At 37.4% G+C, this 757,680-nt stretch carries 647 protein-coding genes, 1 tRNA gene, 3 rRNA genes and 4 pseudogenes (1 of these 655 running past the window's edge); 91 read left to right on the plus strand and 564 right to left on the minus strand.

The window, feature by feature from the left end; all coding sequences use genetic code 11:
• From QBE53_14040 to QBE53_14075, 8 genes are all read right to left on the minus strand, one after another.
• Positions 1 to 476 carry the 5' end (the start) of a hypothetical protein gene (locus QBE53_14040; protein ID WZL80907.1) on the minus strand. It extends 4,552 nt beyond the left edge of the window, so only the first 476 of its 5,028 coding nucleotides appear in the window; its start codon is at positions 474 to 476; the stop codon falls past the left edge of the window.
• Positions 477 to 631: 155 nt separating this feature from the next.
• Positions 632 to 1,159 (minus strand): CD225/dispanin family protein, encoded by a 528-nt coding sequence (locus tag QBE53_14045; protein WZL80908.1) that lies wholly within the window; start codon positions 1,157 to 1,159, stop codon positions 632 to 634.
• 49 nt (positions 1,160 to 1,208) lie between these two features.
• On the minus strand, positions 1,209 to 1,619 hold the full coding sequence (locus QBE53_14050; protein WZL80909.1) for a DUF2752 domain-containing protein: 411 nt from the start codon (positions 1,617 to 1,619) through the stop codon (positions 1,209 to 1,211).
• A gap of 99 nt (positions 1,620 to 1,718) precedes the next feature.
• Positions 1,719 to 2,450, minus strand: coding sequence for a response regulator (locus tag QBE53_14055; protein WZL80910.1), 732 nt, complete (start codon positions 2,448 to 2,450; stop codon positions 1,719 to 1,721).
• Positions 2,428 to 4,170 (minus strand): histidine kinase, encoded by a 1,743-nt coding sequence (locus QBE53_14060; GenBank protein WZL80911.1) that lies wholly within the window; start codon positions 4,168 to 4,170, stop codon positions 2,428 to 2,430. The genes QBE53_14055 and QBE53_14060 overlap by 23 nt, the downstream gene beginning before the upstream one ends.
• Positions 4,171 to 4,255: 85 nt before the next feature.
• Complete coding sequence (locus QBE53_14065; GenBank protein WZL80912.1) at positions 4,256 to 5,089, minus strand: carbohydrate ABC transporter permease; 834 nt, start codon at positions 5,087 to 5,089, stop codon at positions 4,256 to 4,258.
• Position 5,090: 1 nt separating this feature from the next.
• Positions 5,091 to 5,972 (minus strand): sugar ABC transporter permease, encoded by an 882-nt coding sequence (locus QBE53_14070; GenBank protein WZL80913.1) that lies wholly within the window; start codon positions 5,970 to 5,972, stop codon positions 5,091 to 5,093.
• A gap of 43 nt (positions 5,973 to 6,015) precedes the next feature.
• Complete coding sequence (locus QBE53_14075; GenBank protein WZL80914.1) at positions 6,016 to 7,365, minus strand: extracellular solute-binding protein; 1,350 nt, start codon at positions 7,363 to 7,365, stop codon at positions 6,016 to 6,018.
• 194 nt (positions 7,366 to 7,559) lie between these two features.
• Between QBE53_14075 and QBE53_14080 the strand changes: the two genes are divergently transcribed.
• Positions 7,560 to 8,384: an undecaprenyl-diphosphate phosphatase gene (locus tag QBE53_14080; protein ID WZL83320.1), complete on the plus strand. Its 825-nt coding sequence runs from the start codon at positions 7,560 to 7,562 to the stop codon at positions 8,382 to 8,384.
• Between the two features lie 118 nt (positions 8,385 to 8,502).
• Entirely contained in the window at positions 8,503 to 8,766 is a 264-nt protein-coding gene (locus QBE53_14085) for a hypothetical protein (protein WZL80915.1), read from the plus strand.
• A gap of 86 nt (positions 8,767 to 8,852) precedes the next feature.
• Here the strand turns inward: QBE53_14085 and QBE53_14090 are convergent, their stop codons facing one another.
• The 3 genes from QBE53_14090 to QBE53_14100 form a co-directional block, all read right to left on the minus strand.
• A complete protein-coding gene (locus QBE53_14090) occupies positions 8,853 to 9,992 on the minus strand; it encodes a TolC family protein (protein ID WZL80916.1) in 1,140 nt (379 codons plus the stop codon).
• Positions 9,993 to 10,003: 11 nt separating this feature from the next.
• Complete coding sequence (locus tag QBE53_14095) at positions 10,004 to 11,368, minus strand: stalk domain-containing protein (GenBank protein ID WZL80917.1); 1,365 nt, start codon at positions 11,366 to 11,368, stop codon at positions 10,004 to 10,006.
• A gap of 121 nt (positions 11,369 to 11,489) precedes the next feature.
• Complete coding sequence (locus tag QBE53_14100) at positions 11,490 to 13,454, minus strand: S-layer homology domain-containing protein (GenBank protein WZL80918.1); 1,965 nt, start codon at positions 13,452 to 13,454, stop codon at positions 11,490 to 11,492.
• 48 nt (positions 13,455 to 13,502) lie between these two features.
• On the opposite strand from QBE53_14100, the gene QBE53_14105 reads away from it, so the two are divergent.
• A tRNA-Thr gene (locus QBE53_14105) sits at positions 13,503 to 13,575 on the plus strand.
• On the opposite strand, the gene QBE53_14110 is transcribed toward QBE53_14105, so the two are convergent.
• Complete coding sequence (locus QBE53_14110) at positions 13,549 to 14,652, minus strand: iron-containing alcohol dehydrogenase family protein (GenBank protein WZL80919.1); 1,104 nt, start codon at positions 14,650 to 14,652, stop codon at positions 13,549 to 13,551. The genes QBE53_14105 and QBE53_14110 overlap by 27 nt on opposite strands.
• 109 nt (positions 14,653 to 14,761) lie before the next feature.
• Between QBE53_14110 and QBE53_14115 the strand changes: the two genes are divergently transcribed.
• On the plus strand, positions 14,762 to 15,781 hold the full coding sequence (locus QBE53_14115) for a mechanosensitive ion channel (GenBank protein WZL80920.1): 1,020 nt from the start codon (positions 14,762 to 14,764) through the stop codon (positions 15,779 to 15,781).
• A 15-nt stretch (positions 15,782 to 15,796) separates the two neighbouring features.
• Here QBE53_14115 and QBE53_14120 read toward each other — a convergent pair whose 3' ends face one another.
• The 4 genes from QBE53_14120 to QBE53_14135 all read right to left on the minus strand — a co-directional run bounded on the left by QBE53_14120 (position 15,797) and on the right by QBE53_14135 (position 20,791).
• Positions 15,797 to 17,512 carry a diguanylate cyclase gene (locus tag QBE53_14120; protein ID WZL80921.1) on the minus strand — a complete coding sequence of 572 codons (1,716 nt, stop codon included), beginning with the start codon at positions 17,510 to 17,512 and terminating at the stop codon, positions 15,797 to 15,799.
• A 182-nt stretch (positions 17,513 to 17,694) separates the two neighbouring features.
• Positions 17,695 to 18,582: a hypothetical protein gene (locus QBE53_14125; GenBank protein ID WZL80922.1), complete on the minus strand. Its 888-nt coding sequence runs from the start codon at positions 18,580 to 18,582 to the stop codon at positions 17,695 to 17,697.
• Entirely contained in the window at positions 18,582 to 18,953 is a 372-nt protein-coding gene (locus QBE53_14130) for a response regulator (GenBank protein WZL80923.1), read from the minus strand. Before QBE53_14130 ends, QBE53_14125 begins: the two co-directional genes overlap by 1 nt.
• A gap of 23 nt (positions 18,954 to 18,976) precedes the next feature.
• Positions 18,977 to 20,791, minus strand: coding sequence for an EAL domain-containing protein (locus QBE53_14135; GenBank protein ID WZL80924.1), 1,815 nt, complete (start codon positions 20,789 to 20,791; stop codon positions 18,977 to 18,979).
• Positions 20,792 to 20,978: 187 nt separating this feature from the next.
• On the opposite strand from QBE53_14135, the gene QBE53_14140 reads away from it, so the two are divergent.
• The gene (locus QBE53_14140) at positions 20,979 to 22,697 is read left to right on the plus strand and encodes a HAMP domain-containing methyl-accepting chemotaxis protein (protein WZL80925.1); all 1,719 of its coding nucleotides are present in this window, start codon (positions 20,979 to 20,981) and stop codon (positions 22,695 to 22,697) included.
• A 3-nt stretch (positions 22,698 to 22,700) separates the two neighbouring features.
• Here QBE53_14140 and QBE53_14145 read toward each other — a convergent pair whose 3' ends face one another.
• From QBE53_14145 to QBE53_14155, 3 genes are read right to left on the minus strand one after another with little or no spacing between them, the layout of a single operon-like run.
• Complete coding sequence (locus tag QBE53_14145) at positions 22,701 to 23,864, minus strand: ABC transporter permease (protein ID WZL80926.1); 1,164 nt, start codon at positions 23,862 to 23,864, stop codon at positions 22,701 to 22,703.
• On the minus strand, positions 23,851 to 24,963 hold the full coding sequence (locus QBE53_14150) for an ABC transporter permease (protein WZL80927.1): 1,113 nt from the start codon (positions 24,961 to 24,963) through the stop codon (positions 23,851 to 23,853). The genes QBE53_14145 and QBE53_14150 overlap by 14 nt, the downstream gene beginning before the upstream one ends.
• A gap of 10 nt (positions 24,964 to 24,973) precedes the next feature.
• Entirely contained in the window at positions 24,974 to 25,906 is a 933-nt protein-coding gene (locus tag QBE53_14155; protein ID WZL80928.1) for an ABC transporter ATP-binding protein, read from the minus strand.
• A gap of 109 nt (positions 25,907 to 26,015) precedes the next feature.
• Here QBE53_14155 and QBE53_14160 point away from each other — a divergent pair, with 109 nt between their 5' ends.
• From QBE53_14160 to QBE53_14170, 3 genes are all read left to right on the plus strand, one after another.
• Positions 26,016 to 27,110: a histidine kinase gene (locus tag QBE53_14160; GenBank protein ID WZL80929.1), complete on the plus strand. Its 1,095-nt coding sequence runs from the start codon at positions 26,016 to 26,018 to the stop codon at positions 27,108 to 27,110.
• Positions 27,106 to 27,726, plus strand: coding sequence for a response regulator transcription factor (locus QBE53_14165; GenBank protein WZL83321.1), 621 nt, complete (start codon positions 27,106 to 27,108; stop codon positions 27,724 to 27,726). Before QBE53_14160 ends, QBE53_14165 begins: the two co-directional genes overlap by 5 nt.
• A 106-nt stretch (positions 27,727 to 27,832) precedes the next feature.
• Positions 27,833 to 27,994, plus strand: a complete 162-nt coding sequence (locus QBE53_14170) for a DUF1328 domain-containing protein (protein ID WZL80930.1) — start codon at positions 27,833 to 27,835, stop codon at positions 27,992 to 27,994.
• 85 nt (positions 27,995 to 28,079) lie between these two features.
• Here QBE53_14170 and QBE53_14175 read toward each other — a convergent pair whose 3' ends face one another.
• From QBE53_14175 to QBE53_14210, 8 genes are all read right to left on the minus strand, one after another.
• Positions 28,080 to 29,924 (minus strand): BCCT family transporter, encoded by a 1,845-nt coding sequence (locus tag QBE53_14175; GenBank protein ID WZL80931.1) that lies wholly within the window; start codon positions 29,922 to 29,924, stop codon positions 28,080 to 28,082.
• Between the two features lie 18 nt (positions 29,925 to 29,942).
• Positions 29,943 to 30,485, minus strand: coding sequence for a cob(I)yrinic acid a,c-diamide adenosyltransferase (locus tag QBE53_14180; protein WZL80932.1), 543 nt, complete (start codon positions 30,483 to 30,485; stop codon positions 29,943 to 29,945).
• The gene (locus tag QBE53_14185) at positions 30,482 to 32,134 is read right to left on the minus strand and encodes a hypothetical protein (GenBank protein ID WZL80933.1); all 1,653 of its coding nucleotides are present in this window, start codon (positions 32,132 to 32,134) and stop codon (positions 30,482 to 30,484) included. Before QBE53_14185 ends, QBE53_14180 begins: the two co-directional genes overlap by 4 nt.
• The gene (locus tag QBE53_14190) at positions 32,122 to 32,934 is read right to left on the minus strand and encodes an ABC transporter ATP-binding protein (protein WZL80934.1); all 813 of its coding nucleotides are present in this window, start codon (positions 32,932 to 32,934) and stop codon (positions 32,122 to 32,124) included. Before QBE53_14190 ends, QBE53_14185 begins: the two co-directional genes overlap by 13 nt.
• 25 nt (positions 32,935 to 32,959) lie before the next feature.
• Complete coding sequence (locus QBE53_14195) at positions 32,960 to 33,445, minus strand: LURP-one-related family protein (GenBank protein WZL80935.1); 486 nt, start codon at positions 33,443 to 33,445, stop codon at positions 32,960 to 32,962.
• 122 nt (positions 33,446 to 33,567) lie between these two features.
• Positions 33,568 to 34,761 carry an S-layer homology domain-containing protein gene (locus QBE53_14200; GenBank protein ID WZL80936.1) on the minus strand — a complete coding sequence of 398 codons (1,194 nt, stop codon included), beginning with the start codon at positions 34,759 to 34,761 and terminating at the stop codon, positions 33,568 to 33,570.
• A gap of 118 nt (positions 34,762 to 34,879) precedes the next feature.
• Entirely contained in the window at positions 34,880 to 35,698 is an 819-nt protein-coding gene (locus tag QBE53_14205) for a class III extradiol ring-cleavage dioxygenase (GenBank protein ID WZL80937.1), read from the minus strand.
• Positions 35,699 to 35,710: 12 nt separating this feature from the next.
• Positions 35,711 to 37,084 carry a CAP-associated domain-containing protein gene (locus QBE53_14210; protein ID WZL80938.1) on the minus strand — a complete coding sequence of 458 codons (1,374 nt, stop codon included), beginning with the start codon at positions 37,082 to 37,084 and terminating at the stop codon, positions 35,711 to 35,713.
• A 170-nt stretch (positions 37,085 to 37,254) separates the two neighbouring features.
• Here QBE53_14210 and QBE53_14215 point away from each other — a divergent pair, with 170 nt between their 5' ends.
• On the plus strand, positions 37,255 to 38,772 hold the full coding sequence (locus QBE53_14215; protein WZL80939.1) for a sodium-dependent transporter: 1,518 nt from the start codon (positions 37,255 to 37,257) through the stop codon (positions 38,770 to 38,772).
• Positions 38,762 to 38,860 carry a MetS family NSS transporter small subunit gene (locus tag QBE53_14220; protein ID WZL80940.1) on the plus strand — a complete coding sequence of 33 codons (99 nt, stop codon included), beginning with the start codon at positions 38,762 to 38,764 and terminating at the stop codon, positions 38,858 to 38,860. The genes QBE53_14215 and QBE53_14220 overlap by 11 nt, the downstream gene beginning before the upstream one ends.
• Before the next feature lie 81 nt (positions 38,861 to 38,941).
• Here the strand turns inward: QBE53_14220 and QBE53_14225 are convergent, their stop codons facing one another.
• The 32 genes from QBE53_14225 to QBE53_14380 all read right to left on the minus strand — a co-directional run bounded on the left by QBE53_14225 (position 38,942) and on the right by QBE53_14380 (position 74,939).
• On the minus strand, positions 38,942 to 40,180 hold the full coding sequence (locus QBE53_14225; protein ID WZL80941.1) for a Gfo/Idh/MocA family oxidoreductase: 1,239 nt from the start codon (positions 40,178 to 40,180) through the stop codon (positions 38,942 to 38,944).
• A 30-nt stretch (positions 40,181 to 40,210) separates the two neighbouring features.
• Positions 40,211 to 41,041 carry a carbohydrate ABC transporter permease gene (locus QBE53_14230; protein ID WZL80942.1) on the minus strand — a complete coding sequence of 277 codons (831 nt, stop codon included), beginning with the start codon at positions 41,039 to 41,041 and terminating at the stop codon, positions 40,211 to 40,213.
• Entirely contained in the window at positions 41,041 to 41,922 is an 882-nt protein-coding gene (locus QBE53_14235) for a sugar ABC transporter permease (GenBank protein ID WZL80943.1), read from the minus strand. Before QBE53_14235 ends, QBE53_14230 begins: the two co-directional genes overlap by 1 nt.
• Positions 41,923 to 41,939: 17 nt before the next feature.
• A complete protein-coding gene (locus tag QBE53_14240; protein ID WZL80944.1) occupies positions 41,940 to 43,208 on the minus strand; it encodes an extracellular solute-binding protein in 1,269 nt (422 codons plus the stop codon).
• Between the two features lie 341 nt (positions 43,209 to 43,549).
• Positions 43,550 to 44,464, minus strand: coding sequence for an AraC family transcriptional regulator (locus QBE53_14245; protein ID WZL80945.1), 915 nt, complete (start codon positions 44,462 to 44,464; stop codon positions 43,550 to 43,552).
• Between the two features lie 9 nt (positions 44,465 to 44,473).
• Entirely contained in the window at positions 44,474 to 45,592 is a 1,119-nt protein-coding gene (locus tag QBE53_14250) for a toxic anion resistance protein (GenBank protein WZL80946.1), read from the minus strand.
• 1 nt (position 45,593) lies between these two features.
• Positions 45,594 to 46,832 carry a 5-bromo-4-chloroindolyl phosphate hydrolysis family protein gene (locus tag QBE53_14255; protein WZL80947.1) on the minus strand — a complete coding sequence of 413 codons (1,239 nt, stop codon included), beginning with the start codon at positions 46,830 to 46,832 and terminating at the stop codon, positions 45,594 to 45,596.
• A 254-nt stretch (positions 46,833 to 47,086) separates the two neighbouring features.
• Positions 47,087 to 47,527 (minus strand): DUF3221 domain-containing protein, encoded by a 441-nt coding sequence (locus QBE53_14260; protein ID WZL80948.1) that lies wholly within the window; start codon positions 47,525 to 47,527, stop codon positions 47,087 to 47,089.
• Positions 47,528 to 47,600: 73 nt separating this feature from the next.
• Positions 47,601 to 48,371, minus strand: coding sequence for an AAC(3) family N-acetyltransferase (locus QBE53_14265; GenBank protein ID WZL80949.1), 771 nt, complete (start codon positions 48,369 to 48,371; stop codon positions 47,601 to 47,603).
• A gap of 148 nt (positions 48,372 to 48,519) precedes the next feature.
• On the minus strand, positions 48,520 to 48,972 hold the full coding sequence (rpiB, locus tag QBE53_14270; protein ID WZL80950.1) for a ribose 5-phosphate isomerase B: 453 nt from the start codon (positions 48,970 to 48,972) through the stop codon (positions 48,520 to 48,522).
• Between the two features lie 14 nt (positions 48,973 to 48,986).
• Positions 48,987 to 50,042, minus strand: coding sequence for a D-allose transporter substrate-binding protein (gene alsB, locus QBE53_14275; GenBank protein WZL80951.1), 1,056 nt, complete (start codon positions 50,040 to 50,042; stop codon positions 48,987 to 48,989).
• A gap of 79 nt (positions 50,043 to 50,121) precedes the next feature.
• The gene (alsK, locus tag QBE53_14280) at positions 50,122 to 51,027 is read right to left on the minus strand and encodes an allose kinase (protein WZL80952.1); all 906 of its coding nucleotides are present in this window, start codon (positions 51,025 to 51,027) and stop codon (positions 50,122 to 50,124) included.
• A gap of 20 nt (positions 51,028 to 51,047) precedes the next feature.
• On the minus strand, positions 51,048 to 51,737 hold the full coding sequence (gene alsE / locus QBE53_14285; protein ID WZL80953.1) for a D-allulose 6-phosphate 3-epimerase: 690 nt from the start codon (positions 51,735 to 51,737) through the stop codon (positions 51,048 to 51,050).
• Between the two features lie 25 nt (positions 51,738 to 51,762).
• Positions 51,763 to 52,725: a D-allose ABC transporter permease gene (alsC, locus tag QBE53_14290; protein WZL80954.1), complete on the minus strand. Its 963-nt coding sequence runs from the start codon at positions 52,723 to 52,725 to the stop codon at positions 51,763 to 51,765.
• A complete protein-coding gene (locus QBE53_14295) occupies positions 52,718 to 54,262 on the minus strand; it encodes an ATP-binding cassette domain-containing protein (protein WZL80955.1) in 1,545 nt (514 codons plus the stop codon). Before QBE53_14295 ends, alsC begins: the two co-directional genes overlap by 8 nt.
• Before the next feature lie 90 nt (positions 54,263 to 54,352).
• Positions 54,353 to 55,339, minus strand: a complete 987-nt coding sequence (locus tag QBE53_14300) for a LacI family DNA-binding transcriptional regulator (GenBank protein WZL80956.1) — start codon at positions 55,337 to 55,339, stop codon at positions 54,353 to 54,355.
• A gap of 95 nt (positions 55,340 to 55,434) precedes the next feature.
• Entirely contained in the window at positions 55,435 to 56,904 is a 1,470-nt protein-coding gene (locus QBE53_14305; protein WZL80957.1) for a DUF4832 domain-containing protein, read from the minus strand.
• Positions 56,901 to 57,917 carry a glycosyltransferase family 2 protein gene (locus QBE53_14310; protein ID WZL80958.1) on the minus strand — a complete coding sequence of 339 codons (1,017 nt, stop codon included), beginning with the start codon at positions 57,915 to 57,917 and terminating at the stop codon, positions 56,901 to 56,903. The genes QBE53_14305 and QBE53_14310 overlap by 4 nt, the downstream gene beginning before the upstream one ends.
• Complete coding sequence (locus tag QBE53_14315; protein ID WZL80959.1) at positions 57,890 to 59,431, minus strand: hypothetical protein; 1,542 nt, start codon at positions 59,429 to 59,431, stop codon at positions 57,890 to 57,892. The genes QBE53_14310 and QBE53_14315 overlap by 28 nt, the downstream gene beginning before the upstream one ends.
• Positions 59,428 to 60,492, minus strand: a complete 1,065-nt coding sequence (locus tag QBE53_14320; protein WZL80960.1) for a glycosyltransferase family 2 protein — start codon at positions 60,490 to 60,492, stop codon at positions 59,428 to 59,430. Before QBE53_14320 ends, QBE53_14315 begins: the two co-directional genes overlap by 4 nt.
• A gap of 18 nt (positions 60,493 to 60,510) precedes the next feature.
• Positions 60,511 to 61,596 carry a hypothetical protein gene (locus QBE53_14325; GenBank protein WZL80961.1) on the minus strand — a complete coding sequence of 362 codons (1,086 nt, stop codon included), beginning with the start codon at positions 61,594 to 61,596 and terminating at the stop codon, positions 60,511 to 60,513.
• Positions 61,586 to 63,037, minus strand: a complete 1,452-nt coding sequence (gene pelG / locus QBE53_14330) for an exopolysaccharide Pel transporter PelG (GenBank protein WZL80962.1) — start codon at positions 63,035 to 63,037, stop codon at positions 61,586 to 61,588. The genes QBE53_14325 and pelG overlap by 11 nt, the downstream gene beginning before the upstream one ends.
• A 4-nt stretch (positions 63,038 to 63,041) precedes the next feature.
• A complete protein-coding gene (gene pelF / locus QBE53_14335) occupies positions 63,042 to 64,469 on the minus strand; it encodes a GT4 family glycosyltransferase PelF (protein WZL80963.1) in 1,428 nt (475 codons plus the stop codon).
• A gap of 25 nt (positions 64,470 to 64,494) precedes the next feature.
• Positions 64,495 to 66,180, minus strand: coding sequence for a hypothetical protein (locus tag QBE53_14340; GenBank protein ID WZL80964.1), 1,686 nt, complete (start codon positions 66,178 to 66,180; stop codon positions 64,495 to 64,497).
• A complete protein-coding gene (locus QBE53_14345; protein ID WZL80965.1) occupies positions 66,177 to 66,941 on the minus strand; it encodes a glycosyltransferase family 2 protein in 765 nt (254 codons plus the stop codon). The genes QBE53_14340 and QBE53_14345 overlap by 4 nt, the downstream gene beginning before the upstream one ends.
• Position 66,942: 1 nt before the next feature.
• Positions 66,943 to 69,138 carry a hypothetical protein gene (locus tag QBE53_14350; protein WZL80966.1) on the minus strand — a complete coding sequence of 732 codons (2,196 nt, stop codon included), beginning with the start codon at positions 69,136 to 69,138 and terminating at the stop codon, positions 66,943 to 66,945.
• A gap of 23 nt (positions 69,139 to 69,161) precedes the next feature.
• Positions 69,162 to 70,076, minus strand: a complete 915-nt coding sequence (locus QBE53_14355) for a hypothetical protein (protein ID WZL80967.1) — start codon at positions 70,074 to 70,076, stop codon at positions 69,162 to 69,164.
• Entirely contained in the window at positions 70,066 to 72,222 is a 2,157-nt protein-coding gene (locus QBE53_14360; GenBank protein ID WZL80968.1) for an NAD(P)-dependent oxidoreductase, read from the minus strand. The genes QBE53_14355 and QBE53_14360 overlap by 11 nt, the downstream gene beginning before the upstream one ends.
• Positions 72,203 to 72,601, minus strand: coding sequence for a DUF2304 domain-containing protein (locus QBE53_14365; GenBank protein WZL80969.1), 399 nt, complete (start codon positions 72,599 to 72,601; stop codon positions 72,203 to 72,205). The genes QBE53_14360 and QBE53_14365 overlap by 20 nt, the downstream gene beginning before the upstream one ends.
• A 71-nt stretch (positions 72,602 to 72,672) precedes the next feature.
• Positions 72,673 to 74,037: an MATE family efflux transporter gene (locus tag QBE53_14370; GenBank protein ID WZL80970.1), complete on the minus strand. Its 1,365-nt coding sequence runs from the start codon at positions 74,035 to 74,037 to the stop codon at positions 72,673 to 72,675.
• Between the two features lie 15 nt (positions 74,038 to 74,052).
• On the minus strand, positions 74,053 to 74,505 hold the full coding sequence (locus tag QBE53_14375) for a MarR family transcriptional regulator (GenBank protein WZL80971.1): 453 nt from the start codon (positions 74,503 to 74,505) through the stop codon (positions 74,053 to 74,055).
• Positions 74,506 to 74,615: 110 nt separating this feature from the next.
• A complete protein-coding gene (locus tag QBE53_14380) occupies positions 74,616 to 74,939 on the minus strand; it encodes a cupin domain-containing protein (GenBank protein ID WZL80972.1) in 324 nt (107 codons plus the stop codon).
• A 106-nt stretch (positions 74,940 to 75,045) separates the two neighbouring features.
• Here QBE53_14380 and QBE53_14385 point away from each other — a divergent pair, with 106 nt between their 5' ends.
• Positions 75,046 to 75,720, plus strand: coding sequence for a Crp/Fnr family transcriptional regulator (locus tag QBE53_14385; GenBank protein ID WZL80973.1), 675 nt, complete (start codon positions 75,046 to 75,048; stop codon positions 75,718 to 75,720).
• Here QBE53_14385 and QBE53_14390 read toward each other — a convergent pair.
• The 4 genes from QBE53_14390 to QBE53_14405 all read right to left on the minus strand — a co-directional run bounded on the left by QBE53_14390 (position 75,701) and on the right by QBE53_14405 (position 78,112).
• Positions 75,701 to 76,432: a permease gene (locus tag QBE53_14390; GenBank protein ID WZL80974.1), complete on the minus strand. Its 732-nt coding sequence runs from the start codon at positions 76,430 to 76,432 to the stop codon at positions 75,701 to 75,703. The two genes, QBE53_14385 and QBE53_14390, sit on opposite strands and share 20 nt — an antisense overlap.
• Positions 76,429 to 76,914: a permease gene (locus QBE53_14395; protein WZL80975.1), complete on the minus strand. Its 486-nt coding sequence runs from the start codon at positions 76,912 to 76,914 to the stop codon at positions 76,429 to 76,431. Before QBE53_14395 ends, QBE53_14390 begins: the two co-directional genes overlap by 4 nt.
• Before the next feature lie 92 nt (positions 76,915 to 77,006).
• On the minus strand, positions 77,007 to 77,678 hold the full coding sequence (gene ric, locus QBE53_14400; GenBank protein WZL80976.1) for an iron-sulfur cluster repair di-iron protein: 672 nt from the start codon (positions 77,676 to 77,678) through the stop codon (positions 77,007 to 77,009).
• Positions 77,675 to 78,112, minus strand: coding sequence for a flavodoxin (locus tag QBE53_14405; protein WZL80977.1), 438 nt, complete (start codon positions 78,110 to 78,112; stop codon positions 77,675 to 77,677). The genes ric and QBE53_14405 overlap by 4 nt, the downstream gene beginning before the upstream one ends.
• Positions 78,113 to 78,266: 154 nt before the next feature.
• On the opposite strand from QBE53_14405, the gene QBE53_14410 reads away from it, so the two are divergent.
• Positions 78,267 to 78,971 carry a Crp/Fnr family transcriptional regulator gene (locus QBE53_14410; GenBank protein ID WZL80978.1) on the plus strand — a complete coding sequence of 235 codons (705 nt, stop codon included), beginning with the start codon at positions 78,267 to 78,269 and terminating at the stop codon, positions 78,969 to 78,971.
• 6 nt (positions 78,972 to 78,977) lie between these two features.
• On the opposite strand, the gene QBE53_14415 is transcribed toward QBE53_14410, so the two are convergent.
• The 12 genes from QBE53_14415 to QBE53_14470 all read right to left on the minus strand — a co-directional run bounded on the left by QBE53_14415 (position 78,978) and on the right by QBE53_14470 (position 92,725).
• A complete protein-coding gene (locus QBE53_14415; GenBank protein ID WZL80979.1) occupies positions 78,978 to 79,652 on the minus strand; it encodes a D-lyxose/D-mannose family sugar isomerase in 675 nt (224 codons plus the stop codon).
• 13 nt (positions 79,653 to 79,665) lie between these two features.
• Complete coding sequence (locus QBE53_14420; protein ID WZL80980.1) at positions 79,666 to 80,505, minus strand: MurR/RpiR family transcriptional regulator; 840 nt, start codon at positions 80,503 to 80,505, stop codon at positions 79,666 to 79,668.
• A 31-nt stretch (positions 80,506 to 80,536) separates the two neighbouring features.
• A complete protein-coding gene (locus QBE53_14425; protein ID WZL80981.1) occupies positions 80,537 to 81,874 on the minus strand; it encodes an ADP-dependent glucokinase/phosphofructokinase in 1,338 nt (445 codons plus the stop codon).
• Positions 81,875 to 81,946: 72 nt separating this feature from the next.
• Complete coding sequence (locus QBE53_14430) at positions 81,947 to 82,807, minus strand: ketose-bisphosphate aldolase (protein WZL80982.1); 861 nt, start codon at positions 82,805 to 82,807, stop codon at positions 81,947 to 81,949.
• Positions 82,808 to 82,863: 56 nt separating this feature from the next.
• Positions 82,864 to 83,700 carry a carbohydrate ABC transporter permease gene (locus QBE53_14435; GenBank protein WZL80983.1) on the minus strand — a complete coding sequence of 279 codons (837 nt, stop codon included), beginning with the start codon at positions 83,698 to 83,700 and terminating at the stop codon, positions 82,864 to 82,866.
• Positions 83,701 to 83,703: 3 nt separating this feature from the next.
• The gene (locus QBE53_14440; GenBank protein ID WZL80984.1) at positions 83,704 to 84,600 is read right to left on the minus strand and encodes a sugar ABC transporter permease; all 897 of its coding nucleotides are present in this window, start codon (positions 84,598 to 84,600) and stop codon (positions 83,704 to 83,706) included.
• A gap of 69 nt (positions 84,601 to 84,669) precedes the next feature.
• Entirely contained in the window at positions 84,670 to 86,019 is a 1,350-nt protein-coding gene (locus tag QBE53_14445) for a sugar ABC transporter substrate-binding protein (protein WZL80985.1), read from the minus strand.
• Between the two features lie 290 nt (positions 86,020 to 86,309).
• Entirely contained in the window at positions 86,310 to 87,941 is a 1,632-nt protein-coding gene (locus QBE53_14450; protein WZL83322.1) for an alpha-glucosidase, read from the minus strand.
• An 8-nt stretch (positions 87,942 to 87,949) separates the two neighbouring features.
• Positions 87,950 to 89,608, minus strand: a complete 1,659-nt coding sequence (locus QBE53_14455) for a glycoside hydrolase family 66 protein (GenBank protein WZL80986.1) — start codon at positions 89,606 to 89,608, stop codon at positions 87,950 to 87,952.
• Between the two features lie 4 nt (positions 89,609 to 89,612).
• Positions 89,613 to 90,434 carry a carbohydrate ABC transporter permease gene (locus tag QBE53_14460; GenBank protein ID WZL80987.1) on the minus strand — a complete coding sequence of 274 codons (822 nt, stop codon included), beginning with the start codon at positions 90,432 to 90,434 and terminating at the stop codon, positions 89,613 to 89,615.
• A 12-nt stretch (positions 90,435 to 90,446) separates the two neighbouring features.
• Entirely contained in the window at positions 90,447 to 91,325 is an 879-nt protein-coding gene (locus QBE53_14465) for a sugar ABC transporter permease (protein ID WZL80988.1), read from the minus strand.
• Positions 91,326 to 91,357: 32 nt separating this feature from the next.
• Positions 91,358 to 92,725, minus strand: a complete 1,368-nt coding sequence (locus QBE53_14470) for an extracellular solute-binding protein (protein ID WZL80989.1) — start codon at positions 92,723 to 92,725, stop codon at positions 91,358 to 91,360.
• A gap of 195 nt (positions 92,726 to 92,920) precedes the next feature.
• Between QBE53_14470 and QBE53_14475 the strand changes: the two genes are divergently transcribed.
• Together QBE53_14475 and QBE53_14480 are read left to right on the plus strand one after the other, a co-directional pair.
• A complete protein-coding gene (locus tag QBE53_14475; protein ID WZL80990.1) occupies positions 92,921 to 94,711 on the plus strand; it encodes a cache domain-containing protein in 1,791 nt (596 codons plus the stop codon).
• 12 nt (positions 94,712 to 94,723) lie between these two features.
• Positions 94,724 to 96,268, plus strand: a complete 1,545-nt coding sequence (locus QBE53_14480; GenBank protein WZL80991.1) for a response regulator — start codon at positions 94,724 to 94,726, stop codon at positions 96,266 to 96,268.
• Positions 96,269 to 96,338: 70 nt separating this feature from the next.
• On the opposite strand, the gene QBE53_14485 is transcribed toward QBE53_14480, so the two are convergent.
• The 46 genes from QBE53_14485 to QBE53_14710 form a co-directional block, all read right to left on the minus strand.
• A complete protein-coding gene (locus tag QBE53_14485; GenBank protein ID WZL80992.1) occupies positions 96,339 to 100,511 on the minus strand; it encodes an Ig-like domain-containing protein in 4,173 nt (1,390 codons plus the stop codon).
• 100 nt (positions 100,512 to 100,611) lie between these two features.
• Positions 100,612 to 101,397 carry a PAS domain S-box protein gene (locus tag QBE53_14490; protein WZL80993.1) on the minus strand — a complete coding sequence of 262 codons (786 nt, stop codon included), beginning with the start codon at positions 101,395 to 101,397 and terminating at the stop codon, positions 100,612 to 100,614.
• Between the two features lie 156 nt (positions 101,398 to 101,553).
• Positions 101,554 to 110,064 carry an S-layer homology domain-containing protein gene (locus tag QBE53_14495; GenBank protein ID WZL80994.1) on the minus strand — a complete coding sequence of 2,837 codons (8,511 nt, stop codon included), beginning with the start codon at positions 110,062 to 110,064 and terminating at the stop codon, positions 101,554 to 101,556.
• A 171-nt stretch (positions 110,065 to 110,235) separates the two neighbouring features.
• Positions 110,236 to 111,135 carry a 5'-methylthioadenosine/S-adenosylhomocysteine nucleosidase gene (locus QBE53_14500; protein WZL80995.1) on the minus strand — a complete coding sequence of 300 codons (900 nt, stop codon included), beginning with the start codon at positions 111,133 to 111,135 and terminating at the stop codon, positions 110,236 to 110,238.
• Positions 111,136 to 111,315: 180 nt separating this feature from the next.
• Positions 111,316 to 112,101: a PAS domain S-box protein gene (locus QBE53_14505; GenBank protein WZL80996.1), complete on the minus strand. Its 786-nt coding sequence runs from the start codon at positions 112,099 to 112,101 to the stop codon at positions 111,316 to 111,318.
• Positions 112,102 to 112,146: 45 nt separating this feature from the next.
• A complete protein-coding gene (locus tag QBE53_14510) occupies positions 112,147 to 112,941 on the minus strand; it encodes a DUF108 domain-containing protein (protein WZL80997.1) in 795 nt (264 codons plus the stop codon).
• A gap of 103 nt (positions 112,942 to 113,044) precedes the next feature.
• Positions 113,045 to 113,380: a cupin domain-containing protein gene (locus QBE53_14515; GenBank protein ID WZL80998.1), complete on the minus strand. Its 336-nt coding sequence runs from the start codon at positions 113,378 to 113,380 to the stop codon at positions 113,045 to 113,047.
• Positions 113,381 to 113,485: 105 nt separating this feature from the next.
• Positions 113,486 to 114,373, minus strand: coding sequence for an aldose 1-epimerase (locus QBE53_14520; GenBank protein WZL80999.1), 888 nt, complete (start codon positions 114,371 to 114,373; stop codon positions 113,486 to 113,488).
• A gap of 12 nt (positions 114,374 to 114,385) precedes the next feature.
• Positions 114,386 to 116,803, minus strand: coding sequence for a hypothetical protein (locus QBE53_14525; protein WZL81000.1), 2,418 nt, complete (start codon positions 116,801 to 116,803; stop codon positions 114,386 to 114,388).
• Between the two features lie 3 nt (positions 116,804 to 116,806).
• Entirely contained in the window at positions 116,807 to 118,447 is a 1,641-nt protein-coding gene (locus QBE53_14530; protein ID WZL81001.1) for a response regulator, read from the minus strand.
• 9 nt (positions 118,448 to 118,456) lie between these two features.
• Positions 118,457 to 120,142: a histidine kinase gene (locus QBE53_14535; GenBank protein WZL81002.1), complete on the minus strand. Its 1,686-nt coding sequence runs from the start codon at positions 120,140 to 120,142 to the stop codon at positions 118,457 to 118,459.
• A gap of 44 nt (positions 120,143 to 120,186) precedes the next feature.
• Positions 120,187 to 122,178 carry a heparinase II/III family protein gene (locus QBE53_14540; GenBank protein ID WZL81003.1) on the minus strand — a complete coding sequence of 664 codons (1,992 nt, stop codon included), beginning with the start codon at positions 122,176 to 122,178 and terminating at the stop codon, positions 120,187 to 120,189.
• A gap of 31 nt (positions 122,179 to 122,209) precedes the next feature.
• A complete protein-coding gene (locus tag QBE53_14545; protein ID WZL81004.1) occupies positions 122,210 to 123,055 on the minus strand; it encodes a carbohydrate ABC transporter permease in 846 nt (281 codons plus the stop codon).
• A 12-nt stretch (positions 123,056 to 123,067) separates the two neighbouring features.
• Entirely contained in the window at positions 123,068 to 124,009 is a 942-nt protein-coding gene (locus QBE53_14550; protein WZL81005.1) for a sugar ABC transporter permease, read from the minus strand.
• Positions 124,010 to 124,157: 148 nt separating this feature from the next.
• Entirely contained in the window at positions 124,158 to 125,534 is a 1,377-nt protein-coding gene (locus QBE53_14555) for a sugar ABC transporter substrate-binding protein (GenBank protein ID WZL81006.1), read from the minus strand.
• An 838-nt stretch (positions 125,535 to 126,372) separates the two neighbouring features.
• Positions 126,373 to 127,899, minus strand: coding sequence for a murein biosynthesis integral membrane protein MurJ (gene murJ, locus QBE53_14560; protein ID WZL81007.1), 1,527 nt, complete (start codon positions 127,897 to 127,899; stop codon positions 126,373 to 126,375).
• Positions 127,896 to 129,497 carry a hypothetical protein gene (locus QBE53_14565; protein WZL81008.1) on the minus strand — a complete coding sequence of 534 codons (1,602 nt, stop codon included), beginning with the start codon at positions 129,495 to 129,497 and terminating at the stop codon, positions 127,896 to 127,898. Before QBE53_14565 ends, murJ begins: the two co-directional genes overlap by 4 nt.
• 12 nt (positions 129,498 to 129,509) lie before the next feature.
• Positions 129,510 to 130,805 (minus strand): hypothetical protein, encoded by a 1,296-nt coding sequence (locus tag QBE53_14570; GenBank protein WZL81009.1) that lies wholly within the window; start codon positions 130,803 to 130,805, stop codon positions 129,510 to 129,512.
• 34 nt (positions 130,806 to 130,839) lie between these two features.
• Positions 130,840 to 131,934, minus strand: a complete 1,095-nt coding sequence (locus QBE53_14575) for a glycosyltransferase family 4 protein (protein ID WZL81010.1) — start codon at positions 131,932 to 131,934, stop codon at positions 130,840 to 130,842.
• Between the two features lie 23 nt (positions 131,935 to 131,957).
• Positions 131,958 to 133,076 (minus strand): DegT/DnrJ/EryC1/StrS family aminotransferase, encoded by a 1,119-nt coding sequence (locus QBE53_14580; protein WZL81011.1) that lies wholly within the window; start codon positions 133,074 to 133,076, stop codon positions 131,958 to 131,960.
• Between the two features lie 18 nt (positions 133,077 to 133,094).
• Positions 133,095 to 133,655 carry a DapH/DapD/GlmU-related protein gene (locus tag QBE53_14585; GenBank protein WZL81012.1) on the minus strand — a complete coding sequence of 187 codons (561 nt, stop codon included), beginning with the start codon at positions 133,653 to 133,655 and terminating at the stop codon, positions 133,095 to 133,097.
• On the minus strand, positions 133,652 to 134,734 hold the full coding sequence (locus tag QBE53_14590; GenBank protein ID WZL81013.1) for a Gfo/Idh/MocA family oxidoreductase: 1,083 nt from the start codon (positions 134,732 to 134,734) through the stop codon (positions 133,652 to 133,654). The genes QBE53_14585 and QBE53_14590 overlap by 4 nt, the downstream gene beginning before the upstream one ends.
• A gap of 12 nt (positions 134,735 to 134,746) precedes the next feature.
• Complete coding sequence (locus tag QBE53_14595; protein ID WZL81014.1) at positions 134,747 to 136,054, minus strand: nucleotide sugar dehydrogenase; 1,308 nt, start codon at positions 136,052 to 136,054, stop codon at positions 134,747 to 134,749.
• A 14-nt stretch (positions 136,055 to 136,068) separates the two neighbouring features.
• Positions 136,069 to 137,301, minus strand: coding sequence for a glycosyltransferase family 4 protein (locus QBE53_14600; GenBank protein ID WZL81015.1), 1,233 nt, complete (start codon positions 137,299 to 137,301; stop codon positions 136,069 to 136,071).
• 16 nt (positions 137,302 to 137,317) lie between these two features.
• The gene (locus QBE53_14605; GenBank protein ID WZL81016.1) at positions 137,318 to 138,043 is read right to left on the minus strand and encodes a GNAT family N-acetyltransferase; all 726 of its coding nucleotides are present in this window, start codon (positions 138,041 to 138,043) and stop codon (positions 137,318 to 137,320) included.
• Positions 138,036 to 138,662 carry a sugar transferase gene (locus QBE53_14610; GenBank protein ID WZL81017.1) on the minus strand — a complete coding sequence of 209 codons (627 nt, stop codon included), beginning with the start codon at positions 138,660 to 138,662 and terminating at the stop codon, positions 138,036 to 138,038. The genes QBE53_14605 and QBE53_14610 overlap by 8 nt, the downstream gene beginning before the upstream one ends.
• 12 nt (positions 138,663 to 138,674) lie before the next feature.
• The gene (locus QBE53_14615) at positions 138,675 to 139,889 is read right to left on the minus strand and encodes a DegT/DnrJ/EryC1/StrS family aminotransferase (GenBank protein WZL81018.1); all 1,215 of its coding nucleotides are present in this window, start codon (positions 139,887 to 139,889) and stop codon (positions 138,675 to 138,677) included.
• Positions 139,890 to 140,339: 450 nt separating this feature from the next.
• A complete protein-coding gene (locus QBE53_14620) occupies positions 140,340 to 140,627 on the minus strand; it encodes a prepilin-type N-terminal cleavage/methylation domain-containing protein (protein ID WZL81019.1) in 288 nt (95 codons plus the stop codon).
• A 166-nt stretch (positions 140,628 to 140,793) separates the two neighbouring features.
• Positions 140,794 to 140,889, minus strand: a complete 96-nt coding sequence (locus QBE53_14625; GenBank protein ID WZL83323.1) for a hypothetical protein — start codon at positions 140,887 to 140,889, stop codon at positions 140,794 to 140,796.
• 163 nt (positions 140,890 to 141,052) lie between these two features.
• Positions 141,053 to 141,616: a winged helix-turn-helix transcriptional regulator gene (locus tag QBE53_14630; GenBank protein ID WZL81020.1), complete on the minus strand. Its 564-nt coding sequence runs from the start codon at positions 141,614 to 141,616 to the stop codon at positions 141,053 to 141,055.
• Between the two features lie 130 nt (positions 141,617 to 141,746).
• Positions 141,747 to 142,790: a Wzz/FepE/Etk N-terminal domain-containing protein gene (locus QBE53_14635; GenBank protein ID WZL81021.1), complete on the minus strand. Its 1,044-nt coding sequence runs from the start codon at positions 142,788 to 142,790 to the stop codon at positions 141,747 to 141,749.
• A 12-nt stretch (positions 142,791 to 142,802) separates the two neighbouring features.
• Positions 142,803 to 144,656 carry a nucleoside-diphosphate sugar epimerase/dehydratase gene (locus QBE53_14640; protein WZL81022.1) on the minus strand — a complete coding sequence of 618 codons (1,854 nt, stop codon included), beginning with the start codon at positions 144,654 to 144,656 and terminating at the stop codon, positions 142,803 to 142,805.
• A 19-nt stretch (positions 144,657 to 144,675) separates the two neighbouring features.
• On the minus strand, positions 144,676 to 146,433 hold the full coding sequence (locus QBE53_14645; protein ID WZL81023.1) for an O-antigen ligase family protein: 1,758 nt from the start codon (positions 146,431 to 146,433) through the stop codon (positions 144,676 to 144,678).
• Between the two features lie 289 nt (positions 146,434 to 146,722).
• Positions 146,723 to 149,230 (minus strand): S-layer homology domain-containing protein, encoded by a 2,508-nt coding sequence (locus QBE53_14650; protein WZL81024.1) that lies wholly within the window; start codon positions 149,228 to 149,230, stop codon positions 146,723 to 146,725.
• 186 nt (positions 149,231 to 149,416) lie between these two features.
• Positions 149,417 to 151,045 carry a GGDEF domain-containing phosphodiesterase gene (locus tag QBE53_14655; GenBank protein ID WZL81025.1) on the minus strand — a complete coding sequence of 543 codons (1,629 nt, stop codon included), beginning with the start codon at positions 151,043 to 151,045 and terminating at the stop codon, positions 149,417 to 149,419.
• Positions 151,046 to 151,144: 99 nt separating this feature from the next.
• Positions 151,145 to 151,999, minus strand: a complete 855-nt coding sequence (locus tag QBE53_14660) for an effector binding domain-containing protein (GenBank protein WZL81026.1) — start codon at positions 151,997 to 151,999, stop codon at positions 151,145 to 151,147.
• A gap of 93 nt (positions 152,000 to 152,092) precedes the next feature.
• Positions 152,093 to 154,066, minus strand: coding sequence for a methyl-accepting chemotaxis protein (locus QBE53_14665; GenBank protein WZL81027.1), 1,974 nt, complete (start codon positions 154,064 to 154,066; stop codon positions 152,093 to 152,095).
• Positions 154,067 to 154,175: 109 nt separating this feature from the next.
• Positions 154,176 to 158,717, minus strand: coding sequence for a polysaccharide lyase family 8 super-sandwich domain-containing protein (locus QBE53_14670; GenBank protein WZL81028.1), 4,542 nt, complete (start codon positions 158,715 to 158,717; stop codon positions 154,176 to 154,178).
• Positions 158,718 to 158,868: 151 nt separating this feature from the next.
• On the minus strand, positions 158,869 to 160,047 hold the full coding sequence (locus QBE53_14675) for a serine hydrolase (protein ID WZL81029.1): 1,179 nt from the start codon (positions 160,045 to 160,047) through the stop codon (positions 158,869 to 158,871).
• A gap of 134 nt (positions 160,048 to 160,181) precedes the next feature.
• A complete protein-coding gene (locus QBE53_14680; protein WZL81030.1) occupies positions 160,182 to 162,023 on the minus strand; it encodes a hypothetical protein in 1,842 nt (613 codons plus the stop codon).
• A gap of 3 nt (positions 162,024 to 162,026) precedes the next feature.
• Positions 162,027 to 162,446 (minus strand): PTS galactosamine/N-acetylgalactosamine transporter subunit IIA, encoded by a 420-nt coding sequence (gene agaF / locus QBE53_14685; GenBank protein ID WZL81031.1) that lies wholly within the window; start codon positions 162,444 to 162,446, stop codon positions 162,027 to 162,029.
• A 10-nt stretch (positions 162,447 to 162,456) separates the two neighbouring features.
• Positions 162,457 to 162,930: a PTS sugar transporter subunit IIB gene (locus QBE53_14690; GenBank protein WZL81032.1), complete on the minus strand. Its 474-nt coding sequence runs from the start codon at positions 162,928 to 162,930 to the stop codon at positions 162,457 to 162,459.
• 4 nt (positions 162,931 to 162,934) lie between these two features.
• The gene (locus QBE53_14695; protein ID WZL81033.1) at positions 162,935 to 164,293 is read right to left on the minus strand and encodes a sulfatase; all 1,359 of its coding nucleotides are present in this window, start codon (positions 164,291 to 164,293) and stop codon (positions 162,935 to 162,937) included.
• Positions 164,293 to 165,660 (minus strand): sulfatase-like hydrolase/transferase, encoded by a 1,368-nt coding sequence (locus tag QBE53_14700; protein WZL81034.1) that lies wholly within the window; start codon positions 165,658 to 165,660, stop codon positions 164,293 to 164,295. The genes QBE53_14695 and QBE53_14700 overlap by 1 nt, the downstream gene beginning before the upstream one ends.
• Before the next feature lie 15 nt (positions 165,661 to 165,675).
• The gene (locus tag QBE53_14705; GenBank protein ID WZL81035.1) at positions 165,676 to 166,491 is read right to left on the minus strand and encodes a PTS system mannose/fructose/sorbose family transporter subunit IID; all 816 of its coding nucleotides are present in this window, start codon (positions 166,489 to 166,491) and stop codon (positions 165,676 to 165,678) included.
• Entirely contained in the window at positions 166,481 to 167,287 is an 807-nt protein-coding gene (locus QBE53_14710; GenBank protein ID WZL81036.1) for a PTS sugar transporter subunit IIC, read from the minus strand. Before QBE53_14710 ends, QBE53_14705 begins: the two co-directional genes overlap by 11 nt.
• A gap of 205 nt (positions 167,288 to 167,492) precedes the next feature.
• On the opposite strand from QBE53_14710, the gene QBE53_14715 reads away from it, so the two are divergent.
• A complete protein-coding gene (locus QBE53_14715) occupies positions 167,493 to 168,209 on the plus strand; it encodes a GntR family transcriptional regulator (GenBank protein ID WZL81037.1) in 717 nt (238 codons plus the stop codon).
• Between the two features lie 109 nt (positions 168,210 to 168,318).
• On the opposite strand, the gene QBE53_14720 is transcribed toward QBE53_14715, so the two are convergent.
• The 5 genes from QBE53_14720 to QBE53_14740 form a co-directional block, all read right to left on the minus strand.
• On the minus strand, positions 168,319 to 169,800 hold the full coding sequence (locus QBE53_14720; GenBank protein ID WZL81038.1) for a diguanylate cyclase: 1,482 nt from the start codon (positions 169,798 to 169,800) through the stop codon (positions 168,319 to 168,321).
• 146 nt (positions 169,801 to 169,946) lie between these two features.
• The gene (locus QBE53_14725) at positions 169,947 to 170,996 is read right to left on the minus strand and encodes a Gfo/Idh/MocA family oxidoreductase (protein ID WZL81039.1); all 1,050 of its coding nucleotides are present in this window, start codon (positions 170,994 to 170,996) and stop codon (positions 169,947 to 169,949) included.
• Positions 170,997 to 171,009: 13 nt separating this feature from the next.
• Positions 171,010 to 171,975 (minus strand): sugar phosphate isomerase/epimerase, encoded by a 966-nt coding sequence (locus QBE53_14730; protein ID WZL81040.1) that lies wholly within the window; start codon positions 171,973 to 171,975, stop codon positions 171,010 to 171,012.
• A 2-nt stretch (positions 171,976 to 171,977) separates the two neighbouring features.
• The gene (locus QBE53_14735; protein WZL81041.1) at positions 171,978 to 172,703 is read right to left on the minus strand and encodes a sugar phosphate isomerase/epimerase; all 726 of its coding nucleotides are present in this window, start codon (positions 172,701 to 172,703) and stop codon (positions 171,978 to 171,980) included.
• Between the two features lie 27 nt (positions 172,704 to 172,730).
• Complete coding sequence (locus tag QBE53_14740) at positions 172,731 to 173,810, minus strand: Gfo/Idh/MocA family oxidoreductase (protein WZL81042.1); 1,080 nt, start codon at positions 173,808 to 173,810, stop codon at positions 172,731 to 172,733.
• A gap of 144 nt (positions 173,811 to 173,954) precedes the next feature.
• On the opposite strand from QBE53_14740, the gene QBE53_14745 reads away from it, so the two are divergent.
• On the plus strand, positions 173,955 to 174,881 hold the full coding sequence (locus QBE53_14745; GenBank protein ID WZL81043.1) for an AraC family transcriptional regulator: 927 nt from the start codon (positions 173,955 to 173,957) through the stop codon (positions 174,879 to 174,881).
• On the opposite strand, the gene tadA is transcribed toward QBE53_14745, so the two are convergent.
• Positions 174,844 to 175,320 carry a tRNA adenosine(34) deaminase TadA gene (gene tadA / locus QBE53_14750; GenBank protein WZL81044.1) on the minus strand — a complete coding sequence of 159 codons (477 nt, stop codon included), beginning with the start codon at positions 175,318 to 175,320 and terminating at the stop codon, positions 174,844 to 174,846. The genes QBE53_14745 and tadA overlap by 38 nt on opposite strands.
• Positions 175,321 to 175,514: 194 nt before the next feature.
• Here tadA and QBE53_14755 point away from each other — a divergent pair, with 194 nt between their 5' ends.
• Together QBE53_14755 and QBE53_14760 are read left to right on the plus strand one after the other, a co-directional pair.
• Entirely contained in the window at positions 175,515 to 175,949 is a 435-nt protein-coding gene (locus QBE53_14755) for a hypothetical protein (GenBank protein ID WZL81045.1), read from the plus strand.
• Positions 175,950 to 175,982: 33 nt separating this feature from the next.
• The gene (locus QBE53_14760) at positions 175,983 to 176,708 is read left to right on the plus strand and encodes an anaerobic ribonucleoside-triphosphate reductase activating protein (protein WZL81046.1); all 726 of its coding nucleotides are present in this window, start codon (positions 175,983 to 175,985) and stop codon (positions 176,706 to 176,708) included.
• Positions 176,709 to 176,713: 5 nt separating this feature from the next.
• On the opposite strand, the gene QBE53_14765 is transcribed toward QBE53_14760, so the two are convergent.
• A complete protein-coding gene (locus tag QBE53_14765) occupies positions 176,714 to 180,907 on the minus strand; it encodes an AAA domain-containing protein (protein WZL81047.1) in 4,194 nt (1,397 codons plus the stop codon).
• A 148-nt stretch (positions 180,908 to 181,055) separates the two neighbouring features.
• Between QBE53_14765 and QBE53_14770 the strand changes: the two genes are divergently transcribed.
• Positions 181,056 to 181,607 carry a GNAT family N-acetyltransferase gene (locus QBE53_14770; protein ID WZL81048.1) on the plus strand — a complete coding sequence of 184 codons (552 nt, stop codon included), beginning with the start codon at positions 181,056 to 181,058 and terminating at the stop codon, positions 181,605 to 181,607.
• A 242-nt stretch (positions 181,608 to 181,849) separates the two neighbouring features.
• On the opposite strand, the gene QBE53_14775 is transcribed toward QBE53_14770, so the two are convergent.
• The 7 genes from QBE53_14775 to QBE53_14805 form a co-directional block, all read right to left on the minus strand.
• Positions 181,850 to 183,544: a methyl-accepting chemotaxis protein gene (locus QBE53_14775; GenBank protein WZL81049.1), complete on the minus strand. Its 1,695-nt coding sequence runs from the start codon at positions 183,542 to 183,544 to the stop codon at positions 181,850 to 181,852.
• A 137-nt stretch (positions 183,545 to 183,681) separates the two neighbouring features.
• Positions 183,682 to 184,506, minus strand: a complete 825-nt coding sequence (locus QBE53_14780; GenBank protein ID WZL81050.1) for a carbohydrate ABC transporter permease — start codon at positions 184,504 to 184,506, stop codon at positions 183,682 to 183,684.
• 10 nt (positions 184,507 to 184,516) lie between these two features.
• Entirely contained in the window at positions 184,517 to 185,410 is an 894-nt protein-coding gene (locus QBE53_14785; protein ID WZL81051.1) for a sugar ABC transporter permease, read from the minus strand.
• A gap of 68 nt (positions 185,411 to 185,478) precedes the next feature.
• Positions 185,479 to 186,834, minus strand: coding sequence for an extracellular solute-binding protein (locus QBE53_14790; GenBank protein WZL81052.1), 1,356 nt, complete (start codon positions 186,832 to 186,834; stop codon positions 185,479 to 185,481).
• Positions 186,835 to 186,970: 136 nt separating this feature from the next.
• Positions 186,971 to 188,551, minus strand: coding sequence for a response regulator (locus tag QBE53_14795; GenBank protein ID WZL81053.1), 1,581 nt, complete (start codon positions 188,549 to 188,551; stop codon positions 186,971 to 186,973).
• On the minus strand, positions 188,541 to 190,328 hold the full coding sequence (locus QBE53_14800; protein WZL81054.1) for a histidine kinase: 1,788 nt from the start codon (positions 190,326 to 190,328) through the stop codon (positions 188,541 to 188,543). Before QBE53_14800 ends, QBE53_14795 begins: the two co-directional genes overlap by 11 nt.
• A gap of 287 nt (positions 190,329 to 190,615) precedes the next feature.
• Complete coding sequence (locus QBE53_14805; protein ID WZL81055.1) at positions 190,616 to 192,082, minus strand: alpha-glucosidase/alpha-galactosidase; 1,467 nt, start codon at positions 192,080 to 192,082, stop codon at positions 190,616 to 190,618.
• Between the two features lie 263 nt (positions 192,083 to 192,345).
• On the opposite strand from QBE53_14805, the gene QBE53_14810 reads away from it, so the two are divergent.
• The gene (locus tag QBE53_14810; protein WZL81056.1) at positions 192,346 to 193,215 is read left to right on the plus strand and encodes an AraC family transcriptional regulator; all 870 of its coding nucleotides are present in this window, start codon (positions 192,346 to 192,348) and stop codon (positions 193,213 to 193,215) included.
• Here QBE53_14810 and QBE53_14815 read toward each other — a convergent pair.
• The 14 genes from QBE53_14815 to QBE53_14880 all read right to left on the minus strand — a co-directional run bounded on the left by QBE53_14815 (position 193,200) and on the right by QBE53_14880 (position 209,684).
• Positions 193,200 to 194,279 carry a DHHW family protein gene (locus tag QBE53_14815; GenBank protein ID WZL81057.1) on the minus strand — a complete coding sequence of 360 codons (1,080 nt, stop codon included), beginning with the start codon at positions 194,277 to 194,279 and terminating at the stop codon, positions 193,200 to 193,202. The two genes, QBE53_14810 and QBE53_14815, sit on opposite strands and share 16 nt — an antisense overlap.
• Positions 194,280 to 194,281: 2 nt before the next feature.
• Positions 194,282 to 195,685: an MBOAT family O-acyltransferase gene (locus tag QBE53_14820; protein ID WZL81058.1), complete on the minus strand. Its 1,404-nt coding sequence runs from the start codon at positions 195,683 to 195,685 to the stop codon at positions 194,282 to 194,284.
• On the minus strand, positions 195,685 to 196,407 hold the full coding sequence (locus tag QBE53_14825) for a hypothetical protein (GenBank protein WZL81059.1): 723 nt from the start codon (positions 196,405 to 196,407) through the stop codon (positions 195,685 to 195,687). The genes QBE53_14820 and QBE53_14825 overlap by 1 nt, the downstream gene beginning before the upstream one ends.
• A gap of 95 nt (positions 196,408 to 196,502) precedes the next feature.
• On the minus strand, positions 196,503 to 197,249 hold the full coding sequence (locus QBE53_14830; GenBank protein WZL81060.1) for a TIGR03915 family putative DNA repair protein: 747 nt from the start codon (positions 197,247 to 197,249) through the stop codon (positions 196,503 to 196,505).
• Positions 197,246 to 198,499: a putative DNA modification/repair radical SAM protein gene (locus tag QBE53_14835; protein ID WZL81061.1), complete on the minus strand. Its 1,254-nt coding sequence runs from the start codon at positions 198,497 to 198,499 to the stop codon at positions 197,246 to 197,248. The genes QBE53_14830 and QBE53_14835 overlap by 4 nt, the downstream gene beginning before the upstream one ends.
• Before the next feature lie 110 nt (positions 198,500 to 198,609).
• On the minus strand, positions 198,610 to 201,348 hold the full coding sequence (locus QBE53_14840; GenBank protein ID WZL81062.1) for a DUF5704 domain-containing protein: 2,739 nt from the start codon (positions 201,346 to 201,348) through the stop codon (positions 198,610 to 198,612).
• A gap of 9 nt (positions 201,349 to 201,357) precedes the next feature.
• Entirely contained in the window at positions 201,358 to 202,551 is a 1,194-nt protein-coding gene (locus QBE53_14845) for an S-layer homology domain-containing protein (GenBank protein ID WZL81063.1), read from the minus strand.
• A gap of 106 nt (positions 202,552 to 202,657) precedes the next feature.
• On the minus strand, positions 202,658 to 203,854 hold the full coding sequence (locus QBE53_14850) for an S-layer homology domain-containing protein (GenBank protein ID WZL81064.1): 1,197 nt from the start codon (positions 203,852 to 203,854) through the stop codon (positions 202,658 to 202,660).
• A 150-nt stretch (positions 203,855 to 204,004) separates the two neighbouring features.
• Complete coding sequence (locus QBE53_14855) at positions 204,005 to 204,187, minus strand: hypothetical protein (GenBank protein ID WZL81065.1); 183 nt, start codon at positions 204,185 to 204,187, stop codon at positions 204,005 to 204,007.
• A complete protein-coding gene (locus tag QBE53_14860) occupies positions 204,188 to 204,886 on the minus strand; it encodes a 5'-methylthioadenosine/adenosylhomocysteine nucleosidase (GenBank protein ID WZL81066.1) in 699 nt (232 codons plus the stop codon).
• Positions 204,887 to 205,037: 151 nt separating this feature from the next.
• Complete coding sequence (locus QBE53_14865) at positions 205,038 to 206,639, minus strand: hypothetical protein (protein WZL81067.1); 1,602 nt, start codon at positions 206,637 to 206,639, stop codon at positions 205,038 to 205,040.
• Positions 206,629 to 207,342 carry an ABC transporter ATP-binding protein gene (locus QBE53_14870; protein ID WZL81068.1) on the minus strand — a complete coding sequence of 238 codons (714 nt, stop codon included), beginning with the start codon at positions 207,340 to 207,342 and terminating at the stop codon, positions 206,629 to 206,631. Before QBE53_14870 ends, QBE53_14865 begins: the two co-directional genes overlap by 11 nt.
• 10 nt (positions 207,343 to 207,352) lie before the next feature.
• Positions 207,353 to 207,880 carry a helix-turn-helix domain-containing protein gene (locus QBE53_14875; GenBank protein ID WZL81069.1) on the minus strand — a complete coding sequence of 176 codons (528 nt, stop codon included), beginning with the start codon at positions 207,878 to 207,880 and terminating at the stop codon, positions 207,353 to 207,355.
• A 109-nt stretch (positions 207,881 to 207,989) separates the two neighbouring features.
• Positions 207,990 to 209,684, minus strand: coding sequence for an LTA synthase family protein (locus QBE53_14880; GenBank protein ID WZL81070.1), 1,695 nt, complete (start codon positions 209,682 to 209,684; stop codon positions 207,990 to 207,992).
• A gap of 204 nt (positions 209,685 to 209,888) precedes the next feature.
• Here QBE53_14880 and pyrB point away from each other — a divergent pair, with 204 nt between their 5' ends.
• From pyrB to QBE53_14895, 3 genes are read left to right on the plus strand one after another with little or no spacing between them, the layout of a single operon-like run.
• Positions 209,889 to 210,812 carry an aspartate carbamoyltransferase gene (gene pyrB, locus QBE53_14885; protein WZL81071.1) on the plus strand — a complete coding sequence of 308 codons (924 nt, stop codon included), beginning with the start codon at positions 209,889 to 209,891 and terminating at the stop codon, positions 210,810 to 210,812.
• A complete protein-coding gene (locus QBE53_14890) occupies positions 210,805 to 211,236 on the plus strand; it encodes an aspartate carbamoyltransferase regulatory subunit (GenBank protein WZL81072.1) in 432 nt (143 codons plus the stop codon). Before pyrB ends, QBE53_14890 begins: the two co-directional genes overlap by 8 nt.
• 49 nt (positions 211,237 to 211,285) lie before the next feature.
• Positions 211,286 to 213,226: an ABC-F family ATP-binding cassette domain-containing protein gene (locus QBE53_14895; protein WZL81073.1), complete on the plus strand. Its 1,941-nt coding sequence runs from the start codon at positions 211,286 to 211,288 to the stop codon at positions 213,224 to 213,226.
• 17 nt (positions 213,227 to 213,243) lie between these two features.
• Here QBE53_14895 and QBE53_14900 read toward each other — a convergent pair whose 3' ends face one another.
• Positions 213,244 to 215,013: an ABC transporter ATP-binding protein gene (locus QBE53_14900; GenBank protein WZL81074.1), complete on the minus strand. Its 1,770-nt coding sequence runs from the start codon at positions 215,011 to 215,013 to the stop codon at positions 213,244 to 213,246.
• A 155-nt stretch (positions 215,014 to 215,168) separates the two neighbouring features.
• Between QBE53_14900 and tpx the strand changes: the two genes are divergently transcribed.
• Together tpx and QBE53_14910 are read left to right on the plus strand one after the other, a co-directional pair.
• Positions 215,169 to 215,675 carry a thiol peroxidase gene (gene tpx, locus QBE53_14905; GenBank protein WZL81075.1) on the plus strand — a complete coding sequence of 169 codons (507 nt, stop codon included), beginning with the start codon at positions 215,169 to 215,171 and terminating at the stop codon, positions 215,673 to 215,675.
• Positions 215,676 to 215,685: 10 nt separating this feature from the next.
• On the plus strand, positions 215,686 to 216,495 hold the full coding sequence (locus QBE53_14910; GenBank protein ID WZL81076.1) for a mechanosensitive ion channel: 810 nt from the start codon (positions 215,686 to 215,688) through the stop codon (positions 216,493 to 216,495).
• Here QBE53_14910 and QBE53_14915 read toward each other — a convergent pair.
• Both QBE53_14915 and QBE53_14920 read right to left on the minus strand, forming a co-directional pair.
• The gene (locus tag QBE53_14915) at positions 216,477 to 217,511 is read right to left on the minus strand and encodes an FAD:protein FMN transferase (GenBank protein WZL81077.1); all 1,035 of its coding nucleotides are present in this window, start codon (positions 217,509 to 217,511) and stop codon (positions 216,477 to 216,479) included. The two genes, QBE53_14910 and QBE53_14915, sit on opposite strands and share 19 nt — an antisense overlap.
• Positions 217,512 to 217,526: 15 nt before the next feature.
• The gene (locus QBE53_14920; GenBank protein ID WZL81078.1) at positions 217,527 to 219,083 is read right to left on the minus strand and encodes an ABC-F family ATP-binding cassette domain-containing protein; all 1,557 of its coding nucleotides are present in this window, start codon (positions 219,081 to 219,083) and stop codon (positions 217,527 to 217,529) included.
• Positions 219,084 to 219,229: 146 nt separating this feature from the next.
• On the opposite strand from QBE53_14920, the gene QBE53_14925 reads away from it, so the two are divergent.
• Positions 219,230 to 219,565, plus strand: a complete 336-nt coding sequence (locus tag QBE53_14925; protein ID WZL81079.1) for a rhodanese-like domain-containing protein — start codon at positions 219,230 to 219,232, stop codon at positions 219,563 to 219,565.
• A gap of 2 nt (positions 219,566 to 219,567) precedes the next feature.
• On the opposite strand, the gene QBE53_14930 is transcribed toward QBE53_14925, so the two are convergent.
• The 13 genes from QBE53_14930 to QBE53_14990 all read right to left on the minus strand — a co-directional run bounded on the left by QBE53_14930 (position 219,568) and on the right by QBE53_14990 (position 234,692).
• The gene (locus QBE53_14930; protein ID WZL81080.1) at positions 219,568 to 220,698 is read right to left on the minus strand and encodes an SAM-dependent methyltransferase; all 1,131 of its coding nucleotides are present in this window, start codon (positions 220,696 to 220,698) and stop codon (positions 219,568 to 219,570) included.
• Between the two features lie 147 nt (positions 220,699 to 220,845).
• Positions 220,846 to 221,709: a class II fructose-1,6-bisphosphate aldolase gene (fba, locus tag QBE53_14935; protein WZL81081.1), complete on the minus strand. Its 864-nt coding sequence runs from the start codon at positions 221,707 to 221,709 to the stop codon at positions 220,846 to 220,848.
• A gap of 132 nt (positions 221,710 to 221,841) precedes the next feature.
• Positions 221,842 to 222,774: a hypothetical protein gene (locus QBE53_14940; GenBank protein WZL81082.1), complete on the minus strand. Its 933-nt coding sequence runs from the start codon at positions 222,772 to 222,774 to the stop codon at positions 221,842 to 221,844.
• Between the two features lie 30 nt (positions 222,775 to 222,804).
• On the minus strand, positions 222,805 to 224,151 hold the full coding sequence (locus QBE53_14945; protein WZL81083.1) for a PhoH family protein: 1,347 nt from the start codon (positions 224,149 to 224,151) through the stop codon (positions 222,805 to 222,807).
• Between the two features lie 31 nt (positions 224,152 to 224,182).
• The gene (locus QBE53_14950) at positions 224,183 to 224,758 is read right to left on the minus strand and encodes a thymidine kinase (GenBank protein ID WZL81084.1); all 576 of its coding nucleotides are present in this window, start codon (positions 224,756 to 224,758) and stop codon (positions 224,183 to 224,185) included.
• Positions 224,759 to 224,826: 68 nt separating this feature from the next.
• Entirely contained in the window at positions 224,827 to 227,040 is a 2,214-nt protein-coding gene (locus QBE53_14955; GenBank protein ID WZL81085.1) for a UvrD-helicase domain-containing protein, read from the minus strand.
• Positions 227,041 to 227,072: 32 nt separating this feature from the next.
• Positions 227,073 to 228,152 (minus strand): stalk domain-containing protein, encoded by a 1,080-nt coding sequence (locus QBE53_14960; protein ID WZL81086.1) that lies wholly within the window; start codon positions 228,150 to 228,152, stop codon positions 227,073 to 227,075.
• Positions 228,153 to 228,342: 190 nt separating this feature from the next.
• Positions 228,343 to 229,506 (minus strand): iron-containing alcohol dehydrogenase, encoded by a 1,164-nt coding sequence (locus tag QBE53_14965; protein ID WZL81087.1) that lies wholly within the window; start codon positions 229,504 to 229,506, stop codon positions 228,343 to 228,345.
• Between the two features lie 18 nt (positions 229,507 to 229,524).
• Positions 229,525 to 230,352, minus strand: coding sequence for a riboflavin kinase (locus QBE53_14970; protein WZL81088.1), 828 nt, complete (start codon positions 230,350 to 230,352; stop codon positions 229,525 to 229,527).
• 12 nt (positions 230,353 to 230,364) lie between these two features.
• Positions 230,365 to 231,747, minus strand: coding sequence for an APC family permease (locus tag QBE53_14975; protein WZL81089.1), 1,383 nt, complete (start codon positions 231,745 to 231,747; stop codon positions 230,365 to 230,367).
• 48 nt (positions 231,748 to 231,795) lie between these two features.
• Positions 231,796 to 232,740, minus strand: coding sequence for a sugar-binding transcriptional regulator (locus QBE53_14980; GenBank protein ID WZL81090.1), 945 nt, complete (start codon positions 232,738 to 232,740; stop codon positions 231,796 to 231,798).
• Between the two features lie 88 nt (positions 232,741 to 232,828).
• The gene (locus QBE53_14985) at positions 232,829 to 233,866 is read right to left on the minus strand and encodes a zinc-binding dehydrogenase (protein WZL81091.1); all 1,038 of its coding nucleotides are present in this window, start codon (positions 233,864 to 233,866) and stop codon (positions 232,829 to 232,831) included.
• A 13-nt stretch (positions 233,867 to 233,879) separates the two neighbouring features.
• Positions 233,880 to 234,692: an aldolase gene (locus tag QBE53_14990; GenBank protein ID WZL81092.1), complete on the minus strand. Its 813-nt coding sequence runs from the start codon at positions 234,690 to 234,692 to the stop codon at positions 233,880 to 233,882.
• 197 nt (positions 234,693 to 234,889) lie between these two features.
• Between QBE53_14990 and QBE53_14995 the strand changes: the two genes are divergently transcribed.
• The gene (locus tag QBE53_14995; protein WZL81093.1) at positions 234,890 to 236,005 is read left to right on the plus strand and encodes a DUF3524 domain-containing protein; all 1,116 of its coding nucleotides are present in this window, start codon (positions 234,890 to 234,892) and stop codon (positions 236,003 to 236,005) included.
• On the opposite strand, the gene QBE53_15000 is transcribed toward QBE53_14995, so the two are convergent.
• The 7 genes from QBE53_15000 to QBE53_15030 form a co-directional block, all read right to left on the minus strand.
• On the minus strand, positions 235,965 to 236,501 hold the full coding sequence (locus tag QBE53_15000) for a ClbS/DfsB family four-helix bundle protein (GenBank protein WZL81094.1): 537 nt from the start codon (positions 236,499 to 236,501) through the stop codon (positions 235,965 to 235,967). The two genes, QBE53_14995 and QBE53_15000, sit on opposite strands and share 41 nt — an antisense overlap.
• Before the next feature lie 4 nt (positions 236,502 to 236,505).
• On the minus strand, positions 236,506 to 236,949 hold the full coding sequence (locus QBE53_15005) for a GyrI-like domain-containing protein (protein ID WZL83324.1): 444 nt from the start codon (positions 236,947 to 236,949) through the stop codon (positions 236,506 to 236,508).
• A gap of 126 nt (positions 236,950 to 237,075) precedes the next feature.
• Positions 237,076 to 237,972 (minus strand): YafY family protein, encoded by an 897-nt coding sequence (locus tag QBE53_15010; protein ID WZL81095.1) that lies wholly within the window; start codon positions 237,970 to 237,972, stop codon positions 237,076 to 237,078.
• A 40-nt stretch (positions 237,973 to 238,012) separates the two neighbouring features.
• Entirely contained in the window at positions 238,013 to 238,756 is a 744-nt protein-coding gene (gene yaaA, locus QBE53_15015; GenBank protein ID WZL81096.1) for a peroxide stress protein YaaA, read from the minus strand.
• Positions 238,757 to 238,899: 143 nt separating this feature from the next.
• A complete protein-coding gene (gene uxaC, locus QBE53_15020; protein ID WZL81097.1) occupies positions 238,900 to 240,324 on the minus strand; it encodes a glucuronate isomerase in 1,425 nt (474 codons plus the stop codon).
• A gap of 50 nt (positions 240,325 to 240,374) precedes the next feature.
• On the minus strand, positions 240,375 to 241,886 hold the full coding sequence (locus QBE53_15025) for an altronate dehydratase family protein (protein WZL81098.1): 1,512 nt from the start codon (positions 241,884 to 241,886) through the stop codon (positions 240,375 to 240,377).
• Positions 241,887 to 243,314: a tagaturonate reductase gene (locus tag QBE53_15030; GenBank protein WZL81099.1), complete on the minus strand. Its 1,428-nt coding sequence runs from the start codon at positions 243,312 to 243,314 to the stop codon at positions 241,887 to 241,889.
• A gap of 151 nt (positions 243,315 to 243,465) precedes the next feature.
• On the opposite strand from QBE53_15030, the gene QBE53_15035 reads away from it, so the two are divergent.
• Positions 243,466 to 244,671, plus strand: a complete 1,206-nt coding sequence (locus QBE53_15035) for an AraC family transcriptional regulator (protein WZL81100.1) — start codon at positions 243,466 to 243,468, stop codon at positions 244,669 to 244,671.
• 10 nt (positions 244,672 to 244,681) lie between these two features.
• Here QBE53_15035 and QBE53_15040 read toward each other — a convergent pair whose 3' ends face one another.
• Positions 244,682 to 245,539: an HDOD domain-containing protein gene (locus QBE53_15040; GenBank protein WZL81101.1), complete on the minus strand. Its 858-nt coding sequence runs from the start codon at positions 245,537 to 245,539 to the stop codon at positions 244,682 to 244,684.
• 16 nt (positions 245,540 to 245,555) lie between these two features.
• Positions 245,556 to 246,242 carry a radical SAM protein gene (locus QBE53_15045; GenBank protein ID WZL81102.1) on the minus strand — a complete coding sequence of 229 codons (687 nt, stop codon included), beginning with the start codon at positions 246,240 to 246,242 and terminating at the stop codon, positions 245,556 to 245,558.
• Positions 246,243 to 246,396: 154 nt separating this feature from the next.
• Between QBE53_15045 and QBE53_15050 the strand changes: the two genes are divergently transcribed.
• A complete protein-coding gene (locus QBE53_15050; protein WZL81103.1) occupies positions 246,397 to 247,116 on the plus strand; it encodes a queuosine precursor transporter in 720 nt (239 codons plus the stop codon).
• A gap of 115 nt (positions 247,117 to 247,231) precedes the next feature.
• Here the strand turns inward: QBE53_15050 and QBE53_15055 are convergent, their stop codons facing one another.
• The 25 genes from QBE53_15055 to QBE53_15175 form a co-directional block, all read right to left on the minus strand.
• Positions 247,232 to 251,692 (minus strand): GDSL-type esterase/lipase family protein, encoded by a 4,461-nt coding sequence (locus QBE53_15055; protein ID WZL81104.1) that lies wholly within the window; start codon positions 251,690 to 251,692, stop codon positions 247,232 to 247,234.
• An 85-nt stretch (positions 251,693 to 251,777) separates the two neighbouring features.
• A complete protein-coding gene (locus QBE53_15060) occupies positions 251,778 to 253,163 on the minus strand; it encodes a GGDEF domain-containing protein (GenBank protein WZL81105.1) in 1,386 nt (461 codons plus the stop codon).
• A gap of 9 nt (positions 253,164 to 253,172) precedes the next feature.
• Complete coding sequence (locus QBE53_15065) at positions 253,173 to 254,468, minus strand: HD domain-containing phosphohydrolase (protein ID WZL81106.1); 1,296 nt, start codon at positions 254,466 to 254,468, stop codon at positions 253,173 to 253,175.
• Positions 254,469 to 254,884: 416 nt separating this feature from the next.
• Positions 254,885 to 256,252 (minus strand): MATE family efflux transporter, encoded by a 1,368-nt coding sequence (locus QBE53_15070; GenBank protein WZL81107.1) that lies wholly within the window; start codon positions 256,250 to 256,252, stop codon positions 254,885 to 254,887.
• A gap of 221 nt (positions 256,253 to 256,473) precedes the next feature.
• Positions 256,474 to 257,289 (minus strand): DUF975 family protein, encoded by an 816-nt coding sequence (locus tag QBE53_15075; protein WZL81108.1) that lies wholly within the window; start codon positions 257,287 to 257,289, stop codon positions 256,474 to 256,476.
• Positions 257,290 to 257,411: 122 nt separating this feature from the next.
• Complete coding sequence (locus tag QBE53_15080; GenBank protein WZL81109.1) at positions 257,412 to 259,262, minus strand: substrate-binding domain-containing protein; 1,851 nt, start codon at positions 259,260 to 259,262, stop codon at positions 257,412 to 257,414.
• Positions 259,263 to 260,453, minus strand: a complete 1,191-nt coding sequence (locus QBE53_15085) for a response regulator (GenBank protein WZL81110.1) — start codon at positions 260,451 to 260,453, stop codon at positions 259,263 to 259,265.
• A 19-nt stretch (positions 260,454 to 260,472) separates the two neighbouring features.
• A complete protein-coding gene (locus QBE53_15090; protein ID WZL81111.1) occupies positions 260,473 to 262,212 on the minus strand; it encodes a sensor histidine kinase in 1,740 nt (579 codons plus the stop codon).
• A 10-nt stretch (positions 262,213 to 262,222) separates the two neighbouring features.
• Positions 262,223 to 263,236, minus strand: a complete 1,014-nt coding sequence (locus QBE53_15095; protein WZL81112.1) for a substrate-binding domain-containing protein — start codon at positions 263,234 to 263,236, stop codon at positions 262,223 to 262,225.
• A 110-nt stretch (positions 263,237 to 263,346) separates the two neighbouring features.
• Entirely contained in the window at positions 263,347 to 264,522 is a 1,176-nt protein-coding gene (gene gguB / locus QBE53_15100; GenBank protein ID WZL81113.1) for a sugar ABC transporter permease, read from the minus strand.
• The gene (gguA, locus tag QBE53_15105; GenBank protein ID WZL81114.1) at positions 264,519 to 266,057 is read right to left on the minus strand and encodes a sugar ABC transporter ATP-binding protein; all 1,539 of its coding nucleotides are present in this window, start codon (positions 266,055 to 266,057) and stop codon (positions 264,519 to 264,521) included. Before gguA (QBE53_15105) ends, gguB begins: the two co-directional genes overlap by 4 nt.
• Before the next feature lie 91 nt (positions 266,058 to 266,148).
• Positions 266,149 to 267,216, minus strand: a complete 1,068-nt coding sequence (gene chvE, locus QBE53_15110) for a sugar ABC transporter substrate-binding protein (protein ID WZL81115.1) — start codon at positions 267,214 to 267,216, stop codon at positions 266,149 to 266,151.
• A 98-nt stretch (positions 267,217 to 267,314) separates the two neighbouring features.
• Positions 267,315 to 268,181 (minus strand): AraC family transcriptional regulator, encoded by an 867-nt coding sequence (locus tag QBE53_15115; GenBank protein WZL81116.1) that lies wholly within the window; start codon positions 268,179 to 268,181, stop codon positions 267,315 to 267,317.
• Positions 268,182 to 268,220: 39 nt separating this feature from the next.
• Positions 268,221 to 269,021 (minus strand): alpha/beta hydrolase family protein, encoded by an 801-nt coding sequence (locus QBE53_15120; protein ID WZL81117.1) that lies wholly within the window; start codon positions 269,019 to 269,021, stop codon positions 268,221 to 268,223.
• Positions 269,022 to 269,032: 11 nt separating this feature from the next.
• Positions 269,033 to 270,166 carry a GGDEF domain-containing protein gene (locus tag QBE53_15125; protein ID WZL81118.1) on the minus strand — a complete coding sequence of 378 codons (1,134 nt, stop codon included), beginning with the start codon at positions 270,164 to 270,166 and terminating at the stop codon, positions 269,033 to 269,035.
• 92 nt (positions 270,167 to 270,258) lie between these two features.
• Positions 270,259 to 272,091: a family 20 glycosylhydrolase gene (locus tag QBE53_15130; protein WZL81119.1), complete on the minus strand. Its 1,833-nt coding sequence runs from the start codon at positions 272,089 to 272,091 to the stop codon at positions 270,259 to 270,261.
• A 12-nt stretch (positions 272,092 to 272,103) separates the two neighbouring features.
• The gene (locus QBE53_15135; GenBank protein ID WZL81120.1) at positions 272,104 to 273,093 is read right to left on the minus strand and encodes a BadF/BadG/BcrA/BcrD ATPase family protein; all 990 of its coding nucleotides are present in this window, start codon (positions 273,091 to 273,093) and stop codon (positions 272,104 to 272,106) included.
• A complete protein-coding gene (locus tag QBE53_15140; GenBank protein WZL81121.1) occupies positions 273,094 to 274,386 on the minus strand; it encodes a 6-phospho-beta-glucosidase in 1,293 nt (430 codons plus the stop codon).
• Positions 274,387 to 274,400: 14 nt separating this feature from the next.
• Positions 274,401 to 275,999: a D-aminoacylase gene (locus QBE53_15145; protein WZL81122.1), complete on the minus strand. Its 1,599-nt coding sequence runs from the start codon at positions 275,997 to 275,999 to the stop codon at positions 274,401 to 274,403.
• A 1-nt stretch (position 276,000) separates the two neighbouring features.
• On the minus strand, positions 276,001 to 277,098 hold the full coding sequence (locus QBE53_15150) for an alanine racemase (protein ID WZL81123.1): 1,098 nt from the start codon (positions 277,096 to 277,098) through the stop codon (positions 276,001 to 276,003).
• A 31-nt stretch (positions 277,099 to 277,129) separates the two neighbouring features.
• A complete protein-coding gene (locus tag QBE53_15155) occupies positions 277,130 to 277,594 on the minus strand; it encodes a RidA family protein (protein WZL81124.1) in 465 nt (154 codons plus the stop codon).
• Between the two features lie 11 nt (positions 277,595 to 277,605).
• Positions 277,606 to 280,062: a glycoside hydrolase family 2 protein gene (locus QBE53_15160; GenBank protein WZL81125.1), complete on the minus strand. Its 2,457-nt coding sequence runs from the start codon at positions 280,060 to 280,062 to the stop codon at positions 277,606 to 277,608.
• A gap of 28 nt (positions 280,063 to 280,090) precedes the next feature.
• A complete protein-coding gene (locus QBE53_15165) occupies positions 280,091 to 280,930 on the minus strand; it encodes a carbohydrate ABC transporter permease (GenBank protein WZL81126.1) in 840 nt (279 codons plus the stop codon).
• Positions 280,927 to 281,808, minus strand: coding sequence for a sugar ABC transporter permease (locus QBE53_15170; GenBank protein WZL81127.1), 882 nt, complete (start codon positions 281,806 to 281,808; stop codon positions 280,927 to 280,929). Before QBE53_15170 ends, QBE53_15165 begins: the two co-directional genes overlap by 4 nt.
• 98 nt (positions 281,809 to 281,906) lie before the next feature.
• Entirely contained in the window at positions 281,907 to 283,280 is a 1,374-nt protein-coding gene (locus QBE53_15175) for an extracellular solute-binding protein (GenBank protein WZL81128.1), read from the minus strand.
• A gap of 504 nt (positions 283,281 to 283,784) precedes the next feature.
• Here QBE53_15175 and QBE53_15180 point away from each other — a divergent pair.
• A complete protein-coding gene (locus tag QBE53_15180; GenBank protein WZL81129.1) occupies positions 283,785 to 285,536 on the plus strand; it encodes a sensor histidine kinase in 1,752 nt (583 codons plus the stop codon).
• Positions 285,529 to 287,133 carry a response regulator gene (locus QBE53_15185; protein WZL81130.1) on the plus strand — a complete coding sequence of 535 codons (1,605 nt, stop codon included), beginning with the start codon at positions 285,529 to 285,531 and terminating at the stop codon, positions 287,131 to 287,133. Before QBE53_15180 ends, QBE53_15185 begins: the two co-directional genes overlap by 8 nt.
• Positions 287,134 to 287,195: 62 nt before the next feature.
• Here QBE53_15185 and mgtE read toward each other — a convergent pair whose 3' ends face one another.
• The 7 genes from mgtE to trxA all read right to left on the minus strand — a co-directional run bounded on the left by mgtE (position 287,196) and on the right by trxA (position 293,741).
• Positions 287,196 to 288,533 (minus strand): magnesium transporter, encoded by a 1,338-nt coding sequence (gene mgtE / locus QBE53_15190; GenBank protein ID WZL83325.1) that lies wholly within the window; start codon positions 288,531 to 288,533, stop codon positions 287,196 to 287,198.
• A gap of 42 nt (positions 288,534 to 288,575) precedes the next feature.
• Positions 288,576 to 290,069 carry a glycerol kinase GlpK gene (gene glpK, locus QBE53_15195; protein WZL81131.1) on the minus strand — a complete coding sequence of 498 codons (1,494 nt, stop codon included), beginning with the start codon at positions 290,067 to 290,069 and terminating at the stop codon, positions 288,576 to 288,578.
• Positions 290,070 to 290,231: 162 nt separating this feature from the next.
• The gene (chvE, locus tag QBE53_15200; GenBank protein WZL81132.1) at positions 290,232 to 291,299 is read right to left on the minus strand and encodes a sugar ABC transporter substrate-binding protein; all 1,068 of its coding nucleotides are present in this window, start codon (positions 291,297 to 291,299) and stop codon (positions 290,232 to 290,234) included.
• 11 nt (positions 291,300 to 291,310) lie between these two features.
• On the minus strand, positions 291,311 to 291,706 hold the full coding sequence (locus QBE53_15205) for a hypothetical protein (protein ID WZL81133.1): 396 nt from the start codon (positions 291,704 to 291,706) through the stop codon (positions 291,311 to 291,313).
• Positions 291,707 to 291,721: 15 nt separating this feature from the next.
• A complete protein-coding gene (locus tag QBE53_15210) occupies positions 291,722 to 292,222 on the minus strand; it encodes a GNAT family N-acetyltransferase (GenBank protein ID WZL81134.1) in 501 nt (166 codons plus the stop codon).
• Positions 292,223 to 292,226: 4 nt separating this feature from the next.
• The gene (locus QBE53_15215) at positions 292,227 to 293,279 is read right to left on the minus strand and encodes a hypothetical protein (protein WZL81135.1); all 1,053 of its coding nucleotides are present in this window, start codon (positions 293,277 to 293,279) and stop codon (positions 292,227 to 292,229) included.
• 144 nt (positions 293,280 to 293,423) lie between these two features.
• Positions 293,424 to 293,741: a thioredoxin gene (trxA, locus tag QBE53_15220; GenBank protein ID WZL81136.1), complete on the minus strand. Its 318-nt coding sequence runs from the start codon at positions 293,739 to 293,741 to the stop codon at positions 293,424 to 293,426.
• Positions 293,742 to 293,901: 160 nt separating this feature from the next.
• Here trxA and QBE53_15225 point away from each other — a divergent pair, with 160 nt between their 5' ends.
• Positions 293,902 to 294,879 carry a type II CAAX endopeptidase family protein gene (locus tag QBE53_15225; GenBank protein ID WZL81137.1) on the plus strand — a complete coding sequence of 326 codons (978 nt, stop codon included), beginning with the start codon at positions 293,902 to 293,904 and terminating at the stop codon, positions 294,877 to 294,879.
• Here QBE53_15225 and trmB read toward each other — a convergent pair.
• From trmB to QBE53_15260, 7 genes are all read right to left on the minus strand, one after another.
• Positions 294,870 to 295,511, minus strand: a complete 642-nt coding sequence (gene trmB / locus QBE53_15230; GenBank protein ID WZL81138.1) for a tRNA (guanosine(46)-N7)-methyltransferase TrmB — start codon at positions 295,509 to 295,511, stop codon at positions 294,870 to 294,872. The genes QBE53_15225 and trmB overlap by 10 nt on opposite strands.
• A 4-nt stretch (positions 295,512 to 295,515) precedes the next feature.
• A complete protein-coding gene (locus tag QBE53_15235) occupies positions 295,516 to 296,271 on the minus strand; it encodes a selenophosphate synthase (protein ID WZL81139.1) in 756 nt (251 codons plus the stop codon).
• A complete protein-coding gene (locus tag QBE53_15240) occupies positions 296,271 to 296,801 on the minus strand; it encodes an ECF transporter S component (protein ID WZL81140.1) in 531 nt (176 codons plus the stop codon). The genes QBE53_15235 and QBE53_15240 overlap by 1 nt, the downstream gene beginning before the upstream one ends.
• A gap of 1 nt (position 296,802) precedes the next feature.
• A complete protein-coding gene (locus tag QBE53_15245) occupies positions 296,803 to 297,432 on the minus strand; it encodes a histidine phosphatase family protein (GenBank protein ID WZL81141.1) in 630 nt (209 codons plus the stop codon).
• Between the two features lie 9 nt (positions 297,433 to 297,441).
• On the minus strand, positions 297,442 to 298,191 hold the full coding sequence (gene cobS, locus QBE53_15250) for an adenosylcobinamide-GDP ribazoletransferase (GenBank protein ID WZL81142.1): 750 nt from the start codon (positions 298,189 to 298,191) through the stop codon (positions 297,442 to 297,444).
• A 327-nt stretch (positions 298,192 to 298,518) separates the two neighbouring features.
• Positions 298,519 to 299,040 carry a chromate transporter gene (locus QBE53_15255; protein ID WZL81143.1) on the minus strand — a complete coding sequence of 174 codons (522 nt, stop codon included), beginning with the start codon at positions 299,038 to 299,040 and terminating at the stop codon, positions 298,519 to 298,521.
• The gene (locus QBE53_15260) at positions 299,037 to 299,585 is read right to left on the minus strand and encodes a chromate transporter (protein WZL81144.1); all 549 of its coding nucleotides are present in this window, start codon (positions 299,583 to 299,585) and stop codon (positions 299,037 to 299,039) included. Before QBE53_15260 ends, QBE53_15255 begins: the two co-directional genes overlap by 4 nt.
• A 140-nt stretch (positions 299,586 to 299,725) precedes the next feature.
• Between QBE53_15260 and QBE53_15265 the strand changes: the two genes are divergently transcribed.
• Positions 299,726 to 300,841 (plus strand): ROK family protein, encoded by a 1,116-nt coding sequence (locus tag QBE53_15265; GenBank protein ID WZL81145.1) that lies wholly within the window; start codon positions 299,726 to 299,728, stop codon positions 300,839 to 300,841.
• Here the strand turns inward: QBE53_15265 and typA are convergent.
• Complete coding sequence (typA, locus tag QBE53_15270) at positions 300,836 to 302,659, minus strand: translational GTPase TypA (protein WZL81146.1); 1,824 nt, start codon at positions 302,657 to 302,659, stop codon at positions 300,836 to 300,838. The two genes, QBE53_15265 and typA, sit on opposite strands and share 6 nt — an antisense overlap.
• Before the next feature lie 221 nt (positions 302,660 to 302,880).
• Here typA and QBE53_15275 point away from each other — a divergent pair, with 221 nt between their 5' ends.
• Positions 302,881 to 304,302 carry an ISNCY family transposase gene (locus QBE53_15275; GenBank protein WZL81147.1) on the plus strand — a complete coding sequence of 474 codons (1,422 nt, stop codon included), beginning with the start codon at positions 302,881 to 302,883 and terminating at the stop codon, positions 304,300 to 304,302.
• 136 nt (positions 304,303 to 304,438) lie between these two features.
• Here the strand turns inward: QBE53_15275 and QBE53_15280 are convergent, their stop codons facing one another.
• The 4 genes from QBE53_15280 to sppA all read right to left on the minus strand — a co-directional run bounded on the left by QBE53_15280 (position 304,439) and on the right by sppA (position 307,444).
• Positions 304,439 to 305,434, minus strand: a complete 996-nt coding sequence (locus tag QBE53_15280) for a LacI family DNA-binding transcriptional regulator (protein ID WZL81148.1) — start codon at positions 305,432 to 305,434, stop codon at positions 304,439 to 304,441.
• A gap of 33 nt (positions 305,435 to 305,467) precedes the next feature.
• On the minus strand, positions 305,468 to 305,860 hold the full coding sequence (locus QBE53_15285; protein WZL81149.1) for a secondary thiamine-phosphate synthase enzyme YjbQ: 393 nt from the start codon (positions 305,858 to 305,860) through the stop codon (positions 305,468 to 305,470).
• 74 nt (positions 305,861 to 305,934) lie between these two features.
• Positions 305,935 to 306,429 (minus strand): RDD family protein, encoded by a 495-nt coding sequence (locus QBE53_15290; GenBank protein WZL81150.1) that lies wholly within the window; start codon positions 306,427 to 306,429, stop codon positions 305,935 to 305,937.
• A 1-nt stretch (position 306,430) separates the two neighbouring features.
• Positions 306,431 to 307,444, minus strand: coding sequence for a signal peptide peptidase SppA (sppA, locus tag QBE53_15295; protein WZL81151.1), 1,014 nt, complete (start codon positions 307,442 to 307,444; stop codon positions 306,431 to 306,433).
• 191 nt (positions 307,445 to 307,635) lie between these two features.
• Here sppA and QBE53_15300 point away from each other — a divergent pair, with 191 nt between their 5' ends.
• Both QBE53_15300 and QBE53_15305 read left to right on the plus strand, forming a co-directional pair.
• Positions 307,636 to 308,175, plus strand: coding sequence for a flavodoxin domain-containing protein (locus QBE53_15300; protein ID WZL81152.1), 540 nt, complete (start codon positions 307,636 to 307,638; stop codon positions 308,173 to 308,175).
• Entirely contained in the window at positions 308,172 to 308,621 is a 450-nt protein-coding gene (locus QBE53_15305; protein ID WZL81153.1) for a DUF188 domain-containing protein, read from the plus strand. Before QBE53_15300 ends, QBE53_15305 begins: the two co-directional genes overlap by 4 nt.
• Before the next feature lie 191 nt (positions 308,622 to 308,812).
• On the opposite strand, the gene QBE53_15310 is transcribed toward QBE53_15305, so the two are convergent.
• From QBE53_15310 to QBE53_15335, 6 genes are all read right to left on the minus strand, one after another.
• Positions 308,813 to 311,710: ribosomal RNA gene (locus QBE53_15310) — 23S ribosomal RNA — on the minus strand.
• Between the two features lie 288 nt (positions 311,711 to 311,998).
• A 5S ribosomal RNA gene (rrf, locus tag QBE53_15315) occupies positions 311,999 to 312,116 on the minus strand.
• Between the two features lie 281 nt (positions 312,117 to 312,397).
• A 16S ribosomal RNA gene (locus QBE53_15320) occupies positions 312,398 to 313,924 on the minus strand.
• Together the 16S, 23S and 5S rRNA genes form the textbook arrangement of a ribosomal RNA operon.
• A 593-nt stretch (positions 313,925 to 314,517) precedes the next feature.
• Complete coding sequence (locus QBE53_15325) at positions 314,518 to 316,257, minus strand: hypothetical protein (protein WZL81154.1); 1,740 nt, start codon at positions 316,255 to 316,257, stop codon at positions 314,518 to 314,520.
• A 79-nt stretch (positions 316,258 to 316,336) separates the two neighbouring features.
• The gene (locus QBE53_15330; GenBank protein ID WZL81155.1) at positions 316,337 to 316,987 is read right to left on the minus strand and encodes a sigma factor; all 651 of its coding nucleotides are present in this window, start codon (positions 316,985 to 316,987) and stop codon (positions 316,337 to 316,339) included.
• A gap of 87 nt (positions 316,988 to 317,074) precedes the next feature.
• The gene (locus QBE53_15335) at positions 317,075 to 319,129 is read right to left on the minus strand and encodes a beta-galactosidase (GenBank protein WZL81156.1); all 2,055 of its coding nucleotides are present in this window, start codon (positions 319,127 to 319,129) and stop codon (positions 317,075 to 317,077) included.
• A gap of 121 nt (positions 319,130 to 319,250) precedes the next feature.
• Here QBE53_15335 and QBE53_15340 point away from each other — a divergent pair, with 121 nt between their 5' ends.
• Positions 319,251 to 320,060, plus strand: a complete 810-nt coding sequence (locus tag QBE53_15340) for an AraC family transcriptional regulator (GenBank protein WZL81157.1) — start codon at positions 319,251 to 319,253, stop codon at positions 320,058 to 320,060.
• Between the two features lie 270 nt (positions 320,061 to 320,330).
• On the opposite strand, the gene QBE53_15345 is transcribed toward QBE53_15340, so the two are convergent.
• From QBE53_15345 to QBE53_15370, 6 genes are all read right to left on the minus strand, one after another.
• Positions 320,331 to 321,002, minus strand: coding sequence for a hypothetical protein (locus tag QBE53_15345; protein ID WZL81158.1), 672 nt, complete (start codon positions 321,000 to 321,002; stop codon positions 320,331 to 320,333).
• Positions 320,999 to 322,099, minus strand: coding sequence for a mannose-6-phosphate isomerase (locus QBE53_15350; protein WZL81159.1), 1,101 nt, complete (start codon positions 322,097 to 322,099; stop codon positions 320,999 to 321,001). Before QBE53_15350 ends, QBE53_15345 begins: the two co-directional genes overlap by 4 nt.
• A gap of 21 nt (positions 322,100 to 322,120) precedes the next feature.
• Complete coding sequence (locus tag QBE53_15355; protein WZL81160.1) at positions 322,121 to 323,413, minus strand: TRAP transporter large permease; 1,293 nt, start codon at positions 323,411 to 323,413, stop codon at positions 322,121 to 322,123.
• Positions 323,410 to 323,907 (minus strand): TRAP transporter small permease, encoded by a 498-nt coding sequence (locus tag QBE53_15360; GenBank protein WZL81161.1) that lies wholly within the window; start codon positions 323,905 to 323,907, stop codon positions 323,410 to 323,412. Before QBE53_15360 ends, QBE53_15355 begins: the two co-directional genes overlap by 4 nt.
• Before the next feature lie 82 nt (positions 323,908 to 323,989).
• On the minus strand, positions 323,990 to 324,985 hold the full coding sequence (locus QBE53_15365) for a TRAP transporter substrate-binding protein (GenBank protein ID WZL81162.1): 996 nt from the start codon (positions 324,983 to 324,985) through the stop codon (positions 323,990 to 323,992).
• Positions 324,986 to 325,094: 109 nt separating this feature from the next.
• Positions 325,095 to 326,153, minus strand: a complete 1,059-nt coding sequence (locus QBE53_15370; protein WZL81163.1) for a LacI family DNA-binding transcriptional regulator — start codon at positions 326,151 to 326,153, stop codon at positions 325,095 to 325,097.
• Positions 326,154 to 326,353: 200 nt separating this feature from the next.
• On the opposite strand from QBE53_15370, the gene QBE53_15375 reads away from it, so the two are divergent.
• The 3 genes and pseudogenes from QBE53_15375 to QBE53_15385 all read left to right on the plus strand — a co-directional run bounded on the left by QBE53_15375 (position 326,354) and on the right by QBE53_15385 (position 328,975).
• The gene (locus tag QBE53_15375; GenBank protein ID WZL81164.1) at positions 326,354 to 326,476 is read left to right on the plus strand and encodes a hypothetical protein; all 123 of its coding nucleotides are present in this window, start codon (positions 326,354 to 326,356) and stop codon (positions 326,474 to 326,476) included.
• A 135-nt stretch (positions 326,477 to 326,611) separates the two neighbouring features.
• Positions 326,612 to 327,711 (plus strand): IS3 family transposase gene (locus tag QBE53_15380; GenBank protein WZL81165.1). Its coding sequence is split into 2 segments (ribosomal slippage): positions 326,612 to 326,864 and positions 326,864 to 327,711, totalling 1,101 coding nucleotides; the frame shifts between segments, so codons are not numbered across the junction.
• An 83-nt stretch (positions 327,712 to 327,794) separates the two neighbouring features.
• Positions 327,795 to 328,975 (plus strand): annotated as a pseudogene (locus QBE53_15385) (IS3 family transposase).
• A gap of 210 nt (positions 328,976 to 329,185) precedes the next feature.
• Here QBE53_15385 and QBE53_15390 read toward each other — a convergent pair.
• The 12 genes and pseudogenes from QBE53_15390 to QBE53_15445 form a co-directional block, all read right to left on the minus strand.
• The gene (locus QBE53_15390) at positions 329,186 to 329,752 is read right to left on the minus strand and encodes a HAMP domain-containing sensor histidine kinase (GenBank protein ID WZL81166.1); all 567 of its coding nucleotides are present in this window, start codon (positions 329,750 to 329,752) and stop codon (positions 329,186 to 329,188) included.
• A 22-nt stretch (positions 329,753 to 329,774) separates the two neighbouring features.
• Complete coding sequence (locus tag QBE53_15395; GenBank protein WZL81167.1) at positions 329,775 to 330,407, minus strand: hypothetical protein; 633 nt, start codon at positions 330,405 to 330,407, stop codon at positions 329,775 to 329,777.
• Positions 330,407 to 331,078 (minus strand): response regulator transcription factor, encoded by a 672-nt coding sequence (locus QBE53_15400; GenBank protein ID WZL81168.1) that lies wholly within the window; start codon positions 331,076 to 331,078, stop codon positions 330,407 to 330,409. The genes QBE53_15395 and QBE53_15400 overlap by 1 nt, the downstream gene beginning before the upstream one ends.
• Before the next feature lie 142 nt (positions 331,079 to 331,220).
• Positions 331,221 to 332,321: a glycoside hydrolase family 88 protein gene (locus QBE53_15405; GenBank protein WZL83326.1), complete on the minus strand. Its 1,101-nt coding sequence runs from the start codon at positions 332,319 to 332,321 to the stop codon at positions 331,221 to 331,223.
• Positions 332,322 to 333,191: 870 nt separating this feature from the next.
• Positions 333,192 to 334,139: pseudogene (locus QBE53_15410) on the minus strand (arylsulfatase).
• Between the two features lie 33 nt (positions 334,140 to 334,172).
• On the minus strand, positions 334,173 to 336,278 hold the full coding sequence (locus QBE53_15415; GenBank protein WZL81169.1) for a glycoside hydrolase family 52 protein: 2,106 nt from the start codon (positions 336,276 to 336,278) through the stop codon (positions 334,173 to 334,175).
• On the minus strand, positions 336,275 to 337,057 hold the full coding sequence (locus QBE53_15420) for a carbohydrate-binding protein (GenBank protein WZL81170.1): 783 nt from the start codon (positions 337,055 to 337,057) through the stop codon (positions 336,275 to 336,277). The genes QBE53_15415 and QBE53_15420 overlap by 4 nt, the downstream gene beginning before the upstream one ends.
• A 217-nt stretch (positions 337,058 to 337,274) precedes the next feature.
• Entirely contained in the window at positions 337,275 to 338,459 is a 1,185-nt protein-coding gene (locus QBE53_15425; protein ID WZL81171.1) for an iron-containing alcohol dehydrogenase, read from the minus strand.
• 97 nt (positions 338,460 to 338,556) lie between these two features.
• On the minus strand, positions 338,557 to 339,570 hold the full coding sequence (locus QBE53_15430; protein WZL81172.1) for a tripartite tricarboxylate transporter substrate binding protein: 1,014 nt from the start codon (positions 339,568 to 339,570) through the stop codon (positions 338,557 to 338,559).
• A 75-nt stretch (positions 339,571 to 339,645) separates the two neighbouring features.
• Positions 339,646 to 341,142 (minus strand): tripartite tricarboxylate transporter permease, encoded by a 1,497-nt coding sequence (locus QBE53_15435; GenBank protein WZL81173.1) that lies wholly within the window; start codon positions 341,140 to 341,142, stop codon positions 339,646 to 339,648.
• A 10-nt stretch (positions 341,143 to 341,152) separates the two neighbouring features.
• A complete protein-coding gene (locus QBE53_15440) occupies positions 341,153 to 341,608 on the minus strand; it encodes a tripartite tricarboxylate transporter TctB family protein (GenBank protein ID WZL81174.1) in 456 nt (151 codons plus the stop codon).
• A gap of 31 nt (positions 341,609 to 341,639) precedes the next feature.
• Entirely contained in the window at positions 341,640 to 342,641 is a 1,002-nt protein-coding gene (locus QBE53_15445; GenBank protein WZL81175.1) for a tripartite tricarboxylate transporter substrate binding protein, read from the minus strand.
• 260 nt (positions 342,642 to 342,901) lie between these two features.
• Here QBE53_15445 and QBE53_15450 point away from each other — a divergent pair, with 260 nt between their 5' ends.
• Together QBE53_15450 and QBE53_15455 are read left to right on the plus strand one after the other, a co-directional pair.
• Positions 342,902 to 344,692 carry a histidine kinase gene (locus tag QBE53_15450; GenBank protein ID WZL81176.1) on the plus strand — a complete coding sequence of 597 codons (1,791 nt, stop codon included), beginning with the start codon at positions 342,902 to 342,904 and terminating at the stop codon, positions 344,690 to 344,692.
• 2 nt (positions 344,693 to 344,694) lie between these two features.
• Positions 344,695 to 346,266, plus strand: coding sequence for a response regulator (locus QBE53_15455; protein WZL81177.1), 1,572 nt, complete (start codon positions 344,695 to 344,697; stop codon positions 346,264 to 346,266).
• 17 nt (positions 346,267 to 346,283) lie between these two features.
• Here the strand turns inward: QBE53_15455 and QBE53_15460 are convergent, their stop codons facing one another.
• The 18 genes from QBE53_15460 to QBE53_15545 form a co-directional block, all read right to left on the minus strand.
• The gene (locus QBE53_15460; GenBank protein ID WZL81178.1) at positions 346,284 to 346,754 is read right to left on the minus strand and encodes a heme-binding protein; all 471 of its coding nucleotides are present in this window, start codon (positions 346,752 to 346,754) and stop codon (positions 346,284 to 346,286) included.
• 120 nt (positions 346,755 to 346,874) lie between these two features.
• The gene (locus tag QBE53_15465) at positions 346,875 to 347,816 is read right to left on the minus strand and encodes an AEC family transporter (GenBank protein ID WZL81179.1); all 942 of its coding nucleotides are present in this window, start codon (positions 347,814 to 347,816) and stop codon (positions 346,875 to 346,877) included.
• 13 nt (positions 347,817 to 347,829) lie between these two features.
• Positions 347,830 to 349,161, minus strand: a complete 1,332-nt coding sequence (locus QBE53_15470; GenBank protein ID WZL81180.1) for an MATE family efflux transporter — start codon at positions 349,159 to 349,161, stop codon at positions 347,830 to 347,832.
• Between the two features lie 9 nt (positions 349,162 to 349,170).
• Positions 349,171 to 349,920 (minus strand): SDR family NAD(P)-dependent oxidoreductase, encoded by a 750-nt coding sequence (locus QBE53_15475; GenBank protein ID WZL81181.1) that lies wholly within the window; start codon positions 349,918 to 349,920, stop codon positions 349,171 to 349,173.
• A 16-nt stretch (positions 349,921 to 349,936) separates the two neighbouring features.
• On the minus strand, positions 349,937 to 350,266 hold the full coding sequence (locus QBE53_15480; GenBank protein WZL81182.1) for a cupin domain-containing protein: 330 nt from the start codon (positions 350,264 to 350,266) through the stop codon (positions 349,937 to 349,939).
• Positions 350,259 to 352,127: a heparinase II/III family protein gene (locus QBE53_15485; protein ID WZL81183.1), complete on the minus strand. Its 1,869-nt coding sequence runs from the start codon at positions 352,125 to 352,127 to the stop codon at positions 350,259 to 350,261. The genes QBE53_15480 and QBE53_15485 overlap by 8 nt, the downstream gene beginning before the upstream one ends.
• Positions 352,127 to 352,609, minus strand: a complete 483-nt coding sequence (locus tag QBE53_15490) for a hypothetical protein (protein WZL81184.1) — start codon at positions 352,607 to 352,609, stop codon at positions 352,127 to 352,129. The genes QBE53_15485 and QBE53_15490 overlap by 1 nt, the downstream gene beginning before the upstream one ends.
• Positions 352,610 to 352,612: 3 nt before the next feature.
• Positions 352,613 to 353,014: a hypothetical protein gene (locus tag QBE53_15495; protein WZL81185.1), complete on the minus strand. Its 402-nt coding sequence runs from the start codon at positions 353,012 to 353,014 to the stop codon at positions 352,613 to 352,615.
• Entirely contained in the window at positions 353,001 to 354,113 is a 1,113-nt protein-coding gene (ugpC, locus tag QBE53_15500) for a sn-glycerol-3-phosphate ABC transporter ATP-binding protein UgpC (protein WZL81186.1), read from the minus strand. The genes QBE53_15495 and ugpC overlap by 14 nt, the downstream gene beginning before the upstream one ends.
• A gap of 9 nt (positions 354,114 to 354,122) precedes the next feature.
• Complete coding sequence (locus tag QBE53_15505; GenBank protein WZL81187.1) at positions 354,123 to 354,533, minus strand: hypothetical protein; 411 nt, start codon at positions 354,531 to 354,533, stop codon at positions 354,123 to 354,125.
• Positions 354,526 to 355,026 carry a hypothetical protein gene (locus tag QBE53_15510; protein WZL81188.1) on the minus strand — a complete coding sequence of 167 codons (501 nt, stop codon included), beginning with the start codon at positions 355,024 to 355,026 and terminating at the stop codon, positions 354,526 to 354,528. Before QBE53_15510 ends, QBE53_15505 begins: the two co-directional genes overlap by 8 nt.
• A 142-nt stretch (positions 355,027 to 355,168) precedes the next feature.
• Positions 355,169 to 357,169 (minus strand): hypothetical protein, encoded by a 2,001-nt coding sequence (locus tag QBE53_15515; protein WZL81189.1) that lies wholly within the window; start codon positions 357,167 to 357,169, stop codon positions 355,169 to 355,171.
• 45 nt (positions 357,170 to 357,214) lie between these two features.
• Entirely contained in the window at positions 357,215 to 358,078 is an 864-nt protein-coding gene (locus QBE53_15520) for a carbohydrate ABC transporter permease (GenBank protein ID WZL81190.1), read from the minus strand.
• Positions 358,079 to 358,086: 8 nt separating this feature from the next.
• Positions 358,087 to 359,049: an ABC transporter permease subunit gene (locus tag QBE53_15525; protein ID WZL81191.1), complete on the minus strand. Its 963-nt coding sequence runs from the start codon at positions 359,047 to 359,049 to the stop codon at positions 358,087 to 358,089.
• A complete protein-coding gene (locus tag QBE53_15530) occupies positions 359,046 to 359,603 on the minus strand; it encodes a hypothetical protein (protein ID WZL81192.1) in 558 nt (185 codons plus the stop codon). Before QBE53_15530 ends, QBE53_15525 begins: the two co-directional genes overlap by 4 nt.
• 3 nt (positions 359,604 to 359,606) lie before the next feature.
• Positions 359,607 to 361,550, minus strand: a complete 1,944-nt coding sequence (locus tag QBE53_15535) for a DUF4962 domain-containing protein (GenBank protein ID WZL81193.1) — start codon at positions 361,548 to 361,550, stop codon at positions 359,607 to 359,609.
• Between the two features lie 208 nt (positions 361,551 to 361,758).
• Positions 361,759 to 362,517 (minus strand): IclR family transcriptional regulator, encoded by a 759-nt coding sequence (locus QBE53_15540; GenBank protein ID WZL81194.1) that lies wholly within the window; start codon positions 362,515 to 362,517, stop codon positions 361,759 to 361,761.
• Positions 362,518 to 363,144: 627 nt separating this feature from the next.
• Complete coding sequence (locus tag QBE53_15545; protein ID WZL81195.1) at positions 363,145 to 363,402, minus strand: hypothetical protein; 258 nt, start codon at positions 363,400 to 363,402, stop codon at positions 363,145 to 363,147.
• 58 nt (positions 363,403 to 363,460) lie between these two features.
• Between QBE53_15545 and QBE53_15550 the strand changes: the two are divergent.
• Positions 363,461 to 363,571: pseudogene (locus QBE53_15550) on the plus strand (helix-turn-helix domain-containing protein).
• Between the two features lie 269 nt (positions 363,572 to 363,840).
• On the opposite strand, the gene QBE53_15555 reads toward QBE53_15550, so the two are convergent.
• The 11 genes from QBE53_15555 to QBE53_15605 form a co-directional block, all read right to left on the minus strand.
• Positions 363,841 to 363,993: a hypothetical protein gene (locus QBE53_15555; GenBank protein WZL81196.1), complete on the minus strand. Its 153-nt coding sequence runs from the start codon at positions 363,991 to 363,993 to the stop codon at positions 363,841 to 363,843.
• On the minus strand, positions 363,990 to 364,373 hold the full coding sequence (locus QBE53_15560) for a hypothetical protein (protein WZL81197.1): 384 nt from the start codon (positions 364,371 to 364,373) through the stop codon (positions 363,990 to 363,992). The genes QBE53_15555 and QBE53_15560 overlap by 4 nt, the downstream gene beginning before the upstream one ends.
• Before the next feature lie 69 nt (positions 364,374 to 364,442).
• Complete coding sequence (gene istA, locus QBE53_15565) at positions 364,443 to 365,555, minus strand: IS21 family transposase (protein WZL81198.1); 1,113 nt, start codon at positions 365,553 to 365,555, stop codon at positions 364,443 to 364,445.
• A gap of 336 nt (positions 365,556 to 365,891) precedes the next feature.
• A complete protein-coding gene (locus QBE53_15570; protein WZL81199.1) occupies positions 365,892 to 366,314 on the minus strand; it encodes an ATP-binding protein in 423 nt (140 codons plus the stop codon).
• The gene (gene istA / locus QBE53_15575) at positions 366,311 to 367,816 is read right to left on the minus strand and encodes an IS21 family transposase (protein ID WZL81200.1); all 1,506 of its coding nucleotides are present in this window, start codon (positions 367,814 to 367,816) and stop codon (positions 366,311 to 366,313) included. The genes QBE53_15570 and istA (QBE53_15575) overlap by 4 nt, the downstream gene beginning before the upstream one ends.
• 638 nt (positions 367,817 to 368,454) lie before the next feature.
• Positions 368,455 to 369,726, minus strand: coding sequence for a sulfatase-like hydrolase/transferase (locus tag QBE53_15580; GenBank protein ID WZL81201.1), 1,272 nt, complete (start codon positions 369,724 to 369,726; stop codon positions 368,455 to 368,457).
• Positions 369,727 to 370,340: 614 nt separating this feature from the next.
• Positions 370,341 to 371,330 carry a hydroxyacid dehydrogenase gene (locus QBE53_15585; GenBank protein WZL81202.1) on the minus strand — a complete coding sequence of 330 codons (990 nt, stop codon included), beginning with the start codon at positions 371,328 to 371,330 and terminating at the stop codon, positions 370,341 to 370,343.
• 26 nt (positions 371,331 to 371,356) lie between these two features.
• Positions 371,357 to 372,685 (minus strand): alpha-L-fucosidase, encoded by a 1,329-nt coding sequence (locus QBE53_15590; GenBank protein ID WZL81203.1) that lies wholly within the window; start codon positions 372,683 to 372,685, stop codon positions 371,357 to 371,359.
• A 29-nt stretch (positions 372,686 to 372,714) separates the two neighbouring features.
• On the minus strand, positions 372,715 to 374,184 hold the full coding sequence (locus QBE53_15595; GenBank protein ID WZL83327.1) for a response regulator: 1,470 nt from the start codon (positions 374,182 to 374,184) through the stop codon (positions 372,715 to 372,717).
• Positions 374,185 to 374,193: 9 nt separating this feature from the next.
• On the minus strand, positions 374,194 to 376,017 hold the full coding sequence (locus QBE53_15600; GenBank protein ID WZL81204.1) for a histidine kinase: 1,824 nt from the start codon (positions 376,015 to 376,017) through the stop codon (positions 374,194 to 374,196).
• Between the two features lie 114 nt (positions 376,018 to 376,131).
• Entirely contained in the window at positions 376,132 to 377,481 is a 1,350-nt protein-coding gene (locus QBE53_15605) for an FAD-dependent oxidoreductase (GenBank protein WZL81205.1), read from the minus strand.
• Positions 377,482 to 377,997: 516 nt separating this feature from the next.
• Between QBE53_15605 and QBE53_15610 the strand changes: the two genes are divergently transcribed.
• Positions 377,998 to 378,438, plus strand: a complete 441-nt coding sequence (locus QBE53_15610) for a sulfatase-like hydrolase/transferase (GenBank protein WZL81206.1) — start codon at positions 377,998 to 378,000, stop codon at positions 378,436 to 378,438.
• Positions 378,439 to 378,802: 364 nt separating this feature from the next.
• Entirely contained in the window at positions 378,803 to 379,051 is a 249-nt protein-coding gene (locus QBE53_15615; GenBank protein ID WZL83328.1) for a sulfatase-like hydrolase/transferase, read from the plus strand.
• 401 nt (positions 379,052 to 379,452) lie between these two features.
• Here QBE53_15615 and QBE53_15620 read toward each other — a convergent pair whose 3' ends face one another.
• The 9 genes from QBE53_15620 to QBE53_15660 all read right to left on the minus strand — a co-directional run bounded on the left by QBE53_15620 (position 379,453) and on the right by QBE53_15660 (position 391,329).
• Complete coding sequence (locus QBE53_15620) at positions 379,453 to 380,598, minus strand: glycoside hydrolase family 88 protein (protein ID WZL81207.1); 1,146 nt, start codon at positions 380,596 to 380,598, stop codon at positions 379,453 to 379,455.
• Positions 380,592 to 383,021, minus strand: a complete 2,430-nt coding sequence (locus QBE53_15625; GenBank protein ID WZL81208.1) for a glycoside hydrolase N-terminal domain-containing protein — start codon at positions 383,019 to 383,021, stop codon at positions 380,592 to 380,594. Before QBE53_15625 ends, QBE53_15620 begins: the two co-directional genes overlap by 7 nt.
• Before the next feature lie 121 nt (positions 383,022 to 383,142).
• Positions 383,143 to 384,303 (minus strand): glycoside hydrolase family 88 protein, encoded by a 1,161-nt coding sequence (locus QBE53_15630; GenBank protein WZL81209.1) that lies wholly within the window; start codon positions 384,301 to 384,303, stop codon positions 383,143 to 383,145.
• Positions 384,304 to 384,337: 34 nt separating this feature from the next.
• Positions 384,338 to 385,165: a carbohydrate ABC transporter permease gene (locus tag QBE53_15635; GenBank protein ID WZL81210.1), complete on the minus strand. Its 828-nt coding sequence runs from the start codon at positions 385,163 to 385,165 to the stop codon at positions 384,338 to 384,340.
• Positions 385,165 to 386,046: a sugar ABC transporter permease gene (locus QBE53_15640; protein WZL81211.1), complete on the minus strand. Its 882-nt coding sequence runs from the start codon at positions 386,044 to 386,046 to the stop codon at positions 385,165 to 385,167. Before QBE53_15640 ends, QBE53_15635 begins: the two co-directional genes overlap by 1 nt.
• A gap of 310 nt (positions 386,047 to 386,356) precedes the next feature.
• A complete protein-coding gene (locus tag QBE53_15645) occupies positions 386,357 to 387,670 on the minus strand; it encodes a sulfatase-like hydrolase/transferase (protein ID WZL81212.1) in 1,314 nt (437 codons plus the stop codon).
• Between the two features lies 1 nt (position 387,671).
• Positions 387,672 to 389,144, minus strand: coding sequence for an arylsulfatase (locus tag QBE53_15650; protein ID WZL81213.1), 1,473 nt, complete (start codon positions 389,142 to 389,144; stop codon positions 387,672 to 387,674).
• Between the two features lie 88 nt (positions 389,145 to 389,232).
• The gene (locus QBE53_15655) at positions 389,233 to 390,579 is read right to left on the minus strand and encodes an extracellular solute-binding protein (GenBank protein WZL81214.1); all 1,347 of its coding nucleotides are present in this window, start codon (positions 390,577 to 390,579) and stop codon (positions 389,233 to 389,235) included.
• A gap of 594 nt (positions 390,580 to 391,173) precedes the next feature.
• Entirely contained in the window at positions 391,174 to 391,329 is a 156-nt protein-coding gene (locus QBE53_15660) for a hypothetical protein (GenBank protein WZL81215.1), read from the minus strand.
• 1,024 nt (positions 391,330 to 392,353) lie between these two features.
• On the opposite strand from QBE53_15660, the gene QBE53_15665 reads away from it, so the two are divergent.
• The 3 genes from QBE53_15665 (at position 392,354) to QBE53_15675 (ending at position 393,805) form a co-directional block, all read left to right on the plus strand.
• A complete protein-coding gene (locus tag QBE53_15665; GenBank protein ID WZL81216.1) occupies positions 392,354 to 392,773 on the plus strand; it encodes a hypothetical protein in 420 nt (139 codons plus the stop codon).
• A gap of 52 nt (positions 392,774 to 392,825) precedes the next feature.
• Positions 392,826 to 392,906: a hypothetical protein gene (locus QBE53_15670; GenBank protein WZL83329.1), complete on the plus strand. Its 81-nt coding sequence runs from the start codon at positions 392,826 to 392,828 to the stop codon at positions 392,904 to 392,906.
• Between the two features lie 272 nt (positions 392,907 to 393,178).
• Positions 393,179 to 393,805 carry a transposase gene (locus QBE53_15675; GenBank protein ID WZL81217.1) on the plus strand — a complete coding sequence of 209 codons (627 nt, stop codon included), beginning with the start codon at positions 393,179 to 393,181 and terminating at the stop codon, positions 393,803 to 393,805.
• Between the two features lie 314 nt (positions 393,806 to 394,119).
• On the opposite strand, the gene QBE53_15680 is transcribed toward QBE53_15675, so the two are convergent.
• From QBE53_15680 to QBE53_15700, 5 genes and pseudogenes are all read right to left on the minus strand, one after another.
• Positions 394,120 to 395,994: a diguanylate cyclase gene (locus QBE53_15680; protein WZL81218.1), complete on the minus strand. Its 1,875-nt coding sequence runs from the start codon at positions 395,992 to 395,994 to the stop codon at positions 394,120 to 394,122.
• A gap of 17 nt (positions 395,995 to 396,011) precedes the next feature.
• Complete coding sequence (locus tag QBE53_15685; protein WZL81219.1) at positions 396,012 to 398,726, minus strand: EAL domain-containing protein; 2,715 nt, start codon at positions 398,724 to 398,726, stop codon at positions 396,012 to 396,014.
• 451 nt (positions 398,727 to 399,177) lie between these two features.
• A complete protein-coding gene (locus tag QBE53_15690; protein WZL81220.1) occupies positions 399,178 to 399,591 on the minus strand; it encodes a metalloregulator ArsR/SmtB family transcription factor in 414 nt (137 codons plus the stop codon).
• 1 nt (position 399,592) lies between these two features.
• Positions 399,593 to 400,846: pseudogene (locus QBE53_15695) on the minus strand (MFS transporter).
• Between the two features lie 301 nt (positions 400,847 to 401,147).
• Positions 401,148 to 402,149: a permease gene (locus tag QBE53_15700; protein WZL81221.1), complete on the minus strand. Its 1,002-nt coding sequence runs from the start codon at positions 402,147 to 402,149 to the stop codon at positions 401,148 to 401,150.
• A 603-nt stretch (positions 402,150 to 402,752) separates the two neighbouring features.
• Between QBE53_15700 and QBE53_15705 the strand changes: the two genes are divergently transcribed.
• Positions 402,753 to 404,363 (plus strand): potassium/proton antiporter, encoded by a 1,611-nt coding sequence (locus tag QBE53_15705; GenBank protein WZL81222.1) that lies wholly within the window; start codon positions 402,753 to 402,755, stop codon positions 404,361 to 404,363.
• A 305-nt stretch (positions 404,364 to 404,668) separates the two neighbouring features.
• On the opposite strand, the gene QBE53_15710 is transcribed toward QBE53_15705, so the two are convergent.
• From QBE53_15710 to QBE53_15785, 16 genes are all read right to left on the minus strand, one after another.
• Positions 404,669 to 404,878 carry a hypothetical protein gene (locus tag QBE53_15710; protein ID WZL81223.1) on the minus strand — a complete coding sequence of 70 codons (210 nt, stop codon included), beginning with the start codon at positions 404,876 to 404,878 and terminating at the stop codon, positions 404,669 to 404,671.
• Between the two features lie 63 nt (positions 404,879 to 404,941).
• Complete coding sequence (locus QBE53_15715) at positions 404,942 to 405,718, minus strand: metallophosphoesterase family protein (protein WZL81224.1); 777 nt, start codon at positions 405,716 to 405,718, stop codon at positions 404,942 to 404,944.
• A gap of 15 nt (positions 405,719 to 405,733) precedes the next feature.
• On the minus strand, positions 405,734 to 406,057 hold the full coding sequence (locus QBE53_15720; protein ID WZL81225.1) for a metalloregulator ArsR/SmtB family transcription factor: 324 nt from the start codon (positions 406,055 to 406,057) through the stop codon (positions 405,734 to 405,736).
• Between the two features lie 28 nt (positions 406,058 to 406,085).
• On the minus strand, positions 406,086 to 406,706 hold the full coding sequence (locus QBE53_15725) for a PhoU domain-containing protein (GenBank protein ID WZL81226.1): 621 nt from the start codon (positions 406,704 to 406,706) through the stop codon (positions 406,086 to 406,088).
• 6 nt (positions 406,707 to 406,712) lie between these two features.
• Positions 406,713 to 407,465: a phosphate ABC transporter ATP-binding protein PstB gene (gene pstB / locus QBE53_15730; GenBank protein ID WZL81227.1), complete on the minus strand. Its 753-nt coding sequence runs from the start codon at positions 407,463 to 407,465 to the stop codon at positions 406,713 to 406,715.
• 15 nt (positions 407,466 to 407,480) lie between these two features.
• A complete protein-coding gene (gene pstA, locus QBE53_15735) occupies positions 407,481 to 408,365 on the minus strand; it encodes a phosphate ABC transporter permease PstA (GenBank protein ID WZL81228.1) in 885 nt (294 codons plus the stop codon).
• Entirely contained in the window at positions 408,366 to 409,265 is a 900-nt protein-coding gene (pstC, locus tag QBE53_15740) for a phosphate ABC transporter permease subunit PstC (GenBank protein WZL81229.1), read from the minus strand.
• Positions 409,266 to 411,335, minus strand: coding sequence for a methyl-accepting chemotaxis protein (locus tag QBE53_15745; protein WZL81230.1), 2,070 nt, complete (start codon positions 411,333 to 411,335; stop codon positions 409,266 to 409,268). It abuts the gene before it with no gap.
• Positions 411,336 to 411,399: 64 nt separating this feature from the next.
• Positions 411,400 to 412,428 (minus strand): PstS family phosphate ABC transporter substrate-binding protein, encoded by a 1,029-nt coding sequence (locus tag QBE53_15750; GenBank protein WZL81231.1) that lies wholly within the window; start codon positions 412,426 to 412,428, stop codon positions 411,400 to 411,402.
• A 154-nt stretch (positions 412,429 to 412,582) separates the two neighbouring features.
• Positions 412,583 to 413,068, minus strand: a complete 486-nt coding sequence (locus tag QBE53_15755; protein WZL81232.1) for an arsenate reductase ArsC — start codon at positions 413,066 to 413,068, stop codon at positions 412,583 to 412,585.
• A 106-nt stretch (positions 413,069 to 413,174) separates the two neighbouring features.
• On the minus strand, positions 413,175 to 413,879 hold the full coding sequence (locus QBE53_15760; GenBank protein ID WZL81233.1) for a metallophosphoesterase family protein: 705 nt from the start codon (positions 413,877 to 413,879) through the stop codon (positions 413,175 to 413,177).
• Positions 413,880 to 414,163: 284 nt separating this feature from the next.
• Complete coding sequence (gene arsB / locus QBE53_15765) at positions 414,164 to 415,216, minus strand: ACR3 family arsenite efflux transporter (protein ID WZL81234.1); 1,053 nt, start codon at positions 415,214 to 415,216, stop codon at positions 414,164 to 414,166.
• 32 nt (positions 415,217 to 415,248) lie between these two features.
• Positions 415,249 to 416,988 (minus strand): arsenical pump-driving ATPase, encoded by a 1,740-nt coding sequence (gene arsA / locus QBE53_15770; GenBank protein ID WZL81235.1) that lies wholly within the window; start codon positions 416,986 to 416,988, stop codon positions 415,249 to 415,251.
• A 12-nt stretch (positions 416,989 to 417,000) separates the two neighbouring features.
• On the minus strand, positions 417,001 to 417,369 hold the full coding sequence (arsD, locus tag QBE53_15775; protein ID WZL81236.1) for an arsenite efflux transporter metallochaperone ArsD: 369 nt from the start codon (positions 417,367 to 417,369) through the stop codon (positions 417,001 to 417,003).
• A 34-nt stretch (positions 417,370 to 417,403) separates the two neighbouring features.
• Entirely contained in the window at positions 417,404 to 419,041 is a 1,638-nt protein-coding gene (locus QBE53_15780) for an FAD-dependent oxidoreductase (GenBank protein WZL81237.1), read from the minus strand.
• Positions 419,042 to 419,080: 39 nt separating this feature from the next.
• On the minus strand, positions 419,081 to 419,389 hold the full coding sequence (locus QBE53_15785) for a metalloregulator ArsR/SmtB family transcription factor (protein WZL81238.1): 309 nt from the start codon (positions 419,387 to 419,389) through the stop codon (positions 419,081 to 419,083).
• Between the two features lie 413 nt (positions 419,390 to 419,802).
• Here QBE53_15785 and QBE53_15790 point away from each other — a divergent pair, with 413 nt between their 5' ends.
• Complete coding sequence (locus QBE53_15790; protein ID WZL81239.1) at positions 419,803 to 420,807, plus strand: permease; 1,005 nt, start codon at positions 419,803 to 419,805, stop codon at positions 420,805 to 420,807.
• A gap of 176 nt (positions 420,808 to 420,983) precedes the next feature.
• On the opposite strand, the gene QBE53_15795 is transcribed toward QBE53_15790, so the two are convergent.
• The 5 genes from QBE53_15795 to gguA (QBE53_15815) all read right to left on the minus strand — a co-directional run bounded on the left by QBE53_15795 (position 420,984) and on the right by gguA (QBE53_15815) (position 427,889).
• The gene (locus tag QBE53_15795; protein ID WZL81240.1) at positions 420,984 to 422,354 is read right to left on the minus strand and encodes a rhamnulokinase; all 1,371 of its coding nucleotides are present in this window, start codon (positions 422,352 to 422,354) and stop codon (positions 420,984 to 420,986) included.
• A gap of 17 nt (positions 422,355 to 422,371) precedes the next feature.
• On the minus strand, positions 422,372 to 424,159 hold the full coding sequence (locus tag QBE53_15800) for an L-fucose isomerase (GenBank protein ID WZL81241.1): 1,788 nt from the start codon (positions 424,157 to 424,159) through the stop codon (positions 422,372 to 422,374).
• Positions 424,160 to 424,265: 106 nt separating this feature from the next.
• A complete protein-coding gene (locus QBE53_15805; GenBank protein WZL81242.1) occupies positions 424,266 to 425,312 on the minus strand; it encodes an ABC transporter substrate-binding protein in 1,047 nt (348 codons plus the stop codon).
• Between the two features lie 83 nt (positions 425,313 to 425,395).
• Positions 425,396 to 426,373 (minus strand): ABC transporter permease, encoded by a 978-nt coding sequence (locus QBE53_15810; GenBank protein WZL81243.1) that lies wholly within the window; start codon positions 426,371 to 426,373, stop codon positions 425,396 to 425,398.
• Between the two features lie 13 nt (positions 426,374 to 426,386).
• Positions 426,387 to 427,889, minus strand: coding sequence for a sugar ABC transporter ATP-binding protein (gene gguA / locus QBE53_15815; protein WZL81244.1), 1,503 nt, complete (start codon positions 427,887 to 427,889; stop codon positions 426,387 to 426,389).
• 281 nt (positions 427,890 to 428,170) lie between these two features.
• Here gguA (QBE53_15815) and QBE53_15820 point away from each other — a divergent pair, with 281 nt between their 5' ends.
• Positions 428,171 to 429,772, plus strand: a complete 1,602-nt coding sequence (locus QBE53_15820; GenBank protein ID WZL81245.1) for a potassium/proton antiporter — start codon at positions 428,171 to 428,173, stop codon at positions 429,770 to 429,772.
• A gap of 4 nt (positions 429,773 to 429,776) precedes the next feature.
• On the opposite strand, the gene QBE53_15825 is transcribed toward QBE53_15820, so the two are convergent.
• The 23 genes from QBE53_15825 to QBE53_15935 all read right to left on the minus strand — a co-directional run bounded on the left by QBE53_15825 (position 429,777) and on the right by QBE53_15935 (position 450,475).
• Complete coding sequence (locus QBE53_15825; protein WZL81246.1) at positions 429,777 to 430,766, minus strand: substrate-binding domain-containing protein; 990 nt, start codon at positions 430,764 to 430,766, stop codon at positions 429,777 to 429,779.
• Positions 430,747 to 432,540, minus strand: a complete 1,794-nt coding sequence (locus tag QBE53_15830; GenBank protein WZL81247.1) for a sensor histidine kinase — start codon at positions 432,538 to 432,540, stop codon at positions 430,747 to 430,749. The genes QBE53_15825 and QBE53_15830 overlap by 20 nt, the downstream gene beginning before the upstream one ends.
• A 2-nt stretch (positions 432,541 to 432,542) precedes the next feature.
• On the minus strand, positions 432,543 to 434,147 hold the full coding sequence (locus tag QBE53_15835) for a response regulator (protein WZL81248.1): 1,605 nt from the start codon (positions 434,145 to 434,147) through the stop codon (positions 432,543 to 432,545).
• 188 nt (positions 434,148 to 434,335) lie between these two features.
• Entirely contained in the window at positions 434,336 to 434,761 is a 426-nt protein-coding gene (gene fucU, locus QBE53_15840) for an L-fucose mutarotase (protein WZL81249.1), read from the minus strand.
• Between the two features lie 11 nt (positions 434,762 to 434,772).
• Positions 434,773 to 435,333, minus strand: coding sequence for a BMC domain-containing protein (locus tag QBE53_15845; GenBank protein WZL81250.1), 561 nt, complete (start codon positions 435,331 to 435,333; stop codon positions 434,773 to 434,775).
• A complete protein-coding gene (locus tag QBE53_15850) occupies positions 435,330 to 436,658 on the minus strand; it encodes a 4Fe-4S dicluster domain-containing protein (protein WZL81251.1) in 1,329 nt (442 codons plus the stop codon). The genes QBE53_15845 and QBE53_15850 overlap by 4 nt, the downstream gene beginning before the upstream one ends.
• A 16-nt stretch (positions 436,659 to 436,674) precedes the next feature.
• Entirely contained in the window at positions 436,675 to 436,944 is a 270-nt protein-coding gene (locus QBE53_15855) for a EutN/CcmL family microcompartment protein (GenBank protein WZL81252.1), read from the minus strand.
• Positions 436,945 to 437,025: 81 nt separating this feature from the next.
• The gene (locus QBE53_15860) at positions 437,026 to 437,700 is read right to left on the minus strand and encodes a phosphate propanoyltransferase (GenBank protein ID WZL81253.1); all 675 of its coding nucleotides are present in this window, start codon (positions 437,698 to 437,700) and stop codon (positions 437,026 to 437,028) included.
• A 26-nt stretch (positions 437,701 to 437,726) separates the two neighbouring features.
• Positions 437,727 to 438,002, minus strand: coding sequence for a BMC domain-containing protein (locus tag QBE53_15865; protein WZL83330.1), 276 nt, complete (start codon positions 438,000 to 438,002; stop codon positions 437,727 to 437,729).
• Positions 438,003 to 438,135: 133 nt separating this feature from the next.
• Positions 438,136 to 438,432, minus strand: a complete 297-nt coding sequence (locus tag QBE53_15870) for a BMC domain-containing protein (protein ID WZL81254.1) — start codon at positions 438,430 to 438,432, stop codon at positions 438,136 to 438,138.
• Between the two features lie 12 nt (positions 438,433 to 438,444).
• The gene (locus QBE53_15875; GenBank protein WZL83331.1) at positions 438,445 to 438,723 is read right to left on the minus strand and encodes a BMC domain-containing protein; all 279 of its coding nucleotides are present in this window, start codon (positions 438,721 to 438,723) and stop codon (positions 438,445 to 438,447) included.
• 36 nt (positions 438,724 to 438,759) lie between these two features.
• Positions 438,760 to 439,065 carry a BMC domain-containing protein gene (locus tag QBE53_15880; protein ID WZL81255.1) on the minus strand — a complete coding sequence of 102 codons (306 nt, stop codon included), beginning with the start codon at positions 439,063 to 439,065 and terminating at the stop codon, positions 438,760 to 438,762.
• A gap of 22 nt (positions 439,066 to 439,087) precedes the next feature.
• Positions 439,088 to 440,287, minus strand: a complete 1,200-nt coding sequence (locus tag QBE53_15885) for a zinc-binding dehydrogenase (GenBank protein ID WZL81256.1) — start codon at positions 440,285 to 440,287, stop codon at positions 439,088 to 439,090.
• Positions 440,288 to 440,299: 12 nt separating this feature from the next.
• Positions 440,300 to 441,745: an aldehyde dehydrogenase EutE gene (locus tag QBE53_15890; protein ID WZL81257.1), complete on the minus strand. Its 1,446-nt coding sequence runs from the start codon at positions 441,743 to 441,745 to the stop codon at positions 440,300 to 440,302.
• Positions 441,742 to 442,701, minus strand: a complete 960-nt coding sequence (locus QBE53_15895; GenBank protein WZL81258.1) for a cob(I)yrinic acid a,c-diamide adenosyltransferase — start codon at positions 442,699 to 442,701, stop codon at positions 441,742 to 441,744. The genes QBE53_15890 and QBE53_15895 overlap by 4 nt, the downstream gene beginning before the upstream one ends.
• A 12-nt stretch (positions 442,702 to 442,713) precedes the next feature.
• A complete protein-coding gene (locus tag QBE53_15900; GenBank protein WZL81259.1) occupies positions 442,714 to 443,034 on the minus strand; it encodes a glycerol dehydratase reactivase beta/small subunit family protein in 321 nt (106 codons plus the stop codon).
• Positions 443,031 to 444,848, minus strand: a complete 1,818-nt coding sequence (locus QBE53_15905; protein WZL81260.1) for a diol dehydratase reactivase subunit alpha — start codon at positions 444,846 to 444,848, stop codon at positions 443,031 to 443,033. Before QBE53_15905 ends, QBE53_15900 begins: the two co-directional genes overlap by 4 nt.
• Before the next feature lie 16 nt (positions 444,849 to 444,864).
• Positions 444,865 to 445,263, minus strand: a complete 399-nt coding sequence (locus QBE53_15910) for a diol dehydratase small subunit (GenBank protein WZL81261.1) — start codon at positions 445,261 to 445,263, stop codon at positions 444,865 to 444,867.
• Positions 445,264 to 445,272: 9 nt separating this feature from the next.
• Complete coding sequence (locus tag QBE53_15915; protein ID WZL81262.1) at positions 445,273 to 445,923, minus strand: propanediol/glycerol family dehydratase medium subunit; 651 nt, start codon at positions 445,921 to 445,923, stop codon at positions 445,273 to 445,275.
• Between the two features lie 13 nt (positions 445,924 to 445,936).
• On the minus strand, positions 445,937 to 447,601 hold the full coding sequence (locus QBE53_15920) for a propanediol/glycerol family dehydratase large subunit (protein ID WZL81263.1): 1,665 nt from the start codon (positions 447,599 to 447,601) through the stop codon (positions 445,937 to 445,939).
• A gap of 11 nt (positions 447,602 to 447,612) precedes the next feature.
• The gene (locus QBE53_15925) at positions 447,613 to 448,386 is read right to left on the minus strand and encodes a class II aldolase/adducin family protein (GenBank protein WZL81264.1); all 774 of its coding nucleotides are present in this window, start codon (positions 448,384 to 448,386) and stop codon (positions 447,613 to 447,615) included.
• Between the two features lie 205 nt (positions 448,387 to 448,591).
• Positions 448,592 to 449,569, minus strand: coding sequence for an AraC family transcriptional regulator (locus QBE53_15930; GenBank protein ID WZL81265.1), 978 nt, complete (start codon positions 449,567 to 449,569; stop codon positions 448,592 to 448,594).
• 57 nt (positions 449,570 to 449,626) lie between these two features.
• Positions 449,627 to 450,475: a DegV family protein gene (locus QBE53_15935; protein WZL81266.1), complete on the minus strand. Its 849-nt coding sequence runs from the start codon at positions 450,473 to 450,475 to the stop codon at positions 449,627 to 449,629.
• Positions 450,476 to 450,624: 149 nt separating this feature from the next.
• Here QBE53_15935 and QBE53_15940 point away from each other — a divergent pair, with 149 nt between their 5' ends.
• Positions 450,625 to 453,609, plus strand: a complete 2,985-nt coding sequence (locus QBE53_15940; GenBank protein WZL81267.1) for an S-layer homology domain-containing protein — start codon at positions 450,625 to 450,627, stop codon at positions 453,607 to 453,609.
• Positions 453,610 to 453,716: 107 nt separating this feature from the next.
• On the opposite strand, the gene QBE53_15945 is transcribed toward QBE53_15940, so the two are convergent.
• From QBE53_15945 to rhaB, 7 genes are all read right to left on the minus strand, one after another.
• Positions 453,717 to 455,726 (minus strand): beta-galactosidase, encoded by a 2,010-nt coding sequence (locus QBE53_15945; protein WZL81268.1) that lies wholly within the window; start codon positions 455,724 to 455,726, stop codon positions 453,717 to 453,719.
• A gap of 44 nt (positions 455,727 to 455,770) precedes the next feature.
• Positions 455,771 to 456,808: a LacI family DNA-binding transcriptional regulator gene (locus tag QBE53_15950; protein WZL81269.1), complete on the minus strand. Its 1,038-nt coding sequence runs from the start codon at positions 456,806 to 456,808 to the stop codon at positions 455,771 to 455,773.
• Between the two features lie 70 nt (positions 456,809 to 456,878).
• Positions 456,879 to 457,685, minus strand: a complete 807-nt coding sequence (locus tag QBE53_15955) for a carbohydrate ABC transporter permease (protein WZL81270.1) — start codon at positions 457,683 to 457,685, stop codon at positions 456,879 to 456,881.
• Positions 457,682 to 458,566: a sugar ABC transporter permease gene (locus tag QBE53_15960; protein WZL81271.1), complete on the minus strand. Its 885-nt coding sequence runs from the start codon at positions 458,564 to 458,566 to the stop codon at positions 457,682 to 457,684. Before QBE53_15960 ends, QBE53_15955 begins: the two co-directional genes overlap by 4 nt.
• Positions 458,567 to 458,581: 15 nt before the next feature.
• Positions 458,582 to 459,919: an extracellular solute-binding protein gene (locus QBE53_15965; protein ID WZL81272.1), complete on the minus strand. Its 1,338-nt coding sequence runs from the start codon at positions 459,917 to 459,919 to the stop codon at positions 458,582 to 458,584.
• Between the two features lie 305 nt (positions 459,920 to 460,224).
• A complete protein-coding gene (rhaA, locus tag QBE53_15970) occupies positions 460,225 to 461,493 on the minus strand; it encodes an L-rhamnose isomerase (GenBank protein WZL81273.1) in 1,269 nt (422 codons plus the stop codon).
• A 1-nt stretch (position 461,494) separates the two neighbouring features.
• Positions 461,495 to 462,949: a rhamnulokinase gene (gene rhaB, locus QBE53_15975; protein ID WZL81274.1), complete on the minus strand. Its 1,455-nt coding sequence runs from the start codon at positions 462,947 to 462,949 to the stop codon at positions 461,495 to 461,497.
• Positions 462,950 to 463,259: 310 nt separating this feature from the next.
• Here rhaB and QBE53_15980 point away from each other — a divergent pair, with 310 nt between their 5' ends.
• Both QBE53_15980 and QBE53_15985 read left to right on the plus strand, forming a co-directional pair.
• On the plus strand, positions 463,260 to 463,841 hold the full coding sequence (locus tag QBE53_15980) for a hypothetical protein (GenBank protein ID WZL81275.1): 582 nt from the start codon (positions 463,260 to 463,262) through the stop codon (positions 463,839 to 463,841).
• A gap of 64 nt (positions 463,842 to 463,905) precedes the next feature.
• Positions 463,906 to 464,178: a hypothetical protein gene (locus tag QBE53_15985; GenBank protein ID WZL81276.1), complete on the plus strand. Its 273-nt coding sequence runs from the start codon at positions 463,906 to 463,908 to the stop codon at positions 464,176 to 464,178.
• Positions 464,179 to 464,271: 93 nt separating this feature from the next.
• Here QBE53_15985 and QBE53_15990 read toward each other — a convergent pair whose 3' ends face one another.
• The 18 genes from QBE53_15990 to QBE53_16075 all read right to left on the minus strand — a co-directional run bounded on the left by QBE53_15990 (position 464,272) and on the right by QBE53_16075 (position 481,622).
• Positions 464,272 to 464,760 carry a methylglyoxal synthase gene (locus QBE53_15990; protein WZL81277.1) on the minus strand — a complete coding sequence of 163 codons (489 nt, stop codon included), beginning with the start codon at positions 464,758 to 464,760 and terminating at the stop codon, positions 464,272 to 464,274.
• A gap of 86 nt (positions 464,761 to 464,846) precedes the next feature.
• The gene (gene pfkB, locus QBE53_15995) at positions 464,847 to 465,779 is read right to left on the minus strand and encodes a 1-phosphofructokinase (GenBank protein WZL81278.1); all 933 of its coding nucleotides are present in this window, start codon (positions 465,777 to 465,779) and stop codon (positions 464,847 to 464,849) included.
• A 39-nt stretch (positions 465,780 to 465,818) separates the two neighbouring features.
• Complete coding sequence (locus QBE53_16000) at positions 465,819 to 466,145, minus strand: L-rhamnose mutarotase (GenBank protein ID WZL81279.1); 327 nt, start codon at positions 466,143 to 466,145, stop codon at positions 465,819 to 465,821.
• A 50-nt stretch (positions 466,146 to 466,195) separates the two neighbouring features.
• Positions 466,196 to 466,960, minus strand: coding sequence for a DeoR/GlpR family DNA-binding transcription regulator (locus tag QBE53_16005; GenBank protein ID WZL81280.1), 765 nt, complete (start codon positions 466,958 to 466,960; stop codon positions 466,196 to 466,198).
• A 176-nt stretch (positions 466,961 to 467,136) separates the two neighbouring features.
• On the minus strand, positions 467,137 to 467,631 hold the full coding sequence (locus QBE53_16010; GenBank protein ID WZL81281.1) for an aminoglycoside adenylyltransferase: 495 nt from the start codon (positions 467,629 to 467,631) through the stop codon (positions 467,137 to 467,139).
• A 529-nt stretch (positions 467,632 to 468,160) separates the two neighbouring features.
• Positions 468,161 to 468,682: a hypothetical protein gene (locus QBE53_16015; protein ID WZL81282.1), complete on the minus strand. Its 522-nt coding sequence runs from the start codon at positions 468,680 to 468,682 to the stop codon at positions 468,161 to 468,163.
• 540 nt (positions 468,683 to 469,222) lie between these two features.
• Entirely contained in the window at positions 469,223 to 469,564 is a 342-nt protein-coding gene (locus QBE53_16020; protein ID WZL81283.1) for a group II intron maturase-specific domain-containing protein, read from the minus strand.
• Between the two features lie 10 nt (positions 469,565 to 469,574).
• Entirely contained in the window at positions 469,575 to 470,096 is a 522-nt protein-coding gene (locus QBE53_16025) for a reverse transcriptase domain-containing protein (protein WZL81284.1), read from the minus strand.
• Positions 470,097 to 470,679: 583 nt separating this feature from the next.
• A complete protein-coding gene (locus tag QBE53_16030) occupies positions 470,680 to 471,912 on the minus strand; it encodes a substrate-binding domain-containing protein (GenBank protein ID WZL81285.1) in 1,233 nt (410 codons plus the stop codon).
• Between the two features lie 14 nt (positions 471,913 to 471,926).
• Entirely contained in the window at positions 471,927 to 472,922 is a 996-nt protein-coding gene (locus QBE53_16035) for an ABC transporter permease (protein WZL81286.1), read from the minus strand.
• 12 nt (positions 472,923 to 472,934) lie between these two features.
• Positions 472,935 to 473,966 (minus strand): ABC transporter permease, encoded by a 1,032-nt coding sequence (locus QBE53_16040; protein WZL81287.1) that lies wholly within the window; start codon positions 473,964 to 473,966, stop codon positions 472,935 to 472,937.
• Positions 473,967 to 473,981: 15 nt separating this feature from the next.
• The gene (locus tag QBE53_16045) at positions 473,982 to 475,478 is read right to left on the minus strand and encodes a sugar ABC transporter ATP-binding protein (GenBank protein ID WZL81288.1); all 1,497 of its coding nucleotides are present in this window, start codon (positions 475,476 to 475,478) and stop codon (positions 473,982 to 473,984) included.
• 301 nt (positions 475,479 to 475,779) lie between these two features.
• The gene (locus QBE53_16050) at positions 475,780 to 477,207 is read right to left on the minus strand and encodes an ATP-binding cassette domain-containing protein (protein WZL81289.1); all 1,428 of its coding nucleotides are present in this window, start codon (positions 477,205 to 477,207) and stop codon (positions 475,780 to 475,782) included.
• A 15-nt stretch (positions 477,208 to 477,222) separates the two neighbouring features.
• Positions 477,223 to 477,999, minus strand: a complete 777-nt coding sequence (locus QBE53_16055; protein ID WZL81290.1) for a DeoR/GlpR family DNA-binding transcription regulator — start codon at positions 477,997 to 477,999, stop codon at positions 477,223 to 477,225.
• An 8-nt stretch (positions 478,000 to 478,007) separates the two neighbouring features.
• Positions 478,008 to 478,973 (minus strand): ABC transporter permease, encoded by a 966-nt coding sequence (locus tag QBE53_16060; GenBank protein ID WZL81291.1) that lies wholly within the window; start codon positions 478,971 to 478,973, stop codon positions 478,008 to 478,010.
• Complete coding sequence (locus tag QBE53_16065) at positions 478,973 to 479,932, minus strand: ABC transporter permease (GenBank protein ID WZL81292.1); 960 nt, start codon at positions 479,930 to 479,932, stop codon at positions 478,973 to 478,975. Before QBE53_16065 ends, QBE53_16060 begins: the two co-directional genes overlap by 1 nt.
• 17 nt (positions 479,933 to 479,949) lie before the next feature.
• Positions 479,950 to 480,963, minus strand: a complete 1,014-nt coding sequence (locus tag QBE53_16070; GenBank protein ID WZL81293.1) for an autoinducer 2 ABC transporter substrate-binding protein — start codon at positions 480,961 to 480,963, stop codon at positions 479,950 to 479,952.
• Between the two features lie 125 nt (positions 480,964 to 481,088).
• The gene (locus QBE53_16075; GenBank protein ID WZL81294.1) at positions 481,089 to 481,622 is read right to left on the minus strand and encodes an ECF transporter S component; all 534 of its coding nucleotides are present in this window, start codon (positions 481,620 to 481,622) and stop codon (positions 481,089 to 481,091) included.
• Positions 481,623 to 481,791: 169 nt separating this feature from the next.
• Here QBE53_16075 and QBE53_16080 point away from each other — a divergent pair, with 169 nt between their 5' ends.
• Positions 481,792 to 482,418 carry a DUF2179 domain-containing protein gene (locus QBE53_16080; protein ID WZL81295.1) on the plus strand — a complete coding sequence of 209 codons (627 nt, stop codon included), beginning with the start codon at positions 481,792 to 481,794 and terminating at the stop codon, positions 482,416 to 482,418.
• A 28-nt stretch (positions 482,419 to 482,446) separates the two neighbouring features.
• Here the strand turns inward: QBE53_16080 and QBE53_16085 are convergent, their stop codons facing one another.
• Positions 482,447 to 483,016: an HDIG domain-containing protein gene (locus tag QBE53_16085; protein WZL81296.1), complete on the minus strand. Its 570-nt coding sequence runs from the start codon at positions 483,014 to 483,016 to the stop codon at positions 482,447 to 482,449.
• A 42-nt stretch (positions 483,017 to 483,058) separates the two neighbouring features.
• Positions 483,059 to 484,549, minus strand: a complete 1,491-nt coding sequence (locus QBE53_16090; protein WZL81297.1) for a response regulator — start codon at positions 484,547 to 484,549, stop codon at positions 483,059 to 483,061.
• Positions 484,550 to 484,690: 141 nt separating this feature from the next.
• Between QBE53_16090 and QBE53_16095 the strand changes: the two genes are divergently transcribed.
• Entirely contained in the window at positions 484,691 to 487,024 is a 2,334-nt protein-coding gene (locus QBE53_16095; GenBank protein WZL81298.1) for a diguanylate cyclase, read from the plus strand.
• 5 nt (positions 487,025 to 487,029) lie between these two features.
• Here the strand turns inward: QBE53_16095 and QBE53_16100 are convergent, their stop codons facing one another.
• From QBE53_16100 to QBE53_16305, 42 genes are all read right to left on the minus strand, one after another.
• Positions 487,030 to 487,458 (minus strand): hypothetical protein, encoded by a 429-nt coding sequence (locus QBE53_16100; protein ID WZL81299.1) that lies wholly within the window; start codon positions 487,456 to 487,458, stop codon positions 487,030 to 487,032.
• A 34-nt stretch (positions 487,459 to 487,492) separates the two neighbouring features.
• On the minus strand, positions 487,493 to 488,521 hold the full coding sequence (locus tag QBE53_16105; protein ID WZL81300.1) for a 3-deoxy-7-phosphoheptulonate synthase: 1,029 nt from the start codon (positions 488,519 to 488,521) through the stop codon (positions 487,493 to 487,495).
• A gap of 114 nt (positions 488,522 to 488,635) precedes the next feature.
• On the minus strand, positions 488,636 to 489,595 hold the full coding sequence (locus QBE53_16110) for a TDT family transporter (protein ID WZL81301.1): 960 nt from the start codon (positions 489,593 to 489,595) through the stop codon (positions 488,636 to 488,638).
• A complete protein-coding gene (locus QBE53_16115) occupies positions 489,592 to 490,074 on the minus strand; it encodes a C-GCAxxG-C-C family (seleno)protein (GenBank protein ID WZL81302.1) in 483 nt (160 codons plus the stop codon). The genes QBE53_16110 and QBE53_16115 overlap by 4 nt, the downstream gene beginning before the upstream one ends.
• A gap of 98 nt (positions 490,075 to 490,172) precedes the next feature.
• Positions 490,173 to 491,180 carry a BadF/BadG/BcrA/BcrD ATPase family protein gene (locus tag QBE53_16120; GenBank protein WZL81303.1) on the minus strand — a complete coding sequence of 336 codons (1,008 nt, stop codon included), beginning with the start codon at positions 491,178 to 491,180 and terminating at the stop codon, positions 490,173 to 490,175.
• A gap of 17 nt (positions 491,181 to 491,197) precedes the next feature.
• Positions 491,198 to 492,478 carry a 6-phospho-beta-glucosidase gene (locus tag QBE53_16125; protein ID WZL81304.1) on the minus strand — a complete coding sequence of 427 codons (1,281 nt, stop codon included), beginning with the start codon at positions 492,476 to 492,478 and terminating at the stop codon, positions 491,198 to 491,200.
• A gap of 63 nt (positions 492,479 to 492,541) precedes the next feature.
• Positions 492,542 to 493,528, minus strand: coding sequence for a LacI family DNA-binding transcriptional regulator (locus QBE53_16130; protein WZL81305.1), 987 nt, complete (start codon positions 493,526 to 493,528; stop codon positions 492,542 to 492,544).
• A 107-nt stretch (positions 493,529 to 493,635) separates the two neighbouring features.
• Positions 493,636 to 494,601, minus strand: coding sequence for a hypothetical protein (locus tag QBE53_16135; GenBank protein ID WZL81306.1), 966 nt, complete (start codon positions 494,599 to 494,601; stop codon positions 493,636 to 493,638).
• 41 nt (positions 494,602 to 494,642) lie between these two features.
• Positions 494,643 to 495,737 carry an HD-GYP domain-containing protein gene (locus tag QBE53_16140; protein ID WZL81307.1) on the minus strand — a complete coding sequence of 365 codons (1,095 nt, stop codon included), beginning with the start codon at positions 495,735 to 495,737 and terminating at the stop codon, positions 494,643 to 494,645.
• Between the two features lie 71 nt (positions 495,738 to 495,808).
• On the minus strand, positions 495,809 to 496,411 hold the full coding sequence (locus QBE53_16145) for a TetR/AcrR family transcriptional regulator (protein WZL81308.1): 603 nt from the start codon (positions 496,409 to 496,411) through the stop codon (positions 495,809 to 495,811).
• Positions 496,412 to 496,436: 25 nt separating this feature from the next.
• Positions 496,437 to 496,841 carry a hypothetical protein gene (locus QBE53_16150; GenBank protein WZL81309.1) on the minus strand — a complete coding sequence of 135 codons (405 nt, stop codon included), beginning with the start codon at positions 496,839 to 496,841 and terminating at the stop codon, positions 496,437 to 496,439.
• Positions 496,842 to 497,008: 167 nt separating this feature from the next.
• Positions 497,009 to 497,746, minus strand: coding sequence for a CoA-transferase (locus QBE53_16155; protein ID WZL81310.1), 738 nt, complete (start codon positions 497,744 to 497,746; stop codon positions 497,009 to 497,011).
• Complete coding sequence (locus tag QBE53_16160; GenBank protein ID WZL81311.1) at positions 497,740 to 498,570, minus strand: CoA-transferase; 831 nt, start codon at positions 498,568 to 498,570, stop codon at positions 497,740 to 497,742. The genes QBE53_16155 and QBE53_16160 overlap by 7 nt, the downstream gene beginning before the upstream one ends.
• An 8-nt stretch (positions 498,571 to 498,578) precedes the next feature.
• Positions 498,579 to 499,916, minus strand: coding sequence for a CoA-disulfide reductase (locus tag QBE53_16165; protein ID WZL81312.1), 1,338 nt, complete (start codon positions 499,914 to 499,916; stop codon positions 498,579 to 498,581).
• A gap of 11 nt (positions 499,917 to 499,927) precedes the next feature.
• Positions 499,928 to 501,052: an iron-containing alcohol dehydrogenase gene (locus QBE53_16170; protein WZL81313.1), complete on the minus strand. Its 1,125-nt coding sequence runs from the start codon at positions 501,050 to 501,052 to the stop codon at positions 499,928 to 499,930.
• Positions 501,053 to 501,056: 4 nt separating this feature from the next.
• Entirely contained in the window at positions 501,057 to 502,124 is a 1,068-nt protein-coding gene (locus tag QBE53_16175; GenBank protein ID WZL81314.1) for an extracellular solute-binding protein, read from the minus strand.
• A 4-nt stretch (positions 502,125 to 502,128) separates the two neighbouring features.
• On the minus strand, positions 502,129 to 502,656 hold the full coding sequence (locus QBE53_16180) for a BMC domain-containing protein (protein ID WZL81315.1): 528 nt from the start codon (positions 502,654 to 502,656) through the stop codon (positions 502,129 to 502,131).
• A gap of 40 nt (positions 502,657 to 502,696) precedes the next feature.
• Entirely contained in the window at positions 502,697 to 502,936 is a 240-nt protein-coding gene (locus QBE53_16185) for a EutN/CcmL family microcompartment protein (protein WZL81316.1), read from the minus strand.
• A gap of 25 nt (positions 502,937 to 502,961) precedes the next feature.
• Positions 502,962 to 503,621, minus strand: coding sequence for a phosphate propanoyltransferase (gene pduL / locus QBE53_16190; GenBank protein WZL81317.1), 660 nt, complete (start codon positions 503,619 to 503,621; stop codon positions 502,962 to 502,964).
• 6 nt (positions 503,622 to 503,627) lie between these two features.
• Positions 503,628 to 503,900 (minus strand): BMC domain-containing protein, encoded by a 273-nt coding sequence (locus QBE53_16195; protein WZL83332.1) that lies wholly within the window; start codon positions 503,898 to 503,900, stop codon positions 503,628 to 503,630.
• A 62-nt stretch (positions 503,901 to 503,962) separates the two neighbouring features.
• Positions 503,963 to 504,241: a BMC domain-containing protein gene (locus QBE53_16200; protein WZL81318.1), complete on the minus strand. Its 279-nt coding sequence runs from the start codon at positions 504,239 to 504,241 to the stop codon at positions 503,963 to 503,965.
• A 3-nt stretch (positions 504,242 to 504,244) separates the two neighbouring features.
• A complete protein-coding gene (locus QBE53_16205) occupies positions 504,245 to 504,523 on the minus strand; it encodes a BMC domain-containing protein (protein ID WZL81319.1) in 279 nt (92 codons plus the stop codon).
• Between the two features lie 23 nt (positions 504,524 to 504,546).
• Positions 504,547 to 504,873 (minus strand): BMC domain-containing protein, encoded by a 327-nt coding sequence (locus QBE53_16210; GenBank protein ID WZL81320.1) that lies wholly within the window; start codon positions 504,871 to 504,873, stop codon positions 504,547 to 504,549.
• Positions 504,870 to 506,315: an aldehyde dehydrogenase EutE gene (locus tag QBE53_16215; GenBank protein ID WZL81321.1), complete on the minus strand. Its 1,446-nt coding sequence runs from the start codon at positions 506,313 to 506,315 to the stop codon at positions 504,870 to 504,872. Before QBE53_16215 ends, QBE53_16210 begins: the two co-directional genes overlap by 4 nt.
• Before the next feature lie 4 nt (positions 506,316 to 506,319).
• Positions 506,320 to 507,111 carry a class II aldolase/adducin family protein gene (locus tag QBE53_16220; GenBank protein ID WZL81322.1) on the minus strand — a complete coding sequence of 264 codons (792 nt, stop codon included), beginning with the start codon at positions 507,109 to 507,111 and terminating at the stop codon, positions 506,320 to 506,322.
• A 9-nt stretch (positions 507,112 to 507,120) separates the two neighbouring features.
• The gene (gene mtnA, locus QBE53_16225) at positions 507,121 to 508,173 is read right to left on the minus strand and encodes an S-methyl-5-thioribose-1-phosphate isomerase (protein ID WZL83333.1); all 1,053 of its coding nucleotides are present in this window, start codon (positions 508,171 to 508,173) and stop codon (positions 507,121 to 507,123) included.
• Between the two features lie 14 nt (positions 508,174 to 508,187).
• Complete coding sequence (gene mtnK, locus QBE53_16230) at positions 508,188 to 509,393, minus strand: S-methyl-5-thioribose kinase (GenBank protein WZL81323.1); 1,206 nt, start codon at positions 509,391 to 509,393, stop codon at positions 508,188 to 508,190.
• A 19-nt stretch (positions 509,394 to 509,412) separates the two neighbouring features.
• A complete protein-coding gene (locus QBE53_16235) occupies positions 509,413 to 510,414 on the minus strand; it encodes an ABC transporter permease (GenBank protein WZL81324.1) in 1,002 nt (333 codons plus the stop codon).
• Positions 510,395 to 511,915 carry a sugar ABC transporter ATP-binding protein gene (locus QBE53_16240; GenBank protein WZL81325.1) on the minus strand — a complete coding sequence of 507 codons (1,521 nt, stop codon included), beginning with the start codon at positions 511,913 to 511,915 and terminating at the stop codon, positions 510,395 to 510,397. The genes QBE53_16235 and QBE53_16240 overlap by 20 nt, the downstream gene beginning before the upstream one ends.
• A 73-nt stretch (positions 511,916 to 511,988) precedes the next feature.
• On the minus strand, positions 511,989 to 513,167 hold the full coding sequence (locus tag QBE53_16245) for a sugar ABC transporter substrate-binding protein (GenBank protein ID WZL81326.1): 1,179 nt from the start codon (positions 513,165 to 513,167) through the stop codon (positions 511,989 to 511,991).
• A gap of 282 nt (positions 513,168 to 513,449) precedes the next feature.
• Positions 513,450 to 514,196 (minus strand): DeoR/GlpR family DNA-binding transcription regulator, encoded by a 747-nt coding sequence (locus QBE53_16250; GenBank protein WZL81327.1) that lies wholly within the window; start codon positions 514,194 to 514,196, stop codon positions 513,450 to 513,452.
• Positions 514,197 to 514,264: 68 nt separating this feature from the next.
• Positions 514,265 to 515,758, minus strand: coding sequence for a sulfatase-like hydrolase/transferase (locus QBE53_16255; GenBank protein ID WZL81328.1), 1,494 nt, complete (start codon positions 515,756 to 515,758; stop codon positions 514,265 to 514,267).
• 25 nt (positions 515,759 to 515,783) lie between these two features.
• Positions 515,784 to 516,947 (minus strand): glycoside hydrolase family 88 protein, encoded by a 1,164-nt coding sequence (locus QBE53_16260; GenBank protein WZL81329.1) that lies wholly within the window; start codon positions 516,945 to 516,947, stop codon positions 515,784 to 515,786.
• A gap of 4 nt (positions 516,948 to 516,951) precedes the next feature.
• The gene (locus QBE53_16265) at positions 516,952 to 518,337 is read right to left on the minus strand and encodes a sulfatase (GenBank protein WZL81330.1); all 1,386 of its coding nucleotides are present in this window, start codon (positions 518,335 to 518,337) and stop codon (positions 516,952 to 516,954) included.
• A 77-nt stretch (positions 518,338 to 518,414) separates the two neighbouring features.
• Positions 518,415 to 520,043 (minus strand): extracellular solute-binding protein, encoded by a 1,629-nt coding sequence (locus QBE53_16270; protein ID WZL81331.1) that lies wholly within the window; start codon positions 520,041 to 520,043, stop codon positions 518,415 to 518,417.
• Between the two features lie 56 nt (positions 520,044 to 520,099).
• Positions 520,100 to 520,993: a carbohydrate ABC transporter permease gene (locus QBE53_16275; GenBank protein ID WZL81332.1), complete on the minus strand. Its 894-nt coding sequence runs from the start codon at positions 520,991 to 520,993 to the stop codon at positions 520,100 to 520,102.
• Between the two features lie 12 nt (positions 520,994 to 521,005).
• Positions 521,006 to 521,929 carry an ABC transporter permease subunit gene (locus QBE53_16280; GenBank protein ID WZL81333.1) on the minus strand — a complete coding sequence of 308 codons (924 nt, stop codon included), beginning with the start codon at positions 521,927 to 521,929 and terminating at the stop codon, positions 521,006 to 521,008.
• A gap of 175 nt (positions 521,930 to 522,104) precedes the next feature.
• Positions 522,105 to 524,291: an AraC family transcriptional regulator gene (locus QBE53_16285; protein ID WZL81334.1), complete on the minus strand. Its 2,187-nt coding sequence runs from the start codon at positions 524,289 to 524,291 to the stop codon at positions 522,105 to 522,107.
• A 15-nt stretch (positions 524,292 to 524,306) separates the two neighbouring features.
• On the minus strand, positions 524,307 to 525,719 hold the full coding sequence (locus QBE53_16290; GenBank protein WZL81335.1) for a sulfatase-like hydrolase/transferase: 1,413 nt from the start codon (positions 525,717 to 525,719) through the stop codon (positions 524,307 to 524,309).
• 112 nt (positions 525,720 to 525,831) lie between these two features.
• On the minus strand, positions 525,832 to 526,839 hold the full coding sequence (galE, locus tag QBE53_16295; protein ID WZL81336.1) for a UDP-glucose 4-epimerase GalE: 1,008 nt from the start codon (positions 526,837 to 526,839) through the stop codon (positions 525,832 to 525,834).
• A 19-nt stretch (positions 526,840 to 526,858) separates the two neighbouring features.
• A complete protein-coding gene (locus QBE53_16300; GenBank protein ID WZL81337.1) occupies positions 526,859 to 527,953 on the minus strand; it encodes an aminoglycoside phosphotransferase family protein in 1,095 nt (364 codons plus the stop codon).
• A complete protein-coding gene (locus tag QBE53_16305; protein ID WZL81338.1) occupies positions 527,953 to 528,870 on the minus strand; it encodes a sugar phosphate nucleotidyltransferase in 918 nt (305 codons plus the stop codon). Before QBE53_16305 ends, QBE53_16300 begins: the two co-directional genes overlap by 1 nt.
• A gap of 143 nt (positions 528,871 to 529,013) precedes the next feature.
• Here QBE53_16305 and QBE53_16310 point away from each other — a divergent pair, with 143 nt between their 5' ends.
• Positions 529,014 to 529,919 (plus strand): helix-turn-helix domain-containing protein, encoded by a 906-nt coding sequence (locus QBE53_16310; protein WZL81339.1) that lies wholly within the window; start codon positions 529,014 to 529,016, stop codon positions 529,917 to 529,919.
• An 11-nt stretch (positions 529,920 to 529,930) separates the two neighbouring features.
• Here the strand turns inward: QBE53_16310 and QBE53_16315 are convergent, their stop codons facing one another.
• From QBE53_16315 to QBE53_16350, 8 genes are all read right to left on the minus strand, one after another.
• Positions 529,931 to 530,119, minus strand: coding sequence for a hypothetical protein (locus QBE53_16315; protein ID WZL81340.1), 189 nt, complete (start codon positions 530,117 to 530,119; stop codon positions 529,931 to 529,933).
• 659 nt (positions 530,120 to 530,778) lie between these two features.
• Positions 530,779 to 530,904, minus strand: coding sequence for a hypothetical protein (locus tag QBE53_16320; GenBank protein WZL81341.1), 126 nt, complete (start codon positions 530,902 to 530,904; stop codon positions 530,779 to 530,781).
• Positions 530,905 to 531,079: 175 nt separating this feature from the next.
• The gene (locus QBE53_16325; protein ID WZL81342.1) at positions 531,080 to 531,916 is read right to left on the minus strand and encodes a carbohydrate ABC transporter permease; all 837 of its coding nucleotides are present in this window, start codon (positions 531,914 to 531,916) and stop codon (positions 531,080 to 531,082) included.
• Positions 531,917 to 531,929: 13 nt separating this feature from the next.
• A complete protein-coding gene (locus tag QBE53_16330; protein ID WZL81343.1) occupies positions 531,930 to 532,814 on the minus strand; it encodes a sugar ABC transporter permease in 885 nt (294 codons plus the stop codon).
• Positions 532,815 to 532,871: 57 nt separating this feature from the next.
• Positions 532,872 to 534,269: an extracellular solute-binding protein gene (locus tag QBE53_16335; GenBank protein ID WZL81344.1), complete on the minus strand. Its 1,398-nt coding sequence runs from the start codon at positions 534,267 to 534,269 to the stop codon at positions 532,872 to 532,874.
• Between the two features lie 118 nt (positions 534,270 to 534,387).
• Positions 534,388 to 535,446 carry a response regulator gene (locus tag QBE53_16340; protein ID WZL81345.1) on the minus strand — a complete coding sequence of 353 codons (1,059 nt, stop codon included), beginning with the start codon at positions 535,444 to 535,446 and terminating at the stop codon, positions 534,388 to 534,390.
• Positions 535,443 to 537,179: a sensor histidine kinase gene (locus QBE53_16345; GenBank protein ID WZL81346.1), complete on the minus strand. Its 1,737-nt coding sequence runs from the start codon at positions 537,177 to 537,179 to the stop codon at positions 535,443 to 535,445. Before QBE53_16345 ends, QBE53_16340 begins: the two co-directional genes overlap by 4 nt.
• Entirely contained in the window at positions 537,169 to 538,080 is a 912-nt protein-coding gene (locus QBE53_16350; GenBank protein WZL81347.1) for an AraC family transcriptional regulator, read from the minus strand. Before QBE53_16350 ends, QBE53_16345 begins: the two co-directional genes overlap by 11 nt.
• A 132-nt stretch (positions 538,081 to 538,212) precedes the next feature.
• On the opposite strand from QBE53_16350, the gene QBE53_16355 reads away from it, so the two are divergent.
• Positions 538,213 to 539,970: an FAD-dependent oxidoreductase gene (locus QBE53_16355; protein WZL81348.1), complete on the plus strand. Its 1,758-nt coding sequence runs from the start codon at positions 538,213 to 538,215 to the stop codon at positions 539,968 to 539,970.
• Between the two features lie 45 nt (positions 539,971 to 540,015).
• On the opposite strand, the gene QBE53_16360 is transcribed toward QBE53_16355, so the two are convergent.
• Positions 540,016 to 541,326 carry an FAD-dependent oxidoreductase gene (locus QBE53_16360; GenBank protein WZL81349.1) on the minus strand — a complete coding sequence of 437 codons (1,311 nt, stop codon included), beginning with the start codon at positions 541,324 to 541,326 and terminating at the stop codon, positions 540,016 to 540,018.
• 127 nt (positions 541,327 to 541,453) lie between these two features.
• On the opposite strand from QBE53_16360, the gene QBE53_16365 reads away from it, so the two are divergent.
• Positions 541,454 to 542,266 (plus strand): AraC family transcriptional regulator, encoded by an 813-nt coding sequence (locus QBE53_16365; protein ID WZL81350.1) that lies wholly within the window; start codon positions 541,454 to 541,456, stop codon positions 542,264 to 542,266.
• Between the two features lie 696 nt (positions 542,267 to 542,962).
• On the opposite strand, the gene QBE53_16370 is transcribed toward QBE53_16365, so the two are convergent.
• The 12 genes from QBE53_16370 to QBE53_16425 all read right to left on the minus strand — a co-directional run bounded on the left by QBE53_16370 (position 542,963) and on the right by QBE53_16425 (position 557,011).
• Positions 542,963 to 543,781, minus strand: a complete 819-nt coding sequence (locus QBE53_16370) for an AraC family transcriptional regulator (protein WZL81351.1) — start codon at positions 543,779 to 543,781, stop codon at positions 542,963 to 542,965.
• Positions 543,782 to 543,824: 43 nt separating this feature from the next.
• Positions 543,825 to 545,993 (minus strand): 1,3-beta-galactosyl-N-acetylhexosamine phosphorylase, encoded by a 2,169-nt coding sequence (gene gnpA / locus QBE53_16375; protein WZL81352.1) that lies wholly within the window; start codon positions 545,991 to 545,993, stop codon positions 543,825 to 543,827.
• A 15-nt stretch (positions 545,994 to 546,008) separates the two neighbouring features.
• Entirely contained in the window at positions 546,009 to 546,197 is a 189-nt protein-coding gene (locus QBE53_16380) for a hypothetical protein (protein ID WZL81353.1), read from the minus strand.
• Position 546,198: 1 nt separating this feature from the next.
• Positions 546,199 to 547,077, minus strand: a complete 879-nt coding sequence (locus tag QBE53_16385; protein WZL81354.1) for a carbohydrate ABC transporter permease — start codon at positions 547,075 to 547,077, stop codon at positions 546,199 to 546,201.
• A 9-nt stretch (positions 547,078 to 547,086) separates the two neighbouring features.
• Positions 547,087 to 547,977, minus strand: coding sequence for a sugar ABC transporter permease (locus QBE53_16390; GenBank protein ID WZL81355.1), 891 nt, complete (start codon positions 547,975 to 547,977; stop codon positions 547,087 to 547,089).
• A 45-nt stretch (positions 547,978 to 548,022) separates the two neighbouring features.
• Positions 548,023 to 549,414: a carbohydrate ABC transporter substrate-binding protein gene (locus tag QBE53_16395; GenBank protein WZL81356.1), complete on the minus strand. Its 1,392-nt coding sequence runs from the start codon at positions 549,412 to 549,414 to the stop codon at positions 548,023 to 548,025.
• 158 nt (positions 549,415 to 549,572) lie between these two features.
• Positions 549,573 to 550,724, minus strand: a complete 1,152-nt coding sequence (locus tag QBE53_16400) for a glycoside hydrolase family 88 protein (protein ID WZL81357.1) — start codon at positions 550,722 to 550,724, stop codon at positions 549,573 to 549,575.
• Positions 550,724 to 551,560, minus strand: coding sequence for a carbohydrate ABC transporter permease (locus tag QBE53_16405; protein ID WZL81358.1), 837 nt, complete (start codon positions 551,558 to 551,560; stop codon positions 550,724 to 550,726). Before QBE53_16405 ends, QBE53_16400 begins: the two co-directional genes overlap by 1 nt.
• Positions 551,561 to 551,575: 15 nt before the next feature.
• Complete coding sequence (locus tag QBE53_16410) at positions 551,576 to 552,460, minus strand: sugar ABC transporter permease (protein WZL81359.1); 885 nt, start codon at positions 552,458 to 552,460, stop codon at positions 551,576 to 551,578.
• Positions 552,461 to 552,528: 68 nt separating this feature from the next.
• The gene (locus QBE53_16415) at positions 552,529 to 553,932 is read right to left on the minus strand and encodes an extracellular solute-binding protein (GenBank protein ID WZL81360.1); all 1,404 of its coding nucleotides are present in this window, start codon (positions 553,930 to 553,932) and stop codon (positions 552,529 to 552,531) included.
• A gap of 80 nt (positions 553,933 to 554,012) precedes the next feature.
• Positions 554,013 to 555,860, minus strand: a complete 1,848-nt coding sequence (locus QBE53_16420; GenBank protein WZL81361.1) for a histidine kinase — start codon at positions 555,858 to 555,860, stop codon at positions 554,013 to 554,015.
• Positions 555,857 to 557,011 carry a response regulator gene (locus QBE53_16425; GenBank protein WZL81362.1) on the minus strand — a complete coding sequence of 385 codons (1,155 nt, stop codon included), beginning with the start codon at positions 557,009 to 557,011 and terminating at the stop codon, positions 555,857 to 555,859. Before QBE53_16425 ends, QBE53_16420 begins: the two co-directional genes overlap by 4 nt.
• A 175-nt stretch (positions 557,012 to 557,186) precedes the next feature.
• Here QBE53_16425 and QBE53_16430 point away from each other — a divergent pair, with 175 nt between their 5' ends.
• The gene (locus QBE53_16430; protein WZL81363.1) at positions 557,187 to 558,329 is read left to right on the plus strand and encodes an anaerobic sulfatase maturase; all 1,143 of its coding nucleotides are present in this window, start codon (positions 557,187 to 557,189) and stop codon (positions 558,327 to 558,329) included.
• On the opposite strand, the gene QBE53_16435 is transcribed toward QBE53_16430, so the two are convergent.
• The 4 genes from QBE53_16435 to ahpC form a co-directional block, all read right to left on the minus strand.
• Positions 558,312 to 559,004, minus strand: coding sequence for a hypothetical protein (locus tag QBE53_16435; protein WZL81364.1), 693 nt, complete (start codon positions 559,002 to 559,004; stop codon positions 558,312 to 558,314). The genes QBE53_16430 and QBE53_16435 overlap by 18 nt on opposite strands.
• 31 nt (positions 559,005 to 559,035) lie before the next feature.
• The gene (locus QBE53_16440) at positions 559,036 to 560,028 is read right to left on the minus strand and encodes a Gfo/Idh/MocA family oxidoreductase (GenBank protein ID WZL81365.1); all 993 of its coding nucleotides are present in this window, start codon (positions 560,026 to 560,028) and stop codon (positions 559,036 to 559,038) included.
• Between the two features lie 150 nt (positions 560,029 to 560,178).
• The gene (ahpF, locus tag QBE53_16445) at positions 560,179 to 561,711 is read right to left on the minus strand and encodes an alkyl hydroperoxide reductase subunit F (protein WZL81366.1); all 1,533 of its coding nucleotides are present in this window, start codon (positions 561,709 to 561,711) and stop codon (positions 560,179 to 560,181) included.
• 12 nt (positions 561,712 to 561,723) lie between these two features.
• Positions 561,724 to 562,287 carry an alkyl hydroperoxide reductase subunit C gene (gene ahpC, locus QBE53_16450; GenBank protein WZL81367.1) on the minus strand — a complete coding sequence of 188 codons (564 nt, stop codon included), beginning with the start codon at positions 562,285 to 562,287 and terminating at the stop codon, positions 561,724 to 561,726.
• Between the two features lie 215 nt (positions 562,288 to 562,502).
• On the opposite strand from ahpC, the gene QBE53_16455 reads away from it, so the two are divergent.
• Positions 562,503 to 563,252: a (S)-benzoin forming benzil reductase gene (locus QBE53_16455; protein ID WZL81368.1), complete on the plus strand. Its 750-nt coding sequence runs from the start codon at positions 562,503 to 562,505 to the stop codon at positions 563,250 to 563,252.
• Here QBE53_16455 and QBE53_16460 read toward each other — a convergent pair.
• From QBE53_16460 to QBE53_16480, 5 genes are all read right to left on the minus strand, one after another.
• Complete coding sequence (locus QBE53_16460; GenBank protein ID WZL81369.1) at positions 563,249 to 565,306, minus strand: S-layer homology domain-containing protein; 2,058 nt, start codon at positions 565,304 to 565,306, stop codon at positions 563,249 to 563,251. The two genes, QBE53_16455 and QBE53_16460, sit on opposite strands and share 4 nt — an antisense overlap.
• Positions 565,307 to 565,454: 148 nt before the next feature.
• On the minus strand, positions 565,455 to 566,318 hold the full coding sequence (locus QBE53_16465) for a sugar phosphate isomerase/epimerase (GenBank protein WZL81370.1): 864 nt from the start codon (positions 566,316 to 566,318) through the stop codon (positions 565,455 to 565,457).
• Complete coding sequence (locus QBE53_16470; protein WZL81371.1) at positions 566,311 to 567,324, minus strand: Gfo/Idh/MocA family oxidoreductase; 1,014 nt, start codon at positions 567,322 to 567,324, stop codon at positions 566,311 to 566,313. The genes QBE53_16465 and QBE53_16470 overlap by 8 nt, the downstream gene beginning before the upstream one ends.
• Positions 567,325 to 568,203 (minus strand): TIM barrel protein, encoded by an 879-nt coding sequence (locus QBE53_16475; protein WZL81372.1) that lies wholly within the window; start codon positions 568,201 to 568,203, stop codon positions 567,325 to 567,327.
• A gap of 35 nt (positions 568,204 to 568,238) precedes the next feature.
• A complete protein-coding gene (locus QBE53_16480) occupies positions 568,239 to 569,393 on the minus strand; it encodes a Gfo/Idh/MocA family oxidoreductase (GenBank protein WZL81373.1) in 1,155 nt (384 codons plus the stop codon).
• A gap of 225 nt (positions 569,394 to 569,618) precedes the next feature.
• Here QBE53_16480 and QBE53_16485 point away from each other — a divergent pair, with 225 nt between their 5' ends.
• From QBE53_16485 to QBE53_16495, 3 genes are all read left to right on the plus strand, one after another.
• Positions 569,619 to 570,500 (plus strand): AraC family transcriptional regulator, encoded by an 882-nt coding sequence (locus QBE53_16485; GenBank protein ID WZL81374.1) that lies wholly within the window; start codon positions 569,619 to 569,621, stop codon positions 570,498 to 570,500.
• A gap of 116 nt (positions 570,501 to 570,616) precedes the next feature.
• Positions 570,617 to 570,790 (plus strand): DUF4250 domain-containing protein, encoded by a 174-nt coding sequence (locus QBE53_16490; GenBank protein ID WZL81375.1) that lies wholly within the window; start codon positions 570,617 to 570,619, stop codon positions 570,788 to 570,790.
• A 12-nt stretch (positions 570,791 to 570,802) separates the two neighbouring features.
• Positions 570,803 to 571,075: an acylphosphatase gene (locus tag QBE53_16495; protein ID WZL81376.1), complete on the plus strand. Its 273-nt coding sequence runs from the start codon at positions 570,803 to 570,805 to the stop codon at positions 571,073 to 571,075.
• A gap of 31 nt (positions 571,076 to 571,106) precedes the next feature.
• On the opposite strand, the gene QBE53_16500 is transcribed toward QBE53_16495, so the two are convergent.
• The 19 genes from QBE53_16500 to QBE53_16590 all read right to left on the minus strand — a co-directional run bounded on the left by QBE53_16500 (position 571,107) and on the right by QBE53_16590 (position 594,760).
• Complete coding sequence (locus QBE53_16500) at positions 571,107 to 571,979, minus strand: alpha/beta hydrolase (protein ID WZL81377.1); 873 nt, start codon at positions 571,977 to 571,979, stop codon at positions 571,107 to 571,109.
• A 29-nt stretch (positions 571,980 to 572,008) separates the two neighbouring features.
• Positions 572,009 to 572,596: a DUF1456 family protein gene (locus tag QBE53_16505; protein ID WZL81378.1), complete on the minus strand. Its 588-nt coding sequence runs from the start codon at positions 572,594 to 572,596 to the stop codon at positions 572,009 to 572,011.
• 128 nt (positions 572,597 to 572,724) lie between these two features.
• Positions 572,725 to 573,603, minus strand: coding sequence for a carbohydrate ABC transporter permease (locus tag QBE53_16510; protein ID WZL81379.1), 879 nt, complete (start codon positions 573,601 to 573,603; stop codon positions 572,725 to 572,727).
• A gap of 26 nt (positions 573,604 to 573,629) precedes the next feature.
• Positions 573,630 to 574,574: an ABC transporter permease subunit gene (locus QBE53_16515; protein WZL81380.1), complete on the minus strand. Its 945-nt coding sequence runs from the start codon at positions 574,572 to 574,574 to the stop codon at positions 573,630 to 573,632.
• Positions 574,575 to 574,711: 137 nt separating this feature from the next.
• The gene (locus QBE53_16520; protein WZL81381.1) at positions 574,712 to 576,877 is read right to left on the minus strand and encodes a helix-turn-helix domain-containing protein; all 2,166 of its coding nucleotides are present in this window, start codon (positions 576,875 to 576,877) and stop codon (positions 574,712 to 574,714) included.
• Between the two features lie 84 nt (positions 576,878 to 576,961).
• Positions 576,962 to 578,584 (minus strand): extracellular solute-binding protein, encoded by a 1,623-nt coding sequence (locus QBE53_16525; protein ID WZL81382.1) that lies wholly within the window; start codon positions 578,582 to 578,584, stop codon positions 576,962 to 576,964.
• 187 nt (positions 578,585 to 578,771) lie between these two features.
• Positions 578,772 to 580,613, minus strand: coding sequence for a glycoside hydrolase family 88 protein (locus tag QBE53_16530; protein WZL81383.1), 1,842 nt, complete (start codon positions 580,611 to 580,613; stop codon positions 578,772 to 578,774).
• A complete protein-coding gene (locus QBE53_16535) occupies positions 580,606 to 582,321 on the minus strand; it encodes a glycoside hydrolase family 3 N-terminal domain-containing protein (protein WZL81384.1) in 1,716 nt (571 codons plus the stop codon). Before QBE53_16535 ends, QBE53_16530 begins: the two co-directional genes overlap by 8 nt.
• A 185-nt stretch (positions 582,322 to 582,506) precedes the next feature.
• Complete coding sequence (locus tag QBE53_16540) at positions 582,507 to 585,245, minus strand: EAL domain-containing protein (GenBank protein ID WZL81385.1); 2,739 nt, start codon at positions 585,243 to 585,245, stop codon at positions 582,507 to 582,509.
• A 23-nt stretch (positions 585,246 to 585,268) separates the two neighbouring features.
• On the minus strand, positions 585,269 to 586,093 hold the full coding sequence (locus QBE53_16545) for an ATP-binding cassette domain-containing protein (protein WZL81386.1): 825 nt from the start codon (positions 586,091 to 586,093) through the stop codon (positions 585,269 to 585,271).
• Entirely contained in the window at positions 586,093 to 586,977 is an 885-nt protein-coding gene (locus tag QBE53_16550) for a glycine betaine ABC transporter substrate-binding protein (GenBank protein WZL81387.1), read from the minus strand. The genes QBE53_16545 and QBE53_16550 overlap by 1 nt, the downstream gene beginning before the upstream one ends.
• Before the next feature lie 52 nt (positions 586,978 to 587,029).
• The gene (locus QBE53_16555) at positions 587,030 to 587,677 is read right to left on the minus strand and encodes an ABC transporter permease (GenBank protein WZL81388.1); all 648 of its coding nucleotides are present in this window, start codon (positions 587,675 to 587,677) and stop codon (positions 587,030 to 587,032) included.
• A 143-nt stretch (positions 587,678 to 587,820) separates the two neighbouring features.
• Positions 587,821 to 588,642, minus strand: a complete 822-nt coding sequence (locus QBE53_16560) for a ZIP family metal transporter (GenBank protein ID WZL83334.1) — start codon at positions 588,640 to 588,642, stop codon at positions 587,821 to 587,823.
• Between the two features lie 31 nt (positions 588,643 to 588,673).
• Entirely contained in the window at positions 588,674 to 589,441 is a 768-nt protein-coding gene (locus QBE53_16565; GenBank protein ID WZL81389.1) for a ThuA domain-containing protein, read from the minus strand.
• Positions 589,442 to 589,498: 57 nt separating this feature from the next.
• On the minus strand, positions 589,499 to 590,926 hold the full coding sequence (locus QBE53_16570; protein ID WZL81390.1) for an FGGY family carbohydrate kinase: 1,428 nt from the start codon (positions 590,924 to 590,926) through the stop codon (positions 589,499 to 589,501).
• Between the two features lie 6 nt (positions 590,927 to 590,932).
• Positions 590,933 to 591,778, minus strand: coding sequence for a zinc transporter ZupT (gene zupT / locus QBE53_16575; protein ID WZL81391.1), 846 nt, complete (start codon positions 591,776 to 591,778; stop codon positions 590,933 to 590,935).
• Between the two features lie 2 nt (positions 591,779 to 591,780).
• Positions 591,781 to 592,902 (minus strand): MFS transporter, encoded by a 1,122-nt coding sequence (locus QBE53_16580; GenBank protein ID WZL81392.1) that lies wholly within the window; start codon positions 592,900 to 592,902, stop codon positions 591,781 to 591,783.
• Positions 592,899 to 593,873 carry a Gfo/Idh/MocA family oxidoreductase gene (locus QBE53_16585; GenBank protein WZL81393.1) on the minus strand — a complete coding sequence of 325 codons (975 nt, stop codon included), beginning with the start codon at positions 593,871 to 593,873 and terminating at the stop codon, positions 592,899 to 592,901. Before QBE53_16585 ends, QBE53_16580 begins: the two co-directional genes overlap by 4 nt.
• A gap of 47 nt (positions 593,874 to 593,920) precedes the next feature.
• Positions 593,921 to 594,760 carry an AraC family transcriptional regulator gene (locus QBE53_16590; GenBank protein ID WZL81394.1) on the minus strand — a complete coding sequence of 280 codons (840 nt, stop codon included), beginning with the start codon at positions 594,758 to 594,760 and terminating at the stop codon, positions 593,921 to 593,923.
• Positions 594,761 to 594,885: 125 nt separating this feature from the next.
• Between QBE53_16590 and QBE53_16595 the strand changes: the two genes are divergently transcribed.
• Positions 594,886 to 596,001, plus strand: a complete 1,116-nt coding sequence (locus tag QBE53_16595; GenBank protein ID WZL81395.1) for a glycoside hydrolase family 88 protein — start codon at positions 594,886 to 594,888, stop codon at positions 595,999 to 596,001.
• Here QBE53_16595 and QBE53_16600 read toward each other — a convergent pair.
• From QBE53_16600 to QBE53_16650, 11 genes are all read right to left on the minus strand, one after another.
• A complete protein-coding gene (locus QBE53_16600) occupies positions 595,970 to 596,293 on the minus strand; it encodes a thioredoxin family protein (GenBank protein ID WZL81396.1) in 324 nt (107 codons plus the stop codon). The two genes, QBE53_16595 and QBE53_16600, sit on opposite strands and share 32 nt — an antisense overlap.
• A gap of 40 nt (positions 596,294 to 596,333) precedes the next feature.
• Positions 596,334 to 598,328: an ABC transporter permease gene (locus tag QBE53_16605; GenBank protein WZL81397.1), complete on the minus strand. Its 1,995-nt coding sequence runs from the start codon at positions 598,326 to 598,328 to the stop codon at positions 596,334 to 596,336.
• Positions 598,315 to 599,088, minus strand: coding sequence for an ABC transporter ATP-binding protein (locus QBE53_16610; GenBank protein WZL81398.1), 774 nt, complete (start codon positions 599,086 to 599,088; stop codon positions 598,315 to 598,317). The genes QBE53_16605 and QBE53_16610 overlap by 14 nt, the downstream gene beginning before the upstream one ends.
• A 111-nt stretch (positions 599,089 to 599,199) precedes the next feature.
• Positions 599,200 to 600,243, minus strand: coding sequence for a sensor histidine kinase (locus QBE53_16615; GenBank protein WZL81399.1), 1,044 nt, complete (start codon positions 600,241 to 600,243; stop codon positions 599,200 to 599,202).
• The gene (locus QBE53_16620; GenBank protein WZL81400.1) at positions 600,230 to 600,904 is read right to left on the minus strand and encodes a response regulator transcription factor; all 675 of its coding nucleotides are present in this window, start codon (positions 600,902 to 600,904) and stop codon (positions 600,230 to 600,232) included. The genes QBE53_16615 and QBE53_16620 overlap by 14 nt, the downstream gene beginning before the upstream one ends.
• Before the next feature lie 11 nt (positions 600,905 to 600,915).
• Positions 600,916 to 601,923, minus strand: coding sequence for a PTS sugar transporter subunit IIC (locus tag QBE53_16625; GenBank protein ID WZL83335.1), 1,008 nt, complete (start codon positions 601,921 to 601,923; stop codon positions 600,916 to 600,918).
• Between the two features lie 46 nt (positions 601,924 to 601,969).
• Positions 601,970 to 602,641: an HAD-IA family hydrolase gene (locus QBE53_16630; protein WZL81401.1), complete on the minus strand. Its 672-nt coding sequence runs from the start codon at positions 602,639 to 602,641 to the stop codon at positions 601,970 to 601,972.
• Between the two features lie 163 nt (positions 602,642 to 602,804).
• Positions 602,805 to 603,500: a hypothetical protein gene (locus tag QBE53_16635; GenBank protein ID WZL81402.1), complete on the minus strand. Its 696-nt coding sequence runs from the start codon at positions 603,498 to 603,500 to the stop codon at positions 602,805 to 602,807.
• Positions 603,490 to 604,188: an ABC transporter permease gene (locus QBE53_16640; GenBank protein WZL81403.1), complete on the minus strand. Its 699-nt coding sequence runs from the start codon at positions 604,186 to 604,188 to the stop codon at positions 603,490 to 603,492. Before QBE53_16640 ends, QBE53_16635 begins: the two co-directional genes overlap by 11 nt.
• On the minus strand, positions 604,185 to 605,039 hold the full coding sequence (locus QBE53_16645; protein WZL81404.1) for an ABC transporter ATP-binding protein: 855 nt from the start codon (positions 605,037 to 605,039) through the stop codon (positions 604,185 to 604,187). Before QBE53_16645 ends, QBE53_16640 begins: the two co-directional genes overlap by 4 nt.
• 72 nt (positions 605,040 to 605,111) lie before the next feature.
• Positions 605,112 to 605,723 (minus strand): TetR/AcrR family transcriptional regulator, encoded by a 612-nt coding sequence (locus tag QBE53_16650; protein WZL81405.1) that lies wholly within the window; start codon positions 605,721 to 605,723, stop codon positions 605,112 to 605,114.
• Between the two features lie 142 nt (positions 605,724 to 605,865).
• Between QBE53_16650 and QBE53_16655 the strand changes: the two genes are divergently transcribed.
• Together QBE53_16655 and QBE53_16660 are read left to right on the plus strand one after the other, a co-directional pair.
• Positions 605,866 to 606,288, plus strand: coding sequence for a (deoxy)nucleoside triphosphate pyrophosphohydrolase (locus QBE53_16655; GenBank protein WZL81406.1), 423 nt, complete (start codon positions 605,866 to 605,868; stop codon positions 606,286 to 606,288).
• A gap of 23 nt (positions 606,289 to 606,311) precedes the next feature.
• Positions 606,312 to 608,351: a transporter substrate-binding domain-containing protein gene (locus QBE53_16660; protein ID WZL81407.1), complete on the plus strand. Its 2,040-nt coding sequence runs from the start codon at positions 606,312 to 606,314 to the stop codon at positions 608,349 to 608,351.
• 32 nt (positions 608,352 to 608,383) lie between these two features.
• Here QBE53_16660 and QBE53_16665 read toward each other — a convergent pair whose 3' ends face one another.
• The 14 genes from QBE53_16665 to QBE53_16730 all read right to left on the minus strand — a co-directional run bounded on the left by QBE53_16665 (position 608,384) and on the right by QBE53_16730 (position 623,191).
• Positions 608,384 to 609,496, minus strand: coding sequence for a glycoside hydrolase family 88 protein (locus tag QBE53_16665; protein ID WZL81408.1), 1,113 nt, complete (start codon positions 609,494 to 609,496; stop codon positions 608,384 to 608,386).
• 13 nt (positions 609,497 to 609,509) lie between these two features.
• Positions 609,510 to 611,066, minus strand: a complete 1,557-nt coding sequence (locus QBE53_16670; GenBank protein WZL81409.1) for an extracellular solute-binding protein — start codon at positions 611,064 to 611,066, stop codon at positions 609,510 to 609,512.
• A gap of 36 nt (positions 611,067 to 611,102) precedes the next feature.
• A complete protein-coding gene (locus tag QBE53_16675) occupies positions 611,103 to 611,966 on the minus strand; it encodes a carbohydrate ABC transporter permease (GenBank protein WZL81410.1) in 864 nt (287 codons plus the stop codon).
• Between the two features lie 12 nt (positions 611,967 to 611,978).
• Positions 611,979 to 612,935, minus strand: coding sequence for an ABC transporter permease subunit (locus tag QBE53_16680; protein WZL81411.1), 957 nt, complete (start codon positions 612,933 to 612,935; stop codon positions 611,979 to 611,981).
• A gap of 204 nt (positions 612,936 to 613,139) precedes the next feature.
• Positions 613,140 to 615,356, minus strand: a complete 2,217-nt coding sequence (locus QBE53_16685) for a helix-turn-helix domain-containing protein (GenBank protein ID WZL81412.1) — start codon at positions 615,354 to 615,356, stop codon at positions 613,140 to 613,142.
• A gap of 218 nt (positions 615,357 to 615,574) precedes the next feature.
• Positions 615,575 to 616,042, minus strand: coding sequence for a YhcH/YjgK/YiaL family protein (locus QBE53_16690; protein WZL81413.1), 468 nt, complete (start codon positions 616,040 to 616,042; stop codon positions 615,575 to 615,577).
• Positions 616,043 to 616,056: 14 nt separating this feature from the next.
• A complete protein-coding gene (locus tag QBE53_16695) occupies positions 616,057 to 616,242 on the minus strand; it encodes a hypothetical protein (protein WZL81414.1) in 186 nt (61 codons plus the stop codon).
• Positions 616,243 to 616,303: 61 nt separating this feature from the next.
• Positions 616,304 to 616,729 (minus strand): hypothetical protein, encoded by a 426-nt coding sequence (locus QBE53_16700; GenBank protein WZL81415.1) that lies wholly within the window; start codon positions 616,727 to 616,729, stop codon positions 616,304 to 616,306.
• A 34-nt stretch (positions 616,730 to 616,763) separates the two neighbouring features.
• Positions 616,764 to 618,293 (minus strand): DNA methylase, encoded by a 1,530-nt coding sequence (locus QBE53_16705; protein ID WZL81416.1) that lies wholly within the window; start codon positions 618,291 to 618,293, stop codon positions 616,764 to 616,766.
• A gap of 147 nt (positions 618,294 to 618,440) precedes the next feature.
• Positions 618,441 to 618,896 (minus strand): PTS glucose transporter subunit IIA, encoded by a 456-nt coding sequence (locus QBE53_16710; protein ID WZL81417.1) that lies wholly within the window; start codon positions 618,894 to 618,896, stop codon positions 618,441 to 618,443.
• A 1-nt stretch (position 618,897) separates the two neighbouring features.
• Positions 618,898 to 619,962 carry a MupG family TIM beta-alpha barrel fold protein gene (locus QBE53_16715; GenBank protein ID WZL81418.1) on the minus strand — a complete coding sequence of 355 codons (1,065 nt, stop codon included), beginning with the start codon at positions 619,960 to 619,962 and terminating at the stop codon, positions 618,898 to 618,900.
• Position 619,963: 1 nt separating this feature from the next.
• The gene (locus QBE53_16720; protein ID WZL81419.1) at positions 619,964 to 621,445 is read right to left on the minus strand and encodes a PTS transporter subunit EIIC; all 1,482 of its coding nucleotides are present in this window, start codon (positions 621,443 to 621,445) and stop codon (positions 619,964 to 619,966) included.
• Positions 621,446 to 621,454: 9 nt separating this feature from the next.
• Complete coding sequence (murQ, locus tag QBE53_16725) at positions 621,455 to 622,348, minus strand: N-acetylmuramic acid 6-phosphate etherase (GenBank protein WZL81420.1); 894 nt, start codon at positions 622,346 to 622,348, stop codon at positions 621,455 to 621,457.
• A 3-nt stretch (positions 622,349 to 622,351) separates the two neighbouring features.
• On the minus strand, positions 622,352 to 623,191 hold the full coding sequence (locus tag QBE53_16730; GenBank protein ID WZL81421.1) for a MurR/RpiR family transcriptional regulator: 840 nt from the start codon (positions 623,189 to 623,191) through the stop codon (positions 622,352 to 622,354).
• 287 nt (positions 623,192 to 623,478) lie between these two features.
• On the opposite strand from QBE53_16730, the gene QBE53_16735 reads away from it, so the two are divergent.
• A complete protein-coding gene (locus QBE53_16735; protein WZL81422.1) occupies positions 623,479 to 624,897 on the plus strand; it encodes an arylsulfatase in 1,419 nt (472 codons plus the stop codon).
• A 105-nt stretch (positions 624,898 to 625,002) separates the two neighbouring features.
• Positions 625,003 to 626,760, plus strand: a complete 1,758-nt coding sequence (locus tag QBE53_16740) for a methyl-accepting chemotaxis protein (protein WZL81423.1) — start codon at positions 625,003 to 625,005, stop codon at positions 626,758 to 626,760.
• Positions 626,761 to 626,800: 40 nt separating this feature from the next.
• Here QBE53_16740 and QBE53_16745 read toward each other — a convergent pair whose 3' ends face one another.
• From QBE53_16745 to QBE53_16765, 5 genes are all read right to left on the minus strand, one after another.
• Positions 626,801 to 627,406, minus strand: a complete 606-nt coding sequence (locus tag QBE53_16745) for a pentapeptide repeat-containing protein (protein WZL81424.1) — start codon at positions 627,404 to 627,406, stop codon at positions 626,801 to 626,803.
• Positions 627,407 to 627,443: 37 nt separating this feature from the next.
• Positions 627,444 to 628,781 (minus strand): PQQ-dependent sugar dehydrogenase, encoded by a 1,338-nt coding sequence (locus tag QBE53_16750; GenBank protein WZL81425.1) that lies wholly within the window; start codon positions 628,779 to 628,781, stop codon positions 627,444 to 627,446.
• 109 nt (positions 628,782 to 628,890) lie between these two features.
• Complete coding sequence (locus QBE53_16755; GenBank protein WZL81426.1) at positions 628,891 to 629,211, minus strand: putative heavy metal-binding protein; 321 nt, start codon at positions 629,209 to 629,211, stop codon at positions 628,891 to 628,893.
• A gap of 20 nt (positions 629,212 to 629,231) precedes the next feature.
• The gene (locus QBE53_16760) at positions 629,232 to 630,023 is read right to left on the minus strand and encodes a 4Fe-4S binding protein (GenBank protein WZL81427.1); all 792 of its coding nucleotides are present in this window, start codon (positions 630,021 to 630,023) and stop codon (positions 629,232 to 629,234) included.
• A 79-nt stretch (positions 630,024 to 630,102) separates the two neighbouring features.
• Positions 630,103 to 631,509, minus strand: coding sequence for an aspartate ammonia-lyase (locus QBE53_16765; protein WZL81428.1), 1,407 nt, complete (start codon positions 631,507 to 631,509; stop codon positions 630,103 to 630,105).
• Positions 631,510 to 631,659: 150 nt separating this feature from the next.
• Here QBE53_16765 and QBE53_16770 point away from each other — a divergent pair, with 150 nt between their 5' ends.
• Positions 631,660 to 632,610, plus strand: a complete 951-nt coding sequence (locus QBE53_16770; GenBank protein WZL81429.1) for a LysR family transcriptional regulator — start codon at positions 631,660 to 631,662, stop codon at positions 632,608 to 632,610.
• Positions 632,611 to 632,619: 9 nt separating this feature from the next.
• On the opposite strand, the gene QBE53_16775 is transcribed toward QBE53_16770, so the two are convergent.
• Positions 632,620 to 633,297, minus strand: coding sequence for a fructose-6-phosphate aldolase (locus QBE53_16775; protein ID WZL81430.1), 678 nt, complete (start codon positions 633,295 to 633,297; stop codon positions 632,620 to 632,622).
• A 14-nt stretch (positions 633,298 to 633,311) separates the two neighbouring features.
• Positions 633,312 to 634,058, minus strand: a complete 747-nt coding sequence (locus tag QBE53_16780) for a DeoR/GlpR family DNA-binding transcription regulator (GenBank protein WZL81431.1) — start codon at positions 634,056 to 634,058, stop codon at positions 633,312 to 633,314.
• Between the two features lie 154 nt (positions 634,059 to 634,212).
• On the opposite strand from QBE53_16780, the gene xylB reads away from it, so the two are divergent.
• Positions 634,213 to 635,733, plus strand: a complete 1,521-nt coding sequence (gene xylB, locus QBE53_16785; protein ID WZL81432.1) for a xylulokinase — start codon at positions 634,213 to 634,215, stop codon at positions 635,731 to 635,733.
• Positions 635,734 to 635,744: 11 nt separating this feature from the next.
• Here the strand turns inward: xylB and QBE53_16790 are convergent, their stop codons facing one another.
• From QBE53_16790 to QBE53_16835, 10 genes are all read right to left on the minus strand, one after another.
• A complete protein-coding gene (locus QBE53_16790; GenBank protein WZL81433.1) occupies positions 635,745 to 636,968 on the minus strand; it encodes an MFS transporter in 1,224 nt (407 codons plus the stop codon).
• Positions 636,969 to 636,980: 12 nt separating this feature from the next.
• Positions 636,981 to 637,814, minus strand: coding sequence for a GNAT family N-acetyltransferase (locus QBE53_16795; protein ID WZL81434.1), 834 nt, complete (start codon positions 637,812 to 637,814; stop codon positions 636,981 to 636,983).
• 117 nt (positions 637,815 to 637,931) lie between these two features.
• The gene (locus tag QBE53_16800; GenBank protein WZL81435.1) at positions 637,932 to 638,888 is read right to left on the minus strand and encodes an ROK family protein; all 957 of its coding nucleotides are present in this window, start codon (positions 638,886 to 638,888) and stop codon (positions 637,932 to 637,934) included.
• 11 nt (positions 638,889 to 638,899) lie between these two features.
• Positions 638,900 to 641,398 carry a transglutaminase-like domain-containing protein gene (locus QBE53_16805; GenBank protein ID WZL81436.1) on the minus strand — a complete coding sequence of 833 codons (2,499 nt, stop codon included), beginning with the start codon at positions 641,396 to 641,398 and terminating at the stop codon, positions 638,900 to 638,902.
• 12 nt (positions 641,399 to 641,410) lie between these two features.
• Positions 641,411 to 642,172 carry a copper homeostasis protein CutC gene (locus QBE53_16810; protein ID WZL81437.1) on the minus strand — a complete coding sequence of 254 codons (762 nt, stop codon included), beginning with the start codon at positions 642,170 to 642,172 and terminating at the stop codon, positions 641,411 to 641,413.
• A 32-nt stretch (positions 642,173 to 642,204) separates the two neighbouring features.
• Positions 642,205 to 643,629 (minus strand): leucyl aminopeptidase, encoded by a 1,425-nt coding sequence (locus tag QBE53_16815; protein WZL81438.1) that lies wholly within the window; start codon positions 643,627 to 643,629, stop codon positions 642,205 to 642,207.
• Positions 643,614 to 645,605, minus strand: a complete 1,992-nt coding sequence (locus QBE53_16820; GenBank protein ID WZL81439.1) for a beta-galactosidase trimerization domain-containing protein — start codon at positions 645,603 to 645,605, stop codon at positions 643,614 to 643,616. The genes QBE53_16815 and QBE53_16820 overlap by 16 nt, the downstream gene beginning before the upstream one ends.
• Before the next feature lie 25 nt (positions 645,606 to 645,630).
• Positions 645,631 to 646,455, minus strand: a complete 825-nt coding sequence (locus QBE53_16825; protein ID WZL81440.1) for a carbohydrate ABC transporter permease — start codon at positions 646,453 to 646,455, stop codon at positions 645,631 to 645,633.
• A 4-nt stretch (positions 646,456 to 646,459) separates the two neighbouring features.
• Positions 646,460 to 647,350: a sugar ABC transporter permease gene (locus QBE53_16830; protein ID WZL81441.1), complete on the minus strand. Its 891-nt coding sequence runs from the start codon at positions 647,348 to 647,350 to the stop codon at positions 646,460 to 646,462.
• 79 nt (positions 647,351 to 647,429) lie between these two features.
• On the minus strand, positions 647,430 to 648,788 hold the full coding sequence (locus QBE53_16835; protein WZL81442.1) for an extracellular solute-binding protein: 1,359 nt from the start codon (positions 648,786 to 648,788) through the stop codon (positions 647,430 to 647,432).
• Positions 648,789 to 648,969: 181 nt separating this feature from the next.
• Here QBE53_16835 and QBE53_16840 point away from each other — a divergent pair, with 181 nt between their 5' ends.
• On the plus strand, positions 648,970 to 650,679 hold the full coding sequence (locus QBE53_16840; protein WZL81443.1) for a histidine kinase: 1,710 nt from the start codon (positions 648,970 to 648,972) through the stop codon (positions 650,677 to 650,679).
• Positions 650,680 to 650,697: 18 nt separating this feature from the next.
• On the plus strand, positions 650,698 to 652,224 hold the full coding sequence (locus QBE53_16845) for a response regulator (protein WZL81444.1): 1,527 nt from the start codon (positions 650,698 to 650,700) through the stop codon (positions 652,222 to 652,224).
• 38 nt (positions 652,225 to 652,262) lie between these two features.
• Here the strand turns inward: QBE53_16845 and QBE53_16850 are convergent, their stop codons facing one another.
• The 3 genes from QBE53_16850 to QBE53_16860 form a co-directional block, all read right to left on the minus strand.
• Positions 652,263 to 652,445, minus strand: coding sequence for a DUF6472 family protein (locus QBE53_16850; protein ID WZL81445.1), 183 nt, complete (start codon positions 652,443 to 652,445; stop codon positions 652,263 to 652,265).
• Positions 652,446 to 652,462: 17 nt separating this feature from the next.
• Positions 652,463 to 653,149, minus strand: coding sequence for an ElyC/SanA/YdcF family protein (locus QBE53_16855; protein ID WZL81446.1), 687 nt, complete (start codon positions 653,147 to 653,149; stop codon positions 652,463 to 652,465).
• 160 nt (positions 653,150 to 653,309) lie between these two features.
• Positions 653,310 to 653,729 (minus strand): hypothetical protein, encoded by a 420-nt coding sequence (locus tag QBE53_16860; protein WZL81447.1) that lies wholly within the window; start codon positions 653,727 to 653,729, stop codon positions 653,310 to 653,312.
• 193 nt (positions 653,730 to 653,922) lie between these two features.
• Here QBE53_16860 and QBE53_16865 point away from each other — a divergent pair, with 193 nt between their 5' ends.
• Entirely contained in the window at positions 653,923 to 654,762 is an 840-nt protein-coding gene (locus QBE53_16865) for an AraC family transcriptional regulator (protein WZL81448.1), read from the plus strand.
• Here QBE53_16865 and QBE53_16870 read toward each other — a convergent pair.
• Both QBE53_16870 and QBE53_16875 read right to left on the minus strand, forming a co-directional pair.
• Positions 654,751 to 655,899 carry a glycoside hydrolase family 88 protein gene (locus QBE53_16870; GenBank protein WZL81449.1) on the minus strand — a complete coding sequence of 383 codons (1,149 nt, stop codon included), beginning with the start codon at positions 655,897 to 655,899 and terminating at the stop codon, positions 654,751 to 654,753. The two genes, QBE53_16865 and QBE53_16870, sit on opposite strands and share 12 nt — an antisense overlap.
• An 11-nt stretch (positions 655,900 to 655,910) precedes the next feature.
• The gene (locus tag QBE53_16875; protein WZL81450.1) at positions 655,911 to 657,470 is read right to left on the minus strand and encodes a glycoside hydrolase family 28 protein; all 1,560 of its coding nucleotides are present in this window, start codon (positions 657,468 to 657,470) and stop codon (positions 655,911 to 655,913) included.
• Between the two features lie 259 nt (positions 657,471 to 657,729).
• Between QBE53_16875 and QBE53_16880 the strand changes: the two genes are divergently transcribed.
• Together QBE53_16880 and QBE53_16885 are read left to right on the plus strand one after the other, a co-directional pair.
• Positions 657,730 to 659,958 (plus strand): AraC family transcriptional regulator, encoded by a 2,229-nt coding sequence (locus QBE53_16880; protein ID WZL81451.1) that lies wholly within the window; start codon positions 657,730 to 657,732, stop codon positions 659,956 to 659,958.
• A gap of 2 nt (positions 659,959 to 659,960) precedes the next feature.
• Complete coding sequence (locus QBE53_16885) at positions 659,961 to 661,358, plus strand: serine hydrolase (GenBank protein WZL81452.1); 1,398 nt, start codon at positions 659,961 to 659,963, stop codon at positions 661,356 to 661,358.
• A 1-nt stretch (position 661,359) separates the two neighbouring features.
• Here the strand turns inward: QBE53_16885 and QBE53_16890 are convergent, their stop codons facing one another.
• The 8 genes from QBE53_16890 to QBE53_16925 all read right to left on the minus strand — a co-directional run bounded on the left by QBE53_16890 (position 661,360) and on the right by QBE53_16925 (position 671,583).
• The gene (locus tag QBE53_16890; GenBank protein ID WZL81453.1) at positions 661,360 to 663,135 is read right to left on the minus strand and encodes an ABC transporter ATP-binding protein; all 1,776 of its coding nucleotides are present in this window, start codon (positions 663,133 to 663,135) and stop codon (positions 661,360 to 661,362) included.
• Between the two features lie 33 nt (positions 663,136 to 663,168).
• Positions 663,169 to 665,100, minus strand: a complete 1,932-nt coding sequence (locus QBE53_16895; GenBank protein ID WZL81454.1) for a family 43 glycosylhydrolase — start codon at positions 665,098 to 665,100, stop codon at positions 663,169 to 663,171.
• Positions 665,093 to 666,586 (minus strand): glycoside hydrolase 43 family protein, encoded by a 1,494-nt coding sequence (locus tag QBE53_16900; GenBank protein WZL81455.1) that lies wholly within the window; start codon positions 666,584 to 666,586, stop codon positions 665,093 to 665,095. The genes QBE53_16895 and QBE53_16900 overlap by 8 nt, the downstream gene beginning before the upstream one ends.
• Positions 666,564 to 667,235 (minus strand): rhamnogalacturonan acetylesterase, encoded by a 672-nt coding sequence (locus tag QBE53_16905; protein ID WZL81456.1) that lies wholly within the window; start codon positions 667,233 to 667,235, stop codon positions 666,564 to 666,566. The genes QBE53_16900 and QBE53_16905 overlap by 23 nt, the downstream gene beginning before the upstream one ends.
• The gene (locus QBE53_16910) at positions 667,235 to 668,074 is read right to left on the minus strand and encodes a carbohydrate ABC transporter permease (protein ID WZL81457.1); all 840 of its coding nucleotides are present in this window, start codon (positions 668,072 to 668,074) and stop codon (positions 667,235 to 667,237) included. Before QBE53_16910 ends, QBE53_16905 begins: the two co-directional genes overlap by 1 nt.
• An 11-nt stretch (positions 668,075 to 668,085) precedes the next feature.
• On the minus strand, positions 668,086 to 669,051 hold the full coding sequence (locus tag QBE53_16915; GenBank protein ID WZL81458.1) for an ABC transporter permease subunit: 966 nt from the start codon (positions 669,049 to 669,051) through the stop codon (positions 668,086 to 668,088).
• A gap of 91 nt (positions 669,052 to 669,142) precedes the next feature.
• Entirely contained in the window at positions 669,143 to 670,735 is a 1,593-nt protein-coding gene (locus tag QBE53_16920) for an extracellular solute-binding protein (protein WZL81459.1), read from the minus strand.
• Between the two features lie 410 nt (positions 670,736 to 671,145).
• The gene (locus QBE53_16925) at positions 671,146 to 671,583 is read right to left on the minus strand and encodes a cupin domain-containing protein (GenBank protein ID WZL81460.1); all 438 of its coding nucleotides are present in this window, start codon (positions 671,581 to 671,583) and stop codon (positions 671,146 to 671,148) included.
• An 84-nt stretch (positions 671,584 to 671,667) separates the two neighbouring features.
• Between QBE53_16925 and QBE53_16930 the strand changes: the two genes are divergently transcribed.
• Complete coding sequence (locus QBE53_16930; GenBank protein WZL83336.1) at positions 671,668 to 672,585, plus strand: LysR family transcriptional regulator; 918 nt, start codon at positions 671,668 to 671,670, stop codon at positions 672,583 to 672,585.
• On the opposite strand, the gene QBE53_16935 is transcribed toward QBE53_16930, so the two are convergent.
• The 5 genes from QBE53_16935 to QBE53_16955 all read right to left on the minus strand — a co-directional run bounded on the left by QBE53_16935 (position 672,540) and on the right by QBE53_16955 (position 676,591).
• A complete protein-coding gene (locus QBE53_16935) occupies positions 672,540 to 673,403 on the minus strand; it encodes an aldo/keto reductase (protein WZL81461.1) in 864 nt (287 codons plus the stop codon). The two genes, QBE53_16930 and QBE53_16935, sit on opposite strands and share 46 nt — an antisense overlap.
• A gap of 235 nt (positions 673,404 to 673,638) precedes the next feature.
• Positions 673,639 to 674,094: a hypothetical protein gene (locus QBE53_16940; protein WZL81462.1), complete on the minus strand. Its 456-nt coding sequence runs from the start codon at positions 674,092 to 674,094 to the stop codon at positions 673,639 to 673,641.
• Positions 674,081 to 674,872 (minus strand): AAA family ATPase, encoded by a 792-nt coding sequence (locus QBE53_16945; GenBank protein WZL81463.1) that lies wholly within the window; start codon positions 674,870 to 674,872, stop codon positions 674,081 to 674,083. Before QBE53_16945 ends, QBE53_16940 begins: the two co-directional genes overlap by 14 nt.
• A gap of 4 nt (positions 674,873 to 674,876) precedes the next feature.
• Complete coding sequence (locus QBE53_16950; protein WZL81464.1) at positions 674,877 to 675,359, minus strand: UPF0158 family protein; 483 nt, start codon at positions 675,357 to 675,359, stop codon at positions 674,877 to 674,879.
• Between the two features lie 113 nt (positions 675,360 to 675,472).
• Positions 675,473 to 676,591, minus strand: coding sequence for a DEAD/DEAH box helicase (locus tag QBE53_16955; protein WZL81465.1), 1,119 nt, complete (start codon positions 676,589 to 676,591; stop codon positions 675,473 to 675,475).
• 131 nt (positions 676,592 to 676,722) lie between these two features.
• Between QBE53_16955 and QBE53_16960 the strand changes: the two genes are divergently transcribed.
• Positions 676,723 to 678,981, plus strand: a complete 2,259-nt coding sequence (locus QBE53_16960; GenBank protein ID WZL81466.1) for a sensor domain-containing diguanylate cyclase — start codon at positions 676,723 to 676,725, stop codon at positions 678,979 to 678,981.
• 5 nt (positions 678,982 to 678,986) lie between these two features.
• Here the strand turns inward: QBE53_16960 and cls are convergent, their stop codons facing one another.
• The 8 genes from cls to QBE53_17000 form a co-directional block, all read right to left on the minus strand.
• A complete protein-coding gene (cls, locus tag QBE53_16965) occupies positions 678,987 to 680,585 on the minus strand; it encodes a cardiolipin synthase (protein WZL81467.1) in 1,599 nt (532 codons plus the stop codon).
• Between the two features lie 4 nt (positions 680,586 to 680,589).
• A complete protein-coding gene (locus tag QBE53_16970) occupies positions 680,590 to 680,757 on the minus strand; it encodes a hypothetical protein (protein ID WZL81468.1) in 168 nt (55 codons plus the stop codon).
• Between the two features lie 115 nt (positions 680,758 to 680,872).
• Positions 680,873 to 681,802 carry an RsiV family protein gene (locus tag QBE53_16975; protein WZL81469.1) on the minus strand — a complete coding sequence of 310 codons (930 nt, stop codon included), beginning with the start codon at positions 681,800 to 681,802 and terminating at the stop codon, positions 680,873 to 680,875.
• A 1-nt stretch (position 681,803) separates the two neighbouring features.
• Positions 681,804 to 682,295, minus strand: coding sequence for an RNA polymerase sigma factor (locus QBE53_16980; GenBank protein ID WZL81470.1), 492 nt, complete (start codon positions 682,293 to 682,295; stop codon positions 681,804 to 681,806).
• A 68-nt stretch (positions 682,296 to 682,363) separates the two neighbouring features.
• A complete protein-coding gene (locus tag QBE53_16985; protein ID WZL81471.1) occupies positions 682,364 to 682,819 on the minus strand; it encodes a MarR family transcriptional regulator in 456 nt (151 codons plus the stop codon).
• 78 nt (positions 682,820 to 682,897) lie between these two features.
• Positions 682,898 to 685,108, minus strand: coding sequence for a methyl-accepting chemotaxis protein (locus QBE53_16990; GenBank protein WZL81472.1), 2,211 nt, complete (start codon positions 685,106 to 685,108; stop codon positions 682,898 to 682,900).
• A gap of 141 nt (positions 685,109 to 685,249) precedes the next feature.
• Positions 685,250 to 687,535 (minus strand): glycoside hydrolase family 2 TIM barrel-domain containing protein, encoded by a 2,286-nt coding sequence (locus QBE53_16995; protein ID WZL81473.1) that lies wholly within the window; start codon positions 687,533 to 687,535, stop codon positions 685,250 to 685,252.
• A gap of 14 nt (positions 687,536 to 687,549) precedes the next feature.
• Positions 687,550 to 689,007 (minus strand): MFS transporter, encoded by a 1,458-nt coding sequence (locus QBE53_17000; protein WZL81474.1) that lies wholly within the window; start codon positions 689,005 to 689,007, stop codon positions 687,550 to 687,552.
• Positions 689,008 to 689,169: 162 nt separating this feature from the next.
• On the opposite strand from QBE53_17000, the gene QBE53_17005 reads away from it, so the two are divergent.
• Positions 689,170 to 690,405, plus strand: a complete 1,236-nt coding sequence (locus QBE53_17005) for a helix-turn-helix domain-containing protein (protein WZL81475.1) — start codon at positions 689,170 to 689,172, stop codon at positions 690,403 to 690,405.
• A 16-nt stretch (positions 690,406 to 690,421) separates the two neighbouring features.
• Here the strand turns inward: QBE53_17005 and QBE53_17010 are convergent, their stop codons facing one another.
• The 5 genes from QBE53_17010 to QBE53_17030 form a co-directional block, all read right to left on the minus strand.
• Positions 690,422 to 692,596 (minus strand): glycosyl hydrolase family 65 protein, encoded by a 2,175-nt coding sequence (locus QBE53_17010; GenBank protein ID WZL81476.1) that lies wholly within the window; start codon positions 692,594 to 692,596, stop codon positions 690,422 to 690,424.
• A 26-nt stretch (positions 692,597 to 692,622) separates the two neighbouring features.
• Complete coding sequence (locus QBE53_17015) at positions 692,623 to 693,459, minus strand: carbohydrate ABC transporter permease (protein WZL81477.1); 837 nt, start codon at positions 693,457 to 693,459, stop codon at positions 692,623 to 692,625.
• Complete coding sequence (locus QBE53_17020) at positions 693,459 to 694,334, minus strand: sugar ABC transporter permease (GenBank protein ID WZL81478.1); 876 nt, start codon at positions 694,332 to 694,334, stop codon at positions 693,459 to 693,461. The genes QBE53_17015 and QBE53_17020 overlap by 1 nt, the downstream gene beginning before the upstream one ends.
• 87 nt (positions 694,335 to 694,421) lie before the next feature.
• Positions 694,422 to 695,729, minus strand: a complete 1,308-nt coding sequence (locus tag QBE53_17025; protein ID WZL81479.1) for an ABC transporter substrate-binding protein — start codon at positions 695,727 to 695,729, stop codon at positions 694,422 to 694,424.
• A gap of 214 nt (positions 695,730 to 695,943) precedes the next feature.
• Complete coding sequence (locus QBE53_17030; GenBank protein WZL81480.1) at positions 695,944 to 696,915, minus strand: LacI family DNA-binding transcriptional regulator; 972 nt, start codon at positions 696,913 to 696,915, stop codon at positions 695,944 to 695,946.
• 160 nt (positions 696,916 to 697,075) lie between these two features.
• Here QBE53_17030 and QBE53_17035 point away from each other — a divergent pair, with 160 nt between their 5' ends.
• Positions 697,076 to 698,584, plus strand: coding sequence for a DUF1846 domain-containing protein (locus tag QBE53_17035; protein ID WZL81481.1), 1,509 nt, complete (start codon positions 697,076 to 697,078; stop codon positions 698,582 to 698,584).
• Between the two features lie 83 nt (positions 698,585 to 698,667).
• Here QBE53_17035 and QBE53_17040 read toward each other — a convergent pair whose 3' ends face one another.
• The 6 genes from QBE53_17040 to sfsA form a co-directional block, all read right to left on the minus strand.
• A complete protein-coding gene (locus tag QBE53_17040) occupies positions 698,668 to 700,803 on the minus strand; it encodes a glycoside hydrolase family 3 C-terminal domain-containing protein (GenBank protein ID WZL81482.1) in 2,136 nt (711 codons plus the stop codon).
• A gap of 103 nt (positions 700,804 to 700,906) precedes the next feature.
• On the minus strand, positions 700,907 to 701,608 hold the full coding sequence (locus QBE53_17045) for a GDSL-type esterase/lipase family protein (GenBank protein ID WZL81483.1): 702 nt from the start codon (positions 701,606 to 701,608) through the stop codon (positions 700,907 to 700,909).
• Between the two features lies 1 nt (position 701,609).
• Complete coding sequence (locus QBE53_17050; GenBank protein WZL81484.1) at positions 701,610 to 704,231, minus strand: hypothetical protein; 2,622 nt, start codon at positions 704,229 to 704,231, stop codon at positions 701,610 to 701,612.
• A gap of 40 nt (positions 704,232 to 704,271) precedes the next feature.
• Positions 704,272 to 704,934 (minus strand): DUF1961 family protein, encoded by a 663-nt coding sequence (locus QBE53_17055; protein WZL81485.1) that lies wholly within the window; start codon positions 704,932 to 704,934, stop codon positions 704,272 to 704,274.
• A 227-nt stretch (positions 704,935 to 705,161) separates the two neighbouring features.
• Complete coding sequence (locus tag QBE53_17060) at positions 705,162 to 710,105, minus strand: alpha-2-macroglobulin family protein (GenBank protein WZL81486.1); 4,944 nt, start codon at positions 710,103 to 710,105, stop codon at positions 705,162 to 705,164.
• 75 nt (positions 710,106 to 710,180) lie between these two features.
• Positions 710,181 to 710,897, minus strand: a complete 717-nt coding sequence (gene sfsA / locus QBE53_17065; GenBank protein WZL81487.1) for a DNA/RNA nuclease SfsA — start codon at positions 710,895 to 710,897, stop codon at positions 710,181 to 710,183.
• Between the two features lie 111 nt (positions 710,898 to 711,008).
• On the opposite strand from sfsA, the gene QBE53_17070 reads away from it, so the two are divergent.
• Complete coding sequence (locus QBE53_17070; GenBank protein WZL81488.1) at positions 711,009 to 712,916, plus strand: DUF1593 domain-containing protein; 1,908 nt, start codon at positions 711,009 to 711,011, stop codon at positions 712,914 to 712,916.
• On the opposite strand, the gene QBE53_17075 is transcribed toward QBE53_17070, so the two are convergent.
• From QBE53_17075 to QBE53_17115, 9 genes are all read right to left on the minus strand, one after another.
• Entirely contained in the window at positions 712,904 to 714,514 is a 1,611-nt protein-coding gene (locus QBE53_17075) for an FGGY-family carbohydrate kinase (GenBank protein ID WZL81489.1), read from the minus strand. The genes QBE53_17070 and QBE53_17075 overlap by 13 nt on opposite strands.
• Before the next feature lie 29 nt (positions 714,515 to 714,543).
• The gene (locus QBE53_17080) at positions 714,544 to 715,611 is read right to left on the minus strand and encodes an alcohol dehydrogenase catalytic domain-containing protein (GenBank protein WZL81490.1); all 1,068 of its coding nucleotides are present in this window, start codon (positions 715,609 to 715,611) and stop codon (positions 714,544 to 714,546) included.
• A gap of 35 nt (positions 715,612 to 715,646) precedes the next feature.
• Positions 715,647 to 716,636, minus strand: a complete 990-nt coding sequence (locus tag QBE53_17085) for a ribose ABC transporter permease (GenBank protein ID WZL81491.1) — start codon at positions 716,634 to 716,636, stop codon at positions 715,647 to 715,649.
• Positions 716,629 to 718,143 carry a sugar ABC transporter ATP-binding protein gene (locus QBE53_17090; GenBank protein ID WZL81492.1) on the minus strand — a complete coding sequence of 505 codons (1,515 nt, stop codon included), beginning with the start codon at positions 718,141 to 718,143 and terminating at the stop codon, positions 716,629 to 716,631. The genes QBE53_17085 and QBE53_17090 overlap by 8 nt, the downstream gene beginning before the upstream one ends.
• Before the next feature lie 71 nt (positions 718,144 to 718,214).
• Positions 718,215 to 719,222, minus strand: coding sequence for an ABC transporter substrate-binding protein (locus QBE53_17095; GenBank protein ID WZL81493.1), 1,008 nt, complete (start codon positions 719,220 to 719,222; stop codon positions 718,215 to 718,217).
• Positions 719,223 to 719,428: 206 nt separating this feature from the next.
• Positions 719,429 to 720,004 (minus strand): response regulator, encoded by a 576-nt coding sequence (locus tag QBE53_17100; GenBank protein WZL81494.1) that lies wholly within the window; start codon positions 720,002 to 720,004, stop codon positions 719,429 to 719,431.
• A gap of 23 nt (positions 720,005 to 720,027) precedes the next feature.
• Positions 720,028 to 721,911, minus strand: a complete 1,884-nt coding sequence (locus QBE53_17105) for an ATP-binding cassette domain-containing protein (GenBank protein ID WZL81495.1) — start codon at positions 721,909 to 721,911, stop codon at positions 720,028 to 720,030.
• Positions 721,912 to 722,188: 277 nt separating this feature from the next.
• Positions 722,189 to 722,386 carry a cold-shock protein gene (locus QBE53_17110; GenBank protein WZL81496.1) on the minus strand — a complete coding sequence of 66 codons (198 nt, stop codon included), beginning with the start codon at positions 722,384 to 722,386 and terminating at the stop codon, positions 722,189 to 722,191.
• 197 nt (positions 722,387 to 722,583) lie between these two features.
• The gene (locus QBE53_17115; protein WZL81497.1) at positions 722,584 to 723,585 is read right to left on the minus strand and encodes a fatty acid desaturase; all 1,002 of its coding nucleotides are present in this window, start codon (positions 723,583 to 723,585) and stop codon (positions 722,584 to 722,586) included.
• A gap of 278 nt (positions 723,586 to 723,863) precedes the next feature.
• Between QBE53_17115 and QBE53_17120 the strand changes: the two genes are divergently transcribed.
• From QBE53_17120 to QBE53_17145, 6 genes are all read left to right on the plus strand, one after another.
• Positions 723,864 to 725,279 carry an AraC family transcriptional regulator gene (locus tag QBE53_17120; GenBank protein ID WZL81498.1) on the plus strand — a complete coding sequence of 472 codons (1,416 nt, stop codon included), beginning with the start codon at positions 723,864 to 723,866 and terminating at the stop codon, positions 725,277 to 725,279.
• Between the two features lie 49 nt (positions 725,280 to 725,328).
• A complete protein-coding gene (locus tag QBE53_17125) occupies positions 725,329 to 726,348 on the plus strand; it encodes an alcohol dehydrogenase catalytic domain-containing protein (GenBank protein WZL81499.1) in 1,020 nt (339 codons plus the stop codon).
• A 261-nt stretch (positions 726,349 to 726,609) separates the two neighbouring features.
• Entirely contained in the window at positions 726,610 to 727,434 is an 825-nt protein-coding gene (locus QBE53_17130; protein WZL81500.1) for a transketolase, read from the plus strand.
• A gap of 29 nt (positions 727,435 to 727,463) precedes the next feature.
• Positions 727,464 to 728,477, plus strand: a complete 1,014-nt coding sequence (locus QBE53_17135; GenBank protein WZL81501.1) for a transketolase C-terminal domain-containing protein — start codon at positions 727,464 to 727,466, stop codon at positions 728,475 to 728,477.
• Entirely contained in the window at positions 728,449 to 729,483 is a 1,035-nt protein-coding gene (locus tag QBE53_17140) for a zinc-binding dehydrogenase (protein ID WZL81502.1), read from the plus strand. Before QBE53_17135 ends, QBE53_17140 begins: the two co-directional genes overlap by 29 nt.
• Before the next feature lie 168 nt (positions 729,484 to 729,651).
• Positions 729,652 to 730,095 (plus strand): CBS domain-containing protein, encoded by a 444-nt coding sequence (locus QBE53_17145; protein ID WZL81503.1) that lies wholly within the window; start codon positions 729,652 to 729,654, stop codon positions 730,093 to 730,095.
• Between the two features lie 69 nt (positions 730,096 to 730,164).
• Here the strand turns inward: QBE53_17145 and QBE53_17150 are convergent, their stop codons facing one another.
• The 13 genes from QBE53_17150 to QBE53_17210 form a co-directional block, all read right to left on the minus strand.
• Complete coding sequence (locus tag QBE53_17150) at positions 730,165 to 730,944, minus strand: acetyl-CoA carboxylase carboxyltransferase subunit alpha (protein WZL81504.1); 780 nt, start codon at positions 730,942 to 730,944, stop codon at positions 730,165 to 730,167.
• Entirely contained in the window at positions 730,941 to 731,852 is a 912-nt protein-coding gene (gene accD, locus QBE53_17155) for an acetyl-CoA carboxylase, carboxyltransferase subunit beta (protein ID WZL81505.1), read from the minus strand. Before accD ends, QBE53_17150 begins: the two co-directional genes overlap by 4 nt.
• A 5-nt stretch (positions 731,853 to 731,857) precedes the next feature.
• Positions 731,858 to 733,198, minus strand: coding sequence for an acetyl-CoA carboxylase biotin carboxylase subunit (locus QBE53_17160; protein ID WZL81506.1), 1,341 nt, complete (start codon positions 733,196 to 733,198; stop codon positions 731,858 to 731,860).
• 9 nt (positions 733,199 to 733,207) lie between these two features.
• Positions 733,208 to 733,630: a 3-hydroxyacyl-ACP dehydratase FabZ gene (gene fabZ / locus QBE53_17165; protein ID WZL81507.1), complete on the minus strand. Its 423-nt coding sequence runs from the start codon at positions 733,628 to 733,630 to the stop codon at positions 733,208 to 733,210.
• 8 nt (positions 733,631 to 733,638) lie between these two features.
• A complete protein-coding gene (gene accB / locus QBE53_17170) occupies positions 733,639 to 734,148 on the minus strand; it encodes an acetyl-CoA carboxylase biotin carboxyl carrier protein (GenBank protein ID WZL81508.1) in 510 nt (169 codons plus the stop codon).
• A gap of 30 nt (positions 734,149 to 734,178) precedes the next feature.
• Positions 734,179 to 735,408, minus strand: a complete 1,230-nt coding sequence (gene fabF, locus QBE53_17175) for a beta-ketoacyl-ACP synthase II (protein WZL81509.1) — start codon at positions 735,406 to 735,408, stop codon at positions 734,179 to 734,181.
• 11 nt (positions 735,409 to 735,419) lie between these two features.
• On the minus strand, positions 735,420 to 736,157 hold the full coding sequence (fabG, locus tag QBE53_17180) for a 3-oxoacyl-[acyl-carrier-protein] reductase (protein WZL81510.1): 738 nt from the start codon (positions 736,155 to 736,157) through the stop codon (positions 735,420 to 735,422).
• 2 nt (positions 736,158 to 736,159) lie between these two features.
• Positions 736,160 to 737,089 (minus strand): ACP S-malonyltransferase, encoded by a 930-nt coding sequence (gene fabD, locus QBE53_17185; GenBank protein WZL81511.1) that lies wholly within the window; start codon positions 737,087 to 737,089, stop codon positions 736,160 to 736,162.
• A 20-nt stretch (positions 737,090 to 737,109) separates the two neighbouring features.
• A complete protein-coding gene (locus QBE53_17190; protein ID WZL81512.1) occupies positions 737,110 to 737,340 on the minus strand; it encodes an acyl carrier protein in 231 nt (76 codons plus the stop codon).
• A 58-nt stretch (positions 737,341 to 737,398) separates the two neighbouring features.
• Positions 737,399 to 738,367, minus strand: coding sequence for a ketoacyl-ACP synthase III (locus QBE53_17195; protein ID WZL81513.1), 969 nt, complete (start codon positions 738,365 to 738,367; stop codon positions 737,399 to 737,401).
• A gap of 66 nt (positions 738,368 to 738,433) precedes the next feature.
• A complete protein-coding gene (locus QBE53_17200) occupies positions 738,434 to 739,279 on the minus strand; it encodes a CPBP family intramembrane metalloprotease (GenBank protein ID WZL81514.1) in 846 nt (281 codons plus the stop codon).
• A gap of 24 nt (positions 739,280 to 739,303) precedes the next feature.
• Positions 739,304 to 739,972, minus strand: coding sequence for an HAD family phosphatase (locus tag QBE53_17205; protein ID WZL81515.1), 669 nt, complete (start codon positions 739,970 to 739,972; stop codon positions 739,304 to 739,306).
• Positions 739,972 to 740,367: an FxsA family protein gene (locus QBE53_17210; GenBank protein ID WZL81516.1), complete on the minus strand. Its 396-nt coding sequence runs from the start codon at positions 740,365 to 740,367 to the stop codon at positions 739,972 to 739,974. The genes QBE53_17205 and QBE53_17210 overlap by 1 nt, the downstream gene beginning before the upstream one ends.
• Positions 740,368 to 740,561: 194 nt before the next feature.
• Between QBE53_17210 and QBE53_17215 the strand changes: the two genes are divergently transcribed.
• Together QBE53_17215 and QBE53_17220 are read left to right on the plus strand one after the other, a co-directional pair.
• The gene (locus QBE53_17215) at positions 740,562 to 741,152 is read left to right on the plus strand and encodes a DUF1700 domain-containing protein (protein WZL81517.1); all 591 of its coding nucleotides are present in this window, start codon (positions 740,562 to 740,564) and stop codon (positions 741,150 to 741,152) included.
• Between the two features lie 2 nt (positions 741,153 to 741,154).
• Entirely contained in the window at positions 741,155 to 742,081 is a 927-nt protein-coding gene (locus tag QBE53_17220; GenBank protein ID WZL81518.1) for a DUF4097 family beta strand repeat-containing protein, read from the plus strand.
• A 170-nt stretch (positions 742,082 to 742,251) separates the two neighbouring features.
• Here the strand turns inward: QBE53_17220 and rsmA are convergent, their stop codons facing one another.
• Positions 742,252 to 743,124: a 16S rRNA (adenine(1518)-N(6)/adenine(1519)-N(6))-dimethyltransferase RsmA gene (gene rsmA / locus QBE53_17225; GenBank protein WZL81519.1), complete on the minus strand. Its 873-nt coding sequence runs from the start codon at positions 743,122 to 743,124 to the stop codon at positions 742,252 to 742,254.
• 104 nt (positions 743,125 to 743,228) lie between these two features.
• Here rsmA and QBE53_17230 point away from each other — a divergent pair, with 104 nt between their 5' ends.
• A complete protein-coding gene (locus QBE53_17230) occupies positions 743,229 to 743,510 on the plus strand; it encodes a metalloregulator ArsR/SmtB family transcription factor (GenBank protein ID WZL81520.1) in 282 nt (93 codons plus the stop codon).
• Positions 743,511 to 743,593: 83 nt separating this feature from the next.
• Here the strand turns inward: QBE53_17230 and QBE53_17235 are convergent, their stop codons facing one another.
• From QBE53_17235 to QBE53_17260, 6 genes are all read right to left on the minus strand, one after another.
• A complete protein-coding gene (locus QBE53_17235; protein WZL81521.1) occupies positions 743,594 to 744,394 on the minus strand; it encodes a Cof-type HAD-IIB family hydrolase in 801 nt (266 codons plus the stop codon).
• A gap of 23 nt (positions 744,395 to 744,417) precedes the next feature.
• A complete protein-coding gene (locus tag QBE53_17240; protein WZL81522.1) occupies positions 744,418 to 744,918 on the minus strand; it encodes a DUF4446 family protein in 501 nt (166 codons plus the stop codon).
• Positions 744,919 to 744,940: 22 nt separating this feature from the next.
• The gene (locus QBE53_17245; GenBank protein ID WZL81523.1) at positions 744,941 to 745,816 is read right to left on the minus strand and encodes a ParB/RepB/Spo0J family partition protein; all 876 of its coding nucleotides are present in this window, start codon (positions 745,814 to 745,816) and stop codon (positions 744,941 to 744,943) included.
• Positions 745,817 to 745,818: 2 nt separating this feature from the next.
• A complete protein-coding gene (locus QBE53_17250; protein ID WZL81524.1) occupies positions 745,819 to 746,586 on the minus strand; it encodes an AAA family ATPase in 768 nt (255 codons plus the stop codon).
• 199 nt (positions 746,587 to 746,785) lie between these two features.
• Complete coding sequence (locus tag QBE53_17255) at positions 746,786 to 747,433, minus strand: response regulator transcription factor (GenBank protein ID WZL81525.1); 648 nt, start codon at positions 747,431 to 747,433, stop codon at positions 746,786 to 746,788.
• A gap of 10 nt (positions 747,434 to 747,443) precedes the next feature.
• On the minus strand, positions 747,444 to 748,625 hold the full coding sequence (locus QBE53_17260; GenBank protein WZL81526.1) for a sensor histidine kinase: 1,182 nt from the start codon (positions 748,623 to 748,625) through the stop codon (positions 747,444 to 747,446).
• 191 nt (positions 748,626 to 748,816) lie between these two features.
• On the opposite strand from QBE53_17260, the gene QBE53_17265 reads away from it, so the two are divergent.
• Positions 748,817 to 749,764, plus strand: coding sequence for a hypothetical protein (locus tag QBE53_17265; GenBank protein WZL81527.1), 948 nt, complete (start codon positions 748,817 to 748,819; stop codon positions 749,762 to 749,764).
• An 80-nt stretch (positions 749,765 to 749,844) separates the two neighbouring features.
• Here QBE53_17265 and QBE53_17270 read toward each other — a convergent pair whose 3' ends face one another.
• The 9 genes from QBE53_17270 to rpmH all read right to left on the minus strand — a co-directional run bounded on the left by QBE53_17270 (position 749,845) and on the right by rpmH (position 757,092).
• Positions 749,845 to 750,297: a GNAT family N-acetyltransferase gene (locus tag QBE53_17270; protein WZL81528.1), complete on the minus strand. Its 453-nt coding sequence runs from the start codon at positions 750,295 to 750,297 to the stop codon at positions 749,845 to 749,847.
• 15 nt (positions 750,298 to 750,312) lie between these two features.
• Positions 750,313 to 751,050 (minus strand): 16S rRNA (guanine(527)-N(7))-methyltransferase RsmG, encoded by a 738-nt coding sequence (gene rsmG / locus QBE53_17275; protein WZL81529.1) that lies wholly within the window; start codon positions 751,048 to 751,050, stop codon positions 750,313 to 750,315.
• Complete coding sequence (gene mnmG / locus QBE53_17280; GenBank protein WZL81530.1) at positions 751,051 to 752,955, minus strand: tRNA uridine-5-carboxymethylaminomethyl(34) synthesis enzyme MnmG; 1,905 nt, start codon at positions 752,953 to 752,955, stop codon at positions 751,051 to 751,053.
• Positions 752,956 to 752,965: 10 nt separating this feature from the next.
• A complete protein-coding gene (gene mnmE, locus QBE53_17285; GenBank protein ID WZL81531.1) occupies positions 752,966 to 754,348 on the minus strand; it encodes a tRNA uridine-5-carboxymethylaminomethyl(34) synthesis GTPase MnmE in 1,383 nt (460 codons plus the stop codon).
• Between the two features lie 78 nt (positions 754,349 to 754,426).
• Entirely contained in the window at positions 754,427 to 755,056 is a 630-nt protein-coding gene (gene jag / locus QBE53_17290) for an RNA-binding cell elongation regulator Jag/EloR (protein ID WZL81532.1), read from the minus strand.
• A 19-nt stretch (positions 755,057 to 755,075) separates the two neighbouring features.
• Positions 755,076 to 756,071, minus strand: coding sequence for a YidC/Oxa1 family membrane protein insertase (locus tag QBE53_17295; GenBank protein ID WZL81533.1), 996 nt, complete (start codon positions 756,069 to 756,071; stop codon positions 755,076 to 755,078).
• Positions 756,071 to 756,334 carry a membrane protein insertion efficiency factor YidD gene (gene yidD / locus QBE53_17300; protein ID WZL83337.1) on the minus strand — a complete coding sequence of 88 codons (264 nt, stop codon included), beginning with the start codon at positions 756,332 to 756,334 and terminating at the stop codon, positions 756,071 to 756,073. Before yidD ends, QBE53_17295 begins: the two co-directional genes overlap by 1 nt.
• 118 nt (positions 756,335 to 756,452) lie before the next feature.
• Complete coding sequence (rnpA, locus tag QBE53_17305; protein WZL81534.1) at positions 756,453 to 756,791, minus strand: ribonuclease P protein component; 339 nt, start codon at positions 756,789 to 756,791, stop codon at positions 756,453 to 756,455.
• A 166-nt stretch (positions 756,792 to 756,957) separates the two neighbouring features.
• The gene (gene rpmH, locus QBE53_17310; GenBank protein ID WZL81535.1) at positions 756,958 to 757,092 is read right to left on the minus strand and encodes a 50S ribosomal protein L34; all 135 of its coding nucleotides are present in this window, start codon (positions 757,090 to 757,092) and stop codon (positions 756,958 to 756,960) included.
• Positions 757,093 to 757,680: the final 588 nt, after the last annotated feature.

A 757,680-nucleotide genomic window follows, 5' to 3' on the forward strand; every position in this document is an offset into this window, starting at 1 on the left:
GATGTGGTCGATGCGATACTTCCCGGCAAACTTACTATCGGTTTATCAATATTGACCCATGTAGCAAGACCAGAATAATCCACTTGGTTCATATTTATTGTTTCACCAGGGTTACCTAGTTTACTTATGATATCGCCTGAACTATTTTTTTCATTTAACCCATAGTATACTGTCATATTATCAAGTTGTTTATATAAATATATCTTCGTCTGCTCTCCATTTTTTAGATAATATTCCAATTCATAGAGACCATTCTCCGTCACATCAAAACTAAACAGCATGTTGTTGGACCCTCGAACGCTGTTACCTTGATTAAAATTAATATCCATCGTTCGGCTACGTTCCCATATTAATAAAGGTTCCTCTGCCGCTTTCATTTCAAATGTTTGAATATAAAAAAACGATGCTATCAGCACCACTGACATGATCAGACTAATTCCTCTATATACTGGTTGTTTTCGCTTACTCTTCATCATTATGCACCTCTTTTTTTTTAGTGATTTAAGGGTCAAACCCATGTATAAAAAATCGCAGACTCATCCACTCTCTATATTTATCGGACAAAGCTTATCAACTCTAAAGGCTAAAATGAAAAAAAGGCACTATATTTAGCACCTTTTTTCTAAGCTTCTTAGTATCCCATTGATAAAACGCTACCTGCAATTATAAGGATATATACCAAGAAGATAACCGCTCCTGTTATTGTTCCAATCAAGTTGAAGGTTTTTGCTTTTTTAAGCGCCTCGTCCGCTGCCGCTTGATCTGTTGCTTTTCCTGCATTTAGTGTAAATACTAAACCTACAATTCCTATTGGAAAACAACAAAGGACTAGGTTAATGATTGACCATACTAAAAATGGCGTTGTATTCACATTCACGCTACCTTGTGGTGGGGTTTGGGTGTATGCAGGTTGTGGTGGGGTCTGTGGTGCATCGACTTGTTGCTCTTGCACTGGTGATTCTTGTGCTTGTGCTTCCTCTGACTTAGCCACTTCTTCTGTTTCTTCTTTCACCTCGGCTTGCGCCGCTTCTTCTGCTACTTCTTCTGCTTTTTCTTCTACTGCTTCTTCTACTTTTTCTTCTGTCTCCATTGCTGCTCCACATTCAGTGCAAAATTTTGCATCTTCATTGAGGGGGGCTCCACATTTTGTACAATACATGACTCATCCTCCTGACATAATTTCCTGATGAAGTCTTAAATCTTCATCATTATTGTGATAATAGATTAAATGGTTTTACCGGTATATTTCTTAAAATAAAAAATGCTACAATAATAATAAAAATAACTCGCATTTGTCTATATGAAAAGTTAAAAAACGGTAAAACATCTCTTCCAATAACAATAAATAAATATATTTTTAACAAATAGTATGCCGCAAACGGCATCAAAATCACAAACATAATATTGTGTCCCATCGCTTCTAAAAAACGAAAATGCACAATGTCAAAGGCAGCACGCCCGCTACCACACCCTGGACAGTTAATTCCCGTCCACCTGCGAAAGTAACAAGGCACTGGATTTCCATATACATATAAAAATGCAGCTAGTCCCAGCACAATTATTGGGACAGCAATACCTACAAACCATCTGAATTTTTTACTTTTTATATCAATTCGCATTTTAACTCTTCCTAAACAAAATAATCTCCCCCCTATTCTACCTTAAAAAAGTTAAAATTTCCACAACTTTTATTGATTTTGACAAAATCCTTACATAGCCTATGATTTTTTTGCATACTCCGAAAAATTTTGCCCTGTATACTTTTTAAAGCATTTTCCAAAATAGTTGGGATCCGGTATTCCGACTTGTTCTGCTACTTGATACATATATTGGTTCTCTTTTGACAAGCTGATGGCATATTCCATACGGCATCCATTTAAAAAATCTGTAAAAGCAACACCGACCTCTTCTTTGAACGCTCGACTTAAGTAACTTGGATTAAATCCAAATTTTAATGCAATCGAGGTTAGATTTATCTCTGGTTCATTATAATGTTGAATAATATATTCACGAACTTTTCCCATTGAAGAAACATTAATCTCCTCAAGACGTTCATATGCTTTATGCACTTCTTGCCGATCCAATTCTTTCTTTATATGAATCAACGCATCATTAATCTCTGTTTTATTGATTGGTTTAAGCAAGTATTTTGCAACACCGATTCCTATACATTCTCTCGCATAATCAAAATCGTTAAATGCTGTTAACATAACGATTTTTAAGTACGGATAACGTTCAATAGCAAGTTTTGCAAATTCTATGCCATCCATAAATGGCATACGAATATCCACAAACAAAACATCTGGGTTAAGCTCATCAATGATGTTAATTGCTTCTATACCACTAGAAGCTTCTCCGACAACTTCAAATCCTAACATTTCCCACTTTATCGTTAGCTTTAACAATTTTTTTATTTTGACTTCATCATCAATAATCATCACTCGATACATCTACTTGCACACCTCCTTTTGGAATTATAATATCAACCTTTGTAAATTCTCCAACACGACTTGTAATCTCAACAACATCCTTTTGATTATAAAAATATTGGATTCTCTCCATGGTCCCCTTAAACCCAAAACTTTTTTGATTACTATCTTCCATTATTTGAGCAATGCGCTGTGTACTCATACCGACACCACTGTCAAAAATAACAAGGTGTATATTTTTATTTTCTTCAAATACCTGTATTTTAATAATACATTTTTCTCCTTTTAGGCGAACACCATGATAGAGACTATTTTCAACAAGTGGCTGTAAAATCAGCTTAGGCACACGAATATTTTCCAATGCCGCATCCACCTCATAAACATCATCAAAAATATCCCCATAACGTAGTCTTTGCAACGTCAAGTAATCCTTAACAATCCCTACCTCATCTTTAATTGTAATGGCCCGACTGCCCCGACTTAAAAACTTCCGATAAAACTTTCCCAAGGTATCGATGGCTTCATATACTTGCTCCGACGGTTGTGTCAACGCTAGATAGGCAATTGTATCTAATGTGTTATATAAAAAGTGGGGTTTAATCTGTTCTTGTAATACATCCAACTCCGCTTGCTGAACAGATTTTTCTTTTTCAATGAGTTCGTGAATTAATTTGTTGATTTCAACGAGCATGTCATTATAACTATCTTTTAAATATCCGATTTCATCGTGGGCAAGCGGAAGGCTGACACGCCGCAGCCATCCTGTATTCACCGATTTCATTGCTCCTGCTAATCGCTGTATTGGGTGGGTAATATAGCGTGTAATAAATAGACCTATGATTACCATCGCAAACGCAGATACAATAAATACAAGAGCAAGGATTTTTCCTGCTTCTTTTGTCAAGACTTGTGTAAAGTTTATTTTTTCAAAAGATTTTAAAATAAAAGGCGTCTTTTCTATAAGTTGATAAGAGACGATTCCTTCATTTTTTAATGTGATTTGATAATATTTTTCACCTGTATATTCAACTTGCTCTAATGCTTCATGATAGTTATGTTTGGTTAACGCCATGCCGTCGATATCAAAAAAACAAAAGGACTTATTATCTGACGTCATATTGCGATATGTATTATCCAGCATGTCAATGGATAGATTGATCATAATCGTCCCAATAGGTTTTTGTGTCTCTAAGTCGTTAATCGTACGAACCAGCGAAACCACCGGCCATTGAATGTCGCGTTGCACAGCCCCATCCGCATTAACCGCCAAGTGATAGCCACCTGCTTTGGGACGTACTTTTTTCATCAACTCTTCAAAATTATCAATATCTATATATGTAACGCCAATACCTGAGGATACATAGTCATAATCTTCTTGAAATACAAAAACGGAAGATACGTGATTAAAAATATTCATGGTATCGTAAATGGCACGTACCGCTTCTTGTTGAATGTAAAAATCATCTTCTTCTGCTTTTAAAAAAGCCACCACTTCTTTATCGGTCATAATAAGTTGACTCATATTATCAATGCTTTCAATCTCAGCATTTAAGTTGTTCCCAATAGATTTTAGGGTATTCATATTGCTTTCTACTGTATAATCAATCATGCTTTTTTGAATAATAAAAGCATAAATCCCATAAAAAACAAGCAAGTACATAAAAATAATGACGATAAAAAGATATTTAACTTTTTTGTCTAAGTTTAAATCGTTAAATTGCTCTTTTAGTCGTTTTATCATTTTTATCACCTGCTTGCATTTTCTTTTTATTTTATCACAGTTTTCTTTTTATAACTATGGTTGAAATTCCGTATACAATACCTTTCTACCCTTTAACAGCACCAATCAACAAACTTTCTTGTATTTTCTTTCCCATAAAAGCATATAAAATAAGTACAGGAAATGTTGCAATAACTAGGGCCGCTCCAATCGGTCCCCACTCTGTGGTATAGGAACCGGAAAGGTTTTGAATCCCCACCGACAAGGTACGATACTTTGAATCGCTGATAAAAATAACTGCAAACATCAATTCATTCCAAGCTTGTAAAAAAACAAAAATACCAATGGTCGATAACGCCGGACGCATCAGGGGAAGTATAATATGCCAAAAAATCCCATATACATTGGCTCCGTCAATACATGCTGCTTCTTCAAGTTCTTTGGGGATACCCCGTATAAAACTACTGCTTATTAAAATTGCCATCGCAAGGGCAAAGGCTGAATAAGGAATAATCAGTGCTTGATAGGAGTTGGTCATCTTTAAATTCCTTAACATGATAAACACGGGGAGGATAGCTGCATGTATCGGAACGGTTAAACCTAACATAAATATATTATTGGCCAGCTTTCGACCTCTCCAGACCATGCGCTCCAAAGCATATGTTGCCGTTAATGCTGCAACAATGGTTAGTGCAATCGTTCCTGCCGTTACAATGAAGCTATTAAGAAAATAAACCGCCATGTTCCCGGTTGTCAACGCAGCCGTATAGTTTTCCCATAGCCACTGCTTCGGAAGTCCAATGACATTTTCACCAAAGATTTCGTTATTGGATTTTAATGAAAAGGTAAACATCCAATACAGAGGAAACAACTGGACGAGTGTCCAAAAACATAGCAATATAAAAACGATACTTTTACCGATTTTATTTTCTTTTTTCATGCTAATCCACCTCCGTTTTGAACACTTTTTTTATCAGAATCGCAAAAAAGAAACATAAAAAGATAATCATTATTGCAATCGCACTACCAAATCCATATTGGTTTCTCAGAAAAATTCTAGATACCATGAGGGTACTTGGCACTTCACTTGCGTGTGCCGGTCCCCCGTTGGTCAACACATAAATCATATCAAAGGCTTTGAGAGAACCTACCACAGCAAAAATCACACAGACTTGAAGCACAGGTTTTAAAAGTGGAATTGTTACAAATCTTGATATCTGATAATCTGTTGCCCCATCAATCTTTGCTGCCTCTCGCAGGCTTACTGGTATGGATTTAATTCCTGCATACATAAGCAACATATGATAACCCACATATTGCCACAGCAAAGGGATGAACACCGCATATAGGGCTGTATCTTGATCCCCTAGCCATGTGCGTGTCCAATCATCCAATCCCATAGAACGTAGTGCCATATTAATAAGTCCGTATTGCGGATTATATATTTTCATCCAAAGTTGTCCAATAACTACGGTGGATATCATGACAGGAATAAAGAAAACGGTTACAAAGAACCGTTCCCCCCTTCGTCCTTTTGCCAACGTCAAGGCCAAGGCAAGCGCTAACCCCAGTTGTAACGTAACCGAAAGTCCTGCTAAAACGAATGCATTTTTTAGGGTTTTGGGAAAGCCTGCTGATTTGCTGGTAAATAAATCTATATAGTTGTCAAGTCCTACAAATGTCGCTTCTGTCATACCATCCCAATCAAGCAGGCTATAATAGCCGGACATGAAGATTGGCACAATGATAATTGCCACAAACAAAACAGTCGCCGGTAACATAAATAATAGGATTGCTGTTTTGTTTTTCATAACTTTGTCCATATCTATCCTCCATAATTTTTTCTCTGCGTGTTCTTTCTATTTATTATTCCAGCTGTTCTTCCATAGCTTGTGCAAATTCTTCCGGAGTTAAGTTTCCAATATATAATTCTTGCAACAATGCCAAGTATTCTCCTGCATCACTCGCTTCCATTAATGTATCAAACCATAATGTAAACGATGTCGCACTTGTTGCATATTTTGCCACTTTTTGAACTAACGGTTTAATCTCGCTTTCATCATAATCAACATTCCACGCTGCGACACCAGCCCCATCAAGGTATGCATATTTGGAAATACTTCTTGTTAATTCAAACACAGCATTACCTGCAATCTCAGGATGTTCAGTCGATGCAGCAACCATCAATGTATCCGAAGCTCCTCCCATAAAATCTGTAATCTGTGCATTGGCATCATTAAGAACCGGAATAGGTGCCAAATCAAAATCTTCTGGAGTCTCAGCATCTGTATAGATTGAACCTGCCATCCAACTTCCAGTGATATACATCGGTACCGTACCATTATAGAATAGTTGGCTGGCTTCATCATTTGACAGACCTGCAGCCCCCTCAATTAAAGCTCCCATTTCAATTAACTCCACCAAACTTGCCGATGCATTAATAAAATCCGGGTCATTATATGTACCACTGGTTTTTGTTAATACATTATGCACTTTTTCAGGTCCTGCTGATTTTAGCGTCAATGCATCGTGTGTCATCGCAAGAACCCATGTATCTTTTACGCTGATTCCAATAGGTGTAATTCCATCCTCCAAAAAGGCTTGATTAACCATTTTCCACTCTTCAAATGTTGTCGGTGCTGTTAAGCCACGTTCGTCAAACATTTTCTTATTATAAAACAATAAAGATACGGGTGTTGAAAATGTTGAACCATAAATTTTTTCGTTATACGTTGCATTTCCAAGGGCTGCTACATTCAACTCATCTGAAAACTCCGTATAGTATTCATCTAAAGCCAAGACTTTCTCTGCTTCCACAAATGCTTGAGAAAATCCTCCGCCCCATGTAAAGAATATATCTGGCAAATCATTGGCAGCAACTGCTGTTTTGATTTTTGTCTTATAGGATTCATTCTCAAAGGTTTCATGTACAATCTTAACCCCTGGATGTGCTGCTTCATAATCTGCAATTGCTTTCGTATATGCAGGATTAAATGCATCACTTTCTGTAGCAATACTCCAAAGTGTCAAGGTTACTTCTTCTTCGCTATCTAACTGCTTTTCATCATTTTTAGATGTATCCTCAGCCACACTTGCGTCATTGGATCCTTCAGTCTTTGAAGCGTTATCCGTTGTATTTCCACCACACGCTGTCAGCGATGCCATAAGTGTAAATATCAAAAAAATCCCCGTTATTTTTTTTGCAAAACCTTTCATAAAACTACCTCCATTTTTATTTATTGATTTTAGCTACATACATATTATAAGAAAAATCCCCTCCCACGCGAACGGATAATCATTGCTACAATAGGTAATATTTTTACCCACCTTTTATTTTAATGTTTCTCTAATTGCATTCCAAGATAAATATACGTATAATAAGAAATACTTACAAACAAATTAAGGCAGGTATTCAAATGATTGAACTATTAAAAGTAATTTTTCTTGGTATTGTTGAAGGAATCACCGAATGGTTACCGGTCAGCAGTACAGGTCATATGATTCTCGTGGATGAATTCATAAAACTTGATGTCAGTCCACAATTTATGGAAATGTTTCTTGTTGTTATACAACTTGGTGCCATTATGGCTGTTGTTGTCCTTTATTTTAACAAACTGCTTCCCTTTGATTTTACACGTCAACGTGAACATTTTATAAAAAAGGATATCATGATTCTTTGGCTAAAAATTTTAGTCGCCTGTATTCCCGCTGCAATTATAGGTATTCTCTATGATGATATTATTGATGAACTCTTTTACAATTATCAAACCGTCACATTCACATTAATTATTTATGGTGTATTATTTATCATTATTGAACGTCTTCATAAAGGAAAACAGCCCAATATCACAACATTAGCCCAGCTTTCCTATAAGACAGCACTCTTAATTGGTATTTTTCAATTACTCGCGCTTATTCCCGGAACTTCACGTTCAGGGGCTACCATCATCGGAGCAATGATTCTTGGTTCTTCCCGTGTCATTGCTGCAGAGTTCACTTTCTTTTTAGCTATTCCTGTTATGTTTGGTGCCAGCCTATTAAAACTGGTCAAGTTTGGATTAAACTTTAGCAGCTATGAATTAATCATCCTGTTTACAGGCATGCTTGTCGCTTTTGTCACCTCCATTCTTGCCATAAAATTTTTGATGGGATATATCAAAAAACATGACTTTAAAGTATTTGGTTATTACCGTATAATTCTAGGTTGTATTGTATTTATTTATTTTCTTTTTTAGCTATATCGCATCGTAAAGAGGTCAGCTTGACCTCTTTTATTTTTATATTTACACGAACATAAGTTCGTGTTATAATGAATTTATATTCCAATATATTAATAATTTTTAGGTGATTACTATGAAAACAATAACCAAACCCATAGAAATGATTAGCTGGACTGAAAAAGACGGCAAAATCCATCCTTTGCGCTTTAAGATTGAAGCCAATGATGGACAACAAGTTGTCTATAAAATCCGAAAAATATACACACGTGATATCGATAAAATAGCTGGTAATCAAGTGTATTGCTTTACATGTGAAATTGTGGCTAACAACACATTACGCATATGTGAACTTAGGTATAATTTAAATAGCTGCTGTTGGTATTTATTTAAGTTATAGAATCAATCTATAGTACAAAAAAAGTAGATGTATTAGCGCTTTTAGCCTTAACACATCTACTCTTTTCTATTCTAATAATTAATCTATTATTCTTCTATACTATCTAAAAATGTATATCCTGATACAGCTTCAAGTTGCGCCACCGCTAGTTGATAGTTACGTTGCATATTAACTAAGTTTGCTTCCATACGCTGTTGTGTCAGTGCAATACTATTGAGGGTATGGCTTGTAATAAATCCTAATTCCATACGTAATTGTGCACTACGATAGCTCTCATTGATAAGATCAACACCTTTTTCAAGTGCTTCAATTCCTTGGGTGATACTATCAAGGTTTTGATATGCTTGAACAAGTTTTTTCTCTTGGGCGAGTTTTGCCGCTTCATATTGATATGTAGATTTTTCATATGCTTGTTTTGCTTCTTTATGCACAAACACATTTTCCGGGTAAAATCCACTTGTAACTTCAAATGTTGTTTCTGCAATTTTGTGGCTCATTTGTGCTCCTAATACAGAAGGATGATTCTCTTCCATATATGCTTGAAGTACAGATAATTCCGGTACTTCAATTGTTTTTGTCTCTAATGTTTCTTCAATGATCCATTCTTTATCCAGGTCTTGATTAAGGAGCATATTCAAATCCATCATTGTATTATCAAATGCTAATTTTGCTTCTAATAACTCCGATTCTTTTGTTGCTACCTCTGACTCTGCTTCAAGCACATCTGTTTTTGCAATTTGTCCAAGCTCGAATCGCTTATTCATAAACTCATAGCTTTCTTTGGCTTGTTCTAAGTATTTTTCTGCTAACTCATAATTGCTCTTGGCATGAATCACACTTGCATAAGTCGACTTAACTTGAAGTTCTATACCTATGATTTGAACATCATAGATGCTTTCTGCCAAGGATTTCAAGTAATCTTTTTGAACTTTAGCTAATTCCACACCAAGATCCGCATCATAGTTTCCTGTTGCAAAATCGATATCTGCTGTATCGAGAAGTTTACGACGATTTAATAATGATTCTTCTTTTTCAATTCCTGCTATTTTCACATCAAAGTTGTTCTCCATAGCAAGCTCAAGCGCTTTTTCAACCGTTAAGACTTCCGGCTCAATCTTTATCTCTTCTGCTTTTACCGGTAATAATGTGGATGCCGTTAACACGAGAATTAACATGGATGCTATGGCTATTTTAATTCGTTTCAAATCAAGGGCTTTACTTTTCATCAAATCTCTCCTTATTTTACAATGTCAATATAATAGTTAATTGGATCCCATTCCACAACGTAGTCCAACGTCTCTGCCAGCCAACGTAATGGAACCATTGTACGTCCATCGACAATTTCAGGGGCTACTGAAAGTTCAGATACTTCACCATCAACAGTCGTTGTTGTTTTTCCAATATAAAGTTCAATGTTCTTATCCCCTGTTGATGTCACTTTTTCCACTGTTGGGTCCCATTCTATTTCTTGACCCAGCGCTTCTAAAAAATTTCGCATGGAGACAAGGGTATGTCCATTACGAATAACAGGCTCCACATCAAAACGAATGTTTTGTCCATTTAAAAACACCATAACTTTATCCGGCTTTTGTATTACCGGGGTCTCACGTACTTCATTTTTTATTTCTGTTGCACCAATATTTGTACTTAACCAAAGTGTTCCATCACTCTCTAGTGCAACATCATAAATATAATTATTTGGGATGGGGGTATTGGTTGCTTTATATTCAACAAGTGTTCCTGCCGTGTCAATCTTTAACAGTCCATCTCCCCATGTTGCCGCATAAATATTTCCTTGTGCATCTTCTGCAATAGATTTCACAGAGTATTCCCATATTGAACCTTTTTTATATATGGTCCATTCATCTTCATTCAATATAGCTAAGCCATTTACTGTACCAATCCATACAGCGCCATCACTTGCAACATATATGTCGTTCACACGGTTTGAAGGCAGCTTTGAATTATTCGCATTATAAAGCGTCCATTCACCTTCTGCATCAAGATATGCGATACCACCAATATCCGAATAGTTCGGATGCATTGCAAACCATGTTCCACCATGACCGTCAAGTGCAATCTGAGTTATATCTGTACTCGGAATTTTTGAATTCGTCGGATTATAATTTGTTCGGTTTCCTTGTGCATCAATATAATAGGCTCCATAATTGGTTACACCATGCCAAACGCCACCATTATCATCTGCTGCTAGACTTGTCACCGTCTCGCCGTAGACCGCATTATTGTTCATATAATATTGATCCCACTGGCCATCCGTTTTAAAGACGCTTACGCCTGTATTGGTTCCAAAATAAGCATTACCATTGCTATCTATTGTCATACAGTTAATATAATTATTGATTAATCCATATGGTGTCTTTTGATATGTCGTCCATTGGTCTTGTGAATCAATCCGTGCAAGACCTCCACCTCCGGTTACAATCCATACACCATCTTCAAACGGATAAACTTCAACAACTTTATCCACTGTCAGTAAACTGTTCATACGAGTATATTGATTTGACACACGATTTGCCAAGCCATAAACCGGCATTGAACTTACCAGCACAAAAACTAACATAAACGCAACTATTTTCTTCATTCTCCACATCCTTCTTTCTACACACTGTTCAGTGTTTGCATAGGTTCAGTTTACTTTTTTATCAAAATACTGTCAATAGTTCTAACCATTTCTTAATAAAAATACTATAATTACCCATTCATTATTCTGTCTCGAATTTAAACCATTCTCGGTCTAAGACATTATAATCTTCATCTTCAAACACTTCATCTAAAATGATGACATAGTAATATGTATCTCTGTCTAGACGCTCTGTTGGTTCCAACGTAATCACTTCATGATCCCGGTCCAGATATCCTTCAAAGTCAATCCTTTTACCGCGTATGCTTCCTCGACGTATCTCAATGAGTTCATCCAGATCATTTTCTCGAAGCTTCTCTCCGTCGGTTCTAAAAATCGTCTGATTAAAGTCAATCTCAATTTCTATATCTCGATCAACATTTCTCGCGTTATTTTTTGGATAAATATCAATATCCCAGTCTCTTTTTTGCGTCTCACCCGTTCTAAACTGTGATATAATCTTATCATTTTCATTCCCATCTCTATCTTCAATCACTTCGTCCAAAAGGATAATATAGTAATCTTCATCTTCTATAAGTTCATATTCAGGAATCAATTTTATACTTTGATTATCTCCTTGAAGCGTTCCTGTATAACTAACATGACGTCCTTTTGATCGATCACGCCGAAGTTCAATGAGGTCTTTAATGTCTTCATTGTAAATCGGCTCTCCATCATCTAAAAATATAGGTTCATCAAAAACAATCCAAATCTCTGTATCTGTCGCCACATTGTCTTCATCATCACTTGGTGAAAACACAGGAATGGGGGCACTATCATCTTCTGCAAACCTAGGTGGACGCCGAAGGCTAATCGAATGCTGCACATCAAAGGGCTCTGTCTGATATGTAATATAGTTTGACTGAGCATGCATGGTAATCACTTTCCCTAAACCTTCAAAGGATACTGGACTATTGACCATAGCTTCTTCAATAATTGTTGCCTGTTCTTGGAAAATCACTGAGTCCTTGGCACTTGAATGTATACGCATACTTTCAACACGCCCGGCTTCCAAACGAAGGATAGCCTCAGATTCTATACGAACTGTATCCACTTTACCTCTAATATATGTTGGTTGTTCATCAAGTTTTTTTCCGCTAAGAACAATCTCTTGTATTCCTGCACCTGTTAAAGTGTCATCTTGAACCGTTCCTCCATAAGGAATTATCACTTGCTCAATCGTTGTATTCCCTGTTAACCGAATGCTCGATTCTCCAGAAGAATTATCCAGCCAAACTCGCTGAATTTTTGAGTCATGAAAAACAACCTCACTTTGCTGATCCGACTCAACATATACATCTCCTAAACTAACCATTCGATCAAAAAAGATGTCCCCTTCGTCAATATCTTCATCTACTGTTATCTTTCCTGTAAAGATAATATTTGACTCTAAGTCATCGACTTCATTGATATACTGATTGTAGGAATTCAGGCGTTCCCCATTTAAGAACTTCACGATGGATACACAAGCTTCTGCTCGCGTCAGTGGATCTTCCGGGCGAAAGCGTCCTTGTTCATCTCCTATCATATAGCCTTTATCCACAACAGCCATGGCACTTTCTTTGGCCCAAAGCGCTATCGCTGCATCATCTGAAAATCGCTTCATACCTATATCTCTTTGATAAAAGGGCATTAAAGTATGGTACACAACCGCTGCTTCCTGGCGTGATATATTCCACGTTCCTCGAAACGTAAAATCATCATAGCCTTGCATATATCCTGCTGCAACCGCTCTTGATGCATCATAATAATACCACTGATTCATACTAAGATCTGAAAACACTAATTGTGTGGTTTGTGTCAAGCGTAATCCACGGTTAATGATTTTCGCCAATTCACTACGTGTAACTGGGGCATCCGGACGAAAAGTTCCATCTGAATACCCTGTTACAATACCTTTATTTACTGCTGCTTTAATATAATCTTTTGCCCAATGGTTCGTAATATCTGTAAATTCACTGTAACTATAGCTTGGTTGAATCGTAAGAGCTAGCACGATAAGGCTTAATATGGCCACTCTCACTTTTTGTCGTCGAATGTATTGCATAACTTCTCCTTTACAATTTTCCCAAAAATTATTATAATTATTAAAGATGCTCCCATGGCTCAGTCGGTAGAGCGATTCACTCGTAATGAATAGGTCAGCGGTTCGATTCCGCTTGGGAGCTTTTTTGTTTATACATCATAAACAGTTCCTCTGTGGTTACTTTAAAGGGATAATTTTTTAACTTTGCTTGGTTACTCATCATCTGCTCAGCATATCTTTGCATCTGCTCTTGTGTTAAATTCAATCCCGGCAATAGGGAATCTATTTTACGCTCAAACTCTTCAATTGTCTCCATATTCAAGTAAGTTAACAACTGTTTTACTTTTTCTTGATTTTGATATAAGCGCAAATAGCTGCTCGTCAAAATCCCATTAGCATGTCCATGAGACAGCCCGTGATGATATGTCAAATAATATCCCATCCCGTGAGGCAAACTTGTGCCTGTTTGAGATATAGCGATTCCGGCAAATGTAGACGCTTCAATAAAATAGTTCATATGTGTTTCGTCAATATTTTCCGCATTAATTCTTGGATATCCTTTTGCCCAAAGACGAAGCCCTGCTTCAACGATTCCATCACTGTACGCTGTCGCATTCGTATTTAAATAGCTCTCAATCAAATGCGTAAGTGCATCAATACATGTATGTACACGCACTTTAATGTGCATCGTCAAAAAGTACCGTACATCTATAAACGCAATCTCAGGAAAAATCTTACAATTAAAATTACGTTTGGTCTGCTCTTTATGTACCGTCAATATCGAGTAGGGTGTTACTTCGCTTCCTGTTCCTGCAGTCGTTGGTATGGCAATCACCGGAAGCGCTTTTGCATTAGGTGTCTCAAATAAAACCTTTTCAACCGGTATATTAGGGTTTTTTAAAAGTACCCCAATGGCTTTGGCCGCGTCTAAAGGTGATCCGCCACCGACCCCAATAACAAACTGTGCTGCCTCATAGGTTTTTGCCCCTTTGACAACATTTTCAATAGATGGGTTTTCTTCAACGTCATCAAAAATACGATAATCTATATCCAGCTGTTTTAGAATTTCTTCAACATCTCGAAGCGACCCGTTGATTTTTGATGAATGTCGTCCCGTTACAATCAACGCACGTTTTCCATATTCACGTAGTAACTGTCCTTTTTCTTGTATAATCTCTTTGCCATCGAAAATTTTTGTTGGCATATAAAATTGCATCATAAACAAAACCTCCTTGCTATATTCTTCATTATAGCATATCTTCTAGCACCTTAGTGCAATCCATGTTAAAATAAATATAAATGCAGGTCGAGTAAAGGAGAGATGCGAAATGTTTAACTTACCCCCTTGGATGTGGGCAATGATTGGCCTCATCACCATATGTATTGTATATATCATCCTTCGTCAAACATTAAAACAAATACTAAAAACCGAAAAATCAAAGGCGATTTTATTAGCTGTTCTTAACTGGTCAACCCTCTTTATTCTTATTACCTATGCATTAAACTATTTTTCTGAATCCCGTTGGTTATTTGATCCTTTTTTTACTTCAGGGAGTTTTTCAGTTTCGATTTTTCTGGTTGCTGTTGCCATATTTATTGTTGCGCTGGCTTCGCGTATTTCTGTTCTTTCAAAAACATATATCCTCCCAAGCATTTATGATAAGTATAATCTTGAAAAGGGCATACGTTTTACCTTTAATAGTGTCTTTCATTATACCCTTCTCCTTATTGCCATATTAGCTGCACTTAGCACTTTAGGAATCCGCCTAAGCAGTCTAACCGTCTTTGCCAGTGTCTTGGGTGTCGGTATCGGTTTTGGAATGCAAAACATTGCCTCCAACTTTATCTCAGGACTCATTATTCTTTTTGAGCGTCCCATTAAAGTAGGCGATCGTGTCATTGTCGATAATATCATCGGTGATGTTGATGAAATTAACATGCGAGCAACCATTGTCAAGACTCTTGATAATGAACACATCATCATTCCGAACTCTTTTTTTCTAGAAGAAAAAGTCATCAACCGTTCTTACAGCGATACAAGGCTTCGCCTCGTTATTCCTGTTGGCGTTGCATATGAAAGTGATGTTGAACATGTAGAACAACTTTTACTTGAAGCCGTTCGCGACGTCAGTGAAACTTGGACCACAATATTAAAATCTCCAAAACCGTCTGTTCACTTTGTCAGTTTTGGAGATTCATCTCTTGATTTTAAATTATTCGTATGGATTGACAACCCTATCCATGAATTTCAAATAAAAAGCGCCTTACACTTTATGGTTTTAAAAAAATTCCGTCAGCACCATATTGAGATTCCTTTTCCTCAACGCGATATCCATATGCGCTCTTAATATAAAGAGCGTTTTTTATACAATCGCATACGAGCCTCCCCCTTGTTCCTTGACTTTATACATTGCTTGATCACTTAACTTTACATACTCTTCAAGAGAATAGCCACTGCTAAGATCATAATGGGCAATACCGATACTTGCACTTAATTTATATTGTTTATCACTACTTTCTTCAACAATCGTTACTTGATGTAGCAAGCGTTTTGCCGCTTTTTTTATGTCCTCTTCTTTATGCAGATTCAAAAGAATAATAAACTCGTCCCCTCCATAGCGAATAATAATATCATCGCTTCTTACAGATTGTCGCAACCGTCGACTAATCGTCTGAAGAATATAGTCGCCTTCATCATGCCCATATGTGTCATTAATAAGCTTAAATCCATCTAAATCTAAAAACAAAACATATAACTCATGGGCTTTTAATTCTTCAAATGACTCCTTGCTCAGCTCATCAAAATACAAACGATTATATAACCCTGTCAAAGGATCTATCATGGCACTCATAGCAAGAAGTTCATTCTCCTTGATTTTGCTGACAAAACTATTAAGGACGATTCCGGTTCCACCAACAACGCCATTAAAAATAGCAACCGGAACATAGGATATCGGCTCTCCTAGAAGTTCTAGAACAAGCGCCAGTAAAAAGTTTACTAAAATCAAGAAAAACATATTCCTAAGAAAGCGATTATACCAATGATGGCGAAAGGATATCATCATTAATCCAACAACACTCAAAAAAGCAATCCACAAATACACTTCTAAAAATTGACTATATATATCATGGTCACTCACCCCGACGAAAAACGCAATAAAAACACATACCGTAAAAACCACTTTTTGAATCCAGCGCTTTTTTAAATAAGGGGTACGACTAAGGATAACCAATATAAAAACAGGTAAAATCATATAACCACTCATATATTCCAATCGTACAAGTAAATTCCATGATATTCCTGAACCTAAGTACATGATCGGTCGACTTGATGTTACCAATAATCGGGTAAACATAATCATTAATAGCATCGCAAGATATATGACACCTGAATCATACTTAATAATAAAGTAAAAACTAACCAGAACTAAAAAAATCACTAAAAACCCTAATAAAAACGCGACATCCACAACACGCTTGTTATAATAATTGTTAAAGATCAAGTCCGGCTTGCCAATGTGCATTGGAGACCAAAACAAGCCATCCCTATACTCGTAATTGCTAATCTCAACGACAAGTTCAAGGCGACCATTTGCATCACTATAGATTGTGCCTGCTTTTGGCTTCCACTGTGGGATGTGCGTCGTAGGATATTCAGACATCACGCCATTTGAAAACACCAGATGATTGTTTGCATATAAATTAAAAGCTGTCACTTGGCTGCCAGAATATATCCCATAGGCTGTATTCGCTTTTAATCCGCTAACCTCTAAAACATAAGTTCCATATCGATAAAACTGCTTATTTTGTGTTGTTTTTTTGTTTTCAGGAATAGAAATAAAGGCATACGCATCTTCTGGCGTAATCTCATCCTTGCGCCTCCCATCATAATACTTCCACTCACCATTTAGTTTTGCAATAATATCTTGGGTATCAATTTTTTCCAAAACAATCGCACCTTGCGTCGCTTGAGTATCCACAGTAAGCGCACTTCCATCTTGTATAAGATAATAACCTGCATAGGTTAAAAACATGCATAAACCAACGAATATTAAGGTAAATCTGTATCTCCTCTTCATCTATAATCTCCTCATCAACTCTTTCATTATAGTGTATTAATTATATCACTATAATGAACTTCGGGTCTATAAAAAAGCAAAATTTTTATGGAGTTCACTTTCCTCTAGAATAACAAAAGATGTACCCGGAAGCCTCTCCCAGATACACCTGATCTATATTTTTCTTATTCTATTTTTTTGTCTTAGTCCAAATGTCCTACAATCAAATAAATTGTTCCATGACTTAAATGTACCGGAATCCGATAAAGAGTATTTTTGGGTCGTACGATAGCATCGGTTACATGGGTTGGCGGTTTAAGCGTGTATTCAATGTCTTGGTCGGACAAGTTAACTGCAAAAAGCCCAGTTGTTACATTTAAGAATTCTTGACATGCATCAATGGCATATTCATCAAAAGCTTCAAATGAAGTTGTCGCATATTTTTCCGCTAGTGTCAAAAAGACTTCTTCAGATCCTCCAACCGCTGTGAAAAAGGTATCTTCTCCAACAAGATACTGTGATATCAAGTGTGGATATTCTAATTCATCAATACGCTGAACCCGATCAATGCTCACATGGGTATCTACAAATCGAATGAGGTTCTTAACAAAAAGTGTAACAAACTCAATATAAAACTGTTGTACTTTTTCTTCTTTTTCAAATGTCATAAAGGCAGTTGCTACAACATGTACATCTCCATTACGTATTGCTTCAAATTGGTCATCATTAAGACCATATTCAATCTTATAAAGATTAATCTCTTGTTCAAATGCTTCTAAGCTCATAATCCCTTCTTCAATAAGCGTCTGTGCAAGAACTAGGCGTTCTGACTTTTGCTCTGCCAAAAGTATTTCAAGCTGTTCTTCTGTTAAATACCCTTGTTCAATCGCAACCTCTCCAAAATACTTGTCCATAAACGCTTGCTTATCATGAACATTCTCCACTTCTTTTGCTGTCATATACCCCAAGTTAATGGCTAGTACACCCAGCTTGAGGTTTTTGGTATGCATCACTTCAAGCACACGTTTCATATCTTCCAGCTGAACTCGCCCTTTATTTAACAAGTAGTTACCAAAAAAAGCACTAAACATTATTCTACCTCCTTCAGATGTGATTGAATAACGACTTTCAATCGTTCATCTTCCCATGGCTTCTGAACAAAATCAATCGCTCCAGACTTTAACGCCTTTTGAAGGTTTGATTTTGTTCCAACAGACGACAGCATAATAACCTTTGCATTCGGGTCTTTAGCCATAATATGTTCAAGTGCTTCCAGTCCATCCATAAACGGCATCACAATATCCATAAACACAAGTTCGGGCTTGTTGCTACTATAAAGCTTGACCGCTTCTTCTCCATTGGTTGCTTCAATGATTTCACACTCAATAATAGACTTTAACGACTGAATAAGTTTTTTTCGTACTGTTATCGAATCATCACATAATAAAATTTTCTTCTCCATGTTAAAACCCTCCTATACACTTATTATACCATATCTTCAGGTTTAGAAAAATAATATCCTTGTATAATCTTATACCCAATGTCACGAATGGTTTGATACTGTTCTTCCGTTTCAACCCCTTCTGCAACAAGGCGTAATTCAAACTCTTGCGCCAAATCTTTAAGGGTTTTTAACATTACCTTTCCTTTAGCGTTGGATACAATGGAGTCAATGAGCATCTTATCGATTTTCACCTCATTCACTTCAAGATTGACCAGATAATTTAGGGCAGAATAGCCTGTTCCAAAATCATCCAGAGAAATCTGTATACCTACTTCACGTAACGGATGTAAAATTTGGTTCACCTTTTCAATCCCATTTATAGCTACACTTTCTGTAATCTCAAAAATAAGTTGACTTCCCTTAAAATTATGTTTTTGCAATAAATGTTCAACATCTAGCAAAAAGCGCGCATCCATTAAATATGTCGGCTCAATATTAACTGAAACAGTAATATCCGCTTCAAATTTTTGGGTCAGCTTAGCATAATCTAGCATCACTTGATTAAGTACAAAGTATCCAAACTCACGATGCAATCCGATTTGATCAATAAAATTAATAAATTCTCGTGCTGATATAGGGCCATATGTCTTGGTCGACCACCTGGACAAAGCTTCTAAACCAACCACTTGATGTGAATCTACATGATTTTGAGTTTGATACAGCACTTTAAAATTCGAAAAATCAACTAAGTCTTTTTTAAGTTGTTCCATTAAATACGTATCACGTTTTAATTTTTCCTCAAACTCTACATTATAAGCCATGATATTCTCAGCTTTTGAATACTTGGCATATGTCATGGCTAAGAGGGCTTTTTGATATGTCCCTTCAAAACCTCCATCTTGTTGTGTATGTTGTGCATACCCAAGGTAATACCCTAATAGATTGGATAGATTCTCATCTTCGAACGCTTGCATAAGTTGCTTGTCTATGCGATTTAGTGTGTTCTTCAACTGTTCTTTCCTAGGTATCCATATAATAAATTGGTTTCCTTCTGCTCGAGCAAGCAGTTCGCCGCTTGTATTGGTCTCTTGAATGTATTGTGTTGCACGTATTAATATACGGTCTCCAATCTTTGCGCCATACACCGAATTAATGATATGAAGGTTTTTAAAACTTAAGACAATAATCCAACCGACTAACGGCTGTTTTTCTTGGCTTTCTTCTATGAATTGAGTAAAAGCCATGTAATTTGGCAAATTGGTCAATTGGTCATAATACGCTAATTGATTAGCATAAGCCATCGAGGATTCTAGCGCATGAATTTTTTCTAAAAGCTGGTTGCGGATGGCATATGCTGCAAAACGAAAGATAAATACAAAGAGGCTTACCAGTAAAATTTGGATGATCCATATGCCCGCATGCATTTTAGTTGGTGTCAAAAAGCCTGTTTTCCACGACCAAAACCATAGCCCAAAAAGGCTCAACACTGAAAGCACCGCGATGACAAAGCTTTGTTCCTTTTCCAACAAAAGTATCGCCATTCCATTGCTAACAAGAATAAGTGCAATTGCACCACTTGAAAAGCCACCATCGGTAAACGATATAATCCCTATCGCCATTGCCATGGCAATAACAATGCTTACTTTGACTTCACGGCTCAAGCGTCGGCGATTTAGATATACGACTAAGAGCACCAATCCGACAATCCCATCAATATATACAAAATAGTTCGGAATATCTGTAAAAGCTATTGCCAAAGCAGAAAGCCATGAAATCACAGTTGCATAAGGTAAAATCCAATCAAACTTTTCTTCAATCCGCTGATAAATTCGTTCATCATACTCAACTACCTTCATCGCTTCCCCCCTTTTCCCAAAGAAAAAACTAAGCAATATAAGTATATCATAACCCATTCTAAAACCTTAATCAAATTTTAAACATTTTTTATAATTTTCGTGTTATTATTTTATTTATCGGCTCAGAAAAATAAAGCTACACATTCTATTTGACACAAAACTATGCTTTACGAAAGGATCTTTTACTATGAAAAAAACTAAAAAGTTTCGTAATCAACTCACCCTAAAAATCAGTCTCTCTATCGTTATTGTCTTTAGCATCATTAGTATGGTTTTTACAAATTTTGCATTTTCTTATATTACTTCCCTAGCACAAACCGGTTTTGAGTTAACCGCTAACACAATTCAATCCATGGTCAGCACTTTGGACTTCTCAAAAATATGGGAAGAAGGCAGCCCACAGAGCCAAGAATTTGCATTACTCAAAGATGAGTTTCATAACATGCATGATTCCGCCAAAGACCTCTCCAACCGATTAATGATTATCACGGAAAAAGATGGGGAACTCGTCTACCTATTTGGTGCTGATGAAAACAAAAATTATGAAACAGGTGAGCTCGTTGTCGCTCCTTCTAAAGAGCTTTTAATGGCTTTTGATACGGGGGAAATTCAAGCTACAGATTTTGGAAAAGAACATATTCTCAACGGGCATACGATTGATTTTTACTTCCCACTAGAAGACAGTCAAGGGCGATTAGCTGTAGCCTTTGTCAGCTTGTCTACGACAATCATTCGCTCCATACTCATGGCCTTATCAACAATTCTTGGTGTACTGCTTTTACTTATTGTTCTTATTCTCGTGGTTCTAATTCGCTTTATCGTCAAGAAAGAAACCCGTGATCTTGAACGTCTCGTAACCAAAACAGGTGAGGTTGCCAATCTAAAAGGTGACTTAACCCAAAGAATTCAAATCGAAAGTAATAATGAAATCGGGCATTTGTCAACAAATATGAATCAGTTACTTGATACCATCCACAATTTTATGTTAGTTATTCAAACGACAACGCATCGGTTAGTCCAAACCAGTGTTCAGTTTGGAAAAATCAACCACGTGATTCAAGAAAATAGTTCCCTCATCCAAAACGCTATTGCCCACGAGCGAGAAATTGAAGACCAACTTATGGCTTCTACTCAAGAAGTCTCGAGTCAAGTTGTTGAAATTAATGACACCATTGCTCAGGTTGCACTTCATGCTCAAGAAGTAACAGAAGAAGCATTAAAAGCATCCGAGCATGCCTATACCGGAAAAGAAACAATGGCCTCTATGAAAATGTCCGTAAAAGATACTGTTCGACAAGTTCAAGAGACCAATACGCATGTGTTAAAACTTAAAGATCAATCCGACACCATTAACAGTATCGTCGATGCCATTACTGCTATCGCAGCTCAAACGAACCTCCTCGCACTCAACGCATCAATAGAAGCTGCTCGAGCCGGAGAACACGGAAAAGGGTTTGCTGTTGTTGCGAATGAAGTTCGAATCCTCGCTGAAAGTTCTGCAAAACAGGCCGATAATATTGCATCTCTCATCCATGAGATTCAAGACAGCATTCAAATAACTCGAACATCCATGGATGAAACCCAAGAAAAAATCTTGACGGAAATCGACCTAGTTGATCAAGTAGAGACAAAGTTCAACGGTATCTCAACATCCATAAATTATGTGACACAAAAAGTTCAAAGCGTGTATGCATCCACTGAGGAAATCTCTGCCGCTTCAGATGTCGTCACTGAAAAAATCTCTCAACTACAGGCTTTATTTGACAAAACCGAAGAATCTACGGCTCAACTTATCCATAGTATTGAAAGTCAAAATACTACTGCAAATGATGTTTCTTCTGAAATCGAAGCATTAAACCATATCACTCAAGAACTTACCGAGACCATGAACGAATTAATCTTATAAGCTCTAAGCACGCTCCAATCCCCATTTACGCTTACCAATAACCAAGGCAATACTTAAGAACGTCATCGCAAAAACAAGCTGTATTCCCATGCTTTGCAAAGGAATGACCAGTTGATCTGCCGTGATATTTGACATTTGACCAATAGTTTCATTGGCACGAACATACCAAAATACTGGTGAAAAGCTTGCAACCTTCAAAAGGGAATCACTTAGTAAAAATTGTGGCACAAACACGCCACTTAAAAAGCTAAGACCTAACGCTATCACATTGGCTACTGCATGAATGGCTGCTTTGCTTTTCACCAATGATCCAATAACAAAACTAATACCTAAGGCGCACAAGGTAAACACAAATGCGTTAAGCATAAACAATAGCATCATCACTGAAAGCTCACGTACTCCAAGAACAAATAAGGCCAAAAGAAAGAACGCATATACAACAAACGCAAAAACAATGTTTGCTAAAATATGTTCGCGAACAATGCGTCCAATTGGAATTGGTGAACTTGCATTTCGGTTCTTAATATCTGTATCATGGAGAATAAACATGGTAAAAGCGACTCCCAATATAAGGATGCTGAACAATCCATAGGCTAGGTAATTAAAGTATTGTATCGTAAAGTTACGCGTACTTTGATTGGATATCTGGGTCGTCACCTTTACCTCTATCTCCTCGGATAGATCATCTAACACCTTGTTCACAAGTAAGGATTCATCTATATCTTCCACTCCTACATATAATCGAGCCGTATTAAGGTATTGTTCAATGGCCAAATCAATATAATATGCATTGGTCGCATCCTCTATAACGGTCTTTTCCATGGTTTGAAAATTGCCTTGCATAAAGTTTTGTGTAAAATCACTGGGGATGCGAAGAATATAAATAACCTCTCTAAAGTAAAGTGCATCTTGAATCGCCTCTGTCTCATCATCTATATCTACAAATTCCGCCACATGACTCAGGTGCTCTGTTAAGCCTTGAATCAAGGGAGAATCCTCTTCACTAATAATAGTCATCGGAATTTTAGACTGGCTAAATGCAGGGTCTTCTTCTTTACTCATATTTGTTGCAAAAATTGCACTTATCCCCAAAAATATAATTAAATAAATTCCTAACGCCGGAAGATTGTGTTTTATTATACGCATACATAGTTTAAATACTGGCATATTTTCGCCTCCTCACATTCACATACGTTCCCAAAAAGAAAATAATGATAAAGCCAATAATATAAAAGATATTAATCCAATACCGATCTAGGGCATCAAACACATATAGGGCATAATAAGCATCTGCCAACAATCCAACTGGATTTAGAACCGTCAAAATAGGCATTTTCTGAGCAACGACATATTTCATTGAAAAATCCATCAATCCTGATAAAAATCCTCCCACTAGAGAAAGTACAGTTACAATAGCACCTTTCATATTCTCTGAAGTCTTAAACACTGTACCAATAAATGCTCCACCTAAGACTCCCATAATACTTCCAAGAATAGATGTTAAATAGATTAATCCTCCTCGCTCACCTAAGTCAATCGTTAAGACAAAATGTATGTATGCGAGTAAAACACTCATAATAACTACTTGAATAAGTATTGCCGCACTAATACTATAAAAGAAAGTTTTGATCTTATGAATCGGAGCTATATTAACGCGTGCCGCTAAATCCGATAAATCGGCTTGAATATCCACAGCTTCTCTTAATCCTAGATATGCCCCATACATGCATGTCATCGCAATAAGAGCAAAGAAAAACACAAGCATCGGGTCAAGTTCAGCTTTAGACGCCGAAACCTCTGTGGTAAATGTCTGTCGCGTCCCCACTTGCTCTAGCACCTGCTCTATTTGGTCAGGATGCTCTTGAGCAATCGTATGAACCGTTTTTACGGTTTGTTGATACTGGTTTAAGAACAACCGAACGAGACTCGCTTGTATCCCTGTTGTTTGAACAACAAAGGTCATATCACTTTCCATAAGTACGTAGCCGATAATAGTTTCATCCTTGAGCGCTTCTATGGCCAGCTTCTCTTCCATTTGCTTAAATTCAATCAGGTCTGTCGCACCTATAAGTTGGTCGACCTCTTGTGATTGTTCAGAGGCAACCAATCCAACCGGTATCTTATGGAAGGATTCTTGATTCCCGATATTATTCAGTGTGATATATAAAAGAGTACTTAATACAATTGGAAAAACAAAAATCCAAAACATATTATCCTTATCTCTTAGCAAACACTTCAATCGATACTTTAAAATGTGCTCATACATATTTTCACCTCTAATCCCTTAACTCTTTACCGGTTAATTCCAAGAAAACATCATTTAGTGTCGGCTTTTCCGAATATATTTTTCCAAATGCCATGTTCGACGTACGAATATGTTCTAAGATATGTTCCAAATTATTTGCCGCTTTATAAGAATGAATCGTCAACAAACTTTCTTCATAGCTGACGGAGGCAACATTTGGCAACTCACGAAAACTTTGAAGATGTTCATCCAATAAATCATAGAGTTCGATCGAGATTTTTTCTCCAACATCAATCATTGCTTTTAACGTTTCTTTGCTTCCCGATGCGATCGCTTTGCCCTTATCTAAAATCATAATCCGTGAACAAATCTGCTCGACTTCTTCCATATAATGGGATGTATAAATAATCGTTGCACCTTTTTTATTCAATTCTTTAATGCCTTCTAAAATTTTGTTACGACTTTGGGGATCAACAGCTACTGTAGGTTCATCTAAAAAAATTATTTTTGGCTTATGGGCAATGCCACATGCAATGTTCAACCGTCGAAGCAAGCCTCCACTAAGTTTTTTCGGAACAAATTTTTCATATTTTTCCAATCCAACAAAAGCAATCGCTTCATCTACCAGTTTTTTCTTTTCCTTTTTATTGGGTACATACAGACCACAAAAATAATCGACATTCTCACGTACTGTCAGCTCATTAAACACTGCCACATTTTGCATCACAACACCAATATCTCTTTTTGCTTTATAGTTTCTAGGTGTCATCTGTTCTCCAAAAACTTCTATCTCTCCTTTATCATAGGATAGCAAAGAGAGTATGCAATTGATTGCAGTGGTTTTACCTGAACCATTTGGTCCCAACAATCCAAAGATTTCTCCTTCTTTAACATCAAATGACAAATGGTCAAGAGCAACCAAATCGCCATACCGTTTAACTAAATTATTAACTTTAATAATCATGTGTAACCTCCTTCAACCTTTCATACTTGTATTGTAAGTTTTTTTTGCTATAATTGTAAGTGTCATGTATCAGTAGTTATATGACAAATGTCACATGTGAGGTTAAGGTATGCATATATTAGATATTATTGATAAACTCATCTTATTTTTATTAAGTCTAACCATATATATACAAATTCTTGGAACAACCGATATACTATCCCTGCTTATTATTGTACTTGCCGCTTTGACTTGTGCCGCTTTATTAGCCTATACAAACAAAGCGTTTTTTCATCATTCAATTATTTTTGCATATTTTCTTTTTTGTTTGTGGTCACCTGCCGCCCTATTTTTTTTACCGGTTATCGTCTATACTTGGTTTTTTTCATATTCACATTGGCTTCATCTACTGACACTTATCCTTTTATCCACAGCCTATCCGCCGTATGGTCTTGTAACATTTTTTGTTTTATGTTCTATGACCCTTGTCACAGCTCTTATCAAATACCGTACATATACAATCTCTAATCAAACCATCCGCTATCGTAGCCTTGAAGATCACGCACGTGAGTTAAACTATACGTTAAAGCATCAGCATCAGGAACTTCTAAAAAGCCAAGATAGTGAAATCTATCATGCAACGTTAAACGAACGCCATCGTATTGCACGTGAGATACATGACCATGTAGGACATGTTCTTTCAAGAGCATTGCTTCAAATCGGAGCTATACTCGCGATCAATAAAGACACCACCTTAACCGAGCACTTAAACGCTTTACGAGTTACCCTTAATCAAGGTATGGATAACATTCGTTCAAGTGTCCATGATCTTCATGATACTTCAATTGATATTGAAGCATCTATTCGTAAAATCATCGCTGACTTTACTTTTTGTCCGATTCACATGGATATCCACATCACTAGCCCAATGCATCAAGCCATTAAGTTTGCTGTGATAGCAATTGTAAAAGAGAGTCTTAACAATATCATAAAACATAGCACTGCAACTCAAGTCACTCTACGCTTACGTGAACACTACGCTTTTTATCAATTGGTAATCTCAGACAATGGACACGTGACAGATGTTGACCTTGATCAAGGCATTGGCCTACGAAATATTCTTGAACGTATCGAAAAACTTGGTGGACATCTGAATATCGATACCGATAATGGCTTTCAACTTTTTATCACCCTACCTCGAGAGGAGCCCACAACACATGATTAAGCTACTTATTATTGATGACGATAAACTCGTCGCTTCATCCCTACAAACTATACTCAGTCAAAGCCCTGATATTGATGTCATTGCTCTTGGACACAGTGGTGAGGATGCGATTAATCTATATCATGAACATCTTATTGATGTCATCTTAATGGATATCCGTATGGAAAACATGAATGGTCTTGATGCCGGTTCAAAAATTTTATCAGAAGACATCAATGCAAAGATTCTTTATCTAACAACATTCCTTGATGATGAATATATTATCAAAGCTCTGCACATAGGGGCAAAAGGTTACCTTCTTAAACAAAATTTTGATAGTATTATCCCTGCTATTCAAGCCGTAGCAACAGGACAGCGTGTCTTTGGTGAAGCTGTCGCCGATAAGCTGCCTGACCTTTTACAACAAAAAAGCCCAAGAACATTTTCTGACTTAGGCTTATCTGACAAAGAAATACAAATAATGACATGTGTTGCCGATGGGCTCTCCAATAAAGAAATTGGCGCTACGCTATTTTTGAGCGAAGGAACGGTTCGTAATTATATCAGTAGTATTTTAGATCGTCTACAACTGCGCGACCGGACACAGTTAGCCATTTTTTATTATCGAAATCAATAGTATATCTTTTGTCTATTAGAGGAGCCCTTGACGTCAAAAACGATATCTGTTATTCTTATCTAAGAATAATTTTTATTAGACTTTTATTCTTACAGGAGGTGGGCAAATGTTAAAGTGGGCTCTATTTTTTTTAATCATATCATTTATTGCTGGAATATTTGGATTTAGAGGCGTTGCTTCAACAGCAAAGTCAGTGGCTAAGATTCTCTTTTTCATTGCAATTGTTTTACTCATTCTGACATTACTTTTTGGAAAAGCCTTGTTTTAAATAGTGTTTTTAATTATATATTAAAAAACAGGTCTATGAATAATAAATCATAGACCTGTTTTTTTTACATTTAATTGCAGTATATTTATTCCTTTTTATTTTTTTCACTTTTTTTGCTGCTTTTTGAATTAACAACTTCTTCTTCTCGATCTATCAATGCATGATCATGGACGACAGAATTGATAACCTCATTAATAATATGGTCTTCACGAACTTCTCTTACTTTTCTGCGCACCACTTCTTCAATCTCAAATTCTTGTTTAAGTCCTGCATTAAGTGAATATACCATCATCAATAGTATAATTGCAAAGGGAAGCCCTGTAATGATAGAGGCCGTCTGCAGTGCAGTCAATCCGCCACCAATAAGCAACGTCGCAGCAACCACACCTTCCATTACTGCCCAAAAAACACGTTGTGGCACAGGAGAATCCAGCTTTCCACCCGATGTCAAGTGATCGACAACCAAGGAGCCTGAATCTGATGATGTTACGAAAAATACCGTTACTAAAATAACGCCTACCAAAGATAAAATACTACTAAAGGGCAGCGCATCCACCATTGCAAAAAGTGCTATGGATGCATCAACTTTAACAGCTGATATTATATCGGCTATACCATTTGTCTCTTGAAATATAGCTGAACCTCCAAATACTGACATCCAAAAGAAAGACAGCAGTGACGGTATTAACATAACACCTAGAATAAACTCTCGCACAGTTCTTCCTTTCGATATTCTCGCAATGAACATTCCGACAAAAGGTGACCATGAGATCCACCATGCCCAATAAAATATTGTCCATCCCCCTTGCCAGTTCGTATCGCGAAAGGTCTCTGTCCATAAGCTCATCTCAATAAAGTTGGAAACATAATATCCAATATTTTGAGTAAATCCACTCATGATGTAGACCGTTGGACCTGCAATCAAAATAAATATCAAAAACACACCTGCTAATATCATATTGATTTCACTGAGACGTTTGACGCCTCCATCAAGCCCCATAACAACAGAGGTCGTTGCCAATGCTGTGATTCCTATAATCAGTCCCACTTGAATCGGAATACTAATCTCTATACCAAATAGATGATTTAATCCTGCATTCACCTGGGATACACCTAATCCCAAAGATGTTGCTAAACCGGTTAAAGTTGCAAGCACTGAAAGTACATCAATAAGATTTCCCCAAAACCCATAGATTTTATTACCGATAATCGGATAAAATACTGATCGAATCGTGAGCGGGAGTCCCCTATTATACGCAAAGAAAGCTAATCCTAAAGCAACCACTGAATAAATTGCCCATGGATGTATTCCCCAATGGAAAAAGGTTGTTGCCATAGCTGCTTGAGCCGCTTCCGGTGTACCTGCTCCCAATCCTCCAAACATCGGAGAAGGTTTATTCAAATGTGAAATCGGTTCGGCTACACTCCAAAACAATAGCCCAATCCCCATTCCGGCACTAAGAAGCATTGCATACCAAGCAAACTTAGTAAATTCAGGTTGTGCCTCTGCACCACCAATCTTTAAATTTCCATATCGCCCAAAGGCAAAAAACAACGCCGCAACGACAATAATATTGGCCGCTGCAATCATAAACCAACCTGCATTTTTTGTAATATGAGCTAATGCTGAATTAAACAAATCTTCAGCTTGCCCTGGAAATAATAATGTTCCCGCAATGAAAAGAACGAGAATAAGCGCAGAAAACATGGTCACTTGAGGATGGATGTCAAACCCATAGCCTTCCCAATTATTTTCACCTGGTTCTTGTCGGCCAGCTTCATCAAACAATGATACTGTTGGACGAATCTGCAATCCTTTAAATGGCTTTCGATTTTTAATCGCTCGCTTACGAGCTTCCCGTTCGGCCTTTTGTAGCTTTTTTGCCAAATGTTTTGCAGATGCTAATTCTTTCTTCTTTTCTTCGTTCATATAAAACCTCCATTTTTTCTAATCTCTAACCACCATAGCTTCTTCTGAGTCACCATTAACATGATTAAGATATCGTGCTAACTGGAAAAAATAGTCTGATAAACGATTTACATATTGATAGTCTAGTGTAAAGTCCAATTCATGAATTACTTTTGCAAATACGCGCTCACAGCGTCTTGTTACACTGCGCGTCACTTGAGCATAGGTTGCCGCCTCATTACCACTAAAATGAATAAAACTATGTAATTCACCTGTTTTTTCAGTATATGAATCAATGGCTTTTTCTAGGCGTTCGATCATTGTATCTGTAATATAACTTGCTTGAAATTGCAGTGAAACATCACTGCCGATTCGAAACAGACAATATTGAATCCATTCCAAGATGTCATCAATATCTTTTTGTTTTGTTACGCGTTGATTGAGGCTTCGCAGATGCCCAATATGAGCATTAAGCTCATCGACATGTCCTTGCAACTCAATCCATAGACTACCTTTCCACAGCTTTTCACCCTTAACATTACTTGTATATCCCTTGTCTCCGGCTTTTGTATATATTTTCATATATTTGTCCTCCTTATCGCAACTTTCCATAGTATATATCCAATACATATGCTCAAAAAAGCAATGCCAATAAGCATGCTACTTGAATTGATGACAAATGCTTGTCCTAATACAAATATACCACTAATAATTGATGCTAGTATAAACAAAGTCAAGTTCTTTCCTTTTTGATCTTGAGGGTTATACTTTTCACTAAACGGATATTTTGTATCTAGCATAAAGATATTGATACTTATGATAATCATGGCAAGACCGACTTGCAAACCAAGATATGCAAATCCCATTAGGCCTGATATGTAATAAAAAAGAATTCCTATGCATAAATACACAGGCAATATATAACTAATGATGAATCCTTTTATAACCCCTCGAAGCATTTCACTGTGTTGTGTAAATGGTGCAACTTTATAAATCCATGCTCCTCGATAACTTTCGCTATATTTAATATTAACCAGCAAACTAATTAAAAAAATAGGTGTCATATAAAAATACATTATTATTGTTTCATTCCCACGAATCTGAATACTTTCCCCATACTGATTCATGACACCAAAAATGATAGGAAAGCCTATTGCAAAGACAATTCCCGGATACATTCTTAGCTTTGTCTCTCGTTCTTTTGTTAATATCTTGCGACTAAATAAGACAAATGCTTTTTCCGTATCGGTCTGACTTACGAGTGAAGCTATGGCATATACAAGTCGCTCTCGCAGTCCTTTCTTGCTATGGCTCCCAACTCCGGATTCATTCATTTTACTTAAATATCCTTCAAATCTTGGTGCAATCCACCGTACATAAAAAAACAATAATAATATTGGAACTGTAATACCTAATATAGCCATCACGAACACGACTGTCTGAGCCCCTTGGTCAATAAGAATTGATAGAGGTGCTGCAAACCACATCGGAGGTACGAAGACATGCCATAGTTTAACTGTAAATTCAGCAGATGTCAAGGCAGTCACATTGATCATTCGCGGGACAATTTGGTATCCAAGCGTAATAGTAACAGTAAATAGCACCTGAAATATCGTAATAAAATCTTTTAATTTTTCACCATTAAAGAAATGTAAAAGCAGTACATATACACACGATGTCAATACAACTGAAAAGACACTCATAAGTATACTCATCAAAAAAAGTAATGCTCCTGCGCCTATTCCAAAACGCATTCTAATGACGACAATAGATGGCAGAGAAAGCTCTAAAAGTAAAACAAGTACATAACTAAAAATATGTATGAATCGACCTAGAGATAAGGCTTTTTTCTCTATCGGTCGTGTCAAAAACATCACTTGATCACGCGTGTCTAACAATACCGTCGAATAATCCGAAATCATCGAGGAAAGAAGGAAAAATAAAATCAATGTAGTGTATAAAGACATACTCAAATGTACTGACTCCGTCATTAAAAGAATTGGTATCAGCATGACACCAAAAAAAATATATATAATATGTTGGGAGAATCGACTCTTTTTTTTCCCTTTTTGCTCATCCGTTTGCTTACCTAACTCCATAACCGATGTTCGTCGTTGGTCTAATGTAAACTTTAGCCACAAAACATGATAGACTTCGTCATAATTGATGCCCATATATTCGATGATTTTTTTGAATGGTTTAAGTATACGCAACTGTTTTAACTGTTCCATAGTTCTTCCCCACTTGATTTCCCACTTGATTCTTCAGTTATTGTTTCAATAATTGCAGTTGCAATCAACTCATGATTGTCAGCGCCTGTTACTTTGTTAAACAACTCCTCAAGAGAAGCATAATGACTTGTTGCACTTAATGTCTCAAAAGCACCATCTGCTGCAATAACACCTTGATCAATCAATACAATACGGTCACTGATTTTCTCAACAACATCCATCATATGCGACGAGTAAAAAACCGTTTTGCCGCGCTGTGCTAATTGATGGAGTAATTCTTTAAAAACCATCACACTATTCGCATCAAGACCTGCAATAGGCTCATCCAAAAATAAGATATCCGGATTATGGATGATACTTGCAATAATCAGAATTTTTTGCCGCATTCCTTTTGAATATGATGATATACGTGAGTGAACCACATCCTCTAAGCTAAATAATTGCATCAGGCGCATAATACGTTCTTCAACCACGTCTTTGTTCAAAGCATAGAGCTCCCCAATAAAACTCAAATACTCATAACCTGTCAATGTATCGTAAATCTCTCCTGCTTCCGGTACATAACCAATGCGCCGCTTATAAGAAGCATCTGTTTTTCGAATATTCTCTCCAAATAAGTACACCTCTCCTTCAAAAGCTTCAATTAAACCTAACATGATTTTAACTGTTGTGCTCTTTCCTGCACCATTGGGTCCAATATATCCTATGACTTCGCCTTTTCCAATAGACAAATCAATTCCTTTTAACACATCTTTTGTACCAAAGGATTTTCTCAATCCCTTAATCTCAATTAAACTCATCCCTAACAACCTTCCTCTCTACTTGCTAGTTATTTTTTTCAGAATCTTTGATGCAGTCAACTGCAATCATCAATGCAAGGACAAAAACTTCCCTCGTCTCATCGATGATATTTAAGACATATGTATCTCCCCATGTAAGAAATTCCCGGGTTATAGATCCGATTTTTTTTCCACTTTCATAAATTGAAAATTGAAAGTCAAAAAAATCACCTTCCAGTTCAAGCTTAAGCCCGTTCGCTTCAACATCAATCTGCTTTTTAAAAAATGTAAAACGACTTTTTAATGCAACTTGACGTCCATCTGAAAATCGTACAACATATCTTGGTAAGAAAGCCAATATCTCTTTATCCACAACAAAAATTTCCCTGCCACTCAAATCTTTAACATGAACTGTATTGCCAATCAACTTAAAATCTTGATCAACATAATAAACCGGATTTTGGTTTTCATCCATCACCGAGTATTGGTCTGTTATTTTAAAAACTTTTTGTTGAATAAATAACTTCTTCATATATATCTCCCTAACATGTAGTTTTTCTTAGTATAGCATATTTTAAGGTGATATCCCAAGTGCAATCTCTCTATATTGATAAAGAGTGCATGCCTGCACTCTTTTAGTTTGTTTATTCTTTTCTACCGATAAATGACGACATCCGTATAAGGCATAATCTGGGTAATATTCTTCTCATAGGTATCAATAAAGTTCTGATCCCGATACCAGATGTTAAAGTTCACAGCAATAGCTTGTTCATATTGCGTGCCTTCAAAAGTAACGATTTCATGTAACCGTACTAAATATCTATCATTATCTAGGTAAAAGAAGGCTTCATCATGTTTTAGATATGTATATTTATCGGTTTTCTGTGCTAAGTACTCCATGACAATATCCACTTGGTCTTGTGGCATTCGTCGTTGAAGCAGGCGTTCAAAACTTTCAATATGACCCTCTAACGGTCCATTTTCATCATACATAAATGCCCCCATTACCTTATCTAAACTAGACATATTTCCAATCATATCAAAATCGAAATCTTTTTGGCTCGGAGCATAAGTAATATCACTCGTAAGCAACTTCCAATCTTCTTCTGCACTTTCTCGTACTCCTGCTGCTACAGGATCTACCCAGTTGGCGCCTCCTAGAAGATGAGATTCTATGCCTGAGTATTGTTCGTTGTACTGTTCTTCATAATCAAATGTAGGACGTGTGTCTGGGTCAATTAAGCGTACTACTACTGTACTGGCTTCTGCCCTTGTTAATACCCCTTGTGGTTTAAAGGTATGGTCAGGATAACCTGTGATGATTCCTAGCTTGTACGTTTTCATAATATCTTTGTTGTATTTAAAAGAAAAATCTTCAGAGTCTGTGACCACTTGGAGCACCTGTGTCAAGTCGGTGAAGGTTTGTTCACCTTCTAGGCGTTCTACAGCACGTATAATAATCATACACATCTCTTCTCGTGTGATCACTTGTTTGAAATTCACCGGTCCCAAATAAGAATCAAAGTCTTCTGCTTTGAGTATTCCAAGCTCCATCGCCTTATCGATATAGTTCTGTGCCCAGTAGCCTTCGCTATTACCTGGTTCTTCTCCTAGTGCACGCACCACCATGGTAATAAACTGGTCACGTGCCAATCTCATCTCGGGACGAAAGGTTCCGTCTGGATAACCGACAATAATCCCTCGGTCATCTTCACTCAAGCGTTCAACTGCATCATAAAACCAGTCACTGGTATTCACATCCGTACTTCTTGCTCCATAAATGGGGGTAAAAAAAGACAACATGATTAAACATGTCAAGACATAAGCCGTTCCTTTTAACGTATTCATAACTCTCTCCTCAATTGTATATTTTATTCCTACACCTCTCTATTAGATTACAGAAAATGTCATGTGCATGCAATAGGACGATAGTATTAAAAAAACGTACTCTTATGAGTACGTTTTTTTACTCGCTGTCCCAATAAAATGCTGTTGCTCTTTTTCCGAGAATATAATCATCAAACACTTTTTTCCCTTTTTTTCCACTTAAACCAATACAGACAAAAATAGGAACAAGATGCTCTTGTCTTGGATGGCAATATCTAGCATGTGGCGCTTTTTCCCAACGTTTTGCCATCTCCCATCTGTTAGTTTCATCCAGTTCATCGCAACACAAATCTATAAGCCAATCTTGAAACTCATTATTTTCAGAATCAACTTTATCTTGTCCTGAAAAATCAAATGCTCGCATGTTATGAAATGAGAAGCCCGAACCAATAAATAGAATATTTTCTTGTAATAATGGCGAAAGTGATTTTCCCACCAAAAGATGTGTATCTGCATCTAAGTTAGCATGTAAAGACACTTGTATAACAGGGATATCTGCTTCTGGATACATCAATTTAAGCGGTATATAAGATCCATGATCATAGGGTCGCTCATCATCTAAACGACATTCAATCTGCGCTTGATTTAAAAGTGTCTCAATTTTTTTTGCAAGTACATGATGCCCCTTACATCCATATTCAATGGAATAGGCTTCCTTGGGAAAACCGTAATAATCGTACATGAGCCTCGGTTCTTGATTGCTTTGAATGGTGACTACCGCTTCTTCCCAATGGGCACTAAAGACAACGATGGCTTCTGGTTTTTTCAACATTAATGGAAGCTCTCGCATAAAGTCAATCATACCTTTGTGTGAAGGGTCTTCTAATAGTGGCAGTGGTCCTCCTCCGTGGGAAAAATAAATAGCTTGTCCTTGATTAGAATATGCCTGTTGCTCCATAATATCCCCTTTCTATTCATAAAAAACTTGTGTGTGGTAGATGCGATCTGTTGTGTCCTCTATAATATACGTTCCAATACCAATTTTTGTCATGTCACCCAAGATATTTATTCGGTATCTCCACGTATTTATCAACCGTTCATGTGTAAAAATTGCATTTTGATTGGATGCAATATTTTCTGCGTGAATGCTTGAAGTAATCCCTTGTTCTTTTAAACGGTCTTCAAGGCGCTTACCATCAATACTTGTATGCGATGTATACGCATACTCCGCCATCTCTTGACTATGTAAATAAGCTGCTTTAGCTGCTTGTTCATCCCAGATGACCAAGAACTTTCCTGCCTTATGCCTTGCAACATTCACTAGATGATATAATTGTATCTCATAACTATGCCCTAGTATTTGCCTTTGATTAGCATCAAGTTTTTGATTCACCGGCACGTTAGCATGTTTATCAATCCAAAGAACACCATATGCCAAATCGTCGCGTTGTTGATCATAAAAAATTTTAATATAGTCTTCATCACTATTTTCTGTTTTTATAGTACTAGCTACTTTTTCCCCTAAAAAAGCATGCACAAAACTATATAGTCGGCTTTCTGTATATAAAGCCACAACAATTCCATCTTGTACGCCTGCTTGAAGATAGCGACCATAATCTGATGCAAATAAGTACCACGAAAATCCGTATTCGCTAGCTACACTCTGTGTTGGCTCGCCTAAGAAGACTTTTAATTGTTCAAAAGACATCCCTAGTGTGATTTCATCTTCAAAACGTAGATAGCTTCTATATATTAGCATTATAGCTTCTTCTTTTGTTGCTTTTTGTAGAGGTTTTATACGATGTCTATTATCACCGGTCATTATGTCTTGCTCATACATAAAAACAACTGCATCAGTTGCCCACGAATCAATTGTATGCATATCTGTAAATTCATATAATACAGTTGCATCTGAAGTTGATTGTTGAACAACCATGTCTTCATCTACTTTGAGCAACAAACGATAAAGCATTACAGCCATCTCTTGCCGTGTAATTGTAGCTTTTGGATAAAACCGATTGTCCCCCGTTCCATATATAATCCCCAGCGCTCTTGCGCGTATTACCCTTGGATTATTCGAATCACTAAATTCTTGTGTCCTCTCTATATCGATCTGTGAATTAGTCATTTGCTCATATAGCGGTATAATCAGTTCAATAAACTCTTCTCGTGTAATCTCCATTTGAAATCTAGTCATCATGTGTTCATCTAATAGGTTTAATTCTTGCGCTTGAAAAACTTCGTCGTGTGCCCATGGGGAAGGACTTTCCTGCCCCAAACTAACATTGCTTTGCAAGCAAACCAAACAGCTGACCAGCAATAATGTGAACAACGTATTTTTCATTAGTTATACGCCTCCTTAGAACTACAAAACAAAACAACACTTCCCTATTTATATATTCAATACATACATCCTTTTTCCTTTTGATACGTATTTTGGGTTTACAGATAGCCCTTTTTCGGGTATCATATTTCACAGTAGGCTAAAATCATAACTAAAGGAGACCAATTATAATGAACGAAAAAAGAGGACAATGGGGCTCTCGAATGGGATTTGTCATTGCAGCTATCGGATCTGCTATCGGTCTAGGTAATATCTGGCGATTCCCTTATGTTGCAGCGAGCAATGGCGGCGGTGCATTCTTAATACCATACTTATTTGCACTGTTAACTGCAGGTATTCCAATACTCATTCTTGAGTTTTCTATTGCACACAAAATCAAGCGTTCTGCACCTGGAATTTTTGGACGCATCTCAAAAAAAACCGAACTACTTGGCTGGTTTCAAACCGCTATATCTTTTGGAATCGTTATCTATTATACTGCGATTATCGGATGGACGATTAATTATGTACTCTATGCCATTAATGGTGCATGGGGACAAGATACAGAATCATTCTTTTTTAACGATTTTTTAAATATTTCTGATCACCCATTGGCAATTGGTGGAATCAACACAAAAATGTTAATTGCACTTGCCCTTGTATGGCTGGTTAATTATATTGTATTAATGGGTGGTATCAAATCCGGAATTGAAAAGGCAAATAAAATCTTCATGCCACTACTTGTCGTTTGCCTTATTGTTATTACCATTCGTGGATTAACCCTTGAAGGTGCTACTCAAGGACTTGATTATTTTTTCAGACCTGAATTTTCAAAACTCAAAGACCCAACCGTTTGGATTGCGGCTTATGGACAGATTTTTTATTCATTAAGTATATGTTTTGGAATTATGATGACCTATGCCTCATACCTTCCTAAGAAAACAGATATTGTGAACAACGCTTTCTTAACTGGTCTTGGCAACTGTTCTTTTAGTATCTTGTCTGGTATTGCTGTATTTAGTGTTCTTGGATATATGGCTGCAAGCCAGGGAGTTGCTGTTAGTGAAGTATCTACTGGTGGTATCGGTCTTGCCTTTATCGTCTTTCCTACAGCCATTAATGCCCTTCCAAATATGAACGCATTAATGGGCGCACTATTTTTCTTTTGCCTTATTTTTGCCGGATTCAGTTCAAGTATGTCGATACTTGAAGTTATCGTCTCTGGTTTTTCTGATAAGTTTGAAAGTTCTCGAAAAAAAGTGCTTACACTTACATGTTTTGTTGGATTTATTTTCTCATTCTTATTTGTTACAGATGCCGGATTATACTTCTTAGATATTATTGATCACTTCATTAATACCTATGCTATTGCTGTAGCAGGATTAATTGAAATCATCTTCCTAAGCTGGTATCTAAACCTAGAAGATGTACGTAAATATGCTAACAGCATGTCAGACTTTAGTATCGGAAAATGGTGGAATATCTCTTTAAAGTATTTAACCCCCATTTTACTCTCTGTAATGTTTGTATTTAATACTTTTATCGATTTGACAAAGGGCTATGAAAACTACGACTTAACTTCCTTGTTGGCAATTGGAGGTTCAACCCTTGTCTTTATCGTTATTATCGCTATCGTACTTAATCGCATGAGTGGAGCATCAAACTATCATACTTCGCTTGGAAAAGGAGTTGATTTGAATGAGTGTTAGTGCAATCATCATGGCTTTTTTATCCATTGCAATCACTTGGGGTGGATTTGCGTATTGTCTACGTATTGCCTTAAAAACAAATGCATAGAAATAACGGGGCAGTCGGAAAATGCTATTTTCCGACTGCCCTTTATTATTATAGATAGAATTTGAGAATAATCTTATTATACTATAATTTGATAACTTCACCTTTTACGCGTGACTCTTCAGCAGCAAAAGTAACCATATGGCTTGCAATAGCGCTACCAATCTCACTTCGCATTGTATAGGTCTCCGGCTCTCTTAACGACTGCACCAATGCTTGCATCAGACCAAAATCTCCGCCCCCATGACCATAATCGTTATCCGTTATTTTATCTAATGGAATGTGTGTTTTGGTATCTTCCTTAAAATCATACAAATGAATGATTTCTTCTTCCATATCTCCAATAATCTCGCCTCGCGTACCACTGACACGAATCGTACGATTCACATTGTAAGAAAAAGCATTCATATGAAATGTTGCTGTCACTCCATTGTCAAACTCAAGAATAACGGCTTGATGATCTACAACATCGTTATCGCAATAGTAAACACAACGACCATATGGACCTTCTTCTAGCGCACGCATTCTTCCTTCATAAGACAGATCTTCTGTAATAACATTCACCGGCCAACCATTATTGTTTTGATCCATATAAATATCTAGAGCGCTATAAGGGCACGTATCACGAATTGAGCACTCCACACATCGCTTAGCGGCACCTTCAGGTGCATTGCTTGCTTTAAAGTGTTTTAGCGAACCAAAGGAACTGACTTGCTTACATTGATCGCCTACAAGCCACATAAGAATATCCATATCATGACAGGATTTTGCTAAAATCATAGGGCTGGATTCGCTTTCTTTTCTCCAATTACCTCGAACATAGCTATGTGCCGCATGAAAATATCCAACATTTTCATTATGGGTAATTGCAACAAGATCTCCGATTTTATTTGTATCAATTAGCTCTTTTATTTTTCCAAAGAAGGGTGTATAACGTAACACATGACAGATAGTCAAATTTTTTCCCGATTCTTTTACCGCTTTTTCAATACCGATACATTCCTTTGGACTAACAATCGGCTTTTCTAGCAACACATTATATCCTGCTTCTAAAGCCATAACTGCCGGCTCATAGTGCAACTGATCTTGTGTACATACCAACGCAACATCCGCATCTATTTTTTTCTCCAACAATGGTTCATAACTTTCAAACGCAAATTCTTCGGCTATATTATGCTCTTTGCAAAATTCTTCGCGTCTTGACTTAATCGGCTCAGCCACACCGACAAACTCCAGTTCTTCTGGGTTCTCCAGCGCATAAGGGCCATAGGCTTTAGCCCCTCTAGCTCCCGCTCCAATTAATATTGCTTTTACCTTTTTCATTTGTTTTCCTCCATCTTTTATGTTTCTTTTTTATCCTTTAATCGCACCCGCTGTTATACCACCTACAATATACTTTTGCATAAATATGAAAAAGATGATATTGGGGATTGTTGATATCATTAATCCAGGTAACGCATGTTCCCAATCTGATTGCATTGCAGAGAACTTACTATACAATGCGTTTTGAATATTCAGTGTTGCAGGCTTTCCTCCTAAAATTAAGATGTTGACAATAACATCATTCCAAACTGCCAATGTATCAATAACCAATACAGTAATTAAAATCGGTTTTAATAAGGGTAATGTAATCTGAATATATGACCTTAATTTTGAAGCCCCATCAATATATGCGCTTTCTTCTAACTCGATAGGTATGTTTTTTACAAACCCATGAATCATAAAAACAGCTAGCGGCATACATAATCCAATATTCGCAAAAATATATCCGACTCTTGTTCCAAGTAAATCAAGGTTTCCCATAAATTTGGTCAAGGTGATCATATACGTTTGAAATGGTACCATCATAGGTAAGATAATAATGAAGAAAATCAAATAACTTAATTTTGTCTTCACCCTTGAAAGCTTATACGCTGCCATGGGCGCAAAGATTCCAATAAATATAACCGTAACCACTGTATAAATAATTGTATTGCGAAATAATACTAAAAAGTTAAAGTCAACCCATGTCTCGATATACATCGCAAATGAAATCGAACTCGGCAAACTCAAAAAAGCATTGATAATTTCATTATATGGTTTAAATGAGTTTATTGCGATGAGGATAATTGGATAAAGCCACGCAATGGCAATTAGAGTAATAACACTCTTGACCCCATTTTTTTTAATTGTCGAAAATACCATTAATATTCCACCTCCTTATTTTTAAAATAACGAAGTTGAATGACTGTAACGATTAAAACCACTGCAAAAAAAATCAATGATTTAGCCGTTGCTAATCCATATCTATTGGACAAAAACGCATCATTATATATATCAAAAGCGACGGTTCTTGTCGCATTTCCCGGACCTCCTTTAGTCAATACAAGGATAATATCAAATAACTTGAGTCCAAATGTTAGAGAGTAGAAAATACATATGGTAACGGATGGCATTAATAGTGGTAATTTTATTTTCAAAAATCGTTTAATTTTTGAAGCACCATCAATAGATGATGCTTCAAGTAAACTATTAGGAATCGCCATGAATCCAGCGATATATATAATCATAAAAAAGCCCATATTTTGCCATACCGAAATTAAAACAACAGATACCAAGGCGTATCTTGGATCTCCTAACCAGCTGATGCCAAATAATTCAATACCGGTCCACTCATACAAATATGTAAATCCCGGTCCTAGTAAAAAACGCCATATCAAACTGATTGCAACTAAACTAATAATATATGGCAAAAAATAAAATGCTCGTGTTATATTACTTAGCCAGTAACTTTCTGAAAGATAGTTTGCAATAATTATTGCCAGTACATTAATAACAATGATATAGATAATCGAAAATTGAAGTGTAAAGAGAAAACTACTTTTAAACTGAGCATCTTTTGTAAAAATTCGCACAAAATTATTAAACCCAACAAAGTTCATTTCTTTACTTATACCATTCCAATCAAACACAGAATAGTAAATATTCATTAAAAAGGGAATAATCGTTATCATAATCACCGAAAGTAGTGCCGGTCCTGAAAAAAATAAGAGTTCCATTATACCTTTAGCTTTTTTATTCTTCACATCAATTCCTCAATTCTTTAATGTATTTGTTCTAACCAACCTGTTGTCAATTTTTCATTTGTCTGTTCGATCTCAGACACTCCGAAGAGATATTCCTGTAAAAAAGCTCCCATCTTCATATTATAGCCTGATGGCCATAGCGTATGATTCCATGGTCTTGTCATCCCTTCATCAATCGATGTCTTGGCCGAACTTGCAAGCATTCCTGTCACATCCATATCTGTTGTTACTGCTGGAACTGCTCCTACATACTCTGTCATCCACGCTTGTCCTTCTTCTGATGTTAGGATATGCTTTAAGAATTCTGTAGTCATGTCTAGATGTTCTGAATCTTTATTGGCAAGTAATTGCCAAGAGATACTTGAAAGTAAATACGACTCTTGTGCATTATTGCTTATCGGTACCGGAAGAAATCCTACATTAACATCTGGGTTAAACTCTTTTAATGTTGCCTCGCACCAGTCTCCCATATGAATCATCGCTGCTTCACCATTTGCTAGCATATTCTCTGATTTTTCCCAATCTGTCTCCAAATTTTTATTCGGTCCATATTCTATCATCATATCAAGAAGCCGATATAAATTATTAAAATTGTCCATTGTATCAAAGGTAATCTCTCCATTTGAAAGTGCTTCTACAGTTTTTACAGGATCAGTATTTTCCGTTGTCATATAATGGGATGCAATATGTGCCAAAACCCAAGTCTCTTTAAATGCTGTCGCAAACGGCAAGATTCCTTGAGACTCTAACTCTTTACATACTGCCTCCAGTTCATCTAGCGTTGCTGGAAGTTCTGTTATTCCAGCTTGTTCAAAGAGATCTTTATTATAGATAATTCCCATTGTTTCATATGTCCAAGGTAGGCTTAGAACTTTGCCCTCTGGACTCTTGGATAATTCAATTGCATTCGGATTAAACTTTTCTATTACTGGATCTTCTGAAAAATCATATGCAAAGTCATAATACGATGCTACCATTGATCCGGTTTGAGCAGCAATAATATCCGGAAACTCACCTGCATTAATTCTTGATTTTAAAATTGTCTCATAATCATTTGGGATATGCTGAATATCAAAGGTAACATTCGGATGCGTCTTTTGAAAGCTTTCCACCGCTAAATCTAGACCTTCTGTTCCATATGCCATTGCTGTAAGCATTGTAATCTCAATTGGTTCTGAGTTCGTATTTTCTTGACTAGCCCCCTCTTTATTCGCACTTTCCTTGCCACATGCTCCAAGCAACACTGCACACAAACATACCATAATCACCAATAACTTCTTTTTCATAAATAATCCTCCTTGATAGCTTTTATTATTAGATCGATGCTTTGCCGGCAATATTTACACAATTATATAAAACATGTGGATTTATCCTGAATTCTCTCTCTATATATAACGTGTCAAATCTGATTACAGGATAATATATACATATTCATTAATTGTATATGTATATTATAATGCACTTTGTACAAACAACAAGATAGTATCGTTTGTCATTTGTATACTATTGTTCGCATCATAACTCTATAATATCTTTTCACTCGTATAAAAGCATAAAAAAACGACCTCTCAATCGCTAGATTTAAACTAGCTTTTGAAGGTCGCGCCAAGTTGGCAAGTTCTTTTTTTTATCTTGGAAAATAGTCTTCTTTTATGCCATCAACATTTTCTGATATTTTTCTTTGAAATTCACGAGGTGATACACCTGTATATTTTTTGAACATTTTACTAAAGTACTGGCTCGATGAATAATTTAGTTCCACTGCTACTTCACCAACATTTTTACATTTGTCCGATAACAGTTCCATGGACCGGATAATTTTTAGATGATTATAGTAGTCGAATACACTTTTTGACGTTCCTTCTTTAAAATTGACAGAAAGTGTTGTTTTACATACGTGAAACCGTTCACATATTTCATCAATGGTTATACTTTCATTCACTTTTTCTTTTAAAAATTTAATAACATTCTTGACTAGAAGGGCATTTTTCATTTCAAATTCATTACTGGGCTCTATAGCTAATGTTCGTCCGTCTATGTCACTAATAATTGAAATCAATGCTGATTCAAGGCAGTTTCGTATCAGTTGCTCCTGCAACATATTTCTTTCTCCCTTTTTATAAAAACCTACTCCCGGTTCATAGCGTTCAAAGACAAAATGAACAATATGGAATATATTACGAATCATATTTTGCGCTAAGGGGCTTATGTTAAGGGCTACTCGTGATATCTTATACAAATCAGGATAGTCACAATTAAAGCTTGCAATATTAATATTGGCAGAATTGTTCAAGACAAAATGCCGATGATAATCATTTGGACGGTGTAATATGAATTCACCTTCGTTGATTTCTATAATCATCCCGCATGTATCCACATATAATTTACCTTTGTTGACATAGACAAATTCCCAAAAATCATGGCTTTCACCATAGGTGGTATACTCTTTATTCAGGGTATGATCAAACAGTGTATATATGTTATCAATATCAAGAACTCTACCTAATGAATTGCTTTTCATCTTTTGATAATCAATTTGCATGGTTTGCCTCTATTGACGAATGGACAATAATTTTTGTTTTAATTCGTTTTCTATACGATTAAGTTCAACTTCCGCTTCTTGACGGCGTTGACGTCCCTCTGTCTGAATTTTTAAGACTTCATCCAGGGTTGTAATCAAGGATTCATTTGTATATTTTAATGTTTCTATATCTACGATTCCTCGTTCAGATTCTTTTGCCACATCAATCGTTGCCATCTTTAATGTCTCTGCGTTTTTCTTCAAGAGAGCATTGGTCATATCCGTAACTTCACGTTGGGCTTGTGCAGCCTGACCGGCATGGGTTACACCAAGGGCCAAAACCATCTGACTTTTCCACAATGGAATAGTATTCACAATGGTTGATTGAATTTTTTCCGCCATAATTGAATCATTTTCTTGGATTAGGCGAATCTGGGGTGCCATCTGCAATGAAATTGTCTTTGTCAATTCCAAGTCATAGAGCTTTTTTTCAAAGCGATTAATCATATTATTCATATCATTAACTGCCTGAGCATGTTCTGCTAACCCGGATTCTTCAGATTGTTTGATTAAAGCTGGAAGCTCTTGGTTCTTGGCAATATCAAGCTTTTTCTTCCCAGCTAAAATATACATATTCAACTCTTTAAAATATGTTTTGTTCAGCTCATACATCTTATCAAGCATGGCAACATCTTTTAGCAATGTCACTTGATGGTTTTCTAAAGCCGTTGTAATATGATTGACGTTGGTCTCTGCCTTGGCATACTTGGTTTTCATATCACTAATCTTTTGCGCTGGTCGTCGAAAGAGTTTTTTCAAACCTTTTTCTTCTTCTTCCTTGTCAAAGTTTTTTAGCTCTTTGACCACGCCAGAAAGCATGTCGCCTATTTCTCCTAAGTCTTTTGTCTTGACTCGCTCAAGAGCCGTTTCTGAAAAATCAGCAATCTTTTTTTGCGCTCCGGCACCAAACTGAAGGATAATATTCGAATCTGTTAGGTTGATTTGACTTGCAAAATCGTCTACCATCTTCAATTCTTCCTTAGATAGGACACTTTCTTTTTCAATCTTTTTTTCTTCTTCGGCTAATATTGCTTCTGGTTTTTCATCATCACTGAATGGTTCAAAGGTAAGTGTAGGTATCTCGCTCATATCATTCTCCCATCGTTTTTGATTTATTGATTGTATTTTCTGCAAGGCCTTCTTGGGCCAACATTGTCTCCATCACAGAAATATCTGTAGATATATCCCATGCCAAATCTTTAAACAACTGGTCTAGCAGCTTTTCAAAAGCGCTGTTAATTGTATCTAACGTCTGCTTAATCTCTTGCTTTGTCCTTAATATATTTTCCCCCTGAATCGGTTGCTGTTCGAACTCATAATAGGCCATCAGCAACTTAATCGTTGTCGGTAGATAATAATCCATTAATCGTCGTACTTCATCTTTTTGGTCCGGGTGTTTTTCGATGTACTCTATAATCTTAATCAAAACAGCTTCCATGTGAATAATTTTATTGACCGCGTCTGTGTCTTTAAGTTTTACCCGCAAATCGTTAATACGTTGAAGATAATCTCTTCCCATACGCGCAACCATTGACCCACTATTTTCACTGGTCTGTGCTTGTTCTTCTTTTTCTTCGACCTGTGCCTGTTCATGCCCCGTTAGATAACGATACTGCTCATATCCTCCACGTGATAGATAAAGCATCCCATCTTCTGTATCAAGGCTTGCCTGTGGAAACATACCGATACGTATCATTTTTTTCAAGTCTTTTATAACATATTTATAGGAAAATCCGCTTAGTTCCATCACTTCATACAATTCAATAAAGTGACGATTCCCAATAATATGTAAATACTTATCAAATCGCTTGTATCGATTGCGAAGTGTACTTCCTCGTGATTGCAAAATCAAGCTTGTCACAAAAAAGGGCATCATAATACCGATAGGTAAGGTAAAGGCAGCAACACTTCCTGTAGCCATTCCGATAATAGCTAAAATCATAATCGCAATTCCAAGTCCTGTACTCCCTATCATTCCAAGAATTTTCAAAACCATTCCAGAAACTTTTCCAATGGGATTATACGCAAAAGTAATCTGTCGTTTTTTTATCTTTTTGAACGTCCGCCCAACATATGTATTTTTGGGTTGTTGATAAACCTCTGTTTTTTCGGGTTTGGGAGGGGATGGCGCTTTTGGAGCTTTGGCAACATCATTGGAAAATTGTATCGAACCAATTGCTTTGCGCACTTCATTGATTGCCATATCAACCGTGTCACTGACCACATCACCAATCTCATGATCCATCCCTTTGAAATCACCGGTTCGCATAGATTCTTTGATGCTTCGTTTAAATTCTTTTGTGCTTGTGTTCCATTCTTTACGATCCATAATTATCGATCCTCCATCTATATTATATCTTCTAGATCGAATCCTACTCTTTATTATAGACTAAGTTTAACACAAGCTCAATTCGAAAACGATTAAGATTTAATAAAAAATATCTTTTCTACCTCTTTATAGCTCTCTAATTTTTCATATATCCTTTGCACTATAGTTCAAATATATTATATATGCTAAGTGACTAAGGAGCTTATCATAAGAAAACAAAGGCAGCCAACATAACATGTGGCTGCCTTAATCGATTATTCTTCAGTTGTCTCTTCATCAAGCTGGGTTGTGGGTTCAGGCACTATATTAATCTGACGTGCAGTGGCCTGAATCGGGTCGGATTCCATTACGTCACCTGCAAAAAACACATGTACATACTGCCCTTTTTCAAGTGCGTCCATTGTCTTTTCATCTTCCGCATAAATAACCGTCTCTGAATTAACGGTTACATTACCTCGGTGATAATCCGCGCCATTTTTCCCCAATTCCCCTTCAACAAAAATAGTGATTGTCTCATTGGGGTTGGCTGTTAATTCTTTGATATATCCAGCCAGTCCATATACAACGAGCTCGGAACCGGAGTCCGTATCTGCACCCGGTTGCAACTCTTGTTCTATAGGTGGTTGCTCCGGTTTTGAACAAGCAGTAACTATCATTAACATCAATGCTAACATCAACATGATTTTCATTTTCATAATTGACCTCCTCTTTTGTATAGATTAATTCGTTGCTATACTCTTTAGACGTGGTCAGTAAAAAAATGTTCCATTAACGAAAACCAAAGTAATCCGGGTCTTTTTCTAATAACTTCATAATCAATTCTGTCATCGCTTTGACCTCAACCAGCATACATGTAGCATCACCAAAGGTAAATGTGGTGGCAATATCTTGGTCATAAAGCATCTGCTCAATCCGCCCATAATTTTCCGATACACTGCCATCAACGGTATTATGCCCGATATAAGTCACATCGTAGCTAGTTTTATCATAGTCAATGACCTTAAGGGGTCTTGAACTATTTAACAAGCGATTAGGTACATCCAGCCATTCTTCAATGCTGTGTATGTAAGTATTGCTTGTAAGGTTTGTTCCGACAAATAGAAGCTGGGACGGTTCATCATAAAGGCTTCCAAAGCATCCATGCCGTGGGCATGGTGTAAGCGGTTCTCCTTTTTGTATCAATGCTTTATCTTTATTTGTATATTCGACTTTTCTTTTCCCATAAGCTGCTACAGAATGTGTCGGGTGCAAAGAACGCACCACATCCTCTCGGGACAGAAAAATATTGGTTAATAAACCTACACACGATTTTTCTGTTGCAACATTGTATGTATCCTCTTTTAAATTACCTTCATCCCAAGAGTGTGTGGGAAACAGTAGTAATCCTTCATCCATAAAGTTACATAAGGCATCAATAACGGTGTCTGCTCCACCATCAACCTGACCGATAGCCCGCATAGACGAATGCACCATAATGGTTCCTTTGGGATTGGTATTTGATTTTTTCAAGTGTCTTATTAGCTCATCCTTTGTATACATAACGCTCTCCTTATTATATCGTTTTTACTCTTTTAAAAAGTAATAGACTCACTTTGCCCTTTATTATACCATAGATAAATCTCAAAAAAAAGTTACATGCACACTGTATCTAGCGCATGTAACTTTCTTTATTTTTTCCTTTTATGTGTTATTTTGAATATTTTTTTTCAATATCTGAAAGCATATCAAGACGTATCTGATGGCGGCCACCTTCATATTCAGCCTCTAACCATTGGTCCACAATCATCTTTGCCAACTCTGAACCAACTACCCGTGCTCCCATTGCAAGAATATTACTATTATTATGTTCACGTGATAGTTTTGCTGAGTAAGGCTCACTGCAAACTGCTGCCCGAATGCCTGGTACTTTATTGGCTGAAATTGAAATACCAATACCTGTTCCACATACAATAATTCCTAGATCACAGTCTCCACCTTTAACAGCTTCGGCAACTTTTAGACCATACTCAGGATAATTTTCTCTTTTTACTTCCTGATACGCTCCATAATCCAGCACTTCTATTCCTTTTTGTGCAACGTGCTCCATAAGAATCTTTTTTAATTCTAGTGAAACATGGTCACAACCAAATCCAATACGCATCTTATGACCTCCTGTTATTTTGTGATTAATTGTGAGTCGATAGGAATCATCTCAGGCTCTACATTTGGGCTAATCTCGCCACCTTCTTCAACAGCTTTTACCATCGCTTCTAATGAAGCTGCACCAATCGCTGCTGGATCTTGTGCTACTGTTGCTGCAAGCATACCTTGGTCTACAGAATCTCTAGCCTCTGTATCTCCATCTGTTCCTACGACCATGATTTCTCCAACTTTTCCTGCATTAATCACAGCTTGAAGTGCACCTAGCGCCATTGTATCATTACATGCATAGATTCCTTTTAAATCCGGATTTTGTTGAATAAAACTTGTTGCTACGTCTAAGGCTTTTTGTCGGTCCCAATCTCCCGGCAAGCTTCCTACAAGCTCAAGTCCAGCTGCTTCGAATGCGCTATAAGCACCTTCTCTTCTTGCTTCTCCCGATGCATTACCTGCTTTACCTTCAATAATTGCTACTTTACTTCCTGCTTCAACATTTTCAACGATATAAGTTGCACCTTTTTCTCCTACTTTTACGTTATCTGTTGTTGCAAAGGCAATTACACTACCACCCATTGCCGTTAATTGCTCCATCTCAACTTTTTCGTCAATGTTCATAACATAGATGCCTTTTTCGTTAGCTTGTACAATTCCAGGAATAAGGTTTACCGGAGACAACGGTGCAACTCCAATAGCTTTATAACCTGAGTTAACAGTATTTTCTAGGATTTTAAGTTGTCCTTCTGTGTCTTCTTCTGATTGTGCTGCATATACATCAACTTTTACGCCTAGTTCATCCGCTTTTGCTAAGACACCGTCTTTCATTTTTACCCAAAAGTCGGATGCTTGTGTTTTTAAAATCACCGCATATTCTGCTTCACTTGATTCTGCATCTTGTGTGTCTTGTTCTGTTGCTTCATCCGTTGCATCTGTTGTGTCTTGTGTCTCTTGTGCTGCATCTTGGGTGTTTGTACTGTCGTTGTTTGATGTAGTACTATCCCCTTCTTGACTGCATCCAACTAAACTTGCTACCAAGAAAATACTTACGACTAACATTAATAAAACTTTTTTCATTGTAAAACCTCCTATAAATTAATAATAGTTTGATGTTAAGTCAACATCATAGTTTATAATCATATACATAAAAATGTATTTATGATTCAAGTTTACTAAATCCATAATGCGCACTACCTAAGACACCACTTTCTTGGGTATGCTTTGGAAAAACAAATTGTAAATTTGCTTCGGGATAAGGTTTTCTGGTTCTTTTTTTCACTTGTTCAATTAATGCTTCTTTTGGAAATCCCTCCATCTCTATGACACCTCCGGCAAGTACGATGTAGTCGGGATCTAATATGTTAATCTCTGTTGCAAGGGGGATACTTAAGTTCTCTACAAACTCTTGAATGATCGCATCTTCACTATGACGAATAAAAATCTCATCAATAATGCACTCCGGAAAGTGTCGTTCAACCAGTTGATTTAGGTATTTGCCTGATGCTTTAACTTCGGCACAACCATAATTTGCGCAGGTACATTGCTCTTTAACTCCATATAGCGGAATATGTCCAAGTTCTCCTGCGACACCATTTTTCCCTGAATAGGCTTTTCCATGAATAATAATGGCATTGCCTATTCCTGTGCCAATATAAAAGCCAACAATGGTCTGTTGAGAGATATCTTCAATCTCCATATGCTGAATATCATTAAGCAAAAGGTGGTTCACATCCCGGTCAATATAAACTTTAAGTTTTAATGCTTCTTGCAATTTAGTTGCTAAATCAATGTTTTCTAGTCCTTTTAAATTGGGTGTAGAATACACAAATGTTTTTTCTTTATTCAAAATCGAAGGTATCCCTATGGACACACAGCTCACTTTGTCTTCCAATTGGTACGTATGTATATATTTTTCAATCTCTGTAATAAGGTTCTTAACACCGTCTTCTTGGTTTAACATGGTACTTGGTTTTTTTATAAAATATCTGAGGCTTCCATCTTTAGATACCGTTCCTATCCGAAAATTCGTCCCTCCTATATCTATGCCAATTATATCTTTCACAATCATCACCTTCTATCCGACTAATTTGTCATATCCACTTGAGTAGCATTTTGGAAATTAGTGATCATCTTATCCCATGCTTTTTCCAAATCCTCATCCAAACCAAAAAGTCCTGATGAGCCTACAATAAATACTTCCACTCCTGCTTCATGTAATTCATGAAATGTTTTCTCATTACATGAACCGTCGATTTCGATTAAGTATTTATGTCCTTTTTCCTGCTTTAGCTGCTTAGCCTCTCGAATTTTATCAAGCATCTCCCGAATAAAAGGTTGTCCTGCAAAGCCAGGATCGACACTCATAATGGTAATTTTATCGAGTAGATGTGCATAATGCTTAATGCTCTCTAGTGGTGTCGCCGGATTAAGGACCACACCGACCTTGCATCCTCTGTCTTTAATTTTATTAATGATGCGAAAAGCTTCTGTTGTTATCGTCTCTGCATGAGGACAAATATATTCTGCCCCTGCATCTGCCAACGCATCAATGTAGTCACCGGGATCTGTCACCATCAAGTGGCAATCTAGCGGTATCTCACACGCAGGCTTAATTGCCTTTACAAAATCAGGGGACAGTGTAATGTTTTTGACAAAATGTCCATCCATGATATCTACATGAAAAAAATCTGCACGTGTGTTTAAAATCTTAATTTGCTCTTTAATGTTTAGTAAATCCATACACATCAGTGATGGAGAAAATTTTGGTTTCATGGTTAAATCTCCTCTATATCGTCATTTATTTTTTTGTCGCAACAAAGCGATCAATCGTTACCGAAATAATAATGAGTGAACCCATCACGATTTGCTGATAACTACTAGGTACAGTCAATACAGTCATTCCATAGTTGATAATTCCAATAATGAGTCCACCGACAAATACTCCTGATATTTTCCCTTTTCCTCCAAAGAAACTTGTGCCGCCAATAATTGAAGCAGCTATAGCATATGTCTCAAATCCAGTAGCAGCAGCCGGTTCTGCAGCACCCACTCGACCGATAAGAACGATACCTGCAATACTTGAACAGATTCCTGATATAATAAAGACAAGTAATGTATGGAGTTTGACATTAACCCCTGAATACCAAGCCGCTTCTTTATTGCCACCTAGCGCATAGATATTACGTCCAACTTTTGTCTTTTTGGTAAAAAAAGCAAGAATAATCGCTACAACTACTGCAATAATAACGGCAACCGGTACTCCTGCTATTCGGCTACTTATGGTTGTGATAAATTCCACCGGAAATCCAAATACAGAACGTGCACCTGAGATAATCAATGTCACTCCTCTAAAGATTGCTTGGGTTCCTAACGTTATAATAAAAGGATGCAGGCCTGTTCTATTCACTAAAAATCCATTCATAAATCCAAAAATCCCACCAAAAACAACGCCTAAAAATAATGCTAATAAGACTGGTACTCCTGCAACCATCATCTTTGCAACAATCATACCCACAAGTGCTGCTACAGAACCTACCGATAAATCTATGCCTGCAATAAGAATGGCAAAAAACTCACCTAGTGCAAGTAATATATTGACTGAACTTTGATTCAAAATCTGTGGAATACTTTGCAAGTTTAATATACTCTCCGGTTTTAGAGCTGTTAAAACCAATACCAGCAATATAAATATTCCAAGGGTTCCATATTTTTGCCATATCATATTAAAGGACATCTTCTCTACATGTGCTTTTTTATTCATTCTTTTCACCTCGTTTTTCTATTTGTCCCGTCGACGATTTTACAATAATCTCTTCTGTTGCCTCATTGACACCAAAAATACCATTAATCTGACCTTCTCTAAAGACCGCAATTGTATCGCATACTGAAAGTAATTCAGGTAATTCAGAGGATACTACCAGTACCCCTTTGCCTTCTTGTGCAAGTTTACGCATCAACACATAAATCTCACTTTTACTTCCAACGTCGATTCCTTTTGTCGGTTCATCAAAAATAATGAGATGTGAGTTAGCAGCTAACCATTTTCCCAAAATAACTTTCTGCTGATTCCCGCCTGATAGCTCAGTAATATTTTGATGGATATCTCGGCATTTTACTTTTAGATTTTCTACAAATGTATGGGCGTTATCGACTTCCCATTTATTTTTTACTAATCCCGTCGTTCCTTGAAGGACGGTATTTTTAATGTACTCAACAATGGACATATTTTGTTTGATATCAAAATTGTCTAAAAAACCTGTCTCTCTTCGATTTTCTGTCACCATGGCCAAACCATGCTTTATCGCTTCATAAGGTGATCGGATCTCTATTTTTTTGCCATCTAAGTATATCGCTCCTGAACTTTTGGGTTCAGCTCCAAAAATCGCATTCATCAATTCACTACGTCCGGAGCCTACCAGACCTGCAAATCCAAGTATCTCACCTTGATGCAACTGGAAAGAAACATTTTTGACACGCTGGTCTTTTCTAGAAATATTCTTGACTTCAAAAAGAACTTTTTCACGGCTAAAATCAGTAATCGTCGGATGATGATATGTTCCTTTTATCTCACGTCCTACCATCATCTTAACTAGGTCATCTTCATCTACATCCTTCACGTGACGTGTTCCTACATATGTTCCGTCTTTTAACACCGTCACTCGGTCTCCGATTTCTTTGATTTCTTTCATTTTATGGGAGATGTAGACAATCCCTTTACCTTCAGCTTTTAGCTGTCGAATGATTTTAAACAAATGCTCCGTCTCCGATGTTGTCAATGATGTTGTCGGTTCATCCATGACGATAACATCTGCATCGGCAACCAAAGCTTTTGCAATCTCAACTTGCTGCTTTTCAGAAATACTGATGTCTTCAACAAATGTCTGAACATTTCTTTTTACTCCGACTTTATCCAATACCTCTGTTGCTTTTTTTTGCATGTAGTCATAATCTACAACCGGAATATTAAAACGCTTATGGGTAGGAATCCTACCTACAAACAAGTTTTCTTGTATTGATATTTCATTAATTACGCTTAGTTCTTGATAGATGATACTGATTCCATTTTCTTGTGCTTCTTTTGGTGTCAGCTTTGAAAATTCATTGCCTTTGAGAACAATCTTTCCCGATGTTGGTTGATAGACGCCACTTAATATTTTCATCAACGTCGATTTTCCCGCACCATTTTCCCCCAAGAGAACATGCACTTCGCCCGCTTGAATATCAAAGCTTATATTATCGAGTGCCTTTACCCCTGGAAAAACCTTGGTAACATTTTCCATTCGAACGAGTGTACCCATAAGAACCTCCTTAAAGTATTTTTTCTTTTACGTAATCGATTACTCAACCTATAAAAAAATATGTAATCGATTACGTTGTTGCTAAAAAAATTATGTAGATAATCTTTTTTTTAAGTGTACAGGTATGCTAATATTTTTTTTTGTTATTGTCTCACCATGAATTAATTTCATGAGTGTCTTTGATGCTTCGATTCCTAGTTTTTCCGTATCTTGTACGATGGTCGTCAATGTTGGATTGCAAAATTTTGATAAAGAAATATTATCAAACCCTACTACCCGAACATCTGTTGGAACGCTATAGCCACAGACATCTAGTGCATGTACCACGCCTAATGCCATATGGTCATTTGTTGCGAAGACTCCATCAAAATACAGTCCGTCTTGAATCTGCTCAAGTATTTTATTATATGCTGCAGAATAAGATGGTTCCGTGTCCAATTCAAAGTATTGTTCAATCACATCTTTTTTTTCACTAACGCCTTTTAAAAAACCATCTAATCTTCCGATAACCGGAGAGACGTCACGACTGTCTCTTAAAAATAATGGACGTCGACTTCCACTTTCAATCAGCTCAAGTGTGGCTAAGTATCCACCATGCGCATTATCCGATGCCACTAAAAAATCAGCATTCTTTGGACATCTATCAATATAAATCACAGGTATATTCTTTTTTTGAAAGTCTTCAATCTCTGTCTGTCCCGATATATATATAACGCCATCAACATTTTTTTCCAAAAGGTTGCGAATATGCATCGTCTCTTTTTCACGATCTTCATTCGTATCACAGATAAATACTGAATAATTGTGTTTTAGGAAAAAGCTATCAATTGTTCGGGCAATCTTTGCAAAGAACTCATTGGTTATATCTGGTACAACCACTCCGATTGCATGGCTTGTATTTGTCCTTAGACTCTTTGCATATGCATCTGGCACATAGGCATATTTTTTAATCGCCATAAGTACTTTTTCTTCTGTTTCTTTTGAATAGCCTCCTTTGTTATTGATTACGCGAGATATTGTGGCTGTAGACACACCTATTTTATTCGCTAATTGTTTCATCGATAATTTTTGTTCCACAATACATCCCCCTTTGTTACGTAATCGATTACCTTATGTTGTAATAATATACTAATATTTTCAATCTGTCAACTATTTTTTATTAATTCTGTCGTTTATTCTTCCATAAACGTGTGTATTTCATAGACATGTTTTTGTGTATTCCAGCGATATCGCCCAATCCAATTGATGCCTTGATCATAGTTTATTCCAGTACTGGCAAGCTCTACCTGACCCCATTGGCTCTCAGGAACTTTTGTCACTTCTTCGTAGGCATCTTCATCGATAATAATTTCATCGAGTGCATCGCGTTGATCATATCTAAAGCGATCGGAAAAATAGATTCCTATACGAATCTCTTCATGATTTTCTTCATCAATCTTCTGATTTAAAACAGTGTCAAATACATAATCTTTTGTCTGTCCTGTGAGGATATCTTCTGGATATGGATCTAGCTTTTGATGAATAATCCTTGTATTGCCTTGCTTAACTAAAAGATATACCGCATATTCATCTCGTATCGGGGCAAACCCTTGATTAGCGATTGTCATCCGGATGTTAAGGGCTCGACCGGGCTTTATACGTGCGGAGAGCGTTGCGTGTTCTAACGTTAAGCGGTAGCCTAAGTGGTTGTTGATATATTCTAGGGCATTTTCACCTTGATATGTTTGTTGTGCCCATTGATCAAGTACTTGCGTATTATAATAGTAGTTAAGATAGGATAGATGCAATGCATTAAACTCATCAACAGCATGCTCAATATCTGTATATTCACTTAGTGTCGGCATCTCTCCACCATTATAACCAAAGGCTAAGTGGGATGCCACCCAATCCAATTCTTCATCTCTAGAATACATTGGATCATCATATGTTCCATAGTCTATCCCATCGGCAAGCAACGCATCATTGTGAAACCCTAAGCGTTGTGTGTCAAGACCAAAATCCAAGGCATCCCTTAAAAAACGCGGTCGTCGAACACTCACTTTTATCTTTGGGTCTAAATGTGTCAGCCAAGCATATAGCAGTGCATTTCTATTATCTTCTTGCAAAGGATTCTCTTCAAGATATTGACTGTTGTGCCACTCCCCCCATGGACCGAACATCCCGGCTTGAACACTAACAACAATATCTTGATAATAATTGAGCACATCTCCAATCTGGTCGACATGTTCCAAGATAAGTTCTAGGGATTTTGGATCCTCATAATCTGCTGCATCATAACTATAGGCTGCTCGAAAAATAACTTGTTTGTTCTTTTCTCTAGCCGTATATAGCATATTATGAAGCTCCATAAGCTTATCTGCTGAAATCGCTTCAGATAGAAACTCACCTAGGTCATATGTCACTAAAAGCAGTTGGGGGTTCTCCTGCATATTCTCAACATAGTCACGGTTTGCTGTATCTACTTGGGCATAAAACCCTCTTGCCGGACCGATAACTGGTTGGTTATGCTCTTGAAACTCTAATGTCACTTTGGGTATATAATAATATGAAAACAATCCCCACCCTCCAAGCATAATAAAAACAGCTAATACTCCTGTAATAATTTTTTGGCCTATATTTTTTTTAGCTGCGTTGTCTCTCATGACCGCTCCTTCCTACAAGCATCCAGTTTGTTATACAAATCTACGGCTACATGCACACTGGACAAATATACTGTCGGAAAATAACGGTACAGCCATAACTGCCCTCGTCTTATGAGACTTAGCGCTTTTTTATCCGAAAATAGTTGATAAGCCTTCTTATAACTGCTTCGAATTTTTCGTTCATATGGATATGTCTTATCGGTTCCATATCGAAGCTGATATTGTGCAATCTGCAAATTTAACAAAAATCGATATGTGCTATATATTTCTAGTTCATTATCTTCCCATCGACGAAACCATCCTATCGCCTCTTTAAGCGCCATGAGTTTATCTAAGCGCTTTATCGAATAGCTTCCTGTCAAGCTGGTAGAACGCTGCAAATAATTAATCCAAGGTTCTCTAAGCACAACAACTTTATGACATTGATAAAAAATCTTATATGTTGTAAACTCATCTTCATGAATACGACCAACGGGAAACCGTAATGTCTTCCACAACTCTCGCCGGTAGAGTTTTCCCCAAGCAACAATCATCTGACTTTGACCATGATTTACAATATCAAGCGTAGCACTTCGCCCTGACTTTTCAATGGGCACACGCTTTATCGCTTGAGTTGTCGGTTTTTTCCCTTCAAAAAATTTTTCAAATCCACAGACGACAACATCCGCTTTTGATTTTTCCATCACCGTATATACCCGCTTTAGCGCTCCCTGTTTAAGTGAATCATCGCTATCAAGAAAGAAAACATACTCGCCCGTGGCATACTCTAGTCCTGCATTTCTGGCACCAGACAATCCCTGGTTTTTTTGATGAATCACGTGTATCCTTGAATCCGCTTTTGCATATGCATCACATCGCTTGCCACTGTTGTCTGTCGATCCATCATTAATCAAAATAAGCTCATACGCACTAAAAGACTGACTAAGTATGGATTCAATACAACTATCTATATACTTCATCACATTATATACCGGCACAATTATACTTATTTTGACCATAATTTCATTCCCCATTCTTTCATAATCTCCATTGCATTAGATTTTCTTAAGACCCATGCAAACCAAATGTTAATGATAAGTACACACAAAGCTGCCTTTAATCCAAAACCGATATAACTACTTCCATCTATCCATCCGGTTCCTAAAAAACATAGCCCTATTCCACTTATCGTCCATAGAGCGCCCTTCATCTGCTCTTTTAGATAACATCCTAATCCAAGATTCCCCAAGTATTTCATAACAATCTTAGCCTCATACCAATAAAAGGTTCCAACCGTTGAGAGCACCGTGGCAAATAGCACGCCAAAAAGTCCCCATATGCTTCCCATAATTATCGATAAAACCAGGTTAATGGCTGCTGCCAAAAACATGATATGCTTGACCTTTTCAAATAATCCCGCTGCATTTCTAAAGACACGAATCACATTACGATTACTCACCAAATAATAGTTCACTAAGATTACCACAACAATGGAAGGATTTAAGATAAGCTCCGGTCGCTTGAGCCAAAGACGGATAAAGTCTTGAACAAGTATTGCAAGACATGCCGTCGTAAATCCACTAATCCAAAAGCTAAAGTTTTGGGTTACGAAAAAGATTTTTTGCTGTTTTATAATAGGATCTCCTGCACTCAGATGACCAACACTTGCCGAGACAGCTCCAAAAAGTACTGCTACTAGACTCGTTACTCCCATAATGACAAACTCATAATTTGAATAGTATCCAACCCAAATCGTTCCAATCAATATCGAAATAATAATATTATCCGTCCCAGTCATCATCACACGTGCCATGCGATATTGTAGAACATCGATGATTTTTTTATGAATCTCTTTTTGCTCCTCAAGAACATAGGATATATTGGTCTCGGTTCTTAAAAATGGATACATTTTTTTTACCACATGCTCTATAAATCCACTAAACAAAAGACTCTTTAACAAAACTAGCGATAAATATAAAATATAATTTCCCGTCATCAATAGAACAATGATTTGTAAAATCAATGTTCCCCCATCAAAGATAAGTTCCATCAGATGAACTTTATATTTTCTTTGATCGGCTATAATCATATGCAGCTTATAACCAAATCGATTATTTATCAATACACTGATTAGATATAAGCTAAAAGCTAAGGATAAATGGGGCAACGCACTTTCCGTCTGAACCATTAAAGGAATGGCGAGTAAAAAAATCAACCCAAGACCGGACATCCATAGCGTCATACGCTTATAGAGCTTGGAAAAATAGTGATACAAAACTTGAAGCTTTTCAAGGTCATGATGTCGAATAGGTGCATATAAATAGTAAAGCATCACAGGTCCCATGCCATGTTCTGCAAAGGATAAGACGATAAACAAATTCGTAAACAAGCCGTTAACCCCGAGATACTCTGTTCCCAACGTACGAATAAAAATAGACTTGCCAATAAGGTTAAGTAGCAAAATAATTACTTGCACACTCAACCCCACTATAATATTACGACTTGAATTCATTCGCCTTGACTGTGAATTTAACGCTGTAGCTTTCATATATTCCCTCGTACTTTTCTATGCACATATCTACTAAGGACCGGACGCCCGATGATGAACATCCCACTCAATACATATTGCGCTTTAAACTTCGCCGTGAAGTAGAGCATACTATACATAAGGCTTTCTAACGGCTCTTGAACCTGCAGGCATGCCTTAATTGCCCCTGGCGTCTTTAACCATTGTCTAATAACTTTCATTGAAAAAAAACGGTTTAGTATATCATGGGTTGTATGTAAATGTACTCCATACATCTCCCATTCTTTAAACAAGGTCCATAACATTATACGAAACCCAAAAGGTATGGCTAAATCAATATTTTCATTTAGCACTTTTTTTTCATTTAAAAACGTAGCATAATTTATCAATACACTTCTTGCTCGCATGAAGATATCATCTTTTTGATTGGACGTCGATCCATCAACAATATTATACACATATACACCTTTATCTGTGACATAATACCTAGGAGCATAAGCCATCAGCTTTATATTAAACAAGCTATCTTCCATAAAGGCTTTTTTTTGTCGATTAAAGCGCACACCACATTTTTCTAAAAAAGTCCGTCGATAGATTTTTCCCCATACATAACCAAATCCACTTGTCGTCTTATATATGTGATAACGTTTTATCTCTTGGCGTGTTCCAAAGCGACAGATTCGTCCCTTCGGGCATGGTTGTATTCGATGTTTTTTTCCATGCACTTTGCGATCATATGCCCCCGATATAATATCATATGGAAAGTGTTTAAGGGGTTCCATTAGATATTCAAGAGCTTTTTTGGGCAACTGATCATCCGCATCAACAAAAGCAATAAATTCACCGCCGCAATACTTTATACCTATATTTCTCGCTTGACCTTGTCCATTGTTTTTTGTATGAATAACCCGGATTCTTGAATCTGTTTTAGCCAAAGCATCACAAATCTCTCCTGTTTTATCGGTCGAACCATCATTAATTAAGAGGATTTCAATAGATGTATACGATTGCTCGCGCAAGCTTTGTACACAGGATTTAATTTTTTTTTCTGCATTATACACAGGTACTATCAAGGAGATCATTCTCGTTTCCTTTCTAAATCACACCGGACGGTTAAGTAGTTTTTGAACTGCAATCAATGCTACACGATATCGATGACGAAGACGACGCAATATTGAGTTAATCCATGTTTTTTTTGTATGTTTTTGAATGGATAAGTCCACTTCCATCACCTTTTGTCCCTCTTTGGATAAAAGAAGGGTCAAAATTTCATCTGTCTCTTTCTTGGTATCTGCTGTATGTATTGATCCTTTCTCAAGTCCCATCTTTTCACGAAAGATTGCTTTTTGATGATTAAGTTCGCGAGCATCAATCCCTTCGACAACATATAGATGCACATATCCATGTTCTGCATAACATGCGTTTACTTTATCTTGGATACCCTGAAAGCCATTTTTATAATGTCCTATCCAGTGTTCTTGTTTATATATACTATAGATAAGAGCTTCCATTTGCCTGTGTGTAAACTTTTGTCGCATCTCAAAAACAATTTTTGCGCCAAGTGCTTCTAACTTTTGAGGAATCTCTTTTGCACTAGGATGTTTGACCGCCTTTGGCCAGACAAACCACAAACGTACATCGTCTTTGCGGATTGCATATTCTAAGACCATCTGATGCAGATACTCTTCATCCATACATCGGTGCCTAAAAAATTTCGCATCATAATTAACCGATAACGTTGGAAACCGTACCACATGTACCGGACAATTAAAATACCAAGCACAGGCTACACGATGAGCTCCATCAAGTAAGTGCATGTCTGCGTCAACGGGAATAAGAGATTCTTTTGGATCAAATCCTGATGTTCGGAAGGATTCAATCAATGCATCAAATGTTTCAAAATATTTTTCCAGCGAGTTTTTTTGTTGATTACCATATTCACTATACGTTCCATCGGTAAATGCTTCGATGTGTTTTGCATATAACTGACGCGCACGTTCAAGGTCTTGACCCTTTTGTTTACTCTCAATATATAAAATCTTGGGAATCAAATCCAAGCGTCCCGGAAGAACCAATTTTTTTGCCTCAATTTCAAAATATTCAAAAGGCGTCTGGGCATTAATGTTATTGTATTCTATAAAAAAAGGTGATAATCTCTGAAACAGCTCTTTTTGACTAGCCTTCATTGCCTTGCTCCTTTTTATAAATAACGGATTTTGGCACTTTTCCGATAATCCGCTCTATAATGGTTGTATTGCAAAAGATATGGGCATCAAAATGTTTTTCCATGTAGCGTAGACGGTAAAAACTAAAGCTCCAGCCAACCATGGCTCCGGCAAAAGCACCCAACCCATAGAGTCGGGATAGATTTTCCCTTGCCCAGTAGCTTCCAACCAGAACACTAATACAAAAAATCACTGCGGTCATCATTGCCCCTTTATTATCATTAAAATAGAACATAAAAATAATATTACAATACATGAGAAAAATAGCAAAATATGCGCCAATCAACGATGCATAGTTTCGAAGAACACTTCCCCCAAAACCAAAATCAGGTAGTACTGCCATAGCAATCAAAAAAAGAATTGTCGTTATAATCGCTTGTACAATGGCTAAGAAGCTGACCTGCTGAATTAATAAGCGAAACATCGCTTTTTTATCCTTTTGAATATCTTGCCAAGTTTTCCCGATAATCGACTCCATATATTTTTGGTAGCGGTCATGAAAATTGGTCTCAACAAGAACCGTGAAGATTACAATCATTGAAATATTACTAAACATAGCAAGCGTCGTTGCCATATCATAACTTTGCATTGTATAATAGCTTTTCGCAATAACCAAATGATTCGGATGTCCCCAAAAAACAAAATTATGGATATAGAGCCCCAAAATATAGAAAAAGTTGGTGAACAGCACTTGATATTGTTCTGTAAAATATCTTAAACAGTCAAAATATTTTTTGCTGTTTTGCTTAAAATGCTTACGCATATACGAAAATTCCAAAAAAGCAATCAGAAAAAATCCAAGCGTCACTCCATAAAGTATAGCATGAATCACCGGCTCTCCCAACCAAAAGAAAATCCAAGCCCCAACAAATGTCACTGCCATGCCCATGCCATAAAATAATGCAATAACTTTATAATCTTTGGTCGCCGACAGATAAATCATTGAAAAAAATGCAATAATCATAATCATAAAAAACGCATAGGTAACTGCCGCAAATATAGGGTCCACTCCTCCTACTACAATTAAGCGATATACAAAAGGTAGTGCAAGAAGTGCACCCAACAAAGTATTTAAAAAGACTCCCGTATAAAATGACGGTAGAATATCTTCATATTGGTCATCATATATTTTATCTGCAATATAACGCGACATAACTCCATTAAACGGAGCTGTAACCAAAAGAGCAAAAATAAATACATATAGAATTGTTGAGGACAGCAGTTCTCGCTCCGCATAGGAAACCGACGTCAATCCCAAGAAAAAGTACAATGCTATAATCGTCATGATAACAATAATTGTTGGTCCGACTGTTACAATGGAACTATAGGCAATACCTCCAATTAAGCTGGTGACACTTTCTTCTTTGAATATTTTTTTTAGTTCAAAACCAATTCCTGCCATCTTCTCACCTCTTTTCCTTATATCCTTGGCGCTGATTGTTTTTCAAATATAACTTATGATAGTTTTCAAAAACTTCATGATTCTGATAATTATTTTTTACGCGTTCATATCCATTACTACCCATGGTTTGACGAAGCTCCTGATCTTGAGCCAGTTCAACCATTGCATTCGCCATTGCTTCGATTCCCATGATAGGGACCACAGCTCCTGCCGGACCATAGTTATCATATAATCCAAGGACAAGATTGCGACAATCGCCCACATCGGTTGTTATAAACGGCTTTTTAGCAGCAAAACCTTCAAGAATAACTAAAGGTTGACCTTCACTTAAGCTACTTAAAACCATCATATCCATCTTGCCAAGGTATTCTTTAACGTTAATCTTTCCAGTAAAGATAACGTCTTCCACTTCAAGTTCTTGAACAAGTTGTCGGCACTTTTGTGCATATTCCTCGTTCTCCGTAAGCGGTCCCATAATCCATAGCTTAAGATTTTTAACTTGTGCTTTAGCCATACTAAACGCATGAATCATTGTCTTAATATCTTTGATTGGGGTTACCCGCACCACCGCACCGATATTGATAAAGGTATCTGCTGCCTCTTTGGGCACAAGATTATTAAACTGTTCTAAATGTACACCATTACTAATTACGTTAATCTTTTCAGAAGGACAACCAAGCTCCACCTGAAAATCTTTTGCTGCCTCAAAAAGAGCGGTAATATCATCCGCCATATCATAACTACACTGTGAAAATTTTTTAAACTGCTGAATCCATAGGTCTTTATAGAGTCCTCTAACCCATTTTGCCTTAATAATTTCTTCTTCACGCTCTCGTGTATAAATTCCATGCTCAGACACAATTAATGGTTTTTTGTGTATATATTTACATAGACTACCATAGACACCAGAATACCCTGTGGACATCGAATGATAGACATCGGCTTTTGTCGGCTTGTTTTTTAATAATAAAAACAAGGGCATATACATCGACCGCATCGTCCACAAAAAGTCTGAAAACACCGCTTTATCATGATGCGCTTCGTAGTATTCACGCGTCATTTCCAAAAAATCCGGTCCTGTCAGCAAACTATTGACCGATACTTTTTTCTTCTGAAAAAAGTCGAATAGACATGGCCAGTCAACCTCTTGTCCAAACATCAGGCTTCGAAAAGCTCTGTACTCTTGGGATGTAAGCTTAGGCTTTTGAAAAAAACCAGGGACATAATCTTTATCAAAAAGGTATAACTCCCGAACTTGACTAACATTGGGAGGAATCATATATTTAAATTCTTTTTTTTCATCACGGCGAACCGATAATGTCTCAATGATAAACTCTACATCATCAAGTTGTGTCATCATTTGCTGCATCCAGCTTGATACACCGCCTGTCAAGAAGGGGTATGCCCCTTCAACAATTAAGCAGATTCTCATAATTTTCTCCTGTTCCTTATATCAGCTACCTTACCAACTCAATTGTGGCATGCGGTTCATATACATCAATCTGATACGAATGGGCATCTATTTGGGACACATTGCCACCAATAACCTGAAGGATTTCTTTGTCTGTGCGAAGGATAAAGTGCATCTCACCTTGCCATCCTTCTATATAGACATCAATTTTATCTTCTTCATACTGTATCCATGGAATGGATTGTTGATATATTCTTAAGCGTTCTCCCAGTTTTTGAATATTAAGGGATGGCAGTTCTCCTAACGTTCTTAGATAACGGTCCATAAATTCGGCGTAGTCTTTTGATCGAATCATCCAGTGGTCCTTCGCCGTTTCAGGATAAAGTATTTTTTCCATATCCATATTATGTACTGCTAACCCAAAAGAAGTCGCGATTGAATAAAAAGCCATTTTGTCTGATTCTTGACTTCCCATTGTCTCATAAGTTATGGGGACTTCAACGATGCCTTCTTCTTCAAATACAGGTTTAATTCCGCCAAGCTCCCATGGCTTAAGAAGGGTTCGCATCTTTTGCTGGCTTGATGTCCATCCATCTAAAGGCTTGTCTTTGTCATCTACATATAATGCTGTTAACTCTTCTTGTCCCGTCACTTTTTGATATATCTCTTGTTCCTTGGTCAGATCGGTAAATGTCGCCAAGCCAATATAGCCGCCAAATTTTTGAAAATCACGATTATAATTTTTAATCAACTCACTTTGCATGATTGCCGCTTCATAATCTTCTTCGAAAAATCCAGCCGATAAAAAGGCACTTGGTATTACATCTCGTGATTGAGTGATACCTATAATATCCGGAATAATGATATCTTCTTGGACACTTAGCCCATCGCGTTGATAATTATCAAGCATCATCTTAGCATTTTCATTAAGAAGATAGGGTAATCCTACATAGGTATGAGCCATTCCACCCACAATCGGATAGAGATAGTCTGAATATATGTCCGTTTGGACTCCGGTAAGAACACCATAACCTGAATTACTCGACATTAACGCTCCATTAACAACATATATTTTTTGCCCTTTATAGGTGTTTCTCCATACAATAGGATTCCCCTTGCCATCATCCACAAATTGTTTGGCTGATGGCTGTAGACGTACTAAAGTATAAGGATAATCATCCACATCAAACTCTAATACACCACCTAAAAAAAAGTCCTCTAACGTCCGCAGCCGTTTTGTTGTCTCCTCTTTTTCAAGCGCATACACTCCGATTATTTGATTAAACTGGGTCTCTTTGATATCTTTTGCAAGCCCTAGTATAATCAAATCTCCGCCTTGTTCAACAAATCCTTCGATTTTATCCATCCATTGTTGATTAACCGCTATCTCTCCTGCCACTATCATGACGTCTGCCTCTGTCCATTTTTCTTGGTCTTGGGTCAATGAACGCACTTGGGTTAACGACAGATTTTCTAAAGCCAGTTGTTCCTTGATGCGCTCACATGCAGACAATTCTATGCCTTCTTCAATGATGACATACTGCAATTGGTTGATTGCATCGGCGCTTGGAATATCTATATCAACCGAATCAATAACTTGATATCCATCGATATCGCGAAAAATAAATATCCCAATATCAACAAGCGAAACCGAGACCATCATAATCATTGTGATAATTAAGAGGGTCATCACATAATATATATTTTTGATTTCCACATCTTTTTTCATCATTTTCGCTCTTTCCTTGCCTCAATGCTGGTTTCTTTCCACTGCCGTAAAATAATGCTCACCGTTGATAACGTAATAATAATCATATACTTTAACTGCTTGATATATCCACTGTGCATACTTTGACCTGTAGTACGCTCATGCATAATCGCCGGAATTTCTTTAATCACATATCCTTTTAAAAGCATTTGAATAATCATATTAATATCCGGATATCGATAATCAAACTGTCCATATCCTGAATAATAAGCAAATGTACGCCGATTTAATCCTTGAAGTCCTGAGGTTGGGTCTGTAATCGTTGTCCCGGTAATTTTTTGGATAATCCCTCGAAAAAAACGTATCACTACTTTTTTCAAACCTGAGGGACGAAAAGAAGACTGCTCACTTAAAAATCTTGAGCCGATGACAATATCCGGTCGTTCCTTTTCCTCCCCTTGAACCAAAGCCTCATATATATACTGTACATTTGCAATATCATGTTGTCCATCTGCATCTAGCTGAATAACGTAGTCATATCCTTTTTCATCTGCATATTTATATCCGGCCTGTATAGCCGAACCATATCCTCGGTTCATAATCAACGACATAAGTATTACATCATAGGATGCCACTACCTGTGTGGTATGGTCGCTTGACCCATCATCAACAACCAAAATATCCGCCATCTGGGGAATTGACGTTGTCATAATTGCATCAAGTACTTTGCAGATTGACGCCTCCTCATTATATGCCGGTATCAAAATCAATGCTCCTTTTCCCATCTTACTCTTCCCTTTCCCTACTGTTATAACCATAATCAATCGCAAAATTATATCTTGCATACTCGTCTTGCTTAATCTCATATACGATGAACTCATCATCCTCATAATAGATACGCACATCTTCCGGAAAATACGTTCTAAACTGTTGTGCCCAAAAATATGCTTTAGAGTTTAATGCATAACGATAAGACTGATAATAGTCATTGTACTCAAGTCCTTGCTCTAGTTCTTCAAGTGCCCCTTGATGGCTTACCGGTTTTCGACGCGTAATTCCTTCTTGGGATTCTAAAAATCGAAAACCATAATCTACCAGCGGTTTTTTCTCAATGTAGAGATAGACCCGCTCTCCCGGAATCTCTAATTGTTTATTCGGTGTCCACTGTTCCTGCTCAAGAATAAATTTTGCCAATTCATAGTGGTAGCCATCATTCATCACAACACTAATATTATTAACCGGTGCAATAATTGTCCATGTCCTTGGGCTAGCCTCTTGGATAAGTTGACGGTTCACTTCCATAGCTCCCTTAGGTTGAAAATAATAAAAGGGAAGTTTGGGTTGCACCACTTCATAATCCATCCCCATCACTACGACCACCGGAATACATGCCAAGACAGCAACATAAAACAAAAGCTTTTGATTCCAACGTTTGGTCCATTGATAAAACAATTCTATTGGCCATGCAAAGACCATCGGACTAAAATAAGCAATAAAAATGCTGACGCGCTTAATTTCCATAAGTGTCGGCAATTGAAGCGCTCGAAGGATTGTCAAAAACATCAATAAACCATATCCCGCCAATATTGCGACAAGCATGCGATAACGCTCCTTTTTGGATTGAAGATACAACCCGCCATAGATGACAATTCCCAGAATAACCAGCAATGCAATGACCCGTCCAAACCAAAGCTGTTGCACAACATGCTTTTGCCAATCCCTTCTTGCTTGCCTTAAAAAAAACTGCCACGAAAGCGCTTCTTCTGCATTCTCGTCTTCTGCATTCTCCTCTTGCTCAGTCTCATCAGATAGACCTTCATCTTCAGTTTCATTCGCATACTCATCTCCGCGAATGATGCGAACAGCCCATTCCATGGATTGCTCCATTGGATAGCCCATTGCTCCACCTGCGATTAAAGGAGATAAGGCAAGTATGCTCATCATGAGACCTACCCCTATCAATGGAAGTACTAGCCTTTTTTTAAAGATGGTTATCAAATATATTAACCCTACACCTAAGCAAAGAAATGCTGCAATAATTGTTAGATAAAAGTGAAAGCTCAGTGTCAGTCCAAAACTTATCCCCCAAAAATAGAGCGATGTTTTTCGTTTTTCCTTAATATAGTGCAGAAGGAAAAAAAGCATTGGAACAAACGTAAGCATCCCATACTCTTGAGGGATGGCAAATTGGAACCGATAGATTGCTTCAACATCAAAGATATTGATTACTGAATAGATGGTCAATCCTGTTGCAATAGCGATAGTTGAAGAAAATATTTTTCGAAGTCCAAAATATAAAACAGCAAGAACAACCACACGGGTAAAGACGCCAAAGCTTCCTATAATCTGCACAGCATCTAATCCTGTAAAGACCCCAAGCGCACCAATAATCTGGTGAAATCCATGTGGATACAATCCCGATGGAAAGATATTGCCTTCTAGCAAAGATTGAACCCAATATAGGTGAATCTCTTCATCTGGTGCACCATAGCTTACAAACTTTAATCGATTATAGCCAAAAAAATATATATTATAGGCTATAATCCCTAAAAACATAATTTTATCTCCTGGACGTTGCCAGAATGTCCATCGAATACATCGCTTTACATTCTGTCCCATCCATTCAATAGTTCGGTGAATAAATAATCGGACTCCATAGCGCCCTTCAAACAGATGATGTATGGATTCCATCCAGTGCACCATCTGAGTATGTAGTCCTTCTCTATCCAAGAGCCAACGTATGCCAAACCCTGAAAGCAAAAGACCTATCAATAAACTTGCTCGATTAAACCAGCCTATAAAAGACAATATATAACCGACATGAATCAGTACTGCATTTCCTCCAATCAGATACATAAAGAAGTTATACCCTTTGTCATTAGAACGCTTTAGGCTTTGGAATATAAAAGCGCCCCAACCGATGACAAGTAATATGTATGCGATGGATAGTTGTATAAATTCCCATATCATTGGTATGTACACCGGATATTTCCCCCTTATAAAAATTATTGAAAAAATCGTACCAAATCAAGAAGCTCCTGATCTAACACAACCTCTGAAGCTTTTAGTCGATCTAGCACCTCTTTAAAATGTGTTTTGTCTGCCTCATAATAATATAATAGCTCTGCCTTGTAAGTGTCTATCTCTTCGGGAAAAGCTTCTCGCGCTCGTTCTACCCATACTTTTGCTTGTTCTGTTTCTTGGTTTTCAAGAAGCAGATGAACTATCTGCTGATACCATTCACACTCCATAATGTGGACATGCTGTTGATGAAGGATTCCAAGAACAGCCGCATAATGTTGCAGAAAGCGGCGGTGTTCATCTTTGGACAAAATCTTTTGTACAAGATATGGGTACACATAGTCTCTATATTCCTTGGCTAGATGGGCATCTTCTTTCATGTTCATACATGCCTGATACATCTTTATTTCCTGTGCCACAAATGCTTCAACCACTTCTGAAATAGCAGATGCCGCATAATGAGACACTTCACTATCTTCATGGCTTACTGCACTCAAAATAGATGCCAAGGCAGTTTGACGCTCATTTTTGAGCACATCTAGCAAAAGTTGTCGGATGCTGTGCTTGTCTGAAACCAGTAGTGCCTCTTCAAAAGGCACTACATCCATGGCCGCATGCACATTAGGCTTTGACAATACTTGAATACGTTCTTTACTCAAACTTAGTTCATGGCGATCTAGTTCATCTGCCCTTCGCTTATAAACCACTGCATATACTACCCATGAAAAGAATAAATACAAAGGCGCAACAATAGGACATACTAAAATGAATAGACTTGTCACCACACCTTTGGCTCCATCTTTTTTTATAATCCAAAGTGCCAAATTCGCTATAGCAACACTTCCATTAATGACTAATAATATTATAATTTGATGCATACCTTCATAATTAGCCCACATGTGTATTCACTCCCGTTTGCACTTCAATGCCTTTATCTGCCAAACGCCGTACAACATACTGTGCTTCTTCTTCATTTGTGTTCGTCAACAAAACGGCAATATGTCCAAATGCTTGACGTCCAATATAATCTGTATCACGTACTGAGCTTTTTAAATGCCCAATCGCCTGTTGCTCATTCTCAACAGACTTTAATCGTAAAACCGTATAATCCACAACGTTTTCTTGCTCTCCATACATATATAGTTCGATGACTTTTGCAAAGGCATCTTCTTCTAATATACCCATTTCATCAAAGTTGACTGCCATGTTAATACTTTCCATATATTCATTGGCACGACTTAATGAACTTCCAATCAGACGGCAAAGAATGCCAAAGTTATTTTTGTCATAAAGAGTTGTACTTGCAAAAGGTAAGCTCCAAACCACAATCACCGACTGTAGCTTTCCTTCTAAGTAAGCTCCTCCAACCATCATCGGCAGTGTTTCGTCCAACTTTGTGTTGATATAGATCTCTGAATGCATAAGCTTATCATAAATCATTGAATAGTCGCTAAGACGAAGTGTCTTTCCAAATTGCTGCGCTTTTTTTGATGTCGCAGAGGTTAATCGGCAATACTGTGACTGTTCATTAAAGCTATAGATGGCAACATCTTGGGACTTCATTGTATCGCCAACAGCTTTGACCGCTTTAAACACCACTTTTTCCGGCTCAATAACATCAAAGCGTGAAACCAAATCATAAATCCGTGCAAAACTGTCACGATAGTTTAACAAACGATTTTCATATGCGTCTTTAATCTGTACATTGCTATCATTAATAGTTTTAAGCGCATCAATTTCTAACTGTAGATATTCCAAATCATCCTTATGATCCGCATCTTTTCGTCGATATTTTTCTTTTAGATATCCAACCAAGGCACCAATCACAAAAATCTGAATAATCCAAAGATAAATCTCATCGCCTTCAAACCTAATATAAGTACTGTCCGTCGCCAAATGCATATATAATCTTCCTACCGTACTAAATGCGACTGCAAATATTCCTTGCAGATATCCATAGATGACAGCTGTCACCAGCACATATAACATATACACATCAATCGTTTCATGAAAATCAAATCCACTTGTTGCAAAAATAAAAATTTGCACCAAAAGGAAAAAAGCAACATTTTCTAAAAACTGATGTAGATTGCCTCGCTGATCCATACGAACCCGCTTTTTATTAGAAGATGAACTTTCATTGTCTTTAATCGTATTGTGACGGTGCAACTTTATTTGTCCAACAAGTTTTGGCAATACGTCTTTTGGCTGATACTTTTCATAATACTTAGGCACTTCATGAAATGATTGCATAAATATCTTTGGCGGCTGTTCAGCCATCGCTTCATCCGAGCGTTTATCTTCTTCGGGTTCAACGGTTTCGCCCATCCATTCAAGCACTTGGATACCTGTATACCCATAAGTATTCTTAGGCGCCACATGGTATATCACCTGCTCTTTTGGCTGCATCGTAATTAATTGATAGATGTAATCTGTTGCATCATCTGTATATATTAGGGGATAGTATTGATTCAGATAAGGACCTTCGAAGTCTTGAAAATTAAGATTAAGCATAATGTCCTTTTGATAGATGCCATACAACTCTCCCAACCGCACAATAGCAAGACGTTCTGACTGTGCATTATAATAGCTTTGGCATACTTTTTCTCCGGCAAGTACGCCAACGGCATGGGAAGATTGTGCATATGGTACGGTAGTTTCATCAATGGTATATTGTCCCTCTTTTTCATAAACCCCAAGTGTCGACAAATACACAAAAGGGATTGCTCCTTGATTCAAGCATTGATGGACGACATTGGTCAATCCTGCCATGCCTTTTGCCATACCCTTTGTCTCTTGTTCCTTCATATGCCATGCATCTAACATACCTTTGTAGATGACAACATCCGGCTGAACCGTTTGAATCACTTGTTCAATACTCTCACTATCAAAAGGGAAGATATATTCTTGAAAAACCTGTCTCGGTGCTTTTTGCCGTTTTTCACGATTTCCCGTCACGACAAATACTTGATGACCTTCTTTTTGCATTCGGGAAATAATACTTTTCCCAAATACATCATAATTGCTAAATAGAAGTATTTTCATTGTTGTCACCTTCTTTCTTTAGCGCATTCAATTCTGCTCTTAGTTCTTGATTATCGCGTTTTAGCAGTGCTACCTGAATAAAAAGCTCATTGAGTTGATTATTCTGAACACTGGTTACAATCGTATTTTTTAGAACGATAAATAGAATTCCAATCACCAAAAAGAGCAAAAAAATGGAAGGTGGATACCAGATACCTAGTTGCTTGGCAACCCAATTAATTATTCCAGGAAAAAAACCTAAAATAATTGCAATTCCACCCATAAAAAGCCACAATACGGATTGTGACTCTGTCATTTTTCGATTAACGATTTGCATTAAGATATAAATAATTAAAGTAACTCCCACTACAATTGAACCAACATTGACCCAAATACTCATCTCTCATCCTCCACAACGGCTGTCTCTATATTGTAATAAAGTGATGTTTTTTATCTTATCCTATTATATCTTTATTCTTCTTTAAATACAAATATATTTTTAAGTTGGATATAGAACAAAAGACCTGTTGTGATTGCCGCTATAATATCTGCAATGGGCTCTGCCAAAAATACAGCATTAACTTTATTATCCATAAATAGCGGCAAAATATAAATTAGCGGAATCAAAAGTATAATTTTACGTAAAAGCGCAAGAAAAACCGATGTCTTTGCATTCCCTAAGGCAATAAATGTCTGTTGACAGCTCACTTGAATTCCAAAGAGCAACGTTCCCGCCATGTAAATACGCATGGATTTTATTGTCAGTTCGATAAGCTCACTATCTTTTGTAAACATTTTGGCAAAAAGTTGCGGTACTCCCATCGCTAAAAGCCACAAGGTTGCTGAATATATAACGGATACCTTTAACAATAAGAAAAACGCTTTTTTGACACGCTCGTAATTTCCTGCTCCATAGTTAAAGCTAATAATGGGGGTTGCACCTTGAGTTAATCCAAAAAGCGGCAACATGGAAAATTGCATCACACTTAGTAAAATCGTCATCGTCCCCACAGCAATATCTCCACCATATTTTAATAGAGACGTATTAAAGACAACCGCTAGCAAGCTTTCTGTTGCCTGCATGATAAAAGGAGATAATCCCAGTACTAAACATGGACCTAGCACTTTCAAATCAAGACGCATATTTTTTAGTCGAATGTGTAAGATTGTCTTCTTACTTGTCAAGAACCACACAACCCATATTGCCGATACTCCCTGAGAGATAATGGTTGCAAGTGCCGCTCCTTGAACCCCCATGTCAAAACCAAAAATAAAAATCGGGTCCAAGATAATGTTTAAGATGGCTCCAATTAATACTGTAATCATGCTCATCTTAGAAAAGCCTTGTGCTGTAATAAAAAAGTTCAATCCCAATGCAAATTGAACAAAAATTGTTCCTATTGCATATATTCTTAAGTAGGCAACTGCATAACCAATTGTGTTTTCACTAGCGCCAAAAGCCATAAGAATGTCCTGTGCAAAGATAAGAAGAATGGCTGTCAACGTTATCGATATAATGGCTAATGCCGTCGTACAGTTTCCAAGTATTTTTTCTGCCGCATCCTTATCCCCTTTACCTAACATGATTGATGCCCTCGGGGCGCCCCCCATACTAACAAGTGCGGCAAAGGCAGATACAATTAAAATAATCGGCATGGTTACCCCTAGAGCAGTCAACGCTGTGGCGCCTACTACAGGGATATGCCCAATGTACACTCGATCGACTAGGTTATATAGTAGGTTAATAATTTGTGCTGCAATGGTCGGTATGGCCATCTTAAATAATAACTTATTGATATTTTCATATCCTAATTCATTTTGTTGTTGAGTATTCATGATCTTTTCCTCTCGCTATTTAAGTGTCTGTGTAATATTCGTATACATTTTGTCTAAGGCTGATTCAATGACACGATATTCATGCTCTGTAATTCCATGCGTCAACTGATCAAAAAAATCTTTTTGCACTTTTTTTAGCTGTTGCACTATGGGCATTGCCGTCTCTTCCAAAGTTAAGTGTATACAACGCTTATCTTTTTGATCCACTTGATAAGCAATAAACGCCTTTTGATATAATCCATCAACAGATTTAGATATCATCGATTTAGACATCGCTCGATACTTTGCAATATCACCTGCTGTATCGAATTGTTTATTATTATATAAAAACAATAAAATATCCGCTTCACTTTGTGTCAATTCCAGCTCTCGTATAATTGGGTAAAACATCTTATCATAGGCTTTTTTCATTTTCCAATTAAAAATGAGAAATATACTGTTTTTATTGTCAAATAATTCTTTTTCCATAGACACTTCCTCTCTAATAATAGTTCAATATTGAACTATATTACCACGCTCTTATTTTGAAATCAAGGACTTTTCAATAGAAAAAAAGAGGCTACGCCTCTTTTAATAATTTATTCTCTATACTGTTGTGGTCCCGGGGCCTTAACGACAATAAGTTCAAGCACCTCTTCATCTGTATTTTGCACATGCATTTTAATATTATATGGGATCTCTATTAAGCTCCCCTTAGGATATTGCTGTTGTGCTTGTTCTCCTAAACTTAAACTTAGCCGCCCCCGTATGACATTCATATATACATTGGAATTAGAATAATGTTCCGGCAAGCCCTCTCCTTGGTTAAAAACCATGTGAATATAATTGATATGATCATTCATTATCAGCTTTTCTACTACTTTTTCATTACCCGTGCTATACTTATGTACTTTTTCAATCATTGATATTCCTCACTTTCTAGATTCATGACTTCATTTTCCAATCCTTATTAAGGATTGTATCTGTTCTATATATATTATATACTTTTCCTATTGGAGGTGTTTTACTATGTCAAATTCAAATGCAATCCCCCCTTATCCAACAATCCTTGATGAATTGCCCCCTCAACTTGTCGCAGACTATATTGCTCAAGGGCTCTTCAAGCGTCAGTCCTTTGCCAAAAATACATTACTGCATATTGAAGAGGAGTTCTGTCAACAGATAGAGATTATCCTTGAGGGCGATATTGTTATTGAACGTATTGGTGAAGCAGGTGACCTTATGACCGTCAATCATTTTCATCAAGGGGATATCATCGGCGCCAATCTCATTTTTTCTAGTACCGATGCGTATCCGATGACAATCACAGCCAAAAAGAACTCTCAGGTCATAACCATTCAAAAGGATATCCTTTTTGAATTATGTAATAGCTATCCTCGTTTTCTCATGGCATTTATTCGAATTATCTCGGATCTTTCTGTCCTTATCGCCACTAAGATGAAAAATCGAATTACCCGTACAATCCGACAAAGCATCATTACATATATCAATCGACAATATCAGCTTCAAGGTACAACGACTCTACGTCTTACCATGTCCAAAAAAGCTTTAGCCGAAATGTTTGGTGTGAGCCGCACCTCCCTTTCAAGAGAATTACAAAAGATGGCTGATGAAGGTCTTATAACCTACGATGCACGATCGATTGTTGTGCTCAATCAGGCTCTTATTCAAGAGCATCATTAAGAACAATCGCCTTAGGCGGGCACTGTTGTACTATGTTTTTGAGTAACGCTTGTTCTTGGCTGTTGAGTTCTTCCCATAAAAGCTTTGGACTGCGAACGATAGCTTTTTTAGCTTCCATTGCAAAAACACTAGGAAGTTTTTTTGCACACGCACTGCATCCAATACAGTATTCCTTTTTTACACAAATACTCTGACATGGTTCATCGGCTTCATCTTGAATCTTAATGTGCATCCATTCCATTAATAATCCCATAAGAAAAATTAGAATAACCGTGAGCCCCCAGCGCACAGCCATAAACTCAGGACCTAAAAATTTTGCCTCATTGGCAAGCATCGGCACCTTAATTACTGCCCATGCGCTTAGAATGACCACGACATTTCCAATACTTGCGCCTTTTTTATGTAGGGTCTTAGCAATAGGAAAAGCTGCATAAATCGGTCCTGCTGATAAACTTCCAAACGCAAGCGCCAAAAGTGCCCCCATGATGCCGGAGCGTTTTCCCAAACGTTTAACGATCCATTCTTTGGGAATCAACACTTCAATGGCTACTGTCAACATAAAAATCACAGGCAAAATCTGGACCATCTCCACAAGATAGTAAGAACTATTTTGTAATGCTATACTTGCCAAATCTTTTCTCAGCAACAGCATTAGGAGATAACTTGGCCCTATAACTGTCAGCAACTTGTTTTTTTTCATCACATTAATCATGACAAAATCCCTCCCATCATTACGGCAATCAAGATTGCAGCTGCAAAGCTTAGTCCGTTGCGTGTAAGTGCAAACCGGGTACCAAACTCTTTTTTCTCCAGAGGGAATGTCACAACGCCCACCATGGTTAACGTTGTTAAAAATGCAACTCCGGGAACAATACTAGCTCCTGCATCAACCAAAGACCCAACCAGTGGAAATGCCACAAATGCAGGAATCAATGTGACACTTCCCACAAGGGCTGCTACAAAAGATGAAACCCATACATTCCCTGAACCTAAAACACGTTCAATCGTTTCTGGCGGAATAAAGCTTAGGATGGCTCCAATCATAAAAATGATGGCCACAATATCTCCTAACATATTTTGCATCATACCTCGTGAATTTTTCATCGCCTGCTTGGCTTGTTCTTTGTCTTTTTTTATCGCAAGGATAAAGACGATAATACCAAGAATCCAAAAACCTAGTGTGAATATATCCATGCTTTTTTCTCCTTCCAACTAATATATTCTTGATGAACTAGGTTTATTGTATCTAAATATGCTCAAAAAAAGAGTTACATATGTAACTCTTTTTAAAATCGTTGAAACAATACATTGTTCTCTTTGTGTACATGCTGATACATATCCGCTTGTAATTGTTGTAAATCTCCATAAGTTACTGAATACGTCGCACACCCATCTTTTGGTACCTTAAAGTGATCTGTAATCACCGTTAAGCGCTTAAGGATATCTCCTGCCGCGTCATGCTCTTTTTCAAGTTCATAAATCAGCTTCTCTACCTTCGTCGTGTCACCATCTAGGATTAGCGGAAAAAGCTGTTGTTCTTCTTTAACCAGGTGCGCTTCTAATTCTATCCGCAACATCCCAACCAAATGATGGACTTCAAAAAGCTCCGGATGGCTTTGCCCGTGGACTTCAATTAATTTAAAAAGCTTTATCCCCAGTTCCGGTAAGATTCGGCGAAGATATCCATGATGATTGTGGACAATGTTGTCAATCAATTCCTGATTGGTCATTTCACTGAGCTTTCTTGTACTTTCACCACTTGCTTCTAGTGCTATGAGCGTCTCTTCAATAGCCTTTAACACCACTTCCTGCTTTTCTTTTGTATCATCTAAGGCTGTTGCCACTGTTCGCTCTCCTCCACAACAAAAGTCTATTCCATATTGCATATACACTCCTGATAGTACCGGGTAAAGTGTCACGCTATCACCAATTGACATATTCATATCAAAATTTTTCATCTTAACACTCCTTTCACTGATTGACCAAAGGCAATACACGCTTCTTTTGAAGCGCCTTCAGGCAGTTCATTAACAATCAAGCTATCTAACTCAATCTTAGCGCCTAGTCCATCCATCATCGCCTCCCATTCTTGCATCCATTCACCGTCGCCCCAACCATAAGATCCAAATAATGCAATGGATTTGTCTGCAAAGGCTTGTGCATGTTGTTTAATAAATGGTTCCATCTCGGATGTATCAATCTCTTCAACGCCCATGGCCGAACATCCCAAGAGAACGATATCACTTTGTTCTATATCCACCCATTCGCTTTTAGCCACTGGTTTTATCGTTAACGCACTGTCCGCATTGACTTGTTGAATTCCTTGCCCAATAAGATGCGCCATCTTTTCGGTGTTCCCTGTACTTGTCCAATAAATAATCGCTATATTCATTCATATTCCTCCATTTCGTATTCTCTTTAATGACTATGGATATATCTTACTCTTTATCCTTTTCTTTGTATGTGATTCAAATCACAAATACATCCAATAGCTTAAAACATATTTTTTATGATACAATATAAGAAACATAAGGAGGTGTCTTAGGATGTCACATACGAACCACTGCCAGCATTGTTCCCATGGTCTTTGCATTAGCAAAGTCTCTATTTTTAAGTCCCTTTCTCGGGAAGATAAAATCGCAATCTTGAAAAAAGTTCACCATATTACCGTGAATAAAGGAGAAACCTTTGTACGAGAGGGTGACCATTCTTCGACACTATACATCATCAATACAGGCATCGCCAAGTCTGTTCGTACAAGCGCGCTTGGAAAAGAGCAGATTATCTCTCTTCAGTCAGATGGCGATATCATCGGTGAATATTATCTTCTCAGCGATTATGAACCCTATCGCTTTTCTGTTATTGCTCTAAGTCAAATGCAATTATGCACATTACAAAAAAAAGATATGGATGCGATTCTTGATCTTCATCCATACCTTTGCCGGTCCATGCTGACCGAACTGTCTAAAAAAATGATTACTATTGAAGACAAACTCGAAAATCTGGTGATTACAGACACAGATTCTAAAGTTGCCTATCTTCTCTTACAACTTTATGATAAATTTGGTCACTTAAGTCCTGAAGGTCCTCTTATTGACAATCCGCTTAGCCGAGAAGACATGGCTAACTTTGCCGGTATGACCCGTGAAACCATGAGTCGATACCTGAACAAATTAGCTAAGGACGGCACAATCCGATTTTTAGGTCAAAAGAAGATCTTGCTGATTGATAAGGAGCTTTTGGAGATTTGAATAATTCTATACGTACTCATTACACAGCACTCTATATTTTGGTTCGTCTTCCTCAATTACCGGGAAGCGTCCTACACGTTTATCGTCAAAGAAATTGTCGTTTTCATCATCGTTGCACATAGATACTTCACCTAATAGCACGTTGCCTCCTGACTTAGGAACAGAAAAATCATGATACATAAACTGTTGAATCGTTATACTTTCACCAGGACTTAGTTTGATCTTGCTTCCAGCCGACACCACTCTATGTCTGCCATCCGTATTAATCTCAACATCCGTCTCTAATCGATTGCCTTCTCTGTCACTATTATATACGGTTATATAGACATCATTACCTCCACGGTTAATAATATCTTCCATCTTACTACTATGATAATGTAGCGCGGCGTTTTGTCCTTCATATAGCATAAGCAACTTTTCAGCATATGTTTTTTTATATTTTTTCATATTATAATTCCCATTACGAATAGTGAATAAGGCGAATCCTACTTTCTTAAAATCATTTAGTCCAAAGTCAGTAATGTCCCACCCTAGATGATTGTCCCGAATTTCATCGTATTGTGCACCTTTATCTTTCCAGTCTTGTTCGTTCCAAAAAGCAAAGGGCGGTAGCTTAAATCTGCACGTATCAATAAGTATTTCCATATCTTTAATCACTTGATTGATTTCTGATCTTTTCACTGGCACACCTCACTTAATATTTGTATTCTGATAAAATGATTTCAGGTTTATCTGCATCTTTACTTTCTATTGTTGCCCAATTTGTTAACAACTCTATAAGCGCATCAATAAGTGCTGTTTCTTTTAAATGTGCATAACTTCGATAATAACTAAACGACTCTTTTCTGTTACTCGAAATCAATGCATAATCAGCCAATTCTGCAACGGGAGACGTCTTTACCCCTGTAATAGCAATACTTTTTAAACCTTTGTCCTTAGCCAGCTCCATCCCTTGGATGACCTGCCTTGAACTTCCCGATTGTGATATTGCAAAAATAATATCTTCCGGACTTGCCAAGTTGACATGATTCATAAAATACTCAGGAGCAATACCAAAGCTGCAATGAATACCTAACCTTCCTAAGCGAAACCCCATATATAAGGCCAAAGGGGTTGTATTTCCAACGGCTAATATGTGAACTTGTTTACATGAGTTCATTAATTTAATACATTCATGCAAAACTTCATCTTCAATGTTCTCACCTATCTCCACCACCGATTCAGCATATCTGTTGAGGATTTTTGTCATTGCATTCATCTCATTTTCATTGCTGCTTTCATTGTTATCCTCTTCATATCGTCCGACATATTTTGCCAGCATCACTTTGAATTGATAGTATCCGGTATATCCCAAGTGTCTACACATACGTACAACTGTCGCATCACTTACCCCACTTTTTGCAGCTAGTTCAGCCACCGTTGCATTAACAGCATCCTGCGGATTTTTTAGCACATAATCCGCCACCTTTTTTTCCGCTGAAAAAATGTCATTGTAGTTTTCCTGGATGACCTCCATAACCGTTTTATCATTCATTACTCTACCTCCTGGTATTTATATAATTCTGTTACTTTTTAAAACATATCTGTACACCCGCAACAAATGAATCCCCTAAGCCAACAGTATACTTTGGCTTTTCAATATATTTTGTCGGAACGATGACTATTTTTTGCGCAGTACATTTACTTTCATGATTTTTATCATCAATAATTTTTTTATATTTTATGCCTTGGTCGCTTAGCGGAAGTTTCAGTATAGCATGAATATCATCAATAGAACCATATGTCCCTATAAGCGCTTTTGTTGTGGCCAACATATTTCCGTAAATCAGCCCAGCTTCAATATCAACCTCTAAAGCATCCCCAACATACATGGAGTAATCTTTTGTATGTACTATAACTCCTTTTTTAATCCCATAGACTTGCTTGATTCTACACATGCCGTCAACGCACGCGATAATATCACGGATGTCAACATCATATTGCTCCATCTTCAAAGTATATTCCAACTCTTCTTCATTCAAACTTACAATATCAACTTCGTTGTAGATAGTTTCTAAACATATTTTTCTAATATTCTTGTTATGATAATGTGCATCTTCAAAAAAAACAATGCCTTTCTCATTATTTTTCCTAAAAATTGCCAAATGTTTCTTTATATAATCTAGACGATCCCGTAGAATTTGTTCATTTTCTACTGCATTAAAGCTTGATAACACATGGCTACTTATTTTTTTAGAGTGATTTTCAATAAAATCAAAATATCCTTGGGAAAGCGGTAGAACCGCATTGACCGTAATCTTTGTAACAATTAAACGATTGGACGAGGGTATCACTATTTGTTCTTTATTCAGTTCGATTATATCCCCTTTTTTGAACTGAACAATAAAGTGAACTTCCTGTTCATTCGTTTGTCTTATATTATTTGCATGTACTAACTCCCCTTGTGCATTAGCTATATAGATATTAGACGTATTAAGTATATCACATACTGGACTAGAATCATCTGTAAGATGCACAAGTGATGCTAGATCAATCGCTGATAGAGCAAGTGCTGCCTGGGTAGCTGTCCCACCCATAGCATATTCTGTCTCAAAGATATTTGTGATAATTTCCATATCACAAATATCCACTTCTCCCCCTATCCCTTGTCGTGCAAAAAACACAATAGCACATAAAAAATCTTGCATGTTTTTAATATATTTAACCGCATGCATCTCTTCTAGCCTTCCATCAGGAAAATGTTTTTTTAATAGCCGATTAAAAATATCAATGCGAAAATCACAAACCACGTCTAAATTACTTGTAAACCCTAGCGCAGGATATTCCACGCTATTATTCAATCCCTTTGTTTTATTTTTTATTGTTTCATAAGCCGTAAAATATTTTTCCTCTATATTTATCATACTCTTTTACTCCATTCATTTCCAGCTTTTTATATGTATATTTTTATACGTTTGCTCTATCAAAATCCTATTCTAATAAAAAGCAGCCTGATTATTTGCTTTAAAAAGGTCAATTTTAAATCTCGCTACTTTTTTCATAGCTTCCATACACGGCGGTTCAATCATATTTGGTTCTCTTAGACTTTTATCCAATAAAACCTCCCGCATCTTTTCATAATAGGCCACTTTAATATCACTTGATATATTAATTTTATTAACCCCTAAAGTTACCGCTTGTGCAATCTCTTTATCAGGATTATTCGAACCTCCATGAAGCACCAACGGAATCGAAATCTTACCTTTGATTTCTTTCAATAGATCTAATCTTAATTCTGGTTTCTTTCCCTCTGGATATAACCCATGAGACGTTCCAATTGCAATCGCGAGTGTGTCAACATGTGTCTGTTGGACAAAATTCACCGCATCATCTGGTTGAGTATAGATAATCTCATCTGATATACTCTCCGCAGTTGAATCTGCTGTACCAATCGTTCCTAGCTCACCTTCGACCGAGACATCAACAGCATGGGCTGCTTCAACCACTTTTTGACATATAGCGATATTTTCCTCAAATGGTAAGCTCGACCCATCAATCATTACCGATGTATATCCTGATTGAATTGCAAGCATTACTTGTTCAAAAGAAGCACCATGGTCTAGATGAATGCATACCGGAACCAAAGACGCATGCGCTCGTTCACGCATTGCTTCTATGGCATACTTCCCTATATGCGCCAATTCATCGGGATGAATCGATATAATAACCGGAGCTTCTTTTTCCTCTGAGACATCCATAATACCATTAAACATTGCATACGAACTAATGTTAAATGCCGGAACAGCAAATCCCTTCTCATTGGCTACTTTTAATATTTTACTCATATTCATTAACATCTTTTTTTCCTCCTATACGTATAATATATTTTTTTTATCTTCTAAGTTCTTAACAATTAATGTTTGACGGCACCCGCTGTCATCCCCGCTATAAAATAACGTTGAAAAAACAGGAAAAGTAATAATACAGGCAAAGAGCCCAAAACACTCATCGACATCATCTGATTCCATTCATATGCATGTTGTCCCATCAAGAGACTAATACCAACAGGAACCGTTCGCATATCATTGGTCTTAGTTAAGGCTAATGCAAAAAGGTATTCGTTCCATGCTTGCATAAATGTATACATCCCAACTGATACCAAGCCAGGTACAGAAATAGGTACTAAAACTGTCCATAGCGCTCGAAATCTAGAACCTCCATCAATCATTACTGCTTCATCCAAATCTTTGGGCAATGTATTAAAGTAGCCTGTAATCATCAAAATAGAATACGGCAACGTAAACAGCAGATACGTTAATACCAATGCCCAATAGGTGTTATACAGCTTTATCGTTACAATCAAGCTCAAGTAAGGTATAAGCAACGTAATCGGTGGAACTGCTTGTACACTTACAATCAACGTATTAATCGTACTTTTCCCTCTGAATTCAAATCGGCTAAAAGCATATGACGCCAATATACCTACAACAATCGTTAGTATAACAACAAAGAATGCGATGCAATAACTATTGATAAAAAAACGGATTTTTTCAGGACTTTGAAATATTGCCAAGTATGCATCGAAACTAAATTTTTCAGATATGATGGTGGGTGGCCATGCAAAAATCTCTGAATTTGGTTTAAAGGATCCCAAAATCATCCATAAAATAGGGAATCCTGCAAATATTGCTCCCAAAAAAAGAAGAACGACCACGATGATTTTTATATACCATTTTCTCTTTCCGACCATAGTCTAGTCCCTCGCTTTCTGATTTCGAACATAAAAAACTGCAATAATCGAGCAGACAATTAACAAAATAACCGCACTTGCTGACGCCTGAGAATACTGATACTTACTGAAACCTAATTTGTAGATAAAAGTACTCAGCATCTCTGTAGCATTGATTGGCCCGCCACCTGTCGTCATCCAAATTAACGCAAATTGTTGAATCGTCCATACAAAGTCCAGCATCATCAAACTAATCAATATCGGCTTTAGTTGTGGTATCGTAATATGCATAAACTGCCTTAACATACCCGCCCCATCAATCGATGAAGCTTCATACAAGTCTGTCGGAATTCCCTGTAAGCCTGCAAGTATGCTCACCATGTAAAAAGGATACCCTGCCCATATATTTATTATCGTTACCGATATCAGCGCAAAGCTTCTAGAGCCTAACCATTCAATCTGTTGACTTGTTAAGTTAAACATCTGCAGAAGATAATTTATAACTCCATAAGGATTCAACATCATTTTCCATAAGATAGCTATGATAGAAGCTGTGAACATCCATGGCAATGCATAAATCACTCGAAAAATTGCTTTTGTTCTTGTTGCCAAATAGGACGTATTTAATAACAGTGCATATACCATACCTAAAAACATATGCATAATAACACTAACTCCCACAAAAAATAATGTGTTTTTTACCGCAACAAAAAAGGTTCTATTGTTAACCACCTTCACATAATTGTCAATGCCTACGAACATTGGGTTTTTGTTAATAATCACATTATCAAAAAACGAGTATCGAATGACCATACCTATCGGTATAACTAGCAAAACAATCATGATAGCTATTGTTGGCGAAAGATACAAATACGGCTCAAGCACTTTTTTTGCAACGAGTTTTCTCTTCTCTGACACCATACTTCTCCTTTCCGATCACCGAACTATGAAATAGTTCGGTGATCTGCCCATTACACTTATCCATGTTGCTTATTGAAATGCATCCAACCATATTTCTTGAGTTGTACTTAACATTTCTTCTGTGGATTGAGTGTCCCCGTCAATATATAACTGTAATTGTTCATCAAATATTCGCATCAGCTCTTCTGATGTCGGAAGTCCTGTAAATTCATTAATTGCATAGCACTCTTGATAAATTCCATAGGCTTTTACAAACAACGGATCTGCTGACGAATAATCTGGTTCAGCTTTTTTATTTCCCGGAAAAGCATTGGCATAGACTGCCAGTTCTGCATTAACTTCAGGACTCATCATATATTCGACAAACTGCATTGCTTCAGCTTTATATTCACAATTTTCAGCAATACCGATTCCCCAACTTGCTACATCCATTCCACTGTCTCCTACATAATTGTCTTTAACCGGAATTGACATAAAATCCATGTTCAAATCTGGAGCTTCGTTTTTTATCAGTGTCAAATGTGCTAATGAGTCTGTCATAAATCCAACTCGGCCATTTGTAAATTCTTCAACCATATCTGATTCTTTCATTGCGTAAGCACCTGGAGCAACAACATCTTTATCAAATAGTTCTTTAACAAATTCAACTGTAGCCGTCATATCTTCATTATCTACTAATGCAGGTTGCCCATTTTCTAACATTGAACCACCAGAAGCCCATAACCAGCTCATGAAGTTATTTTGAATTCCACTTGGTGATTCTGTGGACAAAGGAATTGCCCAACCAGAAATCCCCTCTTGAGATTCTGTTATCGCAACACATGCCTCCACAAATTCCGTCCAATTTTCAGGGACCTCTGTAATTCCTGCACCGCTTAAAATATCTAAATTCACATACATTGGATAGGCAAAATTAACAACCGGAATCATGTATGTATTTCCGTCGACTCGAATTTGATCAGATAGTTGGCTATCATCATAACCGTCAGCTTTCATAAGGGCTGTCATATCAGCAATAGATCCTTGTTTAGCGAAGTCGTACACCCATGATCCATCAAGTCCAACAACGTCTGCCATAGTTCCTGCTGCAGCTCCGGCTGCAATCTGAGTTTTTGTGTCTGCATATGGATTACTAAGCAATTCAATTTTGATGCCTGTATCTTTAGTAAATCCATCACATATTTCCTGCAAGACACCATCTGGTAATTCCACACCCCACCATTGTTGAAATTCTAATGTCAATCCATTATTGTCAGAACTTTCTGTAGATCCAGTATCACTTTCAGGTTCTTTTTCTGTCTGTGTTGCATTGGTCTCAGTCTCTTCTTCTGTTGGTGAAGAATTCGAACACCCCATCATCGAGATCAGCATTCCAAATACCAACATCATTGTTAATCCTTTTTTTACAAATAACTTCATACCTACAACCTCCCTTAATATTTTGTATCCTTTCCTTATTGGTGAGAATACATATGAATTTTCATTACATCCTGAATTCTATATGATATTTTATTTCTTGTCAATCTCTTCATGTAATAATATTTTATTTTTCCTTTATGCACAATATTCAACATATTTTTTGTGCATTTTTTTATTTTTTTATGTACTTTAAACATTTATTTGTATATTTTTATTTTTACCCATTAAAAAAGTACAACTCAAAGAAATTTTTTTTCTTTTCATTGTACTTTACAAATAAATTTATTTAATTACTTTTTCCCAAAAATCACTTTTGCTTCATATGGCTTTAAGTATTCTTCTTCCAACATTCTATCATAATTTGATAACAATAAATTTTTATACTCTAAATCCAAAAGATCATTACATCTATATTGTACTTTAAATGGTCTGAAGTTACAGATAACAATAAGTTCATAAGATCCAAGTATACGCTTATATGCAAAGATATCTTCATTATGTTTATCAATAAGTTCAAAGTTTCCGTCTCGAATAATCGACTTATATTGACTTGTTCGTCTAAATTCGATTATTTTTTTATAATAACTGTACACTGAATTGTCATCTGCTATTTGAGCTTCTGCATTAATCATCTTGTAATTGCTATTAATATTAATCCATGGCGCAACCTTTGAAAACCCTCCATACTCTGTGCTATTCCACTGCATTGGAGTTCTAGCATTATCCCGTCCTATGTGATGTATCGAATTCATAATCTCATCATGAGAATATCCACGATTTATTCTTTCATGATACATATTTAATATTTCAATATCTTTAAATTTTTCTATTTCTTGAAAATCCACATTGGTCATTCCTAATTCTTCACCTTGATACACATAAGGTGTTCCTTGCATAAAGTGTAAAAGCGTTCCAAACATCTTTGCTGATTCAACTCTCCATTGTTTATCATCTCCCCATCTTGAAACAATTCTAGGCAAATCATGATTATTCCAAAATAGTGCATCCCATCCTTTGTTATACAAACCTTGCTGTCTTTCTTCAAAATCTGTTTTTAGTTCATTTAAGGATACTTCTTTATAATCCCATTTTTCCTCTCCATCCATATCCAACAGAATATGCGAAAAGTTAAAAATCATGGATAACTCACTACCATCTAAATTAGAATATTTAATAGCTTTTTCAGTATCTGCGCTCCATGTCTCTCCTACCGTCATAACATCATAATGACTAAACGTTTTTTCCGTCATTTCACGAATGTAGTCATGAAGCTTTGGGCCATCTGTTATTATTTTATCTTCTATCTCCTTAGCAACATAGTCGATGACATCAAGTCGAAATCCGCCAATCCCTTTTTCTAACCACCAATTAATCATTTGATACAGTTCTTTTCTGACTTGTGGATTATGCCAATTTAAATCTGCCTGTGATTTTGCAAACATATGTAAATACATCTCATCACGGTCTGGGGTTTCTTCCCACGCCGATCCCAAAAAAACAGATTGGAGATCATTAGGTGTCTTCCCAGTATTTTCATAAAAGTAATAGTAATCATGGTACTTAGATTTTTTATCATCTAGAGCTTGTTTGAACCATTTATGTGATGTCGTCGTATGGTTTGCAACTAGATCCATGACAATTTTGATATCTCGCTTGCCCGCTTCTTTGATTAACCGTTCCATATCCTGCATGGTTCCAAACTCACCCATAATCGAATAGTAATCACTGATATCATATCCATTATCATCATTTGGCGATTCATAAACCGGCGATAACCAAATTACATTAGCACCTAAATCCTGAATATAATCTAACTTATTAATTATTCCCTGCAAATCTCCAATACCATCATTGTTACTATCCATAAAACTTCTAGGATAGATTTGATACACAACTGCCTCTTGCCACCACTTCATTATTATCCTCCATTTTATCTAACAACCAATACCGACCAGATATCAATTTTATCTACATGCACCACTGCAACCGTTCCTCTTCCTTGATCATATGTTTCATAGGTTAATTTTTGCATCTTTGGTGACTCTGGAGATATCAAGTACACTCCTTCAATTGACTGATTCAGCAAAATCTTAACTATCATATCCCTTTGGACTATAGGTCTATTCTTTCCTTCATTCCATTGTTCATTATTCCCGACTAAATTAATGAAAGAGATAACTTTCATGGTAGTATGTTCACGTATGATTGTCCATACTTTTCCCGCTTGTGCATATGGACTCGTCTCTACTTTCTCAAAGACATATTCTAAATTATCACCATAGGCATGCGTCATCGAAACATCTATAAGCTCTTTATCAAAAAAAATTTCTGCATATTGTACACTAAAGTCATAGTATTTTCTAATGGCATTATAATACCGTTCTTCAACAGGATAGTGATCCACATAATATCCTTGAGTTAACACCCGCTTGTCTTCCCCCATAACCAAATGGGTACTTCCATTGGCAATAATACAAGCCGTCAACAATGCTAATGCATTAAATGCTTGCTCTTGTGTTGCATACATGTAAGGTTTTAAATAGGCAGATATAATCAAACTTTTAGAACTTGCTACTTTTGCTTCATGAATTATACGCTGTATATGTACATATTTGTCATATGGCTCCCACACTTCAACATACAAAATATCTTGATTTGCTTTGGCAGTAACATCTAACGGCCAGTTCCCCACATTGTTAAATATAACCGTTGTTTCTTTTTTCACTTTATCTAATGCAGCCTTTGTGTTATCAATTAATGGGCCAAAAGCTTCATCCATCTTGATATAACTCTTATCCACGTCATAACCACTTTTGGGGTATCCATATGTATCCATGTGAATTCCGTCAAAGTCCATTCGCTTAAGCGCTGTGCAATACTGGTCAATAATATGTTGATGCCAAGGACATGTTGCATCAATATTCATAATATAAAATAAATCAATAAAAGTAATTGGCTTTGCATCATTGGTATACATTCCCCAATCTGCATGTTCTTCATAAAATTCTTTGGAAGCAGCATATACCGCCCCGTATGCCATTGTTTTCATCCCATAGCGATGACAAGCATCTATTTTTTTTTGTACAATTTCAGTTGACATGGATTTTCCCATTAGATCCATATACTGCTTCGTATCCGCTACCAAATATTCATGTCTATACATCCAATCATAAAATTGTACTAGGTTCATATGTAATCTTAGCATGCTTTTAATGTCTTCATCTCCAGTATCTTCGGTTGTAAAATCACTCAAAAATCCATATCTTGGAATGATATGATGGCTTTTAGCCACATCAAAAGCCGTTCTCATACATTCAGTACCTAGTTTAATCGTAACGCCATATCCTCCACATTCAAATGGCTTTATTGGATATTGTATGCTCCTTGAATCCAATTCTAGCGCATATTTTCCACAAAACACCTGCTTGTCAAAATGTGTAACTATAATTTCTAACTCCTGAGAGGTTTTCTTTAACTGTTCTATCGTATATTCTTCAAGTTCGATCACAACAGCGACTTCTTCTCCTTTATGAAATTGTCCTTTAGTTGGATACACATCTTTGATCATCTGCTTTTTTTTCTCTTGCATATATTTAACCTTTTACCGCCCCTGCGGTAATCCCTTTAATAAAGTATTTTTGGAAAACAAGAAATGTTATTACCGCCGGCGCTAATCCAATCATAGCTGCGGCAGCCATCAGATTCCACTTTGCTCCATATTGTTGAAAAAACATGGATATAGCCAATGGAATTGTACGCATAGACTGCTTTTGCAAAAAGAAAACAGCCTGTGCATAGTTATTCCATATACTTAATCCATTGATAATAATAATGGATGATGTTACTGGTTTAAGTAGCGGAAAGACAATCTTAAAAAATGCGCCTATTCGAGTAGTTCCATCAATAATCGCGGCTTCTTCAAGAGTCTTGGGCACCCCTTTAATGAATCCAGAATACAGAAACGTCGAAAAGGGCAAAACATTCGTTGCCAATATGAGAATCATCGCCCAATAAGTGTTAATACCGTTAATATCAATCATTAAAGTATATAAAGGGACTGTGTTAATGATTCCTGGAATCATCATACATCCTAACATAATCGTAAATATAATCTGATTCATCTTGTTCTTAATACGAGCCACTGCATAGCCTGCCATACTTCCAAAAAACACAACAATCGCAATAGCTCCAACCGTTATAACTAGCGAATTAACGATTGCTTGACCAATCTGAGATGTCTGCCATGCATCCAAAAAATTTTTAAAATACATTCTAGGCACTATAACGAATTCCTCTGTAAAGTTTACTGATGGAGGCGTCATTGCCAAGATGAGCAAAATGTAAAAAGGCAGCAAAGCCATAAGAGTTATGAGAATAATCACTACTGACTTCATTATATGTTTAAATCTATTCATAACACGTCTCTCCTAAGCTTCATATTCTTTTGTGTTTAAATACTTAAACGAGATCATAACAGGTATTAACACAATAAAAAATAGAATGATGGCAACTGCTGTCGAGTATCCCGTAAAACTTCCATAGCACATACGCATAATATATATGCTTAACGACTCTGTCCCATATCCGGGTCCGCCATCTGTCAACGCCATAATGATTTCAAAAACCGACAGCGACCCAATAATATTGGTAATTACATTTATCTTAATCGGTTGAATCATCATCGGCAATATGATATATCTTATCCTCTGATAATAACTTGCTCCATCAATTTCCCCGGCCTCATGCATCTGTTCAGGAATCGCTTGCAATCCGGCAAGATAAATTACCATTGTCATCCCAACAAACTGCCATACATTAACAAAAATAATAATTCCTATCGCTATTGTTGGTGATGCCATCCAATTAAAATTTAATGGGTTATTGGTTAATACTTCAACCAGAACATAAAGATATCCACGTCCCGGTTGAAGAATAAAATACCAAATGTATCCCATGATTAGAGGGCTAATCACTGCAGGCAAGTAAATAATTGTTCGAACGATCCCCTTGCCTTTAAACTTGGAGTCTAATAGCAGCGCATATAAAAACCCAAAAATATTCAACAACGGCGCACTGCCAACAGCAAATAACACCGTTGTTTTTAGATCATTCATTGCCCTTTTATCTTGAAAAAAAGCAACAAAGTTATCCAAACCTATAAAATTAGGTGCTGAAACTCCATCATAATCTGTCAAACTTAGCCCAATACCACGCACTAAAGGGTATATGAAAAAAATGCTAAACAGTATAAACGCCGGAAAGATCATGACATGATGCAGTTTGGATACTATTTGTTTTTTAGCCATCTAACTTCTCCTTATTATTTTCTCTTTATCCACTAATTATTTGAGGCATTCCAGGCTTTATCCCACACATCCTTATATGCTTTTGCAAATTCAATTGAAGAGTCATATTGACCTGCATATAATTCTTGCACCATTCGTCCTGCATCATCACCAGAAAATCCCGAAGGGCTTTCATTGGTAAAACCGATATTGATCCCATTTGCAAGAGCGGAATCCACTTCATCCTTCAACGGACCCCAATCTGGAGCCACATCATTAAATGCACTTGGCGATTTAATAAACTCACTATATTTTTTTACATTCTCTGGTTGAAACAAAAAATCTAAAAATAGTTTTGCTTCTTCAGGATGTTCTGAAGCCGCCGTAATCGCATACGCTGAATCTTCTGCACTTAAAACCACCGGACTAGTTCCATCAACAATTGCTGGATATGGCATAAACCCTATGTTATCTGCCATGTCTGGATTTTTTTCCAAGATACCCCCAAGTACCCACATGCCTTGGCTAATGACTGCCGCTTCTCCCGTTGCAAATGCCTCTATTTGATTATCATATGTCGCTGTCAAGAAGTCCTCATTCAATATTTTTTTATCTCTCGCACTTAAAATAGCTGCTGCGAAGCTGTCCATCGGACCATTTTCATCTCCAAAGTGTAACTTTGCATCATCATTTTCCAAAAATGCAATCTTTGCTCCCGTGGCACCTTCTTGTTGCTTAATCACACCATGCGCCATAAATTCAATCAAATGTCCTAACATCCAAGAGTCCTTACCTCCCATAAAAAACGGGGTTACTCCTGTCTTTGCAACCTCCATCATACTCTGTTCAAATTCACTCCAAGTCCTTGGTTCCTCTATCTCAAGGTCACTAAAGATAGACTTGTTATAATACATCCCTGCCATTGTCATATTGCTGGCAACCTTATATTGTTTTCCTGATATGGCATCTGTACAAAGATCACGAATGGATGGAGAAATCCTATCCCACCACGCTTCTTGTGTAAGGTCTAAATACATTCCCTGATTGATATAATCTTGAGTTACAACCGTCACAATATCCGGAACATCGCCTGAAGCAAATTTAACCTTAATCACATTGCTCGCATCTTTTTGAAACTCTTGTTCTACCACAATATTAGGATTAGCTGCATTAAACTCATCGATTAATGTGTTCATTAACTCAACAGTCTCAACTTTCCCGGTAAACAGCTTAATATGAACGACTTCCTCACTTGCCTCATCTTCCTCCGTCATTGTGTTCGAACTATTATCTGACACTTCATCCATCGTTTCATCGCTGACTTTATCAACCATTTCATCCGATGAGCCTTCACTTGCACATGCTGCCAACATAACCACAACGAGTAACGAACTTAAAAATAATGTAAAACCTTTTTTCATAGTTTTCCCCTTTTCATTTATTAGATTACGTTTACTTGTTACACTATTTATTCTATGCTTGTTTTTCCTGCTTTAAAACACCTAAAATTTACGATGAAGGGACTGTTTTTTACTATATGTCACATATTTTTTGATAAAATGCTATACTAGATTATGTAGCACCAAGCAGTTAAATATTACTTCTAGGAGGTATCCATGAGACAAAAATTCCTTATTAAAAGTATATCCCTAAAAATATTTTTAAGCACAAGCTTACTCATACTCGTTGCCATTACCATTATTTCCACGGCACTTTTTAATCAGTATAGCGAAAGTCTCATGGAACAATCATATGAAAAAGCTCAGCAGGTTGTAGAGCTGTCCGCAATGAATATTGAAAGCTATCTCAATGAACTCTACCGCTTGTCTTTGTCCCCATACTATAATCAAGATGTTATCGATGCACTCGATAAAAACATCAATGACACTGATCTTGTCAGCCTACATAGAACACGAACTATCGAAGATTTTCTTGAGCAAATTCTTATTATTCCAAGACAAGATATTTTAAGAGTATTTATTTTTACTGATGACATATATAAGGGTGAGAGAATGCCTTCTTCCATTAACACTCAGGAAGACTATACGCAATATGATTGGTATAAAAAAGCCCTGACAAGTGAAGAACCACTGCTCGTCTCGGCACATCTTGAGCAGGTCATCAAAAATCCTACTCATGTTGTCTTTTCAATTGTTCAAGTCATAAAAAGTACACGAAAGATAGAACGTGTCCTTGGCGTTATCAAAGTCGATGCCAATTATTCAACAATCATTGATATTTGTGATAAAACGGATTTCGGTGACGATGGTGGCGTTGCCATCATCGATTCCAATGCTCAACTCATCTATTCAAACATCCCAAACATTGACCTTGCAGATTATCCTTCATCCACTTTTAGCAATGATAAACGCATAAGCTTTAATGGTGATGATTACCTAATCAATACCACTAAGATTCAAGGGTCCGATTGGCACTTAGTCGGCGTTACTTCTATTCATACAATCAATCAAAAGATACTCAGCGTAAAATCAACGGCAATTCTTATTGCTTCCATTTGTTTTGTACTCTCTCTAATTATTATCTATATCTACCTTCGTCGTTTTTTACTGCCGCTCCATCAGATTATTAAAACTATCGGGCAGATTCAAAAGGGGAATCTAGATGTTCAGTTTCACTGCACCCCAAGCGATGAGCTTGGTGACCTTGCACGTTCCTTAAACAGCATGGTCTTTGAGTTAAAGAAGATGTTTGAGGAAAACGATAATCTAGCCCATCAAATATACGAAGCCAAGTATCTGCAAAAAGAAGCACAAATCAACTCCTTATTTAGCCAAATTCAACCCCACTTTATTTATAACACCCTAAACATGATCAGTATGCAGATTCAAAGCAACGCCACCGAAGATGCTATTAATAACATCAACCAGTTAAGCATTATGTTGCGTGGTCTTAGTCACTTAGATAAAGATATTCCTATAGCCACTGAATTAGATTTTTTAAAAGCTTATCTAGGCATTCAAAAAAGTCGCTATATTGATCGTCTCGATTATACGATTGATGTGGACCCAAAAATTCTAGAGTATACGCTCCCTGCACTTAGCCTTCAACCTATTGTCGAAAATTCAGTCATTCATGGCTGTGAATCAAAAAAGTCAACCACACATATTAAGATATATAGTAAGTTAGACGATAAAGCTCTACTTCTTATCGTTGAAGATGATGGTATCGGTATGACCAAGGCACAATGCGATGCATTATCTTACAAACTTAGCAACCCCGATGCAATGAATACAGAGATTAATCCATATGATAAAAGTAGTGGCATTGCCCTAATTAATGTAAATCGTCGTCTTCAGATTAAATACGGAAAAAGCTACGGCATTGATGTCAATAGTATAAAAAATCATGGTACCAAAGTATCCATCCGATTACCAAAAGCACTTTAAGGAGGTTTAACTATGTTTAATGTGATGATCGTCGACGACGAACCATTAACTTGCACGTTTCTATCCACTATGATTCCTAAACTCGATTCTCGTTGGGAAGTTGTTGCTACCGCTTCAGATGGCAAGCAAGCACTTGACTTACTTGCCTCTCACTGTGTCGACCTTGTTATTACCGATATCAAGATGCCGATAATGGATGGCGTCAAATTATGCCATCATGTTTACCAAAACTACCCTCACATCCATTTAATCATTCTATCTGGATATGGCGAATTCGACTACGCTCGACAAGCACTGAACTATAATGTCTTTACATATTTATTAAAACCGATTAACAATAATGAACTTGTAAATTCCTTACACCAAATCGCCAAAAAAATCAATAAGACCACCGAAAATAACCAATCCTTAAAACAGCTTATAGGTCTATCCAATCTCTTCAAGCATGAGATCGCTATAAAGTTCCTTCAAGCAGTTATTCATAACTCTTATGTAAAAACCCAAGCATTATTGCCACTCATATACGAACATAAAATGGAGCTACTTAAAGAAGAAGGACTAATTATGATTATTGCTCCTGCTCCACATATAATCAATCATACCAACTATATCAAAAATCAAGATCTTACCAACTTATTAATCTATCAATTAGCAAAAGATTCACTCAAGGCTCAAGATTGCTATGTCTTGTTGGATGAAGAAAACAGAACCCTCATCTATACTACTTATACTCAAGATACTTCTGTGAGCAAACTCTGTGAATACCTATTACGCCCCATTGCCAAAGAATTCAAATTATCCACCAACTATGACTTGGTCGCATATATAGGCGACTCTGTCAGTGAACTCCTTGCAATTGATCATGCATATTCTACTGGAGTTACATGTATGTTCAATGCCGTGTCGACAAATACTAATCAAAACACTCCGCTTTATTTTTATCCAAGTCAGAAGTTGTGTATAGATACAAACAGATTAAATACAGAAGTATCTAACTATATCTATGCTGTAAAAAGCTCTGATCTTATAAGCATTAAACACGCCAGAAGTTCTTTTGACTCCTATCCTGACAGCATCTCCTTATACTTATTTTATCTCCTTAAAAACTCACTTGAAAACAGGGATGACTTTTTGCCAACTTCCCTTAACATTATATGTCTTTTCAATACCTATGAAGCCCTTCACCTCACTAACGCAGGGACTTCATCTGACGATTCCATTATTGAATCGGCCAAAGAATACATCCATAAAAATTATAGTGCTCCCATTAGTCTATCTATTATTGCCGAGCACCTATCTATCTCTCCTTCATATCTTAGCAATCTTTTTCATGATACGGTAGGCGTCTCTTACATAAAATACTTGACTGAGCTTCGCTTAAACGAAGCCTTGATACTCCTTCGACATAAAAAAAACATGACTATTGAACAGATCACCTTGGCGGTGGGATACCTCAGTGTAAAACACTTTTCTTATGTTTTTAAAAAAGAGTATGGTATGACTCCCGGTCAATACAGAAAGTCAAGCCAAGATGCAACGATAGAACTTCTTAAATAACCTTCTTACACATTTCCAAAAAAGCATAAAAAACCCGAGTGGTTATCACTCGGGTTTTTTACAGCTATTCTTAAAACAATTCCAACGCTTTCATGACTCTATGAACAAACGTTATGGCTTCTGCACGGGTCAGATAATCTTTGGGTTTTATCTGATTTTCTCCTTTACCTTGAAGAATATCATATGCGACAGCTAGCTCTACACTATCAACCGCCCATGGCGCTACTTGTGCTTGATCTGAAAAGGCATTGATTCCTTTTGTAACATTGTTCGCATCAAACTGATCCGCATCTTCCTTAATCAAATGCATCATATGGCTTAAGATGACACATGCTTCTTCTCGGGTAATGGTATCGTTGGGTCGATATGCCTTGTTATAACCTGAAGCCAACCCATAGTGCGCTCCTGTTTGAACTGCTTCATAATACCAGTCCTTTGCCTCTACATCAGAGAATTGTGTATCACTCATCTGCACATCAAGCCCCATAGCTTTGACCACCATTGTTATAAACTCTGCTCTTGATGTAAATGCATCCGGTTCAAAATGCGTCGCACTTTTGCCTTGAACAATCAGTCTTGAAGCCATCATATAGACCGTATCTTCTGACCAATGCTGATGCGTGTCAGAAAAATTCACATCTTGGCGAATAAGCACATAAGTTGAATTCGTTCGGCTATGAACTTCTGCATAGTAACGTCCATCTCGTTCAACGATTTTTGTCGGTACAGGACGCATACTATAATTTGCTTCAATGACGACTGCTGTTGTAACATCCGCAGGATTCACATGTTCTGGAATAAGAATTAAGCGACGAATATATCCAGTAAATACGTTGCCCTTAACCGTTTTTCCATTATATGAATACTCCATCTCAAATTCAACAGGTGTGCTCATGACCTCCAGTCCATCACGGGCATCTAGTGCATAGTTCATCTCTAGGTTATTATCTTGTGTTTTTTTCATATGCACTGATACCAAAATCTGTGAAGGATTAACACCTTGACCAAAAGTACTTTGAATCGTATCAATGTCAATCTTGCTCGCATCTACTATATAATGGGCAAAGTCTGTCTTTACTTCTAAAAGTTTTTTTGTCGCTTGTAACGTCTGCAGATTCTCTACATTGAGATGAACTTGAACATTGGAACTACCAGGCACAAAAGCTACTTCGACATTACCTTCTCCTACCTGTGCATCTTCTATGTCAATGACTATCGGTTCATCTGCAACTTGATCTGCATCCGGATTTATCGTTGGTGGAACTTGCTGATTATTATTACTGGATTCACTCTTTACTTTAATTGTAATCGTCCCTGTATCTGTCAACGTGCCATCTGAAACCTGATAGCTAAATTGTGTCAATCCGGTCGCTTGTGCATAATAGCTATACTCACCATTTGAGGACAAATTCAAAGTTCCTTGGTCGACATCATCAACTAATGTATACGTTAACATATCCATATCAATATCTAACGCCTCGATTTGCTTGTTAACTGTCTGTTTTCTCTTAACCGTTATCATGCCATTGTCTGCTACCGGCGCATCATTTACCGGATGAACCGTCACATTGATTGCTCCTGAAGTTGTACTGATGCCATTACTCACTGCATATCTAAAGACATCTTTTCCATAATAGTTTGCTTCAGGCTCATATAAAAATGCACCTGTCTCTGCATTAATCGACAAGTCACCATGCTTTGGATTCGCATCGATGCCATAACGTACTGCGCCTCCATCCACATCGTAGATAGGTAAGACACCTGTGATTACACTGTCTTCATCAACGGTGATATCGTCACCGATGGCCATAGGTAAATCATCAACTTCTTGAATATGAATTGTTATCGCTGCCTCCGTCGTTGTATATCCATCATCAAGCTCAACAACAAACTGATCCGTTCCCGTTACATTCGGATTAGGCATATACGTATAATCTCCCGATAATTTTACCGTCAATGCGCCTCCACTCGTCGTCTCAACCACGGTAAAGGTAACTGTATCTCCATCCAGATCAACTGCGTTCAATGTTCCTTCCTTAAGCGTATCTTCAATAGCAGCAATCTCAGCATCAATTGTTGGCGGGTGATTATCCACTGCTGGTGGATACGTAGGTATTAAGCTAGCAAAATACGGGGTCGTTCTTCCTTGATTAATCGTCCATGTATTTGTAAAGTCAAAGCCTACAAAAGTTGCCGCTTCTTGCATTGCTTCCTTGGTCTTTGGTTCACCTTTACCTGTATCAAGCTGGCCTGAACGCTCACTGTCATAGTATCCATTATTCAATGTTGCTGACTGCTCACCAACAAGACCACCAAAATCAACGGTTCCTGCACCTACTTCACTTACATGTCCTGTACTATATGCATTCGTTATGATTGAACTTTGATAGTTACGCCCTACAAAACCACCGACATCAGTATATCCCTTAACATTTCCCAGTGCATAGCTATCGCGAACTTCTGCACTTTTAAATTGATTACCAATAAGTCCACCCACTTGTGAACCACCTTCAACGTCGCCTGTAGCGTAGCAATTAACAACCTGTCCATTGAGCGCATTACGCCCGGCTAGTCCTCCGGTATAATACATGTATTCTCCGCTATAATAATTAGAACCTTCATAAAGCGACTTACCGTATACATCCACTTCACTATAAGAACGGTCAATCACACCTCCATTAAGATTATTCCCGACAAGACCGCCTGTATTTGTTGTCCCGGTGACTCGCCCTGTTGAGTAACAGTTGGTAACTCTGCCTTCATTCACCCCAACCAGTCCGGCGACATATGCTCCTCCTTGTCCACGATTTGTCGCAACACTGGAGATGTCAACGTCAACTACCCCGAGGTTCATAATATCCCCTTGAGAATATCCAAATAACCCACTGCTGTACATATAGTCAATGCCGTCTTGCGTCAGCCCATGGATAGTGTAACCATTCCCGTCAAAAGTCCCTGTAAAGGGAATATGAAGCCTATTCATCGATACGTCATAGCTACCAATAGGCATAAAGTTAGGTTTTGTAGATAAATCCAGATCATTCATCAATCTATAATTAAAGTCTACCCCTTCGCGTATCCGCTCTAAGTCTTCAACTGAATAAATTAGATAAGGATCTTCTATTGTTCCGCTGCCCTCTTGAAACTCCACCACGTGAAAAACTATACGTTCTCTATTCGATAATTCCTGTACCGTTTTACCCATTTGACTCGATACAATTCCTTCATCAGCGAGGATATAATAGTCTTGATCCGCTTCAATCGGAGCACTAATATCTAGGTTAAGTATATTATCAACCACGGACCCTGTTGTCACATCATAGGTTCCTATTAACCCATCATCATTTTTTCTATACACATATACCTTGCCACTTCCAAGTAGAATCGGGTTTGAATACACAAATTCTATATGTAGCTCTTCCGATTTAACTTCTCCAAATGCTTTCCCATATAAAAGTATAGGCTCTCTATCCGTAACAAGCGTTGGAAAGGACTCCCCTTCTTTTATCTGCCATATATTGGTAAAATCCCACCCTTCAAATGTTGCGGCAAGCTTTAATTCATCTGCCGTTTTTGGGTTTCCGACATTTGTCGCTCTTAACGTCGTCACATCTGCATTATAATAGCTTCTTGTCAAGTTTGCTCCATTATAAGCTTCAACAACACCCCCATAGCTAAGTGTTCCTTCTAATGAAGCATAACAATTTCGAATGGTTGTATAAAACGTTGTTCCCAATAAACCAGACACTTTTCCTGTTCCCTTACCTGTTACATAGACATTTTCTATCGTACCACCAACAGCAAATGCTGCATTTGATGCAATAGCACCTGAACCATAATGGCTACTTTGGGGTACTTCTAAAGTAATATTTTCAAACCCCAGGTCGGATATGACCATCCCTGATCCAATAGATTGAAACAACCCTACAAAAGGAGAGCTCGCTGTGCCTATCGATGTCATGTTGCGAATAACATATCCATTCCCATTAAGCTTTCCATTAAACGCAATCGGTAAAGGTTCCCAATCATTTACTTCAGATAAATCAATATCATTGGTCAACATATAACTTCCATTTGGGTTATATATAATCGCACGTAGGTCATCTACATCCGATATAGGATATATCTTTTCATTACTCCCTACCGACACCCCATAAATGTCACTTAAAGCTCCCCACTGGGTTATCATTAGAACTGCCATGCATATCGCCAGTACTCTTTTACATTTCTTTGAAAAAAACATACTCATATCCTCCGTATTTTTTGATAAGATATCCACATATTACACATTTTTTTTGTTCGTATAAACATAATTGCCAAAATTGGCAGTTTTTTTCCAAAGTTTACACAGCTTTGATACATTCAATGGCTTTTTGATACTCTTCATAGGCTTTTTTGTATTTGCTATAATAGCGTGTCCTCATGGGCACGAGATTTCCATTTTTCATTACAAAGACTTTGTTCTCATGGTGAATCGATGCCCACTGCATATTAATGATGTAGCTATGATAACAACGTAAAAAACTTCCCTTTGCCCCAATCTGCTGCTCAATTTCACTGATTCGTCCATAGCCACTTATGGTCGTTCCATTAATAAAATACACCTTGATTTTCTTTTGTACGCCTTCAATATACATGACCGAGCTTAAGGGAATAACATATTTTTCATTCCCAACAGAATCTTCCAGAGTCAATAGTATCTGTCGTTCTTTTTCAATGATTTTTTCAATTGAAGATAAAACCTTTTGCTGCTGTGGATCGTTGGGATCTAGATTTGACACAAGATTAGCATTGCGCACAAAGGCAATCAAGTACTCAATGTCACCGGATGTTATGATTTTAGAATTAATCTCCGTACGTATAAGGGTACCATCTTTTTTTACATTAATGCGGTCAATATACTCTTGGGGAAATAAGTCTTCTTTACTATAGATTTCTTTTAGGTAGTAATTGTTGGAATCAGGGACCAAATCTCGAATATTAAGGGTTGTCATCTCTTCAATAGTATAGCCAAACATGTCTGCTCCAGATTGATTGCACATCAGAATATCTCCTTTGAGATTTTCAATAAATATACCATCCAAAGACAGATCCAATATACTCAAAACATTTTTATCAATTATATGCACCGTTATCACCTTGTCTATTTATTATAGTCAAACCTTTGTCCATTACTTTCCTTATATTGTATAATATTTTGTTTATTTTGGTCAAATGATTCTTGCGTCAATTCACTGTTACAAAAAAAGAGATGTCGGAAAATATTTTCCTACATCTCTTTAATGTTACTGATAAACCGTTTCCATGAATCGCATAATGATGGCTGCGACTTGTGCCCGGGTTGCACTATCTTTTGGCGCCAACACATCTCCCGTCGTACCCGTTAACACACCTTGTGCATTTGCCCAACTTACAGCTTCAAAAGCCCAATCTGCTATCTCCTCTTCATCCAAGTAGGAGGTTAAATCCGCTTGCTTACGAGTATCTAGTTGCTTGCTATTGGCATAGTTCATTAATATCTGGGCTAGTTGTTCACGGGTCAACATATCGTCAGGTCCAAATACATCTTCTGAATAGCCACGAACAATATTTTTTGAAGTGGCCCAACGAACCGCTTGTGCATACCATGCTTGTGCATCGATATCATCATATTCAGCTATTGCATCAAAAGATTTGGGTTCATTTTCAATCCGCCATAAAACCGTGACAATCATGGCTCTTGTCATTGTATCTTCCGGTAAAAATTCGGTTGCACTCGTACCACGCATATAATTATGATAATCAACATACTTCACTGCTTGTTCGTACCAAGTATCCGAACTAACATCGGCATATGGAATTTCCCATGCCTGTAATACATCATAAGTCACCCTATAATGGGAAAAATGATTAACGGAAAAAATAACACATTCTTTTTTCGCATCATAGGTTGAAGAAACCCTGTTCATCTTACCTGCTTCATTGATGTGATAAACATTAATTCCTTTTGGATCTTGTCCTTTTTTTAATGGATACACAATCTCAACCGTTGCCGAACCCTCTGATAGGGTTTTGATTTCTTTTTCGCCACTTAGGATATTTATATCATATGTAAGCGCTGTATCGTTTTCTTCTTCTACCTCACCTTCATTAACTTTTGCAAAATCCAGGATAAACGTCTCTTCTGCCTTCTCGCCAATATGTCTCATCGCCCTGGCATCCAGTGTAACCGTTACCGAATTAGTTCTTAGGGTTAATGCGCTTTGCCCTGTTGATACTAAGTTCTTGATGGCTTCGGTTGCCATATGAACTGCCAATGTCTCTATGGTTTTTTCAGATTGAATGTTAATCTGAACATGTGGACTTGTCTTTTGTTTATCACTTTCTTTCATCACTTGCTCAACCATGCTTAATAAAGTTGCTTCATCCACTACAACTATATCCGATTTTTTGGCACGTTCATAATCAACATTCAGGAGAATAATCGTCTCTTTGTCTACTGTTACAGGCTCATTAAATGTATCCGTGCTTGGTAGGATAACCTCTTCTCGGATTCCACCTCCGCCTCCTCCACCACCACCACTTGGCGGTGCTGGTGGCGCTTCTTTTGAGACATGAAGGGTGTATGTATTACCGGATACTCCGTCCTCTGCTGTAACGATGATCTGTACTTTATTATCCCCTGTCACCAAGCCTGTATGCCCGGTAATCTGCACATCTGCTGTAGCTTCCATAGATGTTGCCACTACATTAACGCTTGTTTGAGTGTGATCTATCGATGCCGTATATGCTTTAACGTCAGGATGAAATTCCGGAGATATCTCCACTCCTTCGATGTATAAGCTACTGAGTCTACTCTCTGTAGATGGTGCCTTTTCTTTTGTCACATATATGGTATACATCTCTTGAGTGATTCCGTCTTCTGCCGTTACAAGGACTTGCACTGTATTTTTACCTGCTGATAGATTGGTATGACCCACTACTTTTACATTTGAAGTTTTATCAAAAGGTATCGCTTCTACATTAAGGAACTCTGTCAAATAGTCTACATCTACACTATATTCTTTGATATCATCGGCAAAAGCCGGTGACATCTTTAGCCCCTCAATATTCAAATCGCTTAAGATTGCGTAGTCCGAACGTTTTCTTACAACAGCCTGAATCATCGTGTCGCTAGTGATATTATCTACTGCAAAAATGCATTCACCTAATCTGTCATTCATTGGATAGTTCATATTATTATGGCTTACACTGACGATTTCATATCCACGTTCAGGCTCTATACGATATGTCGCTGAAGCGCCTTCTTGAACTGTAAAACTGCCATCTGCATTGATTCTATAAGGATTTGGCTTATCCACCACTATGGACCACTTTGAATGCTTAGGTTGGTTATATGCCAGAGTATATGCATTAATAAACTCCACATCAATGTCATAAATATTTTGATCCAAGCTATAGCGTATTTGTTCATCAATTACAGGGCGCCTATCCCCTTGGGAAAAAGTCGTCATATTGGATGCGATAACTTCATCATAAAGAACCTGACCATTCAGTGTCCAATAATTAATCATCTGTCCCTCTGGGATGTTGTTCGCCTTTATTATGAACTCTTTTCCGGCAGGATAGACATGGTTATCTGCAGGAATCGGATTGTTCTTGGCATCAGTTACCCTAAACCTGTCTGAGTCCACATATGAAAACATATATTGAATGTTGGCTGCTGACGTCACGTCAAGCTTAGCATCTGCGTTGGGTTTTGCCAGTATATAACTGGTTCCTCTATACTCTTTATCATCCACCTTGACAATACGATCGTTTAAGTACCAGCGCTTAATCGCATATCCTGGCTTTGTCGAAACATCAAAGCGAACACTATAATCCTTATAGATCTCAATGGCAGGTCCTGTAACCGTTTCTTGGGAAGGAAGCTGCTCGTCGTATTGATTGATGTAGGTATATTCTATCTTCTCCAAAGCATCATTGGTATCAAATAATTGAACGCTATATGTCTCTTCCGGTGAATAAGGCGAAAACTCAGCCTCCACATCTATATCTGATGTAATGCTGTCAATTGTATATTCTGGAATGGGTTCTCCATTCTCAAGTCGCTCATCAATCGACACTGTATTTACTTCAAATGCTGATAGCCTGTAGCCAATTTCCGGTTTACAGATCAGGGTCATCTTATCCCCGCCTTGTAGTTTTAAGTCCCCTGGTCTTTGCTTGACATCGTTTAGCCATATCTCAACGGCTCCGCCAGTCACCGTGGAAACCGACAGGTCATATCCATTGGCAATAGTTGATAAGCTTACTGTTGTCGGTTTTGTTATGGAAAATGTCGGCGTCGGATTAGTGTCTGCATCTAAGTGTTCTTGTCCGTCAAATGTGCTGCCTTCAATCTTCCAAAAGGCGCCTTCATTCACACTGTACCCTTCTTTGACTTTTAACTCTATCAATGTATCGCCACTAACCTTGGAACCATTTTCAATAGCGGCTCCAGTCTTTGCATTGATTGCCTGAATGTTGCCATTAAGATTCAGTAGATACTTATCCCTTGCAAAATGTGCTGTGATTTTCGCGTGGCTTGCATCAGTCACAACATGTGATAAGGAATACGTTCCATTTGGATGCTTTGTACCTTCGTGTTCACCAGTAGCCCCTGAAGGCGTCTGGTCAATGTACCATTTGTCAAAAGAATATCCGGGATTTGCCTTAGCAATTACATCAACTGTAATCCCTTTATTTAATATGACGCCTGATGATATCGGCGTATCACCGACATACATTTGCACGCTACCCGCATCATTATTCGGTGTGATGGTCGTTGTCACAACCCGTTGTTTTTCTTTAAAATTAGCTATAATCTTAATCGGATGTTCTTCTAGGATATAATTTAGTATACTCTCCTTTTGAACCTCTTGTTCCAAATCAACCGGATTACCATTATCCAGATTGATGATTTCCCAGCCGTCAAAATCATAGCCGTCAAAAGGATGTGCCATGAATATCAGCGACGACCCTTCTCTGTACTGACTGGCAAATTCTTTATTTGCATTGATACTAACTTCTCCTGCCGCTTCTGCATTTATCGTTTCAACATCTACTATAACCTCAAGACTTCGACCATAGACAATAAATTGTGTCTGTTCATAGATAAATCTATAATCGCTCGGTAAACCTTCTTTGGCAAGCGGATGTATCGTGTAGCTTGACGGTGCCAGCAAACCGTTAAGCTCCTCTTCAACACGATTTCCTGCCGTATTGACAATCATTGTCTCAAAACTTAATGCACTGGATTCTAAGACTTCAATCATTTGATTTTTGGTTCCCTGGTCGTATTGATCCGAGACGATTTCATAGGCATATCGAGGATTTTCATTTTCCGGTAGAATTCCTGTATCTGTCTTACTCATAATATATGTATTCTTCGTATTTTGCGCCGGATTGGCATTAACAATACGCACAATAACATCTAGCGGCGCGATTTCAAATTCCTTAAAATCAATTAACCACCCTTGTTCACTATAGGCATACATGATGTATTGTCCCGCTTGAATATTCACTCCTTCTGTATAATCTTGCAATTGGCTACCATCTCTTTTTGAGTACTTATACGTCACCTCAGTAAGAGGAACTTTGGCTCCTTCACTAACTTCAAATGTCTCTAAATGTAGCGGTGCATTATATTCAAAGACACTTTTGCCTCCTTCACCCAAGGATAGGTAATACCCGGATGTAGAGCTACCGGTAACAAACGGATACTCGCCGATATACCTGCGCGAATTAAATTTTTCGTCCCCGGAATATGCGATTGTTACTGAATATATTCCATCATTTAACACACCCAAATCTGCTGTTCCCAAAGCTTTTAGCGTTGCTTCTCCTGCTCCTGCCAAGGGTGAGAGTGGTACTTGCAAGGTTTTTTTAAAGTTATCGCCTGTGACCGATAACGACAATAGGTTCGTCGGTGCAACTTGGGCGAGGCTATCTGGCTTAATAATGACATCAAGCGCATACTTTTCTCCATTTTTTCTAATCTTAGCCTCGTCAAAGAAGACGTCATATTTTGATACATTGAGTTGAAACTTCTTTGAATACGTGGAGATATAGTAGGTCTCTCTTGAACCTTCATCATAATATACACGATTCACCCGTAATCTATACTGGGTTCCGCTAGCTTTAAGTGATGGAGAGCGAAAAGATATCGTATCTGCCGTCAATCCCGGTATATCTTGCCATACCCCATTATTTAAAGCTTGCCATTGTAACGTTAGTCCGTCCGAATTATTAGGCGTTGTATCTAACATCGTATCTCCGTCTTTTACAAGCGCTTTAACAGATTTTGCACTATCGACTTTTAGATCTAGAAAGGGTACCGATGTATTCGTACTTGTCATAAGTCCTTCCAATTCTATGCTTGGGTAACCGACATCTGTCGTTGTTCTTGCCACAAGTGTCTCAGAATATATACTTCTTCTGGGTTCTTGGGCGCCGATGGCTTGTATCGAGTATTTGTACTCCGTATTTGGATTTAACTGCGTATCAATATATGAAAATTCATAGACTTTATCCGAATCAACATCCGTTCCCTTAGAAAATGGAACGGTGGCGATTTTGGTCCGACCACTTCCTGAAGGAAAATCATATTCACGATAAATCTCAAATCCTGAGATGAGTTCGTCATAGGTCCATTGCAGCTTAATATTTCTCGAATAATCCATTGCTTCTTCTGACGCATTGTTATCAATCACCTGTTCAAAATCTTGAGGTAACTTTGGCGGTGCCACTACCCCACTGACAAGATAATTGACCACCGGAATCGATGAACCGTCATCCATTCGGTGCTTATGCATGAACACTTTCCAATTATAGCCATATCCATAAGGCTCAGCCTCAAGGGGCATATTCTGCATCTCTGCAGTAAATACACTCCCTGTTCCTTCGACTTTTCCAGTTGTCCAATCAGTACCGCCACCTACAGTAAATCCAGCGGTCGAGCCTCCTGTAAAGCTGGTTTGCCACCCCCATTGATATGTTGTCATAATCTCAAATCCATTCGTAAATACTTCTGAACTTTCCTCTGTTATTTCGACAGATTGTATGATGCTTGCAGCATTTGAACTAAATCCAACACCTGTTGGATCGCCCTTATAGGCGATGGCATGTTGATAATTATCTAATGATGAGGGGTATGTCGTTGGGTCTCCTAAGGTGTGGGTCAATACTGATGCACCTACATCAGGTAAATCTTCAAAGACTTCCGTTAATTTTTCATAGGTACTATTGGGAAGCAGTCTTACCGATGGTTCATAAGGAATAGACACATCTAAGTCTTCTTCATTGACATTCCCATGTTCATCCACATTATAGAGTTTGTATGAATAGATTGCTGTCGGAACCGAATAAAGAACAATAATATCATCTCCTGTCGATGCCGTATATTCAATACTATAGGTTGTGTTATAGTTCGTCTCTACGGTATGAGTCATATTGTATAAGGTTTCTGCGTTAAAGGTAAATGTCGAGGCCGGAGTGGTTACTTCAACAACCGGACCAATGGTAAAGGTTCCCGTATGTCCATCCACCGTTCCAGAAGAAGATGACGTACCATAGGAAGTTGTCGATTCATTATAGGCTCCAGACAAGTCATCACGCTCCATTAAGTCATCAAAATACGGAGGTGAAGACACAACTGCCAAGACCTTAGGGTCAGAATACACCATAGAATGAGTGCCTGTATACGACAAATAGGACGTATCGTTTTTGTCAAGATTGGCACTGACTAACGTTGACGTGAAGTTTTTATTGGTTCTACTTGACTTTAGGTCCTCGGGAACGGCTACACCTGCATTGCTTTTATCCAAGTTCATCGATAACAAATACGTGGGTGCATACTTTTCAATATACTCCATGGAAAAGTTTTCTTCTGAGCCCTCTTCAAGAACTTTATCTCGGTAGGACTTAATCTTCCAAAGCTTATTCCACCAGTTTTTATAATAGGCTTCTCGAATCGTTGTTGCAGGTGTTATGACCGTCGCTGAAGCTGTGTTTTTCACATTGATATACTGGGCTAAGGTGGATACGGTTTCATTTTCATCTCCTGTAAAATCAACAACCTGAAGATCATACTCCACATAATGTTCAAAATCGTTGATATCGATATTGCCATTTTGCATCAACGCTTTATTGTCCGTTGTATAGACTAAGTTCATATCATTATTATTCAACTCAAAAAAGAGACTGTCAAAATAAATTCCTGCGGCTTTACCAGCTCCGTTTTTTACTATATCAATATTCGCCGGCATAAGAGGAGAACTATAAAAACTATACGTGCGTTCCTCAAGAGCTGTAGCATCCTTCAAAAAGGTATATTCTCTTGCCTTCTCCAAGTCGACGCTTCCATCGCTGGCAGCAAACATTACATCCTGGTATATAAAGCGTCCTGTCTCTTGATCAAAAGCAAACAAGTCAAAATTCCTTGATAAGCTTGGAGACTGAATAAAATCTTGCCCGTTCCATTCATAGACTGTTATAAACCTAGACGTCGTATTTTGGTTTTGTATATCTGTTGATAATTGTCCTCCAAGAACTAACGTCTCTTTGTTCACACCAAGTAAGTCACCAAAGGCAAAGCTAGAACGAACGATGCTCGAGCCGTCATAGGTCAAGTCAATATCATAATGTTCTTGAAGCATTTTTGTTGACTCGCCAAACATGATTGTCGCCTTACTTGGCTTATTATCATCGGGTCCATAATAATAGCCCCATGTCACACCCAAGTCATCAATATTATCCGAGTTCACATCACCTGAAACCATGGATACCATATTGGATACATAATTGGTTTCATTAAGATAGTGCGTCCACACATGCTTCCAATTCCCAAAATCAGTATAGTCCTCTGCTGAGCTAGCCCAAGTTAATTGATATACTTCAATCCGCGACTTATTGAGTTCCGGGATATATACAGCAATCTCGTCAATACCATCTCCGTTATAATCCCCCGTTACAATCTGAAGATAGTTTTTTAATAAAAAAGGTGCTTCTGTAAAATTATCCCTTCCGCCAACACCTTCGTCCCCATTGCCAATCACTTGATTGTCAATAATTGGAGTCTCTTCCCCAAACGTCCAGTTTTCATCATCGCCTAAGGACCCAATGCGTATATACACACTGTTGACCCGATTCAAGTTTTTGGTATAAATCATGACAACATCATTTTCTCTACCTGTACTATTGCCACTAAAATTCCCCTCAACAGCTGATGATACGACGGGTTCCTTATCGCTGATCAAATTAGAACTTTGCAAGTATCCTGTCTGTTGTATCGATTTAATCGGATGCCATGCATATGTTTGGCTAAGCGCATCCGGCAGGGTGCCCGTCGCTGTGATGTCACTATTTATAGGGCTTGCTGAAAACACATCAAAATCCTTGTTGACATTATATCCATAGACATTGATGGATTGCCAAAGATGCATGGGCTGGGTTGTCTTTGACATATTTAAGGCATCTAGGGTACTCTTATCCTGAGAGACGGATGTAAATGCCCCCACATCAAAGTTCGTCGTGATATCATAGAGTTCATTTACCGGATTCGGTACATACGTATCCTTCCCATAAGGATTATCTGTACTCTGCGGATTATATCCATCTGGTGTCATGGAATTATCGATCCCCAGTGCATCATAAATATCCGAGCCTTCGCTGGTTTCACCGGTGAGCATAGAACGCTCGGCAACTAATACATTTGATGTCATGGTGTTGATTAAGAGAACCACCGTGAGCAAAATACTGATCTTTCTTTTTATCATTGCTATAATCCTCCAATATAGTTTGTTAAAAAAATCACTTTGCTATAATTTTACTTCTTTTTATGATTTTTATACATACGAATGCCATAAGTGGCATAATATTGGAAAAAGACGCAAAAAACAGCAGCTACGAAAATCTGACGTAACTGCTGTTCTCCTTATTCTTTTATATTATTCTGCTGCTTTAAGGTAGTTGTTGATATATGCTTTTGCTACCTCTATTGTAAATTTTTGTGAATCTTCTCCTGTTGTACGGTCATATTCTTCTTTGTGTACCTCATTATTTGAAAGAATACGGATACTTAAGAAAGGAATAGCATAATTTTTTGCAATCTGAGCAACGGACGCTGTTTCCATTTCTTCTGCCGATGTCCCTAACGTCTCATGCAACCAGAGGATACGATCAATCTCTTTGTTCCATTCGTCAGCTGAACCAATGGTTCCTTCTACAACTTGACCTTTTGTATGCAAGTCTTTTACACTATTGGCAGCCTCTAAAAGCTTAGCATCGGACTCAAAACGGTTGATATCTTTCCACTCACCGGTTTCTTGGTCCATAACTTCCAAGTTTAACTGGTGCCATGTCGTCGGATGTATCCCTTCACCTTTTTCTACAAAATCTGTTTTAAAAGCGCCCATGTTAACGATATGTTTTCCAAGAACAATATCATATTTATGCAAATCCGGATCATGTCCTCCTGCAGTCCCTTGATTAATAATCGCCACCGGATTAAACTGTTCTATAGCAAGGACGGTTGATGCTGCCGCATTACTCATTCCAATGCGTGTTCTTGAGATAATAACCGGATAATCATTTATTGTTCCTTTGGTATATTTCCATACACCAAGAGTTACCTCTTCATGGTTTTCTAATGCTGCCATCATAATTTCTGTTTCAACATCCATAGCCCCTTGAATAAGTAATGGTCTTTGGTCGGACTCAATGTCCTCACTTACTGGCTCATTGTCTTTAGATAACACATTTTTTGATGTTATACCTAAAACAACACCTACAATTAAAACACCTACTATACCTATAATAACACCTGATTTTTTGAATAAATTATTCATTTTCTGCCTACCTTTCTGAGTGTATGCTTCGTATCAATCCGTTAACACAAGGTGCTAACTAATATTATTATATACAGGTTCACATATTATGCAAGCATTTTCCGAACATTTTATTCATCTTTGTTAAAAACGTTCGGTTTTTTATGTGTCCTTACTCAGATTCGGTAAATATTTTCTAATTTATGTCATCAGGCTTTTATAAGTCATATAGGTTGTGCTGATGTGGCGATATTGCCGCTTTCGGATAGGAATTCGCACACCACTATCCATGATAAAAACTTGGTGGTGGCTATCCAAGTTTGCACACTGCATATTGATGATATAACTTTGGTAGCACCTTAAAAAGCTTCCGGTAGGTATGATTTGCTGTTCTAAACGATTAAGCGTGTCATAACTTTCCAACACCGTGCCGTTTTTGAGATAGATTTTTACCTTCTTCTTAAAGCTTTCTATGTACTCGACTGCAAGGAGAGGCACCACGCTTTTTTCCCTCCCCACCGAATCATGTAACTCTAACAAAGTCTGTTTTTCTTTTTCTCGCGTACGCTCTAAAGCGTATTGTGAAAACTGTGCCTTTTGATCATTAGGGTCCATCTGTGGCGGCTTAGTTGCATCACGTATAAATGCAATCAAATACTGCTTACCCTTGGATGTAACAATCTTTGAATTGATCTCTGTGCGAATAAGCGTTCCATCCTTTTTCACATTGAGACGGCCGATGTACTCTTGCGGGAAAAGGTCTTGCTTGGTATACTTTTCTTTTATATAAAAGCACTCCGACGCGGGAACTAAATCTTGAATATTTAATTGTGTAATCTCTTCTATCGTATAGCCAAACATATCCGCACCGGCTTGATTACATATTAATATATCACCGTTGACATTTTCAATAAAAATCCCATCTAACGATAGATTAAGAAAAATCAATAACTCATCATCAAACAACGCTTGGTTTTTTGGATTCATCCTACCTGTTTTCCTCCTAGACCCTCCCCTTAAAGCTTACACTGCTTATATAAAAACAACGGGTGAAGCAAGGTTCTTTAATATTGCAACCACACTCCATGCAGCAATCGCATAGTCTGTAGCGCCGATATTCAAATCAAGATCTATATGGTCTCCTTCGACTTGTATTCTATAATCTTCACCTATTTGACCGGGAACTGCATCGATGTTGAACTTGGTCTCTTCAGGTCCTGCACTGGCAAGAGCTGTGGCATATATCACGTTAAATACATAGGGATAAATATCAATAATCTCCTTAGCCGTCCCAGTATATACCCGCTCCGGTTCTGTAATACCTAATATTCCTTCTCGGTTAAACGGAGTATAGGCAACAAACTGTGGCGGTTTTTTAGATGTAATCGTCACATCAATAGGGGTCTTACTCATATAAAGCGCTGTCTGAAGAAGGTTAAACGCCCCTGTCGCACCACCTGCGATATATATTTGGGTATTGTTCTGTGATGCGACATCAACGAATCGCTCATACAAGGCAACATCTGCAAATGCCGACGTTGATAACACAATCATATGGGATCCGCCTTGTAAAATCGTCTCTGTATAATCCACTACTGCCTGAGGTGATGCTGCTTCTGATACAAAATCCGGCTGTAGCGCCATAAGTTGTTCAATATTTGTACATGGTGTACAGTTAAAATAATCGGCAAAGCGCTGCGTCCGCGCCGGGTTTCTCCCTAGGACGCCTACCAGTTCATACTCTGAGAGAACGCCGTCCTTAACCGACCTTGCAATCACCTGATTCAAATAACCGTAACCTAATAATGCCAATTTCTTTTTCTTCATTTTAATACTCCTGTCTAGTTGTGTGTTGTTATGTCTATTGTTCTAGATATGACCTATTGTAGCTAATTATACACAAAAAGACAAGGAAGAAAAGGTAACTACACTATTTTACAAAGTCTTCACGCATCGGATTAAATATATCCAACAATACGCCGGGTTCTTTACACACACAGCCATGAATCACATTGTCAGTTTTTAACATGCTATCGCCTGCAACTACCGTTTTTTTCACCCCGTCAATCTCAAATTCAAATTCACCACTAACAACATAAGTTACCTGGGTATGAGGGTGAGAATGCAAGGCACCTACGGCCCCTTTTTCAAAAGTATTCTCAACACACATTAGTTCCTTATTATAAGCTAAGATACGTCGCGTCACTCCTTGTGCTACTTCTTCCGGTTTAACTTGTTCATAAAAAACCCATCTCTCGTCTATCATATTTTTCCTTATGCGATATCTTTAGATACGAATATCACATTTTCCTTTCTTCTTTTTTTATTTTTTCCGTAAGCATCCGTTTTAATCTTCAAATGTACACATAGTCTATAACATTTTCATTTCAAACTTGACCCTTCCGGATTGTCTCTTTTGTTTGCTGACTTCTTTTACCCCTGAAATTTCTAGTAAACCTTTATTAAAAAGGTTAAAAGCATCAATTGAGCATGTCTGGGGTTCCACACAAAACTTTGCGAGGTTTTGCGGCGTATATATGACAAGATGTGAAAAATCATCTGTACACGAAAGGATAAGCTCATGAGCATGCCAATGTACTCTTGCTACTTCTTGAATTTTGTCCTTTGTTTTATTCACCATATACACATGGTCAAGGTTTAAGCTTTTTACTCGTTTTAATTTTGACAAATCATATTCTGTGCCTTTGACATCAAGTATTTCTCCTGTGTTGATGCTTTCACTAGCCGCTAACATTTGATTTGCCTTGATCATAACCTTTGCATCACCATCTGGATTTTCAAAAAAAGGATGAATCCCAAATCCATAAGGTAACGTTGTCTCACCAATATTTTGTACGTCATACTCATATATCAGAACATCGTGTTGAATAATTATACGGATTGTTAAGGTGAATTCAAATGGATATTTTTCAAACTCTGCATACGAAGAATTCCAAGTCAAGACCCCCGTCACCATATAACCATCCTTTGTCTGGCAATTGCAGGTTATCTCAAAATAAAGATTTCTCAACAAACCATGCATTCTAGCACCATACTGTTTATTATTGTAGGTGTATTGGTTGTTTTTTGTTCTATTTGGCGTTGGAAACATTAAGGGCATTCCGTAGGTAAGACCTTTTGCTTTCCTTTCCACATCTCCATCTATTAATGTTTTTCCCTTCCATGATAAAAAAGCTACATTCATACCATCATTTTCATCAATGGCAACCACAAAATCTAAATACTTAATATCTATCATATCATCATCTCACTAAACATACTGAGTTAAATCAGTTGCTGACGTATAAATCATGTCAATTTTTTTACTGGTTAATCTTTTTTCTTTGACTTCATAATATGGTGTTTGCTCTTTACAATAGTCCATAAACTCATGAAAACTACGGTGTTGCCAAGAATCACTGCAGATACATAAGTATGCACTTTCTGAGCTATATACCCTATATTCACATTCTGACAATTGATCATCATGTTTTTCCATCTTATGACTACACCATAATGCAATAAATCCGTCATTCTTTCGCCCAAACAGCCACCCATCAGAGTGAATCGTTTGTTCCATTCGCACCTTAGGCCAAAAAACATGGGTAAAATGAATTGGATGTGTACTTGGAATACAGTAAATACTTCCAATCATATTATCCACTTGTGTAATTGCAGGAAAAACACCATTACCATACCAATATCCAGGTCGAACTGTACACGAAGCCGTTGTCCCTCCCGGATGCGAGACAAACACCGGCGTGCTATTATCTAAGCCTCCATACCAAAGATGCTGTTGATATCCAAACACTCCAGGTTCAAAGTAAGTTGTTCCATGAAAACGTTCATTTAGAGATTTGGTATATTCATGGTTTTCTTGATTTGATTTTTCTGCCAAAGTTACATTGTTCCATCGAATATAAGACGCATCTCTTCTTGGTGACTCAACCGATGTCAATACATAATTTTGTTGTTTGTTTAAGTGAATGCGTGCATTGCCGGAGTTATAGACTTCCATAATATCATTGTGCATTAACTCTATATGCTTCTGCGCAAACTCATACGAGCTTGTTGCATAAAATGCCATCCATCCTTCTGAATAGTCATAGGGTGCACTAGGATTCATCAAGTGCACCAAAGCCTGTGTCCCTTGCTGAAAAGGAAAAATCACATCTCCATACACTCTACCCATCGGTCCATAAACAGAACCATCAAAGGTATGCTTTGCCAGTATGGTAACTAAATAATCCGTAATTTTTTTTGCCCGTTGTGAGATTTCTTCCTTTGCAAAATCTATGAGATTTAATAGCGCTATAAATGTAACACTCACATATATTGATGCCAAAAATTCTTCAAACCCATATTCTTCAACATCTTCAATCCATTCTAGCACACGTTTTTCCCCAAATTCTGCTAGCTGTTTTCCTGTCATCTCTGCACGAGGAAAATATTCCTCTGGATACATTTCTCCACAAAACATTGCAGCCGAATAAAAAAGTAATGCGTGATTCTCACTCCAAAAACACATCGCATCTTCTCCGGTATGGGTCATCCAATACCTATAATTCGTCAAAACCGTTTTCATCCTTGCTTCAAACTTAGAATCCACGGAGTAGTTTTTAATATACCTTATTAAACCTGCAATCATAAAATCCGTACAATCATAGCGGCGCTCAATTTGATTTAAAGTCTCATAAAGAAGCGATTCGTCTTTGTCTAAAACATTGTCAATCGCACGTCTGGCAAGTACGTTTGACATGGCAAAGCCAAATTTATTTCCCCGATTCAAGCTTTCTACATTTCCAATTTTTCTCAAAAGCTTTACTTTATTTTCTTCAAAACTTACTGCATTTTCATACCTTGGCATAACCGCTTCTAATTGAATAAAGCGACGTGATAACCTTGTTGCGTCTATATTACATATAACACGAACATATGGATTGTCCGAGTGAAGCTTCACCTGCTTACTCCCCGAAATATCTGTTTTTTCTTTGTTTTGATTTATTTTTGAAAAGTCATGTTCATTTGCATCATATACGATAGCCGTATCCTTTGGAGCCGGCGCATCATTGATTAAGTATTGCCCATTCAACTTTAAGTTATCCAGCCATTTCTTTACATCCCTTAATTCAGAAAAGTCTCCATATTTGGGCGAAAGTTCTATGCGGATTCCTTCACAGTCCTTTGCCAACTCAAGTCCAAAAACAATACGTGTATCTCTTACACCTAATGTCTGAAGTTTAATTAAAATTTCATTGTAACCGGCTTTTAAATCCAGTGATACTTCTTGTTTAGACATCGGCTTATAAACGGCTTTTTCGATTCCTCCAACAAATGCATTATTGCACCACAATCCAATTGCACAGTATGACCATATTGTTATGCCAATCGTTTGCTCCACATTCGAGACAATGCCTGTCACAGCCTGCATCTCAACTTCTTTTAATACTTCATATCCGCGACTATAATCTACAAACCAATTTCCATAATCATAATGATAGCACCAAGGCAATCCTAATGCACTCTGACCATTCAACACAATATCATTGTCCGGCTTTTTCATTGGGTTATCGGGAATACTCTTTCGCATATTAATTTCATAATCAAGCTGATTTATATTTTTTGGGGATTGCTTTGCATCGGTTTCATATGGTCCTGATACAAGATATTCCATTATAAATTTTTGCATGTTTTATCCTTTCGAGACTCCTGATGTCATACTACACCTATCTACACTATGTTCTACGCTATGCTGTTTTTTCACCCATTGTTTTGGTAAAAATCCGGTACTTTTTTTAAAAATAGACGAAAAATATTTTTGATCTATATACCCTACTTCATTTGCCACATCATACACCTTTTTCCCGCTAAGTAAGAGCTCTTTTGCTTTTTCAATCCGTATATCTCTTAAATAACCGTTAAAATTAATTCCCGTATACTCTTTAAATACACTCGAAAGATATGATTGACTGATATATAGGTTTTCGGCTAATTCTTTTAATGTTATGTTTGTTGCGTAGTTTTTATTGACATAATCTTTGATACTTTCGATATAGCTCCCAATATCATGGTGATCTGCCATATGTGGTTTAATCAACTTATTGATTTGCTGTATAAACCACTCTTTCATTTGTTCAAGCGTTGTGACCATGCGAAACTCATCTAAAATATCGATAATATGGTCTTCACTTCCTGTTACTTGATATGTTTTTATAATTATATTACACATCTTTTTCCAAATAAATTCCGGTGTAAACTCTTGAATATTGATAATTTCATCAAACAGGTTATTTACGATATTAATCGTTGAGGCATAATCCTTAAGCATGATCGCCTTAATCAATTGCTCTTCTTGTTCCTGAGGATATCCTGTATTATCTTTGTTCTCGTGAATATCCGAGCTTAATATTATCTTATTCTCACCTTTATAAAGTCTATAGGCCATGGCATCAAGACATTCTTCAACCGATTGCCTAAAAGATCCTGCACCGTTTTTACAGTTTGAGATGGCAATTGTTACTGTAAAATCAAAGTAGTCATTAATCAAATCATGAAGTCTTTTGGATAAAAGGTAAGTGTTATATTTATTTTCAATGTTATCCATCTCTTTACTGATGTTAATAATCACTGCAATTGAATTTGCTTTATAATTAAAGGTTTCACATGTATAGCTCTCTGAAAACAGTTCTTTTGCCATATTATCAATAATAAAATTTATATTTTCTACTTCTTTTTTCCCTTGTATCTCTACAATGTTTTGATACTGGTCAATAGAAATCAAGATGGTGATATAATCATCTAACTTTATATTCGACTTAAATAACTCGAGGCAAGAGTCAACTTCTTGCTTTGAATAAGGACAGTCGCTAATCATCTTAAGAAAAAAATTCGTCTTAAGGGCAGGGATACTATGAATCTCTTGTTTGTGTAGCCTTCGCATATTCTTTTTTAAGTTGTTTTTCTTCTTTATTTCTTTGAGTGCATTGATCACTGTTTCTAATAATCTATCCATCTCCACAGGTTTTAACAGATACTCTACAACACCTAATTTGATGGCTCTTTTTGCATATGAGAATTCGTCATACCCCGATAGAATAATAAAGCAAGTATCTGAATTGTTTTCTTTAGATTTACAGACTAAATCTAAACCTGATAAAAAGGGCATTTTTATATCGGTTACCACCAAATCAATGTGTTCATCTGTAATAATTTCCAACGCCCTCTTGCCATTATAGCAAGTCTGTACAAGTATATCATGGTCTTCCCAACAGATAGCCTGTGCTATCCCATCAACAACATCTTTTCTATCATCAACAAGTAATAATTTGTACATATATCTTCCTCACAATACTTTATCCATCGGTATTGATATCAATACTTTCGTCTTGACATATGGTTCACTTTCCCATTGCAGTGATGCATTTTTGCCGTAGTTCAAAATTAAGCGTTCTAAAACATTATTGAAAGCAAATCCAGAATGTTTTTTTTCACTCACTTTTGCCAAAGACTCTTCTGTAAATCCACATCCATTATCTTCAACTTGTAATATGATCAGTTCATTTTCCCTAAAGACGTTAACAACGATTTCTCCTCCTTCTTCAATATCTTTAAACCCATGTAAAATACTGTTTTCTACTAAAGGTTGAAGCAAGATTTTCACTACACTATATTCAGATAATGTCTCATCAAACAAAACCTTATACGTGAATTTGTCTCCAAAAATCTCTTTTTGTATTTTTAGATAGCTTAACACATGATCCACCTCTGTTTTTAAAGGTATCTTTTGGCTTCCTTTATTAAGACCAATACGTAAAAGCCGTGATAGATTAAGAATAATATTACTTATCTGATTGGTTTTATTCGTAACGGAATACCAATATAAAGAGTCTAGTGTATTATACAAAAAGTGTGGATTTAATTGTGCTTGTAACAATTCTAGTTCAATTCTACGTTTGGCTTTTTCTTCATTTCTAATGCGTATCTTATCTTCCTCAACCACCTTTGAATATCGCTGCATTTCTTGACTTAAGCTATTAAAAGCTTTGCCAAGCTCTGTAATTTCATCCTTACCAAACAACTTGATTTTTCGGTCATATTTTTGTTGTTCGAGTTCTTTGGCATATAAGGTCAGTTTTTGTAATGGTTCAGTAATGGTCTTTGCAATATATGTTGATATCACTCCAAAAATAAGGATTAAGATGAGCATATAAAACACAAGGGTTATTTGTGATTCATAAAAGTCTGAGTATAGGACTTTTTTTTCTTGAATACACTGAATATACCATCCACTTATTTCTATTATATTCTCTTGAATAAGATGCTCACTATTATTATTTGGTATATCCAGATTTTCAAATGACTGCTTATCTGCATTGAGTAAATACACTTTTCCAAAGACTTGCTTTTCTAATTCTTTTAACACCTTGTCTATTTTCCTATATGATATATTGACCACAAGCCTAGGTGTATGTTCTGAAATATAGTAATCGGTATTACTATTTAGCGGCACAGTAATAACAAGGGGCAATAGTTCTATTTGCTTTGGTGTACCCTCGATGATTGCATCTGACCAATAAGCTAAGTTTTGTTCTTTTGATTTTACAATAATCGGACTCACATCATACTCCACTGTTTGATTCAAGTTCGTTACAATACGATCATCGACAACCAGATACGCCGAATGAATAAACTCATTTTGTATACACAACTGCGTTAACATTTGCTGTAATTGAAAATCGATGTTCACACTATTAGAAGTATCTTGACCATACTTAGAGACCCAATAACTTATATCATAGCCGATTAAATTCGTATGAATCAACTGCAAAATATGTCCCAATTCGTTGTCAATGTACTTTGTGTTTTGAACTATCGTTTCTTGTGTAATGCTACTCACTTTTTCTACAAACATCTTTTCAGTTACTTTGAAAAACAAGAGACCTAGTACTAAAGCTGTAAATATAATCCCGCTTATCGAGACAAACATAATTTTTTGTTTCATTCTTAACTTCGCAAATGCTTTCTTCATCTTCATATCACCATTTTATTGTTATCGCCACGCCGCTAGTCATTTTATTTTAACGAAAATCGATGTTCTTGGGTTTTACTATCGCTCTTGACTTTTATAACAATCTCATCTTTAATGATTTGTATTTTTACATCTTTTATAATTATATCATCATTCGCATGACTTGTAATAACATTAATGAACACTTTTTCTTTTGCCTGAGCGCGTTGAATCATATATGGGATATACAGATTGGTTGGTTTCCCGGGTCCTTGGGCATAAATCATCTGACTGCCATCGACGTAAGAATACACATTTGTTGTTATGTCTTCTAATTTATACGTCGTTTTCGTCAGTCCCACAGCATCAACAAAAGATACGTTTTTTAAGTATTTAAATGGCTTTTTATTTGAAAAATTTTCAATTGGAGTTTCTTGCGTGCTTCTATTTATTTGTTCGCCGTTAAAATGCATAATCCAATCAATTGTTTTTTCTTTTGGACTTTCCACATTAAAAATATCAATCCAGTAGTTCTCAGCCTTTAATATGCGTCGTCGCATAGTTACATCTTGGTACGCTTCTTCACTCCACTGACAAATCGTAAAGCTATCTGGCATCGTATAATTCGAATTCCACTCTGCCTTAGCATCAACAAATGTATAGTCCTTTGTTTTTTCAAAAACAGATACCTTTCCATCGCATGGCGCTTGGTTTTCTTCATTAAGCATTACGGTATTGTGCGTTCCTGTATTTTTGAAGTATTCGTAATGATAAAAAGCGCCATATCCCGTCGTTCCTAGATCCGGAATAATATTTTGATTTTTATACATATAAGAAACGGAAAGGCGGTCATAATGGTCATGTTCTCCACCATATTTTCCATGTCTAAACAGAAGAAATTGATTATCTTCCCCTCTTACGATGGTTGTACCCGAACCCTTAGCATCATGATAGTCATCAAGCTCTATTGGGCTAGCATCAGGCAATGTATCCACGCCATAAAAAAATGATTCTATATTATTACGCTCTTCATTTTCGTATACTTTATGCATCACTTTAAGAATTATCTCTTCTCTAAATATTTTGTATGAAAATTCATAGAGATTATATTCATTTAATTCTGTGTGATAATCCATTGTATCATTCATCATTGGGAACTTATAATTAGGCTGCAAAAATTTTAAAGCGGCTTTAACCATTTTTCTATAATTTGGATGCATAATCTGGCTATGCTCGGTATGAACTGCAAATCGTTCAAATCCATAAAAATTTTGAAGCGCAAAAAAATGGTAGCACAAAGAACATTCAAACCATATACCATCGGCTAACATGCCATGTTCCAACTGATATATGAGTCCATAGTCGTCATAAATAGCAAAATCCAATAGTTCTTTGTTGTCATCAATAAGTCCAACCACACCAATCGCCGCATTAATTATAACTTCATGGTTATGAAGTTGATTCTGCCGGTGTTCGGTTAAAAACTTAGCCCCACAAAGGAGCAAATCTTGACAAATGAACTCTTTTTCTTTTTGAGTTAATGTGTCCGATATTAAGTCATATGCATAAGCAAAATTTCTAATAAAAATCGCCTCACATAATGTTTGGGCATTGGCTTTGCCCGGTCCATTATAAGGTATATCGCCATGAACTTCATAGCCTGGATATCGTTTTGCATACTCTAATAAAATATTTTTAGAATCCTCTGCGTATTTACTTTCGGCTGTACATACGTATAATAATCCCAAATAATAGGCTGCCGTATAGTTTAGTTCATGTATACTTCTCCACCATGCACCATCAAATGGTTCACCTGTATGCACTTTTTTGCACAGTGGACATTCATGTTGGGTTGGCTTATCAAAATCAAACGTTAATTCCACAGAACATTCAGAACAGTAATAATATAATCCCCAATTTGCAATTCCTGCATCAGGAATTTTTAACTCATTGTTTCGAACAAGCTCGGTCTGTTCTAACAGCCAATCAATAATACGCGGATCTTGTTTTGCTTTTTCTCTAAATTTTTCTATTTCTTGATGTGTAAATTGAATCATTCTTCTACCTCCGTTAGAATTATAGCTACTCTTAACCTTTAACGCCTCCATCAGTTAATCCTGCCATAAAATGTTTGTTTGCGACAAAGTAAATGATTAATATAGGAATAATGGATATCGCAGCTCCGGTCATCATCAAATGCCATTCACTCGCCGCTCCGGTTCCCCACTTTAGCTGTACAACGCCTACTGTTAAGGGTCTTAAGTCCGGTTGAGTCATTGTAAATACTGAGGGCACAATATAATCATTCCATGATAATCTAAACTGAAATAAAGCCACAACCGCTAGAATCGGCTTAAGCAATGGAACTAAAATTGCATAATAAATCTTAAAAGGTCCACATCCGTCAATCATAGCTGCTTCATCAAGCTCCTTAGGAATACTTTTAATAAACTTTGTAATCAAAAAAATATTGACACCTTGCGATCCTATTTGAATAATGATAATTGGCCACAGTGTATTGTGCATATTGGCTTGTACTGCCAATAAATATAGCGGACGCAGTGTAACCGCTCCCAACGCAATAAACATTGTCGAAAGATATAATGCGTATATCACTTTTTTTCCAAAAAAATCATACCGCTCAATACAATACGCTGTGATAGAAGAGATAATAAGGGCGCCTATCGTAGAAAAAAAACATATAAATACACTATTCATGGTATATTTTGCAAAATTCGCCTTTTCCCATACGTACAGGTAGTTTTTAAACTGAAATACACTTGGAAGTATCCCCCCTCCTGTCATCAGCTCCATATTGGTTTTAAAGCTTCCCAATATGGCATATACGACCGGATATAATGTGATGATTGAAAAAGCGATTAATATGGTATAGAGTACACCATGTCCTATTGTTTTCTTGATTTTAAATTGCATGATTGTTTCCTCCTAATATGTTTCCTGCATTTTTTTTGACCATTGTAAATAAAAAATGGTAATCAGCCCTACAAAAATAGCAGTTACAAAAGCTACTGCAGATCCATAACCATATTGGAGCACCTCTGATCCTGCCGCATCCCCCATTGGGAACATAAGTTTGTAAATATATAAATAAAGCACATTGGTCTTACCGTTTGGTCCCCCTGCTGTCATAACAAGAATTGTCTCATAGTCTTTAAATGCTTGGGTAATCGCCAACATAACAACCACCTGAATTATCGGTGACATCATGGGCAATGTGATATACCACAGGCGTCTCCAGCCTATTGCACCATCAAGATCCGCACTTTCATATATTTCCTGTGGAATCGTTTGAAGTCCTGACAAAAAATAAATCATATAATTTCCTACAGCTCCCCAAATAGCCACAAACAGTATCGTCAACATTGCTTTTTCACGACTAAACCAATTAATTGGAGCTTCTATTATCCCCCAATTGAGCAATAATTGATTTGCCGATCCGTTGTATGGATTAAAAATCAAGTAAAACACCATACTCATAATGGAGACACTTATGACTGTAGGCATAAAAAATACCGAACGAAAAATATTACGCCCTTTGATTTTCATGTTCAGAAAATACGCTAATAAGAATGCTACTGGCATCGTTAATACTAATTTTCCGCTTGCATATATAACTGTATTGATAAGTGATTCAAAGAAAATTTCATCTTTTGCCAGCTTTACAAAATTTTGAAGTCCTATAAATTCAAACTCGCCAAAAGATGTATAGTTATAAAACATGAATCTAAGTATCCATACAATCGGATAAATCGAAGTCACCAGCAAAAAACATATCCCTGGAAGAAGCATTAGATAAATGGTTTTGTTCTTCTTGATGCTACTACGTGATGCCCTGGTTCTTGTCAATGGTTTGTCTTTATTTTTCATATGTTTTCCTTCTTTCAAATCATTGTTCGTGGTCTTCATCCCTATCAAATCAGGGCTTTTTACGCACAACATTTAAAGGTCTGCTTCTACAGGACTTCTTCCCTTGAAACAGACCTTTAAAGCAACTTTATACAAGTATTACATTATCTTAAAATTCACCTTTTTCTTTTGCCGCTTTCAATGCTGAATTATACTTTTCATTCATTTCTTCAACCGCTTCATCAACATCTTTTCCGCCCATGATAACTTCACTAAAGACATCCCAATAAGATTCTCCTTCAATTACAAGTCCTGCATCATGTGGTGGAGGACTAAATACTTTATCGTCTTGTGTCGGTACAAAGAATTCAGCGCCATATTTTTCTGCTGGCTTTGCCGCTTGAGCAACTTCTGGCGTAATCATAATTCCATAACCTTTTTCTGAATAGTCAATTTGATAGTCTTTGTCTTGGAATATGCTAAGCACTTTCCATGCTTCTTCCGGGTATTTTGTTTGTGATGACATTGCCCATCCTAATCCTGCACTTTGCATTGGTGTCGGATATGTCTCACCAAGTTCCATGGAAGGTGCAGGCACTGCAACCCACTCTTCTTCAGTAGGAAACTGTCCATCATAAACTCCAATCTCCCAATCAGCGGATAAGTACATACCAATATTTCCTTGTGCAAATTGTGCACGCATGGGGTCTATATCAAGACCTTCTGCCCCCGGAAAATATGAACCTGCTGCATACATTTTTGCAAACTGCGATGCCACTTCTCCATATTTTGTAAAATCATATTCTTCTGTGTCGGGATTATATGGAAAAGCATTACTACGATGTGCAACAACATCCACCGAACGGAATAAAGCGCTAAATGGGTTTTTCATATTTGCTGCAATACCATAAATTCCTTCTTTTGAAAGTTTTTCTGTAATTGTATTTGCCATCTCAACCATTTCATCCATTGTCTTTGGTGGTTGCTCAGGATCTAATCCCGCTTTGGCAAACACGCCCTTATTGTAGATAAGTCGGAATGGACTACCTGTATATGGAAGTGTATAAATCTTGCCATCCACTGCATTTAATCTATCTACTCCAACCATATCGCCGTATCGCTCTATCTCAGCATCCGTTAAGAACTCATCTAATGGCATTGCCATATTTTTTTTCACATAAGGTGTAACGGTTTGAGCTTTTACGCGAAATACATCCGGCGCTTGCTTACTTTGAAATGCCAAATCCAAGTTGTTATCAAAATTGTCCGTCATGAATTCTATTTCAATTTCGATATTATCTGTATTCGTTGCGTTATAATTGTCTACAACTTCTGCAACATAATCCATATCATGACGTTGAAATGTCCATACAATAATCTTTGTTTTTTCTTCGCCTGTCTTATCCTGTTGTTGATCGTCCTGTTGTTGAGTGTCTTGCCCCGAATTAGCCGTCTCTTCTTTTTTAACATCAGCCGGCGTACATCCAATAACTAGAAATGCTACAACTAGTATAAGCGCTAACACTTTTCCCATTTCTTTTTTCATTTCCTATTCCTCCTTAGTATTTTTTACATGTTCATTATATTATACGGGCCTTTGTATGTACATTAGGTGTTCTTCTTTTATTATAGGTAGATTTATTGATAAACCATACAAAAAAACAATATTGTCTTACTTTTAGAAAATTCTATCTCCATTTCCTCTAAATCCTTGATACCAAAGGCTATGTAAATTACTTTTATAGAAAAAAAAGCAGGCAATTTTTGCCTGCTTTTTATTTAACGCTTTGTGTAGTTGTGCTGATTGAGGTTTGTGTTTGATACTATAAAAGTGAGCCATATAGCATTACAGTGACCACGAATTTTTGAACCAATCATAAATTTTCCTGTAGATAATAGTAAATATTATCGTATAGGAGTGTGAAAGGCGTGAAAATAGATTTGGCAGAATATAATCAGATTAGAGAACTTTATCTTCATCATGGCATGTCGCAACGAGCGATTGCCAAATACACTTTGTATAAAAACAGACATCTCTGCTACTAAAAATGCCCGTTCTCGTTCACTGCTAATCATGGTGTCAAACTGATTATGGATATCTGAAAAGTTACCATCACAGCACATCCAGGTGTTACCCTCACTACCGATCTCGGTGTCAAACTAATCATGGCCCATCTCGAATATCATCGTCACTACCTATCTTGATACCAGCCAATTTGCCTATCTGTTTACTCTGTATAGCTACTCATCTCTCCATCACACTATCAACTAATGTTACTTCTAAGCCTCATCATATAAGATTCCCAAAATTTACTTATGTGGATGAAAACTTTATTGGGGAGTTTTGGGGAGTTGGGTGATTACCAAGGCTTTAGAGAAACTCTCTATACATCTCCTCTTCCAAGCTTCTTCTTAATCGCTCCGACAATTACATCAACGTCTTCAATTTTCATAAAGTAGATAATCACAAAATATGATACCGCTCCGACACCAATCGCTATTAGGAGTGAAAGGTTTTGAGATAAAGAAGCTGTTAAGTAATTAAAGCTAAGTTTTGCTAATCCGCCCATAATTAATGAGGCAAATAGGATTTTTAGGAATGACATACTGATTTGCTTCATGCCGAATGGGCCTACTTTCTTTCTTAGGCTTATAAATAAAAGAACCGTAGTAAAAATTGCGGCTATAGAAGTTGCTAGTGCCAATCCTCCTATCCCCAAAAATTGTGATAGAATCAAATTCAAAACAATATTAAGAACCATGCCAATAGCTGCATTCATCATAGGTGTTTTAGTGTCTTGCAGAGCATAAAAAACTCTTGAAACAATTTCTCTTAAACCAAATCCTATCATTCCAATTGAATAGAACATTAATGAAGTTGCCGTTAGAGATATAGCATTTGAGTCGAAAGCACCTCTTCCATAAATTAAAGAAATGATCTGCTCCGAAAATAAGATTGATCCAACTGTTGCAGGCATAACCATTATAGCAACACCTATAATAATCTCTCCAAAAGATTTCTTCATTTTTGGCAAGTTTTTCTCTGAGACTAATTTTGATATATTTGGATACATAACTGTAGCTAATGAAAGAACAAAAACCCCTTGCACAAATAGATTTAATTGATTAGCGTAATTTAACGCCGATATCCCTCCAATTGATATTCTTGATGCTAGAGTTCTATCAACTAAAACATTAATTTCATTTACAGATACTCCAATAATTGTCGGAGCAACTATTATAAGAAATTTCTTCAGGTTATTATCGAATATATTAACTTTTATCGAATGTTTATATCCTACTTTCCTTACACTTAATAACAATAAGAAAAGCTGAGAGAAAACAGCCAAAACATATCCAATAGGTAATATTATAACATCTCTTGCTAATGAACTTATAATTATCGAAATTATAACAACAATATTAAGAGGAAGTCCAATAAAGGAAGGGATTACGAAATTCCCCTTTATCTGCAAATATCCCTTGAATATATATATTAAAGCCATTACAAAAATTGTAATCATATTAATTCTTGTAAAATTGACAGTCATTCTTAATATTTCACCACTGAAACCTGATGCAAATAATTTTACGATTTGGGGTGTGAAGATAGCAACAATAATAAAAATCATTAAGCAAAACATGAAGATAAAATTAATTAATCTAGAAGTAAACTGGTCCGCCTTCCGTACTCCATTATTTTTCTCAATATCGGTATATATTGGTATAAAACCAGTAACAATTGCAGTGCCAATTAGCATGAACATGACGCTTGGAATTGTCTTTGATATCAAATATGCATCAGTAATAGCTTGAGCCCCATAAAAATATGATAAAATAATATCTCTTGCGAATCCAATTATTTTCGATAAAATGGTTATTATAATTATTATAAATGCAGTCTTCTTCATTGATTATTTCCCATCTTAATTGATAGTTCTTTTCCATTCTTTCTAAAATTTATGAGATTCCATAAAGCAACTAATCCGTTCAACTTATGAACAACTATATAATTTTTTTCTATTAAATCTAAAATCGGATCAGAAAATATTTTCTCATCTTTCAACAACAGACCTTTAATTATATTATATCCACCATTAAAACATCCATATCTATTATCAGTTAGTCTTTCTTTATAAATTTTTATTTTGCTCAATTTTGGATTCGCATATGCGAGTTTGTTATCCATGTACTTAGAAGAATATTCCAAAAATAACTTTCTTTTATATCTTAACTTTACAGGAACTTTGGACCAGAAGTTCATGATTTCATTATCCCATAAAGGCATTCTCCACTCATATCCCTTTAATTCAAATGGTTTTATACAATTAGTTACAAATTTTGATTGTCTTTCTTGCCATTCCCAATATTCAAAAATACTTGCAGCTTGCTCAGAATCAAGTACTGATCCAATCTGCAATGACCTTAAGAGCTTGTTTTTTAATTCATCTTCATACTTTTTATTTTTAAGTCTGAAAAGTCTAAAATGTTTTTTATAAATAGACTCTACCAATTCATTTGCAGAAACTCTATTATTACCTATTATACTTGATGGAATATGTTCTCCTTCAACAAAATCACCAGAATTACCTGATACAAAAATACTATCTTTTGGTATAGAATATATTTTTTCTAGATGGTTTATTGCTATGTTTTCTTGAAGATATGGTATAGATGAAATCGCCCCTGTTATTATATTGCTTTTCATATAATCATTACCATTAAACCATTCAAACCATTCTTTCCGTGAATGATCGATACAAATCCACTCGTAGCCAAGCTTATCTGCTACGTCTTTAGCAATTTTTACTTGCCAATCAGTTTTCTTTCCCCAAGTTAGACACAATACATTACTATAATCATGAGCTTTGAGCATTTCAACAATCAGTCTCGAATCATATCCACCACTCAATGGAACAATTACTTTTCGTCCTTTTAACGATTCAACAAAACGGCTAAATACATTTTTGTGCACATTATGAAGTTCCTCAATTAATTCATTTTTCGACAGATTAGTCAAATTTAAATGATGATATTCATAATATCTCTCCAGTTTAATTTCATGTTTATGTTTATCATATGATAATATTTCGCCAGGTTTTAATTGTTTCACATTCGAGTATAATGTATTATTCCCTGTAACGTATCCAAGCTTTAAATATTCAATCATTGATTCTTCATGCATTTCATCATCATTACTCAGAATATTACTATAATCATCCGTTACGAATAAGTCATTCTTACCAAGTTTAAAGAAAATCGGAGTTGTACTAACTCTATCTGTTGCAGCAAAGATAAATTGATCAGTTTCAATTACCACCGAGAAAAATCCATTTATTCCGTTGAGCTTTTCCGAAAAATCTACAATTGAATTAATTCCATTAAATACGTCTATCATTCTAATGCCATCGTAATATAGTCCATTACTGAAAAAACTGCCTCTAACGAATACATTTTGTTTTTTATTCCACCTATAACCATGGTTATTGTCTAGCTGAATCCCCATCATAATACCTCTTTTCTAATCTATTTTCAAAATTGTTTGATTTGGTCTGTTAGATATCAAATATAGAATTAGTGTAATGAATATAAATCCATGAGTTAACATAACTGTAAAAAATGAACTATTTATTATATTAATCGCAAAAATCACACTCGTGACAAAAATAATATTGATATCAAGTCCCTTTGTACAATAATCAAAAAATCTAAACGCTAATACTAAAATGATAGGATAAACCAATAATCCTAACCATCCAAAATTTGCATAAGCATCTCCAATCATTCCATTATTCGCTCCCCCTAATCTACCAGTATATAGCAATGATATCATCTGTGGGATTGGGGTTTCATACTTAGAGACAAATCCAAAATGTCTTAAAAAACTCTGCTTTAAGAAATCCGCACCATTAACTGAAAAGTATTCATAATACCACGAAGAAATTAAGTTTGTTGTAAACATATTTCTTCTTTGGAAAATGGCAATTATATTGGATAATTTACCTGTAAGCATTGATTCGCAAACCCCTATTAAATTCATTCCCATTAGTAAATATATTATTTTACTTTTATGATTTCTTTTAATAACAACTATTGAAACAATGGCAACAACTAAAACAAATAATGTTGTTTTGTGACCACCAAATGCAAATAAAAAGAGTTGAAGAAAAACAAAAACAGAAAAGAAAAAGTATTGCTTTCTTTTCAAGAAAATGATTGCACCAATAGGTATCAAAGTTGCAGCTATTGCCCTAAAATACCCAAAGATTCCTGGCAAAGCAATCTCACTAACAGCTGCACGCAACTCATAAACATCAAACAGACCGAAATGTAATCTAAATCCATTATATCTACCTGTGATGTAGATTGTGCCAATTATAGTTAACATCAAAATAATATAAAAAATTCTTTTTTGATTTTTAAATCTTATAAACCCAAAGTCTATAGCAGGTATTAGATTATAGTAGCCATTAAATAGTAGCCAATATAATGAATAAAAAACAAAGTACTTATCATCAACAGTTGAAAAAGCAAAAAAAGTACTACCAGGAATGAAATACACTAAATTTATTAGATACGCAATCAAAGAAGAAGGTTTTTTCGAATTATATACTTTTACAATTTGAAAAGAAGCAATAAAAAAAACTAGAAATGAAACAATTACTTTTATAGCGTTGCTATTATAGTCCATTCCCATATATGAGTAATAAGGCGTTATAAAAAATACATATAGACCATCTGTCATAACTTTATATATAAAAAGCAGTAATAATAACTTGACATCGGCTTTTTTAATTGCAAGATTAATACTAATCACCTCTTTTCAATAGAAAAAATTTATTTAATATAAACTACTGTAAATCTGAATAGATTTTATATAATTTCTCTTTCTCAATACCCCAGTTGTATTTTTCCAGAACAATTTTTCTGCCGTTATTTCCCATTTGATTGCACTTTTTTTCATTCTCCATCAATGTGTCTATTGCTGTAGATATTTCATTAGTATCATTAGGATCTACACAGATTCCACAATCATTAGATTCTACAATACTTTTCCATAGTGGAAAATCTGATGCAACTACAGGTATTCCGCCCGCCATATACTCGAACATTTTTATTGGATAAGAATTTATGTGGTTAGGTGTAGGTAATAGGGTGACAAATCCGAATAAAGATTCGCTTATCACTTCTGCTATTTTTTTTCGATCAACAACTCCTAAATACCTGATATTTGAGTAGTTATTTAAAATTTCACTTTTTAATTCTTCTGACTCAAAATTTCCACATAGAATTAATTCAATATCCTTATTTTTCATAGCATCTGCTATTTGAAAAATCCCACGATTCTTAGTAATTCCACCAACATAACAAGCAACGTTTTTCTTAGATAAGTTTTCATGAATGTTAAATTCTTCAAGCAGTGGAAAGTTCGAAACCTCAACTGTCTTTTTATTGATTTTTGAGAATCTTGAGCTTATAAGCGGTGTAGGAGTAACAACTGCCCCTAAATGCTTCACAATAGAATTCTCATACTTTTCATATAAGAATGAAATAGGCTTTCTAATAATTAGTGGGATCCAATTCTTAGCCAAAATCTGTCTTGGTACATCTTCATGAGAATCATAAATTACAAATTTACCAATTTTTTTCAACTTATAACCCAACGGTAATAACTCTGGATCATGAAAATGATATATGTCAGCATCAACATTTAGTGCTCTTTTCAAAAAAATTTTCTCTGACAACAAAATTCTAGATATTCTATTTTTAGTGGTAAAATTTATTGACTCAATTTTAACACCTTTCCTAATTTCATTTTCGTTTATGTCATTTACTAATAGTGTTACATCATATCCAGCACGGACTAGTGATACACACTCTTTCTCAAAGATTCTAATATCATACCTACTATGAACACTTGTAATATGACAAACTTTTCGTTTCATATTAATCCTACTTTCATGTCAAATTATTTTATGATTACTTTGACTACAGACGCCACATCTTCTTGACTCAAATACGGATGCATCGGCAACGATAATACCGTATCACAAAGTTCATTAGTCACTTCAAAGTCAGCATCATCATAAATATTCTCGGTAAATGCTCCTTGTTTATGCATTGGTTTAACATAATAAATCATACTTGGAATGCCTTCTTCTTTTAACTTAGCTTGTAAGGCATCTCTTTCTTCTTTATTCTTTAATCTAATAGTATACTGCGCAAAGCTTGATACATATCCTTCTGGAATAACTGGTGTATCTACAATACCTTTAAGCTTCTCAGTGTATAGTCTATATAGTCTATTTACATCTTCAAGTTCATGTTGAATAAAGGCAGTTAGCTTTACATTAAGAACTGCAGCCTGTATGGAGTCAAGTCTAGAATTTACTCCTATTCTAACATTATCGTACTTATTGTCCCCTTTACCATGAACCTTCAATGAATTTAGCAGTTCTGCTAACTCGTCATCATTTGTAAAAATAGCTCCACCATCACCATAGCATCCCAATGGTTTTGCAGGAAAGAATGATGTTGTTGCTGCATCACCAAAACTACAAGCTTTCTTTCCATTAATACTTCCACCAAAACCTTGAGCAGCATCTTCTAGAATTCTTAAATTATACTTCTTTGCTATTTTCTCTATTTCTATATGATCAGCAGGCAAACCAAATAAGTCTACCGGGATAATAACCTTTGGAGTAAGCTTACCTTCTTCCAATACCTTATTAATAGCATTTTCAAGTTTAGTAGTGTCAATATTAAAAGTATCTCTATCAACATCTACAAATATTGGTGTCCCCCCTCTAAATGAAACAATCTCTCCTGTTGAAAAGAATGTAAAGTCTGGAACGAAAACAGCGTCCCCTTCTTTTATATCCCATGCCATCATAAGGAGAGTCATGGCTTCAGTTCCATTAGCACATGTGATACAGTGCCTTACACCTACATATTCGGCCAATCTGTGCTCTAATGTGTTTACTTCTTTTCCACCTATAAAATTAGTATTATTTATAACTTCTTGAATTGCTGAATCAATTTCACTTTTATATTTATCATATTGAGCTTTTAAGTCTCTAAATTCCATAGTCAACACTCCCTTCAATTACTTTTCTTTCATTTCGTTATTTTCTATTGTGTATTCTCTTTCACATTCGCTACACTTCAAATTGTCTTTTAGAGGTACTCCGCATTCACAGACCCATCCTATTTGTTTTGCCGGAACACCTGCCATTAGTGCATAGGCTGGAACATCTTTTGTCACAACTGCTCCTGAAGCAATCATCGCCCATTCACCGATGGTGTTCCCGCATACAATCGTTGCATTCGCACCTATAGAGGCTCCGTACTTAACTAAAGTTTTCTTATAACCGGCAGGGCCTTTTGGATATTTGCTTCTTGGTGTTAGATCATTAGTAAAAACCATAGAAGGACCACAAAAGACATAATCTTCAAGTTCAACACCTTCATAAACGGATACATTGTTTTGGATCTTAACGCCATTACCAATTTTCACGTTATTAGATACATTTACGTTCTGACCCAAAGAACACTTTTTACCAATCTGAACACCTTTGTGGACATGGCAGAAATGCCAAATTTTTGTACCCTCACCTATGGATACATTATCATCTATATAACTGCTTGCATGGACGAAGTAGCTCATCGATTGAACCTTCCTTTGAAATCTAATGTGCTGCACTTATCGAGTGGAAGTTTGACACTCTTCCCCTCAGCTGCTGACTTGTAAGTAGCAAGAACTAGCTCAAGTGCATTCCTTCCATGAACTGCTGTCACATATGGCTGTCTATTATTTTTAATTGAATCAATCACATCTTCATAGAGTGGATTGTGGCCAAAACCATATACATTCGGTGGGTTCTCATGGTATTTCTCTTTTACTTCTTCTGGATCATCTAGATTATCTGCAAACTGCCATTCCTCAATTAGGTTTACAGACTTTCCACCTGCTTTGACCGTTCCTTTTTCCCCAAAAATGTATAAAGTTTCTTCAAGATTCTTAGGATATATATTTGTAGTACCCTCAATAATTCCATAACTTCCGTTTGCAAACTTTACTAAGGCCATGCCCAAATCTTCAGCATCAATGAATCCATGGATTAGATTATCTGTCATAGCTACAACTTCAGTAATTTCATCACCCATCATCCATCTCAATAGATCAATATTATGGATACACTGATTCATTAGAGCGCCACCATCTTGTTCCCAAGTTCCTCGCCAAGGTGCTTGAGTATAATAATCTTCTCCTCTGTTCCATCTGATGTGAGCTGTGCCATGCATCATTCTACCAAATCGATCAGCTTCAACAGCTTCTCTAATCTTTTGTACAGATTTGTTAAATCTATTTTGGTGACATGCACTCACCTTTACGTTTTTTTCATTGGCTTTCTCAATTATTAAATCTGCTTCTTCTAATGAAAGTGCTATCGGTTTTTCGATTATAAGATTTGCTCCAGCATCTATACAATCTATAGCAATCTGCCCATGCTTACCACTTTCCGTACAAATTGCTATAAGTTCAGGTTTCTCATTTTGAAGCATTTCTTTATAGTTAAGATATTTCTTTGTTTCACTCGGTAGGTTAAAATTCTGAATGGTTGTATCCATTTTCGATTCTTTAACATCGCATAAAGCTACAATGTCCAAGTTGTTTTCAATTGCAGCTGCTATATGATTTGGTGAAATTCTTCCACATCCGATAATCGCATATTTTAAACTCAAAGTAAGTCCCCCTTAAAGTAATTCAATGTTTTCTCGTACTTTTACTTGCTTCATAGCATTCTTTGTATCAAAGATTGCCTTAGCATGTTTTTGTACAAAATCATAATTAAGATTTGTGTGAGCAGTAGTTACAATAACAAGATCCACACTTTCTATAAGTTCTACAGTAAGTTCAGGCTCACCCTTCTTAACTACACCATGTTCACGGTATTCAGAGACAAAAGGATCATAATAAATAACTTCTGCCCCCTCTTTTTCAAGCTTTTCTATTACTCGAATAGCAGGACTCTCTCTATAATCATCAATGTCTTGCTTATATGCAACACCAAGAATTAAGATTCTAGAACCATTCATAGCTTTCTTAAATCTATTAAGAATCTTGCTTGATCTCTCAGCGCAGTATTCTGGCATTCTATCATTCACCATCATTGAAGACTCAATCATTGATGTATGGAATCCATATTCTCTTGCCTTCCAGGATAAGTAGTAAGGATCTAGCGGAATGCAGTGTCCGCCAAGACCCGGACCTGGATAGAATGCTTGAAACCCATAAGGTTTTGATTTAGCTGCATCTACAACTTCCCAGAAATTAATGCCCATTTTATTGCTAAGAATAGCCAACTCATTAACAAGTCCAATATTTACATTTCTATATGTGTTTTCTAGAATCTTTTCCATCTCAGCTACAGCAGGCGATGATACTCTATGAATAGGTGCCTCGAGGATTGCTTCATACATCGCTGCAGCTACATCAGTACATTCGGGCGTGATTCCTCCAACTACTTTAGGAGTATTTTTTGTTTTATAAATAAGATTACCTGGATCTACTCTTTCTGGTGAAAAAGCAAGATGGAAGTCCACTCCACATTTCAACCCTGATTTTTCGAGGATAGGCTTCAAAAGTTCTTCTGTAGTTCCAGGATATGTAGTCGATTCAAGAACAATTAACATATCTTTATGCATGTATGGAACAATACTCTCAGCTGATGCTTTTACATAGCTGATATCTGGTTGCTGGTATACATCAAGCGGCGTAGGCACAGCAATACAAACGCAGTCAGCTGATGCTACTTGAGCAAAGTCCGTTGTAGCAGATAATAATCCTGACTTAACAATTTCTTCTAGATCTTCATTAACAACATCACCAATATAATTCTTTCCTGCATTGACCATTTCTACTTTAGATTCTTGAACGTCAAATCCTATAGTCTTAAATCCAGCTTTAGCTTTTTCTACCGCTAAAGGAAGTCCTACATACCCTAATCCTACAACACCTAGTGTTGCCGTCTTGTCCATTAACTTCTTTTTGATATTGTTCATTTAATATTCCTCCATTACATATTTATAATCTTATTGTTAAACGCATTAACTAATCTCTTATAATCATAGTCATTAGCAGCTTTTAATGCATTGCTGCAAAACTCACCATATTGTTGTTCATCCATCTCGTAAAATTTAAGAATTTCTTCTGCAAGTTGTTCTGATTGAGTAATATCTTTAGAAACACCAGCTTTATACCTATTAATTATGTCATATCCAAACTCACAGTCAGATAAAGTAGGTTTTCCACTTGCAAAATACTCAAACATCTTATTGAGACTAGCACCATATTTTTTCAAAGAATTTTGTTCGAAGTGAAGAATATTAACATCTGATTTACTTAAAATATTAGGTATAAGTCGTTTTTCAACTTGTCCCTTAAACTTTATATTTGATATATTATTTTCCTTACAAAAATTCATTAGGGGTACTCTGTCGCTACCTTCGCCATAAATTAAGAATTGAATTCTATGGAATCCTTTTTCTTGAATAATTTTTGCTGCTTCTACTATCTTCTTTACATTATTTGCAAGACGTATTGAACCTGCATAAATCACCTTAAAAGTATCGTCATTGTTTAGATCATCATTCAAAATAAATCGAGCTTTATTTTCATTGAACGAATCCAAATCTACTCCATTATTGATATGATGAACTTTGGATAAATCAACGACTTTATCCCAACCCTTATCGATTATATAGTCTCGTCCACCTTCCATTGTGAATACGATCTTATCTGATTTCTTGTACATCCATTTTTCGATAACATACATCATCTTAACAAGAATGTTCTTTCGAGATAATTTTTTATACTCAATTATCGACTCAGGCCACAAATCTCTCACTTCAAAAATGAATCTAGCTTTTTTCTTTTTAGATATGAAATATGGTATTGGCGCTAACAATGCTCCTAAATCACATACAATAATATCTGGATTTTTATTCATTTTTTTTGACACTTTTATTAACTTTAATGGAAATTCAATCATATTCTTAACTCTCGAAAACCCATTTCCTGTATATTCACTCGTCTTAATGTGAACATACTCAAGCCCATTATAATTTTTCTCAATAAATAAAGGCCCATTTTTATCTATTAAGTTAATCTCTGTATTATGGATAGTACTCGCACAAAATATTTTTACATTATGCCCAAACTCTTGGAGATATTTAGCCATCATTATTGTACGTAATCTCATCTCATATTCAGGTGGCATAGCATAGTGGTTTATAATCCATATATTCATGTAGTTATCTTCCTTTTCATCTTCTCCACAAATGATACATACTCCCGCAGCTCACATACTTAAATCCCATAGCATTATAAAACTGTGCTGCAGATATGTTATTCACCTGTGTTCCAACTTTGATTTTTTTAATTCCTTGATCTATAACAAATGATTCCATTGTGTGAATCAATGACTTTCCAACTTTTTGGCCTTGATACTTTTCATCAACAGCAATAAGTTCAATAACGCTACTGTCTTCATTTATAGAGAAGAGTATATAACCTGCTATATTTCCTTCTCTCTCTGAAATAACAAAGTACTTATTTTCCTGCCCAAAAGCACACTTAGTCCAGTGAAGATAAATACTCTCAGCTTGTTCTTGAGGTAGCTTCGGATCATTGAAAAACCTAGAATGGTTAAATGACTTCCTCGCAATATCAACAATCTGTTCATTCCTAGATAAGCTATTCACAACATAAGTTTTCTCATCTTGATAGTCTAGCTTATCTGCCAAGACTTTAAGGAACTGAATGTTCATATCAGCAAGAAAAGCAATAGTTCTATTGCCTATCCAGTGGTTATTCTCTTTTATGTTGTCAAGGTTAGAGATTGTAATAAAGTCATAGCCTTTGCAAAACTCTACTATCTTTTCTTGACCTCTCTCATCTACAATGCCACTAAGATTCACTCTGGCTGAACTTATGCCAAAGTAATCAGTGTCCCACTGTAGTGGCCTTAGCTCATAATTTTTACTAGACATTAGCTTTCTCACCATTCTTGTTTTCTGATTTCTGTTCTACAAACACATCTTCCCTTTTTAGAACCGACACTGCAGTCTTAAAGAACACCTTGATATCCATCCACATCGATAAATGATCAATGTAATAAATATCATTCTTAATTCTTTCTTTCCAGGGGATTGTGTTTCTAAAATAGGCTTGATTATAACCGGTAACTCCTGGTCTTATCTCAAGCTTTCTAGCTTCATTTCCTTCGTATAGCTCCATATGCTCTGGAAGATCTGGTCTAGGGCCTATAATACTCATATCACCTTTGATGATATTAAGGAGCTGCGGTGTTTCATCAAGGCTTGTCTTTCTGATAAAATTACCTATTTTTGTAAGCCTTGGATCGTCCTCTGCATTAAATGTAGAGCCATCTTCATTACGCAAGTCAGGTGCGTTCATTTTCATTGACCTGAACTTATACATTTTAAATATCTTTCCATCCTTACCTAAGCGAGAAGCGTTATAGAAAATTGATCCTTTGTCTTGAAAATAGATCATTGGACCAACAATAACTAAAATGATCACCCAAAATGGAAGTGCTATGATTGCTAATACTAAATCGAATATTCTCTTAAAAAAATTACGATACACACCTTCACCCCATTACTTAAGCTCATCTATCGACTCTTTTAATCTACCAACCACATACTCTATATCCTCATCCGTCAATAAAGTATGAAGCGGCAATGTAATCTCATTCTTGTACATATCAAATGCATTCGGATAATCTTCCATTTTAAACCCTAAATTCTTATAAGCAGAGTGCATTGGAAGTGGCTTGTAGTGAACATTTGTTGAAACACCTTTCTCAGCCATCTTAGTAATCACATCATTTCTAAATGCTTCGCCTTTGCCATTAAGTCTTAATAAATACAGATGCCCAGAAGAAGCATAACCATGATCATAATGGTTCATAGGCCTTACATTTAATTGGCTCAATAAAGCATCATACTTCTCTATAATCTCTTTTCTTCTTTCAACTATTCCTGGATACCTCTTGAACTGTGCAAGTCCTAGTGATGCCATGATATCAGTCATATTACATTTATAGTTTGGAGCCACGATGTCATATTCCCAAGCACCTAGTTTAGTCTTAGCCAGTGCATCCTTTGATTGCCCATGAAGGGAAAGAAGCATATACTGTTTATAAATCTCTTCACTATCAAAGCCATCAATATCTCTCCAAGTAACCATACCACCTTCTGCTGTAGTTAAATTCTTTACAGCATGAAAAGAGAAAGATGTGAAGTCAGCAACTTCGCCACTCATCTTTCCTTTATAAGTAGCTCCTATAGAGTGGGCTGCATCAGCAACGACAACTACTCTACCAAATGCCTTTTGAAGGTCATTCGAAGAATTAAATAGTTGCTTCTTACTTTCAACAGCTTCAAAAATTCTATCGTAATCACACATTACACCTGCTATGTCTACAGGTATGATCGCCTTTGTCTTCTCTGTGATTGCATCAGCAATACCATCATAGTCAATATGGAAAGAGTCCTTTCCTGAGTCTACTAGAACGACTTTGGCACCTACATGAGTGATAACACTCGCAGATGCAGAATAAGTATATGCACAGGTAATGACTTCATCTCCTGGTCCAATATCAAGGAGCCTTAAAGTCATCTCCATTGCAGCTGTCGCTGAATTGAGCGCAACTGCTTTAGATGTATTACAATACTCAGCAATTTGCTTTTCGAATAATTTGGTTTTAGGCCCTGTTGTAATCCAACCAGACTTTAATGTATCTACTACTTCATTGATCTCTTCATCTGAAATATCTGGTGGTGAAAATGGAATGTTTCTCAATTCAGTCATCTTATTCGCCCTCTCTTAAATAGTTAAATTTGTGTTTAACCTCTATATAATGTATAGGTGCTATTGTGTAGAGCACCTTAATTCCCAAATTTATGTAATCTAGTTGATCTTTCAAAATGTACATTTTAGGTTTTGTGCTAAAACCATTGCTATTACTACTTTACAGCCTCTTTGTCCTTTCCACATACTCACGTCGAATTTTTCCGAGGTAAACTTTCCCATTTATTCAATATATTGTGTTTTGCATTTCGGCACATGCAATATATTGTGTTTTGTGTTTTCTACTCACCCTTACACTATAATCACCTGGATATTACTATACGGAAATGATAAAAGGCTTTAGTTATTAGGGATCAGTTGGTTACTATTAATTACTTTTAAGGTTACAGCCAAGGCAATTCCGCCCCTGGTTCTTCATCTTCCCCGCTTTCATTCCCACCAACGTGCACACTACACTTTTCCATCTTCATAGCTGATGACACCACCAGCTGAACATATCTCGTCAAAATTCTCAATACCAAATTGATTAAAGATAATATCCTCATAATCAATATCCTTTTCAACCAGAAAAGCTGAATACATTTTTTCTATAGTTTTTCGATTAGCAGCACATACATTTCCTTCAGTCTTGCTTCTGAATCCTATTAATTTTCGTACAGCTAACGCTGCAATGATTCCTAATATTGCTATTACAACAATTAGTTCCATTAAAGTAACACCATCAGATTTTTTATTCATTGTAATCACCTAACCTTTAGGGAATTCCTAATAGTTGGTTTTTTTTCATTATTTTTCTTCTCTAGACTCTATTACAAGATATTCACTTCCATCATTAATCAAAAACACATTTAAGCTCTCAAGATTCGATAATTAATCTTCGTCAAATTTCTTTAAAAATTCCAGTCTAATTGTCCCTGTTTTTGATCTTTGGTCTTTGAAGCTCTTTTATGAGGTACAGCTTGAATTCAACCGATACCCATGATGCAAATAAAAATGCGATATCTTTATGTGCATATATTCCAGCTTTAACAACAAGACCAATGGCATTTGTAGATTTAATCCTATTTTTAGATGCGAGAACAAGTCGCCCTCATACTCTTCTCAGTCCAATAAAACCTCAATAGTTATTTTTCATACCTGTTCATACGCTTCTTTTCAAAATATCATAAATAATCTAATAAATTATAGCAAGAAATTTCTTTCGATAAATTAATGTATTCTTCTATTGGGTCTGTCTTCAAATAAATAATTGCAACCTCTTCCTGTTTATCCAAGTTCATCTTATCTATAGTATCAATAAACACATAATCAATCAAGAGATCTTCTCGATTCAATTCATAAAAAGCCAGTTCAATGACTTCACGAATCTCCTTATCCTGAATATAGACATATATCTGTTGATACCGTTCAGCTAGACCTCTTAAAAAGACTTTAATCATCTGCTTGGACATTTCTATAGCCTTATAATGGGCCTTAAGATAACTTACCGTTTTTTTAGCTTTAGCCATCATTCCGAATGGAGTGAGCATGTAGAGAACTTGTTTCTGAGAGACTTGGGTCATCTTAATTAAGCCTTCACGAACCATCTTATTCATCAATACATTAACTGTTCCTAGCGATACTCCCATATTACGCGACAATTCCCGTTGGGTTACCTTGTTATTAGCTTCAATTTCTTGCATAATTGCATATTCATAATCTTTGTATAACGATTTGTTGTTGGTCATATCCTTCTCCTTATACCGTTCGCAAAATGAACACAAAGATAATATTACAGGTTTTATACAGCAATGTCAATAGCTACAGGAATTTTATATACAGAAAAGAGAAGCATTTGCTCCTCTTTTTTAGAATGAATTATTCATTAACTTCATTATGCCAATAGGCCTTGAAAAAAGCTACAAATATACCAATCATACCACCTAATACAAGGGCAATCGCTAGAATCAGCATCTTACGTGGGGCCACAGGGCTCTCCGGCAAGCTTGCTCGTTCATTCACTAGTACTCGAGACTGCATCACTTCTAATAGACCATCTGTCATTGTAGATACATCTGACCCTCGTCTATAGCTTAGAAGATTCGCTTCTTCCGTCTCAAGTTCAGCTAAATAACGCTCTGTACGCTCCTTCGACAGTTGGAGTTCATCCAGTTGTTGCTTTAGACTGATGAGTTTTCCTTGGAGGTTATCATAGTGCGGATTAACAACTTCCTCTAGCATCATCTCTTCTGATAGTTCCTCTAAATTCAAACTACGTTCTGCTGCCAGATTAGCGGCATAGACCGGATCATCAAGCACTAACTTCTTAAGTGTAATCGTCGGTTCAACCGTTGCCATTAGGTTCTTTGTATTTTCCAAGTCCTTTTGCAAACGAAGCTCAGATTCTTCGTAAGATTGATTCTCTACAAAATAGGACCGCTGAAAATAATCAATGGCTTTTTCTTTGTATAATATATTAACCTCTTCTACAAAATATTGAGTTAATGTTTCAATTAATATCTGTGCGTCTTCTGGACTTCCCGCAGTAACTACAAACGAAAACACACTTGAGTCCTTTTCATTGTTAATGCTTATACGATTTCCCAGTCCTTCAATACTTGTATCTAAGTTAAGTGCATTAATCGTCTGCCCCAAGACACGATTGGACTTAATTAGCGACAAATAATCTAAGACGTTTTGGGAGGGAAGTGGATAGCTTCCATACTTTGTCTCTACAGCTTCCGGTATGCTGATAGTACCTTCCATCTTCGACTCATAGCTCGGGTCTGCTATAACAAATCCATATAGACCACCAAGAATAGCTCCAATTAAGGTAATCACTACAATCAATTTCCAATTATTTAACAATACCATAATGAGTTCTTTTAATGAAATCTCATCTTCATATACACGCTCGTCCATCTTGATCTCCTTCTACCGTTCTTCTCTTTTATAGGTTGGTACAAACTCTTGCATCTTTACCTTAATAGCTTCATCATCCATCGCTTGAATGCTTGCTTCAAATTCTCGAATCTTCGTAACAAGGGCTTGGTGATTAATATCCATGGGTTGACCTACATGAATCTTATCATGGGCTGTATCTCTTATGCCTTCTTCATCCATGAGAAGTTCTTCATATAACTTCTCCCCCGGACGTAAGCCTGTAAATACTATCGGTATATCTTCATACGGCTCATATCCAGATAGGCGAATCACATCTTCTGCTAGATTGACAATCTTAACCGGTTCTCCCATATCTAAGATAAATATCTCCCCCCCCTGAGCCATAGAACCTGCTTGGAGAACAAGCTGACTAGCTTCAGGTATGGTCATAAAATACCTAGTAATTTCTTTGTGGGTAACCGTTACCGGTCCACCTTCGCTTACTTGCTTCTTAAAGGTTGGAACCACACTGCCATTACTACCTAACACATTGCCAAATCGCACAGCTACATACTCCGTCGAACTAACCTTATCCATACTTTGTATAATCATCTCACACAACCGTTTTGTTGCTCCCATAATATTAGTTGGATTGACCGCTTTATCTGTTGAAATCATCACAAAGCGTTTTGCGCTTGCTTTATGGGCCGCTTGGACAACATTGAGGGTACCTATAACATTATTTTTAACTGCTGCCTGTGGGTTGGCTTCCATAAGAGGGACATGTTTATGGGCCGCCGCATGAAAGACCACCTCTGGCTTAAGTTCTTGCATAATCTTATGAATCCGCTCTCGATCTCTAACAGAAGCAATCTTAATTATTAAGCCTAAGTCAGGATGAAGCTTTAAGAGTTCATTTTGAAGGGCAAAGACACCATTTTCATAGATATCCAGTATTATCAACGCTTTGGGTCCAAAAGAAGCAATCTGACGACTCAGTTCTGAACCAATAGACCCGCCACCACCAGTAACCATAACCACTTTACCATTAAGATAATCTGCTATCGCCTCATTATCTAAATTCACTTCATCTCGTCCTAGAATATCCTTAATGTCAATATCACGAACACTCTGTATATTCACAGTACCACCAATAAGTTCATACATCCCTGGAACAATACGAATCTTAACCTTAGTCCGCTTACATTCATTAACAATCTCTTTAATTGTACTCCGCTTTGCTGAGGGGATAGCAATAATAATCTCATCAATCTTCTTCTTGCGAACTACGCTGATAATGTCCTCACGTTGCCCTACAATAGGCACGCCATTAATATGGGTCCCTTCTTTTAAAGGATTATCATCAATAATAGCTACCGGTTTACTACGAAGATTACTATGATTCTTAAGTTCACGTATAATCATGGCTCCCGCATCGCCACCGCCAATGACGAGAATTCGCTTGACTGCCCCCTGAGTATCGTGCTGTGTAGATTTTACCTTAAGAAGAACTCTAGCCATCATTCGAGACCCACCGATCAACATAATATCCAACATAGCTACGATGATATAGACACTTCTTGGTAAGGCTGCGTGAAAAAAAGTCAAATATGATATAGCTAAAGCATTCGCCACTCCGACTGCAAAAGTTATATTCATAACCTCTGTAATACTAGCATATTTATAGAGATTTTTATATATTTTTAAATATGTAAACACCGCTAGCTTAATCAGCGTGAGCTCTAGCCAATGCTCTAGGTATACCTCAAAGTAAGCTTGAAATTGATTTCCTGTTGTCTGCCCTTCAAAGCGTAACCACAGAGCAAAAATGTATGCTAGATTCAGCATAAGAATATCTGCTATATAAATCACTATAAGGCGCATCTGTCGCTTAAATAATGTCATTGTATCCTACTCCCTTTTATTATATCTGTGTTTTTTTACTTTTTTCTAGATTTAGCATGACTAATAAGATTCCAAACAAGGCAAACATCATATACGTGACAAAAACAACACTATCGTTAATCAAACCTACGACAAAATAGGATAAAATCGGAATGACTAAGAAGTCCATTCGACTTTTTATGAAGGTATAAAGAGCAACTCCTAAAAATAATATCAATCCAACAAAGCCAAAATCTAGCCCAATATTTAGGAATAAATTATGAGGCTTATCCACAATCATAGTATGATTTCCAAATATCTGCCTTTTGTATATTAAGTCCCCTTGTGGATAGTTTATCGTAAAGGTATCTGCTCCATAGCCAACTATGGGTTTATCCAAAATCATTGGAATCGTACGATTCCATATGTACCCTCGTCTACTCATGAATCGTTCATTTTTAAACCATCCTATAGATTCTGCATCATAGTTCTCTTCATCCAATGGTAGCGTTCCAACTGAAAACTGGTCTGTATAATAGTAATTAAATCTTGATTCTGATGATTTTTCAGTTTCAATATGTCTTACATTCATACGAATAAGCCCCGTTTTATAATGATAGATAACCTGTTTGATATACTTATCACTTATTATCTTATATATAATACGTTCATTTTTATCATCCTGTATTACTTCCCCTTCACCTTCTGACTCCACATCTAATCCACTTTCAATAGGTGCAATAGTAATATGTTCTTCATTTTGAAGATAATAGGTTATCGCCGGATGATTATATTCAACCGAGGCAAACTCCGTAGTGAAAGCAGTGTCATCATTCATATCTAAGCTATCTGCTATTTTATTCATATAGGGTTCAAATATGGATAACTGAGTTAATAGGATAATACCTATAATAAATATTATCGTTGCACCCACATATACTTTAATATTGGTACGATATTTTATTAATACATATATAATCATAAAGAGGATAGACATAGCAACTGCTACAAATCCACCAGTTGAGTCTGATCCAATCAGCGAAATCATTTGTGGAATAATTAATATAGCAAATCCAAGCTTCATCCACCATTGCCTTGTTGCCGCAACAGAGTATATCGTCAAAGGAAATGACAACGCTACTAAGGAACCTACATAGTTAGGATTATAAAGCGTTGAATAGACACGTCCTTCTTCAAAGTTAAAATTCACCTGCATGAAAAGCTCTTCATAGCGACTTCCTAGCATCATAAGTTTGCCTAGGTCCGTCTTAAAAAAGTCCATTCCAAACATTTGAAAAGCTCCAATTATTGACACTATCGATGCACTAAGCACAAAAGAGCCAACCAATGCATTAATATCTCTTCGTGTTTTTACAACGGTCATCGTAATATATGTTAAACCTATATAACACAACCATGTTAATGTTCCTTCGTATCGATCAATCATCCCCATCCAAGCAAGCTGCTTATGTTCTGACAATAAGAAGGAAATCATAATGCTCGCTGCAAAAACTAACAGTAAAATTTTTATTCCTTTATTCTGTGGTGTGGCATGCTTTTTTCGCATATTCCATTGGTAAAAGAGTACCAATATGAAGCTAATAATAGTTCCAATTTTCAATACCTGAACTTTGGCATACGCAAAAAAATCATAACTTACTTCTTGATTATATAATTGTTGTAATGATTCTGGTATAGGGACAATTTTAAGACTAACAATTAACGGAACCAAAAATACAGTGGTTAATAGTATTGCTATAATTATTTTTCTTATCTTTTCTAAGTTTTTCTCATTCATTTTTACACCATCACTTTTATCTCTTGACATCTAATCTATTGTATCAAGATTCGCTAAAAATGTAAACAGACATCTCTATTCTTTAATTATATATTAATATGGCTCTTAATTAATAATTCGCCTTTACGTTCACTTACATATGCGCCATCTTGCCCCATACCTTGTCCATAGATAAGCATATTAGAACAGAATACTACACATGATAGCGTAAAAAGGCTCAAGTGATTTCTCACTTGAGCCTAAGTGACTAATTGTACTTTAGCGAGTTACCTCACATTTGACAAAGAGCCTATTTAATTACGTCTCTAACGATAACCATTTGAACATAATTACTGTTAGCTGCATCTAAAACTACATCAATTTCTACAGCACCATCATCAAGAAGGTCTTTAAGATCTCTTAAGTTGATGTCATCAATATCACTTGCATCAGTAGCATCAAGGATGATGTAATCAGATACAAGTTTTAATGTAGCTGCTCTACCATCAACATTGAATTCTCTGTCTGAAACATCGACACTTGCTAATGTTTCACCAGCTTCAAGTTTATCAGCATCAATTGAATTGATTTCTAAAACTTCATCAGTTTCATCATCAATAGTTAATACGAATAGAGCACCTTCAGTAGTTGCTTTTTTAATAGAATCAGCGCGGTAAGTATTCTTTCCAGCAGTTGACCAAGCAGTTACACGAACTACTTCATCATCTGTGTTTAATCTGAAGCTATCAACAACAGCGTTTACATCTGAAGTATCATCGCCAACTTCTTCTGTTACAACATAAAGTACTTTGTCACTTTCAAAGTAGTAAGTACCTTCTGCTATATCATCAAAGTTATCTTCACTCCACTCAAGAACAGTTACATCATCTTTATCAACGCTCTCTCCAGGATTGAAAGCTTTCCATCCATCAACAGCAAAGACAACAACACTTGAAGTTATTTTGTTTCCATCAACATAGTCGTCTCCAACTTCGATTTCAGAGTTGAATGTTCTTGAATCAACAAATGTCAACTCTACAATGTCACCATCTTCATCATAAACAAATTCTACAACTTGTCCTGATCTAAGAGCGTTACCATCATTAGCTGCTACAACTTCTGCTTCTGATGATACATCATCATCATCATCAGCTGAATCAACTGCATTGATTGCATCTAAGTCAGTTAATTTAACAGTTTCTGTTACTTTTGTTCCTTCTTCATTAACAAATACAAATTCTGCATATGTACGTCCAAAAGAAGTGTCATACTCTACATCTTCAAGTAAGATACCAGCTACTGTGTTTGTATCAGCTTCTCCAAGATCACCATTTACGAATACTAATTCGCCAGTTCTATCAAGGAATAACATTACATCTTCTTCTGCAGCTTCCATGTCTTCTGCAGCATCTTCATCAAATACTAAGAAGTCATCACCATCTAAGTAGTATGAAACACCAGCATCAACAACAGTTGCAGTATATTCGTAGTCTTCATCGTCAACTTCAATAGCGTCAGAATAAACGTTTTCGATTTCACCTTTTACAGAGTTATTATAAACTTCAGCGAATTCATCATCATCATTGAAGAATACAACGTCATTTTCTTCGATATCAGTAGTTGCAATTAACATACCGTCTTTGAAAATTGTATATCCATCAAGGTCAAATTCTTCACCGTCAACAGCAATTACAACTTGATCATCATCTTTGTCTAATTTTTCTGCAACAAAGATATCTTCAAAAGTATAAAGGTCAACGAATACAACATCATTTTTGTCATTAAGAACAACTTTACCTAATGCATAAGTTTTGCCATCATAAGCTGCTTCTGCATCACCATCATTGTCAAAATATTCATCGAAGTTGCCACCATTAACAGCTACTTCAGCATCTTTGTGCATGTCATATTTTTTATCAGCTGTTACTAATTTAAGCTCGTCGCCATCAAATTCAACAGCATCAAGGAAGTAGTCACTAGTGATATCAGCAAAGATAACTTCATCATCTTCATTTACCCAAACATCAGCTTCGTTTAAGTATAAGTGATAAAAGTCAAGACCTGTAGCTAATTCAAAAGTTCCTTCATCAGTTTTGATTTCATTGTCGTCTACATCATAGTCTTCAACAACAACACTGTACTCATCGATGTTAAGGTTAACTGTTAATAAAGTATCTCCAGCTAATGGACCGTATTGTACAGAACCATCATACTCATAACCTCTAGCGCCCCACTTAGTAATTGTAAGTGTGTTTACTAACATCTTAGCAGCATTACCACGTGTTGCCATAGCGTTACTTGAAACGTTTACTTTATCAAGAACACCTTCAAGGTTTGCACGAGTGATGTAGTTTGCTGGCCAGTTTCCTTCTTTGTCTACTACTGGACCTAATCCAATTAGACGAGTAAGGATTGTAATCGCTTCAGCGTTTGATAAAGGATTACTTGGCTTGTAAGTTCCATCTGGATATCCTTTAAGAATACCTCTGTCTACAGCTACGTTGATGTAACCAGCTGCCCAGTGGAAAGCGTCTACATCTGTAAAGATTGTGTTAGCTTTTGATACTTCAGCAGCATCGTTAAGCCCTAATGCAAGAACTGCAATCTTAGCGAATTCTGCACGAGTGATTTGTCCTTCTGGACGGAAAGTTCCATCTGGGTAACCTTCCATAATACCTACGGCATTTAATTTTGTAACAGCTACTTCGTAATCTGTATCAACAACATCTTCATTTACAGCTGCAAATGCTGATGACATTGAACCAAATACTAAAACGAGTGTTAACAATAATGCCATAAAACGTTTAGTGTTTTTCATGTTTGTGTTTCCTCCTTTTAAATAGTTGTCTGTGAATACAGACCAAATTATAGCACTCCCCTTTAAGACTCGTCAATATGTAACAACTAGATGTAATGAGATTGTAACACAACGCTCTCCCGCTGCTTCCATAATACTCTACTTAAAGTCTGTGCCTGTATTTCATTTTATCACAATGACGGTGAATTACAAGCAATTTTGCGATTTGTAACGTAGGTGTAATATTTCGTCATAATAGGCAGTGATGGCATCTGCTGATATCGGCTCACTGTAATAATAGCCTTGTATAATATCGCATCCCATGGCTTCTAATAGTTCCACCTGTTCAAGGGTCTCTACGCCTTCTGCTACCACTTCCTTATCTAATAGATGCACATAATCGATGATGCTTTGCACAAGGACATTGATCTCTTTTTGCTGGAGCCGGTCCATGAAGTACTTGTCAATCTTAATCACATCCACATCCACTTCTCCGATGGAAAAGTAGGTGTTATACCCTGTACCATAATCATCGATTGCTATCTTATAGCCTAGCTCACTATACTTTTGCAGATTCTCCTTTAATAGGCCATCGCTTTCAACTACAACCCGTTCTGTAATCTCAATCTCTATCTGTGAGGGCAATACGCCGGCTTCTTGAAATATCTGATCAAATGCTTCTCGAAAGAGCGGGTCTAGAAGCTCCCTTGAGGTTAAATTAATCGACACCTTCACATCTATCCCCGCTGCTTGCCATGCACCTATCTGCCATGCACACTCTCTAGCCACCCATAGGGAGATCTCATCAATAATCCCAATCTCTTCTGCTACGCCGATAAAGATATCCGGTCCTATAGGCATCTTATCCTTGCGGTCCCAGCGAATAAGGGCTTCTACTCCACACACCGATTGGGTATGCAGATTATACTTTGGCTGATACATAAGATAGAAGGCTTCACTTTTCACCGCATGCGATAATGCATTCGTCACTTCGAAGGCTAATCGGTTCCTTCGATCGATGTACTTATTATAATAGAAGAAACCCGTTCGTTGTCCTTCTTCTTGGTCAGATGCTGCACGCACATGCGATATAATATCAAAGGCTTGCATGCCGTGATCTGGGTACCTTGCCAGACCTCCTTTGACAAGTAATTGTAACCGGTATCCATTGACTTCGATTGGAATAGAAAAACTTTTATAAAACTCTACACTTTTTTTCTTGATATGTTCATCCGAATACCCTTCCATAGCCACTAAATACTCTGACCGCCCATGTGAATAACACGTATGTTCATCAAAGGCTTCCCTCATCTTATGACCTATACCTCGAATCAGTTGACTCATGGTCTGGTCATCTACATACTTGCTGATACTGCCTAAGTTCGTTATACGATAAGTAACAAGGCTGAATTTTTTGCCTTGTTCAATATATTGTTCCAAATCCTGTTTTAATTTATTGGTATTATACAGACCTGTATAGATACTGCGTAAGTCCGTCTCGCGTATGCGTTGATTTAAGACATTCATTCGTGCGATGAGTAGTCCTGACACTAGACTTACAAGCAAAAAGAACGACAGACGAATTAACCAGATAGCTGGTGATTGCTGTAATCCCAAGTTCACGTTTAATGGCATATAAGGTCCAAGGCTTAGCCCTGCAATAACTGCTATAGCGACACTTCCTTTGTATCCAAAAAAATATGCAGCCAGCAATATAGGCAAATACATCAAGTGCGGCAATGCCGTACTCGTACCCCCTCCCATATATATCGTTATATTAAATACAACAACTAGCGCTATGATGCTCAACCATTTTAACACAATCTTAGGTTGCATATCTTTACCCTCTCTTCCTCAATTCTTACCCTTATGGATAAGTATAGCATAAAATGATAAAGATATGCACTATCAATTGTAGTCAATTGTAAATTTCTTTTACTTTTTTACCGGAACCCAATACTCGCTTATATAGTCGGGGGAGCTTGGATTTCCTGGCATATAGACTTCAAGTTCTGCTGTCCCTGCATGTTCAAACTCAACGGATGGAAACCATTCCGAAAAGACACGCTGTACAACATTTTGCAAACTTTCAGGCAGTGCTCCTGTTGCCTCAAAGACTGCATAAGTGCTTTTGGGAATAGTTTTTTGAACCCAGCCTTCTTGTACAAATCCTTGATCTTCAATCATGATGCCATAATTAAACATCCCCGCATCCATGTCCATATCCGCACATACACCTAATACGCCAAGCGGTCCCATACGCTCCATTAGCAATGCATATTCCCCGCTTTCCATAAGTTCATCCCAAAATTTAGGAATAACCTTAAAGTTTTCTCCGTGTTGTATGCTCACTTTTTTTATTGGTCCGACAACGGAAAAGCTTTCTTTTTCAACAATTTTTACTTTCATTTCTTCAACTCCCTTTATCTGCAATTGAAAGGTTAACTTGGGCTGCATCTTAAGATATGGTTTTTCACGTCGCACAGACGATGGCGAATACCCAAATTGCCGTTTGAACGCTTTGGTAAATCCTTCTGCCGTCTGATAACCATACTTAAATGCAATGGTAATGATTTTGTCTTCGGTCGATAAGAGGTCTCCTGCGGCTAGGGACAAACGGCGATTGCGAATATATTCTCCAAGCGTCAAGCCTGTAACGACATGAAACAATCGTTGGAAGTGGAATCTGGAGCAACACGCAATTTTTGCAATTTCCTGGGTATCCATCTCGCCTGACATCTGCTCTTCCATATATACTAACGCTTTTTGAAACGCCTCTAATCCTGTCATCGCAACCTCCATCACCTAAGCTACTTATATAGTAACACTTTCAATCACAGTTTATCTGTCTTTTATTGCAACATGTGGACAGATATAGGGCTCTTACTCTGTCTTAAATCGTTTAAGCATCTGTTCAAGCTTTCCTGCAAGTTCCCGTAGTTCTTCTGAGGAGGTATTAACTGAACGTACTGTCTCTGCCTGAACTTCCATAGATGCGGTTACTTCTTCTGATGCCGCCGCTGTCTCTTCAGATACTGCAGAGATATTTTCAATAGAACCCACAACCTCTTCTTTTTTCTCTGATATTTCTTGCACTTTATGGGTTGCTTGTTCAATCATCCGTGTAATGTCTTCAATTACAGAAAAAATTACTTGGAACGTTGTCTCTACTTCTTTAACGGATGCATTTTGCAGGTTGCCGCTTTCCTTAACCACACCCATGATCTCTGTCGTTTCATTGGATTGGTCTTGGATCTCTTGAATATGCTGTTGAATCTCTTTGACCGCGTTGGCTGATTCTTCTGCCAACTTACGAATCTCCTCAGCTACAACAGCAAAGCCTTTGCCATGTTCTCCGGCTCTTGCTGCTTCAATAGATGCATTAAGCGCTAAGAGGTTGGTCTGGTCTGCAATCGAATAGATTGTCTCAACAATCGTTCCAATAGTATGGCTCTTACTGTCTAGACTACTAACTGCATCTTCAATACGAATAATCGCCGTATCGCTCTCACTTGAGCGTTCACGCAACGTCTTAATGACCGTACTGGATTTTTCATTTTGCTCTTTGACATGATCGGCTTTTCCCATCATCTCTTGAATATATGTTAATAATTGATCTAACGCTGTATTAAGCTCATTGGCTTTGATGACACCACTCTCTGAGTCTTTGGCTTGATCGCTAGCTCCAAGGGCAATCTCTTGGACAGTTTTTGACACTTCTTCAGCGGATATAAGCGCCGTCTCAGCATCCTTAGACAATCCGTCTGACGCCGTGCTTACGCTATATGATGCTTGCTTCGTCTCACTAACCAGTTGACTGACATTATCAAGCATTGCATTAAAGGCCGTTGCCATGTGTGCAATCTCATCTTTTCCTTTAATTTGTACACGCGTTGAAAAGTCCCCTTCCTTCACGGTATTCATTGCTTCTTGTAACCTTTTGACTGGCTTTGTGATTTTACTGGAGAAGACAGTACTAATCATGATTACAATGATAAACGTAATGAAGCCGATAACTAATATCTGGATTAATATCGGAAGCGCTTTATTGAAAAACTCTGCATTATCAATTCCAACAATAACCGTCCATCCGGTCTCTTTAATCTCTCTATAGACACCAAAGCGACTCGTTCCATTATAAGTATAGTTAACTGTACCACTGGAATTTTGAGTAATCGCCTCTTTAATCTCTGGAATTGGAACTTCTTTTCCAAGAACGCCTTCCTCTTTATGCGTCAGCACCTTGCCTTGTCGGTCAAGGATAAAGGGATAGCCTGACTCAAGAATCTGAATAGCATTCATCTGCTCACCTAGTGTTCCAACATTTATATCCGCTGCCAACACGCCGATAATGGAATCATCACGTCCATAAATAGGCAAAGCAACAGATATGGTGATTGAATCATCGACCGAATTAACATAGGGATCTGTCCATATAAATCCTTCTGCTGCAACTGCCTCTTCATACCAGGGTCGCACCATCGGGTCAAAGTCTTCCCCAACTTCACTCTCTGGATAGATATAGAACTCTTTGTTCTTATACCCGACATAGATATTGCTAACAGCATCAAACTCGTCAATATAATTGGAAAACTCTCGTGTAAGCATGCGTATATCTCGTTCATAGTAAGCCTTTTGCAAACTTTCGTTGATGCGCATCACACTTAGTGCGTGTCGATACATCTCAAGTTCTCTTGTAATATTGCCGGACATCTCTTCTACCAACGACTCAGAGACTTCCTTGATTTCTTCTGAAAAAATTCGCTGTGTTGTCAAAAACGACAATCCGCCAAGAGCAATCAGCGCAAATAAAATAGTTACAATAAATGTAAGACTCAACTTCATTCTTAATTTCATGGCATCCTCCTTGATTCTGTTTTCAGTTGACTTTGTTATATCGGCTGATTTGTTGAATCCCTTTAATTATATCTCAAAAAAAGTGGTCAGGCAATGCCATGAAATCTTGCTACTTATTTGGTTTTTCTTTTTTGGGCTTCCCGTTACCCGGTTTTTCTTCCTTGATGGAAAAAGCCACTTCTTGGGTCTCACCGTCTACCGCACTTAAATCAATATAAATATACGTATATTGATCTTGTTCAATGACAGAGATAGCCTCACTCTTATTCTCAACGGTTAATTCACTAGCATTAAGGACAATCTCAACTTCATCTTGAAGTTTTTGTGTCGGGTCAGCATAGCTCACAATCCAGCGCGTCTCTTGGTCTTGTGTCATAACGATTCCCGGATGACTGATGGACTGAATCATCGTCTCTTCTTCTAGGTGTGTATCTTCTTCCCAAAAAACATAGCCCGTCAACCCCGTTGTTGATTCCTTGACAATCTGAGCCGAAGAATCATTACGAAGAATCTTAACCTCTGGTTTTTTGTAGTATTTTTTTACTTGGGAGCTTTTATTCATCGATGGAAGAAGAACATAACTGTACTGTTCCATCGTCGGGTCAATTCCATGGTCTTTCCAAAGGGTGACATAGTTACCGGTGACTGGCTTATCACCATCTACAAAACGCGCGGCACCATTAATGTCCTTCCAGTAGCCTTCCCGTTGTTCAAGAAGGATTTTGAGCGTTTCTTGTTCTGGAAAATAGTACCCTATACCATTGGATAGATATGCCCAATCGACTTCTTTTTCATGGATAATGCCATCGCGCTCTATCTTCTTACCATTAATAACTAATGTCTCCGTTGCTGCATCACTAATTTTTCGATTTTCCACAATCGTCTCTATGGTTCGCCCTTGACTACTATGAATATCCGTCCCTAAGGCTACAATCTCATTGTCAAAAAAGAACCATGATTTTTTAGCCTTTAAATCCATGCCCACTTGATCGTTATCCTTGTTTAACTGCATTGCTGCAACACCGTAGGTATTCTCCAGCGTTACGCCTCCGACGAAGCTTTCCTTCGACTTTTTACGTTCTCCTGCTGCATCCGATAGCTCTTTGGTATCTACCGTTGTTCCCGGCAATCGATAAGGATTTACGGTTGGCCAATAACCTTGGGTAAAGTGTCCCAGATCTTCATGATAAAGATATAGCATACCATCTCCCGTATGCCATCCATGCAAGTTCTCTTGATTCAGACTTTCATAGTTGGATATGCGATTAGAATACATACTGATTCCTGCTGCATACGAAGCATTGCGATGCACAATCCGGTCCATATCTGCAAAGACATAGTTGCCGACCAACGGCCCCCTAGATTGGATACTGGAATCATTAAGAATCCTTTGTGCCTGTAACAAAATGTTCAAGTCATTGGCACTATCTAAAAAGTCTAGATAGTCATTGGATTCAATCCAATATTTGACCATACTCTTTATTTCACTTGCATACGGTTCCGGCGCAAAGCTAGAGTACTCAACCATTCGCTTAATCATACCGATGCCATGCTTACGCTCGCCAATATCTTGACGTGCAACGGATCGTCCTGAAACCATGTCCATCATCATCCCTCTATAGATTAATGGTTGCACACCTTTTATAAGCATCTCATAGACATTGTTAACCGATTCAGACTCTTTTTCCCATGGACTATCACTTAGGATATTAAAAATACGTCCGATACCTGAAAAGAGAATGCTTCCATAGGTTCCTGTATATGGCACATGATAATGCTGAACGAAGGAACCATCTTCATAAAAACCATCACCTGAATCAACATATTCATAGACGACTTCCAAACTATGACTTGCATCCAGTATCTTAACTTCATCTTTATCAAGAATCCCACTGCCAAGAACAACTAAGCACAAATCTGAGCGGTTAGCGCCTGTAGATAATACATGCCATTTTTTTGAAAAATATCTTGGGTCTGGAACATACCAATCAAGTGCATCCACATAGGCATCAATTAACGCTGGCTCAACATCATCGTGGATAAGCACTAGAGTATCAATAATGTGTTGCGCAGAGCCTATTTCCCAATCCCACCAGTTGCCATACCACACATCCGCCTTATAGTGATGTCTGTTCATCCACTCCAAACCATAGACGATGTCTTGTAAAAGCTCTACATTTCCTTGTAAGTCGCTTCCTGTAATCTGATATGCCTTGGCCATCTGATTGAGATAATTAAAGTTTTGTGTCACCGTCGATGAGGTTGAAAAGTCGCTGCTTGATTCCCACAAGTAAGCGTCGCTTTCGGTATCCATGGACTTCCAAGCGTCATAGCCTGCCTGTTCAATATTTTCAATCAAAACACGTGTTGACGTGTCGTCAAGGTTAGGCGCAACTCCCCCGACAATGGAGTCAAACCATTTTTTTCTCAAAAGGTCATAATCATCGTCTGCCTGCATTGTTACTTCAAGTTCAAGGGTATCATAGATATGCTCTTGATCTAAGCTCTTCGCAATAACGGTTGTCGTTCCAACGGATATACCTTTGACAAAACCTTGGTCAATCGATGCAATGGATGAATCTGCAACGCTCCAAACCACACTCTTATCACTGGCATACTCTGGATACGCTGTTGCCAAGAGCTGGCGTCCTGTCCCTACATCTAGGACAAGGCGTTCACGGTCGATTACAACCTCATTTACCGGAATATATCCATCGACAATCGTCACTTCACATTTATCGGTTATCGTTTCATCATCTAAGGACTGTAATGTAATCGTCGCCGTTCCTTCCCCTTGCCCTGTGATAGTGCCTCGGGCATCTACTGAGACGATATTTTCGTCAGAGGAGTACCACTTTACTTGCTGGTTGGTAGCATCCCCAGGATACACGCTATACTCTAACGATGCCGCGTTGCCTTTGCGAATGGTTATCTGGTCGCTTTCTATATCAACGCGTTCCACTAAAACCACATCGGCCAACACTTGAATCTGATCAACCAAAACTTCTCCGCTCGCTCCGTTACCACTGCCCCACTGTCCCAAGAACAGCACCACTTTAAGATGGGTTGCATCCGGGTGATTAACTACATACTGACCGGATAATGGGGTCCAATCCGAATATACGCCATTGGTCAAACTATCTAGTGTCGCCCGTGTGCCCTCAATATAATTACCTTGACTATCGACAAGTTCCACACGTAAAAATATAGGTACTTGACTACTATGGGCGGTTGTCAGGTTACCTTTAACCAATGTCTTTACTTGGTACTGTGCACCATTAACAATCGGTATTCTGTGTTCTGTCTCCGGTTCAATCCAGCTAACTGAAGAGTCCAAAACCATCTCAATATTTCCCTGCGCATCAACATCGATTGTTGGCTCAGCGGCTCCATCTACTGCAAACTCCGGTCGATATTGATACCGCCATCCATCGGGTTTTGTACCCTTTGCCCAATAAGCTTCTTGGGTCTCTTTAACGATTGCAAAGTCACCATTATAGGCAATATCTTCTTGCTCTACCTCCGGGTCTTCCGGGTCTTCCGGATTTTCTGGGTCTTCTGGGTCTGTCGGATCCCCACTACCTTCTTTAAGAAGTTGTATATAGTCTAAACCATATGTTCCATTTGCTTCTGAATTCGTCCACCATCCAAATACGACGTGGATACTGACATAATTATAGGCTTCATCATCAACTGTGAACGTATATTGATCAACACTCCAGTCTCTGGTGTTACTATACGCCCCAAGTTCAACCTGCTTAATAGGAGAAGCTGCCACATCCTCATAATAAGACGCTCGGATATATATCGCCGCTCGACTCGTATTGACATTCTCCAGATTTTGCTGCATATGATGAATATTCACAACATATTCATCCCCTTGTTCTACAGGGATTTTTTCACTCATCAAATAGGCACTCGTATCTTCTAGCATAAACTCTATCGCCTTACCACCTTGATACTGCGCTCCTTGAATCACTTCCGTTAGCGGCAAGCTGCCTCCATTGGCGATAAGCTTCCACTGATCCAGCCCATTTTCAAATTTTGGGTTTGCCAACAAACCATCTTCAATACTTTCCTCGGGCTGTTCATGACGTGTGATGTCGATATGATCAATATAGAGATCACCACTGACTTTTGATGTTGTCCACCAACCAAAAACAACTTGCACCGAGATGTAGTTAACGTCAGGATTTGTAATCTCAAAACTTGCTGTCTGCGTCCTCCAATCCTTCGTTCCCGATACCGTCATCAATTCAAGACGCTCTGGGGTTATCGGCGCCGATGAGGCCGTCTCAAATTGGTTGATTCTAAAAAACACGCCATCTTTTGCCGGATCCATGTTCTCTATTAAAGTGTTCTTAAGAACAACATTCAAATCCAGCCGGTCTTTATAGTTCACTGGGATACGTACACTTTCAATATACCCTAGCGCTTGTGTCATTGATGCATGTAGTACGTTTCTTCCTTCTTGCTGGACAAAATCAAATTCCGGCAAGGGTCCGCCGCCACTTTCTTTTTGCGACCATGCGTCTAAGTTACTGTCAAAGCTCTCTTCGAAGCTTTTGGTTGATTCCACTCCATAGATTGAAATCTGCATAGTCGATATGCACAATACTACAATTAAAAAACTTGCAATCCATTTTCTCATCTTCCTATTCATCCTCCTTTTGTCATATAATATTATGATAAAGCACTTTCTATTGTGAATTCTATAGGCGAATTTTTGCTTTTATTGTCATTATTCGATATTTCTTCGTTTTTTTGCACAAAAAAAGACTGAGGTATTAAAAAACCCCAGTCTATATTGACGCATATATTATATTTCTCAATTTTCGTGTTAGACTAATCGTTCCGGCATCTTTTTTTTGCATCATGATCAATATGTTTAATTCGTCTTTAGGACAATTGCAAAAATAAGCACCCAGCCAGCCATCCCATCCATATTCTCCTTGGCTTCCCAAGATTCCTGCTTGACTACACTCTGTCATAACCCGCATCAGATTTCCATAACTATGTCCACTCAAGGTATACCATAGGTCAAAGCTTTGTTGTTGCGATGGATGCAGTGTTGAGGATGTTAAGTATTTTACAGTTCTTGGTTGTAAGATTTGAAGGTTTTGGTGTCTGCCTTGATGCATAAGCATCTGTGTAAACTTAGCATAGTCATCAATCGTTGAGACAAGTCCTGCCCCTCCTGACTCAAAGGCCGGGAGACGGTCCATCCCATTAATTATCCCTAAATGATTGCCTTCATACACTTTAAGCTCTTGCGCTTTTGTCGTCGCATATGCCGACGCCAGACGATGGCGCTTAGTCGCCGGTACCCAAAATCCTGTGTCGTCCATTCCCAAAGGTTTGAACAGCTCTTGTTCTAAAAATTCACCAAACCTTACTCCGCTGACGACTTCAACAATGGCTCCTAAAACATCTGCTGACGTCCCGTATTGCCATGAGCTTCCCGGCTCAAAAGCCAGCGGACACTGCCCAAGAAGATTAGCTATTGCATATGTGGATAGTGCTTCTTTGCTTAGGAGCTTTTCATCAATTGCTTCAAAGACTTCTTGCGTCGCCTGACACGCCGGACTCTCGGTTTTTGGATAGACTAGCCCCGAGGTCATCGACAGCAGATCTTTAATTGTAACCTCACGAGAAACCGGAGACTTTCCGATGTCATCTTCCACATGTTGTCCGATAAATCCAGGTATAAACTGACAAACCGGATCAAATAAGTCAATTAATCCACGCTCAAATAGTAACATCACCGCTACTGCTGTTATTGGTTTCGTCATGGAATACAAACGGAATATAGTATCCCGTTGGATTGGTAAGTTTTTTTGTACCTGACGCATTCCTGCTTCATGGTAAAAGACTTCCTCACCATCTTTATAGACAAGAATATTGGCTCCAGCCACTTCATTCCGGTTAATCGCCTGTTGCAAAACTCTTATTACCTGGTGTTTGGTTTTATCGCTGAGCATAGTAGCCTCCTAAGTATATTGTTGAGTATGTATATATAATAACAGATTTCAACTTATAAAGGGTGATTTTTGTTCTACTATTGCAAATCAACTATATCAGGCTCAATTTTCATTTTCTTCACACAAGAAAAGCCTTACTTGTCACCAGTCCATATCGGGCTTGTCCATCCAATATGTCGATTGTCCATAACAATTCGTCCATAATAGTAGGCATCTGCTTTTGGATCAATGTCTAACACCAGCTCAAACCATTCATCGGCATTGGGCACGCTATGCAAGAGTTGACCATCTCTGATAATCTCTATCTTGCTTACGACATGGGGGGCGATGCCTTTAAAGATAAGCCGCTCTTGTTCAAGTGATATCTCACCAAACCACCTAGGATGGGTCGTCGCAAGGGTTCTTTGATGGGTTAATCCATCAAAGATATCTTCTCGCGTCTTATCCGCAGCAAATACCCCTGTCAATCCACCATAGCCGGGCTTACCGTCATGACCATCGCTTCCTGCCGTAACACCCCACCGTTTACCCATATTCAAAAACTCACAAAACGTATTGTGCTTTACATTATTTCTCGCTTTTAGAACCATCGGATGCTCTTGATTTTCAAAGCGTCCCCATTGACTGGAAAAAATCTCACATAAGACTTCCTTTGGGTTTGACTCCTTCCAATTGTCCAGGTTAAATCCTTCATACTTTTTCTCTTGTTGGTCCTTACTTGGCCGACCTTCACAATATCTATGAAAGTGCGGAATCGTCAACATCTTTTTATCCTTATATTTTTTCCAAAGGTCCGTCACTTCTTCAATGTCCGCTCCAGGATATCCATAGGTTGACAAACTCTCTCCAAACACAGCAATCGTATCGCCCCGCTTCGAGTGCAATTCAATCCCTGGGAAGGTAACTAAAGCCTGGGTATTATACATATCCGCTTTTTGTCCGATTTGTTCCCATGTGCTTTGATCAATGTTGACACTTCTGTCTTCATTAAATCGAAAGGTCTGCTCTGATAGACATATAAAATCTAGATGACTGACTTTTTGACTATATAGATAACTATTGTCCGGTGTGGAATTCCAATCATTATCCCGAATATTTGCCGACAGATTCGAGTGAGTATGAAGATCCCCCCAGTATAATTGTCTAGCGGCCATCCGGGAGACGATAACGGCTTTTTCTACAAATAAATCCGTACTGATAGCTTCAATTAAAAATCGTCCTTCTTGTCGCAAACTCCCTGTGAACTTGCGGTTATCACATTGTAGACGCTGGACCTCTTGCCCATGTTCATCTATAATACGAAGTTCAATCGACTCCATATCATAATCAAAAATCGGGTTGTTAAATTGATCTGCACAAACCAGTTCGACCTCAAACCGAGTATCCGGTTGAACAGACGTAGGCGCAAATACCTTTAATACTGCTGGTTGATCCGGTAAGAGCTCAACAGCATCTATCACTTCCAGTTTTACATAGTCTCCTGTACCTTGCGTATCGATGGCCACTTGATAGGTCAAATAGTTCCCTTCTACCTTGTTGGCAAACTGGGATATTCTTGACGTCATACACTCTCTACCCACCCACGGTCGGTCGGTTCCGCCAAAATACACTGAGATTGTCTCTCCCGTCGCAAGCCCCTCTTGACATGTAATGATGGCTACACGCTTACTATCCGGCCACCGCTTTATATGCGAAAATGCAGATTCAACACTTTCTACTCTTACATCCACTTTAATATCGTCTCTTGAGCCCAACGCATAGATATAGTTTGGCTTCCAATAATCATACGCTTGAAGATATTCTTCACTGCGTTGATGTTGATATGCCGGAACCTCTATAGAAAGGCTGGCGCCCTTTTTCATCTGAATATCCGAAGTAAATTCAAGACTCCATTCAAAATCCGAGCCGACAACAATTTTCTTATCCATCCTTACGACAAAGGTGCCAAAAGGAGTTTTTGTTTTTTGTATGTCCATAGATTAATCCTCTTCCATCTCGTCATCTGTTATGATGAGTTTTGCCAAACCGTGGCGCCCCGATGCAACAAGATCATCGGTGTACCCGTCAAAATCATCGACGCCGTCTTTTGTCAAGGCACATTCTAATAACATAGGCAAGTTAACACCACCGATGAGGCAAATCCTTTCATCATAGTAACTAAGTTCAAGCGCTGTCTTAAAGGGGGATCCCCCTTGTAAATCAGCAAAAATAATTATCCTGTCGCATCCGCTAAGCTCTTCAACTCTTTGCTTCATCAAAGCTTTAAGTTCATCTACCTGCATCTGCTGCTTAAAATCTATCGTATGACAATTGTCTTGATCGCCTGCTATAAGTTTTATTGATTCATAGATTCCTGTTGCAAATTTTCCGTGTCCCGTTATGATTATTCCTATCTCCATAATATTCTCCTTATAATAGTTCCCCGATGTTCACTTTTTTATCCTTAGGAACCATTTGCAAGTGAACTAACGTCCCTGCATGAATTAAATTCTTAAACGCCCTCTCGTCTTCTACAGTAATACTCACTGTGCGGTAGAGGACTTTGGAACCTTCTTTTGCTGCCATATTACCTACAATGACTTCTTGAATATCTACGCCTTGGCGAACCAACGCTTCAATAACTTCCGGCTTCTTAACCACTATAAACACATTTTGTCCATCATATTTATCTGTTTTTAAATTTTCCGCTGCTTTTTCAATCGTCAACAATGACAACTTCATACCTACAGGTACAGCACTTTTTAATGCCATCTTTTGAAGCGGATCTTTGACGACGTCATCATCAATAATCATAATACGTGTTGCCCCAACCGCCTTACACCATGCTGTTGCCACTTGTCCATGTATCAACCGTTCATCAATTCTTACTGCACATATTGCCATCTGGCTACCTCCCTATACTTACAAATTCATCGTCACTTGCATTTCTTGCTTCAATACATTCTTTTTTATTGACTTTCCATTGAGGGTCTATTGCAATGAGCCCTTCTAACATATAATCGTTTGTTTGTTCCATATGATTGTGCAACGCTTTTTTCATTGCTATGGCTATCTTTTTGTAGGTTTCATCCTCAATCACATTTCTTTTTTCCAGCGGATCAAACCTGAGGTCATATAACGCTTCTCTGTATTTTTTCTTATCTTTGATTCCTGCAGATAAGTATTCATCCTTTGTCAACGACGCATCGATATTAGAAAGATTCATCCCCAAGTAGTCATCATAATAGACGACATAACGATATTGCTTGGAGCGAACTGCTCTACAAGGTTCATAGGACGTATGAAAGTTAATCTCTTCAAAAACATACTCTCTATAGTTGTCTTGATCCCCTCGAAGCACTTCAATCATCGACTCGCCTTGAAGATTTGTCGGTTTTTTCATTTGAAGGATGTCACACAACGTGGGAAAAATATCCACATGGCTAGTAAGCGCATCCGTCGCTTGTCCGTTATGTCGTCCCTTCGGATCTCGAATCATGAGTAGCACACCTGTGCCTTGGTCATTGAGATTACATTTTGCATACGGATTGGCTAATCCGTGGTCAGTCGTAAAAATAATAATCGTCTCTTCATAGATGCCTTTTTGCTTCAGCGCTTGAATAACTTTTCCAAAGTTTTCATCCGCCCACTGGAGCGAGGTTAAATATCTCGCATAATCTAATCGTGTATTTTCATTATCCATTATGTTGTCCGGTACTTTTACATAATTTGGATCAATCCCTTTTGCTATGGTACTTGGGTATTTTCGATGGGTGGCATACATACCATAAGAAAGAAAAAACGGCTGTTTCCCATCATGTTGATGAATCCAACTCGCCGCTGATAATGCGTTTTTTTCATCCCATAAGACAAAGTCTTCTTCTTTATAACCTGCGATACTTGTCGTTAAGTTTTCATCATACCCTATCATCTTAGCGCCTTTTTCATGGTCTAGATACCATGACGCTTCATGCTGAATCCCACTAAGCACCGTATAGAATCCTTGCGCCTTTAAATAGGTGACTAGATGCTTAGACATATCCATCTCAAAGCCTCGTTGCGACAACCCAAGCATGCCGACTTGATGGGGATACATTCCCGATAAGAGGGCTGCTCGACTGGGAGAGCATGTAGGCGAAGCACAAAACGCCTTGTTAAACTTTAGTGCCTCTTTTGCAAAGCACATCATATTCGGGGTCGGAGTATTATATCCATAAGGACTAATCACTTTACCCGTATCATGTGTATGTATGTACAAAATATTCATTACTTGCCTCCGTCTCTAACCTTATCTGCAATTTTATTCGAAAAGGAAACCATTGATTCTGACTTGGGTTGTTTTATAGTTCCCCACTGTTTTAGGACATCAATCTCTCGCTTATGTTTTTCATATTGTCTTAACAGCTTTTTATCATCAAGTAAAAAAGGTTCCATTGCTTTATACTGTTCTTTATACTCCGGTGCGTCACAGGATATATCTTGATCCGTTTTGCTATCAAACATCCGTAGTGCACGACCTATCTTTAATAGTTTTATCTGGTCATGAACAATACACTGTCCATATCTTAATGGCTTTTCATACATCTGCTCAATAATCACCGGCTTTGTTTTTGGATGGGTCATGATGTCTTGTCCGTCAATATTTGGCAGATGGGCATCTGCAAGGTTTAAGAGCGTTGCTGAGAGGTCAACTAAAGATACTGCATCTTCACGCACACTCCCTTCCTGGCTGTTCATAGGTTTTATCAAAAGCGGGATGTGTATAGACGCTTCATAAAATGTCTTCTTACCAAATAAACCTCTTCTTCCAAGTTGGTCACCATGATCCGATGTGTAGACAAAGGTTCCGTCCTTTTTATCCAACCGTTTTTCAAAAGCTTTATATATCTGCCATACTTTTTCTTCCAGTTCTTGACACATAGAATAATAGCCCGCCTTAACTTTTCTACGCTTATCTTGATTCGTTGCCTGTACTAAATAGGCATACTGGTCTAAGGCTTCTTCTGATGCATAGTGTTCATCATTATACGCTTCCATATAGTTTTTATAGGATGCTTCATAACCGATATATGGAAAATGCGGTCCATAAAATCCAACCACCATAAAGATGGGCTGGTCACGCTCTATTAAAAGCTGATTCAACGCTTCTTGATATACTTGTTCATCATAATCGTGTACCGGTGAGTATCCATATCCCAGGATGTCTTGGCATCCCTGCATCTTCAGGGTATTTGCGTAATCATAAAGTTCTCTGCGCTTCACGCCCCAATACTGGGATGTTATATCTCCAACAAGACGTTCATCAAACCCGTGCCACTGATCAATACCTTTAAAGTGCATCCGTCCGACAAGAATCGTTTTGTACCCTCTTGCTCCTAATGCATGAGCAAGAGTGGGTACATCACTTGATAAAAGGCTGTCATTATCAAATATCTTCGTATGTCTTGGCAGCTTTCCGGTCAAAAACGACATGCGCGAAGGTACACACAAAGGGGCATTGGTGTATGCGTTGACATAATTTATTCCTGTTTCGCTAATCGTTTTTAGGCGTGTTGTGTTAAGCGAACTTCTTTCATTAAGAGAACACGCTTCAAAAGAGTGCTGATCCGACATAACTAATACAATATCTTTCAAAAAACAACATCCTTTCTACATAATTCCAAGAGCCACCATTACCGCCGCAAATGCCACGATAATCAGCATAACTTTTGTTCCTGACATTTTCTTCTTAGCCACAAGTAACCATGCTGCAACGGTAACAAGTAAAGGAACTAAGTTTGGCATAATCTTATCTAACAATGCTTGTACTTCAATAGACATAGATCCGTTAGTATATACATAGGATACCGGCGCTTGAACTGTTGTTGAGGCCACACCACCGATAACAATTAATCCGACAATAGTCAGTCCCATTGTGATTTTTTCAGTCAAAGCTTTATTACCCAGCAAGGATTTTGCCGCATTGCCTCCAAGGTCATAACCTTTCATAAACAGGCTATATCTAAAGGGTAGCATCGTTCCTAACCAAAGAAGTATATAAAATAACGGTCCGACAATAGAGCCATCCACAGCAAGTCCTAGGGCAATACTTAAGATAATCGGATTATATGTCCCTATGATGAGTGAATCCCCAATACCTGCAAACGGACCCATCAGTGCGTTTTTGGTACTGATAATTGTTTGCTCATTCATCTCTTCCCCATTCGCCATGGATTCTTCAAGGGCAACAACAACCCCCGGAATCATACTGCCAAGATGAGGTTCCGTATTAAAAAACTGCATATGGCGCTCTAACGCCTTGATATAGTCATCACCTTTGTATAATCGCTTTAAAATAGGTGCAATCGTATGGCAAAACGCCAATCCCATCATTCGCTCAAAGTTCTGTGCACAATGGGAAAAGAATATCCACTTCACCGCAGCTTTTCTGACCTCACCACGAGGTACGCTCACTTTAGTCTTCATAACAATCGTCCTCCTCTATTAGTTCACCTGATGTACTAACAACGCTTTGCTCATGTCCTGTTCGCATGACAAATAAAAATGCGATACCAATAGAAAAGAGGGCAAGAGCTGTAATCGTAATCGACGTTGAAATCATGACCACATATCCCATCAAGAAAAATGCAATCATCCATGTCTTGTTAACCGATTGTTTTAGCAAAAGAGCAAAACCGACTGCCGGAAGCATACGACCGGCTATTTTGAAGAAATGAAGAACAGATTCAGGTAACGCTCCAATAATAGCTTCTGCTGCCGGCGCGCCAAAGTAACAGACTGCAGCAACAATCCCAAATCTTAAGATGAACGTAGGCACTGTGCCTAGGATATTCATACGTGCAATTCCTTTTTCATCCCCTTTAGCTGCGTACTTATCTCCCCAATGTGGAAACGCCGCATTAATTGACATAAGAAAGTTAAAAACCCCAATTCCAACCATACTTAATGGAACAGCTAGCGCTACCGCATAGTCTGCGCCTCCTCCTGAGGCCAATGCCAAAGGAATACCAATATAACCTGCAAAAATCACGTCCGCCGGTAATGCACCCCCAGGTGTAATCATTCCGATATACATCGCTTGGACGGCAACCCCTGCCAAGATTCCTGATCGAAGATCTCCCAAAATTATCCCGACAATCATCCCTGCAACAAGAGGCTTCCCAATAACTTGCCAGCCACCTGTAACCCCAAAAACCCAAGGCGTTCTCTTGGAACCAAGATATGCGAACACCCCAATCAATAAAGCTTGTACTACACTCATATGATACCTCCTAATTTTTTTAGCGGTTCAGAGTCACCCCTGAACTATATAATCAAGTATAGCACTTCACTCCACTAACGTCAATACATTTGGATTATATTTTAAATACATTTGTTTGCATTTTCATTAATTGTATTTACATTTATGTTGCGTTTTTTATGTTAATCCGCTATAATAGATGGGAAAAGAACAAAGGGGGAGAACCATGGAAAAGAAAATCGCAAAATACAAAATCATCGAAAACGACTTGCTCAATGACATACATAACAACAAGTATTTGGATGGAGATCTCATTCCTACAGAACTTGAACTTTCCACCAAGTATCAGGTAAGCCGCGTAACCGTAAGACGCGCAACAGATAACCTGGTTGCTAAAGGTTTTTTAAAACGCACTGCCGGTTTAGGAACAACCGTCAATCTTAGGCCTAAGACAAGTTCTGATTTACGGGTCAGAGGATTTAACGATCAAATGAAAGACCTAGGTAAGAAGGTGGTCTCAACGGTACATACCTTTAACATCACCTCAGCCAGCCCCAAAAAAGCGCAAATTCTTGGAATCTCTGAAAAGGATCTCATATATTACATCGAACGCATTCGAAAAGCCGATGACAAAGTGTATCTTTTTGAGATTTCATATATTTCTGTTGATAAGTTTCCTGAATTGTCAATACAATATCTACAAAATTCAAAGTATGATTTTTTTAGGGATGTCAAAAATGTAACTATCGATCATCAAAAGCATGTCGTTCATCCTATCCTTAGTGATGATAAAATCAGTAGCATTCTAAGCATTAAAAAAGGTACCCCTATCATCATGGTTGAAAATTACACCTATTGTGATGATGGCACCATTATTGATTTTTCACATAACTACTACAATCCAGATGAGTATGAACTATGCTATATTAAGTCAAACACTTAATCTTAAGTTGTATTGAACCAAGCCTTTTAAACACATAAAACGGATACATCAGTAAAGTCATCTTTGCTGATGTATCCGTTTTTATTTTCTTTGGAAGTGTGTATATGTGTCAGTGTGTCGATTCCTTGACGCAGTTGCGCCCACTACTTTTTGCAAAATACAAAGCCTCATCTGTACGTTGGTATATATGGCGGAAGGTCTCACCCATCTTGCGCTGTGCTACACCTACACTTACCGTGTATTTGCCTACAATCGGATGAATGGATTTTTCTATGGCACTACGTATTTTCTCTGCAACTTCTATGGCACCTTTAATATCTGTATGCGAAAGCACCACCATAAACTCTTCACCACCTAGGCGAAAAATCACATCCGACTTTCGGCATGATTGCACCAATAAATCCGCTGTGTGCTTTAGGACTTGATCCCCGATGGGATGTCCCCAATGGTCATTAATGTTTTTAAAATGGTCTAGGTCGACTATTAGCATAGACATATCAATATCATAGCGTTCTGCCTGTTCGATTTCTGTCCCTATAAATGTCTCAAGATGATACCGATTGTATAATCCTGTCAACTTATCTCGTACCGCCAAATTCGTCAGCGTCTCTTCAATCTTTTTCTGTTCTGTAACATCATAAAAATTCAGCAAAATCGCCTCTTTTCGCTGATAAATGCCGGATGAGACAGATACTTCCATAATCACCGGATCTATTGTCCCAAAGGTCACTTCTAAGGCTCCCTTATCTTCTTCTTGAAGCAACTGTTCATATATCTGCTTCCACGAAACCTCGCTTTTCTTAAAAAGCTCTTCAATATGCTCCATCGACTTACTCACGCCTAAGCGCTCAAGTAAAACATCCCCACGTTCATTACGTGTAACTACTTTGCCCTCTTTTGATAACATGAACATGGCGTTACGCATAATGTGAAAAAGCTTAACCATATTGGTGTTATTCTCCTGGGCCTCAATGTACCACTCTCGAATGGTTTGATGTGCTGGGACAAAGACATATACCAGCAAGATAACGCTACATATAATCATTAAATTCAAAAAGATGACCTGTAGTCTCTTAATCCACAAAAACGTCTCTCCCGCCTCCCAGACATACTGATTAACCATAGTATCCATATGCGCTAAAAAGTCATCTTCATAGATAAACACCTTCATCCGCGCTTCAAGCAATGTTTCTTGAGAAGCCGGTGTGATTCGACCAATGTTTTTTAATACATCCTGTGCACTGCTTATAAAAATACTTCGGGTAGGTTCAAACTTCTCAAGCATGTCTGCTATTGCCGCGCTTTGGTTTTCTTCAACGAGTTGCAAGTACTCACTTTCAAGAGACTGTATTGATCGATGTAATTCAACTGCATAGTGATCACGTACACTAACATCAAGATTTTCTCTCAGCATCGCCACATCTTTGGCAATCTTTTGACTGAGCATACGCTGTCGTCCTGCGATATTAATCACCTCTGAAACCTTGTCATAATCTGCACTTAACTTTGCTATTGACCATTGCCATATCAAAAAAAGTGCAATCAAGAAACATGAAGCAATAATAATTCGCCTTTCCACTTTTTTATACATCGAAGCCCCCCTTATAGCAACAATTCATTTATTTCTATCATATCATATAAATCGGATTTTTTCCCTATTCAAGATTTAATTATACAAAAAAAGATTATGCGATATGATTATACCGCATAATCTTTTTTCTTATATTCTTACCATCATTACAATTTTATCGAGCACTTCTGTTCATGGGAAAAGAACGCCGCTTCCATGACTTTCATCACTTCAAGCGCTTGAGCGGAAGTTACACTAAGTGGCGCTTTACCTTCGATTGCATCAATCAAGCCATCATAAACTACCGTCAGGCTGTCAGTAACATCCATGGGCTCGCTTAGCTTAATTGTCTCTGTTGATTCACTACGCCTAGGCGCCATCGTCTTTGTCGGGCCTGCCTTAGTATAGACAATCTCATCTTCCCATGTGTTTTCTTTGTCAATACATCGAACAATCTGACCATGACAATCCCAATCATCAATTTGAAGGGTTCCTTGTGTTCCTAAAACATACCAACGCGGATGCGTTATATAATTATTGGTTGAGACTTCCACTTGTGCACTAAGTCCACTTTCAAACGTCATCACCAATCGGAAGTTATCATCCACTTCAGGGTATTCGATGCTATACATTTTACAATAGACATCAACAACCTTTTCAGGAATCATATGCATCAATTGGTCAATTAAATGCACACCCCAATCAAGCATCATTCCACCACCAAGGGATTTAATCGTACGCCATCCTTTTGGCATACCTCGTGATCCCTCCACACGAGATTCAATCACATAAGGCTTTCCAATAAGTCCTTGTTCAATACTACGGCGCATTAATACAAAGTCTTTATTGGTTCGGCGATTTTGATTAATGGTAAAGAGTTTGTCTGTTTGTTTTTCTACTTCCATAATCTCCAAGAGTTCTTCTGAATTCATGGTCACCGGTTTTTCACAAATGACATGTTTGCCTGCTCTAAGTGCTTCAATCGATAATTCTTTGTGAACTTCATTGGTCGTCGCAATCAGTACGATATCGATTGATTTATCTGTAAGCAAGGCTTCTTTACTTTCATAAGAGATGAGTCCATTGTCTTTTGCAACAGTACCACGCTCTGGATTCACATCATAAATGCCCTTAACGTTAAGACGTTTGTATTTTTTTAATTGTTTGACATGGTAGTCTGCCATCCCACCATAGCCAATAATTCCAAGTGTATACATTTTTTCTATCTCCTTATGCCCACCACATATCTGTCGGGGTCTCATGAATCAATACATCTTTTAATAGGTTTACAGCTTTTGTCAATCCTTCATCAATTGACATTAAGCCATCCTCATGTTCAATACTGACGACTCCGTTATAACCTACCGCACGTAGTGTACTTATCATCTCATTCCACTCAAGCTGTCCGTGTCCATAACCCACAGTTCTAAAGACCCAAGAACGGTTAAGCACGTCACCATAGTGGCGGTTGTCAAGCACACCGTTCACTTGCGTATTATGCGCATCAATCTTCGTATCTTTTGCATGAAAATGATAGATAGCTCCTTTTAACGCTTTAATGGATTCTACCGGATTCATACCTTGCCAGTATAGATGTGATGGATCAAAGTTAGCTCCAATAGTATCGCCAACCGCTTCTCTTAAACGTAAAAGTGTCGCCGGATTATATACACAAAATCCCGGATGCATCTCAAGAGCAATTTTTGTTACTCCATGCGCATTAGCAAATTTTACAGTTTCTTTCCAATAAGGAATAAGCACGTCATTCCACTGGTACTCAAGAATCTCACTAAAGTCTTCCGGCCATGGGCATGTTACCCAGTTAGGTTTTTGAGAACTTTCACTGTCACCAGGACAACCTGAAAATCCAACAATGGTATCAATTCCAAGCTTTTCAGCCAACAAAATTGCGTTGACAAACTGATCATGAAAATCTTTTGCAATCGCTTTATTGGGATGTACCGGGTTTCCATGACATGCCAAAGCGGCAATCTCGATATCATGTTTTTTTAATAATTCCTTAACGCCTTCAACCTTTGCATCATCTTCTAATAACGCTTTTGTGTTTAAATGTGTATCTCCAGGATAACCACCTGCACCTACCTCAAGCGCTTCTACACCCATGTTTTTTAATTTAATAATAGCATCTTCAAAACTTAGTCCATATAATGGCACTGTTAATACGGATAATTTCATTTTTACACCTCTTTCAAATAATTAACGGAACGTTTCATCGCTTCTAACGGATCTATGTCCATCGTTTCTTGTTCATAAACAAACGCACTTTTATCTGCTGTCTCAACCGCTTTTTTAAAATCAATAACACCTGCATCTGCGGTTACATTTTTCTTAGTCTGCATATTTTCCATCTGCTTTAAGTGAATAATCGGCGAACGATCTTTTATTTTTTCCAAATATTGAATCGGATCAATGCCTGCATATGCCACCCAGTATAAATCCGGTTGTTGGTACAAATTCCCGGGTTCTACATTCTCAAACAATCGGTCCAATAAATACGTATCTTGGTCTTTGACAAACTCATGTGCATGATTGTGATACAAAAGCTTAATATTATAATTTTTTGCTACTTCACCGATGTGATTTAGCTTCTGTGCGAGCACTTTGACATCCTCGATTGTTTTTATATCATAGTATGGACACACGATAAATTCACTGCCAAGTTCTTTTAAATACTCCATCTCACCTTTTGGATTCTCCTCTAAACGTTCAATGGATACATGTGATGAAAGACAAGTTATATTCAATGCCTCTAAGGCTTTTCGTAGTTCCTTGGCACTATATCCCCCGTAACCGGCAAATTCAACTCCGCTATAGCCCATCAATGCAATCTCGCGCAAAGTATGCATATATGCCTTTTCCATAGCATCCTTCACCGAGTATAGTTGTGCATATATTGATTTCATAATATCCTCCTCTTAGTTCAACGCCTCTTAATCAAACTCGATTGTTTTTCCTGTGCGAGCGGATTCATAGATAGCTTCTAAAATCTCTGTAACCACAAGCGCTTGTTCAGGCTTAACAACAAGTTCACTTCCATGAATAACCGCATCATAGAAAGTTTTGGCTTCAATCACTTCCGGCTTATCATCTCCGCCTTCATAGAAGTCTACACCATCCGCTCCAAGCGCCGGTTTTTTCTCAACAAGTTTTCCAAGGTCCGCCATGTTAAAGCGTAATCCATCGCGCATATCGGCACCTGCTTTGGTTCCGCAAAGAGTAGTCTTGGCTTCACCACTATCTAAAGTATTAAGCGCCCAGCTGGATTCTAAAATAATTGTTGCCCCATCTTGCATGGTGATAAAACCAAAAGCTGAATCTTCTACTGTAAACTCTTTTGGATCCCAGTCACCAAAAGCATTACCTGTCTCTGTTTGGTCCCCAAGTTTTTTATAGACACTTCCTTTGACACTTTTAACTTTGTAGTTATCCATCAACCATAAAGTTAAATCCAGTGCATGCGTTCCGATATCAATTAACGGTCCTCCACCTTGCTCTTCTTCGTTTAAGAACACGCCCCATGTTGGGACTGCACGTCGGCGTACCGCATGTGCTTTTGCAAAATATATCTCACCTAAATCGCCTCGTTGGCAAGCTTTGTGCAAATATCGGCTATCTTCACGATATCGGTTTTGATATCCAACCGACAGAAGATTACCTGTCTCTTTTGCTGCTTGTAACATGGCTTTTGCATCTGCAGCTGTTTTTGCCATCGGTTTTTCACATAACACATGTTTGTTCGCATGAAGCGCATCGATACTGATATCTTTATGGGATTTATTCGGTGTACAGACGTGAATGGTTTGAATCTCTTTGTCCTTAAGTAATTCTTTGTAATTCGTATACACCTTCGCGTCCTTAGTTCCAAATTCTTTTGCCGCCTTAACTGCACGTTCTTCTATAAGGTCACAAAATGCAACTACTTCCACTTCCTCCACTGCTGACAGCGCAGGTAAATGCTTTTGCATTCCAATTCCACCACACCCAATGATACCTACTTTAACTTTTTTCATTGTAAAACCTCCTTGTTCTTCTAGTGTTGCATATATTATTTATAATATTAAGTATAGTCATCTCCATTGTTTTATACTATAATGAATCTATAGAAAAATACCACAAATTTGTCATAGCTTATGAATATACGAAAGGAAATTTTTATGATTGGTTTTTATGAAGATGAAAAATTTGTTGAAAACGGTATCGCTTATCCCTTTAAATCTCACCTTCAGGAATCTGACGGACGCTCGACAATGGTCGGTGCTCATTATCATACCCATATCGAGATTCTCTACTGTCTATCAGGACAATTTCGCGTTATTTTAGATGGAATTGATTTTTTAATTGATCGCGGAGATATGATGATTATCAATTCGATGGAGGTGCACCATGTCTTTGCTCTATCCGAAGAAAAAAATCAATATATCGTTATCCGCTTCAAACCTGAACTTTTATACTCCACTCCTGAGAGCATTTTTGAGACAAAATATGTTCTTCCTTTTACCTTAAAGTCCGCTACCCACCAAAAGCGGTTCCCTGCCAGAGAAATCAACGATACCTTCATTCCTGACCTACTCGGTCAAATCCTTCAAGAAGATGCCGAAAAAAAATATGGCTTCGAACTTGCCATTCGAAATCATATCGGGCGTATATTTTTATGGATTTTGCGAAGTTGGAACGAAAAAAGTATTGAGCTAAATCTAGACCACAGCTTAAATGCGCAGAATATCCAACGTTTGCAAAAAGTTTTTGATTATGTAGATGCGAACTATATGCACCTAATCGACGTCAAGGAAGTCGCCCAACTGTGCAACATGAGTTATAGTTACTTTTCTCGTTTTTTCAAAGCAAAGATGCATCAAAACTTTAGCGATTATGTGAATTTTATGCGTATCACCAAAGCCGCCAACCTCCTTACAACGACAGATGAAAGCGTTACAGATATCGGATTATCTGTGGGCTTTTCTACAACAAGCTACTTTATAGAACAGTTTAAATCTTTTAAAGAATTAACCCCTCTTCAATATCGTAAAAACTTTATTGAAATGGTTAACGCAAGCGTTTCTTCTGCTCACGAAGTTCCTTGAAAAATTCCTGGAGAATCCCCTTGCACGCATCATGACACACATCATAAGTGACCTCTACTTGATGATTATACCCCGGTTCATTTAACAGGTTCACTACCGAACCGGCACTTCCTGCTTTGGGGTTCATCGCTCCAATAACCACGCGTGGAATACGCGCCTGCACAATGGCCCCTGCACACATGGGACAGGGTTCTAGCGTAATATACATCGTCGTCTCTTCAAGACGCCAATCCCCTATATACGCCATCGCTTCTTGCATAGCAAGAATCTCCGCGTGGGCTAGTGTCGACTTATCTGTATTGCGTCGGTTATACCCGCGCCCTATAATTTTATCTTCATGTACAATAATGGCACCGATAGGAACTTCATTGAGTGCATAGGCTTTTTTCGCCTCATCAAGTGCTGTATTCATATAGTCTATGTCTTTTTCTTCATTCATTGATTAACCTCATTATTTCTTGTTATTTTCCCATATTACTGTCCTTATTGTAATGTAAATTTTAGATGCCGTCAAAATTTTTTATTTTTTTTGGATTGTCATCCCAATTCCCTTGAATTCCATTTACCCGCATGGTAAAATATACCTAGTTATTGTTGAGGATGACTATTTTTTCATTGAGAGGAGAGAATTAATTGGAGAATTTTACCATTGTTAAGCGCGGATATGACCCCGAACAAGTCGACCATCACATATTCTTACTAAATGAAGAACTCAAACAACACAAAGCTAATGCAGAAGCTGTAACCAATGCCATGGTACATGCAGAGATGACTGCCCGCAAGATTGTTGAGGACGCTGAAAAAAAAGCTGACACTATTGAAGGGGATGCCCATCAGCACCTTGCCGCTCTTGAACGCAAGATTAAGCATATCCGAATGAAACTCGACGCTTTTCAATCTCAATATAATCAACTCATTCACCGTTATGTTATCTCGATGAACAATGATGATTTTAGTAATTTATATGCTTCCCTTGATAAAATTACAAAATCCCTCCACACAAAGCGCTCTGACACCGATCATTCTGTGATTGAGATGAATTATGAACAAAGCGCAAATGACTATTAACCACTCTATACCACAATAAACAACGGAGTTATTATGTATATAACAGCAATAAATAAAACAACACTACTTGATTATCCGAATCATCTTGCTTCCACCCTTTTTTTACAAGGGTGTAATTTTTTGTGTCCATTTTGCCATAATCGTGAATTAATAGCCCCGGCAAACACATGTGCAGACCAAAACAATATCCAAGGGACTATTTTATCTACGCTTCGCAAGCGCCGTCATCTTATTGAAGGTGTCTGTATCACCGGAGGAGAACCTACACTTCATAAGGATTTAGAAGGATTACTCCATCAAATCAAGGCTCTAGGGCTTAAAGTCAAGCTTGATACCAATGGTTCCAATCCAAAGATGCTGTCTAGGTTACTGGATAATCAACTCCTTGATCATGTCGCTATGGATATAAAAAACAGTCCAAGCGAATACGAAAGAACATGTGGATGCTCCATCGACATAGACGCTATCGCTTCGAGCCTTAAATTACTAACCAAGTATAGGCGTATCGATTTTTCCTATGAGCTTCGCACCACTCTCATCAGCGAATTCCACACTTATGCACAGCTTGAAGCCATCACCCAATGGATATCCACCTTAGGCGTCGCTCCATCAACACCTTGGCATCTACAAAAATATGTCTATAGTCCTATGCAGATTAACCCGACCGTATACCATTGCATTGAAAAAGAGACCCTCACTCCATGGCTTGAGTCCCTTTCACAAATACATCCGACGCTATCGCTTCGCGGATATGAATAAATCTATTATGGATTAAACTTAATAATGCTTTCAATAATATACTCATAATCGCGATACGCAAAAGTATCGCCTATTTTTTTATTGAGCAATTGGCACTTAAATCCATTCAACTCCTCTTCTGTCTCTCCATCAATATGTACTTCAAACACTTCTTCTGAAGCCTTATCAATCAAGCGCACTTTGTCCTGATACCAACACACCGCCTCTTCCGACTGTTGAGCCAGATGATATAAAGTTGTCTGTTCGGCCTTTTGCGATACCTGTGTCGGCAATTGTGCTTTTTGGTCTAGGTGATGCTTAATCTGCTGAATAACTTGTTCTCTATTTTTCCACCAATCATAACTCCAGACCCGCAACACATCCCAGTCTCTTGTTTGATAAAAACGTTGTCGATAAATATCACGTTCTAACAGACTTTGTCCACTTTGATAGACTGCGCTATCTGTCTCTAGACCAAGAATATAGGCCTGTCTATTTTCATCCCATATAGCCGCATCGATTTGATAGCGTCCTCGTCCGATATAATTATCCACACAAAATCCTTCTTGACGAAGTACGACACTTAATTCTTCAACAAATCCTTCTGTCTCATCTTTTGGTTTTGCTTCAAATTCAGACATTCGGTGCAGTAATAAATCCTGTCGCTCCTTATTTTGCTCGGAGACTTCTTTGGCATACTGCAGGTATTGTTTGAACAGTTTTGCTCCACGATTTTTTGTCTTTGAAACGGTCAACGCCTCCGGTTCAATGGATGTAATGACATAGCATTTTTTCTTTGCACGACTAATGGCTACGTTGAGTCGGTTCTCACCACCGTCTTGCGAAAGCGATCCAAAATTCATTGAGATCTTCCCGGCTTCATTGGGTGCATATCCCACCGAAAAAATAATAATATCCCGTTCATCCCCTTGGACATTTTCAATATTTTTTACAAATATAGATACATCTTCTTCTTTACGGCGCCGCTGTCGTTCTTCCATATAAAGGGTTTTGAAGGTTTCATCAATTTGGCATCTCGTCTCTAAAAGGTCTTCAATCAAGTCTTTTTGACTAATATTAAAGGTAATAATTCCAATGCTTTCATTATTGTTGCGTGTTCGAAGCAATTGGTCCACTAATTCCACGATACGATTGGCTTCGACGTTATTGCGGCGCTGTTCCCATCGTCCGTCAACTTTAATGCGTTCAATCGGTGCGGTCTTATCAAAGTTACACTTGACACGATTTGGCGATACATTAAGTCGACCACTATAGAAAGCATGATTAGAAAACTGAATCAATTCTTCAAATTCCGAACGATAATGATAGTTTAAATGAACTGGCGTGTACGTTACCTTAGCAAGATCTAGCAAACTTTCTTCTTCAAGGGCTGCCGCCGTTTTTATATCTATTATCTCTTCTTCTTCGTCATCCACACGCGCCATAAATGCCGATGTAGGTCGAAGCTGCTGATCATCTCCTGCAATAACAATCTTAGCTCCACGGTATATGGTTGGTATGGCGTTTTCTACAAACATCTGCGAAGCCTCATCAAAAATAATCACATCAAACAAGTTATTCTGCAGCGGAAGTATCTCTGATACAGTTTCCGGGCTCATCAACCAACAAGGATAAAGCGTAAACAGCAAATTGGTAAACTCAAAAATAAGGTTACGAATAGGCCATAAGCGTCTCTTTTTTTCTGCCTGACGGCGCATCTCTTTGTAGTTGGCATCACCTAAAAATATCTGCATTTGATCATTCCAGTAGCTATGGATAATCTTTGCGGTCTGACGTTCATTTTGTTCCATCAAATCTTGAATCCCATCCGTAATCTGATTGAACTGATGATAATAAAGATAAAACGCATTAAATTCCTCAGTCTTTTCAATGACCTGGATATGTTCTAGGACAATAAATTCTAGAAGATTATCCAGCATAATTTCCATATATTTTACATCTTGACCGTGGGTAAATGCATATTCCAAAAGCCTAACATCAATATCTTCCAGACCAAAAATACTGACGGTAAGTTCTTGATAATAGGCATAATTTTTAATACTTGCTTCAATGTTTTTGACTTGGTCAAAAAAAGTGCTTGGATTCATCATTGCCTCAGATACCTTGCGCTTGCCATCTTTAACAAAACCTTCCATGAGCTTAGACACTTCTTGACCCATAGCATTTAAGACCTTCGAGTGTTCGCTAAAGTACTGGATGTATTTTTGTTGCTCTTGTTCAAATCGTTGGCGATTCCCATTGCGCTCTTTTGTTTTTGCTGCATGCTTAACCCACTTGGGTAAATTCCACCAGCTGATTTTTTCTTCTGCAACAAGTGCTTGATTCATCTCTTGATTATAATTTTTTGCCAAAAGGTCTACAAGTTCTTGGGTTAATGGCTTTTGCTCCGCGCAATATTCCCTGGCTAGAATTTCATAAATTTTTGAATCTAGTGCAGCTAGGGTTTCTTTATACGTCATAATGTGATGACAAACCTTGATAAGCTGGTCCTTCTCCATAAAATCCAGATTATCTTTAATCGATGTAAGATAGGGGTAGTTGTCCACAAGGGTAGCGTATTTGTGATATGTATCCACAATGTAGGGTTGCTTATTCAACTTTTCAAAAGAACGGTTGAGCTCATCATAGGTATAATGCATGAACGGATTATCTTCACGAAAAGCTTTATAATATGGATATCTAGGGTCTTCCTGGCTAAATATACCTTCTGATTTGTTATACATCTGTTGAAGGGTGATACCAAATGGACGCTCTCTGATCAGTTCATGTTCAACACATTCTAATTGTTCAATATGTTCATTAATCTTTGCTGCATTGTCCTCAAAAAATTGTCGGTTCTCAATGCCTTCAATATCAAAGCCTTGTTCTACTTGTTGACGTAGCTTATCATAGAAGCTTTTCTTATCTTTATTGGCATCATGAATGAGCATCATCTTTGACTGAATCCCTGCGAGACGATTATACAGTACATCAAGCGCTGCCCGTTTTTGTGATACTACAAGAACGCGTTTACCTTTTGCAAGCGCATCTGAGACCATATTACTAATGGTTTGTGACTTTCCTGTTCCAGGTGGTCCATAGATAACCATTTGATCCGTTTGCGCAAGTGTGGATAATGCAGTCTCTTGACTGTAATCTACAGGCATCATCGTATACAGGCTTTGACGATAGGTATTCGTCAATGCCACTGTATCTATTTCTTCATCTCCTGTATTCGTTAAAAGCGTAGAGAGGCTATGGTTCATCGTCTCGGCTCCATCAAGTGCTTCTAACGCCTCATAATCGGCATAGATTGCATTGGATATCGGAAACTGTCCCATCACAAGGTAAGATTTGATAAGCAATTCTCCCGGTGCATACTCAGGTAGCGTTGCATTGGTATATCCGCGAAGCGTTTCATATTGAATTCGATCATCAACAGTCACCATCCCCATCTGCTCCAGCTCATTACGCACAAATTCTTCAATCGCTTCCGACTTAATTGATGAAAGGTCTAATGTATCATAGTCCTTGATTACCGATTGATGGCACTTATTCGCAGCAAATAAAAACACCTTATTCACCATGGCGTCTCTAGCTTCACTGTTTTTTATCGACCAAGTATTACCATGTACTTCAAGCTCCACAGGAAAAAGAAAAAAAGGTGCTCGAACGAAGCTTCCATCGCGAAAGCGCCCCTCCACAAACGGGAATCCGATGGATAGTTCATACTTTCCAGTTTCCTTTTCAATAGCCAATGTCTCACGATGTAGATAACTCAGGTGATTTGACAGCATCAACGCCGTCTCATAGTCTTGTTCAATCTTCTTTTTTTGCGACTCTTGATGTAACTGATATTTTTCTTCGATTTCCTGATGGCGCTGTCTTAATATGTGCTCTTCATCCTTAGACAGACCTTCTTGCTTTTTCATCATCGATGATAAGGCGCTAAATTCTTGTTCACGTTCCAACGTAATCGCCTCTTCAAGCGCTTGCAATCGTTTTTTACGAACTTTATACGGATCTTCAAGAATCACCATTGATTTTGACATATCCCCAAGAATATACTCCGCCAAAGATGTGACATCAAAATTTTGCTCGATAAAGCTACGATACAAGTCAAAACTTCTTTTTTTATGTACCTTCCTAAGTATGAGACTGCGATTGCGACCGCTTATGTTTACAAGTCGGTCTTTGTACGTTTTTAATACCTCTTGCATTTTTATCCTCCCATATTGTTTTTCTACATTCAAAAACACTTTCTTTTAGTATACCTATATACGGATTAATCTACAAGAAAATCTTGCCAATGTGTTGGAAAATGATATACTAAATAGAGAAACATATATCGACCTATAAGGAGATCGTATGCGAAAAGTACAGTTAGAATCCCCTCGTCTTATTATAAAAACAATTACGCCTTCTCAAGCTTCAAAAGTCTTGGCATTTTATATGGAAAACAAGGATTTTTTCGAACCCTTTGAGCCTTATCGTCCACCGTACTTTTATACCAAACAACATCAGCGTCAACTCCTTCGCTGGGATTTACAGGGATTAGCCGAATCTTCTATGGTAAGGTTTTGGCTATATAAAAAAGAAGACCTTGCCCATCCCATCGGAAGCATATCCTTGTCCAATATTTTTCGTGGGGTTTTTCAATCGTGTAATATCGGCTACAAAATTGATTGTCAGCATACACGTCAAGGATATATGGAAGAAGCCATGATTCAAGTCATTGAGTATGCTTTTTTAACATTGGATCTTCATCGTATTGAAGCCAACGTTATGCCACGTAATACCCCTTCGTTAAGCCTTGTAAAAAAGCTCGGTTTTCACGAAGAAGGCTTAGCTAAGCAATATTTAAAAATTAATGGTCAGTGGGAAGACCATCTACATATGACACTCTTAAACGAAACTTAATGATACTTTTATACAATTTACAAATTGTTCATAAAGTATACATTTTGTATACACAACTATATTGTATTATTTATCTGTAAGAATTAGTTACCTCTTACATATTAAATACTCTCCCCCTCATCCTTTACAATAGCACCAAGCTTCGAGCTTAGGTGCTCTTTTTTTGTATAAAAAACCAGCCATACAGGCAATCCCTACCGATATAAAGCTTCGGTCAGTACTGCTGTATGGCTGGTTATTAATTAAATGTTAAAGTATCCTACCTTTTCATCTAGGCGGTTTGCACTGTTTTGATTCTGCGTTGTTCGAGTCAACACATCATCCGATTTCATAGCAATATCCGTTAGTTTTTCTGCAATGAGTGTCGTGCCTTCTGCCCCTTCTATAGAGGCTCTAGAGATTTCATCAATAGCTAAGCGAATCTGTCGAATCGTCTCTACCAACTGTAACGCCACATGATTAATCTCCATCACCACTGTTTGCACTTGATCTGAGTCTTGGTTATATTGGTCACTGGTTTTTACAAACACTTGGTAATCCTTTAACACCTGTGTATCGACAAATGCTAATAGTTCCTGTGAATCTTGAACCATGCTTGTTACCGTATCCGATACATTACTTGTGATTGCATTAATTCTAGATACCGCTTTGTTGGAATCTTCTGCTAACTTGCGAATCTCATCTGCCACCACTGCAAATCCTTTTCCTGCCTCACCTGCACGTGCAGCTTCTATCGCAGCATTTAGTGCCAGTAGGTTGGTTTGGGATGTAATCGCCATGATTGTCTGAGATAATTCGCGTATTTCTTCAATTGCATCGGCTTTTTGAATTGAATCTCGAAGTTGTTGATTTGTCTTTTCATAAATGCCGGTTGCACTATTATATGAATTGAGGGTTTCTTCTTTCAGTAAATCTGCCCGCTTTTTAATTTCCTTTGCCAGCGTTTCACCTGAATAGGTCTTATCCTTCATCTGCTCAATGCGTTCTTCGATTTCAGTCGCTGATGCATGCATCTGTTGTGTCGATGCCGATGTCTCATCCATCCCTGCGGATAGCTCTTCTGTTGTTGCAGAGATATCTTGAATACTTGCATGGACAATTTCCATATCTTCAAACGCTTCTGTCGCAGAGCCCTTTAACTTCTGAGACTCTTGCTTAATCTCATCTAAGACACCTGTAATCTGAGTTTTCATAATATCTGCTGAGCGTGCAATCTGTCCGATCTCATCTTTTCTCATGGTCAATTTTGGGGGAAACTCAATATCAAATCGCCCTTGCTCCATAGATTGCATGCGTTCTTGAACCATATACAATTTTTTGGCGATAAGGCTTCCAAAAAGATACATAAGCACACTACTGATTATAAGCAATACAAACGCTGCTATTCCAATTATTAGCATAACCTGATCAATCGCCTTAGAAACTTGCTCTGTATAAACTCCCACAAACCACATGCCTATTATTTCCCCAGCATTGTCTTTAATGGGAACATATACCGTGTGCGAGGATCTGCCCAGAATATCTGCCATGCCAGAGTATAGTTCTCCTTGCTCTAGAACTTTTTGGACGACCGCTTGGGAAGCCTGGGTTCCTACTTGGCGCTGCCCATTAGCATCTGAGACATTGGTAGTTATACGTGTATCGCCTTGGAAAATTGTGACTAATATATCCGCTCCATTGGTAATTTCATCAATAATTTCTGTATTGTCATTGATGACGACGTCCCCTTTATAAAGCTTATCGTCTATAATGCTCCAATCGCCCGGATAAATTGTGTCGATAAGATGCAATCCTACACCCGAATAATTTTCCAGTTCTTGTGTTTTTTCTCGCATAATTAAGGCATTCATTTCATTATGCATAAAAAGAACAATTGCTGTTGTCAGTGCGACAATAATCCCGGTGGTAATTAAACTGATTTTCCATTTGATTTTCATTTTGGCACTTCCTTTCATAATTATGAAATAAAATACCCTCTCTGGTTTTCCCATCGCAATACCTGCTGCCATTTCTCACAAGTTATATCGGATGGTTTTATGAAATCCTAAAGTTTGCATGAAAAAAAATACAAATTCTATCCCTTAACCGCTCCTGCCATCAAGCTTTGCTGTACTTGATTACTAAGGAGGAAGTAGATGAGGATAGTCGGTAATGTTGCGATAACCATACCTGCGCCAATCAGTCCCCAATCCGTTGTGTATTGTCCCGCAAAAGACATAATCCCTACCGGTAATGTCCGATAAGTTGAACTATCAATTAAAGTGTTCGCAAAAATTAATTCATTCCATGTCCCTAGGAATGTAAAGATGGATGCCGTCGCAATTGCCGGACGCATAATGGGAAGAATAATGGTAATAAAGCTGCGAAAGATTCCACACCCATCAATATAGGCCGCCTCTTCCATCTCGCGTGGTATCGCTTTATAAAACCCGGTCAAAATCATAATGCTCATAGGGATACCAAAAGCGATATAAGGAATAAGTAATCCTAGGTATCCTCCCTTTAGTCCCATCCAGTCCATCATTTGAAATAAGGGCAACAAGGTCGCCTGAATCGGAATCATAATCCCAAGGGTAAAGATGGAAAAGACAAGGGTCTTATGCTTCCAATGCATTCTTGCAATAGCGTATGCCGCCATGGCTGATAAGATGCCTACAAAAACAACCGTCAACCCAGAGTAGATGACGGAGTTCATAAAGTAGCGTAAGATGCCTCCATCATTAAGGGCGGTTGTATAGTTTACCCAACGCCATGTCTCAGGTAATCCCAAAACATTGTCTCCAAAAATCTCGTTATTGGTTTTTAATGAAAAGGTAATCAGCCAATACAAAGGAAAGATTTGGGTTAGAGCAATTATGATTAAAAGTAAAAATTGCAGTTCTTTTTTTAGTTTTTGCATACTTTCCTCCTTATAATGATGAAGCGTTTTCTTCAGCACGCTTAAAAATCCGACTAATAATCAAACTAAACAATAGACATTCAATAACAATGAAAAAGGCCTGGGCACTTCCATATCCATATAAGCTCTTCCTAAACAAGTTGGTATACATCAGTGTTGAAGGTACCTCTGATGCATGGTTAGGTCCGCCACCTGTCATGACATAAATTAAGTCGAAGGAACGTAGGGCTCCGGTTAAAGCAAAAATCATACAGGTTTTGATTACAGGCGACAATAAAGGAATGGTAATCTTTAGTGTCGTCTTGAATTTTGTCGCACCGTCAATCTGGGCCGCCTCATAGTAATCGTTTGGAATCGATTTGATACCTGCATAAAAAATCAGCATATGATATCCAATATATTGCCATACAGCGGGCACAACGGTTGCATAAAAAGCTGTCTTTGGTTGTGCCAGCCAGGCGTACTCAAAATCACTCCCACTAATTGTGCGAATGAGAATATTCAATAGTCCATAGTCACTTTTGAAAATACGCATCCATAATTGTCCGATAACCATACTCGATATAACCACAGGTACAAAATAGATGGTTCTAAAAAACTTTTCTCCACGTACACCACGCGAAAGAATAAGTGCAAGGGTAAACGAAATCGGTAATTGAATGAATAGGGATGCCGCCACAAGTATAAAAGAGTTCTTCACTGAGTCCGGAAAATATCGATCTTTTGTAAATAACTCAATATAATTTGAAAAGCCTAGGAATACTTTTTCACCTATACCATTATAATCATAGAGACTATATACACCTGTTGTTATGATGGGGATGATAACAAAAGCAATAAAAATAAGCAATGCCGGCAAAACAAAGATGGCAACATACCATTTATTACTAAGAATTCTGTCCATTGTATAACCTCCGTTATTTATAAATGGGGATTATCGCCCAAAAGCGATAATCCCCACAGCTCATTTGCTTATTGATTGATTGCACTTTCATGGTCTTCTATAAATGCTTCTATATCAAAACCATCCGCAAATAATGTCTGTACAAGCTCATTGTGGATTGTTGCAGGTTCTGAATCAAGAGAAGTGTCCCACGCAAGAACACCGGTCTCGCCTTCACTTAACAATTCTTTGATTTGAATGAACAATGGGTTTAATCCGCTTTCATCAAAGTCACCTGTCCAACCTGAGAATCCCGTTCCTGTCTCATAAGCCGCTTGTCCCATTTTTTCATTAATATAGATGGCAAATTCTGCAGCTTCTGCTGGGTAACTTGTCCCTTTATTCACCCAAAAAGATTCAATAAATCCACCGGCATAGTCCGAAGGATTACCTTTGCCTTCAATGATCGGAATATTAACGGCAACCACTTGGTCTGGATCAATTGTTGCTGTTGTATCGGTATACACTTGGTTCGCAAACCAGCTACCCATAAGGCGCATAGCCGCTTTTCCTGTAATAAATGCACTATTGGCATCATCATTTCCTGATTCAAGAGGGTTTTTGCCAAAGGCTCCCATGTCATAAAGTTCGCTAACTTTCTTAGCCGCCTCTTCATATCCTTGGGCTGTAAATGGCTTTTCACCTCGAAGCATTGCATTCACATCGTCACCACCAACTTCACGTAACGCCATTGCCTGATAAATAAATGCTGCATTCCAACCATCTTTGGCTCCTGCTGCAAAAGGTGTAACATCATCAAGTGCTAATAGCTTTTCTGAAGCACTTACAAGTTCTGCATAGGTTGTTGGAATCTTCGCACCCGCTTCATCAAATAAAGCTTTGTTGGCAAATAACGTCATATACCATGAAAACATGGGTACGGAAAACGTTTGACCGTTGTACTCAAATGCACCTGTTGATCCTGGTAAAATTCTTGCTTTAACATCATCCGTCAAGTAATCATCTAATGGTAATAAAGCATCTGCATTAACAAGTTTTCTTGCCATTCCTGCTCCCCAGTAGTAGAAGACATCAATACCGCTGGCACTACCTGCAAACTCTGCTGCAATTTTAGTTTTATACGCTTCGGTGTCTAGTGTTTCTGTATTAATCACTACGTTTGGATGTTCTGCTTCATAAGCTGCAACCGCTTCATCATAAAGCTTTTTTAATTCATTGGTATCATTAGACCACTGATGCCAAACGTTTAGTACAATCTCTTCGTCCGTTGTTGCTTGTGAATCATCGGAGGTCTCTTCATTGACCGCTGCATTATCTGTTGTGCTCTCGTTCAAAGATGCATCATTATCTGCATTAGTACATCCAATAATTCCTGTCATCATGGCAACGACAAGTAATAACGTTATGATTTTCTTTACTTTCATATGTATCTCCTCTTCTTTTATCATCATATGCTACAATCGCTATGTTTTATCAAGCATGCTTAATGTTGATGATGTCATTATACGGCAGAAGAGATAGCAACTCAATTGACTATTTTGTGGTTAATGGTCACTTTTTTTACTCTCTGGATTCTTTATACTGTTTGACCGTCATCCCGATTTGTTTTTTAAAACAAATACTAAAGTAATGGGCGTTGTTAATGCCGATACGCTCGGCAATCTCATAAACTTTCAAATCGGTTGTATTAAGTAATCGAATGCTTTCATCAATACGCTTCTTCATAATATACGCCGTTAAGGATTGCCCCGTCTCTTGTTTAAACACACGACTCAGATAGGAGTCGTTGACATATATTTTTCCGGCAACATAGGCTAGTCCCATCTGCGGATCATAGATATCGGCTTCAATAACCTCTAACGCTTGTTCAATAACTTGTTTGCCTTTTTTAGGCTTTAAACGTTTGTTGTACTCCATCATCGCCTTTAATGTATCACGAATAATAACTTCCATCATAGCAATCGTCTCAATATTATCCACTCTCTGGTCAAAATCATGATACTTGCCAAGCGTTGCCAATGACTTACCATGCTTATGTAACACCGGCTCTGCTTTAGTTAGAATATTAATGGTCATAAATTTGAGCCACTGTAAATCCTGATTGCCTGATTTGCGAATTTGCTGAATATAATTATCGACAAATGCTTCGACTTGAGGTTCGAGACCATTTTGCACGGAAAACAAAAAATCGTCCCAATCCATAGCCGCTATATTTACCGTCTGCTTGCATCGAAGGTAATCCTCATACAAAATACATCGCGCCTCATCTAACATCATCCGCGCATGTAAAGCTTTATTCGCTTCTTGATAGGCTTGATGTATCCCTTCGTAACCTTTACACATCTGACTAATGCCCACATCAACTTTTGTGTTCAATAGATGTCCCACTTTGTCTCGCACCATATTCATCCGCTGAACAATAAGCTCATAATTTGGCAAGGAAAAATAGAGGATCAGATTCCCCAGATAATGTATAAAGGCAATTTCTTCATCAAGTTGCATGGCTTCAATAATATCAAGAATTTTATAATGATAGTTTTTTTGCTGTTCTTCATCCAAACTCTGGTCTAATTGGACAATGCAGCAAACGCATTGCCCCATAAGATTACTATATCCATATGTATCTAACTTCGTCTTTGCTTCCGATTTGGTCACGTGGTTTTCTACCAAACGTTGTAAAAAGCTTTGTCGAAGAATTTCTTTGTTTTGATCAACAGAAGCCTTAAGTTGATCAATTTTTTGAACTTCTAACGCATCCGTCTCCATTTTCTGTTTTAGGGTTTGCATCACATCGCTGATATTTTGTATATTAATCGGTTTAAGCAAAAAGTCTTCAACACCTAGTCGGACAGCTTTTTGTGCATATTCAAAATCACGATACCCGGTGATTATAACAAATTTTGTTCCATAGTCCTTGAACTCTTTTTGTGCTTTTTCAATAAACTCTAATCCGTTAATATTTGGCATGTTAATATCGGTCAATACAATATCCGGTCGAGTTAGCGCCATAAGTTCAAGAGCTTTGGATCCCGTCTCTGCTTCCCCAATAATCTCAAACCCATGTTCTTCCCATGCAAATCCTTTTTTTATTAAAACCCGTTCTAGTTTTTCGTCATCTACAATAAGTACTTTAATTGACATGTTGCTCCGCTCCTTCTATGCGCTTAATACGAATGGTAATCTCTGTTCCCTGACCGATTTCACTGTGTAGTGTTACCGGAGAAGATATATCATAATATAAAGAAATCCGTTGTATTAAGCTATATAATCCAAAGCCTGACTTGTTCACTCGATTTTTCCCTTTCAATACTTGTACAATACGCTCTTCGCTCATCCCAACGCCGTCATCATTGACGATAAAAATCATCTCATCTTCATCAATGTATCCTTTTATATATATGTTGCCGTCTCCTTCTCGTTGCTTGATGCCATGATAGACAGCATTTTCAATAACCGGTTGTAAAATCAGCTTTAACATCTTATTGGCTTTCATTTCTTCTTCAATATCATAGTGCATCTTAATGCGATTATCATAGCGAATATTTAGTATGGTCATATAATTTTTCACACTACTTAGCTCATCTTCAACCGTTACCACTTCTTTTCCGCTATTTAGACTGTTGCGATAAAAATTCCCAAGTGCCTGAATCAATTGAAAGCAGTTCTCATTATCTTCAATAAGAGCCAATGCAGAAGCCGCATCTAATGTGTTATATAAAAAATGTGGATTGATCTGAGCAAAGATAAGATCCAGTTCATTTTTTGCTATGATTTTTTCTTCTACCTTGATTCGGTCAATATATTGTTTAATCGCATAAATCATATGATTATTTACACGCTTTAGAGATACAATTTCATTTTCAAAATCCGACGGAATGTCCATCGGAACAAATTCGCCACGTTCTACTCGCTGCATATGTTTTTGAATTTTTGTTAACGGATTAAAAATCAGTCGCGTAAGGGCTATTGCACTCAAAAATACAATAAGTGAGTTAAAAATTAAGAATCCGATAATGGTTGACCAATAGGTATTTTGCATAATATTTTTACTATCTGTCTGCATCACACTAATAATCTTCCAATCATTAATGCCCAAATCTTTTTGAATAAATATGGCATCTTTTCCCATGAATTGAATAGGTTCATAAGATGTGACTGCATCGATTCGATTCCTTATCGTATGATATAATTCTTCTTTATGCTTTGTCGGTGAGATAATAAACTCCCCCGCGCCATTGACGATTGAAAAATTAAGGTTCCCATCTTGCGACACTTGTTCAAAGTATTTCTGAATAACCGATTCATCCATCATAATTAATAATGTCGCCAAATATTCATAGGTATTTACATCACCAACTTCGCGAACATATGTAATATAATTTTGCTCCGGTCGGCTTGTATACTGAATAATCTCTTCACTTTGATGTATAAAAAATCCATCGCCGTTGGCTTTTTCCATCTGTTTGAACCATTGTGTGTTTTTGTAATTTTGTGTATCAACTGCGATAGGACCTACTTTATAAGATTTATAATGACTGCCGTATGCATCAATGAGTACGACACTTGATATATATTTTCCTGACAAAATCATATTGGAAAGACTGCTTTGGACTGTTTGTAGGGTCGATGAAGAGATGTTACTTCCTTGAATAGACTTTAAGCTTTGCTGAATGTCCTTATCAAAGTATATAACATTGGAAAATTGCGTAATATTTTCAAAAATCAGTTCTAAGTTCCCCTCAAGAACGTTAATCGTCTGTAATCCCGCTTCTGCAATTTCTTTTTCCGTATTGCGCTCAAATACAGCATAAATCACTGTGATACCTATAAAAAAGGTTATTGCTAAAAGATTGATATATAAAATAATAATTTTTGTACGTATTTTCATATGTCGAATTCGCCGTAGTAAACGTTTCATCCTATCACCACATTTCTATCGTGTTTCTTTATATTATACTATACTTATTTTTTTCTGTGCATGAAGATAGGTTATTATTTTTACCACTAAGGTCACTATTTTGACCTTTTATGTTTATTTTTCTTTAATTCGATGTAAATTTACAAATCATTCATACTTCTTGCATACTATAGACATATTTCTCCTGTATTATAATAACTGTAAGAAATAGTTACCTCTTACATATTAAATACTCTCCCCCTCATCCTTTACAATAGCACCAAGCTTTAAGCTTCGGTGCTCTTTTTTTATACTGTTATGTCACGTGTTCCTTTTTCTTTGGCCACTTCTTCCGGCGTTTTTACCTTGAATCGGACAGCTCCTTGATAGTCAGAAATTCTTTTTTTATACGTTCCGTCTGCAAAACGTTGTTCACTTTGTTGAATAGCTTTTGTATACTGTGGCAACCACTGCTTTTGTGCTACTAGCATCTCATCAACCATCTCCCAAACTTCCGGTGGATTACATACGGCTCCTGTCAGCGGATCCATAAGTGCTGCTTGCTTAAGCAATTGTACGTCTCCATGTACGGCTGCTTCAACAGATAATTTTTGCACCCAAATCGATTGTGAACATACCGCTGCACATCCTAGGGGCAATTGTCCGACTTTTGGCACCATAATACCATTACCATCCACATAACATGGTACTTCTACAACGGATTCGTCCGCTAAATTTGTAATACACCCTTCATTCATCACATTAAAATGTCCTCGATACCTTCTTCCGGTTTCAAGCGCTTCAATAATATAAGAACCATGTTCTCGTCCACGTTCAGATCCATCCATTTTTTTAGCCGGTTCTTTAATGATTTTAGGATAGTCTGTTATGAACCAGTCGCGTTCCTCACGGGTAATGCGTAGATATCCTCCGGTCTCGCCGTTAATCCATGCATCCGTATTAATCCACTCTTTAATCTCTTGCGGGCGCTTCCTATACCAAGCCACATATTCTGACAAGTGTCCATTGGATTCTGTGGAATAATGATTAAAACGCTTGAGCATGTCGATTCTGACTTTTTCTTCTCTGCTAAACCGTTCATGTTTTTGAAAAGCTTCTAATAGATGTTCTTTTAATTCAACACCTTGATGCTTGATTGAAATGTACCAGGTCTGATGGTTAATTCCTGCACAGATAATATCCAAATCGTTTCTGTCATATCCAAGCACTTGCGCAATTTGATCTTCACCATGAATCTCTCCATGACAAAGACCAATCGTAGGTACCTTGCCATAGATATTCGCAGCCCATGTAATCATTGCATTTGGATTGGAATAATTGAGCATCATGGCATCTTTATGAGCCACTTCACGTATATCTTTACAAAAGTCAAGAATCTCAGCAATGCCTCTTTGACCATACATAATACCACCAATACATAGTGTATCCCCAACACACTGATCCACTCCATATTTTAGCGGTATGTCAATATCCATTTCAAAAGCTTCAAGCCCACCTACCCGAACACAATTAATAATGTACTTTGCATCTTTAAACGCTTCTCGTCGATTTGTCGTCGCCTGAATCTGAATATCAATTCCATTAGCATCTAAGTCTCTCTGACACAGGAATCTAACTTTTTCCAGATTATCCGGGTGAATGTCGGTAAAAGCTATCTCAATATTGTGAAACTCAGGGACAGACATAATGTCTGTAAATAATGTTCGTGTAAAAACCAAACTTCCGGCACCGATAAATGCAATCTTAAACTTCATTATACTTCTCCTTTTTTGTTGTCATCTGTTCATGTGTTATTATCATTATATCTTTGACGGGCCACATCTCACAGCTCAAAAAAAAGCATTTAGAATACATAATCACAACTACTATACGAATAATGCTTTGCAGTATTAATTATGTATTCTCTATATCAAACAATTTTTATAGAATTTTTCATACATAACACATCCATATTGACATTGCACTCCTGTATGTTCGTTGATATAATCAAAGATATCAGTGAAAAGGAGAAGGCACATTGAATAGATTCGAAAGTTATATTTTCCATCCAAATGAAGAAATCGATTTGAAACTTTATAACATTGGCAAAGAACGTTGTGCGTCCGGCTATCTTTTTGGTCCGGCAATACGCAAACATTATATGTTCCATTATGTCATCTCCGGCAAAGGCCGTTATTATTCAGGTCCATCAACTGATAAGTGCGCCCCCGATATAATTGATGTCCAGGCAGGTCAAGGTTTTCTCATTGTTCCCGGCACTTCACATTCCTATATCGCTGACGCAGATGACCCATGGCATTATATCTGGATAGAATTTGATGGCATCAAGGCGCAAAGTTTTTTAGCCAAGGCCGGCTTTAGCCACACCCATTTATTATATGAGCCCAAAGATTATAATATCCATACATTATCAAAATTATACACACCTTTAAATGCAATGTTGGACAATTCAAATGGAGCGATGACCTTTATGCTTGGACACTTGTATTTGTTTTTTGATGCATTAATCCACCAGTCCAAAAACATGCAAAACCTCGCTCCTGCTTCAGATGTAAAACATTTATACTTAGAGCAGGCATGTAATTATATTAAAGAAAATTATGCCGCTCTTTGTTCAATTAAAGCTGTCTGTTCGCACTGTAATATTAGTCAATCCTATCTCAATAAGATATTTAAAGAACTCTTAAACATGACCATTCAAGATTATCTAATTGAATATAGAATGTCCCAGGCGCGTAAACTTTTGATGAATACTTCATTATCTATTAATGAGATTACCGTTTTAGTTGGATACAATAATCGTCTAAGTTTTTCAAGAGCTTTTAAAAATCACTATAAAACAAGCCCTTCCGAGTTTAAGAATATTTATTGTCATCTTAATGTCTGAACGTTACTAACAATTAAGCGGCTATACATAAACAATACTTCTTCTTCTCCTGTAAAACTAACATATTCACCAAGATAGTCTTTTGGCAAATATCTTGTATCAATTAAGGTTATTTTTCCATATTGTGGGATCAGCAGCGGAACTAAACTACTGCTAAAGCTATCACCAAAAATGACCAGTTCTTTGTCACGTTTTGGATTTTCAATCTGAATCAGTGGAGATCCTCCAGATAAAAACACTTCATATCCATCCCATCCATACAGCTTTTCTTCATCATAGACTTGACCTGACAAGTCCTTTTGCTGATAGTTTGTTATCACTATATCAAAAAAACTCTCATGCAGCATAAACTCGAGTATCTCAGGGTTAACCGGAAGCGCCCATTGTCCACCATATACACCAATAAAGTCTTCATACAACTGCGGTGTCCACTCTTCTTGATTTATAGGCTCCATACCATCGATTTGTGTTGCCAAATAATTTATAAGCTTAAAAAGCTTCTCTTGCTTCCAATGGGTATCTGTGTAGTAGTAATCAGACAACTCCAGTATTGAATGTACGTCGATATATTTTGCTGTTGTAAGCTGTTCTTGAATCCACTCTTTTGTCTGTTCTTCTGTTGTTGCCCAGTATCTATCCTGGCTATAATAGCTCTTGTCAGGAATCATCGTAACATACGTCGGATTGTTTAAAAAATACTGTTCTTTAATTTCTTCTATATATGTTGTGAAACGTTGGATTTCTTCTTCTGTCGGCACATCATAAGCTTTAAAGAAAAACTCCTCTTCAATCCATAAATCATTAACCATATTTTTCAAAAAAACCTTCTTTTCTGTCCATGTCTTTAAACCACGGAAAAAGTCACGAAATGGCATTTGATCCAAGGCATATTTTTCAAGGTCTTCCATATATTTTCCATCGACTAATGCATCCCAAGAAAATTGAGGTCGCTGTTGTAAATGTCGGCGTTCAGCTTGTGATATGCTTGCCACCGGTGTAATAATTTGAATCACTAAAACTAAGGCAAGTAATAGTTTAAAACCTATAGCATATATTTTTTCCATAATTAAAACCTAAAATACAAGAATGGATTAAATGAACCATCCACCAAGTACCCTGTTGTCATCATCATTAACATAAAAAGTGAAATTACTGCAATTGGAGAATATAATTTTTTTAACGTATTACTTCGACTTAATGTTTGAGCCCACCTCTTTGGCCATGATGTCGTTCCAATTCCAGCGATGAGAAAGGTAACGATATATTGACGCAGATCCATCATACTCTCTCGACTGACTAGCGGTATATCAAGTTGTCCAAACATTCCGCGAAATACTTCAAGCATATCTTGCGTCGATTCGTACTTAAATATCACAAAACTTACCAAGACAATACCAAGGACATAGGCATGACAAAAAATTTTGGGTATCTTTTGTAACCATTTTAGTCCTACAAACTTTTCAAAAATCAAAACAGCGCCAAAAAGCACACCCCATAAGACATAATTCCAACTGGCTCCATGCCAAAGCCCTGTCAAGAACCAGACTATTAAAATATTCAAGAACCAACGCTTTTTTGTGACCCGATTTCCACCGAGAGGGATATATACATAATCTCGAAACCACTGTCCTAGAGACATATGCCAACGACGCCAAAAATCAGTTATGCTTCTTGCCATGTAGGGATAATTGAAGTTTTCCGGAAAATGGAAACCAAACATTTTTCCTAAACCTATTGCCATATCACTATACCCTGAAAAGTCAAAATAAATCTGAAAAACAAACCCAATCGCTCCCAGCCAATACTGTAATACTGACGGGTCACTAACCGATAATGTTTTTTCAACTAAAACAGCTAGTGTGTTGGCTAAAAGCACTTTTTTCCCCAATCCAACAACAAATCGCGATACACCTTCACCAAAAAGATCCAATGAATGAACTCGTTGTGTCAACTCTTTTTCAACAGATTTATACCGTACAATAGGTCCTGCAATCAGTTGAGGAAATAATGCAACAAACGTTCCTACACCTAAAAAACTTTTTTGTGCTTTAGCCTGACCACGATACACATCAATCGTATAACTCATTGTCTGAAAGGTGAAAAAGCTAATCCCTATGGGTAGGGGTATGTCAGGAATATCTATGTTAATCGACAGCAAAGTATTTAAATTATCTACAATAAAGTTGCCATACTTAAAAAATACCAACAGCCCCAGATTCATTATAATGGAACGCACCAAAGCCCTTTTTGCTTTTGGCGTTCCACGATATCGCTCAATCGTACGACTATGAGTATAATCAATGATGGACGATAAAATCAATAGCAGGAAAAAAACAGGTTCCCCAGCAAAGTAGAAAATCAAACTACTGACAAATAGTGTAATATTCTTATAACGATATGGTGTTGCTGCATAGAGCAACAACACCACCGGCAAAAAATAATATATAAAACTAATACTTGAAAAAACCATTATTGCATAATCTCTTTGAAGGCATCCATTAATTCTTGACTATGTTCATCCATAATCAAAATAACATGGTTACCGACATGGTCAACTAAAATATTTTCATCTTCAACAGCAACGCAAATCCACTTGCGTCCATCAACATTCGCTTTAATATCTGCTTTAATTGTCTCAATATCTGCAGATGGATCAACAGTGAACAAAACTATTGAATGCGCTTGGCTCGTCATCATCGGCTCTGAAACAACCCCTTCAACAAATTCAAAATTCGTCACGCCGAGCATGTATTCCATATTTTCTTGTGTTAAGGGTTGCTTTACAAACTTAGGCCACTCTACATCCACTTTTTCATACATAGCATCAATGATGCCTTCCATAGTCATGCCATCAACATCATCTTCTGTTACTTCATCTTCTGCTACTTCATCTTCTGTTGCTTCATCTTCCGTTACTTCATCTTCCGTTGCTTCATCTTCTGTTGCTTCATCTTCTGTTGCTTCATCTTCTGTTGCTTCATCTTCTGTTGCTTCATCTTCTGTTGCTTCATCTTCTGTTGCTTCATCTTCTGTTGCTTCATCTTCTGTTGCTTCATCTTCTGTTGCTTCATCTTCAATCACTGTGTCTTCAATAACTTCGTCTTGCGTTTGATCTACATCTTTTCCGGCGCTACAGCCAGCTAATACAAATACCATCATTAAACTTAACATTACTAATATTTTTTTCATCATTATCATTCCTCTTTCTTTTTTTACATTTTATTTTACAACTTTTGTTGTCATGCTTATGACGTATGTAAAAAAGAAAAGGTTCCCTTTTCAAAAAATTATTTGAACTCCAGCAAATTTTTTTGATATTTTTTAGGCACAAAATTTTGCTGACACTTTGGATTATAGCGTCCTTCAATGGCTATGTGTTCAAAATATCCCTTCCACATTTTTTGCAACAACTCTTCTTGTTGATCTATAGGGTATTCAGCAAAAATACCTTTGTCATCCTCAGAACTAACCTCTTGAATAATCCATCGTCCCTTGTTCGCCAATACTGCTTTTTTTCTTTTTATATCATGAATAATCACTTGCTCTTCTTGTAATCTATCTGAAAAATGGTCTGCAATCAATGGCAATATATCATGATCCGGTTCAAATTTTGCATACAAAAAAGGACCGCGTTGTTCAAAACGAATTAATCCTAAAAAGCGGTGTGCTTCAAAACCAACTTTTCTATTTAGCTTGCGAATGTTAATAACAAAAGGCTCACTATAATATTGATCAATTTTTTTCCCCAGCTTAAATGCATGCTTCAAATACTTAAGAATATAACAATCTTTGTGATAATCATTGGACAAAAAAGTACGGTACAAGGCAATATACCCCTCATAGGACAGCTTTTCACGTATAGCTCGCTCTACACGTTGTGCTTTTTCTTCATCTGTTACCACAAAGCGTGTCTCATCAATAAGCGATCCTTGAAACACTGTTTTTCCATATATCTCTTGTATACGTTCCACATAATAATGTTCAAATATGCAGGTCAAAAGCCCATAAAAACTATCATCATACAATAAAATCATGAGATAGCCCCCAACTCATAAAGTGAAACTTGATGATGTTGCTGCGGTGGAGCAACCTGTCGTCGTATATGTTCTTCATTCATCACAGCATCTCCATAATATCGACCTTGGCATGTCAAGAAAAACCTTGCCCGTTTTAAAACTACTCCCATTTTTTTTAATGCATCATATGTAATCATTTGAACACGGCGTTGAGCCATAATTCGCCGTGCTGAAGTCACACCAATTCCAGGTATCCGAAGTAACTCTTGATATGAAGCTTTATTAATCTCAATAGGAAATTGTTCCAAATGTCGAAGTGCCCACATCATCTTTGGATCAACATCCATGTCTAAATTCGGTTGCTGAACGCTTAATAGTTCATCCGCTGAAAAATGATAAAATCTTAATAGCCAATCCGCCTGATATAATCGATGTTCACGTAGCAAAGGAGGCTCTGTTTGAAGCGATGGTAGTTTCGCCCCTTCATTAACCGGCATATATGCTGAATAATAAACACGTTTAAGGTTAAAATGGTTATATAAGTTTTCACTTCGAAAAAGAATAGATTGATCTGTATCTACGGTTGCCCCAACAATCATTTGTGTCGATTGACCTGCCGGGACAAATGACGGTGCATGTCGATATATGCCTTGCTCTTCTTTTGCATGATTGATTCCCTCTTTAATTTCTTGCATGGGCAAATATAGCTTTTTAATTGATTTTTGTGGCGCCAAAAGCTTCAAACTATCTTCTGTTGCTAATTCAATGTTGACACTCATACGGTCAGCCAAGTACCCCGCTTCTTTGATCAATAAAGGATCGGCTCCCGGAATCGCCTTAACATGAATATAACCTCCAAAATGGTATTGTCTGCGCAATAGTTGCAACACTTTGACAATGCGCTCCATAGTATTATTTGGACTTATCTCCACCGCAGAACTCAAAAAAAGTCCTTCAATATAATTTCTTCGGTAAAATTCAATTGTTAATTGAGCAATCTCTTCTGGAGTGAAGCTTGCACGCTTAACATCATTCGATACTCGATTGACACAATATGCACAGTCATATGCACAAACATTTGTCATAAGAATTTTTAACAAACTAATACATCGTCCATCAGCTGACCATGAATGACATATTCCACAGCTTGCAGAATTGCCAATACCTCCTGTATTCTTTCGTCCAACGCCACTTGATGAACATGACACATCATACTTTGCCGCATCTGCCAAAACGGTTAACTTTTCCATTGTTGCCTCACTCAACATAACTATCACTCCTTGGTTTTTTCCGCAATCTTATATATTTATTATAGCAAAAAGAACATATGTTTGCAAACATATGTTCTTTTTGCTTTTTTATGTATATTTTACTCTTTTTATCGATAGGTTTGACTTGCACGTCGGCTTGAACTATAGATGGCTATATCGCCTAACTGATATGTCTCCATACCTTGACGCGTCTTAAAGCCCTCCTCTGTCCAACCATTGTTATATCCTAAGTAAGCACCCTTACCTTGTTTATGCGCCACCATCTTAAATCCTACAACAATATAACCATCATGCAAAAACGGATCAGCTCCTAGATTGATGTGTCCCAATCGGGTGATATCCGTTCCCTTCGGTAAAAAATACGCCATGTTCGGCAAGTGGAACCTTCCCTTCCATTGTTGCACTGAACGCTTTTTCACCCCTTGATCCATTGATGTCGGTCCCCACGACGTATCTCCTATAAAGATTCGATCCTTCGCCGTTAAAGTCACCTTGCCTTCAAAAGCTACCACTTGATCATATCGACTCACATAAACATCGACGGCTTGTCTTTGACTATAGTCTGCTACCCCATTGCGTACAGGGACATAGGTATAATAAGGCTCAATCGAAAGCGTGTCTTCCGGATGGTACAAATCCCCGTTTGTCCTAACATCAAAGACTATGGGATACCCCAACATAATCCCTTCCTTGGGAGTTCCCACCCGCCTTGTATCCTTAGGTTTTATAGGTAGGTCTATGGCGCGATATGGTGCTTCCTTTGATACATGGTCTGTCCAATAATCATCCGGGCATGCTGTCACCTGAAAATCATAAAGCTTACTGGATAGCTTAAATGCCATGGATTCCACTGCCTTGTACTTTGTAATATCTCGATTCGCATAGTATTCATATGGATCTGTTAAGATATCTTGATGGTTGATGGGAATGGAGCGAAACATAATCTCCCCCTCCAACTCTCGCTCCCATGCCGGAATAAAGAACGTCGCTTCCAGGCTGTTAAAGTTCCCCCAGGTATTTTTAGGAAAGTACAGTCCATCATATCCGGTGCCCACATAGACGTCAAACGGAAATGCCACTTGCTTAACCTCAAAGTAGGCACTATAATCTCGGTCTCCATATCCTCGCGCCTCCATATGCTGCCCCTTCTTCGGATAATCGATATGAAATCGTTCTCCGATAACCAGTTGGAGTGGCTCCGGATCATATGTCAGTTGCTGGGTTTGCTTACTGATCGCATCAAGAACAGGATAGCAGACCACTGGCGTATGCACCGTTACATCGTTGATCTGTTCAATCGCTTCCCTACGCCCATTGCTTTCTCGAGTATCAATGACTGTCTTATATACCAACTCACCTTCAGATGGCTTCAATCCATTCGACATAGTCGCCGGTATATGTAGTCCGCCTTGATACAGATCCTCCGTACTATTAAGTGATGCGGGTGGAATCGGTCGCGGAATGGGTGTTTTTGTTTCATAAAGCCCATTATCCAGAAGTACTTCCCCATTAAAGGTTAAGCCATCATTCTTGACACGTATCTGTCCCACTGCCGCCTCTGCTGTCGGACGGAAGTTTTCATTTGGAATCGATGGATAGGACCGTCGGCTTTTACTTCCCAATGTCTTTTGCGGAAGATTAATAACAATAGGGTCTGAGACCGGATCAATGATATGCTCCTGAAGTTCGCCGCCTCTTTCCATCACTACCTGAGGTGGCTTCACTGAGCTTTGAAGTGTATGTTGTCCTCCCGGCAAGGCTTCGTTGGTCACTATCCCTTGGTCAAGAGCAAACACACTTAGATTTTCAATTCGATAAAAATCATATGTCCTTGGAATCGCATAGGTTTTACTGCGTGTGGTCGTTCTTGATACGCGCCGTACTTCTCCCGTCTCCTTATCCTTAACCCCTTTTACGAGCTTATAACGCCGACTCACGGTCACAGAATAGTTCTTCGTTCCATAGACATGTTGATAGTCTAAGGCGTGAAGATACTCCATCCCCTGTATCTGGATATAGAGAGGGTCTGATGCCGGCACTGCAACCGATGCATCAAAAGCTTCATTACCTCGTGGATCTGCCTGAATCACCGCCGTTGCCTGACTATCTAACTGTGATGAAGGAATGTCCACCCGGTCTTCTCCCTCTTCTTGGGTAATCTCCTCTATAACATCTTCCATCGCCCTTAGGTTGACGGTAATGTACCACTCTTCGGCAACACCATCTTTATTGGAGTCCCATTTATGCATATACTTGATGACACCACTGCCTGTTGAGGATGCAGGAACAATAACGATAGCATTATCCAGCCAGCCACTCGGGTCCTCGGTTTCATCAAAGCGTGGACCGTATTCTTGCTCTAAAAAATGGAAGATTTCTTTTTCATAGAACGCCTGATCTTCGGGTGATGTAATATATTGTTCAAGCATCGTTTTTTCATTTTCATTTTCTTGCCAATCATAGGTATTGATGATTGCTGAGCCGCTATGATCATCTGGATACTTTGGATTATTGACCAAGTATCCATCAGGATTTTTTCCGATATAACGGTACTCACCTGCCTCACGGTTATAGCTGTTAGGTGAACCATCCGGCTCTTTTAAACCAGCCAAGCTAGAAGGAAATGTACCTGCATTATCAAGCACCAAAACTTCGTATGCATTCCATACATCTGTATCAAAGGCTTCTATCGGAAATCTTACTCCCCAAGCAGGTCTTTGCAAAACAACTTCGTCATATGCCACCTGCATTGCATTCGATACTTCTACTGCCATTATCTCTAATGATAATGCTCCATTAAGTAGCAATGAAAGAATTAACACAATGAATATATTATACTTTTTCATTTCTGCCTCCTAGCGATAAATGACGACATCGGTATAAGGCATAATCTGGGTAATATTCTTCTCATAGGTATCAATAAAGTTCTGATCCCGATACCAGATGTTAAAGTTTACTTCAATAGCTGCCTGATATTTTGTACCTTCTCCAAGCATAACTTCATCTATTCTCACCAAATAACGATCATTATCTAGGTAAAAGAAGGCTTCATCATGTTCCAGATATGTTAAATAGCCTTTTTTCTGTTCCAAATACTCCATGACAATATCCACTTGATCTTGTGGCATTCGTCGTTGAAGTAATCGTTCAAAGTCTTCTATGTGCCCTGCATAAGGTCCATTTTCATCATACATAAGAGCTCCTATAGCACTATCTTCAGATCTAAACTTACGTGTATATCCAATCTCATAATCTTTTTGATCAGGTGTATAGCTTAAATCGCTCGTAATCAACTTCCAATCTTCTTCTGCACTTTCTCGTACTCCTGCTGCTACAGGATCTACCCAGTTGGCGCCTCCTAATAGATGAGATTCCATGCCTGAGTGTTGTTCGTTGTACTGTTCTTCATAATCAAATGTAGGACGTGTGTCCGGGTCAATTAAGCGTACTACAACTGTACTGGCTTCTGCCCTTGTTAACACCCCTTGCGGTTTAAAGGTATGGTCAGGATAACCTGTGATGATTCCTAGTTTATACGTTTTCATAATATCTTTGTTGTATTTAAAAGAAAAATCTTCAGAGTCTGTGACCACTTGGAGCACCTGTGTCAAGTCGGTGAAGGTTTGTTCCCCTTCTAGGCGTTCTACAGCACGTATAATAATCATACACATTTCTTCTCGTGTAATCACTTGTTTGAAGTTCACAGGTCCCAAATAAGAGTCAAAGTCTTCTGCTTTAACTATTCCAAGCTCCATTGCCTTATCGATATAGTTCTGTGCCCAGTAACCTTCGCTATTACCTGGTTCTTCTCCTAATGCACGCACCACCATGGTAATAAACTGGTCACGTGCCAACTTCGTCTGGGGGCGAAAGGTTCCGTCTGGATAACCGACAATAATCCCTCGGTCATCTTCACTCAAGCGTTCAACTGCATCATAAAACCAGTCACTGGTATTTACATCCGTACTTCTTGCTCCATAAATGGGGGTAAAAAAAGACAACATGATTAAACATGTCAAGACATAAGCCGTTCCTTTTAACGTATTCATAATTCTCTCCTCAATATTATATTTTTTATTTTACTCCTACACTTCTCTATTAGATTACAGAAAATGTCATGTGCATGCAATAGGACGATAGTCTTAAAGATTTACACTACCGATAAATGACGACATCAGTATAAGGCATAATCTGGGTAATATTCTTCTCATAGGTATCAATAAAGTTCTGATCCCTATACCAGATGTTAAAGTTCACCGCAACAGCAGCTTTAACATTACGCTGACCATCATAGAGCTTTACTTCATCCACTCGAACTAAATATCTATCATTATCTAGGTAAAAGAACGCTTCATCATGTTCTAGATATGTTAAATAGCCTTTTTTCTGTGCTAAGTACTTCATGACAATATCCACTTGGTCTTGTGGCATTCGTCGTTGAAGTAGGCGTTCAAAGTCTTCTATGTGCCCTGCATAGGGTCCATTTTCATCATACATAAGCGCTCCTATAGCACTATCTTCAGATCTAAACTTACGTGTATATCCAATTTCATAATCTTTTTGATCAGGTGTATAACTTAAATCACTCGTAATCAACTTCCAATCTTCTTCTGCACTTTCTCGTACTCCTGCTGTCACAGGATCTACCCAGTTGGCACCTCCTAGAAGATGAGATTCCATGCCTGAGTGTTGTTCGTTGTACTGTTCTTCATAATCAAATGTAGGGCGTGTGTCCGGGTCAATTAAGCGTACTACAACTGTACTGGCTTCTGCCCTTGTTAACATCCCTTGCGGTTTAAAGGTATGGTCAGGATAACCTGTGATGATTCCTAGCTTATACGTTTTCATAATATCTTTGTTGTATTTAAAAGAAAAATCTTCGGAGTCTGTGACCACTTGGAGCACCTGTGTCAAGTCGGTGAAGACCAGTTCCCCTTCTAAACGTTCTACAGCTCTCATAATAATCATACACATTTCTTCTCGTGTAATCACTTGCTTGAAGTTAACAGGTCCCAAATAAGAATCAAAGTCTTCTGCTTTAAGTATTCCAAGCTCCATTGCCTTATCGATATAGTTCTGCGCCCAGTAGCCCTCGCTATTACCTGGTTCTTCTCCTAGTGCACGCACCACCATGGTAATAAACTGATCACGTGCCAATCTCATCTCGGGACGAAAGGTTCCGTCTGGATAACCGACAATAATCCCTCGGTCATCTTCACTTAAGCGTTCAACTGCATCATAAAACCAGTCGCTGGTATTCACATCCGTACTGCTTGCTCCATAAATGGGGGTAAAAAAAGACAACATGATTAAACATGTCAAAACATAAGCCGTTCCTTTTAACGTATTCATAGCTCTCTCCTCAATATTACATTTTTAGTTTACTCTGAACCTCTCCATATAGATTACAAAAAATGTCATGTGCATGCAATAGGACGATAGTCTATAAAAAGATACAAAAAAATCGACACACGATGGTATCGATGTCGATATAGCTTACTCTTATGTAGTTTCTGTTGTTTCTAAGCGTTGCTTAATATGAGGTTCCGCAAAAGTATATATGGAATATAATGACGCTAAGAGATTCAATACTTTGATGACACTATTTATGATTTTACGTGTTTTCTTAACACGTAAAACCAATTTTTTAATGCGTCGTATTGTTCTTAAAATAAAGCGAATCATTTATAACACCTTCATCATACCTTCAATCATCTTACACGAATTAGCTGCCGCCTCTTTTACAAACTCATTAAAGTTAACATCTGCACTTGAATCTGCCTTGTCCGAAATCGCACGAATAATAACACAAGGTACTTTATTCAATGCGCAGACATGTGCAATTGCCGCACCTTCCATCTCTGTACAGTATGCACCAAACTTATCACGTAAATACTCTTTTTTGTTTTCGCTGGCAACAAACTGGTCTCCACTGACTATACGCTCAATGTGAATGCTCACATTTGAACTTAATGCTTCACCTGCATCATATGCCAGTTTAACTAAATGGGAGTCTGATGAAAACACGCTGTTATCCATTCGAGGAATCTGTCCAACTTCATATCCAAAGTTACGCGCATCAAAGTCATGCTCTATTGCATCTTTTGATATAACGATGTCACCAATTTCTAATTTATTATGTAACGCGCCTGCCACTCCTGTATTAATAATGGCATCCACATAAAATACATCAATTAATATTTGTGTACACACTGCTGCATTAACTTTTCCGATTCCAGCACGAACAACCACCGCTTTTTTTCCATTTAAGAAACCAATCACAAAATCCAGAGATGCTATTGAGCGGACTTCTTGAACATCCATTTTATTTTTTAGTGCTAACACCTCTTCTTCCATTGCACCAATAATTCCAATAAATTCCATAACAACCTCCTAAGGGTTCATTCATACACGTTCATCTTCTCCCTTATTATCTCACTAAACTAGTAAAAAGACAAATACTATTTCATGATATTTTTTGAAATTTATTTAGAAACTCAAAATTACTACACTTTTTTTCACTCTCAATCCACGCTTAAACTAGATGCTTTTGTGATGCTTTTGCAATTTTTTTGTAGAGAATTCCTGTCAACATCAAAAATATAACGACGACGATAGGCATGAATACCTCTATATTCAGAGTACTCATAAATAGGATTACTATAGCGGGTGAGAGACCAATAAGCCCCGAGCCAAGAAGTCCGACGAGAGCATTGGCACTTTGCTTAACAATTGCCGTCTCCGAAACCCAATCATAGTGATGCATGTTAACGTCAATGAACATTCCCCATACAGGTATAAACAAGCAGTAGATAAGTGGAATACTAATAATAAATAGCGCACTGATAAAATTCGATGCAAAGCGAATGCTTAACAGTAATGAACTGATGAACGCCGTAGGCAAAATAATGGACAGATTAACTAACATCTTGCTTTGAAAAATCGTCATTGGATGGATTGGTAATGATTGGAGAATCCATATGTTTTTTCCTTCAAGTGATAGTGAAACAGCTGCCGTACAACTCATTCCAACCATTCCGCAGACAACAAATGGCAACATGCTCTCTAGCATCTGATATGCATTATCCATCGGAAACATACTTATAATCATATCATCTGATACAAAAAAAGCAGCAACGCTGAGTACGATTGCCATAATAACGCCTACACCGACATTCAGCACATACACTGTACTTGATAGAAAACGTTTGAGTTCTTTTTTATAGAGCGCTTTTAAGGGTGACGCATTGTGTAGTTGTGTTAGTTGATAATTCGAATGTGTCTGGTGTGTCATTAATGCTGTATTAATCTGCTTATATTGTCTAGCTAACACTAGGATAAATACCCCATACCAAAGAACAGAGGTTCCCACAAATATTCCAAGAGAAACCAAACTACTATTTACCACAGCCTCTGTATAATATCGAGCCAATGGATAGGATTTATTGATCATATCGCCTATTGTAGCTCCTAGATTCGCCATGTTTTGTGTTGCCCATGCTGATTCGTCAAGACCGCCTCCAACAAAAGATAACACAAGAATTCCTACAAGTAAAACCAAAGATAGCACTGTGGATAAAGCATTCGAATAGCGAAACTTTGATGCAATCCAAACAATAATTGCACCGATAGTGGCTGCGATTGTCGTTGGAAACAAAGGAGCAACGAGCATTCCCACAACCCAAATCGGATAAAACAATAACGTAACCGAACTATACTGAATATAAGCTATCCCCATTGGCAACATCACAAGTAAGACCATCAAACTATTAAGCCCATACATTAATAAAAATCGGCTAAAAATAATTGTACGTGTTGTTAACGGAAGAGACATCATTATCTCATAATCTTTAAATGCAAATAACGTACCGTTAGATTTTAAAATTGTAAAAAACAGGATAAAAGCACTCGCCATAATCAAGCCATACGCCGGAATAATCTCTGTCATCCCCATCATGGCTAGACTCATTCCCATCATATACGCATATACCATCAACATTAAACACAGGAAAATCCCAACTGCCAGCATTAGATAAAATCGACGTCTGTTGCGTATTTCTCCTTTGCTTTGGAATGTATTTAACTTAAGTTGATTGATGAGTAATGTTCTAGATAATAAGAGCACTTTATTTTTCATTGGCCACCTCCATAAAGAGGGCTTCCAGGGAGCTGTCTTTAATCAGTTCCTGGGTCGGTCCGTTTGCCATCAGATGCCCGGATTTGATAATGGCTATCTTATTGCATAGTTTTTCTGCTACTTCTAATACGTGAGTAGAAAAAAACACTGCACTTCCTTGTGCACAAAGCTCACGCATAGCATTTTTTAGGGTAATAGCCGCTTTGGGGTCCAAACCAACAAAGGGCTCATCTAAGATAAGAAGCTTCGGTCGATGAATTAACGCTGCAATAATTGCAACTTTTTGTTTCATACCGTGGGAGTAAGACGCAATCAAATCTCCTAAATCCTTCATAATCTCAAAATCCTCTGCATAACTTTCAATACGCAAAGTGCGTTCCTTACTATCCACACCAAAAATATCTGCAATAAAATTGAGATACTGGATTCCCGTAAGGTGTTCATATAAATCCGGATTATCCGGAATATAAGCCATCATCTGTTTCGCTTTAATGGGTTGTTCCTTGATGGATATATCGTTAATCTTAATTTCCCCTTCTTCAAAATCAAGGATGCCTACTACTGATTTAATCGTTGTACTTTTTCCAGCACCATTATGCCCGATAAATCCTAAAATATCACCTGATTCAACTGTCAAAGACAAATTATCTACCGCTTTTTTTCCACCTTTGTACGTTTTTGAAAAATTCGTAATCGTTAACATACATATCCCCCTATTCTTCTTCACACGGTGATGAAATAAATGTTATCCTCCTAGGTTTTCGTTGACCATCCGCCTTGTTTCTAATCATCTCATTGATCAGCTCTCCAATTTTTTCCGTAAACTGAGCCATCTCGTCATCTGAAAGCATCAATGTTGACGTCCCCATAAAGTACATATCCTTTTTAAAATCAGCATCTTCTTGTTTGATGTAATTGTGAAATGTTCCCATAATATTGAGTAAACCTATATCTAAAATCTGTATAATCGTCTCAAGGCTTTCTCCATCATTAATGTGGTCTTCTTTTATACTATATACCTTTTCCACTGTTCCACGAATTTTATTTTCTTTAACTACCTGTATAAAGCCTGCACTCTCAAGTGTTTTAACATGTCTATATAAGGTTGCTTGAGATACATCTGAAAGCTCTCCTGCAAGCTGTGATGTTGTCACTTCTTTTAAAAGCATACATGTCTGTAAAATTCGAAGTCGTATTGGATGCATCAATAATTTATATGCATCCAGTGATGCTTTTTTCATATATTTTTCCTCCTAAAAAACAGTTGCAAAAAACACTAATATTATCACTTTTGATAATATTAGCATTATTGCAACTGTTTGTCAATAATGGTTTACATTGTTAGTATGCTTAATTCGAAGTTTTTATCCATTGATAGTTTTCGTTGACATAGGGGTTAATTGCATCAAAGATATATCCTTCCCCATACAACATGTCATATTGAAACAAGTGTAAACGTTCATCACGTTTTTCTTGCGATATCCTTTGCAGATGTGTTGCCGCAATAGGTCCAATGTTATAGGTAATATTGGCCTGTCGCAGTACTTGTGCCGCTAATTCATAAGTATCAAGATCCTTATCCTGTATTGGCATCGGATAATTACTCCATATGACGTATTCTGTGGCATAGAGATTCTCATCCACTAACTGGGTTGCTGTTAGTCCAAGGGGTGGCAGGTGATCTCCATATAACACTAATATAGTGGGTTCTGTATGTTGTTCTAACATCGTTACTAAGTCATTGATGAACTGATCCTCTTCTTTTAGTTGTGTCATATAATAACCTAGCGGGTCTTCTTCAGGATATTTTCCGTGAGGCTGTACAGACACTGCAAAGATAAAGTCTCTTGCAGTTGTCGAGTGCAATCTTTTTTGAATACTGTCTAGATATACCGCGTCTTTTGCCCATCCCAGTGCATTAAACTCTACCTGCTCCATACCTTCAAGCGATAAAAATGCGTCAAAACCCAACTGCTCATAGACTAAATGTCGATTATAGAATTCTCCAATATTGTTATGCATCGCATAAGTTGCATAACCATGATTTTTCAGATTATAGGCTAAGCTTTCCGCTGGTTTTTCTTTTAGAATCGCATTATATGGATATTCTCCCAGTCCAAAAAAATCCAGCTTCATCCCTGTTAAGACTTCAAACTCTGTGTTCGCGGTTCCATCCCCTAGCACCGGAACGCCCAGCATACCAGAAGAATATGTATCCATTAGCTCCATGTAGCGTGGCATTGGTTGTATTTTTTCCGTATTTTTCATTAGACGCTCCACATTAAATACCGATTCTAACTGTACCATAATAATGTTGGGTTTTATATTGACCTTCTTTTCTTGGTGCGTTTTTTGCCACGCCTCTTGCACCATAGTTTTAGAATAGTCCTCTGGTTCTTGAATCCCTTGCCCAAGTAAGCTATCCGTAAAACAATACGTAAATCCGTAGTTGGCATAGCTTTGTTGAATGTCCACCGGTTCTTCGCTACCCCTATCTTCTTCAGATTGCAATGGAATAATTGTAGCACTTCCTATAAATGCACTTACCAAAATTGTCGTGATAACACTGCGCTTTCTTTGCCGAACAGAATTTTGATGTATCGCCAACTGCTTCATGATTTTATACACCAGCACAGCTAATCCAGCCATTCCAATAATTAGCCATGCAATTTGAAGGGCCGAAAAATAATTTGGCAACAATAACACTGCATTCTTTACCACTTTTAGGTCCATGGCTGTCATTGGCGCCGTACGAAAAAAATTAAGCATGATAAAGTTGGCAATACCAATGGCCAACCAAATAAAAATCACCAAAAACTCAATCATATACCGGACCTTAAAAATCCCTGCAATAGATAATGTCAGCATAATTATCAATGTATTTAAGCAAAAATAGAGTGTCTTTTCTGAAGCAAATTGCGCCAGTTCACCAAATGACCTTCCGTTAAGAACTTCTAATAAACAGTTCATTGCCACTGCAATAATAAGTAAACGCAGTATTGACAACATATATTTTTTTATTTTTTTACCTTGAATTTTTTCCATCGCTCTCCAAACCCTTTTTTCTCTATCTATTTTTTATCTATTCAAACTATATCATGTCATAGATTTTATCACTTATTTTTCATATGTCAATGAAGATATTTTCTTGACTTACGCCTCTCAAAGTGATATTCTATCCATAAATATTTTAAGAAAATATCTTATACTTTTAAATGTAGTCCTGTGAGGCTAACAAAGGAGATTAATATGATTAAAGGAAAACACCTTATTGAACCTACGGATTTAACTCTTGATGAGCTGGAGGTCTTATTTGACCTTGCACTAAAAATAGAGGCTAATCCCAAGAACTACCTTAGTGAACTCAATGGCTATCTACTAGCCTCATTATTCTATGAACCTTCCACGCGAACACGCTTTAGCTTCGAAGCAGCCATGCTTCGTCTTGGCGGTCAAGTCATCGGTTTCTCCGAGCCTAATTCTTCGTCTGTATCCAAAGGTGAATCTGTTGCCGACACCATCCGTACTGTTGCTTGCTATGCGGATATTGCCGTCATGCGCCATCCTAAAGAGGGTGCCCCAAAACTTGCCTCAAAGCGTTCTCCTATTCCTATTATCAACGCTGGTGACGGTGGACATCAACACCCGACCCAAACGTTAACGGATTTACTTACCATTCGTTCCCTTAAAGGATCTATTGCAAATAAAGTTATCGGTTTTTGTGGCGATCTTAAGTTTGGGCGTACTGTCCATTCTCTCGTAAAAGCCATGGCACGCTACGACAATATCACTTTTGTGTTTATTTCACCACCGGAACTTGCCATGCCTTCACATATCAAAGATTCCCTTAAACCTCATCAAATTATCGAAGTGGATAATCTAGAAGATGTTATTGATCAGCTTGATATCCTTTATATGACCCGTATCCAGCGCGAACGTTTCTTTAATGAAGAAGAGTATCTGCGTTTAAAAAGTTATTTTGTTTTGACCAAAGATAAACTTCTTACATCCAAAAAAGATATGATTATCATGCATCCGCTGCCACGGGTTGATGAGATTCATCCAAGTGTTGACGAAGATCCTCGTGCAGTATACTTTACCCAGGCAGGGTATGGCATGTATATACGTATGGCCCTCATCCTTAAACTTTTGAAAGGAGATCATCATGCTTAAAGTTGAATCCATAAAAAAAGGAATCGTTATTGACCATATCCGTGCAGGACTCGGCTATCAAATTTTTACGGACCTCAAACTTGATCAGGTCGACTATACTACTGCACTTATACGCAATGTCCCTTCAAAAAAACTGGGCAAAAAAGACCTCATCAAGATTGATAATGTCGTTGACCTTGACTTTGACATGCTTGGACTCCTTGACCCTAATATCACCGTTGTGATTATAGAAAATGAAGAGGTTCATGAAAAAGTCAAACTTTCTTTGCCAAAAAAGGTCCACGGTATGTTACAATGTAAAAATCCACGCTGCATTAGCACCGTCGAAAAAATAGATGATATTACATTTTATCTTGTCAACGATAAGACACGTGAGTACCGTTGCGAATACTGCGACACGCCTTATTACACACATAAGTCTTAGTTAAGCGCCAAGTAAAGCGTTGACCAGATGCCATAGAAAGGTGATGCATATGTTACAGATCAACGCATTGCACTATAATATTGGGGAGCGTTGTCTATTTGATAACTTGACCCTAACTATTGACCGACCTGATAAAGTCGGTCTTATTGGTGTTAACGGTTCCGGGAAGACAACACTACTTCGAATGATTGCAGGTCAACTCACTCCTGATGCCGGAACCCTCAACACTCCCAAAAATTATCAGATTAACTATCTTCCTCAAGATCCTGTGTTTCCAGAAGATCAACGTATTATTGATTATATCTTTGACAGTGACCTTCCCGTAATACAAACCCTCAAAAAATATGAGACCATCTTAGAGGAACTACGTATAGATCCTGAAAACCCTAGCTTAGCCGAAAAACTTATTCATCTCCAAGAATCCATTGACCGTTTAGATGGTTGGGACTTGGAAAGTCAAATTAAAACCGTTATAACAAAGCTTGATATTCCTAATATCAATACGCCTGTCAACCAATTGTCTGGCGGGCAAAAAAAACGTGTAGCTTTAGCTGCCGCTATTTTACGTCCCTCTGACTTACTGATTCTTGACGAACCCACCAACCATCTTGATGATACAACCATCTTATGGCTAGAAGATTATCTCAAGAATTATTCCAAGTCAATCCTTTTGGTAACTCATGATCGTTATTTTCTTGATCGCGTGACCAACCGGATTGTTGAACTTGACCATGGACAAATATATAGTTATCAAGGAAATTATTCTGTTTTTGTCGAAAAAAAAGCTGAACGTCTAGAGTTGGCTAGCACATTAGAACAAAAGCGTAAAAATCTCTATCGCAAAGAACTCGCATGGATGCGCACAGGTGCTAGAGCCCGTTCAACCAAACAAAAAGCCAGAATTGACCGTTTTCATGAAATTCAAGACCAATCCTTTGCAATGGATACTGCTGAGGTTGAACTTCTCACCGGATATAGCCGCATGGGAAAGAAAACAATCGAACTTGAACATGTCAGCATGGGATTTGATGATACACTTTTATTCAAAGACTTCTCTGTGCTTTTTCAAGCCAATGACCGCGTAGGTATCATCGGTCCCAACGGTACCGGTAAGACGACCTTATTAAACCTTATCACCGGTCAGCTAAAACCACTAGAAGGTAGTATCAGCATTGGCCCTACCATAAAGATTGGATATTACAGTCAGCATTTTCCTGAGCCAAATATCTCCATGACATTAATTGAGTATATACGTGATACAGCCGAATATGTTGTTACCCAATCCGGAGAACGCATCACTGCAACAGTCATGCTTGAACGCTTTTTATTTGATAAATCCACACACTATGCTCCCATTGAAAAATTATCCGGTGGAGAAAAACGGCGTCTATTTTTACTCAAAGTGCTTATGGAATCGCCTAATGTATTAATCCTTGATGAACCAACCAATGACCTAGACATTGATACATTAAAAGCGCTTGAAGATTACTTGGATGACTTTATTGGTATTGTTATTGTTGTCTCACATGATCGGTATTTTCTTGACCGCGTATGTAGGCGCCTGTTTATCATGCAAGCAAATTCTTTGGACATCAATGTATTAACCGGAAACTATAGTGAGATTCTTGAACAACATGGATATGCCACCCTCACCGGCTTAAATACACTACAAAACACATCCGAAAAAACAGCACCATCAAATAACTCCAATGCTGTATCTTCTTCTTCACCTACAGTCCCAAAAGCTGCACCTAACCAAGAAGATACACAACCTCGAAAGTTAACCTATAATGAAAAACGTGAGTTTGAAGGGCTAGATGAACACATCCATGCACTAGAAAAAAAGTTGGACACTCTTGAACAAACCATCCAAGAAAATCAATCCAACTACAGCTTGCTTGAAGAAGCAATGCAAGAAAAAGACGCCACAGAGCTTGAATTACTCGAAGCCATGGAGCGTCTAGAATTTCTCTCGACCTTACGCCAATAAACAAAGTGGCTATAAAACTATATGCTATCAGGTAGATAGCCTTTAAACTGGGCTTGATACAATTTAGCATATAGTTTTTTATTGTCTATTAGTTCGCTATGGGTGCCTTTTTCGACAATCCCATCTTCAGTTATTACCACAATCTGATCTGCATTTTGTATCGTTGATAACCTATGTGCAATAACAATGGTTGTTCTTCCCTTAGACAATTTGTCTAAAGCTTCTTGAATCATCTGTTCCGTTGTATTATCTAAGGCGGACGTTGCTTCATCTAAGATAAGGATTTTAGGATTTTTCAAGAAAACTCTGGCAATGCTGATACGTTGCTTTTGTCCTCCCGACAGTCGTATGCCTCGCTCTCCTATATTTGTATCATACCCTTTAGGTAAGTTCATAATAAAATCATGAATTTTGGCATTTTTTGCCGCTTCAATCATTTCATCCTCGGTCGCCGTTATCCGCCCATATAAAATATTCTCACGGATGGTTCCTGCAAATAAAAAGACATCTTGAGAGACTAATCCGATATGTCCTCGAAGGCTTGCCATCTTTATATCTCTTATATCTTTGTGGTCGAGTAATAACGCTCCTTTATCAATTTCATAAAATCTTGGTATCAAATGACAAAGTGTCGTCTTACCTCCACCGGAGGGACCTACAAGTGCAAATGTCTTACCTGCTTCAATGGTCAAGTCTATATTTTGAAGTATTTTTTCATGATTATTATAAGAAAAACTTACATCCTTAAATTCAATATGACCTGTGACATCTTCCAAGTCGATAGCTCCTGGACGATCGGCAATCTCTGGTTCTTCGTCAAGTATCTCGATAAAACGCTCAAATCCGGTCATCCCCGATTCAAACTGCTGTACAAACTGCGTCAATCGCCGAACCGGCTGCAAAAACGAATTGACATATAGGGTAAATGCAATTAAATCAGCATAATCCATATCACCAATATAAATAAAATATCCACCGACACCAAGGACAACCACATTAAGGATGTTGGTCAAAAATCCCATACCACTTAAAAAGATAGCCATGTTTTTATAGGCATAGTCCTTAGCCCCTCTAAATGTCAAGTTACCCTCATCAAATTTATCTATTTCGTAATCTTCATTCGTAAATGACTGCGCCACTCGAATGCCTGATAAGCTACTTTCAAGATTAGCATTAACTCCGGCTATTTTTTCCTTGACGGCTTTAAAGCTTCGACTCATCTTGGTTCGTCGTTTGATGGCAAATACAATGAGAATCGGTATAAAAATATAGACTGACAATGCCAATCGCCATTCAATAATAATTAATGCGAAGAAAGAACCGACAAGCATAATTATGGATATAAACAAATCTTCCGGTCCATGGTGTGCAAGCTCTGTCATTTCATTCAAGTCATTAATCATCCTTGACATAATGTGCCCTGTTCTTGTTTTATCATAAAACTTAAAGGACAGCTTTTGTAAATGTGCAAACAATTCTTTTCGCATATCATATTCCATGCGAACGCCAAGAATATGTCCATAAAAATCAACAATATACTGAAATACTGTACGAACGACGTACAGCAAGATCAATGCCCCAACAAAAATCAAATAAAATCTAAAGTCACTGTTGGCTTGAGCCATATCCGGCAAATAATCTTGCAAAGCCTTTCGTGTCAGCATAGGAAATATCAAATCAATGCCCGCAATTAAAAACGCACAAAACATATCTAGCAAAAATAATTTTTTATGTGGTTTATAATACGCAATAAATCTTTTTAGTACACCTGAACTTACTTTTTTCATCAAGCGCCTCCTCATAGTCAATCTAGTGTTTCAAATTAGAATATTAGCATATTAATTTTTTATTGTAAAGTGACAAGCAATTCAATGGATTGCTTTTTCCCTTCATTGTGTTATATAATGAGGGTACCAAACTAAACATAACAAGGAGGTAACTTATGAAAAATAAAATAACAATGGGTGGCAATCCCATTACATTACTTGGACAAGAGGCAACTGTTGGAATGGTTGCACCTGATTTTACTGTATTAGACTCAGACTTAAACCCCGTCACTCTATCTGACGTCAAAGGCAAAACCGTTATCATTAGCGTGGCTCCTTCAATAGATACATCGATATGTGCAAATCAAGCTCGCCGATTCAATGAAGAAGCTTCCGCATTAAAAGACACAGCCATCTATTCTATCAGCGTAGACTTACCATTTGCATTAGGACGTTTTTGTGCTGCAGAAGGTATTGACAATATTAAAGTGTTATCTGACCATAAAGCATTGGATTTTGGGATGAAATACGGCTTTGTCATCGAAGAACACCGTCTACTTACACGTGGTATTGTCATCGTTAACCCGACAGGGACTGTCGAATACGTTGAATATGTTAGTGAAGTTTCTACGCATCCAGACTATGACAAAGCACTTGAAGTTGCGAAAAAACTAGCGAAATAGGAGATTTTATATGGATATCTATATTGAAAAATTACAAGAAATGGCGGCGGAATATTCACCAAAACTTCTCGGCGCTTTAATCATTCTTATTATAGGCTGGATCATTATTGGTCGAATTCGTGCCTTGTTACCACATATCTTGGATCGGATGAAGATGGATGCAACGGTAAAACCTTTTTTAATTTCTACTATATCTATCGCATTAAAGATTTTGGTTGTTGTTATCGCTCTTAATGTACTGTCTAGTCAAGCGATTGCTTCACTAGTTGCCCTTATCGGTGCTGCTGGTTTAGCAATTGGTCTTGCTCTTCAAGGCACGTTAACCAACCTTGCCGGTGGTGTAATTATCCTTATTTTACGTCCGTTTCAAGTTGGAGACTTCATTACTGCTGCTGGACATTCCGGTACAGTAGAAGCTATTCACATCTTCAATACGCTTTTGGTAACACCTGACAATAAAGTCATCAATATTCCTAATGGAGCACTTTCCAATACGGATGTGATTAATTTTAGCATAAAAGAAACACGCCGCGTGGATTTAACCTTTGGCGTGTCCTATGATGCAGATATTGATAGCGTAAAAGCTATATTGTCTCGTGTCATTGACGCTCATGATGCCGTATTAAGAGATCCTGAGCCATTTGTTCGCTTAGCAGAACATGGTGACAGCGCTGTTATCTTCGTCGTTCGAGTATGGACGAACAAAGCAGATTATTGGACCGTACACTTTGACTTACAAGAATCTGTAATGAAGGCATTTAATGATGCCGGCATCGGTATTCCATATCCTCAAATGGATATTCATTTGGACAAAGAATAGTCCGAATTTGTAATCGTTAGTGTATCGCTATTAATGCCACTGGATGTATAGACTTCATAATTATCCATAATGAAAATACACTCTACATCCTCTAAGGTCTCGACAAGTTCGAGGCCTTTTTCTTTGCCTAATGCAAAAAACACGGTCGATAATGCATCCGCATCAATCGATGTCTTGGCTACCACAGAAACCGCTCCTATATTGTTACGTACAGGATAGCCATCCTCTGGGCTTAAGATATGATGATACAACACTCCATCTTGCTCAAAATTTCTCTCATAGACGCCTGAGGTAACAATTGTATTATCCGCTTCTTCAATAATACCAAAGTACTTATTTCGCACATCGTATGGATCTTGCAATCCCACTTTAAACAATGTATTTTCATCCTTTTGTCCCACAAGCATCACGTTGCCACCGAGATTGATGATTGCTTTTGTTATCCCTTGCTCTTTTAAATAATTAGCAACAAGGTCTGCTGCATATCCTTTAGCAATCGCACCTAAGTCAATCGACATTCCTTCTTCTAAGTATACCGTCTGCCCCGCTTCATCAAGTTGGACCTTTTTATAGTCTACATATGCTAAAGCCTCTTCTAAAGCAGATGCCTCGGGTATATTGGCTTCATCTGTTCCAATGCCCCACAGGCTAATGACCGGTTCCATAGTTATATCAAACTTACCTTCAGATAATTGGCTATATTCCATTGATTTTTGTATAACATAAAAGGTATCCTCACTCACCTTAACCGGAGCTTGTCCTGCTGCCGTATTAATAGCAACCACTTCACTATCTTCTATGTTTAAGGACATCTTTGCTTCAATTTCTTTGATGATATCAAAGCTTTCTTGAATGATTGATGTATCTTTTGTTCCAAAAACCTGAATAGAAATAACGGTTCCAAGAACAATTTGACTATCGGAAATTGACTGGCTCATATCCGGTCCTTTTTGGCAGCCTGTAACCAAAAGTACTATGAACATGACCATAACGACTATACTACTTTTCTTTTTCATATCCGTTCACATCCTCTATACAATCTTAAGGGTCCAGTCTTCTGCTGACCACTCATGTGTAATAAACGGTTCATAAAACTCCGGATCATGACTTACGAGAAGAATGGTTCCTTTAAATTCTTTTAACGCCCGTTGAAGTTCCTCTTTGGCATCAATATCCAAATGATTGGTTGGCTCATCAAGCACAAGCCAGTTTACCTCTCTAAGCATAATCTTTGTCAACCTTACCTTTGCCGCTTCTCCTCCACTTAACACCATCATTAAGCTGGTAATATGCTCATTGGTCAGTCCTGCTCGTGCAAGTGCTGCACGGACTTCACGATTGGTCATCGCAGGGTATTGTCCCCAAATCTCTTCAATGGCTGTATTTTTATTATCTTTTGAACTTTCCTGCTCAAAGTATCCCGGTTCAAGATAATCCCCTAAGTGGACCTTCCCACTAACCGGTTCAATAATTCCTAAGAGTGTTTTTAACAAGGTTGACTTTCCTAAGCCATTCACCCCTTTAAGAGCTACTTTTTGTCCGCGCTCAAGCACAAGATTTAAGGGTTTTGTTAGTGGCTCATCATAACCAATCACTAAATCTTCTGTCTCCACAACAAATCTTGCCGAAGCTCTAGCCTCATTAAACTTAAAGTTTGGTTTGACCTTTTCTTGTACTTTTTCAACCAATTCCATCTTATCTAATTGTTTCTGGCGACTCTTTGCCATATTGGTTGTCGCAACCCGCGCCTTATTCTTGGCAATAAACGTCTCAAGTTTATCGATTTCTTTTTGTTGTTTTTCATAAGCTTGCTCTTGCTGACGTTTTTTCAGATCATTCATACGTACAAAATTATCATAATCCCCTTTATAACGTGTAAGCACGGAGGCTTCAATATGATAGATAACATTAACGACTTCATTTAAGAAGGTCGTATCATGGGAAACTAGAATAAATGCATTTTCATATTCAACAAGGAATTTTTTTAGCCAAAGGATATGTTCATAATCAAGATAGTTCGTCGGCTCATCAAGGATAAGAATCATCGGACTTTCAAGAAGAAGTTTAGCCAATAGAACTTTCGTTCTTTGTCCTCCACTCAGTTCAGATACGTCTTTGTCAAGACCAATATCGCCTAAGCCTAGTCCATTAGCAATCTCTTCAACTTTAGCATCAATCATATAGAATCCATGATGCTCTAAGGTATGCTGTATATCGCTGACGTCATCCATAATGGATTGAAGCTCTTTTTCATCAACTTCACCCATTTTTTCATATAATTTTAACATCTCTTCTTCAAGTCCATACATGTACGCAAACGCACTTCGTAAGACATCTCGAATCGACTGTCCTTTTTCTAACACCGTATGTTGATCAAGGTATCCTGTGGTTATTCGGTTACACCATTCAATTTTACCTGAATCCGGCATTAATTTGCCTGTGATAATATTTAAAAATGTGGATTTCCCTTCTCCATTAGCCCCGACAAGACCAACATGTTCGCCTTTTAACAAACGAAAAGAGGCATCTTCAAGAATTGTTCTTCCACCAAAATCATGATTAACATGTTCTACCGTTAATATACTCATATATGTTTCCTTTTCTATTCACAAATTTGTATAAGACCATTCTATATCATACTTGTTTTTTGAAAAAAAATCAAGTTGCTACTTTTATATATTACGATAATATGATATAATAGTTTTACAGTAAATTATCGTATGGAGGTTGAATTATGTCATTATTTGGAAGCTTATTAGGTCGGGGAACTACAAATATTAATGTTGTTGAATTAAAAGAAAAAATGCAGCGAAAAGAAAAGGGAATTGTATACTTGGATGTACGTACTCCTATGGAATTTAAATCCAATCACATACAAGGATTCAAAAATATTCCTGTGGATCAAGTCCCTAATCGTATAAATGAAATTCCCAAAGACAAAGAAATCGTTGTCATCTGTCAATCAGGAGCGCGAAGCAGTTCCGCTGCACGCTTCTTAAAGCAAAATGGTTATGATAATGTTATCAATGTCTCTGGTGGTATGGGTGCTTGGTCAATGCACCGCTTATAAAATTACTCATCCCATAATAAACGTTCGAGAGTAGGCTGTAAATGGTATTCACGGCAAATGTCGTGATAGGATTTACTTAGCTTACTTTTTTTATTGCGCTTATATCCACGAATCATAATATTTTTGGGGGTATGTTCCATATCAATAAATTCCATAATTTGAACGTCATAACCATAACTTTTTAATATCTCGCCTCGGAGACCATCTGTCATTAGTGCAGCCATTCGTTCCTTTAAGAGTCCATACTGAAGGATACCCTGCATTGGAGCAATCTCCATCTGACGATAAATCTCTTTATGACAACAAGGTACTGCCATGATGACTTTGGCATTCCATTTGACAGCTTTTTCTAACGCATAGTCTGTTGCTAAATTACATGCATGCAAACTAATGACCATATCAATCGGTGCGTCATATTCAAACATTGCGATGTCGCCTACGCGAAACTCTAATTGTTCATAGCCAAGCTCATCCTTAAGCTTATTCAGATTTTTTATAACGGTTTCTTTTAAATCCAGACCGATAATCGTCACCTGCATTTTCTTCATCTTAACAAGGTAATAGTATAGTGCAAATGTCAGATAAGATTTTCCACAGCCAAAGTCAATAATTGTTGGTTGATCGTTCTCTATCTCTTTAAGGCTGTCTTCAATAAACTCCAAATAACGGTTGATTTGTCTAAACTTATCATACCACTTCTTTTTTACCTGACCGTTTTTGTCCATGATACCCAAGTGAATCAAAAAATCAACAGGTTCTCCTTCATTTATGATATATGCTTTTTTCACATTGTGTTGCCTTGCTTGAACCGCTTGCTTTGTCGCTTGCTTTGATACATGAACTTTTCCTTTTTTAGAAATTCGCAGCGACCATTGATGGCTAGAAGTCACCAGTTGAATCTGTTTGTAATGACTTGCCGTCTCTAGCATGTGCTCAAGCAACTGGTCTGACTGGACATTCGTGTGAAATGCCTGTTCCTCTGTAAATGCTTCAAATTGATAATACGTTCCTTCTTCTTCTATACGCCAAAGCAATGTTTTTTTATATGCATATGTTTTTTTTCTTGGTTCGCTAAAGACCGCTTTAATGAGGGTCTCTTGCTGCAGTTGTTCTAAAACTACATTAAGTTCCATGTATTCCTCCTACTCTTACCAACACAAAACCAATCATGCCATACTCCCCTTGCGGATGGGTCAATGCATGAACGTCTTTGTTTAACGATAAAAATCAAAACGGGATATGACCATTTGGTCATATCCCGATATAAGACACGCAGTTGATTATGCTTTGTTGATTGATCCGAACATTTCCATTTTTTCTTTTACTGTATCTTTAATTGCTTGGAAACCAGGAGCTAATACTTTACGAGGGTCAAAACCTTTACCTACAAGGTCTTTATCTTCTTCAAAATATTTACGTGTAGCTGCTGTAAATGTTAATTGGCATTCTGTGTTTACATTAATCTTAGATACTCCAAGACCGATAGCTTCTTGAACCATCTCTGTAGGAATACCTGTTCCGCCATGAAGAACAAGTGGCATGTCGCCTGTTAATTTTTGAATTTCATCAAGGGTATCAAAGCTAAGTCCTTGCCAGTTTTCAGGGTACTTACCATGGATATTACCAATACCTGCTGCCAAGAAGTCGATACCTAAGTCAGCAATACGCTTACATTCATTAGGATCTGCAATCTCTCCTGATCCGACAACACCGTCTTCTTCTCCTCCGATTGAACCAACTTCTGCTTCAACAGAGATACCTTTTTCATGAGCAATTTTAACGATTTCTTTTGTTTTTTCGATGTTTTCTTCGATGTCATAGTGAGAACCATCAAACATTACTGATGAGAATCCAGCTTCGATAACTTTAAATGCATGATCATAACTACCATGGTCTAAGTGAAGAGCAACAGGAACTGTAATGTTTAATTCTTTCATCATCCCATTAACCATTCCTACAACGGTTGCATAGCCACCCATATATTTACCTGCTCCTTCAGATACGCCAAGGATAACGGGTGAATTATTTTCTTGTGCTGTCTCTAAAACTGCTTTTGTCCACTCAAGGTTATTGATATTAAATTGTCCTACTGCATACTTTCCTGCTTTTGCTTTTTTGAGCATTTCTGCTGCTGATACTAACATTGAACTACCTCCGTTTTATGGTTTATTTCATTTATTTAAAAACTGCCTAGTTACCTTACCTAACTCAGCTGTCAAACTAAGCTTTATCTGAGAAGAATTATACATGAAAACTGTTAATAATTCAACAACCGTTTAAGTCTCACTTAAAATTCTTTCAATACGTCTTTGAATGCCTTCGATTTTTTCATCTTCTTGATTAATCTCTTGGCGAAGCACTTCATTAATCTCTAGAATCTCAACGACCAACAAACTTAATGAAGACATAAAACTTTCGATTCCATCGTTAAAAGTACTCTCGCTAAATGCTTTTCGAATCCATTCATCCGGCATCGCTAAAAAGTGTTTGACTTCTTCGTCATTATAAAGTTTTATACGATTAAGTGCATTGTGAAATTTTCGAAGTCCCCATTGAACTTTATTGACCATATGCTGTGCCTCATCAATGTGGTTGTATTCTTGGATGACACTTAAACGGTGCCCCTCCTTAACTTTTTCCCAATACGTTCGGGCATTTTGAAGATTTTCTTTGGCCACATTAACTTCTGTAATAAGCCATTCTCCTTCACTGACAACTTCTCGCATAGCTCGCTTTTCTTTTTCATACTGATACGCCTGATTAAACATTTGTCGCAGTTGTTGAACTTTTAGCGACGTGTCCTCATCTGTTGTCAGGACAATTTCATTCAAAAGCTCTTCATAGTCTTGTTCAATCGATACATACGCACATAGTTTTTTATCAATTTCTAAGATGGCATTGGCAATACGCTGTTGCTCATCTTTTAGCTTTTCATATTGAAGCGTTGCAACGTATAAGTCCTCTTGTTCTTGTGCCAGTTTTTCTACTTTTTTTTCAAGTAGCTCATTAACTATGGAAGAAAACGTCATATCTTCAAGCTCTGCGACATCTCTTTTTTCCTCAAGAAGGCTTGTGTAGAGTAATTCTTCCTTCGCATCTAAAACCATCTGCTGCTTTTCTAATAATTGCTTCTTTTCTATTAGGCTCTGACGTTGATGTCGTCCGTCATTAATACGGATAAACTTTTCTCGAATATACTTTTCATCCATGTTTTTCCCTCATTTCTTTTAGCAACGCATCTACATGCCTTGTTCTGCCACTTTGGCGAGTGGACTACGTTCCACGCGCTTAAGTGTTACATGACCTGTGATATCATATGGTTTCATTTTTTCCACAGTGTATATTAAGCCATTGGATTTTGAGTCAACATAGTGATTGTCTATCTGATTATCTGAAGGGTCGCCTAAAAAGACGAATTTGGATTCTTTTCCGGCACGGGTCAACATGAGTTTGGCTACATGAGGTGTAATCTCTTGGGCTTCATCAACGATGACTAGTGCATTGGTAAATGTTCTTCCCCGCATATAGGTAAATGTTTTCGTCTCGATGATACCTCGTTGACGATATTGTTCAATAAAGGATTCAACGGCAAAGCTACGTTCCATTGATACCCCGTCTTTCGTTGTTTCTTTGATATCGGTGAGATTTTCTATAGCATCATAAAAACTTCCCATCCACGGTCGGAGTTTTTCCCGCTCATCTCCCGGAAGGTATCCGATATCACTTCCCGCCGCAACAACGGGTCTTACAAATACAATCTTGCGATATTGATTATTTTCGATGACATTTTGGAGAGCAATCGCCGTTGCCAAAATGGTCTTTCCTGAACCTGCACCACCGACAATACTTACAAAGTGAATATCTGGGTCCATTAATAATTCAAAAGCCATTTTCTGTTCTCTATTGAGCGGTGTTAATCCCCAGGCCTTTTCATTGGTATATTTTAAGGGCACAAGTTTTTCTCCATCAAAACGCGTAAGCACTTCATGTCCTGATTTGGTAGTGCTTTTTATATCTAAAAATGCATTCGGATAAACTTTGCCTTGTAATTCTTCCGGCAGCGCAAGGCCTTCAGCATAAATCTGATCGATTTCTTGAGATGTCATCGCATAGTCGAGATATCCCTTATAGATTTCATCGGTCATGATTTTATCATTTTGATAGTCTTGAACTTCTACACCTAAGCTTTTGGCTTTAATACTCATATAGAGGTCTTTTGTCACCAAAATTGTCGGTATACTTTCGACCATCTCAAGATTTTTTGTCACTGCAATAATTTTGGTATCATTTTTGGTTGTATCAATACCATTAGGAAAAATGGTTGTATCCAAGTGGTTTAATTCAACGCGTAATGTCCCTCCTGTATCTAAAGGAATTCCTTTTTGAATATCACCTTGTTGCATCAAAACCTGTAATTCTTTGGCAACTTTGCGTGCCGAGAAGCCTACGGATCCTTCTCGCGTCTTTAGATTGTCCAATTCTTCAATCGCCAGAATCGGAATGATAATATTATTATCTTCAAAGCTGTGCAAAAAATTAGGATCATGAATCATTACATTGGTATCAATGACATAGTTTTTAATCATAGGTCATTCCTCCTTAATGATGCGAATGCAGTTAGTTTAAAGGATGGGCATAATGTTTATAACACACCGGAACGTATTTTTCCAGTCCGCCAATATCAATCGGATTCCCCTCATAAACCGGAGTGCCATCGACAAGCTTTAAATTATGTGTTGCCTTACTGTTACAATACCAGCACACGGTCTTAATCTCTTCTAGCTTATCTGCTAAGGCTAATAATTGTTTAGATGCTTCAAAAAGTTCTAGCGTATAGCTTACGCGCAATCCATAACAAATTACCGGCGTATTATAGGTTAGTGTAATCTCGCGAAGCTGATTAACATGCTCTTTTGTCATCATTTGAACTTCATCGACCAAGACACAGTCAATCTTTTCATGTTGCTTAATATGTTCATGAAAAACATCAAGGACATTGGTAGAATCTTGAATAATCTCTGCTTCCATTTTAAAACCGGCACGGGTTGAGATATATCCGTCACTTCGTGTGTCCATGCCTGGAATCATAAGTAAGACTTTTTTCCCCTGCGTCTCATAATTATGTGCTGTTGCAATTAAATTTAACGATTTTGCTGAAAAAACCGTTCCGTATTTAAAAAATAATTTTGCCATAATATTCCTTCCTTATATTCTAATTATACTCTAATTTACATATTTTTTAAATAATTTTCTGTAACTAATCACTTTCTTACACTAATCACTGATAATTCATGCAATGCCCGTGTACATACAGTATAATACAATTGCTTTTCACGTTCTTGTTGATAGTGGTATAGTTGATCTGTTACCACATATACACAGTCAAACTCTAATCCCTTTGCTAAGTAACTAGGAATTACAATAGTCCCTTTTTTATACAGTTGCTCTTCATTATCCAAAAGTCCTATGGTATCATGCGAACCTAGAAGTTCATGAATCTGACGTGCGTGTTCTTTTGTCTTACCTATAATCGCAACAGAGCGATAGCCGTCCGCTTTATTTTCTTGAATTTTCTCTAGGAGGAGCTGGCGAAGCTTCGCCTCTGATTCCACTGAGGCCACCATAGGCTCTTTTCCATCACGTAAAGCATTTTCCGCCACAGGTTTTCCTAAAATTTTATGGCAAAAAGCACTGATTTGCTGTGTGGAACGATACGTTTTTTCCAAACGAATATGCTTGGGCTCTTTTCCGAGAAAATCTTCAATATCACCACTGACATTTGATGACATGTAGGGATGAATGCTTTGATTTGGGTCTCCTAAAAGTGTATACTTTGCATGCCCATAGATAAGCTTAATAATTTGATAATGTAATAATGTGTAATCTTGGGCTTCATCTATGAATACATATTTAACTTTATGTACTTCCTTGATGCGGTCCAACCGCCCCTTCATATATAAAATAGCCAATGCATCTTCAAAGTACAAATCTGTTCCCACTTGCGCCATATTTTGTTCAGTTAAAAAGCTATTATACAAGTCTAATAAGTCCAATGAAGTCATTTTTCGGATTTGACGGGTAATGGGTTTAAACTGTTTTTTAAGATAGGCTATTTTTTTCTTCTTAATCTCACGCTTAGTGTAATATGTATCCGCATTAATCAACTCTTGTTCATATCGATACGCAACAGCTTGACGAACAGCTTGAACTTTAGACATCAGTCGATTTCTAACTTGCAATAATCTCGATGAACATTTTATCACACCTGCACAATCATTATACGCTTGGCGAATCTCATCCGCCGACAAGATGACTTGCTTTTCATAGAAGATGTCTTTAAAAAAGTCATCTTGAGCTTCAATTTTATCAATGAATGTGTTAAGTGCTTGAATAAACTCCACCGATGATTTTATCTTAAGTTCTTGAATGCGTCGGTCTGTATCATGATCTATTCCTGGGGTGAGCAGATATTCCATCTGGGCATAATACGATTCAATCGAATGCCATCTAGACACTAATATCGGTTGTTCATATTCCCCTTCAATCTGTAAATGTTCTGTTGTGTGATCTGTTCGCCCTAGATTGTCTTGGATATAGTCACTAAAGGTAATCGTCTCTGCATTGGCTTCGCCTAGCTCGGGAAGTACATGAGAGATATAATCGCTAAAGATATCATTCGGCGTAAAAATAAGTATATCTGAAGCCATTATTTTCTCACGATTTTTATATAAAAGATACGCAATTCGGTGCAGAGCGATGGATGTTTTACCACTTCCTGCTGCCCCACTTACGACTAAGGCGTCAGAGCTCTCATCACGAATAACGGCGTTTTGCTCTTTTTGAATCGTCGTGATGATTGTTTTCATCTTATCATCTGTACTTTTTGCTAACGCTTCTTTTAGCATATCGTCCATAATATTAATACTTGAATCAAACATATATTTAATTGTATCGTACTCAATTTTAAAGTGTCGCTTGTTTAAAATTTCCCCGTGAATAATTCCTGAAGGCGCTTGATAAGAAACCTTGCCTTCTTCATAATCATAAAAAAGACTACATATAGGCGCACGCCAGTCGTAGATCAAGAATTCGTATTTATTCTTGTCCACTAAGGATGCAGAACCAATGTAGATCTCTTCTTCATCTAAGCCTTCTTCTATAAAATTAATCTTTGCAAAATATGCTGACTTTTGGAGATTATCCAGTTGTCGGCGTCGTTGCATCTGATACTCCATGGCATTTTCAATATTTTGTCCCATGGTTTGGTACTGATGCAAGACTGCCGCACCTTCAAGGTCCACTGTAGATTCCGTCTCAAACTTAAACTCTGACAGCATATTTTTGTTAATCTCTTTTAAGGATTCTTTTTGCTCAATTACTTTATCCTCAGTTGCCTGTATCTCTTGTTGAATTTGCTGATGAACATAATTAAGCCGTCGCTGTTCATGTTCACGTTCTCTTGTTTCCATATTCATAGAATCCTCCGGTTATAGCCCAGTGTATTGAATTAGTCTTTCATAAAATAGACCCCATCAACCACTTTATATATCGTTTTCCCTTTAAATGGTCGTGTATTAAAAAATATACACGTATCGACAGAATTTTGTCCTCGCAATGTATATTTTACTGCTTTAATAGCTTTTTCGTTCGGTTTGGTTTCATCAAAGCTTGATTTATGTGCAGGTGGAAACTGTACCGCCCATTCTCTATTAAAAATCACACCATCCACAGAGCTTCCAAAATACTTATGGGACATGCGATTCATAACAACACTTGCAACCCCATGATGTACTTCATAGCTTGTGTCTCCTGATTCAAGCATAACTAACTTAGCAAAGTTCTGCAGTTCATCATATGTATAAAAGCGATTATCCATATACTTGGCATCGACCTTAATCGTTGGATGTATCAATCCCACTGTATAATATGTCTGATCCCAAATAACTTCAAAATCCAATAGTTCTGTAAAAAACTTTAACGGAACCATCATGCGTTCTTCAAAAAGTACGATAGGTGATCCTATCGACTGAATCTGTCCATTGACAACAACATCTGATGTATTAAGTAAGAATTGTAAAGTATGTCCACGACCTGATACGGTTGCAACTAAATTCTCTTCATCCCACATAATATCTGTCAAACCAAAAGCTTCTGCTACAGGTCTTAGCGAAACATATGTCGTATCCATATAGATAAATGCATCTACATCCATCTTCAAATATCCACGTTGAATCAAAATATCAATCGGCATGTAGCCTTCTTGTGTTGCTGCATCCAGTTCAACTTGATACGCCTCTGATAATTCTTCTACTCCAACAAATGCCGGCACTTCTTCTGTTATAGATACTTCCTCCGACTCCGGTACTTCCTCCGACTCCGGCACTCCACCCTTTGAATCGTCCAAATTCTCGTCTGCTGCTGCTTCTGCTGCTTCTTCATCTGTTGCTTCTTCGTCTATCTCTGCTTGTATATCTTCTTCAAGAATTGATTCCTCTTGTGTTTCTTGGCTTGTCTCCTGTGCACTAATGATCGTCATCGATAACGTCATCACGAGTATAGTTAGAAATATTATACGTATATTTTTCATATTTCCTTCCTTTCTTTACTTTTTTCTTAGAGGCTTTCCAAAAACCATTTTAATATTATACATCAAAACCACATCGATTAGCAACTTTTGTGTCAAATAAGCTATGAAACACAAAAAAACAGATAAGCAATGGAGGACTTTAACCATTGCTTATCTATCGGATAATTGTCTTGTTTGTACCACCTATACATTAATTGTCTATTCCTTCATAACACATTCGATAAAACATTACGCCCTTTTCCTTGGTCATGTTCGCCGGGGATACACGTGTTGCAAATGCGTCGAGTGACTGAGTTGCCCATGTCTGCACATGGGAAAAGTAGTCCTCTCGGTCAATACCCAGTTCTTGAAAGGTAAGGGGTAATTGCAGTTCTTGTTTTAGGGCAAATATATGCTGTATAAGATGTCTTGTAAGTTCTTGTGTCGTCCCTTGATAACCAAGTCGCTTCGCCAACGTCGCATACTCTTTTTGTTCATCACAGATTTTTATGGCATAGGGAAGCATCAGTGTACAGATTTGTCCATGTCCAATTTGATACATTGCCCCGGGGTGATCATAGGAATGGACAATGCCGGTACAAGCATTTGTAATTGCAACACCAGCTAACGCTGCTGCAACATGGATTTTTTCTCTTGCTGCTTTTTGTTTATGACTTTTTGCTGCAAGAGCGCTTGTTAGATTCTCTATAATATCTACTGCGGCTTCTAATGCAATACTTTTTATCATTTCTGATGCATTGGTAGCAACACTTGCTTCAATAGCATGGGTCAGCGCATCCATGCTTGTTGATATGAATAGTGCATCCGAAAGCGTATCTGTAAGATTGGCATCAATAATTGCGTAATGAGGAATTAGTCCGGGATCTAGCATCAGTTTTTTTGTCTTTGATGCTTCATCAATAAAAACCGCTACCGAGGTTGCTTCTGATCCCGTTCCACTTGTTGTAGGTGCTGCAACATGTATAGCTTTTTTCCCAAGGGGTGGTAGGGAATACGGTATCAGTGCTTCCTCAAACGTTAGCGTCGGGTTTTCATAGAATAGGTGTATGGCTTTTGCCGTGTCTAGCACACTGCCGCCGCCGATAGCAAGAATCATATCCGGTTGAAATTGCCTGACTTTTTCCATGTGCTTGAATATATCTTGCGCACAAGGTTCGCCACTAATTTGGGCCAAGATGCAATATTCTCCTTCAAGTGCTTTAACGCTTTGTTCAATCGTTTGTTCTACATCGCTCGTATAGCTTTTCCCGCCGCGTATTATTCCTATTTTCTTCTTGCCCAAGCTTTTTATAAACGTTAGCGCTCCGCGCCCTACAACAAAGTCCGGCATATGTATTCTAGTGATTTTTTGCATCTTTTCCCCTTTCTATGATTAGTGGCTATCAAAAAAAGCTCGCGTCTGGTCCAAATCTTTTTGAACCTGGTTTTGGACTTCTTCCAATCCCGAAAACTTCTTTACGCCTCGGATAAAAAAGTGCGTCTCTAAGACTAGTCTGCGTCCATAGAGGTCTCTTGCAAAGTCAAGAAGGTAGGTCTCAATCGTAATCCTCTTATCATTATCAACACTTGGTCGTCCGCCAATATTGGTAAGTCCTTTAAACTTCTCTCCTTCTATCTCTGTGCACGTAGCATAAACCCCTTCTTTTGGATGTCTTTTTTCAGCGCAGACGCCTAGATTTGCCGTCGGCATACCTACGGTTCTTCCTAACGCTTTTCCATGCTCTACAAACCCAATCATAAAATATGGATGTCCGCAAAGTGCTTTAAATAGCTCAAAATCACAGCTTTCAAAACTTTCTTCTACCCAAGTATTCGTGATGACACTTCCTTCATGCTTTACGTTCTCCACTAGCTCTACATCCACTTGATGTTCTTGAGCAATTTTTTCTAAACTCTTGTCTCCCCCTGTTACTAGCATCTTTACATCTAAATCTTTTAAGATTGCCTCTAATGACGCTTCTTTTGAAATAAATAGTTCTACCCCTAGATGTTTAACTAAGTACGCTTTTTCTTCTTCTGTCAATAAAACCGACTTTTTGTCTTTATTATATAAACTTACAACCACAGGCTTTAATTGCTTCTCATGCGCAATGTTCACCATATGTTTTATTAGAGCTTTATGTCCTCTATGCATTGATGCAAATTGTCCAACAACTATACAGGTGTTTTTATCTTTTTCCATTTTATATGTATGATTCATAGCAGCTCCTTTTTAGAAATTTAAGTTTTTCTTTTTTCTAGAATAATAGATCAACAGTCCAATTGCATACCACCCTAATGTGTAGCCCCACAATTTCCATCCCCCTTGCACAATATTTGGGATATAACAGGCAACGATAATTACTAATGCAATCACAGGCAAGAATATTCCTCCCGGCGCTCTAAAGTTCCCTTTTACATATGCATTTTTTTGACGGGCTTGTATGAGTGAAATACAGTTTATGATAATTGTCAATGAGGCAAATATGGCAGCAAGCCCTACGATTTCCGATGTGAATTGTGGAAAACATGAGATAATCATACTTAGTATGGCAATCACTGTCGTAGCATAGATGGGCGTTCCTGTTTTTCCATTTTTTGCTAATCTTTGAGGTAAAATTCCAGATTCTGCTGTTGCTGCAAGCGCTCTTGAAGTCAGAGCCATGACAACGAGCATCGTCGTCAGCAACGCCGCTACCGCAGAAATAGAGATGACTTTTGCAAGCCATGGTATCGCCATTAATTTTGTAAAGGATGCTGCATAAAGCGGTATAAAACGCATCCCTGGATTTTCTTCTAGGAATTGTGCCGAGATTAAACCTACCGTTGAGAATATGACTAGAAAATAGAGTGTAAATACGATGCTCATAGCAATAAAGATAGACTTTGGAACATTTTTGTTTGGATCTTTTACTTCAGATACCATAAAAGCAATGGCAACAATAGATCCGTATCCAACCATTGCTGTAGGAACGGCTGCAAGAAATCCTGTCCTGCCTGCGGTTCCTTGTTCAAAAAACGGGGTCAGCATCTGTGTACTCCACTCTCCTGAAAACAATGCGCTTCCAGCATAGATGAGTAATGTAACAGCTAATATAATAACTAATATTGTGTTTGCTTTTCCGGCAACTGAAAATTTTATCGTGTTAAGAATAAAAATAATCACAATTGAGATAATGGCCAGAAGGATTTGTTTGTTGGCAAATATTGGGAAACCCACGCCTAAATAGGTGCCTACATATATTGCTGCAAAAGCAACCGCTACAATGTTGGCATTAATGTATCCCCATGTTGATATCCAGCCCCAAAAAGCTCCGGTACTTTTTTTCTTCCCTAGGGCTTTTGATGGGAAGACAAAGACCCCTCCGGATTTGGGGTAGATAGTAGCAAGTTCTGCTACTATAAGCCCATAACATAGCATAATGGCAGCTGCAATTGCCCAGCTAAAAATAGCCGAAGGTCCTGCGTTATAAATTGTTAATCCTGTTAATGAAAAGATAGCACTTCCTATCATTCCTCCGACGATCATAGTTACACAGGTAGTTAGTCCAAGAGTTCCATTTTGATTATTTTCCGGCATAGACATTTGTGATGACAAACGCAAGTTGTTTGTCACGCTCTCCTTTCTTTTGTAGGAATAGCCTATGCGCTTTGCACATATAGACTATTCTTGATTATTCCTCAAAAAATGTGCAGTTTCTAAATCCGTAACCAAAACATTCACATATCCACCTTTTATTGCTGCACGTATAGCATGTGCCTTGTCGCTTCCACCAGCAACGCCAATACGCGTAGGAATATTCAAATAGTCTTTTAATGCAATAGAAATAATACGATCTCTAAACGGAGTATCAATAGCCTTCCCATCTTCATCAAAAAAATGTGTTGCTACTTCACCTGCTACATCAGTACTGAGTTGTTCTTCATCATCATAAAGCTCTGATATATGCTTCCACTGATTTTTGGCCAAACCAATACCAACAATAGCGATATCACAAGATTTAATGACCTTATATGCTTCGCCAAAGTACTTTTCTTTCATCATTGACGACTTCAACTCTTTATCCTGAACAATTACAGGTGCATAAAGCATGGTCGCTGATGCATGTAACTTTTCTGAGAATCGATAGACAATGTCATCTACTTTAATATGTCGATGATCTCTATTCTCACTACCAAGTAGTTGGGTCACTGTCAAATTGCTCTTGTTAACTAGTGGCATATTATCCACTAATGCTGAGGTACATCTACCTCTAGAAAATCCGATGATGTCTCCGTTACGAATGATTTCTGAGAGGTATTCTCCTGCCGCAACACCCAGCTCTGTATGACTTTCTCGATCTATTACATTATCAATAACACGAACCGCTTTCAAGTTATACATTTTTTCTAACTGCATTTCAATATCAATATTCGCATTGTCTAGTGCTGCAATCTTAATTTCAACAATACCTTCATCTACACAATCGCGAATAATGCGATTAACTTTTTGTCTGGATATGTTCATTTTTTTTGCAATTTCATCTTGTGTAAAACTAGCTTTATAATAATAATTTGCAACTCTGATATATTCACGCGTCTGCTCTTGAGATAATTTTTGTTTATTCATATACCCATCCTGCCTTTCTTTTACTTGATAGATATAATTTTACTGAATACACATTCAGAATGCAAACCCTTTCATTGCTTTTTTGTCATCATATGTTGCAATTAACAATAATTCGATATGTATAGGGGTCAATTGCCTTATGAAAGGCTTCTTCTATGTTATCTAATGTATATGTTTCTGAAATCAATTCTGATACGTCAATTAACCCATTGGATAAGAGTTTGGTCGCAACTAAAAAGTCTTTTCTTTGAGGGTTAACAGAACCTGTGATAATTGTCTCTGCTGAATGAATCTTATTAGGATTGATTTCAATGGGGTTGTTGGGATGGAAGGAAGAATAGAACACGACTCTGCCTAATTTGCCTGCCATATCTACACTTTGACTTGCCACCTCAGGAATTGCCGCTGTACAAAAAACGACATCAGCGCCTCTTCCATCTGTCAATTGCTTTATTCGCTCAACAGGGTCTTCTTGACTTGAATTAATAATCACATCAGCGCCCATTTTTTTTGCAACTTCAAGGCGATTATCATCAACCTCTGCAACAATTACCCTTGCTCCTCGAAGCTTTGCCAACTGAACATGAAAAATCCCCATAATTCCGGCTCCTACAATGACCACATCATCTGCAAGATTAATCTTTCCATTTTCAATACTGTGAACGCAACATGCTAGAGGTTCCGCTAAAGCAGCATAAGATAATGGCAATTCATCCGCCATCTTATATACATTTTCTGCATCAATCATCATGTATTCCGCTAATCCTCCAGGTCCCATGGCAATCTCTTGTGTTGCAGCAATAAATGAAACAACGCATTGATTTTCATGCCCATTTCTACAGTAATAGCACTCTCCGCAAGAATTTAATAGTCGAACGGCTACTTTATCGCCTTTTTTTATTTGTTTAACGCCTTCTCCTACAGCTTCTACTATCCCTGCTGCTTCGTGGCCTCCTGCAAATGGATATTTTTTCATTACCCCTGAGTACACGCGTTGTTCTAAAGTACATATTGCACAAGAGGCAACACGAATGAGTACTTGCTTTTTCTCTGGTTTTTTCATTTGTGCTTCATGAATAACTATTTTCTTTTCATCTTCTAAAACAGCAACTTTGTATGTGTCCATAATAGGCTCCTCTCTACGTAGCAAATTTAACATTCATTTCTTTTAAAGCGGTCTCAACGCTACATTCTTCATGAATGAGCTTGGCAATGGCTGATGCATAGCCTACCGGATTTTCATGCCCCCATATGTTACGTCCCATGGCAATTCCTGAAGCTCCAGCTTCTAGGGCATCTTTGATCTCTTGTAACAACTCTCTTTCCGGTACTTTCTTTGCGCCTCCCAGTATAACGACCGGTGCATATACACTTTGAGTTAATTCTGAAAAGCTTTTTTGGTCTCCTGTATAAACAGTTTTGACAATATCTGCACCGAGTTCAACACTTTGGCGACAAGCAAAGGTAACGTTTTCAGGTGTCCTAGAATCATCTGCCGGTTCAAAACCTCTTGGGAGCGCTTCGGCTGTAACTGGTAGCCCCCATTTATGGCAATCAAGCACGACCCTTTGTAAATTACTAAGGACTTCATTTTCAAAAGTCGACCCTGGGAACGACATCGTAATAACTGAATCAGCTCCTAAGCGAAGGGCATCTTCAGCCGTTGCAACAATCTGCATCGGATGCTTTCGATCTCCAAGATACGAAACCCCTCCATCAATTCTTAAAATAATTCCTTTGCCTAAAAAACACTCTGAAAACTTGTCTGCCATTCCGACAGTACTTAAAAATGCATCGGCTCCTGCTGAAGCCACATCCCGAATGATTTTTCCAACATCTTTCATCGCCGGAAGTACATTAAAATTGGCGCCATGATCCATGGCCATTATAAATGCTTTTCCATCCGGTTGAAAAATGTGGTTCATCCTATGTGTTGTCATTGAATTTTTCATGTTTCTCCTCCATTTCTTCTTTGTTACATTTGTAACACTTGTATTACAAATGTTGTTTTTTATATAATATACCCATTTTTCTGTTTTGTCAATACCATTTGTCACCCAAGTGTTACTTTTGTCCATTTCTTTTTTATGTATATTGCCCGCCACATCCTACCTATGATATGATAAGGAAAAATCTTAATGGAGGCATTATGAACATTTTATATATTGAACCTTTTTTCGGCGGTTCGCATAAAGCATGGTATGAACAACTTAAAAAACACTCACAGCATCACTTAGATGTGTTGTCAATGGACGCCAAATTTTGGAAATGGAGAATGTATGGAGGCGCTGTTACTTTAGCCAAAGAGTTTTTGGCTTATACCAAACCTGTTGACTTGATTTTAGTCTCTGACATGCTTGACTTGACCACGTTTCTTGCTTTATGTCGCCATCATATCAAGGTTCCTATTGGTATGTACTTCCATGAAAATCAATTTGCCTATCCTTGGCAAGACGCCAGCGAAGATAAAAAAAAAGGGCGTGATGTCAACTACGGTATGATGAACTATCTTTCTGCCCTCGCTTCCGACTTTATCATGTTCAACTCCGAGTATAATCGCCGCTCTTTTTTGGATGGTATCTGTGAGACCTTAGGGAAGATGCCTGATTATCCACATCAGACGCTAGAGAATTTAAAAGAAAAGTCAGTTATCATGCCTGTCGGCATTACACCTTTAGAAACGGTCCCTTGTCCTGACCAAACTAGGGAGGGTCCTCCGCTTATTCTATGGAATCACCGGCTAGAATACGATAAAAATCCGGATAGTTTTTTTAAGCTCTTAATTCGACTAAAAAATGAAGGCTATCTTTTTAACCTTGCTTTTTTAGGTGAATCCAATGAAAAAGCTTTGCGCACATATCAAGAGCCATTACATCAACTACGCGATAATATAGTGGCTCAAGGTCACCTTAGCACTAAGGCTTATCGGCAGTGGCTCCGACGCGCCGATCTACTTCCTGTCACTTCAATTCACGATTTTTTTGGCATTAGCGTTATGGAAGCTATCGCCTATGGGGTCACCCCACTTTTGCCTAGACGTTTAAGCTATCCCGAGCTTTATAACGACAAAAAAAATTCTTCACTCTTTTATACTTCAGAGGAAGAATTATATACAAAAATGATTGATTCAATTATACACATCGATACCTTACGCAAGGAAAGTTATGCACATTTAACCAAATCTTATTGGTGGACTTGCCTTGCAAAGGTATATGATGATTATTTTACTGATGTATCCGCTTCATATGCGCCTTTAATTTTTTGATTGCCCAGTTATAGTGACTTGATGTCGCACTAACAAAATAAGACCCCAATGTACTTTGACCAACCCAGTCAAAGACACCTTTAGAAAACAGTTCGTCATTTGAAAACGTGTCGGCTAAATCAATAACTTGTGCATGTGATTGTTCATACATGGATTTGGCCGATTCAAGTGCGGTCTTTTGATGACGCTCCCAAAACTCTATATTCATTTTACCATAGGTTCTCCAATTATATGGCGCCGGCAAAAAAGCTTGCGCCTCACCTTTTACATTCGCCTGAACCCAGACTAAGAGTAACTGATGCCATTCAAATAAATGTATATAAATATCTCTAAGATTCTTATCCCGTTTCCAATGCGCCTCTTTTTTCTTTTCATCTTTCGAAAAATCAAAAGGTGTCAAGAGGGCTTCGTCTGACATTGTATCAATGAGCGTATTTAATTGTTCATAATTGGTTTTTGCACTATCCATTAATTCTTTTTTCGTTGTCGCTCTCATATCTTTATCCTTTTAATGCAATATAAATATCAATATCTGCATTTTCCCAATCTGCGTTAAGATATTCTTCAAAATCTCCTGTAAAGCTTCGTTCTAATTCCATAGCCCATATTTCGCTCCAAGCTTTTTGTACCGCTTCCACCATATGCCCATGGATTGAAAACTTGGCATATTTACCTGCCGGAATCGTTTTTACTGTTAACTCTTCATTCCCTACTTTTGATACTTCAATACCTGCAGTGACACAATATTGTTCTTTTGAATAATCTGAATATAAACCAATGGCATGCGTATTGATTTTATTGTTAATAGTTTCATAAACACCTTGCTGATACAGCTTTTCCCAAAGACTTGCAATCGTTTCGTGCATTTTTGGATCGCTATTGCTTGTTAGCGCACTAACGCCCACAACTTTTTTTTCCTCAAGATTTACAATTTCATACTTCATCATATGACCTCCATGTTTTTTATATGTTTTGATTGCTATTTTGATTGATGTTTCCATTAGTTTTCCAATTAATGTATCAATCATAAGGTCATTATACTCTTGTATATATGACAGCTATGTGTCATATTATGTATAAAGTTGCATTATTTTTTTAAATTCTTTTTGTATCTCTTGTCGAATGAACTTAGGTTCTATCACTTCGCAATAATGTCCAAAGGAGATAATATACTGAAAAATCCATTCGCCCTTAGGATACTTAATTTTTACAAGGTAACTGCCATCACTTTGTTCTTCATATTCTTCAAATTCATCAAACACCCGATACGCCATTTTTTTTGATAACTTCAACACAAGGGTCACAAACTCCTCTTCAAATACTTCTTGTTTTGAAAAAATCTGTGATGGTGTTTTTCGCTTAAAATGCTCCGGCTTAACCTTCAAGTCACGTACACGCCGAAGCTTAAAAAAACGATTATCTTCTCGTAAACGGCAATATCCATAAAGGTACCAAGCACCACCTTTAAAACAAAGTTTTAAGGGTTCTACTTCTCGAGAAATCGTCTGTTTTTTTGCACTGGCATAGGAAAATCCGATAACTTGTTTTTTTAAAATAGCCTCTTTAAGCAAGTGAAAAACTTCTGCTTCATTTGTTGCATTAGACCATGTTGAAAAATCCACTTCTATCCAGTCCGTATCCGACTCTCCAAATAGGCTGTCCAACTTACTTAAGGTATCTGCTTTTGAACTAAAATCAATTGTCTTAAGCGCTTTTAGAGAAGACACAATCTCGTCTTTTTCATCATTTGTGATAACAGCTTTATTCAAAATATAATTCGGAAGTAACGAGATGCCTCCTCCTCGCCCTTTTTTCATATAAATAGGGATTCCAACTGCTGACAAGGTCTCAACATCACGAAAAATCGTTCGTGTCGACACCTCAAAACGTCTGGCAAGCTCTTTAGACGTTACCGTCTCTTTATCAAGCAATATATATACAATTTCAAACAATCGATTAATTTGCATTTTACTCAGTCCCTCTTAACATTATGTTTTTTGGCTATTATTACGTCTCTTTTACAAAAACAAGATGCTCTTTATCTGAAGCTTCTTCATTATACACATAGCCCATCCCCGAAAAGCCTTTAAGTTGATCAAGGCTTTGACAGTTATTTTCTGCCATATAGCGAATCATCTCGCCCCTAGCCATCTTCGCCCATGTTGCTTTTACTTTTAATGTCTCTTGAACTCTAACTGCAAAGACGCACTGTACGTATTGTTCACCAGGTTTTAAGCTTTGACGGACACATTGGCTATATTCATTCGATGCCAAATCAATAACCAGGTCCGTCTCTTGATAAATCGCCTCATAGATACGCTCACCCCAAAAAGCATATAGGTCCTTTTTTCCTTGAACTTCCAACTTTGCCTGCATCTCAAGTCGATAAGGAACAATACCATCCAAGGGTCTAAGAACGCCATATAACCCACTTAAAATCCGCACATGCTTATTCACATATGCCCACTGTTCATGGGTAAATATACTCGGTTTCATGTATTGGTATTGAAGTCCTTCATAGGCTAGCAACGCCGGTATCAGATTTTTATGAATATGGGTATGCATCAAGCGCTCACTGTTTTGTGTGGCTATTTTATCGTTGCATTTCCAGATTTTTTTAAGCTCTGTATAATTTTTCGTTTTTAATGTTTCAAAAATTGCTTCTGCCTCCTGAATAAACATGGGCAACGATGTATATTCCATGTCGCTACTGTTATTCATCTTCTTTGCAGGTGATATAATGACACGCATATGTTCCTCCTCAACTTCCATTCACTAGTATCTAATATTCTAGCACCTAATATATGAATGTACAACAAAAAGACCCTGAGGTTTTATGTATTCACCTCAGGGTCTTTGCATCACGTTCTAAAAAACTCGATTATATTGTAAGTTTATAAACCAAAGTATGCTTTTGCATTATTGTAACTAATGTCTTGCACAATCTGACCTAAGAATTTTTCGTCGTTTGGATATTCTCCATCTTCAACCAATTCGCCTATGTAGTTACAAAGGATACGTCTAAAGTATTCATGACGTGTATAGGACAAGAAACTTCTTGAGTCGGTAAGCATGCCAACAAAAGCACTCAGTAAACCAAGACTTGCCAATGCGCTCATTTGATCTTGCATACCTTCTTTTTGGTCACAGAACCACCATCCGGAGCCAAATTGAATCTTGCCTTTTGTTCCTCCACCTTGGAAGTTTCCGATCATCGTACCGATAACATAGTTATCGCGAGGATTAAGCACATAAAGAATTGTCTTTGGCAATTCATCTGTAGTATCTAAGTCATTTAACAATGCGGATAAAGCAGGGGCAAATGTTGAATCATGAACCGAGTCAAATCCGGTATCTGGTCCCAATGCCTTATGCATACGTCGGTTGTTATTACGAAGCGCTCCGATATGAATCTGCATTGTCCAACCACGCTTAGCATACGCTTTGCCTAAGAAGTTTAATACGATTCCTTTATGTATTGCCACTTCTTCTTCGGATAATTTGTCGCCAACTAATCCTTTTTTGTATACTTGGTCTGCTAATGTATAATCAATCTTTGTTGTTCCTTCTACATAAGGTGTGTTGTACTCAATCGTATCTAGTGCATGGTCAGATAATCGGCATCCCACTTCATGGAAATAATCGATACGTTCTTCTAATGCTTTTAACAATTTTTGGATACTGTCAAGTTCATAGCCCACAACCGCTTCCAAACTTTTAATCCAAGGAATGAATGTCTCATTAGCAATATTAAAGCTCTTGTCCGGACGATATGTCGGGTAGACTTTTGTTTCAAAGGATGAATCTTTTGCTAATTGCTTGTGATATTCAAGTGTGTCAATCGGGTCATCTGTCGTACAAATCACATCCACATTCGAGCGCTTAATCAATTGACGAGCGCTAAAGTCTTCTTGATTTAACAGCGTATTACACTTTTCCCAGATTTCATCCGCACTGTCTTCACAAAGCAAAGTATCAATTCCAAAATAACGTTGCAATTCTAAATGGGTCCAGTGATACATAGGATTTCCAATAGTATATGGAACCGCTTTTGCAAACGCTTTAAACTTTAGATAATCGTCTTGTTCACCCGTGATAAAATCTTCTGTAATTCCAAAGCTACGCATTACACGCCATTTGTAATGGTCTCCACCAAGCCAGATTTCTGTAATATTCTTATACGTCTTATCCTCTGCAATCTCTTTGGGAGATAGGTGACAATGATAGTCAATAATCGGCATATCCTTTGCATACTCATGATACAACTTCACCGCTGTAGGATTTTTCAACATAAAGTTTTCATCTAAGAATTTTTTCATTTTTTTCTTCTCCTTGTATTGGTTTTGGTATTAAAATCTATCTTTGAATTTTATAGGGTTACGCCTGATTTAAATATCGCGATTTCACGATAATTATTCACCTCTTGACGCACATATTGTCCATTGGCAGTTGCAATGATTTGCTCAATAAAGTCATGCAGCAGTGCATCCATTGTCTCACCATCTACTAAACGTCCTGCATTAAAATCAATCCAGTTAGGTTTAAGGTTTGCCAACCGCGAGTTCGTTGCAATCTTCATCGTTGGAATAAATCCACCAAAAGGTGTTCCTCTACCTGTAGAGAAAAGAACCATCTGACACCCACTCATACCAAGGGCAGTTGTTGCAACTGCATCATTGCCCGGTGCACTTAAAAGGTTTAATCCATGCTTAGAAATACGCTCTGTATGCTTTAGGACATCTATGACTTGACTACTTCCTGCCTTTTGCGTACAACCTAGCGACTTATCTTCAAGGGTTGTAATTCCACCATTTTTATTCCCTGGTGATGGATTCTCATAGATAACTTGATCGTGACGTTTATAGTAATTCTTAAAGTCATTCACCAGCTCCACCGTTTTTTCAAATGTGGCTTCATCTTTACACCGATTCATCAAAATAGTCTCTGCACCAAACATCTCCGGCACTTCGGTAAGCACCGTTGTGCCCCCATGATGAATAAGATAATCTGAAAACATTCCAATCAGTGGATTGGCGGTAATACCGCTAAGACCATCTGATCCTCCACACTCAAGTCCGATGCGCAATTTACTGATAGGTTGAGGTTCTCGCTTGTCCATACGCATTTTTTCAAACAGTTGGGTTAACAGTTCCACTCCGGCTTCAATCTCATCATCCACTTCTTGAGATATCAAAAAGCTCACCCGCTCTTTATTGTAGTCACCCAGTGTACGCTCAAATGCATCAATCTGATTGTTCTCACATCCTAAGCCTACTACAAGGACTCCTCCGGCATTGGGATGCTTAACAATATTTTGTAGTGTTTTTCGTGTGTTGATGTGATCATCACCCATTTGAGAGCATCCGTAATTATGACCGAATGCAAAGATGCCATCAATATTTTCCAAGTCTTTAATGCGAACACCTTGGTCAAGCATACGCTCTTTAAATACTTGAATAATCTGGTTGCTAACTCCATTAACGCAACCCACCGTCGGAATGACCCATAGTTCGTTACGAATACCTATCTCTCCATTTGGACGTACGTATACGTTAACTTCACGTTGTTTTTCTAAGGTTGAGAAATCTTGAAAATGTGGTTCATATTTATATTCTAACACATCATCCAACTGTGTTTTTACATTATGGGTATGTACGTGTTCACCCACAGCTATCGCCTTGGTTGCTTTTCCTATAGGCATACCGTATTTTATAATCGGCTCGCCTTCTTTTATCGGCTTCAAAGCAACTTTATGTCCACTTTTCACATCATCTTTAAAGGTTACTTGTATTGCTTGGTGTTCTATGGATTCACCTATAACTACATCTTCCAAGACAATAATCACATTATCATTACCATGAATTTGTATGAAATTCTTCACCTATTTCACCTCATTTATCGCTTTGATGGCAGCTTCCATTCCTTCGTTTAATATCAATTCAACATAATCTGCAACCTGGTTTGTCATGTTTGCGATTGTATTAAGGTCACCATCCCAGTTGCTTTCATAGCCAAGAACTCCTTGTACAATACGTGTAATGGCTTCTTTTGAGCCATCAAAATCTTTCCAAAGTTCTGCGTACAGGTCTAAGATATCTTGATTGTCATTGGTTTCAATGGTCTCTCCATTAAATGTTCCTCGATAGAAGACAATATATGCTGCCAAAGCAAAGACTGTTCGTTTAGGCAACTGTTTATTCTTATCTAGGTATCCTAAAACTGATGGAAGCACACGCGTCTTATATTTTGACATACTGTTTAGCGATATACTCATCAGATAATGTTTGATAAATGGATTTTTAAATCGCTCAATGACTTCTTTGGCAAACGTTTCCAACTCTTCTGAAGACAGCGTTAATGTTGGAATAATCTCTTCATAGATTGCTTTTGTCAAAAATGTATTTAACACTGTGTCTTCGACAGATTCACGTACTGTTCGTGCACCATATAGGTATGCTACCGGAACAAGGGTCGTATGTGCTCCATTTAAAATACGCACTTTACGCATTTTATACGGTGTAACATCATCCACAAAAATTGCGTTACAACCTTCTTGATTGGCAGGAAATTCATCCCGAATACTCTTGTCGCCTTCAATGACCCATAGGTTAAACTGCTCGCTTTCAACCACTAGGTTGTCTTTGTATCCAAGTTCTTCCCATATTTCTTCTATGCGTTCTCTTGGATATCCTGGAACAATACGGTCAACGAGTGTATTACAAAATGTATTCGCCTCTTCAACCCATGTTTTAAAGGAATCATCTAAATTCCATAAGTCAATATATTGAAGTACATATTTTTTTAGATAGTCCGCATTCTTGTCAATAAGTTCACACGGAAGAATGATAAACCCTTTATCTGCCGCTCCGTTATACGTTGTATAACGTTCTAGAAGTAGACGAGTAAGTTTTGCCGGAAAGGATACATCCGCGTCTTGGTCCATTGTATCTGCTTCATTAAAAGTAATACCTGCTTCTGTCGTATTAGATACAATCACACGTGCTGTATCAATGTGTGCTAGATTTAAATAACTACCAAAATCTTTATATGGATTAATCGCTGTCTCAATCGAATCGTTTTTATAATGTTCACTCACCGCTTCTCCATTTTTAATTCCACGCATATAATGTGTATACGTATAATCTTGATCAGCAAGCATATCAATAAGTCCGTTTTCAAGGGGTTGAACAATTGCGATGCCTCCGTTATAATCGCCTTCATCATTCATTTTTTGAATCATCCAGTCCACAAACGCTCGTAAAAAATTTCCTTCTCCAAATTGAATTACTTTAATCGGTCGCTTTGCCATAATCTACCTTTCCTTCCTTAAAACATTATTTAAGGTCCTATGCCTTTATCCTTAGTTTATCCTTAAAATTTGACATCTTCAAGGGACATATTTTGACAAACTATACATTTTTTGACATAATAGAGTTATCTTAATCTATGGAGGGCTTATTATGGTAACCAATGAGCGTTTGCTTTATACAACTAATCTTCTCAGCGAGACACTTCCCGATGAGTTTATGAATGAACGTCAGCTACTTTCTATTGGTATTGATCCGCATCATCAGTTTCTAATCTTGCAGCTTATTTTAGGCAATACGTTAAAGTCACATATCAATAGTCTAAATCCTGATTCTGCTAACGAATGGAAAAGCCAGCTACATCAAATCATGGTTAAGCATTTTGCCCCTCATGTTTTATGCTTTTTAAACTTACAACCTTTTACACGTACCGTTGTATTATCTATTGACCCTTCTCAGTCACTCTCTCAAGTCAAGGCTGAGTTTGGGCAACGCTTTATCGCATTGTCCAACGAGCTTCATAGCGTATATCAATATGATATCACCGGATGCTTTGGCTCTATTGTATCCAATTATTTTCAAATCGGCTCTTCCTATAAAAAAGCCCGCTTATTACAAGAATATCATTTTATTATCGGATTGGGACACTGTATTTTCTTTGATGATCCTCGACATACCGATGAGTATTCGCTGGTCGAATATAAATACGTCCATCACTTCGAGTCCTTGTTTGAAGATAAACAGTGGATTCAAATGCTTGAATTATTAAACACAATTAAGCATGCCTTAGTTCAGAATATGGTCAATGATTCAAAGGTTACTTATATTTACAAAGAAATCTTTTCCATCACGATTCGTCAACTATTTGACCAGCTTGATGACTACAAACAAGAAATTGAAAAGCTAAATACCGGAATCATTATGTTTGATCATCTTTTTGATGATATTGAGCAGGTTAATCAATATTACTTAGAGGTTATGCATCGCATCACTAAGCAAGTTCCCAGTGAACATATGCACCTTCACATCAAGAAAGCTTTAAACCTTATTCATCAACATTATATGGAAGATATTTCTTTGATTTATCTAGCGGATGCGTTAAATATTTCCACCGCATACCTCTCTCGTCTTTTTAAGCAAGAGGTTGATATGAACTTTAAAGAATATCTTACTCGCTATCGAATAAGCAAAGCCAAAGACCTCTTGGATAAGGGTTCTTTGGCTATTAAGGATATTGCTTATCATGTAGGTTACAGCTCCCCTACACAATTTGCAAGGGTTTTTAAACAAGTAGAAGGTATTAAGCCGTCTCAATACCGTCAAGTTCTTAAAAATAAAGGGAATGATCCGTTTTTATAATCCCTATATTTTATAGTTCCAAAAAAACGGATTTTTTTTCTATATCATCGGCTACTTCCGACATAATCTCAGATAGCATTTTTTCATTAAGATTTAATGCTTTTGCCCCTTCTGAAAAAAATTCATATGCTAAGCCGTCAATGCCAATATGAATTCCCATCATCATAATCAAGCTATCGGCAACATGCGTGATATAGACAAGCTTTGGATTAATGGACGCTTCTTTGGGATGATGATGTGTTGCAATCACTTCAACAAGCTCATCTGGAAGATTCCATTTCTCTGCGACTTTCGCTCCGATCTGTCCATGATTAAATCCAAGGACTTCTTCTTCTGCATCTATAAAGGTATATCCTTTTTCCACAAGGCTATTGATTTCTTGATATGCATCTGCTACGTATTGATCAAGTACAACTTTTCCTATATCTCTTAACAGACCTGCTGTATAAGCTTGGTCTACTTTTTTATAACCGACTTTTTTTGCGACAGCTCGCGTCATTATTGCAGAAATTTGTGATTGCTTCCACAGCGCTTCTTTTTCAAGGGCGTAGCCGGGTAGCTCTTTTTCCATGAATTTACCAATAACTGTGGTTAAAACCATTGTTCTAACCGCTTCAAACCCTAACAAAACAGCAGCTTCTCGTACGGTTTCAATATCACGTCGACCGTGATAAAAGGCTGAATTTGCTAATTGCAAAATCTTTGCCGTAAGGCCTTGGTCTTTGATAATTTCTTCTTCTAACTCCTTGGCACCTGCTTCTGGATTCTTTGTGATTTCCATAATGCGAATTATCGTCTGGGGAAATGGCGGTATCTCTTGAACCCGACTAATGATTTCCTCCATCGTCAATGCCTTGTTATCTTCCATATATTTCCCCTTTCTATCAACCGACTCCAAAGTCTGTATTATTCCATAAAATGTCGCATTGTTCGTCTTGGTCTAGCCACCCATATGTATTTTTAAACCACTCTACTAAAGACGGATCTTGAATAATCTTTGTCGAATTATTGACATATACATTCACCGTAAAATGTTCAAAATGCTGTTTAGCCAATGTGATATCTTGCTCTATCTGCTTTTTTGTCTGTCCATTGATTCCAACCATCAAACACACTGAATCAACATATTTTTTTAGTTCATCCACGGTTACATGTCCAAAGCCTTTGTTTAATACATTTTCTCGAAAATCATAATCAAAGGTCTCTAAACCTGTTTTTACAGTAATCTTGACGCCAAAAAAATCGCGCATACGCTGTATATGTTTCCTATATATCCAATGGGCTTCAAAAAATACATGCTGTATATGCTTGTCTTTAACACATTGCTTTAGTGCATCTAAAGTTTCTTGCGGCAATTCAAAGACATTGCCGGAATTAATCACTTCTAAAACCCCATATTCTCCGGTCACTTGGCGGATAGCTTCCATATTTACTTTGTGATTAGACACTTGGTCCTTGGAATTATCTTCAATATAATCGCAAAACGCACACTTTCCCCATCGACAAGAGTCTCCCTTTAATAAAAGAATCTCTCGCTTTATCTTATTTGTTATCTTACTATATCTTTCCACTGAATCCAACCTTTTTTTCAATCCTATCTATAATTTTCTTCTTCAATCCATCAACCTCTTGTTTTTTCTTCGATTATCAGTTATAATCATGACTGCTATAAAAGCCGCAGTTCGTAACCATCCTGCGAAATCAAAACTAGGAGGAGAAAAAATTATGAGTAACCTAACCATTTTTATTTTATTTGCCTTTATTAACTTTGGGCTCATTGCGCTGGTTTTTCGTTTTTTTGGAAAAACCGGAATCTTAAGCTATATCATCTTAAGTGTTATTGCTGCCAATATGCAAGTTAACAAGGGTATTATCTTTGATCTAGGCTTCGCCGAGCTTGAAGCCACACTTGGTAATGTCATGTTTGCCGGAATTTTTTTAGCGACGGATTTACTTAATGAAAAGTATGGTTATCACGCTGCTAAAAAAGCTGTCACACTTTCTATCGTTGCCAACCTTTCCTTTGTACTAATCATGTTTATATCTACATTATACCATGGTTTAGATTATAGTGAACCCTATAATCATGCACTGGAGTTATTTTTTTCCATTAATGGCGGCACATTAAAAGCCGTTCTGGTTGGAAACCTAGTATATTTTATCAGCCAAAGTCTCGATGTTTTTATCTATGATAAGATAAAATCTTGGAATAGCGAGAAAAAAACCCTATGGATACGTAATAACGGCTCCACCCTTTTGTCTCAGCTTGTAGACACCATTCTCGTTAGCTTTGGATTTGCCCTTGTAGGAATCTTTCCATTAGATCTTGTCGGTTCTATGATTATTACAACTTTAGTCATTAAATATGTGGCTGCAATTGTTGACACACCTTTTTTATACATTATGAATCAAATCAAGGCACCTGAGTCTCACGACATATTCTAAGTGAACATATGCAACACGATTGCTTTATCGCGAAGCGCTATTGTTCACGGCAAGAATACGTCCTTGAGTACAAGCAAAAAAAATGCAACCTCACTAGAGGTTGCATTTTTTTGTGCTATCCGATAAATCCTTCTTTCGAGACAAATGTTTTATCCATCGCCTCTTTGGTATCACCGATAAATATTTTATCAACTTCATCAAAGGTTAATTGGGCAAGTGTCTCTGATTTAACCGTTCCTATATAATCTATCAAACTCTTTTTGAACCACTTGACTTCCACATGCTCTGATTGTCGCTCCACAGGCAAGCTTGTAATCATTAAGCGCCCACGTCCCACTTGTGCCGCTATAAGATTTGTTAATCGATGGTTATAATAAAAGTTAGGTGTCACTTCAATCATTGGCGTAATCTCTGGTGGCAAATGATCCACACTAAAGTTAAACGAATCTTCCAACAGGTGATACCACTGGTAATCGGTATAATGATCTGAAGGAAAGTATCTTAATTGTTCCGGTTGTTCAAAGTAAAACCCATATGAACCTTCACTATTAAAAAACACAGGACTCCAAAAGACCGGATTAAAGCGATCATCATAGACTTTCTTATCTATAAAGCTGTCTTTGTTCGCCATCAGCAAAACATTTTTTCCATCTTCAAGCATTTTTTTTACTTTTGGATTCCATGCACTAACACAATGGATGTCATGCTGATGCGCCAGCAGTTCAATGTCCGTATTTTCAATCTCTGGATAAACCCATAGATTCCAGCTATTGCTATAATTCGTTCCTAAAATCTCTACTGTCATGGTCAATGCCTTGGGACTATTTATGTCAAACAAGTCAATATTGTCTGTCTGCCCAATCCATTGTAGGGTCCCCGCTTCGATGGTAACATTCTCAAACGTTCCTTGTGCATACATATGTTGAGATGCATTTAATGTCCAACGGATATCCATTCCTTCCATTGCTTCAAATCGACTTTGACGAATATAGATATCAGCCAAGAATGAATCCATCGATTTTATTATACGTTTTTCCGTTTTTATCAGTGGAACAACATCATTGCAAAAGCCACGAAAGGCTTCTTCACTGATTACACCTTTTGAGTTCCAAAAAGCGTCCAGTACGCCTACTGTTGCACTGCACTGCCCCGGAAAATCTTGGATACCAAGCATTTGAAAGCCACCAAAATGCTCCGTTCGTAAAAAAGATTCTATCTCTTCTTTATACATACGTGCTGCAAAGATTCCAGAAGCTTGTACAAATTGCTCGATTTTATGGTCTAATCCTTTTTGTTTCAAATCATTTTCAATCACTTTAAGATTTTGCGGATATAAATTCCCCGTATATTGACTTATTTCTCCTATATTTGGATAAACACAAAACTGTCCGGCTTCGTGAGAGATGAGAGGAATCTTTCGCCCGTCAACGGCTTCTTTGTATGTTGTCATTAACGTCTCGCCCATGGACTGGATAAAGCGATTCCCACGCATCCCATGTGTGTCTGCTTCCACAGAGATAAAAATATCATCGTAAGGATCCAGGGGGCGGTCATAATTGGCTGTTAATGTATAAAGAATGTCCGGTCGAAGCGCTTTTAAAGGTCTAATTGCATCATGCAGCAACTGATGGTCACCCCTTAACTCATTCCCATTGCAATAGATACAAAAAGATGGGTGGTTCCCATAGCGTTCAATGATTCGTCTCCCTTCTAAAGGGATGAAAGTATAATGCTCTGGGTATTGTCCTGTACCTATAAACCACTCATCTAGCCAAATAGGTCCTTCAATCTGCAAATAAATCCCACATCGATCCGCAGCCACAAATGCAGCTTCAGGTGGACAGTTCGAGTGAAATCTTAGGTGATTCATTCCATATGCTTTAACAACCTTCATAATGCGCATCCAATAAGCTTCATCACACGGAGGATATCCGGTTAAGGGATGGACCACGCATTCTAGATTACCTCGCAAAAACATTTTATGTCCATTTAAAAGCATATCGCGTCCTTGTTGCTGCAGTTTACGAAAACCAAAAGAGATACTTGTTCTTTCTTCTTCCAGCTCAATATGTAAGCGATATAGCTTTGGATTCCATTCATTCCATGGTTCAACAGGCGCCTCTATAACCAGTTCATGTTCAAAGTACGTCGTCTCGGCTCCACACACGACAGTCTTTACCAACGTAGCTACTACATTCTCATTATCATCGTGAGTAATACAGTACTTAAGTCTATGGTTTTTGCTTGGCATGCCTACCTGGGTATCTTTTTGATTAATCTTACCTTTAACGGTCACTGTTTGTTTCTTGGCATCTGCAAAAATCATGACTTGATCCATATATAGGTTTTGACTTGCCTTAAGTTCAATCGCCCCTACCATTCCATTCCACAACGTCTGCGTCTCATTGGTATACGAATGCCCATAGAGACCAAGATGATATGGATCGCGATTATCAAGCATGACTGTCAAGCGATGCGTTTGTCCCGGTTTTATAAAAGCTGTCAAATCATATTCATGCGCTCCGATAAGGCTCTTAATTGTGCCGACAAATTGATTGTCAATCCATACCTTGGATGCCATCATTACTCTTTCAATCGAAAAGACAACACGTTGATTGTTCCACCCCTTTGGCACCGTCACCATCTTTTGATACCAACAAGCCCCCACATAGTCATATCTTGCCTTTAGACTTCGAACTGACTCCGGTGTCAATGTTTGCTCCGGATTCAGAGCTTTTCCTATGCCATTTTCACATAGCGTACCTGGTAACATTAAGGTATCTTCACTAAAGCGCTCTTGAAACCATGTCTCTACTTCTCCCATGTCTTGAGGGTCTAATTGATACTGCCACTTCCCTTTTAAAGAAATGGTCTTCTCATTTTTTTCTAAAACTTGTACAAGGACAGATATACATTGCGCACGGTTAACAGGCTTATGGCGCTGATATCCCTCCCAAAGCCAACCGAGTCTTTTAGCTTTTTCTTCACATGCATCCATCCCTAACTCTCTAAAACCAGCCATAGCTATCCCACGAATAACCATGCTTATAAGTTCGCCTCCCGTTAGCCCATCATCCGGTCTAAAGCGTTGGTCTGGCGTCGTATCTGGGTCAATGATATTGGCATCAATCGCTTTTTGAACACTTCCCGAATCAAATTCATAGCGATATATATCACAATATTTTCCTGTATACCCCCTTGAAGCGGGTCCTTTGATCGCTTTAAAAAAAACATATAAAAACTGCGCCCGAGGCATCTCATCAAAAGGGTGAAAAAACTTAACACAAGGATCAAGTAACCCTCTATGCATCGCTTTTTTTAATACTTCTTCATATTCTATTCCCTGACAATCTATATATGGCAGTTCTGGAAGATCTGTTGTAAGCACCGGTGCCTCTTCTTTTTGTGTTGGGAGAATACTCTCTTGTGGTCTAAGACTTTCATCCGGCGCCCATAGCGGCATAAATCGGTTGCTTATTTTTTCTCTAAGACCCGGTATATTTTGACGCATGATGTCCTTAGCAATAAACTCTGCTATCAGCATGCCACCATAATCATTGGTATGGGCTGCATCCATAAAGTATCCTTTTATCGTTTCTGCATCCATCTGACAAAACAATTCAAAACTATATTGATGCAAGTCAATCACATCAACGTCCAATTCATACCCTACACGAAGGCATGCATCGGCATAATCTTTGAGCAAATCATAATACCCATGTTCATCCTCCGCAGGTATGCGGCTCATCGAAGTGACAATAATCGGCGTTGCTCCTAGAGATCGTATTTTTTGGATGTACCACCTTAGATTATGTGTGTATCCACCATAAGCCTTAAGATTTCGCCGTTTTTGATCATTATGTCCGAATTGAAACAAGAAGATATCCCCTGGTCGAATGTTCTCCAAGATAATATCTAAGTGTCCATCATCGCGAAAACAATTCGTTGTCATCCCTCCATGGGCTTGATTATCTACGGCTGCATTTTGAATATATTGAAGCAAGTATTGCCCCCATGCCCCAAAATTAGTTAACGGATTATAAGGCATCCTTGCCTCATAGTCTGCCACAATAGAATCCCCACCAATATAGATAGTCGCTACATCCGCTTTTTCTATTTCAACAGCACTTAAGCTTGCCTCTTGTCCAAGTAACGATACATAGACCGAATTATCTTCTCGTGCCGGTTTTCCCATAATCGGAATATATGCTCCCACATGGGTATAAAATGAATGTACAAATACCTCTCGTGGCTTAACATGAATGTCACGTAGGACAAGATTACGCCGTCCAGTGTATAGGTGTACACCATCAACACCCGTACTTTTGCCTTCAATTGTCACCGTTACTTTGTAGTTCCCCTTTTCTTTAACTTTTGCTCTAAAGCGCAAAGGGTAGCGCTCCTTGGACACCGAATCAGCTATCCATCCTGCTGTTGCTTTAAAAAAATCCCCATTTTTTTCCAACGGTTGATCTAAAGGAATAAACCCATAGCCCTTGGCCTCATTATACAGATCATCAACATGAACCAAGATTCCGTCGCCTTGCTCATGTTGGGTAAAAATATACTTTTGCATTATTGGAGCCTCCTATTTCCATTAATAGCTGTGTTAATTCTATTATATAGAATTCTCCCTTATATTGTGTATAATATAATGCGCATTATGTTAAATTACATGTGTTGTTCCTTCCATTTTGTTTGGCGCAATATAGTGCTTCATCTGCTTTTTTAAACAATGAATACTTATCATCTGTTTTTGCATATTCTGCAACGCCTATGCTCACTGTCATTTTTATTTGATTGGTAAATTCCCAGTTTTCGACAGTTACGCGAAGGTGTTCCGCAACGACTTCACATTGCTGTGCCGTTGTCTCTGGACAGATAACGATAAACTCTTCGCCGCCCCATCGTCCGACTAAGTCGGATTCTCTTACATTTTCTTGCAGTATTTTTCCAAGCTCAATTAGAATTTCATCTCCGATATCATGACCATAGGTGTCATTGATGGTTTTAAAGTAATCAATATCAATCAAAATGATTGAAAAAGAGTTCGCATAACGTTTTGCCCTGGCAATTTCTCTGTCCATTAATTCTTCTATTTTTCTTCTATTAAATAGCTTTGTCAAGACATCATTATAGCTATATTCCCTAAGAATGTTTAGCTTGATTTCATTATACTTATTTTCTTTTTCTATTTCTGAAATCTTTTCAGTTTTATCCTGAATAATTCCAATCAATTCAAGAAATTTTTTGTGTAAGTTATCGATTTCATTGATGTTTGATGTATACACCTTAAGCGAGTCTATATCCTCCGATGCTGCTATGACATTGGTAAGCTCATTGATAGGTTCTAAAATAGTGTTTGCAATTTTTTTTGTTCCATAATAGTGAGAAATCATTGAGATAATGAAGATTAACAGGAGAAGTAATTGTATCCCCAACATGAATTGTTTTTTATAATTTGCAATTTTATCAAATTTTTGTTCTAAACCATTGCCTTCAATAAGAACAATCGAAGGAATACCTAATTTTTTTATTTCTATCGTATAAATAAAATAATCTTTTGCCTGTATGTTCTCTTTTTGCTTATATACCAAAAGATCATTTGTCGGTTCCGCATACACCAGTTGTTTTTCCTTTGTCGCCATTATTGTGGTTATGTCTTTTATTTTATCTGTTGTTAGTGCAAGGGATGTACAACTATATATACTGTATTGTTTTGACTCACCTTCAACAGCTTCCATACAATCTCCAATAAAGTCACACCGATAAATATCCCCAATATCTTCCCGAAGATTTTCACCTATAGCTTCATAGCTATTTGTTTGGGCATATTTTTTTGCAATCACCGCATTAAAATAGCCTGTCTGAAACTTTATCTTATTATCGAGTTCGCTTTCCATCGTTTCTATTATCTGTTGATCTCTTACATGGGACATCTCATTGCCATATATGAAAAAAGTAAAGTACACACCAAAAATAAATACTATGATTGAAATCAAAATGTACATCATTAACTTTTTACTTAAGTATGATTTATAATCCATCTAGGCTCCTTATCGATTCGGATACATATAAACAGGTTGGATAATACATTCCCCTTCATCATCATTTTTTTTAGGATATACTTTATCTAAAAATCCAGTTTGTTTTAATCTATATATTATTTTCCTACATATTTCCGGGTTAAATTGGCTTCCTTCTCCTTCTTCCAGAATTTTAAATACCTCCTTTATTGCATAGGGCTTTTTATAGCTTCGTTTTGAAGCCAATGCATCAATGACATCTGCAATAGCAAGCATCTGTGACAAAGGATTAATCTGATTGCCTTTAATTTTATTGGGATAGCCGGTTCCATCATAGCGTTCATGATGCTGTACTATCAGCTCACATATCAACCCCGTATTATCGATAGGTCGAACGATATCACATCCAATTAAGGGGTGTGTTTTCATTAATGCATACTCTTGTTCCGTAAGTTTCCCTTTTTTATTTAAGATACTCTCCGGTATGCCCACTTTTCCAATATCATGGAGTTTAGAAGCATGCCGTATCCCATCAATTTCCTTTTCGGATAATTCAAAGTAAGATATAATCTCTTCTACAATAACAGCTACATTCTGCGAATGTTGCCGGGTATACTTATCCTTTGCATCTAGTAATATGGACATGCTTTCAAAAGTATCAATAATCAAACGGCGCATATCTTCATATAGCTTGACTTCTTTACTAATATCTTCTGTAATCATTAACGCGCTGGTTTCTCCCCGACCATTAGCAATCGGAGAAAACTGAATATTATATATTCTGGTTTTTCCATCCGTTATGGACGTATGCACATACCGCTTTAGTTTACACACTTTCCCTTCACAGGCTATTTTCAAGGACTTAATCATCTCACTGCCCTTTAAACTTTCTATTTTAAATAGATTAATGCCTAGTGTATCTGCCGAACCATAGACATCTTTGGTTGAAGGATTGACATATTCAACTACACCATTTTTACTAACCATGATATACGATACAGGACTTTTGTCTAATATAGATTCAAGCATTTCTTTTTGTTTTTTTATCTCACCGGACAGCTTCTTGTTCTCGACGAGCCGATTAAATGCATTGATTTTTTCACTTTCCAAACGATCCAATATTTTTGTTAAAATCAAAGCAAATCCTATAAATACAATCGGCGCACTGCAGACTACAAGAAAGCTTTGATTGCTAGAAACCCGTATAAGACTCTCCATCACAGTCAAATCATAAGGCTCACTCTTTCTTTCAATATAAAAAGTAACGAGTGGGAACAGCATACCAATAGTTATTAAACCAACAACAAGTAATCTCTTTAATTTCATCTTATTATCAAATCCTCTTATGATTTATTTAACTTTCAAGCAAGTTAGCGTGTTTATTTCAAAATGCACACAAAAACAAAAGCTTATTGTTTCAAGCCATCACAATAAGCCCCTTCTTTTTACGATGAATCTGTCGCACCAAAAGAGTAAGTAAAGATAAATAATTTAACCTTTGAAAAAAAATTATTTGATAAGTGTATCGATAGACACGTAATACCTGCAGTTAATGTAGAGAAACAAACGGTCATAAGCACCCCGATCCAAAAGAATATCAATATGTCGGCTCAACCTTTCCCATGATTTTTAGATATTTTATGACAAATATTAGATATCAACAGAAAATCACTATAGATTATTAATATATATGAGATAATAATTATTATAACATAGAGTAAATATTCTTATCAACCCAAAATTTAACCTTTGAGTTGCTTTTTCAGCGTCACTTTATTTGCCACAAATACGACAATAACTGCACTCCAGTTTATGAGGACAATCCCCCACCAGACCCCCATAATCTCCCAGCTCATGTATGAAGCCAATAGTGGAAATAAGACAATCGGCATAACAATTTGACGGTATAGTCCAATATATACCGCAAAGTTTGGTTTCTTGACGCCTTGCATTGTTGCCAACAAAATATTTAAAATAGTATATGTTGGAAAAGCAAGTGCTTCAATTCGCAAATATGTAGTTCCTGCCAAAATCACGGCGGAATCATTTTTGAAAAAACGAATAAAAACAGGTGCAAAAGGATAAATAATAAGAGCACCTACAATCATGATGCTTATTCCAATAATCAGTGACCACTTTTGTACTTCATAAATACGTGCACCCAATTTAGCACCATAATTTTGCCCCACAATCGTCAATACAGCGATATTAAGGCCTAAAGTCGGCAATAGCGCGATTTGTTCAATCCGCATCGCAACACCATATGCACCGATTGTTTCAGGACCTGGAGCATATCGCATAACATAAAAGTTAATGACAAAAATTCCAATAGCAATCGTTGCCATATTTAAGCTTGCAGGAATTCCCTGCTTTAAAATATCGCCTATAACACTGAGTGAATATCTAGAGGAACTAAATTGTTCCCAGTCAAACAACGGACTCTTTAAGAGCCTCCACCCTAGATAAAGGGTTCCAAGACCTTGGATAATCACCGTTGCAAGTGCCACACCGACAGTTCCAAGTCTAGGTAAACCAAACCATCCAAAAATAAAAAGCGGATCAAGCAAAAGGTTCAAAACAAACCCAACCATCAAAAAGTTCCTATAGGTTTTTGTATCCCCCTGTGCATTCAAAATACCATTAAAGATGGAATTGATGATAAAAAACACGGCTCCATAAAAAATAGTTTTTGTATAGGCAACACCTAAAACCATCTCTTGACCACTTGCACCGGATATACTAAAAAGCCAAGGCGTTAACCAAGGTGATGCAATTATCACAATAAGGCTGATAACGCCTCCTGCACCAATGGCATTATATGCCAATCTATGGAACAGCTCAACGTCTTTTTTACCCAAGGCAATTGCTGCCAAGGCGGTTGTTCCGCTTCCAATTCCAGAACTGAGTGCGATAACAATAAAAAAAATCGGAAAGGATATCGTCATCCCTGCTAAAGCTTCCGTACTTATTTTTCCTGCATAAAATGTATCAACCACATTGTATAGTGTATTAAAAATCATGCCGACACTTGCAGGTATAGCAATGCTTCGCAAATGATGCTTTATCGGTCCCTGCGTTAAGTTATATTCTGTTGCCGCATATCCACGCATATTCTCCCTCCTCATTTTTTTCATATATCCATTATACCACTTTTTAATCTCGGTTTTATATAGGCTTTCTAAACTGATTCTATGTATATTCGACAAAAAAACAGATATAATGCAATACGCCAGTTCGCCTCGTCTCTAATAGCATAGGAATTATGCCTGGGTATTTACACTGTATCTGTCTAAAATAGTTTTAACACTTTTTTGTCACGATATTTTTTATATTAAAATTCGGTACTATAATCAATCTCAATTTCTTCATAAGGTTGCTCATTTGGTGCTCTAAAGTTCAGTTCCTCATAAGAACACATTCTTTGGTCGAGCGCTTTTTGTCGAAGTGTACGATAAAGTTCTGCATGGGTCGCATTATAGTATGGATTGACGAAGAATATACCAAGGAAACATGGTAACATCCCTAAAAGATACCAGCCAATAAAGGATAGATCCAGTACAAACATATTCCACTTTTCTCCATCTGTCATCTTGTTGCTAAGATCAATTGCTCGCTTAGAACCAATCTCCGGATTATCTGCTAATATATAAGGAACCATCGCATATGCATAGCCTTTTACAATCCCTGGGATAATAAATAAAAGCGTCCATCCGATAAGATATAGATTTTGTCGAATCATTGACTTGACAATGGACAAGTAGTGATTGCCTGTAAAGCTATATCCTATGATGCCAAAAGCAACGTCTTCTCCACTTTCAGATGCCACTGACGCTTCTAAGAAATATTTGCGAATACCTACCATTAAGGGATTACTTAGAAAAAATCCAAATGTCATGGCAATAACAAAAATAAACATAAAAATCGCCAAGAAAATCATTAAAAAACGAATCCAATATCCCCAATCAACATAGGCGCTGCCATAACTTCCTGAATCATCGTTAAAGGAGAAATTAAATCCGCCTCCACCGCCGCCTCCACTAGTTCCACCTCCAAAAAAAGTTAAAAGCAAGCTGATTCCAAAAGCTTTCCAATACGTCCCTGAAAGCGCTTTTTTTGCACGTTCTTTTAATTCACTTCGACTCCACATATTTTTTCCTCCATTCTTTGTCAATCTTTTGTCATCCTTAACCCTCAGATACATTATATACGACCATATGATTTTATCAAGTTTTTTGTTACATACACCTTTTTTTTATGTCTAAACTGTCATCATTTGCTTGCGTTGGGCAAATATATTTTTTCTATAGGAATCTGTGTACGCCCCATAAAATACTCTAATAGCATAACAATTTGGTCTTTATACAAGGCTTCTGGATAAACTTGGTAATCAAGAGCCGAATCATTATTTGCACTTCCTGAATCGTTATTACTAATGACAACCATATCTTGACTAAGGTCTAATTCTTTCATGACCTCTTTAAGCGGATTAATATAATAATCTTGATGGAGATAAATCACATTAATATCATTCGAGTATTTTACAAAGCTCTGTTTCATCTTTTCTTTTAGTTGAAGGGTCTGCTTGGGCAGCTCTTCTTGCTGATAATGCCCTTGGTAGCCTTGGATACTATCAATAATGTTAATGCGTGAATATCCACTAATCTGTTGCCTAAAACTGCTGGATTTTTCAAGACTCAAGCGTGTATTAAGATCACCTGTAACTTCTAAGACCCCAATATCATAATGAATATTATACACATTATTAATCAGATAGTTACTTAAGCGAATACCTTGGTCAATATAGTCCGGTCCGATATAAATGACATTGCTGTCTTCATACTCCAGTGGATTTCCAAGGCATACAACATAGGTTTCCTTCGCCTTGGCGCGTTTGATATACTCTTCCCACCCCGAACTATTTTCAGGACTAAAAAAAATAATGTCAACCTCTTGCTGTAGCAATTCATCAAAATACACTTTCTGTAATTGGTCCTTCTCTCCTGCAGATACATCTTCCTCCATATTATAATATATGAAACCAATGTCTTCTTCTGCTTGTGTTCCCTTGACAACTCCATTATCAATAATAACACTTAGGTTTTCTTCGTTGTATAGGTGTGTCTCAATATAGCCTACTTCTAAACTTTGCCGTTGTTTGACCTCTCTAAAATACGTCATTTTATTGTTCTTGGTCACAGGAAAGCTTTTCATAACAATACGCTTTGGAATACGTAGATTCGTTTGATCGCTTTCTAGTATTTCCAGAGCATAATCTATGGCCTCTTTTCCTCCAACTGGTGTATAAATGATGGTGTCCAATTCTTTGATATCTAGATATGTCAAATACTTGTCTTCCATAAATTTGCTAACTGTGATAATCGGAACATTACGGTCATATTTTTTTAGCACATTTCCTGCTCCAATGGCTAGTGCATTACTTTGCGCAAAGACAACATCAAATTCTTGATTCGATCTCATAAAAAGGTCAAACTCTTTTTCTGCTTCTGTACGTAGCCATCCACAATATATGTTCTCTGTAATATTCATGTCCGATTCTCGGTTAACTTGATCTGAAAAGCCTTTAGATATTTCTGTCACCATAGGATCTTCAATGGGACCATTTAATGTAACCACATTAAGGGTCTTATTCGATGCAAATGCCTTAAGCCGCTCAGCCCCCATCTGCCCCACACTATTATAATCCGGACCGATAAAAAGCGTATAATCATTAAAGCCAATATCTTTATCTAGTACAATAACAGGAATATTTTTTTCCACTTCATCAATGACAGGTCCTAATACGTTGGCATCATTTACCGTAATAATCAATAAGTCGATACCATATTCCAGCAATTTATCAATATCATTAATTTGCTTATAACTGCTTGAACCGGCGTTGGTAAAAATCATTTTAATCTGGTCATATCCTTTTGCATAAGCATCCAATTCTTCATGAATAACAATCTGCCATTCATCTGTAAGATTAGGATGACTCATTCCAATTAAAAACTGAACTTCTTGATAATCGGAGGTCTTTTGTTCATCTATAAAACTGATGATATATATGCTACTAACAACCACCACTATAAACACAATCATAAAGCCTAGTTTTTGCTTCATTTAACTTCGTTCCTTTCGATACTTCACAGGAGACATACCTGTAGCTTTTTTAAATGCAGCACTAAAATAATGTTGTGTAGAATAACCTACACGTTCTGATACCTCATAAATTCGCAGTTTAGGATCATCCATCAATCGCATTGCCTTTTCAATACGTATCTGTGTGAGCAGTTCTGTAAAAGAATATCCAATCTCTTGTTTGATAAGCTTACTTAGGTACGATGCGCTAACACGTAAGTGCTTTGCCACATCTGTCAAGGACAATTCCGGTTGAAAAAAATGTAACTCTATGTAGTTTCTCGCCATGGACACAATGGGCAATATCTCTCCTTTTTTTCTGATCTCTTGCGTACTCTCATAATATATAGGTGTAAATTGACGATATTGGGTTGGCGCTTTTATTTGCATCAAAACAATTTGCTGATCTAGATACTGCTTGATATTTGCAACTAGCTGTTGTTCTTTATCAAAGCCAATATCTTCTACATCCACAAAACACAGGATAATATCTTTTTCCGTTTTAACGGTAATCTTATGATTCAAATCTACCAGCACTTCATTAATGATATTTAACTGGGCAAACGTTAAAAGTTCTTTATCCAAAATGAATTCCTGCTCACTTTTAATCGGCAAAATATAGATAATAAGCAAAGTCTTATAGGTTGACATATCAATATTTAACGCCATAAGGTTTTGTTGAATCTCATAATCATTGAGTCCACCATCAATCCATTGTTTAAAAAATTGTGTGTGCATATGGTCATGATCAGCAATCATTTGGGTTTTTGCCCACTTCACAAAATTATTTTCTTTGATTTTTGTGTCTAAGCTTTCAATCCCCTTCTTAACAACAGACATTAGCTCTTTACGGTTAACGGGTTTTAAAATGTAGTCATAGACATCTAACTTGATTGCTTCTTTGGCATATTCAAACTCATCATATCCAGAAACAATAAAGATCATACACTCCGGGTTCGTCTCCTTTAATTGACGAATCAGTTCTAACCCTGTTAAATTGGGCATATTAATATCCACCAGCATCAGGTCTGGTTGAAGCTCTTTTGCTTTATGAAAAGCATCTTCACCATCCACCGCCTCACCGATAACCTCAACATCAATCTCATGCCAAGGAAGCCTTGATAATCCACGTCGTATTTTAGGTTCATCATCTGCAATAATTAATCGATACATCATATCCTCCCATAAAACATTAATATTGAATTGGATGCTTAATCGTTACGGTTGTTCCTTCATCTAATGCACTGTCAATACTTAAGCCATACTCCATGCCAAAGTTCAACTTAATACGTTCATTGACATTAAATAGTCCAATGCCATAGCTATCATCTTTTTCCAGTATCCCCTCAAAAATTTGATTCATATGTTGCACTTGCTCTGGCGCCATACCACCGCCTGTATCGGCAACAACAATATAAAGGTCTTTATTGTCTGTATATATATGGATACGGATATGTCCAGATTCCTTTCTTCCTTTGATTCCATGATAAATTGCATTTTCAACGAGAGGTTGAATAATTAATTTAATGACCTTATAGTTTTTCAAGTTATCTTCACAGATAATCTCATAGTCAAACTGTTCTTCATAGCGCACTTTTTGAATGGTCAAATAACTGTTAACATGCTTCACTTCATTTTCTAGACTAATGATTTCATTACCTTTACTTAAACTAATACGAAACAAGTTCGTTAATGATTCAACCACCTCTACGATATCATCCGCTTCATATTCCATGGCCATCCAGTTAATTGTATCTAATGTATTGTATAAAAAATGAGGTTTGATTTGTGCTTGAAAGGCTTTAAGTTCTGCTTCCCTTTTTGCTTTTTGCTCTGAATATACAAGTGAGAGTAGGTTTTTGATAGCTTCAATCATCTTATTAAAGCTATGTCCCAATTGACTGATTTCATCATTATATATGCTGTCATAATGTACTTCAAGTTTGCCTTGTTCCGCTTCTGCCATAAGATTTTTAAGTTTGCTAATGGGACGCGTCAACGTCTTGGTCAAATAAATGGATAAGACAATTCCAAAAAGAAAAATCAAAACGGCATAAGTGACAAAGGAAGTAATAACTTCCAAGATAATACTTAACGTTTCATCTTTTGGAAGCACCCCGACAATATTCCAATCAGAAATTCCTGTCTCTTGAGCTATAATTTGATAGCTTTCTCCATTAATCTGAACGTCTTTTTCATCGCCAATCATTGTCGGATGAATGCGATATACAATAGGATTAACCGGAGCATAAACTACTTCACCCTTTCGGTTACTGATATAGAGAAAGCCTGACTTGCCAAGTTCTGCACTATTAATCACTGACTCCATATAATCTAATTTCATATCAAAAAGCACAATGCCTGTAACATCTCCCTGATCATTGATGAGCGCTTTGGTCATGGATAAAATATTGTCTGCTTTATACGAATCATAAAACGAAGTGATGTTACGACCAATCTGTTGACTAAATAGATGTATCGTCTCCGGCTGTGCTACTGTTTGTATATACCATGTCTCCATATTGAGCGGACTTTCTTCAAGGCGCTTCATGGTGTTACTTAGCATTTCTCCTTGAGTGTCTACAACCAAAATACCGGCAATGTTTTTATCGGTTGTTGTATAACGCTCAAGCGTCTCTAGTATCGCCTCTTCATCCATCTGTTCTTGACCAAACGCCTTAATTGTAGGTTCTTCAACAAACAGGTCCATCTTTTTGCTAATCTCCTGAATATAATTTTCAATACGTAAGTTAACTTGATCGGCTAATTCAAGCGTCTGCTCATTATTCATACTGGTCAGTGAACGATTTAAGACATTCATATTAAGATAGCTAAGGACAACCACCGCTATCGCCAATATCAAAAGAATATTCATCATCATTTTGCTTTGTATGCTTTTGTTAATATAATACTCTTTTATCTTTTGAATCATCTTATCACCATCATTCTACTCCGGTTACTTCTTGATAGTTATCCTTTGTAATGATCTCTGCATTAAAAAGTTGTCGCTGGGGCATCGGCTCAGAATATAGAATATATTCCATTAAAATTTCCGCTGATTTTTTTCCTATTTTTTTGGGTGAATAATAGCTCGACGCTTTAAGCGCAGAATATTCACGGTTAAACTCATCTAGTGCTAATGTCCCGCCGATACTGATAATGCTTGCATTTTGATCCAGTCCTAATTGTTCCAAGCTCCTAACAACTCCAATAGCGCCTTCATCATTGCCTGTCATTACCAACCATGTTGTAATTTCTTTTTCTTGTGTGAACATATCCATCGCTACATTAAACGCATTTTCCGTCTCTCCATTATAATTGATACGAAAAATCCGATTCACATCAAATCCTGGAATCATCTCGACAAACCGCTCATACTGTCCATTTGCGCGCTCTTTCATATTTATTTGTTGATTATTTTCAAGAATTAAAACACCGACATCTTCCTTTATCATCAGGCCATTTTTAATCGCATAATTGGCCATCCAGTCTCCGGTCATATCCCCTAATGCATAGTCATCTACACCAACAAAAGGCGTAAGTAACCTGCCACTCTGAGCAACAATAGGATCATTGGTAGCTACAACGGGTATTTTTTCTTCCCGTAGGATATCGACGGTCATCTGACTAAGGTTTTGATCTGGAATACATATAATAACACCATCTACCTCTTCGTCAATCATACTCGTTAATGCTTGCTCATAAAGCTCCGGATCCATCTTTACATCAATGTAAATAAACTCTTTTGCTCCTAGTCGGCTAGCTTCTTCTTCTGCACTCAGTCCCTCATGGATAAACCATCCTTTTGAACCATCTTTATATATTCCGGCAATAGTAATACGGTCTTTTGGCGCAATATTGTGCTCGGATTGTTCTTGCTGTTCATCGGCTCCTTTTGGAGTACAACCAACAAGCAGCAATATACATAATATAATGACAATTTTCCCAATTCGCATGTTCATATCCCCCCAATGCTCACTAGCAAAAAGCAGTCGCTTTAGAATTAAGTGACTGCTTTTATTATAACAAAGAATATACTTTTTGCGTATGTATTTAACGATTTTCTTTAGTTCTTTGATTTTGTATATATATCAAAGAGTACTGCAAGAACAAGGACTAATCCTTTAATCGCTTGTTGCCAATCAATTCCAAGCCCCACTAATGACATTCCGTTATTCATTACACCCATAACCAAGCCACCAATGATTGCTCCGATAATTGTTCCAACACCACCACTTGCAGATGCTCCACCAATAAAACAGGATGCGATGGCATCAAGTTCAAAACTTTGTCCGGCTTTTGGCGTCGCTGCATTTAATCTGGCTGCAAAGACAAGACCGGATAAAGCAGATAAGAATCCCATGTTAGTATAGACCAAGAACATGGTACGGTCGGTTTTAACTCCAGATAATGCTGCTGCTTTTTCATTCCCACCTAGCGCATAGACATGGCGTCCAAAAATGGTCTTTGATGTGATAAACGTATACACCACAATTAAGAGAAGTAACAAAATGAAAATATTAGGAATACCTCGATAACTTGCCATTACAAAAGTGAATGCATTGAGTGCTGCAACCAATAAAATCATCTGTCCCATGAAGAAACTAAATGGAAGCACTTCAAGTCCATAAGCCTTATTGCTGTTGCGCTCTTTGAACATTAGATAGACTATAATGGCTGATAGAACAACGCCGATAATGATGGTCAAAAAATATCCGCCGGTTGCTGCATAAAACGGATCCGGAATAAATCCCGAACTAATGACTGTGAATTTTTCTGGGAATGGTGCAAGGCTTCGTCCCCCAAGTACAACCATGGCAAGTCCTCTAAACATCAACATTCCGCCAAGGGTTACGATGAAGGCCGGCACTTTAAAGAAAGCAATAACACTTCCTTGCAACGCTCCAATAAGCGCTCCCAGCAACAAGCTTAAAATAGTAACAACGACAAAGTTCATTTCATAGGTAATCATTAGTGTCGCTGCAACCGCTCCAACAAAAGCAACAACTGAGCCGACCGATAAGTCGATATTGCCTGTTAAGATAACGAGCAGCATCCCTGTAGCCAATATAAGAATATAACTATTTTGCAAGATTAGATTCGTGATATTTAATGGCTGCAATAAAATCCCGTTAGTTAATATTGCAAAGAAAATCATAATCGATACCAATGCGATAATCATCCCATATTGACGCATATTTGCTTTCAATAGTTTTTTTATAGCTCCTGATTTTTCACTCATGCCTTTGCCTCCTGTTTATTTATTACATGCTTCATGATTTTTTCCTGGGTTGCTTCGCCTTTCATCAGCTCTCCGGTGAGTTTACCTTCACTCATAACATATATCCGGTCACAAATCCCTAAAATCTCAGGCATTTCAGATGAAATGACAATAACACTTTTTCCTTCATCAACCAGTTGATTAATAATGGTATAAATCTCATACTTGGCTCCAACATCAATACCACGGGTAGGTTCATCTAAAATCAAAATATCTGGTTTGGTATTGATCCATTTACTTAAGACAACTTTTTGTTGATTGCCGCCTGAAAGGTTTTTTGTTTTTTGTGTTATTCCTGATGACTTGATGTTCATCTTCTTGCGATATTCTTCACCGACAAGAATTTCTTGCTGTTTATTCACAACGTTGTGTTTAGATATTGCCTTTAAGTTAGCTAATGAAATATTTGTTTTTAAATCTTCATCGAGGATGAGACCATAGTTTTTACGGTCTTCTGTCACGTAAGCAAATCCTGCACCAATAGCATCACTCACCGAGTGCAACTCCATCTCTTTGCCGTCTTTAATAAGTGTTCCTGAGATGTTTTTTCCGTATGATTTACCAAAAATACTCATCGCAAGCTCTGTTCGTCCGGCACCCATTAATCCTGCAAGACCTAAAATCTCGCCACGTTTTAAATAAAAATCAATGTTCTTAATAACTTGTCGATCTTCATGTTCCGGATGATAGACGCTCCAATTTTTAACTTCTAATATTTTCTCACCTACATGGCTTTCATGTATTGGAAATCGATTGGTAAGTTCACGCCCAACCATTCCTTTAATAATTCTATCTTCTGAGATACCTTCTTGCTCTACCGAGATAGTCTCAATGGTTTGACCATCACGTAAAATTGTTACGCTATCGGCTATTTTTTCAACTTCATTTAATTTATGTGAGATTAAGATGGATGTAATTCCATGTTCTTTCAACTCTAATATTAATTCTAATAAGTTTTCACTGTCGTTTTCATTCAAAGCTGCTGTAGGCTCATCAAGAATAAGCAATTCGACACGCTTTGATAATGCCTTTGCGATTTCTACAAGCTGCTGCTTTCCTACACCTATTTGATTAATCACTGTTTTGGGCGATTCTTTTAACTTAACCCGCTTTAAAAGCTCTGTTGTTTTTGACGTCGTTTCTTTCCAGTTAATAATACCTTTACTCGCTTGCTCATTGCCTAAAAAAATATTTTCTGCAATCGATAGATAAGGTATCAACGCTAACTCTTGATGAATAATAACGATACCTTTTTTTTCGCTTTCTTTTATATCTCTAAACTGACACACTTCACCATGGTAAACAATGTCTCCTTCATAAGTTCCATATTGATGGACACCGCTTAACACCTTCATTAATGTTGATTTTCCGGCACCATTTTCTCCAACGAGAGCGTGTATTTCACCTTTTTTCACTGAAAAATTAACATCATCAAGGGCTTTGACACCAGGGAAGGTTTTTGTAATGTGCTTCATTTCTAAAATATGGTCTGACATATTCATGCTCCTTCACTTGGGAAATTCCCGTTTATTATGTTGATGATATAAGGGTAGCTTGCGCCACCCTTATTTAGTGTTATTGTTCAATTTATTCGCCGGTTATCTCACTTTTTTCATAGTATCCACTACCGACAAGAATATCTTCCCAGTTATTGATATCAACAGATACCGGTTCAAGTAGATATGAAGGTACCACTTTAACACCATTATCATAGGTTGTTGTATCATTAACCGGCGCTTCTTTGTCATTTAATATTGCGTCAACCATTTCAACCGCTTTTTTTGCCAACTCACGCGTATCTTTAAATACCGTCTGTGTTTGCTCTCCTGCAAGAATGGATTTTACCGATGCAAGTTCAGCATCTTGTCCGGTAACCACTGGAAGTGGATTGTCGCCTGAACCGTATCCTACGCCTTTTAGCGACGATAAAATACCGATTGAGATACCATCATAAGGAGATAATACTGCATCAATACGCTCATTTGTATAATTTGCACTTAATAAGTTATCCATACGTGTTTGAGCCAAAGCTCCGTCCCAACGAAGTGTTGCAACTTGTTGAACATCGGTTTGCCCTGATTTTACAACGAGTTTACCTTCATCAATGTAAGGTTGTAGAACACTCATTGCTCCATCAAAGAAGAAGTATGCATTATTGTCATCAGGTGATCCTGCAAATAATTCAATATTAAATGGTCCTGATTGATTTGCAAGGTCAAGGGTATCGACAATATAGGAACCTTGTTGTACACCGACTTTAAAGTTATCAAACGTCGCATAATAGGTAACATGTTCCGTATTACGAATAAGTCGGTCATATGCAACGACTTGAATACCTTCATCTGCTGCTTTACCTAATACATCTGTTAAGGATTCACCATCAATTGATGCGACAACCATAACTTTAACACCTTTTGTAATCATGTTTTCAATTTGAGCGACTTGGTTTTCAACGACATCTTCTGCATATTGCAAGTCTGTTGTATATCCCAACGCTTCAAATTCCTTAACCATATTTTCTCCATCAGCAACCCATCGTTCTGATGATTTTGTCGGCATTGCGATACCTACATCGACACCGCCACCTTTTGCTCCACACCCCACGCTAGAAAAAACTAGAACTGCAACAATAAGTAATGTTAATAATTTTTTCATAATTTGCTCCTTTCATCGCTTGTTATGAATTCATTATAAACATTACCGTTCTTTTTGTATTTACAGGAATCAGGGAATCTTTATAAAATAATGTTATTTTACACATTCTTGTGCAAATACATTGCACGAAATTCTGTTGGATTAACTTTTTTGAATTGTTTAAAGATGCGATTAAACGTGGAAATACTATCAAATCCTGATTCTAATGCGACTTGCGTGACGGATAATTCAGGGTTTTTTAGCAACGTCTCTGCGATTCTTAAGCGTTCCTTGTTGTGGAATTCAAAAAACGTGCTACCTGTATATTTTTTAAAAACTTTTGAAAAGTGATATTTTGAAAACCCTGCAATGTCTGCCACCTCTTCAAGAGATATTTTTTTCTTACAATTTAGGGTGATATACTGGCAAGCTTCTAAAATTTGACGATTTACTTGCTGCTTATGGGCTGTTTTTGGCATTCCATGACGCCCATATACGTGCATCTTACTTGTACCTAAACATATGATGATGTCATATATCAAACGACAGACTTTCATCTCTAAAAAATCCTCTTCTTCAACGGACAATCGTTGAATCTCATGAAGATTTTGCTGAATCCTTGTCACCAGCTCCTGATTTTCACTGGATTGAATCCGACGCGTATTATAAAAAAGATGTGCTGACCTTTGAAAATCCAGACGTTGTGTAAGAAGTTGGGAATCAAATTGGAGCATGAGCGCGTTCCAGGGTTTACTTTGTTGCTTAATACCATGCAGCTCACCTGGCCAGATGAATAAAAGGTCTCCTTTATCCACTTCTACCCGTTCTCCATCAATTTCATAGATTAACCCTTCTTGCATAGAATAGATAATCTCCACATAATGATGCCAATGTAGGGGAAACGTATCTTCGACTTCTAAGCGTCGAAGATTATAAGGATAACCTCTAAAAAAATATGTCTCTTCATAGTTCGGCATTGTTTTCATCGTTCACACTCCTCAAACCATAATTTAAAAGGCTTGCTATTAACCACGCAAGCCTTTAATCCATTGCATAAATTTTAAAATTTCCTGATCCCAAAACGCCCAGTCATGAACTCCTGGTCCCTCATAATAATGATGTTCGATACCAATCGTCTCTAAATGCTTTGTAAAATACGCTGTATTATCGTATATAAAGTCATCCACACCACAACTTAAATATATATCGGGAATCAACGCTTTCTTTTTACTGCTTGCAAGTTCTGATGCCAGCCATACCAAATCATGAGGCCCTTGTTCAATTTGATTGACATCTTCAAAAACAAGGCGAATATCTTTTTCCAAACGCTGCAGCCATTCTTGGGCATCTGGTGAAATCGGTTGCGACGCCGTCTGTGCCATAAGCAATGCTCCTGAAAAGGCTCCAATCGCACTATAATTTTGTGGATATGTTAAACCAATTTTCATTGCCCCATATCCCCCCATCGAAAGTCCGGCTATAAACGTATAACGAGGGTCCTTGGTAATCGGCAACATCTTCTTTATGTACTGTGGAATCTCTTGGGTAATATGTGTAAAGTACGGGTCTCCATAAGCCATATCTGTATAAAACGATTTGCCTCCATCCGGCATTACGACTGCAAAGCCCAGCTCTGCTGCATACCGCTCGACAGATGTCATACGTGTCCACTTGGTATAATCGTCCGTATATCCATGCAATAAATATAGCACCGGATACTTCCCTTCACTATCATAAAATCCTCGATCCTCATCAGGGATAATCACATGCATCCCCATATATTTATTCATGATTACCGAAGGGTAATCAATGCGTAATAATGACATTTTGCTTCCTCCTAAATTGTCAGTTCTGATTCGAGTACCGTGTCATTTGCATTGTCACTTTGTGCAACTAAATGCTTATGTACTACAGTCCCGTCCCGTCTTGTATATTGGTATGTAATCGTGTTCTTCCCACGATGTTTGGATGTATATAAAAGCTGATCCGCATCGGCTAACGCCTCTTCAATACGGCTATGTTGTCGACACAAGACAAAGCCGCCGCTATAGGAAGTATATGCTTCGAGGCTACCTAGACGATTGGATGCTTCTTGAATCTTATTCAGCAATTCCAGCATCTTTGCTTTCGAACATCCTCGATATATAATGATAAATTCATCGCCTCCATAGCGTCCAACAACACCCTGCTCTCCAACAATATCGCGAATAGTTGTGGCCGCTTTTTTCAGTAGCATATCTCCCATGACATGACCATAGCTATCATTAATCCGTTTAAAATTATCTAAATCCACCATGCCAATCAATACTTTTGTTTCTTTACTTTGACGTATTTTGTCAATTTCTCGAAAGACATAACGCCGATTATAGATTGTCGTCAGCTCATCATGTAGGGTTAAATATGTTAATGCCTTTTTTTGCTCCTCAAGTTTATCCAGGGCATAGCGATATGATTTTGCAAAAGATTTTAGCATAAAAGCTCCTGCAATAAAGGTGAGCGGGAGTTGGTACATAACATCTGCCATCTCCGTCTTACTGTGAAGCACTGTAAAAACCTGCGGAAATTGGTACCTCAAAAAAATCATCAACATCATGATAATCAATTCAATTGTAAAAAAGAAAAGTTGGACTTTGCCTTCAAAGAAATAGATTACGGCAATCATGATTAAAAATGAATATGCTACGGTAAACGGATTGGTGAGCGACGAATTTAGCCATCCAAGAGGCAGCAATACAATAATCACCACGGAAAAGAATATGAAACGCGCAGGCATAACATAGCGTTGCTTTAAAAGCGCATACAAAACAAAACCACTCATTATCAATGAAATCACCCACTTGACGTTGGCAATCATTGGATAATCAATGATTATATTAACGACAATAAGTGCAATGGACATTGCCATTGCACATGTAAGAATAATGGCAAATATTTGGTCTTCTAATCGTAAAGATTGATACTTCTTTCGCATATCTTAATCTCTTTTCATCTATCAGACTATTTACCTTATAATTATAACTTATATAAACAGATTAAGCAATTTAAGTTCTTCCATTTTTTGCCCTAAAACTCACGCAGTTTTTTACAAATGGAGACCATTGTATCTTTAATACGGAAAAGCTCACTTTCTTTATTACGCATTCTCCAAAGTCTGCTGTAGTCTTGGAACCAGTATTCAATCGCTTCGGCCAATACTTTTGGTTCAAAAATAAGTTGCTCAATAGGTTCATTTAACTCATATTTTTTTACAATCAAATAGAGTGCATTAAAAAGCTCCACGCCTTTGGTTGATACAATAAATTCTTCAATATCTACCCGTTTGTCAGCAGACACTTTCTTCAAATACCCCATTAATTGCCCTTCAATTTCAATACTCTTATGATACTTTTGATGCACCTCTTTTTCGCTATAAGATTTTATCTGTTCAAAATCATTGCGTTCAATCCACCATATCACTTCTCTAAAAGTGATTGCCTGTAGCCCATATAGTTGCTGAAGTAGGACAACTAGTTGTCCCGTACTATCGCCATAATAATGCTCACTCACCTTCGCATTGAAGTCGGTTAATGTATCACGACAATCAGGATTCCAAGACATAGCCGCACCATAAAGCATGCCTGGTAATAGGTTGGCAAAGAGATTAATGTGTCCATAATCACCCCAATCTGTATTTAAGATGCCTTCAACATGATATTTTTTCCCATAGTCGATCATTGTGGTTATATTCGAATATGCTGTATCCATATCATTCATAAAGGTATTCCATCCAACAACTGATGGACACAAATATTCTGTTCTTCCACTTTGCGCTATGATGGCTCTTTTTTCTTCAGCAGGGCATTTGCTGTAATCCCAGTCTAAGCATATCGCATCATTAGACACCTCATGCATTAACTCAGGATAGTTAATGATGATATCTCCCCAAAATAAAACTTGCTTATCATAGGATTTGACTATTTCAATAATTTTATTCAAAAAGTCAACATATAATCGCCCTTTTCCCAACGTCTGCGCCTTCTTTTTGTTCTTACCTTCTCCAAGGTCAAAGGTCTCATCAGCACATATATTAAATTTGTTTGATGAAAAAAGTGGAATAAACTGGGCTAGCATATCCTTGACAAATTCTAAACTCTCAGGATTATCAACATCAAGGGTATGATGCCTTTGTCGATCAATAAAGGAACGTTCATCTTTTAATGATCCCTCTAACTCACATAAATGGTGAAATGACCGCGATGAAAGCGCTTCATATAAGTGTCCAAAGGTTGATAACGATGGAACTAGTTCAATATGACGCTTTTGACAATATTCATCTAGAAGTAGAATCTCTTCGGCGTTTAACGGGTCCGCCTCCATCCACACTTCACTTTGCGAAGAAAAAGCAAATGAATGCTCTACATAAAGCTGCAACTGATTTAATTTATAAAATGCCGCGATATCTACAAGTTTCTTTAATGTCTCTAATGTAGGGACTTTTCCCCGGGTTACATCATGGTAAAAACCTCGAACCGGAAAAAACGGTGCATCTTCAATGAAGAGACACGGAAGCGCCACTTGATACGTAGCCATCAGTTCACATAACGTATTGACGCCATAAAACAATCCGGCCGGATCTGCTGCGCATATACAAATGCATTCTTTATCAATGGTTAGTTGATAGGATTCACATGCTCCATGTTCAATCTTTAAATAGATATGTCGACCATGTATATTGTTCAAAGAACGATTAAGCATTAAACGGATACCTAATGTTTTTTCAATGTTTTCTTGTAACCATTTGCCTGTGTCTAAGTTAACATGTTCTCCTTCTAATATAATCTGACTCTTATAATCTAGTAAAAATGTTCCTTCTTTTTGTTCAACCGCCTTAGGTTGAACCAATACCTTCAAGTCCATTGTTATCTCCTCTCACAATGCTGACAGCACTTTTTCATACATTGCATTATCATGTCTTGCTTGTTCAAATGCCCATATAACAGCCCCTGCAACCGGCGGCTTATCTAATAATACAAATTCAATACTACGCATAGCATTTTCTTTATGCCTAAGAACTGTATCTTTTAATGCGTTTAATGCCGCCGGATTACTGCCGCGTACATGTACCGAACCTGCAAGCGTGATATATAGCTTTTCATTCATAGGATAATTAAGTGCATCGATCATGCCATTAATTGATACGGCGATATCTTGTCCCATATCCTTTAAAATCTCAGTCGCTACATGATCACCTGCATTTGCCGCGTCAAACATAAGTGGCGCTAATCCAGATAGGGTCACTTCTTTGGCATCAACCGCTCGTCTTACCTGATCAACAAATGTCTCTTTATCCTTAACTTGGAAGCGTTCAAATAAAGTCTTCGTTAACGATGTTGAGGGGCCATTTCTAAACAAAGCATTGTATACCGCTTGAACTGCCTGTGCCCCAAGATAGCTCCCGCCACCTTTTTCGCCTGTAAATTGACCTTGTCCTCCAATTTGAAGCTGTTTAGCTTTGGCATCTACACCACACACAGTGCATCCTGTACCATTCACAGAACAAATTCCATGTCCATGGACACTTCCTACTTTGATGCCTAAAAATGCATCATTGCATACGATAAATTTTTTAAGCCCAAGCTTTTGAATCAGTGTTTCTGCTTCTATGCGCTGTTTTGATGTATCAATTCCTGCTAGACCAAAGACACTGGCTTCAATTTCTTCTATAGCAATATGATGCTTTCCTAAGAGCGTCTGTAACATTGTATCTAGGACTTTTTCCAACTCCTGAAACCCTCCGGATAACCGTTCATGGTTAGTCGTTCCAAATTCCAGTAAATCTATTTTTTTGCCTGACCCATCAAATAATGCACAGTGTGTTTTTGTGCCTCCACCATCGACACCTAATACGTAGTTTGACATTTAGATAGACTCCTTTTTAAAAAACTGTGGTAAGTAGGCTTTGTTGGCTATAAGCATCTCATCTAAGGCTTGTTTTGCCTTATGATAATCCCCAATTAACGGATGTACCATCAATGCTGCAAGCGCTTCATGATAATCTCCATGAATTGCTGCTTTAGCTGCCAGTTTTTCATAAGCCTTCACTGATTGCATTAATCCGACAATATATGGGTTGTCAAAGTTTTTTAGTTCAATAGGGGTCGCCCCATCTTTATTGATTCGACACTTCACTTCAACCACATCATCTGTATCCATAAAGGCATAGGCCCCTTGGTTTTTTGTATCCACCACATGAATCTCGTTCAAATCATTTTCAATGGCATCAATAACCGATACAGCCGCTTCTGAATATAGCGATCCTCCACGTTGATTCAAAATCTCAGGGCAAGTATTTAACGTCTCGTCTTGATAAAGCTTAAGTAAGTCTTCTTCAATTCCTTGACATATTTCTCCTCGTGACTTTTCAGCCTTTTGACACTTTTCAACTTGCTGGTCTCGGTAATAATAGTAGTTTAGATAGGATATGGGGATGCCTTTTGTCGCTTTTAGCAGGTCTTCACTATAACTTGCCTGAGGTACATTAGACATTCCCGGAATATCCAGACCACCTTCCATGAGCTTTGGAAGTATATCTTTTTGGTCTGCATACACATTAACAATCCAGCACAGATGATTTAGCCCTACAAAGTTATAGTCAAAGACTTGAACCTCTTTGGGCACTACTTGCTTAATTTGGCGTACCATGTTAATCGGACCATTACATAAACCGACCATCTTCACATCCATATGATTGACTATTGCTTCTGTAACCAGTCCTGATGGATTGGTAAAATTAATCAACCATGCATCCGGTGCCAACGTTTTCATCTTTTGACACACCTTCATAATAAAAGGAATCGTACGCATAGCTTTCATCAACCCGCCTACACCTGTTGTCTCTTGTCCAAGCAATCCGTATTTTAGCGGGATACTTTCATCTAAAATCCTCGCATCAAGATTTCCGATGCGCACTTGTGTTAAAACATATGCCGCACCTTCAATTGCCTCATCCAAATCATTCGTTATGACAAGTTTTGCCGTCACTCCTGCTTCTAGCAACATGCGCTTAACAAGTCCTGAGACAATGGCATTCTTCTTAACATCGATATCCATCAAATAAAACGCATCGACAGGTAGCTGATCTTTGCGCTTAATAAATCCATTAATTAATTCCGGAGTATATGTACTCCCCGAACCGATTATCGTTACTTTCATACTGTCATTCCTTCCTATACATTGCCCACGATGACTTGCCCTTTTTTCACATCATATACTTGTCCATGTTCAAGTGCAATCTCACCACCGACAAGGACATAATCGATACCCTTTGGAAATTGTTTGGGTTCAATATAGGTCGCACAATCAATAATGGTCTCTAAATCAAATATGGTAATATCTGCGACATAGCCTTCTTTTAATTGTCCACGGTCATTAAAGTGCATTCTAGCCGCCGGAAGTGCTGTGACCTTTTTTACAGCCTGTTCTAGCGTCAATGCCTGACTTTCACGAACATATTTTGCAAAGACCCGCGGAAAAGTTCCATATGAACGCGGATGCGGCATGCCATGTGCCGAAAATAAAGAGTCTGATATGATAAAGGAATACTCCAATTGCATAGTGTGAATGACATCGGCCTCACTCATATGAAAAAAGACAATCGACACATTCCCGTTTTCTTCCAATAAAATATCCAATGCACATTGGGTTGGGTCCTTGTCTTGTTCCAGCGCAATTTGGGCAACATTCTTCCCAACATACCCTGCATTTTCTTGTGAATCCACTGAGGAAATAAGAACGTTTTCCCATCCGGTCGTATACACCAGATTGTCCCAAGTTGTCGCTTCATTTTGCATCTCATGAACAATTTTTTGTCGCATAGTCGAATCTTTTATCCGCTCTAGCGTATGGGTAATGCCACCTTCTAGTGACCAAGGCGGCATAAGCGTCGTCAGCGTTGTTGAACCTGCTGTGTATGGATATACATCACACGTGACATCAAGCCCTTGGGCTCTTGCCTCATCTATCATTTGTATTGCTGCATAGATTTTATCATTCCAGTTGTTTTTTCCCGCTGCTTTTAGATGGCTGATATGCAAAGATACACCGCTTTCCTTTGCAATATCTATCACTTCGCGAATTGATGCGGTCAAACTATTTCCTTCGCCTCGAATGTGAGTGGTTACCAGTCCATTGTGGGCTTTGACCACTTGGCATATTTCAACGAGTTGCTGTTTTGAATAATAGTTTTCAGGCACATACATCAATCCAAAGGATAGTCCCAATGCCCCCGAAGTCAACGCTTCATCCAATAACATCTTAACCGTTTCCATTTCTTTATCAGAGAGTGGTCCCGGCTCAAACCCTTTTGCTGCAATACGAAGGGCTCCATTACCTACCAATCCACCTATGTTATACCTATGTTTTTTTGTTTTTAACAGATGTACATATTCGCCATAGCTTTTCCATGCCCATTCTTGATCAAGTTTCCCCATAATGGGTTCGCTATAATCTTGCAAAAGTGCAAGGGTCTGAGCACTGGTGGGCGCTGCTGAAAATCCGCAGTTACCATAAAGCTCTGTCGTTACCCCTTGACGCAGTTTAATCTCACCAAAGGATTCATCAAGAACCATTAAATCTGAATGGCTATGAATATCGATAAAACCGGGGGATACAATTTTTCCTGTGGCATCAATCACTTTTTTGGCCTCGGTCATAATAGTTGAATCAAGGGCAACAATCCGACCGTTTTGTACTCCGATATCCCCAGTCCATGATGCTTCTCCTGATCCATCCACAATTCGTCCATTTTTTATAAGTATATCCAGCATATTAGTACACCTTACCTCTTCCTTCAACCTTAACCGCACGCATTTGACCTGAATCTTCTATAAAGTATACCTTATCGTGCAAGTTAATAGTTGTGCAAATATGGTTGGGGATAATTGCCAACTGATCGCCGACCTTTAAGGAACCATCTTCTTTTTCCAAGCGAATGGTCCCGTGTTCTTCCGATAATTTTTCTAAAAACACATCATCTCTTCCTATAATCTTGCCATAACCTTGAAGATAATGCGGAAAAACATTAAGTGGAGCATCTGTTGAAAACGTCTTATTGCCGCCATCAACGATGACTTTGTCGGGTTGATGGGCACTGACAACGGTTGTAACAACACTTGCCGCACACGCATCCCATTGGCATATCCCCATATTAACGAGCATCGTGTCATTAAACACATAGGTTCCCGGACGCACTTCTGTTACGCCATCCACACGCGCTGCTGAGGCCGCTGTAGGCGTTGAACCAACGCTCACATCCTCAATATTAATGCCACTATTACGCAGTTGGTCAGCAAGCTCTACCATCATCTTTCCTTCTTCAAGCCCAGCCTTTTCCCAATCCAACGTTGCTTTTCCTTGATAGACAAGCCCTTTAAAAGTAAATATACCCGTAAGTTTGAGTCCCGGATAACAGTTAATCTTTCTAGCAAAATCAAAAGCTTCATCATATGGGACACCTGTTCTTCCCATACCCGTGTCGATTTCAAGACGCACTTCAATGGCTTGATTCACTTTTTCAAAAGCCTTCGAAAGCGCTTTTGCACCACTTAAGCTATCCACACCTACAATAAGACGTATCTTTTGATTTAGCGCTATTAAATGCTGAATCTTATCTTCGCCAATAATGGGATATGCAATAAAAATGTCTTCAATCCCATGTGCCGCCATCACTTTTGCTTCGCCAATTTTAGCCACGGTAATACCGATAGCGCCTGCATCAATTTGCATTTTAGCGATTTCTGGTATTTTATGTGTTTTTATATGCGGTCGCAGATTGCACCCATTATTTTTTGCCATCGTGGCCATATGGATAATGTTTTGTTTTACCGTTGAATATTGAATTGCAATATACGGTGTCTCTGGATTCATATAATCCTCCTTTTTCCACAAATTGCCTGTTTTACTTATCGTCTACTTCAAAAATAGCTTCGATTTCAACGGTTAAATTCCCCGGCAATTCATTTGTCCCAATTGCTGAACGTGCATGTTGACCTGCTTCACCAAATACGTCTCCCAATAATTGTGATGCTGCATTCATAACTTTGGGTTGGTCTGAAAATCCAGGTGCACTGGCTACAAAACCTAATATTTTAACCACATTTTTTATACGGTTTAGATCTCCTGTGTATTCGTGTAAAGCACTCAACATATTTAAAGTTGCTCCTACGGCTGCTTCTTGAGCTTCTTCCATTGTCACATCTGCCCCTGCTTTTCCAGAGATATAAGGTACACCATCGCGTGTCGCACCTTGTCCTGATGTATAGAGCAAGTTCCCTACTTGCTTAACTGGAGTATAGATACCTCCAAGGGGTGGTACCGGTGGCAATTCTAGGTTTAATTTTTTTAGATTATCATATACATTCATGTGTTTTCCTCCTAATAAGTATCATATAAACTTCGAAATTTCAGTTGCTGTTTAATGGTTTCTATTGTCATCTCTTTTGCAGAAGATATTATGACTTGTTTTTCCTTTCCAGGTACAAGATCAAAATAATTATCACTAAAGACTGCTTGTGTATCGTTAAAACCGATTTCCACATATTTTGCTAGTGTATCCGTCCTAAATTTAAGGACAATCTGTTGTTCTTGTTCCACAACATCTATTTGAATATTGGGTTGCTTTAAATTAAAGTGTTTATGCTTTACGAATAAAATAACCCCTTGTTTTTCAATTTTTCCTTCTGCTTCTAACGTATAGACCAGATAGGTATTTTGCTGTTTTTGGATGGTATCTAAAAAGGGTTCAAAATCCATGTCACATATCTGTGTCGCGGTTAAGCACGCCACCTCTATATCCAAGCATTCAGAAGTTAACACTTCATTATCACTCGTCATCAATGCATAGGTTACGGTTCCTTTATAAGGGTTTAATGTATCATTGGTCAAATGCAAGGATACTCGCGTGTCTTCTTCATTTGCTGACAATAAGATAGGTGCATAAAAATTCTTGCTAAAATAATGCAATGCTTTCCATCGACCATAATAATCAATACTGGACCAAGAAGCTACCGGCCAGCAGTCATTAAGTTGCCAATAAATAGCTCCCATACAGCGTCCTCGGTGACGGCGCCAATGCTCAACGCCATATTTAATTCCTTCAGCCTGTATGATTTGAGACGCATATAATAGGGAATCCAAATCCTTAGGATACTGATAGTTTTCTGCCACATAGTGTAGAATTTTTTCATTACATCCGTCATTTTTTTGATGACATTCCATGACGTAGGAAAAGATATTACGGTCTTTTGCTTCGGTGAATGTCTCAACTGTTGGCATCGCCGGAAACGATTGAAGGCCAAATTCTGACATAAACCGTGGATACGTTTTTCGATATTCTGTAAAGGGCTTGGTAAAATGCCATACATCCCAGTAGTGCATATCACCAACGCTTTGGCTGTTGGCTATTTCGCGCTCTAAGCCAGAAGATGGGGAAGACCCCCAAAAGAACGTCTCCGGATCATGTTGACTAAGTAACTCAGGTATTAAAATTTCAAACTGTTTGACATAATCAATTTTTAGCTTTGGCGATACATCATCAAACCAATCTTTTTCAGACCAGCCCCAGGCAATCTCATTATTACCACACCATAGTCCTAAGGACGCATGATGTCGAATCCGTTGGACATTTTGTGTGATTTCTTTACGAATACTGGCTTCAAATTCTTCATCCATGTTATAAACTAAGCAAGCAAACATTAAATCTTGCCATACAATGATTCCCAATTCATCACACAAATCATAAAAGTAGTCTTGCGGATAGATTCCACCACCCCATACGCGTATGCAATTGTGGTTGGCCTCTACACATGCTCGAAGAAGTTTTTCCGTCTTTTTCTTAGAGCCTCGCCCCAGCAAACTATCTTCCGGAATATAATTAGCTCCCATGGCAAATATGGAGATACCATTAATATTAAATGCAAACGATTTGCCATAAGCGTCTGGCTCTTGGCATATATCTAGTGTACGAAGCCCAATTCTAAAGCTTTTTTCATCTAAACTTTTTTGCCCATCTTTTAATCTAACGTTGACCGTATATAGGGGTTGTTCTCCATATCCTACCGGCCACCATAATTTGGGTGATTGGATAGACAAGCTAAGCTTTTCCTCTTGATTGACTGATATATGACTATCAGATGCCACAACCGCGTTTGCATAACATATCTCAACCTCTACATGAGTCGCAACACCCTCTTGTGCTTTTTTTATCCATATGCCTACATCAACGCCCTCTTCATGATGGTGCTGATCAATGCGGACATCCTCCAAGCGATTCGTACTATAGGCTTGAACCCATATGCTTCGCCATATCCCCATATCAGGTAGCTTTGGCGCCCAATCCCAACCAAACATATAATGGGCTTTACGAATATAGGATAGTCCCTTTGAAGAACCATGGGGAGTCCTTGATACTTTTAACTGTTCATGCTTTTTCTCTGTATAGTTTAGTGGTGATAAAAATACAATACGTAATGTGTTTTGCCCTTGATGAATATAGCTTTTTATGTCCACTGTATAGCTACAATGCATATTTTGGGTCGACATGACTTGTTGTTCATTGACATATATCTGTGCGAGTGTATCTAGCCCTTCACATTCCAAGGAAATATTTTCTTCGCTCAAGATATCCTGCGTCACATTGAAGTCCGTTACGTATTCATAGTCATGGTATGCAAGCTTTCTTGCCTGTTCTTCATTATCCCGATAGAACGGGTCTTCCATCCTATTATTATTGATAAGATCCAGATAAACCGATCCCGGAACCGTTGCATCATACCATACACTTTCGTCTGTCCTTTTCATTTTCCATTGACCATCTAATCGTATCAATTTCATTGTCTTTCTCCATTATCTTGCGCTTAGTTTATCCTTTGACTGCACCTGCTGTCATTCCTTGTATGATGCGCTTTCTGAAAATAAAGTACACTATAATTACAGGCAATGTAGCAATAACAAGTCCGGCGAGTAGTTGTGTATAATTCGTTGAGTATGCTCCACTAAAGTTAGCTAAGCCAAGTGGTAACGTCTTATACTTATCACTTTTAATTAGCACTAATGCAAATGGGAACTCATTCCACCAGTGAAGAAAACTCATGATGATAATCGTTGATAAAACCGGTCGACACATTGGAAGCAATATGCTAAATAACATTTTTTGCAACGTACATCCATCAATAAAAGCCGCTTCCTCAAGTTCAACCGGAATGCTTTTGATAAAGCTTTCAAATAAAAATATTGCTAGAGGCAGTCCCAACGCAACATACGGTAAGATTAACGTTAGCCTTTGGTCTAATAGATGAAGTGTCTTAAATTGAATAAAAAGCGGAATCAATAATCCATGAACGGGTATAAGCATTCCTGATAAAAATAAAATATATAATATATTTCTACCTTTAAATGTAAATCTTGACAAGAAATATCCTGTGATAAATCCTAAGATTACAATAATCGATACCGATACAATCGTTGTAAAAACACTATTTAAAAAATAGTTTTGCATCTTTCCGATACGAATCGCCTCAACAAAGTTATTCAAATTCGGATTTTGAGGTAGTGAAATAATATTTAAACTAAATTCCTTTTGTGTTTTTAAAGATGAGTAGAACATCCAGATGATGGGAAATACACATGTGAGTGAAAAAATCATCATAAACACATTGACAATTGTAACAATTATTTTTCGTCGTATTCCTTGTATGCTCAATTTTTTGCACCTCCAAGTTTTCTTGAAAGCATAATCAGGGTCATGCTTAAGACAAGTATTCCAATTGATATCGTACTTCCATATCCTAATTTAAACATTTCAAAAGAATTGGTGTACGCATATTGAGCCATAACCATTGAACTTTTTCCTGGTCCACCGCCGGTCATAATATAAATATGATCAAACACTTTCATATTTCCTGAGATACATAGCATAATTGCCACTTTAATCGTATTTGAGATCAAAGGAAATACAACATAGCGCAGTTTTTTAAACCCAACCGCTCCATCCAACTCTGCAACTTCTAATACAGATTGTGGAATTCCTTGTATTGCCGACATGAAAATGACTAAATAAACTCCAATATACTGCCATATCAACGGGGCACTGACCGATCGCAATACAATGTCTGGATCGTTGAGCCAATTTCTAATGAGCCCTTCCATACTTAACGATCGGAGTATGAGATTTAAAATCCCCATATCCTTGCTATAAATCATCGACCATAAGAATCCGATAACCACTGCCGATAAAACTACCGGAATAAAAATAACCGTTCTGTGAAACTCTTTGAATTTTAAAGTTCTTGAAATAAACAAGCCACATAGCACTAAAGGAATACCAATCTGACCAATTACACACAACACAATAATATACAAGTTATTGCGAAATGATCCCCAAAAATCTCCATCCATAAGTAATTCTTTATAATTTTCCAGACCAACAAACTTCATATTTGGTCCACCGCTCCAGTTATAAAAACTGAAGTAAATCGATAACACCAATGGGATTACAACAATAAACACAAAAAAAGCAATAGATGGAGAAAGTGCAATCCATATTGTTTTTTTCTTTACGTTAAATCGATTACCTGCCATTTGAAACCTCCTAAATAAAAATTGTTTAGAGAAGCCTTAAACTTCTCTAAACAATGACCAACTTAAGTTTTCTTTGCTTAAGTCTAGTTAAGCCATAACTATTCTAGTGTTCTTTCATATTCTTTTTGTATTTTATCTGCCAATTCTTCTGGTGTTACCAAGTCAATAACAAGTTCTTGCAATCCACTATTGATAACTTCAATAACTGCTGGTGGCAAATATGCGTCATATACTGGAGTAAATGTTGTCTTGCCTGCAAGTTCCATATATTGTTTTGTAAGTTCTGTCAACTTGCTTTCATCATATGCCGCTGGTTTTACTGCTGCAAACTTGTTGTATTCTGTCATTGTTTTACCGTATTCAGGACTTGAAAGGGCTTTTAACACTTCAACTGCCAACGCTCTTTTTTCTCCTGATAATTCGCTGTTAATAACAAAAGCTACACTTGAACCACCTGAAAATGCATCCGCACGTCCTTTACTACCTTCAACTGGAGGAAGAAGTGCTAACTTTGTCGCTTTTAAAACGTCTTCTGGTGCATCTTTAGATACATCACCAATTGCCCAAGCTCCTTCAATAAACATTGCAGCTTCTTTATTGTAGTAAGGTGTTCTTTGTTGCATATTATCAATACTACTTGAATCTTCGTTAAATCCATTAAGGTCAGCTAATTCTTTCATCGCATTTAATGCATTAACAAATTCTTGATCTGTAAAGCTTGCTCCGCCTTCGCTAAGAATGCTGTCAAACCACTCTGTTCCTGTAAAACGATCACCTAATGTACTAATAATACATGATTGAGCCACCCATTTATCCTTGTTACCAAGTGAGATTGGTGTATAACCGTTTTCTGCAAGTGTTGCTACTGCTTGTTTGAATTCTTCAAAATTTTGTGGGAATTGTTCAATTCCAACTTCATTGAAAATATCTTCATTATAGAAGACAACGGATGTACTTTTTGCTGAAAGCGGAATTCCATAGACCTTATCTCCACGTGAGAACGCTTGGAATGAACCGTCTAAGAAGCCATCTTTCCAGTCTGTATCTGCATTTAAATCTTCATCAATTGAACCAACTAATTCTGTTTCAATTAACATATCAAGCATTGATGCACGAATAACAAAGATGTCTGGTAACTCATTACCTGCTGCTGTTGTTTTAATTTTTGTATGGTATGATGAGCTTGCAAGCGCTTCTTCTGTAATTGTTAATCCAGGATTTTCGCTTAACACCTTATCAATCGCGTCACGAAATGCAATCGCTGCTCCGCCTTCTGTTTCTTCAAGAAGGTTATGCATAAATGTCAATTCAATTTCTTCTACCTCTTGCTCAGCACCTTCCTCAGTTGTTCCACCTGTTGTCTCTTGAGCATCACCGTCATTACTTGCCGCTTCTTCTTTAGGTCCACACCCAACGAGCAGACTCATAAGCAGTGCCCCCACTAATAACAAAGCCATTAATTTTTTGTACATGTTTAACTTCCTCCTTAATCTTTTTGTTTTTTTGTTACAAACAGTATTATATACAAGATGATTTGGTTAAAATACCTTATTTTTTATCATTACATCCAAAGTTATATACTTATTGAACAAAAGCTGTATTTTTTTGTGATTTTCACTCGTTTGATATGCTAATCTTTTAGATTTTAACACGAAACCCCTTGTGGAATACAGCTATTTTTTGCTCATCCTTTGTTTTTCACCTCTTTTTTACCTCTTTTTCTTAGCTTTTTATTGGATATAGCATCATTCTCATAATGAATCTTGATTTTGGACAAATGTTTTTAGATGTTTTTCTATAATCCTACGCGTTAAAGTGTATTTTTTTGGATGTTTTTTATATTTTTAAGGTGTATAATTTACATGGTTTATGATATAATAACTAATTCAAAAACATATCACAAGGCTACACCCTCTGTTTTGCAAGCATTCGCGGCAGAAACGTCCTACTTTTGTGTAATAAAGGAGATCATTCAATTGAAATCTAAAAAATTCATCAGCATTCGTTACAAGTTTTCCATATTCTTCATTGCAATTTTCATACCTATTGTCATTTTATCCATTGTTTCTTATAATAAGCTTTTTAATATTATTGAAGAAAAAATAAGTACCTCCAACTACATTAGTATTAAACAAACGGGAAGTAACATTGAATTTATCCTTAATGACATTCAACAACTATCACTTGACCTCTATCAAAGTACTATTTTACAGGAAGCTTTATCAAGCCCGCCCGATCAGCAAAAGATGCGAATTAATCGAGCAGAGCAGTGGCTTAAATATGTTATTTCATCCAATGAATACATCTATTCGATCTACATCAACAACCTTAATGGCGTTGTGCTCAACCCTGAAAGTACAAATGAATATATTGATCCCGATATACAAGAAAAGATTCTTTCATTAAAAGGGATGTATCTTTGGAATTTTGGTAAAGTTGACAGTCATATTAATCAAGCCATCCCCGTGTTATCCATCTCTCGTCTATTAAAAGATGTCAACGACATCACTCATGACCTAGGTATATTAAAAATCAATATCGACGAAAACAAAATTATGAATATATATAAAAACAATTTAATCGACCCCGACGGCAATTTTTTCCTCATCAATGATAAAAACGAAGTCATCTCTGCATTGGATAAAAGTCGGCTATATTCCCCTCTAGAAACCGAAGTGTTTTCCCGAATTACTACAAGCAGACATAAAAGCGGTTATTTTGACACACTAATTCAGGGCTCCAAAACACTAGTGACTTACTATAAAATAGATAGAACCAGTTGGGTGCTTGTTAACTACGTGCCCCTTGACAATTTACTCCACAGTTCCAGAGAAGTCTCTTCCCAGATATTGTTAGCCATTATTTTAAGTTTTGTTGTGTTCTTGATACTCACTCTTGCTTTTATCCATAAGCTTTTAAATCCTTTGGAAGAAGTTCGGCGTGTCATGGTGGAACTTCCAAACAAGAACTTTGACGTACGTTTACATATTAAAGGCAATGATGAAATCAGTCTGCTCGGACGTTCCTTCAACCAAATGTCTGAAAAACTCAATGAACTGATGAATCAAGTCTACTTTGTAAAAATCAAGCAAAAGGAAGCTGAACTTAAAGCACTACAGGCACAAATCAATCCGCATTTTCTCTATAATACTCTTGATACCATCTATTGGATGAGTACCATGGAAAATGCCCATGAGACCTCAACCTTAGTTAAGGCTCTCGCCAAACTTTTTAGGCTAAGCCTCAATCAGGGAAGCCCCTTTACCACTGTCGAAAAAGAGATTGAACATTTAAAAAATTATATCCTCATTCAAAAAAAGCGTTACGAGGAAACCATTGAATTTGAAATTGCCGTTGACGAACAAGTATCAAACTGCAAAGTCATAAAGCTCATTCTTCAACCTTTAATAGAAAATGCCATCTACCATGGTATCGAGCCAAAAGGCGACAGCGGCCGTATCAAAGTATCCATTTTTCAACATAACGATTTTTTATATTACAAGATACAAGATGACGGTGTCGGTGTTGACGAAAACAAAATTCAAGAATTTTTAGAAATCAGCCATACCACCGAAAAAAGTCATGGCTTTGCACTTAATAACGTCAATGACCGAATCAAGCTGTATTTTGGCAATGAATTTGGAATTGAGTTTCATTCAATCATAGATAAAGGTACGACAGTTCTCGTAAAACAACCTATACTTAAAGGAGACCAATCACATGATTAATATGCTTATTGTAGATGACGAAATCATCGTTCGCAGAGGAATTAAAACCGCAATTGAATGGAGTTCTTATGGAATCTGTATTGTCGGCGAAGCGAAAAACGGAAAAGAGGCTCTCGAAAAAGCTCTTGAGTTACAACCGCATATTGTTGTTACCGATGTGCGCATGCCGATTATGGATGGTCTTGAATTTGCACGCAATCTAAAGGAAGCTCTTCCCAACACCAAAATCGTAATTTTAAGCGGATATGATGATTTTGAGTATGCCAAACAGGCCATTCGCATTAACGTGGATGAATATGTTCTTAAACCTTTTGGAAGCGAAGAACTTCTAAACCTTATTTTGAAGTTAAAAAACAAAATTCTTCAAGAGCAGCATCATCACGAAAATGCTCTAAGAACCCAATCTCTCATCGAAGAAAATCGTTTACTACTTCAATCAAAGTTAATTCTAAGTTTATTAAAAGAATCCTATGATGACTATACCTATATTCAAAAAAAAGCCGAACTTGTTCAACTAGATATAAGCGGTCCCATGTATCAAGTCATCATTATCGATATTGATGATCAATATATTATAATGGAAGACTTACCTGCCAAAGACAGTGAAGCCCTCAAAAAATCCGTATTAAATATTGCCTCTTCTGTCATCCAAAAACATTTTCAGTGCGCTTTTTGTATTAGTGAATTCAACTATTTTGTCGGGCTAATTAATACAAAGAATAATGCAACCATGCATATAATTGATGTTTGTCAACAAATCAAAGAACAAATCCAACAAAACTTAAAAATCACCGTAACCCTTTGTATCGGCAATGCTTATGCGCATATAAAAGATATTCCTCTGTCCTATAGCGAAGCACTAACGGCTCTTCGTCAAAAAATATATCAAGGAAAAAATGCCATTATCCATATTAAGCAGGTTAACGTTACTGACCAAAAAACCACGGTTTCAAGTTTAATTACACCGGAAAAAGATTTACTCACCGCCCTTCAAAAAGCCGACTATCCACAAATCCAAGAGATTATCGCCAGGATGCTAGAAAACCTTGCCGGAAACTATGCGACAGAAGCTCAAATCAAAAACTATTGCGCCCGCATCCTTTTATTATCCACAAACGCATTAGAAGTTATGGGCATTAACATTCGTCGCGATATGGGCAGTGAACTCAATGTATATGCACACCTAAAAAACTATGAAACAGTTGATGATATTCGCCATTGGATGGAACACTTGTTTTTCAAATTCATTGAAAGTATTGACCATTACAAGAACCAAAAATATAAACAAATCGTTCATGTTGCCATTGAATACATTAGCGAGCATTACACTGAAAATATCACGTTAAAGACCTTGTCCGAAGTCGTCTATGTAACACCTAATTATTTAAGTAAGGTTTTCAAAGAAGAAACCGGACAGAACTTTATCGAATGGCTTAACAATTTTCGGATTGAAAAAGCAAAAGAGCTCTTAAAGGATGTGCGCTACAAAACATATGAGATCGCCGAAAAAGTCGGTTACAGCGACTATAAGCATTTTTCGTATAACTTCAAAAAGTACACCGGCCAAAGTCCACGAAGCTATCGAAAAGATATATAGCTTAACAATCGCCATCAAAAAAGCAAGAGTAATAATTTACTCTTGCTTTTTTATATCCATACTTACATTAATGCTTGAATGAAGATTGTTGCCAGTCCAAGGAAAAAGAAAAATCCCAAGACATCCGTTACTGTGGTCACAAAAACTGCGGATGCCAAAGCCGGGTCAACCCCGAGTTTTTTCAATGTAACCGGTACAAAATAGCCAGCGAGGGTCGCCATAATAAGGTTAAGTAGCATTGCAACGCCAATGACAAGCCCAAACACCGGGTTGCCTTCCCAAATCAAGCCAAGCACCGCTACTAAAATCCCCAGAACGACTCCGTTAAGTACACCTACACTTATTTCTTTTTTTAGAATTTTTTTTGCATTTTCCAAGCGCACCTCTCCAAGGGCAATTCCTCGTACAATCAGTGTCAGCGTTTGCGTCCCTGCATTGCCACCCATACCTGCCACAATCGGCATGAATGTAGCCAGTGCAACCACTTTAGAGATTGTCCCCTCAAATAAGCTAACTGTTGCCGCCGCTAAGATGGCTGTAAACAGGTTTACAATTAACCAAGGAAGACGGCTTTTAACAGACTCTTTAACTCCACCTGCAACTTTTTCACTCTCTTGCAAACCAGCTAATCGATACAAGTCCTCTGTATCTTCTTCCATTAAGATTTCCATAATATCATCAACCGTAATAATTCCAAGCATTTTGTTGGCTTGATTAACCACCGGGATGATTAAATATCCATATTTTTCAAACATACGTCCAATGGTTTCTTGATCCATATCGACCGGAACACTAACAACACTTTCTTTCATAATTTCACCTAGCTGTGTTGCAAAGGAACTTTTAATCAAATCACGTAGCGAGACAACCCCTTTAAGAATCCCTTGATCGTCAAGTACATAAATATAATAAAACGTCTCTGCATCTGGCGCCTCTTGTTGTAAATAGGTCAGTGTATCTTGAACTGTCATATGCTCTTGCATGGCTAAAAATTCTGTTGCCATGATACCCCCGGCTGTTTCCGGTTCATAGGATAACAACGCTCTAACCTCTGCTGCATCTTGGGCATCCATATTGACTATAATGGAATTTTGTTCCTCTTCATCGATACTCCCTAATAAATCAACAAGTTCATCCGAAGACATCTCATCGACAATATCTATCTGTTTTTGTTTTGAAAACAGGGTTAATAATTCATATTTTTCATCATCTTCAGCTTCATCAATAATGCTTGCCACATAGGTTTCCGGTAACCGTTTTAATATTTCCAGTGGGTCTCCATCATACAAATGTATGGCATCCAAAACATCTGCAGGATGGATTTGCTCAACAATTAAATCCATCTGCTGTGGATTGGCAACCATTAATAGCTGAATAATTTCGATATGATTTAATTCAATATTTTTCACATTTTTTGTCCTTCCTAATCGGTCAAATACATCCTATTCTTCCCAGTTTAGCGAACGCGTCACCGCTTTTTTCCATCCTTTATACTTTTTTTCTCGCTCTTCATCGGTCATATCCGGTGCATACACTTGATCAATGTTTTCATCGGATACTAAGACAGATTGATCTTCCCAAAATCCAACGGCCAATCCTGCCAAAAACGCTGCACCTAACGCCGTTGTTTCTACTACATTGGGGCGAGCAACGGGTACGCCTAAAATATCTGATTGGAACTGTAGCAAGAAGTTATTCTTACTTGCTCCTCCATCCACTTTTAACTTTTTCAATTCTATTCCCGATTCTTCCACCATAAGATCAATAACATCTTTTGACTGGTAGGCAATCGATTCCAGTGTTGCTCGAATAATATGGTTACGATTAGCACCTCGTGTCAACCCGACAATAGTTCCTCGGGCGTACATGTCCCAGTACGGAGTTCCTAGACCGGCAAATGCAGGAACAACATAGACACCATTTGAATCTTTTACTTTCGTCGCAAAATATTCACTCTCATCTGCCGAGTATATCATACGCATCTCATCACGCAACCATTGAATTGACGCTCCTGCATTAAACACACTTCCTTCAAGTGCATAGGTTACTTTTCCATTATATCCCCAAGCAATTGTTGTAAGCAAGCCTTTTTCTGATTGAATTCGCTGTGACCCAGTGTTCATAAGAATAAACGCTCCGGTACCATATGTATTTTTGACCATCCCCTCTAAGAAACACGCCTGACCAAAAAGCGCTGCTTGTTGATCTCCTGCGGCTCCCGCAATAGGAATCTTTGCACCTCCAAAGGTTCGATCATCTGTATATCCATAAATCTCACTTGAATCACATACTTTTGGAAGCATCCCTTTAGGCACATCTAAAATTTCTAAAAGTTTATCATCCCATTGCAACGTCTCAATATTAAACATCATGGTTCTAGAGGCATTAGAGTACTCTGTTACATGCACTTTTCCCCGAGTTAAGTTCCATATTAACCATGTGTCAATGGTACCAAACAATAATTCACCGCGCTCAGCTTGTTCTTTGGCACCTTCAACATGGTCAAGTATCCACTTTACCTTCGTTCCGCTAAAATACGCATCCACCAACAACCCTGTTGTCTTTTTTATATAGTCTTGATGACCGTTTTGAATAATTTCTTCACATATATCTGCTGTTTGGCGCGATTGCCATACAATCGCATTGTAAATAGGCTTTCCTGTATTTTTATTCCAGACAACGGCAGTCTCTCGTTGATTGGTGATTCCAATTGCTGCTATTTCATCAACTTTGGCTGAACAGGTTTCAATAACTTCTCGCATAACGCCACTTTGAATCCCCCAAATCTCCATGGCATCATGTTCTACCCACCCTGCTTTTGGATAAATCTGTTTAAACTCTTTTTGAGCCACATTAACAATTTGGCCGTCTCGGTCAAATAATATCGCTCGACAACTTGTTGTTCCTTCATCCAATGCTAAAATATACTTTTTCATATAAAACCTCCACCGACTTATTATGTCTTCTTTTTTTAAAAACCGCATAAATAAACCGCTTTACAAGCGATTTATTTATGCGGCTCTCATCATCTCACGCCAATATTATGATTAATACATTTATTGTACCACATTGGTTAACTAAAATTCAAGCAATGCCTTTTATTCATCTAAAACCTCTTGACGTGTATAATATTTTTTCCCAACAAGTACCTCTTCCCAATTATCTTGATTGACTTCATAGACATCTAAGGCTACGGTCATCACATCTTTAACCCCATTATGATAAGTCTGGGTTGCACTGGCACTTATATCTTTTTGTTCAAGTATCTGCTGACTAATTTCTACTGTTTTTTTTGCAAGTTCCCGAACATCTTTAAAGACTGTCATACTTTGAACACCTTGTTCAATAAGTTTGATTGATGTCAGTTCTGCATCTTGTCCTGTGACAATAGGCAAGGTATCAAGGGTATACCCACTTTCAAGCAAGGCTTCAATCACCCCTCGGCTTACGCCGTCATAAGGAGCTAATACCGCATCAATACGCTCTTTGGCATAATAATTATTCAACAAGCTTGTCATCCTACTCTTGGCAATCATCTTATCCCATCGAAGCGTATTGACTTCTTTTACATCAAATTGCTTGCTCTTAACAACTAGGCGCCCATCTTCAATATAGGGACGAAGAACTTTCATCGCACCATCAAAAAAATAGTATGTATTATTATCATCCGGCGAACCGGCAAACAACTCAATATACTTACTCTGTCCATCCGAAAAATCCAAATGATCAATAATGTAGTTTCCTTGAAGTTCACCCACGCGTTCATTATCAAAGCTAACATAAATATCGACTGCATCCGAATTCATAATCAGTCGATCATAAGATACAATGGGAACTTTGAGTTCTTTGGCTCGCTTTAAGACCTCTGTCAACGAAGTAGAATCAATGGGAGCAATCACTAATAGATCGACACCTTCGTCTAAAAAATTATCAATCTGAGAAGCTTGGTTACCTACAACATCTTCTGCAAAGGCAAGCTTCGTCTCATATCCGATTGCCTCAAATTCAAGGACCGTATATTTTGCATCTAAAAGCCAACGCTCTGACGATTTTGTCGGCATCGATATTCCAACAACTTTATGTTCTTGCTTTTTTTGACAACCGATAAGCAAAAAAAGTCCGATTATCAAACATATAAAACTTAAGACATAGCGTTGTCTTCTCATCTTTACACCACCTATATTCTACTTAGCTTTTCTTCCCAAATCTTTGTTTCTTCATATTGACCTGCAATGCTTTTGACATGGATATCTTGGCTAAATGCATTGAATTTGTTGCGTGTAAAAGCTGCCACTTTAATGACATCTTTATTTTTTGTATCTGTTGTTCCTTGCATTTGCTCCAAAAGAGCACCATCATTTACAATGATTTCAATCGTTTCTGATCGATATTCTTTTAATACTTTTAATAATTCCAAAACACCAAATAATCCTGCAACTACAGGCTTTCGATAATCATGATACAAAACATCTCCTTGGACGAATTGGTCCTGTTCATTATAGATGGCATACTTAAAAACCATATCCTCTTGTTCATGATACGCCGGTGTCACTGCTAAATATACTTTTTTCATTCTTTTCTCCTCGTTTTACGATAGTATTCTTTCATATACCACAACATCTAGAACTCGATTAAACTTTTCTCCGACTTCTTTAAAATGCGCACACTGGAAGAATCCATTTTTTTCAAACAAACGTAAGCTTCCCGTGTTTTCCTGACATATGACTGCTAAAAGCGCATGAAAGTCATGACGCTTTGCCTGGTTTATAAGATGTTCAAGGGCTTGTTGCCCATAACCTTTTTTTAAATGCTCCTGTGCAATATATATTGTTACTTCTGCCGTTTTATCGTATGCCTCTCGAGGTTTGTATCGATTAAGCAAACTATAGCCAACAACTTTGCCCTCTACAAGCAATACAAATGCCGGAAAACGTTCAAGCCCCGAAAAAGCCAACTTTTCCATCGCATTAGGACCTATGGGTTCTATACTAAAAGTTGCTGTTGAATTTTCAATATAATAATTATAGATTTGCAGCGCATCCTCAATATGCTCTTGCGCAAAGTTTTGAATCTCTAGATGTGTTTTCAAGCACTCATGCTCCTTGTCCAATTATTTTTTGTGCGATGTTCTTTGCATCATTCGGTACCGGATCATGAACCAATGAATGCATCTTAATGTTAAGGGCTTTAATGTCTAAATTACGTAGTTCACTAGGCTCAACTTTGAAGCAACGCCCTTCTTGTATTAACTTTTCTGTAATCTCACCATCTTCGATTGCATTTGCATCAACAACAGCAAATGGAACCCCTGATGTAAGGCACTCAGCAACCGCCGACCAGCCCGGCTTAATGATTGCAAGGGAACTTGCCGCGACATAGTCTTGGCTATGACCAATTCGTCTAGGTAGCTTAACCACATGGGAGTTCCCATCAATCTCAACATTCCCCGTTGCATAGACATGTCCCGCTTGAAAATCAATGTTGATTCGCCCTAGGTTTGCAATCTGACCAATGGATAAAAAGCAACTTGGCCAAAACTTCGTTTTGAAGTCATTACTTGAGCCTCGATTTACTCGTCTAACGGCAAGGCCTACCTTTTCCTTTGGACATGTAATCTCAGACATATCATCTGCATACGCCAGTTCATAAAAAACATCCAGCTGATTATATGCATCCAAAAATGGTTGAGTTAATTCTTGGTCAATCCCCATCTTCTTATAGCGTTGATAGAACGTATAATTTGAAACACCGACAACTCTTACACCCAGTTTTTTTGCAACATGGATACCCAAAATACTAATATCTGTAATCACTTCCACGACATTCATGGACTCAAGGCGCTTAACTTCTTCATCCACCGTTTGATTAAAGGTCTGCAAAAAGTCATCAATAGCCAAAATCGTCTTAGCTTGATCAAATTCAAACGTATAGGGCTTTATCTCTGTTCCAACTTCAGTTGTAACAACATCGTATGTGACACGCCCAGAATAATTCGATAAAAAAACTTTGGAGTATTCAATCTGATCTTTTCCGCAAGCAAGATAAATCGAATAATCCGAAGCTTCTAAAATGTGTTCAATAATTGCCAATGATCGTGTAATGTGCCCAAACCCTGTATTAGATACATAATATGCTAATGTCTTCATTCCTCTTCCTCCTTATACGTCTGTGTTCTTTGTTCTTTATTATATCATACCGCCTCTTAGTGTTCTAGTACAAAAAAAGGGCTATTACATTAGCCATAATCCTTGACTAATGCAACAACCCGTCTGATGTCACACCACTCTATTTTATAAATGTGCGTTTAATTTTGACTCTAATGTCGCTTTTGGAACTGCTCCAACGATTGTATCTACTACTTCACCATTTTTAAAGATTAATAGTGTAGGGATACTCATTACGCGATATGTTTGTGCTGTTGTGCCATTTGCATCAACATCTAATTTAGCCACTTTTGCTTTACCTTCAAATTCAGTTGCCATTTGTTCAACGGATGGAGCAATCATTTTACATGGTCCACACCAGTCTGCATAAAAGTCAACCAATACCGGTACGTCAGATTTTAATACTTCATTTTCAAATGTTGCATCTGTTAATTGTAATGCCATTATAATTTCCTCCTTAAAAATCATTGTTCATGATTTGCTATTTTCACGATTGATATCATTATATTACGTTTTTACAATATAGTCAACCCCTTTTTAAGGATTGCTTTCAATTTTTACATCTGATAGAATAGAATAAAAAACTTAAAAACGGAGGCACATTATGTATTCAACCATTCGCGGAAACCGCTTCTCTCTTTTTTTTCTTATATTTTATTTATCCGGCAGCTTTCTTGTGATGAGCTTATTGGCTATTGTCTATCCACCCATTAAAGACAACATCCTCTTAAGTATTGCAGCTACACAGCTTATTCTCGTATTTTTACCTACGATTCTTTATTTGCTTTTTGTCAAGCTTCCTATCACAAAAACTCTACGATTATACCCGACTAAACCTATCAATCTACTCTTTTCGTTTTTGATTGGTTTTTTAAGCATACCTACCGTTATGCTCATTAATTTACTCAGCCAATTTATTGTTAGCCCCGTAATTAATGAGACGCTTAAGTCCCTACCTTCTGAACCCTTTGGATATTCACTACTGGTTATTGCTGTATTCCCTGCAATTTTTGAAGAAATGGCAACCCGTGGAATATTCTTAAGCCATTATCGTCATACACGCATATTGACAGCTTCATTAATGAGCGGCTTGTTCTTTGGCATCATTCACATGAATTTGAATCAATTTTTATATGCATTCTTTTTGGGAACACTCTTTTCGATTATTCTGCATATAACCGGTTCAATCATCTGTCCAATGATTATGCATTTTGTAGTGAACGGCGTTAATCTGGGTCTTTCCTATATTGCCGCTCACCCTATAATCCAAGAACTTTCCGATGCCAGTCAAGTCAATCTTGATGCTATCGAACAAACAGAAGCTCTCTTAATGGCACTTCCGGGTGTTATTATTATGGTCCTTGTCACACTTCCTTTGCTTTTACTGCTTATATATGCGCTTATACATATTAATAACAAAATGGCACTTCTAAAAGAAAATGCCATTTCTTCTGATTTTTTCCCTCATGAAAAAATATTTCAAACTGTGGAAAAACAACCAATATTTACCCTTCCATTTGCTGCTACTCTTTTTATCTTTATCAGCTTTTCAATTTATCTAGAAGTATCACGTTATTTATAAATGAGCTTCATATAATTAATCTTTTTGTTTTGTTTTAAAAATCGTGTTTCATATTCTGTCATAATATTATCCGGCTTGTAGTCTGACCGATGTAAATCTCGTGTCATTTCTACAAGTTGGAACTGTGAATGTCTAATTTCCTCTAGAGAAAACTCGAACAATGCATTGTTATCTGTTTTAAATTCAAGACTACCTTCTTTATCTAAAAACATTGCATATTTTTCCAAGTATTTGTGATACGTTAACCTACGCTTAGCCCATCGATCTTTTGGCCATGGATCCGAAAAATTCAAATAGATTTTTTGGATTTCATCTTTTCCAAAGACTTCATGAATATCGATGGCATCAAATCTTAAAAAGACAAGGTTTGGAAGCTCTTCTCGCATATCTATTTTTTCAGTTGCCCGGTATAAAACTGCTGAAAACTTTTCAATACCGATAAAGTTTTTTTCAGGATAACGAAGGGCATTTTCAATAATAAAATCTCCTTTACCCATACCAATTTCTATTTCAATCGGATGTGTATTGCCAAAAAGTGTATTCCATCTTCCTCTGTAGGTTTTAGGATCATTGACAACACATCGATGCTCCTCTACTGCTTCAATCGATCCTTCTATGTTTCTTAATCGCATAACTCTACTCCTTGAAACGGCCAATATATGTAACCGGTATTCTTTGTTTTATTTTTTCTAAGTGTTCACATTCTGTCGCGTCCACTGTTATCAACAGACAGGTTGCCGGACCAGCCGACTTATTCACATCAATTTCCTTGTTATCCATAGTAATCGTATGTCCATATCGTTTTTCTAACACTTGAATCTCATGAACAATCCCTTTAGATCCTATGGGCAACAATTGTTCTATAAAGGGCTGGCGTATTAATTGCTGCATAATCTCTAGCGTTAATACCTCTCCCATTTTTCCAAGGATTTCCTCTTCAAAAAGTTCTTGGCCTACTTTAGGTTTACCCACTAAATAGACTTTTTTGTTCGCTGAATTAAGAGGTCTATCAACCCGTTCTTTGGCAACTTTACCAATCACGGTTACGCCAATACCTGTCATCTTCGTTTCTATATTATCCTCTGTAGATCCTGTGATTTGTTCCGCCAAGCACCCTGCTTCGCTGACTGCTTTTTTTATTCCATGAATGATGCGTTCTCCCGTAGGAACCATTTCCACTGAAAGTGTATCAATCAGACTAATGACTTCTCCTCGAACTGCCATACATTCAATTAAAGGAACAAACGCCGCATAATAACCTGCGATCTCAGGGTCAACCTGTAATTGATCCCCTTCTTTGTTTCCAATGCCTCCTGAACTATCACAAGCAATAACCAAATATTCTGAACCAAACAAAATCAATTGAAGATCACCATATCGTATTACTTGCATTATTTTCGCTCCCACAATCTGGTTTTTTCCAGTATTTTAAAAACGATCACCGCCAAAACGATGTTGAGTAACGCAGTCAATGTCAACGGAATAATCATAGGCAAGAACACCCCTAGGAAAGGAATTCCAACGAAGGTTTGCATATATAAAGCGGCGATAGCTAAAGAAACCGGTCCATTAAGGATTACCGCAACAAGTATCGCTGCTAAGCTATTAATATGGAAATTAAAATGATGATCCAAACGCGTATAGACTTGTCCAAAAGCCCAACAGCTTACAAACATCATCGCCGCTACAAGTATATGTACAGGCAATGTCAATGCAAACCCCGTTAAATAAGAAGATAACAGATGACCAACAACTCCTATGATTCCACCATAGAATGGTCCAAGTACAAGCGCTCCCAAAAACGCCGCTAGTGAATCAAATGCAATAGAACCTTGGATTTTCACCATGGATCCAATGGCTGACAATGCAATAAGCATTCCCATCATAACAATTTTTTGAATGTTGACATTTTCCTTTTTCATTCTAATCCTCACCTTCGTCATGTCTTACCTGCAGTATTTGTTGAATAACAAAACCCATTGTCTTTTTTTCCAACTCTACTATTGTACCATTGTTTATCTGGAATTTCCACGACCCGCCCGGATTAAGCTCTAGAATCTTTTCCAGCATTTCACGAATCACTGCTCCATGCGTAACAATAATACATGTATCTACTGTATCTGTCGCTTCTATCGTTTGAACCATCTTAACAAATGCATGAACCCGCTGTTGAAAATCACTATAGGATTCTCCTCCAGGGATGCATGTCAATTCAAACCTTTCTAGGAAGTCTTCATAAACCGAGGGATACTTTTTTTCTGCTTCTTGATGAGTCAAGCCTTCAAAAATCCCAAAATTCATCTCCCCTAGTCGTTCTTCGATTTGAAGGGACACGTCTAAACTTCCTGCAATTGGTTCTGCCAAACCTAGGGCACGATTTGCAGGACTGGAAAATACTTGTATCCGATCGGGTATTGTCGTTGTTGTTACATACTTTAGTACATGTTCTATTTGTAAAAGCCCTGGTTGTGTATATGGATAATCATTTTTTCCATATATGATTTTTTGTTGATTTGCCGTTGTTTGTGGGTGTCGAATAATAATAATTTTCATTATGTTCACCTATATCCTTATCAATATACTCGTTACGATAACAAAGATAACTTGACTTATCTCTACTAAAGCCCCAAGAACATCCCCTGTAATCCCATCAAGTATCCTATGTATACGCCATGTGATAAAAAGCATCAGCATTAGAGTCATGCCCACGCTTAACCCAATCATAGGCGCAAACCATACGCATATACCCACAAGAAAAATAGCAACCACTATGGCATCCTTCGGTTTTACTCGGTCCACTACGGCTTTTCCTAACCCGTCGTCTTTGGCATAGCGACTAAACCCTGCACTAATCAAAGCAATGCTTCGTCCAACCAATGGCATACAAAACAAGATTAGCGCAAATTCTTCCAATTGGGCAACCTCTAAAAGACCGACATACATACCCAGAAAATATAAAATCATACCTACAACGCCAAAAGCACCTATATGGCTATCACTCATAATCTCCAGCATACGTTTTTGATCTCTTGCACTAAAAATGCCGTCAAACAAATCTCCGATTCCATCAATATGAATCCCTCCAACAATACACACATATAAGATTATGCTTATGAAGGGGAATATCCTCTCCGGAACATAGGGCTGTATGAGTATAAGCGGTAACAATAGCCCACCAATAAGTGCGCCTATTACCGGAAAATAAAATATACCTCGTGCATAATCTTCTTTATTAAATTCAAACGACATTGGAAATGGGATACGTGTTAGAAATGTTAGCATTAAAATTAGGGAACGGTAATTCTTTTTCATGTTAGCCTCTTTTCCATTTTCTTTTTCATCCTCTAAGAATCTCCTACTATAGGAATGATTCTATGACGCTTCGATAGGAAAGTCAAGAAAAAGGCAAAAAAATTTCCTACCAAACCGAGTGTCTGGTAGGACTAAGCTAATATCTATATAATAAAAGGGGGGATAGTTATTACAGTTATTATATTAGCAAACAAATATGTCTAAAATATGAATAATGTATAACAAATGTATTTATTTTATATGAAAACCATGTTATATTCTATTTCTTCATTGTATTTCATTAATTATTCCTTTTATTCTAGTATTTGTTTTATATTTTCGCTATATTCAGAATATATTTACAATGATTCCGCTACATCCTGCTAATACAATTAATAAAATCGGATGAATCTTTACAAATTTAATAACAACAAGCAAAACACCTAATACGATTAATGTACGCACTTCAAAAATTACCTCTTTGGCAATCAATATTCCTGCCGAAAAAATCAGGCCTGTCACAACAGGACGTATTCCAAAAAAGATTTTTTTCATTAATGGATGGCGGCTATACTTAAAGAAGAATGCCGATACAAAGAGAATAATTAACAAAGAAGGTAATAATACACCCAAGCTAGCCACAATCGCCCCTACTGGACCTGCCGTTTGAAAACCGATAAACGTTGCAGCATTAATTGCAATGGAGCCAGGCGTCATCTCTGCTATACCAATAATCTGTAAAAATTGCGCCTCATTCATCCATCCATGATTAGCAATTTCTTCCGAAATCAGAGGGATCATAGCATATCCACCACCAAAGCTAAACAGTCCAATCTTAAAAAAAGCAACAAATAAGTCTAAAAAAATCATTCATGTTCTCCTTTCTCTAGATAGAACAATCCAGCTCCTATGATACCGCCTGCAACAATGAGAATAATCGGGCTGATATTTGTAAAGATAACAACAATAACCGTAACAACAAAAAGTATTCCCGTTATCCAATCCTTGACTGCAACTTTTCCCATACGTATTGCTGCGTGAAAGATAAGAAGAATAACTGCAGCATTAATACCTGTAAAAATCCAGGCAACAATTTTCATATCTGCAATCTCACGAAAAAATACTGCAATAAGCGAAATAATAACAATTGAGGGTAGTGCTACTCCAGCGGTTGCAACAATTGCTCCAATTCTTCCCGCGACTTTATAGCCAACCAGTGTTGCTGTATTAATTGCAACGGCTCCAGGAATCGATTGGCTAATGGCAAACAGGTCAATGATATCTTCTCTGTGAATCCACTTTCTTGTGTCAACAATCTCTTTTTCAATTAATGGAATCATGGCAAATCCACCACCAAATGTGAATAGACCAATTTTAAAAAACGACATAAATAATTTTATAACTTTGTCAAACATAGATTTCCTTTCTTTTGACCATTTTGGTCATAAGTTGATACAGCTATTATATCACGCTCAATTCAAAAATCAAGACTTATTGCCATTTTGGTCAAAATAGTTTATCATAGAATTATTATAATAAATTTAGGAGTGATTATATGCTATCTTCACAAATATTCACCACTTTATCCAATGACGCAAAAAATCTTTTTATATATATTCAAAAAAATGGTCCTTTAACCAAGAAAATGCTTAGTGAAGCACTCAATATTAAATTAACCACACTGAATCGACTACTAAAGCCTTTATTTGAACATCATCTTCTTAAAGTTACCGATTACATCTCTCAAACCGGTGGGCGTCCTTCAGGTCTAATTGACGTGAATCCAATGCAATATGGGTGTATTGGACTTGATATTTCACGCCTATACATTAATATTATCTTTACAAACCTCAAGTTAGATATTTTATATCAGACACAGCTTACCGTTGATGAGACCATGAAGCCTACTCGGTTATATGAAGAGCTAAATACCTTTATCCAAACCGTCCGCACATTATATCAGACCTCTCATCCCGATATTTTAGGCATCGGCATTGGTTGCGTCGGTCCTATTGATGAAACCACCGGATTTCTTCTTCATCCCGAACGATTTCCTTCATCCCATTTTAATCATGTGGATTTGAAGCATTCAATCGCCAAAGCCACCGGTTATATGACTTATATTGCCAGTGGAAGTCAGCTTGCTTTACTTGCGGAAGTTACTTTTGGGGTTGCCAAACATTACCATCATGTTGCCTATGTAAATTTTGGGGTAGGAATACGTAATGCAACTGCTATACAGGGACAACCGCTTTTAATGTACAATTCTCATGAAGATGCTTTTTCCAAGATGCTCCTCGATCATGATATGACCATTGATGATTATGCGAGCCTATACGCCCTTAGAAAATCTCATCTAGACAACAAAAAAAAGGCGCATACTATTATAAGTACAACGCCTTTGTCTCTTGATCAATTGACCCATTCCGCCGATATGACCGCAATGGGTTTATCCAACTATATTCGTTTATTAAGCCTTGATTGTATCATCCTAAGCGGACCTCTCATAAAAGAATCTGATGTGTTCTATCAAACGGTATATGAGAAAACCCTTGAATACCTTAGCTCTTCTTCCCATCTTCAAGTGCATTTTAGTCGTGGTGGCTCATTTGACCATAACTCAATAGCACTTGGAAGTGCCTATCATCTCATTGTACAGCTGTTTTTATGATGATGCACGTGTTTTGTTGAACTTATTACGCTCATGCGTGTTAAGATATTTTTTACGAAGACGAATTGCATCCGGTGTAATCTCTACCCATTCGTCATCTTCAATAAATTCTAGCGCTTCTTCCAAAGTAAACTCTTTGGGTTTAAGTAATTTTATGGCTTCATCTGCTCCTGAAGATCGAGTATTGGTTAGCTTTTTGTTCTTACATGGATTGACAACCATATCATCATTTCGGTTGTTTAATCCGATAATCATCCCTTCATATACATCTACTGCAGGACCGATAAAGAGCTTTCCTCTCTCACTTAAATTAAATAACGAGTATGCCATGGTTGATCCATTTTCTTGAGAAATAAGCACTCCGTTAATACGTGATGGGATAAAGCCGACATAATCACCGTAAGAGTCAAAAGACCGTACCATGATTCCTTCACCTCGAGTATCGTTAATGAATTCACTTCTATATCCTAATAGACCTCGGGTAGGAACGATATACTCAATTTTTGTATATCCATTTTCTGCATGCATAAATTCCATCAAGCCCTTACGTTCATTTAGCTTGGCAATAACAGTACCTACATATTGATCAGGTGCTGTAATAATAACTTTTTCATAAGGCTCTTGCTTTTTACCATTCTCATCTTCATGTAATAATACTTCTGGTTTGGACACACTAAGCTCATAGCCTTCGCGACGCATATTTTCCAATAAAATAGATAAGTGTAACTCTCCTCGGCCCGATACTTTATATGCATCTGTTCCTGGGATCTCTTCAACACGTAACCCAACATTGGTTTCCAACTCTTTTTCTAGACGCGCTTTAATGTGACGTGTCGTTACGAATTTACCGCTTAGACCGGCAAAAGGAGAATTGTTGACATAGAAGTTCATCGACAATGTAGGTTCTTCAATCTCAATCATTGGTAACGGTTCAACTTGGTTTTCACTACAGATCGTTTCACCGATAGATATGTCGCTGATACCTGAAATAGTCACAATATCACCTGAAACAACCTCTGTTGCTTCAACTCGGTTTAAGCCAACATTAATAAACGCTTTTCCGATTTTAGCCCGCACAACTGAGCCATCACGTTTTGCAACACTGACAACGTCTCCTGGGTGCAAGACGCCTCGTTGGACACGTCCAATCCCTAAGCGACCGATATATTCATCATATCCAAGGGCTGATACTTGTAGTTGTAGCGGCTCTTCATCTTTATTTGGGTAAGGGGTAACATGCTCAATGATTTTTTCAAATAACGGAACAATGTCCATATTGTCATCATCCATTTCATTACGAACAATACCATCTCTTGCCACACCATAAAGAATTGGAAAATCTAATTGCTCATCATGTGCACCTAGTTCAGCAAACAAGTCAAATGTCATGTCAACAACATGCTCTGCTCGTTCGTCTTTTTTATCAATTTTATTAATCAACAATATCGGACATAACCCTCTTTCCAACGCTTTTTGTAGTACAAAACGTGTCTGAGGCATAGGTCCTTCACTTGAGTCCACCAACAAAATAGCCGTATCCACTGTCTTAATGATACGCTCTACTTCCGATGAAAAATCGGCATGTCCTGGTGTGTCTACTATATTTATTTTGTAATCTTTGTAGGAAATCGAACAGTTTTTAGAATAAATCGTAATACCGCGTTCTCGTTCAATATCATTGCTATCCATGACGCAATCAACCACTTCTTCGTGTCCTGAAAAAACACCGCTTTGGGCTAACATTGCATCGACTAGTGTTGATTTTCCTGCATCAACGTGGGCAATAACAGCAATATTGATTATTTTTTTTTCTCTCATAAATGCTCCTAGCTTTGATCATATATAATGATCTTCTATGCTTCATTGTAAACAACCTTTATATAATAACATTTACTAGGTTAAATAGCAAGTTTTTTTTGTAGCTTTTAGGGCATAATCTGATTCATATCTGATAATGTCTTAAGTAACCACATTTGATTATGTCCCAAAGGGAAAGGATGTCGTATAATAGAAACTCACTAAACGAACGAGGTTATATTATGCGAAAAATTGAACTTAACATGAAAGAACATCACAAATATGAAATTATCAAGAAACTTGTTGAAACTAACGGTAACAAACTCAATGCTTCCATCAAGATCGGCTGTTCCGTTCGCCATGTGAACCGAATGATTGCCGGCTACAAAGCAAACGGCAAAGGTTATTTCCAGCATGGTAACAAAGGGCGAAAGCCTAGCATCACACTTGATGACGAAACCCGTCAGAAGATTTTGGATCTCTACCGCAACAAGTACTATGATGCCAACTTCTCACATTTCCAAGAACTCTTGGCAAAGTACGAACATATTCAGGTTTCTGCCACAACCATCAACAACATTCTAAGTACCGAATTCATCCTATCACCCAAGGCCAACCGAAAAACCAAACGAAGGATGAAGGAAAGGCTCAAGGCTATGAAAAAAATGGCAAAAGCGAAAAAGGACATCAAAAGAATCGACACTGCCTTGGTCGACATCGATGATGCCCATCCCCGCCGTCCCCGCTGTTCCTTCTTTGGTGAAATGTTGCAGATGGACGCCTCCATCCACCAATGGTACGGTCAGACAAAGTCCCAACTTCACATCGCCATCGATGATGCTACTGGCTCTATTGTAGGCGCCTATTTCGACGAACAGGAGACACTTAACGGCTATTACAACGTATTCCATCAAATCCTATCCAATTATGGAATTCCCTATATGTTTTATACCGACCGACGCACTGTTTTTGAATACAAACAAAAAAGATCCGCTTCTATCGAAGCCGATACCTTCACTCAGTTCAGTTATGCTTGTCATCAGTTGGGAGTTGATATTAAGACCACCAGTATCCCCCAAGCCAAAGGTCGGGTTGAACGGTTGTTCCAGACTTTGCAATCACGCCTTCCAGTCGAACTTCGACTGAAAGGTGTGACAACGACTAAGCAAGCCAACGTATTCTTGAACTCCTACATAAAAGAATACAATGCTCAGTTCGCAATAGACTCCAAGCATATCAAAAGTGTCTTTGAAAAGCAACCCCCTCAGGAAAAAATTAACCTCATTCTTGCCGTGCTTTCTGACCGCAAAATCGATAATGGTCATTGCATCCGTTACAACAAGCATTATTACATGCCAACAGGTCGAGATGGTTTGCCTAAGCACTTTTATAAAGGTACTAAATCTCTAGTTATCCAAGCTTTCGATAACCAGCTCTATACTTCAATCAATGATGAAACCTATGCCCTAAGGCTCATTCCTGAACATGAATACTCTTCGATTAACTTTGACAGCCTATCAAAAATATCCGAGCCTAAGAAGCAAACCATTCCCCCTATCAACCATCCATGGCGCCAGGCTACATTTGCGAACTTTGCAAAACAGCAACGCCATCGGATTGACTTTGAGTCTGCCTGCTATACGCAGGAAGTACTGTCCAACTAGGACGACTCCGGTGCCTGCCTTACGGCGAGGATGGGGACGAAGCACCATAAAGAAAAAAGCCATGCACCTGACAGTGCTAATTATTAATTTTTTTTGGGACATTCTCAAAAACGGTTGACAGTTTTTTTTGTAGCTTTTAGGGCATAATAACATCCATATAGCTTATCGTTCCTATCGTATAAGGCACTTGTACACAGCGTCCATGTTGACCATCTATAAGGCGTTGAACTTCATCAAATGCCCGTTGAGACTTTTGGTAAAAGTCTTGTTTGACTGTATTCATCGCAATTTGAGTGTAGCCCATAAGGGTTATTCCATCAAATCCGCAGACCGGATGAAAGACATCCAGTTCACGCAATGCAAATACAGCTCCTATCGCCATAAGGTCTGAAGCACATACAATAATGTCTACTTCGTCCCCATATCTTAAAACTATCTGACGTGCTTTATATTCGTCAAAATCTCCATATTCAACAATCAGTTTAAATGCTAGTTCTCTTTGTAAGTCCTGCATTGCCCGAAGACGTTCTTGGGCAACATAGGACGACTTCTCGCCGGCAATATATAAAACCGTCTCTTTTATTGAATTATCCTGAAGCGTTTTTAGCGCGACATCATATTGTGCCTGATAATGGTTTATACTTACCGCCGATGTTTTTTGGTTATATAATGGAGAATCCACTAAGACACACATAAATTCTTGGCGTTCAATTAACTCTTTAAAAGCCGTATCTTCCCCTGTCAAATTATATATAATTAGACAATTGATACGTTGGGCAGCTAGATGCTCACGAATTTGATATACATTCATCTGTCTAAACTGAGAAGTAAAAAAAGTTACAACATCCATTTGATGTGTCTTTGCTCGATCAAAGGCTCCGGTCAGTTGCTTCATACCAATTTCATCTACAAACTGTCGATTATTTTGAATATCAATAATCAAACCGACCCGGTGAAATGAGCGCTTTGAAAGGGAGATTGCAACTGAATTTGGGATATAGTTTAGCTCTTCTACAGCTTTTCTTACCTTAGCTTTTGTCTCTTCACTCACCATAGCATAATTATTTAACACTTTTGAAACCGTTGATTTTGCCACCCCGGCTCTTTTTGCTACATCATTAATTGACGCCATAATAACCACCTTGCTTAACCTTGTTTTCTCTTTTTATTCATGAATGTGGATGTAATATTCTCTATGTCTTGGTCCATCAAATTCACAAAAATAAACGCTTTGCCATGTACCTAAAATTATCTCACCATGATGAATAAGAAGCGTCTCACTTGCTCCCACACAACTTGATTTTAGATGAGCGGATGAATTGCCTTCTCTATGGCGAAATTCTTTTCTATCCGGAAATGCTTTATCTAAGCCAAAAAGCATATCTGTTATAACATCTGGATCCGCATTTTCATTAATGGTAATTCCAGCTGTTGTATGGGGACAATAAATTGTACATAAACCTTCTAAAACATTAGAGTTGGACACAACTTCTTGAACTTGTTTTGTAATATCATAAAATTGTTCTCGCTCGGTTTTGATACTAAATTGTTTCGTCATATAATCATCCTTTCTCTTTTTATTTTAGTATAGCACGTAAATTTTTGACATGCATCTTTTAGCTATATTTTATTTCAATAAACCGCATATTGTCCTTGCTCAATTTGTTCTTGTCCGATTTTTTCTTCTTGTATTTGAGGTATTTCATTATACAGCATGAGATTTTTTTCAGAAATAACCGCTGTATCCACAAGTAAATCAATCACATGTTGATTTTTTGGTGTAAAGACTATCAAAATATACATCACTAAAAATATCTTTTGAAGATATCGCCCAAACAACTCCCGAACCATTACACTTGTCCAAGATAGATTTTCTTCATTAAAGCTTACCACGCGTAAGCCAAAAGCCATCTTGCCAAGAGTCTGACCTCGATTAAGCTTTGTCATCAAAACAAAATAAGTCAAATAGATTGCTAAGCTAATTCCTGCTTTTATAGCACCATCCTCAAGAAAAAATAGTAAAATACGTTGAAGGCTTCCTATGATAATAAGGTCCAAGCTGTACGCAAAAAAACGCATCCAAAATCCTGCAAAAATAGTCTTTGGATATTGATGATACTGTCCCATATTAATACCCCCTATACATATACATAAATCCGGATTTTTCTTTCCATGTGGCCGGAAGTTCAATATTTCCAACATTTATTTCTTGACCTAGATTGACAATTTTTGATGTTTTCATAAACCATTGGCTAAACATATCAAGTTCCACCTGATCATAAGTAATGATTTGAGCATTTTCTAGTCCATACTCTACTTCAAAATCCTCTAAAGCTTCTTCGTAGTAGCCAATATCATCTACAAGTCCATTATCTTTTGCCTGAGCGCCATCATATATTCTTCCATCTGCAATCTCATAGACATAATCTCTATCAAGCTCGCGACCTTCAGATACAACATCAACAAATCGTTCATACATGCTATCTACAAGCCCTTGTAACACATCTAAATCTTTTTGTGTGATTTCACGCGTTGATGAGCCGACATCCTTCATATCACCGCTTTTGATTGTCATATCTTCAACGCCCATTTTTTCTAATAATCCGGCATAATTCATCCCCGACATAATAACACCAATCGAACCTGTGATTGTTTCATTGGTTGCATAAATTTTATCTGCATATGCGGATATATAATAGCCTCCACTTGCCGCCATACTTTCCATGACAACATAAATCGGTATATCCCGTGCCGCTTTGACTTCACGTATTTTATCACTTAACTGAGCACTCTCATATACACCACCACCTGGACTATCTACTCTTAAGATAATTCCTTTGATTGTCTCATCATTTTTGACTGTCTCAAGTGATTCTAAAATGCGTTGATGATTATATTGGGGAACGCTAAAATAGCTTTCTTCCATATTCATAATCACACCTCGAACATTAAAAAGGGCAATACGTTCATCATATGCACCTTCGCGAATGACCGTTTCTGTAATTGAATCCTTCATAAGCTCTTCCCAAAAAGACGTCTTCTCAGCATCCTGAGTTAATATACGTCCTACAAATGAGATTACCAATGACGAAAAGAACACCACTATTGATAACCCTATCGCAATCCATCTTTTACTATTCATAACAAACTCCTTTTTCTATCTTTTATCTTTTACTTTATCTATACGAAGTATCATAACGTTTTGTCTACGTGTTGTCAATCTATCTTCCTCCTTGTTTTTATCATCCCTTCCGATAACTTGACATTCCAATTTATTATCTATACTATAATATTAATCCTATCAATTTTACACCCACAATATATGGAGGTTATATGAGTACATTAGTCATCTATAAATCTAAGACTGGCTTTACAGAAAGATATGCACATCTGATTGCAGAGGCTCTTTCATGTGAATGCATCAGCTCTCAAGCTGCTAAAAAAAAGAATCTGGTGCAATATGATACACTCATCTATGGCGGAAGTCTATATGCATCTACTATACTTGGCCTTAAAAAATTCATTGCCCAATTGACTCCTCCCATACAACAATCACTTTTTATATTTGCTGTTGGCCTTACCCCTGCAAGTCAAAATTACCTTCAAGAAATTACTGAACATAACCGTTCATCACTTAACTCATCCAATATCAACGCAGAATTCTTCTATTTGCGTGGTGGATTACATTATTCTCAATTAAACATACTTGACCGTCAGCTTATAAAAATAATGAAAAAGACAATTGAAGCTAAACCCCTGTCCGAACGTAGTGTTGATGAATGTGAGATGCTCAAAGGTTTTAGCCAGCCACTTGATTTTGTAACTTCAGAATCAATCCAACCTCTTATCTTAGCTTATAAAGGAGTACAATGATGCGAATTCTTGTTGATGCAGATGCATGTCCTGACAAAAATATCATAATTGAGCTTGCTAATAAATACCACATTGAACTCCACTTTTTCACGGATATTAATCATGATTTAAGCGGATACGACGCTAAGGTTCACATTGTAGATCAAGGACGAGATTCCGTTGATTTTGCCATTATCGGTGCCATGAAACAAGGCGATCTAATCGTTACTGCCGATTACGGCGTCGCATCTTTAGCACTTGGGCGAAACGGTCTTGTTATTAGCCCTTCCGGTAAACAGCTTCATCATGATAATATTGATCAACTGATGTTCGAACGTCACCTCGGACAAAAATCAAGACAAGCAGGGCTTCGAGGTCCTCGTCATAAAAAACGTTCTTCAAAAGACAGTCAAAAATTCTTCCACCAGCTAGAAGAACTTATACGCGTTCATCAAATCCATTCCTAAGACATTCGACATTCTACCTTTTGTACATAGCACTTGCTGATTGGGAACCAAAAGAATATACAAAAAAAAGAGATTATATAAAAGCAAAATTTATTTGCACTTATATAATCTCTTTTTATTTCTGAATAAAGTCATTAAATCTATTAATTATTATCTATCATTTACAGTAATCTATCATACTCTCAAAGCTTTGGTTCAAGCCCTCGATCTATTAGTACTAGTCAGCTGAACATGTTACCATGCTTACACACCTAGCCTATCAACCTGGTCGTCTTCCAGGGATCTTACTCCATTAAGGATGAGATATCTTATCTTGAGGGGGGCTTCACGCTTAGATGCCTTCAGCGTTTATCCCTTCCCGACTTGGCTACTCTGCTATGCCTTTGGTAAGACAACAGATACACCAGCGGTCAGTCCATCCCGGTCCTCTCGTACTAAGGACAGCTCCTCTCAAATATCTTGCGCCCACGACGGATAGGGACCGAACTGTCTCACGACGTTCTGAACCCAGCTCGCGTACCGCTTTAATGGGCGAACAGCCCAACCCTTGGGACCGAATACAGCCCCAGGATGCGATGAGCCGACATCGAGGTGCCAAACCACTCCGTCGATGTGAACTCTTGGGAGTGATAAGCCTGTTATCCCCAGGGTAGCTTTTATCCGTTGAGCGATGGCAATCCCACTTTCATACCACCGGATCACTAAGTCCTAGTTTCCTACCTGCTCCACCCGTCGGTGTCACAGTCAAGCCTTCTTATGCCTTTGCACTCTGCGAATGATTTCCAACCATTCTGAGAAGACCTTTGAGCGCCTCCGATACACTTTCGGAGGCGACCGCCCCAGTCAAACTCCCCACCTGACAGTGTCCCCACACCCGTTTAGGGTGCTAGGTTAGAAATCCAATATTACAAGAGAGGTATCCCAACAGTGGCTCCACGAAGACTGGCGTCCTCGCTTCAAAGCCTCCCTCCTATCCTGTACATGTAACATCGAATCCCAATATCAAGCTAGAGTAAAGCTCCATGGGGTCTTTCCGTCCTGTCGCGGGTAACCGGCATCTTCACCGGTACTACAACTTCACCGGGCGCGTTGTCGAGACAGTGCCCAAATCGTTACGCCTTTCGTGCGGGTCGGAACTTACCCGACAAGGAATTTCGCTACCTTAGGACCGTTATAGTTACGGCCGCCGTTTACTGGGGCTTAAGTTCTAGACTTCGCTTACGCTAATCCTTCCCCTTAACCTTCCAGCACCGGGCAGGCGTCAGCCCCTATACTTCACCTTTCGGTTTTGCAGAGACCTGTGTTTTTGCTAAACAGTCGCTTGGGCCTATTCTCTGCGGCCATCCGAAGATGGCACCCCTTCTCCCGAAGTTACGGGGTCATTTTGCCGAGTTCCTTAACAACGCTTCTCCCGTCGGCCTTAGGATTCTCTCCTCATCTACCTGTGTCGGTTTGCGGTACGGGCACATATAAAACAATAGCGGCTTTTCTTGGCAGTATGGATTCACAAGCTTCTCTACTTTAATTCGATCCGCGTCACACTTCAACCTTAAGTTGGACGGATTTGCCTATCCAACGGCCTTTGTGCTTGCACCAGTTTTTCCTTTCCTGGCTCTTGTTATCCTCCTGCGTCCCCACAGTTCTGTTTATATGCGGTACTAGAATTTCAACTAGTTGTCCATCGGCTACGGCTTTCGCCCTCACCTTAGGTCCCGACTTACCCAGAGAAGATCAGCTTTACTCTGGAAACCTTAGATATTCGGCCGAGAAGATTCTCACTTCTCTCTCGCTACTCATTCCGGCATTCTCTCTTCTTAGCTCTCCACTGCTCCTTACGGTACAGCTTCTCCAATCTAAGAATGCTCCTCTACCACTGATACTTACGTACCAATCCACAGCTTCGGTGGCGTGTTTTAGCCCCGGACATTTTCGGCGCAAGACCTCTCGACTAGTGAGCTATTACGCACTCTTTGAATGCATGGCTGCTTCTAAGCCAACATCCTAGTTGTCTTCGAAATCTCACATCCTTTTCCACTTAACACGCACTTTGGGACCTTAGCTGGTGGTCTGGGCTCTTTCCCTTTTGACTATCGAACTTATCTCCGATAGTCTGACTCCTGATCATCATCTATATGGCATTCGGAGTTTGATATGCTTCGGTAAGCTGTGAAGCCCCCTAGGCAATTCAGTGCTCTACCTCCATTAGACTAAATCAAGGCTAGCCCTAAAGCTATTTCGAGGAGAACCAGCTATCTCCGGGTTCGATTGGAATTTCTCCGCTATCCACACGTCATCTCCACCTTTTTCAACAGATGTGAGTTCGGTCCTCCATTACCTTTTACGGTAACTTCAACCTGCACATGGATAGGTCACCCGGTTTCGGGTCTACGACTACTGACTTGACGCCCTATTAAGACTTGGTTTCCCTTCGGCTCCACATCTTTAATGCTTAACCTTGCCTGCAATCGTAACTCGCCGGACCGTTCTACAAAAAGTACGCCGTCGCACTTTAACGTGCTTCGACTGCTTGTAAACATAGGGTTTCAGGTTCTCTTTCACTCCCCTCCCGGGGTTCTTTTCACCTTTCCTTCACAGTACTATGCGCTATCGGTCACTAGGTAGTATTTAGGCTTACGGGGTGGTCCCCGCTCATTCACGCAAGGTTTCTCGTGTCTCGCGCTACTCTGGATCCTGCTGGCTAACTCAAACTTTCGTCTACGGGGTTCTCACCCTCTTTGACATGCTCTTCCAAAACATTTCGACTAATCTTTGTTAATACCGTCTGCAGTCCGAACCCCTATGAACTAGGTTCACAGGTTTGGCCTCTTTCCCTTTCGCTCGCCGCTACTTAGGAAATCGATGTTTCTTTCTCTTCCTCCGGGTACTTAGATGTTTCAGTTCCCCGGGTTCCCCCTACTAAGCTATGTATTCACTCAGTAGTAACTGGGATCTTCCCAGCCAGGTTTCCCCATTCGGTAATCTCTGGATCAATGGCTATTTGCGCCTCCCCAAAGCTTTTCGCAGCTTATCACGACCTTCTTCGGCTCCTAGTGCCAAGGCATCCACCCTATGCTCTTATTAGCTTGAACGTTCGCTTTAAGAGTATGATACATTTCTGTATCTGATAGTTTTGGTTCACACACATCATTACAATGTATGTTTCCTTGGTTTTATTTCTTTTATGAATCGGCTAATTCATAATTAGATAATAGGTTTAATTTGATTAATTAATTCCTGGATTAATTAATCTGACTTTATTCAGTTATCAATGTTCTCTCAACTCTAAGGCCCTTATTCTTTTTGAAAAGAACCTAGTAACATATGGAGATTCGAACTCCAAACCTTGCGGCGCTTCCGTCTAAGCTATATTCATAATAAATAGGCAGCCACCTACTCTCCCAGGTCGTTACCAACCAAGTACCATCGGCCGTCCAAGGCTTAACCATCGTGTTCGGTATGGGAACGGGTGTTTCCCGAGGACGCATCGCCACCTAAGAGTTTTTCTATGAAAAACTCAGAACTTTCAGTTCTTCATGAACTTCTAGTTTATTCTTTCCGGCAGATGTATGCTTGCATACATTGAGAGGAAAGCTTCCAAGTTTTCTCTTAGATGTTATTAAATTGTAAGTTACTTTTAATAACTCAATAGTGAAGTAAATCTCGCTCTACCGTGTTTGCGAGTTGCCTTTCGGCTTGTTGTATGTTTTTTGACGTCGTTACCACGACGGCAGTCTCTGCTGCTCATCTTAAACCCTCAGGTCTAAGTTCTTCCTTAGAAAGGAGGTGATCCAGCCGCACCTTCCGATACGGCTACCTTGTTACGACTTCACCCTAGTCATTGATTTCGCCTTAGACAGCTCCCTCCTTACGGTTGGGTCACTGGCGTTGGGCGCTTCCAACTTCCATGGTGTGACGGGCGGTGTGTACAAGGCCCGGGAACGTATTCACCGCAGCATTCTGATCTGCGATTACTAGCGATTCCAACTTCATGTAGTCGAGTTGCAGACTACAATCCGAACTGGGACGGACTTTATGAGGTTTGCTTAAGGTCACCCTGTCGCTTCTCTTTGTATCCGCCATTGTAGCACGTGTGTAGCCCAAATCATAAGGGGCATGATGATTTGACGTCATCCCCACCTTCCTCCGAGTTATCCCCGGCAGTCTCTCTAGAGTTCCCATCCGAAATGCTGGCTACTAAAGATAAGGGTTGCGCTCGTTGCGGGACTTAACCCAACATCTCACGACACGAGCTGACGACAACCATGCACCACCTGTCACTTCTGTCCCGAAGGAAAGTCTCGATTAAAAGACGGTCAGAAGGATGTCAAGATTTGGTAAGGTTCTTCGCGTTGCTTCGAATTAAACCACATGCTCCACCGCTTGTGCGGGCCCCCGTCAATTCCTTTGAGTTTCAGTCTTGCGACCGTACTCCCCAGGTGGAATGCTTATTGCGTTAACTGCGGCACCGAGATTCGACTCCCGACACCTAGCATTCATCGTTTACGGCGTGGACTACCAGGGTATCTAATCCTGTTCGCTCCCCACGCTTTCGTACCTCAGCGTCAGTTACAGTCCAGAAAGCCGCCTTCGCCACTGGTGTTCTTCCTAATATCTACGCATTTCACCGCTACACTAGGAATTCCACTTTCCTCTCCTGTACTCTAGCCCACCAGTTTCAAATGCAATCCCGGAGTTGAGCTCCGGGCTTTCACATCTGACTTAATGGGCCGCCTACGTACCCTTTACACCCAGTAATTCCGGATAACGCTTGCCCCCTACGTATTACCGCGGCTGCTGGCACGTAGTTAGCCGGGGCTTCTTAGTCAGGTACCGTCATTTTCTTCCCTGCTGATAGAAGTTTACAATCCGAAAACCGTCTTCCTTCACGCGGCGTTGCTGCATCAGGCTTTCGCCCATTGTGCAATATCCCCCACTGCTGCCTCCCGTAGGAGTTTGGGCCGTGTCTCAGTCCCAATGTGGCCGATCACCCTCTCAGGTCGGCTACAGATCGTCGCCTTGGTGAGCTTTTATCTCACCAACTAGCTAATCTGACGCGGGTCCATCCTATGGCACCGGAGTTTTTCACACTGTATCATGCGATACTGTGCGCTTATGCGGTATTAGCTAAGATTTCTCTTAGTTATCCCCCTCCATAGGGCAGGTTACCCACGCGTTACTCACCCGTCCGCCGCTCTCCAGCTCATCCGTCATCCGAAGATTCCGTCAAAGCCTTCTCGCTCGACTTGCATGTGTTAGGCACGCCGCCAGCGTTCATCCTGAGCCAGGATCAAACTCTCAAATTAAAAGTTTTTTATCCTCGCTTAAACACTAGCTGTTCGCTATTACTGTTACTTGATCTCTCAAGAATTGTTTGGTATAACTTGGTTTACTTCACTATTCAATTATCAAATGTTCATTTGGTATTTTTTTGCGTTTCGCTGTTTTTGTCAGCGAAGATTATAATATCATATCTCTTCGTCTGTGTCAACAACTTTTTTTAATTTCTTTTTTAATGTTCCTTTGCCGCTGTGTCTGACACGCTTGTGTAGCTCACTTAAGCAACGTATTGTACTATAACATCATTGGAGTTGTCTGTCAACAACTTTTTGATTTTTCTTTTCTCTACTTGTCAGGAATGTTGTATGCCTCACTTAAGCAGCGAATAGTACTTTAACATCATTTGTTCAATGTGTCAATAGTATTATTGTATTTTCTTGTATTTTCTTGTTTTTATTATAACCCTTTCATTTTATACTCTCATACAAAAGCTTTCTATATCCTATACTTCTCAATATTTATATACTTATAGATATACAGAAAAGTAGAGGTTTGCCAAAACACCAACCTCTACTTTGTATCATACTAATTCTATATATGTTCATCTAAGACATTTTATTTATTCATCATCTGAGTCATCATCCGAATCATCGTCTGAGTCATCGTCTGAGTCATCATCCGAATCATCGTCTGAATCGTCGTCTGAATCATCGTCTGAATCATCGTCTGAATCATCGTCTGAATCGTCGTCTGAATCATCGTCTGAATCGTCATCCATGTCGTCGTCGTCGTCCATGTCATCATCGTCGTCCATGTCGTCATCGTCGTCCATGTCGTCATCGTCGTCCATGTCGTCATCGTCGTCCATGTCATCATCGTCATCCATGTCGTCATCGTCGTCCATGTCATCATCGTCGTCCATGTCATCATCATCGTCCATGTCGTCATCGTCGTCCATGTCATCATCGTCGTCCATGTCATCATCATCGTCCATGTCGTCATCGTCGTCCATGTCATCATCGTCCATGTCATCATCGTCGTCCATGTCATCATCGTCGTCCATGTCGTCATCGTCGTCTATGTCGTCATCGTCAAGACGATCTTCCTCTTCTTCTCGCAGCTTTTCAAGACGCTCTTCTTCGTCTTCACGTAACTCCTCAAGGCGATCTTCTTCATCTTCTTCTAAATCTTCAAGCCATTCAAGCTCATCTTCAAGACGATCTTCTTCGTCTTCAAGCAAGTCTTCAAGGCGATCTTCTTCGTCTTCAAGTCGGTCTTCACGCAGTTCTTCTGCGAGTTCAGCTAGTTCTTCTGCACGATCAATATCTTCTAATTGAAGCAATAGAGCTTCTTTTACTCTTGCCACTTCATCTTTTGATAATTCAACATCTAACATTGCTTGCTTTGACGCTTCCATCTTTGCACGGGCTTTATCAATCGCTTCTTGGTCTCCTGATTCCAACGCTTTTTCATATGAAATTTTATCTTCCAAGAATATCGCTTTAGCTGTCAAATAGTCTTCTTTTGCCAGTAAAAAGTCATTGATAATTTCTTCTCGTAGATCATCATCTAATTTTGCTTTATCAAGATTTTTTTGAACTCGATTTACTTTATGTTCAAAATCTTCTACCAATATTATTCCATCTTTTGCAAATGCTAAAACACGCTCATCATCTTCAAAGAATTCTTTGACCGAAGTAATGTTTTCACCGTTTTTAGCTGTTGATAACAAGCCAACCGGAACCTTTGCCTTTATTGCTTCTTTTAGCTGTTTTTCATCTGCTTGCGCTAATGCAACATTGACACTTCCCATTAATTCACTCGTCTCTTTTAACGCTTCCAAACGCTGCTGAATATCTTGGCTGTTTTCTTTAGATACTGTTGTGATTAAAATATAGTCATCTTCCAAATCTTCAACATCCATAAATCCTGCCAAAAATGCTTCACTTGCAATTGTTTCTACCGCTTGTTCAACTGTTTCTCCCTTTATGTTCTTCAAGTTTAATGTCTTTGCATCCTCATTAAGTTGGTCATATCCAATGACTACCGCGTCTTTATTTAAGTCCAATTTGACGCTCGGATTGATGTCAACCACTACATATGATGCTGGTTTTGGCAAACCTAACACCACTCCTAATGTGATAAGAATTAATAAACTTGCTGCAACTGCTACTATTTTTTTGTACTGCATAAAACTATTTCTCCTTTCAGAATCGTAATATATTATGTCTTCTTCGGAAAAAAGGATATGCTGCCCTTGTTGCATTGTACCTTTGCGTTGAATACGATAGTATGCCTTGTTTGACAAAACAACAGAATATTCATCATACACTTTCATAACAATACCTTTTTGCATCACGATCACCTCTTTCCACTATACTATTCCCAGGTAAAATAATTTTTAGGGTACATTTTTCAAAAAATTTGTAAAAGTTTTTTTAAATCCACTGTTTTAACAAGTCAAATTTTTCTACCCATACAACAATAACGGATATAATAAACTCTTTGCTTCGACCAATAATTTTTCGCGTAATATTAAATCGACGACACATTTTAGTTATTGGCAGCCTTCTTTTTTCATATAGCCAATCAACTAAGTCCTGTTCTTGACTGGTTTTTTTCCCAATCTCCACACTTCGCTCTCGTGTGTCTAAGTGCATTGGCTTATTTTCAACCAAATCATCAAAGGTTAGTCCAAAAAGTTGAAGTTTTTTTTCAAAAGCCTCAATCTCTTGTTTGAGAATAATCTGTTCTTCTAAGGAAGGCGTATTGTCACCCATCTCATGATCGTCTATGTCTTCATGTATATGGGTATCATGCCTTTCTAGATAATTAGCTACTCGACGTTGTAACACCATTTTGGCAAAACCATAAAAATGTCCTTTTTGTACATCATATTTTTCTATAGCTTCTAAAAAAGCAGATAACCCAACTGAAAAAGCTTCATCATTCTGATCAGACACATATCTTCCTAATTTACTCGATACATTTGATAAGATAAAGGGTTTATATTCTTCAATAAACTGCGCACATGCATTTGAATGAATATCTTTTTGAAGTTCTATTACATACTCGTCTAGCTCCATCATCAACCCTCTCTCTCTATATCTGTATATCTCTTTATTTGTATATCTTATTCAACATCCATATCATCATAACATTTTATCTTGTTGCTTTCAATTTACTTTTTTATATATTTTTACACCATATCCATCAATTACGACTTTCGCGTCTTCCATTCTATGCTCAAGAACATTCTCCCATTGTTTTTCGCCTAGATGAATTGTTTGTTTTGTTGCATTAAAATTCATCACAAAGACAAACGTATTTTTTTCATCATATCGCGTCTGCACAGAAACACCTTCCGGTATCTTTGCGTTCATTACAGGTTGTAGCTGAAGCTCTTGAATAAGTTGTCCATAAAAATCTTCTTCAAAGTTTTGATTATTTCTAAACGCAATGTAAAAAGCTTGCCCTAAACCAAAAGTATTTTTTGTTAATGCTGGCTTTTGTGCATAAAAATCTTCGGTATACGTTCCTATGGCTTTTGCAGTCTCAAGATGTAATAAATCACACAACTCAATCCCTTTGTACACTCTACCTTCCAATCCTTCCATAGTAAGATTGATGGTATTGTACTCTTGAGGATAAAGGCTGTCTGTCTCTTCCACCCAGATTCCTAACACTTGTCGTAAAGGTCCCGGCATGCCACCTAAAAAGCATAAATCATTTGCATCGACAACACCACTCATATAGGTTGCCACAAATGTTCCTCCGGCTTTTACAAAGGCTTCAATACGCTTTGCTATATCTTTTCGTACCATATAGAGCATCGGGGCAACAACGACTTTATATGCATTAATATCTTGTTCCATATCAATAATATCAACCGGAATGCCTTTTTTCCAAAAAGCACCATAGTGTTTCTTTACCGTTTCAAGATATTTTTTATTGCGATTATTATATCCTTTTGCTTCATTAATCCCCCAACGATTTTCCCAATCATATATGAGTGCTACTTCCGGCTTGACAGAGGTACCCACAACTTCGTCCAATTGTTCTAGCACGCTCCCTACTTCGCTGACATCGTTAAAAACCCGTGTATGTTCATGCCCACAGTGATCCACCACTGCACCATGAAATTTTTCAAAAGACCCTCTGCTTTTTCTCCATTGAAAATATTGAACTGTATCTGCCCCGTGAGCAATTGCTTGAACTGAAGCTAATAAATGCATCCCCGGACGTTTTAATTTTGCCACTTCCTGCCAGTTCGTCATACTCGGGGTGCTTTCCATTAACATAAATGGTTTCCCTTTTTTTAGGCTTCGATTCAGATCATGCAAAAAACCCGTCTCTATAGCAATCTCAAGCGAATCCCGATCTGTGTGCCATAAGGGATAACTGTCCCATGAGATAACATCTAGTGTCGTTGCCATTTTCCAGTAATTTAATCCTTCAAAAGTCCCCATAAAATTTGTTGTTACCGGTATGTCCGGTGTTAATTGGCGTAACGGCTCTATCTCATTTTCCATAAAATCCAGTGTTTGATCTGTGACAAATCGTTTCCAATCAATAACTAGCCCATGAACAGATCGCTCTCCCTTTGATGATGGGGATTGAATTTGATCCCACTGTGTATATGTATGGCTCCAAAACCCTGTCCACCATGCATGATTTAATTTTTTCAAATCATGATCATATTTTTGTTTTAGCCATTCTCGAAAGGCATCTTGACATAAATCACAATGACATTCTCCACTATATTCATTGCTGATGTGCCAGGCTATCAGCGCCGGATGGTCCTTGTAGCGTTTTGCCAATTCTGTATTTATACGTCTAGTTTTTTCTCGATAGATAGGGGCTGTAAAACAGTGATTGTGCCGTTCACCATGCAAGTTCTTAGTTCGGTCTTCATTGGTACGAAGTACACTTGGATATTTTTGAGATAACCAGGCCGGTCTTGCTCCACTAGGCGTTGCAAGAATTGCATATTTCCCTTCTGCTGCCAAGCGATCCATAATCTGATCCATCCATGAAAAATCAAACTTTCCTTCCTCAACTTCAAGAGCACTCCATGAAAATATACCAATAGACATTGCGTTAACATGTGCTAAGTCCATTAATCGAAAATCTTCATCCCATATTCCCTCATAGCCCATCCATTGGTCCGGATTATAATCTGCTCCGTGTAACATTTTAGGTATTTTCTTACTAATCGGTCCGTAATTCATCTTTACATCATCCTTTCACAACACTATAATATAATTATACTGTTATTATATGTCTCTATTAATCACCGTTCAATATGAGCTTTTTGAATAACATATAATTATATTGTCATGGAGGTCTTATATGCATTTTCCTGTAATTACCGAAGAAGAACGTCTACTTCCTTTATACGTAACTGGTATAGGCCATCAAAACCCTCAAGAAAAAATCCACCGTCCAGACGGATTTAATGATTATCAATGGATATATTGTGCACGCGGCGAAGGTAAAATTACCGTCAATCATCAAGAATTCATCGTCACTGCAGGACAAGGGTTTTATCTTGCCCCCAATATCGCCCACGAATACACCTCTATCAAAGGTCCTTGGGAGACGTATTGGATTATGTATAACGGTACGGCTATTGATTTAATCTATCACCAATTAAACTTAGGTATATTTGGAACAATTAATATAGGAAGTAATTTTTCATTTTATACCTCTATATACACCCTTTTAACAAGTGACATAACCCATAAAATCATAGATTCTAGTGTCATACTCTATCAACTCATTGTACAACAAAAAGACAGTCTTCAAAGCACTTTGACTTCAAAGACTGTCTCTCCCGTTGATAAATTACAACCTGTTATTCAATATATGCGCTCTCATCTGCATGAAGATCTTAGTTTGGACCAACTTGCCGATACCATTGATGTGACCACCTACTATTTGTGCAAGCTATTTAAAAGCGCTTTTGGTCTAGCACCAATAAAGTATCTTACCCAACTGCGTATTCAACACGCCAAAGAATTGCTTCTCACAAAAGCTTCTTACCCCGTTTGGCAAATAGCACAAAGTGTAGGGTACCGAGATACAAGTTACTTTTGTCATGTTTTTAAACAAAACGAGTTGTTATCACCAACTGCATTTCGAAAGAACCATGGTTTATAGCGATGCTTCTAACACCTGCACACGCTCATCTTCTTTGATTTTTCCTAATGCAATAAATTGTTCTGTAATATTACCAAGGGCTGTAGCTTTCCTTCGATCCAAAAATCAGCTTTTTCTTGCTGTATTTTTCAATCAGCTGGCAAAGTAACTGATCCCTCACACCGCTCTGACGTATCGTTCAACCCACTAATTTTCTTGTTCCGCTTATATTATGATTGTGCTGGGTATACTTAAACACCGATCACAGATATCATACTGAAACAGGTCTATTTATATATCTTCCATGATAAAATCAATCCATATGTAATCAATTGCTCCATCTTCGTATGACAAAACCCCGTGATTCGATCCTAGAGGTATATGGACGATTTCATTAAAGTTATATTTATTTTCATCTATAACTATCTTGGCTTGATTATTCGGAAAAGGAATAAAGATTTGTTCAATCTGAGGATGCTTGTGAGTTGGAACGATATTTTCACCCTGACTTCTAACTCCTCCTACGATTAAACCAGGAACTATATTTTTATCCAGCCAAATAGTTGAAATCGTCTTTGGCGTCTTTTGACTGTCGATAACTTCTGTTTTGTCTTCTTCATAAATCAATAACGGTAAATTGTCACTATCAATTTCCCCCTTATATTCAGGAATCTTTATAATAACAATATTCGTGTTTGATTTTATACTTTTTATTCCAATAGGTTTTATTACATTTGTTATGAAAAATGAATGTTTAGTCATCAGCTTTTTATTACAACTTATCTCACCATCATTAGTATAAATAATGACCAAACCTTCTTCGCTTTGAAGTGTATATTCTTCGTTTTTATTTAGAGATATTTTTTGAATATCTATCCCTCTAATATTATTTAAACAATTTATGTTTTTGCTTATTTTTTTCTGCCTCTCTTGGAACTTGTTTTCATACTTTCTTATTTTCATATGTTTTGCCCTTTTATTTTGTATAATACTATTTCTTCTTTAGGCTTTGCATGTACAATAAACTGTTGACAGTTTGAAGTAATAAGAACTGTATCTCCTTTCTTAAGTTCATTCTCTTGTTTTTCATTTATATCGTCAACTATATATTTTCCATTTCCTTCGTAAATAAACAAACCATAAAATTCATTTTCTGCTTGAAATACCATCTGATCTCTTATTATTATTTTATCAAGTGAAAAGCACTCTGTATCTTCATATGAAATAATTGGTTGTATGCTATTTTTTTCTTGGTCTATGATTTCGTGAGAAATACGGCATTGGTCAATAACTTCATCGAAACTATATCCTCTTTGGTCAAAACAATCAAACATTGCCTCTGTTCCTATTCCTTGATGGCAATCCATTTCCTCAATTTTTAATCCAAAAGGTGTTGTTTTTTCAACACGCAATGTATAATCTGTTGGCTCTTGGATTTCAATTAACATGCAATTTGCTCCTATTGCATGTGGAAACCCACCTGGAATTAAATACGTCTCATTTTTTTTCACATTGATTTTATGCAACATTCCTAACATTTCATCTAAATTTTGTGCATAAAAAGCATTCTTAAATTCTTCAAACACAACATTCTCTTTAAATCCTAGGTATATGCAGGCATTATCATCTCGTGTATCAAGAATATGCCAGGCTTCTGTTTTCCCATAATTTGAGTTAAAATACTTTTTTGCTTTTTGTTTTGTAGGATGCGCTTGTATAGTTAGACGTTCTTTCGAGTCAATTATTTTAGTCAACACACCTATTTCATTTCTTGTCAACTGCGCATACTTTTTTCCAAGTACTTCATTTGGATATTCTTTGACTAATTCAGTCAATGTTTTATCTATTTTCCCTGCTACAATGATTTGACTTTTACCTTCATCTATATTTTTTCTGCAACTATTACTTGCTTTCGTTGTTGACATAATCCATAATTCAGGAAAATTTGAATCTTTTGGAGAGTCACAATTTGTGAACTCATCTATATTTCTCCCTCCTACATAAGTTCTCCAAGCTCTTTCACTTGTTAACTTCACAGGTTCTTTCAATAATTCTTTCATATTATATTACCTCTTTCTAAACTATCCGATTATCGATGGAAGCCAAAGTGTAATTTGCGGAAATGCAATAATCATAATTAATAAGATTGCAATTACTGTGTAAAAAGGTAAAAATGCCTTAAATGATTTTTCAATCGGTAACTTTGCAATTGCGCATCCAACAAACAAAGAATTTCCAACTGGTGGTGTACACAAACCTATTCCAAGGTTTAGAATCATAATGATTCCAAAGTGAATTGGATCATATCCAATTGCTGTTACTACCGGTAAAAAGATTGGTGTAAGCATAAAAATTAATACCGCCATATCCATAAACATTCCTGCAATAAGTAAGACTAGATTAATCATAAGCATTATTAAAATCGGATTATCTGTAAGTGATAGCATAAATTCAGAAATCATCGTCGGAACTTTTAAATAAGCTAAAATGTAACCAAACATAGATGACATTGAAATAACCGCCATAATTGTAGCTAAAGAGTTTAACGAACCTGTTAATACACGCTTAAACCTTTGAAAATTCATTGTTTTATATACAAATGTTGTTATAACCAATCCATAAATTGCAGCAATACCTGCTGATTCAGTTGGTGTAAATATTCCTCCTACAATTCCACCTATTATAATAAAGATAGTTGCAAGTCCTAGCAAAGAATCAAAAGCTATTTTTAAGCTATCCTTTAAACTATATTTATCTCCTACCGGATAGTTTCTTTTTCTCGCTACAGCATATGCCACTATCATTAATGCAACACCTAGTAATAGTCCCGGAATATATCCCGCAATAAATAAATTACTAATAGATAAGCCACCTGCTGCAATAGCATAATAAATCATATTCTGACTCGGTGGTATAATAATTCCTTGAACTGAAGATGTTACTGTAACAGCTACACTATAGTCTTTATCATACCCTTCTTTTTCCATTGCTGGTATCAACAATGCTCCGATTGAAGATACGTCCGCAACAGAAGATCCACTTATTCCTCCAAAGAGCATACTAACCACTATGTTAACCATAGCCGTTCCACCCCGAATTCTTCCCACCAAAACATCTGCAAATTTCATTAGCTTATCACTGATGCCACCTTCTGTCATAATCGATGCAGCTAAAATGAAAAATGGAACTGCTAAAAACCCAAAATTATATAATGATATAACCATTTTTTGAAAAAGTAAGAATAAATTTATATTTAGAAATAGTGCTGTAATTAAACTTGAAATACCTAATGAAAAAGCGATAGGTATTCTCATCATCATTAAAATAGCCAATACTGAAAAAAGTATTATGACTCCAATTACCTCTGGGCTCATTTAAGCTCCTCCTTATTATATGTTTTTAAAAATAATGATTTTATGAATAATAATAGACTGTATATAACCATTAGTATGGACGCTATAATAACTGGAATATACATTAAAATTTTAGGTAATCCGCTTACTGGAAGAGTGTTGCCAATAATCGAATTTGTTATAATAATCAAGTAGTATGTCATTATTGTGCAAAAAGACGCTACAACAAGATGGCGAATTATATCAAGACCTCTTTGTACCTTGACAGGTAGTTTTTCATAGAACATAACAATTGCAATATGATCTTCAAAGTACAATTCATTTGCAATAGAAAAGAAGCCAAACCAAATTAATAATAATAATGATGCTTCTTCAGACCATATCAAGGGGTTATTAAACACATATCTAAATAATACGTGTATTCCTGTAATAGATAATGTTAGGACAAGCAGAACAGAACATATTCCTCTGAATAGAGCTATAACCTTTAAAATTATGTTATCAATTTTTTGCATATTTATCCTTTCCTTAAATAATACAGTTGCAATACAGCTGCTTTGCAACTGTATTATTTATAACAATTTAATAGGTTATAAATTAATACTTATATCCTTTGATTTCCTCAATAATTGATTCTAAGTAATCATAATCTGCATACATAGGTGCTACAGCATCTTGAAACTCTTGAATATTTACTTGTGTAAATTCACATCCAGCTTCAATTGCCTCTTGCTTACTTTCTTCCTGTGCTTTTATCATAGCTTCTCTTTGCCAAATAGCTGCTTCTTGTGCCGCTTCTTTCACTAGTTCAAACTGTTCATCTGTAAGCTTTTCTTTAACTGTGGCACTCATAATCAAATTACAAAATCCTGCCGTATGCCTATCCTCCATATAATACTTTGCGACCTCATAATGTCCAGATGTTGTATAACTTACAAAATCATTTTCTGCGCTGTCAATCACACCTGTTTGTAATGCAGTGAAAACATCCGCATAAGGCATAGGAGTAGCTGTTGCATTTAAAGCTGTAATCATATTAATATTCGCTGCGGAATCCATAACTCGTATTTTTTTTCCTGCTAAATCAGCTAAACTCACCGCCTTTTCCATTGTATAAAATGACCGCCACCCTGAAGAAAGATAGTTTAAGACATACACCCCCGTCTTTTCCAGCATTTCTTCATTAAGCGCTTTTCCAACACTACCATCTACAGCAGCCCATCTATGCGCATCATCATTAAACATATAAGGAAGTGTTAATGCCTCATAACCGTCCACATACTGTGTTAATTGAACCACATTTATACGCGCAAAATCTAATACACCTGCTTTAACTTGCTCTGTCGTTTCAGCCTCTTCTCCCAACTGTGCATTTGGATATACTTCGATTTGTACTTGTCCATTGGTTTTTTCATTTACTAATTCTGCAAATTTTTCTCCTGATTGCGCCAAAGGACTAGATAGTGGTTGATTATCAGCCAACTTTAATGTAATCGGTGTGTTCTCACCAGCCTCACTTTCATTCGAATTGCTGCATCCTGTTGGTACCACCATAGATAACACCAAACATAAAACTAAAATTAATTTTTTCATTTTTCTTCTCCTTTTTTTTTATTATTAAATCATATAAAATATGAATTAATTTCGGCAATCGATTTCCCATTATGCGAAAATATTGCCACACATTTGTGTAGCTTTATCTTCACGCTCTTGGTTTTGATGTACTCTTTCTTAAAATCAAATTAACATCTTGGGAGCAGTCTATTTTTGAAGCATAATCTCTATCCTCAAGAACTTCCAGTAAATACTGAATACTTTTTTGTCCAACCTCATATTTATTAACTTTCAACGTAGTTATTTCAGGTTCGATTAAATTTGAAAAGAACGTATCATCAAATCCTATCACTGAATAGTCTTTTGGAATACTGTAACCCTGGTTTTTTAATACAGATATAGCGCCTAGAGCAACCAAGTCATTCATACATACAATACCTGTTATGTCCTTATTTTTACTCTTAAGCATTTCATTGGCACAGAATATACCTGTATTGCAATCAGGTATAGAGTCGTTTGTTCCCACTTTTTTTTCCTTTTCATCTACAAAAACATTATTTTTGTTGTATACTATTCCAAATTCTTTTAATGCCTTTTTATAGCCTCTTAGTTTTTCTTCACGTATTTTATTATCTATTTTTGAAATAAACAAAGCAATGTTTTTGTGTCCCAATTCTATCAAATGTTTTGTCACGGTATAAGCTTCTTCTTCTCGGTCAAAATACATGGTTGGAATCCTATCGTCTAATTCACTTTTTATTCCAATAGATACAACCTTCCCACCTCTATTAATAAAATTTTTCAAACTTTCAGGCACATTATCTACAAATATTGTTATAATTCCACTGACACGGTCTCCAATTAAACGCTCTAAATACTTATCTGTTCTTACATCTTCACGATCACAACTACATATATTAATCGTATAATTGTGTTTTATGGCTTCATCTTCCATTCCTCTTACAATTGATGGATAAAAGGGGTTATCAATTGATGGTAGTATAACACCAATTGTTTGGTTAGTATTCTTTTTAAGATTCCTTGCCAGGCTGTTCGGATAATAATTCATACGTTTCGCTGCATCTTCAACTCGCTGTTTAATTTCTGGTGTCACTCTTCTCTGCGACTTTCCAAGAACTCTTGAAACTGTACTTGGTGATAAATCAAGTTCTTTCGCAATATCGTAAATTGTTATTCTTTTTTTCATACATCCTCCACATCTCGCTATGGCAATCGATTTCCAACATAGTATATCAAGCTTCATTTTATTTGTCAATAAATATCAACTTTTTATTTAATCATTTTCTGATTCATATCTGATAATGTCTTAAGTAATCACATTTGATTATGTCCCAAAAGGAAAGGATGTCGTATAATAGAAACTCACTAAACGAACGAGGTTATATTATGCGAAAAATTGAACTTAACATGAAAGAACATTACAAAAAGGACTTCAATAGAATCGACACTGCCTTGATCGATATCGAAGAAGCCCCATTCCCGCCGTCCCCGCTGTTCCTTCTTTGGTGAAATGTTGCAGATGGACGCCTCCATCCACCAATAGTACGGTCAGACAAAGTTGAACTCGTGAACTCGCCCCAATAAATTAGTCCACTTTAAATGTTAAAAAAGTGATAAAATTATACAAAAGGAGTGGTCCAATCTATGAAAAAAACAAGATACACAGAAGAACAAATTGCCTTTGCTCTAAAGCAAGCAGAATTAGGTACTCCAGTTGAAGAAGTATGCAGAAAACTTGGAGTCACCCAACAAACTTTTTATCGTTGGAAGAAAAAATATGAAGGTATGTTGCCCAGTGATATGAAAAGGCTCAAGCAACTCGAAGAGGAAAATAGAAAGCTCAAACAATTGGTTGCCGATTTAAGTCTAGATAAGTCAATGCTACAAGATGTCATATCAAAAAAGCTGTAAAGCCTGCGGAAAAAAATGAATTAGTTCACTACCTACAGGTATGTTTTCAGGTTAGTGAGCGTAGGGCATGTAAAGTTTTAAAGCATAATCGTTCAACACTGAGATACAGTAGCATTAAGGATGAGCAGGCCTTCCTCAGAATGAGAATCAAAGAAATTGCAACAACAAGGATTAGGTATGGGTATCGTAGGATCCATGTCTTGCTTCAACGTGAAGGCTGGCAAGTAAATCATAAGCGAGTGTACCGTATTTATAAACAAGAGGGCTTAAATCTTCGAAACAAAAGTGGGCGAAAAAGAATTAGTTCTCCTAGGGTACCAGATAAAAATAAACCTGTAGCAATAAACGAATGCTGGGCAATGGACTTCGTCTCAGATCAGACTTTTAACGGAAAAAGGTTCAGAGCATTAACTATCATTGATACTTTCATCAGAGAATGTGTGGGAATACATGTTGATAAATCCATCAAGGGTGAACATGTTGCACTTAAGTTAAGTGAGATATGCCTTGAAAGGGGATTCCCGAAAAAAATCAAAGTGGATAATGGCCCGGAGTTTATTTCTAGATCATTAGATTCTTGGGCTTACTTCAACAAAGTCAAACTCGAATTCTCAAGGCCAGGGACACCAACAGATAATGCAGTCATCGAATCCTTTAACGGGAGCCTTAGAGACGAATGTCTAAATGTAAGTTGGTTCATATCATTAGATGACGCAAAAGGAAAAATCGAGGCATGGAGATTGGACTACAATGAATTCAGACCTCACTCTGGACTAACACACATGGCACCATCCGAATTTGCCCAAAATCATAACGAAAAATCGATTTCATAATGAACATTTTAACTTTAAATATGGACCAAAAAAAGGGTGCTACTCATAAGTTATGGTATGAAGATTGGGGTCAGGTCAATACTATGGCCCAGTCTAAAAGACCGAGAAGAACATTTACCCCTGAATTCAAACATCAACTAGTCCAGCTTTACAAAAGTGGTAAACGCAAATGCGATATTACCAAAGAATATGACGTTGGTTATTCAACTCTTGATAAATGGATCAAGCAAGAGGAGAATAGTGGTTCTTTTAAGGAAAAGGATAACTTGACACCTGAGCAACTAGAACTCATTAAACTTTGAAAACAAAATCAACAACTTCTCATGGAAAATGATATTTTAAAGCAAGCAGCTCACAAGTTTACTTCGTAAACCGTCTTCGACGCCGATATCTCTCGGTTATTACTGATAATGGGACGAAAATCAAAGTGATAAGAAACAATACTCACAAATATTCGGTATCAGCAATGTGTCGCGTCCTACAACTCCCTAGAAGTACTTATTATTATGAAGCCAAACACAAGCCCGATGATAGTGATTTGGTTTTGAAAATTAAAACTATATTTAAAGAGAGCCGGAATAATTACGGAGCTCTAAAAATCAAAAATGAATTATATACTCAGTTTGAGATCGCTGTTTCTAAACGTAGAATTCGACGTATCATGAAACAAGAATGCTTGATTTCGTCATATCAAGTGTCAAAATATAAACCACATAAAGAAACATGTAATGAATCAAAAACAGCTAATTTGCTCAAACGCAACTTCAATACTGAAGAACCTAAACAAGCTGTTGTAAGCGATCTTACCTATGTTAGAGTTGGTTCCTCATGGAATTATATATGTGTCGTTATCGATCTATTCAATCGTGAAATAATCGGTTACAGTGCAGGTACAAGAAAAGATGCATTATTAGTATCAAAAGCATTTGCCACCATCGAAGGTGAACTATCAAAGATCCAGATTTTTCATACAGATCGTGGAAACGAGTTTAAAAACAAACTAATTGATGACACTTTGGAAACCTTTTCTATCCAACGATCTCTCAGTATGAAAGGGTGTCCGTATGATAATGCTGTAGCAGAAGCTACCTACAAGATTATCAAAACTGAGTTTGTAAAGCAGTATAAATTTGAAAATATTGAGCAACTAAAAATCGAACTGGCAGACTATGTTAACTGGTTTAATAATCATAGAATCCATTCTGCACTTGGTTATTTAACCCCAAAACAATACAAAAACATTCACCTTAAAAAAGTTGTCTAAAAAAGTGTTGCCAATTCACTTCTTAATGCTAGTATATAAGCCTAAACTAAAGCGAACTTAAAACTTTATTTTAAATCAACTTAAAATTTTATATTTTCACTTTCCTATACCGTATAAACAGATCTTTAATATATAAAAACACTCCCCTCTAGTATCAGATTTTTTATTCTGGCTACCATAAGGGGAGTATTTTATTATAAATCAGGATTTTTAAAGCTGTACAGTAAAGATAATTGTTTTTCCATCTACACTCTCTGCTGTGATTTTACCTTTATGCTTTAATACAATGGCTTTAGCAATAGATAAACCAATACCATATCCTTCTAAATTACTATTTCTAGAGTTATCTGCTCTGTAAAATCTATCAAAAAGGATATCGTAATTTCCACTGCTTAGATTTTCTACTTTATTTGTCGTCTGTAAAAATATTTTTTTAGCTTGTTTTTTTAATTTTACTTTTATGGGCTTGTCTTTTAATCCATATTTTAAAGCATTGTCAATTAGTATTGAAACCAGTTGACTTATCGATTGTTCATTTCCATAGTAATCAATATTCTCTTCAATTTCTAATACTAATTCCTTATCAAAAAATTTACTCATTTCACGAAATTGTTCGGTAGTTTCTAATACCAAATCAGATAAAGAAAAATCGTTGTACGTAAGCCGGCTTTTTTCTTCATCCATTCTAGTTAGAGATACTAGGCTTTCTACAAGATTGGTTAATCTAAGAACTTGATTATGAATACTCTTTGTCCATTGACTTTCTTCATAATTCACTTCTATCACTTCTGTATTTGTACTAATAATTGCAAGAGGGGGTTTTTAATTCATGACCTGCATCTGTGATAAACTTTTTTTGTTTTTCATAACTCTCCGCTATAGGCGCTATAGCCTTTTTAGAAAATACAAGCACAATAATAAAAACTGAAATTATAGCTATTATGCCAGTCATCATACTATTTCTTAAAAATGAATAGAAAATCTCCAAATCTCGCCCAATATTTACAAATACTAATAATGACCCATAATCTTTATTTACAACACTATACTTATAATCATCTGTAATTCCACTCTTTTTTTTGCTTTGCAAAACTTTATTTGCATAATCAAGAGCCTGATTGGTAGAAGTAGAAGAAATTTTACCTGTATCTACTTCTATAATATTACCTATCTTGTCTATTTTCACTGTAAAAAACCGTGTTGAAAAGGGTGCTTCTGGTGATATCTTTGGTGGTAATTGGTCTTTAAAATCCTGATCATTTGGTTTGGGGAAATATCCATTATTTTCTACAAGTATATTTAAAAGCTCATCTGCATTTCTACCTATTTGTGAATAGTTAGATAAATTGCTGAAGAATCCAATTACAAAAACTACTATAAATACTGCGCTAACAGAGATTATGATAAATTTTCTACGTAATATCTCTACCATTATCTCTCCTCCAGTGAATATCCTATATTTCTCCTTGTTTTTATCTCAACATTTGATCCAATTTCAGCGAGCTTCTTTCTAAGGGATGAAATACATACCCATACTACATTTATTTCAGAATCACTATCATATCCCCAAACTTTTTCCATAAACCGATCTGTTGAGATAACATTGAATGGATTAATCATTAGTATTTCTAACATTTGAAACTCTTTGTTTGAAAGTCGAACTGATCCCTTTTCCGATTTCAATTCAAAGGTTAACCTGTCTAAAGTAATATTCCCAAAGCCAAGTATAGAATCAGTAATCTCGGTTTGCCGTCTCGTAATAGCACGTATTCGAGCAACTAATTCTTTGGTTACGAAAGGTTTAGTTAGATAATCATCGGCGCCACAATCCAGTCCTAAGACTTTATCATCAATTTCAGATTTTGATGTTAGCATCAATACAGGAACATTATTTCCCTTGCTCCTGATTGTTTTAAGTACAGTTATACCATCAACTTTTGGCATCATAATATCTAATATTACACCATCATAATTGTCCGTTTCTAAATAATTAAGAGCTTCTTCACCATCATAAACCGCATCCACAGAATAATTATTGTGTTTTAACATAGCTACAAGAGCATTTGAAAGTTCTAGCTCATCTTCACAAAGCAATAAACGCATCGTCTCACATCCTTTATATAAGTATATCCTATAAACCTAAAATATAGTAAAATTTTTTTGTGAATCATCCATTCCACCTTTAGGCATAATATTTACTACATTAGTAAGTTATTGACATTGGGCTTCAAATTGCAACATTTATTTACCAAATATAAAGGTCATCGCCTTTTAATTTTAAAACCGCTTCGATAAAATAATAATCACCATAAATAATGGAGACATGGTTTTCTTTGTAATTATGATATGCATTATTACATTTTTGCACCAGCGAATCTTCGTTTTCGCTCCAATCCACTCTTTTTTCTTCCAGAGCTACAAGCATCTTCATCGCAGCTTCTTTATAGAGATTTTGTTCAAGTTCCGGAACCGATTTTGCCAATTCAAGTAAACCACAGGCTCCAATTGCCGCAGCTGTAGAATCTTCTCTTTCACACTCTTGTGGCTGTCGAAAATCAACAGGGATTAGTCCACTTTCTGGAATATTTGCTATAAAATAATGGGCAATTCGTTTAGCAGTATCTAGATAGCGTTGTTCCTTGGTATGATTATAGCTCATCATAAATCCGTAAAGTGCCCACGTTTGACCTCTTGTCCAAGACGAACCGACTGCATAACCTTGCCCCCTATATACTTTACATTTTTCACCGGTATTTGGATCAAATTCGACGATATGTTCCGAGGAGCCATCGGGTCGAATAAAATTCTTAATTACTGTATCAGCATGGGCCATTGCTATATGTTTAAATCTAGGGTCTCCACTTTCCTCTGACGCCCAATAAAGTATAGGTATATTAAACATACAATCGATGATCGCCCAACCTCTTGTATCTGTTTCATCCGTTTTTAATCCGTTCCATGCCCTTATGAATCTCCCGTTCAAGTTAAATCTACCTGCCAAAAGATTTGCAGCATGCATTCCTCGGGTTTTTGAGTAAGGATTGCCTGTGATTTTATAGTTTGTTACTGCAGAAGGCAACCACATAAATCCTACATCGTGATGAAGGCCTTCATAGTCGAGAAAACATTGGTCTAACCATTGTTCAGACATCTTAGCAATATCTGCATATTTGTCCTCTTTAGTTTCATGATACATTTGCCACATCATTCCCGCCCAAAATCCATTAGTCCACCAACTAATGCCATCTGCATCATTGCCACTGGGATTATCTCTTCGATCTGTATGTTCACCGTTCACTGTTGTATAGGGAATTTTATTTTTTGATTTTTCACTCACCCACGACATCTTTTTGACAATTTTATCTCTTGTTCTTAGCACCCATTCTTTTTCTTCCTGTGTCAGACTTATGTCTTCCTTTACTTGATTGACTTGTTCAATATGAACAAAGTAAGGCGACACAACATAGTCTTCACTTTTTGAAACAAATAATGGTTTAAGTAGGGTCTCTCCTTCTTCTAAGTCTACATTAAATTCAATGTAAACATCCTCCTGATTCACCTCTGCTTGCAAGTGTTGTTCTTGGATGCCTATTGTCGCATGACCTATGTCTAGAGCAAGGCCTCCTGTATATAAGGGCCAATCCTTCTCATCAATATATTCTTTACAAAACTCAATATCATCTCCTTCAATGCCCGCTGTAATCGGTCTGTTTTGTTCTAAGGGCCATCGATAAAGGCGTATTCTATAGTGCGCCGACTCTTTTACATAGATTTCATAATGACCGGCTGCTAAATATCCTTCACGGATTAATTGCTGATTCCAGGCATTAATAGCCGAGGGAGTAACTAAGTCATGCCCCGTAATATAAGAGGGCAATGGTCCGATAACATGTGAGATAGACTCATTAAATTTAGGCGATACAAGTTTCCACCATTCTTCATAAGCTTCTCTTAATTCTTCAATGATTTCTGGATGTTGGGATGCCACATTATCCCGTTGTTCTCTGTCTTTATCTATATCATACAGTTCTTCTCCATTAATTAATCGCCATTTTTGTGTACAGACTGCAGATTTTCTCCATTTTACAGGCTGTGTTAATCTTTGGGAATCTGTAACAATAGCTCGATCAGGCCATTCATCTTCTTGGCCTAAAAGAAGCGACTTTAGACTTATGCCATGAAAAGATTTATTATCTGGAATATGAATATCACAAAGATCAAGCAAAGTAGGCATAAAATCAATATTTGCTGTCAAATGATTTAGGTCAACATTCTCTTTTATCCCCCCTTCTGGCCAACGAATAAAGAAAGGAACTCTATGTCCACCATCATAAGGGGACCCTTTCTTGCCACGCATGCCATTATTCCAACCACTAATAACAAACTCATTATCATCTACAGTAACGCCTCCACCTGATCCATTGTCTGTCATAAAAACAAGAATAGTATTTTGCTCAAGATCTTTTTCTTTAAGCCAAGTACGTAGTTCACCTACATTTTCATCAATGTTTTCAATCATTCCATAGAAGCGGGCTCTTTGGTCATCAACTAAAGAACGATACGTATCTGCATAACGGTCTTCTACATTAAACGGACCATGTGGCGCATTAAGTGCAATATAACAAAAAAATGCTTCTTCTTTATTGCCCTCTATAAAATTTTTTGCCTCTTCAAAAAAGACATCTGTGCAATAGCCCTCATACTTATTTGGGACACCGTTTACGAAATACGTATCATCAAAATAGTCATTCCCCCACCAATCAGATGTTTGACTAATTCCTCCTCCACCGTGAACAACTGCTGTATCAAAACCACGCTCATGAGGGCGATATGGTGATGTGTCACCAAGATGCCATTTGCCAAATATGCCTGTATGATAGCCATTCTCCTTCAATGCAGATGCAAGTGTCCATTCATCTTTTCGCAAGAGCGAACGTCCACCTATCGTATGCCAGACCCCTGTACTATTAGCATAATGTCCTGTCATAAGCCCTGATCGAGTCGGAGCACAGGTCGGTCCCACATGAAAATTCGTGAGTCGTGTACTTTCGGATGCAAAGGCATCAATATTTGGGGTACGAACAATTGGATTTCCACCCCATCCCATATCTCCATAACCTTGGTCATCTGTTAAAATAAAAATTATATTTGGCTTCCTGCTCATAATAACTCCTCTTTTCTATAAATTTATCACTTCTTATTCATCTAGCCAAAGAATGCTTGTAACACCTCTAGGATAGTATTTACTTCCCACAGCAAGGCCTGACATCATCTGGTCACTCCAGCAATGATAGCTTTCAATCGGGTGTAACAGCCACTTTACATGGGCTTTATCTGCCCGAATTTTTCCTTCGTCTTCTTCTAATTTTAACACTTTTCGAGCCACAAATTGACATAAATATATTTTACTCAGCCAAGAATTATCACTTGTCGATGATAATTTCCATCCACCATCTGCATACAAGCAAGTCCCTTCAACAAGAACTGTATGAAGATGCTTTTGCAATGCCTGTATCATAAGTCCATATTGACCTTCAGGGTCAAGAGCTTTGGGTGTTCCTGTATATAGGGGAAAAACCAAACCTTCAATAGCCGGTATAATTCTTGATCTATTCCCTTCTTCAAATATTGCCGGTATATATCCTTCTTCGGTCATATTTTTTGCAATGGTATTAGCACAAAGAATGGCTTGATTTTTTGCCTCTTCTGCATATTTTAGCTCTTGTAGCTTCATCAATATTTTTTCTAAAGCTACATAGGCCGCCCAAGATTTTGTTGCAAGGTACACGTTACCTCTCGCTTGTCCAAGAGACTCGTCTAGGCTATCATAAGTCGTTATCTCTGATCCGCCCATAACCCGGCTACTATCTAGACTCATAATACCATTTCTATTTTTAGCTTGTGGATGATCACGATTCATCATACTATTAAGGCAATCGATAAAAACTTGACTCTGTTTATTCAACCACTGTACATCGTTTGTTTGTTCTACATAAACACTTGCACAACAAATCCAATTAACCAACTGTTCATGGGTCATATGGGAAAAACAGCTTGTTAATCCGAAGCGCTCATAAGCAGAATAGCCAGGTCGTGACAAACTGTTGCCAACTCCCATATCATGAGTAAAACTAATGCCACCTTCATAAAGTTCACTATCTCCCGGAAAATTCACTTTATCCACATAACTATAACGTTTAACAAACATATTCAATTCGTTTTTTACTGTCCAAGGATTCATTTTCATTTCAAAAAATAATTGGTCTACCATCAAGTCAAATGTATTCATCATACGATACTCACCTTCGTTGACAATCCAAAAAGGTTCCCCATCTAGTTCAAGAAATTCCGTACTTCCATAATAGCTTCTGATGGAATGTATCATCATAAACTTTTGGTCGTCCGATAAATGTTCACCTTGAATAAGCTTATTTGCATTTTGACATTTTTGTCTTAATAGATCATAGTTTTCGAGCGCATATTCTCCTACAGCTTCTATATTTGAAAAGTACTTTCGATAATAATATTTTGTATCGAGAGGTGTGGTCACATAACCATCTCGATAAAAACATGCGACAAATTTAAAGGTCTTTTTTTCTCCCGGCATAATGTCCATAATCATAGCAGATACATTCCCTAGACCAAAAGCATAGTTTTCTTTTCTCGTTTCCGTCAAAAGTTTTTCAATGGTAAAATCATTGGCCGCTAAGACATTATCATCTTTGGTTAAAAGCGCCATTTGTCTGCCTTGTCCAACCCCTGTATATCTACGTCGAGCAACATCATTAAAATTTCTAAATTCTGCAATAGTATCACCACCACTAAACCCAAAAAATGCTTGTCTTTTTTTTGCGTGTTTAGTATTATCAACTGTAATATCTATATATATTGCAGGAATAATCGACTGGATTAAGTCTGTTTCATTTCCGTCCTCCGGGTCTGGTACAGCTCTTACAGGCGAATAAATGCTAAAGGTTAAATCGCCTGCTTTCCAAGTATCTGTCCCTAATTGAAATTCTCGCTCTATCGCACTATCTTCAAAGTTTTTTAAGTGTATATCTTTTCGTGTCACATGACCATCCATATCATATCTAGCGGACTCGTCTTCAATGCCCTCGTAAAAGGGCAATGTTTCATAAGAGCTATGGTCTGTCGACTCAAGCCCAATATATATATCTTGATCTGCCGGTTTGGCTAATTCTAATCCAAACCCACCTTTTCTTCCTTTATATCCTAATGTAAAGCTTGCAAACGATCCAATCGGTGAATGATGTGCGTTATAAAATATCGTATTTTTTTTCATCCCTCAACTCCATAAACTTCTATTTGTGTTAAAGCAGAAAAAGCAGCTGATACTTCTCGCTTAAGATTCTTCAACTTTATCCAACTTACTTTTTTTTCTTGAAAGGTAAAGCTTTGACCATCTTCTGATTTGATCATTGTTATTGGCATATAACTTCCGTCTGAAAATTCAATGGTTGCCGATTCCCAATTTATGTCATGGTCATTCACATAATCTGCACGTAAATAAATCACTATTTCATCAATGCAAACATTTCTTCCAAAATCTAAGGTAAATTCAAGATCATCTCGTAATCCGCCTCCCCATGACTGATAGGGCCAAGCCCCATGACCATTTCTGTTTAGATGACCATCAATGGCATTTTTGGCTTCAAACCAAGGCTCATCTCTTGTTACCACATTCGCCGACGCATGAGGATAATAGCCAGTATCCCAACGTTTATCTAGGGCATTTAGGGCTAAATTCCTTCGATTTATTAAGCATTTTTCTTCGACTGACTTCATAGTAATTTGATGGCAATTTCCTTTAAAGGCTTCCGGATGATAGGCTCGTCTTTTAGGTCCTTCTGGAATCTGATAAACAATTCGGCCATTTGGCGTATATATTATGGAACTATTAAAGGTTGGATCTATATCTATTTTTACAAAACTGTTTGCTTTTGTTTCAAAAATAAGAATATCCTCAAAACCATATTCTCTATTAACTACAAGTGTCACCTTGTCCTCACCTGTTTCTTGTTCAATTAAATTTCCTAGTCGATCAGTTAGCCTAATTTCCACAATATTTTTCCTTTCTTTTCATATTTTATACATTTTATAAATTAGTATATAGAATTTCATCAAGAATTTTGTTCAATAAATACAGTTTAATGTCGCTAAATCTTATATCTTTTATATATTTGTATTCTAATCTGATTTCCGAAGAATTTATTAAAAAAAGAATCCCATATATCATGGAATTCTTCTTAATTGTAAAGGTTATATATTACTTTATCTTTTAACACATTTGATATATTTTAATAATATCTTCTTTTGTAATTGGTCTTGGACCGTTTGTTGCTCCTTCTTCATTTCCTGGGAACATTCGTACAACATCATCTGCCATTTTTTCGAATTGGTCTGTTGGAATATTTACATCCGATAGTGTTAAATATGCATCTGTGGATTTTAACCATTCCACTACTTTAGTTGACAATAATTTTGCTGCCAGTTTATCATCTTTGACGGTCACTCCAAAACATCTTCTTGCCAACTTAGCCCATCTTGCAGGCATCACTTCAGCCATGTAATCTAGATATGGTGGAATGACAATTGTCATTCCTCTACCATGAGGCAAGTCATAAATTGCGCTTAAAGGCATTTCAATGGAATGCATTGGAATCGATCCTGTTCTACCCAGTGCCTGAAGTCCGGACCAACCAAAAATGGAACATAAAGCTAATTGTCCCCTTACTTCTGCATCTTCAAGGTTATTAATCACCTTATTAAAGTTATCCTTTAAGGTTAAAATAATCCCCTCTGTTATTCTGTCTGCAAATTCAGATTCATCTTTACTCGATAGATAATGTTCAATTAGGTGTGAAAAGATATCAACACAGCTGTCTTTTGTTATTGTTAATGGTACTGACTTAAGTAGCTCTGGATCAACAATTGCAACTTTTGGAAAACGATATTCAGATCTCGAAAAACTTTTTTCATTGGTTTCGGCATTGGTTAAAACACCACCTGCATTACATTCTGAACCAGAAGCTGATATCGTCGGAATAGCAATAATTGGATAAGCACCTGTGTACTCCCTTGGAACCCTACTTCCTAAAACAACATAATCCCAAGCCTTACCTCCAGAATACCCAGTTGCTGCGATATATTTTGCCCCGTCAATAACACTTCCTCCACCAAGCGCAATAACAAACTCACAGTTCTCCTTTTTAAACATATCAATTGCTTTATCAATAGTTTGAGCTCTCGGATTTGGCTCGATTCCAGTAAATGTAACGAATTCCACTCCCAAATCTCTTAATGAAGATTCTACTTTCTCAATGATTGGATCTAAAAAACCTCCTCTTGCATAAGTAGCAATCATTCCTTTTTTTCCATATTTTTTTGCTATTTGACCAATTTCATTAATTCTTCCTGATCCATATACTAATTCTGTCGGAAAGTTCCAATTAAAATTATTCACTTATAATTCCTCCTGTTTTATGTTTACGTATATGCGTAGCTATTACGCATATATAGCTATATTTAATATACACTATCTAAACTGTTATTACAACAGTTTATTTTTTCAAAATAAGATTATCATTCATTTCATTATAAAACTGCAAATCTCGGTCCAGAAATTCAATAAATTCATCATGTTTTCTAAAGTCATAATTTAGCCTCAGTTGTGAGAGCATATCAATAAATTTTTCATCTTTTGCCGCATTGGAAAAACCTTCCATAAGTATACTTTTTATTTTAGGGTCTACACCTTTTGGTATTGCTAATCCTCGCCATGTATATATACTAAAATTATATCCTGACTCTTTAAAAGTTTTAATATGTGAGAAAGCCTCTAAACGTTCATCTGCTAATACCGTTAGAAGTTTCATTTCACCTCTTTCTAGATGTTCTGCAACTTCAGATGTACCAGCAATTACAATATCTAGAGAACCTCCTAACACATCTAAAACAGCTAAGGATGTACCATTATAAAATCTACTTTCAAATTTTATATTAGCTTCTCTTTCAACACCTTTTGCAGCAAGGTCCCAATTACTGCCTTGTCCTGCGCTTCCTATTGTGTATGACTTATTTTCCTTATGAATGCTTTCAATCAGTTCTTCTATACTATCATAAGGAAAGTTTTTAGAAACTACCATTAATCCTGGCTCTGTACTTAGTAAGATTAAGGGTTCTATATCTGTATAGGAAAAATCGAGCATTCCAAAAACAGATAAAGAGTTAACCTCAGTAGTTATAAGGGTTACTGTATAACCATCATGTGCTGCAAACAAACCTTCCCTTAATCCTCTCGCTCCACTTTCACCTAGCTTATTAACAGCAGTAACTGGTTGATCAAAGTATTCATTTGCTGAAGCAATAAAAGCTCTTGCCACATTATCCGTTCCTCCACCTGGAGCGAATGGAATAACAACCTGAATTGCTCTACTTGGAAACTCTTGATTTTGTTCAGGAGAATTAATGATTAAATCCACATCATGAACATTAGTTTTATGTGTACAACTTACAAGTCCTATGAAAGTTATAAATAAAATAAAAAGTAAACAAACTTTTTTTTCACCATTCATCACGTTTCTCCTGTCATCATCAATTTATTTCTATCTTATCAAAAGCCTCCCTTCATGTAAAGCAATATAATATCATTATATGCTTCGCTTTTGTTTTTCGTTCATTTTTTTCTGCTTAATTAATGCACTAACCAAAGACAGAATTGCAAGAACTAACAAAGCAATACTGATAGGTCTTGTGAATATAATCGCCCAACTTCCTTTTGAAATTAAAAGCGCTCTTCTCAAGTTACTCTCTGCCATCGGTCCGAGAATCAGAGATAGGAGAATGGGAGAAACCGGAAAATCATATCTTTGCATAAAATAACCAATAACACCAAAAATGATGGCTACCCATAAATCAAAGGCACTGTTACGCATTGAATATGCACCGACTAGTGATAATACAAATACAGTAGGAATCAGTATATTCTTATTTACAGTAATGACTTTTGCAAAAAACTTAACTCCTAAAGTGCCAACAATAAACATAGCCACGTTTGCAAGCATCATAGCGGCAAATACACTGTATACAATATCTAGATGGTCACGATATAACAACGGTCCGGGTTTTAATCCTTGCATTACAAAGGCTCCTAACAAAACTGCTGTCACAGCATCTCCAGGAACACCTAAAGATAATAAAGGAATCATGGCTCCTCCTGTACAGGCATTGTTAGATGCTTCTGCTGCAGCCACACCTTCTATCACACCTGTTCCAAATTTTTCAGGATGTTTTGAAGATCTTTTAGCTTCGCTATAACCTACAAATGCTGCAATATCACTACCGGCCCCCGGTATGGAACCGATAAAGGTTCCAAGTACACTAGACTTAAGAATCACTTTCCAAGAAGCTTTAATATCTGATTTACTTGGAAACAATTGTGTGATCTTGTTTTCGATTTTCTTTTGAGAAGCGATTGTCTCAACACCTTTGAACACTTCTGATAATGCAAAGAGACCAATAAGTGTAGGAATAAAATTAGGTCCTTCATATAAGTCCATAACACCAAATGTAAATCGGGGGAATCCACTAATTGGGTCTAATCCCATTGTGGCAATAATTAGTCCGAAAAAACCTGATATTATACCTTTAAGGATTGAGCCACCAGAAACAGAAATGATAATGCTTAATCCAAAAAGAGCAAGGGAAAAATACTCTGCCGGACTAAATTCAAGTGCAAGCTTAGATATCTGAGGTGATAAAAAAGTCATAATCAGCGCTCCAGTAAATCCTCCAATAAAAGAAGCCAAAGCCGACATTCCCAGGGCTCTTCCCGCCTCTCCTCGGAGAGTCATAGGATATCCATCTAGAAGAGTCGCTGCCGCTGCAGGCGTTCCAGGCGTACGTATTAGGATTGCCGAAATAGATCCTCCATAAATAGCTCCACTAAAAATACCAAGTAACATAGCCATACTTTGATGAATCTCCATCCCAAAAGTAAAGGGTATCAGCAATGCAATTCCCATTGTCGCTGTCAGTCCGGGTAATGAACCAACCATAATCCCACCGGTAACTCCTAAAAAAACCAACATCAATATTCCAGGTTGAAGTATACTGGCAAATCCTTCGAATAATAAATCAAAACTCATTTTACTCCTCCTAAATAAGAAATCCTGTTGGCAATGTCAGCTTTAATATACCTTTAAAAACAATATAGACGGCAATTGATATCAACACGGATAAAATAACCATTTGTTTATAGTTCCTATTTTTTAATAAATACATCAAATAAAACAAATAAAATACTGTGGCTACTATAAATCCAGTAAACTCCATGATAATTGCATAGAATACAGTAGCCACCAAGGATAAGAATGATCGAATTAATTCAGGGGATTTGATGTTAAGTTTATTATATCTTAGTTCTCCCTTTTTTAACAAAGCTTGTATCAACAATATCATTGAGGCACACATCATTCCTATAGCCAACAACACAGGAAAATATCCCGGTCCTATCTTACTACCTGGTATTGATGGAAAGTTACTTGCTACAAGCAATACATATGTACTGATTGCAATTCCAATCAATCCACTAACAACATTCGGTTTATTCATTTTATCCTCTTTTCTAAATATGTTATCATTTTTATTCTGCTGTCAAACCTAATGCTTCCATTGCAACTGCAACTTCTTCACTATTTTTAGCTAGGAATGCTTTGAAATCTTCTGCGTTTTGATAGGCAATAGACAATCCGGAGTTTTGAGCATACTCAATAAATCCTTCAGATTCGATTCCTTTTTTAAAGGCATCGGATAAAATCTCAACAACATGGTCTGGTGTGCCTACCGGAACTGCCAACCCTCTCCATGTACCAAATGAAACCTCATATCCTTCTTCAATCATTGTTGGAACTTCAGGAAAAAGTTTTGTTCTTTCAGTATCCATTACAGCTAAAATCTTCAAGTCACCAGCTTCAACTTGAGCTTGAACTTCTGATGGACTTACAGATACTGCATCAACATGACCACCAACTAAAGCTGTAATTGCAGGAGCCGCACCATCAAATGGGACATGTCCAAATTGTGTTTGTGTAACTTGCTCAAGCAGTCCTGCTGCCACATGCCAAGTTGCTCCGATTCCTGAATTTCCAATATTTATCTCTCCGGGGTGTTCTTTGGCATAATCTAAAAATTCTTTAATATTATTAAACTCTGAATCTGCTGAAACCGTAATTGCTGCAGGTTCCATATTCACTCGCATAAGAGGAATAAAATCTTCATAGGTATAATCTACTAGTCCTTGTGCCGGTAATGAACTTAACTCAAAAGTAATCATTCCAACTGAATATCCATCATTGGGCGCCGTTTGAATCGCTGTATGTCCTACTGCACCACCACCACCTGTTTGATTAGTTACCGTAATCGTTTGTCCAAGAAAAGCTTCTGTTTCTTTTGTAAGACCTCTAAGTACAGTATCCGTACCACCACCAGCAGACCAAGGACATATTGCCGTAATTGTTTTTGTTGGGTAATCATTATTCGAAGCATTTCCACCTTCATTTTCTTGTTTTCCTTCTTTACTACATCCGGCAAATAAAGAAATTGTCAGTACCATAACCATTAACAATACACTAATTCTTTTTTTCATAACTTCCTCCTTTAATTTAATAAATAGTATGGTATCATTATATATAATTCATTATTTATAGTTAATCAAATACTATGACTTGATTTAATAAAGTAAATAAAAAAATTCAAAACTTTCTTTTGATCTATTTTTATCATTTAAAAACTATGATTTTTTTTACTTTTATATAAATATAATTACCACAACAATAATATCCATATCTTTTATACTGATATTTTTATATAATAGTTATACATGCATTAATAAAGAGGTGGTTTATTATGTTATTAAAATTGAAAGATTTTTTTAACCGGAAGAAGAAAAAAGTTATCGGTCAGCTACGTAATCGTATTATTTTGACTGTTTTATTAGCTATTACAATTCCAACTATTTTTTTTCTGTTTTATATATTTTCATTTGTGAACGGTCATTTATACAATAATTATGTTGATTCTATCCTTACTCAGTCAACAAAACATATGGAAGACATACTTGTAAGTAATCTAAGACTAATTGATAACAGCGCAACCATTCTTGCATCTAACCAAGGTATTCGAGATAATTTATATGTTATCGCAAATGATGAGCTTACTTATTACAAGGAGCAACTTGTAAAGCTTAACATTGAAACTGAACTTAAATATATCATGGGAGCAGATTATGCTTTTAGTAAAAATCTAGTTGATTCTGTTGTACTTGTTGCTGATTCAAATCATTATTATTATCTTTTATCCAATTACTTACCAAATCAAACCCTTATTGACAGTGTTCTAACAATATATAAAAAAAATATATCTGATAATGATGCTATACATTATTATAATGAAAATGATTCTATCTATTATATTAAGTCAATCAATGACTATATTTCTCAAGAAGAACTTGGTAAATTAGTCATTGGAATAAATCCTGACGTACTTTCTGGAGAGTATGAACCGATAGATATGAATGGTGGTTTCGGTGCAGTTGTGGATGGAAACGGTGAATATTGGTTTCATACAACGCCTCGTTTCATTGGTACACAAGCAGATAATTCTATTATGACAAATATTTTTTCAAATCAGACTTCAGAAATTATCTATAACGAAGAAGCCTACTTGGTTCAATCAAAGTATATCAGTGATTTGAACCTATATATCGTCAACTTCATTAAATCAAAATATTTTTCGAGAGATTTTAGAGCAATCCTTCCTATATATCTTAATTTCTCTATATTAAGCATCATTATATCTCTTTTTGTAGGCATCTATTCTGTTAGTCATGTTACCGAACCTTTGAAAAAAATAACCCAAACAATTGCCGATGTTAGCAATACTGAATTTAAGGAAAAAATGCCGCCATATAAATATAAAGAACTAAATGATTTAAGTATTGTTTATAATAAAATGATTGATAAGATTCAATATCTTTTTACTGAGGTCTATGAAAAGCAAATACTTGTAAGAGAAAGCGAACTTCGGGCACTACACGCTCAAATAAATCCTCACTTTATATTTAATGTGTTAGAAACCATCACATGGGAAGCTCGAATGAGCGATAATGAAAAAATAGAACGTATGGTTACGGCTCTTGCCCAACTACTTAGGAGCAGCCTTTCATTTACAAATCAGGAAAAATACACCATTGAACAGGAACTTGAGCATGTCAGCTTCTATTTATACCTGCAAACCATTCGTTTTGTTGATCGTGTGAGTTATAGTATTGAGTTTGAGTCAGATGATTTACTTGAATATTACCTTCCTAAATTTGCTATTCAAACTTTAGTTGAAAATTCTATTATACATGGAATAGAATCAAAGACTGAACACAGTCACATCAGTATTACCGTAAAACCCTATATAGATGATTTGCTAATTTTTGTTAAGGATGACGGAATAGGTTTTAATTCTAAAAATTTATCACTGGATAGTTCATATAATAATTCAAATTCAATATCTGATCATATAGGCCTTAGAAATGTCAATCAACGAATTAAACTACTTTATGGTAATAATTATAGTTTGTCAATCAAAAGCGTATCCGGCAAGGGTACTACCGCAACAATTCATATACCACAAGATAAGGAGAATTAAAAATGTATCGAATTTTAATCGTAGATGATGAAGCTATTATACGTCAAGGATTAATTGGATATATTGATTGGAAAAGTCTCAATTGCCTTATAGCTGCTGATTTTGAAAATGGTTTACAGGCAATTGAATATCTAAAATCCGAATGCGTTGATATTATTATATCCGATATTAAAATGCCTGGAGCTGATGGTATCACTTTAGCTAAATACGTCCATGAAGAGTGTCCAGATACAAAAGTAATCCTTTATACTGGTTATTCTGATTTTAAATATGCCAAATCTGCCATTAAATATGATGTATCTGACTTCATTGTCAAACCTTCTACAATGGATAATATTGTTAATGTCATTCAAGAAAACATTAAGAAAATCGAAAAACAAATCCACAAAAATAATCAACTCTCTCATTTAGAAAGTCAACTTCAACGTATTCATCATAAAGAAAAGTTGAATGTCATCCGTGACTTTGTAGAGGGTATTAAAATGGATCAGACAACCATTGAAAAGACGTTGAAACAATACAACATCAATGTCAATCAATTTTGTCTTCTGCTATTTAAAATCAATAGTGAGAAGCCATTTAACGATACACAAACTCTTCATTTCATTAATCTATCATTAAAAGACTTAGACCAATATACTTTCATACTCAACCGAACAACCTATGGGACCCTTATTTGTCTAGATAATATGTCTCCAAAACTTTATGAAAATAAGCTTATTGAAAAATGTGAAGAGATAAATGCTTTTGTGACAGAATATATTAATGGGTCAATTTATATAGGTATTAGCCAAAAACATAACGATATGTCACAGGCTCCAATAGCATTCATGGAAGCCCAACAGTGTCTAGATAGTTCTTTCTATGAACAAAACCCTATTACTCTTTATTCTCATTATAATGGACCTAAAGATAATCCGACATTTGCTGAACGTAGTCTTGAAAAAATTTCAACATATCTTAATAAAAACGATGAAATTGAAGCACAGAAAGCTATTTCTTCAATGTTTAGAACAATGAGTGACAACAAAGAACCTATCGATTATACTAAATCAATGGGTATCGCCATATATACTATCTTAATGAATGTTATACATCGACAGAGTCTGCAAAGTTCTGATATTTTCGGCACGAAAGACCCCTATCATGAAATTCTTTCTGCCGAAAGCCTTGACGCTTTGATTGATACTCTATGCCACATGGTGCATTCCATTCTTTCCTATATGTCAGAGGGAAATAACAACTACATTATCAAACAAGTTAACGAATTCATTCAAAATAATTATTATAAAAACATTAAACTTACTGATATTGCCTCATACATTCCCATTAACAGTTCCTATTTAAGCCGGCTTTATAAAGAAAAAACAAATCAGACGATCACTTCAGCCATTAGAGCGATACGAATTGATAAGGCAAAGGAATTGCTGCAAAATAGCAAACTAAAAACATATGAAATCGCTGAGAAAACAGGATTTGATGATTCAGCCTACTTTTCATACGTTTTTAAACATGAAACCGGTTTTTCTCCAAGTCAATTTAGGAGTCACCATATAAAAAAGGAACTGCAATAAGTACAGTTCCTTTTTCCTTATCTTTTTTCTTTAAATGCTTTTAGTGAATCAACAATGAGTTTATGATCCTCTGTATCGATGAGTCCTGTCACACAAATACTTCCCATTACACCCATACCTTCAATACGTATTGGATAACCACCACCACAATCAATATAGTCTCTAGTATTTAAAAGTCTGCTGGATATTGTCGCATTCTTTTGTTTTAGCCAATACTGAAAACGTAAAGAAGACATATTCATAAGGTTAACAGAATTTCTCTTTCTAGCTAACCACAATGCTCCATCTTCAATTGTTTCATCCATGAAGTATCTAAATATTACCACTTTATTCATTTCAATTTCGATAATAATAGGTTTTTCATATTCTTCTACCTTTTCAAGAATGATCAGTGCAAGTTCAAACGCATCACTTCTTGAAAATTTTTTTAACTGTAGGCTCATTTCTTCTTCTAACAGTCTGTTATAATTGTCTGTGATTTCATTCATAAACTTTACCCTTTCTTTTGTTTAAATAATTATATCATTTTTGCATTAAATAAACTTTAGATTATATTTACTTTATTTATATTTCACTAGTCATAATTATTATAGTTAAAGAACGGTCCTTCAAATGATATTTAATATTGATAATCCAAAAACAAAGGTTATTAAAGATAAAATAGTACTAAGTATAACAATATTAGCCGCAAGTTTTTTGTCACCACCTAGAGCACTTGCCATTATAAAACTACTAATTGCCGTTGGCGAACCAAATAAAACAAATAAAATAGTCGTATCAATGCGGTTAAAACCCAGAACAATTCCACTAAACACAACTAAAGCAGGATATAATAACAATTTAAGAACAACTGCTTTTGCACTATCTTTGATTGTATCCATTTCATTAAAGTTCATATAAGCGCCAATACCTATAAGACCTAATGGTGTAGAAATCGCTGCTAAACTTGACAACGTTTGCTCAGACACTTCTGAGATATCTATTTGAAAAAAAGCAAATAAAAAGCCTAAAAAAATACCAATTATTAATGGATTGGTTACAAATTTACTAAACATTTTTCCTATGTGCTGGACTAATGAATTCGATTGGTCCTTTGTCAGTGCAGAAATAGCCAATATGTTATATAAAGGAATAATAACGACAAAAAGCAACGCCATTCTTTCAATGATTTGATCTCCAAAAAGATTATATAGGATGGCATTTCCCATAATCATATAATTACTCCGAAAACATCCCTGTATAAAGGTTCCTCTACTTTCAAAATTCTTAATAAATTTTTTTGATAAACCTTGAGATATAAAATAAATAATGACTGTGGCAACTGCTGAAAATACGGCAAATTTTAGAGAATTAGCACTTAATAGAATACTTATATCTGCCTTACTTACTTTTAAAAACAACATACTTGGTAAGCAAAGATTAAAAACAATTTTCATTGCTATATGTATAAACTCTTCATTAATCCATTTTTTATAACGTAAAATTGCTCCTACACTTATTATTATAAAAACTGGCAAAACAACAGAAATAGCTGTTATTACTTGTTCCATAACATCCTCTTTTCTAATGCAATTTTTTTTGCTCTCTTTTTCTCATTATCATTGCCATAAAAGCAGTTAATATATTACTAAATAACATTGCATACCAGATACTATATTCTCCGATTTGCATAAAGAAGTTCATAAAAAGAATAACTAAAGGCACACGAAAGGCATATAATCGTATTAAACTGATAAACAAATTATATTTTGTCTTACCTATCCCTTGGTAAAAACCAATAACGATTTGAAAAAAGCCCCATGGTATAATAGAAAAAGAATATGTTGACATCGCATTCATAATATGCTCAAATACTATCGGATCATTTTCAGAAAACTGAGTTGCTATGTTTGTCCTAAAAATCCAAATTACTGTCATTGTGAGAATCGAAAGAGCTATAGCTATTAAGTATCCAACCTTAACAGTTTTGTCTATACGCTTATAATTTTTTGCTCCAAGATTTTGACTAATGATTGTTGCTGTTGCTGTTCCGATTCCGGTAACACTAGCAAAGGCCAATGAATTAATTCTATTGGTTACTCCATAAGCAACAAGAACAGCTTCCCCGTAAAATAGTACTTTTTGATTAATAATTAAAAACCCATATGAAGTCGCACTTTTTTCTAGAACGGATGGAATACCAATTCTTATGATCTCATAAACAGCTTTTTTGTTAATAATCTTTTTATTGACTAGCATAATACGTTCTTTTCGATTAAAATAAAGATTGTATATTCCCGCAGCGGCAATACTCAAATTTGCAATCAAAGTAGCTAAAGCTAAACTAATAATACCCGTTGATAAGTGTGACACAAAAATATATGTTAAAAAAACTTTAATAATAATTGAACTTATAAACAAAACAGATGGTTTAAATGTGTCACCTTGGGCTCTTCTGATACCTAAGTATGCTGCAGAAACGAATTGGAAAGGGGCAGCTAAAACTGTATATTTAAAATATAAATCACTTTTTAGCAATAAGTTTTCTGTAACGCCTAATCGAATCAAAATATCTTTTGAGAATAAAGAGCAAAATCCAGCAACCAATATACCCAATATTATTGATATAATTATCAAATTATTCGAATATTCAATTACTTTCTCTTTATCGCCTTTTCCTATTTCTCTGGCAATCAGGCTAGCACCTGCAATTGATAAACCAACGCCAATGGACGTAATAATTTGATTTGCAGGCCCTACAAAAGTAACTGCCGCTGTTTCATTAACCCCTATTGTTGTGACAAAATATGTATCAATAAGTTGATATAATGCATTAAAGAAGTTCATTAATATAATAGGACCTGCTAAAAAGATAATACTTTTTAGCAGGCTCCCTTTTAAGATATTATTTTCCATTTTTCCACCTTATAGGAAATCTTGACCTCCATTTATTTGAATGACTTCTCCAGTCAAAAATGAAGCTTTTTCACTAACTAAAAATTCAATAACTGATGCAACTTCTTCCGGTTGTCCAAAACGTTTCATGAGTATATTATTTTTCCATGAATTAAACAATTCCATATTTGTTTCTTTAGTTGCTTGATGAAATGGTGTATCAATAGTGCCCGGTGATACGGCATTTACACGAATATTATATTCCGCCAAATCTTTGGCTAAAGCACGTGTCAATGTAAGTACTGCCGCTTTTGACGTCCCATAAACTCCGGCACCTGGTCCTCCTGAATTCCATGCAGCAATTGATGTAAAGTTTACAATAGAGGCATTATTTCCCTTTTTTAACATTGGAATTGCTGAACGCGTAATAAAAAACACACTATCTAAATTTAATGCCATTACACTTCGATAAAACTCTGTAGTCATATCTTCAAATCTTGATCGACCACCCAACCCACCTGCATTATTAATCAGTATATCTAAACTTTCATTTTCTTTCTTGATGTCCTCAAACCCTTTTAAAACAGCCTTTTCATCTGTCACATCAAAAATGTGTAGCTCAACAGAAATATTTTCTTTTTCTAGTTCTTGAACTGCTTGTTTTCCTTGCTCTTGGTCAATACCATTCAATATGATATGATACCCTAGCTTTCCCAACGCTTTAGCTGTTGATAAGCCAATACCACCGGTTCCACCTGTAATTAATGCATTTTTTTTCATGTTTCTTCCTCCTATTTTATAAAAAATCTTTTCGACTTGGTGTGAAAATATCGAGTAATTGACCTGCTTCTAGACATACAGCCCCATGCATGATATCTGGTTCTTTATATGTCATATCTCCTGCTGTCACAATCATTTTCTCTCCATTAATATCAAATTCAAACTTTCCTGAAATGATATATGTCATTTGCTCGTGCGGGTGCTTATGCATCGCACCAATAGCCCCTTTTTCAAACGTCACTTCAACAGTCATCAAATTTTCATCATAGGCTAAAACTCGACGTTTGATACCATTACCTAAATCTTCGCTTTCACATGTTTCGTGTTTAAAATAGTGCTTAATCATATTTTTTCTCCTCTCTATAGATCCATGTAACATAAAATACTGCGTTTTTCATTTTTTTTCGAATCAAAAGACTTCTTCTTAATTTATTAACTGGATTATCCGGTGTCCATGCTAGATAGATTTCACAATCCTCTGTATTGAAAACACTTTGTAGTTGAAGATCTTTAATCTGCCAATCTAGAACAAATTCTTTGCTTTCTTCATCTAATTTCATTACATTTTCATAATATTGATAGCCATTGTCTGCATATCCTAAGTCACTAGATATCCACTTGTATTTATTTAAACTTTCTTCTGTGATATTTCCTTCATTATGAAATACATAATCATAGGTTCTAACTTCATTCGAATTACATTCAAATTGATCTATCAACGTTGTTTCTGAGATTTTAATCGACCTTTTAAAGTCAACATCTTTATATACTTTAGTCGCCTGTGTTACACAAGATTCTTGAGTATAGTCTATTAGTCTACCCGGTTCAACCGAAGTATGGTCTGTACCATCCACAATAACCGTCGAATGCGAGGGTGTTTTTCGATGCCATTCATTGCAAATTACAGCACCATATCCCGCATTAGATAAATCTCTTGTTATTAGTTTATTTGCTGTACTTACCTCAATGGACATCTTATCCGGATGAGCATGGGATGGACCATGGTGGCCGTATTTTAGAAAAACATTCCATGTTTTATTTTTTAATATAATAAAATTCGACGCCGCAAAATTTGTTGTTTCATCATTTTTCTTTATAGAACCTTGCATTTCAAATTTTGGAATAAATATAAAACGTTCTAGTGAAATTTCATTATTATAATAATAGGGCTTTGACAATGGCAACTCTACACGTTCTGAATCATTATTTAAGATTGCACGTAATATTTGAGCAGTTTCACTATTATCGCCAAAAATTTGTACTCCCATACTATAAATATATGAATAAGTTTTTAGATTAATGTTGGGCCATCCATCATTTGGATTTGGTAAGATATGGTTGCTAAAGGCGTACTTATAGGCTGCTTTTAACATTTTCTCCAAAACTGCCACCTCATCAAAAGTGTACTTATACCTTTGAGCAAATATTCCCAAATACATAAACCCTTCTAATGTAAAAAAATTATAGTGAATAGAACCTTCATACCAAAATCCGTCTTCTGTTACACCCTCTAAGAGTTGACGTCGATTATTATAAGGTCCTTCAAATGCAAATTGAATTAGATCTTGCCTTGATGAAAATAATCCAATGACCCCAATAGCATTATTCATCCAACATGAGATATTATGAATTTTTACGACTTGACTTTTTAATAATTCAAAAATTTGTGATGCAAATGTATTTTTAATATATTCTATAAATTCTTTCGGCAAATCTTTTTTGACTAATTCAAGAGCCATAAAAATTCGAATAAAAAAAATACTTTCGTTTAGATTTTGTGGCATAATCCGTCCACAGCCCCACTGCATTTCTTCGTAAGTATTAAAATAGAGGCCTTCTTTATTGTGCAGTGGGAACTCTTCAAATTTATATATATAAAATTGACTAATGTCTAATATTATTTTCAACAAATTTTTTTCTCTTGTTCTTTTATAAAGCGCTGCCGCTTTTAATACTGTTACTGCAGCATTATTTCTATATATGTATCTCCAGACTTCTTTATATAGTTTTGATTCATAAGTTGTTTGACACAAGGGACATTTATGCTCGTTCTCATTCTCTGGATTAAAAATAAGAGCTGTCCCATCTTTTTCACAAAAATAATGATGTCCCCAGGCTGATTGATGCTTTGGATCATCCGAAAATTTTTGAGCAAATATTTTAACCTCATTTTCCATTTCTATTGCCATTTGTTCGATCTTCGACATTATTGTACTCCTTTTATTCTACAGTTAATCCTTTCAATAATACGCTCAATCCAAGTATACACAAGTGTATAAAACACACCAAATAAAATAGGTTCACCCGGTAAAAAAATCTGGTCATTTGACAATTCAAACAAATAAATAGCAAGTTGATTTATACTTGAATAAATACTAGAAACAACCAGAATAATGAAAATACTTTTTAATAAAAACAAAAGATTACTCACGACTCTCTGAAGCAGTTCTTTTTCTCGATGTTGCTTATAACGAATATATTCTTTAGGTGATTTTAAAATATGACGAATAATAGTCTTTGTGATATACAGTTCAAAGATTCCTATTGCAATACCAAGAAAGAAAATATAGTCTATTAGTGAGGTTTGACCGCCTAAGTTGGTTCCCCAGCCGACAAAGAAATAAACTGCTCCTGCTGTCCAAAATCGAATGAGCCACTCTACTTTAGTTTCATCAAAAAATTTTTTCATTCTTTATTCACCTCTAACCTCTTTGATTAACATATAAACCCAACCAAGAATATAAGTTCCAATCCCACTTCCTACTATAATAAGAGAAAGCTGAATCTGATCTATGGTTACCAATTCATTATTAATATAATCATTGTACATTAAATACATGTAATATATACCTGTTGCACATGCAATGAAAATAGATCCTGTCGTTTGAAATAAAAACTTGCTACTTTCATTATTTTTAGACAACAAGTTAAATGTAATCAAAAGCCCAAAAATAATGAATAGGAATAAAAAGAATCCTACCTCTAATACAAAAACTTTTGTAATCGCTGAAATATGAATTTGAGACAGTGCTAACTGGATTATTGTCATTGATACGACTATATATTTTGCAATCTTATATTTAGTGCTTTCCACTTTGTCCACCTCCACGAATACGTTCTGTTGTCTCAAGATCAAAAAAATGAACATGATCTAATGAAAAACAAATATTAAATTCTGTATCTCGCTTAATATCTCGTGTTGATTTTAGGCAAGCAATTGTATCAACATTATTCCAATCAAAGTGAACCCACATATCTGCACCTAATAGTTCAATTATTCCTGCTTTAATAGTTACTGTTACTTTGTTATCCATTTCTTGGTTCACATCTCTGCTAATATCTTCTGGACGAAGTCCTAATAATATTTCTTTTTCGTCATACTGCTTTAGTTCATTAATTTGTTTTTCGGATAAATCAAATGTTAGTGATTCTGAAACAAATTGATTCTTTGATATTTTACCTTCTATGAAGTTCATTGATGGACTACCTATAAATCCAGCCACATATATATTGTTTGGATAAGAATAGACTTCCGATGGCGTTCCAACCTGTTGAATAATACCATCTTTCATAATAACCATTCTATCAGCCATTGTCATTGCCTCTACCTGATCATGAGTAACATAAATAAAGGTTGTTTTTAAGGTCTTATGAAGTTTTACTAATTCATTCCTTGTCTCGTGTCGTAATTTAGCATCCAAATTTGATAAGGGTTCATCCAAAAGAAACACTTGTGCATCGCGCACAATCGAACGGCCCAATGCAACTCTTTGGCGTTGTCCGCCTGATAAATTTCCCGGTTTTCTGTTTAACAAGCTATGTAAGCCTACTATATCTGATGCTTCAATAACTTTATCATGCATAACATCACTATCTTGATGACGAATAATAAAGCTGAATCCCATGTTTTCATATACTGTCATATGCCCATACAAAGCATAATTTTGAAAAACCATAGCTATGTCTCGATCAGAAGGGGCTAAATGATTTACCTTTTTATCACCTATATATAATTCTCCACTCGTTATACTTTCTAGCCCTGAAATCATACGTAACAAGGTAGACTTCCCACATCCTGATGGACCAACTAACACAATAAATTCTCCATCTTTAATTTCTAAATTAAAATCTTTTACAGCATGAACTTTTTTATCATAAATTTTATTGATATTTATACAGTTTAATCCTGCCATACTTGCCTCCTAGTTACTTTCTATATCCATCGTTTTACCTGCTTTAATTTTGGCTCTGTTTAGTGTTACTATACTTGCAGTAATCATTAATACTCCAGAAATGATTAACAAAAGTTTTAGAATAAGTGCCAATCCAAAAAAGCCTTCTAATGGCAGTATTATCACTCTAAAAAATTGAATGAAACCAAACACTATTGCTATTTTTGCCCAATGCACATTATAAATTTTCACTCTTATAGCAAGTAGAAAACCTAACAAAGTATATATAATATTAAATATAATTACTGCGCCAATAATATAATTTAATGGTATTGCCTTTAATAAGGATATAATAACCATGGTATTAAGTGTTAAAGCAATCAACACAAAATTATATGCTTTTTTATTTTCTTGATAATTATATTTGCTTTCATTATGCATTTTTTGTACTCCTTCTCGTAATAATCACAGTCAAAAATAATATCGCTTCTAATAAAATACAAATTGACATGATAGCAATTCCCAAGTAAAAAATCTCTGGTCGTGCAGTATAATCTGCTATTTGAGTAAAATCAAATTTTTTATAAACATCTGCATAATATACAAATGCTTGAAATATCGTTACAAAGTTATATCCTGTATATAGAAGTAATCCTAAAACAACAAAAGGTCCAAAGAAGCTTTTTGAATGTTTATTTAAGTCAAATGCTAGTAACAAAATAGATATAATTAAAATAATCAGACTTGTTCTAAAAATGAATTGATTAACTAATTGTAAACGTTTATAGAAATCAAACATTTCTGTTGTTCCTTCATAAAACAACTTATAAAAATTCGTCATAAATCCAAGAGCATAAATGAATTGGATAACTGCTGTTGTTATAAGGCCATATACTACGATTCCCTGTTTGTTTTTTATTTTCTTCTTGGCCATAAATTCCTCCTGATTATTGCTGCTCTTTACAGCAACTTTTATTTAGTGAACCTTATGATTATGATAAAAGCTAAAGCTTTTATCATAATCATAGAAATCAGCTCACCTATAACTGTGTTGAATCATTAAATTTATTGGTTTATTATTGAAGCATACGTTCATACGCATTTCTGTATACATCTATGTAGACATCTACACCACTTGACTCAAACATTGCTTTTAAGTCTTCAGGTGATTCAAGCGCATTGCTTGAGTCTGTAATAAATAGGAATATTTGATCTGTTTGTTCTTCATTTATTGAAACAGTTGCTAACTTAGCTGTATCTTGTTCTGTCAAAGAAAATACCGTAGGAACTAGTTTAAACAGTGGTTCATTTGCATCATAAGATGTCATTCTTACTTCTGCATCGTTATATAATGCCCAAGCATCCCATCCACGATTTACTGTATATTGATATTCAAAACCAATTTCTTTTTGATATCCAATCGGTATTTGTGACCCCATGAAATCTCTTAAGAATCCAGAGACATCACTATTTTTAAGTTCTGCCGCTGTATCTAATAACCAATCGTTAAATTTCGGATACTCAACACCATCTGGTCCCATAAATGTTTCTCCATCAACAAGATTTTGAGGAATACCGTAATTTTGGGCTTGATGTCCTTCTTCAGTAAATAATAAATTAAACATTTTTAATGCCGAATTAATTTCTTCTTCTGATGCAGCTGTTGAAATTCCCCAGCCATCTGGTTTAATAACGCGTGTATTTTCCATGTAATGAATATATTCATCAGTTCCAATTTGTGTTAAAGGTGGCAACATACCAACAACATCTGCATTAGCAGCAGTTGTGGAGGCAATCCAATCATAAGTCATAAAGCCAAATTGACGTTGTCCTTCATTTTCATCTGATGAGTATAAAGCTTTTCTAAAATCGTCTTTTGAACTTATTTCTGCGAACTCACTATGAATCAAACCTTCTTTATATATATCCTGGAGATATCCTACAATTTCTAAAAAGCTATCTTCTGAATATGAATAGGTCAATTCATTGTCTTCATTTAAATAAAATCGAGCTGCATATGAATCTGAGCCATGAACACGTTGTCCACCAAAATATGTTGCCAATCTTAGGACATCTTCTCTATACTCTGCTTTTCTTACAAAAAACGGTGAAATCTCAGCATCCGCAACTATAGAGCCTGTCTCTAGTTTTGATAAAGTATTCGGTGACAACTCAACAACTCTCCAAAGAGCAATTAGTTCATCAATATCATATTGCGCTGTTGCATTCAAATACAAATCCGAAGGTTTTTCTAAATCAGGATATGTTTCACTAATATATGTCAACAACGTTTCTAGTGCTACGTCACGTGTTAATGTTCCATTGCTTGCTTCATTTTGAAGTTTAATAACATTACTTTCGTGTCTGTCTTCAAATCCTTCATACTCTGTATTAATCGTTGCTGTTTCTGCTTCTAAGGTAATATTAGAATCTAACAATGCTGTTACCCAGCTTTCACGTCCTGCAAATACCCGAGCATAATTACCAATTTCTGCAACATATGGCAAATAATATACGCCTCCATCATATGCTGTTATCGAATCAAGTACATCTTGGTTATCTTCAAAAAAGACTTTAACTGCTGGCATATCATCCATTCGTGTTGTCAAATCAAGAAAATATCCTTGAGGGCCATATGAAACAAAATCTTCTGCTATTGAATTCCCACCATAAATTGTGGCATCTGAAAAACTAATTGCTGCGGCTAAATCCATCATTTCTGTGGCTTTTTGGTCTTGTATTGCCATATCCTCGATTGAAAAACCTAATAGTTTTTCATAATATTGCCATGTTGGTTTCAAGTCTCCCTGAGCAACTGATGTACCATCTGGTAATATTAATGGTGTTGCTTGATTATAGGTAATTGTACGTTGATTATTCCCCATTGAAATATTGATTTCAAGGTTATTGGCGTATTCTAATTCTCTTGCTACACCACCTTCTGAAGAATCATTCGTTGATGTTTCTTCATTTTCTTGTTCTTGTTCCACCGGATCTTGTGTCAAATCAGTACTGTTACAACCAATTAAGCTTCCCATCATTAACATAATTAAAAATATTGCTACATACTTTTTCATTTCTTTTCCTCCTTTTATTTTGTGCACTATGTGCCAACAAACTAACTAACCTTTAACTCCACCAAGATTTACCCCTTTAGCAAAATATTTTTGAATATGAGGATAAATAAGAAGTACGGGTATGATTGATGAAACAATAATAGCATAGACATACGAATCAGCAGCGTATGGTAAATCAAGTGGCATATCATCAAACATAGATTGATAGTTTTCTACAAGTATTCGCATATACACCTGCAAAGGTAATTCCATTGGATTGGTTAATAATAATCTTGACCAAAAATATCCGTTCCAACGACTTGTTGCGTAGAAGAGTGTAACTGTCGCCATAGCCGCTCTTGACATCGGTATAAAAATCTGACCTAAAAGTTGAAATTCATTTACACCATCAACGCGAGCAGCTTCTTCAATTTCTTTAGGTACCCCTTCAAAGTAATTTCTCAATAAAATAATATTATATGCTTGTATTCCAAAAGCCACGACAATTCCCCATCGGTTCGCTACTCCCATGTTTACATAGTTTAAGTATGTCGGAATCATTCCTGCATTAAACCACATAGTAAATACAACCAAAAAATTAAATTGTCGTCTGAATAATAATCGTCGTTTTGCTAAAGCATATGCACCGAGAGTTGAGATAAAAACGCTCCATGCTGTACCAAACATGGTATAAAACAAAGTGTTAATATATGAAATCCAAAATCCTTTATCTTCATATAATAATTTGTAAACCTGAAAGTTTATATTTTTTGGTAATAACACAATTTGACCTGATTCATAAGCTACTTTGCCACTAATGGAAGCAGAGAAAGCATATACAACAGGATATAATGCCATTATTCCAAATGCCCCAATTAATACGTATGAAATCACTTTAAAAATTGCTTCACTTCTATTTAATCTATCCATAGTTCCTCCTACCACAATGAAGTTTCTGAGACTTGTCTACTTATAAAGTTTGCTCCCATAACGAGTGCAAATCCTATAAGTGCATTAAACATTCCTGCTGAAGCTCCCAGAGCTTGGTTACCACCTTGTAGTCCGATTCTGAAAACAAAACTGCTTAAGACATCTGCTGTTTCATATGTATTCGCATTATATAGTAAGATAATACGTTCATATCCAACGGTTAACATTTGTCCTATACGCATAATAATCATAATAATCAATGTTGGAGCCATTCCCGGAAAAGTAACAAATCTAATTTCTTGTAGCTTGTTACCTCCATCTACTTTTATGGCTTCATATAGAGTAGGCGATACACTCATAATTGCAGCGAAATAAACTATTGAACTATATCCTGCTTCTTTCCATATTCCAGTAATTATATACAGGGGTCTAAAAAATGATGCTTCTTGTACTAATTTTGTTCCTTCAGGAATGATATTTAAATTCATCAAGGCCGTTGCTATAACCCCTGTATTTACTTCTCCATTATATAAGAGTGTTAAAACTAAACTTGTAATCGTAACTTCTGAAAGGAAATGAGGTAAGTAAGTTAATGTCTGAATAACTTTACGATAGCCGTTATGTGTTAGTTCACTAAAAAATAATGCTAGTATTATGGGTATTGGGAATCCATAAATCAACCCGTATAGACTTATTAGGAATGTATTTCTAAAGGCTCTCCAAAACTGATCTGCAAATGCACCATTAATCAGCGAAACAAAGTTAGAGAAACCCACAAACTCACTTCCACCTATTCCTAAGTTTGGTTGATAATTTTTAAAGGCAATGAGCAACCCTCCCATGGGCTTGTAGGCCCATAAAGCAAACCAAATAATTAATGGGAGAAGCAACGCATAAAGCTGCCAATCCGAGAGTATGATTCGACCATACCTTACCAGTTTACTCTCTTTAATAACTGATTTCATATTCATTTCTTCGTCTCCTTGTCTTCATTAAAATATATTGTCATATCTACCAATAATTCTTTTTGGTGTCTAATCATCAGCAAAACAATATAACTCATCAGTAAAGTAAATAATTGTCGATTAAAATAAAGCAAAAATATATCTCCAAAAGAATATCCCTTCATCATTGCAAGAAGGCTATAAGACAACGTAATAATGGCAAAAGTACTTATAATGTATAATAGGAACATCCATGTTGTTGATATAATTTCATAAACTGTTTTTTTATAGAATATAATTGGAATAATTCCAGCTGACGCATAACTAATAAGTTGAATAGATATTATTAAAAAGTCAATTTTTTTGGTGACAATAATTGAAGCTAATACAATTCCAAGGCTAACACTAGCACCTATCACACCCCAACGAATCATGGTTATTACTATAATCATGGTTGAAAAACTCAAATAAAAACCGGCCCCTGGCAACTTTAAATGTAAGTATTGACCTAAAAGCTCCGCTACAAATGCTAAAAACATCATAAAAGCTATATCAAAGCGCTTATACTCTTTTAATGACATGTTTTATTCCACCTTTTTTATTTTATTGTCAACAATCGTATATTTTTCGACTTTTTTCGAGGTTTGAATAATAACTTCTCGGGCGCTATTTTGAGAAAACCTAACTTCGACAGGACATTTTATTCCAGCTGAATAAGGTTTTACAACTGTTAAAAATTCCATTTGTTCATTTCTTTGACAATTTTTAGTTGTTAATCCTTTCATTTGATTTTCTCGATAATTATCTGGCTCTTGTGTAGTCATTACGGCACGCACTGTATTTAAATGATGTCCGACACTAATCTCTCCACTTGCCTGCTGCCATAGGCACATAGCCGTCAACCCATTTTTATATTGAACTTTTACTTTAGTTTTATTACTATCTAATTCAACTTCTTCCGGATATACTTCTGTGTACATCTGCCAGGTATATTCATGTTTATTATCACTCTTTACTTTGTCATAAAAAATTATACACCCAGAATCAGTTGTTAATACTTGCCGTTCAACCTGCTTCATTTTTAATTCTTTTTTATATGTCTTTGCTGTTTCACCAATTGCAAACAGTTGGTTATTTGTGAAATCTACATGCTTCATTTCACCAACCATATCTTGCGAATAATTTTTATAAACATTATTTACGCCTTCATCTTCAAACCCTTGACCATCAACAAGGATCATATTATGATCTGACGCTTTCACATTACGATTATATCCATCATCAATAGCCTGAAACTTCCCTCCATAATGTAAGATAAAGCTATTATTATCAGGATGCTGGTGAGACAATCCAAAACAGTTATACCCTTTTGTTTTTTTCAATTCCCAAAGTTTCTGCCATTGACTTTTACCTCCGGGAGCTCCGCATTTAAAAGAAAGATGAAGCGCTTCTCTATCCCACGAATCTCTAAATATGACCAATCCCAAGTCTTCAAAAAATTTTATTTTAGGTAAATCGTCAAACGACTTTTCACTTATATCAGGATCATAAAAAAGAAATTCAAAAAAACATTCAGGAAGAATTCCCGGTTTTACATTTGATTCAAATGCCTCTTTATATAGATGCTTGTCAACAACAAAATTTCCCATGTATTGAGCATATCCATTATTATATTCTGCCGCTGTCTTATAGTAAATAGCCGTTGAATGTCCACTGTATTTATCATGACAATCACCAAAATTAATTTGTTCTTCTAAATTGGGAGCACTTTGATATAATCGATAGTCAAAGGTATTTTTTAAAAAGTCAGTTTTTTTAAAATAATCAATTCCTTCTCGTTCTTTAATCAAATGCGCATATACAAAGAGCCACATAGCCCCATATCGCCAATAAACAACTCCTTCATAATCACTACCATCTTGAGGCATATAATTATAAACCAATTCAAAATTTTCTTTTGCACATTCAACCCAGTTTTGAGCTTCATTTTTATATTCTTTTTCTTTTATCAGAGCATATCCAGCGACAGCTAATCCAGTAAGATTAATCCAATTATGGTTTTGCCAATAATTTGTTGACCATCCATTTCCTTGAGTTTTGATTTTAAAATCATACATACGACGACTTTGAAGCAAAATTTTATTTTCAATCTTCTCTTTTTCTTCTTTTGGAATCACATCTTTAAGCCAATCATATCCTATCCCTAATCCAAACAAGATCCATGCAGCAGATAAATCAACATCAACAAGGTGCGCATGCCCCCAATGTGGATAATTAACCACAGTATTAATAAAACGTCTTGCATCTTCTAAATATTGTTTTTGCTTTGTTAATACATAGGCTAAAGATAAATTAGCTATAGCTATTCCCATATATGTCGAGCTTCCTTCTGGATGCTTCTCATCTAATTTCATAGTATGATAACGTGCACATTGTTCATCTAAGCGTTTAAAAATTTTTTTTCGTTTTGTATAAATACTCGATCTTAATTCATCAATATTTTGTTGAATAAATATATATTCTTTCATTTTTCACCTCTTGTTCGTATATGCGAATCTCTTACGTTAATATAATGTTAACATAGCTCTAGTTTTTTGTCTAGTATTTATTCACATTTTGTACAAAAAATTCTTTATTTTCCTAAAATCAAAGTGCACTTAATACAAAAAATAGGCAAAAAAAAAGAAAGGTATGTATTTACGTATTGATTACGAGATTTATCGTATGCATGTACCATTAATATACATGCATACGATATCCCATTTTTTCAGATATTAAATTCGCCTTTTCTTTAACTAAATTGGCTTCATATTCAATATTAATATGATCTGTATATAAACCACTAATACTTAATGCCGCAATCACTTTACCTTCGTTATCAAAAATCGGTGCTCCAATACACAACAAATGCTCGTTTTGTTCTCGATTATCAATTGCATATCCCAACTGCCTGACTTTTTCTATCTCTTCGGCTAATAATTGAGGATCTGTTATTGTATATGGCGTTTTTGAAACCAAATCACTCGTTAGTGTTTTATTATATAATGCATCATCATAAGCAATGATACATTTCCCCAACGATGTACTATGAAGATTGGTTCGACTACCTATTGAACAGGTAGCAACCAAAGGATTTTCCGGCTCATACTTATATATATAGGTAATGCCTTCATTAACTTCTTTGCCAATAAACACTGTTTTATTGACTTGGTTACCCAATGCTTCTACAATTGGTTTTGCCTTGTCAATTAAGGTCATATTGCTTATGAATGCATTTCCAATAAAATAAGCCTTTACTCCTATTCCATATAGCTTACTTCTATGATCGACTATCTCAATCATTTCTTTCTTCAATAAAGCTTTAACAATATCACTTGTACTTGTTATCGGAAAATCTAATTCTAAAGCAATTTCTGAAAGCGACATACCTTGAGCATTTTTTGCAATTAGCTCCAAAATACTAATTGTTCGAAGCGTCGATTTATTAATAGCCATTTTTTCACCTCTGTCGTTTTTAACTATTATACATAATAAAGGTAAAAAAGTACAGCATTTTTGCATATACGTTAAGATTTCGTTTATACATTTTACTTAATACGCTATTTAATTCAGAATTTGTCAAGATTGTTGTTGTTTTTACCAAAAATCATTTAATTATTTTTAACTATTTCTCTGTTTCGTTTGTCTCTGACTTTAACTAGTGCCGTCTTTTTCAATAGGTCAATCTTTGATATTTCCGGACCTTGGTTCTGGATATTTTTGTTTAGCAACTTCATAGACGGCTAATCTTCCGGGAAATATTTAATCTTCTAAGTCAGTAATTATAATGCTGTGTTGTTGTAATATATCCGATGTTGCTGTGTCAATGTTCATAATTATAATATTAAACAAATTCAAACACTTGTTTACAAATGTTTTAAATCCATGTAATACGAGTGGATTGCTTCTCACAGAATAGCCTTATGATGGCACCGTTTTCTTCACAAAAACACTTGCATTTTCAGAAGATTCTTCCGGCCAGATTTCCCATCCTACAATCTTTCGGCTATATAAATCTATGATAAAATAAAGATAGAAACAAAAGTCTTTAACAACACCCGGAATCCAGGTGATATCCCACATTCATACTTGTTTGGGGCCGGTTGCTTTGTGCATTGATGCTTTTCTTCGTTCCGGTGACTTTGTCCTACCGCGATGGTGAATCATATCAACGTCTCTTAAAACACGGTACATCGTTGATTCGAAAGCAATATAATGTTCTTCTTCATCGTGTAACTTTGGAACGATTTGATGTGGTGATAAAACTTTATAATTTGTGTTTGATACTATAAAAGTGAGCCATATAGCATTACAATGACCATGAATTTTTGAGCCAATCATAAATTTTCCTGTATGATAATAGTAAATATTATCGTATAGGAGTGTGAAAGGCGTGAAAATAGATTTGGCAGAATATAATCAAATAAGAGAACTTTATCTTCATCATGGCATGTCGCAACGAGCGATTGCCAAACAGCTACATATCTCACGTAATACAGTAGCTAAATACTGTAGGGAACGTAAAGATTATTCACCACGCTCTGCTCCTGTAATCACAGATGAAGTCAGAGCATTTATTCTTCGTTGTTTTGCTGAAGACTCTTCACATGGATTTAAGAAGCAAAGGCACACCGCTAAACGAATTCATGAACGTTTAGTTGAATGATTATTTCGTGCTAAAAGCAACATAGATACGCTCGAAGAGCATCACCTGTACTCACTTAGAGCATCATTAGTACCCAGTTAGAGCAACGTTTGTTGTTTTGATGCGCACTGCCTTTAGCAATACGCATATGTGTTTGTTGTTTTTCCAGCTGCTGTTGCCCAAAGAATTTTCTCATATTCTTTTGACTGAGCATCGACGGCATCAATGAAGTCTTCTAGGTTTAATTCTCTTAGTTTTCTACGAGCTTCATCATCTAGTATTGTCATTGTTGATCACCTCCACGTCGGTAGTATTCCGCACCTCGAACATAACCTTGTTGTTTGTTCAGATGGACTTTACCTTCTTTAAAGTGCTCTTTCTTTTCAAGATATACTTTATCCTGATTGGAAGAGAGAATAGCCTTTAAGTTTCGATATCGTGATGATCGTAATTTCTCTAATGCTATTTCACAAGCAACATCTAGGCGATCATTGGTGTAATCTTTACTTAATCGTAGAACAGACAGACATGAGTTGTATGCTTGCTCTTTTACTCGGACACTACCGAAGATTCTTTCAATAACATCCAATGTATTTGGACCAATGGAACTAGCCCAGTTTTTGATTCTAGTATCATCCCATTCAGTATGATGGAACTGATCAGGCATATGTTCATCTTTAGTAGCCCATTGATATTTCTTATAGTCAGGAATTCGCTTATGACTGGCAATTCGTTCCTACTTATAATAAATCTCGATGATGGACTCGCTAGCTTTTATATCAACTTTCTTGCCAACATAACTGTAAGGTGCTGAGTAACGATTTGTTTTGAAAGCAACATGGCAATCGAGATTGACTTTATGATTATAAATCCATTCAGAAACTTCATAAGGTGTCATTGGTAATTCACGTAATCGAAGTCTTTCAGCTTCATTGAATACCGATTTTCGACTTCCTTCACGTTTTTGAAAGGGAGCACTATTGAACTCATCAAGTTTATTTGCTAGAGCCACCTTTGACTCATCTATATTGTAAAAGGTTTTGTTTCGTAATTTGGCAATAATAGCTGTAGCGATTTTACCGACCGTTCCTTCTACAGATGCCTTCTGCTTCGGTTTTCGAATGCCTGCCGGCATAATGGCAGTGTAATAATGATTACCAAAAGCTTCGTATTGTTCATTGAGTATAATCTCGCCTTCACGAGGGTGACTTACAACTCCAGTACGTAGGTTATCACAAGTAATGCGAACTGTAGAACCACCAAAGAATTCATACATGTTTACGTTACATTTGATCCATGTATTCTGCTTCATATCGAGACAAGGCTCAACATAGGAATACTGACTATATGGTAGTGTTACAACAAAAAGATATAAAGTAATAAGTTCACCCGTGGTAGCATCAACAATCTTCATCGTCGGACCACTCCAGTCAACTTCACATACCATACCTGGTTTGTGCCGTAAATGATTGGTTAAACTATTGGCTGTGACGTGATCAGAGTAACCTTCACAGAACTTTGTATACCCAAAAGATAATTCACCATCAGCAACACAAGTATCCTTGTATTCATTCCACAAGAGCTTTAAAGTGACGCCGGTTTTCTTGAGTTCGCTATTAATGTAACTGTAATCAGGCTGTTTGCACAAAGTGTCTGTTACAAACTTGTTAGGGAAGAAAAGTTGATAGACTTCTTCATCTGATTTGTCTTTGATGTCCTTCTCAGTAGCGATTTTACAAACATCGCAGACGGAGTGTGAAGAGATTTTTCTGCTTCTGTAGATTTCGCGTTGAGACATGTTAGCTGCACGTAGTTCCAAGATAAGTTTTACTTTGATTTTCTTGGCCATAGAGTTGGCCTCCTTTCGATAGAATGTCGAGATTTAGCTCTCATATTTATTCTATCTCAAGTGATGCTCAGTCGCGTATAGGTGCTGCCCTAAGCGAGAAATAATCAGTTGAAGAGTTACACTTTACTGGTAGCTATACAGCAGTATGACGTGCAGTGCCTAAGCGAACAATCTTCGATAATGCTGCCGTAGCAGTTTCAGAAGTTTTAGGCGCATATGTCACAAAAGAAACTAAACGTTATGAGGAGTTAAAAGCTCATTACCAGTTTAATACTACTTATTGCAATCCTCGCAGTGGTAACGAAGTCTGTATTAAAGTCGATGCAATGACGATTACTATTCATTATAAAAGCATGAAAATAGCAACGCATGAACGGTAAAGAAGTAAACGGTTTTATTCTGGTTGATTGCCTTAATGCCAAGAGCTATGCTCAAATGTGTTTTCCCAGCACCGAAGTTTCCATAAAGAATCAAGTTTTCTTGTTGTTCAAGAAAAGCGAGACGGATTAAAACATCAGTGGAGAGTTTATCCGGTAGTTGCACGTGACTCCAGTCATAGAATTCTAATGTTTTCTTAACTGGGAAATTGGCATTTTTTAAGTTCCGTATAATGATATTTTCTAGTCGCTCTTTATATAAAGTTTCTAATAGATCATGTATAAACTGTTCTTTGGTTTCATAAGGCATTGATTCATATATTTCTATGAGGTTATTGCTGAGGCGTAGTTTTTTCTGATAAGCGGTAATAGCTGTTTTCATAGGCTTATACCTCGCATCAGTTCATCATAATCTTTAATCTTAAAATCATAACGAGGTAATGCTACATCCATCGTTTCAATAATGTCTGGTAAATATAAGGACCGGTTTTCAGTCATTCGATGATAGGTCGTCCACAGTGCTTCCGGTTCCATAACGTGCTGCTTCATATTTTCTTTAACAACCTCATTTGCGAAGGCCATATCCTTTTCAATAAGACAATATTTGAGGAAATATAAAGCCTCACGTAAGTTATCTTTATCAAGTGTCGCTACGTAGGTTTGCCAGTGTTGTGGTAACAGCTTGTAAAAGCCACTATATTTTAAAGCTCGTGGACGTTTGGCTATGGTATTTATGAAATCTATCCAATGAGTATACTTCTTATCTTTTTCAAAGGAACGTACATGCTTCGTGATTTCACGGTAATGCAAGTCATAGATAACAAGTTCATTGGCGTAGAATTTAACAATAACGTGTTCACCAACGTGTTGTGGTGAAACAGAGTATTCATTAGAATCAACTTTGATATGACCGTTTTTATATACTCTGTATTTTACTTCCTTTGAATAATCAAAGGGAGTAAGGTTGGTAGCATGCATTAGCTTTTTTTCCTGACTCAGGAGCGATGCTAATGTCGATGCATGTATTTTATAATGATAACGCTGATTATCTTTATCACAACGTTTTAAAAGATGTTGATTGTAATCATTGATATCATTAATAACCGGTTCAGGTATGAATAGATTGTTTCTGAAGTAACCGACTTTGTTTTCGACAGATCCTTTTTCATTCCCTGAATAAGGATTACAAAAGACAATGTCAAAACCATGATGAACCGCAAAGGCATGAAACCTCGGATTAGGAATAACATTTCCGTTGACATCTTTCTGCCGTAGGCAGGCAGCTGCCATCTGGTCAAACCAGATGCGTTTGGGTACTTTTCCGATATGTTCAAAGATTTTTTCCATACTTTGGCAAACGGCTCCCATGGTTTCACTGAAGGTAACTTGGCAAAACCCAGCATTGCTTGCCGGAAAAGTCATTACGAACTCGTGGGCTTTGATGAGTTTGCCGTCTTTATAGACATCAATCTCACCAAAATCAACTTGAGCTTCACCACCTGGATGATTAAGGTCTAAGAAGCATTCTTTTTCGGTATAAATATTGGCTTTTTCCTCAGCAACAATGTATCGCATGGTTCTTTCGGTTACATGGCATAAATCAGGCACTTCTTGAATGGCTCTATCGTAGATACGTTTTGCCGTATGACATTGTTTCTTACGTTTATTCTTGTCCTCCAGAAGAATTTGATGGACAAAGGGTCTAATCAGATCCGACTTACGCTCCTTAGTTCGTGCGTATTTTGGAGAGTTAAAATCCTCCATTTCAAGGTATTTAGTGATGGTGTTTCTGGCATGATTTGTACGTTTATGGATTTCTTCTACAGAAAGTCCTTTATCAAAGTACAGTTTTCGTATATAATCTATTTGAGTAATTGTCAGCACGTCCTCTCGCTCCTTCCAAGTATGTGGTGTACTTAAAAGGATATTTGATTGTGAATGTACTGGCAATTACTTTTTAATTTGTTTTGCCGAAATATTCAAATCTATTTTACCAAAAACAGCTTTATCAAGAAAAAGGAAAACATCATACTCATTGGTAATCCAGATACTAGTAATTATCGAAAGAAATGAGTGCATTGAACAACTATATACAAAAGATGATCCCTATTCTGTGATTATTACTAACAGTGTTTTTTTTAAGCTATTGTCACTTTTTTTAGTCAATGTGACGACCTTTCCGATGAATATATTCGCTTTGAACCGGTTATTAGCTATATTGACATGAATCTCAACAAAAAAATAAATAACACGGCTCTAGCAGCTATAATGGGCCTAGGTCCTATCTATTTTTCAAACTTATTTTCAAAAACATTTATGGGCCCTCCCGGACAGTATCTAATTAAAAGACGTCTAGAATACAGTCAAGTTCTACTTAGTACAAAGAATATGAAAATCTACCAAATAGCTGCTTCCTCGGGCTTTGAAAGCGTTATGTACTTTTCCCGACTGTTCAAGAAGAAAATTGGGATGCCCCCTAGCGACTATAGGAGAAGGTCCTCTAATCCAATAAACTTTTAATTTTAATTCCCTATTTCATTTGTTAGTTCTCTGTACTGCTTCCAATAATTTGCTCCCATGGGATGATCCTCCTCACCCCATTGGTCCCTATAATCTACCATTAATTTTTTTAGTCGGATAAGATCCTTATGATATTTGGAATCTTTTGCTAAGTTAGCAAGTTCTAACGGATCATTTTTGATATCGAATAATTGTGTGGTAAGGACCCCATCATAAACATGTTCCATTAATTTAAAACGGTTGTCTTTAACACTTCTAATTTTATCTGTATAAGCAAAATAGAGGTTTTCTCTGCATACCCTGTCCTTGTCGATTATACAGTCTAAAAAGCTTTTGCTCTCAACAGTATCAGGCACCTCAATATTTAAGATTTCGCAGAGTGTAGGAAAAATATCCATAAGATAGATATAGGTATCACGTATTTCTTTTTCAGGTATATTGGGTCCCGCCATAAGAAAAGGTACTCTGATACTATTTTCATAATGGCACTGTTGACCAAATAGACCATGTTGACCTAGAGAGAGACCATTGTCTGCTGTATAGATAATTATTGTATCCTCATAAACGTCTTTATCTTTGAGGGTCTGAATGATTTTTCCAATCTCCTCATCAATATGCGTAATCATGGCATAATATTCTAAAAGTTGTTGCTTTGTATCTTCTGCTGTTCTTGGATAAGGTGCCAATAACTCATCTCTGCAATGTGCATTATCGTACTCAATGCTGTGATATTGCATGAAGTTTTCCGGTAGTGATATTTTGTCCTTATCATACATTTTTCTAAATCTATCCGGCATTGTTCTTGGGTCATGTGGCGCCATAAAAGAAACATAGGCATAGAAAGGTTTATCTTCAACAGTATCATTCAGTATGAACTCTGAGGTCACTTTTGAAAATAGCTCGGTAGAATGTCTCTCACCAATATGATCACTGATATATTTATCTCGCTGATTGTTGTTCCAAAAATTTGCAGTTTTATATCTTCTGTTATCGTATCTTCCTGTTGGGTCGAAGCTATGAACCGGTACAGCCCAATGATCATCCATACCACCAAAAAAGATTGCATCACCATGATTAAAACTCCTAACATAACTGTCTACGCCATTGTGGCATTTTCCCGTCCCAAAGGTATCATAACCCGCTTTTTGCAGTGTCTCTCCTAGAAGAGCATGGTTATTAGGAGTCTCCTGACCTTCTCCCTGAAGACTAAATAACTGTCTACCTGTATTTAACATAGCCCTACTTGGCATGCAAACTGCAGCAGAAAGTACCACTTGGGATATGGCACTGTGTAAAAACAGTAGCTCTCTCTACAAGAGCATCAAGATTGGGGTGATAATTTCCTCATTACCAAGAGATCGAATGGTGTCGAATCTTTGGTCATCTGCAAATAAAAATAAAATATTCGGTTTTTTCATAAACTTATTTCCTTTTCTAACGGATTCCTTATGTGTCTAGATTTATATTGTCTTAGGATAAGTATAATTTCTTATAGTTATTTTCTCAAACTTCGCACTTAGATAAGTGGATATGACCTTGAAAGCCCAATAACTGACATTAAAATAACATGAAACCACTAGTTTTTGGCGTATGCATTACCAGAAACAATTACAAACCGGAGGCTCATGTTATGAATGAAAGTATAACACAAGACGCCCAGAATGATAACCAAATTTCTACATCTATCTACAGATTTTTAAAGCGATTTAGAGTTGCTTCTATATTGAAACCAACCAATGGGGAAGAATCTTCCTGCATTTGCTCAGGATACGCATATCGTTTTATGAAGATGAACCACATAAATTGGATCCGTTTTACAACCTTAATGGCTACAATGATCAGCCAAGAGCTCAATGTTATTTTTAATGAATATGTGACAAAAATAACATTAGGCCTGATTTTCAATATTTTCTTTCTGAATTTGGCATTCAAGGGGCTGACCCGATAGATAATTTTCCAATTCTTGATACATCGCTTCTCCCATCCTCCTACACTCCTTATTTTTAGAGCCGGCAATATGTGGCGTTAGTATGCTATTGGGGAGTGTGTATAATTCAGACTCATGAGAGGGCGGTTCAGGATAAGTAACATCTAAAACCGCATATAGATCCGGTCTATTTTTCAGAACATGAATGAGGTCTGCCTCATTAATCACTGCACCTCTTGCTGTATTAATAATAGTTGCATAGGGTTTCATGAGTGAAAGTAACTTTTCATCAATCATTCCTTCTGTCTCTTTTAACCACGGGGTATGTAAGGATATAACATCGCTTTCTTTAAACAGTTTTTTAAGGGAGCAAAATTCAACGTTTAAGCGCTCTGCCCTTTCTTTTGAAGGCGAGGTCGTATAAACTAAAACCTTTACGTCTAATACATTTAATAAGTCACAGACTTTTTTCCCAATTGTTCCTAAAGAAACTAAACCAACCGTACTTTTATATGCCCCTATTAAAGGCAAAACTTGAAAACTTTTCTTTTTTTTGCAATGATTGATGTGCTTCCAACCTTGCTTTAAACTAAAGATAATCTGAGCTAAGGTAAACTCGGCAACCGGTATAGAATTAGCATCATGAGCACTCGTTAACAGGATGTCTCGATCCCAAAAATCATCTGTCACAAAGTTTTTCACTGACCCAGCTGCATAAAAAACGGCCTTAAGTTTTGGAGCATTGGCTAAAAAATCTTTAGAAAGAACCGGCATCCCCCAGCCACCCATTATAATATCAATATCCTTGAGTATGGCGGGGTCTTCTTCGATGTCTTCTCGTGTGAATTGCCCTTTTGATATATCAAGGAGTTTTTCGATTTTTTTTCGTGTTTGACTACTGTATACATCTTCATAACTTTTATCTTCCATTATAAATATTGCTTTAAGCATGATTGCTCTCCGTTCCCATATTATCCTTAATTAATATTAATCTCTACTCCACACCCATTATATAAGTCCAACGGTCCTTCCAGTTCGATTTTTAATACTGTAACATAATCATCTAATTTATCTTTTTCTACATCGATCCATAAAGTCCCCGGTACATTTAGCCAAGGAGCTCCACCTATTCTCTTATAGTGACATAATGTCTTTTCCCCAAGAATTTTTATTTTTTTGATTTTATTTCTAATCCCTTTAATAGCTGTAGCTTCTTTAGGTCTATGCGATAGATAAATATAAATAGTATCTTGGGCTTTATTAAGACTTGTCATATTATAAGTATAGCCATGGGGTAAGCCTCTAACTGTATCATAAACTGCCTCTTCATGTTTTTTGATCCACTGTCCTAGTATTTTTAAAATACTGACTTGTTGCTCCGGAATAAGGCCAGAGGAATCAGGTCCGACATTAAGGAGCATATTGCCTCCTTGACCTAAGCATTCACAAAACATTGTAATGATTTCATATGGCGTCTTATAATTCTTTTCTGCTCCTGTATAGGACCAAGTATCATTTGTTGTCATACATACTTCCCATGGCCCTTGAGGTGGATATACAGGTATGAACTGTTCCGGTGTTTCATAATCTCCATAATCCCCAAGTCGCGAATTTACAATAGTATGGGGACTTAAATTTTCAATATATGCTTTAAGTTGTTGGCAATGGTAGTCATACCCCGGTCGATGTAGCATGACATCAAACCAAAGCAGGTCAATTTGACCATACCATGTTAATAGCTCTTTAATTTGTCGCTTTTCAAATTCAAGGAACTCTTCCCATTTTTCTTTTACTATTTTTTTATCCATTGGTGCATCAGTTTCAAAACTTTTTTCCCATATTTGTAGAAAATTGGTTTTTACTGTTTTCAATGGTTCTAATTCTTGATCTGTTAATCCGGTAATCACTTCAAAATGAGCTTTATGAGCCCAGTCTGTATGCGAGAAATATAATCCTGTGTGAAGCCCTTCTTCGCTAATTGCATCAACAAATGGCCCAACTAAATCAGCTAGGCCAATTTCTTTTGGTATGCTTGGACCAGATTCTTTTGTTGGCCATAGTGTGACCCCATCATGGTGTTTTGTCGTTAAGACTGCATATTTTGCTCCACTTTCTGCAAAGAGTTTAGCCCATATTTTAGGTTGATAAGTACTTGCATCAAAAGCTTTTATCTGTTTATAATAATCATTAAAGCTGACTTCTGCTTTCACAATAGGCCAAGATTCCCCACCTCTTTTGTCGACTGCATAAATTCCCCAGTGAACAAAAATACCAAGCTTTGCATTTTCAAACCATGTTTGTATCATAAGTTTTATCTCCTTTATTCTTTGTGAATTTACTTTTGTTTTTGTTTATATTCACTTGGCAATTTCCCGTATGTTTTTCGAAAAACTTCACTAAAATGTCTATAATCATTAAACCCGACATATTCTGCAATTTCATATATTTTTTTATCTGTTGTCATTAATATTTTTTCTGCTTCTCGCATTCGTATATCTGTTAAATATTCCTTGAAATTTACTCCCATTTGTTTTTTAAAATAGAAGCTAAAGTAATTAGGGTTCATATACACCAAATTAGCTACAGTCTCTAGTAAAATATTTTCTCTAAAATGTTTTTTAATATATTCTCTCACTGTCAAAATTTCTTGATTTTCTTTAACTTCAACATAATGATTAACCTTATCGTATAATTTCAAAAAGTATTGAATCATTAGATTTTTTAATTCTTGAAATTTGTGGACTGCATTTAACTTTTTATTAAGCTCTTCTAAGTTAATACCTTCAATTTCAATGCCTTTTTTTATTACATCTTTTTCAATAAAATTTATGGTTGATATATAATAATGAATTATCGTTTTTGTATCTAAAAGGGCAATTTCTTTAATAATATTTATAAAATACTCACAATTCTCAAGATATTTTTTTTTAGTAAATTTTATTATTTCCTTTGCTATATTTTCTTGTAATTCATATAATTTTTCAAGCTTATATTTAGAGGTATATTCTTCTTTATAATAAAACACACTCCCATGTCCATAAAAAAATTCTTTTTCCATCACTTGATTTGACATTTCATAGGCAAATTTAACATTATTAATTCCTTCTACAACCTCACTTACACCGATGGAAAGTAATTGTGTTGTAGCTTCTCTTACACTTTCTATAATATCCGTTGGCAAACTATTTTTTACATGTTCTAATTCCATTATCTCTTCATGATAAGTTAGTACATAAATATGATTATTTTTACTTATGACCCAATGTCCTGCATATTTTTTTGTAATCTCTTCAATTATATTATATGTCGAGAAATAAATAATTTCTTTTTCTTCTTCTGAAAAAGTATGGTCTAAATCATGTTTACAGTTCAAAAACATATAATATCCATTGGACTGTAGTTTTTCTCCATCGTTTAAAAAACTAATTTCAAAATCTGTCAATTGCTTATCCTGTGCAATCTTATTAACCGCCTCTGTTAACTGTTGCTTATCAATTGGCTTCACTAGATAATCAAATGCTCCTGCTTTTAATGCCTCTCTTGCATATTCAAATTCTTGATATCCACTAATGAAAATAATCTTTGTATTTATATTTTCTTTATTTAATATTTTTAAAACTTCAATCCCTGATAAGTCCGGCATACTTATATCTGATATAACAACATCAGGCCCTGTATTTCGTATTAATTCTAATGCCTCTTCCCCACAGTTAGCCGTTCCAACAATCTCTACACCTAATTTTCCCCAATTTACTAATCGTTCAATACCTCGAACAATTAATGGCTCATCATCTACTATAATCATCTTAATCACTTATTCTCCTCCTTTCTCTACCGGAATCGTTAATGTCACTAAAGTTCCATAATTTTTTTTACTTTTCACAAAAAGTCCAAATTGTTTTCCATATGTCATTTGAATACGATCATGTACATTTTTTAATCCAATACTTTCTTGATCACTTGATATATCATTATTCAAATTGTTAGAATCAAGCATTTTTCGGATTATATCTACTTTGGTTTCATCCATGCCTATTCCATCATCAATAATTTGCACTTCTAAGGTGTTATCAACAACTCTTGCACTAAGTTTAACCTTGCCTTTTCCCTTTTTAACTTTTAGCCCATGAATAACTGCATTTTCAACTACTGGTTGTATCAAGAGTTTTAAAATTTTATATTCATAAAATTCTTTTGGAATATTCATTTCTAAAGATACTCTATTTTCAAATCGTATTTTGATTATTTTAAAATAATGATAAATCATTTCAATTTCCATTTTCAATGTAACTCTTTGTTTACTATGTCCAATAACATATCGCAGTTGATTCGAAAGCGCAACAATCATTTCTTCTGTATTTTCTGCATCTTCAGCTAGTGCACTCATACGTATAATTTCTAATGTATTGTACAAATAATGTGGTCTTATTTGGGTCTTAATTGCATCAAGCTCTGCTTCTTTTTGTTTAATTTGGGCCATATATGCTTTTTCAATATATTCCTTCAATTTTTCTGTCATTTTATTAAATGCTTCTGCTAATTGCATAGCTTCATAGCTATCTTGAACCTCTACTTTTGTCGTCAAGTCACCATATGCTACTTTTTTCATTTGTGTACTAATATTTTTTATTGGTTTTGATAGTTTTTGCGAAAAAATAAGTGCAAACAATATAAAAGTTATAACTATTAGTACTAATAAAACTGTTGCCACCGTACGCAATTCCTGAATGATTCCGCTCATACTCAAACGGTTTACTTTATAAAACATATACCAATCATATTCTTCTATATGATTATAAAAATATAAGTCTTCACCGCTAATATAATGTCCTGATTCATATGTTATTGCTTCTGAAAAAATCACATCATCAATTACATCTTTCTCTTTTTCATAGACTTCGTTTTTAGATGTATAAATAAGATATTCATCACGATCTAAAATTATTATCTCACTTTGCTCTATAAGCTCTAATCGATTAAGTATGTCTGTAATAAATTGATCATTTACATCAATTAATAATATATTATTCACTTTTTCAATGCTTGGCAAATAATTAATATCTAAATGATTACGAGCAAATGTCAAAACTCTTTTATTTTTTTTACTAAAGTACTCTTCATGATGACTTGGTAATATAGTTAAGCTACGCTTATCAGTTCTAATTTCACTAAATTTAGTAATATTTTCAAATTGAATATCTTCATAATAAAAGTTTGTACTTTTGGACTGATAGCCTAACACTTTATTTTGTGCATTTAAAAAGAAAACACTTTCTATATATTGATCCGTGTACAAAACGCTATTAATATACTGATCCATTAATTTCTCTTGATTATCTCGAATATTTCCGCTAGAAATCTGATCTTCTAGATTAGGTTGTATTCCAGCATCTAAAGATTCTAACGAGTAAATCGATTTAAGTAATGCATCAAATTCATCTAATCTAATTTTTAGACTTTTACCAGTATATAATAAAATTTCTTCATAATTAGCTATCATATAGCTTTCAACTTCTATAGGCAACTTATGATATATAATGTAAATCATTCCTGAAATAGGAAGTAATCCTACTACAATAAATGATAGCACAAATCGAATAAAGATACCTTTGAAAAAATTTTTAATTTTCTTTTTCATGCATAATAGCCTCCTTTTTCTAATCAATGCTACCTACTCATCTATTGATATCATACTAGCAAGGGATTTTCTTTTAACCACAGGATAGCTTCTACAAAGAAAAGTTACCATTGTTTAGGATAAGTACATTCCTTGTTCTATTAATGTATTTTTCAATAAATCCATATCAACATCTTGTGTTTTTTCCTTTTCTTGATTGACAACAAGAGCGGCTGCCGTTCCACCTGCTTGGCCAACCGCACCTATAATTGGTGAGACACGTAGGGCGGCTTGCGCTTCATAGGTTGCTGAAACACATCGTCCAACTGTAATTAGATTATCAATTCGATCATTAACTAGTGTTCGATATGGAATATAGTAGCGATGTCCCCATTCCATTTTGACAACGTCTGTCCCAGCACCTTCCGGTGAATGAATATCAATAGGATAACCTCCAACAGTAATACGATCTTCAAATCGCTTTCCTTTAATTAAGTCATCTGTCGTTAATGTATAGACCCCAACAATTTGTCGTGAACCTCTAACCCCAACCGATGGGCCTGTTTGGACGACCTTGGAATTTTCAAATCCGGGAATATATTCTTTAACAAAAGCGGCAATTTCACTTGTTTGTTTTCTACCTTCGATTTCTGCCTTGGTTAAACTCACCGGATCAGTTCCATCACAATTTAAAATGCGACTTGTATTAAAAATAACTTCTCCTGGTGTATTTGTTTCAAAAAACAAGATGTCTTCTCTCTCTGTTGAAATCATTTTTTTCTGTTTAGCTTCTTCAAATAACATGGTAAAACCAGCCAAAGAAAGTCGGTTAGCCTTAACGACTTGTTCTGTATTTCCATTCAACCTAGGAAATTGATCTGGATTGTTTACAACATATTCTTTGACTTTATCAATATCTACGTTATTCATTTTTAACATTAAGGTTAGTGGTTGCATTTTCCCATCATGTCGTCCTTTTGTATATTCTACACCTGACCAAACGGATAAATCTGCATCCCCTGTTGCATCAATATATACTTTAGCTCTATAACTTTCAAGTCCATTTTTATTACATAGAATAACTTCTTTAATCCTATTATTGTCTACCTTAACATCTGCTAGGCTTGTATGAAATAGAAGATCCGCACCACTTTCCATAACCATTTGTTCTTCTTCAACTTTTAAACCTTCATTATCAAAGGGAGTTACTGTATATGTGAAACCTGTACTATCTGCAATATGCCCTGGTGACATTCCTTTGTTTTGCAGGCGTTCTACAAGCTCTCCCATGATACCCTGAATTACTTGTTCATCACCTGCATGAAAGGTCATCATTGGTCCTACTCCGGCTCCGGTCATGACGCCACCTAAGTATCCATTCTTTTCTACTAATAATACATCAGCACCATTTCTTGCAGCAGCTATTGCAGCCATTGTTCCTGAAGTACCTCCACCAATAATAATAACATCATAGTCTTTCGTCAAATTCATCCTCCTAAGTAATCTATATATTAATAATGTCTTTTTTTACATTTTGTCAAATTATTTAAGGTCAATGTTTCTTTTTTAACTCATAAATTTTTTTGATGATAAGCCTTGTGTTCTTTTAAATATACGTGAAAAACAATTATAATCTTTAAAACCTACGGCTTGATATACTTGATTTAATGGAGTCTTGTTTAGTATTAATGTTGTTGCAATTTGACAACGGTAATCACTAATATATTGATGAACTGTTTGCCCTGTATATTCTTTAAATATATGCCCCAAATGCGATTTTGAAATTACAAAATGATGGCAAATTCTAGAAAAGTTTAATGTCTCATTATAATATTGGGTAATATATTTTAAAATCTCTCTTACAATTTTAAGCGAGGCTCCTTTTGAGTATAATGTACGATATTGTGCTAGTTTCTTGGTGTTTATTCTCTATTATTTCTAATAGTGTCATAATTTAATACTATTAGATACTTATTAATTTACAATTTCGGGGAGGTACTTATGCGTATTGTTTTTATCGATATTGACACATTACGACCTGACCACATGGGATGCTATGGTTATCATAGAGATACTACTTCAAATATAGATATTATAGCTAAAGAAGGTGTTTTATTCAATAACTATTATACTTCCGATGCACCTTGCTTGCCTTCTAGGGCAGCTCTAATTAGCAGAATATTTTGTTTCAGGAATGGTGCTGTTGGTCATGGTGGAACAGCAGCTGATAGACGATTAACCGGGAAAACCCGAGAGATTATATTGACGATGTTTGTTTTTATAATATTTTTAGAGCTGCTGGATTCCATACTGCATCCATTAGTCCTTTTGCTGAACGTCACAGCATGGTGGTTTAATGCTGGTTTAAACGAAACTTATAACGTAGGTGGACAAGGCATGGAATCCGGCGAAGAAGTTATTCCTCACGCATTAGACTGGTAAGACCGAAACGGTTCAAAAGACAATTGGTATTTGCATGTTCATCTCTGGGACCCACATACACCATACCGAGTTCCAAACTCTTTTGGAGACCCTTTTAAAAACGAACCTATTGTTGATTGGATTACTAAGGATATTTTCGAACAACACAAAAAGCATGTAGGTCTCCATTCTATAATGGAAATCGGTATGTATTCAGATGATGTCGGCGGTGATTATCTCCGACAAATCGGAATGTGTGAAACAATGGAAGATTTGAAATTTTTTAAATGGGTATGATACAGGTATATTATACTCAGATTATCTTGTAGGGTAACTTTTTGACAAACTAAAATCCTTAGATCTATACAAAGATACTGCCATTATTATAACATCGGATCATGGCGAAAACATGGATGAATTAGGTATATATGCTGAACATGGCACTGCAGACCATGCTACTTGTCACATTCCTATGATCATTAAATGGCCTGGCCTAAAAAAAGGTATTGTTGATAACTCATTACATTATAGCCTTGATTTATTACCCACTATGGCCGACTTATTAAACACTAAGCATTGGAATCACTGGGATGGCTTAAGCTATAGCCAGACACTCGAAAAGGCTCTATATTAGAACTTATTATGATGGTTATCATCTATTTGAAAAAGAAATGCTTTTTAATCTTCAAAAAGATCCTTATGAACAAAGCAATATAACTTCCAACTATCCTGAAATTTGTGATAAGGCTTGCAAAATCATTTTAGATTGGCAAGATGAACAAATGATGAAAGATCCTTCCAACAAAGATCCTATGTGGACAGTGATGAGCGAAGGGGTACCTCATCATACACGAACAATTTATCTAAATATATTCAACGACTTGAAAAAACTGATCGATATAAAGGGGCTCAAACATTAAGAGAACGTTATTTGCTTGAAGATTAATTCAGCAAATCTCATATGATGCATTATCTAACTCCTGAAGTTTTTTGTAAACTTCAGGAGTTTTTCCATCTAAATCATTCAAAACATGTCTATTGCTTTGATATATTTTTTAATTTATACATAGCTTCCATAAAGTAATAATCCCCATAAATTAATGACATATATTCTAGGTCTGAATGATATGATCCTGAACAACGCGTAACGATTCCTTCTTTGTTTTTTGACCAATCACAACGTTCTTCATCAAGCGTACGTAATAATTTTATTGCCTTTTCTAAATATATCTGATTATCATTTCCGTCTAACGCTATAGCAATATCGATTAAGCCAGATGCTGCAATAGTAGCAGCAGAACTATCTTCTCGCATTGAATCATTTGCTTGTTTAAAATCTATAGGTATTATTCCGTTCTCAGGAATATTTGCCATAAAATAGTAGGCGATACGCTTCGCCATATCTAAATATTCTATTTTCTGTGTATACTTATAACTTAAAATAAATCCATATAGAGCCCATGCCTGACCACGTGTCCATGACGATCCTAGTGCATAACCTTGTCCACGATAGGTTTTTACTTTTTCTCCTGTCCAAGGATCAAAGCCTACAATATGCTCTGAAGAACCATCCTCCCGTATAAAAGATTCCATTACAGTATCTGCATGCATTATGGCAATATGCTTAAATCTTGGATCGTTTGTTTCTTCTGTAGCCCAATAAAGCAATGGAATATTCATCATACAATCAATAATTGCCCAGCCTGTCGCATCTTCATCTTTTATATCATTCCATGCTCGTATAAATTTACCCACAGGATTAAACCTTCCTGCTAATAAATTAGCTGCATGCAAAGCACGTTTTTTTGACACTTCATTTTCTGTAATTCGATAGTTTTCTACAGAAGAATACAACCACATAAATCCAACATCATGGTGCAGACCATAATATTGCTCAAAACAAATATCTAAATCTCCTTCTATACGTTCTGCTATTTCTCTATATTTTTCAATTTTTGTTTCATTATACGTTAACCATAACATTCCTGGCCAAAATCCATTTGTCCAACAGTTAATGCCATCTGCAATCGTTTTGGGTATCGCTGTTTTTTTATCATCATAATGATCAGTAACACATCGGGAGGGTATTTTATCATCAATCTGATCACTCATCCACTTCATTTTATCTTCTATCTTCTCTGCAACCGTATTCACCCATTTTGTAGTTTCTAAACTTAGCATATTTCCTCCTGTTGGATTGGTTTCAAATTCATTTCTATTTGTATTTTTTTCTCTTTTATCAGTTGTACTTTATAAATTTTGTGATTAATTAATGAATGACCTTTTACTGAAATAACCTTATCTGGCATAATTAAATCAATTAAGCTATCCTTTTTAATTGCTTTTAGTTCCACAATACTTTTACCGCTACTATAATCCCATTCAATAGAAACTTCGATTCCACCTCTAGCCAAGAGGTTTTCCACTTTTCCTTTTTTCCATTTATTAGGCAATGAGGGTAAAATACTAATTTGTCCAGGTATTGAAAACATTAACATTTCATTAATCGCTGAACACCATCCCATATTTGCATCTAACTGAATTGGAGCCCAATCCATATCGACACCAATTCCCATATTTCTCCAATCATTATGTGTTGTATAAAAATTATTTAAAACACAAGAACGGCTCATTATTTCTAAGCATTCTAAAGCCATATCTCCTTCTCCCATACGCGCATAATTATTAGCCATATGAGCTAATGACCACCCCGATTGTTCTTTTAGACCTATTATTAATCGTTTTCTTACAGCTGTAACAAAGGCCTGAAATAAACTCGGATCGCTTTCTTTTGTTACCTCAATTCCCGGAAAAACCGGATATATATGAGATTCATGTCGATGATGATAATTATCTTCAAAAAATGCATGCATCCATTCTTTAACTGCTCCGTCTTCGTTGATTTCATATGGCGGAATACGTTCGAGCATTTCTTCCCATTTTTTTATGTTTTCTGCATACATGTTAACTTCTTTGGAACCGTTAATCAGATTTGTCAAAACTTCTTTTGCTATGGCAAAATCCATTGTTGCATTTATTGTCGTTTCCATATCTTTCTCACTACCATTCATTCCTTCTCCATACCAATAATTTCCTGGTGTATTTTCTGGTGAATTGGATGGACTACTTATAAAATATCCTCTTTCATCGATCACAAAAAAATCTTCATAAAAAAGTGCTACTTCTTTCATAAAAGGCAATGCTCTCTTCGCTAAAAACTCTATATCTTGAGTAAATAAATAGTAGTCATAATAATGCTGAGCCAGCCACCCCGCACCACCTGTCCAATGGATGATGTGGGGTAAAATTAATTTTAATAAACCTGATTCTGGAGTTGTCGGAGCCGGAATATAAATACCTCTACAACCATATATTTTTTTTGCATTTTCTTTAAAGTCATCAATCATCTTTTCGTAATAATCAAAAAGTGCAAGTAATAATTCCGGCATATTTCCTGAAAGGGCATGCCAGTATATCATTGCAACATTTTCATTTAGCATATTAAAAGCCCACATTCCTTGGTATTCGCCACACCATAATCCATAAAGATGACAGGGATTCCCCCCTGATTTTGAACTAGAAATAAGCAAATAACGACCAAATGCCCATATTTTTTCAACTAAAGCTGTTGGAACTTGATTATTATAGGCTTCCATTAAAAGAGCTTCATTCGTCATTTCTCTATTGTCTGCATATAAGTCGAGTTTTGTAGAATCAAATAATTTTTTATGAATATCTTCATGTTTTTGAAGTAGTTTTTCATAAGAGTCTGAAACTATATTTAATTTTTCAGTTGCATTTTTCCATGCTTCAGACCTTTCAGACTTTATAAACACTTTAATTAAAACTAGAATTTCTTGTGAATCTTCTACCCAAAGTTCTTTATTTATATGCTTCTTGTGGTTAGCAAAAATTTTTGCAACTGCTCCGAAGTCTGTTCCATCATCATTTGTTGCTGCATAATACAAAAAATCTTCTTTACCTTTTCTTTCAAGGTTTTGTGGTAAATATTCTTCAAGATTTTTAGTTACTTTAATAGTTGCATTATCTGCTTGATACATAGCATCTCTACGGTCATGTAAATCAAAAAATAATTTCGCTTTATTAATAACTCCACCTTCTGAAGAAATTTTGCATACAATAATATTGTCATCTCTTGAAACAAAGACATGACGATGATAATTGATACCACCATCAAACCACTCTACTTTAACTTCTCCATTCTCCATATTTAATTGCCGACTATATTTTTTAAAGGCATGTTCTGCTGGCATAATAATCTTTAAATCTCCTAGAGGTAAGGGCGAAGCCATTTGAGGGTTGTATTCCTTCTCTACAAATGCATCTGCAATTATATTCCTTGCCTGTCTAGGCTCACCTATATTTAATAAATCTCTAACTTTCGGTAGTTGGTCACTAACATTTGGCATACTTGGCGTTTTCCCTTTCCACCAAAGATCTGTATGCGTCAACATAACTGTCTCTTCATATGTTCCGCCATATACAGCTGCACCAATTTCTCCATTTCCACTGGGCAGTGCTTCTCTCCACATTGCTTTCCACCATCTCGCCGGATAGCTCATTTTCAAAATATTTTTATTCATGTTTTTTCTCCTAAACATCAAACACTTTTTATAAAAATGCCTAAAAATACATAACTCGGCTTTCAGTGATCAAAATATCATACTGAAATCCGATTTATATATAGTCCTTTATATTTATTTTTTACCACAAATAGATATCATTTTCCTTTAATTTAAAAATCGCTTCTATGAAGAAAAAATCTCCATAAGTCATTGTGATATGATGATTATGTCCTTCTCCATGATAGGAGGACGTACAATTTTGAATAATTGCATCACATTCTTTAGTCCAATCACAACGCTTCTCACTTAAAGCTCTTAACATTTTTATAGCCGCATCCAAATATAAATCTTTCTCATGCTCATTAACCACTTTTGAAATTTCAATTAATCCACAGGCGGCAATTCCAGCTGCACTGGAATCTTCAATTGCAGATTCTTTTGGCATTCTAAAATCTTGAGGAATGAGCCCATTTTCAGGAATATTAGCTATGAAATAATGGGCTACACGCTTTGCAGTTTCTAAATATTGTTCATTTTTTGTGTGTATATAACTCATCATAAATCCATATAAAGCCCATGATTGTCCCCGTGCCCATGCGGACCCATTCGAATACCCTTGTCCTCCATATGTCGTTACTTTACCCCCAATCATGGGATCAAATTCAACAATATGCTCTGATGATCCGTCAGGTCGAATAAAATTTTCCATTACTGTATCTGCGTGCATTGTTGCTATGTGATAAAAACGCGGATCTTTTATTTCTTCATACGCCCAATATAGAAGAGGAATATTAAGCATGCAATCAATTATAGCCCAGCCTGTTGTATCCTGAGTACGTAAAGTACCATCCCAGGCACGAATAAATTTACCAATTGGATTAAATCTTCCTGCAAGAATATTTGCTGCATGCAAGCCACGTCGTCTTCCTTCTTTATCACCCGTAATTTTATAGTTTGCAATCGACGAAAGCAACCACATAAAACCTACATCATGATGAATCCCATAAAATTTATCAAAACATTCGTCTAGCCATATATCTGTTTTTTTTGCCGTTATTGCATATTTTTCTTGTCCTGTTTCATGATACATTAGCCAATTCATTCCCGCCCAAAAACCATTCGTCCACCAACTAATTCCATCTGAATCAACACCACTTTTATTTATTCGACGATTATCATGCACTCCCTCAAAAGTTGTATATGGAATTTTTTCTCTTGATTTTTCAGTGACCCATGACATTTTAGTATGTATTTTTCCAACAATCTCATCTAACCATATTTTATCTCCATTTTTTAACATTTATATATCTCCTTTTTATTTTGAATTTTATTGTTTAACCTTTTGCTGCACCTGCTGAAATACCTTTTACGAAATATTTTTGTAAGCTTACAAATACAATAAATACGGGAATAATACTACACAAAACTCCAGCAAAAAGTATATCCCAACGTGCTCCGAATTGATCAACAAATTGATAAATTTCTACATTAATTGTTTTAGGTTTGCTCGAAGGCAAAACTAGCATGGGCATTAGAAAATCATTCCATATTCCCAAACCATTCAGAATAACCATAGAAGCTGTAACCGGTTTGAGCAAAGGAAATACTATTTGCCAAAATGTTTTAAAACTATTGCATCCATCTATTTTAGCTGCTTCTTCTATTTCTCTAGGAACTCCTTTTAAAAAACTTGTAAATAGAAGCACACCAAAAGGTATTGCTCCCGATACATAGATAAGAATAGGGCCATAAAAAGTTCCAAATAACCCGATAAACTTTAATTGTCTAAATAAAGGAATCATATATACAGTAAATGGTACCATCATCGCCGCAAGAAAATATGTATAAATCCAACTTCCTACTCTTTTATTCGTTCGCTCGATTCCATATGCAGCCATAGGAATAATAAACAATATACACAATTCAGCTGCTATTGTTAATAAAGCACTATTCAAAAACGCTTTTGGGAAATCCGTTTTAGCAAGCAAAAATTTAAAGTTTTCTAAATAAAAGAAGCTTTCAGGTAATGCAACCGGATCTCGCATTATTTCTCCATTTGGTTTAAAAGCCGAAATAAAACTAATGTAAAACGGAGAAATATATAAGAGTACTGCTATAAGAATAAATACAAATAAACCCCAACTTAATATTTTACTTTTCATTATAACTGCACCTCTCTTTTCTTAAGAACTGTTACCTGGAATATAGAAATAATGAGCAATAGTACAAATAGTGCAAGCGCTAATGCTGTTCCATAACCTTGTTGTAGTTCGGCAAATGCAACTTTATATACTAAGTACGAAATATTTTCTGTAGAAAAACCAGGTCCACCATCTGTCATAGCAACAATAACATCAAAAGCTTTCATACCATTAATTAAGGCTAATGTCATATTTATTGTAAAAGAACCCGCTAATAACGGAAACGTAATATATCGAAACCTTTGTAAACTCGATGCTCCGTCAATCTTTGACGATTCCACCAATTCTTTAGGTATACCTTGTAATCCAGCGAGGTAAATAATCATATAGTATCCTGCAAATCTCCACACTAAAACAAGTATAATTGCTATTAATGCATTTGGCATCTTTCCTAAGTAATCTACCGACTCAAGTCCGAACATATTAAGAATATAATTAATAATACCGAAACTGTAATTAAACATGATCCCCCATGTTAATCCGGCAATAACACCACTAATTAAAACCGGTAAATAAAAAGCACTTCTAAAAAAGTTTTTCCCTTTAGCTACGTTATCTACGAAAAGAGCTAATGCTAAAGATACAATATTTACTAATATAGTAAAACCAAAACCAATAATCAAAGTGTTTGTAAGTGCATTAATTGCCCGTTCATTAGTAATCATAACTTTAAAGTTATATAAACCCACATACTCTAAATCAGGAGAAATTCCATCCCAATTTGTCAGTGCTAAGTTAAAACTGTTAACAACAGGATAGGTAATGAACACTGTAAATAAAATAAATGCAGGTAATATAAAATACAAATATCCCCGTTCTTGTCTTGTGATTTTTTTAAACATTTTTTCCTCCTTCTAATATCTCTTTATTATATATCTATTTTATCATAGTCCAATATCCTTACAGTTTACTTTCTTCATGTATAAGTAGTAAAAATTCACTTTTCCTATCTATGTTTCTTTAAGAACTCAGTCATTTTATTTAAAGCATCATAGTAATCTTTATTATTGTCCGAACGTCCAAAAATAAAAAAACCATGTTTTTTTGTAAGAGATAAGTTTAAATATATTTCCCATAGAAATTATTTTTTACTTGTTCCGAATAAATTTTCATTTCTAAACAAGTATTATTTATCGTTTTATATACAACTTTTTAATCTTTAGCCTCATCTCTTTCCTCCTCAATCTTTCTTTGAAAGAAATGATCGCCAATACTCTCTAATTTCAGCATTAAGCGTTGATGCAACCGATTAACTAATTCTTTCTTACTATTAGCTAAATTATTTAATTGAAGTTCATCTTCATGTATATTATAGAGCTTTTTCGTTTCATTCAAAAAATATACATACATATAATCGCCTTCCACAATTGCCCTAAAAATTCTGTCTGGTTCAGGAACTCCATAAAATCTTCTTTCGAATTGTATCAAAACTTCTTGGTTAAGTTTTTCTTTATTACCAAATATATACTCTGAACAATCTATTCCTTCAATATCTTTAGGTATATCTGCTCCAATCATCCCAAGCAAAGTAGGAAAAAAATCAATTGTGCTTATATTTTCATTTGTAACTATGCCTTGTGGTACCTTTTTAGGGTACGAAATAATTAGCGGTATTTTACTAGCTTCAACATAAAACGTTGATTTTCCGCTGAGATTATGACTTCCAAGCATTTCTCCATGATCCGAAAAATAGAAGATTATAGTATTATCTATTTGCCTTGTTTTTCTCAACGCATCTAAAATTCTTCCGATATTATCATCTAGATTTTTTATTTGTCCATAATATCCTATGAGCTTCTCTTTATTTTTAGGATTATCAAAATATTTTTTAGGAACGTTTTTTCTTATCTCGAATTCAATATTCTGGAATTGTTCGATATATTTATTCGGTGGAGTATGCGGTTCATGGGGTGGTTCAACACTCATCACATGAAACCATGGGCACTCCGTGTTGGATTGTTTACGAATAAATTCAATGGTCATATCTGTAAGGGCATCTGTTTGATATCCTATAAGTGTTCTTATTGGAAGCGGAAAATCCCCTTCTGAATATTCAGTCTCCCATGGCATATTAGAATTTTCCCATGCTTTCCATTCATCCCAACCAGGGCGAAAATAAGACGATACAAAATGACTGGGTGCTGCTCCACCACTTAAATGCCATTTACCATAATGTGATGTATAATAACCTAATACTTTTAGTTCTTCTTGTAGCAATCTTTGATTAGGTTTTGGTGGAACATGTAAGCAGAACGCTCCATGTCTTGTGGCATATTTCCCTGTGTAAACACATCCTCGTGATGGGGAACAAATGGGTGTATTTGAAAAGGCATTATTAAATCTCACCCCACTATTTGCTAATCTATCCATGTTAACTGTTAAAATATTGGAATCCCCAGCACAACTCATCGCTTGAGCTCTATGCTGATCAGAAAAAATCCATAATATATTAGGATATGTTTGCATATTACACCTCATTAATCCATTGAAAATTTTGAATCCACTCTGGATCTGTGTTTTTTTGAGGCTTTCCTTTTGTACTTCGCCCATCCTTGATATATTTAATTAACAAATTTTTTAGTTCTTCTACAACCTCTGGATTCAATTCTTGTACATTGACTTGTTCACCAATATCCTTAGATAAATCATATAATTGAATCGGAGGCAATCCTTGTGTATCTTCTTCTGGCTTTGGAAAACTCCATCCTCCTGATCCGGGACACATCTCTAATTTCCAATTTTCTTTTCGTATTGAGAAAGATCCGTTGATCGAGTGATGAACTGTGGCTTCCCTAAGAGGTGATGAATATTCATCTCCAAGCCACAAATCAATATTGCTTACGCTATCTTCACATTCATTATCACAAATATTATAGTCTACAATGTCAGCAACTGTTGCTGCAAAATCAGTTAAACATACTGGTTCATTTATGACTGATTTAGGCTTTATTTTTTTTGGCCACTGAATTAAAAGAGGAATTCTATGACCACCTTCATAAATATCCGCTTTATGCCCTCTGAAAATATGATTTGGATTATGCCCTTTATTTTTCAATTCCTCAAAATTTGCCTCTGGTGAGCACCCATTATCCGATGTATATATGAGTATGGTATTCTCGTACAAACCTTTTTCTTTAAGTTTATTAACAATTTGACCGACAACATCATCACACATTAATACAAAATCACCATATTCATTTGTATTTGTTTGACCTTGAAATTTTTTTGTCGGTAATATAGGTGTGTGAGGAGCTGGCAACGGGTAATAAATAAAAAAGGGTTCGTCTTCCCATTGATCTATTTGATCCAAAACTTTTTTTGTAAGGGTTGGCAAAACTTCTTCGTGTTTAAAATTTGGAGCTGTTGGACCATTTCTCCAAAACTTTTTTCCTGTATTTGCCGTCATATTCGTTGGCAGTTCAGTAACCTGATTGTTTTCAATATATACATATGGAGGCATATCTAATGATCCGCTTATGCCATAATAATAGTCAAACCCAAATTCAATCGGTCCATTTTTTATGGGAGCCGAATAGTCAACACCTAATGTTGTTCTATGACCAGGCTCTATCGTAACTTCTTTATCAAACTTCCAGTCCATACCTAAATGCCACTTTCCAATACATGCAGTGTTATAATTACATGTTTTTAACATGGACGCTACTGTCGTTCTGCCTTTTTCAATGAGAGATGGTGAGTATCCACCTAAAACACCACTTTTTAATGCAGAACGCCAATTATATCTCCCTGTTAAAATCGAATATCTTGAGGGGGTACATACAGCTGAAGATGAGTGTGCATCTGTGAATATCATGCCATTATCTGCTATGCTATCAAAATTAGGTGTCCTTATTTTGGAATTTTTATTTAGACAAGATACATCTCCATACCCCATATCGTCTGCAAGAATATATATAATATTTGGTTTATTATCATTCATGAATTTCCCTTTCCTAATCGATTTTATTTTTTTAAAAAAGTTGCCTCAAATAATTACTTGAGGCAACTTAACATTTTATTTATCCTTTTTACTCAGTAGGGTTAAATTGTTCTGCTTGAAGGTCCCATTCTTTATCAAGCGCTTCTGTTAATTCATCTACAGTCCCACCAGTCCCAATCATATCTTGGAACGCTTTGTATGCATAGTTTCTAAATGCACCATTTAATTCGTTCTCTCCCCAATAATTGTTCCATTGAAGTAGAGCAATTGTATCATCTGCTTCTATTACCTCTTTATATTTTGCCATAATCGGATTATCATAGTTAACTTCCGGTTTATCTATAGTCGCTGCATACATAGCTCCTTGTCTCAAATACTCCGCATAAACTTCATCACTGTAAAAATAATCCATAAATGCATTAAATGCCGCCACTTTTGCCGGGTCTTCTGCTGCCTCTGAAGATAATGCCCATCCTTGTAATTGTGTCCCACCAATTACATAAGCGTTACCCTCATCGTCTCTTAGTGGAAACCAACCATACTCAAACGTTGGATCTGCATCTTCAATTTGCTGCATCATCCATGGTCCCGAAATAAACATTGCCGCTTTTCCAGTTACTAAGAATGAAGCAATTTGATTGTCCCCTGTACTTAACCAACCTTTTTCTACATACTCGCTATTAAATAGCTCCGAATATTCAGCAAACATCGATTTAACATTATCATCTTGAAAGCTTACATTCCCTCTATAGCGTTCAGCTAACCAATCTAAGTTATCAGAAAATACGTGTTTAGACCAATAGTATGCCCATGTAAATCCCATATGCCATCCGTCCTTACCACCAATAACTAGTGGAACCTCTCCATTATCCACTAATGTCTGAGATAACTCTAAAAATTCCGTATATGTTTGTGGTTCTTCCAATCCATATTCATCAAACATTGCTTTATTATAATACACTCCACCTGCCGGAGCCATTTCAAACAGAGGAGCAATGTATGCTGTATTTTCGTATAATGGCAAATCAGCAAATTTTTCTTTTGTTTCTTCTGGTAAAGGAGCTAATTTTCCAGCTCTTACCCAAATAGGTGTATTTCTAGCTTCTAGAATATCTGGAAATTCGCCTACCGCATCTTTAGTTTTAACAAAGTCAAGATAAGCTCCTGATCCTGATGGCATAGCTAAAAGAGTAACTGTAGGGTTTTCTTCCATGAAGCCCTCAATTCTTTCTTCAAGTTGTTGTTTACTAAGTGGATCTCCACCCGCAAAAACAACAGAAAGAGTTGTCTCTTCTAATGTACTATTATCTGTCACGTCACTTTCTGTCTGTTCAGTCGCATTGTCCATTGTATCACCTTCATCTGCATTTCCACATCCAATAAACATGATACTTATCATAGATAGAACTAATAATAATGATAAAATTCTTTTCATAATATTTCCTCCTTTTATTTGATTATAGTCTCTCGGAATTACAAAGCCCGAAAAATCAATGCTTCCAACTTCTAGCTTTATAAAAACCTCCATTTTTTTCGCCAAAAACTCTTGACAATTCTCCATAATTTTTCGCCGAATGTAATTATTTTTATTCTATTGCCGGAGGTATTTTTATGTTTCCAACGTTTGTTTCTCATTCTAATTATCAAGATGTTTTTGCATCCCATTTTCTTAATCTTTTTCCTAATCCTTTTGCTTTAGTTCTTAAACTCTACACTTAGAAGTTTTTTATTCTATCTCATAACAAAAGACTTATTGATTTAGATAGCTTGTCTTTTGCTGGGAATGGGATTCATCTAGAGTAAAGTACTTTAACGGTTATCACTTTTATATTTTTGTAGCTTCTAATTCTTTTAATGATCCGTCTGTGTTTCCTATGTTAGAATCAGCTTCATGCCATGATATGTCTTCCTTATATGCACTCTTTTTTTATGTTGTAGGCTTATCTTCCTAAAATTAATATTCAAAACTTATTCTGGGCTCCGCCCATGATGCTGACCCTATCTATGACTACTGTTTATAATATTATATTCAGCTACTCATTGCACTTAATCCCCATAAACTTGGTGTTTTTAAATATAAAGATTCATTTACAATCGGTGAAGACAGTTTTCCCATCTGCCGTGAGGACTTACGTATGCGTCGCATCGTGTTGAACATTCCAAAAAATGCGCCAAATTTCGTCATCCAAAACTATCTCGTAAAGGTTAATATTTTTGTGATACTCCTTGCTCTGACACTAAAATCGGACGTACTGTACACGCACCACTTAAAGATAATTCTCGATTATTTTACATACCGCCTAGGGGAAGTAAAGACTGGAAAAATGAGTTTGCCCAACGTTCTTCAACAGAACGTTCAAACAAACGACAGGAAAAAAACTATAAACTAGAAGACGGCAAGCACCGTTCATCTAAGATGTGGTACCGCCAACTCTATGCCATCATGATGCTACAACATCTTGATGCCTGGGAAATGTCTTCTCTAAAAGCATTTCAAATCATATTTGTTAAACGAGGCCCTTAACTAAGACATCTATAAGTTTAAGACATAAAGTCGTTTATGCCTATTAGTCATGTCAAATTTTACCAATCTTTTTGTTTTTTCTTTAGCTATTAAGTTTTAAAAGTTCATTGTTTCAAATTCTCTAATTCTGAGAGACTATTGATTACATATAAAATATTATCATATTCTAATTTTATTTATGTGTGTTTTTTACATATTTTAGTAGTTATATTTCACATCTTAGTAAATATTTCACTACAATAATTCTAATTAAATGCAAGTAATTTTATGGATTTTTAAGTTGGCATATTCGCCAATAAGGAGAGCCATTTGTCTAAAACCCATTTTACCACCTTCAAGCACAGGCATAAGTATGTTCATCATCTTCCCACTTAAACAATAACAAGTCATCAATATAAAGCTTCTTCCGCAAATATCTGTAAAGTGCTATATTTTAAGGCGAATTCATGATAATATATAAGTAATATTTTTAAGGATGCTATTAGTCATATAAGTGATAATAATTGTTTGAATATTCGTTCTTTTTTCCATTTGAAGGACCTCATATTAATAAAATTCAAGAAGACAATAGTAGTATCGAGATAAAACTAAACTCAATAACAAATACATGCAATTTACCAAAATACAACACAGTATCTGAACATTGTCACGGTACCTACAAAAAAAAGATCAGGTTTTCCCGATATTGAGTAAAAACGCTACGTTGCACATAAGAGCAAGAGAATACTATTGTGACAATAAAGACTGTGAAGTGAGTACAATTACAGAAACATTCAATGGTTTTATTGATTACTATAGTCGAATGACTGAACGGCTAGAAGACTTCCTTTGCTCTTTAGCATTAGGGACAAATTGCGAAGGTTTGGCTAGAACAAGCAAACTCATTGAGATACATATAAGCAGAGATACAATCATTTGTCTATTACTAAAGCATTATGAAAATCAACCTTCATTCCAATGTGGTCCGATTATCGGTGTCGATGATTTTGCAACAAAAAATCGACATAATTATGGGATAATAATCGTTGACGAGACCACTCATAAATCCGTTACGATATTGGAAGGCAGAGATGGAAAAAGCTTAAAAGAATGGTTAAAAAAATAACAAACATGTCAAGGTCGTTACAAAAGATAGAGCAAGCGCTTATGCAAAAGCTATTTCGGAAGAACTCCTTGACGCCATGCAAGTGGCTGGAAAATTCCACCTTCATCAGAACCTTTTAGAAGCAATAAACTAATCACTTAATCGTGAATTACCCACTACGGTAAAGATACCTAAAGAATCAGAAATTGAAGTTGATAATAAAAATGATTCAACCATACATGAAAAGTATAACGGTAAAAAAATGCCACCAGCTGTGGATAACCTCCTGATTTTAGCCATAAAGCGTTATCAACTTATCGCCAAAATATAAAAATTCATAAAAGAAGATAGCACCAAACGCGAGGTAGCTAGACGGCTTGGAATAAGTCGTAATACAGTAAGAAGATATGCATTAGACAAAGTAAAATGGCTATTTATCAAGAAACTATCGTTGAGTGCCTTAACACAGGTTATAGCAAGCGCAAGACAATAGAACGAATAATGGAATTAGGTTATGAAGGCGGCTCCATAAATGTCTATGACTATTTGAGAAAGGTTGAACAGGCTACAGGAAAGACATTTGAACCACTCCTATATATGAGAAATAAGATAACAGTACTTAAGCACAAAGCCGATTCAGTAGGCAGTAAATACGGCTTTATTACTCGAATTGGTGTGTCTAGATATTTATGGATGAATGGCGAATTAACTGCTGAACATCAAAAGTATATCTTTAAGCAATATCCAATATTATATAGACTCAAACAATGTATTGAAGAATTCAGAAATATGTTCAAAAACAAAAATGTGCCAATGCTGTACTTGTTTATCGAACGCTACTCCAATTGTGAGATGAAAGAACTAGCTTCATTTGTAAATGGGTTAAACAAAGACATTGACGCTATCGAAAATGCAGTAACCTGTGATTTGAGTAATGGATTTGTTGAAGGGAGAAATAGCAAATTAAAGATGATAAAGCGAACGATGTACGACCGATGCAAATTAAATCTTTTGTCAGCAAGGATGATGTTATCTCCAATAAATTCGGGATGATGGCTGACGAATATTTGCGAAAGAACCAATTCTACTTGAGAATCAACAACTAATTATTCTTCAAACAGACCTTAAATCATATCTCTCAAATCTTTTACCATTTCATGAGCATCTTGAACTGTCTTAGATTGGTATTCTGTGATAAGTTGCTCGATTAATACTTCTTGTTCTGATGATTGCTTTTTATGCTAAAAAAATTTTCCTAGATTAAATTTATTTTAGTATCAATCTAGGAGAATTCATATTCACACAAAAACATTTACACTCACATACATATTTTTATCTATAATCTGGTGAAATTAAAAACAGACTTATTACGCTTCATTAACCTTTCCCTTTTTGTACAGATCAACAAATTTTGCTACAACCACAGAATCATATTTTATTCCCGCCAAACTTTCAAGACGATCTATAGCCGCCTCAGGCTCATATTTCTTTCCATATTCCCTATTCGTCATTACATCATAAGCATCTGCGACAGCAATAATTCTACTATATAATGGAATTTCTTCACCTTTTAAAGCATTTGGATAGCCAGAACCATCCCATTTTTCATGATGACTTAAGACATATCCTGCCAACTCTGAATAATCTTCTACTGACTTAAGAATCTGATAACCCACATCTACATGTCTTTTTAGTTCTTTATATTCTTCATGTGTAATAGCTTCCTTTTTTTCTAATAATGATTTAGAAATTACTATTTTACCAATATCATGCATTGCTCCAGCAAGCGATAAATCACTAGTTTCTTGATTACCTAGCTTAAAAGCTTTACCCACTAACCTCACAAGTCTCGCCACCTCCTTTGAATGCCTAGCCTCTGCTTTATTCGATTCGTATAAAGTCTTCATAATGGCTTTTATTGTAGAATTACGCATACTTCGACTTTCGCTAATTTTTTTTCGATACATATATTCTTCTGCTTTAACATAGATATCGTCAATAGACTCTTCTATATCTACTTTTGTCCCCCAGCCTATAGATACCGATACTTTCACACTCTCAATAGAAATATTTTCAAATGATTTATATATCCGTTTCATTAATATAGCTGCACTGTTTTCATCTGCACTAGGGAGCAAAATAACAAACTCATCTCCGCCAATTCTAGCGATAATCTCGTCGCTTCTACATGCTGATTTTAGAGTTTTTGCTACCATTTTAAGCAAATTATCCCCGGCTAAATGTCCAAATGCATCATTGGTTAACTTTAGTCCATTAACATCAATCATCAATATACTAAACGGTAAGTTCCTCTCAACGTCTAGCCGCCTAATCTCTTCTTCATAAAAATGTCTATTATAAACACCGGTTAACTGATCATGATAACTTAAGAACTTAATTTTTTCGATTCTCTCAAGTTTCTCTGTATTATCACGAAATACTACCACAGCACCTAACGCGTCCTCGCCACTAATAATTGGTGCAATGCTATATTCAATTGGTAGTAGTTTGCCATCTTTCGTTTTCAAGGAAATGAATCCATTTAGCTTTTTCGTCTTTCTTGAAACCATAACCTCTCTTATTGAACATTCCACTTGGTGTTTTGTAATAGGATCGTACAAAGAAAAAACACTACAAAATCTAGTTCCCTTTGCTTCTTTCAATTTCCAACCTGTCAGTCTTTCGGCTTCAGCATTCATCATCTCTATATTACAATTTATATCTGACGATATAACACCATCGCTTAATGAATCTAGTGTTGTAAAGGTCAAAGCTTTTTCTTTTTCTAGGCGTTTTTTTTCTTCGTACTCAACTGTTACATCCGTAAAAATAGTAACAAATATATTGTTGTATGGACTAAAAACATTGACTCTAAAACGTTTTTTTAATGGCTCTGAATAATTTTCAAAAGTAATCTCCTTATTTAGTTGGACAACATCAACATATTGAATAATCCAACTTTCTTCTAATCCTGGTATCACCTCTGTCGCATTCTTACCTAGTATATCTTCCGAAAGTAATCCAGTAATTTTTTCAAAGGAATCGTTAACTTTTAAAAAACGGTAATCTATTGCACTTTCATTTTCATCATAAACTAATTCATGTAAAGCAACACCTTCTTTCAGATGGTGCATCACCAAATCATCAAACCATTTTTCATCAATTTTTTTCTCTCTTCTATAAATAACATACAATAAGTATGAAACTAATGACTCAAGGATTACTATTATTTTTTTCCCCATAAAATCTCCTCTTTATCCTACTTCTCATTAATATATGCGATAAAATCTGCTTTGTCGAGGGGTTTACTATAATAATATCCTTGAATTTTTGAACACCCCAAACGGACAAGAAACTCAACTTGTTCAAGTGTTTCAGCGCCTTCTGCTAACACATCAATTCCAAGTATTTCAGCCATATTTACTAAAATACTAGCTAATTTACCATCGTCATCCTTAGGATAATCTTTAATAAAACTTCTATCTATTTTAATTTTATCAATAGGAAGGGTTTTTAAATAAGATAGGGATGAATACCCCATTCCAAAATCGTCAATGGCAATTTTTAATCCAGCTCTTTGCATATCTTTTAACATCTGGGCACTCTTTTCTTGATTTGATAATAACAAGCTTTCAGTTATTTCAATTTCAAGATTCTCATAATTAATATCTAACGAATCTATTATCGAAAATAGATTTTCAAGAAACATTCCTTCCTGCATCTGGATAGCCGAAAGGTTGATTGCACATCTAATATTTTTATACGCTTCCGGTATACAATTTAAAATTTCATTAAAATCACTACACACTCTTTTTACCACCCAATACCCTATGTCTACTATAAGATTATTTCGTTCTGCAATTGGAATAAATACACCCGGTGAAACAAGTCCTAATTTTTCGTTTTTCCATCGAATTAAAGCTTCCACACCTACAACATAACCTGTTGTAGAATCAACCTGTGGCTGATAAACCACAAAAAATTCATTCTCTGCTATTGCTTTTCTTAGATGACCTTCAATCTCATTTTCTTGATTAAGTTCATTGATCATTTCTTCTTTAAAAAAAGCAATTTCTCCTGCTAACCTATTTGATGACCACTCTAAAGCAATGATTGAATTCAAAAGTAACTTTTTCAAATCATCTGTATCATGTGGCCAAAATGATACTCCTATTCTTGTTTTGAAAAATAGTTCTCTATCATTTATCTCAATAATTTTAGAAAGGCCTTTTTGAATTTCAGCCACAAACTTCTTGGGTTCAACATTTAAATGTTTCATGCCAACAATTACTGTAAAAATATTTCTACCCGTTTGTGCAATAAAATCCTCCTCATTAATCAATGGTTTCACAGTATCCATAAATAGTTCAGCACTTTTTGTTTCAAAATCGACAAATGATGTTATCAATTGATTATAATTTTCAATGGCAATATATAGAACCATAAAACTAAACTCTTCATCATGAACACTTTGCTTTAGCAACTGCAACATCATATCTTCGTTAGGTACGAAAAGGTTACTATCTTTTCTACTGATATCCTGAAGGCTATCTAGTTTATTCTTTTGCATCGACATATCATTAAATATACTCACATAATGGTGCACACCGGAATTTTTACTTTTAACTGCAATAATTCTCATTTTCTGTGGATATAAAACCCCACTTTTCTTTTTATCCCATAGCATCCCCTCCCATGAGCCACTTCGATTAATAACCTGCCACATTCTTTTGTAAAATTCCTCGTTTTGTTTACCTGACTTGAAATCTTTGGGTTGCATACCAAGAACTTCATTTTGTTTATAACCAGTTATTTGCTCAAATGCAGCATTTACATAGGTTATATTAGTATATATGTCAGTAATAATTACTCCGTCATTTGTACTATTGGCAATTAATTCAGTAATCTCTAGCTTGCTGTCTTTTTTTTTCGATTTTTCTGCTATATAACCATAGATGAATGCAAAAAGAATAATCAATAGGACGATTACTGAATTTCTAGCTTCAAAAGCCGTTTCAAAAATTGCCTTACCAGAAAACAAATTACTCGTATCTATATAATGAATAGCAATCCACCGTTCTTCATAATGAGGATTCTCTCCCCTGGTTTTTGTTAGAATATCATAATAGGTAATCAACTCATTAGAATATTCAATGTAACCCACATTATCTTTGTTAATTACCTCCCATGCCTTATTATTTATTTGCCCAAAGCTTAAGCCTTCTGTTTCTCTGAACATAAAGGAGAAATTTTTATCGTTATCTTGATGTAAAATAAATTCCCCATATCGATTGACTATATAAAACCAGAAGTAGTCCAAATCTTTGTGAGACTCGTGTCCCTTTAATACTTCTACAAAGTACTCCGCTTTATAATTAATGATTAGCATTCCTATAAAGTCATTTTCCCTATCAAAAAGCGGTGTAGCAAAACGTACCATTGGCTTGTGTGGCAATTCTATCACTCCATTTTCTAAATTTAAGTCTAAAGGTGATATAAAAACTTCATCATACTCTAAGGCTTTAGTTTTTTGAAAATAATATCGATTGCTTTTATCCTGCAATTCACTTTTTTCATAGAATTTAACGTCATTTTGGCGTTCGTTATCTACTCGAATGAGTTCCATTCCTGATTTATCAAGTAGTCTAAGTTGATCATAATCCTCCTTATTCATCATAACTCGTTCAAACATCCTTTCTAATTGATAAAAGCTTTCTTCTGTTGGTTCTGAAAGATATTGTTGAAATTCATCTGAATCTCTAATAATTTTAAGGTTTTCTATGATTTCATCTATATAATTATCAACGAGAAACTCTGTATTACTATCTTTTATCTCGTTTTGATGAATTAAGTTTTGAGTGACATGTTTCTTTTCTTGATATAAATTGTAGCTTATAAAAGCAACCCATATCAAAATTAACGGTAACGCAACCATTAGAGTTCTCTTAATGATATTTTGTTTGAATTTATTCATTTAATACCTCCATGGTTTTTCTTATAGTATCATGCTTTTACATTTCTACATTTAATGATACTCTATTTATTTCACTTTATCAACATTCTGTATTCTATCGGACTTAAATATTTTGAAGATAAATGACTCCATGACTGTTGAATCAGTGAACATAAGCGAATACTTTGATACCGAAATCATTTGTATAATGAACCAGCCTCGAAAATCAAAACTACATTTTTAAAGCACCGTAATAATTACGGTGCTTTAAAGAATAAGACAGAACTATAAAAGTCACATAAAAATGCATCTGCAACGAATAAAAGCCGGCAATTTACACATGCATAAGAGCCTCGACAAGTGTAAAAATTGATTTGAATACTCTTAATAATAGCAAACCTTCCACTTTATCTTTTTCTTCACTATTTAGTATACTAAGCCATTTCATTAACTCATTTTTTTCAACTACATATTATTCTTTTTTTATTTCATTCCATTCATTGCTTTCAGCACCAATTACGCACTTACCATCAACTCTCATTGATAGACGTTTTTCACAACGCTTTATTTCTTCAGTCATTAATTCTCTAGGAATTACCATAACTGTTTGTCTAATATGTTTATCGAACAAATCATAACTGGATCGATAATGATAAAACGACCACCTTCCTTCTTTTTTCTCATAAATTAATCCTGCATTTTTTAGTATTCTTAAATGCTTTGATACATTATACTGACTTTCTTCCAATACATCAATTATTTCAGAAACACTTATTTTCGAATCAATAGATAATAATAGCCACATGATTTTAACTCTTGTCATATCGGATAATGCTTTGAAAATCATTGTATAGCTCTCCAACGGATTTATTTCATAATTTTTCATATTAACCTCCTTTCGCTTCAATACATTTTTCAAATAAAGTCAGGCTTTTTTCACAATATCTGATTGAAGGTATAGTAAAACACAAAATTGCTGCGATTAAAGTAATAATTCCTGCAATTAAAAACCACTTTTCCACACCAAAGATATCTGCTATTATTCCAGACAAAATGAAACCAACTGGAGCAATAATTAATTTAATGCTAGAAGACAAAGACATCATTCTTCCTAAATACTTTTTCTCAACACTTTGCTGTAGGATTGGATTATACATCCCCCAGTAAAATGGTCCTGAAATCCCCATTAAACAAGATAAAAAGACAAACCCATAGAAATCATTTGGTGTTAAGAACCCTGTAAAAATTAAACTAAGCGACATTAATAAGTAGGAACAAATAATGGTGTTAACTTTATTTGTTGTTCCTCCCCAAAATCCAAGCACAATGGAACCAAACAATAATCCAACAGAAAAGGTGATTTCTGCAATACTTGCATGGATACTAGTCCCTCCAAAATATGACATACTCATTAGTGGAAAAAAAGCACTTGTCGGCATTAGAGCCAAAGTATAGAGAGTTCCAATTAAAATAAGTCCCATGATTCCCTTATTAGATTTTAACAAGAGGAATCCCTCTTTTGCCTCTTTTATTATCACAAATTTTGATGCATACTCAACCTGCTTGCTATTACTAGGGATTATACTAATGTACAGTGTTAATATAGCAATTAAGACTCCAATTACATCAACAAATATAATGCTACTTAAACTACATATACTATATAATACGGCTGCAATCGCTGGGCTGATGAGCATTGATACAGCCTCTAATCCCTGAGAATAACCAGTACATTTGGTTAGTTTTTTTGCTGGCACAATCTGAGGTATTATCGTCTGTAATGTAGGTTGATGGAATGCTGTTCCAATAGATCGAAGCAATAAAACAATTAATATTAGCATAATTGAAAGTTTATCAAATAAATCTATGACAACAAGGATTGAGCTTACAAAGGCAATAAACGCTTCTGAAATAATCATAATCATCTTACGATTATAACGATCAATATATACACCAATAAAAGAACCAAGCACAGCCTGTGGCAGAAAACTAATAAACATAGAAGCAGATAAAAGTAATGCCGAACCACTTTTATCGGTCAAATACCACATAATCACAAATTGAATTATAGAGCTAGAAAGCTACAAAAAAACCTGTCCTATCCATATAATCCAAAAATTCATTTCCCAAGTCTTTATCATTTTTTCGAGCCTTTCAATCTCTGCTAGCTTCTAGTTTCTCAGTTTAAACACTATAATTCCGACATCTGCAATCAAGACACCACCTTTAAATTATTGATTCTCATGTATTAACCTAGAACTTCTGAAATAGTTATGCTGTTTGAGCAAGGTCATTATGTGAGCTTGATTTTGTGTTTAAACTAAGCTTATAGTTTAGCTTGCCCTATTAATTTTCCTATGCATCCTTAATGCATGCCGGATATCGCATACATTAAGAATTTTCTTTTTTAAATAATTTGTAAAATTTTCATTAAATATTTGCTTATATAAACATAAATAAAATTCCACCAATCATTGCAAGTACAAGCACTGTTAATGTAAAAGCTAGTACGCCCTTAGGTTTTAGCATAGAAGAAAGAATGGCAAGCTCAGGCAGACTAGCCCCTGTTCCACCAATTAAAAGGGCCATAGCCGCCCCCATACCCATACCCTTTGTCAGCAAAGTACTAAGAAGTGGGATAGCCATTTCAATGCGTAGATACAAAGGAACACCAATAACTGCTGCAACTGGTATTGCATACCAGGATGAATTACCAACGTATCGTTCTACAATACTGCTAGGGATAAATGCAAGTGCAATACCACTGATTGCTGCTCCAAGAATTGCGTAGGGAACAATCTGTCGAAACAATGCAAATGCAAAGCGAAATGCACCTTGTATCTTGTTTTTATGTATTGCTTTAGCAGAAGTTTCACAGCAATTTCTCACTGAAGCAATCGATGAAACCGAGCAATCACTTATAACTTTAGGTTCTAAGCACTCTGTATTTGTTCCACCACATCCACCATGAAGTTGTTGATTTTTTGATGCTGCAATTTCAGCTAGATTTTTAACTTGATGGCGTACCTTGCTGCGCCCAACCGTCAATCCTGAGAAAACTGCACCGCCAAATGTAATTATAAAATAAATGATCGCAACTTTCCAGCCAAATGTTGCAATTATAATACCTACAACCACGAAATTAGAAAGAGGTGCAGAAATCAGAAATGGTAATACCGTTGAAAACGGTGCTGCCATTTCAATCATTCCCATTGCTACAGGCACCATTGAAGCACTACAAAACGGAGTAAGAACACCAAGTCCAGCCCCCATGATGGCTCCCATAACAGTATTTTGATTTTTTAATTTTTTTTGAAATTTTTCCTGTGGAATATATTCTCGCACAAATCCCGTTAAAACAGAAATCCCCGCAATAATAACTACTAGCACCCATGCAACGTGCCAAAATTCTCCCAACGCAATCTTTAGTTGTTCTGTAAACATATTTTTTCCTCCACTTTTCTATGAATGTATATATGCGCTTTTATGCATATGTTTTATTATACTTATTTATTTCTCCCTGTCAAGTACTTTTTCATAGGTGCTAATGTATTTAATCTGAAAAAACCCTATTTATCACTTATACTATTCTAAATCACTTGAATAATCTGATGATAGTTATATAAATTCGCTTATCATTTTGAATGTCTTGTGTTATACTTTTATTCATCCCATCAGTCTCTGGGTTTTGATTACTTGTCGTATTTCAATTATACTAAAATTTTGATTTCATTCTATTTTAAGACTAGTTATTATTGAATTTCTAAGTTATATATGCACTTAATTAAGAACGAAATTTGAGTAATTAAGACCCTATCTTCAATCCAAAGATAATACTTCAAATGCTTTGGGGATTTCTTTGTATATAAATGCATTACCATTACATTAGAATAACGAAACTTGCGTTAAGACATATTCATAATTTCGACAATGACTGATTCTACTATGGAATCTCCCTTTATACTTACATCGACTATGAGTTGAATCACTTAACTATCTGTCGCAAAGTATTTGATGTAATACAAACCATACAATCCAAGGGAAGAGGTGCTCATCTTGACAGGTATACTTTTAATATCTTCAATCGTCATTATTTTATCCATTCTATGCAATAGATTTTCACAAAAAATCGGTATACCAAGTCTATTTTTCTTTATTTGCCTCGGCTTATTTTTCGGTTCAGATGGCGTCCTTCGCATCCCATTTGATAATTATTCATTAGCTGAGTCTATATCCTCTGTTTCCCTTATATTCATAATGTTTTACGGTGGTTTCGGAACCCGATGGAAAACAGCAAAGGCTGTAGCCCTCAAATCTCTTTTATTATCTTCATTCGGAGTGTTATTTACAGCACTCCTTATTGGGATTTTTTCTCATGTAATCCTCAAAATTGACATTCTAGAAAGTTTTCTAATAGGAGCTGTTATAAGTTCGACAGATGCGGCATCCGTTTTTTCCATACTAAAATCTAAAAAGCTCGCACTAAAAGCTCAAACATCACCAATACTAGAACTTGAAAGTGGTAGCAATGACCCTACAGCCTATATGCTCACACTTATTATTCTTGAAATTATGAACGGGACTACAAGTTACGAAAAATACATCTATGTGATTCCCGCTCAATTTTTTATCGGCATTCTTTGCGCGGTCATCTTATCCTATATTACCCTTCAAATCTATCGGAGATTTGATTTAAGGTCTAACGGATTGGAAATCATTTATTTTGTCGGCATGGTATTATTCTCCTTCGCATTACCAGAATCATTTGGTGGAAATGGTTACCTTAGTACCTATATTTTTGGTATTATCGTCGGCAATCAATATTTTAAGAATAAACGGGTTCTTATCAATTTTTTTGATGGCCTTACCGGATTAGTACAAATTTGTATTTTTTTCCTTCTTGGATTATTGGCATTCCCATCACAAATGTCCGCAATCTTATTTACTGCTTTTAGTATAACCGTATTTCTTACTTTTGTAGCACGTCCCCTATCCATCTTCGTAATACTAAAACCTATGGGGTGCAAACTAAATCAAATCGCCTTGATTTCTTTTGCTGGAATTCGAGGTGCATCCGCTATTGTTTTTGCGATTATTGCAACTGTTAATCCTGCTTACTTAAAAAATGATATATTCCATATTGTATTTTGTATCGTTCTGTTTTCAATAGCATTCCAAGGAACTCTACTTCCCTTCATCTCTAAAAAATTACGTATGATTGATGAGGATGGTGATGTACTAAAAACATTTACCGATTATCAGGAAGAAACTGCTATTCAGCTCATTCGATTACCTATTACACAAAATCACCCATGGATTTCACTCGGTGTAAGTGAATTAGAATTACCTCCTCAAATGTTAGTTGTTACAATTATTAAGAGCAAAACTGCGATTATTCCCAACGGCAACACACCTATTGAATATGGCGATATTGTTCTAATTGCAGCCCCAGGTTATGATGATTATATTAATATAGAGGTCACTGAACTCACAATTAGCAAAAATCACGAATGGTGTCAAAAGAAAATTCACGAACTCAACATTCCTGCTCAAAGTCTTGTTGCTACAATTAAGCGCGACCATAGTATTATCGTTCCTAATGGTGATACTGTTATAATCGAACAGGATATGTTGGTCATTATTAATAAAATAAATTAGCGATTGTGAACTGTCCAAACACTTTTCTCTATTCTGAAAAGTATCTTTCCAACCATGTTTCTTAACTCTGCATTACGGGTTCTTCCCGGTATACTACACTATGATAGCGGGGAAATACCGTTGAATTATACTCTTATTTCGATTCAAATTTTCAAGAAACACATTTATTAACTATCAAACTTATATTAATGAATAATGCTGGTTATATGCAAAATATTCCTGTCTATTTAAAATGTCACTTTTTAGGTGATTGAAAAATGCACAGACTAACGATAACGATGAATTTAATATATTCTGTTATGAAACTATATAAAGGCTAATCCACCATTTTGAACACACATTATAACTTCTTCTATCTTTGCCTTGATTAAATCTCTTCTTTTTCTAAAATCCTCAGATATATCTAACAAAAGTTTTGGTATATGTCTACACCAGCTTCTTAAAGTCCTTCTATCCCTAATGGTTTGACTTCTACAAGAATTATGAACACATACAAATGCCACTTTATATTTCATTATGATACGTCCTCTCTTCTACCTCTATTCTAATTATCAAACATTACATTTATTATACCAATTTTATAACTTCAGATCGCACTGACAAGCCATCACAGTTCCTTCTTCCAAATCAAAATCCGTACATCCACAAAGAAGAATATCTCCAAAAACATCAAGAAATTCTGACTCTTTTAACCTTCGATCCATTTCAAAAACATCATATTCAACTCTTCTTATTTCAAAAGATAATTCATTTTCAAAATTACCGATAACATAACCTGCTCTGTTATCTCTATCTTTCGGTCTACCAACACTTCCTGTATTGATTAATGTCATATCATTGATTTTTTTTATATATGGAAAATGCGTATGTCCAAAAAAAACTGCATCTACATCTAGCTCATCCAAAATTGCCTCTTGAGCTTCAATATTGTCTTCATAGACATACTCTACAATAGAAAATGGACTTCCGTGAACCAATAGAATTGAATATCCATTGATTTCTATCAGCATACTTTCTTCAAGTTCTCTCAAAAATTCTTTATTTTCTTCTGAAGTAAGCTTAGATGAAATGTTAAGTGAATTGTGCATCCAATCTTTGTCTCTTATAGAATTCAATTTACATCCACATGAAGGCAAATAAAAACCTACCGCTTCATCGTAATTTCCCATAATCGTCTTAATCCTACGATCTCGAATAAACTTAATGACTTCATTAGGATTGGGACCATAACCCACTAGATCACCAAGACAATAAATATTCTTTAAGGGGATTCCCTCATTAAGAATATTTTCAATCACTGCTTCTAGAGCAAGGATATTGCCGTGAATATCTGATATAAATGCATAACGAAACATGGTTTCACCTCCATATTAATATTGCATGCAGTTCCATTGTTCCTCTGTTTGTTGAGTTATACAAGCATCTGCCAATTCTAAAATCTGTTTTATTTTCTCATCTTTTATTGAGTATACGACATATTTACCTTCTTGATTTGAATTAACTAAATTCGTTTCTCTTAAACATTTTAAGTGATTTGATACTTTAGATTGACTAAAACCGGACGCCTCGATAATCTCTGTAACCGTCTTTTCACCATCAAGTAATAATGCAAAAATAATAAGTCGACTATAGTCTGAAAAACCATTAAAGAATTTATTCATCATTCGGTATTTCATAATAGTATTTTGATCCATACGTTTCAACTCCGTTTCAATTTTAATTCTATGTGTATTGCCTCATTTTATCGCATATATTCACAATATGATCTCCAATTCGTTCATAAAATCGTGATGCCTTAGTCATAATAATTTCATATCGCGCCAACTGAATATCAATATCACTTAATTCAAAGGGCTCAGATTGCATTTTATTATATAGGTCATCAATTTTAGAATCAAGATCTGAAACTTCAATACACACATTAGTGTAATGGTCCTTTAATCCACTTTTTAGCAAAGATAGCATTTGTTTAATTATAACATTAAATGCTTCAAGATGCCTAAGAATTCTGTCATCCATATTGATTTCTCCTCTTAGCATAGCTATATGAACCGAATAATCACAAATTCGTTTTATATCTTGAAGCGATTCCAGGATCATCATGATCTTCTTCAAATCACTGGCCACAGGTTGTTGTTTAGCGATAAGAAGGTTACAGTGATCCTCTATGATCGATCCGGAACGATAAATCTCCTCTTTTAGCTGATGCATATTGGTTAATCGTTCTTCCCCTCCGTAACGGATAAAGTCATAACTTTGATAATAATTTTTTACTGTATTCTCAACCATTTCAGAATAACTATCACGTAATTTCACGAGCTCGTTATTAAATTGCTCTCTCATTTTAAATCACCCAAACTTTCCACTAATATATTGTTCTGTACGTTCATCCTTGGCATCGGTAAAAATTTCATTCGTTGTTCCCATTTCAACAACTTCACCATTTAGAAAAAAAGCAGTTTTATCACTGATTCTAGCTGCTTGTTGCATTGAATGCGTCACTATAATAATAGTATATTGCTCTTTAAGCTTTCCTAATAAATCTTCAATCTTCATCGTCGATATAGGATCTAGCGCTGAGGTCGGCTCGTCAAAAAGTAACACATCCGGTTTCATGGCCAAACACCTTGCGATACACAATCGTTGCTGTTGTCCACCGGATAGTTCAAACGCAGACTTGTGGAGTTTGTCTTTCACTTCATCCCAAAGTGCTGCTTGACGTAAACTTTCTTCAACAATTTCTCTTTGTTTCTCCTTATTTCTAAGGCCATGTCTTTTGGGTCCAAAAATCACGTTTTCAAAAATAGATTTTGGCAGTGGATTTGGCTTTTGAAATACCATTCCAATTTTCATACGAAGTCCTACAACATCTAAATCAGGGGTAGTAATATCCATACCATCATAAATAATCTCACCTTCAGCCCTCGTATTTTTAATGAAATCATTCATCCTATTAAAGGTTCTAAGAATTGTCGACTTACCACACCCTGAAGGACCAATGAATGCAGTTATTTCATTGGTCTCTATTTTCATATTGACATTTTTTAACGCTTGAACATCATCATAATAAAAGTTTAGATTTTTTATGTCAATCTTAGTCATTTGTTCATCCCTTCTCTAATCAATTCTATTCTGGTACTTATTCCTAAGGATAATAGCTATGGCATTACTAACCAACAAGAAAATGAGTAATAGTAATATTCCAGCTGCCGCAATATGTTGAAACTCTTCTTGCGGTCTAGACGTCCAGTTGAATATCTGTATTGGTAACGTTGTAAAGGCATCAAATATACTTTCCGGTTTGAAAGCAACATACCCTGCAGCTCCCACCATAATTAGCGGTGCCGCCTCACCCATCGCTCTGGATATAGCTAATATTGAGCCCGTCAATATGCCCGGAATTGAAAAAGGTAGCACTACACCAGTAATGGTTTGCCATCTTGTCATACCAACAGCAAACGATGCTTCTTTCAAATTTTTCGGTACACTTCGAATAGCTTCTTGAGAAGAAACAATGATAACTGGTAGTATTAATAGTGTTAGTGTAAGTGCACCAGACAAAATGCTTCGGTCGAAAGAAAGCATTCTTACAAATACAGTTAAACCAAGCATACCATAAACAATAGAAGGAATACCTGCTAGATTACTGATATTCAATTGAATAAATTTATTAAGTCTACTGGTTTGATCAGAATATTCTTCCAAATAAACAGCTGTTCCGGCACCTATTGGAATCGAAAAAAGTGCTGTAAGTCCTATGGTCCAAATGCTACCCAGAAGTGCCGAATAGATTCCAGCATTTTCAGCTTTTCTCGAAGGCATACTTGTTATAAATTGCCAGTCGAACCATCCCCAGCTATCTCGAATAACCGTATATAGTAAGACGCCGAGAACAAAAACCGAAAACATCATCATTATAAGCAAAAGAAAATAAAATAAGCGATTTAATATTCTTTTGGGTTTTGTGTTATAAGTGTGAAGCTTTTCGTAATAACTTTTCACTTAAATTCCCTCCTTATGTCGTTTTACAATTCGTCTTGCTAGAATATTCATTGACAATGTCAAAAGAAACAACAAAGAACCTATTGCAAATACTGTATTATACTCAATGGTTCCATGTTGTATGTCTCCCATACTTATGTTTACCATAAATCCAGTCATCGTCTGAATACTCTCTAATGGATTCAGAGTAAACATAGGACTTTGTCCTGCCGCTATAGCAACAATCATAGTTTCTCCAATAGCTCTTGATATGGCTAAAATAAAAGCTGAACCTATACCGGATATTGATGCCGGTAAAACTACCTTTAATACGACATCCAACTGAGACGACCCCAATGCATAAGCACCGTTTCTTAATGAATCAGGAACAGCCATCATAGCATCTTCACTAAGTGAAGCAACCATTGGAATAATCATAATTCCGACAGCAATACTTGCGCTTAGTGCATTAAAAATTTGTGTCTGGGGAAGCACCACTCTGATTAAAGGTGTTATGGTCGTCAGTGCAAAAAAACCATAAACGATAGATGGAATACCTGCTAGTATTTCCAAAATAGGTTTCAGAACTTTTCTTAATCTTTTAGGCGCATATTCACTTAAAAAAATCGCACTACCAAGTCCAAAAGGAATAGCTATAATACTTGCTCCAATAGCAATCATCAGTGTCCCTGTTAGCAATGGTAAAACACCAAAATTCCTTGGTTGTAAGGTTGGTGTCCATTTTGTTGATGTAAAAAACTCAACAATAGATACTTCTTTAAAAAAAACGATTGTTTCAGAAAATAACATATAAACAACTAATATTGTCGTGATGACCGATATACTCGAGAATACAAAAACAATACTTTTAGCAATCTTCTCTGTAATTTGCGCTCTTCTTCTTGCTTCTTTTCTTTCCATTTATTGACCTCCGTTCAAATATTGGTAAAGATAATCCATCATTTTTTTGGAACGATGATCCAGTAATTTAGTACTTTCATCGATGGTTTGAGTAATCTGCCTTTGACTGCTAATCATTTCCTCTGTCTTATTGACAACCTCTTGACTGCTTGAGGATATCGCTTCTATATCAAAAATAACACCATTGACTTGTTCTTTGCTATCATACATATCCTTCATAGCATCTTCAACGTCTTTAACCAAATGGGAAATGTCCTCCAATTTTTGTTCACTATCAACAATTTCGGATACATTCTCTTTCAATAACCCATTTTGTTGTTCTACAAGCTCATCATTTTTATGAATGGATTGTTCCACTTCCATCGCTTTTTCTTTAAGTGTCGTTACAATTAATTCAATATTTTTTGCTTCTTTTGTTACATGTTCAGATAATTTTCTGACCTCTTCGGCTACGACACTAAATCCACTACCATGAGCGCCGGCACGTGCTGCCTCAATTGCTGCATTAAGAGCTAGTAAATTCGTCTGGTTTGCTATATTCATAATCGTTTTTACTATGATATTAACATTCTCTACTTCCGCATTTAACACATGTACTTGTGCGCTGATATTATTTATATTAGTCTTACTATGCAGAAACATAGAATTAAGTTCTTCCATATCATAACGATTTTTTTTCATCTTAACTGAAGTGTCCAAAACATCATTGATCATACGTTTAGCTGAATGTTCTACTCGACTAATCTGTTCTTCCATCATTTTTATTTCAACCAGTGATTTTTCAACATCTTCTTTTTGATGAGCATTAATTTCAACAACTTGTTCAATAACCCTATTCAACTCCTCAGTTTGATCAAATGCCAGTCTTGAGGTCTGTTTCAACTCTATCGCCGTGTCATTGAGTTCTGATGACCACCTTCCCATATTTTTCATCATTTCGGCATAGCTTCGAATCATTTGATTAAAGTCGACAGTTAAAGTAGACATCTCCTTACATGCCTTGGAATTAAAATTTACTGAAAAATCGCCCATTGCTACTTGTCTCATCAAGGTCGTCAATTGTGTCAAAGGTCTGCTCATTCCTTTTCCAAATATAATGGCTATGATGTAGACCACAAAAATACTTATACCACTAATTAATAGTATGATATTTGAAATCAATCTATTTTCTTTATCAAATAATTGATAATCAATAATCTTTATACTTGTCCACTGATTAAGAGATGACATTTTTGTTGAAATCAGACTTTGATTCCCTAAGTAATCTTCTACAAAAGATTTTACACCAACTGCATCATTCAAATTAATTATATAATTTAATAGCTCATCACTTGGATTCTCTCCGCCTGAAGTATAGATAACATTCGTTTCAGGGCTGATGATGAATAGCAGTTGCTGCTTATCTTCTCGCTCGGTCAAATCAAGAGTTTCAAGAAATTTATTCAAATCATACCATACAATAATCATCCCCATACGATCTGAAAGACTATCAATGGGCAGAGCAACAGGCAACATGATAGTTCCAGTAATTTCTGATATTGTCGGTTCTCCAACGTAAAAATCTAACGTTTTTTCCATAATGGCTTCAAAATAGGGGTCACTCATAACATTATTACCAACTAGTTCCTTACGAAAACTAGAACCATCTGCAATGATTGTTCCGTCTGTATCAATGATTTGTACTGTTTCATATAATTTATCAGAAGCATTTACGGTATTTTTTAATGTCAACAAAACGTTATTCAGTCGTATGATTTCATCAATAACTTGATCATCCGAAACATCTTGTAATAGAACCTGCACATCAGATTGGGCAGATATTGCATTTAAGGTATTTATTGTACTCTTAATTAACATATCACTTTGTTCACTGACTTTTTCAACTTCCATTTCTATTTTTTCATATTGATTTTCTTGGATGGCACTGCTTGAAATCTTCTGAATAGTAAACCCTAAAATTAAAAGTGGTATTATTGCTGTCATGATTAAAACAAAGCTTAATTGTACATTAAATTTCTGCTTCTTAATCCAATTTCTGTTTTTTTTTAATTTGATCTTTTGTTGGGTCATATCATAACCTCCAATGCAGACAAAATGCCTCCTTTTTACAAGAAGGCATTGTTTTTGTCAAAATTTATTTCACTAAATCTAATCCTGCTTGATAGTCTTCATCGGGTAATGCTACATAACCTACTTCAGCAGCCAACTCACCTGCATTTTCTAAATAAAACTCTACGAAAGTTTTAATCACATTATTTTCTAATGAATCTTTTCTCACATAGATGAACAAAGGTCTAGATAGAGGACTATATTCACCATTCTTGATTGTATCAAATGTTGGAGAAACAGGACCTTGTCCTCCATCTATCGGCACTAACTTCAAGATATCTGCATTCTCTTCATAGTATGCAAATCCAAAGAATCCAATAGCATTTTTATCACCTGCTATACCTTGAACAAGTACGTTATCGTCTTCACTACCTATAAAGTCTGGTCTTATTGCACCACTTTCACCATTGATTTCTTCTGTAAAGTAATCAAATGTTCCTGAATCTGTACCTGGTGAATAGAATTTTATTTCTTCTTCCGGCCATTCAGGTCGTACATCTTTCCAAGTCTTAACCGTGCTGTCTGGTCTCCAAATCAATGCTAATTCTTCAACCGTCAAGTAATCTACCCATGTATTTTCAGGATTCACCAAGACACTTAATCCATCAAAAGCCACTGTAAGTTCAATGTATTCAACACCTGCATCAGCAGCTGCTTGTGCTTCTTCATCTTTAATAGGTCTTGATGCATTACTAATGTCTGTTTCTCCAGCATAAAATTTCTTAAATCCTCCGCCTGTACCAGATACACCAACTGGTACTCGTACATCAGGATACAAAGCAAAAAACTCTTCTGCTACTGCTTCTGTTATAGGGAATACAGTTGAAGAACCATCAATTCTTATTTCTCCAGATAGTTTATCTGATGTTTTACCTACTTCTTCTGAGCTTTGAGAGGCTTCTGAATTAACGTTATCATTTGCTGAACCTGAATCATTACTCGTAGTATCAGAAGAACTGCACCCTACCATAACAAATACCAACACAAGCACCGCGAGTGATCCAAACAATTTTTTCATATTTTTCATTGTAATAATCTCCTTCTTTTCTCTCATTTTAAATGGGAGGATCGCTCGCCTTACGGCAAGCTAATCCATTAGGAACTTAAATCAATGTTTTAAGTTCAAATACATCACATCATGATATCATGATGTGAACAAGTAAATAAAATGTGCTTTTTGTTAATTTCATGTAAAGCACATTTTGAGGCTATCTTAAATATTTCCAAGTCATGGCGATTTCACCAAGTTCTTTTTCGATTTCAAGACGTTCTCGCTTTTCAAATTTTACATTTAAGAACAAATGAATCCGATTACTAATTTCTTGAAGTGTACGACTAAAGTAGTCATAAATTTCTTTCTCTGTTCCTTCAAACAAAACAGGATCAGGCATTCCCCAGTGCGCATAAATAGGCTTGCCAGGCAAAACTGGACAGTTTTCTTTCATTTTATCACACAGAGTGATAATAAAATCAAATTCATCATCCACATAATTCATCATATGTTTAGGTGATAGCTGACTTATATCATAGTCGCTTTTTTCTAAGACTTTCAATGCAAAATAATCAACCTCTTCTTTTAGTTCAGATCCTGCACTATAAGCCTCATACTTTCCTTTACCAAATTTGTTTAGTACAGCCTCAGCCATTTGACTTCTAGCAGAATTGCCTATACACAAAAATAAAATCTTATACATTTCACAGCCTCCTTTATGACTTCTCCTTATTATGTTATCTTTCGACAACATATAATTCAACGTATATTAAGTTAAAGCTATGTTAACTCTTTAATCCATATTATACTTATATACTTTGTGCTGTATGGTCAGGTATATATAGATTTTTAATTATTTCTTCTTTCATTTTTTTCACATCGTAGGGCACTTCTCGCAACACTACATTAATATTCCCCTTCTCAACCGATAAAATAACATAAGTTGCATTAGAATTACTATGCTTCGGTTTGCCTACAGACCCCGCATTAATAACAAATTTATTCCTTACCTGCTTGTAATAAGGTATATGTGTATGGCCAGCAATGACAACATCATATTCTAATTCTTCCATGATTTCATTCAAATAAGGAGCGTCTTCATACATATATTCATCGATAGCTCTTGGGCTACCATGTACAAATAGTACTTTAAAACCATTAACACTCATTTCTATTTTTTCAGGTAGGTTTGCAAGGTAAACTCTATTCTTTTCTTCTAAAATATAATTCGTGTATATTGCCGAAGCCGACTGTTGAATGACAGAATTATCTAGTACCTGAAATTGTTCCTCATTTAATCGCTCAATTTTCATTGTATGCAGATCATGATTTCCTTTTATGCATAATATTTTATGCTGCCTGATTAAATCAATCACTTCGTTAGGATTGGGCATATAACCAACAATATCACCCGTACATACTATTGAATCTACGTCTTTAGTATATATGTCTTTTAACACAGCCTCCAAGGCAATATTATTGCTATGAATATCACTGATTATTGCAATTCTCATGATAATCTCCAAATCGATTTTAAAAATTTCTGTTGTTTTGATACAAAATTTCTTTATAGGTGTCAAACAATTCTACACCCTTTTTTATTGTATAACGATAATTGAAGTAGCCTATGAATACAAGTACAAAGCATATAATTAAAATTACTAGTAGACGAATTACAAAATAACCGAAGATAAAACTATACATATAAACACTCCTTCCAGCAACATCATCATATCATGTTTTGATGATACGATAGCGAATATAGAAGCCACTCTAGTGGCTTCTATAACAACCTAGCTTATTGTTTCACCGGAAACCAGTTGGTTGTCTTATTTGCAAATCGTACTAACATCAGCATAACCGGAACTTCAACCAAAACCCCTACTATCGTAGCCAGCGCCACAGGACTATCTGCTCCAAAAAGAGCAATCGCTACGGCTACTGCCAGTTCAAAGAAATTAGATGCTCCAATCATTCCTGCAGGTGCTGCGATATCATGTGGTAGCTTAAGCGCACGGCTTGCACCGTATCCTATGCCAAAGATTAGCACTGTCTGAATAATCAATGGAATCGCTATTAGAATGATGTGCAATGGATTCTCCAAGATAACATATCCTTGAAATGAGAATATCAGTATCAATGTTACCAACAAACCTGTAATGGTTACATTATTGAATTTAGGTAGAAAAGTATTTTCAAAATACTCTTCCCCTTTATTTTTAATCATTGTATTTCTTGTAAAAACCCCACCGGCAAGTGGAATCACAACAAATAATATAACTGATAGAAGTAATGTTCCCCAAGGAATACTAAATCCACTAACACCAAGCAAAAAGGCAACGATTGGAGTAAAAGCGACCAAAATAATCAAGTCATTGGTCGCAACCTGAACGACTGTATAGGCTGCATTACCTTTCGTCAGATGACTCCATACAAATACCATCGCTGTACAAGGCGCTGCGCCAAGAAGAACTGCTCCTGCCAAATAGTCAGAAGCTAAGCTTTCACTAATAACACCACTAAAAATGACATTAAAGAATAGATAGGCTATACCAAACATAGTAAAGGGCTTAATAAGCCAATTGACGACCCAAGTCACAAATAAACCTTTTGGATTTTTTCCAACATTTTTGATACTCTTGAAATCAACTTTCATCATCATCGGGTAAATCATTAACCAGATAAGAATTGCAATCGGTATAGACACATTGGCAAATTCAAATTTTCCTAAGAGCTCAGGAATAAATGGTAAAAATTTTCCAATCATAACACCCACAACCATACAAAGTGCTACCCACAATGTTAAATAATGTTCAAAGAAACTAATTCCTTCTAGTTTTTGCTTGCTCATTTTTTTCCTCTTTTCTATTTATTATTTTTGTTTTACAGATATAACAATCGCTGTCCTTTTAAACTGTCACCGATAAAAGGTACTAAACCAATATTTCCCGATGTATAATCATGGATTTTATTGATCCAAGCGACTTCCTGGTACCCTTTTACTTTTAAAGTACTGTTCGTCGTATCTGCTTGATACAAACTATTATTTACAAGCCACCACTTGTTATAAAGTCCCGCTCTTTCAAGTTCCTCTTGAAGGCGCTTTGCTTCATGAACAGGTGTTGCTTCGGGTAGGGTTAGAATAATAACTTCTGTATATGTTTTATCTCTTAACGTAGGTAAAAGTTTTATGACGGCTTCTGGAATGGAACCATTGGCTTTTTCAATCTCTTTATGATAACTTTGAGTTGAATCTAATAAAAGCAAGGTATGGCCGGTTGGCGCTGTGTCCACAACAACAATTTCATGTTCAGAGCGATTAATCACTTCAGCAAAAGCTCTAAAAATTGCAATTTCTTGTGTACACGGTGATCTAAGATCTTCCATAATATAATCTAAATCATCTTGACTCATTGTTTTCTCAGCTTCTCTAAGGACATCCCTCTTATATTTCTCAAGTTCTTCTTTTTCATCTATATGACTAACGGTTATCCCCTCATAGCCCTCTACAATGAAATCTACATGGGCTGCAGGATCGGTTGTTGTCAAATGGACCTTTTCACCTTTCGCAGTTAATTTCATTGCAATAGATGCTGCTAAGGTGGTTTTACCAACGCCACCTTTACCCATAGTGAAAATTATTTTTTTCTTGTTCTTATAAATATCTTCAACAATATCATCTAGTTGCTTTGTAGGTTTTAGTATTTTTTTATCACTCTCAAATAAACTACTAGTCTCTTCTAGCATACCTCTTAATCCTTCTAAACCTACAATATTAAAAGGTTTAAGCAAAAGTTTATATATAGGTAGATCTAAGATAGCTTTAGGCATGTTGTTCATAACTTGTTGTTGCTTATCTGCTATTGACTTGGATAAGCAATCATCTACATTATCTAGTACACCATTGACTACTAACAACTGATTTTTTATCCCCATAGCATTCAGCTCATCTGAAGCCCTCGCAGCTTCAAACATTGGTGATTCTTCTGGTCTTGATATAAGTATAAGGGTTGTTTGTTTACTATCAGCCAGTACTTCTACCGCTCCTTTGTACACTTCTTTTTTTTCACCTAGACCTGAGAGTTGACCTAGACAAGAGGCTCCTGTTTTATTTGAATAGATAAAATCAGTCCAAGCTGATGGCAATTGGAGCAGTCTTAAGGTATGGCCAGTAGGTGCTGTATCAAATATTATGTGGTCATAGGCCTTAGATATACTTTCATCTGTTATAAAGTAGGTAAATTCATTAAAAGCCGCGATCTCTACAGTGCATGAACCCGACAATTGTTCTGTCATGTTTTCAATGACTGCTTGAGATAGTTTCCCACGGTAAGGTGCAACCACACTCTCTCTATACTCCTTCGCTGCTACTTCAGGTTCGAAATTTGCAACTGTCAAATTAGGGACTTCTTTAATTGCAACACCCTTATTGTCTAAGTCTGTATTAAACACATCTTGTAGATTTGAGGCTGGATCCGTACTAACTAACATAATTTTCTTTCCTTGATCAGCTAAAGCGACGGCTATTGCACAAGCTGTAGAAGTTTTCCCGACACCACCTTTACCTGTGAAAAACAAATACTTTGTAAGTTCAATCTTCTTAATATCAAATATTTCAATCATGTTTTCACCACCTTAACAGCAGCCATCGTTACAACAGTAAGAACTTTTTGTGTTTTCAACATTTTTATCCTCTAATGTTATTGATAAGAATTTTTCAATTTCATCATTTGAAGGATAAGCGCCTGTTTTTACAATCTTCCCATTTACAACTGTAATGGGTAATACATCTGTTCCCTTATCATTAAGTAATAGATTCACTATTTGTTCTTCAACAAAGACCATTGGGTGATCTGTAAGATTATATCTTTCCATTTGTTTTTGATTTTTATTGAGTTGATTCATTAACGCTGTAATTCTTAATAATTCGGTATCGACACTAGGTCCACAAACGCCTGTTGAGCAACACATCGATGGTTCATATATTTTTATAACTTTCATCATAATCCTCCATTGTTTTTTCTTGTTATTTATATTGTTATTTACTAGTATTGGTTCCTTTATAAAATTTATGTCCTCCTGATAGATTACTGACATCTTTAAAACCGTGATTGATTAGAATATTCTGAGCTGCATTACCGGTCACGCCTTTATTGCAATAGGTGACCGTCTTCTTATTCGGATCCAAACTTTGAATGCTATCTCTGAGTTTTGGATGCGGTAAATTAACGGCATCATCCACGCGCCCTTTTTTTGTATAATCATTCTCACTTCTTGCATCAATAATCTGTATGTCTTCTTGATTATTTCTAACTTCTTCCGATGTAATAATATTTCTCTCCTTATGAATAGCGTTATCAAGAATCATACCGGTATAATGAATCGGATCTTTTGTTGTTGAAAACGGTGGCGCATAAGCAAGATCCAAATGAAAGAGGTCTTCTACTTTAGCTTTATAGGTAATCAGTGTCGCGAATACATCAATGCGTTTATCAACACCTTCAGCGCCGATAATCTGAACACCTAGGAGTCGTCCACTTAAACGATCTGCAATGCCCTTAATAACCATTTCTTCCCCATGAAAATAAACAGGTTTATCTGGTTTGATATTATGATTTACAATAACATCGTAACCATCTGCTTTCGCATCTTGTTCTGACAGTCCGGTGTTAGCAATGGTCATATCAAACAATTTGAAAATACCGGTACTAAGATTACCTTGATATCTAAGCGTTCCACCTGTTAGCGCATCACCTGCAATTCTTCCCGTTTTATTCGCAGTTGAACCAAGTGGCCGATAAACAGGTTTTCCGGTAATTTGAGAGAAGGTTTCAATACAATCTCCACAGGAATAGACATCTTCAAGGTTCGTCGACATATCTGCATTTACCTTTATCGCTCCAGTTGATCCTATTTGAATACCAGTTTTTTTTGCTAGCTCCACATTGGGTCTAACCCCAGTCGCCATAATCACCATATCTGCATCTAAGGATTGGCCATCGCTTAGAGTGACCTCTGTATCCCTAATTGATTGAATCTTAGTCTCTTTCAATATCTTAATACCTTTATCCGTAAGTAGATTTTCCAGATAAGTTGCCATGTCAATATCAAGGTTTGGTGTAATTTTATTCATCATCTCAACAATGAATACTTCCATATTGTAGTTAAGAAGATTTTCAAGCATTTCAAATCCGATAAAACCTGTACCTGCAATAACAGCTCTCAGGGGTTTCTTTTTTTCAATAAAACACTTAATTCTAATAGCCTCCTGTACATTTCTAAGAGAGAAGACATGTTCTTTTTCAATACCTGGTACCTCAGGCATAAATGATCTTGCGCCTGTTGCTAGAACCAACTTATCATAGTTATCCTCAAATATATTTTCTGATACTAAATCCTTAACAAGGACTTTCTTCAGATGAGGTTTAATTTCAATGACTTCGTGTCTTATCTTAACATCAATATTGTACTTCTTCTTAAAAAAGTCACCATCTCTAGGTGTCAGTTCTGCAATCTCTTTAACCTCATTACCTATATAGTAAGGCAATCCACACCCTGAATAAGAAATATCTTGATCTTTTTCATAAATAACAATTTGGGCTTGATCGTTATTCCTTCTAGCTTTTGCTGCTGCTGAAGTACCGGCAGCTACCGCTCCAATAACAACTATTTTCATGGTTTTTCCTCCATTTTCAATTTCTAAACATAAACTCTACTATGTGCATATAACATATGTTTTATAGTCACCTGACTTTTCAAGCATAATCTCTAATGATTTCTTCGCATGATGGCACCCAGCATCAGATAAACTATAATAAGTCCATTTCCCTTCTTTTCTACTACTAACAATGGTGCTCTCAAGTAAGATTTTCATATGATGGGATAAAGTTGATTGAGCAATCGACACTTCTTCAAGAAGCGTACACGCACATTTTTCACCTGATTGAAGCGATTTAATAATTCGCAATCGATTTTCATCACAGAATGCCTTGAATATTTGTGCTGTATTCTTAAAATCGTCCATAGTACCTCCTATTACATTGACATTTATCGATATGATAACTTATATATCGATAAATGTCAATGTGTCTATTAAAAAATTTACATAAATTTTTCATATGATTTGCCTTGACAATAAAATCACACCGGTGTATTATGTACATATTCTTATATGTGTATATGTGTATGTCAGTTGTCAGGTATCATCGGAGCACCACAACCAAGAATTTAGCTAACTTTAGAGATTTAAACCTAGTTTAGGATGATTGCAGGGAAAAATATGTCTATTACAAGTTACACCTAATTGACAACTTGCTTAGAGCAAATTTGGAGCATATCATAGAACATAAAGATCTATACCCCCACGATCAAATCTGATATAGGAAAATTAGAAACAAAGAACACGTATACTGAATCTAAAATAAATAGGAGGTTATTATGTTTATATTCAAATGGTTAAATGACCAGTTACTTAAAATGAATTGGTTGTCAGAATTAGTTAGAAAATTAGTAGAAGATGTATTTGGGCTAAATGTTAATGAACGAATAGGCGGAAGCATTCATTTTTATATCTATGACGTAATAAAAATTTTCATACTATTATCTGTTCTCATTTTCACTATTTCTTACATCCAAAGCTTCTTTCCACCTGAAAGAACCAGGATAATCCTCGGTAATTTCAAAGGCATTACCGCTAATATTGTTGGTGCACTCCTTGGTACTATTACACCTTTTTGTTCCTGCTCATCCATCCCGCTTTTCATTGGTTTTACAAGTGCAGGACTACCTATTGGTGTTACTTTTTCTTTTTTAATTTCGTCCCCGCTGGTTGATTTAGCATCTGTATTGTTATTGGCATCCATCTTTAACTGGAGAATTGCTATTGCTTACGTCTTAGTAGGACTGATGTTAGCAGTTATCGGTGGAACAATTATCAGTAAGGCAAGACTTGAAAAATATGTTGAACCTTTTGTCTTCAATAATAAAGTCACAGATGTACCACAAGAATCCTTAACAGCAAAAGACCGCATGCATTATTCTAATGACCAAGTCCTCAATATTATTAAAAAAGTATGGTTATACATCTTAATTGGTGTTGGTATCGGTGCTGCAATTCACAACTGGATTCCAGAGGAAGCAATTTCAGTTGTATTAGGTCAGGACAAATGGTATTCTGTTGTATTGGCTACATTTGTCGGAGTACCTATGTATGCAGATATTTTCGGAACACTCCCGATAGCTGAAGCTCTTGTTCTAAAAGGAGTGGGGATTGGTACTGCCCTTGCATTTATGATGGCTGTCACTGCACTGTCATTACCTTCAATGATTTTGTTAAAAAAAGTAGTAAAAACCAAATTATTAATCACATTCACTTCAATTGTTACTATCGGAATTTTGATTATTGGTTATTCCTTTAATACTCTTGCATATTTGTTGCTATAGTAATGTGAGAAGTTGATCTAAAAGGGAAATTTATTATTCATTGTTAAAATTTATTCAGCTATCAACTAATAAAATTCAACTATGTGAAAGTTCTATTTTTTTTCATATAAAAAACATAAGCTTGCATCAACAAAATGGTTAATACAAGCTTATGTTTTTCAAACTTAGTTAGTTGTTTATAGCGATGCTTCTAACACTTGCACACGCTCATCTTCTTTGATTTTTCCTAATGCAATAAATTGTTCTGTAATATTACCAAGGGCTGTAGCTTCCTTCGATCCAAAAATCAGCTTTTTCTTGCTGTATTTTTCAATCAGCTGGCAAAGTAACTGATCCCTCACACCGCCTCCAAACATACATACTTGGTCATAATGTTTATCTACTGCTTCTTCTAGCTCTGACAAAGTCTTGGCTATTTGCTTGGCAAGACTCTCTTCAATGACGCGAACAATTTCACCAACGGTGTTTGGCACTTGCTGATTGGTCTCTTGACAAAACTGTTGAACTTTAACCGGCATATCTCCCGGTTCAAAGAATCGCGTATCATAAATATCAATAATACTATTAATGGATGCTTCACGTGCAACTTCAACCATTTCACCAAAGCCAATATTCATACCATTGTTTTCCCAATAGCGCTTAGATTCTTGTAAAATCCACAGACCCACATGATTTTTCAACAAGTTAACTGATGGATATCTTCCACCTTCATTGGTCAAGCCATACTCCATCACTTTGGCATTCATGGTCATCTTTTCTTGCTTGGACCCAACAATAATCCAGGTACCTGTTGCAATAAAAAGATAATCATCCTCCATCGGTAATCCTTGAAGAGCCAGCGCCGTATCATGGCTTGTTACAGATATCACATCAAACGTCTGAACACCTAGCTCTTTTGTGATCTCCTCTTTGACTGCCCCTAGATTCGTACCTGATGGCGTAATTGGCATAAAAAGGGAACGGTTAAACCCTAGATCCTCCATAAGTTTTTGGTTCCAATCCATCGTCTTGTAGTCCAAAAGCTGTGTGGTCGTTGCCATACTATACTCTGATAATTTTTTTCCTGTTAAAAAATAATTAAATAAGTCCGGTGTATTTAAAATAGCGGCCGCTTGATCCCAGCGAATATAGCGATCAACCATAAACTGGTTAATCGTGTTGTAAGAAACAAGATCCATACCTGTATTTTCTTTTAACGTCTCTTCATCATACTTTTCCAACAACAGTTCCATTCCTCTAGTACACCGTTCATCGCGATAATGAATCGGATTACCCATAAGCTCTCCTTGGGTGTCAAGAACTCCATAATCTACTCCCCATGAGTCTATGCCAACACTTTGAATTTTAAATCCTTGGTTTTCTGCTTTAATCAATGCTGTCTTTAATTCAAAGAGTAATCGCGGAAAATCCCAATACATATAATTGTTCATTCTTACCGGATTATTTGCAAAACGATGCACTTCATGAAGAACAATCTTACCGCGATTGTATTCCCCTACAATCGCGCGTCCGTTACTTGCACCTAGGTCAAAGGCTAATACTTGCATCAAAGAACCTCCTTAGCTTATTTTTTGTATAACGCTCCATATGTCTGGCACGCTCTAAAATCTGCACCTTCCAAATCTTTTGTTCCAAAGCCACTCCATGCTTTTGGTCTAAAGATACGGCTCTCATCAACGTTATGCATACTTACAGGAATTCTAAGCATTGATGCTAATGTGATTAATTGGTCTCCAATATGTCCATAGCTGATAGCACCATGATTCGCTCCCCATGTGTTCATTACAGAATATACATCCTTAAATGCACCTTCGCCTGTTAGATTTGGTGCAAACCATGTTGTTGGCCATGCCGGATCGGTTCTTTGGTTAAGCACTTCATGAACATCGCCTGGAAGTTCTACTGTATATCCTTCAGCGATTTGTAGTACAGGACCCAATCCTTTGATGATATTGACACGAGACATTGTCACTGGCATGTTTTCACGTGTTGTAAAGTTTGCAGAGTATCCACCACCACGGAAGTACTCATTATTCGCAGGACAAAAACGTGTTGCATCTATACAACGTTTAACTTCTTCTTCTTTAATTTCCCAATAAGGTTTCATGACTGGCTGTCCGTTAGCATCACTTTGTTGTCCGGTTCCATCAAGCGTTGTTGAACCACTGTTAATTAAGTGAATAATTCCATTGGCCGCTTTTCCTTCCAATTCATGACCTGTCACACGTTTTACAGATTCTGGACTCCAGTATGTACGTACATCAGAAAAAATCTGTGCAGTTCCGGTAAGTAGATGACCAAATAACATAGGCACACCATTTAAACTATCATTTTCTGTTGCCACAACAAATGGCTCACGAATACCGTTCCAGTCAAAAGATGAGTTAAGCATCGTCTCTAAGAAGTCTCCATTTGGAAGATAGTCAATCCACTGACGTTGTCCTTGGAATCCCCCTGCAATTGCATGATGTCCGCACGCTTCTTCTGCAAAGCCTAGCTCAATAAGTTTTGGATTTCCAATCATTAAGTCTCTAAAGATAATCGTCATCTTAACCACGTATTCCCAGTACTCATCAAGTTGTTCACGGCTAAATGGCTTTTTATTATAATCCGGTCCTTCTTGGCAATTTTCTCTTACCCATGCAATAGCTTTCTCATATTCTTCTTCATCATATATTTTTTCTTGGATACGGCGAGAGATTTCACACATATCAATGTACTCATTACGCATACCTAGGTAATCATTAAAGAAATTATTATCAACGATAGATCCAGCGATTCCCATTGAAACAGTTCCAACAGATAAATACGCCTTGTCTCGCATTGTTGTTACTGCGATTGCAGACTTCACGAAAAGCAACATCTTATCTTGAACATCTGCCGGTATAGTTGTATCATCATTATCTTGAACATCTTCACCATATATGGTAAATACAGGAAGACCCAATTGATCATGTCCTGCTGCTGCTGCCGCAAGATAAACTGCACCTGGACGCTCTGTACCATTAAATCCCCAGATTGCCTTTGGTCGCATCATATTCATATCCAATGTCTCTGTACCATAACACCAACAAGGTGTTACTGTTAAGGATACGCCAACGCCCTCACGTTGGAATTTTTCTTCGCATGCTGCCGCTTCTGCTACGCCACCAATAGTTGTATCTGCAATAACACACTCAACAGGCTCTCCGCTCGCATGCCGTAAATTTTCTTCGATAAATTTCGCTGCATTTTTCGCCATGTTCATTGTTTGATCTTCTAGAGATTCACGCACTCCACGACGACGACCATCAATGGTTGGTCGAATTCCAACTTTTGGTAAGCTACCGTTCAATCTGAATTTTTTTTCCATAACTTTTCTCCTTTGTATGCCTTTAACACAACATAACTCTCTAGATTCTAAGAGTATGTTGTGTTAAGACTTTAATATTATATTATTAATGTTATTATACTATAGTTTATTCATAAAGCACAGGGAATACATCTTCGCTGTCAATATTACTTGCATCATACCATACAAATCCTGTATCGATGTTTTCTTCTAATTCTTCACCGTTAACAGCTTTAACTGCCGCTTCAACTGCTTTGTATCCAATACCGATTGGGTCTTGAGAAATTGAACCAGCGATAACGCCTTCACGTACTGCGTCCATTTGTGCTTTACCTGAGTCATATCCTACTGCAACGATTTTACCTTCTAATCCAACTTCACGAATGGCATTAAGAACACCAACAATTGAACCTTCATTAGATCCGAAGAAACCGCTTAAGTCTGGATGTGCAGTAAACATTGCTTTGGCTACTTCTGTAGATTTTAATTGGTCACCATCTCCGTATTGAATGTCTACAATTTCGATATTTGGATATTTGTCTTCAATACGATCTTTGAATCCATCACGACGGTCAACACCTGTTTTTGATGTTTGGTCATGAACAACCATTCCGATTTTTCCTTCTTCGCCGATAAGTTCAGCCATTTTATCTGCTGCGTACATAGAAGCTGCATAGTTGTCTGTTGCTGCTGTTGCTGCGATAAGCTCACTATCCACACCAGAGTCAAAACCTATAACCGGAATACCTTCTTCTGTTGCTCTTTCAATAAGTGGAATAACCGCTTTTGAATCTAGTGCTGCAAGACATAATGCGTCTGGATTTTTACTTAAAGCTGCTTCAACCATTTCGATTTGCTTGTCAACCATAGCTTCTGTTTCTGGTCCTTCAAAAGTAATGGTTACGCCATAATCAACTGCTGCTTGTTCAGCACCTTTTTTAACTGCTTGCCAGAATTGATGTTGGAAACCTTTTGAAACAATTGGAATGTAAAGTGGTTCATCGTCTGTTGCTTCATCCGTTGCTGTATCTTCTGTTGCTGTATCTTCCGCTGCCGTCGTTGTATCTGTCGTTGCATTGTCTGATGCGTTATCTGTCGCTTCCTCTTTCCCACATCCTGCTAAAAGCGCTAATGTTAACATCATAACCATCATTATACTTACTACTTTTTTCATACCTTGTTTCCTCCTTTTATTTCTCATAATGAACTTAGTATATTTGAACAAGTTTCCTTGTTACAAATCCTGTTGATTGTCTGTTACGCAGATTGCTTGTTACGTCGATAAATATCAACAAATACTGCTACAATAACAATAACTCCTGTTAATACTGTTTGCCATTCTTGAGGTACAGACATGATACGTAATCCATTTAATAATACACTCATGATGAAGGCACCAATAACGGTTCCAGAGATTGTTCCTTTACCTCCACTAAGAGATGTCCCACCAATAACAACTGCTGCAATGGCGTCTAGCTCATATCCTTGTCCTAATGCCGGCTGCGCTGAATTTAATCTTGCTGCCATAAGCACTCCGGCTAGTCCCACAAAAGCACCTGTTAAACTGTGAATAATAATTAACCATCGTTCTGTGTTGATTCCAGATAATCTTGTTGCTTGCAAGTTACTACCTATCGCAAAGTTAAATCGTCCAACAATCGTTTTGTTTAGAATAATATGCGCAAGTATCGCCGCAAGAAAGAAGATGATCACTCCTGAAGGAATTCCAAAAAAAGTTGCTTTTGAAATATTTGCAAATTGTGGTGTATCAATAAAGTAAATTGGTTTTGCTCCTGAAATAACTAGGGATAATCCTTTTGTTATCATCATCATACCTAGCGTTGCAATGAACGCCGGAATCTTTAATCTAGCTACATTAAATCCGTTGATAAATCCAATAAGTGCTCCGGTAAGAATCCCTACAATCACACCTACAAAAATCGGCAAACCTAAAAAGGTAATCGCCACCCCTGTCATTACTGATGCAAACGTCATCCCGGTACCAATTGAAAGGTCAATTCCTCCGGTGATAATAACAAAGGTTACACCTACAGCCAAAACACCATTAACTGCTGTAGCCAATAATATACTAATAAGGTTAGAGCTTGTCATAAACACTGGTGATGCTAATGTAAAAAATAAGATGAGTAGTACTAATGCTCCAAGTGCCAATAATTTTTGAGCTGCTCCTGATTTTAAAAAGCTTTTTTTGTGTGTCATGCTTACATCCGCCATTTTTTCCTCCATTCTATGCCGTTCGATCCGTCGCACATGTCATAATTCGTTCTTGTGTAGCTTCATTTCGCTTTAATTCTCCAGTGATCTTTCCTTCACACATAACCATAATGCGATGGCTCATCCGAAGAACTTCCGGCAATTCTGATGAAATCATAATAATCGACTTACCTTGATCGGCTAGTTCATTTAACAATTTGTATATCTCGCTCTTAGCACCAACATCAATACCACGTGTAGGCTCATCAAAGATTAGAACATCACAGTCTCTCGTTAACCATTTTCCAATAACTACTTTTTGTTGGTTTCCTCCTGAGAGATTTTTAACCAATTGTTTTCCACTTGGCGTTTTGATATCTAATGCTTCAATATATTTTGATGCATTGACCACTTCCTGGTCTTCCTTTAAAAATCCAAACTGATTACTAAATCTTGGCATCGTCGCCATAGCAATATTCGTATTAACATCTAGTCCTAAGACAAGACCATAACGCTTTCTATCTTCTGACAAGTATCCGATTCCATTAGCTACTGCATCTTTTGGAGAACGTATATTGACTTTTTTACCTTTGATAAAAATATCTCCACTATCTTTTGCATCAGCTCCAAATAGGCATCTTGCAACTTCGGTACGTCCCGCACCCATCAACCCGGCAAAACCTAAGATTTCTCCTCTTCTTAATTGGAAACTGACATCCTTGACTTTTTTTCCACGTGTTAAGTTTTTGACTTCAAGGATAATGTCACTGCTTTGTTCACGTTCTAAATCATGAACCTCTTCGTAAATCTCTCGTCCAACCATCATTGTGATGATTTCATCAATTGTCACTTCACTCATGTTGCGCATGCCGACATACTCACCATCACGCATTACCGTTACTCGGTCACATATTTTCTTCAATTCTTCCATTCTGTGTGAGATATAGACAATACCAACACCTTTTGCCTTAAGTTCTCGTATGATTCTAAAAAGTTCTTCAATCTCAGCCTCTGTTAACGCCGCTGTCGGTTCATCCATAATCAACACTTCTGAATTAAAGGATAACGCCTTTGCAATTTCAATCATCTGTTGTTGAGCAACCGTTAATCGATCCACCTTGACCGTTGGGTCAATCTTCACATTCATATTATCTAGTAATTCTTTTGCCATTTTGTTTTGCAGTGCAGTATCGCAAAACAGGCCTTTAAATCGCATGGGTTCACGTCCGATGAAAATGTTTTCTGCAACTGTCAAATCCGGCATTAAGTTTAACTCTTGATGTATAATACTAATACCTAAGTCTTGAGCTGCTTTAGGAGAATGTACTTCCACTTCTTCTCCTTTGTAATAAATCTTTCCGCCATTCTTATCATGAACACCGGTTAACACTTTCATGAGCGTTGATTTTCCTGCACCATTTTCTCCGATGAGTGCGTGGACTTCTCCTTTATCAAGCTCGAACGAACATTCTTTTAATGCATGTACTCCTGGAAAATGTTTTTCAATATCTACCATCCGTACTACGTTTTCACCCATTTTCTTCACCTCCGTTGACTTTCTTATATGCATTATAACGAAAACAAAAGGTGAAAAAGTTAAAAATCTGACACAAAAAGTTAAAAATAGGGCTTATTCATGATTAATTGTCACCAAAAATGAACAATTAGCATTAAATAAACCCAAGAATTTTCACGCAATTTTAATATACCCCTCTTTATATTTTCACATTTTTTATAATATCATTGCAAATACACACAATTACGTGTATTCTGTATCATAAGTATATCTTTCATATAGTATAAAAAAGGGGACTTTTCATGATTAATCATCTTTTTATTTCATCCATTGTTATTATCCTTTCAATTGTCAGCAGCAAGTTTTCACAAAAAATCGGTATTCCTAGCTTGTTGCTGTTTATGGGTATAGGCGTATTTTTTGGTTCTGACGGTGTTGTTCGTATACCTTTTGATAATTACCAGCTAGCTAAAACCATATGCTCTATTTCTCTTATTTTCATTATATTTTACGGCGGCTTTGGTACGCGTTGGCAAACAGCCAAACCCGTTGCCGTTAGAGCCCTTCTCATCTCTTCGATTGGCGTATTTATAACCGCCTTACTTGTAGGGCTTTTTTGTCATTTTCTTCTAAACATCAATCTATTAGAGAGCTTTTTACTTGGTGCGGTTGTTAGTTCGACCGATGCTGCCTCTGTTTTTTCTATTCTAAAATCCAAGAAGCTTGCACTAAAAAATCAAACCGCTCCGCTGCTTGAATTAGAAAGCGGAAGCAACGACCCTGCCGCTTATATGCTTACGCTTATTATTTTAGAGATCATGAATGGCTCTGCAAGTTATGGAAAATATGTCTACATGATTATCGGTCAGTTTGTCATCGGAGCTTTGTGTGCTGTTGTACTAGCATATATCACGCTTTATCTATATCAAAGCTTTGAATTAAAATCCAATGGTCTAGAGATTATATACTTTGTTGGGATGGTACTACTCTCTTTTTCTTTGCCGGAAAAAATAGGAGGCAACGGTTATCTTAGCACCTATATATTTGGCATTATCGTTGGAAACCAGCATTTTAAAAACAAGCGTATCCTTATTCACTTTTTTGATGGACTTACAGGGCTTGTACAGATATGTATTTTCTTTTTGCTTGGTCTCTTAGCTTTCCCTTCCCAAATGCCTCAAATTTTATTAACCGCCTTGGCTATCACCGTTTTCTTAACTTTTTTTGCAAGACCCGTGACAATGCTTACACTGTTAAAGCCTTTTGGGTGCCCTCTTAATCAGATTGGGCTCATCTCTTTTGCAGGGATTCGTGGTGCCTCTTCCATTGTTTTTGCCATCATTGCTATGGTAAGTCCTGCTTACTTAAAACATGATGTTTTTCACATTGTTTTTTGTATTGTTTTATTTTCCATCGCATTTCAAGGGACGCTTTTACCCTATGTTGCCCGAAAGTTAAATATGATTGATGCTGATGGTGATGTTTTGACAACCTTTACTGATTATCAGGAAGAAAATTCCATTCAATTGATTCGCTTACCTATCTTCCATGATCACCCTTGGCATCTCCTCCCATTAAAAGCCTTGGAACTGCCTCCTCAAATGTTGGTGATTGCAATTTTAAAAGATGACACCATCATTATCCCTAATGGCAATACCGTTATTGAGTATAACGACACCATCCTTATAGCCGCTCCAGGATACCAAGACGTTGTAAAGCTTGAAGTCAATGAGATGACCATAAACACTCGCCACGACTGGCGGCAAAAAAAAATCCACGCCATTAATATTGACCCTGATAGCTTGGTCGCCATTATAAAGCGTGGTAATGATATTATCGTTCCTAATGGAAACACCTTGATTAACGAAGATGACACCTTAGTTGTCGTTAGCAAATCTGAATAAGGTTTTATCTCTCGGCAAAAGGAACAATTAATTTTTGATTTTCAGGTAAAAACATGTTCTCCTTATTAATGAGTACGGCGCTGACATCCACCTGCCTTGGATCGTTGGTCTCTTGAACTTCTAAGGCTTCCTTGATGGCTAGGTATCCCATGTTAAAGGGTCTTTGTGCCATAGCCGCTTTGATAACATCTGTTTCTACAAAATAAGCCACACGTGTATTCATATCAAAACCAACAACATGAACATCATCTTTGATCCCTAAATCATTGACCGCTTCCGCTGCTCCTTGTAACGAGACTTCGTTGGTTCCATATATCGCTACAATATCCGGATATGTTTCAACAATCTCTTTTGTATATTGATATGCAGTTTTAAGGTCATCATTGCTATAATAGACCGTTTGTTCTACAACAAGATTTTCAAACGGTTTCAAACCTTTTTTAAAGCCTTCCTCACGTTCAAAGGCTGAGTAAGTCCCTTTGACATGGGAAAGAATAACCACTCTACCTTCACGCTTGACCATGGTTCCAAGCTCATGAGCCAAGCGTTGCGAAGCCAACAGATTGTTCGTTGCAACGTAACTATGCTCTGCTTCAAACAGCGCATCCGAATCATAAGTAACCACCGTTATGCCTTGATTAATGGCTTTTTGGCATACTTCTCCAATCCGTTCATAGTCCGTTGCCGCCACAGCGATAGCTGCCGGCTTCTTTTTTATTGCATTTTCAATGATTTCAATTTGCTTTTCCACTTCCGTTTCATTTTTGGGTCCATCTACAACAACTTTGACCCCAAGCTCTGTCGCTGCCACTTTTGCCCCTTTGGCTACACTATTCCAAAAATCAATACCTACAGAAGTTTTAGTAATTAAATAAATGGTCTGTTGCTTTTTCCCTTCATAATCAAGGCGCTTCATCGCACCAATACTAATTCCAACCAGCAATACAAGAACCAGAAGAAGAAAATACGTCATTTTATTGCGAAACATTTTCATTCAAAGTACCTCCTGTCAAATAAGGCAAGCGTATTTTTACACATGTTCCTTCAAACATTTCACTTTGCACATCGATGCCATAGCGTTCACCATAATATAGCTTAATCCTCTGGTCTACATTATAGACACCGACACCTCCACTTTTTTTCTTGGATAAAATCTGTCCCGTTAGAAGCTGGCTAACGGTTTCTTCATCCATTCCTACCCCATCATCGCACACTTCAATACATATATTTTCTTCTTCCTGAACGGTCTCTTTATAGATATTCACATCAATGGTTCCTTTTCCAGGTAATTTCTTTAACCCATGATAAATAGCATTTTCAACAATAGGTTGAATAATAATTTTGATAATACGTACAGGCAACAACTTCTCATCGATATGAATGTTATAATCGAGTTTTTCTCCATAGCGCATCTTTTGAATCGTTAAATAGCTTTCTACATGTTCAATCTCTTGCTTAATCGTAATAAATTCGTGCCCTTTACTAATACTTATGCGAAACAGTTTTGACAACGCCGACGTCATTTTGACGACTTCTGAAGATTTTCCGGCTTCTCCCATCCATACAATCGAATCCAATGTATTATATAAAAAATGGGGATTAATCTGGGCTTGCAATGCATCAAGATCTGATTTTCTTTTCATACGCTCAACTTCTTTATTCGTATCAATCAAAGTCTTAATACGGCGTGTCATAGTATTAAATGTATTGGTTAATATTCCCAGCTCATTTTGGCTTTCAATTTCCACTTGCACATTTAAGTCTCCTGCCTGAAATTCCGACATTCCTCGAAGCAGCGACTTGACCGGTCGCAAAATACTCCCTGCAATCATTGCCGAAAGGACCAGCGACACCATCAGTGTCACCATAATAATCACAATAAAAAATTCTCTTAACGTATCACTGTAACTGTTTAGATCTTGATTATAAATCTTGCCGATAACTTTCCAGTTCGAATACTCTGAGTTGGTTACAACAAAATTCACAGTTTGACTATCATCCATGGTTTCTATGATTGTTTTTTGACTTTGTAAAAGTTCTTCAATGGGTTCTTCTTTTATTCCGCTATAAATCAATTCCAGCTTCGGGTGATAAATGTGATTACCGCTAGAATCAATGATAAATAAATACCCTTGTTCACCAATAACAATACGACTTACCATATCTTCAATCAAACTAAAATTAAGGTCAATTAGAATCACCCCTAAAAGTTCTTCCCCATCATACACTGCTTTTGAACAGGTAACCACCCAAGGATATTCTCCAAGTGCGATGTTTTGGATATGTGATTTTGAGATAACAAACGCTTCGGAATCTACGGCTTGTTTATAATATGGCTGCTCTAACGCATTGGCCGTTTCTTTAATGGTAGCTCCTGCATCGTTAGATAGAATCTCACCATCTGTTCGAATCAAATATATATTGAGAATATCTTCTCGCGTATCTAACAAAGTGTTTAAATAATCTCTAGCATGGGCTTCCTGCTTTTGGCCTGGCTGATGAAAGTACGCTAACACATTATCTGAAACGCGAATCCCTTCAATGGTAGTCTCAACGGTTCTTAGATAATAGTCCATGTCATAATTGACTTGATTAATCATTTTTAGTGTGGACTGTGCTGTATTTTCCCGAATGACACGGTTGGTTACTATATAAGATAATATCCCTACACTCGCAATTACTGTAACAATTAATATCCCGATGCCTACCGCTAGCGTTATCTGTATGCTATTCATAAAACGCACGTCTTTATTCTTTCTTGAGCGCATAATTATTCCTTCCTATATTGGGATGGTGTCATTCCTACATTTTTACGAAAATTATAACTAAAGTAATGCGGATCTTCATAGCCGATGGCTTGGGAGATTTCAAATACTTTCATCGTTGAATTCTTAAGTAATTCTTTGGCTTTTTTCATACGAAAATCGGTCAAATATTCTAAAAAGGTCTGTCCATTATGGCGTTTGAAAATTCGGGCAAAATAGCTGCTACTCACGTGTAGCTCTTCTGAAATCGTACTTAAATCAAGGTTTGTCTCTCCATAATGGGTTTCAATATATTGAATCGCTTGAAAGATTAATGTCGCCTTATCATCTTCTCTGTTTTGTTCAAGCTGCTTTAAAAGCTCCTCACTTTTTTCAATGATTTGCTCTTGCATCAACAAAAGGTCATCCATGCTCAATAACTCTTCAATCAAACGAAAATCTAGTGTTATACTCTCTTTTTTATCAACAATAAGTTGATTAGCTGTACTATAAATACGTGTAATCAACGTAAGAATCAAACTTTTAAATTCGCCTAGCTGAACTTTGTTGAACTTCAGCGTATCAAAATACAGTCGGATGTATTTACTTAGATTTTGCATATTGTTCACACGTATGGCTACTTCAATCTGCTCTAAGAATTCATTGGATTGGCGATGTCCTCTTGTGGAGCTTCGTTCTACATCCGTTTTTACAATAATCTGGTTGCCACCTTCTATTACTTTATATTCTAGCGCTGTCAAGGCATCTTTAAAGGAGTACTTAAGGTCCGAAAGATTGCTATAACACTCTCCCATGCCTGCTACAACATCCATTTGATAAATATGACGTATACTCACAAGCATCTCATGCAAAATCTCATACGCTTTTTCACACGCTTTTTTTTCTTGATCAAAAACAAAACAAACAATGATTTTTCCATGGTCTCCCATGAGCAAATAGTGCTTTGGATAGTCTGCTATTACTTCTTTGCATATATTAAACAGTGCGAAGTGCAAAAGCGAATAATCTTCTCCCCAAAGGGTTTCACCTATTTCTTTTTTATTCACAATCTCAAGAACGCCAACAACATAGTCGGTTCCTACCGGGTTAAACCCTAACTCTTGACACGCTTCTTGAACGCGTACTTTTGGAATAAAACCAAGCAAAATATCATAGAGTAGCTTTTCTTGAAGATATTCCCGTCGTTTTTCATACTCCTTTTTTAGCCGATTTATATTGTTTTTTTCTGCTAGCTCTTGCTCGATATTATTGCGAATATCGACTAAAACTCCTGTTAATTCATCCTTAGTAATCGGTTTCAATAAATATTTATTTGCATTTAGCGAAATCGCTTCCTTGGCATATTCAAATTCATTATATCCTGTCAAAAAAACCACTTTACAGTAGGTATCTTTTTGACGCACTCGCCGAACCAGTTCCAACCCATCAACAAAGGGCATGTAGATATCTGTAATCATGAGGTCAATCGCATGATCTTCCAAATAGTTAAGTGCATCTTGACCATCTTCTGCCGCATAGACCACTTCATATCCTAACTCTTCCCAATTGATAATCGAAATTATCGCATCACGAACAGGTAACTCATCTTCAACAATCAGAACTTTATACATCTAACCTACACTCCTTTTATGTATATACTTTTCAATGGACTATACATAGATTACCACTTGAAACCTATGCTATGCAAGTTTTTCCTCTGAAAATATTAATGCTCCTTTCTTGGTATTCAAGCAGATTCAACTTGTATACCTAAAAAGGAGCACCACGTTAACTTTGTACTTTTTTTCAAATTAAGCGACTATTTTACAACACCTTTTTTCAAAATGATGTTGGCATACAGAGCTTGTTCACCTGTCGCAACCACTGCATAGGCTTTTTTTGCTCGTTCATAAAAGGCAAAGCGTTCAACCATTTCTAATTGATGGTCCCCTTCTTTATCCTTAATAACTCGCTTATAGTCTTCCCAAATGGTTGGCTTGTAATCATCTCCTGGCGTGACCTCCATCAATGCAACGGGTGCCTCTACATACGTATCTAAAGGCATTAATTCAAGAATCGCCTCAAGGATTGTTGGAATGTCATGTCCATCTAAGCGAATGAGTCGCTGAGCCATGGAAGCTGCAGGAAAATTACCATCTGAGATGACAATCTCATCGCTGTGTCCCATCTCCATAAGAACTTTTAATAATTCTGGTGATAAAATACTTGGAATCTTTTTTAACATTGTGCTCCTCCTTATATGAATTCTTGCCAAAGCCTTGGATCCGGTCTTGGAATAACCGAGGTCTGCAGTAGCAAGCCTTTTTCAATAACACTTTTCTTCGCCTTTTCAATAGATGCTTCTACACTGGATAACTCGCCGGAAAATACTACATAGGCTTTTCCGCTAATCCCTTTAGCGATACGAATCTCTAATATGCTCACCGGAGTGGTCTTGACCACATCATCGGCCACTTCAAAAATCGAAGCAACTGAATAGGTTTCCATAACACCGACCGCTTCTATGCCTTCAACATCTCCACTACAATTTAGTCCTTCAAAAATAGCTGGGTGAGGATTCCCCAATATACAGTGGTCAACTAAGATAGCGGAGTGCTCATCCGATATTCCTCGTTCTATCGCCGCATTAACCGCACTTAAATCACCTCGAATTAAAACCACATACTTTCCAGGGCATACCGGTTTTGCAAAGACAAGGTCGACATCGGCTGTCTTTAGCACGTCATCTGCCGCCTTCATTCCTGTGGCTATGGAACGATATTCTAATACTCCTAATGATTGTCTAGACTCTGTCATAATTCTAACCTCTCAATACAAATGTATTCATCATTAACTTCGTTGACTCTACCACTGATACTTGCATGAATATGGGCACTTAATCCGCCTTCTACAGCTTGTGCAATCCGCATATTCTCTTTTACATTCTGGCCAATTGTAACTAACGGTTTTGCCGCCTGTCCGATATGTTGCTGCAATGGAATCTTCACTGCACCTACAGGGATGGATTCTGGATAAAAAGGTAAGGGTACATCATATTTTTTGAGTCCAAGACGCATAACAAGCCGTCCTGCCGGAACTCTTCGATAGTCACGATCGGGATGCATATCAGTACAATCTGTCGGCGATGGTCTTACACCATTTTTTGCAAATTCACGCTTGACCATAACCATCATTTTTCTTGGAGACAGGTCATGGTGACAAGCATAGAGCTCACACACACCGCAATCTACACACCCAAGGGCTGTCTCTAACACACTACTGTTATCAATCACTCCATTAGCCATAGCGTTCATCAATTTATGCGGTTCCACATTATGTCCCATCAGATGCCTTGGGCACATGTCCGTACATGCACGACACTGAGAACACGATGCCATAATACGTGTTAAATGTTTTATATTGACATCCTCCATTTGCTGAATCAGAGAATGATTTTCTTCAAGTACAATTAATGCTTTGGTATTTTTTTTAACGACATCACGAATAGTTGTCAAGCTTCCCGTCATCGGTCCACCTATAATGATTTTATGGTTTTTATTACGTCGTTTTCCTAACGTGTCCACCATATATTCCACTGATGTACCTATTGGAACATAGTACGTTCCCGGTGCATCAACCTCCCCTGTCACTGTGACAAAGGTATGGGTCACATTCTTGTCTTCAAATAGTTTCTGATATATGTTATATAATGTTTCAGTATTTGTAACCATGACATGATGTTGTATAGGAATTTCACCTTTTTTTACAACAATGCCTGTAATTTCTTCTATAAGTATTACTTCATCGCCAATCGGATAAACGTTTGGCAAGGGATAGATTTCTATGTTTGGATAGTTTTTTGCTGCTGCATTTAAATGTTCAATCACATCAACATATTTATCCTTAATGCCAATAACTCCTTTTTTGATTGCGAGCGCTTCCATTAACTGATGCAAGCTTTTGATCAAAGGTTCGGCATATTCTTTTGCCAAATTTTTATCCACTTGTAAAAGGGGTTCACACTCTGCATTGTTAATAATCAGGGTGTCGATTGCTCCTTTTAGTTTTACATGGGTTGGAAATCCAGCTCCACCTGCACCAACAATACCGGCATCAAATATTTTTTCAATGATGTTTTCCATAGCTGCTCACCTTTCACTAGTTAAAAATATCTAGATCGTTTTCTTCATCAACAATACCTACAATTGAGGCATCCACCGGGGCTTCACTATTTGGCATACTGATTCTTGCACTACTTCCTGTTGCAATTAATACATGTTCACCTATGCCGGCTCCAACTGTATCTACAGCAATAATTGTTTCTTTTGTATTGTTTTTCTTGATTTCACATACTAAAAATTTATTGCCTATCAACCGCTCATGCTTGCGCGTTGAGACGATTCGACCAATCACTTTTCCAATAATCATGATAATTCTCCATTCTATCGCATTCACTAGGTACGCCAATTGTTGGATACAACATGCTATATCCAACAATTGCCGCAAGCGCTAATGAACGATGGTCACTTGATCACTTTGTTGAATACCAAATGCATTGGCTTCATCTGTATCAATATGCATTTCAAGTCGATATGTGTCATGAACACGTACTAAGACATTGCTTAAGATGCCTTTTCGCGTTCCATCTTGTGTCTTGACGGATACAATTTGTTTATCTTTGACACCTAGGCGCTTTGCATCTTCCGGCGTCATATGAATATGACGCTGTGCAACGATACACCCTTGTTCTAAGCGAACAGCTCCTGCCGGACCGACAATGGTAATGGGCATAGACCCTTCAATATCACCGCTTTCGCGAATAGGAGCATTGAGCCCAAGTTGTCTAGCATCTGTTTTTGAAACTTCAACTTGTGTCGCACTACGTTCTGGTCCTAGAATTCTTACATTCTCAATTACCCGCAAATTCATTCCTACAATTGTCACACGTTCTTCTGCAGCAAATTGTCCACCCATCAGCTCTTTTTTTACATGTAGCTGATGGCCCTTTCCAAAGAGGATGTCCAAATGTTCACGTGTCACATGTAGATGTCTAGCTGATACACCTACTGGAACAGTCAATGCAGGTTGAGATTGTTTGAGTACGTTTGCAGTTGTTTTTTGCTTGATTTGCTGCATAACAGCTTCTTTAACAAGCGCTTCTAATGCATTCGTTGTTACTGCCATATTAATCTCAACCTTTCAGACTTTGCTTATAATTTAGGTAAAATTTTTGTTACATCTGTATGAGGGCGAGGAATAACATGTGTCGCTACAACTTCACCTAAACGAGAAGCTACAGAAGCTCCTGCTTCAACGGCTGCTTTTACTGCTCCAACGTCACCGCTTACTAATACTGTCACTAAACCGGATCCGATTTTTTCTGTTCCTACAAGTTCAACGTTCGCTGCTTTTAACATAGCATCTGCCGCTTCAGTTACTGCTACCAAACCTCTTGTCTCGATCATTCCTAATGCCTTTTGTACCATGATTTTTTCCTCCTTGGATTCATTTGTTTTATTGGTTGTCGATTTTGCGGCTGTCTTTGCCGCCGTCGTTTTTTCTGTTGTTTTTGCTGCTGCTTTTACTGCCATGATAGACCACCTTTGCTAAAGTCAACGCTTACTTTGAAAATGCATACTTTGACGCACTCTCCTTAATAATCTTCATCACTTCATCGTGGGGATTATTAATAAAGGCTGTTGCGACTGTTTTTGTAATCCCGTTTGCAATTGTCTCTCCATGAGCGATAGCGGCATGTACAGAGGATATGTCCCCCTGTACAACAATGCTCACTAAGCGTCCACCGAGCTTTTTTTCCCACGTTAGTACCGTGACATCTGCGGCTTTTACCATTGCATCAATGGCTTCATAAGCCGCAACCATACCACTGACCTCAATAATTCCCAGTGCGTTCATGCATTCACCTACTTATTTTAATGATGGAAGAATTTTTTCCACATCAAGATGTGGACGAGGAATAACGTGTACTGCTACAAGTTCTCCTAGGTTAGCTGCTGCATTTGCACCAACTTCAGTTGCTGCCTTAACAGCTCCTACATCTCCACGAACCATAACTGTTACAAGACCTGATCCGATTTTTTCTGTTCCGATTAATGTAACGTCTGCTGCCTTTACCATTGCATCTGCTGCCTCAACTGATGCTACTAAACCTCTAGTTTCTACCATTCCTAACGCTTCTTGCATAATATAATCCTCCTATAAATTATCATCATTATTATGTGTTTATATACAGCTAATCTTCAAAAACTTTTCCATGCCTTCCGATGGATTAGCTATCACGTACTTTGCGTGAACACCGGATATCTCTTCTGCTGCTCGTGCTGCTGCTTCAACCCCTGCTTCAACATCTGCAACCGCCCCACGTATCTTAATCATAATCAATAGTGGTACCGGAAGCTCGTCTGCATTGGGTGGCTTATTTCTATCAAAAGCTTCAATAATGACATCGCCCGCTTTACACGCGGCATCGGCTGCATAATATGCAGTTGCCATACCAAAGACTTCGATCAAACCAACGGCTTTCTTCATAATATAACCTCATTACCTATTTTTATTTATTGACGAAAGCTACTTTTATTCCTTCGAGGCGCATATTTACATGCATTGCTTCGTTTAATTCGTCTAAAGCAAAATCATGTGTTACGAGCTCTTCAATTGGAAGTCCTATGCCTTTTGCACGTCGTATAAAATCTAATGTTGTCGCATAGTCTGCAAATGTGTATACCCATGAACCAACAAGGGTAATCTCTTTTTGACATAAGTCAAAGTGTGGATTAATGGTTGCATCACCATTGTCAACGAAAAATCCAACTTCACATAATCCGCCACCACGACGAATCATTTTGTAAATGGAACTTGCGGCACTTGGAACTCCTGTACATTGGAATGCAAAATCCACGCCGCCACCGGAAATTTTATGAATTCCCGCAAGCATATCATCAAATTTTCCAAAATCTTTGAAGTTAAATGTATATTTTGCTCCAAGACGTTGTGCCATTTTTAGACGTTGGTTATCCCCATCAACAGCTAAGATGTTTTCAATTCCCATCGTACGAAGTACAGATAGAAGCATAAGACCGATTGGTCCACACCCTTGAACAAGTACCATACTGTTGAACTTTAGTAATCCTGTTGTCTTTGCACGTTCAACTGCATGTACTGTTACAGCTGCCGGTTCAATCAACAAACGCTCTTTTAAACTCATGTCATTGACACGGAAAATAGATGAGTTTTTACGAAGGACGATGTATTCTCCAAACCATCCGTTAAATCGGTATTCATCATCCGGAAGCAGTCCATATACATCCATGTGATCACTTAGGTTGGCTTTTTCAGGATGCATTTTTGAAAACGTGTCTTCTTCGGTAATTGTAACACTAGTTACAATTTTATCGCCAAGCTTTAAAGGTTGTCCCATAATGTCTGTTTTGACGTTTTTACCTAACTTAACAATTGTTCCTGTACCTTCATGCCCTAGCACAACCGGAATAAGACCAAAGGGATCGTTTTTGTACTCATGTACATCGGTGCCACATACACCACACCCTTCCACTTTAACCAAGACTTCATCATCATTGATCTGTGGAATTTGAAATTCTTTGATTTCTAATTTTTGCTTTTCTGTCAACACCGCTACTTTTGCCATTGTTGGCACTTGTCCTGGTGCACTATTTTGTGTCTTTGAATCTTCACCAAGTGATTCCATCACTTTTGACACAATTGTTTGTATGTCGATTTGATTGATATCCATGTTTACCTCCTTTTATCGTATGTATAAGAATTCCGACATGACGCATCGTCGAGATTTTGTAAATGAATTGGCATTGGTTAACCCTTCGCCTGTTTTACTTGCTATGGTAAAGGTTGTAAAACCTTCCCCGCCAAATCCGATACCTGCATAGGATGGTGCATTTTTTACGAAGATTGCTGTATCAATGGCTCGGGCAAATTTTGTTAGGTTTTCAATATTCATAGAATGCATATGTGCTGAGTGGCGATTACCACCTTCAAGTTCCACACTCACTGCAATCCCTTCATCCACATCGGCTACACGTACGATTCCAAGAATTGGCATCATCAGTTCTTCGTAGATAAGTGGGTGATCTTTGGTTCCTTCAAAAATAATACATCGAATGCTCTCATCCGCTTTAATGTTAATTGCTTCAAGTATTTTATGGGCATCACGTCCGACCCATTTACGGTTAATTCCTAACTTACCTTTGTTTTCAACTAAGACTTCTTTGGCTAGTTTGTCTGCAAGTTCTTTGGATAAGTAATAACAATCATTGTTCTTAATCATTTCATCAATAAGCTTATCTGCGACTTGATCAACAACAACTACTTCTTTTTCCGCGATACATGGAAGGTTGTTATCAAAGGTTGCACCGTTAATGATATCTTCGGCTGCTTTAACAATGTTAGCCGTCTCATCAACAAGTACTGGCGGATTCCCTGCTCCGGCTGCAATACCTCGCTTGCCTGAGCTTAAGATTGCTTTAACAACTCCCGGACCACCTGTAGCCACAAGTAACGGTGTATCCGGATGCTTAAACATGATGTTCCCGCTGTCTAATGTAGGTTTCTTCACCGATACTGCCAAGTTTTCAAAAGCTCCACATTCAACCGCAGCTTCGTTTACCAATTGTACTGCATAGTTTGATGTGTTTGCTGCATTAGGATGTGGGTTAAAGACAACCGTATTACCTGAGGCAATCATCCCTATGGAATTACATAGGATGGTTTCACTTGGGTTGGTTGATGGTGTTACTGCACCAACGACCCCCCATGTTCCTCGCTCAATTAATGTTAATCCTTGGTCTCCTGTAAAGACTTCCGGCGCAATACATTCTGTTCCCGGAGTTTTATCCGCCACCAATTGATGCTTTAATACTTTATGTCCTACACGTCCCATGCCGGTCTCTGCAACACCCATTTGTGCCAAGGTATCTGCATTTTCATGAATTTTTTCACGAATCCTTGTGATGATTTGCTCTCTGAATTCATTGGGCATCATACGTAATTTACGTTGTGCTTCTTTGGCCGCTGCAATGGCATCTTCCATATTTTCAAATACACCTTTTCCAACATTAACGATGGGTAAGGCCACTGAAGATCCATGGTGTGCAGGTGCCGTTTGAACATTGCTTGTTGTTCCTGCAATTTCACTCATGACTTTTGCCACAATTGACTGTAAGTCTTGTTCATTCATACGCTTTTCCTTTCTGTCTTACTTGCTCCATATGATGCAAGATAGATATCATTGTCAGCGCTACTGCCGCTCACGCCGATTGCACCATAGGTGACATCTTTATTCTTAAGTGGATAACCTCCACCTAGAGTTATGATTTTCTCATCAACCATATCTTCCAACCCTTCAAAAGGGGCTCCTTGGCTGACCAATGTCTTAAGTTCATGGGTCGGCATCTGAAGAGCTGCCGATGTGAATGCTTTTTTCTCAGCAAGTCCTTTGCTAATAAAAAATGCATCATCCATCATTTGAGTTAAAATACTGACGCCGTCTTTGTTGGCTATACTGATGACAACTTTTGCTCCCATGCGTTTTGCTTCATTTTCAATTACGCTTGCGATGTGTTTTGCCAAATCCAGGGTCATGCTTTTTGGGTGTGTTCCTACTGGATTTGAGGTATCCATGGATTGGAGAACTAAGTCTCTAAACTCAAGTCTTCTTGCCAGAACAAAGAGATAATCCGATAACCTGTTGATGTACTTACTAATGCTTGTCTGTATGTTTTTGGTCTCTATCAGATGGGTTAACCGTCGCTCTGCTCGTCTCGCTATGGTTCTTGCCAAATCAATCTGGGCTGCGACCTTAAGGTCTCCCGGATAAATGAAGTGGTCAAGGGGCGGAAACAGCTGTTGATTATGATCAATGGCCTGTTCTAGGGCTTTTGTGTCCTCCTGTGTATCGATGTCTTTTTCAAAGTCTGATGCGATAACTGCCATGATGTCTTTTAATCGTTTTTGTATGTTCAGTAATTCGCTCGCTATATCGTCCTCTTGAAGGGTTGATCGTACAATGCCAATGGCACTGGTTAACTCATCGATATTACCTAAAGTCTCAATATGTATGTCGGTTTTATGTACGCGCTGTCCGTTAAATAAGTCTGTCATTCCACCGTCGCCTTTTTTTGTATATACACTCACATCTTCACCACCTTATATAAAGGGCTTATTCTTGGTATATCGTGCTGCATTTTGTCCTGTCTGTCTTGGGGTCCTTGGTTCAAAGGCAACCTTAGCTAGACCAACTTGGGTATTAAAGGCAAGGGCTACCTTGGTTTTATAGATGCCAATGCCGGTTCCAAGGGCTGATTGCTTTGCCGCCTTATTGGCTAATGCCTCTGCAACATGTTTTAAAGGTTCATCTATTGTCTGGGCGAGACCGCCTTCTTCTTCAATTCCAGCTAATACTTCTTGTAATGTTTTTTTATCCGGCTCATAACTCGCTACGATGATACTCGTTTTTAGATTTTTCATTGAAACGCCTCACTTAAATAGCTCATGACTAATCCAGTCGCTACTGCATTTCTGGGTCCTAAGACACCACGAATGTCTCCACGTCCGGCAACAATGTTATACTTAGCCAGTTCCTGTTGAATCAACTCCGGTATCTCTTGATCTAGGGCTGAACCTCCGAGGATAACGACATTGGGAATCTGTCGGATATCACCATTTGGCGCCACTTTTTCCAACGCTCTTAGCGCATTGGTTACAAAGACCTTTTGCTTAATCTCCTGGCGCACAGTTGTAATACGCTCTAAGGATAAATCTGTTATTATAGGAATCAGTTCACTGTCTGTAACCACTACAACACGTGCATAGAGTTTTGCCGGTAAGGGTTTATGATGAAAAACCACCTCGCCATTTTCCATGGTCATATGATATAAGGAATTAACTTTGGCAATGGGATAGCGCTTAATTAACTCTGCCATCGTTAGGTTTTCTAGGCGTAATTCCTTGTCAATCAACATGGTTACAAAGCTTCCTGCACCTGCTAAGTGTATCGAGCGAACTTCACCTTTTTTGTCAAGCAAGGCTGCATCGGTTGATCCTCCACCCAAATCCAGTATGGCTATGGGAAGTTGTGTGCCTTTGGTTGTCATCGCTCCGATGGCTGCCATCACCGCCTCAACACCTGCCACTTTTACCGGGATGTTCAACTGCTCTTCGAGCTGTCTTGCTAATCGATTCATCGGAAGCTTATCTGCCTTAACCATAGCTGCGATTGCAACAGCTTTTTCCATAGCCACCTCATCTGCAAGGGCTCCTTTTACTTTAACCGGAACAAAGGTGTCAATGGCTAGTAAGTCATTAATACTTAACTTCGTTGTAGATTCTTCCGATAGTTCCGATAGGTTCTGCTTCATGCGATGAAGCATGTCGCCTACATAAGTTCCCTGTTCTCCTTGAATGTCTTTGATGTCTCCTACGGTTTGGACTGCTTCCATAATCGCTCTAGCTCCTGCATCAATGGATATCGAAACCGTTTTGTCTTCGTAGTCTTTCAAGGTTAAGCTTCCTGCTTCAACTTTAACTTCCCGCATGCCACCTTCTGCATTTTTTACAACAACTGCTGACTTTTTGCCAATCAGACTTTTGGATATTGGAATCACCGCTGATGTTTCCGACGGTGATAGGTCAAAAAGTTTTGCAATGCCGTACGGGTTGGATAATGTTTTTATAGTCATCCCTGGGATGGCTACTTCAATAGCGGCCAATTTACCTATCGGAAGTTTATCAATGCCACTCACTTCATCTATAATCGGAATTTTTTTGGTCAAACGATTGTAGACTAGAACGGCTTCGTCGCGTTGTAAGATGAGGCCGACGATATTTTGTTCTGCCGCATTAATGCATTTGGCACAAAATTCATAATCCATAGTTTCAGGAACCATCACCAAGAGGGGTTCTTTGTGACGTATCTCAATGAGGTCTTTAATAAATATGGTTCTTCCTACTCCCACACCTTGACCTGCAGGTGTGTCCGGGTTGTGTCCAACCATTGTCGAATCTGTGATAATGGTCTCTGTAATGGTCTCCATGGCCGTATCGCCAATGACCGGGGCCGCTTCATTTAATCGGATGAGGGATAAGTCCCTTACTTGCATCTTTTCCTTAAGCATGGCATGACGCAAACCTTCTTTGATACCTTTGATGTTATGAATTGTCCCTTTGGTTCCTGTCGTCTCGACTTCTGCATAGGAGAGAAAATGCATATATCCTTGTTCATCGACCTTTGCAATACTGATTTCAGTTGTTGAATTTCCGATATCTACACCGGCTATGAGCATATCATCACCATTTTCTCTACTGTTTTAGTAAGTCGCGTTTTTTATAGACATATAATGTCTCTTCAATAAAGTCTGCACATACTTGTGCATCATATTCTGTTCGAAGCCTACTACTAAGGGCTTTTAACTCTTCTTCTGTGGAACGATAAGGTCGCAACATATTGTACATATCAAGGATTTCATCATCAGGAATTTCAATCAGTTCTGCAGATCGAACAAAGTTCTGTGCCAGTTGAATCTTACCTTCTTGTCTTGCCACTTCTGCTTGCAAGACTAAGACTTCCTTGGATATCTTAATATCTTCTGCCGTTACATCTCCAGCAACAATGGCTTCTAATGTAATCTCATCAAGACCCTTTCCACTTTTACTTTTGATAATATTGGGATGTTTTTCTTTTAACGGATATAAGTCCATACTTACCTCCTACATAGGTACTTCTATTTCAATATACGGGCCACGTTTGACGACATATTCCGTCTCCTTGGTATGCATTAAAGCTGCTCGAACTTGGTACTTAGGTCTGGAAGTGATGTCATTGATAACTTTTACCGGTTTGACCTGCTCTCCTTTTGCATACTTTGCCGCGTTTTTCCCGATTTGTCGATACATCTTAAGCGTAATGATGGGCGCTTGGGGAAATAGTTCAAGATTTGTCAAAGGATACAAGTCTTTTTGATGAATGACTGTCGTCCCTTTAGACTGGATACCAACAGCAATTCCTGAACCTACAAGCTTGGCTACATCATTGGCGATAAAGGCAACATCCGATGTCCTTGTTCCGCGAATCACGCGAGGAATCATGCCTTCTTCTTCAATTCCCGCCAAGATTTCCTTAAGAACTACCATATGGTCTAGTCCATTAATCGTTTTGTGGATATGCAGACCATAGGCTGGGCCAATAGCCACCCCGACTTCTTTTACATCTTGACTGGGTTTGACGGTTCCTAGCTGTTTAAGCTCTCCTACTTGGGTTCCATCTTCTGTCGGCATCTTAGATTCTGTCATTGTACTTATGACCTTGTTCACCGCTTCGACAATTTCTTCGACAGTGATGTCTCGGTTGAATGTATTCATCTATGACACCTCCTTATAAATCATCCAGTTGAATTATGTGGGGGATTTTTTTTATTTCATCCCAGCGCTTTTCATCCATGACATACCCCGTTCCCGGTCCTTTGTAGGTGTTGGGATAGTTAACGGTACTCATAACATCATAGGATTCATTTAATATGGCTGAGGTTTGAAGATAATCGCCAGATAATCTTTGTTTTAACATACTTAAGACCATATCCGCCTCTTCTTCAAATCCAGACTTATATAAAGCTTTGATAACATCAATCCCCGTTACTTTGTCTTGCATCATCTTGTCAATCGCCTGCAAGTCTGAGACAACGTCCCGATCCGGAACATCTCGACTGCCATGGGCATAGGTAATCGCTTCGACTTCTTCATCTGTTACTTGTCCAAGTTCCAGAGTTTCTATAATCGCTTTCATGGCTTTTGCCGCTCTGTTTCTCACACGAATAACGTCTTCTTCTTTGACCGGTCTAAGACCACCATCTACCTTTAAATCCCGCTGCAACACATTGTAGTCGTCAAAATCTTCTGCATCAAAGTTTGAACCGGCAAACATATTGTCTTCATTAGGAACGCCGCTATATCCACTAAAGATAAAATCGGTTCCGGGTAAAAACTGCATCATGGTTCGAGCGGTTCTTCGCATATCCGAATGACTAAAATTCTGATCATTGGAGGATGCACATTCTAAATCAAGGGAAGACGCAATCAGGTTTTCTGCCAACACAGCACGTATTCCTGAGGGCACTGCTGATGTGACACCAATACAACTTACGGAACCATTTTGAATCCCTTGAACGCCAGCCCCTTTGGTAACCATGAGACATCTTGTCTCAAGATAAAGCATGGATTTGCCATCGGCGCTTCCCATCAACACTTCAGAACCTGTCCCTGAGGTAAAGCGTGTCTTTAAACCACGGGAGGCATAAGCTGATGCCAAAAACGCTTTGGAATAAGGTGTATCATCCCCATCCATAAAAACAGCTTCTGTTCCATAGACACTCATGGTCTCGGCATAAGTTGTAAAACCACGCATACCTAGCTGTAACTCAACAGCTTCTTCAACTGCACATTGGGTTAAAACCCCTTTGGAACCAATCTGGGCTCCAACTAATAATCCTACTGCTGTTAACGGTGCATATCTTGCAATACCAACGGTTGTCTCTTCCTCACGAAAACCACGAAGCGCGCCTTCAGCCGCATCCGCAGCAATCAAAATCGGATTGTCTTTTGCATTGGTAATATGTGCTTGATTTGCAGGGAACAAACGCCCACGCATTTTTTGCATTGCCATCATCATCTCAACAACATTAAGCTCATTAAGCACTTCGGTAACTCGGGCTGGGGTCAGTCCTTTAAAAATATTTATTATCTGTTGTCGATCAACGTGAATATCAACCAATAATCTAGCTATTTGTATCGGCGACAACGCCATGCTCTCTTGCGCCGTCTTGACATCAATGTAATGATCTGCTATGAATTCATCAATAAAGTCAAATTCTTCACGATTTTTTCCATCCATCTCAATCACTCGGTTATTGTCAATGATTAAGCTTGCCTTTGGATCATAAGGGCTTGACATCGCCACAAATCCTTTTTCCGGCCACTCATCAATAAAACCATCTTGGTTGACAGGACGCTGATCGAGAATCTCCATTCTTCGAGAGCGTTTCACATTGCTCACCTCTATTTCAACTGCTCAATAACACGTTTTACAATTTCTGCAATTGCTGCTTCACTTGCGTCTGTTTTTGCTGGTGAATTTGTTTTTGTTGAACACGCGCCACTTTGGCAGTCTACCGGATGACGACCTGGTACATCAAATTGTTTACGAAGTTCGTATAATCTAGCCACTTCTTCAGATGGCAATTCTTTTGCCCCACCTAAAGCTTTTGCTTTGTATGCCAAAGATGCATAGAACTCTAAACTTTCCATTTTAAAGTAGGCTGACATCAAATCATGTCCCCATGCCAAAGCTCCGTGGTTTTCAAGAAGCACTGCATCATAACAGTCAAGGTAAGGTTCAACTGCATCTGGAATCTCCATTGTTGAAGGTAAACCGTATTTTGCAATTGGAACTTCGCCTAAGAAGATAACCGCTTCAGGCATTATTTTTTCTGTTAGTGGAATACCTGCGATTGCGTATGCTGTTGCATATTGTGGATGTGCATGAACAACAGAGTTAACGTCTGGACGTTCTTTGTAAATACGCATGTGCATCTTAATCTCTGAAGATGGTTTCCATTGACCATTAGGTTGCTTTAAGTTTCCATCTGCATCGACTTTACAGATCATGTCTGGTGTCATAAAACCTTTAGACACGCCTGTTGGTGTACATAAAAATGTGTTCTCATCGAGTTTCACTGAAAAGTTCCCGTCGTTTGCTGCAACCATTTCACGTTGGTAAATGCGTTGACCAATTTCACACATTTGTTTTTTTACTTCAAATTCATTAAACATAGCTTACCTCCAAATAATTCTTGATTTATGTTGTTTTATGTTGTTTTATCTTTATTTCATTCTAATAGTACCACTTAACCCCACTAATGTCAATGAATTTACCCCTGTTTTTATGTGTTTTTTTGTGGATTATCCTTGTTTTTTCTTGAGGAATAAAAATTCACAAAAAAAAATAAGAATCTTTCCAATTTTTTTGGATTTCTTCTTATTTTTTGCGTATTTGATCTGGTGTTGCACCAAATTTTTTCTTGAATTGCTTGTAAAAATAGGAAATATTCGAATACCCTATCTCTGCAACAATATCACTAATGGCCATCTCAGTATGTTCAAGAAGATATCCTGCATAATCGAGCTTACGATCTTTTACCAATGTCGTCAAGCTCGATCCGGTCATCTTCTTAATCATCTTCCCTAGATAATCCGGATGATAATTAAAGTCTTTTGCCATCATCGTTAGGGACAAATCCTTAAAATGGTCATTAATATAATTTAATACTTCCGCTGAAATACTGGTGTCGATTGCATTAACCATCGATTTAGACAAGTGTTTTTCATAGCCTCGAAACAGTTCGTTAAAAATCAAAAGCATATACGCACGAATCGCTGTCTCCACGCCATTTCTTTGTTCATAGTATTCCATCAGAAGCTGGAGCATAAAATTCCAAATTTGCTCGTTTTTTGAGGTTTGGAAATAAATATACTGTTTCACGTCTTTTTTTCCATAGATAGCTTTGACCACGAAGTTAGAAATCACATCATTATATGCCACCTGTTTCATGAAAAAAGAATCGAAGAATTCCTTTTTTATCAAAATATTAATAGCAATATCATCTTCACCGGCCTCATAGATACTATGTTCCATATTCATATCCAGAAGAAATATCTCCCCTTTGTTGATGGTTAAATCTTTGCCCTCGATGGATTGACGAATCGCACCTGAATAGACAAAAATCATCTCAAGATAATCATGACGGTGCTTGTCAAAGGTTACAAAGCGATCATGTTTATGGATAGCGATAACCTCTCCTTCCTCCATCAGCTTGTCACTGTTGATAATCCATGCATCTGTTGGGTTTTCGTTAGAAAAGTATGTTCTTAAACCATCCGGTGTCGTTCCCCGATAGGCAAGTTCTACTTCATTAAGCCCACGAAGGCGCTGATCAAGTTCCTGAGTCGTCATCATTACCACCTCTTTCCTTAGACATATCCTCACTCTTGTTCAATGATATGTTACCACAGCTTACTTTAACCAATATGCAACGCCTACACTCCCCGGTCCTACGTGTGTCCCTATGACCGGTCCTATCGACTGCACCTTCACTTTAATTCCCAGTTTTAGCCCAATCTCCTCAGCTATCTCCTGACCTTTATCTTCACAGTTTATATGATGGACAATGATACCACCAAGTTCTCTATCCGATACATCTTCATAAAGTTTGTTCAAAATCAAATCGATTGCTTTTTTTCGCGTTCTTACCTTTCCAAAGACCATGGTCTGTCCATTATCTACCGTAAGGACAGGTTTTATATTAAACAAATGTCCCAAAAGCGCCGCTGCTCCGCCTATTCTTCCGCCCTTTTTTAGATACTCAAACGTCTCTGGCGTAAACAAAAATCGACTATTATCAATAACATGCTCCATAGCACCTAAAACCTCTTTTAGGCTAGCACCTTCACTTGCTTTTTTTGCTCCCTCATGTGCTGCAAATCCAAGCTGCATTGAATTCGTTTTGGAATCCAATATTTCTATTTCAGCCTCCGGATACTTTTCTAACAGCTGTTCTTTAACCATCGTTGCTGTTGCAAACGTTCCGCTCATCTTAGACGACATAAAAACTGCTGCGACTTGTTCATTTTGAAGTATATGTTTTTCAAAAAGGTTGACCATCTCATCTAAAGAAGGCTGTGAAGATTTTGGGAATTCTCCACATTGCTCCATCTCTTGATAAAACTCTTCATTTGTCCAATCTAATTCCCGTTTATTCTTTCCATTTAAAAGTACATTGAGGGATAAAATATCTATCTCGTATTTTTTTACTAACTCTTGTGATATATATGATGTACTATCTGTTATAACTTTTACAGGCATATTTACTTCCTTCCACTTTTAATATTTACTCTTATTATAAAGCAAAAAAACATTTTATGTTATTTTTTTCTAAAATCGCTTATAATTTCATGATATAATACATATATATATTTTTTCTTAAAATTTTTTTAAAATTAGGGAGGGTTTTTATGTATCATAAAAAACGCATTTCATTTCTACTGGCATTTCTATTAATCTTTTCATCTTTGAGTTCATTCGAGGTATTACATGCACAAGCAACTCCTTATTATGGAATTGACATCTCCTCCGGGCACTCAAGCCCCTTTGACATCATCTTTTCCGATGATAATAAGTTATATGTCTCTGAATATTCAGGTAGCAAAATACTCCAAATGGACAAAACCGGCAGTAACAAAAATGTCTTTTTCTCTTCGACTATACAGCCCCTAGGCATGACTTTCGACAATGCCGGAAATCTATACATAGCTGAACATTCAAATCGTAAAGTCAAAAAAATTGACCCTAGTGGTAATTCTTCAATCCTATTAGATACCGGGGTCTTATTAACCGGAATTGCAATTGATAGCCAGGATAAACTCTTTGTATTAGATTATCAAAACGGCAATATTATAAAGATGAACTCTGATGGTACAGGCAATGAAATATTTGCGTCTGGTTTTAGTAGTCACTCGATTATAGGTCTTACTATCGATTCTAACGACAATCTATATGTATCTTCACGCAATTCACAAAGCGTATTCAAAGTTACTCCTGACGGTACAAAAACTGAATTCATCACAAATACCGGCTTTATCAATGAAGTTAAAGTGGGTAAAGACGGATTTTTGTACGTACCCAACTCCAATACTAGAACGATCGACAAATATGATCTTAACGGAAGCAAACTCGATTCCTTTAATGCTAACTCTTCTGATGTATGGGCTATCGCAGTCGATACGGATGGTTCTATATATTATTCTGATTCGTCATCCATCAAACGACTTATCGGATCAGCTAATACCATCGATACAACGCATATTAAAATCAAACTAAATAAAACTATGGTTAGCGGTGCAGCTGACCCTAATGCTTTTACATTAAGTGGCGCTTCATCTAATCCCCAAATTATTGAAGCCCTCGTAGCAGATAATGAAATCACCCTGACACTCGACGCTAAACTTACCTCTTTTGATACTAATCTAATCCTAAGTTATAACCAAACCGGTATAGATGATTTGACCGTTGCTGAAACTTCTCTTAAGTTTTCTGATTTTGCCAATATGCCTGTTGCGAATTATATATTAAGAGTAATGAATGTTGCGAATATTCCTCAGATTAATGTTGAGAACGGAACCCCTTTAAACCAGGTACCTCTACCGACTATTGTCACGCTAAACATTAGTGACTATTCATCGACAACATCTGCTGCTATCTCCTGGGACAATGGAACGCCTGTATACTCTCCAACCCAAGCCGGAACCTATGCTTTTACAGGTACTTTCGCAATAGCCGATCCTAACATCTCAAATCCAAATGATCTCAAGGCACATGTTAACGTTGCCGTCGGCGAAGTCCCGACACCTAATATTGATTCTATATCTCCACTATCCGATATTAGCGTATCAAAAGGAACGCTTGCAACTTCAATCAACTTTCCTTCAACGGTTAATGTAAACTTAAGTAACTCAACAACAACAAGTGCTGCTATATCTTGGAATACAAACACTCCCGATTATAAGTCTGATACTCCGGGAACTTACTATTTTACAGGCTCTATAGAGCCTTCTGCTGAGTTTTTAAATCCCGGAAATCTAATGGCAGGCATAAATGTTATCGTTAAGCCAGCACCCAGCAAAGGTGGCAGTTCATCCTCAGATACTTCTACACCTAAAAATACTGTCATAAAGATTAATAACGAGAGTTTTAATATCGGTAATGAGCAGATTCATACCCAAAACGGTATAAGAACTGTAGACATCTCCGTATTAACCGATTCTGTCACAAAAATTATTGATGAACGGATAAAAGACTCACAAAATACAGAACTTCAAGCAGACAATACGATTGAAATTATTGTTCCTGATCGTTCAGCCGCAAACTCAAACATATCCCTTACCGGAGATATTGTAAAAAAACTTGAACATAATAACTTTAACATTTTAATCAGCCGAGAGGGTATCTCTTACAATATACCCGCATCCATGTTAGACGTCGATTCTATCGCCCAGCAGATGACATTAGATACTGATGAACTTCAAAAAATAGAATTTGATATTCAAATTAACAAAGCCCCAAAAGAGAATCAGCTTTTAATGCATGAAAAAACAAAGGAAAAAAATGCAAAAATACTTATTGAGCCTTTAGAATTTAAAATTTATGCCTCTTCCGAAAATAATAGCTTCCCACAAAAAATAGAGGTCAATAGATTTACTAATTATGTCGAAAGAGTTCTACAAGCGCCCAAAGATTCTCTCGCCGAAGATATCTCTACCGGTATTGTATTTAACGCAGACTATACATATAACCCAGTACCTACAGCCTTATTCACCAAAGATAATCAGCTTTATATACGAATCAGCGCATTAACAAACTCAACTTACTCCGTAATAAATAACCCTGTCAGCGTTAGCCTACCCGAGAATCACTGGGCTCAAGCTACCGTTGAGAATATGGCGTCTCGTTTGATTTTGCCTGACCCAAAAAACTTTGACCCTGACAAACCAATAACTCGAGCTGAGCTTGTCGAATATCTGACACGTAGCCTTGGAATATATAGAGCCGATACTTCTACAGAATCTATGTTTACAGATATCGACAAAGAAAACCCACACTTTGCAGCAATCGTTATCGCAAACAACTGGAATATAATCAATGGATATCCAGATTCTACCTTTAGACCCGATGCGCTGGTGACAAGAGAAGAAGCGATGATCATGTATGCAAATATTATGGATGTTGCCAATTATACGAACCCATATGAGGATTCAGCTTCAATGGACACCTCGGATATTGCTAAGTGGGCACTTCCATCTGCAATCAAAGTAACCAACGCTCGAATATTTACCGGAAGAAATGCCACTACATTAGACCCAAAAGAAAACCTGACACATGCAGAAGCTTTGGCAGCCATTGAAAAGTTTTTGCATAGCGCTAATCTAATCACCGAACATTAAGAACAAAGCTAAAGTAGGACTTTCCTATAGAATAAAAAAAGGGGCGCATCGAAATTTTCTATTCGATACGCCCCATATTATTGGACTTACTATAAGATACGATTTTTCTAGACTAACATCAAAACCATAACGGTATTAGGATTAAGTTCAACCTTACCACTATATGTCTGTCCATCTAGCAAATTATGGTATGTACTTCGCTCCAAATCAACCCTTCCAGATTTTACAGAAAAATTGATAATAAAATAATACGTCCCTGATTCATTTTTTCTTGTTCTAATCTCAACTTCCCCTTCAAATGCAAAAGGCGATGTCACATGCACTTTTTTACACACCGAAGCTACCAACTCCTCCAGATAGCTTTCATGTACTTGTGTGCCAATGTAATAGGCTTCTCCTTTTCCAAAGCCATTAAGCGTTACCGCCGGCATCTGCGCATAAAAGTCCTGCTCATAAACTGCAATGGGTTGCGCCCCTTCTAACCGGATGAGATCACATAAGAATCCACACGGGTAACTTCTTGATTCTCCCATGCCATCCACCCTTCGAATCCTATTATTTTCCTCTGGTCTTAGTGCATCGATTTCTTCAACCCACATACCAAGGACACGTTTTAGCGGACCTGGATATGCTCCATAACTGCAATGATCATAGACATCTACATATCCCGTCATATATGTTGCAATAAAAACTCCGCCTGCTTCTACAAAAGCTTCTATTTTTTCTGCCAATGTTTCCTCAATCATATATAATAGCGGTGCAACAATTACTTTATACTTAGAAAGATCCGAAGTGACCTTTAACATATCCACGGATATGTTTTGCTTATAAAATGCATCGTAGTAGTAATGCACCTGTTCAAGGTAATTCATGTCTTTGGTCGGTCCACTAGCAAGCTCAAGCGCCCACCAACTCTCCCAATCAAACAAGATTCCTACATCTGAATGTGTCGTTGCACCTCTAAATGTCCCTTCCAGCTTTTTTAATTCAGCACCTAGGGCACTTATTTCTTTGTAAATGCGAGTATCTTTTTTTCCACTATGAGAGATAAATGCTCCATGATACTTTTCTTGCCCAGCAATCGATTGTCGCATTTGGAAAAACAGACTACTATCGGATCCATGTGCCAATCCTTGATATGCGATTTTTCTTACTTCCCCCGGTCGCTTCAACTTATTATAAGGCTGCCAGTTTTGCTGATTAGGGGATTGTTCCATAACACAGTACGACTTTCCATTGTTTGCCGCCCGCATAATATCATGCTTCATCGCCGGAAAGCTCCATGCATCTGTTGGCGCCGGATAGTTATCCCAACCGGCAAAATCCATATGTGGCACCATCTTAAACTGATCGATTTTTTTGATGAATCCTGAGATATTGGTAAAGACCGGCAGATGTGGCGTCTCTGATTTTACAATTGTCGCTTCATTATTAAAGCATTCAATGGTTGAATCCGTGACAAAACGTAAATAGTCCAGCTGGATAACCGGATTAAATCGATAGTCATCATTGAGTTGCGTCGGCAACATCACTTCATCAAAATCCGTTAATGTCCTCCCCCAAAAAGCAGTATTCCACTTGGTGTTTAACGCTTCCAACGATCCATATTTTTCTTTTAACCATACTCTGAATTTTTTTTGACACGTATCACAATAACAATAGGTTCCATATTCATTCGCTACATGCCAGCCGATTAGCCCCGGGTAATCTTTATAGCGCTTAGCCATTGCCATTGCTATTGCTGCCGCGCGCTCTCTATATTTTTTGCTATTCACACAGAAAAAAACACGCATACCATGGGTACGCTTTCGCCCTTGAATGTCTACCGGAAGTACTTCAGGGTATTTTGTAGAAAGCCAAGCCGGTTGAGCACTAGTCGGCGTCGCCAAAAAGACATAAATCTTATGCTCCCAAAGTATCTCCAAAATCCTATCTAACCACTTAAAATCATATACCCCTTCTTCCGGCTCAAGCTTCGCCCATGAAAACACAGGCAAAGAAACCGTGTTAACTCCCGCTTCTACAAGAAGTTCCATATCTTCTCGCATTGTTTTTTCATCCCATTGATCCGGATTATAATCTCCGCCAAAAAGAATGGATTGATTTATATCATTCATAATACACTAACTCCTTTGTCTACTCCAAAGAAGCCATCGACATCTTATACACGTTGCATAACACTCTGGCGCTGAATGAGGGTGGTTTTCATCTCAACTTTTTGTATCCCGTCAAAAACATCTTCTAACTTACCTTCAATCTTATTGGCAAGCAAATTCACTGCCACACATCCAATGGGATACTTTGGCGTTTGAATTGTTGTTAATGCAGGGTCAATCATTTGCGACAAAGAGATATTATCAAAACCAACCAGAGATACGTCTTGTGGAACTCTATACCCAATTTCTCTAAGCACTTTTGTCGCCCAAATCGCCACAATATCATTATCAGCAAAAAAAGCAGTCGGCATAGACGACAATTGGCTCAGTTGCTTTTTCAACTGCAGATACAAATCATCGCCGCCATGGGTAGTAAAACTGAGTATATGTTCTTCATTTAGCTCAAGCGCATTCTCACGAACCGCTCTTAAAAAGCCGTAATACCGTTCCACAAAATTATTTGCATTACCTTCAATATGCAAATAGCCAATATCTCTATGTCCCATATTTACCAAATGTGTTATTGCCAAATCCACACCTTGTTCATTATTAATCGCCACACAGTCCATGTCTTTGTTCTCCATGTAGTTATCAATAATAATCGTCGGCACATGCATATCTGTAAACAGCTTCATCTGTTCTTCTATCATTTCCGTTGCCAAAATCAGCAACCCATCAATTTCCTCTTCGCGTATTCGCGCCACTTCATTTACTATCGACAGACTATCGACATATGCCACCATTAGTTTATATCCGCAGTTTTTCACCTGGCATTCAACGCCTTCGATGATTCCAGAAAATATCTGAGAAAAATACGGCGATTCTTCAACTTTTGCCACATTTTTACGATAAACCAAAAATAGTACTGTCTTCTTTTCTTTTGGACTATCTGCCATTAAGTTTTCGCACCCATACTCTGTCAGTGCATCTAAAACCATTTGCCTTGTTTTTTCACTAACACCCGGTTTATTATTTAAAACTAAAGAAACACTAGCAGGTGAAATGCCAAGCTTTTTTGCCAAATCTTTCGCTTTCATTGCCATATATTCATCTCCTAAATTCATCTAAATATTTTAAATAATTTTAGCATTATTTATCCGGTATGTCTAGCGCTTATTTAACTGACCCAATAACCCCTTCAACAAATTGTCGTTGCAACAAGAAGAAGACAAGCACTGTCGGTAATGTTGATATAACAATTCCAACCATGATGATGCCATAATCCGGATTAAAGCCTGCCGCTAAATTTGACACCGTGAGCGGCAAGGTAAATTTTTGATTGCTTTGCAAGGCAATTAATGGCCACATATAATTATTCCAACTTGCCATAAATGCAAAAATTGCAGCCGAGGCATATGTAGACTTCATCATGGGCATAAAAATCTTAAAAAAGATTTGGTATTCTTTACACCCATCCACTCTTGCTGCCTGTATCGTCTCAACAGGAAATGCATGGGTGTTTTGTTTAAAATAAAACACCAAAAACGGCGCACCGATTGCCGGTAGAATAATCGCCAAGTAATTATTCAACAAATTCACACTTGCAAACATGCGAAACATCGGAATAATCCTTGCAGCAAAAGGAACCATCATTGATGCAATAAGGACCATAAATATTATATTTTTTCCTTTGGATGGAAAAATCACAAAAGCATAGCCAGCTAGAGAACACACAATCAATGATGTAATGGTAATAACAACCGCCAACTGCGTTGAATTCCAAAACGCTCTTCCGATATCTGCTGTTGCAAAAGCTTTTCTCACATTGTCAATCAACGCATAACCAAAGGTCAGTTTTCCCATCGTAATATCCTTAGAATAGTTCGTTATGCTTATCAACATCCATATAAATGGAAAAATCGAAATAAATGAGACAACACTCAGCACTATATGTTTTATTCCATAGTTTATTTTTTTCATCGTTCTTTCATGACTCCTTTCTGCACCAACGTCAGTACAACTACAATAAGAAATACTACATAGGATATCGCCGCCGAGTACCCATAACTTGGAACATAATTAAACGATAGGTCATATATGTATTCTGATATTGTCCGCGTTGCATTCCCCGGACCTCCATTGGTCAGATTCACTACCTCATCAAATAACTGAAGCGTTGAATTAAGCGCCATGACACTTGTTAAAAACACAATAGGCTTTAACATGGGCACGGTAATTTTTAAAAATTGTTGTCGACCACTACATCCGTCAAGTTGTGCCGCTTCATAGATTGAACCATCAATATTTTGCATTGCCGATAAGTAAAAAATCATATAGTAACCGGTATGCCTCCATACCAAGGCTATAATAATAATCACTCGCGCCCAAAACGCATCCGTTACAAATCCAATCGGACTATCAATGACCTGCAAAGATATCAACAAGTTATTGACCAAACCATCCACCGCAAAAATATTTTTAAATAAAATCGCATAGGACACAAGAGATGTAACACAAGGCAAAAAGATGCAGGTGCGATATATCCCTCGCCCTTTTAGCCCAGGATCATTCAAAAACGTTGCTAAAAGCAATGCCAAAAATAGCATGACAGGAATTTGAACAATGGCATAAAAGAGCGTATTTTTAATTGTCACCCAAAATGTCGCATCACCTAACATACGTTTATAATTGCTAAAGCCATCAAAGGTTAAGTTTGCTCCTTTTCCCGTCTTAAGCGACAAGAAAAAAGCTTGTACCATTGGGATATAACTAAATACGATGATAAACAATGCTGCAAGTAAAATCATTGACCATCCGATAAGTATTTTCTTTTCTTTTGTCTTTAGTTGAAACCGCACCACATCTAGCCTCCTAAATTACTCCTGCACCATTTGATTAAACTGATCGTTAGCCGCCTCTAATGCTGACTGAACATCATCTCCATCTAAAATTCCCGGCATAACCGCCAAAATAGCCGCTTGCGCCTCCGCTGTATAAACCCCTGTATCTACCGCCGGTATCTCAGATAACCACGTCGCTAACGTTTGATTAACTTTCATATTTCCAAAGAAGGGATCCTCTGCACCATAAGCTTCTACCGTAGCTGCAGGCAAATACGTACCCATGATGTTTTTTTCTGTCAATAAGGTATTATACAATTCGTTGCTGGATGCAAATGTATTTTTTAAAAAGTCTGCAGCAACATCTGCGTTTTTACTGTCAGCCAAAACAAACCAGCTTGACCCACCTTGATTTGATTTATTTGTTGCCCCTTCTACACTCAATCTTGGAATCGGCGCCACTTTCCACAGCCCGCTTTGATCTTCGCCTGCCTTGATTACACTCGAAATCCATGAGCCACGAATTACACATGCCACTTCACCGCCATTAATTGCTCCTGTAAATCCTGTCCAGTCACTTGCAATTTTTACAAATCCACTATCATTTAATCTTTTAAATATATCTATAGACTCTTTTAATGCTGCATTCTCCGAAAAATTCGCTTGTCCTGAAGAATCTGTATACCAAGTCCCTGCCGATTGAAGCATAATTTGGAATTCTGAAATATCATTGGAATTATAGGTTTGTAACAACTTCCCATTTTCTGCTAGTTTTTCACCTAAAGCAAGATACTCATCCCATGTCAAATCTTGCATTTGTTCTTGTGTATACCCTGCCTCTTCAATATAATCCGTACGGTAAAATAAGCCCGCAACGCCTGTATCAAACGGCACTCCATATCCTACGCCTTCATATGACAACATATCTTTTTTATACTTTGCAAATGTATCATAATCAATTACTGCGTCCATCGGTTTAAACGCTCCCGGATAGGCCATCAAATACCCCTGCACAGCTAAGTCACTAATAATCACAATGTCTGGCAAGTCCGTCGTCACTCCAGATGCTAGCGTCGTATGAATTTTTTGTAGACAATCTGCTTTTCCCATTTCTACAAAATTAATTTTTGCCCCTTCATATAACTTATCTGCCTCTTCCATGGCTAGACCGTTAAATGAAGCATCCCATCCCCATACAGTAAGTTCAACTGCATCTTCTTGTTCTTCATTTTGCACTTGATCTTTTGCATCTTGTTCTGAACTACTATCGCCAGTTACATCTGTATCGTCGCCTTCAACACCTCGACTGCATCCGGCAATCATTGACACAGATAAAACTAATGCAAAAAATAACACCCAACTTTTTCTTCTCATAAAATCCTCCTGTTTAATAAATTCCTTTAAATAGTTTTAAATAATTTAAGTTTAATTCATTTAATATTATATACAAATTCAGTTGGTCAGTCAATGCTTTTTCGTCTATTTTCCACACTTTTTTCAATAAAAAAAATAAAAACCAAGCATTTAGCTGGTTTTTTCACTTAATTTTAAAATATTTTTCTTCTTTATTTAATTTAAATTTAATTAATTTAACTCTTATTTAGTTTTATAACAGAACAAGAAATGGATATACCAATGTTACTTTGGCATATCCACTTGATGAATACCTAATTTACTTTTTATCCTCTTTTTAATAGAACGTCTTGTTCATATTTTTTCACTTCATCCAACCAGTCCAGTCCTACCGGTACCCCTTGTTGCATACAGTAATAATCCCATACCGCTTGCCATGGCATTGATTTTAACTCTTCGAGCATGGCAAGACGTGTCGTAAAGTCAAAGTCTACTTCTGCAGATTTTAGCGCATCAAAAGGCTCAACAAGGGCCATTAGCAAGGCTCTAAACATGTTGCGTGTTCCAATGGTCCACGCGGCTACACGGTTGATACTCGCATCAAAGAAGTCCAATCCGATATGAACGCGGTCTAATAAGTCGCCACGAACAATCTCTTGGGCAATTGCCATCAACTCATCATCAAGAACGATTACATGGTCACTATCCCAACGTACCGGACGGCTCACATGGAGTAACAACTCATCAACAAACAGGCTCATCGCTGAGAGTTTGTTTGAGATCACTTCTGTCGGATGGAAATGCCCAGCGTCTAAGCAGACAAGGACATCATTTTTGACGCCGTATCCCATATAAAACTCATGGGATCCGACAACATAACTTTCTGAACCGATACCAAAGACTTTGGACTCCACCGCATCCAGGTGATATTGTCGATCGATTTTTTCTGTCAAGATCTCATCCAATGACTCTTTGAGTCGTTTTCTAGGTCCTAGACGATCTGCTGGAATGTCTTTGAATCCGTCCGGAATCCAAATATTCATTACCGAAGGTGTTCCAAGCTCTTGACCAAAGTACTCGCTAACTTTTCGCGAGCGCTTAACGTGCTCAATCCAGAAGTTACGAATCTCTGCATCCGGGTGACTAAGCGTCATTCCATCGTCTGCTTTTGGATGCGAGAAAAGGGTTGGGTTAAAATCCAAGCCCAAATCATTGGCTTTTGCCCATTGAACCCAATTAGCAAAATGCTTTGGCTCGATTTGGTCACGCTCAACGGCTTGTCCGTCTGTTTCAAGATATAGAGCATGAAGGTTAACACGCTTTTTCCCCGGAATCAATGAAAAAGCTTTTTCCATATCTGCACGAAGTTCTTGTGGTGTTCTCGCCTTTCCCGGATGATTTCCTGTCGCTTGAATACCGCCGGACAACTCGCCATCCGGATTTTCAAATCCGCTGACATCATCACCTTGCCAACAGTGAACAGATACAGGAATCGTCGCCAACGTCTTTAATGCCGCGTCTGTGTCGACACCCATTTCTTTATACATCTGTTTTGCAATCTTATAACTTTCTTCAATTCTTTGCTTATTTAACATCTTATAACCTCCTAAATTTATCCCATTGTTTTTCTATACCATCATATGTTTTTGGTTCAAATTTTCGAATATCAAAAGAGTCCATGACAAGCTTCCTCGCCTCTGTCAATGAATCTAGGGCTCCATTGGTAATAAACTGCACCAACAAGTTCCCAATAGCTGTTGCCTCATCCGGTCCTGCATACACATCGCATCCTGTAAAATCTGCACAGAGCTGGTTAAGTAATAGGTTTTTTGAACCGCCGCCAATAATATGAATACGCTTAATCGGCACATCATAGACTTCACCTAGCTGCAACAGCACTTCCTTATATTGAAAAGCCAAGCTTTCAAAGATACACCTAGCAATCTGTCCCGGTTCACTCGGAACGTTCTGCCCTGTCTCCCTACAAAAGGCTTGAATCTCTTCAATCATATTATCAGGATTTAAGAAGCGCTCATGATTAGGATTGATTAGACAGCCAAAAGGCTCTACTTCTTCAGCAAGCTCAACCAGTTCAGCAAAACTGTATTGGTAGTCATAGATTCGCTGGACCTCTTGAATTAGCCATAGCCCCATGATATTTTTAAGCACGCGATAGGTATTATATACACCACCTTCGTTGGCAAAGTTATATTGTCCGGCAAGTTCACTGGCTATGGGTGCATCACTCTCCACACCCATCAAGCTCCATGTACCCGAACTAATATAAGCAAACTCTTTATCGACAGCCGGCACTGCCGCAACGGCTGAACCTGTATCATGTGTTGCCGGCACGACAACATCCATTTTATCGAAACCTGTTTTGTCTAAAATCTCTGCCTTGACTTCTCCAAGCTTAGACCCAGGGGCAATCGGATCTGCAAAAATCGCACCGTCAAACCCGGTCACTTTGACAAGTTCTTCATCCCATGTGTTGGTATGAACATTCAACAGTTGCGTTGTCGTCGCATTCGTATACTCTATGGATGTCTTCCCCGATAACTTATAGTGCAGATAATCAGGAACCATCATGTATACCTTGGCATTTTCCACATCTTCAGGATGCATTTTATAGTGTTCCTTAAGTTGATATAAGGTGTTAAACTGCAAAAACTGAACACCGGTTTTTTCATATATCTCGTCTCGTCCGATTTCTTCAAAGACCTCTTCCATGGTGTGATCTGTTCGATGGTCTCGATAAGCATAAACCTTACGAATCAACTCACCTTGTCGGTCTAACAAGGCATAGTCCACGCCCCATGTATCTACACCTATTGATGATACGCTTGGATAGATTTCATATACTTTCTTCAATCCATCTTCGATTTGTTCAAACAAACCGTCCACATCCCAACGGTCATGTCCGTCAATATGTGTCATTGCATTTTTAAAGCGATGCAATTCTTCAAGTTTTAATTTTCCGTCTTCAATAGTGCCTGCAATCAGTCGTCCACTAGATGCACCAATATCGACAGCAATACATGTTATTGCCATGCTCTTGTCCTCCTATTCATTTAAATCACTTTAATAAAAGTATAACAAAAAAAGAAACCTCTGCCATTAACATAAGGCGAGGTTTGGACTGACAAAAAAAGAGGTCTTGGTGATTTGCCTGCCATTCATGACATCAAAAGGTACCGTTCATTACATTATCTTTTTATTCTTAAAAAAACATGATATGGTGTGTGTAGTTTAGTCGACAAACTTATTTAAAGCTAATTTAGCCTAACATGGGAACTTTTAAATTCAAATATCTAATGGAGGATTTTATGAAAAAAGATTAATTACATTCAGTTTAGTTTTTATGTATTTATTTATTGCAACAATTCCAACCCACGCAAAAATTATTTTAAAAAACAACTTAGCAAATGATCAAAGACAAGAACTAAATAACATTTTATCAAATGAGGCAAAAAATATAAATTATCTAACCGAAGGCGAGTATTCATGGGATATAATAATTGATGGCGAGAAACAAGGAAGTGTAACTATAAAAAACGAAAAAAATATAGACGAAATTTTAATACAGCCACTTGGTAATTATAATGTCTCTGATGGAGATTGGACTACAACGTATACCTTTGATTTAGCTGTAAATGGAGAGATTGTCTTAAAATCACACTACACTATTACTGATCCTGCATCAAAGATAACTCCAACAGGAACCGATGATTATTTAACGCCTCCAATAGGCTATTCAGACGATGGGCACTCATCATATTACACAAAATATAGTGACACTCAATTTATGTCCAAAGGTACCTATAACATTAAATTATTTAACATTAATTTGCCCCCAACATATACAATACAAAGTAATTTCCTCTTAATTCCGGGCGGAGATGCATCAGGTGACAATCTCAATGTTGCAACTTTTGTTAATTAGCAAATAACTTTTATATTGATATGTAGATGCACACACATGATCACGAGGAGGGAAATCATAAATTATGACTTTTACAAGTATTTTAGAATTATCCTTTTTAAGTTCATTACCAGCAATCATTTTTTTAGTATTGGCAATATTAATTGCAGTTACCTTGTTAATAATTTTGTATTTTTCTCAAAAGATCAAAAAAAATCATTTCCTTCTATGGATAAAAATATTTGCAATAATATTTTTGGTTGTCTCTTTCGGTTTTATAGTGGCAAATCTTTTATCCCCACCAAATGCAATTATAAACGAACATGCCATGATGTTATTTAATGGATATTACCTGTGATTTGAAAATTTTGAATAAAACAACTTACCTATAGAACAAAAAAGCACTTCCGTGAAAGCCGTCTCTATGAGCGGTCTAACGAAGTGCTTTTATCTATTCGTTCAACAAAGTTTCTGAACGATCTTTGATGTTTTTATGAAAATTAATGATAGTTCGATCATAGGTTTCATTCATAAACGTTGATGTTATGAAGAAGTCTGCTGATGCGCGATTATTCGCCATGGGAATGTCATATACCTGAGCAATTCGAAGCAAGGCTTTCACATCCGGGTCATGGGGTTGAGCGGTGAGTGGATCAGAGAAAAAGATGACCATGTCGATACGTCCTTCGACAATCTTTGCTCCAACCTGTTGATCTCCACCAAGGGGTCCACTGTTATACCCTTTGACCGGCAAGTCAACATGCTCTGAAATCATACGCGCTGTTGTTCCTGTCCCACATAAAAAGTGTTTTTTTAATGTATCATGATGCTCTTTACACCAGTCAATCAAGTCTGCCTTTTTGCTATCATGGGCAATCAGGGCAATGCTTTTTTTCTTTTCCATCGTTAACGTAATCATATCTGGATTAATTGGATCCATATGTTACCTCCTGTTCTCACATATCGTGATCTATAATGTCGTGTATTCAGTCACACACTAAGTATACATGAGAAGCGAAATGTCCGTCAACTAAAAGATTCCTCCATCAGGTGCTCGGTTCTTCGCATAGCTTCTTGCAAATCAAGCTTTGGATAGCCTTCAACCTCAATCGTTAAGGACGAACACGCCGAAGCAAAAGCCAGGCTCTTATCTAACCCCATCTCATGGATCAATCCATAGATAAACCCTGCAACCATAGAGTCCCCTGCACCAACTGTACTTACGACTTCTGTCGGATAAGTTCCTTGACGATGCATCGTGTCTCGCGTCACCACCAAGCTACCTTCTTTTCCCATGGACACAACCACAATCTCAACCCCATATTGATCAATCAAGTCTCGCGCCGCTGTTACAATCTCTTCCAGCGTTGTAAGCTTACGATTAAGGGCATTTTCCAGCTCATGAATATTGGGCTTCACCATAAAAGGTCGCCCTTTTAGCCCTTCAATCAAGACATCATCATCCGCATCAATCACGACTCGACACATATGACCATAGCGTCTAGCAATCTGACCGTACATGTCTGTCGGCATCCCTTTTGCCAACGAACCACCCATCACAAGATAATCACTATCCTTGGCCGCTTCGTCAATCATCGCAAAGAGTTCTTGTATGTCTTTAGCAGACACTTCAAGACCTGCTTCGTTAATATCTGTGGTCTGATTTTTGGCCCGTTCTACAATTTTCATGTTGGTACGGGTATAGCCCGCCACCGATAAATACTCTAGCTGCATGCCATCTTTTTCAAAAAACTCCAGTACTGCCTTTTGATTATCTTGACCTAGGACGATAACATGCTTGGTCTCGATACCAAACCCACCAAGAATACGTCCCATATTAATCCCTTTGCCGCCTAAATCCTCTCGAAAATGTCCGACACGATTTACCTTACCATAGTCAAGTGCATCCACTTGAATCGTTTTGTCCAAAGCCGGGTTAAATGTAATCGTTGTAATCATTAAACTCATCCTCTCCTTTAGGGCATACCCTTAGGAAAATCACTTCAAGTAGAAGACCTCACGCATAGGCGTAATCGGCTCAGCCTCACCAAAGTCAAAGCTACCCTTAACCATCTTAGACGTAATCGCATTCCAACGTTGACACGGTTCACTTTGATCAATATAGGCAAATGCTTTTTCTACATCATCACACTCAAACACATAAAAAAACTGGTTACCATTTTGAAAAATTGAATAGTTTTTAAATCCTGCTTTTGTGTGTTCATCAAGAATCTCTTGCCAAGGCTCTAAGTGCATCTTTACGTATTCCTCTAAGGCTTCTTCTTTTATTTCCCAAGTCCATGCAAATTTATTACTCTTTTCCATTATACTATACCTTCCTTTTTTTGTATTCTATTCCACACATTTCCTGTGTATTATTTTGCAATGATCACACGTACACCTTGATCATCAAAGTAGTTCTTCCATGATTTATCTAATGGGTATTCGGTAATCACTGTATCAATCGCATCCGTCTCAATAATGCGCACCAAGGCTGACTGGTCAAACTTGGACTCATCGATGACCAAAATAGCTTCTTTGGAATTGGCAATCATATGACTCTTAAGCTCTGCCAAGGATTCTCGCGAATCCATCATCCCCCGCTCCTTTGATATCCCCTTGACCGAAAAAAACATCTTATCCGCATAATAGTGGTCAATAAATCTTGCTGCCATCGGTCCCTCAAAAGACAGGGTCTGGTCATTGAGGTTGCCCCCGATGCCAATAAGATGAATGTGCGTATACTGGCTCAACTGGTGAATCGCATTAAGAGAGTTGGTTATTACCGTAATACGCTTGGTCATATCCACTTGCTTAATAACCTCTAGAGCAGATGTACTAGCATCTATAAAGATAGTCTCACCATCTTCAACTAATTCAGAAGCATAGGTTGCAATCAAACGCTTTTGGTCCATATTTACTTTTTCTCGATCTGAGTAAGGCAGGTCATCGGACACCAGGTTGTCTAATACCGCACCACCATAGGTCCTCTTTAAAACCCCTTCTTTTTCCAGTTTTTCCAAGTCTCGACGCACCGTTTCCTCTGTGACTTCAAACTGTTCACTGAGCTCATTGACCCGCACCGATTTTTCCTTTTTGATCATCTGGACAATTTCTTTTCTTCTCTCGATTGGAAGCATCGCTGTCTCCTCTTCTCACAGACAAATCTGTGTTTTTCTTTTTTTCTCTGTGTTTATTATACATCCTTTGTCTGTTTGATGCAAGAAGAAAGAATTTCAAGCATGCCTTCTTGATAGAATAAAACAAAAGAATAAAACCACCTTATAAAATGATGGTTTTGAGTGAATTGATGCGTTTATACTTTTGATATATTTTCAAGAACGGAAAGGTCATGCTTATCTTTATCTCTTAATTCATAACCTGAATGAAAGAGCTTTTGTCCCTCTAGTGATATGCACGGAATTGTCTTTTCTAAAAACAATGCCGTACCAAATATTTCTTTGTCAAATTCATACCATCCACCTTCTAAATCTGCTTGTTTTGCACTTCCATCCTCATTGAGAACAAATGGATGTATATCTAGGTAACCATATTGTTCACTATACAACTCAATTCGAACCGGTTTCCAGTCAGTATCCACTTTATATCCATATTCTAAAAGCATATCCAACAATTTTTCTGTCTGTGTAGCATCAAAGTCTATATCAATATCTCTATGTATTCTTGTTTGTCTTCCTGCCAATAGGTCAACACCCCATCCACCGTCAATCCAATATGTTATACCTCCGTCTTCTAACAGGTTGATGACCGCCATCAAATCTTCTTGTGTTGTTACTGATTTTTTATCCATATAAATACTCCTCTACGAATCTCCCTTAATATTTGCTTATTATATGTTTAACTTTCTGTAATATGAATATTGTAACACTCGGATGTTACTTTTTATACCTCTCCTTTACAGATTGCAATTATTTTTAACCCTCTCGTCTATTAGAAAAGGCAAAAAAGGGGGCTTATACCGGTGTATCAAGGCACAAAAAAGAAGTACCGATCACAAGTGTTGTAACTGGTACTTCCATGAAATTTTGGTACGGGTACTAGGAGGGTTAACTCTTGTAGTACTAATTGTTATGGTTTGTTAGGCACTGGGTGGGTATAACTATTAGCCAATTATATGATTTAACATAAATAATATAATTCGTAACAATACATAGCCAACAATTGTTATTCCTATTAGAATCATAACTACTATCGGTGCATTATAAAACCACCGCCCATAATATTTAGACTCTTTACGAAATTTCTTTACTCGAAATATATAAGTTGATGAAACTGCAAGAAAGCCTAAAGCTAATTTGCTATATGTTTCTAATATACTCTCAATCATTAACAACATACCCCTCTTCAATTAATTTACTTTCAAACTTTTCTGCTGAAATATTACCATTATCTATTGCTGAATAAAACATCCAATACTTCATAAGAGATTCATTGGTTTCTACTAATGTGCTAACATTCATATCTTCTATATCCCACTTACGGGAATATAAAATCGTGTCGTCTCCGTCTTTTTCTATTTCATAGGTTACACCATTTACTTTAAACATATCGTTAGAAAGCATATCATCAGTTTGCCGATATAATCCCTCAATATATTTTTCATCCTCACTCCCCATTTTCATAACAACATTTTTTTCCAACCGCATTAATTTCCCATCTTTACAATACAACACATATTTTGTCATACTTGAACCCGGACTAAGAGTATCTATCCATTCGACTGTCGCCACATACACTTTCCTTTCATAATCATCATTACTGATTATGGATACACCTATTATCACTAATAAAAGTAAAATTACGCTACTTCCTATTATTATATACTTTGTGAATTTCATCATAAACCTCCTCTGAATAATCCCAGATTGATTCTTCTATCTGTGATGTACTATTTTGTATACGACTTCGCTTATCCTGATTACTGGTTCCAAAGCATTCATCCGTTAAACGCTTGATTTTCTTCTGCGCTGACTTAGATAACTTCTCATCCCCTATATCCCAATGATCACTTTCTACATCTTAGTACTCTGATGTATTAAAATCGATCCGCCGCCTTTATTGTCTCATTTTTAAATAAATAGGTCAATCCGCACATAACTAATCTCTTGACCTATTTCATTTTCACTATCGTCGCACAAATATTCCGTTGTTTTTACTCCTGATTATCAGAACAAAGCGACTCTGTCGCGTTATTTCAAAGAGATATTGTTCGCGGTGGGAAAGGTCCTTGACGCTTTCTGCTACGTTTCAAAGCAGAAAGCTAAAGTAGGACTTGTAGAGTAAAGTTCTGGCTTTGGCAAAGCTTCTGCCAGAACCTCCTCATCAATCCGTACGTGAGGTTCTCCCTCATACGGCTTTCCGAAGTTCTTCTTCCATCAACATTACGATGCGAATGCAATACGTTTCAGCCCTAGATTCCTAAACAAGTCCATGTGTTTACTGTATTGGTAACGCTTGGACTTTTGTTTCTTCCGATTATACCAATACACAAGCCTCATCAAAATATATCTATCAAGCCTATATAAAACCCGCTTGTTCGATATACGATAATATCCTCGCCATCCCACAATCTTCCGATTCAGTCTCTTTATCATATCTTCTATGTCCTGATATAACGTTGCATCCTTTAATGTTTCTTTCACAGCCTCTTTAATGACTTGTTGTTTCTTCTTACACACCCACATGTCTGTGGCAAAGTATTCAGAACCATTAACTTTACGCATCTTGACTTTCCTAATTTCCATGCCAAGGAACACACATCCCTCTTTTCCTTCCCACAGATTTACGTATAACTTCCAAGGCCTGATGCTGATTGCGCTTCGGTCTGAATCCATAAGAACAGTCTTTGAAGTCTGCTTCGAAAATCGGTTCAATCACTAGCTTCATCGCTGATTGTACGATTCGGTCTTTCACCGTTGGGATTCCCAGTGGTCTTTTGTTGCCGTCAGCTTTAGGTATGTACACTCGCCTAACCGGTGGTGGATTATAGCTGTTTGTTTTCAGTTCATCCTGAATTTCTTCAACCATTTTATCCACACCATAGACTTCAACTTCCTCTATCGTTTGCTCATCTATCCCTCCACTTCCACCGTTGGCTTTCACCCGTTTCCATGCTTCGTATAGAATATCTTCCCGATAGAGTTTGTCATATAAAGCGTGAAATTTCCTCATCTTATTTCTCTTGGCTGATTGGTATAGCTTTCTCTGAAGTTTTCGAACTTTTTCTTTTGGTGTTGTTAGCTTTTCAGCATTCACTCGCTCTTACCTCCTTCAAAAGCCTGAACTAAGTAGGGACCCTTTCCTAGATGAAGTTTTGTTGTCTTCATCATCATCGGTACTATGCTCCCCTCCGACTGCCTTCTCACAAGATTTCCTTTCGCCTTCGCTTATAGTCCTCTTCTTTACCTTACGGTGTGAGTTAGGCTCTCTCCAGTTCCGGACACTTACTTTCCATACATACCGTTTCCCATACACCGGGAACTTCTTCATCAAAGGCTCCAAGTTCTTCTTTGACTTCCATGGACTTCGCTATCTAGAAAGTAGCTCGTCAGTTCCTCTGTCTCCTCTCGTAGTATTCTAACAGTGCTGCAGAATTCACTTAATGTTACGGTCTGTATGGTCGATAGAGCCACAATGTGCCCATTTTCATGACGCTTCATGTACCGAATCTCTCCAATACATGGTCATATATCTAATGCGCTCCTTGGCGATTACGCAGGTCGGACTTTCACCAACATGTAAGTGTCCAGCTTCGCTGGACACGCTCCTATAGAACAAAAAAATATCAAGCCCTTAGTAAACACTAAGGGCTTGATATATGTCTCGTTCTAGTTTTATTTTATAGGATACTTCCCCATTCTTCCATATTACCTTGGAAGAAGACAAATGGATTACCTACAACGATAACAGAACCGTCACTATCTGGATCTTCAATCGCTGTATATGTGTTACCATCATATTCAAAAGATGAGCCAACAGAACCATCAAAGGTTCCTTCAACTGCTGCAACCGCTGCCGCACCAGATACTGCACCTAAGTCGATAACGTTCCAAAGCATCATGAATGGACACACAGCGTCAAATTCGTCTTCCGGTCCGTTAGGCATGAAGTTTGCCATCTCACTTGGTAAGCCAAGACCTGTTAACTTAATACGTGATTCACCGTCTTGAAGTTGTTGACCTGCCGCAAACATACCTACAGTTGTTGGCGATACGATGATATCCACTTTATCTTCTGAGATAAATGCATTGGCTTGAGTTACACTATCTTGAGGGTCATCATTACCATATTTGATATCTAACATGGAATCATCAGCACCTTCGTTGGCATCAGCGATGTTGCCGGGATAAGCCGCGTCAAGACGTGCCAATTCTTTTTCCATAGAAGCAATCCATTGGTTTTGAACCGGTGATGTTGTTGTTGCTGATAAGACACCGATAACAACCGGGTCATCTGCAAAAGTATTGTTTGCAAGGATTTCTTCTGCTTTTGCTTTCATATCCATGTCTTTTTCATAAGACTCTTCTGCTAAAATCATAATCGCTGCATAGACTAAGTGGGTTCCAACACCATCTATAGTTGTAGGGATTGTATGCCCAACACGGATACTTGGATCGATGGCTGAGTCTGAACTTAATAACTTTACTCCATTGCTTTCAGCAAGTTTTGAAATCGCATTGAACGCGTTAGCGTCATTAGCTGAAATCGTAATACTGGATACGCCTTTGGCGATAAGTTCTTCAACAAGGGCAACTTGAGCCGCTGCTGTTGTCTCTGCTGGCGATTGGTACTCTGCAAGGTTACCTGTAGATTCAACCGCTTCTTTAAATCCTTGATACATCAAGTCTCCAAATAGGTTACCTGTACTTTTAAACATAAATACATGTGTCTCTGGGTCTTCATTTTCTGTCGCTTCTGCATCACTTGAGCCTGCATCCGAACCACTATCCGTGCTCGCTTCTGAAGATGAACTGCTTGAAGATGCATCTGATGAATCCGAATCGTTGGATCCACATCCAACCATTGCTACTAGCATCGCTAGTATAAGTGTCATTGCTAATACTTTTTTCATAGTTTTCCCTCCGTTTAATTTGTGTGATTTATTTTTTCAGCCAGCAATGCAACAACAAGTAGGATACCTACCGCCATAACTCTTGCTGCCGGTTGAACACCGTTATAGCCCATCAATTTATCTAAGAACGACATGATGAACACGCCGATAATCGGGCCAAATATCTTTCCTTTTCCTCCACTGGTCGATACGCCGCCTAGAACACAGATGGCAATAACCCGAAGTTCATAGCCTTCGCCAACATTAGCCACGACACTCGGTGAACGTCCTAGGTAAAAAATCGCTGACACTGCTGCCATAAGTCCCATCAAGGTAAAGGTGATGAGCTTAATCTTACTTACCTTAATCCCTGAAAAATAAGCACCTTCTGAATTTTTCCCCATGGCATAGAGTTGACGTCCATAGGCTGTCTTATGTAGAATCAATCCAAAAATAATGGCAAAAACGGCAAAGACCCAAAGAGAAATCGGTAAACCTAAAAAGTTCGAATAACCTAAATCACCAAACCAATCCGGGAAAAGCGTTAAGGAGCGTACATCAAGCACAATCTTAACCACACCCCGGTAAAAAAGCATCCCAGCTATTGTAACAATAACCGCCGATATCTCCTTAAACCTGGTGATGATAAAGCCATTTAAAAATCCGGCTCCGGCTCCTGTTAATAAGCAGACCGTTAAGGCCAACGCCGTGTTCCCTGTCGCTTCATAGGTCAAGCCAAGCGTCATCGCTGACAAGGCAAGAATCGAACCTACCGAGACATCAATGTCTCCCAAGAGGAGAACAAATATCATAGGAAAGACCATAAAGGACAAGTCCATTCCTGCTTGGATAATGCTCATGTAACTTCGTGTGAACACGTCTCCATTTAACACATACATTAATAGGTTAAATAGTAAAAATATGTAAATTAGAATCATTTCCCATCGAACCAAGAATTTTTTGAGTTCGAATTTTCCATCGGTTTTTTCAACACTGAATCGATATGTTTTTTTTATTGTCTCTGTTGTCATATTCGCACCCCTTTATATATTTCTTTCGCGTAATGCCCGCTGTTTTGCCGAGCGTGACGTATAGATATTTAAGATAACCGCTCCAATAATCAACACGCCTTTAATCGCGTCTGTCCAAATACTTAATCCAGATAACATACTTAAGAATGAGCTGATAATGGCAAATAGTATGGTGGAAATGATGATACCCGAGATTTTCCCCGTACCACCGCTGATACTCACACCACCTAGGATACAGATGGCAATAACGTCCATCTCCATTCCCATAGCCATCGTACTTTGAGCAATCGCATAGTTGGACGTGTACAAAAATCCTGCAAATCCGGCAATCGCTCCCATGATGGCATAGACTGCAATAATAACTCCATCACTATTAATCCCTGATACCCTTGCCGAATCAGGACTCGATCCGATAGCAAAGATACGTCGTCCAAATTTTAAATGGGTTAAGATAACATAAAAAATGAAAAACATGATGACTGCGGTAATAATCAAATTATTGACGCCAAAGACACTTCCCACGCCAAATGCCTTATAGCTATCAGAAAAGTTAGCCGGTACAATCCAGCGCGACTGACTGACTACATACGCTAATCCTCGAACCACATAGAGCGTACTTAAGGTTGCAATAATCGGCAGTAATTTTAGCTTACTGATTAAGATCCCGTTATAAAACCCAATAACCGTTCCGATAACAACGGCTAGCATTACAAGGGCAAAGATCGGGACGTCAGGGTGGTCGGCATTAATCATGGCAATAACCGTTCCGCTAAACACCATGGTTGCTGCGATGGACAAGTCAATTCCACGGGTGACGAGTACCATCAACATACCTATGGCCAAGATACCAGCTATGGCATTATTTTTTAACATATCATTTAATGCTTTTGCCGTAAGCAGTTGGGGTGTTAATTGAGACGCTAGGATTAACAAAACAACACATGCCATTATTAATCCGAACGATCTGTTTTTCACAATACTTTTTGCAACATCTTTTGCTGAAAAATGTGCATTTGTTTTGATTGATTCTGCTTTATTCGTCATAATTCATCTCCTGTTTTATTTGTCCGCATTGTAATCCGGAAGCGCCGACGCTAGGATTTGTTCTTGCTCTAGGTTGATATTATCAAATATACTCGATACCCTTCCTTCTCGCATGACAATAACACGATCTGCCATTCCTAAGACTTCCGGCATCTCAGAAGATACCATGATAATGGCATAACCTTTTGCCGCGAGTTCATTCATTACTTCATAGATAGCATACTTAGCACCGACATCAACCCCTTTGGTCGGTTCATCAAGAATCAAGATTTTGATATCATTGACCAACAGCTTTCCAAAAACCACTTTTTGTTGATTTCCACCGGATAGGGTTGAAGGATTGTCGTATAGGCTTCCCGCCTTTAGCTCCATCCGTTCAGCGATATCAATCACTTTTTTCTCTTCCTCTTTTTCATCCATCCAACCAAACTTTGAAAACATATCCAGGTTTACCAAGGTCGTATTTTTGATGATGTCCATATCCAAAATTAAGCCATGCAGATGTCTGTCTTCGGGTAGATATCCGATTCCGTTTTTGTAGGCTTCATTGGGGTTATGATTTTTCACCCGTTGATTCTCCACATAGATTTCACCTGAATCAAGCGTCATGGCTCCGATAATGCTTTGGCACACTTCTGTCCGCCCAGCTCCAACAAGTCCGGTCAGCGCCACTATCTCTCCGCGTCGAACATCAAAACTTATATCTCGAAAATATCCCATCTTAGATAGATTCGCTACGCGAAAGGCTTCCTCTCCAATCTTAGCCGCCTTTGGGGGATACATCTGTGTCAACTCACGTCCCACCATAGCTTTGATCAACTCCGATTGCGATATCTTATCGATATCCCAGCATCCGATATATTGTGAATCTCGATAGACCGTCACACGATTAGCCAAGCGAAAAACATCTTCAAACTTGTGCGAAATCAAGATGATCGATACACCATCATCACGTAGCTTTTCAGCAATACGGTACAACTCTTCACATTCTACCTTGGTCAAAGATGCTGTCGGCTCGTCCATAATTAAAATTCGAGCATTCGCCGATAAGGCTTTTGCAATCTCAACAAGCTGTTGCTTAGCTACACTTAAATCGCCCATCATCGTTTTGGCGTCAATATCACCACCGATGTCATCCAATAATTTTTGCGCCTCTGTATTCATGGTTTTCCAGTCATACATATTAAACTTGTTCATCCGTTCTCTTCCCATGAAGATGTTCTCTGTCACACTTAAGTGGGGAAAAGCGGTTACATGTTGATAGATTGCTGCAATGCCTAGCTCGCTTCCCATCTTGGGATCTTCAACAACCACCTTTTTACCATCCAGATAAATCTCGCCTTCGCTGGGTTGGTGCACTCCGGTGATTACCTTAATCGTTGTAGACTTTCCCGCACCATTTTCACCCATCAATCCGTGAATCTCACCTTGTCTAAGCTCTAAGTTGACGCCGCGTAGTGCCTGCACGCCACCAAAGTTTTTAGAAATGTTTTTCAACTCTAAAATCGCCATATCTCTTGCCAACTCCTACACTGTATTTGCGTGAACACTTTGCTCACATTGAATGTTCGCTTTGTTATGATTGTGTTCGTTTGCTTTCATCTGTTTACATCCTACAACTTTTCCAAGGCATTGTCAATACTTTTATGCATTTTTATGTTCGATTGAGTTCATTTATTGTTCTTCTCTTGTCGATTTTGTTCAGTTATATCACATTATCAGGAAGATATGTTGTTCATGGAAGTAATTTTTCCCATTACACAAAAAAAATAGCCCTAAGGCTATTCTCATTAATATGCGTATTATGTATTTTTTACCAATCTTGTAACGCTTTAACAAGATTATGTACAGATAAATCTTTGCGCTGGATTTCTTGCTTGATTTTTCCGGCTTCGATAACTAAGACTCGGTCACAAAGACCTGCGATTTCTTCAAGATCATTACTAATTAATATAATTCCCGCCCCTGTCTCAGCCAAGTCAGTAAAAATATTATATATATCTACTTTTGAAGAATTGTCCACATTGGCCGTCGGCTTATTAAAAATAAAGACGCGTGACTTACTGAAAAACCACTTTGCCAGCAAGATTTTTTGCTTATTACCTGCACTCATGTTTTCCATAAGATAATCGACCCCTGCATTGGAGACGTTTAACAATTCAAGATAGTACTTAGAAATTAATTGTTTGGCACTTCGACTCAACTTACGTACACGAGGTACATTGGCCGAGACAATATTATCCATAACTGAATCATCAATGAACATACCTTCATTGGCACTTCCAAGGTAACAAATCCCCGCCTCAACGGCATGGGTCGTCGTACGAATCCTTTTCTCCGATCCCTCCACTTTTATGTGCCCTTCAAAATCAATGACACCAAAAAGGGCTTTTCCAATTGACGACTTATATGCACCACGAAGTCCCACAATTCCAAGCATTTCACCTTTTCTAAGCTCAAAATCAATCCTGTGAATATGGTCTGTCGTCAGTCCACGTACGCTTAGTATCTCTTCCCCAAAAGCAATGCGGCGCTTGGGATACTTGTGGACATCCTTTTCCGCAAATTCCAACATTCCTTCTAGAATGGTCTCCTCTGCCTCTTGTATCGCAACTATTTTACCATCCCGCATTGTAACAACCTGGTCAACTACTTGAAAAAGTTCATCCAAGCGATGCGAAGAGTAAATCGTTATCCGTTCATCTGTCATATATTTTTTGACCATAGTATTAAGAAACTGCACTTGATTCAAATCCAGCAAGGTCAAAGGTTCATCAATAATAAGGACATCCGGCTCTTTTGAGAGGGCAATAACCACTTCAAGCAGCTTTTGCGTTGCCATTTTTAATTCCCGAACATGAACCAATGGATCGATGTCCAATCCAAAGGCTTGAAGTATTTCTCCTGTTTTTCTTTTGGCTTGCTTCCAATCGATTCTTTTTAGTCCTAAAATAGATTGTCTCGGCTCACGATTCAAATACATGTTCTCATATACTGTCATATCCTGAAACAATCCATTTTCGTGACACACCATCTCTACCCTCAAGTCATGGGTGACCTGCCCAACATCTGGCTCTATCGTTTTGTTGATGATTTTTAACAACGTCGTCTTGCCTACACCATTTGTCCCTGTGACACCATAAATATTGCCCAGGTCAAACACAGCATTTTCAATGTTCAAAACCACATTATGATGATATGCTTTTTTCACATTTTCAATTAAAATACCTTTTCCACTCATACACTTCTCCTGCGATTAGTTCAACATTGACGTGTGCACCTTAATATTGTTCTCAAAATAAAACGCTTTAAAATCTTCCGGCATCTCTTTGTCCGATACAATGGTCATAATGGACTGTAGCGGCGCCATCTTGACAAGCCCACGTCGATGATATCGGTCACTTGGGACAACCAATATAATATCTCTAGAAACCTGATGAAGCTTCTTATACAGACGGACTTCATTTTTTTCATTGACGGTATACCCATACTGCAAGTCAACACCATCCGCTGTAATGAAAGCTTTTTCAATAAGCAGTTCATCGAGTTGGTCAAACTCTACAACATTGCCGCTGACCATATCAATCTCGCCACCCAGCATAACTAACTTATGATCTGTTTGCTTATATACAAACATTGCAATCTCCACATTATTGGTAACAATAATCATATCCTTGGCATCCACAAGACATTTTACTAACTCAAGCCCCATCCCGCTACCACCAATAAAAACCGTATCTCCAGGTTCTATAGTCTTAGCAGCAACTCCAGTAATACGTTGAAAGCATTGATTTTCATCATTGCTCTCTTCATCTATTTTATATTTTTTTTCATCTAAAGTCGCCCCACTCTTTTCAATGAGGATGGCGCCACCGTAAGTTTTTTCAACAAGCCCTTCTTTTTCCAATTTGTCTAAATCCCTACGAATAGTTACTTCTGAGACATCAAGCTCTTTGCTCAAATATGCTACTTCAACTGATTTCTTCTCTTTAACAAGCTCCCTTATCGCTTGCAGTCTTTCGATACCAAACATTTTATCACCTATATTTCTTTGTCTATTTTACGTCTTCCCCTATGTTCCGAATAATACTGAACAAATATATTTACAAGTAGTATTACACCCATAATTGCATTCATCAAATTCGAATCCACATAAGCTAAGTTCATCAAACGCAGGACAACACTCATGATAACAATGGCAATCAAAACCCCTTTGACCGTCCCTTTGCCACCTTTAATGTCAACGCCTCCTAAACTTACAATCACCAAGCCATTTAATAAATAAGTCTCCCCATAGTCAACCCGTATCGAATTGTAACGCGCCGACATAATCATCGCTGTAATCCCAGCTATACATCCTGCGACAACATATGCCACAAAAACGATTTTTTTCACATTAATTCCTGAGTATATTGCCGCTTCCTTGTTCTTTCCGATTCGATACAGCTGTTTACCAAAGGCGCTCATATTAAGCCACCAGCTAACCGCACCAGCGACAAGAATAAACACAATCAGCGGCGCTGGTATCCCTAGGAGCTTTCCACTGCCGATATGTGTAAACGCTAAGGGAAACGATGTAATTGCACCACCTTTGGTAATATTAAGCGCCGCTCCTCGAAAGAGCATCATCGTGCCTAGCGTTGTTAATATGGGCGAAACTTCCAGATAGCTCACAATAGCACCATTAAGCGCTCCTGTCAATGCCCCGACTACGACCATAACTAAAATGCCAATCATTACCGAAAAAAGTCCAAGCTCTCTAAAGTAATTCATGGATAACGCTCCGATAATTCCTGCCAAAGTTGTCATGGAGACAATCGATAAATTCATGCCACAGACAATTAATGTAACCATTAACGCAATGGAGATCAGTCCATATTCCGGTAATTGATTCGCCATGATAAGGAGTGTCTTAACGGATAAGAACTCTCGACCAAATATCATCGTCCCCAGCAATATAATCCCTGCAAGAATCCCTAGCAACTTTTTTTCGTATGTATTTAGCATTAAGACTCACCTACTTTAATATATCTTTTCTTGATGCGATTTTTAAGAACGCCATAGGCAATCACCAAGATAATAATACCACCAATCATCATGTCATGCCAAAAAACCGGAATACGTGCAAAAACCAGACCACTTCGAAGGATAACGATAAACAAACTGGCCACAAGCGTTCCAAACACTGTTCCATAGCCGCCAAGAATATTGAGTCCACCCAAAATAACAATAAGAATCAGCTCAAACTCGATGTTCATATATGCATCGACACTTGTTTGGTTAAATGTAATCAAGTGAATGGCAGCACTTATTCCTGCACTTAAGCCACTAAATCCATGGGCTTTAATTGTAGATGCCGCTTCCACATAACCTTTTTGAAGCGCCAACTTACGATCACCACCAAAAGCATATAGACTACGTCCAAAGCGCGTGTGTCTCAATACATAATATGTGAGTAGTATCATAACAAGGACGCTTGCGCTTTCAATCAATCCATTATACTCTTGTATCGTGTAGCTTTCCCCTGCAACAAACTGTCCCAAGACTTTTTGATGGATAAATTTGGATATGCCATAAAAAATATGCATCGTTGCAAGGGTCACAACCACTGAGGAAACTTGAAACTTTGCAATAAGGCTACCATTAAGCATTCCTATAACACTTCCAATCAGTGCACCTAAAACTATCACTAGAGGAATCGGAAGGAACACACTTGTACTAATAAGCGAGAGAAAAACACTGGTCAAGGCTATTATACCACCGATAGACAAGTCAAAGTTTCCTTTAATCATCAACGGCAACACGCCAAGTGCGCAGATAAAATACACACTGTTAACCCCGATAAGTTCCAATAAATACGTCGGATTGGCAAAGTTAACATTTGACGAGGATATTCCAACCCATAATATGATTGTAATAAATAAAATATAGCTTTCCCGTTTTTTTAACAGTTTTTTCATGTCCATATGAACCACCATTCTCTTTAAAAGTCATAATCATCTACATTGTCTGCGTTAAAGTCTAACGGTTCCCCCATAATCACCGTCCTATCTGCTTCAATATAGTCTACTGGTCCAATCTCACCATACGATGCTCCATCTTTGATCTGTTGACCTTCTATTAATGTATGAATGACTTCGACAGTTAGACGACCTAAATGATATGGATTCCACAAGGTCACTAGATGTACCGACCCTTCCTTAAGATAGCTGCGCATATCATTTGGAAGTGCTAATGCATAAAGCTTCACTTCATCTTTTGTCCCTAGTACTTTCATTGCCTGAGCCGCTCCCGGTCCGGCTTCTGTCGACATCGCTATAATACCATCTAGTTCCGGATAGGCTTGAATGAGATTTCTCGTGTGGGCATAAGCTTTTTGCTGATCTTCATCCGTTGGGATAATCGTCAGTAAATTTAACTTCGGGTATTGCTTCGCTTGATATTCTTGCATCCAATGAATCCATGTATTTTGGTTGTCTGCAGTCATTGATGCTGTCAATATAGCATAATTGCCTTCTTCTCCCACAAGCTTGACCGCTTCATCGATAATATGGATTGCCAAATCTTTTGCCGAGACCTGATTGACAAAGACATCCCTACTATCACGGACTGAATCCGCGTCAAACGTAACAACAATAATGCCCTGCTCCCTAGCTTCTTCTAGAACAACTTTTACCGCATCCGGGTCTACCGGTGCAATGGCGATGACATCCACTCCATCATAAATCATATCTTGAACAATGTTGACTTGAGACGCAGCGTCTGCTGAAGAAGGCCCTCGATAAATCAGCTCCATCCCATATTGATCAGCAACTTCTTTGGCCCCTTCGGCGCATTGATCAAAATAAGAGATGCCGCTAACCTTGGGAATCATACCGATACGGATTGTATCTGACGTTCTTGGCTCATCTATGGAACGCTCTTTACACCCTGTAATCACAAACAAAAGCAAAAGAATATATATCACTGCATACTTCAACCTTTTTTTGCCTTTCATTGTCTAACCACCTTAAAATTCTGTCTTTTGCATTTTCGCAACCGTACACAAACGATACGAATCGAAAATTCAATCCTTTTCATTGTACTGTATTTTTTTTAAATACACAAGAACTCTTAACAAAATTAAGGATAAATCCGTCGTCTTTTTTGTACTAATGTCATAATCATAGGAATACACAACAACTGCAATATAATCCCCGGAATCGCATTAAGCAACGCACCACTTAAAAACATCTGTAATGAAAACGCTCCTTTTGCCGATAGTCCCAACAAAACGACTTGAACGCTCCCCCACACCAAGCGTCCTGCAATCATCGCTACAATAAGCGCCACGTATGTCCATCCGATTTTTTTTGGAAGATACCCATAGACAAGACCAATGACAACGCCATAGGTCATCAATTCAAAGGCCATAGCAATCGCCACCGGAAACATCGGCGGCATGCTAAAGACCATTGAACGAAAGATAGGAAGTATAAAACCTACGATTCCTCCGTATTTCCACCCGCAAATCAATCCACAAAGTAATACAGGAAAATGCATCGGCAAGAACATATTACCCATCTGTGGAATCTGCGCTGTTAAAAAAGGTAAAACCATTCCAAGAGCAAGCATAAGACCTGCTAATACCAAATTCGTTATCGTATTTTTTTTCATCGTTGTTCTCCTTTATTCGTTGTTTTTTTTAACCCTCTATACAATAGCACTTCGTGTTTGCTTTAAGTCAACATTTTTCTGTATTTTTCGCTACAATAACGGTTTTACTCTTTACGTTTTTATGTTATCCTAGGATTTTAGGATTAATCAGCAACGATTAGGAGGAACTATGTCAAAATTATTACTCATCATACTTGTACAACTTGCTTATGTCCCCATGCTAACCCTTCGAACCATTAGTATGGTCAAGAACCTAAAATTCTTTACCGCTTTTTTTGGCTTTTTGGAAGCCTTAATCTACATCTTCGGTCTAAGTATTGTCCTTTCTGGAGAGCAAAGCTATCTTGAAATGGTTATATACTCTGTCGGTTTCACTCTGGGTCTTATCGTTGGCATCTATGTCGAACAAAAACTTGCGATTGGGTTTATTGATGTACATGTCAATATCAACCATGAGAACGAAGCTATGGTTGAGACGCTTCGTGAAAAAGGTTTTGGCGTCACTGTTTTTTCCGGAAAAGGGCGTCTTGGTGCCAGACACCGCCTAGACATCTTAACCCAGCGTAAAAAAGAAAAAGAGTTGATGGACATTATCTATGACTTTGAACCTGAGGCATTTGTAATCTCTTATGAGCCCAAAACGTTTAAGGGCGGTTACCTCACAGAGATTATGAAAAAACGCCTGCGTAAAAATCTCAACATAAAAAAAGCACCTGCTCCAGATCATACTCCACTCGTTCAAAGTGTTGTAGAAGAAATTACTGAAGAGGCGCAACAACTAAAAAATAATTGGTAAGCATCTTATGTGTAGCTGAAGTATTGGTCTATAACGTTCCTTTTAAGCCAATCGCTTCAGCTTCTTTTTGCATACCGGCAATGGTTTCTTGGATAATATCATCGAGCTCTACACCTAACACGTCACATCCGTTGAGAATAACCTCACGATTTACCCCAGATGCAAATGAAGCTGTCTTAAATTTTTTCTTGACAGACTTTAATTTTAAATCAAGAACACTTTTTGAAGGACGCATGAGGCAAGTCGCGTTAATCAACCCGGTCAACTCGTCTATTGTGTACAAGATTTTTTCCATTGTATGTTCTGGCTTCACTTTAGAGCATATACCATACCCATGACTGCATATTGCATGAATATACTCTTGCGGATACCCATGTTCCGTGAGAATTTCAATGACTTTTTCACAATGTTGCTCTGGATATTGTTCATAATCCAAGTCATGCAACAATCCGATAATTCCCCATTTTTCTACATCTTCTCCTTCTTTTTCTGCAAAATGACGCATAACAGCCTCAACAGCTAAGGCATGCTGTTGCAACGCTTGTGTCTTTGTATATGTTGTTAACAGTTCCCATGCTTTTTCTCTTGTTATATCCACAATGCTCTCTCCTTTATGTGTATAAATATTATTTTGAATCGATTATCGTCCATCCTCATTTAGCAGCTGTCTTGATTTTGTTTTGCGAAGAATCTCTGCGTACTTCGTTCCTAAGCGTTCCAAATCAACTGGTTTAAGTATTAATCCAGCTATTCCCATCGCTTTGATTTCATGCAGTGTCACACTATAATCTGTTGCTGTCATCGCAATAATGACAGGAAGTTCTTGACGCTTTTTAACCGCTTCGACCATCTCATAACCATTTAACTTGGGTAATTCAATATCTAAAAGCACTAAATCGTAAGAATTATGCACAATCTTATCAAGTCCTTCACGACCATCAATGGCAACATCAACATTAATCCCCAACGATAAAAACTGGTTTTCCATAACTCGGCGTACAATCCGACTATCTTCAACAATCAGTATTCGATTTAAGTGTCCCTGTCGATGTATCCGTTCTAATAGATGGTGCCGATTATCATCAGGTTCTGTATCTGAATATGTCTGCGCTATATTTCTAAATGTACGTTCAAGACCGACGGCGCAATCAACAATACATGGATCAAAGTGCGTTCCTCGCTCAGTAATAATAATATCCATCGCTTCATCATGCGTCATGGCCACCTTATATATACGTTCTGAAACCAGCGCATCATATACATCTGCTACTGCCATCAGTCGCCCTACAAGAGGAATCTCTTCTCCTTTAAGCCCTCTAGGGTAGCCGGTTCCGTCATAACGCTCATGATGGGTATAAGCAACTTCGGCCGCATAGTTTAAAAAGTCATTATTTTTTAGTTTACTGCCAACTTTATTAATTGCCTCATATCCAAGTGTGGTATGACGCTTCATCTCTTCATATTCTTCTTCTGTCAGTCGTCCGGGTTTAAGTAAAATCTCATCCCGTATTCCAATTTTTCCAATATCATGTAGCGGAACCGACATATAGATGGCTTCTATATTTTCCGGTGTCAATTCATCGACAAAAAAACCTTGACGCTTTAAGGTAATCGCCAACGCTTTGACATAATTTTGTGTACGTTTGATATGTTCACCGGTTTCAGGGTCTCTATATTCTGTTAAGGAAGCTAAGCTAGAGATCATCACCGACTGAACCGCCTGTAAGTCCTGGGTATTATCCAGCAATCTTTGATTTTTAAGCATATTAAGCGCATTACGAATCTCAATATGCATAACCCCTTTATGAAAAGGAGCTTGAATAATCCCCATCAAATCCAGCTTACTTAGCTCTTGATAAAGCGCTTCATCTTTTGCTTTACTAAGTACAACAATTGGTGTCGAACGTGTAAGCACGGATTTTTTTATGATTTGAATGACTTTAATATATGGATCTTCAAGTGAATTAATCTCAACCATAAACAAATAGGGCTTTATGTGGATTAATGCATGAAAAAATTCTTCATAGTCATCAATACTTAGATCCAGCAGATTCAGCTCATCAAAAACGTCAAGCACTTTCTTCTTGGCTTCATTGTCTTGAATATGTGTTATAACATTTTTACTTTCCATAGGATCACTCCATTCACTTCTTTATTATACATGTTTCTATCGATGAATTCACTATTTTTCTTCTATACTTATAGCATTTCCTAACGTATTAGCGTATAATTGAAATATGTTCATAGTTTTGTGCACAGAGGGGTGACATGTATGAAGCAAAAAACGCAATCGGTTATTAAGACATTAAATATTTCCTATTTAATTCTTTCAATTTCAACCTTGATTATTGTTAGTTCCGTCTTGATTTTTGCTTGGACAACATCTAATAATCAATTAATTGACACGCTTCAACACGAAGCACAATCCAATCTATTAGAAGAAGTCGAAGAAGTTCTAACTAGTCCTGTTCATATCATTAAATTTGGACAAACACTTTTAAATACTGAGGCTATTGATATTACGGATAGTGCACAGCGCGATCCTTATTTTGTTAGCGCTTTAGATATCGCTCCTGACCATATCTATAGTTATTCTATGGGTACACCTGACGGTTATTACTATGGAGCTCGACGCGGAGAAAACGGTTCTATCGAAATCATGTTGGCTGATGAATCAACAGATTTTCATTCCATCTATTATGGTATTGATACCACTTATAATCGCGGCGAAAAAATCCTGACCAATCCTGTGTTTGACCCTAGATCCCGCCCATGGTACACCGAGGCTTTAAATCAAAACAATTCTTCTCTTGTTTTTTCTCCTATATACAAACATTTTGTTATGGATGATTTGGCGCTATCTATTTCTGCGCCTGTCTTTGATGATGCACATAATTTATTAGGTGTCCTTGGTGCCCACTTTACCCTTAATCGTCTCAATGAACAAATGCATACCTATGCAACTATATACAAAGGTGACAGCTATATTATCGAAGCAGACTCCGAACTTGTCATCGCCAACTCTTTAGGGCTTGCCAATTATAAGATGTCTAGCAATTATTTTGAACGTATTCCTTTTTCCAGTCTAGGAAGTCAAGAAGCTATTGATGCTCTTAACCACTATAAGCAAACCGGTGAAGGCAACTATGTTGCCAACGCTTGGCCACAGGAGACTTTTTTACGCATCGTCCCCTATTCGTCTTATGGATTGGACTGGTTAATTGTCATTGAAATTCCTACCCACCCTATCATAAAGACATACTATACGACAATTTTGGTTGCTCTTATTCTTATTTTGATATTGGCTGTTTTTTCAAGCTATGCCTGGAGCAAACGCAACAAAAAAGTATTGCAACCTATTATTGAGCTTACCAATATAACCCAAGCGTACTCTGAAGGCAATCACAATCTACGCGTATACTCCTATCAGGACAATGAGTTTGGTCGTCTTGCCAAAGGGTTTAACCAGATGGCCGATACGATTAGCACTCAAATGGAAACTTTAGAAGAAAAAGTAGCGAAGCGCACTCAAGCGCTACAAAAGTTAAACAAATCTTTGCTGGACCAGCAAAATACCATCGTCTATCTAAGTTATCACGACCAATTAACCGGACTTTATAATCGTCGTTACTTTGAAGAAACACTAAAACGTTTGGACAATTCACATAATCTACCTATAAGTCTGGTCATGATTGATATGAATGGTTTAAAACTGATTAACGATGCTTTTGGACATGCTATTGGAGATAGTTATCTGAAAAAGCTTGCCGAGATTATACGCCATCATCTGCGTACAAGCGATGTCGCCGCCCGTTATGGCGGAGACGAATTCATTATTATTCTTCCAAAAACCAATACGCTCGAAGCTAAACTTGTCCTTAAGCGCCTATATGACTCCATTGAAAAACCAGATGTTGGTATTGTCCCACTGTCCATTTCCTATGGAATCAAAACGAAAAATATGCCTAGCGAATCCATTATAGAGATTTTGAATACTTCTGATGAAACCATGTACACCAAAAAATTAACAGAATCTCAGGTTTTTCGTTCGTTAGCTATAGAGAAAATATTAAACCACCTAAAAGAACACTTTCCCTTGGAGCATCAACATGCACTTGATGTTCAAAAGTATAGTATCGCGTTTGCCACGTACTTAAATCTTGATACAATCAATATCGAACATCTTCACCATGCAGCGTATATGCACGATATTGGAAAGGTATCTTTTCCTCGCGAACTTGTTGAAAAGCCTATGCACGCATTGACCCCTGAGGAATTTGATGTCGTTGCTCGTCATACCGAAATAGGCTATCGTATTTTAAACGCTGCCAGCGAGACCCAAGCTTATGCAGAAATCGTTTTAGAGCATCATGAAAATTGGAACGGCGAAGGCTATCCTAAGGGATTAAAGGGTACAGAAATCTTAATTGAAGCGCGCATTTTACATATTGTTGAAAACTATGTAACCTTTGTCAATGATTTTCAATCTGACGAAGAAGATTTTGATACTACACTCGCCTTTTTACACAAGCAAAAAGGGGCCGAACTCGACCCCCAACTTGTTGATGCCTTTATTAACTTTCTTAAACAAAACCCTCACGCATAAGTGCCTTATATGACTTTAATTTCTAGACCTGCAAACACCAAGTCATGGTCAATAATCAGATCCGGCACACGTTTTTCATATGTCATGGTCATGTTTTCAATACCTGACAATTTTAACTTACCGTTGGTTTCAACATACCACTCTTCCGGCACAAGTACCTTGACTCCCGCATAGGAAGCCATGAGCTCTAATACATAGGGCTCTCTTCGTGTTTTTGCCTGCGTATAATCTAGGGTTGTGTCTGAGAACATAGCTCCAAGGCTAATAATCTCTGGCTGTTTTGACATATCAACACTTTTCTCCCCAAATGTTGATATAAGTTCGTAACTACTCGCTAATCCTATGGCTTTTTTGATTCGAGTAAGAAGAAAAACCATGTTCGCTACACCTAGCACCAGCAAAATATAACTTACGACTTTTCCAAGTTTTTTCATATCACTCATCTCTCCTTTACCTTTTAAATCATCCTTATAACTTTTCAGCAATATTTAAAATCATTCGTTGTGTTTCCATAATGGACAAACATGGATCAGTAATCGATTTTCCATAAACTCCACCGTCAATTTTTTGACTTCCACCTTCAATATAACTTTCAACCATGATTCCTTTGACATATTGTTTTAAATCTGAATCATAACTTCGATTTCGCATGATTGCATCAGCAATACGAGGCTGTTGTTGAAACTGTTTATTGGAATTGGAGTGGTTAACATCTACGATGATACTTGGATACTTAAGATCGCGCTCCAAATACTGCTCAATCAAATATTTTAAATCCTCAAAGTGGTAATTTGGAATATTGCGTCCATATTGATTCACAAATCCACGCATGATGGCATGTGCAAAAGGGTTCCCTTCGGTTCTAACCTCTTGACCTCGATAGATAAAGTTATGTCCAATCTGAGCTGCTCTGATAGCATTGAGCATAACGGACGTATCTCCACTTGTAGGGTTTTTCATACCTGCCGGAATATCAATGCCACTTGCCGTGACTCTATGTTGTTGATTTTCTACACTTCGAGCGCCTACAGCCACATAACTTAATATGTCATCAAGATATTCATGGTTATCCGGGTAGAGCATCTCATCTGCACTCGACATACCAGTAAGCTCTCCTGCTTTTACATGCATTGCTCGCATTGCTTTAATTCCAGCTTCCATATCCGCTTTTTCCAATGGATCTGGCTGATGAAGCATTCCTTTATACCCTTCTCCTGTTGTTCGTGGTTTATTTGTATATATTCTTGGAATAATCAGAATCTTTTCTTCTACTTGTTCTTGTATTTTATATAATCGCTCAATATAATCTAAGACTGATTTTTCATTATCTGCAGAGCATGGTCCGACAATCATTAAAAACTTGTCTGATTTGCCTCTAAATATATCTTGTATTTCTTTATCTCTCTCAATCTTTGCTTGAACAAAAGCTTTAGATACCGGGAGTTGCATCTTAATCTCTTCCGGCGATTGAATGTTTTGAACAAATTTAAAACTCATGTGTGTCCTCCTTGATATGGTGCTACATCTTCCATAGTTTCTGCCTTTCAACCTATTATACTCTTGAATGCTTAGATATTCAAATCTTTTTGAAAGGGCGAAGGTACCACCGATTTATCTAGCAGGTCTTGCATCCATTACTTCTGGCTCTACTGCTCGCGTAAAAAACAATGCAGCTGCATATCGAAGCGTTACATAAAAAACTGCAAAAGTACACACTGCCATTTGTATCTTCCCTATATATCCAATCCACTCAAGACCGGTTTGTGCTCTACTTATATAGTTAAAATACTGCATCGTTGATGTCGCACCGATAACTAAAGGAAATGTATATGCGGAGTAACTTGGATAGAACTTCAATCGATATAATCGAAGCAATTGTACCCATGCAAAGAGCGTGGTTAAAATACCAATGCACCACAAAACAGTCAATAGCATGTTTGACCATTGAAGCCCCAATTGTACATAGCCGACAACTAATAGATTTGCAGGCGCTGCAAAGATAATAATCAAAGGCTTTAAAGGTTCTTTTTGTATCGGGTATTTTATATAGCGCCAAAAAACTATCGGAATTAATATGCCATAGCTTACTAGTCCAAAAATAAAGGCACCAACACCAACAACGTCCATATGAAATGCTTTTGCTGTTACACTGGCACACACGATACCCACATAAGTTACAAAATAACTTGCATATACATTTTTAATATTCCAGGGAACAAGGTATTTTATTGAAAAGGCGATGATGATACCAATATTTAACGTTAGCCCCAGCGCCCATAGCACCATGGCAACAATTCCTACATAGGGTTTTGCATAAACCGAAAGTAGCATCATCCCCATTGGCAACGTTGCCATAACACTTGCCACCGGAAGTATCCCGAATGCTTTTTTGATTGAATTGGGTAGAATAATCATCTTAAGAATAAGAACAACAAGAATAAAGCTTGCAAGTATTGCACACACAAGCTTTGCATTTGAGCCAATGGGCTTTGCCAGTAGATTTCCAAGCGCCGCATATGCCAGCATCAATCCTGCAATTGGATACGGCACTTTTTCTAAGAATCTTCTCATACTAAGGGCCTCATTTCTCTGGCATATTCCCAATGGTTTAAAATGATTTCTGCAGTTTTTGCCGCCATCTCCCCTGTAAAGGCAACACATTGACTTTTATGTTCGCCACTAGCCATATCCATTCCTTTTGTTAGAACACTGCAACATAACACTTTGTGATTGGCTTTAAAATGAGCCTGAAGTTCATTAGCAAGCTCAAGTGTTTTCACACTCAATGGATCTGCTGGCGAAGACCCTGTTGTGCGTCCAAAGACAAGCCCCAAAGAAAGGACACCTCCGGATACTGCACCACAGGTACATTTTGATTTTCCAATACCGACCGGAAATCCGGATGCCATGGCAATTACTTCTTCTGGTACATCCAGTTCAAAATTACTGCGAATAGATGAAATCACTGCCTCTGAGCAATAGAACTTACCTTCTCTAAAAAGATTTTCTGCATCTTCTCTTACTTTTTCAACACTAACTTGATTTGTCATACTTAATCGTCCTCCTTTTTTTTGAGTGCACCTGCAATCGATGCGTCTAATTCATGACATCATGTAATTATATCAAAAAAAAGGAAAACTATATATACTTATTTTAATGCTTTTGCAGATATATGATTTTTCATATTCATTCGAATACACTCTCTTTGTTCATGTGTCGCCGGTGCATTTTGAGATAGTTCTAGTGCCCAAATCACCGCGCCAACCATAGGAACGACATCTAAGATACGCGGCTTAATTGCATACCCTGAATATTTATGTACATTCTCAATAAAAGTCTCTAACATTAATGGATTTTTTACTTTCGTCCAAAGCGATCCCGCTAAAACAACATCCGGTTCTTTTTTAAACGCCAGGTGTTGAATACATCCTGATACCGACTTCGCCATCTCTAGGGCCGCCTTTTTGACAATATCTGCGGCTATCTTATCACCTTCTAGTGCGGATTCCATCAATATGGTCACAATCATCTTATCTTGATCGCGACATTGAATGAACTTATGATAGATGCGTTCTAAAAGGTCTTGCGCCGTATCTGCTTCCATTACTTTCATGATACGTTCAACCATAACCGTATACTCTCCACAGCGTTCGTAGTAGTTATAGACTGAATTAACTGCAAGGGTGGATAAAAATCCACCACCTGCATAATCCCCTGTTACCATTCCTATTCCACCAACCTGTAGGATATCCCCTTGCTCATTAATTCCACTGGCTACCGTTCCTGTCCCATTAATCGAGCAAATGCCTATTCCTGAAGGGCACCCTGCTTTTATTCCAAGTACCGAGTCATTACTAACTACAAAATCAGCAAACCCTACCTTTTGGATACTTGCTTCAATAATTTTTCGCTGAGCCGGAGTATCAATTCCCGCTAATCCAAAAGCGGCTGTTACATCCGATGGGTTAATCCCATGCTTTTGCATTAAGTAGTCTAAGTCTTTAAGCATCAAGACTTCTGCCTCTTCAAAACCACCAGCTAGGCTTTCATGACTACGACTTGTTGTATGTAAGTAGTCTATGAGTTCCCCTTCTTTTGTAAACAAACCATAATCCGCTTTAGTTCCACCACCATCAACACCTAATAATAATTTCATCTCTATGCTTTCCCCTTTTATTGAAATTGACTCAAATATTTCTTATGTGCTTGCTTCATCTCTTCATAGCAGTCATACGCCTTTTGATAGTCTCCGACTAAAGGATGAATAAGTAGTGCTTTCATGGCTTCGGCGTCTGATCCGGTCAATGCTGCTTTAATCGTATGGCGCTCATATGCTTTGACGCATTGCATCATTTCCTTTACATGGTCGTTATCAAATCCAGGAATCGCTATCGGCTTAACCGCATCTTTTCCAACCACGCAAGCCATCTCCACCACGTCATCATCCTCCATAAAACTTAGGGCGCCTTGATTACGTACATTAACCACATGAATGTCTTTTGTGTCGTTATAGATGGAATCCACTAACGATATAGCTGCTTCAGAGTATCTTGCACCTCCACGACTTTCTAATTCTTTGGGCTTTGTCTTGATTGTTTGCTTTTTATATAGCTCCAATAAGCTTTCTTCAATATCCATGCAAACTTCTCCACGGCACTTTTCCTCATGGCGAAGATGTTCCAGCTTTTCTTCTCTAAAGTAAAAATACTCTAAATAGGGTGATGGAATGGCTTCAATTGTTTGTATCAAATTCGTGCTAAAACCTTTTACAGGTATATTTTTCATACCTTTTCCATTAAACCCTTGTTCTAATACTTGAGGAAACAAATCCTTGTCTCCTTTTTTTATTCCTGTGATATAGCTTAAGTGATTAAGACCTAAGTATTCAATATCCAAGCCTTCTTCTCCTAGTCCTTCATGAACTTCAGAGAACATGTTAATGGGTACATTACATAAGCCAACCGTTTTGATTTTTGTATGATTTTGCAATGCTTCTGCAAGAATTCCTGATGGGTTGGAAAAATTAATTAACCATGCATCGGGGCACAGTTGCTCCATTCTTTTGGCGATATCCATCATGACAGGTATTGTTCTTAGTGCCTTGAAAAAACCGCCAATCCCTGTTGTCTCTTGTCCAATGAATCCATATTTTAGAGGAATCTGTTCATCAAGTACCCTTGCTGCCAGTTTTCCTACACGTATTTGTGCCAAGACAAAGTCCGCATCCTTTAATGCTTCATCAAGATCTTTTGTTTGTAGAACGTCAATATCAAGCTTGGCATTGTCAATCATTCGCTCACTAAGATTGCCCACAACCTCTAGCTTCGTCTCGTCAATATCCATTAAAGCCAAGTGGGTAATTGGCAAGCTTTGCTTACGCATAATCATCCCTTCAATAAGTTCAGGTGTATATGTACTTCCAGCGCCGATGATTGCTACTTTGAGTTTTTTCATTTTTCTTCTCCTTTTACTTTTGTATATATGAATTTGATTTGTTCTTGTCTAGGAATGTTCTCCTCAATTATTCTTGGTTGATTCTTTAATACAAAGTGCAGGTACCATTTTTGCATTTCCTGTCGGCTTTTCTTTTCCTTCTAAAAGTCGAAGGAGTTCGTCGACTGCTTTTTTTGCCATTTTTTCTGCCGGTTGCTTTATCGAGGTAATCTGTGGCTGATAATGGTTAGCCAAGATGCTATCATCATATCCAATGACACTCACATCTTGAGGCACCCTTAATCCACAATCTTTTAGTGCATTAATCGCACCAAGGGCAATATGATCATCAAAAGCAAAGACTGCTTCAGGAATCTGCTCTTTTTTTACCCATTCTTTAATTGTCTTGTATCCTGTCGGCTGGTCATAATGTCCATACTTTGTACAATAAGGCTCTGTCCTTGCCTCCTTAAGCGCTTTTAGCGCCCCTTTATATCGATCTTGTGTCGAAGATGATGCTTTTTCTCCACCAATGAGTCCAATCTTTTTCAAACCTATATCCAGCAAGTACTTTGCTGCAATATATCCGCCTTCTTCATTATCCGATAAAATCGAATAGCTTCCAAAATCGGCTGTCTGATTATCTATAATAAGATACGGTACTTTCTGTTCTTCCAGTACCTGAGCAAAAAGCTTTTCTTTAAACGGTGCCATGATAATTACTCCATCCACACGCTTTTGTTCTAGAAAAGCAATATTTTCCCGATCGTCTTCTTTACAAATGCTTAATGTCACTAGATATCCATTATTAAAAAATTCTCGATTCAACGCTTCAATGATGCTATCATAAAACCCGTCGCCTAAATCAGAAATCATAACCGCAATCACATTTGTCTTACCTGTGACAAGGGTTCTTGCTGCGGCACTTGGTACATAGCCCAGTGTCTTCATGGCGTCCATGACTTTTAGGCGATTTTCTTCCTTCACACTAGGATGATTACGAATTGCTTTTGACACGGTGACATAGGATAAGCCAGATTGTTTAACAATATCATTTATAGTAACTTTCATATTTCCTCCAAAACTATATACGTATATACTTTTAAGCAAATTATAACGGATGATGGACAAATTGTCAATCATCCACTATACATTTTCAATAGAGTTTCATGAAATAGTTACAATGTTTTATCAAGTACAAGCCCTTTTAAATCTTCTTTCATCAGCTGCATATCATCGATAATCTTGCTAATCTCTATTTGAGCCTGAGTTACATCTAACATATTATTAACAACTTCATTTTTATTATTTCTAATCTTTGTTTTTGAGTTGTCGTTAATTATCTCTAGATCTGTTTCTTCTTTTTCTTCCTCTTCTTGCTTTTCTTCTTGGGCTTTTTCTACTTTTTCTTGATTTTCTTTTGCTTCTTTTTCAATCTTTTCAACACCTTCATTAATAAGCATACTCATAATACTTTTATCCGTCAATTCAACAATATCTTCTGCGGCTTCTTGTGCATCTACCATTGGATGGCTTTTTAATTTTTGCCTTAAGATAGAATCAATGGCATGTGTTGATGTTTTTATGATTTCCTGATGCTCCATTTTTTGTTTTTTGTAAAGCTCTCGCGCTTCCTGATTGTCTATCGCCGCTTTTTGAAACTCCGACAATCCTTTTTCATTGAGTTGTTTTAGGCGCTCTATTTCATCTTCTGAAAAGAACTCCTGCATCTCTTCATCGTTATATCCATACTTCTTATAAATTCTTTCTTTGTTTAATAGCATCAAATCTTCAAATTCTTGGTCTCCCGGCTTTACATCAAACATCTCCATAAGCTCTTTTTGACGCAAATCAACCTCGTCAATTTCTTTGTTCAGACTTGCTATCTGATCTGATGATTGCTTAATATTTTCACGAAATGCACGCAACTGTTGGTCCACTTTCTTATCGGTTTCAAAGACTCCCTTAAGTACTTGCTTTGCCTGATTGCGACCAAATTCGCGCCGATCATCTATCAAACTATTATTTAATACAGAGCGTCCTGCATAATAGACCGTCTCACCTTTGCTGTTGATTGCCGTTTGTCTAACCGCCTCATCCTTTGGCATTGTTTCTAAAAATGTTTTTGATGCATCAATTCTCATCGTTACCCCTCCATCTATTAAATACACTTCAGATGGCAATATTAAAAATCTAAACTATATTGTACATCCGAAATTGTTATACTATTGTTCTCTCGAAGATTGACAGATTCATATGTATAGGCACCCTTTTTCCCATGAATAATTCGGATATCCGGTCTTAACGGGAAACCTTTGGGAACACTATCTATGACAGCAATCTGACCTGTATTTAACTTCACAAGCGATCCTGTTGGATATGGATTGATTTTTTTTACAAAAATATTCACCAAGTTCATGTCATAGTGACGCCCTGCGCCTCCCATAATGCCTTCGATTGCCTCAATGGCAGTCAAAGCTCTTCGATACGGGCGATCCGAAGTCATTGCGTCATAGACATCTGCAATACCTACAATTTGCGCCAATGGATGAATTCCCTCTTTGTCTACACGATTGGGATATCCTGACCCATCCAAATGTTCATGATGTTGCAGTGCAATGGATTTAACATATGCACTTAAAAAAGCTTGTCCTTTTAAATATTCATAGCCTTTTCTAGGATGCATGATGACTTCAATTTTTTCTTCTCGTGTCAATTCACCTTTTTTGTAGGTAATCCCTGAATCAATGAGCGCCATCCCAATATCATGAAATATAGCTCCCATAAAAACATGCTGAATCATCTCATTGGTCAGTCCGGCTTCCCAGCCTATAAGCACCGACAAAATAGCTGTGTTGATTGCAGAACTATATAAATAGTTGTCTACATTTTTGATGTCAATTGTTTCTAATTGTACCTCTTTAGCAGAACTCAATTCATAGATAATCTCTTCTGCCAGTTTTTTCAAAGGGTCCATAAATTCATATATGGATTTTGGCTTCCACTCTCCCTGCGCATCCTTGTAGCCGGCCGCACTAAATATATCTTTTACTAACATCATCGCTTGATGACGTAAGTGCGGGTCAACCACTTTTTCTATTTTGTTATCACTGTGCTCATCATAGATATACACTGTGAATATACTGTTCGCATTGATTTTCTCAATGAGACGCGGGCTTAATTTGGCACCTTCTTTTAAAAGTATACGCCCATCCAACGTATATAAGGTGTCTGCCAAGATTGCGTTTTCAGGTATAAACTCTGTTGGTACAATACGCATTTTTTATTTTCCCTTCTGTTATTCAAGTTAGCATTATTCGTCATTACAGATTATATATCGAAACAACCCCTCTATTTAACAAGTCCTTTCTCTAATATTTTACACACTTTTAGTAACGTATTACTATGATCAACTTCTGTTGCTGACGGATATTGATCTATGTGCATCGTTACCATTGTCAAAATGAATGCTGCTGTCTCGACATCAATGTCTTCACGAAATGTTGTATTTTGAATATACTTCAAAATAATCTGTTTGTAAAGGTCCATTGTTGCTGGAACCAGTTCAGATAGGATGATATTTTTTGTCTCTTGAGGAACTTCGTTTAAAAATCGTTGCTTTAATTCAAATATTCGCCTATCTCTAGCCTCAAATTCATATGCCTTATTCATAAGTTGCATCAACATCTTGGAAAAATCAAGCTCACCGTATTGATCTAGAGCTTCTAAGAGCATCTCTTTTTTATCTTTTCCTACATCATAAAATATGTATTTATACAGGTCATCTTTATTGTCAAAATATTGATAAAAACTACCCTTGGGTATCTTTGCAAGAGCAACGATTGCATCAATAGTTACAGCACTATAACGCTTCTTGGAAAATGCTGTTTTTGCACTTTCTATAATCCGCTCCTGTTTTTCTTGGGATAAATTAAAAAATGTATCTTTTGGCATGACTGTTCTCCTGTCTTTGAATTTTTTAGTACACAAAAAGCCCTAGAAGAATAAATACTATCGACATCAGAAAAACCGAAATAGTCAATCTCATCTTTTTCTTTGGATTATTAAGTGTATCCGAAGCAAAGCGCCGAAACTTTTCATAATTAAAAAGCAACGCCGATATCTTGATTAAGGTCAACGAAAGTACGGTAGCAATAATCCAGCTTCCACGCACCTCAAGGGAAACAACTTTATACCATGTTACCCCTACAAGAATGATTCCTCCCATCGCAAGACCATAAATCCACTTTGGCTTTTTTTTCGCATAGGCTCGCTGAAGTTCCCACCGATTCCAGCGTTCTCCTAATCCTACCATAAGAATACGTGTTATGATACCGACAAACGCCCATCCAAAACATAAATAACTAAAGTAATTAAACTCCATATCGCTCTCCTTTTTATATGACTAGTGGTCATGTGACTTATAGTCATATATTATGCTTTTCCAAGCCTTCTGTCAATACCCTTAAGAAAAAAGCTCTAACAAAGGATTGATTTCCTTTGTTAGAGCGATATTAACACGTATGATTATATTTTTTTCGTTAAGACTTTTTAATTAAACTCCTTATATCGTACTCCGTCTTTATCAATCTTTTGAATCAGACGCATCTCTTCGGCTGTCGGCATAGGAAGGGTATCTACATTATCTGTATCCACACGAAAACCTGTCTGAGCAACGACTTCTTCCATGGTTGTTAAGGGGCTAATAGCCTCAAGTTGTAGTCGTCCGTCTTGAAATTTAAACATAGCTAATGGGGTGATAATCCGATCAATATTGCCACGCGTCGTCACAAAGTTCACCTTCTCAACAAATGTTCTTGGATCATGCTTACTACGCCATATCAAGGCACGCTTGACTGTTGGTATCAAGACAGCACTTCCGGCTCCACCTGGAAGGCGAACTTTGGGTTTATGATAGTCGCCGATAACGGATGCGTTGACATTGCCATGAACATCAAACTGTACTCCTGACAAAAAAGCCACATCAAGCTCGCCTCGCATAGACAGGTCAAATATTTCTTCGAGTGGAAAAACCGCTTCCGAACGGGTATATTGCTCATGTCCTGCTGAAGAATAAGGTGAGAGTTGCTGTGCTAAGGGATTCACACCGCCTGGAATATTCAGATAAGTCAGTTCTTTTGCATGCATAGCCTTAGCTAATAATATGGCTACCATCGGAAGCTGAGAAGATACTCCGTGAAACACTTTCTCATTATCCTTTAGTAAATGCGCAATGGTTACGACCATGATATCTGCCGGATGCATCTGTTGTTGTTGTTTTATTACCATGAAAATCCACCACCTTTGCCTTGATCTTGTCCACGATACTTGTCTAAATATGCCTCAAAACTACTTTCTTCTTTATCCGCCAAAAAATCTCGGATAACTTTATCTTGAACTTCATAATGTCCCGACAAAGACCCTGGTGCACTTGCTTTTGGCATCAAAACAATGGCTTCCACCAAAAATCCAGGAATCGATACCTTATCTTGATTTAAGCGAATCTGCGCATTAGATATTATTTTTTCTGTTGATAGAATCACGCGTTTTGCCGCTCTTGACATTAATATATCATCAAACTTAGGTCCTTCAATAATGGCATTACCACTTTCATCACATGCATTAACATGGATAATGGCAACATCTGGACGAATTGCTTTAACGACCGTAATCTCTTCTCCACTAAAAGGGTCCGTCACTTTATCAAAGTAAGTATTCGCTTCAATGAGGTCACTAATTTGCAAGCCTCGCACCGGCATAAAAGGCACGCCAATCTTCGCTGCATTCAACGCACTAATAACTGTGTAACATGCATGTTCATTGCCTTGAACACGTCCACTTTCAACAGCTTTACGATAATAAGTAGCCAGTCCATATTCGGTTTCATAACTGATAAATCCTGCATCAACACTGGCAACACAACCGCCACGCACCAAGACATCCACATCATGTGCTCCTGCCGTTTTTACCAATTTAAGCGACACTTTTTTTTGGCGTACCACTTCGCGTACAAGTCCCATAGGCGCACGATGTAATACGTTTCCACCAATGGCTAACCAGCTTCCGTCTTCTATTGTTTCAATCGCTTTTGAACACGAGATTATTTTTTTCATAGTTCCTCCTATTTCATGGCATTGCAGGCAACATGCATCGCATCCCAAACTTCTGCAAATGGTGGTGCATAACCAAAATCAACCCAGCCCATCTCATCGACAGGAATTTTTGTATGAATAGCTAAGGCAAAAGTGTTGATTCTAAGCGCCGTTCCTGCATAACCTACGGCTTGCGCCCCAAGAATCGCCCGTGACTTGGCATCAACCACTAATTTAATCTTGATTGGCTGCGGATTTGGATAGTACGGCGCATGGTTTAACGCCTGAATGGTCACCGTTTTATAGTCAAAGTTCTCCATAATGGCTTCTGCCTCCGACAGTCCCGTCTTGGCTCCTTCCATATCGCACACTTTAATCATCGATGTACCTAATGCTTGAGTAAAGCTCGCTTTCTCTCCACAGATGATAGCGCCAGCCATTTTTCCTTGTTTATTGGCATTGGTTCCAAGGGGTATATAATTGTTACCATGCTTTTTGACTTGATGATAAATTGTTGCACAGTCTCCCGCTGCAAAAATATCGGATACATTGGTTTTCATCTCCGGGGTTATAATGACAGCTCCATTACGTGCACGCTCGACACTTGTATTTTCCAAAAAGCTCGTATTTGGGCGTACCCCAACACAGACTAAAACCAAGTCTGCCATATATTGATTTTTATCGGTATGTACATACACCTGTTGCTCATTGATAGGTTCTAGTCGTTCTACACGCTCATTACATCGAACGCATGCCCCTTGTTTTTTGAGTTCTCCCTCAAGTTCAAAGGCCATTTCTTTATCTAAATGCGGTAAAATCTGATTTTTAAATTCAATCAACGTGACATTTTTTTCTAATCCCAACGCGGCTTCCACTAGTTCAACACCTATAAATCCAGCGCCTATGATAACAACATTTTTCACGTTATTGTCTTTTATAATGTTCTTAATTACTTGACCATCATCAATCGTTGATAACGACTTAACCACCGGGTGATCTGTTCCTTCCCAATCCGGGATAATCGGACTGGCACCAGAGGCTATGAGCAGTTTATCAAAGTTATCTTCAAAAACAGCTCCCGTCGTTAGATTTTTCACCGTAATTTTTTTCGCTTTATCATCCACACGAATGACTTCATGGTATAGATGAATATCCATGCCCATTTTTTCAAATTGGGGCTTTGTACGTATAATCATTTTATTGGAGTCTACAATTTCATCGCCAACAAAATAGGGTAATCCACATGCACCATAGGAAAGAGTGCCTCCACGTTCATATACGACGACTTCTGAGTCGTAGCGCATTCGACGTATCTTACTTGCAGCACTCATTCCTGCCGCAACGCCTCCAATAATTATCGTTTTCATAGTGACACCTCCTATAGTCCTTTCATCAGTAATGCAACAAGTTCATCTTGATTAAATTGAACCGGGCTTGTGAGTCGACACGGATCTTCTAATGCTTTTTTTGCGATTAGATTCAAGTCCTCTTTTACTACACCAAGCTTCGATAACGAATCCGGTATGTTTAACTTTTTATTCATTTGCTTAATTTTCCCAATAACTCCATAGCTTGATATTGGCGCTTTAAGCGCTCTTCCAATTGCATCAAATCGTATTTTTCTATCCTTTTTTACTAAACCATCAATGACTATCGGTAGTAGCACTGCATTACACAGTCCATGTGGCAAGTGGTAACGTCCGCCAAGCTGATGGGCAATCGCATGAACATACCCCAACGATGCGTTGGAAAAAGCTACACCCGCCATAAACTGGGCTTGTGCCATGTTTTCTCTAGCCAAGACATTGGTTCCATCCATATAAGCGCTGATTAAGTTCTCACCAATAAGTTCCATCGCCTTAACCGCATAGGCATTGGTTAACGCATTGGCATCAACTGAAAAGTACGCTTCAATCGCATGGGTAAGCGCATCCATCCCTGTCGCACCTGTTAAGGATGGCGGCATCGATAAAAGCGCTTGTGTATCGTTAACTGAAACTGCCGGAATCAAGGCATCATCAATAATCGCTAGCTTAACCTTTTCCTCGACATCAGAGATAATAGCAAAGCGTGTCACTTCTGATCCTGTTCCCGAAGTCGTATTAATCGCTACAATCGGCAACACTTTGTGTCCTATTTTATCGACACCTACAAAGGCTTTAATTGATTGATCCGTCTGACTCAAAAGAGCAACACCTTTTCCAAGGTCATGTGCCGATCCTCCACCGAGTGTCAGGATAAAGTCACATGGCGCACCTTTAATATACCCACAAGCTTGCTCTACAAGTTCAATACTTGGATCAGGTCTTGTTTGATCAAAGACTTTGAATTTAATCTTTGCCCGGGAAAACACATGCAAAATACGTTGAAATGTCTTACTCGCGCGCATATATTCATCGGTAATAATCAACGTGCTCTTCCACTGTCTTTTTTCCAATTCATGATATAACTGTTCAATTGCTTGTTCTCCAAACAGATTAATTGTTGGTAGGTTTAACTGCATGTTTTCACGCTCCTTCGTGATGCAGGTAAGAATCAAGAGCGCTGGTTAACGCACTGATTGCTTCCGGTAAAAAAGGTGTACTGGGCAAAGGCTTTGCGCGTTCAATCATCGTTTTTGCAACACTATACCATGGGTATCGGTCTTGATCATCTAAAAAGTTGCTTAGCCTTGTTGGGTTACCACAAGTTCGCCCTACTTCTTGATCCACAGATTTTGCCGTCAGCCTTTTCATTACTTCAATCGCCAAATCCTTCTTCTTACTCTTGGCATTTAACCCAAAAGACCAAGTCACATTCCAAGATTCTTCAAGTGCCGCAAAGCCCATCTGTTCCGGCTCGACACAACTTGCATCCATAACTGCACCCAATTGTCCACCCCATGTAACCGCCATATCCACTGCACCTGATTGAAGACGACTACACACCTGTTCATTACCAAACTCTCGAACTTGAGGTTCACAATATCTACTCGCTTTTTGATATAGGCTAACTACTTGCTCTATCTTCGCGCCATCTTCTTCTACTCTACCCATAGCATCAATGGGCTCAATGGCTAACGCGCGAAAATATGGCAATATATCTAGGAAAAGCTCTGACGGATGAGCCTTTAGAGCAAACTGATTCTTCGCCGTCTGGGTCTGTAGATAGTTCATCACTTCTATAATACTCACGGTATCTTTAAAGTCTGCATGGATTCGATTCTTACGATAGACAAGAATATGTCCGTCACAAAAGCAAGGATACAGATACTGCTTCTGTTTGTAGAACATCTCACTTTTTATCGTTTCAAGGACATCGTCTAATTGTGCTTGTTTTTTATCTTCACAGATTGGCTCTACATAGCCTTGTTCTACAAAAAAAGGTAACCATAAATGACCAGCTACCATGACAATATCATATTTACTATGTTCAAATGCATCCATTAGGGTCTCATAATACTCAGCAAAAGAGACGATCTGTAAGTCAATGTGGATCCCAAGGGCATCTTCTATAGGTTGAATAAGGGTATCTGCTTTTTTTTGATATGTATATACTGCCGGGTCACCGACGCCTAATATTCGAATCGTTTCCATACATTCACCTCGCAATTTCTTCTAGTATCCAGGGTTCTATATTTGTAATGATTTCTGCGGATTTTATACGTTCTTTGGCTGCACGCGTCGCTGCAACGCTTCCTGATAAGATCACTATGGAACTACCTTCTAACGCCTCGTTATGTTTGAATTTTACTACAGATAAATCAAATCCATGTAAGAGCATATTACACTCTTCATAGGCTTTTGCATGACTTAATTGTTGAAAAACCAATACATTTTCCGCTACATGCTTCGGGCTTTGTTCTTCGTTAAACACAGGGACTAATTGGTCATGGATTTTTCCAAGCCATCCAATGTCAACAAGGCCTTCTTGCTCCATCCCTATTTCCATTGCATACTCGATACTTCCATGTTCCCCTTGCATGATAATCATATATTTTGATCCAGGAAAAATTTTTGCCTGAACATGTGATAAATTAACGTGCTTTATAATATCATTGAGTACTTTTATCCCTTGTGGAATGGTTATGTACTCTAAAATGCCAATCGCTCCTTCTTGCTTAAACAAAACTCTTCACCACCTTAGTTTTGATATCCAACCCCTATGATCATTCATCAACAATACCTATAATAATGGCATCAACGGGTTGTTTGACATCGCTGCTTAGTGCATAGATCGTGTTATGGCCTTCTGTAATAATGACATCATCACCAATCCCTGCGCCAATCGGATCGACAGCAATAATATTTTCTTTTGTCTCAAGCTCAACTCGCATAAACTTAGCTCCTACGAGCGTTTGATGCTTTTTGGTTGATACGATGTTTCCAACGACTTTTCCAATGCGCATTGTATCCCTTCTTCCTCTCCCCTGTTTAAGGTAATAAGACCGTAGCCATATCTCCACTTTGAACCCGAAATGCATTGCCGTCATCTGTGTCGATATGTAGTTCTAATACATAATTTTCATGTACTTTACAACTGACATGATCCATACGTCCGGATTTTTCATCACCAAGTAAAACGGATACTTCGTCACCCGATTTTATATTCATATGTTTTGCATCTTCTGTTGATAAGTGCAAGTGTCTTGTTGCAATAATGCATCCGTTTTCAATTGTCACGCTACCATGGGGACCTTGTAATGTAATCGGTTCAGAACGTTCTAGATTTCCGGAGTTACGTACCGGTGGATTTAACTTTAACTGACGTGCATCGGTGGCTGATATCTCAACTTGGGTTTGGTCACGTTCAGGGCCAAGAATACGTACATTGTCTATCTTATATGTCTTACCTTGACGCTCTGTTATCAGCGTCACCGTCTCTTGACATGCATATTCTCCTGTTTGTTTTAAATCTTTGAGTTTTTGTAACGTATAGCCTTTGCCAAACAACATTTCCACGTCGCTTTTTTTTAGGTGCACGTGCCGATTGGATATTCCAATAGGCACGGCATATTGATACCCTTGTTCTTGGGTAATCTGTTGAAGCACTCTTGTTGTGACTAAGGCAATCATGCGTTCACTAACTTGCATAGTTTTTTACATTTTTGGCAAAATTGATGCCATGTTGTTATGTGGACGTGGAATCACATGAACAGCAATCAATTCTCCCAATCTGGATGCAGCTTCTGATCCTGCTTCTGTAGCCGCCTTTACCGCACCTACATCGCCTTGAATTGTTACAGTAATTAATCCAGAGCCGATTTTTTCCATACCTACGAGTTCAACTTCTGCTGATTTAAGCATATTATCAGCTGCTTCTAATGCCGCCGTTAGACCTCTTGTCTCTATAAAACCAATTGCATTTCCCATAATTTTTTTTACCTCCTGTGGTGATTTCGTTGTTGGCTTTGTTTTTTTTACAGTATTTTCACTCATTGAAAGACTCCTTTTTCAAAATACTTCATTAATGCATCTGGCGGATTCGCAATGACTTCAGCCACTTTCAATAACGTTGTCTCTTGATACGTCTTTTTTATTTCATCCATAGCAAGGTTTAGATCAGAGACACTGCCTTCAAAGACAATGGTGATTAATCGTCCACCCAATGCTTTCTTATGATGAATGATGTCACAATTAACCATTTTCATAATCAAATCACTTGCTAAGTATCCATTAACAAGGTTTTGGATCTCTATAATCCCTATCGCCATATATTATTTCAGCACCGGCAAAATTTTAATTAAATCATCGTGAGGTCTTGGAATTACATGAACTGCAACGAGTTCACCTAATCGACTTGCCGTATCCGCTCCTGCTTCTGTTGCCGCTTTTACCGCGCCTACTTCTCCTTTCACAACAACTGTAATTAATCCGGATCCGATTTTTTCTGTTCCTACAAGTTCAACTTGTGCTGTTTTTAACATGTTATCGGCCGCTTCTAATGCTGCTGTAAGACCTCTGGTTTCTATAAATCCTATTGAACTTCCCATCAATTTTTCCTCCATTCACTCATTGATTATTTTGAGCTTTCTATTAACTTTTGTATTCCTGGATGCGGGTTGGCGATGGTTGATTGAATGATGTCTTCGGGTTCGTTGTATTTTAATGCCACTTCATATCCCAGCTCCATTGCCGCTCGAACTTGATCAATACTGCCTTGAAACTTAATCTGCGCCTGCAGTGGAATCTTCTCAAGAACCGCCACCGCCGGTTTATTAATATTAATCGCTACAACATGGATGTCCATATTCTGATATATTTCACTGATAACAATAAGAGCTGTTGCATAACCGCAAACTTCTAGCATTCCCAGTGCATTACCACGTACCGACGAGCCTATCATATAATTCTAAACCCATCAACAAGGACACAATGACGTGCTCTTGTAAAGTTTTTCGCTGTTGTAATTCCTTCTCCGGTTGGTCCGGCTATAGTAAAGCTAACCACCGACTCACTATCGACACCTATCCCTGCAAGCGAAGGTGCATTTTTGACAAAAATTGTCGTATTAATTGCTTTCGCATAGTAGGTGATGTTATCAATATTTTGGGAATGGCAGATTGCTGTATGTCGGTTGCCATGCTCTGCTTTAACAGCGTATTCGACACCTTTTTTAAAGTTATCGACACGTACAATTGGTAATACCGGCATTAATAACTCCAATTGTACAAACGGATGTTCAAATGTTGTTTCACAAATAATGCACTTTGGTTTTTGGTCGTATGATATATTCAAGGCATCTAAGTATGTATGAGCATCTTTGCCGACCCACTCTTTACGTACATGAGCGCCTTCTTGATCTTCATATGTAATCAACTCTTGCAAAGCTTTTATCGTATCACCTTTTATAAGCATTGCTCCTTCTTGAACCATTGTTTCAATCAGTTCATTGGCTACTTCATCCACAACAAACACTTCTTTTTCCAATATACATACTATATTATTATCAAAAGAGTGTCCTGTGATAATATCAATCGCCGCTTTTTTTATGTTGGCCGTCTCATCAACGACAACCGGAGGGTTACCTGCACCTGCTCCTATGGCTTTTTTCCCGGATTTTAATAAGGCTTTAACCAGTCCCGGACCACCGGTTCCTACCAGCATATTAACCATTGGGCAAGACGCTAGTACCGACAGCGATTCCATCGTTGGGTCTTTGACCATAGTGATAAGGTTCTTTGGTCCTCCTAGCTCTACAATCAATTGATTGATCTGGGACACCGTATATGCACACACCCTTTTGGAACTTGGATGCACATTAAAAACAACTGTATTTCCCGCTGCCAACATGGCTATCGTATTGCTAATGACTGTCTCAGAAGGGTTGGTTACCGGTGTAGTTGCTCCGATGACACCAAAAGGCGCCTCTTCAATAATAGCAAGTCCTGTGTCCCCGCTTTGCGCCTTGGTCTCTAAGAGTTCAGTCCCTGGTGTTCTTGCTGCAAGCTCATGTTTTCTGATCTTATCTTCGTAGTTTCCAAGTCCGGTTTCTTCAACAACCCGTTTCGCTAGGTCGTATTTTTCCTTTAAGGTCCATTTTTTTATTCCATCGATAAAGCGTTGTCGATCCTTGATGCTGTATTGGCTATAGTGTTGGTTAGCTTTTTTTGCCGCTTCAATGGCATCTTCCATTTTTTCATATACACCGATTTGATGTCCTTGAATAGATGATGCTTTATATTCTCCACTTGATGGGCTCACATCAATTGCTTGTTTTTCTTGCCCCATCGTTTGTCGAACAATTTGACTGACCAGTTGCTGTATTTCTTTTTCACTAATTTGCATCTTTTCACCTCCTATGAAGCTGTCTCATAACTTCGTTGGTAATTGCCTGAGCTAATTCCACTTCATTATAGTCTTTGACATCGTCTTCTGTCTCAGGTTTTACCGTCTCTGTGGCATATGCCGGTTTACATGCCGGTACGCCTCCCGATGAGACACCAATCTTTTTACGAATATCTAATAATGCATCAATTTCTGTGCAGTTAAACTCTCTCGGGTCTCCGATTTGTTTTACATACAGAAGAATTTTTCCATAATGTTCCACCGATTCCATCCTAAAAAATGCTTCTCTAAGGTCTCTGCCCCATGTTAATAATCCATGGTTGGCAAGAAGTACCGCATTATAATCCCGCACATAGGGTTTGATAGATTCTGGCACCTCTTTGGTACCCGGTAGCGCAAAATCAGCTACCGGAACCACGCCTAAGTTGACGACGGCTTCTGCAAGAATCGGTGTCTCCATGGGCACCCGCGCCACTGCAAAGGCTGTTGAAATCGGCGGATGTGCATGAACGACCGCTTGAATCTCAGGGTTCGTCTTATAGACTTGTATATGCATCTTGACTTCAGACGATGGCTTACCTCCACTTAAGATTTCCCCATCTAAGGTCATCTTAACGATTTCATCCGGCTTCATACCACCCTTTGATACGGCTGTTGGTGTCACCAAGAGGGTATTATCATCGAGCTTTACTGAGATGTTCCCATCATTGGCCGCCACAAATTCTTTATCATATAATTTTTGACCCACATCACAAATCGCATTGCGAATCTTGATTTCATTCATATATGTACTCATAGGCATCTCCTATTCAAACAATTTCTTCAAGTTCTCCTTGTAAGGTGGACGAACAATTCCCTTCTCTGTTATAATAGCGGTGATGTACTTTGCATCAGTTACATCAAAAGCAGGGTTATAGGCTTTGACTTCTTTTGGAGCTGTTCTTCGGCCAAATCCATTGCCGATTTCTTCTTCATCACGAAGCTCAATCTCAATGTCTTGTCCTGTTGCAGTATTCATGTCAATGGTTGATGTTGGTCCAAGGATATACATTGGAATTCCATATTCTTTGGCGAGGATTGCAACTCCTGATGTACCTATCTTGTTCGCAGCATCTCCATTGGCTGCTATTCGATCACAGCCTACAAGCACGGCGTCTATTTTTCCTTCTTTCATAACAAGGGATGCCATGTTATCACAGATAACCGTTACGTCTAATCCGGCTTTATATAGTTCATATGCTGTTAATCTGGAACCTTGAAGCAAGGGTCTTGTCTCATCCGCATACACTTTAAAGTTATATCCTTGCTCATGACCCAAATACATCGGTGCTAATGCTGTTCCGATACCCGATGTTGCGATTCCACCTGCATTACAGTGTGTTAAAAGACCCATGCCTGGTTTTAGTAGTTCTAATCCATATTCTCCAATGGCTTTACCCATAGCTTGGTCTTCTTCGAAGACTTTTTCGCTTTCATCTAAGAGCGCTTTTTTCATTTGTTCGATTGTTGCACCTTTTGCCTCTTCTTTTTCAAAGCGGTCTTGCATGCGATCTAGTGCCCAGAATAGATTAACTGCGGTTGGTCGACTGGTGGCAAGATAATCCTTTGTCTCTGTGAATTCTTTTTTAAACGCCTCAAAATCTTTTGTTTCCATCTTATTCATGCATACATATAATCCATATGCTGCGGCCACTCCAATTGCTGGAGCGCCACGAACGCGTAACATCTTAATCGCTTCAAAAATCTTTTCCCGTTGGTCTAAATAGAGGAACACTTCCTCATTAGGTAATAACGTTTGATCAATAAGTTCTAATTTTGTCTTATCTTCGTTTAATTTTGCTGGAATAACTGTTGTAATCATTTCATCATCTCCTATAAATATTTTTCAATCAAACGAAGATATTCTTCGCCAGTGACTATTTCTGCTCTATTTTTTATCAGCACTTTTGCCAAATGCATGTTATCTTTTTTGGCTTTGATGCGCTTTGTATCATCTGCAATACCGTCTAAGTCTTTTACATGGGCAAATCCTACTGTTCGACGAATCATCTCGCACCCTGTCACTCCTGCCGTGTTAACAAGTACATCATTGATATAGTATTCTTTGAACCCTTTTGCTTTTGCCATTTTATCCGTCACCACTTCATCCCATATTTCTAAGGATTTTGCTTTGAACTGATCGATGACTTCACGGATGGCATCCAATAAAAACGCCTCATGTTTTTGGCGAAGCTCGCCCTCTTCAAGCGATGCTTTTGTTGATATATAGTTCATAATCAAGTTGGCGATTAATGCACCAATGTCATAGGCCATCGGACCATAAAAAGCAAACTCAGGGTCGATAACTTTTGTTGAATCTTGATTGACAAAGATACTTCCTGTGTGCAAGTCTCCGTGTAAAAGTGCTTGGGCATTATTCATGAAGTCAAATTTTAACTTAGCCACTTCTCGTGCCAATTCTTCGTCATCTACAATCTCTTCTTGATGGAACTTAACAATCGCTTCTTCCATATTATTACGTGCTCCAATATGAAATGGTTCTGTATAAACTAAATCTTCTGTTATTTCACATAACTCCGGATTGATAAATTCTTTGACACTTTCTTTTTTCTCTTTATGCTCCATCACAACATCGGATGTAAGCAAAAGTGTTTTGACTAAAAAGTCACTGATTTGATCCGCAAATTTTGGATATTGGATATAGTCAAGCAATCCATATCGCATGATAATGTAGTTATCTAAATCTTCCATCGCCATACAATACATATCTGTATCATAGAAGTAGACTTTTGGCACTAAACCATCGGTCAGTTTATATTCAATATCTAGGATATGAGATTCAATTTCTCCACGGCCAATATCAAGAGGCCAATCTTCTCCCGCCGCTCTTACATAAGGAAGGGCTTGCTTAACAATAACACTTTTATTGTTTTTCGTATCTTTGACGCGAAAGACGAGGTTTAAGTTTCCATCTCCAATTTCATTGCACACATACTCGGCATCCGGTCGAAAGAACTCCATCTTGCTGTTAACATAATCAATGACTGTTTTTTCATTTAATTCTACGTATTTACTCATCGTCGGTCTCCTCTCAAAATTAATCTTTCTTCTTATAATAGGTTAATCCTAAGGCTATAATTAATACGATTCCTTTAACAATATCTTGGGAATAGTATGGGAAGTCCATCATAATCAATCCATTTAATAAGATTCCCATCAAAAGCGCTCCAAGTAAAGTTCCAAAGGCATTGGCTTTTCCAATTCCTAAGACTGAGAATCCAATAAAGGCTGCAGCTACTGCATCCATCAAGTACGATCCACCTGCATCAACTTCACCTGAACCTAATCTGGCACCTAAAACCAAACCACCAAGCGCTGCAATGAACCCTGAAAAGATGTAAGCTAATAATCGATATTTTTTTGTTGGGATTCCAGAAAGTTTTGCCGCTTCTTCATTACCTCCAACCATATATAGGTAACGTCCGTATTTTGTATAGTTTAAAAAGATGTGTACAATGATGACCACTGTGAGCATCAAGATAACCGGAAACGGAATACCAAATATCTTGCCTTGTCCAATAAACAGATACGCCGGATGCATCATCCCAGGTGCAATACCTGCATTATCTGGTAGTGGCATGTAGTTGTATATCGCCGTACCATTTTGGAATGTAATAGAGATTCCTGTTAATAAAAACATCATCGAGAGTGTTGTCAACATGTCTGAGATACCTACTTTGATAATTAAGAAGGCATTCACCATACCTACCAAGACACCTACGACTAAGGGAATTGTAATCGCCCATATCGGATTCATTTCCCAGATAACCATGATTTTTGCAGCGATTACAGATGCAAATCCTGCCACAGCACCTACAGATAAATCAAATCCATCAACAGTCAGTGCCATGGTAATCGCAAGGGCGATTAATCCTACAATAGATACGGATCGAAAAATATTGGTGATATTATTGAAGTTCATAAAATTTTCTAATCGAATTGTAAAGAACAATACGGCTAATACAGTTACTAAAATCGTGCCGTACTTATAAAAGAACTGAAATAAATCTATTTTTTGTTTAGGCTCGTTTTTTAACATTTTGGCCACCTCCGGTAGAGTATAATAATAATTCTTCTTCATCTGTTTCTTTGGTAATAAGCTCTTTGGCTATGGTTCCGTTATACATGACATAGGTTCGATCGGTTAACCCTAGGATTTCGGGGAATTCACAGGTCGCATAGATAACACTTTTTCCCGCCTTAACCAATTCACCAATAAGCCGATATATTTCTGCTTTACTACCTACATCAACACCTTTTGTCGGCTCATCAAAGATATAGACTTGTGCGTCAGATAGCAGCCATTTTCCAATTGCAACTTTTTGTTGGTTTCCACCACTTAGATTTGCAACAATCTGCTTTTCTGTGGGTGTTTTGATCCCAACTTTTTCAATATTATCTTTTGACACTTTTTTCATCTTGATACGATTCATAAAAGAATACTTACAATACTTGTCTAATGTGGGTAATGTTAGATTGGTTTCTATCGATTCATGAACCAATATCCCTTCTTTTCTTCGTTCTTCAGGGACAAGTGCGAATCCGTTTTTAACCGCAATCGCCGGATTTTTATTAACGACTTGTTTTGCATTGAGTTCAATGGTTCCTTGGGTAATATTACCTTCTCCAAAAATCAACTTGCATAGTTCTGTCTTACCACCGCCGACAAGTCCTGCCAGACCAATGATTTCTCCTTCGTGCAACGTTAAGTCCACATGATGTATTCCGCCGGTCCCTGTTAAATCACGTATCTTCAAAACTTCTTTACCGATGTCACCGATATGTTTGGGATAGGTGTTTTCCAACTTACGCCCCAACATTTTTTCTACTATATTATCAATGCATGTCTCAGAGGCATTATATGTTCCCACATATTGGCCGTCTCTTAGCACCGTAATTTTTTCACTTATTTGAAATACTTCATCTAAACGATGACTTATAAATATAATGCTCATTCCATCTTGTTTTAGCTTCGACACAATTTTAAATAGTTTTTCTGTTTCTTCTAAACTAAGTGGAGCTGTTGGTTCATCCAAGATTAAAAACTTCGCTTTTTGATAAACCGCACGTCCAATCAGTACCATCTGCTTTTGAGATAATGTTAAGTCACTTACCAATTTGTTAACATCAATATCTAACCCTAAAGCTTCCAATTCTTTTCGTGCTTGTTTTTTGATTTTTTTCCAATTCAGCATTGTTTTTTGTTGCGGACTAATAATTTCATCCATCATTATATTTTCTGCCACGGTTAAATGAGGCACTAACGCTGTATCAACTTCCTGATATACAATGACTACTCCGTGAGCTTTGGCATCGATTGGGCTTTCAATTGCTTTTACTTCATCATCAATGCTAATCGTTCCTTCGTACCCTTGATATGCACCTGCAAGAATTTTCATTAACGTACTTTTTCCTGCACCATTGGCACCAATAAGTGCATGAATTTCTTGACTGCCTACTGAAAAATCTACTTGATCAAGAGCCTTAACTCCCGGAAATGATTTTGTTATTCCTTTCATTTCTAATCGACTCATATTCACAACCTCACTTACTGCAACTTTATCTTTTTATGAGCAAACCGATTGAAAAGATCAATCGGTTTGCAGTTACACTTTATTGTGCTTGTTCTAAAGCAAGCATCCAATCTTCTAAGAAGTCTGTTGTATAACCCCAGCCATCATAGAATTCTGCCAAATCTGCCATTGTTACACGTCGTTCATCTTTTGATGGTAGATCATCTACATGAACAAGTACTGGTTTTAATGAATAGTAACGAGGAATTTTTTCACCTGCTAACGCTTTAAGCGCTAAACGAATCTGAACTTGACCTACAACGGTTGGGTCAACAGCTGCTGAAGCTCTCCAGATTTCTGGGTGATCTTGCATCATCGCCAAGTCTTGGTCTGAGATATCCACAGAATATAATGGAATCGTACGTCCAGATGCTTGTTGTTCTACAACTAATGCATTATAAAATCCTTTTGCATATTCATCCCATACTGCATATACAGCGTCAATTTCACTACCTGTTGTCAATAATGTCTCTAAAGCTGTTTGTGCTTTTGGCATTGGGTTATCTGTACCTAAGTCAATCGTATTGGTTACTTCAAGACCTGTGTATGTTGGTAGGATTCCACCTTCCCAAATACGGTGACGTTTATCTGTTGGAGGTACATTGGCAACACGGTTATAGACAACTTTGCCTTTTCCGTCAAGTTCTTGAACAAGTGCCATCTGTGATAAAAGCCCCATCATTAAGTCATATTGATCAAGAGATACAAGCTTTCCTTGATGAATTTCTTCTGGAATATCAAAGTCATTATCAAAAACGATAACAGGAATTCCAGCTTCCAAAGCTTTTTGAACCGCACCGGTTAATGCATCTGCTTTACCGTGAGAGATTAATATTGCATCCATCTTATTCGTCACGGCATTGTCAATACCTTCTGCCATCTTTGCCAAGTCATTATTAGCATCGATAACGCTTAACTCAATCCCGTATCTAGCTGCTTCATCTTTTACACCATTAATATGTGTAATCATGTGTGTTCCAGTTCCCCACTCTTTAATAAGAGCCATCTTCAAAGTTTTTCCTTGAATCGCCGAAGGTATGTCTGCATTAACTGTCTCATTGTCCCCTGACGTCTCTTGCGTATCTTCACTTGTTGCGTCTTCGCTTACCACTGGCGTTGAATCTGTTCCACTATCTGCTACTTCATCACTACTACCTTGACACCCCACCAACGTTAAACTCATGATTAGTGTTAGTAAAATTGCAATCCCTTTTCTCATTGAACATTCTCCTTTTCTAATCTTACTGAATTAAACATATTGCACAAATCCTTCATGTATTATTCTTGGATTTGATTACATATTACACCCATTTTCAATTTATGTCAATATTTTTCATCAAAAAAGCAAAAAAAAAATAATTTTTTTCAGCTTTTTTCAGGAGAGAGTACCATTTTAACTATCAAGAACCCCCATTTAGCAACGTTTTTATGCTTTTTATACAACAGAAGTGTATTTTTCTAATAAAAAAGTGATTTCGATTTGAATCGAAATCACTTTTTTTCAGATATCTGCAAAAATAAATCGTGGGTCATGATGATAGATCTTATCAATATGACTTGTTGTTATTAATCGCCAATCATTATCCAGTTGTCCAAATGTATATCTTGAGCGTTTACCTAGTTTTGTTGAGTCCGCAATGATATAGGCTTCCGCCGAATTCTTTAACGCTATTTTGTTCACTTCTGCAACTTCAACACTTGATGTCGTAATACTTCCTCCAGGAATCACCCCGGACGCTCCAATAAAACACTTATCAAAGTTCATACACGAGATTTGACGTATCACCGTCGGTCCGATAACCACACCTATATCCAGCATCACCTCACCACCAAGGATAATCGTATTAATCTGGTATTTGAGCAATTCTTGAATATGAAAGGCACCATTGGTGACTACGGTAACATTTTTTCCCGCCAAATGCTTAATCATCATATCTTCTGTTGTTCCCGGTCCCAAAAAAATAAACTGTCCGTCACCGACTTTTGTTGCAGCATAACTTCCAATCTGCATTTTTTCTTCTTTGTTTAGAGTCATCTTTTCCGCCAAAGACTTTTCAGGTATGTTAACCATAATCTTTGCCGCGCCTCCGGTCAAAATCTCTACTTGACCTTCTTCTTCCAACGTCTTTAAGTCTCTGCGCACTGTCGCCAAAGATACTCCGACACGATCGGCTATTTCTTCAAAAAAAACGATGTCTTTTGTATGCATAAACTCTAGAACTTTACTTCGTCTGACATAAGGTATCATAAGATTCCTCCCCTTGGGTTTTTTCTTATGATACCACTTTTTTCACGTTTTTGCAAGATTTTTCAAATTTAGTATAACTTTTTTTTACGGTTAAACTCTGTTATCTCAAGTCCAGTGTCATAATCTAGCTGTTTAACCTCACCCGGCTCTGTAATTCGCTGACGGGTCATATAGTGATTTTCCCAGTTTGGTTTCGGTGCATTTTCACGCCATGACCGATCTTCCCAATAATATCCTCTAAAAGGATCTCTTGTCACATCCATCCAGTCAAGCAACGCATCATGAAGTTCGTCGCGAATACTTTGCACTTTCGGATTATGAATAAGATTGTCCATCTCTTGAGGATCTTTGGACAAATCATATAGCTCATCATCACTCATAAGATGGATAACAAGCTTATATCCGTCTTTTACAACACAGCGTACCGGTTGATATCCTCCAAAACCATCATGGTCAACTTCATAGCGATTAAATTCGATGAATGCTTGGTCCTTAATCTCTCCAACCGTTTTTTCTTTTGACAACAGACTTTCCCCAAAAAGAGCTTCCGGTTTTTTAACATCAAAATAATCAAGAATTGTTGGCACAATATCAATGTGTGAAACCGCTTCATGACGCCGACTGTTCTTTTCATCCCATGTCGGATTCATCATAATCAAGGGTATATTGGTGATTTCATCATACATAGCTGCACCTTTGCCATAGATTCCGTGGGACCCCATGGAATCCCCATGGTCTGATGTATACATGATGGTTGGCTCTGCCAAATGTTTTTCAATAGTGCCTAGGACGCGACCGATTTCATAATCCACAAAACTATTGCACCCTGCTAAGCCCAGCCCATCTTCATTGGCAAAAACTTTTCGTCCATTATTCGCCCATAATTGTATATGCGCCGGTAATGTGTTTATATCTATATGCATATTTTCTTTTTCAAAGACACGTTGTCCTTTAAAAGGCTCAAAAAACTCCTTGGGTGCCAAGAATGGACCATGGGGTTCATCATAAGAAAGTACGAGTAAAAAGTCTTCGTCCTTATGGGCCTCAATAAATTCCATTGCTTTTTGAGAGCATTTGTGCGCATAGGTAAACTTCTCATCAATTCCTTGCTCATCAAAACAGCTCTGAAAATTCCTTGAACGTACACGGTCTTGTTTAGGCATCTCCATCAGGTAATTACGCATATCATACCAATACGCATCATCCCATCCATCCGGACATATGCCGTCACCAAAATAATCTCCACCGTCTAAGTGCCACTTGCCTATATAGCCACAATGCACACCTTCTGCACTCAATCTTTGACCAAGTGTTTTTACATATTCCCCTAGCTCCATTCCATTACCAAGCATTCCATTGGTATGAGGGTATGTTCCTGTAAAAATTGCTGAACGTGCCGGTCCGCATACAGGTTGAGTGGTATAGGCGCGCTCAAAGCTAACACCTTGTTCCACTAACTTATCCAGATTTGGCGTGTGCATTTCGCGCCGCTCATTAAACACATTAATCATATCTAACCGTTGCGTATCTGTCATTATAAATATAAACTGTCTTTTTGTCACGTCTTCACCTCTATATCTTCATTGCTTACCAGTAAAGCTCCCAATCCTTTAACTCTCGCATTAACGCCTCAAGATAAAAGTAGTCTCCCCAAACATTACATTCATCAACGTTACGATCTTCACAACTATTATGCGCAGTACCTCTTGCATAAACACCATGAAGAAGTAAGCCATTGGAGCTTTTTGGATCTTTTACCGCATAATTGTCAATCAAGGATTTTAAAATCTTAAGGGCTGCACTTCGATATTTTTCTTTTCGCTCGCCATCAAGGTATTTACACATCTCTAGTATACCACAAACTGCAATCGCTGCGGCGGATGAATCTTTGGATTCTTGTGATGGGTCATTAAATTCAAAATCCCAATATGGCACTAAATCTTTAGGAAGATTATCAATAAAGAAATCTGTGACTTTATAAAAAATATCTTTGTAGGATTCTTCTTGTGTATATCGATAACTCAGTGCTGTTCCATAGATTCCCCAAGCTTGCCCTCTTGCCCATGCTGAATCATCGCTGTATCCTTGTCGCGTCTCACCATAGAGAGGTTTTCCTGTGCCTTTTTCAAAATAATATGTGTGATACGTGGAATGGTCCTCACGAAGGACAACTTTTAATGATGTATCAATGTGGCGTCTCGCAATGTCTGCATATTTTTCATCTCCTGTCGCTTCGGTTGCCCAATATAACAACGGAAGATTTAAAAGACAGTCTATAATCAATCGATAGTTATCATCTGCCCCAACATTTCCCCAAGCTTGAATAAATTGCCCATCTTCTTGGTATCGAGTAATAAGATGATCTGCCGCACGAATTGCCGCTTCTTTTCCTGTAGTATTTTGTGTCAGTTTGTACGCTGCTACACAGGAGAGACTATACAAAAATCCCATGTCATGATGATTAATGTCAAAGGCTTCATCCATACGTTTTGAAAAGCTCTCTACTTGAACTTCAGCTGCTTTTTTGTAGCGTTCATCCTTTGTCCATTCATACGCTAGCCATATCTGCCCCGTCCAAAATCCACTCGTCCATGAGCGATTGATACTTGGCTCATAAAAATTATTGGTTGTCCCATTAATTTTAAATGCATCTGTAAATTGATCCAAGTCACTTCCAATTTGATTAACAGCAATATCCATTGCCTTTTTCACTTCGTCTGTTGTTACTTCACTAAAGTTTTTCATGCACATTATATTATCTCCATTCTATTTGATCCAACATAAAAGGATCGTTCGTTTTATTCAAATAGTTTTCTAGTTTTTTGTCCATCTGCATAGCAATAGAATCCTCTTTTTCAAGGGTTATGGGACGCATTTGCAACGGATCCTGAACCAAATCATAGAGGTAGCGTTTTTGAATCGCTCCCGGCTGAGTTCCGTTATCTACAATATAGGTCTTATCTTTCATTCGAAGACCTCTCCAGCCAAACGCTTTGTTATTATAGCCACGACGTCTATATGCATCGACCATCTCAGGCATCCCCGGAATCATCATAATCAGCTTCTCTTCATGTTCTTCAACAATTGCATCCTGATTTTTAATAAGTCTTGAGGCAAAACTGGTTCCTTCTACACACTCCGGTACACGGACATCCAATAATTCAAGCAACGTCGGCATATGGTCTTCACTGCTTAGAAGCATATCTGTACGTCCAGGTTCGATCTCTTGATCACAAATCATGAGCGGAATCTTAATCGATTCTTCGTACCAGATATTTTTTCCCATAAGCCCTTGTGCACCTAGCATATCACCGTGATCGGCTGATAGGACGATAACTGAATCTTCCATAAGTCCCTGTGCATTCAAGTAATCTATAAGGCGACCGAATTGATCATCCAAACCGCTTACAGCTCCATAATACTCGCGAAGCGTCTCAATAAACTTCGGATCTTCTTTGAGGTTCTTTGGAACATTATCCGGTACACGAATGGCATCATACATAGCTTTATACTTAGCCGGCACTTGGTCATAAGGTGGATGCGGTGGATTCCATGATAAAAACAAACAAAATGGTTGTCCCGCTTTTCTTTGCTCTAAAAACTCTAGTGCAACATCTGTCTCCACCTCTGGAGACCAGCGCTCTTCAATTATCTGTTGAGAGCTATCTCGCCAATAGTGTGGTCTTAAGTGGTTATCCATTGCTCCGTATGAAAACCAAAAATCAAACCCATGACGTCGTTCTCCCGGTGGCGTATACGCATCCCAATGTACTGCTTTTGACTGTGGGTTGGCTTCAAAGTTTTTTTCACTAGCATCTAAATGCCACTTGCCTATATATGCTGTCTGAAACCCTTCTGCTTTTAATACATCGCCTATTGTTGTCTCTTGAGGCTTTAACATCACCACTTCGTCTAATCCTATTTTACAGTTTGTCCACATCCCTAGAGAATACGGATATTTTCCGGTAATTAAAGATGCACGATGCGGAGAGCATAAAGGGTATGTACTGATCGCATTGTCAAATACCTTGGATTGTTTTGCAAATGCATCCATACGTGGCGTTTTGACTTGGCTGTCTTCAAAGCCTATCGCATTTTTATTCCATTGATCTGCAAAAATATAAATCAAATTCTTCTTCAATTTATCGTCTCCTTATCTTGAAAAATCAGCCCAAAGGGCTGATTTTTCATTTTTTTATGTTCAAATATTTTGTTGGTTTATTTTCCTAAGAAAGTATCCATCGCTTTTTGGTTGATTTCAATGGCACGATCAATGTTTCTGTCTTTAAGTTCTTGAACGAATGTTGCGTAATCGTCTTCAATGTTTGATGCACCTAACATCCATTTTTGGAACATTTCATCCACATATGGACGGATTTGTGACATGATACGCTTGTACTCGGCTTCATCTTCTTCTGTATATTTTAAGTCCAATTGTCCATCAAAATATGGAGGTACATTATCACGGTACCACTCTGGATGTCCGTTGTATAATTCTGCTGCTGCTTGGGCTTCTGGAGTCATAAACGCATATTCATAGTTTGGATCTTGGTTCATACCGATACGATATTGAATACCTAATGAACGAAGGTAACCAAGTGGTGTTTGTTCAGTGTTACCTAACACTTCATCTGTATATGTTTTGTTGCCCGCATCGTCAACAACATATGTTTTGCCTTCGATTCCCCAGTTGATAAGGTCAGAACCTTCTTCTGAGAAGAAAAAGTCAAAGAATTTGATAAGTGTTACTGGGTCTTCACATTGAGAAGAGATTCCCCAACCTGGAGCTGGGTAACGTGTTGTACGTTCTACAATGTTTCCATTTTGGTCTTTCATTGGTGCAATAGCTACGTTGTTAAACCCTTGGATTTCTTCTGCCAATGAACGGTTATAGTTTCCTGTACTTGGCCAGTCATGTGTGAATCCACCTTGGTTAGCACTGTATAATGTATCTCGTGTCTTCGCTCCACGTGTAAAGATTTCAGGGTCAATCAATCCTTCTTTATACCATTTTGCAAGTTCTTTAACACCATACACGAAGTTATCTTCTAATGGTTCAAACTCTATCACGCCATCACGTGCATAAAACTCTGTACTTGAATCAAAAAGGTATAAATATTCATCCGGCATCTTATGTCCTGCACGGTCAAACAATGGAATCTCATCTTTTTGACCATTTCCATTTGGATCTTCATTTCTAAATGCTGTTAATACAGTATATAGTTCATCAACAGTTGTTGGAACTTCTAAACCAAGTGCATCTAACCAATCTTGTCGAACCCAGTAGAACTCTGCTGATAATAATGTTTGATTTTTTGGAATATAATAGATGTTACCATCTAATGATGTTGCCCCTTGTCTAAATTTTGGATCTGATTCTAAAAGAGCTTTGATATTTGGCGCATGCTCATCAATTAAGTCATTAAGGGCAATAAGTCCACCATCTCGACCAAGCTTTTCTAAATCTGCTGTGTTTTTGTATCCAATAACATCTGCTAAATCTCCTGAAGATAACATCAAGTTAAATGCTTCTTCTTCATTAGCATTTGTCTTTGAAATAACACCTTCTAAGTTTACATTTGTACGTTTTGCAATTTCTTGCCATACTTCCCATTCAGAATCAAATGGCATATTGTTGAAGTTTAAGAAAATTGAAAACGTCTTAGGTTCTGCTGATACCAAACTTCCTTCAAGGCTTTCTTCTGTGCTTTCTGTTGTTGTACCTGTTTCTGTCCCCGCTTGTGTTGTTGAATCTGTTGCAGTTTCACTATCTGTGCTTTTTCCACATCCCGCCATAAGTAACATTGTCATAACGACAACCATAGCTGTTGCAATTAATCTTTTCATAACTTTCTCCTTTTCTTTTTAATATATCTTCAATGACGTTTGTCATATGTAAGATCTTATCCTTTTACCGAACCAATTGTGGCTCCTTTTTTGAAATACTTTTGTACAAATGGGTAGGCAACCGCCATAGGTACAATAGCAATGATAATAATCGCATAAATAACCGTCGTAGGTGATGCTAGGGAGTCCATCGTAATAATTCCTGCCTCTGTTTCATTGGCCACCTGGTCTACAATCAATTTTTTCAATAAAACTTGCAACGGTATTTTGCTATCATCTTTTAACAAGTTCATCGCCCAGAAGTATCCGTTCCATCGAGAAACCCCATAAAACATTCCTACTGTCGCAAGGGCCGGCTTAGATAGCGGCAAATAAATATGATAAAAAATTCTTAAATTGGAAGCGCCATCAATAAATGCTGCCTCTTCCAAAGATTGTGGTACCTGCTCAAAAAAGCTTTTTAAAATAATTAAGTTGTATGTATTTAATGCAAAACCAACAATAATTCCTGTTCGCGTATCTAATAACTTTAAGTTAACAAATGTCATATATAAAGGAATCATTCCTGCGTTAAACCACATCGTAAATACGGTCATAATCGTAAAAAACTTACGGAACATGAGGCGTTGCTTTGATAAAGCATATGCCATTGTTGCTGTAAAAAACATATTTGCCATAACACCGACAATTGTATAGAAGAAGGTATTTAGATAGGCTAACCATATTCCGTCTTTTGCAAATGCTTGTCGATAACTTTCTAAATTAAAACCTTTAATCCAAAACATCACATCACCATTTTCAACAAAAAATGGTTTACTTACCGATGCGATAATAACATAATATATCGGATACAGACTAAGTATTGTAATGATGATTCCCACAACGCTCATAAAAAATGAGAACACCTTTTCATTACGAGTAACTAATTGACTTGATTTTTTTATTTTCAATGGAATCACCTCCTACCATAATGCCGTTTCTGAAATTTTCTTGCTGACTCGATTTGCAAGTGCAACTAAGATAAGTGCAAATAACGCTTCAAATAAACCTGCTGCCGTTGCCAATCCATAGTCACCATTGCTGATTCCTGTTCGATATACATAGGTTGCTATAACATCTGCAGTCTCATATGTTGTTGGGCGATATAAAAGCAAAATAGCTTCAAATCCGACTTTAACCATTTTTCCAATGTTAAGAACAAACATAACAACAATAATTGGTAAGATATTTGGTAAGGTAATGGCTGTAATTTGTCGCCACTTTCCGGCTCCATCTACTTTTGCCGCTTCATATAATTGTGGGTCGATTCCCATAATAGCTGCAATATATACGATGGAGTTAAACCCTGCAGTCATCCATAACGTCATTGTCGTATAGATGCCTCTAAAATACTCTGGCTTAACCATAAAGTATTGCGGGTCCATTCCTAGTTTTTGTAGCATGAAGTTGATAACTCCTGTACTTGGCGATAAGAAATTAATCGTCATCCCACATACAACAACAACCGAAATAAAGTAAGGCAAGAACGTCGCTGTCTGTGTTAATTTACTTATAAATTTATTACGCATCTCTGTAATCATAATTGCTAAAAATATAGGTAAAGGGAACACAATAAGCATTTGCCATAACGCAATCATCATTGTATTGGTAAATGTTCGCACAAAGTCCGTTCCACTTAAAAAATACATGAAGTTCTCAAGCCCTACAAATGTACTACCTTCAAACCCCCGAAAAACATTATAATCATAAAACGCCATTCGCAGTCCCAACATCGGTTTGTATGCAAAGACCAAATACCATAACAATCCGGGTAATAGGAGTAAGTATAAATCCCAATCGCGCTTTATCCTTCCTCCAATCATATGTAATGATAACTTCTTCTTCATCGTTTTCTCCTTTCAAAAATTCAATTCGCTCATCGAATTTGTGAACTCATTATAAGCGCATTTGCATCTAAAAATCTATCTTCGATTTTCAAAACATCTTCAAAAGCCCTTTTTTGTCAATCACGATTTTTCAACACACCCTTCAAAAAGCAAAACAGAAGGCTTTCGCCTTCTGCTATTGCTCATCTATTCGGTCTTTGTATTGTTTGGGTGTCATCCCCATTGTCTTTGAAAACACTCGTATAAAGGTGTTTGCACTGTTAAATCCAACCTCTTTGGCAAGCGTTGCCACTTTAATCTCTTTTTTCGTATGTAAAATGTCTACTGCCTTTCGAATACGATATTGATTCAAGTGCGCTTTAAAGTTCTCTCCAGTTTCTTTTTTAAAAAGTATACCACAATACTTTTCAGAGATGTTCATGCGTTCGGCCAAATCAATCAGCATAATATCTTCCTGATAATTTTCTTCAATAAAGCGAAGCATCTCTTGACCTAACTGACTTTCTTCTTTTTGACTTTGGTCACGTACATACAAGCATAGCCAATCAATGCTGTTGCGTAAAATGTTAAACACTTCGTCTTGGTTCCACTTATCTGCTAGCGACCAAAAGTCTATCTTCTTTTCAAATACTTCTTCCGGTGTCACCTTTAACTCTTGAATAATACGCTGTAAGGTTCCGATAAGAACCAGAACCAAACTTTGTCTAGCTTCAAGTTCCAGCGAACGATAGACATCATTTTCTTCAAGAATATGATCATAAATCGTAAGCGCCTGTTCGTCCCCTAAGACAACTTGATGTATCAATTGGTTTTCTAAATTCAAAGGATAATAGTGTACTTTTTTATCTTTTTTTCTAATCATATCCATCGTTAACATAACTTGTGTACGATATAAAAAGCGATATTCTAGTATTTTTTGACTTTCTTCATAACTTTCTTTGATAGATTCAAAGCCTACCCGGACATCACTAATCGCAGCGAACATCCTGGTCTCTCCTTCAAGGTATATATTGTTAATCAATGGCTGTAGCTTTTTCTTTACCTTATCTAATGTCGTCGCTTCTACAATAAGCGCACAAATGCCTGTACTTAGATTTGCAAAGCGCACACCGTGAGAGTTTTGCACAAATTCTACAATTTCATTTTTGTATATTTGAACTTCTTGATCTCCAAATTGTTCATTGCCGATAAATTCTATAAGAACAACCGCAAATGATTTATCTTCAGCCTTTTGATTATAGAGTTGGCTTTTTTTGTCTTTTACTCCAAATAAAAGATCACGGTTGGTCTTATGCTCCATCAAACGGTCCCGCTCATTAATTGCACTTCGCAACTGTATATTCAAATCTTTGACTTCTGATGCTTTTGTATGTAATATCTTGATTTCATCATATTTAGAGTTATGCTTTACACTATCAAGTTCCGTCATGAGATCATATATCGGTCGGTATAACAGCCTTGAAAAAATAATGGCGCCCACAATAGCGACAAACACCATAAATAAGCTTGGAAGTAACATACGTATCAGGACATATTCGAAGTTGTTATTATCCGACGTATCTTCAGCCAAAATGGTCCAATCAATATTTGCATATGGATATACAAAAAACTCATGATTCTCATACACAATACGCTCTTGTTGCGATTGCTCACTAAATCTTTGATACAACCCTTCTCTATCAATATTACCCGCTTGATTCCATGCAAAAATTCCTTCATCATTACACAGGAACCAGGTATATTCTTCTCCCGATGTTATCAGACTCTCGGTATTGATAACCAGAAAAAATAGCACCGTTTTTTCTTCAAACGCGCGACGGGTCACATACATAATGTATTGCTCGTCTTCTACTTGCTGCATCATAACCTTTTCTTTGCGTCCTTGTACAAATTCATAGAAGAGTTGATCGCGCTCTTGCTCTGACATCGCCAGTGTTGTCTCAAAAAACTGACCGCTTTGTTCACTTGACGTTGATGTTAGCACAGGTTTTTCGGTATCTACAGGTGTAATATAAATATCAAAGCTAATATTGTTGACCCGTGAAACTGCCTTTTGTAATTCTTGTTGCAATTTGATTGCATAAAAATACATTAAGCTACCTTCATCTTCGGTTACATATGACCGAATATATTCATGATTAACCACATTTTCAAATTCATTCATCGCAATTTCTAGCCGTAGCTGACTGTTACTACGATTGGCTTCAAGGGTTTGAAGCAACATGTTTTCCTGGTCCCTTTTATCTTGTCTAAACAAATTATATGAAAAAACGCCAATGAACATAAAGCTAATAAAGATAAATATTGCGAAAAATATTTGATAAACTCTTTTTTCGTATTTTCCTTTCACTATAATTCGCATTGTGTTCTCCTTTTTTTATCGGCTTTTTTTCAAACGCTCATATTCTAACGTTGCATTCACCCCTTGATGGTGCGTATAGCCCAACGGATGACGGCGATACTTTTCTTCATATGCGCCACGCAAAGTATTAAACGGGTCTTTTGTCTTATCAAGATACTGACCTAATTTTTCACGGTATCCATTAAGAACAGCTCCATATTCTGGTTTTGCTGCGAGATTTGTCTGTTCAAGAGGATCTTCGCACCTACTGTATAGTTCTTCTTCTATACCCTCTTGATCGTGATATACCGTGTATTTATATCTATCATCAAGATACATTCGTCCAGGGACAATATAACCTAAAAATTCATCATACCACTGTCCAATAACATAATCTCTTGGCGAAACCGCTTCCCTTTCAAAGGTAGACAACAAACTTATGCCTTCCCAAGTTTTTGGCACATTAAGACCGCAAAAATCTGTTATTGTAGGAATGACGTCCATTAAAGAAACATTACCCCCAATACGTTTTTTGCTCAACTGTGTCTTATGATAAAATACTAAAGGTACTTCATTGCTTTCATTGTAAAAGCAACCATATTTGGTTACTAAGCGGTGCGCCGCCATACCTTCGCCATGGTCTGCTGTTAAGACAATTAATGTCTCATCCATTTTACCGCTTGATTCTAATTCTTTCAACAACTTTCCGACCTGCGCGTCAACTTTTTCTATAAAATAATGGTATGCATTCAAATAATACCTGTAATCCTCACCGTCCCAGCTTGTTGTTTGGCTTTGTCTACGATGAGCGCAACACATGTACTGAATAAATGAAGGGCGGTTTTTCAAGTCATCTGTTTCGAAGTTTTGGGGTAAACTTGGAAGGCCCTTCACCTCTTGAACTTGATGTTCTTTTTGATAATTGCCAATATAAGAGCAGATATTATGTGGATTTTGAAAATCAACGACAGCAAAAAAAGGACGATCTTTTTCTATATTTTTAAGATAATCCGTTGCTTGGTTTAACGTGTTGATATCATAGTAGGTCTCATAATCCAATGGGATATCCGCACGCTCTGTTGATATATGTACTTGTTTTTCCTCATAACAGCGAAAACCACGCAAACTTCCATAATCGTGCCGCTTGCCAAAATGGACACAATCATAGCCTGCCTGGCTAAATACATCGCCTATAGTTGTTAATTGCTTACCTACCTCTTTAAATCCTTGGTCAGGAAGGTTACTTAACACTTTTGTTTGGTGGGGATACTTAGATGTCCAGAGTGATGCTCGTGCCGGCTGGCACAACGGACATGACGTATATGCATGTTCATAACTAATCCCATTTTCAATAATCTCATTCATATACTGAGTTTGATCATAGGTATTCCCATATGATCGTAGTGCCTTTGAACTGAGTTGGTCACAGATAATCATTAATACATTCATAGATTCATCAGCCTTTCTTCCTCATCATGTATATTCTATTATATTGAAAATGGGATAATTGAAAATCTCCAAAAAGCAACTCGTCACTAAAAAGCAACTCTATTGTGCGCGGCTACTTCGTCTCCTTGCAGGTTTGGACATAGTTCCATGCGTCAACACACATTGTGTCTAAATCCAATTTTGCTTCCCATTTTAGAATGTTTTTACTCTTTTGTGTTGATGCATAGCAGCTACCAATATCTCCTGGTCGTCGATTAACCACTTGATATTTAACGGTTTTATTGCTCGCTTTTTCAAATGCTTTAACCACTTGAAGAACACTATAGCCTTCGCCCGTTCCCAGATTAAATGCTTCAATACCAACATTAGATTTTACATATTCAAGAGCTGCAATATGCCCTTCGGCCAAATCTTGAACATGGATATAGTCTCTAACACCCGTTCCGTCAACGGTGTCATAATCATCACCAAACACACTCAGTTGCTCTAATTCGCCATTTGCAACCTTGGCAATATATGGGAGTAAATTATTCGGAATTCCATTGGGATTTTCCCCAATAAGTCCACTTGGATGTGCACCAATAGGATTAAAATATCTTAACAACGCAATAGAAAATTGTGCGTCACCCACATATAGATCTTGCATAATCTCTTCAATCATCTTTTTCGTTGCCCCATAAGGGTTTGTTGTTGATAAAGGATATTCTTCTTTAAAGGGTACATTGTCATTCATACCATAGACAGTTGCTGAAGAAGAAAACACTATTTTTTTACATCCATGCGCTTTCATCACCTTCAGTAATTGAATAGTTCCATTCACGTTATTATCATAATACTCTAACGGCATGCTGACAGATTCTCCTACAGCTTTTAAGCCTGCAAAATGAATCACCGCATCAATGGCATGATGATTAAAGATTTCGTCTAGTTTTTCTTCATCACGAATATCACCTTCATAAAACTCCACACTTTTTTTACCAAGTGTCTCGATTTTTGAGACGATTTCTTTTTTTGAGTTGACAAGATTGTCAATAATAACCACTTGATGATCAGCCTCTAATAATTTTACACATGTATGACTTCCAATAAATCCGGTTCCACCAGTTACAAGTATCTTCATTGTACCTTCCCTTCTGTTATTAAATATATTTTTTTACAATCGCTTCCATAAGCGGTAATTTTTCTTCCATCTTTTTCACAAATGCATATTGATTCTTTGCTCGAATCAAATTGTGATTCTCTTTGTGGACTTTAAAATATGTGTCGCCGTCCAAGTGATCCGTAAGAAAGCGCATCCCACACTCAAAGGTCATGATAATGGCACTCATTGGCAATAATTCTAGTTCCTTCGCCGTTAATTCATCTTTCATTATCTCAAGATATCCTTTAGTATACGCTTCAAATCTCTCCAAGTCTACATCCATGTCCTCTAAATTTTGTGCATCTTCTTCCAGCGTACTTCCACATGAACGAATCGCATCACCAAAATCATAGAGAGCGCTTCCAGGCATTACGGTATCCAAGTCAATGACACAACGTCCTTTACCTGTCGCATCATCTAGTAACACGTTATTAATCTTCGTATCATTATGGGTCACACGTGTTGGTATGTTTCCCTTTTCCATTTCTGTCAAAATCTGCTTCGTTATTCCTTCATGTTGGGTCGTAAAATCAATCTCTGCTCGACAATCCTTAGCACGCTGTTTTGCATCTTTTTCTAAAGATCGCATAAAATTTTCATACCGTTGTCGGGTATTATGAAATCCTTGAATCGTCTCATGTAATGTTGCTGCAGGGTAGTCCTTGAGCATATGTTGAAATAATCCAAACGCTCGTCCTGCTTCATAGAGCATGGTTGCATTTTCTGCAAATAAATGCCCGGTCGCATTATGCACAAATTCATATGAACGCCAAAAGTTACCGTCCGCATCTTTATAGAAGCTTTGTCCGCCATAAGTCGCCACCAACGTCAACACCTCATAATTGGGCAAAGGATGTTTCTGAATATACGAAACCAAATAGCCGGTCACCTTTTCGATATTTTCCATTAACTCTTGGGTTTGCTTGAATATATTATGATTTACGCGCTGTAATATGTATAGAACCTTTTGTTCTGCGTCTTGCATTGTCACAAGATATGTATCATTGATATGTCCATCCCCATATGGGCGAATACTGTCAAATTCTCCGTTCCATTGAAATTGCTTGCAAATCACATCAAAATTATATGCCATTATTTTGTCCTCCATAATTTTTCAGGGTATTTTCCTTCATCAATCATCGTGTTGATCGCTTCCACCACTGTCTTTTTATCTTCTTGATACGTCACTCCATACCATTTTTCTGAAGTTTTTAAAACTTTCACTTGCGCTTTTTCCTTTTGAACCATTTGATCAACGACATAAGGAAGATAGAACTCACTCTTTAAGGGATTAGCTTCAAGGGCCGCTGACAAAAAGTCTACGATTGTCGCTTCAACTTCTTCAAGGAAGGAAGGTTTAAGTCCCCACATATTCATTGATACAATTGTCTCTTCTGGAAGTGTTGTCCACTGTTGCTCTTCTAAGTAGGCGATATCTTGTGGACGTTTTTCAATATGTACACGCTCCACAACGTTTTTCAGATTCTCATCTTCATCTAAGCTACATATTCCTCGAGAAACATATCCATTTTCCGTCACAGTGTTTTTCAACATATATCCAACCATCGCGTATGCACGCTCACTTTTTTTCTCATCCTTTAAAAATGTATATAGCTGTGCAAAAGCTTCTTTGCCATAATAATCATCCGCATTGATGATTGCAAAGGGTCCTTGAATCAAATGTCTTGCTGCATACACTGCATGTGCCGTACCAAAGGGTTTAACTCTATCTTTTGGAATCACGATTTCACAAGGCACATCGTCTAACTCTTGAAAGGCGTATTGTACACGTATAAAGGGCTCAACTCGCTTTCCAATAATTTCCTTAAAATCATTCTCAATTTTATGATTAATAATAAAAATAACTTCTTCAAATCCTGCTTCAATTGCGTCAAACACAGAGTATTCGATAATTGCCTCATCATAACGCCCTACTGGGTCCATCTGTTTTAATCCACCGTAGCGACTTCCAATTCCTGCTGCTAAAACAACTAATACTGGTTTTTTCATTTTATACCTCCATAACACTTTGATCTTAACTATATCATAACAACTTTTTCTTAACATGTATTTGTACTTTCTTCTACTCTTTTTGTACAATCGATTGTATAATAGAAGAGGAAACTATTTATTGGTTCAGATTGGAGTTTTTCATGGTTAACACTATTGATGGTTATGGACTTACACCGATTCATCGTTTGATTTCCATTGACAACATCATTACAGTACACTATTTTGAGTACTCAAAAAATTACATCTTTGAAGGTGAACGCCACAATTTTTGGGAGTTCCTATATGTCGACAAGGGACATATTAATGTCAAGGCACGAGATACCATGTATATGCTGTCTAAAGGACAGGTAATCTTTCACGAACCTAACGAATGGCACACTGTTCTTGCTAATGGCGAAAGCGCCCCTAACCTTGTCGTGATTGCCTTTGAATGTCAGAGCGAATCCATGGACTATTTTAAGCAGCGCATCTTGTCTATCGATGGACATCTCCATACGTATCTTGGCAAAATCGTTGCCGCTGCTCAAGCAACCTTTTCCAATAATTTAAATGATCCCATGCTAAAAAAAATGGATAAGCGCATTAACACGCCTACCCTATCCGAACAATATATTGTAATGTATTTGGAACTTTTTTTATTAGAGATTTTGGAAAACCATGCGAATTATGAAAAAGAAGTTAAGACCTCTTCTTCCATCCATGAATATATGCGCGAAGACAAGCTTGCCATTGTCATAAATTATCTACAGGAAAACATTCATCAGCCACTTACTCTTGAAGACATATGTAAAAGCACTCTACTGAGTCGATCTTCCCTTCAAAAATTATTTAAAGACGGGACCGGTCACAGTGTAATGGACTACTTTAAAGCCATGAAAATGGATGAAATCAAGCGTCTTATTCGTGAGGAAAACCATAACTTTACTGAAATCGCAGAATTACTTGGTTATAGTTCTATCCACTATCTGTCGCGAATCTTTAAGACAACAACAGGGATGACCTTATCCGAATATGCCTCATCGGTGAAAGCTATTATAGAAAAATAAAGGGACTTAAACTATCTGTCCCTTTTATTATTTTCCAACTCCGGCTTCACGATTCTATAGGCTGGAATTAAAAATAGCATTAATGGAAAAAGCCACAATATTCCATAATAATATGTTTCCATCCCTGTTACACATATAATCAAGACTTCCAGCGAAGCCATAGAAATATATATGCTATTTGATATTTGATTACTCTCCATTACTCATCTACCTCCTCAATTTGATATATGCCACCTGTAAAGTCAATAATGTCCAGTTCATTATTTGCATCCAATCCAAATGACGACGTTCTTAAATCTGTGGGGAAGACTGTTTCATTGTGTACTTGATTATTTTGATCAATCCGTAGTCCCCAAATTGTTCCTGAAGTAAAATCTCTGTAGACAAAGAAACCGAAAAGATTCGGTAATGCATCACCATAATACGTATATCCTCTATTTATTGATCGACCTTCAGAATGAGGATACTCATAAACCGGATCAATAGGATCACTTTCAATAACATCGATTTATTCAATGGTATTTTGTCCGACATAACCTGCAAAAATGATTTCTCTATACTTATCAATACTAAATTTCAATGGATTTCGAAGTCCGTATGCCTATATTTCACCCATTGCATCAATTTCTCTTGCAAAAGGATTGCCTTTCGTTATTATGTAGCTTTAATTATCTGCCGTAATATCAGCATCAATTCTTAGTATTTCCCCTAATAAATTGCTGAGGTTCTAAGCGTTATTATTCGGATCAAACGCTAGTCCCAATAATCCCTTTTCATTTTCTGATGTATCAACAGTTTGTCTTAAGTCCATAAAAACTTCCATTGTATTATTTCTTGTGTTTATTCTCTTTATGAGCCCCTATTTTTCAACAACATAAATATACAGACTATCTTCATAATCATAAATCAGCTGCAATGGTTGACTGAAACTTGTCTCTTCAAAAGCTTCCACAAGTTCATTAGTAGACAAGTTAAAGCTATTCACGTAGATCCCCTCCTAATCTTCCTCCACCTCTTGGTCTTCTCCTAAGTCTTCCGTCGTTTCATCTTCTGACACTTGGTCGTCAATTGAAATTATTTTTCATTTGTCTAATATTATTATAACATAAATGTTCTTTTGAGCACTGTAGGTAATACCTATCAAATAAATATGTTTATTTCTATCCCTTTACGCTTCCTGATGTTAACCCATCAATCATATATCGTTGACATATTAAGAAAATAATCAACATAGGAATCATTGCAACCGATGCCCCTGCCATGATCAAATGATCCATAGCCACGCCGGCTTCATCAATAAAATTTGTCAGTCCTACTGTTAATGTGTAATATTGACTATCTGTAAGAAAAATCAAAGGTGATTCATAATCATTCCAACGCCAGACAAAATTCAAGATTACAACGGTTGCCATGGCTGGTTTTGCTAATGGAAATACTAATTTCCAAAAAATCATAGCTTCACTAGCACCATCAATTCGGCCCGCTTCAATAATAGAAGTTGGGATATCCACATAAAACTGTCGCATTAGGAAGGTGCTTAATGGAGAGAATAGTTTTGGTAATATGAGGGCAAATAAAGTATTAAAAATACCAAGATATTTAAATAGAATAAATTGTGGAACCATGAGCACTTGAAAAGGAACCATCATTGTCACTAGATATAAGAGAAAAAGTTTATCTCTATACTTAAACTCCATTTTAGCAAAAGCATATCCGGCCATTGATGCTGTAATCATCGTTCCTAAAACAGATACGACGGTTGTAATTAATGTATTTTTGAAATATAGCAAAAAGGACGGTGTCTGCTCGAATAAAACCACCTTAAAGTTGTCAAAAGACATATTACTTGTGAATAATTTAGGTGGAAATTGATGTATTTCATTAAGCGGTTTAAAGGAAGATACAATCATCCAAATAAACGGATATACAATTAAGATACATATTGTTCCAATTACAAGTGTGTATAAAGATTTCCGAACGGTTGTTTTTATAGTCATTTTTTCCTCCAGTCTACTGTCTAGCTTCGAATCTCTTTTGAATTCGCCATTGAAACAAGGTTACTATAAAGATTACCATTAATAATACCCATGCCATTGCAGATGCATACCCCATTTTATTATATCTAAACCCAGATAAATAAATATAATGTGCAATAACCGTTGTGGAGCGCCCTGGCCCTCCTCCCGTCATGATATTTACTGTACCAAATACCTGAAATGAATATATTATATTGGTAATGAGCAAGAAAAAAGTCGTACTTGACAACATGGGTAATGTGACATGGAAAAATTGTTGAAATCCATTTGCACCATCAATTTCTGATGCTTCATATAAATTCGAATCGATACTTTGCAATCCTGCCATATATACAACTGTATTATAACCAAGTCCCATCCATATTCCTACAATCATAATCGCCGGAAGCGACCACGAAATACTCCCTAACCATCCGGGCGTATTTTCGACTCCAATACTCTGAAGGAATTGATTTATTATTCCTTGAGACGGATTAAACATCATACTCCATATAGCAGAAACTGCAACTATACTTGAAATGTATGGAATGAAAATGATAATTCTAAAGAAATTTTTTAAATACACTTTATTATTGAGAAAAATTGATAACACTACAGAAAGTCCCATCATTATCGGAATTGTAATCAGTGTATATTTCAAATTATTTTTAACCGCATCAATAAACCAAGGATCTGTAAACATATTGATTGCATTTTCAAATCCATTGAATTTCATACCGGCAAAACCTTTAAATACATTATAATCTGTAAAAGATATAATTAAGGAAAATATGACCGGAAGTAAGATAAAGATAACAAATCCTATATAGTTTGGCGCGATAAACATAAGTGCAGTCCAATTAACTTTTCTTTTTTTCATAAATACACATCCTTAATATTTCGAAAGACCGAATCATCGGTCTTTCGATTGTTTTTATTATTCTGCAACCTCTTTGATTGCCGCGTCAGATCTTTCCTTTAGTATACTAAGATACTCGTCTTGACTACTATATACATCTAAGAAGTACATTTCTGACTCTTCTTTATAAATCTGCATAATCTGTGGGTAAGCTGTTGTAATTGTATCCACAATAAATTCTAAATCTTCATTTAGCATTACCTCTCTATATGCATCTATGTCAAATAACTCCGAAGCATTTTCTCCAAGTATACCTTTAAGAACCTCTCCTGGATCTGCCTTGTTCCAAACAGGAAGTTTACCTCCAGCATACATATATTGTGACCCTTCAGTAATCCAATATTTCATAAACTCCCAAGCTTCATTTTTATACTGGGAATTACTACTAATGCTTAAATGATTATTTAACTGTCCCTGATAATTATTTTCCACGCCTTCTGCAGTTGTCGGATATGGTGCAAAAGTCGTTACAAAGTCATGAGGAAAATTTTCTGAATCTTGAACATATCTTAACATCCATGCACTAAATGGCATCATCGCTACTTCACCATTTAAAAAAGCAGGATGTGCATAGGATTGAAATTTTCTAGAAAACAATTCATCAAATGACATGGCATATCCATTATCCATTAATTCTTTTACTCTTGCATTAGCTTTAAATTCTTCGGCATCAAAATTGCTTTCTTGTCCGTTTTCTTTATACAAATAATCTCCACCTAAAACCGTTCTTGCAAAATCAAGTGGCAATCCTGAATAATAGGCATGTGTTCCATATATTTTTTGACCATCTTTTTCTCCTGAGAGCGCTTCTGCAATATCAAAGAAATCATCAACTGTCCAGTTTTCCGGTATTTCTATATTCTTTTCTGTTAACATAGATTGATTAATCATAATTCCAATGGGTTCTGTCGCTGTCGGTAGTCCATATAATTGATCCTCAATTAATACTTGTCCATTACCTGCACCAATAACCTCTTCTTCAATAAATGCTGTAGCCCCATATGTTTCCAAAGGTTCAACTAAACCTCCGTCAACTCTTTTTTTCATCAAGTCTACACTATAAGTAAAAAATAAATCAATTTGTTCCCCTGATAAAATGGCAGTATCTAGCTTGGTATTTCCTGTATCATCATTAACAAACCTTACATATTCGACCTGTACATTGGGATGCTCTTGATTCCATGCATCTACAAGATTTTGCGGTCCCGATTCTGCCGGTACTCCCCCCCAAACAATTAGGTTGATGGCTCCATCGTCTTCTTGCTCTGATGCAGTGCTTTCTTCTGTCACCGTTTCTGAGCCATTTTGCTCTGCAGTACTCGCATTACCTTGGTTATTATTTTGTTCAGAATTCCCACATCCTGCCAGGCCAATAATCAATATACCGACTAGTAGCATTGTTAAAACCTGTTTCATAAGTGTACCTCCTTTTATTTTGTATATTAACTATATCAATATTACAAAATGATTGTAATTCATTATTCTGAGGAAAACATTCACTATATTTCTTTGAATTTTGTAATGTCAAAATAGTTCAAATAAATGTCGATTTTTGATATTTTTTGGGAGATACACCTTCATATTGCTTAAACATTCTAGAATAATAACTTTCACTACTATAACCTACAAGTTCAGCTATTTCATTTAAACACAATTGGTCTTTCAATAATTCTTTCGAATAATTTATGCGCACAAAATTTAAATACTCAATGATTGTCTTACCCATTTGCTTCTTAAATACCCTAGATAAATAAGACTCATTCAGACCCACCATAAAAGCGATATCTTTTAATCGCACTTGCTTCATATAATTTTCATGTATATAATGTATCGTTTTATTGACTTCCTCTGAGAACTGTACGTTTTCATTCTTTGCAAGATACTCAAAAAATACATCGATAAAATAAAGCATTTTCTTTTGAAAAGCATCCAAGTCCTTAACGGAGTTTAGATAATCGAGTCCATTATCGTCTCCAATGATAATATCTTCGATTGAGTGCTTATTTTTTTCTAACTCAAAATTAAAAATACTGATTAATTCATATTTCCCTGCAAAATCATCATATTCAATGCCTTTTGACACTAAATCATCTATAATTCCCTTCATTATTTTTTTACAACCTATGGCATCGCGAATCTCAAGCATTTTTTTTATTTGATTCATAATCTTATAGGAAATTATGTCCGCTTTAAGTAGTTTCTTTGCTTCATTTTCTTTATGAATATAACTTTTTGCCATACAAACTATTTTTTCTAGTTCATCTGTACTCATTGATAATTTGGGGATAAAATCAAGCGCTCGATTAAACTTCATCGCTTCACGTACAACTTCACTGTCATTCAAGCAGCTTAAAACAATGATTACGGTGGCCGGATATATTGCTTTAATTCGGTCAATTAACTCTAAACCATCCATTTTGGGCATTTTTATATCTGTAAAAACTAGATCCGGTTTTTCAACTTTAATTATCTCAAGTGCTGTCAGTCCATTATTGGCCTCGAGCACTGTATTAAAGCCCAACTTTTGCCATTCAATGCCCATGACTAGTCCTTTTCTTACTAAAACTTCATCATCAACAATCAGTACCTTCATTCTTGCTCCTTATTTTTAATCAGTAATATTGTTTTGGTTCCTGTGCCTAATTCTGTTTCAATACCAAGTCCACACGGCGGTTCATAATATAGCTCGATGCGTTCTTTAACATTTCGAATGCCAATACTTGAAAATCTTTCTGTGCTTTTTTTATTCTCAAAAATACGTTTTTCTTCTTCCGGCGTCATACCTTTTCCATTATCTTCAATCCATATTTCAATATAATCAATCTTATGAATTGAACGAATGATAATAACACCATCTTGTTGTTCTTCGTCAAATCCATGGATTATAGAATTTTCAACAATGGGTTGTAATAATAGTACCGGAACTTTTGCTTTTAATGTTTTTGCATCTAATTCATAGCAAACCTTAATACGTTTACCATATCGCATTTTTTGAATATCTATATAGCTTTTTAATAGATCCACTTCTTTTTCTAATGTAATAAAATCATCGAACTTCCCTAGTGTATTTTCTAATAAATAACCTAGTTGCTTGATCATCTTTTCCGAGTTTTTTGCATTTTCTATAACACAAAACCATTTTATACCATTTAATGTATTCAGTAAAAAGTGCGGATTAATCTGAGCTTGTAAAGATTTAAGTTTGGCTTCTTCTTTCTGCTTTGTCTCAAGTTCCACCCGCATCATTGATTCTTTTAATGCACGAACCATATAGTTCATATTATCTTTTAACATGATTATTTCTTTGCTTCCAACAGCTTCAATATTGACATCAAGATTCCCATGACTAATCTCATTTACCGAAAGCACTAATTGTCTTACACCTTTAGATTCTTTAAAGGATGTATATATAATTATACTTAAGAGAAATATTATTCCGATTATATTAACTATTAATAAGCCATTTCGATAATTCTTCACTTCTGCAATGATAATTTCATAAGGTACAAGTTGTATCAATGTCCAATTTGTCTTTTGAATTTTCTTTGTTCCGACATACATTTTCCCATGGGTTGTATCAATCACCCCTTTTTTTGTTGCAATTTTTAGAATCTCTTCTTTTGAATATACATAATCATTATTTGACTTTAGTATCGTGTCACCTGTTTCATTAATAATACATCTTTGAGTTCCATTTAATTCACTATCTCTTTGCAAAATATCACTTAAGCTTGAACTGGGAAATAAGTGTATCAGAAGCACACCTGCTTGTTGATAATAATTTTTGGTTAACAACCTTACTAATGTAATTCCTCCCTCATAATCCATGATATTATTTGATGGGGCCTTCCAAATAAAAAAGCCATTATTATTTAGACTCTCTATGTACCAATCACTTTTTACGATTTTCTCGATATCCGGATACATCTCAAAGCTGGTGGTATATATTTCATTATCAAATGTCACAATCGTCGACTCAACCATGTATGGATATAGGTTACTCGCTTCCATATAATGTAAACGTTCTAGCACAATTTTTTCTCTATAAATTTTATCAATGATTGAATTCGGTGGCGATAACAAAACTTCTTGTATGACATCATCTAATGCAACTACATTAGATGCACTGATGATATCATCAATGACATGGTTAATACTTTGGTCAATATTCTCTAACAACTGGTCAGTAACAATCTGTGTATTGTTTAATAAAACATCTCTTGTATATACATATCCAATAATCGGTGCAATAATCATTGGTATGATTGTTCCTAGAAGCATGCCACGAATTAATTTTGAATGCAAAGAATAATTTTTACTTTTCATCTTGTACCTGCTTTCTGTATGTTGTCGGAGGTATGCCTTCAATATTTGTAAATACTTTACAAAAATAATTGCTGTCTTTATAGCCGACTGACAATGCTATATCTAAAATGGATTGATTACTTTCTTGGAGTATTTGCTTGCTTACATGAATTCGCATTTCATTGATATAAGCTCGAATTGTTTTCTTTTTATTTTTTTTAAATGTGTGGCTTAATAGGGACTTACTGCAATGACAAAACTCAGCAATATCTTGGAGATTAATATGGTTCATGAAATTATTTTCAATGTATGCTATAGCATGATTTAGAATATATATATTGTACTTATTCTTATATGTTCCTGTTTGAATCAATTGCTTTTCTTCTTCATAAAATAGACCGGATACCAAGTAGGACATAGTCTCCACTTTTTTCTCTAGTTCTTCTAAATCGAAATCATTTATACTCTTACGCAACCAGCATTCTTTTATCAATCGATGTTGTGTCCTCGCCTCGAGTCCTAGCTTATTCACTCGCCGAGTCACTTCTTCGCTATAAAAGGATCCAACATTGATCGAGCCAATTAATATTTTTTCATTGAATATATTACCTTCTGAACTTGAAAAATAAATAGGATAGACAAATTCGGTAACTCCAGCATAGCAAGTTCCAAAAAATGGTTTTTTCTTAACCTGCAAATATTTATAAATTTTATCCTTTTGGTCATAACATCTTTTCCAACATCCATCTAATTGTTTAATAATCATGCATTGAGTACTTTTATGTATATAATAATCATTAAAATACTCTAAAGTCATTTTGTTGAATTCTAAAAAACCTAAGTAATCTTTAATAATAACTTTAAGTTCATATTCCTTCTCAAACGCTTCAATATAATTTATTAATCCTTGGTATTTTCTCATTGAACCGCCTCCTGTAGGTTCATTATACTATAGTCTAATTTTAATTTCGTGCATTTTTTTTAAGATTTCCGACTCTTTTTTGAAGGATTTTTACTTTGTCTTTTTATAAACTATACAAAAAGGAGGTATTCTATGAAAAATAAACTGATACAAAAAACTTATGATTTTGTGGTTATTGGCGGCGGTCTTTCAGGGGTCTGCGCTGCTATATCCGCTAGTAGAGGTGGTGTTAAAACAGCCTTAATTCAAAATCGGCCTGTTCTTGGCGGCAATGCGAGTTCAGAAATACGTATGCATATATGTGGTGCCGATAATCATGGTCGTAGAAAAAATGCTAGAGAAACGGGTATATTAGACGAGATTCTATTAGAGAATAAATATCGTAATCCACAAAATAGCTATTCGATTTTTGATACTATTTTATGGGAAAAGACCCATTTTCAAGATAATCTTGATCTGTATCTAAACACACATATATCTGAAGTTCACAAATCATCAGATAGAATCCAATCCGTATCCGGTCATCAACTGACAACAGAAAAACAATATAATTTTAGTGCTACTTATTTTCTTGATGCAACTGGTGACGGAACAATTGCTGCACTATCTGGGGCCGCCTATATGTTAGGACGTGAAGCAAAATCAACCTTTAATGAACAATATGCCCCTGAAAATGAAGATACCCATTGCATGGGCAATACCTTGCTATTTACAACAAAAAAAATGGATTTACCTACGCCTTTTCATAAACCGTATTGGGCCAATACTTATATAGAAGCTGATTTGAAAAATCGTCCTCATGGCGCCCACGGGTATAACTATTGGTGGATAGAAATAGGTGGCGATGAGCTTAAAACAATTGATGATACTGAACTTATTCGAGACGAACTATTAAAGGCCCTATATGGTGTATGGGACCACATTAAAAATAAAGACCATCAAGCGGATCATTACGCTTTAGATTGGGTGGGATTTTTGCCTGGAAAAAGGGAATCTAGACGAGTTATTGGGGATTATATTTTAACCGAAAAAGACCTTTTAGCCGCAAGGTCTTTTGATGATGCCGTTGCATATGGTGGTTGGCCTATGGACATGCATGTTGTCGGTGGTCTAAATACTCGCCTAGACCCAACAACTTTTATCGATTTACCTGATATGTACACAATCCCTTATCGTTCTTTATACTCAAAAGATATTCATAATTTATTAATTGGCGGACGTATTATTAGTGCTTCACATATGGCTTTTGGTTCCACGCGAGTGATGGGTACATGTGCAATCGTTGGTCAGGCGATCGGAACTTCGGTAAGGTTATTAAAAGAAAAAAATATAATGCCAAATGCCTTAGGTCCATATATTCAGGAATTGCAACAGATACTTCTTAAAGATGATGTTTTTATACCAAATGTTGTAAATGAGGATCCCTTGGATTTAGCAAAAAAAGCAATCCTTAAGAGTTCCTCCCATACTCCTTCACACCAGCCGGAAAATATTATTAATGGGGTAAGTCGATCAACAAATACACATAATAATTTATGGTCCGCAAGTATAGAAAAGCCGCAATGGATTGAAGCCTCTTGGCCAGAGCCCATAGATATAAATGAAATTCATTTAAAATTTGATTCAAATTTGAGTCAAGAAATAATGTTGACACTTTTTCAAAGTGAGTGTGATGTGCCCAATACGATTCCTGAAGAATTAGTTAAATCTTTTAGCATCGAGTGTTTTAATAACAATCAATTAGTATATAAAAAAGAAGTTTCGGATAATTACCAACGATTTGTCGTCATCCCATTATCGTCCACGCTCTCTTGTGATTCCATAAAAATATCTTTTAACGAAACACATGGTTCACAAGATTTCCGTTTATTTGAGTTAAGGATATATTAAACAACAAAGCAGGATATTTTAAAAAATATCCTGCTTAAAATTACTTTATTCTGGTTGTACCCCTAATTGCTTCAATCGATCTTGAAGCTGACTTATAGAAAGTTCATTTGGCTTGATCTTGTTTTTTACAGATATCGCAGCTGCTATACCTACCGCTTGACCCATATTAACGCAAATTGGCATAACTCTATAACTTGAATGAGCCATATGGGTTCCTGAAATATTCCTTCCCGCTAGAAGCAACCCTTCAATTTTTTCTGGAACAAAACATCCATATGGAATCGAATAATATTTTGTTTGTTTAAAATGCTTTTGCTTTCCCGTTTCATCAAGACCGGCTCCCTCTAAATTATGTACATCAAAATTAAAATGTGCATTGACAACTGCCCAATCGTCAAATAACTTAGCCTCTAAAATATCCTTTTCTGTGATTGTTTGACGCCCAATAAAATGCCGAGTCTCACGAACACCAATAATAGATGCAGAACTCATAACATATGCATTTTCAAATCCTTGTATATTTTCCTTTAAAAATTTTTCAATAATGGGAATTTGTTTTCTGCACTGTATTTCAGCTCTAGTTAGGTCTTCAGCTTTTGTTCCATCAACTTTAATTGCATTGGTCATATTTAATGTAACAATACCAGGTAAGACAGATGGATATATCAAAACATGCCCTGCAGGATATGGGATATGCTTTCTTGCATATGATTGAAGATCCTCGCCATTTTTTAATTCGTAGCTATCTTCAAAAAATGTAACATATCGAACCTCTTTTGTCTTTACGCCCCCCATTTTAAACATGATTGTCATTGGTTGCATTTTTCCATCATACTCACGTCCTTTATAAAATCTAGCTCCTGACTTAGCAGCTATGTCGCCATCTCCACTTGCATCTACAATAACTTTCCCGTAAATCGCTTGTCGCCCGGATTTGTTTTCTATTACAACACCTTTGATTGCACTTTCTACCATGATAACATCTGCTGCAAATGTATATAATAATAAATCCACCTTTGCTTCCTCAATCATCTCTAGCATTAATACTTTAAGTTGTTCTGGATTAATGAGTTTTTGTTCTTCCTTATAATCTAAGATATCATTACCATGTAAATAATTACTACGAACTAAGATTTCTTCATAAAATCCACCCTTAGTATTTCCTGTCCAATGACTCATTAGTCCTGTTGTTGCAACTCCGCCTAGTTGACCGGATTGTTCAATCAATAAGGTCTTCGCCCCTTCTTTCCCTGCATTCACTGCTGCAGAAAAACCCGCCGGTCCACCGCCAATGACAATAACATCATAGTTGCCAAAGATTGGAATTTCTCTTTCTGCTTCAAAATACTTTTTCATGTATGCCTCCTCAATAATTTTATATTATAACTGTAACAAAAATGCGAAGAATGAGATATAAAATTATTTTTGAGTTTTAGTAAAATATTTGGTATTATATGCTTATCAAAATATATTAGGTGAAATGATGAATATTAAAAAAAATGAATATCTGCCAAAAACTATAACCTTAATTGAACAGAGTTTAAATGATTTGAAAAAAAACTATGATGTTTATATTAATTTTCATGATGTCATTGGTTTATCGCTTATTGATCAAGAGATTAGCCGTGTCCTCAATACATATGCCTATCATCATAATTTTTATTGTAATCATATTAAATCTACCCCAGACGGATTTCATCAATGTATTAAGCAAAAAAATAAGGCATTGCATCATGCCTTTAAAATTCAAGAACCTTTTTGGGGACATTGCTATGCGGATTTTCACGAACTCGTTATCCCCATCATTATTAAAAATCATTATATTGGCGCTTTATTTATTGGAAATAATATCCTGTCAATAGCTAATTATCCTATATTCTATAGGGATTTAAAGATAATTTCTCTAATGTTTGATACTCTCTTTTATGATTACGAAAAATACTTAATAACACGTACAGAAGACACCTCATATAGAGCCAAGAATTACATTGTAACAACTATGTCTTTTATCAAAGATAACTTCAATCAGGATTTGTCGCTTTCTTTGCTGGCTAAAAATGCTTTTTGCAATCCTACGTATTTAAGTTCTCAATTCAAAAAGATTACGAATATTACACTCAATCAATATATAACAAATATACGTATCCAAGAATCTTTATATTATTTAGAATCTACCCATTTATCCATTACAAATATCGCTTTAAAAGTTGGTTTTAGTGATGGCTCTTACTACAGCAAAAAATTTAAAGAACAAATGAATATTACGCCGATGCAATACAGACAAAGTCATATGTGATTTAGCGAATAACTCACCCTTTTTATCTGATATTTGATTTTGCTTTCGATAGTCCTTTGGTGTCATTCCTGTTAATTTTTAAACACTTTACCAAAGTAACTTTGTAAAGCAAAGCTTAAATAATAAGAAATCTCAGATATAAACTAATCCGAATACTTGAGAAGATTTTTGCATTTTTCATTTTTTTATGAATATAGTGAACAACGGTAATTCCTTCTATCGGCTTAGATTGCTGCATTAATCGCTAATAGATTTGTTTGATCTGCAATTTCTGTAATACGGTCAACAAATGTGCTAATATAATTTATTGATACCACAACACCGTTCATTTTTTTACTAATATTAACGGATTGAATCCGCACTTTATTGATTCTGGATTGGCAATACTTTTTTAAACCGATTTTTCAAGGTGAATTCGTTTATATTTTGCTGGGCTAAAATAATCGAGTGAAGAATGGATTCTATGGTAATCTACCAATTCAATTTTTAGTTGCTCTATATTTTCAAATTTGTATTGCTTTACAAATTTAGTTTTGATAATTTTGTTTATTTAATTTTACCACTCATCTTTTTAATTATTTTAAGCTCTTAAAAGTTATCTGGCAATTTTTTTACAATGAAAACGGTGCAAAGCACATCTGAAGTCGACTGAAAAAGAAAAAAGACCCTTGCTCTAACTAAATGTTAGTCCAATGGTCATTTATTGTGCTTACGAAATTCATAAGGTGTCATTTTGACTATTTTTTTAAACGATTGGGAAAAATAACTTTGCGAAGTAAATCCACAAGAGTTTGCAATAGATGCAATGTTATAATCCGTCTCTTTTAACAACTTCTTACTGACTTGAATACGGACACTCGTCAGATAATTCATTAAAGATATCCCATAAGTTTTTGTAAAACAGTGGGACAGGTAATATTTGTTCAAGTGTAATTCTTCAGCTAGAAGGTCCAAGCTGATATTTTCTGCATAGTGGGCTTCCATGTACCGCTTTGCCTGATTACATTCTCGCATCACTTGTTGCGTAATTGAAGCAACCGCTTTATTACCGGATATTTTCAGATATTCCAAAAATAAAAGTTCATAAATATTTTGTATCATCAATAGATGATGGTTGTTTTTACGATCGCCAATGTGCAAAAGTTCTTCTGTATAAAAATTAACTTTTTTAGTAATGGACAAAAAAGACGCTTTTGAGTATAGGCTATTATCCATTTCAATGGATATACTTCCTACACCAAAGACTATATATTCTAGCGGATTATCTTCACTGGAGACTTCTCTGTGCTTGACATTGGGGTTGATTGCAATAAAGTCATAAGGACCAATGGCAATTTTTTGATCTTCGATATAAATCGTACCTTCACCACCAATAACCAAAAACATCTCACATAAAACATGGGTATGGGAAATGCTCGCCCACTCTCCTTCATAAGAAGAATGGGCAACATAGACGAGTTCTCCATAATTAATATCTTCAACTTTGTCAGATAAATAATATGTACGATTACTCATGTTTACCCCTAACTTATCTTCACAGAATTTTAATCACTATAGATTATTCATTGATATTATACCAAATTATTTCATTGGCTTCCATGGATAATTCAAAGGAACTTCCATCGCCTCGATAGATTTTTGTCTGTTGAGGCTCATAAGTATTATTCACAACACAGAATTTATTGTTTTTCACATATGCATGGACTTCAATATGATAGTTGGTACTATGCCATTGCTCTAAGCTCTCTTGTGCATGTGCTGAGAAAAGAATTGCACGGTGTAACATTCGCACGTTTTGATGACTGTAAGGCAATCCGCTAATATACACACTTCGCCCTTTTCCAAAATCATTGGTCGCAAGTTGAATACCTAAGTCTTTTTGCGCAATGACTGTTGTGTTTTCCATAGCAAAGATGTCTTTTTGTCCTTCACCAAAATCAATGTCTCCATCACAATCTTGTGTAATAAAGTGCTCTTGTTCTTGCCAGTTGTACTTATCATAGTTCAGTGTAAATCCAGTTTCTTTTTCAACACCCAGGGCATCTGCTAATTGGAAAAAGCGTCCTTGATATTGATGGGCTGTTGGTTCTCCAACACCAATAAATCCACCACCGCTATAAATAAACTGTCGAATACGTGTAATAATCTGCTCGTCTATCCAGTAAGAACCACCACTATGGGCTGTATCTGCTCCTCCCACATTAATGATAACATCTATATCATCAAGAAGATGCGCATCTTGCTTAATATCATCAAAGCTAATAAAGCGTACATCATACGGTCCACCTGCTAGTGCTTCAACGATACCTGCATAACTATAGTTTTGCTTTTGGTACAATGCATGATGCACCATGTGATTTCCCCATGCACGCATATGTCCCCATGCATTTAAAACAGCTACAGTTTTTACACAGTATGGCGTTGTTCCTTTGACATTGTCATATAACACTCTAAATTCGTCGGCCACACTCTTAATATACTCAATAAAATCCGGGAATTCTAATGCAAGTTTTAGGTATCCACCATAACCAATACGGTCTATAGGTTTTCGAAGAATCGCACGTCGTGCAGTAACCCAATTTTCTTTGGCTTCTTTTATTGGATTTCCATTTTCATGGAATGTATCCGGGAAAAAGTAAGGTAAAAAGCGTCCTTCTGTGTATTTGACACCTTCAATATCACTGATTAGTCGAAGGGTGCTTCCATTACCAACACTACCTACTACTGCATCAAGCCCAATCTCTCCAAAAGCTTCTAAAAATGGTTCTGTTCCAATCCAATGGTCCCCAAGAAACATCATCGCTTCTTTGCCATAATCATGCACAATGTCTACGAATTCTTTTGCTAATGCAGAGACTTCTTTGACTTGAAAATGCACAAAATCCATAAACTCTTTTGATGGGTTTCTATATTGGTTATTATAGTATCCTTGATCTATAATATATTCCGCTCTAAATGGATATCCAACTTCTTTTTCAAATTGCTCGAGAATATATGGACTAACCGATGCTGAATAGCCATACCAATCCACATATTTTTCACGTTTTAGTTCATCAAATACAAGGGTAAACTGGTGAAAAAATGTTGTAAAACGTACTACATCTACATCTGGTTTTTCTTCTAGAAAAGTTTTTAACCGCTTAAGACTATGTTCACGAGTTTTTGGCTGGCGAACATCAAAAGTGATTTGATGCTCTACATCATCCCACTCATTCACAACGCTATTGTACATATGTACCGGGTCCCAGATAAGGTATGCCAAAAAGCTTACTGTATATTCATGAAAAGCTTTACATCCATTAATGAGAACACGACCTGTCTGATCGTTATAATCCCACAAACTGGCATCAACAACTTGTCCCGTTGTTCGATCAATAACTTCCCACCAACGCTTTGGATTGTCTCGTTCATTGACTTGCATCAATTCGTCGCTAATCCCTTGCATAAGGGGAATCTCTAAGGTCTCTTCCGATGCCAGATAAAATCCTGTCATGATGTAGCATTGTTGTACTTCTTCTGGATGCTGTTTTGCCCATGCGTTGTCTTTACGTGTTGTATAATAGGTTGCATAACGTTTTGCATCTAAGGTATTTAGCTCTTCCGGAAAGTCTGTTCCATCACAGTCTCTCACTGCATCTGCGCCTAAAAAGTCTACAATTCGAAGTGTTTCATCAACAATATCTGTGTCCGTTGGTATTGTCAGTCTTCCTCTTAAGTTATCTTTCATTTTTCGTACTCCTCATTATTTAGAATGCGGTTTGTTATACACATACAATGCAAGTAGGAGCATAACTAAACCAAACATTTGAATCATTAATCCTTGAACCCCTATATCCTTATGTCCCATGATGACAAAAATTGTTCCGACAATAATCCATAAGAATGCAAAGATTCGTTTTATGACTGCTTTTCCATATTCATCTTTTATCATCCTAACCTTTTAAACCTCCTAACGTCATTCCTTGCGTTAATCGCTTCTGTACAAAGATATAGAGAATAAGCGTTGGCAACATAACCATGACCAATCCAGCATACATCTGTCCATATTGCGCAGCTGCATTTTGTGCTTTCATTAAGTTCATAAGCCCTACTGGTAATGTTCTTGCTCCTCCAGCTTTTGTTAATAACGTCATTGAAATAATGTATTCGTTCCAGAAGGATAAAAAGTTAAATAAAATAACGGTGACAATGCTCGGTTTTGCCATTGGCAATATAACCTGGCACATGGTTCGAAAATGTCCTGCACCATCTACATACGCAGCTTCTTCAAAGTCTTTTGGCAGTGTAACCAAATACCCCGATAGTAAATAAATTGTAAAGGGCAATGCTGTTGAAGCATATACTAGTGCTAATACAAATATATTGTTAAGCAAAAATCCATGACCAAATGTTGTGTTCATCCATTTGTCTGCATCAACAAACATCAAGAAGATAGGAACAACAATATAGTTTACATTAATAAACAGACCTGCCATGAACATGCCTCTAAAAAATTTCTTGCCAAAAAAATCAAAGCGTGTTAATACGTAGGATGCAGGTAATGCAACAATCAAAAGAATAAGAATAGCTAATGATGTAACAATAACTGACGTCAGCATATAGCTTCCCATATTAGCCTTATTCCATGCATCTGCAAAGTTTTGTATATAAAATCCTGCAGGCATTGCCCAAGGATTTCCATAAAACTCGGCATTTTCTTTGATTGAAGCTAAAAATACCCAGCCAACAGGAACAATGATTGTTATCGTTAATGAAATGAGTGCAACATATATAAAAATTTTATACAGCGAATTTGTCTTTAGATTTTTCATATTATCCTCCTAGAATTCAAGCGGTTCGCGTTTTGTAACTGCGCTGACAACGGCAGATAGTGCAAAAGAAAAGATAAAAATAACTACACCAATCGCCATACCATAGCCATAACTTGAATTCGTATAGGCTTGTTTATACATATAACTTAAGAAAACTTCTGTACTTCCATCCGGTCCACCTGATGTCATTGCTTGCACAAAGAGAAAACTCATATTGATTGAACTAATAATGAAGAATGTAAGTGTCGTTCGAATATTCGTCCAGATAAGTGGTAATGTAATCTGAAAGAATTGAGTAATCTTGCCGGCACCTTCCAGGCCGGCAGATTCATACAAGCTTTTTGGAATACTTGACATACTTGCGATATACATGACCATATAATATCCAACCGCTTGCCATACCATGGCAGCGACCAAACTATAGATAACTATTTTTTGATCGCCTAGCCATAAAATATCTGGTTGGTCTGGTCGAAATAAACGAATGAAACTGTTGAGTATACCATTTTTAGGGTCATATATTGCACTAAAAATAGCTGCAATGACTACAACAGATAATATATTCGGGATGTAAAATACAATTCTAAAGATATTCGCCCCTTTAATTTTCTCCTGGGTAAGGATCGCCGCAAATAATATTGCGAATAAGAATGTAATCATTGTCACTAAGATTAAAAGCAACAACGTATTTTGAAACGATTGGTAGAACCGTTGGTCTTCAAAAAGAATTCTAAAGTTGTTTAGACCAACAAACTCCTTGTTTGGCGAAAAGCCTCCCCATTTAAACAGCGACATTTTGAATACGTTTATTGTAGGTATAACCATAAAAACGATAAATAAGATCACTGCAGGAGAAAGACACAATGTAATAAATAACCGACTGCTTCTTCCATTTTTCATTTGTCTAAAGATCTCCTTACATTTTTTTCATTCGATAGATTCCGATTATTTCAATGCTTCACGAAGTCGATTGCTTGCTTCAATAACGCTTGCAACCCATTCATCACGTGTCTTATCACCTGTTACCAAACTATCTACAGTTCCAAACAATGTGTCTGCCATGTTAACACCTTCAACAGGCTCTGTTGCTGCAAAGTTACCCATAGCTGCTTTTGCACCATCATTGTATACACTATAGAAAAGTTTGTTCTCGCCAGTTAAGTAATCTGTCATATCAAAAATAGGTTGAACTGCATTGCTAGCCGCAAAAATAGCTGCTGCTTCATCTGAGTATAAGAAACTAATAAATTCTTTTGCTAGCTCAGGATTCTTTGCCGCTGCTGGAACCCATGCTTGTTCAAAAAATGTATAGGAATATTGGTCTGAAGTGTCATCAAGTGCTGGTAGCGCTGTGAATCCCCACTCAAAACCTTCCGCTCTTGGAGCATCTGCCATTTCACCTGTTACCCAAGTACCATTTGGCATAAATAATGCTTCGTTATCTAAAATAAGTTGCTGATTTTTTAAGTAGTTTTCATTGTTCGCATTTGCTGGTGTTGTTGCTTCTGTATATGATGCCAATTTTTCAACAATGTCAAATGCTTTTTGTGCTTCATCTGTTGTCCAAATGCCTTCTTCATATGTCATTGCTGCGTTAAATAGTGTTGGACCACCAGTAACATTTAACAATCCATAGAAAAGTGCATCAAAGTACCCTGTTGTAGGATATGTGAATAATGCGATACCTTCCGCCTTAGCTTTTTCGCCAAGTTCCCACATTCCGTCCCAAGTTGTTGGTACTTCCCAACCTTTTTCTTCAAATAGTGCTGCATTATAGAATAAACCGCAAGGACTATAAAACATTGGTGCTAAATAAGTCTTACCATCACCATATGGGTTTGTGATTCTAGTTGATGTAAATCCTGGAATTAATTTTTCAGATACTGTAATGTCTTCCCCTGGAACATTCATTGACAACACGTCTGTGATATCAAGAATTGCTTGTTCTTTTATAAGGGTCTCTGTCAACGCTGCTGGACGACCTACGCCTAGATGAACAACATCTGGATAGTCTCCTGCTTTCATGCTTGGACTAATAGCATCTTCCAAGTTTTTATCAACAATCAGCTCAATGCTCACACCTGGGTGTATCGCTTCAAAAGCTGCGGCAACATCTGTCCACATCTGTGCTCCATAAGCTGTCTCAATGGCTGCAACTGTTAATTGTTGTTCTTGTACATCATCCCCTGTTGTTGCATCGGATCCTGCATCATTATTTGTATCTTGGGAATTCCCCGTTGATGCATCGCCTGAATTTGCTGTTTCATCATTTTGGCAACCTGCAAAAAGTCCTACAGACAATACCAATACCAATAAAATACTTAGTGCTTTTTTCATAATATCTTTTCTCCTTTTTTATTATAAGATACCCTTATTATAAGCACTGTCTCTCCAAGCGAATACATGATTATTGTTACTTTTTTTATATTTCTTGCTTTGCAATTAATTTTTCGCAAAAATTTTCAACATTTTTTTATTAATTATGTTATTTTCTCTTACCAATATGGGTTCCAGTTTTGTGTTAAACGCACTAAAGCCTCCATATAAAAATAATCGCCCCATATATTACTCTCATCAACACCTTGATTATGCGGAATCGAATATACTCCATGAAGTAATAATCCTTCGGATTCTTGAATACTCTTTGGCGTATAATTGTTCACTAATGATTCCATCATTTTATGTGCACTCTCTAGATAACGCTCTGTCTGAGCCAAAGATGGAAGCTGCTTCGCCCCTTCTAAAATACCGCAAATGGCTATTGCTGATGATGAAGAGTCTCTAGGTTCCTGCGCTCCATCACTAAAAGCCAAGTCCCAATATGGAATATAGTCCGCCGGTAGATGTTCAATAAAATAGTCTGTAACCTTAACAAATGCATCAACAAAAACCGGATCTTTGGTATATGCATAGGCTAACATAAATCCATATATTCCCCATGCTTGCCCTCGCGCCCACGACGAATCATCTCTATACCCTTGTGCCGTTTCTCCTCGTAGTGGTTTATGGGTTTTTGTATCAAAATAGTAGGTATGATGGGTACCATAATCTTCACGCAAAACAACTTGTAGTGCGGTATATGCATGGTTAGAAGCCACTTCATAAAATTCTTTTTCACCGGTTTGTTCATGTGCCCAAAATAGTAGTGGAATATTCATGTATGCATCAATAATTAAGCGATAACTTTCTGGTGCTTTCATCGGGCCCCAAGCCTGAATGAATTTGCCTTCGGGTGTATATCGATGAATAAGCCATCTTGCTGCTTCAAGAGCTGTCTCTTTCGCTTTTTTAAGACCTAATGTTTTATATGCTGCTACACAAGACAAGGAATATAAAAAACCAATATCATGATGGTCTAATACCCACTTATGTTCAAGACGTTCCTCAAAACTGTCGACATGCTTTTCAATTAGCTGTCTTAACATCGGTGATGGTTTAGCCTCATGCGCCAAGCTTAATATCCCTGAATAAAAACCTTCTGTCCAACATTCATCATTAGGATGTTTTCTATATATTCCACCTTCTGCTGCCGGTGCCGGGAAGAATCCTTCCTTCAGTTCCCGGCTGTTCTCCAACACTTCTAGCACATGGTCTCTTGCTTGAATAAGTGCCTCTTCATATAACTGCTGATTTTTTACTCTCTCCATTATCCTTTCACCCCACTTGCTGCTACACCTTCAACAAAGTAGTTTTGGGCGAAGATAAAGATGACGATGACCGGCAGTAAGACTAATGTCGCTCCAGCCATTAGTACACCATAGTTTAACACTTGTCCTGTTGCAAATAACTGTATACCTACAGAAAGCATTTGCTTACTTACATCTGATATGTATAGATAAGGGCTCATATAATCATTCCATATCCACACAAAGGAGAAAAGCATCATCGTTGCAACCGATGGTTTTGCTAATGGCATAATAATCTTAAAATAAATCCTAAAATGTCCACATCCATCAATACGTGCAGCTTCAGACAATGATTCCGGAATGCTGATAAATGCTTGTCTTAATAAGAACACAAAGTATACATCCACAAGGCTTGGTAATATAATTGCCCACATGGTGTTAAGAATCCCTATCTTTTTAAAGATAATATAACGAGGTAAAATCATAATATCACTTGGAATCATCAATGCTGCTAAGAGAATCATAAAAATCAAGTCCCGTCCTTTGAACTTAATTTTTGAAAATCCGTAAGCTGTATAGCTTACAAAAAAGAACTTTAATAAAAGACTGGTTCCTGTCATTATTATTGTATTGCGATACCACTGCATAAAGTCATAATAATCACTTACAAATAAGGCTTTAATATTATCCAAAATCCACTCACTTGGCCATAATTTAAAAGAGGCTTGTAAGACTTCACTTTCTACTTTAAAAGCTGATAGAATCATAAATACAAAGGGGAAGATTGATCCAATCCCAATCATAATCATAACAACTGTTAGTATGACTTTCGTTATTTTTTTTGATCTGATTTCCACTGCTTTTCCTCCCTTTTAGTATGTCACCCATTTTTTTTGTCCACGCCACTGCACCAACGTTATCAACATAACCACAGCGAACATGACCATCGCCTGCGCACTGGCATAACTAGTATCAAAACGCGTGAAAGCTGTTCGGACGATATTAATGGACATCACTGTTGTTGCTTGTCCCGGTCCACCTTGTGTCAGTGATTGAATAACTGTAAAGTTTTGTAACGATGTTATCAACGAACTAATCGATAGGAAGAACGTTGTTGGTGAGACTACCGGTAAAGTTACATGTATAATCTGTTGGAATCTTGTCGCTCCGTCAATACGAGCCGCCTCATTAAGCGCCTTGGGAACACCTTGTAGTGCCGCCAAATATACAATCATATTAAGACCAACACTTTTCCATACCGCAATAGCTACTACTGTTGGTAGAACTAACTTTGCATCAGTTAAAAGAATGGGGGGATTTTCCACTCCAAGTTTAAGTAATAGCCCAACGACGGGTCCTCTTGCACCAAGCAATAACCGAAAGACAACTGCAACGGCAACCATGTTGGATACATAGGGTAAAAATACCATCGAACGTAGTGTCTTCTTAAAAAAGACTCCCTTATTTAAAATGACGGCTAGAACAAACCCTATAATCATAATTAGCGGAACATAAATCAATGAATATATCGCCGTTCTTTCTAATGCCGCTAACGCGTCTGGATCACTAAAAAAGCGAACAAAGTTTTCAAGTCCTACAAATTGAATATTATCTAGCTTCGTTATATATTTTACATTGACAAAGGATAATCCCATCGCAATGACAAACGGAATCCCAGTAAATATCGTAAACAGTAATATATAAGGTACGATAAACATATACCCTGTCAACGTTTCCATAAGTTGTCTTCTTTTCACAACAACACCTCTTTCTATGAAAACGCCGCTACAATCGTAGCGGCGTATTATCAGTATCGTGTCTTAGCTTATTGTTTAGCTTCTTCGATCGCACGATTTGATCGCTCTTGAATTGACTGCATTGTTTCTTCAAGTGGCTTAATACCTAAGCCATACTCTTGTGCTTCTTCAAACCAAATTTGGTTAATACTTGTATCTGCTGTACCTATGATTTTTTCTGGATAAGGAATACGCTCTGCATCAAACCATCCTGCTCTAAAGTCTTCTACTGTAATTCCATCATCAACAAAATCTGCACCTAGTTCTTCTTCGATGTATCGTGTGATTTCTTCATCTGAAAGGTTAACACGCGCCGGTACACGACCGTATCCAAGTTCGTATTGATTTTCTGCCATGTATTTTACCGCTTCAAACGCCGCTTCTTTGTTTGCACTTGTTGTTGGGATTGCATAGTTTCCGTTAACTACAAGTGTTGAAGCTTCGCTTCCTTCTGGATAAGGCATTGGAAGAATTCCAGCTTTCCATTCTCTTGGATATTTTTCATGGTTTTTCAATAAGGATGTCACCCATCCACCACAAACAAACATTCCGATGTTGTCGCTTGCTGCAAAAGCATTCCATGGGTATTCTCCTGCTGCGAGCATTCCCATTGTTGGTTGAATTTCCTTCTCGTTACCTAAGTCTGCAAAGAATTTTAATGCTTCTGAGTATAGCGGATCGTCAAAGTTTGATGTTCCATCTGCCTTATATGCATCCGCACCTTTTTGTGTTGCATACATATAGTAGTAGTTGTTGTAGTCAAGCATGTATGATCCCCATACACCGTTTTCTATGTCCGTTAACTTTTCTGCTGTTTCGATGTATTTTTCCCAAGTCCAACCTTCAGCTTCTGGATATGGAACACCTGCATCATCAAATACTTTTTTGTTGTAGAATGTCAACCAGATATCACTGTATGCCGGTAAACCATATACCGCTCCATCAAATACTGGCAAGTTTTCTCCAAACACTTCTTTCATATCATAACCCATGTTTTCAGCCAGTTCATCAAGTGGTGTTAACACGCCTGCTGATTGATAGATTTTTAATGATGGTGTTGCTGAATATACAATATCAAGTTCGTCTCCTGCCATCAAACTAACTAATGTTCTGTCGATTTCACCATCTTTTGGTGTTGGCACGATTGTAAATTCAATGTTGATTCCTAAGTCTTCTTTAATCTTTTCGATGAGCTCAACATTTTCACCTGTTGAAGCACCAGTTTCAGTTACTGCCCACTTTAATGTAACTCCATCATATTTTTTGCCTGAAGTATCTTCTGTCTCTTGGCCATTTTCTGTCTCTGTTGTTGCCTCTCCATTGTCTACAGTTGTTTGAGAACTGTTGTCTTCATCCGCCTTTGTACATCCTGCAAAAAGATTCACTGCCATTGTAAAAACAAGAATCAAGGATAGTAAACGCATTTTTTTCATAAATTTTTCCTCCCAAAATGTAATTATGTTATACATTCATTATATCTGCATCTATCCGCTTCTTAAATAGTCTGGATTTTTTATTTATAGTCAATTTTGGGTATTTGAAGGACAACAACGGTTCCTTTTCCTTTTCGACTATATATTTTCACATTGGCCATGTCACCATAATGTAAACGTAAGCGTTTGTAAACACTGCCTAAACCGATGCCTGTACTTCGCCTATCGCGTGCTTTGTTTTGTTCACCACTTTCTCTTAACTCAGCCTCAATTTTTAACAGCACTTGTCTATCGATGCCGACTCCATTATCTGCAATAAAAAACCGTAGGTATTTATGATCTTCTTTTAATCGAAGGCTAATGCTTACCGGACTTTCACTGTGGTCCACCGCGTGTATGAAGATATTTTCAACAACCGGCTGCAAAATCATCTTGATTACATAATACTTATTGGTCAATTCCGGATCTGCTTCAATCTGAAAATTCACCTTTTCTTGATATCTATTCTTTTGAATGTGGCAATACGCCGTTACATGTTCAATCTCTTTATTTATAGAAACAACTTCCTGTCCATCCCCAACTGACAAGCGATATAGGCGCCCTAAGGAAGCCGCCAGACGTCGGATATCCGGACGTTTGGCTTCTGTCGCCATCCACACAATGCTTTCTAGTGTATTATAGAGAAAATGCGGGTTCACTTGACTCATCAACACTTCATATTCCAGCTGTTTTTTTTGCTGTTCACTCTCTAAGCGCTCTTTAATATTCGTCTTGATACTTTTGAGCATGGAATTATAATGCCTTAACATTCGTTTAACTTCTTCGCGCCCTTTTTCTTCCAGCTCTTGATCCAAATCACCTTCATAAACTTTTTCCATGGAAAAAATCAACTGGTTAATCGGATTCATAAATCCACGATACATATATAGCATGATACCTATGTATATCAGTGCAATAAGCACCAAAATCCATATAACTTGAATATAGAGCTGTTGATTTTCTGCAAGCACTGCTTTTTCAGGCAATAGCACAATGCTTTTCCAACCGTTGACTTGAGATGAGGAAAATGCTAAGTAATAGGGCACTTTATCCATATGTATCTTAATATATCCATCGTCCCCTTCTTCTTGCTCTATTTTTTGTATCCAGTCCTTTTGTCGATTGAGTACTGCCTCCGGTTGCTCTAACGCCACTTCATCCGAAGATGAAAGTAACTCTGCACGCTCGTTGACAATATATATTTGGGCACCTAATTGTTCGTGTAAATTCATATATTTCTCATATAAATCTTCTTCTTGAAGAGCAAAAATATGAATATAGGCATATTGGGATTTTAATGGAGAAAAGACACGACGTGTTCCTACAATAACTTTGTCCTTGCGAACTTCATTATAGGTTGTCATGGTTAAAAAGTTATCCATAAGTGGATACCAGTAAAACTTCCCTAGACGCTCCGGATCATCAATATTTAACTCCATCAACTTTGCCTTAATATCTTCTTGATCATTATTCGGATCGACAAAGTTAAACACTTCATCTTTATATGTATAAATTGAAGCAATCTGTTCATTTTGTTTTAACAAGTTATATCCATCAAAAATTCTACGCATAATTAATACTGTCGACTGACGCTTAAGCATCTTACTTTCATAAGTACGGTCTAAGTACTCCAACAGCCTTTGCTCTGATGCAAACGTGTCACTTACTCCATATACGTTAAGAATTGTATCATCTAGCTTTGCACGTACTTCCTTTGCTCCGTACAACATATTTTCAATAGCTTTATCTTGTAATGTCCGATTGGTATTAAGAAAAAGAACCGTCACCAGCAAAATAATAGGGATTAAGGCTAAAAGCAATAGCCCTATTATTTTTTGCATCCAAGAACGGTTCTTCTTATGATGATTCATTTTTTTTAGTGTTTTCATTCGAAGGTTCCTCTTTCTATTTGTTCACGATATTCATTGGGACTCATGCCATATGTTTTTCTAAACACTTTAATAAATGTGGATGGGTCTGCATACCCCAGTTCTTCACCAATTTCATAAACCTTGATGGAGATATCTTGCAACATCTCTTTGGCTTTTTCCATACGTTTTTTAGTAATATAAGTTGTAAAATTATATCCAATCTCTTTTTTAAATACTTTCGAAATATACGACGGTGTCTTATCTACCCGTTCTCCAATATAGTCTAATGATATAATGTTATTATTATATTCTTCTGTCACAATATGTAAAATCTCTTGTGCTAGGGGGGATAAGTTTGCACTCGCCAACGTTTCATAAGCAATCCATTGTCCAGAACCTGTATATCGTGTTTGTTCAAGGGCTTCTTTTGCTTCTTGGTATGCAAGATAGTAATTTTTTTCTTCAAATTCTTGGCTAACCCCAACACTGAGTGTCGGATAGTTGTTTTGCATTTGCTCAAACAGTTCTTTAGGACTCTGCTTAGATATTCCTATGAGGATCTCCGGAAAAATCTGGTAAAACACACTTTGAAGCTTTTGATTTTTATTTTTCAACTGGCTAAATGCTTCTTCACGTTTATCTTTTTCCATGGTCCACAATGTGACAAAGCCTTTTTCAGGAATCCACTTCATCTCTTCTGAAGTAAATGTTGTAATTCCCATAAGGTATGAATTTAATTTCATTAATTGTTGCGCCCATTCTAGCTCCTTGATATACGCTTTTTCCGCATTGTCTTCATCAAGTTTTTGCTTTAATCTCGAAAACAAGTCAATAAAATCTTCTTCTTGCGTCGGCTTAAGCAAATAGTCAAAGACATTATTCTTAATCGACTTGTTCAAATATTCAAAATCACTATATCCACTTAAGATAACTATTTTTATGGAAGGATAGTTTGCATTTAGATATTCCATGAGCTGAACGCCATCATATTTTGGCATACGTATATCTGTTAAGACAACATCCGGCGCTTGTTCTTTGATAATCTCAATCGCCTCTAAGCCATCGCTTGCCTGCCCCACGATCTCAAACCCCCATGTATTCCATGGATTTCCATGAACAAGTCCATTACGTATAACCGCCTCATCATCGACAACTATCAATTTATACATTATGCTATCCTCCTTCTTGCCCGCTTCTTACCTACTTCGTTCTTTGTTATATCATGCATTTTTCTTTATTTTATCATCTTTTAATGACTTCGCCTAGGTTGACATTGAAATCGCCTATGAAATGTTTTATACTTTATATTAGTGAATTTTTGCACTGATCTTAAAGGAGCGACTTATGCCAAAAAATATTTCATTATTGATCAAACCCTCGTCATCCAACTGTAACCTTGGATGTAAATACTGCTTTTACTATGATGTTGCTGCCAATCGCGACCACAAAAGTTATGGACTTATGCAGCCATCTACGATGGATGCTCTCATTAAAAAAGCGCTTGAAAGTGCCACGGACCATGTGACTTTTGCCTTCCAAGGTGGAGAACCGACACTTATTGGGCTTGACTATTTTAAAAACTTTGTCTCAACGGTTAATCAATATAAATCCACACAAACCATCCATTATGCAATACAAACCAACGGAACTCAGCTTGATGAAGACTTCTGCGCATTTTTACATGAACATCATTTTCTTGTTGGTCTGTCCCTGGATGGTCCCAAGGACATGCATGATCTGAACCGATTAGACACCAAGAAAAAAGGTACCTTCAAAACCGTTGACCAAGCGGCAAAATTAATGACCAAACATAAAGTTGAGTTCAACATTCTAACGGTTGTCACCAAAAACACTGTACGTCACGTACAAAAAATCTATCGGTATTTTAAAACGCAAAACTATCAGTATCTGCAATTTATTCCTTGCATCAGCGACTTCAATGACGCCACCTTAAAACCATATAATATCACACCAAAAGACTATGGAGAATTTCTCATCCAATTATTTGACCTTTGGTATCAAGATATTCTTCAAGGTGAACGTATCAGTATCCGGTTGTTTGACAACTATGTCCAAATGCTATTAGGTATGCCGCCAGAAAGCTGCGATATGAATGGTTTTTGTAGTGTCAATCCAGTCATTGAAGCCGATGGTTCTGTCTATCCATGCGACTTTTATGTTTTGGATCAATGGAAGCTTGGTAATATTAATAACGATGCCCTTGAGGACATGATGTTTGGAGACTTGGCTAAGGAGTTTCTCGCTAGTGGTAATCACCATGCAAAAGAATGTGACACATGCCCTTATCTTAGACTCTGTCGAAGTGGATGCCGTCGCCATAAAGAGATGTTTGTGGATACGAAAAACATGGCAACTGAAGATTTATATGATAATTATTTTTGTGAAGCATATAAAATGTTTTTTAGCCATAGCGCTCAAAAGCTTCAGCACCTTGCCCGTTATATTCAATCACAACAACGGGTATGATGTTAATGGCATGCATTTTAAGTGCCGTTGATACCAATCATTATATACTAACTCAATAGTATCTACCTGTGCACTGCCAAAATCAAATGTACGATATCGGTCAATGTATCTGCAAAAAAGACCACTATCATGTAATGGTTTTCTTAATCGAATCACTGTCATATGTGCTGTATTTAATGTATATCTTGCATCAATCGACAACCCTAAATTCGATTGTGCAAACGCCTCTCTTAAGCGTTCGCGCATCAGATTTAGGGTTTCTTGTTTTGGAAACCCTTGAATCAGTATACATGATGGAGAGGCTGTAATCCCATAAAAATCAATTGAAAATCGTGGCATCTTTGCTAACGTATCTTGGATGATTGTTTTGACTTTTAAAAGATCCACATCTTCAAGCACAAACCCTTCTACACAAGATACAATAGATAGCACCGTAAGATGCATATCCGTCTCAGGATAATAATATTGCTCCGGCTCTATCTGCTGTATCTGCTGCAAAAACTGCACTATATTCTTACGAACACTTTTTGTCGGTCGAATCAACAGCGTTATCCCTCGCCGATTATCCGTTGGACAATCAAGCATTGTATCAAGTTGATAGCGTTGGTGAACTATCGCAGCAACAGCCGCATCATACATCTGTCTATAATGAAATGTAAGCTCTTTATTATTCATTGTAATATCCTTTATATGGTATCCTTAGATGTTATTGATGTTTAAGCTTCACCGGTTGATGCTTTTCTAACGATCGATTCGCCGCCAAAGTCAGTTCAAGGGTTTTTAATCCATCATTATAATCCGACTTAATCAAACTTGCATCTTTATCTACAATCGCTTGAATAAACGCTTGTGCTGATTGAAAATGCATGTCTTTAATAAATCTACGGCATGCACTTTGCTTGGTTTGGGTATATGTAATATCTTGTTGCCAACGATAATTAATCACCTCGTCCGCACAAATGATTTGAAATCCCACACCGTTATAATTCATAATATCTGCAACATAGCATGCTGTGAGGATGGTTGCTACTTTTCCAGAAGCAAATGTCAGCGTCGTCGCTGATGCATCTTCAAGATCATAATCCTCTACATCCGTTATTAAACCTTTAACAGCAGTACTATATACCGTCTCAACTTCACCAAATAAATAGCGTAACATGTCAAATATGTGTGTGCTTTGCTCGACAATCTGACCTCCGGACATCTTTTTTTGCCGCCACCAATGTACCTGAGGCATTCCACCAATCCATTGTCCTTGTATTAATCCCACATTCTTTATCTGTAGATGTTTTTTTAGAAAATCAACTTCGGGATTATACCGCTCTTGATAGCCTACACTGTTGATAATTTGGGACTCTTGAATAATACGCGCTGTTTCTTTGGCACGTTCATAAGATACATCTATAGGTTTTTCTACATAAATATGAATGCCATAGGCAGCCGCTAGACGTTCTGCATCTTCGTGACGATTCGGCGGAATGCAGATAAATACACCATCGATTTCTTTTTCTTGCTCATACATAGCTTGATGGTGGCTATATAGTCTTGCTGTAGGCACACGCTTTCCTATAGTTTCTAGCTTTTCTGGATTACTTCCGGAAAAAGCAATAACATCAACATGCTCCATTTTAAGTAAATTATCTAAATGAAAATTCGCAAACCATCCACACCCTATAATTCCAATCTTAATCTTATCCACATGCTCCTCCTCTGTTATACCCACTTAGGATTATATTTTGCTCCTTATTTGTTTATTATAGCATATTTTTTTATTGTAGAAAAACATAAAGAGGCTACTCTATCCATGGATTATTAACCCATGATAGAATAACCTCTAATGATTTTTTTGCTAATGACGCAAGAGATAGTCAAAAGCACTTAGGGCTGCTGTTGCACCCGATCCCATAGAAATAACAATCTGCTTATATGGGCTGTTGGTACAGTCTCCTGCTGCAAACACACCTTCCATCGATGTTGCTCCGTGGGCATCAACAACGATTTCACCAAATCGGTTTCTCTCTATGTTCTCACCTAACCATTCCGTGTTGGGTACAAGACCAATCTGAACAAACACACCGTCTAAATCTACATTGGCGACCTGTTTTGTCTCCCGATCCATATATTCAATCCCAGTAACTTTTTGATCTCCTGTGATTTTTTTCGTCTCAACATTTTTAAGGACAGTGACATTGGGCAAACTGTATAACCGCTCTTGCAAAACACGATCTGCTTTTAATTCCGGTAAAAATTCCAATACCGTCACCTGTTTTACAATTCCTGCCAAATCAATGGCTGCCTCAATCCCGGAGTTTCCTCCACCAATCACTGCCACATCCTTACCTTCAAAGAAAGGTCCATCACAGTGCGGACAATAAGCTACACCCTTATTTTTAAACTCTTGCTCACCTGGGACATTGATGTTGCGCCATCGGGCGCCAGTGGCAATAATCACAGTCTTTGCCTTTGCAATCGTTCCATCTTCTAGCGTTACCTCTACAAAATCTTCTCGGCGTAACTGGGTCACTTTTTGCCTTAGGATAACATCAATATTTTTGTAGTGTCCAATGTGGTCATTAAGATGCCCGGCGAGCTTTGGCCCTTCTGTATATGGAACCGAAATCAAGTTTTCAATCCCTAAAGTGTCAAGAACTTGTCCCCCAATGCGTTCAGCCAATAAAGCAACACGAATTCCTTTTCTTGCTGCATAGATTGCCGAACTTACACCTGCAGGACCTCCCCCAATGACAAAGACATCATAAGGCGCATCACTTAACTTTGGTCCTTCTGTAGCCGTCTCTCCCATAAGCTTTAACAGATCTTCAATGTCCATACGACCACTTTCAAGGAATTCCTTGTTGAGATAAACCGATGGTACTGCCATAATATCTTTAGCTTCAACCTCATCCTTAAAAACAGCACCGTCAATCATTGTATGGCGAATTCCAGGATTTAAGACACTCATAATGTTTAACGCCTGAACAACATCGGGACAGTTGTGGCAACTTAAACTGACATAGGTCTCGAAACTGTACTCTCCCTTAATCGATTGAATCTTCTCAATCAACGCTTGATCAATTTTTGGCTTTCGACCACTGACGTGTAAAAGAGCCAATACAAGCGACGTAAATTCATGCCCTAAAGGAATACCGGCAAAGACAATGCCGGTATCTTCCCCTTGACGGTTCACACTAAAACTCGGTGTGCGTTCAAGCTCTCCCTCTTCAACATGAATTCGAGTTGACATTGTCGCCAGCTCTTCTACAAGTGCAGCCATATCTTTAGATACTTGTGATGCATCTAAGCTTTGCCTGATGACAATGTCTTGTTCAAGCATCTCAAGATATTGTTTTAACTGTTGTTTAATCTCTGCATCAAGTAGCATATGAACACCTCTTTAAATCTTTCCTACTAAATCAAGTCCTGGTTTAAGCGTTTCTGTTCCTTCCTTCCATTTTGCAGGACACACTTCATTCGGATGCTTACGTACATATTGTGCCGCCTTGATTTTATCAAATAAAGCTGATGCATCACGTCCGATATTCCCCGCATTGATTTCAACCGCTTGGATAACTCCGTCTGGGTCGATAATAAAAGTTCCACGGTCTGCGATACCTTCATCTTCAATAAGCACATCAAAGTTTCTTGAAATCACATGCGATGGATCCCCAATCATTACATACTCAATTTTTTTGATAGCTTCAGATGTGTCATGCCATGCTTTATGTACAAAGTGTGTGTCTGTTGAAACCGAATATATCTCAACACCCAACTCTTTTAATGCTGCATAATTATTTTGTAAATCTTCTAACTCTGTTGGGCATACAAACGTAAAGTCTGCAGGATAAAATGCAACGACACTCCATTTTCCTTTAAGGTCTTCTTCTGTAACCGTTAAAAACTTACCGTTTTGAAATGCTTGTGCTGTAAATGCTTGTACTTCTTTTCCTACTAATGACATAATATTTCCTCCTATGTGAATGTGTGTATTTTTTCCGCATCGGATAATTATTATCCGTTGATACTTATTATAACAATCATTCTCATTATGTCAAGGGATATTTGCAATTTTCTTGTTTTTTCTTCATCCTTCCGTAATTATCATCATATGTATATGTATGTTATAATAGGTTTATCATGATTACCACTTTATTACAAAATCGAAAGGAGCTAGTTATGGCAGACAAACATTTATATATTATCACTGGAACTTCAAAGGGGATTGGTGCGGCGATTGCCAAAGAGCTTGATCAACCTTCACATCATATTATTGGAATATCTCGAACGCCAAATCCTGATTTTTCGGATCGCTTTGAACACAAGTATTTTGATCTTGTAGATTATGCTGCTCTTCCAGGCCTTGTCGTTGATATCTTCTTTTCTCTAGATCAGACTGAATATGCTTCGATTACCCTAATCAATAATGCAGGTATTATTGAGCCCATCAATACCGTCGATCGATGCGAAGCAAATGATTTTTTTGAGAGCATCACAATCAATCTTTTAGTACCTATGATTTTGTCTTCTGAATTTGCTAAACATCTTCAGGAATATACCGGCGTCAAGCGTATCCTAAACATCTCTTCTGGGGCGGCTAAAAAACCAATTGAAGGCTGGAGTAGCTATTGCACTTCAAAGACCGGATTGAATATGTTCACCCAATGCTTTGGAAAAGAACAAGCCCATGTTGAGGATGGTATTCAAGTTATCTCTATGGCTCCAGGTGTCATTGACACACCTATGCAAGAGACTATCCGAGGCGCATCAAAAGAAGTCTTTCCTGGCATCGACCGCTTTCTTGACTTAAAAGAAAACAATGCGCTGACCTCGCCAAGTGACGTTGCCAAACGCATTGTTGATTTTTTAGATAATAAATTTGATGCTTATCCTAGCGGAAGTGTTCTTGACATCCGTACAATAGATTAACGGTCCCGCTTTGCTCTATATAGTCTCAAAATAGTGACGATCGACTGTTCCCTTGTATAATAGCTCTGAGGTAAGAATTTATTTTCAGATGCGCCTTGCATAACCCGTGCATCATCATTTGCATATACCACTCCATTAACATAGGTTATCTCTTCCTTAGCCCATGGCGCAAAATCAGCTCTATCGTCAAATATTTTTACTTCGCCTGTTGGTTCGACGCTCAAGAGCCTAGCCGTTCTAGCAAGAATGACGGCTGCCTCTTGTCTTGTGAGGGGTCTATTAGGGCTAAATTTATCCTCTCCCGTTCCATGAACGATTCCTAAAGCCGCAACGGCTAGAATATCTGGGTCATTGGTATCTGTAAATGCAACTTGTTTTCCTGAGTTTTGTCCAAAATGATCTAATAGCGGTTTTAATAAACGACAAAAATCCGCACGCGTTGTTGTATCTCGCCAATCTCTTTGTTGATCTTTTGGAACCAAACCTTTTTGAATTGCTTCATCAATATCGTTTTTGGCCCATGCATGTGCCTTATATATGTATGGTATTTGGGGTAGTTCCAAACCGCCATACTTGCCTTGTTTATCTATTCCATAAATCTGAGGCTTATTTTTCACATAGGTATTATCATCAACTTGGGCATTCATAGACTTAAAATCGAAATTAAAAGATACTCTCTCACTGCTATAAAGTGCCTTGTATCGTCCCTTTGGTATCAATATATTCCCCATTAAATCCGTTACATACGCATCATTTCCATCGTTAAATATTACATGTCCACGTTTGTAGTCTGTAGTCCCCGAGGTAGAAATCGTAGCTAAATGGGTACCATCTGCCATTATTCTTAACGTTGCATCCTTTTCCAAATTATACAAAGACAGACCTTTTTCCGATATATCATTGCTCAAAGAAACGCCGTTGTCATATGGAACGAGTATTTCTCCCCATTTATTAATAATCATCACACTACTTACATCGCTATCACTCATCCCTCTGTAAATTCTCACAAAATCATCTTGCTCGTAAGCGAAAGCATAGGCATCTTTAAACGGACCAACGATTATCTGTCCTGTTTTAGAAAATCCGGCAAGTAGTTTATCTTGATGATTTTGCAGATAAATAATATCCCCATAAGCCACATTGATTTCATTGTATTTCCCACTAGAAAATGCAAATCCTCCATCACCATAAAAGAATGAAATTTCTTCTTCTGCTGACCGTTTATGTAATGAATACATTTTATTTTGATGACTTATGGCATGATTATATTCTATTGGCTGCAGTAATTTATCTGTTCCATCAATAGATGATGCTCCCCAATACTCATCTTTCTTGACCAAAACAGCACTCTCAAAGACGACACTTCCCAGCTCATCGTAATTCATCGCTGTTAAAAGCTTTTTGTCTTTATCTGCAAGACCAACCAAACCCGTCTTTAAGTTAAGCACTTTATAATACGCGTTATCATATTCATCTATACAAACAAATGTAAGCAGATCACTTACCTCTTTTCCCAATAAGTCAAAAGCATAGTATTTGATCTCACTTCCGTGTCCATTTTCAGCAATTAAGTAGGATGTATCTGCCGACATCGATAGCCTCTCATACTCTAATGGTACAACCACTTTTCCGGTTTTTAAATCTATCGCTCCGTATTTTCCGCTAAAGATTCCCGGTGGTCGCCATGTGCCATTGCCCACAATAGCAATATCGTTTTCAACTACCATTAAAAGATCATATGCTCCCTCTATAGCTCTTTGACCTAGAGTTGTAAACACGGTCCATTGCGCCTCTTCTCCTCGTGGCTCAACTTTAATATATCCGTTTTCTAAAATCTCATTCTCATTCTCCATAGTTTCAATGTGTTTTCCATCAAGTGTATATACATATCCACGCGTTTCATTAGCAATGTTGACGTACTCTCCTTCAAAATACACTGGCATTTCATCAAAGATAAACGGAATAACCGTATTCTCCTTTGCAACATTCATAAAAGACATGGAATGCATAAAGACTATACAAAAAAGTAAAGCCGCATATCGTTTTCCTCTCATTTTATTCTCCTCTCACATTACCTATAATCTCAATATTTCTCTTTGTTCATAAAATTCTTTTTACCCTTACTTCTTTATCGTGTTTACAATATGCTTAAATTATAGCATATCCCCAAAGTATATACTATATCATTTCCCACTAGAAATATTAAAACCACGCTTTGTATCCCATTGCATAGAGGTTATCTCTAGAAATTTCCAGACATTCATAGGGGTCTTTTCCATATTGATCATCTTGTTCAATGAAGAAATATTGACTACCACTCTTTAAGCCGGCTTCAATAATGGCAGGCATATCAAGCGTCCCCTCTCCTACTTCTGCAAATTCCACAACGCCGTTAAACGCTTTTTTGAATGTTTCCGAATCGACTTCTTTTGAAAAATCAAGCCCCATCGCACCAATACGATAGTCTTTTAGATGTAATAAAGACACGCGTCCGTCAAAGCGATTAATGACGTCTACCGGGTTTAACCCTCCACGCTGAATCCAATGAACGTCGAGTTCAAATCCAATATATGTTGTATTATTTTTGATAATATCTAGTAATGTCTCTCCATTGTATTTTGTGAATTCGATATGATGATTATGATAGTATAGCTTAATGTCATGTTCTGCAAGTTTTCTTGCATATTCATCTGCTATTTTTGCAAATTCCACCGATTTTTTGTAATCTCCCATTCTCGTCATGGGAAGCATGCCTATACGCAGATAATTGCACTCAAGATTTTTACAATCTTGAACGATTTTTTCAAAGTCTGTACTTAGATATTCTCCTGGCATACCTGGCATCATTGGTTCTACGGCTGCTGATAATGCAGCTATTTTGATTCCGAAATCTTTAGCTCCTTTTTTCATTTGACTGACATTTTCTTTTGTCATTGGAATCTGAGATATCTCAACACAATGATATCCCATTGTATTTAACTGTCTAAAAACTTCATAAATGCCTACTTCAGCTACTTTTTCTTTTAACATCATCATTTGAACGCCGATTAATCCTTTTTTATCCATTTTTCTCCTCCATCTTGCTTTTTTTTCCTATATGCGATGAACGAATAATTGCATCGATCATCTGCATTGAGACTATTCCTTCACATAAAGGAATATAATTTGTATGTTTTTTTTCAAGCACTTCATAAAAGAGGCGTATCAGCTTTTTATGACTTGCTCCATAATAGAATTTAGTACCTTCAACCCGCTCATCTTCAACAAGAATATGGTCTCCATCTTCATCCCAAAGATAAAGTATATTATCTCGAATAACCAAACGCCCTTTTTCAAGTATTGCTTCAATTTCGACACTGGCATTATATGGATTTGCATTTGTTGCATAGAACATGCCGCTACATCCATTTTCAAAGGCAATATGTGCGCTAGCTGTATCTTCAACTTCAATATTATAGTCAAGCATCTGAGAAATATTGCCACGAATGCTCTGTATTTTTCCCACCATCCATTGCATCAAATCTAATGTATGAATACTTTGGTTAATCATGACCCCGCCTCCGGCATGCTCCATGCATCCCCTCCAAGGTTTTGATGTATAGTATTCATGAGAGCGATGCCATGCAACTATCCCTTTGATTCCTAGAATATTTCCATACTTTTTTGTTTCAATAAGTTCCTTCATTTTGATGGATGTATTATTCAATCGATTCTGAAGACAAAGGTTCATCTTTATATCTACGTTGTTTTTTTCCAGAGCACTCAACGCATATGCCTCATCTAAGTTAATCCCCATTGGTTTTTCAAGAAAAATATGTATCCCCCGTGCAACACATTCCATGGCAATAGGTTGGTGAAGATAGTGAGGAAGACATATATGAACACTATCCAGCCGCTCATGATCAAGCATTTTTACATAATCTGTATAAAAGTGTATTGATTGATCATCAAACCACTGATTCTTATCATGGTCACATACTGCAATAAGTTGAATGTTTTTCATGGATTTTAAAATCGGAATATGTACTTTTGAAATATCACCTAGGCCAATGACTCCCACACGTATCATCATTTATTCTCCTTGTATTTTTTCTAATATGGCACACAGGGCATTATACTGCATCGCAAACCCTTCTTCATTGCTCATCTTTTTATCATCCTTAATAACGTCTGAAGACGCTTTTAGCTCAAGATCCTTAAGCGAATCAAATAATACCAAATGAGGTTCGAGGGTCAAAAACCCTTTGTACCCATGATGAATAAATTCCGCTAACAGCTCTTGAATTTTGCCATCTCCTGTTCCGCACACTACGTTGTCCCCCTCTAAATATAGGGCGTCCTTGATATGAATATATACTATATTGTCTTTTAGTATTTCATAACATGTACGGGTATCTTCTTGGCATTGAACAAAGTTAGCAAAATCAAATATACCTTGAAAATACGGTGAGTGTATTCTATCAAACAGCGTCTTGCATCTACGCGCTATATCGCCATAGATATCTTTTTCATTTTCATGCAGCAAAACCACATCATATTTTTTTGCAATATTGACAAAGTCTTGCATTTTATGAATGACGTCGTCTTCATAAGTATCCGGATCTTCGCCCTCGGGTATATAAAAACTAAAAATACGAATATATTGACAATCTAGAATCTCGCATGCTTGACATAATGTCTCCAGCATTATTTTTTGTTCTGCAAAGCCTTTTTCATCCTGAATATAAATCTTACCTATGGGTGATCCAATGGAAGATATCTTGATTCCTCCCGTTATTAACCTAGGTAAAATAGATGTACGAATATCTTCAAGTGTATATTCACTAATGTTTTTTCCATCAACACCTCGAATGGACATATAGTCAATACCTAATCGATTCAACTCATGAATTTGCTTTGAAAAATCATTGGAAATCTCATCAGCAAATCCAGATATATGTATATGCTTCATGGCACAATCCTCCTGTTTTTTTGTTTTACATCGACTTAGTGACTACCTTTTAAGTCAAATACAACTTCTTCGACTTCTTTTGAAAATGTTGACTTTGAAATCTTTTCTTGAAGCTTTTCATAATACACTTCACTATCAATAGGTAGTTCAACCCAATCATCTATCCAACTTGATAAGTGGATAGCGTTACTTATCGTTAATCCAAAAATCCCTTCATTACCAGGTGCTAATAGTGGCGTTCTATCCAAGATTGCATCTGTGAAGTTTTGCATAATGCCAACATGTTCTGTTGCCTTGGCTTCCACGGGAATAATGCACTTCCAATTTTCCGGTGGCTTAAAACCTTCTGATGTCGTATTACTATATTCTTGAGTTCCTATTATATTTCTATAAAATATAATCTCATTGTTTTCAATCACAAGTTTTCCTTGATCTCCTGATATTTCTAGTCGATTCGTTCCCGGTGCTTCTCCTGTTGATGTAATAAAAAGCCCTGTTGCTCCATTTGGATATTCAAAAAAAGCTGTCACATCATCTTCGACTTCAATGTTATGAAATTTTCCATAATCACAAAAACCACGAATCCGCTTTGGCATGCCACAAATCCATTGAATCATGTCAAGTTGATGAGGGCATTGATTAAGTAATACCCCTCCACCTTCGCCTTCCCAAGTGGCTCTCCATCCACCAGAATTGTAATAGCGTTGAGAGCGAAACCAATTGGTAATCGTCCAATTGACACGTACTAATTCGCCTAGTTCACCTGATATCAACATATCTCGCGCTTTTTGATATAACGGGTTTGTTCGTTGATTATACATAATCCCAAAGACTTTGTCTGATTCTTGTGCTTTTTGGTTTAATGCCTCCACAGCTTTTGTATATACACCGATAGGTTTTTCGACAAGAATATGTCTATCCGCAGCTATCGCCTGCATTCCCATCGTCGGATGATCATAATGAGGCGTTGCAATTAATACCGCATCCATATCATGTACCAAAAACTCTTGATATTTTTCATAATATGCTAATTGTTCACCATATTGTTCTTCCATAATATCTAAGCGCTGTTTATTAATATCGCATATGGCGACAAGCTCACACCGTTTTACTTGTCCTTCCATTAATTGTGCTACATGGCTTGCGCCCATGTTACCAACACCAACAATTCCTATTCGTATTTTGTTCATTGTTATACCTCCATTGTAACCTATACCTATTTTTGTGTTCTATCCAAGGAAATATCTGTTCAAAGTAGTGCTATACATATAGTACACACAATAATATCAATATTAACATTTGATTTGTGTATTGTGTATAATCTATGTATACTATACTATATGCTTTAGATATTATTTACCATAGTTATTCTTGTTCTAAACATTGCAAATATTGTTATATCGGAGGTGTGTTTTATGACACAAGTAACTACAGTCTTTCCAGAAGAGCATCCTTTTTTTGTAGGTTCTTTTTTAACGGATTATTGTAATATAGAGATTCATTTACATAGTGCTTTTGAGATTTTTATGGCTACTACAGGCAATATCCGCTATTACATTGAGGGGCAAACCTATGACCTTCAAGCTGGCGACCTTATTATTACGAATACATCCGAAATTCACCGCCCTTCAATTATAGATACAAATCCTTATGGACGAAAATTTATTTTATTTAATCCTTCTGTTTTTTCAGAATATCTAAAGGACGCCTACCCTGTATTTTCAATCTTCACTGAACGAAAAAAAGGATTTTTTAACCACTTACGCCCCAATAAAAATGATCAAAAAATACTTCATCAATTATTTGATAATATGTTGCTCCATCTGAGCAAAAAAGAGGCTAAATCCCTTCTTTATGCAAAGGTTTTAGCCTTGGAACTTTTTTTAAAAACCGACTCTATATACAAATACTGTTATCCTTCAAATAAGCTTTATGATGGTAACTTAAAGATTGATTCAAAAATTCAATCCATCCTTCTTGATCTTAATCAGAACTATCACCAACGTTATTGTCTAGAGGACTTATCTAAGCGTCATTTTATGGATAAATATTATATGTGCCATTTGTTTAAAAAAGAGACAGGATTTTCTATCTTAGAATACATTCAATCACGCCGAATCCTTTATGCAAAATCTTTAATTAGCTCTAGTTCTTTTACATTGAATGAAATCAGCCAGCAATGTGGTTTTACGGATTATTCAAACTTCTATAAAACCTTTAAAAAACTGGTCGCACTCTCTCCACGGGAATTTAAGAACCGATATAACGATACTAACAACCGAGTGAATCTTCAATAAAAAGGGTAGCATCAAAGCATGCCTTTATGCTTTTGTAGTCAAAATAAGGATATCATGTTATAATAATTGTCTTAATAATACATTCGATTGACTATTTTAGAAAGGTATGAGTTCATATGTTACCCAAAGACCCTGTCATATTATTAAGTTTTGTTAATACGAAACTTCGCGACTATCATGATTCACTGGATGACTTTTGCAAGAATCATAACTGTGCTGTGACCGATATTACGGATAAGCTCGCTACGCTAAACTATCATTATGATAAAGGAATCAACCAGTTCCGCTAAAGGAGGATGCATATGCGAACCCTACATTTATCTGTTGAAGGCCTTGTTCAAGCTGTTGGTTTTCGCTATTATACATTAACTCAAGCTCAGTCTATCGGTATCAACGGATGGGTAAAAAACACCCGCGATGGTCGAGTAGAAATCATAGCCCAAGGTGAGGAACGACGTATCAACACTTTTGTTGAACACATCAAAAAGGGACCACGGTTTTCTCGTGTCGATCAAGTGCATATCGAAGAAATTACGAATGCACCAACGTATCGCTCTTTTGAGATAACCTACTAATGGTCCCAACTAATTCATATCATATATTCAATTATTGTTCTGCCATCCATGTTGCAAATAAATCCACCCATGGCTGGCAGGATTTTTCTATGTTCGGATATCCTTCACACGCTGTCTCTTCTGATGCCAATGCCAAACCGTGGGCCCCCTTTTGAAAAATATGCAAATCAAAAGGCACTTGATGTTTACGCAAAGCAGTCGCTAAAACCAATGCATTCTCAACTGGAACACTAGCATCTTCAAACGTATGCCATATAAATGTTGGAGGCGTCTTTTCACTAACACGGGTATCTAGTGCACCAAACTTCCAATTTACTTTTTCTTCATTTCCAAATAAATTAATCATGGATCCTTCATGCGCAAACTCATTGGCAAGAATGACCGGATACGATAAGAGCAAACCATTTGGCGTTATATCTTGGAATGTCAGTCCTAATGACTCTGCCAACCATTGCTCGTGGTAATATACACCTAAGCTGGCTGCGACATGTCCCCCGGCTGAAAATCCTGCAACAACAATCTTTTCTGGGTTGACACACCATTGTTTGGCACTTGCTCGAATAATGGAGGTCGCCTTGGCTACTTGTAATAAAGCTTCCGGGAATACTGCCGGTTCAACACTGTAATCCAAAATAAATGCTTGAAAACCTCGGGCATTCATTGCCAGAGCCACAGATTCTGCTTCGCGCTCTGATTTCATCCCGTATCCACCGCCTGGGCAGATAAGAACTGCTGGGCGTTGTCTCTTAGGATCAATCTCCTTAGAATTTTCGATGACATATGTTATAAGCGATGCCTGATGCCCTTCTCTTTTCTTCTGGATTTCCCAGTATGATGTCTCATAACCTTTGGGTAAAATCACTTTTTCCTTGTCAATATTAATCTTTACTTTTTGATGGATCATCCGTCTCTACTCCTTTACATCTATATAATTTATTTTTTTTCTTTTCGATATACCACGGTTAATCCGTTTAAAAAGCTTCGAGCATATTTATCTAAACAACTACGGTAATGCTTATGCCCTTCTTTTCGAAAGAATGCACTCAATTCACTTTTTGACACACTGACGCCTGCTTTTTCAAATATATTCAGCATATCTTCACTTGTCATGTTTAAAGCGATTTTTAGTTTTTTTAACATAACATTATTGCTGCTTTTTCCGGCTTTTAATGTTAATATCTGCTTTGGCTTTTGTCCAGGCTTTTGTTCTTGTCGTCCACGCTTAAAAATAATAAATCCATTAAGAAACGATTCAAGCATTTGGTTCGTACATTCCATCGCCTCTTCTTTAGGCGCATTGTCCTCATCTGCATGATCATTGTCTTGTATTGTATCTTCTTCTATCAGGCTTCCATCTTCTCTGTGTCGATCAAAGTGATAGATATCCAAAGATTTTGTCAATAATTTATCTAGTTCTTCTTGAGAAATCTCAATCTCTCCTAGGCGAAATATCTCTATCATGTCCTTATCTTTTATATCCAGTGCGTACCTTAAGCGTATGAGTATATCATTGTTATTCATATTAGCCTCGTCTCTTTCCTAAAAATATTTCTTCTATTGTACCACACTTTTAGACATCTCTAAATTAAAATATAACAAGAGCTAAGTATACGCAACAAAACAGCTGCACATACTTAGCTCTATAATATTTATCCCTTAACGGCACCTACCATTGTTCCTTTGGTAAAATACTTTTGTACAAATGGGTATAAGACAACCATGGGTATAATAGAAACTATAATCGTGGCATAGACGACGGTTTCAACCGAATACCCTAGACGCACCATCTCCACTGCATCACTAAACTCAGAGGTTGCATTCATTTCTATAATCATTTTTCGTAATAACACTTGAAGTGGTACTTTATTCTCATCACGCAGAAGAATCATTGACCAGAAAAAACCGTTCCATTTGCTGATTGCATAAAATAACGCAACTGTGGCTAATCCCGCTTTTGATAGTGGTAAGTAGATAGCTGTTAATATTTTCAAATCATTGGCACCATCAATAGAAGCCGACTCTTCTAGTGAAATTGGAACGGATTCAAAATATGTCTTTAAGATAATCACATTAAAAGCTACAATAGCAAATCCTATAATCGGAACCGCTCTTGTATTATAAAGCCCTAAGGATTTAAAATTCAAAAATTCCGGAACGGTTCCCGCCTTAAACCACATAGTTAACGTCAACATAATAGTAAAGAACTTGCGTCCCATGAGGCGTTCTTTACTCAGGGCATAGGCTCCCGTCACACTAAAGAACATACATGTCGCGGTACCAACCACCGCATAAAAAATCGTATTTGCATAGCCAACCCACAGCCCTCTAAATTCCATGACTTTTTTATATGAATTGAAATTGATTTTTTTAGGGAATAACAATACTTGCCCTGCGGCAACGGCTTCTCCATTACTGATTGATGCTGAAAGCACATAAATAAATGGATATAATGCAAGTATCGCGATGACACTTAACAAAATCACATTAAAAATTGTAAAAATTTTTCCACCATTATTTTTTTCCTTCATTTTCCGTTCTCCTTCTTCACATATTTTTACCAAAGTGAATTTTTGGTTAAATGTTTGCTCAACTTATTGGCTCCGACCACAAGGACAAATGCAACAAGTGTCTCAAACAAGCCCACTGCTGCCGCAAGATCATATTGTGCGTCTACAAGACCTATACGATAGACATAGGAACCTAGTACATCTGCGGTCTCATAGGTTGAAGGATTGTACAAAAGGATAATTTTTTCAAAAGATAGCGTTACCAAATTACCGATTTGAATAATAAACATAATCATAATTGTAGGAAGAAGCCCAGGAATCGTAACATGTAACATTTGTTTAAACCGATTAGCCCCATCAATTTTTGCGGCTTCATACAACTGCTGATCAATGCCTGCAAGCGCTGCTAAGAAGACGATGGACTTAAAACCGGCCTCTTGCCAAATCTCCATTCCTACAAATATCCCTCGAAATAATTCCGGTTTGATTAAAAAGTATATCCGTTCAAATCCTAGGCGTTCAATAATTACATTAACAACCCCTGTCGATGGCGACAAAAAATTGATAACAATGCCGGCTACGATAACTGATGAAATAAAATGGGGCAGGTATGTTGCCGTCTGAACAAAACTCTTGAATTTGAGATGCTTTACTTCATTGAGCAATAAAGCCAATATTATGGGCGCCGGAAAGCCAAAGGCTAAGATCATCAAGTTAAGTAAAAATGTATTACGAATCGTTCGGTAAAAATAAGGTCCGGTAAAAAAGGTTTTAAAATGCTCAAGCCCTACCCAAGGACTTTCTGCAATCCCTTTATATAGGTTATAATCTTTAAATGCAATTTGCAGTCCATATAGGGGCTTATACTTAAATAAGATAATCCATATGATCATAGGTGCTAATAAGAGATAGAGGTATCGATCTCTATAAAGGTTTCGTTTAAACGCATAAAAACTGAATCTTTTTTTGTTTTCTGATATAAATGTAGACAAGACTGTCCGCCTCCTTTGTTTTATTGATTCAACTATAGCATCTCCTTTTCTGGCGATAAATCTTCACTATATCGAATCATCTACAAAACTACGAAAATCTTGTCTACATTTCATACACTATCTACTTTATTTCATTTTTATTCTTTAATTCTTTTGGCATATTCTCCGGGTGAGGTGCCTTCATACTTTTTAAACATCCGTATAAAAGAGTTCACATTATAATATCCTACTCGGATTGCTAGGTCCTTAATTTTTATATTTGGATTTTCTTCTAATAATTCCTTGGCTTTTTGTGCCCGATATTTGTTTAGATATCCCTTAAAATTTTCCCCAGTCTCTTTTTTGAATATGGTACTAAAGTAACCTGTGGACAAGTTCAAATGGGTTGAAACCTCTTCAAGTGAAATATCTTCATGGTAATGCTCTGTAATATAGCTCATCATTTCTGTTGAATATTCAATCGCCTTGGACTGCGAACGTTTTTTGACAATATCGCAATAATTCAAAAATATGACCTTAATATGTTCAAAAAGTTCTTCTTCACCATAACGGTTATTCTCAAAAATACGACTAATCTCTAATTCATCAACCTCATTTTTAAACTGTATCTTTAGATGTACCCGTCGAATGGTTCCAATCAGCGCCATGATTAAATTACGTTTTTCTTGTTCCTTAATTGATTTTTCAACAAAGTTCATCTTATATAAGCGCTTAAATATCTGTTCAACTTGCTTATGCTGGCCTTGTAACGTGGATATGATTAAATCTTTTTCCAAATCTACCGGATAGGCATAGACATCAACCCCAAAGAGCTCTTCCATATCGCCTATGCTGATAATAGCCCGCTTATCAAAACTTGAACGATAATCTAATACCGAAATACACGATTGAAAGGATTGGTTAAGTTGGTATATATTCTCAACATCTTCACCAATAATCGCCACAATATCAATACTTTCATCGACCTGAATCGTTCCCATCATTTTACTCAACATTTTTTTTAGCTTTTCTTCTTCCCAGTCCGAGACAATCAATCCATATAAATCATAGTTGAGTTCAGTTAATTCATAAAAGCATCCTTCAATTGTCAAAGCTTTTTCCAAAATGGTAAATATACTTTGATTAATACTGTTTTTGGCTTCACTAAGATAGTTTTCGAGGGTTGCATCCACTTCCTGAACATTAAACAAGACCATACGTGGGGCTCGGTCCAAATAGTTTAAGTGGTAACTCTTAATTAAGGCATCGCCCTCTGGTTCAATTACCAAACCATGAATTAACTCACGAATGAATTTTGTCCGTAAATCCACCTTATTCTCATTAATGGTGATCTTAAGTTGTTCATTCGCCTGTCTGATATCTTGGGTGATTTTGGATAAAAAGGCAAACTCGTCGTCTTTGGTCCCCTCTTCCTCTTCGAACGCCTGCATAATGAATTCAATTGGTCGATACATGGACTTGGCAAAGACAAGTGCAATAAAACCACCTATGAGAACAATTCCCACATAAATTATAATCCCCGTTAAGTATTGCTGAAGGGCAAAATTTTGCTTGGTATAAGGTAGATCGATAATATATATTAGATTGGGAATGATGGTCGACTTTCGTGTGACTGTTATTGTTCCCTCTTCAATACGATGCTGATTTTCAATATTGGGCATGCCAATAGCACCCTCATTTAGAATTTTGACTTCAAGATGCTCATCTTCTTTGATTGGATCTATATTTTTCTTGGTAATCGTTTGAATAACTAAAAGTTTATTTTTTGCACTGTATTTATTGACGGTCATCAGGACGATATTAATATTGTCACGATCATTAAAAATATAATAGGCCCTATTTTCTCCATTGATATAAAACTGTTGAATTTTTTCTTGCTCTTGTTGCCCAAAGAAAAAATTTTTATTAAATTCTTCGCGACTCATGGTCGCTTGATTGGTAATAAACAGGTCGTCTTCATATTTGGTCAAGGCAATGCGCGCACCCAAATCCGAAAAAACCGACATATCCCGCCGAAGTTTTTCATGAACACGTGTGATGGAGTAATAATTACCATCATTAATAATATATTCTTTAAAATCACTGTCTAGATATAGCGTATCGATATATTTCAAAAGACTTGCCACCCGTTGATCAATATTTCTTGCCATTTGATTTGCATAGCTGATTTTGCTGTTAAGTTGCTGATTTTCCAGATTTTTTTTGCTCTGATACACAAAAAAACTTGTCAGGATTAGCCCATAAACAAGTGTAAACGATATAAATATTAACAATAGACGTTTAAAATACTTACGCCGAATCAAAACATCACCCCATTGATTATAATATTAAGTAAACATAGGAATAAGGGGCTATCGTAACAGCCCCATTTTCCTAAGGTATCTTCATTATTTTAGACGATCATATGCCGATTGATGAATTTCTAAGTACTCTTGAAATCCAAGTTCATTAAGTCGATTTATATAAGCATCCCAACCCGCTTCAACCGTTTCTCCACCAAGAATCCATCGTTGGTGAGTTTCCATCATATAGGTCTCAATATTTGTATTAAGTTCGTCGAAGATTTTTTGTTCTTCTTCATTGAAGGCAACTAAAGGAAAAGCATCCACGACATAGTCATTATCGACATACATCTTTGCCCCTTCGGCTGCAATGTCATTATAGGTTTGAAGTTCATAGTCAAAGTCTTGGAAGAAGCCGATAGGCACTTGCCCACCAATATCCCATAACTGTGCCTGAACACTTTTATCGCCATTAAGTACTTCTGGTTTAAAGACAGGCTTTCCATCAATCATATCATATTGCTCTCCTTCAATACCATAGTTGATAAGGCGACGTCCTTCTTCTGTAAACCAAAAATCAAAATACTTGATAGTTTCTACTACATGCTCGTTGGCTGCTGTAATTGCCCATCCATCGGGTTTTACAAGTTCACGGTTAAACTCTTCCCAGACATCCCCATTCACATCGGCTGGAGGCGCAATCGCCACAAATTCAAATCCTTCAATCGTATCTGCTAAGGTTGTGTTATAGCTTGCGCTTGAACCAAACCAGTCATGTGTCATACCGCCAATATCATTTCCCAAGGCAATATCTCTAGCCTTTGATCCTCGCGTATAGATTTCCGGATCAATCAAACCTTCTGCATACCATTTTGCTACATTAATCATACCTTCTTTGAATTCTTCAGATACCAAGCCATGCTGTACTTTGCCTGTCTCATCAACAAAAAGGTCCGTTCGTGCTCCCCAAAAATGTGCAAGGCGTATTGCCTCATTGTCCTTGAAGTTCTCTCCGACATGACGGGAAAAATATGGAATCTCATCCTTTTGTCCATTTCCATTTGGGTCATCATTGGCAAAGGCTGTTAATACCGTATAGAGTTCATCAACATTTTTAGGAATATCAAGCCCTAGCTTATCCAGCCAGTCCTTACGAATAAAATATCCCTTTCCAACACTACCATCAGGTACATATGGAATATAGTACATATGTCCATCCGGTCCTGAAGAATATGTTTTTACATAGGGATGGGCATCAATAAACTTTTGGATATTCGGTGCATGTTCTGCAATTAAATCTTCTAGTGGAATAAAGGCACCTTCCATACCATATTTAATAAAGTCATCACGCAAGTTATTTCCTTCGACAATATCCGGTAGTTCTCCAGATACCATCAATAGATTAAATACTTCTTGGGTATCCGTTGCCGACGTTGGTGCGACACCTTTTAGGCTGACATTGGTTAAACGCTCTGCCTCTTTAAACACAGGCCAATCATCATTGTATGCATAAGCGTTACGAAAATGCATATGTAAAGTAAGCTCTAACGGTTCTTCACTAACATAAGTATCTAGAACGTCTGTATCTGATGCCCCATTATCTGCTGATTGATCTTTCGATTCATTACTTGCTGTACTACTGCTTTGCTTGGTTTCAGAATCACCGGCACATGCTGCCAAACTCAAAACCATACTTAAGATTAACATAATTGAAACAATCTTTTTCATAAAAGTACCCCCGATTGAATTTTTGTGGAACACTTCACTGGCGCCGTAATGCGTTCGTTAACAGTTCAAAGTATAACACCATGGCATATACGGGTAAATACGCAATACTTCATATCGGTCTACCTTTCTTAATATCTTCATAGTATACACTTTTTTTCACATCACATCTACAAAAACAACACTCCGCTTATTGATTCTTCCCTCTTAGCTGCATTAAGGCTTCTAAGAAATAATAATCCCCCCAACTTGTCGCCTCGTTAAACCCTTCGTTACGATGGTATATACCTTCTTTTAAAATACCACCTCCTAGACGAACGTCAGGATACATATACTTTTGCATCAACCCATCAATAATTTGGGCTGCATAGGTTGCGTAATACGTCTTTTGCTCTGACAAACATTCATCTAAAATCAAGAGACCTGCAGCCCCTATACTTGCTGCTGAACTATCCCGAACATCCGGGTTGGCATCAGTAAAGTCAAAGTCCCAATAATGTACAAAATCCTTTGGAAGGTTTTCAATATACACTTTTGCCGATGCAATCGCTGTGTCTAAGAACATCGGCTCTTGAGTCAACTGATACATTTTAGCAAAACCGTAGACACTCCATGCCTGACCTCTTGCCCATGTAGATTCATCCCGGTGTCCTTGATGTGTTTTCCCTTCAATCGGGCAACCGGTTTTTTTATCAATATAATACGTATGATAGGTTGAACCATCTTCACGCACTAGGGTTCTTGCAGATAATTTTGCATGGTTAATGGCCGCCTGTGCATAGGAAGGCTCCTGAGTCATACGAGATACTTCAATTAAGAACTCCAAGTTCATCATGCAGTCGATGATAATACGTGTTGATGGCGTCTCTTCATCCATCTTTCCCCAAGCTTGTATAAATTTGCCACCTTCATGATAGCGTTCCATTAATTTATCAGCCGCATCAATGATAACGCATTTTGACGCTTCTTTGGGTTCCAACTGATAGTCTTGGATATAGGTATGCCAAAACAAAAAACCAATATCATGGGTATCCATATGTCCATGATAACACCGCTTCTTAAAAGACTCCAAATACGCTTGTCGATTTTTTAAAAAGTGTGTCTCTCCCGTTATCTTATAAGCTAGATACGTCATTCCCGGAAAAAAGCTAGCTGTCCACAAACGATTGACTTCTTGGCAGTAGATTCCATTTTCGCTTACATGGGGAAAACCTTGGGTAAAATACTCTAGATTGGCTCTCACTTGGTTTAAGATATGATTCATAGCCATGTTATAGCGCTCAGTTGAAGGCGCCTGTGTAAGAAGATTAGTCAAGCGTTCAAAGCATTGCTGCTCTTGACCCACATGAATCCATTCAAAAAGACATCCATTCTCTCTTGCTGCTTTTTGATCTCCTGGGGCATCGCCAATCATAAGGATATTCTCCTTGGCAATGCCGGACGCAATGAACTGGGCTAAAATCTCTGCCTTGGTACCATCATTTTGACTTTTTAGATAGTCAACATACTGTATCAGACCACTTTGGGTCCACTCTGTCTCAAGAGCTTGTGCATTGGCCGAGGACACGACGGCTATTTGATACCGTTGTGCGGCGGCTTCTAAAAACGCCCTCACTCCGATAAAAGGCTCCACCACAGGCATTGATTTTTCAATCGCTTGATTCACAGCAGCAGACCACTTAAGGACTCGCCCCACCCATTCATCTTGGGTCTCTTCGTACCACTTCCTTAAGCTCTCCACATTATAGGTCGCTTGATTTTTAATATAGGTTTCATATGTCCTTAGGCGTTCCGTAGTAACTCCTTGCTGGCCTTTGATCTCTTGAAAAAGCAAGTATAAACCGTAAAATCGATTCACGCCTCTAGTCGCCTGGTATAAATTAATATCAAGCCAACGCTTATATATGTCTTGCTCCCTATCCTCAAATTCAAACACCTCGATAAGTTTTGGGTAAAAAAAAGCTTGATGTTTTATGGTCATCGTATCAAACACACATCCGTCCGAATCAATCGCAATTAAAGGTCTATTCATTGCTTTGACCTCCTTGTTTTATAGGCATATGGCTTAAAGGTTGTATGCCTTTATATAAATAGGCACATACCGCGTCTAAGTTTCTAGGTGTGGTTGCAAAGGTTAAGACACTATAAGGATTGTTTTTGGGTTGCGTCAAGCTATAGGGTGTGTTGACCAAGGTAATCAATTCACCCGCAAAGGTCTTTGCTAGTTCGTCAACAAAATTATTATTAGCCTTTTTAGACCGTACATAAAAATTTGTGATTATAATGCGTTCATATTGATGGCATAACTCTAATATCGTCTCTTGATCCTGCGCATCGATCACATAATCAATTTCATAAAATTCTGCATTAAGGCCATGCTTTAGGGATTGATGATAGAAATATCCATCATACCAATATCCATTATTGGGAACCCCTTTATTCATCTGTTCTATAATCAAGGTTTTTTTCTTAAGGTCAAGAGGCGTTGGAATTTTTTTGGTACCATAGTCCATAATGGAGCGTCGCCCGATATCACTAGCAAGTTGACTGTATTGTCCAGAGCGAATCACTTGGGTCGGATTTTGATATGTAATACCGTCAAACATATGATAATCATACTTTAACTTAAGGATGCGATAGAGTTTCTCATCAATAGCTTGCCATGTCAGCTTGCCCTCTTGAAGAAATTGTTTTATCTTGTCAATCGTTTCCTCCACAAGGTTATTTTCTGCCTTCATAAGTATTAAGTCACATCCGGCTACTAAACTCATAGCACATGCATTGGCAACTCCATACCGACTGGCTAGTGCTCCCATTGTCATAGAATCTGTTGTAATAACCCCTTTAAACCCAAGCTCATCACGTAAAATCTGTGTCACAATTTTATAAGAAACTGTGGCTACATTGTCCGGGTCAAGGGCCGGATAAATACTATGGGCAATCATAATTGAAGGAAGAAGGTCTTCTTCTATCAGTACTTTGTAGGGTAGTAATTCCCGCTGATAAAGGGTTTCTTTGTCCACATCAATTACCGGAAGATGATAGTGGGCATCAACATCTGAATCTCCACGTCCGGGAAAGTGCTTCCCGGTAGCAACCATATTGGCATCTTTTAATCCTTTACACGCTTCCCGTGCATATTCGATAACCATGGCTACATCATCTGAAAACGCTCGGGTATATATCTCGGGATTACGTGGATTTGTATTTATATCGAGTACCGGCGAATGCATATAATTAAAGCCAACACTTAAGCTCTGCTTGGCCACTGCTTCACTTACACGATAGGCATTATCCTTATTCCCCGTTGCTGCAATGCCCATGGGTTTTGGAAAAAGCTCAACACCCCCAAAGTTAAAATCCGCACTTGTTCCTCCCTCTTGATCAAAACTAAAGTGTAGAGGGATGCCACTTGGTCTTTTCATGGCAAGATCTTGTAAGTCTTGAAGCACTTGTTTATACTGTTCAAGCTCCATCAGGGGTTGCTGACTGCCTTTTAGAAAATGCTGATTATCAACTTTTACTGTTACTTGCCCACTCTCAGGGTCCACATAATTGCCAAAAGATCGGATCGTCGGAGATAGTCTTAACCCTCCACAATGATACTTGGTAATAAACTCATAAATGTGCTTTCGAGGCATTGTCCCCGAAAATCCCAATGTCAATAAGCCTCCTATTTTTTCATCTGCAGACATATTCTCAATTATTGATGTAATAAATCCATTTCTTGTTTCCATCATAAACCTCCACTTTTATTTTTCGCTGCTGTATCAGATGAACATAAACGTTTTTCACCTATCTATACGCTAACAAAAATATGCCTGGATTAAAATCTACAAGACTTAGGATTCATCTACATTATTTTATTTAACCATCTACCTTTTTTCAGCTTCCTCCAAAATTACCATTTTAAAAAAAGATATGATTAAAAATCATATCTTTTTTTCATTTCTTCAATGGATATTGGTTTTGATGCCAGATATCCCTGATAGCAGTCACATTCAATTTCTTTGATGAGTTCTAGCTGTTCGTTGGTTTCTATGCCTTCTGCCACCAAGTGCATTTGGATTGCCTTACCCATACCTATAATACCTTTGATGATTTTTCCGTCATCTTGATCCGGATACTCGCGTATGAACATGCGGTCAATTTTTAATTCTGTTGTTGACAATGTTTTTAAATAGCTTAATGATGAATATCCCGTTCCAAAATCATCAATGGCAACTTCAATTCCTAAATCTCTTAATGCTTTGATCGTACTATTTGCAAACTCAAAGTTTTCAATTAATGCGGTCTCTGTAATTTCAACACATACACTTAATCCACTCTCAAGCAGTTCCTTTAGTCGTTCAACAACTGCATCCAACAGTTTTTTATTTAGAAACTCCTTTGCTGATAAGTTAAACGATATTCTAAATTTTTTTCTATTGGGTTTAAACTTTTGAAAGTCCTCTTGAATGAGTTCTAAAACATGTAGTCCCAGTCTAAAGATATCCTCTGTCTCTTCAAGAATTGGAATAAAACGGTCCGGAGATACATTGCCTAATGTGTTGCTGTTCCAGCGAACTAGCGCTTCTGCCCCTATAATTTGATTATCCTTAACACTAAACTGTGGTTGATATAACACATTAAATTCATTATTATCAAATGCTTGCTCTAAAGCATCTCGAATTTTTAGATCTTGCTTAATCGAATCATGGTATTTTTTATCGTAAAGCAAATACTGATTTTTCTTAAACTTAATCAATGCTTCCAGTGCAACCATAGAATTCTTCAACACCGCTTCGGCGTCTTCTCCATGCTTGCCTTGTAGAGCAACACCTATGTTAAAATTGATATCTAGTTGTTCAAGATGCATCGTACTTCTAGCCTCTACAAACATTCCTTTGATGCGATCAATTATTTCTTTGATTTCAAACTCATCATATTCTTTTTGTGTATTATGGCATCCCATAATAACCATATCCGTTCGAGGCGTTGCAAACATATAGATCTCTGGATTGTCACGTAGCCCCTCAAGCATGGTCTCAAGGAACTTTCCATGAAGCATCTGATTGGCTTCAAACATTTTTCGAATACTTCCCTTGAGTTGAATGGTAAGAATCAAATAGTTTTGAGCCTTGTCATACCTATATTGCACTTCTTGTCCAATGGTTTGGACCTCTTGTCTTGACATTAAAAATGCATTCATTCCATCGCGTAAAAATGGTTGTTGATTTATTTGTGCTTCTTCCGGGTTTACATATATACCTATGTAATAGGCAATGTGATTTTGCGCATTTTTTACCCCTTTAATGGTCAAATGTTTACAGACGATATTTCCATACTGGGTTTTATTCCAAATATTACCTTTCCATAGTATATTATGTGCGTCAACATCTTTTCGCATGTCAATTTTATTTTTAAACAGTGTGCGAATATGCTTATTGATAAATTGGTGCTCTTCAACAGAGAATATTGCCTCAAAGACTTCATTGTAATATAAAATCTTGCGTTTTCTGTCTAGGATAATAATTCCATCATGTGAGTTGTCCGAAATATAAGAAGAAGCCAAGAGTAGCAAATCATTATTCGCTTTGATTTGATAGAAAATCATAAGCATGTATGTAACAAGTCCTACTAAAAAACTGCTTATTATAGTGATTAGTACAATATATTTTAAAAAGAAATGTTCCTGAGCTACGAGAGCTTTTGCATCATATTGTCCTACGACAAACCAATCCGAGTTATCTTGGGAAAAGCTATATCGGATATTATCACTAATCCGCATTTTTTTATAGATAATATGCTTTGTCTCATAGGTATACTGGCCTGCATTAAACTCATTTTCCTTAGCTTCATGTTGTTTTACTAAGTCCTTAAGCATGCCTAATTCAGTGCGTTCAGTCAGATTCAGATAAACCGGCCCCATTGCTTCGAGATTATTTTCATCGTTAACAATATTACTAAAAGACCAATAATTGTTATGGTCCAAAATTCCAATCTCTTTATGCTCTAAGTTGGATACTTCGTATTCTTTTATCGTATCAAAAAGGGCATAGCCATCCACATTGATGATAAGAAGTCCGAATGCTTGATTTTGCTCATCATAAAGCTTAATCGCAAACCGAATCGTCGGTTCATAGGGAATCACAACTTTTTCATGTTCAATATTCAAATCAAAGTCCGAGATATACATCATATCTTGTTCCTTGGCAACGGCCTCTTGATAATAATAACGTTGTGACTTATCCTGCATTTGTTCTAAAGGCACAACTTTAAAGCCTTCTTCGCTTTTGTCTACTCGGACTTTCTCCATTCCTTGCATATCCAATATCCGAAGCTGGGTAATGGCCAAATGATTGCGAACATATTTGGCAAATAAATTTTCCACTTGCTTTTGATGATCCTCTTGTGATGATTCCACATAAGCCTTTACTGCATCCGTGTTGGCCAAAATTCTTATGGTTGAATCAACATCCTTTACTTTTTCATTGACATACACTTCGGTAATATTGACCGCTGTCTCCATCTCTTTGTTATATGTCTCCATCACACTTGAATAACGCATACGATATACTTGTGATAAAATTAATGCGACAAGCAAGGCCAACATAAACGATAGCAAAAGTGCTACCCGGAAATGTTTCCCTGTTAATTTTGTGTCTTGAAAGAAATCCCTCATCCGTCTCCCCCTCTAACATTTAATTAAATTAATAGTTTTTTATACAGCGTTTCCATGTTTCCGTCATTCTCCCTTATTTGCCTATATACTTTTTCTAGAATCTGATCATCCAATATACTCTTAAAGCCCTTGATTCCAATAAATTCTGAAACAAATGCGCTCGTTGGATGAAAAAGCAACTCCTCCTTTGTTCCAATTTGTTCAATCTTTCCCTTATTCATTATCACTACACGTGTGCCTAATTTTAATGCTTCTTGAATATCGTGGGTTACAAACAGAATCGTTTTTTTTAGTTGCTTATGAAGTTTTGCCAGTTCGTCTTGAAGTAATGTTCTAGCAATTTCATCCACTGCGCCAAAGGGTTCATCCATAAGAATAATCTCTGGATTAGCTGCCAACGCTCTTGCAACTCCGATACGTTGCTTTTGCCCTCCACTAAGTTGAACCGGATATCTTGATAACATCGCCTCTTCAAGACCAATAAGCTCCATCAACTTGAGTGCACGCTCATGACGATATCTTCTTTCTATTCCTTCAATGGATAAGACATAACTGATATTGTCTTCAATCGTCATATGTGGAAACAGTCCAATCTGTTGAATCACATACCCAATACTTCGACGTAATTTAATCGTATCCCACGTTTGAATACTTTGATTGTTGACAAGAATATCCCCTGTATCAAAAGGAATCAATTTGTTGACCATCTTTAATAATGTCGTTTTTCCGCATCCGGATGGTCCTAGTATGGTAATAAATTCTCCAGCTTCAATAGATAAATCCAGGCTATCAATAACGCGTTGACTCTGATCATAGGATTTAGTAATCTTCTTGAACTCTACAACCATTACTTTAACAGCCCTTTCTCCTGTAAAAACTCGATTGCAACTGTCTTAGGTTCCTTTTTCTCAATCTCAACGAGATAGTTCATATAGGTCATCTCATCATTATCAATCTGTCCATCTAACATACCAATCACGGCTTCAAGCTCTGGGTATTCATCAAGGGTCTCTTGACGAATCAACGTTGCCGCATAATATGAAGGAAAATATAGGCGATCATCCTCTAGAACGACCATATCATATTCCTTAAGTTTGCCATCTGTTGAGAAGATATTGATGACGTCCACTTCATTTGCTTGAATTGCCTGATATTTTAATCCGATATCCATTCCCACTTCATCTTTAAACTCAAATCCGTATTCAGTCGAGATACCAGGAAATCCATCGGCCCGTTCAAAGAAATCATGCTCTGCCCCAAATGTCAGCTCCTGCCCAAGTTCTGCCAAGTCAGAATATGAGCGAATGCCTTTCTCCTGGGCCAATTCACGCTTCATAGCAATTCCAAAAGTATCATTAAACCCATACAATCCTGACCATACGATATCATACTTTTCTTGATAGGCCTCTTTTACGGCTAGATACAGTTGCTGCGGATCTTGAATCAACTCTTGCTCAAGTACAAACATCCACCCGGTTCCTGTATACTCCGGATAGATATCAATCTCACCACTAACCATTGCCGGGTGAATATTTGACGTTCCACCCCCAACACCAGCCTTGTGTTCGACAGTAATGTCTGTCTCTTGTTCAATCAGTGCAATTAGCATCTGTGCTATGATAAACTGTTCTGTCATCGGCTTACTCGCTACGACAACGGTCTTATCCTGATTACAGCCACTCATGGTAACAAGTAGAATGGTCAACATACAACTGACAATTATTTTTTTCATCCCTTACCTCCTCAACTCATAAACTCATAAACTATTTGTCTCCATCATCTATCTAACGGCTACGTCCAAGAACTTTTCTTGTCATTGCCTGCTCCACTTTTTGTAAAAAAGCATCCACGCCAATGGCTAAAAATGCTACCAACAAACTTCCCGCTACAATCATCTCCGGAAAATACGTCGATATTCCTCGATAAATCGCAACACCCAATCCGCCAGCCCCAATAAAAGAGGCAATTCCTCCAAGAGCAATCGTCATAATAACCATTGTTCTAAATCCCGACATAATTACAGGAAGGGCTTGTGGTAATTGAATACGATATAATAGTTGTAGCTCTGTACTTCCCATCCCTATTGCTGATTCAATGATTTGTGGATCAACTTCTTTGATTCCAACGTAAGTATTTCGAATCATCGGCAAGAGACCATAGATAATCAATGCAATAATAGCACTTTTATTACCGATGCCAGAAATAGTTACCAATATACCAAAAAGAGCAATCGATGGAATGGTATATAAAAAATTCGTTACTACCAATAATATCGAGGCTACCCATGTATTTTTTGTCATCAGGATTCCCAATCCAAGACCTAGGATTGTTATAATAACAACGGACACAAGCGTCATTACAATATGCTGTAATAATAGTTCCAAAAAAAAGTCCCACCGCTCAATGTATAACTTAATTACCCCTTTTATCATATCTACATGGCCTTTGCCTACTCACCCCTTCACCAAGTACTCTTTATATTATAAGATAATTACTCTCCACTGCATATAGGTATATTATAACATAAAAAAAGATTCTTCATTGCAATGCAACAAAAAATCTTTTCATCATTTATTTAGCCTAAGGCCACATCCAAAATCATCATCACGGCAAATCCAACCATCGTTCCAATCGTTGCAATATCCGTCTTGGATCCACCTTCTTCACGTTGGGCTTCTGGAATCAGCTCTTCAATAACCACATAGATCATAGCGCCTGCCGCAAAAGCTAATGCATAAGGAAGGATAGGGCGCATTGTTATAACTGCATAGGCTCCAAGTACACCTGCAATGGGCTCTACTATCCCAGAAGCTTGCCCATATAAAAAGGATTTTTTCCGGCTAAATCCTTCCCTGCGAAGGGGAATAGACACCGCCGCACCTTCCGGAAAATTCTGAAGTCCAATACCAATAGCTAAGGCTACCGCTCCAGCAATACTTGCTGTTCCAAGTTGACCAGATGCAGCTGCGCCAAAAGCAACACCAACAGCTAGTCCTTCCGGAATATTATGTAAGGTAATCGCTAAAACAAGTAATACACTTCGCTGCCAACTGGTTTTGATGCCTTCCGCCTGACTAGTCTCTAAGCCTAAGTGAAGATGCGGTAAGAGTTTATCAACTAAAAACAAGAATGCTCCTCCACCAAGAAAGCCAATGGCTGCCGTTAACCATGCCGTTTGTCCTAGTTCCTCTGCCATCTCGATTCCCGGTGCCAGCAACGACCAAAAAGATGCAGCAATCATAACCCCCGCTGCAAAACCAAGCATTCCATTAAGGATATTCTTTTTTATACTTTTAAAGAAAAAAACAAGGGACGCTCCTAGTGCCGTTACTCCCCATGTAAATAGGGTTCCTATCAGTGCCTGCGTCACCGGATTAAATTGTTCCAACCATTGTATCATTTCTTCTCCTCCTTTTTATACCATTTTCTCATCCAAATTTTGGAAAAGGTGTATCACCTAAATAATCAAAGTCATCCCACTCGACATCATTGTCCGCATGAAAGGCTTCATACTTGGGGTACTTTCGTTCCGGCGCTGCCCAATGGACCGCATTAGTAATGACTTTTTGGATCAAAGGATTCTTATATTGAGGGTATGTCTCATGTCCTGGTTGAAAGTAGAAAACCTTTCCATTGCCACGGGTATAGGTAATTCCTGAACGAAAAACTTCGCCACCTTCAAACCAACCTAAAAACAGAATTTTTTCTGGTTCCGGTATATCAAAACGTTCTCCATACATCTCTTCGTGGGGTAAGTCAATGTACTCCGGGATTCCATGGGTGATCGGATGATTCGGGTCAACGACCCATAAGCGCTCTCGCTCTCCGACTTCACGCCAGCGAAGTGAGCACGTTGTCCCCATGAGGCGCTTAAAAATCTTTGAATAATGCGATGAATGCAATAAGATTAGACCCATCCCACGTAATACTTGGTCATGAATCCGCTCAACAATATCATCTTCAACAGCATCATGAGCCATATGCCCCCACCAAATCAATACATCCGTAGACTCTAACACCTCTTGTGTCAGTCCATGCTCCGGCTCATCAAGCGTCGCTGTTTGGATATTTAGTTCTCCATCTTCATCTAAAAATTCTCGAATAGCTTCATGTATTCCTTCCGGATACACTTGCTGTACTTTTTTGTCTGTTTTTTCGTGTTGATATTCATTCCATACCGTTACATTGATTGCCATTTTCTTACCTCCATTTGCTAAAGCACATATCCATAATAGTTCAACGCTCAAGTTAAGCTATTGTGTCGCACTATAATATATTTGATATTGCTGATATCTTCGTTGATATTGCTGGTGACGATTTAGGTTGGGTTGAAGCATCTTTTGCGCTAAAGCGTCTGTATAGGTTGGTGTATTTACTGGCTTCACCTCTCCAATGCATTCATATGCCCATCTTGCAGCACCCACCATTGACATATCTTTTGTGGTGTTAATGACCATCGGATGCCCAAAAATATCTGCACACATTTGTTGCCAAATCGGCGAATGCAAAATTCCCCCAGACAGCTCAATCACCTTCGGTTCGCCAACAACTTCCACTAACCGTTCATATCCTTGATACAGATTGAATAAGACACCTTCCAATACGCTATAATAGCATGCTCCCACATCATGACTATGATGTAGATTTTCAAATCCTCCTCTACGCATCATATTCCACCCAGGGCAACGTTCCCCAAAAAGAAATGGCAAAAAAATCGGACTTGATTGTAGCGCATGTTCAATCTCTATCTTTGCTTCGAGTTCTGCATACGAATATCGATGTTCGCAAAAAACGTCTTTAAACCAGTCGACACAATTACATGCACCCGATGTTGCCGTACCAAGAAGCCAGGTTCGAGGTGAACGATAGCTCCATAGTCCTTTTTTTGCACCATATGCTTGCTGGGTTGAAATACGTAGCGCACCACTGGTTCCTACTGATAGTGTCATAACTTCATGGTTCGTTGCATCTGCTCCGATTTGATTAAGTCCTCCATCTGGATTGGCCAACATAACTGGAATACCGGGCTCTATATGAAGCGCATTTGCCGCTGTTTGCGACAAAGAAAACACTCGATTATTTTTGACAATCTTTGGCAACTGCTCTTTGCAGACCTCAAGACTATCCAATAGTTGCATATCATAATCTCTTGATTCAATATTATATAACCCCGATCCCGAAGCCATACTTTCTGAAGTAACATATGCTTGCGTAAATTTCCAGTTTAAATATGCGCCTTGGTCCATGATATGTATATCTTGTTTTATCGGCTGCATTGCTTTTAATTTAAAGTATGGATAGCTCGCATTTACTATACAGCCTGTGCGTTCTTGATAGTTTTTGACATACTCTTGGTCTTGCCTTAGCTGTTGGCATAAAGATGCCGCTACTAAATTGGACCATAGATATACCGGCGATATGGGCTCTTTTGTCCCATCTCCAAGTAGCAAACTATGCCATGTAGTACTTAGAGCAATCGCATCAATGGATTCAGTCTTTGTTAACTGTCTGCCAAGAGATATTAAATCCTCATATACCGTCTTGGCATCATGGGTTCCTGCATCTGCATCTGCGTTTGTCTTTGTGTGTTTTTGCGATATAACTTGGGTCTGTTGACTATCGGTATCATATACCATTGCCTTAACTGACGTTGTACTCGATTCAAGAACAAGTATCTTCATAACACCTTACCCTAACATAATTAAACTTGTTGCCATCAATGCCATCCCGCCAATCACACCGTAGATAACAATGTGGTGTTCACTGTATTTTTCAGCCGTTGGCAATAATTCATCTAAGGATATATAGACCATAATTCCTGCAACCGCTGCAAAAATAATGCCAAACATAAGATCACTTGCAAAATTCATCAGAATAAAATATCCGACAATTGCACCTACAGGTTCTGACAAACCTGAAGAAAAAGAATATTTAAAGGCTTTCTTCTTGCTTCCTGTCGCAAAATAGATTGGAATTGACACCGCCACTCCTTCGGGTATGTTATGGATTGCAATCGCTACGGCAATACTGATACCAAGTGCCGGATCTTCCAAGGCTGCAAAAAACGTTGCCATACCTTCCGGGAAGTTATGAATAGCAATTGCAAGTGCTGAAAACACTCCCATACGCAATAGATTCGCATCTTGTTTTTGCTTTTTCTTTGTTACTTCATAGTCTTCTATTTCATTCAAGTCATCTATGTCTGACAAGTCATAGATTTCATGTGGATTTTCATAACTCGGTACAAATTTATCAATCAGAGCAATAATAGCAACACCCCCAAAAAAAGCGAGGGTAGTAATAAGCATCCCCTGTTTATCGCCAACCACCATCGATAATGAATCCTTAGCCTTTGGAAATATCTCAATAAAAGATACATATATCATAACACCTGCTGAAAAACCTAGCGCCCCTGATAAAAACTTCTTATTCGTTTGTTTTGTATAAAATGCTAACGCACTTCCTATTCCTGTTGACAATCCTGCAAAAAGGGTCAAGCTAAATGCGAGCAATACTGTCTGCCACGTATGCATTGTTAAGTCCTCCTATTATTCAAAATAAAATTGTAAATGATTAATGTCAAAAAGCAAAAGAACGCCGCCGCTAACATCGAGTGTTGATATCCCATCTTATCAATCAATACGCCTCCAAGGAGAGAACCAAATATCTTTCCTAGCGAGGATGCTACAGCTAAAACGGTTTGGCCTGTCGTTCTTAACTCTTTTCGTACGGTTTTATTAATATAAACCGCCAAACTATATGCAAAAACAATATATGTCATACCATGTAGTAAAGAAATCGAGTAAAACCATATTGGTGATTGACTAAAATATAAAATCACAAATCGGAGTCCGAAGATGAGCATGGAAAAAAGCAATGTCTTCTTCACTCCAAAACGTTCAATAATACGATCTGCAAAAAATAAAAATGGAACTTCGCTAAGCGCAGCAATAAAATACAACCATCCTACCTGACTGCTTAGTCCGCCTTGTGCAACAAAGTATACCGCAAAGAACGTCATAAAAAAACTGACCATCATCTGTGCAATAACTGTTAGACTGATAAAGTTTTTTAGCATCCTATCTTCAAAGATTACCTTATAAGACACTTTGTGGTGCCGGTCATGGTGCCCCCGAACTGTCGGAAGTTGGGCTACTACAATGATGTTGGCTATACCGATAAAAGCTGTCACATAAAAAATCATCTTGATATCTATACGCATCATAAGTCCAACAAGCATAGCAACAAACGCATAACTTACGGTTCCGGCTGTACGAACCGGTCCATAAGAGCGTCCCATATGTTCTAACGATTCCAATGTAATACTCTCTGAGATCGGTAAAAGTGCCGCTTGGAAAATCGAGACAATAAAAATAATCGTAATAACGTAGCGATAATCCTTATGCATCGGTATGAGTAAGATCCCAATCACTGTTAATAACATCAGAATATTAAAGATCTTATTTTTCGAAGATGCTTTGTCCGTTTTTGTTCCGAAAAAAGGCTGTGCTATAATCGAGACAAAAGGATTAATCGCCATAAGAATACCTATCTGACCTGATGTCATCGCAATCCCATCAAAATATGTCGGCAAAAATCCCCACATAATCGGAATGCCTGCCCAGAAAAGTGCACTTTGAAGAATATATTTTTTCATCGATATCCCTTTACCATCTCATCCATAACCCAACTTGTTCTAGATGCACTAACGCCTGTACTTGGCGCCGTAGCTACTCCAGATAAATCGTCGACAATCATCTGAATCAACGGCTGCTGAATATGGGTGGGATTTATTATCTCATAAGTCTGTATGTCATGAGCGGTTGTCACACGTATAGGCTCATTGCCAAATGTTGAAAATTCTATTTTTCCTTTACTTCCGACAATAACATTCATGTCCTCGCGTTCGAAAGCGCTAAAACACCATACACCGCTTCCATGTACGCCGGATTCAAAGACAAAGGTTCCACTGACAATATCTTCTGCCGGATATGTGCCCCCTTGGTTGTTTGCATGTCCACTTACTTCTTTAATCGGACCTAAAATATAATCAAGAATATCTAGTGTATGGCACCCAATATCAAAAAATATCCCTCCGCCTGCAAGCTCTGGCTTCACTCTCCATGGAAGTGTCCCCTCTCCATCCGGTCGAATTAAGGGTTGCGTATTATTAACCGTCACAAAACGCACCTCACCAATCGCTTTGGTATCAATGAGTTCCTTAATCTTATGAAATCGCGGCAATCCTCTTCTGTAGTATGCCACATATAATGGAACACCCTCTTGTTTACATCCTTGAATCATCGCGTTACATTCTTCAAAATTAAGTGCCATCGGTTTTTCCACATATACAGGTTTACCGGCTTTGGCGCATTGTAATGTATAGTCTTTATGGTAGGCCGGTGGGGTTGCAATATATACCGCATCCACATCCGGATCCTCAATAAGTGCTGTTGCATCGTCATACCACTTGGGTACATTATGGCGTTTTGCATAGTCTTTTGCCAATGCACCATCGCGTCGCATCACCGCAACTAACTCAGAATTATCCGCATTCTGGAATCCAGGGCCACTTTTTACCTCAGTTACATTTCCACACCCAATGATTCCCCATCGTATTTTTTTCATAGTCAATTCCTTTCCATCATGTCCTTTTTTATAACCTTCGATTATTTCTATAATACCATATTTCTATAATAAAGTGGTGAATTACCTGTGACTTCTTTAAAGACACGCCCATAGTGAGTCACACTGCTAAACCCAACTTTTTTACCAATCACATAGGATTTTAAACGTGTGTTTTTTAGGAGAAAAATAGCTTCTTTTACACGGACATGATTCACATATTCAACAAAAGAAAACTCCGTTGCTTCTTTAAATATTCGACTTAGGTAGCTTGGGCTAATATAAAATTCATCTGCAACACAAGATAGTGTTATCGCCTCAAAATAATGTTGATTGATGTATTGCACAATCTCTGCTACTCGTTCATGCGCTGCACTGATATATTGAGGAAGGGGCTGGCTGTGTTGTTCCAAATGTCGATTCACATTTACAAGTAATTGTATCAACAGTGCCTGTAAATATATAGGCGACACCCCTTGTTCTCGCTGTATCTCTTCAAGTATTTCCTGAAAAACAGGGTATATTTTTCTTTTCAACGCGGAATGTTTTTTTATTAGCACATAGTCTCTATGCGATTCAAGTAAAAAATTAGAAAGCTTTTCTCCAGCTAGCCCCGGTGCAAGCGCATCCATAAAATTCATAATAATCTTTTCATGTTCTGAAGGATTACCATTGGCTGTCTTATGCAATACATTCGGGCGGATAATGATAATATCTCCTTCTTCAATTTTTAATATCCGGTCTTTAATGAAAAAATCCCGTTCTCCACTCAACAAATAATACAATTCGTAGCTTTGATGAAAATGGCTTTTAGGCATCGTATGGACCAATGCTTTTTGATACACTATGGAAAATCCGCTATCTTGAGTTTGATATTGATATGAATGCATGGTCTTTATCTCCTTCGATTGTTACCCTATGACAAAATATAAGAAGTTTTGTCCTATTATAGCATAAAATGTACATATTTATCTTATATAATGACTGCATAATACACTTAAAAAGGAGTAAATCTATGAATACGAACGAAAAAAAAAGCCCCCTTGAATGGGGCGAGCTTGCCTGTGAAGCGCTTATGAATACATTTGACGCTTCAAATCTACCACCAAAAGGGCGTTTTCATTATCATCAGGGTGTTTTTCTCCTGGGTATGGAACAATGTTATCTTCAAAATGCCGATGCAAAATACGATGAATATATCAAAGCCTGGCTAAACAGTATCATTGATGCCAATGGTCAGCTAAGCGAATGTGATCCGACTCAATTTGACGATATCCAACCTTCAATCTTACTCTACCGACTGTTATACGATAAGCACAATCCACAGTATCGAAAAGTTCTCGACACACTTATTCCTCCGTTTAAAGACTGGAAAGTAAACGAAAAGGGAGGTTTTTGGCACAAAGATGACTGCCAAAATCAAGTATGGCTTGATAGCCTTTTTATGTCCGGTCCTGTGGCAATGCGTTATGGTCAACTCATTGGGGATGATTCCTACTACACTTTAATTGCACATCAAGCCAAACTGATGTATACCTATATGCGTGATGAAGCATCGGGTCTTTTATATCATGCATGGGATCCTTCAAAAGTTGCACCATGGGCAGATGCACAAACCGGGTGTTCTCCCGAGATATGGGGACGCGCACTCGGTTGGGTTCCGGTAGCACTTGTTGAAATCCTTGACATCTTACCGACAAGTCACCCGGATTATAATGAATTAAAGCATATCCTTCAAGATATCTTAAAGTCACTTATCCCTTTTCAAGATTCGAGTGGTCTTTGGTATCAAGTCATTGACAAAGGTGACGACAAAAACAATTGGCTAGAAACCTCCTGCACAAGTCTGTTTGTCTATGCACTTGCAAAGGCCGTTCGATTAGGGCTTTTACATAAAGTCTACCTAACTTATGCATTACAAGGTTATCATGGAATCATTAACCGTCTTAATTTTGACGATAACAACAAGCTCCTTCTTGAACATGTTTGTATCGGAACCGGTGTTGGCGACTATACCCATTATCTTCATCGACCAACAAGCACCAATGACCTTCATGGGATTGGAACCTTTGCCATGATGTGTGCTGAAATCAACCTGTCTAACCCATCAGTTGCTGATAGCGCGCAATAGTTTCTTTGAACTCAACGATATTCATCGCCGATGAATATCGTTTTGCTTCTTTACCTTGAACAAACAGCACAATAATTGGAGCTGTGTAAATCTGATATTCTCCTTTGGCAGCTTCAACCTCTAGCAGATCAACCGACCCACGCGCCACCTCTGGAAACGCCTCTAGCACAGAGGCTATTTTTTGTTTAAGCGGTGTACAAACCCCGCAACTAGGCATCGTAAAGACAACGACAGTCATAGCATTTGTATCAACCATTGTTTTTAGGGTATCTACTTCACGAATTTCTTGCATATGCTCACTCCTATATTTTATGATACCCTTACTATACCATTTATTTGGCTACAATACGATAATAGGTTTTAGATGTTCTAAAATATATATACACATAAAGTAGACAATATCCTATGATAACGCCAACACCGCTCCATCGAATAACCATCTCTTCGTAAAGCCCAATCGTCGCAAATAAGGTAATAATCATCTCTAATCCAAAAAGTGTATGAATGATAGCAAAGACTAAAGGAATCGCAAACACTACAAGGATTTGTCGCAAAATCGTTCCTTGAACTTCACGTTTATCCATACCCACCTTTTGAAGTATGTCAAAATTGTAATGATCATCATACCCTTCTGCTAATTGCTTGTAATACATAATAATAATAAAACATACAATAAATATAACGCTACAGAACAATCCTAAAAAGAGAAGTCCTCCTGACATAGCTCTAACTTCCCTCGCTCCTTCATATGCGTCTGAAAAGCTGATTGTTACATCTTGTTCTTGATTAATTTGCTCGTAAAGCGCGTGGATAAATTTTGCCTGAGCACTGTCGCCTTGTGTAAAGTAGTCTTTTTGCTCCTGATCTTGAATCACGATATCATAATGGTTTTCATAACGAGCTGGGGCTTGTTGGGGCGTCGCTACAATCATTGTCTCGATTTGCTCGCTATCATAAGCAATAACATATATATTATCCGAGAATAGATTTTTTGTGGATTTAGGGATATTATGCATATTCAAAAGCTCTTGCTGAACCGGATATTGTACGTCATTAAACTTGATCGTCTCGAAGTTAACATTGGGGCCTGTCGAATAAATCATGACATGTCCCGGTTGTAAGTCTTTAACGTCAGCATTAAGTTTTAGGGCTTCTTCTTTGGTCATCCATCGCACACGACCAAAATAATCTTCGTTGTACTCCGCTCGTTTTTCCCAATAGCTATAATTCAAAAGCTTAACTGTTTTAATTCCATACTCTTTTTTTAATTGATCGATTGTCGCTTCAATATCCTTTACATCACGTACCTTTTGCTCTGGGTATTGCCCATCAACATAGGTTATCGATGCATCTACCGGATGATCAAATGCATGAATCGACTCCATCCCTCGAAAGAGTGAAACCGTACATAGCAATGTGATGATTACCATGGTACTGAAGATACATATATTAGCTAAACTCGCAGAACTTTTATTCACACGCTGATGGATGCCGGACAAAGTGATAAAATTTTTGGGTTGATAGTATATGCCTTTTCGTTTTCGCAAATTCTGCATCAACATATGAAGCCCTGATTTAAAGAACATGTATGTTCCAATAATGACGAAAAGAATGGCTAGGAAAAAATCTGCGAAAATTGAACTATCCACTTGGCTAGTCACCGCTATAGCATATCCTGCCCCCATAACTCCAATCCCAATAAGTGCGCGAATAAAAGGGAACTTAGGTTTATTGTCATTTTGCTTACTTCCTTTTAACAGGTGGATGGGTGTTGATGCAAGAATCCGTCGCAATGAGACCACATAGATGCATCCATAGAGTCCCAAAAAGAATGCGCCCGTTTGAACAAACGCTTTGGATTTAAACGCAAAGCCTACTTCCGTTGGCAAGCCACTTAAGTTAAGTAGAATCAAGAACAAAAACTTGGACATCATTGCACCAAAGACAATACCTGCAAGCATTACCATGCCATAGACAAATATCGTCTCAAAGCATAACATAAGCATAACATGCCCTTTTCCTAGTCCCAATATTTCATATAGCGCAAATTCCTTCTTTCTTTGTTTAAGCAAAAAACTGTGGGTGTAAAAAAGAAATGGAATCATGATAATTCCCAGCAAAAACAAACCGATGAGCATCATTCCATATACATATGAACTATGTGGCAACACATAAACCAAATCATTATAAATAATTGATGAAAGAACAAAGAAGGTAAATGTTGCAAAACTGCCTGCAAACAGGTATGGCCCGTAGATAGCTCGGTTCATATAAATATTTTTAAAGGATAGTCGAAAAATTAAGGGCACTTTATTAACTGACTTCATAGATAGCATCTCCTGTCTGCAATAAGGTCAACGTATCTGAGATTTTTTTATACATCGCTTCATCCGACTCATGTCCCCGATAGATTTGATTAAAGATCATACCGTCTTTAATAAATAGGACGCGATTCGCATGAGCTGCTGCTTTAATACTATGGGTGACCATAAGAATGGTTTGTCCTGCCGTATTTACATCCTCAAAAATATCTAGTAAATCTTCTGAAGCTTTTGAATCGAGTGCTCCGGTCGGTTCATCTGCCAACACAAGCTCCGGATTTGTGATTAATGCACGTGCAACGGCAGTTCGCTGTTTTTGACCACCGGATATCTCATACGGATATTTTTTTAGGATATCTTCAATGCCCAACATACGTACAAGAGGTTTCAGCCGCGCATGCATTTGTTCATACTGCATACCCGCTAAAACTAAAGGTAGAAAAATATTATCTTCAATACTTAAGGTATCTAATAGGTTAAAGTCTTGAAATACAAACCCTAAATTGTTGCGTCGAAACTCTGCCAAATGTTTACTTTTGATTTTTGAAACATTGTTCTTTTTTAAATACACAGCTCCTGTTGTTGGTTTGTCAATAGTTGCCAGTATGTTGAGCAAGGTTGTCTTACCCGATCCTGACTCGCCCATGATTGCAATATATTCCCCCTGATTAACGCTAAAGCTTACATCGACAAGCGCCTCCACTTTATTAAACCCTAACTGAGTCGTATATACTTTGCTCAAGTTTTTTACATCTAATAGTATCATCGTTTCCTCCTTGATTATTTTTACTTTAGAAAAGTTTAAATCATCTAAAATAATCATAACGCTTTTTGTTCTTAGAAACCATCGATTTAACTTACAATTTAAAGAGGAACCTTACATTTTTGTAAGATTCCCAAAACCTAATACAACCTGTGTGCCTTCGCCAAGTTCTGACTTAATTTTAATCGTATGGTTGAGTTGATCCATAACCTTCTTAACTAAAAACAGTCCAATCCCACTTGCCCGTTGGTCCAAACGCCCATTATATCCTGTGAATCCTTTTTCAAAGACACGTTCAATATCTTCTGCACGTATGCCAATGCCTGTATCTTCAACGATTAATTGAACACTATCTCCCTGTTGAACAGCCCGAATAGTAATGCTCCCACTTTCTGTGTATTTAATTGCATTGGATAAGATTTGTTCGATAACGAGTGTCAACCATTTTTTATCCGATATGACCATCACCTCTGGCACCTCAACAACAATTTTAAATCGACGATTGATAAAAAGGATGCTGAATTTTTTTAGGACATGATGAACCACTTTTTGTAATGCAACCTCTTCGATTTCTAGATCTTTGGACATATCACCAATACGGTTATAATGAAGGATCATCTCCATGTATTGTTCAATTTTTAATATCTCTTCCAACATTTGATAACGCCTTGCCAAAAAATCATCTTCATCATGCATTTCTTCTAAGAGAAGCTTTAATGAAGTAATCGGTGTCTTAATCTGATGGGACCAAAGCGCATAATAACTTTCTCGGTCTTTTTCATTGAGAAAATAGCTTTCCTCTAACGTTTTAAACTTTGCCATTAGCTCATTTGCAATAGCTATCAATATCGCTTCGGCATGATGATCTGTAACAATATTAAGATCATCCGGTCCTCGATTATTCCTCTTAACATAACGATACGCATTTTCCATTGAATGGATTTTTCTAATATGGCGCATATAGCCTATAACAAGCCCTGTTAAGCCGATGAATGTTGTTACCATCACCGGATAAAGGACACGCATAATCTCCGAATTATGATAGAGGAGCCATGCCCCTGAGAAAAAAATCTGCGCAAACACATACAGGGCAATACTTCGATGGTTTTGTCGTAAATATATACTTAACTGACGCATGTCTGCTTTACTCAATAACATAACCCACACCCTTTTTTGTCACAATAAAATTTTCAATATCAAGCGTCTGTAGTTTCTTGCGCACACGATTGATATTAACGGTTAGTGTATTATCATCAACAAAATATTCTTGGTCCCATAAGGCTTTCATTAATGCTTCTCTTGATACAATGCGCGTCTTTCGTTCCATCAATACCTTAATAATTCGAAATTCATTTTTGGTTAACTCAACGCACTGATCTTGATACGTCACACTATTTGCTGTCATATTTAAGATGACACCACGATGTTCAAGCAGATTGACTTTGGTTTTCCCATAATCATACGTGCGCCTTAATAGACCTGCAATCTTAGCATTTAAGACTTCAAGTTCAAATGGCTTTGCTATAAAATCATCTCCACCCATATTGATGGCCATAATAATGTTCATCTGTTCTGTTGCCGATGAGATAAAGACAATCGGAACTTTTGATACCTTACGTATCTGATCACACCAATAGAAGCCATTATAAAACGGCAAGGTAATATCCATTAATATCAAATGCGGGTCTATGTGTACAAATTCTTTTGCAATGGCATCAAACTTTTTTACCACATGGACTTCATAGCCCCAACGTACTAATGTATCTCGGATAGATTTTTGTAATCCTTTGTCATCTTCAACCAAATAAATTCGATACATCCTATATCCTCTCATTCATCCACATTTAGTGACATATCTCCAGGCTTTATCCACATTTTCTTACGCATAAGTTCCGAAATTGTGAATGTTAATACGGCGGGCAAGATAAAGTGTAGTACAACAATCTGAATCAAAAGCAAATACGAAGAGCGCTCTGGTGACATCGTCTGCCAGGTCATTAATTGACCGACGAAGCCGCTTGTTCCCATCCCCGCTCCAGAAGCATTATTACTCATCTTAAACACAACCGTTGACACCGGTCCTAAAATAGCTGAAGCCAGTGTCGGCGGAATCCAAATCCGCGGATTTTTTATAATGTTACCGACCTGAAGCATACTTGTGCCTAATCCCTGTGCCACCAAACCACTGAGTTTATTTTCGCGGTAACTTGCCACCGCAAAACCAATCATCTGCGTTGAGCATCCTACTGTTGCCGCGCCTGCCGCTAAACCACTAAGTCCCAGTATAATGGATAAGGCAGCCGAACTTATAGGGAGCGTCAATAGCATCCCCATAAGTAAACTCACAAAAATACCCATGATAAAGGGTTCTTGTTCTGTCGCCGCAACAATCAGATGACCAAGCATCGTCATGACGTCAGAAATATATGGTCCAATAAGAAGCCCGCTCCCTGCACCCGTAAGGATTGTCACAAGCGGCGTCAATACAATATCAAGAGGCGTTCTTCCAATAATGCGTCGTCCAATTTCTATACCGACCACCGCTGCGATAAAAGCGCCTAGGGGCTCACCCGGTCCTGCTAGAACCACTTGCCCATCCTGAAAAATAGTATGTGCCAAAATACCTTTTGCATATCCTCCGATGAAGCCTGTTACTGCTGATGCATATAAGACCAAGGGTGGCACTTTAAATCGGTGGGCAACACCAATTCCTATACCGACGCCTGTAAGCACGGATGCCATTTTTCCAAAGGCATTCAAGAACCAAAGGCCTGTCAAACTTCCCAGCTGTTGTAAGATAAGCCCTACAATCAATGTTGAAAACAGGCCTAATGCCATCCCACTAAGGCCATCGACCAAATAATGCTGAACCCATGATATGCGTTTATCTTTCACTAATGACCTCTCCCTTAATCACTTGATATAACTGAGAAAAGTCATCCACAATATATGATGGCTCATAGGAGACAATACTTTCTTTTTTTCGAAAGCCCCATGTAACAAAGCATACATCTACACCTGCATTTTGTGCTGTGAGTATATCAACTTCTGAATCACCAACAAAAAGTACTTGTTCCGCTTTTACATTCAATGTGTCCATTAAGTGGCTAATAGCCCAAGGGTCTGGCTTAAGAGGTTGTCCTTCTTTGACCCCCCACACACTTGCAAATTCAAATTCCGATAAATATTTTTTTGTTATCGTTTTTACCATATCATCATTTTTATTTGAATTAATGGCCAAGTGCACCTTGCCATTTAACTTTTCCAACATATTTTTTGCCCCAGGATAGGGTTCTAGTTCAAAATCGTAATGCTTCGCATAATACGTTAGCATCTCCTCGTATAATGGTTCAATCTCTTTTTGGGTTAAGTCGGTGTTTTTTAAGGTACCTACAACGGTGTTATACAGTCCATTACCGACAAAATCAAAATATTCTTCTACTGAAAATGTTGGATAACCATGGCGCTCCAACATCATATTTACTGCTTTTCTAATACCTCCGATTGAATCCATTAATGTGCCGTCAAGGTCAAAAATAATTAATTGATACTTCATCGCTGTCACTTCCTTCCAAAAGTCACTCCACTCATGCCAATGATTAAAGCCTCTATTTTCGTAAAATTTCACTTTGACACTTCAATCATCCCTATCATTGTATCAAATGTATATCAACCTGACTAGCCTTCTAATTCATTCCTAATATTTTATTGCCCTTGCATCATAGTTTACGTCGTAAGATAACCATAAGCCACACAAGATGAACAACAAATGCCATGACTACATCAACAATATTATCTGGATAGCGTATGACCCGAATCACCCAGTAAAAAGGAATGACTCCTGCCAAAGTACTTAACCAAGGTTTCCCAAAAAGATCTGCCATAGCAAGCACCATAAATACCCCCATCCCCTTTGAATAGGTCAACCCCTGTACTTTATCTTTGGCAAAGACAAACAAAAGTGTTCCAATCATTATGCTTTCAAGCCCCATTAATATCATGAGTATCAAAAGGGTTTCTATTCTTAGGGAAAATATATCCAATAACCAATACATTACAAGCGTATATATGGCACTACCTATAACCGGTAGCATTAACCGATGGATCATGTAGCCATTATATCCTACAGGCGTTATGGAGATTAATTCAAATATTTTTCCATCCTTTTCATCAATCATTAAAAAACCAGCGACCGTTCCAAGCATCATCGGTGACATCAAAAAAACGCCACCTAAAATATAGGCATAATACAAGGTCACATCAAATCCGTTTCTTTGCCAAAGCCACGGCACCAGATAATGTAAAATCCCCTTAATAAGTAGTCCGGCTAAAAATGGAATGCACATAAATATTATTAAGATCGGATCTCTTCGAATCATTTTCATGTCTGCGTTAAATGCAATCTTATTCACCATAACTTCCTCCAAATATTTTCTTATCCACAATATGCAAACACACTATGGTAATTATGGATAGATAAATCAAATGTAATCCCGCCTCTAGCCAATGCATTCCTGTAAATGCACCATATACAATGCGAATACCTGCAACACTGGGAAACACACTAAAAACCCAATCAAAAGGTGTCTGAACAAGCAAAAGCAAACAAGGAAGCACTATTAAAAGCATATATGGAATCATTTTAATAAAATATACATTTAATGACTTACACTTTGCTGCTACAAAAAAACCATAGAGGGTGAATATCAATGCCGAAATTCCTATACCCAAAATTAATAAACTCCAACGCACTTCGCCTTGGTATGCCACAAGGGTAATAGCACAGCTTGCCAAAATAGCAAGCATCGCCATCGATATTGCCTTTGCCATTAAATACTCTTTTGAGCGCAGCGGTGTAACAATGAGAAAATCTAAAATCCCCTGTGTTTTTTCCAACATTACAATACCACCGATAAAGAAAAACCCTACAATTGAAGGGTCAAAGAAAATAACAATCGGTACCACCACAATACGCATATGTTCCGGCAATTGATGAACAATCAGCATATATATAATCGTTAGCAAAATGTAGACCAGATAAAATCCTTGTTTCAACTGAAACGTTACATCGGCTTTTATGGCATTAAGCATTCGTATGTTCATGCTAATTCCCTCCCTGTCAATTTAATAAAGACATCTTCAAGCGTTGCCTCCTGACTGTGTATACGCTTGATCTTATGTTCACGCATGATTTGAAAAAATTGTTCATTCTTTTGGATTGTTTTCATCGGAAACGCTTCCCTACATTCTTGACCGTGGCTATAATAATCTAATTGAACCACTTGCGTCCCATGTTCAACCATCAACTCACTCGGTTTTTCAATAACCGGAATCTGTCCATCCACAATAAAGGCGACACGGTCACATAACTGTTCTGCAACCGTCATGTTATGGGTTGTCAAAAAAATCGTCTTGCCTTGTTGCTTAAGCTCCATAATCATATCCTTAATAATTTTTGCATTCACCGGATCCAATCCAGATGTCGGTTCATCAAAAAATAGAAGCTTAGGATCATGCATTATGGCTCTAATAAAATTCAAACGTATCTTCATTCCTTTTGAATATCCTTCTACCTTTTTATCTTTATCCGCTTGTAACCCTACACGTCGCATGAGTTCGTGAATATCTTGACTTTGGTTTTGATAATACGACTGGATTAATTCAAGATTTTCCATTGCCGTTAATTTGACATACAGATTAGGAAAATCAAAAGCAACCCCTATATTTTCAAAAAAATCTTGCTTCCATAGCTTACGTTCTTTTCCCATAATCTGGACGCTTCCATCATACCCATGTAATAGACCGATTAAGATTCTCTGGGTTGTGGTCTTGCCTGCCCCACTTGGTCCTAAAAAGCCAAAAATCTCACCTTGGTCAATAGAAAAATCAATCTTTTGTACTGCACGCTTCCCTGATTTTTGATAAACATACTCTAAATTTTTTACTTGAATCATATAAACTCCTCCTTTAACGATCACTCGTTCTTTTTTGGGGTATAAGAATGCCTTATATGCATTCTTAATATATTATTTTTGATTAAATTCACCTATGATAGCCATGCTTCCTATCATATGAAACAAAAAATGTTCTGTAACTAAAGTCTTTCGAGTTGCTTCATCTTTGACATTTTTCAAGATATACAAAAACCCTTCAATAAACTCAATACCTATCACTTTAGCCATCTCCGGATGTACATGACTGCGTCCAAAAGTATCGACATGACTTGCAAAATGTTCTGATAAAATACTGAGCAAAAGTTCTCGCGTCTTCTCAAAGCGTGTCCCTTGACTGGCTTCAATCAATAAGACAAATCGGTTCGAAAAAGGCGGTATATATTTTTCTATAAACTCGCCCAATACACTTCTCCACTGGCGAATATCCGTGGTCTCCCATAGATAATCCGGGCGTTCTATCGCATCATGGTGCTCAATAAGATAGATAAAATTATTGTATTCCGCTTCAACAAGAGCTTCGAATATGGCTTCCTTGTTTTCAAAATAATTATAAAAGTTCCCAATTGTCGTTCCTGCGGCTTTAACGATTTGACGTAATGACGCTTGCATAAATCCTTTTTCTAAAAACTCTTGTTCCGCGGCATGCATAAGCGCCATATGCACTTCTTCTTTTTTAACTTGCATAAAATATCACCTGTTCTTTTTTGTTAATTATATATTGAAAATCGCCTTAGGTCAAGAGGTTATAATTGCATTCTTCGCCTCAAAAGGTTACAATATTAGTATAATGTCCCTAAAAATATTTTAATATTCAAAGGAGCCATCTATGAAGTATTATCAAGTAGCTGCCGCTATTTTAGTTCACGACCACCATATTCTTTGCATGCAACGACCGCAAGGAAAATATAAATACATGGATTATAAGTACGAATTTCCCGGAGGTAAAGTTGAAGCTGGAGAATCCATAGAAGATGCCTTAATGCGAGAATTACGCGAAGAGCTAAACATTGATGTTCCTATTAATGCCTCGCATCACTATATGACTCTCGACTATGCCTATCCTGACTTTTCGATTACCCTACACAGCTTTTTAGTCCCTGTTGCCTCGCGCACGTTCGATATGTGCGAGCATATTGATTATCGCTGGTGTCTTCCAAAAGATTTACGATCACTAGATTGGGCTCTGGCAGATGATCCGATTATTCATCGCCTGATGAATGATGCCTCACTAGTATCTACTGGAACATAGACGAATAATGAGGAGTGAAGTTTATGCCCGATGTATCAACTAAATCGATATTCAAACTATCAATGATTATCTTTAGTATCGCTTTTTTGTCCTTGATTGTTTTTGCCAGCTTATATACTCAGAAAAAAGTAAATACTTCTTTTTTAACTGATGAAGAGCGGGAGTGGCTAGATTCACATGAAGGTCAAATTAAGATTGGCTATACAACGGACTATCCACCTATTGAATTTCTTGAAAATGGTCAATATGTGGGTATTTCTGCCGATTACTTTCACTTGCTGGAAAAAAAATTAGATATAACCATCGATATGGTGGAATTCGAGCATTGGGATGAGCTGATTGCTCAGGCTAAACGTCGAGAAATAACCGGTATTACTGCAGCAACAAAAACCAAGGAACGAAGTGCATATCTTGATTTTACTGTCCCTTATATCATGAATCCAAATGTCATTATTACACGTCAGAATTTTTCCGAGCAATTGACTTTTGACAAATTGGCGGATTCGACGATTGAGCTCCTTGTGGTAAAAGATTATGCCATTACAGAATATTTAAAGCGAGATTATCCAAATATAAATTATGTTGAAGTCCTTAGTGCCAACGAAGGATTAAGGAAGGTTTCTCTAGGTGAGGCGGATGCCATCATCATCGAGATTATGAGTGCTTCTGCCAGTATTACGGAAGATAGTCTTTCCAACCTTGTCGTTAATGCCGAGACACCTTTTGAATCTAACTTATCTATTGCAACCCGAAACGACTGGCCTATATTAAGTGACATCTTTGGTAAAGGGCTTGCACAAATCACCGAAAGTGAACGCCAAAGCATACGATCCAAGTGGGTTTTATTTGAAGAAAAAAGTATCTTTGAGACGCCTTACTTTGGAATCACATTGACGTTTATTCTTCTATTGCTCGTTTTTGTGCTTATCACAGTTATCATGTGGAATTATACGCTCAAAAAAGCTGTCAACGATAAAACCCTGACTCTTGAAAATTATAAAAACCAACTCCTTAAAGAAATTGAAGAACGTAAGAAAACAGAGGAAATTATTAAGTATAGATCTTATCACGATGAATTAACCGGATTATATAATCGTGCTTATTTTAGCGAACAATTTTTGCATCTTAATCAAGCCGAACATCTTCCGTTATCCATCATTGTTGCAGATTTGAATGGCTTAAAAATAACAAATGATACATTTGGTCATCAAACCGGTGATCAAATCATCATACAAATTGCCCGTATTCTTGAGTCTGTTTTTCAAGACGATGGTATTATTGCTCGCATCGGCGGTGATGAATTTGTAATTTTACTCCCCAATACCCCTAAAAGTCTTGCCGACAATTTTTGTCAACAAGTCAAGCAAGCCTGTGCCCTTGCTCCAAAAACTCCAATCCAGCCTTCTGTTGCTCTTGGATATGAAACCAAAAATGATATGACAAGCGATATCAATATGATTTTTAAGCAAGCCGAAGATAAAATGTATGAAGATAAACTTGGCGAACAAGGACATATCAGTACCACAATCTTAGAGTCTCTTGAAGGATTGTTGCGCAAAACCACAAATGAATCGTCTGAGCATAGTCAGCGCCTTCGCAACCTAGCTTTAAAGCTAGGCAGGCAGTTATCGCTTTCAAAGCAGGATTTGAATGCTTTGTCTTTGCTTGCGGATTTACACGATATAGGTAAGCTGGCTCTCTCTGAAGAGCTATTGCAAAAAGAAGCTCCCCTGACTTTGGACGAATGGGAACGAATTAAGAAGCACTCGGAGTTAGGTTATAAGATAGCAACATCCCTGCCTGAACTTTCTCAGATAGCTACCGGAATATTAAACCATCACGAGCGTTGGGATGGCGCTGGTTATCCTCAAGGCTTGGCCAAGGAAGACATTCCCTTATTGGCTAGAATTATTGCCCTTGTTGATGCCTATGATGTCATGACAATGGGACGACCTTATAAGACACCACTCAGTAAATCGGATGCTATTAAAGAACTAAAAAAATGTGCCGGAACACAATTTGATCCGGCACTGGTTAAGCTTTTTATTAATGAAGTTTTATAGCCAAGTAAAACAGCAACACTCTATGGCATGAATTAAAATATACGTTTGTCATATCCCACCAGTTTGCTTATTGCTTCTGCAAAATAGTAGTCTCCATATATTATAGGAACATTGATATCACGCCCAGCAGGAAAGGCAACCGTGCCTTCGTTAATTAATCCTTCATCTTGCGTGTCCCAGTTCCCATAATTGACATATAGTGATTTTAGGATTTTCTTAGCCACGTCCAGGTATTTTTCTTTTTCCTGTCCGTCAAGATAATAGCTTAATTCGATTAATCCGCTAGCTGCACAAGCTCCAGCTGAACTGTCTTTTGCATATAAGGTATCTTTTGGTGCTCGAAAATCCCAGACTGGCACGCCATCTTCTGGCAAGTGGGCAATGAAAAAATCCGCTACCTGTTTGCATTTTTCAAGATATATTTCCTCTTTTGTGTATCCATAACCCATGGCTAATCCATAGATTGCCCACGCTGCCCCTCTTGACCATGCAGATTCTTTTGAATATCCTTGTCCTCCAAGGGCGTCCACTCTTTCCCCGATTTCAGGATCAAAACACACAATATGATATACGGAGCCATCTTCACGAATAAACTCGTTGATGACTGTTTCTGTGTGGGCTTTGGCAATATGTTTATACATAGGATCTTGGCGTACTTGGGATGCCCAGTATAATAGCGGCAAATTCATCATGCAGTCAATAATAACCCAGCCTTGGCTATTGGCAAAGACCTCATCTGACCATGCCCGTATAAAATTTCCTTTAATATTAAAACGTCCCGCCAAAGTACTTGCTGCCTTAAGTCCACGAATCTTTGACTTTTCATTTCCTGTCAAATTATAGTTTGCCACTGCAGACAGTCCCCACATGAACCCTACATCATGATGTAGATTCACAAATCCATCAAGCTCTGCATCTAATTTATCTTCACATTCTCTTGCATATTCAAGAAGTTGAGCGTCACCGTTGTGTCTATAGACCAACCATAAAAGTCCCGGCCAAAATCCAGCCGTCCACCAGCCTGGTGTTTGATCATCATATTTGCCATCGTAGGCTACATGAGGAAAACCGGCTTTTATTCTGTCGCTCGTTGTTGTTACTTTATTCATAATATCTTGCCAGGCTTGTTCGTAAAATTCAGGCATCGTTTAGTTCCTCCTAATTATTTTGGTATCGCTCATATGCTGCTTGTTTGATTTGCATCATTTCAACTGCACCTAATTCTTCAAGTTTTTTCATGTAATCATCAAATGTATCTTCAACAGAAACTGCATCTAAAATCCATTTTTGTGACATTTCTTCAACATATGCTTTTACTTGTGGCTCAATCTTAGCAATTCGCTTTTGTTCTTCGTCCGTATAGTTTAAGGCCGGAAGCAAGTCTATGAAATAATCATTGTCAATATACATCTGTGCACCTTCTAATGCCAGTTCATTCATCCACTGCTTTTCATATTCAAAGTCTTGATGGAATCCGATCATTGTTTGGGCACCGATTAAACGCATGTTTTCTAAGACAGATTTTCCTTCAGATAATGTTTTTTCATTAAATATTGCTTTGCCATCGACCATATCATAAGTTTGGCCTTCAATTCCATAATTCATTAACCGGCGTCCTTCTTCTGTAAACCAATAGTTCATGAATTTTATTGTTTCTTCTGGATGTTCATTATTTATAGAAATTCCCCATCCCATATCTTCAACAGTTTTTCTCGAATACTCAATCCACACATCCCCATTTATGTCTGCAGGAGGTGCCATTGGAATCCAGTCCAATCCTTCAATTTGATCTACATATTTATCTTGATAACCTGCTGTACTACCAAACCAATCTAGGGTCATCCCACCGATATTATCATCAAACATCATATCTCTTGCCGTATTGCCTCTTGTAAAGATTTCCGCATCAATCAGACCTTCTTTATATAGATTACGTAGCCCGATGATACCTTCCTTGTAGTCCTGTGAATACAGATCATTTTTTACCATACCCTCTTCCACATACTCTACATCGACAAGACCATATATGCCCAATAAGTCATAGATTCCAAGCGTTCTTCTAGAGAAAAACGGAACTTCATCATTTATGCCATTTCCATTTAAATCGTTGTCTTTAAAAGCTCTCATGACGGTAAGCATGTCCTCATATGTACTTGGCACCTCTAAGCCCAGTTGGTCTAGCCAGTCTTTACGAATGTGCCATCCCATGGATGCTTCTCCATCAGGAATAAACGGTATATAATACATTTTTCCATCCGCTGCCTTCATATGCTTGACGACATCTTGACGTTCCTCTAAAAGGGCCTTTAAATCCGGTGCGTGTTCTTCAATAAGCTCATCCAGTGGAAGGAACAATTTTTCGTTATATTTTAATACGTTAGCTCTTTTTGTATGAATAATATCTGGAATCTCATCTGCAGCTAACATTAGATTAAACACTTCTTCTGAATTTAAAGGTGTTGTCGGTGCCGTTCCTTTCAAAACAATATTATTGGCTTCTTCGGCTATTTTCCATACCGGCAAGGAGCTATCAAAAATTGTATAACCATCATCGTCGTGCATATGAACCGAAAGCTCGGTTACCTGTGCCTCTTCACCGCTTTGTGTGGACACGGAACTTCCAGCTACATTGTCTTTTGATTCATCCGTTTTGCTACATCCTACTGTTAGGATAAGTATAAGTGCTAAAATAATTGCAATACTTTTTCTTTCCATCTTCATTCTCCTTTTTTTCATCGATTATTATTCATATTACCCCTTTAGTGATCCTATCATTACCCCTTTTACAAAATACTTTTGAATATATGGATAGATCATCACTATCGGAAGCACTGCGACAACTATGGTTGCATAAATAAATGTTTGTTGAGATAATTCACTAACGACATCGATTCCATTAACTTCATCACTCATCTTGGCAATAAAGGATTTTAAAACTACCTGTAGCGGGTACTTATTGCTGTCTCGAAGCGTTATCATCGCCCAAAAATAGCCATTCCATCGACTGACGGCATAAAACAATCCTACTGTTGCCAGTGCTGCTTTTGATAAGGGCAAGTATATCTTTGTCAATACTTGAAACTGTGATGCTCCATCTATTCTTGCCGCTTCATCAATTGACTTCGGTACAGACTCAAAAAAACTTCGTAACAAGATGACGTTAAATGCGTCAATACCAAATCCCCATACAATTAAAGTACGTGTGTCTAAAAGTCCTAGTTCTTTATAGTTTAAATATTGAGGAATCATCCCCGGTTTAAACCACATTGTTAGCGCAATGAAAATTGTAAAAAACGTTCGCCCCCGCAATTCTTTTCGTGAAAGCGCATATGCACCACAGGTGGTTAAAAATAAGTTTACCATCGTTCCATATGCCGTATAAAAAATTGTATTTCCATAGCCGATCCAAATTTCTTTTTGCTCAAAAACTTTTTGGTATGCTGCAAATGTAATTTCTTTGGGTAATAATAACACTTTTCCTGCTGCAACCATATCCGGTGAGCTAATAGAAGACATCAGCACATATATAAAAGGATATATCGTTAAGCAAGCAATCAGTCCTGCTATCATATTGATAAGAACTTGGTAAACTTTTGTACTTTTTCCAATAATCATGTTGTTCCTCCTTTACCAAATTCCTGTTTCTGTATACTTTTTACTGATTTTATTTGTTGTGTATACTAAAAGAACCGCAACCAATGAATTGGCAAGCCCTACGGCTGTTGCAATATCATATCTTCCCTGTTGTATTCCTAACCGATACACATAGCTGCTAATAACATCTGCTGTTTCATATGTCGCGGGTTGATACATTAAGATAATCGTCTCAAACCCTACATTAAGCAGCATCCCCACCTTCAGTATAAGCATAATCATAATGGTTGGCAGAATTGACTTAATTGTTATATGCCACATCTGTTTCATCTTTCCTGCGCCATCGATTTCAGCCGCTTCATATAACTGGGGGTCAATCCCCGACAGTGCGGCAATGTAAACCACTGCACCAAATCCAATTTCTTTCCATATATTCATGGTTGTATAAATCGTTCGAAAATACTCTGGTTTAATGAGAAAATAAATCCGTTCTCCACCAAATTTTTCTATAAGTAAGTTCAATAGCCCTGTCGATGGTGACAAAAAGCTCGTCACAATCTGAACGATAACGACAATGGATATAAAGTGTGGCAAGTAAGTCATGGTTTGAATAACTTTCTTATAATTTGCATTTTTGATCTCATTAAGGAGTAACGCTAAAATAATAGGCGCCGGGAATCCAAATACCAACGCATATATATTGATGATTAAAGTGTTTTTAAGTGTTCTTAGAAAATATTCACTTCCAAAAAACTCTTTAAAATGCGCTAGCCCAACCCACTCACTATCTTGTAACCCCAAAAGAATGTCATAATCTTTAAATGCCGCCTGCAAACCTATTAAGGGTCTATATGAAAACAAAAGGAACCAGACAACAAAGGGCACGAGTAGTGCATATAGAAACCAGTTCTTTTTTAATTCATAGATGAAATTGTAGCGCTTAACATGCCAATAAGATTTTTCTTTAACTACATACGTACTTTCATTCATTTTTTCACACCTCCTTCGTTTACCAACTAGTTGATGAACACATCATAAGGTATTTCTATTTATTAATAAATCTTCATTTTCTTTTTTCATCTCGAACATCTGTGAAACATCCCTTTTTTCACACATCATTTTCTGCTATACATGACAAAAAACGTGATTTAAAGCTTTAAACCACGTTTTTACACCCTATATATTACTTATTTATTATTTTTCCCCTTTTTCTTTGTTAACTTTTTCCTTGTACATCGTTGGCGAAATACCCTCGTATTTTTTGAAAATTCTTAAAAAAGTATTTGGATTTGAGCATCCCACCTGCATGGCAATTTCTTTCATTGCTATTTTTTTATCGCTTTCAATCATTTTTTTTGCCTGGTTGACACGATACTGATTTAGATAGTCCTTAAAGTTTGCATTGACTTTATTTTTAAATAATACCCCTGCATAACCTGCTGTAATATTCATCTCTTGAGCCAAGTCTTCTAAGGCAATATCATGCATATAATTTTCTTCGATGAACAATTGCATCTTCATCCCCATATCTCCATCATTTTTTAACCGATTGCCTTCAATCTGATGGATGACTTCCTGGAACATATCTATAATTTTTATTTTTAGCTGCTTATAATCTCGCTCAAGTTTTAAATCCATATATGTCATCTTGTCTATGGATGTATTCTTAGATAATTCAATACCATTGTGTTGCATAATTCGGTTCATCGTTGCAACAATCGCAAGTATAAATTGAGACTGTTTTTCTGCTGACAGTGTTCTTTTTTTATAGTTTTCATTTAACAAATATTCAAAAAAGACGTTCACGCCGTTTTGATCACAGGCGCTAACCATATTCATCAACCGTTTTTCCTCGTCAATTGGATAATAGTAATTATCATAGTCTAACATATCAATCTCATGGCTTGTTATGACATGTCCATCATTAAAAAACACACCATACTCTAAATTTCTTTTTGCTTCATAAAAGCTATCTACTAGTTCGCTGGTTTTATTATAGATACTGCTTAAGGAAAGATAAAGTTTGTGGTCTAAATTAATCACCGTATCTTCTCCTAAGCTCTTCATAAGCTGCTGTATTTGGTTCTTATGTTGCTGATGCGCGATGACAACGATCATATCATAAGCATAATCTAGTATTTCAATGGAGCTTTCAGATACACAAAAATCCATCATCCAATTTTCCAAGTTATTTCTTACCATCAAGATTGTCTGATCATCTTTATATGTACCGGGCAATATTTTTATTAATCCAATAAAAAACGGCGCATTCAAGAAATCTAGTTCATACCTTTCAAGGCCTTGATGGATTTTTTTCTTTTCGAGTGTTCCATGAATCAAGTCTGTAATGAATTTAATCTTTAAGGTGTCTTTGTTTCTTAATATCTGTTCGGATATAAATTTAAATTCATCCCTTTGTGTCTTCCCATCTTGAGTATTATATAGGGATACGACACTTTCTACAGGCTTATATATATACTTAACAATCAATTGTACAATGGCAAGTCCTACGACAAGCAATAACAAATAGATAACTAGGGATTTGATTAATAAATCTCTATATCGGTTAAGCATAAAACTTTTATCAATCACATAATAATATCTCCATTGCATAATATTTGATTTCACACAATAGATATAATATTGATTGGTCTCATAGTTATATACCACATCCGGATCCATATTCTTATTTTCAAATTTTGAGCTCGCCTCAGATAGCGCTTTATCCATTATATCTAGACCACTGTCGCCATAATCAACAATTTTATCTTTATATCCAATGTAAAACCCATCATAGAATCCATCTTCTCTATTTTTTGCGGTATCTGTTTCGTTCAGCTTTATAAAGATGGCAATATAGTTTTCCTGATCAATATTTTGCTTTGTCACATAGATGATACTGTCCTTTTGTGTGTCTTGATTCGTACTCTTAATAATAATATGACTACTTAATTCTTCATTGTTATTTAACGCTTCTTCGATTTCTACCACTTGCGTTGAATTAATATTCCATTCATTATAAAATCTTGCTAACGTCTCTGTACCATCCGGTGTAATCACACTATTATACCCGGGTTTGACTATACCTACAGAAAAGCTGGCATCTGAAAAAGCAATCATATTTTTTTGCAAGTTTTGAAACAAATCAATGACATTGATGTAGCCATTGGCTCTATCCACTGCAAATCTTTTGACCGCTTCATCCGTAATTAAATTTTTAATCCAGTTCTTGGCTATTCTATAATTAAGATCGGTCCGATTTTTGTATTGCATCAAGATTTCTTCATTCGTTGAACTGATAAAGTCTTTGTTCGCAATATTGACTTGATTAAAAAACAAGCCCACAGCAATCGCCGTATATAAGATTATAATTGCGAGATATGTTATAAAAAGTTTGCGATAATATTTCATGACCTTACATCCTCTTAGTTTCTTAAACTGTTGTATTATTGTAACAAATTTTATGGCATATGACTAGCAAATGTAGTTATTTTTGTTCAACTATTATATACTGCTATGTTTCATAGCAAAATACTTATATCAAGTCTTCCTATTATTCGCATAAAAAATACCGGAACAAATTTTGTTCCGGCACTGACATGTATTGATATATTTTTTTCAGCTTTTAACTAAAGAATGCTGTAACGAATCTTGACGACAACTTTTTTTATCTTCATCAACTCTTGATATTCGCATCCAGGGCGGTGAATGTCTGTAGGAAAAAAGATTGCATAATCGCCTGGAAACAGGGTAATCAAGCGTTCACCCGCAGGATTCTCATAGAATATCACGTCTTTTTCCGGGCGTTTATCTTCTTTGACCTGTGTTGCACTATTTAAGAATGCATGTCCGATGCGTTCGCCTCCGCTAACAAGATATTGTATATCCACATATTCCTCATGCGTCTCTGGTCGCCTGTTTTCAACATGATCGGTATCGACCTCTTGTACAAGAGCAAAGATATCCGTTCCTTCTATCTCATACCGTCCGGTCTCCATCGCCACAAAATCATGGGTTTGCAAGTATTCTAATGCTGTTTGAATTGCTTTAGGATACGTTCTTTTTTCATCTAACTGTTGAATATTTCCTAATATCATATTGCCTCCATTATCTATCGTACCGGACACACGCCATTGACACAGTTTTCATCGGCTTGAATACCTACGACTTCATATGCTTGTTCTTGGGTTTGCTTAAGCGTTGCCCCTTTAAAAATATTACCTACAACTTGCTTTGCATGGATTCGCTGCCCATCATCCGTAAAGATAAATGGATATTGAATATGTTCAATTCGCATGACATAACCTCCTACTTTTGCAAATGATTTTCCATCACTTTCTATTTTATAGCATATGAAGTCACATATCAATACTATACACATCATCAATATTAATTTTATCTTTGCCGACCAACGATATTTTTTGATTAAAGACATCAATCTTTTCAACGTCACCTATATGTGTCACATACTGTCCGCCTTCTTTGTATCGATCTGCTTCAAAAAATACTATCTTAACTTTTACCGCTCCTATCTGCTGCAACTTCTGCTCAATCTTTCGCAGCGTTTCATCGATAATACTCTTCTGGGTTTCATCCAGTATTTTTTTCTCTTGGGTGTATCGGGCTAATTCACCAACCGCTGTGTCATAACCAACGACTGCTGAAAACGGCGCAAATTGAGCTGCACGCTTTGAACGTTCCATCAAAGGTCTGTTCAAGGATTTAGGACGGCTAATGTCTAATATATCTTGGTAGTCATCTATGCTTCGCTCTACTTTTCTCATACCGAGCCTTCCTTTCTATTGCTATACTGTCGTTCTAAGCTTTGTGCCCTCCTATTTGACGATTTCGTTCTTTGGTTGTGGCTCCTTCTTGTAGATTCATTCCCTTTAGGATTGCATTCTTTCCATACTTTTTCTTTATGCTTAAGACCGCTTGCTGTATTTTCTTTTCTTTTTTTAGTGCTTGGTCTAATTGATGTTGTTTAGTCTCATCTGTAAAAAGGTTGAGTTGCTCATAAGCACAAGCACGGGCGGCTTGGTCTTCACTTTCTACATGGTTGGCTACAATATTGACGCGTCGCACAAGTAGCTGTGGATGCGCAATCTCGTCAAACAACTTCATCACGGCTTCCATAATCCATTGAGTTGAGGATGTCTTCTGGGAGAGGTTGATTGTTCCATTAGCATGTTTTGGTACTTTGCGCCCATAATAATCTGTTTTTACCTCACCACTATATCGCCTAGCAATCAAAGGATCTGTGAGATTTGAGATATCATAGCCTATGGTAAGCACAAGTTGGTCTGTAACCAACCCCTTATCGACCAAGTCCAAGACTAAGAGGTCGGTCATTTCCTGCACAATAATACGCGCTTTATCAAATGTGTATGGCGTATGTAGCACTTGCCCTGCTCCTGTACTTTGGTTCTTTGGTTTATATGCTTTAACTTCTGCGAGTGTACAAGGTTCAACTCCCCATGCGTGATCAATCAGCAATTCGCCATTGACACCAAAAAGTTGGTACAATAAGGCTTCATTCTTAATTGAGCATCGTGCAATATCTCCCATTGTAAATATTCCATTGTCTTGAAGTTTTTTGGCATAACCTTTTCCCACTCGCCAAAAGTCCGTGAGCGGTTGATGCGCCCATAGCTTTTGTCGATAGCTCATCACATCAAGGTAGGCAATACGTACTCCGTCTGCATCTGCCGGTATGTGTTTGGCAACAATATCCATGGCTATCTTACACAAGTAGAGATTAGTTCCAAGTCCTGCTGTTGCTGTAATTCCAACTGTTTTTATAATATCTTGTACCATACGTTTGGTGAATTCATAGGGGTTAAGTTTTGACGACTTTAGGTAATGTGTAATATCTATAAATACTTCGTCAATGGAGTAAACATGTATATCTTCTGGAGCGACATATTTCATGTATATCGCATAGATACGGGCACTGTATTTCATGTAGAGAGCCATCCTTGGTGGGGCAACAATATAATCAATCCCCAGCTTTGGCTCTTGCTCTAGTTCAGTAGAAAAATATGAGCTTCCTACAAAGGTTTTGGTTGCGAGTTGCTGTAATCGAAGCGCATTGGCTTGTTTTACTTTTTCAATAACTTCAAATAGCCTCGCTCTTCCCGGAATATCAAAGGCTTTAAGCGCTGGTGAAACAGCAAGGCATATTGTTTTTTCAGATCGGCTGTTGTCCGCTACAACAAGATTTGTTGTTAGTGGATCAAGATTGCGCTCAATACATTCTACGGATGCATAAAATGATTTTAAATCAATCGCTGCATATATTCGATTCGTCGATTCCATATTCATGACCTCTTTACGATACATTTTCATTATATAGGCTTTCCCCTATATACAGTATAGCTTAGAACATACGTTCGGTCAAGTTTGACTATCCATAAAAAAGGAAGTTAATCTCACATATAAGACTAACTTCCGATTGCTTTTCACCTATTTTCACCGTAATAGCCTGTCGCCGCTTCACCGTACAGTCATTACCTTATCTTTTACTTTTACATGACCTTGCTTTTCAATGGTTATCTGGTGCTCTGATGTCACGACAACAGGGGTTATCAATGAGGGAACCTTATCTTTTATTGCCTCTATATCAACTTCACAGAGCAAGTCACCCACCTTGACCTTATCGCCGACTTTAACATGCATACGTATGCCTTCGCCTTTGAGCTTAACTGTATCTAGGCCAAAGTGCACCAATATCTCAACACCACTGGGACTTTTTAACCCATAAGCATGTCCTGTCTCAAATGCTACCGTGACTTCCCCTTTAATTGGCGAACAGATTCTTCCATTAGAAGGATTTACGGCAAATCCTTCTCCCATCATTTTTTGTGAAAAAACAGGATCGGGCACTTCTTCCATTCTTATAAGTTCTCCTTCAACGGGAGAACAGACTCGAGTTACTTTGTTCATTAACATGTCATTTCCTCCTGACCAAGCGCAAACGATCACCGCGTTGAATCATACCGACAAGCCTTATGTATGCATCGTCTAATTGTCCGATGACATTAACACGATGGTCTGCTTCCAATGCTTTGTAAACTAATTGTATCTCACCACTATATCTTTTATATAAATGATTATCGATTGTCAACGCACCTTGCTCGCGCTTAATGCAGTTGTCTTGCTCGATTTTCATTCCACTGTTTGTTGAGTATTCTCTTGATTCTAAAAATCTAAACGCATATGCCCCTGAATCTTCCCTAATTGTATATTCCTTGTCATAAAGTTTGGTATACTGACTTTCTAGGTGGATTGGAACACTGATAATTCCATGATGAATATAATCCATAATCCATTGTATCTGGGTCATATCCATATTAAGATCACCCAAAAGAACTAAATCCATCGAATACTGGTTCGCCGCTTCTATAAAGCTTACATACGGAGCTATATTTCTTTGGTGTTCTAACGTAGGTAATCCATCAAAAATAGGTCCTCGCCGCGCATTGTCCCCTGCAATAAACATGGCAATATCGTAACCACAGAGTCGTAATTGTTGATTTTTCCCCTGAAAAAAGGAACACTCTAGTCCCGTCTCTTGGCGAGGATAATAATTATGAATTGCTAGAGGTTTTTTCCCTGCCTTAGATAATGCCGCCATCATATCCGGCTTAAGCGTCGATGCATTGACTGCAATGTCAATCTCTTCCATGGCTTCTTGTATCTGTTCTTGTGTAAATCCATAATCCACGCGTATGACATCTATATCTAATGTGTTTTTTAGCTCTACCATGGTCTTGCATCCAAAAAGCTCCAGTGTTCGTTGAGATATATCTGCTATGATATTAAACCCAAACGCTTTTAACTCGTTTAACATATCTATAATCGATTGTTTGTAGCTTGTTTTATCTTCTGCCTCTTCCATAATATGTAAAGAGGTGAAGATGTAAACATCTTCACTCTCTATTTGTTGAAGAAAAGGCTTTTGCTGTTCATAGGAAGATACATAGACAGAAAATCCAAATCTTACCTTTTTATTCATGTTAATTCACACTCACACTTTCTTGCCCCATACTTCCATGTATCTCAAGTCCTTCTTGACCAACTTCTGCCACATCACTATCTTTGATAAAGATGGCTGTAACGATGAAACCGCCAATATATGCAACGACTAATCCGATAAAGTAGTTTAACATTGAACCTGGCTGCATAAGTGGTATCGCAGTAATTCCTGACGGTCCCCAAGCGGTTGCAAGTACTTTAGTAATCATGACATAAGCTCCACCAAAACCTGCTCCAAGCCCTGCTGTAATAAATGGTTTACCCATAGGTAAAGTTACTCCATAAATTAGTGGCTCACCAATACCAAGAATTCCTGCCGGCAATGCTCCTGAGATGACTTTTTTGATTTGATGATTACCTACTTTTTTAGCTTTAATATAAATAGCAATCGCTGCGCCTACTTGTCCGGCTCCCGCCATAGCAAGTACAGGGAATAAGGAAACTCCACCCATTGCTTCAAGTTGAACTGCATAGATTGGAATTAATCCATGATGTAGTCCTAACAATACCATCGGAAGGAACAATGCAGATAGCACAAATCCAGAGATAATGTTTACTACAGCTATATCCGAAGACACTAACACTTCAAGGACCTTAACAAGATAATCTGAAAAGATTCCCGATACCGGCATAATAATAACAACAAATAAAACGGCGGTTATTGCTAATGTTAGCAACGGAGTTACAATAAGGTCCAAAACATCCGGCACCAATTTTCTAATGCGTTTTTCTATTTTGGCAAGAATGTATACACCAACGATAACGCCGATAACTCCACCTTTACCTGAGCGCAATACAGATAATAATGGCGACTCATCATTGTACATCCCAAAAATTCCAGAGATTTCATTGATTTGTGCCATAACTGACATTGCACCGAGCATACCACCAAGGGCTTCTGTCGCTCCAAATTTTTTGGCTGCATTAATACCGGTGAAAATCGTAAAATAACTTAAGAATGAACCACCGATAAGTGAAAAGAAGAGTCGAATAGTATTCCATACTTCACTTGAGGCTAAATTTCCTGTGGATTGAAGGTTCGTAATCAACCCTGCAAAACCATTGAATATCCCGGCAGCAATAATCGCTGGAATCAGTGGAATAAATATTTCACCAATGGTTCGAAGCCCTTGCTTTAAGCGGCTTTGTTTTTGTTTTCCTTTGATTGCTTCTTTATTTGCTTTCCAGTTTTCATCGGATACTTGTGGATTCTTGTCAAGCTTTGCCACAATTAAAAACTCGTCCAGCAATTGTTTTGCCTTTCCAGGTCCGACAATAATCTGTAGTGTACCATCTCCGATAACTCCCATAACACCTTCAAGTTTCTTTAAACTTGCAATGTCGGCTAAGGAATCATCCTTAAGCTGAAGTCGAAGACGTGTCATACAATTTGTCGCACTGATTATATTACCTGTTCCCCCAACATGTTCAATAATGTGTTTTGATAATTGATTATAATCCATAACAACCTCCTAAATTAGTGCGTTTTTAATATGTCCCTTTCCTTTTTCAAGTCGCTTTTTTGCTGTATCTGCGTCACACTCCAACAAAAGCATTGTAATCGCAAGTTTTACATGTCCATCGGCTTGTTCCAGAGCTTTTTTGGCGGTTTCACGGTCCACCTCGCTCGCCTGCATGACAATATTTTCTGCTCTTACTTTTAGCTTCATGTTGGTCTGCTGTACATCCACCATTAAGTTTTTGTAGGCTTTTCCGATACCTACCATTGAAGCCGTTGATATCATGTTAACCACCATTTTTTGTGCCGTTCCCGCTTTAAGTCGTGTCGATCCGGTCAAAACTTCCGGTCCCGTAACAACTTCAATCGGAATATCTGCTGCTGCACCGACTTTGGAACCTTTGTTGCATGTGATTCCAACAGTTGTACACCCAACCTCTTTTGCATAGGATAGTCCACCGATAACATATGGCGTACGTCCACTTGCCGCTAATCCGATAACAACATCTTTACTTTTTAAATCAATGTCCTTTAAGTCTTGTATACCAAAAGCCTCACTATCTTCTGCGCCTTCTACAGCACGTATAAATGCTTTTTCACCACCCGCAATAAGACCAACCACTTTTTCCGGTGGTGTTCCAAATGTTGGAGGACATTCAACCGCATCAAGTAACCCTAAGCGTCCGCTTGTTCCTGCGCCCATATATATCAAGCGTCCTTCTTGTTCAAACGCTTTTATAACGGCTTCCACCGCTTTGGCTATATAGCTTAGTTCTTTTTCTACCGCCTTGGCTACAGAAGCATCTTCTTCATTCATTACTCGAAGAACTTCTTCTATAGGCATTCCATCTAATTGCATCGTTTTGGTATTTCTATTTTCTGTTACTAATTTGCCCAGATTTGTCATAACTTATCCTTTCTTCATATAGGTCGCTTGAATTCGCCTAATGGATTCATCATAATTCTTATTTGCACAAGCTGTATATAATATATCAATGATATTAAGCTGTGAAATTCTAGATGACATGGCTCCACTTCTAAGTGTTGATTCATTGGCCGCCACAAAAATATTATGATCTGCCAATTTAGAAATTCTGGATTCAACATATCGCGTAATTGAAATGACTTCCACATCGTTTTTCTTTAATTCTTGAATACACTGAATCATCTCATCTGTTTCTCCAGAATAGGAGATGACGATACCTATATCGTTGCTATTCATGTTTTTTGCTTGTAATAATTGCAAGTGCCAGTCTTCATAAACAAAACATTGCCTATTAATACGCATAAATTTTTGTTGTGCATCTTTGGCAACAATCAGTGATGATCCTATTCCAAAGATTCCTATATTAACTGCTCGTACAATAGATTCGATACATTGTTCCAACGTTTGCAAGTCAATCAAGTTACGTGTCACATCCAAAGACTTCATGTTCACATGTGTGATTGTATCTACAATAGATTCTAGATCATCATCATCTGATATATCCATGTTGAATTCTTTGGCTGATTGCTTTTGTATGGCAATTTCTTGTATTAAATTTGTCTTTAGTTCTTTAAACCCTTTAAATGAATTCTTCTTACATAGTCGGACAATCGTGGAAGCCGATGTGTAGGTTCTGCTTGCAAGCTCATGAATACTTATTCGAGTGACTTCTTCTTGATGTTCAATAATATAGTCGATCACTTCTTTTTCTGCACCACTCGTCTCTTTTAAATACTCTCTTAATCTAACAATAACACTTTTCATTGTCATCTCCTTGCTCTCATAGTCTTACTATAACGCCACGAGAATTTTATTTCAATAATTTTTGCATAAAACAAAACTTTGTTTCATTATACGGCATATTTTACCAAAATAACATGGTACATATGAAACTTTTGTTAAATAACCACAAAAATTTTCTCTTTTTCACTTATGCGATATATTGGCGACCTATGGATCCTTAATATGAATATTGTGCTATTTTTTCTTGCTTTATCCTCTTTTTATTTATATCCACATGATATACTATAAAACAAAGTAAGGAGGTTCTTATGCAAAAACCAAATATTATTTATATACTTGCCGACGATATGGGTTATGGCGACCTATCTTGTCTTAATGAAAACGCAGCTTTTACAACACCTCATCTTGATAAAATGTGCCAAGAAGGTATGTATCATACCGATGCCCACGCAACTTCTGCCCTTTGCACGCCTTCTAGATATAGTCTTATGACTGGACGCTACAATTGGCGCTCCTCACTTAAGGAAGGTGTTCTTTTTGGCTATGACGCACCTTTAATTGAAAAAAGCCGCCCTACAATCGGGTCTTTTTTACAGTCACAAGGATATAAAACCGCATGTATCGGAAAATGGCACTTAGGCTTTCAATGGCCACTAACAGATTCGAACAATCCTGAGAGTATAGACTTTTCTTTACCTCTACTTGATGCACCTGTTGATCACGGTTTTGACTATTTTTATGGAATATGCGGTTCGCTAGATATGCCCCCATATGTCTATGTTGAAAATCGCCGTGTCACCGCCATGCCTGATCGAATTACCAAATGCCACACAAGACTCCCCATTGAATTGACCAAGCATTTTTTCAGAGATGGTCTAACCGGTGCTGATTTTGAACATTCGGATGTTCTGCCTAATCTTACCCGCCGTGTCTTATCACAGATAGACCAATGGCAAGATGAACCTTTTTTCTTGTATTTTCCTATGACAGCTCCTCATGCACCTATGCTGCCCACTGAAGAATTTATTGGTAAGTCCGGCACTAACCTTTACGGTGACTTTGTCCTAATGTGTGACGATATTGTCGGTCAAATCAATCAAAAACTTAAAGATTTGGGGCTTGTTGAAAATACAATTGTCATCTTTGCCAGTGACAACGGATGTGCTCCAATGGCCAACTTTGCTGAGCTTGCACAGTTTGGTCATCACCCAAGTTATATCTTTCGAGGACATAAAGCAGATATTTATGAAGGCGGTCATCGCATTCCATATATCATAAAGTGGCCTGATAAAATCAAGCCAGGTACCTATAGTGATGAACCGGTTTTACTCTCAGACCTATATGCAACGTGTATGGACCTTCTTGATATAGCCCCCGAGACAGATGAAGCCCCAGATAGTCGTAGCAATCTTGATCTCTGGCTTAATCAGCATAGAGAGGCACCTATTCATGAAGCTCTTATTCATCATTCCCTTAACGGGTCCTTCTCTATCCGAAAGGGTCCTTGGAAACTGGAAATGTGCCCCGATTCAGGTGGATGGAGCGCGCCAAAACCCGGTAGCTTACCTAACAATTGTCATCCGATACAGCTTTATAACCTTGATGATGACATTCGAGAACAATATAACATTTATGAACACTATCCAGACATTGTTAATGAACTTAAGGAAGCCTTATACGCTATCGTTGGAGACGATGGCGACCCCCATTATGGCATGAAAAATTAGGCTATATACCAAACTTTTTTTACCCTTTCTGAGTCATTGACACCTAAGAGATATACATAGTATACTTAGGACAATTTAGTCACTAAAGATTCAGGGAGGGTATCTATGAGTAAACTAAAAGAACAAACCAAGGGAAAGGTATTAAAAATCAAGTGGATCAGTCACATCAAGCTTCAAGTCAAGCTCGCAATTCTCATTACATTGCCTGTGGTGATGAGCCTTATGATTTTTTTTATAAACAATCATTCTCTGGCCGAAAACAAACAAATGATCGAGCAATTAAATAGTACTTATTTCGTTGGACAGTCGACGCTTCTTGATGTAGATAAGGATTTATATCAAGCCATGACCGGTCAATTAATGAAAATCTCCGGTCAAAATGAAGCCGTCATCGAAGAAGGCAAATATCTACTTGAAAAAAACATCCAAGATGCACAAGAACGTGTTAACTTAGCTCAAAATATTTTTACCAACTTAAATTCACTTTTATCTAAAAAGCAACAGCAAGAAGTACTTGATAACTTTACTCAATATGATATACATATGGCTGCTTGGAAAGAAGCTTTAGATGCGCCAGATGATACGTATGACATCTTAGCCGGTTACGAATATTTTGACTTGGCTAGAGATGATATCGATATACTGATTGAAGAAATAAAAGCCATGACGAATTCTGAACTGGAAAATCTGAATGCAAAGACAAAGCAAATGCAGCTTTTTCTCATGCTTTTTATAGCCATGGGGATCTGTATAGAAGTCATCCTTGGTGTTGCGGTTGCTAAAGATATTAACGACCGTGTAAAAACCGTCAACAACCATATGGGGCAATTATCTTCTTTGGACTTACAGACAACGGATATGCAGGCTTTAGGGAACGATGAAATTGGACAGATACAAAATCAATTGATGGTAACTGTACAAACTTTTGGCGAATCCATCACTAAGGTGAAAAAAGATATGGCTTTGATGGTCAACCTTCTTGAAGAGACAAATCATGGCATTGAAACCATTGATGGTAACACAGGCAATGTCGCCAGTGTAGTCGAAGAACTGTCAACAGGTGTTAAGACAACCTATACTTCTATTTGTACGTTGGTAGATATATTAGATGATGTTACCGATGGAATTGGCATTGTTGCAAAAAAAGCTCAGCTAGGAGGTCATATCGCCGTAAAAATTGCTGAGAGAGCTACAAATATTAAATCAGACTCTGTCCAATCCAATAATGAAATAAAAGTGATGCGAGAAGATGTGCAGAGAAAATTAAGCGTTGCTATTGAGGAATCAAAAAAAGTAAAACAAATTAATGAATTAACCGCCTCGGTATTAACTATTTCTGCCCAAACCAAACTCCTCGCACTTAATGCTGCGATTGAAGCTGCTAGAGCCGGAGAAGCCGGAAAAGGCTTCTCTGTCGTTGCCGATGAGATTCGAAAGCTTAGCGAATTGACTGAAGATACTGTAGGCGAAATTGAAGGACTAACGGAAATTTTAATCAACTCTGTTGACGCGCTCCAAAAGGGAACCGAAGATTTAATGCATCTACTTAATGGACGCGTTACACAAGACTATCAAAAAATGAAAGAAGCTGGAGAGCTTTATGAAAACGATGCAGGAGAAATAAATGAAGTCGTTGCTGAATTAGGTGCAACGAGCCAGGAAATACTGGCTTCTACAGAAACAATCTCTACGACAATTCATGATATGATGGCAGCTTCCGAAGAATCTGCAAAAGGAATTGAAGATATTGTAACGCGCGTTGTCGATGTTTCCGACGCGACAGGAAAAATGACTAAGAAAACAGAGCAACTTGTGTCAAGAATTAACCTTGTTCATGAGAACATCAACCAATTCCAAGTATAATATGACTCCAAAAAAGGGGCTGTTTTAAACAGCCCCTTTTTTATACAATCTTAACGCCTAACATCCGTGTAATGTCTGCCGCCTGGAACATATTAATCTTGGCTCCTTGTAATTCAGGCAGACCTTCCGATAACATGATTCCTTCTATAGTACAGGTGGATAGGTCCATGTTTTTTAGGGGTGTCTTGTAAAAATCAACCCCGGTAAGGTTAGTATCTACAATTGTTGTCTTTTTAAAGGTCACCTCTGAAAAAAAAGCTTTTTCAAACTTGGTCTCTTCAATCTTACAATTTTCCCACACAGATTGTGCTGTATTGACATAGTCCATAAAGCCATTTTGAATTGTCATCCACTTAAAATGACTATTGCTAAAGTTTGCTCCATTGCCTTTACAACTATGCATCAATCCTTTTTTCCAGAACGTATCTATAAACTTAGCATTTGAGATGTCGCAATCCTTAAATACCACATCATAGAACCCACTTTTGGTAAAATCACACTGAATGAAGCGACACTTCTTAAAGGTCACCTTTTCAAAATCTATAGACGATAAGTCTAGTTCCTCCAGCACTTCACCTTCAAAGGTTATGTTTTCTATGGTATTCTCATCATCTACTCTTGCTAGTCTAAGTTGTTCTAATAGCATAATTTTTTTCTCTCCTGTATGTCATTGCCTTATTCATTCATTGCTCGACTTCTTGAAGCTGATAGACTCCTCCTCTAAAATCAAGGATGTAAAGTTCCCCCATCCCATCAAGTCCAAAGGAAGCAATACGTAGGTCTGTATCAAGAAGATGTATGTTTTCTGCGTTACTATTCACATCCAGCCACAATCCCCATAGCTTGCCACTCATAAAGTCACCATAGACATATACACCATGTAAACTCGCAAGCGCTTGCCCATAATAAGTGTAGCCTCCTGTGATGGACTGGCCTTGTCCATGATCATAACTATATAAAGGTGCAACAACCTTGCCTGCTAAAGGGATGTTGTCATTATAAATTTTATCGCCTTCATAATGGGACCATCCATAATTCCCCCCGTTTTCCACGTGATTAATCTCTTCGACTGCATCCTGACCTACATCGGCTACAAGCATTAGCTCACGCACGTCATCAAAGCTGAACTTCCATGGATTGCGAAGTCCATAGGCATAGATTTCTTCTCTAGCCCTATCTTGACCTACAAAAGGATTGTCTTGTGGAATTCCATAGTTTAAACCCTCTTGGTGTTCATTGATGTCAATGCGAAGGACTTTTCCTAATAAGTTTTGCAAATTCTGGGCATTGTTATCAGGGTCTCCGCCCGACCCTCCATCGCCACTAGCTATATAGAGATACCCATCGGGTCCAAAAGCTATATGTCCTCCATTATGATTTACATAAGGTTGCTCAAATTCTAGAATCAGCTTGGCCGTTGCATCCATCACCGTATACGATTGATTCGAAGCATCCGGTTTTACTTGGTATTCAACAAGTTTGGAAAAATCATCCTGGGTATAATATACAAAAAACCTTGGATCTTCTGGATAGTTTGGATGAAAGGCCAGCCCCAAGAGTCCGGTTTCATTTTCTGTTGAATCCACGACCGTAGTTAAGTCGATAAAAATATCCATAGAAGCATCCGATGTATGAATACGCTTGACAAGTCCTTGTTTTTCGACCACATAAACATACGGGCTGTTTGCATAGTCAGCAGTTAGATATAAGGGTTGGCGAAATTCAAGTTCCTCAAAAACCGGTGTCAATGTATAGATACCTGGCTCAAATACATCCGGGAGACTTTCCCCCTTCCCCTTGTCATCTTCTACTTCCGCTTCTACTATCGCTTCTTCTTTTGTGTTTTCTGTTACGTCTTGCTGCGTTTCTTCTAGGAAATCTTGTGGCATCTCTTCTGGGGCTTCTATAACGTCTTCACGCCCAGTATTGCTTGTATTTTGGGTTTGTTGTGTTGCCTGGTCACATCCTATAAAGAAAATACTTATTATGCCTAGACATATAAAAAGTAAAATTTGTCGCATAAAATCCACATCCAATCATTAATTGACATTGGTTTTCATTTACACATCTATTTTACCACTTAAAGGACGTGCCGTCGAATCTAAGAACAAAACGCCTCATGGGCTTAACTTATTGAACCACAACTGCTGTTCCCGAAGCTGTTACCATAAGCATATTTCCGCCTTGACCTAATACCTCATAGTCAATATCCACACCGACAACCCCATTACACCCTAATTGGGCCGCGCGTGCTTCAAGTTCTGCAAGGGCATTTTCTCTGGCTTTTATCAATTCACCTTCATATGAATTCGACCGTCCTCCAAAGAAATTAGTCAAGCCGGCTGCAAAATCCTTAATAAAATCCACACCTGAAATCACCTCTCCAAAAATAATTCCCTTGTACTCAATAATCTGTTTGCCTTCAATCGTTGGTGTTGTTGTAATAATCATATGTTACCTCCTTATTTTTTTCATAGAAACACTTCGGGTTGACATGCCGGCAACCTATAATTCTCCAGTAACCACTGTCTAATGTTCTGAAACTGTTCATCTTCAAAGCGTTTTGCTCCTTGAGGACACGCCTTGACACACGCATTACAGTGAATGCATAGAGTCGAATCTACACTCCTTACATCCTCTTGATTAATGGCTGCCATAGGACACTGCCTAACACAGATAGAACAGTTATTACATTCTTCTGTTGTTATTGGTGCCATCAAAGTTCCTGGTTTTTTAGGTTTGTATGGATATGCCCCGGGAACTTCTCTTAGAGGTGTTAACTCTTTTGACAACTTCTTGGCGATCATTTGACCAAAATTACAAGCAAAGTTAAGATCACCTGTGTTGGGGCGTCCTGAAGCAATTGCATCGGAGTATGAATGTTCGCCAACAAATGCCCCCGCCGCCAAACTAATAAAACCATTATGCTCAAAGAGGTCTTTAAGTTCTAGAAGGGCATCATCATAAGCACGATTTCCATAAGAAACCACAGGAACAACCCAGGTCCTTTGTCCATGTATTTTTTCAAAAAATGGGACTAAGAAACCTGGGACTCTTCCTGCGTATACGGGAACACCAACAATAACCAGATCATCCTGGTCAAAGGTCATACCACTTTCTCTGTTACTGGGCAAGGTGATATCATATTCTATGATGTCTTTGGTTGCATCCATACCTTGTGCAATCTCTTGTGCTATTTCTCGTACAATTTTTTTTGTGCCTTGTGTCGGGCTAAAATACAGCGCTTTAATATGTTTTTTCATTCTACTACCTCCACAGCGTTTACGCTACCCATGGATAGTATTATACTGTATTTTAATCCAAGTATCAATTTTCTTCTTCTCAGCGTTGCTCTGTCATCGAATAGGCATTAAACAATTCTTTTAGTTTATCTTCATGCATATAATGCTTTTTCTTAATAATCGTTAATAGCGGCTCTTTATTATCAAGCACTTCTTTGGCAATTTCTGTGGCCTTACCATATCCAATATATGGGCATAGCACGGTGACTAATCCTGCGCTAGATTCCACCAGTTCTCTACATCGCGTTTCATTGGCTTGAATTCCAAGGATACAGTTGTCAACGAAGGTTTTGATTCCTCGTGTCAGTATTTCAATGGATTGAAATACATTATGAAAAATGACCGGTTCAAATGCATTAAGTTCCAGCTGTCCACCTTCAACCGCCATTGTTACAGTGATGTCATTGCCTATCACTTGAAACGCGACTTGATTAATCACCTCAGGAATGACCGGATTGATTTTTCCCGGCATAATGGATGATCCATTTTGTTTTTTGGGTAGGAGAACCTCTCCAAGACCAGTTTTAGGTCCTGAAGACATCAGTCGCAAATCATTAGCTATCTTCGAAAGGTTGACCGCACATGTTTTTAATACGCTCGATACATATAAAAAACCATCCAAATTTTGTGTCGCATCAATAAGATTTTTTGCTTGTTGAAGAGGTAATTCTGAAACAGTTGCTAGGTTTTCTACAATATGGTGAATATACTCTGGTGATGCATTAATGCCTGTGCCTATGGCTGTACCTCCCATATTCACGGTGAGCATTTCTTCTCTTGCACGCTCCAAGCGTTTCAAGTCTCTTGATACAACACAATAATATGCTCTAAATTCTTGCCCCAGCCGAATTGGAACTGCATCTTGTAGTTGGGTTCTTCCCATTTTAATCACATGGTCAAATTCAATCGCCTTGGATGCAAGCGCATCACATAAACGTTCAAGCTCTTGTTTCATGGCATCGATTAATCGAATCATGGTCATTTTACCACTTGTGGGGAAGACATCATTGGTTGACTGACTACAATTGACATCGTCGTTAGGATTTACCAGCGTATAGTCCCCTTTCTTACCACCTAATAGCGTAATTGCATAATTGGCAATCACTTCATTTGCATTCATATTAAAGGAGGTGCCTGCACCGCCTTGAATGGGATCTGTTATAAATTGATCGTGAAGCTTCCCTTCAATAATTGCATCACAGGCTTCAATAATCGCATGCGCGACGTCTTCTTTGATATTCTTAGTTTGCATATTTGTTATCGCTGCAGCTTTTTTTATAAGGGCAATACTATGAATCATCTCCGGATGCACGCTCATACCGGTAATATGAAAATTCTCTAAGGCTCTAAGGGTTTGTATCCCATAAAACGCATCGGCTAACACAGGTTTTTCCCCAATGGAATCGGACTCTATACGTTGATATCGCTCATTTAACAATGTCTTCATGACAACCTCCTAAAAAACAAATCTCTGTTATGCCTTTATTATACGACCGCTCTGTGATAGAATCAAATATATATATTAGTATATTCATTATAACCATTTGTTTATACCTCGCCATTAATCCACACCACACTCTTTCTTATGGAGGCTTTTATGTTTAAAGGAAAAGAATACATCTATGAAGTCTATAAAACTCGAAATTTTTCAAAGGCAGCTACCAATTTATTTATATCACAGCCTTCCTTAAGCGCTACCGTCAAAAAAATCGAGCAACGTCTTGGCACCCCCATCTTTGACCGAAGTGTAAATCCTATTCAGTTAACTGAATGCGGTCAAAAATACATTCAATACATTGAGCAAATCTTTGACCTTGAAAATGATTTTAAAGCCTATTTGAACGATATAACCACCTTAAACACAGGGCATTTGACCATTGGTGGGAGTAACTTATTTTCCTCTTATATTCTCCCTTCCTTTGTTTCCGGTTTTATCGCTCGCTACCCAAATATTGATGTGAAGCTCATTGAAGACAACACCAAGTCCCTTGAAACGCTTTTATCCAAAGGCTCTCTAGATCTGCTTATCGATTATTCCGCCTTAAACCCCAGCGCCTATGATCGTGTTTTATTTGGTTCTGAGCACCTACTCCTTGCCGTCCCTAGACACTATAGTGTCAATGAAATGTTGACAGATTCTGTTTTGATGCAAGAGGAAATTCTCCAGGACACCTACTTAGAAGATAATGTCCCTACCGTTTCTCTCAAACTTTTTCAGGACTTGCCATTTGTTCTTATGCGACCTGGCAATAATACCCGTGAACATTCCAATCGCTTATTTAAAGCGTTTAAAATCGCCCCCCCAGTTATCTTGGAACTCGATCAACAGGCTACTTCCTACCATATTACGTGTTCGGGTATGGGCATTTCGTTTATTTCTGACACACTAATAAAGCAAACCCCCTATGATCCGAGAGTTTGCTATTATAAAATCGACAGTAAACACACCCGTCGAAATATTTACTTTTATTACAAACATACCAAATATATGTCACAAGCCATGAAAGCTTTTTTACACCTTTCCTGCCATGACTTTGATAAGCAATAACATTTACAATTAATCCATATATAAAAATTTGTTGTTATTGGCTATAAGCCAATCGGCTTCAAAATCGTTCACAGCTTTTGTAATATCCGGCATATTCAACGCCGCCTCGATAAGACTTGGATCCAATGTCACCGACTGGGCTCCTGCAATAAATGCCTTGTTCACTTGACTAATATTTTTAAAGCTTGCTGCTAATATCTTTGCACTTGATTGACTCTGATCAATCATCTGTCGGCATTGCTGAATCACTTGTTCCGAATTAATATTGAGTCCTTCCATGCGATTATAATAAGGTGCAAGGTAATCGACTCCTGCTTTAACTGCAAGTAGACATTGCGTCAATGTATAGATAGCCGTTGCCGTCACATGAATATTTTGTCCTTTGAGTTGCTTTATGACTTTAAGACCTTCCATCGTTGTCGGCACTTTTATATAGACGTGTTCATCAATTTTCTCTAAAATTTTCTCTGCATCACGCAGCATACCATCAACATCTTGTGCTGTAACTTGGATATGAAGTGTGCGCTCATTACCTATAATGGAACGAATCTCCCGCATATGCTCAAAAAAATCTTGCACCCCGTCATTTTTAATAATCGATGGATTGGATGTCACCCCGTCAATGGGTAAGCACTCAACCATCTTTTCAATTCTAGCTAGGTTTACTGTATCTAATAAATATTCCATAACTTCCTCCTATACTATACGACCGTCACCTGTACATTAGCCAGTGCCATCTCCTCTAAAATCTCAGGGGATAGCCCTTGACTTGTAATCACATGACTGACTTTGTCCGCGTGTAAAAATGACACTGTCCCTGGATGATTAAACTTGGATGCCTCTGTCAGCACATAAGTTTCTCTCGCTTGTCCCGCCATTACCCTTACCGTCTCTGCACGGACCATATCATCTCCGGTAAATCCGGTTTCTTTTGAATATCCATCGGTACCTACAAAAATTTTATCCACCCGAAATTGTTCGGCACATAGCTTGGTCAGTGGGCCTACCATTGCCTGACTATTTTTTTGATACTCGCCGCCAAGAACGATACAGCGAATATTTTCATAATGCTGTATATGCCTAACCAAGTAAGATGCATTGGTAATCACGGTAACCTGTTTTCCAGAAGCTCCTAGCGTCTGTGCAAAAACAGCGCAAGTCGAACCTGCATCAATCATAATCGTTGCGTTATTGGCCACATATTTTATCGCTTCTTTGGCTATCGCTTTTTTTATATCATAATTGACGGCAATACGATAATTGATGTCACTTGTGTCTTTTAGTGTTGCATACCCTTGTTCTCTTTTTAATATGCCTTGTTCCTCTAATGCAGTGAGATCTTTTCGCACTGTCACCTCAGATGTGTCCACATAGCTTGCCAATTCCTTTACGCGAACTTTCCCTCGTTCACTGACATATTTAATAATTTGCATCTGTCGTTCATTCATCCAAAGACCTCCTTTGGACATATTATAGCAACGCATCTTCATTGTGTCAATATTTTACTTTCGTTCGAAAGTAATCTATTTACATACAGAATATTTTATGCTATTCTAAAGACAACATTTCAGATACTTATTCATCAATGCAGGAGGTATATTTATGGTACACTATCTAATTGCACACGACCTTGGTACATCAGGCAACAAGGCATCCCTATTTACTACTGATGGGAAACTGATTCGTAGCCAAACCGTTTCCTATCCCACCCACTATGCACCCGGACATATTGCAGAGCAAAACCCTGAGGATTGGTGGCAAGCGGTAATTCAATCGACACAGCACATCCTTAAGGGAATCGAGGCTGATCAAGTCCTTGCCATGTCATTTTCTGCACAAATGCAAGGCTGTGTTCTCGTAGACAGCCATGGTGATGTGTTGCGTCCAGCTATTATCTGGGCAGATCATCGTGCACTTGATGAAACTACATATCTTATCGATCAACTAGGTCAAGAGACTATCTATTCCATCACGGGGCACCGACCAAGCGCCAGCTACAGTCTGGAAAAACTAATGTGGATTCAACGTCATGAACCTCATCTTTACAAAAGAGCTGCATATATGTTGCAAGCAAAAGACTACATCATCCATAAGTTAACCGGCATCTTTGCTACCGATGCTTCCGACGCTTCAGGTACCAATGCCTACGATCTTAAAAATCAATGCTGGTCAAAAGAGATTCTTGATGCTGCGAACGTTCGCCTTGACCTTTTTCCTCCCATCCTTAGATCAATTGATGTTGCTGGAAGCTTAACCGCTGATGCCGCCAAAGCTCTTGGCCTTTCGTCAAATGTACGCGTGGTTATGGGTGGTGGAGATGGTCCTTGCTCCGCTCTTGGTGCAGGTTGTATTGAACCCAACTCATTATTTTTAACTTTTGGAACTTCCGCATGGATTGGTGGAACCACCGATGATGTCTTTATTGATCCTAAACAACGCCTTTTCTGCTTTGCGCATGTTATTCCCGGAAAGTATATGCCTTGTGGAACTATGCAGTCCGCCGGAAGTGCTTATAGTTACATCAAAGACCTCTTCTATCAAGCAGAATGTATGACGGCAAAAACACATGAACAAGACCCCTACGATGTACTTGGTGACTTACTGACCCAATCACCTGTTGGAAGCAATAAACTTTTCTTCCTTCCATATCTTACCGGCGAACGCAGTCCGCACTGGAATCCCAAGGCTTCAGGTAGTTATATTGGTATGGCTATGCACCATACAAAAGCTGATTATCTTCGAAGTGTGATTGAGGGCATCGGATACAATTTGCGTCTGATATTGGATGCATATCAGCCGCAACTATCGGTTCCAGACATGATGTTTACTGGCGGCGGTGCAAAAGGTGACCAAGTTTCACAGATATTAAGCGACGTCTTAAATATTAAGTTAACCCGTCCAAAACATGTTGAAAATGCAACCTCTATTGCAGCCGCAATTCTCGCGGGTATTGGCATTGGTCTTTTTGAAGATTTCGATGTGATTCATGATTTTCTTCCTCTGCAAGATACCATTGTTCCAAATCCAACCCATAGCGCACTATACAATCAACAGCTTCTTTTATTTCAAGAAATATATGATGCACTATGCCCAATTTATAAGCGCCTTCATACAACAACATAAAACCGCTCCAATTATGGAGCGGCAACAATATTGAACTTATACTCATGGAATCGAATGGCGAGTGCAATAAGCATCAAAAAGACTCCAGAACCTATGATAATCCATTGTAATGGTAGCATATCTGCTAACGGACCAAATAGCATCATGCCTAAAGGTAAAAAACCAGAGTACATCGACGATAACAAACCAAAAACCCGTCCTTGCATCGATACCTTAGTATGTTCATGAAATAATGTTGTCATCGACGTTTGAGCGCTAGTCATTGCTATTCCATAAAAAAGCATAAAGAGTAGATAAAGATTGAAATTATTAATCCCTCCCATACCTATGGCACATACTCCAAAAGCAAATAGGCTATAATATAAAGTCTTAGTTTTGGAAGAAAATCCACCCCACACACTCATAAGCACTCCCCCTATGACCATCCCGGCAAAGCCAATAAGCTCTACCGCTGTCAGGTGCCAATAAGTATCACCATATGATCGGCGAACCAAAAGCCCTGCGAGAAATCCTCCGGGAACCGTCAAAAAGATAAATCCTGCGTATACCACCAACAATCTAACTAACATTTTGTGTGCATATACATATTTAAAACCTATATGCATTTGTTCAAAAACGCTCACCTTTTCATTGACCTTCTGATGTTTTGGAAGAACGAGACATGCTATGATGCCCACACCAATCACTGCAGTCACAACATCTAAAAACATCGTAAAGCGTAATGTACTTATAGATAAAACAACTCCTGCAACTGCTGGGGCAGCAAACTGAACCATTGACTGCAATGTTGTATTAAATCCATTATAGCGCATTAGATGTTCCCTAGGCACAAGACGCGGTATCAACGCATGTACTGCGGGCGTCTGAATTCCCGTCGCCAAAGAACGAAACGCTGATATCACCAGTAGGCTATTTAATACCATAGTATCACCCGATAGGTAAGGCATCACTACTATCAAAAGCAATGTTGCCGTGGCAATTGCAAGATCTGCACCAACAATCAACCACTTACTGTTCAGATGGTCTGCCCATACTCCACCTAAAAAAGATATAAAAAATTGAGGCAAATATGAACACACCGTAAATGCCGCCACCCAAACTCCTGACGATGTTCCTATCGTCACATACCATATGATCGCCATCTGCACAAGTGTCGAACCAAATAAGGTGATCGCCTGGCTTATGAGAAAAAAAACAATGCGTCGTTCCCAAGTATGCTGTTGCTTTGTTAACATTATGCTTTCCTCCTATGTTTTTGGAGGAAGTACAAATCTCTGTGTTGGATATCCAAACTCAACAAGCAACTCCCTTTCTGCAAATCCCAGCTGTTTTAACTCTTTGCGATAGCCTGTATCTGCCTTGTCATGTTCACGAAAGGTTGTCGTAGTGATTTCTCGCCCCGGCAAAAATTCATCCATTAACGTATCCAAAAAAAGTTTTTGAAGTCCGCTTCCCCGATACTGTGGATGTATTCCCATAAACTCTATGCACCCTCCATCATATGAAAACAGCATGCATCCAATAATTCTTTTTTGGGATTCTAGAACTAACGCTTGCTCTTTTTGGATATGCGCTTGAAGTTGCTGAAGATATTGGCGCTCATCAAGATGTGGATATCCATCAATAATCAGATGTATAAACTCCATCCACTCAAAGATATCACTTGCCTTAGCTAAACGAATATCCTCCTTGGAAAATGTTCTATTGGCCATGGCTTTATTGAGATAGAACCGTAACTGTAAAGGATAAAACTCCTGCGATTGTCTATATTTTGCGGGAGTCACTTTATACATTGCTTTAAATACTTTGCTAAAAGACTGTTGACTCTCATACCCACAACAAAGTGCTATATCAATAATTGGACGCTCAGAAAAAACCAACAGTTTGGCTGCTTCTGTTAACTGGCGTCGACTTACATAATCATGAATCGTCATGCCGACTGTATCTGTGAATTTTCGGTGAAGGTGATATTTGGAATAATGCGACGCAGTAGCTAGCGTTTCCAAATCCAACTTATTATCTAGATGCTCTTCTATAAAATCAATAACTTTTTCAATACGAATAACATTGGGGTTTTCCATTTGACTTCCTCCTTTCCGTTAACACAGTAGCAAATGTCGCTCGCCTTGTTTTGATATTTCTTGCTGTTTAAAAAGAGATATTGCTATTAAACAATATCTCTTTGAATATCTTTTTACTTATGCATATAATTTGTACAGCATCCCAGCTCCGATAATTCCAGCATCATTGCCCAGCTGACAAATCACAAGTTTGGTTTTCAACCCAGACGCTGCTTTTCCCATTTCGTTGTAGATTTCTTCATTTAACAGATTTAGCAATACTTCTTTTTGATTTGAAATCCCTCCACCTAGAGCGATAGCCTCTGGTTGAAATGTATTAATTACATTGACAATCCCTATGGCCAAGTTATGTATATAGCTTTTGATCAGTTCATATGCATAAGGATCTTTTTGATGATATGCCTTAAAAACTATCTCTGGTGAAATATGCTCTATATTGTTTTGGGCAAACTCAAAAATCAAAGATTCCGGATATTTTTTTATCATTTGCTTGGCTTCATATATCAATGCCGTTGCCGATGAATACACATCCCAGCACCCATGGCGTCCACATGGGCAAGGGCGTCCGTCTGCTCGAATCACTGTATGACCAAGCTCTGCCCCTGCGTGATAGGTTCCTGAAAAAATTTTATTATCCATAATAATTCCAGAACCTATTCCCGTTCCGATAGTAATCGCTACAAAGCTTTTATAGTCCTTACCTATGCCCGCCACATATTCTCCATAAGCTGCGGCATTTGCATCATTTTCTATATGAATCGGACATGGTAGCATCTCTTGAAGATGCGCCTGAATCGGTACATCTTCAAAAGCCAAATTCGATGCAAAGACCACTCGACCACTATGAGGATCAATAATTCCGGGGCACCCTACACCAACCGATTGAACCGCACCCATTCGAATACCATAATCTTTGACTAATGATTTAACCAGTATTCCAATATCATTAACAATCGCTTCCCAATGGCGTTCTCGCCGGGTGGGAATACTCTTTTTAAATACAATATTTCCTTGCGAATCCAGTACCGCACCAGCGATATTGGTCCCTCCTAGGTCAATCCCAATTGAATACATCTTCTACCTCCTTATCGATTGAGTATTTTCATAATTAAAGAAGATAAGCCGACATTATATCCACTAAAACCATAGACTACATTTAATCCGTTTTCTGTCACCATCGTCAGTGGATATTTATTGGGTTCAACAAATATTCTTCGCGCAATGTCTTCAACATCGCTTTCATCATATAGATAATATACTTTAATTTGCGGTAAAACCTCTAAAGTTTTTTCTAATGTCGCATTTTCAAGGGCTTGTTGATTTTTTAAGATAAAGATAATAGGTACATTACTTTCACGATATTCTTTTTCTTTGGCTTGTAGCTCATTTAAAATATGTTCTGTAGGTTCACGTCCTTCTTCCAGCCATATAACTACAGCTTTTTCATCATGAAGAATATCTGCGGCTTCATATGTTTGGTCTCCATCGGATAGGAAAAAGTTGGGAATAGTAATATTTTTTAGCATGTCTTGTATATTCCCACTCTCTAACGTAATCTCCAAATGCTTGACTTCATCTGCTTGGATTTGTAGATAGTGCTGTGTAACCCACAGGGAGCCATTGGGCATACGATTACTGCAAAGTACTCTATATTTTCCTGGCACAAGCTTATGGGTATAAGTTCCTGCCTCCCAAGCAAGCTGCTCATAATTTAGCGTGATATATCGCCCTTTTTCTTGACGAGCGATGGTATAGTTTTGAAAATATTCCCACCGATGCTGACTCGCATTGACCAAGACAAGCTCGCCTATATTTTTTTCTTCATATAATGGGATAAATCTTCCATCCGACCAATAATGCACCTCACCTGTAACAGCATCCAATTTTGCCGCAATTCCTAGCGTTCGGTAAATACATACACAAGCAATTTTTTGTGACATTCGACTGCCAATGCCATAGGTCAATATATCTAAAGGATTGGTATATAGAGCATCATAGGCTTTGTCATCAACGGATTGTACGTGGGCGCGAAGATACTCATAGACCCGTCGAGGCTGCTCGAGAAAGCGTGCTTTTTGTTCTTGGGTAAAATAGTTGTCAATAAACGCCCGATATGCTGTCAGCTCTTCATAATAAACCCGTGGATTTAAAAGATAGGCACCATATACATCCCTCTCTTGCAAAGCTTTATATTGAAGGGCATGACGTAAATGGTGTTTTAACATATCTGCCGTTACATCTTTGTAGTCTTTTAAGCACAAGGAATTAAGGAGCATCTTCTTATCTTCCCACTCAAAATCCGAATCCAAAATAAAGGATTTTAGTTCGCCAAAGTTCTCCCCACTTTCTAGGATTCCTTCAACAATCTGTGTCGCTTGTATGTGCTGTTCTTCCAAAAACTGTGTGGCTTCGTTCGTCCATTGTCTCACCTTCGCTTTTCGACGCCCGTCACTTTGATCAAACTTTGTACGTCTGACCTGCTTTTCCTCTTGAGATAGAGGTCTATAGATTTGTGGTGCATCCAGCGGTGCATGAAAATGATAGGTTCCACTATATTCTTTACAGTGTTGCCGATTATTTTTAATCAAAGTCACATTCTCTTCATACATGGTCGCAATTGCTTCACCAATATATACATTATCTTTATGTGCAATAAGGTGTACATCGCCTAGTCCGGTCATCACCTTGGCTCGTCCCAGATGATTGGTATGAAGCTTTGCAATCGGAAAATATTCCGAATAATTTAAGACTTCAACTTCAACTTTTGCACCTTGAATCCCTTGTCCGTATTCATCAACTACGGTTATATTAAGCTCTTTGATTTTTGCATAGCGATGCAGATGATTGACCATCTCCACTTGATTGTTCATCATAAACAGGCGACTGTGAATCATCATGGCACGCGCCGAAGCCGCATTAAACCACCCAAGATCTAGCTCTTGTTCCGGCTCACAGGCTCCCAAGTAGTGCCAACGTCCATCAATCCAAGCCTCAACCCATGCATGGTTGTCATCACAATGGGACCATCTAGGAACATATACCTGTCGTGCAGGTATTCCCACACTTCTTAGGGCCGTCACCGTAAATGTAGACTCTTCACCACACCGACCGTTTGCGGTTCGAAGTAAAGTTAATGGCGAGGATGTACGTTCATCCGTGCTCTTATACGTCACATTTTCCAAACACCAATAATTTATATCCAATACTGCTGCTTCCATTGACTTGTCTTTGATGTGATGTATAAGCCGTTCATAAAAAATGGGTCTGCAATCTTCAATTTTTTCATTATTGATTCTTGGAAAAACCACATAATCCAAAAAAATATCTGTTGGCATCTGTTGGCACCAACCAATATTTTCATACAAAAACATGCCGTGTCTGACATAGGATAAAAAAACCTCAAATTCAACATTAAACCAATCACTCATTGGCACACAGCTATATATGTATTTTAGATAATGTTGTTCTTCTTGACTACACTGTTGTAGCGCATTAAAAATAGGGTGGTCTTGTTGCCCTATTTTAAGCATTGTTGTATTAAAACTATGATCAATAGCTCTTAACTGTTCTGGAGTAAAAATCATATGGCCTCCCTTTTATATCCTTTTTTTCAATTTATTTTCTAAGCTCGTATATACTTTACGTATCTTTTCACTATCCGTCACCCAGTAGGCATATTCGTCAATATATTCACTTCCCATCGTCACTTGTTCCTTGCGATAAACCATTGGGCTGTCATGACGTTTTTTCCCGGACAAATGGAAGGTATGGGCTTGGGTTCGATCAATAAGTTCTTCAATATTATTCTCATTAACACCGCTTCCAACCATAATGTCAATCTGATCGGCGGATAATTCCACTAACTCTTTAAGCAGTTGTGCTCCATCTATACAATGGTTTTGCTGTCCGGAGGTTAAAATAGTCTGGATGCCAAGTTTTTTTGCCTGTTCAAGAGTTTCATATGGATTTTTTGACATGTCAAAAGCTCGATGCAACGTAATGTGCATATTGCCTGCTATTTTTATAAGCTCTTGCATATGCTGCATATCAAGTGTACCATCCGGTTTAAGCATTCCAATGACCACTCCATCTGCACCGGCATGCTTGAAAAGTTCGACTTCACGACACATCCGACGAAACTCGTATTGACTATAGCAAAAGTCTCCTGCCCGCGGACGAATTAATACATGTACCTTCATCTTGGTTGCTTCCTTAACCAACTCATATAGAGCCAAGCTAGGGCTCGTTCCTCCAACAATCAAATCACTGCATAATTCTAGGCGCATGGCTCCGCCTTTTTTTGCTTCGATGGCCGATTCTACTGAATCAACACATGCTTCCAAAATAAAATCCATCATCTTCCTCCCTACTTTGCTTGAAGCTTTCTTAATCATTTGTTTGTAGACTTCAATAAGTGATACAATGTTGTCACACCACTTCCGGTTGCCCCTTTTGTTTGATACTCAAACACAGGTGTATCCACCCAGGCCGTCCCTGCAATGTCCACGTGAATCCATGGAATCTGTTGAATAAAATTTTCCAAAAAAATACCGGCGGTAATTGTCCCCAAATAGGAGGCGCCCACATTTTTTATATCGGCAATACTACTTTCCAATAATTGACGATACTCATCATAGATTGGCAGTTGCAGATATTGTTCGCCACTTGCGCCTGCCGCTTCTAAAAAGTCTTGTGCAAATCGATGATCATTGGACAAAATCCCCGCGGTAGAAAATCCAAGTGCTGAGACAACACTTCCTGTTAACGTTGCAATATCCACAACACGATCCACTTTTTCATTTTGCTGTACATAGGTCAAACTATCTGCAAGAATCAACCGTCCTTCAGCATCTGTGTTAATGATCTCAATGGTTTTGCCTGACATAGAACCAATCACGTCTCCCGGAACATAACTTTCCCGTGATAATCGATTCTCACAGGTCGGTATGACACCGATGACATTCGCTTTGACTTGGTTTTTCGCTAATGCACACATTACACCAAGCACTGTTGCACCCCCTGCCATATCCCCTTTGATGCCAAGCATGGATTGGCTGGGTTTTAGGCAATACCCTCCGGTATCGCAGGTAATTCCTTTACCTACAAGTGCTGTTGTTGACTTCGTTAAGGGATTGCCATAATAGCGCATAATAATAAGTCGTGTGTGTTGACTTCCGCTACTTCCTACCGTCAAAAATGCCTTCATACCCAGTTCATGAATCTTTTCTTCGTCAAAGACATCAACTTCAAAGTGCTCTTGTTGTCCAAGCTCTAGCGCTATCTTTGCAAATGTAATCGGTGTCAAGTAATTCGACGGCATATTAACTAGGTTTCGAGTCAATATGATGCTTTCCACAAGATTCTTCGCATGGGTGATGCGCTGTTTTACCTCATCTTGCATCTCCTCCATAAAACCATATAGAAAAATATCATACTCCGTCGCTTCTTGTGTTTGTTTATAGGATACAGGTGCGTATAGCCCTAGCATAATTCCTTCAACTAGGGCGTCTACGACAGGTACTCCATAGGCTTTGATCAAAAGCTCAACATGAATACTGCAGGTCTTAATTTTATCTTGTATTAAGGCTTTCATCCCTTTGGCAACACAAGCCTTAACGCGTTGTGTACTAAGTTTGTCACGTTCTCCAAGTCCAACCATGAGCGTTTGACACTGATTGTCAAACGCTCTAGAGAGATGGAGATAATCTCCTCGGTGATTATCTCCATCTGCTGAATACATAAAATCAAGGTTTATCGATTTTTGAGGCATCATACCACAATCTATTTGTATCTTTTGGTTTAATATTGTATACATATCATCTCATGCCCTTTCACACCATAATTGAAAATGTCAATGTAGTCTTCTCGGCACTTAAAATCAATGTCTTTTTCTGTGGTTACATTATATACCCGCTTAACCTCTTGGTCGCCTACATAGACACTAATATCCAGCGCATTTAATGTATGGACATCTTCAACGGTATATAGATTTTTCGCTCTTTTTTCAATAATGTAGTGCAGTAGATGTAAGACATCTCGGTTATGCTCCTCTTGATGATTCAAGGTCGTCAACAATGTCGATGGACCGTTATGCGACACCACTCCACTGCCAATCAAAGCATGAATCAAATCTCTAACTACTATTTTACACCATTTTGGACAATAATCATTATAAATCGTAAAAATCGGATGGGATATATAGATGGCATTGTCTAAGCGTGTAACTGCCGGCGTTCCTTCTTGCCCTGATGATGGTGCATGCTGGTGGGAACAGTAAGTATCGCCTTCTCGATTAAAGTAAGGTTTAACTGAAGACATTAATATTTGGGCTTTGTCTGCCTCTACTGCTGCTCCTTTTTCATACATCACATAAGGTTCTGGAAAGAGTTCACTGGCGACGACTTCATTAGGAAGTATAAAATCACGATCATATGGGGACTCTCCATGATAACGTACCCCAAATACATTATCCTTTTGACCACTAAGGTCTAGGTTTGATTGGTAACTTCCAAGCACTTTACCTCCTTGACCGATATAATTTTCTAAGCGCTCATTCAAGTATGTTGAGTACTGAATGTGGTCAGGTAAAATCAACAGCTTATATTTTGAAAAATCCATTTCACTATCAATAATATCAAACTGAAGGCTCAATTCTTGAAGTATGCGGACAGTCCCCATCAAACTTGGTGGCAACCCTAAGTCATGATCTTTTGAAGTATAAAATTCTTCGGGTGTTAATACGCCAATTTCAGTAATGGCCTTTGCCCCAAAACAGTAAGGTTCTTTTTTTGCCACTTGACCATATACGTGTTCAATCAAACTGTAACCTGCCTCAGATAATTCGCCAAGGGGGTGAAGTTGGTCTCCGACGGAACACCCGGCATTCATGGCTAGCATTTGAAAGCATTCATACTCTAGTGCTGCTTGATTTTTGACCGAGTGAAAATCCCCCCAGTATGTATGGAACTTGCCTGTCATGCCTAAGATTTCTTTGTCTAAGTGACGTGCATAACGCACCGTCGTAGGAAAATGCATATAGCCCCATCCACCACTTGGCAAAGATTCCAGTTCCAGGTGGGTATATGCGTCAAGGTTATTTTTTATTGCTGGTCCAATATGGGAGCTATTATAAAAAATACCGACACCAGGAACCCGTTCTTGTATAAAGGCGGTAATCTCTGTCTTAAATTCATTGAGCATAAGAAGTGAATATTCGATACGGTTCTCTTTTTGTGTAGGATCCATGTTTTTCTCTGCCATTTTCTCTTGGCATACCGGACAATTACAATCCGTTTTAAAGAGTATATCCATAAAAAATCCGTCAATACGCTCGATGCCCACAGAATCAATAATATCTTGTAAGTGGTCTTTAAAGTATTTTCTATATCCACTATTAAGGCATATCGTATAGTAAAAATGCGGTTCAGCTACATTTTGACTGTTGATGTGATTGCCCTCTCCATCCACGGCTAACCACTGGGGATATTCTCGTGCAATATAAGCATCCCACTGTACTGTGGTATAGATTGGGGCCTTGATATTTTGTGCATGGCAGGCATCGATTTGCTCAATCAACAAGTTCTTATTATCTAAGTGAGGATGTATGCGCTCTGGTTGATGCTTGGAAGGGTAGTATAAATTTCCATGATGGCATCTGGCAAAACATGTTATTGAATCTACATTTGCTTTTTTTAAACGTTTTGCAAACCGTTCTCCATCAAAATCTTTTCCAATATGTTCAATATGCTCACTCGTGTGAAAATCTAAATGAATCTGACGATAACTTAACATATGTTCCTCCTATTTTGTCCTTTGCTTAACCTTTTACTGCACCAGCTGCCAGTCCACCTTCCACTTTTTCCTGGAATAGTAGGTAGATAATCAGCGGTATGCAAACAGTAATAATAATTGCTGCCATCAAGGGACCATATTCTGATCCACGTTCACCATTAAAATTTAGCAATCCCAAAGAAATGGGCTTAAGTTTATTGTCGTTGATGAACAACAGCGGGAATAAGACATTATTCCATGCACCTAAAAAGTTAAAAATCGATATGGTTGAGATTGCAGGCACAGACATTGGCAACATGATTCTCCAATAGATTTGAAAATATCCGGCACCGTCAATAATCGCCGCTTCCTCAAGGGATGCATCAATTCCTCGCATAAATGTTGTCAATACCATGATGCTAAAAGGTAATGAAAATGCTACATAAATTAAAATCAAAGCCATCAAATTATTTTTCAAGTTAAACATTCCAATAATATAGGCAACAGGAACTAAAACTGAATGCATAGGAATCATCATTCCTAACAAGAAAAATAGGGAAATTGCTCGGTTAAATTTAAATGTAAACCTTGACAATACATACGCCACCATTGAGGCGGTAACAATAAGCAATACAATGGTCATTACCGATATAAAGATACTATTAATAAAATAGGTTCCCATATTTGCTTCAACCCAAGCGACTTTATAATTCTCATACAAGAACTTTGCCGGTAAGCCAAAAGGTGAATCAAATATTTCCACATTGTTTTTAAATGATGATAATGCTGTAAATAGCATGGGGCCGATAAAGGCTGCCGCCATAACAATTAAGAACAAAAATGTAATGATTTTATTGATATTTTTTTTCACTTTTTTACACCTCTTTTCTATTTCCTTGCAATAAACGTTGTCCACCAACCGTTAGAATCAAGGCAATCAATAAAATAATGATTCCTATTGCACTACCCAATCCATAATTATCATATCTAAAGGCTTCATAGTACATTAACGTTGTCGGTAAGTTCGTCAATCCATTCGGTCCGCCTTCCGTCATGACAAAAATCAACTCAAAGACTTTAACGGTTCCAATGATATCCATAAGGATACACATGCTGATAATCGGTTTAAGCATTGGAATGGTAATGTAAAAAAGTTTGGTTACGCCATTAACACCATCAAGTGCTGCAGCTTCATATACTTCGTTGGGTATAGTGGTTAACCCTGCTAAGAGGATGACCATATAGTAGCCTATTCCAACCCATATATTTACAAAAATAATCGTATTCATCGCTGTTGAGGGGTTAATAAGCCATGCTGTTGCTAAATTATCCAACCCAAGCGATGTCAACATTGCATTCATTGAACCATTGGGCATGAAGATAAAATACCATAACAAGCCAACTGCTGTCAGTGGAAATACGGTCGGCACGAAAAAAATCGCTTTAAAGACTCGATAACCTTTGTATCGGTTATTAATGGCAACCGCTAGCAACAATGCAATGGGTGTATGAAACAACACACTAAAAAATACCATACGCATCATATTCTTTAACGATAGAATAAAATTCGGGTTGTTAAATGCCGTTATATAATTTTTTAATCCTACAAATTCCAACGCTGCGCCTTTGATTCCATTCCACTCTACGAGAGAAAAGTATACGGCTCCTAACATAGGAATAATCATAAATACAACATATATGATTAATGCAGGGGCTAAAAAGAGAAAAAGCTTGGTTTTATCCTTCGTTTTTTTTAATGTTCTCAATCTGATTACCTCACTAACCTTTTGTAAAAAATGAGAACAAAGTGCAACATGCACCCGTTCTCATTTATTAACTTTTATTTTACTTATTATCGATTTCTGATTGAATCTCTTGTGCTGCTTGTTCTGGTGTGTTACCCACAAACATACCTACAATAGAGTTTCTTGTACGGTCTTGCATAGATCCTACCGGGTCAAAGTCAAAGACGTCAACTGCAATTCCTTCTGATGTTCCACCAAGCTCTGCAACTTCTTTAAACAAGTCGCTTACTGTATTGTCTGCAATATCGATATCATTACGAGGCATTAAAAATTGTGCTTCTTCAGCATATCGCTTCGCTGCATCTGCAGATGTTAACATCATCACAAGTTCTGTAGTGTATTCTTTTTCCTTACCTTCAAGATCTCCACTCACCATATATGGGCTGATAATTTGCATATCATGATCTTTAAATTCTGGTTTTTCTTCAAAATATGGGAACTTAGCACTGTGGATATCTTCTGCATATTCTGTCTCTTCAGGATTTGTGAATTTTCCGATATTCCATGGTCCGGTGATAATCATTGCCGCTTCACCTTTTAAGAATTGTGTTACTGCAATATCATCGCTAATTCCTGCTGTTCCTTCTGGGAATGCATCCATATCATATAACTCTTTAACATAAGCAAGCGTTTCTACAACATCTGGATCCGTCCATTTTTTCTCACGTGTTCCAAGCGCTTTAGCCGCATCAATCCCTAACCATTTGTAGAAGATTTGATTGTGCAAATGTCCCGCCATATATGTTGACTTTGCACCTAAAGCAATCGGTACAATATCGGCTTCGTTTAATGTCACGATCGCTTCTTTTAATTCAGTCCATGTCTCTGGGAACTTGTCGATTCCTGCGTCATTGAGTACTTTTTCATTATAGAAGACACCGATAAGTCCAGACTCCATAGGCACTCCATAATAACCTTCATATCCAGGAACTTTATAATAGTCCATTGCCCCTTTAGCTAAGCCTTCTGACCATTCAGGATTGGCTTCATACACTGGTCCCATATCCATAATCATGCCATTTTCAATATAATCACTTAGGTTTGCCACCCCTTGAATTCTAAAGATATTTGGCAGTGTACCTGATGCAATGTCCGTCTTAAGTTTGTTGTTAAATGAGGACTCATCCCCTTGAGATTCATCCACGATGACAACATCTGGATGCTTTGCTTCAAATTCTTTAAGGACATCTTTAAAGATTTGTACTTGAGTTGTTGTTCCTGCCATTCTTGTTAACAGGCGAATCTCGATTTTTTCTTCGTTATTGGATGTGCTTTCATTTCCTGTGGATGTCTCTTCTCCTGAGTTTGTTGTTGAATTTCCTTCGTCATTTGTGTTGCCACAAGCTGTCATACTAAAAATCAACGTTAACATCATTAGTAGTGCGATTATTTTTTTCATTTGGTACCCCCATTGATAAAATAATTTTATTAGTGACACGTCAATAGTAGCAAAATTATTGCTCTACTTCCATGGACATAACTTCTTTTTTTTGTACTTTTTCAATATTTTCCCACAAAAACTCGAATCTATTATATACTAATTATACAATAATCAGGAACCCTCCAAAGGAGATTATATTATGAAGCAATTTTCCAATCGTATAAAAAACTTACGTATCAAGCATAAAATCTTTATTGGAATCTTAATAACATCGATTATTTCTATATATCTTATTTTTGTCACAACTGCAATTATCATGTACAATTATCACATCCGCCTTACCTCGACGGCTTCCATGAAAGAACTGGACTATATCACTAAACAGTTAGACACTACTTTAAATACCGTTGAAAACTTTGGAAAAACTATTGCTGTCACTCCATCTGTTCAGACATTTACCGATAAATTCAATGCCGCTCCCGAAACATTTAACCCCCTCGATGCATTCAATTTAAAAAATGATATTAACACGATTATCCAGTCAACCCCTTTTATCCATTCCGTCTCCATATATTCTTCTGCACGTGAGCTCATTGCCACAACAGACAATGCAACAACACCGCCTAATATTGATGGGATTAACATATCCGAAAACATATGGATTTCTCGCGAAAAAATAAAAGCTTACTATCCGAATCAGACCGTAAGCGTTATCTCATATATCCAAGAGTTTTATGGTTACAACGACGGAAAACTCCTTGGCTACATAGAGATTTCCATACCTGAAACCTCTATTTCCAATATCTATAATAATAAGTCCACCCATCACTATAGCAATCAATTTATTGTTGATCATCATGGATTTGTCCGCAGTACCGATGGGTCCTACAAGCTCTACCAATACTACGCCGATTTTTTAGATATTATTGTCCCGGAATCTTCCGGCTTTAATTATGTTAATGATGACATTGTTTTTTACAAATATTATGACCGACTCGACTGGTATTTGGTTTATGCTATTAATCGCAACTTTTTCTTAGAACCCATGTATTCCCTTATCCTTGTGTCCGCAGGCATCACTATTCTAGGATTGATATTAGCAAGTTTGTTATCTCTTAAGATATCTAAAACCATCACCATGCCCATTGATTTTTTGATTCGTCATATTCAAAAAGTCATCAAAGGGGATTGGACCCCGCTTAACAGCGCGACATATGATAAAGATATCCAGTTTTTATACCATGAGTTTAATGCCATGTTAAAAGCGCAAACCAAGTTGACCTCTGACCTCATTAACGAGCAACAGTTAAAAGAAAAGCTCTCCCTTGATTTACTTCAGCAACAAGTCAACCCGCATTTTTTATATAACGCTTTAGATAATATATGCTCTCTGGCTGAGATGGAAGAAAAAGATATCCTTGTGGATGTGGTCATGAATCTTTCGAATTTTTATCGGGAAGCACTTAATGATGGCAGCATCTATATTACCATTGGACAAGAGCTATCGATTATCGAGTCCTATCTTAAGATTATGCTGGTACGCTACTATCAAAAATTTGATTATACGATTGAATGTTCCGAGTATTTGAAGAATAAACAGTGCCTTAAACTGCTACTTCAACCTATTGTCGAGAACAGCATCTATCATGGTATCAAAGAGATGAACGGAAAAGGGCATATTCAGATTCGTGTCTTTGAAGAAGACGGTTCCGTCTATTTCCATATTCAAGACAACGGTATCGGCATTAAAGAAGAAACCATTCAACGCATTTGGGATCAAGACAGTCGAAGCTTTGGTTTAAAAAATGCCAACCAACGTATCAAACTATACTATGGTGATGATTATGGTATCACCATCTCAAAAAATGCCCCCAAGGGTTGCCTTGTTATTATACGCATAAAAGCATAACTGAAAAGGAGTTTATCTATGTTTAACGTACTTATTGCCGATGACGAATACTTTATTCGTCAACGTATCAAAAAAATTATTGATTGGGAATCTCTTGATATGATATGTATTGGAGAAGCAGAAACCGGGGAAGAAACCATACGTTTTTTGGATCAAAATGATATTGACATATTGCTTCTTGATATTAATATGCCTTCTATGTCCGGCCTACAAGTTGCCGAGCATGTCTATACACATAAATATAAGACAAAGATTATTATTTTAACCGGTTTTAACCGTTTTGATTATGCACAAACCGCATTAAAGTTAAGGGTTGAAGATTACTTGGTCAAGCCAATTAATAAAGCCGATCTTAATAAGACCCTTGAAAATTGCAAGGCACGAATTCTAACCCAAAGAAAAGCCGATCTTGACCTACACAATTATCAACGCTATATTCAAAAGAACACCTTATATAAAGTTATTGATGCTACGATGGCTTTTTCTTCTTTGGCAGAATTGATGCCTGCCATCACACGCTATGCATACACGGCATTTGTAAGCCTCTATCTGCCGACGCACCATAATTCACATGTTGAACAAATCGCGCAACAATTATCCGCTTTATTCAAAGCAGAACATTACACAGACTATGACATCGTCTCATTTCAAGAATCTGAATCCATCACTATCTTTCAATTGCTGATGGCTAAACCTATTGAGCGCAATACACTTGTTCATCTATTTTCAACCGTTTTAAACCAATATTTATCCCATACCATCCATTACTTTGCTGCGTTTAGCCATATCCTCCCCATTCAGGACGTCTGGGCAGATGCCTATCAGGCAACATTCACGGCACTTAATACACGCTACTTTAAGCCAAAGGATAAGATTATCCTTGCGGATAACGCTTCCCATACCATCACCACTTCCGGGTCGGTTTCTATAAGAAACCAGCTAACCGTTTATCTAAATGCAAAAGATGTCGCCGCGATTGAACAATTACTCGATAATTTATTTTTCAATATTCAACAGGCTGAGTCCTACGACTATTTACTAATTGCCGTTACAGAGATCTTTATCACATTAAAAATAAGCTACCCTCATCAATTTAATCTCATCGAAACAACGATTCAAGATTTGATTTTAGATAGCTATGCATTAACAGATATAAAAGAAACAATGATGCTCTATATTTCCCAGTGTTTGGAAACCGTTGTACACGATAAGCCATCGAATACCGTTTTGGTCAATAAAGTCATCGATTATATTAACAAAAACTATACTGCCAATGATTTATCGGTCGCTGAAATATCTGCATATTTTGATTTTACGCCTACATATTTAGGCACAACCTTTAAAAAGATTACGCAACAGTCCTTGTTACAATATATTACCAACATTCGTATGGATAAGGCAAAAGATCTCTTGACCCATACGGACACCTCCATTACAGAAATTTCAGAGTGTGTTGGCTATTCAGATGTGTTCTACTTTAGCAAAAAATTCAAAGCCATTCACGGCTGCTCGCCAAAAGAATACGCCAAGCGAAACCGCTCATAGTAGGCGGTTTTATTGCCTTGTGATTTATTGGCCTTGCTTTATTGACCTTGCTTTTTAACGATAGTATAGTCATCCCCCATACGAAAAGCCGTACATTCGACTCGTCCACTATAAAACATTTTTTCAAGGTCATCTTGATCTAGGTCCATCGAGCAAAAATATACATCTTCTTCTATATCATAATCATAATACATGCAGTATTGGCACATATTTTCATTCATAAAAATAGCCTCCTTATTTAATCATTGGTTGCTTCGCCACTACCGCTTATGGGAATCACTTCACCCAAATAGGTTGGTTGAGGTTTTAGCAGTGCCGTTCCAAAGTCTTTAACTCGAGCTGCCATTTCACGTAAATCCCGATAAAATTGCCCATTGTACTTTCTAGGGTCTGATGCGACACCATATGCCTCAAGCCCTAATTCATTGGCTACATACAAGGCTCTAGATAAGTGATAGCCTTGTGTCACAATAATCACTGAATCTACTTCAAAGACCTCTTTGGCCCGTATCATGGATTCATACGTTGAAAAACCTGCATGGTCCATAAAGATATGACTATCTTCGATTCCAGCATCCATCGCATAATTTTTCATGACATTAACTTCATCATAGTATTGCCCACCATGATCACCGCTCATCAGCATCCGCGGGGATGCCCCTTGATTATAAAGTTCAATCCCTTTATCTAAGCGATCTTGAAGCATCGGACTAGGACGTGTCCCTCCCCAAACGGCTGCACCAAGGACGAGAATACAATCTACATCTTTTGCTTTTGCTTCTTCTAGTGTAATTATCCGTTCTCTATATTTAAAAACAACATATCCATTAATCGCGAGTATAATTACTAGCGCAACCAAGGATAGTCGAATAAGTCTTACTAATAAACGCTTTAAGGCATTTAGCATTCTTTTAAGTCGTTGCATAGCACATTCCTCTCACAGTCACCTAACCATTTGCGACTATATTATATCATGCTTTAGCGCTTTTTTTTATTAAAGTTTTATAATAACCTATTCTTTTCATTCAGAAAAAAAGCAATCGGAAGGCTCCCTTCCGATCGCTTCTTTTCGTTATAGGTAAAGCTTAATGACAGATTCCTAAGCCTTGACCACGTCCTCGTCCAAGTCCAAGACCTGTACCATCTGCATTTCTTTGTTTTACACCATTTCCTTGTCCTTGACGTAAGCCTGAAGTATCGTTTCTAAAAATTTGAAGATGTCCATCTTCACCTAATACACAATCTTCATTGTATAGATATCCATTAGGACCTCTACCAAAGACGCCTTCTTCAGCCACTTGTGTCATATGTTCAACCATAAGATCGTATTGTTCTTGAGTGATTAATCCACTATCTAAGGCTTCATCCAACTGCTCTAATCGTATTTCTAAAAAAGTTGCTGCATCCATGTTGCTGTCTGTCGTCTCAACCTCTGCTGCTGATACTGCTGCGACACTTAGGATAAGCATCGCTACTGCTGTTAATGTTACTAATAATTTTTTCATTTGAATTCCTCCATTCGTTTTTTTCATCTTTTTTTGATACTCTTATTATAGGAATCAAATGTGACAGATTTGTGACTGTTTTATGTAAAATTCGATTTGTTCTTTGTTTTGACGCTTTAAACCTTCTATGCTAGAATGGATTAAATATCAATCTGGGAATACGATAGAATATGATAAGGACTTGGGAGGATGTATGATTACCAAAAATATTGATTATGTTGTTGATCACTTTCGCATTAAATCAAAAGCATATAATAACTACACCATGAATGCATGCCATTTTCACGATGCATACGAGATCTATTATTTGAACAAGGGCTCTCGTCAATATTACATTAATAATCAAACCTATTCTATTGAGGCAGGTTCTCTTGTCATGATTCCACCCTATATTTTGCATAAAACCATGGACACCGGTCTTGCCCATGAACGTCTACTTTTAAGCTTTCGTCCGGATTTTCTTCCTATGACAGATTCAACCGCTCTCATACAAAAAACATTTTCAAAGCGACATGTCCTTGCACTCGATGCGACCATGCGAAGTCATATTGAGACTATTTTTAATGCAATGATTGATGAAGCCTCTCAGCAAGACGCTTTCTTTACCACACGCTTGCAACTACTACTCACAACGCTGTTGATTGATGTTGCCAGGTATATTGAAGCAAACGAATCGGCTCCCAAAAACAAAAACTCTGTCAAACAACGTATCTATCAAGTCATCGACTATCTAAAAACGCACTACAAGACAAAGATTTCTCTACAGCAATTAAGCGACACATTTTTCATCAGCCCCTATTACTTAAGCCGTTCCTTTAAAAAAACAACAGGCGTCACCATCAATAAATACATCCAACAGCTTCGTATTATTGAAGGTCAACGCCTGTTAAAAGAAACCTCTCGTCCCATTAGCTCCATTGCTGATGAGTTAGGCTATGCCAATATCTCCGCTTTTGACAAACAATTCAAGTCCTATACTGGCCAAAGCCCAAAAGAATATCGCCAGTCTTCACCTAAAAAATCAATTCGTTGATGTCTCAAACCGTAAAATCTCTGTATAGCACATCAAAAATGGCGCTACACCTTTAGCTTCGCTCTCAACGACCGGTTCTGATAGATAGTACTCAATCGTTCCATCCCGTCGTTCTTTGCCGCCAAGGCCTGCCACTAGGCAAGTCCCACCTAAACTTAGCTGACCGTTTTCTTCTTTAAGATAACGTCGGCATATATCTTCATAGGTCTTATATCCATATGCTGCATAACGATTAGGAAGAACGCCCATATTCACACCTTTAAAAATTGCATAGGCAATAATAGCACTTGCACTTGTCTCTAGGTAGTTACCTTCTACATCCGCTCGGTCAAGAACTTGGTAAAACATACCACTGTCGCTTTGTACCTTTAATAGTGCGTCGATAACCTCTTTGAACAAATCAATCAAGTACTTATAATCTTCAAAAATCTGCTCATCCATGGCTTCAACCGTATCCAAAATAGCCATGACATACCATCCCATCGCTCGTCCCCAAAAATTCTTTGATAGTCCTGTGGTCTTATCACACCAAAACATCTCCCGGGAAGAATCATAGGCGTGGTAATAGAGACCTGACTTTGAATCTTTCATCATGGCTTCAACCACTTTGAATTGTCCCACGATATCTTTATAATTTTTGAAGCCATTATACTTTGTCTCATAGCTCATATAAAATGGCTGAGCCATATACAGCCCATCCAGCCAAATTTGATTTGGATAGATCTGCTTATGCCAAAAGTTTCCTTCTTGAGTCCTTGGCTGCTCTTGAAGTTGAGCATATATAGTTTCAATCGCCTTTCGATATTTTTCCTTACCGGTCAATTCATATAAAGGGTAAAGCACCTTTGCCTCGTTGATATTATCCAAGTTATAGGTTGTCTTTTCATAGGTTTTAATCTGGCCATCATCCATCACAAAGTAATCAATAAACTGATCCACAAACTCGAGATATTTTTTGTCTTCCGTGATGAAGTACATATCCAAAATCGCTTTCATCATGCATCCATCGATATAATTCCATTTGTTTTGTTCCCCTGAAAGAATTTTTTCCATATTCCATGCCGGGGAAATAGGGCTTGATTTTTCAATGAGTTGGTCTAAATATTTTTGTATTTGATCTAATACATGTTGTTCCATAATCTTCTCCTTTAGTGTCTAAGTGTATCTACCTGTTCCATTGTATATTTTTCTCCAATAATACCTTGCATATCCACCTGTTCAAGAATAAGCTCTGACACATATTGAGCAACAATCCCTTGTTTGGTTACAGGCTCAATAAAGCTCATCATTGCCGGAACCTCCTTTGTCGCCTCTTCGCTAAAGCCAACAAAGACATTTTTCATATGTATCTTTTCAATCGGTTGTTCAGGAAGTCCTGCAAAAAAACCTGCCGCCACATGGCTGTTGTTACAATGAATATTTTCAAATAAGAACTGTCCTAGATAAGGCGTCTCTTGTGTCACCGGTAATTTTTCCTTTGACCAGACATATTCTGTCTTGCCGTCCGGATCACAAAAATAGAACATATTCATCACAAATGGTGTCAATACTTGCTCCATTTGAATGTTTCGAAATATAATATTGTCGATACGTCCCTGCTCACCACGGCCACGACGCGTCTTTATGCGTAGCCCCCGATCGGTTTTTTCAAAGATGCATCGCTCCACACAAACATCCCAAACGCCTCCCGACATTTCTGAGCCAATCACGACTGCACCGTGTCCATGTTGCATATGGCAATTGCGAATCGTGATATCCTTAGATGGTGTCTTTCTTTTTTTTCCCATATATAACTTGCCGGCTTTAAGCGCAATACAATCATCTCCAACCGAAAAATGTACTCCAATAATCTCAACATGATCACATGATTCTGGATCCAGACCATCCGTATTGGGTGAATCTTTTGGATTTTCAATGTGCATATCGACAAACTCAAGATGAGAACTAAAGTAAGGATGTACTGTCCATGAAGGTGAATTTTTTACTGTGATTCCATGTACCATAATGTGATTACACTGATTTAAAAACAGTGTTCGCGGCCGCCATGCACCACGTCGGCGCTTTGGTTCTTGCCACCAATCGCTTTCACATCCATTTCCGTTAAGTGTTCCTCTTCCGATAATCGCTACATTCTCCACATTGATACCTGTAATCAAGCTGGCGAAGCTGTCAAGCGGATTTCCTTCCCATGTTCCGAGATAGTACTCATCTTTTTCATCACTGGTCATCGTATATCCCGGTAAAATCGGATATAACAAGCGATCCGTATGCCCTAATAATACCGCATGTTCATCAAGCTCAAGCGTTATATCACTTTTTAGAAAAATCGGTGTACAGACGTAGTTCCCCTTAGGAATATAGACAGTCCCATGTTGAGGGCAGGCAGCAATCGCAGCTTGAATATATATAGAATCAAGCTGCTTACCATCCCCTTTAGCGCCAAAACTTTGTACATTTAATCGAACACTTTCCGCTTTGGTTGTCACTGAAAATTCAAGTACTTCCTGTGTTTTGGTTTGCTTTATGCAGATGTCATAAGAGGTACTTGGACATAAATCAAACAGACTGATGACATTTTTATTTGTTTGCCTAATCACTAATGTGTTGTTTACATAGACTTCATAATCAAATGGTGCATAAACACATGAAGTATTTTCAAGTTCAATACTTATGCTACGACATGTTGCTTTGGTTTCTTTAAGTATCATATTAACCCTTTCTTTACGTACATCTCAATTTGTTACTCATACTTTCTCTGAAAAATAGTTTTTTATTCATTGTAACAAGTTTTCGTATGTATCTTCTATTCTTTTCTTGCTCTCCACCTCTATATATCTGTCAAATATTGCTCTATCATCATCTTTTTGCGTTGTAGACAACACCCTTGCCAAACCCGCTCCATTACTGTATAATCATGCTATATCGGCATACAATTCGATAAAATCCAAGGAAAGAACGGTCGTATCTATGAAGTCAAAAAATGCAAAGTTTTTACGTAAGCTTGTTTTTTTATATAGCACAATTATTTTGACAATTTTAATCACCGGTGTTTATCTATATAACTTGAGCATCGAAAATGTCAGCAAGGAAATCAAAGCCCAAAACCATTTTATGCTTGAAAAAACTATCCACGATATGGATTCTTCATTACGTCGAATGGAAATACTCGCCGGGCAAATGGTTGAAAATTCTAATATCGTATATTTAGCTAATCAAGGGAATAATCAGGCCCAAGATTTCTATTTGCGTGCCTATCATGCAATGGATGATTTGTCTGTCTATGGGCTAACCCAAGCCACTCTCCCAATTAATGATGCCTACATTTATTTAAGGGATCCTAATTTTTTCTTATCATCAAGCATTTTTCAAGAAAGCTATTTTTTCTATGTGCAAAAATATACACCGACCTACTATAACGATTTTATGCAGCTCGTCAATGACGGAGCCCTTAATTATCAGTTTATCGCGTTGGACGACTACAAACGTAGCGGAGCATCCGTATATTTGTATATGATGCCTCTAGAAAACTATACTCTAAAAAACATTCCTGCTTCTTTGTGCTTTGAAATTGACCACAACAAGTTATCCAACATATTCTCAGAGCTTCATACCTATGACGATGGTTTTGTCTTTGTAACTGACAGCAATAATCGTCCTATTTTTACGTTAAGTCAACATGATGACAACGCAGTCTCTAAGGCGCTTGAAGCTGATTTACTTAAACTTCATGACGCACAGGGCATCTCAGAAGCGACCATCAACGAACACCAGATGTTAATTACCAACAGTCGTTCTACCTACAATGACTGGAATTATTTTTTAGTCCAACCCAAAGACGACGCTCTATACTCTCTTAATCAATATCGCAATATTTTCTTTAGTATTTTAGGTCTTTCATTGCTCATTAGTGTGTTCCTTTTTCTTTTCTTATCCAGAACAAGTATGAAACGGTTTACACAGTTAGGGACAGAATTAGAAAATACGTTAACACATCAAGAACACTTACAAGAACTTGTTGAAAATCAAAAACCACTGATCATGGATACCTATCTGCACAAAATCATTGAAGGTAACATCTCACGTGCTGAAGAGCTTGCCTATGCTCAGGAATATTTGGACATCCCTAGCAACAACCAAAAATTTGCCATTTTGCACTTAGTCATCTACCTAAGTCAGTATGAACTGCAAGTCGATAATTCCATGGTAACCGGTCCCGATACACTCCATCACAAGGAAATCATCGAAGATGCCCTGTTAGACTACTTTGACGAGCCCCCATACATACTAAGTATCAACGAACGAGAGTACACGCTTTTATTAAGCTGTCCTTTAACGACATCTAAAGAAGAGTCCACAAGCTATATCAAACAGCAGTTTCTTGCCTTGCACGATGACCTTATCAAAAATTATTCCATTTGGACCTTTGCAGGCCTTGGGGACTGGAATGAAGGGCTGATGCCGACTTGGAAATCCTTCCAACAAGCCAAGCAAGCCATTAGCTACACAACCAAGAAAAGCCCTATGAAAATATATCAATCAATTACTGAAAAGTCTCCCGGATTTTATTATCCTATAGAATTAACACGCCAACTCACCAATTTTGTCACGACAGGAAATACCAGTCAAATTCTAGAAATTTTTGAAGTGATTCGTCATGAAAATATGGAAGTTCGTTCACTCCCGATACATATGATTCAATATCTTCTTACCGATATTCGTAACACTTTATTCAAAATCCGCTTTGATATCAAAGGGAATGAAGAACATGCCGACGCTTTACAAGCTATTGATTCCTTGTTCGACCAGCATATGTCGTTAAAACTTTGTGAAGACATTGCACTTCACCTTGGAACACTTTTTGAAAAGAAAACAAGCAACAACGATCTCATCAAAACCATTCAAGAATATATTGATGCAAACTTTGAAGACCCATCCCTTTGCTTAAGTAAAATCGCTGACGAATTTCCTATTTCCGAGAGTTACTTTTCTTATCTGTTCAAAGAAGAAATGGGCATCAATTTTTCAAACTACCTAGAACGAAAACGTATGGAACGCGCCACCTTGTTATTAAAAGACACCTCGTTAACCATTCAAGAAATCTATCAGCAAGTTGGCTACAACAGCCCCCATACCTTCCGACGTGTATTTAAAAAGATCTATGGTATGTCACCAAATCAAGCTCGAAAGGAACTTTAGTCATGACATTTTGCTCTCAATCCCCTGAATCTGTTGGCATCGCATCCAAGGATGTTTTAACGCTCTTAACAACACTGGAAGATGCCAAGATTCCCATGCATAGTTTATTGATTTATCGCCACGGTGCCCTCGTCACTGAAGGTTACTATGCACCCTATAAAAAAGAAACGCTCCATCGCCTGTTTTCTGTAACAAAATCCTTAGTTTGTGTTGCTATTGGTGAACTCATATCCCGTGGACACCTTTGCCTTTCTGACCCTATCTGTGATTATTTTTCAGATTATGTAACCAAAGATACGCATCCCTATATTAAATCGATGACAATTGAGCACCTTCTCAAAATGGAAACATGTCACCGTGCAACTACTTATAAGCATGATGCAAGTCTCAATTGGGTCCAGAGCTTCTTTACAACACCACCTAGCCATCGCCCCGGCAGTCATTTTAATTATGACACGTCCTCAAGCCATACATTAGGGGCCCTTGTTAAGCGTATCAGCGGTAAAAATGTTCTCGATTATCTTCGAGAGACTTTTTTGCATGGCACCGATTTTAGTCCTGACGCTTATATTCTAAACGATCCTTTTGGCGAGGCTATGGGCGGCTCCGGATTAATGGCCCGTCCTATAGACCTTTTGATTTTTGCACAAAAAGTTATGATGGAACGTACAGATAATCCCTACCTGCGTGATGCAACATCCAATCTTACCTCAACGCTCTACCAGACGAACTCTATTGAAGAGCAACAAGGATATGGCTATCAGTTTTGGCAACTTCGCCATGAAGGATACGCCTGCTTTGGAATGGGTGGTCAATATGCTTTATGCTATCCTAAACATGATCTTATTGTTGTAACTACAGCGGATACCCAAGGGCTTAAAGAAGGCAATGCCACTATTATCAAGGCTGTTTATGACCATATTGTACGTCCATTAAGTCAGGCACCGCTCCCAAAAAACCTCTCGACTTATCAACAATTGTGTCAGCGATTAAACCACTTATCCATAGATCACCCTGTTGAAAACTGTACTCAAGCATTCCACAACCGCTACGCACTCGCCACGAATACCTCTGGTTTTCACCATGTCACACTTGATATTGATCCAGTCAAAAACCAAGGTATATTAAGCTTTGAACAAGATCAAGAGGTTTTTGATATTCCTTTTGGATTTGACCATGGCATCGTATCGACTATAGCAAGATATCATCAGCGGGTATTTTCCTATGGACACAACTTATGCACAAATCAATTACATATCAAAACACATCTTATTGATGCGTGTATAGGTTCCATCGATTTCCATCTGACTTTTCATAAAGACAAACGCCTCTCCATCTTTATAAAAAAGATTGAAGAGACGCTCTTTCATGAATTCAACGGCTATTTTGAGAGCATATAGTTTAACTTTGCATGCTTTTCATATGATAAAAAGCGCCTTTTTTTGCCATCAATTCCTCGTAAGAACCTATCTCTACAATATGTCCATGATCCAAAACACAAATCTTATCTGCTCCGCGAATTGTTGACAGCCGATGGGCGACCATAAATGTGGTTCGCCCTTTTATTAATTGGTCCATCGCTTCCACAATCAAGGATTCGGATACACTGTCAAGTGCCGACGTCGCTTCATCAAACAAGATAACCTGTGGATTACGAATCAGCGCTCTTGCAATGGCAATACGTTGGCGCTGTCCACCAGACAGCTTATTACCATGCTCTCCGACTTTGGTATCCAATCCTTCCGGCAATTCACGAACCAGGCTTTCTAGATTTGCTGCACGAATTGCCCACTGAACCTTTTCATCACTTACAGATTGCATCCCATAGGTGATATTGTCGCGAATACTTCCAGAAAATAGAATCGTCTGCTGAGGCACGACGGCAATATGTTTTCTGTAGGTTCTTAAATTAATGGCATCAATGGGTGTCCCGTCAACCATAAGTTGTCCCTGTGTTGGGAGTTCAAAACCGATTAACAAGTTTAGGATGGTCGATTTTCCTGCCCCTGATTCTCCTACAAAAGCGACTGTCTCCCCAGCTTTGATATCTAAGTTAATCCCGTGAAGCACATGCTCTTGTGATGCTTGGTACTTAAAGTGGACATCATTAAATGTAAAGTCTCCGTTGACCCCTTCTACAATCAGTTTACCTGAATTATCTTCCGTGTCATCATCATTAAGTACTTCTTCAATACTGCTGATTGACTCTAAGCCTTTTGCCATCGTTGGCAACAACATAATCAATGAGGATACTTGTGCTACAATGGTCGTAAAATAGCTTTGATACAGAACGATATCTCCTCCGGGTATCCGCCCTTTTAACACCATGAATCCGGTAAAAATCAACGCACCGATTTGAAAAATCTGAAAAATCGCCCAACTAACCGATCCAAAATTCGCTTGAATGATATCGAGTCGATAGCCTTCTTCGGAGACTTTTTCAACGATTTCTTTCATACGGCGCATCTCAAGCTTTTCCAATCCATGTGCCTTGGTCACAGGAATCATGGCTTGCATGTCCATCACTCTAGCTGATGTTGTCTCTACCTCTTTTCTAAAGAGGTGATTTTGTTGACGTATCCTTTTTCTAAAAAAGACGATGGTTAAAGATGCAACCGGTATCGTTAATAAAAAGAACAAAAAAACAACACGATTTTTTAGAGCAGTAATCACAAGTGCAATAGAAATATTAATCGTAATATTTAAAAGTGTGACAAAAATTTGCGATGACAGCATTTGCACCGCCTCAACATCACGTATAACCTTGGATTGAATTCTTCCCGATTGAACATTCTTATGAAACCGTATGGATAATTGTTGTAATTTGTTAATAAGCGCACTTCGAAGTCCACCTTCTACTGTCCGAACTGCGGTAGAACTAAAATGAATATGTAAATAATTCATCGGAATATTTAGGAGAACCAAAACCGAAATCACCAATGCATTTAGAAAAATTGTCTGTTCCGGCTTTTCGGATGTATACATGACTGCATTGACAATATTAGCAATGACAATGGGCATTACCCATGCCGGGCTATGTTTAATCATATAAAACAGTCCCGAAAGTGCAAATCGATAATAATTCCCTTTAAACATACCAACAAGTATACGACTCGGCTTATGCCGATGTTGTCTAAAACTTTCTAGAATAATATCTTCCGTACGTTTTTTGCGCATTTTATTTTCCTTACCCCTTATTTTCTGTCACTGTCATAAATAGGTTTGAGTATCAAGACCATAGTGGAATTTTTCAAAAGGAACTAAAAGCTCTGTCTTTCCTCCATAAGCATATACTCCCACCATCGCTCCTGTGAAGCGTTTTCCTTGCTTAATACCTTCATCACTTAAATAATAGACGTTGTCAAGTCCTGTTAATAATTGAAGTTTTCCATCATCCAATTGATAATAAAAGAAACGTTTTAATCCTTTTGTGACCACTTTAAGCTTTATGCGTTTTACCGTATCTGCTACATTTACCTGTTCTAATGCAACGGTCTGCTGATGCCCCACATGTTCAACTACCGATAGCTGATTTCCCATAATACGGTCATGAAACAAACCAAATTTGAGCCATGTGTTTTCATCATAATAGCATATTAGTCCGGCATTCTGCTTTTGCCGTAACTTGGTATTTTCCATAACAACGGATGCACAAAAGTCAAATTCTGTCTGACGGCGCAATAGGATATTTTTAGCTTCTTTCATATGAAGCTCATCCTGGCTTCCCTTAAGAACGATTTGTCGACCATTGATGAACACTCCATCCACCTCAGGCGGTCTTGGGAAAACCCAGTCTTTGCTTAGTTTATGGTCATCATCAATAAAATCGGTATTGACTGTTTCTATCCTTTGTTGCGTTATTGCCCCGCGAATAGATGGCTTAATTTGCAATGTGCTCGGTCCCTGAAGCTGATTTACAATTGGCCATCCATCAGGTGTCCAAGAGATAGGATCAAGGGCAGTTTCACGGCCTAACATTGTATATCCTTCTAAAGAACGGCCACATAAATACACCATGTACCATTCTCCTGCTTGTGTTTGAACCGGTTTACCATGACCACAGCGTTGAATCGGCGCATCTTCCAGCCACTGACGCATAATTGGATTATAAGGACATGGTATAAAGTTGTCATCCAAGCTTTTGGCACGAGACACGGTAATTCTATGTCCGGGTCCTGTCCCGCCTTCGGCAAGGAACAAATAATAATATCCATCACGCTTAATTAAATGTGGTCCTTCCGGCGCACGTTTTTGATCTCCATAATAGAGTAATCTAGCCTCAGATATTTTCTTCGTTGCATCTGCACTCAATTCAAAAATACGCGCTCCCCGATTTAAAAGCATATATCGACGCCCATCATCATCATTAAAAATCGATGGATCAATACCATCTTCGTCAATAAAGACAGGCTTATCATACGGTCCTTGAGGTTGGGCAGATGACGTCACCATCTGCTTTCGATAAACCGTTCCAGTATCATTTAATCGATAGGTTGCTGTAATATAAAATCGTCCCTTATAATAAGATATATCCGGCGCCCAATAACCACGCCCACCTTCTAAATCATCTAATTCAGCCCACTGTGGATTTGTAATCGCATATCCGATGACATTCCAATGAACCAAATCTTTTGAGTGGGATATAGGGATACAGGGAAAGTAAATAAAACTTGAATTTACCATATAATAATCATCGTCGACACGAACAATTGAAGGATCCGGATACATTCCACGACGTATAGGATTGCGATACATCTGATCAATAGATGCACCGCAAATCTTCTCATAATAAGCTTCTATCTCCGTCAGTCCCTTTGCTCTAGCAATATCAAAAGGCGTTATCAACTCTTGATCTCCTTCAACCGGAGACATACCTACCTTCTCAACAAGATAGCGAACCACCTCAAGATTGCCTGACATGGTTCCATAGTGAAGAATCGAACGGTATTTGGCATCTTTTGTATTCATGCTTGCGCGGGAATATTCTACGATATACTTCACCATCTCCAGATTCCCCGTCTTTGCCGCAACAAATGGCAATGGAATATTGTCTGTTGTATATTTTTCGATGAGTTCCGGTGCTTGTTCAAGAATAGACTTTAGTTTGTCTATTTCTTCATTGATAATAACTTGTTCAATCATTTGGCACCACCTCTATACTGTCAAACTTGGCATTTCCCTGTTTTCCTATTGCATAAAGCCCGATTTTTGATCCTACCCATGTATCATCCGATGGTGTAAAGAGGGTTTTACATGCTATGCTTCTTTCTCCATCTTGTGCATATCCCATCCTTATCTGATGCTCACCATCCACTTGTTTTAGACAAATCGACAGATGAATTTTTGTTGTATCTAAGTTCAGCTGTATTGTTTCTACTATCTTTTCTTGGCGTGTATTTCCATTCCCTGAAGAAATCCCATGGACTACATGCACTCCTTCTTCACTTTTTTTCACTGCAAGATAGGTATACTGACCGCCAAGAATCACACATCCTGCTTGTGACCCTATCTCAAGGTCTTTATAGTCCATCACAATGGTTGCCTCAAAGCTGTCATACATAAACTTCTGTGTCAACACATTAGGTGTCTCCCATAGGTTGGGTCCATTAAAACAATGCAGGTGCAGTTCTGAATTTAGTGTATCTAAGGTGTAAAACTCCGGTCGGTGGTTACCAAACCATTGCCACTGTAACCCTAAAGACTTACCGCTAAAATCATCGGATGTCCCTATCTTTTGCTGTGAAGACGAGGGCCCAAATGGCATAGGATAAGATAGCACCGGTTCTCCATGATTACCCATCACCGGCCAATAGTCCTCCCATCGCATCGGTTGTAAGTGAACAACTCTCCCATAAATTCCTCGGTCTTGAAAATGAATGAACCAATGACTACCATTTGGCGCTTCAACCCATCCTCCTTGATGAGGACCGTTAACCGGTGTTGAACCTTGTTCCAAGACGATTTTTTCTTCATAGGGCCCCATAATATCTCGACTTCTAAGAACCGTTTGCCACCCTTGCGTTACGCCTCCGGCTGGTGCAAATATATAGTAATACCCATCACGTTTGTAGACTTTTGGACCTTCAATCGTTATCTGGGTTTTAGTTCCATCAAATAAAAAGGTATCATCACTTAATACTTTTGTTGCATCAAGAGACATCTCAAAAATTCCTAGATAGCTTTTAAATCCAATACGACTCTTGGCATATCCATGAATGACATATGCCCGGTCTCCATCCCAAAACGGACATGGGTCAATATATCCCTTCCCTTCAAGTAACAGGTATGGCTCACTCCACTGATCTAGAGGGTCTTGGGTTTTGACCATAAAGATACCTTCATCCGGCATGCCATAAAAAATCCAAAAAAATCCATCATAATACCGTATCGCCGGTGCCCATACACCTTTAGCATGGGCCGGTTTGGCATACATTGGATAGTCAATGTTTTGTATGGCATAGTTTTTAAGTTCCCAGTGTACCAAATCCTTGGATACCAGTATAGGTAATCCAGGTGTATAGTTAAAGCTTGATGCTGTCATATAATACGTATCGCCTACTCGAATCACATCCGGGTCCGAATAATCCGCATTAATTATTGGGTTTTTATATTCGTTTTTTATCATCATATGCCTCATTAAGTAATTCCTTGTATGGTCCGCCTAATTGATAGAGCCCGCGTGCAATCATCTCTGCAAAGACAACGGCTCCAGGATATCGCAAATGTGTGTTATCCACTTCTACAAAATATTCTTTTGACTTTTCATCTCCAGCTGATTCAATAAATTCTCGACTCATCGCATATAAGTCGATAATAGGAACGCCCATCTTGGTCGCCACCTCTTGCATGGCATCCGGATAGTCTCCATGGATGTCTTGTTCAAGTGTGGTTGCATCTTGAAACCATCTACGACATAAAGGTGTAATAAGCACCGGGTATGCCTTCCGATTTTTTGCCACATGAATAAACTTCTCCAAATTGATTTGATAGTCCTCGTAGGCATTTGTAAACCTTAATTCATCTTCTTTTTTTGCATCATTATGTCCAAACTGTATGAACAAAAAGTCGCCTGCTCTTAGTTCATTATAAATAACTGCAAGTCGTGACTCATCGATAAAACTTTTTGTACTGCGTCCGTTTTCTGCATGGTTATGCACGCATACATGTTTCCCTAAAAACAAAGGCATTGCTTGACCAATGCCTGTTTGAGGGTATGTACTAAAGTCATTTGTTTTGACCGTTGAATCTCCAGCCCAAAATATATGCTGTGTATGCATTATTCTTTAACCGCTCCAAGGTTGATGCCTGTTACAAAATATTTTTGAGCAAACGGATAGATTATCATAAACGGAATGATAGCTACCATTGTCGCTGCATTTCGAACAGTATTTTCTGTCGCCGAGCCTGTGGCTGTAGGCAAATCACTACCTAAGATGATACTTCGTAGTTTCATCTGGAAGTTAAAAAGATCGGAATTGATAATGTAAATTTTATATGTTGTATAGTCGTTCCAATAAGCTACGGCAAACATAAGTCCAATAGCCGCAAGTGCCGCTTTAGAAAGTGGAAGCACGATTCTAAAGAAGGTTGCCATCGGCGAACATCCGTCAATCGCTGCCGCCTCAAATAAAGACTTTGGAATTCCTTCAAAGAAATTACGCATCAATACAAGGTTAAATACATTTAATGCTGGAAGCATAATAACAACCCACAATGTATTGGTAATTCCCAAGCTATTCATAACAAGATATGTAGGAATTAATCCACCATTAAATATCATAGTAAATAAAAGCATCCCGGATAAAAAGCTTCGTCCCGGCATATCCTTTTGAATTAACACATATGCCCCTAATGTGGATAGTGTTAAGCCGACAAATGTCCCAGCAATGGTTGATACCAGTGATACAATTAATGGACGATAAAGCGTCGGGTTAGTAAAGACGGAGATATATCCATCAAAACCAAATTGTTCCGGCCATAATTTCATACCATACGCTGTTTTTAGGTCTAATGAATCGACCATAACTTTCCATAGTGGAATCAACATTGCAATACATATTAAGGCAAAGAATATGTTAAGAATGTAATCAAATGTTGTCATTTTTCTTTTCTTCATCTTGTTCTCCTTTATACAATGCCGCGTCCACGGATTTTTTTACTTGCATAGTTACATACGATTACAAGAAGTCCACCAACAATGGATTTTACCATACCTACTGCCGTTGTATATCCATAGTTTGGCAAGGCCCCACTATTAAAGGTCTGTGTATAAATATATGTCTGCAATACATCGGCTTGTTTCATTACCGCATCATTTTGCATAACAAAAACAGACTCAAATAAGTTCATGATTTTTGCAAGGTTTAAGATTAACACAATGACAATCGTATTCATCAAAGCCGGGACTGTAATATACATGATTTTTTGTAACCGCGTTGCACCGTCAATAGATGCCGCCTCATATAGGTCCGGACTTATTCCTGCAAGGGTTGCCATAAAGATAATGGTTCCCCATCCGGTTTCCTTCCAGATATTGATAAAGTAATAGACCGGACGCCACCATTTACTACTCCCGAGAAAATATATCTCTTGTCCTTGTTCAATGATACCCAGATTTGTAAGCAATGCATTGACAAGACCTTGTTGTGATGGTGACATAATTAGTGCAAAAACAGATGCTGTTACTACCCAAGACATAAAGTGTGGTAAATAAACGATAGTTTGTGACAACTTTTTATATTTTAAGTTAATAATCTCATTAAGCAATAAAGACATAATAATTGACATGAATGTCGTTAAAAATAATTTAAAAATACTAATCTCTAAAGTATTTGTAAAGGCATTCCAGAATCCCTGCATTGAAAACATTTTTTCAAAGTTGGCAAGTCCAACAAAAACCGGCTCCTTGATTCCTTTGTAGTCATAAAATGCATATCGCAATCCGTAGATAGGCGCATAATAAAAAGTAAGGGCAAATAACAATACGGGAGAAAAGAGCAAATAATACCAGCGGTGCTCATAAATACGCTTTGACAATGGCTTTTTCCCGATTTTTGCCTCGTCAATTTTTGAAGCTTCAACTTTTGAACTCATTTAGTACCGTTCCTTCCTTAAAAAAAAGCGGAGTTAAACTCCGCTTTTAAATTTAACTTTTAAGTCATTCTTTAATTAATGTCTCGTATGCTTACTTTGCATTTAATGATTCAACAATCATTTGTGACCATTCCAAGCCACCTTCATCTTCAAAACGTTGCATTTCTTCTTCAATCGTACGTGTACCAAGTACTACATTGGCTACGATTTCACGCTTTAATTTTACAAGGTCACCATTGTATTGACTCATCACATCACTTGATGGTACAAGTTCAACCAATCGAGAGTTTTCAGCAAATGTTGCTGCTGATACCAATGTCGCCTCTGGAACTTTTTCAATTCCTGGGTCTGCAAACTCTGTGAAACTTGTAAGTGCTAGCATTGGATCAATATGATTTTTCGTATATAATGTACCTGGTTTTTCTAAACTTTCAAGCATATGGAACTCACCGTCTTCATATGTTTCACCAAGGACTTCTCCACCTTCAGTCGTCCAATATACACCTTCAGCACCGTATGTGAATAAACGTTGTCCTAAACCACCATCTAACATTGTTTCAATAAAGTATTCAAAAATCGCTTCTGGATTTTCTGCTTTTGAAGTAATGGCCCATGTTGGCGCTTGACGCTCAAGGTATGATCCCACTTCTTCAATAGGCTCCATAGCAATAAGTTCACCATCTAAACCGTTAGCTTCTAGGTTTGTCTTAAGGTTTGTTCCCCATGTTCCTGCCCAGTATGTAAAGATACCAAATTTGTCTTCATAGAATTTATTACGGCAGTCACTTGTTCCGTTTGTTAATGCTTCTTTATCAATATAACCTGCTTGGTACGCATCACGTAAACGCTCTAATGCACCGATGAAGTTGTCTTCAACAAAACCGTCAGCCCACTCGCCACTTTCTGTTAAGTAGAAGCTTGGGAACGCATCTTGATAAAATTCAGGCAAGTAGTTGATGAAAGGTACTTCTTCACCGATTAAGCCTGCACTAGATACTGCATATGTATCCCCATCAACACCGTTACCATCTGGGTCACCATGTGTAAAGGCATCTAATACTGCAAGGTACTCTTCATAGTTTGTTGGCACATCAAGCCCAACATTATCCAACCATGCTTTTTTAATATATGTAATACATCCGTTTCCACGTGTAGGAGATATACCATATAGGCTTCCGTTAATTTTTAATCCTTCGATTAATTCTTCATTTTTAACACGTGATTTTAAATCAGAGTTTTCATATGCCTGTGTCATATCCCAAAGAACACCTTCTTCAGCATATCCAGCATAATAAGCTGAATTAAGTAACATTACGTCTGGCCAGTCTCCACTTGCTAGTACTTGACCTAGGTTATCTGTATATGCATCATGGTCAGGTTGAATGATTTCTAAATCAACACCTGTCAACGCTTCCCATTCTGCTTCAAACGCTTCACGATTATTTGCTTTTGTTGTTAACGTACCATCAACCATAATTGTAATTTTTTCTGGTTTTTCGATTTCGCCAGCTCCACCATCACTTGAATCATTGTTGTCTGTCGAATCCGATGTTGTACTTCCTGTATCTGTTGACGCCCCCGCATCTGTTCCCCCATCTTTAGGTCCACATGCTGTTAACACTAAAGATAAAACAATAAGTAAAGCTAATATCTTTTTCATTGCACTGCTTTTGTTTGTTTTCACCAAACTAATCCTCCTTAGATATATTTTTTTGTCGAGTCATTGTCATAATGTACAACAACTCGATGACGAGATTGATAATATCATATGTTTTGAACAATTCACAAGAATCATATTTTTAGCATAGGTACACTTTTATAGACGCATTTTAAAAAGTGCCCATTTCCCTTCATTATATAGTGCCATTGTACTTCCTGTTTTTTTCATTTATAATGCGTATTTTGAGTAAATAATTTTAGTCTTGACTTAAGTTTATCACCGAAATACAAGAAAAGGTACTTTTTTTTAATCTCTCACTATCCCTTATAAATACAGCTTTCGTAATATATGTACCCTCAAAAAAATCGTCCGTTTTCTAAAAAAATCCTAAGCATCAGCTTAGGATTATCTATAATACATCTTCAATTGTAGTCTCATCTTAATTGCTCATATATATGTGCATCTACCGGTTCCAACCATTGGTTTTGTGTTTCTTTTCCCGGAACTTCAATAGCAATATGGCTAAACCAACTGTCTTTTTTTGCTCCATGCCAATGCTTGACTCCTGCCGGTATCTTAACAACATCTCCCGGTTTAAGACTTTGCGCTTTTTGCCCCTCTTGCTGATACCATCCTTCTCCGGCAATGCATAGAAGAATCTGTCCTCCTCCTTCTAACGCATGGTGAATGTGCCAATCATTAATGCACCCTGGTTCAAACGTCACATTAAACATCAACACGGCATCTTCTCCCGGCATAGTTAGCGGATTGATAAAAGATGCCCCTGTAAAATATTGTGCGAACATAGTATTTTCCATACCCTTTTCAAAGGTATTCATTTTTTTAAAGTGTTCTTCGTCATAGATTTTCATAAATTTTATCTCCTATTTCTTGATAAGCCTATATGTGAATGATAAACTATACATATATTTGGAAAGAAAGGTACACAGATTATGATGGATATACGTACGTTGCGTTATTTTTTAGCCGTTGCAAGGGAAAAAAGCATCTCAGGTGCCTCTGATTTTTTACATGTGACACAACCTACACTCTCTCGTCAAATCAAAGAACTTGAGCAAGAACTTGGAACTCAATTATTCATTCGCGGAAGCCGTCACATTACGTTGACCGAATCCGGAATTTTACTTCGGAAAAGGGCCGAAGAAATAATCAGTCTTTTTGACAAGGCTCATGGCGAGCTTACAAATTCAAGCGAGGTTATTAGTGGCGAGATTTATATCGGTAGCGGAGAGACTGACTCCATACGTTACATCGCCAAAGTCGCCAAGCAATTACACGATCAATACCCGATGATTCGTTATCAGCTTTATAGCGGCAACTCTGAAAGCGTCATCGAACGTTTAGATCATGGGCTGCTGGATTTTGGTATACTCTTTGGCTCTGTAGACACCGATAAATATGATTTTATTCGTATGCCCACCACCGATCAATGGGGACTGCTTATGCGAAGGGACAGTCCACTTGCGATCAAGCATAGCTTATCACCAAAGGATTTATGGGATATCCCCTTGCTCTTTTCTTCCACGCGCTCTTTTGTCACCGAACCGCTTCTAGGCTGGATCGGTAAAAATAAAGACGATCTCAATATTGTTGCTACATATAACCTCATCTATAATGCCGCTATTATGGTAGAAGAAGGCTTAGGCTATGCACTATGTCTTGACAAACTTGTCAACACCACTGGAACAAGCCATCTATGCTTTAAGCAATTTTCCCCTCCTATCGACTTGCCTCTATACATTGTATGGAAAAAATACCAAGTTTTTCCAACGGCATCTAAATTATTTCTTGACACCCTTATAAAAACCTATAGTTTTCCACCAAATACAGGCATTACACTTGCAGAGCCATAATCTTTAATTCGTTCCATTTCTTTAAGTATCTGCATGTCTGGCTCCGTAATCTCAAAATTTAAATCCATATTGTTTTGCATATGCTTTGGATTGGCCGTCTTAGGTAAGGGTAATAAGTCTAATTGAAGTGTATATTGAATACTTAACTGCGCAACGCTAACCCCATAACGCTTTGCCATTTGAATAATGGCTTCATTCTTCATTAACTCTCCATGCGCTACAGGCGAATATGCCTCAACCAAAATATCGTGTTGATGGCAAAATTCAATTAATTCAAATGGCGTGTTACTAATATGTGCTAAAATTTGATTCACCATCGGCTTAATCCTACAGTGGGCTAATAGACTATTCAAGTCTTCTTGAATAAAGTTTGACACGCCTATAGCTTTAAGCTTTCCGGCTTTATAAGCATCTTCTAAAGCTCTCCACGCTTCTTGATTCCCTTTAAAATATCGATCGTCACTACCATATTCCACCCATGGCTGCGGACTATGAATAATCATAAGGTCAATATACTCTAGCTCCATTTTTTTTAGAGAATCTTCTATCGCTTGGACAGCTTCATCATAAGTTTTAACTTCTGCCGCTAGCTTTGTTGTTACAAAAATTTCTTCTCGCGCTATCTTGGATTGCTTTATTGCTTGCCCAACACCCTCTTCATTAAGATAGGCTTGTGCTGTATCAATATGTCTATACCCCATAGCGATAGCTTCTTTAACCGCTTGAACTACATCTTCATTGGATATCATCCATGTACCTAGTCCAACTTTAGGTATGCTCACACCATTGATTAACGTATATGTTTCATTGACTATCATAACATCGACTCCTCTATACACTACTTAAATACAATACTTGATTTCATTACCTTATTATCATATCCTTCCCTCTTTTATATATCAAATACCTATCTTACATAGTTTCCCATGCTTTTTATCTATAGAACAACTCCTGTATTTTTAAGATAAAATAAAAAAGAACCTTTACAATTTTTTAATTGCTCCAGTTCTTTATCCTCGACAAATGTCGCACAATAACTATATACTTTTTTGATTAAAGCAAATAGCTTGGCAAGCTCGATTGAATGGATGATACCATCTTGAACTTCTCCTCATGAATCGAGGTAGCTTGCAGATCGCTTTGTTCCAGTTTGCTTTGTTCCAGCTCTTCTCCCAATTCATACACCTGCTCTAGAGATAGCCCTTGAATCACTTGGCAAAAAACGGTATCCATCTTTAGATCTTTTGCCACTGCCAGACGCTTAGCGCCGGAGATGACCACTAATTCCTGAGACTTATCCACATAAACAATGATGGGAACCAACATTGTCCACTTTTCAATGGACTTTTTCAAGGTTTTGTCCACTTCTACTTCTTGCGTTACCTGTAACTGGTCTATTGGAACTTGCTGAAGGCTTACCTGTATCCCCGAACTTTTCTTAATATCTCCAGGAAGCCGTGCCGCTCCACCATCATTCACCCGCTTTAAACTTCCCTTACTTATGGACATGCTTAACAACCTCCTTTGCCAGTGCATTATATTCATGCGCTGAACGCGCACTTTTCTTGTAGGCACCTACAGGCTTTGAATTTTCCTGTGCCCACTCAATCATACTATCCACACGGATATATGTATCAAAAACATGTGTATCATTCAACTCACGGAGACTTTCAAGGGTTTGTTTAAAGTACTTTTTGTTGGTATTGACTTTGGTCATCGCAATTCCTAATAAGCCAAGGTCCGGATTCATCTGACGAATCGCCTGTAAAAATTCAAACATATTGGCTAGACCAAACAAGCCCCAAGGACTGGCCTCAACAGGAATAACCACCTCATCTGAGGCGCACAACAAGTTAATGACCCATGTACCTAAGGTCGGCGGTGCGTCAATCAATATGTAATCGTAGTCCCCACTGGTTTGAAGTGACTGGAGGCACTTTTTAACAATAAATTCTCTCTGCCACTTGGTAAAAAGTTCATATTCAATACCACTGATAAGGGTCGAAGAAGGGATGATATCCAGATTCTCATAGTCTGATGGATAGACATACTCCGTCAAATCTTCTTGCTTACTAATGGCAACATAGAGGTTTTTTTCGCTCTTAGCAATGTCTAAAACCCTCTCTTCTGATAAAAAAGACAGGGATAAATTCAACTGCATATCTCCATCCACCATAAGCACGCGTTTGCCCTGTTGCGCCAGAGCATATCCAATATTTGAGCATGTTGTGGACTTTCCGCTGCCGCCTTTGTTGTTTGCAAAACAAATCGTTTTTGTTGTTTTCATGTCCTTAAGCGTCTCCTTTTTTGTCCGTTTTCGTATATTCAATATGATGGGTTTTACACCACCCTCGTGCAAGTTCTTCGTAGCGCGTTTTTTTATAGGTCTTCCATTTTTGTTCAATACCATATTCTTTGATTTTGTCGGTAAAACCTGTAAGGGCTCCATGGGTTTCAAGGATTTCCCATAAGGCGTGACTAATATCTTCTTGTTGGAGGGACATGGCAAATCGTTCCATAAACCGATACCCATTGATATCACTTTTTAGGGGAAGCTCTATAAACGCGCCAACCGGATTTTTGATTAACTCCCGAGCAAACAAAACCCCTTCTTGATATGCCTTTGGAATATGCGTAAGATCTTTGCCGCTTTTGGCATAGTGAACTTCTGTTTCGGTTATTTGAACGACAGATTTACTTCTAACATGATAGTAGTAATGACAATGCTCATCTTGATTTTCAATGCCTTCAACAACATCTTCTAAAGTAATCATGCGCTCACCGCTTTCATATGTGATGGTATGTACTTGTTCTTGTCAAATATATCTTATCTATATTCTAATCTCATCTATAGATGATTACAATAGGTAATATGGGGTTTTTCGCTTTAACACCTATGAATCTTTTTTCCTTGAAACTGCTCAATACGCTTCAAAAATACTTGTTCATCCTTACTGCACAAAGAAATTGCTCGCCCTTTTTCTCCTGCCCGTCCCGTTCGACCAATCCTATGAATATAGGTCTGTGGTACATTAGGAATATTAAAATTAATAACCATGTCTAATCCATCGATATCAATGCCTCGCGCCGCCACATCCGTAGCAACGAGCACTTGAATCTCCTTGTTCTTAAACATTTCAAGAGTTTTGATGCGCTGAGATTGATTGATATCCCCATGGAATGCACGTGTGCGAATGTTGTTTATATTAATACTTTTGGCTAATTTATCTGCTTTTTTCTTTGTTCTTACAAAAATTAATACGGATGTGTTCTTTTTTTCTTTTAAAATATCAATGAGTTTTTCAGCTTTATGTGTTTCTTCCAGATAATATACTTCTTGAATGATTTTAGGCTGATTCTTTTTCTCAGGCTTAACTTCGATATGTACCGGATTGTTGAGAAAAGACGCGGCCAGTGTCCTTATTTCTTTTGGCATTGTCGCTGAGAACATTAAGTTCTGACGACTTTTTGGTAACATGGCTATGATCGATTTGACATCTTCGACCATGCCCAGCTCAAGCATACGGTCTGCTTCATCAAGTACAAAAACCTCAATCGCTGATAAGTCTATGCTTCCTTCTTCAATCAGTTGTCGTAACCGCCCTGGCGTTGCCACAAGGATACTCGGCTCTTTTTTGAGAACTTTCATATGTCGCTTCGGTGTCACCCCTCCAAAAATAACCCCGGTTCTAATTTCTGTCCATTGACCGTATATTCGAAAACTCTCTCCGATTTGAATGGCTAGTTCACGTGTAGGAGCAAGCACGAGCGCTTTAATCCGATTGAAAGCATGTGGATCTGTTGTCACTTTAACGTATCGATTGAGAATTGGCAACGCAAAAGCCGCTGTCTTTCCGGTTCCGGTCTGGGCACAACCAATTAAATCCTGCCCCTCTAAAATAATTGGTATCGCTTTTGTTTGAATCGATGTAGGGGTTTTGTATGCCTGACTTTTTATCGCTTCAACTAATTTTTCATCTAAATTAAATGTGTTAAATAATGTCATCTTCTTTTTCCTTTTCTTATTCACTGGTTTATGCCGCCTAAAAAATCATGGAAGTAATCGCAAAAATATACTATAATGACTATAGTATAACCTATAAACTTTCACATCACAAAATAGTTTAGGGGATTTTTATGAAACAAAAAAAATTGTTAATTCTTATAAGTATATCACTTTGGTCAATAATTTTCTTGGTTGGCTTATTACAGCTACCCCTACAAGAAAAACTCGCAACAAATACTCTAGGTCTCTCGCTTTATGATGATATACTTGTGACCAAAAATAATACCATAAGCCCAGAAGATTTTATTTTTGCTTTATCTAAAAAAAACGTTCCTTTGGAGCTTTATAAAGACACGAACTATGCCGCTACATTATCTAACGATACTTATTGGTTCCTATTATCCGGCGACAAGTTTACAGACTTCATTCACTCTCCTGAGCACGCCTTGTCCCTTGTTCAAATTGCAAAACCTCAGCTTGACCATCTATCGGTCTATCTGTTAGACGATTCATATCAAGTACTTGACACTTTTTCTATGGGAAGAAAATTTTCTTACTATTCCCGACCTCTAAATCATCGCGACTACATTGTGCCTATTGATAACGCCTCAAAAGTAGACAGTGTTTTATTCCAGGTGAAAACCGATAGCTATCTACAATTTCCTGTCACATTATGGCATGAACAAGATTGGCTCAACTTTTTGCACCTTGACTTATTGGGTCATGGTCTTTTTTATGGTGGACTACTGGTCATGTTTATTTATAATTTAATTCTTGGCATCTCCCTCAAGGATAAAACTAATACTTACTTTTCTCTGTTTGTTTTTTCTTTTATCCTCATGCAGGCAACATGGGATGGTTTTTCCTTTCAGTATTTATGGCCAAACAACGGCTTATGGGATTTAATGGCCAATCCACTAAGTATTCACTTTGCCAGTCTCTCCTTCGTCTTATTTTCAGCCCATTTACTAACAACCAAAAAAACACCCCATTCCTTAATCTATTATAGTATTATATGTACGCATGTTCTTGGGATGTTATTGACCTTTTTATTCTCTAGTCATGTCAGCGTATATATCGCTATGTTTAATGCTTCGCTCACTCTTTTTTTCTCCTTTTACCTATTGTACAAAAAAGGATTGCGTCACCGTACAGAAATTCTTTATCTTATGGCATGGCAGTTTTTTTTAGGTGCTAACCTGCTAAATATATTGTCCGGCGTCAAGCTTCTTCCCTATACCATTATCACCGCCACGGCTCCAAAGTTTGCCATTATCGGATTAGTCGCCTTATTTAGTCTCGCATTGTCGGAAAAATTCAATACCATAAAGTATTTAAACGGTGTTGAAACCGAAAAGCGCAAACTCCTTAAAACACTCAATCACATGCACAAAAAAATTTCTTCTACACAAAATCTTCACACAATTTTTAGCCATCTTCTAAATGAATTTGGCAGCATGACAAAATTTGAAGACGGTTTAATTGTTTTAATTGATCAAGACATGCTTACGTGTGATATCTACAGCAAAGATACACAAACAACGGATATGATTGAGCTCTCACCTACACAGCTAGATCAGCTTAATACTCTGATTCACGCAAAGCATATCAGCAATCTGACCAAAGACGTCTACTCTTCTTCCAATGCCTACGAAGATATTATCGATATATTTTTGACCTCCAACACCAACCAAGTCAATAGTGTGTATCTTATTCCACTCATTAATCTTGGAACGCCCATTGGTTTTGTTCTTCTAAAATCAAAGGTCTATCGCCATCTTGATGCAATAACCAAAGAGACCATTAATAGTTTCGCCTCACAAATTGCAATTACTCTAAACAATACCCGCTTATTTAATAAGGTCACCTATCAGGCACATTATGATGACCTAACTGGTGCATATAATCGGCGGTACTTTCTCGAATTAGCCCAAAAAATAATAACAGAAATACCTTCCAACGAACATATCTCTGTTATTATGATTGACATTGACGATTTTAAACATGTCAATGACACTTATGGTCACATTGTCGGTGATAGTATTTTACAAGCTTCAGTTAAGCGAATCACTTCACTTCTTGATTCTTCAAGCGTCTTAGGTCGTTATGGTGGCGAAGAGTTTATTATCTTGCATCACGCACACGATGCAAAAGCGATTCACCCGTTGACCCAAAAATTACTAACCCAATTTTCCAATGAGCCATTTATCGTTCCAAGCAATCAAAAAAATCTCAAACTGCAGATTACTATTAGTATTGGGGTTGCTACTTCAAGGCATTTTCACTCCATTCATGAACTGACAGACAAAGCGGATGCCTTACTCTATCAAGCAAAAGCGAATGGTAAAAACACCATTTGCTATTCAACCCGGGATTCCTTAGCCAAATAGCGTTATCACATAAGCGGTGCAAACAGCTTTAATATGCGCCCTGTTGCTTTCATAAAAATATTGTACTCTTTAATATCGGTTAATGTAACGCATTGGGAGCGCTGCATCGTGTCGATAAAGTCTTTTTCAACCTCTGCAATACTTGTTGTCTCTTCCATATATAGTGCGCACTCAAAGTGATGATATAAGCTACGATAATCCAAATTAATCGTTCCGACTACACTTCGAACATCATCACTAACAAAGACTTTTGCATGTATGAAGCCGGGAGTGTACTCATAAATCTGCACCCCTGATTTTATGAGTTCTGCATAATAACTTCTGGATTGTGCAAAAACCATTTTTTTATCTGGAATATGTGGTAAGATTATTTTTACATCAACACCCCTTTTTGCCGCAAACTTTAACGCAGATAGCATCTCTCCATCAAGAATAAGATAAGGGGTCATAATATGAACATAATCCTTTGCTCGATTAATAATATCCATATAGATCATCTCACCTACCTTATCACTATCTAGCGGCGAGTCGCCAAATGGAAGAACATATCCTTCGTTAACCGTATCTAACGGTTTTGCCCTGTATTTATCCTGCATATAGTGTCTTTGCCCTTCATTCACATTCCACATCTGCAAAAACATCATTGTAAAGCTATTAACCGCTTCACCTTGAACCATAATAGCGGTATCTTTCCAATGTCCATAGACTTCTTTTTTATTAATATATTCATCCGCCAAGTTAATACCGCCTGTAAATGCCACGTTGCCATCTACCACTAATATTTTTCTGTGATCTCTATAATTATAATGGGTTGATAGAAAAGGTCGAATCGGGGCAAACATTTTACAAGCGATACCTAATGCTTGTATTTTTTTAGGATAATTATGGGGTAATAATGCAAACTCACAGGTTCCGTCATACATCAAACGAACCTCAACACCTTGCTTGGCCTTATCTGCCAATATTTTTAAAATTCTTCCCCACATATATCCTTCATCAATAATAAAGTACTCCATAAAAATATACTTCTCAGCTTTTTCCAACTGACTAAGCATGGCTTCAAAAGCCTCTTCTCCTATAGGAAAGTACTGTGTATGAGCCCCTTCATAGATTGGATAGCCACCTGCACTCTCGGTATATGTACTCAGGTTGTACAGGCTTTTATTGGTTTTTTTTAAGTTGTTCTTCACATTTTTTTGTGCCACCAACTGTGACTGTGATTCTTTGATAATCGTCTTTAAGCGCTTCTTAAGTGCTCGATGTCCTACATCCTTTTGAATGATAATATATAAGACGCCTCCAAAACCCGGAAGTAGTGTAATTGTAGCAATCCATGCCAACATAACATTCGTTCCGTGATCTGAATTCATAACATAGATGACCATCGACAGTGTAAACACCAATAAGGTTCCTACCATAAATGGAATCACACTTTCTAAAAACATAAAAATATTCACCAGCAAAACAATTTGCGCTAACAAGATAGCTATGACAATGCCTGTGCGTCCAAAGAGCATACGTAAAACACCACGCTTGCCCTTCTCCAAAAGAAGAATCTCACTAATCTTTGAATCGCCCTTGTGTTTTGATGTTGTTTTTTCCATATACTTAATCCTCTTTGTTTTTACTAATATATAGGTTAAATGCCTCTGTTCCTTTTTTCAGAAAGTTAATTGCTAAAACCATCACATAAACACTTAATCCGACAACGCCTAAAATAATAACGAAGTATATAATAAAAAAAATTGCACTTCCTATTCCAAATACATTACTCATGTTTGCTCCTCCTTCATATGAACTGTTTTTTATATTTTATCCTTTAACACGAAAAAAAGCAAGAAACGTCATCCGCCTTGCCTTTTTTCGTTGATCTTATATGGACACTTCCTTGCTATTTAAAATAATAATCGTTGACAATGATGGACTCAATAATTTCTTTTGGAATAACAAATTCAACAACGCCCATATATCCAGGAGCAGCTTCATACTTGTCAAATGAGATGACAAGTTGATGGTCTTGATTAATGTAAAATGTCTGATCCGGTTTTATCTTTTCAAATTGTGCGAACTCATCATCCCCTACCCAATATATAAGACTATCATCTTGTTCCATCTGTTGCTTCATATCTTTGATGATATAGTCACTAATGATGTCTACATAGGTTTCATCTTTAAATAGTCCCGGCAAAGTAAGAATATAATCATTAACCTTATCCACCGTATCATACTGCATCGTTGTCGAGGATGAGCCGACTGTATTAACATAATATCTTGAGATAACTAAAAGCTTTTCATCATCAACGACAACTTCATATCCACTATCAATGCCCATGTGTCCGCCGCCATTTTCTTCCAAAACCTTCATATCTTCCACAAACGTCTCATACAGGGCTTTACTCTCCTCCTGATATTTTTCATTGAGGTATGTAAGCGTTTCGCTAGTTTGGTCTTCTCCCTCTATGCGTATTACTTCATCTGAATCGGTGTTATTGGCTTGATCCGCTTCCACATTTTCTACAATCTGCGGAACATCAATCTGTGCATGATAACCGTCTTCTTCAATCTGATAGCTCTCTACAGTAATAACATCAACAATAAGCCCTATAAAAGGAAGTTCACTCATTTTTTGCGCAAGAACGGTGTTTGTATTTAAAGTAATAATACATGCCACACCTAATGCAGCTACCACACCAAGGCGCTTGTAACTTCGAAATAGCCGTTCTCTATTGGCTTGTTTTATTGCTTGCTTCACTTTAAAATCTAATTCTTTGGGTATCTCAACACCCTCATATTTTTTGCGTTCATTATCCATCCAGCTCATTTTAAATCTCCTTCTCATTAAGTGATATTTTTAAGGTATCTAATGTTCTATACAGCTTAGTTTTTACTGTATTCACATTTTCATCCATCACCGATGCGATTTGTGCAAACGTCATTTCTTCAAAATATTTTAGCCGAAGAACTGTCTGTTCGTAAAAAGAAAGCTTTGTTAAGGCGTCTTCCAAATCAGGGTTCTCATACGAATCATAGCAAGGCTCCATCTGCTGTTCAATCTCCGCATCCGTCGTCGGTAATTGACGCTGTTGTTTACGTAAAAAGTCATATGTCGTCGTTGTCATAATTCGATAAAACCACGGCTTCACTTTGTCCGCATCTTCAAGCTGTCGGCACTTTTTTAATGCCTTAACAATACTATCTTGAAGAATATCCATTGCATCTGTCGGATTTTTGATCATGCCATAGACATAGCGATAATGCGCTTGTTGATTTTCGATAAGATATGCTTCTACGTTTTTTCGATTTGTCTTAAACATAGGTTTGCTCCTTTATTTTTTTGTCTATACTATATAGACGCATGAGCTGGAGAAAAAGTTTTAAAATATTAAATTTTCAAACGTTTTGTCATATGATACACTTTATCAATCGCCTCGAAGTATTCTTGTCGCTGAGCATCGCTAAATTGCCCAACCAGTTGATTAATGTAGCTTAGATGGTGTTCTTTAAACTTCATCGCCTCTTCTTGCCCTAGTTTTGTTAATTCAAGATTATAGATACGCTTATCTTTTTTGTCTTGAATCTTTTGAATATAGCCTAACTTTATCAGCTTTCTTGCCACCGGTGTAAACGACCCTTTTTCAAGATTTAAGCGCCTGCTCACTTCAGACATCGTCAGGTTTTTGTGGGAACTTAAGATAACTAACGTTAAGATATGAGTGTGAAAAAGATGCTGTGGATGTTCATAGTGACATGTAAATGAACGAAAAAAAACATGTTCAACTAAATGTTTTAGATTAAAAATACCTTCTACAGATTTATAGAGTTCGTGATGCTTGTTCATGATAATCCCTCCGCATATACTGTTTCGTTAGATTTCTAACTTTTGCACAATCGTAGCACCGATGAAGATAAAAGTCAATTATTCAATAAGTGTAAATCCATTAACGATATTGCTCATATTTGTTGCCGTTACAAAAATAGCATTGGACAACTCATGAATTTGATTTGTTTCCTTAAATATGTGACGAATATTTTCCAATACTTGTTCACTGTGCATCTGTGATTTTGACGCCCCCTCTTGAAGGTGGTAGGATGTTGCATCCATTTCTTGATCAATACTATTAAAATCAACTGTCTGTGATTCGATAAGTTCTGCAATCTGGGATGTGTTTTCAGAGACTTCTGTAATCTGTTTTGAAATATTTTTAAACGTCTCTATTGTCTCTTGAAGCGTCGTGCTCTCATTCACTACTTTTTTTCCAATTTTTTGAATATTACTATTTGTATTGACTGTCTCCTTTTGAACATCTCCAATCAATTCACTGATATATACGGTTGCCTGAGCACATTCAATCGCTAATTGCGATATGTTTTTTGCAACCACTCCAAATCCTTTTCCCGCTTCTCCTGCACGGGCTGATTCAATGGTTGCGTTGAGTGCCAACAGTTGTGTCTGCTTTGCAATCTTATCAATCGTACTTACTACGGCACTTATTTTCTGTGAATATTGGTTCAGCATTTGCATACTGGATGTTGTATTTTCCATTTCTTGCTCCAATTGATGCATTGTCATCAACGCCTCGTTGGACGTATGTATGCTTTTTAATGCATCTGCATTCGTATCTTTCATACGTTCTTCTATCGTCCCAATCGTTTGTGCAATAGTTGTCGCCTCTTGCCTTAACTTTGTAAATTTGTCCTTTGTCGCTTCAAACACCTGGTTTTGTTGTTGAAGGCTTTCAATTATTTGTTGCACGCCGTTGGCAACTTCAGGGGTTTGCCTCTCAATGGATCCACTTAAATCTTTTAATGCTTCCGACGTCTTTTTGGATGTGTCTGCAACGGTTCCTGCACGTTTTATCGTTTGCATCTGGCTACTTAAAAACTTATTAAACCATTTGGATACTTCACCGATTTCATCATGGTGAGCAAAGGGCAGGCGAAGCGATAGATCACCTGTTCCATCTGCAACCTTTTGCAAGATATCAATAATGTTTTTTATGGGTTTTACTAAAACAAAACGTGTAACTAACGCCATCGCAATAACATTAATGCACCAAGGAAGCATCAATAAACCCACATTAACATCCGTGTCTACTTTACTCCATCCAATCCATTGGAATAAGAAAAGTCCAATATTAATTGCACCAATAAGCATTGGCAGTTTTAGGTTCAAGCTTGTGAACTTATAGATTTCATCGATATCCCCTTCGCACATCATTCCCCATACTTCGTCACTATATGGTGGACGTATAACTAAGCCCTTGCCCCCTACCAAAATATGCCGATACTCCGGATAGCCCGGCCAAGCCTCTATGTTACTCCCTTGCTCTATGGTTTTTTGAACCCCTTCATGCAATTGTCCTGTTGCAGGGTCATTAAAAACGATTTCAAACTCTGTATGCTTTTTTATTTGTACTTTTCCCCATTTTTTTGTGCGTATACCTTCTTTTAGATTGTCCCCTAATGTAAATGTGCTATCTTCAAAGCGGCTCCGTGAAATCGCCGTTCCTGCCTGAATGTTTCGTGAGGATTCCACCATAAAAAGATAGTTATCCCCTGATTCTTTAAACACATGGGTATCTTCCGCTTGAATAACATCACTCATGACATCATTTGGTATACGACCACATAGGACTCCTTTGCTCTTTGTTCTACTGTCATAGATCGGCATTGCAAACATCAACGTCACTTCATCAAAAAACTTTGAGCAGCAGTTACCAACGGCAACTGTATGTGGATCACTATAGGGACCATACATGTAATAATTGCCTTCAATCGCTTTTTGAAAATATACTGTTGCTTTTAGATTCTCACTCCATCGAACCGTACTAGAGGATTGGCACACCTCTCCCATTGTATTAATAATAAAAAATTCCGAAAATTCTCTAAACTGCTGTTGCTTCTCTTCAAGCACTAGCTTTAATCCATGATAATCCTGATCTTTTTCATGTTCTTTTTCATGTTCAAAATAGTTATGCACACTATCTTTTACCAACTCTAGTTGCATCCATTTGTCTTCAAACCAATGGTTTAATTCCCGTACCCGTCCATTGGCAATTCCTTCAAAGACGCGCTCGGTTTTTTCTTTTAGCTTTGGATTCATGCGGTATTTTACCCAGTTTTTCATTCTGCTCATCCTTCCTATTTGTATTAAAAAAAGGCAAAGGAAGTCGTTAATCGACTCCTTTGCCTTTCAAATAGTATACCTGAGTTAAAAAATCATGTCAAGATTTCGTTTTGTACATAATTAGCACTACATGTTGTACTTCTACTTTTCGATTTGAATCAATTCAGTGTTTAATCGATACAGTATATTCTCATTAAACATCTCTCCATCCATCTGCGCTAAAAGTTCAATACTCATTCCCGCCAACATGCCAAACATTGGTTGTGTCTCTACCTGCCCCAAAAATTGATGGATAATTTTTTTAGTTGCATCATTTTCGATTAGCTCCCCAATTGCATCTTTAATCGAAAACATACCTTCTAGGAAAATCAATTCTCCAGTCTCCATCGCTTCCATATCTTCCGGTAGTGTAAACCAGTTCGATACAAGAGACCCTTGTTCTTCAGGTCCTGTATAACTTGGATTTTCTTGTTGAACACCAATAAATGTTGCTTGATCGGTATAGGTTTTTTCATCACCTGTGACGGTTGCACAAACTACTACTTTATTGATTCCTTGTTGAACAGGCACCTGGCTAAATATTGCTTTCTTATCTTCACCAACGACACATGTTTCTACCCATTCTCCACAAGTCAGCTCCACTTTATCACAGTTTGTATAGACTTTGATATCCATTGTTTCTTGATGTCTTTCCACATAGCGCTTTGACGTTATATGAACAAATTTTTCTGCTGACCATTGCGCCTTGTACATATAAAAGGCATCTTTTTTTATACGGCGATCATATGTGATAAGACCTTTGTTATTACGCCCTTTGACGCCTCCCTCATCACGGATATTGGCACCAAAGTCAAACATGTTCCATACATATGTTGCCCATAAGAACGGACGCTCTTTGAAAATTTTCCAAACCGTTTCATGAAATAAGCTATGATATTCTTCAGAATAATCTTTTATCTGTGGTTCATCACTATGATATTCAATAATGCCTTCTGCGCCATACTCAGAAACACATAATTTGACACTTGGAGCATTAATTCTAAACGCATCTAACCACGTTGCAAAATCTTCGGTCTTTCCCTGATACCATCCATAGTATTTATTATATCCGACAACATCCGTCATCGTATTGTATTCGTCTGTATCTTTGACCATCATCACATTCGCCATTGTAGTTAGACGTGTTGGATCTTCTTGTTTTGTCAGTGCATTGAGCTCACGTACCACTTGACGAATTTCCGGACGGTCTCCACCAATTTGGATCTCATTTTGAACACCCCAAAAGCATATGGATGCGTGGTGTAAATTCTGACGCACTAATTCTCGCATTTGTTGTTTGGCATTTTCACCTGTTAATTCGTTCTTGGACATGACTGAGATAAAAGGAATCTCCGCCCAAACAATCATTCCCCTTTGATCACATAAATCGTAAAAATATTGATCATGCTGATAATGTGCAAGACGAATCGTATTCGCACCGATTTCTTCAATCAAATCCATGTCTTGTTGGTGATCTTCGCGTGCAATCGCCCATCCTTTACCCATACGATCTTGATGGCGTGATACACCATATAGGCGATAAGCCTCTCCATTAAGATAAAACCCCTTGTCAACATCCACATGAAAATAGCGAAGACCAAGTGATTGGGTCACCGTATCTTTTACTTCATTATAGCTTTGCAATGAAGCTTGAACCGTATATAGATAAGGATCTTTTATTCCGTGCCATAAGTGTGGATGCTCGACTTCAATACATGTCACAACCTCCGTCATACCTTTAGCTTCCAATGCTACTTCGTTAGCACTATATGCAACTATTTGTCCTTGTGCATCTAAGATTTCAATCCAAAGACGTACTTTTTTATCTTCTTCCCATGCATTAACAATCTTTGCATTGATATCAATAACTGCTTTGTCCTTTGACACTTCTTTTTGAAAAAGGGCAAGTCCCGATGTGGCGTGGTCTAACAATTCAAAGTGTAGTCGATCTGTTACAATCAATTGTACATTTCGATATATTCCACCAAAAAAGCTAAAATCAGCCATCTGCGGATATACATCATCATAGATTTGATTATCCACCAATACAGTTAACTCATTATCGGTTCCTGCATGTAAATATGGTGTTATACAAAACCGAAACGTTGAGTATCCCCCTTTATGTTCTCCTACCAATGTATCATTCATATAGACTTTTGCAATGCTGTTAGCCCCTTGAAACTCAACAAAAACTTCTTTCTCCAACTCTTGTTTTGTTATTGTCAGTGTTTTGGAATATCTACATTCTCCGCGGTAATAGTCAAACCCATTAGCTCCATCTATGGCATTCCATGTATGTGGCAAATCTACCTGTTCACTTTGTGCCAACTCTTCTTTTGGATATTGGGTAAATAGCCAATTATCATTAATTTCTTTAATTATTCGCATGTTTTTCACCTTTCTTATGCTTGCTGCATTTCTATTTCTTTTTTTCGTTCATGAATCGCTTGTTGAACTTCATTCATTTTTTCTCCATCAAGTTCATAAAATTTCATTGCAATTAGGGATATAATCCATGCAATTGATGGTATTCCAACAAAGAAGAATAAGCCCATTGCAAAAAGTTCCGGTGTTTGTGGCGTATCTATCGTCGGAAATGTTTCTTTGAATCCGATTGTTGCCAATAAAAATCCGATGACTGCTGTTGAAATGGATGACACCATCTTATCCACAAAGGAAAATATAGTTCCCATCATCCCCGGTATATATTTATCACTTTGATATACTTCATAATCGGCACAATCTGCAATCATTGGAATCACAATATTACCTCCAACATTCATCACTCCACTAAGCAGTGCCCATATAATGAGAAAGGCTATAGCTGACCCACTTATGGGTGTTAAAGATATCGTTGTTAAATCCACTATATTCATAAAAGCAAACAAGATTGCAATAAAGAGTAGACTCAATTTTGTTGCAATAACATAGGCTTTTTTTATACCCAGCTTTTTTGCATACCCAATTCCCCAAAAAGTAATGAGGATTGTTGGAATCGCTGTAATCATTTGTAGCTTTCCAGACAATTCATAGTTGCCCATAAGGATTCCATAAATAATCACAAGAACCACCGAGTTACGCATGGTTAGACTTGCTAATTTGTCTGTTGAAGCCGCAACAATCAACATCTGAAGTGGGCGATTTTTTTTAATGACAGGAACATAATCACGAAATCGAAGGCGAATGGCTTCGCCACTTCCCCAATTTTTTTCCACATCTTTTGTCCAGATAGAGATCACCGCTAAAACTGTAAAAATCGCAGACGCTATGGCAGCAATAAAAAATGCTTCTGTAAAAAATCCCATTGTAAACCCTGCATGTTTCGGAACAAGTACAGAGGCTACCAACGTCTGGCCTCCGACAAATAAAATCGTATTATAGATGGCATCAAAAAGAGTGAACATCGGGCGTTGCTTTGGATCATTCGTTAGAACCGTTTGCGCCGCTTTTGTAGAGGCCGTCTGAAAAGTATACCCAATAATATATAGCATATACATCCCAATAAAATATATTAGGCGAATACTTTCTGGCATGCGATGTGTTGTAAATAGAATAATTGCTGTGGTTCCCGCAAGAATTATATTTCCGCCAATCATAAAGGGGCGAAACTTACCAAACTTTGAGCGGGTCTTATCAATAAAAAATCCAATAAGCGGGTCTGTAATTCCATCCCATATTCTTGAAAATGTTAGTATAGAGCTGACGGCAACGACGAGTAAGCCTGCAATTCCTGTTGCATAATATGCAATAAAGAAAAACAAGAACATATATAGATTTGTTGCTGTATTGTTGAGGGCAAAAAAACCAATTTGCCATGTTTTTGCTGAATTATACACAATATCTGAACCTTTTTGTTCCATTCTTAATCCTCCTAAGTGTAAGCATCTTTATTTGACGTTCACAAACTTTCTTCCGCGCGTTGAAGTCGTTGATAAACTATGTTGTTATTATAGGGTTTTTTTTTGAAATGTGTTATACTTATATTATATTTATAAGCACAATATTATATTTAGGAGAAAAACATGTTATATATTCACTTCCACCAGACCATTATCCAAAGTATGTTCCATCTAAACGAATTGTCCCATTTAGATATTGTCTGGTTTTCCAGAAACTATCGTGAGGAATATAGTTTTATCAGCCACTCTATTCCCAGCGCAATTGATTTTAATATTGCCAAAGAGTTTCCTCTCATCGAAGAAAAAATATTTGACTCTTCCGGATTGACCTATTGCTGTGCTGCAACTCACGGTTTTCTAGAATTTATCTTCATCCCATTAATGTATGAAGACGTCAAAGAAGGCTTCATACGCATTGGTCCTTTTCTTTCTACTGTACTTCAGGAAACTCAAATTAGTCAACTGTTTCATGCCCTCAAATTATCTGTACGTGATCAACAGCATCTTCGCCACTATTACGAAGCATTACCCTTGCTTGCGAGTAATACCAATGCCAATCTTGGGTATTTGGGTATGAATCTTTTTGGTCAATCGATGCCTATTGTCCGTGAAAGTCATTATCAATCAGAGCATTCGGCTATCATTTCCAATGACATCCATAGCTCAACGACGGAAAATATTGCTCTTATTGAAGAACGATATAAACATGAACATCTTCTTCGTCAAGCCTTTCGTGAAAATAATCGTGCATTGCTTGATACGGTCATCCATTATTTTGAGACATCTGCAAATTTTCGAGATCGCGTGCCCAAAAATCCACTCCGTTCCACCAAAAATCTTGCCTTTGCCTATAACACTGTTTTGCGCCATGCCTCTGAAGACGCCGGTTTACACCCTGTATATCTTGATCGTCTCTCCTTTAAGTATGCCTTGCTAATCGAACAATCAACAACAAGGACTCAAGTACGCCAATTACATCGCGAGATGTTCAACGGGTATTTTAATGCGGTCTCAAAATATGTATTCAAACAATATTCTCCATTTGTTCAGCGTGTCATTCACTATATTCAACTAAATATTGACAAGACACTGACACCTTCACATTTGGCAAAACATTTTCATGTACAGGCTTCCAATTTATCTACTCTCTTTAAAAAAGAAACCGGAAAGACCATTTCAACTTTTGTACACGAACTCCAAATAGCTGAAGCCTGTTATTACCTTGAGACCACCACGCTTACAGTCAGCGAGATAAGCACGATGCTTGGCATTAACGACGCCAATTATTTTACCCGTCTGTTTAAAAAAATAAAAAAAATGCCCCCTAGCGTCTATCGAAAAGGGCATTTTAAATACTAATTTATGTATTAGGAACCTATTTTTTTATTATCTTCGTATCTTCCTGGGTCACATGAACTTCATAAATCTGATTCTTAATTTTCATACAAAAAGAATATTCCTCCCAGTTTTTGGGGATTTGCGGACGAAACTTTGGCATATTATCTTCCATTCTAAATCCTGCAAAACCGTAGACAATCCCCAACCAGGCTCCTGCCATATTGGCAGCATGTATACCATCCTTGGCATTATGATGGATATCCTCGATATCTGTTTTTGCCGTTTTCATATAGTATTCATAGCTTTTATCCAGCTCATCCAGTTCTGCCGCCATAATACCATAGATACAATTTGACAACGAGGAATCATGTGTCGTTATTTTTTCATAATACTCAAAATCTCGCCTCTTTTGTTCTAAGGAAAATCTTGTCGGCTGCAATAGCTCTGCCAAAACTACATCTGCTTGTTTACATACCTGATGCCTATATAGTGTCAACGGATGATAGTGCATCAATAGTGGGTAGTTTTCCTTAGGCGTATTCTTAAAATCCCATACCGGTTTTGATAAAAACCCATCATCTTGGGCATAAATCTGTAACGTTTGATCATAAGGCACATACATATCTTTTACAGCCTTTTTGGCCTTCGCATAATCAAATCCCTCTAATAAGGTTGACACCTTTAGATTATGGCGTTTTTCCTTGCTCTTATCCTCTGACAAGAGCTTGAGTAAAAACATAAATGCATCTTGCACCATAATATTGGTGTATGTATTATTATTCACTAAACAAGAATACTCATCTGGCCCTGTAACCTCATGAATACAAAAGCGTCCTTGATAATCGACATGCCCAATATCTAACCACAGATTTGCAATCTCAAGCAAAAGCTCCAAACCAAAGTCTTGCATAAACTCCCAATCTTGGGTTGCCTCATAATAGAGCTTGATTCCATATGCAATATCTGCATTAATATGATATTGTGCAGTTCCTGCCGGAAAAAACGATGAACATTCTTCACCATTAATTGTACGCCAAGGAAATAGGACGCCTTGTTGATGTCCCATCTGCTTGCTACGGATTCTTGCCTTTTCAAGGGTATTATAGCGAAACATCAAAAGGGCTTTTGCAATGTCTGGATTTGTATAAATATAAAATGGAAGCATATAGATTTCTGTGTCCCAAAAGTAATGCCCTTCATAACCTTCCCCTGTCATTGCTTTTGCGCTTATATTCGTATAGCCGTCTTTTCCCACATTTTGGGTTAGATGATATAGGTTTAAGCGAATAGCTTTTTGCATACTCTCATCACCTTTTATGACAATATCCATGCTTTCCCACTGTTGGCGCCACCATGCTTGATGCTCTTTTAGCCTTGCCGCATAACCGGCTTTTGCCAATTCTATAACTTGAGCCTTCCCATCCTCTTGCTCATTTTTGTCCATCCAAATATATTTATATAATGTAAGCATCGTGTCCTGATTAAACGTTCCTGCCCACGTATTCGCCTCTACCTTGACCTTCTCATCATTGACGCAAAACGTATTAAACACATGACAGTTATACTGCAACTTGGAATATTTTGTTGTTCCACTGACCAAAAGCATATTCGCATTTTCTTCATGACGTATAATGGTCATCGGTTCTTCTTTAAATTCGACACCTATTCTAGGATCATCTTCCTTACTAATGTTATGGCGTTGCGTCGCAATCATCGATTTTACTTCATAGTTCCCTTCCCCTTCATGAAACTGAATGGTGTATTTCATGCATATCAGATGTTTATGAATACTGGATGCAAAACGTGTCGAGCATATAGTAGCAACCGTTCCTTTTTTTGTCTCCCATCTAAACGCACGGTTTAAACATCCTGTTTGTAAGTCCAGTTCACGCTTATAGTTTGATATCAAGCTACTTTCTAAGGATAGTTCTTCATCATCTACATAGACTTGGACCACTTTTGGATCCGCTAAATTTAACATTACTTGACTTTGTTGCGGATAGGCAGTGAATTTTTCCCCATAATTGAGATCATAAAATTCATAGAATCCATTCAAGTACGTCCCGTGATGTCCAAAAGATAGATTCGCTTCTTCATAACTTCCTCGAAGGCTTAAGTATCCATTGCTTATGGTCATCAATGATTCATTTTTCAAATACTCTTGTCTGTCAATTTCTGTTTCTATATATTTCCACTGATTATCATTTGACATATTTAACCATCCTTAATTCATATCGTTTATTTTACGGCCCCTGAAGCGACGCCTTTAATAATATATTTTTGTGCTGCTATATAAAATACAATAATTGGTAAAATGGCCAACAACAACCCTGCCATCGCCATATTCCATTGAATTGTAAATTGTCCAAAAAATGACGCCGTTGATAATGGAATCGTACGCAATTGTTTATCCGAAAGCACTAGTGACGGCAATAAAAAGTCATTCCAAATCCAAATCATATCAAGAATCATCACGGTCACTGTTACAGGTTTTAACAACGGAAAAACAATTTTCCAAAAAACACGGAACTTGTTGCATCCATCAATCACTGCGGCTTCTTCAAGAGACCGAGGTATGGCTTTGATAAACCCGTGATACAAAAATACAGCCATACTTGCACCAAAACCAAGGTTCATATAGACAAGGCCAAATAAGGAATTGATAAATGGCAGCCCTGTTTTTTGAGACAATGAACTCATCACTTGCATCAGTGGCATCATTAATGTTTGAAACGGAATCAGCATTGTCGCCACAAAAACCATGAACAAAACTTTACTCACGATATTATCCACACGTACAATCATCCACGCCGCCATTGATGCCAATATGACAATAACAAAAAGCGATGTTGACGTCACGATAAATGAATTCTTGAATGCTTGTACAATATGCATTTTTTCCATGGCTTCCACAAAATAGACAAAGTCTAGACTATGTGGGAGCGCCAGCATATTTTCATATAGCTCAGCTCTATTTTTAAACGCATTGGTAACCACAATATACACTGGAGATAAGTAAACCATGCATAGAAGAATAAATCCTATTTCTGCAACTATTCGCATTATTTTTTTCATTACATGGACACCTCTCTTTTTTTAGTGATGGCAACTTGGACTAATGTGATGACCGCAACACTTAGGAAAAATATCATCGCTTTTGCTTGTCCATAGCCATAATTATTCAATGAAAATATTTCATTATAAATATTCATAGCAAACATTTCCGTAGCATTGTTGGGGCCTCCACCAGTTAAGGAAAAGTTAACGTCAAATATTTTAAAACTCATTGATAAGGTTAAAAACAGACAAATTGTAATGGATTGCATAATCATCGGTAGCTTGATATGCAACAACAAGTGCCAAAAACCTGCACCATCCACTTTTCCGGCTTCAATGACATCCTCTGGAATGGATTGTATTCCTGTAATATAGATAATCATCACATAGCCTGCCATTTGCCAAGTAGAGACAATTACAATGGCAACCAAGGCCAAGTCAGGGTCCGTCAGCCAATTAAAAAATATATGGGTCAGTCCTGTCATCTCGCCTACAGAACGCAACATATCTGAAAAAATAAATTTCCAAATATATCCTAAAATCAAGCCCCCAATAAGATATGGCATAAAAAGCATCGTACGTCCTAAGTTTCTTAATTTCAACTTACTGGTAACGATGAGTGCAAAACTAAATCCTAAAATGTTAATTATAACAACCGCTAAAACTGTATAATATAATGTATGTCCCGCTGACGTCAAAAAACGCTGGTCACTAAATAATTTCAGATAATTGTCTAGTCCTACAAATATTTTGGGGTTTAGCGGCATCCCATCCCAGGAAAAAAACGAGTACCCGATCCCCATAAAAAAAGGAACAATAACAACACTAATAAAAACTAGTGTTAGGGGTAATACAAACAGTAAATACCACAACATATCTTTTTTCTTTCTCATGTCATGCCTCCAATCAATGTATTGTAACTTTAAAGAAATCTAATGCGCATGCATTAGATTTCTTTATGAATAATATGCATTTAGGTTTTACTTACCCGCTTCAACAAAAGCTTCCGTTAGTTTTGTTAATAACTCCTCTGCACTCATATCTGTTGTAAAGAATTCTTCTGCGACCGGAACGAGATAGACATCAACAATTCCAGCTGGCCAATATGTTGACATTGGCCAAGATATTGTTTTTCCTTCTGCTGTATATCGTGCTACTTCCGCTGAAAGTGGATCAAGATCTGCGTTATCAACAGATTTTAGAATCGGAATGAACCCAAACTCTTCGCTTAAATATCTTTGTCCATTTTCACTGGTATATAACCATTCAAGAAATGCCTGTCCTGCTTGAATCTCTTCAGGTGCCGCCTGAGAGTTAACGTACCAGCTTGATGGTACACTAACTGCAATCTTATCATTACCTGCAATCGGCAATGGCATCATACCCATTTCAAAGTCAAGATCATAATCAGCAAACATTCCATATACCCAGTTACCTTGGTGAATTGATGCTGTTTTACCTGTAGCAAAATCACCTGTTTGTATATCATAATTAACATCCAACGGACTCACTGTATTTTCACGAACATCTACCATTAATTTTGCAAATTCAACAAACTCATTGTAGTCATTCATGGTAACTTCACCTGCAATCAATTGCTCTGTAAAAGCTTGTGGGTCTTCAACAAGTGCAAAGGGTGTATTTAAAATATGACCAATCATAAAATAGCTTTCTTGAGATAGGCTAAATCCATTAAGCCCTTCTGCTTGCTTTTCTATTAACATGGCTTCAAAAGCATCAATATCTTTAACCACTGTAGGCTCAATCATAGACTTATTATATACGACTCCAAAGCCTTCAACTGTATAAGGAACACCTACAAGTTTTCCATCAATAACATCTGCCATGCCCTCTGCAATATCATCTGCAAAAGAAATATCACTTAAATCTGCCAAGTATGGTGTTAATTCTATAGATTCCGATCCCGGTGCCAAACTAAAAACTGTGGGTCCTTGATTGTTACTTAATCGAATTCTTAACTGTTGAAGATAATCATCTCCTGTTGTTCCCCACACTTCAACTTCAACACCTGTCTCTTGCTCATATTCCTTTGCTAGCGCCTCAAGTTGATCAATAATTTCTACTTTGGATTGAAAGACCACAATCTTATCCACTGACTCTGCATCTGCATCCTTTGTCGCATCTGTCTCTGAACTTTCAGACGTACTTGCTGGCTCACCGCCATCCTTACCTCCATCGCTATCCGATGTATTCGCGCATGCTGTAAGCAACATACTCATAACCAATAATACTGCAATTAAGTGACTAACTCCTCTTTTTGTTTTCATAATAGCCCTCCTATTTTGTTTGGTAAAACGTTATACTAGGATTATAGGCTAGCCTTTATGCTTTGTCAACGCTTTTTTGTTTTTTATTAGTTATTATATACAAAAAAAGTATGTATCAACAGGTTTTTTAAACGTTTAATCCAAACCTATGAATACACACTTTTCATTTCATTGTTCTTTTTAATAAAACACAATGTTTTTTTACTAAAACATTTTACTTTCGATCCGGTGTCGTCTCTCGCCAAATAACTTTTGCCTCTACCAAAATATCATGCATCTGTTTTTTTCCTTTTATATATTCAATCAAATACTTTGCTGCGATAAACCCAAGCTCATACTTAGGAATATCCACAGTAGTAAGCCCCATAATTTGGGCAGATTGTTCATTATCAAATCCTGTAACTGCAACATCTTGAGGGACACGATGTCCATTTTCTTCTAAGGCTTTGATTGCACCAAGCGCCATATTGTCATTTGCACACACAAAGACTTCTGGAAGCTCTTGGCTTAAGATAAAAATCTTAGCTGCCAGATATCCACTTTTTTCCCGGTAATTCCCAGCATAATAGTAGTTTTCACTAAATTCAATGGCATTGAGTTCAAGCACATCCCGAAAAGCTTTGTAACGCTCAATTGTATCCAGTGTATGTTCCGGTCCCGCAATAAACGCAAATTTTTTATAGCCTTTGTCGACAAGACCTTGAACTAGTTTTTTCATCGGATTATAGTTGTCGATAATAACACTTTTTATATTTGGATTATCGATTTTGCGATCTAACACAACAATTGGATATTTTCGACTGGCAACGCTAATTAATAGTTCATCAGGAATTTTTTCGTCTAGAACGATACTACCTGCACTCATGTTGCTACGCATAAATTTTTCACATGATTTTTCTGTGATGATTGCAAGATCATAATCATAATCATTGACACAATCACTCATTCCATGAATGATTTTCAAATAAAAGCTTCGGTCAAAATCGCCAAAATTAAATAACAGCACATTACTTTTCCCTGATTTTAAAGCTCGTCCGGCACTGTTAGGATAATAATTTAGCTCTTTACAAATGTTTAAAACACGTTCTCGTGTTTCTTTACCTACATTTTTTCGTCCGTTTAATACATTTGAAACTGTAGAAATTGATACACCTGCTTTTTTTGCCACATCCTTTATTCCACTCATATCGCTCTCCTTATCAACAAATTTCATATAGTTATTATACTACTTTTTAGTAAAATCACAAACATTTTACCAATTCGAAGCGAGATTTTAAAAACTCCTTTACTTATCTTCGTACCTGATTTACTATATAATATAGTAAATCTAAACTCTGGAGGATATTATGAAAAAAGGTTTCGACCCCAAAAAATATTTAGAAGAACAATCCAAATATATTCTAGAACGTGTGGACAATTATGATAAACTATATCTTGAATTTGGCGGCAAATTACTCTTTGATATGCATGCGAAACGTGTGTTGCCCGGCTATGATGAAAATGCAAAGCTTGAACTTTTAAAAAAATTACGTGATAAGCTAGAAATCATCATCTGTCTCTATGCTGGCGACCTTGAACGTAACAAAATCCGCAGCGATTTTGGAATTTCGTATGATATGGACGTCTATAAGCTTATTGATGACTTACGTTCACAAAATCTTCTTGTCAATAGCGTAGTCATCACGCGCTATGATAATCAACCTTCTGCCAACGTCTTTATCAATAAACTGGCACAAAAAGGCATCAAAGTCTATAAACATCAATCAACAAAAGGCTATCCTACAGATATCGACACTATTGTCAGTGAAGAAGGCTACGGTCAAAACCCATACATCGAAACGTCTAAGCCTATTATTGCCGTTACCGGACCTGGCCCTGGTAGTGGAAAACTTGCCACATGCCTTAGCCAACTCTATCATGAAAACAAGATGGGTAATCGTATTGGCTACTCGAAGTTTGAGACCTTCCCCGTATGGAACCTGGCACTAAAGCATCCGGTCAACATCGCTTATGAAGCTGCTACTGCTGATTTAAAAGACGTGAATATGCTGGACTCTTTTCACATTGAAGCCTATAACGAAGTAGCTGTCAATTATAATCGCGATATGGAAACCTTCCCTGTGCTTAAGCGCATTATCGAAAAAATAACCGGTGTAGATTCACACTATCAATCACCAACGGATATGGGTGTCAATTGTATTGCAAGCGGTATAGTGGATGATGAAATCGTACGAGAGGCTTCACGCCAAGAAATTATTCGCCGATACTTTAAAACAAGTTGCGAATATAAGAAAGGCTTAACCGATCAGGAGACACTTGATCGCATTAAATTAATCATGGATGAGATGAAGATTAAGATTACTGACCGCGCTGTCGTTGAACCGGCTTGGAGATATCTTGAAGAACTAGACACTTCACATCCAGAGCAATCTTCCCATCACGTCGTCTCCATCGAACTGTGTAAGGGTCACATCGTTACCGGTAGAACCAGTGATATCATGGACGCCTCAGCAGCCGCCATCCTTAATGCTGTCAAACATTATGCAAAGATTGAAGATGATGTCCATCTCCTTGCACCTGCTATTTTAGATCCGATTATTCGTCTCAAAAAAGAGAATCTGGGCAACCATTTTCCAATCCTTAACAGCGAGGAAGTCCTTCTTGCTCTAAGTATTAGCGCCGCTTTTAACCCGATTGCTCAAGTGGCTCTTGATAATTTGTATAAACTTAAAAACTGTCAAGCCCACTCCACAAGTATACTTAGTGCCAATAATGAAAGTACCTACCGCAAGCTAGAACTGGAATTCACCTGTGATCCGGCCTTCTCCTCCGATAGTTTATTCTACAACAACTAAAAACCATCCCTTCGGTTCTTATAAAGAATCTTGTAAAAAAAGCAATACCCCTTAATGGAGTATTGCTTTTTTGTTTCCTTACTTTATGCTTTAACCTCAAGCGTTGCCACACAGGCACCACTAAGTTCTTCACTGCGTTCATCCGGTTGAAACCCTCCAAAGGAGATTTGATAGCTCGCCTTAGGGAGTGTTTTGCTTCCTTCTTCATCATAGAGCACAAAGGCTTCTAGCGGCAGATGAATGGTAACCGTCTGGGCCTCTTGTGGGTCTAGATAGACTTTCTTAATGCCTTTTAACTGCCCATGGGGGGCACCATCCACCATGGCCTTAACATAGACTTGCACTGTCTCTGTCCCTGGACGACTTCCCATATTCTTCACATCGCCTTGAACCGTTATCCCTTCTTGTGTGACTTGCGTCGAAGATACTGTAATATTTGAATACTCAAAGTCCACATAGGATAGACCGTACCCAAACGGATACAAGGGTTGGGTCTTCATATAGCGATAAGTCCTATCTTCCATAGAATAATCAGTAAATGCAGGCAATTCCTCTGTTGACTTATAGAAAGTCACCGGCAACCGTCCTTCGGGTGAACAGTCTCCAAACAAGACATTGGCAATAGCTCTTCCCCCTTGGGCTCCCGGATACCATCCTTGAAGTATGGCTGGGACCTTGTCTTGTGCGTAGTTTATCGCCAATGCACTCCCGGACAGAAGAACCAAAACAACAGGCTTTCCGCTTTCCACCATGATTCGAAGGATATCTTCTTGAAGTCCCGGCAGATTAAGATCTGCTTTATCACCGCTCGCGTACTGATTTCCTTCATCGCCTTCTTCACCTTCCAAACCTGAATCCAAGCCTAAGCATGCAATGACAACATCACTCTGGGCACACACACCCTTGACTTCAGCCAGACGGTCATTTTTGGTGCCTAGCCCGCTTATTTGGTCTTTGTAAAGGTGACAGCCTTCTGAATACATCACCCGCGCCTGATCGCCCACATAATCTTGAATTCCTTCTAAAACAGTGACATAACGTGACGCCGTTCCTTCGTAATTTCCTACCAAGGCTCTACGATTATTGGCATTGGGTCCAATAACTCCAATGGTCTTAAGTTTATTCAAATCTAATGGCAAGATTTTCTTGGCATTTTTTAAGAGAACGATACTTTTTTCTGCCGCCTTTATATTTAAGGCGCGCATCGACTGACTATCAACAACCCTATAGTCTATCGCATTAAATTCTCCGGCTTCATCGCCATCAAATAGTCCCAGCTTCATCCGTGTGGTAAACAGTCGAATAACCGCTTCATCTAGAGTTTTTTCCTCTAACAGTCCCTTTTTAACCGCATCTTCCAAGTAAAAAAACTGGTTGCCACAATTTAGATCACATCCATGATTCATGGCCATTGCTACGGACTCGGTTGAATTTTTTGTCACATGATGATGTTCATGAAAATCACGAATTGCCCAGCAATCTGAAACCACATGGCCTTCAAATCCCCAACTGTCCCGAAGAATCTCCTGCAAAAGAGTAGGGCTTCCACAGCAGGGCTCACCATTGGTTCGATTATATGCCCCCATAATTGCTTCAACTTTTGCTTCTTGGACACATGCCTTAAATGCAGGCAAATAGGTCTCATGCATGTCTTTTTTTGACGCTATAGCATCAAAGCTATGGCGTACATCCTCAGGACCACTATGCACCGCAAAGTGTTTTGCACAGGCTGCCGCCTTCATATAGTTTTCATCATGTCCTTGAATGCCTTGGACAAACCTTACACCAAGGCGACCTGATAAATAAGGGTCTTCTCCAAAAGTCTCATGTCCCCGTCCCCATCTTGGGTCTCTAAAAATATTGACATTAGGTGACCAGAAGGTCAATCCTTTGTATATATCTGTATCATTAAACTCCTGTTGCATGTTAAACTTTGCTCGCCCTTCCGTTGAAATAGCATCTGCAACGGTTTCAATAAAGTCTTCATCAAAGGTCGCCGCCAATCCTATCGCCTGTGGGAAAACCGTAGCTACTCCGGCCCTTGCCACACCATGCAATGCTTCGTTCCACCAATTGTAGGCTTTAATGCCTAGGCGCTCGATAGCCGGTGCTGCATGGAGTGTCTGAGATACTTTTTCTTCCAATGTCATCTGACGGACAAGTTCTTTGGCACGTTTGCGAAACGCCTTATTTTTTTCCTGATTATACACTAGCTCCATAACATTCTCCTTTAGTCTTTTTACTTTTTATTATAAAGGATTTTTGATGGAATGCCTTCTCTCATCTTGTCAAACACTGCTTATATATTGCTATTTTTATTTTTCACTCTATCCATTGGCGTATCGCATCGCCGATGACTTTTGCATAGAGATTGGCTCCTTGCATATTTAGGTGTACATGATCTTCTAGATAATAAGTACCCAAAGCATGAAGATCATAGTTCAAGATTTTTTTTGTGATGGTAGCAACATCGACAAACGGTACGTTATGCATCGCGGCAATGGTCTTGATCTCTGCCACATATGCCTTGATATCCTTGACCATGGGGCGTAATGTCGCTTCTTCATGGGAGTAGATATCAATAAGAATCGGTGCTAATACGATAAGATTCACCTTTTGCTTTCTTGCCGCACTCAAGATGATCTCATAATAAGTTTTTAGCTCCTCAATGGGGGTATAGCGCTCCGGCTTGTCCCTTGCTATATCATTATGAGCAAACTGCATAATAAGCCAGTCATGGGCTTTAATGTTACTAAAAATATCAAGATGTCGATTTTCTCGAATGAAGGACTTAAGCGAGCGACCGGCCATCCCACAATTATCAATGATAAAGCGCTCGCTCTCAAAGCATCGTTGTTGCTCAAAAACACACTGCAACCGATGATAACTATCCAAAAGTTCCCCATCCAGATATTCATGCAGTCGCTCTCCCCAACCGTACTGGGGGCGTTTGTCCTTCGTATAGGCCTGCATGGTCGAATCCCCGGCCAAAAAAATATGTAGTTTTCTTTTTCCTTTTTCCATCTTATGCATCTCTAAATCCATCGTAGTCCAAGTCGTTAATAATGGCTGTTGTTGCTTCAAAATCTTTTGTAAGATGCTCCCCTATAAATTCTAGGCACATAATCATATTAAGACACCACTGGGCAACAAAATTCGTTGAAATCCAAGGTATCTCTACTAGTTCTTGATGATTTCCTTTGTTTATACTTCGATGTGTTTTAAACCCATCAAAATTATCGTATCCGACTAAAGAATTTAATAGAGTTGCCCATACTTTTTTTCCAAGTGCTTCATCCTTAAAGTAATCAGCACCAAAAGCTCCCATGGTCGCTGCCATAAATGGATATGAAAAAATCCGATCTCCAATAATGCCATGAGACTCCTCCATCTGCGTCTCATGGTCCAAGAAGTAGAACCGACCATAATCAGCAAGCATTTTTGCCCACTCCCTGTCATCCAGAAGTAAGGCTAACTCAAACCATATCTGGGGTGCTCCCATGCAAATCTGCAAATGAATACCGCCGGTGGTTTTCTCACCAATATATCTTAGATGATTGGTATAAGGGTCAAACTCAAAATCCGGTCCCGACATCAACTGCAGGGGTGCTTTTTTTATATCCTCGATGCCTGTTTTGATTTTATCACGATACCTCGAATCATTAAAACGTTCCCACTGGGTCATCCAATTCGAACATAGGGATGACCAATCCGGTCCGCTTCGGGCATGAGCTTTATAGACCATTTTATCTTGATCATAAAACGCCTCTAAGGGGTCTTTATTCAAAAAGGTTAGTTCATTATCTTTAAGTTCATCAAAAATATCTTCTAACCTAGAATCTCCCGTCATATAGTAATAAAAACGGTGGTGCCCTGCCATAGCAATTCTGGCTTCTTTGCAAGGACATCCCCAGTGTCTGACGTTGTGTCTAGAGCCTAAGCCTTTGAGCTGACCCATATGATATACATCAACCTCTGAGGTATGTCTGGATAATTTTTCGGCAAGGGTAAAAATATCTTCCCGACCGGTTCGCATAAACATAAGCCACAGCCAAAGGGTTGGCACAAGCTCCGTATTATCCCACGCATAACCGCCAATATCATACCTCCATTGATGTCTTGGTGCATCATATGTATGCATAAAATCACCATAATTAAACAAGCCATACCAATGTCTTTGCTTCACCTCATTGAGGTAAAAATCAACAGCCCGGTCAAGTTGTTCTTCAATCCATACTTCCATCGGTGTCTCTTTTTTAACCATGGACCAGTGCCCAAAAGCTTTTAACTGATGATAATACTCTGGCTTGCCAACATACACTGGCGGCTGATTAATCTGGCGCGAAAAGTCAATTAGCTTTTCATCGGATGGAATAATATTGGAATCAAAAATAATGGAAAACTCAGATGTCGACCCAATACCATAGGGTGTTGCGCCCTTAAAGTCATAGCCTTCGTAGCATACCGCATTATATCCTCGGTTGGCATAATGCCTAAAATCCATGGGTTGTGCTTGAGGTGACCAAATCCACATCGTTGCATTTGCCAGGTCTTGGTCCAAATCTTTAATCGTATAACCACTAGGGTATTTTTCCCAAAAATCTCTTGTCCCTAAGATGACAGATCCATTCTCATCTCCAAAAGCTATCGTCCCCTTGGTCTGCGTTCCTCGAAGACTATCAATATAACAAAGGTTCTCTCCAAATAATTTTTTCTTGATTAAAAAACTGTTGTGGCTGGATTGACATAAATCAAATTCACTCCAGTAAGGGGTGTTGTTCATGATAAAGTCTATATCCGCTTGCTGTTCCATAGGAAAATCAATGGTTTCCCCATCCATTTGTGCCTCATAGACTTTTTTTGCAATTGGCGGACGCCAAGAAACTAACGGTACAACACTTTCATGAAACGTCCCAAAGTCTGTCTCCATTTTGATATGCCGGTTATACATAGGACTCTGCATCGGTTTATCAAAGGTAACCCCAAGCCCTTTTAGAAAATCTTTATCCTCATCGCCATCATATAAAAACGTATAGGTCATATCGATTTTTTCACTATTCAATCCAACTTTTAGGCGAATAATAAACGGGATTTTTTGATCGGTTGCATTGATATGTATCCCTTCGTACTTAACAATCACCTGTAGGTCTCCACCTTGTTCAATGCTACAGTTTTCAATTTTAGACCGATAGGTCTTATCAAACCTTGCGTTATACCCATTCATCTGTGCCGGTTCTTCAAGGATTAACGTTGACTGGCCGTTTAAGAGGGTTAACTTTCCATCGACATAAATTTCATCAAAAATTTTGTCTGAATGTTTTGTAATCTTCATCAAAATCTTGTTCGTATCAATGCTTATCTCTTCTTTTGTCTCTTCAATCTTGATACCTTCGATTGTACTGCTTTTTTCACCTTCTACTGCCAAGACTTCAATGGTATCTGATAAATTGGTTGCATCTGCCGTGTGTTTTGTCCATTTTATACTTTTATCCGGCCAAAAGGCTGTCACTTTCGTGTCCATTGGAAGCGTCTGTTTATCACTGATAAGCCTAAACGCCGTCGCATCTTTATATTGTCCCTTTTCCCATATACAACCAAATGTTGTATATCCCTTTTTTGTCCTGTTTTCTAGGTTTTTTAATTTCATTTTATCTCCTTGGCGTACCTGTTTGACACTTGAACATATGTTATATTTCAAAAACTTTTAAATTCTTATATTGAGCTGTTAGTGGTGCTAGCTGACGAAAGCCTATCTTTCCTCCATAAAGTCGCTCACCATAGGTTATACCGTCATCCTCATAAGTAAACACGCATAGATCATTCACATAAAATTTAATCCATTTATCTTTTTTTGTTACAGTAATTTTATAAAAATCATTGATATGATAGGAACAAGGAATCGGATCAGCTCCTTGTGCCACAAGATGAAAACCACTGCTCTTTCTTAAATTACAGGTATGGAAACTCTTCTCGTCTTGCTCTTTACGTCGAAAATACGATACGTGAAATGCGTTGATATCACTACTATGATACTGAGGATATTCTCCTGTTCTCTTCTTTAACTTTTTATCAAATAAATCGACACCACCTTGCCCTGTTGCCCCAAAAAACATTATACATAAGCCATCATTGCTTAAAGGTTTAAACTCCCATTCAATTTTTATATTCTCCGGAAAATCCTCTGGACACCATAACACATAGTTTGCTTTTTGACCTTCTTCATTGGCTAGTGCGTTTTTTAGCTGCATGCTTTCATCAACAAAATCAATAATCGCTTTCCCTTCTAGGACAAAATCTTTGATGTCCTCTTTTGTTGATAATGCATTTTCATAAATTAACTTTTCATTCATAATGTATGCCTCCTTCATGTCATATGCCCATACTAAAACGAATACTGCTAAAAGTAAATAATCATTTTATAGGCAGTTTTTTCCCATCAAACCTCTATTTTAAAGGGATTCCACCCTTTGATTTCTCAAATATTATCATTATATAGCCTATGTTTTTGGGCAAAATACTCGAAAAAAAACCTCTATCTGTTCCAAAAACGGAATGGATAGAGGGTTTTAAAGGTTTATTATTCAATTGTAATTGTTCCGCGTTCACCGATATATACACTGTCTTTGACCTGAATACCTTGAATTATAGGGCTTTCTGCTGTGTACACACCTGGAGAAGTAATCCGCGCATAATAGCTGAATTCTGTCTCATTAAAACTTTCGTTGTCCTTATCGGATGGCTTATAGATATAAAAGCGCACCTTCTGTCCTTCAATGTCACGATACCAATACATGTTGTCATGGCGAAGTCCTAACTGCCAGGGGCTTTCAATCGCTTTAAGTCCCGATGGAACATAGTCCGTTAATTGATAGCTATCATCAATTGCTTCTTGATCTATTTCCCAATCTAAGACGACTTTAACGATATCACCTTCTTTAAAGGTTGTCTGTTCTTCTCCGGTTTGATAGTTATAGTATTTTCTAGATACCCGAACATTTTCCTCTTGAGGTTTTTTCAGGATTGTATCACTCATATAGGTTGCCGTCACTGCCATATCGCCTTCAACCTTAAGGATTTTCAACTGAGACAGCGTCGCACTTGGAAGGGTTAATGTCTGTGCCCATCCTTGGTCTAGGGTGATGGTCTTTTCCTGTCCGCCATATGCATAGGTGACCTGTCCCGTCGTCGTCTCTAGCCCCTCGAGTTGATCTAGGATGTATTGATAGAGATGGCTACTTACTAGAACGTCTTTATTTGTATGCGTTACTATATATGTATAGAATTTTTCATGTTCCGGTTGTTCGGTTTTTGAAGCAAGTAACATGGCTAATGCTGTCAGTTCGTATTCCATTTCTTCTGTATCTGCCTGAATGTAAGCTTGCTCTTCATAAGAAGTAACACGTCCTTCAACTACTTTATGGTACATCTGTTTCGCCTTATATGTATCGCCAATGGCTGCATATGCTAATCCAATGTACAACTGGTCTTTTAGACTTAAAGGCTCAGTAGATGCATAGGTCTGTAAGTCAAGGAGTATCGGTTCATCCAACATTGCCTGACCATATAATACAGCTCCTTTTTCAACGCGTCCGGCGTCATACCATGCATTTTCAAAGTATTTTGACAAGGCAAGTACATCAACTTCATCTTGAATCATCGGAAGCATAAGGGCTGATATCTCTACGTCCGCTTCGGCATAAGGTAAGATGGCCATTCCACCTTGATCGGTTTGATAGTCCGTTAAATTGACCTGTTCTTCTTTAACTTCTTGATTATATGTTGTATTCAGCAGTTGCTTGACTTTATTCGCCAAGTACTTTTGATCTACACGCTTTCCACCAGAATATGCCATACGATAGAGCAGTGGCAAGTATTGTCCTCGACCTTGATCAATAAACGTCAGTACTGTCTCCCCTTGATCGGTTGTGCGAATCTGGGTATTTTCATTTAATGGATAAATATCTGAAACCCTTTGTTCATGATAAGATTTTTGTACTTCTATCGCTAGAACTAGTCCATCACTCGCACCTGTATCGGTCTTGCCGGTTATGGTCACTTCATAGCTTCCGGCTTCTGAAAATGTTCCTAAAGGAATATTGGCCCGTTCAAAAGCTTTTCCTGTCGCTTCATACGTCGCAACGATTTGATTGGCTTTTTTTAAGGTAACTACATAATCAATCATCGTCTCTGGTTTTAACGCATTTCCATATCCGGTCACGCCGATCATCGGCCTATCCCCGATAAGATACGTTGAACTTAGTGATGTATTTAAGAAAAACGGCAAAGATACATTTACATTTTCTACCTGACTTCCGGCATTTAAGCTTTCAGAAATAGCTGCCGCCATTAAACGCCAAGATGTTACATTATCCGGAAGTTCAAAGGAAGCTTTAGCTTTTCCTGAAGAATCCAACTTAACGCTCATAAACTTTGCTGTATCTTTAAATTCTTGACGGATCTCGATAGCACTTGAATTCTTATCTATCGATCCACTTGCTGTGTCCATGGAACTTTCTTCGCTTACCGCTTCGTCTACCATGCTTCCAAAGCCCATATCATACCTTGCAAATCCATCATTTTGATTATGATGCGATCCATAGCTCATACCAAATCCGCCACTAACAGATCGATATAATTCTGACAACGGATCTATCTGCATATCGCTAAGGGCAAAAAGTGCTTCATCCACGAGACTAATATTAACCACACCATCGCTTACAGGCTGTCGATTCCCTTGATCATCCACGTATGTTCCTTGAATACTCAATCCAACCGTATCACCAGGATAATAAGAGGGTGCATCGGCTGTAATGGTTAAATCGATCTCACGTTGCATATAGTCAAAACGAACATCGGTCTGAGCCGCTTCCACATAGGTACTTCCATTAAAGAAAATCCCTTTGACTTCAATATTAGGAACGTCTCCGGCTTCAAATATCATAGAATACGTTGGTTCTGTCAAGATATCCACAGTTTTGATTCCATTTTGTCCGGTTATGAACAAATATCTTCCCTGCGTGTGGAGATCATCATTATTCATAAAATTGATCTCTACATCGTCATGGATTCTGTAATTTTCTTGATCTGTTTCTAAGTGATACCAATCTCCATCATTTGGATACGGTTCATATTCCCGTCCAAAGTAAACCTTTTCCACTATTTGACGATTTTTATGGTCATAGGTTTTAACTTCTGCTGTATAGTAGACACTTCGCTCTTCAGGTAATTCCAAGGTATATTGTGCCTGACCTTTAGCATCGGTTGTTACTGTAAAGGTATCAAACTCTGTCGTTTTCAAATCATAACGATAACGTTTTTTAACTTCTTTGTTAATATAGTCATAGTACTCTCCGGTCTCTGTCTTAATCCACTCATTACGATAGACCGTTCCTTCAAGCTTATGATTATCCACAGGTTCGGACAAAAAGTCATAATCATTCTCAGCGCTACCATCATTAAGTCGGTCAAGGGTAATATTATGCACTTCCAAGGCAATGCTACCTTCATTATCGTAAATAGTGCCTGTAGGTTTTACATGAATATCATTAAAAAACACCCGAAAATAATCGTTGACATAAATACTTCCGGATTCAGGCAAGCTTGCATATGCCGAAAAAGAGTAATTTTGTTCCCCTTGTGTTCCGGCTTGATACTCCGGCGTGAAGGATACCTTCGCTTCACCACTGGCCTCTGTCGTTCCAGAGCCCTCTTTATGATTGACTCCGTTAATCGTATAATTATAGTCTAAAAAAGATACGGGTGTTCCTTCGAAGAAATTTGTTGCAATTGTATATTCCAATGTATCGCCAACAAAAAGCGCTTCGTGATCTTTTTCCGCTTCAATTTTATAACTTGGCTTCATATAATTTTCAACCTGAATATAGGTTGAACTTATGACCTCATCCCCACGTTTCACTAAAAGCTGATATCCGCCTTCTTTTAAGTTGGGAAGTGCTAGCTGACCGTCAAAGAAACCTTGCTCAACTGTCACCGTTTTTGTTACATAGCTTAGTTCATCCATTGGTCCTGGAATAAATCCCCAATAATAAGCACGCCCTCTAGTGAGTTCTACGCTAAGTTTGGCAAGTTGCTCTCCATCATAACGATGACGAACAAACCCAAAAAAGTTGACCGTATCGTCCGGCTTATATAGGTTTCGATCCGGTTTAAAGTAGCTCCAATATTCCTGAGCCTCGCCTCCAAAATAATACGGCTCGCTCAGCGCTTGAAAATTATATAAAACCGCTTCGTTTTCCTGCGACGTCAAATGATAAAACATCGGCATCTTTTCATCGGTGTCTTTTGTAATACGTGCTAATCCTTCTGCATTTGTCTCTACACTCGTATTCGTATCTAGATTTTTCACTTTGGCATGGTTAACGGGCTCTTGATTGGATAAATCATGAATCCAAAAAACATCTTCATTATCCCCACCTTGGTAATAAAAGCTTAAGTCTGTTACTTGCATAAATGTATGAATGACCATATCCTCATATGTTGCTTGAACCATATAATATCCTGCATCCAAGGTATTTGGCAATTCTAAAAAGTTCGGATAATTATTCTCTATCGCAATTGTTTGCTCAAAGTCCATCACCCGCTCAAGTCCTTTGGTGGATATCTTGGCATCAAGCATTCCATAATATGACCACATCGGAATATCTGTATAGTCTTTTATATCCTTCGTAAATTGATCTGCATCTCGGTAGGCAAAGACCTCTACATCCACTGTAGCTTCTTTGATCTTAGTGTCATCAAAATAATAGTTCCACTCCAAACTAGGAACTTCTGATTCTGCAAATTCATGCATAAAGCTCTCAAAATTCATATAAAACGTTGAAGCATCAAGCGTCTGATCACTTTGTGTCTCAAAACTGAATTGGACATCCTTTTCCAGTGTTTTATCTGAGCCTTCCAGTGGTAGTCCCGCCTTAAGCGTCACTGTATAAATCGTCTGTTTTTTTAGTTCCTTGGGTACAAAGGCAACCACGCGTCCGTGACGTTCAAAGCTTCCCTTAACTTTAGGTTCAATCTCAAAGTAGTCCTTAACATTGGCGCCTTCATAATTAAAGGTAAATTCAATACCTGTATTGATAGGCACATTTGTCGTCTGATGTCGCGGAAAATGCCCCAGCACTTCAAACTTGGCTTCGGTGCGGTATGCCCAAGTAATGCCTTTAATCGTAAAAATATATGTTGTATTTGGTTGAAGACTTTGTTTTGGCGTGATGACAATGCCTTCTTCTTGTTCAGACAATGTATATTCTACGCTCGGTGAAATTGTCAGCACCTGTTTTAGCTCCTCAAGACTCAACGCGTCATTCGATCCATCGGCCTTGAAAACAAAGGCTGAATCAATGGCCACACCAGCTGCATCCATCTGTGTTGGTGCAAGAATATATCCCTCTCGATATTCTGCTGCAAACACTTTGGTCACATCTTGATTCAAAAAAAGTGTGACACCAATTGTTACAACCACTAAGATAATAGCCGTTGCAATACTTAAAACTCTTTTTTTCATCCTATTCCCCATCCTTTCTTACCAAGCGACAATGTCGCACTGTAGATTCATTACATTTATTAGACGTCTTACATTTTAAAAATGTTCCATCGCCTCTATCTTCATGGCAACGGGTTGATCAAGTCGAATTGAATCCGGGGTCACTATACTATCATAACACAAAATCTGTACCCCTTTTTTCTGGGCTTCTTTAAGCGTCTTGGAAAATAAAGGATCTGTTTTTTGATTGGGTCGAAATATTGTAACTCCTTTTAACTGAACCACAAAAAGTATATAGCTTTGGAAGCCTTCATCGATGCTATCCATAAGTTCCCGAATATGCTTAGTTCCTCGAGTTGTTGGCGCATCCGGAAACATAGCCTCACCCTCTGCCTCCAAGGTCACCCCTTTGACTTCGATAAAGCCCTTTTTCCCGGTCTCTGCATTTTCATAATATATATCAAAACGGGATTTTTGAAAGGTCACTTCCCGTCGTAGCGTCGTAACCTCACCAATGATATTACGTAAATGGGGATTAGAGGTTATCGCCTCATAAGCAACGGCATTTGGAATCTGGGAATCGATATTGATAAGTATGCCATTTTTAAAAATGGCAATTAAAGAATATCGTGTCTTACGTTCCGGATTTTTGGCTGGTTCCAGATAAACCTGTGCTCCCTCAACAAAAAGTTCCGCACATCGACCTGTATTTTTAACATGAACCTCGACCACTTCTCCATCTAGATTCACCTGTGCAATAAATCGATTCATTCGTCGTATAAATGTGGCACTCACAACTGCATCATAATTCATATTCAACCTCAACTTTACTCTATAGTCATACCCTACTATGTCATTATATACTAAAAACATGGTATAATGAAGATGATAACTATTATTAGGCAAAACAAAGGAGTGTATTTCATGAAAAAACATCTTAGTTGCCTTCTCATTATCGTCATCGCTTTTAGCACAACTGTATGTACGCCCAAAGCACAGGAACGCTTCACTGACGTAGCATTGACACATTGGGCCTATGAATATATACACCAACTTGCTACAAAGGATGTCATCAATGGCTACCCTAACGGAGCTTTTTATCCTAATCAAGATGTCACTGCTGAACAATTTTTAAAAATGGTCGTTAGCACCATTGGCTATCCGAACCTAAACGCATCTTCAGATGATCCCAGCCTTTGGTCCAAACCCTATATCGAAAAAGCTTATACCCTCGGGATAATTCAAACCCCCGATGCCTTATATAACTTAGATTGGTCCGATGCTATTACGCGTGAAGTCGCTGCCGATCTTGCCATCAAGGCAGATCATCTTCTCCACAACACACCAAAAGATAGCATGGCGACTGAATCGAGCTACCCAATATCAGATATATACTTAATCAGCAACGCTTTAAAACCTTCGGTATATGATGCATTTGCAAGCGGCATCATTACAGGTTATGAAGATAAAACCTTCAAGCCCAAAGGATTATTGACCCGTGCTGAAGCCAGTGCGATTATTATGCGTATCACCAACATCGCCTTACGCCAGCCACAAGACACAACACTAGCTTTAGCACCTAGCTTACCCAAAAGCCGTGTTATCGCCATGACCGATGGCGAAGGTGATGATCGGGCATCCATGGTCCGTTTTTTGTTCTATGCCAACGAAATGGACATCGAAGCCATTATTCAGACCAATTCATATTATCAAATCAATGGAAATAGCCAGACGACAAATGTCTACTGGCTAGAAGATGTGATTGAAGCATATGGAAAAGACCTGAAGAATCTACGTATACATGATCCTAACTATCCCGATGCCTCTTTTCTCTTAGATAGGCTATACCTAGGAGATGAAGATCCAGAGCATGTTCAAAAAAATAATGACAAAGCCATACCTCCATTTGGAGCAACACCTGGCTCTAAAAAAATCATCGAAGTGCTCCTAAATGACGACCCACGTCCAGTATGGATACAAGCTTGGGGCGGATTAAACACAGCGGCTGAAGCACTTTATGAACTTAAATACAGTGGCAACTATAGTGCATCGGCATATAAAAAAGCGGCCGAAAAAACACGTATTTTTTCGATAACCTTTCAGGATAATAGCGGCGACTATATTCGGGAACACTTTCCTGAAGTCTTATTGATACGTAGTATGTCCTTTGATGATACCTGGGGTTATACCAACCCTCAAGACCAATGGACAGGGGAAGATTGGGTGACAGCTTATCTCTATAAACATGGAAACCTTGCTTCAAGATATACTAAGCTTTCGATTCTTGAAGGCGATACCCCTGCTTTTCTCAACAACCTTGCTAATGGACTACGTGCACACGAAAATCCTACCTTTGGCGGTTGGGGCGGACGCTTTTTTTCAAAAGATGGGCACTACTACACGGATGTTAAAGATGGCGGTTCTATCTATACTGCTGTTAAAAAATATATTCCTGCAGCGCAAAATGACTTTGCTGCCCGCCTAGATTGGGCAATGCATAATACCTATGCAAAAGCGAACCATCATCCGATGATTCGCCTAGATGGTCCGCGTGATTTTGTTGTTTCACCAGGAGATGATATTGAGCTTTCTGCGCGTGGAAGCTACGATCCAGATGGCGATAAAGTAACCTATACATGGGCACAGGATAAAAACGCCGGAACTTCCTCTGCCTCCATTAGCCTTCAAAACAACCACTCCTTGACAGATGCATTCTTTATTGTTCCAACATCAGCAAAACCCGGAACTACCATTCACGTAATTCTGGAAGCTGTCGATGATGGAACCCCTCAGTTGGTACGATATGAACGCCTCATTTTTCACGTGGAGTGAAAGTGCTCAACAGCTGCCCGCTCAATATCTAACCCGTTGACATAGTATCGCATAAACTGTTCAAAGCCTTCCACATCTTCGATAACAGGATCTATGCGCGTTGACTCTTGCTGCGAAAATACTTGTGTATCTAAAAAGGATTCTAATCGCTTATCTTGCTTAGCATAGTCAAGATAAGCGGCCAATATGGCAATCCCCCATGCTCCACCTTCTCCAGCCGTTTCCATGACTTCAACCGGAGCGTTGACCGCCGCCGCCATTAAGCGTTGGCCGACGCCAGGCGTCTTAAATAAGCCTCCATGACCTAACATCTTATCCAGAACCACTTTTTCTTTTTTTAACAATATATCTGTCCCTATTTTCATAGCACCAAGTGAGGTCTGCAAGTGCACACGCATAAAGTTAGCAAGACTAAACGTGCTGTCAGACAAACGTGTAAATAAGGGTCTTCCTTCTTCAAATTTTGTGATGTGTTCACCCGAGAGGTATCCATAGGCAAGAAGGCCTCCCCCATCTGCCTCCCCTTCAAGTGCTTTGTTATACAAGGCTTGATAAAGTGTCGTCTTATCTATAGATGCACCAAAAAGTTGTCCGACTTCATCAAATATATTCACCCATGCATCCAAATCCGAAGTACAGTTGTTTGAATGGGCCATCGCAACCAATTTTCCTGATGGTGTCGTCACAAGGTCAAGCTCTTTATAGACTCTGGATAATTCGTTTTCAAGTACGACCATGGCAAAAATAGATGTTCCTGCAGATACATTACCCGTGCGTTCAGCGACACTATTTGTTGCTACCATTCCTGTCCCCGCATCACCTTCTGGTGGGCATAGCGGAATATCCCCGCAAAGTTCTCCACTTGGATCGATTAATCTAGCGCCTTCTGGTGTAAGCGTTCCTGCATCCTCTCCCGCAACTAAAGTTTTTGGTAAGATGTCGCCTAACTTCCATGCAAATCCTTTTCCCGATATATGTTCATCAAATGCTTCAATCATCCGTGGATGAAAGGTTTGGTGATGAATATCAATCGGAAACATCCCTGATGCGTCGCCAATGCCCAAAACTTTATTCCCGGTTAGCTTCCAATGAACGTATCCTGAAAGCGTCGTTATGTAGTCAACCTCACGAACATGTTCTTCTTGATTAAGAATCGCTTGATATAGATGAGCAATACTCCATCGCTGGGGTATGGGATAATTGAATAAATCCATCAATTGCACAGAAGCCTCTTGTGTAATATTGTTGCGCCATGTCCGAAAAGGAACTAATAGGTGTTCATGCTTATCAAAAGCCAAGTATCCATGCATCATGCCACTGATTCCCATCGCCTTGACGGTCGAAAGTTTTGCTCCATAGCGTTGATTTACATCCTTTTTCAAAGCTTTATAGCTCTCTTGAAGCCCGTTCCATACCTCGTCCAGTGTATATGTCCAAATCCCTTGTTCATAAGAATTCGTCCATGCATGCTCACCTGATGCAATCGGTTTATAGTCCGTATCAATAAGCACAGACTTGATACGTGTTGAACCCAGTTCAATCCCAAGAACAGCCTTCCCCTCTTGGATCCTATGTTTAATCATTTCACTTTGATTCATGCTTTTCTCCTTTGCCCTAGCTTGTATGATCAAGGTACTAACAAGACTTTGATAACACTTCCGCTAAGTGCCAACTCAAAAGCTTCTGTAAACGCTTCCAACGGATATTGTGCTGCAACGATATCATCTGCTGTGACTAACTTACGCTTTAATAAATCGATAGCGACCGGATATGTATAGGGTCCCAAATGTGAACCGCGTATATCCAGTTCTTTACGGTCTCCAATTACACTCCAATCCGTGGTTGTCTCTTTTCCAAAGACACTAAATTCAACAAAACGTCCCAGTTTTCGAATCATTTCCAAGCCTTGTGTTACCCCAATCGGTGATCCTGTTGCCTCAATATATACATCACAACCATATCCTTGTGTTAATGCTTTGACCTCGCTAATGGCATCTGTTTTTTGGGGATTAATGGTTATATCTGCACCAAGTTTTTTCGCCATCGCCAAGCGCTCATCACTAACATCTAATACGATTAACGTCTTTGGTGTCTTTAAGCGTATAAGCTGAACCATACATAACCCTAAGGTTCCTGCGCCTGCAAGAACGACAACATCTTCATATTCTATGGTTGCCCGTTGCACCGTGTGCACTGCACATGCTAGAGGCTCAATAATACTAGCTTCTTCAAGTGAAAGTTCTTTTGGAATCTTATAGATTTTACTTACATTGTAGATCTTCATGTATTCTGCCATTCCACCATCAGCAATACCACCTTGGAATCCATACATATCATGAACTTCACACATCCAATATTGACCCGATTGACAGAATCGGCACTTTCCACAGGGCTTAATTTGGTCGGTTATTATACGATCTCCGATTTGTATATCATATTTTTCAGCGGCACCTTCACCTAATTCAACGACGGTTCCAAAGAATTCATGTCCCGGTATAACCGGTGCCTTCATCCATGGATTTTCTCCACCCCAAAACATACTGGCGCCATGATACGCTTTCATATCACTGCCGCATATCCCACAGGCACCGATTTTAATAATGACTTCTTCAAATCCGGCTTTTGGAATATCTACACTTTCAACTTTGTAATCTTCTGGTCCATAGGCTACCACTGCTTTCATTTTTTCGCTCATTATCTTTTCCTTCTTTCTTCGTTATATAGAGTTGATTAGTCACGTTTTCTACTACTTAAATAAACTGCTGCAATAATGATAAGCCCCTTAAATATTCGTTGAATATAAGGCGATACACCAATCAGATTAAGCCCATTGGTCAAGACGCCAAGCATGACGGCTCCAATCAAGGTGCCCACAATATGTCCGCGTCCACCGGCAATATCTGTTCCACCAAGAACCACTGCGGCGATTGCATCCAGTTCAAAACCTTCTCCTGCCATGGGTTGTCCTGACATGAGACGGGATGTGATAATGGTTCCCCCAATGGATGCTGTGATTCCACTAATAACAAAGGGGAGAATAATATATAACTTGGTCTTAATTCCTGATAGTCGAACAGCCTCTTCATTGCCTCCAATAGAGTATATATAGCGCCCCATTGCTAAATGATTCAAGATAATATAGGCTAAAATATAGACAATCGCCATAATCACTACAGGCACCGGAACAACACCGAGTACATATCCCCGCCCAATAATTGAAAACTGATCTGGTAAACCATTAAGCGGATAACCGCCTGTATAAAGTAAGGCAAGTCCTCTAGGAATTTGCATCATCGCTAGGGTTACAATAATTGCAGGTAACTTTGCAAAGGCAATCAAGACACCGTTAATCGTTCCAAAAAGTGCACCAATAAGAATTCCCAACAAAATCGCTACGCCAATAGGCATGCCAAAATCTGCCATTGCCGCTGCCATCATTGTTCCTGAAAAAGCCATAATCGATCCAACCGATAGGTCAATTCGAGAGCTAATAATCACAAAGGTCATCCCAGTTGCCAATATAGAATTAATCGTGACTTGTCTTAATACATTACTAATATTGGATGATGTTAAAAATTCAGGAGAAAAAAGCGCCATGACAATACACAAGACGACCAGTGCAGTGATGGTAAACATCATCGGTTCATCAAAGAGTTTCTGTATTATGGATCGTAATGCTGCTATTTGACTATTTGACTTTCTTTTGCTCGTATTATCCATTTTGCTTACCTCCAGTAGCATAGTACATGATTTCTTCCTGGCTTGTCTCATCTGTAATCAGCTCACCTGTAATGCTTCCACCATAAACGGTCAGCACGCGGTCACTGACACCTAATACCTCCGGTAGTTCTGAAGATATCATGATAATCCCCAAACCTTCATTTGCTAAATCACGCATTAATTTATGAATTTCATATTTTGCTCCCACATCAATTCCGCGAGTCGGTTCATCAAAAATCAAGATATGACAATCTGTATTCATCCACTTGGCCAGTACAACCTTTTGCTGGTTTCCACCACTCAGATTTTTTACTTTTTGCATTAGATGGGGTGTTTTGATATTGAGTGAATCAATATATTTTTTAGCAATTTTATTTTCATCACTTTGTTTTCTAAATCCAAATCGACCACATGATTTTTTCATGTTGGACAATGTAATATTATCCTTTACAGTTGCCTCAAGGATAAGTCCCTGTGTCTTTCTATTTTCAGGCACAAGACCAATACCATAGTTTAGCGCTTGATGCGGCGAATGAATCGCTACAGGTTTATCCTCTAATAGTACTTGCTTACTCTGTGCACGATCCGCGCCGATAAGTAGACGAATAAGTTCTGTACGTCCTGCACCTACAAGACCTGCAATACCAAGAATCTCTCCTTGTCTTAATTCAAAGCTTGCATTCTTTACATATTTTCCTCGATTAAAATTACGTGCCTTTAATATGATTTTATTTTTTTTGATACTGTCATATGGTGGCTTTTGAGGGTATTGATTGTCACCTAACTCTCGCCCAACCATCATTCGGACAATGTCTTTTGCAGTTACATTTTTGACCAAATCCGTTCCTGCAAAAATTCCATCCCTTAGGCAAGAAAATCGGTCACAAATTTCAAAAATCTCATTCATATGATGGGATATAAAAATCATCGTTACGCCATCTGCTTTGAGTTTCTCAATCAGTTCAAAGAATTTCTTTGTCTCACCTTCGGTTAAACTGGCTGTCGGTTCATCCATAATTAATACTTGCGGATTCTCCATGAGTGCTTTGATAATTTCAACGATTTGCTGTTGCGCTACGGTTAAACGATCAACCGGTATATCTAGATTAACTTCCACTCCGATTTTATCTAGAAGCTTTTGTGCCTGACTTTTCATCTTTTTGCGATCTAGAATCCCTGAAGATCTTTTTAATTCCTTGCCAAGAAAAATATTCTCATAAGCATTTAAATACGGTACAAGACTAAATTCCTGATGAATAATGCTAATTCCAAGCTTCTGGGCTTCTTTTGGATCCAAGATACTCATCGGTTTGCCTTTAAATAAAATAACGCCTTCGGTCTGTTGGTAGATTCCAACTAGTATCTTCATAAGCGTGGATTTACCCGCTCCATTTTCTCCGACGAGTGCATGAATCTCTCCTGCATATATATCTAACGTCACGTCATGAAGTGCCGTCACCCCAGGAAATCTCTTGGTAATATTTTTAATTTCTAGTATTTTCTCCAAGAAAACACCCCCTTTTTAGTTATGTGAAAAGTGAGGATGTATAGCGGAAAACCGCTATACATCTATAGGTTTTACCAAGTAAATCCTTCTGCATTTTCTTTTGTCAGTTTTTTCACTTCAATCGGCATCACTTCTGGAACAATCGATCCCCAGTATTTTGCAAGAGCAATCCCCAAACCAATACGTACTTGGTCGCGTGGGAATTGTGCCACTGTACATTTAAAGATGTCACCGTTTAAGATTGCATCGACCGCTTCTGGATGTCCATCCACGCTATATAAGCCAATATCTTTTTGCGCTGACTCAATCGCTGCCAAAGTTCCAAGGGCTCCACCATCATTGACACTAAAAATCGCAGAAAGGTCTGGATGTGCCTGCATCATGTTCTCTGTAACGGTCATTGCTTTATCTCTTTCTTGCTGACCATTTTGATTGTCAACGATTTCAATTCCCGGATAATTTGCAACGGCAGCTTTAAACCCTTCAACACGCTCAAGAATTGGAACCACCGGAATACCGTTTAAGATAGCAACTTTTCCTTCTCCACCTAAGTCTTCTGCCATTTGCTCTCCTGCCAAATAACCTGCATCATAGTTTTTGGATCCGGCAAAAGAATCAATGGGTCCATTTGCCTGCGCATCAATCGCAACGACAATAACACCCGCATCTTTGGCTTGAATAACTGCCGCTTCAACGCCTACACTATCCGTTGGGTTGATCAAGAGTATATCAATCTCTTTTTGAATCATATCTTCAATATCACTAATCTGTTTGTTCACATCATGCGATGCATCTGTCGTGATAGCCGTAGCACCAATCGAAGCACACGCTTCTTCAAAAGCTTCGTGCATCGTTACAAAATATGGGTTATCCATGTCTTGAAACGACATCCCTATAACAAGATCACCCGTTGCATTTGCACTGCCTGAACCGCTATCATCTGTTGATGCATCTTGCTTAGCTGTTGTTCCTGAAGTTTCATCTTTACCTGAACCGATTGGTTCTTGTGTACATCCGCTAAGTACGAGTGCCAATACTAATATCATTGCTACCATAATTCCAAAACGTGTTCTTTTCATTGCTTATCTCTCCTTTGATTTTTTTAGTTGGTGTTGAACGCGTAACTATCCCCACAAGCCTCCTTTCATACTTGCTACATTGTTAACTTTAAATGCCTTTAACGTGTCAAAAAAAGCCTTACAGATTTGTGAATGATGTGTCATCACAAATTATCTGTAAGGCTTTCATAACCTTTTTCAAATGCCACTCATAAGCATTTTGTATTTTATTTTTGAATTAATTCATTGGCTTCGATAATTTTTTCGGCTAATGTTGCCATCTTGATATTTTTATCTCGGCTCATCTTTTGAAGCTTTTTCATCGCTTCATGTTCTCGCAAATGATGATTTTCCATCAAAATTCCTTTGGCCCTCTCGATGTACTTACGGTCTTCATACTTTTTTTCCGTTTTTATCAGCTGTTGTTCGATATTTTTATAATCTAAAAATCTGCTATTACTTGTCTGTATCGCCACTTTGATGTCTTGTTTGGATATAGGTTTAATTAAATATGCATATACTCCAACTTCATTGGCTTTCTTGACTAATTTTTGATCATGGTATCCGCTAACGATAATACTGGGGATCGATAGTTTTTCATTGATCTGTCTAAGTGCATCAATACCATTAATAATAGGCATATTGATATCCATAATAACCATATCCGGTTTTTTTTCTAGTACCTGCTTAACTGCATCCTTACCATCTGTTGCTTCTCCAATTACTTCATGTCCTAGTTCTTCCAGATTCGCTTTGAGTCCCATAAGTGAAATATACTCATCTTCAGCAATAATAACCTTCATAAAATCCCCTTTCATTAAAACCATTATCTGCCTAAAAAAATTCTTTCCGAATCTAATCTGATATTAACTTTTGCACCTGAATCATTGGTAAATTCAATAACGCCTTTGAATTCATTCTTGATCATGGATGTTACAATGGTCAACCCTAAACTTTTGTCTTTTTCTATATTAAAGTTTGGGGGAAATCCTTTTCCATTATCATGAATCTGAACATAGACTCCATTATGTTTTTTATATCCCAATATCATGACTTTTTTGTTCATATGCACCTGATCTGTAAATGCATATTTGTTACAGTTACAAATCAATTCATTAATCAATAAAGCAATCGATGTCGCTTTACTATAGGGTATAAACATATCTTCAAAATCCACTTCTATATCCACATCGGATTCCAATTCTGAAAATTCAATGATGACACTAATAAGCTCTTTGATATTGATGATACTGCGTCCCAATTGATCTTTTGATAACAAATCATGGACAGCGGCAATACTTTTAATTCTAGAAATCGTATTATCCAATATATTTTCAACTTCATTCTTATATTCTTGACTGATATATCTTTTTTGCAAGGCAATATAGCTGCTGATTGCTTGTAAATTGTTTTTTATTCGATGATGGCTTTCTTGCAGCATCGCTGAACGTCCGATAAGACGCGTATCTTCAATAGATATTGCCGCCTGTTGAGCAAATGCCATTAAATATTTTGCTTCTTCTTTTGAATGTACGTATGTTTCCTTATAAAAAATCTGTATAACACCTGCCACTCTTGAGCGAATACTTAACGGGACACAGATAAGGGTTTTAACTTGTCCTTTTTCTTTAAAATACGAACAAAATTCTTTATCACGATGATTCGAGTAAAATAGCGTATCTTCATCCAATAGCTGAAAAACAAAGTCTTCACGAACTTTTACATGCAAGGGTTCATCCTTATGATATACGTAAGTATCAATTTTTGTACGTGTACTATAATCTAACAAATCAATACACGTCCCATCACAATTCATGGCTTTTGACACACTTTGAGCTAAAAACAACAGAACGTCCTTTAATTCATACTCGGAAGTTAAAAGTTCAGCTGCTCGAAAAACACTATTGAGTACCTCTTCATTTTCATCATATTTTATATCCAGATGACTATCTTGAACACTATTATCTTTTTTAAAACTATAACTATCCAAAAGGCGAAGAAGTTTACGCGGATCATTTTTAGCTTCTGCTGCTGTAAATTTACCTACGCTTTTACCTTTTGACAATACTGAAATATTATCAGCAATCTTTAATGCTTCTTCCCAGTTTTTTGTTACATAGATGACACTGCCTCCATGCCGCTTATATTCTTGTAAAATTTTAAATAGTGTCGAGACTTTTGATGTGCTTAAGTTTTCTGTCGGCTCATGTAGGACAACCAGCTGCGGGCTATGCATAAATGTCTTGGCTATTTCTAATAACTTGCATTGCTCTTGTGTCAACCTTGCTACTTTTTCTTTGACATGGATATGTATATTCAGATGCTGTAACACTTCTTCTGATTTTTTCTTGATTTTTCTCCAATGGATAAATTGTGTTCCTCGAATTTTGGGCAAACGGTTCAGCCATAAGTTCTCAGCTACCGTCAAATGACGAACCAAAGAATTTTCTTGAAATAAAAAGGCTATATCTTGATTCGATCGATTCAATAAGGACTTGGGGCTTAAGTGCTGACCATCGTAAAACACTTGTCCTTCTTCCAGGGGTGTAATCCCCGCCAACACAGATACAAACGATTTTTGTCCGGAATTATTTTCACCGACGATAACATGTATCTCACCTCGTTTTAATTCAAGGGAAATATTTGAAATTTTAAATCCATCAGGACTTTGCCCTGCCAAGTTAACAACTTTTAATATTGTATCTGACACGCATTGTTCTCCAATCGTATAAAAATTACAATAAAAAACACCTATCTATTGTCACATTTGTAATATGACATGTAGTAGGCATCCATAACCAACACATATTCACCAACCATAAGTGAATTATTTCTCAACTTCTGTACAAATTATACAATGGCTATAATGAATTGTCAACACATTTTTTAAAATTCTTGTCAAACACGCATCAAATACTCTTAATTTGCTCAGAAAAAAACCCCTGAATCATTGATCCAGGGGTTAAGCGTCTATATATTATAAATAATTATAGGCTAACTACGTTTTCAGCTTGAGGGCCTTTGTTTCCTTCAACTACGTCGAATTCTACTTTTTCGCCTTCTTCTAAAGTTTTGAAACCGTCTTTTTGGATTTGTGAGTAATGTACGAATACATCATTTCCTTCGTCTGAAGTGATAAAACCAAATCCTTTGTCTCCATTAAACCATTTAACTGTTCCTGTCATAATAAATTACCTCCGAATTTTTATTTCCTTGATTCATTTGTAACATAAAACTATAGCTTTCTTTCAATAAAAATTCAGCTGATAATTTGATACACATAATACAAGGTTGATTTAATCATACACTATTTTCAGAAAAAATCAAGTCTTTTTAGCAAATTTGTATGATTTTTTCTAAATTTCCTTCAAAAAAATGAGTATTAATTATAGTTTTCCCTCAATTTTAATTCTTGGAAGGAAATTAACCGTTTTCTTTTTTGATCATATATTTGTAATAAGGCCAGTTTTAAACTCTCTTTAAAGCCAACTGTCTTGACACCTTGCAACTCATTTATACTGTAATAACACTTCTTCAGATGATAGTTTGGAATTCGTGAATTCAAGTGATGAATATGATGGTAGCCAATGTATCCACTAAACCATTCTAAAATGGATGGAAGCTGATAGAATGTACTTCCCTTTAACGCGGCATCGACACTATTCCATTCACTGGCTTCTTCCCAGTAGACATCTTCAAATTGATGCTGTACGTAAAACATCCACACGCCGATGGATCCTGCAACAAACATCACCGATAGCTGAATCAAAAGATAGGCTTCTATACCAAACATCAAGGACAATACGATTGCTTGTACCAAAATTCCAACATTTGTAACTACATAACCGATATGCTCTTTTTGAGACGCATGTTTTGTTGGAAAACGTTGTAGAATGGTAAAAAGAAAAATCGGTGCCACGCCAAAAAGAAATAGCGGATGTCTAAACAACCGATACCAACCTTTCATTAATACAGGCTGTGCCTTATATTCTTCAACCGTTAACGTCCATATGTCCCCTGCGCCTCTTCGATCAAGGTTACCTACTGCGCCATGATGGATATTATGATCTTTTTGCCAGGCAGGATATGATGTAAATGTGAGAATTCCAAAGAAAAATCCAAGCCTTCGATTCCATTTTTCACTAGCGGTAAACGATTGATGCGTACAATCATGGAAAAGGATAAATACGCGAACCATAAATAATCCATTTAAAATTATTAAGGGAATCAGAACAAACCAACTCACCTGTGCTTTATATAGATACATGGTAAACATTAATAAAGCTATATATACTACAACTGTATTCATTATCTGACTGATAGCTTTTTTTAGACTCGGTGTTGCAAAAGGTTTTAACTGTTGATTCCATTCTTTTCTTGTCATAATATCTCCTTTACGATAATATGTAGTATTGATAACTACTTATTATTGTAATGGTAATGATTATCATTGTCAAGCTTTTTTGACTTTTTTTACCACATCATTTCCCCTTTATTGTATTCTCTTTTATCTCCAGTTGACGAAAAATCCTAATCACAATCTATATTGATTTGATTTCATTCCAATCAATGATATAATTAAAAGCAATGATATACAAATATGTTGCACCATATTATGAAATCTACCTTAACAACTATAATGGAAGCATATAGAGGGGAAAAATGACGACTGTATTGATAGTTTCGGAAAACAGGAAATTTTTAAAAAACATATGTGAAACACTTGTTGAATACGAAAACATAGTGATAAAAATAGTAAACTACAGTACAAGTGCCTTTGATGCTTTTGTGTCGCATAAACCTGATGTGATCATCATTGATTCTCTTATTATGATACCTCTGCATATTTTATTGAATGAACTTAAACAATGCCGTTGGCCATTTTCTATTCTCATTTATGGTGAAATAAAAGAGCTAGCTAATTGGAAAGATCTTAATATTAAATGCATTGAAAAAAAAGATCTACAAGAGGTGGGACGTATCATACTCGATACTAAAACTCAAGCATTAAGCGCTACTTTAAAAACTTCTACATATAACTCAACGAAAAAATTAAAAAGTGAATCCTATTTCATTACACCTGAATATTATCACATCCTAATATCCAAATACGTTGGACATGACAATGTTATTCATGATGACACTCTAAAAAAATTGAACCAACATATAGATACTTTAGGAAATCCCGAAATTTTTAATGTTTTAAATCAAGATATCATCATAGCCTTTAAACAATCTGACATCAAAATATCTAATGCCCTTAATAAAGTCCATTCTATTATAAAATATTATATCAGCCCTAATTATGTTTCCATATACGCAAAAAAGATTCGGTGGGATAATGTGAATAGTATTTGTATGGAATTATTAACCGCTACAGATTTTTGTTACTTTTTTCATGGCGAAAGTGTCAACTATACCTTAATGACTGAGCGACTCAAAAAAAGTAGCTTTCAAAAGAATATTTATTTTATAACTGATATTTTTACAGATATCATCAAAAATGACATCGTATCATTGAAGGAACGCTTAGCCAATATTTATTTGCATAACATAAAAGCCACCTTAGATAACGCTTCTTTACGTCATTTTAGAGACACACTAACTTTTGCAAATGCTTTTTTCTCTAAAATGCTTACGCTTCCTCTTGAACGGCATAATACAAACTATATATCTATAGAAAACGAATTTGAAGATGTATTAGATGCATTTGTTACATTGGCAACAAAGCTTAACGAGTTAAAATTTTCTGATATTGTCTCAAATGCCATGATTTATTCATTTCAACATTATGGTGAAGAATTATCCTTACAAGATATAGCGAAGGCTCTTTCTGTATCAAAGATGCATTTAAGCCGGGTCTTTAAGCTACAAACACATATGACCTACTTAGAGTTTCTACAAGGCTATCGCCTTTTTATAGCCAAGGAACTGTTGATAAATGATCAAAGAATGATTAATGAAATCGCTGCTATGACAGGTTACGAAGATTCACGATATTTTTCAAAAATGTTCAAAAAGAATGTAGGTATCTCTCCAAAAGAATATCGGAGCAAACATCAAAATGGCATATTCTAACTCTTATAAAAAAAATATGCATAAACATACTATGTAAGGTGGATGAACTATGAAAGCATTCGTTAGAACGAAAAATAAAAATATATTACTCAACGAAATCCCGGAAGTCTTTATATTAAATGATAACGAAGTGAAAATCGCTTTGGAATACTCTTCATTTTGTCGCGATGATATGCGATTTGAAGATGATAGTGATATATTTTCTTATATTGGTACGCTTGGTCATGAAGGCGTTGGTCGAGTTACAGAAGTTGGCAGCGCTGCTTTTTATAATGGATTTAAGGTCGGTGACAGAGTATTAATTATCCCATGGCATTTTTGTGGTGAATGCGAGATGTGCCTGGAGCAAAAAATTCATTATTGCGCAGAAGCACATATAGCCATGGGAACCATGGCACAATATGTTGTAAGAAAATATACGCATTTAATAAAAATTCCAGATAAGATGACTTATAAACAGGCTATATTAATTGAGCCTTTGGGATGTGTTTTAGAAGGAATTAGTAAGCTGGATATTGATTTTGATAAAGAAGTATTAGTCATAGGCGCTGGACTCATAGGAATAATATTTATTCATTTACTTAAAAAAAAGGGCGTTAAAAATATTACGGTTATTGAACCTATTCCAGAAAGGCAAAAACTTGCTAAAGCCTTTGGAGCCGATAATGTCATTGATTTAAACAGCTCCAATCTACAGTTAAAACTTTCAGAATTCAGTAATTTTAGAGGATTTGACATTGCCATTGAAACATCATCGAATATTCAAATGCTTAAAGAGGCTACAAATACTTTGACCAAAGGCGGAACACTAATGATTTTCACATACTATGGTAGTTCAGAGCATATAACATTTTCCGCATTAGATATGTATGCTTCAAATTTAAGTGTCATTTGGTCTAGTTTTTGTAGCCTTCCTAATTTTTACAAATCAATTGACATTATTATGCGAACAAAATTTGATTCGCTGATTACAAAAGAGTTTGATTTCAAAGATATAACCAAAGCGTTAGAAAAGTTTAAAACTTTTGATTACATAAAAATAGGCATTAAGAATTTTAATCTTCTTTAAATTTTATAATCCGTTCTTTATCGATTATGGACTCCTTTTATCGGGGTCCTTTTTTATATCTATATTTATTTTTCTCTAAATGATAGTTATACATAATACTCCTAGCACATCAATAAATTCACCAAATAAAACACGCAAAAATTAGAACATCAATATATTCCACCTTTATATATACCTCAACTATATATCGTTCATTGAGAACATTCGTTGAACTTTATATAATAAAAAGCACACGAATAACTTAATTTTAGGAGGTTTGTTATGTATAGTGAAAGCAAAAAAACAGAACTAAATGCGTTTGCCAAAAACATCAGAATTCAATCTTTAGAACAATTTGCAAGTAGAGGGTTTGGTCATCTGGGAGGGGCCATGTCGATTGTAGAAATATTAGCTGTTTTATATGGAGATGTTATGAACTATGATCCAAAAAATCCCAAAATGAAAGATCGCGATCAATTTGTCTGTTCTAAAGGACATGCCGGTCCTTCTGTGTATGCAACATTAGCTTTAAAAGGATTTTTCGATACCGAAGAGTTAAAGACATTAAACCAACCAAAGACAAACTTACCGAGCCACTGTGACATGTTAAAAACCAAAGGTATTGATGTGACTACTGGCTCGCTTGGTCAAGGAATTTCTTTAGCTTCTGGTGTTGCCTATGGTATGAAACTTAATGGTTATGCAAGCAGAGTCTTTTGTATCGTGGGTGATGGTGAATTACAAGAAGGGCAAAACTGGGAAGCAATTATGAATTCCGCCCATAAAGGAATAGATAATTTAGTTGTTTTTGTCGACAGAAATTTTATGCAGCTTGATGGTGAAGTTAAAAATGTAAATGACATAACTGATATCGCCGCTAAATTTTCAGCATTTGATTGGAATACTATTAATGTTGAAAATGGACATGATGTTGAATTAATTGCCAAAGCTGTAAAAAAAGCAGATCAGTTTAAAGGTAAACCAACGGCGATTATATGTAATACATTAAAAGGCAAGGGTGTAGTTTGGGCTGAAACTGAGTGGAACCATCACGTTCCCGTTACCAGAGAAGCTGCCGATATCGCTATAGAAGCATTAAACGCATAATAAAGCAATCGAAGAAAAGGAGATATTTTATGAGTATACAATTATCAAAAACAAGTAAATTAAATGAAAATACTATAGCTTCTGTTTACAGTGACTATCTATTTGAAGGTATGGGAAGAAATCAAAAGTTAATGCATATAGAATGTGATCTAGGTCTTTCGATTGTCAAATTTGATATTTTTAAATTTGCTGAGCAATATCCGGACCGCTTTGTCAATGTAGGTATTGCTGAAGCTAATGCCGTAGGTTTTGCTTGTGGTCTATCCCACCAGAATTTTATCCCTTATGTACATTCTTTTGGTCCATTTATGTCTCGACGTGTAGCTGATCAAGTATTCATGGCCGGCGCATATTCAAACGCAAATGTCAAGCTGATTGGCTCTGACCCTGGTATTGTAGCGGCTTATAATGGGGGTACACATATGCCTTTTGAAGATATCGCCATCATGCGTTCTATTCCAACAATAAAGATTGTTGAACCTGCCGATAACGTAAGTGCTAAAGCACTATTTCCATTAATTGAGAAAGATTATGGTATGTATTATATACGTCTTGCCAGAAAAAATGTTGTCGATATTTATGAAGAAGGCACTTCTTTTGAAATAGGAAAAGGAAATATCTTGTGTGAAGGTACCGATGTAACAATTTTTGCCATGGGTGTCATGCTCGAAGAAGCTCTTAAAGCTGTTCACCTGCTAAAAAATGAAAACATTTCAGCAAAGCTTGTTGATATGTTCACCATCCGTCCATTAGATAGAGATTTAATTATTCAAAGTGCTAAAGAAACAGGCGCTATTGTAACTTGTGAAAATCACAGTGTCAATGGTGGTTTAGGAGATGCTGTTTCTCAAGTCGTTTTCGAAGAACATATTGTTCCTGTTGAACGAATTGGCGTCAAAGAAAAATTTGGTCAAGTTGGAGATATGGACTTTTTAAAAGAGGAATATAACTTAACGGCTAAGGACATTGCTAACGCTGCAAAGGTAGCTATTTCTAAAAAGGAGAGTGTATACCATGAAAAGAAAAATGGCCATTTTAGTTGATAAAAAGAAATTTGAAATTCTTGAAGAAGATATCCCCGCATTGCAACCACATGAGATTATGTTTAAAACTGTTTCCGTTGGCATGTGCCATTCAGATATGCCCACATATGCTGGAGATGCAGCTATGTGGTTTGATGAATATGGACACTATACAATGATCAAAGATATTCAATATCCGACCCTCGTAGGTCATGAAGCAGTCGGCATTGTTGAAGAAGTAGGGTCTGACGTTACAACTTTTGAAGTTGGAGACTATGTCGCAGGTAGTTCAATCGTTATGGGCTACTCTTCTCATACTTTAGCCCCAGCAAAATTTTGTATTAAACTCCCAAAAACCATTCCTTTAAATGAATTAAAGTATTGGTTACTTGAACCAACCATTTGTTGTGCCAACATCGCTAAAGCTGCTTCACCAAAATTCGGTGATATTGTTGCCGTTGTAGGTTGTGGTATGATGAATCTTCTGACAATGAAAGCATTAAGCCACAGTAGTGCAAAAAAAATTATCGCTATAGACCTAGACGATAGCCGTTTAGCTCTAGCAAAAAAATTTGGGGCTACTCACACCATAAATCCTAAAACCACTGATTTTAAGGCTGAAATCAATCGTTTAACAAATAATAAAGGAGCCGATAAAGTCATTGAAGGGACCGGAAATCTAAAAGGCTTAAAAACGGCAATAAAGGCTGTAAGATATGCTGATATTTTTGGAGTACAAGGTCGTGGCGAAGTATATACCTTATCGCTTTATAGCCACAAAGAAAATTGGGACCCTGAACTTGGTTATGAACTTATGTTTCATTCTCCTATTATACATGTTACCCATCCACCCTATATTAATGATTTTGAAAAATTAGCTAATGACACCATAGATGCTATTCAAAAAAAAGTTTTGCCAATCTCTAGTTTAATTACACATGAATTCAAAATCGATGATATACAAAAAGCATTTAAACTTATGGAAAGTGGGAATTCAAATTATATTAAAGGTATCATAACCTTTTAAAAAGGCTTTATTGCATCACCTGTTAAAGGATTAAAATAGTACATATGAACAAAAAAAATGATAACTAGAATTAAATCCTAAAAATTTTTACATCATTGTGTCATATTTATTTGATATTATAAAGAAGTAGTATATAGATATAAATTATGAGAATGACGAGGTGAGGCAATGAATATCGCATTTTTCTTAACGCCTAAACATGAAATAGTTACACTGACAGAATCAATGACTTTACGACAAGCCATGGAAAAGATGGAATATCATAAGTATTCAGCTGTTCCAGTCATTGATGATGAAGGGCGTTATAGATATACATTATCAGAAGGAGATATCCTGTGGTATGTTAAAGATCATATGGATTTAAGTATAAAAAATTCTGAAAAAGTTAATATAAGCCAAATAGAAAGGTCCAGAAGTATTGAAGCGGTGTCAATTAATAAAGAGTTTTCTGTTGTAGAGGAATTGACGCAATATCAAAACTTTATTCCGGTGGTGGATGATACTGGAATCTTTATAGGGATTATCAGACGCGGTGATATAATCGCTAGGCATTTTGAATATGATAACAATAGGAAAGTACGAAAATTCAAGCGCAATTGGGCCGAAGCATAAAGGTTAAAAAGAATAAGGCTGTTGCACTAACGTTTAGTTAGTGTGCAGCCTTTCTTTATATACATAACATCAAAACTTGCGATACCGCTGATAGCGTTTTTCAGTCAGCGTATCTTTGGGCAGCTCCATTAATTCTTTTAAGGAATAGATCAACTTATCTTTAAGGAGTTCTACAATCAAGTCAAAGCTTTCATGTGCTCCGTCATAGGGCTCTGTGACCACCGAATCGATAACTTTGAGATTTTTAAGCTCCTGAGCGGTAATCTTCATCTCCTCAGCCACTTTAGGGGCTAGCGAACCATCTTTATAGAGAATGGATGCAAAGCCTTCTGGCGACAATATAGAATAGATAGCATTCTCAAACATCCAAACTTCATCAGATACTGCAAGGGCAAGAGCTCCGCCACTACCACCTTCACCAATAATAATGGAGATAATCGGCACCTTAAGATTACTCATCTCAAAAAGATTGCGTGCAATGGCTTCTCCTTGTCCACGCTCTTCTGCTTCAAGTCCGCAAAAGGCTCCGGAGGTATCCACAAAGCATACAATGGGTCGATTAAATTTCTCAGCTTGCTTCATTAAACGTAAAGCTTTACGATAGCCATCGGGATTAGGCATGCCAAAGTTTCGCTTAACCTTTTCCTTGGTTTTAAATCCTTTTTCTTGACCGATAAAAGTAACCGATATCTCGCCAAGCATACCAATTCCGCCAATAATGGCTGCATCGTCATGATAATAACGATCACCATGCAATTCAATGAAGTTTTCGCTAAAAGCTTCAATATATCGCTGCGCCGTCGGTCGGTCGGATCGTCTTGCTTTTAGTACTCGCTCCCAAGCCTTCATTCAATCACCTCTTCTCTTACATCATCTATTTCTCCATCTGATTTATCATCACTTTTATAATGATGTAGTACCAAAAGCTGGTGTAGTCTATCTCTTAGTTGTTTTCGTTCAACAATCGCATCTACAAATCCATGCTCAAGTAAAAACTCTGCTGTCTGAAAACCTTCCGGCAGTTCTTGACGAATCGTATCTCGAATAACCCGCGGTCCTGCAAAGCCGATAAAGGCACCGGGTTCAGATAAAATAATATCACCAAGCATGGCAAAACTTGCTGTCACCCCACCGGATGTGGGATCCGTCAAGACGGTAACATAAAATCCACCCTCGTCATGGTGGCGTTTAAGTGCCGCTGCTGTTTTTGCCATTTGCATCAAGGAAATAATACCTTCTTGCATTCGTGCGCCACCAGATGCAGTAAATAATATAAGGGGTAAGTGTTCTTGCGTCGCAAGCTCAGTCAAGCGGGTAATCCTCTCACCAACCACATGTCCCATGCTTCCCATGAGAAAGCGACTATCCATCACACCGATAGCCACTTTGATTCCCTTAATTCTTCCTGTCCCCGTTAGTACCGCTTCATCGATGCCGGTCTTTTCTTGAAGACCTTGGATTTTATGCTCATACCCTTTAAAGTCTAGAACATTTTCCGTTGTCATCTCCAAAAACAAAGGTGTATATGTCCCCTTATCAAGTATCATCTTAAGACGCTGTGGCGCGCTCATACGAAAGTGTTTTTGACATTGAGGACAAATATATCCATTATTGCGATAATCATCTTTATAGACGACCTCATGACACTGTGGGCACTTAATCCATGAACCCGATGGAACATTGGGCTCTGTTTTATGAATAATCGTTGTCGATGTATTCACTTGAATGTACTTTGTCTTTTTAAACAATGGCTTCATCTATATCACACTTTCATCGTTTCTATCAAACTTGTATCATAATCACCTGAGACAAACGAAGGATTCTCTAAGATTTCAAAATGAAAATCAATGTTGGTCGTTACGCCTTCAACAATAAATTCACCTAAAGCACTTTTCATTTTTGCAATCGCTTCTTCACGAGTGTCTCCATGGACGATTAGCTTTGCCAACATGGAGTCATAGTAAGGCGCCACCGTATATCCAGGATAGATTGCTCCGTCAATACGGATACCTTTACCTCCGGGCATGATTAAATTGTTAATCGTTCCTGGCGATGGACGAAAATCTTTGCTGGCATCTTCTGCATTGATTCGACACTCAATGGCATGTCCATGAAGCTTGATATCTTTTTGCATTATATCAAGCGGCAATCCTGCCGCAATTTCAATTTGTTTTTTAATCAAGTCTATTCCTGTCACCATCTCAGTAATCGGATGTTCCACTTGGATTCGGGTATTCATCTCCATGAAAAAGAACTCCCCTTGATCATTTAATAAGAATTCAACGGTTCCTGCATTGGTATAATTAATGGCCTTTGCCGCACGAACAGCAACATCACCCATTTTTTTTCGTAACTTATCTGTAAGCGCTTTTGATGGCGCTTCTTCAACAATCTTTTGATGACGTCGCTGTACGGAGCAGTCTCTTTCACCCAGATGGATAACGTTTCCGTGCTCATCGGCTAATATTTGAAATTCAATATGCTTTGGATTGACAACATAACGTTCCATATACATTCCGTTGTCACTAAATGACGCTATGGCCTCTTTTTGGGCTAAGGAGAACATCTTATGAATTTCTTCTTTACGTTCTGCTACCCGCATCCCTTTGCCGCCTCCACCATTGGCAGCTTTAATAATGAGAGGATATCCAATAGAATCCGCCAAATCATAGGCTTCATCGGCTTGGGTAATAATTCCATCCGTTCCCGGAACAACCGGAACTTTGGCATTAATCATAGTCTCTCTGGCACGAGCCTTATTTCCCATTAGCGACATCATCTCTGATGACGGCCCAATCAGCTTAATATTGGATTCTTCGCATATTTTTGCAAACTTAGGGTTTTCTGATAAAAAACCAAAACCAGGATGAATCGCATTGGCTCCTGTGATAACCGCTGCGCTAATAATGCGTTTGATATCCAAATAACTTTCGGTTGCTTTAGCCGGTCCGATACAAACCGCTTCATCTGCAAGTAAGGTATGTAGAGCTTCACGATCTGGCGTTGAATACACCGCGACTGTTCGAATGCCTAGTTCTCGGCATGCGCGTATAATACGTACAGCAATTTCTCCACGATTTGCAATGAGTACTTTATGAAACATTTGATTCACCTACCCTATAAAAAATGTCAATTCACACGTCACCGCAATATCGTCGCCGACTTTTGCAATTCCATTACCTATACCTACGGGTCCCTTACGTCTTACAATTTCAACTTCAAGAGACAATACATCTCCTGGAACAACTTTCTTTTTAAATTTCACCTTATTTAATCCGCCAAAGTAAGCAACTTTTCCTTGGTTTTCTTCTAAGGATAAGATGCTGACTGCTCCTGTTTGAGCTAAGGCTTCAACAATTAGAACACCTGGCATTATCGGTTCCGAAGGAAAATGCCCTCGAAAAAAATATTCATTATAGGTAACACATTTTGTTGCCTTTGCACTCACCCCAGGCTCCATTTCATCTACACGGTCAATGAGTAAAAATGGTTCTCGATGAGGAATGATTTTTTTTATTTCAGTTATATCTAACATATATCCTCCTAAACAATCCTAAATAAAGGTTGACCATATTCAACTCCTTGTTCATTTTCGACAAGGATTTCAACAATCTCACCTTCTTGATCTGCTTCAATTTCATTCATCAGCTTCATCGCTTCAATAATGCAAAGCACATCTCCTTTTTTCACCTTGCTTCCCACACAAACATAAGGGTCCGCTTCAGGGCTTGGTGCATTATAATATGTACCTACAATAGGCGATTCGACAAGATGTCCTCCTTGAATCGGCTCCGATGCTTGTGCATCTTCCACAACGTTTATAGCACTATCTAACGACTCTACCTTTACACTTTGTGGCGTCTGAGGCATTGCCGGTGTTGCCACTGTCGATGTGGGCGCTGATGACATAGGCATCCCTAAAGATTGAGCCGTTTGTGAAAGCATCTCTGCATTTGATAAAATAATATGTGAGCCTTCATGGACGACATCTATATGTCTATATCCTGTATCTTTTAGTACCTGAATCATATTTAATACTTCTGAAGTATTCATTATAAAACCTCCTTGGTTTTGCTTATCGCTCTATATCCGCTTGAATAAGAGACTCGCATTATGACCACCAAAACCTAATGAATTACTGATAGCATATTCAACCGTCGTAGCAATTCCTTGGTTTGGAACATAGTCCAAATCGCAATTTTCATCTGGCGTCTGATATCCCATCGTCGGATGGATAAATTGGTCCACTAATGTTTTTACGGTTGCCACTGCTTCGACTCCACCTGCAGCCCCCAGTAAATGCCCTGTCATTGATTTTGTTGAATTAACTTTCAACTTATAGGCGTGGTCGCCAAACGCACGTTTAATTGCCAAGGTTTCAAAATGGTCATTGTATGGCGTACTGGTTCCATGAGCATTAATATATTGTACCTGCTTAGGCTCAATTCTCGCTTCTGCCATGGCAAACTCCATTGCCTTACCTGCTCCTGTTCCTTCTGGGTCCGGGCTAGTCAAGTGATATGCATCACATGTCGCACCATAGCCTACAATCTCTGCAAGAATATTGGCCCCACGTGCTTTTGCATGTTCATACTCTTCCAATAGCAAAACTCCGGCACCTTCACCCATCACAAATCCATCGCGCTCTTTATCAAAGGGACGAGATGCTGTATTAGGATCTTCGTTGGTCGATAGTGCGGTCATATTAGCAAATCCGGCAATACCAAGAGGAACAATCGAACTTTCTGTTCCACCACAAAAAATTGCATCGGCAACACCGTATTTAATATTTCTAAAGGCTTCTCCAATCGAATGTGTTGCACTGGCACACGCCGTAACAATGTTGGTATTAATCCCTTTTACACCAATCTCAATAGCAATGTTACCGGCTGCCATGTTAGTAATAATTTTAGGTATTAGTGATGGTGAGACACGTGAAGGTCCCTTTTCAATCAATTTTTGTTCTTCTTTTTCCATCGTTCCTAGTCCACCAATACCGGAAGCGACAATCACACCGATACGGTACAAATCTTCTGATGCCAAATCAAGCCCTGAATGTTTAAGGGCTTCTTTGGCCGCTGCGATGGCAAACTGAGAGAACACATCATATTTTCTAGCATTTTTTCGATCCATATATTCTTTAGGATCAAAGCCTTTGACTTCTCCTGCAAGTTTTACGGTAAAATCACTGGTGTCAAAATGGGTGATGGGTCCAATACCAACCACACCCTCTTTTAAATTATTCCAATAAGTCTCTGCATCAAGACCGATAGGTGTTATTGCTCCTAGTCCTGTAACAACTACTCTTCTCATTTATTAGCTCCTTACATTGTCATTCCGCCGTCAACAGCGATTACTTGTCCTGTAATATATTTTGCTTGATCAGACGCCAAGAAGTTCACCATATTCGCAACATCTTTTGGCTGTCCTAATGTATGTAAAGGAATTTTATCCAAAATTGCTTCTTTTATTTCATCGGATAATACATCCGTCATTTCTGTATCAATAAAGCCAGGTGCAACTGCATTAACACGTATTCCACGTGCTGCATATTCCTTGGCTAAAGCTTTAGTCATACCGATGATTCCGGCTTTTGATGCGGCATAGTTGACTTGTCCCACATTACCGACAAGACCGATAACCGAACTGATATTGATAATACATCCTGAACGCTTTTTAAACATAGAACGCGTTACATGTTTAACACAGTTAAATGCGCCTTTTAAATTAATATCAATAACACTGGAAAAATCTGCTTCTGTCATGCGAAGCATCAATTGATCTTTTGTGATTCCTGCATTGTTTACTAAAAGGTCAATGCCACCATATTCTTTGACAATTTCTTTCATCATGGTCTCTGTCTCTGTATAATTGCTGATATCGCTTTGAAAAATACTTCCGCTTCCACCACTGGCAATAACTTCATCCAATACCTTCAACGCTTCGTCTTCACGTGAGCGATAATTAATAATGACATGATATGCATTTTTTCCTAGTGTTAATGCAATCTCTTTTCCAATACCACGACTTCCCCCTGTAATCAGGGCAACTTTCTTATCCATTTTTACACTCCCTTTATCGCATCGACAACAGTATTTATGGCCTCATAGGAATTTAAATTAAGTACCTTTACCTTACGGTCAATTTTTTTAATCAGACCTGCTAGTGTATTGCCTGGTCCAATCTCTACAAAGGTGTCCACCCCATGATCAATCATTGTTCGAACCGATTTTTCCCAAAGGACTGCACCTTTTAACTGTTCCACCAACAAATGTTTTGTTGTACTTGTATCTGAGACAATTTCTCCGGTAACATTGGTGATATAAGGTATTTTACCTGTATCTATTTGAATAGATTCAAGCGCTTTTTCAAATTTTTCTGCTGCTGTTTCCATAAGCGGTGAGTGAAATGCACCACTCACTTGCAAAGGAATTACACGTATTTTTTCTTCCATAAGTATAGAGGAAACACGTTGGACAGCATCTTCTTCTCCCGATATAACAACTTGTACAGGGCTATTATAATTGGCAATACCTACAACGCCTGGATCCTTAGCACAAAGCTCCTCAATGTGTCCTTGATCTGCTTTGACAATTGCTGCCATACCACCTTGAACCTTGCGTCCGGCTTCTTCCATGTATAATCCACGTTTTCGAACAAGCTCTATCGCATCCGTATAAGATAAAATATCTGCAGCAACAAGGGCGCTGTATTCACCTAGACTAAGTCCGGCAACATAATCCGGTACAATATCCACGTGCCGTCTTAACTCGTTAAGAAGACAAATTGATACCGCTACCAATGCAGGTTGGGTGTATGCCGTTTGATCAATGGGTGCCTTTTGATTGGCGCACAAATCATATAAGTCAAAATCTAATAATCCATCCGCCGTGTCAAAGCACTTCTTCGCCTCTTCGGATTTTTCCACCAAATCAAGTCCCATTCCTGTGTGCTGCGCTCCCTGTCCCGGAAAAATAAATGCTATCTTCTTCATGTTTCCTCCTAAAAATCGTATTACTTATCGTTAGCTTCGATGTAGTCTACCGCATCTTTAACCGTTTTAATGTTCGCAAGCTCTTCATTAGGAATCGCTACACCAAATGTGTCTTCAATGGACATCACTAATTCAAAAAGGTCTAATGAATCCGCACCTAAATCATCTGCAAATGTTGCTTCCATAGTCACCTCTTCTGCATCGACACCTAGTTCTTCTACGATAATATCTTGTAATTTTGAAAATTCCATGTTGTTTCCTCCTATAATTTTATATGTTTGTTATTTATTGGTTTTTACATTTAAACCTTTATTGAAATTGAATAAAAGCTGCTCCATACGTCAAGCCTGCACCAAATCCCGATATACCTACGGTCTTGCCTGCAAGTTTTCCTTCTGCATTTAGTTCATCTAATGCAATGGGGATGGTTGCTGCGGATGTATTGCCGCATTTTTCAATATTCATATAGAATTTATCCATGGGTTGTCCCATTTTTTTTGCCACACGTTCAATAATTCGACTATTGGCTTGATGAAGCACATACAAATCAACCTCTGATAGCTGGATATCATTTTTTTCCATCAGTTCGCTAAAGATTTCCGGAACTTTTTTACAAGCAAACTGAAAAACTTGCTGTCCATCCATCTTTAAATAATTATCGCTCCCTTGTTGATAATAGGGTGTGTCATTATGTCGAATCTTTGATGTTAATACGTTCCAATCCGTTCCAATGGATTTGTTGTATATATCCATAACGCCTGTCTTTTCTTGTGTTGCTTCAATCACCACAGCTCCAGCGCCATCTCCAAATAAAACACATGTCGAGCGGTCTTGCCAGTTAAGCACTTGGCTTAACTTCTCAACGCCAATTAATAAAGCCTTCTTTACTTTGCCTGTTTGAATAAATTGCTCAATCACATCTAAGCCATATACAAATCCTGAACACGCTGCTTGCAAATCAAAAGCAAATGCCTGATGTGCACTTATCTCACCTTGAACCATACACGCAACCGATGGCATCGAATAGTCTGACGTAACTGTCGCAACAACAATCATATCTATCTCTTGGGCCTGTACACCACTTTGGTCTAATGCTTTTTGAGCTGCTCTTGCTGCCATGTCATGCACATCGTAGTCTTTGGCAATTCGTCGTTCTTTTATACCTGTTCGTGTATAAATCCATTCATCTGAAGTTTCAACCACCTTGGCTAAATCATCATTGGTCACAATGAAATCAGGCAAAAAACTTCCTGTTCCAACTATTTTTCCATGATACATAGGTGCCTCCTGATATACTTTGATAATCAAAGCATTTAGTTTGATAGTCAAAGTATATGTGTTTTTTTATAAATTGTCAAGGGGAGATTCATAAAGTTGTCTTGCGATAAAGACACTTAAGATACTTCCGATACCGCCGATGACTATAAATACAATCGTTACATTTGCATCATCACTCACAAAATAATTCATCATAGTTGATGTAAGATTGTACGACAAATGTACGAGTATCGGCATCCATATCGAACGATAATAATGATAGATAAGCCCCAAAATGAGCCCTAAAAAGAATGCGTAGATCCCTTGTACCCAGTTTAAATGCATCAGACCAAAAAAAACAGCTTGAATAATCAGTGCCACCCACATAGGTACAGCTTTTTTAAAATCATTAAAAATAACACCGCGTAGAGCAATTTCTTCAAAAAGCGGTGCACTAATAACCAGCGCAATAAAAACTAAAATTGGATTGCCCAACATCAGCGGTTCCATAAGTTCAGTGTAATATTCCATCTGTTCAGTAATCGGGAAGACTTCACTTACAATGGTTAGTATTCCTACTGTCAAAATATTTAAAAAGATTCCAAAACCAAAAAGAATGAGTCCATTTTTTAATTTTATCGATGAAAAATTAATATATGTTTTGAAAGATTCTCTACGTCCCAAGAACATCAAAAAGATTCCAAGAAGTGTCAACATATTTACAGCAATAATTGTTGGAATGGCAAATTCTCCAATAAGCTGAACAAGCGCTTCGGTAAACTCAACTTGATTTGCCATTACTTCTGGATTGAACATATCTTGTTTTGTAAGTAATACAATTGCAAATACAACAAGACCTACAAATGCACTTGCAAAAAAATATATTGCAGCAATTAATGCCGAAAATCCACATGCCTTAAAAAAATTTTTCATCTTCTTCTCTCCTCATTCTATATACTATTTTATTTGTAAAGTGTTTTGCATGTTAAGCCAACTAATAATCTCATTTAAATCTTTGGCTATATATGCCGCTCGCTCTTGTATGGCTTTTGATGAAGGTATTAAATCCGGTACATGAATACATGTAATCTTCCCATCAAATGCACCACGAATTCCATTCTCAGAGTCTTCCAAAACCAAAGCCTCACAAGGTGTGACCTCTAGTTTTTGACATGCTGTCAAAAAAATTTCAGGGTCTGGTTTACTTCGTGTAATCTCATCGCCACAAACTGTCGCATCAAAATACGATGCAATGTCTGCTTTTGCTATAATTGCATCAACCCGATCTCGGGAACTTGATGTTGCCAATCCGATTTTGATTGACTGCTCTTTAAGATGCTCTAGTAAATTTAATGCTCCTGGTTTGAGGGGAATTCCATCTGATTCAAATGCCTTTTCAATCTCTGTATGCACTTGGTCAAGTATAGGTTCAAACGGGAACGCTTGACCATATCGTGCCTCAAACCCTTGACGCATATAGTCAATATTGCTCCCTAAAAACTGAAAGTAAAACTCATCTTCAAAGATATACTCGTGCTGACGGCATATCTTCTTATACCCTTCAAATGTCATGCTCTCGCTATCAATTAGTAACCCATCCATGTCGAATATAACTGCCTTAAACATTAGTATCCTCCTGTTTGAATCATCTGTTCAAATTTATGCTTTAACATCTTCTTATACATATTACGTGTTACTGGAATAAGCAATGAAAACCCTGCAATATCTGTCAAAATTCCCGGTGTTAATAAAAAAGCCCCTCCAATTAATACACATAAACCATCAACGAGCTCTTCTTTAGGCATAATTGCTTGCTGTAAAGATATACGTATTTTTTGGATGACTAATCGTCCTTGTATTTTTGCAAAAAAAGCACCTACAATTCCTGTGACTAAAATAATTGCAAATGTAATCATTGCACTGGTGCGTTCTGCGATTTGAAGTAGCAAATACAACTCTACTAATGGAATCACGGTAAATAATATGAGTATATACCCAAATATACTTTTTCTTTTTTCCATAGACAGTCTATCCTTTCATGACAATGCATTTTATAGCTTTGTTACTGTCTATTATAACTGTTTTTATGGTATCATTCAATTTTTTAATGGAATTCTAAGACTATTCTTTTATATTACAAAGCATTCCTTGCTATTCTTATAGTAAGCTTTTATAATCAAAGCAATAAAGAATTTGAATTGAAAGGAGCTTTATTATGGATAAATATTCTTATCTTCATGAACTCTATCAGTCCTTGTCCACATTGACTGAACCAGAGCGCTCAAAAATCATGAAGGATGCTGAAGCCAAGTTTGATGAAGCCGAAAAAAATGGACGCCCAATTTCTGAAGTTATTCATGAGCTTGGTATTCCCAAAAGAACCTCCATCGTCACATCACAACAACGCATTTACAAAAATCCGGAACCGGTTGTCCCAGTTCAAAAAGCAAACCAACCGGTGCCTATGATTCTTATTGGCATTGGATTACTAATGTTTAACCTCATTATTGTGCTTGGACCATTTCTTGGTATTTGGGGTGTTATCTTTGGTTTGTTTATCTCCGGCATTGCAATGGCTATCTCTGGACTTCTCATTGTCCTTAGCGGTATCCTAGCATTTCCTATTTCATTTATTTCGATACCTCTTATCGTTATGTCACACCCTGTTTTACTTTTTTCCACAGGATTTTTTCTCCTTGGTATCGGAGGATTTCTTGGTCTATTGACTATTTTCGTTGGAAGATTAATAGGAATATTAACATATCGTTATACAAAATGGAATCTCAAACTAATTAGGGGGTATTAATCATGAAATCTTTTAACAAAACTATGGGCTATTTAATGGGATTTTTCTTTCTCATGGCAACGCTTAGTGTTGTCGTTGCTCTCTCCTACATTGAACGCCATGATTTATCTGTCAACAATCTTTTTTCTCAGAGTACATCTTTGCGTTATTCTGATCATTGGGATATTGATTTTTTCCCGGATATACTCTCTTCAAGCCATCGAAGCGATAATTATGAAACCTTGACCCTAAGCGACCAGGAGACATTTGATTTAGTCGACCAACTGTTTATTTCAACGTCTGTAGAAGATGTCCATTTTATTGAAGAAGAGCGTGAGGATATTCTTGTAGAGTATTTTCGCGAACAGCCTGATACTAACCGCTACACTACCAATTTCAATACCCAATTAAAGAATAACCAGTTATCTGTTACAACGACTTTATCTATACGTAATCTAGTGATGACTCAAGATTACAAAGGTACTATCAACGTGCATATACCTAAAGATTATCATTTTAAAGAAGTAAAACTTGATTCGGACACCACCCGTCTAACCAATGACAATATTTACCAAAACACCGATAAATTAATTTTGATTACTGATTTAGGTGATATCGATATTTCTCTCACCCAAGATATTAAAGAAGTAGGTATCTTCTGTGATTTAGGCTCCATATCTCTTGACTCCCAATCTCAACTCGGTTTTCTTGAAGTCAATAATAACCTTGGCGATATTGATTTATCACTTATGTCTGTAGATATGCTAAAGGTAAATGCTGACCTTGGTTCTATTGAGGCTGACATGAATTTAGATGAAGATACAGTAATCTATGCCGATACAGATCTTGGCTCTGTAAATTCTGATTATAAGCTAACCACAACTTCAAGTGGCAGCAACTATTCGTTCTATTCAAATCTAGGTTCTATTGAAATCAATAAAATACAGTAACACCTATATTTGTACAAAAAAAAGTCCTACTTCCGAAGTAGGACTAAGCAATTATATCTATCAAAATAAAAGGGGGGATAGTTTTACCCTCTTATAATACCAAGGCTCTATGACATTATCATGAATAATGTATTACGAAAATATTAAACTTTTCGATTCATACATTTATTTCATGATTTTTCTGCTTTTCGTAGCTCTTTTGCCAGTTCTATAAATTGTTCTAAGGATAACGCTTCCCCACGTATTTTTTCTGAGACACCTATTTTTTTCAATGCCTGTCGAATTTCCTCTTTTGATATGTCAATACCCGGTTGATGTGCTAACGTATTTACAAGCGTTTTTCTACGTTGCTGAAATGCTCCACGAATAAGTTTAAATAAGAATTCATCATCTTCCGTTTGTTTTTTATAGTGATCGTTTACTTCTAGGCGAATAACCGAAGAACCCACTTTAGGTTGTGGAACAAAGCTACTTGGTGGAACTTTAACAAGTACTTTGGGGTGAGAATAATATTGAACGGCTAACGAAAGCGCTCCATATTCTTTAGTAGATGGGCTCGCCTGCATGCGATCAGCAACTTCTTCTTGAATCATAATCGTAATCGAATCCACCGGAATATGTTCTTCGAAGATTTTCATAATAATTGGCGTAGTAATATAATACGGAAGATTTGCAACAATTTTAATTTTCCGATTTGGATACTGCTGATCAATCATTGCCTTTAGATCAACCTTTAATATGTCTTCATTAATTATATGTACATTCCCATATTCTGCTAGCGTTTCTTCCAAAATAGGAATGAGTGTTTTGTCAATTTCAATGGCAACCACCTGGTCAACCTGTTCTGCAATATATTGTGTCAAACTTCCAATACCCGGTCCAATTTCAATAACAACATCCTCCGGATCCAATTCTGCCCCACTTATAATATTCTCCAAAATATTTTGATTAATTAAGAAGTTTTGCCCATATTTTTTCTTAAGTGAAAAAGCATTTTTTTCAATTATTTCTCTGGTGCGTTGCGGTTTTGATATTCTATCCATAAATCTCCTTTCTTACGGAAATATCTTTACAAGTTTTTCAGATTGGTGTACAATTACAATAATATGATATTGTAATATTCAAATATAAATTATGAGGTGAAATCATGGAAATCAAAGAATTTGAAAGAGCATCTGAACTTCTAAAATTATTAGGGCATCCTGCACGCCTTTGCATTCTAATCGGAATCCTTGAAAAAGAAAACGCCGGATGTAATGTGACTTACATGCAATCATGCCTAAATATTCCACAATCTACCGTCTCTCAGCATTTATCAAAATTAAAAGCAGCTGGATTAATCAAAGGCGAACGACATGGTTTAGAAGTTCAATATACCGTTATTGATAAGAATGTTGAAAAAATCATTCGTGCTCTTAATCTCATCTAAGCCTATACGCTAGAATCCCTTATAATCATTCATAAACCAATGGTTATAAGGGATTTTTTATGTTCTATAAGACAGATATCCATCTACCCTAGTATAAATTTTTCAACAACTTCACGTACTGCATGATGATTATTATCATGTTCAGTGATATAGTTTGCTTTAGCTTTGACTTCTTCTCTTCCATTGGCTACAGCAACACCTAGACCTGCATATTCAATCATGAATATATCATTAAAACTATCACCGACTGCAATAATCTCTTCTTGTTTTATGCCAAGCTTCTGTGCTAAATACTTCACTCCCAGCCCTTTATTTGCCTCTTTGTGAAGGACTTCTAAATAATTTGGTTTTGAGAAAAATACATTGACGTCTTGTCCATAGACTTCTATAATTTTTCTTTGCATAGCTTCCAAGCATTCTCGATCTTGTGAATTGAATAATACTTTCGTTGAATATTCCAAATTTTCAAGATCCTGATTAACCAAAGGCTCACTCTTTGTTAAATCTGTATATAGTTTTACTGCTTCGTTAATTTCTTCTACGATCATTTTCTTTCCATTATACAGTTGAACTGTTACATCATTGTCTTTTCCCATTCTTACTAATTCCTTTAACAATGGCTGTTCAATACGTTTATGAAAAATATTTTGTCGGTCAATTCTATCAATTTTTGCACCGTTGTATGATATGAAATATTCATCTTCATCGTGCATATCCAATTGTTCGATATACTGAAACATGGACTCATCACTACGTCCAGAGCAAAATAGTACAACAACCCCTTGCTCTTTTGCTTTTTTTATCGCTTCAATATTTTCAGGACTAATGGACAGATCATCTTTCAATAATGTGTCATCAAAGTCCAATACTAACATTTTGTACATATTTCCTCCTAAAAATAGATGTTTTATTGCTGCTTCATCGCTTTTAACAGAACATCTTTTTCTTCCTGTGTCAACGTTTCTTTTGTCATTCCATTCGTAACATTCTTTGAATATAAATATGAGTATTCGCTATTATGTAAATTATGAAGAATTACACCATTATTATATCGATTAAGCATGACTAAGACAAAGCTCATCTCGCCACCTTGACGTTCAAATGCATTATATCGATGTAGGTATACTTTGGTATATGCATCTTTGGCTTTCTCCTGAATACGCTCAATATGATTAAACAATTCCTTTTCATTTTGTTTTAAATACTCAATATCTGATTTGTTTTTAATTATATGTTCTTCATAGGATTGTATTGTCTTTCCTTTATTCAATTTTTTATATTTATTTCTAAAAATCGATAAGTTAATCATCGTAATAAACAATAGAATAAATAAGATTAGCGTAACCGCTGTTACAATCATGAGTATCTCAACTTGCATACTTTCAAAAAAGGTCATTATATCACTCATTCGTATCCCCCTTATCTAATTATTATTCAACACTTATTTGTTCAATCAGTTCAACAATTCTTTCTAATTCCTGATTTGAAAAATATTCGATTTCAATTTTACCTTTATTTTTTTTGTTTTGAATTTTAACTTTTGTACCTAATATTTCTTCTATATTTTTTTCTATCGATGCCATGATTGGATCCATAAAATCTTTTTTCTTAGGTTTTATTTCTGTTTCTGGCTTTAGTAATTTTTTTATTATTCTTTCTGTTTCTCGAACATTAAGTTCATTATCAAACACTTGTAAAGCAATTTCGTACTGTTGTTTTGGATCTTTTATAGCTAATAGTGCTCTAGCATGTCCTGTCGATAATTTTTCTTCAACTAACATTTCTCCAACTCGCTCATCTAATTGGAGCAAACGAAGAGAATTGGCTATGGCTGATCGTGATTTTGAGACTTTTTCTGCTATTTCATCCTGCTTTAATTTATGCTCATCCATTAATCTTCGATATGCCATGGCTTCTTCGATAGGATTCAAGTTTTCTCTTTGAATGTTTTCAATCAACGCCACTTCAACAATTTCTTCTTCACTAAATTCTTTGATAATAATTGGTACTTCTTTTAACTTTGCCAGTTTTGCTGCACGCCAGCGACGTTCACCAGCAATAATTTCATAGAATTTGTCTTTCTTTGTCACCACTAAAGGTTGCAACACTCCAAATCGCTTTATTGATTCTGCTAATTCATGTAAACCATCTTCATCAAATTGATTTCTTGGTTGATTTGGATTGGGTTCAATTAGGGTAATTTTAACTTTTGAAATATTCCTTTTATTTTCTGAAGATATTTCTTCTTCTAAATCATCTGTTATTAATGCGGATAATCCTTGGCCTAGACCTCGTTTTCTCGCCATTTTTAATCCTCTCTTTCCATGACTTCATCAGCTAATTGTCGATAGCTCACCGCTCCTTTGGAGGAAGGATCATATTGGGTAATAGGTAATCCATAGCTCGGCGACTCTGCTAAACGAACATTTCGCGGAATAATTGTTTTATATATATTAGTATGTCGCAACTCATGTTTAACCTCTTCAACTACTTGTAGTGATAAATTCGTTCGGGCATCATACATGGTGAACACGACTCCCTCAATCTCCAAGTTTGGATTTAAACGTTTTTGAACCAAATTGATTGTATACATTAACTGGGATAAGCCCTCTAATGCAAAATATTCACATTGAATAGGTACCAATATGGAATCTGATGCACAAAGCGCATTGACTGTTAAAATACTTAACGACGGAGGACAATCAATAATAATAAAATCATACTTATGTTTAATCTTATTGACTTCATAATTTAAGATATAATTACTTTCCTTAACACCAATTAATTCCACTTCGGCTCCAGCCAAATCAACATCCGCTGGCACTAAATCCAAATTGTCAAAAACATTTTCTAGGATTATTTCTTCTATCTTTTTTTCTTTTAGAAGCATTTCGTACACAGTCGTCTCTAATGTTTCTTTATTTATTCCTAGCCCCCTTGTAGTATTCCCTTGAGGATCAATATCAATTGTTAAGACTTTCTTCCCCGCTTCTGCTAAGGCAGCTGAAAGATTGATTGTTGTTGTCGTTTTTCCGACTCCACCTTTTTGATTCACTATTGATATAATTCTAGCCATTTGATACAATCCTCCTAACTTTATACTAAAAACTATTATATCACAACTATACTTTTACTTCTATCCTTTTCAAGTCAAACTCTTGTTTTAACCTAAATCTTACTACCATTACACATAAAAACAATAGCAATGTTTCACGTGAAACATTGCTATTGTTTTTATGTGTAGTATAAATCCCATTAATGTTTCACGTGAAACATTAATAAATATTTACAATATTATTCTTAATAGCATAAACGGCTGCTTGTGTTCGATCTGAGACTTCTATCTTCTTAAAAATATTCGACACATGATTTTTCACTGTTTTTTCACTGATACATAATTCATCAGCAATCTCCTTATTTAAAAAACCAAGGGTAATAAGCTTTAAGACCTCTGTCTCACGTCGTGTCAGCTTATGATGGCGAACTTGATAATCAAGTTCTCCATTAATCTTTTTAAATAGCAAGGACGCCATATTGGGCTGAATATAAGACTCTCCACTGTGTATTGAACGAATGGCTTTAATCAAGACATCTGATTCTGAATCTTTGAGAACATATCCTTCGACGCCGATTTCAACTGCTCTATACAAATACTCGACTTCATTATGAATGGTAAGCAACAATACATCAACATCACTCTTCATCTTTTTTAATTCTTCTAATACTTCTAAACCATTCATCACCGGCATATTAATATCTAATAATACAATGTCCGGTTTTACTTCAAGAATTTGCTTTATTGTTTCCTTACCATCACCGGCCTGAGCCACTACTTCTATATCATCTTCTAATTCAATTAACTGTTTTAACCCTTCACGAATCATGGAATGGTCATCGGCAATTAACACTCTGATTTTATCCACTTTATTCCTCCTAACCTCTCTCCTTATTATCTACTGGCAATCTTACAAATATAGAAGTTCCTTGACCCATCTTCGATGAAAGAACAAACTTTCCTGCCAATAAATTAACCCTCTCCTGCATAATCGATACCCCTAACCCTGTATGTGTTAAAGGATCTTTTTTGATTTGATTTATATCAAATCCACACCCGTTATCTGTAATACGTATTTCTGTATATCGATTACAAAATATCAAGTCAATAATTACCTCATCTGCTTTTGCATACTTTTGAATATTATTCAGTGATTCTTGGACAATACGAAACAATGTCAAAGAGTTGATTTTTTGTACATTCTCTGATTGAAGATTATCCAAATATTGAATATTCAGTTGAATCGAAAAATTATTAATTGATTCAACTTTGTCAATATAGCGTTCCAATGTTGGTACTAAACCTAGATCATCAATCGACATAGGTCTTAAATTATAAATCAACTCTCGCGTTTCACCAATGGTATCATGGATGTGACCACGTAATATCTGCATCTCCATTTTTGCTTTATCAATATCTTTATCAATAAGTTTTAAGCAAATTTCTGCTTTAAAACTAATATTACTTAAACTTTGTGCTGGCCCATCATGTAATTCTCTAGCTACTCTCTGACGTTCTTCTTCTTGTGCATGAATAATACGATACCCTAATAAACGCTCATTTTGATACTGACCTAAATGCTCTGTAAGATCTTTTAAACTACCATGCAACATGTTATGGGCTAGCTCAAAATCATTGGATAATTTATCTGCTTTATCAACAATATTCCTAACGGATTTCAAGTGCAATTCTAATTCGTTACGTCGCTTGACAATGTTCATCTCCCGTTCTCTTTCAAGAACAAGTTGTACACGTAAATGATCAGTTTTTTCATATATCTTCTTCATATCTTTTTCAGAATAACTATCATAATTTTTATTTACAATAATTAACTTTGATTTACTGATTCGATACTCTTGATCCAATTTTTCTACACGTTCAATAAGCTCACTTGCCTCAATACGTAGCTTCAAAAATTCATCTTCAAGCTCTTGATATTCTTTTTTTGCAAAATGGCTTATTTCTTTAATCTCTGTACCACTTTGCTGTATAGAAATAATCGTTGTATCAATAATCTCATCAAGCCGCTTATTTTCTTTAAGATTCATTTTTTTGTCCATAGAATTACATCCTTTGTCCAGTATACTTAATTATAGCATTAAATACCTAGTGTATACAAGTATTTCCTACTAGGACAACATACCTATAAAACTGCATAAATCCAATGAAGATGTATTATATGGTTGTATTTTATATCATTTTACGTCATAATAAATATAAAGTCATTTGATATAATTAGGAGGTCAAATACATGAAAAAAAATCATTGGATTATTCCATTAGCACTAACTGGTTTTTCCATTCATCTCTTCAATAATCGTTTGTTTAATAATGCCAAAGAAAAAATACAACATAAAGAAAAAAATTATAAAACCTATGCTTGGAAATTTGGGACTATTCATTATCGTCAAACCGGCTCCGGCTCACCGCTGCTTTTAATTCATGATACCTTTTCCGGGGCATCTTCTGTCGAATATGAGCGTATTATTCAGCAACTTTCAAAAAAACATGAGGTATTTGCTCTAGATTTGTTAGGTTTTGGATTTTCTGAAAAAGCAAATATCACATACACAGGTTATCTATATGTTCAGCTAATTCATGATTTTATTGTGGAGGTTATTGGCCAAACCCATGTTGATATTATTACCTCCGGTAATAGCCATATTTTTGCTTTGTTTGCTTCGCATCAAACCAATGACCTTATTCGAAAGTGTATTATGATTAGCCCACCTGGTTTAGCTAAAATTGCATTGAACCCATCCAAGAAAAATTATACTTTAAAATATCTACTTGAATCACCTTATATCGGTACAACACTTTATAATCTACTCAATAGTCAATTCATGTTTAACCGTCAATTTGGTGTGAGTGATAAACCTATGAATAAAGTTCTTTTACCATACATTGAACAATTTTATTATAATGCACATAATGAAGATTCCCGTATACGTTATGCCTATGCCTCAAGTATTTGTAATTATCTAAACCTTGACTTACGTAATATTTTAGATAAATCCGACCATTGCCTATATATCATTAATGGAAGTCAAAGGGACTATGATATCAAGGCTTTAGAAGGACAGTATACCCATATTAATCCATCGATTGAATGTGCTACCATTAAACACTCAACGAATTTTCCTCACATCGAAAATCCGTATGCAACTTGCGATACCATTGAACTTTTCTTACACGATTAAAAAAAGCATGTACTAAAAAGGCTATATGTAGAGGTAGTATTCGCTCTACATATAGCCTTATAATTTTATCTATGTATTTTTTAGGAATCACAGGGTTTTTTAAACATTTCCTCTGTAATATACATGCTCACATGATCTAAGCCAGATTCTTTATAGACACTGCCATATTGCTCAAACCCAATCCTTTTGTAAAAATCAACCGCATGTAATTGGGAATGTACTTCAACACGTTTAGTACCTTGGTCAAATCCATAACAAACGAGTTTACGTACAATCAAGTCTCCGATGCCTTGACCACGGTGTGACTTTAATACTGCAATACGTCCAATAAGTAAATTGTCTGTCTGCTGAATAATTCTCCCTGTTCCAATGGGCGTTGTATTATCATATACAATCACATGAAAACACTTTGAATCTTCTATATCATGACTTATTTCCATCGGAATATTTTGTTCCATGGTAAAAACTTCGTCACGTATTTTATATTGTATCTCTAAACCTTTGGATCCGTGAACCATTTGTGCAACAATCATGGGTATACTCCTTGTTTAAGATTTTAATAACGGTTTCTTTTGTGGAACACCCGCCCGTCTAGGGTAACGTTCTTGTGTATTGACCTTTTTGTCAATGAAGACAAAACGCCGCGGCATCTGTCCACTATATAAATCAATGTCTTCTATTTTATGAATCGTTGCGCCTAATGTCTCAATAGCATATTCAGCGTCCTTGATTTCCTCTTCCGTATTCACCGACTTATAAGCTATAAAACATCCATCCACCTTGACAAAGGGAATACAATACTCACTTAACACAGCTAGTTGACTGACTGCCCTTGATACACAGCAGTCAAACTGTTCACGATACTGTGGGTCTTTTCCGACTTCTTCAGCCCGTCCATGTATTGCAACGATATCCACAAGACCAAGTTCATCAATAAGTTCATTTAAAAAATTGATACGTTTATTTAAAGAATCCACTAGAGTCATTTGAAGATGTGGAAAAACAATTTTTAGGGGAATACCAGGTAATCCAGCCCCTGTCCCAAGATCAATTACCGTATCTATCTTAGAAAAATCGTAAAATTTTGCAGAAGTTATGCTATCAACAACATGCTTTTGAGCAAAATCCACCTCATCCACTATTGCCGTTAAATTCATTACGGCATTCCATTCTTTCAATTTTTCATAATAATGACAAATTTGCTCTTCTTGTTTAGCATTCAATTGAATATTTAATGCCTTTAATGGTTGTTCAAGCTCTTGAATAATCTTTGTTTTCCCGTCCATTTATCCCTCCTGCTTTTCACGATTTTTTTGTCGATAATACTGTTCTAGATAGACTAACAAAACCGATATATCTGCTGGTGACACCCCTGATATACGTGAGGCTTGCCCAACTGATCTTGGTTGAACCTGTTTTAGTTTTTGCACAGCTTCAATGCGCAGACTTTTAATGGTTGAATAGTCAATTGCTTCTGGAATCAGCTTTTTCTCCAATTTATCAAACTGCTGTACTTGCTTCTTTTGACGGTTAATATAACCTTCATACTTGATTTGGATTTCAACTTGTTCTATTACATCATAGGATAAATTCGGTCGATTCGAATCAATGGATTCGATACTTTGATAAGTCATTTCCGGCCGCTTAAGTAGCTCTTTTAATGATATCCCCGAACGTAAAGGCGTAGAATTATGCGCATCCAGTAAGGCTTGAACGTCTTGGGAGGTACCAACCATGGTTTTAGCTAAACGATTGATTTCATTTTTGATAGCTTCGCGTTTTCTTGTAAAACTTTCATAGCGTGCTTCATCAATAAGACCAACATTATATCCTGTCTCAGTTAATCGAAGATCTGCATTGTCTTGTCTTAACAACAATCGATATTCTGCCCTTGATGTCATCATACGGTAAGGCTCATTGGTTCCTTTGGTAACAAGGTCGTCAATAAGTACTCCTATATATGCTTCCGATCGATCAATAACAATTGGTTCTTTTCCTTGAATACGTAAAACAGCATTGATTCCGGCAACCAGTCCCTGGGCTGCAGCTTCTTCATAGCCTGAACTTCCATTAAACTGTCCTGCACTAAACAAGCCTTCAATCATCTTAAATTCAAGGGTGGATTTTAATTGCAAAGGATTAATACAATCATATTCAATCGCATATCCTGTACGCATGATTTCAACACTCTCAAGCCCTGGTAGCGTACGCAGCATATCCTTTTGTACATCCTCAGGCAAAGAACTTGACATCCCCTGTACATACATCTCATTCGTATCTTCCGCTTCTGGTTCTAAAAACACTTGATGACGCTCTTTATCACTAAATCGCACCACTTTGTCTTCTATTGACGGACAATATCTTGGACCTGTTCCGCTGATTTCACCCCCATACAATGGAGAACGGCTTAAATTATCCCGTATAATATCATGGGTTTGGTGATTTGTATACGTTAACCAGCACGATATTTGATCGCGATAGATATCTTCCGGTGTGTTTGTAAAAGAAAATGGCACTACCTTTTCATCACCTTTTTGTTCTTCCATCTTCGTGAAATCCACTGTTTTTTTATCGACTCTCGCTGGCGTTCCTGTTTTAAAACGATAGATTTCGATGCCAAGATTTTTTAACGACGCTGTCAAATGATTGGCTGCTTGTAATCCATTCGGACCACTATATATACTCACATCTCCATAGATACACCGTGCCTTCAAGTAAGTTCCTGTAGCAATAATAACGGCCTTGGCTTTATAGATTAGCCCTGACACAATTTTAACGCCTACTACTTTTTGATTTTCAACTAATATCTCTGTCACTTCATTTTGTCGAATTAAAAGGTTTTCCTGCTTTTCTAATGTCCGTTTCATTGTTTGTGCATACCGATGCTTATCTGCCTGTGCCCTCAAGGAGTGTACTGCTGGACCTTTGGCCGTGTTAAGCATCCTAGATTGAATATATGTTTTATCAATATTTTTTCCCATTTCACCACCTAATGCATCAATCTCACGCACTAAGTGTCCTTTTGATGTACCACCGATATTAGGGTTACATGGCATCATCGCTATACTGTCAATATTAATTGCAAAGACAACTGTTTTCATGCCTAAGCGTGCACTAGCAAGCGCTGCTTCACACCCGGCATGACCACCGCCAATAACAATGACATCAACGCTATTTTCGATATAATTCATTGATTTCTCCTTATTTTCCGAGACAAAATTGACTAAATATCTGTGAAATCACATCTTCGGTTACATGATTACCTGTCACTTCACCAAAAGACTCGTATATGCTATGTAAATCTATTGCCCAACAGTCTTCCGGCATTCCCATATCAATCGATTCAATCACTTGTCCAACACTCTGATATGCCTTTTCAAGGCTGTGCTTATGACGAATATTATGAATGACTGTATCATCATTAGATTGAATATGTCCCGACATAAACTGTTCTTTAATTTCTTGTTCAAGTAGGTCCAATCCTTCATATGAAACTGCAGAGGTTTCAATAACTGTCGCTGACTGTAGATGTTCTTTTAGATGTTCTTTTTTAACTTGTCGGTTCAAATCACTTTTGTTCATAAGAATAATGACTTTTTGATCATGAATCAAATCCATAATCGCATCATCTTCTGTGGTAAGTGCTTGTGATGAATCAATGACATATAAAACCAAATCCGCTTGCTCTACAAGGTCTTTGGATTTGTTTACTCCAATTTTTTCTACTATATCATCTGTTATGCGTATACCTGCCGTATCAATTAATTTTAAGGGTATACCATGGACATTCATATATTCTTCCAAGGAATCTCTTGTTGTTCCCGGAATCTCTGTTACAATGGCACGCTGCTCTTTGAGTAAGGCATTTAGTAATGAAGATTTTCCAACGTTAGGTCGCCCGACAATAACTGTCTTAATTCCCTCTCGAACAATACGTCCGTGATCATAACTTTGAATCAGTTTTTGTATTCGCCCTTGAATGTTTTCACACTGCTGTCTTACCTTTGAAAATTCTAACTCTTCCACATCATATTCCGGATAGTCTATTGACGCTTCCACGTGAGCTATCAAAGACAAAACTTCTTCATTCAGTTCATCAATTTCTTTTTTTACACTACCCTCAAGTTGCTTGACAGATGCATTTAAGGCCAGTTCAGTTTTTGAATGAATAATATCCATAACCGCTTCTGCCTGGGATAAATCTATACGCCCATTTAAAAATGCACGTTTGGTAAACTCTCCCGGTTCTGCTATACGCGCACCACGTCGAAGTACCAGCGAGAGTATGCTTTGCATAACCACCAGACCTCCATGGCAATTAATTTCTATAATATCTTCACATGTATATGTATTTGGACCTAACATGAAAGAAACCAACACTTCATCTAAAATACGCGCATATTCTGGGTCAACTATATGTCCATATTTGAGCGTGTGGCTAACAATGTTGTCATAATTTATTTGTTTTTTGGGTTTGAAAATAGACTGAATAATTTCAAGAGCATCATTACCAGATATTCGTATAATACCTATACCTGCTGAAGATAGTGGTGTTGAAATTGCAGCAATCGTATCATTTAACATAGTGTCACTCCTTTATTCGACCGGAAACGCTAAAAAGCATAAAAGCCCAAACAGGCACGCTTGGGCTTTTGACTTATGTTATTTCTTCTTTGAAGGAATAATAACAACCTTACGATGCGGTTCTTCACCTTCACTGTGTGTTTCGACAAATTTATTATTCTGTAATGTTGAATGAATAATTCTGCGTTCATAAGGATTCATAGGCTCTAGGGTAAATTTTCGCCCGGTCTTTTTTACTTTATTTGCTAAGTTATTGGCTAAGGATTCAAGTGTTTCCTTACGTCGTTCACGATAATTTTCTGTATCTAGCTTAATACGAACATAATGGTCCGATTCTTTATTTACGACCAAACTAATTAAATATTGTAATGAATCTAACGTTTGACCTCGCTTACCAATAAGAACTCCCATATTTTCTCCGCTGAGTTCAATATCCATATTATTTTTTTCATCAACTTCAATCTTAATTTGTACATCAAGTTCCATTTCACGAAAAACATTTTTTAAAAATTCTGCAGCTACATCCGCTAAATTCGACTTTTTAGTTACCTTAACTCTCGCTTGCTTACTACTAAATAATCCAAATAATCCAGAAGGCGCCTTTTCTAAAATTTCTACTTCTACTTCATCACTTGTTACGCCTAACTCAATCAATGCTTCTGTTATCGCATCGTCAACTGTTCTGCCCGATTTTTCTACGACATTCATAACCATTTCCCTCCATTATTTACTTCTTATCTGGTGTATCATTGTGAACATGCTTATTAATAATTAATTGTTGTCCTAATTGGAATAAACTACCAACTAACCAATATAAACCAAGTCCTGCAGGTAATGTCATGGCAAAAAAGCCTGAAACAAGAGGCATTGTATACATCATCGTCTTATTTGTTTGATCCGCCTGTGTCTTTGCTCCGTCATTTTTCTTAGCATTTTGCGCCATGGATGTCTGTGTAACTAAAAATTGAACCGCAACGTTCAAAATAGGAATTAAAACCCCAATAGACATCATGTCTGGTTTATCTGCAAGATTAATGCCAAACATAGAGTAGATATTATTTAATTCGACAACCTGAGTGGCTACCTGATTTTGTATTGATGGGAAGATTTCATAGAATTTTTCCCATGTACCTGTTTGAAATTGATATAATAAATCGATTACTTTATCTAAAACTGTTGCATCAAAATTCTTAACTATGATGGAAGAGCTTTCCATAATCGATGTTAGTTTTTCACCATAATTAGGAACTTCAAAAATATGATCAGCGATATTAATGTAATACACTTTAATATTATCAATATATGCAGGAATATTTCTTAAAACACTAAATAAAGAAAAGATAATTGGCATTTGAATTAATAAAGGCAAACATCCACCAAAAGGGTTTACACCATGCTGTTGATAGAGTGCCGATAATTCTGCCTGCATCTTTTGTTGAGATTCTTGATCCTTCTTATTTTTATACTTATCTTGTATTTTTTTAATTTCCGGTTGGATAACTTGCATTTCTTTCATGGATTTTTGCTGTTTAAATGCCAATGGCAACATCAATAATCGTGTAATAATCGTAAAGACGATAATACTTAATCCTAAAGAATACACTCCAAAATTACTACCAAAAAAATTGTAAATCCCATCCATTAAAAACCCAAAAAACCTAGCAATATCCCCTATAATTGGAGTTGTTGACTGTGTCAAAAAAAATTGTATCGATGAAAACATTATTCTTTTTCCTCCTTGTAAGGTACAGGATCATAGCCACCTTTTGCAAACGGATTGCAGCGTAAAATCCTTCGAATAGACAGATAACTGCCTTTAATAAATCCATATCTTTCTAATGCCTCAAGAGAGTAACTGGAACAAGATGGTATATATATACATGTTGGCTGCTTTAATGGCGAAATATATTTCCGATAAAACTTTACCAATCCAATAGCCAACGATTTTAATCCGTTTTTCATCATCTTATATAAGACTTTTACCATCACTATCATCTTCCTAATTCAATCTATTCATACATTATTAACATACTGCTATTATTATAACTGAAAATGCATCGTTTAACAATCAATTGATGATGCTTTCATACTATTTTAATATTTTTTATATTTCCCATAATTTATTTAATTTTAGCAAGTGAATAATTCCACTTTCAAATTCTTGAAATGTATGCTCTTTTGCTGATGGGCGAACGATGACGATCATATCATACCCCTTAATCATCTTATGCTGATTTAAGCGAAAAACCTCACGAACTAAGCGGGTCATTCGATGTCTTACAACACTGTTACCCACTTTTTTACTGACCGATATGCCCAGACGACTCTCCGTAGACCCATTTTTCATAATATACATTATAAAGAGACGATTCGCCTTTGATCGATGATAATTATATACTTTTTTAAATTCACTTGTTTTTTTGAGTGAAGTAACAAATTTCATATTAACACTTCTTTTCCCTGATGATTAGCATATCAAAACGAAGTCTCACCCAATTTGGATACAGAGTTTTAACAGCTTAATCCCTAATTGTAGAAAGGGAAAGTCAATCTAAACAAACGATAGATAAACTTTCCCATTTATTCTTGGTTTTTAAAGACATTTTTCATTATGCTGATAATGCTTTTCTACCTTTAGCTCTTCTTCTTGCTAAAACTTTTCTACCACCAACGGAACTCATTCTTTTTCTAAAACCATGCTCTTTACTACGTTGACGCTTTTTTGGTTGAAATGTTCTTTTCATTTTGGCACCTCCTTAACAAATCTATACGAATTCATCGAATCCAAGATTATTTAAATCTTACATGTACATCAATTTTTGAAGTTCACAAATATAGCTTCAAAAAGCACTATTCCAATTATAATAAAAACTTCCCTATACGTCAAGAAATAAATACTCTTTTTTTATATTCTTGAAAAAATTAAATATATTTATATTTTCTTATCCACAGCATATTGCCGAATTATAGCCTATATGTGGATAACTTGTTCGTACTTTCTTATCCACATGTTATCCTTTTTCTGTGGATAAGCTCCTCTTTTTTACAATATTCTTATTCACATCCAATTTCAAAAAGCTATTACAATCCCTTGATTTTATGATATTCTAATACTGTCAACAATTTTAATCCACATTTGTTGATAAATAATGCCTATTTTGACTTATCCACAACTTCAACAGTATTCACCTTGATTATTATAAACACTATTCATCCACAGGTAAAAAATTAAACTGTTGAAAACTTCCATTCATTAATGGTAATATAGGTTCTATACTCATCATATACCATAGGTTAAATATGTATGAAATTAAATAAAGGAGGTCGATCCA

The organism is Vallitaleaceae bacterium 9-2 (genome assembly GCA_038396585.1).
Lineage (GTDB): Bacteria > Bacillota > Clostridia > Lachnospirales > Vallitaleaceae > UBA1351.

Excerpts from the sequence above, each read along its gene's own strand:
- QBE53_14045 (WZL80908.1), bottom strand. The coding sequence starts at position 1,159 with ATGTATTGTACAAAATGTGGAGCCCCCCTCAATGAAGATGCAAAATTT.
- QBE53_14050 (WZL80909.1), bottom strand. The coding sequence starts at position 1,619 with ATGCGAATTGATATAAAAAGTAAAAAATTCAGATGGTTTGTAGGTATT.
- QBE53_14055 (WZL80910.1), bottom strand. The coding sequence starts at position 2,450 with ATGTATCGAGTGATGATTATTGATGATGAAGTCAAAATAAAAAAATTG.
- QBE53_14060 (WZL80911.1), bottom strand. The coding sequence starts at position 4,170 with ATGATAAAACGACTAAAAGAGCAATTTAACGATTTAAACTTAGACAAA.
- QBE53_14065 (WZL80912.1), bottom strand. The coding sequence starts at position 5,089 with ATGAAAAAAGAAAATAAAATCGGTAAAAGTATCGTTTTTATATTGCTA.
- QBE53_14070 (WZL80913.1), bottom strand. The coding sequence starts at position 5,972 with ATGGACAAAGTTATGAAAAACAAAACAGCAATCCTATTATTTATGTTA.
- QBE53_14075 (WZL80914.1), bottom strand. The coding sequence starts at position 7,365 with ATGAAAGGTTTTGCAAAAAAAATAACGGGGATTTTTTTGATATTTACA.
- QBE53_14085 (WZL80915.1), top strand. The coding sequence starts at position 8,503 with ATGAAAACAATAACCAAACCCATAGAAATGATTAGCTGGACTGAAAAA.
- QBE53_14090 (WZL80916.1), bottom strand. The coding sequence starts at position 9,992 with ATGAAAAGTAAAGCCCTTGATTTGAAACGAATTAAAATAGCCATAGCA.
- QBE53_14095 (WZL80917.1), bottom strand. The coding sequence starts at position 11,368 with ATGAAGAAAATAGTTGCGTTTATGTTAGTTTTTGTGCTGGTAAGTTCA.
- QBE53_14100 (WZL80918.1), bottom strand. The coding sequence starts at position 13,454 with ATGCAATACATTCGACGACAAAAAGTGAGAGTGGCCATATTAAGCCTT.
- QBE53_14110 (WZL80919.1), bottom strand. The coding sequence starts at position 14,652 with ATGATGCAATTTTATATGCCAACAAAAATTTTCGATGGCAAAGAGATT.
- QBE53_14115 (WZL80920.1), top strand. The coding sequence starts at position 14,762 with ATGTTTAACTTACCCCCTTGGATGTGGGCAATGATTGGCCTCATCACC.
- QBE53_14120 (WZL80921.1), bottom strand. The coding sequence starts at position 17,512 with ATGAAGAGGAGATACAGATTTACCTTAATATTCGTTGGTTTATGCATG.
- QBE53_14125 (WZL80922.1), bottom strand. The coding sequence starts at position 18,582 with ATGTTTAGTGCTTTTTTTGGTAACTACTTGTTAAATAAAGGGCGAGTT.
- QBE53_14130 (WZL80923.1), bottom strand. The coding sequence starts at position 18,953 with ATGGAGAAGAAAATTTTATTATGTGATGATTCGATAACAGTACGAAAA.
- QBE53_14135 (WZL80924.1), bottom strand. The coding sequence starts at position 20,791 with ATGAAGGTAGTTGAGTATGATGAACGAATTTATCAGCGGATTGAAGAA.
- QBE53_14140 (WZL80925.1), top strand. The coding sequence starts at position 20,979 with ATGAAAAAAACTAAAAAGTTTCGTAATCAACTCACCCTAAAAATCAGT.
- QBE53_14145 (WZL80926.1), bottom strand. The coding sequence starts at position 23,864 with ATGCCAGTATTTAAACTATGTATGCGTATAATAAAACACAATCTTCCG.
- QBE53_14150 (WZL80927.1), bottom strand. The coding sequence starts at position 24,963 with ATGTATGAGCACATTTTAAAGTATCGATTGAAGTGTTTGCTAAGAGAT.
- QBE53_14155 (WZL80928.1), bottom strand. The coding sequence starts at position 25,906 with ATGATTATTAAAGTTAATAATTTAGTTAAACGGTATGGCGATTTGGTT.
- QBE53_14160 (WZL80929.1), top strand. The coding sequence starts at position 26,016 with ATGCATATATTAGATATTATTGATAAACTCATCTTATTTTTATTAAGT.
- QBE53_14170 (WZL80930.1), top strand. The coding sequence starts at position 27,833 with ATGTTAAAGTGGGCTCTATTTTTTTTAATCATATCATTTATTGCTGGA.
- QBE53_14175 (WZL80931.1), bottom strand. The coding sequence starts at position 29,924 with ATGAACGAAGAAAAGAAGAAAGAATTAGCATCTGCAAAACATTTGGCA.
- QBE53_14180 (WZL80932.1), bottom strand. The coding sequence starts at position 30,485 with ATGAAAATATATACAAAAGCCGGAGACAAGGGATATACAAGTAATGTT.
- QBE53_14185 (WZL80933.1), bottom strand. The coding sequence starts at position 32,134 with ATGGAACAGTTAAAACAGTTGCGTATACTTAAACCATTCAAAAAAATC.
- QBE53_14190 (WZL80934.1), bottom strand. The coding sequence starts at position 32,934 with ATGAGTTTAATTGAGATTAAGGGATTGAGAAAATCCTTTGGTACAAAA.
- QBE53_14195 (WZL80935.1), bottom strand. The coding sequence starts at position 33,445 with ATGAAGAAGTTATTTATTCAACAAAAAGTTTTTAAAATAACAGACCAA.
- QBE53_14200 (WZL80936.1), bottom strand. The coding sequence starts at position 34,761 with ATGAATACGTTAAAAGGAACGGCTTATGTCTTGACATGTTTAATCATG.
- QBE53_14205 (WZL80937.1), bottom strand. The coding sequence starts at position 35,698 with ATGGAGCAACAGGCATATTCTAATCAAGGACAAGCTATTTATTTTTCC.
- QBE53_14210 (WZL80938.1), bottom strand. The coding sequence starts at position 37,084 with ATGAAAAATACGTTGTTCACATTATTGCTGGTCAGCTGTTTGGTTTGC.
- QBE53_14215 (WZL80939.1), top strand. The coding sequence starts at position 37,255 with ATGAACGAAAAAAGAGGACAATGGGGCTCTCGAATGGGATTTGTCATT.
- QBE53_14220 (WZL80940.1), top strand. The coding sequence starts at position 38,762 with ATGAGTGTTAGTGCAATCATCATGGCTTTTTTATCCATTGCAATCACT.
- QBE53_14225 (WZL80941.1), bottom strand. The coding sequence starts at position 40,180 with ATGAAAAAGGTAAAAGCAATATTAATTGGAGCGGGAGCTAGAGGGGCT.
- QBE53_14230 (WZL80942.1), bottom strand. The coding sequence starts at position 41,041 with ATGGTATTTTCGACAATTAAAAAAAATGGGGTCAAGAGTGTTATTACT.
- QBE53_14240 (WZL80944.1), bottom strand. The coding sequence starts at position 43,208 with ATGAAAAAGAAGTTATTGGTGATTATGGTATGTTTGTGTGCAGTGTTG.
- QBE53_14245 (WZL80945.1), bottom strand. The coding sequence starts at position 44,464 with ATGCAAATTGATTATCAAAAGATGAAAAGCAATTCATTAGGTAGAGTT.
- QBE53_14250 (WZL80946.1), bottom strand. The coding sequence starts at position 45,592 with ATGAGCGAGATACCTACACTTACCTTTGAACCATTCAGTGATGATGAA.
- QBE53_14255 (WZL80947.1), bottom strand. The coding sequence starts at position 46,832 with ATGGATCGTAAAGAATGGAACACAAGCACAAAAGAATTTAAACGAAGC.
- QBE53_14260 (WZL80948.1), bottom strand. The coding sequence starts at position 47,527 with ATGAAAATGAAAATCATGTTGATGTTAGCATTGATGTTAATGATAGTT.
- QBE53_14265 (WZL80949.1), bottom strand. The coding sequence starts at position 48,371 with ATGTATACAAAGGATGAGCTAATAAGACACTTGAAAAAATCAAATACC.
- rpiB (WZL80950.1), bottom strand. The coding sequence starts at position 48,972 with ATGCGTATTGGATTTGGTTGTGACCATGTTTCACTAGAATTAAAAAAG.
- alsB (WZL80951.1), bottom strand. The coding sequence starts at position 50,042 with ATGAAAAAAGTTTTATTAATGTTAGTCGTAAGTATTTTCTTGGTAGCA.
- alsE (WZL80953.1), bottom strand. The coding sequence starts at position 51,737 with ATGAAACCAAAATTTTCTCCATCACTGATGTGTATGGATTTACTAAAC.
- alsC (WZL80954.1), bottom strand. The coding sequence starts at position 52,725 with ATGAATAAAAAAGCACATGTAGAGAAGATGTCCTTTAATATGATATGG.
- QBE53_14295 (WZL80955.1), bottom strand. The coding sequence starts at position 54,262 with ATGGGTACACTCGTTCGAATGGAAAATGTTACCAAGGTTTTTCCAGGG.
- QBE53_14305 (WZL80957.1), bottom strand. The coding sequence starts at position 56,904 with ATGAGAGACAACGCAGCTAAAAAAAATATAGGCCAAAAAATTATTACA.
- QBE53_14310 (WZL80958.1), bottom strand. The coding sequence starts at position 57,917 with ATGGGGAATGAAATTATGGTCAAAATAAGTATAATTGTGCCGGTATAT.
- QBE53_14315 (WZL80959.1), bottom strand. The coding sequence starts at position 59,431 with ATGAAAGCTACAGCGTTAAATTCACAGTCAAGGCGAATGAATTCAAGT.
- QBE53_14320 (WZL80960.1), bottom strand. The coding sequence starts at position 60,492 with ATGATCTCCTTGATAGTACCTGTGTATAATGCAGAAAAAAAAATTAAA.
- QBE53_14325 (WZL80961.1), bottom strand. The coding sequence starts at position 61,596 with ATGAAGGCTAGTCAAAAAGAGCTGTTTCAGAGATTATCACCTTTTTTT.
- pelG (WZL80962.1), bottom strand. The coding sequence starts at position 63,037 with ATGGCAGGAATTGGTTTTGAACTAAAAAAAATATTCAAAGAAGAAAGT.
- pelF (WZL80963.1), bottom strand. The coding sequence starts at position 64,469 with ATGAGAATCTGCTTAATTGTTGAAGGGGCATACCCCTTCTTGACAGGC.
- QBE53_14340 (WZL80964.1), bottom strand. The coding sequence starts at position 66,180 with ATGATGAAAAAAGATGTGGAAATCAAAAATATATATTATGTGATGACC.
- QBE53_14345 (WZL80965.1), bottom strand. The coding sequence starts at position 66,941 with ATGGGAAAAGGAGCATTGATTTTGATACCGGCATATAATGAGGAGGCG.
- QBE53_14355 (WZL80967.1), bottom strand. The coding sequence starts at position 70,076 with ATGTGGGCTAATTATGAAGGTATGCATCAAATTATAATATTATTAGTC.
- QBE53_14360 (WZL80968.1), bottom strand. The coding sequence starts at position 72,222 with ATGAAAATACTTCTATTTAGCAATTATGATGTATTTGGGAAAAGTATT.
- QBE53_14365 (WZL80969.1), bottom strand. The coding sequence starts at position 72,601 with ATGAGTATTTGGGTCAATGTTGGTTCAATTGTAGTGGGAGTTACTTTA.
- QBE53_14370 (WZL80970.1), bottom strand. The coding sequence starts at position 74,037 with ATGAATACTCAACAACAAAATGAATTAGGATATGAAAATATCAATAAG.
- QBE53_14375 (WZL80971.1), bottom strand. The coding sequence starts at position 74,505 with ATGGAAAAAGAATTATTTGACAATAAAAACAGTATATTTCTCATTTTT.
- QBE53_14380 (WZL80972.1), bottom strand. The coding sequence starts at position 74,939 with ATGATTGAAAAAGTACATAAGTATAGCACGGGTAATGAAAAAGTAGTA.
- QBE53_14385 (WZL80973.1), top strand. The coding sequence starts at position 75,046 with ATGTCAAATTCAAATGCAATCCCCCCTTATCCAACAATCCTTGATGAA.
- QBE53_14390 (WZL80974.1), bottom strand. The coding sequence starts at position 76,432 with ATGATTAATGTGATGAAAAAAAACAAGTTGCTGACAGTTATAGGGCCA.
- QBE53_14395 (WZL80975.1), bottom strand. The coding sequence starts at position 76,914 with ATGGATATATTCACACTAGGTTTTTGGATTCTTGGTATTATCGTCTTT.
- ric (WZL80976.1), bottom strand. The coding sequence starts at position 77,678 with ATGAAAAATTTTGATATGAATATGTCAATTGGTGATAGCGTGACACTT.
- QBE53_14405 (WZL80977.1), bottom strand. The coding sequence starts at position 78,112 with ATGAATATAGCGATTATTTATTGGACAAGTACAGGGAACACCGAAAAG.
- QBE53_14410 (WZL80978.1), top strand. The coding sequence starts at position 78,267 with ATGTCACATACGAACCACTGCCAGCATTGTTCCCATGGTCTTTGCATT.
- QBE53_14420 (WZL80980.1), bottom strand. The coding sequence starts at position 80,505 with ATGAATGATAAAACGGTTATGGAGGTCATCCAGGAAAACTACAATGAC.
- QBE53_14425 (WZL80981.1), bottom strand. The coding sequence starts at position 81,874 with ATGATAAATATAGAGGAAAAATATTTTACGGCTTATGAAACAATAAAA.
- QBE53_14430 (WZL80982.1), bottom strand. The coding sequence starts at position 82,807 with ATGTTAATGAATATGAGTAAAATATTAAAAGTAGCCAATGAGAAGGGA.
- QBE53_14435 (WZL80983.1), bottom strand. The coding sequence starts at position 83,700 with ATGGTCGGAAAGAGAAAATGGTATATAAAAATCATCGTGGTCGTTCTT.
- QBE53_14440 (WZL80984.1), bottom strand. The coding sequence starts at position 84,600 with ATGGTGTCAGAGAAGAGAAAACTCGTTGCAAAAAAAGTGCTTGAGCCG.
- QBE53_14445 (WZL80985.1), bottom strand. The coding sequence starts at position 86,019 with ATGAAGTTATTTGTAAAAAAAGGATTAACAATGATGTTGGTATTTGGA.
- QBE53_14455 (WZL80986.1), bottom strand. The coding sequence starts at position 89,608 with ATGCAAGAGAAAAAAAAGCAGATGATCAAAGATGTGTATCCAACTAAA.
- QBE53_14460 (WZL80987.1), bottom strand. The coding sequence starts at position 90,434 with ATGAATAGATTTAAACATATAATGAAGTCAGTAGTGATTATTCTCATA.
- QBE53_14465 (WZL80988.1), bottom strand. The coding sequence starts at position 91,325 with ATGGCTAAAAAACAAATAGTATCCAAACTGCATCATGTCATGATCTTT.
- QBE53_14470 (WZL80989.1), bottom strand. The coding sequence starts at position 92,725 with ATGAAAAAAGGTTTTACATTATTTTTAAGTTCGTTACTCGTTGTGGTT.
- QBE53_14475 (WZL80990.1), top strand. The coding sequence starts at position 92,921 with ATGAGACAAAAATTCCTTATTAAAAGTATATCCCTAAAAATATTTTTA.
- QBE53_14480 (WZL80991.1), top strand. The coding sequence starts at position 94,724 with ATGTTTAATGTGATGATCGTCGACGACGAACCATTAACTTGCACGTTT.
- QBE53_14485 (WZL80992.1), bottom strand. The coding sequence starts at position 100,511 with ATGTTTTTTTCAAAGAAATGTAAAAGAGTACTGGCGATATGCATGGCA.
- QBE53_14495 (WZL80994.1), bottom strand. The coding sequence starts at position 110,064 with ATGATAAAAAGAAAGATCAGTATTTTGCTCACGGTGGTTCTCTTAATC.
- QBE53_14500 (WZL80995.1), bottom strand. The coding sequence starts at position 111,135 with ATGAATAATTTATTCAAAAAATCAGGTGTTATTATAGGTATAGTAGGT.
- QBE53_14505 (WZL80996.1), bottom strand. The coding sequence starts at position 112,101 with ATGAATCCAAAAAACCAAGCGTTGTTTGATGATGAGTTATTGATTTTT.
- QBE53_14510 (WZL80997.1), bottom strand. The coding sequence starts at position 112,941 with ATGAAGAAAAAGAAATTGGCATTATTAGGTTACGGTTATTTGAATCAG.
- QBE53_14515 (WZL80998.1), bottom strand. The coding sequence starts at position 113,380 with ATGATAGACGAGAGATGGGTTTTTTATGAACAAGTTAAACCGGAAGAA.
- QBE53_14520 (WZL80999.1), bottom strand. The coding sequence starts at position 114,373 with ATGATAGATATTAAGTATTTAGATTTTGTGGTTGCCATTGATGAAAAT.
- QBE53_14525 (WZL81000.1), bottom strand. The coding sequence starts at position 116,803 with ATGCAAAAATTTATAATGGAATATCTTGTATCAGGACCATATGAAACC.
- QBE53_14530 (WZL81001.1), bottom strand. The coding sequence starts at position 118,447 with ATGTACAAATTATTACTTGTTGATGATAGAAAAGATGTTGTTGATGGG.
- QBE53_14535 (WZL81002.1), bottom strand. The coding sequence starts at position 120,142 with ATGAAGAAAGCATTTGCGAAGTTAAGAATGAAACAAAAAATTATGTTT.
- QBE53_14540 (WZL81003.1), bottom strand. The coding sequence starts at position 122,178 with ATGATTCAATTTACACATCAAGAAATAGAAAAATTTAGAGAAAAAGCA.
- QBE53_14545 (WZL81004.1), bottom strand. The coding sequence starts at position 123,055 with ATGCAATTTAAAATCAAGAAAACAATAGGACATGGTGTACTCTATACC.
- QBE53_14550 (WZL81005.1), bottom strand. The coding sequence starts at position 124,009 with ATGAAAAATAAAGACAAACCATTGACAAGAACCAGGGCATCACGTAGT.
- QBE53_14555 (WZL81006.1), bottom strand. The coding sequence starts at position 125,534 with ATGAAAAAAGAAATGGGAAAAGTGTTAGCGCTTATACTAGTTGTAGCA.
- murJ (WZL81007.1), bottom strand. The coding sequence starts at position 127,899 with ATGAAGAAGACTGCATTTATAATAATTATAATAACCATTTTATCGAAA.
- QBE53_14565 (WZL81008.1), bottom strand. The coding sequence starts at position 129,497 with ATGATGGGGATTCAGCTAGACAATAACCATGGTTATAGGTGGAATAAA.
- QBE53_14575 (WZL81010.1), bottom strand. The coding sequence starts at position 131,934 with ATGAAACGAAAAGTTTGTCATATTACAAGTGTTCATAGTAGGTATGAT.
- QBE53_14580 (WZL81011.1), bottom strand. The coding sequence starts at position 133,076 with ATGGAATTTAGAGACTTAAAAGCTCAATATGATAAATATAAAAGTGAA.
- QBE53_14585 (WZL81012.1), bottom strand. The coding sequence starts at position 133,655 with ATGAGCTACTTCGTCCATGCAAGCAGTTATATAGATGATAATGTATCC.
- QBE53_14595 (WZL81014.1), bottom strand. The coding sequence starts at position 136,054 with ATGAACAATATCAAAAAGAAGTTAATGGACAAGACGGCAACACTAGGT.
- QBE53_14600 (WZL81015.1), bottom strand. The coding sequence starts at position 137,301 with ATGAATATATGGATTATAAACCACTATGCTATGCCACCTGAATATGAG.
- QBE53_14605 (WZL81016.1), bottom strand. The coding sequence starts at position 138,043 with ATGTCTAGTAAAAATTATGAGCTAAGGCCACTACAGTGGGACACTGAT.
- QBE53_14615 (WZL81018.1), bottom strand. The coding sequence starts at position 139,889 with ATGACTGAATTGAGAAACATTCCATTTTCACCACCAGATATTTCAGAT.
- QBE53_14620 (WZL81019.1), bottom strand. The coding sequence starts at position 140,627 with ATGAATAAAAAATCTGATGGTGTTACTTTAATGGAACTAATTGTTGTA.
- QBE53_14630 (WZL81020.1), bottom strand. The coding sequence starts at position 141,616 with ATGACCAACAACAAATCGTTATACAAAGATTATGAATATGCAATTATG.
- QBE53_14635 (WZL81021.1), bottom strand. The coding sequence starts at position 142,790 with ATGGACGAGCGTGTATATGAAGATGAGATTTCATTAAAAGAACTCATT.
- QBE53_14640 (WZL81022.1), bottom strand. The coding sequence starts at position 144,656 with ATGACATTATTTAAGCGACAGATGCGCCTTATAGTGATTTATATAGCA.
- QBE53_14645 (WZL81023.1), bottom strand. The coding sequence starts at position 146,433 with ATGAATGAGAAAAACTTAGAAAAGATAAGAAAAATAATTATAGCAATA.
- QBE53_14650 (WZL81024.1), bottom strand. The coding sequence starts at position 149,230 with ATGAAAAACACTAAACGTTTTATGGCATTATTGTTAACACTCGTTTTA.
- QBE53_14655 (WZL81025.1), bottom strand. The coding sequence starts at position 151,045 with ATGCAACCTAAGATTGTGTTAAAATGGTTGAGCATCATAGCGCTAGTT.
- QBE53_14660 (WZL81026.1), bottom strand. The coding sequence starts at position 151,999 with ATGACAGGATTAGAGGCGTTTCAAAAAGCGTTAGTATATATGGAAGAG.
- QBE53_14665 (WZL81027.1), bottom strand. The coding sequence starts at position 154,066 with ATGAAATTAAGAATGAAGTTGAGTCTTACATTTATTGTAACTATTTTA.
- QBE53_14670 (WZL81028.1), bottom strand. The coding sequence starts at position 158,717 with ATGAGAAAATGGATTGCAAGTTTTTTAATTGTAGTATTGTGCATATCG.
- QBE53_14675 (WZL81029.1), bottom strand. The coding sequence starts at position 160,047 with ATGCTCAGCGATAAAACCAAACACCAGGTAATAAGAGTTTTGCAACAG.
- QBE53_14680 (WZL81030.1), bottom strand. The coding sequence starts at position 162,023 with ATGGACATACAAAAAACAAAAACTCCTTTTGGCACCTTTGTCGTAAGG.
- agaF (WZL81031.1), bottom strand. The coding sequence starts at position 162,446 with ATGGAGATAGGAATAATCATAACGGGACACGGAAAATTTGCAACAGGA.
- QBE53_14690 (WZL81032.1), bottom strand. The coding sequence starts at position 162,930 with ATGGCAATATGTGCAGTAAGAATTGATGAACGGTTGATACATGGACAA.
- QBE53_14695 (WZL81033.1), bottom strand. The coding sequence starts at position 164,293 with ATGAATATTTTGTACATACATACACATGATACGGGTAAAGTGATTAGT.
- QBE53_14705 (WZL81035.1), bottom strand. The coding sequence starts at position 166,491 with ATGAAGACTAAAGTGAGCGTACCTCGTGGTGAGGTCAGAAAAGCTGCG.
- QBE53_14710 (WZL81036.1), bottom strand. The coding sequence starts at position 167,287 with ATGAGTGTAGTACAAGCTTTATTGATTGGGGTGTTCGCATATCTTGGT.
- QBE53_14715 (WZL81037.1), top strand. The coding sequence starts at position 167,493 with ATGGAAAAGAAAATCGCAAAATACAAAATCATCGAAAACGACTTGCTC.
- QBE53_14720 (WZL81038.1), bottom strand. The coding sequence starts at position 169,800 with ATGTATAAAAAAGTGGAAAGGCGAATTATTATTGCTTCATGTTTCTTG.
- QBE53_14725 (WZL81039.1), bottom strand. The coding sequence starts at position 170,996 with ATGTATACACTTGGAATTATTGGCTATGGTGGGATGGCAGACTACCAT.
- QBE53_14730 (WZL81040.1), bottom strand. The coding sequence starts at position 171,975 with ATGAAATTATCCGTATTAACAGTGCCATTATATGGACTAAGTTTTGAA.
- QBE53_14735 (WZL81041.1), bottom strand. The coding sequence starts at position 172,703 with ATGAAATCAATATATGCACAACTATACTCGGTGAAGGATGCTATGGAA.
- QBE53_14740 (WZL81042.1), bottom strand. The coding sequence starts at position 173,810 with ATGAAAAAAGTTAAAGTAGGTATCATTGGGTGTGGTGGAATTGGAATG.
- QBE53_14745 (WZL81043.1), top strand. The coding sequence starts at position 173,955 with ATGATTGGTTTTTATGAAGATGAAAAATTTGTTGAAAACGGTATCGCT.
- tadA (WZL81044.1), bottom strand. The coding sequence starts at position 175,320 with ATGAATGAAGAAAAAGACATAGACTATATGAATACAGCACTTGATGAG.
- QBE53_14760 (WZL81046.1), top strand. The coding sequence starts at position 175,983 with ATGTATATAACAGCAATAAATAAAACAACACTACTTGATTATCCGAAT.
- QBE53_14765 (WZL81047.1), bottom strand. The coding sequence starts at position 180,907 with ATGCAAGAGGTATTAAAAACGTACAAAGACCGACTTGTAAACATAAGC.
- QBE53_14770 (WZL81048.1), top strand. The coding sequence starts at position 181,056 with ATGCGAAAAGTACAGTTAGAATCCCCTCGTCTTATTATAAAAACAATT.
- QBE53_14775 (WZL81049.1), bottom strand. The coding sequence starts at position 183,544 with ATGAAAATCAAATGGAAAATCAGTTTAATTACCACCGGGATTATTGTC.
- QBE53_14780 (WZL81050.1), bottom strand. The coding sequence starts at position 184,506 with ATGCAAAAACTAAAAAAAGAACTGCAATTTTTACTTTTAATCATAATT.
- QBE53_14785 (WZL81051.1), bottom strand. The coding sequence starts at position 185,410 with ATGGACAGAATTCTTAGTAATAAATGGTATGTTGCCATCTTTGTTTTG.
- QBE53_14790 (WZL81052.1), bottom strand. The coding sequence starts at position 186,834 with ATGAAAGTAAAGAAAATCATAACGTTATTACTTGTCGTTGCCATGATG.
- QBE53_14795 (WZL81053.1), bottom strand. The coding sequence starts at position 188,551 with ATGTCAATTAAAGTACTTATTGTAGATGACGAAAAACTAGAACGGGTT.
- QBE53_14800 (WZL81054.1), bottom strand. The coding sequence starts at position 190,328 with ATGAAACGTTTACTACGGCGAATTCGACATATGAAAATACGTACAAAA.
- QBE53_14805 (WZL81055.1), bottom strand. The coding sequence starts at position 192,082 with ATGAAGTTTAAGATTGCATTTATCGGTGCCGGAAGTTTGGTTTTTACA.
- QBE53_14815 (WZL81057.1), bottom strand. The coding sequence starts at position 194,279 with ATGGAAAAAATATATGCTATAGGTTTTAAACTATTACTTGCCTTAGTT.
- QBE53_14820 (WZL81058.1), bottom strand. The coding sequence starts at position 195,685 with ATGGTTTTTTCAAGTATTAGTTTTATATATTATTTTTTGCCGGTGGTG.
- QBE53_14825 (WZL81059.1), bottom strand. The coding sequence starts at position 196,407 with ATGATGAAAAAAATATTAGTAATGTTAAGTTTAATGATGGTATTTGTA.
- QBE53_14830 (WZL81060.1), bottom strand. The coding sequence starts at position 197,249 with ATGATTTTATTGTATGATGATAGTTTTTATGGGCTTTTGACCTGCATA.
- QBE53_14835 (WZL81061.1), bottom strand. The coding sequence starts at position 198,499 with ATGTTGAGTGAGGCAACAATGGAAAAGTTAACCGTTTTGGCAGATGCG.
- QBE53_14840 (WZL81062.1), bottom strand. The coding sequence starts at position 201,348 with ATGAAAAAGTATAATATATTCATTGTGTTAATTCTTTCATTGCTACTT.
- QBE53_14845 (WZL81063.1), bottom strand. The coding sequence starts at position 202,551 with ATGAATACGTTAAAAGGAACGGCTTATGTCTTGACATGTTTAATCATG.
- QBE53_14850 (WZL81064.1), bottom strand. The coding sequence starts at position 203,854 with ATGAATACGTTAAAAGGAACGGCTTATGTTTTGACATGTTTAATCATG.
- QBE53_14855 (WZL81065.1), bottom strand. The coding sequence starts at position 204,187 with ATGATTCGCTTTATTTTAAGAACAATACGACGCATTAAAAAATTGGTT.
- QBE53_14860 (WZL81066.1), bottom strand. The coding sequence starts at position 204,886 with ATGGAATTTATTGGAATTATTGGTGCAATGGAAGAAGAGGTGTTAGCA.
- QBE53_14865 (WZL81067.1), bottom strand. The coding sequence starts at position 206,639 with ATGAAAAATAAAGTGCTCTTATTATCTAGAACATTACTCATCAATCAA.
- QBE53_14870 (WZL81068.1), bottom strand. The coding sequence starts at position 207,342 with ATGTTAACGATTACGAATTTTTCAAAAACGTACAAAGGTGGAAAAAAA.
- QBE53_14875 (WZL81069.1), bottom strand. The coding sequence starts at position 207,880 with ATGAAAAAAGCATCACTGGATGCATATAAATTATTGATGCATCCAATA.
- QBE53_14880 (WZL81070.1), bottom strand. The coding sequence starts at position 209,684 with ATGGAAAAAATTCAAGGTAAAAAAATAAAAAAATATATGTTGTCAATA.
- pyrB (WZL81071.1), top strand. The coding sequence starts at position 209,889 with ATGATTAAAGGAAAACACCTTATTGAACCTACGGATTTAACTCTTGAT.
- QBE53_14890 (WZL81072.1), top strand. The coding sequence starts at position 210,805 with ATGCTTAAAGTTGAATCCATAAAAAAAGGAATCGTTATTGACCATATC.
- QBE53_14895 (WZL81073.1), top strand. The coding sequence starts at position 211,286 with ATGTTACAGATCAACGCATTGCACTATAATATTGGGGAGCGTTGTCTA.
- QBE53_14900 (WZL81074.1), bottom strand. The coding sequence starts at position 215,013 with ATGAAAAAAGTAAGTTCAGGTGTACTAAAAAGATTTATTGCGTATTAT.
- tpx (WZL81075.1), top strand. The coding sequence starts at position 215,169 with ATGAAAAATAAAATAACAATGGGTGGCAATCCCATTACATTACTTGGA.
- QBE53_14910 (WZL81076.1), top strand. The coding sequence starts at position 215,686 with ATGGATATCTATATTGAAAAATTACAAGAAATGGCGGCGGAATATTCA.
- QBE53_14915 (WZL81077.1), bottom strand. The coding sequence starts at position 217,511 with ATGAAAAAGAAAAGTAGTATAGTCGTTATGGTCATGTTCATAGTACTT.
- QBE53_14920 (WZL81078.1), bottom strand. The coding sequence starts at position 219,083 with ATGAGTATATTAACGGTAGAACATGTTAATCATGATTTTGGTGGAAGA.
- QBE53_14925 (WZL81079.1), top strand. The coding sequence starts at position 219,230 with ATGTCATTATTTGGAAGCTTATTAGGTCGGGGAACTACAAATATTAAT.
- QBE53_14930 (WZL81080.1), bottom strand. The coding sequence starts at position 220,698 with ATGGAACTTAATGTAGTTTTAGAACAACTGCAGCAAGAGACCCTCATT.
- fba (WZL81081.1), bottom strand. The coding sequence starts at position 221,709 with ATGTTAGTATCAGCAGCAGAAATGCTCAAAAAAGCAAAAGCAGGAAAG.
- QBE53_14940 (WZL81082.1), bottom strand. The coding sequence starts at position 222,774 with ATGGATGAAAAGTATATTCGAGAAAAGTTTATCCGTATTAATGACGGA.
- QBE53_14945 (WZL81083.1), bottom strand. The coding sequence starts at position 224,151 with ATGATTAAAAACTATGTCATTGATACCAATGTAATGATTCATGATCCT.
- QBE53_14950 (WZL81084.1), bottom strand. The coding sequence starts at position 224,758 with ATGGCAAAATTATTTTTTAAATACGGAACGGTTTTTTCAGCAAAATCG.
- QBE53_14955 (WZL81085.1), bottom strand. The coding sequence starts at position 227,040 with ATGAATATGGAAACAAGAGAACGTGAACATGAACAGCGACGGCTTAAT.
- QBE53_14960 (WZL81086.1), bottom strand. The coding sequence starts at position 228,152 with ATGAAAAATATACGTATAATATTTCTAACTATACTCGTGATGACGTTA.
- QBE53_14965 (WZL81087.1), bottom strand. The coding sequence starts at position 229,506 with ATGCAAAAAATCACTAGAATACATATGCCGGACTTTGTTGTAGGGCGC.
- QBE53_14970 (WZL81088.1), bottom strand. The coding sequence starts at position 230,352 with ATGAATCATACATATAAAATGGAAAAAGATAAAAACACCTGTATAGTT.
- QBE53_14980 (WZL81090.1), bottom strand. The coding sequence starts at position 232,740 with ATGAATAAACAAAAATTATCTCAAGAGCAGACGCGTGAATATATCAGA.
- QBE53_14985 (WZL81091.1), bottom strand. The coding sequence starts at position 233,866 with ATGGACACATACAAAGTTGCTGTTTTAGAAGATGAAAAGAAAATAGTT.
- QBE53_14990 (WZL81092.1), bottom strand. The coding sequence starts at position 234,692 with ATGAAAAATTCAATGACAACACATAGGATGAACCACATTTTTCAACCG.
- QBE53_14995 (WZL81093.1), top strand. The coding sequence starts at position 234,890 with ATGAACATTTTATATATTGAACCTTTTTTCGGCGGTTCGCATAAAGCA.
- QBE53_15000 (WZL81094.1), bottom strand. The coding sequence starts at position 236,501 with ATGAGAGCGACAACGAAAAAAGAATTAATGGATAGTGCAAAAACCAAT.
- QBE53_15005 (WZL83324.1), bottom strand. The coding sequence starts at position 236,949 with ATGAAGTATGAAATTGTAAATCTTGAGGAAAAAAAAGTTGTGGGCGTT.
- QBE53_15010 (WZL81095.1), bottom strand. The coding sequence starts at position 237,972 with ATGCAAATTAATCGATTGTTTGAAATTGTATATATATTGCTTGATAAA.
- yaaA (WZL81096.1), bottom strand. The coding sequence starts at position 238,756 with ATGCGTGTCATTATATCACCTGCAAAGAAGATGAATAACAGTAGCGAC.
- uxaC (WZL81097.1), bottom strand. The coding sequence starts at position 240,324 with ATGAAAAAATTCTTAGATGAAAACTTTATGTTGAAAAATCCTACAGCG.
- QBE53_15030 (WZL81099.1), bottom strand. The coding sequence starts at position 243,314 with ATGGCAAAGCGACCGATTAAAGTAATTCAATTTGGAGAAGGAAATTTT.
- QBE53_15035 (WZL81100.1), top strand. The coding sequence starts at position 243,466 with ATGGTAACCAATGAGCGTTTGCTTTATACAACTAATCTTCTCAGCGAG.
- QBE53_15040 (WZL81101.1), bottom strand. The coding sequence starts at position 245,539 with ATGGAAGATAACAAGGCATTGACGATGGAGGAAATCATTAGTCGGGTT.
- QBE53_15050 (WZL81103.1), top strand. The coding sequence starts at position 246,397 with ATGAGTAACCTAACCATTTTTATTTTATTTGCCTTTATTAACTTTGGG.
- QBE53_15055 (WZL81104.1), bottom strand. The coding sequence starts at position 251,692 with ATGCAAAAGTATATTTTTACCCAACATGAGCAAGGCGACGGAATCTTG.
- QBE53_15060 (WZL81105.1), bottom strand. The coding sequence starts at position 253,163 with ATGGATTATAAATCATACTTAAGTAAAAAGTTAATGATGTACATTTTG.
- QBE53_15065 (WZL81106.1), bottom strand. The coding sequence starts at position 254,468 with ATGAAATTAAAGAGATTACTTGTTGTTGGTTTAATAACTATTGGTATG.
- QBE53_15070 (WZL81107.1), bottom strand. The coding sequence starts at position 256,252 with ATGCGTGGATATGCGGCAACAGAATATAACTTAACGCAGGGACCGATA.
- QBE53_15075 (WZL81108.1), bottom strand. The coding sequence starts at position 257,289 with ATGTGGAGTCGAAGTGAATTAAAAGAACGTGCAAAAAAAGCGCTTTCA.
- QBE53_15080 (WZL81109.1), bottom strand. The coding sequence starts at position 259,262 with ATGAAGCAAAAACTAGGCTTTATGATTGTGTTTATAGTGGTGGTTGTT.
- QBE53_15085 (WZL81110.1), bottom strand. The coding sequence starts at position 260,453 with ATGTATCGATTAATTATTGCAGATGATGAACCTAAAATACGACGTGGA.
- QBE53_15090 (WZL81111.1), bottom strand. The coding sequence starts at position 262,212 with ATGATTCAAAAGATAAAAGAGTATTATATTAACAAAAGCATACAAAGC.
- QBE53_15095 (WZL81112.1), bottom strand. The coding sequence starts at position 263,236 with ATGCGAATTGGGAAAATTGTCATTATATTATGTATATTGCTGCTTGTT.
- gguB (WZL81113.1), bottom strand. The coding sequence starts at position 264,522 with ATGAGTGAAAAATCAGGAGCTATAAAAAAACTATTGAAAGCAAATATG.
- gguA (WZL81114.1), bottom strand. The coding sequence starts at position 266,057 with ATGTCAGACCATATTTTAGAAATGAAGCACATTACAAAAACCTTCCCT.
- chvE (WZL81115.1), bottom strand. The coding sequence starts at position 267,216 with ATGAAAAAATTATTAACATTACTTATTGTTGCAGTTCTAGTTTTTTCT.
- QBE53_15115 (WZL81116.1), bottom strand. The coding sequence starts at position 268,181 with ATGAAAACAATGCCGAACTATGAAGAGACATATTTTTTTAGAGGTTAT.
- QBE53_15120 (WZL81117.1), bottom strand. The coding sequence starts at position 269,021 with ATGTCATTATTACGCATTGATTACCCTTCGGTAATCATGAATAAATAT.
- QBE53_15125 (WZL81118.1), bottom strand. The coding sequence starts at position 270,166 with ATGCGAAAGAAGTATCAATCTTTACGATTAGAAGACCAAATATTTGCC.
- QBE53_15130 (WZL81119.1), bottom strand. The coding sequence starts at position 272,091 with ATGGACTTGAAGGTATTGGTTCAACCTAAGGCGGTTGAACAAAAAGAA.
- QBE53_15135 (WZL81120.1), bottom strand. The coding sequence starts at position 273,093 with ATGTCAAACTACGTATTAGGTGTCGATGGTGGAGGCACAAAAACACAC.
- QBE53_15140 (WZL81121.1), bottom strand. The coding sequence starts at position 274,386 with ATGAAAGTAACGATAATCGGTTCGGGGAGTACATATACTCCGGAATTA.
- QBE53_15145 (WZL81122.1), bottom strand. The coding sequence starts at position 275,999 with ATGCTGGATATACTTATAAAAAATGGACGAATTGTGGATGGATCAGGA.
- QBE53_15150 (WZL81123.1), bottom strand. The coding sequence starts at position 277,098 with ATGAATCCAGAGACACCGTATATTGCAATTCAATATTCAACGGTAAAA.
- QBE53_15155 (WZL81124.1), bottom strand. The coding sequence starts at position 277,594 with ATGAATGTATATGATAATCTAAAAAAATTAAACCTAGAATTGCCACCG.
- QBE53_15160 (WZL81125.1), bottom strand. The coding sequence starts at position 280,062 with ATGAAATTGATACGATTAGATGGTCAATGGAAAATGAAAAGGACAGAC.
- QBE53_15170 (WZL81127.1), bottom strand. The coding sequence starts at position 281,808 with ATGGCAGGTAATCGATTTAACGTAAAGAAAAAAACAATATGGATTGCA.
- QBE53_15175 (WZL81128.1), bottom strand. The coding sequence starts at position 283,280 with ATGTACAAAAAATTAATGGCTTTGTTATTAGTGGGGGCACTGCTTATG.
- QBE53_15185 (WZL81130.1), top strand. The coding sequence starts at position 285,529 with ATGATTAATATGCTTATTGTAGATGACGAAATCATCGTTCGCAGAGGA.
- glpK (WZL81131.1), bottom strand. The coding sequence starts at position 290,069 with ATGAAAAAGTATATTTTAGCATTGGATGAAGGAACAACAAGTTGTCGA.
- chvE (WZL81132.1), bottom strand. The coding sequence starts at position 291,299 with ATGAGAAGACAACGCTATGTCTTAAGTTTTATATGTTTGATAATCGGA.
- QBE53_15205 (WZL81133.1), bottom strand. The coding sequence starts at position 291,706 with ATGAAAAAAGTATATTTAGCAGTGACACCGGCGTATCATGAACAAGAG.
- QBE53_15215 (WZL81135.1), bottom strand. The coding sequence starts at position 293,279 with ATGAAGACATTAGCATATTATGTATCTAATACAGGGTTTGGGCACATT.
- trxA (WZL81136.1), bottom strand. The coding sequence starts at position 293,741 with ATGGCATTACAATTAACAGATGCAACATTTGAAAATGAAGTATTAAAA.
- QBE53_15225 (WZL81137.1), top strand. The coding sequence starts at position 293,902 with ATGTATTCAACCATTCGCGGAAACCGCTTCTCTCTTTTTTTTCTTATA.
- trmB (WZL81138.1), bottom strand. The coding sequence starts at position 295,511 with ATGCGATTAAGAAACATAGAAGGATCGATTGAAGCAGTAGAGGAGCAT.
- QBE53_15235 (WZL81139.1), bottom strand. The coding sequence starts at position 296,271 with ATGCAAGTAATACGATATGGTGATCTTCAATTGATTTTGTTTGGTTCA.
- QBE53_15240 (WZL81140.1), bottom strand. The coding sequence starts at position 296,801 with ATGAAAAAGGAAAATGTCAACATTCAAAAAATTGTTATGATGGGAATG.
- QBE53_15245 (WZL81141.1), bottom strand. The coding sequence starts at position 297,432 with ATGAAAATTATTATTATTCGACACCCACAAACAACGGCAAATCAACAA.
- cobS (WZL81142.1), bottom strand. The coding sequence starts at position 298,191 with ATGAAAAAGAATTACCGTTCCCTAATTTTAATGCTAACATTTCTAACA.
- QBE53_15255 (WZL81143.1), bottom strand. The coding sequence starts at position 299,040 with ATGATTTTTTTAGACTTATTTGTTGCTTTTTTTAAGATTGGACTGTTT.
- QBE53_15260 (WZL81144.1), bottom strand. The coding sequence starts at position 299,585 with ATGTTTGACAAAGTTATAAAATTATTTATGTCGTTTTTTAAAATTGGT.
- QBE53_15265 (WZL81145.1), top strand. The coding sequence starts at position 299,726 with ATGCTATCTTCACAAATATTCACCACTTTATCCAATGACGCAAAAAAT.
- typA (WZL81146.1), bottom strand. The coding sequence starts at position 302,659 with ATGAGAGAAAAAAAAATAATCAATATTGCTGTTATTGCCCACGTTGAT.
- QBE53_15275 (WZL81147.1), top strand. The coding sequence starts at position 302,881 with ATGCGAAAAATTGAACTTAACATGAAAGAACATCACAAATATGAAATT.
- QBE53_15280 (WZL81148.1), bottom strand. The coding sequence starts at position 305,434 with ATGGCGTCAATTAATGATGTAGCAAAAAGAGCCGGGGTGGCAAAATCA.
- QBE53_15285 (WZL81149.1), bottom strand. The coding sequence starts at position 305,860 with ATGACGAAACAATTTAGTATCAAAACCGAGCGAGAACAATTTTATGAT.
- QBE53_15290 (WZL81150.1), bottom strand. The coding sequence starts at position 306,429 with ATGGGACAGTATCATCAATATCCAAAGACTATTTTTGCAGGATTTTGG.
- sppA (WZL81151.1), bottom strand. The coding sequence starts at position 307,444 with ATGAATAGTAAAAGATGGATTGCGATAGGGTTATCAATAGTGGTGTTC.
- QBE53_15300 (WZL81152.1), top strand. The coding sequence starts at position 307,636 with ATGAGTACATTAGTCATCTATAAATCTAAGACTGGCTTTACAGAAAGA.
- QBE53_15305 (WZL81153.1), top strand. The coding sequence starts at position 308,172 with ATGATGCGAATTCTTGTTGATGCAGATGCATGTCCTGACAAAAATATC.
- QBE53_15330 (WZL81155.1), bottom strand. The coding sequence starts at position 316,987 with ATGATGGAGCTAGACGAGTATGTAATAGAACTTCAAAAAGATATTCAT.
- QBE53_15335 (WZL81156.1), bottom strand. The coding sequence starts at position 319,129 with ATGAATTACGGACCGATTAGTAAGAAAATACCTAAAATGTTACACGGA.
- QBE53_15340 (WZL81157.1), top strand. The coding sequence starts at position 319,251 with ATGCATTTTCCTGTAATTACCGAAGAAGAACGTCTACTTCCTTTATAC.
- QBE53_15345 (WZL81158.1), bottom strand. The coding sequence starts at position 321,002 with ATGAAAATAAGAAAGTATGAAAACAAGTTCCAAGAGAGGCAGAAAAAA.
- QBE53_15350 (WZL81159.1), bottom strand. The coding sequence starts at position 322,099 with ATGAAAGAATTATTGAAAGAACCTGTGAAGTTAACAAGTGAAAGAGCT.
- QBE53_15355 (WZL81160.1), bottom strand. The coding sequence starts at position 323,413 with ATGAGCCCAGAGGTAATTGGAGTCATAATACTTTTTTCAGTATTGGCT.
- QBE53_15360 (WZL81161.1), bottom strand. The coding sequence starts at position 323,907 with ATGCAAAAAATTGATAACATAATTTTAAAGGTTATAGCTCTATTCAGA.
- QBE53_15365 (WZL81162.1), bottom strand. The coding sequence starts at position 324,985 with ATGAAAAAATTAATTTTAGTTTTATGTTTGGTGTTATCTATGGTGGTA.
- QBE53_15370 (WZL81163.1), bottom strand. The coding sequence starts at position 326,153 with ATGAAAAAAAGAATAACAATTTACGATATTGCGAAAGAACTTGATTTA.
- QBE53_15375 (WZL81164.1), top strand. The coding sequence starts at position 326,354 with ATGCGAAAAATTGAACTTAACATGAAAGAACATTACAAAAAGGACTTC.
- QBE53_15395 (WZL81167.1), bottom strand. The coding sequence starts at position 330,407 with ATGGTAGAGATATTACGTAGAAAATTTATCATAATCTCTGTTAGCGCA.
- QBE53_15400 (WZL81168.1), bottom strand. The coding sequence starts at position 331,078 with ATGCGTTTATTGCTTTGTGAAGATGAGCTAGAACTTTCAAATGCTCTT.
- QBE53_15405 (WZL83326.1), bottom strand. The coding sequence starts at position 332,321 with ATGTCGTGGGTGAGTGAAAAATCAAAAAATAAAATTCCCTATACAACA.
- QBE53_15415 (WZL81169.1), bottom strand. The coding sequence starts at position 336,278 with ATGAAAAAAAATACGATATTTTATAACGCACATCATTCACCGATTGGA.
- QBE53_15430 (WZL81172.1), bottom strand. The coding sequence starts at position 339,570 with ATGAATGGTGAAAAAAAAGTTTGTTTACTTTTTATTTTATTTATAACT.
- QBE53_15435 (WZL81173.1), bottom strand. The coding sequence starts at position 341,142 with ATGAGTTTTGATTTATTATTCGAAGGATTTGCCAGTATACTTCAACCT.
- QBE53_15440 (WZL81174.1), bottom strand. The coding sequence starts at position 341,608 with ATGAATAAACCGAATGTTGTTAGTGGATTGATTGGAATTGCAATCAGT.
- QBE53_15445 (WZL81175.1), bottom strand. The coding sequence starts at position 342,641 with ATGAAAAAAAGAATTAGTGTATTGTTAATGGTTATGGTACTGACAATT.
- QBE53_15450 (WZL81176.1), top strand. The coding sequence starts at position 342,902 with ATGTTATTAAAATTGAAAGATTTTTTTAACCGGAAGAAGAAAAAAGTT.
- QBE53_15455 (WZL81177.1), top strand. The coding sequence starts at position 344,695 with ATGTATCGAATTTTAATCGTAGATGATGAAGCTATTATACGTCAAGGA.
- QBE53_15460 (WZL81178.1), bottom strand. The coding sequence starts at position 346,754 with ATGAATGAAATCACAGACAATTATAACAGACTGTTAGAAGAAGAAATG.
- QBE53_15465 (WZL81179.1), bottom strand. The coding sequence starts at position 347,816 with ATGGAACAAGTAATAACAGCTATTTCTGTTGTTTTGCCAGTTTTTATA.
- QBE53_15470 (WZL81180.1), bottom strand. The coding sequence starts at position 349,161 with ATGGAAAATAATATCTTAAAAGGGAGCCTGCTAAAAAGTATTATCTTT.
- QBE53_15475 (WZL81181.1), bottom strand. The coding sequence starts at position 349,920 with ATGAAAAAAAATGCATTAATTACAGGTGGAACCGGTGGTATTGGCTTA.
- QBE53_15480 (WZL81182.1), bottom strand. The coding sequence starts at position 350,266 with ATGATTAAGCACTATTTTAAACACGAAACATGTGAAAGCGAAGATTTA.
- QBE53_15485 (WZL81183.1), bottom strand. The coding sequence starts at position 352,127 with ATGTCGAAGATCGAACAAATGGCAATAGAAATGGAAAATGAGGTTAAA.
- QBE53_15490 (WZL81184.1), bottom strand. The coding sequence starts at position 352,609 with ATGAAAAAATTTTTTGATGAAACTAAAGTAGAGTGGCTCATTCGATTT.
- ugpC (WZL81186.1), bottom strand. The coding sequence starts at position 354,113 with ATGGCAGGATTAAACTGTATAAATATCAATAAAATTTATGATAAAAAA.
- QBE53_15505 (WZL81187.1), bottom strand. The coding sequence starts at position 354,533 with ATGCATAATGAAAGCAAATATAATTATCAAGAAAATAAAAAAGCATAT.
- QBE53_15510 (WZL81188.1), bottom strand. The coding sequence starts at position 355,026 with ATGGCCAAGAAGAAAATAAAAAACAAACAGGGAATCGTAGTATATGGC.
- QBE53_15515 (WZL81189.1), bottom strand. The coding sequence starts at position 357,169 with ATGAAAAAGTATGTAGCAATATTTTTAATTATGTTAATGATGGGAAGC.
- QBE53_15520 (WZL81190.1), bottom strand. The coding sequence starts at position 358,078 with ATGGATAGATTAAATAGAAGTGAAGCAATTTTTAAAGTGATTTCATAC.
- QBE53_15525 (WZL81191.1), bottom strand. The coding sequence starts at position 359,049 with ATGAATATGAAATCAGTTATTAAAGAGAGTAAACTGGTAAGGTATGGT.
- QBE53_15530 (WZL81192.1), bottom strand. The coding sequence starts at position 359,603 with ATGTCATTAAAAGAGTATAAGCGCTTTGATATAGCTTTTATGATGTTT.
- QBE53_15535 (WZL81193.1), bottom strand. The coding sequence starts at position 361,550 with ATGAAAGAATATATATTTATTCAACAAAATATTGATGAATTAAGATCG.
- QBE53_15540 (WZL81194.1), bottom strand. The coding sequence starts at position 362,517 with ATGGCTATTAATAAATCGACGCTTCGAACAATTAGTATTTTGGAGCTA.
- QBE53_15545 (WZL81195.1), bottom strand. The coding sequence starts at position 363,402 with ATGATTGGCTCAAAAATTCATGGTCATTGTAATGCTATATGGCTCACT.
- QBE53_15555 (WZL81196.1), bottom strand. The coding sequence starts at position 363,993 with ATGACAATACTAGATGATGAAGCTCGTAGAAAACTAAGAGAATTAAAC.
- QBE53_15560 (WZL81197.1), bottom strand. The coding sequence starts at position 364,373 with ATGCCTGATCAGTTCCATCATACTGAATGGGATGATACTAGAATCAAA.
- istA (WZL81198.1), bottom strand. The coding sequence starts at position 365,555 with ATGGCCAAGAAAATCAAAGTAAAACTTATCTTGGAACTACGTGCAGCT.
- QBE53_15570 (WZL81199.1), bottom strand. The coding sequence starts at position 366,314 with ATGAAAACAGCTATTACCGCTTATCAGAAAAAACTACGCCTCAGCAAT.
- QBE53_15585 (WZL81202.1), bottom strand. The coding sequence starts at position 371,330 with ATGCTTAAAGCAATATTTATAATGGAAGATAAAAGTTATGAAGATGTA.
- QBE53_15590 (WZL81203.1), bottom strand. The coding sequence starts at position 372,685 with ATGATACAAACATGGTTTGAAAATGCAAAGCTTGGTATTTTTGTTCAC.
- QBE53_15595 (WZL83327.1), bottom strand. The coding sequence starts at position 374,184 with ATGATTATAGTAGATGATGAGCCATTAATTGTTCGAGGTATTGAACGA.
- QBE53_15600 (WZL81204.1), bottom strand. The coding sequence starts at position 376,017 with ATGAAAAAGAAAATTAAAAATTTTTTCAAAGGTATCTTTATTCGATTT.
- QBE53_15610 (WZL81206.1), top strand. The coding sequence starts at position 377,998 with ATGCGTATTGTTTTTATCGATATTGACACATTACGACCTGACCACATG.
- QBE53_15620 (WZL81207.1), bottom strand. The coding sequence starts at position 380,598 with ATGCTAAGTTTAGAAACTACAAAATGGGTGAATACGGTTGCAGAGAAG.
- QBE53_15625 (WZL81208.1), bottom strand. The coding sequence starts at position 383,021 with ATGAATAAAAATATTTTGAAAATGAGCTATCCGGCGAGATGGTGGAAA.
- QBE53_15630 (WZL81209.1), bottom strand. The coding sequence starts at position 384,303 with ATGTTAAAAAATGGAGATAAAATATGGTTAGATGAGATTGTTGGAAAA.
- QBE53_15635 (WZL81210.1), bottom strand. The coding sequence starts at position 385,165 with ATGAAAAGTAAAATATTAAGTTGGGGTTTATTTGTATTTATTCTTATA.
- QBE53_15640 (WZL81211.1), bottom strand. The coding sequence starts at position 386,046 with ATGTTTAAAAAAATCACAAGACAAGAACGGGGATATTTGTATTTTATA.
- QBE53_15645 (WZL81212.1), bottom strand. The coding sequence starts at position 387,670 with ATGCAAACATATCCTAATATATTATGGATTTTTTCTGATCAGCATAGA.
- QBE53_15650 (WZL81213.1), bottom strand. The coding sequence starts at position 389,144 with ATGAATGATAATAAACCAAATATTATATATATTCTTGCAGACGATATG.
- QBE53_15655 (WZL81214.1), bottom strand. The coding sequence starts at position 390,579 with ATGAAAAGAATTTTATCATTATTATTAGTTCTATCTATGATAAGTATC.
- QBE53_15660 (WZL81215.1), bottom strand. The coding sequence starts at position 391,329 with ATGACGAAATTTGGCGCATTTTTTGGAATGTTCAACACGATGCGACGC.
- QBE53_15675 (WZL81217.1), top strand. The coding sequence starts at position 393,179 with ATGGCTATTTATCAAGAAACTATCGTTGAGTGCCTTAACACAGGTTAT.
- QBE53_15680 (WZL81218.1), bottom strand. The coding sequence starts at position 395,994 with ATGGGGAAAAAAATAATAGTAATCCTTGAGTCATTAGTTTCATACTTA.
- QBE53_15685 (WZL81219.1), bottom strand. The coding sequence starts at position 398,726 with ATGAATAAATTCAAACAAAATATCATTAAGAGAACTCTAATGGTTGCG.
- QBE53_15690 (WZL81220.1), bottom strand. The coding sequence starts at position 399,591 with ATGAAAAATTATGAAATAAATCCGTTGGAGAGCTATACAATGATTTTC.
- QBE53_15700 (WZL81221.1), bottom strand. The coding sequence starts at position 402,149 with ATGTTTACAGAACAACTAAAGATTGCGTTGGGAGAATTTTGGCACGTT.
- QBE53_15710 (WZL81223.1), bottom strand. The coding sequence starts at position 404,878 with ATGAAATATAAAGTGGCATTTGTATGTGTTCATAATTCTTGTAGAAGT.
- QBE53_15715 (WZL81224.1), bottom strand. The coding sequence starts at position 405,718 with ATGTTTCGTTATGCATTTATATCAGATATTCACGGCAATATCCTTGCT.
- QBE53_15720 (WZL81225.1), bottom strand. The coding sequence starts at position 406,057 with ATGGATCAAAATACTATTATGAAATACCGAATGATGAATAAATTCTTT.
- QBE53_15725 (WZL81226.1), bottom strand. The coding sequence starts at position 406,706 with ATGAGAGAGCAATTTAATAACGAGCTCGTGAAATTACGTGATAGTTAT.
- pstB (WZL81227.1), bottom strand. The coding sequence starts at position 407,465 with ATGACTAAGATTGACATAAAAAATCTAAACTTTTATTATGATGATGTT.
- pstC (WZL81229.1), bottom strand. The coding sequence starts at position 409,265 with ATGGAAAGAAAAGAAGCAAGAAGAAGAGCGCAAATTACAGAGAAGATT.
- QBE53_15745 (WZL81230.1), bottom strand. The coding sequence starts at position 411,335 with ATGACCCAACAAAAGATCAAATTAAAAAAAAACAGAAATTGGATTAAG.
- QBE53_15750 (WZL81231.1), bottom strand. The coding sequence starts at position 412,428 with ATGAGAGAAAAGAAGGAGATTATTACAATGAAAAATATGAAAAAATTG.
- QBE53_15755 (WZL81232.1), bottom strand. The coding sequence starts at position 413,068 with ATGTATAAGATTTTATTTTTGTGTATAGGCAATTCTGCTAGAAGTCAA.
- QBE53_15760 (WZL81233.1), bottom strand. The coding sequence starts at position 413,879 with ATGAGAATTGCAATAATCAGTGATATTCATAGCAATAATATTGCCTTG.
- arsB (WZL81234.1), bottom strand. The coding sequence starts at position 415,216 with ATGAGCAAGCAAAAACTAGAAGGAATTAGTTTCTTTGAACATTATTTA.
- arsA (WZL81235.1), bottom strand. The coding sequence starts at position 416,988 with ATGATTGAAATATTTGATATTAAGAAGATTGAACTTACAAAGTATTTG.
- arsD (WZL81236.1), bottom strand. The coding sequence starts at position 417,369 with ATGATGAAAGTTATAAAAATATATGAACCATCGATGTGTTGCTCAACA.
- QBE53_15780 (WZL81237.1), bottom strand. The coding sequence starts at position 419,041 with ATGAAAATAGTTGTTATTGGAGCGGTAGCTGCCGGTACTTCAGCAGCA.
- QBE53_15785 (WZL81238.1), bottom strand. The coding sequence starts at position 419,389 with ATGGACGATTTTAAGAATACAGCACAAATATTCAAGGCATTCTGTGAT.
- QBE53_15790 (WZL81239.1), top strand. The coding sequence starts at position 419,803 with ATGTTTATATTCAAATGGTTAAATGACCAGTTACTTAAAATGAATTGG.
- QBE53_15795 (WZL81240.1), bottom strand. The coding sequence starts at position 422,354 with ATGCAAGTATTAGCCTTTGACCTAGGTGCAAGTAACGGACGCGCGATT.
- QBE53_15800 (WZL81241.1), bottom strand. The coding sequence starts at position 424,159 with ATGGAAAAAAAATTCAGATTGAACGGTAGCTTACCAAAAGTTGGAATT.
- QBE53_15805 (WZL81242.1), bottom strand. The coding sequence starts at position 425,312 with ATGAAAAAAGTAGTAAGTATAATGATGGTTATGATGTTAACATTAGCG.
- QBE53_15810 (WZL81243.1), bottom strand. The coding sequence starts at position 426,373 with ATGGCGGATGTAAGCATGACACACAAAAAAAGCTTTTTAAAATCAGGA.
- gguA (WZL81244.1), bottom strand. The coding sequence starts at position 427,889 with ATGGGTGAAAACGTAGTACGGATGGTAGATATTGAAAAACATTTTCCA.
- QBE53_15820 (WZL81245.1), top strand. The coding sequence starts at position 428,171 with ATGATTAATCATCTTTTTATTTCATCCATTGTTATTATCCTTTCAATT.
- QBE53_15825 (WZL81246.1), bottom strand. The coding sequence starts at position 430,766 with ATGAAAATGTTTCGCAATAAAATGACGTATTTTCTTCTTCTGGTTCTT.
- QBE53_15830 (WZL81247.1), bottom strand. The coding sequence starts at position 432,540 with ATGCGCTCAAGAAAGAATAAAGACGTGCGTTTTATGAATAGCATACAG.
- QBE53_15835 (WZL81248.1), bottom strand. The coding sequence starts at position 434,147 with ATGTATAAAGTTCTGATTGTTGAAGATGAGTTACCTGTTCGTGATGCG.
- fucU (WZL81249.1), bottom strand. The coding sequence starts at position 434,761 with ATGTTAAAAAAGATTCCAAGTATTTTATCACCAGAATTATTAAAAGTT.
- QBE53_15845 (WZL81250.1), bottom strand. The coding sequence starts at position 435,333 with ATGACAGAGTCTAGACAATCATTAGGAGTATTAGAATATCGTTCCATA.
- QBE53_15850 (WZL81251.1), bottom strand. The coding sequence starts at position 436,658 with ATGGAAAACATCATTGAAAAAATATTTGATGCCGGTATTGTTGGTGCA.
- QBE53_15855 (WZL81252.1), bottom strand. The coding sequence starts at position 436,944 with ATGATTATTGGAAAAGTGATTGGTCGAATCGTCTCAACGCGCAAGCAT.
- QBE53_15860 (WZL81253.1), bottom strand. The coding sequence starts at position 437,700 with ATGGCAGTAACAACGAATGCATTAGAAGCGCTTGTTAAAGAAGCTGTT.
- QBE53_15865 (WZL83330.1), bottom strand. The coding sequence starts at position 438,002 with ATGGTACAAAAGGCATTAGGAATGATCGAGACAAGAGGTTTGGTAGCA.
- QBE53_15870 (WZL81254.1), bottom strand. The coding sequence starts at position 438,432 with ATGAACGCACTGGGAATTATTGAGGTCAGTGGTATGGTTGCGGCTTAT.
- QBE53_15880 (WZL81255.1), bottom strand. The coding sequence starts at position 439,065 with ATGAAGAAAGCCGTTGGTTTGATCGAAGTCTTTGGTATGGCAACTGCA.
- QBE53_15885 (WZL81256.1), bottom strand. The coding sequence starts at position 440,287 with ATGGATATCAATCAAATCGACATACAAACAATTGTGTCAAAAGTGATG.
- QBE53_15890 (WZL81257.1), bottom strand. The coding sequence starts at position 441,745 with ATGAATGAACAAGACTTACAGTCAATTGTGGCAAAAGTCATGAGTGAA.
- QBE53_15900 (WZL81259.1), bottom strand. The coding sequence starts at position 443,034 with ATGAAAAATCTAAAAACGAGTATCATCGTAGCGAGTTATGAGCCGGAT.
- QBE53_15905 (WZL81260.1), bottom strand. The coding sequence starts at position 444,848 with ATGCTCATAGCCGGTGTAGATATCGGAAATTCAACAACTGAAATCAGT.
- QBE53_15910 (WZL81261.1), bottom strand. The coding sequence starts at position 445,263 with ATGGACTTATATCCGTTAAAAGAAAAACATCCCAATATTATCAAAAGT.
- QBE53_15915 (WZL81262.1), bottom strand. The coding sequence starts at position 445,923 with ATGAATACATTCAACCGAGACATCACTGTCGAAGAAATTGTCGAAGCG.
- QBE53_15925 (WZL81264.1), bottom strand. The coding sequence starts at position 448,386 with ATGTTTAATGAATTTGAAGTAAAAAAACAAATGTGTGAAATTGGTCAA.
- QBE53_15930 (WZL81265.1), bottom strand. The coding sequence starts at position 449,569 with ATGATGACGACTCAGGAACTTGATCAGCGCCTTCGTGGGCTTAATGAA.
- QBE53_15935 (WZL81266.1), bottom strand. The coding sequence starts at position 450,475 with ATGCCTGTAAAAGTTATAACAGATAGTACATCATATATATCACAAGAG.
- QBE53_15940 (WZL81267.1), top strand. The coding sequence starts at position 450,625 with ATGTATCATAAAAAACGCATTTCATTTCTACTGGCATTTCTATTAATC.
- QBE53_15945 (WZL81268.1), bottom strand. The coding sequence starts at position 455,726 with ATGAATGATATAAATCAATCCATTCTTTTTGGCGGAGATTATAATCCG.
- QBE53_15950 (WZL81269.1), bottom strand. The coding sequence starts at position 456,808 with ATGGCAATGAAAGCGAAAGATTTGGCAAAAAAGCTTGGCATTTCACCT.
- QBE53_15955 (WZL81270.1), bottom strand. The coding sequence starts at position 457,685 with ATGAAAAAAATAAACTATGGAATAAAACATATAGTGCTGAGTGTTGTC.
- QBE53_15965 (WZL81272.1), bottom strand. The coding sequence starts at position 459,919 with ATGAGAAGAAAAAGTTGGGTGTTATTTTTTGCATTAGTTTTATCTGTG.
- rhaA (WZL81273.1), bottom strand. The coding sequence starts at position 461,493 with ATGTTAAATAAGCAAAGAATTGAAGAAAGTTATAAGATTGCAAAACAG.
- rhaB (WZL81274.1), bottom strand. The coding sequence starts at position 462,949 with ATGGCAATAACATGTATTGCTGTCGATATTGGTGCATCTAGTGGACGA.
- QBE53_15980 (WZL81275.1), top strand. The coding sequence starts at position 463,260 with ATGTATTTATTTATTGCAACAATTCCAACCCACGCAAAAATTATTTTA.
- QBE53_15985 (WZL81276.1), top strand. The coding sequence starts at position 463,906 with ATGACTTTTACAAGTATTTTAGAATTATCCTTTTTAAGTTCATTACCA.
- QBE53_15990 (WZL81277.1), bottom strand. The coding sequence starts at position 464,760 with ATGGATCCAATTAATCCAGATATGATTACGTTAACGATGGAAAAGAAA.
- pfkB (WZL81278.1), bottom strand. The coding sequence starts at position 465,779 with ATGATTACAACGATTACATTTAACCCGGCTTTGGACAAAACGATTCAA.
- QBE53_16000 (WZL81279.1), bottom strand. The coding sequence starts at position 466,145 with ATGGAAAAGAGTAATAAATTTGCATGGACTTGGGAAATAAAAGAAGAA.
- QBE53_16005 (WZL81280.1), bottom strand. The coding sequence starts at position 466,960 with ATGCTTCCAATCGAGAGAAGAAAAGAAATTGTCCAGATGATCAAAAAG.
- QBE53_16010 (WZL81281.1), bottom strand. The coding sequence starts at position 467,631 with ATGGATAAAAAATCAGTAACAACACAAGAAGATTTGATGGCGGTCATC.
- QBE53_16015 (WZL81282.1), bottom strand. The coding sequence starts at position 468,682 with ATGATGAAATTCACAAAGTATATAATAATAGGAAGTAGCGTAATTTTA.
- QBE53_16020 (WZL81283.1), bottom strand. The coding sequence starts at position 469,564 with ATGCGTAAAGTTAATGGTTCTGAATACTTTGCCACAGACATGTGGGTG.
- QBE53_16030 (WZL81285.1), bottom strand. The coding sequence starts at position 471,912 with ATGAAAAAAGTATTAGCAATGACACTTATACTAGCGATGCTAGTAGCA.
- QBE53_16035 (WZL81286.1), bottom strand. The coding sequence starts at position 472,922 with ATGACAACAGAGACAATAAAAAAAACATATCGATTCAGTGTTGAAAAA.
- QBE53_16040 (WZL81287.1), bottom strand. The coding sequence starts at position 473,966 with ATGACGAATAAAGCAGAATCAATCAAAACAAATGCACATTTTTCAGCA.
- QBE53_16045 (WZL81288.1), bottom strand. The coding sequence starts at position 475,478 with ATGGCGATTTTAGAGTTGAAAAACATTTCTAAAAACTTTGGTGGCGTG.
- QBE53_16050 (WZL81289.1), bottom strand. The coding sequence starts at position 477,207 with ATGAGTGGAAAAGGTATTTTAATTGAAAATGTGAAAAAAGCATATCAT.
- QBE53_16055 (WZL81290.1), bottom strand. The coding sequence starts at position 477,999 with ATGTTTGGTATCGAAAGACTGCAAGCGATAAGGGAGCTTGTTAAAGAG.
- QBE53_16060 (WZL81291.1), bottom strand. The coding sequence starts at position 478,973 with ATGCTAAATACATACGAAAAAAAGTTGCTAGGGATTCTTGCAGGGATT.
- QBE53_16065 (WZL81292.1), bottom strand. The coding sequence starts at position 479,932 with ATGGACATGAAAAAACTGTTAAAAAAACGGGAAAGCTATATTTTATTT.
- QBE53_16070 (WZL81293.1), bottom strand. The coding sequence starts at position 480,963 with ATGAAAGGCAAAAAAAGGTTGAAGTATGCAGTGATATATATTCTTTTG.
- QBE53_16075 (WZL81294.1), bottom strand. The coding sequence starts at position 481,622 with ATGAAAAAAAATACGATAACGAATTTGGTATTAGCAGGTCTTATGCTT.
- QBE53_16080 (WZL81295.1), top strand. The coding sequence starts at position 481,792 with ATGTCAAAATTATTACTCATCATACTTGTACAACTTGCTTATGTCCCC.
- QBE53_16090 (WZL81297.1), bottom strand. The coding sequence starts at position 484,549 with ATGGAAAGTAAAAATGTTATAACACATATTCAAGACAATGAAGCCAAG.
- QBE53_16095 (WZL81298.1), top strand. The coding sequence starts at position 484,691 with ATGAAGCAAAAAACGCAATCGGTTATTAAGACATTAAATATTTCCTAT.
- QBE53_16100 (WZL81299.1), bottom strand. The coding sequence starts at position 487,458 with ATGAAAAAACTTGGAAAAGTCGTAAGTTATATTTTGCTGGTGCTAGGT.
- QBE53_16105 (WZL81300.1), bottom strand. The coding sequence starts at position 488,521 with ATGAGTTTTAAATTTGTTCAAAACATTCAATCGCCGGAAGAGATTAAG.
- QBE53_16110 (WZL81301.1), bottom strand. The coding sequence starts at position 489,595 with ATGAGAAGATTCTTAGAAAAAGTGCCGTATCCAATTGCAGGATTGATG.
- QBE53_16115 (WZL81302.1), bottom strand. The coding sequence starts at position 490,074 with ATGACAAATCAAGTTAGTGTTGAAAAAGTAAGAGAAGATGCAGAAAAT.
- QBE53_16120 (WZL81303.1), bottom strand. The coding sequence starts at position 491,180 with ATGAAATTATTATTAGGTGTTGATGGTGGTGGAACTAAAGCGGATTAT.
- QBE53_16125 (WZL81304.1), bottom strand. The coding sequence starts at position 492,478 with ATGAAAAAACTCAAAGTAGCAATCATCGGCGCTGGAAGTACATATACA.
- QBE53_16130 (WZL81305.1), bottom strand. The coding sequence starts at position 493,528 with ATGAAAGTTACTATAAATGATATTGTTAAACAATCTGGCTTATCCTAT.
- QBE53_16135 (WZL81306.1), bottom strand. The coding sequence starts at position 494,601 with ATGAGAATTGATGCATCAAAAACATTTTTAGAAACAATGCCAAAGGAT.
- QBE53_16140 (WZL81307.1), bottom strand. The coding sequence starts at position 495,737 with ATGCGTATTGTACCAACAGAGTTTATACCTGAAAACGCAATCTTGGCA.
- QBE53_16145 (WZL81308.1), bottom strand. The coding sequence starts at position 496,411 with ATGCCAAAAGATACATTTTTTAATTTATCCCAAGAAAAACAGGAGCGG.
- QBE53_16150 (WZL81309.1), bottom strand. The coding sequence starts at position 496,841 with ATGGAGTTTAATTACTTTAGTTATTTATGTTTTGGATGGGCGTTTGTC.
- QBE53_16155 (WZL81310.1), bottom strand. The coding sequence starts at position 497,746 with ATGGTAATAAAACAACAACAACAGATGCATCCGGCAGATATCATGGTC.
- QBE53_16160 (WZL81311.1), bottom strand. The coding sequence starts at position 498,570 with ATGAAAAAAATAATCTCGTGTTCAAAAGCGATTGAAACAATAGAAGAC.
- QBE53_16165 (WZL81312.1), bottom strand. The coding sequence starts at position 499,916 with ATGAAAACGATAATTATTGGAGGCGTTGCGGCAGGAATGAGTGCTGCA.
- QBE53_16170 (WZL81313.1), bottom strand. The coding sequence starts at position 501,052 with ATGCAGTTAAACCTACCAACAATTAATCTGTTTGGAGAACAAGCAATT.
- QBE53_16175 (WZL81314.1), bottom strand. The coding sequence starts at position 502,124 with ATGGAAACGATTCGAATATTAGGCGTCGGTGACCCGGCAGTATATACA.
- QBE53_16185 (WZL81316.1), bottom strand. The coding sequence starts at position 502,936 with ATGCGCATTGGAAAAGTCGTTGGAAACATCGTATCAACCAAAAAGCAT.
- pduL (WZL81317.1), bottom strand. The coding sequence starts at position 503,621 with ATGCAAGTTAGTGAACGCATGATTGCCTTAGTCACAACAAGAGTGCTT.
- QBE53_16195 (WZL83332.1), bottom strand. The coding sequence starts at position 503,900 with ATGGGAAATGCAATTGGTTTTATAGAGACAAGAGGTCTAACGGCGGCA.
- QBE53_16200 (WZL81318.1), bottom strand. The coding sequence starts at position 504,241 with ATGGCGATAGGGATTATAGAGATCCAAAACCTTGTTAATGGATACTTA.
- QBE53_16210 (WZL81320.1), bottom strand. The coding sequence starts at position 504,873 with ATGATAGGCTCGTCGGTACGTGGTAATGCACTGGGAATGCTAGAAGTT.
- QBE53_16215 (WZL81321.1), bottom strand. The coding sequence starts at position 506,315 with ATGCAAATTAGTGAAAAAGAAATACAGCAACTGGTCAGTCAAATTGTT.
- QBE53_16220 (WZL81322.1), bottom strand. The coding sequence starts at position 507,111 with ATGAGTACATATATGAATGAAATCAAGATTCGCAATGCGATTTGTGAT.
- mtnK (WZL81323.1), bottom strand. The coding sequence starts at position 509,393 with ATGAGTAAATACGTAGAATTAAATGAAAAAACAGTCATTGATTATGTT.
- QBE53_16235 (WZL81324.1), bottom strand. The coding sequence starts at position 510,414 with ATGTTAAAAAACGAGCCTAAACAAAAAATAGATTTATTTCAGTTCTTT.
- QBE53_16245 (WZL81326.1), bottom strand. The coding sequence starts at position 513,167 with ATGAGAAAAGGGATTGCAATTTTACTAACACTAATCATGAGTTTAACG.
- QBE53_16250 (WZL81327.1), bottom strand. The coding sequence starts at position 514,196 with ATGATACCTTATGTCAGACGAAGTAAAGTTCTAGAGTTTATGCATACA.
- QBE53_16260 (WZL81329.1), bottom strand. The coding sequence starts at position 516,947 with ATGTGCATGAAAAACTTTAGTGAAGTAACAACAGACGAAGTGAAAAAG.
- QBE53_16270 (WZL81331.1), bottom strand. The coding sequence starts at position 520,043 with ATGAAAAGATTAATTGCAACAGCTATGGTTGTCGTTATGACAATGTTA.
- QBE53_16280 (WZL81333.1), bottom strand. The coding sequence starts at position 521,929 with ATGAAGAAGAAGTTATCATTACATATGATTGGAGGAAGGATAAAGCGC.
- QBE53_16285 (WZL81334.1), bottom strand. The coding sequence starts at position 524,291 with ATGCGAATTATAGTGAAAGGAAAATACGAAAAAAGAGTTTATCAAATA.
- QBE53_16290 (WZL81335.1), bottom strand. The coding sequence starts at position 525,719 with ATGAATGTATTAATGATTATCTGTGACCAACTCAGTTCAAAGGCACTA.
- galE (WZL81336.1), bottom strand. The coding sequence starts at position 526,839 with ATGAAGATACTTGTAACTGGTGGAACCGGATTTATTGGAAGTCATACA.
- QBE53_16300 (WZL81337.1), bottom strand. The coding sequence starts at position 527,953 with ATGGCATATAATTTTGATGTGATTTGCAAGCAATTTCAATGGAACGGA.
- QBE53_16305 (WZL81338.1), bottom strand. The coding sequence starts at position 528,870 with ATGAAAAAACCAGTATTAGTTGTTTTAGCAGCAGGAATTGGAAGTCGC.
- QBE53_16310 (WZL81339.1), top strand. The coding sequence starts at position 529,014 with ATGGTTAACACTATTGATGGTTATGGACTTACACCGATTCATCGTTTG.
- QBE53_16315 (WZL81340.1), bottom strand. The coding sequence starts at position 530,119 with ATGGAGAGTAATCAAATATCAAATAGCATATATATTTCTATGGCTTCG.
- QBE53_16325 (WZL81342.1), bottom strand. The coding sequence starts at position 531,916 with ATGACTATAAAAACAACCGTTCGGAAATCTTTATACACACTTGTAATT.
- QBE53_16330 (WZL81343.1), bottom strand. The coding sequence starts at position 532,814 with ATGAAAAAAAGAAAAGTTAATTGGACTGCACTTATGTTTATCGCGCCA.
- QBE53_16335 (WZL81344.1), bottom strand. The coding sequence starts at position 534,269 with ATGAAACAGGTTTTAACAATGCTACTAGTCGGTATATTGATTATTGGC.
- QBE53_16340 (WZL81345.1), bottom strand. The coding sequence starts at position 535,446 with ATGAAGGTACTGATTGTTGATGATGAAGTTTTAGTAAGAAAAGGACTA.
- QBE53_16345 (WZL81346.1), bottom strand. The coding sequence starts at position 537,179 with ATGAAAAGTAAAAATTATTCTTTGCATTCAAAATTAATTCGTGGCATG.
- QBE53_16350 (WZL81347.1), bottom strand. The coding sequence starts at position 538,080 with ATGAGAAAATACCAAGGATTAATAAATTATATTGAAGCGTTTGAGAAG.
- QBE53_16355 (WZL81348.1), top strand. The coding sequence starts at position 538,213 with ATGAAAAATAAACTGATACAAAAAACTTATGATTTTGTGGTTATTGGC.
- QBE53_16360 (WZL81349.1), bottom strand. The coding sequence starts at position 541,326 with ATGAAAAAGTATTTTGAAGCAGAAAGAGAAATTCCAATCTTTGGCAAC.
- QBE53_16365 (WZL81350.1), top strand. The coding sequence starts at position 541,454 with ATGAATATTAAAAAAAATGAATATCTGCCAAAAACTATAACCTTAATT.
- QBE53_16370 (WZL81351.1), bottom strand. The coding sequence starts at position 543,781 with ATGAGTAATCGTACATATTATTTATCTGACAAAGTTGAAGATATTAAT.
- gnpA (WZL81352.1), bottom strand. The coding sequence starts at position 545,993 with ATGAAAGATAACTTAAGAGGAAGACTGACAATACCAACGGACACAGAT.
- QBE53_16380 (WZL81353.1), bottom strand. The coding sequence starts at position 546,197 with ATGATAAAAGATGAATATGGAAAAGCAGTCATAAAACGAATCTTTGCA.
- QBE53_16385 (WZL81354.1), bottom strand. The coding sequence starts at position 547,077 with ATGAAAAATCTAAAGACAAATTCGCTGTATAAAATTTTTATATATGTT.
- QBE53_16390 (WZL81355.1), bottom strand. The coding sequence starts at position 547,977 with ATGAAAAATGGAAGAAGCAGTCGGTTATTTATTACATTGTGTCTTTCT.
- QBE53_16395 (WZL81356.1), bottom strand. The coding sequence starts at position 549,414 with ATGAAAAAAGCACTAAGTATTTTATTGGTATTGGTATTGTCTGTAGGA.
- QBE53_16400 (WZL81357.1), bottom strand. The coding sequence starts at position 550,724 with ATGGAGAGAGTAAAAAATCAGCAGTTATATGAAGAGGCACTTATTCAA.
- QBE53_16415 (WZL81360.1), bottom strand. The coding sequence starts at position 553,932 with ATGAAAAAAATGCGTTTACTATCCTTGATTCTTGTTTTTACAATGGCA.
- QBE53_16420 (WZL81361.1), bottom strand. The coding sequence starts at position 555,860 with ATGAAAACACTAAAAAAAATGAATCATCATAAGAAGAACCGTTCTTGG.
- QBE53_16425 (WZL81362.1), bottom strand. The coding sequence starts at position 557,011 with ATGTATAAATTGATAGTTGTCGATGATGAGGCGGTTATACGTAATGGA.
- QBE53_16430 (WZL81363.1), top strand. The coding sequence starts at position 557,187 with ATGCCAAAAAATATTTCATTATTGATCAAACCCTCGTCATCCAACTGT.
- QBE53_16435 (WZL81364.1), bottom strand. The coding sequence starts at position 559,004 with ATGAATAATAAAGAGCTTACATTTCATTATAGACAGATGTATGATGCG.
- ahpF (WZL81366.1), bottom strand. The coding sequence starts at position 561,711 with ATGCTACTTGATGCAGAGATTAAACAACAGTTAAAACAATATCTTGAG.
- ahpC (WZL81367.1), bottom strand. The coding sequence starts at position 562,287 with ATGTCATTAGTAGGAAAAGAAGTACAAGCATTTACAGCACAAGCATTT.
- QBE53_16455 (WZL81368.1), top strand. The coding sequence starts at position 562,503 with ATGGCAGACAAACATTTATATATTATCACTGGAACTTCAAAGGGGATT.
- QBE53_16460 (WZL81369.1), bottom strand. The coding sequence starts at position 565,306 with ATGAGAGGAAAACGATATGCGGCTTTACTTTTTTGTATAGTCTTTATG.
- QBE53_16465 (WZL81370.1), bottom strand. The coding sequence starts at position 566,318 with ATGGATAAAAAAGGATTAATCGGCGTTCAAATGATGATGTTAAAAGAA.
- QBE53_16470 (WZL81371.1), bottom strand. The coding sequence starts at position 567,324 with ATGATGATACGTGTGGGAGTCATTGGCCTAGGTGATATTTCAAAAGTA.
- QBE53_16475 (WZL81372.1), bottom strand. The coding sequence starts at position 568,203 with ATGAAGCATATACATATATCTGGATTTGCTGATGAGATTTCCAATGAT.
- QBE53_16480 (WZL81373.1), bottom strand. The coding sequence starts at position 569,393 with ATGAACAAAATACGAATAGGAATTGTTGGTGTTGGTAACATGGGCGCA.
- QBE53_16485 (WZL81374.1), top strand. The coding sequence starts at position 569,619 with ATGACACAAGTAACTACAGTCTTTCCAGAAGAGCATCCTTTTTTTGTA.
- QBE53_16490 (WZL81375.1), top strand. The coding sequence starts at position 570,617 with ATGTTACCCAAAGACCCTGTCATATTATTAAGTTTTGTTAATACGAAA.
- QBE53_16495 (WZL81376.1), top strand. The coding sequence starts at position 570,803 with ATGCGAACCCTACATTTATCTGTTGAAGGCCTTGTTCAAGCTGTTGGT.
- QBE53_16500 (WZL81377.1), bottom strand. The coding sequence starts at position 571,979 with ATGATCCATCAAAAAGTAAAGATTAATATTGACAAGGAAAAAGTGATT.
- QBE53_16505 (WZL81378.1), bottom strand. The coding sequence starts at position 572,596 with ATGAATAACAATGATATACTCATACGCTTAAGGTACGCACTGGATATA.
- QBE53_16510 (WZL81379.1), bottom strand. The coding sequence starts at position 573,603 with ATGAAGGAAAAAAATAATGGTGGAAAAATTTTTACAATTTTTAATGTG.
- QBE53_16525 (WZL81382.1), bottom strand. The coding sequence starts at position 578,584 with ATGAAAAAGATTGTTTCAATTATGTTAATCTTAAGTATGGTTTTGAGT.
- QBE53_16530 (WZL81383.1), bottom strand. The coding sequence starts at position 580,613 with ATGAATAGACCTTTAATTGCGATTGATTCGGACGGATGTGTGTTTGAT.
- QBE53_16535 (WZL81384.1), bottom strand. The coding sequence starts at position 582,321 with ATGATGGAAACAAGAAATGGATTTATTACATCAATAATTGAGAATATG.
- QBE53_16540 (WZL81385.1), bottom strand. The coding sequence starts at position 585,245 with ATGAGGGATTTCTTTCAAGACACAAAATTAACAGGGAAACATTTCCGG.
- QBE53_16545 (WZL81386.1), bottom strand. The coding sequence starts at position 586,093 with ATGGTTGTAGAGTTCAAGAAGATTACTAAATCCTATGATCAGAGTCAA.
- QBE53_16550 (WZL81387.1), bottom strand. The coding sequence starts at position 586,977 with ATGAAAAAAATAATTGTCAGTTGTATGTTGACCATTCTACTTGTTACC.
- QBE53_16555 (WZL81388.1), bottom strand. The coding sequence starts at position 587,677 with ATGATAAAAGGGGTAATTAAGTTATACATTGAGCGGTGGGACTTTTTT.
- QBE53_16565 (WZL81389.1), bottom strand. The coding sequence starts at position 589,441 with ATGGCAATCAATGTAACGGTATGGAATGAATATCAACACGAAAAAACA.
- QBE53_16570 (WZL81390.1), bottom strand. The coding sequence starts at position 590,926 with ATGAAGATACTTGTTCTTGAATCGAGTACAACGTCAGTTAAGGCAATG.
- zupT (WZL81391.1), bottom strand. The coding sequence starts at position 591,778 with ATGCATACGTGGCAGACAGTATTGCTCGCATTTAGCTTGACCCTTTTT.
- QBE53_16580 (WZL81392.1), bottom strand. The coding sequence starts at position 592,902 with ATGAAAAAATATATTCTTCAAAGTGCACTTTTCTGGGCAGGCATTCCG.
- QBE53_16585 (WZL81393.1), bottom strand. The coding sequence starts at position 593,873 with ATGAAAAAAATACGATGGGGAATCATTGGGTGTGGAAATGTAACTGAG.
- QBE53_16590 (WZL81394.1), bottom strand. The coding sequence starts at position 594,760 with ATGCATTCATATCAATATCAAACTCAAGATAGCGGATTTTCCATAGTG.
- QBE53_16595 (WZL81395.1), top strand. The coding sequence starts at position 594,886 with ATGAATACGAACGAAAAAAAAAGCCCCCTTGAATGGGGCGAGCTTGCC.
- QBE53_16600 (WZL81396.1), bottom strand. The coding sequence starts at position 596,293 with ATGCAAGAAATTCGTGAAGTAGATACCCTAAAAACAATGGTTGATACA.
- QBE53_16605 (WZL81397.1), bottom strand. The coding sequence starts at position 598,328 with ATGAAGTCAGTTAATAAAGTGCCCTTAATTTTTCGACTATCCTTTAAA.
- QBE53_16610 (WZL81398.1), bottom strand. The coding sequence starts at position 599,088 with ATGATACTATTAGATGTAAAAAACTTGAGCAAAGTATATACGACTCAG.
- QBE53_16615 (WZL81399.1), bottom strand. The coding sequence starts at position 600,243 with ATGTTATTGAGTAAAGCAGACATGCGTCAGTTAAGTATATATTTACGA.
- QBE53_16620 (WZL81400.1), bottom strand. The coding sequence starts at position 600,904 with ATGTATCGAATTTATTTGGTTGAAGATGACAAAGGATTACAAAAATCT.
- QBE53_16625 (WZL83335.1), bottom strand. The coding sequence starts at position 601,923 with ATGGCATTAGGCCTGTTTTCAACATTGATTGTAGGGCTTATCTTACAA.
- QBE53_16630 (WZL81401.1), bottom strand. The coding sequence starts at position 602,641 with ATGAAGTATCAATTAATTATTTTTGACCTTGACGGCACATTAATGGAT.
- QBE53_16635 (WZL81402.1), bottom strand. The coding sequence starts at position 603,500 with ATGGTGAATAAGATTGCATTTAACGCAGACATGAAAATGATTCGAAGA.
- QBE53_16640 (WZL81403.1), bottom strand. The coding sequence starts at position 604,188 with ATGAACATACGAATGCTTAATGCCATAAAAGCCGATGTAACGTTTCAG.
- QBE53_16645 (WZL81404.1), bottom strand. The coding sequence starts at position 605,039 with ATGATTCAAGTAAAAAATTTAGAGTATGTTTATCAAAAATCAGGGAAG.
- QBE53_16650 (WZL81405.1), bottom strand. The coding sequence starts at position 605,723 with ATGCAAGTTAAAAAAGAAGAAGTGCATATGGCGCTTATGCATGCCGCG.
- QBE53_16655 (WZL81406.1), top strand. The coding sequence starts at position 605,866 with ATGAAGTATTATCAAGTAGCTGCCGCTATTTTAGTTCACGACCACCAT.
- QBE53_16660 (WZL81407.1), top strand. The coding sequence starts at position 606,312 with ATGCCCGATGTATCAACTAAATCGATATTCAAACTATCAATGATTATC.
- QBE53_16665 (WZL81408.1), bottom strand. The coding sequence starts at position 609,496 with ATGCCTGAATTTTACGAACAAGCCTGGCAAGATATTATGAATAAAGTA.
- QBE53_16670 (WZL81409.1), bottom strand. The coding sequence starts at position 611,066 with ATGGAAAGAAAAAGTATTGCAATTATTTTAGCACTTATACTTATCCTA.
- QBE53_16675 (WZL81410.1), bottom strand. The coding sequence starts at position 611,966 with ATGATTATTGGAAAAAGTACAAAAGTTTACCAAGTTCTTATCAATATG.
- QBE53_16680 (WZL81411.1), bottom strand. The coding sequence starts at position 612,935 with ATGAATGAAAGTACGTATGTAGTTAAAGAAAAATCTTATTGGCATGTT.
- QBE53_16685 (WZL81412.1), bottom strand. The coding sequence starts at position 615,356 with ATGAAATATTATCGCAAACTTTTTATAACATATCTCGCAATTATAATC.
- QBE53_16690 (WZL81413.1), bottom strand. The coding sequence starts at position 616,042 with ATGATATTAGGAAATATTCAACAGTTAGATGAAAAAAGAACGTATCCT.
- QBE53_16695 (WZL81414.1), bottom strand. The coding sequence starts at position 616,242 with ATGCGAATTGAACATATTCAATATCCATTTATCTTTACGGATGATGGG.
- QBE53_16700 (WZL81415.1), bottom strand. The coding sequence starts at position 616,729 with ATGAGAAAAGTAGAGCGAAGCATAGATGACTACCAAGATATATTAGAC.
- QBE53_16705 (WZL81416.1), bottom strand. The coding sequence starts at position 618,293 with ATGAAAATGTATCGTAAAGAGGTCATGAATATGGAATCGACGAATCGA.
- QBE53_16710 (WZL81417.1), bottom strand. The coding sequence starts at position 618,896 with ATGTTAATGAACAAAGTAACTCGAGTCTGTTCTCCCGTTGAAGGAGAA.
- QBE53_16715 (WZL81418.1), bottom strand. The coding sequence starts at position 619,962 with ATGAATAAAAAGGTAAGATTTGGATTTTCTGTCTATGTATCTTCCTAT.
- QBE53_16720 (WZL81419.1), bottom strand. The coding sequence starts at position 621,445 with ATGGATTATAATCAATTATCAAAACACATTATTGAACATGTTGGGGGA.
- murQ (WZL81420.1), bottom strand. The coding sequence starts at position 622,348 with ATGACAAATCTGGGCAAATTAGTAACAGAAAATAGAAATACCAAAACG.
- QBE53_16730 (WZL81421.1), bottom strand. The coding sequence starts at position 623,191 with ATGAAAAGTGTTATTGTTAGATTAAGAGAGTATTTAAAAGAGACGAGT.
- QBE53_16735 (WZL81422.1), top strand. The coding sequence starts at position 623,479 with ATGCAAAAACCAAATATTATTTATATACTTGCCGACGATATGGGTTAT.
- QBE53_16740 (WZL81423.1), top strand. The coding sequence starts at position 625,003 with ATGAGTAAACTAAAAGAACAAACCAAGGGAAAGGTATTAAAAATCAAG.
- QBE53_16745 (WZL81424.1), bottom strand. The coding sequence starts at position 627,406 with ATGCTATTAGAACAACTTAGACTAGCAAGAGTAGATGATGAGAATACC.
- QBE53_16750 (WZL81425.1), bottom strand. The coding sequence starts at position 628,781 with ATGCGACAAATTTTACTTTTTATATGTCTAGGCATAATAAGTATTTTC.
- QBE53_16755 (WZL81426.1), bottom strand. The coding sequence starts at position 629,211 with ATGATTATTACAACAACACCAACGATTGAAGGCAAACAGATTATTGAG.
- QBE53_16760 (WZL81427.1), bottom strand. The coding sequence starts at position 630,023 with ATGAAAAAACATATTAAAGCGCTGTATTTTAGCCCGACACAAGGCACA.
- QBE53_16765 (WZL81428.1), bottom strand. The coding sequence starts at position 631,509 with ATGAAGACATTGTTAAATGAGCGATATCAACGTATAGAGTCCGATTCC.
- QBE53_16770 (WZL81429.1), top strand. The coding sequence starts at position 631,660 with ATGTTTAAAGGAAAAGAATACATCTATGAAGTCTATAAAACTCGAAAT.
- QBE53_16775 (WZL81430.1), bottom strand. The coding sequence starts at position 633,297 with ATGGAATATTTATTAGATACAGTAAACCTAGCTAGAATTGAAAAGATG.
- QBE53_16780 (WZL81431.1), bottom strand. The coding sequence starts at position 634,058 with ATGAATGAACGACAGATGCAAATTATTAAATATGTCAGTGAACGAGGG.
- xylB (WZL81432.1), top strand. The coding sequence starts at position 634,213 with ATGGTACACTATCTAATTGCACACGACCTTGGTACATCAGGCAACAAG.
- QBE53_16790 (WZL81433.1), bottom strand. The coding sequence starts at position 636,968 with ATGTTAACAAAGCAACAGCATACTTGGGAACGACGCATTGTTTTTTTT.
- QBE53_16795 (WZL81434.1), bottom strand. The coding sequence starts at position 637,814 with ATGGAAAACCCCAATGTTATTCGTATTGAAAAAGTTATTGATTTTATA.
- QBE53_16800 (WZL81435.1), bottom strand. The coding sequence starts at position 638,888 with ATGTATTCAATTGGGATTGACCTAGGAGGGACCAATATCGCTGGTGCG.
- QBE53_16805 (WZL81436.1), bottom strand. The coding sequence starts at position 641,398 with ATGATTTTTACTCCAGAACAGTTAAGAGCTATTGATCATAGTTTTAAT.
- QBE53_16810 (WZL81437.1), bottom strand. The coding sequence starts at position 642,172 with ATGATGGATTTTATTTTGGAAGCATGTGTTGATTCAGTAGAATCGGCC.
- QBE53_16815 (WZL81438.1), bottom strand. The coding sequence starts at position 643,629 with ATGTATACAATATTAAACCAAAAGATACAAATAGATTGTGGTATGATG.
- QBE53_16820 (WZL81439.1), bottom strand. The coding sequence starts at position 645,605 with ATGTTAAGTTATCGTCAGATTCATTTAGATTTTCACACGAGTGAGCAT.
- QBE53_16835 (WZL81442.1), bottom strand. The coding sequence starts at position 648,788 with ATGAAAAAAATAATCGCACTACTAATGATGTTAACGTTGATTTTTAGT.
- QBE53_16840 (WZL81443.1), top strand. The coding sequence starts at position 648,970 with ATGAAGCAATTTTCCAATCGTATAAAAAACTTACGTATCAAGCATAAA.
- QBE53_16845 (WZL81444.1), top strand. The coding sequence starts at position 650,698 with ATGTTTAACGTACTTATTGCCGATGACGAATACTTTATTCGTCAACGT.
- QBE53_16850 (WZL81445.1), bottom strand. The coding sequence starts at position 652,445 with ATGAATGAAAATATGTGCCAATACTGCATGTATTATGATTATGATATA.
- QBE53_16855 (WZL81446.1), bottom strand. The coding sequence starts at position 653,149 with ATGCAACGACTTAAAAGAATGCTAAATGCCTTAAAGCGTTTATTAGTA.
- QBE53_16860 (WZL81447.1), bottom strand. The coding sequence starts at position 653,729 with ATGAAAAAATTATTAGTAACATTAACAGCAGTAGCGATGCTTATCCTA.
- QBE53_16865 (WZL81448.1), top strand. The coding sequence starts at position 653,923 with ATGATTACCAAAAATATTGATTATGTTGTTGATCACTTTCGCATTAAA.
- QBE53_16870 (WZL81449.1), bottom strand. The coding sequence starts at position 655,899 with ATGGAACAACATGTATTAGATCAAATACAAAAATATTTAGACCAACTC.
- QBE53_16875 (WZL81450.1), bottom strand. The coding sequence starts at position 657,470 with ATGATACTTAAAGAAACCAAAGCAACATGTCGTAGCATAAGTATTGAA.
- QBE53_16880 (WZL81451.1), top strand. The coding sequence starts at position 657,730 with ATGAAGTCAAAAAATGCAAAGTTTTTACGTAAGCTTGTTTTTTTATAT.
- QBE53_16885 (WZL81452.1), top strand. The coding sequence starts at position 659,961 with ATGACATTTTGCTCTCAATCCCCTGAATCTGTTGGCATCGCATCCAAG.
- QBE53_16890 (WZL81453.1), bottom strand. The coding sequence starts at position 663,135 with ATGCGCAAAAAACGTACGGAAGATATTATTCTAGAAAGTTTTAGACAA.
- QBE53_16895 (WZL81454.1), bottom strand. The coding sequence starts at position 665,100 with ATGATTGAACAAGTTATTATCAATGAAGAAATAGACAAACTAAAGTCT.
- QBE53_16900 (WZL81455.1), bottom strand. The coding sequence starts at position 666,586 with ATGATGATAAAAAACGAATATAAAAACCCAATAATTAATGCGGATTAT.
- QBE53_16905 (WZL81456.1), bottom strand. The coding sequence starts at position 667,235 with ATGCATACACAGCATATATTTTGGGCTGGAGATTCAACGGTCAAAACA.
- QBE53_16910 (WZL81457.1), bottom strand. The coding sequence starts at position 668,074 with ATGAAGAAAAGAAAAATGACAACATTTGATTACATTCTTAACATATTC.
- QBE53_16915 (WZL81458.1), bottom strand. The coding sequence starts at position 669,051 with ATGAGTTCAAAAGTTGAAGCTTCAAAAATTGACGAGGCAAAAATCGGG.
- QBE53_16925 (WZL81460.1), bottom strand. The coding sequence starts at position 671,583 with ATGAAAATCTATGACGAAGAACACTTTAAAAAAATGAATACCTTTGAA.
- QBE53_16930 (WZL83336.1), top strand. The coding sequence starts at position 671,668 with ATGGATATACGTACGTTGCGTTATTTTTTAGCCGTTGCAAGGGAAAAA.
- QBE53_16935 (WZL81461.1), bottom strand. The coding sequence starts at position 673,403 with ATGATAGTCAATGAAACATATACGTTAATCAATGGTGTGAGCATACCT.
- QBE53_16940 (WZL81462.1), bottom strand. The coding sequence starts at position 674,094 with ATGTCCATAAGTAAGGGAAGTTTAAAGCGGGTGAATGATGGTGGAGCG.
- QBE53_16945 (WZL81463.1), bottom strand. The coding sequence starts at position 674,872 with ATGAAAACAACAAAAACGATTTGTTTTGCAAACAACAAAGGCGGCAGC.
- QBE53_16950 (WZL81464.1), bottom strand. The coding sequence starts at position 675,359 with ATGATTACTTTAGAAGATGTTGTTGAAGGCATTGAAAATCAAGATGAG.
- QBE53_16955 (WZL81465.1), bottom strand. The coding sequence starts at position 676,591 with ATGACATTATTTAACACATTTAATTTAGATGAAAAATTAGTTGAAGCG.
- QBE53_16960 (WZL81466.1), top strand. The coding sequence starts at position 676,723 with ATGAAACAAAAAAAATTGTTAATTCTTATAAGTATATCACTTTGGTCA.
- cls (WZL81467.1), bottom strand. The coding sequence starts at position 680,585 with ATGGAAAAAACAACATCAAAACACAAGGGCGATTCAAAGATTAGTGAG.
- QBE53_16970 (WZL81468.1), bottom strand. The coding sequence starts at position 680,757 with ATGAGTAATGTATTTGGAATAGGAAGTGCAATTTTTTTTATTATATAC.
- QBE53_16975 (WZL81469.1), bottom strand. The coding sequence starts at position 681,802 with ATGAGCTGGATGGATAATGAACGCAAAAAATATGAGGGTGTTGAGATA.
- QBE53_16980 (WZL81470.1), bottom strand. The coding sequence starts at position 682,295 with ATGTTTAAGACAAATCGAAAAAACGTAGAAGCATATCTTATCGAAAAT.
- QBE53_16985 (WZL81471.1), bottom strand. The coding sequence starts at position 682,819 with ATGAACAAGCATCACGAACTCTATAAATCTGTAGAAGGTATTTTTAAT.
- QBE53_16990 (WZL81472.1), bottom strand. The coding sequence starts at position 685,108 with ATGAAAAACTGGGTAAAATACCGCATGAATCCAAAGCTAAAAGAAAAA.
- QBE53_16995 (WZL81473.1), bottom strand. The coding sequence starts at position 687,535 with ATGCGAATAATTAAAGAAATTAATGATAATTGGCTATTTACCCAATAT.
- QBE53_17000 (WZL81474.1), bottom strand. The coding sequence starts at position 689,007 with ATGGAACAAAAAGGTTCAGATATTGTGTATAATTCAGCAAAAACATGG.
- QBE53_17005 (WZL81475.1), top strand. The coding sequence starts at position 689,170 with ATGTTATATATTCACTTCCACCAGACCATTATCCAAAGTATGTTCCAT.
- QBE53_17010 (WZL81476.1), bottom strand. The coding sequence starts at position 692,596 with ATGTCAAATGATAATCAGTGGAAATATATAGAAACAGAAATTGACAGA.
- QBE53_17015 (WZL81477.1), bottom strand. The coding sequence starts at position 693,459 with ATGAAAAAAATAATGCGAATAGTTGCAGAAATAGGATTTATTCTTCTA.
- QBE53_17020 (WZL81478.1), bottom strand. The coding sequence starts at position 694,334 with ATGAGAAAGAAAAAAGATATGTTGTGGTATTTACTGTTTGTATTACCC.
- QBE53_17025 (WZL81479.1), bottom strand. The coding sequence starts at position 695,729 with ATGAAAACAAAAAGAGGAGTTAGTCACTTAATTGCAGTATTATTGGTT.
- QBE53_17030 (WZL81480.1), bottom strand. The coding sequence starts at position 696,915 with ATGAGTGGAATAAAGGATGTGGCAAAAAAAGCAGGTGTATCAATTTCT.
- QBE53_17035 (WZL81481.1), top strand. The coding sequence starts at position 697,076 with ATGAAAAAAGGTTTCGACCCCAAAAAATATTTAGAAGAACAATCCAAA.
- QBE53_17040 (WZL81482.1), bottom strand. The coding sequence starts at position 700,803 with ATGGAGCTAGTGTATAATCAGGAAAAAAATAAGGCGTTTCGCAAACGT.
- QBE53_17045 (WZL81483.1), bottom strand. The coding sequence starts at position 701,608 with ATGGAAAAAGGAAAAAGAAAACTACATATTTTTTTGGCCGGGGATTCG.
- QBE53_17050 (WZL81484.1), bottom strand. The coding sequence starts at position 704,231 with ATGAAATTAAAAAACCTAGAAAACAGGACAAAAAAGGGATATACAACA.
- QBE53_17055 (WZL81485.1), bottom strand. The coding sequence starts at position 704,934 with ATGAATGAAAAGTTAATTTATGAAAATGCATTATCAACAAAAGAGGAC.
- QBE53_17060 (WZL81486.1), bottom strand. The coding sequence starts at position 710,105 with ATGAAAAAAAGAGTTTTAAGTATTGCAACGGCTATTATCTTAGTGGTT.
- sfsA (WZL81487.1), bottom strand. The coding sequence starts at position 710,897 with ATGAATTATGATGCAGTTGTGAGTGCCACATTTATACGACGAATGAAT.
- QBE53_17070 (WZL81488.1), top strand. The coding sequence starts at position 711,009 with ATGAAAAAACATCTTAGTTGCCTTCTCATTATCGTCATCGCTTTTAGC.
- QBE53_17075 (WZL81489.1), bottom strand. The coding sequence starts at position 714,514 with ATGAATCAAAGTGAAATGATTAAACATAGGATCCAAGAGGGGAAGGCT.
- QBE53_17080 (WZL81490.1), bottom strand. The coding sequence starts at position 715,611 with ATGAGCGAAAAAATGAAAGCAGTGGTAGCCTATGGACCAGAAGATTAC.
- QBE53_17085 (WZL81491.1), bottom strand. The coding sequence starts at position 716,636 with ATGGATAATACGAGCAAAAGAAAGTCAAATAGTCAAATAGCAGCATTA.
- QBE53_17095 (WZL81493.1), bottom strand. The coding sequence starts at position 719,222 with ATGAAAAGAACACGTTTTGGAATTATGGTAGCAATGATATTAGTATTG.
- QBE53_17100 (WZL81494.1), bottom strand. The coding sequence starts at position 720,004 with ATGAAGGTTATTATTGCTGAAGATGAGTATATTTCACTTATGGGACTC.
- QBE53_17110 (WZL81496.1), bottom strand. The coding sequence starts at position 722,386 with ATGACAGGAACAGTTAAATGGTTTAATGGAGACAAAGGATTTGGTTTT.
- QBE53_17115 (WZL81497.1), bottom strand. The coding sequence starts at position 723,585 with ATGACAAGAAAAGAATGGAATCAACAGTTAAAACCTTTTGCAACACCG.
- QBE53_17120 (WZL81498.1), top strand. The coding sequence starts at position 723,864 with ATGACGACTGTATTGATAGTTTCGGAAAACAGGAAATTTTTAAAAAAC.
- QBE53_17125 (WZL81499.1), top strand. The coding sequence starts at position 725,329 with ATGAAAGCATTCGTTAGAACGAAAAATAAAAATATATTACTCAACGAA.
- QBE53_17130 (WZL81500.1), top strand. The coding sequence starts at position 726,610 with ATGTATAGTGAAAGCAAAAAAACAGAACTAAATGCGTTTGCCAAAAAC.
- QBE53_17135 (WZL81501.1), top strand. The coding sequence starts at position 727,464 with ATGAGTATACAATTATCAAAAACAAGTAAATTAAATGAAAATACTATA.
- QBE53_17140 (WZL81502.1), top strand. The coding sequence starts at position 728,449 with ATGAAAAGAAAAATGGCCATTTTAGTTGATAAAAAGAAATTTGAAATT.
- QBE53_17145 (WZL81503.1), top strand. The coding sequence starts at position 729,652 with ATGAATATCGCATTTTTCTTAACGCCTAAACATGAAATAGTTACACTG.
- QBE53_17150 (WZL81504.1), bottom strand. The coding sequence starts at position 730,944 with ATGAAGGCTTGGGAGCGAGTACTAAAAGCAAGACGATCCGACCGACCG.
- accD (WZL81505.1), bottom strand. The coding sequence starts at position 731,852 with ATGAAGCCATTGTTTAAAAAGACAAAGTACATTCAAGTGAATACATCG.
- QBE53_17160 (WZL81506.1), bottom strand. The coding sequence starts at position 733,198 with ATGTTTCATAAAGTACTCATTGCAAATCGTGGAGAAATTGCTGTACGT.
- fabZ (WZL81507.1), bottom strand. The coding sequence starts at position 733,630 with ATGTTAGATATAACTGAAATAAAAAAAATCATTCCTCATCGAGAACCA.
- accB (WZL81508.1), bottom strand. The coding sequence starts at position 734,148 with ATGAATACTTCAGAAGTATTAAATATGATTCAGGTACTAAAAGATACA.
- fabF (WZL81509.1), bottom strand. The coding sequence starts at position 735,408 with ATGAGAAGAGTAGTTGTTACAGGACTAGGAGCAATAACACCTATCGGT.
- fabG (WZL81510.1), bottom strand. The coding sequence starts at position 736,157 with ATGGATAAGAAAGTTGCCCTGATTACAGGGGGAAGTCGTGGTATTGGA.
- fabD (WZL81511.1), bottom strand. The coding sequence starts at position 737,089 with ATGAAGAAGATAGCATTTATTTTTCCGGGACAGGGAGCGCAGCACACA.
- QBE53_17190 (WZL81512.1), bottom strand. The coding sequence starts at position 737,340 with ATGGAATTTTCAAAATTACAAGATATTATCGTAGAAGAACTAGGTGTC.
- QBE53_17195 (WZL81513.1), bottom strand. The coding sequence starts at position 738,367 with ATGTATCATGGAAAAATAGTTGGAACAGGAAGTTTTTTGCCTGATTTC.
- QBE53_17200 (WZL81514.1), bottom strand. The coding sequence starts at position 739,279 with ATGAAAAATTTTTTTAAGGCATGTGGATTTTCGGCATTAATTGCTGCA.
- QBE53_17205 (WZL81515.1), bottom strand. The coding sequence starts at position 739,972 with ATGTTTAAGGCAGTTATATTCGACATGGATGGGTTACTAATTGATAGC.
- QBE53_17210 (WZL81516.1), bottom strand. The coding sequence starts at position 740,367 with ATGGAAAAAAGAAAAAGTATATTTGGGTATATACTCATATTATTTACC.
- QBE53_17215 (WZL81517.1), top strand. The coding sequence starts at position 740,562 with ATGGATAAATATTCTTATCTTCATGAACTCTATCAGTCCTTGTCCACA.
- QBE53_17220 (WZL81518.1), top strand. The coding sequence starts at position 741,155 with ATGAAATCTTTTAACAAAACTATGGGCTATTTAATGGGATTTTTCTTT.
- rsmA (WZL81519.1), bottom strand. The coding sequence starts at position 743,124 with ATGGATAGAATATCAAAACCGCAACGCACCAGAGAAATAATTGAAAAA.
- QBE53_17230 (WZL81520.1), top strand. The coding sequence starts at position 743,229 with ATGGAAATCAAAGAATTTGAAAGAGCATCTGAACTTCTAAAATTATTA.
- QBE53_17235 (WZL81521.1), bottom strand. The coding sequence starts at position 744,394 with ATGTACAAAATGTTAGTATTGGACTTTGATGACACATTATTGAAAGAT.
- QBE53_17240 (WZL81522.1), bottom strand. The coding sequence starts at position 744,918 with ATGAGTGATATAATGACCTTTTTTGAAAGTATGCAAGTTGAGATACTC.
- QBE53_17245 (WZL81523.1), bottom strand. The coding sequence starts at position 745,816 with ATGGCGAGAAAACGAGGTCTAGGCCAAGGATTATCCGCATTAATAACA.
- QBE53_17250 (WZL81524.1), bottom strand. The coding sequence starts at position 746,586 with ATGGCTAGAATTATATCAATAGTGAATCAAAAAGGTGGAGTCGGAAAA.
- QBE53_17260 (WZL81526.1), bottom strand. The coding sequence starts at position 748,625 with ATGGACAAAAAAATGAATCTTAAAGAAAATAAGCGGCTTGATGAGATT.
- QBE53_17265 (WZL81527.1), top strand. The coding sequence starts at position 748,817 with ATGAAAAAAAATCATTGGATTATTCCATTAGCACTAACTGGTTTTTCC.
- QBE53_17270 (WZL81528.1), bottom strand. The coding sequence starts at position 750,297 with ATGATTGTTGCACAAATGGTTCACGGATCCAAAGGTTTAGAGATACAA.
- rsmG (WZL81529.1), bottom strand. The coding sequence starts at position 751,050 with ATGGACGGGAAAACAAAGATTATTCAAGAGCTTGAACAACCATTAAAG.
- mnmG (WZL81530.1), bottom strand. The coding sequence starts at position 752,955 with ATGAATTATATCGAAAATAGCGTTGATGTCATTGTTATTGGCGGTGGT.
- mnmE (WZL81531.1), bottom strand. The coding sequence starts at position 754,348 with ATGTTAAATGATACGATTGCTGCAATTTCAACACCACTATCTTCAGCA.
- jag (WZL81532.1), bottom strand. The coding sequence starts at position 755,056 with ATGAATGTCGTAGAAAAATCGGGCAGAACAGTTGACGATGCGATAACA.
- QBE53_17295 (WZL81533.1), bottom strand. The coding sequence starts at position 756,071 with ATGTTTTCATCGATACAATTTTTTTTGACACAGTCAACAACTCCAATT.
- yidD (WZL83337.1), bottom strand. The coding sequence starts at position 756,334 with ATGGTAAAAGTCTTATATAAGATGATGAAAAACGGATTAAAATCGTTG.
- rnpA (WZL81534.1), bottom strand. The coding sequence starts at position 756,791 with ATGAAATTTGTTACTTCACTCAAAAAAACAAGTGAATTTAAAAAAGTA.
- rpmH (WZL81535.1), bottom strand. The coding sequence starts at position 757,092 with ATGAAAAGAACATTTCAACCAAAAAAGCGTCAACGTAGTAAAGAGCAT.